The organism is Mycobacterium shottsii (assembly GCF_010728525.1).
GTDB lineage: Bacteria > Actinomycetota > Actinomycetes > Mycobacteriales > Mycobacteriaceae > Mycobacterium > Mycobacterium marinum.
In genome coordinates this window covers 864,453-1,787,198 of record NZ_AP022572.1, presented here as the reverse complement: position 1 = coordinate 1,787,198, position 922,746 = coordinate 864,453, and the positions used below count along the sequence as shown (strand labels likewise).

Genomic DNA, 922,746 nt, shown 5'->3' with positions numbered 1-922,746 from the left:
GTGGTGTGGCCGGTGATGATCGTTCTGCTGCTCAATGTGGCGGCGGCCTACTCGGCCAAGCGGCTCGCTCCCGCCGACTAGGGCGTGTCTGCTTAATGTGAATGGTGTTTTGGCTGATGCTGTTTGGGTGATGCGGACGCATGCGATTTCTGATGATTTGTGGTCGCTGATCGTGGCGGTGTTGCCTGCGGGGCGGCGGCGTGGCCGGCCGTGGAACGATCATCGACGTACTCTGGAGGGCATTATCTGGCGTTACCGTACGGGATCTCCGTGGTGTGACCTGCCCGAGCACTTCGGTCCCTGGCAATCGGTGGCCGAGAGGCATCTACGCTGGTCGGTCGATGGCATCTACGCGCGGATCTTCGCGGCGATCGCCTCTGACCTCGACGCCGAGGACGCCGACCTGGGCGCACTGTTGTCGGTCGATTCGACCAGTGTGCGCGCCCACCAACACGCAGCCGGAGCGCGCCCGGGCGCCGCACAGGGGGATCTGTCGAATTACAAGAAATATCTCCATGAGCCCGATGACCACGCCATTGGGCATTCCCGCGGCGGGCTGACTACCAAGATCCACGCCTTGACCGACCAGCTGTGCAGTCCGGTCACCCTGGCACTGTCGGCCGGTCAAGCCGGTGATAATCCGATGCTTTGGCCACTGCTGGCCGCCCGGTGCAGCAACTCATACGCCCCGTATCGCCTGCTGGCGGACAAGGCGTACTCCCATGACTCGACGCGGGCACAGCTGCGCCGGCTCAAGATCGCCCATACCATCCCCGAGCGCAGCGACCAGATCACCCGCCGCAAAGCCAAAGGCCGCAACAGAGGACGGCCTCCGGGGTTCTCAGGCCGAATCTACAAGCACCGCAACACCGTCGAGCGAAGCTTCAACCGGCTCAAACACTGGCGCGCGGTCGCCACCCGCTACGACAAATACGCCCTGACCTACCTCAGCGGTGCCACCCTGGCCGCCATCATCACCTACCACCGCGTCCGCAATTAGCAGACAGGACCTAGCCGCAGAGCTGGAGATCCTGCTCGCCCTGGGGGCCGCCCACGGCACCGACGCGCTGATCGCGGCGCTGCACCGGGCGGTGGCGTTTCGCCGGTTCCGGGCCGCCGACGTGCGCTCCATCCTGGCCGCGGGCACCGGAACCCCACAACCCCGCCCTGCCGGGGATGCGCTGATTCTGGACCTACCGGTCGCCCCGATGCGTTCCCTGGACGCCTACAAGATCGGACCCGTCGGAGCCGATGACGAGGTGATCTCATGACCACGACATCACCAACGACTGCCGTCGAACCCGTGGCGCCGCCGTCGGTGCCGCCGCTGGCCGCTGATCTGGATGCCGGGCTGCGGCGGTTGAAGTTGGCCGCGGTGCGGCGCAGCGCACCGAGGTCTTGCTGACCGCCAAGACCCAACGCTGGACTCCTGAGGAAGTGCTGCGCACGCTCGTCGAGACCGAACTGGCCGCCCGGGATGCCTCCAACATCGTCAACCGGCTCAAGGCCGCCGCGTTCCCCGTCTCGAAAACGTTGGAGTCCTTCGACGTGGCCGCCTCGTCGATCCCGCCGAAGGTTTTCGACTACCTGTCAAGTCTGGAATGGATACGGGCCCAACAGAACCTGGCGATCATCGGCCCGGCCGGCACCGGCAAATCCCACACCCTGATCGGGTTGGGGACCGCGGCGATCCACGCCGGGCTCAGGGTCCGCTACTTCACCGCCGCTGATCTCGTCGAGACCCTCTACCGCGGCCTGGCCGACAACACCGTCGGCAAGATCATCGAATCGCTGCTGCGGGTCGACCTGATCATCTTGGACGAACTCGGCTTCGCCCCACTCGATGACACCGGTACCCAACTGCTGTTCCGCTTGGTCGCCGGCGCCTACGAACGCCGCAGCCTGGCCATCGGGTCACACTGGCCCTTCGAACAATGGGGCCGGTTCCTGCCCGAGCAGACCACCGCAGTCAGCATCCTCAACCGCCTGCTACACCACGCCACCCTCGTCATCACCGACGGCGACTCCTACCGCATGAAGGACGCCCAGCACCGGAAGGAGCAACCCACACCAACCTAGGAACTACCGCCCGGGGTGGATACTTCTATCTGGCCACCAGCGGATACTTCAACTTGGCCATTGACACCATGTTGTGCTCAGACGCGGCTACTACAACGCAGCTAACGACAAAGGCTTCGGTTGGGACAAGATCTACTGGAAGCACGGGCTGATCAACCCGAACGTGTTCAAGGACCTGATCTCGCATTCTCGTCCGATAAGAAATCAAGGTGGTTCTCTGGTCTATGAGGTGCCGATCAACAAGGCCCATTGCACGTCGGGCTTTCTCGGTTTACCCAGTTACACCGACACCGGCGAGAGTCTGACGATGAGAATCGTGGCGAACACTAACCCCAGCTACGACGTACCCGGTGGCGGGCAGAAAGGAATGATCACGATGTTTCCCCTCCCTGGGGGCAGCGGAGTCGTTGAAGTACAAAAGAACTGGACTCTGACACCGCCATGGGTGAACAACTATGCACCCATCAACTGAATCCTCACCGAGCCAGCCGCCCCCGACCGACGCAGAGTGCGACTTTGCAGCCAGGGTCCTCGACGAGCTGCTTCACCACATAGAGGTAGGCAACGCCAATGCTGCCGCCTACCCGCGGCCGGGACGTTGCACGTTCCTTGTGTCGCACGCGTGGACAGCCGGCGCGGTGATGCACTTGGTTTACACCGCGCCGCCATCGGATCGCACCTGGGGCTTGGCCCGCGACACCCGAGAATCGTTGATCAACCCGTCCCCGTGGAACGAGGCCGACAATCCTGCCCTGTACTATTACCTGCTCGATCTCGAAGAGAACTGGCCAGGGGCGCACTCCCGAGAGCCCGGCGAGAATCCCGACCGGATCTGGTGGGCAGGTGATCCACTTACAAACCTCCCCGCACGTCTCGCCAAGCTTCCCGAGGACCACCGCTACACCCCTCCACCGCCGGACCCGGCGTGGATCGACCACACCCCGCCAGTAGTCAACGAACCGCGCCGCTACGTGGACCCGAACGAACTACAACCGCCGCCAGATGCGCTTCGCCCGACTCAAGTAAGAACAACGGATTAGGGGCAATCTCGGGTGTCTCCCACATTGCTCTCTGCCAGAGGCTCTCCGTCAGAGCGGATCACAGCCCAGGAGGGTACTGTCGCCCCCGCTGCTCGCTACGTATTTCTTCCCCCCACCGCTCGATATTCTCGATTTCCTCGGCGCTACGGGTCCTCCCGCCATTTGGGAATAAAAGCTTGGCGCGCTCGCGACCGCCGATTTTGCGGCGCCGCTGCAGACCGCGCAGTAGGCCAATCGCCTCGCTGTCAGAGAACCCGGTGACGATCGCAAAGTCCAGTCCAGCACCGACAAGTCCGCTGGGCCAGGTGATTTCAGTTAGAAACAACACTCGCGCCCAGTCCAGATTGGTCAGCGGCTCATCACCTTGCACAGCACGCTGAAGGCGAAGAGTGAGTTCTCCGAACTCCTCCCACGTCGACAGCCCCAGCATCTGAAACGGAAACGGTGCACCAGATGCTGCCCCTCCCCACTGTTGCAGGACCTGTTGAATGAACTCGCGTTCCCTCTCGGTCAGATCGACCGCCACTAACTCGGATGAGCTTGTCATCGAGTCGATCGTACGACCGGCACCTGACGTACGAGGGTGTCGACTGCCACGATGGTGGGAACCAAGTTTTGGCCAGTCCAGCAATCGAGCGACTTCCGACGACAAAGTTCCAACCGGAGCCCGAAATCCCACCGATTTGTGATGGTGGCGTAGGCACGAAGTTGCGTCGCACGGCCCGGGCCAGGTGGTCTGATTACGAGGCTGCACGATGGCTCGGCCTACGATGGGTGCCCCTGAGCCCGCCGTCACACTTTCCGGGGATGGAGCCGGGTCTGCTGCGGGTCGCTGTCCGATAGCTGCAAACCACCGCCATTCAATGGAGTCAACAAGCCGTTGAACTTGCCGCTGCCTCCCTCACCAGGGGAGCCGCTTCAACCCGCCGCGGCGGCGGGCAGGGCCGGGAGCGGTTGGCGCGTTCCACTGGGGTATCAGCGTTCGGGCCCCAGGTCCGGCCGGCGGTGACGACATGCCCGACTATCAGCGCGTCAACGTTGGATGAACTGCCCATCGCGCCCACCAGATCGCGATACGCTGTATTCCTGACTGATTCCTCGACCCACTGACCAGGCGGCGGCCGGTGAGCTGACGAGAGGACTGGCTCATGTCGTTCGTTTCCGTCATCCCTGAAGAGCTGACTGCGGCAGCCACGAACCTGGCCGGTGTCGGATCGACGATCAGCACGGCCAATGCCGCCGCGGCAGGCCCCACTGCCGCGGCGTTGGCCGCCGGCGCCGATGATGTTTCGGCGGCCGCCTCATCATTTTTCGGCGCCTACGCGCGGGACTACCAGGCGTTCAGCGTGCAGGTCGAGGCCTTTCACGACCAGTTCGTGCGCGCCGTTACCTCCGGTGCGACGTCGTATGCGGGTGCCGAGGCCACCAGCGTCCAACAGATCCTGCTCGACGCGATCAATGCGCCCACCCAAGCGCTGCTGGGACGCCCGCTGATCGGCAACGGCGCCAATGCGGCCCCGGGATCCGGCGCAAACGGGGACGACGGCGGCATCTTGTACGGCAACGGCGGCGCGGGTGGCTCCGGAGCGGCCGGCAGCAAGGGCGGTGACGGCGGCGCCGCCGGATTCGTTGGCAACGGCGGCGCTGGTGGAGCCGGTAGGAACAATGCCGCGGGGGGCTCCGGCGGGGCGGGAGCCCTGCTGTACGGCAATGGCGGAGCTGGCGGCATCGGAGGCACCAGCGCCGGCTCGGGCGGAGCCGGCGGCACTGGCGGGTTCGGCGGCGGCCTAATGACCAGTGGGGGCGTCGGCGGGACCGGCGGGGCCGGTGGCCTGCTGTTCGGCACTGGCGGCGCCGGCGGCGCCGGCGGCGGCAGCAACGCCTTCACCGGGGGTGACGGCGGGTCCGGCGGGGCCGGTGGCCTGCTGTTCGGCACCGGCGGAGCCGGCGGCGACGGCGGGCTCGCTCAAGGCGCCATGTTCGGAACCGGGGGTAACGGCGGCACCGGCGGGGCCGGCGGCACGTTGTCCGGCATCGGCGGGAACGGTGGAGCCGGCGGGCTCGGCCAAGTCAGCGGGGGCGCGGGCGGGGACGGCGGAAACGGCAGCGTGTTCTTCGTTGGGGGCGGCGACGGCGGTAGCGGCGGGCACGGCACAACCGGTAGCGGCGGCAGCGGCGGCTTCCTGCCCGGCGGCGCCGGAGTCGCCGGGCTGATCGGCGATGGCGGAGCGGGCGGACACGGCGGCAGCGGCGGCAGCGGCGGCGGGACCGGAGGAAGCGGCGGGAGCGCCGGCACGCTATTGGGCAATGGCGGGGCCGGCGGCGGCGGCGGATCGGGCAGCACCACCGCGGGCGGTGGCGGCAGCGGCGGCGACGCCGGCGCGCTGTTCGGCAATGGCGGGGCCGGCGGATCGGGCGGATCCGGTGCCGCCACCGGCGGATCCGGGGGAACCGGCGGCTCCTCCGCACTCCTGTTCGGCACCGGCGGGGTCGGCGGAAGCGGCGGGACCGGCGGGGCCGGCGGACAAGGGGGCGCGATGTTCGGCAACGGCGGGGCCGGCGGAGCGGCCGCCACACTGTTCGGCAGCGGAGGCACCGGTGGGGACGCCGGAAACGCCGGCGCCGGCGTCACCTTCGGGGGCTCCGGCGGGGAGGGCGGGGCCGCCGCCCTGCTCGGCGGGAACGGGGGTTCCGGCGGGCATGGCGGAATCGGAAATGTCGGCGGCAAGGGCGGGGCCGGGGCTGCCGGCGCGATGCTGCTCGGCAATGGCGGCGACGGCGGCGATGGTGGAAATTCCCTTGCCAGTCTCGCCGGTGCGGGAGGAGCCGCCGGTAACGCGGGGCTGATCGGCAGCGGCGGCACCGGCGGGGCCGGGGGCCAGAGCTTCTCCGGCACCGGCGGTAAGGGCGGCGATGGCGGCAGCGCCCTGTTGATCGGCGACGGCGGCAACGGCGGCAACGGCGGGACCGGGGCTACCGCTGGTGTCGGCGGCACCGCGGGCACGGGTGGCTTCCTGTTCGGACTGGACGGGATGAACGGGTCGCCGTAGCTGTGCGGCGCTCAGGGCGCGATCGCGTCCGCTTCCCGGTCGATGTCCTGCCCGGCGCTGTGCTCGGTCCGTTTCTCCCAGCGGCGCAATGCTTCTCGACAGGGTGACTCGACCAGCGCATAGCTGACGGCGGCGATCGCGAAGCCAAAGATCAACGTCAGCACCAGCACCGTCGGCATCCGTCCGGTGAACGCAAAGGTGCCGATCACCGGGAACACCATGTCCAGGGCGGCCAGGTGCCAGATGAACAGCCCGTAAGACCAGCGCCCCAGGGTCACCATGGTGGTGCTGCCCAGTAGCCGGTGGGGCGTGCCGGGCCGGTCCAGCACCAACGGGGCCACCAGCGCGAACGCCACCACGGCACCCATCGCGGTCTTCACCGCGAATTGCGTCGCCGAGCCCTGGACCAGGCCGGCCGGACCGGCCAGCGGTGATGCCGCCACCAGATACGCCAGCACCGCCACCACACCGATCAGCACGCGGTGGCGCGCCAACCGGTGTACCAGCCCGATCGGGCTGTGCACCCACTCGGCCAGCAACATGCCGGCGGCGAACCAAGAGAAGAAGGCCGGCGGCCAGTTCAGCGGGTTCATCCCGAAACCGGCGGCCACCGGCAACCACACCCAGGCCAGACTGAGCGCGGCCGCGGCGGCGATGACGGGCACCCGGGCCCCGACTGGCACACGGCGGGCCAGGAACGCGAGCAGCGGCAATGCCAAGTAGAAGCCGACCTCGACGGACAGGCTCCACATCTGGGTGAGGCCCCCGGTCAGCGTCAATGGCACGTAGATCTGGGTAAGGGTCAAGTTCGCCAGCCACACGGTCAAACTCGCGTGGTCCGAATCCGGCAGCAGGGACAAGATCACAACCACCGCGACCACGTAGGCAGGCATGATCCGGACCGCCCGCGACCGCGGATAGTGACCCGTGCGGGGACGCGGTGATCCGCCCCGAGCGGCCGCAGCGTGCCCCCGCCACAACAGAAATCCCGACAGCGCGAAGAACACCGCCACCGCCAGATCGAAGCGGCCGAACAGCCGGCCGGCGACTCCACTGGAGTGGCCGGTCTGGAAGGCGACATGGGTGACGACCACCCCCATTGCCGCGCAGGCACGCATGCCCTCCACGGGAGGCAGAAAGCTGCGTGTCCCCCCCACCTGCTGGCCGTCGGTCACCATCACAGTCTGCCCGTCATCGACTGGCGGCCGAATCGGGTACACCGGCAAAGTTGGGGCAGGTTCGCACACCGGGACCATACGTTCTGCTGTTAGGGTCAAACGGGTTTGACTGCCTTCTTATTCGGGTGGGAACAGGTCGCGGCCAACGAGTCTTTGGTCCAGAAGGAGGTCACAGCAACGTGAACCGAGCAGTCATGTTGCGGATCGCCGCATTGGGAACGATCGGACTCGGGTCCGCTCTCCTGATCGCCGCGCTGCTGCTGTCGACCTATACCAGCAGCAAGATCACCAAAATCCCGCTCGATATCGATGCCACCCTGATCAGCGAAGGCAAGGGATCGGCGCTCGACTCGGCCTCGCTGGCCACCGACCACATCGTCATCAACCAGAACGTGCCGTTGGTGTCCCAACAGCAGATCACGGTCGAGTCACCGGCCAATGCCGATGTGGTCACCCTGCAGGTCGGAACCTCGGTCCGGCGTACCGACAAGCAGAAGGACACCGGTCTGCTGCTGGCGATCGTGGACACGGTCACCCTCAACCGGCACACGGCGATGGCCATCTCCGACGACACCCACACCGGGGGAACGGTCCAGAAACCGCGTGGCTTCGGCGACGAAAGCCCGCCAACCGCTATCCCGCTGCGGCACGAGGGCTTGTCCTACCGCTTCCCGTTCCACACCGAGAAGAAGTCCTACCCCTACTTCGATCCGATCGCGCAGAAGCCGTTCGACGCCAACTATGACAGCGAAGAGGACGTCAACGGCCTGACCACCTACCGGTTCACCCAGAACATCGGCTACAACTCCGAAGGCAAGCTGGTCGCACCGGTCAAGTACCCGTCGCTGTACGCCGGCGACGAAGACGGCAAGGTCACCACGACCGCCGCGATGTGGGGTGTTCCGGGAGAGCCGGACGAAGAGATCACGATGACCCGCTACTACGCGGCGCAGCGCACCTTCTGGGTGGACCCGGTCACGGGCACCATCGTCAAACAGACCGTGCACGCCAACCACTACTTCGCCCGTGAGGCGATGAAGCCAGAGGTAACCCTGGCCGACTACAAGGTCACCTCCAACGAAGACACGGTCGAGACCCAGGTCAACACCGCCCGCGACGAACGTGACCGGCTGGCGCTGTGGTCGCGGGTGCTGCCGATCACGTTCACCGCAATCGGCTTGGTCGCGCTGGTCGGCGGCGGGCTGCTCACGTCGTTCAGCCTGCGGACCGAAAGCATCCTGATGGATCCGAGCCTGGACCGCGACGACACCGACTTCCTGCGGCGCGTCGGACTCGAGCAGCCGGTGCCGGGAGCCGAAGCCGAGACCGAGAAGCTGCCCGCGCAGCGTCCAGACTCGTCGGACGACGGTCCTGACTCGGACAAGACTCCGCCCGATTCGGCCGAATCGTCGTCGGAGTCGGGCTCGGGTGAGCCCTCTGGTCCCGAGGAACGGACCTAGCCCGCCGACGATGCGGGCCAAGATGGCCCGGGGAGAAGGCGCAGGTTGGGCCTCGCCGCGCAGCGCCTGCTGGTGGCGGCCGGGGTACGCGCTGGTGCTGGCGCTGCTGGTGGTCGGGCCGGTGCTGGGGCCCGGATATCTGCTGCTGCGCGACACGGTATCCACCCCGCGGTCATATCTCTCCGACAGCGCCCTGGGGTTGATGGCTGCGCCGCGGGCGACGCCGCAGGATTTCGCGATAGCGCTGGCCTCCCAGGCGATAGACGGCGGGATCCTGGTCAAGGCACTGCTGGTCTTGGGGCTGTGGCTGGCGGGCTGGGGCGCGGCCGTGCTGGTAGCGCGGGCACTGCCCGCGGCCGGCGCCGGAGGCCAGTTCGTCGCGATCACCCTGGCGATCTGGAATCCCTACGTGGCCGAACGCCTCCTGCAAGGCCATTGGAGCCTGCTGCTCGGCTACGGCTGCCTGCCCTGGGTCGCGGCCACCATGCTGGGGTTGCGCGCACCGGAGGCAAGCCTGACCGGATTCTTCGGGCTGGCCTTCTGGATCGCGCTCGCCGGTCTCACCCCTACTGGGTTGCTGCTGGCCGCGACGGTAGCCCTGACCTGTGTGGCTGCTCCCGGTGGCGGCAAACCACGGTGGCTGTGCGCAACGGCCGCGCTAGCGGCCGCGCTGGTCGGTGCCCTGCCTTGGCTGACGGCGTCGGCCCTCGGTTCGTCGCTGACCACCCACACGGCCGCCAACGGACTCGGCGTTGCCGCGTTCGCGCCACGCGCCGAACCGGGTCTGGGCACGCTCCTCAGCTTGGCCAGTCTTGGTGGCATCTGGAACGTCGATGCCGTGCCCGGTTCGCGAACTACTCTTTTCGCGGTGGCCTCCGCCGCGGTCCTGTTGGTCGTGGTGGCGGTCGGACTCCCCACCGTGGCGCGACGGCCGGCGCTGGTGCCGCTGCTAGTGCTGGCCGCGGTGTCGGTGCTGATGCCCGCCGCCCTGGCAACCGGCCCGGGCCTGCACATCTTGGCTGCCGCGGTCGATGCCGCACCCGGTTTGGGGGTGCTCCGCGACGGGCAGAAATGGGTGGCACTGGCGATGCCGGGTTATGCCATATCCGCCGCGACAGCGGTGTCGACCCTGTCACGCTGCAAGACGGCCGCAACGCCCCTGAAGTCGACACTGGCGGCGTCGGCGTGCTGCCTGGCGCTCGTGCTGGCCCTGCCCGATCTGGCATGGGGCGTGCTGGGCCGGGTTGCGCCGGTGCATTACCCGCCGGGGTGGACCGCCGTGGCGACCGCGATCAACCATGAGCCTGGGACCGTCGCGGTCTTGCCCATCGGCACCATGCGGCGATTCTCCTGGTCCGGTCGGGCGCCGGTGCTCGACCCGCTCCCCCGCTGGGTTCGACCGGACGTGTTGAGCAGCGGCGATCTGGTCATCTCCGGGGTGCTGGTGCCCGGCGATGGCGTGCGCGCCCGAACGGTGCAAAAGTTGCTGCTCGCCGGGGCCGATCCGGCGGCCCTGGCCCAGGCCGGGGTGGGCTGGCTCGTCGTCGAAGTGCACGGCGGCGGCGAGATGGGCGAAGCCGGACGCACACTGGACCGCCTGACGCCGACCTACCACGACGACGAGCTGGCCCTGTACCGGATCGGTGGCCGGTCCGCGGGTGTCCCGGCCGGGGATCGTCGGGCAATGATGCTCGCGCATTGGGCGTGGTTGTCGATGTTGCTCGCGGGTGGCGCCGGGATGGCCGCCAGCCGGGTGCGCCGACACTTAAGCGGTCGCGAGGAATCGCCGACAGATCTCGCAGCGGATTAAGTCTCGGGGCTACACAACGCCGCTGACGAACCGACCGGCTGGTACGGCTTCCAGGACGCTACGCATCCCGTCGACACTTTCCTGCCAGGAGAACTCGGCACTGCGCACCTGAGCCTTGGCGCCGAGCTGATCGCGCAACACCGGATCGGCCAGCAGTCGTTCGAGCTGATCCACCAGTTCGGCGTGGCTGTCGACCAGGATGCCGGTCACTCCGTCGATGATCGAATCGGATAGACCACCCGAGGATCGATACCCGATGGTGGGCACCCCGTGTTGGGCTGCCTCGACCACCGCCAGCCCCCAGCCTTCCTTGCGCGACGGCAGCAACTGCACCCATGAGCTCTGCAGCACGTGGTGTTTGGTCACGTCGTCGACGTGACCGTGGAAGGTCACCGCGTCGGAAATGCCGAGCCGGTGCACATGATCGATCAGCCGTTGTCGCCACCAGCCGCCGCCGACGACGTCGATGTGCAGATTCGGGCTGCCCGGCGTGCGTCGCCGCAGCTGCGCGACAGCCTCCAGCGCGTCCTCAATCTGCTTGTGCGGCACCAGCCGGGACAACGCCACCACCCGCGGCGTCGCCGCCCGCGGTCCGGACAGGGTTTGCCCGGGCGCCTCGTCGAGGCCGTTGCGGACCACGGCAATTCGCTCGTTGTCGACACCGAGCGCGACGAGATCGCGGGCCGAGGGCAGCGACACCGTCACGTACTGGTTGCGCCGGTTCAGCCATGGCGACAACTTCGACTCCACGAACCAGCCCAACCGCCCGAGCACCGGACCCGCCACCGGCCACTGCTCGCGATGACAGTGGTGCACAAGCACCACCACCCGCCGGCCGAACACCAGCCGGGCCAGGAAAGGGAGCCCATTCTGGGTGTCGATGACCGCCGCGGGCCGCACCCGTCGCAGCGGACCCAGACCCATTCGCGCCGCGACCATCGCCAGCAGCGCCCACACGTATACCGAGTAGCGGCCACCCGCGCGGTTGACCCGCACCCCGTCGACCAGCTCCCATCGCGGAGCACCCGGGTAACGGGCGGTGCGCAAGGTGACCTCGATCCCCGAGGCCGCCAGTTGCGCGCCGATGCGCTGCAGATATGTTTCGCTACCGCCCCCCTGTGGGTGTCCGGTGTCGCGCCAACACAGCAGCAGCACGGAGCGCAGATCAGACATCAGTGGCTAGCCTAGCCCGCGCGAGCGTCCCCAACGCCAGCCGTAGGGTGTGCCGATGGCCGTCACCGACAGGTTTGCGCGGCGGGCAACGCTGTCCCGGTCGCTGCGGTTGCTGTCCGAATTCCGCTACGAGCAACCCGACCCGGCGCGCTTCTACGGAGCACTCGCAGCCGACACCGCGACGTTGGTGAGCGACTTGTGGCTGGCCGCCCGCGGTGAATCGGTGGCCGGCCGCACGCTGCTCGACGTCGGCGGGGGTCCCGGATACTTCGCGTCCGCGTTCGCGGCCGCTGGTGTCGGGTACATCGGCGTCGAACCGGACCCCAACGAAATGCATGCGGCCGGGCCCGCGCACGCGGGTGGGCCCGGTTCGTTTGTCCGCGCCTCGGGCATGGCCCTACCGTTCGCCGACGACTCGGTGGACATCTGCCTGTCTTCCAATGTCGCCGAGCATGTGCCGCGCCCCTGGCAACTGGGGGCCGAGATGTTGCGGGTGACCAGGCCGGGTGGGCTTGCCGTGCTTTCCTACACCGTCTGGCTGGGCCCGTTCGGCGGGCACGAGATGGGCCTGAGCCACTACCTGGGCGGCGCGCGAGCCGCCGCACGGTATGCCCGCAGGCACGGCCATCCGGCAAAGAATAACTACGGGTCGTCGTTGTTCGCGGTGTCAGCCGCCGAGGGCCTGCGATGGGCGGAGGGCACGGGAACCCTGATCGCCGCATTTCCCCGCTACCACCCCCGATGGGCCTGGTGGATGACTTCGGTGCCAATGCTTCGCGAGTTCCTGGTGAGCAATCTGGTCCTGGTGCTGTCGCCCCGGTAATGGAACGTGTTCTTGTTTTGCTTTCGCTTGGGTAGGGTGGCGCCATGGGCGAGAAGACCGAATACGACAAACTCTTCATCGGCGGCAAGTGGACGGAGCCGTCGACCTCGGAAGTGATCGAGGTGCACTGTCCGGCCACCGGCGAGTACGTGGGCAAGGTGCCGTTGGCGGCCGCCGCCGACGTCGACGCTGCGGTTGCCGCCGCGCGCGCGGCATTCGACAACGGTCCGTGGCCATCCACGCCGCCAAAGGAACGCGCGACCGTCATCGCCAATGCCCTCAAGCTGCTCGAGGAGCGCAAAGACCATTTCGCCAAGCTGCTCGCCGACGAGACCGGCCAACCGCCGATGACCGTCGAAACGATGCACTGGATGGGCTCGATCGGGGCGCTGAACTTCTTCGCCGGCCCCGCCGTGGACCAGGTCAGGTGGAAAGAGATCCGCAACGGGTCCTACGGACAGACCATCGTCCACCGGGAGCCGATCGGTGTGGTGGGCGCGATCGTGGCCTGGAACGTGCCCCTGTTCCTGGCGATCAACAAGCTGGGTCCGGCGCTGCTGGCGGGCTGCACGGTGGTGCTCAAACCCGCTGCCGAAACACCGCTGACCGCAAACGCGTTGGCGGAGGTGTTCGCCGAGGCGGGTCTGCCCGAGGGCGTGCTGTCGGTGGTGCCAGGCGGGGTTGAGACCGGGCAAGCCCTGACCTCCAACCCCGGGGTAGACCTGTTCACCTTCACCGGCAGCTCGGCCGTCGGCAAAGAGATCGGGCGACGGGCCGCGGAGATGCTCAAGCCGTGCACCTTGGAACTCGGCGGAAAATCGGCGGCCATCCTGCTCGAGGATGTCGATCTGACTACCGCGGTCCCGATGATGGTCTTCTCCGGGATCATGAACACCGGGCAGGCCTGCGTGGGCCAGACCCGCATCCTGGCCCCCGGTCCCGCGCTACGAGGAGATCGTGGAGGCGGTAAGCGCCTTCGTACAAGCACTACCGGTCGGGCCGCCGTCGGACCCAGCCGCCCAAATCGGGTCGCTGATCTCGGAGAAGCAGCGGGCCAGGGTCGAGGGCTACATCGCCAAGGGCATCGAGGAAGGCGCCCGGCTGGTTTCCGGCGGCGGCCGCCCGGAGGGTCTGGACAACGGATTCTTCGTGCAGCCCACCGTCTTCGCCGACGTCGACAACAAGATGACGATCGCGCAAGAGGAGATCTTCGGGCCGGTGCTGGTGGTGATCCCCTATGACACCGAGGAGGATGCGATCAAGATCGCCAACGACTCGGTGTACGGTCTGGCCGGCAGCGTATGGACCTCCAACGTGCCCAAGGGCATCGAGATCTCGGAGAAGATCCGCACCGGCACGTATGCGATCAACTGGTACGCCTTTGATCCGTGCTGCCCATTCGGCGGCTACAAGAATTCCGGCATCGGTCGCGAAAACGGGCCCGAGGGCGTCGAGCACTTCACCCAGCAGAAGAGCGTGCTGATGCCGATGGGTTACACGCTCGAAAGCTAGCCCACTTCGGTAGGAGGCCGAATACCACCGCAATTCGCCGCCGTTTGGAATCAGGAGCCTGGGCTTAGCGGCCGGTGAATCGGGCCTGCCGGCGTTCGATGAAAGACTGCACTCCCTCGGCGGCATCTGCGCTGGTGAATAGCGCCCGAATATCGGGGACCAGGCGCTCGATCGCCGCGGCCTCACCTTCCCGGCGAGCCAGATGCGCCGACGCGAGGGTGGCTCGCACGCCCAACGGTGCGGCACGGTCGGCGATCGTCTGCGCGATCTCCCGAGCCCGGGTCAGAGCCGTCGCCGCATCGTCGGCCACCTCTTGGACCAGCCCGATGCGATGCGCTTCGGCGGCATCGAACTCGTCGCCGGTGAGCAACCAGCGCATCGCGTTACCCCACCCGGCGTCACGGGTCAGCCGGATCGTCGCGCCTCCGAACGGGTAGATCCCGCGCTGTACTTCGAGTTGACTGAATCGGGTTCCGGCCGCCGCGATGCGAATGTCGGAGGCCAGCAGCAATTCGATGCCCAACGTCATGCACCAGCCGTGTGCGACAGCGATCAGCGGTGTGCGCCACGGGCCGTCCAGCCGCCACGGGTCGCGACCATCCGCGGGGAACGGGGACTGTCCGGCCGCGATGCTGGGCGCAACGTCAACCAGATCCAGGCCGCCGGTGAAGTGGTCACCATGGGCGAACAGAACGCCGGCCCGCACCGAGTCGTCGGTTTCCAGCAGCGCGTAGGCGCGCGACAGGTCAGCAAACATTGCCCGGTCGAACGAATTGCGTTTCTGCGGCCGATTCAGGCCGATCAGCAGGACGTGGCCATCCCGCTCGAGGGACACGGTTGCCAGTTTGGGCAGGGAAGTTTCCGTCGTAGTCATCTGCACAGTGAACCGCAGAAATATGCCATATGCAATAGTTCATACCGTCCAATTATCGGGACATTACGAGTTGGTTGCAGGGGCGTGATGCATCAAGTCAAGATGCCTGCGAAACCTGGTTCATGCATCAGGTAAGGAATGCCCGCGAAATCGGGGTCAGCTGGTGGTCTTGCTTTTGATGCGGATGCCGGCTTTGAGGGCGGGTAGAGCGGCGGGTATGGCGGCGGGGTAGAGCTGTTCGGTCTTGTCTTTGGCGAGTCTGAGCAGGGCGGCTTGCAGGTCGGCGATCTGGTGGGCGATCGCGGCGGGGTTGAGGCTGTTGCGGTAGGTGAGCAGCTCTGTTTGTTGGGCCGCTGAGAGGACTCCGGCGGCCAGCAGCCGGTCCAGGGGTCTGGGGCTTGTCGTAGAGCCGGCGGCGGTGACCGTCGCGGCTGCAGCCGTAGCTGATGGGTTTGATGGTGGGGGTCAGGTAGTTGAGCCGGTCGTTGACCAGGTGCCACAGCCGGTTGAGCACGGCGCGTTCTTCGTCGGTGTCGTAGCGGTAGTAGAACCCGTAGCGACGCACGAGGTGGTTGTTTTTGGACTCGATGGTGGCCTGGTCGTTCTTCTTGTAGGGTCGTGAGCGGGTGAAGAAGATCTCCATGTCCGCGGCCCACTTGATGACCGCCTTATTGAGGAATTCGGTGCCGTTGTCGAAGTCCAAACCCGTTACCTTATAGGGATTTTAGTAATTCCGGTTTTGAGGGCGCCCAGGATGTGGGGGTGGGCGTTGTTGCGCACCGTGCGGGTGAACACCCAGCCGATGTGCATGTCGGTGAGGTTGACCGTGCGGGCGAACTCACCTTTCAGTGTCGGGCCGCAGTGCGCCACGGTGTCGCCTTCGAAGAACCCCGGAGATTCTTCGGCCTCATCGCCTGCTTTGCAGATGGTGATCGAGGACCGCAGCAGCGGGGAGGGTTTCGTCGTCGACACACCCGAGATCTGGTCGCGGGCCTTGGCGCCGCGCAGGTAGCGGTCGATCGTGGCGCTGCTCATCGCCAACAGCTCGGCACGCACCGCCGGGCCGTAACGGTCACGGCCGTCCACCAGTTCGCCGTGGCGTTCTAGGGCGTGTCTGCTTAATGTGAATGGTGTTTTGGCTGATGCTGTTTGGGTGATGCGGACGCATGCGATTTCTGATGATTTGTGGTCGCTGATCGTGGCGGTGTTGCCTGCGGGGCGGCGGCGTGGCCGGCCGTGGAACGATCATCGACGTGCTCTGGAGGGCATTATCTGGCGTTACCGTACGGGATCTCCGTGGTGTGACCTGCCCGAGCACTTCGGTCCCTGGCAATCGGTGGCCGAGAGGCATCTACGCTGGTCGGTCGATGGCATCTACGCGCGGATCTTCGCGGCGATCGCCTCTGACCTCGACGCCGAGGACGCCGACCTGGGCGCACTGTTGTCGGTCGATTCGACCAGTGTGCGCGCCCACCGACACGCAGCCGGAGCGCGCCCGGGCGCCGCACAGGGGGATCTGTCGAATTACAAGAAATATCTCGATGAGCCCGATGACCACGCCATTGGGCGTTCCCGCGGCGGGCTGACTACCAAGATCCACGCCTTGACCGACCAGCTGTGCAGTCCGGTCACCCTGGCACTGTCGGCCGGTCAAGCCGGTGATAATCCGATGCTTTGGCCATTGCTGGCCGCCCGGTGCAGCAACTCATACGCCCCGTTTCACCTGCTGGCGGACAAGGCGTACTCCTATGACTCGACGCGGGCACAGCTGCGCCGGCTCAAGATCGCCCATACCATCCCCGAGCGCAGCGACCAGATCACCCGCCGCAAAGCCAAAGGCCGCAACAGAGGACGGCCTCCGGGGTTCTCAGGCCGAATCTACAAGCACCGCAACACCGTCGAGCGAAGCTTCAACCGGCACAAACACTGGCGCGCGGTCGCCACCCGCTACGACAAATACGCCCTGACCTACCTCGGCGGTGCCACCCTGGCCGCCATCATCACCTACCACCGCGTCCGCAATTAGCAGACAGGACCTAGAGCATCCAACTGAAGTGCCATGGAAGCGGCCAGGTACCGGCCGCACTGCCCGCCTGAGGCCGCCCACACCTTCTGCAACACCTTGAGCGCATCCTAGGAGTACTTCGGATTGCGTTGCCGGCGAGTCCGTTTGGCGACCTGCCGACCCGCTCCCGGCGGCGCGGCCGCCGCCCTCAACCGCCGCCGGGCGTTGTCACGCGACCAGCCGGTGACCGCCACCACCTGATCCAGAATCTGCCCCTTGTCCGCCTTCGGCGCCCCCACATACGCCCTGGCGAACTTCGCGGTGATCTCGGCCCGAGACGACATCGACAGCCCACTTCCCATGCCTGCCAAGGATCGACCGTTTCGCGGGCATTTTTACGTGATGCACCGAGGGCGCTTCACGGGCATTTTTCGTGATGCTTGCCGAGGGGTTGCCCTATCTCCGCCCACGCTTATATGCTGCTTTGCATAATCATGGGCCGGCGGCCCCGGCGCATGGGATAACGCAGATGCCGGGAGATACCATGTGGATCATCGAGCTCAACGTTGCCGGCTATCGCTTCACCCGCGAGATGCCCGATCTGCCCCGCAAGCAAGCCCGGTTGCGCCCCCGCCACCTGCATTGGCCGGTACTGCGCCACTCGCACGGACATTCCCCCGCCGCATGACACCGCCCAGCACATCGGCGCCGAAGCGTGGCGGCACCCGCGAGAAGATGTTGATCAGCGCCGCTCAGGTGATGCGCGAGCGGGGCGCGGCCGGGGTCACCATTGATTCGGTGCTCGCCCGCAGCGGCGCCCCCCGCGGTTCGGTCTACTACCACTTTCCCGACGGCCGAAATCAGATCCTGATCGAGGCGCTGCGTTATGCCGGCGATTCCATCACCGCGGTGATCGACAAGGCCGCCGACAAGGGCGCCCGGGCCCTGCTGCGCGAATTCGTCAGGCTGTGGGAGCACCTGCTCACCGACGGGGACTTTGCCGCCGGCTGCCCCGTGGTGGCAGCCGCCCTCGGCCCCGCCGACGATGAAGTCGAGCTAGCGGCGGAAGCCGGCACTATCCTCGACAGCTGGTGCGCCGCATTGGGCCGGGCCTTTGTTTCCGACGGATTCGACGAATCGACCGCAGCATCGCTGGCGGTGACCTCCATCGCCGCGCTGGAAGGCGCCATCATGCTGTGCCGGTCCACGCGTAGCGCCGAACCGCTGCGCCAGGTCGGCGAGCAGCTCGAATTCTTGGTCAAAGCAAGGGGATTCGTCGCACAAAGCAGACTGGATAGCGAGTAGAAACCGCAGCGGTAGCCACTGGTCCGCGGTCACGATCGGTCAGAAACGTCTCGATCGTCTCCGCGGCAGTGTGCCCTTCAGCACTTCCCCCTCACGATGCGAAACTCCCGCGTGGCGCCCGGGTTACGCACCTTTCGCGTTGACTCGAAAACCGCTGTGCCCCGGGCGATGCGCTGGTCATTCTTCCACCAGCCGCGGCCGGAGCGCTGTTCGATGTCGATCGTCACGTCCGCCTCGTCGGTGAAATGGGTGTAAACGTATTCGTCACCGGGCAATGGGCGGACCGACAGCAGCATGCGCGCCGGGTCCGCTTTGACACGCACCACGAAGCGGAGGTCGCCACGCTCGGCAACGAAGTCCCAAGAGTCCGTGGCTGAATCCAACTCGCGGTTGTGATGAAAAGCATCGATCAGGTTGCTCTCGATGCACTCGCCCTTGTAGCTGAAGGTCAGCCATAGCGAGGTCTGAGACCAATCGTTGAAGCGGGCGCCGAAGCCTTCGATGAGGAAGTCAGGATCACCCTCGAAGTTGGCGCAATGCACCCAGGCGGACTCGCGCAGATTCTTGGTGTTCCAATAGTGCCCGTCGCTCGCCACCGTGCGGCCGATCTCGTATGTCTGGCCACAAACCGTGACAACACCGCGAAGGTGCTGTCTTGCCCCGTTCGACTGGAAGTGTGGAAGCAAGTCGTAGGCCGAGGCTTCGGGTAGGCGATCTAAGGAGATCGCCTCGCTCCGGTCCAATTCGAGATCCCACTCGATCACCCCGTCCGCAGAATCCACGCGGCCCCATACCTTCTCTTCGCCATAGCCCGAAGGACCGATCTCAAGACGTACTTTCGCCGAGTTCTCGAGCCGGGCATGACCTAGTGGATAACGCTGGCGGATGGCCAACTCCGTACCCGGGCGCTGGCGGTCGCGGAACGTAGACCACACCTCCGCGAGTTTGTCGGACTCCAGAAAGCCGTTGTGCAGCACGTAGCGCGCCATAAAGCTGAGGCCCCGCACCGGATCGTTGAAGAGGACGTAATAGGTCTCGACGAAATCCAGCTGGACGCCATCGAAGCGCAGGCGATCATCCAAAGTCTGCCCGGATTCTCCCGGGGGGTGCAGCACCAACGCAGGCTCGTCGGATAGGCCGGCACGCGGGTTGCTGGGCAGTTGGTCGTAGTAGTCGCATGCCACAAAATGGCGCGTGTAGCGGGCCAACAGCTCCAGTTGATCGGGCACGTCGAAGTCCAGATCCGCTGTGGCGGAATCAAACAACGCGCGGCCGGTGGGCGGAAAGAATACCTGCTCCTCGGAGAGCGCGCGGATGAAGTCCACGAAGGGGAAGAGCGCGTTTTTCCGCAGCCCCTCAGTACCGAGGCCGAGCAACTCCCGCTTCCAGACATCCCACGGCAGTCCACGAATGTCGTAGCCCACCTCGCGGTGCCAGTCGATGTAGTCCGAAACCTGCCTGGAGCGCGGATGCACTACAAAATAAGCCTGATTGAGGTTCTGCGGGCGTTTTGCGATGTGCACGATAGCCTTGGAAGTGACGTCCACGGGCGCCATCTCCCAGGTGGTGTCCAGCAGCGGCCAGGCACCGAGCTGGATGCATCCCTTGAGGAACTGGGGCAGGAATTCGTCGATCTTGTGATAGGTACCGTCGGATAGTCCAGACACCATGCCCGGCCGGTAGATGGCACCGAGTATACCTCGTTCGGTGAATGCTTGCCACATCATCACATCGCTGACGTATTTGGTCTGCTCGTAGCCGTTTAGCAGGTCGTCGCAGTGGGTGATCTCCTCCCGGTCCTGCACAACGGAGTGTCGACCGTAACCGGTCGACATGATCACGCCAAGGGTTGAAACAAAGTGCACCTGGATGGGGGCCTCGCTGGACACTGCCAATCGCAGGATCGTCTCCGTGGACTCCACATTGGTGGCCTTGAGATGCTGGTAGGGGTAGACGAAGTTGACCCATGCCGCGGAATACACGATGGTGTCGATGGAGCGAGCAAGCGCTTGGAACGGCGCCAGGCCGTCCAGCCCCAGCCAGGGGGCGGTCAGGTCGCCCAACACGACGTCAACCCTCGATTCGAAGGTGACATCCCAGAGCCCGTAACGGCAAAGGTTGTTGAGAATGCGCTGCCGCCCCTCCTCGGGGGTTGACGCACGCACCAAACAAGAGATGCGAGCCTCGGTTTGGATCAACAGCTCGCGGATGAGATATGCGCCCAGGTAGCCAGTACCGCCGGTCAGCAGAATGTGGTGCATGGGCCGGTCGTAGGTACTGGGGTCATAGCCCGGCCGACAAATGTCAGCGGCAAGATGGCCTTCTTCCTTGAGCGAGAAGGAATCAGCAAGCAGCTGCGGGGCGCGGCCTGCCTCCACGTCCCTTATCGCCTGGGCCAGCACGGCAACAGTGGGCTCGATGATGGTCTGCAGCGAGATTGACTCTGCTACATCCATGTCCCACATACGGGCAAAGGCCTCGGCGGCGCGCAGGGAGTGGCCGCCGAGTTCGTAGAAGTTGTCGTTCACTCCCACCCGGTCGATGCCCAGCACATCGCACCAGATGCGAGCGATCGCCTTCTCCTGGCTATCACGGGGTGTGACGTAGGGCGTGGCAAGCGCCGGACGACGCGCGTGGGCGGTCACCGCCAAGGCGGTCATCAGGGCATCGACGTTCGAGCCAATGCGGGCAATTTCAGCGTAACCACCGGCGGCGCGGGTCCGGGCGCCAGACCGGGACGGCACGGGCGCGGACTCATCCCGCGCCGGGTCGGTCTCCTCCCGCAAGATCACCCGGGTGGAAGCGAGCAGGTGAGCCTCGATATCGGCCACCTCGAGAATTATCTTCTGTACGTCGCCGACCCCCGCGGGCACACTGACGCCGGCAAGGCTGTCGTAGAAGCTGCGAACGGGAACGTTGCGCGCACTGGTCTCCACCTCCAGCAAGAGCTGGTCGCAACCGGCCTCGCTGGCATCCACTGCCAGCCTGCGCACCAGCGCCTGCTCCACCCGACGGCCCAGTACGCGACAACTCATCAGGAAAAGATCGCAAACTAGGGCGCTGTCACGGGACACCGCGGATACCAGACCGACGAATCCATAGTCGCCGAAGCGATCACTGACGCGAGCGCGCCACGTGCGCCGGCCCGGCTCGCGACAGAACGCACGCAGCTCCGCCTCGGACATCGATCGTTTGCGGGCGTTGAACTGGTTGGTGCGGTGAGTGAGCTGCGCGGCGCGCGCAAGCTCGTCTTCCAGCGAGAGGGTTGCGAGGTCGATCTCGAGATCCAGCCGGGAAAGAAAATCATCGATGGTGGGCGCACTCGCCTCGATCTCGGCGCGCTGGACGCTCTGGCGCATCATCGCGGTGCGACTCCGATCCTCTTCGGTGGTACGCGCCGCGTCGAAGGCCCAATGGTGGTTGAGGAATGACTCGAAGCACTCGGGCTGCGGCAGCTCGATGACGAGCACCTGCGGCAACGCCTCGCTGACCTCGGCGACTTCCATGGCACTGTCGTCTATGAAGATAAATGTGTCCAGCCCCAGTCCGAGTTCGTCAGCGAGCAAGCGCATGTTCTCTGATTTGGGTAGCCAGTTGATCCGACGAAGGCAGATGTGTTCCAAGCCGAGCGGCATGGCAGGGTGAGCGGCGAAGGCGGCCAATACATCGGCATCGTTGTTCTTGCTGACAATGCATAGCAGCTTTCCTGCCTCTGCTTGGGCGACCATGAAACGCTGGAGGACCAGAAAATGCTCGGAGAGCGTGATGCCCTCCGGACCGTCTTCCCCCACCACGCCGCCCCACAAGGTGTTGTCACAGTCCAGCACGATCACCTTTGCCGGTTCGCTGAGCACGGCAGCGATGCGCCGGGCGATACAGGCCCCGATGGCACTGAAACACCCCTGAGTGAAGGGCAGGTGACCAAGGCTGTCACGGGCCTCATCCCAGATGCGCACAACCGGCCAGTCCTCGTAAACTCGGCGCAGGTCCACGGGGAAGAGACTGTGGTGGGAGCCAGCCGCGGCGATGATGCGTTGGTCCAAATCCTCCAGCAGCTCTGCCAGACCGAGTGCGCGTACCGAGTGGGGGGAGTGCGGCGCCAGAGCGACCAGAGTCGGCGCACCACTTCGGTCAGCATGGCCGAGCAGTGCGTCGCAAAGCTCCGCGACGGCACGCTCGAGTTCCTCCCGGCCGGGAGGCGTGTTGTGGTGCCGAAAGAGGTCCTCCACGCGCATGAGCACGACATTTATGCCGCCCTCGCCTGCGAATACACCCTCGGGGTTGAGCAAGGCCTGGAACACCTGGTTGTACCCGGCGAATTGGACGTTCGCCGGCATGCCCAAGCGACCGAGCAGGTTGCACACGGTCGGCTCGATCAGCTCAGCGGTGAATGAGGCGGCGACACGCACCGTTTGCACGTAGGGCGCGTTGGTGTCGCGGTTACGCATTCCCTCGCGCATACGGAAGAGAGTGACGCACATGGCATCGATGCTCTCGAATTCGGCGAGCAGGGTTGGCTCGATGTCGATTTCCAGTAGCTTTTCCAGTTCGCCGGCCAGACGTACGGTATGAACCGAACTGAACCCCAAGTCGGCTAGCGAGCGTGAAAAATCGACACCGGTGAAGCCGGCGTCGCTGCTCTTGGCTATCTCATGCCGAAGCCAGTCGCGGAACGTCTCCAGACTGCGCACGGTCGTCGTGTTTCCACCGCTGGCCACGAAATCGACATCTTCCTTGAACATCGCGCTCCTTAGGAGTGTGTGGGTTTGACTTCGGGTGCTTAATCTCTTCGAGCCACTCGGCTACCCGCCGTGGGCACCGGAGCTCAACGCCTCAGGCCCAATCGGCCTGTCTCATTTCTCCAACGCGCCGTGCAAAGCGAGGCCACCCTGGCGCAGCAGCTCTCGGCACAAGGACCGCTGGATCTTGCCGCTGGTGGTCTTGGGAACCTCGCCGCATCGCGCGAGAAATACCGCGTCGACCGATACCTCGTGCTCTCGGGTGATGGCGAGCGCGATGCGCTGCCCTACGTCGCGCGGGTCCAGGCCCCGTTCTGCTTCCCGGCGGATCTCGGCAACGACAATGAGGGCCTCACGCTCCTCTCGCTCCTCGGCGAACACGGCCACGAAGTGTGAGCGCACAGCCGGATGGGCGCCCTCTGCGGTCTCTTCTAGGTCCTGCGGGTAATGGTTGGCGCCATGCACGATGACGAGGTCTTTCAAGCGACCGACAACAAATAGTTCATCGTCGCGGCAGAAGCCGAGATCTCCCGTACGCAGATAGCGGGCAGGATCACCGGGTAGGCGCGCCGCAAAGACCTCCTCCGTCTGAATGTCCCTGCCCCAGTAGCCCTTCGCGACGCTCCTGCCGGTTAACCAGATCTCGCCCACCCGGTCCGGGCCCACCGGGTGTCCGGTCTCGGGGTAGACGATCTTCACCATCGTCCCCGCCAAGATGCGCCCGCTGCTCACCAGCCGCCGCGACGGGGCGTCACCGCGAGGTGCACACACCTGTGACTGCCGCAGAGCCGCGACGTCGATCTCCACAACGGTTGGCTCAGTCGCAGGAATCTTGGTAGAGACCGCCAGGGTGTTCTCGGCGAGGCCGTACGAGGGCTGCATGCAGGTTGGAGCCCAGCCCAAGGGGACAAGGGCCGCATTGAAGCGTTCCAGAGTGGTAGCGCGGATGGGTTCTGCGCCGTTGAGGGCGACATTCCAACAGGAGAGATCGATACCGCTGAGATCGGCGTACGAGGCGGCGTCTGCGCAGAGGTCGTAGGCGAAGTTGGGGCCACCGGTGAAGGTGATGCGGTAGTCGGAGATCGCACGGAGCCAGAGGTCGGGACGCTTGACGAAGCTGAGCGGATCGGCGAGCACAACCGGGAAGCCTGCGAAGATGGGCGTGAGCACTCCGAGGATCAGGCCCATGTCGTGATATAGCGGAAGCCAGCTCAGCGCAAGGTCTTCCGCGGTAAGCCCGAAGCCGTTTTGTATTTGGGCACAGTTGAACATGAGGTTGTCGTGGGTGACGACCACCCCGCGCGGTGCGCTTGTGGAGCCGGAGGTGTACTGCAGTAGGCATACGTCTTTGGATGCCGGTGCGACGGGTTGCCAGTCTTCATCAGGGATGGCCAACAGCCAGTCGAGGCGCAGTACCGTCAGGAAGTCCAGGCGCAAATCCGCAGCCACGCTTGCCGTCAACTCTTTCGCCTCGGGCCCGCTTGTGAGCAAGACTTCCGCCCCACAGTCGGCCACGACGTGGGCGAGCCGATCCAGGTGTTTGGCACGGCGCGGCACCGGCAGATTCACCGCAACACGGCGAGCATAAGCACATGCCAGGAAGCCGACGACATAGTCGAGACAGTTGCCCATCACGAGTAGCACGCGATCACCTTGATTGCCAGGGCTTTTCAGCTGAAATGCGATTGCCCGGGCGCGAGCGTCGAGCCGCGCGTAGGTAGCCTTGTCCGTCTCGCCACGCATGCCTCGCAGCTCGACCATCGCCAGCTCGTCAGGCTGATTGCGCGCGCGCCATGCCAGTCGCTCAACGAGATTGAGGTGGGGGGGAGGGAGGAAGGTGCGCCACTCGTCCCCCTGGAATCGATTCGTTCACAGTGTCTCCCTGACCTTCCTGCTTGATCGATGGCTTGGACGAAGCCCCGAACCGTGAGCAGCCGCGGCCCACCCCTCCTTGCTCAGCATCAGGCTCGATGCTTTGCACCAACCCAACGACAACGCCATCTTGACCATGAAAACAATTGCTGCTCAATGAATTCTTAACTGGCGCCGCCGGGGTTTCACCGCCCTTGGCGTTAGATCAGTTCGAACACAACCACTCTCGCGCCGGTAGGCCGGCGGGCTGGGGGACTAACGACGGCGCGGACAGCCAAGACCCCGGCAATGGCGGGGCGGCGACAACGGTGAGTGGCTGCAACAGTGGGGTTGGCGACGACGGTGGGTTCGGTGGGAACGCCGAATTGGGCGCCTTTGCGGCCATAGCCGCCTACGGAGGCAACGGTGGAACCGGCCGGCTGGGTTTCCAGGCCGGGTTCGGTGGTACCGGCGGTGGAGCCGGATTCGGCGGGTTGTTGCTAGACCAAAACGCCAGACCTGGAGCACAAACCCTGATGCGCGGGGGCACCGATTGCCATCGGCCGGCTGGATCAGTCGCTGGCCAGAAGCGGCTTGACCTCCTTGAGCGCCAGCTTGGTGGCACCGACACTCAACGACCCGGCGCCCGGTTTGGTGACCAGCAACTCGGCACCGGCCTCATCGACATAGCGTTTGCCCAGCACCGAGCCGTCGGCGAACTCGGGATCGAGTTGGCCCGAGCGCTGCACGCCAATCTCCACCATCGGCGCGCCTCCGCACCGCAGGTCGTCGAGGGTGTCGGCGCTTCTGACCACGATGACCTGGGTGTCACACACCTGGCTGGCCAGCCGGGTTCCGTTCTTGATCATGATTTCGTACCTGCCAGTTCCTCGATGATCTCCCGGCGAAGGATTTTGCCGGTGGCGGTGGTGGGCAGCTCGTCGCGAAACACTACCCGGTCCGGGGTGCGCGACCCCCGCAAACTTCTTCGCACGAATTCACGTAGTTCTTCCGGATCTGGGTCGACGCCGGCGACGGGCACCACGACGGCCACGATCTCCTGGCCCCACTGGGCATCCTCGACTCCGACCACGGCCACGTCACGCACCTGCGGGTGCTCGATCAGCACTTCCTCGAGTTCGGCCGGCGCGATGTTCTCCCCGCCGCGGATGATGGTGTCGTCGGAGCGTCCGCCGATGAATAGGTAGCCGTCTTCGTCGAGCATGGCGATGTCCTTGGTGCCGAACCAGCCGTGGCCGTCTAGCACCGAACCGATTCCGGTGTAGCGTCCGGACACCTGCTCACCCCGCACAAACAGTTCGCCGGTCTCACCGGGCCCGAGCAACCTGCCGTCCTGGCCCCGGATCTGCAGCTCGACGCCGGGCACCGGCCGCCCCACCGAGCCCAACCGCCTGGCCAGGCCAGCCGCCGCCGCGGACTGCGCGGCGCGATGGTCATCGGGCGTCAGCACGGCGATGGTCGAGCTGGTCTCGGTCAGCCCGTAGGCGTTGACGAAGCCCACGTCCGGCAACAGCTCGAGGGCCCGGCGCACCAGTGGCAGAACGACTTTCGAGCCACCGTAGGCCAGGTTGCGCAACGAGGGCAGCTTGTGTTCGCCGGTCTCGAGCACGGCGACGATGCGGTCCAGCATGGTCGGCACCACGGTGGCGGTGGTGACCTGTTCCGCATTGGTCAGCCGTACCCACTCGTGTGCGTCAAAGTTAGTCAGGTAGACCATCTTTCGTCCGGCATACAGATTCAACAGGACCGCACTTACCCCGGCGATGTGATACGGCGGCACACAGATCAGCGCCGCGTCGGAGGGCGCGGCGCACCCGAACTCGACCGTCGTGGTGACATAGCTGGTCAGGTTGCTGTGGGTCAGCTCGACGGCCTTGGGTTGCGAGGTGGTGCCCGAAGTGAACAGCACGATGGCCACCGAGTCCGGGTCGGGAAACTCCGCGACCGGTTCGGCGCGGCCGGCTAGCTCCAGAAATTGCTGGGAGCTCAGCGACTGGTCGGCTGCGATCGTGTCCCGGTAGCGTTCGTCGACGACCACCAGGGGCCGTGGCAACCGGCGGATCAAGGCTGCGATGCCGTCAGCGGACAGCCGGTAGTTGATCGGGGTGAAGGGCAGCCCCGCGCGCGCCGAGGCGAAGATCAGCAGCGGCAGCATCGCCCCGCCGGTGCCGACGTACACCACATGCTGGGCATCGGATGCGGCGATGGCCCCCGCACCCCCGTCGGCGAGATCGCTGAGCTGCTGAGTCGTCAGCCGCAAGTCGCCCGAGACGACGGCGATGCGGTCAGGACTAGCTGACGCAGCCATTTCGAGCAGCAACGAAACGCTCATCCGGGACCCTTCAGGAAGCCCTCCCTTTACAAAACTTGGCCTCAGTGTAACCCATCGGCGGGCCCGGCTTCCCGGTGGGAAGCCGTGGTCGGCACCGGTCAGGTACCGGTCCAGCGGGGCGGACGTTTCTCCGCGAACGCGATCGCACCTTCCTTGGCGTCATTGGAGGTGAAAATCGGGAACAGGATCTTCATCTGCTGGGCGAATCTGGTGTCCAGACTCCAGCCGCGGGATTCGGTGATGATCCGTTTGGTGGCGGCCACCGCGAGCGGACCGTTGGCAGTGATCTTCTCCGCCAACGCGATCGCCGCATCCAGGGCTGCCCCGGGTTCGGCCAGCACGTTGACCATCCCGAGTGCGTGGGCGCGTTCGGCGGACAGGTTGTCACCGGTGAGCGCCAGTTCCATCGCGATCGCGTAGGGAATGCGCTCGGGCAGCCGCAGCAATCCCCCGCCACCGGCCACCAGACCCCGTTTCACCTCCGGTATTCCGAACGCCGAATCCCTGGCCGCCACAATCAGATCGGTGGCCAAGGCCAGCTCGGTGCCGCCGGCCAAGGCGTATCCTTCGACCGCCGCGATCAGCGGTTTGGCCGGTGGGCGCTCGGTGAACCCCAGCCCCCGGCCCTCGACCACGACGTTCTCGCCGCGGGCAAACGCCTTGAGGTCCATGCCGGCACAGAACGAGCCACCCGCTCCGGTAAGGATCCCCACCGAGAGGCCGGCGTCGGCATCGAGGCGATCCATCGCATCGGCCAAGGCCCGGCTCACCGCGGCGTTGACCGAGTTCTTGGCCTTGGGCCGATTGATCGTGATGATCAGGATTCGGTCCCGCTGTTCGACCAGGACTTCGGGTTCGGTGTCGCCGTTTAGTTCACTCACGCGCTCCCAGCTCCTTCATTCATTGATCGAGCTTGCGCCATCGCTGCCTCGATGACCGTCAGCTCTGCGGAAAGCTCAGCCGCCCTTCGAATCTCGACGAAGTCAGCCATCATGGCTTCAGTCACTTCATGCGGATCCTCGACGGTGGCACCGTCTGTCAAGACCGAGATATTGAGCTGGTCGACATAGCTCCACACGGTGATGTTCAGGCCGCTACCCGCGGTCAGCGGCCCCACCGAATAGATCTCGGTTACCAGCGCACCACCCACCCTGCCGTGCTCGCGCGGGCCGGGAACATTCGAGATGTTAAGATTCAGGACCTTGTTTTGCCCGTCCCGGCTCGACGCCCACCGGAAGGCCGCTTCGGTTGCCCCCGGCGGCCAGTACGCCGCCCAGCGACTGATCAGCTCGGTCCCCAGCAGCTGGTGACTCTCCTTGGCCGATAGCGCATTTTCGTGACAGGCCTGTACCCGCTCCAATGGGTCCGCGCAGTCGGTGGGCAGCGCCACCATCATCCCGCTGAAGTAGTTCCCGCTGATGCGGTCCGGCGAGAAGTCGTAGTTCACCGGGACCGAGGCCAGCAATGGCTCGGCCCGGCCGTCATAGCGCAACAGCAGGTTCCGCAGCGCTCCGGTGGACATCGCCTGCACCATGTCGTTGATGGTCGCGCCCAGCTGCTTACCGGTCTGCTTCACGTCGGCAAGCGCCAACGTCGCGGTGGCGAATCTGCGCTGCGGGGTGAGCATATGGTTCATGAACGTCGGTGGCGGGGTGAACGGGCGGGTCAGCTCGGGAGACAGCTTTCGCGAGCTGCGTCTCACGCGGGCCAGGCCCTGCGCGGTGTAGCGCATCGTCGCGGGGATCCGGCCAAGGTGGCGCAGGTGATCCAGGAACGCCGAGCTCATCAATTCCCGCTTGGTAGGAGCCGGGTCGCTCACGTACGGATCGCCCTCGGGGCCGGGCAACAAGTCCATGCCGCGTGCCATCAGGTTCGCCGAGGCGACCCCGTCGGCGAGGGCATGATGGATCTTGCCCACCACCGCGACTCGATGGTTGGCCAGGCCTTCGACGAAGTACATCTCCCACAACGGGTACCTGCGGTCCAGCGGCGTGCTGGCGATCTCACCGATCGCCTCGTCCAACTCGCGCCGACCCCCTGGGGGTCTGAGCTGCCAGGGGCGGATGTGGTAGTCGAGGTCAACTTCACAGTGCTCTCGCCACATCGGGTGATGGAACTTGAACGGGATGTCGACGAGCTGATACCCGAAAGGTTCCAGTTTGGCCATGCGTTCGCCGATGACTGCCCGGAACGCGTCGACGCCGAACGCGCGGCGGTCCGGATCGAGTTCGATAACAGCAACTTTGAGGGTGTGCATGTGCACGTTGGGCGTTTCACTGTACAGCAGTACCGCGTCCCAACCGCTGAGCCGTTTCATCACAGCCCTCTAGTCATGGCGTGACCTCACTGTCGACCGACGCGTTAGATGACCTCTTTCGACAGCTGCGCCCGAGTGCGATGAATCTGGTTGAGGAACAACGAAATCGCGTGCGTGGCAGAGCCTGTGCGGGCCCCGTCCAGCAGGTCGAAGCCGTGGCCGGCCCCGGGCAGTTCGACGTAGGCGACCAGTGAACGCGACACCGCACGCAACCGCTCGACGAAGCTGCGCGCTTGCGCCACCGGGATGACACCGTCGCGGCTGCCGTGAATGACCAGAAACGGCGGCGCGTTGGTGTGTACCCGGGCAACCGGTGATGCGTCGCGGAACACCTGCGGGTGACGTTTGATCGAGCGCTTGACCACCACTAGCTCTAGGAAGTCGACGAACCGCGCCCGTTCGGCGGTGGATCGATCCTCCCAGTCGTAGCGACCGTAGATCCCGACGGCCGCGTCCACCGACGTGTCGGACCCTTCGGGAAGCTCACTTTGATAATCCGGATCGTTGGCGGTCAGGCCGGCCAATGCGGACAGGTGACCGCCGGCCGAACACCCCGCCACCGCAATGAAGTTGCGGTCACCGCCGAACTTGTCGACATTGGCGCGGGCCCAGGCGATGGCCGCTTTCACGTCGTGGATGTGGCGGGGCCACCGGTGATGCGGCGCGACTCGGTAGTCGATCGACAGGCACAACCAGCCCTGTTCGGCCAGCCGCGAGAGCAATGCATACCCCTGGATTGCTCGACTGCCGTGTATCCAGGCGCCGCCGGGAACAAAAATCAGCACCGGCGCGGGCTCGGTGGGCAGGTCGTCCCGGCGCCACACGTCGAGCACCTGGGCCGGGCTGTTGCCATAGTGAACCCCGCCCCGATGTAGGTAGCGGCGGTGACGAAATGCTTCGCACACTGGCGGCGTGCGCTGGGGCACCGGCCATTCGACATCCAAATCCGCCGTTGAGACGATCCCGCGCAACGCCGCCGCCGAGACTTCGTTCGTGCTGTCCCGGTCGCGCTGACGTGTCACGTTGATACCCGGAGTGAACAGATCCTTTGCCCTCGCCGCGACGAACTCCGGGGTATGGCGCGCGCCCCAGACCCCCATTGCGGTGACGCAACCCAGCGGCTCGAGATGCTTGCCCACCACCGGTAGCGAAGCCCCGGCGACACTCATGGCCAGCAGATAGTCGGCAGGACGCGCGCGCAGCATCCATTTGACACGGGACATCATCGACGTCATCGACATCGTTGTCGGGCCGGTGGCAGCCATGTGGGGGAGCGTACTCCTGTTGGCCGCCGCTGCACCGGCTCGCGTCCGGGTTGGGTCCGACGGCAAATGATTGCGCCCGACCGATGATTTGCCAGGGTCGCCAACCCCGCTATTCAACGGCTGAGCTGGACTTCGCTCACGCGCCGCCGATGCGCGAGCACGAGTCGGACGGCGTAGGTGGCCGCACTGAGCGCGAACATCACCGCAGTGAGCAACAGCCACCTACCCAAAAACGGCTGCTGGGTTTCGCCGGTGGCCGCGTGGTAGGTCGCCGCACCTTGCTCGATGATGCCGGGCAGGAATATCAGCAGCGTCAGGGCGGACCCCATCGCCGGGATCCGCAGGTAGTTGCGGACCGAGACTTCTCGACTTCCGGAGCGGGCGCGGCCCCAGCGCACCGCAAAGATGCGATCAACCAGCGAATAGACCGGGAATGCGACGAGGTCGTGGCCGATGACGGCGGCCGCGAACCACACCGCGATCGACTGCCACCAGGTACCCGGATTCCACAGTGTGGCGATCTTGAAGGTCGCCACGATGTAGCCAACCAGCGCGAGGCCGGCGAGCATGGTCAGCAGATGCAGCGGGTGTGCGCCGTAATAGCCGCCGCAGCGCCTAGTGAGTTCGCGCATCTCAACCAGCCTCGAAATTGATCGAGGCGACCCATTTGGTGTTGTGCACGCCGGGCAATGCGGGAACGATGATCCGCGCCGGATAGCCGTGATCGAGCGGCAGGTCTTCGCCGTTGACCCGCAACGCCAGCAGCGCATCCGGAGCGCCGACCTGATTGCCCTGCAGCGTCGCCTCACCAAAGGCGCCGCCGCGTTGCAGCGACGTCACCCGCGCCGACCGGGGCGCGGCCACTCCGGCCCTGCGGGCCAGCTCCGACAGTCGCACCCCGGTCCAGGTCTGAACCGTCGACCACCCTTCAACACAGGCGATCGGTAGGCGGGCGGTGTGTTGCGGCAAACCGGCCAGGGCGGCGCGGTCCAGCACGACCTCGTTGGGACCGCCACTGAGCACCAGCCGCCACGCCGGCCCCACGGCCTCGGGGGTGATTCCGGCGACCGCCGCGGTCTTGTTGACCGGGAATTCCCGGTTGCCCTGTGCGGGCCGGCCTCTTGGCAGCAGCAGGGCGATGTTGCGCAGTGGCCCGCCCAAGGTTTGGCCGACGGTCAAGACGCCGAGCAGCAGCACACCCGAACCGACCAGGGCCAGCGCTCCGCGCCTGCTCACGGTCGGTTCGGCGGGATCTTCGGACACCAGCCCCGATGCGTCGGGCGACTCGGGGCGCGTGTCAGTCACATTGGTGTGCAAGACTTCTCGTATCGAGAATGACCGCAGTCCGGTGATCATCTTCGGCATCTTGACCGCGATATGCATGAGGAAACCGGCGATGAAGACCCAGGCACCGAAGTAGTGGCCGTCGTAGAAGCTGAAGCCGAAGATGTAGTCGTACTGGATGTTGAGCACGCCGGTGACGATCTCGAATAGCACCCCACCGACCAGCATCAACAACGACAGCCGCTCCAGCAGTGTGGCGATCGACCGCGCCGGCGGCCAAATGAACAATTTCGGGATCACCGACCAGAGCTTGGCCAGCACTACCGGGATGAGCACCAGCCCCAGTCCTACATGCAGGCCCTGGGTCAGTCGATACAGCCAAGACGGATGAGCGGACCAGTCAAATCCCGGCAGGCGCAGCCAGCCGACATCGGCCGGGATCGCCTGCCCGAACTGCGGGGCATAGGCAATGTAGGACAGCAATCCGGTGAGGATCACGATCGGCATTGCCACCAACAGCACCAGCCCGAACACCGAGGTCAGCCACGGTCCCCGCAGCGGACTTCGAAAGGCGCCCAACCGCCGCACACCCGGCGGCGGATGTTGTTCCAGGGTGCGCCACAGCCGGGCCGGAAACCCGTGGGCCGGCCCCGGTTCGAGTTCCTGCTCAGGGTCGCCTTCGGCCGGACCGTTCACAGGGCCGCCAGATTTGCGATCACCCGTCCGCCAAGCATCCTGACACCGATCAGTGTCAGACCTACCTGTCCGGCCAGCATTGCGGCGCTGTCCACGCCGACCGACGCCCATCGGAACCAGGGCCCGACATCGCGCGCCGACTCCAGACGAACCCAGCGGGAGCAGACCCCGATGGTCTGGGCATCGAATTCGACCACGCACCGCCCGCCGCGGGACAACAACTCGGCGGCCCGGCCCAGGATCCGCAACGGGTCCCCACCGAGGCCGACGTTCCCGTCGACCAACAGCACCGTCTGCCAACGCCCCATACCGGGCAACGGCTCGAAAACATCGCCGAGTATCGCCGGCGCACCGCCGCGACCGGCCAATCGGATCGCGGTCACCGACCGATCGATGCCCAGCGCGGGGATTCCCCGCTGCACCAACCGGGCCACCAGCCGACCCGGTCCACAGCCCAGCTCGATGGTCGGCCCGCTACACATCTGCGCCACGGCTTCATCGAAGTCCTCATCGGAGGCGGCGTCGTCGTCGCCGGTGCCGACGTCACCGAAAGAAGAACCCTCGGCCGAAGCGCAACCGCGCTCGGTTGCCCCGGCCCCCAACCAACGGTGAGTCGGCAACGGGCGCAGCTCACCGTCCTCATGGCGGATCCAGCATCGCTCGCCACCTAGCGCCCGCTCGTACAGATGCCCCAGCAATTCACGCCCCTTGCATCGAGCCCGACCAGGCCGGACGTCCACGCCCGGGTAACACGCTGACAAGAACCTCCTGCGCCAGCACTTCCACCGGTACCCCGATCTTTTATCGACTACGCCATGCCTGCAAGAGCTACGTAGACAAGGGGCGGAATGGTTCAGCAAGTAGGCAAATTTGGGCGCAACTCACACTTTCCGAGGCCGAAATCCAAGATCTGCTGACACATCGCTGGCGGTAGGGAAGGATTCATCGCCCGGTCCGTCGGCGACTGCGCCGTTGTCAGAACTTTGTGAGCACCGCCAGGCCGGCGACGGCGGCGCTAAGCCGCATAGGCGACTTCGCCGCCGATGATCGTCGCACTTACCAGGCTGGCGTCGAGCTCGGTTAGTACCACCGCCGGTGTCTGTGCCAGCACGCAGAGGTCCCCAGGCTGACCGGCCGCCACGGCACGCACCCGCCCCGGCTGGTCCGGCCGGCCCAGAAACATCGTCAAAGGTGCACGCTCCGTGATGCATTCATCGACGCCCAGAACGACCCCGCTAGGGGTCATGCGATGCACCGCGGCGCGCATCGCCGCCCACGGGTCGCCGGACCCGAACGGCATATCGGTGGAAAAGGCCACCGGCACGTTTGCATTCAACAGCGAAGCGACCCGCCACAGCTGCCCGTGCTCGGCGGCGGGGATCTCGTCGAGGTACTGGTCGCCGCGCTCGGCAACGAAGTTGGGCTGCGTCACCACCGTCAGCCCGAGCCCGGCCAAGTCGGCCACCAGGTCATCGGGCACCACCGCGGCGTGCTCGATTCGATCATGCGGATGACGGCCCACGGCGCGCACCGCCGCAATCGTCACGACCAGCTGAGCCGCGGTTACACAGTGGATGGCAACGGGTTGTCCGGCGCCATGCAAGTCCGCGATCCAGGCCATCAGCGCTTCCAGGTCCAGGTGATCGTCACGCAGGATCTTCTTGCCGGGAGAAAGAAACCGAACCCGCGGACGAAACTCCCCGCGCTGATGCGCAACGGTGAGCGCGGCCATGTCCTCGGTGCTGGGATCCAGCGTGGCATCGGTGACTCCGGTGACGCCGACCGCGGTGAGCCGGTCACCGAGCGCCGCGAGATCGGTCTTGCGCCGCGGCAAGGCATCCGACCAGTCGGAATCGGCGCTGCGCAGGCGGCCGTCGACATGACCGGCCAGCCCGATCCGGTTCAGTGCCACCGAGTTCAGGATCCACAGCGCCCCGCTGCGATGCTGAACACGCACGGGAAGGTGCGGCACCAGCGCATCCAGCACGGTCCGGTCCAGTGGTCCGGCAACGGATTCGTGATAGCCGACGGCGCGGATCCATCCGTCCGGACCCGGCCGCGCGCTCGAAAGGTGTTGCCGAAATTTCTCTTTGGAATCGACTGTGGGCGGACCCAGAGTCAGCGAATCCAGGGCCGAGGCGGCCGAGCGCAGGTGCACATGATGGTCGTGCAGGCCGGGCAGCACGGTTTGGCCGGCGGCATCGAGCACCCGCTCCCCCGGCCGTGCGACCAACCCCTGACCGACCTCCTGAATGCGGGCACACACCCGGATGTCGGCCGTGGCCCCATCCAGCAAGGTGGCTCGCCGAATCAGCACTAGCGCCCATCCCTTTCGCGGACCAGCCGCCGCACCAGGTCACCGTCGGCCCCCAGCGCGGCGGCCGGTCGCGACGGCGGCGCCGGGGGCTGCGGCGGCAACGCCCGATGCGTGGCAGCCGACGCCCCAACGGGCAGTGCGGCATACGTCGCGGCAACGCCGGCCATGGCGACGTCGATGAGCTCACCACCCCCGCGCCGTAGCGATTCGGTGATGGCCCGGGCTGACTCCAGTCCGGCCAGCGGGTCGGCTATGGCATCCGCACAGAACACCGGGCCGTCGGCCGCAACCCCGACCAGGCCACCGGCCACCGCGGCATCATCGCCGAAAGCGGGCCGTCGGGAGTGCTCCCCATATCCGCTGATGCGTAACCAGATTCGCCCGGACCGCGCTGCGATGTGCTCCGGGCCGAGCCGGCGTCGCGCCAGGGCAGCGGGACGCGAACCCTCGATCACGATGTCCGCGGCCTGTAGCAGCTCGCGCAGCTCTTCCGCATCGTCGTCGAAATCCAGTCAGTAGGAGAGCTTTTGCGCGTTCATCCAGTTGAAGAAGGCGCGGTTGCCGGCGCGTGTGCCGTCCGGCCGGCGCGGGCTTTCGACCTTGACCACGGTAGCTCCCGCCCGGGCCAGCAGCTGACCGCACAACGGGCCCGCCCACATGGACGACAAATCGGCAACGAGCAGACCAGCGGGGTCACGCGCGCGAGCTCGCGCTCCGGCCCGACGGATTCGGGGCGGGGCGGGGTAGGCCTCCCCCAGGGGCGGAGGCCGGGATGTCGAGCAATTCGGTTCGTTTGATGATGGCGGACTTGGGACGCGTTGTGGCCCACCTCTGCAGCGATCCCCATGGGTCGTCGGGCACCTCGTCGGCCCACAGCAGCGCGGGGACCGCATCGACATCGTCCGGGCGCGACAGTGTGATCGCGAACCAGCCGCCGGCGGCCGCGAGCAGCCGGGTGGCGCCGCCCGCCGAGACCCGGCCCCGGCGAGTCAGCCCGAGCAGACCGGCCCGCCCGGTCAGCAAGGTGGCCGCGTCGGCGGCAATCGTTTCGGCGCGTCCCAAAATGTTGGCACACGAAAAGTCGGGCAGCCCGCCGGGCAGACCGGTCAGGTAGGCCAGCCCACTACTTCCCCACTTGCTGGCCCAGCGGGATGGCACCGCACTCACACCACCATGTTGCTTGCAGTCCAGGCCGGTGCCACCGGAATCGCCGGTAAACAAGCCCGGGAGTTCAGCTAGTACTGCAGTGCGGTGAACCGCCAGTCCAGCACCTGGCGGTCGGGCTCCGAGTCGCCGACGGCGTAGACCAGCGAACGCAGGCCAAGCACGCCCCCGTTGGCGGTCGGCTCCGCCGACTCGACGTGCAACTCGCTGTAGAGGGTGTCGCCCTCCCGTACCGGCCCGGTGTGGTCGCAGTGCTCCCACCCCAGCACCGTGACCAGGTTGGGCATCAGTCGGCTCGCCTGCGCCAAGGCCAGGCCGATGGTGTGCCCGCCGTAGACCAGCCGCTGCCCAGCCACCCGCGAATCATGATGTGTGGCAGCAATGTTGAGCGTGAGTCGGGCGAGCTCGGGCGCGCTGCTGACCAGATCTCCGGTGCTGCGCATGACCTTGCCCGCAATGCCGGCATCAAAATGGGGCCCCGGCACCCGGGTTCGGTACGCCTCGGCATCCCAGTGCGCCGTCGGATCGATCGCCGGTGGCTTCGCGTCGGCGCCGATGCCCGACAAGTCGTCGTCGGCGGCGCCGGCGGGATCCCAGTCCGCGCTGGCCGGCAGCATCGCGCAGCGATAGAAGTCGAGCACCAGCCGATCGGCCTGGTCGATGGTGATCATCCGCAACGCGGCCATTCCGGTCGGCGCCCGGCCCGGCTTGGCCGTGTTGGCCCGGAGCGCCACAACCTCGGTGCGGGTGTAGATGGTGTCTCCGATCAGCGGGAACCGGTGAAAGGTCAGCCCGCGGTAGAACAGGTTGGCTTTGACCCGCTGGGTGACCAGGGTCGACTGCCCGATCGCCGCGTTGCACACCAACCCCGGATGCGCCAGTGCCGCCGGTGCGCCGGTTACCGCGCCACACAGGCTGCTGTCCAGGGCCAGCCGCAGCCGGTCCCCCAGAATCGCCTGATGGGCGGCCGCCAGCCCAGCCGACAGGGTCAACGCCGGCGCCCAGTCGAACACCTGACCTACGGACAAGTCGTCAAAGTAGGGCCCGCCCTCACGGATGCCCATGTACCCGGTATGCACAACGCCACATGCTGGCAGGCTGTCGAACCGAGGGTCAATACGGAGGGCAATATCGGTGGACAACCAACGGGCAGACAGTCAGCTTGATGAGGACGAGGCCATGCTGGTGGCTACCGTGCGGGCCTTCATCGACCGCGACGTGAAGCCCAGCGTGCGCGAGGTCGAACACGCCAACACCTACCCGCAGGCCTGGATCGAACAGATGAAGCGCATCGGCATCTACGGGCTGGCCATCGGGGAAGCCTACGGCGGATCGCCGGTGTCGATGCCGTGCTACGTCCAGGTCACCCAGGAGCTGGCCCGCGGATGGATGAGCCTGGCCGGCGCCATGGGCGGACACACCGTGGTGGCCAAGCTGCTGATGCTCTTTGGCACCGACGAACAAAAGTCCACCTACCTACCAGCCATGGCCACCGGCGAACTGCGCGCCACCATGGCCCTGACCGAACCCGGCGGCGGTTCAGACCTCCAAAACATGTCCACCACCGCGATGGCTGACGGGCCCGACCAGCTGCTGATCACCGGCGCCAAGACCTGGATCAGCAACGCCCGCCGCAGCGGGCTGATCGCCCTGCTGTGCAAGACCGATCCCCACGCCGCACCCCGCCACCACGGCATCTCGATCGTGCTCGTCGAACCGGGCCCCGGCCTGAACATCTCAGCTGAACTGCCCAAACTGGGATACAAGGGCGTGGAAGCCTGCGAACTGTCCTTCGACAACTACCGGGCACCGACCTCTGCGATATTGGGAGGCCAACCAGGTCAAGGGTTTTCACAAATGATGAAAGGACTCGAAACCGGCCGCATCCAGGTCGCCGCCCGCGCCCTGGGCGTGGCCAGCGCAGCACTCGACGACGCCCTGGCCTACGCCCAGCAGCGCCACAGCTTCGGCCAACCGATCTGGAAACACCAAGCCATCGGAAACTACTTGGCCGACATGGCAACCAAACTCACCGCCGCCCGCCAACTCACCCACTACGCCGCCCAACGCTACGACAGCGGCCAGCGATGCGACATGGAGGCCGGCATGGCCAAACTCTTCGCCTCCGAAACCGCCATGGAAATCGCGCTCAACGCCGTCCGAATCCACGGCGGCTATGGCTATTCCACCGAATACGACGTCGAACGCTACTTCCGCGACGCACCCCTGATGATCGTCGGCGAAGGCACCAACGAAATCCAGCGCAACGTGATCGCCAGACAACTGATAGCCCGCCGCGGAATCTAACTGCCACCGCAGCGCCCGTGCAGTATATTTGCTGCCTGACCTCGCCCACCAGCAAAGCGGCACGGCACAACACTGTTGGACCACAGGTAACCCGAGGGAAGGCAGCCGCCATGAGTTATCCGCCAGGGCCCTACGGAGGTTCCCCAGAGTGGCAGGGTCAGCAGCCGGGCTGGCAGCCACCGCAACCCGGCTGGCCGGCCCAGCGGCCGGGCTACGCACCGGAGCCGGACAATTACCTCATCTGGGCGATCTTGACCACGCTGTTTTGTTGCCTGCCCCTCGGGATCGTCTCGATCGTCTACTCCTCCAAGGTTTCCGGCTTGTGGGCGCAAGGGCGCTACGCCGAGGCGCAGGCCGCCTCCGCCAGCGCTAGGAAGTGGGCCATCATCAGCGCAATCGGCGGAGTGGTGGTCGCGGTGGCCTTTGCGGTGATTTACATCGCCCTTATCCTGGTGGCGGTTTCGGTGGACCACAACACTCCCTCCACCATCACCACGTATTCCGACTTCTGATCAACACGGCTAGGGCGTGTCTGCTTAATGTGAATGGTGTTTTGGCTGATGCTGTTTGGGTGATGCGGACGCATGCGATTTCTGATGATTTGTGGTCGCTGATCGTGGCGGTGTTGCCTGCGGGGCGGCGGCGTGGCCGGCCGTGGAACGATCATCGACGTACTCTGGAGGGCATTATCTGGCGTTACCGTACGGGATCTCCGTGGCGTGACCTGCCCGAGCACTTCGGTCCCTGGCAATCGGTGGCCGAGAGGCATCTACGCTGGTCGGTCGATGGCATCTACGCGCGGATCTTCGCGGCGATCGCCTCTGACCTCGACGCCGAGGACGCCGACCTGGGCGCACTGTTGTCGGTCGATTCGACCAGTGTGCGCGCCCACCAACACGCAGCCGGAGCGCGCCCGGGCGCCGCACAGGGGGATCTGTCGAATTACAAGAAATATCTCGATGAGCCCGATGACCACGCCATTGGGCGTTCCCGCGGCGGGCTGACTACCAAGATCCACGCCTTGACCGACCAGCTGTGCAGTCCGGTCACCCTGGCACTGTCGGCCGGTCAAGCCGGTGATAATCCGATGCTTTGGCCATTGCTGGCCGCCCGGTGCAGCAACTCATACGCCCCGTATCGCCTGCTGGCGGACAAGGCGTACTCCCATGACTCGACGCGGGCACAGCTGCGCCGGCTCAAGATCGCCCATACCATCCCCGAGCGCAGCGACCAGATCACCCGCCGCAAAGCCAAAGGCCGCAACAGAGGACGGCCTCCGGGGTTCTCAGGCCGAATCTACAAGCACCGCAACACCGTCGAGCGAAGCTTCAACCGGCTCAAACACTGGCGCGCGGTCGCCACCCGCTACGACAAATACGCCCTGACCTACCTCGGCGGTGCCACCCTGGCCGCCATCATCACCTACCACCGCGTCCGCAATTAGCAGACAGGACCTAGACGGCAGCCACCTTTGGTGAGCTAGTCGCTGTTGACCGCGATCGCGTCGATCAGCCCCCAGTCCAGTGCGGTGCCGGCGTCAATGGTTCGCCCGGAAAGCACCAGATATGCGCCGCGCCAGCGTCCGATTCGACGCGTCACGCTGACGGTGCCGCCGGCGCCGGGGATCAGTCCCAGACTCAGTTCCGGTAGTCCAAATACCGAATCCGGATGCGCCCGCACCCACCCGCAGAACGCGGCCATTTCCAGGCCACTACCCAGCACCCGGCCATGTACTTCGGCGCGACAGGCCCGGCCCAGCCGGGCGGTGAGCGCAGCCAGCGCCAGCGCCGGGCTGTGCCTGGTGCGCGCCAGATGAGCGCTGGCGGGGTCGGCGAAGGTACCGAACTCGGCCAGATCGCCGCCACTACAGAACGATGGACCGTTGCCGCTCAACACGATCCCGCTCACCGAGGGGTCCAGCTGGGCTACGGTCAGCGCTTCCAGCAGCGCGGCCCGCGCATCGCCGGAAAATGCGTTGTGCCGTTGGGGCCGATTGAATCTGATTCTCAGGGTGTCATCGTCGCGCTCGGTCTGCACGGGATCGGCGATGTCGGGCAGGTCAGCGGGCCCGCGTTCGTCGAGCCAGCGAGCGAACTCCGGCCCGGCCTGCAATGTCGAGTAGGCCAGCGATTCGGTCAGCACGCCGGCCAGTGTCGGGCCGTCGGGATCTATCGTGCGCAGCACGTCGTCGCAGACGGCGCTGGCCTGCGGCCACCGTTGGCACCGCTGCCTTAGCTCGGCCAAAGTCTGTGACACCGACTCCACGGTGATCACCCTGCGGTCGGCACACGGGCCTTCGGCCAAGGTGAAAGTTGCCGCACTCAAGCATGGTTCGGCTTCGGCGAGCTCGGTGGCCCAGCCGTGCGCCACGGTCACCCCCGGAGCCGAGATTTCGCCTGCCGCACGGGTGGCATCCGGGGCACGTGAGAGGTCAACCACACCGAACATGGTTATCCCGAATACTTTTCGATCAGTCCGTTCTTGTAGAGCTTGCCGGTATCGGTGCGGGGCAGCTGCGCCTCGAAGGCAACCGATCGCGGACACTTGAAGTGCGACAGACGATCTCGCAGCCATTCCATCAGTTCGTCACCGAACTGGCTGTTCGCATCGGCCGGGTCGACGGTCTGCACGACGGCCATCACGCGCTGGCCCATCTCGTCGTCGGGTACGCCGAACACCGCCGCATCCATGACCTTGGGATGGGTCACCAAGATGTTTTCGGCTTCCTGCGGGTAGATGTTGACCCCGCCGGAGATGATCATGTGGTGGCGGCGATCGGTCAGAAACAGGTACCCCTGGTCATCCAGGTAGCCGACGTCGCCCACCGTCACCCAACCATGCTTGGCCCGGGAGGCGGCGGTTTTCGACGGATCGTTGAGGTACTCGAAGGAATAGCCGCCTTCGAAGTAGATTTCGCCGGCCTGGCCCGGCGGCAACTCGACGCCGTCGGCGCCGAGGATGTGCACGCCACCTTGCATGGGTTTGCCGACCGAACCCGGGTGCTCGAGCCAGTCTTCGGCGGTGATCAATGTCGAGCCGATCGCCTCCGCAGAGGCGTAGTACTCGTCGATGATCGGCCCCCACCAGTCCATCATCTGTTTCTTGATCTCAACAGGACACGGGGCGGCGGCGTGCATGACTCGCTTCAGACTGGATACGTCATACGAATTACGAATGCTCTCAGGAAGTTTCAGCATCCGAGTGAACATGGCCGGCACAAACTGTGCGTGCGTTACCCGGTGGCGCTGGATCGCCTCGAGCGCCCCCTCGGGGTCGAACTTCTCCAGCACGACCGTGGTGATTCCGCCGGCCTGCGCACTCATCGACCACACCGACGGCGCGGTGTGATATCGCGGCGCCGGGCTCAGATAGATCGAGTCGGCGTCCATCCAACAGCCAACCAGGGCCGACATCATCCCGGGCGCAGCATCCGGGGCAACGTGGAGTAGTTCGCGCTTGATTCCCTTGGGCCGTCCGGTGGTTCCCGACGAATACTGCAGCAGGTCACCCTCGAGCTCGTCGTCGATCGCAGTATCGGGTTGATCGGCCACGCATTGCGGATAGGGCTCCCAGCCGGTCAGGCAGCCTTCGGGCCCGGCCAGGATCAGCAGCTCGGGCGGGCCCGCCCGAATATGTTCGCCCAGACCGGCACAGGTATCGCGCAGCGCCGCCGAACCGACGATGGCCTTGGCACCGCTGTTCTCGATGATGTAGGCGGCTTCGGCCGCGGTCAGATGGGTATTGATGGGTACGTCATACAACCCGCTACGTCGAGCCGCCCACATGACCGCGTGGATGTGCTCGTTGTTTTCCATCAGGATGGCCACGGCGTCGCCCTCGCGCAGTCCCGCGCGGCGAAACCGATGCGCCAGCCGGTTGGCCCGCGCTTCCAGTTCGTCGAAACTGACTACCGTCCCCGACGGATGCAGAATGACTGCAGGCTTATCCGCCCCGACGTGCTGGCGAATCTGCATGCTGCGACGTCATTCGGCGTCGCGCAGCCGCTCCTTGAGCGCGTCGAACTCGTCCTTGATGCCGGTCGGCAGCTTCTCACCGATGAACTGCAACCACTCCTCGATAAGGGGGAGCTCTTCGCGCCACTCTTCGGCGTTGACCGCCAGCGCTTCACTCACGTCGGCGGGGTTGGCGTCCAGCCCCTCCAGGTCCAGGTCCTCGACGGTGGGAACGGTGCCGATCGGTGTGGTCTTACCGCCGGCCTTGTGCTCGATGCGATCGACGATCCACTTCATCACGCGGCTGTTCTCGCCGAAGCCGGGCCACAGGAAGCGGTGGTCTTCGCCACGACGGAACCAGTTGACGAAGAAGACCTGCGGCAACTTGGACTCGTCGGAGTTCTTGCCGATGTCGATCCAGTGCTGGACGTAGTCGCCGACGTTGTAGCCCATGAACGGCAGCATGGCCATGGGGTCGCGCCGCACGTTGCCGACCTTGCCCTCGGCGGCGGCGGTCTGCTCGCTGCCCAGGGTGGCGCCGATGAACACACCGTGCTGCCAATCGCGTGCCTGGGTGACCAACGGAACGGTGGTCTTGCGGCGGCCGCCGAACAGGATGGCCGAAATCGGCACGCCCTGGGGGTCATCCCACTCGGGGGCCAGGATCGGGCATTGCGACATCGGGGTGCAGTACCGCGAGTTCGGGTGCGCGGCCGTGGTCTCGGTCTCGCGGAAGTACCATTCGTTGCCCTTCCAGTCGACCAGGTGCTGGGGGTCGCCCTCCAGACCTTCCCACCACACCTCGCCGTCGTCGGTCAGCGCGACGTTGGTGAACACCGTGTTGCCCGCGGCGATGGTGCGCATGGCGTTGGGGTTGGACTTCCAGTTGGTGCCCGGGGCCACCCCGAAGAAACCGAATTCCGGGTTCAGCGCGTACAACCGGCCGTCCTTGCCGAACCGCATCCAGGCGATGTCGTCGCCGAGGGTTTCGGCGCGCCAGCCCGGGATGGTGGGCTGCAGCATCGCCAGGTTGGTCTTGCCGCAGGCCGACGGGAACGCCGCCGCAATGTAGTACGCCTTGTTCTCGGGCGAAATCAGCTTGAGGATCAGCATGTGCTCGGCCAGCCAGCCCTCGTCACGAGCCATCGCCGAGGCGATCCGCAGTGAGTAGCACTTCTTGCCCAGCAGCGCGTTACCGCCGTAGCCGGAGCCGTAGCTCCAGATTTCCCGGGTCTCGGGGAAGTGGGTGATGTACTTGGTGTCGCTGCAGGGCCACGGCACGTCCGCCTGACCGTCTTCCAGCGGCGCGCCGACCGAGTGCAGTGCCTTGACGAAAAAGCCGTCCTGACCCATCTTCTCCAGCGCGGCGGTGCCCATACGGGTCATCACCTTCATCGAAACCACGACGTATTCGGAGTCGGTGATCTCCACCCCGAGCTTGGGGTCCTCCGCACCCAGCGGACCCATGCAGAACGGCACCACGTACATGGTGCGGCCACGCATGCAACCGCGGTACAGGTCGGTCATGAGCGTGCGCATCTCGCTCGGGTCCATCCAGTTGTTGGTGGGGCCGGCGTCGATCTCGCGCTCGGAACAGATGAAGGTGCGTGATTCCACCCGCGCGACGTCGGAGGGATCAGACAAAGCTAGGTAGGAGTTCGGGAATTTCTCGTCGTTGAGCCGGGTGAAGGTACCGGCGTCGACCAGTTGCGCGGAGAGCCGATGAAACTCCTCGTCGGAACCGTCAGCGAAAACAACCCGATCGGGCTGGGTCAGTTCGGCGACCTCCTGCACCCAGGACAGCAGCCCCTGGTGATTAGTCGGCGCGGTGTCCAGACCGGGGATGGTCGCTGAGGTCATCGAACTCTCCTGGATTCTGTTACTTCGGTTCTTTGGTTTACTTACTTGCCATCGACTTCTTGGGATGCGATAGGTCTGCTCAAGCTTTTGCCGGCACGACTTTCGACCCGGTAGTGCTTTCATACAGGTTATCGCGCATCACTTGTGGGGGAAGCCGTGGGCGGGTATAAGCCTCCTCACAAGACCGATTCAGAAAGCCTCACTAACTCCCGAAATCGCGGCCATTTGCCTCAGAATGTCGCGGAAGCCCGGCCCCACCACCGGCCGTGGCGGTTCCCGGCGTAGCGGTACCCGATGATGTACCCGATTCGCCCAGTTCCGCGCACACCGCCTCGAGCGCGGCCCGGATTGTCGGCATCTCGCGGTCGCGTCGCGCGGCGGCACGAGCCGCCGCCCTGGCATGCTCACGCAACTCGCTGTCGATGGCGCTGACCTGCGCGGCCGCCCGCGCGTTCGCGGCCTCGTCGCTGCCCCAGAGTGCGGTGGCCAACAGTGTTTCGGCGGCAAGCACCCGGCTGGCGACCAGTTGCTCCAGCGTGCAGCCCAGCGACGACAACACGTCAGCGGTCCAGCGTTCCAACACCGCACGGTCGGCGAGCAGGGCGCGGGTGCGCACCACCCATAGGGCCACGGCCAGGCCCACCACGACACACCCGAGGATTCCGGCCAGGGTCAGCCCCAGATCCAGGCCCGGAGCCAACCCGGCCAGCAGCCGGCTCAGCGTGAGCGCCACACCGAGTCCAAAACCGACACCCAAGACCATCATCAACCGCGTTTCCAGCCGCCGCGACGCCACCGGCGGGGCGGGCATCGCAACGGCCGGCAGCGGGTCGGCAGGCGGGAAATCCACCGGCAAACTCATCTCTCGCGAGACGTCGACAAGCTGGGCGGCGATGCCATCGCCCACCTCGGTGACGATCTCGTCGATCCGGCCCCGGGCATAGCTCTGGAAATCGACCAGCCGCCGCCGGGCCAACCCCGCGATGTCCTCCTGCAGTTCGGTGCGCACCGACGCACAGCGGCTGCGCGCGAAATAGCACAACTGGACCCGCGCCTGCTGGATCTGACCGCGCAGCGCGATGGTGCGCCCAGTCCGGTCCTGACGCCGCCGCTGCAGGACAGAGCCGCGCTCTTCCCGCAATCCGTCCACGCGCGCCCACCTGCCGGCACCCGCGGCGTCGCGGTTGAACCGCTGCCCGGCCAGCAGCAGCCCGGCTTGCCAGGCGCGCAGCCTGTTGCGCCGGGCGATATCGGGGGCCGCCAGCTCGGTTCGCACGGTCGCCACCAGGTAGTCCACCCCCGGTGGGCCCAGCTGTGGCGCGGCGGCGACGCCCACCCAGGGCACCGCGCCGTAGCGCGGCGCGTGGGCGGCGAGCTTGGCGCGGTTCGCCGCCAGCACCTCCCGCCAGGTGCGGTGCAGGTCGATCTTCGTCACCGCGGCGATCACCACATCGATGTGACCGGCGGCGGCATCCAACAGTGCGCAGTCGGATTCGGTCATCGCAGTCGCCGCGGACACCACGAACACCACCGCTGTCGGCACAACACCGGCTCCCAGCCGCGGCGATTCAACAAATCTGTGCTGTGGCAACCGCCGCCGCAATGCCGTGATCACACTGCTCGTCCCGGCCAGCCACGGACCGGTCACCAGCACCACATCGCGCCGGTTGATCGACGGCGCACCCAGCTTCGGCCCGATCGCTAGGACCAGCTCGTCAACCCGGGCCACCGCCTCGTGGTGGGCGCTGCCGATCACCGCGGCCGCCCGCCCTCCGGCGGACCCGCGCACGCCAGCGATCCCGCGGCCCGGGACCAGAGCCGCAGCGATCCCCTGACGATGTCGGCACCGCACCAACGCCGTAGGTCACTGTCCGGGCTCTCAGCGGCGGGGCCGCGCTGAGACCGGTGGCGCCGCCAGCGCAGCGCCCGCTGCAGCTGGGCGCCCGGATCGTCAGGGGGCACGGCCGCACCAAAGGGGTCGAGCCCCCACGTGGACGCAGCATCCAGGGCGGCCGACATGCGGGCCAGCACGGCGGCCTCACCGCCCAGGAACTCGCTGACTTGCTCGTCCGCCACGGCCAGGACCTCGAGTGCGGCGACTGCCTCGAGTACCCGGCCGTAGCGCACACCGGCACCGGCGGCGACCGCCTTCGCGACGACGGCATCGATTCCGCTGATCTTGCGCAACAACGCCCGTACCTGCGTCCGGGCCGCACCGCGCCGCAACGCTTCGATGGCGATCGCGACCCCGAACAGATCGAGTGACTCCAGCAATCGCAGCCGTTGCCCGGTGGGCACCCCAAGATCCGCGGACAGAAAGCCGGCATGGGAGCCATCGAGGGCGGCACCGGCCGCTAGATGGGCGGCCAGCGCGCGCAAGGCGCACCAGGACCGCTCATCGAGATCGTCGAGCGCGGCCACTGCCAACAGTGCGCTCATCGGCTCCACCGGCAGGCCGGCCAGCGTCGACAAGAGCTCGCACCGCTGCAGCGCCCCGGCCATCGGCCCGACACCCGCGAATCCGACGACATCGGTCTTGTCGGCCATGGTCAGGACCGCAAGCACCGGACGCTCGGTCGGCTCGAGCACGGCGATCCCTGCGCGATCCTCGGGCTTGAACACTTCGGCAAGGGCGTAGACCACCACGTCGGCGGCGTCGCCGCCGGACGTCGCAGCCAGCCCCGCTGCGCTTCCCGCGCCGTCCAATGCCCGCACCAGCGTGTTGCGGCCGACCCCGCGTCGTCCCCGCACGGCCACCCGTAAAGGTCGCGCGGCCCGCTCCGCGATCGACCGAATACGCTGGTCAGCGGTGCTGGCGGCGAGACAGATGAGCTCATCGACAAAAGCTTGATGCCCCGTCTGCATCGCAACCATCACCCCCATGGCACCCCCCTCGCGGCCACTCGCATGGTGACAGTTGCGGCGGGACGGCGCGAGTCACAGCTAGTTAGACATGTGCCGGCCGCTACCACCCGAAGACAACTGTTGGGTATCAATCTGGACCAGGAGCGGCTACGGCCGGGCTTCATGCGCCACGATGGACCAATGCATGTCCAGCCCGGGGTGGGGCTCCAGTCCGACACGTCGTCTTCGACCGGCACGGGGTCAGGCCCGGCGGACGAGCCAGAGGCCGAGAAGAGCGCGTGGGGCTATCTTCCCCCGACCGCCTTTCGTTCGCGCCATTCGGCACTGTCGAGCATCCAGCAGCAGACCTGGGAGCGGCTATGGCCGCAGCTGGGCCGGCAGGCAACGGCACACTCCCAGCCATCGGCACGCGGCCATGAGCCCATCGACCCCATCGACGCCCGGGCCTGGTTCGGCCGGGAGGCACCGGTGGTGCTGGAAATCGGCTGCGGCAGCGGCACCCCGACGCTGGCGATGGCGCAGGCCGAGCCCAACGTCGATGTGATCGCGGTGGAGGTCTATCGCCGGGGGCTGGCGCAACTGCTCTGCGCGATCGACCGGGCGGACCTGCAGCGAATCAACATGCGGTTGATCCGCGGTAACGGGATCGACGTGCTGCGCGATCTGATCGCCCCGGAATCGTTGACCGGAGTGCGCGTCTTCTTCCCCGATCCCTGGCCCAAGGCGCGCCATCACAAGCGCCGGCTGATACAGCCCAGCACGGTTGCCCTGATCGCCGACCGGCTACTCCGTGGAGGTGTTTTTCACGCGGCAAGCGACCATCCCGGCTACGCCGAGCACATCATCGCCGCCGGCGATGCCGAGCCCGCGCTGGCACGAGTGGATCCGGGCGTCGATTCGCTTCCCATCTCGGTGGTCCGTCCGACCACCAAGTACGAGATGAAAGCCCATAACGCGGGCAGCAGCATTAACGAGTTGATATGGAAAAAGCAGCGTTAGACGTGGCCGATAGGGAAACCTGAAATTAGATGAGCAAATGAGCCTGACCGAAGATGTGACCACACAGGGGTCCGATCCTGTGGCGGAGCCGCCGATGGTGGCCGGAGATTTGTCGCGCGACGGCCTGTCCGGCTCCGCGGCGCCGGCGGGCCGGGTCCTGTTGGTGTGGGATGCCCCGAACCTGGACATGGGGCTGGGTTCCATCCTCGGGCGACGGCCGACTGCGCTGGAAAGACCCCGGTTCGACGCACTCGGCCGCTGGTTGTTGGCCCGCACGACGCAGGTGTCCGCCACGGCACCGGACGGCCCGGACGTCAGGGTCGAACCCGAAGCAACCGTCTTCACCAATATCACGCCCGGGAGCGCCGAAGTGGTTCGCCCATGGGTGGACGCGCTACGCAACGTCGGATTCGCGGTCTTCGCCAAGCCCAAGATCGACGAGGACAGCGACGTCGACCGTGACATGCTCGAGCACATCGATCAGCGGAACCGGGAAGGACTCGCGGCGCTGGTAGTTGCCTCCGCGGATGGCCAGGCATTCCGGCAGCCGCTGGAAAAGATTTCGCGAGCCGGAACCCCTGTTCAGGTGCTCGGATTTCGTGAACACGCCAGTTGGGCGCTAGCGTCGGATACCTTAGAGTTTGTCGACCTGGAGGACATTGCTGGTGTTTTCCGCGAGCCGCTCCCGCGAATCGGCCTCGATTCGCTGCCTGAGCAGGGAGCTTGGCTACAGCCGTTCCGGCCGCTGTCCTCGCTGCTGAACTCGCGGGCGTGAGAATCGCGTGTGTGTGAAAAGGCCACGTCTCACCGACAATCGAAAAGCGCTGCGAAGCAAAGCAGAGCAATGCGCGGGTCGTTAACGATCCAGTAAGGAGCTCACGTGTTCGCCTGGTGGGGTCGAACTGTGTACCGCTACCGATTCATCGTAATCGGTGTCACGGTGGCACTATGCCTCGGCGGCGGCGTCTTCGGGCTGAGCCTGGGTAAGCACGTCACGCAGAGTGGTTTCTACGACGAGGGCAGTCAATCTGTGACGGCCTCGATCCTTGGCGACGAGGTCTACGGCCGCGACCGAACCGGCCACATCGTCGCGGTCTTCAAGGCCCCGGACGGCAAAACCGTCAGTGACCCGGCGTGGTCGAAGAAAATCACCGACCAGCTGAACCAGTTTGTGAAAGACCACCCTGATCAGGTGCTGGGTTGGGCCGGCTACCTCAGGGTACCGGACAGCACCAGCCCGGTCATCAAGGGCATGGCCACCGATGACAAGAAGTACACGTTCGTCTCCATCCCACTCAAGGGCGACGACGACGACACCATCCTCAACAACTACAAGGACATCGCGCCGTCGCTGCAGAAGCTCGACGGCGGCACGGTCCAGCTCGCCGGCCTCGAGCCGGTGGCCGAGGGGTTGACCGGCACCATCGCCACCGACCAGCACCGGATGGAAGTGCTGGCCCTGCCGTTGGTGGCCGTGGTGCTGTTCCTGGTCTTCGGTGGCGCGGTGGCGGCCTGCCTCCCGGTGATGGTGGGCGGGCTGAGCATCGCGGGCGCCCTGGGCATCCTGCGGCTGGTGGCAGTGTTCGGGCCGGTGCACTTCTTCGCCCAACCCGTCGTCTCCCTGATCGGTCTGGGTATCGCGGTGGACTACGGGCTGTTCGTGGTCAGCCGGTTCCGAGAAGAGATCGCCGAAGGCAATGACACCGAGACGGCGGTACGCCGAACGGTGATGACGGCCGGGCGCACGGTGGCCTTTTCCGCTGTCCTGATCATGGCCTCGGGGGCGAGCCTGCTGATGTTGCCCCAGGGCTTCGTGAAATCGCTGACCTACGCCCTGCTAGCCGCGGTCGGCCTGGCCGCCCTGCTGTCGATCACACTGCTGCCCGCGTGCCTGGGCGTGCTGGGCAGGCACGTCGACGCGCTCGGCGTCCGGACCGCGTTCCGGGTGCCGTTCCTGCGGAACTGGAAGGTGTCGCGGGCCTACCTGAACTGGCTGGCCGACCGGCTGCAGAAGACCAAGACCCGCGAAGAGGTCGAGGCCGGCTTCTGGGGCAACCTCACCAACCGGGTGATGCGCCGCCCGCTGGTGTTCGCCATCCCGATCGTCCTCGGCATGATCCTGCTGGTCATCCCGCTGTTCAACCTGTCGCTGGGCGGCATGAGCGAGAAGTATCTGCCACCCAACAATGCGGTGCGCCAGTCGCAGGAACACTTTGACCAACTCTTCCCGGGATACCGCACCAATCCACTGACCCTGGTGATCAAATCGACCAACAATCAGCCGGTCACCGACCAGCAGATTGCCGATACTCGCAGAAAGGCGATGTCGATCAGCGGGTTCATCGACCAGGACAACGACGCGGACAGCATGTGGCAGGAGCGCAGCTATGCGCCCGGTGGATCCAAGGATCCGTCGGTCCGGGTCCTACAGAACGGGTTGATCAACCCTGGTGACGCGCCCACCATACTCGCGGAGCTACGCGCGATCACACCTCCCAAGGGCCTCGAGATATTTGTCGGCGGGACCCCGGCGCTGGAACAGGATTCGATTCACAGCCTGTTCGAGAACATGCCCGCGATGCTGGTCATCCTGCTCACGACCACCACGCTGTTGATGTTCCTGGCGTTCGGTTCGGTGGTGCTGCCAATCAAGGCGGCGGTGATGAGCGCGCTGACGCTCGGGTCCACGATGGGCATCCTGACCTGGATCTTCGTCGACGGACACGGGTCGGGCGTACTGAACTTCACCGCCACCCCGCTGACCGCGCCCGTCATCGCGCTGGTGGTGGCGGTCGGATACGGCCTCGCCACCGACTATGAGGTGTTCTTGGTATCCCGCATGGTCGAGGCGCGCGAAAACGGCATGTCGACTCAGGAGGCGATCCGGATCGGCACCGCAACCACCGGTCGCCTCATCACCGCGGCCGCACTGGTGCTCGCCGTGGTCGCCGGCTCGTTCGTGTTCTCCGACCTGGTGATGATGAAGTATCTGGCGTTCGGGCTGATGGCGGCGTTGCTGCTGGATGCGACCGTGGTCCGGATGTTCCTGGTGCCGTCGGTGATGAAATTGCTCGGCGATGACTGTTGGTGGGCGCCGCGTTGGATGCGCCGCCTGCAGACCCGCATCGGGCTCGGCGAGATCCAGTTGCCCGACGAGCGGAAGCGCCCGGCCAACAACGGCAGCGCCCGCCCACCCGTCAAGGCCGCCCTGGCCGCGGCCACGGCCCGCGCACCGCATGACCCCACCCACCCGTCGGCCCCCGAGTCGGCTCGGCCGTCCCGTTCGGGCGGGCCCGCGCGAACTGAGCTCGGGTCGGCCCAGAGCGGTCCGTCCAGCGCCGGCACCAAAGAGATCCAGACCAGGGCCAGTCAGCCAAGCGACCCCCCGACCACCCGGCTCACGGCACCGGGGGCGCCACCCGCTCGCGGATCCAGCAATCCGGCTCCACCGGCGCAGACCCGGCCCACCACGCCGGCGCCTCCCGCACCGGCCCCGCCGCCGGCGCCATCCGCCGGTCAGACGCGAGCCATGCAGATTCCGACAAACCGTTCCAGCGACACCGGCGGCGACCCGGCCGATCCAACGGCCGCGCTACCGATCCAGCGCCCGGAAGGGACCGACTCGGAGGCCGCCACCGAGCAGCTGAATGCGCGCGGTGGGCAACCAGACGGCCGCGAGAATCCGCGGCCACGCCGCCGCGGAGCGGGTGGGGCCGGCGGGCTCAGCGCCCAGGATCTGCTGCGTCGTGAGGGACGCCTGTAGCAACGCCCCGGCGCCCGCAACCGGGCGCTGCGGGTACGGCCAGCGGTTCTACGCGACCGCCTAAGGGCGAGTTTGGTCAGCGCCGGCTTCGGCCTCAGTACCCTCGTCGGGCTCGTCGGGTTGCGCCGCGATGAGGGCCAGCGGATCCTGGTCCTGCTGCTGCGCTTCCGCGATCGGATCCTCGGCCAACAACACCCGGATCGCATTGTTGAGGAATGCGACGGTGGGGACCGCCAGCAAAGCACCGACGATCCCGGCCAGCACGCCGCCGGTGGAAATGGCCAGCACCACACCCAGCGGGTGAATCGAGACCGCGCGGCCCATGACCAGGGGCTGAAGCAAATGCGCCTCGAGTTGATTGACGGTAATCAGCAAGGCCAGTGTGAGCAGGGCATACACCAGCCCCTTGGCCAGCAAGGCAACCACCACCGCCAGCAAGCCGGAGATCAACGCACCGATCAGCGGGATGAACGCGCCCAGGAACACGATGGAGGCCAGCGGCAGGGCGAGCGGAACACCCATCACCGCCACCCCTGTCCCCACGCCGGCCGCGTCGGTCAGGGCCACCAGGAAGGTGGCCCGCACATACCCGATCAGTGACCCATAGCCCGCGCGTCCGGCTGCCATCGCGCGGTCACGGACATGGGCCGGGATGATCTTGGCGACGTACTGCCAGATGTTGCGGCCGCCGTAGAGGAAAAAAATCAGCGTGAACAACACCAGCACCGCGGCGGTCAGCAGTTCGGTGATGGTGGCCGCGGTGGAGATCGCGCCGCTGGTCAACTTCGCCTGGTTGTTGTGCAGCGCTTCGATCGCGGCGTTGCCCGCGTTGTCTATCTGTTCACGGCGCAGGTGCGGCGGCCCCTCGATCAGCCATTTGCGGCTGGAGTCGATGCTGTGCTCCACCTGGTAGGCCAGATCGGGCAGACCAACGATGAACTGGCTGATGACGAACGTCAGGATGCCACCGAGGATGGAAAACCCGCCCAGCAAGACGAGCGACACCGCCGCACCACGTGGCAGCCCCCGGGCGTCCAGCCAGTCCACCACCGGCACCAGCAATGCGCTGAGCATCAGCGCCAGCAGCACCGGCACGACAATGATTTCGAGCTTCTTGATCACCAGCAAGAGGGCCACCAGAGCGGCCAGGATGACAAGTAAGCGCCACGACCAGGCCGCCGTCTTGCGGACCAGCGGGGCTACCGAGGCATCGTCGAGGCTCGCCGACATCCGGCAAGCCTAACCGGGCGCCGGACCCGGCTCTCCCGCAAATTCCCCCGAGCTGATCGCGGGCGCCCGCGGCGCTTCGGGCTGCCACCGCCACCACGATCCGGTCACGACCCCAGAACGAGGCAGACACGGTCAGTGACGTGCGGCGATCGTGGCATCACCTGCGCGGTTACCCTTATTCGATGTCGTTTGACGCCCCCGTCCGCAAACTCCGCCAGCGTGTGGGGGCGCTGCCCCGCGCTCGCGGGACGGAGGCACCCCGTGGCAAGTACTGGTGGCTGCGGTGGGCTGTGCTCGGCATCGTCGCGATCGTGCTTGCCGTCGAGGTGGCGCTGGGCTGGGACCAGCTGGCCAAAGCCTGGATGAGCATGTATCAGGCCAAGTGGTGGTGGCTGCTCGCGGCGATGGTGGCCGCGGCGGCGTCGATGCACAGTTTCGCGCAAATCCAGCGCACCCTGCTGAAGTCCGCGGGTGTGCACGTCCGCCAACTTCGGTCCGAAGCCGCGTTCTACGCCGCCAACTCGCTGAGCACCACCCTCCCCGGCGGTCCGGTGTTGTCGGCCACGTTCCTGCTGCGCCAGCAACGCATTTGGGGCGCCTCTACGGTGGTGGCGTCGTGGCAGCTGGTGATGTCGGGAGTGCTGCAGGCGGTGGGCCTGGCACTGCTCGGCCTGGGTGGTGCCTTTTTCCTGGGCGCCAAGAACAACCCGTTCTCACTGCTGTTCACCCTGGGCGGGTTCATCGCGTTGCTGCTGCTTGCCCAGGCGGTGGCCTCACGTCCGGAGTTGCTCGAGGGAATCGGCCGCCGGGTGCTGGCGTGGGTCAACTCGATCCGCGGCCGGCCGGCCGCGACCGGCATGGAGAAGTGGCGTCAGATTCTTATGCAACTCGAGTCGGTGAGCCTGAGCCGGCGCGATTTGGGAGTGGCATTTAGCTGGTCGCTTTTCAACTGGATCGCCGACGTCGCGTGTCTGGGCTTCGCCGCATACGCCGCGGGCGACCACGCGTCGGTCGCCGGGTTGACCGTTGCCTATGCGGCGGCCCGCGCGGTGGGCACCATCCCGTTGATGCCGGGTGGACTGTTGGTGGTCGAGGCCGTGCTGGTGCCTGGTTTGGTATCCAGCGGCATGGCCCTGCCCAACGCCATCTCCGCGATGCTGATCTATCGGCTGATCAGCTGGTTGTTCATCGCCGCGATCGGCTGGGTGGTGTTCTTCTTCATGTTCCGCACCGAGAAGGCCGCCGATTCCGACGCTGACGACCCGCCAACCGACCCAAATCTGGCGATCGTCATCCCCATCCCGGGCGAACTGTACGAGGACCCGGCCGAAACGGCCCTGCAAGGTCCGCTACCGCCCCCCGACCGCGGGTGCGAGGGCAACCCCGGACGCGTCGGCTAGCTCAGCCGGCGCGGTTCGCCGGCGCCGGCCCGGGCAGCGGGCCCGCCGCCACGGGCAGATTCCCCGGCGTCAGCGGCAGCCCAACGGCCGGTAGTCCCGACAAAGCACCGCCATCTTGGGCCGCCTGCGCCAGCCCCACCGCCTGCGACAGCGTGATCGGCAGCCGGCACTGCGTTGAGAGATTGGTCAGCGGCTGCGACAGCGACTGCAGGTCGCTAGCGACTTTGGGATTCTTCTCCAGATAGCTCTTCAGCGATCCGAACGATTGCGGGCCCGCGGAGCCCTGGAAGGCCGCGGTCATCGCCTGATTGGTCTCCGGATGCGAGTCCAGGTAATCGCCCGTCTGCTTGGCGACCGAACCGATCGTTCTGGCCACTTCACTGGCGGCACATGGATCGGTAGCACCGGTGGCCGTCGGCTCTGCCACCGTCACGAGCGCGAGGCCCGGCAGCCCGACGGCGACCAATGCGGCGAACAGCCCGCGGCGCTTTGTCGCATTGCCTGACTTCATGGATAACTCCTCATGGATTGCATAACGTACGAATTCCCTTGCCACGCCAGTGGCGGCGATCAGCGACGCATTCCGTCGCGATCTGTCTGGACTGTCCCGGGTTGGTACTCGGATCGACCCAAGTCCCCCGCGTGGACATCAGCCATACTGCCATCTCCGGCGCGGGCACCGCCAACTCGCGCCGCGGCCCTGCGGCCACCCGGTGAACTTCACAGTGTCTTCCGAGCGTCCTGGCAGTGTCGGCATCGTTGCAGCTCAGCAACCAATAAACGGACCTACTCCTCATTTGTCTGCGGTAGGCTCGCGAGCAACGCGTCGCGTGAGAATTACGGGGAGTCCGACATCCAGCAGTTCATGATGCGCCTGAGCCGCAACCTGCGCAGATTCCGCTGGTTGGTGTTCACCGGATGGATGCTGGCTCTGGTCCCGGCAATCTATCTGGCGCTGACTCAGTCAGGGAATCTCACCGGTGGCGGCTTCGAGGTCACCGGGTCCCAGTCACTTCAGGTACACGATGTGCTCGAGGCGCAATACCCCGACCAGGGGGCATCCTCGCTGGCCCTGGTGGCGACCCTGCGCCCGGATGCCAGCTACCAGGACATCACCGACGCGGTCGCGCAACTGAGACGAATTGCCGGCGAATTCCCCGGGGTCTCGGAGGTGCCCGACCCCACCCAGCGGCCCCCGCAACCCGATCGGCCCTACGTGGTGTCGCTGCGCCTGGACGCCCGCAACGCGGGCACCAGCGACCTCGCCAAGAAGCTGCGCGCGCGAGTCGGCGTGGAAGGCGACAAACCGGGACAGACGGCGGATGGCCGGGTACGGCTCTACGTCATCGGCCAGGGTGCGCTCAGCGCCGCTGCGGCGGCGAACACCAAGCACGACATCGCCGCCGCGGAGCGCTGGAACCTGCCCATCATCCTGATCGTCTTGTTGGCGGTGTTCGGCTCGCTGACCGCCGCGGCCATCCCGCTGGCGCTGGGGATCTGCACCGTCGTGGTCACGATGGGCCTGGTCTACCTGCTGTCGATGCACACCACGATGTCGGTGTTCGTGACGTCGACGGTGTCGATGTTCGGCATCGCGCTGGCCGTCGACTACTCGCTGTTCATCTTGATGCGTTTCCGCGAGGAGTTGCGCTCCGGCCGTCAGCCCCAGGAGGCGGTGGACGCCGCCATGGCCACGTCCGGGCTGGCGGTGGTGCTGTCCGGCATGACCGTCGTCGCCTCGCTCAACGGTATCTACCTGATCAACACCCCGGCGCTGCGATCCATGGCCACCGGGGCGATCCTCGCGGTGGCCGTCGCCATGCTGACATCGGCCACCCTGACGCCCGCGGTGCTGGCCACCTTTGCCCGGGCCGCCGCCAAGAGGTCGGCCCTGCTGCATTGGTCGCGCCGGCCGGAAAGCACCCAGTCCCGGTTCTGGACCCGCTGGGTGGGCTGGGTGATGCACCGGCCCTGGATCACCGCGTTGTCGGCTTCGGTCGTGCTGCTGCTGATGGCGGCACCGGCGGCGTCGATGGTGCTGGGTAACAGCCTGTTACGCCAGTTCGATTCCTCGCACGAGATCCGTGCCGGGGTGTCCGCGGCGGCCCAGGCCCTGGGGCCGGGCGCGCTGGGTCCGGTCCAAGTGCTGATCAAGTTCCCCGACGGCGGCGCCTCCACGCCCGCACACAGCCGGACGGTCGGCGCGGTCCGCCAGCGGATGGCCCAAGGTCCCAACGTCACCACGGTGGCACCGCCGAAATTCGCCGAGGACAACGACAGCGCGCTGCTGAGCGCGGTGCTGTCGGTGGATCCCGAGGACATGGGTGCCCGTCACACCGTCGACTGGATGCGCAGCGAGCTACCGCAGGTTGCCGGCGGCGCCCAAGTCGACGTCGGCGGATCGACCGCGCTGATCAAGGATTTCGATGACCGGGTGTCGGCGACCGAGCCGCTGGTGCTGGCCTTCGTCGCGCTGATCGCCTTCGTGATGCTGTTGATCTCGATCCATTCGGTGCTACTGGCGCTCAAGGGCGTGCTGATGACCTTGCTGTCGGTGGCGGCGGCCTACGGCAGCCTGGTCATGGTGTTCCAATGGGGCTGGGGGGAACGGCTCGGCTTCCCCCAGCTGACCTCTATCGACTCCACGGTGCCGCCGCTGGTCCTGGCGATGACCTTCGGGCTGTCCATGGACTACGAGATCTTCCTGCTCACCCGAATCCGGGAACGCTTCCTGCACACCGGCCGGACCCGCGATGCGGTGGCCTACGGCGTGAGCACCAGCGCACGCACCATCACCAGTGCGGCGCTGATCATGATCGCGGTGTTCTGCGGATTCGCCTTCGCCGGCATGCCGCTGGTGGCCGAGATCGGCGTCGCCTGCGCCGTCGCGATCGCGGTGGACGCCACGATCGTGCGGCTGATCATGGTGCCGGCCCTGATGGCGATGTTCTCGCAGTGGAACTGGTGGTTGCCCAGATGGCTGGGCCGGATCCTGCCGTCGGTGGACTTTGACCGGCCGTTGCCCGAGGTCGACCTCGCTGACGTCGTGGTCATTCCCGAGGACATCGCCGCGACGATTCCGCCCGGCGCCGACTTGCGCATGGTGCTCAAGTCGGCGGCCAAGCTCAAGCAGCTGGCACCCGACACCATCTGCGTGGCGGACCCCCTCGCATTCACCGGCTGTGAGCGGGTCGGCAAGGGGCCGGAGCGGATTCCCGAGCTCGTCAAGGACGGCCTCAACCTGGCCGGCGGCACCGACACCGCGGGACCGGGCGGTGCCGCTGAGGCCAAGAACGGTTCCAACGGGCAGTCGGCCGCGCGAAAGGCCGTCGGCCTGGCCTACCGCAGCGGCATCGCGCGCGCGATGTCGTGGGCGGAGCGCCCCGTCCATCCGGTCACCGTGTGGCGCGGGCGGCTCTCGATCGCACTGGACGCGCTGGAAACCAACGCCTCCGAGCGGCGGGCCGGCCCGGGCGGCGGGCGAGAGCCCAGCTACCGGCGGCGCAGCCCGGTGGAAATCACCAACGTCCAATTGCCCACCGGGGACCGGCTGCTGATCCCGACCGGGGCCGAAACGTTGCGTCTCAAGGGCTACCTGATCATGAGCCGTAACAGCAGCCGGGATTACGCCGAACTTGCAGACATGGTCGAAGCGATGGAACCCGAGACCGCGGCCGTCGTACTGGCGGGGATGGACAGGTACTACTGTTGTCAACCGCCAAGGCGGCAATGGATCGCCACCCAGCTGGTTCGGCGTCTTGCGGATCCGCATCCGTCTGATGTCGACGTTGAGTGGCCCCAGCCCGACGACAAGGCAGACTGGGAGGAAGTCCAGCAACGCTGTCTGGCGGTGGCAGTAGCCATGTTGGAGGAGGCGAGGTGACGTTGGCAACCGACCAGCGGAAACCTGCGCAAGTACAGCCGCCGCACCGCCCCGATGGTGACAACCGCGAGCACTTCGTTGACCAGCCGGTGGAATTTTGGCCGACGGCAGCCATCCGTTCCGCGCTACAGAGCGGCGATATCGCCACCTGGAAGCGCATCGCCGCCGCGCTCAAGCGCGACCCCTACGGTCGCACCGCGCGCCAGGTGGAAGAGGTCCTCGGCGGAGCCCGGCCGATTGGCATCTCCAAAGCGCTGTGGGAGGTGCTGGACCGGGCCCGAGCCCATCTGGAAGCCAATGAGCGCGCCGAGGTCGCCCGTCACGTCAAGCTGCTGATGGATCGATCGGGTCTGGGCCAACAGGAATTCGCGTCCCGCATCGGCGTTTCGCCCGAGGACCTGGCCGCCTACCTGGACGGCAGCGTGAGCCCGTCGGCTTCGCTGATGATCCGGATGCGTCGCCTGTCCGACCGGTTCGTGCGGGTCAAGAACACCCGCGCGGCCGACTCCGACCAGGACGCGGCTAGCGGGAGTTGATCGGCACCACGTCGAGCACCAGCCAATCGTTGCCGCGCTTGGTCAAACTCACCCGCAATGCGGGCGCGGCCTGACTGGGCGGTTGACCGGGCGAGTTCTGGGTCACCCGCAGAATCACCGCGACACTGGCCGCCGACGGCCCCAGCGCCTCAACCCCGGCCGACAGCGTGTCGGCCTGGGCGGTGATCTTGTGTTGCACCAGATCGGCGCTGGATTTGGCGTACTGCGCTTTGAACTCCGCGACCCGCTCGGGCACCATCATCGCGGCGGCCCGGTCGGCTGACGCGTTGGGCGCGCCCGGCGAGAAGGAGGCCACCGCCTCGGCCATTCCGGTGGCGATCGCGACCACCCTTCGCGAGTCCCGGTTGAAGTCGCGGTCGGGGGACGTCCAGTGGGTGTATCCGGTCAGCACCGCGGCCACCAACGCAGCAGTGCACAAAAAGACCACCGCCAGGCGCAGCCCGGGCGCCTCGTCGTCGGTGCCTACGGTGACCGCATCGCGGCGGAACAGCCAAAAATTGACGGCCACCCCTTCCAGGACCAACAGGACCAGGACCGAGCACACCGATATCCACCACCATGGCCAGCCCAGGATGAAACCGATCATGACCAGCGCCGCGATCGCGACCAGCGGGGCCAAGATGTCGAATGCGGCAAGCCGCCATGCGTTTCTCATCGGATCGAAGCCAGCCCGGAGACCAACAGCTTGCCGTCGACATCGGAGACTTCCACCCGCAGGCTCCAATGCACCGTCTGCGGCTTGACTCCGGCGTTCTCGGCGACCGATGTCGCCACCAGCAGCACCGAGTCTGTTCTGCTGGCAAACGGCGGCAGCTTGGTGGTCACCACCGGCCGAGCGGTACCGGGCCGGGTGTCCAGATCGCGGTGCACCGTTTCGATCGCCACCGCCTCGATCCGGCCGCTGCTGTGTGTCTGCAACTTCTCCACCACCTGCCGGTAGGGCTGCACGGCCGCGTCGAAGTCGGTGTTGAGCTGTCCGACCGTGCCGTCGTGCAGCTGCTGCAGGCTGGAGTCGATGTTGCCGGCGTTCATGTTGATCAGCACATCCGTCCATTCGGCGGCGGCCTGCATGACGCGGGTCAGGTAGACGCGCTCGGAGATTTCGTCGCGGTGGCCGATCCAGATCAGCACACCGAGCACCACCGCGGCCACCGACAACACGCCGAGGAAGGCCGAGCCGACGCCATAGCTGGAGAACATCCCTTCTCCGGACGACTCCCCCTCGGTAGCGGCGGGCGCTGAGTCTGCAGAATCCGGATCGGAGTCTTTGGCGGTATCGGCCGCGGCGTCGTCTGGCATGGCCCGATCGTCGCACTTGAAATGAGGTGAAAAGATGGCGGGGTGACGTATGCGGCTGTTCGCTCGGGTATCGACCTGAGCCATGTAGATCCTGATGCCCGTCCGCAAGACGACTTGTTCGGCCACGTCAATGGCCGCTGGTTGAAGGAATACGACATACCCGCGGACCGGGCGACCGACGGCGCATTTCGCCACCTGTTCGACCGCGCCGAGGAGCAGGTGCGCGAGCTGATCATCGAAGCCAGTCAGCAGGGCGCCGCTACCGGGACCGACGAGCAGCGCATCGGTGACCTCTACGCCAGCTTCCTCGACGAGGAGACCGTCGAGCGCGTCGGCCTGCAGCCGCTGCACGACGAAGTGACCGCGATCGATGACGCCGCCGATCGCGACGCCCTGGCCGCGGCTATCGGGGCCCTGCAACGCACCGGGATGGGCGGTGGCGTCGGGCTGTACGTCGACACCGATTCCAAGGACTCGACCCGCTATCTCATGTACTTCTCCCAATCGGGCATCGGCCTGCCCGACGAGTCCTACTTTCGGGAGGAGCGCCACGCCGCGGTGCTGGCCGCCTACCCCGGGCACATCGCCCGGATGTTCAGCCTGGTGTTCAGCGGCGACAGCACCGACCACGCCGACGTCGCGGCGCGCATCGTGGCGCTGGAAGCCAAACTGGCCGCGGCCCACTGGGATGTGGTCAAACGCCGCGATGCCGAACTCACCTACAACCTGCGCACGTTTGCCGAACTGCAGACCGAAGGGTCGGGATTCGATTGGACGGGCTGGGTCACCGCCGTGGGCACCACCCCGGCCGCCGTTGCCGAACTGGTGGTGCGCCAACCCGATTACCTACGGACCTTCGCGTCGCTGTGGACCAGCGAAAGCCTCGAAGACTGGAAGTGCTGGGCACGCTGGCGGTTGATCCGGGCCCGCGCTCCGTGGCTGACCAGTGACCTGGTTGCCGAGGACTTCGAGTTCTACGGCCGCAGGCTGACCGGCGCCGAGCAGATTCGGGACCGCTGGAAGCGGGCGGTGGCACTGGTGGAGAGCCTGACCGGTGACGCCGTCGGCAAGCTCTACGTGCAACGGCATTTCCCGCCGGACGCCAAGGACCGCGTCGACAAGCTGGTGGCCAACCTGCGGGAGGCCTACCGGGTCAGCATCACCGACCTGGACTGGATGACCCCGCAGACCCGCGAACGGGCATTGACCAAGTTGGCCAAATTCACCACCAAGGTCGGCTATCCCGTCAGATGGCGCGACTACTCCAAGTTGGTGATCGACCGCGGCGACCTCTACGGCAATTTCCAGCGCGGCTACGCGGTCGACCACGACCGGGAGCTGGCCAAGCTCGGCGGCCCGGTCGACCACGATGAGTGGTTCATGACGCCGCAGACCGTCAACGCCTACTACAACCCCGGGATGAACGAAATCGTGTTCCCGGCAGCGATTTTGCAGCCACCGTTCTTTGATGCGCAGGCCGATGACGCCGCCAACTACGGGGGAATCGGCGCGGTCATCGGACACGAGATCGGGCACGGATTCGACGACCAGGGCGCCAAATACGATGGCGACGGCAACCTGGTCGACTGGTGGACCGATGCCGACCGTACCGAGTTCGCACACCGGACCAAGGCATTGATCGACCAGTACGAGGCCTACGTGCCGCGGGATCTGGCGGCTTCCGAGGGCCCGCCGCATGTCCAGGGCGCGTTCACCGTGGGTGAGAACATCGGCGATCTGGGCGGACTGTCCATCGCCCTATTGGCGTACCAGCTCTCGCTGCAGGGTAAGCGGGCTCCGGTCATCGACGGTCTCACCGGCGTGCAACGGGTGTTCTTCGGCTGGGCTCAGGTGTGGCGCACCAAATCACGTGACGCCGAGGCGATCCGGCGGCTCGCCGTGGACCCGCATTCCCCGCCGGAGTTCCGGTGCAATGGCGTCGTGCGCAACCTGGACGCGTTCTATGACGCGTTTGACGTCGCCGAGGACGACGAGCTGTTCCTGACTCCGCACAGCCGGGTCAGGATCTGGAACTAACCCCTGACCCCGGCGAGCAGACACAAACTCGCACGGTTTCGCGGCTGGATATGCGATTACGCGTCTGCTCGGCAGGCCTCGATTCGGGCCGGCACATGCTTGTGCCAGGGCGTCCCGGCGTAGGGGTCGCGCCATTTGGTCGAGGTGAGCGCGTTCGGGGCGACTCCTGGAACAACGGTTCGGCCGTCGCCGTCGACGTAGTCCAGGCCGAAACCGTTGGGCAGCGAGGCATGCCCGGGCAGCATCACCTCGATGACCTCCACCGTCGCCTCGGCGGCGCCGGCCGCGGTGGTGATCCGGGCCCGGCATCCGTCGGTAAGCCCGAGAGCCTGGGCATCCTCGACGCTGACACGCAGTGCGCCATCGGCGTCGCGTTTGCGCCACGACGGGTCACGGAAGATGTCGTTGGCGGTGTAGGCGCGCCGCTCGCCCACCGACAGCACGATCGGCAGCTCTGTGATGGTCAACGACATCTTCAGGTCGGCGAGTGACCTTATCTCGTCCAGCATTTCGGGAATGCCCAGTTCGATCTTGTGATCGTCGTTATTGATGAGTTCGAAGTCGTCCTCGTAGTTGTGGGCGGTGAAGGTGACTCCGGAGCGACCGTTGAGGATCGCGTCGAACAGCGCGTTCCCGTCGGCGTGCCCAGCCCGCCGAACCGCATCCGGGTAGGTCATCGCCGTCTTCTGCGCCAGTCCCCACAGCGCGGCGGCGCCGGCCATACCGTCGGGCAAGGTGGGGCCCAGCGTTTCGTAGAGCACATAGGGAAGCAGTTTGGCCACGCTCGGATTGGAGGCCACCGCCACCAGGAACGCCTCGCTGTACGCCTGACGCCCCCGCTGCGCCGCCTCCCGCAGCGGCCGCAGATCATCGTCGGTGACGAAACCCAGGGCGCGCACCAACCGGGCCCAGATCTCGGGTTCGGGCAAAGTGCCCGGCAACGGGTCCAGCAGTGGGTGCCGTAGATGCACCGCGTTGTGCGGGAATTCCAGGTTAAAGAAGATGGCTCCGGGCTTCTCGAATTGCGAAGCGGCCGGTAGCACGTAGTGGGCGAGCCTGGCGGTCTCGGTCATCGCCACATCGATGACCACCATCAGTTCCAGCGCCTCGAACGCCTGCCGGCAGGCCGCCGAATCGGCCAGGGAGTGAGCGGGATTGGCGCTCTCGACGATCATGGCGCGGAATCGGTCGGGGTGGTCGGTGAGAATCTCCTCGGGAACCACGTTGCCCGGCACCAGTCCGGCGATGATCCGTGCCCCGGTCACCGGGGTGCGCCCGGAGGTCATGCTGAACAGCGGGGCGAACGACGAATGCAGATGCTGGCCGCCCTTTTTCGCGAAATTTCCGGTGAGAATCCACAGCATCTTGTTCAGGTAGGAAACCAGCGTGCTGTTGGGCGCCTGCTGGACGCCGAGGTCCTCGAACACCGCGACGCTGGCGGCGCCGCCGATGCGCCGCGCCGCCGCGCGCAGCAACTCCTCGTCGACCCCGCAACGCTGCGCGAACTCGGCGACCGGCACCTCAGCCAAGACCTCGCGGACTTCGTCCACACCGCGCACATGATCGGAGAGAAATGCTTCGTCACAGAGGTTTTCCTGGACTAGAACCGCCGCCAATGCGGCGACGCACCACGCGTCGGCGCCGGGGCGCACCCGCAGGTGAAAGTCGGCCATCTTCGCGGTGTCGGTGACGACCGGGTCGATGACGATCATCGACCGGGCGGGATCTTTGGCGATCTCGTTGAGCACCACCCGCGCCCTGGGGAAGCTTTGCGACATCCAGGGGTTCTTCCCGATGAACACCGACACCTCGGCGTGTTCGAACTCACCACGGGTATGACCGCCGTAGAGCTTCCCGTCTATCCACGCCTCCCCGGTCTTCTCCTGTGCCAACGCATTTGACCGGTAGCGGGAGCCCAGGGCTTTCAGGAAGGCGCCACTGTAGACACCGCCGAGGTGATTGCCCTGGCCCCCTCCGCCGTAGTAGAAGATCTTGTCGCCGCCGTGCACATCCCGGATGCGCTTGAACCCCTCGGCGATCTCGACAATGGCGGTGTCCCAGTCGATCTCCTCGTAGGTCCCATCCGGGCGGCGCCGCAACGGCGCCGTCAGCCGGCCTCGGCTGTTTTGATAGTGGTCCAGCCGCAAGGCCTTGTTGCAGGTGTAGCCCCGTGACGCCGGATGCGCTTTGTCGCCACGAATGCGCGCCAACGTACGATCCTCGACCTGTACCACGATGCCGCAATTGCATTCGCACAGGATGCAGGCCGTGGGCTGCCAGTCAGTTGTGGCCATTGCGATTTCCTTCCGGCAGTTGCGCCAGCAGCATGCTGCGCAGTTGGCGGTGAACAACATCCAGCGGCGTCAGGTCTCGCCGCACTCGAGCCAGCAGGAGTGCGCCTTCCAGCGTCGACATCGCCGTCACCGCCAACTCGCGGGCGCTATCCAGGGGTATGCCGTCGCTGACGAACCGCTGCGCGATCAGATCCGACCAGCGGTCGAACACCGCTGCCGCGTGCTCGACCACCGGAGCCATCCGTTCCCGATCCGATGGTTCGCCGGCTTCGACCGAGACCGCCGCGACGGGGCAGCCAGCGCGAAAATCGTTGGCGCGCAGCTGCTCACGATACTGATCGATGAGGGCGTCAAGCAGGCGGCAAGCATCACGAAAAATGCCCGTGAAGCGCCCTCGGTGCATCACGTAAAAATGCCCGCGAAACGGTCGATCCTTGGCAGGCATGGGAAGTGGGCTGTCGATGTCGTCTCGGGCCGAGATCACCGCGAAGTTCGACAGGGCGTATGTGGGGGCGCCGAAGGCGGACAAGGGGCAGATTCTGGATCAGGTGGTGGCGGTCACCGGCTGGTCGCGTGACAACGCCCGGCGGCGGTTGAGGGCGGCGGCCGCGCCGCCGGGAGCGGGTCGGCAGGTCGCCAAACGGACTCGCCGGCAACGCAATCCGAAGTACTCCTAGGATGCGCTCAAGGTGTTGCAGAAGGTGTGGGCGGCCTCAGGCGGGCAGTGCGGCCGGTACCTGGCCGCTTCCATGGCACTTCAGTTGGATGCTCTAGAACGCCACGGCGAACTGGTGGACGGCCGTGACCGTTACGGCCCGGCGGTGCGTGCCGAGCTGTTGGCGATGAGCAGCGCCACGATCGACCGCTACCTGCGCGGCGCCAAGGCCCGCGACCAGATCTCGGGTGTGTCGACGACGAAACCCTCCCGCTGCTGCGGTCCTCGATCACCATCTGCAAAGCAGGCGATGAGGCCGAAGAATCTCCGGGGTTCTTCGAAGGCGACACCGTGGCGCACTGCGGCCCGACACTGAAAGGTGAGTTCGCCCGCACGGTCAACCTCACCGACATGCACATCGGCTGGGTGTTCACCCGCACGGTGCGCAACAACGCCCACCCCCACATCCTGGGCGCCCTCAAAACCGGAATTACTAAAATCCCCTATAAGGTAACGGGTTTGGACTTCGACAACGGCACCGAATTCCTCAATAAGGCGGTCATCAAGTGGGCCGCGGACATGGAGATCTTCTTCACCCGCTCACGACCCTACAAGAAGAACGACCAGGCCACCATCGAGTCCAAAAACAACCACCTCGTGCGTCGCTACGGGTTCTACTACCGCTACGACACCGACGAAGAACGCGCCGTGCTCAACCGGCTGTGGCACCTGGTCAACGACCGGCTCAACTACCTGACCCCCACCATCAAACCCATCAGCTACGGCTGCAGCCGCGACGGTCACCGCCGCCGGCTCTACGACAAGCCCCAGACCCCCTGGACCGGCTGCTGGCCGCCGGAGTCCTCTCAGCGGCCCAACAAACAGAGCTGCTCACCTACCGCAACAGCCTCAACCCCGCCGCGATCGCCCACCAGATCGCCGACCTGCAAGCCGCCCTGCTCAGACTCGCCAAAGACAAGACCGAACAGCTCTACCTCGCCGCCATACCCGCCGCTCTACCCGCCCTCAAAGCCGGCATCCGCATCAAAAGCAAGACCACCACCTGACCCCGATTTCGCGGGCATTCCTTACGTGATGCATGAACCAGGTTTCGCAGGCATCTTGACTTGATGCATCACGGCCCTGGTCAGAAATCGACATCGGGAATTTGCGGTGGATTCAGCAGTCCCCGACATGCGAGCGCACTCGCGAAATTGGGCGCCGGGCGCGATTCAGGGCCGATCTAGGGCCGGTATTGCGCCCTCAGGCGCGCACCAGCACCGGCCACCGCTAGATCTGCCAGTCTTGCGCGCCGTCGTTCTTGTTGTAGATCCCCACCGAGTTCTTCACCACGATCGGGTCACCGCTGCCGAAGTTGTCGAAGAACCACTTGGCGTTGGTCGGGCTGAGGTTGATGCAGCCGTGACTGACATCGCGCTTGCCCTGGTCCCCTACCGACCACGGCGCACTGTGCACGAAGTTGCCGCTGTTATCGATCCGGACGGCGTCGGCGACGGTCACCTTGTAGCCCTGCGGCGAGTTGACTGGCACACCGTAGGTCGAGGAGTCCATCACCACCGTGGGCATCTTCTCCAGCACGTAGTACGTGCCGTTGGGCGTCTGGTGGTTACCGGCCGCCATGCCCATGGACATCGGGAAGGTCTGCTCGACGACCCCGTTGCGGGTGATCGTCATCTGGTGCGTGGCATCGTCGGCGGTGGCCACCAACGAGTCACCGGTGCGGAAGCTCGATTTGGTGTCCGCCGCGTCGATGTTCACCGCGGTGTTGGCCGGCCAGAATTGGAACGGCCGCCAGCGCACCTGCGTCGGAGTCATCCAATAGAACTTGCCCGGCACCGGCGGAATCGACGAAATGTGGATGGCGCTTTCGGCCATCGCCTGGTCGGCGATCGGCACCTGGAAGTTGATGATGATTGGCTTGGCCACTCCAACCATCGCACCGTCAACCGGGTTGAACGACGGCGGCCGGAACGGGGGCGGGCCGAAGAACGGAGTCGGGTCCTGCCCGGCCACCGGAACGGCAGCGACCGGCACCAATGGCGGCGGGGCCAACGGGTCGGGGAACGGCGGCGGCGCCAGCGGGTCGGGCATCGGCGGCAGCGCCAGCGGACCCGGCGGCGGGGCCAACGGGTCGGGGAACGGCGGCGGCGCCAGCGGGTCGGGCATCGGCGGCAGCGCCAGCGGACCCGGCGGCGGGGCCAACGGGTCGGGGAACGGCGGCGGCGCCAGCGGGTCGGGCATCGGCGGCAGCGCCAGCGGACCCGGCGGCGGGGCCAGCGGGTCAGGCGCGGGTACGGCCGGGGCAATCACCGGCGGATCGCCGGGAGCGTCATCCGGGTCGGCAACAGCGGGGCCGGCGCCCAGCAGCAGCACGCCAACGACTCCGGCCGCATTGACAGCGGCGAAGAGGCTTCCCCTGATTCGGCCTCTCGTCCAGCGCGACATATGACATCCCTCCGGTCACGTCCTGGAACCCAGTGTGGCATAGCACAGCCACCCGATGCCCATTCCGCGACCGTCCAAAACCCCGTCAGCCGACGATTCCGATTCTTTGACCTGCGACTTTACTGGTTGTGTGAAGTTGCGCCAGCAACCGCGACCGGAGCCTCGAACACGCGGCGAGCCGACGTCATCCCGACCAGCGCCACGCCCATCAAGCCCGCGGAAGCGGTCAGCATCATCGCCACACTCCGCTCATAGAGCAGCCCACCGATCAACGAGCCGGCCATGATGCCCACCTGAAATGCCGTCACATAAAGGCCGGAGGCGCCGTCCGGATCGTCGGCCCCGCTGCGCATCGCCGCGGATTGCAGCATCGGCGACACCGCGGTCGCAGCGGCGCCCCACAGCGCGATCGCCCCCGTCCCGACCACCAACGCCGTCATCGGGGCCAGGTGACCCCCGAATGCCAGCGCGGTCAGCAGCACGAACGCAAACGTCAGCCCGGCCACACAGAAAATGATGGTGCCCTTTGGCCGGCGGTCCAGCGGTCGCGCCACCAGCGCCACCGCGACGACACCCGCGACACCGTAGGCGGCCAACAGCCAAGCCAGGCTGGGCCCACGCACACCGACGACTTGCCGGATGATCACCACGATGTAGGTATAGGAAACGAAATGGCCGGTGACGCCGACCATGGTGATCAGGCTGACGATGATCAGCGCCCGGTTGCGGTGATGCCGCGACCGCGGGCCCACATACTGCAACTGATCGGCGCTAAGCACCATTTCGGGGAGCAACAGCCGGGCGGCCACCGTCACAACGGCGGCCGCGACCGTCACACAAACCGCGGCCAGCCGCCAGCCCCACATCAGGCTCAGGGCCGCGGTGAGCGGGCTGCCGATCACCAGCGCCAGGCTGGTCCCGATGTAGATCGAGGTGGTGGCGCGTCCGGCGTGGCTGGGCGGCACCAATCGGGTAGCGATCGGGGCGATCACCGACCACAGCAAGCCATGGGTGATCGCGCACAGCGCCCGTCCGGCGGCCAGCACCGCAAAATTGGGCGCCAGCGCCGAGATGAGCTGCGAGATGGTCAGACACACCAGGCTGACCATCAGGGCGTGGCGGCGCGGCCAGTGCGCGGTCCAGCGCACCAGCGGAACCGTCGTCAGGGACGCAACCAGCGCGTACCAGGACAACAGGGTCCCCACCAGTACCACGCTGATGTGCGGGTTCCGCGCGATGGCCGACAAGGCGCCAACCGGCAGGATCTCCGCGGTCACATAGATGAAGGCCGCCGCCGCCAGCACAGACAGTTGTGCAGCGACTCGTGGCGTCCACGGTCGCGCTGCGGTGGTTGCGGTTCGGGCTTCGGAAGTCATGGCGGGTGCGACGGGATCGGCCGGTAATGCGGTAGTGCTACGACCGATCACGCTGCTCTCACCGTACGCACCACACCGGCGGCATTAAACCCGGTGGCCCCGCAACACACCCTCGCGTTACGAACGGACAAGACGTGCGATGGCCGCGGACGCCTCCGCGAGCTTGCCGTCGGCGTCGGTGCCCCCCTCGGCCACCGCGCGGGTGACGCAGTGATTCAGATGTTCGTCGAGCAGGTTCAAGGCCACCGACCGCAGTGCGCTGTTGACGGCGCTGATCTGGGTGAGCACGTCGATGCAGTACTTGTCCTCGTCAATCATGCGGGCGATGCCGCGCACCTGACCCTCGATCCGGCGCAGCCGCTTGGCATAATTTTCCTTCTGCTGCGAATACCCGTGTGCGGTTGTCATAACTCTCCATACGCTCGGAACGCTCCCCCGACGGAAGTCTCTGATCACACTTGCCGGAGGGACTCAGTTGCATGATATACTCCGTTGGGGTATAAGGTCCCGATTTTGGCGACGATGACCCTGCGAGCATACTTGGGCAATGCCAGAAGCCGATATCAAGCCCCGTAGCCGCGACGTCACTGACGGACTGGAAAAAGCCGCTGCCCGTGGCATGTTGCGGGCGGTAGGCATGGTCGACGAAGACTTCGCCAAGGCACAGATCGGGGTTGCCTCGTCCTGGAACGAGATTACGCCGTGCAACCTCTCGCTGGACCGGCTGGCCAAGTCGGTGAAAGAGGGGGTGTTCGCCGCGGGCGGCTACCCGCTTGAGTTCGGCACGATTTCGGTCTCCGACGGCATTTCGATGGGTCACGAGGGCATGCACTTCTCCCTGGTGTCGCGCGAAGTGATCGCCGACAGCGTGGAAACCGTGATGCAGGCCGAGCGCCTCGACGGCTCGGTGCTGCTGGCCGGATGCGACAAATCCCTGCCCGGAATGCTGATGGCCGCCGCCCGTTTGGATTTGGCGTCGGTGTTTCTCTACGCGGGCTCGATCCTTCCGGGGGTCGCCAAACTCTCCGACGGCAGCGAACGCGAGGTCACCATCATCGACGCGTTCGAAGCGGTCGGCGCGTGCTCGCGCGGGTTGATGAGCCGAGCCGACGTCGACGCCATCGAGCGCGCGATCTGCCCCGGCGAGGGCGCCTGTGGCGGGATGTACACGGCCAACACGATGGCCAGTGCGGCTGAAGCACTTGGCATGTCGCTGCCGGGCAGCGCGGCGCCCCCGGCCACCGACCGCCGCCGCGACGGGTTCGCCCGGCAAAGCGGTCAAGCCGTCATCGAATTGCTGCGCCAGGGCATCACCGCTCGCGACATCATGACCCGGGAGGCGTTCGAGAACGCCATCGCGGTGGTGATGGCATTCGGCGGCTCGACCAATGCGGTGCTGCACCTGCTGGCGATCGCCCATGAGGCCAACGTCGAGCTCTCGCTCGACGACTTCAGCCGGATCGGCTCGAAGGTGCCGCATCTAGCCGATGTCAAGCCGTTCGGCCGCCATGTGATGTCCCACGTCGACCACATCGGCGGCGTGCCGGTGGTCATGAAGACTTTGCTGGATGCCGGCCTGCTGCACGGGGATTGCCTGACCGTGACCGGCCGGACCCTGGCCGAGAACCTGGAGGCGATTGCTCCGCCCGACCCGGACGGCAAGGTGCTACGCGCGCTGAACAACCCGATCCATGCGACCGGGGGCATCACCATCCTGCGCGGATCCCTGGCCCCCGAAGGTGCCGTGGTCAAGACGGCCGGCTTGGACACCGATGTATTCGAAGGAACCGCACGGGTTTTCGACGGCGAGCGGGCCGCGCTGGATGCCCTCGAGGACGGCACCATCACCCACGGTGACGTGGTGGTGATCCGTTATGAGGGACCCAAGGGCGGCCCCGGGATGCGGGAGATGCTCGCCATCACCGGCGCGATCAAGGGCGCCGGGCTCGGCAAAGACGTGCTGCTGTTGACCGACGGTCGATTCTCCGGCGGCACCACGGGCTTCTGTGTGGGACACATCGCACCCGAGGCGGTGGATGCCGGACCGATCGCGTTCGTGCGCGACGGCGACCGGATCCGGCTCGACGTTGCCGGCCGTACGCTCGACGTTCTGACCGACCCGGCAGAGTTCGCGGCCCGTCAACAGAATTTCACCCCTCCGGCGCCGCGTTACAAGACCGGCGTACTGGCCAAGTACGTCAAGCTGGTCGGCTCCGCCGCGATCGGCGCGGTCTGCGGCTAACCCGATAAGCCCGGATGGCTTGTGGTTGAGCGGTTCTGGAACCACCAGCCGGCCGGGCCGGTTCCCGCCACCCGGGCCGTACCCACGGCTGCGCCAAGGGCTCCCTGGGATGCCGCGCGTTTCCGCGACAACCCGTGATGCATCAAGTCAAGATGCCCGCGAAACCTGGTTCATGCATCACGTAAGGAATGCCCGCGAAATCGGGGTCAGGTGGTGGTCTTGCTTTTGATGCGGATGCCGGCTTTGAGGGCGGGTAGAGCGGCGGGTATGGCGGCGAGGTAGAGCTGTTCGGTCTTGTCTTTGGCGAGTCTGAGCAGGGCGGCTTGCAGGTCGGCGATCTGGCGGGCGATCGCGGCGGGGTTGAGGCTGTTGCGGTAGGTGAGCAGCTCTGTTTGTTGGGCCGCTGAGAGGACTCCGGCGGCCAGCAGCCGGTCCAGGGGTCTGGGGCTTGTCGTAGAGCCGGCGGCGGTGACCGTCGCGGCTGCAGCCGTAGCTGATGGGTTTGATGGTGGGGTCAGGTAGTTGAGCCGGTCGTTGACCAGGTGCCACAGCCGGTTGAGCACGGCGCGTTCTTCGTCGGTGTCGTAGCGGTAGTAGAACCCGTAGCGACGCACGAGGTGGTTGTTTTTGGACTCGATGGTGGCCTGGTCGTTCTTCTTGTAGGGCCGTGAGCGGGTGAAGAAGATCTCCATGTCCGCGGCCCACTTGATGACCGCCTTATTGAGGAATTCGGTGCCGTTGTCGAAGTCCAAACCCGTTACCTTATAGGGATTTTAGTAATTCCGGTTTTGAGGGCGCCCAGGATGTGGGGGTGGGCGTTGTTGCGCACCGTGCGGGTGAACACCCAGCCGATGTGCATGTCGGTGAGGTTGACCGTGCGGGCGAACTCACCTTTCAGTGTCGGGCCGCAGTGCGCCACGGTGTCGCCTTCGAAGAACCCCGGAGATTCTTCGGCCTCATCGCCTGCTTTGCAGATGGTGATCGAGGACCGCAGCAGCGGGAGGGTTTCGTCGTCGACACACCCGAGATCTGGTCGCGGGCCTTGGCGCCGCGCAGGTAGCGGTCGATCGTGGCGCTGCTCATCGCCAACAGCTCGGCACGCACCGCCGGGCCGTAACGGTCACGGCCGTCCACCAGTTCGCCGTGGCGTTCTAGAGCGTGTCTGCTTAATGTGAATGGTGTTTTGGCTGATGCTGTTTGGGTGATGCGGACGCATGCGATTTCTGATGATTTGTGGTCGCTGATCGTGGCGGTGTTGCCTGCGGGGCGGCGGCGTGGCCGGCCGTGGAACGATCATCGACGTACTCTGGAGGGCATTATCTGGCGTTACCGTACGGGATCTCCGTGGTGTGACCTGCCCGAGCACTTCGGTCCCTGGCAATCGGTGGCCGAGAGGCATCTACGCTGGTCGGTCGATGGCATCTACGCGCGGATCTTCGCGGCGATCGCCTCTGACCTCGACGCCGAGGACGCCGACCTGGGCGCACTGTTGTCGGTCGATTCGACCAGTGTGCGCGCCCACCAACACGCAGCCGGAGCGCGCCCGGGCGCCGCACAGGGGATCTGTCGAATTACAAGAAATATCTCGATGAGCCCGATGACCACGCCATTGGGCGTTCCCGCGGCGGGCTGACTACCAAGATCCACGCCTTGACCGACCAGCTGTGCAGTCCGGTCACCCTGGCACTGTCGGCCGGTCAAGCCGGTGATAATCCGATGCTTTGGCCATTGCTGGCCGCCCGGTGCAGCAACTCATACGCCCCGTTTCACCTGCTGGCGGACAAGGCGTACTCCTATGACTCGACGCGGGCACAGCTGCGCCGGCTCAAGATCGCCCATACCATCCCCGAGCGCAGCGACCAGATCACCCGCCGCAAAGCCAAAGGCCGCAACAGAGGACGGCCTCCGGGGTTCTCAGGCCGAATCTACAAGCACCGCAACACCGTCGAGCGAAGCTTCAACCGGCACAAACACTGGCGCGCGGTCGCCACCCGCTACGACAAATACGCCCTGACCTACCTCGGCGGTGCCACCCTGGCCGCCATCATCACCTACCACCGCGTCCGCAATTAGCAGACAGGACCTAGAGCATCCAACTGAAGTGCCATGGAAGCGGCCAGGTACCGGCCGCACTGCCCGCCTGAGGCCGCCCACACCTTCTGCAACACCTTGAGCGCATCCTAGGAGTACTTCGGATTGCGTTGCCGGCGAGTCCGTTTGGCGACCTGCCGACCCGCTCCCGGCGGCGCGGCCGCCGCCCTCAACCGCCGCCGGGCGTTGTCACGCGACCAGCCGGTGACCGCCACCACCTGATCCAGAATCTGCCCCTTGTCCGCCTTCGGCGCCCCCACATACGCCCTGGCGAACTTCGCGGTGATCTCGGCCCGAGACGACATCGACAGCCCACTTCCCATGCCTGCTGAGGATCGACCGTTTCGCGGGCATTTTTACGTGATGCACCGAGGGCGCTTCACGGGCATTTTTCGTGATGCTTGCCGCAACCGCGACAGGCGCCACACCTTGGCGATACCATCGTGGAATCCATCGCCCAGCACCTGCTGGGCGATGGATTCGTGAGGTACAGCGAGGTGCGCGATGACGTTTGTACTGATCTCCCCGGAAGCCATGGCGTCGGCCGCGGCCGACATAGAGCGCATCGGGGCGCTACTGACCCGGGGAAACGCCGCCGCGGCCAGCCCGACCATCAACGTGGCCAGCGCCGCGGCCGATGAGGTGTCGACAGCGATCGCGGCACTGTTTTCCCAGCACGCCAAGACCTATCAGCTGCTGGCCGCCGAGCTGGCCGCCATTCCTGACCGGTTCACGAAAACCGTTCTGGCTAGCGCGAATTCATATGCCTCTGCCGAGGCGACCAATGCTGCCGACGCCCTGCTCGGGGTGATCAATACGCCCACTCAGGCACTGCTGGGCCGGCCGCTGATCGGCAACGGCGCCAACGGCACCACGGTCAACGGGGTCGGGACGCCGGGCGGAGACGGCGGCATCTTGTACGGCAACGGCGGCAACGGCGGAACCAGCACCAACGCTGCAACGGCCGGCGGCGCCGGCGGATCCGCCGGCCTCATCGGCAATGGCGGCATCGGCGGCCAAGGCGGTGCCGGCGGGATCGGCGGCGCCGGCGGGTCCGCGGCATTTTTCGGCAATGGCGGTGCGGGCGGGCACGGTGGCGCCGGCGGGGCCGGTGGAATCGGGGGCAACGGCGGGTTCTTCGGCAACGGCGGGTTCTTCGGCAACGGCGGGGCCGGTGGCGCCGGTGGCAACGGCAGCACCGGTGGGGTCGGTCTGGCCGGCGGGGACGGCGGTGCCGGCGGGGCCGGCGGGCGGGCCGGATTGCTTGGCTACGGCGGCGCCGGCGGGGCCGGCGGACTCGGCGGTAGCGGCGGCGCGGGGCTGCCCAATCAACAGAGCGGGAACGGCCGCGGCGGTGGCCACGGCGGGGCCGGCGGAGCCGCCGGGTGGTTCGGGCACGCGGGTGTCGGTGGCGACGGCGGCACCGGAGGTGCGGGAGGTAATGGACAGGCCGGCCAGCTCAGCAACGACGTCGGCGGCGATGGCGGCCGTGGCGGTGCCGGCGGAGCCGCCGGGGCGGGCGGCGACGCCGGTCTGTTGGGTCTCAATGGCACCGGCGGCCACGGTGGCGGCGGCGGGATGGGCAGCACCGGCGGTACCGGGGCGGCCGGTGCCGCCGGGATCAACGCGGCCGCCGGCGGCACCAGAGGTGACGGCGGCGCCGCGGGCGCGGGCGGAGCCGCCGGGGTCGGCGGGTTCGGCGGATCGGCCGGTAGCTACGGCAATGGCGGCGGGGGCGGAAACGGCGGCACGGGTGGGGCCGGGGCCAACGCGGTGGCCGGAACCGGCGACAACGGCAGCGGCGGCGCCGCTGGTGGCCAGCGTGGCTCCTGCGGCAACAGCGGCACCGGTGGGACGAACGGCAGCGGCGGCAACGGCGGCCTCGGAGGCGCCGGTGGCGACGGAGGCAGCGGCACCGCCGACACCGGCGGCGGCGCGGGCAACGGGGGCAGCGGCGGCAATGGCGGTACCGGAGGGGTCAGCGGCGTCGCCGGTAGCGGAGGCGCGGGCGGCACCGGAGGCACCGGAGTCACGGGAGGGGCGGGCGGCACCGGAGGCAACGGCGCAGCGGGCAAGAGCGATACCGGAGACATCGGCGGCAGCGGGTGCTACGGCGGCGACGGCGGAAACGGCGGCAACAGTCTTCCCGGGGGCACCAACGGCGCGGGCGGCACCGGAGGCACCGGAGGCGAGGGCGGAGGGGGCGGCACCGGCACCGGCGGCGGTAATACGGCGGCTGCTACGGGGGTGGTATGGGATGGCGGACGGCGGGCGGCGGCAGCGGGCGGCGGAACGGGGCGGCGACGGCGGTGGCGGCGGGGGCGGCGGCTACGGGGGCAACAGCATCCGGGGGACCGGCGGGTTGGCGGCGATGGCGGCACCGGCGGCAACTCCGCTACCGGCGGCACGTCCGGCGACGGCACCCAGGTGGCCTGGGGCCGGGGCGGCGATGGCGGCGATGGTGGACAGGGCGGCTACGGCGGCGCCGGCTCGTTCGAGCAACCCGGCGGCACTGGCGGCGATGGTGGACAGGGCGGCTACGGCGGCGCCGGCTCGTTCGAGCAACCCGGCGGCACTGGCGGCGCCGGCGGCACCGGTGGCAATAGTGGCACCGGCGGCACCAGCGGCAACGGCGGCACCGGCGGCACCGGCGGGGGCGGCGGCTACGGCGGCCCGGGCGACTACAACGAAAACGGCTATGCCGGGGGCAGCGGGGGGACCGGCGGCACCGGCGGTGACCCGGGGACCGGCGGGACGGCGGCCGTCGGCGGCGACGGCGGCACCGGTGGCATCGGCGGAGGCGGCGGCTACGGGGGCACCGGCTTTGATGCGGCGGGCGCCATGGGCGGGATCGGTGGAACCGGCGGCACCGGTGGCAACCCGGGCCCCGGCGGTATCGGCGGCAACGGTGGCGATGGCGGCACCGGCGGCTCCGGCGGGTACGGCGACACCGGCTTCGGAACGGCGGGATACGCCGGCGGCACCGGAGGCACCGGCGGGACAGGCGGTGCCCCGGGCCCGGCGGTAGTGCCGCCGGCAATGGTGGCGCCGGCGGCATCGGCGGCATCGGCGGCAGCGGGGCCACCACAGCGGGGTTTGCCGGCGGAGATGGCGGCAAGGGCGGTACCGGTGGCACTGGCGGTTCGGCCGGTGCCGGTGCCGCTAATGGCAGCGGCGGCAACGGTGGCCAAGGCGGATACGCCGGCAAGGGCGGTTACGGCGGCATCACCAACGGCACCTACGAGGGCATGCCCGGCGGCGTCGGCGGAACCGGCGGCGCCGGCGGCGAGGGTGGATTGCCCGGCACCGGCGCGGGGACCGCCGGCCGCATCGGAAGTGCCGGTAACGGGGGCGAAGGCGGGTTCGGTGGCACCGGCGGCAACAGCTACTACGCCGGAAACGCCGGCCCGGGTGGCCAGGGCGGCCAGGGCGGAGCCGGCGCCAACGGCGCTCCCGGCCTGGCCGGCGGCACCGGCGGCGCCGGCGGGTTCAGCGGCACCGGGGGAATCGCGAACGGCACCGGAAACGGCGGAACCGGCGGTAAGGGCGGAACCGGCGGCGACGGCGGGACAGGCGGCACCGCAACCACGGCCGGCCAGACTGGCGGCGACGGGGGCGACGGCGGCAAGGGCGGGGGCGGCGGCACCGGCGGCAAAGCAAACGGCGGCGACGGCGGCGACGGCGGCGCAGGCGGGGCCGGCGGCAACGGCGACGGCGCTGTGGGCGGCATCGGCGGCGGTGGTGGCACCGGCGGCACCGGCGGTACCGGCACCCCGCCCGGCGGAGCCAACGGCGGACCGGGCAAGACCGGCGCGGACGGCCTCGGCGGCCACACCAGCTGAGCCCGACGACCCGATCGGCTACCCCAAAATCGCCCACTATGCTTTACCGGATACCCCTATAGGGTATAAAATCTTGCGGAGGTAAACCGGAGGGACTTCAGTCCCATGACTTGGATGAGGGAGATACCGATGGCAACTCACGAGGCCGGGACCATGTTGACCTGCGGCCACGAAGGCTGCGGCTGTCGCGTTCGGATCGAGGTACCGTGCCACTGCTCGGGCTCCGGCGAACCCTACCGCTGCACCTGCGGTGACGCCCTGGTTCCCGTCCAGTAGGCATGAGGGGCCGGCCGGATCCCGGGAAGTCGTCGATTCCGGCGATCAGCGTCCGAATGTCCGGCCGGCCAGCTCCACCTCGGCCACCGCGCTCAGCGCAACCGCCGAGGCACCCACCGCGACCGCTTAGCTGCCCGCCTCGATGCGCCAGCACCCGGCGGCCCCGTCGTAGCAGGCCAGCAGTCGTGGATCGGCAACGATCTCCACGGCACACGACTGGCCCGGCTCGAGTTCAACTCGCTCAAACCCCAATAGCCGCAGCCGCGGCTCGCCGGTGACCGCGGTCAGGTACACCTGCGGGACATCCGCCCCGCTTCGATCGCCGGTGTTGGCAACCCCGAACGTGACCGTCACCGTGTCGCCGCCGCTGACCACCAGGTCCCGATAGTCGAAACTGGTGTAGGTCAGCCCATGCCCGAACGCGAAGTTCGGAACCTCTCCGGTGGTAGCGAACCAGCGGTAGCCGATGTCGGCGCCCTCGCGGTAGTGGATGCGCATCGGTGCTCCCACCGGCGCCCCGTAGCCGGGGAGATCCGGGCGCGGTGTCTGGCCGAGGCCGACCGGAAACGTGATCGGCAGCCGCCCGCACGGATTCACCCGGCCGGCCAGGACTTCCGCGATGACCCGGGCACCCGCCTGGCCCGGATACCGGGCCTGCACGATCGCGTTCACCGAGTCTTGCCACGGCATGGCCGCCGGGTTGCCGGTCTCGAGCACGACCACCGTGTTCGGGTTTGCCGCCGCCACCGCACTGATCACCGCGTCCTGCCCCCACGGCAGCGTCAAGTCGGCGCTGTCGAAGCCTTCGCCCTCGGCCCGGATTGCGAATACCACCGCGACGTCGGCCCGCCGGGCCACCGCCACCGCCTCCGCTGGGTTGATCCCCGGATCGAATTCGAGCTCAGCGTTGCCAAACTGGGTACGCAACTCATCGAGCGGGCTTGACCCAAGCAGATAGAGGTTGCGCACGCCCGCCGTCAGTCCTGCCCCGCCGATCGGAATCACCTCGGCGTAGCCGCCGGGGGGAACCACAGCGCTGGAGCCGTAGCCGGCCACCACTCCAAGCTGCGCGTAGCCGCCGATGACGGCGATGCGGGTGCCCGGCGCCGGCGTCAGCGGTAGCACTCCCCTGTTCTGCAGCAGCACAATTCCCTGGCGTGCGATCTCAGCGGCGACCTCGTCGTGGGCATCCATGTCGGGCGCCGGTGCCGGCTCCCAGCGATCGACACCGACCGCGAACATCGACCGCAGGATGCGTCGGACCATCTCCGAGAGGCGAGCTTTGGGAAGCCGCCCCTCGTCGTACGCGGCCCGCAGCGGATCGCCGAATGCCTCTGATTGCCAAAGGATCGCATCGATCTGGGCGCCGCACTCCTGATCCAGGCCACCCAGCGCGCACTCCCATCCCGGCGTGCCGCCCCAGTCCGACATCACCCAACCGCGATATCCCCAGGCCCCTTTGAGCACCTCATTGATCAACTCCCCGTTGGCGGCGGCATATACACCGTTGACTTTGTTGCACGCCGCCATCACCGCGCCGGGCTGGGCGCGTTCGATGGCAATCTCAAAGGCCAGCAAGTCCGATTCGCGGTGGGCATCGGGATCGATGACGGCATCCAACCAGTGCCGGTTGGTCTCATTGCAGTTCAACGAATAGTGCTTGACCGTTGAGATGACACCCTGTTGCTGGATGCCGATGATCGACTCTGCGACCATGGCCGCCGTCAAAAACGGGTCCTCGGACAGATATTCGAAGTTGCGCCCGTTGCGCGGGTCACGAGCCAGGTTCATCGCTCCCGCCAATTGGACGTTGAACCCGCGGCTGCGGGCCTCGCGACCGATCACTTCACCCGCGCTACGGGCGAGCGCAGGGTTGAACTGGCCGCCAGCGCAAGTCCGGCCGGCAATGCGGTGGCAGTGTCACCGGGGCGATACCCGGGATTGGTGACGCCCAGGCCGGCATCGCTCATCAGCAACGCCGGCACCCCGAGCCGCGCAATCCCCGGCACGTACCCGGCAGACATCGGCACGTCCGCGGGTATGCGTTCATCACGCAGCGGCCACAGGTCGCCGGCCCCCATCACGCCCAGCAACAGCGAGAAGCGCTCCTCGTCGGTCATTTCGAACTCAACTTGGCGGGCACGGACGTCAGCGGGGGCATCGTGGCCCGACGAACTCACCGCACACCCTCTTTCGCGTACACAACCCGCAGCACGTGACCGAGTTCGGGCCCCATCACCAACTCGGCCAGGGTGCACATCGTCGCCACGAACTCCGGGCCGTGCGGCGGCGGCACCTGACAGAGATGATGCGCCACTTCATGCAGCACCACCAGCTCGCGCATCGCCCAATCGCCGGCGCCACGGCCGGGACCAGCGCCGGGAACAGCAATGGTTCCCACGCCACCGCGGTTTTCGTAGTGCGCCGCGGTGGCCGCCTGGCGCGCCCGCACCCGCAGCGGTGACACGGCGGGCCAGCGTTGCCGCACCGCGGGCAGCCCCAGCACGGAATCGACATAACTCTGCACCGACGACACCGACGCAAACCGGCCTTCCGGCGGCAGTGTCAACTGCGTTCCGAAGAACTCCACGCTGGGTGTGCCGTGTTCGGCGGCACGATCGAACAGGGTCCGGACGAACTCCTCGGCCGCGTACACCTTGGCACGCTGGAAGTCCCTGTTGGACGACTCCGCCGCTGTCACCGATCCAGGGCGGTCCTCGCCCCGGGCAGTTCGGGGCTTTGCCCGAGCCGCGCCTGGCGCCCGGCCCGGTCGCCCGCGCGCCGCGCCGCCGATGAATACCCGGCAGAGGCCCTGGTGGCCCGCCAGGTACCACGCGCCTGCGACGCACTGCGGTAATGGTCGCGCAATTCAAGTTCCTTGTCCCGCAGCGCGATCTCGGTGCCCGGCGCCCGGCTTCGGTCCATGGCAACTTCGGTCTTCGCCTGCTCGCGCGCCTCGGCCAGGCGCTGACCGACCCGCGCCCCGAACGCCAATTGAAAGTTGAGCCGGGCGGTGATCGTCGGGGTGGGCCGGTGCGCGCCCGTGGCCAGATAGCTATCCGACGCCCGCACCATCTGGACTACCAGGCTGGCGTACAGCGCGTGGGTCGCATCGATGTCCTCGGTGAACCCATAGGCGTAGAGGAACGTCGAATTCGTTGCGATGTCACAACGCACGTCATTTGCCGCGCCGATGAGCACGAACAACTGGGCATAGGTCCGCAGACCGCGGGTGCCCGCCGTCCCGATGGTGATGGTGCGCTGGGTCGGCGCCGAAGCGGCGGATCGGTGGGCCGAATGAGAGCGGGCCACGGCCAGGTCGATGGAGGCCGCGGTGGCCAGCCGTTGGGCAGCGCTCATGAAAGCATCGGCTTCGTGGGTGTTGTCGGTGCCTTCGGCCTGACGCAGCAGGGCCGCGATACGGGCCAGCATCTTGTCGTCGGTCATGGCGCCAAACTACGGACGTGCTCCGACATTTCCGGGTCCATGCGGTTTACAGCCGCGTAGTGATCCAGGAGACCACATCGTCGAGCACCTGATCACGCTCCGGCTCGTTGAAGGCCTCGTGGTAGAGCCCGGGATACTCCTTGAGTTCGACGTCGCCGGATCCGACATGTTCAACCAGGCGACGACTGCCCTCGATAGGAATCAAACGGTCATCGGTGCCGTGTATCACCAGCAGCGGCGCCGTCAAGGCTGGAGCCCGCCGGGGCATGGTCTCCCCCACCTGCAGCAGCGCCCGACCGATTCCGGCCGGGACTCGACCGTGGTAGACCTGCGGATCGTTCTGGTAGGCCGCCACCACCTCCGGATCGCGGGATATGGCGGTGAAGTCAAGTTCCTGTACCGGCAGCCCGGGCACCACCACGCCAAGAACTTTGGCGGCCGCCGCGATCACCGGTGACACCAGATCCTGGGCCGCCACCGCCGGCGCCGAGAGCACCATCAGATCGTAGTTGTCCGGGCGCTCGACGCCGTAGGCGAACACGATCCCGCCGCCCATGCTGTGTCCGAGCATGATGCACTTCAGGCCCGGGTTGTCCCGGGTGGCGATGCCCACGAGGGTGTCGAAGTCGGCGGTGTACTCGGAGATGTCTCGAACCAGCACCCGCTTGCCGCCGGAGCGGCCGTGGCCACGGTGGTCAAGGGCATAGGTGACCAGCCCAGCCGCTCCCAACCGTTGGGCGACGTGATCGTAACGGCGGGCATGCTCACCCAGCCCGTGCGCCAGCACGACGACCGCCTTCGGCGCGGTATCCGGCGTCCAGACGTCGTAGACGATGTGCACGCCGCCGACACAGTCGAAGGTCCGTTCAGTGCGGGTCGTATTCATTACCGGCAGCGTAGTTGCTCGAGGACTAGGAATGTCAGCGACTCTGCGTAGGCTCATTGACGTGAGTGCGCTCGCCGGGAACTCCACGCAGAACTCCATAGCGAACTTCACCGCCCCCACCGCCGAACGCGAGCGGCCGGCCGGCGACGAATTCGCTGTCCACGCCGAGCCCTACCGGCGTGAGTTGCTGGCGCACTGCTACCGGATGACCGGGTCAGTACATGACGCCGAGGATCTGGTGCAGGAGACGCTGCTGCGGGCGTGGAAGTCTTACCACCGCTTCGAGGGAAAGTCCTCGCTGCGGACCTGGCTGCATCGGATCGCCACCAACACCTGCCTGAGCGCGTTGGAGGGTCGGCAAAGCAGGCCCTTGCCGACGGGGCTGGCGGCCTCGGGTTCGGATCCGACGGCACCGCTGGTCGAGCGCGCCGAGGTGCCCTGGCTCGAGCCGTTGCCCGATTTGATGGCCGATCCGGCGGATCCATCGGTGATCGTCGGCTCCCGGGAATCGGTCCGGTTGGCCTTCGTCGCCGCGTTGCAGCATCTGTCTCCCCGGCAACGAGCGGTGCTGCTGTTGCGAGACGTGCTGCAATGGAAGGCCGCCGAGGTGGCCGAAGCGATCGGCACGACCACCGTCGCCGTGAACAGCCTGCTGCAACGGGCCCGGGCACAGCTCGAGACCGCTCAGCCCAGTGCCGATGACGGACTGGTCGCACCCGATTCGCCGGAAGCCCAAGACCTGCTGACTCGCTACATCGCCGCATTCGAGGCCTACGACATCGACCGGCTGGTGGAGATATTCACCGCCGAGGCGATCTGGGAGATGCCCCCCTACGCCGGCTGGTATCAGGGCGCGCGCGAAATCATCACGCTCATTCACCAGCAGTGCCCGGCCGAATGTCCCGGCGATATGCGACTCATTCCGTTGGTCGCCAACGGCCAGCCCGCCGCGGCCATGTACATGCGGGCGGGTGAGACCCATGTGCCTTTTCAGTTGCATGTGCTGGATATGGTTGACGGCCGAGTGTCACATGTGACGGCCTTCCTGCACGGCTCACTGTTCCCGAAATTCGGCCTGCCGGCTTCGATTTGACGATGGCCGGTTCGTTGCGCGTCGCGCCCGTGCCCGGCAAGCCGGCGCTGCTGTTGGGCGCCTTCGATTTGGGCGGGCTGGGCTACGTCGCCGAGGAGTTCTTCGTTTCCGGAACCGCGCATTCCTATGTCCCCGCGGCCGAGCTCGGCGCCGATGGCCGTTGGGACGTAATACCGGCGGAGACCGCCGATTACACGACCCGGATGGTGGTGCTGACTCCGGCGGATCCGGCCAGGTTCAACGGCACGGTGCTGCTGGAATGGCTCAACGTCAGCGGCGGCATCGACGCTCCAGCGGTATGGATGATGGCGCATCGCGAAATTGTTCGCGCCGGATACGCCTACGGTGCGATCTCGGCCCAACGGGTCGGCGTCGAAGGTGGCCCCAGCCTGCTTGGCGCGGACCTGTCACTCAAGAACCAAGACCCACCGCGCTACCGATCCCTGCACCACCCCGGCGACGCCTTCTGCTACGACATCTTCTCCCAGGCCGGCGGACTGCTCCGGGATGCCGATCGTCGTGACCTGCTGCGCGGTCTGCGCCTACAACACCTGGTGGCCATGGGCGAGTCCCAATCGGCGATGTTCTTGACGACCTACATCAATGCCGTCGACCCGCTGGCCGAGATCTACGACGGATTCCTCGTGCATTCGCGATTCGCGTCCGCCGCACCGCTGGACGGTGGCTCCGTATTCGAGGAATCCGAAACACCACAAGCGGTCACCTTCCGTCCGGATCTTCGGGTCCCACTGATCACGATCATCACCGAAACCGACCTGTTCGGGGGTGTGCGCCAGGGTTACGTCTACGCGCGTCAGCCCGACAATCAGTGGCTGCGGGTCTGGGAGATTCCCGGGGCCGCTCATGCCGACAACTACACGATCCAGGTCGCACCGATCGACACCGGCGACGCGCCGCTGGACGCGATCGTGGCCGCCTACGCGCCGACCGACACCCTGATGGGGCGCCAACTTGACTACTACATCAACTTTGCGCCGCAGCACCACTACGTGGTTCAGGCGGCGGTGAGCGCGCTGAGCTCCTGGGTCCGCACCGGCGAGCCGGCGCCCCACGCGGCTCGCATCGCGATGCACGACAGCGATCTGCCCCGGCCCGTGCTGGATCGCAACGGCCTGGCCACCGACGGCATCCGAACCCCGTGGGTGGATGTGCCGATCGCACGGACATCCGGCCACGGCGCCCAGGACAGCATCATGGCCGCCATCTTCGGCTCCGGCGAACCATTCGACGCCGCCACCTTGGACCGGCTCTATCCGGGCGGAGCGCAACAGTATCTCGACAACTTCAGCGCCGCGCTGGACCGGGCAATCGAAAGCGGATTCATCTTGTCGACCGACCGTGACGAGATCCTCCAACTCGCGACCGCCACCTTCCCCGGCTCCGGATCGCAGCGCCCAACGCGCCGCTAGCGTCGGGCGCATCGCCGGCCAAACCGTCGGGTAGCAAACGATATTGATGCCATTCCCGCGGCGCTGCGGCAGCACGCGTTCACCGGAAGGAAGGGCGGTTCGACTGAAGTGAATCTGAATCATCCACGGCAACAAATTGATTCGACGCACGATGCGGGGCGCACGCGCGGGGCCCCTGCACCGGATTACTGTGGAGACCATGCCCGCCACCGTGCAGACTCGGCGCGCGGCCGACCGGGCCGTCACCACCACATCCTGGCTGACGTCCAAACATTCGTTCTCGTTCGACGACCACTACGACCCCGACAACACCCACCACGGCTTGCTGCTGGTCAGCAACGATGACGTGGTGCAACCCCGAAGCGGCTTCGACACGCACCCGCATCGGGACATGGAAATCGTGACCTGGGTACTCGAAGGCGAACTGACACACCGGGACTCCACGGGCAATCACGGCGTGATCGATCCCGGCCTGGCCCAACGCATGTCGGCGGGCAGCGGAATCCTGCATTCGGAGACCAACGATTCGCAGTCACAGCCGGTGCACTTCGTGCAGATGTGGGTCGCGCCCGACGAGACGGGCATCACACCGAGCTACCAACAGCGTGAAGTCGATCACCGGCTGTTCGACGGCGGCCTGGTCACCGTCGCCTCGGGTATCCCCGGCCAGGACGCCGCGATCACCCTGCACAACCGCCATGCCGCGCTGCATTGTGCGCGGTTGCGCCCGGGCGACACCATTGACCTGCCGTCAGCCGCCTACCTGCACTTATTCGTTGCCCGGGGACGGCTCGGACTGGATTCATTCGGTGATGTGAGCACCGGAGATGCGGTCCGCTTCACCGGCGTCGAGGCGCCGCGCCTGAGCGCGCATGCGCCCGCGGAGGTATTGATCTGGGAGATGCGCTCGATCCTGGGCAGCTGAGGATATCCAGCAAGGCCACATAGAGTGGGCACGACAGACAGGAGCCCACATGTCTCAATCGCAGCCGCGCCATGCGGCGCCGAACCCCAAGCGAAGTATCAAGTCGCTTCGGACCGTGCGGTTCTGGACGGCGCCGGTCGTCATCACCCTGGCCCTGATGTCCGCGCTGGCGGCGCTGTACCTGGGCGGAATCCTGAACCCGACCACCAATCTGCGCCAGTTCCCCATCGCCTTGGTCAACGAGGACGCCGGGCCCGCCGGCAAGCAGATTGTCGACGGCATCGTCGCCGGATTGGACAAGAACAAATTCGATGTCCGGGTGGTCGACCACGAACAGGCCCAGCGGCTGCTGGACCGGGCCCAGGTCTACGGCTCGGCGGTAATACCGCCGACCTTCTCCTCCCAGCTGCGCGACTTCGCGGTAAGCGCGGTCCAGCCCGGTTCCACCGACCGGCCCGTGATCACCATCTCCACCAATCCGCGTGCCGGCACCCTGGGCGCCAGCATCGCCGGCCAGACCCTGACGCAGGCGATGGCGGCCGCCAATAGCAAAGTCGGCGAACGTGTTACGGCCGAGGTGGCGGCGCAGACCGGCGGCGCGCCACTGTCCGGCGCATCGGCGCTCGGGCTGGCCAGCCCCATCGACGTCAAGACCACCGTGTACAACCCGCTGCCCAACGGGACCGGCAACGGCTTGTCGGCCTTCTATTACGCACTGTTGCTGCTGCTGGCCGGCTTCACCGGCAGCATCGTGGTGAGCACCTTGGTGGACTCACTACTGGGATACGTGCCGGCCGAGTTCGGCCCCGTCTACCGCTTCGCCGAGCAGGTCAACATCTCGCGATTCCGCACCCTGTTGCTCAAGTGGGGATTGATGACGGTGCTCGCATTGCTCACCTCGGCGGTCTATATGGCCATCGCCCATGGGCTCGGCATGCCCATTCCGGCGGGCTGGAAGTTATGGCTGTACGGCGTGTTCGCGATCACCGCGGTGGGCGTGACGTCCAGTTCCCTGATCGCGGTGCTGGGCTCCATGGGCCTGCTGGCCAGCATGCTGGTCTTTGTCATCCTCGGCCTGCCGTCGGCCGGCGCCACGGTCCCACTGGAGGCGGTGCCGCCGTTCTTCCGCTGGCTGGCCAAATTCGAGCCGATGCACCAGGTATTTCTGGGCGTGCGATCGCTGTTGTATCTCAACGGTCAACCGGAATCCGGGTTGTCGCACGCGCTGTTGATGACGGCGATCGGCCTGGTCATCGGCCTGTTGCTAGGTGGCCTCACCACCCACCTCTATGACCGCAAGGGCTTCCACCGGATTCCCGGCGCGGTGGAGATGGCGATTGCGGCGGAGCACCAAGCGCAGCATCAGGCCAAGGAGCGCGCCCGCGACCGTGATTCAACTGAAAGCTTAAGCGAGGAAACGTAATTAGGGTGCGGCCGTGCCGTCACCCCGCTGTGACTTTTGTTGACAGTGGGGCGGATGTGTCTGATGCTAGGGGGGTTGCTCCTCGAACTGGGCCGAAAGGGCTACCTCGTGCTGACGGCATTTGCCAGCCTGCGCCGACTCACGGCCTGCTTTGCCGTCCTGGCGGTGTGCGCGACGTTGGCCACCACCACAGGACGGCCGCTGGCCCGCGCCGCTGACGGACGCGAGATGCTCGAGCACGCCATTGCCACCACCCGGGGCTCCTATCTGGTCTACAACTTCGGCGGTGGCCATCCCATGCCGCTGCTCAACGGAGCCGGCCATTGGTATGAGATGAACAATGGCGGGCATCTGATGATCATCAAGAATGCGTCGCAGCGGTTGCAGCCGCATCTGTTGGTTGACACGCACACCGGCGACCAGGCCCGCTGCGAGCGCAACCCGGGAGCCCGCACCAGCGAAGGGCTATGGCAGGCGTCGGAGATCTACCCGCCACTTCAGGCGTTGCAGCGGATGGGACAGCCGACCATTGCCATCAACGCCAATTTCTTCGACGTGCGGGGGCAAAAGGGCGGTTCGTGGCGGACCACGGGTTGCAGTTCGCCGCTGGGCGCCTTCGTGGACAACACCCACGGGATGGGACGCGCCAACCAGGCCGTGACCGGCACCGTCGCCTACGCGGGCAAGCAGGGACTGTCCGGCGGAAATGAGGTTTGGACGTCCCTGACGACCATGATCATTCCGGTCGGCGGCGCACCATATGTGTTGCGCCCCAAGGGTAGGCAGGACTACGACCTCGCCACCCCGGTGATCCAGGATCTGCTCAACAAGAATGCGAAATTCGTCGCGGTCGCGGGCATCGGCCTGCTGTCCCCCGGCGATATCGGACAGCTGCACGACGGCGGCCCCAGTGCGGCGCGGACGGCCCTTGCCTACTCCAAGCCGAAAGACGAGATGTACATCTTTGAGGGCGGCAGCTACACCCCGGACAACATCCAGGACCTGTTCCGAGGCCTGGGCAGCGACACTGCCATCCTGCTCGACGGCGGTGGGTCATCCGCGATCGTGTTGCGCCGCGACACCGGGGGCATGTGGGCCGGGGCGGGAGCACCGAAAGGCTCGTGTGACACCCGCCAGGTCCTGTGCGATTCACACGAGCGGGCGCTGCCCAGCTGGCTCGCGTTCAACTAGCCCGCCGCGCCAGCACCTGGCCGTCACGTTCACGTTCACCGTCGGCCGTCGGTCAGCCGCGGGTGGACTAGGTCCTGTCTGCTAATTGCGGACGCGGTGGTAGGTGATGATGGCGGCCAGGGTGACACCGCCGAGGTAGGTCAGGGCGTATTTGTCGTAGCAGGTGGCGACCGCGCGCCAGTGTTTGAGCCGGTTGAAGCTTCGCTCGACGGTGTTACGGTGCTTGTAGATTCGGCCTGAGAACCCCGGAGGCCGTCCTCCGTTGCGGCCTTTGGCTTTGCGGCGGGTGATCTGGTCGCTGCGCTCGGGGATGGTATGGGCGATCTTGAGCCGGCGCAGCTGTGCCCGCGTCGAGTCATAGGAGTACGCCTTGTCCGCCAGCAGGCGATACGGGGCGTATGAGTTGCTGCACCGGGCGGCCAGCAATGGCCAAAGCATCGGATTATCACCGGCTTGACCGGCCGACAGTGCCAGGGTGACCGGACTGCACAGCTGGTCGGTCAAGGCGTGGATCTTGGTAGTCAGCCCGCCGCGGGAACGCCCAATGGCGTGGTCATCGGGCTCATCGAGATATTTCTTGTAATTCGACAGATCCCCCTGTGCGGCGCCCGGAGCGCGCTCCGGCTGCGTGTCGGTGGGCGCGCACACTGGTCGAATCGACCGACAACAGTGCGCCCAGGTCGGCGTCCTCGGCGTCGAGGTCAGAGGCGATCGCCGCGAAGATCCGCGCGTAGATGCCATCGACCGACCAGCGTAGATGCCTCTCGGCCACCGATTGCCAGGGACCGAAGTGCTCGGGCAGGTCACACCACGGAGATCCCGTACGGTAACGCCAGATAATGCCCTCCAGAGTACGTCGATGATCGTTCCACGGCCGGCCACGCCGCCGCCCCGCAGGCAACACCGCCACGATCAGCGACCACAAATCATCAGAAATCGCATGCGTCCGCATCACCCAAACAGCATCAGCCAAAACACCATTCACATTAAGCAGACACGCCCTAGACCCGCGGTGTCAGGTCCAGTGAGGTGATGGTCGTCATCCGGGTCACGAACCAGCGGGACCGGTCCCGCTTCATGATCAGCCGATAGGACAGGTACTTCATCGACGGGATGTTCTTGGTGAGCGGGCTGGTCGTCGTGGTGTTGGTGTAGACAATCGCGATGGCGTTCGGGCCATCCAGCGATTCCACCGCTACCCCGGTGACCTCGGTGTTGTTGGTGATCTTGGCCTGCTTGTTGGGCGCCACGATGGTGTCGACGAACTTGCGGTACTGGGCTCCGAAGTCGCCACTGAGATAGGTCGCGGCGCGATCGGGCAGGCCATCCATGTTCTCGGGGTTATAGGTCCACAACGTGGTGATCGCGTTCGCGGCGGTGCGGGCCACGTTGAGCTTGATCGCCACCACCGCCCGATCGGCCAGGTAGGGCCGCACGGCGGCACCCGCGAATGCCGCGGAACCCACAAAGAGCAGCGCAGTGATCGCCGCGCCCACCGCCGCTAGCCGACGGCCGGTCAGTCTCTTGGGGCGGGCCCGGCGGGCCGCGGCCTTGCCCTTCGCGCCATCCGCTTCCGCATCCGTATCCGGGTCGGTGGAGTCGGCGCTGGCTTCGCCCGTGTCTTCCACGGAATCGGTCGTGGCCTCGTCGTCAGCGGCCCCCTCGGCGGGCTCGGCCTCGGCGGCCGGCGTCTGGACGGCCTCGTCCGGTTGAGCTTCGTCGTCGGATGCCGCGGCAGCAGCCTCGGTCTCGCCGTCGGAGACGGCGTCGGTCAGATCACCTGCAGCAGGTTGCTGATCTTCCACTGATTCCCTTCCCACTTTGCCGTGGCAGCCCAGCGATTCGTGTTCTCAAAGACCTGTTTGCCATCCGGTGACTTGGAGGTCACCTCGGTAGCCACCAGCACGTTGGCGCTGCCATCGTCATTCCACCGCTCCACGCCGGCATCCAGCACGGTGCCGGTGGCCGGCTCGGCACGGGCGATCTGTATCAGGATCTCGTTCGCCTTTTCGCGGTACTGCTTGGCGAAATCGCCGGTCGCGTGCGCCAGTATGCCCTCGATGTACTCGTTGGCGTGATACGGATCGACGGAGGTGAACTCGCTCATGAACGACTTCACCGAGTTGACCACCTCATGGTCTTTCCTGGCGGCGTGGTAGCGCGAGACGTGCGAGGCGAACATCAGACTGCACACGGTGATCGCCGCCGCCATCAGCACGGCGGCGGCGGTGGCCGCCAGTGGCAGCCCCCACTGTCGTTTCGGCACCTCCGGATAGGACGCGACCAGTAACGAGGCCTCGCCGGGAACAAACTTGCGCCGCGGACTCATTTCCCATTCCCAGGGGGTTTGGGCTTGGTCAGGACGGTGAGATCGTCCACCCGCCACTGGTTGGCCCCGTCTTTGGCGAAGCTCACCCGCACGGTTGCGCTGATGTAGCGGATCTCGGGTGGGCTGCCTCGACGGCCCTGCATGAACATCAACATGGTGGCGTGATCGGGCGTCGCCGCCTGTATCGAGCTGTCGGTCACCCAATACTCGTTGAGGACGGGGTGTCCCTTGGCCACGGTCTCCTGCTGAACGGCCAACTGCTCGCGGTACTTGTCGGTGGTCAGCGACCGGGCGCGGGCGAAGTCCTCTTGCAGCGTGCTCGGGTCGTAGGTCAGCATCTGTGCGACGATCTTCGGCCCCTGCGTCGCGATCTCCGCGCGGGTTTGATCGGTCGCCTGGTCCCTGGCGTAGACCAGGCCGTAGCTCAGCGCGGAGCCGCCGACGCACAGCGCCGCGGCGGTGAGCAACGCCGCCACCGTCCACTGCCTGACGTGGGCCGGGCGCTGCTCGGGATCGCGGTAGCGAACCTCGGTGCGTAGCAGCAGGTCGGCGAACGTGCGCCGCCGAGAGTCCCACAGCGGCCACAGCCACCCGATCAACAGCGGAAGGGTATCCAGCAGGTGAGCCAGGTCTCTGACCAGCAGCAGCCACGGTCCAAGGGCATCATCGCCGTCGTGGCTGTCGCGGCGCACCACCGTGATTCCGCACAGGGCCCGTCCCAAGCTCCAGCCGAGGATCGGCGGCAGCAGCAGCCGGTTGGCCGCCATGACCAAAACGACCAGCGCCAGAAGGGAGACGCACACCCACCACCAGACGCTGTCCGGCGGCACAGTCTCGGCGACCAGCCCCAACGTGGCCAGCACGGCGGCACCGGACAGCACGTCGACGGCGAAGGCTCCCAGCCGCAGATGCCAGGGGGCGAGAACCTTCTGGGGTAACTCTGCGACGACGTCCGTGGTCTCGATCTTGTCGACCACCACCGTCACTTCGCCACCTGATCAAGCTTGGAGATCTTGTACTGCCCTTCGGTGGGCGTCATCCGCACCCGCAGCCGGTAGCCGGTCTCCTGATTCTGGTCCTGATCGTTGGACATCTTGACGCGCAGCGCGACCAGCACGTCCACCGAGCCGTCCGGGTTGTTGCGCTCAACGGCTGCACGCATGTCGGTCAGTTGCACGTGCACGTTGGCGGCCTGGTAGGCCTGCACCAGCATGCTGCTGTAGAGCACGGCCTGAGAGCGGTACTGATCGGTGCCGCAATCGATGATCTTCTGCTCACTGGCGGCCATGGCGCTGGTGTCGGGGGCCTGGGTAGCCGCGACACAATCCTTCGCCGCCTCCAGGGCCGCCGCATCGTTGCGCGCAATCACCTGGCTCTCCTGGTGCGAACGCAGCGCCAGGTAGCCGCCGGCGCCGATGCCACCGGCGGCCAACAGCAGGACCGCGCTGATGCCCACCAGCCAGCCCCGCCCCAGCCGCGAAGGTCTGCGCTCGACACCGGGCTCGACAGCCTGGCCATCGCCGGACTGCTCGGTGTCATCGGCTTGCTCTTGGGCAGCGTCGTCCGATTCGGCCGCGGCCTCGGGTTCGGCCGCGGCCTCGGGTTCCGGTTGGTCAGTCGAATCCGGTGCAGCCTCGGATTCCGCTGAATCCTCGGTCGTCACGTCGTGACTGATCTGTACGGCTTCGGCCTCAGATTCCGACGAATCCTCAGCTGTCGCCTCGGTACGCAACGAATCATCCGCGTCGGTGGGGTTCAGCCGGCTGGCGCCAGCATCTCCTTCCATCCGTCGTCTCCTGTTTTGGTCGAGTTTTCGACGGAGTATTTGACTCCGTCGGGCCCTACCAGTTCACCGCTCTGGGGACTGTAGACAGCCGTCGGGGGGCCCGGAGTGTAGACACACGGGTTGGGCTGCTGGCCGTTGCACTGCACCGTACCCGATCCCGGTCGCTGCAGCGGATCGCTGATCGGAGGTGGCGTTCCGCCCGGAGGCAGCTTGTCCGCCGGTGCCGGGTTCATCCCGTTGTTCACCGATGGCGCCTGCGCCACCAGGCCGGGCTTAACCGGCTGGTCGCAGCGCGCGCCGGGCGCCGGGCAGGTCAGCAGCTGGTTGGGGTCGCCGTACCACGGGTTGGTACCCGCCGGAACGTACGGCTTGGGGTCACGGCACTCACGCGGGGTCGCTGCCCGCTTGCCGGGGACGTCCACACACGGGATGTTGCGGGAGCCGCGCACACTGTTGGCCGGCGTGTCCATCGGAATCTTGCAGTAGGTGCCCTTAGGCAGCGGCTGCAGGCTGGTGTCGGCGAAGGAACGCCACTGCTCGGCCGGGATGAAGCCGGTCAGACAGGGTGGTGGCTGGTTGATCGCCAGCGCCATGTCCAGGGCGGCCATGTTCGGGAATGGCGCGGCCACCGTCTGGGTGATCGAGGCACCCTGCGGCAGGAATACCAGCACCTGCTCTAGGCCCTTGTGGTAGCGCTTGAGCAGGTCAAACACCACTTCCAGGTTCGCCAGCGTCTGCGGCAGCGAGTCGCGCACGTCGCTGAAGACCGAGTTGAGCTGGTCGGCGGTGGGCGCGGCTTGAGAAAGGATGCTCTTCACGTTCTGGTCCCGCTCGGCCGTCTGGGTGGCCAGGACGTTGAGGTTGTGCGCCCAGCGCGAGATCGCATCGCCCGAGTTGACCTGACTGTCCAGGATCGGGCCCGAGTTCTGGATGATGTCGTTGACGTCGTTGATCTGGGTGTGGAAGTCCCCGACGATCGCCTGCGTGGCGTCGACCAGCCGCTGCAGGGCGGGCCCCAAGCCGCCGACCGCTTGCGCGGTCTCATCGAGCAGCACCGGGATCTTGTCTGCCGGCAGCACCTCGAGCCCGCGGTTGGCGGTGTCCAGCGCCGGACCGATTTCGCTGGGTACCGTTCCCTTGGTGATGGTCTGCCCGGGCGAGAGGAACTTCGCGGGGGCGCCGCTGGACACCAGGTCCAGGTACTGCTCACCGACCGCCGACACCGAATGCACGTTGGCGGAGGCGTCGACCGGGATCTTGTAGCGGCTGTCGATGCTCATCGTGGCTTCGACACCGGTTGCCGTGGGTTCGACGCCGGTCACCTTGCCGATCGTGATGCCGCGATAGGTGACGTTGGCCGTGGGATACAAACCACCCGAGGCCGGCAGCTCGGCCTTGAGCGGGTAGCGCCCCACCCCCAGCAACGCCGGGATCTGCAAGTAGTAGACGCCCAGGACCAGCAGCGATAGGACGGTCAGCGTCCCGAACATGATCAGCTGGCGCTTGATGAATGGAGTCAGCACTGCCTGTCACCCCTTTCCACCAGCGGACCGCCGGGTGCGTCGTTCGGGTTCGGGGTGTAACGGACGTCGGGAATCATCGTCTCCGGGTCACGGCCGAACGACTGCTCCAGGGCGCGCAGCGCGCCGGAGAAGCCGGTACCGGTGAGCACCGCGTTGTCCATGGCGCTGAACGTGACGTCCAGGGTGGCCGAGACGTTCTGATAGTCACCGCGGAAGATCTTCGGCACGGCGTCGATGTCGAACGGCTGGGTGAGGATCAGCTTCAGGGCCCCGATCAGGTACTGCGAGCCGCGACCGAGTTCCTTGAGCGGACACTGCAACGACTGCAGATCGGTGTGCAGGTTGCCCCGCGCCTCCGACAGGTAGCGGCCGGTGACGTCGCTGAGCTGTCCCACCGAGTTCACGGCGTTGATCAGCAGATCGCGGGTGTCAGCGAAATGCTTGATCAGCGGCGGCAGATCGGTCAGCGCGCGATCCACCACGTCGGCCCGGCCGCCCACGTAGGCCATCAGTCGGTTGGTGGAGTCGATGGCGTGAGTGATGTCATCGCGTTGCTCGTTGAGCTGCCGCGTGAACGTGTCAAGCCTGGTGAGGAAGCCCCGGATCTGATCACCGCGCCCGTGGAAGATGTCATAGACCTCGTTTTGCAGCACTTCCAGGTTGGGGATGCCGCCGCCGCGCAGGATCAGCGAGATGCTGGCCAGCGTTTGCTCGGTATTGGGGTACGCCGAGGAATTCTTCAGCGGGATGGTGTCGCCGTTCTTGAGTAGCTGCGACGACGGGTTGGGCGGTGCGGCCAACTCAACGTGCTGGGAACCCAGCAAACTGGTCTGGCCGATCTTGGCGAGCGCGTTCTTGGGCAGCTTGACGCCCTGGTCGATGCCCAACGTCAGGGTCGCCACCCAGTTCTTGAGCTGGATGTTGCGAATCGACCCGACGGGCACGTCGGCAACCATCACCTTGCTGTTGCCGTTGATCGCCAGGGTGTCGGGCACCTGCACATAAACGGTGTAAGACCCCTTGCCGGTCCCCGGCGCACCCGGGATCGCGACATTGGAGATGCCACGCCAGCCACAGGAGCTCAGGACCAGCGCCACCATCAGCAGTGCCAGGCCCTGCCAGGCCCGGCGCGATACCGCGCGCATCGCGCCGACACCGCGTCTGGCGGCCGATTGCTTCGACTTACCGATCGCACCCATCACGCTCACGCCGCGCCTCACTGTCCTGCCCCTGCCTCAGCGGGCAAAGGTGCTCCAACTGGTGCCGGTGCCGGTCCGGGCGCCGGTGTCGGGGCGACGGGACCTGGGATCACTTCCGGACCCGGCGGCGGTGGCTGTATTGGTACCGGAGCCTTCAAGCCGATCGGCGGCAGCACCGGGTACTCGTCGTCGGCGTTGGTCGGTCCGGGCGGTGTCTGCAGGGTCGACTGGACGGGCTCGATGTCGGGGCCACCCATCAGCTCAGAAAGCGACTCGGGAGTCATCAGGCTCGCCGTGATCGGCCCGACCTGCTGGCCCTGCATTCCCGGAGCGACGATCCAGCCGGGTTGGGTGTTGCGGTGCGACAGCGGAGTGTCCGGCACCCAGATGCCCGGAACGGTCGTGTCCTTGTATCCGTTCGGCGGCTGCAGCCGGGGCTCGGAGTAGGCGACCTGCTTGGGCAGCACCTCGGCGGTGTTGAACGCGTTCAACCCGAACGGGAAGTAGTTGAACTTGATCGCATCCAGCACGGGCGCCAGATACTGCGCACACAGCTCGGCGGACTCCTGGTAGCCGAGCCGGCTGCCGGCCTGAATCGAGCTGCAGACGAACTGCATCGGGTTCGCGAAGGACGTGATTTCCGGTACGGCGACAACCGAACCGTGCGCCGGGTGGTAGATCTGGTTCACGTTCGACGCGGCCGTGGGAAGCACGTGCAACGCCGTCTCCAGACCGTTCAACGGGTCAGGCTGCAGGAGCGTGTTGGTCGCTTCGGCCAGGTTGTTGACGTCGTAGGTCAGCACTTCGCGGTTCTTGTCCAGGAACGGCCGCACCGTCGACAGCAGGCTGTCGAACTGCTGCAGCGCATTGGACAGGTCGCGGTCGTAGCCCACCAGCCGGCCGGTGACGTCGGCGAGGTTCTGGTTCAGCGCCACGAACTGTTTGTCGTCCTGGTGCAGCGCGTTGACGAACAGCGCCAGGCTGCGTACCACCGCGAAGAAGTCGCCACGGCCTTCGTTCAGCGCGGTCAATGCCCGCGACAGGCTGTCCAGCGTGGTGTTGATCTGCTTGCCCTTGCCCTCCAAGCCGTTCGCGAAGGATTCGAGAACCTCGCCAAACGGCCCGGTCGGCTGATCCTTGGTGGGGCCCAGCTTGTCGATGATGTTGGTGATGCTGTTGCGCAGCTCATCCCACTCAACGGGCACCTGGGTGCGTTCCAGCGGGATCACCGCGTTGTCGGCCAGCACCGGGCCACCCTTGTAGGGCGGCTCCAACTGGATGGTGCGCGATGCGACCAGGGTCGGGTTGAGGATCACCGCGGAGGCGTTGGCCGGCACCTTGTACTTGTTCTGGTAGTGGAAGGTGACCTTCATCTTGTCGCCGGCCGGCTCGATGTTGTCGATCTTGCCTACCTGCAGGCCCATGATCTGGACCTTGTCCCCCGGGTAGAGGGCATTCGCACTCGGGAAGTAGGCGACCACGGTGTTGTTGGTCAGCTTCTGATACAGCTTCAAGCCGACGAACGCGGCAACCAGGCCGAGCACCAACACCAGGGACCCGATGATGACGGTCGCCCGGGAAACCTTGGGTAGCCGGATGTTGCGGATGTCAAAGATGGTGCTCAATTCTGGCTACCTCCCGTCGCACCACTACCTACCGTGCCACCTGGGGGGATGTACGGGTCGGGCAGCTGCGGCCCGGGCCCAGGCGGTGCGGGCGGACCCGGCGGCAGCCCGGGAGCGAACGTTGACGGGGGTGGCGTCGGCCCGGCCGGTCCGACCGGCTCGGTGCGGGCACCTGGCGGCGCATCCGGCGGCAACGGCACCGGGGTAACGGGAGCATCCGGCGCGGGTTCGCCCGGCCGCCCGGCGATCGGAATACCCGGCGTCGGCGGCAGGCCGTTCGGATTCGGCGGTGACGACTCGACACCGTCCAACGGAGCCGGGAAGCCGAACCCACCGAACGGACCTTCCAGCACACCCGCGCAGGGCAGCGGGTTGTCCGGCCGGGGCAGCGCGTCGGCGGCCGGCGTGTACGAGCAGGGTGATCCGGGTGGCACCGCGGGAAGCGGGTGGTCCGGGGTACCTTCGAGCACCCGAGGTCCCGGGGGCGGAGCGCCGTTGGGGAACCGAGTGCCGTTGGGGTCGGGGAACCTGTACTCCGGCAGCCCAGCACTGCGCCAGAAGTCCTCTGGGGACAGGCCACGCTTCTTGAACGCCGCATCGATGAACGGCTGCAGGATCTGGCCCGGGACCAGGTTGTGAATGACGACCTTGAAGAACGGGCCCGACGCGATGGACTCGTTCAGCGATGGCAGGAATGCGCCGACCATCTCAAGGCCCTTGGCGAGATCTTCTTTGCGTTCGATCAGGACGTCGCTGACCGTGCGCAGTTGTTCAAGCACGTGATTGAGATTGGGGTTGTCGTTGATCAGCCCCTGGACCTGCGCTGAAAACGATGCGATGTTCCCCAGCAGCGCGTCGATCGCGCGGCCACGTTCGTTGAAGGCGACCAGCAGGGTCTTCGCGTTCACCAGCAGCCGGTCGACCTGGGCGCTGCGGTCCCCGAGGACGCTGGCCACTTGGTTGGCCTGGGCGAGCAGGTGCTTGAGCTCGTCGTCGCGCTTACCCAGCGTGTCGGAGAACTTGGCGACACCGTCGAGCGCGGAACTCAGGTGCGGATAGGTCTGATCGATCGTCTCCGACAACACGTGCAGCGACTTCTTGACCGTGTCGATGTCCCAGCCGGTGGCGGCCCGGGTGACGTCGAAGAATGCGTCGTAGATCTGGTACGGCGTGGTGCTCTGGCCCAGCGGCAGCGTGCCACCCGGCCGCAGCGGCTGGTTGCCGCGCGCCTCGATCTCGAGGACCTTCTTACCCAGAATCGTGTCGGTACGGATCGACAGCCGGCTATCGGTGCCGATGGTGTTGGTGCCGATCGAGAACTTCATGACGATGTGGTCACCGTCGATCCGCAGGCCCTCGACCTTGCCGACGTCCAGCCCGGCGATGCGCACCTTGTCGCCGTTGTTGATTCCGCCGGAGTCGGTGAACTGCCCGTAGTAGCTCGGCCTGGCGAAAATCATCGGCACGCTGGTGAAGCTCTGACCCACGCCGACGACCACGAGCATCACGACGATGCCCATGAGCCCGATGCGAAGCCGGTTGGGGGGTTCTAGTGTCCTCATTGCGGTGCGCACCTACCCGTCGGTTGCGAGAAAAGTCGAACCGTTCGGACGGGCCCACCAGGCTGCAGCCCGTTGATCTTGAGGCTGATGTCGCAGGAGTAGAAGTTCACGAAGTCTCCATAGGACCCGATCGCGCGCCCAATCATGTTCAATGCCGTCGGCAACTTGTGCAGGAAGTCTGCGAGCTCTTGGCGCTGGTCGATCAGCGGCTGCTGAACGGCGTCCAGGTAGTTGACCGTCTTGTGCAGCAGCGCACGGTCCTCACCCAATAGGTCGGCCACGGTTCCGGCCGCGTTGCTGACATGCGCGATGCCACCGGAAAGATCGTCGCGGTGCTCGTTGAGCCCGGTGATCAGCACCTCGAGGTTGTTGACCGTCTTATCGAAGTCCTTGCGATGCCGCACGGTCGCGTCCAGGACGGTGTTGAGGTTCTTGATCACCTCACCGATCGCCTGGTCGCGCTCGGCAAGCTGCGAAGTCAGCTGAGCGGTTTGGTCGAGAATGTCGTTGATGGTGCCGCCTTGCCCCTGAAATACGGTGACCAGGGCCGAGGCGATGGTGTTGACCTTGTCGGGGTCCAGCGCCCGGAACACCGGCTTGAAACCACCGATCAGGGCGTCAAGGTCCAGCGCCGGCGAGGTCCGCGACAACGGGATGAAGCCACCCGGCGGCATGATTCGATCCGAGCCGTCGCCCTCGCCGCGTTTGAGCTCGAGGCAGCGATTGCCGATCAGGTCGAGGTAGCGGATCTGCGCGCTCGTCGACTGGTACAGCGGCACCGATCGGTCGACGTCGAAATTCACCCGCACCCGTTTGCCGCCGTCGATCAGCGATACCGACTTCACCTTGCCGATCTCGACCCCGGAGGCGCGAACAAACTGGCCCGGCCGCAGACCACTGGCATTGCTGAACTCGGCCGAGTACGCATACGTGCGGTCAAAGCGGATCTGACCGAACACGATGATGATCATCACGCTGAAGAGCATCAGCACCAACGAGAAGATGCCGAGTCTGATTGCGGTACCGGTGATTTTCATGGGTTGATCGTGTAATCCCCTACTTGACGGCCCCAGACATATTCCAGTGCGAAGGGCGAACCGGTCTCCAAGTGGTTGTAGGGCGCAAGACTGTTGCCGGTGTCCATGACCAGCTCCGGCGCGGGCCAGAAGTCATGGGTGATGCTCTGCCAGCAGCCCGGCGCACCCCCAGGCCCGCCGTGCGCATTCACCCGTGGCAGGTTCTCTGGATACGTGGCAGGTTCTCTGGATAGATGTAGGGGTTGGGCGCCCCGCCGACCAGACCGGCAGCCAGGCCACCGACCTGCGAGATCAGCAGGGGCACAAGTGAGGCGGGGTTGAGCATCATTCCCAACGCGGAGAGCGGCGTCGTGTGGCTGTTCAGCGAGTAGCCGTTGCCGCCCAGGAACTTGTAGGCCTGCGGCTCGACGTCGTGGTAGTTGCGCAGGGTGCAGAACAACTCCGGGCTGTAGGTATCCAGCAGCTGGGCGCTTGGCACCAGGTCGGCGGCGCCGCGCGCCAGATAGGGTCCACCCCGCTCGAAGACGTCCGCGCCGGTGTTGCCGAATCCGACCGCCGCCAACAACGCCGCGTCCAAGTCGTGCTGCTGGGCATTGATGGTGCGTGCGGTCGGCACGGAGTTGTTGAGAAAGTCGAACAAATCCAGTGCGGCGTCGGCGTACACGTCACCTAGGGCCGCCAACTGTTGGATGTCGCGCCGTGCCTGAGGCATCTGCGGATTGATGTCGTCGAGGATCTCGTTGCCGTTGGCGATCGCCTCGCCGAACCGGTTACCCAGTCCGGTGAGGGCTTCCGCGGCGGCGCTCAGCGTCAGGTTCAGCTTGACCGGGTCCACCTTTTCGGAGATCGAGGTCAGAGTCTCGAACAAGGTGTTGATTTCGGTGGTCACCGCCGAGGCGTTGATGACGCTGTGGGCCGAAAGCTTCTTGTTCGACGGATGTTCCGGCGTTGTCAGTGACACGTACTTGCCACCGAACACCGTGGTCGCCTTGATCTGCGCGTCCACGTTTTCCGGTATCAGCGGCAGGTATCGCGGATAGACGTTCAAGACGAATTTTGCTGCCGGCTTGCCGTCCCTGGTGATCTCCGAGATGGTGTCCACTCGCCCGATCTGGACCCCGTTGTAGGTGACCTTCGAGCCCGGATCCATCACCAGGCCCGCGCGCTCGGAGAACATGGTCAGCTTGACCCTGCGATCGAAGTCGCCACGGAACTGGAGGTAGACCAAGGACAAGATGAGCAGGCCGACCAAGAACAGGGCGATGCCCGCGATCTTGTACGGCGGTTCGTTGACCTTGTTGAGCTTGCCCGGTTTTGTCATGGCGCTACACCGTCAGTGCGAAGTTGGGGTTGACGCCGTAGAGCGCCAACGCGGCACACAAAACAACAACATTGACCGAGACCAGGGAGAAACGCATCGAGCGCCCCACCGCCTCGCCCACACCCACCGGTCCACCGCCGGCGTTGTAGCCGTAGTAGCAGTGCGTGACCATGACGATCGCCGCGATGATGATGGCCTCCAAGAATGACCAGAAGACGTCGTCGGGACGCAGGAACGTCCGGAAGTAGTGCTCGTAGGTGCCCGACGACTGTCCGTAGAGCACCGTCGTGACCATCTGCGGGGAGAAGAACGACATGATCATCGCCAACGCATACAGCGGGATGATCACCACCAGGCCGGCCATGATGCGAGTGGACGCCAGGTAGGAAATGGACTTGATGCCCATCACCTCCAGGGCATCGATCTCCTCGCTGATCCGCATGGCTCCCAGCTCGGCCGTCGCGCCGGCGCCGACGGTGGCCGCCAGCGCGACCCCGGTCACCACGGGACCGGCGATACGCACGTTGACCAGTGCGGAGAAGAACCCTGTGAACGCCTCCACACCAATGTTTCCCAGGGACGCAAAACCCTGGATGGCGATCAGCGAGCTACCGGAGAGCGTCACGAAGCCGACGATCGCGGCGGTACCGCCGACGACAGCCATCGCGCCGGTACCCATGCCGATCTGGGCGATCAGCCGCAGAATCTCTTTGCGGTAGTAACGCAGCGCGTGACCCGACTGCCCGAGGCTGGTCAGAATGAACCACCCCAGGCGCCCCGATTCATCGAGTCCCCGGGTGACCGAGCCGGCGTAGCGATTGAAGTTCGCAATCGCCCTCGGGAAGCGGGCCCGCAGTACTGCGGCTGTCGACATGTCAGTGCCCCGTCCCGAATCGCACGCCGATCGTGGTCAAGATGACGTTGACCGCGTAGAGCGCGACCACGCACAACACAACTGTCTCGTTGACGGCGGTACCCAGACCCTTGGAACCGCCGCGCACCGTCAGCCCGCGGTAGCACCCGACCAGCCCGGCGATCAGGCCGAACGTCGCCGCCTTGACCATCGCGATCGTCACCTCGGGCATGCCGGTGATGGTGGTCAGCGTGGCCAGGTAGGCGCCTCCGTTGATGTTCTGCAGGTAGACACCGAACAGGTAACCACCGACCAGGCCAACGGTGATCACCAGGGCGTTGAGCAGGGTGGCGACGAAGGTCGCGGCGATGACGCGCGGCACCACCAGTCGGTGGATGGGGTCGATGCCCAGCACTTCCATCGCGTCGATCTCTTCACGGATGGTGCGAGCTCCCAGATCGGCGCAGATGGCCGTCGAGCCGGCACCGGCCACCACCAGCACGGTGGTCAGCGGGCCGAGCTGGGTGACCGCACCGATCGCGGCACCGGCGCCGGAGATGTCGGCCGCACCGAACTGGGCGAGCAAGACGTTCAACGTGAAGATGAGCAGCACCGTCAGCGGGATGGAGACCATGATGGTCGGCAGCAGCGCCACCCGCATGACGAACCAGCACTGCAGAATGAGTTCCCGCCACTGGAACGGCCTACGGAATAGCGCCTTTCCGGTCAGCACACACATCCGGAAGAACCCGCCGACCATCGTCAGCGGTGTCTCTAGCTGGTCGCGAAGGTAGCCCATCAGGTGGGGGCCAGAAGACGTCGTCACCGTTGCCCCTTCCCGATAGGAGCACGCGGATCGCGGCTACACGGCCGATCTCGTCGCACGCCTCCTCCTTGCCCCGTCCCTAGGTGTGTGACCGACGGCTCACTACCGGCAGGCAGTAACCGAGACCACAGGAATGTACCTGATGCCTGTCTACGTGTGAACCGCATCCACACAATTAACACATCGTCTGCAACCAGCGAACATTTTCGACCTTCTTAGCTTCCCTCTCTAGATTGAAATGACCTTGACAAAGAACGGCTTTCACAGTATGAGCCCACTCCGTAGCGCAAACGCAATTCAGTTTTGAGTACCTTCCCGGAAGGGTTTCGCGGTAGTGCGTCTACAACCTCGAGCGCCTTCGGGTGCTTGTAACGCGCAAGCCGCTCGGTCAGGTACTCACCTAAGTCTTCGATGCGAAGGTGGTCTTTCGTTACAGCCGCGACCGCTATCGGTACCTCGCCCCACTTTTCGTCGGCTCGGCCGATCACCGCGACCTCGACGATGCTGGGGTGACTGGCAAGCACGTTCTCCACTTCGGCGCCGTAAACGTTCTCTCCGCCGGAGATGATCATGTCCTTCTTGCGGTCCACCACCCAGACGTAGCCATCCTCGTCCATCCGGACCAGATCCCCGGAATGAAACCAACCGCCGGCGAACGCTTCTGCGGTCGCTTCCGGATTGTTCCAGTATCCGCTCATCAGTGTTGGTGCCCGGTAAACGATTTCGCCGACCTGACCGATGGGCACGTCGTTCATCTCGTCGTCGACGACGCGAGCGGAGACGGTCGGGATCACTTTGCCGACCGAACCTCGCTTTCGGATCGCATCTTCGCCGAGCAGCATGCAGGTGACCGGAGACATCTCGGTCTGACCGAACGCCGCCATGATCTGCGTTCCCGGGAAAACCTCTGACATCTGACGCAGCAACGCATCCGGTGCCGGTGCGGCCCCCCACGACATCACCCGCAAGCTCAGTTCACGTGGCCGGGCTTGTTGTTCGGCGCAGACGGCCTGCCACTGGGCGGGCACCAGAAAGATGCCGCTGACCCGTTCGGCCTCCAGCACGTCGAGCAGCTGGCCGGGGCTGAACGCGCCCAGTGGGTAGATCACGGTGGGGACGCCGAGCAGCATTCCGCTGAGCATGTTGCCGATCCCGGCGATGTGGAAAAACGGTACGCCGATGAAACCCACGTCGCTGTTGATATTGGCGCCGCCGGTGTAGAGCGCCGTCATCACCTGGCCGGTGAGGTTAGTGTGTGTCAGCACCGCGCCCTTGGGCCGGCCGATGGTGCCGGAGGTATACATGATCAGCGCCGGCGAGTCATTGGGGATGTCGACCGGTTCGGGTGGGTCCCCGGTCTCACTGATGAGCTCGTCGTAGCCCACCACGGTGGGATCGGATGCGCCGCCGGCTACCACGATCGTGCTCAGCGCGGGAGCGATCTCGCGGACGCCCACGGCGACCTGGGCCAGCACTTCTTCGGTGATGACCAGACGCGGTGCGCAGTCCTCCACCAGGAACGCAATTTCGGACGGCGTGAGCCGGAAATTCAGCGGAACCGCGATGGCACCCAGCATGTTGGCGGCCAGAACAGACTCGACGAACTCGGTGCGGTTGAGCATCAGGATCATCACCCGGTCCCCGAAGCCGACCCCTCGGCGGCTTAGGGAACCGGCCAGCGCGGCAACCCGATATCGCAGGTCAGCCCACGTCACGGTGTGACCGAGGTACCTGATCGCGGTGGCCCGCGGCTGCATCATGGCATGCCGCTCGAGTTGGTTGACCCAGTTCTGCCGGCGAGCCAAATAAGGCTGCTCCAGGGCGTGAGCGGCCTGCGGCAGGTGGCTGGCCAGTTCCGCGGTCAACTATGCAGTCCCTTCACTTGCGCACCGCTTGCGTCAGACTCATATTTGATAAAACATGGTGTTGCCTGGGTCACATTAATGTGCCCGGCGGCCCCAAACAAGACCCGAGACAAGACCACGCAAAGCCCCGCCACGCTCCGGAAAGACCTGGCAGGCCGTATAAACATACCGCTGTCCGCGCGTCGCAAAAGCCGGCGGCCACTACGCCGCGCGCAGTTGTCCGACGAAGTCGCCGGCCATCTGAGAGCGGCCATCATGTCCGGAACCTTGCGACCGGGAACGTTCATCCGCCTCGATGAGACCGCGGCCGAACTCGGGGTGAGCATCACCCCGGTTCGCGAAGCCCTACTGAAGCTGCGCGGTGAGGGCATGGTGCAGCTGGAGCCGCACCGTGGTCATGTGGTGTTGCCGCTGACCCGCCAGGACATCGACGACATCTTCTGGTTGCAGGCCACCATCGCCCGCGAACTTGCGGTCACCGCCACCGAACGAATCAGTGAAATCGACATCGGGGAACTCGAGCACATCAACGATGCGCTCACCGCGGCGGTCGGGGCCGGCGATACCGAGGCGATCGCCGCGCTGGAATTCGCGTTCCACCGCGTCCTCAACCAATCCAGCGGGCGGATCAAGTTGGCCTGGTTTCTGCTCAATGCCGCGCGCTACATGCCCGCGCAGCTCTACGCCAGCGACCCGCAATGGGGTGCCGCAGCGGTGGACAATCATCGGCAATTGATCGCGGCATTGCGGCGCCGCGATACCGCGGCGGTGATCGAGCTCAGTGTCTGGCAATTCACCGATGCCGCGCACCGGCTGACGCAAATGCTGGAGACCAACGGAATCTTCAACTGACCCCGTAGAATTCCGCCGAATTTTCTAGCCGGCGGTCAATTGTTCGGCACGCAATTTGAGATTTGCGGCGAGTTGCTCGAGCACATTGTTGAGTAGCAGCTTCACCATCGGCGGCGGCACCGGCATGCTGGGCTCGACGTCAATGTCCACCGTCAGCAAACTGGCGGCACCGGCTTCCACCACGCTGAACAACTGCTCCTGCTTGAGGAACAAATCGCCCTGCTGCATGACGGTTTGAATCTGATTCTCGCCCGGGTAGTACACGGCGTGGATGTAGACGCCCTCGAAGCCTTGAACCGAGGCGTCAAGCCGCACCTGGCTGGGACGGCCGTCGTCGTAGCGAGCCAGCACCCAGGCCCCTTTGACCCCTTCGTTCCATTCGGGGTACCGCTCGATATCTGCGACGATCCCCATGATCGATCCGGCGTCGGCGCTGACTTCGACGGTCTTGCTCAAAACTGGCATTGGCGAAGCATACCTGGGCACTCGGCAGGCACCGGGCGTGCAGCCAGGCCGGTGATTAGGGTGTGCCGGTACCTAATTCACGCACGCGGTGGCCAGCAATGTGCGGATGGTCTCGGGGATCGGAACGGGTTTGCGGCTGACGCGGTCAACGTAGACGTGCACCCAGTGCCCCAGCGCGGCGATCGGCCCCGGCCCAGCCGGTCCCTCCCCGGCCTCGGGACTGGCGTTGAACACCGCAAGGCGGTAGGTGACGCTGCTGCGGCCCAGCCGCGTCACCGCCAGACCCACCACGAGCTCTTGCGGGAAATGCAGTTCGGAGAAGTAGCGACAGCCCGACTCCGCGACGATGCCCAGCGCGGCGGTGGCGAGCGGGTCAAGGCCGGTGCGGGTGTTGATCCAGGCGTTGATGGCCGTGTCGAACAGCTGGTAGTAGACGGCGTTGTTGAGGTGGCCGAACATGTCGTTGTCGGCCCAGCGGGTGAGCACCGGCCAGAGCACCGGAAAATCACCGCTGGACAGCTCGTCCGGGGACGGCCCCGCAGGCACCGATGGAACTGGGACTTCAGCCATGGTTGTATTCCAACATGATTCATATCCGGGGTGCGGTCCTGGAGCGAATCGGTTCGCCCCGGCCGTACGCCCAATCTCGTCCCATCAGCGTCGTCGATCTCGATCTCGATCCGTCGGGCGACGACGAGGTGCTGGTCCGCATCGAGGCCGCAGGCGTGTGCCACTCCGACCTGTCGGTGGTCGACGGCAATCGGGTGCGGCCGGTGCCGATGCTGCTGGGCCATGAGGCCGCCGGAATCGTCGAGCGGGTCGGCGACCGGGTCGACGATCTGGCCGTCGGCCAGCGGGTGGTGCTGGTGTTCCTGCCGCGCTGCGGCCACTGCCCGTCCTGCGCCACCGAGGGCATCACCCCCTGCACACCGGGCAGCGCGACCAACGCCGCCGGAACCTTGCTCGGTGGCGGCATCCGGATCAGCCGTTCTGGGCAACCCATCTACCACCACCTCGGCGTCTCGGGTTTCGCGACACATGCCGTGGTGAATCGGGCCAGCGCGGTTGCGGTGCCCGACGAGGTGCCCCCGCAGGTGGCCGCACTGCTGGGATGCGCGGTGTTGACCGGCGGAGGCGCGGTGCTCAATGTCGGCAAGCCGGTCGCCGGGCAGTCGGTCGCCGTCGTCGGGCTCGGGGGGGTCGGGATGGCCGCGGTGCTCACCGCCTTGACTCGGGACGGCGTCGCGGTAATCGGCGTCGACCAATTGCCCGAAAAACTCTCGGCCGCAAAAGCCCTCGGGGCCAGCGCCACCTATACCCCACAGCAGGCCGCTGCCGCCGGCGTGAAAGCCGACGTGGTGATCGAGGCGGCCGGGCACCCGGCGGCGCTGGAGACCGCGATCGGGCTGACTGCACCCGGCGGCCGCACCGTCACCGTCGGCCTGCCCCCGCCGGATGCGCGGATCAGCGTCGCACCGTTGGGCTTCGTCGCCGAGGGGCGCTCACTCATCGGTAGCTACCTGGGCTCGGCGGTCCCCAGCCGCGACATCCCGCGGTTCGTGTCGTTGTGGCAATCCGGACGCCTGCCGGTGGAATCGCTGGTGTCCGCGACGATTCGGCTGGACGACCTCAATGAGGCGATGGACCACCTGGCCGACGGCACCGCCGTGCGTCAAATCATCGTCTTCTGACCCACTAATCCGGGTAGAACGCGTCCGCCAGGGCATGGCCCTGCATCGCGAACAGCCGCTGCGACGTCGTCCATTCCGGTATTAGCGAATCGAACCCGTGGCAGGCGCGCGGGAAGATGTGCAGTTCGGTGGAAACCCCGGCCCCCAGCAGCCGCTGCGCGTAGTCGAGCACTTCGTCGCGAAACGGATCGATCTCGCCGCAGGTGATCAACGTCGCTGGCAGGCCTGCCAATTGACCGCGCCGGCCGGGGACCGACTCCGGTGAAGGCGTCTGCCCGGCCAGGTAATGACGCCACATGAGACTCGCCGCCTCACCATCGAAGGCCGGGGTGGCGCGGAACTCCGACCGGGATGCGGTGGGGCGATCGTCGAGCACCGGCTGGTGCAGCAGCTGGAAGATGACCGGTGGCAGCGACCCGTCGGCGGCGCCGTTCGCCAGGCCGGCGGCCAGGGTGGCGCCGGCGCTGCTACCGGCCACCGCCAGCCGCCGCGCGTCGAATCCCAACCGTGTCGCGTTGCCAACCACCCACGTCAGCACCTCGATCGCGTCGTGCAATGCCGCCGGGTAGGGGTGTTCGGGCGCCAGCCGGTAGTCGACCGAAACCACCGCACAGCGGGCACGACGGGCCAGCTCCAGGCACTGCCGGTGGTCGGTGTCGAGATTTCCCAAGGCGAAGCCACCCGCGTGGCAGTAGACGACTACCGGCGCCGGCGTCGGGGCAGCCCGGTAGATGCGGACCGGCACCGGCCTGCCGGCCTCCCCGGTGGCAACATCGTCGGCCACCGCTACCCCGGCGGCGGCCGTCTCGGTCGCGGCCGCCTCCCGGCGGCGCTGGTTCATCGACTCGCGGATCGTCAGGATCGACTCCGCGGTGAAGTCGATTCGCGCCGTCGCGACGGCGCGCAGCACGGGGTCCAGCCGATCGACGGCCTCGGGTTGGGTCACCGTTGCCCCGCGTTGCGGTCGCCACCGTCCGCGCCGGACACGGCAGCGGGCTGGAAGCTGAAGTCTGCGGGTTTGAAGCGGCGCGTCATCCCCCAAAAGCTACGCGCGCTGCGCGGCCATTGCGTGACCACACGCCCGTGGGGCGCACGAAAGTAGTTGCTGCACTCGGTGGTCCAGACCGTCCCTGTCATCCACCGGTCGACCTTGGCCATGAATTCGGCCAGCACCCCCGGACGCACCGCGATGTAGGTCTTGGATTTGCGCCGCAGATGGGCCAGCGCCGCCACAATGTAGCGGGCCTGGGCTTCGAGCATGAAGATCACGCTGTTGGAGCCGACATTCGTATTGGGTCCGTAGAGCATGAAGAAGTTGGGAAAGCCGGGCACGGCCATCCCCAGATAAGCGTGCGCCCCGTCCCGCCAGACTTCATGCAGCCCAGCACCGTCCTCTCCGAGGACTTCCAGCTGACCCAGATAGTCGGCCGCGCCGTAGCCGGTGGCGCACACCACGACGTCGACGTCGTATTCGGCGCCGTCCGCGGTGACCAACGATCGTTTCCTCAGGTAGCGGGCCGGGCTGGCCACCAGCTCAACATTCGGGCGGGTCAGGGCGGTCAGAAACTCCGATGAGAACACCAGGCGCTTGCAGCCCATCGGATGGTCCGGGGTGAGTTGGCGACGCAATTGCGGTTCGCTGACCGTGTTTTCGAGCAACCGCAACGCCAGCTCCGTGAACTCTTTGGTCTTCGGGCTACCGTGCTCGATCACGGAGATAATCGACTCGCTGCGGAGCCACAGCCGGGTCCGGTATAGCCGCGCGGCAAACGGAACGTGGGCGAAGACCCAGCGTTCCCAGCGGGAGTAGGGCCGATCCGGCTTGGGCAATATCCAGGTCGGCGATCGTTGTACCGAGTACACCCGATCCGCGACCTTGGCCAACTCCGGCACCAGCTGCGCCGCGGTCGAACCGGTGCCCAGCACCGCGATTCGGGCGCCCGCGAGCGGCACCGAGTGATCCCACCGCGACGAGTGCATCACGGTTGCGGTGAAGCGCTGCTGCTCAACGAGATCCGGATAGGCCGGCCGGCTGAAGATGCCGACGGCCGATACCACGACACTGAATTGGTGCTGTTCACCGTCCGCGGTGCTCAGGGTCCACTGCCGGGTCTGGCTTTCCCAACGTGCGGATCGTATTTCGGTGCCTAGCCGCAGATGGGGTCGCAGCCCGTACCGATCGGCGCAGCGCTGAAAGTATGCCAATATCTCGGGCTCTCCGGACCACAGCCGTGACCAGCCCGGATTGAGGTCGAACGAGTACGAGTACAGGTGCGACTTCACGTCGCAGGCCAGTCCCGGATAGGTGTTGATCTGCCAGGTGCCGCCGACGTCGGATTCTCGGTCGAAGATGGTGAAGTTCTCAAAACGACTGTTTTTCAGCAGAATTCTCAACGCCAGCCCGCCGGGGCCCGCGCCGATGATGCCGACCGATAGCGGGCTGGTCATCGGACCTGCAGGCACTGTCCGCCGTCGACCACGAGTTCGGATCCCGTGATGAATGATGAGTTCTCGGAGACCAAGAACGCCACCGCATCGGCGACTTCGGCGGGCCGGCCCAGCCGGCCGAACATCGAAACCGCCGCCAGCCGAGCCTGAGTCGGCTCATCGAGCATGGACGTCGCGATCGGCCCCGGGAACACCGCGTTGACCCGGATGCCGGCGGGCGCCAATTCGGCCGCAGCGGTTTGGGTCAGGCCCCTTAATGCCCACTTGGCCGCACCGTAGGCGCAGTGGTGCGGGAATGGCCGGATCGCCCCGGTGCTGCAGATGTTGACAATCACCGTGCTTTCGGCGGCGCTCAGCGCGCCGAGCGCCGCCCGCATGCCAAGGAAGGCCCCCAGACAGTTGACCCGCCAAGCACTTTCGAAGCCGGCGGTCGTCTCATCGACCAGCGCCGCACGGTGCAGCACGCCGGCATTGTTGATCAGTGCGGTCAACGCCCCGAATCGGGTGACGGCGCGCTCGACGGCCTCCTGCCATTGCGCTTCATCGGTCACATCCAGGGCCAGGGAAATCACGGCATCGTCGCCCGACTCGGCGACCAGCGCATCGAGTCGGTCGGCGCCTAGATCGCATGCCGCCACCGAGTGGCCTTCGGCGCGAAGTCGTTGGACAATCGCCCACCCCTGCCCGCCGGCGGCTCCGGTTACCAGCGCGACGCGCCCGCCGCCGGTCATCGGGTGCCCGCCGTCGCCTCGTTCAAGTATTCCGTGGCTCCCCGGCGCAGCGCTTGGGACTCGGCCGCCAGGGTGATCATCTCGAATCCCAGCTGCGCCATCGCTTTACCCGCCTTTGCGGCGCCGGCGTGGATGCCGGTGTGTAGGCCCGCCGCCGAAGCCGCGCGGTGGATTCCGACGACGGCCTGCCGGACCGCTGGGTGATCGAGGGCGCCGACGACGCCGGTTCCCAGCGAAATAGCCAGATCCGCGGTTCCGACATAGATTCCGGCCAGACCGTCGACCGCGCAGATGTCATCGATGGTCGAGAGCGCCGCGGCGGTCTCGACCATCGCATAGACGCCCGCCCGGGATTGCAGCTCGGCGGGGTCGGTGCCCAGGCTTGCCCGCAGCGGGCCGTAGCTGCGCACCCCGGCCGGCGGATAGCGGGTGGCGGCTACCGCCGCGGCGGCCTGGTCGGCCGACTCGATCATCGCGATGATGACGGCATCGGCGCCGGCATCGAGCACCCGCCCTGTCGGCGCCGGATCCGCATTCGGCAACCGCACCACGGTGGCGATGGGCACACCTTCGAGTCGCCGGAGCAGGCCGGCAACGTCGGCGTCGTCAAGGTAACCGTGCTGGGTGTCGAAACCGACGTAATCGTAGCCGGCCCTGGCAAATTCCTCCGACCCCAGCCACGTTGGACCGGTGATCCAGCCGCCCCAGAGCGGCGTGCCCCGGCCGAGCCGCTGTTGGAGGTTGCTGACGACCTTCATGCGGTGATCGCGATCTTCACCCGTTCGGGCACCGGCCGGCACGCCAGTTCGAACGCCGCCTGCACGTCTTCGACGTCGAAATTGTGCGTGAGATAGCCGCTGAGCAGTTCTGGGTGCTCGGCGGCGAACTTCCCGGCGAGTTCGAGCATGCACCGGCGATCCTGGGTGACACCGGATTTCAGGGTCAGGTTGTTGCGCAGCATGGTGCGCATGCTGATCGGGTAGGCGTCGTCGTCGGCGACGCCGAAATAGAACACGGTGCCCCCCGGCGCCGCGGCGTCGATGGCGTGCCCCAGGGTAGCGACCTGATGTCCAACGGCTTCGATGACGATGTCGGCACGATCGCCGGCGCCCAGCTGGCTCACCCAGCGATCGCTGGTCGCCCGGACGGCGTTGTCGACTCCGAAGGTTGCCGAAAGGTTTTCCCGGTCGATGGGATCGACCCCGGTTACCAGGCGGGCCCCCGCCGCTTTCGCGGCATAGGAGAAGAGCAGCCCGATCGACCCCTGTCCGATGACGGCGACGTGCCGACCCGCCAGATCCGGTAGTTGCGCGCAGGCGTACAGCACACAGGCCAGCGGCTGCAGGCCGACCGCTTGGGCGGGAGTCAGCCCCGGGGCATAGGGCGACAAGCCGTCCCCATCCGCGATGACCCGCTGAATCAGGCCGTCGAATCCCGATGCCCAGCCCACCACGCGGTCGCCCTGGTGGTGGGCGCGATGCCTGCTGGCGATGACTTCACCGGCCACTTCGTGAATTGGGAAGCCGTCCTTGGCCGCCGCGCTGTGGCCGTCATCTCCGGGCAGGTGTCCCCTGGCACCGCGAAAGGCGGGCAGGTCGCTGCCACACACCCCGGCGGCCTGAAACCGCAGCAGCACTTGCCCTTCCGCCAGGCACTCGGGTGTCTTGTCGGCGATCGAGGTGCGCTCGAACAGGTAAGGAGCATTGATTCGATAGGACCACACGTCAAACCTCCACCGGGATCTTGTTCCATCCCCACTGGAAGCTGGATGGCAATCGGGTGGCCTGCGCTGCGCAGATCTGGAATTCGGGCACCCGCCAAAACCATTCCTGCAGTAGTACTGAGATTTCGAGCCTGGCCAGGTGATACCCGATGCAGAAGTGCTGACCACGGCCGAACGCCAGGGAGCGCCGGATCGGCCGATCCCAGATGAACTCGTCGGGATCCGGGTACTCACGCTCGTCGCGGTTGGCCGAAGCCAGCAGGGTGATGACGCGCTGGCCCGGCTCGATGGTTTGGTCGCCTATGGTGAACGGCTTGCGTGCGGTTCGGGCAAACCATTGTGCGGGGGCGAAATAGCGGATCATCTCCTCGCGCGCGACGTTCACGTTGGACTGCGGGTCGGTGCGCACCGCCGCCAACTGGTCGGGACGCCGGCTGAGCTCCCACAGCCCGTGCGCCACGATCTTGGGCACGGTCTCGGTGCCCCCGATGAAGATGCAGAGCATCTGGGTGGCAACCTCGGTGTCGTCGAGCGCACTGCCGTCGGGCAATCGGTAGCGCAGCAGGCCGTCAACAACCGGAAGCTCCCCGGTCGGATCCGCCCGGCGCTGCCGCACGACCGGGACCAGAAACTCCAGATAGTTGGGCCGAGCCTCGGCGGTGTCAACGCCGACGCCAGGTTCGGTGAGGCTGCCCGCATTGACGGCTGCAAGCACCTCCGGCGCCAAAGATGCTGGCATTCCCAGTAGTTCGCATACGATGCTCGCCACCACCACGCCGCCGTAGTCTTGGGTGAGGTCGAATGAGCCTTGCGACAGCAGCCGGTCGAGTCGTTCGTTGGCTAGCTCGCGGATTCTGGCTTCGAGCCCGGCCACGGACTTGGGCCGAAGCGGTGGGGAGTGCGCGCGGCGGATCTCGCCGTACAACGGTGCGTCGAAGACCGCATGAAACGGCAACGGATGCCACGGCGGGTCGTCCACCAGGCCGCTATTGTGCCGGGCCAGCACCGACGCAGCCGGCAACGTCCCCTCCGACGCGACGAACGTTCCGTCGTTGACTTCCAGTACCCGCCAGATGTCGTCGAAGCGCGAGATCGCGAAGGTATCCCATTGCGGCAGGTAGTACACCGGGTGTTGGTCGCGCAGGACGCGGTAGTAGGGCAACGGGTCGGCCATCACCCGGGCGTCGAAAGGGTCGTAGCTGAAGTTCACTGCAGCGGCGAAGGCGGTAGGGACTGCAGAATGGAGTCTTCCCAGCTGTCACGCAGCGCCGGGGCCACACTCATCCAGGTGACGATCTCGGCGGGCGGGCTCTGTTTCCAGGACGGGTAGTGGTTGGCAAAGCACTCCCAGCCGCCTTCGAGCGCCCAGTAGTGGATGACCTCGTTGTAGCGAAACGTCGTGGTGAAGGAGCCAAGCCAGTGTTTGCCCGGGCGCTCCGACCAGGGCACGTAGAGTCGCTCCAGTTCTCGGATGTAGTCATCTTGGCGGCCGGGCTTGGTTTGCATGATCTCTTGAATCACCAGCGGGGCAGTGAAATTGGATGAGCGTAGCTGTGCCAGGGTCTTGTTGGCCGGACCCGGGTACATGATCCGCCCCTCGCCACGCGCTCCAATGTCCGCCAGGAATGCGGCCCACTTCCCGGCCGCGGCCTCCTGGCTGCCGCCTTTGGCCTGTGCGGTACCAATCCTGGAATAGTCGGCGAAGCCATCTATCTCCCAGATGATCGTCACCTCTGGCCAGTGCCCGTTGTAGGGGGTGGACTCCCAGATCGCGAACAGCCGGGCGCCAAGCTCCTCCATCATCGGCTGACAGACTTGGACAAACACTTCGGTGAAGCGGTCTCTTCGCCCGGATCCCAGCTTGATCGTCTCGTGCAGATACAGCAGCGTATGCCCGTAATATTTTTTCATCGACCCTCAGGTTCCTCGGGTTCACCGCTTCCCCGGCTAGCCCGACCACGCCGTGTCGGCGAGTAGCTGCTCGACGGAAACAACACAGCCGTAAGGGATTCCGGCCGCCGTTAGCGCCTCCCTCTTGAACGCCAGTGCCGCGGCACTGAGCACGTGTTGCACCGGCTCGATCGCGCGATCGACCCCCAGCGGCCACCCCTGACCCCACAGCGCAACTTCGGTCCACCGGCGCTGCAGGGCTTCGGTTACCTTCGCGCGCACTCGCCCATCGGCGGCAAAGGCGGCGGCGCCGACGGCCAGGCTGTGGCCGATCGGAGCGCAGCCGGTCAGACCCGCTTCCAGGTCCGTCGCGGTTGCCCCGAGGATCTGCAGTGGCCGGATATCGTCACCGCCGGGCACCAGCGGCAAGCATCACGAGAAATGCCCGTGAAGCGTCCTCGGTGGATCACGTAAAAATGCCCGCGAAACGGTCGATCCTCAGCAGGCATGGGAAGTGGGCTGTCGATGTCGTCTCGGGCCGAGATCACCGCGAAGTTCGCCAGGGCGTATGTGGGGGCGCCGAAGGCGGACAAGGGGCAGATTCTGGATCAGGTGGTGGCGGTCACCGGCTGGTCGCGTGACAACGCCAGGCGGCGGTTGAGGGCGGCGGCCGCGCCGCCGGGAGCGGGTCGGCAGGTCGCCAAACGGACTCGCCGGCAACGCAATCCGAAGTAATCCTAGGATGCGCTCAAGGTGTTGCAGAAGGTGTGGGCGGCCTCAGGCGGGCAGTGCGGCCGGTACCTGGCCGCTTCCATGGCACTTCAGTTGGATGCTCTAGAACGCCACGGCGAACTGGTGGACGGCCGTGACCGTTACGGCCCGGCGGTGCGTGCCGAGCTGTTGGCGATGAGCAGCGCCACGATCGACCGCTACCTGCGCGGCGCCAAGGCCCGCGACCAGATCTCGGGTGTGTCGACGACGAAACCCTCCCGCTGCTGCGGTCCTCGATCACCATCTGCAAAGCAGGCGATGAGGCCGAAGAATCTCCGGGGTTCTTCGAAGGCGACACCGTGGCGCACTGCGGCCCGACACTGAAAGGTGAGTTCGCCCGCACGGTCAACCTCACCGACATGCACATCGGCTGGGTGTTCACCCGCACGGTGCGCAACAACGCCCACCCCCACATCCTGGGCGCCCTCAAAACCGGAATTACTAAAATCCCTATAAGGTAACGGGTTTGGACTTCGACAACGGCACCGAATTCCTCAATAAGGCGGTCATCAAGTGGGCCGCGGACATGGAGATCTTCTTCACCCGCTCACGGCCCTACAAGAAGAACGACCAGGCCACCATCGAGTCCAAAAACAACCACCTCGTGCGTCGCTACGGGTTCTACTACCGCTACGACACCGACGAAGAACGCGCCGTGCTCAACCGGCTGTGGCACCTGGTCAACGACCGGCTCAACTACCTGACCCCACCATCAAACCCATCAGCTACGGCTGCAGCCGCGACGGTCACCGCCGCCGGCTCTACGACAAGCCCCAGACCCCCCTGGACCGGCTGCTGGCCGCCGGAGTCCTCTCAGCGGCCCAACAAACAGAGCTGCTCACCTACCGCAACAGCCTCAACCCCGCCGCGATCGCCCGCCAGATCGCCGACCTGCAAGCCGCCCTGCTCAGACTCGCCAAAGACAAGACCGAACAGCTCTACCTCGCCGCCATACCCGCCGCTCTACCCGCCCTCAAAGCCGGCATCCGCATCAAAAGCAAGACCACCACCTGACCCCGATTTCGCGGGCATTCCTTACCTGATGCATGAACCAGGTTTCGCAGGCATCTTGACTTGATGCATCACGCCCCGCCCGGCCCACCTCGCCCGCCAACGCCGTCTCGGCCACGCCCCTGTTGACCTAGGGTGAGGCCCATGCCGGATACCGGGATCGAAACCCTGGCGCCAGTCGCCGGCCTCGAGGTCAAGCTGCGCGGCGGGGTGCTGTCGGTGACGATCGACCGTCCCGAAAGCCTGAATTCGTTGACACCTGAGGTGATGGCCGGGATCGCTGACGCGATGGAGGCCGCGGCTACCGATTCGCGAATGCGAGTGGTGCGCCTGGGTGGAACGGGTCGCGGGTTCAGCTCCGGGGCCGGGATGAGCGCCCAGGATATGGGCCGCAAGACCAGCACTTCCAGCCTCACCGAGATCAACCGGGCGGTGCGGGCAATCACGGCGTTGCCGCATCCAGTTGTCGCCGTGGTCCACGGACCCGCCGCCGGGGTCGGTGTCTCACTAGCCCTGGCGTGCGATCTGGTGCTGGCCTCCGAGAGCGCCTATTTTCTGCTCGCGTTCACCAAGATCGGATTGATGCCCGACGGCGGAGCCTCGGCATTGATCGCCGCTGCGATCGGCCGGATTCGGGCGATGCGGATGGCCCTGCTGCCCGAGCGGTTGCCGGCCACCGAGGCGCTGTCCTACGGCCTGGTCAGCGCGGTCTATCCCGTCGCGGACTTCCAAAACGAAGTGGATGCGGTGATCTCGAGATTGCTGTCCGGCCCGGCGCTAGCGTTTGCCAAGACCAAGGACTCCATCAACGCGGCCACACTCACCGAGTTGGATCGCACCCTCGATCGCGAATTCCAGGGCCAGTCGGCGCTGCTGCGATCACCCGACTTCGCCGAGGGCACCCGCGCATTCCAGCAGCGCCGCACCCCAACCTTCACCGACTCCTGATCCGTTGAGCTGAATCGGCAATCCTCAGCAACACCGGATCCGAATAAGACATGGGGACAGAATGGAGATCCGATGTCGGCTGGACAGGTGAACTGCCTGGTAACCGGGGCGACCGGCTACATAGGCGCCCGGCTGGTTCCGCGACTGCTCGACGAGGGCCACCGGGTGCGAGCGTTGGCCCGCGATCCGGGCAAGTTGGCGGACGTGCCGTGGCGGGACCGGGCAGAGGTGGTGCGCGGCGATCTGGGCGACACCGACTCGCTGGAGGCGGCCTTCGCCGGGATGGACGTTGTCTACTATCTGGTCCATTCGATGGGCTCGGCAAAGCATTTCGCCGACGAGGAAGCCCGCGCTGCCCACAACGTGGTACTCGCCGCGCGGCGCAGCGGTGTGCGCCGGGTGGTGTACCTGAGCGGGCTAAATCCAGAGCAGAGCAAGCTTTCGCCGCACCTTCAATCACGCAAGGCCGTTGGCGATGCGCTGATTGGTTCCGGCATCGAGACAATCGTGCTGCAAGCCGGGGTGGTGGTCGGATCCGGATCGGCATCCTTCGAAATGATCCGGCACCTCACCGACCGGTTGCCGGTGATGACCACACCCAAGTGGGTGCACAACCGGATTCAGCCGATCGCCATTCGTGACGTGCTGCACTACCTGGTCGCCGCGGCCACGGCCACGGTGCCCGACACCGCCAGGGCCCGAACGTGGGACGTCGGCGGCCCCGACGTGCTCGAGTACGGCGACATGATGCGGGTGTACGCGGAGGTCGCCGGGCTGCATCGGCGCTACCTGATCGTGCTGCCGTTTCTGACGCCGACGATCGCCAGCTTGTGGGTTGGCACGGTGACCCCCATTCCTCCGGGCCTGGCCCGGCCGCTGATCGAATCGCTCGAATGTGACGCGGTGAAGCGCAACTCCGACATCGACACCATCATCGCGCCACCGGCGGGGGGCCTGACCAATTACCGTCGTGCGGTCGAATTGGCACTGAATCGTGCCGCGCACGGGCTTCCCGACGCCACATGGGCCTCCCTGCAGTCGGAACCGGCCGAGCCACTGCCCAGCGACCCGCGGTGGGCCGGCGAAATCGTTTACACCGACGTCCGCGACGCGACGACAACTGCTGCGCCCGAAGATGTTTGGAAAGCGACCGAGCGCGCCATCAATAGCCGGAGTTGGTACTCGCTGGCGCTCGCACCGCGGTGGCGGGTCGCGCAGCGCACGCCAACCACACTGCGACTGGGCGCGAGCACCCGCGTGCCCGGGCCAACGTGGTTGGAGGTGACGCTCACACCGCGAGGCACCGCCGGCAGCACCTACCACCAGCGGGCGATCTTCTTTCCCCGCGGGATTCCCGGCCGGCTGTCCTGGCTGGTGCTGCGCCAACTCTACGCCGCCGCGCTGCGCGCACTGGCACGCGACATCACCGCCGCCGACCGATAACGGGGTCAGACCCCAAACAACGGTGGCAGCGCGAGCACCATGATGAGTCCCCAGACCAGGTGGGTGAGGATCGGTGCCAGCACTCCGCCGGTAGAGCGCCGTTCCCACGCACACACACCGCCGAGGATGACAGCGGCAAAGCCGAGCATCAGGTTGGCGCTGGCCATGATGGCCCCGATGTACACGACGGTCGAAACGGCCACCGGATAGAACCGACCCAACGCGGTGTAGAGCGCGCCGCGAAAAAACATCTCTTCGGCGATCCCGTTGATCAGGGTGATCACCACGACCAGGAACAACGATCCCTGGCTGGCAAACTGCAGCACGCGGACTATCAGCTCGGCGGCGGCCGGAATCTTACGGACAACCAAGGCACCCAACACAAAGATGCCGCCCAGCAGCAGACCGATGGTGGTCCCGGTGATCACCGGGCGCTGGTTGCGACCGCGCCAGCGAATGCCACCCAGATGCAGGGGGCCGGAGGCCAGCGCGCCCAGCGCCCATGCCGCGGCCAGAGTCAGCGTCAGCCAGTAGAAGGTCGACTCCCCCGGCTGGCGCCTCATCGACAGTCCCATCACCACCGCGCCGATCACCAGGACGACACCGACGACGATGCGGCGCCGTAGCACCACCGAAGGCGCCTCATGATGTGGCACGGCCACATTCGTGATGGCGCGGCGAATGTCGTCGATGGCGCTGAATTGGGGCGCTGTTGATTGGCTCATGCGAACAGAACTTTCGGAGTCAGGGCGATCAGGATGTCGAGGCTGCTTCGTAGCGCACCGGCCAGTGGACCCGGGACGATGTTCACCCATCGCAGAGAGGGACGCGCGATGGGCGGCGTCATCGCCTCGGCGATCCGGCGAATTCGCAGCGCGTCACCGCCGGCCCACGCCGGATCGGTGGCTGCGAGTTGGTGGGGATCTGTCAGGGCGTCGACGGGCAACGGGGGCCCGTTCGCGTGGCCGGCCAGCGCCAACGTAATGGCATCTTCGATACTCACTCAGTAGTCCTCCTGGTGGCTCGGGGACCTTGTCTTGCAGGCCGACCCCGGATGCCCGCATCGGGTGATCCAGCGATTCCACCAGGTCTGCGACCAGACCATGCGGGACCGGCAGGGTGACCGCCGTGATCCGGGACGCTACCGCGGTATCGAGCCTGCCGACCGGCAATGCGGCATGCCATCTGCCGCGGATGCGCGCATACGTCTTGAGTAGCTCGCGGTACGACGTGGTGTCGGGGCCGCAGATGTCGTAGGCACCGGCAGGAACCTGGTCGACGTCGGCGGCGGCCACCAGATAGTGCAGAACGTCTCGGATGGAGATCGGATCGATCGAGTTGTACATCCAGTCCGGCATCGGCAGGACGGGGAATCGATCCCCGACGTAGCGCAGCATCTCAAACGACGTGGAGCCGGCTCCGATGATCATTGCCGCGCCCAGCCACACCAGTTCCGCGCCATCGTCGACGGCCAGTGCCTCGGCGAACTCGGCCCGGCTGGACAGGTGTTGGGATAGCGCTTCACATTCGGGGACGAATCCGCCCAGGTAAACGATGCGCCGCACCCCGGTGTCACGGGCAGCGACGGCCAGGTTGGCGGCGGCGGTTTTGTCCCGGTCGCGAAAATCCGGTTGGCCTATGCCGTGGACCAGGTAGTAGACCACGTCGATCTGACCCGCGGCATTCATCGCGGCTTGCGCCGAGGCCCGGTCCGTCGCGTCGAGGATCACCGGGGTGACGTCGTCGAACCAAGCTAAGCGACTGAGGCGCGCCATGTTTCGGGTGGCCGCCAACACTTCATGGTCGTCGGCCAGCAGCGCGGTAACCAAGCGGGATCCCACATAGCCGGTGGCGCCGGTCACCAGAATCCGCATGGTTTCGACACTAGACCCGAGACGGTGGGGCCGCGGGGAAGCCGGGCCATCCGGCAGGAGCCGGTCTGAACCGATCCGGAAGCGACAGCGTGACTGACCACATGAACACATTCACCGGGGGTAGATCATCGTGCTTCAACTTGCACCGGCCAGCGGGCACGCAGACCTCGAAGACAGATCCGCATGTGGCGGGGGTGGCCGTGAAGTTCCCGCCGAACCGCTACCACCAGGCCGAGGCGATCGGGGCGCTCACCGAGTTCGCCGGTCCGGAGTTTCGCCGGTTCGCGCTCAGCAGCGGGGTTGAAGCCCGCCACACCGCATTGCCGCTGGAACGCTATGCCGAGCTCAACGGTTTTACCGAGGCCAACGACGCCTTCGTCGACGTCGCTCTCGACTTGGGCGAGCAGGCCCTGCGGGCGGCGCTGGAAGAAGCAAAGGTCAGGCCCTCCGAAGTCGATGTCATTTTCTCCACCACCGTCACTGGTCTTGCCGTACCCACCCTGGAGGCGCGACTGGCTCACCGAGTGGGGTTGCGCGAAGACGTCAAACGCATCCCGTTGTTCGGTCTGGGCTGTGTGGCCGGGACCGCCGGGGTGGCCCGCATGCATGACTACCTGCGCGGATTCCCCGATCAGGTGGGCGCTCTGCTCGCGGTGGAACTCTGTTCATTGACGATTCAGCGCCACGACAACTCGGTGGCAAATCTGGTTGCCTCCAGCCTGTTCGGCGACGCCGCCGCAGCCGTGGTCACCAAGGGGGCGCACCGAGTTCCCGGGGCCGGTGCGGCGTCAAACGGATATGCCGGCCCTCGAGTGCTGGCCACCCGCAGCCGGATCTACCCCAACACCGAGAACGTCAAGGGCTGGAAGATCGGCACCAGCGGCTTTCAAATCGTTTTGTCGGTCGACGTCGCCACTGTCACCGAGAAGTACCTGGGCGAGGACGTCCGCAGTTTCCTGGCCGACCACGGGTTGACCCCCCAGGATGTGACGACGTGGGTCTGCCATCCTGGCGGGCCCCGCGTGATCGAGGCCGTTGAGACCGTGCTGGGGCTACCCGAGGATGCCCTCGCTCACACACGAAACTCGCTACGCAACAACGGAAATCTTTCTTCGGTGTCCATTTTGGATGTATTGCGGGCCAACCTGGCCGACCCGCCGCCGCCCGGTTCGATCGGACTGATGATCGCGATGCGCCCCGCGTTCTGTTCTGAACTAGTGTTGCTGACGTGGTAAGTCCGTATTACCTGCTGATTCTGGCGATCGTCGTCGAACGCGTGGCCGAGCTGGTGCTAGCCCAGCGCAATGCGCGGTGGTCTTTCGCGCGGGGCGGCAAGGAGTTTGGCCAACCGCACTACGTGGTGATGGTTGTCTTGCACTCGCTGCTGCTGGTGGGCTGCGTCATCGAACCCTGGGCCCTGCATCGGCCGTTCATCCCATGGCTCGGCTGGCCGATGGTGGCCGTGCTGGTGCTCAGCCAGGGTCTGCGCTGGTGGTGTGTGACGTCGCTGGGGCGACGCTGGAACACCCGGGTGATCGTGCTGCCCGACGAACCGCTGGTGCAAAAAGGGCCCTACCGGTTCCTGCGCCACCCGAACTATGTTGCAGTGGTGGCCGAAGGGTTTGCCCTGCCGCTGGTGCACACCGCGTGGGTGACCGCGCTGAGCTTCACCGTGGCCAACGCCATCTTGCTGACCGTGCGGTTGCGGGTGGAGAACTCCGTGCTGGGCTACTCATGACGACCTACGACACCGACGTACTGGTCGTCGGCGGTGGCCCCGGCGGACTCGCCACCGCATTGAACGCACGAAAACGGGGGCTCTCGGTCATCGTCGCAGACCCGCGGGAGAGCCCGATCGACAAGGCGTGCGGCGAGGGACTGATGCCGGGTGGTCTAGCGGAGCTGAAGTCCCTCGATGTGGACCCGGCCGGCGTCCCGTTCCAGGGCATCGCGTACGTAAGCCAGCAGCGCCGGGCCGAGGCGCGGTTTCGCACCGGGCCGGGCCGGCGCGTGCGCCGCACCACATTGCACGCAACGCTGGCGGCCCGCGCCAAAGAGCAAGATGCGGAATGGATCAGAACGCGGGTAACCGATGTCGTCCAAGACGCGCACGGCGTGACCGCTGCGGGTGTGCGCGCCAAATGGTTGGTGGCAGCCGACGGCCTGCATTCCGCGGTACGACGCGCGGTCGGAATAACGGTGACGGCCGGTACTCCACGCCGCTACGGCGTGCGCCGGCACTACCGCGTGCCGGCTTGGTCGGAGTTCGTCGAAGTGCACTGGTCCCCGTGGGGCGAGGCGTACGTCACCCCGGTAGAACCGGATCTGGTCGGGGTGGCGATCCTGTCCCGTCAGCGACCTGAAATCGATCGGTTCCCATGGCTTGCGCAGCAGCTGCGGGGCGCCAGTCCCGGGGCCGCGCGGGGCTGCGGCCCGCTGCGACAAGTGGTCTCGCGCCGCGTCGCCGGACGCGTGCTGCTGGTCGGCGATGCGGCCGGTTACGAAGACGCGCTGACCGGTGAGGGTATCAGCCTGGCTGTCAAGCAAGCGGCCGCCGCGGTGGGTGCCATCGCCGATAACGACCCGGCGTCGTATGAGGCTGCGTGGCATCGGGTTACGCGCAGTTACCGCTGGCTCACGCGCGGGCTGGTGTTGGCCAGTGCGCCACGCCCGGCGCGCCGTGCCATCGTGCCGGCATGCGCACTGTTACCCCCGGTGTTCCGGTATGGGGTAAACATCCTGGCAAGCTGACGGCCCAGCCGGGCGGGTGTCAGGCCGGCGCTGTGCACCCCGGCCACCGGTCATTCCGGCGCCAGGAAACCATCGTTGCCCGCCCGAATCCAGATCGGGCCGATCTCCTCGGCAGCTCACTGTCAGCCGTCCGCGCCGGGGGTGCCGTTATTGCCATCGGCGCCGGCGGCCCCATTACCTAATTCGCCATATCCGCCCGCGCCGCCAGAGGCAGCCCCACCGCCGGCGCCTCCGGGCCCGCCAGGCTGACCGTTCCCGCCGTCGCCACCGTCGCCACCGTCGCCCCCGGCACCGCCGTCACCTCCTTTTCCAGGCGAAAGAGGCACACTGCAATCGCCGCCGACCCCACCCGCACCGCCATCGACACCAATCCCGCCGCTCCCGCCGAGACCGCTGGTGCCGGTACCGCCGACCCCTCCGAAACCACCGACACCGCCGGCGCCGCCGGCACCACCGAAGTTGGCCGACTGGATGCTGCGGGTCAGATTCTGCGCACCTACGCCGCCCGCACCGGCAGCCCCTCCGCTACCACCGTCGCCGCCGATCTGCCCGTTGCCACCAATACCGCCGTTGCCGCCGACGCCACCTACGCCTCCGGCACCGCCGACGGATCTCGATGTGTTGGGAGAATCGCTCACGCCTCCGGCGCCACCGGTGCCGCCGCCACCGCCACTACCGGCGGCACCGCCCGTGCCCAATGCAGCAAAGCCGCCATTGCCGCCAACTCCGCCAGCACCGCCCGCACCACCAACGCCAAACACACCCGTACCACCACCAACACCCCCAACAACACCCACACCACCGGAACCACCAACACCCCCGGACCCACCATCTCCGAACACCCAGCCACCACGACCTCCCACACCACCAGCCCCACCCGCAACGCCAACATCGCCAGCGCCACCAGCGCCACCGGAACCACCACCGCCAAACAACACCGCGCTACCTCCGGCACCGCCGATAGCACCCACTCCACCAGCACCGCCAGCGCCACCCACACCGGCCAACCACCCACCGCTACCTCCCACACCACCCGCACCACCCGCACCACCACGGCCACCAGCGCCACCAGCACCGATCAGACCCGCCGAGCCGCCCGCACCACCCACAGCACAGGGGTTAGTACTCACCCCACCCGCGCCACCATTGCCCCACAACAACCCACCAGCCCCACCCGACTGCCCCACCCCACCCACAGTGCCCTCGTCGGCACCATCACCAATCAGCGGTCGCCCCAACAACATCTGCGTAGGAGCGTTGACCATCCCCCAGACATCGCGCTGCAAACCCTGCAACGACAGCACACCTGAGGACTCAGCCCACCCATAGGAATCTGCCCCCGCACCCAACAGCGCCGCGACCCGAGCGTGAAATCCCTCCGCCTCAACAGCGATCCGCTGATAGTCACGCCCGTACATGCCGAACAACTCCGCGATCGCCGCCGACACCTCGTCACCACCAGCAGCCAGTAACTCGGTAGTGGCCGCCGCCGCAGCAGTGTTCGCCGCACCCACTGCCGACCCGATACCGGCCACATCGGCCGCAGCCGCACTCACCAACTCCGGACTCACCCACACAAACGACACCTCACAACCGCCTTCCCCAAGCGACAGAGACCCAGCAAAGCGCATCCAACAACCGCGACCTCAATGCATTCACAACAAAACCGCGCGATCACCCGCCACAGGGCGCAGGGACCCGCAGACGGCTAGCGGACCGCCAACCCCCCACCCACCGACAAAGTCTGAGCCGAAACACCAGACAGGACAACCGGTCTGGCGTCACACAGATCGCACACATCGAGGTGCCGAACGCACCAGAACATCAAACCGGGGCCGCTTGACCTGTAGAAGTCACACCGCCAGGGCTGAGACGAAATCCCGATCAAGCCATGGCGGTGCGCCCGGGCAAACGGGGCGCCGCGTCTAGGTCCTGTCTGCTAATTGCGGACGCGGTGGTAGGTGATGATGGCGGCCAGGGTGACACCGCCGAGGTAGGTCAGGGCGTATTTGTCGTAGCAGGTGGCGACCGCGCGCCAGTGTTTGAGCCGGTTGAAGCTTCGCTCGACGGTGTTGCGGTGCTTGTAGATTCGGCCTGAGAACCCCGGAGGCCGTCCTCTGTTGCGGCCTTTGGCTTTGCGGCGGGTGATCTGGTCGCTGCGCTCGGGGATGGTATGGGCGATCTTGAGCCGGCGCAGCTGTGCCCGCGTCGAGTCATAGGAGTACGCCTTGTCCGCCAGCAGGCGAAACGGGGCGTATGAGTTGCTGCACCGGGCGGCCAGCAATGGCCAAAGCATCGGATTATCACCGGCTTGACCGGCCGACAGTGCCAGGGTGACCGGACTGCACAGCTGGTCGGTCAAGGCGTGGATCTTGGTAGTCAGCCCGCCGCGGGAACGCCCAATGGCGTGGTCATCGGGCTCATCGAGATATTTCTTGTAATTCGACAGATCCCCCTGTGCGGCGCCCGGAGCGCGCTCCGGCTGCGTGTCGGTGGCGCGCACACTGGTCGAATCGACCGACAACAGTGCGCCCAGGTCGGCGTCCTCGGCGTCGAGGTCAGAGGCGATCGCCGCGAAGATCCGCGCGTAGATGCCATCGACCGACCAGCGTAGATGCCTCTCGGCCACCGATTGCCAGGGACCGAAGTGCTCGGGCAGGTCACACCACGGAGATCCCGTACGGTAACGCCAGATAATGCCCTCCAGAGTACGTCGATGATCGTTCCACGGCCGGCCACGCCGCCGCCCCGCAGGCAACACCGCCACGATCAGCGACCACAAATCATCAGAAATCGCATGCGTCCGCATCACCCAAACAGCATCAGCCAAAACACCATTCACATTAAGCAGACACGCCCTAGCCCACCCCGTAGAGATTCACTCGACACACGGACCCAAAGCGGCCCAGCCAAACCCGTCCGGCCGCATCCGATGTCGTCGCGCGCTTCAGCGCGCCTTCCAGACCGGCTCCCGCTTCTGCGCAAACGCCAGCGGCCCCTCTTTGGCGTCTTCGGATCGAATCAGGGATCGCATCTCACGCATAGTGCGTTCCCAACCCCGTTCTTCATCGGCGACAACTCCGTCGTCGACCCCGTAGGCGATGCGCTTGCTCGCCCGCACCGACCGCGGCGCGTTCACGGTGACCCGGGCGGCCAATGCCAGGGCCGCATCCAGCACCGCCCCCTGCTTGACGACCTGGTTGATCAGGCCCCACTCATAGGCGTCGGATGCCGTGATCGGCTCGCCGGTCAACAACATCTCCATCGCCACCTTGCGGGGCAGCTGGTTCACGATCCGAAAGACTCCCCCGGCGGCCGCGATCAACCCACGTTTGACCTCGGGCAGTCCGAACTTGGCGCGTTCGTCGGCCAGCACCAGGTCGCTGGCAAGCGCCAGCTCGGTGCCGCCGACTAGGTCCTGTCTGCTAATTGCGGACGCGGTGGTAGGTGATGATGGCGGCCAGGGTGACACCGCTGAGGTAGGTCAGGGCGTATTTGTCGTAGCAGGTGGCGACCGCGCGCCAGTGTTTGAGCCGGTTGAAGCTTCGCTCGACGGTGTTGCGGTGCTTGTAGATTCGGCCTGAGAACCCCGGAGGCCGTCCTCTGTTGCGGCCTTTGGCTTTGCGGCGGGTGATCTGGTCGCTGCGCTCGGGGATGGTATGGGCGATCTTGAGCCGGCGCAGCTGTGCCCGCGTCGAGTCATGGGAGTACGCCTTGTCCGCCAGCAGGTGAAACGGGGCGTCTGAGTTGCTGCACCGGGCGGCCAGCAATGGCCAAAGCATCGGATTATCACCGGCTTGACCGGCCGACAGTGCCAGGGTGACCGGACTGCACAGCTGGTCGGTCAAGGCGTGGATCTTGGTAGTCAGCCCGCCGCGGGAACGCCCAATGGCGTGGTCATCGGGCTCATCGAGATATTTCTTGTAATTCGACAGATCCCCCTGTGCGGCGCCCGGGCGCGCTCCGGCTGCGTGTTGGTGGGCGCGCACACTGGTCGAATCGACCGACAACAGTGCGCCCAGGTCGGCGTCCTCGGCGTCGAGGTCAGAGGCGATCGCCGCGAAGATCCGCGCGTAGATGCCATCGACCGACCAGCGTAGATGCCTCTCGGCCACCGATTGCCAGGGACCGAAGTGCTCGGGCAGGTCACACCACGGAGATCCCGTACGGTAACGCCAGATAATGCCCTCCAGAGTACGTCGATGATCGTTCCACGGCCGGCCACGCCGCCGCCCCGCAGGCAACACCGCCACGATCAGCGACCACAAATCATCAGAAATCGCATGCGTCCGCATCACCCAAACAGCATCAGCCAAAACACCATTCACATTAAGCAGACACGCCCTAGGGCGGTGCCGTTGACTGCCGCGATGGTGGGCTTGTCGATGAAATGATGGACGTAGCCCGCGAAACCCCACTCGTTGTGGTCGGAGTGGTAGATGTTCTCCCGCCGCGAGATGGCCAACAAGTCAGCTCCGGCACAAAACGACTTATCGCCGGCGCCGGTGATCACCACGGCGCGGACCTCGGGGTCATTTTGCGCCGATTCCAGCGCATCTCCGACCGCGACGCTGACCGCCCCGTTGATGGCGTTACGGGCTTCGGGCCGGTTTATCGTTACGACCATGACATTGCCGCGGTGTTCGACCAGCCCGGCGGGCTGGTCGTCACCGGCGTCTGTCACAAGAGCTCCAAGACAGTGGCGTGGGCTTGACCACCACCCTCGCACATCGTCTGTAAGCCATAGCGAATTCCGTTGTCCCGCATGTGGTACAGCAGCGTGGTCATCAGCCGAGCACCCGATCCTCCCAGCGGGTGGCCCAACGCAATCGCACCCCCGTTGGGGTTGAGCCGGTTCTCGTCGGCGCCGATGTCACGCAGCCAGGCCAGCGGATCCGGAGCGAATGCCTCGTTGACCTCGTATGCCCCGATGTCGCCAATACTGAGCCCGGATCGCTTGAGCACCTTCTGGGTTGACGGGATCGGCGCGGTCAGCATGATCACCGGGTCGGCCCCCGCAAGTACCGCGGTGTGCACCTTGGCAATCGGCCTCATCCCCAGCGACTTAGCCTTTTCGGCGACATGAACAAGAGTGCCGCCGAACCATCGGAAATCTGCGACGAGTTACCGGCATGGATCACGCCGTCTTCCTTGAACGCCGGCTTCAGCGCTGCCATCTTTTCCATCGGCGTTCCGCGCCGGATACCTTCATCCTTGAGTACGGGGTTGCCATCCTGGTCCTTGATGCCGACGATCTGATCATCGAATGCCCCGGAATCTTGTGCGGCAGCTTCTTTTTCGTGCGACATCAAGGAGAACTCGTCGAGCATGGTTCGGCTCAATCCCCACTGCTCGGCAATCATCTCGGCACCAAGGCCCTGGTTAGGGATGCGGCCGTCATAGCGTTCCAGGAAGGTCTGCGAATACGGCCGCCCACCATTGGCCAGCGAAGAACCCATAGGGGTTCGCGACATCGACTCCACCCCGCCGGCGACGACGACGTCATAGTGCCCGGCCACCACGCCGGCCGCGGCGAAGTGCACCGACTGCTGACTCGAACCGCACTGGCGGTCGACCGTCACACCCGGGACCGTTTCGGGCCAGCCGGCCGTCAGCAGCGAGGTGCGGGCGATATCAAGCGCCTGCTCGCCAGCTTGCATGACGCAGCCCCAGATGACGTCATCCACGATCTCCGGGTCGATGCCGGCCTTGTCAGCCAGTCCGTTGAGAACCTGCGCAGATAGATCCGCGGGGTGTACGCCGGATAGCGCGCCATTGCGCTTGCCGACCGGTGAGCGCACCGCTTCTACGATGACGGCTTCAGCCATGATGATGTCTCCTTTGACATTTTCCGTACGTCAGGCACTTCAGGAACACATTGATCTTCAATCTATTGAAGCCCAGGCGGGTGGACGGCGCCCGACCGGGGTAGTTCAGCCGGCGCACCGCGACGGCACCGAACTCCCTTGCACCACGTAATCGGGCGAGCAGCCCCTTGGGCAATTGGTCTCGGACGTGCGCGTCGAGTCGCGCAAAATCTCACAGGCGTCGCCCGCGGCGACACAAAGATAGGCGCTTTGGCGAAAACGCAAATGTCGTCCCGCAATTGTCATAGTGTCTTGTCTGCCAACGCGCATAAGGTGTGACGGGATTGGCCCGATGTCGTATGCGGGCGAGACTGCAGTTTCTGCGGCCGCACCCGCAATGGCCGCCAGCCGCAACCTAATCCGGCTATGGGAGGTCGCGGTGCGCTTGGCAGACAGGGGACGGGCGATTGAGATGCGCGCGAGGCAGCTTGCGGGGTTTGTGATTTCGCGAACATAGCGGCCGTCTCCGAGTGTGCGGCCAGCGGAGAAGGGAAGACCTGATGAACTTCATGATGTTGCCTCCGGAGGTCAACTCGGCGCTGATGTTCACCGGCGCCGGATCAGCACCAACGCTGGCGGCCGCCACGGCCTGGGACGGACTGGCCGCCGAGCTGGGCGAGGCAGCTGAGGCGTTTTCGTCGGTCACCTCGGGGTTAGCGAGCGGATCCTGGCAGGGGCCCGCTGCCGCCGCGATGGCGGCAGCGGGCGCACCGTATGCCGGTTGGCTGAGCGCGGCAGCAACTCAGGCGCTGGGCGCTGCCACGCAGGCCAAGGCGGCCGCGGCGGTATTTGAGTCGGCGCAAGCGGCCACCGTGCACCCGGAGTTGGTGCTGGCCAACCGCAATCAGCTGGTGTCGCTGGTGCTCTCCAACCTGTTTGGCCAGAACGCGCCGGCCATCGCCGCCACCGAATCTACCTATGAAGAGCTATGGGCCCAGGACGTGGCAGCGATGGTGGGCTACCACGGCGGTACGTCGGCCGTGGCCGCGCAACTGACACCGTGGCAGCAGGCAATACAGGCCCTACCGCGCCGGGTCGCCGCAATGGCCACAACTGGACCGGCCGCGTCAGCGGCAGCTGCACTCGCGTCCGGCCCGGCCGCGGCGCTGGGCATTGGCAACAACGGCAGCGGGAACTTCTTGAGCATCGGCAATATCGGCAACAACAACTTTGGCAGCGGAAACACTGGCTCAGCCAACCTGGGCGGCGGGAATATCGGCAACGGGAACCTGGGCAGCGGCAACACCGGCAACGTAAATCTGGGTAACGGAAACAACGGTTTCTTCAATTTCGGTAACGGGAACTTGGGCGATACCAACTTCGGTTCGGGAAACTCAGGAAATCTCAACCTCGGTAGCGGCAACCGCTTCGGCAGTGGAAACATCGGTTTCGGGAACCGCTTCGGCGATGGGAACTTCGGTAGCGGCAACGCCGGCAGCTACAACTTCGGCACCGGGAACAACGGTTCCTTCAATATCGGCAGCGGCAACAACGGTGACTCCAACATCGGCTTCGGCAACTTCGGCACCAACAACCTGGGCTTCGGCAACAACGGCAGCAACAACATCGGGTTTGGGCTCAGCGGCAGCAATCAGATCGGCATCGGCGGCCTGAACGCCGGCATAGGCAACATGGGCTTCGGGAACGCGGGCGACAACAACGTCGGCTTCTTCAACTCGGGCAGCAACAACATCGGCTTCTTCAACTCAGGCGACGGCAACTTCGGCTTCGCAAACGCGGGTTCCACCAACACCGGATTCTGGAATTCCGGCGGCACCAATACGGGCTTCGGGAACGGGGGCAGCCTCAACTTCGGCTTCGGCAATGGTGGCGTGGAAAACATGGGGCACGGCAACGCAGGTAGCTTCAACATGGGCTTTGGGAACGGTGGAGGCGGCAACACGGGCTTCTACAACTCGGGCACCTACAACACGGGCTTCTCCAACGCGGGTGAGACCAATACGGGCTGGGAAAACTCGGGCAACGTCAACACGGGTGGCTACAACTCGGGCGGCTTGAACACCGGCATCGGCAGTCCCGACACACAAGCCGGACCGAACTCCGGCTTTGGCCACTCCGGAAGCGGCAACTCCGGCTTCTTCAACTCTGGCGACGGCAACTCCGGCTTCCAGAACAGCAACACCGGCGTCTCTGCGAACGGCCACTCTGGAGTGCGCAATTCCGGTGACGCTACCAACGTCGGGTTCAGCAACTCAGGCAGCAATAACACAGGAATATTCAATACCGGGACCTTCAACACGGGGATAGCCAACTCGGGCAGCGACAGCTCGGGCCTACTGATTTCCGGCACCAACAGCTCGGGCGCGCTGAACTCTGGAGACGATCAGTCCGGTTTCAACAACTAGCCATCGTCACTTCGCCCTAAATCAGATTTCAATTCTAGTATTTGCCACCGAGGGATTCGCCCGCCTAATCGGCTCCGCACCGGGTGCGTCGGACTTAGGCGCGAAGATGCCATTACCCCTGCTCAGAATGCGTGCGGGATTTCCGCACGCGGCATCGAAGGCCTCGAACATAAAGCTAGAATAGAACTCTAGTTTATTAGTTTATCGAAACTAGAATTACTTTCCATTAATTGCACCCCTTGCTTAAACAGTAAGAAATCGGCGAAAACCAATAATCGCGACGGACTTCGTATTACGTTGCCAATACCGCGTGGCTTACACACGGGGCTACGAGCACAGCGCTATTGACAGAAGGCACGCCAGATAGCCGCATTCCGGGCTGCGGACGGTTGGGGAGACGCAGGGCCGGCCGCTGCTGGTTCCCTTTGCCGACGTCGGCCTAGATCAACACAGAAGGGGTGTCGTGATGAACTTTATGATGTTGCCGCCCGAGATCAATTCGGCACGAATATTCGCCGGTGCTGGGGGCGGCCCAACGCTGGCCGCGGCGGCGGCGTGGGACGGGCTGGCCGCCGACCTGGCTTCAGCAGCCCAGGCATTCTCCGCTATCACCATGGGACTCGTGGGCGAGGCGTGGCAGGGCGCAGCGGCGACGGCGATGGCCGCTGCGGCCAGACCTTATGCGAGCTGGCTGGGCACCGCAGCGGCGCGCGCCGCGGTGACGGCCGCCCAGGCTAACGCGGCCGCTGCCGTCTTTGAAGCGGCGCAAGCGGCGACGGCGCATCCCGAGCTAGTGGCGGCCAACCGCAATCAGTTGGTGTCGCTGGTCGTGTCAAACCTGTTCGGCCAGAACGCCCCTGCAATCGCCTCGACCGAGGCCGCATACGATCAGCTGTGGGCCCAGGACGTGGCAGCGATGGCGGGCTATCACAGTGGAGCCTCAGCGGTGGCCGCGCAGCTGGCACCGTGGCAGCAGGCGTTGCGCACCCTGCAGAACCGGGTGGCCGGGGCAACGACGGCACTGCCTTCGTCCGGGCCCGCGGCCGCCGCGGCGCTGCCCGGCGCGGCCGCGGTTGGGTTCCCGGTTCTGCACATCGGCAACATCGGTTTCGCGAACCTAAGTGTCGGCAACATCGGCGACTACAACCTGGGCAGCGGCAACACCGGATCGTTCAACCTGGGCAGCGGAAATATCGGCGACGCCAGCCTGGGCAGCGGAAATGCGGGCAACGCAAACCTGGGCAGCGGGAACCAGGGCTTCTTCAACCTCGGCAGCGGAAACACCGGCAACATCAACTTCGGCAGCGGAAACCGCTTGGGCAGCCTTAACTTTGGCCTCGGCAATGCGGTGGGCGACGCGAACTTCGGCTGGGGCAACGCCGGTAGTTCAAACCTGGGCCTCGGAAACTTCGGATCCCTCAACTAGGGTAGCGGGAACAACGGCAGCACGAACTTCGGCAGCGGCAACACTGGCACACTGAATCTGGGCAGCGGAAACGCGGGCGACTCCAATGTGGGCTTCGGCAACTTCGGTAGTAACAACGTTGGATTCGGCAATAACGGGAACAACAACATCGGCATCGGCCTCAACGGCGATGATCTGATCGGCATCGGAGCACTCAACTCGGGTGCCGGGAACCTCGGTTTTGGAAACTCCGGCACCAACAACATTGGCTTCTTCAACTCTGGCGACAACAACATCGGATTTTTCAACTCCGGAAGCGGAAATTTCGGGTTCGAGAACGCTGGCGATATCAATACCGGCTTCTGGAACGGGCGCGATACCAACACCGGTTTCGGGAACTCCGGCCTGAGCAACTTTGGTTTCGGCAATTCTGGCGTCAACCACGTGGGCGCAGGAAAAGGCGGCTCTTCGAATGTGGGCCTCGGGAACGCAGGACTGCTCAATACGGGAAGTTTCAATTCGGGCAACTTCAATACTGGCGATTTCAATTCCGGCAGCGTGAATACCGGGTACTTTAACTCGAGCGGCCACAACACCGGGCTGGGCAACTCGGGTTTCACCAATACGGGTTTCTTCAACTCTGGTGACCTCAATACAGGAATGGGAAGTCCGGAGGACCAGTCCGTGGCGAACTCGGGATTCCGGAATGCCGGTTCCGGAAATTCGGGCTTCAATAATACCGGCAGCTTCAGTTCCGGGTTCTTCAACAGCACCAACAGAAATTCCGGATTCCTGAACGCAGGCGGGACCGTTAACTCCGGTATCAACAATTCAGGCAATACCAACGCGGGCATCGGCAACTTGGGCGACGACAACTTCGGTCTGTTCAACAACGGGACATTCAACACCGGAGCGGGGAACTCCAGCGGCGGCGCCGTGTTCCCCTACACCTCGGGACTGTTCAACTCCGGCAACGGCAGCTCGGGTGTATTCAACGCCGGCGACGAGCAGTCCGGCTTCTTCGGCACCTCTGGTCTTGTGCTCACCGGCACGGACGGCCTGGCCGCCGCGACGACGTCAGGGTTGCCCGCATTAGACCTACCGGCTCCCAACTTGGGCATCGGCAATGCCGGCGTGGGCAACCTCGGTTTGGGCAACATCGGCGATTACAACCTGGGCAGTGGCAACACCGGCGACGCCAACTTCGGATTCGGCAATATCGGACAGGCCAACCTGGGCAGCGGCAACGCCGGAAACACGAACCTGGGCAGCGGAAACATCGGCTCCACCAACTTCGGTAGCGGCAACATCGGAGCACTCAACCTGGGCAGCGGGAACCACGGTGCCGGCAACATCGGCAGCGGAAACACCGGAAGCAGAAACCTGGGCAGCGGAAACGCCGGCTCCACCAACTTCGGTAGCGGCAACCACGGCAACTCAAATGTCGGGTTGGGCAATTTCGGCAACAACAATCTTGGCCTGGGCAACAACGGCAGCAACAACATCGGCTTCGGGCTCACCGGCGACAACCTGGTCGGCATCGGCGCGCTGAACTCGGGTGCCGGAAACCTCGGTTTCGGCAATACCGGTGACAACAACATCGGGTTGTTCAACTCGGGCGACAACAATGTGGGCTTCTTCAACTCCGGCGACGGCAACTTCGGCCTGGCGAACTCCGGTAACACCAACACCGGTTTGTGGAACGCCGGATCCACGAATACCGGCTTTGGCAATGCCGGCAGCGCCGACTTCGGCTTTGGCAACGCCGGCGACCGCAACATGGGCTTCGGAAACGCGGGCGCGGCAAACATGGGCGCCGGAAACTCCGGCTCCTACAACGCCGGCAGCTTCAACTCAGGCACCCTGAACACCGGCGACTTCAACGGGGGCGACCACAACACCGGGTGGGGCAACTCCGGCAACACCAACACCGGCGGGATCAACGCGGGCGACCTCAACACGGGGTTCGGCAGCTCGGCCGACCAGGCCGTCACAAACTCCGGTTTCGGAAACAACGGAAGCGGCAATTCAGGATTCAACAACACCGGCGACACGAACTCCGGTTTCCACAACGCCAACACGAGCGCGCTGTTCAGCGGTCACTCGGGTCTGCTCAACGCTGGCGGCAACCAAAGCGTGGGAATCAACAACACCGGCAGCTTCAACACCGGCCTGTTCAACACCGGTTTCCGGACCGCGGGCATCGCCAACTCGGCCACAAACGGCCTCCTTACCGCGACTTCGGGCGTGGCCAACTCGGGCAACAACAGCTCCGGAGGATTCAATGCCAACCCCGACCAATCGGGGTTCTTCAACTAGCCCCCGGGCCGCACGCCGCCGCTACGCCACGGCAACCCTGCGATGGTGCGGGATCTCCCGCGGGTCAGGGAAGCGGATGTGGTGTCCCGAACAGGATCGTGTCGAGTGCGTACGAGATGACTATTAACTGGAATCCGCCGGCAAGTGTGATCAGTCCCGTGCTGGCGGCGATCGGATTGCCGATCGCGTTGATCAGTCCCTCTATGGGCTGGCCGTTGATTGCCTGGATCAATCCGTCCAGGAACAGGTTGAGGTTGTAGCTGGGCAGAGTGAATACAAGCTCACTGGCGATATCCATGGTCGGCAGCAATGTCGCGTAGGCCGTCGAGAGCGTCTTGACGAAGCCACGCGAGATCGAGCTATTCGCCGCCTGCACCGCCAAGATGAAGTCCTCGATTGATGAGGCCGGAGATGTCGAAGGCGGCAACGCCGGCGTACCTGCCCATGGCGGATTCGCCGTCAATGTGTGCGCTATGTCCGATAGCGGAATGCTGGGCGGCCCCTGGGCTTGGAGCGCAGCGCCCGAGTTGACGATTCCCTGCTGCGTCCCCGCGGCTAGGTGCTCGGCCACCGTGAGCGGGCTGACCGGCGGGAACAAGCCAAACGGTGTGGGCACATCAGCCGGCCCGGTGTCGTAGCCGTAGGCCTGGTCGCCATAACCCAAGTCCACCAGCACCCTCAGATTTGGCTCCAGCAGTTCAGCCAGCGGGTCTCCCACGTAGGGGATGAAGCGCAGCGGCGCCAGCAACGGCAGGTGCTCAGTTGGAATCATTTAGTACGTGCTCTGGGTTGGGCTCTCGGTGGGCAACTGAACGGCTGAGTCGAGCTGCGCCTGCGTGAGATGCTGATAGTCAGCGTGCACGAACGGGATACTCATAACTGCGTTGATGTCGGCAAGCAAGTTGATCGGGTAGCGCGGGAAGTCGGCGAAGCCGTCGTATTCGAGCGTGTAACTGACGTTCGGAAAAGCATTGTCTGGAGTCGCACCGTAGAACGTGAAACCCAAGCTCGGCAACGTGAGGTCGGGGAACCGAGCAAGCACGCCGCCGTTGGGATTCATTGGGTTGCCGAGCAATACGAAATTGACTTGTGAACTCGTGACGCCTTCGGCCAAGAGCTTCGGCATCACGAGCGAGGAGAGCACCGCGCTTTGGGAGTAGCCCAAAACAGCGACGGAACTCCCGGCGGACAGGGCAGCGAGCTGCTGCAGGATCGCGTCGTTGAGTATCGTTGCACCCCGGGCCAGCGATATGTCCAGGGTCAAATCCTTGATGCCAGTAAATGGGTATAGCCCGTTAGGGGTGGATACGCCTTGCGGGGCGGTCGCAGAGGGGAAATTCGGCTCGACGTACTTGGTGTAGACGTCGCTGATGTAGCTTGCCGAAGGTGTCGGCACACCACTTTCACTCAGGATCAACGCGGCCTCAACGGGTTTCAGAGGAGCCCCTGCCAGCAACGCTGTCGCTGATGCCGCCACACTTTCCGGTCCGCTGAGCACCGGCGCGAACAGGTTCGCGACTGGTTCGGTGAGCCACGCAAGCGCCTTCACGGCCGCCGCCTCGGCGCGCACATAGGAGTCGCTGGCCGCGAACAACTTCTGCGCAAACGCATCGTGAAAAGCCGCCGCTTGCCGGCTGACCGCCTGGTACCCCTGGGCGTAGTTGTCGAACAGCGTCGCTATGGCCTCAGACACCTCATCGGCGGCCGCCGCAGCCAGGCCGGTTGTTGGCCCTGCCACGGCCAGATCAGCTTGATCGATCGCTAGACCGATTTCAGCCACTTCCGTAGCCGTTGCGGTCATCGCCTGTGGGCTCACGAGCAGATCGGTCACTGCCAATCCTTCCTTAGCGCTGGAACTGGGCATAGCACGCTGGCCACGGTCACAAGCTGAGCAGCGCTGGGGATCTCAACTTCTTCCGGCGCCGCCAGGCCACGAACACCCGCCCCGCATGCAGGTCCGCATACGTGGTTACGTCCTTGGCCAAAATCCTTGAATCGCAGTCGAACATCGATATTCAAGCGTTCTCGTTGTGGGCACTGATCCGTCTTCCGCCGGTGTCCCTACCTGGCCGATGTCAGGGTTTGGTTATCGTTCTCGCGTCGACAACCAGACCGACCCGATCGACGTCCATCGCCGTCAGTCGGTTCGTCCTTTCCCTGGTCATGGCGGGGCACCGTGCATCGATTAAACAGCGAAGCCCTCTATGAATTCTCAACACTGCTTGAATTGGCCTAGATGCCGCGGCTATTGCCACGGGACCGCTACCCGGTGGTCTGAAGAACTTGCGGCCTATGCGATGCCCTGGGACGGATCGAACACGACCCGCATCTCGAGCCGGGCCAGGTGCATGCCGAGGCAGACGTGGACCCCATGCCCGAAGCCGATATGCGCCCTCACCGGGCGCAAGATGTCGAAGCGATCCGGATCGGAGTAACGGTCCTCTTGCCGGTTGGCGGCGCCCAACATCGGCATCACCGAGGATCCGGCAGGGATGGGCACCCGGCTGATGGTCAGCAGCGGCGACTCCCAGCGCACCGCCTCCTCGATCGCCTGCGGCACCAGTGACCGATCGGCGCGAACCGCGTCGAGTTGATCCGCATTGCTCAGCAAGCCGTAGAGCAGGTTGCCCAATGAGCGGTAGGTGGTTTCGACGCCGGCCGGAAGTAGCAGTCGCAGAACGAAAAGATCTCCTCATCGGAGAGTTTCTCCCCGTCGATGTGCGCTTGTGCCAGCTCGCTGATCAACTCGTCGCGGGGCTGTTGGCGCCGTGCGGTCAGAATCGGAGCGAAGTAGTCCTGCAGCGCCACCGCTGCTGCGCGCCCCCGCTGCGGGTTGACGGTGAAGCTCAGCAGCGAGATCGACCAACGCTGAAATTGTGGATAGTCCTCGCGCGGCAGCCCGAGCAGCCCTGCGATGATCTGGGTGGGATAGGGAAAGGTGAATTCCTTCACCAAATCGGCACGGCCGCGGGCGACGAGCCGGTCGATCAGGCTATTGCCCACCCGGCCGACCAGCTCGTCCTCCCAGCGCGCCAATGCTTTCTGCGAGAACGCTTTTGCCATCAAAGCCCTATGCCGACCGTGCTCGGGCTCGTCCATCCCGAGCATGACATGGCTGCCCAGCACGTCACCGAAAGCGTCGATGATGATGGCCGAGGAGAACGTCTCGTTGTCACGCAACAGCTGAGCGACGTCCTCATGGCGGTAGACGATGAAAACCGGCTTGGACTGCTCGTGCGGCATGGCCGAGAAGTCGATGCGTTGCACTGGTTCCTCGCGCCGCAGCCGGGCCAACTCGGTGCAGGGGTCCCGGACGTCACCAGAGACCACATCGTCGAAGGCCCCGAAGTCTTCAAGATTATCGAACAGCTGAAAAACGCGACTCCCTTATCCGGCCGGATAACCCACCGATTTGATCTGGGTGTACTGGTCGAACCCCGCGACACCGTTCTGTCGTCCCACCCCGCTGTCCTTGTATCCGCCGAACGGTGTGTCAGCCCCGTAGGGAGCACCGCCGTTGACGCCTATGAAGCCGGCCCGCAGCCGCCGGGCCACCGCCAGGGAGTGTGCCAACGAACCCGACATCACGTTGCCGGCCAACCCGTACACGCTGTCATTGGCGATCCGGATCGCGTCTTCTTCGGTGTCGAATGGGATCACCGAAAGCACCGGGCCGAAGATCTCTTCCTGGGCGATGGTCATGGAGTTATCGACGTCAACGAAAAGCGTTGGCCGCACATAGAATCCCCGGTCGAAACCGGTCGGCGCATCCGGCCCGCCAACCAGGCACGTGGCGCCCTCTTCGACACCCTTGTTGATGTAGCCGAGCACGCGCTTGCGTTGTTTGGCCGAGATCACCGGACCACACAGGGTCGCGGGGTCCTGGGGATCGCCCGGCATGACGTTGTCGTAGATGCTCTTGAGGATCGCCACCCCTTCGTCGTAGCGCGATCGCGGCAACAGCATCCGGGTCGGGTTGGCGCAGCCCTGCCCAGCATGCATGCAGGGGGCGATGCCGATTGCGCACGCCAGCCCGAATTCGGCGTCTTCCAAGACGATGGTGGCCGACTTACCCCCCAGCTCCAAGAACAGCCGCTTCATGGTGGCCGCACCTTTTTCCATGAGGTGTTTGCCGACAGCGGTCGAGCCGGTGAACGAGATCATGTCGACCTTGGGCGAAAGGGTGAGCTCCTCCCCCACCAAGTGGTCCGAGGCGGTGACCACGTTGACGACCCCCGGTGGAATGTCCGTCTTTTCCGCGATCAGCCGGCCCAGGCGGGTCGCGTTGAACGGGGTGTCCGGCGCCGGTTTGAGCACCACGGTGTTGCCAGTGCCCAGCGCCTGGCCGAGCTTGTTAATGGTGACTTCGAACGGGAAATTCCACGGCACGATCGCACCCACCACACCGACGGGCTCCCGCCAGACTTTGCGGGTGGTCAGTTGACCGGTGATGCTGACCAGCACGTCGCCCAGGTCGGTCTCCCACGGGTATTCGTCGATCAGCTTGGCGGGATAGCGCAGCGCGTCGGCTAGCGGCGCATCCAACTGGGGCCCGAAGGTGATCGCGCGAGGCGCCCCGGCCTCAAGAATGAGTTCTTCACGTAGCTCTTTCCGTTCGGCCTCGATGGCCTGCTGAAGTTGCTCGAGACAGCGCTTGCGCAACGCATGGTTGGTTGACCAGTCGGTCTCATCGAACGCCCGTCGGGCCGCGTCGACGGCGCGGCGCATGTCGGCTTTCGACGCGTCGGCGACTTCCCCTAGCGGCTCCTCGGTGGCCGGGTTGATACTGGTGAAGGTGCCGGCCTGGCCGTCGACGAGCTTGCCGTCGATCATCATCTTGGACTCGAACCGAACCTCGACAGCCTCGGTGGTGTCAGCCATGTTTGTCGCTCTCTGTAGATGGGACGCTCAGCAGAGCACCGGGCGGCGGGATGCCCATCACCAGTCGGGCCACCCTATGGGAAGCCTTACCGGAAAGCAGCCGGTTGGCAACCACCAGCATGCGGGCATCCTGGCCCACCGCGTGGCGGGTGAACGGCGCCCGGTCTTCGACGGCTCTGGCCAGATGTCGCGCGAACCGATCTGGCTCGGCCGCGAACCGCATCGCGAAGCGGCCCCGGCGCTCGATCGCGACATGATGAGCCGCGTAGGGTCCGGCGAAGTCGCGGTGGTCCGACGTCCCGGCGTCGGTGATGATGTCGGTGTTGAAGGTTCCGGTCACCAGGACTGTGACGCCCAAACCGATGGGCGCCACCTCGCCGGCCAACGATTCTGCCCAGCGTTCCAGTGCCCCTTTGGCCGCAGAGTAGGCCGCAATCTCCGGCATCCCCCGCACGCCGGCCTGACTCGAGATCATGACGATCCGTCCGCGGCCTGCGGTACGCATCGCGGGTAACAAGGCCTTGGTCAACTGCACTGGCCCCAGCACATGGGTAGCGAACATCCGCTCCCACAGCTCGATCGGTGTCTCCTCGACCGTGCCCGCCGCGGAGATGCCCGCATTGTGCACCAGCACCCGGGGAGCCCCGACGGCCTCTTCGATCACCTTGGCCGCCGCCGCTACCGACGCGGCGTCGGTCAGGTCCAACTGGACCGGTATCAGTCGCGAATCATCGACCACCCCAGCGACCTTGGCACGCAATTGGGCCATGCCCGACTCCGGTGCACGCATAGCCGCCAGCACCCGCCAACCCTGCCGATACATCTGCGCCACCGATGCCAGGCCGAGCCCGCGAGAGGCGCCCGTAATCACGATGGCCTTGGGCTCACCCATGCGCCGGCCCGCAGCGTCCACCGTCGCCCGGTGCCACCACCTCGGGGCGCCCGTGTGGCTGAGCACTCATCCAGGTGGACCAGACGCCAACCGAATACGGTCCCGGTTGACCGTTACGTTCGTAAAATCCCTGCGGGTCATAGACTTTGGCTTCGGGTAGGGGGGATCCGCGATTGGGTCGTGGCCGCGCGCGACGGCCAGCGCGTCGCTCGGCGATTCACTGCGTGCGGCGATATCCCCGTCGATCAGGTTTCGCATGGACGGGGGTAGCCAGCCCTCATTCGCGGCGAGTGCCCGGTTCGCATCTATTGCCAGATAGCGCTTGGCCAACGCGGGGCGCCGCCCCAGTACCCGCAGCACACCCGGTTCCAGACTGCCCGCGGCGAGCATTGCCGCTTGCACAACCAGCGACTCGAGCTGATTACGTTCCGGCAGCTCGGTGTCGACGAAAATCGCGCGGCCATTCGTCCAGGCCAGCGCTCCGCTGGCCGCCGCGGAAACACGCAGCCGACCGGCGATGGCCGAGGCCAGCGAGCTCCAGCGCGCCAGCCGATCCGAGCTCGGTTGGTCGTCGGTTAAGTCGTCGGTTAAGCGGTCGGTCATCGTCGTTACGCCCGGCGTTCTTGTTGACCAAATATCTGTTCCAACTTAGGGTCCGGCTCCCGGCGCGGTCAATCGGCCGGGCAGCAACAGCCGAGCTACTGTCGCCCGGACCTGCAAGGCCGTGACTTCGAGCCGACCGGCGCGCTATCCGATTCCCGTCCTGGGCACCACGCTGGGCCGGGACTGTATTGGGTTCGGGCTGGCACCGCCCCGGCCCAGCATTCCACCGGGCATCCCGCCACCGGCACCCGCACCCGCACCCATCGGCATCGACATCATCGGCATTCCGGCGGGTCGTCCCGCCGCGGCCATCTCAGCCTCGTTGGCGACACCGGCCGGGCCCAACCCCGCCATCGCCGAGCTAGCCATCCGAGAGGGCATCGATCCCTCCCAGGTCGGCGGAACCGATACCGCGCCGACCATCCGCGCTTTGCCCAACCCGGCCGAAATCGATGAACCCAGCCCCGCCCCGCCCATCGCCTTCACTCCGCTGACCGGTGCGTCCACCAACTTCGCTGCGCTCGCGGGGATTCCGGCGGCGGTTGCGCCGGCCACCACGGCGGTCGACCCGCGCAGCGAACTACTCATCAGGTTCATCAGCGGTCACATCGCCATGCTGAACGGGTACATCAGCATCGACGCATTCTGCAGTGGCAATGACTGCAGCGTCGTCAGCGCCGCCGGGACGGCCGCCATGACGCTTTGCACCGGTGTGGCGAGCGCCGAGGAGGCGGATGTGACCATCCCGAGCGCCTGCGTTCCGATCTGGGATGCCAATCCCGCCAGGTCCACGGGCGGCAGACTGAACGGCACCAGGGCGGCCGCCACCGACGACGCCCCACCGTGATAACCCACCATGGCTGCGACATCCTGGGCCCACATCTCCAAGTAGTCGAATTCGTTGGCCGCAATCGCGGGTGTGTTCTGGCCCAGAATATTGGTTGCCACCAACGACACCAACGACATCCGGTGGGCGGTGACGGCAGCCGGGTGCACGGTCGCCGACAGTGCGGCTTCAAACGCCGTCGCCGCCGTCCGAGCCTGATTGGCCGCCGACTCGGCCTGGCCCGCCGCTGCGCTCAGCCAGCCCACATACGGTGCCGCGGCGGCCGCCATCGACACCGACGCCGGACCAGACCAAGACCCACTGGACAGCCCCGAGACGACCGAATCAAATGATGACGCCGACGCATACAGATCCTGCGCCAACCCTTCCCAGGCCGACGCCGCGGCGAACAGCGGCCCCGAGCCCGCGCCGGAGAATATCCGAGTCGAATTTATCTCTGGCGGTAACCAAGCAAAGTCCAACATGATCACACCCCAAACCGTTCAGCCGCCCCAACGACCCGGACAACTCGCCTGTCGACAACCTCCGAAACTGCATTTGACCCCTTAGGCAACAGTCGCCATTCGGCGACAATTGCCAATACGGCCAGATGCTAGGACGGGGTCGGCGCCGGCGTCCGGGCTTTCACATGGGACCCTGCTGTCAATAGCCTGCCAAGCCGCTGCCAGCTCGGCCGGGCCCCTCTCACCGGGCGTGCGCCGGCTACGCCGCGCCAGCGCAGTCAGCAAGATCAAACCACGGGCCGGGCCGCCCCTGGCGCAAGTCGCTGCAAGCCGATCGCGCGGCCAACCGGCAGTTCGACAGGACCGGGCAGCCGGCCCGCACCGGCACGCTCGTGACCACTGTCCGAGCACCCAGTCTGCTAGATTTAACAAAAATTTGGTTGGCAGGAGGGACGAAGGCATATGTTTGCTAGGTCGCAATTCTGCCGACCCATATACCGGTAGCCTATGGCGAAGGTCAATGCAGCGGCGAAAAGCCGGTGGATGGCTGATCACCGAGATCAGGCCGGGACGGACGACTCCGGGACGCGCCGGACCGAGATTCTCCAGAACGCGGCGGCGTTGATAGCCTCGTCGGGTTTGAGGACGTCGCTGCGGGAAATCGCTGACGCCGCAGGCATTCTGCCGGGCAGCCTCTATCACCATTTCGAGTCCAAAGAGGCGATCCTGATCGAACTGATCCGCCGCTATCAGGACGACTTACATCAGATCGGGCGAAGCTGGCAAGCGAAGCTGGACCAACCCGATTCGCGAACCGTGGCCGAGAAGATCACCCAACTGGGAGCCGCGATCGCCAACTGTGCGGTAGCGCATCGGGCCGCGCTTCAGATGTCGTTCTACGAGGGCCCCAGCGCGGATCCTGAACTGATGAAGCTGACGTCGCAACGTCCGCTAGCGATACAAGAAGCCATGCTGCAAACGCTGCGCGCGGGGCGGAGGAGCGGCTACATCAGGACCGAAATCGACCTCCCCACGTTGGCCGACCGGATCTGTCAAACAATGCTGCAAGTAGGTCTGGACGTGATGCGTCGCAACGCATCCGCCGACCAGGTCTCCGGGTTGATGTGCCGAACCATCCTGCAAGGCTTGGCAATCCACGCACCAATCGACGTGGATCTGGACGGTTCCAATGCGCTGTCCGCAGCAAACGACGTGATCGCAACATGGATCGACGACAAGGACGCCAATCCCAGTGACAAGGCCGCCCACGTTCGGGCGGTGGCACGAATGGAGTTCGGGCGCAAGGGTTACGAAGTCACCACGATCAGAGACATCGCATCTGCGTCCGGACTTGGCACCGGGACTGTGTACCGGGTGATCGGATCCAAAGACAAGCTGCTGTCGTCAATCATGCGTTCGTTCGGACAGAAGGTCGAAGCGGGCTGGGTCGCCGTGCTGCGCTCGAACGCGACGCCGATCGAGAAGCTGGACGCGCTTAGCTGGGTGAATATCAATGCGCTGGAACAGTTTTCCGACGAGTTCCGGATTCAGCTCGCGTGGATGAGACAGTCGCCACCGGATACTCCCAACCCGGGGTGGCTCTACGCCGCGCGGCTGCGACAGATGAAATCGCTTCTGTCCGAAGGTCTGCGGTCCGCAGAAATACAGATCGAACCGCCGTCCATCACGATGCTGGCCCGATGCGTCATCGGTTTGCAGTGGATACCGGAGAACATCTTGCACTTCGTCGGCACCCGTGCGGCGCTCATTCACGCCCGTGACACGGTGTTGCGTGGCGTCGCCGTGCGCGGCCAGTAGCGGCACCGCTTTCTCCGGGGCGATTGAACCAACTGCGCTATTGAACCAAATATATGTTCCCCTTAGAGTGAGGCGGGTAACCGGGGCCGGGGAAAGGGACCTTGATGACAGTTGTGGATCGGTTGCGGTACGACGGCAAACGAGCGCTGATCGTCGGCGGCGCCACCGGGATGGGCGCCGCGGCCGCCAAGTCAGCGGCCGAACTCGGCGCCGAAGTCATCGTGATGGACTACGCGCCGGTGGGTTATGACGCCGCCCAGACGCTGAGCGTTGATCTGCGCGACCCGGCATCCATCGACTCCGCTGTCGGGCGGCTGGGCGGGCCGGTCCATGCGGTGTTCTCCGCGGCCGGTGTCGCAGGCGGACCAGACCTGATGAAGATCAATTTCATCGGCCACCGCCATCTGATCGACCGCCTGCTGGCCAATGACCAGCTCCCTTCGGGATCGGCGGTCTGTTTCGTCTCGTCGGTCGCGGGCATGGGCTGGGAGAACGACCTGCCGCGGCTGACCGAGTTCCTGGCCACTCCTGACTATGGAGCGGCCCAGGACTGGGTATCAGCGCATGAAGCCGAGGGCATCATTCACTACGGCTTCAGCAAGAAGACCATCAATGCCTACGTGGCGACCAGGGCCTATCGCCTGCTGAAAAGGGGGATCCGCATCAACGCCATCTGCCCAGGCCCCACCGATACCCCGTTGGCGCAAGCCAATGCCGACTTGTGGCTTACCTTCGCGCAGGACTACCGCGACAAGACCGGCTCCAAAGTGCACACCCCGGAGCAGATGGGCGACGTGATGGTGTTCCTCAACAGCGCGGCCGCCTTCGGGATCAGCGGGATCACGCTATTGGTGGACTACGGGCACACCATGTCGTCACTGACCGGCGCCTACCCGCCAGGCAAGCCCATCATCGACCTCATCATGGGCCGCGTCCCGATGCCCTAGCGGTAGCGTCGCTGCTATGACGCGTGTTGTTGTCTTCGGTGGCCACGGCAAGGTCGCTCTGCTGCTGGGGCACATCCTGGCCGACCGGGGCGACCAGGTGAGCTCGGTCTTCCGCAACCCCGACCACCGCGATGACATCGCCGCAACGGGCGCCACACCGGTGCAAGCCGATATCGAAGGGCTAGATACCGCCGCGCTGGCCGGACTGCTGACCGGGCACGATGCGGTGGTGTTCTCCGCCGGCGCGGGTGGCGGCAATCCAGCGCGCACCTATGCCGTCGACCGCGACGCCGCCATCAGAGTCATCGATGCCGCGACGCGGGCGGGTGTGCAGCGGTTCGTGATGGTCTCCTATTTCGGCGCCGGCCCTAATCATGGCGTATCGGTTGATGATTCGTTCTTCCCGTATGCGCAGGCGAAGGCGGCCGCGGACGCCCATTTGCGTGCCAGCAAACTGGACTGGACCGTGCTGGGGCCGAGCCGGCTCACCCTGGAACCGGCGACCGGGTGGATCTCAATTGGCACGGGCAAGAGCGGCAAAGCCACGGTGTCGCGCGCCGATGTCGCGCGGGTGATCGCCGCCACGCTCAACGACGACTCAACCATCGGCCGGACCATCGACTTCAACAACGGCGATGTGCCCATCGCCACGGCATTGGCAGACTAACCGGCCAGTACGCGACCGCGGGGCGGCAGAGTAACCTGGACCACGCAGCTGGTCTGCCGTCATCGCCCCACGCGGTGTCGGCATCGAGCGAGGCATCAACGATGCGTCGTAAGAGGGAATCCGGTGAGAATCCGGAACTGTCCCGCAGCGGTATGCAGGAACGACCGCCGTCATGAACTAAACAAGCACTGGTCCTTCACGACTGGGAAGCGACGGCCACTAGGAGCACCACCGGGTGCGCGCCTGCGAGTCCGAAGACCTGCCAGTTGTGCCGGGCGCGCCGCGCCCGGCGGCTCATCGCCTCGTGGAATGGGCGTTCGGCCGAAGCGGTTGTGCTCGTGCGGTCAAGGCATGGCGCAATCGGGTCGGTTGTGCGTCCGAGGGCGGTGATCACCCCGTCAATTGAAGGACGCGCTGTGACTCAGCTAGTAAGCCATCAACCATTTTTCGCAACCATTACCGGCTCTCCCCGTATTGGTCCGCGCCGCGAACTCAAGCGCGCAACCGAGGGCTATTGGGCGGGACGCACCAACCGAGCAGAGTTGGAATCCGTCGCCGCCACCCTGCGTCGCGACACCTGGACGGACCTGGCCGCGGCCGGTCTGGACTCGGTTCCGGTGAACACCTTCTCCTATTACGACCAGATGCTTGACACCGCAGTTCTGTTGGGCGCCTTGCCCACCCGAGTAGCCGGGATCTGCGACGACCTGGACCGCTACTTCGCCGCGGCGCGGGGCAATGCTGAGGTCGCGCCCTTGGAGATGACCAAGTGGTTCGACACCAACTACCACTACCTGGTCCCCGAGATCGGGCCGGACACCCGGTTTGGGCTGCATCCCGACAAGGTGCTCGCCGAATTGAAAGAGGCGCAGGAGCTCGGCATCCCGGCACGGCCCGTGGTCATCGGCCCGGTCACCTTCCTGCTGCTCAGCAAGGCCGTCGACGGCGCATCCGCGCCGATAGGGCGGCTCGAGGAGCTGATGCCGATCTATTCGGAGCTATTGTCACTGCTCACCGATAGCGGTGCCCAATGGGTACAGCTGGATGAACCGGCGCTGGTGACCGACATCTGCCCCGACGCGCCCGCGCTTGCCGAACGGATGTACACCGCGCTGGGGTCACTGGCCAACCGGCCGGCCATCCATGTCGCTACCTACTTCGGCGACCCGGGCGCCGCGCTGGGGGCGCTGGCCCGTACCCCCATCGAGGCGATCGGCGTCGACCTGGTTGCCGGTGCGCGCACCGCGATCGCGTCCATCGTCGCGGCTCCTGAGCTGGCCGACAAAACGCTGGTGGCCGGCATCGTCGACGGTCGCAACATCTGGCGCACCGACTTGCAGGCGGCGTTGAGCCGGCTGGCGACCCTGCTTGGTTCGGCAGCCAGCATCGCGGTGTCCACGTCGTGTTCGACCCTGCATGTGCCGTACTCGTTGGAGCCCGAGACCGACCTGGACGCTAGCCTGCGCAGCTGGCTGGCATTTGGCGCGGAGAAGGTGGCCGAGGTCGCGGTTCTGGCCCGCGCTCTGCGCGAGGGGCGCGAGGCGGTCGCCGCTGAGATCGCGGCGTCCAACGAAGCGGTGGCCTCCCGCAAGAAGGATCCACGGCTGCACAACGGGCAGGTGCGGGCCCGCATCCATGCCATCCTCGCCTCGGGTGTGGATCGGGGCGATGCCGCCGCACGCCGACTCAGCCAGGAGGCACGGCTACAGCTGCCGCCGCTACCCACCACGACGATCGGCTCCTATCCGCAGACCACGGCGATCCGAACCGCCCGTGCGGCACTGCGCGCCGACGAGATCGACGAGGCGGAGTACGCGCGCCGGATGGAGAAAGAGATCGCCGACGTCATCGCCCTACAGGAAAAGCTGGGACTCGACGTACTGGTACACGGTGAGCCGGAACGAAACGACATGGTGCAGTACTTCGCCGAGCAGTTGGACGGCTTCTTCGCCACTCAGAATGGCTGGGTCCAGTCCTACGGCAGCCGCTGCGTGCGTCCGCCGATTCTCTACGGTGACGTCGCGCGCTCCCATCCGATGACGGTCGACTGGATCAGCTACGCGCAGTCGCTGACCGCCAAGCCGGTCAAGGGCATGCTGACCGGCCCGGTCACCATCCTGGCGTGGTCTTTCGTGCGTGACGATCAGGCGCTGCCCGATACCGCCAATCAGGTGGCGCTGGCCATTCGTGATGAGACCGTGGATCTGCAGTCGGCCGGCATCGCGGTGATCCAGGTCGACGAGCCGGCGCTGCGCGAATTGTTGCCACTGCGGCGCAGCGAGCAGGATGTGTACTTGCGTTGGGCGGTAGCCGCTTTCCGCTTGGCGACGTCCGGAGTTGCCGACTCGACCCAGATCCACACTCACCTGTGCTACTCGGAATTTGGTGAGGTGATCGGGGCCATCGCGGACCTTGATGCCGACGTCACCTCCATCGAGGCGGCACGCTCCCACATGGAGGTGCTCGACGATCTGAATGCGATCGGTTTTGCCAACAGTGTGGGCCCCGGCGTCTACGACATTCACTCACCACGGGTGCCCAGCGCCGAGGAGATGGCGGATTCGCTACGTGCCGCTTTGAAAGCCGTTCCGGCTGGGCGGCTCTGGGCCAATCCCGACTGCGGGCTCAAGACCCGCAACGTTGATGAGGTGACGGCGTCCCTGCAGAACATGGTCGCCGCCGCACAGAAAGTACGACCCGAGGCGTAGGGGTCTGTCGGGTGTGACGCCACTGCGAGTTTCGCGATGAAATCTCGCAGTGGCGTCACGCTCGACGCTCGACGGCCTTACTCCGACTGCACCTGGACTGGTACGTCATCGGCCCAGGGCTGCCGCGTCACCATGTCCGAGACCCGCACCCATCCCCGCTCGAATTCGCCGGTGGCCGCATCCACCAGGCGGTAGGCATGAGTCTGCTTGTGGATGGGTTGGGCGTCGAGCAGCACGATACGCACCTCCCCCGGCTCGAAGTTGCAGCGCTGCTGCATCGCGGCGATGAGTTGCTCGTTGTGCATGTGTCCGTCGCCGAAATTCCAGCCGACGGCGGTGCTGCAGATCCGCTCCCCGTCGGTGATGACATAGTCGTCTTCGTCCTGGCCGGCCATTGCCCGGTGGGCCAGGGTGAACAGCGCCCTGCCGTGAGTGTTCATGGCGCGGAACGCATATCCGAGATACATCGGGATCTGCGCCCGGTCCTTGCCGTAGAAGCGCTCCAGCTGAGCCTGCGGCATGCTGGCGATTGCGACGATCCCCCGCTTGATCTTGGCGTCAGCCGAGGGTTTGATGCACCACAACGTGGTGTCCCAGTTGCCGGCGTAATAACGCATCCCGGGCAGAAAAGAGATCTTGCGCGGGAACAAGTTGCCCAAGATGACAGTTCCTGACACCACGGCAAACAGAATCGCCACCGGCACAGGGTTTTTCACATCGGTTAGGCCGAGGTCAGCATGGCCGACAAACAGCGCCAACACGCCGAAGATCATGAATACGTTCCACTCCAGCGGTACCCCCATCGGAATCGCCGTCAGAATTCCCAGGTGGAAGCAGACCATCGCGATCGCCGCCGCGGTGGTCGGCCAGCCGCCGTGCGACAGGAACAACGCCACGGGAACGAACATTTCGATGAAAGTGCTGAGGTGCGCGAGCATGCGTGACAGCAATCCGGGCCGCAGATCGTCGGGAAACTTTGCAAAGAACATCCGCTTGATGAAGCGCGGCCGGAACAAGGGGTTGTTGGACATCATCGTGGAGATCACGAATGGGAAGTGCCGGTTGAGCTTGGAGGTCGCCGCACCCATCCAGATCACCAGGAACACCAGCTTGGCGGCCACGATCATGTCTATCCCGCCGAGCAGAAAGGTGACCGTCAGCGTCCCGTAGACCTCACCGCGGGCGGCCAGGAAGATCACCTTGTCGCGCAGCCCCACCATCGCCAGGAGCAGCAGGATCATCACGATCTCCCACATCGGCAGCAGCCCCACCTTGCTGCCCAGCTCCGGCATCGAGCCGGAGCCATCGGTGAACAGCGCCGTCACCAACATGATCAACAACAGCGCATAGAGCGCGACATCCACCGGCTTGCGTTTGGTCCCCGCGGTCCACGGGACGCGCTCGGGCCAGGGTGGCAGCCGGATGGTGCCGAATCGTAGCCAGTACAAGCTCGAGCCCATGGGCGGGAAGAACCGGTTGTTCAGCGGGCCGAACCCGCAGCCCAGCCCGACGACCTCGAACAGCATCGTGTAGAGCACGACCTTCTGGAACACGATCGGCTCGGTGTACCACGACTTGACGTCGGTGAATCCTTCGATTCCTTTGGTGCTGAACACGATCAGCCAGCCCACCAGGATGTAGAGCAGGATCTTGCCGACGTAGAACAGGTGCATCACGACCGGAGTGCCAAAGCCGACCTCGGCCCAATGGCGGGCCATCGGGCGGATCTTTTCACTGCGGGTGCCCTTGCCCCATTCGACAATGTCGACCTGCGGCAGCACGGGCTTGAGAAATCCCATGGTTTCACACACTAGAACGTGTTCTAGTGTTTCGCCGCGCAGCCACGGCAACCCGGGTTTGCGCCCGTCGGCTATCCGGCCTGCCGAGCCGGCGGCCGGTAAAAGATCAGCAACTGGCCGAAGGCCCCGGCCAGCCCAAGCCCAAGCGATGCCACCAAACCCGGCCAGCCATTGAGCCAGTTGTTCCCGAATATCACCCAGTCCAGGCTCAGTTTTCCAGCACCGATCGTGGCCACCGCGACGGCGCTGAGGGCGAGCACAAGGTTGTACTCCCAGCCCTCTTTGACGATGAAAAATCCGTTGGGTCGGTGCACGGTCCAGGCCGCGACGAACATCAGCGAGACAAAGCCCGCCGCCGGGATCGGAGTGAGCAGGCCGGCCGCAAGTCCCAAGCCCGCGGATACCTCGGTGATCGCGGCCACCGTGGCGTGAAACTTTCCGGGCTTCATGCCGATGCTTTCAAACCATCGTGCCGTGCCCGGAATCCGGCCGCCGCCGAAGAACTTGTTGAATCCGTGCGCGGCCATTGTGAGGCCCAGCACCAGCCGAAGGATCAGTAATCCGACATCGTAGGGAGCCATGAGTGCAAACCTAGATCATTCGGCGCATCCCACAACAGCAGCGCCGAGCCGCGGATGCTACTGAACCGTGTGGAAACATAGCGAGCGTTCTGGGAGTTTGCCGAAGACCACAAGGGGGTGCACCACGACTCGTTTCTCACGAGCCGGGGGCATCCCGTTCACCGGCCCCGCCGTGGTGTTACTGGACGGCCGCGCACATCAGCCTCGGGAGGTCCTGGGCAACAAGGGCCACGGTATCGACTCAATGCGCCGGAACAATCTGCCGGTGCCGCCTGCCTTCTGCATCACCAGCGAAGTGGGCGTGCGCTACCTGGCGGATCCAGCACCAACACTGGACGCGATCTGGGACGACGTCGTGAACCGGATCAGATGGCTGGAGGCCGAGACGGGACGCACCTTCGGCAGCGGGCCGCATCCGCTGCTGGTCAGTGTGCGCTCGGGAGCCAACCAGTCGATGCCCGGCATGATGGACACAATTTTGGACCTGGGCATGAACGACACCGTCGAGGAGGCCCTGGCCTCCCCCGGCACCGGCGACTTCGCGCGCGACACCAGGCGCCGGTTCACCCGCATGTATCGGCGAATCGTGGCGGGAAGTGATCCCCCCGACGACCCCTACGAGCAGCTACGTGCTGGCATCGGCGCCGTGTTCGCCTCCTGGAACTCTCCGCGCGCCATCGCCTACCGCAACCACTACAGTCTCAACGACCAGGGCGGCACCGCTGTCGTGGTTCAGGCGATGGTGTTCGGCAACCGCAGCGCCGATTCCGGCGCCGGGGTGCTGTCGTCGCGCAATCCGATCACCGGCGCCAGCGAACCGTTCGGCGAATGGCTACCCGGCGGTCAGGGTGATGACGTCGTCTCGGGTCTGCTCGAGGTAGAACCGATCGCCGCCCTGCGCGACCGACTGCCGAAGATCTACCTCGAATTGTTGGATGCCGCGCGCAGCCTGGAACGGCTCGCGGCCGAGGTGCAAGAAGTCGAGTTCACCGTCGAAAGCGGAAAGCTGTGGCTGCTGCAGACGCGATCCGCCGAGCGGTCCGCGCAGGCCGCGGTGCGATTGGCGCTGCAACTGCGCGGTGCCGGCCTGATCGACGATGCCGAGACGCCGCGCAGAATCACCCCCACCCACGTGGAGACCCTCTTGCTGCCCACGCTGCAGCCGGAAGAGCGTTTGGCCGCATCGCTTTTGGCAAAGGGCCTGCCGGCGTGCCCGGGAGTGGCCGCGGGCCTGGCCTACACCGACGTGGACGAGGCGCTGGACGCCGCCGACCGGGGCGAGCAGGTGATCCTGGTGCGTGACCACACCAGGCCCGAAGACGTCTCGGGAATGCTTGCCGCGCAGGGCATCGTCACCGAGATCGGTGGCGCTGCCAGCCACGCTGCGGTGGTCAGCCGTGAGCTCGGCCGGGTGGCGGTGGTCGGTTGTGGTGACGGGGTTGCGGCCTCGTTGGCCGGCAAGCGGATTACCGTCGACGGCTACACGGGCGAAGTGCGCGAGGGCATTTTGGCGCCGTCCGCGTGGTCGGAGGACGACACACCCGAGCTACGCGATCTCACGACGATCGCGCTGAAGATCAGCCCGCTGCGCGCGCATGCGAGCGGCGACTACCCCAAGCTCGACGATCCTTCCGAGGCTGGGGTGCTGACCGCGATGGCCGCCGGCTACACCGATGTCGTCTCGGACGCACCGCTGATCACCATGTTGAACGCGCTACGTGTGCAGGACGGTGTATGACGGAATTGGCGATACTGCAAGCAATCAGGTTGAAGGGGCGGGTGAGCCCGCCCGACCTTGCCGAGACGGTGAGCCTGGACCTGGCCGAAGTCGCGGACACGGTCGCGCGGCTGACCGCGGCAAACCTGTTGGTCGGCGACACCACATTGCGCATCAGTCCCGAGGGCCGGGTCCGGCTCAGCGAATTGCTAACCGAGGAACGCAACGCGGCGGACGCGACCACACTGGCCAACGTCTACAGCGACTTTCGTTCCGTGAACGCCGATTTCAAGGCTCTGGTGACAGAGTGGCAGCTCCGAGGCGGCAAACCGAACAGCCATGACGACGCAGACTATGACGCCGCAATCCTGGCCCAGCTTGATGATGTGCACCAGCGGGTGGAGCCGATCATTGCGACCGCGGCGACACAGCTGCCGCGGCTGTATGCTTACTCGAGAAAGTTGAGTGCGGCGCTGGGCAGGGTCAAGGCCGGCGAGACCGCCTGGTTGACCCGCCCGCTCATCGACTCCTACCACACGGTGTGGTTCGAATTGCACGAAGAATTAATCCTGGCCGTCGGGCTGACCCGCGAGCAGGCGGCTAGATCCGGTGACGCCCAGTAGTTTTCGCTACAAAGCCTGGTCAAGGAGTTCCAGGTAGGAGTCGATGTCGGCCACCGCTGACTGTGCCGCGTGGACACTGACCGCAATGGTGTCGCCGATGCCGTGCACGCCATGGGTCAGCCCCATCACCGGTGACAGCGCCGGATACCCGGCCGTGAGCACCACCGGAGCTTCCCCGAAGCTCAGATCGGCAGCGCCGCGGTGCACGCTGGACATCACCGTGTTTCCGGCCACCTGATCCGGCCGCATGTCCGCATCGAATTGGCTTACCCCCCAGCGCAACAATGCGGCGGGGACCCTCGCAAAGGCTAGATCGGACGCGCTGGCCGCCGGATGCTGCATGCGACGACGGGCGTTGGCCAGATCGGCGGCGATTCGATGCATCCGCTCGCCGCGTTCGAGCTGCGGATACAACCCGACAACGCTGTTGCCGAAGTGGTTGTTTGCTTGCCGCAGTCCCGGTTTGGCCATCGGGACTTCGGCGCCCAACTGTTCGGCGTTCCCGTCGGGTAGCCGTGACAGTGCGGCCGAAACCGCGGCCAGCACCGCGACCGTGACCGTCGGACCGCAGATCTGGGAGCGATGTCGCACCAATGTGCGCAGCTCGCGGGCGCCCTCGGGCCTGGCGTTGGTGCTGCGCAGCGGCCGCGATCCGGCGCCGGGTGCCAACAATCCGGCTTCGGTGTCACGTACCAGACGGCGGTGCGTACAGACCGCATCGGCCGCCACCCTGGGCAGAAAGCCCCGCCGCCGGGGCTCCGCCGAGGGGATGGGAGCGCGGCGCCCAAACAGCCGGGCCGCCAATGCCGAGGCGCGCACGCCGTCGCCGAGCGCGTGGGCGACCTGCACGACGACAACGGTGCCCGGTGCCTGGACGCCCGGAATTCCGCTAACGGGGGCAAATACATGTGCCCGCCACGACATCAGCCGAATATCCAGCTGGTCGCGGGCCAGCCCGACCACCGCCGCGAGGCAGCCGTGCCAGCTGTCGTCGTCAAGGTTGTGCCGGACCACCTGTTCGGACCCGACGTCGGTGGCTAGCCACCGCGGATAGGTCAACACAGCGCCGTCGTGGACGCGTATCCGCAGCTCCGGACACGCGCGGGCCCGGCGGAAGAGCTGATCGATGGCGCACTCTGGTTCGGCCGGTCGACCGTCGAATGCATACAACAGGAATTGATCGTTGGGCATTTTCGCCGACATCCAATAGAACTGCGCATCGACGGCCGCCATCGGGTGCGCCGCCACCGGTTCAGCCCGGCGGGGCAATGAACGGCAGGATCAGCTTGGCCACCGCTTCGGGCTGTTCGAGCTGCAGGAAGTGACCGGCTTGTTCGACGACCGCCACCTCACTGCCCGGCGGCAGCACCCTTTCCGTCCAGTGCGTGAAAGCCACTGCGGCACAGCCATCGTCGCGACCGTGTAGGTAGAGCACCGGCAATTGAGGCGCCTCGGTCCACCAACGGTTCAATTCCGCGTAGCGGGCCGGCGGCCGGGTGTTGCGAATGGTTGCCCGGTAGGGACCCAACGCCGCGCGCCACCCCTCTGCCGTCCCGATGGCAGCGTCGACGTGGCGCAGATCCTCCTCGGCGTAATAGTTGGGCGACCATCGTCGCCACAGCAGCCGGGGCACCCACGAGGCCGACCGCTCGGGCAACCAGGGCAGCTGGAAGTAGAGGATGTACCAGCTTCGTAAGAGCTGGTGGGGCAGCTCGCGGGCCAGACGGCCGCGGTCGGGCACCCGGCCCAGCGGGCGAAACGCGGCCGCCGGTGGCACCGACATGATGACGGCCCGGGAAAACGGGCTGTCGGGCATTGCCGCCAATCCGGCCACGGCGATAGCGCCCCAGTCGTGGCCGATCAGCACGTCACCCTCGGTAGCGCCAGCAGCGGATCGCACCCGCAGTGCGTCATCCATCAGCGCACCAACGTGATAGCTCCCGTCGGCGGGAATCGCCGACGGCGCATAGCCCCGCATGAACGGTGCAACGACCCGCCACCCCGAGTCGACCAGAATCGGGGCGAGCTTGCGCTAACCGTAGGCCGTGTCGGGAAAGCCGTGCAGGCACAACGCCATCGGCGCCTCGGGGCGACCCCAGGTCAAGGCTTTCAGATCACCGTTGGGCCCGGGCACATCAACCCAGCGCGGCTCAGGCATCACGGGCCTTGTCGTGGTCATCCGCGGCGCCGGCACAACCTTCGACAGCTGGCTCGATGGGCCCGCTGACCCACCGAGCGGCATCGTCTTGCATGTTGACTCCTGTTCGCCACGTGCAACCCTTATGCACCAACGTAACTGGCGCCGAATGAGGACAACACCACCGATCGGAGACACCGCCGTCGTCTCCCGGCACGGTCGCTGAGCCTACGCACTTGCTCGACGCGACGGCGAGATCGCGGCCCGCAGGCGGATCCAAGTCGATGGTGTTCGCCACGTTACCCCAGGGGACGGCGCGAACCGGATGCATGTCCGTGACCGCCCAAAGGCACGCCAGGCCGCTCCGATACCGGGTCTGGCCGGGGTGGCGCTGCGCGACGCGCCGGCCGCGATACAGCCAGATTGTCTGGTACCTATCCGGGGGCCGTTTGGGGCCGAACTCGCTGGGCATGCGCATTCGAGCCCACACCGAGCCCGCCAACATCTGAAACCGCCGGGCTGACATGCGATGAATTTCTTCGCACGACGATGATCCAGCGGCTAATTTCTAGATATGTCGACCGACTCGCACGGGCGCCGCTGGGCCAAAATAGACGCCACCCAGCGCCGGATCCTCGACGCAGCGACCGAGGTGTTCGCCACCAGAGGCTTCAATGCGGCCACCATGGCCGAAGTGGTGGCTAGCTCCGGGGCCAGTATCGGCAGCATCTATCACCACTTCGGCGGTAAGACCGAACTGTTTCTGGCGATCTTCGAGCAGATGGCCAGCGCCGTCGAAGGCAAGATCGAGGAAGCGCTTCAGCAAGCCGGCGACGAAACCGACCGGCGTCGCATCTTCGAACTGGGTGTACGGGCTTACCTCGATGGGCTCTGGGAGCACCGGCGGGTAGCCAGATTGCTCGCCTCCGGAGATCGACCAACCGACTTCGGAATCACCCGTCGCGATCGCATGACCTCTGCTTTTCGCAGCTGGATGGCGGTGCTAGAACTCGATTCCTCGCTGCATGGACAATTCCTCAGCCGCGCTCTATTGGCGATCATGGAGGAATCGTCACTGCTGGTTGCGGTATGCGAGGAGCCCGAACAGGTCAAACCGGTCATCGACGCCACGATCGAATGGATTGGCCGCCTCACCGAGTGAGCTCACCCGCGGCGTTCACCGCCTCTTCCAGCTCGGCGACCACAATCTTGCGCATGCCGAGCATCGCGGTGGTTGCGGCTGCCGCCCGTGCCGGGTCCGGATCGCTCAGCAGCTCATACAGCCGGTCGGGAACGATCTGCCAGCTCAGGCCGAACCGGTCCTTGCACCAACCGCACTGCGATTGCTCACCGCCCTGGGTTAGCCGATCCCAGTAGTAGTCGACCTCATCCTGGTCTTTGCAGTTGACCGCGAACGAGACCGCCTCGGTGAACGAGAACTGTGGACCGCCGTTGATTCCAATGAACCGGACCCCGTCTAGGACGAAGGTTCCCGATATCACCGTGCCGGGTTAACCCGGCCCCGCCTCGGTGTACCGATTGAATCCCTCGATCTGCGAGTTCGGGAACACCGACGTGTAGAACTGTGCGGCTTCCGCCAGATTGTGGTCGAACCACAGCGAGGGCGTGATAGCTGGCATTGGCGGCTCCTGGTCGTTGGGATCTCGTCATTTCAATAGACCCCGGCTGGGCGGCAAACTCATCGCGACCGCGCTATCGGCCCCGCAACAGCGGGTGCTTAAAGCAGCTAGGTAACGTCAGAACGCGTGAGCGCCATGAGCAACAACCCCCGAACGGTCGAGTTTTCCGGTACTGAGGGGATTACCCTGGTCGCCGACGAATGGAACCGCGACACCGCCGCGTCCGGTCGCCCCACCATCCTGATGTTCCACGGTGGCGGCCAAAACCGGTTTTCCTGGAAGAACACCGGCCAGATTCTGGCCGATACGGGCCTCCATGTGATCGCGCTCGACACCCGCGGACACGGCGACAGCGACCGGGCGCCGGACGCGGACTACGCGATCGAAACCTTGACCTCTGACATCCTGCACGTCCTCGACGCCGTCGGACACCCGGTCGTGCTGATCGGCGCCAGCATGGGCGGGCTGACCGGCATCCTCGTCGCGGACCGCGCCGGCCCCGACCGGGTGACCGGGTTGGTGCTGGTCGACGTGGTGCCGAAATACGAAAAGGACGGCAGCGCCCGCATTCGCGACTTCATGTTCACCAACCTCCACGGGTTCGCCACGCTCGAGGAGGCCGCTGACGCCGTCGCCACCTATCTGCCGCATCGGACCAAGCCGCGCAGCCCCGAAGGACTGAAGAAGAACCTGCGCCTACGCGACGGCCGCTGGTACTGGCACTGGGATCCGGCGATGATGACGGCACCTGGGGACGACCCGGAGTTGCGCACCGAAAACTTCGAGCGCGCCGCGATGAACCTGACGATCCCGATCTTGCTGATTCGCGGGAAGCTCTCCGATGTGGTCAGCTCCGAGGGCGTCCAGGATTTTCTGGACAAAGTGCCGCACGCCGAATTCGTCGAGCTGTCCAACGCCGGCCACACCGCGGCCGGCGATGACAACGACGCCTTCACCGAAGTCGTGGTCGACTTCGTCAAGCGGAGGGCCGCGACCGGCTAGTTGACCGGCTTTTCCGCGTGGCCACCGAACTGCTTGCGCATCGCCGATCGCGCCTTGTTGGCGAAATCATCGAGGTCACGCGAGGCAAAGCGCGACTGCAGCGCGGTGGTGAGGACCGGTGTGGGCACACCTTCGTCGATCGCCGCGATGGAAGTCCACCGCCCCTCGCCAGAGTCGGAAACCCGTCCCGAGAACTCTTGCAGCTCAGGAGATTCGTGTAGCGCGATCGCGGTCAGATCCAGCAGCCAGGAGCCGATCACGCTCCCCCGGCGCCACACCTCGGCTACCTCGGGAATGTCGATGTCGTACTGGTAGTACTCCGGGTTTGCCAGCGGCGCGGTTTCGGCGTCACCCTGCTGCACCCGGGAGCCGACATCGGCATTGCGCAGGATGTTGAGGCCCTCCGCCAACGACGCCATCATCCCGTACTCAATTCCGTTGTGCACCATCTTGACGAAGTGCCCGGCGCCCGTCGGCCCGCAATGCAGGTAACCCTTTTCCGCCTCCGCGACCTCACCATCGCGGCCCGGCGTTCGGGGTGCCGCCTGCACCCCAGGTGCGACGGTGGCCAAGATCGGCTCGGCATGCGCAAACGCGTCCGGCTCCCCGCCGACCATCAGACAGTATCCGCGGTCAAGACCCCACACACCGCCGCTGGTACCACAATCCAGCATGTGAATACCTTTGCCAGATAACAGCTTCGCGTGCTTGATGTCGTCGCGGTAGTAGGTGTTGCCACCGTCGATCACGATGTCTCCCGCGTCGAGTGTGGTGGCCAGCTCCTCGATGACGCCGGTGGTGATGGTCCCGGCGGGCACCATCACCCAGATGACCCGCGGGGCCGAAAGCTTGTCACGCAACTCGCTCAGCGAGGACACCCCGGTGGTGTTGTCCTCCCCCGCCATCGCCTTGACGGCGTCGGGGTTGTGGTCGTACACCACGCACTCGTGTCCGCCTTTGACCAGTCGGCGCACGATGTTCGCACCCATCCGGCCCAGCCCAATCATCCCTAGCTGCATATCTGTTCGTCTCCTTACTGTCGTGCCTCGGCACTGCGGGGTAGCCACGGCTGTTGCCAATTGCGGTGGCCACGCAGCAGCGTCTGTGCTGCCTCGGGCCCCCAGGAGCCGCGATCGTACGGGTGAATTTCCCCCGGGTCGTCAAGAACCGGTTGCACGATCCGCCACGTCTGCTCGATAGCGTCCTCGCGAGCGAAAAGCTGGCGATCGCCAATCAATCCGGCATACAGCAGTCGTTCATAGGGCCGGATCGGTTCACCGAGGTCTTCGGCGAACGAGGAGTCCAGGTGAACGCCCTGCCACGAGTCGCCGGTTTGCGCGGATATCTGCAGGCGCATGCCCGGATCTGGGTCGATGCGCAGCACAATCTGGTTCGGCTCGGCCGGCCTGCGGTTGGGCAGGAAAGCCAACCCGGGAACATGGTGCAGGAACATCCGCACCTCAGTCACCCGCTCTGGCAGAGCTTTTCCGGCCCGCAAGAAGACCGGCACCCCGGCCCAGCGCCAGTTGTCGATCTCGGTCCTGAGTGCGACATAGGTCTCGGTCTGCGAGTCCTTGGCCACCCCCGGGACATCGCCGTAACCCTGGTACTGGCCCCGCACGTAGTGCGCCGTCTGCAGCGCCGGCATGGCACGGAACACCTCGGCCTTCTTGTCGTTGAGGTCGTCGGCACCCGGACCCACCGGAGGCTCCATCGCCACCAGCGCCAGCACCTGCAGCAGGTGATTTTGCACGACGTCTCGCAGGGCGCCCACCGCGTCATAGAACTTGCCACGGTCCTCGACGCCGAAGTTCTCGGCCATGGTGACGTGAATCTCGGAAACGCTCTTGCGATCCCACAATTCGGCCAGGCCGCGATTGGCGAAGCGCAAATACTGCAACTCCACGACGGGTTGCTTGCCCAAGAAGTGATCGACGCGCAGGATCTGATCTTCGTTGAGCACGGCACGTAGCCGGGAGTTGAGTTCCCGCGCGGAGTCCAGGTCATGGCCAAATGGCTTCTCCACCGCAACGCGCGCGCCGCGCAGCAAGTCTGCCCTGGCAAGATTCTCGACGATTGGGGCGAACAGCGCGGGCGGCATCTCCAGGTAGTACAAGGCGTGGCGGTCATGACCGATCTGCTTGGCCAGCGCCGTGTACAGGGCGGGGTCGGTAACGTCACCGGGCAGATAGGACCACCGACTGGCGAATCGCTCGAATACCGCTTCGTCGAACAGCTCACTGGACCCTCGAATGACCTCCCGCGCCCGATCGACCAACTGCTCTACCGACATGTCGTCACTGGCGACGCCCACGATCGGGCAATCCAGCAGTCCCCTGCGTTCCAGCCTGTACAACGCGCGAAAAGTCATCTTGCGAGCCAGATCGCCGGTAATTCCAAAGATCACCAATAGATCTGAGGCCGGAACTCCGCCGTTGGCCAATCCCCCACCTCCAGGACGTCATCTGGGCTAAAGCCGCTGGTCGGCTTACTCGAGATCTGCTTCCCCGCGGGGGCTGAACTCAACCCTAGACATTGCCCGATAGCCCGACAAGGCAGGCTTGGGCAGGTCCTGCAAGGATGGGCGGGTGTCAGGCATGACCGGTGCACTGCACATCGCGGTCTACGTGCTGGCCGGCATCGCCGCCCTGGAAGCCGCCGCCCTGATCGCGCTATGGCGATTACTGGCCCGCGCTCGTCAGGAAACCGATGAGTTGCGCCAGCGCGCCGACTCCCGCAACTGGCTGCTGACCGGGGGGCGCGAGGCCGTCAAGACGGTTTGGCACACCGCGAACCTGATGCGTAAAGAGGGCTTTGGCGCCGCGGTTCGCAGCTCGATCGAGGACCTCGCGGACTGGGCCGAGGTGGAACGGCCGGACCTGGCGCGAGTCACCCCCGACGGCCGGGTGGTGATTCTGTTCTCCGACATCGAAGCGTCCACGGCCCTCAATGAGCGGATCGGGGATCGTGCGTGGGTGAAGCTGATTGGCGCGCACGACAAGATGGTTCACGAGTTCGTGCACCGCCACGGCGGACACGTGGTCAAGAGTCAAGGCGACGGATTCATGATCGCCTTCGCTCGTGCCGAACAGGCGGTGCGATGCGGTTTGGATATCCAGCGCGCGCTAAGTCGAGAGGCAAAAAGGAAACCGTGCAACGGCATTCGGGTACGGATCGGGATCCATATGGGCCGCTCGGTGCGCCGCGGCGATGATCTGTTCGGCCGCAATGTAGCGATGGCGGCCCGGGTTGCGGGTCAGGCCGTCGGCGGCCAGATCCTGGTGAGTGAACCGGTTCGCGACGCGGTCCGCGAATGCGGAGACATCCGGGTGGACGACGGCCGCGACGTCGAGCTCAAGGGATTTTCCGGCAGCTATCGGTTGTTCGGCGTCGAAACCGCCCCCGAGTGCGAGCCGGACTAGGGCGTGTCTGCTTAATGTGAATGGTGTTTTGGCTGATGCTGTTTGGGTGATGCGGACGCATGCGATTTCTGATGATTTGTGGTCGCTGATCGTGGCGGTGTTGCCTGCGGGGCGGCGGCGTGGCCGGCCGTGGAACGATCATCGACATACTCTGGAGGGCATTATCTGGCGTTACCGTACGGGATCTCCGTGGTGTGACCTGCCCGAGCACTTCGGTCCCTGGCAATCGGTGGCCGAGAGGCATCTACGCTGGTCGGTCGATGGCATCTACGCGCGGATCTTCGCGGCGATCGCCTCTGACCTCGACGCCGAGGACGCCGACCTGGGCGCACTGTTGTCGGTCGATTCGACCAGTGTGCGCGCCCACCGACACGCAGCCGGAGCGCGCTCCGGGCGCCGCACAGGGGGATCTGTCGAATTACAAGAAATATCTCGATGAGCCCGATGACCACGCCATTGGGCGTTCCCGCGGCGGGCTGACTACCAAGATCCACGCCTTGACCGACCAGCTGTGCAGTCCGGTCACCCTGGCACTGTCGGCCGGTCAAGCCGGTGATAATCCGATGCTTTGGCCATTGCTGGCCGCCCGGTGCAGCAACTCATACGCCCCGTATCGCCTGCTGGCGGACAAGGCGTACTCCCATGATTCGACGCGGGCACAGCTGCGCCGGCTCAAGATCGCCCATACCATCCCCGAGCGCAGCGACCAGATCACCCGCCGCAAAGCCAAAGGCCGCAACAGAGGACGGCCTCCGGGGTTCTCAGGCCGAATCTACAAGCACCGCAACACCGTCGAGCGAAGCTTCAACCGGCTCAAACACTGGCGCGCGGTCGCCACCTGCTACGACAAATACGCCCTGACCTACCTCGGCGGTGTCACCCTGGCCGCCATCATCACCTACCACCGCGTCCGCAATTAGCAGACAGGACCTAGACGCCCTGCGTCTCAGACTCGTCCAACCGCTGGTGCAACCGGGCCCGGACCTCATCGGCCGAGTAGGAACGGCGTTTCCGTTGGTCGCGTACCACCAACGCGCCACCGGCGACGACGCCGGCGACACCGGCCAGTCCAAGCCACTTCCACACGCTGCGCATGACGACAGGCTATCTCTGCCTATGGTGCTGGGGTGGATTCAAACAGCCTGACCTTGGACCAAGCGCTCAATGAGACCCGTACTGGCGACCTCTGGCTGTTCCGCGGCCGCTCCCGCCCCGACCGCGCCATCCAGACCTTGACCAATAGTCCGGTGAACCACGTCGGCATGACGGTGGCCATCGGTGACTTGCCGCCGCTGATCTGGCACGCCGAGCTGGGCGACAAGCTGGTCGACATGTGGACGGGCACCCACCACCGCGGCGTACAGCTCAACGATGCGCGCGACGCGGTCCGGCGATGGACCGAGCGCTACCACCAGCGCTGCTGGCTGCGGCAGCTGACCCCGTACGCCAGTCGCGAACAAGAGAACCAACTGTTGCGAGTCATCGCACGCATGGACGGCACTCCGTTTCCCGCCACCGCACGCCTCACCGGGCGTTGGCTACGCGGCCGGCTTCCCACCGCCTACGACTGGACCAGAGGACTGCCGTGGGTGGACAAGAAGATCCGCGAGTCCACCCAGCGACGCAAGGAACACCAAAAGGTCGGCCTGGAAGCGGCGTACTGCGCGGAGACGGTGGCAATCACCTATGAGGAAATGGGTTTGATGGCCACCGAAAAGTACTCGAACTGGTTTGACCCGGGCTCCTTCTGGAGTGGCGATACGCTTCCACTCACCCCGGGCTATCGATTGGGTAGCGAAATCGCGGTCACCGTCGGTCAGGCCGACTAGCCGACCGAACGGCGGCAATCGCCTGGGCCCGGCCACCGGCTACAGACTCCGGGGCCGGGAGACACCATCGGAATAAACGGCCTTCGGTCGCGGGGCCTACGACTCGTCGACCGACATCTCCCCCATGGCCGACCACCCGGTCGCGTCGAGGGTCTGACTGATGATATTGGGCGTAGCCGCGAGGGCCTGGGGCAACTCCTGCATCGCCCGCTTGAAGTGATCGCTGTTGACGTGGACACTTCCGGCATCACCGTCGCGAAAGGCCTCGACCAAGACGTACTCGGCCGGGTTATCCAGACTGCGCGACCACTCGAACCAGAGGTTGCCGTCCTCGGCGCGCGTGGCCGCGGTGAATGACGCGACGAACGCCGGCCAGCGCTCGCTCCACTCGGGTTTGGTTTCGAACTTGACGACGATGAAGATCATTTGCGGTCCCCGCCCCTCTCGCTGACTTGATCATCGACCTCGGAGAGCAGGGTCAGGATACCCAGCACGCGTAGGTCAGGCGATCTCCACCCGGGTGTGCACCGGAGTTGCGTTACGCGTCAGATCGAGCACCGGGCAGTGCGCGTCGACCGCCGCCTGCAGTTGGCGGTAGCGCTCCGCCGGTTCCGGCCCGGTCACCGTGATCACCACCCGCACCTGCTGGAATCCGGAGCGAACGTCGTCGGCGAATCCGAAGAAGCCCTGCACGTCGAGATCGCCCTCTGCGGTCGCGGAGATGTCATCGACCGAGATTCCCAGCTTCGCGGCCCAGAAACGCCATGTCACGATCTGGCACGAAAGCAGCGAGGCCAAGTAGTATTCGACGGGGTTCGGGGCCTTGCCATCCCCACCGAGCGGCGCCGGCTCATCGACCTCGACCCGGTAGCGGCCGAGGCTGACCGTGCTGGCAACAGCGTCATGCCCGGTGGCCGAAGCCCGGAACACCACGCGCGCCTGGGCCGGATCCGTGGTTACCGCGCGCCGATTTGCCGCGATGATGCCGCTCAGGTGATTCGTCGACTCGGTAGTTGTCATGGCAAAGCTCCTTCCATCGGGAGAAATGGTACGGAGCGCCGTCCTGCAGAATCGATATTCTAGCTCAGCGTGAACCGAATGCGAATCGCATCCGTGTACACCACGGCATACCGACTGCAATGGCGACCGGGAACGTTCCGGATGAATAGTCCAGCGCAGATTTGACGCTCAAATAGTTATTGCAGCCACACCCGAACCGAATTGTGATCCAGCACACAATGCATGTGTCCGGGGTGGCTGCAAGGTATCACTGCACCCGGGAATGTGATCCAGGTCGCAGCGTCTTTTGTTGGCCGACTTACTTACCGCAGATTGTTATGTATTCGAAATTTCGAGATCGTCGACGGGCACCGGATCTTCGGACGGCGGCGGTAATTCATCCGGATTCACGACATCCTCAACCGCAGGAGGGTCCTCGGGCGCGGGCAGGTCAACGTCAACCATGTCCTCATCCATCGGGAGATACATGTGGTGAGTGAATTGTGCCTGGTAGGCACCCGCACCACCGACCCGGACGCCACCCCCTTCACCGCTGGACACCGAGGTGCCGTCAGGCAATGTCACCGCGGTATGGCGACCATTCCAACCGATTACCAAAGCATTGGGGGCGGTGCCATGTTGGAACCCGCGAGCAGCGAGCGCGGCCTCCTCATTACCCGTATTAAATCGATCTCCGAAAACGGGCCTATCCGTTGCTGCATTAGATACCCAGGAAGCCAAACCCGAGCAGTCGGTCCCGGCGGGCGAATCGCCGCCGACAATATACGGCGTACCGGAAACCTGATTGATAAGCGTCAACAGCGTTGCGAGAACAATCATGAGGACGGACGCTACCGAAAATATCCATAGGAAATCAAAATTTGTGGCACTTATCACGATTAATCGAATAACACTCTGACCTGCATATACAGCGTCCAGGTCACGCAATAATCTACATATTGAAACAGAAGTGACTACTGAGTAATCAGCAAACAATCAGCAATCGCTCGAACCACTTTGATGAGGTGGTTGACCTGCGAAAATGCCGACCAGCGAGATTGCGTCCGATTAGCGGCGCAACTGTGCATTTGCGGATCGGAGACCGATCGGAGACCACCCGCAGTCGAATTGGGCCGCATCAGAGGCTGATCAGCCGTGTTTCCCGGGCCAACGCGTGGCCTGGCTCACACGAACGCCTGGTGGTTGCGGTGTGCTCGCCAAAATGCAGGCGGGCGGCGCCCCGGTGACCGGGGCAGCCTCAGATCGGTCACTTATCGGCCGGTTGGCACCGACGCCGGGTAGTCGCCGGTGTGACGTCGGGCAGGGCCCGAGTGGCCGCCGATTCGGCGCTGACCGCGGCCGGTCCCATCGCCACGGTGGGTTTGTCAAGCAAGCCGGCCAGCAGCGGTGTGTGCGCCGACAAGCCGCCTGCGCCGGGCAGCGTATCCGCCCGCATCAGTCCCGCCCCGGCACTGGGACCCGAGCCACCGGCCAACGGATGGTGGGACAGCGGACTGGCCCCCAACAAACCGATCTGCGCGCCCTCGCCCAGGTCCAGTCCCGAGCCAGTGCCGCCGGGATGGCCAAACAGCGACGTTACCTGCGCCGGCTGCGGTATCGAGCGGCCCATACCCGAGGTCTGGGTCAGCGTTTGCCGGATCGCTTCTTTGGCGGGCAGGGCCACGTTGCGGGCAATCGTGGCGACCCGATCCAGCCCGTTGGCCAGGCCCCAGACACCAAGATTGGTCTTGATCGGGTCGGGCTCGCCGGAACGCGTGTTGACGGCCGTTTGCGCCTGGTAAGCATCCATTGCCGCGGCGGCCTGATTCCACATCCGGGTGAAATAGTCCGTTTCACTGAGCGCTATCAGCGCCGTACTCATACCCAGAAAGTTGGTAGCCGTAACGACCGCGGCCGTGATGTGGTTCATCGCGATCTCGGGCAGCGGTGGGGTGGCCGCCAGCGCGTCGGCGTGCGCGGCGGCTTGCGCCAACGCCTGCGTGGCACGCGCCTTCGCCCGCGCTGAGGCTGTGGCCAACCAACTCACCATTGGCACGGCCGCGGCAATCGCTCGGTCGCCGCTTTCCCCGCTGCACACCTCACCCGCGGATTTCAGCCGTGCCGACACCTCGATGGCCTGCGCGTCCAGGGCCGCTGCCCAGTCCTTCCGCCCCGTGGCGACTGCCAGCATCGACGTTGACCCCGCCCCGGCCATCAACCGCGCGGTGTTGAGTTCCGGTGGCATCGCGTGCCACAGCATGATGACCCCTGTCTTCTGACGTATCTGGAACGGACAGGCCACCCCGCACTGGCCGACAGCGCCGTCGCGCACGTTGCCGACCCGCGCCGCCGGCGCCGGGACCGGCTTGCCGCATCAACACATGGCGGCGCTGCGCGGCACTGCCATTCATTTCAGAAGCCGTCAGCAGATGGCGGGCCAGAATAGTTATAGATGAGCCACCCATATTAGACAAGATCGTTTGCATATCAGTTTATTCCAGAAGGCGATTCGGCTTTATCCTGGAAACCGGTTCTGATTTATTTTCAGAAGACCGTTCTGCTTTATCTTGGAAGCCAGTTCTGAAATAGAGTTTACAAAGTTTTGTGCAAGAAGCAATGAAATTGTCGACTATGATTTCCAAAGCACGAAGGAGGAAGATTCGGTTTATGTCTCAGCCGCGCATGTTGACGGTGAATCGGAACGAGATTTTGGCTAGGGCCGATGAGATCGACACCCCGATAGCCAACCCGCCAAGCGATCCCGTCAAGGCCGCATGTGGCCTCGAGACGGCGGTCACCGGGGCCAAGCAGATCAAGTTGTCCGCCGACAATCTGCGGACCCGCCTTGCGGTGGGCGCTCAGGAGCGACACCGCATCGCGGAGTTCATGAGGAGCGCGGCCAAGGCCTACGAAGACGTTGACGAGCATGCCGCGGTCGCCTTGCGCAACGGCGGCAACGGTTCCGTGTCGCCCGCAGCACTCGCCGCGAACCCAGCCGCAGATCCACCGGCCCTGGCCGATACCGAGACGGTGTCATCAACACTGCTACCCGACTTCACCGATCTCAAGGCGGCCGCAAACAAAATCCACAACAAAGGCGACCAGGCAAATCGCTGCTGCACTTTGCGGACGAATGGACCAAGTACGCCCAAACGATTCGGGACTCCTTTTCCAGGTTCCGGGAATTCGAAGACTGGGACGGCGACGCGGCCGAGACCGTTCAGGACGCACTCCTTCAGCACTGGGACTGGCTGAGCGGCATGGCGGAATTGAGTATCAAAATAGCTAAGCAGGCCTCAGATCTCGCGCAGGTGCAGCACTCCGCCGTACAAAAACACCCCACGCTGCACGATGTCGTCGTCCTTGAAAGAGAAATCTGCGTCGCGTACGACGCGACCAAGTACGACATCACTGGTACCGCGTTGGCGACTCTGTTGATTCTCAAGTCGAAATACACAAAGAAGCACGAGACGTCGGCAGAGGTGCTTTCCGACTACTCCGAGAAATCAACCATCGACCCACTGCATCCGACCACCCCGCCGCACGCCCCCACCCCAACCGACCCGCAACCCCACGGCGATATCCCGGTAATCCCTGGCGGTGGGCTGCCGAGCACCCCCACGATGCCCACGATGCCGACCCTGCCGACGATGCCCTTCACCGGGTCACCGGGCGGCGACGATATGGGGACCGCGGCCGATGCGCTACGCCGCGCATCCAGGGTGGCCCCCGGCACGGGGGTCAAGCCGGCGTCGACCGGCGGAGGCGTTGGCGGCGGTGCGCTGGCACCACCGCCCGCCAACGGAATCGATGCCAGATCCGTACCGACCGGCGCGGCGGGCAGTGCGGGAAGCCTGGACCGGGGGAACGTGCCCCGCGGCCCCCTGATGGGCGGCGGCATGCCGATGGGCGCACCCGGTCAAGGTCAAGGAAACGCCGAAACCAAGTCCTCGCAACAAGAACAGGAAGTGCTTTACGCCGAGAACCGAGCCTGGACCGAGGGACTCATCGGAATCAGCCCGCTCGAAGACAGCAAGGAGCAGTGACCATGAAATTGGACCCCACGGCGGCCCGGGCGCTGACCTTGATGTCGCAGTTTCAATCCACCCTGCAGGGGCGGTTCCACCACATGAACAACGGGGTTTTCAAAGCCTCCGACGAGACCAAGTCCGTGCAGGTGACGCTCAATGGCTACCAGTGGCTCACCGGCATCCGCATCGAAAACGGTCTGCTGAAAGAGGTGGGCGCGCAGGGGGTCGCTGAGCGGGTCAACGAGGCGCTGCAGAACGCGCAGCGAGCGGTGAGCGTCTTTGACGAACAGTCGGGCCAAACGCTTGTCGACACACTCGCCACCATTTCCGCTGCGATCAGCCAACCGCCGGCCTGACCGGCAATACCCCCGAAGCGGCCACCGGCCCACAACAACGCCCCTACCCGTCGAACCGAGAGGAATAGCTCAACCCATGAACGAAATCCTGACCCTGCAGCCCGATGTCATCAGCAGACTGTCGCAAGGGCACGACGCTACGGTCACCGGTCTGCAGGCCGCGACGGCGGCGCCCGCCGGGATCAGCGCGAATGTTGCCACCACCCACGGCACGTTCACGTCGGAGTTCAACAATGCGCTCAGCGAATTCGAAGCCGTCCGCGCCCGCGCCGGTCAGGCTCTGCAAGGGGTCGCAACCGGACTTTCCAAGAACCTGAACAAGGCGCTCACCGCGTACGTCAACACCGACCGAGCCGGCGCCGAGATCCTCGACCAACAGGTTGATCGCTGATCATGCCCGGTCGGCTCGCTGCGGATGGCACGGGCCCCACGCTGCCAGCTGGCGCCCAGTGAGGGGCTCCAAACAGCTTTCACCACGCCCGCCATGCACCTCAGAAAGGAACCTCTCCATGGTCCAGCCCAGATCAGATGCCCACAGCAATCTGGACGCCCTGAAATTCTCGCGCACCGCCGACAACAAGGAATCGGCAATTGACGCGTTGCGCGCTTTCGCGCCGACTCAACCCGAGGAGCCGATGTTGATTTGAGGGCCCTCCATAAGCGGGCAAAGGACGACAAAGCAGAGGAATGCGACCTGTTCACGGTGACCAATCCGCAGGGAACCGTGTCGGTGTCGGCCGTGTTGGGCGGCAAAATCCGCCGGGTCGAACTGTCCGAGGAAGTCACCACCATGGCTGAACCGAACCTTGCCGCAAAGATATATGTGATTGCCGACCTGGCCCGGCAGAAAGCGCGGGCAGCTCAGCACACCCTCATGGTGCAAAGCATGAAAGACATCGAGAGCGAAGAACACCGCGCCAAGCTGCGCGAATTCCTCGGAACCATGTTGAACCTACCGACGCCAGAGCAGGCCGCCGCAGCACAGAAAGAGGTTTTCGCCACCCGATACGGTCGCGAATCCGCCCGAAAATCTCGCGGCAATGGCCTAGACGGCGTTCCGGTATTCGCGAGGAGAGTAAGCGATGTGCATCGCGAAGCCGACTGGTGAACATGTCGGGCTGATGCTCGACCCGGGTGAGTGGCCGGAGGCCGATGGGGACATCTTTTATGTCCGGGCCCAGCAGTACAGCCAGACATTGCGCCAAATCACCCATGTCTTGGACACGTGTCGGCAGCAGCGGCTCCACGTCTTCGAAGGCGGTGTCTGGTCGGGGGGTGCCGCTGATGCCGCCAACGGCGCGCTGGGCGCAAACATTGATCAACTGATGACGGTGCAGGATCATCTCGCGACGGTGATTGTCTGGCATCGGTACGTAGCCGATTTGATTGGGCAAGCCAAGTTCGGAAATCGGTAACCATGTCGATGCCGCTCAACGAGAAATCAACATCGTGGAGCGGGGTCAGACCCTCGACGCCGAACAGAAGACCGCCGCGATCGATTCGCTGATCAGTGTGGCGCATGCGGCCAATGTCGGCGTCGTTTCCAGCACCGCTGAGCAGGTGCTGGAGTTCAAGCATTGGAAGGCGCCGAAGAACGCCCTCGACCAGCTGCTGGTTCAGAAGACGCCACCACCACTGCCGGACACACCGCCAGTGAGTGCGCTCCCGGAGACACCGCCGCTGGGCGCACCGGCACCGACGGAACCGCCGCTGGCCACCCCCGGTATCGGGGCGAACCCGGCACCGGAAGGGGCTGCGAGTCCGGTCCGGCCGGTCGCGCCGGTCAGACCCGGTACTGCGGCACCGCCTACTTTGGGGGCGGTACCGATCGCGGCGTCACCGATCCCCGCAGCCACCCCGCGTCCGGCTCCGAGCCGGCAAGCCGTACCGGCAGCTGCGCTCAGACCTGCGACGTCGACCGATCAGACGCCCGTCACGGGTGGGCTTACCGATCAGCCGGCGCAGGCAGATCCGTCACAGTCCGGCGATCAATCGGGGGTTGGTGTTGCGCCCGCCGCAATGACCGGCATGGCGCCCGCGCGGGTGGCCGGCGCAGCACCGAGCGGGGCCGGATTCGGCGCGACCGCGGATTCGGGCAGCGCAGGCCCGGCCACGGGGTGGGGCGCGCGGTCACGAGTTCCGGCTGGAACACCCCGGTTGGGCGGGTCGGTCCGGGGGCGCGCAGCGGCCCCCCGAGCGTCCGCGTATGGCGCGTCAGCCGCAGGGTCGTGGGCGACCGATCACACCAATGGCACCGATCAGCGCGAGTCAAACGATGCGCCCATGGCGGGACCGATGGTCCCGGTTGCGGCGGCCCGGGCGGCGCGCGATGCCGTGGCCGCAGGCTTCACCACCCGCGGTAAGGACCGGGATGATGCGCTGCGCTTGGCGCGCCGGATCGCGGCGGCACTCAACGCGCCCGGCGGCGGCGCCGACCACGATTTCGGGTTCTTCTGGATCACCGCGGTGACCGTCGACGGCCAGATCTCGGTAGCCAACAGCTATGGGCTGGCCTTTATCCCGGACCGGGTCGAACTGCCCGACGTCGTGCAGATGGCCAGCGCCGATCACGCCATCCCCGCCGGCGAGCGGGCGCGCTGTGCTACCTATCCGCTGCTGGCCGTGCAGGCCTGGGCAACCCACCATGACACCACGCTGCCCGCGGTGATCGGCACCGCGGAGCAGCTGGCCGACTGCGATCCCGGGGTCGCCAAAATCATCCTGGAGCCCGACGACATCCCGGAGAGCGGCAAAATGACCGGCCGGTCCCGGCTGGAGGTGGTCAATCCTGCCGCCGCGGCTCGGCTGTCCGACACCAAAGATCCGAGTTTGATCAAGCTGTTGCCGCCAGCCCCGGTTGCCGCGGATGTCCCGGCAGATCAGGACGGGATGTTGTGGTTCGAGGTGACGGCACCCATGGCCAGCAGCGCCGCTGGCCGCGAGGCCGCACATCTGAGGGCCTTTCAGCCTATGCCGCGCACGCGCAGGAACTCGCCCTGCACCTGGCACACTGCGCGGCCGATCCCGACACCGCGCGTGCCGCCATCGCCGACTGGCTGTACTGGCAACACGTCGCCGGGCTGCTCGGCAGCGCCCTGTGCAACGCGGCGTGAGACCGACCGCGAAGCTCAGAGCACCGTGACGTCGGGACCTGCCGACTGATTGTCGGCGGTCGTGCCGGTTCCGCCCTCGATCGGGGCACCACCCAGAGTCTGGGAGCCGGGTGCCGCGCCAGCGCCGTCCGCCCCGGCCTTGGCGTCGCGCTCGTCGTCGGCGTCATCGTTTTTCGTGTCGTCGACCAGCAACCCGTGTTGCGCCGGTGCGGCACCGCCGGCCTGTGATGCCGTCGAGACGATTTGTTGCGTACTTTGACCGATGGATTGCGCCATCGGAGACGCGTACTGCGCTACGAAAGCGGCTTGCGACCCCAGTTGAGCGAGTTGCGGGCCGGCCTCGGCGACCTGTGCGGCCACCTCGGAAATCTGTGGTGACAGCTGATCGATCAGCGTCTCTACGCCCTGCCGTGCGCGGTCCGCCCACTGCCAAGCAGACGTGGCCATCGACTGAACGAACTGACCTGCCTGATCTGTGACCGTGCTGCCGGTCAGAATTGGGGCCGAGCCGCGGAATTGATGCTGGCTTAGATTTTCGCCGAGCGACTCATCGACCTTCGTGTAAATGTCGGCCGCGGTGGCCATGCTCGACGCAGTATTTGCCATGTCAGCTTTTGCGCTGGGCAGTAAGTCGGTCACCGATGATTCGATGTTGGGCATCGCCGTATTGATCGCGACCGATAGCGCATCCGTTCCAGCCGCGATAATCGGCGCCGGCGGCGTCGGAAAAACGAGGCCGCGCAGTCTTGTCCCCGCAGCACCTAAGCCAGCCGGATCGACGGCCAGTGGTTCAGCCATTGCCGAATCCCTTCTGTACGTTCACTACCGAGCGAATTCCGTCTAGGTCCTGTCTGCTAATTGCGGACGCGGTGGTAGGTGATGATGGCGGCCAGGGTGACACCGCCGAGGTAGGTCAGGGCGTATTTGTCGTAGCAGGTGGCGACCGCGCGCCAGTGTTTGAGCCGGTTGAAGCTTCGCTCGACGGTGTTGCGGTGCTTGTAGATTCGGCCTGAGAACCCCGGAGGCCGTCCTCCGTTGCGGCCTTTGGCTTTGCGGCGGGTGATCTGGTCGCTGCGCTCGGGGATGGTATGGGCGATCTTGAGCCGGCGCAGCTGTGCCCGCGTCGAGTCATAGGAGTACGCCTTGTCCGCCAGCAGGTGAAACGGGGCGTATGAGTTGCTGCACCGGGCGGCCAGCAATGGCCAAAGCATCGGATTATCACCGGCTTGACCGGCCGACAGTGCCAGGGTGACCGGACTGCACAGCTGGTCGGTCAAGGCGTGGATCTTGGTAGTCAGCCCGCCGCGGGAACGCCCAATGGCGTGGTCATCGGGCTCATCGAGATATTTCTTGTAATTCGACAGATCCCCCTGTGCGGCGCCCGGGCGCGCTCCGGCTGCGTGTCGGTGGGCGCGCACACTGGTCGAATCGACCGACAACAGTGCGCCCAGGTCGGCGTCCTCGGCGTCGAGGTCAGAGGCGATCGCCGCGAAGATCCGCGCGTAGATGCCATCGACCGACCAGCGTAGATGCCTCTCGGCCACCGATTGCCAGGGACCGAAGTGCTCGGGCAGGTCACACCACGGAGATCCCGTACGGTAACGCCAGATAATGCCCTCCAGAGTACGTCGATGATCGTTCCACGGCCGGCCACGCCGCCGCCCCGCAGGCAACACCGCCACGATCAGCGACCACAAATCATCAGAAATCGCATGCGTCCGCATCACCCAAACAGCATCAGCCAAAACACCATTCACATTAAGCAGACACGCCCTAATGCGACGGCGCGCCAATCACGCCGATATTCACGACCGGGTGTGACCACTCACGGCGCAAACCTAACGGCGCTCTGATCGCAGAAATCAAAATCGAATGACTCGGTCGATATCATCGATGTCCACGATCATAGTAGCAGGAATAATTGAATCGACACCGCACCGAACAATTTCAGAATCCCATTTCATAATTGCCGTACCCCGACAAATATGCGACGCTGCGCCCGCCAAGAAAAAGCATGATCGCGGCTGCCTTTGGGCAAATCCCCGGTTGCGTCCGGTCACAGTGCGGTGCAGAAAATCGCGTCGACCGGCCCGCACCCGAACAGTCATCCGAGCGCGCCTGTCCTGCCACGAGCACACTGACCGGCGCCGGATTCCTAACCTCGGATCTTCGGACCGAATCCGCGCTAGCGCCCTGCTGCCTTACCGCCGGAGCTGGTCTGGAAACGGAACTCGACCACGTCGCCATCGGCCATGACGTAGTCCTTGCCCTCCATCCGGACCTTGCCGGCGGCTTTGGCCGCGGCCATCGACCCGGCGGCCAACAGGTCGTCGAAGGAAACGATCTCCGCCTTGATAAAGCCCTTTTCAAAGTCGGTATGGATCACCCCGGCCGCCTTGGGCGCGGTGTCGCCGCGGTGGATGGTCCAGGCCCTGGCCTCCTTGGGCCCCACCGTCAGGTAGGTCTGCAGGTTGAGGGTGTGGAAGCCGGCGCGGGCCAGCGCGTCCAGGCCACGCTCGGTTTGTCCGATCGACTCCAGCAGTTCGGCGGCTGATTCCTCGTCGAGCTCGACCAGCTCCGCCTCGATCGCCGCGTCCAGGAAGACGGCGTCCGCCGGCGCGACCAGTTCACGCAGCTGGGCGACCCGCGCGGCATCAGTGAGCACCGACTCGTCGGCGTTGAACACGTACAGGAACGGCTTGGTGGTCAGCAGGTTCAGTTCACGCAGCAAGGAAGTGTCCATGCCGGCGGCGAACAGTGTCTTGCCACTGTCGAGCACCTCCTGGGCCGCCAGCGCCGCTTCGTGGACGGGCTTGCGCTCCTTGTTGTTGCGAGCTTCCTTCTCCAGCCTGGGCACGGCACGTTCGAGGGTTTGCATGTCGGCCAGGATCAGCTCGGTCTCGACGACTTCGATATCGGACCGGGGATCGACCCGGCCGGACACGTGGGTCACGTCGTCGTCGTGGAACACCCGCACCACCTGGCAGATCGCGTCGCACTCGCGAATGTGCGCCAGGAACTTGTTGCCCAGTCCAGCGCCCTCCGACGCTCCCTTGACCAGTCCGGCGATGTCGACGAAGGTCACCGGTGCCGCGACGATACGTTCCGATCCGAAAAGCTCCGCCAACTTGTCAAGTCGCGGGTCCGGCAGCGAAACGACCCCCTCGTTGGGCTCGATGGTGGCGAACGGATAGTTGGCTGCCAACACGTCGTTGCGTGTCAGCGCGTTGAAGAGTGTCGACTTGCCCACATTTGGCAGGCCCACGATTCCCAGGCTCAAGCTCACAGGGAGCCAAGTCTAAGGTGCCGCGATCTAGGCTTATGGGCGCCCATCCCCGTAGCGGATGCCGGGGGCACGCCCGTGACTACTGTCCAGGTATTTACGGGCCTTTGGGCGCATTGCCGGTACGGTCTAGATGTGTCAGCGGACCGGGCGAGAACAGCGGTGCCACCAAGCCACCGCTCAATCGTTCCCAATATTCCAGGTGCTCCGTGGTGGGGCGCGGTTCTCATCGCCGTCAGCACGACGGCACTCGGGTACGCGTTCGACGCCGGCCACAAGGATCTGACACACGTTTTCGCCGGCTTCTACATCGTGGGCTGCATCGCCGCGGTGCTGGCGGTCCGCCAATCGGGCGTATTCACCGCGGTCATCCAGCCGCCGTTAATCCTCTTCATCACGGTGCCCGGTGCCTACTGGTTGTTCCACTCCGCCAAGATCGGCAAGTTCAAGGACCTCCTGATCAATTGCGGCTATCCGCTGATCGAACGTTTCCCATTGATGCTGGGCACCGCCGGTACGGTGCTGCTGATCGGCTTGATCAGGTGGTACATCGGGATGGCGCAACGAACGAGCGCGCTGGCCACCGGTGACGACGGCGAGCCCACCACCGCCACACGAACGCCGATTTTGCACAGCCTCGCCGAAAAATTGAGTGCCCTGCTGGGCGGTGACTCCGACGACCCCGACGACGTGGCCGATGCGGCCCCGCCAGCACCCGAAGCGGGCAGACGGTCGTCGAGAAGCGGCCGCAGCTCCACCCCGGGCAATCGGTCCACCACCCGGCGCACCGACCGCACCCGTTCGCGACGCACCCAACCACCGGTAGAAGATCAGCCGGACCCGGGTGCCGAACGTCCGCGGCGCCGCCGTCCGACACCCCCTCCCGACAACGACGCGGCCGAACCGCCCCGGCGGGCGCGTCGCCGGCCCCGCCCACCGGGTGACTCGGACTTGCGCGCCACGCCGCCGCGCCAGCCGCGGCGTGATCCGCACACGCGGCGCAACCCGTACGAGTCCTACGAGCGGCCCGCGCCCCGCACAAGTCGCTTCGATCCCTACAGCGGATACGAGCCACCCGAGGCCCCGGAGTCCTTAGATCGGTATGAACGCCGGGCCGGCCGCTACGAGCCCTATGAGCCGTTTGAACCCTTCGGGCCCCCACGCCGGCGCGGCAGCACCGGCGGGCCCAACAACGCCAACCCGAAACACCACCCGATCTCGCAGGTCCGCTACCGCGGGGCGGCGCCCCGCGACGAGGGCCGCGATCAATACCGCGACGAGCCTCGCCCGGATCGCCGGAGTCGTCCCCGCGCACCGCGCCGGCCCCAGGCCGAATCCTGGGAGTACGACGTCTGACGCCGTAACGCGGCGGAATCGCTAGCGCGCCGGCCGGATTTCCCGGGGCAGGGCGAATACCAATGTCTCGTTGGCCGTGGTCACCGGCTGCACCATGTCGTAACCGCTCTCGGCCAGCCGTTCCAGCACACCACGTACCAGCACCTCGGGGACTGAAGCCCCCGACGTCACGCCGACCGTGGTGACACCTTGCAGCCACGACTGATCGATGTCGTCGGCCCAGTCCACCAGGTAGGCGGCTTGGGCGCCCGCACCCAACGCCACCTCGACCAGCCGTACCGAGTTCGACGAATTGCGCGAGCCGACGACCAGCACGAGGTCGCATTCGGGTGCCATCGCCTTGACCGCGACCTGGCGGTTCTGGGTCGCATAGCAGATGTCGTCGCTGGGCGGATCCTGCAGCTTGGGGAAGCGTTGGCGCAGTCGCGCGACAATCTCCATGGTCTCGTCCACTGACAACGTGGTTTGCGAGAGCCAGACCACCTTGTCCTCGTCGCGGATCGTCACCCGCTCGGCGCCGTCGAGCCCGTCGACGAGCTGTACGTGTTCGGGAGCCTCACCGGCAGTTCCGACGACCTCCTCATGGCCCTCATGACCAATCAGCAGGATGTCGTAGTCGTTACGGGCGAACCGCCTGGCCTCGTTGTGCACCTTGGTGACCAGCGGGCAGGTGGCGTCGATGGTCTGCAGGTTGCGTTCGGCGGCTGCCGCGTAGATCGCCGGGGCGACGCCGTGGGCAGAGAATACCACGATGGCTCCCTCGGGAACCTGATCGGTCTCCTCGACGAATACCGCACCCGCCTTGGCCAGGGTGTCCACCACGTGGCGGTTGTGCACGATCTCGTGACGCACGTAGACGGGCGGACCGTGCTTTTCCAGCGCTCGCTCGACCGTCTCCACGGCGCGATCCACGCCCGCACAGTAACCTCGCGGCTCGGCCAATAGCACCCGTCTAAGGGTCGGGACGTGCGCTACCGAACTCGAGGCACCGGGAATTCCCATGTCGATAGTCGGCACCATGCCATTCAGGGTACTTTCTGCCGCCACGGCTAGGCCATTCCCCGGCAAGCATCACGAAAAATGCCCGTGAAGCGCCCTCGGTGCATCACGTAAAAATGCCCGCGAAACGGTCGATCCTCAGCAGGCATGGGAAGTGGGCTGTCGATGTCGTCTCGGGCCGAGATCACCGCGAAGTTCGCCAGGGCGTATGTGGGGGCACCGAAGGCGGACAAGGGGCAGATTCTGGATCAGGTGGTGGCGGTCACCGGCTGGTCGCGTGACAACGCCCGGCGGCGGTTGAGGGCGGCGGCCGCGCCGCCGGGAGCGGGTCGGCAGGTCGCCAAACGGACTCGCCGGCAACGCAATCCGAAGTACTCCTAGGATGCGCTCAAGGTGTTGCAGAAGGTGTGGGCGGCCTCAGGCGGGCAGTGCGGCCGGTACCTGGCCGCTTCCATGGCACTTCAGTTGGATGCTCTAGGTCCTGTCTGCTAATTGCGGACGCGGTGGTAGGTGATGATGGCGGCCAGGGTGGCACCGCCGAGGTAGGTCAGGGCGTATTTGTCGTAGCAGGTGGCGACCGCGCGCCAGTGTTTGAGCCCGTTGAAGCTTCGCTCGACGGTGTTGCGGTGCTTGTAGATTCGGCCTGAGAACCCCGGAGGCCGTCCTCTGTTGCGGCCTTTGGCTTTGCGGCGGGTGATCTGGTCGCTGCGCTCGGGGATGGTATGGGCGATCTTGAGCCGGCGCAGCTGTGCCCGCGTCGAGTCATAGGAGTACGCCTTGTCCGCCAGCAGGTGAAACGGGGCGTATGAGTTGCTGCACCGGGCGGCCAGCAATGGCCAAAGCATCGGATTATCACCGGCTTGACCGGCCGACAGTGCCAGGGTGACCGGACTGCACAGCTGGTCGGTCAAGGCGTGGATCTTGGTAGTCAGCCCGCCGCGGGAACGCCCAATGGCGTGGTCATCGGGCTCATCGAGATATTTCTTGTAATTCGACAGATCCCCCTGTGCGGCGCCCGGAGCGCGCTCCGGCTGCGTGTCGGTGGGCGCGCACACTGGTCGAATCGACCGACAACAGTGCGCCCAGGTCGGCGTCCTCGGCGTCGAGGTCAGAGGCGATCGCCGCGAAGATCCGCGCGTAGATGCCATCGACCGACCAGCGTAGATGCCTCTCGGCCACCGATTGCCAGGGACCGAAGTGCTCGGGCAGGTCACACCACGGAGATCCCGTACGGTAACGCCAGATAATGCCCTCCAGAGTACGTCGATGATCGTTCCACGGCCGGCCACGCCGCCGCCCCGCAGGCAACACCGCCACGATCAGCGACCACAAATCATCAGAAATCGCATGCATCCGCATCACCCAAACAGCATCAGCCAAAACACCATTCACATTAAGCAGACACGCCCTAGAACGCCACGGCGAACTGGTGGACGGCCGTGACCGTTACGGCCCGGCGGTGCGTGCCGAGCTGTTGGCGATGAGCAGCGCCACGATCGACCGCTACCTGCGCGGCGCCAAGGCCCGCGACCAGATCTCGGGTGTGTCGACGACGAAACCCTCCCGCTGCTGCGGTCCTCGATCACCATCTGCAAAGCAGGCGATGAGGCCGAAGAATCTCCGGGGTTCTTCGAAGGCGACACCGTGGCGCACTGCGGCCCGACACTGAAAGGTGAGTTCGCCCGCACGGTCAACCTCACCGACATGCACATCGGCTGGGTGTTCACCCGCACGGTGCGCAACAACGCCCACCCCCACATCCTGGGCGCCCTCAAAACCGGAATTACTAAAATCCCCTATAAGGTAACGGGTTTGGACTTCGACAACGGCACCGAATTCCTCAATAAGGCGGTCATCAAGTGGGCCGCGGACATGGAGATCTTCTTCACCCGCTCACGACCCTACAAGAAGAACGACCAGGCCACCATCGAGTCCAAAAACAACCACCTCGTGCGTCGCTACGGGTTCTACTACCGCTACGACACCGACGAAGAACGCGCCGTGCTCAACCGGCTGTGGCACCTGGTCAACGACCGGCTCAACTACCTGACCCCCACCATCAAACCCATCAGCTACGGCTGCAGCCGCGACGGTCACCGCCGCCGGCTCTACGACAAGCCCCAGACCCCTGGACCGGCTGCTGGCCGCCGGAGTCCTCTCAGCGGCCCAACAAACAGAGCTGCTCACCTACCGCAACAGCCTCAACCCCGCCGCGATCGCCCGCCAGATCGCCGACCTGCAAGCCGCCCTGCTCAGACTCGCCAAAGACAAGACCGAACAGCTCTACCTCGCCGCCATACCCGCCGCTCTACCCGCCCTCAAAGCCGGCATCCGCATCAAAAGCAAGACCACCACCTGACCCCGATTTCGCGGGCATTCCTTACCTGATGCATGAACCAGGTTTCGCAGGCATCTTGACTTGATGCATCACGTTCCCGACCATTTGCGCTCGTCCCACCGCGGCTAGCTTGGACTTCGCCGCCGCTTGAGGCAGTCTTGGACCCATGGCAACTGCACCGTATGGGGTTCGGCTAATTGTCGGCGCGGCAACAGTCGCCGTCGAGGAGACCATGAAGCTGCCGCGGACCATCCTGATGTACCCGATGACATTGGCCAGCCAGGCGGCGCACCTGGTGATGCTGTTTCAACAGAACCTGGCCGAGTTGGTCATCAAGGGCGATTCCACCCTGGAGTCACTGTTTCCGCCGAAGGACGAACAGGCCGCGTGGGCGACCTTCGACGAGGACTTGCCGGATGATGCAAACGCCTTGGAAGGGTCCGCCACGGCATTGGCCGACAGCATGGACGCCGATCGTCGCACCGAGGGACGGTTCGCGTTGTATTCGGTGTCGGACCCCGCCGTATCCCGGGAAACCAGCCCGCCGGTCCGCAAGGCCCCGGCCAGGCAGCCGAAGTCGGCCGCCAAGCCGAGCACCGAGATACCTGCAGTCGCCGGCAAACTCGACTATGCGTCATTGACCCTGGCCCAGCTTCGGGCCCGGCTTGCGTCGCTCAGTGTCGAGGATCTGGAGGCCCTGCTGGCCTATGAGCAGGCCACCAAGGCTCGTGCCCCGTTCCAGACGCTGCTCGCCAACAGGATCACCCGCACGACCGCCAAGTGAGCCCAGCCACAGCATCGAATTCGGCCGAGAACCCGTTCCCGGTACGCGCGGTGGCCATCCGGGTCGCCGGCTGGATCGACAGGTTGGGAACGGTCTGGGTTGAGGGGCAACTAGCCCAGATCACGATACGACCCAACTCCAAGACGGTGTTCATGGTGCTGCGCGATCCCGCGGCGGACATGTCGCTGACCGTCACATGCCCGCGCGACCTGGTACTGAGCGCACCGGTGAAATTGACCGAAGGCACCCAGGTGGTGGTCTGCGGAAAGCCCTCGTTCTACACCGGGCGTGGCACATTTTCGCTGCGACTCAACGAGATTCGCGCTGTCGGGGTGGGTGAGCTGCTAGCCCGGATCGAACGGCTGCGCCGGCTGCTGGACGCCGAAGGACTCTTCGATCCGCGCCTCAAGCGGCCAATTCCTTTCTTGCCCAACACTGTCGGCCTGATCACCGGCAGAGCCAGCGCCGCCGAGCGTGACGTGACGACGGTTGCCGCGACGCGCTGGCCCGCAGTGCGATTCACCGTCCGCAACACCGCCGTGCAGGGGCCCAATGCCGTCGTTCAGATCGTCGAAGCGCTCCGTGAGCTCGATTCAGACCTGGAAGTCGATGTGATCGTGGTGGCCCGGGGTGGCGGCAGCGTCGAGGATCTCCTGCCGTTTTCCGACGAGACACTGTGCCGCGCGATCGCGGCGTGCCGCACACCCGTGATCAGTGCGGTCGGCCACGAACCCGATAATCCGCTGTGCGACCTGGTCGCCGATCTGCGCGCGGCCACCCCGACCGACGCGGCCAAGAAGGCCGTCCCCGACACTGCCGCCGAGCAACGCCTGGTCGCGGACCTGCGCCAGCGCAGTGCACAAGCGCTGCGCAATTGGGTTTCTCGGGAGCAGCGGGCGTTGACCCAGTTGCGCAGCCGCCCCGTTCTTGCCGACCCGCTCAAGGCGCTGATCACCCGCTCCGATGAAATCCAGCGGGCCCGGTCAGCGCTTCGGCGTGATGTCAGCCGGCTGATCAGCACCGAAACCGAAAACATCGGCCACCTGGGTGCGCGGCTGGCCACCTTGGGTCCGGCGGCCACACTGGCCCGCGGATACGCGGTGGTGCAGACGGTTTCAGCCGCCGGTCAACCAATGGAAGTGCTGCGGTCGGTCGATGGCGCGCCCGCGGGCACCAGACTACGAGTGCGGGTAGGCGACGGTGCCGTTACCGCGGTAAGCGAGGGACGTGTTGATGGAGCTTGACGACCACAGCGGGGAAACCGACTCGGTTACACCCATTAGCCAGCTCGGCTACGAGGCGTGTCGCGACGAACTGATCGAAGTCGTGCGCCTCCTCGAACAGGGCGGACTGGACCTCGATACGTCGCTGAAGCTATGGGAAAGAGGCGAGGTACTCGCAAAAAGGTGCGAGGAACACTTAGCTGGCGCACGTCAGCGGGTGGCCGATGCGCTGGCCGCCAGCGAGGCCGAGCAGGACTGATCTTGGCCAGTATTGGGTATCGAACCATATTCCAAACTGGAACACGTTTTAGTTATGCTTCGGCCCATGGGTGATGCATCACTGACAACCGAACTCGGCCGTGTCCTGGTTACCGGTGGCTCAGGATTTGTCGGGTCCAACCTGGTGACCACGCTGCTCGACCGTGGACATCACGTGCGTTCGTTCGACCGCGCGCCCTCGCCACTGCCCCCGCATCCGCAGTTGGAGGTGCTACAGGGGGACATCACCGACGCGGCCACCTGCGCCACAGCGGTCGACGGCGTCGACACGATCTTTCACACCGCGGCCATCATCGAGCTGATGGGCGGCGCATCGGTGACCGACGAGTACCGCAAGCGCAGTTTCTCGGTCAACGTCGGCGGTACCGAGAATCTGGTGCGCGAGGGGCAGCAGGCCGGGGTGAAGCGGTTCGTCTACACCTCCTCGAACAGCGTGGTGGTGGGCGGGCAAATCATCGCCGGCGGCGACGAAAAGCTACCCTACACCAATCGGTTCAATGACCTCTACACCGAAACCAAGGTGGTTGCAGAGAAATTCGTGTTGTCGCAGAACGCCAACAATGAAATGCTCACCTGCGCAATCCGTCCTAGTGGAATCTGGGGAACGGGCGATCAGCTGATGTTCCGCAAGTTGTTCGAAAGCGTGATCAAGGGCCACGTCAAGGTGCTGGTTGGGCCCAAGTCAGCACTGCTGGATAACTCCTACGTAGACAACCTGATTCACGGTTTCATTCTGGCGGCCCAGCATTTGGTGCCCGGCGGCAGCGCACCCGGTCAGGCCTACTTCATCAACGACGCAGAGCCGATCAACATGTTCGAGTTCGCCCGGCCCGTGGTGGAAGCGTGCGGGGAAAAATGGCCCCGAGTAAGGGTTTCCGGCCCGATGGTGCACCGGGCGATGACTGGTTGGCAACGACTGCACTTCCGGTTCGGATTGCCCGCGCCGCTGCTGGAGCCACTGGCCGTGGAACGGCTGTACCTGGACAACTATTTCTCAGTCGACAAGGCCCGCCGCGACCTCGGTTATGAACCCAAGTTCACCACCGAACAGGCGCTCAAAGAATGCCTGCCCTATTACGTGGACCTGTTCCGCCAGATGAAAAGCGAAGTCAAAGCCGGCGGCCGGTGAATTAGCCTGCGGCCAGCAAGTCACGGTAACGCCGGTTGGCGCGACCGTGGTGATGATTCACCAGAGGCGGGCTGACTAACCACCACGTGATCGATCGACACCAACCAGGCACCGGTTTGACCACCGTCAGGCTCGGGCATCCTCGGATGGGAGTCCCATCATGCCAAGGAGGTGATCATGCCGAACCCCTCGATCAAGAACGAGAAGCTATACCAGGATCTGCGTAAAGAAGGCAGCTCCAAGGAAAAGGCAGCGCGGATTTCCAATGCTGCAGCTGCCCAGGGTACTTCCTCGGTGGGCCGTAAAGGCGGCAAGGCCGGGCCCTATCCGGACTGGACGGTGCCAGAACTGAAGAAACGAGCCAAAGAGCTTGGCATGTCCAGGTATTCGAGCCTGACAAAAGACGAGTTGATCAGCAAGCTGCGCAACCACTGAGCCCCATCGGTGCCGTGCTCCGACACACGTAGCGCCCGGATGGTGGCAGGTGCTCTCCGCACGGAGGGGCACCTGCCATCGTTGAGCACCCGGATCAACCAGCCATGAATTCGTGGTAGGCCGATTCGAGATCCGGCGGCAGCGCCGCCACATCGCATTGGCGCTCGGTATCACCGACTGGCGCCAGAATGGCACGCAGGTCGTGGTACTCCTGCGGATGCGCCGTGAAATAGCTGCGCAGGCTGGCAGCTGCTGGTGCATACGGTTGCCCATAGGCAGCCATGACTACCTGGTTGGCGCCTTCGTGGGCCGCCAAATATTGGCGCGCCGAAGCGGTCACCGACGACACGTGTCCGTGGCCATGAAAAAGTAGCCACTGGTGGCCAAGTCGAGGTATCCAGTTTTGGCCAGATAAAAGTATCCACCCCGTGTTCGTCGTGTCGATCAGGAACTGTGGGCCCCGATGGTGACGGTGAAGGCGCCAACCAATGGCCATCACCACCGGGGAGTTCCATTGAAGTCTGTGAAGGACCGCATGGACATCATTTCTGCCGATCAACAGCTCGGGTCGTACCGGGCCGCCGCCGACGCGTGCGGCACCACGCATCGCACCGTCAAGAAGATCATCGACAAATTCGAGGCCGACCAGGCCGGCATACCGCCGGCACGGCGGGCCGAACGAGGGCACAACTACGATTCGGTGGCCGAGCTGGTCGCCGAACGTGTCGAGAAATCTGGAGGCCGGATCTCGGCCAAGCGGCTGCTGCCGATCGCCCGCACCGCAGGCTACCAAGGCTCGGATCGCAACTTCCGGCGTCTTGTTGCCGAGGCGAAGACGTTGTGGCGCAGCGCCAATCACTGCGGGCGCCGTCCAGCGGTATGGTCACCAGGGCAGTACCTGGTGATCGACTGGGCCCAAGCGGCACCGGGATTGTTCCTGTTCTGCGCGGTGCTGGCATTCTCCCGGTGGCGATTCGTGCGTTTCGCCGCCGACCAGAAGGCCTCGACCACGCTGGCGTTGATCGCCGAAACCCTGTCGGCGATCGGCGGGGTCCCGGCGTGGGTGCTGGCTGATCGGATGGCCTGCCTCAAAGGCGGGGTAGTCGCCAATGTGGTCGTCCCGACCCCGGATTACATCCGACTGGCCACCCATTACGGGTTCGCCCCGGACTTCTGTCACGCCAACGACCCACAATCCAAGGGCATCGTGGAGAACCTGTGCGGCTATGCCCAACGTGACCTGGCGGTGCCGCTGCTGACCCAGTCCGCTGTCGACGGCGTGCCGATCGACATCCGGGCCGCCAACGCCGCTGCGGCGGCGTGGTGCGACGAGGTCAATGCCCTGGCGCACTCGGAGATTCAGGCGATTCCCGACGAACGGTTGGTCTCCGAACGCCAAGTACTGCAACCACTTCCATCGTTGCGCTTACAGATCGGGGCGCCCACGGTGCTGCACAAGGTCGACCGACTCTCCTGTGTGCGCTACGGCTCGGCCCGCTACTCGGTACCCACCCGGCTGATCGGCACCACCGTGGCGGTGGTGGTCGATCACGGCGCGGTCTGCCTGGTCGAACCGGCTACCGGGATGATCGTGGCCGAACACGAACTGGTCGCCCCAGGCTCAGCGTCGATCCTCGATGAGCACTACGACGGGCCAAGGCTGGCACCGAGTCGGGGCCCGCGGCCCAAGACCAGCGTGGAGAAGCAGTTCTGCGCCCTCGGCGCGGACGCCGAGGCATTCCTCGTCGGCGCCGCGGCGATCGGCAACACCCGCCTAGGGCGTGTCTGCTTAATGTGAATGGTGTTTTGGCTGATGCTGTTTGGGTGATGCGGACGCATGCGATTTCTGATGATTTGTGGTCGCTGATCGTGGCGGTGTTGCCTGCGGGGCGGCGGCGTGGCCGGCCGTGGAACGATCATCGACATACTCTGGAGGGCATTATCTGGCGTTACCGTACGGGATCTCCGTGGCGTGACCTGCCCGAGCACTTCGGTCCCTGGCAATCAGTGGCCGAGAGGCATCTACGCTGGTCGGTCGATGGCATCTACGCGCGGATCTTCGCGGCGATCGCCTCTGACCTCGACGCCGAGGACGCCGACCTGGGCGCACTGTTGTCGGTCGATTCGACCAGTGTGCGCGCCCACCAACACGCAGCCGGAGCGCCCCGGGCGCCGCACAGGGGGATCTGTCGAATTACAAGAAATATCTCGATGAGCCCGATGACCACGCCATTGGGCGTTCCCGCGGCGGGCTGACTACCAAGATCCACGCCTTGACCGACCAGCTGTGCAGTCCGGTCACCCTGGCACTGTCGGCCGGTCAAGCCGGTGATAATCCGATGCTTTGGCCACTGCTGGCCGCCCGGTGCAGCAACTCAGACGCCCCGTTTCACCTGCTGGCGGACAAGGCGTACTCCCATGACTCGACGCGGGCACAGCTGCGCCGGCTCAAGATCGCCCATACCATCCCCGAGCGCAGCGACCAGATCACCCGCCGCAAAGCCAAAGGCCGCAACAGAGGACGGCCTCCGGGGTTCTCAGGCCGAATCTACAAGCACCGCAACACCGTCGAGCGAAGCTTCAACCGGCTCAAACACTGGCGCGCGGTCGCCACCTGCTACGACAAATACGCCCTGACCTACCTCGGCGGTGCCACCCTGGCCGCCATCATCACCTACCACCGCGTCCGCAATTAGCAGACAGGACCTAGCCGCAGAGCTGGAGATCCTGCTCGCCCTGGGGGCCGCCCACGGCACCGACGCGCTGATCGCGGCGCTGCACCGGGCGGTGGCGTTTCGCCGGTTCCGGGCCGCCGACGTGCGCTCCATCCTGGCCGCGGGCACCGGAACCCCACAACCCCGCCCTGCCGGGGATGCGCTGATTCTGGACCTACCGGTCGCCCCGATGCGTTCCCTGGACGCCTACAAGATCGGACCCGTCGGAGCCGATGACGAGGTGATCTCATGACCACGACATCACCAACGACTGCCGTCGAACCCGTGGCGCCGCCGTCGTTGCCGCCGCTGGCCGCTGATCTGGATGCCGGGCTGCGGCGGTTGAAGTTGGCCGCGGTGCGGCGCAGCGCACCGAGGTCTTGCTGACCGCCAAGACCCAACGCTGGACTCCTGAGGAAGTGCTGCGCACGCTCGTCGAGACCGAACTGGCCGCCCGGGATGCCTCCAACATCGTCAACCGGCTCAAGGCCGCCGCGTTCCCCGTCTCGAAAACGTTGGAGTCCTTCGACGTGGCCGCCTCGTCGATCCCGCCGAAGGTTTTCGACTACCTGTCAAGTCTGGAATGGATACGGGCCCAACAGAACCTGGCGATCATCGGCCCGGCCGGCACCGGCAAATCCCACACCCTGATCGGGTTGGGGACCGCGGCGATCCACGCCGGGCTCAGGGTCCGCTACTTCACCGCCGCTGATCTCGTCGAGACCCTCTACCGCGGCCTGGCCGACAACACCGTCGGCAAGATCATCGAATCGCTGCTGCGGGTCGACCTGATCATCTTGGACGAACTCGGCTTCGCCCCACTCGATGACACCGGTACCCAACTGCTGTTCCGCTTGGTCGCCGGCGCCTACGAACGCCGCAGCCTGGCCATCGGGTCACACTGGCCCTTCGAACAATGGGGCCGGTTCCTGCCCGAGCAGACCACCGCAGTCAGCATCCTCAACCGCCTGCTACACCACGCCACCCTCGTCATCACCGACGGCGACTCCTACCGCATGAAGGACGCCCAGCACCGGAAGGAGCAACCCACACCAACCTAGGAACTACCGCCCGGGGTGGATACTTCTATCTGGCCACCAGCGGATACTTCAACTTGGCCATTGACAAGCTCCAAGGGCGCCAAGACGTTCGCGATTGACGCCGCTTCGGCCTACTGCCCCGAATACGTCACCTCGAGCTAGCAACAACCACAGTGTGGGGACCCCGGACGACGGGTCCCCACATTCGTCTGCGCCGTCGACCGCAATCCCAACCTCCACCCGCCCAGCGAGCCGGCCGTCACCGTGGCCCGTGCCCCGATTCCAGACCGGGGCGCTTTCGCGAAACGAACTGCCGGTGCGCCCCCTCGGTTGCGGCCATATGACTCCGGCAAACCTCCCACGTGAGCTATCGGACGGGTGCATGCTGGATCGGTGAGCGCAAATAGCCTGATCAGCCGCCGCAAAGCAATACTCGACTACCTGCAGGGCACGGTCTGGGTGCTACCGCTGGTCGGCGTGGTGGTCGGCCTGGGATCCGGCGCCATCCTGTCCCTGATTCCCGTCAAGCCTGACTCACTGATCGACAAGTTGATGTTCCAGGGCACGGCCGGCGATGCCCGCGGCGTACTGATCGTGGTGTCCGCCACGATGCTTACCACCACCGGAATCGTCTTCTCGCTGACGGTCCTGTCCCTGCAGATCGCGTCGAGCCAATTTTCGGTGCGGTTGCTGCGCACCTTCCTGCGCGACATGCCCAACCAAATGGTGCTGGCAATCTTCGCCTGCACCTTCGCCTACAGCACTGGCGGGCTGCACACCGTCGGCCAGCACGCCGACGGGAGCGCGTTCCTTCCCAAGGTCGCGGTCACCGGATCACTGGCGCTGGCATTCCTCAGCATCGGGGCTCTCATCTACTTCCTGCACCACCTCATGCATTCGATCCAGCTGGACACGATCATGGACAACGTCGGGCAGCGAACACTGGGGCTGATTGACGACTTGTATCCCCGCCCGGACACCCCGGATCGTCGAAGGGAAACACCGCCAACCCCTCCCACTGAGGCGGTTGCACTGCTGGCCCCGCAATCGGGCTATCTGCAGATCGTCGACACCCACGACATTGTGGCGGCCGCGGCGGCCAGTGGGCACACGGTGCTGCTGGTCACTTTCGTCGGCGACTACGTCACCGCCGGGGGCCTGTTGGGTTGGTGCTGGCGCCGCGGCAGCCCGCCGAGCCCGGCGGGGTCGAACTTTCGGCAGGACTGCTTACGCCACCTGCACATCGGCTACGAACGCACCCTGCAACAGGACGTTCGGTTTGGCCTGCGCCAGCTGGTTGACATCGCGCTGCGAGCCCTGTCCCCAGCGGTCAACGACCCGTACACGGCAATCCAAGTCGTGCATCACCTTTCGGCCGTCGAATCGGTGCTGGCGTCCCGTGCGCTGCGAGACACGGTGCGTCGCGATCGCGCCGGGGAGCTGCTGCTGTGGCTGGTCCGACCGGATTTTGCCGCCTATCTGCACGTCGGATGTTCTCAGATCCGCCGCTACGGGGTGCGTGAACCGCTGGTGCTGACGGCGCTGCTACAGCTGTTGAGCGCCGTCGCCCAAAACTGCGCGGACCCCGCACGCCGGGCCGCCGTGCAGACCCAGATCGCCCTGGTGGTGCGGGCGGCCCAACGTGAATTCGCCGACGAATCCGACCGGGCCATGGTGCTCGGCGCAGCCGCCCGGGCAACCGAGGTCGTCGACAGACCTGGGACGTTAGCGCCGCCGTCCTCCGCGTTCGGCCAAGTGGCCGCCGCTCAGGCGGCAGCGTCGACGGTCGCGCCAGCCAACGCAGCGTCGTTGGCCAGGGACCGCAGAGACCTGGGCCGCCACAGCGCGGTGCCTCCGGCCGGCCGCGCCTAGGCTGACCAACCCCCGATCGGATCAGCGGGGGGTCTTGGCGCTACCCAACCGGCGCCCAGTCGCTCCACGAGTTGCCGAAGTCGAGCGCGACCAACGATGACCGGTCCACGTTGACGATCTCGCGGAAATGGTCTTGCCACCCCCACCACGCGCTGACGAAGAACACATGATCAAACCAGCTGAGCTGGTAATCGGGGGGAATCACTTCGCCCTTGTTCTCCGGGGCAAACACCGCGATGGCCAACAGCCCCAGGATGGCAGTTTTCGGTAGCTGGATCTTCCCGTCACTGGCGACCCGCAGTGCCGCACTCCCGTTCACGTACGGAGATACTTCGAACCCGGTAGCCGATTCCTCATCGTGTCCGTGCAACCAACGGTGAATCCCCTACAGGACGTCCGCGATGTCAGGGCGCATCTCGGGCGTCAGGTCCGATCTCACCGCAACCGGAAAGCGCGTATTTTCCAGGTCGACCCCGGGGGTGGCCATCACACCGTAAATGTCGACCGCATCTCGGATCACCCGCCGAAAGCGCGTGCCGGCGCCGAGCGAGGGATAGCGCTTCCTGCTGGTGTCATCCACGGCGTTACATGCGTGAAGCATCGCCACATCCCACATTTTGCGGTCCCACTGTTCGAGCGACTGCTTGACTGATGCACCGACGGTCATGCCGAAAAGGGTATCGGCCGCCGGCAGTTACCCCGATATTGCACCCACCCCACGCCCATTACCGTGTCGCCGCTGGATGGCGAATCACTGCCACTCCGACGGGCAGCGACGTCCTCACGATCCAGCGGGAAGCGCCGCTACCGGCATTTGCACCGTGCCCTGGCATGGGCCGCCGACAATGTCGGTGTGCCAGGTGCCGCGCAGCGACCCGTCCGGCTGAGGCGCGTAATAGGCCCACGACCTCGCCGGTGCCCACACCTTGGCAGCGCCTTCACCCATGTAGCAGTCCCATTGAAAGTCGAAGCGCTCCACCCACTTGGCCCCATCCCAGGAGTAGCGGGACGGCTGGGGCAAGGTCGGATTCTTCGGGGTAGGCCCGTTGGTGGCGGTGGCAACGCACTGTTCGCCCGAACAGGCGGTGACAAAGACGTAGTCGGCGCTAAACGTTGGTTCCATCTGGCTGGCGGCCATGCTGGTGCCGACTTTTTGTTCGGCGTAGCGCACGAGCGAGTATTTCCCGTTCCACACCGGCATGGCCGCGTGTGCCGGAGTGGCCGGGAGCGCGAACATCGCGGCCGCGATGCCGCCGAGCACCCCTAACACCTGAAGGCGAAGCCTCGATCGCGCACACATCGTGTCCATGGTCCGGTTTACAGGACGCGGTGCGATCTCAGCGGGGACACGATCGTGTGCAACAACTACGGCCGGATGGGTGGGGCACGCACGCGACAACTCCGATCGCGTTGGCGCAACGAGGTTGCGCCGCCAGCCAGACGCCGGCGGCAGGACTATCCCCGATGCAGCAGGAACATACCGTAGGCGGCGATCGACTGGGAGTCGACGATCCCTCCGGTGCGGATCATCTGCTCGACTTCGTCGCGCGCAAACCACGCACTGCGCATGTCCTGTTCTTCGTGCTCGCGTTCCGACTCCCCTCGGTTATTCCGGTAGCCAGGAACACCCAACCGCGCTGGCTGGTCATTCCCGGGGCGGTATCGAGCTGACCGAGCGACACAAACGACGCCGCTCGTAGTCCGGTCTCCTCACGCAGTTCGCGCGCCGCCAGCTCGGCCGGCTCGACGTCCGACAAGTCGGGAGCGGTCCCTTGCGGAAACTCCCACCGCCGCGCACCGACGGGATAGCGGAACTGCTCGACCAATCGGAAGCGGTTCCCATCGTGCGCGATAACCAGCGCATAGGCCGGTTTGTCCACCACGCCGTAGATGCCGGGACTGCCGTCCGGGCGGCGAATGTCGTCCTCACGGAGCACCATCCAGCGGTTGCGGTAGATCTCGCGGGAAGCGACGGGTTCGATGCAGGGCACACAGCCAGTATCTCTACCGACACTCGTGGCGCCGGCAACCGCATCGGGTGGGACCCAGGCGGGGTCGAGAAGGCCCCCTCGTCGCCGATCCGGCGGCGCCGGCACGTTGCGCCCGTCTCTGAGCGGCGGTTGCGGTTGCGGTTGCGCAAACCGTGCGGTCTGGTTGAAATCTGTACGGTGCGCATAAGTGAGCGCGAACAGCGAGCACCAACAAAGGTGGGTGTACCTATGCCGGACGATCCCGGACCACGGCGGGACCAGTGAGCATGCGCCGTCACATCATCGTCAGCGGCGACGACGCGCTAGCGAACACGATTGTCGAGGAGCTGAACAGCGCCGGCGTCACCATCCTCAAGCTGGCCAGCGACGAGCTCAATGACGCCCAGCTCGCCCAGGCCATCGCGGTCATCTGGGCCGGCGACGACGACGCGCGAAACCTCGAAATCGCATTGTTGGCAAGAAGAGCCGACCCACACGTACGAGTGGTGGCCCGATTGGCCAACGATGTGCTGCGTGAAGCGATGGCCGCTGACAACGGTCCGGGTGCGATCCTTGACGTTGCCGAACTTGCCGCGCCATCGGTCGTCGAGGCATGTCTGGCCCGCACCGTGCACCCGTTCGAGGCCGCCGGCATCGAGTTCGTCGTCTGGCGCGCGGAGGCACCGCGAGACGCGACCCTTCGTGAGATCTACGGCGATCTGGCCCCCGTGGCGGTGGTCCGGGGAAAAACGCGCCCACCCCCGGAGAGGTATTGACCTGCCCGGGGCGCGACCTGCGGGTCCATGCCGGCGACGAGACGGCGATGATCGGCACCGCAGCAGACCTAGCCGCCCACGGCATCAAGGTTCCCCGACCAACCTCGGCTCGCTTTCGGCTGCTGCGGTTACGACAAATCTCCGATGCGGCACGCACGCTGCGCAACGACGTCAACCCGATGTTCTTCAAGGCTTTGGCCGCGATGGTGACGCTGCTGGCCGTATCGACGACCTTGTTGCGCTTTGCCTACCGCCACCCACCGGGGATGACGTGGCTCGATGCGCTGTACTTCAGCACCGAGACCATCGCGACAGTAGGCTACGGCGACTTCAGCTTCTCCCACCAGCACCCCTGGCTGCGAGTATTCAGCATTACGTTGATGTTCGCCGGTGTGACCACCACCGCCATCCTGGTGGCATTCATCGCCGACCTGCTGCTGTCGCGCCGCTTCACCCGCTCAGCGGGCCGGCGGCGGGTACGCCAGCTGCGCAACCACATGATCGTCGTCGGACTGGGTTCATTCGGCATCCGGGTGGTCAGGGATCTGATCGCCGCCGGTTACGACGTCGCGGTTATTGAGCTCGACGAAAACAGCCGCTTTCTGGAGTCTGCGGCCGAGCTGGACGTGCCCGTCATCTTCGGCGACGCAACGCTGCCGCAAACGCTGGAATCGGCTTGCATCGCCCACGCCCGCGCGATAGCGGTACTGACCCAAGATGACATGGTCAATATCGAGACCGGCATCGTGCTGCGGGAAATGTTGGGCACGGTGAAAGCCAAACGTCGCGATGTCCCGCTTGTCCTGCGCGTCTATGACCGTGAGCTGGGAGGCGCGGTTGCCCAGCGGTTTGACTTCGAGAGCGTGCGCTCCACCGTCGAATTAGCCGCGCCCTGGTTCATTGGCGCCGCGATGGGGTTGCAGGTGCTGGGCACGTTTTCGGTAGGACAAAGCTCATTCATGGTGGGTGGGATGCACGTGTCAGCGCAAAGCGAACTCGATGGTCTGTCAATGCGTGAGCTTGTCACCGGAACCCGCGTCATTGCGATCACCCGTCCGGACGAGCCGCCACAGTTGCATCCGCGCCGCGACACCCGGCTGCGGGCCGGAGACACCGCCTATCTCGTCGGCCCGTATCGCGAACTGTTGGCGACGTTGCGCAAGGGACAGCCTCCCCAGCCGCCCGCCAGCGGCGATGGGCACTGGCCAGAAGTGGCGACGGTCGACAACGTTGGCCCGCTGGACCGACCGAACTGAACCGGCTCTCACCCCGATGCGCCGGTAGCGCCGGGAGTACCGGACAGCGTTCCGCCGGCACCGCCAACCCCGCTGTCGCCGGGCGGCGCGCTGTTGCCGCCGGGCGCCCCGGCTCTACCGTCGCCACCGTGGCCGATCAGCCTGGCATCACCACCGCGCCCGCCGGACCCGCCAGTGCCACCGCTCGTCCCGAATCCGTCCGCACCGGATCCGCCGGCACCGCCGCCGCCGCCGTCGCCATAGAGCCACCCACCCGTGCCACCCGCCCCGCCATCGCCGCTGAACCCACCTGGCCCCACGGAAATGCTGAGGTGGCGCCCGCCGTCGCCACCAGCGCCTCCAGCCCCGCCGGCACCCACCAGCAGACCGCCCGCGCCTCCGCCGCCACCGTTGCCGCCGTCCTCACCCAAGACGCCCAGACCGGCCCCGCCGTTCCCGCCGGCGCCTCCGGCGCCCACCAGTCCGGCCGCCCCGCCGCCACCACCAGCTCCGCCGGCGCCGCCCACCCCGCCGTCCCCACCGAATCCGCCGTTCCCGCCGGCGCCATAGAGCAGCCCACCGTGGCCTCCGGCGCCGCCAGCGCCACCGGCAAAGTGCGAACTGGCAGGACCGCTCGTCGCACCCGCACCACCGGTCCCAGCAGATCCGCCGGCGCCGAGCAGCCCGGCGTCCCCGCCTGCGCCACCGGCTCCGCCGTTGCCGCCTTTGGCGAACCCGCCGTCACCGCCCGTGCCGCCACTGCCGTACAGCCAGCCGCCATGGCCACCAGCGCCACCGGCGCCACCGGGACCGAGACCGGTGGCGGCTCCTCCGAGGCCGCCGTTGCCACCGGCGCCGAACAACCAGCCCCCGTTGCCTCCGGCGCCCCGGCCGCACCGCCGCCGCCGGCGCCACCGGAGCCGCCGTTGCCGATCAGCCCGGCGTCCCCGCCGGCTCCCCCGGCCACCCCGGTGTTTGTGCCCGCCGCCCCGCTACCGCCGTTGCCGTACAACAGTCCCCCAGCGCCGCCGCCTTGCCCGGGTGCCGTCCCATCGGCGCCGTCGCCGATCAGAGGACGTCCCAGTAGCGCCTGGGTGGGCGCATTGAGCACGCCAAGCAGGTCTTGCTCGAGGGTTAGCAGTGGCGAGGCATTGGCCGCATCGGCGGCCGCATAGGCGCCGCCGGAAAGGTTCAGCGCCCGCACGAACTGGGTATGAAACGTGCTCGCCGCGGTGCTGAGCGCCTGATAGGCTTGCGCATGGCCGGCAAACAACGCCGCGATTGCCATGGACACGTCATCTGCGCCGGCGGCCGGTATCCCCGTCGTCGGGAGCACCGCGGCCACGTTGGCAGCGCTGAAGGTCGTGCCGATGCTGTCCAATTCCGTTGCCGCCAGCGCCAACTCGTCCGGTACAGCAATGAAATAGGACATCGCTAGCCTCCTGGCTGGGCCGCCGCGAGCAAAAACAGCGTATCCCCGCGCACCCGCCACAGCCAGGGTCTACCTGACGCTCGCCGACCCGGGACTCAGGCCGCGCCGAACCCCGCTACCACATCGATTGCCCGTCGAAGTTGCTCGACGTCAGAGGACGTCGGGATGAGCTGGACTTCGTCGGTGCCGACCTCTTCGAACCGTCGCAGCACGGCAAGCAGCTCGTCTTCGCTGCCCGCCCAGCCTGTCGTGGGCGCCATCGCATCGACGTACTCGGCCGGGATCCAATTCATGTAGCGCCGCAGATGCCGATGCACCTGTGCGCGCGCGTCGGCCTGCGGCCCGAAGGCGAACCAGAACGACGTCGCCAGGTGCGGTTTGGGCTTGCCGGCCTGCGCCCATACGGCCCGCGCGACGTCGAATAGCTCATTTTGCTTGGCGACATCGAGGTCCAGGGTGGTATCCGCCAGACCGTCGGACCAGGGTGCGGCACTGCGCAGGGTCTTGGGCCCGATGGTGCCGACAAACAGTGGCGGGCCTCCCGGCTGGACCGGCAAGGGTCCGACGGGCCGCACCGACTCGCTCATCTGCTCGCCCGCCCACACCCGCTTCATGACTGCCACCCGCGTTGCCATTGCGCCCATCGTCTGGGTCTTGGGGTCAGCCCCGACAGCGAGGTAGTCCTCACGCCTACCACCCACCCCGATTCCCACGGTCAACCTCCCACCGCTCAACATGTCGCCGGTGGCCAGCGCTTTGGCCAGCATGACCGGGTAATGCAACTGCGGCACGATAACGGTCGTCACCAACCGCACCCGATCGGTCCAGGCAGCCAATGCCCCGAGCAGGGTCGAGCTGTCGGGGTTGTCGAATGCGATCCGCTCGCCCCAGCACAGCGACGAGAACGGGCCTTCGTCGACGGCACGCGCCCAGTTCTTCAGCACATTCGCATCCAGATCGGGCTCCATTACGGGCATCGTCATAGCTATCTGCACAATCGCGATTCTGGCAGCATGGGCTGGATGGGTGTATCGAGCACATCAATTGGGCACGTCCGACTCACCGTTACCGACATCGAGCGATCGCGGCAGTTTTACGAGAGCGTCTTCGAGTGGCCCGTGCTGATCGAGCTTCCCGCGAACGCCGGCGAGGCAACACGGCGTCAGCTGGCGTTTCTGTACGGCGGGGTGATCTACGACCTCGGCGGGGCACTACTGGGGTTGCGCCCGGTCGCCAATGACAGCTTCAACGAGGATCGAGCCGGCCTGGACCACATCGCCTTCCGCGTAGGCGGCATCGACGAACTAAATAGTGCGGCAGCGCATCTGGATGACCTCGGCATTGCCCACGAGCCGGTCAAGGACATTGGTCCGTCCTACATCCTGGAGTTCCGCGATCCCGACAACATCGCTCTGGAACTCACCGCACCCAAGTAGCCGGCCGGGCGGCTTGCGAGCGTGCGCGAAATGACAGCGTTGACGGCGTGTCGATGTGCCGACACGCACGCTCGGTACGGACAGGGGTAACGATGGCCATCAGCTTCAACCACACCATTGTCGCGTCACACGACAAGCGAAAATCCGCGGAGTTTCTGGCAGAACTGTTGGACCTGCCGAGTCCAGTGGCATTCGGCCCCTTCCTGGTGGTCGCGCTCGAGCACGACGCCAGCCTCGATTTCGCGGATGTGCCCGAGGACGTGGAGATTCACCCCCAGCACTATGCGTTCCTCGTCTCCGAGCAGGAATTCACTGAGATCTACGGCAAGATCTCCTCGCGGCTTGCCGCACTGGGCCGACCCGGGTGCCCGACGTCCCGGCGAAATCAACCACCGCGATGGGGGTCGTGGGGTGTATTTCCCCGACCCGGCCGGGCACTCGATGGAGATCCTCACCCGACCGTACGGCTCAGGCTCCTAGGTCCTGTCTGCTAATTGCGGACGCGGTGGTAGGTGATGATGGCGGCCAGGGTGACACCGCCGAGGTAGGTCAGGGCGTATTTGTCGTAGCAGGTGGCGACCGCGCGCCAGTGTTTGAGCCGGTTGAAGCTTCGCTCGACGGTGTTGCGGTGCTTGTAGATTCGGCCTGAGAACCCCGGAGGCCGTCCTCTGTTGCGGCCTTTGGCTTTGCGGCGGGTGATCTGGTCGCTGCGCTCGGGGATGGTATGGGCGATCTTGAGCCGGCGCAGCTGTGCCCGCGTCGAGTCATGGGAGTACGCCTTGTCCGCCAGCAGGTGAAACGGGGCGTCTGAGTTGCTGCACCGGGCGGCCAGCAATGGCCAAAGCATCGGATTATCACCGGCTTGACCGGCCGACAGTGCCAGGGTGACCGGACTGCACAGCTGGTCGGTCAAGGCGTGGATCTTGGTAGTCAGCCCGCCGCGGGAACGCCCAATGGCGTGGTCATCGGGCTCATCGAGATATTTCTTGTAATTCGACAGATCCCCCTGTGCGGCGCCCGGAGCGCGCTCCGGCTGCGTGTCGGTGGGCGCGCACACTGGTCGAATCGACCGACAACAGTGCGCCCAGGTCGGCGTCCTCGGCGTCGAGGTCAGAGGCGATCGCCGCGAAGATCCGCGCGTAGATGCCATCGACCGACCAGCGTAGATGCCTCTCGGCCACCGATTGCCAGGGACCGAAGTGCTCGGGCAGGTCACACCACGGAGATCACGTACGGTAACGCCAGATAATGCCCTCCAGAGTACGTCGATGATCGTTCCACGGCCGGCCACGCCGCCGCCCCGCAGGCAACACCGCCACGATCAGCGACCACAAATCATCAGAAATCGTATGCATCCGCATCACCCAAACAGCATCAGCCAAAACACCATTCACATTAAGCAGACACGCCCTAGTCGCCGCTGCGCGCCGAGCCGTGCCGCTCTAGCTCCTGCGCCCGGTAGGCGTCGGCGAGTTTCGCGACGTGTCCGGGCAGCGCCCCCGTGGCGACATCGGCCAGCGTCGTCTCTTCCAACACTGATCGCATGCTGGCGCGCAGGGCCCGCCAGACATCGGTCAGCGCCGTGGTGGGTCCGGAGTAGGGCAGGTCGCCCAGCCCGATGTCACGAACGCTGGCCAGGGGCCCGTCGATGCAGCGCAGCACGTCGGCGATGCTGATGTCGGTCCCGGGACGCGCCAGTTCATAGCCACCGTCGCGCCCGCGGTGGCTGCGCACCAGGCGGTCGGTCCGCAGGTTGGTCAGGATGTCGACGAGGAACTGCGGCGGTATGCCTTGAGCCTGCGCCAGGTCCTCGGTCTTGATCACCGTCCCGCTGTCGGCTGTCGCAAGTTGAACCATCGCGCGCACCGCATATTCCGCTTTGGCCGACATCCGCATGCTCAGGATTGTGCCATCCACCCCCCGCTACCAGACGCGACGCCAGACGTTGCTGCAAAGAGCCGGGGAATCCGGCGCGCCGAGGCGACCGAACTAGGACCGCAGCTCGAGCAAGTCGATGACGTCTTGCGCTTGCTGGTCGAGGCTACGTGCCGGCGTGAGGCGCAGGTCAGGATGCTTCGGGCGCTGGTAGGGGCTGTCTATCCCGGTGAAATGGGTGATCTCACCCGCGCGCGCCTTCGCATACAGACCTTTGGGATCGCGCCGCTCGCAGTCGGCCAGCGGGGTGTCACAGAACACCTCGACGAAGTCGAATCCGGCATCGGTGTGCACCTTGCGAGCTAACTCACGATGCTCGGCCAGCGGACTGATCGCCGGAACCAAGACGACATGACCACAATCCGCGAGCAGCACCGCGACATGGGCCAGCCGGCGCAGGTTCTCCGCGCGATCGGCCATGCTGAAGCCCAAGTCCGCGTTCAATCCGTGCCGTAGGTTGTCGCCGTCCAGGACATACGCGGCGACGCCTTCTTCTAGCAGCTTGCGCTCGACAAGCATGGCCACCGACGACTTGCCCGCACCCGACAGGCCGGTGAACCACACGGTCCTACCCCGCGGCCGCTCCGTCGTGGTGACCAGCGACTGGTGGCGCACCGTGTTCGGACTCGGTGTGTGAGTCGAGACGTCGCGCAACACCATGCCCGCCGCGACCGTACCGTTGGTGTCCGGGTCAATGAGAATGAAAGAACCCGTGCTCGAGTTTCGGGTGTATTCGTCGAGCAACAGCGGCACCTGGGTACGCAGCGAAATGCGACCAAGTTCGTTGAGCTTCAGTGCTGTTGCCGTCTTGTCGCGATGCAGGGTGTTGACATCAAGCCGGTAGTCCAGCGCGGTGACCCTTGCGCGGGTGGTTCGGGTGGTGTGCTTGATGACGTAGTCACGCCCTGGCTCCAACACCCCCGAATCCGCCATCCAACACACGGTTGCGTCGAAGTCCTGCGCGATTCTGGGCTGGTTGTTGGTTCGGGCAATCATGTCGCCACGCGAGATGTCGATCTCGTCGGCCAGGCTCAGCGAGACGGCCATCGGCGGAAATGCTTCTGGCACCGGACCGTTGGGGCCGTCGATCGCGATGATCCGGGTCGTCTTGCCGATCGGCAGGACAGCGACCTCATCCCCTGGGCGCATCACCCCACTGGCCACGGTGCCCGCATAGCTGCGATGGTCCTGGTGCTCCAAGGTGTGCGGCCGGATGACGTACTGAACCGGGAATCGCACGTCGACCAGATTGCGGTCACCGGCGATGTAGACCTCTTCGAGATGGGACAGCAGCGAGGGCCCCTCATACCACGGCGTCTTATCCGATTTGGTCACCACGTTGTCGCCATGCAGCGCCGACATCGGGATGGAGGTGACGTCTTGCACATCCAGGCGCGCGGCAAAGGCGTGGAACTCGTCGCGAATCGCCTCGAATTTTGCCTTATCCCTACCGATCAGGTCCATTTTGTTGACGGCGAGGACAAGGTGGCGAATGCCCAGCAGCGATGCCAGGAAGGCGTGCCGGCGTGATTGTTCCAGCAGGCCGTGCCGGGCATCGACCAGCACGATCACCAACTGCGCGGTGGACGCACCGGTAACCATGTTGCGGGTGTATTGGATGTGCCCCGGTGTGTCGGCGATAATGAATTTCCGCTTGGGAGTGGCGAAATAGCGGTAGGCGACATCGATGGTGATGCCTTGCTCACGCTCGGCCCGCAAGCCATCGGTGACCAGCGCAAGGTCGGTGTATTCGTGACCACGTTCCTTTGAGGTCTGTTCCACCGAGGCCCATTGGTCTTCCATCACGGCCTTGGAGTCATACAGCAGGCGCCCGATCAGCGTGGACTTACCGTCGTCGACGGAGCCGGCGGTTGCCAAGCGCAACAGCGTGGTGGATGCGGACATCAGAAATACCCCTGCCGTTTGCGGTCTTCCATTCCAGACTCGGAAATGCGGTCGTCGGCCCTGGTCGCCCCCCGCTCGGTGAGCCGCGCCACGGCGGTCTCAGCGATGACCTCCGCAACGGTTGCGGCCTCCGATTCCACACATCCGGTGCACGTCACGTCCCCGACGGTGCGGAATCGCACCGTCGCCTCGAACACCGGGTCGTCCGCGCCGGGCTGCATGTGCCGATCGACGGCCAACAGCATGCCGTCTCGCTTGAACACCTTGCGCCGATGCGCAAAGTAGATCGACGGCAACGTGATGTGCTCGGCGCCGATGTAGGACCAGATGTCGAACTCGGTCCAGTTGGACAGCGGGAACACCCGGATGTGCTCGCGTTTGTGGTGGCGTCCGTTGTAGAGATTCCACAGCTCCGGCCGCTGCGCCTTGGGGTCCCACTGGCCGAACTCGTCGCGGAAACTGAACACCCGCTCCTTCGCGCGCGCCTTCTCCTCGTCACGCCGGGCGCCCCCGAACGCCGCGTCGAACTTGTTCTCCCGGATGGCACGCAGCAGCGTCACGGTCTGCATCGGGTTGCGCGACGGGAAGGTCTCGACGACCCGTCCGGCGTCGATGTCGTCCTGCACCGATGCCACCACCAACCGCACTCCTGACGCTGCGACCAGCTCGTCGCGGGTCGCGATGACCTCGTCAAAGTTGTGGCCGGTATCCACGTGCATCACCGGGAACGGCAGCCGCCCAGGACGAAACGCCTTGATGGCCAGGTGCAGCATCACGATGGAGTCCTTGCCGCCGGAAAACAGCAGCACCGGACGTTCGAACTCGGCGGCCACCTCACGAATGATGTGCATCGCCTCGGCTTCCAACGAGCGCAGATGACTCAATTCGTACTGGCCGACGGCGGGGCCCGTTGTTACACCACTGGTGGTCATGACTTCACCTAACATGCAGAATCAGAAACTCAATACCTGATAATTCTGGTAGCACTGACCATATTTATTGCTATTGTTGCCTATGGAACCAGTCCTGCCCTGCCGCTGTCAATGAAACTTTTGGGAAGCGCGTGGGCAGCTTTGGGAACTTCTTTTCCAGCCGTCGTCGATACGCCAGCATGGACGGATGTCCATTGCTTCAGGTTCAGCCGATAATGCCAGCGGTCGCGACGTCATCGCGCAGTTTCTGCCGCAGTCGCCGTTCGTCACGAAACTGGGAATCGTCGCAGATCACCTCGGTGCCGATGAGGTGCGGCTTCGGCTGCCCTGGGACCCGTCCAACGTCACGATCGGCGACATGGTGCACGGCGGGGCCATCGCTACCCTTGCCGACCTGACGGTCATGGCCGCCGCTTGGTGCAGCGGGCAGGCGCCGCCCGAGCTGCGCGGCGTCACGGTGTCGCTGGCGCTGGACTTCATGGCGCCGGCACGGACCACCGACGTGATCGGGGTGGGTCGGGTGCTGCGGCGCGGGCGCTCCTTGGTCAACTGCGAGGCCGAGATCGTCGACCCCGAAGGCACGCTGCTCGCCAAGGCCCTGGCGACCTACAAGGTGGGTTGATGTCGCGCTAGAGCGTGACCTCGTTGAGTTTGCCGGTGGCGACGTCGAAAACAAACCCGCGCAATGAGACGTGCTTGGTGACAAACGGGCTGTTCTCGATGCGGCGCAACGACTGCTTGACGTCCTCCACCGCATCCGGGAACGCCTCGGCCGCCCACGGGGGTTTGACTCCGGTCTCGTCCTGGATTCCACGCTTGAAGTCGTCGTCGGTGAAAGTGAGCATGCCGCAGTCGGTGTGGTGAATCAGCACGACTTCTCGGGTCCCCAGCAGCCTCTGACTGATCGCCAATGAGCGAATGGCGTCGTCGGTGGCCACGCCGCCTGCGTTGCGAATGACGTGCGCTTCGCCTTCGTTGATGCCGAGCAGGCGATAAACGTCCAGGCGCGCATCCATGCAGGCCAAGATCGCGATGTGTTTACTCGGCGGCATCGGCAGCGAACCTTCGAAGCCGCTCGCGTAATCCGCGTTGTTAGCCAGGTAGTCGTCGGTAACCGTCACGCACGTCTCCTTATATGTCCCGGCAGAAAATTTGCTGCACAAAGCGAAGCCGCGCAGGAGTTTAACAACCGAATGCCGGAATTTCACCGGTGAAAATCAGCAGGATCGCAAAGCGATCGACCCATCTCCGGCGTTGCCGTACCGGCCGCCGCCCGCATCACACGAACCCATCCCACCGGAATTGAGCGGCAACGCATGCAGTTGCTGCCAACACCGAAATCATCGAGGTCCGCCGACATCGGGGGCCGTCTGGTCGGCGTTGTCAGCGGCGCGACACACCCGCTTCTCGCTACCCTGTCCCAATGCAACACGGTGGATGGGCATGACACGATTTCTGGCGCGCCGGTTGCTCAACTACGTTGTCCTCCTCGCGCTGGCCTCGTTCTTGACCTACTGCCTGACCTCGCTGGCCTTCTCGCCGCTGGAGAGCCTGATGCAGCGCAGCCCACGCCCACCTCAAGCGGTGATCGACGCGAAGGCCGCCGAGCTCGGATTGAACAAGCCCATACCGGTGCGCTACGCCCACTGGGTCACCCATGCCGTTCGCGGCGACTTCGGTGTCACCATCAGCGGTCAGCCGGTCTCCGCGGAACTGGGCCGTCGCATCGGAACCAGCTTGCGGCTGCTGCTCATCGGATCGGTAGTCGGCACAGCGCTCGGCGTGGCCATCGGCGCATGGGGCGCCATCCGCCAATACCGGTTCAGTGACCGGGTGATCACCATGCTGGCATTGCTGGTGCTGAGCACCCCGACCTTCGTCGTGGCCAACCTGCTGATTCTGGGCGCACTGCGGGTAAATTGGGCGCTGGGATTTCAGCTGTTCGACTACACCGGCGAGACCTCACCGGGCGTGGACGGTGGAACCTGGGCAGCATTCGGTGACCGCCTCAAACATTTGGTCCTGCCATCGTTGACGCTGGCGTTGGGCGCCGCGGCGGGCTACAGCCGATACCAGCGCAATGCGATGATCGACGTGCTGGGCCAGGACTTCATTCGCACCGCCCGCGCCAAGGGCCTCACCCGCCGGCGCGCGCTAATCAAACATGGGCTGCGAACCGCACTGATTCCGATGGCAACGCTGTTCGCCTACGGGGTTGCCGGACTGGTCACCGGCGCGGTGTTTGTCGAAAAGATCTTCGGCTGGCACGGCATGGGTGAATGGGCGGTCCGGGGCATCGCGACCCAGGACACCAACATCGTCGCAGCGATCACGGTGTTCTCCGGGGCCGTGGTCTTGCTGGCCGGCCTGCTCTCCGACATCTTCTATGCGGCGCTTGACCCGAGGGTCCGGGTTTCATGACCGATCAAGCCACGCAAGTCGAGTTCACCTCACGCCGCACGCTGGTGCTGCGCCGGTTCCTGCGTAACCGGGCCGCGGTGGCATCGCTGGCGGTGCTGGTGGTGCTGTTCGTGGGGTGCTATGCGCTGCCCTCGGTGCTGCCCTACTCCTACGAGGACCTCGATTTCGACGCGCTGCTACAGCCACCGAGCACCCGTCATTGGCTGGGCACCAATGCGCTCGGTCAGGACTTGCTCGCGCAGACGTTGCGGGGCATGCAGAAATCCATGCTCATCGGCGTCTTTGTGGCGGTGATCTCCACCGGAATCGCAGCCACCGTCGGTGCCGTCTCCGGCTATTTCGGCGGGTGGCGAGACCGAGCCCTGATGTGGTTGGTGGACCTGCTGTTGGTGGTGCCCAGCTTCATCCTGATTGCGATCGTCACTCCGCGTACCAAGAACTCGACCAACATGATGTTCCTGGTGCTACTGCTGGCCGGATTCGGCTGGATGATCAGCTCCCGCATGGTGCGTGGTATGACCATGAGCCTGCGCGAGCGCGAGTTCATCAGAGCGACAAGGTATATGGGCTTTTCCAGCCGGCGGATCATCACCGGCCACGTGATACCCAACGTGGCATCGATTCTGATCATCGACGCCGCACTCAACGTCGCGGCCGCCATCCTGGCCGAAACAGGCTTGAGCTTCCTCGGTTTCGGCATCCAGCCCCCGGACGTATCGTTGGGCACCCTGATCGCCGATGGCACCCAGTCGGCAACCACGTTCCCGTGGGTGTTCCTGTTCCCGGCCGGGGTCCTGGTGTTGATTCTGGTCTGCTCCAACCTGACCGGTGATGGTTTGCGCGACGCACTGGACCCGGCCAGCAAGACGCTGCGAAGTGGTGACCGATGAACCCGCTGCTCGAGGTGACCGATCTGGCCGTCACCTTCCCCACCGAGAACGATCCGGTCACCGCCGTGCGCGGCATCAGCTACCAGGTAGCCCCCGGCGAAGTGGTCGCGATGGTGGGCGAATCCGGGTCGGGCAAGTCCGCGGCGGCTATGGCCGTAGTGGGTCTGCTACCCGAGTACGCCAAGGTCCGTGGCTCGGTCCGGTTGCAGGGCACCGAGCTACTGGGGCTGGCCGACGACGCGATGTCGCGGTTCCGCGGCAAGGTGATCGGCACCGTGTTCCAGGATCCGATGTCCGCTTTGACCCCGGTCTACACCGTCGGCGATCAAATCGCCGAAACCATCGAGATACATCAGCCCACTTTCAGCAAGAAGGCGGCGCGGCGGCGTGCGGTGGAGCTGCTTGAACTGGTTGGTATCGCACAACCCGAGCGACGCGCCCGCGCGTTTCCGCATGAGCTTTCCGGCGGTGAACGCCAACGGGTGGTCATCGCCATCGCGATCGCCAACGATCCCGACCTGTTGATCTGTGACGAACCCACCACCGCTCTGGACGTGACCGTGCAGGCCCAGATCCTCGACGTGCTCAAGACGGCTCGCGATGTGACCGGGGCCGGAGTGCTCATCATCACCCACGACCTGGGTGTGGTTGCCGAGTTCGCCGATCGAGCGCTGGTCATGTACGCCGGGCGAGTTGTGGAAAAGGCTACGGTCAACGACCTCTACCACAATCGCCGAATGCCTTACACCATCGGACTATTGGGTTCAGTCCCCAGGCTCGATGCCACGCAGGGCACCCGATTGGTGCCAATCCCGGGTGCCCCTCCGTCACTCGCCGGCCTCGATCGGGGTTGCCCGTTCGCACCCCGTTGTCCCTTGGTCATCGATGAATGCCGCTCCGACGAACCCGAGTTGATCGAGGTCGGCCAGAATCACCGGGCTGCCTGCATTCGCACCGATCAGGTGAACGGGCGCAGCGCCGCCGACATCTATGGCGTGCAGACCGAGGCCACCGAGCTGGCGCCCGCCGACTCATCGGTGGTCGTCCGGGTCAGCGACCTGGTCAAGACATATCCGCTGACCAAGGGCGTGCTGCTGCGCCGATCGATCGGCGAGGTGCGCGCGGTCGACGGCGTGAGTTTCGAGCTCCGCGAGGGCCACACGTTGGGCATCGTGGGTGAATCTGGATCAGGAAAATCCACTACCTTGCATCAGATTTTGGAGCTCGCCGCGCCACAATCGGGATCGATCGAAGTTCTGGGCACCGATATCACCACTTTGACCGCGTCGAGTCGCAGAGCGCTGCGACGCGATATCCAGGTGGTCTTTCAAGATCCGGTCGCCTCACTGGACCCACGGCTGCCGATCTCCGATTTGTTGGCCGAACCACTGCAAGCCAACGGCTTCAACAAGACCGATACCCAGGACCGGGTTGCCGAACTGCTTGACATCGTCGGGCTGCGCCGTAGCGATGCCAGCCGCTATCCCGCCGAATTCTCCGGCGGACAGAAGCAACGGATCGGTATCGCACGAGCGCTGGCGCTGCAGCCCAAGATTCTGGCGCTCGACGAACCGGTGTCCGCCCTCGACGTCTCGATCCAGGCCGGAATCATCAACCTGCTCCTGGACCTGCAAGCGCGGTTCAAACTGTCGTACCTGTTTGTCTCCCATGACCTCTCAGTGGTCAAACACCTCGCCCATTCCGTGGTCGTCATGTTTGCCGGCAGCATCGTCGAGCAGGGCAACAGCCAGGAGGTTTTCAGCAATCCGCAACACGAGTACACACAGCGTCTGCTGGGCGCGGTGCCACAACCGATTCCGGGCAATGCTGACTAACGCAGATCGGTATGACGGCGTCCCGCCCGGTCCTGGCGCGAGGTCGCGGCGGCCGAATCGCCCCTGGGCACGGCGTCGAATGCGTTGTGCCGGTGCCGCATTGCTCACCGTGACGCTCCTGCTTGCCGGCTGTTCGGCCAGCACCCAACTCCCCGCCGCGACCAGCGGGTCCACCGCGGTCGGCAGCAGCAACGATATCAACCCGCAAAATCCCGCCACCCTCGAAGACGGTGGTGACCTGAGGCTCTCGCTCACCGACTTCCCGCCCAATTTCAATATCTTGCATATCGACGGCAACTCGGCGGAGGTTGCGGCGATGGTCAAAGCCACTCTGCCGCGGGCCTTCATCATCGGTCCAGACGGTTCGACGACGGTCGACCACGACTACTTCACCAGCGTCGAACTCACCAAGACCAACCCGCAAGTGATCACCTACACCATCAATCCCAAAGCATTCTGGTCTGATGGCACGCCGATCACCTGGCATGACATCGCTAGTCAGATCCACGCGACCAGCGGCGCGGACAACAGATTCGAAATCGCCTCGAGCGGGGGCTCCGACCGTGTCGCGTCAGTGACCCCGGGAGTCGATGACCGTCAAGCCATCGTGACGTTTGCCAAACCCTACGCGGAGTGGCGTGGGATGTTTGCCGGCAACGGGATGCTGCTGCCCAGCAGCATGACCGCCACGCCCGAGGCGTTCAACAAAGGACAACTCGCCGGACCGGGCCCCTCCGCAGGCCCATTCATCGTCACCTCACTGGACCGCAGCGCACAGCGAATCGTATTGACTCGCAACCCTAAATGGTGGGGAAAGAAGCCGCGCCTGGACAGCATCACCTACCTGGTTCTCGATGACGCCGCGCGGATACCCGCCCTGCAGAACTTCACCATCGACGCGACCGGGATCGGTTCACTCGATCAACTCACCATCGCCGAGCGCACCAAGGGGATCTCGATCCGGCGCGCGCCGGCTCCCAGTTGGAGCCATTTCACCCTCAACGGTGCCCCGGGAGCGATCCTCTCCGACCCGGCGCTGCGGTTGGCCGTCTGCAAGGGGATCGACCGCCGGACGATAGCCAAAGTGGCACTATACGGCCTGACCAATGATCCGGCGCCGTTGAACAATCATGTTTTCGTCGCCGGGCAGGAGGGCTATCAGGACAACAGCAGTCCCTACGATCCGGAGCAGGCCAAGCGGGAACTCGATGCCCTGGGCTGGAAGCTCAACGGCAAGTTCCGGGAGAAATACGGCCATCAGCTCGTCGTCCGCTTGCTGTTCTACGAAGCTCAGAGCAGTCGCCAATTCGCGCAGGTCGCTCAGTACAGCCTGGCCCAGATCGGCGTCAAACTCGAACTGCAATCGAGGTCGGGCAGTGGCTTTTTCAGTAACTACGTCAATGTCGGGGCCTTCGACATTGCGCTGTTCGGCTGGGTCGGCGACGCTTTCCCCCTCTCCTCGCTCACCCAGATCTACATGTCCGACGGGGAAAGCAACTTTGGGAAGATCGGCAGCCCACAGATCGATGCGGCGATCGAGCGGACGCTGCAGGAGCTGGATCCGGCCAAGGCCCTCGCGCTAGCCAATGAGGTGGACAAGCTCATCTGGGCCGAGGGGTTCAGCCTGCCGTTGACCCAATCACCGGGAACGATTGCCGTCCGCAGCACGCTGGCAAATTTTGGCGCCAGGGGCCTCGCCGATCTGGATTACACCGCGATCGGATTCATGCGGAGCTGACCCGGCGATGCAGCAGCGGCGCCGCCGGTAGCGCGTGCTCCGCCATAGCCGCCAGTTCGATCGCTTTCCACAAGGCGCGGATCGGCAGCCGCGCCGGCATTGCGTCCAGCTCCTCCCCTCGACCGGTGAGCGCGCCGAACTCCCCCCGACATACCGCCCCGGCAATGGCCAGTGCCGCGGGCTCACGGAAGTCAAGGGCGCTGTGCGCCATGGTCGGTAGCTCTATCAGCACCGCGTTGGGCAGCAATGATGCGATATGTTCGGCGACCATGGCCGGGGTAGTGAGATCGTGCCCGCCCGAAACAACCACGGTTGGCCAGCCGAATCTGGGCATCTCGGCCACCAAGTCGTACGGCTCGGACTCGAACTGATCTGTCGCCGCAATAGTTTCGCGAATCGCCTGAGCGGGATCGAGCGGTAGGCCGTCGGGCTCGGCCGCGTAGTCCAGTTCGCGGAACGCGATGCGACCGACCAGGTCCATCTCGTAGCGGTACGGCACCTTGCGTGCATACATGGCAGAGAACCGGAAAAGCAAGTGCCACAAGATCATCCGGCCGCACAGCAGGAGATCCAATTGGCGTTCCAGAAGCCGCGCTCCGCCGTACCCGTAAACCGCCGCTGCGACCTGGGATGCGCGGGCCGTCATCACCCCGGCATCGACCAGCTGCCGAACCTTGGCCGCCAGCGCGGCGGTCTCCGGGCTATCCCCGTCGAGTAGCCGCCTACGAATGGTCTCGCGCGCAAGCGCAATGTCATCGCGAGACAGCAACGGCGAATCGAGGATCATCGACCGTACCCGGGCCGGGTGACGGACGCCGACTCCAGCGGCAATGTAGGTGCCGTATGATGTGCCGTAGATGACAGCCGAGTCGACATGGGCGTCATCGAGCACCACGGCAATATCGTCGACGACCTGATCGATTGTGAAAGCTTCTGGCGGTAGGTCGGCTCCGGAGTCATCGTGGCGCGACATCCCCACTCCGCGGTGCTCGATCATGATGACATCCAGACCGGCAGCGGCGGCACGCCGGCGCAACCCCTTGTACACCAGCATCGACGCCACTCCCGGCCCTCCCGGGATGATGACCAGCGGGTGCGCCGACTTTCGGCCGGCGCGCACGTAGTACAGATCAAACTCACTGTCGTTGCCCGGCGACACCGGCCGGCGCACCGGCCGCACACCCGGCATTCCCGCGAGTTTCTCGTGCGCCCGGCGCCGTTTGTCGCTCATCGTCATCGGCGTCGGCCCATCATGGGCAGTATTCTGCCCAGACGGGCTGTCGTCGGCAGCTCAAGGGGCCGCCGGTTGGGCCCCTAGGGCGTGTCTGCTTAATGTGAATGGTGTTTTGGCTGATGCTGTTTGGGTGATGCGGACGCATGCGATTTCTGATGATTTGTGGTCGCTGATCGTGGCGGTGTTGCCTGCGGGGCGGCGGCGTGGCCGGCCGTGGAACGATCATCGACGTACTCTGGAGGGCATTATCTGGCGTTACCGTACGGGATCTCCGTGGCGTGACCTGCCCGAGCACTTCGGTCCCTGGCAATCGGTGGCCGAGAGGCATCTACGCTGGTCGGTCGATGGCATCTACGCGCGGATCTTCGCGGCGATCGCCTCTGACCTCGACGCCGAGGACGCCGACCTGGGCGCACTGTTGTCGGTCGATTCGACCAGTGTGCGCGCCCACCAACACGCAGCCGGAGCGCGCTCCGGGCGCCGCACAGGGGGATCTGTCGAATTACAAGAAATATCTCGATGAGCCCGATGACCACGCCATTGGGCGTTCCCGCGGCGGGCTGACTACCAAGATCCACGCCTTGACCGACCAGCTGTGCAGTCCGGTCACCCTGGCACTGTCGGCCGGTCAAGCCGGTGATAATCCGATGCTTTGGCCATTGCTGGCCGCCCGGTGCAGCAACTCATACGCCCCGTTTCGCCTGCTGGCGGACAAGGCGTACTCCCATGACTCGACGCGGGCACAGCTGCGCCGGCTCAAGATCGCCCATACCATCCCCGAGCGCAGCGACCAGATCACCCGCCGCAAAGCCAAAGGCCGCAACAGAGGACGGCCTCCGGGGTTCTCAGGCCGAATCTACAAGCACCGCAACACCGTCGAGCGAAGCTTCAACCGGCTCAAACACTGGCGCGCGGTCGCCACCTGCTACGACAAATACGCCCTGACCTACCTCGGCGGTGCCACCCTGGCCGCCATCATCACCTACCACCGCGTCCGCAATTAGCAGACAGGACCTAGAGCCCGGCTCAATTGCGGATCAGGTCGGCAGCCTTGGCGCCTATCAGCACCGATGGGGCATGAGTGTGTCCACGCACCGTGCTCGGCATCACCGACGCGTCGGCGACGCGCAGGCCGTCGACCCCGCGCACCCGTAACTGCGGATCCACCACGCTCGCCTCGTCGCTGCCCATCCGACAGGTACCCAAGGGGTGATACAGGGTGTGCGAACAGGTGGTGAGGGCCAACTCGAGGGTTGCTTCATCGAGCTCGCTGCTGTTGTGCGGCCGCGCCACCGGCCCCAGCAGGCCGCGGAGCGCGGGCGCCTGGGCGATACGTGCGCAGATCCGCAGGCCTTCCATCATCGCGGCACGGTCCACACCGCCGGGGTCGGACAGGTAGCGGGCTTCGATGATCGGCTTGGCATGGGGATCGGCAGACCGAAGCGTGATCTGGCCGCGGCTCTGTGGGGCAACCAAGATCGGCCTGAAAACCACGCCGTGGCCCGGCGGGTGCGCGGGCAGTCCCTCGTCGTAGAACGGTGCCGGCGCGAAGATCAGCTCCAGGTCGGGTAGGTCCAGACCCGACCGGCTGCGGACGAATCCGTATGCTTCGCCGACGTTGGAGGTCAGCATGCCCCGGCGCCGCAACAGATAGTTGATCAGCTGCATGGGCTTTTCGGCGGAGGCCAGACTGTCCCCGGCAACGTCGAAGCCCAGCGGCGTGATGAGGTGGTCCAGTAGATTCTGGCCCACTTCTGTCGCGTGGTAGACGGTTTCGATTCCGTGATCGGCGAGATGACTACGGTCTCCGATGCCCGAGAGCATCAGCAGCTGCGGGCTGTTGACCGCGCCGCCGCAGAGCACGACCTCCCGGCGGGCATGCACCGTGCAGTGTTGCCCCTCGCGCTGGTACTCGACGCCAGTCGCCCGGGTACCGTTGATGACGATTCGGGTCGCCGTCGCACCGGTGAGGATGCTCAGGTTCCTGCGCCCCATCGCCGGTCTGAGATACGCGTCGACGGTGCTCCACCGGGAGCCGCGGCGCTGAGTGACGATCGTTTCGCAAAAACCTTCCGGCTCTGCGGAATTCGGCTGCACCGGCGGAAACCCACAGTCGCGTGTGGCGGCCAGCCAGGCCGCAGTCAGCGGACTCGGACTCCGTTGACGGGAGATCTGTAGTGGACCTGTCACACCGCTGTCGTTACCATTGACGAAGTGCCAGGCGGCGGTGACGTCTTCAATCTGGCGGAAGTAGCCGAGCAGCTCGCCGTAGGACCAGTGCAAGCCGGCGAGCCGAGCCCATTCGTCATAGTCGGCGGCAAAGCCGCGCACCCACATCATCGCGTTCATCGAGGACGAGCCGCCGAGCACCTTGCCCCGGGGCCAGTAGATCTCGCGCCCGCCCAGCTGCGGCTCCGGTTCGGTCGTGTAATCCCAGTCGACTTCGCTGCGGAACAGCTTGGGAAACGCCGCCGGAATCCCGATGAAGCGATTCTTGTCGCTCGGCCCGGCCTCGAGCGCCACCACCGAGGTGCCCGAATCGGCGCTAAGCCGATTGACCACCGCCGCCCCAGCTGAGCCCGTACCGACCACTACGTAATCGCACTCAATGTCCACCGCTCATCCCCGTTTTGGGATCAGTGTATGACGCGGGGCGGCCCGATCACTAAAGATTCAGATCGATCCGGTGCGCGCCGGCGACACCGTCGTATCGGTCAGGGCTGCACGTCAGCACGATCACCTGACCATGGGTTCCCACGGTATCGAACACTCCCCCCATCTTGGCCAGGCGGTCTGGATCGGTGAATCCCAGCGCATCGTCTACCACCACCGGAACGGTGTCCTCCTTGGCCACCAGCGCCGCGCCCGCAAACCGGGCCAATATGCCGAGCTGCTCTTTGGCGCCGCCGGACAACGACTCGTAAGGCACCGTGACATCGTCGAGAGTCCGGCTGCGGATCCGTAGATCGCTACCGACATCGACCTCGAACGTGGGCCCGAACACCGGGCGCCCGAGTCGCTGTAGCTCCATTCGATAGGGCTCGACGTAGCGCTGTCGGGTAGCATCGCGATGCCGTGTCATCACCGATCGCAACAGCTGGGCGGCTCTGGCGCGGCGTCCGATGCGGGCGTGCTGACTAGCGGCATGCTCACGTTCGGTCTCTGCCGCATCAAGCTTGCTCTGCCGACCTTCGCTGCCGAACACCGAGAGTTCGACGCTGATGTCGCGCAGCGCGGCGACAACGGCATCGTGGCGCTCATCCAGTGACTGCGCGATCTCGGCGGCTTCCCGTAGCTCGGCGGCTACCGCCTCGGGCTCGGCCGCGTCCAGCACTTCGGCCAGTTCGGCGAGTCGACGCTGCGACGCCTGCAGCACGTGCAGATCGGCATCGGCCGCCGACGCGAGGTCGGCATCGCTAACCGCGGCCCGCGCGGTGGCCAGCCGCGAGGTGGCCGCTTCGACTTCGGCCCGCCCGTTTTCCAGCCTGCTCTGCAAAACCGTGGCCGAAGTAGAGGTTTCGGCGAGACGCCGGCTTGCCGCGAGAGCAAGCTTGCGCTGATCCTCGCACTGCTTGCCGGCCGTTATCCCGGCGGCCTCGGCCGCCTCGAGTTCGGCGCGGGCAGCCGTGGCATCGGTCGCAAACAGATCGGGCTCAGCGGGCTGGCTGGCCTGCAGCTGTGCAAGCCGGCAGCGGAGTTGGTCTACCTGCTCGTCACCACACAGCCCGGCCAGGGTGGCGCTCAACTGGTCGCGGCGCCCCAACAGTTCGCGGCGGCGCTGTTCGACCGATCGGGCCTCCGCCAAGGTTGCCACGCCGCCCGCGGCCAATGCCACCGCAAGTTCTTCTTGTGCTGCAACATATTTGGCCTGCGCCTCCAGCGCGGTCGCCCCCTGGGTGATCCGCGCCGTCAGGACCCCGGGGACCTCGACCTCCGCGAGGCCGGTGGCCGTCATCGACCAAATCGAACCCGCCGACAACTGCACCCGTTGACCGCCAACCACCAGCTCGATGTCGGCGGCCGCAGTGAACTCCACCGCCGCGGAAATCAACGCGAGTTGCCCGTCCACCCGATCCACGCTCGCCGCAGCGGATTCGATTCGTTTCAGCAGCGCCTCGGTAAGTGTCACCTCGGATAGCTGGGCGCAGACCCGGTCATGGTCACACTGGACCTCTCCGATCCTGGCCAGTCGGGCGCTCAACCGTTGCGCCTGTTCGCGGTCGGCGATCTGGTCGAGAGAGCGCCGGGCGGCTTCGGCACGGCGTTGAACCGCCGTCAGGCTAGCCGTAGCTTCCTCGACCGCGACGTCGCACCGCTGCGCATCGACGCTCGCCATCGCCCGCTGGTCGCCGGCGTGCTGCGCATCGATTTGCAGGGCCTCGAGCGCCTTGGCGCGATTGTCGATTTCCTCGCACAGGGCACGCCGTTCAGCATGAGCGGCCGCCGAAGCCGAGCTGGTTGCGGCCTTCGCAGCGGTGACGAGCTTGGCCTCATGCGCTTCTGCCTTCAGCCCCGCGACCTTGTCGGCGGCCTGCCGCGCAGCCGCCAGCCGGGAACCGGCTGCAGCCAACTGCGGCGCCAATTCGGCTGCCTGCCTAGTTAGTTCACCATGGCGACTGATGCGCTCGTCGACCTCGGATACCGCCGCGGCGCACTCCGCTACCGCAGTCTCGGCTCCGCTCAGCCGAGCGAGGGTTGCCGCCCATTCGCCGGTGGGACGTCCGGTTGGGGTGAAGTAGCGCGAATACTCGGCATCGATGCGTTCAATCAGCACTGGCTCGGCACCCGAGAGCGCCACGTCGGTGGCCGAATGGGCGGCGGCGATATCGAGCGCGCGGGAAAGCGCATCACAGCTGGACAGATCCACCGCCGTGGTCGAAGCGGCCTGCAGCACCCGCTGGGCACGCCACAACTCGGTGTCCACCGTCTCCGCCAAGATCGCCCGGACCCGCTCATGGGCTTCGTCGCCGGTCAACTGTTCGCGACGAGGCGCCAGCACCGTCAGCTGTGTTTCACACTTCTTGTGAAAACGCTTCCGGTAGACAAAACGATAAGGACCACTGCTTATTTCGGCAGTGACCTCGGATCCGACGTCGGCATTGGTCGGTTTGACCTGCTTGATTTCCTTTTTCGCCGAGCGATCCTTGAATTCCAGTAGGAGATCCAAAGCCTCGATCATCGAGGACTTTCCAATCTCGTTGGCGCCGCACACAACCACCACACCGTGGTCTGGGAACTCGATCTCCCGATGCGCGATCCCCCGGTAGTTGGTCAGTACCAGCCGGTGCAACTTCATGCCGCGCCCCGATCTGTGAGCCGCAGCAGCAGAGCCAACGCCGCCTGAGCATCGACTGCGGATCCGTCGGCACCCGAACGCGCGGTTGCGACCAACTCGTCAACGGCGGCCGCAGCGAAACCGCCGATGCCGAGGTCGCTGAACTCACCATCCGCCGGAATCACGGCCAGGTCGGTGTGGCGTTCCCACAGGCCCAGCCAGGCGAACAACCGCGCATACCTGTCCAGGCACGCATCCAGCGCGGCACGGTCGGTGACGGTCAACGAACCGGTCAGGGCCAACCGCACCACGGTGCGGTCCTTGTCGGTCATCAGATCCAGATTCAGATCGAGGTCGGCAATGTCGCGGCTGGTGTCCACTTCCCAGCGCAGCGTGACAAACTGCCAGCAGCCGACCCGCCTGGCTGTCACCGAGACCGGGCGGCACGGGTCGGTTTCGTCAATGTCGACGACGAGGACGTGGCCGGGGTCAGATTCGACGTCGTCGAAGTTGGTGACTTCCGGCGATCCCGAGTACCACACCCTGCCGCTGCCACCAACCTGAGTCAGCGAATGCTTGTCCCCGAGCGCCACATAGTGCAACATTCCTCGCGCCACCGCGTCCTCGAGCCCAGCGAGCCGGATCAGCGAGGGCTTGCCGGGATCCGGGTCCAGCGCATCGACTCCCCCGTGGGCGACCAGCACCCGGGTGCCAGCCCCTTCGGACAGTCCCGCCAACACGTCGGCGACAAGATCGGTGGTGGGAGCCTTGGACCGCCACGGAGCGGCGACAAGCTCCACTCCCGGACGCACTTGGTGACTACCGCAGCGATCGAGAACGACAACGTTGTCTGGACATTCAGTACGAAACAGTGCGCCGGTGTATACCGAAGAAGCGTCCAACGGGTCGTGATTGCCCGGAAGCAGGTAGACTGGAACACCGATGGCGCGCATGGCCTCCAAGGACTGGCTGATGACCTGGGGCGTGAGCTGATTGTGTTCGAAGACGTCACCGGCCACAACCACGAACTCGGCACCCACCTCGGCAGCCAGCGCCCCCAGACCGGCCACCGCATCGCGGCGCGCAGCCGAATAGCGCGGCTGCGCGTCACCGGCGAGAAAGTGGCGGGTCATGCCCAGCTGCCAGTCGGCGGTGTGCAGGAATCGCATCCTGGTGACCTCCTAGCGAAAAAGCGTGTCTATCAGGGCAACGCGAGTGTAGGTCTGGGCACCGACAAGACGCGGGACCTCGCCCGGCAGGTTCGGCTCGCAAGCGGTCGGCCCGGGATCGAGGACCCACGCCGCCCGCCGTAGTCGAACATTCATTCGCATCGCGGCAGCGCAGGGCGGGTAGCCATCTGGTGCGCGGCGAAGTGCGCACGGTGTTCGCCGCCGAGCTGATGATTCGCACGCGCGTCGGTGCCGCCAACCCGGTTGGCCTTAGGGTGGGCCGAATGAGTGACCGGCACACGCTGTTGTTGATGCGGCATGCGAAATCCCAATATCCGCCGGGTGTGGCTGACCATGAGCGACCGTTGGCACCGCGCGGGCGTCGCGAGGCCGGATTGGCCGGAGACTGGCTGCGCGGCAATGCGCCAACGGTCGACGAGGTGTTGTGCTCCACCGCGATCCGTACCCGAGAGACGCTGGCACGCAGCGGCATCGATGCACCGGTGCACTATTCCCAGCGGCTCTATGGCGCCGTGCCCGGCACGCTGATCGGCGAGATCAACCGGATTGGCGAGGACGTCGCGACCCTGCTCGTCGTCGGGCATGAACCAACGATGTCCGAGGTGGCACTGGGCCTCGCCGGCGCCACCGGCACCGACGCTGCCGCCGCCGAACGGCTCTCGGCGAAATTCCCGACGTCGGCGATTGCGGTGCTGCAGGTGGGCGGCCGCTGGGAAGAACTCGAACTCGGTGGCGCTGCCCTCATCACGTTCCACGTGCCGCGCTAGCGAACCGTCGCCCGACGCGGATACCCCGGGGGGGGTAGCACCATCCCCGGGTATCCCGCCAGTCAGGAGTTGGTGGCCAGCGTCAGCTCCATCAGCTTGATGGCCTGCGAGCAGGCATCGATACCGGGGGCCTGAGGATTGACCCACCAGCCGACAACTCCGGCGGCGTCGCTTGCGACGCCGCATGCGCCGTTGGGGTCATTGGGTCGCATCACAATCGAGTCGACGCCCTGAATGGTGCGACTCTCGACCTGATACTTCAGTCCCTCGGCCACCTTGCGTTCGTTGCTCAAGCTGCCCTGCTCGAACCAGTACCGGGTGATGTCGATCAGCCCGGCCGGGTTGGCCGCCTGCCAGCGGCAGATCGCGCCGACGAACGTGCTCTGAATGTCGAGCGGATCGGCGCCCACCGTCTTGGCCAGGATGTCGGTGGTCAGCACTTCACATTCTTTGAGCAGGTTGGGGTACTGCTGCTCGGAATTGTTGTTGCGTGGGACCCCACCCCCGCCCGCTTTGATGGCGTTGCCCGAAATCGACCTCGAGCAGCCGGTTATCGACACCAGCACCGCCAGCAGCACGGCCGCCGCGCGCAGGCCTGCACCATTACCGCGCCGAGATCCACGACGCATCCAACCGCTCATTTCGAGTTCGCAATCGACTGACGAGTGAGTTCCCTGGCGACGTCACACGGCGGCGGGAATGGCTTCTGGTTGAAGCTCACCGACCATTCGATGAAGTCGTCCTGGAACTGGATCCCTACCTCACACAACGAGTCGCCCAGGGTGGGCTCGTTGCCGATGGCGATGAAGCCGCTGTGGCCGTCGATGTTGATGTCCTCGACACTCCCGCGGGAGAGCTCCTCGGTCTTGCGCTCACGACCGATTGGACTGCCGCGGTACCAGGAGAAGGAGAAGTGCGGGCCCATGATGCCGCCGCCCGCCAACCACTGGCACCCCACCGAGTTCTGAGCCGTGTTGATCAGGCCACTGATCCTGGTCAACTGTGTCACTGTCTGGTCGCTGACACCACCGCACTGCGGAAAGAACGGTCCGTGACGGCCCTCGGAGCTGCCCGGGGTCGACGAAACCGTCGCACCGGGATTGTTGTCACCGGAATTGGAGCACCCTGCAACTGCGGGACTCAGAGCCATCAATGCCGCCGCAGCCAGGGCCAGCGTCGTCAAATTACGCCGCACCGCTTACCTCTCTACTGCTGGTCACAGCATGCACTGTAGCCGCAGCCCCGCGGGTCAACCACCGACACGCCACCTGATCAGGCATTTCGTCCTGACCGATGCGGCCGGCCCCAGCACCGGGCCGACACGGTATGCAACAGTTACCCCATGCTCCTGGCACTGCTGCGCCAGTACATCCGGCCGTACCGTCGGCTGGTCGCCGCGCTGATGGCGCTGCAGCTGATCAGCACCCTGGCCTCGCTGTACCTGCCCACGGTCAACGCCGCGATCATCGATGACGGAGTCGCCAAGGGCGATACCAACACCATCATCCGGCTGGGTGCGGTGATGCTCGGCGTGACCGGACTACAGGTGCTGTGCGCGGTGGGTGCCGTCTACTTCGGAGCCCGCACCGGGACCGGCTTCGGCCGCGACCTGCGCGCCGCGATGTTCGAGCATGTGATCACCTTTTCCGAACGCGAGACGGCCAGATTCGGCGCGTCGACGCTGTTGACCCGCAGCAGCAACGACGTCCGCCAGATCGTGTTCCTGGTGCAGACGACTGCCACCGTGCTGGTGGCCGCGCCGATAATGAGCATCGGCGGCATCATCATGGCGGTTCATCAAGAGGCCGCGCTGACCTGGCTGCTGCTGGTCAGCGTTCCGATCTTGGCGCTGGCGAACTACTGGATCATGACCCACATGCTGCCGTTGTTTCGCAGCATGCAGGCGTTGATCGACGGCATCAACCGGGTGCTGCGCGACCAGCTGTCCGGCGTCCGGGTGGTTCGCGCGTTCACTCGGGAGCCCTTCGAGCGGGACAGGTTCGCCCAGGCGAACACCGCGTTGGCGAGCACCGCGTTGCGGGCCTGCAATTGGCAGGCGCTGATGCTGCCGGTGACCACGCTGACGATCAACGTGTCCAGCGTCGCGGTGATCTGGTTCGGCGGCCTGCTGATCGACCAAGGCCGGATGCAGGTCGGCTCGCTGAGCGCATTTCTGTCGTACTTCGCCCAGATTCTGATGGCGGTGCTGATGGCAACGATGACCTTGGTGGTGCTGCCGCGAGCCGCCGTGTGCGCGGAGCGCATCACCGAGGTGCTCTCGACTCCCGCCGCACTGAACAACCCGCAACACCCCAGATTCCCCGCTGCCGGCATCACCGGCGCGGTCCGGTTGGAAAACATCACCTTCAGCTATCCCGGCGCCGACTGCCCGGTGCTGCAAGACATCTCCTTGTCAGCACCGCCGGGAGCCACCACCGCGATTGTCGGCAGCACCGGTTCGGGCAAGTCGACGCTGATATCGCTGATCTGCCGGCTCTACGACGTTACCGGCGGCGCCGTGCTGCTGGACGGGATTGATGTCCGCGACTACCAGACCGAGCGGTTGTGGGCGGCGATCGGGCTGGTGCCCCAGCGCGGTTACCTGTTCTCCGGCACCGTCGCCGACAACCTGCGCTACGGCAAATCCGACGCAACCGACGAAGAGATGTGGGAGGCGCTGCGGGTCGCGGCCGCAGAGGAATTCGTCCGGGCGCACGGACTGCAGATGCGTGTCGCGCAGGGCGGGATCAACTTCTCCGGTGGGCAGCGTCAACGACTCGCGATCGCCCGGGCGATCATCGGCCGACCCGCGGTCTATCTGTTCGACGACGCATTCTCCGCCCTTGATGTGCACACCGATGCGCGGGTCCGCGCAGCGCTGCGAGAACTTGCCACAAAGTCGACCATTATTATTGTCACACAACGCGTTTCGACTGCCGCACAGGCCGATCAAGTGATCGTGATCGACGATGGCAGAGTTGTCGGGGCGGGCACCCACGATTCCCTGCTGATCGATTGCCCCACCTATGCCGAATTTGCCGTCTCGCAGTCGGTGACCACCGACATCAGGGGCGTCTCGTGACCGCGGCACTCAACCAGCGACCCCGAGGCGGCGCCCCGGCGCCAACCCGATCGCGCGACTTCTGGGGTTCGGCTACGCGGCTGGTGAAACGGCTCGCCCCACAACGACGGCGCAGTCTTGCGGTGATCGCCCTGGGCATCGTCGGCACCGCGATCGGGGTGGCCGTTCCCAGAATCCTCGGCCACGCCACCGATCTGCTGTTCAACGGCGTGATCGGACGCCAGTTGCCCGCCGGAATCTCCAAGGCGCAAGCGATTGCCGGCGCCCGGGCCCGCGGTGACAATACCTTCGCCGAACTGCTGTCGGGAATGAAGGTAACCCCCGGCCAAGGCGTGGACTTCGGTGCGGTGGTACGAACCCTCGCCCTGGCGTTGGCCCTGTATCTCATTGCTTCCCTGCTAATTTGGGGGCAAGCCCGGTTGCTCAACGTCACCGTGCAGCGCACCGTGGCAGCGTTGCGCGCCGATGTCGAGCACAAGCTGCACCGGCTGCCACTGTCCTACTTCGACGGACGTCAGCGTGGCGAACTGCTGAGCCGGGTCACCAACGACATCGACAACATTCAGTCGTCGCTATCGATGACGATCAGCCAGCTGGTGACCGCGATCCTGACCGTGGTCGCGGTGCTGTCGATGATGGTGTGGATCTCGCCGCTGCTGGCACTGATCACCCTGCTGACCGTGCCGTTGTCGTTGCTGGTGACGCGAGCGATCACCCGACGTTCACAACGGCTGTTCGTTGCGCATTGGACCAGTACCGGACGCCTCAACGCACACATCGAAGAGACCTACAGCGGCTTCACGGTCGTCAAGACCTTCGGCCACCAGGCCGCAGCACGCGAACAGTTTCACAACCTCAACGATGACGTCTACCAGGCCAGTTTCGGCACCCAACTGCTCTCTGGCCTGGTGCAGCCGACGACCACGTTCATTGGCAACCTGGGCTATGTAGCGGTCGCGGTGATGGGGGGCCTGCAGGTGGCCACCGGTCAAATCACATTGGGCAGCGTGCAGGCGTTCATTCAATATGTCCGGCAATTCAACACACCGGTGTCGCAGGTGGCGGCCATGTACAACAGCCTGCAGTCCGGTGTGGCCAGCGCAGAGCGGGTGTTCGAGCTGCTCGACGAACCCGAAGAAGCCGCCGACCCCGCGTCGGCGCTGCAACCGGCGGTCAGCCGGACCGGCCGCGCCCCGGCCCTGACCGGTCGCGTGGAGTTCGAGCGGGTGAACTTTGCCTATCACCCGGGCCATCCGGTGATCCACGACTTGTCACTGGTGGCCGAACCGGGCAGCACGGTGGCGATCGTCGGACCGACAGGTGCCGGCAAGACCACGCTGGTCAACCTGCTGATGCGGTTCTATGAGGTCGATTCCGGCCGCATCCTGGTCGACGGAATCGACATCACCACGGTGAGCCGGCGGTCACTGCGGTCGCACATCGGCATGGTGCTCCAGGACACCTGGTTGTTCGACGGGACGATCTCGGAGAACATCGCTTACGGGCGTCCGGAGGCCAGCCCGGACGACATCCTCCAAGCCGCCAAAGCGGCCTACGTCGACCGGTTCGTCCACATGCTGCCGGCCGGCTATCAGACCCGGATCAGCGGAGACGGCAGCAACATCAGCGCCGGCGAGAAGCAACTGATCACCATCGCCCGCGCATTTCTTGCCCGCCCGCAGTTGTTGATCCTGGACGAGGCCACCAGTTCGGTCGACACCCGCACCGAGCTGCTCATCGCGCGGGCAACCGCCGAACTTCGCCGGGATCGAACCAGCTTCATCATCGCCCATCGCCTTTCGACGATTCGTGACGCCGACCAGATTCTGGTGGTGCAGGCGGGCCAGATCGTCGAACACGGCACCCACGCGGAGCTGCTAGCCAACCGGGGCGCCTACTACGCCATGACGCGGGCCTAGAACGATTCTGGCGATGCAGCCCCGCTGGCGGTGGTGGCGCCAAAGCGCCCGGTAACCGTACCGGGTCAGCCCGCTGCGCCATCGGCGCCGGTACCGCCCTGCACGCCGTTATGGCCGCTGATTCCGTTGTAGGTTGTCCCGACGCCTGGATCGCCACCCACGCCACCGTCGCCACCGACAGCGCCGGCGCCGCCCGCACCGCCAGTCCCACCGATGCCGTTGGTACCCGAGTGACCGATCAACCACCCGCCAGTGCCACCGGCACCGCCGGCGCCGAACCCGCCGCCGGAGCCGCCGTCGCCCCCGGTTCCGCCGTCGGTGGCGCCGCCGCCGAAGCCGCCGGCCCCGGTGCCAGACGAACTGCCGTCACCGCCAACTCCGCCATTCCCCCCGGCGCCGCCGATGCCGCCGGTACCGCCGGCGCCGCCGTCGCCACCCACACCACCGCCGCCGCCGTTGCCGATCAGCAGCCCACCGTCACCACCTTTGCCGCCAACCCCGCCAGTCCCGCCGGTCCCGCCATCGCCGCCGGTGCCCGCAATGCCGCCGTCGCCGCCAATATTGGCGTCTGCCACGCCGCCGTCAGTCGAGCCGGCGGAACCACCAACCCCGCCGGTCCCCCCGGCGCCCCGGTCGCGCCGGTGCCGCCGGTGGCCCCGGTGCCCCCGGTACCGCCGATGCCGCCGATGCCGCCGTCGCCGACCAATATCCCGCCACGACCACCGTTACCCCCGCCGCCGCCGGTCCCGCCGGTGCCACCGGAAGCGCCGCTGGCTCCATTGCCGCCGGTCCCGCCAATACCCGCATAGGCGCTGCCGCTGGAAGTGACGGCAGGCCCGCCCTGTCCACCATCGCCGCCCGAAGCTCCGGGAGCCCCGCCGTTGCCGCCGGTCCCGCCGAAACCTCCATAGGCGTCACCGCTGCCGTCATTGATGGCGAACCCGCCGACCCCACCGGTGCCTCCGGTCACCCCCGAGCCCCCATCGGCACCGCTGCCACCGTTACCGCCGTTGGCATCACCGGTCGAGGTCGTAATGCCGTTGCCCCACGTGCCGAGGGCGGCTGTGCCGTTGGAGGTGTTCACGCCGTCCGCGCCGGCCAGGCCGGTGCCACCTTTCCCGCCGCTGCCGCCGTTGCCGAACAGGTAGGCGTTGCCACCGTTGCCCCCTTGCCCGGGGTCGCCGCCACCGATACCCGCCGCGGCCGCCCCACCCTGCCCGCCGGCGCCGCCATCGCTGTAGAGCCACCCGCCGTTGCCGCCGGCACCCCCGGCCGCACCGCTACCGCCGATCCCACCGGCCCCGCCCTGGCCGAACAGCCAGCCACCGTTGCCACCGGCACCCCCGGCCGCGCCAAGCCCCCCGGCCCCACCTGTTCCGCCGGCGCCGATCAACCCCGCGCTTCCACCGGTACCGCCGATCTGGCCGGACGCTCCGGAGCCGCCGTCGCCCCCATTGCCGTACAAGATCCCGCCGTCGCCTCCACTCTGTCCAGTCCCCGCCACCCCATCGTCGCCGTTGCCGATCAACGGGCGCCCCAACAGCGCCTGGGTGGGCGCATTGACCACGTCGAGCGCTGCCTGCAACGGCGAGGCGTTGGCGACCTCCGCGCTTGCATACTTCCCCGCAGCCGCGTCAAGGGCGGTTACCAACTGGTCGTGAAACGCCGCCACTTGGGCGCCGAGCGCTTGATAGGCCTGGGCATGTCCGGAAAACACTGCGGCGACCGCCGCCGACACCTCATCGGCACCCGCGGCCAGCGCGCCCATGGTCGGCGCCGCGGCGGCGACGTTAGCCTGACTGATCGCCGAGCCGATGCTTGCTAGATCCCTGCCCGCCACCGCCAATACCTCTGGCGAGACAACGACAAACGACATCACAACCCTCCCACCTGCTCGTGTTCACCCCAGCAGCCGCGCTGTCTTCTTCGCACGATGCGCCGAAGCGGATCGTATCGTCTTCCTAAGCAACATATGTCGCATTTTGGTTAACTTGTCATCGCCACACAAAATGTGAAAAGCATTCACGTTCAGCAACATTGGCCACGATAGCCATCCAGGCAGTGACCAGCAGATACTTCGCACTCCAACCGCCAAACTCGAAAACCACTCGCATTGCGCCACACTGACCGCCAACCGCAGTCGACACCGACGACAGCCCAACTTCGCTGCCTAGCCATCAAACGCGAAAATTGCTCGCATTGAGCCACACTGACGTCCACTATCGTCCACCCCGAAGCCAGACTAACTGTGCCGAGCACCGCAACTATCACGGTCGGACACAACGCCTACCACCAGAATTCGGTTGCTCTCCTTGCTTATAGATCCATCAGGGCATTTGCCGGGAGGAACCACGCAGGAGCGGCCGCGAAGTCGTGATCCAGGTCAACGATGCAGCGCTACAGCCCAATGCCGGCAACGGGAGCGGCATATGACCAATGGCGCGGATCGAGCTCGCGCGGGCTAGCCACGGTGCCGGCGCGCAGCCGCCGCGACGCCACCACTGGAGTGCGCCAAGAAGTTGTTGAGAATCCTTGGAGCGGCCGGCCCGATGCTGGGGTCATCCAGCCAGGGAAACCAGAGCAAAGGACCTCAGCAATGTTCTCAACCCGCATCGCCGCAGCCATCACCACCGCAATCGGCGCAGCCGCCGTCGGGCTAGCCATCGCGACCGCAGGCAGCGCTGCGGCCAGCACCGACGACACCGCCTTCATCTCACAGATGGAGTCGGTCGGGGTCACCTTCTCCTCACCTCAGGCGGCCGACCGGGAAGGTCACCAGGTTTGCACCGAATTGGCCAGCGGCAAGACGGGCACCGACATCGCCGAGGAAATCCTCAGCCAGACCGACCTGACCTCCAAGCAAGCGGCCTACTTCGTGGTCTACGCCACCAAGGACTACTGCCCGCAGTACGCCAGCCAGCTCGCCTAGCCCTTCGCCAACCACGCGGGGATCCCGGCCCGGGATCCCCGCTTCGGCCTGCTATCGGCGAGTTCAATTATGCGACAGTGCTTTTCAAATCAATCTCAGTGTACCGATCATCGCCGAGGCGGGTTGGCGGACGGGCGCCAAGAACTTGCCAAGAACTTATTTAGAATCCGCCAAGGCGCCGGCCTCAAGGTGAAATCACCAACGGAAAATCACCGACAGAGGATCGCCACCATGTTCTCACCGCGTATCACCGCAGCCATCACCACCGCAATCGGCGCCGCCGCAATCGGCCTCGCCATCGCCGGCGCCGCGAACGCCAGCACCGGTGACGAGACCTTCATCGCCCAGATGAAGGGAGTCGGCGTCACCTTCTCCTCAACTCAGTCGGCCGTGCGCCAGGGCCACGAGGTCTGCCAGGAATTGGCCAGCGGAAAGACGGGCACCGACATCGCCGAGGAGATCCTCAGCCAGACCAACCTGACCACCAAGCAAGCGGCCTACTTAGTCGTGGACGCTACCAAGGTCTACTGCCCCGAATACGCCAGCCAGCTGACCTAGGACCAACCGACCGGGCGTGCGGGGATCCTGATTTCCGGATCCCCGCATCCGTCGTTTCCGGTCCGAAAGCGGAGCTTGGGGACTTGCCGGCGGATCCGCAATCCCAGTGCCCGCAAGGATCTGCACCCAAAGCTTTCACACCCACTCGGGCCCTTCGAGTTCGGTGGTGGATTGTTGACTGTGCTGCTCACAGATTGCTAAGCAGGACAATGCCGTGGGCCAACATAAGGAGAATTCCGATGAAGCATCCGCCTCGTTCCGTTGTCGCCACCGCCGTCACATTGGCAGTCGTGCTCGCGATAGGGGGCTGCTCGAGCAACGGTGGTTCCGGCGGACCCGGGACGGCCACCGGCACCACCGTCACCACCAGTAGCGCCGAGGCGGCCACCATCCTCAAGCAGGCCGCCGAGGCCATGCGCAAGGTCACCGGAATGCATGTGAACCTCACGGTGGACGGCGACGTGCCGAACTTGCGCGTGACCAAGCTCGAGGGCGACATTTCCAACTCACCGCAGACCGTGGCCACCGGAAGCGCGACGATGCTCGTCGGCAACAAACAAGAGGACGCGAAGTTCGTCTATGTCGACGGTCATCTGTATTCGGACCTCGGACAGCCCGGCACATATACCGATTTTGGTGACGGGGCATCCATCTACAACGTTTCGGTGTTGCTTGACCCCAACCAGGGGTTGGCCAACCTGCTGGCCAACCTCAAGGAAGCATCCGTCACCGGCAGCGAGCAGGTGAACGGTGTGGCCACCACCAAGATCACCGGGAACTCGGCCGCGGACGACATCGCCACGCTTGCCGGCTCGCGGCTTACCTCCGCGGACGTCACCACGGTGCCCACCACCGTCTGGATAGCTACCGACGGCTCCTCTCACCTGGTGCAGATCAAGATCCTGCCGACCCCGGCCACATCGGTGACGCTGACCATGTCCGACTGGGGCAAGCAGGTCACCGCAACCAAGCCGGTCTAGCCATTGTCGTGAGCGCAGTTCATCGCAGTTCATCGCAAGCCGTTGAAACCGCCGGAGCACCGGCACTTGGAGAGGACTCACCAATGACGACGATCTCCCGTCGGCGGCGGTTAGCGGTGGCCGTCGCCAGTGTGGCTACCGCCACGGCAACTACCCTGACGCTCGCACCCGTCGCTGATGCCGCCGACCAATACGGCGCGATCGCCTACTCCGGCGACGGCTCCTGGGGACGAGCGTCGCACTACCCGACCCGAGCGGCCGCCGAAGCAACCGCCGTCAAACTATGTGGCTACTCCGACTGCAAAGTGTTCACCACCTTCACCGCCTGTGGGGCGGTGGCTGCCGACGGCAAGACTTTCGAAGGCGGTGTCGGGCCCACCCTGAGCGCCGCGATGAAAGACGAGCTGAGCAAGCTCGGGGGCGGCTACATCGACACCTGGGCATGCAACTGAACCTGCCCGACCCATGCGATGACCACCGTCGACCGGCGGGCAGCAGATCACCCCAAGAATTCGTGGAGATAACAAAAAGGCCTACATAAGAACCTTTTCTCAACGCCCACTCCGCACCCGCGGAACTGAGAAAAGGACAGACGATGAAGATCAACAAGATCGCCACCGCCCTCAAGACAGCCACCTTCGCGATCGCCGCCGGTGCCGTTGCACTGGGACTGGCCAGCCCGGCCGGTGCAGCGTCCGGCACGATGTACGGCGACCCAGCGGCTGCCGCCAAGTACTGGCGCTACCAGAAATACGACGACTGCCTCATCATGGCCGTCGCCGACGTGGTCGGTCAGGTGACCGGCAGGGAGCCCTCGGAGCAGGCCATCATCAAGGTGGCCCAGACGACCCCCAGCGCCGTGCACCCCGGGTCGATCTACACCAAGCCGGCCGACACCAAGAACCCGAACTCGGGCCAGGGCACCAGCCAGGCCGACATCGCGACGTTGCTGGCGCACTACGGCATCGACGCTGTTCTTACCGACCTGGACAACGCCCCGAGCAACGGAGTCCTCACCGGCATGGAGGCCCTCGAGCACCACCTGGGCAACGGTCGCGCGGTGATCGTCAGTGTCAACGCCGAAATGATCTGGGGCGTGACCATCGACAACAAGGACGAGGCCGGCAACCCGGTTTCTGACCACGCGGTGGTCGTGACCGGTGTCGACACCGCCAACGGGGTCGTGCACCTCAACGACAGCGGCAGCGACGAGGGGCGCGACGAGCAGGTCCCGATGGCCCTGTTCATGCAGGCATGGGCCACCAGCCAAGACTTCATGGCCGTGACCACCCAAGCCAGCAATTGACCATCGATCACCACCGCGGGCGGCCTCACCCGGTGCACACGCACCGGACCGGCCGCCCGCACTGGCATGTTCGCAAGCACACCAAGACAATTCGCATGCAACACCAGTGATCGTCTTGGCAGCGCGGGCATTTCAACGGCCATCGTGGTAACCATCTGCGGCCAGAACCAACGGCCGACACCGATGCCGGACGGCCCCGACACCTCGCCGACGTGCCGGGATCCCCGGTTCTCACCGCATCGGCGAACTTGGTACCACAATAACCAGTAACGACAAACCAGTAATGACACCCGACTGCTAGGGATGCGAACGCGAGTGAAGCCGCGGAGGACCCGGAATGGCTGGTAGCGCAATGGTGGACAAACGTCTCGAATTCGGTCTGCTCGGACCGTTGGAGATGACTATCGACGGCGAGCTGGTGCCGCTGGGCACACCCAAGCAGCGCGCGGTTCTGGCCATGCTGGTGATCAACCGCAACCGGCCGGTCGGGGTCGACTCACTGATCACCGCCCTGTGGGAGGAGTGGCCGCCGGCGGGGGCGCGGGCCAGCATTCACTCCTACGTGTCCAATCTGCGCAAGCTTCTCAGTGGCGCCGGGGTCGATCCACGGGCCATGCTGGCCGCCGCCCCGCCGGGCTACCGGCTCAGCATCCCGGATAGCACGTGCGATCTGGGGAGGTTCATCGCCGAGAAGACCGCCGGCGTGCATGCGGCCGCGGCCGGCAAATTCGAGCAGGCCAGCGGGCACTTGTCGAGGGCGTTGGCCCAATGGCGTGGACCCGTACTCGACGACCTGCGAGACTTTCAGTTCGTCGACGCGTTCGCCACCGCACTGGTCGAGGATAAGATCCTTGCCCATACCGCGAAGGCGGAAGCCGAAATCGCCTGCGGCCGGGCGGCCGCGGTGATCACCGAACTTGAAGCGCTGACCGCCGAGCATCCCTACTGCGAGCCGCTGTGGACGCAGTTGATCACCGCCTACTACCTCACCGATCGCCAATCCGACGCGCTAGGTGCCTATCGCCGGGTAAAGACGACCCTCGCCGAAGACCTCGGCATCGATCCCGGCCCGACCCTGCGGGCCCTCAATGAACGAATCCTGCGTCAGGAACCACTCGACGCCAAGATGAACGCCAAGTCCACCGCCGTTGGCACCGTCACGGTGCTCGACCAGCGCACAATGGTGTCGGGCCAGCAGGCCGTCGCCTACTTGCACACCATCGCGTCGGGTCACGACTACCCGATTCGGACCGCGGCAACCCGAATCGGGCGGCTCAGCGACAACGACATCGTCCTGGACAGCGCGAACGTCAGCCGCCACCACGCCGTCATCATCGACACCGGAACCAACTACATCATCAACGACCTACGGTCATCCAACGGAGTGCATGTACAGCACCAGCGGATCCGCGGCGCCGTCACGCTCAACGATGGCGACCACATCCGTATCTGCGACCACGAATTCACCTTCCAGCTCACCGCACGAAACCCCCGGTGAGCCAGCTCATCCAACCGGTTTGTTTAGCAATGCTTTTCGGCGCGCAACGCTTGCCCGACGGGCTAGCCTGCGACGCAATCCGAGATCGCGACAAGGCTTTTGGCCAAAGCTACCTCCGTCTCCGCAGCCGTTCCGGCCGGCCGCACCAGCCCGGCTGCCCCACTGACGCCGTCCCACCTTTTGACCGCGTCCGGTCGGCACCCGCGAACCCGGGCGATGTGGCCGTTTTCATGCGAGCCGACTAGCGAGGGCTTACCGTCAATGGTTGCTGGGCCGGTGATTGGACTCGGGACGACACGTCGGGCCTGTTGATAAAGTCGGCAGGATTCGGGTTGGGTTGAGGAGATCAGCGATGGGCGAGGCGCCAGACTCGCGTGTGGGGTCGATGTTCGGCCCTTACCACCTCAAACGGCTCCTGGGCCGGGGCGGCATGGGCGAGGTCTACGAGGCCGAGCACACCGTCAAAGAGTGGACAGTGGCGGTCAAGCTGATGACCACCGAATTCAGCAAAGACCCGGTGTTTCGCGAGCGGATGAAGCGCGAAGCGCGCATCGCCGGACGTTTGCAGGAACCCCACGTGGTGCCGATCCACGACTACGGCGAAATCGACGGGCAGATGTTCCTGGAGATGCGCCTGATCGAGGGCACCGACCTGGACAGCATCCTCAAGCGCTTCGGCCCCCTGACCCCGCCACGTGCGGTGGCCATCATCACCCAGATCGCCTCGGCGCTGGACGCCGCGCACGCCGACGGGGTCATGCACCGCGATGTCAAACCGCCCAACATCCTGATCACCCGCGACGATTTCGCCTACCTGGTCGACTTCGGGATCGCCAGCGCCACCGGCGACGAGAAACTGACCCAGTTGGGCACCGCGGTGGGCACCTGGAAATACATGGCGCCCGGGCGGTTCGCCAACGAAGAGGTCACCTACCGCGCCGACATCTATGCGCTGGCATGTGTGCTGTTCGAGTGCCTTACCGGATCCCCGCCCTACCGGTCGGACAGCGCAGGCACGCTGGTCACCGCCCACTTGATCGATCCTGTCCCGCAAGTAAGCACGGTGCGCTCGGGGATCCCCAAGGCCTTCGACGCGGTAATCGCCCGCGGCATGGCAAAAAAGCCCGAGGAACGCTATGCGAGCGCCGGGGATCTGGCCCGCGCCGCCCATGACGCACTCAGCAACCCCGATCAGGACCACGCGGCCGACATCCTGCGGCGCAGTCGGGAATCCACGCTGCCCGGCACCGCCGCGATCACCCCCCAACCGCCGACCATGCCCGCCGTCACCCCGCCACCGGCCATGCCGTATGCCGATCCGGCCAGTTCGGGGCCGTTGCCGCAGTCCGCACCGACCGGGCAGCCCGGGTGGGCGCCCGCGAGCGGTCCCATCCCGGCCGCACACCAACCGGCCCAAGTCCCGCAGTACTACCAAAGCGGCAGCTGGGCAAGCACGCCGCCAGGCACGCCACCGCAACAACCCGTCGGGCCGACGCCGTGGAACCAGCCGCCACCCAAACGCAATCCCTGGCCGATCGTTGCCGGCGTTGCCGCACTGGTGTTTGTCCTCATCGTTGGCGGGATCGGCGTCTGGCTGGTGACCAATTCCGACTCCACCCCCAAAGCGGGCCCCGGCACTACGGGCAGCACCACCACTACTTCCCCCAAACCGGAGACCACCAGCCCCGAGACGACGACCACCCCGGCCGGTGACCCTCAGGCCCGGTTGCTGAGTTACCTGCCGTCGGGCTACGCCAGTGGTGTCTGCACCGCAACCACGCCCAAACCCAACAGCGTTTGGACGGGGGCGGTGGCGATGTACAACTGTGGGCAGAACACCAACGATGGCGGACCAAGTCGCGCTGTGTATGGGCTGTTCCCGAGTCTGGAAGCACTCAAGCAGGCCTTCAACGACGACATTGCCGCGGTGGATCTGGCCAATTGTCCGGGCGAGGGCCCGTCTCACGACGGGTGGCACTATGACCGGACACCGGACGTGACGGCCGGAATGATCGCCTGCGGGACCTACAAGAACCACCCGAACGTGATCTGGAGCAACGACGACAAGCTGATGCTCAGCGACGCCTTCGGAAACCCGGCCACCCTCGACGAACTCCACACCTGGTGGGCGAAGTACGGGTGAACCACGCCTCGCCGGTGCGCCGATCGGCGCTGCGGTAACCGGGTGGCGTTCCGGAACAGACGGCCGTGGCCCACTAGTGGGGCAGGCGACCGCCAAGCATCCTCGTGGCTTGCGCCGCGGCGCTTAGCACGTCGGCGAGCAACCCTTGGGCCCGCTGCGGGGCAGCCGGAAGCTGGGTCCGCTGATCATCGAACACCGGCGCGGACAGTCCGGCGGCACCTTCGTCACGCTTACCGGCGGTAAACGAGAAACCGCTCCGGCAGGTCTGCCAGGTTCGCCGCCAGTCAGTGCACGGTAGACGCGGGAAAGCCGGTGCGAGAATGGATTTCGGCGAGAGTCAGTGCCGGCTCGGCAGGGGTCAATGCATCGAGAACCCCGCGGATCTTCGACCTAATCTCCCGCGGCAGAAACCCGGTGACCGTAGCAGCCAAGGGCTGTCTCGCGGAATGCGACCGCCGACGAAAGCAGACATCTGTCCGCGATCCACCCGATCGCGATGGGCCTGACCAGTTGCGCATCATCAATCGCGATTTCGACGATGTCAGTGGGCCTTGCCGTCGCCTGCGGCAGCACCCCGACCCCGAGATTCGCTCCGATCAAGCCACGCAGCGTCCCGACGTCGGTCCCTTCGAACGCCAGGGTCGGATCTATGCCGTGGCGGGCGCACGCCGCATCAACGATGCGACGCAAAGTGTGGTCACGGTCGAGCACCACGAACGGATAGGCGGCCAGTTCGGGAAATCTGATCATCCGGCGACCGGCGAGTGGATGATCGGTGCTGACCACCGCATAAAGTTGCTGAGTGAATAGCGTCTGCCAAGCTATCTCGCCGTAGCCTTCGAAGGCGGCCGGAAAACTCAAGCTCACATCGGTAACACCGCTGACCAGGTCGCTGAGCACACCTTGACCGGAACGTTGATGCAGTTCGAACCGCGCCTGCGGAAACCGGCTGTGATGCAGGCGAATCAGGTGCGGCACCGTCTGCATCCCCAGGGAGTGAAGAAAGCCCAGTGCTACCGTCCCGCCGCTGACACCGGCGAGCTCACGCACGTTGTCGATTGCCGAAGAGACGCTGCGTTGGGCCAGCCGGCTGCCCACCAGTAGAGCCTGTCCATATCGATTGAGCTCGTTGGTGCGGCCTCGCCGGGTGAACAGTTGCACGCCGATCTCAGCCTCGAGCAGCGTGATGGCACGACTCACCGCAGACTGCGACACCAAGAGCTGCTCGGAGGCGCCCCGAAGCGTGCCGCATTCCGCAACGGCCTGAAAGTAGCGCAATTGATAGAGCTCCACCGGCCCAGGATACTTGCGCAAAACTGAACAGTTCTTCGAAACCTTGTGCTAGACGCAAACCTGGTTGGTTCCTAGCGTGTTCGTAGACCCGGAGGAGACCACAAGATGAAACCCATTCCGCGCAGTTTGTTGTTCACACCGGCAACCAATACCCAGCACTACCCGACCGCGGCAGCGGTGCATGCCGAGGCACTCATCCTCGATCTCGAGGACTCGGTGGCCCCCCGCGACAAGGCGCAGGCTCGCCGGGACGCGCTGAATTTTCTTTGCACCACAACGCCGGCGAAGACGATGGCGGCCATCCGGGTCAATGCCCCCGATACCCTGGATGGCTGGCGGGACCTCACCGCGTTGCTCGACTCTGCGGCCGACCCAGATTTTCTGATGCTCCCAAAGGTGCAGTCCGCGGCCGAGATCGGCCTGGTCAAACGCCTGCTTCGGCAGTCACAGAAGACAACTCGACTCATCGCGACCGCCGAAAGCGCTGTTGTGGCGGCAAATCCGGACTGCGCGCTCGACCCGCGCCTGGTCGACGCAGTCATCTTCGGCAGCGCCGACATGGCAGCCGACCTAGGCGCAGAACCCTCCGCCGCCGTTGTGCGACATGCTCGCAGCACCATCCTCAGCCACGCCGCCGCCGCAAAGATACCGGTCATCGATGCCCCGTTCTTCGACATCGACGACATACCCGGACTGCGCCAGGCCGTCCGCGAGGCCGTCGCAGAAGGATTCGCCGGGAAGGCGGCAATCCATCCAGATCACGTAGCGCTCATCAATTCCGGATTTCTTCCCGGTCAATCCGAAATCAATTGGGCACGTGAGGTATTGAAGTCTGCTCAGGCAGGCGCCGGGTCCGTTGGCGGTCGAATGGTGGACGAGGCGATGGCCCGCCGCGCGCGCGGCATACTTGCCAGAGCTCAGGGTGTGAACGAGGAGGAACCATGCATGAGCTGATTTCGGCCTATCGGGAAGTCGCACCCGGCGTGTACCGGGAAACCGCGGGCTTGTACTACGAAGATTTCGTCGTCGGCGACACTTTCGAGCATCGACCAGGCCGAACGATCACCGACACCGACAACATCTGGATGACCCTGCTGACCATGAATACCCAGCCCGTGCATTTCGATGCACGCTATGCGGCAGCTACCGAGTGGCAGAAGATGCTTGTCGATTCCACGTTGACCATCGCGATGCTGACGGGGATGAGTGTTCGGACCGTCAGCGCCAAGGTGGTTGCCAATCTGGGGTGGGACAACGTTCGCGCCTGCCACCCCGTTTTCGCAGGCGACACGCTTTACGCCAGCTCCACCGTGCTCGCCAAACGCGAGTCGAAAAGTCGTCCGAGCCAGGGCATTGTGTCGGTTCAAACCCAAGGGACCAACCAGGACGGAGTCGTCGTGATGACCTTTGAACGCACCATGCTGATCTACAAACGTGCCGGTTCACCCGCGGGTGAGGCGAATTACTGATGGAAAATTGCGTAGAAGTCAAGGACCACGCCGCCCTATACCGTGCCAAGCTAACCGATCCCGACACCGCCATACTGGCGGTCACCTCTGGATCGGCGGTGGCAATCGGCCAAGCCGCCTGCCAGCCACCCGCGCTGCTCCAGGCTCTCGCGGCCCGCGCCGAACGCCGCGAGATCGATCGCGTCCGGCTCTTCTACTACCACGCCGAGCGGCCGATGGCCGATACCGTACTGCGTTACAAATTGATGGGGCGGCTCCTGCCCAACTCGATGTTCCTGCAAGCCGCCGAGCGAGACTTGATCGCCCACGGCGAACACGACGGACGCAAAGTTGTGCATTTCATTCCGAATTCGTTCAGCGATGCGGTACGGCTATTCACCGAAACCATCTCTGTCGATACAACTATCGTGACGGTCTCCCCGATGGATGAGCAAGGCTACTTCACATTCGGAACCAACAACGACTACACCAGTTCGGTGGCCCGGCAGGCCCGCCACCTCATCGTCGAGGTGAACCCCAACATGCCACGAGTCTTCGGACACTCGATGCTGCACGTCGATGAGGTCGACGCCATCGTCGAAAACGACGCCCCCTTACCCGAGCTGCCGCAACGCCCTATCAGCGAGCTCGATCGGGTCATCGCAACCCATGTCGCCGCGCTAGTGCCCGAGCAAGCCTGCCTGCAGATCGGCGTGGGTGGACTGCCTCAAGCGGTATGCGAACAGCTAAGAGACCGTAACGATCTTGGTATCCACTCAGAGGTATTCACCCCTGCGCTGGCCGACCTGGTGCGCCGAGGAGTTGTCACCGGGCGACACAAAGCGATCAATCGGGAAGCAGCCGTCTTCACTTTCGCGCTCGGCGATCGCAAGACCTACGAATTCATGGACAACAACCCCAAGTTGGAGAGCTACCCCGTCGACTATGTCAACGATCCTGCGGTGATCGCCCGCAACGACAACGTTGTCTCGGTGAACTCGACGATCGAGATGGACCTAACCGGCGCGTGCAACTCCGAGCATGTCAATGGGCACCAGTTCACCGGCGCGGGCGGTCAACTGGACTTCGTGCGTGGTGCCTATGCCTCGCGCGGGGGCAAGTCGATCATCGCATTCGCATCGACCACCCGCGGCGGGACGATCAGCAAGATCGTTCCGCGACTTTCCGGACCTGTAACCACGCCGCGCAACGAAACACACTATGTGGCTACCGAGTTCGGAACCGTCAATCTGAAGGGCCTGTCGAGTTCCGCCCGCGCCGAGGCGCTGATCGGGCTCGCGCATCCCGACTACCGACCGTGGCTAGCCGAGTGCGCACAACACATGCACCTCATCTAGAAGAGAACCTTGCACCGATGATTAACAACGACAGCCCGGACAGCCAGCTTGATGAGGACGAGGCCATGCTGGTGGCTACCGTGCGGGCCTTCATCGACCGCGACGTGAAGCCCAGCGTGCGCGAGGTCGAACACGCCAACACCTACCCGCAGGCCTGGATCGAACAGATGAAGCGCATCGGCATCTACGGGCTGGCCATCGGGGAAGCCTACGGCGGATCGCCGGTGTCGATGCCGTGCTACGTCCAGGTCACCCAGGAGCTGGCCCGCGGATGGATGAGCCTGGCCGGCGCCATGGGCGGACACACCGTGGTGGCCAAGCTGCTGATGCTCTTTGGCACCGACGAACAAAAGTCCACCTACCTACCAGCCATGGCCACCGGCGAACTGCGCGCCACCATGGCCCTGACCGAACCCGGCGGCGGTTCAGACCTCCAAAACATGTCCACCACCGCGATGGCTGACGGGCCCGACCAGCTGCTGATCACCGGCGCCAAGACCTGGATCAGCAACGCCCGCCGCAGCGGGCTGATCGCCCTGCTGTGCAAGACCGATCCCCACGCCGCACCCCGCCACCACGGCATCTCGATCGTGCTCGTCGAACCGGGCCCCGGCCTGAACATCTCAGCTGAACTGCCCAAACTGGGATACAAGGGCGTGGAAGCCTGCGAACTGTCCTTCGACAACTACCGGGCACCGACCTCTGCGATATTGGGAGGCCAACCAGGTCAAGGGTTTTCACAAATGATGAAAGGACTCGAAACCGGCCGCATCCAGGTCGCCGCCCGCGCCCTGGGCGTGGCCAGCGCAGCACTCGACGACGCCCTGGCCTACGCCCAGCAGCGCCACAGCTTCGGCCAACCGATCTGGAAACACCAAGCCATCGGAAACTACTTGGCCGACATGGCAACCAAACTCACCGCCGCCCGCCAACTCACCCACTACGCCGCCCAACGCTACGACAGCGGCCAGCGATGCGACATGGAGGCCGGCATGGCCAAACTCTTCGCCTCCGAAACCGCCATGGAAATCGCGCTCAACGCCGTCCGAATCCACGGCGGCTATGGCTATTCCACCGAATACGACGTCGAACGCTACTTCCGCGACGCACCCCTGATGATCGTCGGCGAAGGCACCAACGAAATCCAGCGCAACGTGATCGCCAGACAACTGATAGCCCGCGGCGGAATCTAACCGCCGCCGGGCGTCATCAGCGGCCCGTTGTTCATCGCGCCCAGTGTTGGGCTTCCCGAGGCGAGTCGACCAGCACGGCGTCGAGTCCGACCTTCTTGGCGAGCTGGTAGTCGTCGGCAGTCTTGACGGCGAAGCCCATGACGTTCATTGGGGATCCCGACTTGAAGCACTCGACGGCGGCCGGGTCCCATAGCTGCGCGTCCACCTTTGAGGTCCCAACGCCCAACGTGAATTCTTCGGTGATCGTGATGCTCCGGTGCAACTCAAAGCCGGCCCACTTGCCAGGATCCGGCGCTGGGTCACAGTGATGGTTCAGCGCCATGGCGAGAAGTCGCTGGCGGGTGATGTCACGGCTTTCGGCGACTCGCAGATGCTGCTGAGCCGCTGCCTCGGTGATGGTCGCATCGGTGGAGTAGACGGTCGCCCGTTCTGCCGCACCGGTCTGGTTCAGCACCCGCGCGACCGCCGATACCACCGGCTGTGCGGGAGTCTGCTTGAGATCCAGAAACAGCGCGATGTCTGGCGGGACCGCGGAGATTGCCTGTTCGAGCGTGGGTATGGGCGTAGGCCGCTGCCGGTAGGGATAGCCGTCGACGCCCGGCTCGGTGAAATTCCAGCCCGCGTTGAGCTGCTGTAACTGCCCGGCGGTCTTGGAATTCACTGGTCCCGCTCCGTCGGTCAACGTCGCCAGATCACTCGGCCGGTACAACACCGCCACCCCATCCTCGCTGGCCTGCACGGTCAGCCACACACCGTCGACACCGGATGAAACCGCGTTCGTTATCGCTAGCAGGGTGTTTTCCGGGAAGTCGGCCGCGCCCGCGCGATGGGCGATGATCATCGGCCCAGAGGCCGCAGTGGACGGCGCCGCCCCTGCCGCGCAGCAAGCGCCTCCCAGCACGGCAACCGCCGCGACCACACCCAAAATTGCCGATCTCAATCGTCGAATCCCTTCACGAGTCCCCGCCCTACAGCGCCACATCGCTGCGCAGCGAGGGTCAACCATGCGCGGTCATTGTGACCAAAGTAACTGCCCGACAGCGCATCTGCCCGGACCGGACCGCTCTTCGAGCCATACCCTAGCTGCCGGATGGAAACGGTGACACAGTCCGCTCCCGCAATGGGTTTGGGTTCAGTGCTGGGATCGCAGTGCGATGCGTGTTTGGGTTTGGGCCACCCCTGCGGCGGCTTTCAGCCTGCGCAGGAGGCGATCTAGGTCGGCGGTGTCGCGAACCCGGATGTGCAGGAGGTAGTCATAAGGCCCGGTTACGTGGACAGCGTCGCTGATGGTGGGGTCCTTGGCCGCCCATGCCAGAAACTGGTCGCCGTCCTGTTCTGATCGAAGACGCACGTCGACGAATGCCTCGATTCCTCCGCTCGGAGCGTTTTCTGCGGCGAGCACTGCCCGGTAGCCGAGGATGACGCCGGTGGTCTCTAGCCGTCGGACTCTTGCCCCGACGGCGTTCGTGCTCAGTCCGATGACGCGCCCCATGGCACTGAAAGATGCTCTGCCATCCCGGCCCAGGATCTCGACAATTTCACTGTCAATGTCGTCTATACTGAGAATTTACTGGCTGAGCTGAGACATTTGTCATCGCAAGGTTGGACTCGGCGCGATAGTGGGTAGCCATGTCAGCTGTTGCGGGGATTGCCTCGGCGTTCGGAGTCGGACTGGCCGCCGGGCTTGGCGTCGCGGTGCCGTTAGGCGCGATTGGCGTGCTGCTGCTACGAGAGGGAGTCGAGCGAGGAGTTCGTCGCGCCGCGGTGGCGGCGGCCGCGGTGTCGTGTGTCGATGTGACGTATTGCGCCGCAGCGATGCTGGTCGGACGTCTTGCGGCGCCGGCGGTCGAAGGCTTGGGCTCCTGGCCCGAAGTCATCGGCGCACTCCTGCTGGTTGTGGTGGCCGCGGCGGGGGTTGCGGCGTTGCGAGCCGGCGGCTCAGCACTGGCAATCACCGCGCTCTGGCAATCGATTCGCGTTCTTTTTTGGCCTGACCGCGATCAACCCCGTGACGTTGGTCTATTTCACCGCGATAGCCGCCACGCTGGAACAGTCGCTGGGGGGCGGCGCGGCGATCGCCGTTGTCGCCGGCGTCGGGCTGGCGTCACTGCTGTGGCAGTTGTTGCTGGTCTGGATCGGTGCGGTCGTTGGCGCTGGTAGCACCGCGCGCACCCGGCGCCTGACCATCCTGGTGGGTAACGTCGTCGTCGGCGCCCTCGGGGTAGTCATGCTGGCCTCCGCGGCCCGGTGATGCCTCACCGGCCGGCGCCACACGGACAAACCGACCGACGATGTCCACTGATGTCCACGGATGTCCACGGACGAATCGTCAAACGCCAGTGAGCCGTTGGTCCGGCCCGCCATCAGCGTCCAGGTAGTTCGACAGTTCGACGAGGTTATTGTCGGGATCGCGCACATACACACTGATGATCGGCCCACAGACGCCGGTTCGCTGCACCGGCCCGTCCACGATCGGCACTCCCGCCGCGTGCAGTTGCGCCGCGACCGCGTCCATCGGATCCTCCACGATCAGACAGAGATCGGCGCTTCCGCGGGTGGGACGCTGGGCTTTCGGCTCGAACTCGGCGCCCCGCTGGTGCAGGTTGATCTTCGACCAGCCAAATCGCAGCGCTCTACGCCCGCCGCCAAACGTTTCCTGCTCCATGCTGAGCACCCGCGTGTAAAACCTGATGGTGGCGTCGATGTCGGCAACCGTGAGCACTAGGTGGTCGAGGCGGTGAATCTTCATGGCTTCCCTATCCGTCTGTGCCCACTGTTACTCGGCAGGCCCCGAGGGGGGACGGGACACGGCGCACGGAGCACGGCTGGCGGCGCGGTGCGGGTGCGATGTGACGGCCCAACCCGAGGGCGCGCCTAGCACCCGGTGCAACGCCGACGATGTCGCCCGCAATCGGCCCTGTCGACCACATTGGGTAATGCAACCCACAGTATGGCAACGGACTCCTCCGGCCACCCGCCCGTCTGGCCGGCATGTCCGGCACGCCCCCGGCATCGTTTGGGCACCGGGTAGCCCGCAGAGGCCGCGAACTCACCCGCCAGCGAGCCACGGCCGGCACGGAGCAAAGCTGCACCCCAACCCTTTTCGGCACGACGACGCGGCGCAGCGGCGACAGCCCGGATGGGTTTGCTGCATTCATATCATTCACACATACATCGCTAGCAGCTCTCAGGATCTGTGTCCCATGGCAACATTTGCCTGCGAGTCACGCCGCACCGCCTAATGTGATCTTGATCGCTGATCTTCTGGCCAGCAGCGACGGTAACTGCACCTGGGTGAAACCCAGGCCTCGCGCGAGGCCCGCAAGGCCGAGACTCCATTGCAGCCCAGCACGTCGCAAACCCGTCCCACCATGCAGAACTGCCACAATGGCTTGGTGGCAAACCGCCACGGATATCGGGCACCTCGGCACGTAAACTCCAAAGCCTTTCGAGTTTCCGGTTGCTCGCGGAACCCGCTAAACGCGAACCACAGCTGCATCAATTCGCAATGGTATTCGCCGCGAGAATTCGCGACAATTATACACCAGAGATCGATAATCGTTAATAGTTCGATGCCATTAATAGTGTGCCTCGAAACTCTGTCGACCCAAATACCGAGACGGACGTCAGCCGCGGACACTTTCCCCATCCACAAGGTATTGCGGACCATTCCGGCATCGGCCGAGTCGCCCAGCGCACGCGACGCCCGGGTAACTGGGACGGTCGTACAGCGCAACTCCGCCACCGGCCGCTAGCGTGACGCCGAGGCGGCTCGGCCGAGGACGCTTCCCCAGGCCGCTGCGCCGGCCCCACGAACGCGCGCTGCCCGTGAAGCCGCCGCGAGAAGCGGCCCCACCAGCGCCTAAATCAACTCTATAGCAACATATCTCGCGCGCGCGACCGCAATAACTGATGTATCGCCTCGAAGCGGATACCGATTCCGATACGCCCGCCAATGCCCCGCGGATCGGTTGCCAGCGCCCGGGTCCAGCAAATCCGACACGACACTCAGCGAAGTCACAGCAAGGCACCTGGCAACCGAAGCCCATCGAGTTGATCACCAAGCCGAGGACGATGCCAGCTTCAGGATCGTCAACAAAAAAATCGTTGACATCTGCCGGAATCAGGATTATTAAGAAAGGCCAAGCCTGTAATTCAATCCGCGCATGCGGTGTGCGCGGAATCGACAACCGTTGGGCAGGTAGTAGCCATGAGCAGAGCCTTCATCATCGATCCCACGATTAGCGCGATCAACGGTTTGCACGCCCTCCTTGGGATTGGATTGCCCGAAGACGGCGGCATCATCGACTCCGCACTGTCGTTCTTTGGCAAGGCCCTAGATGACCTAGGGTCGGCGTTTCCCGGCGATGGTTGGCTGGGTTCGGCCGCCGATCACTACTCCGGCAAGAACCGCAAGCACGTCAATTTCTTCAAAGAGCTGGCGGAGCTGGATCGTGAGCTTCAGAAGCTGATCGCCGATCAGGCCAGCGCGGTCAAGACAACGCGCGAGATCCTCGAGGACGCGAAGAAGGGCCTCGAGTTCGTCCGTCCGGTCGCCGTGGACCTAACCTACATCCCGATTGTCGGGTGGGCCATGTCGGCCGCGTTCCAGGCACCGGTGTGCGCGACGGCGATGGCCGTCGTCGGCGGAGCGCTTGCCTATCTGGTCGTGAAAACCCTGATCAACTCGATGAAGTTGGTCAGCCTGCTGGCCCAACTCGCCAAGTTGTTAGCGGAGGCCGTGGCGGACGTCGTTTCGGACGTGGTCGACATCATCAAAGGCATCCTCGAAGAGGTGTGGGAATTCTTGACCCACCCGTTCGAATTCCTCAAGGACCTGCTGAACAAGCTCGTCTCCTGGGCTTCCTCACTGCTGTCGCAATGGGGATCAAAACTGCAGTCCTTCTTTGGCGGCATCCCCGGCTTGAGCGGTATGGGCGGCGGCTTGTCCCAATTGACCAGCTTCTTCAGCTCAGCCGGGGCAGCCGGTTCGGCCGGGGCAGCCGGTTCGGCCGGGTCGGTCGGCGCGGCGGATTCAGCCAGCCTGGTCAGCTCGGCCGGCTTGCCCGGAGGGCTCGGCCTTGGCGGCGGGTCCGGCTTCGGCTCCATGCCCAACGTGGCCCAGCTGCGTTCGGCCGCGACACGCCAGGATCCGCGTCTGACCAGCGAGGGCCCAACCCGAGTCTCCAGCGAACCGGTCGGCGAACATGCGCAAGCGGCTTCCGCGCAGGGGGGCCAGGGCATGGGCGGGATGCATCCCGCGTCGGCCGGATCGAAAGGCGCGACCAGCAAGAAGTACTCGGAAGGCGCCGCGGCGGGCACCGAAGATGCCGAACGCGCGCCAGTTGAAGTTGGGGTGGGTGCCGCTGCGCGGATCGCGGAGCGACGCGCCGGCTAGCCCCATCTGACCAGCCGCATCGACCGCGCAAAGCAACGCTAGACGGAAGGGATACCACCAATGACGGAGAACCTGAAAGTGCAGCCCGAGCTCCTCGGTGTGCTGGCGTCGCACCACGACAATGCGGCGGCCAGCGCCACCTCCGGGACCGAAGTCACCTCTGGGCTAAGCGAATCGGTGACGGTCACTCACGGTTCGTACTGCTCGCAGTTCAACACCACGTTGAAGATGTATGAAAGTACCCGTTCCGCCCTTGGCTCCTCGCTCAATAACGCCGGTATCGACCTCGCCAAGAATTTGCGCACGGCGGCACGCGTATACACCGAGACCGACGAAACGTGGAGCAAGGCGCTCGGATCGTTATTCAGCTGAACAGCTTCGGTGCGTGCGTCGCGCTGCGGCGTACGCACCGGGCAGCTTTTCGATTTGGCCGACGCGTGCGCGCGAAGCCAACTTCGCCATGCTCGACACCAAGGTCAGAAGGGACGCGGTGGTGAACTTGCCCGGAAACGACTTCGACAGCGATGATTTCGATGCCGTAGATCTCTGGGACCCAGATGGAAAGCAGCGGTGGACAGCCGACCCGATTGTCGGCTTCGCCGGGGCAGGGGCCCAGGACAGCGAAGCCAGCGCGGATGACTCCCCCGCACCACAGGAGCAACCGGAAGAAGACGAGATCGCGGTATTCACCGTAACGAATCCTCAAGGAAGCGTAGCGGTTTCGGCGTTGATGGACGGCAGGACCGAAGATATAGAGCTGTCGAAGAAGGTGGCACGGATGAGCGAGTCGCAGCTCGCCTCCGAGATCCTGGTGCTGGCAGACTTGGCTCGCCAGAAGGCGCAGGCGGCGCAATATGCCTTCATCCTCAACAAGCTCACGCACGCCGCGGACGGAGATCAACAACGCGTCCAACAGTTGCAGGACTTCGTTGGCAACACGTGGAGCTTGCCATCGCCGGAGGAAGCGGCCGCCGCGGAGGCTGAGGTGTTCGCGACCCGCTACGGCGACGACCGCTCCGCCCACGACAGCGCCAGCGAGCAATGTGGTTTCGCCTGACCAACGAGGTTGACCGCCGCAACGGGTGCGGGCCCGCTCGCTGACCCGAGCACGGCGAACTCGAGCCCGCATGGTTGCCCCGACCGAGTAGCCACCGCGACCCGACACAATCCTGACACCCGTTTCCTGGGTCCAACGTTGATAGTGTCGGCTGGATCGCGGTTGGTTTGGAGGGTCAACGATGAGCGAGGCGCCCAGTGCGCGCGCAGGGTCGATGTTCGGCCCCTACCGCCTCATCCGCCCTCTGGGCCGTGGCGGGATGGGTCAGGTCTACGAGGCCGAGCACACCGTTAAAGGGTGGGCCGTCGCGGTCAAGTTGATGTCGGAAACCTTCAGCAGCGATCCGGTGTTTCGGGAACGCATGAAGCGCGAAGCCCGCATCACCGGCCGGTTGCAGGAACCCCACGTGGTGCCGATCCACGACTACGGCGAAATCGACGGGCAGATGTACCTGGAGATGCGCCTGATCGAGGGTACCAAGCTGGACAATTTACTCAAGCGCTTCGGCCCCCTGACCCCGCCACGCGCGGTAGCGATCATCACCCAGATCGCCTCGGCACTGGACGCCGCGCATGCCGACGAGGTGATGCACCGCGATGTCAAACCGCCCAACATCCTGATCACCCGCGACGATTTCGCCTACCTGGTCGACTTCGGCATCGCCAACGCGGCCACCGACGAGAAACTCACCCAGATGGGCACCGCGGTCGGCACCTGGAAATACATGGCCCCCGCACGGTTTACCAATGACAGGGTCACCCACCACGCCGACATCTACGCGCTGGCATGCGTGTTGCACGAATCCCTGACCGGGTCTGCGCCCTACCAGTCCAACAACGCCGGGTTGTTGATCAGCGCCCACATGATGGAGCCCATCCCCAAGCCCAGCGCGGTCCACCCGGAAATCCCCAAGGCCTTCGATGCGGTGATCGCGCGGGGCATGGCCAAGAAACCCGCAGACCGCTACGCCAGCGCCGGGGACCTGGCCCGCGCCGCCCACCAGGCGCTCAGCACCCCCCAATCAGAACCAGGCAGAGACCATATTGCGGCGCAGCCAGCAATCCACCCTGCCGGGCCAGGTCGTCGAGCAACCTACCCTCGAACACCGGCGGGAGCCCCGTTCCGGGCCGGCCAACCCCCAGCACAGCTCTGGCCCAATGCCCGCCTACAGCTCCGAACCGATCCCCAGGTCGGGGCCCTCAGGGCCGACCCACCCGCCGTCGGGTCCCATCGGCCAGCCGGCCTGGTCCCCCGGCGCGCATCCCGCTGCCCCGGCACACTCCCCCGTTGCGCCCCCGCCCTGGGATGGCGGCATGTCCCCCGGCGCGGCGCCACGCGCGCTGGCGCCACAACAGCTTGGCGGTACGCCGGCATGGAATCCGGGTGTCCCACAGCGGCCGCCGCGTGCTCGCAATCCCTGGGCGATTGTCTCCGGCGTCGCCGTAGCAATCCTGGTCATCATCCTCGTCGCGATCGTCATCTGGGCGGCCACCCACGATGACAACCCGCAACCAACCGGACAACGAACCACCTCCACCACGGCGCGAACCACAACCGGCAGCACGGCCACAACCACACCCGCACCGTCGACCACATCGCGGCGCCCCGACGCCCAAACCCGCTTGATGGGCCTGCTGCCGTCGGGCTACCCCGCTGGTGCGTGCACGCCGGAGACGCGGCCGATGCCGGGCGCAGTGGCATCGGTGAAGTGCAAGAAGAACACCGATGCCGACGGGCCTACTATGGCCGCCTACGGGCTGTACGCCAACCTTTCGGCGCTCAAGAACGCATTCACCGCGTTCATCGGAACCTTTTCGATCCTCACCTGCCCCGATGGAAAGGCGTCACCAGGAACATGGTGGCACACGCAGGACCCCAACACCGTCCTCGGCCAGGTCGCCTGCGGCATCTACAAGGGTGCCGAACCGCAGGTGATGTGGAGCAACGAGCGAACGCTGGTATTCGCACTCGTCGCCGCAAAGCCGCCCGGACCCAACCTCGACCAGCTCTACGACTGGTGGTCCTCACACTCATGAACAACCACGACAATCGGAGCTGGGTAGACGCACCGGAGGCGATGCATGCACGACAGGATCGGTGACGCGACGACGAATCCGCCCCGCCTGGAGCTCCGGGCCGCCGGACGCACCTGGCATGCCACACCGAACCAGGCATGGACCATCGGTCGGGCCGCCGAAGCCGATATCCGCCTGGACAATCCACGGGTCTCGCGACTGCACGCGGTCCTCGAGCCGACGCCGGCGGGATGGGTGCTGGTCAACCGCAGCCGCAACGGATCGTTCGTCGGCGGCACGCCGGTGCAGCGCGTGCCGATCCACCAGCCCGTCACGGTGCTGCTGGGGTCCGCGTCTTCCGGACAGGCGATCGAGCTCCACCCCGCGATCCAGGCACCCGATGCGCAGCCGGGGCGCAACGTCGCCGCTGCGCCAGACCCGCTGGACGGAACGACAGTCGCCCGGGCGCCGACCACGGTGCACGCCATCGACCAGCTCGTCGTCACGATCGGCCGCGGAGCAGACAACAACGTGGTGTTGAGCGACCTGCTGGTGTCTCGGCGCCATGCCGTGTTGCGGCGCTCCGGTGACCAATGGGAGCTGGTCGACAACCACAGCGCCAACGGGACCTACGTCAACGGCAACCGCATTACCCGCGCGCTGATCGGCCCCAACGACATTGTCGGCATCGGGCACCAGCTGATGCACCTCTCCGGTGACCGGTTGGTGGAGTACGTCGACACCGGCGACGTCTCCTATGAAGCGTCCAACCTGCGGGTAGTAACCAAGAAGGGTCGGGTGTTGCTGTCCGACGTGAGCTTCGTGCTGCCACAGCGCAGCCTGTTGGCCGTGGTGGGGCCAAGTGGCGCGGGCAAATCCACGCTGCTGGGCGCCCTAACCGGATTCCACCCGGCGACCAGCGGCACAGTGCGATACGACGAACGCGACCTCTACAACAACTACGCGGAGCTGCGACACCGCATCGGATTCGTTCCCCAAGACGACATCCTGCACACCCCACTGACGGTGCGGCGGGCGCTGAATTATGCGGCGCAACTTAGGTTTCCCCAAGACGTCTCCGCTGAGGAGCGCCGACAGCGCATCGAAGAAGTCCTGGCCGAGCTCGGGCTCACGACCCAGGCCGACCAGCGCATCGACAGCCTGTCGGGGGGCCAGCGCAAGCGCACCAGCGTCGCACTGGAATTGCTGACCAAACCGTCGCTGCTGTTTCTGGACGAGCCCACCTCAGGGCTGGATCCCGGCTATGAGAAGTCGGTCATGCAGACGCTGCGCTCCCTAGCCGATGATGGTCGCTCCGTGGTGGTGGTCACCCACAACATCGCCCATCTCAACATGTGCGACCGGTTGCTGATCCTGGCTCCTGGCGGACGTCTGGCCTATTTCGGTCCGCCGCAGCAAGCGTTGAGTTACTTCAACTGCACAGACTTCGCCGACCTTTTCACCCTTCTCGAGCAGGACAAAGCCACCGACTGGACGGCCCGGTTCAATGCCTCACCCCTGCCCGCGGCGCTGACCCCGCACCCGGCCCAACGCCCGGCGCACCCCGCCGCCGCGCGCACCACCAGGCCGGTCGCACAGCAAAGCGCGTTCGCGCAATTCGCGATCCTGTGCCGGCGATACGTGGCAGTCATCGCTGCCGACCGTCAGTATGCGGTGTTCCTGCTGGTCCTGCCGTTGCTGCTGAGCCTGTTCGCCCATGCCGTGCCCGGCAAGGCCGGGCTCTCGCTGGCCAAGGCGATCGAGCTGCGGTCGACCCAGCCCGCGCAGTTGCTGGTGTTGCTGATCATCGGCGGCGCGCTCATGGGCTGCGCCGCGTCGATCCGCGAAATCGTCAAGGAGCAGGCAATATATCGCCGCGAACATGGCATCGGCATGTCCGGCGGCGCCTACCTGGCCTCCAAGCTGGTTGTCCTCACCGCGCTGACCACCGCGCAGGGCCTGATCCTCGGGTTCCTGGGCCCGGCGTTTCTACCCGCGCCCGACCAGTCCATCGTCATGCCCTGGCCGACGGTCGAAGTGGCCGTGGCGGTCGTCGCGGTCACCGTCGTGTCGATGATGATCGGCCTGCTGATTTCGGCGATGATCGGCAACGCCGATCGGGGCATGCCGCTGCTGGTGCTCGTGGTGAGGGCCCAGCTGGTGCTGTGCGGCGGAATGTTCGGCGTCAAGGGCCGGCTCCCGCTGGAGCAGTTGGCCTGGCTGTCGCCGTCGCGCTGGGCCTACGCGATGGCCGCTTCCACCGTCGACCTCAACGACCTGCGCCGCGCTGCGGGCGGCGACCAGGATCCGTTGTGGGATTAAAAGGTCAGCAGCTGGCTGATCGCGGCCGGCGCGTGTGTGGTGCAGGCGGCGGTACTAGTGACCCTGATCGCCTGGCGACTCAGGAAGCTCGATCCGCAACGAAAAGCCCGCAGGTGAAACCGGGCTGTCACAGACGTGCTTCACGACGAATGGGACTGCGCACACGGCCAGCGACCCGCACAACAGTTGCAGCGACAACAGCCGATACCCGACGTTGTAGACAACGTATGACCAACCGCGCCCGCCAAGGCCACCCCACCGCAGCGACAGCATCGTCTTTCCTTCCAATAGCGGGTCCGCCAACAGGGTCGGCGGGGTTCGGCGTTCGGGAAAGCATGTGCCGCAGCGCTTGCCGCATTCTTGACGGATCCTTGCCAGCCCATCGGTCAGCCGAGGCCAGGGATTTCGGGCGCGGCGCTGCCCGTCTTGCGCGGGTCGAACGGTCGCTGCTCGCCGCCGGCGGCTTCCCCCTTGGTGATTTGCGAGTGACGCCGCCGTTCCCAGGAAATTGGTAGGGTCGCGACATTGCGAGTTGATTGGGAGGATCAACGATGAGCGACGCGCAGGGCTCGCGAGTGGGGTCCACGTTCGGGCCCTACCGCCTGACGCGGCTGCTGGGCCGTGGCGGGATGGGCGAAGTCTACGAGGCCGAGCACACCGTCAAAGAGTGGACCGTCGCGGTCAAGTTGATGTCGGAAACCTTCAGCAAGGACCCGGTGTTTCGGGAACGCATGAAGCGCGAAGCCCGCATCACCGGCCGGTTGCAGGAACCCCACGTGGTGCCGATCCACGACTACGGCGAAATCGACGGGCAGATGTACCTGGAGATGCGCCTGATCGAGGGCACCGACCTGGACAATTTACTCAAGCGCTTTGGCCCCCTGACCCCGCCACGCGCGGTAGCGATCATCACCCAGGTTGCCTCCGCGCTGGACGCGGCCCACGCCGCGGGCGTGATGCATCGCGATGTGAAACCGCAAAACATCCTGGTTACCCGCGAGGATTTTGCCTACCTGGTCGACTTCGGCATCGCCAGCGCCACCACCGACGAGAAGCTGACCCAACTGGGCACCGCGGTGGGAACCTGGAAATACATGGCGCCTGAACGGTTTTCCAACGACGAAGTCACCTACCGCGCCGACAGCGCCAGCATGCTGGTCACCGCGCACATGATGGATCCCATCCCGCAGCCCAGCACCGTTCGCGCCGGCATCCCCAAGGCCTTCGACACGGTGATCGCGCGCGGCATGGCCAAACAGCCCGGGGACCGTTACGCCAGCGCGGGAGATCTGGCGCTGGCCGCCCACGAAGCGCTGAGTAACCCCGATCAGGATCACGCCGCCGACATCCTGCGCCGCAGCCAGGAAGCAACCCTGCCCGGCCCTCCCGACCCCGCCGCTCCCCCGACCATGCCGGCCACCGCGGCCGCTCCTCCCGCCCGGCCCGGCCCGGCGGCCACCCCGCCGCGGCCGGCGCCCACGCCGCAACAACCGCCCTACTACCCGGCCGCCGCAGCTCCGGCTGCCGGCTCGCCCCCTTCAGGCCCCTCGGCGGTCGCCGGGCCGCCCCGCGGCGTGGGGCCGTCCGGACCCGCGGGACCGTCCGGGCCGATACCCCGGCCCCGGCGGCCGGCCAGCCCGGCTGGCAGCAGGCGAGCGGCCCCATCCCCGCGAGTCAGCCCACCCCCAGCCCGCCGTACTACCAGGGAGCCGGTTGGGGCGGAGCACCGCCGCCCGGCCAACCCGCCGGCCCATCGACCTGGAATCAGGGCCCGCAGGGTCCGGGACCGCGCGGCCGCAACCCATGGCCGATCGTGGCCGCCGTGGCCATCGTGCTGGTTCTCATCGTCGGTGGAATTGGTGTCTGGATGATCACCCAACCGCCCAAGCCCTCGCCGCCGCCCAAACCGATAGCCGAGGACCGGCTGAGTTCTCTGCTGCTGAGCCCCGCCGAAGTCAACTCCGTGATGGGGGCATCCAATATACAACCAGGTAAACCCATCACCTCGATGGATGCGTCACCGGTGACGCTGTCGCTGCCGGAATGCCAAGGGCGCCCTGTATACCAGCCAAGACCCGGTCTACTCGGGCACCGGATACACGGCTATCAGTGGCCTGGTGGCCTCGGAACCCGGCGACAACAACGACCACTGGGTCAACCAGGCCGTGGTGTCGTTTCCCTCGGCCGCCAAAGCCAGCTCGTTTGTGGAGACCACAGCGGGCAAGTGGAAGAACTGCGCCGGTAAGACGGTGACGGTGACGAACAAGTCCAAAACCTACCGATGGACGTTCGCCCAGGTTGTTGGTAGCCCGCCGCGGATCACCATGCTCGAAACCCAGGAAGGCGCCGAAGGCTGGGAGTGCCAGCGCGCGATGAGCGTGGCCAACAACGTGATCGTCGACATCAACTCGTGCGGCTACCACATCACCGACCAGGGCGGTGCACTCGTCGACAAGATCCACAAGGAAACCAAGTACTGAGCTTGGGGCGGTCAGCCCTGCAGATCAGGCCCCTGCGCGCGCAGATCATCGACCGCTGACATCGCGGTCCGCAGCTTGTCCAGCCACTCCTCGGTGTGCTCACCGACCAGCTTGACCGACCACGCGAGAGCATCGGCGCGGGACCGGGCGACGCCGGCGTCGACAAGTGTGTCCAACACCTGGCGTTCCGGCTGCTTCAGGCGCGTCATCACCGGAACCGCGATGTGGGTGAACAGGATTCGCTCCGTGCCGGCGTCGGAGACAACATCGACGCCCCAGGACACCTTGCGCGCGTAGCGCTCCTGTGCCTCGTCGGCGATATTCATCCGTTCGGCCCGGGTCTCTTCGCGGAATCGCGAGGCTCGCCCTTCTGAATGTGCCTTGCCCTGCTCCGATCCGGAATCCTCGGGTGCCCCCAACGTGCCGATCACGGTGATCTCCTCCCGGTCGACAACGACGGCGGGGGCGCCCTCGAACCAGTCCTCCGGAAGCCGTCCAGCAAACCAATCGGCGGCATCGCTGGCGTCAGGTTGCTGGGATTGCTGCCAGCCGCCGGAGCGCCCGTGCCGGCGCCCGTGCATGTGATGATGTGCTTTCATGATTACATGATTACATAGTTACTACCAAAAGCAATCGTTGTTCGCCGGCGGCGAACCGCCCAACGGCCCACGACCACCTCGCAAATGTTGCAGCCAACAGCACAAAAACCCCGTGATGCATCAAGTCAAGATGCCTGCGAAACCTGGTTCATGCATCAGGTAAGGAATGCCCGCGAAATCGGGGTCAGGTGGTGGTCTTGCTTTTGATGCGGATGCCGGCTTTGAGGGCGGGTAGAGCGGCGGGTATGGCGGCGAGGTAGAGCTGTTCGGTCTTGTCTTTGGCGAGTCTGAGCAGGGCGGCTTGCAGGTCGGCGATCTGGTGGGCGATCGCGGCGGGGTTGAGGCTGTTGCGGTAGGTGAGCAGCTCTGTTTGTTGGGCCGCTGAGAGGACTCCGGCGGCCAGCAGCCGGTCCAGGGGTCTGGGGCTTGTCGTAGAGCCGGCGGCGGTGACCGTCGCGGCTGCAGCCGTAGCTGATGGGTTTGATGGTGGGGGTCAGGTAGTTGAGCCGGTCGTTGACCAGGTGCCACAGCCGGTTGAGCACGGCGCGTTCTTCGTCGGTGTCGTAGCGGTAGTAGAACCCGTAGCGACGCACGAGGTGGTTGTTTTTGGACTCGATGGTGGCCTGGTCGTTCTTCTTGTAGGGTCGTGAGCGGGTGAAGAAGATCTCCATGTCCGCGGCCCACTTGATGACCGCCTTATTGAGGAATTCGGTGCCGTTGTCGAAGTCCAAACCCGTTACCTTATAGGGATTTTAGTAATTCCGGTTTTGAGGGCGCCCAGGATGTGGGGGTGGGCGTTGTTGCGCACCGTGCGGGTGAACACCCAGCCGATGTGCATGTCGGTGAGGTTGACCGTGCGGGCGAACTCACCTTTCAGTGTCGGGCCGCAGTGCGCCACGGTGTCGCCTTCGAAGAACCCCGGAGATTCTTCGGCCTCATCGCCTGCTTTGCAGATGGTGATCGAGGACCGCAGCAGCGGGAGGGTTTCGTCGTCGACACACCCGAGATCTGGTCGCGGGCCTTGGCGCCGCGCAGGTAGCGGTCGATCGTGGCGCTGCTCATCGCCAACAGCTCGGCACGCACCGCCGGGCCGTAACGGTCACGGCCGTCCACCAGTTCGCCGTGGCGTTCTAGAGCGTGTCTGCTTAATGTGAATGGTGTTTTGGCTGATGCTGTTTGGGTGATGCGGACGCATGCGATTTCTGATGATTTGTGGTCGCTGATCGTGGCGGTGTTGCCTGCGGGGCGGCGGCGTGGCCGGCCGTGGAACGATCATCGACATACTCTGGAGGGCATTATCTGGCGTTACCGTACGGGATCTCCGTGGCGTGACCTGCCCGAGCACTTCGGTCCCTGGCAATCGGTGGCCGAGAGGCATCTACGCTGGTCGGTCGATGGCATCTACGCGCGGATCTTCGCGGCGATCGCCTCTGACCTCGACGCCGAGGACGCCGACCTGGGCGCACTGTTGTCGGTCGATTCGACCAGTGTGCGCGCCCACCAACACGCAGCCGGAGCGCCCCGGGCGCCGCACAGGGGGATCTGTCGAATTACAAGAAATATCTCGATGAGCCCGATGACCACGCCATTGGGCGTTCCCGCGGCGGGCTGACTACCAAGATCCACGCCTTGACCGACCAGCTGTGCAGTCCGGTCACCCTGGCACTGTCGGCCGGTCAAGCCGGTGATAATCCGATGCTTTGGCCACTGCTGGCCGCCCGGCGCAGCAACTCATACGCCCCGTTTCACCTGCTGGCGGACAAGGCGTACTCCCATGACTCGACGCGGGCACAGCTGCGCCGGCTCAAGATCGCCCACACCATCCCCGAGCGCAGCGACCAGATCACCCGCCGCAAAGCCAAAGGCCGCAACAGAGGACGGCCTCCGGGGTTCTCAGGCCGAATCTACAAGCACCGCAACACCGTCGAGCGAAGCTTCAACCGGCTCAAACACTGGCGCGCGGTCGCCACCCGCTACGACAAATACGCCCTGACCTACCTCGGCGGTGCCACCCTGGCCGCCATCATCACCTACCACCGCGTCCGCAATTAGCAGACAGGACCTAGAGCATCCAACTGAAGTGCCATGGAAGCGGCCAGATACCGGCCGCACTGCCCGCCTGAGGCCGCCCACACCTTCTGCAACACCTTGAGCGCATCCTAGGAGTACTTCGGATTGCGTTGCCGGCGAGTCCGTTTGGCGACCTGCCGACCCGCTCCCGGCGGCGCGGCCGCCGCCCTCAACCGCCGCCGGGCGTTGTCACGCGACCAGCCGGTGACCGCCACCACCTGATCCAGAATCTGCCCCTTGTCCGCCTTCGGCGCCCCCACATACGCCCTGGCGAACTTCGCGGTGATCTCGGCCCGAGACGACATCGACAGCCCACTTCCCATGCCTGCCAAGGATCGACCGTTTCGCGGGCATTTTTACGTGATCCACCGAGGGCGCTTCACGGGCATTTTTCGTGATGCTTGCCGAACCGTTGCTATCAGCGTTTCATGGTTGTATTTTTGTTAGCGAAGCAGGCCCGGAACAGACCGAACTCAAGTGCCGGAGGATGGGGTGGAATCCGGCCGCGTAAGCGCCGCGTAAGACGGACCAAACGCCCCCGGGAGTCGCTCCGGGCCTGCCCATATGACGTCGAGTCAACCTCAGCCCACCGCTAACGGCCCTCTGTTGCGGTGTCGGCCGCAAGGTCCGCAAGGTTTCGCCGGACCCGGAACAGCTTGGTTTCGTTCTTGATTCCCTTCAGCCGCCGCGGCCCGGCAAATGACCACTCGAATCCAGCACCGGCGGCCGTGTCACGAACGGCGTCACACACCGAATCCGCGGCCAGCACCGTGCCGGGTCTCGCGACCCCGGTGATCCGGCTCGCCGCGTTCACCGGGCTGCCGAACCAGTCGCCGGCCCGGCTCACCGCCCGACCACACGCAACCCCGGCCCGCAGCCGAGGGAAGGCATCGTCGGTGTCGACGACCTCGACCAGATTCAGCACCGTGTCCAACAGCGGCGCCGGATCCGGACAGACCAGCATCACGGCGTCGCCGATCGTCTTGATGAACCGCACCGGCGGGGCGGTCAGTTCCCGAGCCAGATCGGCCAGCCGGCCGGCGAGATGGCCCAACTCCTCGGCCGATACCACCTCACCCAGCTTGGTGAAGCCGACCAGGTCGGCGAAAGCGACGCTGACCTCACGTGCACCTGGCAACGGCTTGCCGGCCGCCCGCTCACCGGCGTTGACGGCTTCGGTCTCCATCATGTGCCGCAGCTGCATGAACAGCATCTCCTGGATCATCGGCCCCAGCAATGGCGCGATCTGACTCACCAGCGCCTTCGACCCCTTCGCGATGTCCAGTTCGGTGGCTCCCGGGTGCATGATCGCCTCCAACGCCGTGTAGCGCATGACTTCGGCCGCGCGGGAGAGGCCCTCGGCGAGCACGCGCACCACGAGCACGATCTGATCTGGGTTCAGCCCCAACTCAATGAACCTCTGCGTGTATGCGGCGGCTTCACCGTCTGCGCGCATGTAGACGACGGCGTCCGGGTCATCCACTCTGGCCAAGCCGACCGCACGCTGTACGCGCTGCAGCAGATCCAGGTCGATGCCATAGGTTTCGCTGATCTCGCGGGTGGACACGTAGGTGCCGTCATCGCCAATGACGTGGCGAGTGGCCAGCAGCAGCGGCGGGTTGGTCGTGCGGATCTCAGCTGCGGTGATGCCCTGGCTGAACAGCCAGTCGATCAGCTCGGCACGTTCCGCGCGGACGGCGCCCTCAAGTCCTTCGAGTAGATCGTCGGTGTTCTCGCCGGCCGGCTCGGGTGCCCGGTCCACGCTGTCCTCCACGACGTCAACGTATAACGCCGCGACGCCACTGGACGCGCTAATGCCCGCCCCGCGGCGCGACACCGCCCCCCGGGCCGGCCGGCGGCGGTAGCATCCGATCATGCCGTTGTCCCCCGGCACCGTTTTTGCCGGATACACCATCGTGGGATTGCTCGGCTCCGGCGCAATGGGCGAGGTATACCTGGCGCAACACCCCCGATTGCCCCGCCGTGATGCGCTAAAGGTGCTACCCCCCGACGTATCCGCGGACACCGCGTTCCGCGAGCGATTCCAGCGCGAAGCGGATCTGGCCGCCACCCTGTTGCACCCTCACATCGTCGGAGTACACGGCCACGGCGAGTTCAACGGCCAGCTGTCGATCTCGATGGATTACATCGAGGGAACGGACGCCACCGCGCTGATCCGCAGCCAGTATCCGGCCGGCATGCCCGTCGCCGAGGTGGTCGCCGTCGTGACCGCCGTAGCCGAAGCACTCGATTACGCCCACCAGCAAGGCTTGCTGCACCGCGATGTCAAACCCGCCAACATCTTGCTCACCGAGCCGGACAACGCCGGGGATAGGCGGATCTTGCTAGCGGGCTTCAGGATCGCCGGCCAGCTTGGCGACACCAGCGCAATCACCGCACCAAACGTGACGGTAGACATGACCGCATACTGTGCGCCAGAACAGTTGGGGAGAGCTGACATCGACGGCCGTGCCGACCAGTATGCGTTGGCCGCCACAGCATTTCACCTTCTCACGGGGGCTCCTCCGTATCAGCATGCCGATTCGGCCGCGGTGATCAGCCAGCATCTGAGCGCACCGCCACCGACGTTGAGCGATCGGCGCCCCGAGCTCGCGCCATTGGATCCAGTGTTCGCCTCCGCCCTGGCCAAACATCCCAACGAACGCTATTGGCGATGCCGCGACTTCGCGCAAGCGCTATCTCGAGTCGCATCACCCCAGGGCGCGGCCGCGGCGGTTTCGCCGTTGGATCCCACCTTGCCCGCCGCCATCTCCGTGCCTCCCGAATACGCCGCCGCCACCCAAGCCGCCCCCGCACCGATGCCGTGGTACCCGACGGCACCGGCGCGGCCACGGCGCCAAGTCAGCACGATTGTGGTCCCTGTGGTTCTGGCACTGCTGCTGGTATCTGCCGTCGCGTTCGCCGTCACCCAGGTGTTACGGCCGGACCCGCGGCAGACAACCGCGGCCCCGGCCGAGGCGCCCCAGTGGCAGCCCTACGTCGACCATGCCAAACAGTTCGCGATCTCCTTGACGAGCGTCAACCCGCAGACCATCGATGCCGACATCCAACGCATCCTGAACGGGTCGACCGGAGCATTTCACAGTGATTTTGCCGACAAGAGCGCCCAATTCAAGCAGTCAATAGTGGACGCGGGCTCGGCGACCCAAGGCAAGGCCACCGGCGCAGGCCTGGAGTCCATCAGCGGCACCACCGCCCACGTAGTCGTCTCGGTGACCTCGAACATCACCAAAAGTACCGGCGTACAACAAGAGCCAAGGCAGTGGAGGTTGCGAATCCAGATCGAGAAGATCGACGACGCCTATCTGGCGTCGCGGGTGGAGTTCGTCACGTGACCCAGCATGGAGCACCGCGGGCCGCCTGGTGGGTGGTCGTCCTCGCGCTCACCGCCGCGACGATGATGGCCGCAGCACTGGGCGGCTGGCAGATGCTGGCCAAGAACCGGCAGTTGCCGCCCGTCGCCGGCCCAGCACTGGTCGCCGACCAACCCGCGGCCCGAGAAGCCGTCCTGAAGGTCGCCAAAACCAATGTGGCCAAGATCCTGACGTACACACCTCAGAACGTGGAAGAGGTCGCGAGCGCCGCCGAACGGCTGTTGACCGGCGAATTCCTGTCCTATTACCGGCAATTCACCGGCCAGACAGTGGTCCCCACGGCCCGGCGCGAGGGCATCAGCACCACTGCCACCGTGAGCGGCGCCGGAGTCGAGTCCCTGACCAGCCAGCGGGCCTCGATCTTGGCGTTCGTCGACCAATCCACCACCACTCGGGACCAACCGTCGCCGAAAAAGGCTACCAGCTCCGTTCGGGTCGGCCTGACCAAGGTGGAGGGCACCTGGCTGATCGACTCCTTCAAACCGACCTAACCGCACCCCGCTGTCACGACACCGGAGGTCGCCGACCAGCCCACGGTCGGGCGGCTTCGATCTGCGCGGACAACGACAGCAGTGTCGCCTCGTCGTAGGGCTTGCCCACCAGCTGTATCGAGATCGGCATGCCGTCGTCGTCGAAGTCCCACGGGACGACGGCGGCGGGCTGGCCGGTCAGATTCCAGACCTGCAGATACGGAACCCGCTGCGCTACCAGAAGCAGCGTCGACACCGCGCCCCGGCGCTGGTAGGCGCCGATTCGGGACGGACCGTTGGCAGTGCCGGGAGTGATGACGACGTCGACGTCGTCGAAAATCGACTGGATCCGTTTGTTCAGCGCGGCTTCGGCGGCTCGCAGGGCCGCCATCCGGCGGTCCGAGAAGAACGAACCCATCCGCGCGATGGCACGGGTGCGCGCTTCGAGACGATGCGGGTGGGCCAGCGCGTCCGCGTCGTCGCTGATACCGCGAAGGTAGCGGGGCAGGTAATTGGCGTAGAGGGCGGCCGGATAGTCGGGGTCGCGGTTGATCACCTCATGGCCCAGCTCACGCAACAACCCACCGGCCCGATACACGGCCGCCACCTCGGCCTGGCCGACCCGGACCGGAAGCGGCGTAGGAATCTTTGCGCTCAGGGCAATTCGCAGTCGGCCGGGCTCGCGCTGAGCAGCGTCGGCAAACTCGGCGTCGGGACCCGGCACCGTTGTCGTCGCGTCCAGCAGCAGCGCAGCGTCGAGCACCGAACGCGCTATCGGCCCGTTCACGCTCAATCCGTACCAGGCACCGTCGTGGGGCTCTAGCGAGATCCGATCCCGCTGGGTCTTCAAACCGAACACACCACACCAGGTCGACGGGATGCGGATTGATCCGCCGCCATCGGATCCGAAGGCCACCGGCGCCAGGCCCGCGGCGACCGCGGCGGCGCTGCCCCCGCTGCTTCCCCCAGGTGTGCGAGCGGGGTTCCACGGATTGCGGGTGGCCCCGAAGGTCAGCGACTCGGTGTAGGGCATCATCATCAGCTCGGGCACATTGGTCTTGCCGATGATGACCGCACCCGCTGCCCGCAACCGCCGCACCATTTCCGCGTCGGAGCCCGCCGGCGCGCCATGCCCGCCGCTGCCGTAGGTCGTCACCTCACCGGCGACGTCGACGTCGTCTTTGATCGCGATCGGAACACCGAGCAGCGGAAGCCTTTCCCCGGCGTCGAGGCGCTGTTGGGCGACCTCGGCCTCCTCGCGCGCGGCGTCGTAGCGCACCACCCGATAGGCCCGCAGCTCGCTGTCGAGGCGTTCGATCCGTTCCAGGTAGACCTCGAGCAGCATGGGCGCGGTGACTTCACCGTCAGCGAGCATTCGGGCCTGGGCGGCCGCTCCAGCGAAGGCAAGATCGGACGGGTCCACTGCCGCAGCGTATCCCGCTGCACCAACCGACAAATCGGCCATCCCCGACCGGCTCGGCGGGGCCAGCCCCGGCCCCCGCCACCAGAGCAGTACCGTGGCGACATGTCCTGCGTGTTCTGCGCGATCGCTGCCGGCGAAGCTCCGGCCATCCGGATCTACGAAGACGACAACTATCTGGCCATCCTGGACATTCGGCCGTTCAGCCGCGGACACACCCTGGTGCTGCCCAAGAAACACACCGTGGATCTGACCGACACTCCGCCGGAAACCCTGGCTCAGATGGCCACCATCGGACAGCGGATCGCAAACGCGGCCCGGACCACCGAGCTGGCCGATGCAACCAATATCGGCATCAATGACGGCAGTGCGGCGTTCCAGACGGTGTTCCACATCCATCTGCACGTGCTACCGCGGCGCGACGGGGACAAGCTATCGGTCGCCAAGGGCCTACTGTTGCGCCGCGACAACGATCGGGAAGCCACCGGCCGAATCCTGCGCGACGCGCTGGCCCGCATCGAGGCCAGTCAGTAAGACTGGCCTCATGAACAATCTCACGCCGTTCGAGCGATCCGTGGGCATCCCCATCCTGCGTCTGCACGACACGATCTACCGCAAGACCAACGGCCGAATCGGCCATCGCATCCCGGGTGTGCCGCCCAGCCTGCTGCTGCACACCGTCGGCGCCAAGACCGGCCAGGCGAGCACCACGTCGCTGACGTATGCGCGTGACGGCGACTCGTATTTGATCGTCGCCTCCAACGGCGGTGACGAGCGCTATCCGGGCTGGTACCACAACCTGCGTAAGCGTCCCGATTGTGAAATCAACGTCGGCCCGAAACGAATCGCGGTGACCGCGCGGCGGGTCACCCCCGACGATGCGGACTACCAGCGGATGTGGCAGCTGGTCAACAAGAACAACGCCAACCGCTATGACAGCTACCAGCGGCGGACGTCACGGCCCATCCCCATCTTCGCGTTGACACCGGCGGCGTAGGGCTGCGGCTAGAACAGTTCCTTGGCCAGTAGCTCGCACGTCGCCACCCGCGCCGGTGCGGTGGCCGGGTCGGTGCCGCGATGCGCGGAGGCAACGGGGTGGACCATGACCTCATCAACACCGAACCGCTGCCCCAGAGCGCGCACCTGCTCGGCGGCCTCCTCGGGTGAGCGACGACGGCCCGCTCGAGTCCGCTGTCCACGATGCGTTGCTGCTCGGGGGTCAACCTCGCGTCCTGGGCTTCTTCGACGAGCTGCACGGCCCCGAGCGGCTGGCCGGTGCGCAGCCGCGCCATCATGTGCAGATTGGGCATCATCAATGCGGTCGCTTCCTCGCGGGTATCGGCCACCGCGGCATTGACGGTCAGGAACGTCACCGGCCGGGCGGCCAGCGCACTGGGGACGAAGCGGGATCGGTACAGCTCGAGCGCCTCTTCGGTGCCCTTGCCGGAGAAGTGATGCGCGAACACGTAGGGCAGCCCCTTTGCCGCGGCCAGCCGCGCCGAATACATCGATGATCCCAATAACCACAGTCGCGGCTGGGTGAGCGCCGCCGGTGTGGCCTTGACGATGTAGTCACCGGATTGCAGCGGTACGCGCACGCCCCGCGCACTCATCAGTGCGACCACATCGTCGAGGTAGTCGGGAAAACTCTCGATGTCGCGTTCCTGTTGCGCCGGTGAGCGGCCGCCTCGCAGAGCGTAGGACGTGACCGGGTCCGACCCGGGTGCGCGGCCGATGCCCAGATCGATACGACCGGGGGCGGCCGCCTCCAGCAGAGCGAACTGCTCGGCCACCGCCAGCGGCGCGTGGTTGGGCAGCATCACCCCACCCGATCCCAGGCGCAGGTGCGTGGTCCGCGCGGCCAGGTAGGCGATCAGGACCGGCGGGCTGGTAGCGCCCACCGATGCCATGTTGTGGTGCTCAGCAACCCAGTAGCGCGTGAAGCCGAGGCGCTCGGCAGTCTGTGGCAGCGACACGGTGGCCGCCAGCGCATCCCGGGTCGACTGATCGGTGCGCACCGGGACGAGATCGAGAACGGAAAGACGCACGCTGCCCACAACGCCTACGGCAGCCCGAACCTTCCCACTGATCCGATCAGCCCTGCCGGTAGTCCTCGAGCTCCAACGAGTTGACGATGCGTTCGAACGCTTCCTCGGGTATCGGCTCTCCGCCGGGGATGTTGTCGGTGACCAGCCATTGATTGCGCTCGACGAAGCCGCTGAATTCGGCATGGTAGTTCGCGAAACCGCGCTGGTAGTCGTTTCCGGCGGCGGCCAGCTCACCGGCCAGGATGTAGGCGCCCAACACGGCGACACTGGTCCCTTGGCCCGACAGCGGCGAGCAGCAATAGGCGGCGTCGCCGACGAGCGCCACCCTGCCCTTCGACCAGCTATCCATGACGATCTGGGCCATTTCATCGAAGTAGAAGTCCGGTGCGCTGCGCATGTAGTGGAGCAGCTGCGCACGTACCCAGCCGTCCTCGATCATCCGCCGTTCCAACTCTGCGAATTGAGCCTCGGTATCGCGGTAGTCGATCTGCAGCTCGGTGTCCATGAAGCCCAGCGCCGCGCGAGCCTCGGAGTTGTCGCGGGCGCTGTAGACCCCGGCCATGGTGTTGTCGCCGTAGTGCCACTTCTGCCAGTAGTCCAATTCCAGGAAGTTGGGCACGGTGAAGATCGCCGCGTAGGTGCCCAGCCGCTTGATGAACTGCTCCTCCGGGCCGAAAACCTTGCGGCGCACATTCGAATGCAGACCGTCGGCTCCGATCAGGAAGTCGAAGGTGCGGGTACCGGACCGGACGAAGGTCACCTCGACGGCCGCGCCGTCATCCTGCAATGTGGCAATGCTGTCGTCGAAGATGAACTCGGTCGTCGATTGGATTGTGCCGTAGAGCAATTCGATGAGATCGTCCCGCAGCAGCTCGATGTTGGGGCTGTCGATGGGACCGCCGGTGGGGGTCGACTCGGTATCCTGGGAGAGCTCGTTTCCGTCCCGGTCGACCACCGAAGCTCCCGGGATGCCGGTCTTTCGCTCCCGGGCGGCGTCCAATATCCCCATCCGATCCAGCACAGTCAGCGCCGGGCCTCGGACGTCAATCGCTTGGCCGCCGGGCCGCAGCCCAGGGTGGCGCTCCACGATCGTGACCGAATAGCCTTGTTGTTCAAGCCAATATGCCGTCGTCAAGCCAGCCACGCTGGCTCCGGAAATCAGAACTTTTTGCACCCCGACCACTTTCTACCCAATCCCGCCAAGTTTCTTGGCATCGCGGAACACGTCATCGAGCATCGCCGGAGTCAACCTACCCGTGAACATGTTCTGTTGGCTCGGGTGGTAGCACCCGAGCAACTGCACACCCGACCCCAGCTCAGCCACGACACCGTGGCCGAAGCGGGGTCTGGGAGCACCCAGCGACCCAGGCAATCCCAGCGCGATCTTCCACGCAAATCCGCCCAGCGCAACGATCACGCGGACGTCGTCGGACACCAGCCGCCATTCGGCGTCGAGCCAGGGCGCGCAGGTCATTCGTTCGGCCGGCGTCGGGGCATTGGCCGGGGGTGCGCAGCGCACCGGTGCGGCGATGCGGATCCGTTCGGCCCGCAAGCCGTCGGCGGCGTCGACGCTGGTCGGTTGGCTGACCAGGCCGGCGCGGTGCAACGCCGCGTACAGCTGGTCACCGGACCGGTCACCGGTGAACATCCGCCCGGTCCGGTTGGCGCCGTGAGCGGCAGGCGCCAGGCCCACGATCAACAGCCATGGCCGCTCCGATCCCCAGCCCGGCACCGGGCGTCCCCAATACGGTTGGTCGGCGAAGGCGCGCCGTTTGGCCACCGCGACCTCTTCACGCCAGGTCACCAGTCGTGGGCAGGCCCGGCACACACTTATCGCAGCGTCGAGTTCGGCGATCGAGCCCGCCCGGCCGGCCAGTTCGGCGACACGCGCCGCCTCGGCCGCGACCGGGGTCTGCGATGACGCCGGATCCCCCGGCCAGCCGGTGCCGGGACGAACCGGCGACCCGAACGGCTGGCCCGTCCTCGGATGGGTAAGCACACGATCATCCTGCATGGCGCCATCGGTCGCCGCGATAATTCGGTGGCTCCGATGGTGGATCGCCGCTAGATTCAGCCGCGATATCCATTAGAAACAGCAGCCGAGGCCCCGCATTCCTGATCCTTTTCGCCACCTTGGCGGCCTGCGCCGGCAATGGCATTTCGATAGTCGCGTTCCCGTGGCTGGTGCTCGAGCGCGAAGGCAGCGCGGGGCAGGCGTCCATCGTGGCCGGAGCGATCACCCTGCCGCTGCTGTTCTCTACGTTGGTCGCCGGCACCGCCGTCGATTACTTCGGACGCCGGCCGGTATCCATGGTTTCCGACGCCCTGTCCGGGTCGGCCGTGGCCATCGTTCCGTTGATCGCGTGGGTGTTTGGCGACGACGCGGTCAGCGTCGCGGTGCTGGCAGCGCTGGGCGCCTGCTCGGCCACCTTCGATCCGGCCGGGATCACCGCCCGGCAGTCGATGCTGCCCGAGGCCGCCGCCCGTGCGGGGTGGTCGCTGGATCGAATCAACAGCAGCTACGAGGCGATCCTCAACCTCGCGTTTGTCGTGGGCCCCGGGATCGGCGGCCTGATGATCGCCACCGTCGGCGGGATTACCACGATGTGGATCACCGCCGGGGCATTCGGGTTGTCCCTCCTCGCCATTGGCGCGTTGCGGCTCGAGGGAGCGGGCAGACCGCACCACGAGACACGACCCGACGGGCTGGTTTCCGGCGTCACGCAGGGACTGCGTTTTGTGTGGAACCTGCGGGTGTTGCGGGCGCTGGCGCTGATCGACCTCACCGTGACGGCGCTGTATCTGCCGATGGAAAGCGTGCTGTTCCCGACGTACTTCAGCGACCGCCAACAGCCCGCGCAGCTGGGTTCGGTCCTGGTGGCGCTGTCGCTGGGCAGCCTGGTCGGCGCGCTGGGCTACGGGATGCTGTCGAACTACGTGTCGCGGCGCACGATCATGCTGACCGCGGTGCTGACCCTGGGTGCCGCGACAACCGGCATCGCGCTGCTGCCCCCGTTACCGGTCATCCTGGTGTTGTGCGCACTGATCGGCGTGGTCTATGGCCCCATCGAACCGATCTACAACTACGTGATGCAGACCCGGGCGCCGCACTATCTCCGTGGCCGGGTGGTCGGCGTGATGACGTCGCTGGCTTATGCCGCCGGCCCGTTGGGCTTGCTGCTGGCGGGTCCGGTGGCGGACGCGGCCGGGCTGAAGGTGGCTTTCTTCGCCTTGGCACTGCCCATCGCCATCACCGGGCTGATGTGTATCCGACTGCCGTCGCTGCGCGAATTGGATCACGCGCCCACCCAGGACATCAGCGAGACATCGCTGCTGTAACCGCGCTCGCTGACCCCGCGGGCCGCAGGCCCCGTAGGATCGGGCCGTGAGTGCCTCGTGAATGCGGATGTGCTGGCCAGCCTGATCGCCGGCTTGCCCGACGGCATGGTGGTCACCGATCCCAACGTCACCGAGGGCTACCGACAGGACCGTGCCCTTGACCCGTCGGCGGGCAAGCCGCTGGCCGTGGTCCGGCCACGATGCACCGAAGAAGTGCAGACCATCCTGCGGTGGGCCGGCGCGAACCGCGTTGCCGTGGTGACCCGCGGAGCCGGTTCCGGATTGTCGGGCGGGGCCACCGCCCTGGACGGCGGAATCGTGCTGTCCACCGAGAAGATGCGCGATATCACGATCGACCCGGTCACCCGCATCGCGGTCTGTCAGCCCGGCCTGTTCAACGCCGAGGTGAAGAAGGCCGCCGCCGAACACGGACTGTGGTATCCGCCGGATCCGTCGTCGTTCGAAATCTGCAGCATCGGGGGCAACATCGCCACCAATGCGGGCGGATTGTGCTGTGTGAAGTACGGCGTCACCACTGACTACGTGCTGGGCATGCAGGTCGTGCTCGCCGATGGCACCGCGATGCGGTTGGGCGGTCCGCGGCTCAAGGATGTCGCCGGGCTGAGCCTGACAAAACTGTTCGTCGGCAGCGAGGGCACCCTGGGCGTCATCACGGAGGTGACGCTGCGCCTGCTTCCCGCGCAAAACGCGGCCGCCGTCGTGGTGGCCAGCTTCGCGTCGGTGGAATCCGCGGTGGACGCGGTGCTCGGTGTTTCCGCGCGGATTCGTCCCTCGATGCTCGAATTCATGGATTCGGTGGCGATCAACGCGGTGGAGGACACGCTGCGCATGGACCTGGATCGCGGTGCCGCAGCGATGCTGGTGGCCAGCTCCGACGAGCGCGGACAGGCCGGCCGCGACGATGCCGAACTGATGGCCGCGGTATTTGCCGAACATGGTGCAACAGAAGTGTTTTCCACCACCGACCCCGACGAGGGTGAGGCGTTCGTCGCGGCCCGCCGCTTCTGCATCCCGGCGGTAGAGGCCAAGGGATCCCTGTTGCTCGAAGATGTCGGCGTGCCGCTACCCAATCTGGGCAAGCTGGTCACCGGAATCGCCCGGATCGCGCAGGAGCGCGACCTGATGATCTCGGTGATCGCGCATGCGGGTGACGGCAATACGCACCCCTTGCTCGTCTACGACCCCTCCGACGCCGCCATGGCCGAGCGCGCACAGCTCGCCTACGGCGAAATCATGGATCTTGCCGTAGGCCTGGGCGGAACGATCACGGGCGAACACGGCGTGGGCCGGTTGAAGCGGCCGTGGCTGGAAGGCTATCTCGGGCCCGATGTGATGGACCTCAACCGCCGCATCAAACAGGCGTTGGACCCCCTGGACATCCTCAACCCCGGTAGCGGGATCTAGATCTCTGCGTTCTCCGCTCGGCGCTCGACGCGGTGCGGGCGCTCGACACGGGTGCGGCATCGAGTGTGCCGTCACGGCCTTGAGGGTGCGCTCAGGTCGGGAATCTCGGGCAGGTTGCGCCCGGACTGCACGGTGGAAGCCAAGGATGCACACCGGCTATGCGCAGGTGTTGACATCTATACAACTCTGTCGTACCAATAAGACATGTCAGTGGATGTGTCTCACCGCGCGCCTGTTGCGTTCCAGTTGGCCACCGCCGCAACCTGGCCGGATCCCTGGCCGATGTACCGGGCGCTGCGAGACCAGGATCCGGTGCACCACGTCATCCCGACCCACCAGCCCGACCAGGACTACGACGTGCTGTCGCGCCACGCCGACGTGTGGGCAGCGGCCCGCGACCACCAGACCTTCTCCTCGGCGCAGGGCTTGACCGTCAACTATGGCGATCTGGAAATGATTGGGCTGCAAGATAACCCGCCCATGGTCATGCAGGATCCACCAGCCCATACCGAGTTCCGGAAGTTGGTGTCACGCGGTTTCACCCCGCGCCAGGTCGTAGCGGTGGAGCCCAAGGTGCGCGATTTCGTCGTCGAGCGAATCGAGCGGCTGCGCGCCCAGGGGGGCGGCGACATCGTCACCGACCTGTTCAAGCCCTTGCCGTCGATGGTGGTCGCACACTATCTCGGGGTACCCGAACAGGACCGGGCACAGTTCGATGGGTGGACCCAGGCCATCGTCGCGGCCAACACCGCCGAGGGCGGCATCGCGGGCGCGTTGGCCACGGTCGGCGATGCGGTCGGGTCGATGATGGCCTACTTCACCTCGCTGATCGAGCGCCGCCGCGCCAAACCCGAGGACGACACGATTTCTCACCTGGTTGCCGCCGGAGTCGGCGCGGACGGCGACATCGCGGGCACGCTGTCGATCCTGGCGTTCACATTCACCATGGTCACCGGCGGCAATGACACCGTTACCGGAATGCTCGGCGGCTCCATGCCCCTGCTCCACCGGCGACCCGACCAACGCCGGCTTCTGACCGACAATCCAGAGCTCGTCACCGATGCGGTCGAGGAACTGCTGCGGCTCACCTCGCCGGTGCAGGGCCTGGCCCGCACCGTCACCCACGACGTGACGATCGGGAATGTCACCATCCCCGCCGGTCGCCGAGCGCTGCTGCTCTACGGTTCGGCCAACCGGGATGAGCGCCAATACGGTTCTGATGCCGGCGAACTCGATGTACGGCGCTGCCCGCGCAACATCCTGACGTTCAGCCATGGCGCGCACCACTGCCTGGGCGCGGCCGCGGCCCGGATGCAGTCCCGGGTCGCGCTGACCGAACTATTGGCGCGCTGCCCGGACTTCGAGGTCGACGAGTCACGCATCGTGTGGTCCGGCGGCAGCTACGTCCGGCGCCCGCTGTCGCTGCCGTTTGAAGTGAGGTCTTGATGGGCCGAACCGACTGGCTGGCAGCGCACCGCAGCGAGGTCGCCGCCGACCGGATACTCGACGCCGCCGAGCGGCTCTATACCGAGCACGACCCGGCTTCGATCGGGATGAACGAAATCGCCAGGGCGGCAGGCTGTTCCCGGGCCACCCTGTATCGATACTTCGAGAGTCGTGAGGCGCTCAGAACCGCCTACGTGCACCGCGAGACGCTCCGGCTGGGGCACGAGATCATGCAGCAGATCGGCGACATCGATGATCCACGCGATCAGCTGATCACTAGCATCACCGCCACCTTGCGAATGGTCCGCCAGCGGCCGGCCCTGGCGGCGTGGTTCGCCTCCACCCGACCACCGATCGGCGGTGAGTTGGCCGGACAATCCGAGGTGATCGCGGGACTGGCCGCCGCATTCCTGCAGTCTTTGGGCCCCGAAGCCCCCGCCGCGGTGGAGCGCCGGGCTCGTTGGACCGTGCGGGTGATCGTCTCGCTGTTGATGTTCCCCGGCCAGGACGAAGCCGACGAGCGGGCGATGCTCGAGGAATTCGTCGCTCCGGTTGTAACACCGTTTCCCACCCGCCGCTAGGCCACAAACGCCCATGATCTGGGCATGCCCCCGGTGGCCGGCGTACGCCTGGGCCGTCCCGACGAGGGAATCGGGGACCGAGTTGTCCATCGGGTGACAGTCGGCCAAGTCTCTTGGGCGAGAACAGAGCCGCGCCGCCAGTGGCTGATCGGACTGATCCGCGAAGTGCACGTCGCCTTCCGTGGCACGTGTCGGTCCTGCTGACCCAGGCTGGCATCTGCGGCCTGCCTGACCCGGTGCGCCTCAACGGCTGCAGGGATTGGCCACCGCCGATGATCTGGTCAACCGCAAGTTCCACCGGCTTCGGCCAAATGAGTTGTGGGTTAACGACATCACCCAACCCTGCACCTGAGAAGGAGGGCTGTCCTGCTGCGCAGTCCTCAACGCCTTCAGCTGCAACGAAACTCGACCTGTGGGATGGCTGGGAAGTGCCTGATAGCGGCGCTGGGCCGCTGGGAGTGAGGTTATCTTGCCGAAACGCCTGGGGCGATGAGAACTTGATGGGAGACGGGCGATGGCGTATTTGACGGTATTCCCTGACATGTTGACGGGCGCGGCAGGTGATTTGGTCGATATCGGCTCACAACTGGCGGCGGCGAACACCGCGGCTATTGGCCCTACCACCACGGTGCTGGCTGCTGGTGCTGACGAGGTGTCAGCGGCGATCGCGGCGGTGTTTTCTGGTCATGGGCAGGCCTATCAGGTGCTGAGCGCCCAGGTCGCGGCGTTTCATCAGCGGTTCGTAGAGGCGTTGAACGCTGGAGCGCAGTCCTACGTCGGAGCCGAAGCGGCCAATGCCACGCCACTGCAGACCCTGGAGCAAGACGCACTGGGCATCATCAATGCACCGACTCAGGCTCTGGTGGGCCGCCCGCTCATTGGAAACGGCGCCAATGGCACCGCGGCGAACCCCAACGGCGGTGACGGTGGCCTGTTATATGGCAACGGCGGTAACGGGTTCACGCAGACCGGGAACAACAATGTCGCTGGCGGCAATGGCGGTAATGCCGGGCTGATCGGCAACGGCGGAGCCGGCGGTGGCGGCGGGACGGCCTTCGCTGGCGGCAATGGCGGTCACGGTGGCCTGCTGTACGGCAACGGCGGGGCCGGTGGGATCGGCGGGGACGGGACCGGCAACGGTTTCGGCAGTCTTAGTGGCGGCGGTAACGGCGGCAGTGGCGGCGGCGCTGGACTGTGGGGCGTCGGTGGCGCCGGTGGCAATGGCGGCGCCGGTGGAAGCCCCACAGTCCCCGGGCACGCCGGCGGCAACGGCGGTATCGGAGGTACCGGAGGTACCGGCGGCAACGGCGGTATCGGCGGCAACGGCGCTGCTGGAGGCGAGGGAGGGTTGTGGGGGGACGGCGGCGTCGGCGGGAATGGTGCGGTCGGCGGTAACAGTGGTGGCGGGTTCGGTGTCATGAACGACGGTGGCTCTGGCGGCCATGGCGGCGACGCCCGCCTGTTCGGGAACGGGGGCAACGGCGGGGCAGGCGCGGTCGGGGGTGCCGGCGGCAACGGCGCCGATAGCGGCATCGGCGGTCAGTTCTTTGGCAACGGCGGTGATGGTGGGGCCGGAGGCATTGGCACTGCGGGTCTAGGGCGTGTCTGCTTAATGTGAATGGTGTTTTGGCTGATGCTGTTTGGGTGATGCGGACGCATGCGATTTCTGATGATTTGTGGTCGCTGATCGTGGCGGTGTTGCCTGCGGGGCGGCGGCGTGGCCGGCCGTGGAACGATCATCGACATACTCTGGAGGGCATTATCTGGCGTTACCGTACGGGATCTCCGTGGTGTGACCTGCCCGAGCACTTCGGTCCCTGGCAATCGGTGGCCGAGAGGCATCTACGCTGGTCGGTCGATGGCATCTACGCGCGGATCTTCGCGGCGATCGCCTCTGACCTCGACGCCGAGGACGCCGACCTGGGCGCACTGTTGTCGGTCGATTCGACCAGTGTGCGCGCCCACCAACACGCAGCCGGAGCGCCCCGGGCGCCGCACAGGGGGATCTGTCGAATTACAAGAAATATCTCGATGAGCCCGATGACCACGCCATTGGGCATTCCCGCGGCGGGCTGACTACCAAGATCCACGCCTTGACCGACCAGCTGTGCAGTCCGGTCACCCTGGCACTGTCGGCCGGTCAAGCCGGTGATAATCCGATGCTTTGGCCACTGCTGGCCGCCCGGCGCAGCAACTCATACGCCCCGTTTCACCTGCTGGCGGACAAGGCGTACTCCCATGACTCGACGCGGGCACAGCTGCGCCGGCTCAAGATCGCCCATACCATCCCCGAGCGCAGCGACCAGATCACCCGCCGCAAAGCCAAAGGCCGCAACAGAGGACGGCCTCCGGGGTTCTCAGGCCGAATCTACAAGCACCGCAACACCGTCGAGCGAAGCTTCAACCGGCTCAAACACTGGCGCGCGGTCGCCACCCGCTACGACAAATACGCCCTGACCTACCTCGGCGATGTCACCCTGGCCGCCATCATCACCTACCACCGCGTCCGCAATTAGCAGACAGGACCTAGCCGGGTCCGGGGGTACGGGTGGCAACGCCGTGGGTCTGGTGGGCAACGTTGGGACCGGAGGGGCCGGAGGCCTTGGTCCCATCGGTGGGGCCGGCGGCAACGGCGGCTGCGGTGGCGTAATTGGCAACGGCGGCAACGGCGGTGCGGGTGGCGCGGCGAGCGCCACTGTGGGAACACCCGCGCCAGGCGTCGGCGGGAATGGCGGTGCAGCAGGGCTTTTCGGAGATGGCGGTAACGGCGGGGCCGGGGCTCCTGGCTTGTCTGGGCTCGGCGGAGCCGGCGGCAGGGGCGGATACCTGATTGGAAGCGGGGGTAACGCCGGTGCCGGTGCCGGTGGCGCGGATGGCGGCTACTTGTCCGGAAATGGCGGCAACGGCGGCGACGGCGTCATTGTTGGAAATGGATCGGCTGGCGGCGCGGGCGGCAACGCACTCGGGTTGTTTGGCCACGGTGGCGCAGGTGGAGCCGGTGGCCATGACGTCACCACCCAGGCGGGTTTGACCGGCGGGAATGGCGGAGTCGGCGGCAAGTTGATCGGGTACGGTGGTCTCGGCGGCGACGGCGGCATTGGTCTGGCCGGTACCGGAGGCAACGGCGGCAACGGTGGCGATGCTGTTGGTGTCATCGGCAACGGTGGGGTGGGCGGGGCCGGCGGAGTCGGTGCTTTCGGCAGCGGTGGCACTGGCGGCAACGGCGGCGCAGGCGGTGCAGTCGGTAACGGCGGTGCTGGTGGCGACGCCGGTAGCAGCGGTAACTTGAGTCCGGCTGGCGGCGGTAAGGGCGGCAACGCAAAACTGGTGGGCAACGGCGGTGATGGCGGAGCTGGCGTCTTTGGCGGGCTCGGCGGCGACGGCGGCACGGGTGGTCAGCTTTTCGGCAATATGGGCTTGAACGGACCCGCGTAGCCTGACAAGACACACCTACGGTCGTTCGTTGGCCGTTGCCCGTCCTTGTCGCATCAGCAGCGCTGGCGCTTGTTGGTCCGCCCGTTTTCCCGAGCTACCAGCCAGAGTTCAATGATCGTGATCATCTGCCTGCGGCCACACCGGTCGACGAAAGCTACGAAGCCGCCGCACGCCACTTCTCACCGAACCGGCTCAATCCCGACATTCTGACGGCCGCAACGATCCGCACCAACACCGGATCACGAAACATGCTGTCGTCCTTGGCTACTGACTCGAATTCCAGAGGCCGATCGCCCTCCCCCACCATGCGCTCGTCTGCGACGACGGGATCTGCAACGCGCCTGCCCCCAGAATGACCGGACACAGTCACCGGCACAGAACAGCCTGTCAACATATTTCGTCCAAATCGCTGACGAACTCACCTAGCGGCGATATCTTGTGACTGATCGGCCACCGTCAGGCGGCCGTCAGAAGTGCAATGTCGTCACGGAGGTGCAAGACGACATGTCAGCGGTATACCGGAAGCCGTTCCCGCTCAGCTCATCTCACATTGCATCTGCGCCCGGGAGCCGGATAGCCGACGATCAGGCAGCCGGAAAATGCGGCCACTCAATTGGGTCCGTACGGTAAGGATTAGCGATGACCTATCCCATGTTTCCTCCGGAAATCAATTCGGCGCTCATCGAGGCCGGCCCGGGATCGGCGCCAATGCTGGGAGCGGCGGCGGCGTGGTGCGGGTTAGCCAGCGAGTTGCGCGCGGCGGCGGAGTCCTTTGCATCGATCACGTCAGACCTGGCCAGCGGGGCATGGCAAGGCCCCGCTGCGACCGCGATGACACAGGCTGCCGCACCGTATGCCGCGTGGCTTTGCACCGCGGCCGCCCAGTCCGAGAGCGCTGCCAGTCAGGCGGGCGCGGTGGCGACGGCATTCGAGGCGGCCCGTACCGCCATAGTGTCCCCGGTCATCATCAACGCCAATCGCGCGCTAACCGCCCTGCTGGCCAATACGAACTTCTTCGGTTTGAACTTTCCCGCGATCGCGGCCGCCGAAGGTCTTTATGAGGAGACGTGGGCCCAGGATGTCGCGGTGATGAGCGGCTACCACGCCACCGTGTCGGAGATATGGTCACAGCTGTCGCAGTGGCCCCCGCTTCAGCAACTGCTGCGCCTGCTGCCCGGTTGCAAAGCGCCGTCTTCGTCGGGCGGTTCCCCGTCGCCGACACCGAACCCCAACCCTGATCCATCACCCACACCTGACCCGACGCCGACACCGACACCGACACCTGACCCGACCCCGACACCTGACCCGACACCGGCACCCACGCCCGAGCCGACCCCAGCGCCCGCACCCGAGCCCGCGCCTGAACCGACACCGGTCGAACCGGCGCCGGTGACGGTGCTACCCACGATGTAGTCGGCAGTGCTTGACGTTGCGCCCGTGATCCGCTGACCCACCAGACCCGCCACTTGATTTCGGATGAGCTGGCCCGCCGTCGCGATGGGTCTACTCGGACCTGACCCGGGTAAGGCGGTGTAGCACCCAGGCCAGCGGGATCGTGATGACCATGGTGGCGATGAACAGGTTCAGCATGGAGCCGGTGTACACCCGGTACCGGACCACGTAGACCATCGCGAATTCCATCGTCACCAGGTGGACCAGGAAGATCTCATAGGAGATTTCACCGAGCCAGACCATCGGCCGGCTGGCAAGAAGTTGGGAATACCAGCCCTGATCCCCCAGGGCCAATGGCGCTACGGCCAGCGTGGCGATCACGGTATAGAAGCAGACTTTGACCACGGCTTCGGTCAGCGCCGAGGGCGACGTGGTGGGGGCACCCGCGATCGGCGTGGCGACGATGAAATAGCAGATGGTGGCCAATGGTAGCGCCGCGAGTGCATAGCATTGCACCTTCATCGCCTGTAGGACCGTCAGCAACATGCCGCCCAAGAACCAGGCGAGATAGCTGGGCAACCACAGGCGAGCTCCGTCGGGAAACAACGAAACGGTGTGTATCAGCACCAGCCAGCCCGGGGTGATGGTGGCCATCGCGAGCAACGCACCGACCACCAACTTCGGCTGCCAGCGGCGTCGGCTGATCACCACCAGCAGCAGGTAGGCCAGGAACTGGAGCAATACGTAGAAGGAGGCCTCCACCGCCAGGCTCCACATTTGGGTCAATCCCTGATGCAGGTATGAACCCAGGTACCCGTCGGTGTAGATCTGGGTCAGCGTGAGGTTGCGCACCAACCCCATCCAGCTGTGTCCGGGGTTCGGTCCGGCGATGCGGTAGTGGTAGATCACGTAGGCGATCAGCACGACGACCACATAGGCAGGCATGATGCGGCGCACCCGGTGTGCCGTGTAGCGGCGCAATGAAGGCGGAGGAGCGCCGGTGACCGCGGAGTGCACCCACGGGCGGAACAGCAGGAAGCCGGATAGCACGAAGAAGATCGGCACGCCGATCTCCATCCGGGCCGAGACCAGGCCCCAGTAGCCATGGGTGTACTTGCCGGTGGTGTAGGCCGCGTGGGTGGCGACCACCAGCAGTGCGGCGACCGCACGGATTCCGGTCAGCGACGCAACCCGATCCACGTGCGAGATCTGCTCAAGTCCGCCTTGGGCGTCGGTGGCTTCGGGCAGGGTCATCCGAGGCGTTTCCGCCGAGGTTTGCCACCATCGTTGCGGCGCGCCTTGTACGCCTTATCGGCGGGGCGGTCGGGGCGAAGGTTGATCAACACACCCGAAATCCTGGTTTGTTCGAGCTTTTTCAGTGTTTCGCGGGGCAGTTTGACCGGCAGCTCCACCAGCGAGAAATCCGGCCCGATAGTGATGTGGCCGAAGTCGCTGCGGTGCAATCCGCCCTCGTTGGCGATGGCGCCGACGATCGCGCCCGGACCGATTTTGTGCCGTTTGCCAACCGAGATGCGATACGTGCTGAAGGCGCCGCCGCTTCTGCGCCTCTCCGGACGTTCCTTGCGCTCATTGCGGGGATGGCGCTCGCGCTGATCTGGTGGCGGATCGGGCGCCAGCAGGAATTCCTCGCCGTCGCGCGACTGCAATGCCAGCGCCGCAGCGATGTCAGCCATCGGGACGTTGTGCTCGCGCTCGTAGTCCTCGACCAGCCTGCGGAACAACTCGATGCCCGTATTGCTCAGCGCATGGGTGATGGAATCGGCGAACTTCGCCACCCGCTGGGCGTTGACGTCTTCCACGGTGGGCAACTCGGCCTCGGTCAGTGTTTGCCGAGTGGCCTTTTCGATCAGTTTGAGCAGGTGTCGCTCCCGCGGGGAGACAAACAACAATGCCGCACCCGAACGCCCGGCCCGACCGGTGCGCCCAATTCGGTGCACGTAGGACTCGGTGTCGTGCGGGATGTCGTAGTTGAGCACATGCGATATCCGCTCGACGTCCAGCCCGCGCGCGGCCACGTCGGTGGCGACCAGGATGTCGATGCCGCCGTCGCGCAGCGCCGTGATGGTTCGCTCGCGCTGTCCCTGCGGAATATCGCCGTTGATGGCCGCCGCGGAAAACCCTCGTGCCCGCAGCTTCTCGGCAACCTCCTCGGTGGCCTGTTTGGTGCGGACAAACACGATCATCGCCTCAAACGGCTCGACCTCGAGCACCCGGGTAAGCGCATCCATCTTGCGCGGACCGGCCACCTGGATGTACCGCTGCGAAATATTTTCGGCGGTAGCGGTTTTCGCTTCGGATTTGACTTCCAGCGGATCGTGCAGATATCTAGTGGTGATTTTTCGGATTGCCGGCGGCATGGTCGCCGAGAACAATGCGACCTGCTTGTATTCCGGGGTTTCGGACAGGATGCGTTCAACGTCTTCGGCGAAGCCCATGGTGAGCATCTCGTCTGCCTCGTCGAGCACCAAGTAGTCCACCCGGGACAGATCAAGCGTTCGTCGTTCCAGGTGGTCGATGACCCGCCCGGGTGTCCCCACCACAACCTGCGCGCCGCGCCGCAGACCGGCCAGTTGTATGGCATACGACGATCCGCCATAAACCGGAAGCACGTTGAGGCGCGATAGATGGGCGCCGTACCGACTAAACGCCTCAGCCACCTGAAGGGCCAGCTCGCGGGTGGGGGCCAGCACGAGCGCCTGGGTTGCGGTGCTGGTGGTGTCGATTTTGGACAGAATCGGGATCGCGAACGCCGCCGTCTTGCCGGTGCCGGTCTGCGCCAGCCCCACCACGTCGGAACCCGCCATCAGCGCGGGGATGGTAGCGGCCTGAATCCCCGTCGGGGACTCGTAACCGACGTCGGCGATTGCTCGCATGACCGACGGATGAATCTGTAGGTCGGCGAAGGTGGCAGGGGGTACCGCAGGCAGGTTTTCGGGGTTGGCCATCAAGACATGGAGTTTAGTGGGGATCGCAAGCCCGGCGACGCCGGGCGCCGCGGGTCGCCACCAGAAGAGGGTGATCGCGCGGCCACGCCTGCCACACCTGAGGGCCCCGCGACGGTACGGTGCGCGGTGTGAAGTCGCTCCCGTGCCCAGTCGCGCCGCTTACCGGCGCGCTCGCATTGGTTACCGCGACACTGACCGGTTGCGGCTCGGGAGACTCGATCGTCGCCAAGACCCCAGAAGCCAGAACCACCACCTCAGCCGTCAATTCCAACGAACCGAATGCGGCCGACCCACCCCCGGCGGCCGCCGAGCCCCCGAGCAGCCCCGCGCCGGCCGACCCCTGCGCCGTCAACCTCGCCTCGCCCACCATCGCAAAGGTTGTTTCCGAATTACCCCGCGATCCGCGCAGTGAGCAGCCCTGGAATCCCGAACCGCTGGCGGGCAACTACAACGAGTGTGCCCAGCTGTCGGCGGTAGTCATCAGGGCCAACACCAACGGCGATAATCCGACCACCAGAGCGGTGCTGTTCCACCAAGGCAAATTCATCCCGCAGGGCGTGCCCGATACATACGGGTTCAACGGCATTGACACCTCGCAGTGCACCGGTGACACGGTTGCGTTGACGTACGCCACCGGCATCAGCGGGTTGGGCAGCGTCGTGAAGTTCCGATGGAATGGCAACGGCGTCGAGCTGATCAGCAATAAGACCGGGTAACCAAACCGGCCGCACCCCTGAGCGCTAAGCCGCCGAGGCCGATGCAGATCGGTCTCGACCGGCCCTCATTAGAGTGGCTGCTGTGTTCGTCGCCGACGACGTCGTCTTCTACAGCGCCTCGGATCTTGCTGCCGCCGCGCGGTGCGAATTCGCGTTTCTGCGCCATTTTGACTCGAAATTGGGCCGGGGTCCCGCCATCTCCGCCGAGGACGATCTGCTGGCGCGCACCACCGAACTCGGGAATGAACATGAAAGACGCACACTCGACCGGCTGCGCGACCAGTTCGGTGAGATCGCGGTCATCGGCCATCCGGCATACACCCTGGCTGGGCTGACAGCCGCCGCTGAGGCCACCCAACGCGCCATCGCCGACCGCGCGCCCGTGGTGTATCAAGCCGCGATGTTCGACGGCCGCTTCGTCGGGTTTGCCGATTTCCTGATTCGCGACCGCGAACGCTATCGGATCACCGACACCAAGCTGGCGCGCTCACCCAAGGTCACCGCGCTGATGCAGCTGGGGGCCTACGCCGATGCCCTGACCGGCGCGGGTGTACCGGTGGCCCCGGAGGCCGACCTGGAACTTGGGGACGGCACGGTGGTGCATTTCCGGGTCAGCGATCTGATCCCGGTCTACCGGGCCCAGCGTGCCGAGCTGCAGCGGCTGCTCGACGAGCACTAAGCCGCGGACACCGCGGTGTGCTGGGACGACCACGGTGTGCAGGCATGTTTCCGCTGTGAGCTCTGCATCAAGGAGCTGCGTCGTCGCGATGATCTGCTGCTGGTCGCGGGGATGCGGGTCAGCCAGCGAGAAAAGCTGCTGGACTCCGGCATCACCACAATCGGCGGGCTGGCAAGCCACACCGGTGCGGTGCCCGAACTCTCAGCGAACGCCCTAGCCAAACTTGCCGCTCAAGCCAAAGTGCAAGTGCGGCAACGCAATACCGGTACAACGCAGTATGAGATCAGCGACCCGCAGCCGTTGGCGCTGCTACCCGAACCAAATCCTGGCGATCTGTTCTTCGACTTTGAGGGCGATCCGCTGTGGACGGCGGACGGCCACGAGTGGGGCCTGGAGTACCTGTTCGGGGTGTTGGAAGCGGGAAAGAAGGGAGCCTTCCGCCCACTGTGGGCGCATGATCGCAGGGACGAACGCAAGGCGCTCACCGACTTTCTGGCTTTGGTGGCCAAACGTCGCAAGCGTCACCCCAACATGCACATCTATCACTACGCGCCGTATGAGAAGACGGCGCTGCTTCGGCTTGCCGGCCGCTACGGAGTCGGCGAGGACGCCATCGATGATCTGCTCCGAAACGGAGTGTTGGTTGACCTATAACCTGTGGTGCGCAAGTGCTTTCGGGTTGGCGCAGAGTCGGTCAGTTTGAAGGCGCTCGAGCCGCTGTACATGGGGGCACAGCTACGTTCCGGCGAGGTCACCACCGCCACTGACTCGATCACTTCCTACGCCCGCTACAGCTAACTGCGTGCCGACGGGCGGTTGGATGAGGCCGCGACCGTGCTCAAGGAGATCGAAGACTACAACCAATATGACTGCCGCTCCACCCGCGAATTGCGGGACTGGCTGCTGATCCGCGCTTGGGAGGCCGGAGTCACACCGATCGGGGTGCAACCCGTTCCTAGGCGGGACGCGATCGAAGACCACGACGAACTGGCGGCAACGTTGTCGGATTTCGCCGGCGACGCAGCGGCCGGCAACCGCACCGCCGAACAGACGGCGGTCGCACTGCTGGCTGCCGCCCGCGGCTATCACCGCCGGGAAGACAAGCCGTTCTGGTGGTCTCACTTCGACCGGCTGAACTATCCCATCGACGAATGGTCGGACAGCACAGACGTTTTCATTGTCGATCACGCCTCAGTCACCGTCACATGGCATACGCCTGCGCGAGCTCGCAAACCACAGCGACGAGTCCGATTGACCGGAGAGCTCGCACGTGGAGATCTCAAGACCAGCGTGTTTGCGCTCTACCAACCCCCGGCTCCGCCCAGCATGACCGCCGACCCCGACCTGCGAGCCGCAGGCCACGCCGAGATTGTGGAACTCGACGATCCGAGTCTGCCCACCGACGTGGTCATCCTTGAACGGACCGGCGCAGACGGCGCGACCTTTCAGCAGCTGCCGTTCGCACTGACCCCCGGGCCACCGGTACCGACCAGGGCGTTGCGCGATTCCATCGAAGCCACCGCCGCGGCCGCGGCCGCTGAGTTACCGCGGCTCCCCCGCACCGCGTTGATCGACGTGCTGCTGCGATGTCCGCCGCGCACCCGCAGCGCGGCGCCACTACCGCGTAGCGGCGATACGGTCGCCGACATCACCGCCGCGGTGCTGGACCTGGATTCGTCCTACCTGGCGGTGCACGGGCCGCCGGGCACCGGCAAAACCCACACCGCCGCGCGGGTGATCGGGCGACTGGTGCAAGAACATTGCTGGCGCGTGGGCGTGGTCGCGCAATCGCACGCCACCGTGGAAAACCTGCTGGACTGCGTGATTGATGCCGGGCTCGACCCGGCACGAATAGCCAAGAAGCGTTACGACCACGGCGCACCCCGCTGGCAGGAGATCGACGGCAACCACTACGCGGCCTTCATCGCCGACCACCCAGGATGCGTCGTCGGCGGTACGTCCTGGGATTTTGCCAACGGCAATCGGGTGCCTCCGGGCAGTCTGGATCTGCTGGTGGTGGATGAAGCCGGCCAGTTCTGCTTGGCCAATACCGTCGCCGTGGCACCGGCGGCGGCGAACTTGTTGCTGCTGGGAGACCCGCAGCAGCTACCGCAGGTCAGTCAGGGTAAACATCCCGAACCCGTCGATGTCTCAGCACTGGAATGGCTGGTTGACGGCCAGCGCACACTACCCGAGGAGCGGGGATACTTCCTGGATCGCTCGTTCCGCATGCATCCCGCGGTCTGCCATGCCGTCTCGATGCTGTCCTACGCGGGCAAGCTGCATTCCCACACCGAGCGCACCACCGCGCGTCGGCTCAGCGCAAGCCCGCCCGGCGTCCACGTGCTTGCCGTCGAGCACCAGGGCAATTCGATCGAGAGCGCCGAGGAAGCCGAGGCGATCCTGGCCCAGATCCAGCGCCTACTCGGCTCGCCCTGGACCGACGAACACGGCACCCGCCCCCTGGCCACCCGCGACCTGCTGGTGCTGGCACCGTACAACGCCCAGGTGGCCCTGATCCGGCAGCGACTGCTGTCCGCCGGCCTGAATGGGGTTCGGGTCGGCACCGTCGACAAGTTCCAGGGCGCGCAGGCCCCCGTCGTGTTCGTCTCGATGACGGCCTCATCTGTGGACGACGTTCCCCGCGGAATCTCGTTTCTGCTCAACAGGAATCGCCTCAACGTCGCCATCAGTCGGGCGCAGTATGCCGCGGTGATCGTGCGCTCCGAGCTGCTGACCCGGTATCTGCCCGGCACACCGGCCGGCCTGGTGGATTTGGGCGCATTTCTGGCGCTGACCGAACCGGGCTGAGAACGCGCTCAGGGCGACGAGTGCCCGGACCCGGCGGCGTCGTCCTGGTCGGGGGCCGGCAAGAAGTCGGCGACCGGACGAAATCGGCGCCTGCCATCGACCCGGGCGCCATTGTGTTCGATCGGGGCAGCGTGACCGTCGGCGGCATCGTCGCGCCACTTTTCGAACCTGGCCGAGTGTGGTTGTTGCCCGCGGCCGGCCACCGCTGGCCCATTCCCGCTCACCCCGCTGAGGGGACGTCGGATTTCGGTGTGCCGGTGTGTCCCGACGGCAGGCTCCAGCCGCAGGACGAACTCGTCATAGTCGTCATAGTCGTCTTGCTCGCCAAAGTCGTCTTGCTCGCCAAAGTCGCCATAGCCGTAGTCGTCGCGATCGACATGGTCGTCATCGACGTGGCTGGCCCGATCGTGCGCGCGCACCAGCGCCGTGCGCGAGCGGACCAGGAACAGGGCGGCAATGATGCCGAACACGGCGATGAATGCGGGCAGCAGCATCGATTGCGACATCGCCGCCGAGAACGGCGTGCGCACCACCTCAGGCAGTTGCAGCCCACCGTCGCCGCCGCTGAATCCGCGGTCTGCGTCGAACTCCGGCGGCATCTCGGCGGTGATCCGCCACGTCATGAACGCAGCCATGCTGGCACTGCCCAGTACCGCCCCGAGCTGGCGGGTGGCGTTGTAGACACCCGAGCCCGCACCGGCCAGATGCGCCGGCAGATTGCGAGTCGCGGTGGCGGCCAACGGAGACCAGACGAACGCCATCCCGGCACCCATCGCGGCAAACGGCAGCACCAGCCGCCAGACTGGCGTTTCGGGCGCCATTTCGATCGAAAGCCAGGTCATCGAGATCGCCAGCGCGGAGAAACCGAATCCCAGCACGGGCAGCGGATGCGACCGATCCACCAGCATTCCGACCACCGGTGCGAGCACACCGCTGGCGAGCGCCACCGGAGCTATCAGCACCGCCGCCCGAGCCGGCGACAGCCCACACACCGACTGCGCATAAAACGTCAGCGGCAACATCGGCGCCGTCGTCGCGAATGCGGTGATCCCTACCCCGATGTTACACAGGCTGAACTCCCAGTCCCGAAAGATCGCCAGCGAGATCAACGGCGCCCGATGGTTGAGCGCCTGCCAGTAGACGAACATCGCCATGAACCCCACCCCGGCGACCAGCACCGCCCAGATCCACGGCGCCCAGTCCGCGGCCCGACCTTCCTGAAGCCCGAAAACCAGCAAGAACATGCCCGCCCCGGACAACCCGACTCCGATCAGATCGAAGCGCTGCGCGTGCACGGGCAGATCCGGGACCAGCAAATAGGCCACCACCAGGCCGGCCAGGCCGATGGGGATCTTGACGAAGAAAATCCACTCCCAGCCCAGACCGCTGACCAGGACCCCACCAATCAGCGGTCCGACCAGGCTGGCGACGCCGGCCGCGGCTCCCCACAGGCTCAGGGCGGCGCCGCGGCGGGTTGCCGGGAAGATGCGGGTGATGGTCGACAAGGTCTGCGGCGTCAGCAGCCCGGCACCGATGCCTTGCACCGTCCGAGCGGCGATCAGCATGGCGGCGGTGCCGGCCAGGCCACACCACATCGATGCGGCGGTGAACACCGACAAGCCGATCAGGTAGAGGTTCTTGGGACCGAACCGGTCGCCGAGCCGGCCCGCCACCAGCAACACCACCGCATAACCCAGCAGGTAGGAGCTGGTCACCCAGACGACGTCGGCATAGCCGATATGCGGCTCAGCCATGATGGTCGGGTTGGCGATCGAGACGATGGTCGAGTCCAACATGATCATGAAGAAGCCGATCATCATCGCCGACAGCGCGTTCCACGGGTTCCCCGAGTAGCCGTTGTCGAGCACTCGACTGGTCACCGCGGTCATGTACGCACCTCGTTTCGGCTCCTGACGGTTGGTCTGAGGTCGCCCAGGAGTACAGCGTGCATTATTCCGGGTGTGCCAAGGGGCCGTTCGGTCACCCAGGGGCCGCCGAATCATTGCCGCGGGCGACTCTTGCCCGTTCCGTTACTTGAGTCGGTCTGCAATTCGCGCGCCGGGCGCTAGCCTGAAGGGAAGTCGTTCTCTAGAGAGGCAACATGAGCGCCCGACGAACAAGACAGTCCGAGCCGGCCGCGCAGCCGACCGGGATCATGGGCCGGCCCAAAGCGTCAACGCGGGCATTGGCGCAGGTCATCGAGCGGAGTTCGCACATACAGAGCCCGGCGGCGGAGGCATATGTGGCCCGACTGCGTCGCGCCCATCCGGCGGCCAGCCCGGCCGAGATTGTCAGCAAGATCGAGAAGCGGTTCCTGGCTGTGGTCACCGCCAGTGGAGCCGCCGTGGGCGCGGCAGCGACGTTGCCCGGGATCGGGACCCTGGCCGCGTTGTCTGCGGCCGCCGGAGAGACGGCGGTATTCCTCGAGGCCACCGCGCTGTTGGTACTCGCGCTGGCGTCGGTCTACGACATTCCGCTCGATCACCGGGAACGGCGGCGCGCGCTGGTCTTGGCGGTGCTGGTCGGCGACAACAGCAAGAATGCGGTGGCCGAGGTGATCGGGTCCGGCCGCACGAGCGGGGTCTGGGTATCGGAATCGATGGCCTCGCTGCCGCTGCCGGCCATATCGAAGTTGAACACGCGAATGTTCAAGTACTTCGTCAAGCGTTTCGCGCTCAAGCGTGGCGTGCTGTTGTTCGGCAAACTGCTGCCCGCCGGCATCGGGGCGATCATTGGCGCGATCGGCAATCGCTTGGTCGGCAGGAAGCTGGTCCGCAATGCCCGCTCGGCGTTCGGCGCCCCGCCGGCACGCTGGCCGGTGACCCTGCATGTACTGCCCAACGTTCGTGATGCCAGCTAGCGCTGCTTGACTGGTCTCTCTGGCGAATCGCCAGCAAAGCGTTAGCCTTTATGGGGCGAGACGTTCCGAACCGCCGGGGATGTGAAGCGCCCCGCCAATCCGGGGCTGGAAGAAGTCGCAGGCGTCGCGCGTTGGCGCTTGCAGGACGTTTAGAACAAGGAATTGAGGCGAACAGCGGCCGTGGCCAACATAAGTTCACCATTCGGACAAAACGAATGGCTGGTCGAGGAGATGTACCGCAAGTTCCGCGACGACCCTTCGTCGGTCGATCCAAGCTGGCACGAGTTCCTGGTTGACTACAACCCCGAGTCGACTCAGGAAGCGACGGAACCCACCGTGGAAAAGCCCGCCGTAGCCCCGGCGAAGCCCGCCGCCGCTCCGGCGAAGCCCGCGCCCGCACCGGCGCCCGCCAAACCAGCCGCCGGCCCGCCCGCGGCGGGTAACGGCTCGCCCGCCGCGGCACCCAGCGCCAAGCCAGCCGCGGCTCCAGCAAAGGCTCCCGCGCCGCCACCCGCCGAGGGCGACGAGATGCAGGTGCTGCGCGGCGCCGCCGCGGCGGTGGTGAAGAACATGTCCGCATCGCTGGACGTGCCGACCGCAACCAGCGTCCGCGCGGTGCCGGCCAAACTGTTGATTGACAACCGGATCGTCATCAACAACCAGCTCAAGCGCAATCGCGGCGGCAAGATCTCGTTCACGCACCTGCTGGGCTACGCCCTGGTGCAGGCGGTCAAAAAGTTCCCCAACATGAACCGGCATTACCTCGATGTCGACGGCAAGCCAAACGCGGTCACGCCGGCGCACACCAATCTGGGCCTGGCTATCGACCTGCAGGGCAAAGACGGCAAACGCGCGTTGGTGGTGGCCGGGATCAAGCGGTGCGAGACCATGCGGTTCGCGCAGTTCGTCACCGCCTACGAGGACATCGTGCGCCGGGCCCGCGACGGCAAACTGACCGCCGAAGACTTTTCCGGCGTGACGATTTCGCTGACCAACCCCGGAACCATCGGCACCGTGCATTCGGTGCCGCGGCTGATGGCCGGTCAGGGCGCCATCATCGGTGTCGGCGCCATGGAATACCCGGCCGAGTTCCAAGGGGCCAGCGAGGAGCGCATCGCCGAACTCGGTATCGGCAAGCTGATCACTTTGACCTCGACGTATGACCACCGCATCATCCAGGGTGCGGAATCCGGCGACTTCTTGCGCACCATCCACCAGATGCTGCTCGCCGACGAGTTCTGGGACGAGATCTTCCGCGAGTTGAGCATTCCCTACTTGCCGGTGCGCTGGCGCCCCGACAACCCGGACTCGATCGTCGACAAGAACGCCCGGATCATCGAGCTGATTGCCGCCTACCGCAACCGCGGTCACCTGATGGCCGACATCGATCCGCTTCGCCTGGACAAGACTCGCTTCCGCAGTCACCCCGACCTGGACGTGTGCACCCACGGGCTGACGCTGTGGGATCTGGACCGATCGTTCAAGGTCGGCGGCTGCTTTGCCGGACCGCAGAACATGAAGCTGCGCGACGTGTTGTCGATCCTGCGCGACGCCTACTGCCGTCATGTCGGCGTCGAGTACACACACATCCTCGAACCCGAACAGCAGCAGTGGCTGCAGCAGCGCGTCGAGGACAAGCATGTCAAACCGACTGTGGCCCAACAGAAATACGTGCTGAGCAAGCTGAACGCCGCCGAGGCTTTCGAAACGTTCCTGCAGACCAAGTACGTGGGCCAGAAGCGTTTCTCACTCGAGGGCGCCGAGAGTGTCATCCCGATGATGGACGCCGCGATCGACCAGTGCGCCGAGTACGGCCTGGACGAAGTGGTCATCGGCATGCCGCACCGCGGCCGGCTCAACGTGCTGGCCAACATCGTCGGCAAGCCGTACTCGCAGATTTTCAGCGAGTTCGAGGGCAATCTGAACCCGTCGCAGGCGCACGGCTCCGGCGATGTGAAGTATCACCTCGGTGCCACTGGCGTCTATCTACAGATGTTCGGAGACAACGACATTCAGGTGTCGTTGACCGCCAACCCGTCACACCTGGAAGCCGTGGACCCGGTGCTCGAGGGTCTGGTCCGGGCCAAGCAGGACCTGCTCGAACATGGCGAGACCGACACCGAGAATCAACGCGCTTTCTCGGTGGTGCCGATGATGCTGCACGGCGACGCCGCCTTCGCCGGACAGGGAGTGGTCGCCGAGACACTGAACCTGGCGAATCTGCCTGGTTACCGTGTTGGCGGCACCATCCACATCATCGTCAACAACCAGATCGGCTTCACCACCGCGCCCGAGTACTCGCGGTCCACCGAATATTGCACCGACGTCGCCAAGACAATCGGGGCACCGATCTTCCACGTCAACGGCGATGACCCCGAGGCATGCGTGTGGGTGGCCCGGCTGGCGGTGGACTTCCGGCAGCGGTTCAACAAAGACGTCATCATCGACATGCTGTGCTACCGCCGGCGCGGACACAACGAGGGCGATGACCCGTCGATGACCAACCCGCGGATGTACGACGTCGTCGACACCAAACGCGGGGTCCGCAAGAGCTACACCGAAGCCCTGATCGGCCGTGGCGACATCTCGATCAAGGAAGCCGAGGACGCCCTGCGCGACTACCAGGGCCAGCTGGAGCAGGTGTTCAACGAGGTCCGCGAGCTCGAGAAGCACGGTGCCCAACCCAGCGAATCCGTCGAATCCGACCAGATGATTCCGGCGGGGCTGGCGACCGCGGTGGACAAATCGCTACTGGCCCGCATCGGCGACGCGTTCCTGGCCGTGCCGGACGGGTTCACTACCCATCCACGGGTCCAGCCGGTGCTGGAAAAGCGCCGGGAGATGGCCTACGAAGGCAAGATCGACTGGGCCTTCGCCGAATTGCTGGCGCTTGGTTCGCTGGTTGCCGAAGGCAAGCTGGTGCGGTTCTCCGGGCAGGACACCCGGCGCGGCACCTTCTCGCAGCGTCATTCGGTGATCATCGACCGCCACACCCGCGAGGAATTCACCCCCCTGCAGCTGCTGACCACGAACAAGGGCGGCAGCCCGACCGGCGGCAAGTTCCTGGTCTATGACTCACCGCTGTCGGAGTACGCGGCGGTGGGCTTCGAGTACGGCTATACGGTGGGCAACCCCGACGCCGTCGTGCTGTGGGAAGCGCAGTTCGGCGACTTCGTCAACGGCGCGCAATCGCTCATCGACGAGTTCATCAGCTCCGGCGAGGCCAAGTGGGGCCAGCTGTCCAACGTGGTGCTGCTGCTACCGCACGGGCACGAGGGGCAAGGCCCCGACCACACCTCCGGGCGCATCGAACGCTTCCTGCAGTTGTGGGCGGAGGGCTCGATGACCATCGCGATGCCGTCGACTCCGTCGAACTACTTCCACCTGCTGCGCAGGCATGCTCTCGACGGGATTCAGCGCCCGCTGATCGTCTTCACGCCCAAGTCGATGCTGCGCAACAAGGCCGCGGTCAGTGACATCAAGGACTTCACCGAGATCAAGTTCCGCTCGGTGCTCGAGGAACCCACCTACGAGGACGGCGTCGGCGACCGCAACTTGGTGAACCGGATCCTGCTGACCAGCGGCAAGATCTACTACGAGATGGTGGCCCGCAAGGCCAAGGACAAGCGTGAGGACGTGGCGATCGTGCGGGTCGAGCAACTCGCTCCACTGCCCAGGCGCCGGCTGCGCGAAACGCTGGACCGCTACCCCAACGCCAAGGAGTTCTTCTGGGTGCAGGAGGAGCCGGCCAACCAGGGGGCGTGGCCACGGTTCGGCCTGGAGCTGCCCGAGCTGCTGCCCGAAAAGCTGAGCAGCGTCAAGCGCATTTCCCGCCGGGCCATGTCGGCACCGTCATCAGGTTCGTCGAAGGTGCACGCCGTCGAACAGCAGGAGATCCTGGACACCGCGTTCGGCTGAGGACATGCCGCCCGCGACCTGCCCACCATGGGCTGGACGTGCTCCCGGCGTCAGGAGTCCGGCTAAGGGCCGGCTCCTGTTCTCACCCCTACTAAAGAGGACCGCCGGTACCGGTTAACCTCGATCACAAGTGGGCTGACGCGAGGAAGGGTGTTCATGGAGGGCTTCGCCGGGAAAGTCGCCGTCGTTACCGGGGCGGGATCGGGTATCGGGCGGGCGCTCGCGATCGAGTTGGCCCGGTCCGGTGCCAAGCTAGCGATCAGCGACGTCGACACCGAAGGATTGGCGCAGACCGAGAAGCTGGTGACGGCGCTCGGCGCTGAGGTCAAGACCGATCGACTCGACGTGACCGAGCGTGAGGCATTCTTGGCCTACGCGGACGCGGTCAACGAGCACTTCGGCAAGGTCAACCAGATCTACAACAACGCCGGCATCGGCCACACCGGCGATGTCGAGGTCTGCGCGTTCAAGGACATCGATCGGGTGATGGACGTCGACTTCGGCGGCGTGCTCAACGGCACCAAGGCGTTCCTGCCCTATCTGATCGCCTCAGGAGACGGCCACGCCATCAAAGTTTCGAGCGTGTTCGGGTTGTTCTCAGTTTCTGGACAGGCCGCCTACAACGCGGCCAAGTTCGCGGTGCGCGGCTTCACCGAGGCACTGCGCCAGGAGATGATCCTGGCCGGCCATCCGGTCGGGGTCACCACCGTGCACCCGGGCGGCATCAAGACAGCGATCGCCCGCAACGCCACCGCCGCCGAGGGACTGGATTCCGACGAACTGGCCAAGATGTTCGACAAGCGGGTGGCCCGCACCAGTCCGGAACGAGCCGCCAAGATAACCCTGGGGGCGGTCCGCAAGAACAAGGCCCGCGTGCTGGTCGGCCCGGACGCCAAAGCCCTGGACATCGTGGTGCGTCTGACCGGTTCTGGATATCAGCGGCTGTTCATGCCGGTGCTGGGCCGGCTGGTGCCGGCCTCGCACCGCTGAGGTCTGCGGGCCCCGCACTTAGGACGGCGAAACCGCTCAACGCCCCAGCGGATGCTCGCCCAGCCAACCGTCGGCCACCGCCTGCGGGTCCGCACCCCCGGCAACCTGGCGGCGCATGTCCACCAGCGCCGCGGTGTCCAGCACACCGCCCACCTCGTTGACCGCCAGCAGCTGACGTTCGTTGAGCGCGTTGCGCCGATACAGCGGCACCACGTTCTCGGCCCGGATCAGCGCGGGCTTGCCGTCGGTCAGCATGACCAGGCCGGCGGGAACAGCGGGGTTGGCGGTGCTGGTCCATGCGGCGGTCAGCCGTCCGTCGCGCAGCCGGGCGAACATCGCGGCACCGTCGGGAAATTCACCCGCCGCGGGCAGCCGGCACGGGCCCACCATCGCCGGGGTGGCGCCGCCGCCGACCTTCCCGACCACCAGCCCGTCGCAGTGGCGCGCCAGCACGGACAGTTCGCTGCCCCCCCACCTGTCGGCGGTGGCTTGGGTGATCATCAGTGCGGGTTTGTCTTCGGCGGCGGTGGCGTAGTCACCAGCGGTAATGCCTTCCGGCAGCGCCGAGACCATGGCCCGGTAGACCTCTTTGTCAGAAAGCACCGTGGCGCTTGGCTGAAGCGCCCGCAAGACCTCACCGGTGAAGGCGGGGACCACGGTAAAGTCACCGGAGTCCAATTTCGCCATCGGGTCGGCGGCGGTTGCGGCCCGCGCCGGGAATCCGTATGACCGCAGGGCCGCGACGTAGATGTCGGCCAGCAGCGTCGACTCGGAGTCGGCCGTGGCTCCGACCACCAGCTCCGCAGCGCCGCGACGGTCGCCACCCCCACAACCGGCGACCACAAGCGCCGCCGTCAGCAGCAGCGCGGCCAGCCTGCCGATTTTCACACCCGGGCGCCTCAGACGTCGGAAGCGATCGCCACTGCGGCGGCGACGGCTTCCCCGACCCGGGGATCCAGCGGACTCGGAACGATCTTGTCGAGCGCGAGATCGTCACTGACAACCGAGAAGATCGCCTCGGCGGCGGCAACCATCATCCGTTGGGTGATCCGGCGCGCACCGGCATCGAGCGCGCCACGAAACACCCCGGGGAACGCCAGGACGTTGTTGATCTGGTTGGGGTAGTCGCTGCGGCCGGTAGCCACCACCGCCGCATACTTGGCGGCAATATCGGGATGTATCTCCGGGTCCGGGTTAGACAGCGCGAACACGATGCCGCCGGGAGCCATCGTGGCAATCAGTTCTTCGGGAATCAGGCCCCCCGACACCCCGAGGAACACATCGGCCCCGTCGAGCGCTTCGGCCATACCGCCGCTGAGGCCACGGGGGTTGCTGCGCCGGGCCAGGTCGAGTTTCACGCTGTTCATGTCGCCGCGCGAGGTGTGCAGAATGCCGCGCGAGTCGAGCACGGTGATGTCGAAGACCCCCATGGCAAGCAGCAGGTTGGTACACGCGACGCCGGCGGCTCCGGCGCCGGAAACCACCGCCCGCAGCGAGGTCATGTCGCGGCCAAGCAGCTTGCTGGCACCCATCAGCGCGGCCAGCACGACGATCGCAGTGCCGTGCTGGTCATCGTGCATGACGGGGCAATCCAGCGCCTCGATGACCCGGCGTTCGATCTCGAAGCAGCGCGGTGCGGAGATGTCCTCGAAGTTGACCGCGCCGAAAGTGGGCCGCAACCGCACCAGGGTTTCAACGATCTCGTCGGGATCCTTGGTGTCCAGCACGATCGGGATCGCGTTCAAGCCACCGTAGGCCTGGAACAGCGCGGCCTTACCTTCCATTACCGGCAGCGCTGCGGCCGGCCCGATGTCGCCGAGACCCAGGACCGCGCTGCCGTCGCTCACGACGGCAATCAGCCGGTTGGCCCAGGTGTAGCGTGCGGCCAGAGCCGGATCGGCGGCGATCGCCCGACTGACCTGCGCCACCCCCGGGGTGTAGGCGATCGACAATGCGCGCTGGGTGTCCAGCGGCGCCTTGAGCGCTACCGAAAGCTTGCCGTCTACGTGGGCCCGGAAGATCTCGTCGTTGTCGATGACAACCTGCGGGCTCAGTGAGGATGGGCTACTCAGGGCTTTCGCTGGTTTCAGCGCTGAAGTCGCGGTATCTGGCACCGCCCTAGGGTACTGGCCGCATAGGCGAAACTATACACTGGTCACATTATGCCTGATCAGAGATCGATAGTCGGGAGAGCCGGCGCGCGGGGCCGAAACGGCAACACCGGCCACGTCGGGTGATGCCTACCCCGTCATGGCCGGTGCTGCGCGAAGAACTAGATCAGGCCGAGCTCGGTGACCGCCTTGCGCTCGTCGGCCAGTTCAGCGGTCGTCTTGTCGATGCGGCCGCGGGAGAATTCGTCGATCTCCAGGCCCTTGACGATGCTCCAGTTGCCGTCCTTGGTGGTGACCGGGAACGAGGAGATCAGGCCCTCGGGCACACCGTAGGAACCGTCGGAGAGGACAGCCATCGAGACCCAGTCGTCGGCGGGGGTGCCGAGCAACCAGGAACGGGCTGCGTCGACGGTCGCCGACGCGGCCGAAGCGGCCGAGGACGCGCCGCGCGCGTCGATGATCGCCGCACCACGCTTGGCGACGGTCGGGATGAAGTACTCCTCGATCCACGCCTGGTCATTGACCACCTCGGCCGCGTTCTTGCCCTTGACTTCGGCGTGGAAAAGGTCGGGGTACTGGGTGGCCGAGTGGTTGCCCCAGATGGTCATCTTCTTGATGTCGGTGACCGCGACACCGGTCTTGGCGGCCAGCTGCGAGATCGCGCGGTTGTGGTCCAGGCGGGTCAGCGCCGAGAACCGCTCCCGGGGGATGTCGGGGGCGTTGGTCATCGCGATCAGGGCGTTGGTGTTGGCCGGGTTACCGGTCACTCCCACGCGGATGTCGTCCGCGGCGACCTCATTGAGCGCCTTACCCTGAGCGGTGAAGATCGCGCCGTTGGCCTCGAGCAGGTCGCTGCGCTCCATGCCCGGACCGCGCGGACGCGCACCGACGAGCAGGGCCAGATTCGCACCGTCGAAAATCTTGTTCGCGTCCGAGCCGATCTCCACGCCGGACAGCAGCGGGAACGCACAGTCGTCAAGCTCCATCACGACGCCCTCGAGCGCCTTGAGCGCCGGCTCGATCTCGAGCAGGCGGAGCTCGATCGGACGATCCGGGCCCAGCAGCGAGCCGCTGGCCAGGCGGAACAACAGGCTGTAGCCGATCTGGCCGGCGGCACCGGTGACGGCAACCTTGAGGGGACTTGCGCTCACGTCGGGGTACTCCTTATGGAGAAGTCTGCATATTGGGGTTTGGGTTTCGGGTCGAAACTAGCGCACCCGCACCGACCCGAAGTATCCAGACCCATGCCGATACCTCCGGTCCCACGTTGACGTGCCGAAACGGCGTAGCATGGAGCACCGCCCGGTCAAACCTGCACTGCGATCGGAGGTGACATGTTCCAGGGATTTGACGCGCTGCCCGAATCGCTTAGGACCGTCGCACGACCTCGACCACAACAGACTGATGCCGAGCCCGCGCCGCGGGCCCAGACATTGGTCGACTGTGGCGTCTACGTCGAAGGTCGGCGAATACCCGGCAAGTATGAGTACGCCGATGCCTTGAACGAGGTGCGCGAGATCGAACTGGCGGGCCAGGAAGCATTCGTCTGGATTGGGCTGCACGAGCCCGACGAGAAACAGATGCAAGACGTGGCCGATGTTTTCGGTTTGCACCCGCTGGCGGTCGAGGACGCCGTGCACGCCCACCAGCGGCCCAAGCTGGAACGCTATGACGAGACGCTGTTCCTGGTCTTGAAGACCGTGAACTACGTTCCGCACGAATCGGTGGTGCTGGCCCGCGAGATCGTCGAGACCGGCGAAATCATGATCTTCGTCGGGAAGGATTTTGTGATCACCGTGCGCCACGGTGAACACGGCGGCCTGTCGGAAGTGCGCAAACGAATGGACGCTGACCCAGAACATCTGAAGCTGGGGCCTTTCGTGGTGATGCACGCCATCGCCGACTACGTCGTCGACCACTACTTGTCGGTCACGTCTTTGATGGAAACCGACATCGACAGCATCGAGGTAGTGGCCTTCCAGCCGGGCCGCAAACTCGACGTAGAACCGATCTACCTACTAAAACGCGAAGTGGTGGAACTGCGCCGGTGCGTGCACCCGCTGTCGGTCGCCTTCGGGCGCATGCAGACCGACAACAAAGATCTGATCTCCAAAGAGGTCCGGCGGTATCTGCGCGACGTCGCCGACCACCAGACCGAGGCCGCCGAGCAAGTTTCCAGCTACGACGAGATGCTCAACTCGCTGGTGCAGGCCGCACTGGCGCGGGTCGGCATGCAGCAGAACATGGACATGCGCAAGATCTCGGCCTACGCGGGCATTATCGCGGTACCCACCATGATCGCCGGCATCTACGGGATGAACTTCCATTTCATGCCCGAGCTGGATGCATGGTGGGGCTACCCCGCGGTGATCGGCACCATGGCCATCATCTGTCTGATCCTCTACCGCAGCTTCCGGCACCGAAACTGGCTGTGAACGCTCAGTTGACCGACGAGTGAGCCACCGGCAGCGCAGCCGAATGCGGCGATGACCCGTGCGGCCGATGCCATAGTCGTTTGCGTTCGAGGATCGGCAGCACGCCCTCACCGAACCAGTAGGCCTCTTCCAGATGCGGATATCCGGACAAGATGAAGTGGCTGATTCCGAGCCGGGCGTACTCGATGACGCGTTCGGCGACCTCTTGGTGCGAGCCGACCAGGGCAGTCCCGGCTCCCCCACGCACCAATCCCACACCGGCCCACAGGTTGGGCGCGATCTCGAGTTGATCGAGGACGCCCCCATGTAGCTCGGCCATCCGTCGCTGTCCCTCGGACTCACTGCGCGCCAGATTGGCCTGCATCCGTTCGATGTCGGCGGGATCGATTCCGGCCAGCAGCCGGTCTGCCACTCGCCACGCCTCTTCGGCGGTATCTCGGGTGATCACATGGATGCGCAGTCCGTACGACAGCGCCCGACCATGGTCGGCGGCCAGACCCCGGATCCAATCGATCTTCTTGCCTACCGCGATGAGGGGCTCACCCCAGGTGAGATAGGTGTCGGCGTAGCGGGCCGCCACTGCCCCGGCGCTTTCCGACGAGCCGCCGAAGAACACGGGCGGCGGCGGGTCGGGCAGGCGTCCCAACTCAGCCTGGTGCACGTGGATGTGCTCGCCTTCGAAGGTAACCGGTTGACCGGAAGCCCAGAGTTGGCGAACCACGTGCAGGAACTCCCCGGTGCGGCGGTAGCGCTGTTGCTTGTCCAGGAAGTCGCCGTAAGCGCGCTGCTCGTGTGCCTCCCCGCCGGTGACGACATTGAGCAGCAGCCGTCCCCCCGACTGTTGCTGAAAGGTCGTGGCCATCTGCGCGGCCAAGGTCGGGCTGACCAGTCCGGGCCGCAGTGCTACCAGGAATTTCAACGTTTCGGTGGTCCCAACCAGCATCGCCGTGGTCAACCAGGCGTCCTCGCACCACAATCCGGCCGGCGTCAGGACCGCCTCGAAACCGTTGCTCTCCGCCGCGGCCGCAATCTGATTCAAATACCGCAGGGTCGCAGGCCGATTGCCCGACATCGGCAGACCGTGCCCGCCGGCGACCAGCCCGCGTGAATCGCCGTAGGTGGGCAGGAACCAATGAAATGACAGTGCCATGTACCTAGTTCTCCTAACTTCGATCGACCCATGCTGGCTTAGCCAGCCGGCGTCGTCACGATTTCAAATCTGTACGGATGCAATCCGAATGGGCGTCAGCGATGCCGCCGGCACGGGATATTCGGCACGGTTTGGCAGACCCGGCGCATCGGGTTGTCTGAGATGCCAAGCCCTGCGGCCGGTAACGCCGGCGCCGCGCCCGCGCCGACATCAGGGTGGATCACTTCGTCTGGCACGCCGGTTACCCGCATCTTTGCGCACAGGCAGGCATCGGCACGCCCGGTTGGAACGCCCGCGCCGCGACGGTCGCGTTCCTGGCGACCGCAACCCGGCGCCGGCGACGGACCTCGTAGGTGGCCAGAATGAGCACCAGGGTTACCCCGCTCATCAAGAACTGTGACCGGGTGGCCGACAGCGCCGCCATCGCCAGGATCACGCTGGCCATCAGGGCGATGGTGGCGTAACTCAACCACGGGAAAAGCCACATCTTCAGCCGCAACCCACCGGGGTCTTCACGTTCGGCGCGGCGGCGCAGGATCACCTGCGAGATCGCGATGATCAGGTAGACGAAAAGCGCTACCGCACCGTAGGAGTTGACCAAGAACTCGAATACCACATCGCCCCAGACGTAGGTCGCAACGACCGACGCATAGCCGACGGTGGTACCCAAGATGATCGCTCGCCGCGGCACGCCGCTGCGGGAAAGCTTGGTGAAAAACCGTGGTCCGTCACCGTGGATGGTCAGGGCGAACGCCATCCGCGAAGTGGTGTACAACGCCGAATTCAGGCAGGACAGGACCGCAGTCAGAACGATCGCGTTCATGACCGTGGTAACCCCGGGAATGCCGGTGACCGCGAGCGCGGACGCATACGGGCTCACCCCAACGCTTTTGGTGTTCCACGGCACCACGGCGACTACGACCAATATGGACCCGACATAGAAGGCGATGATGCGCGCGACGATCGATTTCATCGCCCGCGAAACCGCGCGCTCCGGCTCGGCGGACTCCGCGGCGGCCACCGTGACGATCTCGGCACCGGTATAAAACGCGACGCACGGCACCACGGCCGCCAGCACCGCGCCCCAACCCAGTGGCGCGAAACCACCGAAGTCGACCAGCTTGCCCAATCCCGGTGTGGCAGAGGGCCATAATCCCATGGTCCACAACAAACCCAGACCCAGAAAGACAACTACCGCGATCACCTTGATGGACGAGAACCAATATTCGAATTCGCCAAAAGACCTGGCCGACACCAGATTCGTTGCGGTCAACGCCAACAGCAAGCCAAGGCTGAGCACCCATAGCGGAATCTGCGGCACCCACAGTTGCAGGATGCGCCCACCCGCGACGGTTTCAACCGCGACCACCACAACGAAGAAGTACCAATACATCCAGCCGGTCACGAAGCCCCCGCGCGGGCCTAACGCCTGGCGCGCATAGACGTAGAAGGACCCGACCACAGGCTGAGACGCCGCCATCTCGGCCAGCATCCGCATGATCAACATCGTGATCAGACCGGCGATGAGGAAGGAGATGACCGCCGCGGGTCCGGTGCCGGCAATCACCACCCCGCTTCCGACGAACAAGCCCGCTCCGATGACCCCACCCAGTGCTATCAAGCTCAGATGACGCTGGCGCAGGCCCTTGCCCAACGCGATCTCGTGCTCGGTATCCGCACCTGCCATGTTGCCTCCATCGGATCCCCTGCGCACGGAACGAATCCGCGCGGCCAGGTTTTGAGGGAAAGCTGTCAAGATTGGCCAGGCTAGACAACCCATCGGCTCAGGTCGCGCGAAACTCCGCCACCGCCGGACCTGCCGGCCAGGCGCCCGGGTGCCGGCGTTTTGGCAGTTCAGCGTGGGTCAGGGCCCGTTGACCCGCGTCGGGCATCGCCCACCCCGCGGCAGCGTCCTGTGGCGGATCTAACTGCTGATCAGCGCCGAATTCCGGGTCCGCGCCCGGCAGGGTCAGCCAGGTTGGACGGCCTTGCGGTGCGGGTCCAGCACATCCACCCCATCGTTGCGCCACGCCTGGCGCATGGCCTCAGCGCCCTTGAGCCGCACCCAGGCCGCCTCGGTCGCGGTGATGGGCGTCGCGCAGAGAAACTGCACCGGGTCGCGCGGTTGCTGCTGCGGCAGATCCGGGATGTCGCTGCGGCCCAGCAAGACCGCGGTGAAAGCGACCCGCTCCGATGCGCGTGCCCACAACGGGGTGCCGAGATCGATCAACGCGTCCGCGACCAGCACCACGCCGTCGACCGCGGGGGTCGCAGCCAGTATCGCGATGCTGCGTGCCAGACCGCTGGCCGGCTCCGGATTGCGCAGGCTCAGCACAATTTCGGCGCGTGGTCCACGGTGAGGATCGGCGACCAGCTGGGTCGGATCGTTCATCGGGTGACGCGAACACCCTAGCGACACATAGTGGACCAATCCGCTCGCCGCGGAGCGGAACCGAAGTACCTCGACCGGATCAGCGCCCAGAAACGTCACACTCGCCGTGTCGGGCTCGGACTCGAAGTAGCCGTGCAGGTGAGTGCGCACCTGGTCCAGAATCTGGGTCACTGGACCGCCGCGATCGGGTTGGTCAGGTTGGCACCCGTGTCGGCATCGAAAACGGTGAGCCTGGTGGTGTCGAATGCCAACTCGATCGGCCTCCCCAAGGTCGCCCTGGACTCGGCAGAAACCCGTGCCACGAAACGATTTTCGATCACTTCCGACTCCCCCTCCAGGCCTGCCAGCTCGTCGAGCTGAGCCGAGTGCACATCACAACCCGCGGTCGAAAAGTACACGTACTTGTCCGAGCCCAGTGACTCCACCAAGTCCGTGCTGACCTCGAAAGTCAGCGCCCGAATACGTTGGTAGGCATCGATCAATGCGGCGTCTTGGATCTGCTCGGGCCGGATCCCGACGATGATGTTCGCGGGTCGAGGATGCTGGGCAATCACTTGCTGAACCTGCGGATCCAAGGTCACCTCGCCAAATGGCAGGGTCAGCCCCGTCGGCGTCAGAACCGCTGGGAAGAAATTCATGGCCGGTGAGCCGATGAACCCGGCTACGAACAGATTGGCCGGCCGTTCGTACAGCTCTTGGGGAGTGCCGATCTGTTGTGCCGCGCCGGCGTGCATGACCACAACCCGATCGCCCAATGTCATGGCCTCGGTCTGATCATGGGTGACATAGACCGTGGTGGTGCCCAGCCGCTTCTGCAGCCGGGCGATCTCCCCACGCATCTGGACCCGCAACTTAGCATCCAGGTTCGACAGCGGTTCGTCCATCAGGAACGCCTTGGGATGGCGCACGATTGCCCTGCCCATGGCGACGCGCTGGCGCTGGCCGCCGGACAGCTGCGACGGTTTGCGATCGAGAAAGCTGGTCAGATCGAGGATCTTGGCCGTCTCTTCCACCTTCTGCGCAATCGCCGCCTTCTTCATCTTGGCCAGCGTGAGGGGAAAGGCGATGTTTTGTCGCACCGTCATATGCGGATACAGCGCATAAGACTGAAAAACCATGGCGATGTCGCGGTCCTTGGGCGCCTTCTCGTTGACCCGCTCGCCGCCGATCCGCAGTTCCCCCGAAGAGATATCCTCAAGGCCGGCAATCATGTTCAGCGTCGTGGTCTTACCGCAGCCGGAAGGTCCTACCAGGATCAGGAATTCTCCATCGGAGATGGTGATGTTGAGGTCTCTTACCGCCGTGTGGCCGTCGGGGTAGCTCTTGTTGACGTGCTCGAGCACTATCTCGGCCATTGCGCTACCCCTTCACAGCGCCAGAGGTCAACCCGGCGACAATCCGTCGTTGGAAGATCAGTACGAAGACGATAATCGGCACCGTGATCACCATCGCGCCCGCCGCGATCGATCCGGTCGGTTCCTCGAATTGAGAGCTACCGGCGAAATTGGCGATCGCAACCGGTGCGGTGATCGATGCTTTGGTCGCGGTCAGCGACAGCGCCAGCAGCAGATCGTTCCAGGCGAAGATGAACACCAGAATCGCGGCCGTCACCAGCCCGGGCGCGGCCAGCGGCACAATCACCTTACGAAACGCCTGATACGGTGTCGCCCCGTCCATTTGCGCCGCCTTCTCCAGGTCCCATGGAATCTCCCGGAAGAACGCCGACAGCGTGTAGATGGCCAGCGGCAGTGCGAAAGTGATGTAGGGCAGGATCAGTCCGGGCCAGGTGTCAAACAGCCCGATCCGGCGTTCGATGTTGAACAACGGGGTCACCAGCGAGATCGCCGGAAACATGGTGATCAGCAGTGTGACCCCGACGAGCAGTCGTTTGCCCGGAAAATCGAGCCGCGCGACGGCATAGGCCGCCATGGCACCGAGCAGCACCGCTATCACGGTGGTGGTCAATCCGATCCCGATCGAGTTGATCAGCGCCGAGCTGAACAGGTCTCCGCCGAAGACGCCGCGATAGTTGTCGAGGGTGACCGACGACGGAATCAGTCTGCCGTCCTTGACCGTTGATGTCGGCTTGAGCGACAGGCTCAAGATCCACAGCACCGGGAGCAGGGCGTAGACCACGACCATGGTGTCGATGACCACCCAGAACGTTCGCCGCCCGCTACCCGTCGTCACGGTCGCAGTCTCAGCGCGCATCGGTGACACCACCTGGCGCAGAATGGAATTGATGGGCGCCGAACAGCGTGATGAAGACAACCGCAATGAGAGTGACACAACCGAAGATCAACACGCTGATCGCCGAGCCGAGGCCCACATTGAATCCCTTGAACAGGTTGTCGTAGCCCAGAATCGATACCGACGCGGTGTCGTTGTCGCCCCCGGTCAGCACGTAGATGTTGTCGAAAATCCGGAAAGCGTCCAGGGTGCGGAACAACAGCGCCACCAGCACAGCCGGTTTGATGAGCGGCAGAATGATCTTGGTCAGTCGTCGCCAGGCGCCCGCACCGTCGACCTGCGCCGCCTGCAAAAGGTCTTCGGGAACCATGGCCAACCCGGCCAGAAGCAGCAGCGACATGAACGGCGTGGTCTTCCATACCTCGGCGATCACGACGATGCCCAGCGACGGAATCTGCTGGGTCAGTGGCGCACTCCCCTGCGGCAGCAAGTTCGCCAGATAGCCGGTGCCCGGCGTCCACGCGTAGTACCAGCTGTATGACGCGACCACCGTGACGATTCCGTAGGGAACCAGCACCGCCGTACGCACCAATCCTTTGGCCACCAGGCTGCGGTGCATCACCAGCGCCAGAGCCAGGCCCAGCACGAATTCGCACGCCACCGAGACCACCGTGATGGCGGCGGTCACCGCAAGAGCCGTCCACCAATAGCGGTCGACCAAGATGGTCTGGTAATTGCCCAAGCCGATGAACCGGGTTTCGTTCGGGGTGGCCAAGTTGTTGCGCTGCAGACTCAGCCACATCGCGTAGCCGATGGGATAGCCGATCACCAGCAGCATCAATATCGTCGCGGGCGCCACCAGGGCGAACGCCAGGCGCCGTTCCGCACGGCGTCCCCCGGAGCGCATCAAGGCGGTCACGGAAGCAGGCCCTTGCCGTCAATCGCCTGCTGGACCTGCGCGGCGAGCTTGTCGGCCGTCCGTTCCGGGTCGATCTCGGTGACCGGACTCAGTTCCGCCGACAACCGCAGCGACACGGCCTGATAGACCGGCGTCGCGGGCCGCACTGCGGCCTCGGTGAGCTGCTGACGAATGATCCGGTACATCGGATACTTCGCCTGAAACTGTGGATCGGCGTACAAAGACGTCCGCACCGCCGGCAGACCGCCTTCGATGGCGAGACGTTTCTGGCTCTGCAGGTCACGCAAGCACCTGACGGCCTCGAACGCCTCCGCTTTGTGGCGACTCGTGCTGGCCACCGCCAGGTTCAGCCCGCCGATGGTCACCCTGGCCGGCCGTCCCGGTAATACCGCGGGATAGGGCGCAAAGCCAAACACCTTCTGGCTGGCCAGATATGCGATGCGGAACTGCTCGTCGGTAGGCACAAACGTCCCGACGTCGTTGATGCTGCCGGCAAGTTCGGGAAGCCGGTCAAGCGGCAGGAATGACACGCCCCCCTTCACCGCGTTCTCGAGCATCGAGGCGAACACATAGGGCCAGTTGAGCTCCAGGGCCGCCTTACCCTGTTCGAAAGCCAACCGGGCCGTTCCCGCCTCGGCGCGCGTGATGGACGGGTCGGCTCCGGGCGCCGTCGCCACCGATTTGAGGACCCGCAGGGCCGCAACGGTCGCGGCGCGATGCGCGGGGGTATCGGTCAGGGTGACCCGGGTGCCGTCGTCGGAAAGCACTTGGCCACCAACGCTGCTCAGCACGGTGTTGAACCAGACCATCAAACCCTCGCCCTGGTTGGCCTGCACCGCGATCCAGGTTGGCTGACCGGCCGCACGCAGCCGACCCGCTTCCGCCACCACCGCGTTCCAGGTCTCCGGCGGTTGAGCAACCAAATCTGCTCTATACCAAAGTAATTGGATGTTGGTGGTGACCGGAGCCGCGTATAGCCGATGCTTCCAGGTGGCGGTCTTCAATGGCCCCGGCAAGGTATCGATCGTCGCGTCCGTCTCGGCGAGTCCCGCCGGGTCCTCCGACAGCGGCAGCGCCCACCCCGCTTCGGCGAACTCGGCGGTCCACATCACGTCCAAGCCCATCACGTCGAGAGTGCGGTCGTTTCCGGCCAGCCGCCGAGCGAGTTGCAGCCGCTGCTCATCGGGAGACCTGGGCAAGCCGACGTACGCGATGGTGTACCTGCCGGCGGCTCGTTCGCTACAGCGCTGCGCGACCGCGGCGAACGTGGTCGCATCGGCGGACGGCGTGTAGAAGCCGATCACCAGGCCACTGTTGCCGGACCGGCAGGCAGGCAGCGCCAACAGCGCCGATGCGATGGTCAGCGCCGCCAACACGGCCGTGCCCGGCGGCCACACCCGCCCGCGATGGCTGCGAGGTTGACCTGCGTGCATCCGGCGGGTGTCAGATTGCCAGGCGCGCCAGCAGATCTCGCGCCTTCTCAGCATTCTGCGGATCGCAGAGCACGTCATAGCGGCCGGCCACCAATTGCATGGTGGAGCTGAAGTCTCTGGTCCCGCGCGCCATTGCGTACGGAACCGCTGAGGTAATCAGGCCGAAGAACACCCCGGCAACCAAGCCGGTGACCAGAGCACCCCATGGGTTGGGACTGAAGAAACCGAGTACCAGGCCAATGAACAGACCCAGCCACGCTCCGCTGAGCACCCCACCGCCGAGCACCTTGGGCCAAGTCAGCCGACCGGTGACCCGCTCCACCTGCATGAGATCGACGCCGACGATCGTCACTTGGTGGACCGGGAAGTCCTGTTCAGACAGATAGTCGACCGCGCGTTGCGCCTCGGCATAGGTGGGATAGGACCCCACCGGCCAGCCCTTTGGCGGGGTGGGCAATCCAGGCACACCGCGCCGGCCCGCAGCGCCGGCGGGCGACGTTGAGCCGGGAACCTGTCCGGGCTGGAAGGGGCTAGTCATCGGTCCTCATTGGTCCTCATTGGTTCTTGTCGGTCCGTATTAGTCCTCATTTTTGTATGTCTTGGCCATCGTTTCACCTTCGGGATGTCCGTGCACGCATCGCATGACCCCGAGCAACCGGTAAACCGCCTGGACCTGGCCCATCATGCCTGGATAGGGCCCCGGGCCGGCGGCGCGGGAGGTCGCTTGACGGACACAACCCACGGCGTATAGATAGGTTAGGTTGTCACCATGACAGCACCCGGCGGCTCCTTCGACGAGGGTGCCCACGACGGCGCTGCCTCACCCCCACCCGGTGAGCAGCCTTCCGAACAACCCTTTTCCCCACCGCCCGACGCCCCCCTGGGCTGCCCCGGAAGCGGCATTACCAGCCGACGACTACCCAGCGCCGTCCTATCCGCCGCCCGCCTACCCGCCGAAGCCGGTCGGACCGGGCGGATATCCACCCGACTACGCGACCGGGTACCCACCCCCGCCCGGCTACCCACCGCCCGGGTACCCGCCCTACGGCGCGGCCGCGGGCGAGTACGGGGGCACTCCGTACCCTCCGCCCCCGCCGCCCCCCGCGCCCATGGCGGCACCTTACGGCGCGCCGCCACCTAACTACCCGCCGCCGTCCTACCCCGGCGGGTACTACCCGCCACCGGATCCGATGGCGGGTTATGGACCGGCGCTGCCGGCATGAACACCATGGCGATCGTCGCGCTGGTGTCGTCGTTGGTCGGTGTGTTCTGCTGCATCGGCTCGGGCGTGGCGATCGTGGTCGGCACCATCGCAATCAACCAGATCAAGCAAACCCGCGAAGATGGCTACGGCCTGGCGGTGGCCGGCATCGTGATCGCGGTCGCGACGCTGTTGATCTACCTGGTAGTCGGAATCTTCAGCATTCCCTCTCACTAGCGGTTCATCGGCGCGACAGCGGTCAACTAGCGACACGTTCGCGGCAATCGGCAACCCGGCTCGGCACCCCGCCGAGGGGGGCTGCCTACGCTTTCCACCATGGGATCGGTCAACAGGGTGTACGTGGCACGGCTTTCACGAATGATGGTGCTGGGGCCATTCGGGGAAACCTTCGGGCGGGTCCGCGACGTCGTGATCAGCATCAGCATCGTGCGCCAGCAACCGCGAGTGCTGGGGTTGGTCGTCGATTTGGCCACCCGTCGCAGCATCTTCATACCGATGCTGCGGGTTGCCGCAATTGAGCCGAACGCGGTGACACTGAGCACCGCGAGCGTGTCGCTGCGCCACTTCGAGCAGCGGCCGGGCGAAGTGCTGGCGATTGGCCAGGTGCTTGACACGCCGGTGCGGGTGAACGACCCCGACCTGCCGGAGCTGGCCAACGCCGACATCGTGATCACCGACCTGGGGATCGAGCAAACCCGAACACGCGACTGGATGGTCACCAGAGTCGCCGTCCGCAGCCCGCGACGGCTGGGACGCCGCGGGCCGCTACACGTCGTCGACTGGCAAAACGTGCGCGGGCTGACTCCATCGGCCCTAGCGATGCCCGATCAGGACGTTGCTCAGCTGCTCGACCAGTTCGAGGGGCGGCGGGCGGTCGACGTCGCCGACGCCATCCGCGGGCTCCCGTCGAAGCGCCGCTACGAGGTGTTCAAGGCTCTCGACGACGAGCGGTTGGCCGACATCCTGCAGGAGCTGCCCGAGCTGGATCAGGCCGAGGTGCTCTCCCAGCTGGGTACCGAGCGCGCCGCGGATGTGCTCGAGGAGATGGATCCCGACGACGCCGCGGACCTGCTCGGTGTGCTGAATCCAACCGATGCCGAGGTCTTGCTGACTCGGATGGACCCCGACGACTCCGACTCGGTGCGCCGCCTGCTGCAGCACTCTCCCGACACCGCGGGTGGGCTGATGACCTCGAATCCGGTGGTGCTGACCCCAGACACCTCGGTTGCCGAGGCGCTGGCCCGGGTGCGTGATCCGGACCTGACCCCAGCGTTGTCATCCATGGTTTTCGTGGCGCGCCCGCCCACGGCGACGCCCACCGGCCACTATGTGGGCTACGTGCATCTGCAGCGACTACTTCGCGAACCACCGGCCGAGTTGGTCGGCGGAATCGTGGATACCGACCTACTGACCCTGACACCAGAGACCCCCTTGGCCGCCGTGACCCGCTACTTCGCCGCCTACAACCTGGTGTGCGGGCCTGTGGTCGACGACCAGAACCACCTATTGGGAGCCGTCACCGTCGACGACCTGCTCGACCACTTGCTGCCCCATGACTGGCGGGTGGACGTCCAGCAGCTCGACCCCGCCGGCAGACCTGCCAGATCCGGAGGAGCCTTGTGAGCAAGACCTCAGCGGCACGACGGCTGTACACCCCTCGGACATCACGCGCCTTTGCACCGCGACTGGATCCCGAGGCGGTCGGGCGAACGACCGAGTCCATCGCACGCTTCTTCGGTACCGGGCGCTACCTGCTGGTGCAGACGCTGATCGTGGTGATCTGGATATCGCTGAACCTGTTCGCGGTCAAGCTGCGCTGGGATCCGTACCCTTTCATCCTGCTGAATCTGGCTTTCTCCACTCAGGCCTCCTATGCGGCACCGCTGATTCTGCTGGCCCAGAACCGGCAGGAGAACCGCGACCGTGTCCTGCTCGACGGTGATCGCCGCCGCGCCGCGCAGACCAAGGCCGACACCGAGTATCTGGCCCGCGAGCTGGCCGCCTTGCGCCTGGCCATCGGCGCGGTACCGACTCGGGACTATCTGCGCCACGAGCTGGACAGTCTGCGCGACCTGGTCGCGGAACTGCAGTCGGACCAACCCGATGCGGAAACCGACGGGACCGAGCGGCGGGCCAAGAAATCCCACTGAGATCCGAGTACCCCATTGCGCCACTCGCGTCACAGGAGTTATGTATGGTGATCTAGTTCACGAAGTTATCGATATGTAAGTTTCCCGACGCCATACATAAACATCGAGGACGGTCGAGGTGCGCATAGGGGGCCGCTGGGTTGCTCACCCGGCCGTCGCATCGGTGCGGCAACGAGCACTCCGTGCGAAAACGCCGGTATTCGGCATCGCCATGATCACCCCATTGGTATTCGCGGGCGCGGTCGGCGCCACGGCTCCCGCGTCATACGGGAAGACACCGGCCGTTCGGGCTGCCATCACACCGGTGGCGGCGGTGGCACCGTCGCCCGCCATCGACCTGTCCGGCCCGAGCATCGTCGCCGTCGAGCGCCCTCCGACCAACTTCCACATCGCTGCGGGCACCACCGCGGCCCCACCGCCGGCGAGAGTCGTGAATGCCCCCGGAGCCCTGGGCATTCCCATCATGGCGCTGACCGCCTATCGCAATGCCGAGCAGAAAATGGCCACCGCCGCTCCGGCCTGTGGCATCAGCTGGAACCTGCTGGCCGGCATCGGCCGCATCGAATCGATGCACGCCAACGGCGGGGCCGTTGACGAACGCGGCACCGCGGTAAACCCGATCTATGGGCCCGCCCTGGATGGCACCCTGCCCGGCAACGAAGTGATCATCCAAAGCAAGGTCGGCAACCGGGTCACCTACGCCCGGGCAATGGGCCCAATGCAGTTCCTGCCCGGCACCTGGGCGCGCTACGCCTCCGACGGCGACAGCGACGGGGTGCCCGACCCACAAAACATCTTCGACTCCACGCTGGCCGCCGCCCGGTACCTGTGCAGCGGCGGGCTGAACCTACGGGATCCAGGTCAGGTCATGGCCGCGATCTTGCGGTACAACAACTCGATGCCCTACGCACAAAACGTGCTGGGCTGGGCCGCGGCGTACGCCACCGGCGTGCTGCCCGTCGACCTGCCGCCGATTACCGGGCCGCCCCCACCGATTGGCGACGCTCACCTGGAGCATCCGGAAGGCCTCGGCCCGAATTTGCCGTTGAACGCCAACGGCTTGGGGCCCGCCGACCCGCTCTCCCACATGCCGTTGATCGACTTTGCCCCGCCGCAGATGCCGGCGCCTCCCCCGCCGATGTTCCCGTGGATGCAGCCCACGCCGCAGCCGTTGGCGCCACAGCCCGGGTGCACCCTGATCTGCGTCACCAACCCGCCCGAGGCGGTCCCGCCACCCGCTCCGATGCCGTTCGGACTCATGCCGCCACCGCCTGCCCCCGCCGCGCCGCCACCGCCAGATCCACTGGCTCCACTGGGCGCTCCCCCGGTCGGCGGTCCGCCGGCGGCTCCCGCACCCGCACCGGCTGGCCCGCCGGTACCCGGTGGTCCGGCACCGGCCGGCCCGGCACCTGCACCCGCTGGCCCGGCACCGGCACCCGGCGCACCGGCGCCGGCTGGGCCTGCCCCCACCCCCACACCCAGCGGGCCGGCTCCCGGCGAACCGGTACTCACCCCGGTCCACTGACCACTTGGCTGGCCGCAGGGCCGTAGCCGCAGCCGCATAGACTCGGCAGTGATGTCCGGAACCCCAGATAACGCCGCCGATCAGTCCTCGACAACCCAAGCCATCCGGGCCGCACTGGCCAAGGTGGTTGATCCCGAGCTGCGCCGCCCCATCACCGAACTCGGAATGGTCAAGAGCGTCGAGGTCGCCCCCGACGGCGCGGTGCACGTCGAGATCTACCTCACCACCGGTGCGTGTCCGAAAAAGACCGAAATCAGCGAGCGCGTCACCCAAGCGGTGGCCGACGTGCCCGGTACCGGGGACGTGCGGGTCAGTCTGGATGTGATGAGCGACGAGCAGCGCACCGAGTTGCGCAAGCTGCTACGCGGGGACGCGCGCGAACCGGTCATCCCGTTCGCCCAACCCAGCTCATTGGCGCGGGTATATGCGGTCGCCTCGGGCAAGGGCGGCGTGGGGAAGTCCACCGTCACCGTCAACCTGGCGGCCGCAATGGCCGCCCGCGGCCTGTCGGTGGGCGTCCTCGATGCCGATATCCACGGCCACTCCATTCCGCGGATGATGGGCACCACCGACCGGCCCACCCAGGTCGAGTCGATGATCCTGCCGCCCATCGCCCATGAGGTGCGAGTGATCTCGATCGCTCAGTTCACCCAGGAAAACACACCGGTGGTGTGGCGGGGACCGATGCTGCACCGGGCCCTGCAGCAGTTTCTGGCCGACGTGTACTGGGGCGACCTGGATGTGCTGCTGCTCGATCTGCCGCCCGGTACGGGCGATATCGCCATTTCGGTGGCTCAGCTGATCCCCAATGCTGAGATCCTGGTCATCACGACGCCGCAGCTGGCCGCTGCCGAGGTGGCCGAACGCGCCGGCAGCATCGCGCTACAAACCCGCCAGCGGATTGTCGGCGTGGTGGAGAACATGTCTGGGCTGACGCTGCCCGATGGCACCACGATGCACGTATTCGGTGAGGGCGGTGGCCGGCAAGTGGCAGAAAGGCTGACCCGCGCGGTCGGCGCCGACGTGCCGCTGCTCGGACAGATCCCGCTGGACCCGGCACTGGTGGACGCCGGGGATTCGGGAATGCCGATGGTGCTGCGCGCACCCGACTCCGCGGTGGGCAAGGAGCTGCTCAGCATCGCCGACAGCCTGGCCTCGCGACGCCGTGGGCTGACCGGCATGTCGCTGGGATTGGACCCGAAGCGGCGCTGAGCGCTCGCTTACGGTCTAGGTTGCGTCGGAATCAAACGGCGGGCGAACCGGCTCATCCGGCGCCTCCTGGGCGGATGCCACCGCATCCACGGCCGGAGTTGCAGACGCCGCCTTGTCGAAGTTCCCGGTGAAGATCGAGTAGTCGCCGTCGAGCAGGTGTTTGGTCAACGCCGCACGCGGCGTCATCCCCCGCAGCTTCTGTAACCCGCCGAGCTGCCCGCGCAGATCATCGAACTCAGGCCCCATGTCGTCGCGGAGTTGGCTGGTGACCCCGCTGAGATAGTCACGCGCCTGACGCAACGCGCCCGAACTCCAGCGGATGGCGCCCGGGAGCCGTTCCGGCCCAAGCACGACCAGCCCGACCACGACGAGCACGAGCATTTCCCCCCAGCCGATGTTGGCGAACACTAGCTGGAATCGGGGTCGGGTTTGACGGTCAGCGTGACATGGCGACCATCGCGGACGACCTCCACCGGGGCGTCTTGCCCGATGGTCAGCTGACGCACGGCGACGACGAATTCATCGGAGTCGGCAACACTGCGGTTGCCGATCTTTACGATCACGTCGTTTTCCAGGATTCCGGCCTTCTGCGCGGGGCTTCCGGCCTTTACGTTGGCCACCTGCGCACCCGAGGCAATCGCGTTGCTCACCGAGCGCGTCGTGATCCCGATCGTCGGATGCACGATCTTCCCGTCTTTGATCAGGGTTTCGGCGACGAACTTCATCTCATTGATCGGGATTGCGAAACCCAGCCCGCTGGCACTGTCCGACAGCGACTTGCCGGCGGTATTGATGCCGATCACCTGGGAGTCCATGTCGATCAGCGGACCGCCGGAGTTGCCGTGGTTGATCGAGGCATCGGTCTGGATGGCGTCGATGACCGTGTCGGTGTCGGAGCCCTCCCCCGACAGCGGGACCGGGCGATGCAGCGCACTGACAATGCCTTCGGTCACCGTGCTGCGCAAGCCCAGCGGCGCACCGACCGCCAGCACCTCATCGCCAACCCGGACCTTGTCGGAATTGCCGAGGCGGGCCACGGTCAGATTGTCGACGTTGTCGACCTTGAGTACCGCCAGGTCGGTCTTGGGGTCGCGGCCCACCAGGCTGGCCGGCACCTCCTTGCCGTCGTTGAACACCACGGTCGTCTTGAACTGGCTGGGGTTGTTGGCGGCCTCGGAGATCACGTGGTTGTTGGTGACGATGTAGCCACGCCCATCGACGATGACACCGGAACCCTGCATGCCCTCCTGGTCGCTCTTGGTCTCGATGGTTACCACCGAGTCGGCGACCGCGGCCGCCACCTTGGTGAACCGGCCCGCCGGCTCTTGGGCGTTGCCGTTGGTGGACAAGGTCACCTTCGACGTTGTGAACGCCTCGACGACTTCGGCCGTCTTGCGGCCGATGACACCGCCGAGCGCCCCGATCACCAGCGCGATCACGGCCAGCACAATCAGCGCCAGGTAGGAAACCTGGCCGCCGAACAACACGTCACGAACGCCGAGCTTGCCGGTTCGGCCCAGCGCGCCCTGCGGTAACGGCCCGGCTACCGCGGGGGTACCCAATGCTGCCGCAGCACCCGGATCGCGCCATGGGTCATCAGCCTCGTCCGCCTGGCCGCCGTCTTTCTCGGCATCCAAGGCGCCGGCGTCGATGGGGTGGCGCTGCAGCGAGTCGGCACCGCCGACGGGACGGCTGAAGGCCTCCTCCAATACCGGGTCCGCCGGTTGATCGTGGGGCTCGTACTCGGACTGGTCGCGATACCGCTGCGGGCGCACCCGCTCAGCCACAAACGATCCCTGGACCCCCGATGGACGCCCGAACGTTTGCCGCGCCGCGGAATCGACTGGTGGCCGGGAGATGGGACGGGGCGCCAGGCGGGGGCCGCCGTCTTGGCCACTGTTGTTGCCTTGGTCGGAGGTCACGTGATCCTCTTCTACATCCTCAATTGAGCGTTCGAGACGGGAGTCAACACGAGCCGTCCTATTGGCACGACGTTGTCGGTGTCCACCCTAGTATCCATGGATCCCGGCTAGTCGGCATGAACCCGCACGCAGCAACTCCCGGGCCGTGCGTATCGGCGCGCAGCTGCCAAGCTAGCGCCGCTTCCGCTGATCACGGGCCTGGCGCTCGGCGAACGAGTCGGCGAGCCCGGTGGTGTCCTCGGGGGCGCCCTCCGACGGATGATGCGGAATCTCCGACAGCATTCCCAGCAGCGCGGTTGGGATGCGGATGGGATGGGAGTCACGCAGCGCCGCCCGCGCCCGGGTGTGGTCCTCTACCTCGGCCGCGCATTGCGGACACATCGACAAATGATGCGCGGCCCGCAGGTGTGCGTTCATCCGCAGCTCACCGTCGACAAACGCCGCAATCGCCTCGATGGACAGGTGCTCGGTAGAGCGGAAGCGACGAGGCGCACCTACCGGCGCATCGCTTTGAGAAGCGAACTGAGCAGGAAGCCAAGAGAACGCGCGCCGAAACACATGCCCCCGGTCGGCCATGACCAGCTCCTTCCCGCCATCGATATACCGAATGTAGCGCGGTCCGGTGCCTGATAACCATTATTGGCCAGTAGAACCCCAGGATTTGGGATCAGTTGGCAACCATGCGGAAGCCAAACCGATGGTTCGACGCACGTTCGACGAGCTATCGGGCGGTACCGACAGGCCTCGGGCTCAGTTCGCTGTGTTCGGGATGCGCGGCGAGGTAGTCACGCAACGCCTGCCGTCCGCGGTGAATCCGGCTACGCACGGTGCCCAGCTTCACGCCCAGGGTGGCGCCGATTTCCTCGTAGGACAGACCTTCGATGTCACACAGGACGACCGCGGCGCGGAACTCAGGCGGCAGTGAATCGAGCGCCGCCTGCAAGTCGGGTCCCAGCCGTGAGTCGTGGTAGATCTGCTCGGGGTTGGGGTCGTCGGCAGGCACCCGGTCGTAGTCCTCGGGCAACGCTTCCATCCGGATGCGCGACCGGCGGCGGACCATGTCGAGAAAGAGGTTGGTAGTGATGCGGTGCAACCAGCCCTCGAAGGTGCCCGGCTGGTAGTTCTGGACGGACCGGAACACCCTGATGAACGTTTCCTGAGTGAGATCCTCAGCGTCCTGTTGATTGCCCGACAGGCGATAGGCCAGCCGGTACACCCGGTCGGCGTGCTGGCGCACCAACTCATCCCACGACGGCATCGCAGCCTTGTCACCGGTCGCATCGAATACCGCGGTGCCCAGCAACCCATCAGAGGTTTCGGCCCACTCGTCGTCGCGGACCAGTTGGGGGTGAGACATGGTCGTGGTGCTCAAGGTGGTGATGGTGTGTTCCTCCGGCATTTCCCTGCCATCAGACATCGGCAGTTCGTCACCGGCGGCAACGCGCAGTTGCCATTCTGTATTCCCGAGCCCGCGTCCTCCACGTTCCATGCCGTTAGCGTCGCGTACCGGCGTATGGGCGGCATATGAGCAAACTGAGGTTTAGCTGAGAAACCAATTCGTTACCTGCGTTATCCTGCAGTTATACACTCGTTATGAAGCTCGATTGCATCGTCAGCCTTGGGCGTGTCGGCTTGCGCGATGTCGCGACGCCACTCCTGGCAACGGGCGCGCCTGCCCGACTGCGTCGCCAATCCGACATACGCTGCGGGCATGCATGGCACCGATAGCAGCTCAGACGCCCCAGGCCAGCCGGCCCCGAGTCGAGCCGAATTGCTGTCTGCCCACGCTGAGGGATCGATCTCAGAAGACACGATCCTCAAGACCGCCAGGGACCGGGCTGTCGACATCGGCGTTGGGGCGGTAACACCCGCGGTCGGCGCGCTCTTGAGCATGCTGGCCAAGCTCAGTGGCGGCAAGGCGGTGGCGGAAGTAGGCACCGGCGCCGGTGTCAGCGGCTTGTGGTTGCTATCCGGCATGAGCGATGACGGGGTGTTGACCACGATCGACATCGAGCCCGAGCATCTGCGGGTCGCCAAGCAGGCGTTCACCGAAGCCGGTATCGGACCCTCGCGCACCCGGCTCATCAGTGGCCGCGCTCAAGAGGTGCTGACGCGACTCGCCGATGACTCTTATGACCTGGTGTTCGTTGACGCCGACCCGATCGATCAGCCCGACTATGTGGTCGAGGGTGTGCGGTTGCTGCGCTCCGGCGGGGTGATCGTGGTGCATCGGGCCGCTCTTGGCGGCCGGGCCGGCGATCCGGCCGCGCGCGACGCCGAGGTGACCGCGGTACGGGAGGCGGCACGCCTGATCGCCGAGGATGAACGGCTCACCCCGGCGCTGGTGCCGCTGGGTGACGGTGTGCTGGCCGCGGTCCTCGACTAGGTCCTGTCTGCTAATTGCGGACGCGGTGGTAGGTGATGATGGCGGCCAGGGTGACACCGCCGAGGTAGGTCAGGGCGTATTTGTCGTAGCAGGTGGCGACCGCGCGCCAGTGTTTGAGCCGGTTGAATCTTCGCTCGACGGTGTTACGGTGCTTGTAAATTCGGCCTGAGAACCCCGGAGGCCGTCCTCTGTTGCGGCCTTTGGCTTTGCGGCGGGTGATCTGGTCGCTGCGCTCGGGGATGGTATGGGCGATCTTGAGCCGGCGCAGCTGTGCCCGCGTCGAATCATGGGAGTACGCCTTGTCCGCCAGCAGGCGAAACGGGGCGTATGAGTTGCTGCACCGGGCGGCCAGCAATGGCCAAAGCATCGGATTATCACCGGCTTGACCGGCCGACAGTGCCAGGGTGACCGGACTGCACAGCTGGTCGGTCAAGGCGTGGATCTTGGTAGTCAGCCCGCCGCGGGAACGCCCAATGGCGTGGTCATCGGGCTCATCGAGATATTTCTTGTAATTCGACAGATCCCCCTGTGCGGCGCCCGGGCGCGCTCCGGCTGCGTGTTGTTGGTGCGCGCACACTGGTCGAATCGACCGACAACAGTGCGCCCAGGTCGGCGTCCTCGGCGTCGAGGTCAGAGGCGATCGCCGCGAAGATCCGCGCGTAGATGCCATCGACCGACCAGCGTAGATGCCTCTCGGCCACCGATTGCCAGGGACCGAAGTGCTCGGGCAGGTCACGCCACGGAGATCCCGTACGGTAACGCCAGATAATGCCCTCCAGAGTACGTCGATGATCGTTCCACGGCCGGCCACGCCGCCGCCCCGCAGGCAACACCGCCACGATCAGCGACCACAAATCATCAGAAATCGCATGCGTCCGCATCACCCAAACAGCATCAGCCAAAACACCATTCACATTAAGCAGACACGTTAAGCAGACACGCCCTAGTTGAGGCGGGCTTGCGGTTCTCGCCGTGAGCGCGGCGATCGACGGTCGCACCGACTAGGACGTCACGAGCGGCCGAAGAAGGCCGACTGGTAGTCGCCCGCGTTGAATCCGCCCGAGTTGTAGTGGCCCGAATTGCCGAAGCCCGAGCTATTGCTGCCCTGGTTGCCCACGCCCGTGTTGTGGTCGCCCGAGTTGAAAAGACCGGTGTTGTAGTAGCCGGTGCTGGCCAAGCCCACGACGTGGTCCCCGGAGCTCAGCCAGCCGACGTGTAGGCCGCCGTCGCCGTAGTTGAAGAAGCCGGTGTCGGTGCCACCGGCGCTGGAATTGAAGAAGCCCACGTTGTATCCACCGCCGCCTGAGTTTCCGACACCGGAGCTGTACCCCCCGGCCGACGAGTTGATCAGGCCCGAGTTGTAGCTACCGGAGTTGAAGAAGCCGGAGTTTCCGGTTCCGGAGTTACCGAAGCCGGAATTGCCGCTGTGGGTGCCTGTGCCGCCCACACCCGTGTTGACGTTGCCCGTGTTCCACAGACCGGTATTACTGTCGCCCGCATTGAAAAGTCCGGTGCTGGCGTAGCCGGCATTGAAGAAGCCAGTGTTGCCGGCCTGTCCGATGGTTCCGGCCCCAGTCACCGGGTTTGCGTCGTTGCCACCGACGTTGAAAGCGCCCGTGTTGCCGATACCCGCGTTGGCCCAACCCACGTTGGCGAAGCCCGCGTTGAACATGCCTACGTTGTGGTTGCCCGCGTTGAAAAAGCCGATGTCATGACCGAAGAGCGCGGAGGTGCCGCCGCCGGAGTTGAAGCCGCCCAGATTGCCGTTCCCCGAGTTCGCCAAGCCCAGGTTGGCGTTGCCCGCATTGAATAGGCCGTCGTTGACACTGCCCGCGTTCCACCAGCCGGTATTGGTGCTGCCGGTGTTGCCGATGCCGGTGTTGGGGCTGCCCGAGTTCACTACGCCCCAGTTGGTGCTGCCCGTGTTGGCAAGGCCCCAGTTGTCAGAGCCCGAGTTGAAAAAGCCACTGTTACCGGCGCCCGAATTGAACAAGCCAGTGTTGCCGGCGCCGGAGTTCCAGCCCCCGAAACCGATTTGGTTGTCCCCGGTCAGCCCGATACCGATATTGCCGTCGCCCGTGTTCGCCAGGCCGATGTTGCCGTTGCCGGTGTTGCCGAGACCGATGTTGAAGCTGCCGTCGTTCCCGAACCCGAGATTCCAGCCGGCACCGTTGGCGTTGAACCCGCCGATACCGATCTGATTGTCGCCGGAAAGCCCGATACCGATGTTGTTGTTGCCGACGTTGCCGAGGCCAATGTTGTTGATACCGATGTTGCCAATGCCCCAGTTATGGCTGCCGATGTTGGCGGCACCCACGTTGGACGCAGACGGGTTCCCGGCCACGGCGGTGACCAGATTCCCGTTACCGAAGCCGATGTTGCCGCTGCCGAAGTTGCCCAGACCGATGTTGAACTGTCCGATGTTGCCGGCACCCACGTTGTAGGAGGACGCCCCTGGGTAGGACGAGCCGGGGACGCCCAGAGCCGCATTTCCGTTACCGGCGCCCACGTTTGAGTTGCCGTAGTTGCCGAGACCGATGTTGCCGATGCCCCCACTGGTGGAGCTGGGACCGCTGTTGCCGCCACCGAAGTTGTAGCTGCCGAAGTTGCCGCTACCGACGTTGAAGTTCCCGATGTTGCCGATGCCGAGATTGACACCCGACAGACCCGGCAGGTTTTGCAGCGCTGTTTGCCACGGCGCCAGCGCTGCCGCTGAGGCCGAAACCCACGCGTGGTAGCCGGACATCGCAGCCACGTCCTGCGCCCACATCTGCTCGTACTGGGCTTCGACCGCCGCGATCGCCGGCGCATTGAAGCCGAACAGATTCGAGCGCACCAGCGACACGAACTGAGATCGGTTTTTTCCCACCGCGACTGGATGAATCATCGCCGCCCAGGCGGCCTCGAATGTCGACGCCACGGTCTTGGCCTGACCAGCCGCGGACTGGGCGCGGGCCGCCGCCACCGATAGCCAAGCCGAATACGGGGGCCGCGGCGGCGGTCATCGCAGCTGCCGCCGGCCCCTGCCAGGATCCGCCGACGAGCCTCGATGTCACCGACCCAAAAGAGTCGGCGGCCGAACTCAGTTCCGCCGCCAGCCCATCCCAGGCGGCCGCGGCCTGCAGCATCGGGCCGGATCCCGCCCCGGCAAAGATTCGCGCCGAGTTGATCTCCGGCGGCAATATCGAAAAGTTCACCGCTCCCCCGAACTTCGTAGACCGGCCTTCGCCGATATTGGCGATATCAAGATCGGTAACGCGAGTTACCATACCCCGCTCGGGGCGAGCTTTGGCCGCGTTTGATCAAAGTTCACCAGCCGCATTCGGGCTATTGCGACGCCGGCGATTTCCACCAGGTAGCCAGTCCCGTGATGCATCAAGTCAAGATGCCTGCGAAACCTGGTTCATGCATCACGTAAGGAATGCCCGCGAAATCGGGGTCAGGTGGTGGTCTTGCTTTTGATGCGGATGCCGGCTTTGAGGGCGGGTAGAGCGGCGGGTATGGCGGCGAGGTAGAGCTGTTCGGTCTTGTCTTTGGCGAGTCTGAGCAGGGCGGCTTGCAGGTCGGCGATCTGGCGGGCGATCGCGGCGGGGTTGAGGCTGTTGCGGTAGGTGAGCAGCTCTGTTTGTTGGGCCGCTGAGAGGACTCCGGCGGCCAGCAGCCGGTCCAGGGGTCTGGGGCTTGTCGTAGAGCCGGCGGCGGTGACCGTCGCGGCTGCAGCCGTAGCTGATGGGTTTGATGGTGGGGGTCAGGTAGTTGAGCCGGTCGTTGACCAGGTGCCACAGCCGGTTGAGCACGGCGCGTTCTTCGTCGGTGTCGTAGCGGTAGTAGAACCCGTAGCGACGCACGAGGTGGTTGTTTTTGGACTCGATGGTGGCCTGGTCGTTCTTCTTGTAGGGCCGTGAGCGGGTGAAGAAGATCTCCATGTCCGCGGCCCACTTGATGACCGCCTTATTGAGGAATTCGGTGCCGTTGTCGAAGTCCAAACCCGTTACCTTATAGGGATTTTAGTAATTCCGGTTTTGAGGGCGCCCAGGATGTGGGGTGGGCGTTGTTGCGCACCGTGCGGGTGAACACCCAGCCGATGTGCATGTCGGTGAGGTTGACCGTGCGGGCGAACTCACCTTTCAGTGTCGGGCCGCAGTGCGCCACGGTGTCGCCTTCGAAGAACCCGGAGATTCTTCGGCCTCATCGCCTGCTTTGCAGATGGTGATCGAGGACCGCAGCAGCGGGGAGGGTTTCGTCGTCGACACACCCGAGATCTGGTCGCGGGCCTTGGCGCCGCGCAGGTAGCGGTCGATCGTGGCGCTGCTCATCGCCAACAGCTCGGCACGCACCGCCGGGCCGTAACGGTCACGGCCGTCCACCAGTTCGCCGTGGCGTTCTAGAGCATCCAACTGAAGTGCCATGGAAGCGGCCAGATACCGGCCGCACTGCCCGCCTGAGGCCGCCCACACCTTCTGCAACACCTTGAGCGCATCCTAGGAGTACTTCGGATTGCGTTGCCGGCAAATCCGTTTGGCGACCTGCCGACCCGCTCCCGGCGGCGCGGCCGCCGCCCTCAACCGCCGCCTGGCGTTGTCACGCGACCAGCCGGTGACCGCCACCACCTGATCCAGAATCTGCCCCTTGTCCGCCTTCGGCGCCCCCACATACGCCCTGGCGAACTTCGCGGTGATCTCGGCCCGAGACGACATCGACAGCCCACTTCCCATGCCTGCCGAAGATCGACCGTTTCGCGGGCATTTTTACGTGATCCACCGAGGACGCTTCACGGGCATTTCTCGTGATGCTTGCCGAGTCCTTGACGACGCCCTGAACGTACGTTAAGTGTGTTGAACATGCGTTCAGTCGACTTGACTGCGGCGGCGCGCATCAGGGATGCGGCGATCGAGCAGTTCGGTCAGCACGGCTTCGGTGTCAGCCTTCGCGCCATCGCCGAAGGCGCGGGAGTGAGCGCGGCGCTGGTCATCCACCACTTCGGCTCCAAGGAGGGCCTGCGCAAGGCCTGTGACAACTACGTCGCCGAAGAGATCCGCAGCGAGAAGTTGACGGCGATGCAGTCCAACGACCCGGCCACCTGGCTCGGCCAACTTGCCCAAGTCGAGTCATACGCACCGCTGATGGCCTACCTGGTACGCAGCATGCAGTCCGGCGGCGAGCTGGCAATGATGCTGTGGCAGCAGATCATCGACAACGCCGAGGAATACCTTGCGGAGGGTGTTCGAGCCGGCACCATCAAAGCCAGCCGCGACCCGAAAGCCAGGGCGAAGTTTCTGGCCATCACCGGGGCTGGGGGGTTTCTGCTGTATCCGCAAATGCACCAGACGCCAACCGATTTGCGTGCGGTATTGCGTGACTACGCGCGGGACATGCTGCTGCCATCGCTCGAGATCTATACCGAAGGCCTGATGGCCGACAGCACCATGTACGACGCCTTCCTCGCGCAGGACAACGAAGGAGAATCTGATGGCCACTGACATCGGCTCGACACCCATCGAGATCCGGGGTCTAACCAGGAACTTCGGGTCGGTGCGCGCACTCGATGAACTGGACTTGACGGTGCGCGAGGGAGAGGTTCACGGCTTCTTGGGCCCGAACGGCGCCGGGAAGTCGACGACCATCCGCATCCTGCTGGGCCTGGTGAAGGCGGATAGCGGAAGTGTGCGCCTGTTGGGCGGCAATCCGTGGACCGACGCAGTCGAGCTGCATCGCCAGATCGCCTACGTGCCCGGTGATGTCACACTGTGGCCGTCGCTGACCGGCGGCGAGATCATTGATCTGCTCGCACGGATGCGCGGAGGTATCGATCAAGATCGTCGTGCGGAGTTGATCGAGCGCTTCGGCCTGGACCCGCACAAGAAGTCCCGAACGTACTCGAAGGGCAACCGGCAGAAGGTTTCGCTGATCTCCGCCTTTTCCTCACGGGCCCGGCTGCTGCTGTTGGACGAACCCTCCAGCGGCTTGGACCCATTGATGGAAAACGTGTTTCAGCAGTGCGTCGACGAAGCGCGCGGCAGGGGGGTGACGGTGCTGCTGTCCAGCCACATCCTGGCCGAAACCGAGGCGCTGTGTGAGCGGATAACCATCATCCGGGCCGGAAGAACCGTGGAGAGCGGTTCGCTGGCCTCCATGCGCCACCTCAGCCGCACCTCGATCAAGGCTGAAATGATCGGCGATCCAGGAGATCTCACCAGGATCCAAGGAGTCGAAGACGTCACCGTCGACGGCAACACGCTGCATGTCCAGGTCGACAGCGAGAGCCTGGGCGAGCTGGTGCGGATACTGGGCGAAGCCGGCGTACGCAGTCTCGTCAGCCAGCCACCGACTCTAGAAGAGCTGTTTCTGCGTCACTACAGCGTTGGCCCCGATGGCGAGGCCCAACACCGCAGCGGCACCGGAGTCGCAGCGCGATGAGCACCACGGTCCTGGATCGGCCAAGCCGGCCCGCACACCGCGGACCGCAACGCGCATCGGGGCTCGCCGGGACGCTCCGGCTATTGCGCCTGTACCTGCGCCGCGACCGAGTTGGGTTGCCGCTGTGGGTGATGCTGCTGTCGGTGCCGCTGGCCACGGTCTACGTCGGCAGTATTCAAGCGGTCTACCCCGACCAGGCGGCCCGCGCCGTCGCCGCGGCCGCCATCATGGCCAGCCCCGCCCAGCGCGCGCTCTACGGCCCCGTCTACAACGACAGCCTCGGTGCCGTCGGGGTCTGGAAAGCCGGGATGTTCCACACCCTCATCGCGGTGGCCGTCATCCTCACGATGATTCGTCACACCCGAGCCGACGAAGAAACCGGCCGTGCCGAACTGGTCGAGTCCACCGCGGTGGGCCGGTATGCGAATCTCACTGCCGCACTGCTGCTGTCGTTCGGCGCGTCGATCGCCACCGGTGCGATCGGCGCGGCGGGCCTACTCACCACCGACGTGCCCGCGGCCGGGTCACTGGCGTTCGGTGCCGCCCTGGCCGCCTCCGGGCTGGTCTTCACCTCCGTTGCCGCGGTTTGCGCACAGCTGTCGCCAAGTGCCCGGTCCTGCCGCAGTGCCGCGTTCGCCGTGCTGGGCACTGCATTCACCTTGCGGGCGATCGGTGATGCCGGTTCCGGCGCGCTGTCCTGGTTCTCCCCGCTGGGGTGGTCCCTGCTGGTCAGACCCTATGCAGGTGAGCGGTGGTGGGTGTTGCTGTTGCCCTTGGCGACAACGGCGGCGCTGACCGTGCTGGCCTATCGGCTGCGTGCCGGCCGCGACGTCGGCGCCGGGCTCATCGCCGAGCGCGCCGGCGCCGGAGCCGCCGCGCCCATGCTGAGCAACACGTTCGGGCTGGCCTGGCGGCTCGACCGCGGCGCACTGCTGCTGTGGACCATCGGGCTGTGCCTGTACGGCCTGGTGATGGGCAGCGTGGTGCACGGAATCGGCGATCAACTGGGCGACAACACCGCGGTGCGTGAGATCGTCACCCGGATGGGTGGCACCGCTGCGCTCGAGGAAGCCTTCGTCACGCTGGCCTTCACCCTCGTCGGCATGGTTGCCGCCGCATTTGCCATTTCGCTGACCCTGCGCTTGCATCAGGACGAGACCGGCCAGCGCGCCGAGCCGCTGCTGGCCGGATCGGTTTCCCGGACTCGTTGGCTATCAAGCCATCTGGTGATGGCACTGACCGGGTCGGCCGTGGCAACCGTGCTCTCCGGTTTGGTCGCCGGAATCGCCTATGGCATCGCGGCCGGGGATGTCGGAGCCAAACTAGCGACCGTTGTCGGCGCCGCTGCGGTACAGCTTCCCGCCGTGTGGCTGCTGGCGGCGGTAGCCGTTGGGCTATTCGGTCTGGCTCCACGATTCACGCCGGTCGTGTGGGGCGTGCTGATCGGATTCGTCGCACTGTACCTACTTGGTTCACTCGCGGGATTTCCACAGTGGCTGCTCGACCTGGAGCCGTTCGCCCACGTTCCACGAATCGGCAGTGATTTCACCGCCGTACCGCTGCTGTGGCTGCTGGCCATCGATATCACGCTGATCTTGCTGGGCGCCCTGGCTTTGCGGCGGCGCGATCTACGTTGCTGAACTAACGGCCGACCTGACTGGGAGCAAGATGAAAACCGTTGTTCGAGTGGCGCTGTCATCAATCGTCGGCCTGGTCGCGTTCGGCCTCATCGTGTTCATCCCGGCCGGCACATTCGACTATTGGCAGGCCTGGGTCTTCATGGCAGTCTTCGCCGTCGCGACGTTGGTACCCAGCATCTACCTGGGACCAACGAATCCCGCTGCGCTGCAGCGACGTATGCACGCCGGACCTCGAGCGGAAAGTCGAGGTATCCAAAAGGTCATCATCACGGCGGCATTTGTTGCGCTGTTCGCGATGGTGGCGCTCAGCGCGCTCGACCATCGATTCGGCTGGTCGTCGGTCCCGACGGCGGTGTGCCTGATCGGCGACCTGCTGATCGCGACCGGGCTAGGGATCGCGATGCTGGTGGTCATCCAGAACGGCTATGCGGCGGCGACCATCACCGTCGAATCCGATCAAAAGGTGGTATCCACCGGCCTCTACAGCCTGGTGCGACACCCAATGTATGTCGGGAATGTGATCCTGATGCTGGGCATACCCCTGGCACTGGGTTCCTACTGGGGTCCGGTGATTGTCCCGCCGAGCGTGCTGGTTCTGGCCTTTCGCATCCTCGACGAGGAGAGCGCACTGGTTGACCAACTGGACGGGTATCGCGACTACATGCAACAGGTGCGGTATCGATTACTGCCGCGGGTGTGGTAGCGAACTGGGATCAGCGCCAGGAAAGCCGCTTGCCTGCCGACAGCGCCTAACGGGCACACCCCTCCCCCAGCACACAACGACGTTTACGAAGCACCCACCCACACCCGGCGCAGCGGATATGAGTCTGGCGGAATCACCAGACCACCGTTGCAGGTCGCGCTACGTTGTTGCTCGTAGCTGGTCCGTTGCGGACCGTTCGGTGGAGGTCAGCGATGTCGTACCTGGTGGCGGTGCCCGAGATGTTGGCCTCGGCGGCATTGGATCTAGACAACATCGGTTCGACGATCACCGCGGCCAATGCGGCGGCAGCGGCGCCGACCACTGCGGTGCTGGCGGCCGGGGCCGACGAGATATCCGCGGCGGTCGCGGCGCTATTCACCGGGCACGCACAGGCCTACCAATGGCTGGGTGCCCAGGCCGGGGCTTTTCATTCCCACTTCATCCAAGCCTTGACCGGATCGGGAAGCGCGTACGCGGGCGCAGAAGCGGCCAACGCCTCGCCATTGCAGACCGCGGCACAGGAGCTGCTCGCGGTGATCAATACGCCCACCCAGACGTTGTTAGGGCGCCCGCTGATCGGCAACGGCGCTGACGGGGCCCCCGGACAAGCCGGCGGGGATGGCGGCCTGCTCTTCGGCAACGGCGGCAACGGCGGCAACGGCGGCAACGGCGGCACCAGCACCACCGCCGGCGTCGCCGGCGGCGCCGGCGGGGCGGCAGGGTTGATCGGCAACGGCGGTGGCGGCGGGGCCGGCGCCCTCGGCGGCAATGGCGGGGCCGGCGGCTGGCTCTTCGGCCAAGGTGGCGCCGGTGGCAATGGCGGCACCGCGACTCTGGCCGGAGGAGCCGGCGGGGCCGGCGGCGTCGGTGGCAGTGCGGGCCTCTGGGGAACCGGCGGGGCTGGCGGCAACGGCGGCTTTGGTGCGCTCAACCTGGCCGGCGACGGCGGGGCCGGCGCGGGTGGCGGTGACGGCGGTCGCGGTGGATGGCTGTATGGCAACGGCGGAACCGGCGGAACCGGCGGAACCGGCGGAACCGGCGGGATCGGCGGGATCGGATTACAAGGTGCCAGCGTCGGCGACGGAGGGGCCGGCGGCGGCACCGGGCTATGGGGTACCGGCGGCGCCGGCGGCAACGGCGGCACCGGCGGCATCGGTCTGGATGGCGTTGCCGGCCACATCGGCGGTGGCAACGCCGGCAACGCAGGCAATGGCGGCACCGGCGGCAGCGGCGGGCTGCTGATCGGCAACGGCGGCGATGGTGGCCACGGCGGCACCGGCGGCGGCGGTCGCGGCATCAACGGCGGCGACGGCGGCCACGGAGGCGATGGCGGCACCGGCGGCGCCGCCGGTAGCGCAGGGCTGCTGTCCGGAGACGGCGGTACCGGAGGACACGGCGGCGCCGGCTTCGGCGGGGGCAATGGCAGCGACAGCCCCCAAGGCGGCCAGGGCGGCAATGCCGGTGTCGCAGGTAATGGCGGCGCCGGGGGCAGTGCGGCGATGCTCTTTGGCAACGGAGGGGCTGGTGGCAACGGTGGCTCCGGCCGCGGCGGCGGCCACGGCGGCAACTCCACCGCTTCTGTGCCCGGCGGCATTGGCGGCGATGCCGGTGCCGGCGGCACCGGAGGTTCCGCCGGGAAGTCCGGGCTGTTGTTCGGCGCCGGCGGGGCCGGCGGGCAGGGTGGCAGTGGCGGCACCGGCGGAGACGGCGGTAACAACATCATCGGCGCCAACGTCGGCGGAGACGGCGGTGCGGGGGGCGCCGGCGGCCTGGGCGGCAACGGCACCGACGGTGGCTGGCTGTCCGGCAACGGCGGCGACGGCGGCGCAGGCGGGCAAGGCGGCGAAGGAGGGCACGGTGGTAGCCCCGGCGGATTCGACGGCAAGTCAGGAGTCGGCGGCGACGGGGGCGACGGCGGCAACGCCCAAATCATCGGCAACGGCGGCAACGGCGGCAACGGTGGCAACGGCGGCAACGGCAGTACCGACGGCGAAGGCGGGCAAGGCGGCGCAGCAGGGCTGTTGTTCGGCCAACCCGGTTCTATGGGGACCTAGCCACCAGTTCCCTCGGCGAGCAGACACAAAATCGCCCATTTTCGCCCCGGCCAATGCGATGTTGTGTCTGCTCGCGGTGGTGAGCCGCCGGGCAGCGGGAACTTTGCCGGCACGCCGGAAGCCTGGGAATCGATGAAGTCCGCGTGAACCAGCGGCGGGTGGGACCAGGTCGGGATTCGTTGTTTTCACCGTTTTCACCGTTTTCACCGAAGGTTCGACCACGACCCAGGGGGGCCGGTCAGCAATGTCGTTTTTGGTAACCGCGCCAGAGATTTTGGCGGCGGCAGCAACAGACTTGGACGGTATCGGCGCAGCGATCGGCGAGGCCAACGCCGCGGCTGCGGCTCCCACTACCGCGGTACTGGCCGCCGGCGCCGACGAGATATCCGCCGCGATGGCGTCGCTGTTCACCGCTCATGCGCAGGCCTATCAGGGTCTCAGCGTTCAGGTGGGGGCGTTTCATACCCAGTTCGTACAAGCGTTGACCGGCGCGGGGGGCGCCTACGCGGCCGCCGAGGCGGCGAACGTCTCGCCGTTGCAGGCGGCGGCGCAAGACATGCTGACGGCGATCCGTGCCTCCGCCCAGGCGTTGCTGGGGCGCCCGCTGATCGGCAACGGTGCCGACGGGGCCCCCGGACAAGCCGGCGGGGATGGCGGATTGCTCTACGGCAACGGCGGTAACGGCGGCACCAGCACCACCGCGGGCGTGGCCGGCGGCGCCGGCGGGTCCGCGGGACTGATCGGCAACGGCGGAGCCGGTGGCGGCGGCGGGGCCGGCGCCGTCGGCGGCAACGGCGGGGCCGGCGGGTGGCTCTTCGGCAATGGCGGGGCCGGTGGAGCCGGCGGCGCGACACCGGGCATCGGTGGGGGCGGTGGGGCAGGCGGGGCCGGTGGGATCGGCGGGGCCGCCGGATTGTTCGGCAACGGCGGGGCAGGCGGTGTCGGCGGCGACGGAGGACTCAACTACTACGGCGACGGAGGTGTGGCCGGGGCCGGCGGCAACGGAGGCCGCGGCGGGTGGCTGCACGGCGACGGCGGTGACGGTGGCGCCGGGGGTGACGGCGGACGGGGCCTGCCCGGCGGTGACGGAGGAAGCGGTGGCGCCGGGGGGGGCACCGGGCTATGGGGCTCCGGCGGACAGGGCGGTACGGGCGGCACCGGCCTCAACGGCAACGCCCCCTTCGCCGACGGCCAGCATCCGGTGATTCTTGACGGCGGCCACGGCGGCACCGGTGGCAACGGCGGGTTGCTGTTCGGCAACGGCGGCAACGGCGGGCTGGGCGGCATGGGCGGCGGCGGCAACGGCCTCCCCTCGACAGGAGTCGGCGGAGATGGCGGCGACGGCGGCAACTGCGGCACCGCCGGCAATGGGGGCTGGCTGATTGGCAACGGCGGGACCGGAGGCCAGGGCGGAGCCGGTTTCGCCGGCGGGACGGGAGCCGACAATGTCTCGGCCGGAAGACCCGGCGGGGCCGGCGGCGCCGGCGGCATCGGTGCCGGTGGCGGCAACGCCGGGCTCATCGGCACTGGCGGCAGCGGCGGCAATGGCGGCATGGGCGGCCACGGTGGCGACAGCGGCTACGGCGACCAAACGGGCGGCCAAGGCGGAAATGGCGGCATGGGCGGAGCTGGCGGCGCCGCCGGCAACAGCGGTCTACTGCTTGGCAGCGGCAGCCGCGGCGGCGACGGCGGCACCGGCGGCAACGGCGGCGAAGGCCGCGGCGGATTCTCGGTGCCCCAGCACGGTGTCGGCGGGCAGGGCGGCACCGGCGCCAACGGCAGCGACGGCGGCTGGCTTTACGGAGACGGCGGGGCCGGCGGTGCTGGCGGCAACGGCGGTTTCGGTGGATCAGGCGTTCAGAACGGCGCCGGCGGCGACGCCGGCAGCGGTGGCGACTCCCGGTTGATCGGCGATGGCGCCGCCGCCGGCGCCGGCGGAACCGGCGCACCCCCCGGTGCCGACGGACACAGCGGCGCCGATGGGTTGTTGTCCGCGGCGCTGGGGGCCTGAGCCAGCAGATCCGCGTCGCGAGCAGACGCAAAATCGCCCTGTTGAGTTCGAAAAGGCGCGATTTTGTGTCTGCTCGCGCGGGAAAGGTGACCTAGATCCAGACGCCCTTGCCCACGGCCACCACGCCGCCGGCGCTGATCGCGAACCTTTCCCGGTCCTTGTCCAAGTCCACGCCGACCATCTCGCCGGGCCCGACGACGACGTTCTTGTCCAGGATCGCGTGCCGCACCACCGCGCCGCGGCCAACCCGCGCGCCCGGCATGATCACACTGCCCTCCACGATCGCGCCGTCCTCGACCACGACGTTGGACGACAACACCGAATTGCGCACCGAGGCGGCCGAAATGATGCTGCCCGCACCCACCACCGACTCCTGCGCAGAGCCGCCGTTGACGAACTTCGCGGGCGCCAGGTTCTCCGACTCACCGCGGATCGGCCAGCGCTTGTTGTACAGGTTGAACACCGGATGCACCGACACCAGGTCCATATGCGCGTCGTAGAAAGCGTCCAGGGTCCCGACGTCACGCCAATATGCCCGGTCGCGGTCGGTAGCGCCCGGTACTTCGTTGTTGGAAAAGTCGTAGACCGCCGCCATCCCGTCGGCGACCAGTCTCGGGATGATGTCTCCACCCATGTCGTGGTCGGAATGGTCGTCGTCGGCGTCGGCCCGAATCGCATCGATCAGCACCTTGGTAGTGAAGACATAATTGCCCATCGAGACGAACGTGCTGGTGGGGTCGTCGGGTGTGCCGGGCGGCTCCAGCGGCTTCTCCACGAAATCACGGATGGTCCCCGCATCGTCAGCGTCGATACAGCCGAACGCGCTCGCATCAGCACGCGGCACCCGGATACCGGCCACCGTGACCCCGGCCCCGCTGTCGATGTGAAACCGAACCATCTGTTCGGGATCCATCCGGTAAACGTGATCGGCCCCGAAAACCACTATGTAGTCCGGATCTTCGTCGTAGATGAGATTGAGTGACTGGTAGATCGCGTCGGCGGAGCCGGTGTACCAGCGCGGACCGAGTCGCTGCTGGGCCGGAACCGGGGTGATGTATTCACCGGCCAAACCCGACAACCGCCAGTTCTGCGATATGTGCCGGTCCAGCGAGTGCGACTTGTATTGGGTGAGAACACAGATCCGCAAATACCGAGCATTGACCAGGTTGGAGAGCACGAAATCGATCAGTCGGTAGGCGCCGCCGAAGGGAACCGCGGGCTTGGCGCGGTCGGCAGTCAGCGGATAAAGCCGCTTGCCCTCACCGCCGGCCAAGACGATGCCAAGCACGTGTGGTGCTTCCCTCATGGCCTCAAACCTAACGGCACCCGCGAAGCGCTGCCAGCGGACGGCAAGCATCACGAAAAATGCCCGTGAAGCGTCCTCGGTGCATCACGTAAAAATGCCCGCGAAACGGTCGATCCTCAGCAGGCATGGGAAGTGGGCTGTCGATGTCGTCTCGGACCGAGATCACCGCGAAGTTCGCCAGGGCGTATGTGGGGGCACCGAAGGCGGACAAGGGGCAGATTCTGGATCAGGTGGTGGCGGTCACCGGCTGGTCGCGTGACAACGCCCGGCGGCGGTTGAGGGCGGCGGCCGCGCCGCCGGGAGCGGGTCGGCAGGTCGCCAAACGGACTCGCCGGCAACGCAATCCGAAGTACTCCTAGGATGCGCTCAAGGTGTTGCAGAAGGTGTGGGCGGCCTCAGGCGGGCAGTGCGGCCGGTACCTGGCCGCTTCCATGGCACTTCAGTTGGATGCTCTAGAACGCCACGGCGAACTGGTGGACGGCCGTGACCGTTACGGCCCGGCGGTGCGTGCCGAGCTGTTGGCGATGAGCAGCGCCACGATCGACCGCTACCTGCGCGGCGCCAAGGCCCGCGACCAGATCTCGGGTGTGTCGACGACGAAACCCTCCCGCTGCTGCGGTCCTCGATCACCATCTGCAAAGCAGGCGATGAGGCCGAAGAATCTCCGGGGTTCTTCGAAGGCGACACCGTGGCGCACTGCGGCCCGACACTGAAAGGTGAGTTCGCCCGCACGGTCAACCTCACCGACATGCACATCGGCTGGGTGTTCACCCGCACGGTGCGCAACAACGCCCACCCCACATCCTGGGCGCCCTCAAAACCGGAATTACTAAAATCCCTATAAGGTAACGGGTTTGGACTTCGACAACGGCACCGAATTCCTCAATAAGGCGGTCATCAAGTGGGCCGCGGACATGGAGATCTTCTTCACCCGCTCACGACCCTACAAGAAGAACGACCAGGCCACCATCGAGTCCAAAAACAACCACCTCGTGCGTCGCTACGGGTTCTACTACCGCTACGACACCGACGAAGAACGCGCCGTGCTCAACCGGCTGTGGCACCTGGTCAACGACCGGCTCAACTACCTGACCCCCACCATCAAACCCATCAGCTACGGCTGCAGCCGCGACGGTCACCGCCGCCGGCTCTACGACAAGCCCCAGACCCCTGGACCGGCTGCTGGCCGCCGGAGTCCTCTCAGCGGCCCAACAAACAGAGCTGCTCACCTACCGCAACAGCCTCAACCCCGCCGCGATCGCCCACCAGATCGCCGACCTGCAAGCCGCCCTGCTCAGACTCGCCAAAGACAAGACCGAACAGCTCTACCCCGCCGCCATACCCGCCGCTCTACCCGCCCTCAAAGCCGGCATCCGCATCAAAAGCAAGACCACCACCTGACCCCGATTTCGCGGGCATTCCTTACCTGATGCATGAACCAGGTTTCGCAGGCATCTTGACTTGATGCATCACGGCGGATCCCCGGCCTGTGCCCGTTCTGTCCGGCTGTCCGTCAGGCCAATTGACCACTTCGACGGGTCTGAATCCAGCCGATTAGGCGCATTTTGTCGCTCTTTCCCGCAAAGCCGCCGACCGCGGGTCGGCCCGAGGTGCGAGCGGTGCACTACGGTGCCGGGTATGCGGGTGGCGATGTTGACTCGGGAGTACCCACCGGAGGTCTATGGCGGAGCTGGGGTACATGTCACCGAGCTGGTGGCTCGATTACAGCGCCTGTGCACCGTCGACGTGCATTGCATGGGCGCACCCCGCCCCGACGCATCGGCCCATCAGCCCGATCCGCGGCTGGCGAACGCCAACCCGGCACTGGCCACATTGTCCGCGGATCTGGTGATGGCCAATGCCGCCGACGCAGCCAGCGTGGTGCACTCACATACCTGGTACACCGGTCTGGCAGGGCATCTGGCCGCCCTGCTCTACGGCATTCCGCACGTCTTGACCGCCCACTCGCTCGAACCGATGCGGCCCTGGAAAACCGAGCAGCTCGGCGGTGGCTATCAGATCTCGTCCTGGGTTGAAAAGACCGCCGTCCTGGCCGCCGACGCGGTAATCACGGTCAGCTCCGGAATGCGTGATGACGTCCTGCGCCTGTACCCCGGGCTGGATCCAGGGATGGTGCATGTCGTCCGCAACGGCATCGACACCGAAGTGTGGTTTCCGGCCGGACCGGTTGGTACCGCTTCGGTGCTCGCCGAACTCGGGGTCGACCCGAACCGCCCCATTGTGGCGTTCGTCGGGCGGATCACCCGGCAAAAGGGCGTACCGCACTTGCTGGCAGCGGCACACCAGTTCAGCCCGGACGTCCAGTTGGTGCTGTGCGCGGGTGCTCCCGACACCCCGGAAATCGCCAATGAAGTGCAGTCCGCGGTGGCTCAACTGGCCAGCACTCGTAGCGGGGTGTTCTGGATCCGCGACATCCTGCCCGTGCAGAAGCTTCGCGAAATACTTTCGGCAGCAACAGTTTTTGTTTGCGCATCGATATACGAGCCATTGGGCATCGTGAACCTCGAAGCAATGGCCTGCGCGACCGCGGTGGTGGCCTCCGATGTCGGCGGCATCCCCGAGGTGGTCGCCGACGGAATCACCGGCTCGCTGGTGCATTACGCGGCCGACGACCCCGCCGGTTATCAATCCAGGCTGGCACAGGCGGTAAATGCACTGGTCGCGGACCCAGCCAAAGCCGAACGCTACGGCCAAGCCGGACGGCAGCGTTGTATCGAGGAATTCTCCTGGACACAGATTGCCGAGCAGACGCTGGATATCTATCGAAAAGTGTGCCGATAGGGCACACTTTTCGCGATCTGAGCTAGCTCGTCACACCCTTGAGCTCGTCACCCAGCGCCGCGGCTTCATCGGGTGTCAGCTCGACGACCAACCGGCCACCTCCCTCAAGTGGTACCCGCATCACGATGCCGCGCCCCTCTTTTGTTGCCTCCAGAGGACCGTCGCCGGTCCGGGGCTTCATCGCCGCCATCGAGTGCTCCCTCCAGATTCGAGCTGGCCTGCCGTGGCAGACCTGGCCGGCGCCGAGCATGCCCCATGAATGGATTTCCAGCCATACCCGACATTGAACTGCCAAATCACCCCCCCATTGTTCCCTATCCAGGTCACAACGTGCACAAGACCCGACTTGTGGCGTCACCGGACTATCGGCGGGACCCAGCAACCACGGAGGTGATCGTCGACCATTCCGGTCGCCTGCATCAGTGCATATGCGGTGGTGGGGCCCACAAACCGGAACCCGCGGCGTTTCAACTCGCGCGCCATCGCTTTCGATTCGGCAGTGGCCGAGGGTATTTCAGCCAGTGTCGCGGGCCGCGGCCGCGCCGGGGGCGCGAACGACCACAACAGCTCCGACAGGTCTTGCTCCGATCCGAGGCCGATCACGGCGCGCGCGTTGGAAATGGTGGCCTCAATTTTTGCCCGGTTGCGCACAATCCCCTCATCAGCAAGCAGCCGCTGCACGTCGGCGTCGGTGTAGCCGGCCACCTTCTCAATGTCGAATCCGCAGAACGCCCGCCGGAATTTCTCCCGCTTGCGCAAGATGATCAACCACGACAGGCCGCTCTGGAAGGCCTCCAGGCTCATCTGTTCAAACAGCGCGACCTGTCCATATAGCGGGCGTCCCCACTCCTGGTCGTGATAGTCGCGATAGGTCTGCGCGTCGGGTCCCGGACGAATCTCGGCCCAGTCACAGCGCCGCAGGCCATCGTTCACGTGGAATCGGCTCCATTCGAAACCGCGGGTTGGCTACCCGGCGCGTCGCTGTCTTCGGGCCCGGCCGGACTTTCGCTGGTCGACGAGGCGTGCACCGCGGCGAGCTGCCCGCGTAATTCCTCCAGCTCACGCCCCAATCGATCCAGCACCCAGTCGACCTCGCTGGTCTTGTAGCCGCGCAGCACCTGGGTGAACTTGACCGCGTCGACGTCGGCGCGAGTAACGCCATAGGCGGGCAGCACGGTCGAGGTCGTCGCCCTGGGCAGCGGCGGCAGCTGCTCACCATGCCCGAACAGCAGGCTTGCCACGCCGAACAACACGACCGCCACCAAGACAAGTACCACCAGGTACAGCAACACCAACGCCACGCCGTCGATCTTGCCCTACCGGACCGACAGGTCAGCGTAGGCCGGGGCTCACCGAGGGCGAAGCACACTCATGGGGGGCCGGTCGGCCAGCGACACCGGCGAGGTGCATTCGGTGTAGCCGTCGCCCTCCGCGAAGAACTGGGTCAACCCGACCCCAGAATCGGGGATCCCGCACCGGGACAGCAGCGTGGCGATGACCTGGCGACTCATCACACCCAGCTCGGCCAGGGGCCGGTTACGGTGCGCCCGCACACCCAGGTTGACCTGCGTGATCGCGTCCAGCCCCAGCCGGTCGAAGGTGTCGACCAACAGGCCGATTTCCACCCCGTATCCCGGAGCGAAGGGCAGCGACGTCAACAGCTCGCGGCTGGCCGCATACTCACCGCTCAGCGGCTGCAATACACAGCCCAGCTCGGGTCGCAGCGCCGCCAACAGGGGCCGCGCCACCAGTTCGGTGACGCGCCCGCCGCCGGTAGCGCCCGCGGCGCCGCTAGCGTCACCGACACTGAGCGGGCGTCGGTAGAAGCTCTTGACCAGGTGGATCCCCTCGCCGGTGAGCAGCGGGCCGACCAGCCACGGCACGAACATCGGGTTGGGGTTGACCAGATCCGAGTCGATGAATACCACGATGTCGCCGCTGGTGGCCGCCAACGAGCGCCACAGCGCCTCGCCCTTGCCGGGCTGGGGCGGCACCTCCGGCAACGCCTGTTCGCGGCTCACCACTCGAGCCCCGGCGGCAATCGCTCGGATCTCGGTGTCGTCGGTAGAGCCGGAATCGAGCACGATCAGTTCGTCGACCAGGCCATCCACCAGCGGTGAGATGCTGTCGATCACCGATTGGATGGTTTCTTCCTCATCGAGAGCCGGCAGCACCACCGAGATCGAGCGCCCGGCCTTGGCCTCGACCAATTCGTCGATCTTCCAGCGCGGACGGTTCCAGCTGCGGTCGCATAACCAGGTGTCCCCCGGCCGGGCCGGGATGAGGACTCCCTCACTGGTGAGGTCCCCGGTGACCAGATCCGATGCGGTCATGCGAGTCCCCTCACCGTGCGTGTCGGCGGGCGGGTCCCCTGGATCGACGCCACCATTTCCAGGACCCGGCGGGTCGCTGCGACCTCATGCACCCGAAACATGCGCGCACCGGCGGCCGCCGCCAATGCGGTGGCCGCCAGCGTTCCCTCGAGCCGTTCGGTCAGATCCACGCCCAGAGTCTCTCCGACAAAGTCCTTGTTGCTCAAAGCCATGAGTACTGGCCACCCGGTCTTAACAAGATCGGCCACGTGCCGCAACAGCAGCAACCCGTGCCAGGTGTTCTTGCCGAAATCGTGAGCCGGGTCGATCAACACGCGGTCGCGGGCAACTCCGGCCGCAACCGCCCGCTCGGCGGCCGCTGTGACCTCGCGAATCACGTCGTCCACCACGCCGCGGGTAGTCGTACCGTAACTCACCCGGAAGGGACGCGTGCGTGGTCGCGCTCCCCCGGTGTGCGCGCATACCAGGCCCGCACCGAATTCGGCGGCCACCTCCACTATCGCGGGGTCCACCCCGGCCCAGGTGTCGTTGATCAGGTCCGCACCTGCCGCACATGCCCGCCGGGCCACCTCCGAGCGCCAGGTGTCGACGCTGATCACCTGCTCGGGGTAGGCGTCACGGAGCCACTCGACAAACGGCACCAACCGAGCGATCTCGGTGTCGGGGTCGACGTCCTGGCCGGGCCCGGCCTTGACACCTCCGACGTCGATGACGTCGGCGCCTTCGGCGACCGCTCGATGTACCGCGTCGCGAGCAGCCGCGTCAGAAAAGGTCGCGCCCTTGTCATAGAACGAGTCCGGGGTGCGGTTCACGATCGCCATGATCAGCGGGCGGTCCCCTGCCACCGGGCGGCCACACAGCGTTGCCTGCACGCCTACATAGTGCCTGGTGCACGAAGAGCCATCGAGCCTGCGTCCACGGCTAGCCGCGGTCTGGCCCGGCCTCGGCGCGCCGAATCACGCTAGCCCTGGGGCCGCTTACCTGCCGCTACCTCGTCGGGATACGCGTCGTAATAGGGCACATAGCCCTTGCTGCGGCCGGCCAATACGTACAGCGGGTCATCGACGTCGGCGCCGTAGGCCTGCTCGCGCAGCTCAACCTTGCGGCTCTTGAACGTCGTGGTGTGCGCCATCGCCTGCACCAGCCGCACGAACAGCGGCAGTGCGTATGCGGGCAGCTGATCGTAGACGGCGCGGGCCAGGGACTGACCGTCGAACTCGGCGCCGTCGCGTAGCTTGACCGCAGCCATCCCGGCGCGACCTCCGGTGTTGGGCACCTCAACCCCGTAGACCGTGCACTCCTCGACGGAGGGGTCAGACGCCAGCGCCGCCTCCACCTGAGTGGTGGCCACGTTCTCGCCCTTCCAACGGAAGGTGTCACCCAGCCGGTCGACAAACGCCGCGTGCCCCATCCCCTGCGGGCTCATCACGTCACCGGTGTTGAACCAGCAGTCTCCCTTCCGGAAGGCATCACGGACCAGCTTTTTCTCACTGGCGGCCGGGTCGGTGTAGCCGTCGAACGGCTGCAGCCTGTTGACCCGGCTCAGTAACAGTCCCGGTTCACCGGCAGGCACCCGACGGACCCGACCGGACTCGTCGCGCAGCGGGGCGCCGGTGTCCGGGTCGTAGGCCACGTAGGCCAGCGGCATCGGCGAGATCCCGGTGCTTTTGGGCACGTTGAAGATGTTGATGAAGGCCGAGTTGCCCTCGCTGGCGGCATAGAACTCGCACACCCGGTCAATGTCGAACCGTTTGGTGAACTCACCCCAGATCTCGGGCCGCAACCCGTTGCCGGCGATCACCCGCACCTTGTGCTTGCGATCGGTCGGTTTGGTCGGCTGGTTGAGTAGGTAGCGGCAGACCTCGCTGATGTAGATGAAGGCGGTGGCGTTGCTGGCGATCACCTCGTCCCAGAAGCGCGACGCCGAGAACGACTTGCCCAGCGCCAACGTCGCCCCGGAATTGATCACCGAGGACACCGCCACCGTGAGTGCGTTGTTGTGATACAGCGGCAGACAGCTGTAAAGCGTGTCGGAGCTCTTCAGCCGTAGTCCCAGCCCACCGAAGACCGCCAGGGCCCGAAGCCACCGGTGGTGGGTCATCACACTGGCTTTGGGGAATCCGGTGGTGCCCGACGTGAAGATGTAAAACGCCGTGTCCTGAGCCTGCACGGCCGACGCCGACGCCGGGTTGTTGGCCGGGGCGGTCGCGGCGAAGCGCTCCAGGTCTTCGATGGTGACCACCTCACCGGCCGCGCCACCGCTTTCGCTGACGGCGCTGACCAGATCGGACTCCGCCACCAGCACCTTGGCATCGAGCAGTCCCAGACTGTGCGCCAGCACCTCGCCGCGCTGGTGGTAGTTGAGCATGCCGGCGATGGCGCCACACTTGACGACAGCCAGCATCCCCACCACCGTGTTGGGCGAGTTGCGCAGCATGATTCCCACGACGTCGCCGAGGCCGACGCCACGCGCGGCCAGCACCGCCGCATAGCGGTTGGCGGTCGCGTTGGCTTCGCCGTAGGTCATCTGCTGATCGCCGAACTTCAAGAAAACCCGGTCCCCGAAGCGAGCGGCCCGGTCCTGGAACACGGTGCCGATCGACGCCTTGGACTTGGGCCGGGGCAACAGGCCGGTCACCACCCCCCGCATGATCGACGGCGCGTCGATCAGTAGACCGGGCACCCGCGCAGCGACGTCGGTGAACTTGACTCGCGTGCGGACATGACTTTGGCGATCGGACAACCTGATCCCTCGATTCGTTCTCAGAGTTCGGCGGCCAGCCTAATCGGGAGCGAATGGTCGTCAATAGGCCTCAGCCGGGTGCGCACGCCTGCAACGCGTCATCGAGGTTATCCACCACGATCAACCGCTCCATCGCTGTCCGCGAGACGTAGCCGGTATCGGCCAATTCGGACAGCCAGGCGCGCAGCCCATCGAAGTGGCCCCAGGGATCCAGCACGACGATGCTCTTGTCGTGCATGCCCAGGTATCCCTCGGTCCACACGTCCAACAGCTCGTCGAGGGTCCCGACGCCGCCCGGCAGGGTGATGAACGCGTTTGCGCGGTCCTCCATGACCTGCTTGCGCTCCCACATCGTTTCGGTGACGACCAACTCGTCCGCGTCATGGTCAGCCAACTCGCGATGCACCAGCATCTTGGGAATCACTCCGACCGTCCAGCCGCCGTGCGCCCGCGCCGCCGACGAGACCGCCCCCATCGCCGAAACGTGGCCCCCGCCCCACACCAACGTCCAGCCCCGGGCGGCGATCGCCGCACCGACGGCTGCGGCGAGCTCCAACAACTCCGGATGTGTCGGCGCGGCTGCACAGTACACCGCCACTGTCCAACGGCCGGGTTCGTCGCTTTTCGCGGTCACATACCGAAACGTAGACCAGCGCCCCCACCCCGGACAACTTTGGGCCCTATCGCCACGCGCACCCTTGACGCCATAAACTCCGGGCAATGCCAATTCGATGGAACGTCCCCCAACACGCGGCAGCCTTGGAGCAGTTGGACGTTGCGTTGAGCGACCTGGCGCGCCCCGGCGCCGTCATCCTCGGACCTGACGGCGTCGGAAAATCCACCCTGGCGCGATTGGCCGCCGAGCACTTCGCCCAACGGCACCCGGCCACCGTCATCCGCTGGGTCACCGGAACCCCGACCGAACGCACGGTCCCGTTCGGCGCCTTCAGCCACTTGGTGGAGATCGCCGAGCTGGGCAAGCCGGCCGCGTTGTTGCGAGCGGCCCGAGCGTCGTTGGGCCGCAAGGTGCGCCAGGGCGAGCTCCTTCTCATCGTCGACGATGCCCACGATCTGGACATCCTGTCGGCCACGCTGGTGTACCAGCTGGCGCTGGCCGGCGCGGCCCGGATGATCGTCACCGCCCGCGCCGAGGCCGCGCCCGACGCCATCGCGGCCCTGTGGACCGGCAACCTGCTGGATCGGATCGATGTCGCACCGCCGGACGGCAAGACCAAGCAATCCGAGCCCGCCGACGTCGACTAGGGCGTGTCTGCTAATTGCGGACGCGGTGGTAGGTGATGATGGCGGCCAGGGTGACACCGCCGAGGTAGGTCAGGGCGTATTTGTCGTAGCAGGTGGCGACCGCGCGCCAGTGTTTGAGCCGGTTGAAGCTTCGCTCGACGGTGTTACGGTGCTTGTAAATTCGGCCTGAGAACCCCGGAGGCCGTCCTCTGTTGCGGCCTTTGGCTTTGCGGCGGGTGATCTGGTCGCTGCGCTCGGGGATGGTATGGGCGATCTTGAGCCGGCGCAGCTGTGCCCGCGTCGAGTCATAGGAGTACGCCTTGCCCGCCAGCAGGCGAAACGGGGCGTATGAGTTGCTGCGCCGGGCGGCCAGCAATGGCCAAAGCATCGGATTATCACCGGCTTGACCGGCCGACAGTGCCAGGGTGACCGGACTGCACAGCTGGTCGGTCAAGGCGTGGATCTTGGTAGTCAGCCCGCCGCGGGAACGCCCAATGGCGTGGCCATCGGGCTCATCGAGATATTTCTTGTAATTCGACAGATCCCCCTGTGCGGCGCCCGGAGCGCGCTCCGGCTGCGTGTTGGTGGGCGCGCACACTGGTCGAATCGACCGACAACAGTGCGCCCAGGTCGGCGTCCTCGGCGTCGAGGTCAGAGGCGATCGCCGCGAAGATCCGCGCGTAGATACCATCGACCGACCAGCGTAGATGCCTCTCGGCCACCGATTGCCAGGGACCGAAGTGCTCGGGCAGGTCACACCACGGAGATCCCGTACGGTAACGCCAGATAATGCCCTCCAGAGTACGTCGATGATCGTTCCACGGCCGGCCACGCCGCCGCCCCGCAGGCAACACCGCCACGATCAGCGACCACAAATCATCAGAAATCGCATGCGTCCGCATCACCCAAACAGCATCAGCCAAAACACCATTCACATTAAGCAGACACACCCTAGGTGCTCAGGTAGCGGCGCAACGTGTCCGCCACAGTGGTGATCGTGGCGACCGGCACTCGCTCGTCGCGGCAATGCGCCAGATTGGGGTCCCCGGGGCCGTAATTGACCGCGGGGATGCCCAGAGCCGCGAAGCGGGACACATCCGTCCAGCCGTATTTCGCTCGGACCTGCCCACCGGCAGCCTCAACCAGTGCTTTGGCGGCGGGTTGCGCCAGACCCGGCAGCGCGCCCGCCGCCGCGTCGGTCTGCTCGATCTGCACGTCGAGCCCGTCGAATACCTCACGCACGTGCTGCAGGGCGGCCGGAACCGACCGGTCGGGCGCAAAGCGATAGTTGACCGTTACCGAAGCCGCGTCCGGAATCACGTTGCCAGCCACGCCACCGTCCACGCGTACCGCCGACAAACCCTCTCGGTATGTGCAACCGTCGATGTCGACGCTGCGCGCCGGGTAGCGCGCCAACCGGTCCAGCACGGCACTGAGCTTGTGGATTGCGTTGTCCCCCAACCAAGAACGCGCCGAGTGCGCGCGGGTCCCGGTCGCGCTGATGACCACTCGTAACGTGCCCTGACAACCGGCTTCTATGTAGCCCGACGTGGGCTCTCCCAGGATGGCGACATCGGCGGACAGCCACTCCGGGAGCTCCCGCTCGATGCGCCCCAAACCGTTTGCCGCCGCCTCGATTTCCTCACAGTCGTAGAACACCAGCGTCAGGTCGTGCACCGGTTCGGCCACCGTGGCCGCCAGATGCAGAAACACCGCGTCACCGGACTTCATATCGGCCGCGCCACAGCCGTGCAGCTGCCCGTCGGCGCGACGGCTGGGCAAGTTGTCGGCCACCGGCACGGTGTCCAAATGTCCGGCCAGCAGCACCCGCGAGGGCCGGTTCAGCCGGGTCCGGGCAAGCACCGCGTTGCCGTTGCGGATGATCTCGAAGCCCGATGTCTGCGCGCGCAACGCCGCCTCTAGCTCATCGGCGATGCGCGCCTCATCCCGAGATTCGCTGGGGATGTCGATCAGTGCAGCGGTCAGGTCGATCGGGTCCCCGCGCAAGTCCAGCACACACCAAGCCTAGTGGGTCCGCCGTCGCGCCGAGCAGACGCAGAGTCGCACGCGGCGGCCGCGCCGGCGTGCGACTCTGCGTCTGCTCGCGGGCGTCAGCGCATCTAGTAGCGTGTCGAGGCGTGACTGGAGCAGCAGGCATCGGACTGGCAACCCTGGCTTCCGACGGATCGGTCCTGGACACCTGGTTTCCCGCGCCGGAGTTGACCGAGTCAGGTACCAGCGCGACATCACGCCTGGCGTTGTCCGACATTCCCGCGGAGCTGGCCGCATTGGTAGGCCGCGACGACGATCGCGGCGCCGAGGTGGTGGCGGTCCGGACCGTCATCGGCTCGCTAGACGATGCCGCCGCCGACGCGTACGACGCCTACCTTCGCCTGCACCTGTTGTCGCATCGTCTGGTGGCGCCGCACGGGCTGAACGCCGGCGGCTTGTTCGGCGTATTGACCAATGTCGTGTGGACTAATCGCGGACCATGCGCAATCGAAGGTTTCGAGGCAGTGCGGGCACGGTTGCGCCGCCACGGAGCGGTGACGGTCTACGGTGTCGACAAGTTTCCCCGGATGGTCGACTACGTGATGCCCAGCGGCGTGCGCATCGCCGATGCCGACCGGGTGCGACTGGGCGCCCACCTGGCGCCGGGCACCACCGTGATGCATGAGGGTTTCGTCAACTACAACGCCGGAACCCTGGGCGCTTCCATGGTCGAGGGCCGAATCTCCGCGGGCGTGGTGGTCGGCGACGGCTCCGACATCGGCGGTGGGGCCTCGATCATGGGCACGCTCTCCGGTGGGGGGACCCAAATCATTTCCATGGGCAAGCGCTGCCTGCTCGGCGCCAACGCCGGGCTGGGCATCTCCCTGGGCGACAACTGCGTGGTGGAAGCCGGCTTGTACGTCACGGCCGGCACCAAGGTCACCACACCCGATGGCATCACCGTCAGGGCACGCGAACTGTCCGGCAGCAGCAACCTGCTGTTCCGCCGCAACTCGGTGACGGGCGCGGTCGAGGTGGTGGCCCGCGACGGTCAGGGCATCGCACTCAACGAGGATCTGCACGCCAATTAGTGGGGCCGCATGGGCCGGTAGGCGCATGCCGTTGCGGTGCGCGGTTGCGCACCATCACCACAGGTCCGGCTCGCGATAGAGGTTGGCGGGATCGAATTCCACCGCCCCGCGGGCAGCTTCACCGACGGCGTCGAGGATCAGGTGCAACTGCTCGACTCCGTCGGCACCGACGCGCTGTTGGATCGCCCGGTCGAGTGCGGCAGCCGCACGCTGACGCGCGGCCAAGTACTCCATCGCCTTTGGCGTCAGCTCCACGACCTTCTCGCGCTGGTCCGTCGGCGACGGGGCGGTCTGCACGTAGCCGCGATCGCGCAGCTCGGCGACGAGTTTGCTGGCCGCCTGGCGGCTGACGCCGAACTGCCTGCCCATCTGCGATATCGTCATAGGTCCTGGCAGCGCATAGAGGGCGAACACATAGTTCATGGAGAAGCGCCGCCGCTCGAAACCCGCGGCCTCCATGTCGGTGTCAACCCGATGAACGTAGCTCCACCACGCAATCCGCAGCGCCTGGCCGAGCGGTGTTTGCGGCGACCGGTAGCCATTTCTGTCAGCCATGGTTGACAATCTAGCCGATTGGCTCTAGTCTTCAAATTGTCAACCATAGATGACAGTTAGGTGGTGAGGATTCCACAACCTGGCATGCAACGACCGGATCTCCCGGCCACCCATGTCAACAAGCCCGAGTTCTTCAGCGTCGACAGCGCGAGCTTTGTTGGGGAAGCCCCTGCCACCCAGAAAGGAAAGTGAAATGTCAAAGATTCGCACCTTGTCGGCAGGTGTTCTGTGTGCAGTTGGCTTAGCGCTGGCGGGAGCCGTGGTGGCACCCGCAGTGGCGTTCGCGGACCTGGGCCCAGGCCCCGCTCCGCACCCGGGCCCAGCGGCCCCCGTCCACCCGGGGCCGGCCGCCGCGCCCCATCCAGGTCCGGGCGCCCCGGGAGACCCGATGCATCCGGAACCGGGAGTTCCGATGCATCCCGTCCCTCCCCCCACTCACCCGATCTACCACTACGGCGATGACATGACCCACCCGGTCTGGTCTGCCACGCACCCGGTCTGGGCGCTGGCCCCCTAATTGCCGCCTGCTCGGCATCGATGTTCTGCCCCGGTCACTGCTAGCCCCAGTGGCCGGGGCAGAACCTTTTGCCGCGACTGGCGGAGACGTTGGCGGGCTTGCTAATCAGCGTCAATTCCGATTCCGGACACCTCCCCCGCCGGTGAAATGACCCCGTACGGCATCATGACATTCCAACCTCCACTCGAACTGGCGCCGGCCGACCATCATGGGGCGCTCGGATCCACCGAACTGCTTACCCTGCAGGCGAATTCATTGAAGTGGAGACCGGCGCCCGGCGGGCCCGCGATCCCGTGCTCCACGCCAAGGTCCGGGTTGTGTTTGGCAACGGCCAGCACCCGCCGCGCCGCCGGGACGGGCGCCGCAACTAGGGCGTGTCTGCTTAATGTGAATGGTGTTTTGGCTGATGCTGTTTGGGTGATGCGGACGCATGCGATTTCTGATGATTTGTGGTCGCTGATCGTGGCGGTGTTGCCTGCGGGGCGGCGGCGTGGCCGGCCGTGGAACGATCATCGACGTACTCTGGAGGGCATTATCTGGCGTTACCGTACGGGATCTCCGTGGTGTGACCTGCCCGAGCACTTCGGTCCCTGGCAATCGGTGGCCGAGAGGCATCTACGCTGGTCGGTCGATGGTATCTACGCGCGGATCTTCGCGGCGATCGCCTCTGACCTCGACGCCGAGGACGCCGACCTGGGCGCACTGTTGTCGGTCGATTCGACCAGTGTGCGCGCCCACCAACACGCAGCCGGGCGCGCTCCGGGCGCCGCACAGGGGGATCTGTCGAATTACAAGAAATATCTCGATGAGCCCGATGGCCACGCCATTGGGCGTTCCCGCGGCGGGCTGACTACCAAGATCCACGCCTTGACCGACCAGCTGTGCAGTCCGGTCACCCTGGCACTGTCGGCCGGTCAAGCCGGTGATAATCCGATGCTTTGGCCATTGCTGGCCGCCCGGTGCAGCAACTCATACGCCCCGTTTCGCCTGCTGGCGGACAAGGCGTACTCCTATGACTCGACGCGGGCACAGCTGCGCCGGCTCAAGATCGCCCATACCATCCCCGAGCGCAGCGACCAGATCACCCGCCGCAAAGCCAAAGGCCGCAACAGAGGACGGCCTCCGGGGTTCTCAGGCCGAATCTACAAGCACCGCAACACCGTCGAGCGAAGCTTCAACCGGCTCAAACACTGGCGCGCGGTCGCCACCCGCTACGACAAATACGCCCTGACCTACCTCAGCGGTGCCACCCTGGCCGCCATCATCACCTACCACCGCGTCCGCAATTAGCAGACAGGACCTAGGCGGCGGTCAGTGAGGCGCCGGCGGTCTCGGGGAGCAGATAGGTGCACAGCAGGCTGGCGGCCACCAGCGCGGTCATCATCAGGCCGACCGCGGAGCTGCCATAGCTGGCCAGCAGGGTACCGGCGATCAATGGCGGCGCGGCGCCCCCAACGATGCCCGCCACGTTGAGCACCAGGGCCGTGCCGGTGTAGCGGTAGCGGGTAGCGAACAGTTCCGGGATAAGCGAGGCTGCAGGCCCAAATCCACTGGCGGCCGCGGCATACAGCCCCAGCAGCGCCACCGTGAACCCGACGGTATCGCCAGAGCCGATCAGCGGCATTACCAGCGGCGACCAGAAAAGGCCCACTGCCCAGCCGACCAGCATGACGCGCCGGCGCCCGAAGCGATCGCACAGAATGGCCGACAGTGCGACAAAACCGATGCAGACCAGCCCGCCCAGCACACCGATCAGCAAGACGAGGTTTCGCGAATACCCCAGGTGCAGTTGCGCGTAGGAAGGCAGGAAGGTGCTGGCCAGATACAGGCACCCGAAGGCCGCCAGCATGGCGCCCGCGGCCAGCACTATCTCACGGCGTTGCCGGCACAACACCGCCGCCAGCGGTGCCCGCGCGGCGGCGGTTGATTCCTGATCATCGGCCTGCGCCATCGCAAGAGCGAATACCGGGGTCTCGTTGATCTCCAAGCGGACGTACAAGGCGAAGGCAATCAGTAGCGCGCTCAACAGAAAAGGGACACGCCAGCCCCACTGCAGAAACGCCGAACTGCTCTCTCCGATGGTGTAGTTCACCCCGAGAAAGATCAGACCGCTCACCACAAGCGCAACACCGCCACCGAGCACAGTGAACATGCCGTAGTACCCGCGCTTGTGCGCTGGCGCGGACTCGATACTCAGCAGCGCCGAACCAGCCCATTCGCCGCCGACGGCAAAACCCTGGAGCAACCGTAAGGCGACCAGGATCAGCGGGGCGGAGACCCCGATGGTTGCCGTGCTGGGCACCACCCCCACCGTCACCGTCGATAGGGCCATGATCAAAAGGGTGGCAACGAGAGTCTTCTTACGCCCCAGCCGGTCCCCAAAATGCCCGAAGACGGCCCCGCCGAGCGGCCGGGACAGAAACGCCGTGGCAAAAGTCCCCATCGATGCGATAGTCGCCAGAGCTGGACTGAGACCGGGGTAGAAGACCGCCGGAAAGACCAGCGCCGCAGCCGTGCCGTAAATGCAGAAGTCGTAGTACTCGACTGTTGAACCGACGACACAGGCGAGGGCGACCCGACTCATGGGTGTTGCTCCCGAGCTGGGGTCGCCGGTCCCGCCACCGGCCGTCGCGAGGCCAGCTGCATCCACAGTTGAGTACACAGCGACGACGATATGCCGCGACTAGGAGCTTAATCCGTTCTCACGCCGTGAGTTTGCTGCCAACATGCTGGACGGTATGCGCCCGCGCCACCAGCTCGCGCCGCAACTCGTCACGCATCCCGACCCGAAATACCCTACCCCCCTCGTTAATTAGCTGCGCTCACCAAGATTCGAATCCCGGTCGATCAGCGGGTGTGCTCGCACCCGATTCCGCGCCCGGGCGTCCGCCAACCGGCGGCTCGAGCCGCACCAAGCGCCACCCGCAAACTTCCCGACCCTCCGGAATTCCGTTGCCCCCTAGCGTGTTACGATTCGAATCCAAATGACGCGGGCGGGTCCGCCACCACACCGTCGGCGACACCCGACGACGCATGATTCGCCAACCGACCAACCAACCTGTCAATCATAGTTGACAATGATGGAAAACGGTCTTACTCGCAGATTATCAACCACATATGACATTCATCGGGTTGGCGGTGACCTCAACACGGCGATGCAGCCATTGGGCCCGAGTTCTTCGGTGTCGACAACACGGGCTCCGTTGAGCCAAACACCCCAGCCCGGAAAGGAGTTGGAAATGTTGAGAATTCGCACCCTGTCGGCGGGTGTCCTGTGCGCCCTGGGCCTCTCTTTTGAAGGGGTACTGGTGGGACCCGCCATCGCCTCCGCTGCCCCCGGGAACCTGGGGCCGATACACCCCGGCGGAGGACAAATCCACCCCGGCACGGGTCTCGTGCACCCGAGCGAGGGCCCGCTGCGTCCCGGCGAAGGCCCGCTACGCCCTGGCGAAGGCCCGTGGCGACTGGGTGAAGGCCCCTGGCGCGAAGGCGAAGGCCAGTGGCGCGAGTTGTCGCCGCAGAACCACCCGATCTACCACTACGGCAATGACGTGACCCACCCCGTTTGGTCTGCCGCCCACCCGGTCTGGGCGCTTGCCCCCTAGTCCTTTGATCTAACTGGCACACTGCCCCCGACCATCGCTTAATGGCCGGGGGCAGACCCCGTTGGCCGGCCGGGTGACCATCCCGACGTAGGCCGCCGAGCCGGCAAGGCCGCAATGTTCGCCCGCAGCCGGCACATCACGAACCCGCCATCGGCACTATCCCGCGGCTGGAGGGCGTGGCATCACATAGGCCTTGGGCGTGACTCGCAGCACACCGCTAACGCCGTTGCCCCCGTTGCCGGCCAGCTGCCCAAATGGCATGCCGGGCAGCGGGGCCCCGTGAGCGCCCTCAACAGCACCGGTTACCGGCGAGATCGGCAACGCCCGGGCCGCCGGGACAACCGACTGGTTTGCTTCGGCCCATGCCTGCGGCACCTTCAGTCCGCCAACCGACAGCGCCTGGCCTACGCCGCCCTGTGGCGCCCAACCCCCGATCCCCGCGGGACCTCCCCCGCCAACCATCGACACCGCGTTCCTAACCGCGTGTTCGACCGCGGTTTCGACAGCCTTGCTAGCCGAAGGAATGAAACCCTTGACGCTATCGCCCATGGTCTTGAAGATCGATGCGCCTGAGTTCGCCATCGACAAGTGGGTGTTTTCCATCCCCACGATGGTACTGAGGTTCGACAAGGAAAAGCTCGAAGTAACGCTTTGAAGCAGCGACTTCGGTGCGGTCGCGGTCGACGCCCCTTGCGGAGCAGGCGCGGCGAGCTGTTGCAGGGCTTGGGGAACGTTGGACATCAGCTGGCCAGCCGCGGCGGAATCGATGGCCTGACCGACGGCGGCGGTCTGGTTGACGAGCCCACCAGCGTTGGCGACTTCCGGAGCCTCTTCAAACGGCGTCAGCGTCTCGGCTACCATCGCGGCCGAACCCGCGTAGCCATACATCGCGGCGGCGTCCTGGGCCCACATCTCGCCGTACTCAGCCTCGGTAGTCGCGATCGCCGGGGTGTTCTGGCCGAAGATATTGGTTGCGATCAGCGTGACCAATTGAAGGCGGTTTTCGAGGATCAACGCCGGGGGCACCGTGGCCGCGAACGCGGACTCGTAGGCCACCGCCGCTCCCCTGGCCTGGTTGGCCGCGAGTTCGGCCTGCGTGGCGGTGGCACCGAGCCACGCGACATATGGCGCGGCGGCGGCCCCCATCAAACTTGCCGACGCGCCCACCCACTGCCCGAACGCCAGCCCCCAGATCACCGATTGGCAGGAGGACGCGGCGCTGTACAGATCGACGGCCACGCTGTCCCACGCCTCAGCGGCGACCAGGATCGAGCCCGAACCCGCACCGGCGTACATCTTGGCGGAATTGATCTCCGGTGGTAGCGAACCGAAATCCATCAATGTCTGTCCCTCTCCTCGAATGTCGTCAGGTCAGGTCTATTGAGATGCCACGGCGTTGGCGGTTTCGGTGCTCACGTACGAGGCGGCACTGGTCGCCAACGTGGCCGCGAAATGCTCGTGAATCGCGGCCGCCTTCGCGCTCACCATCTGGTACATCGCCGCATGCGTCGCAAACTGCGTCGCAAGCAGTGCGGAAACCTCATCGGCGGCAGGCGGCAACACCCCGGTCATTGGAGCGGCGGCGGCATTCCCGGCGCTCAATGCCGCTCCGATAGACCCCAGGGTGCCTGCCGCTGCAGCCAACGCTTCGGGTCGAACCGTAACAGAAGACACGTGCATACCTCCTCGTGGAGCCGGGTGGTGGCCCGGCGGTACGGGTTATCGCTGAGCCGGCGTTGGCTCCCGTCCTCCGCCACTGGATGGGGGTTGGCGGCAACGAACTGACGACAATACTTGCCAACTTGCGGCGCCCGGAATAGGTACATTCCCCCCGAACAGTGCGGACCGAAGGTGCACAATGCACCCGCCCGTCGGGCCGGAGGTGAATTGTTCTCAATTCACCGTTGCGCGCGGTGCAAATTGCACACAGCTATCTAGTGGAAGGTCACACCAGGGGTTCGGCCGGCGCAACGAGGTTGCCCACCACGCAGGGGTCTATCAGATCGACGAACAAGAATTCGGGGGTGTACCGGGCTGCCCCGTTGGCCACTAGCCCGCGGCGACGGCGGGGTCTACCAGCGCTCGCCAGGCGCCGCGATTGCAGCAACAGCCCAACCAGCAAAAGGAATTACGTCCCAGACGCCTAACTCAAACGCACCAACCCGACCAGGTTTCTATTTGTTCACCAATTGTTTCCATATCATTCACGTGGCAGTCGCTGAAGCTCATGGGTCCGTCCCCCGGCCCAAAGCCGACCGCGGTGGCGACCCGCCCCGGCCAGTGAGACAGCTAACATCGAACACTCTGCTGTGACCGCGCCCTCACCGACCTGAGCCCGCTTGGGACGCAACGCGTTAATTCCACTCGAACACTCGAGGACATGCACTGCGCCCCACCGCCGCCGTGACTAGGATCGGCACGTGCCCTGGCAACGACCCTCGTCCCGGATACGCGAACTGATCCGGGAGGGAGCCCGCAGGGCACTCAACGCCGGACCGGAATGGATCGAAGAACTAGACCGGGAAACGGTATCGGCCAACCCGACCATCGCCAACGATCCGGTGCTGGCAAAGGTGGTCAAACGAGCCAACCGCGCCAATCTGGTGCACTGGGCGGCGGCCAACGTGCGTCATCCCGGCGCACCGGTGCCGGCCAATCTCGGCGGGGAGCCGTTGCGCATGGCCCGCGATCTTAGTGCGTCGCGGGCTGGAGACCCTGACGCTGGACATATATCGGATCGGCCAATACATCGCCTGGCGGCTCTGGATCAACATCGCTTTCGATCTCACTTCCGATCCGCAGGAACTGCGCGAGCTGCTCGACGTTTCCGCCAAGTCCGTCAATGAGTTCATCGAGGCCACGCTGGCCGGCATCGCCGCACAAGTGCAACTGGAACACGACGAGCTGACCCGCGGTAACCATGCCGACCGCCTGGAAGTGGTGGGTCACCTGCTAGGGCGTGTCTGCTTAATGTGAATGGTGTTTTGGCTGATGCTGTTTGGGTGATGCGGACGCATGCGATTTCTGATGATTTGTGGTCGCTGATCGTGGCGGTGTTGCCTGCGGGGCGGCGGCGTGGCCGGCCGTGGAACGATCATCGACATACTCTGGAGGGCATTATCTGGCGTTACCGTACGGGATCTCCGTGGCGTGACCTGCCCGAGCACTTCGGTCCCTGGCAATCAGTGGCCGAGAGGCATCTACGCTGGTCGGTCGATGGCATCTACGCGCGGATCTTCGCGGCGATCGCCTCTGACCTCGACGCCGAGGACGCCGACCTGGGCGCACTGTTGTCGGTCGATTCGACCAGTGTGCGCGCCCACCAACACGCAGCCGGAGCGCCCGGGCGCCGCACAGGGGGATCTGTCGAATTACAAGAAATATCTCGATGAGCCCGATGACCACGCCATTGGGCGCTCCCGCGGCGGGCTGACTACCAAGATCCACGCCTTGACCGACCAGCTGTGCAGTCCGGTCACCCTGGCACTGTCGGCCGGTCAAGCCGGTGATAATCCGATGCTTTGGCCACTGCTGGCCGCCCGGCGCAGCAACTCATACGCCCCGTTTCACCTGCTGGCAGACAAGGCGAACTCCCATGACTCGACGCGGGCACAGCTGCGCCGGCTCAAGATCGCCCACACCATCCCCGAGCGCAGCGACCAGATCACCCGCCGCAAAACCAAAGGCCGCAACAGAGGACGGCCTCCGGGGTTCTCAGGCCGAATCTACAAGCACCGCAACACCGTCGAGCGAAGCTTCAACCGGCTCAAACACTGGCGCGCGGTCGCCACCCGCTACGACAAATACGCCCTGACCTACCTCAGCGGTGCCACCCTGGCCGCCATCATCACCTACCACCGCGTCCGCAATTAGCAGACAGGACCTAGAAGGCGCCCCAATCAGCCGCGAGCGCGCCGAGACACGGTTGGGCTACTCCCTTATTCGAGCCCACACCGCCGCCATCATCTGGAGCGACGACTTCGACGGCGACCACAGCAATCTGGATAGAGCTGCCGACGCGTTTTGTCACGCCGTGGGATCGTCGCAAGATCTGACCGTGGTCGCCAACGCGGCTACCCGTTGGGTGTGGTTGGCCGAGGCCACCAACCTCGACATCGATACGATCGAGCAGGCGGTGGACAACGCATCGGATGCCCGAATTGCCATCGGCACCAAGGCAAGTGGAATCGAGGGCTTTCGGCGCAGCCACCTCGAGGCGCTCACCACACAACATACCCTGGCGCGACTGAAATCCGACCAACGGGTGGCCTTTTTCTCGGACGTCCAGATCGTCGCCCTGATCACCCAAAATCCGCAAGCCGCTGACGAATTCATCACGAGCACGCTCGGTGAACTGGAATCGGCGGCTCCCGAACTTCAGGCCACGTTGCTGATGTTCATCAACGAGCAATGCAACGCTTCCCGCGCCGCAAAGCGCCTCTACACCCACCGCAACACGCTATTGCGCAGAATTGAAGCCGCACAACGACTCTTGCCGCGACCGCTGGCCCATACCTCCGTCCACGTCGCTGTCGCTCTGGAAGCACTGCAGTGGCGTGGCGACAACATCGCCAAGCTCCCCACCCCCACCAGCCAAGACGACGAAGTGTCGGCCTAGGGCGTGTCTGCTTAATGTGAATGGTGTTTTGGCTGATGCTGTTTGGGTGATGCGGACGCATGCGATTTCTGATGATTTGTGGTCGCTGATCGTGGCGGTGTTGCCTGCGGGGCGGCGGCGTGGCCGGCCGTGGAACGATCATCGACATACTCTGGAGGGCATTATCTGGCGTTACCGTACGGGATCTCCGTGGTGTGACCTGCCCGAGCACTTCGGTCCCTGGCAATCGGTGGCCGAGAGGCATCTACGCTGGTCGGTCGATGGCATCTACGCGCGGATCTTCGCGGCGATCGCCTCTGACCTCGACGCCGAGGACGCCGACCTGGGCGCACTGTTGTCGGTCGATTCGACCAGTGTGCGCGCCCACCAACACGCAGCCGGAGCGCGCCCCGGGCGCCGCACAGGGGGATCTGTCGAATTACAAGAAATATCTCGATGAGCCCGATGACCACGCCATTGGGCATTCCCGCGGCGGGCTGACTACCAAGATCCACGCCATTGGGCATTCCCGCGGCGGGCTGACTACCAAGATCCACGCCTTGACCGACCAGCTGTGCAGTCCGGTCACCCTGGCACTGTCGGCCGGTCAAGCCGGTGATAATCCGATGCTTTGGCCACTGCTGGCCGCCCGGCGCAGCAACTCATACGCCCCGTTTCACCTGCTGGCGGACAAGGCGTACTCCCATGACTCGACGCGGGCACAGCTGCGCCGGCTCAAGATCGCCCATACCATCCCCGAGCGCAGCGACCAGATCACCCGCCGCAAAGCCAAAGGCCGCAACAGAGGACGGCCTCCGGGGTTCTCAGGCCGAATCTACAAGCACCGCAACACCGTCGAGCGAAGCTTCAACCGGCTCAAACACTGGCGCGCGGTCGCCACCTGCTACGACAAATACGCCCTGACCTACCTCAGCGGTGTCACCCTGGCCGCCATCATCACCTACCACCGCGTCCGCAATTAGCAGACAGGACCTAGGCTCAGCCCTCTGCCAACAGCTGCTTCTTGAGCACCTTGCCCAGCGCGTTGCGCGGCAACGACTCCACAATCCGCACCTCGCGTGGCCGTTTGTGGACCGAAAGCTGTTGCGCGACAATATCGATCAATACGTCGGGATCGATGCGGTCCGAACCCACGATGTAGGCCACGATGCGCTGGCCCAAATCCTCGTCAGGCAATCCGACGACAGCTGCCTCTTGAACCTCCGGATGCCCCAGTAGCACCGTCTCGATCTCCCCGGCGCCGATACGGTAGCCACCAGACTTGATCAAATCAACCGACTCACGGCCGACGATGCGATGCATGCCACCGTCGTCAACGACCGCAACGTCGCCGGTGCGATACCAGCCGTCGGCATCGAATGCCTCAGCCGTGGCCTCCGGCCGATTCAGGTAGCCATCGAACAGTGTCGAGCCCCGAACCTGCAGCTTCCCAACGGTTTCCCCGTCATGCGGGACCGGTTTGCCGTGATCATCGACCAGCCGGGTCTGCACTCCGGCCAGCGGCAGGCCCACCCAGCCCGCGCGGCGCTCGCCGTCAGCCCGGATAGACAGGGTGATCAGCGATTCCGAAGACCCATAGCGCTCGATAGGGCGGTGCCCGGCGAGGTGCACCAGCTGATCGAACACCGGGACAGGTAAGGCCGCGCTGCCAGAAACCAATAGCCGAGCCGGCCGCAGCGCCTCGGCGGCCGCCCGGTCCGCAGCCACCCGTGACCACACCGTGGGCACCCCGAAATACAGCGTTCCGCCTGCTTGCGCATATCCCGCCGCCGTCGGCTTTCCGGTGTGCACGAAGCGATTTCCAACTCGCAGCGATCCCAGCAAGCCGAGTACCAGACCGTGCACATGGTAGAGCGGCAAGCCATGCACCAAGACGTCTTCTGCATTCCATTGCCAGGCCTGGGCCAGCGCGTCCAAGTCGGCTGCAATCGCCCGCCGGCTCAGCTGCACGCCCTTGGGCAGCCCCGTGGTGCCCGAGGTGTAGATCACCATCGCAACCGAATCCGGCGGCGGCTCGGGGTAGCGGTGCCATGATCGTGCGTGCAGACGCACCGGTATCTGCGGCAGTCCGTCGGGCTCCGCGTCCTGGGCGGGCGCCCGGCCCATCCAGGCCACGGCGCCGGAGTCGGTCAGCATGTGGCGGCGTTCGGCCACACCGACATCGGCCGGCACCGGGACCACGGGCACCCCGGCGATCAAGCATCCGGTGACCGCCAGCACCGTCGATACGGTGGGCGTTGCCAGTACGGCAACCCGATGCGCGCCAGCGATACGCTCCGCCACCGCCGTTGCGGCGCCGAGCAGATCGCTGCGGCTGAGGTCGACGCCGTCGATACGAACCGCGTCGGCGATGTCGTCAGCCGATACGGCGGCGGGGTTCAGTGAGGCCAGCAGCACGTCAGCGAGGCTACCCGTGGGACCGGCCGCGGTCTCAACGCAGGCTAGCTCGCGGCGTGCAGAGTATGTGGCCGGGGAAACAGCGGCCGCAACACCGTCGGGGGCCGGAACGGGGCCCAGGTATCCACCGGCTGGGCCAACCGATCCGCGATGGCCCAGACCGTGGCCGGGTGATGACCGTAGCCGATGTGGCTGCTCAGCACCGCGATGTTTTCCGCGCGTTCCGACGGCGTGTCGAGGCAGGTCTGCCAGGCGACCATGCCGTCGTAGCGCGAATAGATCGCGGTGCTGGGCACCGGAAGCGGTTCGGCTTCGGCCGGCAACGGCAACTCGTGTCGCTCGGCGTGCAGGCGCTGGAAGATCCTGAAGTGCCGCGCGGCCCGAGATTGGGATTCGTCTTGCATTCGGAACGGGCTGCCAAGGGTGATCACCTGACGTACCGCCTCGGGGTGACGCCGCGCCAGGGTGCGCGCGAAGATCCAGCCCAGACTCCAACCGACCAGACTGACGGGTGTGTTGTAGCGGGTGTGCAGCGCCTCCAGGCGCGCGCTCATCCCGTCCACAACCTTGCTGGTTGGGCCAATGTTGAGGCCCAGCCGCCAGCCATACGCCCGGTAACCGAGGCGGCCCAGCAGCCACCGCAGTGTCCAGGTGGAGCCGTCACCGGCCAACAAGCCGGGCAACACCAAGACCGGGTGCCCGTCACCGACCGGCAACGCCTTCTGCAGTGGGAACAGCGAAACCAGCTGCCCGTACTCGGCCACCGCGCGGGGTATGTCGCTGAGATAGAGCCCCATTTTCGGGGCACCCGCGGAGACAACGTGGGGGGCGGCAGTGGGGAATTCCACAGCCTCAGCAGCCACAGACATCGATCAAGCCTCCTCATCCCAAATCTTCATTAGCGTAGCCAGGATTTCCTCGCCGCGCCCCAGCCCGGCGAGGTGACTTTCACCCGGTAAGTGGAACAGCTCTGCATTGGGCAGTCGCGAAACGACGTGCTCACCATGGGAGAACGGGATGATGTGATCGTGGTCACCGTGCCACCAACGGACCGGTACCGACACGTCCTCGAGCCGGAATCCCCAGTCGCGGGCGAAAACGATCACGTCGTTGAACGGTGCGGCCAGCTGTTTGCGGCTTCCGTTGAGCAGATCGTCAAGAAACATGGCCTTGAACTCCGGCCGGGCGAGTAGATGCCGGTCCGCTTGTGGCGACATCAGCCCATAGACATCCAGGGCCGGGGAAGCCACCGGGCGAGCCATCCGGATCAGCACGCTGGCGCTCAGCCGTAGCGGGCTCCCACCGACTCTCAGTAGCGGCGCCACTCGTCGACCCAGGTCCATCAGGCCGCCACTGATCGCATCCGGTCCGCGGGTCGGCGCCACCCCGCCGAGCACCCCCGCTGCCACTATCCGGTCCGGCAGACCGGCAGCACAGGCCAGGGTGTAGGGGCCGCCCCCGGACAAGCCGACGACCGCCATTTTGTCGATCCCCAGCGTGTCGGCGATGGTCCGCAGGTCGTCGGCAAAGGCCGAGACAGTCCCGTACTGGTGGGGTGTGGACGAGCCGATGCCGGGACGATCGACGCCGATCAGGCGCACGTCGTGGTGTTCGGCGTAGACCCGCGCCTCGGTCGGTATCTGCCGGCGGGCGCCCCGAGTGCCATGGAACCAGAACACCGCACGCCCTTGCGGCGCTCCGAACTCGGCAAATCCGATCTGACGGTCTTCGCCGACGGCGATGTTTCCCTCGAGCTTGGGTCGGGCGATAGCGACGGCCATGCCCAGCAGCATCGCATGCGATGACGCGCCGATGCACCTTTTTGGTAGGGGATGCAACGATTCGACAACGAATGCCTATCAAGCGCGCTGACGCTGAGCACCGAGCCCCCTTGTCCGAGCGTCACGCCAGCGTGGCGGTCGTTTCCCACGGCCACGCTGGCGTGACGCTGGCCGCCGCAGGTCAGCCAGGCATGCCGATGGCCTTGGGCTCCATGTACTGGTGCAGCCCGGCAATTCCGCCGCCCTCCCGCCCCAGGCCGCTCTGCTTGAAGCCGCCGAACGGCGCGTCACCAGGACCGAAGCCGTTGACCGCGATCTGGCCGGTCCGGATCCGGCGGGCGACCCTGACGGCGCGGTCAGCGTCGCCACCCCACACGGCGCCAGACAGGCCGTACTGCGAATTGTTGGCGATCGCCACGGCGTCGTCGTCGTCGCGGTAGCGCAGCACGCTCAACACCGGCCCGAAGACTTCGTTTTGGGCGATGTGGGCGTCTGGTGTGACGCCGGTAAGGATCGTCGGCTCGTAGTAGAAACCTGCCTCCGGCGTGGCCGGTCGCCTGCCACCGGCCGCCAGCGTGGCCCCATCCCGCAGCGCGCGGGCTACGTGGTCCTCGACCCGGCTGCGCTGAGCGGCGCTGATCAGCGGCCCCATCTGCACATCCGGATCGGCGGGATCACCCACCCGGACCGCACGGGCCAGCGCGACGAGCCGGTCAACGATCTCATCGTGCATCGCCTCGGGTAGCAGCAGCCGACTGTGCAAGATGCAGGCCTGCCCGGCATGCAACAACCAGGATTCGAACAACATTCGCGCCAGGAGTTCGTCACTGCACTCAGCGTCGTCTAGGACAATGCTGGCCGACTTCCCGCCACACTCGAGCAAGACGCGTTTCATCGTGCCGGCCGCCGCGGCCATCACCTCGCGACCGACCGCCGAACTCCCGGTGAAACTGACCATGTCGATACGCGGGTCGACGGCCAGCACCTTGCTGGCCTCGATGCCGCCGGGCGTGACGACGTTGACCACCCCGGGTGGGATATCGGTGTGCTCGTGGATGATTCGGGCCAGCGCCAGGCCCGCGAGCGGCGTGAGCGGGGACGGTTTGAGCACGACGGTATTGCCGCCGGCCAGCGCCCGGCTCAATTTCATGACGTTGAGGCTGTGCGGGAAGTTCCAAGGCGTCAGGATCGAAACGACACCGAGCGGCTCATGGCACAGCACCGCGGCGCCGGACGCTGACTGAATGGACTGATCGCCAAGTGTGCCCGCAAGATGACCCGCACGCCGGGCCGCGCTGGCCGAGGCGTCGATCTGCAACCGCCGCTCGTTGGCCGTGCAGCCCCATTCGACCTGAGACAGCGCAAAATACGCGTCGGCGTAGTCCTGCAGCGCGGCGCCCAACTGGGCAAGGCAATGGCCGCGCTCCTGGTGGGACATGGCCGGCCACGGGCCCGCGTCGAATGCGCGACGCGCGGCATCAACCGCATCGCCTACCTGGCTGACGCTCGCATCGGGTGCGGTCGCGATGACCATCCCCGTCGACGGTGACACGTCGTCGTAGCGGCCGTTTTCCGGTTCGACGCAACGCCCGTCGATATAAAGTCGATATAAAGCTGATACGTGTCGACCAGGGATTCCGGAAGTGCCCGCTCAGCCATCTGATTCCTAACCCGTAGGCGTCGGTCATATACGCACTTGGTGTACACCGGGGGCGTTCAGGCGTCAATGACCTCCCAGGATGAATCGCCACCAAATTCGATGATTTACAGATGCATTGACACGCCGCCGGGCCCGGGAGTAGACACGACTCGGCAGACATATTGCGCAGATGTGTCCGATCAGCGGCGATCAGGGAGGTGCTGGGTGGCGTGGGTACGGCGACCCGCCCGATGACCAGACGCCGTTCTGACGCGTCAACAAGTCAGGAGGACAACCGGGTGACTGACTCCGAAACCGAGTTTCTCTCCAAACTGCGCTCACTCGTCGGACAGCCGACAGGTGGAACGGGACGGCCCTCAGTGGCACCGGATCCGGTGAACCAGCCGATGATTCGGCACTGGGCGCATGCGCTCGACGACATGAATCCCGTCTACCTCGATCCGGAGTTCGCGGCCGCATCCAGGTTTGGCGGCATCGTTTCACCGCCGGTCATGTTGCAGACGTGGACAATGCCGGCACCGAAGCTGGAAGGGATTCGGGAGCGCGGCGGCGCCCCCGTTGAGATCAAGACCAACCCAACCGCGTTCCTCGACGAGGCCGGCTACACCAGTACGGTGGCGGTGAACTCGGAGTTCGAGATCGAGCGCTACCCACGCCTGGGCGACCTGATCAGCGCGACGACGGTGTATGACGACGGTGTATGAGGACGTCTCCGAGGAGAAGAAGACCGCACTGGGAACCGGCTTCTTCCTCACCTGGGTCACCACCTATGTCGACCAGCACGGGGAGGTGCTCGGGCGGCAGCGGTTCCGGGTGCTGCGATTCAGGCCTCAACGCTGATGGCCTCCCGACTGGCGCCGGCAATCAGCCCGGACACCGAGTTCTTCTGGCACGGGCTGCGCGAGCACAAACTGCTGATCCAACGCTGCGCCGAATGCGGGGAACTACGTCACCCGCCGCGCCCCATGTGCCCCAAATGCCGCTTTCTGCACTGGGATACCGTCGAGTCTGGGGGCCGCGGCACCGTCGAAAGCTTCGTGATGCCCCACCAACCGAGGCTTCCGTTCTTCGATTACCCCTACATCGTCGTGCTGGTCGAACTCGATGAGGGCGTCCGGCTGGTTTCGAACCTGTGTGGCATCGATCCGGCTGACGTCACGGTCGGGATGGCGGTCGAGGTGTTCTACCAAGACTTCGATGGGCCAGACGGAAGCTTTGTGCTGCATCAATTCCGGCCCGTCGCCCTTGACTCGGAGGCAGTTCGATGACCACTACCACCGGCCGCTACCAGACCCTTGGATGGAACGACATCGCCGTCGGCGACGCGGTGACTGCGTTGGAGATCCCGATCACCACAACGGTGATCGTCGCGGGGGCAATCGCGTCACGGGATTTCATGCCGGTACATCACGACCGCGACTACGCCAACAAGCAAGGCTCGCCGAATCTGTTCATGAACATCCTGACCACCAACGGGCTTTGCGTGCGTTTCCTCACCGACTGGGCCGGACCAGAAGCGATGGTCAAGAAACTGTCGATTCGCCTTGGCGTGCCCTGCTTTCCGGATGACCCGCTGCACTTCACCGGCAGCGTAACCGGCAAGTCGGCCGGTAAAGACGGGGAAAACTTCGTTGAAGTCACTTTCCAGGGCGCCAACAGCCTTGGCAATCACGTTTCCGGAACCGCGGTGCTCAGCCTCCTCGATGAGGCCCAGCCGTGACTGCCCCGCTGGCCGGTGCCGCCGCGATCGTGGGAATTGGCCAGACCGAGTTCTCCAAGGAGTCCGGTCGCAGCGAGTTGCAGCTGGTGTGCGAGGCGGTCAGCGCAGCCCTTGACGATGCCGGGGTGACACCCGGCGAGGTCGACGGCATGGTCACGTTCACGATGGACGCCAGCGACGAGATCGATGTCGCACGCAATGTGGGTATCGGTGACCTCAACTTCTTCAGCCGGGTACCGCACGGCGGCGGCCACCGGGGTCGCCGAGGTGGTGGTGTGTTATCGCGCCTTCAACGAACGTTCCGGCATGCGGTTCGGGGGTAGCGGGCGCACCAGCACCGAAACCCCGCTCTTCATGGCCCATTACGCGCCCTTTGGACTGCTGACTCCCGCAGCATGGGTCGCGCTGCACGCACAGCGCTACATGTCGACTTATGGAGTCACCAACGAGGACTTCGGCCGGATCGCCGTCGTCGACCGTGCCCATGCGGCACGCAACCCCGACGCCTGGTTCTACCAGCGCCCGATCACGCTGGCCGACCATCAGAATTCGCGCTGGATCATCGAACCCGTACTGCGCCTGCTGGACTGCTGCCAGGAAAGCGATGGCGGCGTCGCTCTGGTCGTGACGAGTACCGAGCGGGCGCGGGATCTGCGCCAGCCGGCGGCGGTCATCACCGCGGCCGCCCAGGGGGCGGCCGCCGAGGGCGAGATGATGACTAGCTACTACCGCGAGGACATCACCGGACTACCGGAGATGGGGGTGGTGGCCAAGCTTCTGTGGCGCGATTCGGGCCTCAAGCCTGCCGACATTCAAACCGCGTTCATCTACGACCATTTCACCCCGTTCGTATTCACCCAGCTCGAGGAACTCGGCTTCTGCGGACGCGGTGAGGCCAAGGAGTTCGCCAAAGTGGAGAACCTGTCGCTGGGTGGGTTGCTGCCGATCAATACCAACGGCGGCCTGCTCGGCGAGGCCTACATCCATGGCATGAACGGCATAACCGAGGCGGTGCGTCAGGTGCGTGGCACTTCGTACAACCAGGTCGAACACGTCGAACACGTACTGGTCACCTCGGGAACCGGGGTACCGACCAGTGGACTGATTCTTGCCCCGCCGGATGAGCTCGTGATGCCCCAGTCCGCCACCCTGCCTCAGGCAACCGACACCCGCGAACTCATCATCGGGTCGGCGTATGTGTGCTTTCGCCGGCAGGGCTTTCAGAAGACCACGATTGTCGACATCGCCAGACTGGCGAACGTGTCTCGAAGCACCATCTACGAGTACTTCCGCGACAAGGCCGCCATCATGGAAGGCTGCGCCGAACGCGCTTCCGAACAGTTCTATCGCGAAATGTCCAAAGCGATGGACCGAGGTGGATCGCTGCAGGAAAAGCTCTGCCAAGCCGCCGTATTCGTGACTCAGTCCCGGCAGGCGATCGCTTCGGCCAAGTACTTCGACGAGGACGCGATCGGCCTGTTGCTGACCAAGGATTCCGCCGTGCTGCTGCGCGAATGCATCGACTTTTTCGCCCCTTACCTCGCCGCGGCCAAGCTCACCGGCGAGGTCCGTAAGGACCTCGACGTCCAAGCGGCCGCCGAATGGTTCGCGCGCATTTTGTTCTCGCTGTTCAGCACGCCATCACCGATACGCGACATGGATGACGCCCAGGCCGTCACCGAGTTCGTCCGCGCGCACGTGGTCGACGGATTCTCCGATAGCCGTTGGCGACCGGCCCGCGGCGTTTCGAAAGTACACTGACGGCTGCGAATACCCTCAGCTCGAGGTCATTTCACCAGTGCGCGCAGAAAGAAGCCGAGATTCGCCGGGCGTTCGGCCAGCCTGCGCATGAAGTAGCCGTACCACTGGGTACCAAACGGCACGTACACGCGCACCTGGCTACCGACGCCGACCAGTCGCCACTGTTCCTCGTCACGAATGCCGTACAACATTTGGTATTCGAAATCGTTTGCGCTGCGCCCTGACTCGTGGGCCATACCGGCAACAGTGGCAATGATCTCCGGGTCGTGCGACGCAACCATGGGATACCCGGAACCTGCCATCAGGACCTGCAGGCACCTCAGATAGGAGTCGGTGACCTCGACCCGGTCGCGGTATGCCACCGATTCGGGTTCGTCATAAGCGCCCTTGCACAAGCGGACCCGGGCCCCCACCGACGCGAGCTCCTGACAGTCGTCGAGCGTGCGCCTCAGGTAGGCCTGAACAACGGTACCCAGCCAAGCAAAGTCGACACGTAGGTCGCCGGCGATGGACAACGTCGACTCGGTGGTCGTGTGGTCTTCGGCATCCACGGTGACCCAGACACCGACCTGCTCGGCCCGCTCGCAGATGGTGCGGGCGTTGTCCAACGCGATCTTCTGCCCGTCGCGTTCCAGGGCCTGCCCCAGGGCCGAAAGCTTGACCGACACCTCCAACGGCCGCACTCCATCGCGCCCGGCATCGTTGCGCCGCCCCATCACGTCGAGCAAGTTCAGGTAGGCCCGAACCGTCTCGGCCGCGTCATCGACATCGGTGACGTTCTCGCCGAGATAGTCGATGCTGACGCAGCGTCCCGAATCACGCAGCGCACCAACAACATCAAGGACACTGTCGACGGTCTCACCGGGCACAAAACGGCGCACCACTCGACGGGTTACCGACGAGTGTTCCAGGGTGCGCCGCAACCGGTCGGCCCGGCTGGCCGCGAGCATGGCGGGGCGGACCGTGTGGGCGAATAGGCGGGTCATCAGTCCGACTCCATGTGCGGGTAGGTGTGGTCGGTCGCCGGGACGAATGTCTCTTTGATGGTGCGTGTCGACGTCCAGCGCAACAGATTCTGTGGCGATCCAGCCTTGTCGTTGGTGCCCGAGCCGCGCGAGCCACCGAAGGGCTGGCGGCCAACGACCGCACCGGTCGGCTTGTCGTTGATGTAGAAGTTTCCTGCCGCGAACCTCAGCCGGTTCTGAGCGGTCAGCACGGCATTGCGGTCGTCGGCGATGACGGCGCCGGTCAGCGCATAGCGGGAGCCGGTGTCGATGACATCGAGGATCCGTTCGTACTGGTCGTCGGGGTATACGTGCAGCGACAGCACCGGTCCGAAGTACTCGGTCGCAAAGGACTCATCGGTCGGATCGTCGGATAGCAGCACGGTCGGTCGCACGAAATATCCAACGCTGTCGTCATATTCTCCCCCCATGGCGATGGTGACGCCGGCTGCGCCCTTCGCTCGTTCGATTGCGTCGACGTTCTTGATGAAGGCGCGGCGATCGATGAGTGCGCCACCAAAGTTGGACAGGTCGGTGATGTCGCCGTATTTCAGCCCGGCGGCGGTGTCCAGGAAAGTGTCGCCCATCTGTTGCCAGACCGAGTGTGGGATGAATGCTCGCGATGCCGCCGAGCATTTCTGCCCCTGGTACTCGAAGGCACCCCGGATCAGCGCCGTAGCCGCCACCTCCGGGCGCGCGGAGGAATGAGCAACCACAAAGTCCTTGCCGCCGGTCTCGCCGACCAACCGGGGGTAGCTCTGGTCGGAAGCGATGTTGGCGCCGACCTGTTGCCACAGGTGTTGGAAGGTCGCCGTCGACCCGGTGAAGTGGATGCCGGCCAGCCGCGGATCGGTCAGCGCGACATCCGAAACCGCCAGTCCGTCACCGGTGACCAGGTTGATCACCCCGGGCGGCAATCCGGCGGCCTCGAGCGCCTGCATGGTCAGATAGGCCGCCAAGGTCTGGGTAACCGACGGCTTCCACACCACGGTGTTGCCCATCAGTGCCGGTGCGGTCGGCAAGTTCGCGGCGATCGCGGTGAAATTGAACGGCGTGATCGCGTAGACGAAGCCTTCCAGTGGGCGGTGATCGGTGCGGTTCCACTCCCCCTTGGCGCTGACCGGTTGCTGGTCCAGGATCTGGCGAGCAAAAGCTACGTTGAAGCGCCAGAAGTCGACCAACTCGCACGGTGCGTCGATTTCGGCCTGGTATGCCGACTTCGACTGGCCGAGCATCGTTGCCGCCGCGATCTTTTCCCGCCATGGCCCGGCCAGCAGGTCGGCCGCCCGCAGGAAAACCCCGGCGCGCTCGTCGAACGGCATGGCGGCCCAGCCGTTCTTGGCGGCCATGGCGGCCTCTATTGCCGCCGTGGCGTCAGCGTGGACGGCGTTGGTCAAGGTGCCCAGCCGTTCGGCGTGCCGGTGTGGCTGCACGACGTCGATACGTTCGCCGTCGCCCATCCGGTGTTTACCGCCGATCACGTGCGGCAGGTCGATCGGCTGTTGCGCCAAAGCGATCAACTCGCTTTTCAGGCGAGACCGTTCGGGTGAGTGCGGCGCATAGCTGTGGACCGGCTCGTTGGCGGGGATCGGCACCTGGGTAATCGCGTCCATGCCTGCCAGCATCCCCGCCGGCAGGCTCGAATCGATTAGCCGATCGGACAAGATTAGCGATCAGCACTAGTACTATCGGACAACATGGGAGTGGCTGGCGTCGGCTTGGGCCAACTGCTGCTCGCCCTGGATACGACGCTGGTCAGCCTGGTGGAAGCCCCGCGTGGCCTAGACCTTCCGGTGGCCTCGGCAGCCTTGGTCGATTCCGACGATGTGCGGCTGGGTCTGGCGGCGGCTGCTGGCTCGGCCGACATCTTTTTCCTGCTCGGTGTCACCGACCACGAAGCGTTGCGGTGGATCGACGGGCAGGCCGGGACCCCGGTGGCGATATTCGTCAAGCAACCGTCGGACGCGGTGGTGGCCAAGGCCGTCCGCTCCGGGGCAGCTGTGGTGGCGGTGGAGCCCCAGGCCCGCTGGGAGCGGCTGTACCGTCTGGTCAACCACGTACTCGAGCACCACGGGGACCGGACCACCGATGACTCGGGCACTGATTTGTTCGGCCTGGCCCAGTCGCTGGCCGACCGTATCCACGGCATGGTCAGCATCGAGGACGCCCAGTCACACGTACTCGCCTATTCGGCTTCCAGCGACGAGGCCGACGAGCTGCGCAGGCTCTCCATCCTGGGCCGTGCGGGTCCACCCGAGCATCTCAAGTGGATCGGCCAGTGGGGCATCTTCGATGCGCTTCGCTCCGGCAGCGAGGTGGTGCGCGTGGCCGAGCGCCCCGAACTAGGACTGCGTCCGCGATTGGCCATCGGTATTCATCAGCCACCGGTCGCCGCACGGCGCCCACCGGTGTTCGCCGGATCCATCTGGGTTCAACAAGGCTCCCAGCCGCTGGCCGAGGACGCCGAAGAAGTGCTGCGCGGCGCGGCGGTTCTAGGCGCCCGCATCATGACACGCCTGGCATCGCGCCCATCCACGCACGCCCGGCGAGTGCAGCAGCTACTGGGCCTAGGGCGTGTCTGCTTAATGTGAATGGTGTTTTGGCTGATGCTGTTTGGGTGATGCGGACGCATGCGATTTCTGATGATTTGTGGTCGCTGATCGTGGCGGTGTTGCCTGCGGGGCGGCGGCGTGGCCGGCCGTGGAACGATCATCGACGTACTCTGGAGGGCATTATCTGGCGTTACCGTACGGGATCTCCGTGGTGTGACCTGCCCGAGCACTTCGGTCCCTGGCAATCGGTGGCCGAGAGGCATCTACGCTGGTCGGTCGATGGCATCTACGCGCGGATCTTCGCGGCGATCGCCTCTGACCTCGACGCCGAGGACGCCGACCTGGGCGCACTGTTGTCGGTCGATTCGACCAGTGTGCGCGCCCACCAACACGCAGCCGGAGCGCCCGGGCGCCGCACAGGGGGATCTATCGAATTACAAGAAATATCTCCATGAGCCCGATGACCACGCCATTGGGCATTCCCGCGGCGGGCTGACTACCAAGATCCACGCCTTGACCGACCAGCTGTGCAGTCCGGTCACCCTGGCACTGTCGGCCGGTCAAGCCGGTGATAATCCGATGCTTTGGCCACTGCTGGCCGCCCGGCGCAGCAACTCATACGCCCCGTATCGCCTGCTGGCGGACAAGGCGTACTCCCATGACTCGACGCGGGCACAGCTGCGCCGGCTCAAGATCGCCCATACCATCCCCGAGCGCAGCGACCAGATCACCCGCCGCAAAGCCAAAGGCCGCAACAGAGGACGGCCTCCGGGGTTCTCAGGCCGAATCTACAAGCACCGCAACACCGTCGAGCGAAGCTTCAACCGGCTCAAACACTGGCGCGCGGTCGCCACCCGCTACGACAAATACGCCCTGACCTACCTCGGCGGTGCCACCCTGGCCGCCATCATCACCTACCACCGCGTCCGCAATTAGCAGACAGGACCTAGTCGGCCCGCAGGCCACGTCTCGCGACCTCATGGATTGGGTCGTGCAGCATCGCCCGTCGGAGGAGTCACGCGTATGACATCGCTCGCCAAGAAAATAGATCACCCATTTTTCGCCCGGATTTGGCCGTTCATCGTTGCCCACGAGGCCGAGCCGGTGCGTGCGTTACGCCGAGAGAATCTGGCCGGCCTATCTGGGCGGGTCCTCGAAATCGGCGCCGGTATGGGGACAAACTTTGCGTTCTACCCGCAGACGGTGACCGAGGTGGTTGCCGTCGAGCCGGAGCCCCACCTGGCGCTTAGGGCCCGCGCGGCCGGCGAAGATGCGCCTATTCCGGTTACCGTGACCGCCGATACGGCCGAGCAGTTCAGCGATCAGGACCCGTTTGACGCGGTGGTTTGCTCGCTGGTGCTGTGCTCGGTCACCGACCAGCTCGGGGTGTTGCAGCACCTGCGTTCGCTGCTGCGCCCGGGCGGGGAGTTGCGCTACCTCGAACACATTGCCAGTGCCGGCGCCCGTGGGCGGCTGCAGCAATTTGTCGACGCGACCTTCTGGCCCCGGATTGCCGGAAACTGCCACACGCATCGTGACACCGAGCGCGTGATCAAGGCTGCCGGATTCGACGTGGAGAGCACGCGACGGGAGTGGACATTGCCGACGTGGGCGCCGGTCCCGGTGGCCGAGTTGGTGTTGGGCCGGGCCCGCCGTCCCTGATCGGGTGCCGTGACTGCGCCTTGCCATGTGTGAGGGCGCATTGGCTCAACAGGCCGATTCGGCGGCTATGGCGTGAATTTGTGAACCGACCGCGCTGCGGGTGTAGCTCAATCGCGCAGCAGCGCGGGCAGCCGCTCCAGCAGTCCGGGCAACGCTTGACTCGCCGACTCGCGTACACAAAGCGTCGCGCTTCGCGACAGCGGCGTGGGCTCTGGGTTGACCTCGATCACGATCTTGCCGCGCGCCAAAGCCAACTCCGGTAGACCGGCCGCGGGGTAGACGATCGCAGACGTGCCCACCAACACCATCACATCGGCGGCCTCGGTTGCCTCGACGGCGCAGTGCCACGGCCGCTCCGGCAGCGGCTCGCCGAACCACACGATGTCGGGGCGGATCAGTCCGCCGCAGCCGCAGACCGGCGGTTCGACTTCCAGTGCGGGTTCAGGCATCTGGGGCAACGAGTCCGTGTAAGGCTTATTGCAACGGGCGCAACGGAATTCAAAAAGACTGCCGTGCAGGTGGTGTACCGGTGTGCTGCCGGCGCGTTCATGCAGATCGTCGACATTTCGCGTGACAACGCTGACTTCGGCGTGATCTTGCCACTCGGCGATCGCTTGGTGGCCGGGGTTGGGTGCGACGTCGGCCACCAGATAGTGCCGCCACAGATACCAGCCACACACCCGCTCGGGGTTGCGTTCCCAGCCCTGTGTGCTGGACAGCTCGTACGGGTCGAAGCGGGCCCACAACCCGTTCTTGTCGTCACGGAACGTCGGTACTCCGCTTTCCGCGGAGATGCCCGCGCCGCTGAGCACCGTCACTCGCATCCCACAAAGATAGCCGTGCTTGACCGGATACTGGGCAATACTGGGTGATACTGGGATCGTGGAGCTTCGGGATTGGCTACGGGTCGACGTGAAGGCGGGCAAACCGCTATTCGATCAACTCAGAACCCAGGTTATCGACGGTGTGCGAGCGGGCGCGCTGCCGCCTGGCACCCGCCTCCCGACGGTGCGCGATCTGGCCGGGCAGCTTGGTGTTGCCGCCAACACGGTGGCCCGCGCGTATCGAGAGCTCGAGTCGGCCGCAATTGTCGAAACACGGGGCCGCTTCGGCACCTTCATCTCTCGGTTCGACCCGACCGACGCGGCGATGGCGGCCGCGGCCAAGGAATACGTGGAAGTGGCCCGCGCGCTGGGGCTGACCAAGTCCGATGCGATTCGCTACCTCACCGCCGTGCCCGACGACTAACGGCGTTCGCTAGCCGAACTCCAGCAGAGTCAGGCACGGGCGCAACGAGTCCAGGGCCGGCAACCGGTGGACCGTCGATAGCGCGGCGTTGAACATCAGGCCGCGCCCAGCCGGCAGCTGCACGTCCCGGACCGCCCGAATGCTTGGAATCGTGTTCACCAGGTCCGCGGCTTGAGCCACGGACAGGCTGAACGGCATTGGCGGGATCTTGTAGCGGATCGAGGTTCGCATGCCCAGGCGGGTGAACAAGGAGAACCAGCGCGGCGGCAGATCAAAGAGCATCTGAGCGCCGGGAAATCTCTTGGCGCACTGGGCGATCAGATCCAGCGCCTGATCCGGCTCCAGATACAGCAGCAGTCCCTCGGCAGTGATGAACACCCCACCGGAGGTGTCGACGGAGTCCATCCAGCCGTAGTCCAACGCGGACTGCGCGCACACCGATACCCGTGGTGAATTGGGTAGCAACCGCTTTCGGATGTCGATGATCGGCGGCAAATCGACTGTCAGCCAACGGAATTTCTTGCCGGGAAGGGCTGAATCCAAACGCCAGAAACTGGTCTGCAGGCCCTCGGCCAGCGCCACCACGGTGGCCGAGGGGTGCTTATTCAGGTAGGCCAGCGCTCGAGTATCGAAGGCCAGGGCCCGCAGTGCGATGTCTTGGCGGGTAGGGCCGAATTTCGCGAAGTCAAAGTCGATGGAGTCGACCAGCCTGACTGCCATCGGATCCTCGATGATCGGGTCACGGCGGCGCGCCTCTGCGGCCCTGGCGTTGAGCGTCAGCAGGGCGGTCTCCGAGACGCCGGTGAGGGCGACCTTTTGTTGGGCGAATTCGTCGGCAGGGGTCATTGGAGCAAACCTACCTACCGCAAGACCTTGTCCAGCGTGCGCAGGTTGCGGGTGGTGGTCGAGGCCTTGTAGCGCTTCTTGCCCATGGTGCGGCCGATGGTGCTGTCCAGCGTGGCGCCCTTGGGCACCTGCCAGTAGATGACGCCGTCGCCGCGGTGGATCTTCTCGTTGGCGCCGGCGGTCAGCGCGGCCAGTTCATCAAGCACCGAGTCGTCGGACACGAACGTCACGTAGGACTGCAACCCGTCGACTTCTCGTTCGAACGGATACGCCTCGTTGATGGTGTGTACCGTCTCGATGTCGTAGACAAGCACCCAGGCGTCGTAGCCGAACTTGTTGCGCAGCGTGCTCTCCGCGCTCTGCCGCACCGTCGTGGCATCACCGGGTGCCTCCAATAGCACATTGCCGCTGGCCAGGATGGTGCGCACATTCGTAAATCCGGCATCGGTCAGGGCGGCGGTCACCTCGGCCATTTTCAGGTTGACGCCCCCGACGTTGACGCCGCGCAGGAAGGCTGCGAATTGGGTCATGATTCGATTGCACCAGGCCGTTAGGGAACCGCGCACGGCAACGTAGGCTTTCGGGCATGGGACGCCAGGTCTTCGACGACAAGCTGTTGGCTGTAATCAGCGGTAACTCCATCGGAGTGCTGGCCACCATCAAACATGACGGACGTCCGCAGCTGTCCAACGTGCAGTACTACTTCGACGCCCGCAAATTGGTGGTGCAGGTATCGATCACCGAGCCGCGGGCCAAGACCCGTAACCTGCGTCGCGACCCACGTGCCTCGATCCTGGTGGACGCCGACGACGGGTGGTCCTACGCGGTCGCGGAAGGCACCGCAGAGCTGACGCCTCCCGCCGAGGCCCCCGATGACGAAACCGTTGAGGCGCTAATTGCCTTGTACCGCAACATCGCTGGGGAGCATCCGGATTGGGACGAGTACCGCGAAGCGATGGTCACCGATCGGCGGGTGCTGCTGACGCTGCCCATCTCGCACGTATATGGCCTGCCCCCAGGTAAGCGGTAGCCGGCCGGGATAAGCTGCCGGTATGGCTGCATCGAAGTCCCCGGAAAGCTCCGCCCCGGACGACGACAACAAGCGCAAGTTCCGGGAAGCCCTCGAACGCAAGATGGCGAAGTCCTCGGGGGCGACCGACCACAAAGACGGCGGTGGCAAGAAGCCGCGGGTGCATGGGCCCGTGGAGAACCGCCGGGAATTTCGGCGCAAGAGCGGATAGCCGCAACCCCGGCAAACTGGCGCCAGATGCCGGACTTGGGCGCCTCGCCGCGGCCCAGTCGTAGACTGGCCCGGTGCCGAAGCTGCAGCTTGTCCAAGATCCGGCCGCCGACGCGTTGCTGGAATCGAATCCATTCGCACTGCTAGTGGGGATGCTGCTCGACCAGCAGGTTCCGATGGAAACGGCCTTTGCCGGCCCCAAGAAGATCGCCGATCGGATGGGCGGTCTGGATGCCGGCGACATCGCCGACTACGACCCGGACAAGTTCGCCGCATTGTGTTCGGAAAAGCCTGCAATACATCGTTTTCCGGGATCGATGGCTAAACGCGTCCAGACGCTGGCCCAGATCGTGGTGGACCGCTACGGCGGGGATGCGGCCGCGATATGGACCGCCGGTGAGCCCGATGGCAAAGAATTGCTGGGCAGGCTCAAGGGGCTACCCGGGTTTGGTGAACAAAAGGCGCGGATCTTTCTGGCGTTACTGGGCAAGCAGTACGGTGTGACGCCCGAGGGCTGGCAGTCGGCGGCCGGGGACTACCGCCGGCCCGGCACCCACATGTCGGTGGCCGACGTTGTCGACGCCCGTTCGCTTGGTCAGGTGCGATCGCACAAGAAACAGATGAAGGCAGCGGCCAAGGCGGCAAAGCAGTAGTTAGTAGGAGGGAAGGGCGACAACGTGAAGACACACATAACGTGTCCGTGCGGCGAAGCCATCGTCGGAAAGGACGAGGACGAGTTGGTCGAGCTCACGCAGGCCCACCTCGCCAGCGTTCACCCCGGTCTCGAATACGACCGAGACGCGATCCTGTTCATGGCGTACTGAGGCTCGCGTCTCGGCCGGCTCAACGGTGGTGCTAGGGCACCACCGTTGAACCGATGGTGGGCATGAACTGGCATTGCCGTTCCTTGGTGGTGACCTGCCCGAAGATCGTCGACATGATGCTGCCCGAACCGGTGTCGGCAATCCCGGTCAACGTTGTGGGCCCCTCCGGATTGATGTCGGAGCGCGGCTTGAGCGTCACGCTTCCGGATTTGCCGGTGGTCAGGTTCACCCAGGTGACGTTCAACGGCAGCCGCTGTACCTCGGCGGGGCCGGGGGTGCCGACCGCGGTGAACACATAGGCGGTCTGGCCGGGCCCGGGGCCGGGCGTCGGGATGGTGGCCGGGCCCGCAACCGAGAGGGCGGTGGCGATGATGTTGCTGCCGTCCGCCAGGCAGTTCGTGCCGATCGAGGGGTACATGAAGTCCTGCGTGGGCGGGGCGTCAGGGCCAAAGCCCGGTGCCGCGGCCGGTGCCGGCGCGGGTGCGGCCGCTTCGGGTGCGGGAGCGGCGGCGGGGGCAGGAGCCGGAACGGGCGCAGGTGCGGCCGCGGGCGCGGCCGGCGGTGCGGCGGGGGCAGGTGCGGGTGCGGCGGGGGCAGGTGCCGGCGCTGGTGCGGCCGCGGCCGGTGCTGGTGCGGCCGGTGCCGGTGCTGGTGCGGCCGCTGGTGCTGGCGCGGTGCCAGGCGCCGACGCGGGAGCTGCGGCCGCCGGTGCGGGCGCGGACGCGGGCGGTGCGCCGGCCGGCGCCGCCACAGGTGCTGGCCCTGCTGCATGCGCGGGATCAATACCCGCAGGCAGGTGCGCGAGTGTCCCAGGCTCGGCGCCCGGGGCCGGCACATGCGGCACCGGGGCACTGGCCGGCGGGGTGACCTCAACCGGGGCGGCGGCCGGAGCCGGCACGCCTAGCGGAGGTGATCCGGGGGCCGGGTTCACTGGCTCCTGGACGAACTGGTTGACCGAAGACGCGACGTTGCGGGATTCGGTCGGCGCCGCCGGGTTGTGCGCAAATGCCTGCGCAGCTGCCATCAGCAACTGCGTCGCCTGCTCGGGATTGCCGGCCGCTTGCTGGATTATCGGACTCAGTTGAGCCAACGCCGGCAGACCCGGTAGCTGTGGGTTGGGGTTGGGCTGCGGCGCCGCCGGGTCGGCTGCCGCGCCCGGGCAAAGCCCGAACGCGGCAGCCGAGGTGACGACGACAGCGGCCAAACCTTTGGACAGACTCCAAGTGCTTGCCACGTTATTTCTCCCGGTCCTAGATGATGTTGTTAGCCGTCGGACGAGTCGTTCAGGGCAGGGCCGCGAGCAACGTCTGGGGCTGGTTTGCTGGTCCGGCCGGCGCAGCGCCGGGGGCCGGGAGTCCCGGAATGGCGCCTCCGGTCAACCCCGGCAGAGCGGCCTGAGCCAGACCGGGAATTGCCGACGCCAACCCCGGAAGTGCGGCCGCAGGTGCCGCCGGAGCAGCGGGTGCCGGTGCGGTGAGCCCCGGGATCGGGGCGTTCACTCCGGGGATGGACGGCGTTACCGCCGTCGCGGGGGACGGCGCAACCGGCGCGGCCAGCGCGGTAATCCCCGGAATCGGTGTGTTCACGCCGGGAATCGCCGGGCTGACCGCCTGGGCGGTCGCCGGGGCAGCCGGGGCCAGCCCGGGCAGCACGGAGCCAAGACCGGGTGCGGCGGGTACCGGCTGCGGAGCCTGAGGGGCACCGAGCAACGGCGTGGTGCCCAGGGCCGTCGCCAGGTTCTGCAGGATTTGAGGCGCATTGGCGGCCGAGCTGATCAGCTGCTGCGGGATGTTGGGAGCAGGCGCCGGCGCCGGCGCCGGGTCTGCATGGGCGATTCCGCCCGTCAGTAGTGCGGCGGACGAACCGACCAAGACGGCGGCGGCGCGTACGTAGGTCCAGATGGTTGGCATGACTCTCCCTGGTTATGAGTGACAGGTCCCGGGTGCTGGGTTGGTAGTGACAGGTCCCGGTTGCCGAAGCTATCGCGGTACGGATGTGACTCAAGTGACACGTGTGGCATTTACTTGATCGTTATGGATATGAGCGATGGCGGTGACCGGTCACCTGGGCGATTGGGTCGGCACTAGAGTCGGTCGCATCGACACGACCTCGGCCGCCCCGGCGGCAAGCACCGCTCGGCAGAAGGCGGCATCGCCGGATGTCTGGGGGCGCCGTGGCGCGCCGTTGCTGCTGGTGTTCAGCGTCGCCGCGCGACTCGCCTGGACCTACCTGGCGTCCAACGGGGCGAACTTTGTCGACCTGCATGTGTACGTCGGTGGCGCGGCGGCCCTTGACCATCCGGGCAGCCTGTACAGCTACGTTTACGCAGATCAGACGCCGGACTTTCCGCTGCCCTTCACGTATCCACCGTTTGCGGCGGTCGTCTTCTACCCGCTGCATCTGCTGCCGTTCGGGCTGGTCGCATTCCTATGGCAGCTCGCGACCATCGCCGCGTTGTACGGCGCGGTCCGGATCAGCCAGCGTCTGATCGGCGTGCCGGCCGACCGCGGTCACCGCGCCGCGATGGTGTGGACGGCGGTCGCCATCTGGATTGAGCCGCTACGCAGCACCTTCGACTACGGGCAGATCAACGTCCTGCTGATGCTTGCGGCGCTGTGGGCGGTCTACACCACGCGATGGTGGTTATCGGGCCTGTTGGTTGGCGTGGCGGCCGGCATCAAACTGACACCGGCGATCACCGCCGTCTATCTGGCCGGCGTCCGGCGCTGGCGCGCCGCGGTGTGTTCGGCGATCGTGTTCCTTGTCTCCGTCGGTGTGTCGTTGCTGATCGTGGGTGATCAGGCTCGCTACTACTTCACCGATTTGCTGGGCGACGCACACCGGGTCGGGCCCATTGCGACGTCGTTCAATCAATCCTGGCGCGGCGCAATCTCGCGGATCCTCGGCCATGACGCGGGCTTTGGCCCGCTGGTGTTGGCCGCCATCGCTGTCACGGCGGTGCTGGCAGTCCTGGCCTGGCGAGCGCTCGAGCCCGCCGATCACCTGGGCAAGCTACTGGTAGTCGAATTTTTTGGTTTGCTGCTCTCGCCGATCTCGTGGACTCACCATTGGGTGTGGCTGGTGCCATTGATGATCTGGCTTCTCGGCGGCCCGCTGCACGATCGCCTCGGCGCGCGGATCCTGGGTTGGGGTTGGTTGGCGCTCACCATCATCGGCGTGCCGTGGTTGCTGAGTTTCGCCCAGCCGACCATCTGGCAGATCGGCCGACCCTGGTACCTGGCGTGGGCCGGACTGGTCTACTTGGTGGCAACGCTGGCGACCCTCGGCTGGATTGCGACGACGCGTCGGCGGGCGCGCTAGTCCCAGCCGCGTGGCGAGGTGCTGGTCAGTCGCCGACGATGCCGTTGATGTCGCGGGCCATGTCGATGTCGTTTTGCGTGATGCCGCCCGCCGAGTGTGTAACGAGAACGAAAGTAACTGTCCGCCAACGGATGTCGATGTCCGGGTGATGGTCCTTGCTTTCCGCGTGCTCGGCTACTCGGCGCACGGTATCGATCCCATCGAGAAAAGTTGCAAACTTGATGGATCGGCGTAGCGCTCCGTCGGCCCGTTGCCAGCCGTTGAGGCCGGGCAGTTCGGCGTCTACTTGCTCATCCGTTAACACAGCCATGTGGCCAACGGTACGCCGTGGGTTCATGGGTGCTGCCTAGGGCGTGTCTGCTTAATGTGAATGGTGTTTTGGCTGATGCTGTTTGGGTGATGCGGACGCATGCGATTTCTGATGATTTGTGGTCGCTGATCGTGGCGGTGTTGCCTGCGGGGCGGCGGCGTGGCCGGCCGTGGAACGATCATCGACATACTCTGGAGGGCATTATCTGGCGTTACCGTACGGGATCTCCGTGGTGTGACCTGCCCGAGCACTTCGGTCCCTGGCAATCAGTGGCCGAGAGGCATCTACGCTGGTCGGTCGATGGCATCTACGCGCGGATCTTCGCGGCGATCGCCTCTGACCTCGACGCCGAGGACGCCGACCTGGGCGCACTGTTGTCGGTCGATTCGACCAGTGTGCGCGCCCACCAACACGCAGCCGGAGCGCGCCCGGGCGCCGCACAGGGGGATCTGTCGAATTACAAGAAATATCTCCATGAGCCCGATGACCACGCCATTGGGCATTCCCGCGGCGGGCTGACTACCAAGATCCACGCCTTGACCGACCAGCTGTGCAGTCCGGTCACCCTGGCACTGTCGGCCGGTCAAGCCGGTGATAATCCGATGCTTTGGCCACTGCTGGCCGCCCGGCGCAGCAACTCATACGCCCGTTTCACCTGCTGGCGGACAAGGCGTACTCCCATGACTCGACGCGGGCACAGCTGCGCCGGCTCAAGATCGCCCATACCATCCCCGAGCGCAGCGACCAGATCACCCGCCGCAAAGCCAAAGGCCGCAACAGAGGACGGCCTCCGGGGTTCTCAGGCCGAATCTACAAGCACCGCAACACCGTCGAGCGAAGCTTCAACCGGCTCAAACACTGGCGCGCGGTCGCCACCCGCTACGACAAATACGCCCTGACCTACCTCGGCGGTGCCACCCTGGCCGCCATCATCACCTACCACCGCGTCCGCAATTAGCAGACAGGACCTAGCCCATCCGGGTTCTGCGACATCGGTATCGGTGTGCCAGTTCGTCGTTGCGCGCCATCATGTTTCGCTTGCCCGAAGCCGGCCTGGCGCGCAGCCAAGGCTGCGGTGGCGCAGGCTCGGGGGTGTTGGGGCAACACGGCTTCGGCCGAATCGCAGTCCGCCGGATCTGGGAACTGGCGCTGCCGGGTCGACTCGGGGAGATACCGTCACTGGCGATGCCGAATCAGCCGAATCAGATCGTTGTTGCCGGAGCCATCATCTGCGGCGGCACCGTATTGGTGGCGCAGCGGGTCCGGCCGCCGGAGTTGGCTGGTCGATGGGAGCTTCCCGGCGGAAAGGTTGCTGACGGCGAGACCGAGCCTGCCGCGCTGGCTCGCGAACTGGGCGAAGAACTCGGACTCGGTGTCGATGATGTCGCGGTCGGCGAGCGGTTGGGGGCCGACGTCGTGCTGGATGAAAAGACCATATTGCGGGCATACCGGGTGCGGTTGCTGCGCGGGCACCCATGCGCGCGACCACCGTGCGTTGCGCTGGGTGATGGCCGATCAACTAGACGATGTCGACTGGGTACCGGCCGATCGGTGCTGGCTTGCCGACCTGGACCGGGCGCTGCGGCCAGTCCCGCCGACGGGTTAACCCGCCGCCTGCCATGCCCTGATCGGGATGGTGTTGCTCACGCTGTGACCCGTATCCGGCCGGTGCCCGATGTTGCCGCGCAAACTGGTTCGGTGGCGCTGCGACGCGGGTGGTACGCCCTTTTTGGCCGATTCCCGGGGCTCACCGGGGGCGACACGTCGAGCGCGACAGCCCGAACCGGGGGCTCGATCAACGGGGCAACTCACCGGCCCAGTTCGCCTTCCGCTGGTTGCGCTGCCACAATCACCGACGTGCTATTCCGCAATGTCGCCATCGTCGCTCACGTCGACCACGGCAAAACCACCCTGGTTGACGCGATGTTGCGGCAATCCGGTGCCCTTACCGAACGCGGTGAAGTCCAGGAACGTGTCATGGACAGCGGTGACCTGGAACGGGAAAAGGGCATCACCATCCTGGCCAAGAACACCGCCGTGCACCGACACCATCCGGATGGAACGGTGACGGTGATCAACGTCATCGACACCCCGGGCCACGCCGACTTCGGCGGCGAGGTCGAGCGCGGGTTGTCCATGGTGGACGGGGTGCTGCTGCTGGTCGACGCTTCCGAGGGCCCGCTGCCACAGACCCGGTTCGTGCTGCGCAAGGCGCTGAGCGCGCATCTGCCGGTGATCCTGGTGGTCAACAAGACCGACCGGCCTGATGCCCGCATCAAGGAGGTTGTCGAGGCCAGCCACGACCTGCTGCTCGATGTCGCGTCCGATCTCGATGACGAAGCGGCCGCGGCGGCTGAGCATGCTCTGGGGCTGCCGACGCTGTACGCATCGGGGCGTGCGGGCATCGCGAGCACCATCGCGCCGGCCGATGGTCAGGCGCCCGACGGCACCAACCTGGATCCGTTGTTCGACGTCCTGCTCGAGCACGTTCCGCCGCCGCAAGGCGACCCCGAGGCTCCGCTGCAGGCCCTCGTCACCAACCTGGACGCGTCGGCCTTCCTCGGCCGGCTCGCCCTGGTCCGCATCTACAACGGCAAGCTGCGCAAGGGCCAGCAGGTCGCTTGGCTACGTGAGGTGGACGGTGTGCCCGTGATCACGAGCGCCAAGATCACCGAATTGCTGGCCACCGAGGGTGTCGAGCGCAGCACCACCGACGAAGCGGTCGCCGGCGACATCGTCGCTGTGGCGGGGTTGCCGGAGATCATGATCGGCGACACGCTGGCCGACTCGGACCATGCGCATCCCCTGCCGCGCATCACCGTCGACGAACCGGCCATCTCGGTGACGGTCGGCACCAATACTTCGCCGCTGGCCGGGAAGGTCTCCGGGCACAAGCTGACGGCCCGCATGGTCCGCGGCCGCCTGGACACCGAACTGATCGGCAACGTCTCGATCCGGGTCGTCGACATCGGGTGCCCGGATGCCTGGGAAGTGCAGGGGCGCGGTGAACTTGCATTGGCCGTGCTGGTCGAGACGATGCGCCGGGAGGGCTTCGAACTCACGGTCGGCAAGCCGCAGGTGGTCACCAAGACGATCGACGGCAAGCTGCACGAGCCCTTCGAGGCGATGACCATCGACTGTCCGGACGAATTCGTCGGGGCCATCACCCAGCTGATGGCCGGACGCAAGGGCCGCACGGAAGAGATGACGAATCATGCCGCCGGTTGGGTCCGGATGGACTTCATCGTGCCCAGCCGCGGGTTGATCGGCTTTCGCACCGACTTCCTCACCCTGACGCGGGGGACTGGCATCGCCAACGCCGTGTTCGACGGTTACCGACCGTGGGCGGGGGAGATCCGGGCCCGGCACACCGGGTCGCTGGTGTCGGATCGCTCCGGGGTGATCACCCCCTTCGCGCTGCTCCAGCTGGCCGATCGGGGTCAGTTCTTCGTCGAGCCCGGCGAGGACACCTACGAGGGCATGGTCGTCGGCATCAACCCGCGGGCCGAGGACCTCGACATCAACGTCACTCGCGAGAAGAAGCTGACCAACATGCGGTCATCGACCGCGGAAGTGATAGAGACGCTGGCCAAGCCGCTCGAGCTCGACCTGGAGCGGGCCATGGAGTTCTGCGCGCCCGACGAATGCGTCGAGGTGACACCGGAGGCCATCCGGGTTCGCAAGGTCGAGCTGGACGCCACCTCGCGGGCTCGCAGCCGGTCCCGGGCCAAGGCCCGAGGTTAGCTTGGGGGCGCCCCGCGAACGCGAGCGTGACGCCAGTGCGAAATCCGGCCCGGGTTTTCGCAGCTGCATCACGCGCGAGGACCGCCTCGATACCCTGGTGGGTGTGTTCAGCCCAGTACGCCGCCTTTGCCTGACGGTCGGCGTGCTGATCACAGCGCTAGGTGTGGCGCTGTCGGGTTGTACGGTGAGTCCGCCTCCGGCGCCGCAGAGCACCGACACCACCCACAACACCCCACCGCCGCCGCCGCATCCGACCCAGATCATCATGGGCATCGACTCGATCGGCGCGGGGTTCAACCCGCACCTGCTGTCCGATCTGTCGCCGGTGAACGCGGCGATCAGCGCGCTGGTGCTGCCCAGTGCGTTCCGGCCGGTGCCGGATCCGAACTCGCCAACCGGCTCGCGCTGGGATATGGACCCCACCTTGCTGGTGTCCGCCGAGGTGACCAGCCAATCGCCCTTCACGGTCACCTACAAGATCCGTCCGGAAGCGCAATGGACTGACAACGCGCCGATCGCTGCCGACGACTTCTGGTACTTGTGGCGGCAGATGGTCAGCCAGCCTGGTGTCGTTGATCCGGCCGGCTACGACCTGATCACCGGCGTCCAATCGCTAGAGGGGGGCAAGCAGGCCGTCGTCACCTTCGCGCAGCCCTACCCGGCCTGGCGAGAGCTGTTTGACAACCTGCTGCCAGCGCACATCGTCAAGGACGTTCCGGGCGGTTTCGTCGCGGGGCTGGCGCGCACCTTGCCCGTCACGGGCGGGCAGTTCCGGGTGGAAAACATCGACCCGCAGCGCGACGAGATCTTGATCGCCCGCAACGATCGCTATTGGGGGCCTCCGGCCAAACCTTCCCTGATCCTGTTTCGCCGCGCCGGGGCGCCTGCGGCGCTGGCCGACTCGGTGCGCAACGGCGACACGCAGGTGGCCCAAGTTCACGGTGGGTCGGCCGCGTTCGCCCAGTTGTCGGCCATTCCCGACGTGCGGACCGCCCGGATCGTGACCCCGCGGGTCATGCAGCTCACGCTTCGGGCAAATCAGCCCAAGCTGGCCGAAGCGCAGGTGCGCAAGGCGATTTTGGGTTTGCTCGATGTTGACCTGCTCGCCGCTGTGGGGGCTGGCAGCGACAACACCGTCACCTTGGACCAGGCCCAGATCCGTTCACCGAGCGACCCGGGCTATGTACCGACCGCGCCGCCGGCGCTGAGTACCTCCGCAGCATTGGCGCTTCTTGAAGGAGCCGGCTACCAGATCGAGAGCAACACCTCGGTTTCGCCGGCGCCGCCGGGGCCGGGCTCCACCACCACGCCGGTCAGTACGGGGCCGCCGGAAGTTATCCGCGGCGGCATCAGCAAGGACGGCAGACAGCTGACGCTGGTCATCGGGGTGGCGGCCAACGACCCGACGTCCGTGGCGGTCGCCAACACGGCGGCCGACCAGTTGCGCAACGTGGGGATCGCGGCCTCCGTACTGCCGTTGGACCCGGTCACGCTCTACGGCGACGCCCTCAACGACAACCGGGTCGACGCGATCGTGGGCTGGCACCAGGCCGGCGGAAACCTCGCGACATTGCTGGCGTCGCGCTATGGCTGCCCGGCGTTGCAGACCACGGAGGTCTGGGAGCCGACGATACCGACGAACACACCCGCGGCAACCACGGGTTCGATGCCGTCTGCGGTGCCCAGCGCCGTCACACCGGTGCCGCCCGCGCCCAGCGAGCCGCCCGGCCCGAACGCACTGTTTCGGGCGCCGTCGAACCTCACCGGCATTTGCGACCCCAGCATCCAGTCGAATATCGATGCCGCACTCAACGGAACCAAGAGCATCAACGACGTGATCACCGCGGTCGAGCCGCGATTGTGGAACATGTGGACCGTGCTGCCGATCCTGCAGGACACCACCATCGTCGCGGTCGGCCCCAGCGTTCGAAATGTCAGCTTGTCTGGCTCGGTGCCGGTCGGCATCGTCGGTGACGCCGGGCAGTGGGTGAAGACCGGCCCCTAACTTCCGCCGTTGCTCCCGTAAAGCTATGGGAAATGGCCATTTTCGCTTTCTTTCTGCGCGCTACTGGGCCAATCATCAATGGATTGTGCAGAAACCGCGCAGTCGCCGCCCACATCGCGATACGCTCCGCTCAGGGCTGCCCTGATCGGGCCGGGGATGGCCAGCAATCAAGCTAGCGAAGCCATTGAAGCCGTGGTGGGGAGGCCCGAAATGTCTTTTGTATTTACGGAACCGCAGTATTTGAGTGCCGCAGCAACCGATTTGGCAAGTATTGGCTCGACGATAAACACGGCGGGTAGCGCCGCAGCGTTGGCGACCACCGGCGTGATCCCGGCAGGTCTCGATGAGGTGTCGGCGGGCATCGCGGCCTTGTTCGGTGCACACGGCCAGGCCTATCAGGACCTCAGCGCCCGGGCTGCGCTGTTCCATGATGAGTTTGTCCGAGTGCTCAGTGCCGGCGCGGACGCTTATGCGAGCAGCGAAGTCGCCAATGCGCAAGCGGTGCTGGCGGCCGGGCCGAGCGGGCTATTTGAACAGGTTGGCCGGGTGCAGGCTGGCTTCACCGCCAACCTGGTCAGCGGCGAGCTCGCGTTCAACCAGGCGCTGGTGGCCAATGAGGCGGCCGTGGTTGAGGCGGTTGGCGGCGCCAACAGTTTCGTCGGTGGGGTGATCTACGGCGGCTTCAGCGCCACCAACTTGGTGGTGGGGACCGGCCAACAATTCGTGAACACCCTTGTAGGGGAACAGATTCCGGCGAGTCTGAGCACCAGCTTGCTGCTCGGTGGACAGGTGCCCGGTGCTCAGATCGGTGCCGGCCTTTCTGGAGTGGTGCAGACCGGCCAGTCGTTGGCCGGCAGTTTCAACGCTGCGCTTTCGGGCATGGGAACCCAACTGAGCGCCGCTCTGAGCGGGAGCCTCAGTGCTGGGCTCCCGGATCTGTCGAGCCTGGGTGCCCAGCTCGGCGCTGGGCTGTCGGGCGACTTGAGCGCAGGATTGCCCAGCGTTTCCGGGCTGGTGCAGACGGGGCAGGTGCTGGCCGGCAGCATCAACGACGCCGTCAGCGGGCTGGGTTCTCAGGTGGCCGGTGTCCTGTCGGGCGCCGTCGGCGGTGAGCTTCCAGACTTGTCCGGCCTGGTGCAAGCCGGGGCGGTGCTGATGGGCGGCTTTGGCACTGCCCTTACGGGTTTGGGCGCTCAATTGGGCGCGGCTTTGTCCGGGAGTTTGGGTACGGCAGTGCCCGGGCTCGCTGCGCTGATCCAGACCGGTGAATCACTGGCCGGCGGCTTCAACGCTGCGCTTGGCACGTTGGGCACCCAGGTGAGTGGGATGTTGTCGGGCGGCCTGGGTGGTGGGTTACCGGGGCTTGCCGCGCTGATCCAGACCGGTGAGTCGCTGGCGGGTGGTTTCGGCACCGGACTCACTGGGTTCATGGGTGGTGTTGACGTGCTGGGCAACTTGGGTGGTGAGCTGTCCGCTGTGGGCGCTCAGTTCAATGCCGCCGTCGCGGCCGGATTGACCGGTGACTTCTCCGGGTTCCCGGTACTGGTGGACACCGTGTCGGGCCTGCCCGGTGCGGTGCTTGCGCAACTGGGTCAAGCCCAAAACGGGGTATTGGCCGGTTTTGTCGACGGCCAGCTCGCGTTCAACCAGTCCTTGGTTGCCAATGAGGTTGCGCTGCAACAGGCCTTGTTCGGCACCGATGCGGCGCTCAACGGCGCGGTCAACCACGGGTTCAACGCGGTGAACCTACTGGTGGGTACGGGAGAGCAAGCCGTCAATGCCGTGCTGGGTGCCCCGACGCCGGCCAGCTTTACCGGCAGCCTGCTCGTCGGCGGCTCGCTCGAGGGCGACATACCGACCGGTGGTCTGCCTGGTGTGGCGCACCAGTTGCTGTTGCTCAACGCGGCTTTGGGAAGCCCAGCACTGGTCGATGCGTCGTGGTTGAGCCAGTTCGGCCAAGCCCAAGCGGCTTTCAATGCTGATGTGCTCAGCGGTCAACTGGCCTTCAACGAATCACTGCTCACCAGTGAGATGGCTTTGCAGCAGGCGATTTTCGGTACCGACAGTGCCCTCAATGGCGCGGTGAACCACGCCTTCAACATGGTCAACTTCACTCTGGGTGCGGGACAGCAGACCGTCGACGCGGTCTTGGGTGTCCCGGTGCCCGCGGACTTTACCGGCAGCCTGCTGGCCAGTGGTTCGGCCGATGCCTTCGGTGGCGTGACGACCGGTGGCTTGCTCGGTGCGGTGGAGCAGAAATTCCTGATGGATGGGGCCTTCCTGAGCGTCGTCGGTGTTCCGATCCAGGTGACACTCGACGGCCGCCTGCCGGAGTTGATCGGTCAGCTGACCGGCTCCGCCTCGGGCGGTGTTGAGGTAGGGGCCGAGGTCGGTGGTGAAATTCCTGAGTAGCTATCGCTAGGGGCGCGATCGTGGCGGCACTAACCCGGCACCAACGTTGATGTGCGTCAGATTTGAATATTTATGGATCAATTGGTGAAAACCCGGCATGTCTGCACCGGAGCGGGGCTAGGCTCTGTGCATTCGCAGTAGCCGCACGACCGGGCTGTGCGCTCAGTGGTCGTGCGCTTGAACCGGTGGTGATGCACGATGTCGCTCTTGACAACCGCTCCGCAAGTACTGGCCTCGGCCGCAACAGATTTGGCGGGTATTGGTTCGACGATCAACGCGGCCGGCACAACGGCGGCGGTGGCGACGACGAGAGTGTTACCGGCGGCCGCCGACGAAGTGTCGACGGCAATCGCCGCGTTGTTCGATGCGCATGGCCAGGCCTATCAACGGCTCAGCGCGCAGCTTTCGGAGTTTCACGATCAGTTCGTCCGAACCTTGAACGCGGGTGCGCAAGCCTATGCCGGCGCGGAATCGGCCAATGCCTCGCCACTGCGGGCAGTGGCTGCAGTCGCGGCGTCCTCGAGCCCCTTGGAGCAACTCGAGCAGCTGCAGATCAGCTTCAACACGTCCCTGGTCAACAACGAGCTCGCGTTCAACCATGCGCTGGTGGCCAACGAGGTCGCGTTCGAGAAACTAATCTTTGGTACCAACAGTGCTCTCAATGGGGCACTCAACCGGGGCTTCAACGCGGGCAATCTGTTGTTGGGAACCGGCGAGCAAACCATCAACACCCTCCTGGGCGCTCCGGTGCCAACGAACTTCACCTCCAGTCTGCTGCTGGGCAGTTCGGCTCAGGTGTTCAACGACGGCCAGATCGGCGGCCTGCTCGGCGCCTTCGATCAGAGCCTGATGGTTCCCACCGACTTGGTTGGCATCTTCGCGGGCAGTGGGTCGCTGCTGCCGTCGGCGTCAAGTGTGTTCCCGGCCGCTGCACAGGCGCTGTCAGCCAGTCCGGTAGGTGATTTCATGGAGCAGCTGGAAGCGGCTCAGATTGGCTTCAACACCGCAATGGTGAACAATCAGCTCAGCTTCAACCACGCCCTGGTCGCCAACGAAGTGGCGTGGGAGCAGCGTGTCTTCGGTATCGATAGCGCCCTCAATGGTGCGCTCAACCGCGGCTTCAATGTCGCCAACCTGCTCATTGGAACGGGCGAGCAGGCCGCAAACACCCTCGTTGGGGCGCAGGTCCCGGCAAACTTCACCTCTAGCCTGCTGCTGGGCAGTTCGGCTCAGGTCTTCAATAGCGGCGAGATCGGCGGTCTGGTGGGCGCCTTCGACCAGAGCTTGGTGATGGGCGCCGACTTGGTCGGCTTGATCACTGGCGCATAGGTACAACGCCGCGGTTGTGTGCGTTCGTTCAGTTGTCCGACGGCGCGGGGCGCTTGGGGGGGATGACCGTGTCGACGATGAGTGCCAATTCACGCCGATTCGGCGGCGTCCCGGTGAGGATGAAGTGCTGGTTCATCAACGCGGGCCCGATGCGTGCGGTAAACGGGGTAACGGTTTCGGGATCCAGGTCACCTTCGCGGATGGCGGCCCGCAGAACCGAATCGATGATCTTGAGTCGCGGATGGACCACGGAGTTGGCGAAGATGGCACGCAGTTCGGGCTCGTGTATCAGCTGGCCGATGGCCACTAGGCCCGGGAACTCGGTCTTGCCGGCGAGGACATCGCGGTGTGCGGTGAAGACGGTCAGCAGGTTCTCTCGGGCTGACCGGCCGGGGCGCGGTTCCGGGGGTGGCGGCACGGCATATTGCAGCGCGGCCTGGACCAGGTCATGTTTGCTCGCCCAACGCCGATACAGCGCGGCCTTGCCGGTCTGGGCGCGCGCCGCGATCCCTTCCATGGTCAGCCTGCCGTAGCCGACTGCGATGAGCTCGGCCAGGGTGGCCGAATACAAGGCCCGTTCGAGTACCTCGCCGCGTCGGCGGCTCCGGTAGGGGGTTAGCATGGGTTCGGACAGCTGCGCCATCATTCAATAGTAGCCGTTAGCGTCTCTTATTTCTCGGAATCGAACGCAATTGCGTTGTTGACGCTTGTCACTGCAAATATTACAAGCGGCCACGCGATTTCTGGACGGGCCGCGTGGCCGGGATGGGCCGCGGCCGTGTGTGTGGCGGGTAGGGAAGGTGGGGAAGGAATCCATGCCTGAGACACCGCGTCTGCTGTTCGTCCATGCACACCCCGACGATGAGAGCCTCAGCAACGGCGCGACGATCGCCCATTACGCCGCGCGCGGGGCGCAGGTCCACGTCGTCACCTGCACCCTGGGTGAAGAGGGTGAGGTTATCGGCGACCGATGGGCCCAACTTGCGGTCGATCACGCCGACCAACTCGGCGGCTACCGCATCGGTGAACTCACCGCGGCATTGCAGCGGCTGGGGGTCGATGCGCCCATCTACCTTGGTGGTGCGGGCCGCTGGCGGGACTCGGGCATGGCTGGCACCGAGCAGCGGGGTCGGCGCAGATTCGTCGACGCCGACGACCGGGAGGCGGTCGGGGCGCTCGTCGCGATCATTCGGGAGCTGCGCCCGCACGTCGTGGTGACCTATGACCCCGACGGCGGCTATGGCCACCCTGACCACGTCCAGGCACACGTCGTCACCACTGCCGCGATGGCCGCGGCGGGCTCGGTGGGCGACTGTGATTACCCGGGTGACCCCTGGGTGGTGCCGAAGTTCTACTGGACCATCTTGGGGCTGAGCGCGTTCCTGGCGGGCCGGCAGGCGCTGACGCCCGACGATCTACTGCCTGAGTGGGTGCTACCGCCCGAAGACATCCCCTTTATCTACCCGGACGAGCGCATCGACGCCGTCGTGACCGGCGATTCGGACGCGCGGGCGGCCAAGATCGCCGCGCTTGCGGCGCACGCGACCCAGGTCACCGTCGGCCCGTCCGGACGCGCGTGTGCGCTGTCCAACAACATGGCGTTGCCGATTCTGGCCGATGAGCACTACCTGCTTGTCGCTGGTAGGGCGGGGGCCCGCGACGAGCGTGGCTGGGAAACAGATCTCCTTGCTGGTCTGGGCTTCACCGGGTTTGGCACGTAGGCTGCCAATCAGGCAGCCATGGAAGGAAACCCGTATGGACCCCGACCTGGACCCCAACTTGCAGCATTGGCAGGACAGGCTGGACAGTCTGCAGTGGGTCATCGGTTCGATCTTGTCCCAGATCGATAGCGTCCCGACCTGACCGCAACCCAATCGCGCGTCGTCTCGAGTGAAGAGGCCGGCGCAATCGATCCCGCGATACGTGCCGTAGTGCTGACGTTGTTGGCCGTGGACGGCGTCCTGTCTGCATTGATGGGGGCTCTGCTGCTGCCGACCTACTTGGGTTCGGTGCCCTTTCCGATTAGTGCACTGATCAGCGGACTGGTCAACGCCGCCCTGGTTTGGGCGGCCGAGCGATGGACCACATCGCATCGGGTGGCGGCGCTGCCGTTGTGGACATGGCTGGCGACCGTGGCGGTGCTGAGCTTCGGTGGGCCCGGCGACGACGTGGTGCTCGGTGGGCGTGGAGTGATGGCCTACGGCGCGCTGATCCTGATCGTGCTGGGGGCCCTGCCGCCGGGATGGGTGCTCTGGCGGCGCCAAGTCCGCGACCGCCCCAACGGTGCCTAGCCGCGCGGACCGAGGCGGTGCTCAGCTGCTCAGAACGGCAGCGGCGGGAACGGCGGGAAGAAGTTCCGTATCCAGTTGATCTCGGTTTGGATGAATTGGTTGACCGACGCCGTGGTCGCCGACCAGAAGTTGCTCAGCCCCTGACTGAACGTGATGGTGCCGTCTAGGGCGTGTCTGCTTAATGTGAATGGTGTTTTGGCTGATGCTGTTTGGGTGATGCGGACGCATGCGATTTCTGATGATTTGTGGTCGCTGATCGTGGCGGTGTTGCCTGCGGGGCGGCGGCGTGGCCGGCCGTGGAACGATCATCGACATACTCTGGAGGGCATTATCTGGCGTTACCGTACGGGATCTCCGTGGCGTGACCTGCCCGAGCACTTCGGTCCCTGGCAATCAGTGGCCGAGAGGCATCTACGCTGGTCGGTCGATGGCATCTACGCGCGGATCTTCGCGGCGATCGCCTCTGACCTCGACGCCGAGGACGCCGACCTGGGCGCACTGTTGTCGGTCGATTCGACCAGTGTGCGCGCCCACCAACACGCAGCCGGAGCGCCCCGGGCGCCGCACAGGGGGATCTGTCGAATTACAAGAAATATCTCGATGAGCCCGATGACCACGCCATTGGGCGTTCCCGCGGCGGGCTGACTACCAAGATCCACGCCTTGACCGACCAGCTGTGCAGTCCGGTCACCCTGGCACTGTCGGCCGGTCAAGCCGGTGATAATCCGATGCTTTGGCCACTGCTGGCCGCCCGGTGCAGCAACTCATACGCCCCGTATCGCCTGCTGGCGGACAAGGCGTACTCCTATGACTCGACGCGGGCACAGCTGCGCCGGCTCAAGATCGCCCATACCATCCCCGAGCGCAGCGACCAGATCACCCGCCGCAAAGCCAAAGGCCGCAACAGAGGACGGCCTCCGGGGTTCTCAGGCCGAATCTACAAGCACCGCAACACCGTCGAGCGAAGCTTCAACCGGCTCAAACACTGGCGCGCGGTCGCCACCCGCTACGACAAATACGCCCTGACCTACCTCAGCGGTGCCACCCTGGCCGCCATCATCACCTACCACCGCGTCCGCAATTAGCAGACAGGACCTAGCCAGTCGAGCGTATTGAACAGGCCGCTTTGCACTATCGGCTCAAAAAGATAGTAGAAGAAATTGATCTGAGGCGCCAGGATGCGGCAAGCATCACGAAAAATGCCCGTGAAGCGTCCTCGGTGCATCACGTAAAAATGCCCGCGAAACGGTCGATCCTTGGCAGGCATGGGAAGTGGGCTGTCGATGTCGTCTCGGGCCGAGATCACCGCGAAGTTCGCCAGGGGGTATGTGGGGGCGCCGAAGGCGGACAAGGGGCAGATTCTGGATCAGGTGGTGGCGGTCACCGGCTGGTCGCGTGACAACGCCCGGCGGCGGTTGAGGGCGGCGGCCGCGCCGCCGGGAGCGGGTCGGCAGGTCGCCAAACAGACTCGCCGGCAACGCAATCCGAAGTACCTAGGATGCGCTCAAGGTGTTGCAGAAGGTGTGGGCGGCCTCAGGCGGGCAGTGCGGCCGGTACCTGGCCGCTTCCATGGCACTTCAGTTGGATGCTCTAGAACGCCACGGCGAACTGGTGGACGGCCGTGACCGTTACGGCCCGGCGGTGCGTGCCGAGCTGTTGGCGATGAGCAGCGCCACGATCGACCGCTACCTGCGCGGCGCCAAGGCCCGCGACCAGATCTCGGGTGTGTCGACGACGAAACCCTCCCGCTGCTGCGGTCCTCGATCACCATCTGCAAAGCAGGCGATGAGGCCGAAGAATCTCCGGGGTTCTTCGAAGGCGACACCGTGGCGCACTGCGGCCCGACACTGAAAGGTGAGTTCGCCCGCACGGTCAACCTCACCGACATGCACATCGGCTGGGTGTTCACCCGCACGGTGCGCAACAACGCCCACCCCCACATCCTGGGCGCCCTCAAAACCGGAATTACTAAAATCCCTATAAGGTAACGGGTTTGGACTTCGACAACGGCACCGAATTCCTCAATAAGGCGGTCATCAAGTGGGCCGCGGACATGGAGATCTTCTTCACCCGCTCACGACCCTACAAGAAGAACGACCAGGCCACCATCGAGTCCAAAAACAACCACCTCGTGCGTCGCTACGGGTTCTACTACCGCTACGACACCGACGAAGAACGCGCCGTGCTCAACCGGCTGTGGCACCTGGTCAACGACCGGCTCAACTACCTGACCCCCACCATCAAACCCATCAGCTACGGCTGCAGCCGCGACGGTCACCGCCGCCGGCTCTACGACAAGCCCCAGACCCCCCTGGACCGGCTGCTGGCCGCCGGAGTCCTCTCAGCGGCCCAACAAACAGAGCTGCTCACCTACCGCAACAGCCTCAACCCCGCCGCGATCGCCCACCAGATCGCCGACCTGCAAGCCGCCCTGCTCAGACTCGCCAAAGACAAGACCGAACAGCTCTACCTCGCCGCCATACCCGCCGCTCTACCCGCCCTCAAAGCCGGCATCCGCATCAAAAGCAAGACCACCAGCTGACCCCGATTTCGCGGGCATTCCTTACCTGATGCATGAACCAGGTTTCGCAGGCATCTTGACTTGATGCATCACGGGATGCCGATCCATGGCACCCAGCCCACCGCCCACGAGGCGAGGTTGAAGCCGTACTGCACCCACGGCTCGACGGCGAGGTAGAAGTTCTGGATGGCGGTGGCCACCGACACGGGCAGGATTGCTGCCGGCGCGGCGGCGGCGCTGGCGATCGGTCCCAGCAGCGAGCCCGAGGCCGCCGCGGTGGCGGCGCCGCCCGTCGGCGCCAGCGCCAACATGCTGGCGTTGGCGCCCAGCGCGTTGGAGCCGGCGCCCGCGAAAACACTCTGGACCTGGCTCACCGCGTTGGCCACGATGCCGCCCTGGCCCATCAGCGGCTGCCCGAGCAGCTTCTCGGCGGGGCTGTTCACCGCACTCAGCAGGGTCTTGGCGGCGTTGGCCTCGGCGGATGCATAGGAGTTGGCGCTGGTGTTCAACGCCGCGGCGAATTGGTCGTGAAAGGTCGAGAGCTGCGAACTGAGCCGCTGATAGATCTCGCCATGTGACGAGAAAAGAGCCGCGACCTGGGCTGATACCTGGTCGCCGGCGGCTGCGAGCACTCCGGTCGTCGGAGCCGACGCTGCGGCGTTGGCCGAGCTGATAGTTGTACCAATACCGGCTACATCCGAAGCGGCTGCCGTCAGCGCCTCCGGCACGGCGGCCACATACGACATGGCGTAACACCCCCTGCTGTACCTACTTGGCTGCTAGCGTATCGCGATCGGCGGCGGTTCGCCCCGGACTCACCAAACACATGGCGCGTGCTGGTCCGTCGAGTGCCGGCCCGGCCCTGCCGCTACTGTTGCGCATATGGCACCCGCCAAGGCTCGAATTGTGGACGCACGGATGAAATCGGGGCGTGGGGAAGTTACACCAACGTGCCGCTGACCTCGCGCCAGGAGCCCACCGCCCTGCCCAGCCCCGTCGTTCCGCCCAAGCCCAGTGCATCGGCGCTGCGGCGGGTACTACGGCGCGCGCGAGACGGTGTTGCGCTCAACATCGACGAGGCCGCCGTCGCGATGTCGGCGCGCGGCGACCAGCTGGCTGAGCTGTGTGCCAGCGCGGCCCGAGTGCGTGACGCTGGTCTGGAATCGGCCGGACGCCGCGGCACGGGCGGTGGTCCGCCGATCACCTATTCGCGCAAGGTATTCATCCCGGTCACCCATCTATGCCGTGACAACTGCCACTACTGCACGTTCGTCACCGTCCCGGGCAAGCTGCGGGCCCAGGGCGCCGGAATGTATCTGGAGCCGGACGAGATCCTCGATATCGCATGGCGGGGGGCCCAACTCGGCTGCAAAGAGGCCCTGTTCACCCTTGGGGATCGTCCCGAGCAACGTTGGCCAGAGGCGAAGGAGTGGCTGAGCGAGCGCGGCTATGACACCACGCTGGCCTATGTGCGGGCCATGGCGATCCGGGTGCTTGAAGAGACCGGGCTCTTGCCGCACTTGAATCCGGGGGTGATGAGCTGGTCGGAGATGTCGCTGCTCAAACCGGTTGCGCCGTCGATGGGCATGATGCTGGAGACGACGTCGCGGCGGCTGTTCGAAACCAAAGGCCTCGCGCACTATGGCAGCCCGGACAAAGACCCGGCGGTGCGGTTGCGCACTCTGACCGACGCCGGTCGGCTTTCCATACCGTTTACCACCGGTCTGCTGGTCGGCATCGGTGAGACGCTGGCCGAGCGGGCTGACACGCTGCATGCGATTCGTAAGTTGAACAAAGAGTTTGGCCACGTCCAGGAAGTGATCGTGCAAAACTTCCGGGCCAAGGAACACACCGCAATGGCAGCGGTTCCGGACGCCGGAATCGAGGACTACCTGGCGACGGTCGCGGTCGCCCGGCTGGTGCTCGGCCCGGGAATGCGCATTCAGGCGCCACCGAATCTGGTTTCCCAAGATGAATGTGCGGCGCTGATCGGTGCCGGTGTCGACGACTGGGGTGGCGTGTCGCCGCTGACGCCCGACCACGTCAACCCCGAGCGGCCGTGGCCCGCATTGGACGACCTGGCCGCCGTGACTTCGGGAGCGGGCTACGAACTGGTGCAGCGGTTGACCGCGCAACCCAAGTACGTGCAGGCGGGGGGCGCCTGGATTGACCCGCGGGTGCGCAGACATGTTGTGGCGCTGGCTGATCCGGCGACTGGTTTTGCACGTGAGGTCAACCCGGTGGGTCTGCCGTGGCAGGAGCCTGACGATGTCGCGTCGTCGGGTCGGGTGGATCTCAATGCGGCGATCGACACAGAGGGACGCTGCACCGAGGCGCGTAGCGACCTCGACAGCGCTTTCGGTGACTGGGATGCGGTCCGTTCACACGTGCACGAGCTGGCCGCCCGTGGTCCCGAACGCATCGACACCGATGTCCTGGCCGCTCTGCGTTCCGCCGAGCGTTCTCCCGCGGGCTGTTCCGACGAGGAATATCTTGCGCTGGCCACCGCTGACGGGCCCGCCTTGGACGCTGTTGCCGCGCTTGCGGATTCGCTGCGAAGCGATGCGGTCGGTGACGACGTGACCTTTGTGGTCAACCGCAACATCAACTTCACCAACGTTTGTTACACCGGCTGCCGATTCTGCGCGTTCGCGCAGCGCAAGGGCGACGCCGACGCCTACTCACTGTCGGCGGACGAGGTCGCCGATCGCGCCTGGGAAGCCCACGTGGCCGGAGCGACCGAGGTGTGCATGCAGGGGGGCATCGATGCCGAACTTCCGGTTACCGGCTACGCCGACCTGGTGCGCGCGGTCAAGGCGCGGGTGCCCTCGATGCACGTGCACGCGTTCTCTCCGATGGAGATCGCCAACGGTGTGACCAAGAGCGGGCTGAGCATCCGCGAGTGGCTGACCGCTCTGCGTGAGGCCGGTCTGGGCACCATCCCAGGCACCGCCGCCGAGATTCTGGACGACGAGGTGCGTTGGGTGCTCACCAAGGGCAAATTGCCGACATCGCTGTGGATCGAGATTGTGAGTACCGCGCACGAGGTGGGGCTGCGGTCGTCATCGACCATGATGTACGGCCACGTCGACAGCCCGCGGCACTGGATTGCCCACCTCAATGTGCTGCGCGATATCCAAGACCGCACCGGCGGGTTCACGGAATTCGTGCCGTTGCCGTTCGTGCACCAGAACTCGCCGTTGTACCTGGCTGGCGCGGCCAGGCCGGGCCCCACTCATCGCGACAACCGCGCGGTGCATGCCCTGGCGCGGATCATGCTGCACGGCCGCATTCCCCACATCCAGACCAGCTGGGTCAAACTTGGTGTCGAGCGCACTCGAGTGATGCTGAGCGGCGGCGCCAACGACTTGGGCGGGACGCTGATGGAGGAGACGATTTCGCGGATGGCCGGTTCCGAACACGGATCGGCAAAGACCGCTGCCGAACTTGCGGCTATCGCCGCGGGGATCGGTCGGCCGGCGCGCCAGCGCACCACAACGTACGCTTCGTTGGCCGCCTAGCGAGTCGCCGGCACCCGGTGGTTTCCTCCGGAGATTACGTTAATGGGCGCCGCGCCGACTGCTGTGGAGTTATACTGCCGCGCAAGCTATTAGAGTTGTCCGCGGATATCGTCGGACATTTCTACGCCGCTGCGCCGAACGCGCGTAGCGGGCATCGCGGCTGGGCAATCACGAGCTCGGCGGAAGAAAGCTCAATTGCGTGCGGTGTCATTTGTCGCCGATGTGTGTTCTCGCGCACCGCACTCAGGAACGGCACTCATCTCACTCATCGGAACTGATCGACTGGACTGCGGCGGGCGTCCGCAGGTAGATGGCATTGCCGTGCAGGAAGTTTGAGTGTCTGCCCCGATTGGCGCGATGCTTGCCGGGGTGGCTGTTTGGGCAGCGCGGAGTCGGGGCACTCGCGGGCGGTTGTCGTGTTGGTAAACCCGGGCAATGTGGCGAGTTTGTCGAATAACCGACAAAAGTGCGCCGGGCCTTGTCGGCTGAGAATGTCGATGTTAACAATCGACGCTTCAACACTTCTCAATACCTAGCTGGGTCGCGGCACACCGATCGGCAAGGACGGATTATGTCTTTTTTGATCGCAACTCCCGAGTTATTTATCAGGGCAGCAACGAATTTGGAGGCCGTTGGCTCGGCGGTGAATGCGGCCAATTCGGCGGTGAGTTGGACGGAGAAGGTAGCCGCAATGGCTGCCGACGAGGTTTCGGGAGCCGTCGCATCTTGGTTCGGCGGGTTTGCCCAGGAGTATCAAACGGCGACCGCTCAAGCGGGGGCGTTTCACGAGCGCTTTCTGCAGACCTTGGCGGCGAGTGCGGCATCCTATGAGCATGCCGAAGCGGCCAACATCTCCTCGATATCTCGCATCCTTCGATCACTGATGGGTGGTGTTGGTGCGCAGGGTGATTCGACTGCGCAAAGCGGTGGCGGCGGCAACGCTGGTCAGGCGGCCGAGGGCGCAAGTAGCGGGCAGGCCGCCGCCAGTGGTGGGGCGGTGAGCCCGAATTCCATCGCTGCTGTTGCGACCAACACCACGACCGCCAGCGCTGTGATGAGCGGAGGAACCGGCAACGGCGGGGCAATCAGTGGCGGTGGCGCTGCCGGCAGTGGTGGCGCCAGCGGTGCGACGACCGCTGCCGCGACCGGCGGTGGCGAACTTGGTGGAAGTGGTGGCGTTGCCGCGCTGAGTAGCGCAGCCGCTACCACCGCCGCAGTCAATAGCGCCAGCACCGGAGACGGCGGTGTGGCGGCGGCGTACTCGCTGACATCGCAATGGGACAGCGGCTTCATCGGGCGCTATACGATCACGAACTCGGCGGATACTGCGGCGAGCGACTGGCAGATCGAATTCGATTTGCCTGCAGACGAATCCATTACCAATGTGTGGAATGGGCAGCTCGTCCAGACTGGCACGCACTACACGGTGACGCCTGAGTCTTGGACACAGACGATCGAGCCGGGCGGGTCGGTCACCGTTGGCTTCCAGGGTGCGCAGACTGGGTCTTACTCGGAGCCTACGAATCTCATCGTCAACGGAGTATCCGTTGGCGGCGGTGGTTCCGGCGACGGCGGTGGCACTGGCACCGGCGGTACTGGCAGCGGGAGCGGCGGTACCGGTGATACGGGTGGTACGGGGAGCGGTACTGGTGATACCGGGGGAACCGGAATCGGAACCGGTGACACGGGCGGTACCGGTGACACGGGTGGCACCGGTGGCGGCACCGGCACTGGCGATGGTGGTGACACTGGTGGAAGTGGTACCGGCGGCACGGTCGGCGACGGAAAGGTTGCCGCAACGTACACGGTGACATCGCAGTGGGACAACGGGTTCGTTGCGAACTACACGATCAGCAATTCCGGGGATACCGCGCTGACTGACTGGCAGGTGGAATTCGATTTGCCTGCAAACGAATCCATTACCAGCGTGTGGAGCGGGCAGCTCACGCAGACTGGCACGCACTACGCCCTGACCCCGGAGTCCTGGACGCAAACGATCGAGCCAGGTGGTTCGGTCGTGGTGGGCTTCCAAGCGATGCACACTGGCGCCTATTCCGAACCGACGAATGTTCTGGTTAACGGACAACCTGCCAGCGGCGGCGGCACCAGCACCGGTGGTGGCACCAGTACCGGTTGTGGCACCAGTACCGGTGGCGGAACCGGCACCGGTGGTACCGGAACCGGCACCGGTGGTACCGGCACCGGCGGCACCGGTACTAGCAGCGGAGGTGCCCCGGTGGGTGAGTTTTCTCCATACGTCGATATGACACTTTGGCCGAAGTTCGACCATGCGAGTGCAGCCAACGCGGGAATCGATTACTTCACACTGGGCTTCATCGTCACCGGTGCCGATGGCAATCCGTCCTGGGGCACTTTTTATTCGCTGGACGACCCGTGGATTACCTCCGCGATGGCCGAGATGCAGCAAAACGGTATCGACCCAACCATCTCCTTCGGTGGCGCAGCCAACCAGCCGTTCGCTGTTTCGGCTCCCAACGCGACCGCGCTAGCGTCGGACTACCAATTGGTCACCGACACCTACGGAATCTATAAGTTGGACTTCGACATTGAGGGTGCGGCGTTGTATAACATTCCAGCACTGACCAACCAGGCCCAGGCGATCGCCATGCTGCAGGCGGAGCAGGCCGCTGCCGGGACCCCGGTCCAGGTTTCCTACACCCTTCCCGTGATGCCGACGGGTCTGACCTCCAACGGGGTGCAAGCACTGCAGATCGCCATCGACAATGGCGTGGATGTTGGCCGCGTGAACATCATGACCATGGACTACTTCGACCCCAGCCTGCAGTACGAGGGCAGGATGGGTGACTACGCAATTCAAGCCGCCGAGAGCGTCCACGGCCAGTTGATGACGCTGTATCCGTCGATGTCCAGCGAGGACGCGTGGGCGATGATCAAGGTGACACCCATGATCGGCGTCAACGACGATCCGAGCGAGGTCTTTACCCTCGCCGACGCCGAAAAGCTGGCTGCTTTCGCCGATGAGAACAACCTCGGCGGGCTATCCATGTGGTCGGCAAATAGCGATTTCCCGGGAGCGGTGGGGCAGCTGTCGAATACCAGCAGCGGAGTGAGCCAACAGGCGTGGGATTTCAGCGAGATCTTCGATGAGTTCGCGGAGGATGCCGCCGCCGAGCAGGCCGCTTTGGACTGACCCGACCCCGGCACTGCGCAGGCACCGGATGAGATCCGCAATCACGCTGACGAGAGGTCGCAGCGGCGACGGCGCGATGAGAACGGCTACGGCTGCCCAAAAACAGCGCGACACCTAGCGCTCAGACGTCAGCGATAAACGCGGAAGCCCTCGCGAGCGCTAGGTGACGTGGTGTGCGGCCCCCGAAACGTGGGAGGCGCCTAGGTCCTGTCTGCTAATTGCGGACGCGGTGGTAGGTGATGATGGCGGCCAGGGTGACACCGCCGAGGTAGGTCAGGGCGTATTTGTCGTAGCAGGTGGCGACCGCGCGCCAGTGTTTGAGCCGGTTGAATCTTCGCTCGACGGTGTTGCGGTGCTTGTAAATTCGGCCTGAGAACCCCGGAGGCCGTCCTCTGTTGCGGCCTTTGGCTTTGCGGCGGGTGATCTGGTCGCTGCGCTCGGGGATGGTATGGGCGATCTTGAGCCGGCGCAGCTGTGCCCGCGTCGAATCATGGGAGTACGCCTTGTCCGCCAGCAGGCGAAACGGGGCGTATGAGTTGCTGCACCGGGCGGCCAGCAGTGGCCAAAGCATCGGATTATCACCGGCTTGACCGGCCGACAGTGCCAGGGTGACCGGACTGCACAGCTGGTCGGTCAAGGCGTGGATCTTGGTAGTCAGCCCGCCGCGGGAATGCCCAATGGCGTGGTCATCGGGCTCATCGAGATATTTCTTGTAATTCGACAGATCCCCCTGTGCGGCGCCCGGGGCGCGCTCCGGCTGCGTGTTGGTGGGCGCGCACACTGGTCGAATCGACCGACAACAGTGCGCCCAGGTCGGCGTCCTCGGCGTCGAGGTCAGAGGCGATCGCCGCGAAGATCCGCGCGTAGATGCCATCGACCGACCAGCGTAGATGCCTCTCGGCCACCGATTGCCAGGGACCGAAGTGCTCGGGCAGGTCACGCCACGGAGATCCCGTACGGTAACGCCAGATAATGCCCTCCAGAGTACGTCGATGATCGTTCCACGGCCGGCCACGCCGCCGCCCCGCAGGCAACACCGCCACGATCAGCGACCACAAATCATCAGAAATCGCATGCATCCGCATCACCCAAACAGCATCAGCCAAAACACCATTCACATTAAGCAGACACGCCCTAATCCGCTCAGTAGTTGTTGCAGGACGAGGCGACTGACTCGACCAGCCCGACGTACTGCGACGCCCCAGGCATGGCCTGCAGCTGCGCGGCCATCTGCGCGCGCCGCGGCGGCGGCGACGCCAGGAACGAATGCAGCCAACCCTGCGCCACCGGCGAGGCGTTGAACTGCGCGCCGGCCCCAGGGTCGGTGGCGTTCAGCGCCGCCATCACCTGGCCGTAGTTGCAGGTTGTGTTGATGACCGTATCCAGTGGGCTTGCGGATGCGACCCCCGCGCCGACGCTCAACGACAACGCGAAAGCACCAGCGGCGACACCCAGTCCCGTTAACGACAGCCTCATTTTGTGGACACCTTCCCCAGCTATTGCACTGCCAACGCGGCGACGACATCTGCCCAGCGGTTGCCGCCTTTGAATCAAGACTAGCAGGCCCCGCGGGTTTGCTCCTATCAAACTTTGTATCGGAGGACTCTCGCCGGCTATAACTATCCGCAGTTCAGAGCCGTGGTTGGGGCAGTTTCACCGTAGGCGAAATGGGGTAGCCGGGTAGCCATCACAGGCGGGCGGCAAGCTCGGTGCCCTGTTTGATGGCTCGTTTGGCGTCCAACTCCGCGGCCAGTGCCGCACCGCCGATGATGTGTGGGTCAACGCCGTCGCTGCGCAGGTCGGTCTCCAGGTCGCGCACCGGTTCCTGGCCCGCGCAAATCACCACGCTGTCCACCGCGAGCAGCTGCGGCCGCTGCCGGTCCGGGCCAAAACTGATGTGCAGGCCGTCGTCGCTGATCCGCTCGTAGTTCACCCCGGAGAGCTGGTGAACCCCTTTTGCCTTGACCGAAGCGCGGTGCACCCAGCCGCTGGTCTTGCCCAGGCGCTTTCCCTGTGGCCCCTTGGTGCGCTGCAGCAGATACACCTCACGGGCTGCCGGAGTCGGCAGCGCAGTGGTCAGGGCGCCGCGGGCCTCCTGTGGATCGACAACGCCCCACTCAGCCTTCCATTCCTTGAGGTTCAGGGTGGGCGACGATTCGGTGATCAGGAGTTCGGTGACGTCAAACCCGATGCCGCCCGCGCCGACGACAGCCACGCTCGGCCCGACCGGCTTGGCGCCGGTGATCGCCTCGGTGTAGGTCAATACCTTGGCGTGCGCAATGCCGGGGATGGCCGGTATCCGGGGTGCCACGCCGGTGGCCAGCACCACCTCGTCGTAGCCGGTCAGCTCGTCGGCCGTGGCCCGGGTAGCCAGCCGTACGTCGACGCCGTGCTTGGCCAACATCGTGGAGAAATACCGAATGGTTTCGTTGAATTCCTCCTTACCCGGAATGCGACGGGCCAGGTCGAACTGGCCGCCGATGAAGTCGTTGGCCTCAAACAATGTCACCCGGTGGCCCCGCTGGGCGGTGGCGACCGCCGCCGCCAGGCCGGCGGGGCCGGCCCCGACGACGGCCACGGTGCGGGCACGTTGGGTGGGGGACAGCGTCAACAGCGTTTCGTGTCCGGCTCGGGGGTTGAGCAGACAGGACACCTTCTTCTTGACGAAGACATGATCAAGGCAGGCCTGATTGCACGCGATGCAGGTGTTGATCTCGTCGACCCGGCCGGACTGCGCTTTGAGCACCCATTCCGGGTCGCTCAGCATCGGTCTGGCCATCGATATCAGCGCCACGTCGGTGTCGGCCAGGATCTGCTCGGCGGCCTGAGGCATGTTGATCCGGTTGGATGTCATCACCGGGATGCTGACCTGCTCGGCTACCGCATTGCTGATGTCGACGAACGCGCCGCTGGGCACCGAGGTGACGATCGTTGGAATTCGCGCCTCGTGCCACCCGAAACCGGAGTTGATGATCGTGGCACCGGCTGATTCCAGTTCGGTTGCCAACGCCACGATTTCGTCCCAGCTCTGGCCGCCCTCGACATAGTCGGCCATCGACATCCGGTAGCAGATGATGAAGTCGGGGCCGACCGCGGCGCGGGTGCGCCGGACGATCTCGACGGGGAATCGGCGGCGCTTGGCCGGTGTCCCGCCCCACGAGTCGGTGCGCTTGTTGGTTCGGGGTGCCAGAAACTGGTTGAGCAGGTACCCTTCGCTGCCCATGATTTCGACCCCGTCGTAGCCCGCTTCTTGGGCCAGCTGTGCGCATCGCGCGAAGTCCGCGATGGTGGCTTCCACGCCGCGCGAGGTCAGTTTGCGCGGCCGAAACGGATTGATCGGGGCCTTGATCGAGGAAGCGCTGACCGAAAGGGGGTGATACGCATAGCGTCCCGCGTGCAGGACCTGGAGCAGGATCTTGGCGTCCGCGTCGTGCACCGCACCGGTGATGCGGCGGTGCCGCCGGGCCTCGGCCGGCGTCACCAGTTCGGAGGCGAACGGGTAGAGCCAACCGGTGCGATTGGGTGCGTACCCGCCGGTGATCAGCATTCCGACGCCACCGCGGGCCCGCTCGGCGAAGTACTCGGCGAGTCGGTCGGTGTCCTTGGACCGGTCCTCCAATCCAGTGTGCATCGAACCCATGACCACGCGGTTACGCAGTGTGGTGAACCCGAGATCCAACGGAGACAACAGATTTGGGTAGGGACTGGTCATCATTTCTCCTCGAGTGCTTGAGCTACCTCGCCGAGCCATTCGATGGCACTTTCTTCGGCCCGGATTCCGCCGCGCAGCACGACGTACTGATGCAACGCGGCGCCACTGAGTGCCGACGGATCCGGAAAGCTGTGCTTTTCGATTCCGCGGTAGGTGTCTAGCGCCTGGACACGTTCGGCGCGCAGCGCGGCGACTTGGCTGCGCAGCGTTTCCCTATCGCCATATACGGCACCGCGCAGCTTGACCGCGATGTCGCGAGTGCTGCTGTCGGTCAGCGCGCTCGCGCGGCCAGGACGGGTCGGGCTGGGTGGCTCAGCGATCCAGCGGGCCAACTCCTGGCGACCATTGTCGGATACCGAATAGACCTTCTTATCGGGTCGGCCGTGCTGGACCACGGGCTTGGCATGCACCCAGCCGTTGCTCTCCATCAACCGCAATGTGCGATAGATCTGCTGGTGGGTGGCGGTCCAGAAGTGTCCGATGGAGCGATCGAATCGGTGGGCCAGTTCATAGCCCGAGCCGGCCTGTTCGGACAGCGATACCAATATCGCGTGTGGTAGTGCCACCCGCGCAGCATAGATCGCACCCCGGGGCGCTATGCAACTAGGTGCATATAGGCGGCGGACCCCGACGAGCGTGCCAATTAGTTGTGTTGTATATGCAACGTCTAGTATCAGTAACCGAACGCTCGGCCTAACCGTGGCTCGGAAGAAGCCCGGGTCCAGGCGAGTAACAGCCCACATCAAGCAGTACTCAAAGGACACGTTGAGGAGACGTCCGTGACGTACACGATCGCCGAACCTTGCGTCGACATCAAGGACAAGGCATGCATCGAAGAATGCCCGGTCGACTGCATCTATGAAGGTGCCCGGATGCTCTACATCCACCCCGACGAATGCGTCGACTGTGGGGCCTGCGAACCGGTCTGTCCCGTCGAAGCGATCTACTACGAAGACGATGTGCCTGAGCAGTGGAGCCAGTACACGCAGATCAACGCAGATTTCTTCGCAGAACTTGGCTCTCCCGGCGGCGCCGCCAAGGTCGGTATGACCGAGAACGACCCCCAGGTGGTCAAGGATCTGCCGCCGCAGGGCGAAGAAGACTGAGCGGGCCACTAGATCCCCGGAGCCGCAGCTTGCGCGTTTCAGCGTCACTACCGGAATTCCCCTGGGACACGTTGGCCGAGGCGAAAGCGCGGGCCGGGGCGCATCCGGACGGCATCGTCGAGCTCTCCGTCGGTACCCCGGTGGATCCCGTCGCGCCGCTGGTCCAAGAAGCGCTGACGGCCGCCGCCTTCTCGCCGGGCTATCCCGCCACCGCGGGCACCGCTGGCCTGAGGGAATCCGCAGTGGCCGCCTTGGCTCGCCGGTACGGCATCACCGAGCTGGCCGAGTCGGCGGTCCTGCCGGTGATCGGCACCAAGGAGGTCATCGCCTGGTTGCCGACACTGCTGGGTCTGGGGTCCGCGGATGCGGTGGTGGTTCCGGAGCTGGCGTACCCGACCTATGAGGTGGGTGCGCGGCTGGCGGGCGCGCGGGTGCAGCGGGCTGACTCGTTGACTCAGTTGGGCCCGCAATCGCCGGCCCTGCTCTATTTGAACTCTCCGAGCAACCCCACCGGCCGTGTGCTGGGCATGGAGCACCTGCAGAAGGTAGTCGAGTTGGCGCGCGGACGGGGCGTCATCGTGGCCTCTGACGAGTGCTATCTGGGCTTGGCCTGGGATGCCCAGCCGCTGTCGGTGCTGCATCCGGCGGTGTGCGGTGGCGATCACACCGGGTTGCTGGCAGTGCACTCGCTGTCGAAGAGTTCGTCGTTGGCCGGGTACCGCGCGGGTTTTGTCGCCGGGGATCCGGAACTGATCGCCGAGCTGCTGGCGGTGCGCAGACATGCCGGGATGATGGTGCCGACGCAGGTGCAGGCCGCCATGGTCGCAGCCCTGGACGATGACGATCACGAAAAGCAGCAGCGGGAGCGATATGCGCAACGACGTGCGGTGCTGCTGCCGGCGTTGACCTCCGCGGGGTTCAGCGTCGACCATTCCGAGGCTGGCCTGTACCTCTGGGCGACACGCGGCGAAGGATGCCGGGACACGGTTGCCTGGCTGGCCGAGCGCGGCATTCTGGTGGCCCCCGGTGAGTTCTACGGTCCGGCGGGGGCCCAACATGTGCGGGTGGCGTTGACCGCCACCAAGGAGCGGATCGCCGCCGCGGTACGGCGGCTGGGCGAGCCGTGACCGCACCCGTAATCACGGTGATCGGACGCGCTCGATCTGACAAGACCTGACAACGGCGCCGGCTCACCGCCAGGTCGTGCGCAGCTGCGTGGTCACCGACAGCGGGTTGTCGCCGCGGAACAGATCGAGAATCGCCTGGCCCTCCGGTGAATCCGCCGGCAGCTGTCGGGGCGGGCCGATGTGACGTCGCCACGACTGGGCCAGGCTTTGCCTGCGATCTTTGCGTCGGGCAAACCACCTCGGTACCGCGTGCCAGGCGATCGCCCCGGGCAGCGGAAGCCCCATGGCGGCGCGGGCGGCGAAGATTCCCCGGGCGAAACGTCCGACCGGCGGTGTGAGGATCTTGCGCCCGATCAGGTAGCGCGGTTCGGTCAGCGGCGCGAGCAGCTCGTCGAGGGCTTCGGCAAACCGGCGAGACTGCTCGGTGGGCACATCGCCCAGCTCGCACCGGATCCATCCGTCCTGATCCGTAGTGATCCGCAGTGCTTCGGACCCCCTTTCGGCGCCGCCTGCCGCGTAGAGCCCATCCGCGACGGCGGCGGCGAGTTGCTCGAGAGCGTTGGGTGCGTGGGCGAGGCGGCGACTTTCGGCGGCGGCGGCCGTCGCCAACAGTGCGGCGCCCGCTGCGATGATGCCGCCCGCGGTGGTGGCCCCCGCCAGCGGACCGAAGTTGACCGCGGTGACGGCGGCGCCGGCACTGGCACCGATGGCCGAGACGCCGGCAAGCGCACCCCTGGCAAACCGCGCCGGACTGGGGTGACCCGGTACCGGCGGGGTCAATGCCGAGGCCGCGATGCGGGGTGCGGCGACGCCAAACGGGTGCGCGGCTCTTACTCGGATGGTCGCGACATCGACACCTTCATAGGGCTCGCCGATCCGCCACCAGGTCCTCGCTTCGGCCCGTTGGGTGGCGCGTTGCAGGGCGCGCGCGGTGATGGCCTGGGCATCGGCGGCCGGAGGACCGTATGGGGACAGCGCCGGGTCGCAATGCGTTACCCCGGATTCGATGAGCCCCTGTGGGCTGGCCGCGTAGTACCCGTCGTGCTTGCGGACCAGCCTCAGGTAGTCGGCGTCCCCCCACGGATGTTCGGTGGTGAAGCAGCAGACCGACCAGTTGTTGGCGACTTTCTGAGCGTCGTTGGGGTCCTCGCGAATTGCCCGGCCCCGCATCTGCGTGATCGCAGCTTGGGTGGTTGCACTCGTCAGGTCGATGTTGACGTTGACCGCCGCGCAATCCCATCCCTCTCCGAGCAGTGCGCGGGTGCCGACCATGACGCGGGAATGTCCGGCCAGGAAGTATTCGGTAGCCAGCGCCACCCAGGTTCGGGGAGTGAAGGTGCCGCCACCGCGCAGCGTCCGCAGGGCGGGTTGGGTGTCGAGTGGCTCGGCGGTCACGAGCAGGCCGCACTCGGCGCAGAAGTCGATCAGCTGTGTTGCGATCGCGGCCGGGCAGGCGGAGGTTTGGCCGGTCACCAAAAGCGCGTTGAGGGGGCTGTTCCGCCGGCTGTCGGACGCCGCGAGCATGGCGGTGACCAGCTGGGCCGAACCCGACTGGTTGCTCAGCGGCGCACCCTTCAGCGACGTCGGGAGGGTGCCTGACATCGATTCGAAGTCGCACAACACCAGCGCCCGCAGTCCCGATCCCAGGACGGCGTCTTCGGTGTCGAGGATGTGTGTGGTGGCGGCGATCTTCGACTCCGACAGTGCGCACACCCGATCTAGCGGGGAGGTGGCCACTCGTACGCCGCGACTGGTCAGCCGGTAGCCCAAGCCGGGTAGCACCCGCTTGATCGCGGCAAGTGCCTGCGCGTCGCGTGGATCGTCGCTTTGCTGCAGGTGCCCGACGCTGAAGTCGGTCAAGACATTGACCCAATCTTGGGCATCGGGGGGAACCCGGTGTTGTTCGCGCAGGCGGGCACCGTCGGGCAAGGGAATCAGACCGTCGTAGGCGAAGCGCAGACCGCTGCGGGCGAGATCGGGCTCGGCGCGTTCGAACGTCGACCAGGCGATCTGATTGCCGTCACGTGTTGATCTGTCCACGATCCGGGTAGGCAGCCAGGAGGCCAGCGACATGCTGCCCACCTGTTGGTCGATGAGTGCCAGTATGAGCTCGGCGAAGCGAGCCCGATGGGTTGCCACCCAGGCCTGTTCCTCCGGCGTCGGTTCGGTGAGATAGATCAGCTCCTGATAGGGCGCGAGGTCGCCCTCCTTGACCAGAGCGGGTGTTGGAACCGCGAAGTCTGCGGTGCCGAACAACTCGTCATGCAAGGTGTGCTGCCAGGCGGTGAGTTCTGTTACCGGGGTTGCGGTGAGCCCGATCAGTGCGGTTTGCGGGCCCAGGACCGACCCGAGCGCGGCGACAAGCGCACCCCAAGTGGCCAGCAGGTGATGGCATTCGTCGAGCACCAGCGTCCAAGGGCCCAACGTTGCCGCCCGCTCGATCAACGCCCTGCCGTTCGGGTGCAACAGCTCCAACAGGGCCTGCTGTTCACGGCTGTGCAGCACTTCTCGCCGGACGGCCGAATCCGTTTCGTCGTCGATGACCGCAAGGGACTGGTAGGTCAGCACGTTCATCGCCGACGCCAGGTCGCGCTCGGTTCCACACCTGGCCGTGGACGGGTCCGTCGAGGGAAAGCGTCCATCCCAGGTGGCGGCCCACTGTGCCTGTACCGCCGTGTTGGGCACCAACACCAGGGTGCGCCGGCCCAGCCGGCGCGCCGCTTCCAGTCCGATCATTGTCTTCCCGGCACCTGGCGGCAGGACCAGATAGCACCGGTTGTCCCCGCCGGCGACGTCAGCGTCAAACGCGTCCAACGCTTGCTGCTGATAGACCCGCCAGGTACCGGCGAAGCTCCTCGATTCAAGATCCTGGCGCGGCTCCACGAGAGCCCACCCTAGCCAGCGGTGTGTGCGGGTCACTGGCAATCGGCACGCATCGTGGCGGCCGCCGGCCGTGGAGACGCTCCCGGGCCCGCCCAATTGTTGGCACCGCTACCCGATGACCCGCTGGACGCGACTGACGGCAAGGGAAAGTGGCAAGCCCTAGTTGCCTCCCACTCTCAATTTATAGGGCACTGGGGGGCTTGCGGCAAGACCGGGGGTGGGGCGCAAAATCGCTGGCCAAGAACGGGATCTGTGGGAATTGGGGGTTGCGAAATGCCAAAGCCGTCGTCGCCGGATCGATCGCGAAACGGGCTCGAACCGATGGCTGACCATGCGGTGGTGGTTGTCGGTGCAGGACCGACAGGGCTGATGTTGGCAGGTGAGTTGGCGTTGGTAGGGGTTGACGTTGCCGTCGTCGAGCGACGGGTCAGCCAGGATCTGGTTGGCTCGCGTGCCGGCGGCCTGCATTCACGCACCATCGAGGTTCTTGATCAGCGCGGCATCGCCGACCGGTTCCTCGCGCAAGGTACTGCCACGCAGGTCGCCCGATTCGCCGCAATCCCGTTGGACATCAGCGACTTTCCCACCCGACACAACTATGGCCTGGCGTTGTGGCAAAACCGCATTGAGCGGATCCTCGCCGAATGGGTTGCCGAGCTGCGGGTTCGGATCTATCGCGGATGTGAAGTTACTGATATCACCCAGGACGACAACGGAGTCGACCTCACGCTGTCTGATGGCCCGCCATTGCGTGCGGACTACGTCGTGGGGTGCGACGGAGGACGTAGCCTGGTCCGCAGGGCGGTTGGTATCGACTTCCCTGGCTGGGATCCGACAACGAGCTCGCTGATCGCCGAAGTCGAGGTGGCGGTCGGGTCTGAATCGGGCCCGAACCTCGGCCAGGTCCGCCACGACGCCCTCGGCGTCCACGGCTTCACCAGGTTGCCGGACGGTGGTCCGCTACGGGTGGTAGTGACCGAGCGGCAGCTCGAAGCCGTCGGGGAACCCAGCCTGGGCGATCTCAGCGCGGCGCTCACCGCCGTGTACGGCACCGACTACGGGATTCACAGTCCCACTTGGATTTCCAGATTCACCGATTTGACGCGGCAGGCCGCGATGTACCGACAGGGACGCGTTCTAATCGCCGGCGATGCCGCACAGGTGCATGATCCAGTCGGCGGGCAGGGCCTCAACACGGGCGTCCAGGATGCGGTGAATTTGGGATGGAAGCTGGCCCAAGTGGTCAATCGCAGGTCGCCGGAAAGCCTTCTCGACACCTACCATGCCGAACGCCATCCGATCGCCGCTCGCGTGCTACGCACCACGATGGCCCAAGTCGCGCTGCGTCGTTTGGACGACCGCAAAAAAGCGTTGAGCGACACCATTTCCGAGCTCCTCATGATGGAGGAGCCGCGAAAAAGGTTTGCCGCGATGATGTCCGGGCTAGACATTCGTTATGACCTCGGTGGGGGACACCCGCTACTCGGTCGCCGCATGCCCGATCTGGACCTGGCTACCTCCGATGGCCCGCGGCGGGTCTTCACCTACCTGCATGCGGCCCGGCCGGTGCTGCTCAACCTCGCTGAGCCCGGCCGCTTCGACATCGCGGGATGGCAGCATCGAGTCCTGCCGATTGACGCGAAATATGCTGGTGTTTGGGAGCTTCCGGTACTAGGCGCGATCGCTTCTCCGGATGCGGTGTTGATTCGACCCGACGGGTATGTCGCCTGGGTAGGAGATGACCTCACCGACCGTGGACTCTTCGATGCGCTTACCGCCTGGTTCGGGCGGCCAGCGGTCCCGAGCCCGCGACTGCGGGCATCGGCACCCTGATCAACCACTATGCGGGGTGCGCACTCGGCAGGTATCAGGCCATGCCGCCGGGATCGCCGGGGTCCCCGTCGGTCCCGTTCATGCCGTCGGCGCCCGCACTTCCGGTGCCCGCACGCCCGGTCGATCCGGGGTCACCCCCCTGCCCGCGCAGGCCACCAGTTCCGCCGGAGCCCCCGGCGGCGTTGCTGCCAGCGCTACCGGCGGCGCCTAGCAGGCTGCCCGAACCGCCCTCGCCGCCGGCGCCGCCATCGCCACCGTGGCCGCCGACTCCGCCGTTGCCGCCGGTTCCGCCGTTGCCAATAATGCCGTCGTAGGACAGGTTGTCGCTGTTGCGCACGCCGCCGTTGCCGCCGAGGCCGCCTTGTGCGCCGTCGCCGCCCACCCCGCCGGTCCCACCGAGGCCGCCGTCGCCGCCGGCGCCGCCAAGACCGGCCAGCAGACCGGCGCGGCCGCCCGCACCGCCCTGTCCGCCGGCGCCACCGTCGCCACCCAGCCCGCCGTCACCGCCGATGCCCCCGGTGCCGCCATCGCCGCCGCTACCTCCCGCGGGAATCTTTTCCCCAAATGGGCCGTGGCCGCCGTTGCCTCCGTTGCCCGCTACGCCGCCATTGGCACCAGCTGCGGCCGCTCCGCCTTGGCCGCCCAGGCCGCCGGCGCCGCCATCGCCGGCCAGCAGTCCGCCGTTCCCGCCGGCTCCGCCCTGGCCACCGCTACCGCCCGCTTGCCCGTTGCTGCCGGAACCGCCATGGCCACCGTCGCCGCCGGCACCGCCAGTGCCGGGGCTGGGAGTGAAGAAGCCACCACTACCGCTGTCGCCGCCTTTGCCGCCGTTGCCGCCGGTACCGCCCACCGCACCGGTGCCGCCGGTGCCGCCGTCGCCACCGTCGGCGCCCGAGCCGGCGTTGGAGATCTTGGACGTGGTGGTGCCGCCGCTACCGCCGTTGCCGCCGGCCGCGCCGTCGCCGCCGGCGCCACCGTTGTTGCCGTCACCGCCGGCGCCCCCCGATGTTGCGGACCCGCCCGAAAAGTTGTTGGCACCGGCGCCGCCATTGCCGCCACCGCCGCCGGTGCCGCCGGGCGCGCCGGGGCCGCCGTCTCCGGCTAGGTCCTGTCTGCTAATTGCGGACGCGGTGGTAGGTGATGATGGCGGCCAGGGTGACACCGCCGAGGTAGGTCAGGGCGTATTTGTCGTAGCAGGTGGCGACCGCGCGCCAGTGTTTGAGCCGGTTGAATCTTCGCTCGACGGTGTTACGGTGCTTGTAAATTCGGCCTGAGAACCCCGGAGGCCGTCCTCTGTTGCGGCCTTTGGCTTTGCGGCGGGTGATCTGGTCGCTGCGCTCGGGGATGGTATGGGCGATCTTGAGCCGGCGCAGCTGTGCCCGCGTCGAATCATGGGAGTACGCCTTGTCCGCCAGCAGGCGAAACGGGGCGTATGAGTTGCTGCACCGGGCGGCCAGCAATGGCCAAAGCATCGGATTATCACCGGCTTGACCGGCCGACAGTGCCAGGGTGACCGGACTGCACAGCTGGTCGGTCAAGGCGTGGATCTTGGTAGTCAGCCCGCCGCGGGAACGCCCAATGGCGTGGTCATCGGGCTCATCGAGATATTTCTTGTAATTCGACAGATCCCCCTGTGCGGCGCCCGGGCGCGCTCCGGCTGCGTGTCGGTGGGCGCGCACACTGGTCGAATCGACCGACAACAGTGCGCCCAGGTCGGCGTCCTCGGCGTCGAGGTCAGAGGCGATCGCCGCGAAGATCCGCGCGTAGATGCCATCGACCGACCAGCGTAGATGCCTCTCGGCCACCGATTGCCAGGGACCGAAGTGCTCGGGCAGGTCACGCCACGGAGATCCCGTACGGTAACGCCAGATAATGCCCTCCAGAGTACGTCGATGATCGTTCCACGGCCGGCCACGCCGCCGCCCCGCAGGCAACACCGCCACGATCAGCGACCACAAATCATCAGAAATCGCATGCGTCCGCATCACCCAAACAGCATCAGCCAAAACACCATTCACATTAAGCAGACACGCCCTAGACCCGCCACCATGTGGCCACACAGGACTGCGCCCAGCACGCGGTCGGCAAAGGCCGCGACATCGCCGAACGGCAGGTGTGGCTTGGCAATCAACAGGGCCGCCACCCCGTGAGCGGCCGTCCACAATTCCAGCGCGATGGTGGTGGGGTCGTCGGCGCGGTAGATGCCTTCGTCCATCATCGCCTGCACCGAGGCGCACATATGCCGGAAAGCCGAGCTGTCCAGGGCGCTATCCACGTTGCTGCCCGAGCGCCACTCACCCATGGTGGCCAACCGATACAACTCCGGGGTCTGCAGAGCGAACCGCACATAGGCCGTGCCCTGGGCTCGCAGCACCTCCACCACGCAGGTGTGGCCCATCGCCGCCCGCTCCATTTCCTCATCGAGTCGTGCCAGATAGCGGGCGCACACCGCATCCAACAGCGCATCTTTGTCTTGAAAATGCAGGTAAATGGACGGCGGTGTGACCCCGACCCGCTCGGCTACAGACCGGATCGACACGGCCCTGGCCTGGCGCGTCTGCAGCAATAACTCGGTGGCCGCATCCAGGATCTCGTGGCGCTGCAGGTCACCTGATCCACGCGGCGCACGTGCACGTCGCAAGCGTCCCATCGACACGCTATCCACGACCACTCAGCGCCGCCGGGATGGTCGGCCGGTCGCGGCGGTCCGCCGCCTCGGTGGCGGCGGCGTCAGCATCCCCAACCGCGCCGGTTTCGCTGATACCGAATCGCTGGTGCAGCCACACCAGGGGTTTGGGAGCCCACCAATTCCACCTGCCCATCACATGCATGAACGCGGGCACCAGAACCATCCGGACCAGCGTCGCGTCGGCAGCCACGGCGAGCGTCAGTCCCAAGCCGAACATTCGCATGAAGGACACGTGCGCGGCGATCAGCGCGGCGAACGACATCGACATGACCAACGCGGCCGCGGTGATCACCCGCCCGGTGCGTGCCAATCCAAGCGCCACACTCTCGTCGTTGGCGGCGTGGGCTTGGGCCGGGCTCGGGGTCGCCGGACGTGCGGCCCCCGAAGCCAGCCAGTACTCCCGAATTCGCGCGACCAGGAACACCTCGTAGTCCATGGACAGCCCGAACGCGATGCAGAACAACAACACGGGCATGTTGGCCACCAGGGTCCCGCTCGGGGTCGTGCCCAGTGCCCCCAGATGACCGTCTTGGAAGATCCAGACCAGCGCACCGAACGCCGCGGTCAGCGAGAGCACGTTGCAGATCAGCGCCTTGGCGGGCAGCACGACACTGCAGGTGAGCAGGAATAGCAGGACAAAGGTGATGGCGGCCATCAGACCCAGCACCAGCGGCAGTCGTTCGGTCACCGCGTCCACGCTGTCCCGGTTGACCTGCGCCACACCGGCCATCTCGACGGTCCGGCCGGCCGGGCCGGTCACCTGGTGCAACCGTTTGAGCTGGATGTCTGAGGCGTGGGAAAACAGCGGCGCGGTGCTGTCCAAGGTCAGAAAGGCAATGCCATCGGAAAATCCGGTAGCACCCGCCGGCGGCCCCACCCGGCTTCCGTTGACGAACGTCCCGCTGGGGGCGGTCACAGATGCCACGTCGGGCACACGCGACAGGTCGGCGACGTAGCCGTCCAGGTCGGCTGGGACCAGACCGCACCCGTCAGGCACGACCACCGGAACAGCCATCGCGAGATCGTGTGCGAAGTTGGTGCGCAACTCGTCACCGACCTGATGCGAGGACGCCGTGGCAGGCAACACCCGATCATCCGGGAAGCCCCACTTCACCGAGAAGAACGGAAGTCCCAATATCACCAGCACCGCAACAACAGCCAAGCCGACCGGAAGCGCCCGGCGATCACGAATTTGGTCGACCGATACCAGAACAGTTGATCTACCGGCTTGTGCTGGGGTTCCGGACGACCCAACATCCGGCGCGCCAGCCGGTGCACATTCAAGGCATCCAGCCGCGGCCCCAGCAACACGATCGCGGCCGGTGTCACCACGATCGACGCCGTCGCGACAAAGGCCACCGTGGCCACGCCGGCGTAGGCGAACGATTTCAAGAAGTACATGGGAAAAGCCACGGTCGCCGACATCGACAGCGCGACGGTGACCGCCGAGAACAACACCGTGCGGCCGGAAGTCGCCATGGTCCGGACCAGAGCTTCCTGGCGTGAGCTGCCCTCGGCGAGCTCGTCACGATAGCGACTGATGATCAGCAGCGTGTAGTCGATGGCCAACGCCAACCCCAGCGCCGTGCTGAGGTTGAGGGCAAAGATCGAGACGTCCGTCGTGAACGTCACCGGCCTCAAGACCGACATCGAACCGACGACGGCCAGCGCACCCAGCGCCATCGGCAACGCGGCCGCCAGCAGCCCGCCGAATACCCAGACCAGCACCAGGAAGCTGAGCGGAATCGCGATCAACTCCATGACCAGCAGGTCGTCCTGATTCTGCTTGTTGATCTGCGCGTACTCCATCGCCGAACCACCGGCGCGGACGGTGACGCCGTCGCGATCGTGAACGATCTCGTCGGCGAGGGTCTGCGCATTTTTCTGCGCGTTGCTTTCGCCGCCTTTGATGTTGAACACAATCAGTCCGGACTTGCCGTCCTTGCTCACCAAGTCGGGAGCACTCTTGGGATCAGCCGACGGCCCCGTCCACGGCGAGGACACGTTGAATACCAGTCGGGAGTGGTTCAACTCGGCGGCAATGTCGGTGCCCACCGCGCGCCCGCTCCGTGCCGACGCCGCCGGGAGCGGTCACCAGAATCAGCATTTGCTGACCGCTCTGGCCGAACTTGTCGGCGAGCACCTTGATGGCGCGAGCCGACTCGGCATTGGGATCCTGGAAACCGCCGGGAGACAGACTGCTGGCGACTGGGATGCCGAAGACCGCTGCTGCGATAAAAACCAGCAGCGCCACCCCGATGATTCGACGCGGCGCTGCTACGGCAAGTCGAGCGATCCCCTGCAACATCGTGCGTCCCCTCCACCGCGAGTGCAGCCGTCCCGGGCGGCCGCACCATATCCGCGGTAACTTATCAGCGATAACTTAAGGGCGTCAAACAACACCTGCCGTAGTCACGAGGCCCGACGCCCCGACGGTTCACCGCGCTGCAGACAAACCGAGATGCGGACAAACCGCGATACGCCCGGCGGCGCCACCAGTAGCGACACATTTACTTCCCGATACTTCTCGACCGCTGGCCAGGCCCCCGAGTTACGGCATACCGTCGGGCCCGCCCAAAGCGGCTGGCGAGCACTTCGGCATCGGCACCCTACCCACCGTTAAGAATTGCCACGATTTTCCGAATCGTGACTCAATGATTCCTTAATAGCGACTTCTACGCTCAGTGTCATGTGGATCGACGACTCGAGTGCCGACGTCATCAAGGCCGACTTCGAGGCTATCTACCACGGCGACATGCTGGTGGAGGGCGAGACCTCGGAGCAGGTTGAAGAGTGGCACCCCCTCCCTACGGCGAGCTGAGCACACCATGGTCATGCTTGCACGGTTGCTAATTGCCGAACCAGCCGTCAGTCGTTGGTTCCGTCGATAACCAATTCGCGTCTATTGATGAAAGCCCCCCGCCTGTGCGGGGGCTTTCATCGTTATTAACGGCCCTTAGCGCGGCGCCATCCGGATCGCGCCATCCAAACGAATGACCTCCCCGTTGAGCATCGGGTTTTCAATGATGTGCACAGCCAGCGCCCCGTATTCGTCGGGGTTTCCCAGCCGGGACGGGTGCGGCACCTGCTTACCCAGCGACGCCCTGGCCTCCTCGGGCAAAGACGCCAGCAGCGGGGTATCGAACAGTCCGGGCGCAATGGTCATCACCCGGATGCGGTGACTGGCCAGATCGCGGGCGATCGGCAGGGTCATACCAACCACGCCGCCCTTGGACGCCGAATACGCAGCCTGGCCGATCTGGCCATCGAATGCAGCCACCGAGGCGGTGTTGATGATGACGCCGCGCTCTTCCCCATTGGGGCCGACGGGTTCGGTTTTGGCGATTCGCTCGGCGGCCAGCCGCAGCACGTTAAAACTCCCGACCAGGTTGATGTCCACAATCTTGCGGAACGCCGCCAACGGGAAGACGCCGTCGCGGCTCAGCACGCGTATCGCGTTACCGGTCCCGGCGCAATTGACGACGATGCGCAGCGTGCCCATCGTTTCGGCCAGATCCAGCGCACTGGCGACGGCGGCCTCGTCGGTCACATCCGCCGCCGCGAACCGTGCCCGGTCGCCCAAATCAGCAACCACGTCTTCACCCCGGATGTCGAGCACCACAACCTGAGCCCCGGCGTCCAGCAGACGCTTGGTGGTCGCCAGGCCCAGCCCCGACGCGCCCCCGGTGACGACGGCAACGGCGTCCCTGATCTCCATGCGAACCCTTCCTTGATTTCTCCGCTCAAAATCAACCAACCTACTGGTTGGTTGGGACTATACCGAGTCGCTCAAGACGGCTTCGACGTCCGTCAGCGGTGCGGCCGGTGGGAGCGGCCGGCTCGGCACGGTGCGTGAGAACCGCGGCGCCGGCATCGGCTGCGGCCCGCCGTCATCGCCTTCGTAGAAGGTGTTCCGCTCGGCGATATGCGGTTCGGTGTGCACCTCGCCGAACGACAGCACCGGGGTCACGCAGGCGTCCGAATCGGCGAACACCTTGGCCCAATGATCGCGGTCGTACCTGCCGAACGCCTCGGTCAGCACCGCCCGCAGTTCCGGCCAGCGGGCGACGTCGTTTTGCGGGGGCAGGTTCGCCGCATCCATACCCAGCCCGGCCAGCATCGCCGCGTAGAACTGCGGCTCGATGGAGCCGACGGCGACATAGCCGCCGTCGGCGCATTCATAGGTGTCGTAGTAGGGCGCACCGCCGTCGAGCATGTTGGTGCCCCGAACGTCGCTCCATATGCCGATCCCCCGCATCGCCCACATCATCTGCACCAGCACGCTGGACCCATCGACCATCGCGGCGTCGATCACCTGGCCCTTGCCCGAGTTGTGCCGCTCCCACAGTGCCGCCAAGATGCCGACCAGCAAGAACATCGAACCGCCCCCGAAGTCGCCGACCAGGTTCAGCGGTGGCACCGGCCGCTCGCCGACCCGGCCGATCGCGTGCAGGATGCCGTTGAGCGAGATGTAGTTGATGTCGTGACCGGCTTGTTGGCTGCGCGGACCGGCTTGACCCCAACCCGTCATCCGGGCATAGATCAGCCGGTCATTCACCTTGGCGCAGTCTTGCGGGCCGAGGCCCAGCCGCTCGGTGACTGCGGGCCGGTAGCCCTCGATCAAGACATCGGCCTTGGCGACGAGCTTCAAGACAAGTTCGCGCCCCTGGTCGGACTTCAGGTCGGCGGTCACGATCCGTCGGTTGCGCAGCATGGCGTCCTTCACGCCGCCCCAGCGCCCCCCCCGGCAGAGGACGATGGCCGGTCGATGCGCACCACGTCGGCGCCGAGATCCCCGAGAATCATCGCGGCGTGTGGGCCCGGTCCGATCCCAGCCAGTTCAACGACCCGCAATCCGTTCAGCGGTCCCGACATGATGTACCGACCTTTCGTCCACTCTGACGATCTCGCCCGGGCCGAACACCGACAAATAGTATCTTCGCAGGCCGCGGAAATCCACCCCGCGGCAAGCATCACGAGAAATGCCCGTGAAGCGTCCTCGGTGCATCACGTAAAAATGCCCGCGAAACGGTCGATCCTCAGCAGGCATGGGAAGTGGGCTGTCGATGTCGTCTCGGACCGAGATCACCGCGAAGTTCGCCAGGGCGTATGTGGGGGCACCGAAGGCGGACAAGGGGCAGATTCTGGATCAGGTGGTGGCGGTCACCGGCTGGTCGCGTGACAACGCCCGGCGGCGGTTGAGGGCGGCGGCCGCGCCGCCGGGAGCGGGTCGGCAGGTCGCCAAACAGACTCGCCGGCAACGCAATCCGAAGTACTCCTAGGATGCGCTCAAGGTGTTGCAGAAGGTGTGGGCGGCCTCAGGCGGGCAGTGCGGCCGGTACCTGGCCGCTTCCATGGCACTTCAGTTGGATGCTCTAGAACGCCACGGCGAACTGGTGGACGGCCGTGACCGTTACGGCCCGGCGGTGCGTGCCGAGCTGTTGGCGATGAGCAGCGCCACGATCGACCGCTACCTGCGCGGCGCCAAGGCCCGCGACCAGATCTCGGGTGTGTCGACGACGAAACCCTCCCCGCTGCTGCGGTCCTCGATCACCATCTGCAAAGCAGGCGATGAGGCCGAAGAATCTCCGGGGTTCTTCGAAGGCGACACCGTGGCGCACTGCGGCCCGACACTGAAAGGTGAGTTCGCCCGCACGGTCAACCTCACCGACATGCACATCGGCTGGGTGTTCACCCGCACGGTGCGCAACAACGCCCACCCCCACATCCTGGGCGCCCTCAAAACCGGAATTACTAAAATCCCTATAAGGTAACGGGTTTGGACTTCGACAACGGCACCGAATTCCTCAATAAGGCGGTCATCAAGTGGGCCGCGGACATGGAGATCTTCTTCACCCGCTCACGACCCTACAAGAAGAACGACCAGGCCACCATCGAGTCCAAAAACAACCACCTCGTGCGTCGCTACGGGTTCTACTACCGCTACGACACCGACGAAGAACGCGCCGTGCTCAACCGGCTGTGGCACCTGGTCAACGACCGGCTCAACTACCTGACCCCCACCATCAAACCCATCAGCTACGGCTGCAGCCGCGACGGTCACCGCCGCCGGCTCTACGACAAGCCCCAGACCCCCCTGGACCGGCTGCTGGCCGCCGGAGTCCTCTCAGCGGCCCAACAAACAGAGCTGCTCACCTACCGCAACAGCCTCAACCCCGCCGCGATCGCCCACCAGATCGCCGACCTGCAAGCCGCCCTGCTCAGACTCGCCAAAGACAAGACCGAACAGCTCTACCTCGCCGCCATACCCGCCGCTCTACCCGCCCTCAAAGCCGGCATCCGCATCAAAAGCAAGACCACCACCTGACCCCGATTTCGCGGGCATTCCTTACCTGATGCATGAACCAGGTTTCGCAGGCATCTTGACTCGATGCATCACGGACTCGCGCGCGGTCAGGACTTGCGGCGCGCCGCCAGTTCACCCAGCACTTGGTCGGTGTGCTGACCGAGCTGCGGCGCCACCGAACGTGGCGTGCATGGTGTGCCGTGAAAGTCGGCGGGGGTTGCCACCATCGACACACTCGAGGCCCCGTCCGGCACGTCAACGATGCCGCCAGCGGCATGGAACTGCTCGTCGGCGACGATGTCTTCGAGGCTGTTGATCGGCGACCAGAAGAAATCCGGTTCAGCATCGAAGATCTCGGTCCAGTCGGCGAGAGACCTGGTCGCGAAGATCTGGTCCAGTTGCGCGATGAGCTCTACCGCGTTGGTCGCACGCCCGCGCGCATCGCCGTAGCGCGGGTCGGTCAGCCAGTCGGGGCGTTCAACGACGCGACACAGGGCGGGCCGGTGCCGGTCGATCTCCAGTCCGACGATCCAGAATCGTCGCCCGTCGCCGGCGGTGTAGTTGTTCATGCACGGGTTGCCCATTGATTCACGTTGTCCGATTGCGATCTGCTGACCGGTGAGCAGGTAGGTGTTGAGGTCAAAGCTCACGGTGTAGGCCCCCTGGCCATACAGCGATGTGCCCACCAGCTGGCCCGTCCCGGTCCGCTCCCGCGCCAGCAGCGCGGCACAGACGGCGGCGGCCAAGGTCATGCCGGTCGTGTGGTCCCCCATGCCGCCGCGCTGAAACGGCGGCGTGCCCCCAGGCCGGGTGAGCAGATGCGCGAGGCCACCGCGCGACCAGAAGGCAGCCACGTCATAGGCGGCGCGATCGGCGTCGGGCCCGGTCTCTCCATACCCGGTGATGAGCCCGTAGACGAGGCGTGGGTTGCGACCGGACACCGCAGCGAAGTCGAGCCCCAGCCGTCGCAACGCCGCCGGGCGCACGTTGGTGATGAAAACATCAGCGTCGGAGAGCAATTCGTATGCCAGCTCGCGGCCGGTGTCGGTGGACAGATCCAGCACGACGCTGCGCTTGCAGCGGTTGTCCATCTCGAACGGCGGGTTCATCCCGAGATCGCAGCCCAGCATCCGGCCGAACAGCCGGCCCGGATCGCCGGCCGGCGGTTCTATCTTGATCACGTCGGCACCCCAGTCGGCCAGAATGGCGGCCGCGGCCGGCGCCGCGACCCAGACCCCGAGCTCGACAACCTTGATGCCTTCCACCGGTCCCGCCATGGCTCCTTCCTACTCCGGCAGGCACGCGGCATCGCGCCCGCATCGGCACCCGGGCCGTGCATTTACACTGTTTGCAGCATTTGTAACGTAGGGGTGGTGCCTTGCCGGAGAACAGGGTGATCGCGCTGGCTCGCCTAGCCACTCATCTCGGTCGTGGCCTCGGCCGGGTGGCAACCGACGCCGTGCTGCGCAACGCCAGAGCATTCCCCCGCCGCATCGACGACCTGGATGCGCCGGCGTTGTCGGCAATCATGGGGCGCAGGGTGTCCTCGGTGTCGGTGCTCGATGACAGCAATGGGACGACGTCGCGGGCCCGACTAGCGCTGAGCGGCAACGACGTTCCCGAGTCGGTGTTCGTCAAGATGGCGGCGGCTACGGCCGCGACCAGATTTATCGGCGAGCTGGGCCGGCTGGCCGAGACCGAGGTGAGTTTCTACCGCGACCTGTCCCCCGAGTTAGCGCCCGACGCGCCAACGGCATACGGCTGCGCGTTCGATCCGCTGACCGGCCGATTCGTGCTTGTCCTGGAAGACTTGGCAGCTCCCGCCGAAGGGCCATGCGATTTCTCGGACACGCTGCATCCGTTCAACAACGATCAGGCCGCCCTGGTGGTCGAACTGCTCGCCCGCCTGCACGCGACGTGCTGGGTACGGCTCAATCACGGCGGTGGCCGACCATTTGGATGGCTGTATGCGGCCTCGCGTGATCCGAGCGTGCCGCTGGTTCCCACCATGCTGCGGGCCTCGTGGCGCAGGTTGGGCGGGCACGCCGCGGCGCTCCTGCCAGGTCGCGACTTTGTCTTCGAGCACTACCGGGCGATCACCGGACTCATCGACGCACCGCGACACACCGTGCTGCACGGCGACGCGCACCCGGGTAATTGGTATTTCCGCTCATCGGTCGGCCCGCTCGCGGCGGGTCTGCTCGACTGGCAGGCGGTCCGGCTCGGCCACCCCGCCCGCGATCTCGCTTACACGCTGATCACCGGCATGGCCACCACCGACCGTCGGGTCACCGAGCGCGAACTGCTCGACGTCTACCGCCGCGCATTGGCAGCCGTCGGCGGGCCGGAGCTGGACCGCGAAGAGCTATGGCTGCGCTATCGACAAGCCGCCGTCTACGCCTATGTCGCAACCACGATCGTGGCCGGCCTGGGCGGCATGCAGGCCGCAGACATCGCGCTCACCGGCCTGGACCTGACAGTCGCGGCCTTGCACGACCTGCAGACCGTGGCCGCGTTACGGACCGCCGATCTAGGAGGAACGTCATGAGCCTGGCCGCCGGGCATGGCCCGCTCAGCAAGCATCCGGCCGGGTGCTTCTGCCCGCCGGTGCCCGATGGTTTGGTCTACGTCGAGCCACATCCTCGGCGTATCCAGGCATTTCGCAATGGGCGCCTGGTAATCGACACCGAGCGCGCGCTGATGGTGCACCGGCGGGGCCACCCGCTGCGCTACGTGTTTCCCACCGACGAGATCGCCGACCTACCGACTCAGCCCGAGACCGCGGCGCCCGGCTTCGTCCATGTTCGGTGGGATGCCGTCGACATGTGGCTCGAAGAGGGCCGCCAACTCGTGCACTACCCGCCGAACCCCTACCACCGCGTCGACTGCCGCCCGACCACGCGACAGCTGCACGTCGAGCTGGCCGGCACCACGCTGGTGAACACCCAGGACACGGTGATCGTCTTCGAAACTTCGCTGCAACCACGTCTGTATGTGGCGCCCGCGCTGGTCCGCACCGACCTGCTGGTGAGGTCACAGACCTCCAGCTACTGCAACTACAAGGGCGTGGCGACCTACTGGTCGGCCGTCGTCGGCGACATGGTCACCCCTGACATTGCCTAGAGTTACGAAGATCCGCCGCCGGAAAGCGTTCCGATCAAAGGGTTCTTGAGCTTCGACGAAGGGGCAGTGCAGGTCACCGCGGAGTTGCCAGCAAGGTAGCCGGCACATCGGGGCGCCAGGCTCAGGCCGCTTCGATCACCTGGGCGCGAAATCGGTCGATACATTCCAGCGCGTGCGCAAGGCCGTCACCGGGCAGACCGACGTGCACCCACGTCACCCCGAGCGTCGCCAGCTTTTCCAAACCCCCCAGATAGGCGTCGGCATTGAAGTCCGCGCTTGCCGGACCGCCGCCGTCGAAGTTGGTGAAGGTGACATCGATCGCGGAGAAATCCCGGCCCGCCGCGTCACATTTGCGGCGCAAATCGTCGATACCGGCGGCGAGCCGGTCCGCCGAGTCGATGGCCGCAGTGCCCGCGGTCTGCGCCAGCGGTGCCGGCGCGAGGAAAGGACACCAGCCGTCCCCGTGGACGGCGACGCGTCGGCGCGCTGCCGCCGTGTTACCGCCCACCCAGATGGGCGGGTAGGGTTTGCTGGCCGGGCGGGGGTGCGCGGTGATTCCCCGCGCGCTGAAATGGCTTCCCTCAAAGGATATGTCGTCGCTGGTCCAGACCGTCCGGATCACCTGCAGTGCCTCGTCGAACAGCTCGGCGCGTTCGGCATGGTCCACACCCAGCGCCGCGAACTCCCGCTTGAGATAACCCACGCCGACCGCGAGGATGAACCGACCACCCGACAGTAGGTCCAGCGTGGCGGCGGACTTCGCCACCACAAACGGGTTGCGATACGGCAACACGACGATGTTGGGAATCAAGCACAGTGACGTCGTTTGTGCCGCCGCAAAGCCCAGTGCGACAAAGGGATCCAGTGCGTCGTGGCCTCCCGCCTCGAGCCAGCGCTGCGACGGTGCCGGGTGGTCGGTGAAGCCGAAGCCGTGGAAGCCGGCCCGCTCGGCTGCCGCCGCGACGGCCGCGACGCCGGCGCCGGAGGCGAGTTCGGGGTGGTAGGGATGACTGTGCATCGGGTGGGTGATGATGAAGCGCAACGATATTCCCGCCGCTAGAACCGCGACCGGGCATCGATCGAGGTGTCACTGGTGCGAAGCGGCCGGATCAGCGCCTCCTGGGCGAACGAGGCGATGAGGGCGCCCTGTTCGGTGTGTACCGTGCCGCGCACATAGGACATTCCCGCGCCGACCTGAGTGCTCTCGTGGCTGTAGAGCAACCAACCGTCCCAGCGCACGGGTTCATGGAAAGCGATCGAGATCGTCATCGGCGCGGTCGACACGCTCAGATGGGCTTGGCTGGTGCCGATGCCCGGATGCGCCCGCATGGTGGTTGAAATCCCAAGATGGCCGGTGAAATACGCGATCAGCGCCTTGGCCAGGTCGTCGCGGTCCGGAATTGGTTCGTAGTGCAGCCACGCATACAGTTCCGGCGGCCCCACCTCGTCGGGACTGTTGACGTCGACGACATCGACGAGCCGCAACTGCCGGCCGGCCATCGGCATGTGCGAAACGTTGGCGCCGGCGGGTGCAACCACCGGTGAGCGCGGCAGGTGATGCTTGATCACATCCCCGGTGGGGATGTCGGCCAGCACCGTCACGGTCAAGCAGCGCTTGCCGTTCTGATTGGCCGCGACGATCGCGGTGGCCGTCGAACGGCCTTCATGGACGACGTCGAGGACGAGTTCGAGCGGCGGGCCGACGATGACGGCGCGGCAGAAAACGGCGTGCGCCGAGCGCACCGACTTGCCCTCGAACCGGCTCGCCACGGCCATGATGGCCTGCGCGACCACTTGGGTGCCTTCCACCACCTGCCGCTCGTCGTGGCCGGCGATTCCAGTGTCGGCGGTGAACCGATCGACCCCCTCGGCGCGCACCTGGAAAAGTTCGAGCAGGCCATCGACTGACCATTGGGCCTGTTCAGAATCTGTGGTCAATGCGCTCACCTCGCTGTCAGCTCCCGGCTCAGCGTGACATTTTGGATATTGTTTGTAAAGCACGGACGCCGGGTCGCCCCGCGTTGACAGCGACACCCAAAGTGCATGACACTTTTGCCGTGATTTGTAACGGCACGCGTCGAGAGGTAAGCCCGCTGGCCCGCGGCTTCTGTTTCGGCGAGGGGCCGCGCTGGTTCGAGGGGCTGCTCTGGTTCTCCGACATGCTGGGCGAGGCCGTACACACCTCGGACATGCACGGCTCGCTGACCACCCTGCCGCTGCCCGGCCACTCCCCTTGCGGGCTGGGGTTCCGGCCCGACGGGACACTGTTGATTGCGTCGGCGCACGACCGGCTGGTCCTGCGCTACGACGGCGACACCGTGGTCACCGTCGCCGATCTGCGCGACCTTGCACCCGCCGACCTCGGCGACATGGTGATCGACCGTGCGGGCCGCGCCTATATCGGGTGCCAGTCCTTCTCGGGCGGCGTGATCATCCGGCTCGATACCGACAACAGCGCACAGGTCGTCGCCGAGGACCTCGACTTCCCCAACGGGATGGTCATTACCCCCGACCACGACACGCTCATCGTCGCCGAGTCGGTCGGCCGCCGGCTCAGCGCATTCACCGTCAGCGCCGATGGCGCGCTCAACGACCGCCGGGTCTTCGCCGCGGGCCTGGACGGACCACCCGACGGCATCGCCCTCGACGCCGAGGGCGCGGTCTGGGCGGCCATGACGCTGGCTCACCAATTCGAGCGGATCGTCGCCGGCGGGGTGGTGACCGACCGCATCGACATAGGTGATCGGGTTGCCATCGCATGCGCGTTGGGCGGGCCCGGGCGCCGCACGTTGTTCCTGCTGTCCAGCACCGACGCGTATGCCAAGCGGCTGATCGGCACCCGGCTTTCCCAGCTGGATGCCGTCACCGTGGCCACCCCCGGCGCCGGCCTGCCTTGACCGGCCCCGGCCCCGGCCCCAACACGGAAGAGTGGTGATATGACCGACTCCTACTACGAGCTGATCGATGACGCCGATCCGCTGGGCGAGAAGTTTGCCGCGACCGACCTGGTGCGCGGCACCTGGTCGGCCTCGATCCAACACGGCGCGCCGGTGTCGGCGCTGCTGGTCCGAGCGCTGCAGCGATGCGCCTGGCGTGAAGACACCCGGCTGAGCCGGGTGGTCGTCGACTTGATCGGAGCGGTGCCGGCCGACGGCGACCTCTGGGTGAGTTCGCGGATCGAACGCGGCGGCAAGCAGATCGAGTTGGTCAGCGCCGAGCTGGCCGCGCCAGGCCCCGATGGCCGGCCCCGGACGGTGGCCCGCGCCAGCGGATGGCGATTAGGGCGTGTCTGCTTAATGTGAATGGTGTTTTGGCTGATGCTGTTTGGGTGATGCGGACGCATGCGATTTCTGATGATTTGTGGTCGCTGATCGTGGCGGTGTTGCCTGCGGGGCGGCGGCGTGGCCGGCCGTGGAACGATCATCGACGTACTCTGGAGGGCATTATCTGGCGTTACCGTACGGGATCTCCGTGGTGTGACCTGCCCGAGCACTTCGGTCCCTGGCAATCGGTGGCCGAGAGGCATCTACGCTGGTCGGTCGATGGCATCTACGCGCGGATCTTCGCGGCGATCGCCTCTGACCTCGACGCCGAGGACGCCGACCTGGGCGCACTGTTGTCGGTCGATTCGACCAGTGTGCGCGCCCACCGACACGCAGCCGGAGCGCGCTCCGGGCGCCGCACAGGGGGATCTGTCGAATTACAAGAAATATCTCGATGAGCCCGATGACCACGCCATTGGGCGTTCCCGCGGCGGGCTGACTACCAAGATCCACGCCTTGACCGACCAGCTGTGCAGTCCGGTCACCCTGGCACTGTCGGCCGGTCAAGCCGGTGATAATCCGATGCTTTGGCCACTGCTGGCCGCCCGGTGCAGCAACTCATACGCCCCGTATCACCTGCTGGCGGACAAGGCGTACTCCCATGACTCGACGCGGGCACAGCTGCGCCGGCTCAAGATCGCCCATACCATCCCCGAGCGCAGCGACCAGATCACCCGCCGCAAAGCCAAAGGCCGCAACAGAGGACGGCCTCCGGGGTTCTCAGGCCGAATCTACAAGCACCGCAACACCGTCGAGCGAAGCTTCAACCGGCTCAAACACTGGCGCGCGGTCGCCACCTGCTACGACAAATACGCCCTGACCTACCTCGGCGGTGTCACCCTGGCCGCCATCATCACCTACCACCGCGTCCGCAATTAGCAGACAGGACCTAGCCCAGTTGGACACCCAAGAACTCCGCCACGCGGCCGAACAGCCGCCCCGCCCGCTCGCCGAGGCCCGCAACCGCAAGCTGGCGCCGATGAGTTGGGACCGCAACTACGTGCACAGCCTGGACTGGCACTGGCTCACCGAGCCGATGGCCCCGGGCCCGGGTGAATGCTGGATCAAGCCGACCGTGGATCTGGTCAACGGCGAGACCATGACGCCGCTAGAACGGCTGTTCGCGGTGGCGGACTGCGCCAACGGCATCGGGAGCAAGCTGGACATCACCAAGTGGACCTTCCTCAACACCGACCTGGCCGTGCACGTGATCCGCATCCCGGCCGGGGATTGGATCGGCATTCGCGCCGAAACCAGCTACGGACCCGACGGAATCGGCACGGCGGCGGGCACCCTGTTCGACCAGCAAGGTGCGGTCGGCACCATCGCGCAATCGGTCCTGGTGCGCCGGCGGGCCCGATGATGTTGGAAAGCAGCGCCAAAATCGGTGACACCCGCGGATCTTTCGTAAGGTTTCAGACATGAGCCAGGCGTTTGGGGCAATCGACACCACTGACGGCGACACGTCGACGCGTCAGCGCATCCTCGCGGCCACCGCCGAAGTGCTGGCGCGCAGCGGCAAGACCAAGCTCAGCCTCTCCGAAGTCGCCGCCCAGGCGGGCGTATCGCGCCCCACGCTCTACCGCTGGTTCGCCTCCAAAGAAGAGTTGCTCGCCACGTTTTCACGCTACGAGCGCCAAGTCTTCGAAAGCGGCTTGAGCAAGGCCACCGCCGGATTGAAGGGCGTCGACAAGCTCGACGCCGCTTTACGATTCATTGTCGATTACCAATATTCCTACTGGGGCGTGCGGATGGTCGACATCGAACCGGAGCTCGTCATCTCCCAGATGTCGGGTGTGATCCCGGAAATGCGCGAAGGGCTGCAGCGGTTGTTGCCCGGCCCCAACGCCGCCGTCAAGGCGGCAACAGCGATCCGAATTGCCATCTCGCACTACATTGTTCGAAGCGATGACGCCGACCAGTTCCTCGCCCAGCTGCGCCATGCCGTCGGCCTCAAGGGCGGCTGAACGGGATCAATCGAACAGCACCGCGGGGTTGAGGTAACCGGTCGGGTCCAGCGCCGCCTTGACGGCCCGCATCACCGCGATGTCGGTGTCCTCGCGGGACATCTGCAGATACGGTCGCTTGCGGCTGCCGATTCCGTGCTCCGAGCTGACATTGCCGCCGCACTGCGCGATGAGCGACATCATCTCCTGGTACAGCGCCGGCTCGCGCGGCACCGGGCAGCGCAGCACATTCAAATGCAGGTTGCCCTCGCCGATGTGGCCGAACAGCAGCTGAATCGCCTCGGGCACGTGCGCCGCGACCAACGTCGCCGCTGCGGCGGCAAATTCGCTGATCGCCGCCAGGGGCAGCGAAACGTCGAACTTCAGCGGCGGACCATATACTCCCAACACCTCGGCCAAGGATTCCCGGATGCGCCACAACCGTTGCTGCGCAGCAACATCCACGCCCACCGCCGGATCACCGCACAACCGTACGCCGTCGAGCAGATCGGCCAGCCGCTCGGTTTGGTCGTGGTCGGCGGCCAGTTCCACCAATAGCAGCCAGTCCCCCGGCACCGGAGCCGGCACCCCGAGATGCTCGCGGGTCAGCGCCGCGGCCCGGCCGTCGATCAGTTCCAGTGCCGCAATCCCGCCGACATCACGAAACACCCGGCCGGCATCGACGAGTGCCTCGAGGTCGGCGAAGCCGCAGACCGCGGTCAGCCGATGTGACGGGGTGGGGTGCAGCCGCAGGTCCAGCGCGGTGATGACACCGAGAGTTCCCTCGGCTCCCACGAATAGCGCTGGCAGGTCATAGCCGGTGTTGTCGCTGCGCACCAGGCTGTGCCGGCGTAACACCGAACCGTCGGGCAATGCCACGTCCAGGCCGACGACCTGCTCGCCCATGTTGCCGTAGCGGACCGTCCGCAGCCCGCCGGCGTTGGTGGATGCCATCCCGCCGATGGTCGCGGACTCCCGCGCCGACAGATCCACACCGAACACCAGTCCGGCCGCGGTCGCGGCGCGCTGCACCGCCGCCAGAGTCGCCCCCGCGCCCACCGCGACTCGGCGCTCGAGGGTGTCGACATCGGCGACGTCGCAAATCCGTTCGGTGGACAACAGCACGTCGTCGTGTTCGGGCACGGTCCCGGCGACCAGCGAGGTGCGGCCGCCCTGCACGGTGACGTGCGCCCCGGCATCCCGGCACACCCGCAGCACCTCGGCCACCTGATCGGCCGAAGCCGGGCGCACCAGCGCGCTGGCCCGGCCCCGATAGCGGCCGGTGTGGTCGACGCTGCGGCCGGCCAATATGTCCGGATCGGTGAGGACATGACTGGAACCAACCACATTCGCGAGACTGCGCAGCATGCTCGTGGTTATAGCAAGTGCTAAAACTGCTTGTGCGGCACGTCGGTGACCAGGCCCCCATCCATCACAAATTCGCTACCGGTCGCGTAGGACGCATCGTCACTGGCCAGGAACACGACGAAGGTCGACACCTCACGGGACTCCGCCGGTCGCCCCAGCGGAATGGTGACCATGTCGTCGGGCAGGTTGGCCGTCATCGGCGTCCGAATGAAGCCGGGGTGAATCGAGTTCACCCGGATGTTCAGCGGCGCCAACTCCAAGGCCGCCGACTTGGTCAACCCGCGCACCGCCCACTTGGACGCGACATAGGGGTGTACCGCCGGAGCGCCGCGCAGGCCCTCGATCGACGACGCATTGATGATCGAGCCTGAACCGGCAGCGGTCATGGGTTCGACCGCCGCCCGCATGCCTAGGAACGTCCCGGTCAAGTTGACGTCAATCACCTTCTGCCACTTGCCGAGATCGAACTTCTTGAGTTGCCCGAGCGCGACGATCCCGGCGTTGTTGACCAGCACGTCGAGCTTGCCGAACTCGTCGACGGCCGTCGCGACCGCGGCCTCCCACTGGTCGGGCTGGGTGACATCGAGGTGCACATAGCGCACCGCGTCCCCGATCTCCTCGGCCAGCGCCTTGCCCTCCTCGTCGAGGATGTCGCCGATCACCACCTTGGCGCCTTCTTGCACCAGCAGTCGCGCATGTGAAGCGCCCATGCCCCGGGCGCCGCCGCTGATGAGTGCAACCTTTCCGTCTACCCGTCCCATGCCGTCGTGATCCTTTCGGTTAGTTGGAGACCATGGGCGTGTACAGCCCTTTACCCGTGATTAGGGGCAAGTCCAGTGTCGTCCTGATGCCCGGTGTCGCCGTGAGGACCGCCGGGATCGCGTTGACGATGCGGCCCGCGGCGCCGACGATGGCGGCGTGGTTGTGATCGCCGTTGCGGCTGCTCGGAACGATGTACACGGCATAGGACGGCTCGCCGGTGATTTCGATGCGATAGGACCCTCCACCGGAGGCGGGTTGGGGCCAATCGGGTCGTAGGTCGGGCCGCAGCCGGGTGATGTGCTCGATGACGATGGCGGCCTGCCCGTCGACCATGCCCCGGATCTCGAATTGCAGCACGGCTTGGGTGCCCTTGGCCACCGGCCCCACCGCGATCTCAAAATCTTCCGGCGCCGGTTCACGCTGATACGACTCGGTGATTTCGTCAACCTCGATACCCAGGCCGGCCGCCAACTGACGGATCGCCGTCCCCCAGGCAATGCCGAGCACGCCCGGCTGCAGCAGCATGGGCACCTCGTCCAGGGATCTGCCGAACCCCATGTAGTGCATGACCTCTGCGCCGTCATAGGAGGCATAGTCGTGGATCTCCATGCAGCGCACCTGCTCGATGCGCTGACAGGTTCCGGCCAGGGCAAACGGCAGGAGGTCGTTGATGAACCCCGGGTCGACACCGGTGATGAAGATGCTCGAGTTCCCCTGCTCGGCAACGCGTTGCACCCGAGCAATGTATTTGTCGGGGATAACGCCCCAGGGGTATTGCAGCAAGCCGGGCGAAGAGCCCACGACATTGCTGCCGGCCGCCAGGATGCGCATCACGTCCGCCATTGCGTCGGGCAGCCGGGTGTCTCCCATCGCGCAGTAGACGACGCACTCGGGCGCGGTGGCCAGCACCGCATCCAGGTCGTTGATCGCCGCGATCCCGGTCTCGATACCCACCCCGGCGAGGTCGCCAGCGTCACGGCCCACCTTCTCGGGCGTGGATACACACACCGCGGTCAGCTCGAACGCCGGGTTGGTCACCAGCTCGCTCAGGGCCAGCCGCCCGACGTTTCCGGTTCCGACGTGAGCAACCCGGATCGCCATGGGGTGTCCTCCATCCCGCCGCAACGCTGCAAATTTTCTAGACAGTAGTCCATAATTCTTTGAGGTGACGGACGCCGTCGGCCCCTGCCGCAAAGGAGAGCCCCGATGACACAGCGCCAGGACGTGCGGTTCCCCTGCGGCGAGGAGATGATCAGCGCGTGGCTCTACCGGCCCGCCGGCGCCGACCCCGCGCGCCCGGTGCCCATGCTGGTCATGGCGCATGGTCTGGGCGCGGTTCGCACCATGCGCCTGGACGCCTACGCGCAACGGTTCAGCGCGGCCGGCTACGCCTGCCTGGTGTTCGACTACCGCAACTTCGGCGACAGCGAGGGCCAGCCCCGCCAGCTACTCGACATCAGAATGCAGCTGCAGGACTGGGCGGCGGCGGTGGCCTACGCGCGCACCTGCGACGGGGTCGACCAGGCCCGGATCGGCCTGTGGGGCACCTCTTTCGGCGGCAGGCATGTGATCGCGACGGCGGCCCGGCTACCGGGCATCGCCGCGGTGGTGGCGCAGTGCCCGTTCACCGATGGCATCGCCTCGGTGCTCGCGATCGCGCCGACCACGGCCATCCGTGTCACGGCGCGGTCGATGCGCGACCTCATCGGATCCCGGTTGGGCAGGCCGCCGGTGATGATTCCCGCCGCGGGCAAACCGGGCGAGGTTGCCCTGATGACCGCTCCGGACGCCTACCCGGGCTACCTGGGCCTGATGCCGCAGGGCGCCCAGGTGCCCAATGAGGTCGCGGCCCGGATCGGGATCAAGGTGCTTGGCTACCGTCCGGGACGCAGCGCGCGCAAGATCGCCTGCCCAATCCTGTTCTGCGTGTGCGAAACCGATTCCGTCGCGCCCGCCGGTCCCACCCTGCGCTACGCCGCCCGGGCTCCTCGCGGTGAGGTCATCCGTTATCCAGAGGGGCACTTCGCCATCTATCTCGGCGACGCCTTCGAACACGTAGTGGCCGATCAACTCGCTTCCTCGACAAGCACCTGAAGCCGGCCGGCCAGCCCTAACCGGCCAGCCCTAAGAGGTTGCCCAAACGCCGGAATTAACGGCGACACCGTTTTACCCTCTGATTGATACCTAATACCCGCGGTTCCGGGTTGGTCCTGATCGACCGGGCCTGGGCCCGGATTGCGGGGAAGGACGGGGAGATGTCGTACGTTCTCACAGCGCCCGACCTATTAGCGTCGGCGGCCACCGATGTAAACGGAATCGCCGCGACGCTCCAGGTGGCCAATTCGGCGGCCGCGGCCCCAACCTCGGGCCTGCTGGCGGCGGCACAGGACGAGGTATCGGCAGCGATCGCGAAGGTCTTCAGCGCCTACGGCCAGGAGTACCAGGCGGCCATCGCCCAGGCGTCGGCTTGCCACACCGAATTCACTCGCGCGCTGGCGGCCGCGGGAGCCGCCTATGCGCAAGCCGAAGCCGCGAACGCGAGCCTGATAACCGCCGGGGTGTCTGACGCGCTCACCGCCATCACCACACCGATCCAGTCGCTGTTGGGGCCGGCGGCGATCGGCACCGGAGGCGCGGGCAGCGCCGGTGCCCTCACCGCGGTCAGTTCGACCCTGATGGCCGATCCGGTAGTCGCGCTGATCATGGGCGGCACCAGCGTCCCACTGCCCGGGCCCGGCTACGTTTCGGACATCAACAACAACTACATCCAGCCGCTGTTCTCCGGAGCCATCCCACAAGCGTTGTTTACTCCCGAACAGTTCTGGCCGGTGACTCCCGGGCTGGGCAACTTGACGTTCAACCAGTCCGTCGCGCAAGGCGTGACGCTCCTGAAAGATGCCATCAACACGCAGCTGGCTCTGGGCAACAAGGTCGTCGCGTTCGGCTACTCGCAGAGCGCCACCATCGTCAACAACGAAATCCTGGCGCTGATGGCGATGGGGACCGGTGCCCCCGACCCCGGCGACCTGTCATTCATCATGGTCGGCGCCCCCAACAATCCCGACGGCGGCCTGCTGGCCCGCTTCCCGGGCTTCTACATCCCGTTCCTGGAAGTGTCGTTCAACGGTGCGACCCCGGCGGCCAACCCCTACCCGACCTCGATCTTCACGGCGCAATACGACGGGATCGCGCACGCTCCGCAGTACCCGCTGAACATCCTGTCGGACATCAACGCCATCATGGGGTACTTCCACGTGCACGGGAAATACCCGGATCTGATGTCGGGACAAGCGATCCAGTTGCCGACGTCTCCGGGTTACACCGGCAACACCGATTACTACATGTACCTGACCCAGGACCTGCCGCTGGTCCAGCCGATTCGCGACATCCCCTATGCCGGACCACCGCTCGCCGATCTGATCCAGCCCCAACTTCGGGTGCTCGTCGACTTGGGCTACTCCGATTACGGACCGGGCCTGAGCTACGCGGATGTGCCCACCCCGGCCGGACTGTTGTCGGTGCCCAACCCCTTCGCCGTCAGCTACTACCTGCTCAAGGGGAGCCTACAAGCGCCCTACGGTGCCGCGGTGGAAATCGGGGTCGAAGCCGGATTGTTGGGACCGGAGTCCTTCCCCGACACCTACCTATGGATGCCCTCGCTCAACCCGGGCCTGAATTTCTACCTCGGCCAGCCGAGCGTGACGCTGCTATCGCTGCTCAGCGGTGGCCTCGGAGACATATTTCATCTGATTCCGCCACCTGTCTTTCCATGAGTGGCGTCCATGAGTGGCACTAGCAATAGCTTGCGGAAAATGCCGCGCTGGCCCGCGGATTCGCTCTACTGTCGGTTGCGTACCTCAGCTCCGCCGGTTCCGGGTTTGTCCCGGCCCAGCCGAGCGGCCCCGGTCTAGAAAGGGCGCGGATATGTCGTATGTGATCACGGCGCCCGAGATGTTGACGACCGCGGCAACCGACCTAGACGGGATCGGGTCGGCGATCAAGGCGGCCAGCGCCGCCATTGCGGGTCCGACCACCGGTGTGGCGGCCGCGGCCGCGGAGGAGGTTTCGGGAGCCATCGCAAAGCTGTTCGGCATGTTCGGCCAGGAATACCAGTCCGTCGTCGCGCAAGCCGGCGCTTTCCAAACGGAGTTCACCCGGTTGCTGGCGACCGCGGGGGATAGCTACGCGATCACCGAAGCTTCCAACGCGCTTGGTGCGCTCAACACGCAAGCCCAGACGTTGCTGGGCGGAGCCTTCGGCACCGCCGCGGGGACTTCGGAGACGGCCCCACTGGCCGCGGGCACCCACGTCGCGTTCGTCATGGGCGGCACCGCAATACCCTGGCCCGACGCGACGTATGTGACGGCGGTCCAAGATCTCTTCATCGATCCCCATTTCCCGGGGTTCAGCACACAGGTCCTCTTCACGCCGGAGCAACTCTGGCCATTTACCAGCAATCTGGGCAGCCTGACGTTCGGTCAATCCGTCGCCCAGGGTGTGGCCATATTGCGAGATGCGCTCAGTGCCCAACTCAGCGACCCGGCAAATACCGCCGTCGTCTTCGGCTACTCGCAAAGCGCCACGATTGCCACCAACCAAATACGCGCTTTCATGAGCCAGCTGAATCCGCCCGGTCCCAGCCAGTTGTCGTTTGTGCTGACCGGCAATCCGAACAACCCCGACGGCGGCGTCCTCGAACGCTTCAACGGTCTTTACCTCCCGATTGTGGATGTGTTGTTCAATGGCGCGACCCCGCCGGATTCGCCCTATCCCACCGCCATTTACACCGCCCAATACGACGGCATAGCCAACTTCCCGCGCTAACCGCTCAATGTGGTGTCGGACGTGAACGCGATAATGGGCTTCCTTTATGACGAGCACTACTACGCGGGCCTGACATCGGACCCGAACGCCATAGGCTCCGGGCCCACCGTTGCCAACGCGGTGCAGCTGCCGACCTCGCCCGGCTACACCGGCAATACCGAGTACTACATGGTCCTGGCCCAGCATCTACCGCTTACCGACCCGCTTCGTCAGATCCCGTACGTGGGAACACCCATCGCCGATCTGATCCAGCCCTCGCTGCGGGTGATCGTGGACTTGGGCTACAGCGATTACGGACCGGGACAGAACTATGCGGACATCCCCACCCCCGCCTCAATGTTCTCGCTGCCCAACCCGCTCGCGGTGAGCTATTACCTGGGCAAGGGTGCCGTGCAGGGGGTGGAGGCATTCATGGTGGATGAGGGATGGTTGCCGCAGTCCTACCTGCCCGACACCTACCCCTACGTGGCGTCGTTGTCGCCCGGGCTGAACGTTTATCTGGGCCAGCCGAGCGTGACCGGACTATCGCTGCTGACCGGCGCCCTGGGAACGGTGGCTCGCGACCTGGGATGGATTCCGTCCTGGGATTGATTCCCTCCGCGGTGTGAGGCGGCCGCGCATTCCAGCCGCACCGACAACAAGCGCGCAATGTGCCATTGGCGTAAAAGCTTTTTTAAATCGCCCCAACTGTCGACTAGAACCGTTCTACGCTCGCATTAGAACTCAGGTTGCGTGATGACCGGGTTGAGTGTCGTCTCTGAACGACGGTGAAGCGCCCGGAGTGCGGGGAAGGCGGCGATATGTCGTATGTGCGAACCATCCCTGAATTCTTGAGCACGGCGGCCGCGGACATCGGCGGCATCGGATCGGCGCTCACCGACGCCAGCTCGGCCGCCGCCGGCCCGACGACCAACCTTTTGGCGGCGGCTGCCGACGAAGTGTCCACCGTCGTCTCGAAGTTATTCGGCGGCTACGGGCTGTCGGCCCAGGCGGTCCTGACCCAGGCCAGTGCGTTTCACGACGAATTCACCGAACTGCTGGCCAATGCCGGGGGCATATACGCCCAGGCGGAGGTCGACAACGCCGAGGCACTGACGAACGCGGTGGGCGAATTCAGCGAGCCGTTCATACAGCTGTGGGACCCGGCTTACACCTATATCGGCTCCAACATCGCCACCGGACCGAATCCACAACCAAACGAGCCGTCGCTGACCCCCGAATTCGCGTTGATCATGGGCGGAACCTTCGACCCGCAACCGTTCCCCTTGTACGTGACGACCATCAACAACGCATTCATCCAGCCCTTCTTCCCCGGCGCGACCTCGGTGGGCCTGTCTTATCCCGCACAGTTCTGGCCGCTCACCTCGGGCCTGACGCTCAATCAGTCGGTCGCCGAAGGCGTCATCGATCTGAACAACGCACTCAGCGTGCAGATCAACGGGGGCCAGCACGTCATCAATTTCGGATTCTCACAAAGCGCGGTGGTGGCCACCCAGGAAATGCAGCGCCTGATGGCCCTGCCCGTCGGCATGCGACCCGACCCCAGTGACCTGTCCTTCGTGCTGGCCGGCAATCCAGCCACCCCCAACGGAGGGATCTTCACCCGCTTCCCCGGAATGCATATCCCCTTCGTGGACTTGACGTTTACCTCGCCGACCCCGCCGGACACCCCTTACCCGACCACCATCTACGCCACCCAATACGACCCCACCAGTGATTTCCCTCGATACCCGCTCAACATCCTGTCCGACCTCAACACCTTGATGAGCCTCGGCCAACACGAGCTGTATCCGAATCTCGACGTCAGTAACGCCGTCCAGCTGCCAACCTCACCCGACTACACCGGCAACACCACCTACTACATGTTCATGACGAAGAACCTGCCGCTGCTCGAACCGGTTCGCGCCATCCCCTTCATCGGCAACCCGATAGCCGACTTCATCCAGCCCGACCTGCGGGTGCTGGTGGACCTGGGCTATTCGGATTGGGGATCCGGCCAGGATTACGCGAACGTCCCCACCCCGGCCACGCTGTTCCCGATACCCAACCCCTTTGTGATCGGCACCGATCTGGTCATCGGGGCCGTGCACGGATCCACCGCCTTGGCGGTGGATCTTGGCCTGCTGCCGGCATCGGCGCTACCGAATGCCTATCCGTATCTGCCGTCCCTGGACACGGATCTGAATTTCTTCCTGGGCCAACCGGGCGTCACCGACATTTCGTTGGTCACCAATGCCATCGGGCCGGTGCTGCAAAGGCTTCCGGCGATCAACCCCGGCTAGGAACCTGCCGGTTTCAGGACCCCAGCGGCGACTGGTTGCGAATGGATTCATCGCGTATGAGCCCGCGCAGCAAAGCGGTGCTGAACTCGGCCGCGATCTCTCTGGCCGTACGCCGACCGTGTGGCCGCAACCAGCGGTAACTACCCAGCGTCATCCCGATATAGCCCAGCGCCACCACGTGCGAATCGCACTCGTAGAACTCCCCGCTGGCGATCCCGCGGTCGATCAGGCCATGCACATGCTCGTGAACCTGGGCTTCCTTTTCGCGGACCTCGGCAACCTGTTCGGGGGTAAACCACTCGGCGATATAGGGCTGCTCCTGGAAGTACACCGCGGCGCGCTCGGGGTTGTCGGCGATTCCGGTGAGCAACCGGACGGTGTATTGATAGAGCGCCTCGCGAGCCGTCCACGACGGCTCTGCGTGCAACGCGCCCAGGGTGCCTTCGGCGGCCTGGCGGTAGATGTCGAACAGGATCAGCGACTTGCTGGCGTAATAGTGGTAAACCGTCGCCTTGTTCAGCCCGATCACGTCGGCGACGTCGTCCATCCGAGTGCCGTGATAGCCCCTGGCAGCAAACAACTTAGTCGCTACTGCCAGCAACTCCTCACGACGTGAAAGTCCAGTTTCGGACGGCATTTGCCCTCGCTATCGTCACTGCCTGGCCGGGCCGGGCGGGCCACAGAATCAGGCATTTACCAATCAACTGGTTGGACAGTCTATGCAACGGCTGCACCGCCTGTTGCACCGGCGCGGTTGGGGCTAGACTCGCTAGCGGACGAAGTCGCGAGTCGAGAGGTGGAGTAATGGATCCGAGTCCTGACTACGACGCTAGCGACGAGATCGAGTTCTTCTTCAACTACCTGACGTGGGGCTTACGCGGGGTAACCGACGGCAACGGCTACCCGCCACCGGCCTACCCGCCCGTCTAGGCGCCTCGAGTTCTTCGGCGACCTCCGTGACCGACTTCTTCGCGTCACCGAACAGCATCGTGGTTCCCTCGCCGTAAAACAGCGGGTTGTCGATCCCGGCGAACCCGGAGTTCATCGAACGCTTCAGCACGATCACCGACTTGGCCTTGTCGACGTTGAGAATCGGCATCCCGTAAATCGGGCTGGACGCGTCGTTGCGCGCCGCCGGGTTGGTCACGTCGTTGGCGCCGATGACGATCGCCACATCAGTGCGGGCGAACTCGTCGTTGATGTCGTCCATGTCCTTCATGGCGTCGTAGTCGACCTCGGCCTCGGCCAGCAGCACGTTCATGTGCCCGGGCATCCGGCCGGCGACCGGGTGGATGGCGTACTTCACCGCCACACCCTTGTCCTCGAGCAGCGAGGCCATGTCCTTGACCGCGTGCTGCGCCTGCGCGACGGCCAGACCGTAGCCGGGCACCACGATCACCTGGTTGGCGTAGGCCATCTGAATCGCCGCATCGGCGGCCGAGGTGGCCTTGACGTGCTTGTCACCGCCGCCGTCAGCACTGGGGGACACGCCCCCGCCACCGAAGCCACCCGCGACGATCGCGGGGATGTAGCGGTTCATCGCCTTGGCCATCAGGTTGGTCAGGATCGAACCCGAGGCGCCCACGATCATGCCGGCGACGATCATCGCGGTGTTGTTCAGCGCCAGACCCGCCGCTGCGGCGGACAGCCCGGTCATGGCGTTGAGTAGCGAGATGACCACCGGCATGTCGGCACCGCCGATCGGCAGCACCACCATCAGACCCAGCACGCCGGCGGCGGCCAGCAGGCCGATCATCCACCACAGCGACACCCCGCCACTGCCCGGATGCGCATCCAGACCGATCACCACCGCGGCCACCACGGCCCCGACCAGCAGCAGCAGGTTGACCGGCTGCTGGGCCTTACCGAAGCCGATCGGCGCGCCGGAGATGAGCTCCTGCAGCTTGCCGAACGCGATGATCGAGCCCCAGAACGAGATCGACCCGATGATCGCCGCAAACAACGAGGCCACCACGATGTGCACGGTCGGCGACTCGCCGTGCTGGAACGCCGAGAATCCCTTGGTCTCGATGAACTCCGACAGCGCGATCAGCGCGACGGTGCCACCGCCGACGCCGTTGAAGAACGCGACCAGCTGCGGCATCGCGGTCATCTTGGTCAACCGGGCCGGCGGCACACCCAGTGCGACACCCACGACCAGGCCCGCGATGATCAGCACCCACTGATCGGTGTGCCTGATCTTGACCAGCGTGGCGGCCACCGCAATAGCCATGCCCACCGCGGCGATCAGGTTGCCGCGCACCGCGGTCTTCGGCCCGGTCAGGCCCATCAAGCCGTAGATGAACAGCGAGAACGCCAGGATATAGAGGCCGATCACCAAGTAGTTCATTTGGCGGCGGACCCTTCTGCCTTTTCGGCCTTGACGGCCGCGACTTTCTTCTTGCCCTTGAACATGCCCAGCATGCGGTCGGTGACGATGAAACCGCCAATGACGTTGAGCGTGCCGAACACCACGGCGACGAACAGGATGATCTGTACCGCCAGCGACGGATGCTCGACCTCGCCGAACACCACCAGCGCGCCGAGCACGACGATGCCGTGGATGGCGTTGGTCCCCGACATCAGCGGGGTGTGCAAGGTGTTGGGCACCTTGGAGATGACCGCGAACCCGACGAACCCGGATAGCACCAGGATCGCCAGGTTGGCGAATAGCTCGTCGTACATCGTTGAGCAGTCCTCTCAGTCGTCGCCGCGGGTCACGCAGGAGTCCGCGATGACTTCGTCGTCGAAGTCCGGGGCCAGTTTGCCGTCGGTGAGCAACAGATCCAGCAGCGCGGTGATGTTCTTGCTGTAGAGCTCACTGGCGTGCTCGGGCATCGTCGCCGGCAGATTGAGCGGCGAGGCGATCGTGACATCGTGCTTGACCACGACCCGCCCGGGCTCGGTGAGTTCGCAGTTGCCTCCGGTCTCGCCGGCCAGGTCCACCACCACGCTGCCGGGCTTCATCGCCTCGACGGCGGCGGCGGTCACCAACCGCGGCGCGGGGCGGCCGGGAACCAGCGCCGTGGTGATCACCACGTCGAAACAGCTGATCGCCGCCTCCAGCGCCTTCTGCTGCTGGGCACGTTCCTCGTCGGTGAGTTCGCGGGCGTACCCGCCCTCACCGGCGGCATCGATACCGATGTTGAGCCACTGCGCACCCACCGAGCGCACCTGGTCTGCCACCTCGGGACGCACGTCGTACCCGGTGGTCCGGGCGCCCAGCCGCTTGGCCGTGGCCAGCGCCTGCAGACCGGCCACCCCGACGCCGAGCACCAGGACGGTGGCCGGCTTCACCGTGCCCGCCGCGGTGGTCAGCATCGGGAAGAACCGGGTCGATTCCGAAGCCGCCAGCAGCACGGCCTTGTAGCCGGCCACGTTGGCCTGCGATGACAACGCGTCCATCACCTGGGCACGCGAGATACGCGGGATAGCTTCCAGCGCAAAGGCCTGGACACCGGCTTGCTTCAACGCACCGATCGAGTTGTCGGCATTGCGGGGGGCCAGAAAGCCGATCAGGGTCTGCCCGTTGCGCAGCTTGCCGACCTCGTCGGCGCTCGGCGGTGCGACCTTGACGACTACGTCGGCGGCCCACGCATCGCCGATGGTGGCGCCGGCTTCGGTGTAGAGATCGTCGGGCAGCAGCGCTCGCTCACCGGCGCCGGATTCCACCACCACGGCCACCCCGCTGTTCACCAGCGAGCCGACCGCCTTGGGTACCAGCGCGACGCGGCGCTCGTCGGGCGTGGACTCGGCCACCACGCCCACCGTCGTCTGCGGATCTGTCATGGCGCGTCTACTTCCTCTAACTCTCCGGCGCGATTCATCTGCCGTTTTGCTCGGCTGCGCGCTTGGCTACCTTAACGTGTGCCAGCCGAAACACCGATTTGCGCTGTCCACGGGGAGCTGATCGCGAAGCATCAACTCAACGCTTGATGGTGCGCCGTTCACCCGGCCTTCGGTACCGGTCGAGGTGTTGTGGCGCCACAAGATGGCGTTGTGTTTTCCGCCACGTCACACCGGCTGGCCACTCACCACATCGGGATCTCTTGGCCGTGCTCAGCGGCCGGTCGCGGGCCGAAGAAGCGTCGCTGCGATTCGGTGATCGCCACATCGTTGATGCTCGCCTCGCGGCGGGCCATCAGCCCCGAGGGGGTGAATTCCCACAGTTCGTTTCCGTAACTGCGGTACCACTGTCCCGTGGCATCACGCGACTCGTACTGGAACCGCACCGCAATGCGGTCCTCACCGAAGCTCCACAGGCTCTTTCGCAGCGAGTAGTCGAGTTCGCGCTGCCACTTGCGGGTCAAGAAGGCGACGATCTGTTCCCTGCCGACGACGTACTCGTCGCGGTTTCGCCACCGCGAGTCCACCGTGTAGGCCAGGCTGACCCGCTGCGGGTCGCGGGTATTCCACGCGTCCTCGGCGGCTTGGACCTTCTGGGTAGCGGTTTCGAAGGTGAACGGCGGAAATGGCGGCCGGCTCTCAGTCATGGGGTTCATCGTGCGCCTCGACCGACACGACACTGAAGCGGTTGCGCGAACACGCCGCAGCAAGTCGCAACCGCTTATGTCTCGCGATGGCCCCGCCGGGCCAGGGCTTGGCGGACCCGACGGACGACGTCTTCGGGTGCGTCCCCGGCGATCACCCGGATGACGATCCAGCCCAACTCGTCGAGCTTGCGCAGCCGCCACTGGTCGCGGGCATACTGCCGGCGGTCGAAGCGATGCTGGTCACCGTCATACTCGGCAGCCACTTGGTATGTCTGCCAGCCCATGTCGAGCACTGCGACCAGACGCCAGTTCTGGTGCACCGGTATTTGGGTGACGGGAACGGGCAGGCCCGCATCGATCAGGACCATCCGCAGCCAGGTTTCCCGGGGCGAGGCGGCGCCCGCGTCGACCAGCGGAAGCGTGGCGCGCAGCCGCCGCAGCCCGCGCGCTCCCGAGTACCGCTTGGCGAGCAGCAGCACATCCTCTCCGGAGAACGCCGTCGCCCGCATCAACGCGTCCAGCCGCGCCACCGACTCGTCGCCGGGTAGCTGCCGCCCCAGGTCAAAGGCCGTCCGCGCCAGCGTGGTCACCGCCAGCCCGGCAACACGCGTCACCTCGTCGGGCTCGATTCGCAGATTGCGCGTGATCACCCCGGCCGGGGGATGGGGGTTGCGCCAGATCAACTCGACCGGCTCGTCGTCGCCGATCCAGTCCGAGCCATGCAACCCGGCGGCCGCAAGCCCGGCCAGCACGCCCCGCCGGCCCGTCCATAGCCACGCCGCCTTGCAGCGCGTTCGAAACGACGGTGCGGCGTGGGCGGGCAGGTAGACGTCGGGGTAGATGGCGCGGAATTCGGTTCGCAGCCGATACGGGCTCAGCCTCCCCCGCCGCACCGCCTCGCTGCCCACGAACACGTCTTCGTCCCTGGCAGCCCTGGCGTCCATGACCAGACCCTGGCAGGACCCGCCGACAGCCCCGCCCAGACTTAAACCATTGCGATACCCAACGGGGTGTCTTGGCAGACGTTTAAGTGTCGCGTTGACGACCTAAGAATCAGCGCCGTGACACGTGTCCTATGGTGGCGGAATGGACTTCGCGATGTCGGCCAAGGCCATCGATTACCACCAGCGGTTGTCCGACTTCATGACGGAATACGTATTTCCGGCCGAGGCGGATTACGACAAGTACCGCGAAGACGCCGGTCCGCACGATCACACCGTCCCGCCCGTCGTCGAGGAACTCAAGGCCAACGCCAAGGCGCGCGGCCTGTGGAACCTGTTTCTCCCGGCCGAGTCCGGCCTGACCAACCTGGAATACGCGCCGCTGGCCGAGCTGACCGGGTGGAGTCTCGAGATCGCGCCAGAGGCACTCAATTGCGCGGCGCCGGACACCGGAAACATGGAGATCCTGCACATGTTCGGCACCGACGAGCAGCGCAGGCAGTGGCTGGACCCGTTGCTGCACGGCGAGATCCGCAGCGCCTTCTCCATGACCGAGCCGGCGGTGGCCAGCAGTGATGCCCGCAACATCAAGACCACCATCTCGCGTGACGGCGCCGACTACATCATCAACGGCCGCAAGTGGTGGACGTCGGGTGCCGCCGATCCCCGCTGCAAGATCCTCATCGTGATGGGCCGCACCAACCCCGACGCGGCCGCCCATCAGCAACAGTCGATGATCCTGGTCCCGACGGATACCCCGGGGGTGACGATCGCCCGGTCGACGCCGGTGTTCGGCTGGCAGGATCAGCACGGCCACTGCGAGGTGGAATACGACAACGTCCGGGTGCCGGCCACCAATTTGCTCGGCGAAGAGGGAACCGGGTTCGCGATCGCGCAGGCGCGCCTGGGACCAGGGCGCATCCACCACTGCATGCGAGCGCTGGGCGGGGCCGAACGCGCGTTGGCGCTCATGGTGGACCGCGCCCGCAACCGGGTGGCATTCGGCCGGCCGCTGGCCGAGCAGGGCGTGGTGCAGCAGGCGATCGCCAAATCCCGCAACGAGATCGACCAGGCCAGACTGCTGTGCGAGAAGGCGGCGTGGACGATCGACCGGCACGGCAACAAGGAGGCCCGCCATCTTGTGGCGATGATCAAGGCGGTGGCCCCTCAGGTGGCCTGCGACGTCATCGACCGCGCCATCCAGGTGCACGGCGCCGCGGGCATCAGCAACGACACCCCGCTGGCCCGGCTGTACAGCTGGCATCGCGCGATGCGAATTTTCGACGGCCCCGACGAGGTGCACATGCGATCCATCGCACGTGCCGAACTCGGACGGGAAAAATCCGCGTTCGCGGCGGCGGTCACCTCCCATGGCTGAGACCGGTCCCGAACTTCCGGGCGCCTGGAATTTTCGCGACGTTGCCGACAGCACGGCGGTGCTGCGCCCGGGACGGCTGTTCCGGTCCAGCGAGCTGAGCGGTCTTGACGATCAGGGCCGTGCCGCCCTACGCCGATTCAAGATCACCGACGTCGCCGACTTGCGCTCGTCGCGCGAGGTCGCCCGGCGCGGTCCGGGGCAGGTGCCGGCCGGGGTCGACGTCCACCTGTTGCCGTTTCCCGATCTCGCCGACGACCAAGCCGGCACCGACGAAAACGCGCCCCAAGAGACGGCGTTCAAACGACTCCTGACCGACGGCGACGCGGGTGAATCCAGCGAGGCGATCGATCAGGTCGCCGCCCGCTACATGGCCGACGAATACCGGCAATTCCCGATGCGCACCGGGGCCCAGCGCGCGGTACACCGCGTGTTCACGCTGCTGGCCGCGGGGCGCCCGGTGCTCACGCACTGCTTTGCCGGCAAAGACCGCACCGGCTTTGTGGTCGCCACGGTGCTCGAAGCCGTCGGCGTGGACCGCGACGTGATCCTGGCGGATTACCTGCGCAGCAACGACGCGGTGCCGCAGCTGCGTGACCGGATCTCGGAAATGATCCGAGAGCGCACCGACGTCGAACTGACGCCCGAGGTAGTGACCTTCACCAAGGCCCGGTTATCCGATGGCGTCCTCGGCGTCCGCCCCGAATACCTGGCCGCGGCATGGCAGACAATCGACGAGACTTTCGGCTCACTGGATGGCTATCTGGCCGACTCCGGCATCACCGAAGCCGACCGGCACCAGCTGCGCAGCGCGTTGCTCGGCTGACGCACCACGGGTCGGCGCTGATTGCTCCAAAAGCCCGAACGCGAGCGTGGAATCGCTTTACGCTCAACGGGTACCGGCATTGCGGGTGAGTAACCGTCCCCGCTTGCCAGGAGGGACAGCGCGTTGTCGTACGTAGTTGCGCAACCGCCGGCAATAGCGGCGGCGGCTACTGAGCTGGCGGGTATCGGTTCGGCCCTGAGTGACGCCACCGCCGCTGCGGCGGGCCCCACCACCGCGATCCTGTCGGCGGCAGCCGACGAAGTGTCGACCGCCATCGCGCAACTGTTGGGCACGTTCGGCGCCAAATATCAGGGGATCAGCACACAACTGGCCGCGTTTCACGCGCAGATCGCCCGGCGGCTGGCCACGGTTGCGAATTACTACATCAATGCCGAAGAAATCAACAACGCCGCCCTGCTAGAAGAAGCGACCGCTGGACTTTATTCGCCGAATTCGCCGCCGACTGTGCCGGCCGTGTTCAACGACTACGTCGCGATCGCCATGGGCGGAACCGGAACGCCAATTCCTTCGACCAGCTACCTCGACGCCGTCAACACGCTCTACATTCAGCACATTGCGCCCGGCGCGATCGCCAAGGCGCTGTTCACCGCCGAACAGCTGTACCCGATCACCGGCGTCAAGAGCCTGCCCTTCCAGACGTCGGTACAAGAGGGCCTGAAAATCCTCGACATCTCGATCTGGAACGAAATCAATGCCGGAAACCATGTGACGGTTTTCGGCTATTCCCAAAGCGCGGTCATCGCCTCGCTGGAGATGCAGCATTTCATCTCCCTGGGCCCGAATGCCCCCGACCCCAGCCAGATCAATTTCATCCTGACCGGCAACGAGATGAATCCGAACGGGGGCATCCTGGCGCGTATCCCCGGTCTCAATGTCGCGAGCCTGGGTCTGCCGTTCTACGGGGCGACGCCGGACAATCCCTACTACACGACGACCTACACCCTCGAGTACGACGGCTTCGCCGACTTCCCGCGCTACCCGCTCAACGTCCGGGTCTGCTGCATGAATAGGTGACATCTGATGTGTCTAGTCCTGCGGGGCTGGGCTGGAAGGATGTCACTGTGTCTAAGCCGTACCCTCAGGAGTTCCGCGACGACGTTGTCCGGGTCGCCCGCAACCGTGATCCCGAGGTTCCGTTGGAGCAGATTGCCTCGGATTTCGGGATCCACTACACGACGCTGTACGGGTGGCTGAAGAAGGCCGATGTCGACGACGGTAAGCGGGCCGGGACGACCACCAGCGAATCAGCCGAACTGAGGGAAGCGCGTAAGCGAATTCGTTTGCTAGAGCATGAAAATGAAGTGCTGCGTCGGGCGGCGGCCTATCTCTCGCAGGCGCATCTTCCGGGAAAATGATCTACCCGTTCGTCCGTGAGTTGGCCGCCGACGGTATCCCCGTCACGGTGACGTGCCGGGTCCTCAACATCGCTCGCGCGCCCTACTACCGCTGGCTCGACCAACCCGTGACCGACACCGAGTGGAACCGGGCGCATCTGGCCAACGCCCTGTTCGACGCCCACCGCGACGACCCGGAATTCGGCTACCGGTTTCTGGCCGATGAAGCCAAGGCCGCCGGGTTCTGTGTAGCGGAGCGCACGGTGTGGCGGATCTGCAGCGCCAACGGCTGGTTCAGCGTCTTCGGCAAGAAGAAACGCGGGAAGAAGGCCAAAGTGGGGGCTCCGGCGCATGACGATCTCGTGCGCCGGGACTTCACCGCCGCGGGCCCCAACCAGCTGTGGCTGTCCGACATCACCGAGCACCCGACCCGGGAAGGCAAGCTCTACCTGTGCGCGATCAAGGACGTGTGGTCCAACCGCATCGTCGGCTATTCGATGGCTGAGCGGATGGAATCCTCCATCGCTGTTGCCGCAATCGATTCCGCGGTTGCTCGCCGCGCCGCGAAGGTGGCCGGCTGTGTGCTGCACAGCGACAGCGGTAGTCAATTTCGGTCAAGGAAGTTGCAGCAGAGCCTGTTTCGTCACCGCATGCTTGGCTCGATGGGCCAAGTGGGCTCGGCCGGCGACAACGCCGCCATGGAGTCCTTCTTCTCGCTGCTGCAGAAAAACGTCCTGAACCGCCGAACCTGGGACACCCGCGAACAGCTGAGGATCGCGATCATCACCTGGATCGAACGCACCTACCATCGTCGTCGCCGTCAGACAGCACTCAGCCGATTGACGCCCATCGAATTCGAGACCATCATGACCCAGACCGCCGAACAGGCGGCCTAACCGCTGTCACCTATCTGTGCAGCAGACCCTCCTGTCCGACGTCAATGCCGTGTTCGGCATTCTCACGGTGCACCGAACCTACCCGGACCTCACTCCCGAACAGATCGCCTCGGCCACGCTGCTGCCGACCGAAGGTCCGACGACGGGCACCTATCACATGATCCGCACCGAAAATCTGCCGCTACTGGACCCGGTGCGCGCGATCCCCGTGATCGGAGAGCCGCTGGCCGCCCTGGTCCAGCCCGACTTGAAGGTGCTGGTCAACCTCGGCTACGGCGAACCGAACTACGGCTACTCAACGAGCCCGGCAAACGTGCCCACCCCATTCGGCCTGGTCCCGGACGTCTCCCTGCAGGTTGTCGCCGATGCGCTGGTCGCCGGAACACACCAGGGCATCAACGACTTTGGCGCCGCCCTGCCGACCGCGCTGAGCACCACACCCCAGATCGCTCCGCTGGAATTCCCGCCGTACGTGCAGTCGGTGCTGCCGCCCGCGCCGCCGCCGGCCACGCCGATCAACATCGCCAACACGCTTGCCTCTGTCGTCTCGACCGGCTACTCGGTTCTGCTGCCGACCGCGGACATCGGTCTGGGATTCGTCACCAGCCTGCCCGCCTACAACCTCACCCTGTTCCTGAGCCAGCTGGCGCAGGGTGATCTCCGGGCCGCGATCGAACTGCCGCTGGCCGCCACGTTCGGGCTGGGCGCGCTGGGCGGCATGATCGAGTTCATCGCGGTGATGGAAGCCGCGGCCGAGATCGCCCAGGATCTGCAGAGTCTGTATCTCTAGTGGCCGCTCGGCGCCAAACGCCCGACAGACCGGCGAGACGGACTTAGGCTAGCTGGGCCACCCTTGCCAACCCTGGTTGTTGGGAGGACGAACGAACCCATGACGTACGTGTTCGTTGAACCAGAGACCATCACCACGATGGCCGCAGATCTCGAGGGCATCGGGTCGGCGATCGACGCCGCCAGCGCCGCGGCCGCCGGCCCGACGTCAAGGCTGGTGCCCGCGGCCGCCGACGAGGTTTCGACGGCGATTGCGGGCCTCTTCGGCGGTTACGGCCAGCAGTACCAGGCCGTCGTCGCCCACGCCGCCGCGTTTCATCAGCAGTTCACGCAGACCGCGGCGGCCGCCGGGTTGGCCTATGCCCAGACCGAGGCTTCGTCGGTCGCCGCAATCTCCAACGCATTAGAAGCGTTTGGGACACAAGCCTATTCGCTGCTGGGAGGGGGCAATGCCGCGGCATCGGCCACGCCGTCCGCCTCGATCACCACCACCCCACTGACGGGACCCACGGTTTCGTTGGTCATGGGCGGCAGCGGGAACCCGCTGCCCGGGCCCGACTACCTGGCGGACTTCTTCAACTACATCACCCCGCAATTCGGTGTCACCACAAGTCAGGCACTGTTCACTCCCGAGCAGCTCTACCCGCTCACCGGCGAGAAGAGTCTGCCGCTGGCCATATCGGTGAGCCAGGGCGTCCAGATACTGCACAACGCGATCCTGGGTCAGATCGCCGAAGGCAACAGCGTCGTCGTCGGCGGCTATTCACAAAGCGCGATCATCGCTTCTCTGGAGATGCAAAATCTTGCGGCCATGCCGCCCGGCACCGCTCCGACCGCCGACCAACTCGGCTTCTTACTGCTGGCCAACCCGATGAACCCCAACGGCGGCCTGCTATCGCGCTTCGCCGGGCTGACCCTGCCCAGTCTGGGCGTGGACTTCTACGGCTCCACCCCCGCCGACACGATCTATCCGACCTCGATCTACACCCACGAATACGACGGGTTCGCCGACTTCCCGCGCTACCCGCTCAACGTCGTGTCGGATCTCAACGCCATTGCGGGCATCGCGTTCGTGCACACCGATACCCCGACGATCAATCCCGAGACCCTTCCGCCCGGCGACCTGATCAAACTGGACACGTCTGCCGATTACACCGGCAACACCTCGTATTACCTGATCCATACCGAGCGACTGCCACTGTTGGAACCGCTGCGGTTCATCCCGGTAGTCGGAAATCCGTTGGCAGATCTACTGCAACCGGACCTGACGACGATCGTCAATCTCGGCTACGGAGATCCCCGGTACGGCTACTCGACCGCGCCGGCCAACATCGAGACACCGTTCAGCCTGTTCCCGGAGGTCGACCCGAAGTTGGTCGCCCAACAGCTGGTCATCGGCACTCAGCAGGGATTCCACAATGCCGCATACGATTTGGTCGCACCGCAGCCATCGCCACCCACCCCGCGCCTGTTCCTGGACATCCCCAATCCGCTAGCGTCGATCGCGTTGCCACCGCCGGCCAGCTTGGTGGCACCAACGTCAATCGACGGCTACATCAATGCCCTGCAGACGGCAAACACAACTGTCACCAACGCTTTCACCGACGTCCTGGCAACCAGCTACGCGAAGCTGCTGCCTACCGCTGACATCATCAATGCCGGCCTCACCACGGTTCCGTCCTACAACGTCAATCTATTTCTGGATGGGATCGAGCAGGCGGTCGATGGCAATCCCATCGGACTGATCAACGCCATCGGGTATCCGATCGCGGCCGACGCGGCGTTGCTCGGACTGGCGGGCGGCCTTGAAGCCCTGGTGCTCTTGGGCGCCATTGTCACCGACTTCTAGCCGCCTACCAGCGGTAAAGCCCGGGGGCGAGACTCCTCCCGAAAATGCGACGCCGGGGTTCTCGCTCCCGCTAGGCTACTGAAACCGCCCCGCCGCCATTGCGAATTGCCGGCAATTCGCAAGGCAGCAACAGGCCAGAAAGCCTGGGTCGTCGGGAAGGACGAGGCCAATGTCGTATCTGCTCGCTGAGCCGGAATTGCTGGCCTCGGTCGCCACCGAGATCGACGGGATTGGATCGGCGATCCGCACCGCCGGCACGGCCGCGGCCGGCCCGACCTTGAGTCTGCTGGCGGCCGCCGGCGACGAGGTATCGGGGGCTATCGCCAACCTGTTCAGCGTTTATGGCCAGGAGTGCCAGGCCGTCCTCGCGCAGGTCGAGGCGTTTCGCAGCGAATTCGCCCAGACATTGGCCGCCGCGGGGGTTGCCTACGCGCAGACCGAGGCCGCCAGCCTCGCCGCCCTTCGCGGCGCGCTGGGAATACCCAGCGCCGCGCCGGCCGTATCGAGCGCGAGCACAATTCCGCCATTCACGGCAAACCTCACCTCATTGTTCTTGGGGCCCACCGGAGTTCCGATTCCCGACGAATCGTATGTGCAAGCCGCCAACAATCTTTTCGTCCGCTCATCCGATATTTTGCGCCCGCTGTATACACCGGAAGAGCTTTATCCACTCACCGGCGTGAAGAGCTTGACCCTCAACGCCTCGGTGGAGGAGGGCCTGACCATTCTCGACAACGCGATCATGGCGCAGCTCAGCATCCCCGGAAACACCGTCACCGTGTTCGGCTACTCGCAAAGCGCGATAATCGCTTCGCTGGAGATGCAAAAGCTCGCCGCCCTGGGGGCAAGCGCACCGACCGCATCCCAACTCAACTTTGTGCTCGTCGGCAACGAGATGAACCCGAACGGCGGAATGCTGGCCCGCTTCCCGGACCTATCCTTGCCGAGCCTCGGTTTGACGTTCTATGGCGCCACACCTTCCGATACGATTTACCCAACCGCGATTTATACCCTCGAATACGACGGATTCGCCGACTTCCCACGCTATCCACTGAATTTCATCGCCGACCTCAATGCGGTGATGGGCATCCCCTTCGTACACGTCAAATATCTGGACCTCACCGCGGCACAGGTCGACAGCGCGATCGAATTGCCGACTTCGCCGGGCTACTCGGGCGTCACCAGCTATTACGTGATCCCGACGGAGAATCTGCCGCTGCTAGAAACGCTACGAGCGATTCCGGTGATCGGCAACCCGCTGGCAAACCTGATCCAGCCGGACTTGAAGGTCATCGTCAATCTGGGCTACGGCGACCCGAACTACGGCTACTCGACCAGCTACGCCGATGTGCGCACGCCGTTTGGCTTGTTCCCCGACGTCAGCCCGGGCACCATCGTGGACGCCCTGGCCGCGGGAACCCAGGAAGGGATCCAAGATTTCACCGCCGACCTGCAAGCCATGTTCGGACAACCGATTCCGACCCCCGAGATCATGCTGCCAACCCCGGCCGACATCCTGGGCAAGTTGTCAGAGCTGCCGTCACCGGCACAGGTGGTGAATACCTTGACCGCGGTGGTCGCAAACGATTACGCGGTGCTGCTACCCACCGCCGACATCGGGCTTGCCGTTGTCACCACGTTGCCCTTGTACAGCACCCAACTTTTCTTCGACCAACTCCTGCAGGGCAACCTCATCGATGCGTTCGGGTACCCGATCGCAGCCACGGTGGGGTTGCTCACGATCGGCGGAGCGGTCGAATTCCTCACCATCGCCGCGGCAGCGCAGACGACTGTGCAAGACATCGGCTCCCTCATCCCCTGAGACCGGCCACGGGCCCACCGGCACGCACCTCCATGACTTCGCCGCACCATGTTTCCGCTCAATCTCACAGAAATGACATCCCGGTTAACGCAAAACCCGGACGCGGGCCCCGGTAGCGCCATAATCTGTCCCTGGCCGCTTCGGCCGAGGTGCGAGTCGCGGCGCGACCGGAAAAGAGGTCCGCTCGCCGGGTAGGACAACCGCCAGGTAGCTACTCGACAAGCCGCAGCCCATCGGCACCCCAGTTCGGGCCGGCCCAACACATCTGACGCACAACGCGCAGCAACACTCACAGGGAAATACACGATGCGGTCGACCGGACAGATTTGCCCCGACAACATGGCGAGCTGCGCGACGACCGGCGCCGGACCAAGCGAAAAGCCCTGTATCTGAAGGGAACCCGTCGATGACGTACATGATGGCGCAGCCGCAGCTGTTGGCCTCCGCGGCCGCAGATGTGGAAGGTATCCGTTGGGCGCTGACACAGGCCAATGCCGCCGCGGCCGGGCCGACGACGAGTTTGGTTGCCGCCGCCGACGACGAGGTGTCCACGGCCGCCGCGAAGCTGTTCGGCGGGTACGCCCTGGAATACCAGTCCGTCATCGGCCACGTGACCGCATTTCATGAGGAATTCGTCCGGACCTTGGCTGCCGCCGGCACCGCATACGCGGGGGCCGAAGCGGTCAATACGGCAACGATCTCCGGTGCACTGGACGCGCTGACCGCCCCCATCCAGTCCCTGCTCGGCGGAGGTGCGGCCTCAACGGTCGCGGCGGGCGGTGCGGCGGTGGCGCCCGCGGCCCTGGCCGACCCGTTCGTCGCATTGATCATGGGCGGCAGCGGCACGCCGATTCCGCCGCCGGATTACCTGCAGAACGTCGCCCCCTAAATCCCCGGCGTGCCCACCCAATTGCTGCCGCTGAACACACCTGAGGGGCTGTATCCGCTCATCGCCATCAAAGATCTGCCGCTGAACACGTCGGTGGCCAACGGCGTTCAAATACTGGACAACGCGCTGTTCGGGCCGCAGGGCCTGATCACCTTGGGCAACAACGTCAACGTCTTGGGCTACTCGCAAAGCGCCGTCGTCTCTTCGCTGGAGATGCGCAATCTGCAAGCACTCGGCAGCCCGAACACCGACAATCTCGCCTTCACCCTGCTGGGTAATCCGATGGCCCCCAACGGCGGCCTGCTGTCGCGCTTCCCCGGGTTGTCGCTGCCTGCGCTGGGTCTGGACTTCTACGGAGGGACACCGTCGAACACCGGCTACGAGCTGAATCAGTACACACTGCTTTACGACGGATACGCCGATTTCCCGCAGTACCCAATCAATTTGTTGGCCGACCTCAACGCATTCGCCGGCATCCAATTCGTCCACGGCGACTACCCGGATCTGGATCCAAACAACCTTCCTGCGGGCTACAACCTGGTGCAGTTGCCGGTCTCCCCGGGCAACAACGGCCTCGAGAACTACTACATGATCACCTACCCGGGCCTGCCAATCCTGGAGCCGCTGCGGGAAATCCCGGTGATCGGCAATCCGCTGGCGGATCTGGTCGAGCCCAATCTCACCTATCTGGTCAACCTCGGTTATGGCGATCCCAATTACGGCTACTCGACCGGGTATGCCGACGTAACGACACCGTTTGGTCTGCTTCCCCCGATCGACCCGGTGGACTTCGCCGGTGCCATGGTCAACGGCACCCAACAGGGTGTGACCGCCTTCGTCAACGACATCAGCGCAATTCCCGCGACACTGCCCAGCCTTTCGCTGCCGGACTTTTCGCAGACCGGCGGTTCGTCGGTGCCGTCGACCTTGCCGGCCGTGCCGACCGTCACGAATGCCTCGATCAACGGATTCATCGACGCCCTCCAGGCGGCCAACACGAATATCGCCAACGCCATCACGAATGTGTCCGCCGACACCTATGCCGCGTTGCTTCCGACCGCCGACATCATCAACACCGTGTTGACCACTGTTCCGTCTTACAACGTCAACCTGTTCCTGGACGGAATCCAGCAGTTCGTCAACGGTGACCCCGTCGGGCTGATCAACGCCATAGGCTATCCGATCGCTGCGGATGTGGCCGTGGCGGCGCTCGCCGGGGGCTTCGAGGTCATCGTCCTGGCCGAAACCGCCCAGGAGGTGGTCAGCGACATCGTCGGCGCGTTCTAGGACGGCACGGGCCGGCCCGCACCCGCTACGGCTCCAGAACGATCTTGCCCAGCACGGCGCCGTCGGCCAAACTCTGCAGCGCGGCTTGCGCCTCGCTGAGCGGAAAACGCTGCGGCGGAGGCGGTCTCAGCCCCAGGGAAACCAGGTGATTGAGCCCCCAGGAGAACAAGTACACCGAACCGGGCACCCGGTTGAGGTATTCACCCCACGCGACACCCAGCACGCCGACGTTGCGCCGCAGCAAGCGATTGACCGCGAGCGTCGGGATGCTGCCCGCGGCGAAGCCGATCGCCAGGAGCTTGCCGTCGATCGCCAGCGCGCGAATCGCATCATCGAAGACCGGGCCACCAATCGGGTCGACCACGATATCCACGCCCCGCCCGTGCGTGTGCTTGTGCACTTCCTCGACCCAGCCCTCGGTCAAGGGCAGCACCACATCGGCCCCCACCGAGGCGACATAGTCGATCGCACCCTCCCGGTGCACCACGGCTATCACCTGGCCGGCGCCCATCGCCTTGGCGATCTGGATGGCCGCCATGCCAACTCCGCCGGCACCACCGAGCACCAACACCGTCTCACCCGGCCGCATCGCGGCCCGGCGAGCCAGCGCGAAGTACATGGTGTTGTAGTTGACCAGCAATGACACCGCTTCGGCGTCATCGAGTTCGGCCGGGCTGCGCACCACGTTGGAAACCGGAACCGCCACTTGTTCGGCGTAGCCACCGAGTACGCCGAACGCCGAAACCCGTTCTCCCACCCGAAAGCCCGACCTCGCGGGCGCCGACCGCACGACACCCGCGGTTTCCAGCCCCGGCACGAACGGCGGCGGCAGCTTCAGCTGATATTCGCCCTTGGTCAGCAGCAGATCCGGAAAGCACACCCCGGCCGCCCGAACGTCGATGACGACGTTGCCGCCGCCATCTGAAACGTCGTCTACCTCGGTGTAGACCAGGCCGGACGGACCAGAAAGCTCTTGTACGACACAAGCTTTCATATAGTTACAGCTTGAATCCGGCTTTTTGCGCGCCGGACAGATCGGTGATCTGAGCCCACTGCGCCGCAATGTCCTGCACCGACGGCGGCGTCTGGAAGTTCGCGCCGTCGTTCTGGAACAGCGCGGCGCGCTGCACCTTGCCGCCGCCGACGATGAACACCGACCCGTTGTCGGCGCACTCCTCGGTGCACAGGTAGGCCACCACGGGCGCGACGAATTCCGGCGTGAGCTTCTCGAGCACCTCGGGGGGCATGATGTCTTGGGTCATCCGGGTGGCCGCGATCGGGGCCACCGCGTTGGAATGGATGTTGTACTTGGCGCCCTCCAGCGCCAGGGTGTTGATCAGGCCAACCAGCCCGAGCTTGGCCGCGCCGTAGTTGGTCTGCCCGAAGTTGCCGAACAGGCCGCTGGTGGAGGTGGCAACGACGACCCGGCCGTAGCTCTGCTCGCGAAAGTGCGGCCATGCCGCACGGACGACGTTGTAGCCACCGTAGAGATGCACCTTCAACACGGCGTCCCAGTTCTCCGACGTCATCTTGTGGAAGGTTCCGTCACGCAGGATGCCGGCGTTGCTCACCACACCATGCACGGCGCCGAACTCGTCGAGCGCGGTCTGGATGATGTTCGCCGCGCCGTCTTCGGTGGCGACGCTGTCGTAGTTGGCGACCGCGCGACCGCCGCCCTCACGGATCTCGGTAACAACCTGATCGGCCATCGCCGATCCGGCGCCCGTGCCGTCGCGAGCCCCACCGAGGTCGTTGACGACCACGCTGGCTCCCTCGCGGGCAAGGCTGAGCGCGTATTCGCGGCCCAGTCCCCCACCGGCTCCGGTGACGACGACGACGCGATCCTGTACTCCGGGCATCAGGTTCCTCTCTGTTGACACGGTCGGGTTCGGCCCGGCACCAGGCCGAAGCCGTTGGGCATGGGCGTCAGGCTAGAACAGCCTGCGAGTCAGCTTGAAGGCCCGCTCGGTGTAGGGCGGGTAGATGATGTTGGAGAGGTCGGGGCGAGTCGGCTTGGTCAACACCGACTTGCGGTGACTGAACTCATCGAAGCCCCACTTGCCGTGATAGGCGCCCATGCCCGAGGCGCCGACACCGCCGAATGGCAACTTCGCCGTCGACACCTGGAAGGCGAGGTGGTTGACCATCATGCCGCCCGCGGGCACCTCGTTGATCACCCGTTCGCGGATTTCGCGCGACTTGGTGAACAGGTATGCCGACAACGGCTTAGGCCGTGAGTTGACGAAACCGATGGCCTCATCCAGCGATTTGACGGTGAGCACCGGCAGGATCGGCCCGAAGATCTCGTTGGTCATCACCGGACCGCTCGGATCGGGGTCGACGACCACGGTCGGCTGAATACGCAGGCTCTCCGCCGTGCACTTGCCGCCCACCTCAACCTTGCACTTACCCCCGGCCTTGGCTTCGGATTCGGCCGCCGCGATGTAGCCGCTCAACCGATCGAACTGCCGCCGGTTGACGATCCGCAGCCCGTCGGGGTCGTCTTGGGAGCGGAATTTGGTGACGGCGGCGCCGATCTTGCCCACGAGTTCGTTCCGAATCGTTGCGTCAGCCAGCACGTAGTCGGGAGCAACACAGGTCTGGCCGCCGTTGAGGAGTTTGATCCAGGCGATCCGCTTGGCCGCGACATCGATGTCGGCGTCGGCGGCGACGATCACCGGGCTCTTGCCGCCGAGTTCGAGGGTGACCGGGGTCAGATGCGGCGCGGCGCCTTCGTAGACCTTGCGGCCGATCTCGGTGCCGCCGGTGAACATCACCCGATCCAGGCCCTGCCCAATCAGCTCCTGGCTCACCGCGCCGTCGCCTTCGATCACCGCAATCGCGTCACGGTCCAGATAGCGGGGCACCAATTCGGCCATCAACCGCGACGATGCCTCGGCGATTTCGGAGGGTTTGAGAACGACGGTGTTGCCGGCCGCGATCGCACCGACCGCCGGCCCCAGCGTCAGATAGAACGGATAGTTCCAGGCGCCGATGATCAGCACGGTGCCGTACGGCTCGTACTGCACCCACCCCCGGCCGGGCAACTGCGGCGCTTCGAGCAAGACGTGCTTGCGCCGCATCCACTTGCGTACCTTCTTGGCCGCGTACTTCGCTTCGGCGATGGTCGTTGCGATGTCGGCGATGAACGCCTCTACCGGGTTGCGGTCCAGATCCTCGACCAGCGCTTTGGTGATGGCGTCTTCGTTTTCCTCCATCAACCTTTGCAGCTGCAGCAGTTGCTGTTTGCGCCACTGCACGTTGCGGGTCCGCCCGGAGGCAAACGTCTGGCGCAGCCGGGCGACGGTGGCACCGACATCGGTTGGCTTAGAATCGTCGGACGGGGCTCGAACTCCGCCGGCTCCGTTTGCTCCGCGCTCCTGAGCTTTGGCTGCAACCGATTCGGTGGTCATCATTGTCCTTCCCTTCCGGCGGTGCCCAGGCGACGTCGCGTGGTCGCACACCGGTGATAACCGCGATCCTAGTCACCCGGCCAGCGCAGCAGTAGAAAGATCGTGCCGGATCCGAGCATCCGCCCGCACAACGCCAACGGTCGACGGATTCGTCAGGGCTTACCCGCGGTCACGAAACGGTTGACGAACGGCCCTTCCTGCGAGTGCGCCGTCCGGCCCAGCAGGAGGGCTTCCGCGCCCGCCTGGACCGAATCCGTCGTCCAGCCGTGCGCGGCGACCCAATCGGCGGGGTCGGTCTGGCCTTCGTCGTCGAACCACAGGTCAAAGGGATCAAACGAGGTGTCCTGACCGCGGGCCTGGCGTTTGGCGCGCTGCCGGGCCCACCTTTGGGCCCGTTCTTCGGCCGCTCGGCGAGCGTCCTCGTCGACCCCGAACATCTCGACGGCCACCCGGCTGCCGGTCGCACTGTTGGCGTCGATGGCGGTGAACAGCGCGTGTTGGGCGGCCGCCGGCAGAAACGGCAGCAGTCCTTCGGCCAGCCAGGCCGTCGGAAGCGACGTCTGAAAACCCGCGTCACGCAACGCCTGCGGCCAGTCGTGGCGCAGGTCGACCGGTACCGCCCGCAGCGCAGCGACCGGTGCGGCGCCATGGCGGGCCAGGGTGTGTTCCTTGTAGTCCAGCACCTTGGGCAGATCAATCTCGTAGACCGTGGTACCGCCCGGCCAGTCCAGCCGGTAGGCGCGGGAATCCAGACCGGCCGCCAGAATGACCACCTGGCGGATCCCGGCCGCTACCGCATCGATGAAGTAGCTATCGAAGAAGTGGGTGCGCACGGCCAGATAGTCGGTCATCTGTTGGGAGTCGACGGTGAAGTCGGGATCATCGTCGTCATCGGTCTGCGCCCACCAGGCGGCGACCTGTTCGCGAACCGCCGCCAGTTCGGGGGTGGAGACCAGCGGCTCGGCGAACTGGTCGCGGATCAGTGGGGCCTCGCTGGCGGTCTCGGCGGCCCGAGCCAGCGCGACCATCACCGCGGTCGCTCCGACGCTGGTCGCGATGTCCCAGGAATCGTCGGCGGTGCGCGGCATTACAGCCGTTCCGCGGTCACGAAGTCGGAGTAGGCCTGCTTGTCGTCGGCCATCGGCACGCCTTCGACCCAGCGCCCCACCCGGTGCATCTCGTCGCAGGAGTTCTGGGCGGTGGCCCGCCAGCCATGCTCGTTGAGCCACTGCCCGAGCAGCGCGCGGTCCGGGTCGTGGTAGATCAGCTCGTGCACGTCGATGGTTTGCTCGAGGCCGAGTGTCTGGGCGACCTTTCTGAATCGCTCCCGCATTTGTTCGCGCCGCTCATCGGCGTGGTTGCCCGCGGTTTCGGCCGCAATGCGGCTGCCCGCGCAGCTGAGTTCGCCAATTTGGGTGAACAGCCGGTCTTGCGCCTCGGCGGGCAGGTACATCAACAAGCCCTCGGCCAGCCATGCGGTTCGCGCGCTCGGATCGAACCCGGCGGCGCGCAGGGCACTCGGCCAGTCCTGGCGCTGGTCAATGGCCACCTCACGGCGCTCGGCCGCCCGCGTTACCCCGTTTTCGGCCAGGGTGGCCGACTTGTAGGCCAGCACCTGAGGCTGATCGATCTCGTAGACGGTGGTGCCCGCCGGCCAGTCCAGCCGGTAGGCGCGCGAATCCAGCCCCGACGCCAAGATCACCACCTGCCGGATCCCGGCCGCGACGGCGTCGGCGAAGTAGGTGTCAAAGAAGTTCGTCCGGACCGCCTGGTAGCTGCGCATGTGCTCGACGGTGGCGGCGGTTTCGGCATCGATGGCCTCGACTTTGGCCACCATCTCCTGATCGAGCATCGCTTCCCAGATGACGCCGGCATTGGCGTTGGTGACCAGCATCCTGGCGTACGGGTCGCGGATCAGCGGCTCGGGCTTGCTGGTTTCGACGGCCCGGGCCGCTGCCACCATGACAGCGGTCGCGCCGACGCTGGTTCTGATGTCCCACGTGTCGTCGTGGGTGCGCATTGTGCTCATCGCGTCCTCCGCTCTATCGCGAAATCTCGAGTGATACTCGTAGCAGTGTGGTCGTGATCGCCTCGTCCACCAGGTCCTCGGGAACCGGCCGACCCAGCCGGGCCATCTCTTCCCGGTTGCTCACGCTGTACACCTGCCAGCCGTGATTGGCCAGCCATTCGGCCGCGTCCGCGCGGCCCGGTTCACGATAGGTCAACGCCTCGACGTTGATGTCCAGACCCAGCCGGTCGCGCATCCGATTCCAGCGTTGCTTGTTGCCGGTCAGGTTCATCGTGAACGACTCGACGGCGATGCGGCTGCGCGGCGCGCTGAGGTCCGTGATCATCTCGAAGAGTCGGTCCTGGGCATCGCCGGGCAGATATGGCAGCAAGCCCTCGGCCAGCCACGCCGTCGGCCGGTCCCGGTCGAATCCGGCGCGCAGCAGCGCGGCCGGCCAGTCCTCACGCAGATCAACCGCGACCCCATGTCGTGTCGCGGCGGCGGTCACCCCGTGTGATTCCAGGATCTGGGCCTTGTACTCCAATACCTTCGGCTGGTCGATTTCAAAGACCACGGCCTCGGGCGTCCAGTTCAAGCGGTAGGCCCGGCAATCCAGCCCCGCAGCCAAGATCACCGCTTGTCCGATCCCGGCACCGGCAGCGGCGGCGAAGTACTCATCGAAGAAGTGGGTACGCACCGCCTGGTAGTCACAGCCGAGCCGGTGCAGACGTTGCCCGTGCGGGTCGTCATCGAGCCAGCCGATGTCGGGATCGACCAACCGGGCCCACGCCGGGCCGGCCGATGACACCAGGATCGGGGCGAACTCGTCGCGAATCAGGGGATTGGCACCGGCCGTCTCGACCGCCCGGGCGGCGGCGACGCCCAATGCGGTCGCGCCAACACTTTCGGTGACGGTCCAGCTGTCACCATCACTACGCAGGGAGTCGACCTCATCAAGTTCTGTCATGACCAAACCATGCTACCTAGTAAGTTAGGCAACCTATACTCTGTGTGGCCCAGGTCACGGCAAGCGGATCCACCGTTGGGGCTACAACCGGGCCTACACCGGCAATTGGCCAGTAATCCAGCAATTACGCCTGCGACCGCTCCGCTAGGACCGCGGCTTCCACAGCGTGCCGGCCATCATCTTGCACAGCGTGTCCAGGATGTTTTCCATGTCCCGGTAGCTGCCCACAAACCCGGCATAGAAGCCCACGCCGCACAGCAGGAGCAACAGCGCCTCCGCCAACTGAGACGCGTCAACCCCCGCCTCGAGCTCCCCCCGCTGGATCGCCTCGCGAACGGCGGTGTCCAGAAATTCGCGGGTGGCCGCGACCGCGTCGTGGTCACTGCGCCGCAATTCCGGATGCCGCTGCGATTCGAGCACCGCCGTGGCCAGGAACGCCGTGGTGGCGGGATGGGACGCATCGGCCTCCTTCGCCACCATCACGAACGTGCACAGCTGCCCCAGCAGGGTCTGCACCGCGCGAGCCCGTTCAACACCGGTGGCGACGACCAGTTCGTTGGCCTGAACCACCACTTCGCGATACAAAGCCTGCTTGCTGGCGAAGTAGTGATTGATCGCCGGCCGGGTCAAATCGGCACTGACAGCAATCGCTTGGAACGTCGCCCCGTCATATCCGCGTTCACTGAACACTTCGCGGGCAGCACCAACGATGCGCCGGCGGGTGTCGTCAGCTTTCGCGGCGGGGGGACGGCCTGGACCTCGGCTGGCCGTTAACTGCATCACTCAAGTGTGCCACCGCCGCGATGCGGCTCCAGCGCGTTCGCCGGGATGCTACGGAACTTCCCAGATTCATAATCCTCGAAGGCCTCGATCACTTCAGCCTTGGAATTCATCACAAACGGCCCGTAGTGAACGACCGGTTCCCGGATCGGGCGACCGCCCAAGATGAGCAGTTCAAGAGCCGTACCACGATATTTGTCCGACACAGAGTCGGCGACGACGGTAATCCGGTCCCCGGCACCCATGACCGCCAGTTGCCCCTGGTGAATTGGGTGGCCGGCCGGACCCACCGCGCCACGGCCGGCCAGAACGTACACCAGCGAATTTAGATCACGCTGCCATGGAATGTTCAGCTGAGCACCAGCGTGGACAGTCGCATGCGCGAGGGTGATCGGCGTATGGGTGATTTCGGGCCCGCGATGGCCGTCGATCTCACCGGCGATAAGGCGAACCAGAGCCCCACCATCCGCGGACGCGAGCAGCTCAACGTCGCCGCCTTCGATGGCCTGGTAGCGCGGTGGCGTGAACTTCCTTTTCCGCGGCAGATTCACCCACAGCTGAATGCCGTGGAACGTTCCGCCGCGCAAGACGGTATCGACAGGTGGTGTTTCTATATGTATGACTCCCGATCCGGCCGTCATCCATTGCGTCGCACCGTCGGTGATCAGGCCTCCGCCGCCATGAGAATCCTGGTGCGCGAGTTTCCCGTCGATCATGTAGGTGACCGTCTCGAACCCTCGGTGCGGATGCCAGTCGGTGCCCCGAGGCTCTCCCGGCTCGTACTCCACTTCGCCGATCTGGTCCATGTGCACGAACGGGTCCAGGGCGGCCATGCCGACCCCCGCAAAGGCCCGGACCACCGGGAATCCCTCACCCTCGTAGCCGCACGGGCCAGATGTGATCGAACGGACCGGACGCTCCGTGTCGACGGGCCGGGGCGGACGCACCCGGGGCAACGTGAGCGTGTCTGCGGTAACAGCGGGCATCACTACCTCCTATTCAAACGACTACCGGTACAACCGGACTAGAGTCCGTTTATTCCGGTCTGTCATAGGATGGCCAAATGCTTGTCAGGGCCGTGCTGTGAGCGACCAGAAACCAAACCCCAACGAGTCAACAGAGGTGTCTCCCGCCGCCGCCGGCGGGAGATTCGGCGCCTCGATCAGGAATGCCGGCTACCTACAAAAATGGTTCCTGTTGGGCATCACGATCGGTGGGATCGCCGGACTTGGCGCGGTGGTCTTCTATCTCGCGCTGAAATACACCGGCGAGTTTCTGCTCGGTTACCTTGCGGGCTACCACATCCCGACGCCGGTCGGGGAGGGCGGCAGCCACGGCTCCAGCGGTTTCGTGCGCCCCTGGGCGATTCCGCTGATCACCACCGGTGGTGCGCTGCTCTCGGCATTCATCGTGGCCAGATTCGCGCCGGAGGCCACCGGGCATGGCACCGACGAGGCCATCGAGGCGGTACACACCAATCCCCGCAGCATCCGCAGCCGGGCGGTCCTGGTGAAGATGGTGGCCAGCGCGCTGACCATCGGATCGGGTGGTTCAGGTGGCCGGGAAGGCCCCACCGCACAGATCTCGGCCGGCTTCTGTTCCTTTCTGACCCGCCGGTTGGGCCTATCCGACGAGGACGGCCGGACCGCGGTGGCCCTCGGTATCGGTGCGGGCATCGGCGCTATCTTAGCCGCGCCGCTGGGCGGAGCGGTGCTGGCCGCATCGATCACCTACCGCGATGACTTCGACTACGGCAGTCTGTTGCCCGGTTTCATCACCTCCGGCACGGCGTACGCGGTGCTGGGCGCGTTCATGGGTTTCGACCCCCTGTTCGGCTACATCGACGCCGAGTATCGCTTCGAAAAGGCCTGGCCCCTGCTGTGGTTCGTGGTGATCGGGGTGGTCGCCGCGGCCATCGGCTACCTGTACGCGCGGGTGTTTCACGCGTCGGTGGGACTTGCGCACCGCCTGCCCGGTGGTCCGGTCATCAAGCCGGCGGTCGGCGGACTGCTGGTCGGGCTGATGGGACTCTTGATTCCCCAGATCTTGAGCAGTGGCTACGGCTGGGCGCAGCTGGCGGCTGATCGCAATGCACTCATGGCAATCCCGTTGTGGATCATCATCGTCTTGCCGGTCGCCAAGATCCTGGCCACCTCCCTGTCGATCGGAACCGGTGGCTCCGGCGGGTTGTTCGGCCCGGGAATCGTCATCGGCGCCTTCGTGGGGGCCGCGATCTGGCGACTGGGCGAGCTAACCGGGCTGCCCGGTGTGCCAGACGCACCGGGAATCTTCGTCGTCGTGGCGATGATGACCTGTTTCGGCAGCGTCTCACGTGCCCCACTGGCCGTCATGATCATGGTCGCGGAAATGACCGGCTCCTTCTCGGTGGTGCCCGGGGCCATCCTCGCGGTCGGGATCGCATCGCTGTTGATGTCTCGCACCAACGTCACCATCTACGAAGCGCAACGGCTCAATCGCGAAACCGCCGAAGCCGAACGCGCAGCTAGGGCCGCCGACCGCGGAAACTGACGCGACACCGCGGGATTGGGCCGCACATCGGCGCCGGTTGCCGGGTCTTCGCGTCTGAGCCCCGATGGGGCCCCGACGGCTGCCGCGACATCTTCAGAGCGAGCGGATGTTCTGCACCGGTAGCCGCGGCCCGCGGCGGGGCTCGCGCGCCAGTCCGCTGGCCTCGAGCAACCGAACCACCCGATGCCGGTGAGTCCGCATCGGTTCCAGCAGCTCGAGCATGCCGGCGTCATCGACCGGATGGCCCAGCAACGTCCAGCCGATCATCTTCGGGATGTGGTAATCCCCCACCGATACCGCATCAGCATCACCGAACGCGCGTTGCACGGTCTCGGCGGCAGTCCACACCCCGACGCCGGGCAAGCTCGTCAGCGCGGCCAGGGCCTCCCCCGCGGGCCGCGTGACAAGCCGTTGCAGTGCCGACGCCCGCTGCGCGCAGCCCACGACCGTCCGTGCCCGCCCGGGATCGACGTTGGCGCGGTGAAACTCCCAGGACGGAATGGCCCGCCACGCATCCGCCGACGGCGGCACCCGCATCCCGTCCGGCGCCGGACCGGGGGCCGGGGTCCCATACCGCGTGACCAACAACCGCCAGGACCGAAACGCCTCCGCGCCGTGCACCCGCTGCTCGATGACCGCGGGAAGCACCGCCTCCAGCACCTGTCCGGTGCGCCCCAACCGCAAATTCGGCAGCCGTCGGTGCGCGGCGGCAACCGTCGGATCCCGCGGAACGAAATCCGCGGCGTCGTCGTCGGCACCCAGCAACGCCGGTAGCCGATCGATGAATTCCTCGGCGCCGCTCCCCCAGGCCTCGCAATGAGCGGTATCGGGCGCGCAGCGGCTGAACCGGGCGGCGACGGGGCCGGAGCCCAGCAGGCTGGTACGCCAGATCGTGCCGTCCCCCGGGACCCGAAAGCACGGGTCCCCGCGGCCGCGGGGAAGCGGCGCCAGTGTGTGCCCGAACCCAGCGGCCCCAGCGAACGTGACCGTGCGCTCAATCTTCACCTGAGAACTCCGTATTCCGACGGCCCGGTCAATTGACCGCAAACTGGCTTCCGAGACAGGATGACTTACGTGATGACGCCGTTCGATGACCCGCAGGCAGAACTGGCGTGGATGTTTCTGCAAAGTATGTGCGAGGGCGGGGATCTAGACGAGGGTTTCGCACTGCTCAGCGACGATTTCACCTACTGGAGCATCATCACCCGCAGCGCGTTCGAAAAGGATGCGCTGCGCCGCGCGGTGGAACAACGCAAGAAGGTCTTCGAGATCAACATCGACCTGCGGCGCTGCGTCAACGAGGGCGAAACGGTGGTGATCGAGGGACAGTCCGAGGGCATGACGGCCACCGGCGTGCGCTACGACAGCCCGTTTGTCTGCATCTTCGAGACCAAGGACGGGCTGATCGTCTCGCTGCGGGAATACAGCGACACCCAGTCCTTCGCGGCGGTGTTCCCGGCCGGCGCTAATCCGGTATGACGCTGATTTCTGCCTTGTTGGGGTAGAAGGCGACGTGCCCGGCGATCTCGGCAACCGCGGGATAGGGCTGTTCATAAGTCCAGATCACATCAGCGACGGTGTCGCCGGTGCTGGTGGTCACGCTGTAGTAGCTGGCATCACCCTTGAACGGGCAATAGCTGCTGGTGTCGGTGCGGGTCAACCGGTCGGCAACCACGTCAGCACGCGGAATGTATTGCACCGCAGGCAAAGTAGCCTCGCGCAATTCCAGTGCCGCGGCGGTGTCGGCAATGAGCTCGCCGTTGACCCGCACCTGAACCCGTCCCTTGGTCGGCTCGATGGTGATCGGGTGCCCCGCCGAGGGCTCTAGAACTTTTCGATGGCTCATGGTCAGTACCTCCTCGGATCCGAGTCTTTGGTCTGCAACGCTCGATGGCGTTGCAGACTTCCCACCTTTGGTCCGGTGTTCGCACCGCTCGGGCGACGCGAGCCCGCGCGGCTACTCCGACTGTCCCGTCCTGGCGCCTTGGGTGTTCTTGCGCATCGACGCCCAGAACCGCGCTGCCTCGCGTATCGATTCCTCGACGGGCCGCGGCTGCTAGCCCAACTCGCGCACCGCCTTGGCGTGGTCGACCTCGGCCTCGGCGCGCATCATCCGCACCGATTCCAGGCTGAGTTCGGCGTCTTTGCCGGTGAGCCGCGCCCGCAAGCTGCCCAGCGCACCCAGGGCATAGAGCATCGGCACCGAGATCGTCCGTTGCGGCGGTGCTACCCCGGCCTCGTCGGCCGCGATCCGCACCACCTCTTTCAACGCGATCATCCGCTCGGAGATCAGATAGCGCTGGCCGCTGCGCCCGCGTTCGGCGGCCAGGATCATCGCCCTGGCCGCATCGTCGACACCCACCACTTCCAGCTTGATGCCGTTCATCAGGAACGGCAGCTTGCCGAACACCGCACCGGCGATGAAGGCGCCGTGGGGGGGTGCGGCCCCAGTCGCCGCTGCCGTAGGTAGTCGAGACGCACATCGCCACCGCGGGCAGTCCATGTTGGGCCACGTAGTCCATGACGAGATCTTCGGCCTGAACCCGGGATTGGACGTAGGACGAGACCCGCCGTGACCCGATCCGGTCCTCCTCGGTCGCCACGTACCCATGCCGACGATCCACCGTCGCATAGCTGCTGGTGAACACGAAGCGGCGCAGGCCGGCGTTCTTGGCGACGTCGAGGACATTGCGCAGGCCTTCGACGTTGGTGTGAAAAAGCGGCGCCGGGTCGCGTAACCAGGCGCGCGCGTCGACCACGCAGTAATAGACGTCGTCACAACCTTGCATCGCCTCGCGCACCACGGCCGTGTCGAAGATGTCGCCATGGAATCGGGTGACCGGCAGGTCGTCGATGCTGCGGGTGTTGGCGGTGGGCCGCACCATCACCCGTACCTGCGCGCCATCCTCGATCAGCATGCGGGTGACGTGCCAGCCGAGAAACCCATTGGCGCCGATGACGAGTTTGGGCCCCGCACTCATTGCGAGCCCCCGTACCGCTGCATCCAGTTCGCGGCGGCTTCATCGATCGTGCCCAGCTCCGCGGCCTTTGGGCACCACTTCAGCCCGGCTCGCAGCAAGCGCAGCGGGTTGTAGATATCTTCTTGACGGCACCACTGGCCGTCGCCGGCATAGGTGATGATCGAAATGTTGGTCGCGCTGATCACGCTGCCGTCACCCGGATCGCGCATCGGGTTGTCCAGTTCCAGAATGATCCGTCCGGTGGACTCGTCGATGACCGACCACAACGACGGGAACGCCACCATGTGACTGCCCGGAAAGGTCGTCATCGTTTGCCAAATCCAGGCGCGCACTTGCTCGCGGCCGTGCATCGTGCCGGCCGCATGTTCGATGTACTCGACGTCTGGCGTGTAGTGCTGCACCCAGGCATCCCAATCCCGCGACGCGGCCGCGCGGGCAACGGTGTCCTCGAACTTCTCGAAGGCCGCCGCCAGTTCGCTGCGAGAAAACTCCGGCCCACTCACGACAAGACCAATCTGCTGGAAAAGCGAATTTCTTGGCCGGCATCGGATCTCACGTCAAGCTTTCTGACACCGTTACACCGCATCGCCGGAGTGTAGCCTGGGAACGGCCTGGGTCCCTGGGGTACCCGGAGTACCCGGCTGGCGAGGAGGACCACGATGACGAGCCCGCAAAAGGCAATACTGGCCGGTGGCTGCTTCTGGGGAATGCAAGACCTGATCCGCAAGCAGCCCGGTGTGATCGCGACGCGAGTCGGCTACAGCGGCGGCGACGTCGCCAACGCGACGTACCGCAACCACGGAACTCATGCCGAGGCCGTCGAAATCATCTTCGACCCCCAAGCCACCGACTACCGCACACTGTTGGAGTTCTTTTTCCAGATCCACGATCCGACGACGCCGAACCGCCAGGGCAATGACCGCGGCACCAGCTACCGGTCGGCCATCTACTACCTCGACGACGAGCAGAAACGAGTCGCGCTGGACACCATCGCCGATGTCGAAGCGTCCGGCCTGTGGCCCGGCAAGGTGGTGACCGAGGTAAGCCCGGCCTGGGACTTCTGGGAGGCGGAGCCCGAACACCAGGATTACCTGCAGCGTTACCCCAGCGGTTACACCTGCCACTTCATCCGGCCGGGGTGGAAGCTGCCGCGACGGGCCACCGCCGGCCAATAGCCGCGGCGCCGCTGGCCCTGAAGCCCGGCCCCGGGATCAGCGACGGTGCACCACAATCCGGCCACCGTTCTTGGGGGTGTAGGCCACACCCCGGCAAAACAGCCGCTCGCCGGCAGCGGTGGTCGGTTCGATGGTGAAGTTGCGCAGCACCGCTCGCAGCACCACGTCCATTTCCATGTTGGCGAACGCGGCACCCACGCACCGCCGGGTTCCGCCACCGAACGGGATCCACCCGGAGGTGGACGGTCTACCACCGATGAAACGCTGCGGATCGAAGCGCTGCGGGTCTGGGAAAATGTCGGGATTGGCATGCATCTGCGCGATGTTGACGAGGATCGATTGCCCGCGCGGAATCATCCACTGGCCAAGCTGGTACTGAGGCGCATAGACGTGCCTGGCCTCGAAATCGATGACCGTCCTGGCTCGCTGCACTTCCAAGATGGTGGCCTGGCGTAGCTCGCCCCCCGCATTTTCGGCCTGTCCGGCATCGCCCGCCTCTGCCACCAGGGCCGCCAGCAGATCAGGGTGGCGGGTCACCCGCTCAAACGCCCACGACAACGTGGACGCCGTCGTTTCATGCCCCGCCGCCAGCAATGCCAGGAGCTCGTCGCCAATATCCTTGCGCGACATGCGTGAACCATCGTCGTAGGTGCTGCGCAGCATCAGGGCCAGCACGTCGGTCCGATCCGGGAAGTTCGGGTCCGACCGCTCCTGGTCGATCAGCCTGTCGATGATCACGTCGTACTGGCGCCGATACTCGGCGAGCCGACCCCACGGGCTGAAGCGGCCGTATCGCCGCTTCGGCTTCGGCATCGACGCCAGCCGTGAGCCCAGTGTGGTCCAGGGCGGAATGATCCGGCGCAGTTCGTCGAGTTCGGCGCCATCGGCACCGAAGACCGCGCGCAGGATCGCGTTGAGGGTGATACGCATCACCGAGGGCAGCGTCGGGAAAAGTTGCCCCTCAGGCCAATTGGCGGTTTCGCGCAGGGTCTCTTGTTCGATGATGGTTTCGTAGTTCTTCATGCTCTTGCCGTGAAACGGCGGCGGTGGTCGTCCCCGTCGAGCCCGAACACCGAGCCAGACCCGAACATCCGACTCAAATTGGGCTGGATGTCGCCTAGGTCCTCCGGGCTGGCGGTGAAGACCTGCTTGGCCAGTTGCGGGTCGTTGACCACCACGATGTGGCCATAGATCGGGACGTTGAGTGCGAAAACGTCGCCGTTGCGGCGGCTCAGCCAGTCCGTCATCCGCCGCCGGGAGGTGGCAAAGGCCAGGCCCTGTAACAACTTCGGAATTCGGGTCGCTTGCGCCATTTTGACCGCCGGCACTGCCGGTGCGTCGGAGATCGCTTGATTCATGGGGGTATCGCTCCCAACACTCGCCCCCGAAACGGGGTTGGTACCACCGTGTACCACTCGCTTTTCTAGTACGGTACTCTTTGGTACCAGTCCTGACAAGGAGTTCGGGTCGACCGAGGAGGCGCGCTCGTGACGGCAGCTGCTAGCAGCCCGGCGGCCCTGGACAGCGACCCGTTTCGGCAGCGCCTGCTCGAGGGCTTGGTCGCCTCGATCGGCGAACGTGGCTACCACGCCACCACCGTCGCCGACATCGTGCGCCACGCGCGAACCTCCAAACGCACGTTTTACGACCGGTTCGAAAGCAAGGATCAGTGCTTCCTGGACTTGCTACGGGCCGACAACGAGCGACTCGCCAAGCGGATCCGCGCGGCCGTCGATCCCGAGGCGGACTGGCAGGCCCAGATTCGCCAAGCCGTCGAGGCCTACGTGAGCCACATCGAATCCCGGCTGGCAGTCACCTTGAGCTGGATCCGCGAATTCCCCTCCCTGGGGCCCATCTCCTACCCCGTCCAAAGGCACGGGATGAACCTGCTGACCAGCCTGCTCGTCGAGCTCAGCGCCAGCCCCGGATTCCGGCGGGCCGGCTTGCCCGCGGTGCCCGGGCCGCTGGCGGTGATCCTGCTGGGGGGTTTGCGTGAACTGACCGCGCTGACCGTCGAGGACGGACGAGACATCCGGGAAATCGTCGAACCGGCGGTGGCTGCGTCCATCGCATTGGTCGGCCCACGGCACTAGGCTCGGTGCCCGACTGTGTAGCTCTAGTAGACGGAGGACCCAACGATGCGGCTGTCGACCCGAAACCAGCTCAAGGGCACCATCATCGAGGTGGATCTCGGCGCCGTGATGGCGGTTGTGAAGGTGCGGCTCGACGGCGGCGACCAGGTCATCACCTCCTCGGTCACCAAGGATGCCGCGACCGACCTCGGCCTCGCGGTCGGCCAGCCGGCGACGGTGTTCATCAAGTCCACCGAAGTCACAATCGGGGTCGAGTAGTCCGACATGGCGGCCACGATGCGAGCCGAGCGCTTCTACGCCGATTCCAAAACAGTTGTACTCGAAGATGTTCCGATACCGGAGCCGGGGCCGGGCGAGGTCCTGGTCAAAGTGGCCTACTGCGGGATCTGCCACTCCGATCTGAGTCTGATCAATGGCACCTTCCCCACCCAGGCACCGGTGGTGACCCAGGGACACGAGGCGTCGGGCACCATAGCCAAACTCGGCCCCGAGGTTGACGGCTGGTCCGAGGGCGACCGCGTCGTGGTGGCCGCCGGCCGGCCGTGCCAGAGCTGCCCGAATTGCCGCCGCGGCGACACCGTGAATTGTCTGCGGATCCGGCTGATGGCGTTCGCTTACGACGGGGCCTGGGCCGAGTACACCGTGGCACAGGCGGCCGGTCTGACCCGGGTGCCCGACAACGTTTCGCTCGACCAAGCCGCGATTCTGGCCGATGCGGTGTCGACACCGTTCGGTGCGGTGGTGCGGACCGGCAAAGTGGCAGTCGGGGAATCGGTCGGGGTGTGGGGAGTGGGCGGTGTCGGAACCCACATCGTGCAATTGGCCCGTTTGGTCGGCGCGGTGCCGGTGATCGCCTTGGACATCAATCCCGTGGTGCTCAACCGCGCGCTGGAACTGGGCGCCGACTACGCCTTCGATTCCCGCGACGACCAACTGCACGACAAGCTCGCCGAGATCACCGGCGGCCGCATGCTCGACGTGGCGTTCGACGCGGTTGGCCTCAAAGCCACCTTCGAGCAGGCGCTCGGATCGCTGACCGCCGGAGGCCGGCTGGTCGGTGTTGGCATGAGTGCCGAATCACCGACCGTGGGACCCACCTCGATGTTCGGGCTGACCCACAAGCAGGTACTCGGTCACCTCGGCTACCAGAACGCCGATATCGAAACCCTGGCGAAGCTGGTTTCACATGGGCGCCTGGATCTTTCGCGCTCCATCAGCGAGATCGTCCCGCTTGAAGACCTGCCGTTGGATATCGAGAAGCTGGAACGCCAGGACGGCAACCCGATCCGCATCCTGGTCTAGCCCTGACGAGCACGCGCCTTCACGACACTTAAACCACGCACCCGACGCGCCGAGAAGTGTTGCAACGGTTTAAGTCTCGATACGAAGGAACGCGCGCAGCCGGTCCAGTACCAGATCCGGCCGCTGCTCGACGATCCAATGACCCACCCCGTCGACGAACTCGACCTCGAAATCGCTGATGCGGTCCTCGTATCCGCGCAACAGCTGCGGGGTGAGCACCGGGTCTTCAATGCCGTGTAACCAGTGCACCGGAACATCGACCCGAGCGTCGGCGTATTCGCCGCGCATCCAGGGCAACGCTTCCGAACTCTGGAACGTGCGATACCACCGTGAGCCCGCCACCGCGTGCCCCGGCTGGCGCATGCGTTCGACATACATGCGAACATCCTCGTCAGCAATGGTGAATCCCCCACCGACCCAAGACGTCAGCACCCGAAAGTAGCGAGCCTTGGGATCCGCGATCACCCGGGGCCGATGACCGGCAGCAAGATGGGGATCTGATACCAAAACCGCCAGATGTCGCGCACCATGCCAAGATCGCGCGGGAACCACGGCGCCGCGGTGTTCATTCCGAAGAATCCGGTCACCTTGGCCGGGTAGCGCAGCATCATGATGAACGCCACCGGGCCACCCCAGTCGTGGGCGACGAGGCGCACCGAGGCGATGCCCAGCTGATCCAGCACACCCGCCAGATCGTCGGCCATCTCCTTTTTGGTGTAGCGCGAGCGCGGAGCCGAACTCCATCCGGCGCCACGCAAGTCGGGACACAACACCCGATACCCGTCCGCGGCCAGCGGACCGATCAGCTCGTGCCATTCCCACCAGTTCTCCGGAAAGCCGTGCACCAGCATCACCGCCGGGCCATCGGCGGGGCCGGCGTCTGCGACATGGATGGTGATGCCACCGTCGAGATCGACAAACCGGTGCTCGACACCGTCGAGGGCGGGAAGAGTGCTCATGTGTTGAGAAGGTAGTGGACGCGGCGGATCCCGGTCGGCTAACTGAGGAACCGCTTCAGGTAGGGCGCAAAGCGTTCCCGCAGACTCTCCTCGGTCAGCCCGAACATCTCGCAGGATGTCTGCACGGCGCCCAGCCGGCCTCGTTGGTGGCCCGCGAGGTAGCCGGCCGTTGCGGTGCGCACCGAGTCGGTGAATGGCTCGCCGGCCAGCGCATATATCCGCTCCGCGACGCCGACCTCGTCGGCCATGAAGTCGTCGAACCGGATATCGATCGAGCGCTCGGGACCGATGGTGTCGCGATCGCGCACGAGTGTGGCGAGCATCCGGTCGAGGCGATCGACCCAGTAGTGGGCGATCCGCTCGACCGCGACCGGCCAGCGGTGCATCCGGGCCGAGTAGGTGATCATTGCGAGCATCGACAACGCCACCGGCACCGGGTCACGGTGCGTGAACAACACGATGCTGCCCGGGAACACCCGATCCAGCACCGGAACCTGTTCCAGATGCTGGGGCGACTTGAGCAGCCAGCGCCGGCCGCCACGCAGGAATTGCATCGCCTTGAGCTGGGTAGCCAGGTATTGATAGTGCGGCGTCTGGTCGTGGGTCTGGTAGTAGTCGCGCCAGCGGGGAACGTGGCCAAGCGTTTCGAAGAGCATCGTCGAGAAGTCATTGGCCAGCAGTTGGATCTCTTCGTGGACGTGGTCGGCGGTCATCTCGTGCATCAGCGCAAAGTGCGGCATCACGGTGTTGATGATCCCGACCGCCACATCCATGCGGACCCGCCGCGGGTCCGGCTCCACCCCCGCCTCTTGGCGCAGGGGAAACGGCTCCACGCTCTCCCAGTACGGCATGGTCCGGAACGTGGTCGGCGCCGCGAGTATGTTGTGCAGGTGGGTGGTGCCGGTGCGGGGCAGACCAGCTATCACCACCGGCGGTTGCAGTTCGATGTCGTCGATCTCCGGATGCCGGTGGCGCAGGTCGCTCAACAACAGCCGGTTCTTCAGCAGCTGCAATAGCTGCCCATAGAAGTTGACCACTCCGGCCGGCTGCATCCCGTCGATCTCGGCCAGGGCGGCCAGATAGACGTCGAGCCTTTCCCGGTAGTCGCCTTCGCCGAAATCGTGCAGCCCGGTGTCGGCGCTGGCCTTTGCGTGCAGCGCGTCGGAATCCAACGAACAGTCCGGGGCGAGGGCGGCCATCATGTCGAGGATCTGCTGAGCCTCGGCGCTGAACCGGGGCCGGGACAGATCGTCGAGGCGCACGAGCGCGGCTTTCGTCATGGCAACTTATGTTACTCTGAGTTTCGTAATGGTAGTTGATTTTGGCCGGCCCCGTGACCCGCGCATCGACGGCGCCGTGCTGCGCGCGACGGTCGAGCTGCTCGCCGAAACCGGATACGCCGGGCTGTTGGTCTCCGCCATCGCCAAACGCGCCGGCACCAGCAAGCCCGCGATCTACCGGCGCTGGCCCAGCAAGGCGCACCTGGTGCATGAGGCGGTTTTTCCGATCGACGCCACCACCGCAGTCCCCGATACCGGATCACCGGCCGACGATCTACGCGAAATGGTGCGGCGCACGACGGCCGTGCTGAGCACCCCGGCCGCGAAGGCGGCCCTGCCGGGGCTGATCGGCGAGATGGCCGCCGACCCAACGCTGCATTCCGCGCTGCTGGTGCGATTCGGCGAGATCTTCGGGCGTGGGCTCACCACCTGGCTGGACAATGCCGCGGCCAGGGGCCAGGTCCGGGCCGATGTCACCGCACCCGAACTGGCCGAGGCGATCGCCGGCATCGTCCTGATCGGTCTGCTGACCCGCCCGGGCGAACTCGAGCCCGGCGTCGGGGACGCCTGGATCGACCGCACGACGACGTTGCTGCTGCAAGGAATCCGGAAAGGAACCCCGCAATGACATACGAGTCGACCGCCGCGTGGCAGGAGCTGCTGGACACCCTGCGGACTCTGGACAGCTCGTTCCTCGAGGGAGAGCGCGCCGTCACCGACGACCGTCACGTCGCCGACGGCTACCGCATGCTCGCCACCACGCTGGGCGTCGCCTTCGACGCCTACCTCTTTCCCGAGCCCGGTCGGCCCCAGTTCGTCGCGGTGAACACGCCGTTTCGCCGCGACCGCAGGTGGGGCGGCGACAACACCGACGCCTACTACTTCATGTGCCCGGTCGACCCCGATCGCCGCTACCGCATCAGCGGCAACAAGGGCGACAGCGTGTACTTCTCGGTGACGGCCTACAACGAACCAGCACCGGGCGCGTGGTCAGACCGGATCGTTGCGATCGTTCGCGATAGCGATCTCGACGTCGACGCCGACGGCAACTTCTACTTCGAACTGGGCCCCACCCCCGACGCGGCGGTGTTGATGACCCGCGACTACCAGGCCAACCCACTGACCGGGCGCCCGATCACCTGGCACATCGAGGCGCTCGACGAGCCCGACCCGATCCGACATGCAGATCCGCAGACCGCTGCCGGCCTGCGGTCGGTTGCGACCTGGTTGCGCACCATGTTCGCCATCATGCCGCTGCCCGTTGGGACACGGGACCAGGACTTGCCAGACGAACACGCGCTTGGGCACAACACCGCCCACGCCGCGAACCAATTCGCCGACCCCTACCAGGTGCCCGACGCTAACTTCGGCTGGTCGGCACGCGACGCCTGCTACTCCTACGGCAGTTTTGTGCTCGACGACGACGAGGCGATGGTCATCACGCACCGACCGCCGTCGTGCCGGTTCTGGAACCTGGTGGTGTGGAACCAGTTCATGGCCACCTGTGGCGCCGCCGATGCCCGGTGCTCGGTCAACGGCCACAGCGCCATCGCCAACAGCGATGGCTCGGTGACCGTGGTGCTCTCCCGCGGGGTCACCGCACACCCGAACTCGCTGACCACGCTGGACTATCCCCGCGGCAATCTCGCCTTCCGCTGGTTTCTCGCCGACGGCGTGCCGGAGCGGCCGGAGGTGAAGCTGGTGAAGCTCGCCGATGCCCCGACCGAGGTGGCTTGAGTCACCCGACCGCACCGACCAACTCGATGGCCCGGCCCAGCGTGGAAAGCTTGGCGTCCATCGTGTCGCCCGCGGGATAGAGCCGCACCGTGTTCACCCCCGCGTCGCGCCACGCCACCAGCCGGGACCGGACCACCTCCTCGGTCCCGATCAGCGTGGTGGCCAGCACCATCTCGTCGGTGACCAGCCTGGCCGCCCCCTCGCGGTCGCCCCGTTGCCAGCGCTCGCGTACCGCGGCCGCGACCTCCGACCAGCCCTGCCTGCTGTAGGCCTGGTTGTAGTAGTTGGTGCTCGCCGACCCCATCCCGCCCAAGCTGAATGCGAGTTCCGTCTTGCGCGCCGCGACCATGTCCCGCAGCTCTTCGGCATCGGATACGAACGCCACTTCAGCGCCCTGGCAGAAGTCGATGTCGGATCGGCTGCGACCGGCAGCGGCCAGCCCGGCATCCAGGTGCGTGAAATACGCGTCACCGGCGCCTTCGGGAACGAAGCTGGTACCCAGCCAACCGTCGGCAATCCGCCCGGTCAGCCGCAACATGGCCGGCGACAATGCGGCCAGGTAGATCGGAATGTCGTACTCGGGACGAGTCGACAATCGCATGGGCCGTGCCTCCCCGCCCCGGCGGGGAATCTGAAACTCGCTGCCGGAGTATGTGACTTTGCCGCCCGCGAACACCTGCCGCACGATCTCGACCGTTTCCCTGAGCCGAGCCAGCGGCCGGTCGAAAGCGACGCCGTGTAGACCTTCAATCACCTGGGGACCCGATACCCCCAACCCGAGCAGAAAACGGCCGCAGGACAGATTGGACAGGGTGATCGCCGTTTGCGCGACCAGCACCGGGGATCGGGTACCAACCTGCAGCACCCCCGAACCGAGCTGCATCCGTTCGGTCCGGGCCCCGATGTAGCCGAGCGCCGATGGCGCATCGCTGCCCCAGGCTTCGGCCACCCAGCAGGTGTGTAGGCCGAGCTTTTCCGCCTCGACGACGAAGTCGACCACATCCTTGCCGTCCTTGCCGCCGGACAGCTCGACCGTCGTCGCCGTACGCATCAACGCACTCCGTGCTCAGCCAACCTCTTGATCGCGGCCAGGGTCTTGTCGATCGCCGCCTCGAACTCCCGCAGTCGCACGAAGACGATCTTTTCTTCCTTGTCCGGCATCGCATCGATGGCGTTGGACAATCCCGAGCGCCCTGGCCCGATCTGCGTCCGGTAAGTCAGGTTGGTGCCACCGTCGCGGGGGACCAGACGAAACCGCCACACCACGGCCGGATAGTCGGGTTCACCGACGGCCCAAGCGAATTCGTGGGGCGGATCGCATCGGACAACTTGGGATGTGCTGGTCCATTGCCCGAACGCCTCGTGTTGGTTGTGTCCGATGAACCGGGCGCCGACGCGTGGTTCGCTGGCGCCGCCAACCCACTCCACGGCCTGCAGCTCGTTGCTGAGCGTCGGCATCAGCGCGATGTCGGAAATGAGGCTCCAGACCCGTTCGGGCTCGGCGTCAATCCACGTCGAGGCCTCCACGGTCGGCCTGTCCGCATAGCGTGCGCCCGTCCACTCCACGGATCCCATTGTCCTCCAGCGGGAACGTGCAATAGACGTGAGCGTCGCCACCACGGCCGCTCGCCGGGGATTTCAGGCCTGCGGGTTCGCCGGCGATGCACGCGACGATCTGCGAGAACTCATCTGGCGTTAGGCAATTCCGCTGCCGGTGACCACGCTTGGGCCCAACGTACCGGTTTGGTCACGATTGGGGGAGCGCATCGGCAGCTCGCCGATGTCCACTTTCTGGACAAGGCTTGGTGCGGGTGCCGGCGTCGTCGGTCACCACCGACACGGTGCTAGGCCAACGCGTGCGCTTCCTGTCGATCGGAGCCACGGAATGCCAGTTTGACGATCTTGCGAACAACCGTGCCGAACTGGCGCAGCAGCGGGCCCCGGTTATAAGGAATGCCGTAGCGTTCGCAGATCTCCTGCACCTCGGGGGCAATCTCGGCGTACCGGCGGGCCGGGATGTCGGGGAACAGATGGTGCTCGATCTGGTGGGACAGGTTGCCCGACAGCAGGTGGAAGGTCTTGCCGCCGGTCAGATTGGCCGAGCCCAGCACCTGGCGGAAATACCACTGCCCCCGAGACTCGTTCTGGGTTTCTTCGACGCTGAACTCCTGGGTGCCGTCGGGGAAGTGGCCGCAGAAGATGATCATGTACGACCACACGTTGCGCATCAGGTTCGCCGTGAGATTTCCGGTGAAGACGAACGGCGCAAACGGCCCGGCCAGCAGCGGGAAGGCGACGTAGTCCTTGAGGGTCTGACGTCTGGTCTTTTTCCAGATCTCCGTCAAGGTCTCACGCTTGTCGCGGAGCGTGATCTCGCCGGAGCGAATGCGCTCGGTTTCCAGTTCGTGCAGCGCGACGCCGTACTGGAACAGCACCATCAGCAGGAACGCGTAGACGGGGTTGCCCAAATAGTACGGCTGCCAGGGCTGGTCTTCGCTCATCCGGATGATGCCGTAACCGATATCGCGGTCCATTCCCACGATGTTGGTGTGGGTGTGGTGCATGTAGTTGTGCGAATGCCGCCATTGATCGGCGGGGCAGGCGGTGTCCCACTCGAAGGAGCGCCCGGATATCGCGGGGTCACGCATCCAGTCGTACTGGCCGTGCATGACGTTGTGGCCAATCTCCATGTTGTCCAGGATCTTTGACAAGCCCAGCATTGCGGTGCCCGCCAGCCAGGCCGGTGGCAGTATGCCGGCGAACAGCAGTGCGCGTCCACCGACTTCCAGCGCCCGCTGAGCCTTGATGACGCGGCGGATGTAGTCGGCGTCCGCTTCGCCGAGGTCAGCGATCACGCGTTCCCGGATGGCGTCGAGTTCGCGGCCGAATGCCTCGGCTTGTTCGGGCGTCAGGGCGAAATTCGCGCGGGTTGCGGTGTCTGCGGTTTCTGCAATGGTTGCGATGTTGTTGTTTCCCATGGGTTTCCCCTCCGAAGGTTGATGTGGATTGATGGCTAGAGCGATAGGTCGACGTCGCCGACCGGAACCGATACACAGATCTGGACGTCCTCGTCCGGAGCGACCGATACCGCGCCGGTGACCAGGTTGCGTACCGTGCCGGAGGTCTTGCGCCTCGTGCAGGTGTGGCAGATGCCCATCCGGCAGCCGTTTTCCGGTGCCAGTCCGGCCGATACGGCCTGTTCGAGCAGCGAGCGGCCGTCGTCGACGACGTCAATGCCGCTGTCTGCGAACCTCACCCGGCCGCCGGATGGTTGCGCGGGCGCTTCGATCGGCGCCGGCACGAAGCTTTCGGTGAACACGTTTTCACAGTTCTCCCGCACGGCGTCCACCAAAGTGGTGGGACCGCAAACGAACACCGCGTCCGGGGCGTCCATCGCGGCGGCCAGGTGATCCGGGCCGAATCGGCCGACGAGGTCGCCGCCACCCGATTGGGTGTAGCCGTGCAGAACCCGCACCCCGGGCAGTGCGGCCAGCTCGGTGCGATAGCAGGCCTCGGCGGGATTGCGCGCGTAGTGGATGAAGGTGATCTCGGCACCGTGAATGTGCAGATGGTGCTGGGCAACCAGGGTGCGCAGCATCGCCAGCACGGGCGTGATGCCGCTGCCGCCGGAGACGAACAGGATGCGGCGCGGCCGGCGCTGCGGCAGCACGAAGTCGCCGCCGACACCGGCCAGGCCCACCACCATGCCGCGGCGGGCATGGTCATAGAGATAGGTCGATACCAGCCCGCCGTCGTGGCGACCGATGGTCAGCTCGAGAGTCTCGCCGCCTTCGGCGTTGGCCGGCGAATAGCACCGGGTGTGACGTCGGCCGTCGATATCGACGGTGAGGTTGACGTACTGACCGGCCAGGGGGCCGGTACCCGCCGCCATGGCCGAGCGGAACGTGTCATTGGGGGCCAGCGTGAGGGTGACGCTGCGCGGCGTGGTGCGCCGCACGTCGATGAGCTTGGCGCGGGCCTCGCCCAGCGTCCACGTCGGCTCCACCAACTCGGTGTATCGATCGATTCCGTGCGGACCGGTGAGCAGGTCGACCAGGCCGGAACCCAGGACCCGCTTTGCCAGAGTTTGGGTCAAAGTTTGAGTGAACATATGTACACGATGCGACGGGACGACGCTGTTCGTCAAGGTTTTTCCGCAGCTCTGTGGTAGGGTTCACATAGTGAACGAACGTACTCTTAGCTCACGCCCGCACCGATCGGGCCGCTCCCGGGACAGCCCGTCACGCGAGGAGCGCAAGGAGGCCACCCGGCGCGCCATCATCGCCTCCGCCCTCAAGCTGGTGCATGATCGCAGCTTCAGCGCGCTGAGTCTGCGTGAAGTCACGCGCGAAGCCGGAATCGTGCCAGCCGCGTTCTACCGCCACTTCGAATCGATGGAAGCCCTGGGCTTGGTTCTCATCGACGAGTCGTTCCGAACGCTGCGCGACACCCTGCGCGGCGCGCGGGCGGGCCGCCTGGACCCGAACCGGGTGATCGAATCGTCCGTCGAGATCCTGATAGGCAGCGTGGCCGAACGCCGCGAGCACTGGCGATTCATCGTGCGTGAGCGCTCCACCGGCCTATCGGTGCTGCGCTACGCCATCCGTACCGAGATCCGGCTGATCACCTCGGAACTGGCCACCGACCTGGCGCGGTTTCCCGGGCTCAATGAGTGGAGCACCGAAGACCTCAACATCCTGGCGACGCTGTTCGTCAACGCCATGATTGTCACGGCCGAGGCGATCGAGGACGCGCAGAGCTCCGAGGCGCTCGAGGAGATCCGAAGGATCGCGGTCAAACAGCTGCGGATGGTCGCAATCGGTGTCGCCGGCTGGAAAAGCAGGCCCTGAGTCCGTTTCGGGCTGATGCCGCTTGATCACCCAGGCCCCGAACCGCGTTCGGGCGGCTACCGCTCGAGGTGCGCGGTGGCCCCTCGGCAAACGAGCACTGCGCCAGATTCAAGCCGCTATAGTTCTACGCGTGGCTCTGGCCGCGACTCGCAAGTTGGTGCGCGATCCTCAGCTGCGCAGACTAATGGCGGTATGCGCCACCTTTCTCACCAGTAATTCCGCGCACGGCGTGCTGCTCACCGTCTTCGCCTTCTCGGTGGGCGGTGCCGCCACCGTCGGCGTGGTGACCCTGGTCCGGATGCTGCCCAGCGCACTTCTCGCGCCGCTGGCGGCAACGCTGGCCACCAGTCCACGCCCCCAGGTACACCTGGCAATCGGGGTTGGCGCCCGCGGGATGACAACGATCGCCACCGTCATCGTGGTGGTGTCCGGGGCGCCGCTCGGTGTCGTCTTGGTGGTGCTGGGCGTGGACTCGCTGATGTCGGCGGCCGTGCGTTCCCTGCATGCCGCGCTGGTGGTGCGTCTGGCCACCAGCGTGGCCGAGGCGGCAACCGCCAACGCGGCGACCGGGGTTCTTCTCTATGCCAGCGCCCTGGCCGGGCCGGCGCTGGCCGGGGTGATGCTGGCCTTCGTCGGCGTCGGCTGGGCCTTGACCCTGCCGGCGGCGCTCTTCGTCGTCGGCGCCCTGACGGCGCTACGGATCACCGTGGCGCCCATCGATGACATGCCCGATACCGGCGGTGCCCGGCCATCCGGCGGTGTCGCGCGCGTCCAGCTCAGGGCGGTCGGAGCCGGGTTTCGCGCGATCATCGAAAGTCGTCCGGCCGCCGCGGCGACGACCCTGTTCCTTCTCACCACGACGCTGCTCGACGGCTTCTGGTACGTCGCGAGCGCGCCGTTGGCCGCGGACCAATTTGGGCTCGGCCCAAGCGGTGTCACGACGATCATGACCATCTACGGCGTCGGCGGCCTGCTCGGTGCGGTGGCAATGCTGTCGATCGCGGGACGGGGCGGGCTGGCCCGCATGTTCACCTTGGCCCGGCTCAGCGAGGCGCTCCTGCTCGCGGCGATCGGTGCGGCCAGTCTGCCCGCACTGGGCCTGGTGCTGGCCGCCGGCGTGGGTGGGGGAAGCGCGGCCTCGTGGGCCATCGCACCGACGCTTGTTCAGCGCAGCGTCAACAGAGCCTCGATGGTGACCGCGGCGGCCAGTCTGCAGAGCGTGTCACAGCTGGCGATCGCCGCGGGTGCGGGGATCGCGGCGGTGCTGGTCGACTCGTTGGGACTGACCGGCGCCCTGGCCATCGTCAGTGGCGCCGCGGCGCTGATCACGGTGCTGGCCTGGCCACAGGTGCGCCGCGCCGACAAGCTCAGCGACGACGACAGCGCCAAGCTTGCGGTGATCCGGGCGACCCCGGTGCTGGCCCCGCTGCCCGCACTTGCTCTCGAGCAGCTCGCGCGCACGGCGACGCGGATGGCCGTGCCTGCGGGCTCCGACGTGATCCGCCAGGGCGACCGAGGCGACCGGTTCTACATGATCGCCAGCGGCCTGGCCGACGCCACCGTCAACGGTCGCCGGGTGGCCACCCTTGGTCCCGGCGGGTCGTTCGGGGAGATCGCCTTGCTGCACGACGTGGCGCGCTCGGCCACCGTGACAGCGCGAAAGGACCTCGACCTGGTCGCGGTGGATCGTGCCGAGTTCCTCGCCGCGCTGTCCAGCAACACGGCAGCGGGTCTGCGGCTGGGCGGGCTCGCCCGGACCCGGCTGGGCACCGTGCCCGTCGAGGAGCGCCTCATCGAACTCGGCCCGGATCCCGCACTGAACAGCCATCCGCTGTCCGAGCTGCTCGCCGCGCAGCCGGCGCTGGCGGGCATCGGCGACGGCGCGCTGCGCGAACTCGCCGACACCGCCAAGGTGCTGGCCGCCCCCGACGGTGCGCTCATCACCTGCGAGGGCGACCACGGCGATACCTACTACGTGATCCTCGAGGGCGCAGCCCAGGTCCTCGACGACGGCACCGCGGTGCACCACCTCCGCCCCGGCGAGGGCTTCGGCGAGCAGGCGATCCTGCGCGACGTCCCGCGTACGGCGACCGTGCGAGCGGTGGGCGACACCATCCTGGTGGCCGTGGATCGCGAGGCGTTTCAGCGCGCGCGGCGTTGACACCGGCCGCAACGACGGTGCCGTGACTGGGCCGGCCTACCGCGGATCACGCCACATCGGCCAGATCGACGGGCCACCGTGCGGCAGCGCGATCTCACCGGTAACGGTGAAACCGAAACGCTGGTAATAGGGCACATTTTCGGGCTTGCTCGACTCGAGGTAGGCCGGGCAGTACTCGGCGTCGCAGCGGTCCAGCCGCGACCGCAGCAGCGCCTGACCGAAACCCTGTCCGCGAACCGTCGGGTCGCTGCCGATGGCGGCCAGATACCAGTGTGGTTCTTCGGGGTGTGCGCGCTTCATCGCCGACTGCACGGCACGTCCCACCCCCGTTCGGAACCCGAACACCCGAAGCAAGGCCGGGGTCATCGCCAGTTCCCCGAGCCGTGTCTCGCGCCATTGGTTCGGCGGATCCCACAATGCCGCCGCGCCGATACCCGGTCCGTCGCAGGCCACCTCAACGCCACCGCGGGCCAGATGGTGGTGGCGTGTCATGGCCGCGAACAACCGGCACAATTGCGCGGTCCGGGCCCGGTCACCGGGAAACAGCCACGTCATCACGGGATCGTCGTAGAAAGCCCGGGCCATGGTTCGGGACAGCTCACGGATATCGGCCTGCTGTACCGGACGCGCCTGTGGGGTCATCTCAGCGAGGGTATCTGGGACCGCCATGGCATCGCCGGGTCACCGTACCGCCGGGCGGCCCGATCCCGCCTGATACCCAGCAGCTCCACCACGCCCTTACGATGGGGTGGCTCCATCATCGATGCCGGTGCGGCGCTGCGCCGGGGAACGGTTGACCTACGGTGTGGGACTTCGAAACAGACCCCGAATACCAGGCGAAGCTGGACTGGGTCCAAGAGTTCATGGTCAACGAACTCGAACCACTGGATCTGGTAGCTCTCGATCCCTATGACAAGAAGAACCCCGAGACGATGGCCGTCCTGCGGCCGTTGCAGCAGCAGGTGAAGGACCAGGGGCTCTGGGCCGCTCACCTGCGACCGGAACTCGGCGGGCAGGGGTTTGGCCAAGTCAAGCTTGCGCTGCTGAACGAAATCCTCGGACGCTCGCGCTGGGCGCCCTCGGTGTTCGGTTGTCAGGCACCAGACTCGGGTAACGCCAAGATCCTGGCGCTGTTCGGCACCGAGGACCAGAAGGCCCGCTACCTGTAACCGCTGCTGGACGGCGAAATCACCTCCTGCTACTCGATGACAGAACCTCAGGGAGGTTCGGATCCAGGGTCGTTCGTCACGGCCGCCACCCGCGACGGAGACAGCTGGATCATCAACGGGGAGAAGTGGTTTTCCACCAACGCCAAGCACGCCTCGTTCTTCATCGTGATGGCCGTGACCAACCCGCAGGCCCGCACCTACGAGAAGATGTCGCTGTTCATCGTCCCGGCGGAGACACCCGGTATCGAGATCGTCCGCAACGTCGGCGTCGGGACCGAATCGAGCAAGCACACCAGCTACGGCTACGTCCGCTACCACGATGTTCGGGTGCCAGCCGATCATGTACTCGGCGGTGAAGGCCAGGCGTTCATGATCGCGCAGACGCGACTCGGCGGCGGTCGCATTCACCACGCGATGCGCACAATTACATTGGCACGCAGAGCCTTTGACATGATGTGCGAACGCGCCGTATCCAGGCAGACCAGACACGGCCGGCTTTCCGACTTGCAGATGACGCATGAGAAGGTCGCCGACAGCTGGATCCAGATCGAGCAGTTCCGACTACTGGTGCTGCGCACGGCGTGGCTGATCAACAAGCACCACGACTATCAGAAGGTGCGTCGCGACATCGCGGCGGTAAAGGTCGCAATGCCACAGGTGCTGCACGACGTGGTGCAGCGCGCCATGCACCTGCACGGCGCGCTCGGCGTTTCCGACGAGATGCCGTTCGTCAAGATGATGGTGGCCGCCGAATCGCTGGGCATCGCCGACGGCGCCACCGAACTGCACAAGATGACGGTGGCACGCCGGACACTGCGCCAATACGAGCCTGTTACAACGCCGTTCCCGTCACAGCACATACCCACCCGGCGAGCGGCGGCCGAGGCGCGGCTGGCCGAGCGCCTGGAACACAGCATCGCGGAGTTCTAACACCGGACGCCGGCCGCTCGGCGTCCGGATGCCGAAAAGTGGTGCGGCGACTGGATTCTCACGGCCCCCGCCCCGGCCGGTCAGGTGACGTACCGGACGACGCTTTCTGCCACACAGGCCGGCTTACCGGCCCCTTCGACCTCGACGGTCGTGGCAACCGTCGCCTGGACCGCGCCGTTGCCGACGTCTTCAACACCGACCAGCGAACTCTGGGCGCGCACCCTGGAACCGACCGGCACCGGGGCGGGGAATCGAACCTTGTTGAGCCCGTATTTGATTGCCAGCTTTATGCCCTTGACCGTGTACATCTCGTGCTGCAGGCGAGGTAACAGCGACAGGGTCATGAAGCCATGTGCGATGGTGGTGCCGAATGGCCCCTTGGCCGCTCTTTCCGGGTCGACATGGATCCACTGATGATCTCCCGTCGCATCGGCAAACAGGTTGACGTCTTCCTGAGTGATCGTCACCCAGTCGCTTTGCCCGATGGTTTCACCCGCAGCGGCAGCAAGGTCGGCGACGGATTCGAAGGTGCGCATGGCTGTCTCCTCTGCTCGTGGGTAAGCATAGAACTTGTGAAGCTACTGCTGATCGCCGATACGCACGTCCCCAAGCGCGCCCGCGACCTACCCGACCAGGTATGGAAGCAAGTCGCCCGGGCAGACGTGGTGATCCACGCGGGCGACTGGGTAACCGTCGAGTTGCTCGACGAACTGCAGAGCAGGGCGGCCCGGCTGGTGGGCTGCTGGGGAAACAACGACGGACCCGATCTGCGCAGCCGGTTACCGGAGCGGGCGGACGTCGTGCTGGCGGGTCTGCGCTTCACCGTCGTTCACGAGACCGGCGCGGCGGGCGGTCGCGAGGCCCGGATGTCTCGGCTCTATCCCGATAGCGACGTAATGGTGTTCGGTCACAGTCATATCCCGTGGGACACCACAACCAGCACCGGTTTACGGCTGCTGAATCCGGGGTCTCCCACCGATCGTCGCCGAGCTCCCCATTGCACTTACATGACCGCGACAGTCGAAAGCGGCGCGCTTGCCGGGGTCACCCTGCACAACATCGAAAAGTAGCCGCTTCCATCGCGCATATTCTTCAAATATGCACGACTACAATGGTTTTGAGTTGCGCACCAAAGTAGCTCGAAAGTGCCCATGACGGGCAATGAACACCCGAAACATCGCAAATTCGCGTTACCGAATTACGAAGCAAATAGCGCATCGCGGCCGAATTCTTCAAGTTTTCAACACCAATCTGAGCATCAATCGTTATCGTGTCGAATCGACTCGGCGCCGATTCTCAATCGTTAGATAACCGCGACATTCTTCTCCGGCCGCGACAGACGAATTGGGGCGCGGCCCTGTGTTTCACTCGCCCAGACAGATTTGACCGTGCCGTGCGGCAGATGAAAGTTGGGTAGGAGCTATGAAGTTCGTTGAGAAGTTGCGTGGCGCAGCGGCCGGCGCTCCGCGCCGGCTGACCATCGCGGCCATAGGGGCTGCCCTGTTGTCCGGACTTGTTGGGGCCGTGGGTGGCGCGGCGACCGCCGGGGCATTTTCCAGGCCGGGTCTGCCGGTGGAATACCTGCAGATTCCGTCGGCGGCGATGGGCCGCGACATCAAGGTTCAGTTCCAGGGCGGTGGAGCGCACTCGGTCTACCTGCTCGATGGGCTACGGGCGCAGGACGACTACAACGGTTGGGACATCAACACTCCCGCCTTCGAGGAGTACTACGACTCCGGGTTGTCGGTGGTGATGCCCGTCGGCGGCCAGTCCAGTTTCTACAGCGACTGGTACCAGCCCTCTCAGGGCAACGGTCAGGGCTACACCTACAAGTGGGAGACCTTCCTGACCCGGGAGATGCCCGCCTGGTTGCAGGCCAACAAGGGCGTCTCGCCAACCGGCAATGCGGCGGTGGGCCTTTCGATGTCGGGCGGTTCGGCGCTTGTTCTGGCTGCCTACTACCCCCAGCAGTTCCCCTACGCCGCGTCCTTGTCGGGATTCCTGAACCCCTCCGAGGGCTGGTGGCCGACGCTGATCGGTCTGGCGATGAACGACTCGGGTGGCTACAACGCCAACAGCATGTGGGGCCCGTCCACCGACCCGGCCTGGAAGCGCAATGACCCGATGGTCCAGATTCCGCGCTTGGTCGCCAACAACACCCGCATCTGGGTCTACTGCGGCAATGGCACCCCCAGCGACCTCGGTGGCGACAACATGCCGGCGAAGTTCCTGGAAGGCCTGACGCTGCGCACCAACCAGACCTTCCGGGACACCTACCTGGCCTCGGGTGGGCGCAACGGGGTGTTCAACTTCCCGACCAATGGCACGCACTCGTGGCCCTACTGGAACCAGCAGCTGGTTGCCATGAAGGGCGAAATCCTCAAGGTGCTCAACGGGCCTGCGGTCCCGGCGGCTCCGGCTGCCCCGGAGGCTCCCGCCGCCCCGGTCGCTCCGGCCGCCTGAGGGCTCGCTAGCTCCAAAACCTGTATCGGCAGCAGCGCAACGGCCAGCGCTGCTGCCGATGCTTTTTTGGTGGCGCGGCTACTTCAACAGGGCCCGACGGTCGGAGTGAAAATAGGTGAAGCCGGTTGTCAGCGCGCACACCGTTGAGGCGACCGCGAGCATCTGGGTTCCGCTGACCACCAAGCTGATGGTCCCACCCACGGTGGCGCCGAGAATGAAGCTGCCGAGCAACATGAAGTAACCCAGCCAGTCCGCCGCCTGTCCACCGGCGATATGGCGTTCGATGCCCTGCCCCATCTTGACCAACGTCCCGGTCACGTAACTCAACGGTACCGACACCTGGCCGTCCTTGACGAACGACGTGTTCAGCGAACCCACACCGAAGACCACGAGCATGATCGGCAGGAAGTCCAGCTGGCCGCCTTCCCATCCGCCGATGACGATGTCCAGGGCCGTCGCGGCGACCAGGCTGAAGGTGGTCAGCACGGTCGGGCCGTGCGGGTGATCCACCCAGAAGTGCCGTCTGCACACCGATGCGACCACGACTCCCACCAGGAAACACACCATTAGCAGCCCAGCCGTGACCGAAAGCCACACGTCGTCCCGAAAGTAGCCCAGCACGGCTCGTTGGGCGTTTCCCGTCATGAACGTCACGAAGTAGCCGGCAGAGTGGGTGAAAGCGGTTGCACCCAGCACGCCGGCCAGCACCGCCAGCACCCAGGACAGTCGCGCCTCGCTGTCGAAAATGTCACTCCTCACCCAGCCATGCTGTCAGACCCATTCGACGACCGCAGAAATCAGCAGGCCAGACCATGCCCGTTCGGGCGCGCCACAGTCACCGGCCGGGCGCCGGCGGCCGGTGCGCCCGCCGACCTAGGTGGCGGTGAGCCGCGCGATCGAGCGCAGCGGGATCGGCAGCCAGCCGGGCCGGTGCCGCGACTCATAGCCGGCCTCATAGACGGCCTTGTCGAGTTCGTAGGCGGCCAGCAGCAGCTCCGAATCCCGCGGATCGTTTCCCGAGGCGGCCGCATAGCCTTCGCAGAACGCGGTGCGGTTGCGGGTGATCCATTCCCGGGCGCGAGCCGCCAGCTGCTTATCGTCGGCGTGGTCGACCAGCGGCCCATAGGCGGCGTACTCGAACGAGCGCAAGACCCCCGCGACGTCCCGCAGCGGCGAATCGGGGGCCCGCCGCTCCCGCAGCGGCTGCCCCGGTTCGCCTTCGAAGTCGATCAGCACCCAGCTCTCCGGCGTGCGCAGAACCTGCCCCAGATGCAGATCCCCATGCACGCGCTGAACGCTGATCGTCTCGTCGACCAGCTTGACGAACCGTTCTTCGATGGTGCCGGCGTACTGCTGCAGTTCGGGCACCGCCGCAGCGGTCGACGACAACCGCGCCAGCACTTGGTCCACCGGGAAGGTGGCCTGTGCCGTCCCCAGCTGCTCGGCCAGGGTCGCGTGCACCGACGCGACCGCTTCACCGAGCCGGCGGGACTCGCCGGCAAAGTCGCCGCCGACTTCGTGTGCGTACAGGTCGCCCTCGGCGAACAGGTCACGGACGCTGGCGGTGGCCATCGCCCAGCCTCCGGCCGCGTTGGCCGCGTAGGCGGTTGCCATGCCCAGCGGGCACGCGGCCTCCGGGGGCTCGCCGGGGATGCCGATTTCGTAGGTGCCCAGCAGCCGCGCCACGTGCGGATTGTGCGCCCGGCCCAGCACCCGGTTGAGTTCGATGTCGGGATTGATCCCGCTGCTCACCCGGCGGAAGACCTTCAGGATCGCGGCCTGCCCGCGGTCGAATATCACGCTGGTATTGCTTTGTTCGGCGTCAGAGACCCGCGGGTAGGCATCCAGCGGCAGCTCGACATCGGGCTCGCGAGCGAAGCTGACCTGCCCGTCGGACGAACTTCGCACGGCCGACGAGTCGATCAGCGAGAGCAGAACCTGCGGCGCCACCGGGTCATAGAGGGCGTCGAAGCCGGTGTGGTCGTCGGCGGAGCCGATGGTGGCCAGCGTGCTGAATTCCGAGACCGGCCCGGCATCCCAGCGCACCAGCACCTGGTAGCGCTCCGCGAAGCCCTCCGTGTAGCTGACATCCACAAGCACCAGGTCCAGATCATCGCGCAGCGCCACCACCGCACCCGGTTCGGCGGCGACCAGTTCGCGGTTGCGTCCGGCGTACCAGCGTTGCTGCGGGAGCCATTCCGACCAGGGCAGCTTGGCTGCAAGCGTGGCTGGCGAGTTCATTTAGCGCCGCTCCTTCTCATTGCTTGGTCCCCCGCAAGCGGGCGGTGCCCCCAGTGCATCGTCACCGGCGCGGTCATCGTTCCTCCTCGGATGCGGACAGCTGAAACCAGTAGAACCCGTGCCCCGGAAGGGTGAGCAGGTAAGGCAGGTGCCCGATTTTGGGAAATTCCACCTGCCCGGTCAGCTCGACGGGCGTGTAGCTGTTCCACTGCTGCAGGTTGAGCTCGATGGGCTGCGGGAAGCGCGACAAGTTGTTCACACACAGCACGACGTCCCCATCTTCGCCGGCCGGTCCCGGGGCCTCGCGCACGTAGGCCAGGATCGACGGGTTGGAGCCGCCCAGCTCCTGGAACGTGCCGACGGCGAACGCGTTGTGGCGGCGTCGTACCGCCAGCATGGTGCGGGTCCAGTTCAACAGCGATGTCGAGGTGTCCCGTTGCGCCTCGACATTGACCGCCTGATACCCGTAAACGGAGTCCTGGCTTGGGGGCAGGTACAGCCGGCCCGGGTTCGCGGTGGAGAAACCGGCGTTGCGGTCCGGGGTCCACTGCATCGGAGTCCGCACCCCGTCGCGATCCCCCAACCAGATGACGTCGCCCATGCCGATTTCGTCGCCGTAGTAGAGCACCGACGAGCCGGGCAGCGAGAGCAGCAGCGCATTGAACAGCTGGATCTGGTTGCGGTCATTCTCCAGCAACGGCGCCAGCCGGCGGCGGATCCCGACGTTCGCTTTCATCCGCGGGTCCTTGGCGTACTCCGCGTACATGTAGTCGCGTTCTTCGTCGGTGACCATTTCCAGCGTCAACTCGTCATGGTTGCGCAAGAAGATTCCCCACTGTGCCATATCGGGGATGGGCGGGGTCTTTGCCAGAATCTCCGAGATCGGAAACCGCGATTCACGGCGGACCGCCATGAAGATGCGCGGCATCAGCGGGAAGTGAAAGGCCATATGGCATTCGTCGCCACCGGTGCTGGCCTCACCGAAGTACTCGACGACGTCGGCCGGCCACTGATTGGCCTCGGCCAGCAACACCCGGCCCGGGAATTCGTCGTCCACTACCTTGCGGACGCGCTTGAGGAAGGCGTGCGTCTCGGGCAGGTTCTCGCAGTTGGTTCCTTCCCGCTCGAACAGGTAGGGAACGGCGTCCAACCGGAATCCGTCGATCCCCAGGCCCAGCCAGAACCGCAGGACGTCGATCATCGCCTCTTGCACGGCCGGGTTGTCATAGTTCAGGTCCGGCTGATGGGAGAAAAACCGGTGCCAGTAGAACTGGCGGCGCACGGGATCGAAAGTCCAGTTGGACTCTTCGGTGTCCACGAAAATGATCCGGGCGTCGGTGTATTTCTCGCTGCTGTCGCTCCAGACGTAGTAGTCCCCGTAGGGGCCGTCGGGGTCGTGCCGAGACTCCTGAAACCACGGGTGCGATTCCGAAGTGTGGTTCATCACCAGGTCGGTGATCACCCGGATGCCGCGCCGGTGGGCCGCGTCTACCAGGGCAACGAAGTCGCCGACGGTGCCGAACTCCGGCAAGACCTTGTAGAAGTCCCGGATGTCATAGCCGCCGTCACGCAGGGGCGAATCGTAGAACGGGGGCAACCAGATGCAATCGATACCCAGCCACTGCAGATAGTCCAGGCGCTGCATCAGGCCGCGCAGGTCGCCGGAACCGTCGGCGGTGCCGTCGTAGAACGCCCGGACCAGTACCTCGTAGAAGACCGCGTGTTTGAACCAGGTTGGGTCGGCGGGCAGCGCGGCCGCGTTGCCGAAATCCTTGGCATCGGGGTGTTCGACCACACCTCCCTCGACGTGGCTGCCCTCGGCTGGATTGTGCTCGATGGTGTTGGTTGCCTCGTTCATCAATTCCACGATGCCACGGGTACCCGAGGCGCAACCACAAGAATCACGCCAAGATCGATGCGCGCAATCACGCCCGGTGCCATGCGAATTGGCTGACCGACGCGAAGAAGCCGCAGCGAGATCAGGCGGGCGGGCCCTCGGCAAGCGTCACGTTTTCGGTGCGCTGCCCACCCGAATTGGATGTCCAGCTGATCGAGACGATGTCGCCAGGGTGGTGCCCGTTGAGCGCATCCGACATCGCGGTCGCCGAGTTGATCGGGGCGCCGCCGAGTGCGGTGATGATGTCGCCGGTGGAGATGCCGACCACCGCCGCCGGAGCGCTGCCAACCACGCGCGCAACCTTGGCCCCGGTGCCGTTGTTGTCGACGACACCCACACCGAGGAAGGCGGTGGGCCCGATGTGCACCGTGGGCGACCCGCCGCCGGAGCGGATCTGTCCGGCGATGCCCATCGCCTGTCCGATCGGGATGGCGAAGCCCGCTCCGCCACCGGACATCTGGAAGTTGTCGGAGGCGGCGGTGTTCATGCCGACCACCTGACCCATGTTGTTGACGATCGGCCCGCCGGAGTCACCGGGGGCGATCGCGGCGTCCACCTGAATCAACCCGTTGAGCGTCTCTTCGGCGCCGGTCAGCGCGTCGGATGCCTCGACGGTCTGGTCCAGTGCGACCACGCGTCCGGGCACCGCGCGGGGCGTACCGCCCTGCCCGCCGGTGTTGCCCATCGCCACGATCGGCTCACCAACGGAGACGCCGCCGCCGATCGCGGCGGCGGGAAGGCCACCCGCGCCGCGCATCTGCAGCACCGCGACGTCGCGGGTGCGGTCGTAACCGACCACGTCGACGCCGTAGGTGCGGCCGTTACCGACACTGAAGACGGAGATGTCGGTGGCGCCCGAGATCACGTGGTTGTTGGTCAGCACGACGCCGGCGGGATCGATGATGATGCCCGTTCCGGCCCCGACCGCGTTGTTGTAGCCGAGCTTGGTGTTGACGTTGACGACCTGCGGGCCGACCTGCGCGACCATCGCTGAGGGGTCAAGCGGCAGTGTCGGGAAGTCGGCGAACCGATCCAGCGCCAGGTTCGACGGCGCCGCGTGCGCCGGCGCCGGCACGGTGGCCAGGCCCAGTCCCAGCACGGCCAGTACCGCCACTAGCCATGACCACCTCGGTGAGTGGTGGCGCAATTTACTCATCCCGCATCCTCCTGCGTCGGGGTAAGAATCAGAGAATTGTCCCAGCCTTCAGGTCCGGGCAGCAAAAACTAGTCTTACGAGAATAGTCCAAGGATAGCGATGTGTGGCCTTGCTAAGGCCCAGATCGCCGGTTATTCGCCGAGGTCGACGGACCGGGCTCCAGCGCATACCTGAGGTGGTGGCTGACGTCACCCACCATGTCGATCAGAGTCAGGTCGCGGTAGGAAAACCGCCATTTGCCGTCGACGCAGGCGAAACGGTCGTGGTAGCGGCCCGTGACGATCGGCTGTAGCGGGAAGTCGTCGACCTGCTGAAAAACGGTGTAGTAGCTGCGACAACGAGCGATTCCGCACTGCGGGTCGATCTCGATGATCGGATTGCTGACCACGTGCTTGGTGCGCGGCGTCCCGTTGGGATACACAATGATCAGGGCCTCCCAGATCTTCAACAATCCCGCCGCATCGACGGTGTCCTGACCGCCGTCCTGATCACCGTCCGCGGCGATTCGGATGCGGGCGTGCTCGAAGAGCGCGGCGGCCGCCGGCAAATCGCCGGCGTCGATGCATTCGGCATAGCGATAGAGCAGGTTGGCGATCTGAGTCTCCGCCCGCATCGAGCAACGGTAGCGCGCCGGCCAGACCGACCGGCCCCACTCCGGGCCGTAGGCTGGGCCGGTGGGCGAAGTGTTCGACCCCGCGGTCAGGTTCACACAATCCCCGGTGGCGCGGTTGGCAACGGTCAGACCCGAGGGCATTCCCCATGTGGTGCCGGTGGTTTTCGCGGTCGACAACGACCTGATCTTCACTGCCGTCGACGCGAAGCCGAAATCCACCCGCAGGCTGCGCCGGCTCACCAACATTGAGCGCACGCCGCAAGTCAGCCTGCTGGTCGACCATTACGACGACGACTGGACGCAGTTGTGGTGGGTCCGCGCCGACGGAGTCGCCCAAATCCATCCAGCCGGAGCGGTGCTGCACACGGGTTACCGGCTGCTGCGCGCAAAGTACGCCCAATACCAATCGATGCTGCTGGATGGGCCGGTTATCTGCGTAGCCGTGCGGCGCTGGTCCAGCTGGCACGCGTGACCCGCCCCGCGCGTGGTGGCATCTGGTCTCCGGTCCGCTCCGGTAGGCGCCCGTTACCGACCCTTATGTTGCGGGGCAGTTGAGAGAAAAGTTGCTACTGCGTCCTGTGGGCTGGAACACACCGCGTACGGGAGTGGGCGGACAACCCCGGGAAGAACGGGAGGCAAGTCATGGCCGACAGAGCGGGTAGTTCCTCGGGTTCGGGAACTGCGCCTACCGCCGAAGGTCCGGACGCTATCCGCAACGTGGTTCTGGTCGGACCGTCCGGGGGCGGGAAAACCACCCTCGTAGAAGCGCTTTTGGTGTCCGCCGGAGTGCTCTCTCGCCCCGGCTCGGTAACCGACGGCACCACGGTCTGCGACTTCGACGAAGCGGAGATCCGTCAACAGCGCTCGGTCGGCCTGGCTGTCGCCGCACTGTCACACCAGGGCATCAAGGTCAATCTGGTCGACACCCCCGGCTATGCCGACTTCGTGGGTGAACTGCGCGCCGGGCTGCGCGCCGCGGACTGCGCGCTATTTGTCATCGCGGCAAACGAGGGTGTGGACGAGCCGACGAAGTCGCTCTGGCAAGAATGCAGCCAGGTTGGCATGCCGCGGGCGGTGGTGATCACCAAACTCGACCACGCGCGAGCGAACTACGCGGAGGCGTTGGCTGCCGCCCAGATCGCGTTCGGGGACAAAGTACTGCCGCTGTATCTACCGACCAGCGACGGCTTGATCGGCTTGTTGTCCCAAACCCAGTACGCCTACGCAAACGGCACGCGCTGCGAGACGGCACCCGGAGCTTCGGACGTCGACCGGATAGAGGAGGCCCGCGGGTCCCTGATCGAGGGAATCATCGAAGAGTCCGAGGATGAGTCGCTGATGGAGCGCTACCTCGGTGGCGAGCAGATCGACGAATCGATCCTGATCGAGGATCTGGAGAAGGCCGTTGCGCGGGGCTCGTTTTTTCCGGTGATCCCGGTGTGCGCCAGCACCGGTGTCGGCACGCTGGAACTGCTCGAAGTTGCCACGCGGGGCTTCCCCTCGCCCCGCGAACATCCGCTGCCGGAGGTCTTCACCCCACAGGGCGCCACCCACGCCGACTTGGCCTGCGACGTTGACTCGCCGTTGCTCGCCGAAGTGGTCAAGACGACGTCGGACCCCTACGTCGGCAGGGTCAGCCTGGTCCGGGTCTTCGCCGGAACCATCAAGCCCGATGCCACGGTTCACGTGTCAGGTCACTTCTCATCCTTTTTCGGCAGTGCCAACGGGAACGGCGCGGCCGCCAGCACACACCCTGACCACGACGAGGACGAACGCATCGGGGTGCTGTCGTTTCCGCTCGGAAAACAGCAACGTCCGGCCACCAAAGTGGTGGCCGGTGACATCTGCGCGATCGGCAGGCTGAGCCGGGCCGAAACCGGCTACACCCTGTCGGACAAGTCCGAACCGCTGGTGCTGAAGCCCTGGACCATGCCGGAGCCGCTACTACCGATGGCCATTGAAGCCCATGCCAAGACCGACGAGGACAAACTCGCGGTCGGACTGAGCCGGCTGGCCGCCGAAGACCCAACGCTGCGCATCGAGCAGAACCAGGAGACCCACCAGATCGTGCTCTGGTGCATGGGCGAGGCCCATGCCGGCGTGGTACTCGACGCGCTCGCCAACCGATACGGCGTCACCGTCGACACCGTCGAGCTGCGGGTGCCGTTGCGCGAAACCTTCAGCGGCAACGCCAAGGGGCACGGCCGGCACGTCAAGCAGTCCGGTGGGCACGGCCAGTACGGGGTCTGCGACATCGAAGTGGAACCGCTTCCGGAGGGCTCGGGGTTCGAGTTCCTCGACAAGGTGGTCGGTGGAGCGGTGCCACGTCAGTTCATTCCCAACGTGGAGAAGGGCGTCCGAGCCCAGATGGCCAAGGGCGTGCACGCCGGGTACCCGGTTGTCGACATCCGGGTGACGCTGCTCGACGGCAAAGCCCACAGCGTCGACTCATCGGATTTCACCTTCCAGATGGCCGGTTCACTGGCGCTGCGAGAGGCGGCCGCCGCAACCAGGGTGACGCTGCTGGAACCGATCGACGAGATCGCGGTGCTCGTGCCCGACGATTACGTCGGCACCATCATGGGCGACCTGTCCGGACGTCGCGGCCGGGTGCTCGGCACCGACACGGTGGGCCACGAACGCACGGTGGTCAAGGCCGAGGTGCCGCAGGTCGAATTGACCAGGTACGCCATCGATTTGCGCTCCCTGGCCCACGGGGCGGCGTCGTTCACCCGCTCCTTCGCCCGCTATGAGCCGATGCCCGAATCCGCCGCCGCCCGCGTGAAGACTCACGCATAGCGGCCCGGCGGATTCATGTCGACCATCAACGGACTGCCCGCGCACATCCTGCTCAATCACCTGGTCGTGGTGCTGGGTCCGCTGACCGCGATCCTGGCCATCGTGTGTGCCTTGTGGACACCGGCACGGCAGCGATTTGTCTGGCTGACGCTGCTGCTGGCGGTCATCACACTCATCGCGACCCCGATCACCGCTGACGCCGGTGCATGGCTTCAGGCTCGGCTGGGCCCGTCACCGCTGGTAGAAAAGCACCAAGAACTCGGTGAGACCCTGACCTATTTCATGGCGGTCCAGGCGTTGGCCGTCGCCCTGCTGGTGGTCATGCATGTTCGCCGGGAACGGGGGCGTGCGGTCAACACCGCGACGCACCTGACGATCACCGCGCTGGTGATCGTCGCCGCCGCGGCCACGCTCGTCGCGACCTACCGGGTCGGCGATTCCGGCGCGCAGGCCGCCTGGGGTTCCATCGCTTCGGCGCCGGGACCCTACTTAGGCCTGCCCGCCGAACTGTTGGGCCACCGCGCGCCGGTCCAGCGACCCCTTCGCGGTATGCGGCAGCTCACTGGCCATCTGGAAGGTGGCCGGAATTTCGAAGGACGCCAGCTTCTCCCGGCAGAATTCGGTGAGTTCCTGCGCAGTGGGCGCGGGCTCACGCGGCACGATCACCGCCGCGACCGCTTCCCCGTAGAGCGCGTCGGGGACGCCGAAGACCGCGTTCTCCAGCACCCCGGGGTGGCTGGCCAGCACCCCTTCGACGCGTTCCGGGGAAATCTTCTCCCCGCCCCGGTTGATCAGTTCCTTGATCCGGCCGCGGATGCTGAGGTCGCCCGCCTGCGACAGGGTTCCGAGGTCGCCGGTGCGTAGCCAGCCGTCGGTGAAGTTTGCCGCGGTGATCTTCGGGTCACCGAGGTAGCCGCGCACCACCGTGGGGCCGTGCAACCAGACTTCGCCGACGGCGCCGGGCCCGACCGGATGCCCGTCGGGCCCGACGATCCGGATTTCGGGCCCCGTTGATCGACCGACCAGACCGGTTGACTCAGCGGGGTTTTCGTCGCAGCCGCTGCCCTCGACACCGGTGCTTGCCACCTGGTGGGTGGCCTCGGTCATGCCGAATGCGCACAACACCGGGGCGGAGAACTCGTCATGCAACGCTTGCGCGGTTTCGGGCGTGAGTGGCGCGCTGCAACTGCGGATGAAGCGCAATGCGGCGCGAGTCCGGCCGGACGAGTCGGCTTCCCGTTCCGTCTTGGCGCGCTCCAACAAGATCTGGTGGATCGTGGGCACCGCGGTGTACCAGGTGGCGTGCGCGACGTGAATGTCGTCCCAGAATGTGTGCGCCGAGAATTTTCCGCGAGCCGGCAGCAGCACCGTGCCCCCCGAGACCAGGGTCGACAGCAACGCGGCCATCAGGCCGTGGCCGTGGTACAGCGGCATCACCGCAACCGTCGCGTCCTGTGGACTCAGCCGATATCCCGCGATGATGGAGCGTATCGAGGTGGCGATGTTGGCGCGCGTCCAGGGAACCATCTTCGGCAGCCCCGTGGTTCCCCCGGTGAACATGATCATGGCGTCGTCGGCCCGCAGCCCCTGGGGCGCCGACGCCACCGCGGTAGGCTCGCCGGCGGCGTCCAAATGGACCGACAGGATGCCGGTATCGCGCGCCACACTCACCGCGATCGGCCACCATCGAACCGCCGGTTCATCCCGGTCGCCGGGTCCGGTGCCGTCGATGAGCACCACGCGTGCCCCTGCGGCCCCGGCGCGGGCGCGTTGGTCAGCGACCGGCAGCGCCGGATCCAGCGGAACGACGATCAGATTCGCGCGTGACGCGGCCAGCAGCGCGACCACGAACTCGAGGTTGCTGCCCGAGCGCAACGCCACCCGCTCCCCCGGCCGCAGGCCGGCCCGAGTCAGCTGCCCGGCGAGGTCGTCGACCAGGCGGACCAGGTCGCGATAGCTGACCGCGACACGATCGGCGGTGAAGATGACCGCGGTTGCCTCCGGCAGCTGGGCCGCCGCCAGCTCCACCAGGTCCGCCAGCCGAGGGCCGGCGGCCGAGTCGCAGGGTTGAGTCCCGACGTGCGCGGCCACTGCCTGGCCGCTGGTGATCGAGTCCGATGCCATCGCGTGCACTCCCTCCAGGTATTACCGGTGCAGTTGGCACCTGATCAGCACCCTGCCGGTGATCGGTACGCGTTGTCCAATACTGACCGGCTACCAGTCGATAGCCGACGGCTATCGAGTCGCGGTGGTGCCGGCCTACGCCGTGGCCGCCGCTCGATAGACGGAGTGAATCGTCGGATAGAGAACCGGTCTTGGACACAGCGGGGGCACCCGATAAGAGTGGTGATCAAGCCACCGGCCACCAACACACCCGAGGAGTCGCCACCATGACCACACAATCGGCATCTCCCAGCGACGCGACAGCCGCAGGCGGATTGACCGATGGTTTCCATCTGGTGGCCGACGCACTCAAAGCCAACGACGTCGCCACGATCTACGGAATCGTCGGCATCCCCATCACCGACCTGGCGCGCACCGTGCAGGCCCGCGGAATCCGCTACATCGGATTCCGCCACGAAGCCTCCGCCGCCAACGCGGCGGCCGCCGCAGGCTTCCTGACCGCCCGGCCCGGGGTGTGCCTCACCACGTCGGGCCCGGGTTTCCTCAACGCGCTGCCCGCACTGGCCAACGCAACCGCCAACTGCTTCCCGATGATCCAGATTTCCGGGTCCAGCCAGCGGGCGATCGTGGATCTGGCACGTGGCGACTATCAGGAGATCGACCAGCTCAACGCGGCCCGCCCATTCGCGAAAGCCGCGTACCGGATCAATCGGGTCGAAGATATCGGGCTTGGCATTGCCCGCGCGTTGCGCACCGCGATCTCGGGCCGCCCGGGCGGGGTCTACCTCGACGTCCCCGGCGAGGTACTCGGTCAGGCGATGGACGCGACGGCCGCCGCGGCGACCGTTTGGCGCCTCGTCGACCCGGCCCCGCGGCAGTTGCCTGCACCCGAGGCCGTCGATCGCGCACTGACCATCCTCAGCCAGGCCCAACGTCCGCTGATCGTGCTGGGCAAAGGCGCGGCATACGCACAGGCCGACAACGCGATCCGGGAGTTCATCGAGACGACCGGAATTCCGTTCCTGCCCATGTCGATGGCCAAGGGGCTACTGCCGGATTCGCATCCGTGCTCCGCGGGGGCGGCTCGCTCGCTTGCCATCGCCCGCGCCGACGCTGTCCTGCTGATCGGGGCTCGGCTGAATTGGCTACTCGGCCACGGCGAGTCACCGCAGTGGTCGGCCGACGCCAAGTTCATCCAGGTCGACATCGCGGCATCGGAGTTCGATAGCAACCGCCCGATTGCCGCGCCACTGACCGGTGACATCGGCTCGGTGATGGCGGCATTGTCCGACGGCCTGGCCCGGCATCCGATCGCGACCAGGGCCCCGTGGACCACCGAGCTCGCCGAACGCAAGGCACGCAACGAAGCAAAAATGCTGCAACGCTTGGCCGAGGATCCGCACCCGATGCGGTTCTACAACGCGCTTGGCGCCATTCGCACTGTGCTGCAAGATAATCCCGACGTGTATGTGGTCAATGAAGGCGCCAACGCGCTAGACCTGGCCCGCAATGTCATCGACATGCAGCTGCCGCGTCACCGTATCGACACGGGAACGTGGGGGGTGATGGGTATCGGCATGGGCTACTCCATCGCGGCCGCGGTGGAGACCGGCCGGCCCGTCGTCGCAATCGAAGGGGATAGTGCATTTGGTTTCAGTGGCATGGAGGTCGAGACCATCTGCCGCTACCACCTTCCCGTCACCGTGGTCATCCTCAACAACGGCGGCGTCTACCGTGGCGACGAGGCCACCAAGGCCCAGGCCACAGACGCCAGTACCAACGACCCCGCCCCCACTGTGTTGAGCGCCCACGCACGCCACGAGCTGATCGCAGAAGCATTCGGCGGCAAGGGATATCACGTCACCACCCCGACTGAGCTGCGGTCGGCGCTAACCGCGGCGCTCGCATCCAACGGACCCACCGTCATCGACTGCGAACTCGACCCGGCCGCCGGTGTGGAGAGCGGGCACCTAGCCAGCCTGAATCCCACTAGCGCGGCCACCCCAGCGCGGGTCAGCGCCGGCGGCTGATCTCCATCAGCCGCGTTTGGAAGAACTCATCCAACGCGAGCCCCTGGGCGCTGGTCATCAGCGCCCTGGCGACGGGAGATCCAGGCCCGGTGGAACTGGTAGCCAAGGCGACCTGGGCTTTCACCACCGGGCTGACCAGTTGGACCGGGCGTATCTCACCGCCCGCGGGTGTGGTCCATAGCCAGGTGTGCGGCACAATGGACGCCGAATTCCCCGTGGCGACCTGAGCGAACAGCGAAGCAACGGAATCGGTTTCAACCTGCGGACTGACCGTGATGGCGTGGTCGGCGAAGGCCGCGTCGATGATTTGCCGGTCTCGCATATCCGAGGAGAGCAGGGCCAGTGGTAGCTGCGCGGCATCGAGCCAGCTCAGCGTCGACACGCCAGGGGGCAACATCTCCGGCGGCGCCAGCAGCACATAGCGCTCCTCGTACAGCGGCACCAAGTCAACGTCATGACCATCGTCGGAGGACGTATACACGATGGCGGCGTCCAGCTCGAAGTCACGCAGCCGCCGGTACAGCTCGGTGACCGCCAACCGGGAACAGATCTGCGCCTTCACCAACGGGTGCGCCGAGCAGAAGTCCGACAGCACCAGCGACGCAGTTATCGAGGCAGACGGAACGGTGCCCAAACGCAGCGTTCCGGTGATCCCCGATCGCACCGCGTCCACCTCTGCCTTGAAGGCGTCGTGCTCGGCGATGATCCGCTTGGCCCAGACCACCAACCGCTCACCCTCCGGGGTGAGCCCCTCGAAGCTGTGGCCCCGATTGATCAAGGTGACGTTGAGTTCACGTTCGAGCTTGGCGATTGCCGAGGACAAGGCGGCGGCAAGCATCACGAGAAATGCCCGTGAAGCGCCCTCGGTGCATCACGTAAAAATGCCCGCGAAACGGTCGATCCTTGGCAGGCATGGGAAGTGGGCTGTCGATGTCGTCTCGGACCGAGATCACCGCGAAGTTCGCCAGGGCGTATGTGGGGGCACCGAAGGCGGACAAGGGGCAGATTCTGGATCAGGTGGTGGCGGTCACCGGCTGGTCGCGTGACAACGCCCGGCGGCGGTTGAGGGCGGCGGCCGCGCCGCCGGGAGCGGGTCGGCAGGTCGCCAAACAGACTCGCCGGCAACGCAATCCGAAGTACTCCTAGGATGCGCTCAAGGTGTTGCAGAAGGTGTGGGCGGCCTCAGGCGGGCAGTGCGGCCGGTACCTGGCCGCTTCCATGGCACTTCAGTTGGATGCTCTAGAACGCCACGGCGAACTGGTGGACGGCCGTGACCGTTACGGCCCGGCGGTGCGTGCCGAGCTGTTGGCGATGAGCAGCGCCACGATCGACCGCTACCTGCGCGGCGCCAAGGCCCGCGACCAGATCTCGGTGTGTCGACGACGAAACCCTCCCCGCTGCTGCGGTCCTCGATCACCATCTGCAAAGCAGGCGATGAGGCCGAAGAATCTCGGGGTTCTTCGAAGGCGACACCGTGGCGCACTGCGGCCCGACACTGAAAGGTGAGTTCGCCCGCACGGTCAACCTCACCGACATGCACATCGGCTGGGTGTTCACCCGCACGGTGCGCAACAACGCCCACCCCACATCCTGGGCGCCCTCAAAACCGGAATTACTAAAATCCCTATAAGGTAACGGGTTTGGACTTCGACAACGGCACCGAATTCCTCAATAAGGCGGTCATCAAGTGGGCCGCGGACATGGAGATCTTCTTCACCCGCTCACGACCCTACAAGAAGAACGACCAGGCCACCATCGAGTCCAAAAACAACCACCTCGTGCGTCGCTACGGGTTCTACTACCGCTACGACACCGACGAAGAACGCGCCGTGCTCAACCGGCTGTGGCACCTGGTCAACGACCGGCTCAACTACCTGACCCCCACCATCAAACCCATCAGCTACGGCTGCAGCCGCGACGGTCACCGCCGCCGGCTCTACGACAAGCCCCAGACCCCCTGGACCGGCTGCTGGCCGCCGGAGTCCTCTCAGCGGCCCAACAAACAGAGCTGCTCACCTACCGCAACAGCCTCAACCCCGCCGCGATCGCCCGCCAGATCGCCGACCTGCAAGCCGCCCTGCTCAGACTCGCCAAAGACAAGACCGAACAGCTCTACCCCGCCGCTCTACCCGCCCTCAAAGCCGGCATCCGCATCAAAAGCAAGACCACCACCTGACCCAGATTTCGCGGGCATTCCTTACCTGATGCATGAACCAGGTTTCGCAGGCATCTTGACTTGATGCATCACGGGCGGGCTGCGACACGTAACACTTCTCCGCCGCCCGGGCGAAGTGGCGTTCCTGAGCTACCGCGACGAAGTACTCCAGTTGACGGAAGAGCACTGACACCTCCTCGGTCATGGGTACCGATTCGCTGAGGCTACCGCCCCGCCGGACCGTTGTCGCCCGCCGGTCCCCGATTGGGCCGCCAGGTCCTGCACCGTCGCGACAAGATCCGCGCGCCATTGGGCGGTTCTCGTTACCCCGCAGCGCGGTTGGACCGCAGGCGCGGCGCGACGAGCCAGCCCGGACGTACGCGGAATCGGTATCGCTACCAGCGAATCCGACCCCGGAATCTGCGTCAACGTCAATTCCGGATTGATTTTCGGCGCACCGAGGGGTTTCACCCGAGACCCCGAATATGGGCCCGAATCCCGACCCCCAGGCTAACTGAGAATTGTTTGCTACACCCCGCGAGTGGGCACCTAACAACTAGAATGCGTTTAGTTGCTCGCACCATCTCGAAGGGCGGACGCCATGCGTCGAATAATTCGTTATCTATTCGTTATGGTTGCGATTACAGTATTGGCGGTCGTGGCAGCGGGCAGTCCCGCCACCGCGGCCCTGCCGGCCGCAGAGCCGAATCCGGGCGTTGCTTCGGTGTTGCCCGCGAACGGCGCGGTGGTAGGAGTGGCGCACCCCGTGGTGGTGACGTTCACCGCGCCAGTGACCAACCGCCGCGCCGCCCAACGGACCATTCACGTCCTTTCACCGAGCAACATGACCGGACACTTCCAGTGGGTCCAAAGCAACGTCGTGCAGTGGGTGCCGGACCGATACTGGCCCACCCACACGCGCGTTTCGGTGGGGGTGCAGGAACTGACCACCGGCTTCGAGACCGGTGACGAGCTGCTCGGTGTGGCCAGCATCTCCGCGCACACCTTCACCGTCAGCCGCAACGGTGACGTGCTGCGCACCATGCCGGCGTCGATGGGCAAGCCCAGTCGCCCCACTCCGATCGGCAGCTTCACCGCCTTGTCCAAAGAGCGCACCGTTGTCATGGACTCCCGCACCATCGGCATCCCGCTGAACTCGTCGGACGGGTACATGATCACCGCCTCCTACGCGGTTCGGGTCACGTGGAGCGGAGTGTATGTCCATTCGGCGCCGTGGTCGATGAACTCACAGGGCTACGCCAATGTGAGCCACGGGTGCATCAACCTGAGCCCGGATAACGCGGCGTGGTACTTCGACAGCGTCAACGTCGGCGATCCGATCGAGGTGGTCGGCTAGTCTTTCCGGCGCGCACAACGGTGCTGGCTGCCGGCTGAATCATCCGGCCGGTCAGCCGATCCCGGCCTGCACCACCTTGACAACCACCAGCACCACCGCGACCACGAGGTAGGCCCGCAGGGTGAATAGGCCCAGCCGGTGTGCCTGCGACATGGCCGGGCGGGCAAGGTCGGTCAGATTGGGGGTACACCACTGGGCCCGGTCCTGTTGGCGAATGGCACGCCGTTCGGCACGGCTGAGCAACTTGGCGTCGTTGATCTCATCGACCTCCCCGGGATCTAGCCCGCCGCCCAGGGATTTCGAGATGGCCTCCGCGTCGCGTCGGTCGCTGCGCCGGCGGCCGGTGATAAGCACCGCAGCGCCACCCATCATGCCGATCGCCGCGCCGGCCACCAGACCTATCTCGATGGCGGCGGTCGACAGGCGCGGAAAGAAGGTCGTTACCGTCAGCGCCAGCGACAGCAAGACCAGACACCAGACCGTGGTCCAAGCAATGATGTTCTGCCGCAGGGTGTTTACCCACGGACCCAGTACCGCATGGTCGTTGCAGAGCAACACCAGAAATACCGTTGCCGACGGTAGCAGGATGCCGGCGAGGGCCTGCACACCCTGGGTCACCAAGCCGAGCACGTAGTCGGGGCTGAACGCTACCGCGGCTAAAATCGCAAGTAGCGCCGCGTAGCCGCCGTAGAACAGCGGGGCCTCACTGATCTTCCAGTGCAGCGAGTGCCTTTTGCCCATCGCGTCGCCGACGGCATAGGTGGTGGCCAGCCCGATGGCGTTCGCGCCGATCAGCGATGCGTCGAGTAGCACGACTGCGAACAGGATGCCCACGGTGGAGCCGAAGTGGTTGGTCAAACTCGTTGCGACCGCTCCCGCGTCACTGAAGTGGCCGACGTCGGAGGTGCCGGCCAGGCCGAATGCGGTCACCGCCATCAGCGCTGTCGCCCCGACGATCACCACGACGATGCCGAGTAGCAGATCCGCTCGTGCGTAGGGAATCCAGCGCGCCGTGATGCGCTTGTCCACCACGTTGGACTGCTGAAAGAACAACTGCCATGGTGCGATCGTGGTGCCGACGATCGCCACGATGAGCAACAGCACCGTGGAGTCCAGTCCTCCGGGGAAGCGTGGCACCAAACCACCCACCGTCCCCGAGAACGTCGGATGCACCAGTAGCGCCATCGGAATGATCACCACGTTGACCGCGATCAGCAGAAACATCATCTGCTCCCAGCGGCGAAATGAGCCGCCGGCGACCACCGCGAACAACAGCACCGCGGCGGCCGGGATGGCGACCGCCTTCGGGCAGCCGAGAAAGCCGAGGGCCATTGATACGCCGATGAATTCGGTGACGATGGTCAGCGCATTGAGGATCAACAGGTCGCCGACGCTGAACGCGCCCCAGAACTTGCCGAAGCGCTCGAAGATCAGCCGCGCGTGCCCGACCCTTACGACCGCACCCAGGCGCAACACCATTTCCTGGTTCACGTACAGCACCGGGATCAGCAAGGCCAGGGTCCAGAGCAGGGTCATCCCGTAGTTCTGGCCGGCCTGAGCGTAAGTGGCGACACCACCGGCGTCGTTGTCGCCGACCATCACGATCAGCCCGGGCCCGCTGATGACCATCAGGGTCCGCAGACGCTGCCATCGCCGGGAAGCTACGCCGTCGCCATCCCGCCGGATCCGGCCGAACGCACCGACGATGTCGCCGGTATGGGCCGAATCCAGGACGGCGGCGTCGGCGGAGTGCACAGCGGAATTCGGGGCACCGCGACGCGAAGTGGATATCGAGGTCATCAACGTCTCGCTATCGATACAGGGGTGGCGAACCGGACAGCGCAAGCCACTCCCGGCGACGGACACCGGGTCAGCGTCCGCCGCCGAGTTCGTTGCGGCTCAGGGAATTAGCGGTAGTTGTTGGTGCCCAGATCTGGATGTCCACCCAGCGACGCGGTAACCACCGCGATCGGCATCCTGGACACGTAGCGGTTGGCGCGCTCCTGCGGTGTCAGGACGAAGTGGGCGGACCACTTGTTGGTCAGCCGCCGGCCCGCACTGAGCAGCGAACGTCCCGGAAAACCGGTCATGTAGGGAATACGTTGTGTAGCAACCAAAGCCATGATCTTACTCCTGGTGGAAAACCGATCGGCTTACGTCATTCAACGCGTCAAGGTGTCCCGGGCCTTCATGGCGCTGGTGCCCCACGGATTGGGCACAGATCCTGGTGAAGGCCCGACAAGGCTTAGGCGGTAGAAGAAATGCCGGAACCGGATCGGGGGAAGACGGATTTCGGATAGGGACTATCGCCCGGACTGATGTCACTCATATCTCGCCCTCACCTCCTCACGGCCATGACACACGGGGGTGTCGTCACATCACCTATGCAAGAGGGATGACCGTACGGCGACGCATCGTCGAACGCACCCCTCTCGTGGGAGCTTCGGCACTGCACGGCGTATCCGGACTATCCGGAAGCCACTTGGGCTCAACCCTTAGGCCGGGAAGAGCTGTCCTGACCCGGGGCGTCTCTCGACGTTCGGGGTCAGTGGCCTGTATCCATGCAGACTCATCGCCTACCGAGGTGCTTGCGGGAACCATGCTCGCACCGAAACCCGCTGCTCGTCAAACGGCCGGCAAGCATCACGAAAAATGCCCGTGAAGCGCCCTCGGTGCATCACGTAAAAATGCCCGCGAAACGGTCGATCCTCAGCAGGCATGGGAAGTGGGCTGTCGATGTCGTCTCGGGCCGAGATCACCGCGAAGTTCGCCAGGGCGTATGTGGGGGCGCCGAAGGCGGACAAGGGGCAGATTCTGGATCAGGTGGTGGCGGTCACCGGCTGGTCGCGTGACAACGCCCGGCGGCGGTTGAGGGCGGCGGCCGCGCCGCCGGGAGCGGGTCGGCAGGTCGCCAAACGGACTCGCCGGCAACGCAATCCGAAGTACTCTAGGATGCGCTCAAGGTGTTGCAGAAGGTGTGGGCGGCCTCAGGCGGGCAGTGCGGCCGGTACCTGGCCGCTTCCATGGCACTTCAGTTGGATGCTCTAGGTCCTGTCTGCTAATTGCGGACGCGGTGGTAGGTGATGATGGCGGCCAGGGTGACACCGCCGAGGTAGGTCAGGGCGTATTTGTCGTAGCAGGTGGCGACCGCGCGCCAGTGTTTGTGCCGGTTGAAGCTTCGCTCGACGGTGTTGCGGTGCTTGTAGATTCGGCCTGAGAACCCCGGAGGCCGTCCTCTGTTGCGGCCTTTGGCTTTGCGGCGGGTGATCTGGTCGCTGCGCTCGGGGATGGTATGGGCGATCTTGAGCCGGCGCAGCTGTGCCCGCGTCGAGTCATAGGAGTACGCCTTGTCCGCCAGCAGGTGAAACGGGGCGTATGAGTTGCTGCACCGGGCGGCCAGCAATGGCCAAAGCATCGGATTATCACCGGCTTGACCGGCCGACAGTGCCAGGGTGACCGGACTGCACAGCTGGTCGGTCAAGGCGTGGATCTTGGTAGTCAGCCCGCCGCGGGAACGCCCAATGGCGTGGTCATCGGGCTCATCGAGATATTTCTTGTAATTCGACAGATCCCCCTGTGCGGCGCCCGGGGCGCTCCGGCTGCGTGTCGGTGGGCGCGCACACTGGTCGAATCGACCGACAACAGTGCGCCCAGGTCGGCGTCCTCGGCGTCGAGGTCAGAGGCGATCGCCGCGAAGATCCGCGCGTAGATGCCATCGACCGACCAGCGTAGATGCCTCTCGGCCACCGATTGCCAGGGACCGAAGTGCTCGGGCAGGTCACACCACGGAGATCCCGTACGGTAACGCCAGATAATGCCCTCCAGAGTACGTCGATGATCGTTCCACGGCCGGCCACGCCGCCGCCCCGCAGGCAACACCGCCACGATCAGCGACCACAAATCATCAGAAATCGCATGCATCCGCATCACCCAAACAGCATCAGCCAAAACACCATTCACATTAAGCAGACACGCTCTAGAACGCCACGGCGAACTGGTGGACGGCCGTGACCGTTACGGCCCGGCGGTGCGTGCCGAGCTGTTGGCGATGAGCAGCGCCACGATCGACCGCTACCTGCGCGGCGCCAAGGCCCGCGACCAGATCTCGGGTGTGTCGACGACGAAACCCTCCCCGCTGCTGCGGTCCTCGATCACCATCTGCAAAGCAGGCGATGAGGCCGAAGAATCTCCGGGGTTCTTCGAAGGCGACACCGTGGCGCACTGCGGCCCGACACTGAAAGGTGAGTTCGCCCGCACGGTCAACCTCACCGACATGCACATCGGCTGGGTGTTCACCCGCACGGTGCGCAACAACGCCCACCCCACATCCTGGGCGCCCTCAAAACCGGAATTACTAAAATCCCTATAAGGTAACGGGTTTGGACTTCGACAACGGCACCGAATTCCTCAATAAGGCGGTCATCAAGTGGGCCGCGGACATGGAGATCTTCTTCACCCGCTCACGACCCTACAAGAAGAACGACCAGGCCACCATCGAGTCCAAAAACAACCACCTCGTGCGTCGCTACGGGTTCTACTACCGCTACGACACCGACGAAGAACGCGCCGTGCTCAACCGGCTGTGGCACCTGGTCAACGACCGGCTCAACTACCTGACCCCCACCATCAAACCCATCAGCTACGGCTGCAGCCGCGACGGTCACCGCCGCCGGCTCTACGACAAGCCCCAGACCCCTGGACCGGCTGCTGGCCGCCGGAGTCCTCTCAGCGGCCCAACAAACAGAGCTGCTCACCTACCGCAACAGCCTCAACCCCGCCGCGATCGCCCACCAGATCGCCGACCTGCAAGCCGCCCTGCTCAGACTCGCCAAAGACAAGACCGAACAGCTCTACCCCGCCGCCATACCCGCCGCTCTACCCGCCCTCAAAGCCGGCATCCGCATCAAAAGCAAGACCACCACCTGACCCCGATTTCGCGGGCATTCCTTACCTGATGCATGAACCAGGTTTCGCAGGCATCTTGACTTGATGCATCACGACGGCTATTTGGTAACGGCCACCACCAACGATGGCACTGGCGATGGTGGCGGCCTACCCTCGCCGGCATGGGCACCACTTTGCAGGACGCCAAAGTCGCCGCGGCGCTGGACCGGATGTACGCCGCAGCCGCAAACGAAATGACGGCGCTGCGCGAGCGACGCGCTGAAATCGAACGGCTGTGGTCTGGGGATGCGCAGCAACGGGCCGACGCGATGAGCGAGTTCTACATCCCGGTGACACCGGAGGCCGGCCGACTCATGTATGCGCTGGTCCGTGCGATCCGACCCACGACCGTCGTCGAGTTCGGAATGTCTTTCGGCATATCCACCATCCATCTCGCGGCTGCGGTTCGCGACAACGGCAGCGGCCGGGTGGTGACCACCGAACTCAACGCCAGCAAGATCGCCGCCGCCAAGCAGACCTTCACCGACACCGGGCTGGCCGACGTGATCACCGTCGCCGAAGGGGATGCGCGCGCGACGCTGACAACCGTGCCCGGACCGGTCCAATTCGTGCTGCTCGACGGCTGGAAAGACCTGTACCTACCCGTCGTCAGGCTGCTGGAGCCGGTGCTGCCGGCGGGTGCATTGATCCTTGCCGACAACACCGAGTCCGCCGGTTCCCGGCCTTACCTGGACTACATCCGGGACCCCGCCAACGGCTACGTGAGCTTCAACTTTCCCGCCAGAAGCAGCGACAGCATGGAAATCAGCTGTCGCACGGCCGATTAACGACTAGCGCAACGACTCCTCGAGCCACGGTATCAGCCACTTCACACCCTCTGGGGTGAGGTGAACGCCGTCACTGCGCACCTGAATCCCGTCAACCTTGGCCGTATAAACCCCATCTGGGGACAGCTTCTTGTTGAGGTCAATGATCCCGACGTTTCGGTGTTGGCTAACTGTCTTGCGCAACATGTCGTTCCATTGCCTGACCCGGTCCGGCTGGTCCTCCGGGTACAAGCGGCCATCCGGCTTCTCGCCGCCCCGGCTGTAGGGCACCGTGGCCACCATCACCCGGACACCGCTGGATCCGACGATCTTGAGCGCCCGCTGCAATTCGAAGTTGAGATACCCATCGAAGGTCGGGTCTCCGATGTGAGTCCACTTTCCTTCGTTCACCCGGTCCACGGTCTCCCAGCGACCGATGATCAGCAGCCCGACATCGGGCCGGTCTTGACTGACCTGGGCGGACCATCTGCTGGGCCAGGTATCGCACTCCGGCCGTTGCTCCAATGTCTGACCGATGTAGCGATACGGCGTGCCCCGCACCAGGCTGCAACCGATGACGGTGTGGTCGATGAATCGGAATCCGGGTGTGGCAGGCAGGTAATGCATCATGGTCCAGCCGATCGAGTCACCGAACACCGAAACGGTGAATGGCCGGTTCGGATCTCGTGGCGCGGCGGCTGGTCCCGGCGCGACCGGCTCCGGCGGTGACGGTGAGACCGCGGCGACCGCCGAAACGCCGGGTGGCAGGCCTACCTCACGCAGGCCCGGGCCGGTGCCGACCGGGATAACCAGCATGGTGGCGGCGGCCGCGCTGGCGACGGTGGCCGCCGCCAGGGGTAGCAGCGGTACTCGCGCCGGGCGCCAGCGCCGGATCGGTTGCTCGAACAGCCACCACGACAACGCGGCGATCGCCACGGTGAGGGCACACCGCGCGGCGAACAGCCGCATTCCGGTCCACCCGGTGCGCTCGCCGTTGAGGGCCAAAAAGATCGGCCAGTGCCACAGGTAGATGCCGTAGGAGATGGTGCCCAGCCAGACCAGCGGGCGCCACGCCAGCAAACGCGCGACCGCTCCGCGTTGTTCCAGCGCAACCGGCGCCACCACGAAGACCGCGGCCAGGGCGACCAGGATCAGCAGACCGTGGCGGAACTCGTTGACGTTTCCGGTGGCAAAGTGGGTGAGCGCCGCCAAGCCCGCCACCCCGATGACCGGCAGAAAGCGGACGACGCGCCGCCCCCACCGGGTCCGGACCAGGCACCAGCCGTGGTTGAGCGCCGTCCAATCGCGCACCAACAACGCCGCCGCGGCGGCGCCGACCAACAAGGCCTGGGCCCGAGTATCGGTGCCGAAATAGATCCGGTCACGCGTTGACTCGGACGCAAAGACAATGGCCGCCGCGCCAGAGGCCAGGGCCCCCAGGATGCCTATCACGAATACGGTGAACCGGACGCCGCCGAGGGTGGCCCGCTGGAAATAGCGCCTGGCCCGGGCCGCCAAGAGCAGTGTCACCGCGATCAACAACAGCGGCCATACGATGTAGTACTGCTCCTCCACCCCCAACGACCAGGTATGTTGCAGCGGCGAGGGGGGCGCGCCCTGGGTGAAATAGTCGGTCTTCTGTGCGACGAACCGCCAGTTGGCCATCCACAGGAAGGCCGCCAGCGCGTCGTTACGCAGTCCGGTGAGCGCCTGGTAGGGCAACAGCTCGCGGGCCGCGGCGACGGTGAGCACCATCAGCACCAGCGCCGGCAGCAGCCGGCGCGCGCGGCGAATCCAGAACCCGGTCAGATCGATCCGACCGGAGCCACCCAATTCGTCCAAGAGTAGCCAGGTGATCAGGAAGCCGCTCAGGACGAAGAAGATGTCCACGCCGATGAAGCCGCCGCCCACTCCGGGAACGCCGCCGTGCCCGACGAGCACCAGCGCGACGGCCACCGCGCGCAGGCCGTCCAGCGCAGGAATTCCGCGCTGTCGCCCCGCGCGGTCCCAGATTGCGGTGCGGCCCGCACGTCGCACCGGAGCAATCCAACGTTTGCGGGTAGCAGAAGACTCCGGCACGAGGTCATACCCGCCCGGCTCAGTGCTTGCTGTTAGCGTGCCCGGAGCACCCTGTCGCCCCGCGCCAAAGTTGCTGCCGATACGTCGCTGCCCCTCCTCGTGATGCCAGCAAGCTTAGATGCGGCAGCGGTGGATCCTTTTGCAGACACGCCTAGGTGTAGCAAGGTTTTTCGACGACTTGGCCGCTATTTCGGGCTAGGCCGGGCCGGCTGGTTGCGCATCGGCAGCGTTGATGCCCAGTTCCTCCAACACCGCGCTGGTATCGGCGTCCAACTGCGGGGCCGGACCCGATACCCGGCCCGGGGTCCGGGAGAACCAGGTCGGCACTCCCGGGAAGCGAACCGGTCCGTGGGCAGTGTCGATGGTTTCGAAGAATCCGACGGCATTCAGATGCTGGTTGTCGAACAATTCCGCCGGACTCGACAGCGCTGACGCGGGTATCTCGAGCTCCTCGAGCAGATCCAGCCATTCCTGGGTGGTCCGCGCCGCAAAGGTCTCGGCCAGCAGCGCGTACACGGTGTCGATCTGGCGGGCCCGGCCCTCGAGGGTGGCGTACTGCTCGCTGGCCCATGGGGGCCGTACCGCATCGACGAAAGCGGCCCAGTGTTTGTCGTTGTAGATCAGCGCGGCAAGGTAGCCGTCGCTGGTGCGATACGGCCGCCGATTGGGCGCCACGGTGCGCGGATAGACCGCCGGGCCCAGCGGCGGATCGAACATCGCGCCGTTGGCATGTTCGACCAGCATGAACGACGCCACGGCCTCGAACATCCCGATCTCGACCTCTTGGCCCTGCCCGGTACGTTCCCGGTGGAACAGGGCCATCATGGTCGCGTAGAGCGCGGTGAGTCCGGCGACCTTGTCCGCCATTATCGTTCCCACGTAGCTGGGCTCACCCGTGAGCTGCTCTTGCACGGACGGCAGTCCGCACGCCGCCTGAATGGTGTCGTCATAGGCCGGCAGATCCCGGTTGGGGCCGCGCCGGCCGTATCCGTAGCAGTTGGTGTAGACGATGGCCGGGTTGATGGCGGCGACCTCCGGATAGCTCAGCCCAAGCCGGGCGATCGCCTTGGCGCGCATGGAATGGATGAAGACATCGGCCCCTTCGATCAGGGCCCGCACGGCGGCCTGGCCGGAATCGGACTTCAGGTCGATGACGGCGCTGCGCTTGCCCCGGTTGACGTTGACGAACACGCCGCTCATGCCGGCGGCCGGCCCAACCGAGACGTACCGGGTGTCGTCGCCTTGCGGGGGCTCGATCTTGATGACATCGGCCCCCATGTCGGCCATGATCTGGGTGCAGTAGGGCCCCATCACCATCGCGGTGAGATCGACGACGCGCACGCCGGACTGGGGGCCGGTGCGCTTCACGGCACCGGCCCCCAAACTAGAGTCGCAATCGGACCCGCAATCAGACATGGTGCGCGCTTCCTCGATTCGCCCACGCGGCCGACTCGAAACTGTAGCGGATGTGGTCTGAATGTCCGCTGGGGACCGCGGGAAAGACCAGTGGTGCGGCCAGATCTCGGATGGCGTAGAGCCCTTCGGCAACATCTTCCATCGACCAGGACAGGCGCTGCACGCCGAGACTTTCGGCGACCACCGCCCGCGCCACCCGGCCCGCGATGGCGATCAACATCTCACCGTTGACCGGACAGGACTCGTGCGCCAGCAAACCGACCACCGGGGCCACCAGCTCGGTGCCCATCGGCGGGTACGACGAAATATCCAGGCCGTCAGCCATTCTGGTCACCGCGGAGGGAACGATGATGTTGCACAAAACACCACTGGCCGCGCCCTCGACTGCGGCGACATTGGACAAGCCGATCAAGCCGGCTTTTGCCGCGGCGTAATTGGCGGCCCCCTGGTTGCCGTACAGGCCGCCGATCGAGGAAGCCAACACGATGCGGCCGTAAAGTTGGTCACACATCAACCCGAATGCCGGCCGCACGACGTGGAAGGCGCCCCGAAGATGCACGTCGATGACGGCATCGAAGTCTTCGTAGCTCATCTCCTTGAGCGGCGCGCTGCGCACGTTGCCGGCATTGTGGATCAGGATGTCGATCCGGCCGTAGCGCTCGAGCGCGGTTTCGATGATCGCCTGACCACCGGCGGGTGTCGTCACCGAGTCCAGCGACGCGGCCGCCTGCCCGCCGAGCCCGGTGATCTCGGCCACCACCTGGTGTGCGGGAGCGGGGTCGCCACCGGCACCGGCCAGCGAACCATCGGTGTCGTTGACCACGACTTTGGCCCCTCTGGCCGCCAGCAGCAGCGCGTACGCCCGGCCCAGGCCCCGGCCGGCGCCGGTCACCACGGCGACCCGATCGTCGAACCTGAGTTCAGTCATCACGATTCCAGAATGAGGCCATTCAGATCGCCTTTGCTTCGCCATTGGGCAAGCAGATCACCGAATGCGTAAAAACCCGGGCCGTAGGGTTCGCCGATGTGGGAACGGATTCCCTCGCCTTCGGCCGCACCGGGGCCGCCGCCTTCGTTGTTGTAGTAGCCGGGCGTGCACTCGAGATCGAACTGGGTGTTGTCGATCGCGGTTTCCCGAATGGTCCTGCACCACTGGTCTTGTGCCTGTTGGCTGGGTTCGACGACGGTCGCACCCCGGGCCAGCGCTTCGGCGATGATGTAGGCGATGTGCTCGCCCTGCAATTCGTAGTTGGCGGCGATGTTGGCCGAGATGCCTACCTGGGTGAATCCGGTGAAAAACTGATTGGGAAATCCGCGGCTGGTCATGCCGTGCAGCGTTTGGTACCCGTTGCGCCAATAGTCGAACAGCGACACGTTGTCGCGGCCCCTGATCTCGTCGATGGAGTAGCGGCGGCTGATCTGCGTGGTGATCTCAAAACCGCTGGCGTAGATGATGCAATCGAGCTCGTACTCGGTGTCATTGGCCACCAGCCCCGTTTCGGTGGCCCGCTGGACACCCCTGGTCTGCGAGACGTCGACCAGGGTCACGTTGGACCGGTTGAACGTCTGCAGATAGTCGTCGTTGGTGCACGGCCGCTTACATAGAAATCGGTAGTAGGGCTTGAGCGCCTCGGCGGTCGACGGGTCATCGACGATGCTCTGGATTCGGCGCCTCAGCCGCTCCATGACTTTGTAGTCCTCTTCCTCACGGATCGCCATGAACTGCTCGGGGCCGAGTGCGGCCGGATCCTCGAGCGCCAGCACCCGCGCGGCGGTATTGCGACCCAGCTCGGTCCAGAAATCGCACACGTAGTCGGGTTGGCCCAGCGCCATCCCCTCGAAGGTCCAGGAATGGAAATTGCGCTGCCGCTGTTTCTGCCAGCCCGGCCGCAGTGACTTCGCCCATTCCGGGTCGGTGGGTGTGTTGTTGCGCTCCCCCACTGACGAAGGCGTGCGCTGAAAGACGTACAGGTGCTTGGCATACCGGCCCAGGAACGGCACTATCTGCACAGCCGTCGCCCCCGTTCCCACGACCGCGACGCGCTTGTCGGCCAGCCCGGTCAACCCCCCGGTGCTGTCCCCGCCGGTGTACTCATAGTCCCAGCGTGCCGAGTGGAAGCTGTGACCCCGGAAATCTTTGATGCCCGGGATGCCCGGCAACTTCGGCCGGTGAAACGGGCCCGAGGCCATGACCACAAAGCGGGCCCGGACGTTATCGCCGCGGTTGGTGCCGACGCGCCAGCGCCTGATCGCCTCATCCCAGTGCAGCTCCCGTACCTGCGTGCCGAATATCGCGGAGTCATAGAGGCCGTAGTGCTTGCCGATGCGCCGGCAATGCTCATAGATCTCGCTACCGTCGGCGAACTTCTTGCTCGGCATGTAGTTCAGCTCTTCGAGCAGCGGTATGTAGCAGTATGACTCGTTGTCACACTGCAGGCCCGGATAGCGATTCCAATACCAGACGCCTCCGAAGTCGCCGCCCAGTTCGATGATCCTGACGTCAGCGACGCCGGCCTTCTTCAGGTGGGCACCGCAGAGCAGACCGCCGAAACCACCGCCGAGTACCAGCACGTCGATGTCGGCCGATATCGGATCACGCTGTAGCGGTGGCGAATAGGGATCGGTTTCGTAGTATCCGGCAAAATCGTCAACCAGCTCGATGTACTGCCTGGAACCTTCCGGGCGCAGCCGCTTCTCGCGCTCATGACGGTATTTCTCGCGCAGCGCGGGAAGGTCGATGTCGCCGGGTGTCTGGGTGGGTGGGCAGTCAGGGGCGGTCATCTCAGTCACGCGAGGGCGTTGGCCGGCAGCGCCGCGGGGTGTAGCGGTGCGTCCATCCGGTGCACCGCGGGTAGCACCTCTTGGGCGAACAGCCGAGTGCTGGCCATCGCCTGCTCGTAGGGCATGGTGCCGAATTGCACAACGATGGTCAGCTCGCAGAACGAGCACGCCGCCTGGGCGGCGGTGATTCGGTGGTAGATCTCCTCCGGCGTCCCGATGAGCAGGTTCGATGCGTGATAGCCGGGGGTTTTAGGGGGACCGCCCTTGGCGTCACCGGTCACCGACGAGGCCAGCACCGCAGTCGCACTGGCCTCACGTGCGGCATAGGCCTCATAGCCCTTGACCCCCTTGAAGTTCGAGGCGTCGGCGAATCCGTAGTGCACGGTGACATCGCGGTTGGCCGTCCAGATCCACTCCTCGGATTCTGCGGCCTGCTCGGCGTTGGCCGTGCAGTACATGAACATGACATTCTTCGGCTGGCACGGCGGCAGTCCTTCCTCCTGACGGAAGGTGTTCACTTGCTGCACCTCTCGCCCGGCATCCTCGATCGGCTTGTTGCCCACGAACAGCGGGACCATGCCGCGGCGGGCGAGGATCTCCAGGGATTCCGCGGTCGACGATGAGCTGTAGATCCGCGCGAAGAGGTGGGAGCTGAGGGGTTCGGGGCGAAGCGACATCTCTGGAACGGTGAAGATTTCGCCCTCATAGGCGAACCGCTTTCCGCTGAAGGCCAGGGCGAGGATGTCCAGGGTTTCGTTGAACCGCTGCCGGCTTTCTTCACGCGGTACGCCGACCGCGGCGAACTCCCCCTTGGACACCCCGCGCCCGATGCCAAGCGTCGTGTATCTCCCGTTGGAGATGATGTCCAGGTAGGCCATCTGGTGAGCCAGCCGGACGGGATGCCACCAGGGCGCCACGGCCACGAACGTGCCGAGATTGACCCGCTCGGTTCTTCCGGCGAAGTAGCTCAGCGCCTGAATCGGGTTGGGCGTCATGCCATACGGTGTGCCGCAGTGCTCGGACAACCAGATGCCGTCGAAGCCCAGTGGTTCGGCCAGGTCTCCGAGCGCGAGCGTGGCCTGGACGCATTCCCAGTCCGCAGTGCTGGGCGGGCGATCGTAGTCCTCGGCGAGCACCCGCTCCCAGTCCAGTGAATTGTGGGCGCCAAGTCCGATGTTGACCTTCATTGATCCGATCCCCTTCAGAGTTCTCGTGGTGCGCCGGTGCCCATGTATTCGGCAAGGTTGCGATGCAAGTTGGCGGTGCTGCGCTCCATGTACGGGTTTGGCTTGGGGCCGCCGAAGCCCCCCGACTTCATGCCCTGCTGGACCGCGGCCATGTTGGAGAAATCCTGTGGCAGCACGCTGCGCCAACCCGGGTCATCCGGCGGCGCGTAGACCCACTCCGTGTGCGGCTCTTCGCCTTTGGGATACAGCTCGTAGCAGGACGCTTCGAAGACACATTGGTCGGGGTCGTATCCGTGTGGCCGGGCGCTGTAGCACAGGGCGGTGGTGAGGCCTTGACCGATCTGGAAGTTGGGAAAGATCTGCCAGGCGGTGCCGCTTTGGGCCAGGTGTTCGGGATCGATGGTCGGCCAGACCACGCCGCGGGCGGCGTCGTCACGCCGTGCCGACGTCAGCCAGTGATCGAGTACCTGACCCGCGGGTGCGTCTTCGGGCAACTCCTCGACCAGACGCAGCGCGGCGTCCACCAGCGTTCTGGTGGTGGACGCGTTGGTCTCCTCGAGCGTGTAGCGCTGCATTTCGGCGGTGGATACCCGCGGATCGGCTCCGGTTCCGAGCCGGATCTTGGACTTGGTCTGCGCCAGATCCTTCGGCGCGTCGTAGCCGATATTGCTGTGGCGGCCGTGGGCGGCCGCCCAGCCGCGGAAGTTGCCGAACGTGTTGAACTGCGGATGGGTGGTTGCGACGTGGTAAGTCTCGTTGAACGCCTCCATCGCCACCTTCCAGTTGCATTGGAAGGTCAGCCACTTTCGCCACTTGCAGCGCATGTCCTGCAACCGGAACGGGTCGAGCATGGTGGCCGCGGGCTCCAGGTACTGGCGCAATGGCTGCGCGGCCGGATCCATGTTGATCCAGATCCAGCCGCCCCAGGTGTCGACGTTGACCGCGGCCAGGTGGGTGTTCTCCGGGGTCAGCGCGCCTTGCCAGTCCGGCTTCTCGGGGATGTGGACGCAGTTGCCGTCCTGGTCGTAGGTCCAGCCGTGGAACCCGCAGACGAACGACTTCTTGTGGCCGCAAACGTTTTTGGCTCCCGGGGGAATGTCGACGAGCCGACGGCCCCGGTGCATGCAGACGTTGTGATGGGCCTTGAAGGTGTCGGCTGCGCTGCGTACCACCACGATCGAGTCGTCGAGAATGTCATAGGTGAGGTAGCTGCCAACCTTGGGAAGGTCTTCCACTCTGCCGACTTGCTGCCATACCTTGCGCCACAGCTTGTCACGCTCGGCTCGGGCGTAGTCCGCGCAGATGTACGCGTCGACCCCGAAGGCGACCGCACCGGTCAACGTCGCCTCGACATCGTCGTGGCGGGCCGCGTCCATCGGTTCTGCCCTCCCGTCGTTGTGGTCGGTCACCTCAGGCCTCGTCCCAGCGTTTGATCGCGGCCCGAAACGACTCGTCCTTGAGGAACAAGGAGGTGTTGTCGGCACCCAGATGTCCCCATTTGAGGTTCAGGCCGCCGTCGACCAGCAGCGTCTGGCCGGTGATGTAGCTGGACAGGTCGGAGAGCAGGAACAGGATCACCCCGGCCACCTCGTCCGGACGCCCCCGCCGCCCCATCGCAATGGCGCGGCGATCACGTTCGGGGTCGACGTCGGTATAGGTGTGCGACGCCGGCGTCTCGGTCACCCCGGGTGCCACCGCGTTGACCCGGATCGGGGATCCCGCCGCGGTCTCGTCGCAGGCGAGTTCGAGGGCCATGGTGCGGGTCGCCGCCACGATCGCGGCTTTGGCTGTGCCATAACCGATGTGAAAGGGAGCGGCGTTCATCCCGCTGATGGAGGACAGCGAAACAATCGAACCCGGCCGCTGGCGACTCTTCAGTTCCGCGGCGATCGCCTGGCTCATGAAGAACATCGCCTCCAGATTCCTGGCGAACAGCTCATGCCAGTCGCTGCGCCGGACCCGGGTGCTCGGCATCCAGCTCGACGGGTCGGCGCCGCCGGCGACGTTGACCAGACCGTGCAAGTCGCCGTCGGCACGGCGCACGGCCTCGAACGTGGCCTCGATTCCCTCATCGGTGCAAACGTCCGCGGCCACCGGCAACACCGCCAGTCCCTCGGCCACCAGCGGACCGACATGGCGGTCCAGATTGTCCTGGCCACGGCTCACCGCGACAACCGTCGCTCCCGCCCGAGCAACCATGCGCGTCACCGCCGTGCCGATACCGCCACCCGCGGCACCGGCGACCACGACGACGCGCCCGGAGAGGCTCAGCAGATCAACAGTCATTGACCTGGCCGCTATTTGTCCGGACAAGATAATGTCATGCACTCATTAGAGAGTATGATTCTCATTATTTTAGCGGCCTCGTCAAGGGCAATGTTCGGCATGGCCGCGGCTATTGTCTGGACCAGATTCCGATTGCTATGGTCCGAGCAGTGATACCCGTAACCCGACGGTTGCAGCACGCGGGCCGCTACCCGGTCACGCGGGCACCCAACGTTGCCGAAGGCTGGACCCTGACCCGGCTCACCGCGCCCAGCCGGCTGTTCGGCGCCAATGGGTTGTGCACCGGCCCGGATGGCAGGGTCTACATCGCGCAGGTGACCGGCAGCCAGATCAGCGCGCTGGACCTGAGCACCGGACGGCTGGACACCGTCTGCCCCAAGGGGGGTGCGATCATCGCGCCCGACGACCTGGCCTTCGACCAGGACGGCAATCTCTACGCCACCGAGGTGATGGACGGCCGGGTGAGCGTGCGCGCGCCCGATGGCCACACCCGGGTGCTTCGAGACGACATTCCGTCAGCCAACGGCATCACCTTTCACCAGGGCCGGTTGTTCGTCGGTGAATGCCGCGACGGCGGGCGACTGCTGGAGCTGGACCTCAACGGCGGGGCACCCCGAGTGCTGGCGCGCAACCTGCCCTCGCCCAACGCCATGGAGGTCGGCCCGGACGGCTTGTTGTACTTTCCGGTGATGGGCGCCAACGAGATCTGGCGCATCGATCCCGACGGCGGTGTCCCGCAGTGTGTGGCCGGCGATCTCGGAGTTCCCGACGCGGTGAAGTTCGACCCCCATGGCCACCTCGTCTCGACCCAGGTGCACAGCGGTGAGGTGCTGCGGATCAATCCCCGCACCGGAGATCGCACCGTGCTCGCGGCACTGCACCCGGGTCTGGACAACCTGACCTTCGTCGGCGAGCGGCTGTTCGTTTCGAGTTTCACCGGCGAGATCACCGAGATTCTCGGTACCGGAGAAACGCGGACCACGCTGCCGGGCGGGTTGACCTGGCCGCTGGGGTTGGCCGTCGACGCGGATGGCGACCTCTACATCGCCGACGGCACCTACTTTTACGTTCTGCTCGCCGACGGCACCCTGCGTGTCGGCGGAATGCTCTTCTCGGCGGGGTACCCAGGGTTTCTGCGCGGAGTGGCCGCGCTGGGATCCGGCGAATTCGCGGTGACCACGTCCAACGGCGAGGTTGCGCGCTACCGTCCCTGGGCGTCCGAAAGCGAGGTGGTGGCCACGGGTTTGGACCAGCTCTACGGGGTGGCCGTGGCGGGTTCGGGCGCCCTGTTCGTGGCCGAGCGGGGCGCCGGACGGGTGCTGTCGGTCCGGCCGGACGGGGTCAAGGTGATGGCATCGGTCCTCAGCGATCCGGTTGGCGTGGCCGTCACGGCCGACGGGAGGTGCGTGGTGACCGAAGCCGGCGCCGGCCGGGTGCTCACGCTCGGCGATACCGGCACCTTGTTGGACGGATTGCAGTGTCCGCAGGGCGTGGCCATTTGCGACCGGCAGGTCTACGTCATCGACTCCGGAGCAAAGCAACTCGTCGCAGTCGATCTCGGCTCGCGCACCCGCCACACCATCGCTTGGGATCTACCGGTGGGAGCACCCGCCGGCGTCACCCCCAAGCCGCTGCGCGGAATGCCGCCGTTCTCCGGCCCGCAGGGACCGTTCGCCGCAATCACGGCCGGGCCGGACTCAACCCTCTACGTGTCCGCCGACGCGGATGGCAGCGTACTGGCATTGCGCCGGGAATCCTAAAGGGCGCCAAAGTTGTCCGAGCCAAAGATCCTCGACCACCGCTATCTTCAGGTGGCGCGGACGCTACGCAAAGAGATCGTGGACGGTATCTATCCGGTGGGCTCGCAGTTGCCGACCGAACACGAGCTGTGTGATCGGTTTGCCTTGAGCCGGTACACTATTCGGGAGGCGCTGCGCCGGCTGCGGGAAGACAACCTGGTTTCCTCGCGCCCGCGCACCGGGACGCTGGTGGTACCGCGACCGTCGTCGGATTCGTACGTGCAGCATGTGATGTCGATCAACGATCTGCTGGCCTTCGCCACCGGCACCAGATTCGTGATCGAATCCATCGCCATGGCCACCATCGACGATGAGGTGAGCGCACAGACCGGGCTGGCCAGCGGCGAGCAGTGGCTGAGCGTCTGCGGGTTTCGGCGGGCCGAGAACGCCGAGCCGGCCGAACCCGCACTTTGCCGCACCCAGTACTACATCAACCGCGCATTCGCGGCGGTCGGCAGGTTGCTACACCGCCACGACGGGCCGATCTTTCCGTTGATCGAGGACCTATTCGGATTGGGCATCGTTGAGGTCCAACAGGAAATCGCGGCCGTGTCAATCTCACCGGCGCTGGCCCACGGCCTCCAGGTCGAACCGGGATCTGCGGCCTTGCAGATCCGACGCGCCTATGTGACATCCGACGAGCAGGTGGCCCAGGTCACGCTCAACACCCATCCGGCGTCCCGGTTCCGTCACTCGATGACGATGCGTCGACTCCGCGGTGAAACCGGATCCTCCGGTGTGACAGACCAATAGCGCCAGCCGATGGGAGGGCCGAAAGTTCCACGACGCAGGCTCATCGATGGGCGCTGGGTTCGCTGGGATGCCGATCGCGCCGCAGGCGCCTACGCGCACCGCTGGTGGGTCCGGCGCACGCTCGCCGATGCGCTGCGCGAGGCCGCGCAGAGCACCCCGCAGCGGGTGGCGCTGGTCGATGCCGATCGGCAACTGGACTGCCAGGAACTGCACCGCCAGGCCATGGCCCTGGCGGTGCACCTGCGCTCCCGCATGCCGGCGGGCAGCGTGGTCAGCTTCATGCTGCCGAACTGGCACGAAGCCGCGGTGATCTATCTGGCCAGCACGCTGGCCGCAATGGTGGCCAACCCCGTCCTGCCCTCGCTGCGCGAGCACGAACTGCGGTTCATTCTCGACGATGCGGGCAGCCGGATGATCTTTGCCCCGGCGGATTTTCGCGGTCACGATTACACCTCGATGCTGCGGCGGGTGGCCGCACAGTTGCCGTCGCGCCCGGAGGTGATCGAGGTGCGGGGGCAGTGCCCCGATGGCGTTTCGACCTTCCAATCCCTACTCGTCGGCCGGGAGGCCGCCGCGCCCTTGCCCACGGCGGATCCCGATGCGGTACGGATGATCTTGTACACCTCGGGGACGACGGGACGCCCGAAAGGCGTCCTACACCGCCACAACTCGATCCACGCCCTGATCTGTCAGATCCGGGATCACTGGATGGTGGAGCCCGGTGACGGGTTCCTGGTCGCTTCGCCTATCGCACACATCGGCGGCTCGATCTACGCCTTCGAATGCCCACTTCTGCTCGGCACTACCGCCGTGCTGCTGGACCGATGGGACGCGGACCGCGCGGTGCAACTCATGACATCGAAGCGGTGTACCCACATGGCCGGAGCGACACCGTTCCTCGAGCAGCTGCTTGCCGCCGCACAGCGGGCGGGAACCAGATTGCCCGACCTGAAATTCTTCGTCTGCGGCGGCGCATCGGTGTCGCCGTCGTTGATTCGTTGCGCGACAGACTATTTCGACAAGGCCGTTGTCACCCGCGTGTACGGTTCCACCGAGGTTCCGGTGACGACGATCGGCGCACCCGACAGTAGTGCGCACGCCGCAGCCACCGATGGCCGGGTCGGTGCCGCCGACGTCAAGCTGGTTGCCGGTGAAATCCGGGTGCGCGGGCCACAGATGCTGGTCGGCTACCGGCACCCCGAGGACGAAGCCGGATCTTTCGACGCGCAAGGCTATTTCCGCACCGGAGACCTCGGACATTGGGTCGACGACGAGTATCTGGTCGTGACCGGACGAGCCAAGGACATCATCACCCGCAACGGCGAGAACATCTCCCCCAAAGAGATCGAAGACATCCTGATCACCCACCCCGGAATCGCCGACGTCGCGATTGTCGGCCTGCCCGATGACCGCACCGGCGAGCGAGCCTGCGCCGTCATCGTTGCCGCGGCTGACCCCCCGCCCGGCCTCCCAGGCGTGCGCGCGTTTCTCGAAGGCGCTGGCGTTGCGCGGTTCAAGATCCCCGAGCAAGTGGTTATCTGGGACCACCTGCCGAAGAACGACGCAGGCAAGATCGTGAAACACCGGATCAAAGCAGCGCTCATGAAGGCAGAGCAGTGACATGCAGGTAGCAATCATCACGGGGGCAACGGGCGGAATCGGATTCGGTTGCGCAGCAAAACTCGCCGAAATGGGTATGGCGGTGCTGGGCACGGGCCGCGACGAGCGCAGGCTTGCCGAGCTGACCCAGCTGCCCGGCGGCCCCGACCGGATAGCCACCCACCCGGTCGATCTCACCGATGATGACGCACCCGGCCAGCTCACCCGCGCCGCCCTGGACCGGTGGGGACGCATCGACTTCCTGATCAACGCCGCCGGGGTGGGCAGCCCCAAACCGGTGCACGAAACCGACGACGAATCCTTGGACTACGTCCTGAGTTTGATGCTGCGCGCACCGTTCCGCCTGACCCGTGAGGTGCTGCCACATCTGCGGCCCGGATCGGCGATCATCAACATCACGTCAACGTTTGCCGTGGTAGGAGGTCTTCGTGGCGGAGCATATTCGGCCGCCAAGGGCGGGCTCACCGCGCTGACCACCCACATCGCCTGCCAATACGGGGCACAGGGAATACGGTGCAACGCGGTGGCCCCCGGCGTGATCCAGACGGCGATGACCCAGCATCGCCTGGCCGATGAGCGATTCCGGCGGATCAACGTTGAAATGACACCGCATCAGCGGCTGGGCACCGTCGACGACGTGGCAAACACGGTGGCATTCCTGTGTTCTGAGGGCGGTGCCTTCATCAACGGGCAGACCATTGTGGTCGACGGTGGGTGGAGCTCCACCAAATACCTTTCCGACTTCGCGCTGACCGCGCAGTGGAGCCCCGCTCAGGACGACTCGAAATAGCTGCGGATCCCGGCCAGCATCGCCGCGTGCGCCTGCACCGCCGCGCGCGTGGTGTAGGAGGCCAGCGGACGGGGCGCGGCGATCGCTATCCGCTCGGTGAGCCTGGTACCAGCGGCGACCGGCGCAAAGGTCACCGTCGCGCGCAGCCGCACGCGTGGGAACTGATCGGCCTCGGTGTGCACCGCACCGTGCACCGGGACGTGCAGCCGAGCCCGGTAGCGCACCTCGAGATTCAACGGTCCCATCGGAATGCGATCTATCACGCGGTAGCTCTGCCGGTAGCCATCCCGGGTTTCGGTTCGGGACAGCGCTTGCACCGCGACGATCAGAGGGTGCACCAGCTTGAGGTTGTCCAGGTCCACATAGAAGTCGCGCAGCCGCTCCGGTGGCGCGGGCACATCTTGTGACAGCGCCCGCTCAGCGTGGGCGATCCACCACGTCATGGCGACCAACCTAACCCGGCCCCGCCGCCGGGCATCAGCCCAAGTTGAGGTGCCCACCGAACATCGCGAGCAACTCGCTGGTGCGCCACCAGATCAGCACCACGAACGCAACCGCAACGGTCAGGGTCACCGCACCTTGGATGAAATTACGGCGTTCTCGAGGCGCGTAGACGTAGGCCGCGGCAACCAGGGCGCCGGTAATCAGCCCGCCGACGTGCCCTTGCCAGCTGATCAGCTGCGAACCAACCGCGGGCGCGACAAACGTGATCGCGAGGTTGATCGCGATCAGGGCGACCACCCAGCGGATGTCGAGATTGAGCCGTTTTGCCACGACAAAGGTGGCACCGAACAAGCCGAATATCGCTCCCGATGCACCGGCGGTCGCCGTGTTCAGCGGCGCAATCAGGTAAACCAGCACCGAGCCCCCCAGCGCGCTCAGCGCGTAGAGGCCGCCAAACCGCAAGCTGCCCAGCCACATCTCCAGCGGCGGGCCCACGATATATAACGCCCACATGTTAAACACCAAGTGCAACGTGCCGTAGTGCATGAATGCCGAGGTCACCAGCCGGTATAGCTGGCCGTCGGCGACCGCCGGTGGCCACAGGGCCAGATGTGGCCCCAGTCCGGCAACGACCAACTGCAGAACGAAAACCAGCACGCTCACCGCGATCAGCGAGAACGTCACCACCGGGGTGACCGAACGCTGTCGACCGCCGAATTGAGTACGGGGCTGGCGCACCGTGCAGGCGTCCGCGCGCACGCACTCGACGCACTGATGGCCGACGGCGCCCGAACGCATGCAGTCACCACAGATGTACCGATCGCAACGGGTACAGCGGACATAGGTCGGCCGCCCGGGGTGCCGGTAGCAGGCGGGCGACTCCGGCGCGCTGGGGCCACTCATCGCACCATTGTCGCGTGCGCCGCCCGGCTTGGTACCAATGCGGTCGCCCCGCGCCGCCGCCGAGTAGACCAACACGCAGGTCGGGGGCCGTTGTTACGGCAGCGGGCCCCGGCTCGCGTGGCGATCAGCTGGGTCCGGCAGCGCCGGGGACTCCGGCCAGGGTGCCGCCCTGACCGCCGGTGCCCCCGGTGCCGCCGAAGATGCCGGGTCCGCCGTCGCCGCCGTTTCCGAACAACCGCGCATTGCCACCGTTGCCGCCGCTGGCCGACTGGCCGATGCTGGTTCCCGCTGCGCCGCCGTCCCCGCCATTGCCGATGAGGGCACCGGTGCCGCCGTCACCCCCGTTGCCACCATGGTTTCCGGCGCCCACCGCCGCGCCGCCGGTGCCGCCCACACCGCCCTGCCCGAACAGGCCGATGGCGTCACCGCCCTTGCCCCCGGCGGCCGCCAGCACCCCCCATCCACCGACGCCGCCGTCGCCGCCGTCACCGATGACCCGTCCCCCGTTGCCACCGATACCGCCCGCCGACGATGCTCCGACGCCGAACTGGCCGCTACCACCGGCGCCGCCATTTCCGAAGAAACCCGCGTCGCCGCCATTGCCGGCGGCCCCGGCGTTGGCCAGGACATAGCCGGCGCCGCCGTCCCCACCGGCGCCGCCGCCACCGAAGAACCCACCCTGGCCGCCATCGCCGCCATCACCACCAGCCAGGTTCAGACTCGACCCTCCGGCACCGCCGTGTCCGCCATAGCCGAACAGCGTGGCGTTGCCGCCCTGCCCGCCGTTGCCGCCATCGCCACCGGCCGGGTCGAAACTCACGCCCCCGGCTCCGCCGTGTCCGCCGTCGCCGAACAGTCCCGCGTTGCCGCCGAGCCCGCCGTTACCACCATCGAGGTTGGCGCCAGCGCCTCCGGCTCCGCCGTCGCCGCCGTTACCCAACAGCGCCGCGTTGCCGCCTTGACCACCGTCGCCACCGGTGGCGCCGCCCAGCCCACCAACCCCGCCGGCCCCGGCGAAGCCCAGCAGCGCGGCGCTTCCGCCGGCACCCCCGTTGCCCCCGGTGCCGGTGGTGTTCTGGCCGACCCCGCCGGCGCCACCGATGCCCCCGTTGCCGAACAACCCCATCGCGTTGCCGCCGGCACCGCCTGTCCCACCCGTCGTGGTGGTGCCGACGCCCCCGCCGCCGCCAGCCCCGCCATTGCCCCACAGCCAACCGCCGGTACCGCCCATCCCGCCCGATGTGCCGGCGAAGTCCGCACCACCCGCGCCGCCGGAGCCACCGTTGCCGATCAGCCCCGCCGCACCGCCGTTACCCCCGGCCTGCGCCAGCCCACCGGATCCCCCTTTGCCGCCATTGCCGTACAGCAGACCGCCCGCGCCGCCGTCTGCGCCGGTGTTCGGCGATCCGTTGGCACCGTCACCGATCAGCGGACGGCCCATCACGGCCTGGGTCGGCGCGTTTACCGCGGCGAGCACGTTTTGCCCCAGGTTCTGTACCACCTGAAGCGGGGACGCGTTGGCCGCCTCGGCCGCGGCGTAGGAGCTGGCACCGGCGTTGAGCATCTGGACAAACTGATCGTGGAACACCAGAGCTTGGGCACTGAGTGCCTGATACGCCTGGGCGTGGGCATCGAAGAGACCCGCGATCAACGCCGATACCTCGTCCGCGCCGGCCGCCATCACTGCCATGGTGGGGCCGGCCGCCGCCGAGTTCGCGGCGCTGAGTACCGACTGCACCCCGGCTAGGTCCTGTCTGCTAATTGCGGACGCGGTGGTAGGTGATGATGGCGGCCAGGGTGACACCGCCGAGGTAGGTCAGGGCGTATTTGTCGTAGCAGGTGGCGACCGCGCGCCAGTGTTTGAGCCGGTTGAAGCTTCGCTCGACGGTGTTGCGGTGCTTGTAGATTCGGCCTGAGAACCCCGGAGGCCGTCCTCTGTTGCGGCCTTTGGCTTTGCGGCGGGTGATCTGGTCGCTGCGCTCGGGGATGGTATGGGCGATCTTGAGCCGGCGCAGCTGTGCCCGCGTCGAGTCATGGGAGTACGCCTTGTCCGCCAGCAGGTGAAACGGGGCGTATGAGTTGCTGCACCGGGCGGCCAGCAGTGGCCAAAGCATCGGATTATCACCGGCTTGACCGGCCGACAGTGCCAGGGTGACCGGACTGCACAGCTGGTCGGTCAAGGCGTGGATCTTGGTAGTCAGCCCGCCGCGGGAACGCCCAATGGCGTGGTCATCGGGCTCATCGAGATATTTCTTGTAATTCGACAGATCCCCCTGTGCGGCGCCCGGGGCGCTCCGGCTGCGTGTTGGTGGGCGCGCACACTGGTCGAATCGACCGACAACAGTGCGCCCAGGTCGGCGTCCTCGGCGTCGAGGTCAGAGGCGATCGCCGCGAAGATCCGCGCGTAGATGCCATCGACCGACCAGCGTAGATGCTTCTCGGCCACCGATTGCCAGGGACCGAAGTGCTCGGGCAGGTCACACCACGGAGATCCCGTACGGTAACGCCAGATAATGCCCTCCAGAGTACGTCGATGATCGTTCCACGGCCGGCCACGCCGCCGCCCCGCAGGCAACACCGCCACGATCAGCGACCACAAATCATCAGAAATCGCATGCGTCCGCATCACCCAAACAGCATCAGCCAAAACACCATTCACATTAAGCAGACACGCCCTAGATCCGTTGCCGCGGCCGCCACCAACTCCGGCGTCGCGAATACATACGACATCTGCCCACCTCCACCGTCTGGGACACCATCTGGGGGCAACTCGGCAATTCATTCCCACACAACATTGGCGGTGCTCCGGTAATAAGCGTAAGACCGTTTCAGGGGTACCACTGACACCAATTTTGACGGTGCCGATAGTGCAAATTCGATTTGCGCGCTATCGCTTGCGCGGCAGGCATTTCCGAGTCGTCGCCCCTGGGGCCGGAAGCCGGCGAAGCGCCTCCTATCAGCGCACTGCCGCCGCACCAGCCCCGGCCCAACCGGCGAATGTGTCGCCAATTGTCGCTAGGACTCGCCGCGCCCAGCTGATCGGCAAGTTTGTTTCCCGCGCGGGGTGTTCCCTGGTCGGCAGGATTGCCCTACTGTATTTCGCGTGGAGTCACACGGAACCCCTGAATTGGTGGCCGTCGAGAATTTGCACTCTGGTGACCCGATCACCGATGTCAACGGTGGCGGTCAAAGGTACATCGTTTTGGAGTCGAAGGCCGTTGGCGACGGCTGCGTCGTCCTCGAACTCGAGTCCAGAGTGGACCATCAGCTGCAGGTCATCGAAAAATCCTTCCCGACCGGCTACCACGTCGGCAGGGCCAACCACCGAATTCTGTAAACCCGGTTTTCCACCCGAAAATCGCGGTACGGTACCCTGCGCGGCGATGCGCGTATCGCATTTTTGGGGTATCCAACCACCACCCGGTGATCGATGATCTCCGTGCCCAGCGGCGCAGATTCCGTGGACGTGACGAACTCGCCCGCCCCAGCCCCGAACCGTGGATGCGGATCACTGGGCCACCTTGGGCCCCAGCCTGCGGTTTCCGGCAAATCTGGGTAAACGGCTGTTGATTTGCGGCCCGCGGTCGCACCGGCGCGGCACTATTGATCCGGAGTGCCAGGCGGGCCGAAGCGAACACCGGGTCGGTTCCATCGGCTCCCGCCGCCCCCCAAGGTGGTGGCACCGGACCCACGGGGATCGATGCGCGGGCCCCTCACCAGAGGCCCACACACCTGGGGGTCCGTGTGGACAGGTTGGTAAGACGCCAGGAGGATTGGCGCGGTACACGTTATTGAAGGGTGGCGCATGAAGATTCCGGGTGTGGTCAACCCAGTGGCCAATCTGGTCGCTGGGGTGACCGGCGGAGCGGCACAGGTGGTGCGGGCCGGCGTGCAGACTGCCGCCGATGCTGCCGGTGTTTTGCAGACGCTAGCCAGCCCAGTGGTGGAGCTGGCCGGTCCGGTAGTGCAATCGGTGGCCCAGACGACCAACCGGGCGATCGGGCGAAACGGTGCTGCCGACGGGGCCCAGGACGGCGTCACTCCGCCGCTGCGCTGGCACAGCGGTCGCCGGGTGCATTTCGACCTGGATCCGTTGCTGCCATTCCCGCGCTGGCATGAGTACGCGGCGGTGGTCGAGGAGCCGGTCCGCCGCATCCCGGGCGTGGCCAAGGCCCACGTCGAGGGGGCATTGGGCCGGCTGGTGGTCGAGCTCGAGGACGGCGCCGACAGCGACACCGTGCTCGACGAAGTGTGCGACACCGCCGCCACCGTGGCCGCCGACATCGTCCTGTCCGGATCACTATCTTCGCCCAACTCGGCGCCCTTCGCCGACCCGGGCAACCCGTTGGCGGTGCTGGTCCCACTCACCGCCGCGGCGCTGGATCTAGCCGCCCTGGGCGCGGCGGTGACCGGCTGGGTGATCCGGCTGCCCGCCGCACCGCAGACCACCCGCGCCGCCGCAGCCTTGATCAATCACCAGCCACGCATGGTGTCGCTGCTGGAATCACGGCTGGGCCGGGTGGGTACCGACGTTGCGCTGGCCGCCACGACCGCCGCCGCCAACGGGCTGACCCAGGCGGTCGGCACCCCGCTGCTGGATCTGGTGCAGCGTGGCCTGCAGATCTCGGAGGCGACAGCACACCGGCGGGTATGGCGAGACCGCGAACCCGCGCTGGCCTCCCCCGGGCGGCCGCAAGCACCGGTGGTTCCGGTCATCTCGTCGGCCGGCGTGCAAGCGCAGGAACCCCGGCACAGCTGGGCGGCGGCCGCGGCCGGCGAGGCATCACACGTCATGGTCGGCGGGTCCATCGATGCCGCCATCGACACGGCGAAGGGGTCGATGGCCGGCCCGGTGGAGAGCTACGTCAATTCCGCGGCCAACGGCGCGTTGATCGCCGCGGCGAGTGCGCTGGTGGCCGGCGGCGGCACCGAGGACGCGGCTGGCGCCATCTTGGCCGGCGTGCCACGGGCGGCGCACATGGGCCGGCAAGCGTTCGCGGCGGTCCTGGGCCGCGGGCTCGCCAGCGAAGGTCAATTGGTGCTTGACCCCGGAGCGCTGCGCCGGCTGGATCGGGTGCAGGTGGTCGTCATCGACGGCGCCGCGCTGCGCGGTGACCACCGCGCCGTCCTACGCGCCCAGGGCGACGAACCCGGCTGGGATGACGACCGGGTCTACGAGGTCGCCGACGCGCTGCTGCACGGTGAAGAGGCTCCCGAACCCGACCCCGACGAGCTGCCGGCGACCGGCGCGCGGCTGCGCTGGGTTCCGCTGCGCGGCCCCTCGGCCACACCCGCCCAGGGGCTCGAACACGCCGATCTGGTGGTCGATGGCCAGACCGTGGGCAACGTCGACGTGGGGTGGGAGGTCGACCCCTATGCGATCCCGCTGCTGCAGACGGCGCATCGGACCGGCTCCCGGGTCGTTCTACGCCATGTCGCCGGTACCGAAGACCTGTCCGCCAGTGTCGGATCCACCCATCCGCCCGGCACGCCGCTGCTGAACCTGGTGCGCGAGCTGCGCACCGATCGCGGACCCGTCTTGCTGATCACCGCGCTGCACCGCGATTTCGCCTCGACCGATACGTTGGCCGCGCTGGCGATCGCCGACATCGGGGTCGCCCTGGACGATCCGCGCGCGGCGACCCCGTGGACTGCCGACATCATTACCGGTACCGACCTCGCCGCGGCGGTGCGGATTCTGTCCGCGATTCCGGTGGCCCGCGCCTCCAGCGTGTCGTCGGTGCACCTCGCCCAGGGCGGCACCACATTGGCGGGGCTGCTGCTGGTCACCGGCGAGCAGGCCAGAACCACCAACCCTGCCAGCTTCCGGCGCTGGCTCAACCCGGTCAACACCGCCGCTGCCACTGCCCTGCTATCGGGAAGCTGGTCGGCCGCCACCGTGCTGCGGCTCCCCGATCCCACGCCCCAACCGCTGACCGCCTGGCACGCCCTGGACCCCGAGATCGTCTATGCGCGACTGGCCGGTGGTGCACGCCCCATGGCCGTGGACCCCGGAACGCCGACCTGGCGTCGCCTCCTGGACGACCTGTCCTATGAACCGCTGGTCTCCCCGCTGCGTGGCCCGGCACACACGCTGGCCCAGCTGGCGGCGGCGACGCGGCATGAGCTCGCCGACCCGCTGACTCCGATCCTGGCGGTGGGCGCCGCGGCCTCGGCGATCGTCGGCAGCAACGTCGACGCGCTGCTGGTGGCCGGCGTGATGACGGTCAACGCGATCACCGGTGGGGTGCAGCGGCTGCGCGCCGAGGCGGCCGCGGCGGAGCTGTTCGCCGAACAAGACCAAATGGTGCGCCGGGTCGTCGTGCCGACGGTCGCGACCACGCGGCGCCGGCTGGAGGCCGCCCGGCATGCCACCCGCACAGCCACCGTGTCGGCCAAGTCGCTGCGCGTTGGTGATGTCATCGACCTGGCCGCCCCGGAGGTGGTACCCGCTGACGCTCGGCTCCTGGTGGCCGAGGACCTCGAAGTCGACGAGTCGCTACTGACCGGTGAGTCGCTGCCGGTGGACAAGCAGGTCGACCCCGTCGCCGTCAACGATGCCGACCGGGCCAGCATGCTGTTCGAGGGCAGCACCATCGTGGCCGGGCGGGCGCGGGCCATCGTGGTGGCCACCGGCGCCGGCACCGCGGCGCATCGGGCGATCTCGGCGGTCGCCGACGTCGAGACCTCGGCCGGGGTGCAGGCCCGGCTGCGCGAGCTGACCAGCAAGGTGCTCCCACTCACCTTGGCCGGTGGCGCCTCGGTCAGCGTCTTGGCCCTGATGCGGCGTGCCACGCTGCGTCAAGCGGTGGCCGACGGCGTTGCCATCGCGGTCGCCGCCGTGCCGGAGGGGCTGCCGCTGGTGGCCACCCTCTCGCAGCTGGCCGCCGCACAGCGCCTGACTGCGCATGGAGCGCTGGTGCGCGCGCCCCGCACCATCGAGGCGCTGGGCCGCGTCGACACCGTGTGTTTCGACAAGACCGGCACGCTCACCGAGAACCGGCTGCGTGTCGTGTGCGCCATTCCCAGCTCTACCAGTCCGCTGGATCCGTTCATCGACAGCGCCGACCCCCGCTCCACCGGGGTGCTGCGGGCCGCCGCCCGGGCCACCACCCAGCCCCACGATGGACAGGGGCACGCCCACGCGACCGACGAGGCAATCATCGTCGCCGCGAATTCTCTGGAAGCCCCGGATGATTCGGCCTGGACCGTGCTCGCCGAAGTCCCATTCGAATCCAGCCGCGGCTACGCCGCCTCGATAGGCACGACCGGGACCAGCAACGGCCATCCGACACTCATGCTCAAGGGCGCCCCCGAGACGATCCTGCCCCGCTGCCGGTTCGCGGACCCCGACGCCGACCTCGAACATGCGGAAGCCTTGGTACACAGCCTCGCCGAACGCGGGTTGCGGGTACTGGCGGTCGCCAAGCGCCCCTGGGAACATGACACGGCCGACGATGACGACACCGACACCGACGCCGACGCCGTCGATGCGGCGGCCCACGACCTGGAATTGCTCGGCTATGTCGGCCTGGCCGACACCGCGCGCCCGTCGGCGCGACCGTTGATCGAGGCGCTGGTGGATGCGCAGCGCAACGTGGTGCTGATCACCGGCGACCATCCCATCACCGCGCGGGCAATCGCCCGCCAGCTCGGCTTGCCCGAGGATGTCCGGGTGGTCACCGGAGCCGAACTGATCGGTCTCGATGAGGATGCGTGCGCCAAACTCGCCGCCGACGTGCAGGTGTTCGCCCGGGTGAGCCCGGAGCAGAAGGTTCAGATCGTGGCCGCGCTGCAGCGTTGTGGACGGGTGACCGCGATGGTCGGCGACGGCGCCAATGATGCCGCCGCCATCCGGATGGCCGACGTCGGCATCGGAGTGAGCGGTCGCGGTTCGTCGGCCGCCAGGGGCGCCGCCGACATCGTCTTGACCGACGACGATCTGGGTGTGTTGCTCGACGCGCTGGTCGAAGGCCGCAGCATGTGGGCCGGCGTGCGCGATGCGGTGACGATCCTCGTCGGCGGCAATGTGGGTGAGGTGCTGTTCACCATCATCGGCACGGCTTTCGGTGCCGGGCGCGCACCGGTGGGAACCCGACAACTGCTGCTGGTCAACCTGCTTACCGACATGTTCCCAGCGCTTGCGGTCGCCATCACGTCGCAATACGACGATCCCGAGGACGACAGCGATCTCAGCGATGAAGAGATCGAGGAGGCACGGCGCAGGCGCCAGCGGGCGGTACTGACCGCTCCGACCCCCTCCCTGGACGCGCCGCTGATGCGCCAGATCGCCAACCGGGGCGTCGTCACCGCCGCGGGCGCGACCGCCGCCTGGGCCATCGGCCGCTGGACCCCGGGTACCGAACGCCGCACGGCGACAATGGGATTGACCGCGCTTGTGACCACTCAGCTGGCACAAACCCTGCTGACCCGAAGCCACAGCCCACTCGTTTTGGCTACCGCGTTCGGTAGCGCCGGCGTCCTGATCGGCATCATCCAGACCCCGGTGGTCAGCCACTTTTTCGGATGCACACCGCTGGGACCGGTTGCCTGGACCGGGGTGTTCAGTGCCACCGCCGGGGCAACCGCGGTCTCGGTGCTCGCGCCCAAGTGGCTGGCCAAGACCGTTGACGTGGCCCTAGAACATCAGGACTGGGCTTCGGGTTCGGCGTAGCTCGCCAGCTGTTTGCGCAGCACCTTGCCGGCCGGATTGCGCGGAATGCTGCTGACCAGGTGGATGTCTCTGGGCTGTTCGAACCGCGACACCCGGCCCTTGAGGTAATCGCGGATCGCGTCCGCGTCGATGTCGCAGCCTGGGCGGGCGACGACGAATGCGGCCAGCCGTTGGCCGAACTGCTCGTCGGCAACGCCGATGACCGCGTTCTCGGCAATGTCGGGGTGGCTGGCCAGCGCGTTCTCCAGTGACCGCGGATAGACGTTCTCGCCGCCGGAGACGATCATGTCGTCTTCACGCCCGACGATGTAGAGCCGGCCCGATTCGTCGAGATAGCCCATGTCTCCGGTGCTGGCCATGCCATCGATGACGGCTTTGCCGCCACCGCCGGAATAGCCGTCGGAATTCAGTTCGCCGCCAACGAAGATCCGCCCGGTTACCCGCGGCCCGACGGGCCGTCCGTTCCGGTCGAAAATCCGCACCGGGCACCCGGCGACAGGTCTGCCCACCGTCTCGGGCCAGTCGCGCAGCTCGGCCGGTGTGGCCAGTGCGCCGATGCCCACTTCGGTGGAGCTGTACAGGTTGTACAGAACGTCGCCGTAGGCCTCCATGAAGCGGCGCGCCAGGCTGGGATCGAGTCGATCGCCGCTGGATATCACCACCCGCAAGCACGGCAGCGGATTTCGCGCCCGCACCTGATCGGGCAGATCGAGGATGCGTGCCAACATGATCGGAACCACGCTCACGCCGTCGGCGCGATGCAGCGATGTCTGGGCCAGCGTTGCTTCGGCATCAAAGTGCCGACGGGTCAGCACCGTTCCGCCCAGGCTGATGGTCAGCACCAGCATGCCAAATCCCAGACCGTGAAACATGGGCGTGGCCAGCGTCATTCGCGAACCGACACGCAGCCTGGTTCGCTCCAGAAGCGTCACGCTGACCCCGATCCCAGAAGTCACTTTGGGCTTGCGCGGCACCCCCTTCGGGACCCCGGTGGTGCCCGAAGTCAACAACACGATTCGTCCGGAGGGGGCGACCTTGGGCCGCGCGCAGTCCCGGGCGGTGACGGTGCTCGGATCGATGACCAACACCGATTCGCCAGTTCCGGCCACCTGGTCGACAAACTCGTCGTCGCACAACATCACCCGCATCTGGTGTGCTTCCAGCGCGGCGGCGAGCGCGGTGGCGCGGAACTCCGTGTTCACCAGCACGACGTCGGCACCGACCAACCCGGCGGCAAACGCCGCCGCGACAAAGTTGCGGCCATTGCGGCACATGACGCCCACGGCTTGCCCGGGCCCGATGCCAGCAAGGGTGAGCTCCCCGGCGACCGATTCGGTCATCGTTTGAATCTCGCGGTAGCTCAGCGCACCGTCGTCGTCGACGATTGCGGTCCGCTCCGGCCACCGTGCCGCCGCGATAGCGAGCGGGGTGTAGAGGTTCGTACCGCCCCGGTACAGCTCGCGTACCAGCCGCAGCGCGGCAGCCGGGCTGGACGGGCTGAGCAGCCCCGATCCCAGTAACGCCCGCGCCGCCGTTGTGACCACGCCTGCAGCCATCATTGTCAGCTCTTTCCTGCCTCGGCGGTTGGGGCGAAGAACCGGCGGTGCCACACCCGCGCCGCCTGCTCGGCGGGCCCGGCCAGCAATACCGAGGCCAGTTCGGCCGGCCACAACCAGGGCGGCTCGTTGGTGCGAGGCCGTTCGACGATCGCTTTCGCCACAGCGTCGGCGGCCTGATCGGGCTCGAGGCCGGGAAGCCGGCCCAGCATCGGCGTCGGTTCGATCATCCGGGTACGGACCAGGGCGAAGTAGACGGACGTCACGTCCACACCGTCGCCGTGTAGCTCCGGCGCCACGCTGCGCAGCCAGCGATCGAACGCCCCTTTGGAGGCCTGGTAGGCGCCCCACTGCGGGCCCGGCACCAGGCGTACGCCGACGCTGGAAACGTTCACCACATGGCCTCGGCCGCTCTCGCGCATCGCCGGCAGCAATCCGAGCAACAGCCAAATCGGACCCAGGTAGTTGATGTCGATGGTGCGCTGGAAATCGTGCGGACGGTCGTATTGGTCATGCAGCGACCGGCGCAATGACTTGCCCGCGTTGCTGACCACGATGTCCAGCGGTCCGTGATTCTGATTGACTTGCTTGGTCAGTACCCCGACGGCAGCCTCGTCGGTGAGATCGGTCGGGTAGGCGACCGCCGCTCCACCGCCCGCGGCGATGGCCGACACGAGGTCCTCGAGGCGCTCCGCTGATCGCGCCACCATCAGCACGGTGGCTCCAGCGGCGGCCAGTTTCCGCGCGGTTGCCTCGCCGATCCCGTAGGACGCACCGGTAACCAACGCGGTCTTGCCCGTAACTGCGCCGCGTAGCCGGTCGGGATCGGCCAGCGTCGCCGGGTTCGCCAGTCCGTTGCTGGCTCGTTCGAAGGCCTTCGCCAAGGCCTGCGTCGCCAGATTCATAGGAGCGGTTCCCCCGTTGCGGACTACTGTCTTGCCTATTGTGACCCATGGTCACTCTGGCATTTGCGGGTCCAGGGTGTGGGGGTTTGGCGACATCCGAGTCCCCGCCAGCGACCCGTGGCCGCGCGGCCGCGGCCACAATCAGCTCAGCCGCCCAGATTCGGGCAGGTCAGCCCGTTGCGGGCCGATCAGCCCGTCCATATCGTCGGTAAAACTTCTCGACGCGTCCCGCGGTATCGAGCGTGCGGCGGGTACCGGTCCAGAACGGATGCGAATCGGCGGACACCTCCACGACCACCAACGGGTAGGTGTGCACCCCCGAGGGGGTCTCCCAGTCAATGCTGCGAGAGCTGGTCAAGGTGGATCGCGTGAGAAAGCGGGTGCCGGTGGTCGCGTCCTCGAAGACCACCGGGTGGTAGTCGGGGTGAGTGTCGGATTTCATTCCAGTTCTCCTTTGTTGAGGTGCCCGGAGAACTGCCCGGATTCATCCGGCGTCTCGTGGCACGGGTCTTCATGCCAGTCGCCGAACGGGTCGTCGTAGGCCGGCCAATCCTGTGGCCGGGCCATCTCCCGGTCGGTGAGCAGCGCCCCGGTCAGCACCCGGGTGATCTCCGCCCGGTCGGCGCCGCAGGCCAGAACCGTCATCGCGGTGTGCCGGTCGCCGAAGCGGTATTCCCACATCAGCTCGGCAAACAGGCGTCGCTCCGGGTCGGCGTGGTCCACCTCGGCGGGTGACATCGCCGCCAGCCACTTGCCCGCCGAGGCGACCCGCAGGCCTCCACCCGCCGATTCGAGCCACATGACCTGATCGGGCCGATTGGCCAACCACAGGCGTCCACGGGTACGAATCACGCCATCGAGCAAGTGGTCGACGGCGTCATGCAGGCGCTCCGGCCGAAACGGGCGGCGGGCGTTGAACTCCACGATTCCGACCCCACCGTCGGTGCCCAACGGAGGCCGCCCGCCCAACAGCGAAGCGTGCGGATGGTCGCTGCGCCCCCTGCGTGAGTAGTCGTCGAGGTTGGCCAGCGCCAACTCGACCCGGTCGAGCCCGACGGTGATCCGCGCCCGCGGCGCCAGACGCGGCAACACGGCCAGCGTGACCGGGTCGGGGCGGTTGAGCACCAGCACGTCGGCGAATTCGGCCTGACCAACTGTCACCTGAGCGAACGTCCGTCCGTCGGCCAGTTCCTCGTCGCCGAGAGACTGCGCCAGCCAGTTCGCCGAGTCCACACACGTCACCACCGCGCCGATCCGAACGTCGCGGCCGGCCGGAGCGTCCGGGTAGCCGGGCCCGACCCGGACCCGCACGTGATTGATTGCCCAGCAGATGGGTTCGGGCTCCAGCCAGGGCGCCAGGTGCACCACTATCCGGTCCACGCCGTCTCGGCGGTGCAGCCTGCGCAGCAGAATCAGCAGATCGTTGCGGATGGTGCAGGAGACACATCCATGCGCCAACTCCAGCGCCTCTTCGGCAGCGCTCAGTTCTCCGCGGCGAAAGGTGATGATGTTGCGCCTCACCACGTGCCCATCAAACCGATGCTCGACAACGGCCGTTCCGGGCCGGCGCAGTAGTAGGCCGGTCACGTCGTCGGTATCGCCCTGCCCCGCCACCAGCACAACGGGAGTCCGCATCACCACTCCTTCCCGAGCTCTCCCGATCGTTATTGAAAACGATTTTCATTAAGATCGGACTCACGATACAGTGCGTCACACGGGGTTGTCGAAAATGATTTTCAATAAGCGTGCACTGAGGAGGCCCCCATGTCCGCACGATGCCAAGTCACCGGTCGCACGGTGAGTTTCGGCAATACGGTGTCGCATTCGCACCGCCGGAGCCGACGACGGTGGTCACCGAACATCCAGCTCAAGACCTATTACCTGCCGTCGGAGAACCGTCGCATCAAGCTGCGGGTCAGCGCCAAGGGCATCAAGGTCATCGACCGCGACGGCATCGAGGCCACGGTCGCGCGGCTCCGGCGGGCCGGTGAACAGATCTAGTGGCGCGCAACGAGATTCGCCCGGCAGTCAAGCTTCGCTCCACCGCGGGAACGGGCTACACCTACATCACCCGCAAGAACCGCCGCAACGACCCCGACCGGCTCATTCTGAGCAAGTACGACCCGGTGATTCGCAAGCACGTCCCATTCCGGGAGGAACGCTGAATGGCCAAGAAATCCAAGATCGTCAAGAACAACAAGCGCCGAGACATCGTCGCGCGCTACGCCCAGCGGCGCGCCGAACTCAAGCAGATCATCCAATCTCCCACCAGCAGCTACGAGCAGCGGCTCGACGCACAACGCGCCCTGAGCCGTCAGCCGCGTGACGCGAGTGCGGTACGGCTGCGCAATCGCGACGCCATCGACGGCCGTCCGCGCGGCCACCTGCGCAAGTTCGGATTGTCGCGGGTGCGAGTGCGCGAGTTGGCCCATGCGGGTCAGCTACCGGGTGTTCGCAAGGCGAGCTGGTAGCCGCAGATGAAAAAGAACCCCAAACGCACTCGGCGCCCCATCACAGCCCCGGCAACGCCCGCCAAGAAGAACCTGCTGGATTCGCTCGGGGTCAGCGAGGTCGACTACAAGGACATCTCGCGGTTGCGCACGTTCATCTCCGATCGCGGCAAGATCCGCTCTCGTCGGGTCACCGGTCTCACCGTGCAACAACAACGGCAGATCGCCACCGCGATCAAGAACGCCCGCGAAATGGCGCTGCTGCCGTATCCAGCCTCCCGGCCCCAGTAGGGCCTTCCTCGCGGCGGCCGTTATGTCGAGACGGCGCGGCGGTGGAGCCTGCGCGGGTCAACCCCCGAGCGGGTCCACGCCTGCGCCGCCCATGGCAAGTAGACCAACCTGACCGGCAGCCGCCCCAGCACCGGATTCAGCCCTCGTATGAGGGCGGCGAAACGCTGAAATCGCCTCTCCTTCTTGGCGTTCCAATCGAGGTCACACACCTCGCGCATCTGCGGCGGCAGGGTTCCGACAATCACCAACCGGGCGTAGGCGTTCAGGGGCGCAGACAGGATCCTCCAGATCAGCGCAGGCAGCTTGCGGGGGCCAGGGATCCCTTTGCGTAGATAGCCGGTCCCGTAGAGCACGGTCTTGTGCGGGACGAACCGGTCGAGCATGCCGTCCCAGTAGGCCACGAACTCGTCATAGGTTTGCGGCTGACTTCGATCGCTGACGCCGTAAAGGCCGTACCAGATCTTGCTCTCCTCGAAGATCTGCTCCTTTTCCGCGCGGGACAGCCTCCGGATGAACGTGTCGGTGTTGTAGAGGATTTGGTCGACGAACGTGGCGTGGGCCCAGTAGAACAACTCCGGATTCAACGCGTGGTACCGAGAGCCATCACCGATGGTGCCCTTGATCGGCTTGTGGAAATCCCGCACCGTGCGACCCCACCCATGGGGGTCCTCGGAATACACGGTCCGCATCAAGGGCGGTCCGGTGCGCTTGGCCCGGCCCAGGGTGTCGCTGAAGACCACCGAATGATCGAGGACTCCCTGACCGAGCTGTTCGATGCAGTTTTCGGTGCCGGCCGCGCGCTGGAATCCGAAGAGTTGAGTGCGCACGTCTCCATAGAATTTCCAGATCAGCGAAGTCGGGCCCAGCCGCTGCGCGACGATCTCGTCGTCGACGGGCCGGTCGATCGGCATGGGTAGGGCCTCCCGGACACCGGTGTCGAAATCCACGCCCGCGGTCAGCTCCGTTGCCATCCACCCTCCTTGACGAATCCATGTGTCGTTCTTGAACCACTGATACAAGTTCGTCTCTTTGTGTCACCCTAGCCACCGCGGCGGGCGGCCGCAAATGAGCGGTACCCCGCGTCAGGCTCCCGATCAGGGGCAGTGATCTGGGAAAACGCGGCATTCGGGGGGATCCGCAAGGCGGAGCCGATCTATCATGCAGTCCAGAATGGGCACCGAGACCAGCACCGACGGAGTCGAGTCGATCACCGATCTCGACCGCACCATCCTGGACACCGCACGCGCGGTTTTCGAGACCTACGGTGTCCGGCGGGCGAACATCGAAGACGTCGCCACCCGGGCCGGTGTCAGCCGCAGCACCATCTACCGACGCTTTCCCACCAAGGACGAGCTGTTCGAACGGGTCGTGCGGCGCGAGGCGGAGTTGTTCTTCGCCGCACTGGACCAGGCCACCAACGGCCACAACCCGCGTGAGGCGGTGATCGAGGCGTTCACCCTCGGGGTCCGACTCATCCAGGATTCCCCGCTGTACTCGCGGATAGCCGAAAGCGAGCCGGAGCTATTCGGCATGTTTTCCCGCTCCCACGTCTTCCCGATCGGCCAATTCGCCGACGGCATCGCCCACACGCTGCGGCGCTGCGGCGCCGATGCTCCCGACGCCGACCTCGCCAACATCGCCGACATTCTGCTGCGTGTTGCCGTTGGCATCATCATGTTTCCCACCGAGCGTCTCGATACCTCGGATGACGCCGCGGTCCGCGAGTACGCCGCCCGCTATCTGATTCCGATCATTACATTGTAGCCGTGTCGCAGGCGCCCCGAACTCCCCGGACTCGTTACGCCAGGTGCGGCGACCTGGACATCGCCTACCAGGTGATCGGGGATCATCCGATCGACCTGCTCGTCATACCGGGGGCCTCGATTCCGGTCGACACCATCGATTCCGAACCGTCGATGTACCGCTTTCACCGCCGTCTGGCGTCGTTTTCCCGCCTGATCCGGTTCGACCATCGCGGCGTCGGCCTGTCATCGCGGGTTTCGTCGCCGGATGCGCTCGGCCCGAGGTTCTGGGCCGAGGATGCGATTGCCGTGATGGACGCGGCCGGATGCCAGCAAGCCACGATTCTTGCCTCCGGGTTCACCGCGACGACCGCCCTGGTGCTGGCCGCCGACTATCCCGAGCGGGTGCGCAGCCTGGTGCTCATCAACGCCTCCGCGCGGACGCTGCATGCGCCCGACTACGAACTGGGCATCAGGTCCAACACCGCCGAACCATTCCTCACCCTCGGAACCGATCCCGACGCGGTCGAGCAGGGGTTCGACGTGCTGCGCATCATGGCGCCCAGCGTGGCCCATGACGACGCGTTCCGCGACTGGTGGGATCTGGCCGGAAACCGGGCGGCCTCGCCCAGCACGGCGCGCGCCTTCATCAACGCGGTTCAAGCCTCGGATGCGCGCGACTCGCTGCCCCACATCACCGCGCCGACGCTGATCCTGCATCGGGTGGGCACCAAGTTCGTTCCGGTCGAGCACGGCCGCTATCTGGCCGAGCACATTGCCGGGTCGCGCTTGGTCGAGCTTCCCGGTTCCGATTCCTTGTATTGGGTCGGCGACACCGCCGCGTTGCTCGACGAGGTCGAGGAGTTCATCACCGGCGTCCGGGGCGGCTTCGTCACCGAGCGGGTACTGACCACGGTCATGTTCACCGACATCGTCGGCTCGACCCAGCGCGCGGCCACCGTGGGTGACCTGCGCTGGCGCGACCTGCTCGATAACCACGACAACCTGGTCCGCCACGAGATCCAGCGGTTCGGCGGGCGCGAGGTCAATACCGCGGGCGACGGGTTCGTCGCGACGTTCAGCAGCCCGAGTGCGGCAATCAACTGCGCGGACGCCGTCGTCGACGCCGTAGCGGTGCTCGGCATCGAGGTCCGGGTGGGGATTCATGCGGGCGAGGTCGAGGTGCGGGGGGGCCGACGTCGCCGGCCTGGCCGTGCACATCGGTGCCCGGGTCTGTGCGCTGGCCGGCTCCAGTGAGGTGCTGGTGTCCTCGACGGTGCGTGACATCGTCACCGGCTCGAGCCACAGATTCGCCGAGCGCGGCGAACACGAACTCAAGGGCGTGCCGGGCCGATGGCGGCTTTGTGCGCTGGTCCGGGAGCACCTCACGGGCCAGCGGTAGAGATCTGATCGGCAGCGGTCCGGGGACGGGCTTCGGGCTGGCGATCGACGCCAAAGGGCCGCGGGTCTGCTAGACGCGCGATGACTTGGGTGCACCGACCACGCGGCTCACCCGTGAATGAATGGCCTGGTGCGCAAGCTCGCGCATCGTGGCGTCCACTCTGAGGACCTCGCTGAAGGCCGCGGCGTCCAGCGACCACAGCACTGAGGGCTGGCTCGCCCGCACCGTGGCCGCCCGCCGCCAGCCGCTGAGCAGAGCGATTTCGCCGAAGTGATCGCCGGCGACCAGCCGCAGCACCAGCTGGCCGTCGACAAACGCTTCGAGTTCACCGGATTCGACGACGTAGAAGTGTGAGGCCGGCTCCCCTTGACGGAACACGATGTCACCGGACCGCAGCTCGAGGCGACGGTACCCGCCGACCGAGAGCAACGGCACCCTGCCGAGAGCCTGCAGCGGAACATCGATGTTCAGAAACGACTGCACGATGTCGCCCTGGTCGGTCAGCCCGAGATGCGGATGATCGCAGTCGATATCGGCGGCTTCCGCGCTGGCTGCGTAGAGCACCGCCGCCGCCAGCAACGCCATGGTCAGCGACATGGACTCGTCACCGCACATTGCCGAGCCGTCGAAGTTGACCGGAAATCCCGAGTTCAGCAATGTCGCATCGAGCTTGCCGTCGGCGATGCGCAGGTCGGCATGGCAGTTGGGATCCGGAATCGCACGCCGGCGCAACGCAGCCCCCGAGAACTCGCGATCAGACGATGACGCCGACATCAACACCACGCCGGGGCGCAGTAGATCGTGCAACTCGGTGGGCACGCTGGTCGCTCCGGTGGCGCCGATGATCACGTCGTAGTCACCGATCGCCTGGGTCAGATCGATCGGGCCCGGGTGGCCCACGCGGGTGTCGTACACATCCACCCGCTCATGACGGGGACGCAGCTGCTCGGCCAGCGCGCTGCCGATCGCTCCCGCACCGGTGATCAGGATGGCGTCACCGCGGTCGAGGCCCTCGATGCGGTCGAAGGCGCAACGTGTCACGTTGCCCGCGATTATCGGCGACTCGTAGAGGAGCTTGGCCGACGAGCGGGCGATGTTGACGACGGGAAACCCGAGCGCGCAGTTGGCGATCTTGGCGTAGCCCGCCGACGTCTGCTCGATCCCGACGATGTTGGCCGTGCCGTCGAGTGCGGCACCAGCGGCGGCCAGCAACGAGCCACCGTCGTCGAGCAGCACGACTCGGCCGGCTCGGCCAGCCGCAAGCCGATCCCAGGATTGGGCGAAAAACCGTTCCACATGTCGCGTGTACTCGGTGTCGAAGGATTCGTGGGGCGCGTAGGCGGCGCTGAACTCATCGACGTGAACACCGTCGGCTCGCATGGCATCGGCGACTCCGAGATGAGTCGAGTAACACTTGCCGATCACCGCGACGTTGCGGGGGTCGAGCCCGACCCGAAACAACGAGCGCAGCATCGCGTGCGTCGTCTCCAGCAGATGCTGTGCGGCGATGACGACAACGCCGTCCAGGCTGCCACCCCGACGCGACACGATCGCGTCGACTAGCGGAAAAGTGGTGACCTGCGTCACCTTTGGTAAGTTAGCACGCACTTTCGGCCCGCGACGGCGAATCCGGAGCACAGCCATGCCGGCACACACCCGACCGCGACGACTCCCGCCGGTAGTGCCGCGGGCGCCGATTACCGCAACAACCCGCCGGGTGGCCGGTGACGCCTTCGGCCGTTAGCAGGGACCGCTGGGCGTCGGGCGGGCGGGCGTGGTCTCCTGCGTGGGCGGCACCTGCGGGTAAGGCACCCGATACGGGTTGGCCACCGCCGCTCCCCCCAAGGATCCCAATACCGCGTTGGGGACGCATTGGGGCAGCCTCGGCAGCGCGTTGAGCAGCGGAGGATCCAACTTGGGTCGCGATGGGTTCGGCGGGACAGCAAAGTTGAACGCCGAGGTCATATCCTCGGTGACACTGCGTCGCCAAGGGGTCAGGTTGGGCACCGGCACCCCGAACCGTGTCTCGATCAATCGCAACTGCGAGGTGTGGTCGAAGGTGTCGGAGACGACCAGCGGCCCACGGCTATAGGGCGAAATGACGATGCACGGCACGCGATAGCCCAGACCGATCGGCCCCCGGATGCCACCGGAGCCGGACACCGCGTCGATGTCGGGCACCGTGACATATTCGCCCGGCGTTCCCGGCGGCGCCGTGGGCGGTGTGACGTGATCGAAGAACGAACCGCATTCGTCATAGCTGATGATCAACGCGTTCTTTTCCCACACCGCGGGATTGGACAGCAAAGTCCGCAATATGTTCACAATCGCAACCGCACCGACGTTCACCGGCAGTGCCGGATGCTCGGATTGGATGATGTTGGGGACCACCCAGGAAACCTTCGGCAGCCTGTTGGCTTTGACGTCGAGAACGAAATCCTGCGGGTAGGTGGGGGCTGCCGAATCGAGCGAGATTCGACCTTGGATCGGCGGTTTGCTTGAAAGCCTGAACCAGGCCGTTGTCACTGATAGGCGAATTGAGGTAGTGCCCGAAAAACTTGTTTTGGTACACCTTCCAACTAATGCCGGCATCCTCGAGATTCTCCGGCATGATGCGCCAGCTGAACGGCTGCAGCGGCAGAAAATTCGGCTCGTTCAGCAGCGGCCCACCGTTGGTACCGTCCGGGTCGATCCAGGCGCTCAACCAGTACAGGCGGTTGGGCGCGGTCCCGGTCAACATCGAGCAGTAGTAGTCATCGCAGATCGTGAAAGTGTCGGCCAGCATGTAGTGGATCGGCAGGTCCGCTCGGGTGTAGTAGCCCATGCAGGCCGGGATGTTGCCCTGGCGTATCTGCGAGTACTGCGACGGCAGCCAGTTGTCGTTGGCCCCGTTGTTCCAGGCGGTGTGCATCGCGACCCACCCCTCGACCGGGTCATTGACGCACTCACCGTTGAGCAGGGGGCCCCGAGTGGTGTCGAAGCGGAACGGCGACGTGATGCCGGCCGGGTCGATCGACTGCGTCCGGGGGTCCCAGCCCTTTTGGTCGAATATCGCCGGATCGGTGGTGTCGTCGAACCCTCGCACGCCGGAGAGCGTGCCGAAATAGTGGTCGAATGAGCGATTCTCCTGCATCAACAACACAATGTGCTCGATGTCGGTCAAATGGCCGGAACAAAGCCCTGCCCCATAAGCCTTTTCAATCACCGGGCCGGCCAAAGACATCAGAGCGCCGGCGCTGCTCGCCGCCGCGACTTTGGCCATGAACTGTCGGCGCGACATTCCATCGACCGAGCCATTGCTCAACCCATAGCCTCCCTGAGCATTGGGCTCGGAGTATACGTATTCCGCCAGTTGAAACGGCGCGCCAACTCGCGTGTCGCGCTTATTCTTTGAATTTTTTCGTAGGAACTTAAATTCAATCACTAAGGGGCAATTGCCATTTCACACCCGTGGGCGGTGCCGTCACATGGGCGCCGACGACATCCGGTCCGGCCCCGCCGTGAGCACCTACAACCAGCACCACGTCATCGACGCGACCCCCGCACACGTGGTGACCACCATCACATTCGATGCTGCCGTAACCACCCCAACCTGCGGCGATGACCCCACCGCGGCGACGGTGTCCGAGCACACCCGTTCCGAACGGAACTGACTGCGGCCCGGCTACGACTTGTAGTCTGACAGGGAGAAATGTGCTGATCTGAGGAGGGCCGTGGCGGCTCCGATTACGGGAGACCTCGACCTTGGCTCCGCGCGGCGTATCCAGCTCGATGTTTCGGGTATGTCATGCGCGGCGTGCGCGAGCCGCGTCGAAACGAAACTCAACAAAGTCCCCGGCGTACGCGCCTCGGTGAACTTCGCCACCCGGGTGGCCACCATCGACGCCGTCGACGTCGCCGCCGATGAGCTCTGCGAGCTGGTCGAGAAGGCGGGCTACCAGGCTGTTCCGCACGCCGAGTCGGCCGCCGACGACCGCGATCCAGATGCTGAGCACGCTCGCACACTGCTGCGCCGGCTACTGGTGGCGGCGGTGCTGTTCGTGCCGCTGGCCGATCTGTCGACCATGTTCGCCCTGGTGCCCAGCACCAGGTTCCCCGGCTGGGGATACCTCTTGACCGCCCTCGCCGCCCCGATCGTGACCTGGGCCGCCTGGCCCTTCCACTCGGTGGCGATCCGCAACGCCCGCCATCGCACCGCATCCATGGAAACGCTGATCTCGGTGGGCATCACGGCCGCTACCGTCTGGTCGCTATCCACAGTCTTCGTCGACCGGCAACCACGCCAGAGCCGGGGGATCTGGCAGGCGATACTCAACAGCGACTCGATCTATCTCGAGGTCGCCGCCGGCGTGACGGTTTTCGTACTTGCCGGCCGCTACTTCGAAGCACGCGCCAAGTCCAAGGCCGGCAGCGCACTGCGCGCCCTGGCGGCGTTAGGCGCCAAGGACGTCACGGTTTTGCTGCCCGACGGCGCCGAGCTGGTGATACCGGCCGCCGAACTCAAAAAGCGGCAGCGATTTGTGACCCGCCCCGGGCAGACCATCGCCGCCGACGGCGTCGTGATCGACGGCACCGCGGCAATCGACATGAGCGCGATGACTGGTGAGTCCAAACCGGTGCGCGCCACTGCGGACGCGCCCGTCATCGGCGGCACCATCGTCCTGGACGGGCGTCTGGTCATCGAGGCCACCGCGGTGGGCGCCGACACCCAATTCGCGGCCATGGTCCGCCTCGTCGAGGAGGCACAAGCTCAGAAGGCGCGCGCGCAGCGCCTGGCGGATCGGATCTCCGCGGTGTTCGTGCCGGTCGTCTTTGCGATCGCCGGACTCGCCGGCGCGGCCTGGCTGCTCAGTGGCGCCGGCGCCGACCGGGCCTTCTCGGCAACGATGGGTGTGCTGGTGATTGCCTGCCCCTGCGCGCTCGGACTGGCCACCCCGACGGCAATGATGGTCGCCTCCGGACGCGGGGCGCAGTTGGGGATTTTCATCAAGGGCTATCAGGCGCTGGAAACCATTCACGGTATCGACGCCGTGGTATTCGACAAGACGGGCACGCTGACGGTGGGGAAGCTGACCGTCAACACGGTGACCACCACCGGCGGGCGGGTGCGCGAGGAAGTTCTGGCTCTTGCATCCGCGGTCGAGGCGGCTTCTGAGCACGCTGTCGCGACAGCGATCGTCGCGGCCTCACCACATCCGGCACCGGTCACCGACTTTGCCGCGGTGGCCGGCTGCGGCGTGTCGGGGATCGTCGACGGCCACCGCATCGAGGTCGGTAAGCCGTCCTGGATTACCCGCAACACAGCAGCCGACGAGGTATTGGACACCGCTCGTGCGCAAGGCGAATCTCGCGGCGAGACAATAGTCTTCGTATCGGTGGACGGTGAGGTCTGCGCCGCTGTCACGATTTCCGACACGGTCAAGGACTCCGCGGCCGACGCGATCGCCGCACTGCGCAGCCGGGGCCTGCGAACCATCTTGCTCACCGGCGACAATCAGGCCGCGGCCGATTCGGTGGCCACGCAGCTGGGCATCGATACCGCCATCGCCGATGTACTTCCGGACGGCAAAGTCAACGTGATTCGACAGCTCCGCGACCAAGGCCATACGGTCGCGATGGTCGGGGACGGGATCAATGACGGTCCCGCCCTGGTATCTGCCGACCTGGGATTGGCGATCGGTCGCGGCACCGACGTTGCGATCGGCGCGGCCGACATCATCCTGGTGCGCGACGATCTGCACATCGTGCCGCAGGCGCTCGATCTGGCGCGAGCCACGATGCGCACGATCCGAACGAACATGATCTGGGCGTTCGGCTACAACGTCGCCGCGATTCCGATCGCTGCCGCTGGCCTGCTCAACCCGCTCATCGCCGGAGCCGCGATGGCGTTCTCGTCGTTCTTCGTAGTGTCAAATAGCCTGCGGCTACGCAACTTTAGACCATCTACCGCGCGCATTGTCGCGTCCAATGGAGAAATAGATGACTGAACAGACATTCGCCGTTACCGGTCTGCGTTGCGAGGGATGCGTGGAGACCATCACCAACGCCTTGAGCGCGCTGCCGTCGGTCCGGACCGTCGAAGTAGAGCTGGACGCCGCCGGCGCGTCGGCGGTGCGAGTTTGCACCGACACCGAGCTCACCCGCGAACAGGTCCAGGCAACGCTGGCCGACAACGGCGATTTCGCCGTGGTCGGCTAGCGATCCGTCCCCGCCATCACTCCCGCATCCGCGCCAATTCGCGCAGCATCGCGTTGTAGGCCTCCAGGTCGTCGTCCGCGTAGCTGCTGTCGGCATGGCGATCCTGGCGGGCAGCCACCTGACGGTCCTGGCGCGCCCACTGGGCCACCAACGCCACGATCACGATGATGATCGGTAGCTCGGTTGCGCCCCAGGCGATTCCACCACCAAGGTGTTGATCGGATTCGATGCTGGCCAGCCAGGGCAGATTGACCGAACGGTAGAACGTGTCGCCGATCGCCGAATTCATTGTCATCAGCGCGATGCCGAAGAACGCGTGAAACGGCATCACCGCAAAGAGCAGCCCGATACGTCCGGGATAGGGGAGCCGCCGGGGCCCCGGGTCGATACCGATGATGGCCCAGTAGAAGAGGTACCCGACGATCAGAAAGTGCACGGCCATGAACTCGTGGCCCCAATGATACCGGACGAGGGTATCGAAAAGCGGCGTGAAATAGACGATGTACGGCGAGGCCACAAAGAGGATGAACGCGATGATCGGGTGTGAGAAGAAGGCCGTCACCCGCGAATGCAGCAGCCATGTCAGCCATTCGCGGGGCCCGGGCCGCTGTCCCTCACCGGCGGCGGGCAATGCCCGTAGCGCCAGCGTGACGGGCCCACCCAGCACCAGCAGCATGGGAATGAACATGTTCAGCGTCATGTGTTCGGCCATATGGACGCTGAACATCGCCGACCCGTAGGTCCGCACGCCCGAGCTACTCGTGATCACCAATACGGCACAACCGATCAGCCAGGACACCAGCCTGCTGACGGGCCAGGCATGGCCCCGCCTGCGCAGCCGGACGAAGCCGGCCACATATCCGGCGGCCAGCACCACCCCGGCGAACCCGACCAAACTGTCGAACCGCCACAGGGTGATCAACCTGCCCACATCGGGCGGTTGCGGCAGTTCATATCCCAAAAAGACGTCCCACGCAGTGAATTGATGGGCTACGAACCGTGGCGCGGTCTGAACGGCCATCGCGCCGATACCCGCCAGCACCGCCATCATCGCCAGTGCGGCCGCGGTGGCGCCGCGCGTCGATCGCGGAGGCCGGACGAAGAACTGCCAGCAGTCGAACACCCACACCAGCACCAGCAGGAGCCCGGCCAGTAGACCGATTCGGGCGAACTCGGAACCGAAGTCCCAGCCGGGAACGAACAGGTAGAGCAGCACCGCACCGTAGGACACCGCAAGCGCACCGCAAGCCACCTGCATCAGTTGAACGGTGCGGGTCGGCGTCGCCCCGGTCAGCGCCGTCGCGGCCTTCAGACCGGTCAACGTGGCAGCCGCCAACGCAAAAACGATCGCCGCGCTGGTCGCAAAGTCGTGGTCGGGCCCCTGTCCCGCGTTGCCGGTCACGGCCGTCGCGATCACCGCAATCACGGTGGGGATGAGCAGCACGACATGAGCGACCCAACGGGTGTTGAGCCGCAACGCCACCGCGACCACCAGGGCACAAATGGTGACGACAATCCAGGCGCGCGCGATCTCCGAGGTTGCGATGGCGTCGCGCACCGCCCCGCTGGCCAGCAGCCTGATCGGCGACAATCCGGAGTCGTGAGCGCCCTGGACCACCACCATCGACGCGGCCAGAACCAGCCATGCAACTGAAACCCGTTCTGTTACAAGGTGAATTCGGAATGCACCCGCATCGATCAGGCCGTCGTGCTCGGGCCGCGACATCATGACGACATAGATCAAACCGCCAAGACAGACAGCGCCGGACAAAGACGCGAGGAAGTAGCCGGTCGGCTCGGCGGCACTCAGAAACCAACCGGGGTAGGGGCTGCCCACCGTGGCATAGCGCCGGACGCCGGAAACCACCCCGTAGCTCGCCAGTACTGCCGAGCTGGCGAGCAGGCCCAGCAGCAGCCAGACCGACGTCAGCGAGCCGGACCGGGACGGCGGCGCAGCAGAAGACGCAACCACACCAGGCCCGTCAGTATCCATCCCTCGAGCTTACGACTGGATGTCGTAGCACACAGGTTTGGCTGGGAACCTCGGATCGGTCGGTAGCGACCTATAGAGCATGGACCGCATATCCTGCGGTGGCCATCGCCGCCGAGCCCGAGAGCGACACCGTGACCGCCCCACACCCCGGCAACTGAGTTCTACATGATCAATGACCTGCTGATTCGTTGGCTGGCCACCGGACTGTTCGTGTTCAGCGGTGCTGACTATGCCCTTCCAGCCCTTCCAGCCCTTCCAGCCTCTTCAGCCTTCTCCGGAGCCCCGACGGTCACCCAACAGCGAGCGTGGACCTCGGTCGTCAGCAATGGGTTGCACCTGGTGATGGCGATTGCGATGGTCGTAATGCTCTGGCCGGTGGGAGCGGCGTTGCCGACGACCGGCCCCGCGGTGTTCTTTCTGCTGGCGGCCGGCTGGTTCGCCGCGCTCACCGCGCTTCGGGCCAAGACCATCACCGCGCTCGTGGGATGCGGCTACCACGCATTGATGATGCTGGCCATGGCCTGGATGTACGTCGCGATGAGCCACCAGCTCCTAGCCTGCCCGGCCGCGCATCAAACGATGGCGCCCGGCACCTCGATGCCCGGTATGCACATGTCGGGGACCGACATGGCCGCCGGCGCCACCGCGCCGGGCTGGGTCAGCGCCGTCAATTGGTTTTGGTTGTTGGCGTTTGCCACCGCCGCGATCATTTGGGCGATCATCTCGGTGCGTGCGCGGCCACGCGCCGGGACGGAGTCCTGGCGCAGCTGCCTGACCCACGCCGGGCGGGCGATGATGGCGGCGGGAATGGCGATCGCTTTCGCCGCCATGGTGTTCGGCATCTAGGACCGCCCCGACGGCCAGCCAGCGAACGCATCGAACTATCCAGCCCGCTCGCCCTCTCGGGCAGCCCGCAACAGATCGTCGCGGGCCCGTGCCACGCGAGAGCGGATGGTGCCGATGGGCGAACCACAAATCTGCGCCGCTTCGGCGTATGAGAGGCCCAAGACCTGCGTAAAGATCAGTGCTTCGCGGCGTTTCTCGTCAAGCCCGTCGAGCAGGAGCCGAATCTCAACGATGTCCTCGAACCGGCTGCCGCGACGGGCTTGCCCAAGCGCTTCGTCGAGGTCGGCGACATACGCCGGGCGGGGCCGGCGCGTCTTGTAGCGGATCTGGTCGACAACCACGCGACGGGCGATCGCAAACAGCCAAGTGCGAGCGTTAGACCGACCGGCGAAGCGCGGCAGGGCACCGATCGCCCGCAGAAACGTTTCTTGCGTCAGGTCATCGGCGCTGGCCGGATCGGTGAGATAGGCGACCAGCCGCCACACATCGCGCTGGGTGGCCTCGATGAATTCCGCAAGAGCGGCCCGATCACCACGTCCGGCGGCCATGGCCAGGACAGTGATTTGCTCATCAGCGCCGCCGGTGACCACGATCGTTGAGCGTAGGCCATAGATTCGCGCAACGGCCAGGGAACTCCTGGGCTAGCGACAACGACCTGTGTGGAGAGAAGCTTGCATCGGCAAGCCACAGATCAGCAGGAGGTCAAGCCCCACGATGTCAGCGACGATCGTGACGACCGACAAGCACTTGGAGCGCGACCAACAGGTCCAGCGGTTCCAACTCGGGATCACCGGCATGTCCTGCTTCGCATGCGCCCGTAAGGTCCAGTCGACGCTCAACAAGGTGCCGGGGGTTCGGGCGTCGGTGAACTTCGGTACCCGCACGGCGACCGTGGAGGCCGGCGAGGACGTCGACGCCGCTGCGCTGTGCGAGGTGATCCAGCAGGCCGGTTACCAGGCCGAGGTGCAGCCGGACGACGGTCAGGGCGCGGGCGATCCCGATGCTGAGCATGCTCGCCACCTGCTGATCCGGCTAGCCGTCGCGGCCGTGCTGTTCGTGCCGCTGGCCGATCTCTCGGTGATGTTCGCGGTGGTGCCCAGCACTCGTTTCACCGGCTGGGAGTGGGTGCTCACAGCGCTGGCTCTGCCGGTCGTGACATGGGCGGCGTGGCCGTTTCACCGCGTCGCGCTACGCAACGCGCGCCACCACGGCGCGTCCATGGAGACGCTGATCTCGGTGGGCATCACCGCCGCCACGATCTGGTCGCTGTACACCGTGTTCGGTAGCCACCAGCTCGCCGACCGCAAGGGCATCTGGCAGGCGCTGTTGGGCAGCGACGCCATCTATTTCGAGGTCGCCGCGGGCGTCACGGTGTTCGTGCTGGCCGGAAGGTATTTCGAGGCCCGCGCCAAGTCGAAGGCGGGCAGCGCGCTGCGGGCGTTGGCGGCGCTGAGCGCCAAGGAGGTTGCCGTCCTGCAGCCGGATGGGTCAGAGCTGGTGGTCCCCGCCGACGAACTCCAAGAGCAGGATCGCTTCGTGGTGCGTCCCGGACAGACCATCGCCGCCGACGGCCTCGTCCTGGACGGTTCGGCCGCGGTCGACATGAGCACGATGACCGGCGAGGCCAAACCCACCCGGGTGCGTCCCGGCGGCCAGGTCATCGGCGGCACCGTGGTGCTTGACGGCCGGTTGATCGTGGAGGCCGCGGCGGTGGGCGCCGACACCCGATTCGCCGGAATGGTCCGCTTGGTCGAGCAGGCGCAAGCGCAAAAGGCCGACGCACAGCGCCTGGCCGATCGGATCGCCTCTGTGTTCGTTCCGTGCGTGTTTGTCATCGCCGCGCTGACCGCGGCCGGGTGGCTACTGGCCGGCGGTTCACCCGACCGCGCCTTCTCCGCCGCCATTGCCGTCCTGGTCATCGCCTGCCCGTGCGCCCTGGGCCTGGCGACGCCGACGGCGATGATGGTCGCCTCTGGCCGCGGTGCCCAACTCGGCATCTTCCTGAAGGGCTATCAATCCCTGGAAGCCACCCGATCCGTCGACACCGTCGTCTTCGACAAGACCGGAACGCTGACCTCGGGGCAGCTCAAAGTCAGTGCGGTGGTGGCCGCACCGGGCTGGGACGCAGACGAGGTGCTCGCCATCGCCGCCACGGTGGAGGCGGCGTCCGAACACTCGGTGGCCCTGGCAATCGCCGCGGCGACCACCCAGCACGACACCGTCACCGAATTCCGCGCCATACCCGGGCGCGGCGTCGGCGGTACCGTGTCCGGGCGCTCGGTGCGGGTGGGTAAGCCGTCCTGGATCGGTTCCTCCTCGAGTGACGCGGCCTTGCGCGCCGCTCGGCGCAACGCCGAGTCCCTGGGTGAGACGGCTGTATTCGTCGAGATCGACGGTGCACCTTGCGGGGTCATCGCGGTGGCCGACGCCGTCAAGGACTCGGCGGCCGATGCGGTAGCCGCGCTGCGCGAGCGCGGGCTCCGGACCATGCTTTTGACCGGTGACAACCCGGCATCGGCGGCCGCCGTCGCCGACCGGGTCGGCATCGACGAGGTGATCGCCAACATTCTGCCCGAAGGCAAAGTCGACGTAATCGAACAACTGCGTGACCGCGGCCATGTCGTCGCCATGGTCGGTGACGGCATCAACGACGGTCCCGCGCTGGCCAGCGCCGATCTGGGAATGGCCATGGGGCGTGGCACCGACGTTGCGATCGGCGCCGCTGACATCATCCTGGTTCGCGACAACCTCGACGTCGTGCCCCTGGCGCTCGGCCTTGCCGCCGCGACCATGCGCACCGTCAAACTCAACCTGGCCTGGGCATTCGGCTACAACATCGCGGCCATCCCCATCGCCGCGGCCGGTGTGCTCAACCCAGTTGTCGCCGGCGCCGCGATGGCGTTGTCATCGTTCTTTGTCGTCTCAAACAGCCTGCAGCTGCGCAACTTCGGTGCTGCCACCAGCCAGACGACAACGTCCACAACCGAACCCGGCGTCACCGAGTGATCCTGCGCCGCAGCGCCTGATCAGGCCGCCGATCCGTCGGTGGGCCACAGGTGGCCGTGACGACGTCCGCGAGATGCGTTCTGCGGCAGAACGATATCGGGCTCGTCTGCCAACACGTCCGGCGCCGGCCGAGGAGCACCGCAGCTTCGCCACACCATGATTGCCAGGACGGTGCCCAACAGCACCGGCAGATGGGTCAGGACCCGCGAAGTCGTCACGGCACCGGACAGCGCATCCACAACCACATAGACGCTCAAAACCGCCACGAAGACCATCAGCACACCGGCGAGCCCCTCGGCGGCGCCCGGCCATATCGCCGCGACCACCATGGCCACACCCAGCGCGATCGTCCACGCCGTGGACTCGTTGAGCAGATGGTTGCCCGACCCGATCACATAGTGGTGGCCCAGGCCGACGCTGAAGCCCAGTCCTTGCACGATTCCCACGGCGACCTGCGCGATCCCCACGAACAACAGTGCCCAGCGCTGCCAGCTCATTCGTTTGCGTTCCCGCGGCTGCGGCGTCGGCCGAATCCCGGTCAGATCAACCGCCCCGATGACCGGCCGGGATTCGATCAGGCGCTGCAGACGGCTAGCTTGGCCGGCCACCTGTTCGAACCAGAGACCACAGGCACCGCACTCATCCAGGTGCTCGTCGACTCTCGCCGAGGGCACCGGTTCTCGCTCGCCGTCGAGTCGGGCCGACAACGCTTCGCGCGCCACCTCGCAATCCATGACCTAATAGTCGCGTATTGCCGACGAATTGTTCCAGGGTGCGGCAAGCATCACGAGAAATGCCCGTGAAGCGTCCTCGGTGCATCACGTAAAAATGCCCGCGGAACGGTCGATCCTTGGCAGGCATGGGAAGTGGGCTGTCGATGTCGTCTCGGGCCGAGATCACCGCGAAGTTCGCCAGGGGGTATGTGGGGGCGCCGAAGGCGGGCAAGGGGCAGATTCTGGATCAGGTGGTGGCGGTCACCGGCTGGTCGCGTGACAACGCCAGGCGGCGGTTGAGGGCGGCGGCCGCGCCGGCGGGAGCGGGTCGGCAGGTCGCCAAACGGACTCGCCGGCAACGCAATCCGAAGTACTCCTAGGATGCGCTCAAGGTGTTGCAGAAGGTGTGGGCGGCCTCAGGCGGGCAGTGCGGCCGGTATCTGGCCGCTTCCATGGCACTTCAGTTGGATGCTCTAGAACGCCACGGCGAACTGGTGGACGGCCGTGACCGTTACGGCCCGGCGGTGCGTGCCGAGCTGTTGGCGATGAGCAGCGCCACGATCGACCGCTACCTGCGCGGCGCCAAGGCCCGCGACCAGATCTCGGGTGTGTCGACGACGAAACCCTCCCCGCTGCTGCGGTCCTCGATCACCATCTGCAAAGCAGGCGATGAGGCCGAAGAATCTCCGGGGTTCTTCGAAGGCGACACCGTGGCGCACTGCGGCCCGACACTGAAAGGTGAGTTCGCCCGCACGGTCAACCTCACCGACATGCACATCGGCTGGGTGTTCACCCGCACGGTGCGCAACAACGCCCACCCCCACATCCTGGGCGCCCTCAAAACCGGAATTACTAAAATCCCTATAAGGTAACGGGTTTGGACTTCGACAACGGCACCGAATTCCTCAATAAGGCGGTCATCAAGTGGGCCGCGGACATGGAGATCTTCTTCACCCGCTCACGACCCTACAAGAAGAACGACCAGGCCACCATCGAGTCCAAAAACAACCACCTCGTGCGTCGCTACGGGTTCTACTACCGCTACGACACCGACGAAGAACGCGCCGTGCTCAACCGGCTGTGGCACCTGGTCAACGACCGGCTCAACTACCTGACCCCCACCATCAAACCCATCAGCTACGGCTGCAGCCGCGACGGTCACCGCCGCCGGCTCTACGACAAGCCCCAGACCCCCCTGGACCGGCTGCTGGCCGCCGGAGTCCTCTCAGCGGCCCAACAAACAGAGCTGCTCACCTACCGCAACAGCCTCAACCCCGCCGCGATCGCCCACCAGAACGCCGACCTGCAAGCCGCCCTGCTCAGACTCGCCAAAGACAAGACCGAACAGCTCTACCTCGCCGCCATACCCGCCGCTCTACCCGCCCTCAAAGCCGGCATCCGCATCAAAAGCAAGACCACCACCTGACCCCGATTTCGCGGGCATTCCTTACCTGATGCATGAACCAGGTTTCGCAGGCATCTTGACTTGATGCATCACGGGGTGTTCGTTTCGCGGCGGCTCGGCGCGAACTTGCGCTGCCGAATCAGCCGAATTCGACCAGCGTCACCGGGGCCCGCAACCGGCCCAACCCGGGCAGCCGGTACGCCACCGGAAGCGCCCAGCGCAAGAACCTTCCGCGGCCCGCCGGCGCCGGCAACTCACGGACCGCGCGAACACCGGGGATGGCGCGCAGTTCGTCATAGTGGTCGGCGGTGAACCAAAACGGCATCGGGGGCGCCGTGTAGTGCTCACTGAGCCTGAACCCGCGCCGGCGCGAATACACGCTCAACAGCCAAGCGATGCTGTCGAAAACCAGCTGGCCATGGGGAAATCGTTTGGCGCAGGCCGCGATCAGCTCGAACACCACGTCACGGCGCAGGTACTGGAACAGCCCCTCGGCGGTGATCAGCACGCCGTTGGCGTCGTCCACCTGCTCCATCCACGAGTAGTCGAACGCGGACTGAGCGCAGTAGCGAAGTCGGTCGCAGGCGGGAAGCAGCTGCTCACGCAGCCGCACGATCGGCGCCAGGTCTACCGAAAGCCAGTTCAGCTCACCATTGTCGAGACGCCAGAAACTGGTCTGTAGCCCCTCCGCCAGTGCGACCACGGTGGCGCCGGGGTGGGTCCGCAGAAAATCCCGGGTGCTGTTGTCAAATGCCAAGGCACGCAGGGCGGTAGCTTGGTGAGTACGGCCGAAGTGGTGGTAGGGGTAGTCGATGTCATTGCGCAGGGCGATGGCCATCGGGTCGTCGATGATGGCATCGGGCCGGGCGGCCTCGGTCGCGCGCTGATGCAGGGTCAGCAACGCGGTTTCGGATATGCCGTCGAGATGACGGGCGTCAATGACTGGCATGGCTGCACAATATAGGGCACCGAGGTGCGGCAGCGCCCTCCCCGCAACGGGTGACGACGGGTGACGACGGCTGATTCCGAACCCGCTGCCGACCAGATGGATTCACCTGACCTCGCGAAATGACCGGCTTGCCCCGCCCAACCAGGGTGCGCCGCGCTCCTCCGGCAAGACCTGCCCAACCCGGATTCAGAACCACGGCGCCACGGTGGGAACTTTTTGCTCACTCGCCCCGACTAACCCTGGTAAAGCCAACCAGCGTCAGCCCGCCCACGGCGCGCGCACCACGCTTACGCAGGAGAGGGTAAGCCCTGACCGCCCCGATATGGATGGCCATACCTCCCGAGGTGCACTCGGCCCTGTTGAGCGCGGGCCAAGGCCCGGGGGCGCTGCTTGCTGCCGCCGGACAATGGCAAGAGCTCAGCGCGCAATACAGCGCTGCCGTTGTCGAGTTGACCCAGCTACTGGCCGAGGTTCAAGCCACCAGTTGGCAGGGATACGCCGCCCACCAGTGGTTGGCCGCGCATGGCCCCTACCTGATCTGGCTGGAGCAGGCCGCGATCGATAGCTCGGTAACCGCCGCGCAGCACAGGATCGCGGCCGCCGGCTACAGCAGCGCCGTAGCCACCATGCCCACGCTGGCAGAGCTGGCCGCTAACCACGCCATCCACGGCGTGCTGGTGGTGACCAATTTCTTCGGCATCAACGCCATCCCCATCGCGCTCAACGAGGCCGACTACGTCCGCATGTGGATTCAAGCCGCCGAGACCATGACCACCTATCAGGCGGTCAGTGAGGTCGCGGCCGCGGCGGTACCACCCACGCCACCGACGCCGTCCATCCTGCGGCCCGGCGGCGAGTGCCAGGCCGCCGCGTCGGGCATCGGGAGTTGGATCGGTCAGCTGTTGAGGGACATCCTGAGTTTCCTTGCCGATCCGTACAAGTATTTCCTGGAGTTTTTCCAGCGTATGGGCTTCAGCCCGGCGGTCGCGGTCATCCTCGCCATCATCGCTTTGCAGCTATACGACTTTCTTTGGTACCCGTACTACGCCTCGTACGGGTTGCTACTGCTTCCCTTCTTCACTCCCGCGCTCAGCGCGTTGAGCGCCTTGAGTGCGCTGGCCTACCTGGCGAACAGGACGCCGATAACGGCACCCGTTGCCGCTCCCGCGGAGCGCAGTGTGGCCGACCTGGCCGGCCCGCAACCGGTCGTTGGTCTGACGCCGGCGGCGTCGGCGTTCGCCCCGCCAAGCCCACAAGCCACCAGCCCCGCAGCCAGCGCCCCCGCTCCCGCCCCCGCCGGCAGCCCGCTCAGTTCACCAGCGATCAGCTACGCGGTGTTGGGCCCCGCACCCCCGGGGGTGAGCTCGGGCCCCAGGGCTACCACCGGCGCGGCCGCCACCGCCACCGACACCACCCGCGCCGCGGCTCCAGCCGCGCTGAGCAGCAGCCGAGCCAGTCGCAGAAAGCGCAGCAAGAACAGGGTGGGGGTGCGCGGCTACCGCGACGAATTCCTGCAAGAACCGGCCACCATGGATTCGCCCATCGATGCTCCCGGCACCGCCGAGCCCGCCCCCAGCCCGAGCAGCCAGGGCGCCGGTCCGCTCGGCCTTACCGGCACCGCGGCGTCGCACGACGGTGCCGCCGCGGGAATGGTCCGGCTGTCGTCGCACGGCACAAGCACTGCTGTCCCGTTGCTGCCCGCCACCTGGACCAACGACTCCGAAGGAAGACCGGAAGGCGAATAGGGGGAACTTTTCATCACCACATCCGACTCCTCCTGTAGCCGCACTCATCGCAGCGCCCAATCAGGAGGTACCACCGGATCGCCACCACCAGGGACGCCGAAGACCCGTTTGCGTGCGGCAGCCGACGCCGGCATGGCGCAGTCCCAGAAATCTGTCCGAAGCAGCAGCGAAATGAACGAGGAGAAGACGGCCGATGACGCTCAACGTGAAAGGCGAGGGACTCGGTGCACAAATCACAGGGGTCGACCCAAAAAACCTCGACGACATAACCACTGACGAGATCCGTGACATCGTTTATGCGAACAAGCTGGTCATCCTGAAGGACGTCAACCCGTCGCCCGAGGAATTCCTAAAGCTCGGCAAGATCGTCGGACAGATCGTTCCTTACTACGAACCCATGTACCACCACGAGGATCACCCGGAGATCTTTGTCTCCTCCACCGAGGAAGGCCAAGGGGTTCCGAAGACCGGCGCGTTCTGGCACATCGACTACATGTTCATGCCGGAACCGTTCGCGTTTTCCATGGTGTTGCCGCTTGCGGTGCCCGGCCACGACCGCGGAACCTATTTCATCGACCTGGCCAAGGTTTGGGCGTCACTCCCGGCCGCCCAGCAGGCCCCGGCCCGCGGAACCCTCAGCACCCACGATCCCCGGCGGCACATCAAGATCCGCCCGAGCGACGTCTACCGGCCTATCGGAGAAGTCTGGGATGAGATCAGCCGCGCCACTCCCCCGATAAAGTGGCCGACAGTCATCAGGCACCCCAAGACCGGCGAAGAGATTCTCTACATCTGCGCGACGGGCACCACCAAGATCGAGGACAAGGACGGCAACCTGGTTGATCCGGCCGTGCTGGCCGAACTCTTGGCCGCGACCGGACAGCTCGATCCCGAATACAACTCGCCGTTCATCCACACCCAGCACTATGAAGTCGGCGACATCATCTTGTGGGACAACCGAGTTCTCATGCACCGGGCAAAGCACGGGACGGCCTCGGGCACCCTCACGACCTACCGCCTGACCATGCTGGATGGTCTCGAGACGCCGGGCTACCCGGCATGAGCACCACCGATTTGACCTCGCCCGCTCACCCCGCTGTCGAGTCCGCCGGCACCACTGCGATCGCCGAGGATCTACTCGCCCGGGTTCTCGAGCCCTACTCCTACAAGGGGTGTCGCTACCTGCTCGACGCCCGGTACCACGCCGACGACGATTCGGTGCTGGCCTATGGGAATTTCACGATCAGCGAGTCCGCCTATATCCGCAGCACCGGTCACTTCAATGCGGTTGAACTGATTCTCTGCTTCAACCAACTCGCATACAGCGCGTTCGCGCCCGCCGTTGCCAACGAGGAGATTCCGCAACTGCGGGGCTGGTCGCTGGAGGACTACTTCCAGCATCAACTCGCCAGCATGTTCATCAGGAACTCGTCATCACGTTTCAACCGGCCCATCAACCCCGCGAAATTCTCCGCACGGCTGCAATGCCGGAATCTGCAGGTTGTCCAACGGACGTGGCGCTATCTCCTGGTACCGTGCGCCATCGAGTTTTGGGACGAGGATGGTGGAGCCGCCTCCGGCGAGGTCGAATTGGCGGCCCTGAACATCCCCTAGATCGCTGGAAGGAAAGCGCTTTAGAGCTATGTCCGACTTACCCGCTACCGTTCTGGAACGGATCATCGAGCAGGCTCAGCGGCGGCCCGAGGCGATCGCCTTACGCCGCTGCGATGGCACGAGTGCGCTGCCATATGGCGAGCTGGCCGCCGAAGTGGATCGCTACGCCGGCGCGCTCCGTGCGCAGTCGGCATCGCGAGGATCACGGGTACTGGTCATCTCGGACAATGGACCCGAGACCTACCTAGCGGTGCTGGCCTGCGCGAAGCTTGGTGCCATCGCCGTGATGGCCGACGGCAATCTTCCGCCGGCAACCATCGATCGGTTCTGTCAGATCACCGACCCCGTCGCGGTTCTGATCGCGCCCGGGAGCAAGGTCGGGTCCTCGTCGCTACCCGAAGACCTCGCCGCGATACCCGCTATCCGGGTCGACATCGGCTCTGGCACCGGGGAGTTCGCCCATTCGCCGGATACGGATCGCCCGGCGACCGAGCCCGGGCTTGGCGCCGACGATCCGCTGGCGATGATCTTCACCAGCGGCACCACCGGCGAACCAAAGGCGGTGCTGCTGGCCAACCGCACCTTCTTCGCCGTACCGGACATCTTGCGCAACGAGGGGCTCAACTGGGTCACCTGGGTCGACGGCGAAACCACCTACTCCCCGCTGCCGGCAACCCACATCGGTGGGTTGTGGTGGATACTTACCTGTTTGATGCGTGGAGGGTTGTGCATCACCGGTGGTGAGAACACCCCTTCGCTGATGCGGATTCTGAACTCCAACGCCGTCAACACCACATGCCTGGTGCCGACCCTGCTTTCGAAACTGGTTTCGGAGTTGAAGTCCGCGGCCACAACGGTTCCATCGCTGCGGCTACTCGGGTACGGCGGTTCGCGGGCGATCGCCGCCGATGTGCGGTTCATCGAAGCCACCGGTGTTCGCACCGCACAGGTCTACGGGCTGAGCGAAACAGGCTGCACGGCTTTATGTTTGCCGACAGACGATGGCTCGATTGCCAAGATCGAGGCGGGCGCGGTGGGCCGCCCCTACCCCGGTGTGGAGGTCTATCTGGCGGCCAACGACGACGCAGACGGAGCCGGCCCCAACGCCCCGGGTGCCGGCCCTTCCGCGTCATTCGGCACGCTGTGGATCAAGTCTCCGGCAAACATGTTGGGGTATTGGAGCAATCCTCAACGTACCCAAGAGGTCCTGATCGACGGCTGGGTGAACACCGGCGATCTGTTGGAGCGCCACGAGGATGGTTTCTTCTACATCAAGGGGCGGTCCTCGGAGATGATCATCTCGGGCGGCGTGAACATCGCCCCCGACGAGGTCGATCGCATTGCGGAGGGCGTTCCGGGCGTCCGCGAGGCCGCTTGCTTCGAGATCCCCGATCCGGAATTCGGCGCGCTGGTGGGCCTGGCCGTGGTCGCTGCCACCGATGTGGACGCGTCAGCGGCCCGCAAACTCAAGCACACGATTGCGGCTCACTATCGCCGCGAGTCCGAATCGGTGGCGCGGCCGTCGACAATCGTGATCGTCAGCGAGATTCCGCGAACACAGTCGGGCAAGGTGATGCGCACGTCGCTGGCGGCGGCGGCGAATCAGGTCCAAACCGGTGGCTGACCCGGTGCGCGAACGGATCTTGCTCGCCGTCTGTGACGTGCTCTACATCGACGAAACGGATCTGATCGACGGCGACGCCACCGATCTCAGGCATCTCGGACTCGACTCCGTTAGGTTCGTGCTGCTGATGAAGCGGCTGGGCGTGGACCGAGAGTCCGAACTGCCATCCCGATTGGCCGAGAACCTCTCGATCGAGGGCTGGGTTTCGGAGCTGTCGAAGTCCGAACTGGAAAGTCCTACGTGACCGAGCCCGAAATCGGCTGTGCGGAAGCCATTCCGCTAAGCAAATCGCAGCGGAACCTGTACAACGGGGTGCTCCAGGAGAACGACCCCGCGCTGTATCTGATCGGCAAACGCTATCGGTTTCACCCGCTGGCGCTGTCGAATTTTCTTGCCGCGCTGGAAGCATCGGTGCTCAACAACCCCGTTCAGCTGTGCGTTCTGCAGATGGCCGCGACGGGCGCGGACTACCCACAGCTGGTGCCGAGGCTGCAATTCAACGACCTTGTGCTCGTACGCTCGGCCGCCCAGGGCCAACCGGACGGGCCGGGCGCCGATCTGGAGCACACCTGGTCTTCGGGCATCCTGGACAGGCCGCTCGTGCGCTATGCCGTCTCGACCGACGAGGGCGGCGATGTTTGCGGCCTCGACGTTCACACGCACCACATCCTGCTTGATGGCGGGGCGACCGGGATCATTGAGGCCGATCTGGCGCACTTTCTGGCGGCCAGCCTCGAACCCGCCGGGGTGGGCAAAATGCCCACCCTCAGACAAGGATTGGCCAAGCTGGCGGCCGCGCATCTTCGTGAAACAGCCAAGGTGGCCGAAGCACTACGGCGACAAGCCGACGCCGTGCAGCGCGAGCTCACCGCCGAGGCCGGCCAGGGTGGGGGTGCGCAGGGCGCCAGCGGTACCTCCGGGGCCGCAGCCAAGGGCGTCCTGCAAGAGTCGATCGCCCTCTGCGGCCCAGCCTATGACACCCTGCGTGCCCTCTCGGAGGCTCAACAAGTACCGCTCAACGTTCTGGTGGCGGCGGCCGCGGTCGCGGTGCAGGCGGGGCTGCGGCAGAGCACCGAGAGCCTGCTGGTGCACGCCGTGGACAACCGGTTCGGCGACCCCGAACTCAATGTCGCCACGTGCCTGGTCAACTCGGTTGCGCACGCCCTCCGATTTCGGCCTTTCGCGTCGGTGCGGGAGGTGGTCCGCGACCTTGACCGCGGCTACGTCAAGGCGGTGCGACGCCGATGGATTCGTGAAGAGCATTACCGCCGAATGTATCTGGCAATCAACCGGACCTCTCATGTGCAGGCCCTGACGCTGAATTTCATCCGCGAATCATGTGCGCCCGGCCTTCGCCCGTTCCTCTCGGAAGCACCCGTTGCGACCGAGATCGGCCCGATCGAGGGCACCACCGTGGCATGCGTGCTCGACGAACAACGGCACACCCTCAACCTGGCGATCTGGGACCGAGCCGATCTGCCCGAGCGCAACACCGGCGCCGGGGTCGCCGCTCGTATCGGCGCGGCGTTGGAATCGATGGCGGCGCTGTGGGATCAGCCGATCGCCATGACCGCCAACGAGTGGTTCGAGGTGGGCGCCGACGGCCTGCCCTGCCGTACCGAGACCGCGGGGCGACCGCGGCCACCGTCGGCACCTGCGTGGTTTGTCGATGCGGCACCGGGCCTGCGCCAGTTTCTGGACCGGCGTCGCCAGGTTTACCCGTGGGTCGGCTGGCTGGTGTGCCATGGGGTGGTGCCCGGTGATGTGCTGGTGTGCACCGACGACGACACCGACAAGACCGTTGATCTGTTGTTGGCCTGTCACCTCGCGGGTTGCGGCTACAGCATGTGCGAGTCCGTCGACGATCTTTCGTTACGAGCCAAGACAATTGGTGAGCACTGTGAAGGGAGTTCGGCGCACCCGGTCGACGTGGCCGCGGTCCGGCTCGGGGCGGTCCCGGATCACGCCCTGCGGGAGCGCATTGACCAGCGCCTTGACCAGGTGGCACGAGATCCCCTGCTGGCCACCAAGGCGGCGTACATCATGCCCACGTCGGGGACGACCGGGCAACCCAAGCTGGTGCGGATATCGCATGGGTCACTCGCTGCTTTCTGTGCCGCAATCGGCCCCAGCTACGGCTGGAACAGCCAAGACACCATCCTGCAATGCGCGCCCTTGACGTCGGACATCAGCGTTGAGGAAATCTTTGGCGCCGCCGTTTGCGGGGCGGAGTTGGTCCGATCCGCGGCCATGAAGACCGGCGACTTGGGCGGGCTGGCGCGCGATATCCACGCCTTGGGGCCGACGGTCGTCGACCTGCCGACCGCGGTGTGGCACCTGTTGTGCGAGGACGGCGACGCCGTCGACGTCATCGGCCGTTCGCGGCTGCGCCAGATCGTCATCGGCGGCGAATCCATCCGCACCAGCACCGTCGAAAAGTGGGTCAATTCCCCCGTCTTGGCACCGATCTCACTTGTCTCCAGCTACGGTCCGACCGAAGCAACGGTGGTCGCCACACACCTTCCCATCGTATACGACGGCATCGCGGCCGCCGCACACACTCGACTCAGGGTGGGCCTGCCGATAGTGCCCAATACCGTGTTCATCGCCTTCGGCGAGGTGGTCATCGCCGGGCCCTTGGTCAGCGACGGATATCTTGGGATCGATGACAGCAGCTTCGGTGCCGTGGCCCCCGGCGACGGATCGCAACTGCGCGCGTTTGCCACCGCTGACCGGGTGACCATCGATGAAGAAGGCTTTCCGGTCTTCGCCGGACGCAAAGACACCATCGTCAAAGTCGCCGGCAAGCGGGTCGACACCGCCGCGGTCGCCAGGCGCATCAGCGCTGACCCTACGGTCTGCGATGTCGCCGTCGAGCCTCATGACGGCCGTCTGGGGGTGTGGTTCGAAACCGAGCGGACCCGCGAAGCCGCCGAGGACGGCGTGACCGCGGGACGGATCGGGCTCACCCTGGCAAGCCTGGGAGTGCCCGCGTTTTTCGTTGTCGGCGTTCCGGGTATCCCTCGCAAGCCCAATGGGAAGGTCGATGGCACAAGGCTGCACACACTGCCACAACTCGCCGACGCGGTACCAAGCGACGCCGAGGCCGGCGAGAGCGCGGCCGGCCTCGCGCGCGTGTGGAGTCGCCACCTCGGAAGGCCCCTCGCTGCAGACTCATCGCTACTCGGTGCGGGAATCGGCTCATTGGATCTCATCAGGATCCTGCCCGACACTCGCAGGTATCTCGGTCGGCACCTCTCGGTGCTGGAGCTGATCAGTGCCGATACCGCCGCGAACCTGGTTTGCGACCTGGGCTCAAACCCGGCCGCGCCCGCGACCGATGGTTGGCTCGACGCTGAAACGGCCGCCGCGATCGAGCGTGACCTGGTGTCGTTGGGGAGCCAGTGCACCCCGCAGCCGTTGTGCGCCGAGCCGCCGCCGCACGACCGGGCCGCGGCACCAGTCGTCGTGCTCGGGGCATCCGGAATTGTCGGCACCGGATTTGCCCGCGCCGTCTTGCAGCGCAAGCAGGCCGGACTAGCCTGTCCGGAAATAGTTTTGGCCAGTAGGTCAAAGCCCCCCGAGCATGGCCCGTGGTCGGCCCTGCGGGGTCTCGAAGGGATCCGGATCGAACAACTCGGCGCAGCGTTGGACGCGGCGGATCTCGATGCCCTGATACGCGACACCGGCGCACGGTCCCTGATCAACTGCATCGGCAACACCAACGTGCTGGTGCCCTACCGCGGCCTCCGGGCCGCCAACGTTGAGCTGGTTTCCACGGTTGCGCAGGTGTGCGCACAACGGGATGTGCGGTTGGTGCACCTGTCGACGTTCGTCATCAGTGCCGATGTCACCGCGCCGCGGGTCACCAACCCCCGCATGTCGCCCTATCCATACGCGGCGTCAAAATCACTCGCGGAGTTGATCGTTGCCGCATCATCGCCGGCTCTGGATTTCACCATCGTGCGCCTGCCCCGGGTGCTCGGCGAGGACTACCAGTTGCGCGAGTCCGCCGACATCCTGGTTTCGGTGGTCGATGCCTGTATGGCATTGCGTGCCTTCCCGACCCTGACTTTGACCGAAGAGGTCACTACTGGCCGAGCCGCCGCGCAGGCGATTTTGGGACTGTTGCCGCAATTCTCGGGCGCCGCCGGGCTGGGTCACGGAATCACCGTCGTGCGCGGCGCGGCGGTGCAATACCGGGAACTTCTCGGCGGCTATGCACTCGATGAAATCGACGCCGCCGAGTGGAAGCACCGGCTGGACCAAAGCGAATGGGCGAGAAGAAATCCGCAACGGTGGTCGGTGGTCGACGGGTGGGTCAGCCTCGGCATGAGGTTGGGTGCGCGCTCCTACTCGGAATACCTGGCCGGTTACCCGAGCATCCCCCTGCAAGTCGGAACCGTCGCCGAGATCCCCGCACCGCCAACGGCGCTGCGGGCCTTGCTGGAGCAAGGGTGCGCACAGCCGCCAAGACCCGCACTGGCCTAGCCCTCCACCCGAGTCCCCGCGATCTAGCTCCCGGCGGTGGCCGGGGCACTCTCCACCGGCGCCGGCTCGGTGTCGCCCTGGGCGGCTCGCTGGATGGCTCTGCGGTCAGGTCGTGAGCGCACCCGCAGCGGCCACCAGAACCACCGACCCAACAGCGCAGCAATGGCCGGGGTCATGAACGCCCGCACCACCAAGGTGTCGAACAGCAGCCCCAGACCGATGGTGGTGCCCACCTGTCCGATCATCCGCACGTCACTGACCACCATGGATGCCATGGTGAACGCGAACACCAGTCCGGCGTTGGTCACGACTTTGCCGGTGCCGCCCATGGATCGGATGATGCCGGTATTGATGCCGGCGGGGATTTCCTGTTTGAACCGGGAGACCAGCAACAGGTTGTAGTCCGACCCCACGGCCAGCAGCACGATGACCGACATCGCGATCACCAGCCAGTGCAACGGCATGCCGATGATGTGTTGCCACAGCAATACCGACAATCCGAACGAGGCGCCAAGTGAAATCGCGACCGTACCCACGATCACGCCGGCGGCCACCAGCGCGCGGGTGAGGATCAGCATGATGACAAAAATGAGGCAGAGCGAAGCGATTCCGGCAATCAGAAGATCCCATTTCGCGCCCTCGGAGACGTCCTTGAAGATGGCGCCCACCCCGGCCAGGTAGATGGTGGCGTTCTCCAACGGAGTCCCCTTGAGTGACTCCTCGGCCGCGGTGCGGATCTTGTCGATACTGGCGATGCCGCTGACCGAGGCGGGGTCGCTGCGGTGCAAGATGATGAAGCGAGCCGCGTGCCCGTCCGGCGACAGGAAGCTTCCCATCGCACGTTTGAAGTCCGCGTTCTCGAACACTTCTGGCGGCAGATAGAATGAGTCGTCGTTCTTGGCGGTATCGAACGCCTTGCCCATCGCGTTGGCGTTCTCGCTGAGCTCGGTCATCTGGTCGACCATGCCCGACATGGTGCTGTGCATGGTCAGCATCATGGTCCGGATGTGTTCCATGGATTCGATCATTGGCGGGAACGTCTCGGTCATCTGCGGCATCAGCCGGTCCACGTTCTCGAGGTCACCGACCATCACGTCGAGTTTCTCGTCGATCTGGTCCAGACCGTCCAGTGCGTCGAAGAGGGACCGGAATGTCCAGCAGTTCGGGATGTCGTAGCAGTGCTTCTCCCAGTAGAGGTAACTGCGGATCGGACGCCAGAAGTCGTCGAAATCCGCGAGTTTGTCCCGCAGTTCGTTGGTGATCTGCTGCATCTCGATGGTGTCGCCGACCATCCGGTGGGTGTTGTCGGCCAGCTGCGACGACAGCTCGTACATGCGCCTGGTCAGCGCGATCGTCTTGGCCATCTCGTCGGCCTGGGTCAGTAGGTCATTCATCCGCGCGCGCTGGTAGTGCAACGACTGCACCTGACCGGCGTTTTGCATGCTGAGCCGAAACGGGATGGTGGTGTGGTCCATGGTTGTTCCGGAAGGCCTGGTGATGGCCTGCACGCGGGAGATGCCCGGAACCCGGAATATGCCCTTGGCCAGCTTGTCCAGCACCAGAAAGTCGGTGGGGTTGCGCATGTCGTGATCCGACTCGATCATCAGGATCTCCGGGTTGATCCGCGCCTGGGAGAAGTGGCGGTCCGCGACCGCGAGGCCCTGATTGGCGGGGATGAAGCTGGGCAGGTAGGCCCGGTCGTTGTAGCTGGGCCGGTAGCCGGGCAGGGTGATCAGACCGACCAGCGCGACGGCGCACGTGACGGCGAGAATGGGCAGCGGCCAGCGCACGATGGCCGTGCCGACCCGCCGCGAGCCGCGTACCTGCAGCACCCGCTTGGGGTCGAACGCGCCGAACCGGCCGCCGACGACAAGGACGGCCGGCGCCAACGTCAATGCGACAAGCAGGGCCACCAGCATCCCAACCGAACAGGGGATGCCCAACGTCTGGAAATAGGGCATCCGGGTGAAGCTCAGGCAAAACGTTGCCGCGGAGATGGTCAGACCGGAGCCCAGGATGACATGGGCGGTGCCGCGGTACATGGTGTAGAAGGCCGATTCTCGGTCTTCGCCGGCCTGCCGGGCCTCCTGGTAGCGACCGACGATGAATATCCCGTAGTCGGTTCCGGCGGCGATCGCCAGTGACGTGAGCAGGCTGACCGCAAAGGTGGAAAGCCCGATCAATCCGCTGTGGCCGAGCAGCGCGACGGCCCCGCGCGCCGCGGTCAGTTCCAGGCCCACCGTGACGAGCAGCAGGAACACCGTGACGGGGGATCGATATACAAACAGCAGCATGATCAGGATCACCGCGACCGTGGTCAGGGTGATCTTGGCCATGGATCGGTCGCCGCTCTTGTGTAGATCCGCGGCCATCGCCGGCCCACCGGTGACGTAGGCCTTCACCCCGGGTGGGGCCGGGGTGGCGTCAACGATCTTGCGGACCGCCTCGACGGATTCGTTGGCCAGCAGCTCACCTTGCTTGCCGGCCAGGCTCACCTGGACAGTGGCCGCCATGCCGTCGTTGCTCTGGGCGCCCGCCGCCGTCAGCGGATCCCCCCAGAAGTCCTGGATGCTCAGCACATGCTTCTTGTCGGCGCGCAGCTTGCGGATCAGCCCGTCGTAGAACTTGTGGGCATCGTCGCCGAGTGGCTTGTCGCCCTCCAGGATGATCATGGCCACGCTGTCGGTTTCGCCTTCGTTGAAGACGTGGCCGATGCGGTTGAGGGCCACGACCGACGGCGCGTCGGTGGGGCTCAGCGACACCGAGCGCTCTTGTCCGACCACTTCCAGTGATGGGACGAACACGCTGAGCAGGACCACCACCGCCAACCAGAACAGGATGATCGGCACCGCGAGGGTGCGGATCATCCTGGCGACAAATGGCCGGTCGGCCGCAGTGGTGCCGGTCTGGCCGGGCACTGACTGTGTGGTACTCACGCGGTCTTCACCCTATCGAAAGTGGGCGCCCCGCCCGCACGCTACCGAAGCACAACTCGAGGACAACTCATTGCGCTGCGCTCACTGGCGCTTCATGGCGGGGTGGATGCGGGCCATGATCGAGCCCATCCAATCCGGTGGCGTTACCCGGATCAGTTCGGCCGAGATGCGGTTGGCAAGACCGGGGACGACGACGGCCTTGCCGGCTGCCAAACCGTCGATTCCGGCTTGCGCCACCTGATCGACGGACTTCCACATGATCTTGGGCAAGCTCTCGGTTTCCTGCTTGGTGAACCCGGCGACGTCGCCGAAGCTGGTGTCCACCGGTCCCGGGCTCAGCGCCGTCACCGAAACACCGCTGCCGTGCAGTTCGCCGCGCAGGCTATGGGTGTAGGACAACACGAACGCCTTGGCCGCGCCGTAGGCCGCCTGCCCGGGCAGGGGGGCGAATCCGGCCACCGACGCTACGTTGAGCACCGCGCCTCGCCCGCGTTCGACCATGGCCGGCAGAAACCGGCTACACAGGTCGACCACCGCGGCCACATCGACCTCGACCAGGTTGAGTTCCTGTTCGGGAACCGATTTCGCCACCGGACCCAGCGTCGACAGCCCCGCGTTGTTGATCAGGATGTCGGGCACCAGGCCCAGCGCCGCCACCCGGTCGACCAGGCCGGCGCGGTCGCTGCGCACAGACAGATCGGCGGGCAGCGGGTGGGTATCCGAACCCAACCGTCCCGCGAGGGCTTCGAGGCGGTCGGCACTGCGGGCCACCAACACCACCTGGTAGCCACGCTGGGAAAGGATCCGGGCGAATTCCTCGCCGATGCCCGACGAGGCGCCGGTGACGATGGCGGCGCGGTCTTTTCCTGGTGGTGGGAGAGCCATAGGGTGACCGTACCGGCCCACTGGGCCGGATAGGGAAAGCCGCGGCAACTGGGCCGACTCGGGGCATTTCCCGGCCGGGGTTCCCGGTGGTGGCCCGGTGATCAGTCGCCGGCCGCAGCGGCCTCGGAGTGCCCCGCGAGGCGGTCCAGCGAAGCGCGCAGCTGCACGGTGGTGGTGGCCCGCGCCCGGGGGAACCGCGCCGGGTCGGACAGCTCCGTCCAGTTGTATGTGTGGGTGACCAGGGTGCGGGTATCGCTGATCGGGGTGAGCTCCCAGCGCCAAAGATGGCCGGGCGGCGTTTTTCCGAGTTCTGATGGGCGCCAGGCGATCAACCGGGCTTCGGTGAACTCGACGATGTGGTTCTCGCGCACGCTGCCCAGGGTCAGCGTCATGCGGAAGACATCGCCGACCTGGTGTACCCGTTGTCCCGCGGCACAGTGGCCAAGATTGTCGTTGCCGTCCCAGTCGGGCTGGCGAGACGGGTCGGCGATCAGCTCGAATATTTGCGCCGAGCCGGCCGCAATTTCGCGGGTGGCACTCACCACACGTTCGGAGCGGTCGGGCAGCGGGGCGTCGGTATCAACCACCTACCCATCCAAACACTGCGCCGGCTCGGCGCGGGTACCGCGGCTGGCAATCGGTGAGGTGACTTTGGGCCGATCCTGGTGGGGACCTTTGGCCATCGACGCGCCGGTGTTTCGCTGAAATACTGGTTGCTAACAGGGCAACCTGGTGGTCTGTCCGAAGTGCAGTAAGCCCATTTTTGGGCGAGGCCCGCAAGGTCCTGCTTGACCCACCGTCAGAAGACGGGGATCTGCCTTCGGGCAGACCTCTTATGTGCGAGCGCCCAGATATACGTCACTGCGACGAGCCGCGGCGTTTCCTGTACATCAGTTATGTGTCGCGACGGGCACCACCCGCGCCGAGCCGCACCCGCGGATGGTTCAGTCCACCACCGACAGCAGGTGCAGCAATATCCGGGCCGAGCTGACCGAAACCTCGTCGACGAACCGATTGAAATCCAGCCCGGAACCGGCGCCGGCGAGGTCGGAGAGCGCGCGGATGACCAGCCAGGGGATGGCAAAGGACTCGCATACTTGAGCCAGCGCACCGCCTTCCATCTCGATGGCCATGCCGGAAAAGTCATTGTAGAGCTGGTCCCGGGTGCGCGCGGAATGCAGATACTGGTCGCCGGTGAGGATGGTTCCGTAGTTGATCCGCGGTGGGCGGGCTCCGCCCCCGGCGGCGGCCGACAGCGCTGGCAGGGTGAAGTCCTCGAGGCGGTGTTTGACCCGATCCAGCAGTTCCGGTTCCACCCGATAGCCCAGCTGTTCGGTGGGTTTGATGAACGGGACGTGGCCGGGCTGGTAGGGCTGCAGTCCGTCATCGGTGAGCAACCCGCAATCGTGCTGCACCACGCGATCGGCGATAACTATGTCGCCGATGGACAACGCCGGGTCCAGTCCTCCGGCGACCCCGGTGAAAATCACGGTGTGACAATCGAATCGGTCCGCTAGCAGGGTGGCGACCAGGCCGGCGTTTACTTTGCCCATTCCGGCCGCGGTCAGCACCACCCGCCGATCCCCCAGTTGACCGGCATAGAAACAAATTTGGGCGATCTCCTGTTGATCGGCGGCGACCAGATTGGTGCGCAGATAGGCCAATTCCTGCGGGATCGCGCAGATAACACCTATCGTCACCGTGAACCGTTGCCCTGCAAGTCAATCTCCCATCGCCGGCCAACTCCACCGGTGGCCCAAAAACCTGACCGCGATTGTAGCGACAGGCCAAAGCGGGCTCGGCCGGTCGATCAGGGCAGCGCGGCTACAAAGGTTTCGTTTGTCAGGCCGGCGACGAGCTCGTCGACGTCGAACGGCCGGTCCAGGCGAGCCCGAAACTTCGCCACATCGACGAGCAGACTTATCTCGTAGGTCTGGCGAGCGAAGAACCGTCCGACAACGGGGTACAGCCGGCGCATCGTGGCCCGGCCCGCGGCGTTGCAGCTTGCCGCGCAGTAGCCGACGTGGCCCAATTCGTCGGTGAGTATCTCGCTGTAGAGGCGCTCGATCCGGGCCGCCACCGCCGGTTCGTCGGCGAACAGTTCGACTCCGGCGCGTCGCAGCTCGTCGAACATGATGCAACCCGCCATCTCGCCCGCGCCCACGATTGGGAATGCGAGTCGATCCGGCAGGAACACGCTCATCTTGACGAACTGGCGCACCAGCAACGGTGGCGCAATCACCTGGAACGGCAGACCAAACATGTCCAGCACGTACGCCAGCAGCCGAGTGTGATAGTGCTCCTCGAGTTCGACGTAGACCCGCTCCGGCGGCAGGTCGGCACCGCTGTTGACTCCGTAGGTTTCGCCCAGGTTCACCCCAAACCGCTCAGCCTGGTTCAGCTTGGCGGTGGCCAGCAAGAACAACATCGCCCGGTCGAGTCCCGGCTCGGGTCGACGCCGCCGCAGGTTGCGCAGGAACACCTGCCGATCGACGTGGCGCGCCGAGCGAATGGGCTCGGCTACTAGCGCTGCAAAGAACGCTTCCCGGGTGGCAAGCCGGCGATGCAACAGGTCCGCCTCGCCGTCGCGTCGGGCCAGATATTCGCGGTAGCCCTCGATACCTGAACTGCTCATCGTGCCTCCATTCCGTGAACAACGGTCGTTACAAAGCGGTTCAGTAACGCGGTCCGCGCGTCCGGGGTCGTCGCGCCGGTGGCCAGCAACGCGAACAAACCGGTCAGGAAGATCGCCCCCAGCTCACCCGCGTCGGCATCCGGTGGGACCCGATCCGCCCGCTGCGCCTGCGCGATCGTCTCAATGACGAATTCGGCCAACGGGTGTTCGCCCAGCTGGTCCTCGACCGGCCGGGTTGGGGCAAAGTGCAATCCGAGCATGTCCCGGAACACAAGCGGGCCCAGCCGTCGCTCGACGGCAAACACCTGGTGCGCCACCGAACTCAATACCGATACCAGGTCGGTGGAATCGGTGGTTGGATCGCGCAGCTTTGCCACAATGGCGAGTTCCTCGGCGCGCTCCAACTCCACCAAGACGTGCTCCTTGGTGGGGAAGTGGAAGTAGAACGTCCCCCGTGCCACCCCGGCCGCCGCGGCGATCGCCGCCACATCCGCGCCGGCTAATCCGCGCCGACCTATCTCGGCGACCGCGGCATCGAATACCCGCGCCCGGGTGCGCAGCCGCTGAGCCGCGCGCACCTTTTGCTGCGGCGAGTGCGGCGCGGTAGTCGACGCGGTCGAGCCCACACCGATACCGTACGAGCATTAACTGACACCTGTCAATGACGCGGCAAGCATCACGAGAAATGCCCGTGAAGCGTCCTCGGTGCATCACGTAAAAATGCCCGCGAAACGGTCGATCCTCAGCAGGCATGGGAAGTGGGCTGTCGATGTCGTCTCGGGCCGAGATCACCGCGAAGTTCGCCAGGGCGTATGTGGGGGCGCCGAAGGCGGACAAGGGGCAGATTCTGGATCAGGTGGTGGCGGTCACCGGCTGGTCGCGTGACAACGCCCGGCGGCGGTTGAGGGCGGCGGCCGCGCCGCCGGGAGCGGGTCGGCAGGTCGCCAAACGGATTTGCCGGCAACGCAATCCGAAGTACTCCTAGGATGCGCTCAAGGTGTTGCAGAAGGTGTGGGCGGCCTCAGGCGGGCAGTGCGGCCGGTATCTGGCCGCTTCCATGGCACTTCAGTTGGATGCTCTAGAACGCCACGGCGAACTGGTGGACGGCCGTGACCGTTACGGCCCGGCGGTGCGTGCCGAGCTGTTGGCGATGAGCAGCGCCACGATCGACCGCTACCTGCGCGGCGCCAAGGCCCGCGACCAGATCTCGGGTGTGTCGACGACGAAACCCTCCCGCTGCTGCGGTCCTCGATCACCATCTGCAAAGCAGGCGATGAGGCCGAAGAATCTCCGGGTTCTTCGAAGGCGACACCGTGGCGCACTGCGGCCCGACACTGAAAGGTGAGTTCGCCCGCACGGTCAACCTCACCGACATGCACATCGGCTGGGTGTTCACCCGCACGGTGCGCAACAACGCCCACCCCCACATCCTGGGCGCCCTCAAAACCGGAATTACTAAAATCCCTATAAGGTAACGGGTTTGGACTTCGACAACGGCACCGAATTCCTCAATAAGGCGGTCATCAAGTGGGCCGCGGACATGGAGATCTTCTTCACCCGCTCACGGCCCTACAAGAAGAACGACCAGGCCACCATCGAGTCCAAAAACAACCACCTCGTGCGTCGCTACGGGTTCTACTACCGCTACGACACCGACGAAGAACGCGCCGTGCTCAACCGGCTGTGGCACCTGGTCAACGACCGGCTCAACTACCTGACCCCCACCATCAAACCCATCAGCTACGGCTGCAGCCGCGACGGTCACCGCCGCCGGCTCTACGACAAGCCCCAGACCCCCCTGGACCGGCTGCTGGCCGCCGGAGTCCTCTCAGCGGCCCAACAAACAGAGCTGCTCACCTACCGCAACAGCCTCAACCCCGCCGCGATCGCCCACCAGATCGCCGACCTGCAAGCCGCCCTGCTCAGACTCGCCAAAGACAAGACCGAACAGCTCTACCTCGCCGCCATACCCGCCGCTCTACCCGCCCTCAAAGCCGGCATCCGCATCAAAAGCAAGACCACCACCTGACCCCGATTTCGCGGGCATTCCTTACCTGATGCATGAACCAGGTTTCGCGGGCATCTTGACTCGATGCATCACGTGACGGATGTCAGCGAACTGTGGTGCGGGAGCCTCGCCGGAACTTCAGCAGGTAGCCGGGCAGCCGGCGGGCCGGGACCGGCCTCGGCCAGTCGTCGGCGCGAAAGTACGCGTCGGAACCGCCATCCACGAACACCACACTGCCGCAGAGGAAATCCGCAGAGTCGCTAAGCATGAAACATATCCAGTCGGCCATGTGGGTGACCTCGCCGAATCCACCGACCGGGATCAGGAACGACCGGACGCCCTTGGCCTGAGTCGGGTCCGACAGCTGTTCGGCCAGCAGCGGCGTCATGATCGCGCCGGACGCCAGAGCGTTGAGCCGCACCCCCGATCCGGCCCACTCCGGCAGCACCGCCTGGCGCCGAACCCAATGGCTCACCGCGATTTTCGACGCCGCATACATCAGCGAAGGCGCGGCTCTACCGAACAACCGCACCGCGCGCACCGCCTTGTCGGCATCATGGTCGAGCAGCGCCCGCACGCTGCGCCGCGGCACCATCGGAACAGTCGTCGTCGAATTGCTCGCGATCACAACCGCTTTGGCCCGTTCGGCGGCAGCTAGAGCGGGCCGCCACGCCTGCAATAGCTCCACCACACCCAGGTAATTGACCTGGGCGATGCGATGCAGCCGGCCCGGGCCCGGACTCGGCCCCAATCCCGCGGCCAGCACCGCGCCATCGAGCCTGCCGTCACAGGCCGCAATGACGTCGCTTGCGGCCCGTAACCGGCCCTGCCGTGTCGACAGATCGGCGACGACGTCGGCGCCATCGAGGTCGACGCCGATCACCCGATGGCCCGCTTCCCGAAGCCGACTCGCGGTCGCATTTCCCATCCCAGACGCCGATCCCGTGATCGCATAGGTCCCCATACCGACCTCCGTTCGTTGCTGAGCGCAGTATGCCTGCTCGCCGGCCCCGCAGCGCTGTTAGGTTGCGAGGATGCCCGACGAATGGCCTGGCACCGATTTCGACCTGCTCGAGTCGGTCTACGGGCCACTGACCGCATCGATCCGTCGCCTCATCGACGTCAGCATCCGCACCCAGGCGGATCCGGCGACGGTCACCGCTTCCATGGCCAAAATCGACAGTGCTGCCGAGGAATTGAGTGACGCGCTGCACCCGGGAGGGTTCGGCGTCCAGCTGACTCCGGAAGGTGAGACCGTCGCGTGGGGCAATGTTGTGGTGGGTGTGCGCAACCCGGTCGCACCACCGTTGTCGATCCATCACGAACCCGACGGACTGGTGTGGTCGGAGTTCACCTTGGGCGCGGCTTACGAGGGGCCGCCAGGCCATGTGCACGGCGGCGTGTGCTCGATGATCCTCGATCATGTGCTGGGCGCGACGGCCCATCTGCCGCGCCGCCCCGCCTATACCGGGACGCTGACCTTGCGCTACCGGCGCGGCACCGTGCTCGGACGGCCGCTACGCGCCGAGGGCCGCGTTGAACGTATCGAAGGGGTCAAGACGTTCTCGGTCGGCCACATCGCCGACGAAAGCGGCATAACGGTGGAAGCCGAGGGGATATTCATCCAGTCCAAGCAGATCCGGGCCTGAGCGTCGCCGCGCCGAGCCGGTCCGTCATGTCACCATGGCGGCGCGCTCCAGGTCCAGCAGCTGCTCACCATGCAGTTCCTCGTCATAGGCCTTGCGCCCACCGCGCAGACCGAACAGCCGCTTGGAGATCAGCAGGTACAGCACGGCGGCCACATTGATGCTGAAGGTGACCACCCGGGTCATGGTGATCCCCCTGGCCAGGTCGTGGATCTCCAGCGGCAGGAAGACCGAGGTTGCCACCACCGCGAAGTACTCGCCCCAGCGTTTGAGCAGCCACAGGCCCACCCCCTCGACCACCTGCAGGACGGCGTAGGCGGCGAGCATGAAGGTGATCAACGCGAGCGTCGATGGCTTTGCGGCCAGCGCCTTTTCCAGTTCCTGAACGACGAACATCTGATCGACCTTGAACCCGGCGGCGCGAAAGATCGGCAAATCCCGATCAAGGGTTGTCTGAATGGCTCCCCGCGCGCCGCGAAACTCCCATACCGCCCACGCCGCAAGCCCGAGCACCATCGCCCGAAACAGGCGTTCGACCGCCAACGTGCGAATGATGATGGCCTGACGCAGCGCCTTGCCACGCATGATCAACGGCGCGTCTTCCGGACGCCCGCGGCCACGCGGCGCACCGAGCGTGAAGTCACCACAGCGCAGACAGCGCCACACTTCACCCAACTCGGTGTCAGCGCTGAGCCGGTCCGCCAGTGCCCGGTCATCGGGTGCGTAGGTGGCATGACCGGTCACCGAGCAGACCAGCAGCTCCCAGCGATTCACACCATGATCTTCACGCTTGGTCACGAGCCGATCATTCAACGCGTTGCGCGAACCGTGCAAGCGCGCGCGCAGTGGCATTCCCAAGGCACCGACCAGCTTCGAAGTACGCCATGACCCAACGCAAAGATGGACAAGACATTTCCGAGACGGCCTGCGCTACCCGCTTGGCATCGCGTCTCGTCTTTGTCTCCACAGATCTCGTTTGCCCGCAACATCATTGCCATGCCGTTGTTACAGCGCACGATATGGAAGTGGGTCGCGCGCGGAGGTAGCTGCGGGCGGCGAGATCGGCAGCCGCACCGGCCACCGGGTGTAGGCTCGTGAAGACTATGGATGAGCCCCTGCGGTACGAGAAGCTCGACGGCGGTGTCGCTATCGTCACCAACACGGATGCGCCACGGAACCGGATGGGCCTGGCCTACGTTGAGCGGCTCAGCGAGGTGGTAGACGACATTGCCGCCGACGACGAGATCCGGACCTTCGTCATCACCGCGGACGGTCTGGAGAACTTCTCCTTCGGGATGAACCTCAAGGAACTGCCAACCGGCATCCAGGCGGCGGGCAGCGTCGACGCGTTCTTCGATCGACGCCTCGATCTCATCCAGCGCATCGAGAACATGGGCAAGCCTTCCGTCGCCACGCTGTTCGGCCACTGCCTGGGAGCCGGCCTCGAACTCCCACTGGGCTGCACCTTTCGCCTCGCCGCCGAGGAAGGGGCGTCGATCGGGCTGCCCGAGTTGCACCTGGGTTCGACTCCTGCCTGGGGAGGCTCGGCTCGGTTGGCCAAGACCGTGGGGCGCCAGCATGCCCTCGGCATGGTCTTGCGGGCCAAGACCGTGACCGGGCCGCAGGCACATGCCATCGGTCTCGTCGATGAGGTGTGGCCACTCGACGAGCTGAAGGACCGAGCGACGCAGCTCGCCCTGGAGTTAGCGGGGCAACCCGCTCTTGCCGTGCGGGCCATGCTGGGAGCCTTTCATGACTGCGAACACCGGACTTTGGACGATCTACTCGCCGCGGAGCGACGGGCCATCCACGCAACCTTGAGTTCCGATGATGCCCGCGAGGGGATGATAGCTTTTCTCGAGAAGCGCCCGCCGGTGTTCAACCGACCCAAACGGCCTCGGTGAGTCCGAAGCCGTTGCGCTGCTCACGCGGGCCAGCACCGTCGCCGTGAGCTCGGACGGTCAGCCGGGCGCCTGCCAGGTGATCAGCACCCGCCCATAGAGCAAGCGCCGCACTCGGGCCCCGGGCAGCAGTTCCCGAACTAGTTCGCGCAGCTGTGAAAACGTCACCGGCGGTGGCTATTTGATGGCGGCGGTGTGCTCCCATTTCCGTCTGACTCGATTGGCGACGCCAGTAGCCAGCCACGCGGTGAGGTGCCACAGGACGTTTCGCGGGGACGGTCTGACAAAGGTCACCACCGCCAGCGTTCCGCCGGGCAACACCAGCTCCGCAAGCCGGATCAATGCCCCACGGGTGTCCTCGATGTGGTGCAACGACGCGTTGGCGAGCACCGCGTCGAAGCCGCGATGCGGTAGCTCGCCGGTCATGACGTCGCCGTGCACCCACCGGATGGAGGTGTCGGCGAATCGGTGTTCTGCGCGTCGCAGCACGTCCGCGTCGACGTCCAAAGCGGTGACATCGGGTACCCGGTCAACCAGCCGGGCCGACAGGAAGCCGTCCCCGCACCCGACGTCGAGAGCGGTTTGGGTACCCGGCGCGACGGTGGCAGCCAACAACGCGTCGTAATGAATGTTGATGTTCCACGGTTGTCCCGCCGGCACCTGTCGAAGGTAGCCTCAGCCGCCCTATTGTTGGCCATTGGGGCGGCCCGGGCCGCGTTGCCAGTTCGCGCGGGTTCGGGGAGTAGGTCGGCGGGGCCGAAGAAGATGGGGTAGCTGTGAGCCGGAACGTTCTGACCGTGATCGGGGTCGGCGGCATGGGGCAGGCGATTGCCCGGCGGCTCGGCTCGGGCAAGACGGTGCTGTTGGCCGACAATAACGCCGACACGTTGGCATCGGTAGCCGAATCCCTTGCCGCGGAAGGACATGACGTCAGGAGCCGCGGCGTGGATGTCTGCGCCGCGGAGTCGGTTCACGATCTCGCCCAGTACGCCGCCACCCTCGGCGCCGTCACACAATTGGCGCACACCGCGGGGTTGTCTCCGGCGCAAGCGTCAGCGCAGGCAATCCTGGCCGTCGACCTAGTCGGCGTTGCGCTGGTGCTGCAGGAGTTCGGCGCGGTGATCGCCCCAGGGGGCGCGGGTGTGATCATTGCCAGCATGGCGGGCCATCTGTTGCCGCCGCCCAGCGCCGAAGAAGAACACGAGCTCGCCCACCGCCCGCCCGGACAGTTGCTCGAACTGGACTTCGTCGGCAGCATCGTGGAGCCGGCCTTCGCCTATCCGTTCGCTAAGCAGGCCAATAGCATTCGGGTCCGTGCGGCAAGCCGACAATGGGGGCAGCGGGAGGCACGAGTCAACTCGATCAGCCCCGGCATCATCTCGACACCCATGGGACAGCAGGAACTCGCCTCACCGGTCGGCGATGGGATGCGGGCGATGATCGCCATGTCCGGGACCGGTCGAATCGGAACCCCCGACGACATCGCCGCAGCGGCGGCCTTCCTGCTGGGCCCCGAGGCAACATTCATCACCGGGGCGGAGCTCCTGGTCGACGGCGGTGTCGTCGCCGCCATCAGGGCGAGCGGCTAGGTCCTGTCTGCTAATTGCGGACGCGGTGGTAGGTGATGATGGCGGCCAGGGTGACACCGCCGAGGTAGGTCAGGGCGTATTTGTCGTAGCAGGTGGCGACCGCGCGCCAGTGTTTGAGCCGGTTGAAGCTTCGCTCGACGGTGTTGCGGTGCTTGTAGATTCGGCCTGAGAACCCCGGAGGCCGTCCTCTGTTGCGGCCTTTGGCTTTGCGGCGGGTGATCTGGTCGCTGCGCTCGGGGATGGTATGGGCGATCTTGAGCCGGCGCAGCTGTGCCCGCGTCGAGTCATGGGAGTACGCCTTGTCCGCCAGCAGGCGAAACGGGGCGTATGAGTTGCTGCACCGGGCGGCCAGCAATGGCCAAAGCATCGGATTATCACCGGCTTGACCGGCCGACAGTGCCAGGGTGACCGGACTGCACAGCTGGTCGGTCAAGGCGTGGATCTTGGTAGTCAGCCCGCCGCGGGAACGCCCAATGGCGTGGTCATCGGGCTCATCGAGATATTTCTTGTAATTCGACAGATCCCCTGTGCGGCGCCCGGGCGCGCTCCGGCTGCGTGTTGGTGGGCGCGCACACTGGTCGAATCGACCGACAACAGTGCGCCCAGGTCGGCGTCCTCGGCGTCGAGGTCAGAGGCGATCGCCGCGAAGATCCGCGCGTAGATGCCATCGACCGACCAGCGTAGATGCCTCTCGGCCACCGATTGCCAGGGACCGAAGTGCTCGGGCAGGTCACACCACGGAGATCCCGTACGGTAACGCCAGATAATGCCCTCCAGAGTACGTCGATGATCGTTCCACGGCCGGCCACGCCGCCGCCCCGCAGGCAACACCGCCACGATCAGCGACCACAAATCATCAGAAATCGCATGCGTCCGCATCACCCAAACAGCATCAGCCAAAACACCATTCACATTAAGCAGACACGCCCTAGCCGCACGAGCCAGACCGGGCAACCGGTCAGACCGTCATCTGGATGCTAGACCGTGGATGGCGCATCGAAGTTGTGCAGGTTCTGGTTTGTCCCCTCACTCACGGTCACGTAGCCGTTGCCGTCCGGGTGAAAGGCTATCGCTTCGCCCTGCGACTCATCCGGTGTCGGGCCGGCAACCGCCGGCTGCGCCAACGCCATCCAAATGTCATGGGAAGGATCACGATTCCACAAGTAGACGTGGCCATAGGTGCGCACGGCCAGTTGCGTTCCGTCCGGCGATACATCGGCCCCGGTCACCAAGTAGCCAGAGCCGCTCGGCAATGCCAGCGTGCCCACGTCCTGCAGGGTGGTGGTGCTGCCGCTAGCCAGTCCAGTGGGCGCCGAATAGATCGCGGGATTGCCGCTCGAGGTCTTGTCAATGATGAGCATGCGTCCCGTGCGCGGGTCCACCATGAGCGCCTCCGCGTTGTGTGGGCCGTCGGGATATTTGAGATTGAGCGTGTCCACACCGGTCAGCGTGGTGGTGACGGGGTTGGCGGCGGTGCCGGTGACTATCGGCTCCGGTACCCGATAGACGGCTATTGCGCTGCGGGAGAGCCCACTATCGCCAATGTCGCCCAGGTAAAGGTAGGACTGGCCCGGCACCGGTCCGGGACCGATCGCGATATCCTCCCAGTCGGATGCCTTCGCACCGCTGAGCGTGTAGGTGCCCAGCGTGGCCCCGCTCTTGGCATCGATGGCGAATACCCGCGCCGTATCCCCGGAATCGTTGTGCACCCAATAGATGTTCGGGTTGGCGACGCCGGACTCGATGCCGGATATCTCGTCGAGTGAGGCATTCGTAATGGGTCCGGCGTTGGACGCCACCAGGTCCCTCCCGGCGGCCGCGTCAACCGCGTTCTGGCCGGCCCCAGAGCCCGGGTCCGGCGGATTGCCGGGGTCACCCGGCGCACCGACATGCGCGCCCTGGGCACCATCGGAACCGGCGTGGCCGTAGAGCCGGCCGCCGTTGCCGGCGGCGCCGCCGGCCCCGGGGTCGACGCCCGACCCGCCGCTGCCCCCGTTTCCCCCGTCACCGATCCATTGGGCCGAGCCACCCGGGCCGCCCGGGCCGCCGGTTCCGCTGGTTCCACCGGAACCGCCCTGCCCGCCCAACCCGCCGTTACCGAACAACAGTCCGCCAGATCCGCCGCGGCCGGCCGCCTGCGCCGACGTCGTGCTCACCCCCGAACCGCCCTGCCCGCCCGCCCCACCGGTGCCGATCAACCCCGCATTACCGCCGTTGCCGCCGACCTGACCGGCGGCGCCGGACCCGCCGTCGCCGCCATTGCCGTACAACAATCCGCCGGGGCCGCCGTCGCGGCCGCTGCCCGGCGCACCATCGGCACCATCGCCAATGAGTTGGCGGCCCGTTAGCGCCTGGCTCGGCACATTGATCACGCCCAGCAGGTCCCACTCGACGAGCTGTAGCGGCGAAATGCCGGCCTGCTCGGCGGCACCATACGCACCCCCGGCGCCACCCAACGCCTGCACGAATCGAGCGTGAAAGGCGGCCACCTGAACGCTGATCGCCTGGTACTGCCGCCCCTGGCCGGAAAGCAGCGTTGCGATGGCCGCCGAGACCTCATCACCGGCGGCCGCCAGCAGTGCGGTGGTGGAGCCGGCGGCCGCCACGTTGGCCGCACACACCGAAGAGCCAACGCCCGCCAGATCGGCCGCGGCACTGGCGAGCAGGTCTGGGATCGCGACCAGATGCGACATCGATGTCCCGTGATGCATCAAGTCAAGATGCCTGCGAAACCTGGTTCATGCATCAGGTAAGGAATGCCCGCGAAATCGGGGTCAGGTGGTGGTCTTGCTTTTGATGCGGATGCCGGCTTTGAGGGCGGGTAGAGCGGCGGGTATGGCGGCGAGGTAGAGCTGTTCGGTCTTGTCTTTGGCGAGTCTGAGCAGGGCGGCTTGCAGGTCGGCGATCTGGTGGGCGATCGCGGCGGGGTTGAGGCTGTCGCGGTAGGTGAGCAGCTCTGTTTGTTGGGCCGCTGAGAGGACTCCGGCGGCCAGCAGCCGGTCCAGGGGGGTCTGGGGCTTGTCGTAGAGCCGGCGGCGGTGACCGTCGCGGCTGCAGCCGTAGCTGATGGGTTTGATGGTGGGGGTCAGGTAGTTGAGCCGGTCGTTGACCAGGTGCCACAGCCGGTTGAGCACGGCGCGTTCTTCGTCGGTGTCGTAGCGGTAGTAGAACCCGTAGCGACGCACGAGGTGGTTGTTTTTAGACTCGATGGTGGCCTGGTCGTTCTTCTTGTAGGGCCGTGAGCGGGTGAAGAAGATCTCCATGTCCGCGGCCCACTTGATGACCGCCTTATTGAGGAATTCGGTGCCGTTGTCGAAGTCCAAACCCGTTACCTTATAGGGGATTTTAGTAATTCCGGTTTTGAGGGCGCCCAGGATGTGGGGGTGGGCGTTGTTGCGCACCGTGCGGGTGAACACCCAGCCGATGTGCATGTCGGTGAGGTTGACCGTGCGGGCGAACTCACCTTTCAGTGTCGGGCCGCAGTGCGCCACGGTGTCGCCTTCGAAGAACCCCGGAGATTCTTCGGCCTCATCGCCTGCTTTGCAGATGGTGATCGAGGACCGCAGCAGCGGGGAGGGTTTCGTCGTCGACACACCCGAGATCTGGTCGCGGGCCTTGGCGCCGCGCAGGTAGCGGTCGATCGTGGCGCTGCTCATCGCCAACAGCTCGGCACGCACCGCCGGGCCGTAACGGTCACGGCCGTCCACCAGTTCGCCGTGGCGTTCTAGAGCATCCAACTGAAGTGCCATGGAAGCGGCCAGATACCGGCCCCACTGCCCGCCTGAGGCCGCCCACACCTTCTGCAACACCTTGAGCGCATCCTAGGAGTACTTCGGATTGCGTTGCCGGCGAGTCCGTTTGGCGACCTGCCGACCCGCTCCCGGCGGCGCGGCCGCCGCCCTCAACCGCCGCCGGGCGTTGTCACGCGACCAGCCGGTGACCGCCACCACCTGATCCAGAATCTGCCCCTTGCCCGCCTTCGGCGCCCCCACATACCCCCTGGCGAACTTCGCGGTGATCTCGGCCCGAGACGACATCGACAGCCCACTTCCCATGCCTGCCAAGGATCGACCGTTCCGCGGGCATTTTTACGTGATGCACCGAGGACGCTTCACGGGCATTTCTCGTGATGCTTGCCGCGTCCTTCCGCCACGGGACGACCGGTCATATAATCAATCGATTGATTGTAAGAGACGGCCTGGCTTTCAGGACGAGATTGCGAAGCCACTTGGTGGCAAGGTTGTGCTGAGTTGTCGAGGCGACCTGCCAGAGGAGGACGACCTTTAATGAGAAGCCGCGCGGCCATCCTTTATGGGTACGGTCACCCCTGGACCGTCGAAGAATTCGAGCTCGACCCGCCGCGCGCCGGCGAGGTGCTGCTGCAACTGAGCGCGACCGGACTGTGCCACTCCGATGAACACATCCGACGCGGCAACCTCGCGCCACCACCGGAAACACTGCGCTCTTTGGGGCTGCCGACCATGTCCCCGACCATCGGCGGCCATGAAGGATCCGGCGTCGTGCTCGAGGTCGGCGAGGGGGTGACCCGGTTCGCACCCGGCGACCATGTGGTGACGTCTTTCATCGCGGTGTGCGGCCAGTGCCGTTGGTGCGCAACGGGAATGGAATACCTATGCGATACCGGATACGGCACCTTGGCACCCGGAATGCCCACCGACGGTACGTTCCGTCATCACAGCCTCGATGGACGCGACCTCGGCCACGTGTCCAAGATCGGCGCGTTCGCCGAACATACGGTGGTCTCGGCCGATTCGCTGGTCAAGATTGATCAGACGTTCCCGCTGGTGCCGGCAGCCCTGCTGGCCTGTGCGATACCGACCGGATATGGCTCGGCGGCACGACGCGCTCAGGTCCGCGGCGGCGACATCGCCGTGGTGATCGGCGCGGGCGGCATCGGAACAGCGGCCATCCAAGGCGCCCGTATCCAGGGAGCGACCCGCATCATCGCGGTCGATCCCGTTGAGTTCAAGCGCAAATCCGCGCTGACCTTTGGGGCCACTCATACCGCGGCGGCACCGGACGAGGCCGTTGAGACGGTGCGCGAGCTAACTCGCGGCGTGATGGCGGATGTGGTCGTGGTATCCTCCGCCACGATCGGCCCGGCCGACGTCGCGGCGGCACTGTCGCTGACCCGCAAGGGCGGAACCTGCGTGCTCACCGGTCTGCCGGACCCCGCGATGCACTCCATCGCCGTCGGTCTTCAAGACTTCGTGCTGATGAATAAGACGCTGTGTGGCACGGTCTTTGGCTCGTGCAACCCAAAGAGTGACATTCCGCTGCTGGCCACGATGTACCAGTCGGGGCAGTTACTCTTGGACGAGATGATCACCAAGCGCTATTCGCTCGACAGCATCAACGACGCCTACGCCGATCTGGTTGCCGGCGAGTTGATCCGCGGGGTCATCGATTTCAGTCTGAGCTGACGCCGCGCTCCCCGGCCCGCCCCGTTGCGCCGCCGGCGACACCCCCTTGTGGTGCAACCAGTCCCGTGGCCTGATCCGCCAGGTTCGGCGCGCGTATTCCAGCTCGGTGTAAGGCCACTGGGTGACGATGCGCCCCGAAGGTGAGCGGAAGTAGCTCTGGCACTGAGTCCAGATCGTGCGTTCCAAATCCGCGGAGATCTCGTCGTTGTAGCGCCTTTCCGACTCCGGACGGACATCGAGGTATCCACCGCGGCGCGCCAGCCGACTGACCGCGCTGGCCACCAGGCGCGCGCCGGCCTCGAGTATGTAGACGATCGAGTTTCCGCCCTGGTTGGTGTTCGGACCGTAGAGCATGAAGAAGTTCGGAAAGCCGCCGACTGCCGCACCCAGGTAGGCGGCGGGGTCATCACCCCACCGCTCGTGTAGGGACTGCCCTCCGGTGCCGATCACCTCGATGCCCGACAGGTAGCGCGACGTCTCAAATCCCTTGGCCAGCAACACCGCATCGACGTCTACGACTTGCCCGGCAGTCGTGACGACCGAGGTCTCGGTGACTCGCTCGATGGGATCAGTAACGAGTTCGACATGGTCGTGCTGTAGCGCCCGATAGAAGTCATCACCCAGCAGCACTCGCTTACAACGGAACGGATAACCGGGCGTCAGCGCACGGCGCAGCCGCTCATCGGCGACGACGCGCTCCAGGAAGGAGGTAGCGATCTGGGTGCGCGATGTCACCACCGGATCATCGGCGAAGGTAGCGGTGTTGTCATGCTGGAACTTCCAGATCTGCCAGCGGGTCCGCCGAATTGCCAGCGGGTTGCGCCGAAACTGCCTCAATTCGGTTGCGGTGTAGCGGCGATCGTCTTTGGGAACCATCCAAGGTGGGGTGCGCTGAAATACCGTCAGGCGCCCAGCGAGCTTCGCCAGTTCGGGGACGACCTGCACCCCGCTGGCCCCGGTGCCGATCACCGCCACCCGTTTTCCCGTCAAATCGACACGGTGATCCCAGCCGGCGGTGTGCATCAACGTGCCACCGAAATCGGTCAGCCCGGCGATGTCGGGCAGCTTGCGCGGCCCGAACAAGCCGGTCGCACAAACCACCACGTCGGCGGTCAAGGTAGCGGTCCCCCCGGCCCGGTCCACCTGGCAGACCCACCCCCACGTGTCCTCGTCCCAGCGGATCGAGCGGACCCAGGCGCTCAGCATCAGGTGGCGGTGTAGATCGAAATCGTCTACGACCGATTCCAGGTAAGCCAGGATCTCGGGTTGGCGAGCATAGGTGCGGCTCCAGAATTTGTTGGGCGCAAACGAAAATGAGTACAGATGACTCTGAATATCGCAGGCGGCTCCCGGATAGGTATTGCGACGCCAGGTCCCCCCAACGCCGTCGGCGCCCTCGATAATCACCAAATCATCAATGCCCGCGCCGCGCAGCGCAACGGCGGCGGCGATGCCGCCAAAACCGGCCCCGATGATGACGACCCGTGTTGGGCGCCCACGCCGGGTCGCCGCCCGGAGCCGGCCCGCGAAGTACCGTAGCCGGGCCGCCGGCCGGGTCATCGTGGCACCTGCGCACCACGAATCGCCAGACCTTCCAGGTCCCCTTTGGCCCGCCATGTCTCGAGGATGTCGGCGTATTCGGTGGGAGCGCCGAAGAAGAAGCTGCCCTGGCGAGTCTTGGCATCCGCCTTCCCCTCGCGGTTGTAATAGCCGGGGGTGCAGGTCTTGGCCCGCTCGGCGGTCGCCGCCGAACGGGTCACCACCGCCTCGACCCAAGCGGCCTCGGCCTCCGGCGAGGCCTCAACCTCGCTCACCCCGTGCTCGAGCGCCCAGGCGATGATCCATGCGACATGACTGGCCTGCACATCGAGCAGATATGGAAAGTTCACCGTGAGGCCGGCCTGGGCGATGCTTTCGATGAAGCAGTTAGGGAAACCGTTGGCACACAGTCCCTGAAAGGTGCGCACACCGTCGCGCCACCGGTCGGTCAAGGTGATGCCGTCCCGGCCGATCAGTTCGAAGCCGGTGCGACGGCAGTAGTCGGTGCCAACTTCGAACCCCGTCGCAAAGATCAGGCAATCCAGCTCGTAGGCCACCGAGTCGACCACCACGCCGGACTCGATGATGCGCGCTACGCCGCGCCCCTCGGTATCGACCAGGGTGACGTTGTCGCGGTTGAAGGTCTGCAGGTATTCGTCATGGAAGCACGGCCGTTTGCAGAAGTATCCGTACCACGGCTTGAGTGCTTGCGCGGTGGCACGATCGGTCACCAGCTGATCGACCCGCGCCCTGATCTCCTCCATCTTGGCGAAGTCGGCGAACTCGATTTCCCGCGAGCGTTTCTCCGGGTCCGTCGTGCCGGGGCTGTCGTGACGCATCACGGGAAGCTTGCGGGTAATGCTCGTCCAGGCATCAGCGACCAGATCTTCGGATGCCTGCCCTCCGGCGGTCAGAACTTGAAAGTTCGTGATGCGTCTGCGCTGCCAGCCCGGCTGTAATGTGGCAGCCCACTCGGTATCCGTGGGTTCATTGGCGCGCACATCCACCGACGAAGGCGTGCGCTGAAACACGTAGAGCTGCTGGGCCGCCGCCGCCACGTGGGGCACGCACTGCACTGCCGTCGCGCCCGTGCCGATGATGCCGACCCGCTTGTCGGCCAGATTCTGCAAGCCCTGGCCGGTGTAGCCGTAGTCCCACCGGCTGGTGTGGAACGTCTTGCCGCCAAAGCTGGCGATCCCGGCGATCCCGGGCAGCTTGGGCTTGGCCTGATATCCGTTGGCCATCGATACGAATCTGGCCCGCATCCGGTCCCCGTGATTGGTCCGAATGATCCAGCGGGATATGTCCGCATCCCAGCGGATTTCGTGGACTTCGTTCTGTAGGCAGGCATCTCGGTACAGGTCGTATTTCGCAGCGATGCGCTGACAGTGCGCAAAGATCTCGGCGCCCTTGGCGTACTTTTCGGTCGGAATGTAGCCAAGCTCCTCGAGCAGCGGCATGTACACATACGACTCGACATCGCACGCGATCCCCGGATACCGATTCCAGTACCAGCTACCCCCAACGTCGGCCGCGCGGTCGATCAGCCGCACACTTTGCACACCGAGTTGGCGCAGCCGTGCACCGGTCAGCAGACCGCCGAAGCCGGCCCCGATGATCGCCACGTCCACCTCGTCGGTAAGGGGTTCGCGCGCGAATTCTTCATCCGCCCAGGGATCCTCGCCGAATCGGGAGAACTCACCCGCGATCTCCACGTACTGCGCGATCCCGTCGGGACGCAGCCGCTTTGTCCGCTCTTCGGCGTACTTCTGGCGCAACACATCAACGTCGAACGCGCACCCGACGGTTTCGGTCAAGGTCTCAACTCCGCTCTACGCGAGATGACCCTATAAGTGATCGATTGATCATATCAAGCGATCACCACGTATTCGAGGCCCCACAAATCGCCAGTTCGACCATCAGCAGCGAAACAGCGTGCCCCTGATCAAACCCTTGGCCGCGCTCAGCGCGGCGTGGAATTGGTCCAGTGGCAGGGTGGCCGCCAGTTCGGTCAGACCGTAGATGAGCGCGTAGATCGCCTCTATCGCACCGGCCGTATCGGCCGTATCGGCCTGCTCGGCAAGCTCACCCCGGCGCCGGGCATCCTCGACCAGGCCCCTGATTATCTCTCGAAACGCGGTGAACCCGACTTCGCCGAGTTGGCCGCTCCCCTCCTGGGCGTCCAGAGCGATGCCGTCTTCGGCCCGGATGGCGAACTCGAAGGCGGCCAGTTGCGGGTATTCCCGGATCAACTCGCCGCACTCGTCGAGCACCGCTTCGATGCGATCAACGATGTTGCCGCCGCCTTCGGCGGCCCCGCCGCAGTCGCGGCATCGCCGCATCGGCCCTGGCCGCGATCGTCTCCTTGATCAGCTCGGACTTGTTCGGAAAGTAGTTGTACAAGCTGGCACTGGTCAAATTCGCGGTGCGAGCGATCTCCCGGATGGTGGCACGCGCATATCCCACTTTGCTGACACACTGCATCGTCGCGACGATGATCCGTTGACGGGTTTCCTCGCCACTGGCGCCCACCGGGCGGCCCAGCTGCGTGCGGGTCATTGCGGTCGGATCCTCACCAACGGGTCTTGCATATTCATCGGCCGTGGGCGCTTTGCGGGCATAGTCGAATATATTCGAATGATCATGACTTCCGGCGTCCGCGGGGCCGCGGTGAGTGATCGACAGCCCGATTGCGAGTGCCGCCTGACATGACCGTCCCCACCTTCTCGACGAGATCCCAGCTCGGCCGGCCGGTGGGCGCGCGCGGCGAACAAACCCGGCAACGGATCATCACCGCGGCAATGCGTTGTGTGGCCGAGGCCGGCCCCGCCCAGGCGTCGATCCGCGAGATCGCCAAGGCGGCCGACATGACCAGCGGCAGACCGTACCACTACTTTCCGAACAAGTCGGAGCTACTCAATGCCACCGCCACGGAGATCGAAGAGATCGTCTTGCCCCGGCTCCATGCCGCCGCGGCCTCTTCCGATGACATCGTCGACCGGCTCGACGCGGTGTTGGATGAGTCGAAACGGTTGATGCGCGACTATCCCTACCTGGCCGGGTTCCTACGAGCGGTGCGCGCCGAGAATGCCGACCAGACCGGTGGCGGCCGCCGAACCTACCCGGGCTCCAAGGCCCTTCGCGACGTCATCACCGAAATCGTCGACGACGCCCGGGGGCGGGACGTGCTGTCCGCCGGCATCGCCGCCGGCGCCGCGGTGGACGCCATCTGCGTACTGACGCGCGGCCTCACCGAGCAAGCGGCGAATCTGGGTCCGTAGTCCTACGACGTCACACTCGACTCGGCCAAGCAACTGCTCCGAGGATCACTGTTCGCGGGAGCCAAACCAACGGCCACGCACCGAACATGAGTTTGCTGACCGCGTTGCGGCTGAACATGACCAACATCGCCGATCCGGCGGCCGACCACGCCCAGCGCTATCGCGCCGCGCTCGACATGGCCGAATATGCCGACCACCACGGGTTCACCGCGGTCAGCGCCGAAGAACATCACTTGGCCGCGACCGGCTGGCTGCCGTCGCCGCTGATTCTGGCCGCCGCGGTGGCCGGACGCACCCGAAACGTGCGCATCAGCATCAATGCTCTGATCGTCCCGCTCTACGATCCGGTTCGGCTCGCCGAAGACATCGCCGTGCTCGACAACCTGTCCCTGGGCCGCTTCAGCTTCGTGGCCGGCATGGGCTACCGGCCCCAGGAGTACCACGCCGCCGGCAAGGACTGGTCGCGCCGGGGTGCCCTGATGGACCACTGCCTTTCGGTGCTGTTGCAGGCGTGGGGCGATGGTCCGTTCGAATACGACGGCCGGCTGATCAATGTCACCCCCAAACCGCGCACCCATCCACACCCGATCCTTTTCGTCGGCGGGATGAGCGTTGCGGCGGCCCGCCGGGCCGCGCGCTTCGGCTTGCCGTTCTCGCCACCGATGGCGATGCCCGAACTCGAGGCCGTATACCACCAGGAGCTGGCCCGCCGTAACCAGCGGGGATTCGTCTACCACCCCGAAAACGGCAGCACCGTAACGCTATTGCACGCCGACCCCGACGAAGCCTGGTCCCGGTTCGGCGGTTTCATCATGAACGAGGCCGCCGAGTACAGCGGCTGGAAGCGCGCCGGTGTCCCCCGCCCCAACGAAACACCGGCGGCTTCGATCGCCGAGCTGCGTGGCCTCGACAACGTGCAGATCCTCACTCACGACCAACTGGTCGGCCAGCTGCAACGGGGCAGAAAGGAAGTCGTGATGAATCCGCTCATCGGAGGGCTGCCTGTCGAGGTCGGCTGGAGCAGCCTGAGGCTGCTGGCAGAAGAGGTGCTACCCCGCGTTGCCGACATTCCCGAGTCCGCCACCACGAAGCCCTGACCCCTGGCCCGCCTACCCGAGAACAAGGATGGTTCATCATGCTCCTGCCCCTGTCAGCGCAGCCCTACACGGCACCTACCGACCGCGACATGCTGCCGTCCGAGCGCCGCGAGTTCGTCCGCACCCACCGCACGTGCGTGTTTGGATACCGTCGGCGCAACGACGGCCCGGGGATGTCGATCGTCTACTACATCCCCACCGATGACGACGAACTGTTGGTGGCCACCATGGCCGGGCGCGGCAAAGCCAGAGTCGTCGAGCGCGACGGCAAGGTCAGCTTGTGCGTCCTCGACGAGCGTTGGCCGTTCACCTATCTGCAGGTCTACGCCGACGCGATGCTAGATCCGGACCGTGAGCTGGCGGTCGACGTCATGATGGCCGTTGCCGGCCGGATGTCGGGGCAACCGCTCGACGCCCAGGCGCGCCCGAGCGTCGAGGCGATGTGCGAACGCGAGAACCGCGTCGTGATCCGCTGCCGGCCGTACTCCACCTTCGCGACGCCGCCACGACACCTGCACCGAAACGACCAGGTGGAGCAACTGACGCACTGGGTGTCGGGAGTCGTGCCCTGGGACGCCGCGGACCCCGCGTCATCACGGTGAGTGACGGCGGGGGCCGTTGTTGACCTATCGCGCGGCGTAGCGGTCACGCAGCTTGGCCAGCGTTGCTTCGATGCCGGCCGCGTTGGCCTTGCACGCGCCAATCCGCTCGTAGTACTTGAGCTTGTTCTTGAGCTCACCCGCCGCGTGGTAATCAAAGGTCTCGGTGACGCGGGTGACCGTGGGCGAGAGAGACTCGAACTCCCATCTCCAGCGGTGCCCGGCCGGATGCCGCCATTCGACCAATTCGTTGGGCTTGAGAGCGGTCACCGTGCTGGTGATGCGGTACGGCACGCCGAACATCCGCATGTTTGTCGAGAACTTCGTGCCGGCCACCAGGGTCACCGGCGCCTTGATGTTGTCGCGAACCGTGCCGGAGCCGTCCAGTTCGCTGTGGCGCCGCGGATCAGCAACGATTGCGAACAGCTCGGCCGCGGGAGCGGCCACTTCGACGGAACGACTGACCCGACGAGGGCCCGCATCGACAACCAGGACAGTCATCAGTTCTCCTCGCGTCACGTGAACTCGGCCCCAGCCTACATAACCCGCTAGCCCATTTGCCTTGCCACCGGCCGGTAGCCGCTCCACACCCGGGACACCCGCTGGAAAAACATCACGCCCGAAGCCCTTGACAGATATACCCTTTAGGGGGTATGTGGACAGAGTGTTTGTATACCCCCATTGGGTATAGATGGGAGAGTGATGAAGACCAGCGAGTACCAGGTCGCCGGGATGCGATGCGGGCATTGCGAATCCGCCATCCGAAGCGAGGTGGCCCAGATCCCGGGTGTCGCCACGGTCGCCGTCAGCGCGCGAACGGGCAGGCTGCTGGTTGCGGGGTCGGCTCCGATTGATCCGACGACGGTGTTGGGTGCGATCGGCGAGGCCGGCTACCAGGCGGTTCTGGTCGCATGAGCGCGCGCGCCAGACTAGCCCTGTACGCGACGAGCATGGCCGCGTTGTTCGGCGCGGCATTCCTGGTCGGGGGTGCGGTGATTGCGCACCCGATCTCGACATCCTGGGCTCGGTCCGGGCACGCCGGTCACCAGGCTGGGGCGCAACCGGTGCGCGGGGTGTCCCTCAGTGCGGGCGATCTGATGCTCGACGACGTCGCGGCCCCACCCGCGGTCGGAGTGCAGGGCACCTTGTCATTTCGGGTCCAGTCGCTCGGCGGCGTGCCGGTGACGAAGTATGCGATCGAGAACGCCAAGAAACTTCATCTCATCGTGGTTCGCAGCGACGGCACCGAGTTTCGCCATGTCCATCCCACGATGAGCGCCGAGGGCCGCTGGTCAATCCCATGGGCATGGAACGCCGCCGGTACCTATCGGGTGTTCGCCGACTTCCTCCCGGAAGGCGGCAACCCCACGGTCCTGACATATGCGCTCAATGTCGGGGGCATGTTCACCCCGGACCCACCACCGTCGGCGACAAACGTCAGCCGGACCGACGGGTTCACCGTGACCATCGACGGCCCGTTCACGGCCCAGTCACCGTCGCGGCTGATCGCAACCGTCACCCGGGACAGCCAGCCGGTCACGACCCTGCAGCCCTACCTCGGTGCATACGGACATCTGGTGGTGCTGCGCGAGGGAGACCTGGCGTATCTGCATGCACATCCCGAGAATGGCGCGGCGTCGGCCGGATCGGCTAGCCCGGCCCAGATTGCCTTCACCACCGAACCGCCCACCCCGGGCCGCTACCTGCTCTACCTCGACTTCCAGGTGAACGGGCGAGTGCACACCGCCCAGTTCGTGCGCTGCGCTGCAGAGCAATCCAGCCATCCGGCAACACATCAGTAAGGAGCACACCATGCCCGAGACGACCGGTTTGCCGGCCACACTGAGCAACGTCGAGCTGGACATCGCCGGGATGACCTGCGCGTCATGCGCGATGCGCATCGAGAAGAAGTTGAACAAGCTCGACGGGGTCAGCGCGACCGTCAACTACGCGACCGAGCGGGCCACCGTCACTGCCCCGGCCGGGTATGACCCGCAGATCCTGATCACCGAGGTCGAGAAGGCCGGCTACGCAGCGGCTTTGCCGCAGCACCGGCAACAGCCCGCGGCGGCGGCAACAACGGACACGCACGGCGTCGACCCCGAGCTGGCGTCGCTGCGCGGTCGATTGGTCGGCGCGATTGTGCTGGCCGGCCCGGTGATCCTGATGGCGATGCTGCCCGCCCTGCAGTTCCGGTACTGGCAGTGGGCATCGCTGGCGCTGGCCGCGCCGGTCATCGTGTGGGCGGGCCGACCTTTCCACCAAGCCGCGTGGGTCAATCTCAAACACGCCACCGCCACCATGGACACCTTGATCTCGGTTGGGACCCTCGCGGCGTTCCTGTGGTCGTTGTACGCCCTGTTCCTGGGTACGGCCGGAGAACCCGGGATGCGCCACCCCTTCGAGCTGACCATCACACCCGGTGACGGCGCATCCAACATCTATCTCGAGGTGGCCGCCGGGGTGATCGCGTTCGTGTTGGCGGGCCGGTATTTCGAGAAGCGCTCCAAGCGGCGCGCGGGCGCCGCCTTGCAGGCGCTACTCGAGCTCGGCGCCAAAGACGTAGCGGTATTGCGCAACGGCGCCGAGATCCGGGTCCCCGTGCAAGAACTCACCGTCGACGACGAGTTCGTGGTGCGCCCGGGCGAAAAGATCGCCACCGACGGCACCGTCGTCGCCGGCTCTTCGGCGGTGGACGCGTCGATGCTCACCGGGGAGTCCGTCCCGGTTGAGGTCGGCCCGGGGGACACCGTCACCGGCGCCACCACAAACGCCGGCGGGCGCCTCGTGGTGCGCGCCACCCGGGTCGGTGAGCACACCCAGCTGGCGCAGATGGCCAAGCTCGTCGAGGCCGCCCAATCGGGCAAAGCCGACGTGCAACGGCTCGCCGACCGCGTCTCCGGGGTATTCGTGCCGATCGTCATCGCCATCGCCGTAACCACACTGGGTGTGTGGCTCGGCGCGGGCTATCCGGTCAGCGCGGCGCTGACCGCCGCGGTGGCCGTGCTCATCATCGCCTGCCCGTGCGCGCTGGGACTGGCGACTCCGACCGCACTGCTGGTCGGCACCGGGCGCGCGGCCGCGCTGGGGGTGCTCATCAAGGGGCCCGAAATGCTCGAGTCCACCCGCAGAGTCGACACGATCGTGCTGGCCAAGACCGGAACCGTGACGACCGGCAAGATGACCCTGCTCGAGGTGATCACCGTGCCCGACACCGACCGGGCAACGGCGCTGCGTTACGCGGGCGGGCTCGAGGCCGCCTCCGAACACCCCATCGCGGCGGCAATCGTCAAGAGCGCCAGGGCAGAACTGGGCGCGCTGCCCGAGCCGGCGGACTTCGCCAACATCGAAGGTCAAGGGGTTCGGGGCATTATCGACGGGCACGCCGTCATCGTTGGACGCGCCGGCCTGCTAGCGGACTGGGCACAGCACCTCGACCCGGACCTGGCAGCGGCCAAGGATCGGGCCGAGAGCCAGGGCAAGACGGCGGTCGCGGTGGGTTGGGACGGTCGGGCGCGCGCCATCCTGGTGATCGCCGACACCGTTAAACCCACCAGCGCTGCGGCCATTCGGGAGTTCAAGCGGCTGGGGCTAACCCCGGTGCTGCTAACCGGTGACAACCCCACGGTGGCGCGCCACATCGCCGACGAGATCGGTATCGACGAGGTCATCGCCGATGTACTGCCAGCGGGCAAAGTTGCCGCGGTCAGGCGCCTGCAGTCCGAAGGCAAGATCGTCGCGATGGTGGGCGACGGCGTCAACGACGCTGCCGCGTTGGCCACCGCGGATCTGGGACTGGCGATGGGCACCGGCGCCGATGTGGCGATCGAGGCCGCCGATCTCACCCTGGTGCGCGGCGACCTGCGTGCCGCAGCAGACGCGATCCGGCTCTCCCGGCGGACCCTGAACACCATCAAGACCAACCTGTTCCGGGCCTTCGGCTACAACGTCGCCGCGCTCCCGTTGGCCGCTTTCGGTCTGCTCAATCCGATGCTCGCCGGTGCCGCGATGGCGTTCTCCAGCGTGTTCGTGGTGGGCAACAGCCTGCGGTTGCGCTCCTTCACCAGCGTCATCACGGACGCACCGCCATCCATGGGCAGTCCGACGCGATGGGACGCCACACCGGAATCGCCTGCCGAACTCTCATCGCTTTCCGGCGAACCCTCCGGTTGCCCACGATAGCCGCCTTCGGCCCGGACGCCTCGAAACGTCACCCGGCGGAGGTCAACCGAGCCAACCGCCTACCGAGGGTGGCATGGAAACGTCCGACCGCGCTCTCGTGCCGACCGAACTCGACGAAATCGTTTGCCCCGGCGGCGAGGCCACGTTGAACGCCCTCAGACATCTCGTTGTCCTCGGAGAGGCCCTGCCCGATGAAGCTGCCCGCGCCGGCCAAGTTGCTCGACGCGTCGAGCGAATCACGCTCGGCGACATCGGGGGTGACCATCGAATAGATGGTCACGGCGGTGCGATCGACGCTCACCGGATCGATCACGACCATGGCGATCACATCCGGGAACGTCGCCAACATGACGTTGGGGAACAGCTGATACAGATACGTCACCCTGGCACCCGTGGTCCAGGTGTGCTCAGGACGGTCTCGGAGCCGTTCAATATTGCGGTACGGGAAGGTGATACGAGTGTTGGGCCCGAATGCCTCCACCACATTGAGATCGTCGTACTGGACGGGAAAGAACGTGTCTTTGTGGGTCGACCGGATATGGTAGCCCTCTAGGAACTCCTCTACGAGAACCTTCCAATTGATCTCCCGCAGCGTTGATTCCACGACAATCAGGCGCTCGGCAGGGACGAGCTTCGCCCGCCAGGGGCTACCGTCGGTCAGCCAGCCGATCGCTCCCTCGTCCTCGATCAGGCCAGCGTCCACGGGGTCGAGTGGACCAATCACGATGAGCCCGTCCACCTCGTGGCTCTCCACCTCGATCAAGCCACGCGCGGACATGTCCAGGTCGGGGAAGGCCTCCGCGTGCGGGACATGCGACAACGACCCGTCCAGACGGTATATCCAACCGTGGTAGCGGCACACCAGCGCATGAGAACATCCGGCGTTCTCCACCAGAGCAAAGCCGCGATGCCGGCAGGCATTGCGGAACACCCGCGCTCGCCCGTCGGCCCCGCGCACCGCGAACAGGGGCACCCCGAAGGCGGTCCGTTCCACGTGATCGCCCTTGTTCGGGATCGCGGCCGACGGCACGAACACACTCGGCATGCCGCGCAGCAACCGTAACTCGGCGGCGAAGCGCTCTGGACTGACGTAGTTTTCGACCGGCTCGCGCCAAGCCTCGCCCTCGTCGGTGGTCCCGGCATCGATATGGGCAAGGACGCGCCGGACGATCTCCGCATCCTCGGCAACCAACGGCTTCGTCGGCGAGCTCACGTATGCCAGTATCACACCGTAGAAATCACGCGTCAACAATTCGGTGATATGGAGGTTAGGTGTCCCCGAAGTCCGCGGCCCGAGTACGCCGGCTGATCGGCAACCGGCCGCTCAGCGCACGTTCGGTGCTCGCATCGGCATTGCTGGGCGCCGACCAGGCCCGACTCACGGTGGCCGAACTGGTGGCGGTGGCCTCCCTGTTCGGCATCAGCGACGGCGCCGCCCGCACCTGCCTGTGGCGGATGGTCAGCAGCGGCGAACTGACCAGCGGCGAAGGCAGCTATGCACCCGCCGGGCACCTGCTGGAGCGGCGGCAGCGTGTCGACGAGGCGTCCCGGATCGCCGACACAGCCGTTGGCTCCTGGGACCGAACCTGGGAACTGGCGGTCGTCTCGCTGGATCGCCGCTCCGCGGCCGATCGCCTCGAGCTCAGAAAGGCAGCCATGGCTCTGCACCTCGCGGAGTTGCGCGAAGGCGTCTGGGTGCGACCGGATAACCTTGACCCGCAACGTCTTCCGATCTCCCGGTCGGTGCTGGACCGCCAGTGCATCCATTTTCATGGCGCCGCCACCGATATCAGTGCCGACAAGGCCAGCAGCCTGTTTTCCCTCGACCAGTGGGCGGCCGATGCCCTGGCCCTCATCCAGGCGATGGATGCCGAACTGGACCGGAGTAGCCGCGACGTTTCGGCGCAACGTTCCAGCTACCAGTTCGCTTTGTCGATCGCGGTGGTCCGCCACCTCCAACGCGACCCATTGCTACCGGCGGAGCTGATCGGCGACGACTGGCCCGGGCACCCATTGCACAGCACCTACCTGCGCCTCGACGAGGCATTCAAGCGGCGGATGAGTCACGCGTTTCATTGAACCCGGTGGCCGGCACGGCCTTCGCGCCGCAGCACCGGCGGCCCCTACGCCCCGGCCTCCGCATCGAGCAGGAGCTGCAGCGTCTCTCGAAGCTCGCCTAATCGTCGCGGTCCCAGGATCTTTTGCCACCGCCGCTGGGCATCGAGCGCGTTGGCGCGCATCACCCGAAGCGCGTGGCGGCCGCGTGGCGTCAACTCGATGATTCGCGCACGAGCGTCAGCCGGGTCCGGCGCCCGCAGGACATACCCGTGGCGTTCCAGTGCGGTTACCGCCTGGGCCACCGCCTGCCTGCTCACCCCAAGCCGGTCGGCCAGGTCCGAAGCGTGCAGGCCCTCGCCGGCCAGTGGAACGAGGCCGATCGCTTGTGCCGGCCGGATCCCATCGAGTCCGGCCGCGGCGAACGCCGACCTCAACCGGGGAGCCGTTGTGGCCGCGACCAATTGCATCAGGGCCGGCACCGTGGGCTCCCACGCCGCATCCAGAACACGTCGCATGACACCGAGTCTGCCATTCACGACACTAATGACAAGATGCTTGTCAAGTATGCGACTGGGTGTCACCATGTGGCCGTGGCGGTTCGATGCGCTCGGGTAGTCAACGTGTGCCTGCTGGCCGCCTTGATCTTCTTGGCCAACACCTGCGTAGTCGGCACGCGGCTATCGGCAACGCCCGATTTCCCGATCCCGGCCGGACGGTCGGTTCAGATCCTCAACTCGGGCGGGATTTTCCGGATCTATCGGGTGTACCGTCCGCGCGGCTTAACCGGTGCGGCGCCCCTTGTGGTGACGTTGCACGGCGGTTTTGGTGATGGCGCGCAGGCCCAGCGCGATTACCACTGTAACAGTCAGGCCGACAGCGGCGGTTTCGTGGTCGCCTACCCCAACGGTGTGCTGCGCGCCTGGAATGGCGGCACATGCTGTGGCGCGCCGGAGAACTTCGACATCGACGATGTCGGATTCATCACCGATATGGTCGCGACCATCCAGCGCCGGACCCCGATCGATCCGGCACGCGTCTACGCTACCGGCATGTCGGCCGGTGCCATCATGGCGCTTCGGTTGGGTTGCCAGTCGGACAAGTTCGCGGCGATCGCTCCCGTGGCCGGCACGCTGCTGACCGATGGCGCCCACGCACCGCCCACATCGGTGCTGCAAATCCACGGCACCGCCGACGATCGCGTGCCATACAACGGCGGGCCGGGCGTGGCCCGCTCGTTCGACGGCAGTGCGCGTGTCGACGGCCCCTCAGCGGCCGCGGTCAATGCCACCTGGCGCGCCATTGATGCGTGCGCACCGCCGACCTCAACCACTTCCGGAGTCGTGACAACCCAATCCGCTTCCTGCACCGACGCACGCAGGGGCACATTGATCTCGGTGGCCGGAGCCGGCCACCAGTGGCCCGGTGGCAGGTCCAAACCCGTCCTGGAAACGATCGCCGGCATCTCGCCACCGTCGACGGCGCTGGACGCCACCGCCACCATCTGGCAGTTCTTCAGTCAGTCCCACCTGTGAAAAGGCTTACAGCGCTTAGCTTCTCACCGTAAGCACATTGGCATCCCGGGTCAGCGCTTCTGCGCCAGGATGGCGCCGCCGACCCACCGCTTGATGAAGCCTTTCAGCTCATCATCGGAGCGGCTGGGCACATTGGGCGCGACAAAGAATGACAGCAACACCCGCAGAAGGAACTCCACCAGGTCGTGCCTGGCCGACTCGTCGGCGAATCCATACTCCGCCCAGTCGACGTCGAAGCGCTCCAGCATCCGCACCCCGAATACCTGTGCCTCTTCGGAGGTGAGATTTTCCGGGTGTGTGTGGGCGTACGGTTGCGCGATCAGAATGCCGAGATGGGGCGTGCGCACCGCGTCGCGCAGCGTAAACATTACCGCTGCGGCCATCGCCTCCGCGGGATCGCGCATGCCGCGCACGGCTTCGGTGAGCCGATCAAGAAAGCCGTCCACCGATGCGATTGCCGCCGCGCGCATGAGCGCATCTGCGGTCGGATAGTAGCGGTAGACCGTCTGCCTGATGACCCCCAGAGACGCTGCGACCTGGGCGAGACTGACATCGGATCCGGTCTCGGCGATCAGCCTCACCGCCGTGTCGACAATGCGCCGTGATGCCTCTTCGTCCGAGGCCGGCGGCGCTCCATTCCATCCGCGCCTACGCGCCACCGAACATCACCTCCGAGCAAAGCATTGGGTGAGCATAGCGCGACATGATGAATAGCACGAAGGCATACCTATGCTGCGGTAACCCGCAGCCGCGAACTCCCGCGACGTGTCCAGATCCTCGACAAACCTGCAGCTAAACGACGTGCGGGTGGCCACGAAGCGAACGCGCCAGCTGGCCATACTTGGACGTCCTGGCACCCACGATATTCATTGGACATTGATTCCAGAGCAAACAAGGTGAGACGTCGAAGATGTGGTCTGGCCACGGGCATTACCCCGGCGGTGCCGGCGGACTCCTCGCCCGATGCGTGAAACGCCCCGCCGCTTCGGACGGCGTACCACCAGCGGTGAGTGCTCACGGCCAGTTGGTGGCGAAATTTGCGTAGTCCTCGTCGAACTTGGCACAGAAGTCGGCGGCGGTGCCGGCCAGCAGGATGTGGTAAGTCTCAGGGCGGTGGTCTTGCCCTGACGTCGGATAGGTCCATCCGTGGGCGCACATCGCGTTGGATCCACCGGCGGTTGCCGCGGGCCAGACGGACCGGATGCAACCGGTCAGCGCCTGCATGTCCGATGTAGCGCTCTCGGCGATGACGAGCATCGCGCCACCCCACCCGCCATCGCTGCGCCGGTAGGCACGGGCTCCAAATGAGGTGTTGACCTTCTGACATCCCAACGCGCGCTGCAGGGGGACGAACGCGGAAGCCAGGCGTGAGTCGGCCACCCGCGCCGAGTCCATGATGAACGAGGCCGCGTCCGCGCCATCACCCTCTTGGACGTCGGCATTACCCACGCTCATGAGTTGTCGCGCGATGCGGCTCTGGGCAGCCTCATCACCGCCACCGATGATCGGCCCGCCACCCGTCGATGGGATAGGGGGCAAGACGGCGCCGGGTGCGGCCTGCACCGGGGGCGCACCCACGACCGCGCCGGCGCACAGCACCCAGGCCGCGATATTCATGCCGATTCGAAATGCCATTGATTCCCCCAGGGTGGGCCGATGATCCGGTCTAGCGTACCCACCCGGGTGCAGCGGGTGACCGTGGTTCGCCGCGGCCGGAATCGGCCGGAATGGCCGAGCGCGCCCGAATGCCAGCTGCTAGTCGTTCAGCATGCCGTCGATCAGCCGACGCAACACCTGTCGGCTCTCGCGGCGGGCACGCTTGGGATCATCGGCCGTCGCAATGAACATTGCCGCCTCGTCGAGCGCGCCGATCAACACATGGGCCAGTGGCCGCACCGGGTGGCGATCCAGCTGGCCCGCCCGGATGGCCTCGGTGATCAACTGCTCGGTCATGCCCAGGCTGTAGCGCTGTGCGACATCGCGGAAGCCCGCCCAGCCGAGCACCGCGGGTGCGTCCAACAGGATCAACTGGCGCACCTCTGGATCGCCAGACACCTCCAGCCAGGCATCGACGGCAGCACGGATCGCGTCGGCGGGCGTGGCTGCCCCCGAGGCAGCCACCGAGGTAGCCATCCGCGTCATCACGTCCTGTTCCACCGCCTCGACGACCTCACCGAATAGCGCCGCCTTGTCAGCGAATTGGTGGTACATGGCGCCGCGGGTGACGCCGGCTTCCGCGGCGATCTCCGGCGTCCCCACCTCGGCATAGCCGCGACTGCCCCACAGCTTGCGAGCAGCGGTGATCAGCGCCTCGCGGGTAGCCGCCGAGCGCTCCTCTTGCGTGCGTCTCTTGATTTTCATACAACCTGTTGGTAAGTTACCGGCAGCGTGTTTGTAAGTGTATCGAAATGGGAGTCATCCATGCCGACGATCGACATTAACGCCGGAACCATCCATTACGAAGTAACCGGACCCGAACACGGCAGACCGGTCATGTTCGTGCACGGGTACCTGATGGGTGGCCAGCTGTGGCGCCAGGTCAGCGAACGGCTTGCCGAGCGGGGCTTGCGTTGCTTCGCGCCGACCTGGCCCCTTGGCGCACACTCGAGGGCATTGGGCCCGGATGCCGACCGATCGATCACCGGCGTGGGTGACCTGGTCGCCGATGTGCTGGCAACCCTGGACCTGCATGATGTGGTGCTGGTAGGCAACGACACCGGTGGGGTCGTCGCACAGTTGGTGGCGGTGCATCATCCCGAGCGTCTTGGCGCGCTGGTGCTCACCAGTTGCGATGCTTTCGAACACTTTCCACCACCGATTCTCAAGCCGGTGATCCTGGCGGCCAAGTCCAAGAAGATGTTTCGGGCCGCTATTCAAACCATGCGGTCGCCGGCGGCCCGCCGGCGCGCCTACGGCGACCTTGCCCACGCCGACATCGATGAGCTGGCGCAGCGCTGGGTACAACCGGCGCTATCGAATCCGACGATCGCCGAAGACCTGCGTCAGCTAACCCTGTCATTGCATACCGACGTCACCAGGGGCGTCGCCGCGCGGCTGCCCGAGTTCAGCAAGCCCGCCCTGATCGCCTGGTCGGCCGACGACAAGTTCTTTGCACTCGAGGACGGCCGGCGCCTCGCCGCCGCCATCCCGAACGCCCGACTCGAGCTCATCGAGGGGGCCAGGACGTTTTCGATGCTCGACCGGCCAGATCGATTGGCCGATCTGCTATCAGCGGTGGCCATACGCACCTAGGGCGCAACGCGCTGGGGACTGACGACGATCCAGCACTGCAACCGGCGCCCGGTTGGACGCCATTCACGCGATGACAATCGCCGCCAACCCCTGTTGCACCCGATCCGGCAGCTAGCCACCCTGACCAAGCCAGTCATCCAGCGCGATGCGCACCACGGCCATCGCCAACGCACCGACCAGCCGCGGCCTCGGGTCTTGGGGTACCAAATTGGGTATCCTCGGTGCAATCAAGTCGGCGATCGCCGATTCGTACCGCACATATATGTGCAGCGTCCAGGCTTCCAACGTTTCCGAAGACCGGGTAAGCGTTGCCAATTCGCGTACTTGATCTTCCATCTCGGCAAATCCGACAGCGAGCCCACCGAAGGCGCCAACGACCGCCTCGACGGCGCTCAGATGCTCGGGTTGCGCCGCCAGAGCGGTAGCGATCCGGTCCAGCCAGTGCGCTGTCATGCCTTCTGCGACGGCGTCTTCCTTGGAGTTGAAATAACGGAAGAAGGTCGCCCGGCTGATGTCGGCGGTATCGGCGATGCGCTCCACCGTTGCCGCGGCCAGCCCCAGATCGGCAACCAGCTGCGCCGCGGCCGTGGCAATGCGCTGGCGGGTCGCGGTGCGCTTGCGCTCGGCAAGTGAGGTAGCTGCGGGGGGCGGAGACATTCGCCCACTATATTCACGCGAACCACTACCGAATGTGTGAGACATAGTCTCATCGTAAGACTATGTCTCACCACCTTGCCAGGCCTGTCGCAAGTGCCCCCCAGGCGCTTGCCGCGTGGCAGTTCTTTCAGCGCATGCTCGCAGACGTCACCAAGATCGTGACCGAGGACGCCGAGTCCGAGCCCGAACTCCTGGAAGGACTGCGGGTCATCGCCCGGGTGTCGTCGCTATGCGCGCAAATGTCGGTGGAGTCCGACCCCGCCCGGCCCGTGTTCTTCGATATGTGTCCGCCGAACCGCATGATTGGCGGCCCCAACCCGGAGGGCAACTACTTTCTGGCGATGATCCGCGGCGACCACCGTTACCGGATCACCGGTACCCGGGGCAGAAGTTGTTACCTGGGAATACAGATACTGGCCGGCACCGGACTCACGCCGCGGCGAATGGCCGGCTACCTCAGCGACGCCGACTTGGCGCTGCAGTCTGGTGAATTCACGCTGCTGCTTTCGGCGCTGGAACCCGACGAGCCCGGCGGCGGGCAGTGGGTGCAAATCCCCGACGACGCATCGGCGATCGTCGTCCGGGAGTACGTCGGCGATCGCAGCCGCGAAGAGCTGGCCAAAATGCGCATCGAGGCCTTCGACCCAGCCCCGGCGTCGCCACCAACCGACGACGAACTTGCGGGACAGTTCACGGCGCTGGCGTGGTCCTTGATGAAGCTCACCACGCTGCACCGCACCATCAAGCCCGAACTGCTCGACAACCCCAACACCCTGCTGACCGCCCAGGCCGCCGATCTTGGCGCCGCCGACACCACCCCGGACAACCTGTACATGATCGGGACCTTCCGGCTAGCACCGGGGCAGGCTCTGGTGCTGGACTTCGAGCCACCGGAAACGCGGTACTGGAGTGTCGCGCTGGAAAGCATCTGGCACGAATGTCTGGAGCCGGACAGCAGGCACAGCTCGGTGACCAATCGGGCGGTACGTGCCGGCGCGGATGGCAGGGTGCGTATTGCAATTTCCGAGCAGGACTTCGGTTTTGGACATTGGCTCGACACCGGTGGCCGGCATCGGGGGTTCGTGATCCTGCGCTGGCTGGACAATCCCCAAGCGCCCGACGTCGAGGTGTCGGTACGCCACCGGGAGCAGCGGGCATGAGCATGCCGCAGGATCGGTTCAAGCCCGAACGCCTGATCACCACCGCCTGCGAGGAAGCCGGAAGCGACGACTTCGGCGCCGACGGGTGGCAAGACGGATTGCAGCGGGTCACCGACGCGCTGATCCACGAGGCGCGGTTGTCGGCTATCGGCGTCGAGATCGCCCACCTGGACCTGATGCGCGCATTGCGTAACCGGCTCGGCGTCATCGCGTGGCGCCGCCAGCACCCCGAAATCGCCACGAAGGCAATCGATCAGCCCATCGTCATCGTCGGCCAGCCCCGCACCGGAACGACGATTCTCTATGACTTGCTCGCCCAGGACCCCGACCTTCGGGCACCGCTGACCTGGGAAGTCGATGCGCCGTGTCCGGTCCCCCAGCCCGACACGTATCTCAGCGATCCACGAATCGCGCAGACACAGGCCAGCATCGAGCTCTCCGAGCAGATCATTCCCGGCTTCCTGTCCTTTCACCCGATGGGCCCACAGGTCGGACAGGAGTGCGTCCGCATCACGGCCAGCGAATTCACCAGCATGATCTATTCGGTGCAGTACCGGCTACCCAGTTACTACCGCTGGCTGCTGTACGAGGCGGACCACCGCGGCGCCTACCGATTCCACCGAATCTTTCTGCAACACCTTCAATCCGGCGTCGCGGGCCAGTAGCTGCTCAAATCGCCCGCGCATCTGTGGCAGCTGGATGCGCTACTGGCCGAGTACCCCGACGCGTTGATCGTGCAGACACACCGTGACCCACTCAACGTCATCTCCTCAATCGCGGCGCTGACCCATCACCTGCGCCGGATGGCCAGCGACGAATCCAGCATCGCCGAATGCGCGGCCCAGTGCTACGAGGAAATCGTGGTCGGCCTCGACCGGGAGATGGCGCTGCGTGCCGGCGGCGCCCTCCCCGCCGGCCAGGTGATCGACGTGCTCTACACCGACTTCGTCAATGACCCCTGGAGCACGATCAGAGGCGTATATCGCAAGCTGGGCCGCGAGCTGGCGCCGGAAACCGAACAACGCATGCGTGACTTCCTGAGGGCTCATCCCGGTGATGGCGGGCGGGGTCGGTCCACGTGGTCGGATACCGGCCTAGGTCCTGTCTGCTAATTGCGGACGCGGTGGTAGGTGATGATGGCGGCCAGGGTGACACCGCCGAGGTAGGTCAGGGCGTATTTGTCGTAGCAGGTGGCGACCGCGCGCCAGTGTTTGAGCCGGTTGAAGCTTCGCTCGACGGTGTTGCGGTGCTTGTAGATTCGGCCTGAGAACCCCGGAGGCCGTCCTCTGTTGCGGCCTTTGGCTTTGCGGCGGGTGATCTGGTCGCTGCGCTCGGGGATGGTATGGGCGATCTTGAGCCGGCGCAGCTGTGCCCGCGTCGAGTCATGGGAGTACGCCTTGTCCGCCAGCAGGCGATACGGGGCGTATGAGTTGCTGCACCGGGCGGCCAGCAATGGCCAAAGCATCGGATTATCACCGGCTTGACCGGCCGACAGTGCCAGGGTGACCGGACTGCACAGCTGGTCGGTCAAGGCGTGGATCTTGGTAGTCAGCCCGCCGCGGGAACGCCCAATGGCGTGGTCATCGGGCTCATCGAGATATTTCTTGTAATTCGACAGATCCCCCTGTGCGGCGCCCGGAGCGCGCTCCGGCTGCGTGTTGGTGGGCGCGCACACTGGTCGAATCGACCGACAACAGTGCGCCCAGGTCGGCGTCCTCGGCGTCGAGGTCAGAGGCGATCGCCGCGAAGATCCGCGCGTAGATGCCATCGACCGACCAGCGTAGATGCCTCTCGGCCACCGATTGCCAGGGACCGAAGTGCTCGGGCAGGTCACGCCACGGAGATCCCGTACGGTAACGCCAGATAATGCCCTCCAGAGTACGTCGATGATCGTTCCACGGCCGGCCACGCCGCCGCCCCGCAGGCAACACCGCCACGATCAGCGACCACAAATCATCAGAAATCGCATGCGTCCGCATCACCCAAACAGCATCAGCCAAAACACCATTCACATTAAGCAGACACGCCCTAGACGCCAGCGTCGTTCGCGACCGGGTGCGTCCGTATCAAGACCGCTATGGGGTACCCACCGAGCAATTGCGTTAATTCACAAATGGCGTGAAGAAATTTGGCGCGGCGCTCCCTATAAGGGACCGAAACGGCATAGAATTCCGGCTTGTGACGACCTCGTCGAACCCGTGGGGCGACGAACGACGGAGACTCTCGCATCAGCTGCCGATGCGCGATCACTTATTTGGCCGAAGCCAGGCGCGACGGCTGAGCCGTCGATTCACCGGGGTGGGCGTGAGGATCTCGCCGCAGCGTCTTCGGGAGATGCACGCCGGCATGCCCGCCTCGGATAGCGAAATGATGAATATCAATTTTGCGTTGATCGCCATCCAAATAACCCGTGAAAAACGCGTCGCGAAATTGCACCGGCTGCAGCGCAAGTGCCGGCATGCATTGCTCTCGCTGGGCATGGTTATCGTCGCATTGAACTTCCTGCTCTGCGTCGGCTACCTGCTGTTCAGCCTGACGCTGCAGCGTTCGATGTAAATCGTTGGCCCCCAGCCAGATAGCTCACCCCGGCAGCACTGTTGCGCCCACCGTTCGGGTAGCTCTACCCGGGTAAGACGAGTAGAAGTACCCAAGCGGACCACCCGGCCCACCCGTGATGCTTCAAGCATGACATCGCTGACGGGCTTTCCCAGCCCCGCCGAACTTGCCGAACGCACCCCGGCCGACCGTGACCGCGCCATCGACGTCATCCGCATCACGGCCTTGGTCGGCGTGGTCGTGGGCCATACGGTGATGGCGACCAGCGTCATCCGCGGTGGCGTGCTCCGCTGGGACAACCTGCTGACCACCTCGACCACGTTTCAGGCTCTGACCTAGATTTTTCAGATCATGCCGTTGTTCTTTTTCGCCGGAGCGGCGGCGTGTGTCCCGTCCTGGCGCCCCGGAACGAACTGGGGCGGCGGGCTGATGAAGCGCGCCGCGCGGCTGTTTCGACCGGTTTTCTATTACCTGAGCTTTTGGGCGGTGGCGCTGGTCATCCTCTATCCGCTACTGCCCCAGCACGTTTACGAGCCGGTCGCCGGTGTGAGCATCCAATTGCTGTGGTTTCTCGGCGCCTACGTGCTGGTGCTGGCGGCGATGCCGGTGCTATCTCGAATCACCAGTACGGCGCGCCTGGCCGCCGGCGTAACCGCGGTCTACGCCATGATCGCGGCCGTCGACGCCGTCCGACTGCACTGCAGCGCCGCAGCATCGCTCGGATACCTCAACCTCGCGGTCTGGCTCATTCCCGCCATGTTCGGCGTGGCCTATCGCCACCGATTGCTGACACGAGCCCGCGCGATCGGCACCGCCGCGATATTTCTGGCTACCAACGTCGCGTTGCTGTGCTGGGGCCCTTACGAGCTGAGCCTGGTTGGCATCGAAGGCCAGCGGCTGCCCAACATGAGCCCTCCCTCACTGTTGTTGGCTGGTCACGCCATCATTCTGAGCGCGTTGGCAGTTGTGGCGGCACCGGCAATCGCCCGATGGGCTCGGCGCCCGCGGGTCTGGTGGTTGGCGGCGATCGGCAACTCCGGAGCCATGACTTTGTACCTGTGGCATATGCCAGCCCTGCTGGGCGTGCACCTGCTCTTCGACGGATTGGGAGTTCCCCACTATCCCGGCGAGCCGGGCTTCGCCGTGATCAGCGCTGCACAACTGTTGATCATGTGTGGTGCGGTGGCAGCGCTGTTCGTTGCGCTGCGGCCGCTGGAGAACAATCCGCTGCCCGGCTGGGACGGCGCACCCGCCATCACCTCGGTCTGGCACGGCGCGGGGGTCGGCGTACTGCTGTGTGTGGCCGGGGCGGCCATCCTGGCGTCGGTGAAGTGGGGCCTCAAGGACGACGGACTTGCCTGCATCGCAGTGACGGTCGCCGCCCTGGTGGCCGCTCGGATCCTGGCCGTGGCGCGACTCCCGCGGTAAGGAACGGCCCCGCCTGGAAGCCAGCCCCTCGCTTGATTGACAAGCTACTTGTCAATCCGGCAGAGGGCTGTCACCATGAGTTGATGGCGCGTGATACCGCTCGCATCCTTCGGGTGTTGAGCGCGGTTGTCCTCGGCTTGCTCGTCATCTGGACGGGCGGATGTTCCGCGGGTGGGCATGCGGCTGGAGCGCCCGCACCCGCGACGATCCCGGTGGGCCGGTCCACTCAGAGCATCCAGTGGGATGGCGCCGAACGGACGTTCAATCTCTACCGGCCGCAGGGATTGACCGGCGCTGTCCCACTGGTGGTGATGATGCACGGCGGTTTCGGCAACGGTGCGCAGGCCGAGCGCGCGTACCACTGGAACGACAAGGCAGATCAGCAGCACTTCCTGGTCGCCTATCCCGACGGTCTGCACCGGGCCTGGAACGCTGGAACCTGCTGCGGCCTGCCCCAGCGCAACAATGTCGACGACGTCGGATTCCTCACCGCCATGGTTGCCGAGATCGGAAAACAGATCCCGATAGATTCCGCGCGTGTTTACGCCACCGGCATGTCCAACGGCGCCATGATGGCGCTGCGGTTGGGTTGCCAAACGGAGATCTTCGCCGCGATCGCACCGGTGGCCGGCACGCTGGTGACCGATTGCGCACCCCCGCGGCCGACCTCGGTGCTGCAAATCCACGGCACGGCAGACCAGAGCGTCCCCTATGACGGCGGCCCCGGCCAAGCGGTGAAAATCAACGGATCGCCACGGGTGGATGGCCCGTCGGTGCCTTCGGTGAACGCGACCTGGCGCGCCATCGACGCATGTGGACCGCCCATCTCGAGCACTGCGGGCGTGGTGACAGCCGTGACCGCCGAATGCGCAGACGGCCACACCGTGGAATTGATCTCGGTGGTCGGGGCGGGCCATCAATGGCCCGGCGGTACGCGCGGCCCCCTGCTGGAGAGACTCGGTCTTCCCGAACCGTCGACGGCGTTGGACGCGAACGACACCATCTGGCAGTTCTTCGCCGGGCACCGGCGCTGACCCGCCAGCTCCGTCGCCGAATCAGTCGCTGGAAAGCTCGCGGTGCTCGATCAGGTCGCGCATACCGCCGATACCGAGCCGCTCACGAAACGCCTGCGCCGTGTAGCCGACGGCCGTCGCGTCGGTGCGGGCCCGCACCGTTGCCGAACGCGGCATGTGAAACAGCACCCCCATCTCGCCGAAATATTCTCCGGGCCCGGCAACTTTGACCAATTCTTCGCCGCCGTCGGCTAATTCGTGCACGATTTCGAACTCACCCGCCGATACGACATAGATGAGGTCGCCCATCGTGCTCTGTTCAAACAGCACGTCCCCGGACTTCAATTCGACGACTTCGGGCGGCCGGTTGGTCTCCGCGAAATCGGGCGTCAACTCCACAACACGGTCGGCCATCGGCACCATCCTGCTGTCGTGGGTGGCCACCACGACCACTCGGTCACCATCGGCGAGTTCGCGGATCAGCCGCAGCACTTCCTCTACCTGGATGAAGTCGAGGTGTGCGGTCGGTTCATCGGCCAGGATCAGCGGCGGGTCCAGCGCGATCGCGCGCGCAACCGCGACGCGCTGCTGTTGCCCACCGCTGAGGTCCCCGGGCCGGTGTTTCATCCGCTCCTCGAGGTTGACACGCTTCAACAACTCCTCGGCGCGCGCCCGCGCCGCAGCACGTGACATCCCGGCCGAACGCAGCGGAACCATCACATTCTCCAGCGCGGTCAGGCTCGGCACCAGGTTGAACGCCTGAAAGACGATGCCCACCTTGTCTCGCCGATATTTCGCCAGCGCCGTACCTTCGAGCGTGGTGATATCGATGTCCTCGAACTTGATCGCCCCGGACTTGGGTCGCAGAATGCCGCCCAGGCAAGACAGCAACGTTGTCTTCCCACATCCACTCGGACCGAGCAGGATGACCAGAGACCCGGCCTCCACGTCGAGGTTCAAACCATTGATCGGCCGAAGGGCATATCCACCGCTGTAGTACTCGACTACCAGGTCCTGAATGCTGAGATCGCCCACCGGCTAAGGACCTCCAAACGCGAGTGCGGGATCCACGGTCATCACCCGCTTGAGTCCGGCGACGCTGGCCAGCAGGCCGATCAGGATTGCCACCACCGGTAGCGCCAGATAGGCCCCGCCAGGTACCGCGACGATCATCGGGAACAACTGAGCCAGCAGTTTCGACAGGACGACACCCACAACAGCGGCAAGCAGCGAGACGACCAGCGCCTGCAACGCCAGTCCCGCCATGATCGAGTGCGTTGGCGTGCAGATCGCCTTGAACACCGCAAAGTCGCGCATGCGCTCCAGCGCGGAGAGATACACCACCGATCCGACGATCAGCACCGCCACAATCCACAGCAAGACCGCCACGATCGAAATTGAATTCACGGCGACCTTCAGCGGACGTATCAGGTCGTTGACCGCGCCCTCCCGATCGTAGGTCTGGTAGCCCTCCGGAAGCTCGCGGGGCGAGCCGTCGACCCCGATCGACGTGATCATCGGTTGCCCGTTGTAGGCCACCCGCTGCAGGCCCTCGGTGGTCAGAAAAATGTTGGGATCTTTGCCAGCGCCGTGGAGTTGGGCACGATTCCGACAATCCGCAGCTTGTGCGCTCCGAGCTGCAGGGTGTCATCGATATGCCGATTGAGCGTGCTGGATACCGCGACCTCATCCGGCTCGGACGGCGCTCGCCCGTCCGATACCTCGGGCATGCCCGGTCCGTGCTCCGGTGCACCGAAAGCCGTGACGTTTCGGGTTGACCGTGATGCATCGAGTCAAGATGCCTGCGAAACCTGGTTCATGCATCACGTAAGGAATGCCCGCGAAATCGGGGTCAGGTGGTGGTCTTGCTTTTGATGCGGATGCCGGCTTTGAGGGCGGGTAGAGCGGCGGGTATGGCGGCGAGGTAGAGCTGTTCGGTCTTGTCTTTGGCGAGTCTGAGCAGGGCGGCTTGCAGGTCGGCGATCTGGTGGGCGATCGCGGCGGGGTTGAGGCTGTTGCGGTAGGTGAGCAGCTCTGTTTGTTGGGCCGCTGAGAGGACTCCGGCGGCCAGCAGCCGGTCCAGGGGGGTCTGGGGCTTGTCGTAGAGCCGGCGGCGGTGACCGTCGCGGCTGCAGCCGTAGCTGATGGGTTTGATGGTGGGGGTCAGGTAGTTGAGCCGGTCGTTGACCAGGTGCCACAGCCGGTTGAGCACGGCGCGTTCTTCGTCGGTGTCGTAGCGGTAGTAGAACCCGTAGCGACGCACGAGGTGGTTGTTTTTGGACTCGATGGTGGCCTGGTCGTTCTTCTTGTAGGGTCGTGAGCGGGTGAAGAAGATCTCCATGTCCGCGGCCCACTTGATGACCGCCTTATTGAGGAATTCGGTGCCGTTGTCGAAGTCCAAACCCGTTACCTTATAGGGGATTTTAGTAATTCCGGTTTTGAGGGCGCCCAGGATGTGGGGGTGGGCGTTGTTGCGCACCGTGCGGGCGAACTCACCTTTCAGTGTCGGGCCGCAGTGCGCCACGGTGTCGCCTTCGAAGAACCCCGGAGATTCTTCGGCCTCATCGCCTGCTTTGCAGATGGTGATCGAGGACCGCAGCAGCGGGGAGGGTTTCGTCGTCGACACACCCGAGATCTGGTCGCGGGCCTTGGCGCCGCGCAGGTAGCGGTCGATCGTGGCGCTGCTCATCGCCAACAGCTCGGCACGCACCGCCGGGCCGTAACGGTCACGGCCGTCCACCAGTTCGCCGTGGCGTTCTAGAGCATCCAACTGAAGTGCCATGGAAGCGGCCAGATACCGGCCGCACTGCCCGCCTGAGGCCGCCCACACCTTCTGCAACACCTTGAGCGCATCCTAGGAGTACTTCGGATTGCGTTGCCGGCAAATCCGTTTGGCGACCTGCCGACCCGCTCCCGGCGGCGCGGCCGCCGCCCTCAACCGCCGCCGGGCGTTGTCACGCGACCAGCCGGTGACCGCCACCACCTGATCCAGAATCTGCCCTTGCCGCCTTCGGCGCCCACATACCCCCTGGCGAACTTCGCGGTGATCTCGGCCCGAGACGACATCGACAGCCCACTTCCCATGCCTGCCAAGGATCGACCGTTTCGCGGGCATTTTTACGTGATCCACCGAGGACGCTTCACGGGCATTTCTCGTGATGCTTGCCGGGGAGTGACAAGACGACGAGTCGGTGTGTATGTTGACTGCTCGTCACAACAAAATAGCCAACAACATTGCTGTTGACGCGACGCGGGAGAAACCTCGCTATCGAGGCGCCGTAGGAGCAATCTCCTCCCCGAGAATCTCTCAGGCCCCAGTACCGCATCGCCGAGGCGACTCTGGAGACAAGGATCGGTCACCTTGACCGTGCCTTACCGAAGGTGTACGACGTCGCTGTAATGGCGGCGCCACAGACTCTCAGGTTTCAGGACAGAGCGGGGAGGGAGCAACCAGCCCGGTGCGATCCGGGCCCACGGAAACCGGAGTTGCCCCTTGTCTGAAACATATGAACAACTGCACGGCGGTCGCGCTGTCGCTTCCAGTTTCGTGCCCCGTCACATCGGCCCCGATCCCGCGGCGATTGCGCACATGCTCGCCACGGTCGGCTACCCCAGCCTCGATGACCTCATCGATGCTGCCGTGCCGGCGCGGATCCGAAACACCGCGCCGATGGCCCTGCCCGCGGCTCGAACCGAACAGCAGGTGCTCACCGATCTGGCCTCGATGGCCGAACGCAACACGATCCGGGTGTCCATGATCAGCCAGGGCTACTCGCCGTGTGTGACACCAGAAGTGCTGCGCCGCAACCTCATCGAATCGCCGGCCTGGTACACGGCGTATACCCCTTATCAGCCCGAGATCTCGCAGGGCCGTCTCGAGGCGCTGCTGACCTTCCAGACCATGATCGAGGACCTCACCGGGCTGCCACTGGCCGGCGCGTCGGTGCTCGACGAGGCGACAGCGGTCGTGGAAGCGATGCTGCTGATGCGACGGTCCAGCAAGAGCCCGTCTGCACGACTGTTGGTCGACAGCGACTGCTTCACCCATACCCTGTCGGTGCTTCGGACCCGTGCGGCAGCGGTAGGCATCGACATCGAACTCGTTGACATCGAAAAGAAGCTGCCCGAGGGCGACTTCTTCGGCATCGTGCTGCAAGCACCCGGCGCCAGCGGCGCGGTACGGCACCTGGGCCGGTTGATCGCCACCGCGAAAGCCCGGGGCGCCATGACCACCGTCGCCGCGGACCTGCTGTCGCTGACCCTGTTGACCCCGCCAGGGGAACTCGGCGCCGACATCGCGGTGGGCTCGGCCCAGAGATTCGGTGTTCCGCTGTTCTTCGGCGGCCCCCACGCCGGGTATATGGCGGTCCGGAGCGGGCTGGAGCGGGCACTGCCGGGCCGGCTGGTCGGGGTGTCCAAGGACGTCAACGGCGCACCGGCCTACCGACTTGCCCTGCAGACGCGCGAACAGCACATTCGCCGCGACAAGGCCACCAGCAACATCTGCACCGCCCAGGCACTGCTGGCCAACGTCGCCGCGATGTACGCCGTCTATCACGGACCGGAGGGGCTGCGCAACATCGCTTCTCGAGTTCACGCCCATGCTGTGTCGATTGCGGCCAGCCTGCGCCACCACGGTTACACCGTGGCCAATGACCAGTTCTTCGACACCGTGCTGGTCGAAGTCCCAGGCCGCGCCGGCGAATTGATCGCACGCGCGGAAAGCCTCGGCATCAATCTGCGACGTGCGGGTTCTGACCATGTCGGAATCAGCTGCGACGAGACCACCACCACCGAGGTCATCACTTTGGTGCTCAAGGCCTTCGATGTCGAACGCATCGCGCCGAGCCGATCACCCCTGGGCTCGGAGTTGCTCAGGACAACGCCCTACCTGCAGCACGGCGTATTCCACGAACACCGCTCCGAGACCGCCATGATGCGGTTCCTGCACAAGCTCTCGGATCGCGACCTGGCCCTGGACCGCACCATGATCCCGCTGGGTTCGTGCACCATGAAGCTCAACTCCGCGGTCGAAATGGCCCCGATCAGCTGGCCGGAATTCGCGGCCATCCACCCGCACGCCCCGATTGCGCAGACCACGGGATATCGGGAGCTGATCGCCGATCTCGAGCGCTGGCTGGCCGAGATCACCGGCTACGACCGCGTCTCGCTGCAGCCCAACGCGGGATCCCAGGGCGAACTCGCCGGCCTGCTCGCCATTCACGGCTACCACGCCAGCCGCCGCGAGCAGCAACGCCGAATCTGTCTGATTCCACAGTCGGCTCATGGCACCAACGCGGCCTCGGCGGTGCTGGCCGGCATGCAGGTGGTCGTGGTGGCCACCGCCGCCGACGGCAGCATCGACCTAGCCGACCTGCGCGCCAAGATCAGCACCCATTCAGCGGAGCTGGCGGCCATCATGCTCACCTACCCGTCCACCCATGGTGTCTACGAGCCCGACGTCACCACCGTCTGCGATCTGGTGCACAAGGCGGGCGGCCAGGTGTACATCGACGGCGCCAACCTCAACGCGCTGGTGGGAATCGCGCGGCCGGGCCATTTCGGCGGCGACGTCTCACATCTGAACCTGCACAAGACATTCTGCATTCCGCACGGCGGGGGTGGACCCGGTGTGGGCCCGGTCGCGGTGCGGGCGCACCTGGCCCCGTTCCTGCCGGACGACCCGCACCAGGACACCAGTGACTCGTCGGTGGCGGCGGCGAACTACGGATCAGCTGGGATCTTGCCGATCACCTGGGCCTATATCGCTCTGATGGGTCCCGACGGCCTGGCCACGGCCACCAAGTCGGCCGTGCTGTCAGCCAACTACCTAGCCGCCAGGCTCAACGACCACTACCCGGTGCTCTACACCGGTCCACACGGATTGGTCGCCCACGAGTGCATTCTGGATCTGCGGGAATTGACCCGCCGCTCCGGAGTGACCGCAGAGGACGTCGCCAAGCGGCTCATCGACTACGGATTCCACGCCCCCACACTGGCGTTTCCGGTAAGCGGCACGCTGATGGTGGAACCGACCGAGTCCGAAGATCTGGCCGAGCTCGACCGGTTCGTCGATGCGATGGTCGCCATCCGCGGCGAAATCGACCTGGTCATGTGGGGCGAGTGGCCCTTGGAGGCCAGCCCACTGCGCCAAGCCCCACACACCGCCGAAATGGTGTGTGCAGATACCTGGGACCTGCCGTACCCGCGCAGTGTGGCCGCATTCCCGGCGCCCTGGCTGGTCACCGACAAGTACTGGCCTCCGGTGCGGCGCATCGATGGCGTACACGGCGATCGCAACCTGGTCTGCTCGTGCCCGTCGCCAGCGGCCTTCGAGTCAACGTTGCCGCCGAAATCCGCGTCACTTCAAGTACTTTGACCAGCAAGGGAATAGACATGACGACCAGCAGAATCACACCGGCCACTCCATTGCTGCAGCAGCACCATGAGCTGGGTGCCCGCTTCACCGACTTTGCCGGCTGGCAAATGCCGGTGCGCTACGGCAGCGAGCTCACCGAACATCACACCGTGCGCAGCGCCGCCGGATTGTTCGATCTGTCGCACATGGGCGAAATCGAGGTCCTCGGTCCCGGGGCCGCGGCCGCCCTGGACTACGCGTTGGTGGGCGCGTTCTCCGGCCTCAAGGTAGGAAAGGCCAAGTACTCACTGCTGTGCCGGGAGGACGGCGGTGTGATCGATGACCTGGTGGCATATCGGCTCGCCGAGGACAATTTCCTCGTCGTTGCCAACGCCGCCAACGTGGCGGCCGTCTACGAAGCGCTGGTCCAACGGGCCGCCGGATTCGACGCCACGGTCACCGACCGCTCCCAGGACACCGCGCTCATCGCGTTGCAGGGACCCGTCGCCGAGCGGGTGCTGTGCAAGGTGGTCGCCGAGGCCGACCGGGCCACGGTCACCGAGCTCAAGTACTACGCGGCCACGCAAATACAGCTGGGCGAGATACCAGTGCTGCTGGCCCGCACCGGATACACCGGCGAAGACGGATTCGAACTCTACGTCGACAACGCGCACGCCGCCCCGGTCTGGCACCTGCTACTCGACGCCGGTAGCGCCGACGGCGTCATCCCGGCCGGATTGGCCTGCCGCGACACGCTGCGGCTGGAAGCCGGTATGGCGCTCTACGGCCATGAACTCTCGCTGGAGACCAGCCCCTACGACGCGGGACTGGGCCGAACGGTACGACTCGAGAAGTACTTCGTCGGCCGCGATGCCCTCGCCGAACTGGCCGCGCAGGGACCGCGACGCACGCTAATCGGCCTGCAGGGACTCGGCATGCGCGCCGCTCGGGCCGGATATGCGGTGTACACCGAGGACGGCCAGCGGCAGATCGGGACGGTCACGTCGGGGGCTCTTTCTCCCACGCTGGGCTACCCGATCGCGATCAGCTATGTCGAAGCCGGCACGGTAGACACTGATTCTATTGTCGCCGTGGATATCCGGGGCAGCATGGAACACTTCCGGGTAGTCGCGACACCGTTCTACGTGCGACCGCGCCCAGCCTGATCCTCATGACCATCGCGACCGCCCACGCATCCCAAGAAAGGCGACCATGACCGACCGCAAAATACCTGGCGACCGCAGCTACACCGCCGACCATGAGTGGATCGACATCGCACCCGGTGCGGCCACACCCGACGGTCCCGTCCGCGTCGGCATCACCTCGGTTGCTGTTGAAGCCCTCGGCGACCTCGTCTTCGTGCAACTGCCCGAGGTCGGCGAGACAGTCTCCGCGGGCGAGTCCTGCGGGGAAGTGGAATCGACAAAGACCGTTTCGGATTTGATCGCCCCCGCCAGCGGTCAGATCGTCGAGGTCAACACCGCCGCCGTCGATGACCCGGCAACCATCGCCACCGAGCCCTACGGCGCGGGTTGGCTGTACTCCGTGCAGCCGACGGCCGTAGGAGAGCTGTTGACCGCCAGCGAATACGCCGGACAGAACGGACTAAGCTTGTGAACATCCTCAACGAATCCCTAAGCACCTTCGACCCCGACATCGCGGCCCTGATCGACAGCGAGCTCAACCGCCAGGAAACCGGGCTGGAAATGATCGCCTCGGAGAACTACGCACCGCTGGCGGTGATGCAGGCCCAAGGCTCGGTCTTGACCAACAAGTACGCCGAGGGCTACCCGGGCCGGCGCTACTACGGCGGCTGCGAATTCGTCGACGGTGTGGAGCAATTGGCCATCGACCGCGTCAAAGCGCTCTTCGGCGCCGAATACGCCAACGTGCAACCACATTCGGGTGCGACTGCCAATGCGTCCGCCATGCACGCGTTGCTCAATCCCGGCGACACCATTCTCGGGCTCTCGCTGGCTCACGGCGGCCACCTCACCCACGGGATGCGAATCAATTTCTCCGGCAAGCTCTACAACGTCGCGGCCTATGAGGTGTCCAAAGACGACTACCTCATTGACATGGATGCCATCGCTCAAGCAGCCCGCGATCACCAGCCCAAGATGATCATCGCGGGCTGGTCGGCATACCCCCGGCAGTTGGACTTCGCCCGATTCCGTGAGATCGCCGACGAGGTCGGTGCCGTGCTGATGGTCGACATGGCACATTTCGCCGGCCTGGTCGCCACCGGCCTGCACCCCAGCCCGGTGCCGCACGCGCACGTCGTCACCTCCACCACGCACAAGACGCTGGGTGGGCCGCGCGGCGGCATCATCTTGTCCAACGATGCGGCCATCGCCAAGAAGATCAACTCCGCGGTGTTCCCCGGCCAGCAGGGCGGGCCGCTCGAACACGTCATCGCCGCGAAGGCCACCGCCTTCAAAATGGCTGCGCAGCCCGAATTCGTGCAGCGCCAACAGCGTTGCCTAGACGGTGCCCGAATCCTCGCCGATCGGTTGAACCAGCCCGATGTCGCCGAACGGGGCATCACCGTGTTGACCGGCGGAACCGACGTTCACCTGGTACTGGTCGACCTGCGCAACGCCGACCTTGATGGCCAGCAGGCCGAGGACCGGCTCGCCGCCGTCGACATCACGGTCAACCGCAACGCCGTCCCATTCGATCCGCGGCCCCCGATGGTCACCTCCGGGCTGCGCATCGGCACCCCCGCGCTGGCCTCGCGCGGCTTCTCCCACGACGACTTCGGTGCCGTAGCCGACATCGTCGCGGCGGCACTGACCGCTGCTGACGACGACCAGCTGGGTGAGCTGCGCAAGCAGGTCCAGGAGCTCGCCGCGACCTATCCGCTGTACCCGGAACTGCACAAGCCATGACGATCAGCGTTTTCGAACTCTTCACCGTGGGCATCGGGCCCTCCAGTTCCCACACCGTGGGCCCGATGCGCGCGGCCAACGAGTTCATCGCTGCGCTGCGCAGCGCAGGGCAGCGCGATGCCGTCGCCGCGGTACAAATCGATCTCTTCGGCTCGCTCGCGGCCACCGGCGCGGGCCACGGCACCATGTCCGCGGTACTACTCGGCCTGGAAGGCTTTCAGCCCGAGGCGATCAGCAGCGAAGCCAAGGAGCGCCGGCTCGCCGAAATCGCCGAGTCCGGGGTCACCCGGATCGACGGCACCGTGGCGGTCCCCCTTACCGAGGGGGACGTCAAGCTGCATCCCGACGTCGTCTTGCCCACCCACCCCAACGGGATGACGCTGACCGCCACCGATTCCGGGGGGCGGGTGCTGGCCACCGAGACCTACTTCTCTGTCGGCGGCGGCTTTATCGTCACAGCGGGTTCCGATCACAGCGACGACCGCCATTCATGTCGCACCCCCCTGCCGTACTCCTCAGGCCAGGAGTTGCTCGACATCTGCGACCAATTCGGCATCTCGATCAGCGAGGTGGCACTACGCAACGAATCATGCCGTCGCAGTGCACAAAACGTCCGAAGCGGTCTGCTGCACCTACGCGACGTCATGGTGGAGTGCGAACAGCAGAGCATTTCGCGCGACGGTTTACTCCCTGGCAGCCTGCAGGTGCGGCGTCGCGCGAAAAGCTGGTATGAGCGCTTGAACGCCGAAGACCCGAACCGCAAACCCGAATTCGCCGAGGATTGGGTCAACCTGGTTGCGCTGGCCGTCAATGAGGAGAACGCTTCCGGCGGCCGCGTCGTCACGGCGCCAACAAACGGTGCTGCCGGCATTGTGCCCGCCGTTCTGCATTACGCCGCCCACTACACGCAAGCCGGTAACGCGGACTCCGAGGACGCCACGGTTCGTTTTCTGCTGACCGCGGGCGCCATCGGATCCCTATTCAAGGAGCGGGCGTCGATTTCCGGGGCCGAGGTGGGCTGTCAGGGCGAAGTCGGCTCCGCGGCCGCGATGGCCGCCGCCGGACTGGCGGAGGTCCTCGGTGGCACGCCGCGGCAAGTGGAGAACGCCGCCGAGATTGCCATGGAACACAGCCTTGGCCTGACCTGCGATCCCATCGCCGGGCTGGTGCAGATCCCCTGCATCGAGCGCAACGCGATCTCCGCGGGTAAGGCCATCAACGCCGCCCGAATGGCGCTGCGGGGTGACGGTTTCCACCGCGTGACCCTTGACCAGGTGATCGACACCATGCGGGCTACCGGCGCCGACATGCACGCCAAGTACAAGGAGACCTCGGCCGGCGGCCTGGCCATCAACGTGGCCGTCAACATCGTCGAGTGCTGAGGACGTTTCGGTCGCTCCCCATGCCGCCGGTGCAGCCCGCCTCGATCCCCTTCGCCGCGCATTGGCACCTGTTACAGTCACCCGCGCCGGCAAGCGAAGACTGATTGGGGTAGCCGCATGGCTGATGACACACCGGAGCACATTGTCGAATCCACCGACGTAGTCGTGATCGGTTTTGGCGCGGCAGGTGTGTCCGCTGCCATCACGGCACGCGAACAGGGCGTGCAGGTGGTGGCGCTGGATCGGGCTAATGGTGGTGGCGCAACCGCGATATCGGGCGGCATCATCTATGCCGGCGGTGGTACGGCGGTCCAGCAGCAAGCCGGTGTGCGCGACAGCTTCGAACAGATGCTGACCTATCTCCGCCTGGAAGTCGCAGATGCGGTCAGCGAGTCGACCCTGGAATCATTCGTGCGCAGTAGCCCCGAAATGATCGACTGGCTGAGCAACTACGGCGTGCCTTTCGACTCCACCGTTTGTCCCTACAAAACCTCGTTTCCGAATAATCACTACTACCTCTACCACTCGGGTAGCGAGAATTCCGGGGCGTTTCGCAGCCACACTCCGCCCGTCCAGCGCGGACACCGGGTCAAGGGAAAAGGCACCTCGGGCAAGCAGCTGTATGCGCCACTGGCCAAAGCCGCACTCTCCCTTGGTGTTCAGTTCTACCCCCACACCAAGGTGACAAAGCTGCTGCAGGACTCGACGGGTCGGGTGACCGGAATCGAAGCGATGACGATGCACGATGCGCCACCCCGTATTCGGCGGACGTATGCCGCGTTGGCGGCGGTGTCCACCAAGCCCGGGATCTACTATCCGCCGCTGCGAAACTTGATGGAGCGCCGCCTGCGTGCCCTCGAGCGACGCTACGCCCGCGCGGTTCAGATCCGGGCACGCCGAGGGGTGGTCGTGTGTGCCGGTGGCTTCATCGCCAACAGCGAATGGATCAAACGGTATGCCCCGCGTTACGTGACCGGGCTTCAACTCGGCACCAGCGGTGATGACGGCAGCGGTATTGCGCTGGCACAGAGTGTGGGAGCGGTCACCGAACGGATGGACAACGTGTCGGCATGGCGCTTCATCACGCCACCGAGCGCATTCATCAGCACCGTCATGGTCGACCAGCAAGGTCAACGCGTCATCGACGAGAGTCGGTACGGCGCTGCGGTCGGCAAAGCCTTGGTGCAAGATCACAACGCCAGGGCATGGCTGGTCGCCGATGCGGACCTGATGAATGAAGCTCGGCGCCAGATGCTCAAGCAGCCGTTGTGGTTTCAGCGCGCTCAAGCCGCGGCATTGATGGTCGCCGATTCGGTGAGGCCCGAGACGCTGGCGCGCGTGGCGCGCAAGGCGGGCGTCGATCCCGACGGCCTGCAGGCCACCGTCGACGCGCACAACAGCGCAATCGACGCCGCAGCGACAGACCCCGCCGGTAAGCCCGCGGAATTTGTGCGCCGGGTAGCCCGCGCTCCTTTCACCCTGCTGAACATCTCGGTTCGGCCCAGCCTGCTCAACCCCACCCCGATCCTGACCCTCGGCGGGATCAAGGTCGATGAACAGACCGGAGCCGTGCTCGACGCGTCCGGTGCGGCGATTCCCGGTTTGTTCGGTGCGGGTCGCACGGCAACCGGCATCTGCTCCAACTCCTATGTCAGCGGGCTGTCCATCGCAGATTGCGTGTTTTCCGGGCGTCGCGCCGGCACCCACGCCGCCATCGAATAGCCCACCGGCAGCGCAACGGGGAAGCCGGCTCGGGCAAGTTCGGATCCGGAAACGGTCGTCACGGCGCGGGGTCGGTCAGGTAATGCACGATCACCGGCCGCAGCCATCTGATGAGCTCCTCGTCGTCCATGTGCAGCAACGGCGGGAGGCCGATTACGTAGCGGGCCGTCGCCACACCGACCATTTGCGCTGCCACCAGCGCGGCGCGTTCGGGCCCCCGGTCCGGCACGATCGCCGATAGCGCTGGACCGACCCGGTCGACGAATACCTCGACCAGCGCGTCCGCCGCGTCACGGTTGGACGCGGCCGCGCGCAGCAGCGGGAGGAATGCCCCCCGGGGCCCCCAAACCCGCAGGAAATTGGGCAGCAGCGCGTCGGCGATGCGGTCCATTGGGATGCCCGAGAGATCCGGGAATTTGATGTCGAATCGGGTGGCTGCCGTGAAGAGCCCCGCCTTGCTGCCGAAGTAGTGCATGACCAGCGCCGGATCGACCCCGGCGGCCTTGGCCACCGATCGGATGGTTGTTCGCTCGAACCCGTTCTCCCCGAACTGGGACTGTGCGGCGACCAGGATCGCTGACCGGGTGGCGGTTGCGTCTCGCGTCTTCACGGGCATGCCAACCAGTTTATTCAACGATCGTTGACAGTGGGGATATTGAGATCTAACCCATAGCGGATTGCCATCTTGGCCGCTCAACAGCCCAGTGCTTCGCGTAGTGCCGCAGCACTACGCGCCGCCGCACTACGCGAAGCACTAGACTACTAACCAGCCAAGCCGGCAGCGGTCAATCACTCCACCTACCAACGCCCAACGCCGAAGACAACCAAAGGGATCCAGCAATGACCTCCCCTCTGACCGTCAGTATCCCCAGCCTGCGGACTGCGGCGGGTGAGCTGTTCGCGATCAGTAACGCAGCTGACTTTCCGAGGATTCCGCCGGGAGTCCTTGCGATCAGAACTGATCCGGCATCAGTACACTTCAATCGGCTTTCGCCGGCCATGTTGGGAACGTTGAACGCGAGGCTGCTGGCTATCCAAAAGGCTCTTTTCCAGCTGTCGAATGATATGGCTGCCGCGGCCCGCGCCTACCAAGAGGCCGATGCGGCCGGCAGGTAGGTCACCCCGGCCGGGCGGACGCGCGCCAGCTGACTAGGTCCTGTCTGCTAATTGCGGACGCGGTGGTAGGTGATGATGGCGGCCAGGGTGACACCGCCGAGGTAGGTCAGGGCGTATTTGTCGTAGCAGGTGGCGACCGCGCGCCAGTGTTTGAGCCGGTTGAAGCTTCGCTCGACGGTGTTACGGTGCTTGTAAATTCGGCCTGAGAACCCCGGAGGCCGTCCTCTGTTGCGGCCTTTGGCTTTGCGGCGAGTGATCTGGTCGCTGCGCTCGGGGATGGTATGGGCGATCTTGAGCCGGCGCAGCTGTGCCCGCGTCGAGTCATAGGAGTACGCCTTGTCCGCCAGCAGGTGAAACGGGGCGTATGAGTTGCTGCACCGGGCGGCCAGCAATGGCCAAAGCATCGGATTATCACCGGCTTGACCGGCCGACAGTGCCAGGGTGACCGGACTGCACAGCTGGTCGGTCAAGGCGTGGATCTTGGTAGTCAGCCCGCCGCGGGAACGCCCAATGGCGTGGTCATCGGGCTCATCGAGATATTTCTTGTAATTCGACAGATCCCCCTGTGCGGCGCCCGGAGCGCGCTCCGGCTGCGTGTCGGTGGGCGCGCACACTGGTCGAATCGACCGACAACAGTGCGCCCAGGTCGGCGTCCTCGGCGTCGAGGTCAGAGGCGATCGCCGCGAAGATCCGCGCGTAGATGCCATCGACCGACCAGCGTAGATGCCTCTCGGCCACCGATTGCCAGGGACCGAAGTGCTCGGGCAGGTCACACCACGGAGATCCCGTACGGTAACGCCAGATAATGCCCTCCAGAGTACGTCGATGATCGTTCCACGGCCGGCCACGCCGCCGCCCCGCAGGCAACACCGCCACGATCAGCGACCACAAATCATCAGAAATCGCATGCGTCCGCATCACCCAAACAGCATCAGCCAAAACACCATTCACATTAAGCAGACACGCCCTAATCCGGTCCGGCGTTGACCGGCTCTTCGGACTTGGTGGAGACCTGGTGTGCGGATCCCGTTGGCGATCTTGATCTGTGCCGCTCAGATCTCGGCCAGCAGCACCGTGCCATCGGCCCCAATGTGCAGGCCGAGCCCGCTGACCTTCAAGATGTTGCTCACATGCTGCGCCGCGATCAACGGCGGGACCGCTTCGGGTTGGGCCTCCCGTGTCGCCTCGATCAGCGCTTGAGTGCTGAGGACGCCGGCGAAGATATCATCCTTGACCTCCGTGGCGAATTCGCACACATCGAAGTGCCAGTCGGTGACAAGTGCGAGAGCGGCCAGCACGGACCTCATCTGTTCCAGGATTTCCTCGAACCTCACAGCGGCCGCGGCACCGGCCGGGCCCTGCCAGCGACCATCCTCAAAAAGCGCCCCCGCCTCCCAGCACGCCTCCCCCACGTCTTCGAGCTGCGCGCACGTGCGGCGCAACGTCACCGCCAGGTCCGACACGAGGTCTTCCTCAATGCCGGGCCATCCGTCAGGTTCGAGCATCGCCGGGGCGTCGGCAGTGGTCGGTCTTGGGATGGGCATCGCTTAGCTACCTCCGATGGTTGACGCGGTCAGCTGCGCCCCGAGGGACCACCTTGCCCACTCACACCCTGGCCGAGTGCCGGCTCGGCCAGGGCGTGAGCAGCCGACCCCCATCAGGCAGCGATTGCTTGTGCGCTGTCGAGTTGCGCGGTGATGTACAGCCAGTACAGCCAGTCGGTCACCGCAGCGCGCTGGGCGTGGGCGTCGGCGGCGTTGTGTGCCCGCCAAAGTAGAATCTCTTGGCTGTGGGCCGCGTAGTTGTAGAACTCGGCCACGTGCGCAATCTCGCGGCCCGCGCACTCGCTGCCCATCGGTTTGAGTACCTCGAACCACAACCTGTGGCGTCGATCGACCGGCGCATTGGCATCCACCGGTGCGGCGGGTAACAAGTCGATCAGACGCGCATCAACGGTCGCTGCCAGGCGCTTGGCTGCGCGTGGGTCCACCACCTCCAGCCGAGTTCGACCGCCCATCTGGCCGGTGTCGGGGATCTCGTCGAGTTGCAGCAGAATCTTCGGCACGCCGGGATCGCAGTTGGCCAGCTGTTCTTCGGTGGCGATGATCGCGCGCAGCGTGGCGTTGTGATGGGCGGCCCAGCCCTGCACGGCCATCACCGGGTAGGTGGCCCAGCGGGCCCGCTCGCTGGCGGCGATCCCCCGGTCGCTGCTGGCCATGTGCACCGCTGCGGGCAGGTGCACCCCGTCTGGGATGTAGGCCAGCCCGTAGCTGTTGGCCACCACGATCTCACCGTCGGCGGTCACAGCGGTGACCCAGAAGAACCCGAAATCATCGGTGCCGCCGACATCGGGTGCGTTCAGCGCCGCGGCGATGCGTCGGGCCAGGGCCAATGGATCGGGCGCCTCGCTGGTGCGTGGCGTCGAGGCCGCAGCGATCGCATCACGTTCCGCCAGCGCGGCGGCCACCGGAATCGCCACCAGCGCATCAGCATCCATCGTCTCGGCGGTGCCGGCGAAGTCCCCATCCGCAGTGGATCGGGCGTGCACCGGGGCCTTGTCCGCTGACTTGTCTGCTGCCGGTGTGATGGGCGTTCGACCCGATCGGGTGCCGGCTACCGGAGCACTCGAACGCACGCCCGGCCCCGCGGCGGCACCCCCCGACGCAAACGATGTCGTCGGTGCCGCCGAGGCTGACGAAGCGCCCGCCGCGGCGGCCGCCGGATCAGCCTGCGGCAGTGGGGAACTCGCCCCGATCTGCGGCCCCAAGAACTGGGGCCGGATCCCTTGTCCACCCGGGTGCGCGCCACCCCCCACCGGTGGGCACCGGTGCAGCGGCCGGCTCGGCTGCCGACGTGTCCGGCTCCGAGGAAGGCGGCCCTTGAGGGTCGGCCGCCGAGGATCCCGACATTCCCGCACCCGACATCGACGCCATCGACGCCATCGACGACAGTGAACTCAGACTCGACAGCGGGCTCAACGCGGCCGTCGCACCCGAGGTCGGCACCGAGGTGGCTGCCGGCGTGCTCCCCGACGTGGGTTGCACGGTGTCCGATGACGTCGAGTCCGAAGCCTGTTCTTGCTGGCCCAGTAGTGGCCTTATCGGTTTGGGGATGTTGTTGGAGATCGGCGCGGGTAGCGGCGGTAGCGGCGGGTCGAGATCGGGGAGGTAATCCGCGGGTGAGTTCATATCGATCGCCGGGAACAGGTCCTCCGGGATCAATCCCAAGCCCGTCTGCAGCGCCGTTGCGACGGTAACCACCATGGCGGTGTTCGACGCGTTGGCCTCAGCGAGCAGCGCCATGATCTGAAGGGGCGCGGCGGGGTTTTCCTCCGCGGAGGCCTCCAGTTCGTCCACCTCCGCTTCAGTCTCTATGACGAGCATGCAGATTCGCTTCTTGACCGTCATGAGCAGCGCGGCCATGTCGCCATACCAGATGTATACGCCCAACAGCTGTTTGACCACGGTTTCCAGCCGCGAGCTGAAGTCGCTGAGCTTGGCGTGGGCGGCCTCCGCAGCATCTCCCGACCAGACATCCTTGGTGAACATCTCGCTCATCTGCTTGAGACAAGCCGAGTGCACTTCGCTCAGTTGCTTGTGTGCCATGAAGTAATCGCGAGCCTGGTTGATCAGGTCGAGCTCGTACACGTTCGGCCACCCGTTCGGTTCGAGCATCGCCTCCGAGTTGGGGGTGTCCGGTTTCTTGACTATTTGCGGCATCGCCTAGCCACCTCTCACGATCTGAAAATCCTCATCGATCACGTCGGCCAAGGCCGACAGAATGCCGTGCAAGTGCGGCAGCGCTCGAGCCAGCCGCTCATCGAGTTCGGCTGGCATCTGCGGGTCGGCGGATTCCAGCACCTCTTGCAGGTATGCACGCCAGACCAGGGCCACTCGGTCGGTCCCCCGATAGTTCTTGGCCGCCCGCTCGAAACCCTGCGCAAGTTGTTGCGGCGCTTGGCTTCCGCGCGCACAGGAGCTCCGCCACGTGTCGCCCGAAAGGGTCAGGACTTCCGCCGCCCTCAGCACCTCCAACTCGGCGCCCGTCGGCGTCAGGTCTTTGGGCACCACCTGCACATCTGGACGTCTCGTCATGTTTGCGTCAGTCCTCGACGCCAGTACCCGCCGGCGCCGGATTCGCGGCCGCCGGCGGTTGGAACTTGTACTGGCTGAGCTGCTCACCCAGCGTTTTGTCGGTGTTCGTATAGGTGTTGGCCGCGGTGACGATGTTGGCCCCCAACTGGTGCAGGGTGGATTGAGCGGTGTTGAGCACGTCTTTCACCGCGAAGTAGATGTGCGGCAGCACCTCATTGGCCGCGATCACCGCGTAGTCCATTTCCAGCCCGATCGGCGGCTTCGGCGGTGACGGAAACGAGAGGCCCCGCAGCGCGTCCCCGGCAGCCGCCAGGACAGGGGCATCGACAGTGACTGGATTCTTCGATGTCGTCATTCGTGGATCCTTTTGCGTGTGTTCGTCATTGGCTGCTGGTGGGCTAGGGCGTGTCTGCTTAATGTGAATGGTGTTTTGGCTGATGCTGTTTGGGTGATGCGGACGCATGCGATTTCTGATGATTTGTGGTCGCTGATCGTGGCGGTGTTGCCTGCGGGGCGGCGGCGTGGCCGGCCGTGGAACGATCATCGACGTACTCTGGAGGGCATTATCTGGCGTTACCGTACGTGATCTCCGTGGCGTGACCTGCCCGAGCACTTCGGTCCCTGGCAATCGGTGGCCGAGAGGCATCTACGCTGGTCGGTCGATGGCATCTACGCGCGGATCTTCGCGGCGATCGCCTCTGACCTCGACGCCGAGGACGCCGACCTGGGCGCACTGTTGTCGGTCGATTCGACCAGTGTGCGCGCCCACCAACACGCAGCCGGAGCGCCCGGGCGCCGCACAGGGGATCTGTCGAATTACAAGAAATATCTCGATGAGCCCGATGACCACGCCATTGGGCGCTCCCGCGGCGGGCTGACTACCAAGATCCACGCCTTGACCGACCAGCTGTGCAGTCCGGTCACCCTGGCACTGTCGGCCGGTCAAGCCGGTGATAATCCGATGCTTTGGCCACTGCTGGCCGCCCGGTGCAGCAACTCATACGCCCCGTATCGCCTGCTGGCGGACAAGGCGTACTCCCATGACTCGACGCGGGCACAGCTGCGCCGGCTCAAGATCGCCCATACCATCCCCGAGCGCAGCGACCAGATCACCCGCCGCAAAGCCAAAGGCCGCAACAGAGGACGGCCTCCGGGGTTCTCAGGCCGAATCTACAAGCACCGCAACACCGTCGAGCGAAGCTTCAACCGGCTCAAACACTGGCGCGCGGTCGCCACCCGCTACGACAAATACGCCCTGACCTACCTCGGCGGTGCCACCCTGGCCGCCATCATCACCTACCACCGCGTCCGCAATTAGCAGACAGGACCTAGTCACCTGGTTAGTGGCCAAATTCAGCCCCAAAATAGTTCACTCCGACACACTTTCCACATGATGTGCTGAACCCAATTCGAGCAGTAATCCGACCGTCGCATGCGCGGAAATCTGATAACCCACTAGCAAAACTCCTACGTACGCCTTGCCGGCCGCTATTGCCGCCTCCGCCGAGAACCGCCATGATCGGCGCGTGGCCCACCTTGCCCACCTTGCCCACCCATGCCGCCCGGGCCCGAACGCGGCCCACACTAGGCTTGAGGAGAAGTCGCAGATATCAGTGCAGGCGACAAGCTGTATGCCGCCGAGCCGCAGCGGGCTGTCTGCCGAGGACGCCGATCCGCGATACTGGTAGCCGCACCTACAACGCAGAGAACCTCGAAACCGAACCGACAGTGACGCCGGGAGATACACATGAGCGCCGAGCAGCCGACCATCATCTACACGCTGACCGACGAGGCGCCACTGCTGGCGACCTACGCTTTCCTGCCCATAGTGCGGGCTTTTGCCGAGCCCGCTGGCATTGAGATCAAGACCAGTGACATCTCGGTGGCCGCACGCATCCTGGCCGAATTTCCCGACTACCTCACCGACGAGCAGCGGGTCCCGGACAATCTGGCCGAGCTGGGCGAGCTGACGCAGGACCCGGACACCAACATCATCAAGCTGCCCAACATCAGCGCATCGGTGCCCCAGCTCAAGGCCGCGATCAAGGAGCTGCAAGACAAGGGGTACGCGATTCCGGACTATCCGGCCGACCCGAAGACCGACGAGGAAAAGGCGCTCATGGAGCGCTACGCCAGGTGCTTGGGCAGTGCGGTGAACCCGGTTCTGCGCCAAGGCAACTCGGACCGTCGGGCGCCCAATGCGGTCAAAGAGTACGCCCGCAAGCACCCGCACAGCATGGGTGAATGGTCGATGGCTTCGCGTACACACGTCGCCCACATGCGACACGGCGACTTCTATGCCGGTGAGAAGTCGATAACGCTGGACCGCGCGCACAAGGTGAAGATGGAACTGGTGACCAAGGACGGCCAGACGCTGGTACTCAAGCCCGAGGTCTCGCTGGATGACGGCGACATCATCGACAGCATGTTCATGAGCAAGAAGGCCTTGTGCGAGTTCTATGAAGAGCAGATCAAGGATGCCTACAAGACCGGCGTGATGTTCTCCCTGCACGTCAAGGCGACGATGATGAAGGTCAGCCATCCCATCGTCTTCGGCCACGCCGTCAAGACCTTCTACCGGGACGCCTTCGCCAAGCACCAGAAGCTGTTCGACGAATTGGGTGTCAACGTCAACAACGGGTTGTCAGATCTCTACAGCAAGATCGAGACCCTGCCGGCCTCCCAGCACGATGAGATCATCGACGACCTGCATCGTTGCCACGAGCACCGCCCCGAGCTGGCGATGGTGGATTCCGCCCGCGGAATCACCAATTTCCATTCCCCCAGCGACGTCATCGTGGACGCCTCGATGCCGGCGATGATCCGGGCCGGCGGCAAGATGTACGGCGCCGACGGAAAGCTCAAAGACACCAAGGCGGTCAACCCGGAGTCCACGTTCTCGCGGATCTACCAAGAAATCATCAACTTCTGCAAGACCAACGGACAGTTCGATCCGACAACGATGGGCACGGTCCCCAACGTCGGCCTGATGGCGCAACAGGCCGAGGAATACGGCTCACACGACAAGACCTTCGAGGTTCCCGAGGACGGCGTCGCCAACATCGTCGACCTTGACACCGGCGAGGTGCTGCTCACCCAGGATGTCGAGGCCGGCGATATCTGGCGCATGTGTGTGGTCAAGGACGCGCCGATCCGCGACTGGGTCAAACTGGCCGTCACCCGCGCCCGCAATTCGGGCATGCCGGTGCTGTTCTGGCTGGACCCGTACCGTCCGCACGAGAACGAACTCATCAAGAAGGTCAAGACGTACCTGAGGGATCACCACACCGAAGGTCTGGACATCCAGATCATGTCTCAGGTGCGTTCCATGCGGTACACCCTGGAACGCCTGATTCGCGGGCTGGACACCATTGCCGCGACCGGCAACATTCTGCGTGACTATCTGACCGACCTGTTCCCAATCCTGGAGCTGGGCACCAGCGCCAAGATGTTGTCCATCGTGCCCCTGATGGCCGGCGGCGGGATGTATGAAACCGGCGCCGGAGGCTCAGCGCCCAAGCACGTCAAGCAGCTGGTCGAGGAGAATCACCTGCGCTGGGATTCGCTTGGCGAGTTCCTCGCCCTGGGAGCCAGCCTGGAAGACATGGGCATCAAGATCGGCAATGACCGGGCCAAGATTCTGGCCAGGACTCTTGATGACGCAATCGGCAAGCTGCTGGGCAACAACAAGAGCCCCTCACGCAAGACCGGTGAGCTCGACAACCGGGGCAGCCAGTTCTATCTCGCCCTGTACTGGGCCCAAGAACTTGCCGAGCAGACCGACGACGCGGAACTTGCCGAACACTTCGCCAAGCTCGCCAAGGCGCTGGCCGATGGCGAGGAGGCCATCGTGGCCGAACTCGCCGAAGCGCAGGGCGAGGCGGTTGACATCGGCGGCTACTACGCGCCGGACAACGAGAAGACAACCGCGGTCATGCGGCCCAGCAAGACGCTCAACGCCGCGCTGGAGGCCGCACAGGGCTGAGGCCCGCCACCCTCTGAATAGCCTGTGTCCGCTGGAAATCCGGGGCCGGGCGGGCCCAGGTGCGCGGCGCTGGTCCCGCTCACGGCCGCGGGTTTCCAATAGAGTGAGCGCTATGGCCGCAGACGTCGATATCGAGGCGTCAGGCCTGCTCGACGGGCTTGAGGGGACCGCACGCCAAGACCGCGCGGAGCTGATCTCCTGGCTACTCGAGCGTGGGTTCAGTCTCGAGCACATCCAGGCGTCGGCGGCCGCGCCGGTGATGCTGCCCGCCTATCGGGTGCTCGGTGATGATGGAACGCTGGTGTCCGCGCGCGAGATCTGCGCGGCAACCGGCATCGAACTCGATGTGCTGCAGCGCCTGCAACGTGCCGTTGGCCTGCCCCGGATCGACGATCCGGACGAGGCCGTCTTGCCGCGGGCCGACGCCGAGGCGGTCAGACACGCGAAGGTCTTTCTGGATATCGGCTACGACCTCGAAGATGCGGTTGCCGTCATGCGGGTACTGGTGGAGAGCCTGGGGCATGCCGCCGCCATGATGCGGGAGGCGGCGCTGAAGACGCTGCTGCGGCCGGGGTTCTCCGAGATCGAGCTGGCCGAGGCGTCCGAGCAGTTGGCCCAGGCAGCGATTCCGTTGCTGCCTCCGATGATGGACGATCTGATGCGCCTGGAGCTGCGCCATTCGGTGGAGACGGAGGCCGTCAACGCGGCGGAACGGGCCGCGGGCACGCTACCGGGCGCCCGACCCGTCACCGTTGCTTTCGCCGATATGGCGGGCTTCACCCGGCTCGGCGAAGTGATGCCGGTCGAGGACCTGGAACGGGTGGCCGCCCGGCTTGCCGACCTCGCCCACGATGCCGCGACCATGCCGGTCCGGTTCGTGAAGTCGATCGGCGACGCGGTGATGCTGGTCTGCCCAGAACCCGCACCGCTGCTGCGGGCGGTGCTGTACTTGGCTGCCGTCGCGGCAAACAACCTGCCACCCTTGAGGATTGGTGTTGCATCTGGGGCTGCGGTCACTCGGGCGGGTGACTGGTTCGGCAGTCCGGTCAACCTGGCCAGCCGGGTCACCTCGATCGCATACCCGGGCACGGTCGTGGTTGCCGAATCGACCCGTGATGCCGTCGGCAACGCTGGTGACTTCGAGTGGTTTTCGATCGGTGCCCAACGGATCAGGGGGATGCGCGCCGAGGTCAAGCTCTTCCGGGTAGAGCCGGCCCGCCCCGCTGCGCGCGGCTGAGACCGGCTGGGGCGGTCGGCGGCACACCCCGCGGCGGGATCATCGCAAGGGTGTAGGAAGAGATCACGCCACCCTCACATGGCGGGTGGCCGACCCCGTGTCAACAGATGCCAGAGGTTCTCATGTCACTGTTCGATATTTCCGATCGCGCCAAGCAGTACCAATCAGACCTGCTCGAGTTCATGGATTCCCAGGTGTACCCGGCCGAGGCCATCTACGACGAACAGATGCGCGCCGCCGGCGACCCGCATTTCCATCCTCCGATCTTGGAGGAACTCAAGGCCGCGGCCCGAAATCGCATGCTGTGGAACCTGTTTCACCCGCACCCCGAGTGGAGGCCGGGATTGACCAACCTCGAGTACGCGCCGTTGGCGGAGATCCTGGGCCGCAGCCACATCGCCTCGGAGGCCTGCAACTGTAGCGCCCCGGACACCGGCAACATGGAGGTGCTGACCCTCTTCGGCACCGATGAGCACCAGCAGCGCTACCTCAAGCCGCTGCTGGAGGGCAAAATCCGCTCTGCCTTCGCCATGACCGAGCACGCGGTGGCCAGCTCCGATGCGACGAACGTCGAGATGTCGATGGTGCGCGACGGTGACAGCTACATCCTCAACGGGCGAAAATGGTTTGCGTCCAACGGCATGCACCGTAATTGCAAAGTCTTGATCGTGATGGGTAAGACCGACCCCACCGCGCCGGTGCACCGCCAGCAATCGATGATGGTGGTGCCGATCGATGCGCCAGGCCTCACCGTGCGGCGCAACCTGCCCGTCTTTGGCTACCAGGACCGCGAAGGACATGCCGAAATCGACTTCGTCGACGTACGGATGCCGGTCAAAGACGTGCTCAAGGGCGAAGGCGAGGGATTTGCCATCAGCCAGGCCCGGCTGGGCCCCGGCCGCATTCATCACTGCATGCGCGCGATCGGCATGGCGGAGCGGGCGCTGGAGTTGATGTGCAAACGAGCCCAATCCCGGGTCACCTTCGGCGAGCCCATCAGCGAGAACGCGAACGTGCGCGACTGGATCGCCGAGGCCCGGATCGAGATCGAGATGATCCGATTGCTGACCCTCAAGGCCGCCTACCTGATGGATACGGTCGGAAACAAACAGGCCCGTACCGAGATTGCGGCGATCAAGGTGGCGGCCCCCAACATCGCGCTCAAAATCGTCGACCGGGCCATTCAGGTGCACGGCGGTGGCGGGGTCACCGACGACTTTCCGCTGGCGATGGCCTGGGCCCACCTGCGCACCTTGCGGCTGGCAGACGGCCCAGACGAGGTGCACAAACGAGCGATTGCCACTCAAGAGTTGCGCAAGTACCGCAACGGCGGCCACGGATCGTGAACCCGGTCAACCGCACCGGTGCCCGGACCCATGAGTGAGGACATTCCCGGTGTCCACGCCGACGCGGTGTCACGGTGGCTGGTCACGCTGGGGCACCAAGTCGCCGCACCACTGCGTTTTCAACGCATCGGTCTCGGTCAGTCGAATCTGACCTACCGGGTCACCGATGCCGCTGGCCGCGCCTGGGTGCTGCGCCGCACGCCGCTGGGGCATCTGCTGGCCTCGGCCCACGATGTGGTGCGCGAGGCCCGCATCATGGCCGCGCTGGCCGAGACCGACGTGCCGGTTCCCCGGATCCTAGGAGTTACAACGGATTCGGAGTTTTCGGAGGCGCCGTTGGTGTTGATGGAGTTCGTTGATGGATTGGTCGTCGACACCATGGAGGTTGCCGAGGCGCTGACGCCACGGCAGCGCCGCCAGATCGCCTTGTCGTTGCCCCGCACCCTGGCCAAAATCCACGCCGTCGACCTGGCGAAGGTGGGGCTCGACGATCTGGCCAGCCACAAGCCCTACGCCCAGCGCCAGCTCAAACGCTGGGCGGGACAATGGGAACTGTCCAAGACGCGCGAGCTTCCCGAACTTGACGACCTGACCCGCCGGCTGGTCGCCGCCGCTCCCGAGCAACGGGAAATCAGCTTGGTGCATTGGGACTTTCATCTGCGCAACCTGATCACCTCGCCGGAGACCGGCGCGGTGGTGGCGACCCTGGACTGGGAACTGTCGACGCTGGACGATCCGCTCGCTGACATGGGAAGCCTGCTCACCTACTGGATGGAGCCCGGTGAATCTGGCGTCGGTGACTTCGCACCCTCGACCCTCGACGGATTCCCCGACCGCGCCGAAATGACCCGCCTCTATCTAGAGGAGACCGGCCGCGATCCGGCCGCGCTGCAGTACTGGCATGTTCTCGGGCTGTGGAAATTGGCGATCATCGCCGAGGGCGTCATGCGACGGGCGATGGACGAGCCGCAGAACAAGGCGTCTGAGGGGACTCCGACCGTCGCATGGATCGATGCGCGGGTACACATGGCTCGCGAAATCGCCGATGCCGCAGGCATGAACCAAGCCTCCGACTCAGCTTCCTGACCCGGAAAAGCCCCGGGCGCCTAGGTCCTGTCTGCTAATTGCGGACGCGGTGGTAGGTGATGATGGCGGCCAGGGTGACACCGCTGAGGTAGGTCAGGGCGTATTCGTCGTAGCAGGTGGCGACCGCGCGCCAGTGTTTGAGCCCGTTGAAGCTTCGCTCGACGGTGTTACGGTGCTTGTAAATTCGGCCTGAGAACCCCGGAGGCCGTCCTCCGTTGCGGCCTTTGGCTTTGCGGCGGGTGATCTGGTCGCTGCGCTCGGGGATGGTATGGGCGATCTTGAGCCGGCGCAGCTGTGCCCGCGTCGAGTCATAGGAGTACGCCTTGTCCGCCAGCAGGCGAAACGGGGCGTATGAGTTGCTGCACCGGGCGGCCAGCAATGGCCAAAGCATCGGATTATCACCGGCTTGACCGGCCGACAGTGCCAGGGTGACCGGACTGCACAGCTGGTCGGTCAAGGCGTGGATCTTGGTAGTCAGCCCGCCGCGGGAACGCCCAATGGCGTGGTCATCGGGCTCATCGAGATATTTCTTGTAATTCGACAGATCCCCCTGTGCGGCGCCCGGGGCGCGCTCCGGCTGCGTGTCGGTGGGCGCGCACACTGGTCGAATCGACCGACAACAGTACGCCCAGGTCGGCGTCCTCGGCGTCGAGGTCAGAGGCGATCGCCGCGAAGATCCGCGCGTAGATGCCATCGACCGACCAGCGTAGATGCCTCTCGGCCACCGATTGCCAGGGACCGAAGTGCTCGGGCAGGTCACACCACGGAGATCCCGTACGGTAACGCCAGATAATGCCCTCCAGAGTACGTCGATGATCGTTCCACGGCCGGCCACGCCGCCGCCCCGCAGGCAACACCGCCACGATCAGCGACCACAAATCATCAGAAATCGCATGCGTCCGCATCACCCAAACAGCATCAGCCAAAACACCATTCACATTAAGCAGACACGCCCTAGGCGACCAGTTGGCGAAGCGTGTCGATGAGCTTCACCCGCTCGGCAGCCGTTTCCGCCATCGGCGCCACATTCAATGTCGTGACCCCGGACTCGCGGAACGCCGCCAGCCGGTCCCTGACGGACCCTGGCGTGCCGATCAGGTTGACGTCTCGCACCAGCTCGTCTGGGACAACCTTGGCGGCGCCGTCCTTGTCCCCGGCCAGGTACAGCTGCTGGATTCGGTCCGCCTCGGCTCCGTAGCCATATCTGGTCGCCAGCATGTGGTAGAAGTTCTTGCCCTTGGCACCCATCCCCCCGATGTAGAGCGCCAGATGCGGCTTCACTAATTCGCGAAGGGATTCCACGTTGTCACCGATCGCCAGCACCGGGCCGGCATACACGTCGAGTTCGCCCAACGCCGGGTCCCGTTTGGCCCGGCCGGCCGCCAGCGCCTGGCCCCAGACATCTTGGGCCTTCTCCGGCAAGTAGAAGATGGGCTGCCAGCCTTCGGCCACTTCGGCCGCCAACTCGACGTTCTTGGGCCCCAACGCGGCTAGCAAGATCGGGATACGCTCCCGCACAGGCTGATTGATGATCTTGAGTGGCTTGCCCAGCCCGGTACCCTGGTCGGCCGGTAGCGGGATCGTGTAGTGCTTACCCTGATATTCCAGGCGCTCACGGCGCCACACCTGACGACAAATCTCGATGATTTCGCGGGTACGCGCAATCGGGGCGTCATAGGGCACCCCGTGAAAGCCTTCGATCACTTGCGGACCTGAGGCACCGAGCCCAAGGGTGAACCTACCGTCGGATACATAGTCCAGCCCGGCCGCGGTCATCGCCGTCAAGGTGGGCGTCCGCGTGTACAGCTGCAGGATGCCCGAGGCGAGCTGAACGCGGTCCGTGCAGGCCGCCAGGTATCCAAGAGCACTGACGGCGTCGAACGAATACGCTTCGGGCACAAAGACGATGTCCAGTCCGGCACGTTCGAGGTCGGCCACTTCGGCGGCCACCTCCTTGAAGCCGCCCGCGTAATTGATGGCCAATCCGATTCGCATGACCAACACCCTTCCTCAAATTTGTTCACGCTCGGCGCGGAGCCAAGCGATGAAAGTTCTATGCCGCGGCGAACTGCTGGGCCAGTTCCAGCGCCTCTTGTTGGATCCGGTCGAACTGGGCGCCCATCGCCTCCGACAACGCCATGGCACCCGACATTGGCCGCACCATCACCATGAAGTCATCGATCAGCCCGTCCTCGTTGAAATGCAGGAAGTCACAACCCATGACCTTCTTACCCGACGCCCCGGAAGCCCCGGCAATCGTCGCCTCGAACACGAAGGCGTGGTCGCGTCCGTTGCCGTCGGCGATCTCGCGGATGTAGCGAAAGTCTTCGAACACCCGCAGAACACCGCGCAGCAGCGCTGCGGTGATCGCTTTGCCCACGTACGGTTTGAACACTACCGGGCTGGTAAAGACCACCGTGTCGGCCAGCATCGCCTCAACGGCTGTCACATCACGTTCTTCAACCGCCTTACGGAACGGATGCATCAAACACCTCCACCTAGTGTATTTATCGAATATTCATATTTTTAGGTAGCCGCCGTCGCGCCCATAGCGAGCGAACCACTCACGAAGCCAGTTCGCCAGATCTTTCTTGCCATGTATCATTGGCCAGATGTCACTCCGTGACGCGGTTTTGGCTGCCCTCTTGGAAGGCGAGTCGTCCGGATATGACCTCGCGAAAGAGTTCGACGCCTCGATGGCGAACTTCTGGATGGCCACACCACAGCAGCTGTATCGCGAGCTCGAACGCCTGACCGAGCAGGGGCTCATTCAGGCCCGTGTAGTCCACCAAGAGCGCCGGCCCAACAAGCGCATGCACTCGTTGACCGAGTCAGGTCGTGCGGCAATCCTGCAGTTCACCAGCAAGCCGCCCAAGCCCGCGGTGATTCGCGACGAACTGCTCATCAAAATTCAGGCCTGCGATGCCGGAAACATCGACGCCGTTCGGGAATTCGTTGTCGAGCTACTGCAATGGGCCACGGCAAAACTGGAGCGCTACGAGCGGGCGCGCAGGCGCATGCTGGACGGCCGCACCGAGCAAGAATACTTGACCCAGGCCGAACGGATAGGCCCTTACCTGACGCTGCTGCGCGGAATTTCCTTCGAGCAGGCAAATATTCAGTGGGCCGAGCAGACGTTGAAAATCCTGGACTTCCGTCTCGCTACGCAAACGGGATAGAAAGCGACTGCGCGACCCTGGGGAAAAATTGCCCCAGTCGGCAATTTCGGCCGGACACTCGGGCCCATGCCGTCGGCGCGCATGACCCGATCCTGACGCACTGCAGACCAGCCTCGCGCGGACGCGACATGATGGCCGGGTGAGCACCAACATCCGCGTTCTCGACACCGAGCAAGACCTGATGGCGGCGGGCAAAGTGTTCCGCATCGCCATGGTCGGCCTACCCCCCATGCCGAACCTGTCGCCGGGCCAGATCACCACGCTTCTCGAGCCCGGGCGAACCGTGGGCACATTCATCGATGAGCAACTGGTCGGTACCGCCGACGCCGCCACCAGCGACCTGACCCTGCCCGGCGGAGCGATCGTGCGCCATGCCGCCGTGACTCGCATCGGCGTGCTGCCGACGTTTCGCCGCCACGGCATCGCCACCGAGCTGATGAGCCATCAGCTACGCGACTTCGCCGCACGGGGCGAGACGGTGGCGACGCTGCGAGCCTCGGAGGCAACCATCTATGAACGGTTTGGCTACGGCGTGGCCAGTTCAGCGCAGAGCGTTGAAATCCAGACGGCACGGGCGACGTTGCGCCCGGGTGTCGGAACCGGCGGACCGGTGCGGCTACTCGACACCGCCGACAGCTGGGACGTCCTTGCCGGGATCTACGCGAGGAATCGGCCGTCACGACCGGGAACCATTGACCGCCCGGGGGTTTGGTGGCATTTCCAGCGACTGTGCGCCGAAACATCGCCGGGGCCTTCGTATATCGCAGTCCACGGCGAGCCGGGGCGGGAGACGGGATTCGTCCGCTACCGCCCCATCGACACCGAGAAGTGGTTCGTCGCCGACCAACACACCATCGTGGTCGAGGACTTCTTCGCGCCGACCGGTGCGGCCTATCTTGGATTGCTGCGTTTCCTGTTCCGACTCGATCTGATTGACCGCGTGGTCTTCTGGATGCTGCCTTTGGACGATCCGCTGCCCTGGCTGCTTGTTGATCGGCGGGCCATGAAGGTGACGGCGGTGCATGACGAAACGTGGCTGCGCGTGATCGATGTCCGGGCCGCCTTGGCCGCCCGGCGTTATTACGGCGATGGCACCGTCACCATCGCGATCGATGATCCCTTGCTGGCCGGCAACTCGGGTCACTTCACCATCTCGGGCGACGGGGCCGAACCGACGAGTCGGCGTCCCGCGTTGCACCTCGACGTTGCAGGACTTGCCGCCGTTTTGCTCGGTGGCGCGCGTTGGCGCGACCTCGCCATGGCAGGTTTAACCCGGTGCGAGGACCCGACCGCACTTGCCGTTGCCGATCAGCTGTTCGCGGCGCCAGATGCGCCCCACGCCGGGTTCTTCTTCTAGGGCGTACTGGCGTTCTACCAGGTACTGGTGGCGCAGAGCACCGTGATGCATCAAGTCAAGATGCCTGCGAAACCTGGTCCATGCATCACGTAAGGAATGCCCGCGAAATCGGGGTCAGGTGGTGGTCTTGCTTTTGATGCGGATGCCGGCTTTGAGGGCGGGTAGAGCGGCGGGTATGGCGGCGAGGTAGAGCTGTTCGGTCTTGTCTTTGGCGAGTCTGAGCAGGGCGGCTTGCAGGTCGGCGATCTGGCGGGCGATCGCGGCGGGGTTGAGGCTGTTGCGGTAGGTGAGCAGCTCTGTTTGTTGGGCCGCTGAGAGGACTCCGGCGGCCAGCAGCCGGTCCAGGGGGTCTGGGGCTTGTCGTAGAGCCGGCGGCGGTGACCGTCGCGGCTGCAGCCGTAGCCGATGGGTTTGATGGTGGGGGTCAGGTAGTTGAGCCGGTCGTTGACCAGGTGCCACAGCCGGTTGAGCACGGCGCGTTCTTCGTCGGTGTCGTAGCGGTAGTAGAACCCGTAGCGACGCACGAGGTGGTTGTTTTTAGACTCGATGGTGGCCTGGTCGTTCTTCTTGTAGGGCCGTGAGCGGGTGAAGAAGATCTCCATGTCCGCGGCCCACTTGATGACCGCCTTATTGAGGAATTCGGTGCCGTTGTCGAAGTCCAAACCCGTTACCTTATAGGGGATTTTAGTAATTCCGGTTTTGAGGGCGCCCAGGATGTGGGGGTGGGCGTTGTTGCGCACCGTGCGGGTGAACACCCAGCCGATGTGCATGTCGGTGAGGTTGACCGTGCGGGCGAACTCACCTTTCAGTGTCGGGCCGCAGTGCGCCACGGTGTCGCCTTCGAAGAACCCCGGAGATTCTTCGGCCTCATCGCCTGCTTTGCAGATGGTGATCGAGGACCGCAGCAGCGGGAGGGTTTCGTCGTCGACACACCCGAGATCTGGTCGCGGGCCTTGGCGCCGCGCAGGTAGCGGTCGATCGTGGCGCTGCTCATCGCCAACAGCTCGGCACGCACCGCCGGGCCGTAACGGTCACGGCCGTCCACCAGTTCGCCGTGGCGTTCTAGAGCATCCAACTGAAGTGCCATGGAAGCGGCCAGATACCGGCCGCACTGCCCGCCTGAGGCCGCCCACACCTTCTGCAACACCTTGAGCGCATCCTAGGAGTACTTCGGATTGCGTTGCCGGCGAGTCCGTTTGGCGACCTGCCGACCCGCTCCCGGCGGCGCGGCCGCCGCCCTCAACCGCCGCCGGGCGTTGTCACGCGACCAGCCGGTGACCGCCACCACCTGATCCAGAATCTGCCCCTTGTCCGCCTTCGGCACCCCCACATACCCCCTGGCGAACTTCGCGGTGATCTCGGCCCGAGACGACATCGACAGCCCACTTCCCATGCCTGCCGAAGATCGACCGTTTCGCGGGCATTTTTACGTGATCCACCGAGGACGCTTCACGGGCATTTCTCGTGATGCTTGCCGCCCTATTGCTAGTGCACTAACTATTAGGGCACGATGTAGATATGGCCGCACCAACGACGCCGCAGGCCGATCCACTTGCCCTCGAACAGCAGGTGTGTTTCGCGCTCGCGATCACCAATCGGGCCGTCCTGGCCGTCTATCGCCCGCTACTGGAACCGCTTGGCCTGACCCACCCACAATATCTGGTGATGCTGGCCTTGTGGGATAACCAGAGAACATCATCGGGACAGGGTTCGGCGCTGGCGGTCAAGCAGATCGCCGCGACCCTGCAGCTGGATTCGGCCACGCTGTCGCCGATGCTCAAGCGCCTCGAAGCACTCGGCCTGGTCACGCGGACCCGAAACTCGACCGACGAACGCTCCACCGACGTCAAGCTCACCAGGTTCGGTATCGCACTACGCGAACGGGCGGCTGAGGTACCCGCTGCCGTAATCGCGCGCCTGGGCGTCGACCCGACCGAACTCGAGCAGCTCCACCGTGTGCTCACCCGTATCAATGTGGCGGCCTTGGCGGCCGACGCACCGCAGTCCTAACAGTTCGAAATTGTCCCTATAGGAGTCCTGATGGCCGCCGACAAACCGAATTTCTGGCAGTACATTGCCTACTCGTATGGGGAGTGCCTACCCGACTCGATGCGCAGCTGGGTTGCCAACGACCTGGCCGGCAAGGGAGCCATCCGCCGGCACATGATCAGTTGGGCGCTTCCCCCGATTCTGATCCTCGCCCCGTTGTGGCTGTTACCGGCCTCGCTGTATGTGCATTCCGAGATGACGGTGCCGCTCTACATCTGGTCGCTGTTGATCTCGCTGGCCCTGAACAAGGTCTGGCGCCGGCACCGGCTGGCCCAGCACGGTCTGGATCCCAACCTGGTTGACGTGCTCAAACAGAAGAAGCAGGCGCGGATGCACGAGGACTACGCTCGCCGCTACGGCCCGCGGCCCGAAGAGGCGCACTGGCAGTCCAACAGCAGCCCGTTCTAACCGCCTCGAGCGCGGCCGTCGCCGCATCTGTCGCTGATGGCGCGCACTCGCTACGGTCGGGATAGACCGGGGATAGACATGGCGGAGGTGCTCACATGACCAAGCAGATCCCGTTGGTCGACTACCTGATGCTCGACGACGGCGATCCGCACCTCATGGCCCGGGAATGCACCCACTGCGGCGCCCGCTTCTTCGACCGCCGCAACGCGTGCGCCAACTGCTTTGCCACCGAGTTCACCACCGTGCCGGTGCCGACCGAGGGCACGGTGCGCACGTTCACCATCGTCACCTTCGCCGCACCCGGGATCCCCACCCCGTTCATCGCGTCCGTGGTCGACTGCGACGGCACCCAGGTCCGCGCCAATCTCATCAACGTCGACCCCGATCCCGAGCACGTGCACGACGGGATGAAGGTGCGCCTGGCCACCTACGCGATCGGCACCGACGCGCAGGGGAACGAAGCGATCGGCTTCGGCTTCGAGCCCGCCACTTGACCATCCGGCACCGCGGAAAGGGCAACGACGATGAGCGCCAGCGACGAGATTTGGATCCTCGGGATCCGGATGACTAAGTTCGGCAAGCACCCCGACCTCGACACCGTCGACCTGGCGGCCCAGGCCGCGATGAGCGCGCTCGATGACGCCGGCGTGAGCATGGCCGACATCGGCGTACTCGCGGCCGGCAACCTGATGGCCGCCAACGCCGGGATCGGTCAGCAGCTACAAAAACAGATCGGCCAGACCGGCATCCCGGTGTACAACGTGGCCAACGCCTGCGCCACCGGGGCCACCGCATTGCGGACCGCCATCATGGCGGTGAAGGCCGGCGAGGTCGACTACGGCATGGCTGTCGGGGTCGAAAAGTTGTCTGGCGCCGGGCTGCTCGGTGGGGGAGGTAAGAAGAAGAGCGACGCCGACGTCTGGACCCCGGCCGGTCGCTACGGCGCGGTCGCGCCGGTGGATGGGCGGATCGGCACCGAGACCATGCCGGGCGTATTCGCTCAGATCGGCACCGAATACGGACACAAGTACGGCGGCACCAGCTTCGAGCTGTTCGCCAAGATCAGCGAGAAAAACCACGCCCATTCGACACTGAACCCGCTGGCCGCCTATCAGAAGAGGTTCACGCTCGAGCAGATCATGAACGACGTCATGATCGCCTACCCCAACACCCGGCCGATGTGCTCGGCCAACTGTGACGGCGCCGCCGCCGCGATCGTGTGCAATGGCGAGACGCTGAAGTCTCTGTCCGCACGGCAGCGTCGACGCGCGGTGAAGGTTTCGGCATCGGTGCTGACCACCGATCCCTACGAGCCGGGCTGCCAGGTCCTGCCAAACGTCAACACGTTGACCCGCAACGCCGCCAAGACCGCCTACGAGCAGGCCGGCATTGGCCCCAGCGATCTCGATCTAGTCGAGCTGCACGATTGCTTCGCCACCGCCGAGCTGGTGCATTACGACAACCTGATGCTGTGCGAACAGGGCGTTGCCGCAGACTTTTTCGAGTCAGGCGCCCCGTGGCGCGACGGCTCCACGCCGGTCAAAGTGTCCGGCGGGCTGCAGTCCAAGGGCCATCCCATCGCGGCCACCGGCATCGCCAACGTCTGGGAGATCTGCCATCACCTGCGCGGCGAGGCCGGCGACCGTCAGATCGACAACGCCAAAGTCGGGCTGGCTCACGTGATCGGTTTGGGCTCTGCGTGCGGCGTGCACATCCTGGAAAGGTCGGCGGCCTAACGCCCCGCTTCACGGATGCGGCCGGCCTTCATCGAGCAGAGCACGCGCGACCCACTCGACATGGCCGAGCGCTTCCTCCAAGGTCAGCCTGCTGGTCAGCAACCCGGTCAGCGCACCGCTAAGTGCGGCGTTGAGAGCGAAGCTGACATTCGAAATGTCTGCTGGGGCAACACCGTGCAGTAGGCGATTGAACATCTCGACGTTGGTGCGATCCATCTGGTCGATCGTCGCTTTCGCGTCCCGATCGGTAGAGGTCATCATCTGAAGCATCAACGCCGTCATCTCGGGATTTCGACGAAAGGCGCGCAACGCTCGGCGCAGGTAGTCCAGGATGCCCGGCAGCGGGTCTTGATCGGGTGAGCCGCTGGCGCTCAGAATGCGGCGGGTCAGCCGCATCTGCCAGTCCTGAAGCGCCGCCGCCAACAGGTGCTCCTTGGAACTGAAGTAGCGATAGACGGTGGCCAGGGCCACTCCCGAACGCTGGGCCACGTCACGCATCTGTACCGCGTCGGCGCCGACATCGGCGATCAGATCGATCACCTCTTCGATCACTTTTGCGCGACGAAACAGCTGGCTGGCGGTCATCTCCGCCAGCGGAACGACGTCGGGGTTGGCGCGATTGATCCGCGAGCGGCCCTGCGCCGCCTCGGGCGACGGTGTCAGGTCGGGGGCTGATGTACCGATGGCGCGACCTCCGATTCAACCCGACGGCAAGAACGGGCCCCGTTTCCAGAACGCCCTTCTTTGTGTTGACCAAATGCTACGGCATACAAACGGCATATCCGGCCTATTGTGCCAGCTTTCGCCCACCACCGTCCTTGACGTAGGTAGAATTCGGTTTCACCATTGTGTCAGGCGCGGTGCTAGTGTCGAAGACTCGCGCCTGATCGGAGGACGCAATGGCCGGACCTGTCGGTTTGCCGGTGATCGACACCATGATCGGATTCCCGCACAAGGGGTCCGCCCAATATGACTTCATTCGCAAGCAGACCAAGGACCGTGAGTCCAAAGAGAACTTCGAGTTCCCCGTCGAGTACATGTTCAAGGACGTGCCCAAGGGCCTGCCCACCGATGATCCGGTGTCCCTGGTGCTGCAGCAGATGGACCGGTTCAACATCGAGAAGGCCATGATCGGGGTCCGGGAGGACTCCGCGCAGCTGGCACTCGAGACATTCCCCGACCGGTTCATCCCGTCCGGAGCGATAGCCGATCCGAACGATGTGATGGGGTCGGTCGCCGCGATCCGTCGGGAATACGAGCAGTTCGGCATCCGCGCGACCTCAGTGTTTCCGGCCGGCGCCTTCCCCCAAGTCCCCATCGATGATCCGAAGATGTATCCCATCTATGCCACCTGCGTCGAACTCGGCATACCCATCTTCGTCTGCGCCGGCATCCCCGGCCCGCGGCTTCCTTTCCGGCCCCAGGAGGTTTCCCGGATCGACATCGTGATGTTCGACTTTCCCGATCTGGTCTTCGTCACTCGCCACGGCTGCGAACCCTGGGAGGAGCTAGCCGTCAAGCTGATGCTGAAGTGGCCCAACCTGTATTACTCCACCTCTGCCTTCGCACCCAAGTACTACCCGAAGGCCATCATCGACTACGCGAATTCGCGCGGCGCGGACAAGGTTCTCTATGCCGGCTACTTCCCGATGGGGTTGTCACTGGAACGGATATTCAGCGAGCTGCCCAAGGTCGGCCTCAAAGACGAAGTCTGGCCGAAGTTCCTCTACGGCAACGCCGCTCGAATTCTGGGCTTGACGGGCTGACCATCCAGTAGCGCTGGCGATCACGGCCGAACAAGAGCAACTGGCCCAGGCCGTCTCTCAGTTCGCGGCCCGGCATGCGCCGATAGACAAGACCCGGGCCGCATGGGACTCGATCGCGGCCGGCGAATTGCCGCCGTGGTGGGAGGAATTCACCGCGCACGGCTTTCATGCCGTGCATTTGAGCGAGGACGCCGGCGGCCAGGGCGCCACGCTGGCGGACATGGCCTGCGTGCTCGAGGCGGCCACCGCGGCGTTGCTGCCGGGGCCGTTGTTGAGCACCGCGACGGCAAGCGCGGTCGCGGGGTTGGCGGACACATCCGCGGCAGCACTGATAGCGGAGCTGGCTGGCGGCGCTACCGCGGCCGTCGTGCTGCCCGAACATTGCGACGTGCGCGCCGCCCGGGTCGCGGCCGGTTGGCGCCTTGATGGCTCGTCTCATACGACGCTGGGAATCTGTGCGGCGCAACGTGTTCTGCTAGCCGCATGCTCCGAAGACGGCGCCCAGCTGTGGTTCGTGCTGGACCCGCGATCGCCGGGTTCGGGCCTTTCGGTCCAGCCGCAGCGCGGCACCGATCTGTGCACCGACGTGGGTGTGCTGACCCTCGCCGACCATGTCGTACCGGCCGAGTCACTGGTGTCTGGGATCGCGACCGAGCGGGCTCGCTGCCTGGTGGTGGCCCTTGCGGCATGCGCCGCGGCGGGGACGGTACGCCGCGGCGCCGAAGCCGCCGTGGACTATATCCGCACCCGCGAGCAGTTCGGCAAACCCGTTGGGGCCTTTCAGGCCCTGCAGCACAAAGCCGCTGTGCTGCTGGTCAACGCCGAACTGGCCGCGGCAGCGGCCTGGGACGCGGTGCGCGCCGCCGACGAGCCCCTCGAGCAGCACCGCCTGGCCGCTGCGTCGGCCGCCCTGGTGGCGGTGGGTCCGGCCCCCGACCTGACTCTCGATGCCCTGCTGATGTTTGGCGCGATCGGCTACACGTGGGAACACGACATGCACCTGTACTGGCGCAGCGCGATCAGCCTGGCCGCGTCGCTGGGGCCGACAACCCGCTTCAGCCGTGCGGCCGGCGAGCTGGCCCGCACGCTGAGTCGCTCTACCGCAGTCAATTTGGGCAACGTCGAATCCGAGTTCCGGGCCCGAGTAGCGGCCACACTGGACCGGGCACAAGCGCTAGCCAACGAGCATCCCACCGATGACTCCAGGAATCCCGGCCTGGCGCACGGGTCACAACGGGATCTGCTGGCCGAGGCGGGTCTGGCCGGCCCACATCTAGCCAAGCCGTGGGGCCTGGCCGCGACGCCGGTGCAGCAGGTGATCATTGCCGAGGAGTTCAGCAAGCGCCCCGGCGTGACCAAGCCATCCCTGGGTATCGCGGAGTGGATCTTCCCGACGATTCTCGACCGAGGATCCGACCTGCAACGCGACCGGTTCGGGTGGCCCATCCTGCGCGGAACCCAAAGATGGTGCCAGCTGTTCAGCGAACCGGGAGCCGGTTCAGACCTGGCGTCGCTGTGCACCCGCGCCGTCAAGGTCGACGGGGGATGGCTGGTCAACGGGCACAAGATCTGGACCTCCCACGCCGACCAGGCACAGTTCGGGGCGCTGTTGGCGCGCACCGACCCCGACGCGGCGAAACACCGCGGGATCAGCTACTTCCTCGTCGACATGGCGTCCCCGGGCATCGAGGTCTCACCGATCAAGCAGGCCAGTGGCCGGTTCGACTTCAACGAGGTCTTTTTCACCGATGTGTTCGTTGCCGACGACATGTTGGTCGGAAATCCGGGCGACGGTTGGGATCTGGCGGTGGCAACCATGGCCGTCGAACGCACGGCGATAGGTAATTACGTCAATATCGATCGCACGCAGGTACTTCGACACGTGGCGATGGCCGATGGGCTCGACCAAGACGCGGCGCTGCGGGCGGTCGGCGATGTCGAGTCCCACACCACCGCCATCAAGGCGATGGTGTTGCGCGAGACGCTGCGACAGATCCAGGGACAAGTTGCCGGCCCGACCTCCAGCATCGCCAAGTACGCTATGGTGCTGCTGCTGCGGCGGGTCTGGACCGCAACGCTGGGCCTGGCCGGGCGCGTCGCGATGCTGGAGGACTCGGATCCGGCCGTACTCGGGCCGTACTTCGACATGCCTTCCGAGCTCATCGGCGGGGGTACCGCGGAGATCCAGCTGACCGTCATCGCTTCGATGATCCTCGGCCTTCCCCGCAAATAGCTTCACTAAACAGAACACCGTTCTTGCATTTTCCCGGATAGATGAGCGCTATAACGCGCATTTGGCTTGTACAAAGTGAAACATTGTTCTAGCCTTCGATGATGCGGCCTGGCTCGGCTGGATCGGGTCCGGCCACGGAAAGGACACGACGGCGATGAAGACCGAGCTCGGGTTCACGTTCTTCGACTGCGACAACCACTACTACGAGGCGGTCGACGCGTTCACCCGCCACATCGAGCGCGAATACAAAAAGCGTGCCATCCAGTGGGCCCAGCTGGACGGCAGAGCGCGGCTGATCGTCGGGGGCAGGGTAAACAGATTCATCCCGAATCCGACCTTCGACCCGGTCGGCAAGCCCGGCGCGCTCGACGAGTACTTCCGCGGCCGCAATCCCAGAGGCGCCGACCTCAACGCACTGTTCGGCGACCTGGAGCCGATTCGCCCCGAATACCGTGACCGCGACGCTCGGCTGGCGGCCATGGACGAACAGGGCATGCAGGGCTGCATCATGCTGCCCACCCTCGGGGTCGGGATGGAGCAAGCGCTGCTGCCCGACCGGGAGGCCACGGCGGCGACCTTCCGCACCTTCAATCGCTGGATGCAGGAGGACTGGGGATTCGCCTATCAGGAAAGGATTTTCGCCGCCCCATACATCACGCTGTGCATACCGAATAACGCCGTGCGGGAGCTCGAGTGGGCGCTGCGCCACGACGCGCGCTTTATCGTCATGGTTCCCGGACCGGTCTCCACCGAGGTCGGCATGCGTGCGCCCGGTGATCCACTGTTCGACCCGTTCTGGCAGTTGGCCAACGACTCCGGCATCACCGTGTGCTACCACTCGGGCGAGACCTACTACTCGAAGTTCATGCCGGCCTGGGGCGAAGCGGACTACATGATGTCTTTTCAGGCGCTGCTGGGCTTTCGGTCGTTGTTCTCCGGGGATCCGTTGCAGGACACCTTCGCCAACCACTTGCACAAGGGCCTCTTTCACCGGTTCCCCAACCTGCGGATGGCCTGCATCGAGAGCGGCTCGGCCTGGGTCTTCCACCTGTTCGAGAAGCTGACCAAGTCCTACGGCCAGATTCCCTTCATCTATCAGGAAGACCCCCGGGAGACCTTCAAACGCCACGTCTGGGTGTCCCCGTTCTGTGAGGACGAGCTGGCGGACCTGCTGAAACTACTGGGTGCGGATCGCATCATCATGGGTTCGGACTACCCCCACGTCGAAGGACTGGCCGAACCCGCCTCCTACATCAAGGATCTGCAGAACTTCGACTACGCGCCCGACCAGTGTCGCGCCGTCATGCGTGACAACGGCCTCGAATTGGCTCTCCGCCGGCCGGTATGACAGCCGATCGGTCCGGCCCGGAGATTCAGCGCGCCGGGCTCACTTGCCGGTGCGCTCGCGATGCTTGCACCCCGGCCAGCAGCAGGGCCGGCGCTGGCCTTCTTCCAGCTCTTCGCGTGTCCGGCGAATACGGCGCTCACGCGTCTTCTGTTGCTTGGCATCCTCGACCCAGCAGATGAACTCGTTGCGGGCCAAGGGCGTGATGTCGTTCCAGGCGGCCAGCGCGGTGGAGTTGGTCACCAACGCCTCACGCAGGTCTGGGGGCAGCGCGTGTACCACCCCACCGGGCACTTGCTTGCTGCTCACCAGGTCAGCGTAAGCCGGTGCGCGCTGCCCCGTCCGGACTCAAACCCCGATCACCTCGCCCGTCGCCGCGTACCGGCCGCGGCGGCAAGCAGCGCGAGCGCGAACACCGCTCCGGCCCCACCCGAGGTCAGCAGCGGCAGCCGCCCGTCCACACCTCACAGGAACCCGGCCCACAGTCCCGCCGCCAGCACCGCAAATCCGCTCAGGCCCTGGAACACACCTTGGGCGCTGGACTGTAGCTCCGCACCGACAATCGCCGAGATCCAGGCCTTCCCCACACCGTCGTAGCAAGCGGTAAACAGCCCGTAGGCCGCGATCAGCGCCCATGCGGTTGCGGTGTCGGTGGTGATGCCCAGCCCGAGATAGCCGACCGCGAAAAACACCAGCCCGAACGCGTACACCACCGGCCGGCCCATGCGGTCGGCAAGCGCCCCCGCCGGAAAACTCGCCAGTGCGTACACCGCGTTGTAGCCGACGTAGGCCATGATGACGCCCACCACCGAGAAGCCGATCTGCTTGAGCCGCAACAACAGCAACGCGTCCGGGAAATTGGCGATGCTGAACAAGACCAGAAACGAGACCACCGCCCAGTATCGACGGGGCAGCCGCCGGGTCCCGTCGAGTATCGATGCCGGCTTGGCTTTCGCAAGATTGCGCGGTGGTTCCCGAACCCAGGCGATGAGCAGCACGCTGAGCACAGCGGGAATCACAGCCAGGTAGAGCACCGGGCCGATCTGGTGGTGGAACAGTTCGTATCCGGCCAGCCCGAGCAGCGGGCCGATGACCGCACCGAGCGTATCCATGGTGCGGTGAAACCCGAATGCGCGACCGCGCTGCGCCGGCTCGACGCCGTCGACCAGCAACGCGTCGCGAGGCGCACCGCGCAGTCCCTTGCCCAATCGGTCCACAACCCGACCGGCCAGCACACCGGGCCAGGCGCCGGCGGCGGCCACGATGAGCTTGCCCAGCGCCGCCATCCCGTAACCGCTCGCGATCAGTGGGCGCCGGGCGAACCGGTCGCCCAGCGGGCCCGACACGATCTTGGTGAGTGAGGCGGCCCCCTCGGCCGCGCCTTCCACCGCCCCAACCACCGACGGCGGCGCGCCCAATACGGTCGTCAGATAAATCGGCAGCAGCGGGTAGAGCAGCTCGCTGGCCGCATCTTGCAGCAGCGATACCAGCGAGAGCACCCGCAGGTTTCGGGTGAGCCATTGCGGCGCGCTACCGGAAGTCATCGGCGGTCACCTGAAGTCGCCCGCCGCAGGCATTCCCAAGGGGGGCAGCCGGTGCGCTTCGGTGTGTTGAGTGTGCATTTCGAATGAACTTACTGGCGATCCGAAGCCAGCGCCGGGTGTGCGGACGCCACACCGCAGCGGCCTGATTACCCACCGACCTATTTCCAGGCGAAGACCGGTTGTTCGAGTTCGTCGACCGGATCGTCTCGCCCTTCCAGGCACAGCCAGCGCACCTGCAGCAGCACGGCACCCGTCGGCGCGTGAATGAGGTCGTTTCCCAACGGGACTTGAACGACCGGCCTGGGGCTCTCCGGGATGGCGACAAACCGCGGCGAATCCTGACGCTGCAGTTGGTGCAGGCCCACCCGGTAGACCTCCACCACCTCGTCGGGCACCGGGTGCGGATCGAGGCGGCCCCCACCCCAGATCACCACCGGGGTGATGACATATCCCGATCGGGTCGGGTAATCATCGAGCAGGCCCAGCACCGCCGAGTCCGGCAGCCTGATGCCGATCTCTTCGTCCAATTCGCGCAGCGCGGCCTCGATCGCGGTTTCTCCCGGGTCCACGCGTCCGCCCGGCAGTGCCCACTGGGCGGCATGCGCACGGAGCCGAGATGCTCTGCGACACAGGAAGAACGCCGCACCCCCTGACACGTCGACCATGCGGCCGTCGAGTCCGGGCTCCGGCATCGGGCGCCCCCCGATCCACTCGTCGACCGGCGCCGGATCCACCCGGTCCTCGCCGACTTCGGAGTCCACCAGCACCACCGCAACCGCCGCGTGCCGCTTGGTCGGATCGGTGACGGCGCGGCGCTCGTGCGACGTCAGGCGGGCCCGAATCCGCAAACGCAGCGCCTCGTCATAGGTGATCGTCACCGGTCGACCCTATGCCCGGCCACCACCCCGGTGGCTTACCTGTTGCGCGTGGGCGTCCAACATCTGGCGGATCCGATCGACGGCGTCGCGGATCTCCTCGGCGACGCGACGCTCGGGCTGGTCTTGACCCGCGGGCAGGAATCGGCGCCAACTGCCCCACCACGTGCCCAGGCCGGGACCAGGTTCCCGGGCGGTGACATCCCAGACCGCCTCCAGCACGGCCGCCCCGGCACGCGGCGGCGCCACCACCTTGATGGTGATGTCCACGTCATCGAACTGGAGATAGGCGGCGGCCTTGGTGATCCGAACCTCCCGCACGCCACAAAGCTGGGCGGTATCGATGCTGGGCATCTCGGCATGGCTATGCATACGGTGCACGGACCAAACATCGCACGAAGTCATCGATGCGCGACAACTCCGATCGGAGGTTTGACCACCGGCGTCTCGGCCCGCGTTCGGCCAGTCGCGAACCGGCAAGCGCGTGCCGGGGAAGCGGCAGCGAGCCCGCGCTTCCCGTCGTTGGCCGCCAAATATCAACCCCCGCTCGGACATTCACCCGATTCGTCGGTGTCGGCCGCGAAGGCCGCCGCGGGCGGCGACAGCCGGGGCAACCCCAGCTGGGTTCCGGGATTCCAGACGACGCTGTCCCAGCATCGGGGAGGACATATTGCCCGAACCGGACACAGGAGATTAATTTCGAGTCAACCAGCGCCAACGACGGCGAAGCTGGCCGAGGAGGTCCACGCACCTGGACACCAATGCTGAGTTCAACGCGGTGTTGGCGCTGCTCGACAGAACAGCGGCGCTGCGCCATGGTGCCGATGTCGTGCACCGGCGCTTGGGTGCGGACCTGGCGGCCGGAGCCACTCGGATCGCCGAGGACGACACCATGGAAGTGGTCGCGGTCGTGGGCGGCCGCACCGAAGAACTCAACGGCTTGGTCATCGGGCCGCAGGAAGGGCTCGGCGGGCAGGCGGCCGTGCTCCGCCGAACTGTCGCGGTGCAGGACTACTGCATGAGCCGGGACATCACCCACGACTTCGACCACGCGGTGCGCGCGGAGGGGTTGCGGGCGGCGATGGTTGCCCCGATCGTGCGTGCCCACCGGCTCTCGGGCTGCTCTACACGGCCCGGCGGTCGCCGGTGGCCTGGACCGACCGTGACCGGGCGGAGCTGCTTTCCCTGGCGCGGCAGGCGGCGGTCGCCATGGAGGTTGCCGACAGCGCCCGGGAGATGGCCGAGGTCGCCGCGTTCGGCGAACGCCAACGCCTGGCGATCCGGTTGCATGATTCCGTCGGCGCGACGTTGTTCAGCCTGCGGGTGGCGTTGATGTCGGCGCAGGAGGAAACCGAGCCCGGCCGTCGCGAAGAGCTGCTGTCGGATGCGCTGGTGCTCACCGAACGCGCGACGTCGGAGTTGCGGGCTCAGACCTTGTCGTTGCATGACCTGCCGGAGGACAAGGCGCTGGCAGTCACGCTGGAAGGTGATTGCCGGGACTTCGCCACGCGCACCGGTACCGCCGCGGAACTGGTGGTCTTGGGCGACCTGCCGCTACTGGATTCGGCCAGGACCGATGCGCTGCGGCGCACCGCCCGCGAAGCCCTGCTCAATGTGGAAAAACATGCCGGCGCTCACTCCGTGGTGGTCAGCCTCTACCGCGCAGAAGACGGTGTCGGGCTGACCGTGGCCGACGACGGTACGGCCCCCGACATCGCGTCCGAGCACCGGCGCGGGTTGGGGCTGCGGGCCACCGTCGAGCGCATCGAACGGGTGGGCGGGTGGTTGTCGTGCACGGCCAATGAGGAGGGCGGCGGCACCGTACAGGCGTGGGTTCCCGCGGCTAGAGCATTCCGGCCTGTTGGGCCTTGATCACCGCGTCCAATCGGTTGCGGGCATCGAGGTGCGCCAACAGCGACTGCACGTAGGACTTCACGGTGTTGGGTGCCAGCTGCAGCTTTTGGGCGATCTGCGCGTTGGTCTCGCCGATCGCCAGCTGCTCTAGCACCTGATACTCGCGCCGGGAAAGCTCCAGCGGATTGCCGGTGCTGATCACCGGGTCGCAGAATCGCCGTCCGGCGGCGACCTCTTCGATCGCGGTGACCAGTACGGCGCACGCGTTGTCCTTGTGCACCACCGCGTCCATCCCGACCAGTCCCGCAACCTGACTCACCGTCGGCTTGCTGTCCCCGGTGAACAAGATGAGCTTGACGCCCAGGCAAGCCCCTCGCAGCGCGGCGGCGGCTTCCGGCAGCGCCATGTCGGGCAGATGCAGATCCAACAACACCACGTGCGGCCGTTCGGCAGCGGCGACCGCGACGCCGGTTTTCACATTGCGTGCGCCCGTGCACATCTGGACCCTCGGGTTGCCCTGCACGAGCCGCTCCACGCCCAGATGCACGATCGGATGGTCATCGACCACGAGTACGCGCACCGCCTCAGGGGCTGTGTTCGCGGCAGCGGAATGCACAAGTGAGCCGTCCTGGCTTCCTCCGTGCGGATGCACGATTCGACTGTAGCCCCATGCCGGTTGGCTCCCGGGCAAAAGCCGTCGTCGCGACCTCCGATCGGAGGTAGTGCAGACCGGCGGCTGGTGTGATCCTGGTCTCAGCAGTGCTGAACTGCGCACGGGCTTGTACATAGGGGCAAGAGGAGAACGCCAATGACGGCATCGATCACAACCCAGCACGAGAAGATCAAGTCTTTCGACTGGGAGCCCAGCTACTTCCATCGAGACGCGTTGTACCCGACCAAGTACAAGATCCCGCCAAGGACCAAAGACCCGTTCCGCACCCTGGTGCGCGAGTACGTGGGCATGGAGGAGGAAAAAGACAGCCGCCAATACGGTGCGCTCGAAGATGCGTTGAGCCGGATGAACAACTCGGCTCAGGTCGAGCTGCGTTTCATGGAGGTCTTGAAGCCGGTCCTGGCCTTCGTCGACTTCGGTGAGTACGCCGCGATGAAATGCACGGCCATGCTCATCGACACGGTGGAAAACCACGAACTGCGCCAGGGGTACCTGGCCCAGATGATCGACGAAGTGCGCCACACCAATCAAGAGGCGTACTTGATGCGCTACTTCGCCAAGCACGCGCCCGACCCCGCCGGGTTCAATTCCGGCTTCGAGATGCGCGCCAACGACCCGATCGGACGACCGGCGCGGGCCGTGTTCGAAGCGTTCATGAACGACGACCCGATCACCAATTCGCTCAATCTTCAGGTCGTTGCCGAGACCGCCTACACCAACCCGCTGTTCGTGTCTTTGACCGAGGTGGCGGCCGCGAACGGGGATCAGGCGACCCCGTCGGTCCTCCTGTCGGTCCAGTCCGACGAGGCGCGGCACATGGCAAACGGCTATGCAACGCTGGCGGCGGTACTGAGCGAACCCGACAACTTGCCGATGCTCCAGGAAGACTTCGACACGGCGTTCTGGCGTCAGCACGCCTTCATCGACAACTTCCTTGGTGGCGTCAACGACTACTTCTCGAAGGCTCGGGTGAAGTCCTACAAAGAGTTCTGGCAGCAATGGATCTGGGAGGACTGGGCCGGTAGTTACATCGAGCGGCTGGAGCCGTTCGGCCTGCATGTGCCCCGGTGGATGGACGACGCCAAACGGCACGTGGAATGGGGCGGTCACACGGCGGCGATGGTGTCCGCAGCGTTGTGGCCGGTGCATGCCTGGCGGTCGGACTACATGACCGACGAGGACTTCACCTTCTTCGAAGACAAGTACCCCGGCTGGGAGAAGTACTACGGCGACTTCTGGCGCGCGTACCGGCAGATGGCCGATCCCCGCAACGGCCAACTCGCGCTCGGACTGTTCCCGGCCATGCCACCGATATGTCGGGTATGCCAGATGCCCGCGGTCTTCACCAGGATTGACGTCAACGAGATCCGGCTATCGGTCGACAAGGCCGGCCAGCGGCACGCATTTTGCTCGCAGGCCTGCCAGCACATCTTCCGCCAGGCCCCGCATCGGCACACTGGCAAGACCTGGTGGGAAGTCAATGACGGCATCGAGCTGTGGCGCTACATCGAGATCAATCATCTGCTTCGATCCGATGGCAAGACGCTGATGGGGCAGCCGCACGTGCACACCGACGAACGCTGGCTGTGGACCATCGACGACATTCGGCGCACCGGGGTCGCCATCCAGGATCCGCTCAAAGCGCTTCCCGCCGAAGCCTTCACGGAGATCTGATGACAACCGGAGCAATTTCCGAAGGCGCGACTCCCGAGGCTATTGGTGAGGGATTCTACTCGGAGCGCGAGCTGACCTACATCCAGCCCCAGAAGCGCCGACTGTCCGAATACGAGGCCGTCATCTGCAACGCCCAGCCCGACATGGGCCAGTTCGACTCCGGCGGTTGGTATCTACTGCGCCCGGACGGGCTGGGCTGCCAGGACGCCCGGACCACCGCACTGGTCCACCCGAATTGGTTCGACTATCGCGACCCATCCGGGCTGTAGCAGCGGTCCTACATCAACATGGCGGCCCAACAGGAACGGTCCATCGCCGGGGCAAGTTCATCGGCGAAGGCCAACGGCGCATTGGGCGAGATCGCACTGGACTGGCTGCACCTCGTGGCGCGCTACTACGAGGCGTACGGCTCCTTCGAGTGGGGGATGTTCAAGGCGCACGCGTTCGTCACCAGGGAGGCCTTGTCGGACACGCTGTCGATGACATACACCTTCAGCGCGATGGACCGGCTTCGGCACCAGCAGGACATCGCCCTCTACAGCCTGGGCCTCTACGAACAGGCGCCCGGCTACACCGAAGGGGCCGGCCGGGAGGCCTGGCTCAACGACCCGGCCTGCCAGGGGGCCCGCCGCCTGGTCGAACGGCTCCTTTCGCTGCGGGACTGGGGCGAGATGGTGACGATGACCAATCTGGTGGTAGAGCCGCTGATAGCCACGGTGATCGGCAGCGAGTTCTTCCGCCGGCTGGCCCCGTTGCACGGGGACCCGGTCACCGCGGTGATCGAGATGACGGTGGAGGCCGACCGGCGTCGCAACCGTGCCGCAACGCAAGCGCTGGTCAAGATGCTCACCGCCGACACCGACCGCGCGGGCCGGCCGGTACCGGCGGCAGAAAACCGCGACCTCATGCAGCGCTAGGTGGATTCCTGGTATCCGGACGCGTTGGCCGCCGTCGATGCGTTCTTGCCGGTCTTCGACGCCGCCCCGGTCGGCTCCGGTGGTGGTGAACAGGCCAAACGGCGCGTCGTCAGCGCGACCGCAGACATCCTCGAGCTGGCGGGCCTGCGCGCGCCGGTGGAGGTGACGTCATGAGCGCCAGGGAACAGCACGCATCGACGACCGTCGGCATCGTCTTGATGAAGAGCGAAGAGGCCGACGGGACCGTCGCCTACTTCACCGCGGAATGCCCGCAGGTCCGGATCCAGGACAGACACACGTTCTACCTGTGCGAGACCGAGGGCATGATCCGTATCCCGTTGGCCGAGGTCGAAGAGTTTCTCGGGAAGCCGCTGACCATGTCGCGTTTTCTGGTGGTCATGTCGAGCTACTACGGGCGCGCCCGGGTCGAGGACGACGCGTTCGTCATCACCTCCGAGATGTCCCAGCTCGAACCGGCGAGCAGCTGAGCAGCACCATGGCGCGGGTAACCCTCGAGCCCGGGGCCGAGGAATTCCTGGTGGGCCCCGACGAGGACATTCTGTCTGCGGCCCTGCGTAGCGGCATCAATCTGCAATACGGATGCCGGCACGGCAACTGCTCATCGTGTAAGCACTGGCTCATCGACGGTGACGTCGATGACTCGGCGGCCTCGGTGTACGCGATCCCGCGGGACGAACGCGAGAACGGGGCGATTCTGCTCTGCTGCACGTTTGCCCGCAGTGATCTGGTTATCGAGATCCAGCAGAACGACGGCGCCGAGGCGCTGCCACCGATGACCCCGCCCAGCCGAAGGCGGGCCAAGTTCCTCGGGCTGCGGACCCGGACCTCGAACCTGATCGAGCTGCGGGTGGAGCTCGACGATCCGCTGAGCTTTCGCGCCGGTCAGTATGCGGAGTTCACCCTGGATAGCGGCGAACGCCGCTCCTACTCACTGGTCAACCCGCCGAGTTCGGCGCGCGAGCTGACCTTCTGCATCAAACGCGTGCCGAATGGCTTGTTCAACAAGGTGCTGGACCGGATCGAACCGGGCTCCACGCTGCATCTGGAAGCGCCGTTCGGCACCATGTTTCTGCGCGACACCGAGCATCCGGTTATCGCCGTCGCGACCGGCTCCGGGATCGCGCCCCTCCTGTCCATGCTCACCGATCCCGCCGAACAGAACCCGGACGTGCCCTTCCGTTTCTATTACGGAGCACGCTTCATCCGCGATCTGGTGTACCTGGATGAGATCGCGGCGCTCTCGACGCGATTGAAGGATTTCCGGTTCATTCCGTGCCTGTCGCAGCAGGCGCCCGACCCGGTGCCCAACGGTCGATCCGGGCGCGTCACCCGGGCCATCGCCACCGACATCAGGGACGCCTCACCCTATGACGCCTACCTGTGCGGCGCGCCCGAGATGTGCAACGACGTCGGCCGGCTCCTAGAGGCGAAGGGCCTGCCCGAGGCGCGCATCCACGCCGACAGGTTCTATCCGGCCGTGGAATCGATCTCGGTATGACACCGCGCACCACCAAACCGGCGAACCACCTTGACCAGCAACGTGCCGGGGGTATCTGATGAAAACCATGGCCACGCCGTCCACATAGCCCTCTAAGAAGCTCTCCACCTAAGCAATTCGATCAGGAGCGCATAATGAAGACCACAGCAGCCGTGTTGCTGGAAGCGGGCAAGCCCTTCGAGATCATGGATCTCGAACTCGACGGTCCCCGCGTCGGCGAAGTACTGATCAAATACACCGCCGCGGGGTTGTGCCACTCAGACCTGCACCTGACCGACGGCGACCTGCCACCGCGGTATCCGATTGTCGGCTGCCACGAAGGATCGGGCGTCATCGAGGAAGTCGGTCCCGGGGTCAGCAAGGTCAAACCCGGGGACCACGTCGTGTGCTCCTTCATCCCCAACTGCGGCACCTGCCGATACTGTTCCACCGGACGGCAGAACCTTTGCGACATGGGCGCAACCATCCTCGAAGGATGCATGAGCGATGGCAGCTTCCGCTTCCACCGCAAGGGGGTGGACTTCGGTGCGATGTGCATGCTCGGCACCTTCTCCGAGCGCGCCACCATCTCGCAGCACTCGGTGGTCAAGATCGACGACTGGCTGCCGCTGACCACCGCGGTGCTGGTGGGCTGCGGAGTTCCGACCGGCTGGGGTACCTCGGTATATGCCGGGGGCGTGCGGCCCGGCGACACGACGGTCATCTAAGGCGCGGGCGGGCTGGGCATCAACGCCGTACAAGGAGCGGTGAGCGCCGGAGCCAAACACGTCGTGGTGGTCGATCCGGTTGCGTTCAAGCGGGACACCGCGCTGAAATTCGGCGCTACCCATGCCTTCCCCGACGCGGCCAGCGCGGCCGCGAAGGTCAACGAAATCACCTGGGGCCAAGGCGCGGACCAAGCGCTCATTCTGGTCGGCACGGTCGACACGGAAGTGGTCAGTGCCGCGACAGCGGTGATCGGCAAGGGCGGCACCGTGGTAATCTACGGGTTGGCGAATCCGGAGAAGCTCACGGTGCAACTGTCGGGCCTGGATCTGACCCTCAACGAGAAGACGATCAAGGGCACACTGTTCGGATCGGCCAATCCCCAATACGACATCGTGCGCCTACTCCGGCTCTACGACGCCGGCCAACTCAAACTCGACGAGCTGATCACCACCCAATATCGACTCGAAGATGTCAACCAGGGCTATCAAGATCTGCGCGACGGCAAGAACATTCGCGGCGTGATCGTCCACGACTGAGGTCAGACATTCATGCTGGGCCAGCGCACCGCGTTGGTAGGTTGGAAACCCCAGCGAAGGAGAATTTTCATGAGCGATAGCGACATGTTCGACGCCGCCCGTGCCGCGGGCTCACCCATCGAACAAGCGGTCGCGGTGTTCATGCTGCACCCGGACACCTTCGCCGAAAGCATCGAGGCCGGATACGAGCACCCGTTCGCGGGATATGTGGCGGGCCGCGCCGGTGTACTGGGCGAGACCACCGGCGTCACGGTGCATTCGGTCTTCGCGGTATTCGAACCCAGTTTCATCCATGGGATGTGGGAAACGGGCATCGCGGTTCGCGGCGCGATCGGTGCGGCCGAGCTCTACTGGGACCAGGTCGCCGGCTTCGCCCGCAAGTATCTGGCCGCCGCCACGGGGCTGGATCGCATCGCGGCGCTGGGCGAGAAGATCATCGCGGCGACACCGGACGCGGGCCTGCCGCTGTATGCCGGGTGGCGCACCATGGCGTTGGCCGACGACGCCGCGGCGCGGGCGCTGCAGGTGATGTTTGTCTTGCGGGAGCTGCGGGCCGGTGTTCATTTCAACGCCCTCACCATTTCCGGCATCACCCCGGTCGAAGCACACATGCTCAACAAGGGACATGAGTACACGACCATGTTCGGCTGGCCCGAGCCGTTCGCCGATGGCACGGACAAGAAGGACCGCTACGCCGCGGTCGAGGAGGCGACCAACCGCCGGATAGCCGAGATTTTCGGTGCCGCGCTCGACGGTGGCGAGGCCGACGAGCTGGCCCGATTGAGCACCGATGCCCTGGCGACGCTGAAGGCCAGCGCAGCCAGCTGAACGGGCGCGTTTGCGCGGCGCGACCGCAACATCAGCGCTCCAGCGTTTTGCTCAGTAACGCCGCCAGGCGCTGCTGTTCCCTGGTGCTCAACCGCCCCAGCATTGGTGCGATCCACTGCTCAATCGCCTTGGTGGTTTCCCGCTCCAGGCGGCGGGCCCCAGTGGTGAGGTTCACCCGCACCGCGCGGCCGTCGTTCTCATCGGCGGTCTTGACGACCAGGCCGCGCGCCGCCGCGCGCTCGATCAGCCCACTGACCGTGGAGCGCTCCAAGCCCGTGTAGCTCGCCAGCTCGCCCATCGTCGGTTCACGATCGCGCATGATGCCCAGCACGCGCAACTGCGTCAGCGACAGGTCGTGTTCGGCGGCCACTTCGGTAAGCACCGCCATCAGCGCAAAAGATGTTTGCACCAGCGCATCTCGCAGATCATCCGCGAGTTGTTTGCCGGGCGAACCGTCACCACTCATGGCGACAACCATATCCAAATAGATTGGACGTGATGCATCAAGTCAAGATGCCTGCGAAACCTGGTTCATGCATCACGTAAGGAATGCCCGCGAAATCGGGGTCAGCTGGTGGTCTTGCTTTTGATGCGGATGCCGGCTTTGAGGGCGGGTAGAGCGGCGGGTATGGCGGCGAGGTAGAGCTGTTCGGTCTTGTCTTTGGCGAGTCTGAGCAGGGCGGCTTGCAGGTCGGCGATCTGGTGGGCGATCGCGGCGGGGTTGAGGCTGTTGCGGTAGGTGAGCAGCTCTGTTTGTTGGGCCGCTGAGAGGACTCCGGCGGCCAGCAGCCGGTCCAGGGGTCTGGGGCTTGTCGTAGAGCCGGCGGCGGTGACCGTCGCGGCTGCAGCCGTAGCTGATGGGTTTGATGGTGGGGGTCAGGTAGTTGAGCCGGTCGTTGACCAGGTGCCACAGCCGGTTGAGCACGGCGCGTTCTTCGTCGGTGTCGTAGCGGTAGTAGAACCCGTAGCGACGCACGAGGTGGTTGTTTTTGGACTCGATGGTGGCCTGGTCGTTCTTCTTGTAGGGTCGTGAGCGGGTGAAGAAGATCTCCATGTCCGCGGCCCACTTGATGACCGCCTTATTGAGGAATTCGGTGCCGTTGTCGAAGTCCAAACCCGTTACCTTATAGGGATTTTAGTAATTCCGGTTTTGAGGGCGCCCAGGATGTGGGGGTGGGCGTTGTTGCGCACCGTGCGGGTGAACACCCAGCCGATGTGCATGTCGGTGAGGTTGACCGTGCGGGCGAACTCACCTTTCAGTGTCGGGCCGCAGTGCGCCACGGTGTCGCCTTCGAAGAACCCCGGAGATTCTTCGGCCTCATCGCCTGCTTTGCAGATGGTGATCGAGGACCGCAGCAGCGGGAGGGTTTCGTCGTCGACACACCCGAGATCTGGTCGCGGGCCTTGGCGCCGCGCAGGTAGCGGTCGATCGTGGCGCTGCTCATCGCCAACAGCTCGGCACGCACCGCCGGGCCGTAACGGTCACGGCCGTCCACCAGTTCGCCGTGGCGTTCTAGAGCATCCAACTGAAGTGCCATGGAAGCGGCCAGGTACCGGCCGCACTGCCCGCCTGAGGCCGCCCACACCTTCTGCAACACCTTGAGCGCATCCTAGGAGTACTTCGGATTGCGTTGCCGGCGAGTCCGTTTGGCGACCTGCCGACCCGCTCCCGGCGGCGCGGCCGCCGCCCTCAACCGCCGCCGGGCGTTGTCACGCGACCAGCCGGTGACCGCCACCACCTGATCCAGAATCTGCCCCTTGTCCGCCTTCGGCGCCCCCACATACGCCCTGGCGAACTTCGCGGTGATCTCGGCCCGAGACGACATCGACAGCCCACTTCCCATGCCTGCCAAGGATCGACCGTTTCGCGGGCATTTTTACGTGATGCACCGAGGACGCTTCACGGGCATTTCTCGTGATGCTTGCCGTTGGATTGCGAACTATAATAGTTCGTAGTACCATATTTTTACTCGAATCCACCCCTGGCAATCGCGCGGAGTCGCCCGCGCCCCGCATGACCGGGGAGAAAATGGACACCATGAAAGCCGCGATCGTCCGCACCTTCGATGAGCCGCCCCACTACGGGGATTTCCCCGATCCCACCTCAACCAAGCCGGGGGAACTGATCGTCGACGTGGTCGCCACGGCACTGCATCCGCGGGTTCGCGCCCAAGCCGACGGGTCGCACTACACCAGCACCGGCGAGCTTCCGTTCGTGCCCGGTATCGATGCCGTGGTCCGCGACGCCGAGGGCACGCTCTACTACGCCCATCTCGCGGACACCACGCTGGGCACCATGGCGCAGCGGACAATCATTGACCAGCAGTGGGCCGTCGCGCTGCCCGACGACGCCGATCCGGTCACGGTGGCCGCCGCGGTCAACCCCGTGCTCTCGTCGTGGGTGGCGCTACGAAATCGGATCAACTTCAAACCGGGATCACGAGTCCTGATCCTCGGCGCGACAGGCAGCTCCGGGGGCATGGCAATCCAGGTCGCGAAACGTTTCGGAGCCGCGGAGGTCATCGCCGCCGGACGCAATCGTCAGCGGCTCAGCGAACTGACCTCGTTGGTCGCCGACCGCACACTCACCCTTGATCAGCTCGGAGCGGCCGGCGATGTCGACGTCGTCCTCGACTACGTGTGGGGACCGCCCACCGCCAAAGGCATGGTCGACCTGGTCACCAATCGTCGCGACCCGCACGAAGAGCTCATCTGGATCCAAATCGGCTCGACGGGTGGCCCCAGCGCCGATATCGTCTCGGCGGCCCTGCGCTCCACTCGCCTGCAGATCGTCGGGAGCGGCATCGGCTCCGTATCCGAATGCGACATCCGCAACGACATTCCCGGGATCGCCCAAGCCGTCACCGCGGGCGAATTCGAGGTCCGTACCCAGGCGATGCCACTAAGCGACGTAACGTCGGCCTGGACGCGCCCGCTGGGCGCGGACCGGCGCGTTGTGTTTCTTCCCTAGACCGCCAACAGCGCGATACCTCCGTCGGCGCCCGCGTCGCCCGCCGTGATCCGGATCAGGCGTGACGGGCGACCTCATGAACGAGCTGGATCCGCGAGGTCAACCCGAGTTTGGTGTAGACGTGGGTGAGGTGGGTTTGCACGGTACGCGGTGAGATGAACATCCGCGCGGCGATGTCCTTGTTGGACAGCCCTTCCTGAACCAGTCGAACGACGTCATGCTCGGTAGGGGTGAGCGAACCCCATCCGCTGCTGAGCCGCCTGCGCGTGCCCCGGCCACGCCGCACATAGCTGATCACCTCGTCCGTCGAGATGGCCGCGCCCTGTCCCCACACCGCGGCAAAGTCCTGCTCCCCCAACTCGTTGCGAAGTTCGGCGAGAACGACTTCGCAGTGCGCGTCGAGGATTTTCAAGCGGACTTCGCCGGTGCGGTGCCGAATCGCCTCAGCGGAAGCCAACAACCGGGCGGCCTCTCGGCGATCGCCCTCAGTGGCTGCCAGCTCGGCGAGACATTCCAAGGTGTCGGCGACTCCTAGAGTCGTCCCGTTTGCCGCGCTACACGACAGGGCGGCATGGCTATCCCGATCGGCCTGCCCCAGTTCACCCTGCGCCAGCGCGACCCGCGCCCGGGCCGTCAGCGCCACCGATAGGTAGCAGACGTAGCTGGTCGACACGACGTCGTCGGCCCAACGGCGCGCCGCGCTCAGGTCCCCACTCACCAACGGCGCCAACGCCCCAAAGGGAAAAACGCCGGCCATCTGCGGGTCCATACCCACGAGTTCGCGGGCCTTCTGATAGGCCTGCCAGGCCGCCGTCGCATCCCCTGCGGCCTGCCACGCAATTGCGGCTGTCGCATAGCCGAGCCCCTCGTTGGCGCCCACCAACTCCGCCGAACTGGCGAAGACGGCATCCACGCAGGCGCACGCGCCGTCTGCGTCACCGACGTAGGCATAGGTAAATCCCTGCACCACTTGACTTATCATCAGCAGCAACAGATCGTAGGCCGCGCTGGCTTCGGCGATTGCCTCGCCGAGTTGGTGCAGTGCTCCGATCGGATCTCCCCGCCAGGCGCGCATCCAGCCGAGCGCACCACGGCACTCCCGAGACGTCGTGCGATCGCCGATCGCCTCCGCGATCCGCAGCCCCTCCTCGCCCGCCGCCTCGAGCGCAATCGGGTCTCCGGCGGCCATCGCCGCCCGGGTCTGCAGGCTCAGGATCTGGCTCAATCGCCAGGAATCCCCGAGTTCGCGCGCGAGCTGGGCCGCCTCGTCGAAGTAGGGGCGCGCGACGTCGGCGTCGTAGGCCGTGATCACCCCGCGGGCGACGAGCGCGCGGATCAACAGTGCGGGGTCGGCCAGCTCGTGCGCAATCGTCAGGGCACGCTCGGCGTCATCAAACCCTGCCATCGACCCCGTCCACGCCAACAAAGTCACCTTGTCGGCGAGCGCGCGCGCCAGGGTCGAAGGAGACACCTGGAGATCCTCATTACCCAGCCCAGCTTCCAACCAGGCCAGTCCCTCTCGGCCCTGGCCGCGCGTCATCCACACCGGGTGAAGCGAAGTGGCCAGCTCCAGTGCGCTGTCGAAGTCGCGCGTCTCCAGGCTCGATCCGAACGCGCTTTGTAGATTGTCGAGCTCCTCCTCGGCCTGCGCGAGCCTGCGTTCATGGTCGGTGCCCGTGGGCGCGTCCAACAGCTTCGCCACTGACTTGTAGTAAGTGACGTGGCGGGAGCGAACCGCCTCGACTTCGCCGGATTCCGCGAGCTTCTCTTGTGCGTATTGACGCACGGTCTCGAGAAGCCGGTAGCGCGTTGGGCCCCCCGCCGCTTTCGGCGATCACAAGCGACTTGTCGACGAGCAGCGCGAGTTCGTCGACGACCTGGTAGCGCTGCACCTGCGAGTCACCCGCGACGGCTTGGGCGGCGTCGAGGTCGAAGCCCCCGAGAAAGACTGCGATTCGGCGGAACAGCACCCGCTCCGGCTCGGTCAGCAGCGCATGGGACCAGTCCACCGACGCCCGTAAGGTCTGCTGGCGACGCACCACGGTTCGTGCGCCTCCGGTGAGTAGCCGAAACCGGTCGTGCAGGCCCGTGCGGATCTCCTCGATGGACAGGGCTCGGACTCGCGCGGCGGCCAGTTCGATCGCCAACGGCATGCAGTCCAGCCGATTGCAGATCTCGGTGACCGCGGTCGTGTTGTCGTCGGTCACCGCGAAGTCCGGGCGAACGCGCCGCGCCCGGTCGGTGAATAGCTCAGTGGCTTCGGTCACCGACAGCGACGGCACCAGGAACGTCACCTCGCCCGGCATACCTAGGGGTTCTCGGCTGGTGGCGAGTAGCCGCACTGCCGGACAGCGGCCGGTCAATTCCAGCAGCAGGGCAGCCGTCGCATCCAGTAGGTGCTCGCAGTTGTCGAGCACGACGAGCACTTGGTGCTCACCGATGAACCGCGCGAGCGCATCCACCGTTGAGCGCCCCGGTTGATCGGACAGGCCCAGCGCGCGGGCCACCGTCAGCGGAACGGCCTCGGCGTGGCTGACCGGCGCGAGGTCGACGTACCAGAGGCCATCACCGAACTCGTCCACCACGCTGGCCGCGATCTCCACCGCGAGGCGTGTCTTGCCCGCACCCCCAGCGCCGGTCAACGTGACGAGCCGGTTGTCCGCCAACAGGGACCGCACGTCCGCCATCTGCGCGATACGCCCCACGAACCGGGTCAGTCGCGCCGGCATCCTGTGCACAGCAATGGATTTGGTAGTCCGCAGCGGCGGGAAGTCATTTTGCAGGCCGGAATGACACAGCTGCACCACGCGCTCCGGCCGGGGCAGGTCCCGCAGCGGGTGCAGCCCTAGATCAGCCAGCCAGGCCCCATCCGGCAGCTGGTCGAGAACCAGCAGTTGCGTGGCACCGGATATTACGGTTTGGCCGCCATGGGCCAGGTCGCGTATGCGTGCGGTGCGATTGATGGTGGGTCCGATGTAGTTGGTCGGGTCATTGGGGTCGCGCAACTGGATATCGCCGGTGTGTACGCCGATGCGCAGCCGGATCGGCCCCAGCGGTGATCGCTGCAAGTCCAACGCACATGCGATGGCCTCGCGAGCGGAAGCGAAGGCAACCACAAAGCTGTCACCCTCACCCTGCTCGACCGGCCGCACCCCATGATGAGTCGCGACGGTCGTGGCCAGCACGGAATCAAGGCGCGCGACGGCTGCCGTCATCGGCTCGGGCTGGTTCTGCCACAGCCGGGTAGAGGCTTCGACATCGGCGAGCAGCAAGGTGACCGTTCCGGTCGGCAGCAGCTCGCCCATGTCGACATCACTCCAGTCCACCAGCGGTGCTTCCACGCGTGGGTCGATCTCGCTCATGCTAGCCAGCATCGCTGGGGTGTAGGTGGCGAAACATCGGCGTCAGCGCGTAGGTGCGCTCTCGGCAATGCGCAAATCTACGACCCCGCTGGCGCAGATCTACGCGTCGTGGCCGATGGTCGGCGGTCCGCACAGCCTCATCGTTGAGCCCGAGACGCACCCGAGGAGGAGATCATGACCAGCACCGTTGACCGCCAGGTCGCCCCGAATGTCTTTGCCGCCGGTCTGCCGAACATTGACTACCAGAACGCGCAGAGCCCCGATGAGGCCCACCAGATCCTCGCCGAAGCTCGGCGCCGGTCGCCGATCGCCCTCGGCCCGCATGGGCCCGAACTCTTGACCTACGACTTGGTGCACACCGTGCTGCGCGACCCTCGATTCCGGATGCCGCCGGGCATGTTCCTTGCCGCCCAGGGCATCACGTCCGGACCGCTGTGGGATCGGCTTGCCGCCAACCTGATCAGTCTTGACGGCCCCGCGCATCATCGGCTGCGCCGGCTGGTGTCGCAGGCCTTCACCCCCCGCGCGACCGGGCGGTTGAACACCACGATCACCGAGGTCATCACCGATTTGGTCGACCGCTGTGCCGATCGTGGACGTTGTGATGTGGTCGCCGATATCGCTCGCCGGTACCCGATCCCGATCATCTGCGCGCTGCTGGGAGCACCGGCGGGTGACTGGAAACTGTTCTCCGACTGGACCGACGACATCCTCAAGGCCTTCAGCTGGGATGCCGCCGCCCAGCAGCCAGCCATCCTGGCGGCCTGGGACGAGCTCGACGCCTACATCGACGACATGGTGGCCGCGCGGCGCGGCAGCTTGACCGAGGACCTGATCTCCGCGCTGATCCGCGCCGAAGACGACGGTGATCGCCTCAGCTCCGACGAGTTGCGGATGCTCGTCGCGGGGCTGCTCATCGGCGGCACCGACACCACGCGAAACCAGCTCGCCGCCTCGGTGCAAGCCCTATGCGATCACCCTGACCAATGGGTACTGCTGGCCCAACATCCCGACCTGGCGGCCAACGCCGCCGAAGAGACGATGCGCCACTCGCCGATCACCTTCAGCACATTGCGAATCGCGCTGGACGACGTCGAATTGGCCGGCGTGATGATCCCGACCGGCACGCTGGTGATCGCCAACACCGGCGCCGCCAACCGCGATCCGGCGCTCTGCCGTGATCCCGACCGGCTAGACATCAGCCGCCCGATCGCGGGGCCCATCCAAACCTTCGGCGCCGGTATGCACTACTGCCTGGGCGCCAATCTCGCCCGCCGCGAACTCACCGAAGCCCTCCGGATCATCACCCAGCGCATGCCCGGAGCCCGGCGCACCGGCGCTGCCCCATGGTAGTCGCTGACCGGGCTGAGCGGACCGACAACGTTGCCGATCGAGTTCGACGCCGGGCATTGAGCCGCGCCGAGCCGCACTACCGGCGGTCGTCGCCACCCGAGGCCGGCTCCACCCGCACGACGATCGCCTTCGAGACCGGGGTGTTCGACTTTTCCGCGGTGTGGTCCAGCGGCACTAGTGGATTGGTCTCCGGATAGTAGGCCGCCGCGTTGCCGACCGGAGTCGAATAGCCAATCACCAGAAAGTCTTTTGCCCGCCGTTCCTGCAGATTGCCGCCCGCATCGTGGTATTCCGACACCAAATCGACGCGCTCCCCCGCCGTCAGTCCCAGCGCTTCGATGTCGGAGGGATTCATGAACACCACCCGCCGGCCACCCTTCACCCCGCGATAGCGATCATCGAGCCCGTACACCGTGGTGTTGTACTGGTCGTGGCTGCGCATCGTTTGCAGGATCAGTCGTCCCGGCGGCACCGGAACCCACTGCAGTGGGCTGACCGAGAAGTTCGCTTTTCCGGTGCTGGTGGGAAATTCGCGGGCATCGCGCGGCGGATGGGGCAGCTGGAAGCCGTCGGGCTGACGCACCCTGCGGTTGTAGTCCGCACATCCGGGCACCACGGAGGCGATGGCATCGCGGATGGTGTCGTAGTCGCTCGCGAATCGCTCCCACGGAACCGGATGCTGCGCTCCGAGTAGGGTGCGTGCGAGCTGGCAGACGATCTGAACCTCGCTGCGCACCTGGTCGCTGGGCGGATGCAGGCTGCCGCGGGACAAGTGCACCATCGACATCGAATCCTCCACCGACACCACCTGCTTACGGCCGTCGCGAAGGTCGCGGTCGGTGCGGCCCAGGGTCGGCAGGATCAGCGCCGTGCTGCCGTGCACCAGGTGGCTGCGGTTGAGCTTCGTCGAAATCTGCACGGTCAGTGCGCAACTGCGCAAGGCTGCTTCGGTGACGGCGGTATCTGGAGTGGCCGATGCGAAGTTGCCACCCATCGCCATGAACACCGCCGCCTGCCCGTCGCGCATGGCCCGGATCGCGGCCACGGTGTCGTAGCCGTGTTTGCGCGGACTGTCGATGCCGAATTCGCGATCCAGCGCGGCCAGGAATTGTTCGGGCATCTGCTCCCAGATGCCCATCGTGCGGTCGCCTTGCACGTTGGAATGTCCGCGCACCGGGCACACACCCGCGCCCGGCTTGCCGATCATGCCGCGCAGTAACAGCAGGTTGGTGGCCTCACCGATGGTGGCCACCGCATGGCTGTGCTGCGTCAAGCCCATTGCCCAGCAAATGACCGTGCGCTGCGAGGCCATCACCATTGCCGCGATGCGCTCAAGCTGCGGCGCGCCAATGCCCGTCGCGGCCAGCACGGTGTCCATATCGATCTGCAAAGTGCGACGCCGATATTCGTCGAACCCGGCGCAATGCTGGTCGACGAAGGCCTGGTCGACGACGGTGCCCGGGGCGCGTTCCTCGGCTTCCAGCAGCAGCCTGCCCAGCCCGGCGAACAACGCCATGTCGCCGCCGATGCGGATCTGCACGAACTCGTCGGCGATGGGCACACCGTGCCCGACCACCCCGTTCATCTTCTGCGGGTCTTTGAACCGGATCAACCCGGCCTCGGGTAGCGGATTGACGGCAATGATCTTTGTGCCGTTGGCTTTTGCCTTCTCCAGCACCGTCAGCATGCGCGGGTGGTTGGTGCCCGGGTTTTGCCCGGCGATGATGATCAGGTCGGCATGCTCGACGTCATCGACCGTGACCGATCCTTTTCCGATCCCGATCGATTCGCTCAGGGCCGACCCCGAGGATTCATGGCACATGTTCGAGCAATCGGGCAGGTTGTTGGTGCCGAAGCTGCGGGCCAAAAGCTGGTAGCAGAAGGCGGCCTCGTTGCTGGTACGCCCCGACGTATAGAACAGCGCCTCATCCGGGCTTCCCAGCGCCTTGAGGTGCTCGGCGATCAGCCGGTAGGCCTCGTCCCAGCCGATCGGCCGGTAATGGTCGTCGCCGGGCCGCAGGACCATCGGATGGGAAAGGCGGCCCTGTTGGGAAAGCCAGTATTCGGGCTTGGCCAACAATTCCGTGACCGAATGCCGGGCGAAGAATTCCGGCGTGACGGTGCGTCTGGTGGCCTCCTCGGCAACGGCCTTGGCGCCGTTCTCGCAGAACTCGGCCAGTTTGCGGCCACCGGGCTCTTCGGGCCACGCGCAGCCCGGGCAATCGAAGCCGTTGCGCCGATTCAGGCGGGCCAGCGCGGCCGCGGTACGCAATGCCCCCATCTGTTCCAGGCCACGTTGTAGCGACACCAGCACCGCGCGCACACCCGCGGCTTCGCGTTTGGGCGAGGTGACCGTTATCGAGTCCTCGTCGTATTCGGCAGGAACGTCACCAGATGCTGTCGAGCGCTGGAAGGCCACCTCGTCAAACTACATCGCCGGGCGCGTCCATCGGCGGGCCAACCGGCTGCGGCGAAACTCGCCGCCGCGCCCTTCGCGCGCCGGACCGGGCTAAGGTCCACTGAAGCAATGGCTTTCGCCGAGGCGGTGGTGGCGAACCGGCACCAATCCCGCCCGCGGCTCTACAGGTACATCCCGTGCGGCACCGTCGCCCGGTAGCGCCCGCTGCCCAGTTCAGCCAGCAGCGCTGCCGTGCTCACGGAGCCGCGATCGCCGGCCAGCACGGCGCGGCGGACGACTTCGCGGATATCGCTACCGCTGGTCCGCTCGGGGAGTGCGGCCACTACCGCCGCCGTGTCGACGGCCGCTCCCCCCGGGAATGTCGCGGATCAGCGCCGCCAGAATGCGGGCGGCGTCGGCGCGGTTGGGGTAGCCGACCTCGACGATGGAGTCGAACCGCCCGGTGCGCACCGCCGCCTTGTCCAGGGTCTCGGCGTCGTTGGTGGAGGCCAGGGTTAGGATGCGAGCCTCGGACCGAATGTCCATTGCCCCCAACAGCTCCGAGAGGCCGCCATCACCGGCCCGGCGGTCCCGGCACCACAGGTCGACGTCTTCCAACACGATGAGCACCGGACCGCCGAGGCGCTGGGCCTCTTCCACAACGGCGGTCAGCAGGTCCGCCCCCGCTTTGGCCTCGACGTAGATGACGGTGAATTCACCGACCACCTCGGCCGCCACCACCGCGCTGACCGCCGACTTGCCGGTGCCGGGCGGGCCGCACAACAGCACACCGCGCCGTGCTCCCAGGCCGTGCGCGTTGAGCAGGTCGTGGCGGTCGCGCACCGAGGCGACACCGAGATCTACCTCGGTCCACACCGCGTCGGGGACGATGACGGTGTCGCGGGTCGCCGTCGATGGCAGGTCGATCACACTGAAGTTCAGGCCGTGGTTGTTGTTCGCGCACACCGCTTCGCCCCGGTATGGGTTGAGTTCGTTGGCCCGTTCGGCGAGCCGATCCAGCACGGCGCGGGCATGGGCCTGGTTGTCCGGCGTTACGTACGCGCTGACCTCGTCGGAATACATGACCGTCTCGCGCGCCTCGATGTGGATGACGCAACCCGTCTCAGCCAGCAGCGTCCCGGCCGGAAAGTGCACGCACAAGCACAGTGGGTGGCGGTAGCGGCGGCCACCGATCTCGGTCTGGGTCCACTTCGGCGGGTAGGCGTGTTCGCCCGGGCCGACTTCGCAGGCGTGCGCGTGTTGCTCGATCCATTCGGCCAGCGCCAGCGCGGTGGTCAACCGGGAAACGGGATTGAGATCGCGTTCTTCGTCCAGTAGGTGCCCGGAATCCGGCACGCCCAGACAGTGTGCGATGAAGCGATCGGCGTTCTCGCAAACTTCGCGCTCGGCGACGCCGATCAGCAACTCGTAGAGTGCGCGCAGCGCGGGCCGGACGCCGTACTCCAGCCCGTCCAGCCACGCGTTGACGTCCGTGATGGGCTGGCGGCGCGCCTCATAACCGCCGGTTAGGCCGGTGGTCAGGTCGGTCAGTTCATCGTTGGTCAGGGTCATGGCTGTCTGCTGGTCGGGTACCGGGTTGGATACTGGTCGGGCAATGGTCAACGGACCAGGATCACACCCGGCCAGCAGACGGTCAACCGATTTTGTTGCAGCCCGGCGCCCTCGGCCCACCCGAGATGCTGTTCAGCTCTTGGGATCAGCGATCCAGCTCACGTCATAGTGCGGCACATCCGGGTAGCCCCGGATGCCCGGGGCATCCGCCGGCAGTACCGCGAAGTGGCCCGGGATGCCCAGCTCCGCACAGCCGGTTTCCCAATTGGCGCACCAGATGCCCACCGCAACGGGTGCATAGAAGCGCGATGTCGTGGTGGCGAAAAAGTCGAGTCGCGCGACTCGCGCTGTGCCATTGCGGGATTCGGCCACCGCAACACATCGGGTGGTCTGGGCGTTGTAGGACGATAGCGACCATTGGCAGACCTCGTAGCAGCGGCCAAATGCGGCGAACGGCGCGGTGTCGGCGGCCAGCGGCACGCGCAGGTTCGGGTCCGCGAAAAACAAGGACGCCAGCGGCAGGCGACGGTTCTGGACCCGTTCTATCAGCCGAATGAACAAGGGCAGGAACCGTGATCGGTAACCCAAGGCACAGATACAGACCACGTGATCCAGGCTGGGGTCGAATCGATCACCCAAGTGTTCGACAACCCGGGTTTGGTTGGCGCCCGGGCCGATCCAGCAGGTGGACGCCCCCGTCCGGGTGGCGTGCAGCACCACTTTCTGCAGACTGCGGCCGACGTCGAGCAGCGCTAGCCGGTCGTAGTTTCGCGGTGCTATGGCCACCAGAAACTCGTGCGCTCCCTCGACCGTCCAGGCCAGCCGCGTAGCCCGAATGTACTCGAAACGGATTGGGCTGGTGCCGATCAGCCGGTCGCGATCAGTGCACGCCGCTGCCACTCGCATCAGCTCGCTCCGATCATGCTCAGTGAGGTCACGTTTTTGGAAGGAGTGGCACGAGCGTCGTGCGCGCATCATGTCGAAGGCATTCGGATGATCGCTGCGCCGCGGTAACGACTCGGCGGGCCGTAGCCCCCACTTCACGGTGATGACATCGAGGATCGATATCACCAGCAAGATCAGGCCGATTCCCAAGGGCGTCCACAACAGCAGCGGCTGCCACACCCCGATCAGCCATCCGAGCCCCGCGACAGCGAGGAACGCAGCCGCAACGACCGCGGTGATCAGGTATTGCAGCCAACCGGTGAACTGCAACCGGACCTTGGTGCGCCACAGGATAGAGCGCCGCGGCCTTTGGGTCGGGTACGTGTCGTGGTCCTGCGGCAGCTGCTGCGTGTCAGTCATGGTCGACCTCTCCATCTGGTCCCACCGGAGCCTGCTTAATGCAAGCGTATACTTGCATTAAGCGCTTTGGCTACGCTCTGATTCCGGAAGTTCGGAGGCAAATGCCCAGATATATCGACGTCGATGGCCTATTCGACATATCGGTGACGATTTTCGCCGAGTGCGGGTACCGGGCTACCACCACCCAGGAGATCGCCCGCCGCGCCGGCGTCAACGAGGTGACGCTGTTTCGCCGCTACGGCAACAAGGCCACGCTGATCAACAGCGCGCTCACCCACGCTTTGGCGAACTCCCCATTCGCGCGAGTGGTGGCCACCGATGATGTCCGGGGCGACCTCCTTGCACTGGTGACCGCCTATGCCGAGACCGTCCAGAAGTATGGGGGCGCGGTGGTGACCCTGGCGGTCGAGGTGCCCCGCCATCCCGAACTCGGTACGGCCATGGCGGCGCTGATGCCCAACCTGCACAACGCGGCGCAGGTGATCGCAACGCACCAGACCCAAGGCCGACTGGCACCCGGTGACCCCTACCAAAAGCTGGTGATGTTGCTTGGACCGCTGATGGCCGCCGGCCTGTGGTCGCGCACCGGGGCCGAAGCACTGGCATCGCAACTAGACTTCGGCGCCCTGGTCGCGGGATTCCTTGATGGACACCGCGCACCAGAAGGCCGTCGGTAGCCGAGTCCGGTTAGCCGCCCGCGAGGGCCCAGTTGTGCCGTGTCGGGAAACAGCGCGGCCCATCGTCGCTGAAAGCCCAAGGGGTCGTTACGTTCACCGAAGATGGTCAGCAGCCGACGATCGCTACGCCTTGCGGTCTTTGGAGAAACCTCGACTACGCTGCGCTCTGCGGTGGTTGAAAACCACCGCCGGACCGAACAGCAGCAACGACAGCACCACCGAGACGATGACCAAGTTGGTCTGGCCGGTGGCCACCAGCACCGCGATCAGCGCTACAACGACGGCGCCGGCCACGAGGTAGGAGGCTGCACGGTAGTGCGGGCGCCAGGCACCCCACAGCGCCAGACCAAACGCGCCAGTCAGGATTGCGTTCGCTAGTACGTCCATTATTTGCTTCCCGTGAGGCATTGCAGCAGACCCCCGCCCGCCACGAGGGTGTTGAGACCGCCGGCCACAGCGACGGCGACTCCCGCCCCGGTCTCTGCTGTGAGCCCGCCGATGCCGGTGGTTATCACACCTGTGGCGAACTGTGTGGTCCGTCCGATCCAGTCACTGGTGCTGCAGTGGGTGCGGGCGTAGTCGATGTCGTTGAAGTGCGCCTATAGATCCGCCACCTGTCCGCGCAACCACGCGGTCTTGGGGTCGTTTTCGGGCAGCGACTGCACGAGCCGTTGCAGATTGTCCACAAGACCCTGGCCGGTCAGGTTGGCTTGATCATCGCCGAGGAGCATCTGCTGCAACTTAGGGCTCAGGCCAGCACCAGGCGGTGCTCCCTGTGTTCCATCGGGGGTGTCCCATGGTGCAAATGGGGGTGGGTCGGTGGCGTCGTCTCGTGTGAAGTCGACCAACTGAACCCCGCCGCCGTTCTGCGCAGAGGTGACGCTACTGAGACCGGCGGTGGTGGCGGTAAGTTGGCCTGCAACCTTGACCTCGGCCCCGTCGAGCTGTTCGGCGCGCAAGCGGATGTCACCGGCGAATGCTTGCGCCTGAGCCTGTCGAGCGGCCTGCGCGGCGGCCGTAGCGCTAGCGCGGGTGTCGGTGACCGATAAGCCTTCTCCGACAGTGAATCCCGCGTTCTGGGCGTCCTCGACAGCATAGAGAACTCGTCTTTGGGCTGCGCTGATGTCGCTGGCACCATTGCGCGCGATCCCGGCTGCCTGACGCAGCATGTCGGCTTTTGCGCTGACAATCGGGAGGTCGGCGCTGGTCCGTTCCCGTAGCGCGTCCCCGCCAGCGCCGCTCCAGCCCAGGGCATAGGACTGGTTTCGCATCTGGAAGAACGCGTTTTCCCACTGATCGGCGGTCTTGGTCCAGTAGCCGGCCGCATCGATGAGGTGCTCGGTGCTCCATGCCCGGATTTGCGACAGGGTGGCCGGCATCTACACCACCCTCACCTGCGTCACGGCGGCCATCTCGCCCGCTGCGGTCGCCTCTTGGTTGGCGTAACTTGCGGCCGCACCGGTCACCCCGGTAGCCGTAGCCTGAGTTCGGGTGGCCAAGGCCGCCGCAGCGCCGGCGATTGCTGCGTTGATGCCCTTCACCGCCGCCGTAGTGGCTTGGAATGGCTGGCCCGGTGCCGGCGGCGTTGCCCCGGTAGCGAGTCGGGCGCCAAGGCTCTGCCATTGGCTGGACGCAACCCCGAGCTGATCAAGTACGACCTGCAGTTGATCCGATCCCATCCGGGTGAGTCTAAGTCGAGGTCACGTGGACGGGCTATTCAGGCCAATTCACGACCGCCGAAGAAACGACACCGCCCACGGGGGCTGAGACAGAAAGCGATCACTCCCGAATCTCTGGAAACGAGACATCGCGACATGTCGCGCGTTCAGCCGAGACTCGACAGCCAGTCAGCTATCGCCTGGCCGATCTCATGCGGGCTGTCCTCTTGGATGAAGTGGCTACCGGGCACCGTTACCTCGGTCAGGTTGGTCCAACTTCGGCAGAACTCGCGTTGCGGTCCGGTGAGAATGGCACCGGGCTCGGCGTTGATAAACAGCTTTGGGAAATCCGCGGTGGGCAGCCACTGGGCGTAGTCGGAAGCGATCTGATGCACGTCGGCAGGCTCACCCTCGATTGGTATCTCACGCGGCCAGCTCAGCGTCGGCCGGCGGTGTCGCGGCTCGACGAACGGGCGCCGGTACTCGTCGTGTTCGGCGGGGGTGAGACCGCGCAGGATGGAACCGGGCAGGACCGCCTCCACAAACAGGTTCTTGTCAATGACCATCTGTTCACCCGCATCCGAGCGGAACCCCCGAAAGATTCCCGCTGCGGACTCGGGCCACTCCGCCCAAGTCACCGGCCGCACAATGGCCTCCATGAAAGCGATGCCGCCGATCCGCTCGCGGTGGCGATTGGCCCAGTCGAATCCGAGGGCCGAGCCCCAGTCGTGGATCACCAAAACGACATCATCGCCGAGGTCGAGCTGGTCAAGAAGACCGTCGAGGTAATGCCGATGCTCAACGAAGCGGTAACTGCCCGGTCCGGTGTCATCGAGCTTGTCCGAGTCACCCTGCCCGATGAGATCGGGAGCGATACAGCGCGCGCGATCGGACACATGCGGAATGATGTTGCGCCACAAATACGATGAGGTCGGATTGCCGTGCAGGAACACAACCGAACGGCCCTCACCGCTTTCGTGGTACGCCATTTGCTTGCCGTCAACGGCCAGGCGGCGTTTGGTGAGTGGAGTGGGATCGATCTCGGTCATCGGAGCCTCCAAGTGGGTCGGCGAGAATGCCTGGACTCGAGCATAGTAGCCGGGCAGGCCGTATCGGCAGTCGATCGGTGGCGCCCCAGCCGGCACTGGCTCAAGTCCCTTCTCCCACAACGCGGCTAACCCCACGGTTCGGGCCTTCAACATTGCCCGTACCCGGCATGCTGTCAGAGCCACTCCCAAATGAATGGTGATTGAACGGCGTTGCCGGAAAACGCGCGGGACCAAATTGCCCAATCAGTCAAAAATCAGTTTTCCCACCCGGCGAGCTGAGGTGCCGTTACGCTCATTTTCGCCCTTATCGTCGGGCACCCACGGTAATGCGTCGATGGGAGAAGGAAATGTCCTTTGTACTCACGACACCGGAGCTGATGACGACGGCGGCCCAAGACTTGGCGGCTATTCGTTCCACGTTGGGAGAGGCAAGCGCGACCGCTGCCGCCCCCACAACAGCATTAGCGGCCGCGGCCGAAGATGAGATATCGACCGGGATCGCGGCGTTGTTCGGTGCCTTCGGCTCCGACTACCAAGCGATCAGCGCCCAGGCGCAGGCTTTTCACGAGCAGCTGATCGATCTATTGACCGCAAGCGGTGGTGCCTACCTCAGCGCCGAGACCGCAGCTACCGCCACCGTCACAACCGGCGGTTTCCCGAGCCTGGTCGCCAACACCACCGCCAATCTGCAGACCATTGCAGACACCTGGACCAACCAAACGGTGCCCATCCTGACACACGCCGTCACCGGGTATCCGCAGCTGATTTCCACCTCACTGGCCAGCGGCAACGTGCTGCCGCTGCTGGCGATACCGGCAAACCTCGCACAGGGCTCCGCCACCCTGTATCAAGCGTTCAGCAGCCCGGTCTCGCTGTCGTTGACGTCGCTGACTCCGTCGGGCATATCGCTCGGGGTCGGGCTCGGACTACCGCAGCTTCTGGCCCTCAACGCTTTGGGCGCCCCCGTCAATGCGGGCCTGGCCGCCGGAGCAAGCGGCACAGCAATTTTCGGTGCGCTACAGGCCGGCGACACGATGGGTGCAATCAGCACGCTCACCGACACCCCCGCCAATATCGCCAACGGATTCCTCAACGGCAGCCAGATGCTATCGATGCAGCTGTCGCTTCCCGGGCTGTCCGTGGCCGCTGACATTCCGTTCTCCGGCCTGCTCAGTCCCCTACAGCCACTCTCCCTGACGGCGACGACACCGGTGCTACCCCTGCTGAATTCACTCACCATCACCGGCCCACCGGTCGGCGGCCTCGTCCCGAGCCTGGTGCAGTATGTGCCGGAACTGCTCGCGACGTCGCTAGGCCCCTAGCCATCGGGCAGCCCGGGATTGCCGGCCACTTGGCCGCTAGAGATTCAGTCCGGAGAACATCACCCGGCCGGGATCGTACTTCTGCCGAACGGCGCTCAGCCCGGACAGGTTCGGACCGAAGTAGCGCGACGCCGGCTGGTTTGCCTCCAGATAGTTCACGTAGCCACCAGCCGAATACGGTTGCACGGCTTGGTGTGCCGTGTTGAGCCAGCCGCTCGCCGCGGCCGGGGAGCCCGGGGTTTCGACATACCACTGCACCAGCGCGGACTGCCGGCGCCACGGAAAGGCCGTGGCCCCCGGCGCCACAGTGGCCAGGGCACCGTCGAGTGCGTGCATGATCGCCAACGCGCGGCCCGCACCGCGCGGGAAGGCGTCGATCGCCGAGGCGATCCCTTTTGCCGCACCCGCGTTGACGGTGGGCAGCACGTCGGACCCGCCAACGTAGCCAAGCGGTGCGGGGTTGAGGTTCCCGACGGCCAAGTACCGCACCAGATCCAGGTAGTTGAATGTGTGGTGGTCGGTACCGATCGGTTGCACCCCGACGGCGGAGGTGATGGCCGAAGCCACGCTGCCACCTGACCCCACCGGACAGGTGGCAAGAATCCGGCAATGCGTGCCCATCGGGTCGACGGTGGCGTCCGCCAGGGCCCAGTTGTTTCGATCGGCGGTGCGCAGCCATTGTTGCCAACCCAGCAGAACCTGCGCGAAGGACTCGGGCGGGAAGTCGAGGTTCACCACGTCGAGGTCTTTGGTGGCGAATGTGGCAAAGGTCAGCGAGGTCGTGACGCCGAAGTTGCCGCCACCGCCGCCGCGCAAGGCCCAGAACAGATCCGGGTTGCTCGCGGCGGACGCGGTGACCGCCTGGCCGCTGGGCAGCACCACCGCCGCCGAGGTCAACGCGTCGCAAAGCAGGCCCGCGTGCCGGGAATGAGCGCCCAGGCCTCCGCCCAACGCGTGCCCAGCGGCGCCGACGCTGGGGCAGGTGCCCGTCGGGATGCCTCGCCCCGCCCCGGCCAACACCTGGTGCATCTCATACAGACTGGTCGACGGTGTCACGGTGACCTGCCCGGTGGCGGCGTCGTAGTTGATGTCGCCGGGAAGCTGTCGCAGGTCGAGGACCATGGCACCGTTGGCGGTGGACGCGCCGATGTAGGAGTGTCCGCCACTGCGCGGGGCGACCTTGAGGTTGTGGGCGGTCGCGAAGGCCATCGCCTTCTGCACGTCTGCCGCCGATGTCGGGGTCACGACCGCCGCGGGCGTGAAATCGTTGTAGTTCGTGTTGAAAACCTTTTTGGCCGTTGCGAACTGGGGTTCATCGTCGGGTCGTAGAACCTTCCCGCCGAGGGCTGAAGAAAGCCCCTCCCAGCCGGAGGGATTCGGCTCGGCGGCGGCGCGGACCGAACCAAACACCGCACCGGCGGCCAACGCACCGGCGGCACCACGCAAAAACGCCTGGCGCGAGATCTCACGCGCCAATGTCAGGCCCCCGCCGCGTGCGGGCCGGCCAATTGCCTCATGCCCGCATTGTTCAGGCAGCACCACCAGGGCACCGAACGAACTGTCGCGTCACGACCGAAACGTGCTCGAACCGTTACCCCGCCCGACTAGTTGAGCGCGGGCACTGGCGCCAAGAACCTAGCGCGCCCCCAGCACACTCGTGGCCGCCTCAGCGGATCCGGCGGCGGCCGCCAGGATCGGCCCAAATCCCTCGGCTTGCATCCGATGGATCATCTTGGTGGTCGACGGGCGATGCTCCAGCAGGGCGTTGACCGCCTCCTCGGCGGTATCGACCACCCGAATCAACCGGCCGAATTCCTCGGGCGTCAGCTTCGCATTACCCACGAATAGGCCTTCAAGAACCGGCAGCACCGGTAGTTTTTCGGTCCAGAATTCCCTGCCGTAGAAGATCATCGGAGAAAATTCCTGGCCGGATCTCGGGTAATAGTTTTGGGCGGCGTTCTGGAAAACCTCCTGCAGTGTTCCCGATGCGCCGGGGGTATATATGATCCCGTTAGCGGCCAGCGAGAGCAGCATGTCTTCGCGGAGGCTGTTCTGGAAATACTTCGCCACATGGGTCGCCAGCGGTGTCAGCGGTTCGCAGCCGTAGTGCCAGGTGGGAACGGCCAGACTGCGCCCTCCGGGATCGGTGAATGTCTGGGCAATCTCGAAGGCGGGTTTGGCCCAACTGTGCAACTGGCGCACGATCGCGGTGTCGACCTCACCGGTCTGCGAGACCACCGACGTGGTGTCGGGCAACGTCGGCCGCGACCTCAGGTGCTGCAACGCATCTGCCACGTCCTGATCCGAGGCGGTCGCCAGCAGCGCACCTAGGTGGGTGGCTTCCATCGTGCCGGGTCCACCGCCACTGGCGACCAGACATCCACCTTGGGTCAGGGTCCGCGCAACGTGCACGACATCTAGGTATCTTGCGGCGCTACGCGGCACGTCATGGCCGCCCATGATCGCCACCGTGGGCACGTCGACGCTGGTGAAGAACTTCGATATTGCGCGCATGATCGAGTGATCGTGCAATGCCTGCATCATCCTGGCGTAGGGGTCATTCGGGCACGCCCCGCCATTGGCGGTGAAGTAACGATAGGTCTGAAAGTCCAACGTTTCGGCGGCGCTGAGTGGCCGTTCCGGATCGAAGCCGCCCATCAGCTCTAGGGACGTGTACAACGAATTTCGCAGCGGCTGAAATGGAATATCCATATTCGGCATGCCCACTCCCGGATAGTGAAGAAGGACTGACGCGTCACGGTACTACTCGGGCTGCGGACTCGTCACGTTTCGCCGAACTTCATAAATTCGCCAGCCTCCGGTCTCACCGCACCATTAGCGACTTGCGTCCCATTCGGCGCGTTTGGCGCGGACGCCATCGACAACGGTGCCTAGTGCCACGGCCACACGGGCTCGGTCATTGCTAGCAAGCAGGTCGAATTGCAGGCCGCGCAACTGGGCGATGAGCAGCGTGGCGAAATTCTCGACCTCCGTGCTGGGTCATCCGGCCTGCACAGCGTGCTGACGGATCGTTTCGATCCAGTCGGTGACGATGCGGTCGAGGAACCCGCGGTACTCGTCTGGGTGGCGCACGGCCTGCGCGTAGGCCTCGAAAAGCAGTTGAGACCGCCGCTGCGCTCCCGGCTCGTTCCAACGCCGCCACAGCGCCTCGACATCATCGGCGCCGAGCTGCTCCGGAATCACGATCCGAGTGCCGATCGCGCCAAGAATTTCGACCAGCAGCTGGTCCTTGGTGCCGAAGTGGTGGCGCAGCGTCACATGCGATACGCCGACCGCGGCGGCCAGCGTGCGAAACGACAGGCCGGTGATCCCGTGTTCGAGCACATGGGCCATGACCGCGTCGAAGATTGCGCCGCGCCGGTGCTGATAGCGCAGCTGACGGCCGTCGGCACGCCGCTCGGTGCCGCTGGTGGAGATCATCGCACTCGCCCCCCTATCCCGCCCTCACAGAGGAATAGCCATACCGCTTGGTAGACCTAATCCGGAAAGATAGACCTACCACATGGTAGAGCCAGGCGGCAACGGGACCGGCCGGCCCGGCATGGGCCGGTACGTGAGACCGCTACTGGCCCGCGTTGTGGGCCAGGTCGATGGCGTACTGGCTGACGAAGTGACCCGCCTGAGGCTCACCGCGGCCGCACGACCCGTCGGACTCACCCGGACGCTTGATCCACAAGTACGCGTCGGCATGCGCGCCGGCGGTGGCGGTGGTGGGCGCCACGCCCAGGGCGCGGCCGTCAGGGTTGCACCAGTTGAGCGGGGACTCCGGGGCCGGGCCGACACCATTTCGGCCCGTGTCGATCACGTAGTGCGAACCGTTCGTCATCCCCGATATCGCCTCGCCATAGCCGATTTCCTCATCGGTGGTGTAGAAGTTCGAGATGTTGAGGCTGAAACCCCGCGCGTAGCCCACATCGACCTGGTTGAGCCGGGCGGCCATCTCCTCGGCGCTCACCCAGCGCGAATGCCCGCCATCGACGTAGACGGCAGCGGCCGGATCACGGGTCAGCGTGTTGACGGCGTAGCGCACCAAGTCGAAGCGTTCCTGGCGCTGGCCGGCCGAAAGGCAGTCGGCCATGGCCAGCGCATCGGGTTCGACGATAATCGCCGCGGGCGCCGAGCCCAGGCCCGACGAGATGGCGTCGATCCATGCGCGGTAGTCGGCACCCGTCGCGAATCCACCCGATGCGTAGCTTCCGCAGTCACGATGCGGAATCCCGTAGAGCGTCAGAATCGGCATGGCGCCGGCGGCCTGCGCGGCACCAGTCTGCCTGGCAACCGTGCCGCCGACGGTGGAGGCCGGGAACGCTTGGTCGAGCCAGTAGGACTGCGGAGTGTTGGCGATGGCGTTCAGCTCAGGACTCGGCGGGTTGGCGTTGCGCGCCGCGACCATTGCGGCCGAGCCGGGATCGACGTAGAAGGGCTGCCCGGCCAGCGGGTTTGCCCCGTCGACCAGGGTCATCGGCGGGGCCGGAACGACCGGCGCCGGGGCGGCAAAAAACGCCAGGTATGCGGCGGCCGAAACGGCCAGGAAGGGAGCGATCCGGCGTGCGAGTGCACCAAAAGCTGAGGACATCACCCCAGCAAAATAGTGCCACAATTCGACAAACGCCAATTAGGGACCGCAGCGCGGACGGAACAGAAATTCTCGATGGCGCCGCCGGGGTGGACCACATGGACGGCGTGGCGGGCTGATCAGGCCGGTCATCGGCACACCCCCGCCGCCGGCCACAGCAGCCAGGCAAACCCCATCGGTGTCTATTAACGCGGCCTTGGCGCGTTACTGTGCTCTGGTCGGCCACACCGAACAAGCCGATAGAAAAGTTGAGCAAATTCATGACCGCAGCAGCAGAAGCGTCGGCGATGGAATCGCGGGTCGGCCACTACTACCGGCTGGACGGAACCTACCGAGTCGGCCGCGAGAAAGTGCGCGAATATGCCCGCGCCGTGCAGGACTACCACCCTGCGCACTGGGATATGGCCGCCGCCGAAAAGCTGGGCTACTCCGGTCTGGTGACGCCGCTGACCTTCACGTCGATACCGGCCATGGCCGCCAATCGCTACCTGTTCGAGTCGGTGGTCGTCGGCTACGACACCTACATGCAGACCGAAGAAGTCTTCGAGCAGCACCGCCCGATCGTGGCCGATGACGAACTGCACGTGGATGTCGAACTGTCCTCGGTACGCAGGATCGCCGGCCGAGACCTCATCACCGTGACCAACACCTTCACCGACACCGCCGGCGAACGGGTGCACACCTTGCACACCACCGTCGTCGGCATCACCGCCGAGGATGTCGATCCGGCGATCAAGTCGGCCGTGCAGAACACGATCATGCACGACGTGAACATCCTCGAGATCGCCGCAGCCGATGCCGCATATCAGAAGACGGTGCGCCCCAAGGGCGAGATTCGCATCGCCGACGGTGGCACGACCCGCACACCGGGTACGCCGTCCTTCGATGACGTGCAGGTGGGCGACGAGCTGCCGGTCCGCCACGCGCGACTGTCCCGCGGCGACCTGGTCAACTACTCCGGCGTCGCCGGCGACGCCAACCCGATCCACTGGGACGAAAACATCGCCAAGCTGGCGGGGCTGCCCGATGTGATCGCCCACGGGATGCTGACCATGGGATTGGGTGCCGGATTCCTCTCCGCATGGTCGGGGGACCCGGGCGCGGTTACCCGCTATGCGGTGCGGCTGTCCCAGCCCGCCATCGTGTCCGCCGCCGAAGGCGCGGACATCGAATACAGCGGCCGGATCAAGTCGCTGGACCCGGCGACCCGCACCGGCGTCGTCATCGTCGCCGCAAAGTCCGGTGGCCGCAAGATCTTCGGCCTCGCGACTCTGAACGTTCGCTTCAGCTGACCGCGGCCCCGGTGGGCCCCACGCGGTAGGGCATCTGGACCACTCACCCGGGCAAGCGTTTTCGGGCCACAGCCGACCAGCCGGTGCGCGCGCCGGCTACGTCACTGACGGCAAAGGGGCCCCGACCTCGAGCAAGGCACTACGTTTCCGTCGAGCCTGCCCGTATGCTCGAGGACATTGGAGATTGCCGGCTCGAACGAGGCGATATGACCGATGAACAGCGACGCCAGGCGCAGCCCGAATCCATGCGAAGCGCAGTTTCTGGTGGCACCTGGGCGCTTACATCCTCGGCAACGCGGCGCTGGTCGCGATCTGGTTTTTTACCTCCGGCGGGTACTTCTGGCCGATATGGCCCGCGCTGGGCTGGGGGATCGGCCTCGTCTTTCACGGCCTCGGCGTATTCCTGGGCATGCGACCGATAACCGAAGAGCAGATTCAGCGGGAAATCGACCGGGGCCATCTGTCGTGACAAAGCGGCGCTAGCCCTGTTGACCCAGCGTCGCCGTTGCCTTCACCTGCCGGGCATGACCGCAAACATGTTGCGTTCGAAAAGAACTCGCGATGGTGGTGACGATCAGTGCGCTGACCATACCTGGCGGAACTTGCCGCTGCGCGGGTCGACGGCGGGCGGTTCGACCGCGTGTTCCACCGCAACGGGTGCGGTTTGCTGCGCGGCGAAAAACGCGTGCAACCGCTCGTCGACCGCACGCCACACCTGGCCCGGGTCCGTGCCGGGTGACATCTCAGGCCGCACCGTCAAGGCCCGTGGACCGGTGCGGATGGCCTGGCACCGGTGCACACCCGGGGTTTCTTCGATTACGGTCACCAGGGCCAGCGGCAACACCGTGATCGCGGTCCCATCGGGCGCCTCGAATGAGAGCAGATCGGCGGCGCGCCCTTCTACCGTGATGGCCGGCAGCCGATTGCCGCACGCGCACGGGGTGCCGGTCGGTTTCACCCGGTCACCCAGGTCATAGCGGATGAGCGGCTGCACCCGATTGGCCAGGTTGGTGACCAAAACGGTGTGGGAGACAGCCCCCGCTGCCGCGGGTTGGTAGTTCTCATCGACCGGCTCGAATAGATACCAGTCGGTGTTGACATGCAATGACCCGTACCGACATTCCATCGACAAGCCGGGGAATTCGGCTGAAGCATAACGATTTTGGATCGGGCAGCCGAACGCCGACTCGATGTCGGCGCGCAGCGCGGGCGTCAGCTGCTCGCCTGCGGCGATCGCCAGCAGAGGCTCAATCGCTAGCCGGCCAGCGCGTTGTTCGCCGGCCAGCAGCGCCACCGCGCTCGGGTAGCCCTCCACGATCGTTGGCTCAAACTCGTTGATTTCCCGCACCAGATCCGGCACCGGTCGCAGCACCGAGAAGACCCGTGCGCGGCTGGCCAGAAAGGCGCTGCGGCGTCGCGCAGCGGCCAACGCGGCCGAGGCACCGATGTGCCCGTCGGCAACGAACAGCGCCGCAGCACGCAGACCGCGCCGCACCACCCCCGACAGCAGCTCTCGTCGAGCGATGAACCGCGATTCGCCCCGGCGGCCGACGAACTGGAACCCCGCCCACGACGCGTCATCGTGAATCAGGATGGCCGGCTCTCCGCTCGTTCCCGATGTCGTCGCGACGTGGTAACGGTCCAGATAGCGGGCCCCCAGCAGCGAGTGGTCGGACAAGAAGTCGCGCCGCAGGGACTCGATGGTGATGTCCGGGTCGGTCACCCAGTCGTCGAAATGCGCCATGAGGTCGCGCTTGGACACGACAGGCAGTGACGCCAGCGGGACCTGCCCCGAAGGAATGTCCCGGTACAGGCGGCGATAGTACGGGGACGCCGTTCGCGCATGCCGGACCAGCATCTGCAATCGGGCCCGTTGGCGCCGCGAGATCGCCGCGCCGTCACCGCGCCGGAAACGCCAGGCCTCCCAGGCAATCAGCGTGGTGCACTCCCCCACCGCCATCACCTACGGGCTCGCCAGGCGGACACCATGGCTTAGCGGGGGTGTGCCGGTGCGCCGGTCGACTCACTCATCGACGCCAGCTTGGTCCGTGGTGCGCTTGGCGCGCACCGCCGGCCGCGTCGACCGCCGCCGTGGAATGCGATCGGTGATGCCGCTGAGCGAGTTGACCATCTTGTTGAGGGTGACGACAGCGGACTCGAGGGTGTCGGTGGTGGGCGTCAACTTGTCCACGGCGGGCGCGAGCTGGCTCAGGATTTCGGCGGCTTCGGTGAATTGCTCGAGCGGCCCGTTTTTGACCAGCAGCTTGTCGATGACGCCGTCCTCGGCGAACATCCGCTCGATAATGCCGTCCTCGGCGAACATCCGCTCCAGCGGCCCGTCCTCAGCGAGCAGCCGATCAGCGAGCCCCCCCGGGCGCCAGGATCCGCTCTAGCGAGGAACTGTCTGCAGCTGATACCCGATCGAGTAAACCCCCGGGTGCGGTCAACAGGTCAACAATCCCACCCGGACGCATCAGCTTGTCCGCCGCCCCGCCCCGGACCAGAGCGCGCCCCATCGCCCTGTCGTTTTCGGTCAACTCGGCAACTCGGTTGGCGCCCACGATTGCGCCGCGCAGCGGAAATAGATCGGTGATCAGGTCTACCGTCTTCGGGCTTTCCTCACCCAAGGATTGCTTCACAGCCCCGAGCGCGACGGCCGCAACGCTGAGTCCGGCGTCGGCCACCGCGACGCCGGCCCGGATGGGTGCTGTCGCTGCGCCGACGATGGCCTTGCTGATGTTCACGCGGCAAGTGTATGGCTCGGCGGCGCTTCGTGGGCCTGGCTCCATCCCATCAAAACGCTGCGCCACACGATCATGCTGCCCCGTATCCCATTTTTTGAAGGCATCGCCCCCAACGCAAACATGTATTTCAAGTCGGGGTTGCACCCCGATGACGTTGACCACAGCGAAAACTTGGAAACGTGGCGGGGAAATATTTGGGTCGACTGGCCTATTGCCCGAGCGCCGGTGGCTGACAACTGTGACCCGCTGAGTTTGAGCGCGCTAAGCCGGTCGGTGCTCGGCTGGGACCTTGACGAACGCGCCGCATCGAGCCACGCCCTATCCGGCTGCGACAGCTGACCGCGAGCGCACTTCGGACCCAGTTGTTGCATCGCATCGGGCCCGAGGGCTAACAGCCGCTATCTATGCGATTGCCTCCGGAGGGCTCGGCGAGCGCCATCGCTACCAATTCTTCGGGGCTTAACGAGTTGATCATGCCTTCGAGTTCCTGCTGCTTGGTTCCCACGTTGTCCACCCGGTCCACCCGGAGATTTCGATCGGGGTCTTTCCGCAGGCGTAGCAGTTTGTCCAGCAGGCCGGCATCTCGCAGATCGGCAACCGAGATCGCACTGAGGATGGACCGCAGCTTTTCGTCCTCAGAATAGGCGGGCGCCAAGGCGTTGTGAGATTCGTGCTGATGGGTGGCGCACAGTTGTTGGCCGAGGTGTTGGGCGAGCGCGCTCGGGGCTCGGTGATCGAAGATCAAAGTGGGCGGCAAAGTCAGCCCGGTAACGGTTTTGAGCCTGTTGCGAAGCTCGATAGCTGTCAGCGAGTCGAACCCGAGGTCGCTGAAGGTAGCGTTTGGGTCGATGTCGGCGGCATTGAGCCGGCCCAGCACCATCACCGCTTGGGTACACACAACTTCGGTCAGCAGGTCGTGCTGCTCATCCGGGGTCATCATGTTCAAGCGGTTGATGAGCGCCAATTCCGTTGGTGTGCCGTCGTTATCGACGTTGCGCCGCATGGGACGAATAATCAAGTCGCTAAACAGGTTCGGCAAGTCGGCATTGAGCGCCGGGTTTTCCAACGCTCTGCGATCGAGACGGGCGGCCAGTACTGTGGGTTGATCCACAATCAGCGCGGCGTCGAATAGATCGAGCGCCTGCTGGGCGGATATCGCCGCGAACCCGCCGCGACTGAGCCGACTCACATCGCTGCCGCGCAGATGTTTGGTCATGCCGCTCGCCTGCTCCCATAACCCCCACCCCAACGACACGCCCGCCAACCCGTGTGCGCGCCGGTCTGTGACGAGCGCATCCAAAAACGCGTTGGCCGCGGCGTAATTCCCCTGACCGGGAGCCCCAACCACCCCCGCAATCGAGGAGCACAACACGAACATCGACAGCCCGAGACCACGAGTCGCGTGGTGTAGATTCCACGCCCCGTCGACCTTGGCCCGCAGCACCGAATCGACTCGATCCGGTGTCATCGAGGTGATTACCGCATCATCGAGCACCCCGGCCGCATGAATGACCCCAGTTAGCGCCGGATACTCCCGGCCCCAGCCGGCTATCAATTTCTCCACCGCACTCTGATCGGCCACGTCGCAAGCGGCCCCCAGCACGCGGGCGCCAGCTTCGCAGAGCTCATCCACCAGCTCGGCCACACCCGCGCCCTGTTCACCCATGCGGCTGACCAGCACCAGATTCCTCACGCCGTAGGCACTGACCAAATGGCGAGCCAACACCGAGCCGACCAGCCCGGTGCCGCCAGTGATCAATACCGTGCCTGCCGCCAGCGCATCGCGCAGTTCCGTTGGTGCGGAGAGGACCACTTTGCCGATATGACGGGCCTGACTGACGAACTGATAGGCCTGCGGAGCGCACCGCACATCCCAGGTCTTGACCGGCAGCCGATGCAGCTTCCCGGCCGCAAACAGCGTCATCAATTCGGCCAGCATCTGCCCAAGGCGTTGCGGCGCAACCTCGTTAGCCAGGTCGAATGCCCGATAGCTGACTCCAGGATGTTCTTGAGCAACCTCCTGGGCGTCACGGATATCGGTCTTACCCATCTCGATGAAGCGCCCCCCGTCGGCCAGCAACCGCAGCGAGGCATCGGTGAACTCTCCCGCAAGCGCGTTCAGCACAACATCGATTCCACGGCCGCCGGTGGCCGCCGAGAACTTCTCCTCAAACTCCAACGTGCGGGAGTCCGCGATTTGATCATCGTCAAAATTCATTGCGCGCAATGTGTCCCACTTGCCGCGGCTGGCAGTCACAAAGACCCGCGCCCCCCATAGCCGCGCCAGTTGAATCGCTGCCATGCCCACCCCGCCGGTGGCCGCATGGACCAACACCGACTCTCCACGACGAAGCCCCGCCAGATCCGACAACCCGTAAAAGGCCGTCAGGAACACGATCGGCACGCTGGCCGCCTCGGCAAACGACCACCCTGCCGGTATCGGAACCAACAGCCGCTGATCAACCACACACTCCGAACGGCCGCTCATCAGTCCCAGGACGCGATCACCGGGTTCCAGCCCGCTGACTCCCGGGCCGACCTCGACCACCACCCCGGCGCCCTCGCCGCCGAGGGTGGGCTTGTTGCCGGGATACAGCCCCAACACCACCAGCACGTCCCGGAAGTTGACCCCAAGCGCAGCCAATGCGACCCGCACCTGGCCCACCGCCAGTGGTTCATCCGACCGCGGGCACGGCTCCAACACGACGTCATCAAAGGTGCCCCCGCCAGTGGCGGCCAGCTGCCACCCTTGGCCCGCGTCCGGTGTGCGCAGCGCCGCCCTGCCTCTGGCAAGCCGGGCGGCGTACACATCACCCGCGCGCACCACCAACTGCGGTTCCCCTACGCCGATGACCGTGGGCAGGGCCATCGATGTGTCGGTGTCGATCAGCACAATGCGACCCGGGTGTTCGGTCTGGGCCGACCGCACCAACCCCCACACCGCGGCCCCGGCCAGGTCAGTGATGGCTTCGCCGGCGAGCCCCATCGCCCCCCGCGTACACACCACCAACACGGCGGGCAGGTCGTCAGCCAACCAGCGCTGCAGTACCTCTAGGACTCGGTGGGTGGCCGCATACACCGTGTTCACCACCGACTCCGCGCCGCCGGACTCCCACTGCCACACAACCGCAACGTCCCCGTCAAGGTCCCGCGCAGCGGCACAACGCCCGGCAAGGAAGTCATCCCAGGAGACCACCCGGCGTTCGCCTTCGCGCTGAACGCTGTCGCGCTCGAACGTGATCGGCGTCCACACCACATTCAACAGCTCCCGGCCGGTGCCATCGCCTCCCGCTGACATCGCGGCCCGTAGCTGCGCGGCGCCAACCGGGCGGGTAGTTAGCGAACCCACCGATAGGACCGGAAGACCCGCACCATCGGCCAACTCCACCGATACCGCGCTCGGTCCAGCCGGCGCGATGCAAACTCGCAGCCGCGAAGCGCCCGAGCCGTGCAATGACAAGTGCTGCCAGGAAAATGGCAGCACCGTCGCCTCGCCGTCGCCACCCACGCACAGCCATGCGTGCAATGCCGCATCCAGCAGTGCTGGGTGGATCCCGACGTCGGTCAGGTCCAGGCCTTCGTCGTTGGGCAGGCCGACTTCGGCGAAGACGTCGCGGCCGCGCCGCCAGACCGCGCGAAGTCCCTGAAAGGCGGGGCCATACCCATAGCCTCGTCGCGCCAGCCGTTCATAGAGGACACCGATATCGACCGCCTCTGCACCGGCCGGGGGCCAGGTCGACAGCTCGGCCGAGGCGGCCGGGGCCGGCTGCACCGCTGCGGGTGCCACACTGCCTTGCGCATGCAACACCCAATGCTGATCGGGTTGGTCCGCGCGGGAGTACATCGACACCAACCGTTGCCCCGACTGCCCGGCACTAGCCACCACCACCTGCACCTGTACCGCGGTGCCGGCATTGAGTACCAACGGCGTCGCCAGCGTCAACTCCTCGACCACACCGCATCCGACTTCATCACCGGCGCGAATGGCCAGTTCCACGAATCCGGTGCCGGGGAACAGCACCGCGCCGCCGACCAGGTGATCGGCCAGCCAGGGCTGACGCGCCAACGACAACCGTCCGGTCAGCACCACGGCACCGGTATCGGACTGCTCAACGACCGCACCCAACAACGCATGCCCAGCCGCTACCAGCCCCGCCTCGCCCACATCGGTGGCGTTGGCCGAGCCGTCCAGCCAAAACCGCCGCCGCGCGAACGCATACGTCGGCAACTCCACCTGCCAACCACCCGAGCCCGCAAACACCGCCGACCAATCCACCCCCACCCCAGCCAGCCACGCCTGGCTTAGCGACATCCAAAACCGCTCTACGCCGCCTTCATTGCGGCCCAATGTCGGAATCACGATCACCCCAGCGGAATCGGGCCGCCCGATCCCCTCGGCCAGCGATTCTTCGATACCGCCCAGCAACACCGGATGGGGACTGGCCTCAACGAAGGTCCGGCACCCTTGCTCGTGGCAGTAACGCACCGCTCGATCGAAGCGCACCGTCTGCCGAATGTTGCGATACCAGTAGTCGGCGTCCAACGAAGCGCCATCCACCGACGCACCGATCACCGTCGAGACAAATTCGATGTCTGACGAATGCGGCCGCACCCCGGCCAGGGCTGCCACCAGGCAGCGAGTAGCCGCTTTGCCTGCGCGGCTACCGCCGCCTCCGACTTGCCCGAAACCACCCACGGCAGCGAATCCGGGGACACATCAACGGCTTCGGCCACCACCTCAGGGCAAACCTGTTCCACGATCACATGCGCATTGGTGCCGCTGATCCCAAATGACGACACCCCCGCCCGACGCGGCCGGCCATCCACCGCCGGCCAGGGCCGCGGCTGGGTCAACAACGACACCGCCCCCGAGGATCAATCCACATGCGGGGAAGGCACATCCACATGCAATGTCGCCGGCATCAGCTCATGGCGCATCGCCTGCACCATCTTGATCACCCCAGCGATTCCCGCCGCGGCCTGAGTATGGCCCATATTCGACTTGATCGAACCCAGCCACAACGGCTGATCGGCCGGGCGAGCCTGCCCGTAAGTCGCTAAAAGCGCCTGCGCCTCAATAGGATCACCCAACGTGGTGCCCGTCCCGTGGCCCTCCACCACATCCACATCCGCAGCGGTCAACCCCGCGTTAGCCAACGCCGCCTCGATCACCCGCTGCTGCGCAGGCCCATTGGGTGCGGTCAACCAATTAGAAGCACCATCCTGATTCACCGCCGATCCCGCGATTACCCCTAACACGGCAAGGCCCCGCCGCCGCGCCTCCGACAACCGCATCAGCACCACCACCCCAGCACCCTCAGAGAACCCCGTCCCATCCGCAGCCCCCGCGAACGCCTTACACCTCCCATCAGCCGCCAATCCCCGCTGCCGAGAAAACCCCACAAATGTTGCCGGTGTGGCCATCACCGTCACCCCACCCGCCAACGCCACATCACACTCCCCCGACCGCAACGACGCCGCCGCCAAATACAACGCCACCAACGACGACGAACACGCCGTATCCACCGACACCGCCGGACCTTCTAGCCCCAACAAATACGCAACCCGCCCCGAAGCCACACTCGCCGCCGCCGACGTCAACCCATAACCCCCCAAATCCCCAGACACCCGCCCCGCCCCATAATCAGAACTCATCAACCCGGTAAACACCCCAGTCACCGAACCCCGCAACGACACCGGATCAATCCCCTCGTCCTCCAACGCCTCCCAAGAACACTCCAACAACAACCGCTGCTGGGGATCCATCGCCAACGCCTCACTAGGGCGTGTCTGCTTAATGTGAATGGTGTTTTGGCTGATGCTGTTTGGGTGATGCGGACGCATGCGATTTCTGATGATTTGTGGTCGCTGATCGTGGCGGTGTTGCCTGCGGGGCGGCGGCGTGGCCGGCCGTGGAACGATCATCGACGTACTCTGGAGGGCATTATCTGGCGTTACCGTACGGGATCTCCGTGGCGTGACCTGCCCGAGCACTTCGGTCCCTGGCAATCGGTGGCCGAGAGGCATCTACGCTGGTCGGTCGATGGCATCTACGCGCGGATCTTCGCGGCGATCGCCTCTGACCTCGACGCCGAGGACGCCGACCTGGGCGCACTGTTGTCGGTCGATTCGACCAGTGTGCGCGCCCACCAACACGCAGCCGGAGCGCCCGGGCGCCGCACAGGGGGATCTGTCGAATTACAAGAAATATCTCGATGAGCCCGATGACCACGCCATTGGGCGTTCCCGCGGCGGGCTGACTACCAAGATCCACGCCTTGACCGACCAGCTGTGCAGTCCGGTCACCCTGGCACTGTCGGCCGGTCAAGCCGGTGATAATCCGATGCTTTGGCCACTGCTGGCCGCCCGGTGCAGCAACTCATACGCCCCGTTTCGCCTGCTGGCGGACAAGGCGTACTCCCATGACTCGACGCGGGCACAGCTGCGCCGGCTCAAGATCGCCCATACCATCCCCGAGCGCAGCGACCAGATCACCCGCCGCAAAGCCAAAGGCCGCAACAGAGGACGGCCTCCGGGGTTCTCAGGCCGAATCTACAAGCACCGCAACACCGTCGAGCGAAGCTTCAACCGGCTCAAACACTGGCGCGCGGTCGCCACCTGCTACGACAAATACGCCCTGACCTACCTCAGCGGTGTCACCCTGGCCGCCATCATCACCTACCACCGCGTCCGCAATTAGCAGACAGGACCTAGACCACATCGTGTGAGCCCAACAGGCCACACCAATAACTGGGGGCGGCCGGCACAACGTGGGCCCGAAAGGAACGTTCATCCCATGTATCTCAGTCAACTTCAGCGTTTGGTTCAGCAAATCTCGCGATGGGTACGCGGAGATGAAAATCTGCAGAACTTCCAAGAAATCCAAGAGGGAGGCGGAAATCCGCCGCCGGCGCAGGAGGGGGCGCCCGACAATTCCCCTTGGGCGCGTCGAGGAAGCGTTGTTTGCGGGGTGACCGAGGGCATCCTCGGCCTCCTACTGGCATTGCTTGGAGAGGCCGGCCCATCCCGGGGCGAATCCCTGGACCGCAGTGGATCGATGTTCGACGGTGTCAGCGCCCAGATCGCGACCCTTGATCCCGACGGCGGTTGGCGGGGCAACGCAGCGCGGGCCTACGGGGCCAAGAACCTCGCCCAATCCCAACACACCACGCTGATCGCTGATCTGGACCGGCTCACCGGCGAGCTGGTGTCATCCCAGGCCGACGCCGTGAAGCGGGCACGCGACCTGCTATCGGCGGAAATTTGGATTGTCTTGGTCTTGCTTGTGGTTTGCATTGGCTTGGAGCTGCACGGGCCCGAGGGCCAAATCCTGTCCTTCCATATCGCAATACCCATATGCACTATGGCGGTGTTTACGGCCGCTACCGCCCTGGGCGTGTTGGCGGCCACGACGTCGCAGAATGCCAGCGCCGTGCAAGCGGCGACGCAGCTATTGAGCGCCATGGCGGCGGCCCTGACCACCGGGGCGGACACAGTTCCCAGTTCGCCCAAAATGACCTTTCCACCAATACATTCCCTGTCGGAGTTCGATCTCACCGAGGCCACCGGCCCCACCCCACCGCAGCTTCCCGATCTGCAGTCGACGTTGGCCGAGTTACCCGGTGCCCCCGAGTTTCACCTGGCCACCAGGGCCGGCGCGGGGTTCCCCGACTTCGGCGCACCGCAGCTGTCCATCACCGAATTGACCGGCCTGCCAACCCTGCCCGATCCCACAAACCTGACCGACCCAACCAGCATGCTGGCCGACCTGCCCACGATCGCTCAACTCAGCACCACCCTGAGCCAACTCACCAACCTCGCCGGACCCACCAGCGCCACCACCCAACCGGCCCAACAGCACACCACCCCGGCCGATCACCTCAACCAAGAGGACGCCACCAACACCCCCGACACCGCCACCGCAGCCACCACCAGCAGCAGTGAACGCGCACCGCTGGACACCCAAACCCACCCCCACCGGCAGCGCCTACTGACCTGACAGGCTTTGCCAACCATGCCCATCATGGTCCCAAATTCACTAGACCTGGCTGACTTGTACCGGGACAAAACGAATTGGCTGCGTTGCCCGATCTCTGCGACGGTATAGCCTGGCCTCTTCGGTCGGGCCGCCGCAACTGTGCCCGTCCAAGCCTTGGTTCACGGGCGGCGATCGGGACTAGCCAGTTGTTGCAGTGAAGTCGTTCTTGTATCGGGTGGCGAACACCTCTTCTTCTGCCGAGGCCGCCTGCTCGGGCGTCGGCAAGTTCATTGTCTTCTCAACGATTTCGCGCAGCACGGCGCGTTGTTCTGCGTCGTTCACTTCATTCATGCCTTGGAGCATGAAGGCGTGCTGTGCGGCCCGCGCCTTCTGCCGGGCCAGGTCCGCAAGAACAAATATCTCCTCGGCAAGCCTCGGTTCGGACATGTTGTCGACCTTGTCCGACAGCTCGACCCGGTAGATGTCTCCGCCCATGACGGCCGACACCGAAACGCTCCCTTTAGGATTGGTTACCGTGAACAGTTCGCACTCATCGTTCTTGTCCTCCTCGATCACCCCAAGGATTGCTGACATGTCGGATCCGGGGTCCTCGGGTTGGGTCGGTGCGTAGCTGAGCAACGCGTCGATGGCGGACTCGGTCTCTCCGGTTGCGGGGCCGGAGAAACCCAGTCCCGCTAGATAGTTATGGGCGTCGTACCCGGGCTGGTCGGTCATGACATGCCTTTCTGAGATGGGTTGCGGGCGTGGCGAGAAGCTAGCCCGAGGTTTGGGCCTCGGCGTGGTCTGACCACGCGCCGAGCGGGAACATCAGTTGTCAATCTGCGCATCGAGAATCTCGGCGCCACGTTGGTCCGTATCGGCGTAGGAGGCGAGGGCACGGGTCAGATTCGTGGAAAGCCCATCAGCGACCCCCTCCAGGGCTCGCCCCGCGCTAGCGCGGACTGCCTCGTAGGCGCTTAGTGCATTGTTGAAGGTCGACGTGAATGGGCCGTGGGTCTCGGCGACTGTCGCACCGATCCCGGCGGGCGCCGCCGTCGCTGCCCGCAGACTTGTTGCGGTGGCGTCGTGCCCGCTGGCAAGCCGGTTCACGACGTCGGGCTGCAACGTCAACATGTCATTCATCGGCTGAACTTCGCTTTTCATCGGTGTTGCGTCGCTTTCGGTTTGGTGTGGTTAGGGGTGGGTTTGGTTGATGGCGGTGGCGAGGGTGGCCAGGGTGGTGGCCAGGGTGTGGTTGGCGGCGTTGTCGTAGGCGTGGACGGCTTGTTTGGCGTTGTGGAGGGATTGGTTGACGCGGTGGGCGACGCCTTGGGAGCCGAGTTGTTTGAGGAGGCCGTCTTGGATGCGGATGCCGGTGAGCCAGTTGTATCCGTTGAGGGTGACCTCGACGGTGTGGGTGTTGTCTGAGGCTTTGAAGTTGCCGGCGTTCATTTGGTGGAAGCGGTTTTGCAGGGCGGTGTGGAATTGGGTGAGCCCTGCGAGCAGGTGTGCGGCGGTGGGGTCGAGGTTCATGGTTTGTGCTCCGTGGTGGTTGTGGTGGTGAGGTGGGGTCGGGCGGGGCCGATGAGTGCTTCGGTCCAGGGGCGTTGTTCGGTGTAGAGGGCTCGGTCGTCTTGCTGGGTGCGTTTGGTTTTGGTGGTGTGGGCTGGGCTGTTGGCGCCTAGGTCCTGTCTGCTAATTGCGGACGCGGTGGTAGGTGATGATGGCGGCCAGGGTGACACCGCCGAGGTAGGTCAGGGCGTATTTGTCGTAGCAGGTGGCGACCGCGCGCCAGTGTTTGAGCCGGTTGAAGCTTCGCTCGACGGTGTTGCGGTGCTTGTAGATTCGGCCTGAGAACCCCGGAGGCCGTCCTCTGTTGCGGCCTTTGGCTTTGCGGCGGGTGATCTGGTCGCTGCGCTCGGGGATGGTATGGGCGATCTTGAGCCGGCGCAGCTGTGCCCGCGTCGAGTCATAGGAGTACGCCTTGTCCGCCAGCAGGCGAAACGGGGCGTATGAGTTGCTGCACCGGGCGGCCAGCAATGGCCAAAGCATCGGATTATCACCGGCTTGACCGGCCGACAGTGCCAGGGTGACCGGACTGCACAGCTGGTCGGTCAAGGCGTGGATCTTGGTAGTCAGCCCGCCGCGGGAACGCCCAATGGCGTGGTCATCGGGCTCATCGAGATATTTCTTGTAATTCGACAGATCCCCCTGTGCGGCGCCCGGGCGCGCTCCGGCTGCGTGTTGGTGGGCGCGCACACTGGTCGAATCGACCGACAACAGTGCGCCCAGGTCGGCGTCCTCGGCGTCGAGGTCAGAGGCGATCGCCGCGAAGATCCGCGCGTAGATGCCATCGACCGACCAGCGTAGATGCCTCTCGGCCACCGATTGCCAGGGACCGAAGTGCTCGGGCAGGTCACACCACGGAGATCCCGTACGGTAACGCCAGATAATGCCCTCCAGAGTACGTCGATGATCGTTCCACGGCCGGCCACGCCGCCGCCCCGCAGGCAACACCGCCACGATCAGCGACCACAAATCATCAGAAATCGCATGCGTCCGCATCACCCAAACAGCATCAGCCAAAACACCATTCACATTAAGCAGACACGCCCTAGGGGCATGCCTGCCATGGGGCCCGTGCCCAGGGGGCGGCCGGTGGGGGTGGTGCCGGGGCCCAGGGCGCCTAGCGCACTCGGGGGTGTGGGGCCCGCGCCCAGGGGGGCGGTCAAGGGGATGGCGGCGCTGGCGCCCCCGTCGAGTGCGGCGGGTTTGACGGTGGGGCCGGTAGCGAGTGTGGCCGCGGCGCGGGCGGCTTCAGTGGTGTCGGGGGTTACGGCGGGTGGTGGGGTGAACGGCATCGTCGGCATCGGTGGTGTGCCGGTGAAGGGCAGTGTGGGGTCCCCGCCAGGCGGTAGCGGTGGTAGCGGGGGTGGGGGTTTGGGGTCGTTGTGGGTGGGGGCTGCCGGTGGTCGGGGTGGTTGCACGGGCTCGGTGATTGTCCTGTTGGCGTATCCGGTCAGCACTTCCTCGGATTTCTTCTGACATTGCGCGTAGACCTTCATAAACGGTTTTTTATCGGGCACCCTGGGGTCACGAAGGACTTCTTCTAGCGTGGTGATATCCGCCAATGCCGGGTGTTGGCCAATGGCCCAGTGGTGGGCTTGTTCGAGGCCTGAGGCTTGTTTGGCCATCGTGGTACTCAACCGCGCCATCAGGCGCAGCCAGTCCCGGTGTTGATCGAATGCGGCCTGCACCGCGGTGGCCGCTTCACCTTCCCAATTCTCGAAGTCACGGAACCGGCCCAGGGCCTGCTGAATTGCCAGGTTGTAGGCATTCCAGTCATGGGCGAACTGCTTAAGCGATACACCCTGGTCGGGCTTGTTGAGGTTGATCGCGGCCAGTTTGACACCGGTATATGGAGACGGAGGCGCTGCTGGCGCGGTGGGGGTGTCGGCTAGCGCGGGCAGGGGCAGGTCCGTACCCGCGGGTACCGGCGGTGCTCCGATGCCGTGGCCGTCGGTGCCCAAAGCCGTTGCCGCGCCTTCGTCGATCTGTTCGTAGGCCTTGGCCGCATCCCTCATGAACTGCGCAAGCCGTTGCCGCGCTTGGGCGCCCGACTGCAGATAGGCACGCATGCTCGCGGCCGACAACGCCAACTGCGTGGCCCCCGCAACCGCCGGGTCCAGGGCGCACGCGGCCAACACCGCACCGCCGGGCGGATCAGCGATCGGGGCTTCCACCTCGGTGGCCCTGGCCACGATCTCGCTGGGATCCACCGCCAGCATCCACGGCTGCGACATGCCGAAACTCCTTCATCGTGCTATAGCTATAATCGTCGCTGAATTCGATGGTCCGCGCACCAAATTCCGGCACGATTATTTCAGAACTACCTTCTGAAATAAACCAGAATTAGATTCCAGGACATAAACGCGAATTGGCTTGTGAAATAGGCCACCAGGTGCTCTGCGTTCTGCCCACGCGCTAAATCATTGCCCACTTTTTCGGGGGCATCCAGCAGGAACTTTCCGGACCGGAGATATATTGCGAATCGTCGACTTGCAATTGCACGCACGCAGGACTTGATGGCGCAATACGGCAGGTCCGGCGCCGGGCCCGGACCCAACGAGGCCAATCGGCCGCCTCAGGGCACAAGCCCCCGAACCGGGCAACACAGCGGTTCACGGGGGTGTCGGGCCAAACCGGCCGGCCGGCGAGAGTGCCAGTCGATGCTTGGATACTGGTCGGTGTTTGGCATTGGCAGTCTGATGCGACCGAGGAGCCCATGAACGAACGCGAGGAGTTTCTGCGAGACCGGGTCCGGCCGGACCAGCCCAGCGTTCCCGACGCGAGTCGGTCTCGTCAGCGTTCCGGTATGTACTGGACGGCGACGGACGCGTCGGGCCCTCCGGTAGCGCCCACTCACCAACCTCGGCCCGCCCCGCCCCGTCCGCCGACTCCGCAGCCTTCACCCGTTCCACCGCGGGGGGCCAACCCGCATCCCCCGCCGCCACCGGCGCCACCTTCGGTCCCGGCGCCGCCGCCCCCACCGGTGGCACATCCACCCACCGGGCACAACTCGCCGCCACAAGCTGCCCCACACGAACCGACGCCGAAGGTTCCACCGCCAAGCCTTGGGGCCGAGCCCACACCGGCGCGCACCCCCGGCGAGCCTCCATCCACCGACCACGGCTGGCGACATATCATTCGAGTCGCGTCGTTTGGGCTGATCAACCCACGCCCATCGGCGGCGCAGCGCGATGCCGCCGAATTCGAAGCGGCCATTCGAGCCCCGTTGCGCGGCACCCACAAGGTTGGTGTGCTGGGCAAGGGCGGCGTCGGCAAGACGTCAGTCGCTGCCAGCATCGGGTCACTCCTGGCCGAATTGCGACAGCAGGACCGCATCGTGGCGGTCGACGCCGATACCGCTTTTGGCCGGTTGAGCAGCAGGATCGATCCCACCGCGCGTGGCTCGTTCTGGGACCTGACCGCCGATAGGAATCTGGCGTCGTTCGCCGATGTGGTTGCCCGCTTGGGCCGAAACGCTGCGGGCCTGCACGTTTTGCCCGGCGAGGCGGCCGTCGGTGGTCGCCGGTTACTCGACCCTGCGATTTATCGCGAAGCGGCGCTACGACTCGACCGCCATTTCGCCATCTCGATCATCGACTGCGGCTCCACGATGGACGCGCCCCTAACTCAGGAAGTGTTGCGCGACCTCGATGCGCTTATCGTGGTGTCCTCCCCCTGGGCGGACGGTGCCTCGGCGGCCGCCAAGACAATGGAATGGCTCGCAGACCGCAAACTCAGCGGCTTGCTACGGCGCAGCGTCGTGGTGCTCAACGATTCGGACGGGCATTCCGACAAGCGCACGCGTTCAGTGCTTGCGCGCGAGTTCGTCGACCATGGACAGCAGGTTGTCGAGGTGCCTTTTGATCCGCATCTGCGCCCCGGCGGTGTTATCGATGTGAGCCATGAGTTGGAGCCGGGAACGCGACTGAAGTTTCTGCAAATCGCCGCAACGATTACCGGGCACTTCGCCGCGCGGTCCGCTGCCGACGAAGACCCCCGTCCCACCGAAAACGTAGCGTCTGAGACCTAGAGCGTCTGGTCCGCTGGATGCTCGAATGCATAACAGCGCGAGAAATCGCTGAATTTCTCGCGCTGTTTGCCTACGTGGCAATTCACCACGGCGTCGCCGCAGACCCCTCGCAGCAGCGGCGGACGCGGCCGGGCATCATGCCGATTGGGCGGTGATCCGCTCGCGCGCCGGGAAACCGTTGCGCTCTGCCAGCGACCGAAGTTGGCCCAACGCGAACGCCCGCGCCCGGCCTGCTTCCGGAATCACAACACCCGCCCAAAGTCCCTCCGCACCCGGCGACTCAACCGCGTCCCGCGCACACGCCCACCGACGCGGGCATGCGCGACACAGCGTCTTGGCCTCCTCGTCGGGCGTTGTCGTCCAACGATCGGGGTCCTGTGTGCAAACGCCCAGCGGAATCTCGTACAGAGCAGTTGCAGTCATATCTAAGCGTTCCTCCATAAAGCAAAAGCGTTGCAGGTTTGTAACCTCTGCCTGGGGATCGTATAGCACTAACCGTTGCAGTGCAACAGTTCCTGATGCGGGGCTACGCACCCACCTGCTACAACTTCGCTGCGAGCTGAGCCATGATAAGCATCCAAGCTGGCATAACCAGCGGTAATTACCTGTCAATCGGCTGGGCGACACGGCGCTCCACCAGCCCAGAAGCGCGCCCTTCCGGACAGAAACTGTTCCACTGCGCAATGCTTCGGGGTAGGATCAAACGTAGCGGTGGTCCGGTTTAACCAGACTACGGTCGCCTCAGAACCCCGCTGGCTGTCGTTCAAGAAACGTAGCGAAGGCATACCAATGGAAGGGTGCAACGGTTAGGATGTTGGTCAGCGGAACGCGGGCCTTACCACCCGCCTCAGTAGCCGCGAGCGAAGAATCGGCGTACATGCCCGACGCCGAATCGACTGCTCGGCCGGCCCGTCAACGACCCGTCGGCCGCGGCGCGCTGACCAACGCACGACTGGATGATCCCGTGTTATCGCAGACAGATGTGCGAGCGGTTTCCGATGGTGGGCAGCGGCGGATCGTCACCAACAGCCCAAACGGTATGTTCGTCGACGGAACACGGAAAAGTTCTGTGGCTGTCAACGACAAGACCATTGTCCGGTTCGGCGATCCCACTGGAGGCAAGGCGTTGACGTTCGAAGTCGTCAGGCCCTCGAATTCGCCTGAAGAAGACAGCCGTGAACAGCGACCGGCCGAGCAATCGGACTCTCAGACCAACGATTCTGATCCCGGTGTGGCTCGCGCCGGGGCCGCCGCCGCGGCACGACGCCGAGAGCTCGACATCAGTCAGCGCAGCCTGGCAGCCGACGGGATCATCAACGCCGGCGCACTTATCGCGTTCGAGAAGGGCCGCAGCTGGCCACGCGAACGCACCCGCGCCAAGCTGGAAGAAGTCCTGCAGTGGCCCGCGGGAACCATCGCGCGGATACGCCAGGGCGAGCCCGTTACGCCAGAGCCCGCTCCCGAAGCCAGCGTGGAGGCGCCGACCTCCGACGGCCCAGCGTCGCTGATTGCGCAGGCGGTTGCCGCCGCGGTCGACACCTGCAGCCTCGCGATCGCGGCATTGCCCGCACCCGAGGAACCTGACTTCACCGAGCGGGCCGCACCGATCCTTGCTGATTTGCGCCAGCTCGAGGGCATCGCCGTCCAGGCGACCCGCATCAGCCGCATCACACCGGAGCTGATCAAGGCGCTTGGTGCTGTTCGGCGATATCACGACAAATTGATGACGCTCAGCGCAACCGCACCAGGAGCCACACTGGCGCAGCGTTTGTATGCCGCCCGGCGGCGGGCGAATCTGTCCACTTCGGAAACCGCGCAAGCCGCCGGAGTGACCGAAGAATTGATCGTCCGCGCGGAAGCCGAGGAAGCTTTGCATGCCGAAGCCGCCGAGGCTATTGAAGCGCTCATCCGTGAAATCAATTGAGGTTGGTGCCCAGTGGCAACTCACCTTGAATCGCTCGAGTCCGAACGACCGGGGACCTTCGCGTTACCCCGGTATTCGAGCATGCGGATCTTGGTGCTGTGCGCGCGAAAATGCCCGCACTACAAAGAAATTCGTGCGTCGACCACGGTCGGAGCACTGCTAAGCTCAATGTACAGACCAAAGGTGCACACAAAAAGACAGTGCACGAAACAGCGAGTGTAAGGAATTCCACGAATGGTGCCAAAGGGAAGCGGTCTTTGCAAGACAACAAGCAATTTCATTTGGGGTCAGTTGCTTTTACTTGGAGAAGGCATCCCCGACCCGGGCGATATCTTCAACACCGGTTCGACGCTCTTCAAAGGAATCGCCGACAAGATGGGTCTGGCAATACCGGGCACCAACTGGCTCGGCCAGGCGGCGGACGCCTATTTGAACCAGAACATCGCTCAAGAACTTCGCGCGAAGGTGATGGGTGACGTCGACTATCTGACCGGCAACCTGATTTCGAATCAGGCCGAGTATGTGTCGAACACCCGCGACGTGCTGCGCGCGATGAAGAAGATGATCGACGGCGTCTACAAGGTCTGCAAAGGCCTCGAAAAGGTGCCGATACTCGGCTGGTTGTGGTCGTGGGGGCTCGCCCTGCCGATGTCGGGCATTGCGATGGCCACCGTCGGCGGCGCGCTGCTTTACCTGACCATCATGACGTTGATGAACCTGACCAACCTGAAGGGCCTGCTCGGCAGGTTGGTCGAAATGTTGGCCAGCCTGCCATCGCTGATAGGCGGCCTGCTCCCGAACATCCTGGGCATCATCGACGGCCTGTGGCCGCCCAAGTTGCCCGACCTTCGCATCCCGGGTCTGCCGAACATCCCGGGCCTGCCCGAGTTCACCTGGCCTCCCAAGATCGACATTCCGAACTGGAACTTGCCGATCCCGGGGCTCCCCGGTTTCGAGTTCCCGCCGACCTCGGGTATCCCCGGTATCGACTTCCCGTTCCCCAACATCCCGGGCTTCCCCGGCTTCCCCAGCCTTCCTGGGTTGCCGAGCATCCCGGACCTGTTCCCCGGCTTGCCCGGCCTGGGTGACCTGTTCTCCGGGATCGGCAATTGGGGCAAGTTGCCCACCTGGACAGATTTGGCGGCCCTACCCGACTTCTTGGGTGGCTTTGCCGGGCTGCCCACCCTGAGCTTCTCCAACCTGCTCGGCTTCGCCCAATTGCCCAACGTCAGTTCGCTGACCGCGACGATGGGCCAGCTGCAACACCTGGTCTCGGCCGCTGGCGGACCTGGCCAACTGGGCAGCATGGCGGGCCAGCAGGCCAGCATGATCTCGTCGCAGGCTTCCCAAGGCGGTCAACAGGCCACCCTGGTGAGCGACAAGAAGGAAGACGACGAAGACGGTGCGGCCGCGGGCAGCGCCGGTGCGGAACGTGCTCCCATCGACGGGGGAAACAACACCAGGCAAGGCAACGAGGGGACCCTCCTCTAGTCCGGGTAACCGGTGGCGGCTCACTGGCCTACCAAAGCCATAGCGAGCCAAAGCCATAGCGAGTAGAAAGTTAGACGTAGAGGAAAGGTCTACCCCCATGACAGGACTACTGAACGTCGTACCTTCATTCTTGAAGGTACTGGCGGGCATGCACAACGAGATCGTCGGCGAACTCAAATCGGCGACCAACGTCGTGAGTGGAATCGGCTCGCGGGTGCAGGTGACCCACGGCTCATTCACCTCGAATTTCAACGACACGCTGGTCGAGTTCGAAACCACCCGCAACAGCGCCGGGACAGGCCTGCAGGGCGTCGCGGGCAAGTTGGCCAACAATCTGATCTCGGCCGCTGGCGCCTATCTGAACTCCGACGAAGGGCTCGCTGGCATCATCGACAAGATTTTTGGCTGATATGGCCGGTCCGCTCGCTACCGGTCGCGCGGGCACCGGTGACGATGTCGTCGGAGTCGAGGTAACCATCGACGGCATGCTGGTGATCGCGGACCGGTTACACCTGGTCGATTTCCCTGTCACGCTTGGGATCCGGCCGAACATCCCGCAAGAGGATCTGCGAGAGATCGTCTGGGACCAGGTGGCGCGCGACCTTACTGCGCAGGGCGTGTTGTATCACAATGGCCAACCGCATCCGGCGGTCGCGGCGATGGTCGACACTCTCAGCAGGGCGGACCGCACCTTGGAAGGCCGCTGGTGGCGCCGCGACGTTGGCGGTGTGATGGTGCGGTTCGTGGTATGCCGCACGGGCGAAAGACATGTCATCGCAGCTCGCGATGGCGACATGTTGGTACTGCAGCTGGTGGCTCCGCGGGTCGGCCTGGCAGGCATGGTGACTGCCGTGCTGGGCACCGCGGAACCCGCCAATGTCGAACCGCTGACCGGCATTGCCAGCGAACTGGGTGAGTGCACCAACGCCGCACAGCTGACCCGATATGGGCTCACGCCGACCACCGCCCGCCTCTACACCGAGATCGTCACCAACCCGAAGAGCTGGGTGGAAATCGTCGCCAGCGAACGCCATCCGGGCGGCACTACCACCCACACCAAGGCCGCCGCGGGGGTCCTGGATTCAGCACATGGCAGGCTTGTCTCGCTTCCCCGTCAAGTCGGCGGGGAACTGTACGGCAGCTTCCTCCCCGGTACCGCGCAGAATCTCCAGCGGGCGCTTGACAGCCTGCTCGAACTGCTTCCGTCAGGCTCGTGGTTGGATCGCGCCGACGCCACCACCCGAGGTTGACTTAATCCTCTCCGTTACGAGTTCAGAAAGGGACGCCACAGTGGACCTGCCCGGGAACGACGACTACAACCAAGATCTCGGCGCCCTAGATTTCTCCGGCGGCGGTACGTCTGAGGACTCTGGACTCGGTGCACTCGACGAGTACGCGCCCCCCGAGCCCCAGGAAACCGAGCATGCCGGAGCCGACCTGGATGCACTTCACGGGCTGACCGAGAAGGAGGAAGAGCCCGACATCGCGATGTTCACCGTGACCAACCCGCAAGGGAGCGTGTCGGTCACGACCATGATGGGTGGCATCGCCCAGCGAGTTACGGTGACCGACAAGGCTGCGAACATGTCGGAATCCGCTCTGGCCGAAGAGATCTTTGTCATCGCTGATCTGGCCCGCCAAAAGGCGCGCGCCGCACAACACACGTTCATGGTGGAAGCCATGGCTAGCGAACTGAGCGACGAGACCGAAGAAGAAGGTGCGCTGTTGCGCGAGTTCGTCGGTATGACACTCAACTTGCCGACGCCGGAAGAAGCAGAAGCGGCCGAAGCCGAGGTATTCGCCACCCGCTACGAGGTCGACTACACCTCTCGTTACAACGAACGGTGATACATGACTGATCGCCTGACCGGTTTGTTCGAAAGTGCCGTCAGCATGCTTCCGCTGTCGGAGTCAAGGTCCATGGACCTATTCACCGAGATCACAAACTATGACGAATCAGCGTGCGATGCTTGGGTCGGCCGGATCCGGTGTGGCGATGTCGACCGGGTGACTTTGTTCCGTGCCTGGTACTCGCGGCGCAACTTCGGTCAGCTGGCTGGCACGGCGCAGATCTCGATGAGCATCCTCAACGCAAGGGTCCCCATAGGTGGTTTGTACGGAGACATCACCTACCCCGTTACCTCGCCCCTGGCCATCACCATGGGCTTCGCCGCATCCGAAGCGGCGCAGGGCAACTACGCGGACGCGATGGAGGCCATCGAGGCTGGCGCGGTCACCGGTTCGGAGCATCTGGTGTCGTGGCTCAAGGCGGTCATCTTCGGCGCGGCCGAGCGCTGGACCGACGTTATCGATGAAGTCAAGGGTGCCGGGAAGTGGCCGGACAAGTTCTTGGCGGGGGCCGCCAGCGTCGCCCATGGGGTTGCGGCGGCCAGCCTTGGCCTGTTCACCGAAGCCGAGCGCAGACTGACCGAAGCCAATGACTCACCGGCCGGCGAAGCCTGCGCGCAGGCCATCGCGTGGTATCTGGCCATGGCGCGGCGCGGCGCGGGCAACGAGGAAGCCGCGGTGGCACTGCTGGAGTGGTTGCAGACCACGCATCCGGCTCCGAAAGTCTCTGCTGCGTTGAAGGATCCGTCCTACCGGCTCAAGACAACCAACGCCGAGCAGATTGCGTCCCGCTCGGATCCATGGGATCCGACCAGCGTCGTAACCGACAATTCCGGTCGCGAAAAGCTGTTGGCCGAAGCCCAAGAAGAACTCGACCGCCAAATCGGATTGTCCCGGGTAAAAAGCCAGCTCGAGCGGTACCGCGCGGCAACCATGATGGCTCGCATCCGCGAAGCTAAAGGCATGAAAGTTGCACAGCCCAGCAAGCACATGATCTTTACCGGGCCCCCTGGCACCGGGAAGACCACGATCGCGCGGGTGGTCGCCAACATGCTGGCCGGGCTCGGCGTCATCGCTGAACCCAAGCTGGTCGAGACGTCGCGTAAAGACTTCGTTGCCGAGTACGAGGGCCAGTCAGCAGTCAAGACCGCCAAGACGATCGATCAGGCTCTAGGTGGCGTGCTGTTCATCGACGAGGCCTATGCGCTCGTGCAGGAGCGCGACGGACGCACCGACCCGTTCGGCCAGGAAGCGATGGATACTCTGCTAGCCCGGATGGAGAACGACCGCGATCGCTTAGTGGTCATCATCGCCGGTTACAGCTCCGACATCGATCGGCTGCTGGAAACCAACGAGGGGCTACGCTCGCGATTTGCCACCCGTATCGAATTCGACACCTACAGCCCGGAAGAGCTCCTCGAGATCGCGAAAGTCATTGCGGCTGGCAATGACTCGACGCTGAGCACGGCTGCCGCGGATGAACTCCTGCAGGCGGCCAAAACGCTGCACGAACGCACGTTGCGCGGCCGTCCCGCTCTCGACATCGCCGGCAACGGCCGATATGCGCGACAATTGGTTGAGGCCTCTGAGCAGTACCGTGACATGCGGCTGGCACAGGGCCTCGACATCGAGGCCCTCGATGTGGACAGACTGCAAGAGATCGACGGCGCGGACATGGCCGAGGCAATCGCCACGGTGCATGCACACCTCAATATGAGAGAGTGAAACATGGGGCTTCGCCTGACCACCAAGGTTCAGGTAAGCGGCTGGCGCTTCCTGCTTCGCCGAGTCGAGCATGCCATCGTGCGGCGCGACACCCGCATGTTCGATGATCCGCTGCAGTTCTACAGCCGCTCGATAGCGCTGGGCATCGTTGTCGCCGTGTTGATCCTGGCCGGTGCCGGCCTGCTGGCCTACTTCAAACCAGCTGGAAAACTCGGTGGCAGCAACCTGCTGACCGACCGCGCGACCAACCAGCTCTATGTACTGCTGTCCGGGCAGTTGCACCCTGTCTACAACCTGACCTCGGCGCGCCTCGTGTTGGGCAGCCCTGCCACCCCCGGTCACCGTCAAGTCCTCCGAATTGAGCCAGTTGCCCTTGGGCCAAACCATCGGAATCCCCGGCGCCCCCTACGCCACCCCGGTTTCCGGGGGCACTACTTCAACCTGGACCCTTTGCGACACCGTCAGCCGGGCGGGTACCGCTTCCGCCTCGGTCGAGACATCGCTGCTCGTGATGCCGCTGGGGATCGATGCGGCGATCGATCCGATCGAGCCCAACGAGGCGATGCTGGCGGACTATCACGGCCAGACCTGGATCGTCACTTCAAAGGGACGCCACTCGATCGACCTCAACGATCGTGCGCTCACATCGGCGGTGGGCATCCCCATCACCGCCCAGACGGTCCCCATTTCCGAGGGAATGTTTAATGCGCTTCCGGCCAGGGGCCCTGGCAATTGCCACCCATCCCCGCCGCCGGAGAGCCAAACACCCTCGGGCTTCCGGAAGATTTGGTAATCGGATCGGTGTTTCAAATCCACACCGACAAGGGACCGCAATATTACGTAGTGCTGACCGACGGCATCGCCGCGGTAAATGGCACCACTGCCGCGGCACTGCGCGCCACTCAGTCTCATGGGCTGGTGGCGCCGCCCGCGGTGGTGCCCAGCCTGGTCGTCAGGATCCCCGAACGGGTTTACGCATCACCGCTGCCCAACGAGACCCTCAACCTCATGTCCCGGCCCGACGACCCAGTCTTGTGCTGGGAATGGGAACGTAGCGCTGGGGACCAGGCCCCCAACACAACGGTTCTCACCGGACGCCACTTGCCCATCCCGCCCTCGGCCATGAAGACCGGCCTCAAACAGATCCAGGGCAGGTCAACCGTCTATATCGACGGCGGGAAATTTATTCAGTTGCAGTCACCCGATCCCCGATACGGCGAATCGATGTACTACATCGACCCGGAAGGGGTGCGCTACGGGGTGCCCGACGCCGACGCGGCCAAGGCGCTGGGCCTGGGCATGCCGAAGACCGCACCGTGGGAGATCGTTCGCCTCCTGGTGGACGGTCCGGTGTTATCAAAAGACGCCGCTCTGCTCGAGCACGAAACGTTGCCCTCCGACCCAAATCCCCGAAAAGTTCCAGCTGGGACACCCGGAGCACCTCAATGACGACAAAGAAATTCACCCCAACCATCACCCGTGGCCCCCGACTCACCCCGGGCGAGATCAGCCTCACCCCACCCGAGGATCTCGGCATCGACATCCCGCCGTCGGGCGTGCAGAAAATCCTGCCCTACGTCATGGGCGGCGCGATGCTGGGCATGATCGTGATCATGGTGGCCGGCGGCACCAGACAGCTATCGCCATACATGCTGATGATGCCCCTGATAATGATCGTGATTATGGTGGGCACACTCGCCGGGGGCAGCGGCGGCGGCAGCAAGAAGGTGCCCGAGATCAATGCCGACCGCAAGGAGTACTTGCGGTATCTCGCCGGCCTGCGCGGCCGCGTAACGACGTCGGCCACCTCCCAGGTTTCGTTCTTCGGCTACCACGCGCCCCATCCCGACGATCTTCTCTCCATCGTCGGCACCCAGCGGCAGTGGTCAAGGCCGGCCAACAGCGACTTCTATGCGGCAGCCCGCATCGGGATCGGCGACCAGCCGGCGGTGGACCGGCTATTGAAGCCGGCGGTCGGCGGTGAGCTGGCGGCCAGCACCGCGGCCCCCCAGCCCTATCTCGAGCCGGTAAGCCACATGTGGGTGGTCAAGTTCCTGCGTACCCACGGGCTGATCCGCGACTGTCCGAAACTCGTGCAGCTGCGCAGTTTCCCAACGATCGCGATCGGTGGTGATCGACCGGGAGCCGATCGACTGCTGACCGCGATGATCTGCCACCTGGCGGTCTTCCATCCGCCCGACCTGTTGCAGATCCGCGTCCTCACCGAGGACCCCGAGGATCCCGACTGGTCCTGGTTGAAATGGCTGCCACACGTCCAGCACCAGACCGAAACCGACGGGGCCGGGCCGGTCCGGATGATCTCCACGCACCCGGACGGCCTCGCCGACCTGGCCGCCCGGGGACCCCACGCGCCCGAAACCCTCCCCACCGGTCCCTACGTCGTGGTCCTCGATCTGACCGGCGGCAAGGCGGGCTTCCCGCCAGACGGCAGGGCCGGGGTAACGGTAATCACGCTGGGCAACCATCGCGGGTCTGCCTACCGCATCAGAGTGGCCGAGAACGGCACCGCTGACGACCGGCTGCCTGGGCAGCAGTTCCGGCTGGTGACCTCGGCCGCCGACGGCATGACGCCGCAGGAGGCCACCCGCCTCGCCCGCAAGCTGGCCGGATGGTCGATCACCGGAACCATCCTCGACAAGACCCAACGCATCCAGAAGAAGGTAGCGACCGAATTCCATCATTTGGTCAACGCCAAGAGCGTTGAGGACATCACCCCGGGCCGTTGGCGGATGTACACCGACACTGATCGAGACCGGCTCAAGATTCCGTTCGGTCACGAACTCAAGACCGGCAATGTCATGTACCTGGACATCAAGGAGGGTGCGGAGTTCGGCGGCGCGCCGCACGGCATGCTCATCGGCACCACCGGTTCAGGCAAGTCCGAGTTCCTGCGCACCATGATCTTGTCGTTGGTGGCGATGACCCACCCCGATCAGGTGAACCTGCTGCTCACCGACTTCAAGGGTGGCTCGACATTTCTTGGGATGGAGAAGCTCCCGCACACCGCGGCTGTCATCACCAACATGGCCGAGGAAGCCGAACTCGTCAGCCGGATGGGTGAGGTGCTGACCGGCGAACTGGACCGCCGCCAGTCGATCCTGCGTCAGGCGGGGATGAAGGTCGGCGCGGCCGGCGCGCTGTCCGGCGTGGCCGAGTACGAGAAGTACCGCGAACGCGGCGCCGACCTTCCGCCGCTGCCGACACTTTTCGTTGTGGTGGACGAGTTTGCCGAACTACTGCAGAGTCACCCGGATTTCATCGGCCTGTTCGACCGAATTTGCCGAGTCGGGCGATCATTGCGGGTGCACCTGCTACTGGCCACCCAGTCACTACAAACCGGCGGTGTCCGCATCGACAAGCTCGAACCCAACCTGACGTATCGCATCGCGTTGCGTACCACCAGCTCTCATGAATCCAAAGCGGTGATCGGAACGCCGGAAGCCCAGTACATCACCAACAAGGAAAGCGGTGTCGGCTTTCTCCGGGTCGGTATGGAGGACCCCATCAAGTTCAGCACGCTCTATATCAGTGGGCCATACGTTCCGCCGGCGACCGCTGAAACCAACGGCGATGGCAGCGGACCCAGCACCCAATTCGCCAAGCGAGCCTTGCAGATCCGTGAGTTCACCGCTGCTCCGGTCCTCGAGGAAGCGCTGACACCATGATCCACGCCGGCGGTGCTGCAGCACGAAGCAACGAAAGGGAGCGGCGCTCATGACTGCCGAACCTGAAGTACGGACGTTGCGTGAGGTCATCCTTGACCAGCTCAGCACCGTCGAGTCACGCGCCTACAAGATGTGGTTGCCACCACTGGTTGATCCGACCCCGCTCGACGAGCTGATCGCCCGCGATCGGCGACAACCCCTTCGCTTCGCGCTGGGAATCATGGACGAACCACGCCGTCACCTGCAGGACGTCTGGGGCGTCGATGTATCGGGCGCCGGCGGAAACATCGGTATTGGCGGTGCACCCCAGACCGGCAAGTCGACACTGCTGCAGACGATGGTCATGTCGGCCGCCGCCACGCACTCGCCGCGCAAGGTCCAGTTCTATTGCATCGACCTCGGTGGTGGCGGCCTGATCTATCTGGAGAACCTTCCCCACGTGGGCGGAGTCGCGGGCCGGTCCGAACCCGACAAAGTCCACCGGGTGGTCGCGGAGATGCAGGCCGTGATGCGACAACGGGAAGCCACCTTCAAGGAACACCGGGTCGGCTCGATCGCGATGTATCGCCAGCTGCGTGACGACCCCAACCAGCCTGTCGCCTCCGACCCCTATGGCGATGTATTCCTGATCATCGATGGATGGCCCGCCTTCGTCAGTGAGTTTCCCGACCTCGAAGGGCAGGTCCAAGATCTGGCCGCACAGGGACTGTCCTTTGGTGTGCACACGATCCTGTCCACACCGCGTTGGACGGAGTTGAAATCACGTGTCCGCGACTACCTGGGCACCAAGATCGAATTCCGGCTCGGCGACGTCAACGAAACCCAGATCGACCGCATCACCCGGGAGATCCCGGCGAACCGCCCGGGTCGGGCGGTGTCGATGGAAAAGCATCACCTGATGATCGGGGTGCCCCGGCTCGACGGCGTACACAGCGCCGACAATCTGGTGGAGGCGATTACGGCGGGCGTAGCGCAGATCGCAGCCCAGCACACGGACCAGGCACCTCCGGTGCGAACCCTGCCGGAACGCATCCACCTCCACGAACTGGACCCCAACCCTCCCGGGCCCGATTCCGACTACCGCACCCGCTGGGAGATTCCGATCGGATTGCGCGAATCCGACATGGAAGTGGCCTACAGCCATATGCACTCCAACCCGCACCTGCTCATCTTCGGTGCCGCCAAGTCGGGCAAGACCACCATTGCCCACGCGATCGCACGCGCCATCTGCGCTCGAAACAGTCCCGACCAGGTGCGGTTCATGCTCGCCGACTATCGCTCTGGACTCCTCGATGCGGTGCCCGACACACACCTGCTCTCGGCCGGCGCCATCAACCGCAACAGCGCGACGCTGGACGAGGCCGTCAAAGCCCTGGCCGCCAACTTGAAGAATCGGCTGCCTCCAGCCGATCTCACGACGTCTCAACTGCGCTCGCGTTCGTGGTGGAGCGGATTCGATGTTGTGCTGCTCGTCGACGACTGGCACATGATTGTCGGTGCTGCCGGGGGCATGCCCCCGATGGCGCCACTTGCGCCCTTATTGCCGGCGGCGACCGATATCGGCTTGCACATCATTGTGACCTGCCAGATGAGCCAGGCCTACAAGGCGACCATGGACAAGTTCGTCGGTGCCGCATTCGGTTCGGGCGCTCCAACAATGTTCCTTTCCGGCGACAAGCAGGAATTCCCCTCCAGCGAGTTCAAGGTCAAGCGGCGCCCCCCCGGCCAGGCGTTTCTGGTCTCGCCCGATGGCAAAGAGGTCATCCAGGCCCCTTACATCGAGCCGCCAGAAGAAGTGTTCGCAGCACCCCCAAGCCCCGGTTAGGATTATTTCATTGCCAGCGACGCATCACCCGAGCTGATGGAAATCAAGCCCAGGAGGCGATCACCGGCAGGCCGTTTCGGCGACAACCAAATGAGGATTTGTCCGAAGCGCAAATAAAGGAGAAGAAGCAGGCAAATGGAACAAGAGTCACACGGCGCGGCGATCGCCGACATCGGCACACTATTGAGCGGCAACGCTCGCATTGGTGTGACCTCCGATGCGGCAGCGTTGGCGTCGGTGACCGGGGTGGTTCCAGCTGGAGCAGACGAGGTGTCGACGCAAGCGGCGGCAGCCTTCGCCGCCGAGGGCGCCCAGTTGCTGGCTTCGAGCTCGGCGGCTCAGTGGGAGATCCACCGAGCCGGCGAATCGCCCCACCGTATCGCCCCTAACCCTGCAGAAGTCAGCGACGGCGCAGCCAGCGTCATCGTGTAGAAAATCAGTCACCAGACACGGCGCAACAAGAAGGAGTGATCACCATGCTGTGGCACGCAATGCCACCGGAGCTGAATACCGCTCGCCTGATGGCCGGAGCGGGCCCGGCCCCGATGCTGGCCGCGGCCGCCGGATGGGAGGCTCTGGCAGCCGCCTTGGACGCTCAGGCCGTCGAATTGACCGCGCGCTTGAACTCGCTCGGCGAAGCGTGGACCGGAGGCGGCAGCGAGAAAGCCCTGGCGGCCGCCCTGCCGATGGTGACCTGGTTGCAGACCGCCTCGACCCAGGCCAAGACGCGCGGCCTACAAGCCGGTGCGCAGGCCGCCGCATACATGCAGGCCATGGCCACAATGCCTTCGCTACCCGAGATCTTTGCCAACCACATCACCAACGTGATCCTCAACGCGACCAACTTCTTCGGCATCAACACGGCTCCCATCGCCTTCAACGAGATGGATTACTTCGTCCGCATGTGGAACCAGGCGGCGCTGGCGATGGATGTCTACCAGGCCGAGACGACGGCCAACACGCTGTTCGAACAGCTCGAGCCGATAACGTCGATCCTCGATCCCGCCACTGCACAGAGCATGCCGACTTCGTCGACTCCGCTGCTGGACATGGCGTCACAGGTCACCGGCATACCGAGCAGTGAGCTTCAGCAGACCGCCACGCAGGTCGCCGAGGCGAGTGGCCCCATGCAGCAGCTGGCACAATCGGCGCAGCAGATGACGTCGGCGTTCAGCAACACCGGCAGCTCGGGCAACGGCGCGGACGAAGAAGGCTTCCGGATGGGCCTGCTCGGGGCCGGCGCGCTGTCCAATCACCCGCTGGCGGGTGGGTCAGGCCCGAGCACCGGCGCGGGCCTGCTGCGCGATGAATCGCTACCCGGCGCCGGCGGGACCCTAACCCGCACGCCACTGATCAGCGAACTCGTCGAAAAGCCGATGGGTCCGTCAGTGCAGCCGGCTGCGGCTGCCGGATCGTCGGCAAGCAGTGGCGCCGCCCCGGTGGGCGCCGGCGGAATGGGGGCAGGAGCTGGCGCCGGTGCTGGCGGTTCGTCGCGGCCAGGCATGGCCGCCCCGGCGACGCTGACCCAGGAGCGGGACGAGGGCGACGAAGACGACTGGGATGACGAGGACGACTGGTGAGCGTCGTCAACACGAACAGACTTCCCGGCCACCCGGGCCGGAAGACTTGCCAACAATTTGGCGAGGAAAGAAAGAGAGAAAGTAGTCCAGCATGGCAGAGATGAAGACCGATGCCGCTACCCTCGCGCAGGAGGCAGGTAATTTCGAGCGGATCTCCGGTGACCTGAAGACCCAGATCGACCAGGTTGAGTCGACCGCCGGTTCGCTGCAGGCCCAGTGGCGCGGTGCGGCTGGTACCGCCGCTCAGGCTGCGGTGGTCCGTTTCCAGGAAGCCGCCAACAAGCAGAAGGCCGAACTCGACGAGATTTCGACGAACATCCGTCAGGCCGGTGTCCAGTACTCCCGGGCCGACGACGAGCAGCAGCAGGCGCTGTCCTCGCAAATGGGCTTCTGATTCCCCTAAAACGACAAAGAAACGGAGCAATACGACATGACAGAACAGCAGTGGAATTTCGCCGGCATTGAGGCCGCATCCAGCGCAATTCAGGGAAATGTCACCAGCATTCATTCCCTTCTGGATGAGGGCAAGCAGTCGCTGACCAAGCTGTCCGCAGCCTGGGGCGGTAGCGGTTCGGAGGCCTACCATGGTGTGCAGCAGAAGTGGGACTCCACCGCCCAGGAGCTCAACAACTCGCTGCAGAACCTGGCTCGCACCATCAGCGAGGCCGGTCAGGCAATGTCCTCCACCGAGGGCAACGTCACGGGGATGTTTGCTTAATCCCCCCTCTCGTTCGCGTAGAATACCGAAGCACGAGATCGGGGCGAGTTTCAACCTTTCGGAATCTCGCCCCTTCTCATGCTTCGTTTTATTGGCGAACTTCTGAGAGGTTCCTATGCCGGCGGACTACGACGAGCTATTTCGGCCCGCCGAGGGTTCCGGACCTCCAGATGATGAAACTGGGCAAACATTCTTTGATCCTGGTACCGCGTATCCGCCGCCCGTAAAACCCAACGGCGACGGGAAGTCGGCGCCAAAGGACTGGCCGCGCGCATTTCCGCCGGCCGAAGAAGCGTCGCCGTCAGACTCGGCAGAGCCGACAGCTGGCCCCGCCAAGTCGCCGTTGCCCCCCATGCCCATCGGCGGGCCTGCGCCGACACCCCCAGAACCACCACCGGCCCCCCCGGAGCTACCACCGGCACCCCCGGAACCGCCACCGGCTCGTCCGGAGGCACCTCCGCAAGCGCCGACAGCCGAGGCTGAACCTCCGGACGAGGCAATACCCGTTAGCGGGCCCCCGCCTGGCAGCAAGTCGCCGCTGCCTCCGATGCCTATCGGTGGGCCGCCACCGGCATCTCCGGAGCCACCTGCGGCTCCACCGGAACCGACGGCGCCAGCAGTGCCACCGCAGCCGCCGGAGGCTGCTGCACAACCGCCGCAGGCCGGCGAGGAACGGGCCCACGCAACCGCCGAACCCCCAGCGGCACCAAAACCGCCGCGTCCCCCCATGCCCATCGGCGGGCCCCCACCCACACCCCCGGCCGCACCGGAACCACAACAGGGCGCGCCGCAACCACACCAGGACATAGAAGAAGAACCGAAACCGGCGGCCGCCGAAGCCCCAGCGGCACCACCGAAATCACCGCGGCCTCCCATGCCGGTCAGCGGACCGCCACCGGAGCCGCCCGAACTGCCGCCGGCTCCACCGGAACCGACGGCCGCAGCAGTGCCACCGCAGCCGCCGGACGCTGCTGCACAACCGCCGCAGGCCGGCGAGGAACGGGCCCACGCAACCGCCGAACCCCCAGCGGCACCAAAACCGCCGCGTCGCCCCATGCCCATCGGCGGGCCCCCACCCACACCGGAAGCACAGCATGGCGCGCCGCAACCACACCAGGACATAGAAGAAGAACCGAAACCGGCGGCCGCCGAAGCCCCAGCGGCACCACCGAAATCACCGCGGCCTCCCATGCCGGTCAACGGGCCGGCACCCACCCGGCCCGAGCCACCGCTACCACCGGGCCCCCCGCGTCGCCGCGCTCAACCGCCAGCGGCGCCACCGAACCAGCCCGGGCAACCGAAGCCCATCAGCGGACACCCGCCGCCCCCACCGAGGCCAGCGGCGTTCGCACCCCCAGCACGCGGCGCCACGCCAAACCGGCATGAATCGGCCGAACCTCCGCCACCGCGCCGGGTCCGGATCGGTGGCCCGCCTCAGCCTCCAGGGCCACCAGAGGCTGAATCCGAGGCTCCTCGGCACTCGCGGCATGCCCGACGGACGCATCGCTATCGGCCCGAGCCCGAAACCGATGACCTCGACACGGCGGTACGACCGCTTCCGACACGCGAGCCGATGAGGCGAAACGGACCCGCGGCGGACGAAAGCTCAACCGCGTCCTTCGCGTGGCTGCAGCAGAGCCAACCGACGCTCGATCGGCCGTCCGGACCCATGCCCGCCGCCCCTGGGGCCCCCGTCGAATCCGCGCCGGGTCGCGCTGATGGTCGTAGGGCCAGGCGGCGCGCCGAATCCCGGACTTCGGCCGCTTCGACACCATCTCCGCTGGTACCAACCAGGGCTCAACCGCCGGGCCCCACCGGGGCTCAGCCGCCGCGCACCGCCGCCCCGGCTCAACCCGCTACTGAGCCCCTGCCGGACGCCGGCGCCCCGGCCAAGCAGCCAGGGAAGCCGAATAAGCCGGTGCCACAACGGGGTTGGCGGCGGTGGGTTCACGCGGTCACGCGGATAAACTTCGGCCTTTCTCCCGATGAGAAGTATGAATTGGACCTGCGCACGCGGATCGGTCGAAAGCCCCGCGGCTCGTATCAGATCGCGATCTTGGGCCTCAAGGGCGGCGCCGGGAAGACGACCACGACGGTCACTCTTGGCACCACACTGACGCACGTGCGCGGGGATCGGATCCTGGTGCTCGACGCCGATCCGGGCGCCGGAAATCTCGCCGAACGTTCGGGACGTTCGTCGCCATCATCGATTGCCGATCTGCTGGCGGATCCGCGGCTGTCGCACTACAACGATGTCCGCGCACACACCAGCGTCAATGCCGCCAATCTCGAAATTCTCCCCACCGCGGAATACACCTCCGCGCAACGCGGGCTCAGCGGCGAAGACTTGCGATCGGCCGTCGATACCGTGTCGAAGTTCTACAACCTGGTCCTGGCCGATTGCGGGGCAGGGCTATTCGATCCGGTGACACTGGGTGTGCTCGATACCGCCTCAGCGATCGTGATCTTGACTAACGTTTCCATCGACAGTGCGCGCCAAGCCCCAATCGCACTGGACTGGTTGCGCAAACACGGTTACCAGGATTTGGCGAGCCGCGCATGCGTAGCGATAAACAATGTCGCCGTTGGCGAAACCAACGTGTCGGAACAGCAGTTGGTCCGGGACTTTGAACAGCAGCTCCAACCCGGGCGCGTAGTGGTCTTGCCATGGGACCGGCACATCGCGGCCGGCACCGAAATTCATCTCGACCAGCTTGGCCCCGTCTACCGACGACGGGTTCTCGAGCTGGCCGCGGCTCTGTCCGACGATTTTGAAAGGGCTGGACGTCGTTGAGCGCACCTGCAGTTCCCGCCCCCTCCGCCGCCACGGGAACCACCCCACCCAAGCCGGCAACCACCCGGGTCACCGTCCTTACCGGCAGACGGATGACAGATCTGGTGCTGCCCGCGGCGGCACCCATGGAGAGCTATGTCGACGAAACCGTCGCGATCTTGGCCGATCTGCTCGAAGACACTCCCGCGGATGTGCTGGCCGGCTTCGACTTCGAAGCTCAGGGCGTTTGGACGTTCGCTCGGCCCGGATTCCCGCCGCTGAAGCTCGACCAGTCCCTCGATGAGGCCGGCGTTGTCGACGGATCGCTACTGACCTTGGTCTTGGCCAGTCGCACGGAGCGGTATCGGCCCCTCGTCGAGGACGTTATCGACGCGATCGCGGTACTCGACGAGTCGCCCGAGTTCAACCGCACCGCTCTAGAACGCTTCATCGCCGTGGCGATCCCCGTCTTCGCCCTGCCCATCACGGCGGTTGCCATGCGGGCCTGGTGGCAAACCGGGCGCAGCGTGTTCTGGCCGCTGGTGATCGGCCTGATTGGGCTCGCCGCCTTGGCGAGCTCCTTCGTAGCAAAGCGGTTTTACCAAAACTCGCGGCTCGCCGAGAGCTTGCTGGTCACGTCGTACGGGGTCATCGCCGCGGCGGCAGCGATTGCCGTTCCGCTGCCACGCGGGTTCCATTCGCTGGGGGCGCCCCAGCTCGCCGCCGCCGCCACGGCGGTGTTGTTCGTCACCTTGATGACGCGCGGCGGGCCTTACAAGCGTCACGACATCGCGGCGTTTGTCGTGATTACATCGATCGCGGTCATTTCGGCGGCGGTCGCCTTCGGATACGGGTATCAGGAATGGGTGCCGGCCGGGGCGATTGCGTTCGGGTTGTTCGTCGTGACGAACGCGGCCAAGCTCACTGTCGCCGTCGCGCGGATCGCGCTACCGCCCATCCCCGTTCCCGGAGAGACCGTGGACAACGAGGAATTGCTCGATCCCATCACGGCCCAAGACGCGACCAACGAAGAGACACCAACCTGGCAAGCCATCATCGCCTCCGCGCCGGCGTCGGCAGCCCGGCTCACTGAGCGCAGCAAATTGGCTAAGCAGCTGCTCGTCGGCTACGTCACCGCGGGAACGCTGATTCTTGCGGTGGGTTCGATAGCCGTGGTGGTACACGGGCACTTCTTCATACACAGCCTGATTGTGGCGGGTCTGATCACGGTGATCTGTTCGTTTCGATCGCGGCTGTACGCGGATCCGTGGTGCGCATGGGCGCTGCTGGCGGCGACCGTCGCCATACCGACCGGGCTTGCCGTGAAGCTGAGCCTTTGGTACCCGCACTATGCCTGGCTGTTGTTGACCATCTACCTCGCCGCGGCCGTCATTACGCTCATCTCGGTCGGGGCGATGAACCAGGTACGTCGCGTTTCGCCGGTCATGAAACGGGCGCTGGAATTGTTCGATGGCGCGATGATCGCATCAATCGCCCCGCTGCTGCTCTGGATTACCGGTGTCTATGACCTGGTCCGCAATATCCGATTCTGAGTCACCGGCGGGCTACGTCCGGGCGGTCGTGGTAGCGGATCGGCCCGCACCGAAATTGGCGCAATCGGGCTTGTTCCAGGTCGGGGTAAAATTTGCTGAATCCACTACGTACAGGAGGGATTCTGCGATGGCTGAGCCTCTGGCCGTCGATCCCGCCCGTCTGATTGCTGCGGGAAGCAAGCTCGCCGAGCTGGTTTTTCCGGCGCCACCAGCGCCGATAGCAGCAACAGGAGGGGATCCGGTTTCGGCTGCAATCAACAACACAATGCCTGGCATCGAGTCCTTGGTATCCGATGGGATGCCCGGTGTAACCGCCGCCTTGAAACGAACCGCTTCCAGCATGTCGACTGCCGCGGACATCTACGCCAAAGCCGACCAAGCCCTTGGCGATGCACTGACGCAGTACCAATTCGGCGGCGACGGCCAAGCGCTGGGCGCAAGCGGTGCAAACGCTGTGGCACAGAGCCAGACCGTGCAGTCGTTGGCCGCGCCCGCCGCCGGGCTATTGGGCGCGCCCGTGGCGCAAGCATTGGCCGCGCCCGCGACCGGGCTGCTGGGTGCACCCGCGGCCGCGGCGACACAGATCGGCGAGGCGGTCAGCGCTCAGGCGGAAGCCCTCTCGCCCCGTGTGGCCGCCACAATTCCCCAGCTGGTGCAACTGGCCCCGCAGGCCGGTCAGATGGCGCAGCAGGCCTCACCGATCGCGCAGACCATCAGTCAGTCGGCCCAACAGGGGTCCTCGCAGGGCGGCGCAGCGCCGGCACAACTCGTCTCGGACACCAAACCCGACGAAGACGCGGAGCTGGCTGACGAGACCAAAGAGGGCGAAGAAGACGCCGCGGCAGCGGCCGGTGCAGAAGGCGCCGAGGCCGGCCACGCCACACTGGTGAGCGCTCCCGTCGAAAGCACCGGCGGTGGCGAGACGTCGACGGGTTCGGTTTCAGCTCCGATCTGATAATTCGGCGTAAGCCGCGCCCCGATCGGGTGTACGGCGGATACGCGCGGTGTCACCGGCGACATCCAACCTCGGCCGGGCGCCAAATGGGAGCGTGCCCACATCGGGCGCCGTCATACCGGCCGACCCGGGGATCGCGTCCGACCGTGCCGACCGTGCCGCCAACATTTCGGTCGCTCGCTGTGTCGCCGCCCGCAGGCTGCTGGCGTTCGAGGAGGTCTTGTTCGCCAACCCGATCAGGGTGGCGGCGGCGGCAACCTGCACAATACCGCATGCGGCGACCGCAATGTGGAAGGACGGGAGCTGGCCCTCGGGCCCCCTAGTTCCAGGCGAGCACAAACCACCAGCACACCCAGGACTACCGCGATCAGTACCGACAGCCGCTCGCGGGCTTGCTTGACGGCATCGGCTTGGGCGGACACCAGCCCGGCGGTCAGCCGGTCCAGGTCGGCCATCAGCGTGGCGTGCCGCGACTGTGCGAGGTTCTGAACCCAATAGGCCTGCGCCGCATTGCCCCGCCAACCGCCGTCCGGATCAAGGGCGGCGACCTGGGCGCCGACGTCGTCGAACAACGACCCACTGCTCGCCAAGCAATCACCCTGCTCGAGTGGCGAATCTCCAAGCCATCCCCACATGACACCAAGGATGATCAGGGTCGACGCGCAAACAACGGTTCCTCGGCATAGCTCGTGGGGATTATCGGCCGCCCCCGTGTCCGTGGCCATGAAAAAGTAGCCACTGGTGGCCAAGTCGAGGTATCCAGTTTTGGCCAGATAAAAGTATCCACCCGTGTTCGTCGTGTCGATCAGGAACTGTGGGCCCCGATGGTGACGGTGAAGGCGCCAACCAATGGCCATCACCACCGGGGAGTTCTATTGAAGTCTGTGAAGGACCGCATGGACATCATTTCTGCCGATCAACAGCTCGGGTCGTACCGGGCCGCCGCCGACGCGTGCGGCACCACGCATCGCACCGTCAAGAAGATCATCGACAAATTCGAGGCCGACCAGGCCGGCATACCGCCGGCACGGCGGGCCGAACGAGGGCACAACTACGATTCGGTGGCCGAGCTGGTCGCCGAACGTGTCGAGAAATCTGGAGGCCGGATCTCGGCCAAGCGGCTGCTGCCGATCGCCCGCACCGCAGGCTACCAAGGCTCGGATCGCAACTTCCGGCGTCTTGTTGCCGAGGCGAAGACGTTGTGGCGCAGCGCCAATCACTGCGGGCGCCGTCCAGCGGTATGGTCACCAGGGCAGTACCTGGTGATCGACTGGGCCCAAGCGGCACCGGGATTGTTCCTGTTCTGCGCGGTGCTGGCATTCTCCCGGTGGCGATTCGTGCGTTTCGCCGCCGACCAGAAGGCCTCGACCACGCTGGCGTTGATCGCCGAAACCCTGTCGGCGATCGGCGGGGTCCCGGCGTGGGTGCTGGCTGATCGGATGGCCTGCCTCAAAGGCGGGTAGTCGCCAATGTGGTCGTCCCGACCCCGGATTACATCCGACTGGCCACCCATTACGGGTTCGCCCCGGACTTCTGTCACGCCAACGACCCACAATCCAAGGGCATCGTGGAGAACCTGTGCGGCTATGCCCAACGCGACCTGGCGGTGCCGCTGCTGACCCAGTCCGCTGTCGACGGCGTGCCGATCGACATCCGGCCGCCAACGCCGCTGCGGCGGCGTGGTGCGACGAGGTCAATGCCCTGGCGCACTCGGAGATTCAGGCGATTCCCGACGAACGGTTGGTCTCCGAACGCCAAGTACTGCAACCACTTCCATCGTTGCGCTTACAGATCGGGGCGCCCACGGTGCTGCACAAGGTCGACCGACTCTCCTGTGTGCGCTACGGCTCGGCCCGCTACTCGGTACCCACCCGGCTGATCGGCACCACCGTGGCAGTGGTGGTCGATCACGGCGCGGTCTGCCTAGGTCCTGTCTGCTAATTGCGGACGCGGTGGTAGGTGATGATGGCGGCCAGGGTGACACCGCCGAGGTAGGTCAGGGCGTATTTGTCGTAGCAGGTGGCGACCGCGCGCCAGTGTTTGAGCCGGTTGAAGCTTCGCTCGACGGTGTTGCGGTGCTTGTAGATTCGGCCTGAGAACCCCGGAGGCCGTCCTCTGTTGCGGCCTTTGGCTTTGCGGCGGGTGATCTGGTCGCTGCGCTCGGGGATGGTGTGGGCGATCTTGAGCCGGCGCAGCTGTGCCCGCGTCGAGTCATGGGAGTACGCCTTGTCCGCCAGCAGGCGAAACGGGGCGTATGAGTTGCTGCACCGGGCGGCCAGCAATGGCCAAAGCATCGGATTATCACCGGCTTGACCGGCCGACAGTGCCAGGGTGACCGGACTGCACAGCTGGTCGGTCAAGGCGTGGATCTTGGTAGTCAGCCCGCCGCGGGAACGCCCAATGGCGTGGTCATCGGGCTCATCGAGATATTTCTTGTAATTCGACAGATCCCCCTGTGCGGCGCCCGGGGCGCTCCGGCTGCGTGTCGGTGGGCGCGCACACTGGTCGAATCGACCGACAACAGTGCGCCCAGGTCGGCGTCCTCGGCGTCGAGGTCAGAGGCGATCGCCGCGAAGATCCGCGCGTAGATGCCATCGACCGACCAGCGTAGATGCCTCTCGGCCACCGATTGCCAGGGACCGAAGTGCTCGGGCAGGTCACACCACGGAGATCCCGTACGGTAACGCCAGATAATGCCCTCCAGAGTACGTCGATGATCGTTCCACGGCCGGCCACGCCGCCGCCCCGCAGGCAACACCGCCACGATCAGCGACCACAAATCATCAGAAATCGCATGCGTCCGCATCACCCAAACAGCATCAGCCAAAACACCATTCACATTAAGCAGACACGCCCTAGACGAACCGGCTACCGGGATGATCGTGGCCGAACACGAACTGGTCGCCCCAGACTCAGCGTCGATCCTCGATGAGCACTACGACGGGCCAAGGCTGGCACCGAGTCGGGGCCCGCGGCCCAAGACCAGCGTGGAGAAGCAGTTCTGCGCCCTCGGCGCGGACGCCGAGGCATTCCTCGTCGGCGCCGCGGCGATCGGCAACACCCGCCTAGCCGCAGAGCTGGAGATCCTGCTCGCCCTGGGGGCCGCCCACGGCACCGACGCGCTGATCGCGGCGCTGCACCGGGCGGTAGCGTTTCGCCGGTTCCGGGCCGCCGACGTGCGCTCCATCCTGGCCGCGGGCACCGGAACCCCACAACCCCGCCCTGCCGGGGATGCGCTGATTCTGGACCTACCGGTCGCCCCGATGCGTTCCCTGGACGCCTACAAGATCGGACCCGTCGGAGCCGATGACGAGGTGATCTCATGACCACGACATCACCAACGACTGCCGTCGAACCCGTGGCGCCGCCGTCGTTGCCGCCGCTGGCCGCTGATCTGGATGCCGGGCTGCGGCGGTTGAAGTTGGCCGCGGTGCGGCGCAGCACCCGAGGTCTTGCTGACCGCCAAGACCCAACGCTGGACTCCTGAGGAAGTGCTGCGCACGCTCGTCGAGACCGAACTGGCCGCCCGGGATGCCTCCAACATCGTCAACCGGCTCAAGGCCGCCGCGTTCCCCGTCTCGAAAACGTTGGAGTCCTTCGACGTGGCCGCCTCGTCGATCCCGCCGAAGGTTTTCGACTACCTGTCAAGTCTGGAATGGATACGGGCCCAACAGAACCTGGCGATCATCGGCCCGGCCGGCACCGGCAAATCCCACACCCTGATCGGGTTGGGGACCGCGGCGATCCACGCCGGGCTCAGGGTCCGCTACTTCACCGCCGCTGATCTCGTCGAGACCCTCTACCGCGGCCTGGCCGACAACACCGTCGGCAAGATCATCGAATCGCTGCTGCGGGTCGACCTGATCATCTTGGACGAACTCGGCTTCGCCCCACTCGATGACACCGGTACCCAACTGCTGTTCCGCTTGGTCGCCGGCGCCTACGAACGCCGCAGCCTGGCCATCGGGTCACACTGGCCCTTCGAACAATGGGGCCGGTTCCTGCCCGAGCAGACCACCGCAGTCAGCATCCTCAACCGCCTGCTACACCACGCCACCCTCGTCATCACCGACGGCGACTCCTACCGCATGAAGGACGCCCAGCACCGGAAGGAGCAACCCACACCAACCTAGGAACTACCGCCCGGGGTGGATACTTCTATCTGGCCACCAGCGGATACTTCAACTTGGCCATTGACAACAACCAACCCCACCACCACAAAGCGACCCACCCACCTCACGCAACCCCACACGAACGGCCAGTCGGAACACGGGCCGGAGCCGCGGACGCCGGTAGACCGCGAGCGCACGCGGCCGGCAAGGCCGCAAGGCGCGAGAGCGATAGGACTTGCCGTACCTGCCAGAGTCAAGACAAGGCCGATCTTGTACTTCGCGGCTTCCTTCGAGACGGGCACTGGCCGATGCGCAGCGCCTGAAGTGTCGCGGAACCGGAAGCCGCGCACGGCGTGCAGAGACCCGCCATGACACCGGCCGGATAGCGCGACGTCGCGTAACGTTCGGTATCGCTGATCAAATCATGCAAGTTGTAATGCCGCACAGGTGATTTCGCAGAAGCCTGTTGGCCGCCACTGTTGTTGCGGCGTTACACCTGGGGTGCATCCGCTGTCGTCACGCTCAGAATCGTCCGTGCGACTAGGTCCTGTCTGCTAATTGCGGACGCGGTGGTAGGTGATGATGGCGGCCAGGGTGACACCGCCGAGGTAGGTCAGGGCGTATTCGTCGTAGCAGGTGGCGACCGCGCGCCAGTGTTTGAGCCGGTTGAAGCTTCGCTCGACGGTGTTGCGGTGCTTGTAGATTCGGCCTGAGAACCCCGGAGGCCGTCCTCTGTTGCGGCCTTTGGCTTTGCGGCGGGTGATCTGGTCGCTGCGCTCGGGGATGGTATGGGCGATCTTGAGCCGGCGCAGCTGTGCCCGCGTCGAGTCATGGGAGTACGCCTTGTCCGCCAGCAAGCGAAACGGGGCGTATGAGTTGCTGCACCGGGCGGCCAGCAGTGGCCAAAGCATCGGATTATCACCGGCTTGACCGGCCGACAGTGCCAGGGTGACCGGACTGCACAGCTGGTCGGTCAAGGCGTGGATCTTGGTAGTCAGCCCGCCGCGGGAATGCCCAATGGCGTGGTCATCGGGCTCATCGAGATATTTCTTGTAATTCGACAGATCCCCCTGTGCGGCGCCCGGAGCGCGCTCCGGCTGCGTGTTGGTGGGCGCGCACACTGGTCGAATCGACCGACAACAGTGCGCCCAGGTCGGCGTCCTCGGCGTCGAGGTCAGAGGCGATCGCCGCGAAGATCCGCGCGTAGATGCCATCGACCGACCAGCGTAGATGCCTCTCGGCCACCGATTGCCAGGGACCGAAGTGCTCGGGCAGGTCACACCACGGAGATCCCGTACGGTAACGCCAGATAATGCCCTCCAGAGTACGTCGATGATCGTTCCACGGCCGGCCACGCCGCCGCCCCGCAGGCAACACCGCCACGATCAGCGACCACAAATCATCAGAAATCGCATGCGTCCGCATCACCCAAACAGCATCAGCCAAAACACCATTCACATTAAGCAGACACGCCCTAGTTCGGGATCGTCGACCATAGGGTCATGCCCAACATCAGGCAGAGTTACGAACGTCGCCTGCGGCAGGCGCGCACGCGCATTAGGGCCGTAAGACGTGACGGGAACAATTTCGTCTTTCTCCGACCACGCCACCGTCACGGGGCAGGGCAACGGGTCCAAAGGTACAATCTGCTCCTCGTCGGTTGAGAATACTTCGTTGGCGACCGTGCATCCGAGGAAGTCGTCAAAGATCTCAACACCCCGGTGCGCGCTTATCCGATCGCCGTGGCACGCGCCATCCTGGAACAGGAGCCGCGCATCAGGCGAGCGATTCCGGCGCCTCCCAGCGCTCGTGACAGCGTCCTTTCTCGCAGCCCGTCACCCGACGCCCAGAAGCCACCTGGCGCAAACACACACACTGTTGCTGCACGGCCGCGCCGAGCCAATTCGATCGCCAAATAGCCGCCCATCGAATGGCCGACCAGATGCGGGCGTTGAAGTCCTTGCTCGTCGAGGTAGCGCTCCGCCCAGTCAACGAGATCCGCCGCGGTCGCTGGCCGCCTCTGCACTGGGGTCCGCCTCGGTGGCCGGGAGCCGTCGGCGCATGCACCTGGTGATATCTCGAAACGACGGGTACCACGTCTTGCCATGCCCTGCCCGACCCAGCCCCGCCGTGCAGAAGCACCAACGCCGTCTTGTCGGTGGCCATGAGGAAGTCTGACACCATCCCCAACCAGGTGGGGAGTCTTTGGAAAGGCTTCGAACCGTGGCCCAAGGAATTAGTCGAACAGGTCATTCCCACCCAGGAGCCACTCCCCGGCGGGCCGCCGACCAACTCGCACCGATTGAACACGCACCGTTACCAGCTGACAGCAGGAGGTACAGTGCGATCAGAAGTCGTAAGCGGGTTCGGCGTCGAGGATCTTCGTGAACATCGCGACCATGCCTGTGAGATCAGAGTGGGCGCGCGCTGCGTGACAGGCGCCGTACAACGCTTCCAGGTCGGTCTTCCCCCAGTCGAAGCCAGAACCGCGTTCGGACAACAGGAGATCGAAGAACTCGCGGGTGGAGCGGCCGTTGCCCTCGCGGAACGGGTGGGCATAGTTCACGTGGTCGTATAGGTATGCGACCTTGCCAGCGAGATCGCCGTCGTCGATCGCTCTGAGCCGGTCGAGATGGTGGATCTCCGCGGCGACATGCTCCATGGGCCGACTGATGCTACCCGGCGGGCAGAAAGACTCGTCTTCCTTCTCGATGCCGACTGTCCGCAGGTCTCCCGCCCAGACGTAAACGTCCTGGAACAGCTGGCGGTGAATCGCCCGCAGGTATGCAAGATCGTAGGTGCGGTCGCCCAGCAGATTGGGTTCCTCGCGGAGTTCGATCACCCGGGCCTCATCGAGGTCGTTCTCGGCGTCACGCAGTTCGGCATGCGTTCGGGCGCCGACCCGGTTCCGTAAGACGGAAGTACCGGAGATGGAGTAGCCCTGCCAGTTCCGTTCGTGATCGCCGGTGTCCCATGGATGCGGCACTCCAGGCCCGGTTACTGGATGTTGTACCGGCGGCGGACGCGCTCACCTAACTCGGCTGCCGTAATCTTGCCGCGGGCGTAGTCGTCCTGATCGGCACGGGTAGCGGCGGTGCTGCGGGTGCCCTCCAGCTCGGTGTTGCGGCGGGTTGCCCTGACAGTCCTGATGCGCCGCTTCGCCTTCTGCAACTCGGTCACCTGGACAAACACCTCATCTGATTTAGCGGTTCTGACCAGCATAGTCGACAGCGCTGACATTGCAGAGAGGCTTGCCCATCAAGGAAACACAGCACGGTTCTCCACCGCTGATGTACGAACATCATGTCTCGTTGGCCATGTAATCGACGGCGTCCCGCAACACGTACCGGGCCGACACTGCTCCGGCCCACACCAACGGCGCCGGGCCGCGCAAAACCGAGGACACGTTCGACGCCTACGCCGGGGTAATCGGCAAGCTGCTCATCCCAGCCCTGCGGACCGTCCGACTGCGTGAACTCACCACACAACGGGTCGACCGGTACCTGCGCTCGGCTACTCCCCCGTCGACGCCCGCGTACACACCACCACGGTCAGCGACCAAACCGCGCGCCCCCACCCCCGACGACGCCGTGGAGATGCGGCGGAGGATCGCTGCATGGCAGAGCGGTGGATCGAATCGCGAACCCGCGCGCGGGTATGACCGGCTGCGCATCTTCGACGTACTGCTGGCCACCGGCGCCCGCATCGGCGAAGTGCTCGCACTCACCTGAGACGACATCCACGGCCTCGACGGTTACGGTCCCGTCACCGTGTGCATCGGTAACCGGCTCGACAAGAAATCCCACCGGGGCGCAAGGCCGGCGGCGACCCCTACATCGTCACGACCCCGGAGTTCGGAGCCGCGGCGCTGCGAGAGCACGCCCCGCCGAGACCAGAGGCCAATGTCCGCACCCGCTGGCGGGCGATCCGCGGCGAGGACTTCAAGTAGGTTGTGCCGCACTCGATCCACAAGTCCGTCGTCACCGCGGTAGAACGCGCGATGGGGCTGGAAGCCTCGGCCCGGCAGGCCGGACACAGCAGCAGCGAGATCACCCGGCGGCACTACGTCGAGCAGTCCGTGACGGTGCCCGACTACACCGCCGCCTGGATGAGTACTCGCGCCCTATCCGCGCCCTTCAAGCCGTCGAACACGAACAGGCAGGGTAACTACCCAGCCTGACCTGTAAAGGTGGAGCCGCCTAGGAGAATCGAACTCCTGACCTATTCATTACGAGTGAATCGCTCTACCGACTGAGCTAAGGCGGCGTGCCCTCATTCCGGGCGGCACGAGTCTACGGCAGGCGGGCAGGTCCTCCCAAGTCCGGATCGACCGACCGGCCCCCCGCTACTGCAGTCCCTGCCCAATGGCTGCCACCATGGCGTCAACCGCAAATTTTGGCTTTACGTTGATCGACAGCGCTTCGCGGCAGTTCAGCACGGCCTCGATGCAACGCAACAGCCGCTCCGGAGTCGCGTGTGCGGCCAGCGCAGCGACCCGGTCAGCCATGTCCGGATGGTTGGCCCGCGGCTGGTCGGCCTTCGCCGAAACCAGCAGCGCATCCCGAAAATAGGTGGCCAGGTCGATCAGGGCCCGGTCCAGCGCATCGCGCGCGGCCCGGGTGTGGCGGGACTTCTGCCGCCGTTCCAGGTCCTTGATCGCGCCGGCGGAGCCACGCATCGTGCCGGCAGTCCCTTTCCCGGTGCCACCAGCCCCCAGTGCGGTACGCAGCTCCTCGGTTTCGGCCTCGGCGCGATCGGAAGTCAGCGCCAGCGCCTCGGCCTCGGCCGCGGCGACCAACTCCTCGGCCGCGGCGTAGGCCCGCGCCGGCGTCGCGGCGTCACGAACCAGCCCCAACGCTCGCTCGCGTCGCTGCCGCGCCTCCGGGTCGGTGGCCAGCCGCCGCGCCCGGCCCACATGGCCACCGCTGACCGACGCCGCCCAATTCGCCGTCTCGGCCGCCAACCCATCGTTGTCGATCAGTACCTGGGCAATCGCGGTGGTCGGCGGCGTCACCAACGCGACATGGCGACACCGGGACCGCAACGTGACCGCGATGTCCTCGGGATCCACCGATGGTGCGCACAACAGGAACACCGTCGATGCGGGCGGCTCCTCGACCACCTTGAGCAGGGCGTTGGCCGCACCTTCGGTCAACCGATCGGCGTCTTCGATCAGCACGATCTGATGGCGCCCGGTGGTTGGGCGGCGCGATGCGATCTGCACGATCGCGCGCATGTCGTCAACTCCGATAGAGAGGCCTTCGGGAATCACCCGCCGCACGTCCGCGTGAGTCCCCGCCATGGTGGTCAAACAGGACCGACAACGTCCGCACCCCGGATCGCCGTCTGACGTGCACTGCAGCGCCGCGGCGAAGCACAATGCGGCGATTGACCGCCCCGAGCCCGGGGGCCCGGTGATCAGCCACGCATGTGTCATATCCCCGTCAAACCCCGAACTGTGAGTCGAATCACTGCGCACTGACCTAGCGGCCGCGAGCAGCTCCGATTCCACCGCCCCCTGGCCTACCAGCCGCGCGAATACCCCAGACATCACCGTGGACACTATTAGTCCCCGCCGACAGATACCGATTGGCTACCGTTTCGCGACATTTCCGTTATCTTTCCCGTCTCGAGTCGACTCGGTAACGACTTGCCGAGTCCCACGTAGGTTTCCGGCGAGTCCCCCCATCCGGATACGGTGGGCTGGTGGCTACCGTGGCAACCCTGCCCGGGCGGATCAACGGGTTCGCCCGGTGGGTAGTGCGCACTCCGTGGCCGGTGTTTTCGCTGAGTATGTTGCAGGCCGACATCATCGGCGGCCTATTCGTTCTGGGCTTTCTGCGCTATGGCTTGCCACCCAACGATCGGATCCAGCTGCAGGATCTACCACCACTGAATCTGGCGATCTTCCTCACCTCCGTGATTACCTTGTTCCTCGCCGGGTTCGCATTGAACCTCAAGCTGCTGGTGCCGGTCTTCCGGTGGCAGCGCCGCGACAATCTGGTTGCGGCGGCCGACCCGTCCGCCACCGAGCTGGCCCGCAGCCGGGTGCTGCGCATGCCGTTCTATCGCACCTTGATCAGCGTCGGGTCGTGGGCGATCGGCAGCGTGATCTTCATCGTCGCCAGCTGGTCGGTGGCTCGCTATGCGGCGCCCGTGGTGGCGATTGCCACCGCCCTGGGCGCCATCGCCACCGCAATCATCGGCTACCTGCAGTCTGAGCGGGTGCTGCGGCCGGTCGCGGTGGCCGCGCTGCGCAGTGGGGTACCGGAGAACTTGCGTTCGCCCGGGGTCATCTTGCGGTTGATGCTGGCCTCGGTGCTGTCCACCGCGGTACCACTGTTGGCGATCGTGCTGGCCGTGGTGGCCGACAAGATGGCGATTCTGCACGCTACCCCGGACGAGCTGTTCAATCCCATCCTGCTGCTCGCGCTGGCAGCGTTGGCCATCGGCTCGGCCAGCACGCTGCTGGTGTCCATGTCGATCGCTGATCCGCTGCGCCAGCTGCGTTGGGCGCTGTCGGAGGTGCAGCGCGGCAACTACAACGCGCACATGCAGATCTACGACGCCAGCGAGCTGGGCCTGCTGCAGGCTGGGTTCAACGACATGGTCCGCGACCTGTCCGAGCGGCAACGCCTGCGTGACCTGTTCGGTCGATATGTCGGCGAGGACGTGGCCCGGCGCGCCATCGAACGCGGTACCGAGCTTGGCGGGCAGGAACGCGATGTCGCGTTGCTGTTCGTCGACCTGGTGGGCTCGACCCAGCTGGCGGCGACCCGACCGCCGGTCGAGGTGGTCGGCCTGCTCAACGAATTCTTCCGGGTGGTGGTCGACACCGTCGCGCGCCACGGCGGATTCGTCAACAAGTTCCAGGGCGATGCCGCCCTGGCGATTTTCGGCGCACCGATCGAACACCCCGACGGCGCCGGCGCCGCGCTACGCGCCGCGCGCGAGTTGCACGACGAACTCATTCCGGTGCTGGGATCTGCGGAGTTCGGCATCGGGGTGTCGGCCGGCAGGGCCATCGCCGGCCACATCGGCGCGCAGGCCCGCTTCGAATACACCGTGATCGGCGACCCGGTCAATGAGGCCGCCCGACTCACCGAGCTGGCCAAGCTCGAGGAAGGCCACGTGCTGGCCTCGGCGATCGCGGTCAGCGGGGCGCTAGACGCCGAAGCCTTGTGCTGGGACGTCGCCGAAGTCGTCGAACTACGCGGACGGACCGCACCGACCCAGCTGGCCCGCCCGCTGAACCTCGCTGTAGCCCAAGAGGTCTCCACCAAAAGCGGTAGCTAACCGGGCCCCGGTCACGCGCGTTTGACGGCCTTTTTCGCCGGCGACTTGCGGGTGGTCTTCGTGGCGGCTCGCTTCACCGGCCCTCGGGCCCGGCGGTCAGCCAGCAATTCCGAGGCCCGCTCGTCGGTAATCGACGCGACCTCGTCGCCCTTGCGCAGACTGGCGTTGGTTTCACCGTCGGTGACATACGGACCGAACCGCCCGTCCTTGATCACCATCGGCTTGCCCGACGCGGCATCGGTCCCCAGCTCACGAAGCGGCGGAGCCGAAGCGCTCTGCCGACCAGAACGCTTGGGTTCGGCGTAGATCTTGAGCGCTTCGTCAAGGGCGATGGAGAAAATCTGGTCTTCGGTGGCCAGCGAGCGAGAATCGGTGCCGCGCTTCAGATATGGCCCATAGCGCCCGTTCTGCGCGGTGATCTCTTCGCCGGAAGCGGGATCCGTGCCCACCACGCGCGGCAGCGAGAGCAGCTTGAGCGCGTCCTCGAGGGTGATCGTCTGCAGGTCCATGCTGCGCAGCAGCGAACCGGTGCGGGGTTTGGGCCCGGTGGCCTTCTTGCTCTTCTTGGCGGGGGCCTCGGTCCCGGCTTCGGGTGCGGGAGGTTCGGGAAGAATCTCGGTCACATACGGCCCGTAGCGCCCGTCCTTGGCGACGATCTCGTGGCCGGATTCCGGGTCGATGCCCAGCACGCGGCCTTCCTGCGGCGTGGCGAATAGCTCTTCGGCCAGCACCAGGGTCAGCTCGTCGGGTGTCAGCGAGTCATTGAGGTTGGCGCGCTGCGGGGTCGGCTCACCGTCTTCGCCGGTTATGGTGCGTTCCAGGTAGGGACCGTTCTTGCCCACCCGAACGTAGATGGGACGCCCCTGATCATCGTCAAACAGCTTGATGGAGTTGACTTCTCGCGCATCAATGCCTTCGAGGTTGACACCGACGAGCTTCTTGAGCCCCCCGGCGCGCGCCACCGAATCAGACACGCCGTGGTCGCCACCGAAGTAGAAGTTGTTGAGCCAGTCGGTGCGCCGCTCCTGACCAGATGCGATGGCATCGAGCTCGTCTTCCATCGCCGCGGTGAAGCCGTAGTCGACGAGGTGCCCGAAATGTTGCTCCAACAATCCGGTGACCGCGAACGCCACCCACGACGGCACCAGGGCGCTGCCCTTCTTGTGTACGTAGCCGCGGTCCTGGATCGTCTTGATGATCGGGGTGTAGGTGGACGGGCGTCCGATTCCCAGCTCCTCGAAGGCCTTGACCAGCGAGGCCTCGGTGTAGCGGGCGGGCGGGTTGGTGGTGTGCCCGTCCGGGGTCAGCTCGACCGCGTCGAGCCGCTGGCCCGGCGTCAGATTCGGCAGGCGCCGCTCGGCGTCATCGGCCTCGCCACCGACCAGTTCGTCCACCGTCTCCACGTAGGCCTTGAGGAACCCGGGGAAGGTCAGGGTGCGACCGCTCGCCGAGAACACCACCTGCTGCTCACCCGCGCTACCACCGATCCGCAGGCTCAGCGTGGTGCCGCGGGCATCCGCCATCTGGGAGGCCACCGTGCGCTGCCAGATCAGCTCGTAGAGCCGGAATTCGTCGCCGTCGAGTTCACGACGCACGGCGTCGGGGGTTGCGAACGTCTCACCCGCGGGGCGGATGGCCTCGTGCGCCTCCTGCGCGTTCTTCACCTTGCGGGTGTACTGGCGCGGAGATGATGCCACATACTCTTCGCCGTAGAGCTGGCGCGCCTGGGTGCGCGCGGCGTTTATCGCCGACTCCGACAGGGTCGTCGAGTCGGTTCGCATGTAGGTGATGTAACCGTTTTCGTAGAGCCGCTGAGCGATGCTCATCGTCCGCTCACCGGAAAACCGCAACTTGCGGCCGGCCTCCTGCTGCAGCGTCGAGGTCATAAACGGTGGGTACGGACGGCGGCTGTAGGGCTTTTCCTCGACCGAGGCCACGCTCAGCTGCGCGCCGTGTAGGCCGGTGGCCAGCGCGGCCGCACGGGCCTCGTCGAGCACGGTGACCTCGTCGGCCTTGCGCAACGTGCCCAGCGAGTCGAAATCGCGACCGGTGGCCACCCGCAAGCCGTCCACACTGGTCAGTCGGGCGACAAAGGTGGGCGGCGCGGCCTTCAGGTCGGACACGCTGGCGTCCAGCGTGGCGACGATGTCCCAGTAGGACGCGCTGCGGAACGCCATCCGGTCGCGCTCTCGCTGCACGATCATGCGCGTGGCCACCGACTGCACCCGGCCGGCCGACAGCTTGGGCGCGACCTTTTTCCACAGCACCGGACTGACCTCGTAGCCGTACAGCCGGTCCAGGATGCGCCGGGTCTCCTGCGCATCGACGAGGTCCATGTCCAGGTCACGGGGGTTTTCCGCGGCTTCGAGGATGGCCGGTTCGGTGATCTCGTGGAAGACCATCCGTTTGACCGGCACGCGCGGTTTGAGGGTTTCCAGCAAGTGCCAGGCGATCGCCTCGCCCTCGCGGTCACCATCAGTGGCCAGGTAGAGCTCGTCGACGTCTTTGAGCAGTTCTTTGAGCTCGCTGACCGCGCTCTTCTTCTCCGGGCTGATGATGTAGAGCGGTTCGAAGTCCGCGTCGACATTGACGCCGAGGCGCGCCCACGGCTCGGACTTGAACTTGGCGGGCACATCCGCGGCGGCCCGCGGCAGGTCGCGGATGTGGCCACGCGAGGATTCGACTATGTACCTGGGCCCCAGGTAACCAGCAAGTTTGCGCGCCTTGGTGGGCGACTCGACTATGACAAGTCGCCGGCCGCTCCCATTTCCGCCGCTGCTACGGCTTCCAGGGCCCTTCGTTTTCGGGTCAGCCAACTGCGGTTACGCTCCATCTCTCATCCCAGCCCCGCTGGCGGGGCCACCCTTGCAGAAGGGTGCCAGGCCGGCTGCTGAATTTCAGGCGAAATCCAATAGCCCGACATTCCCACCTGCGGGCAACAGACAATTTCGCACCCTAAGGCGGGCCTGCGCAAACTGGCTGCAATTCAGCTCCCCGGAAAACCGGGGTCCACAGGCGCCTAGCCCCGGGGCCATTGAGCCAACGCTTCGGCACCGGGCGGGGGTTCCCCCACGTTCTCTACCAGGCGCGATAGCCTTCGTCGCCCGCTTATCCGCAGCGCCGGGTGGCCCCCTCGGGTGCCGATCAAAGTGGGTGCAATGCCCACTCGCATCAGAGCCGACGCCAACGGCGAATGTGTATCGGGTGCGTGCGGATCAAGCCCCAGCAGATAGCGGTCCGCCTCGGGACTGCCGGCGGCCAGCGCCCAGGCGCGCAGCTCTCGCGGACCTGGCAGCCATCGCGGCGGAACCGTCTTGACCGCACCACGGGTCCATTCCGCGGCGATTGCGCGCAATCTGGGGTCTACGGCGGTACGCACCAGCGGCGTGTCCTCGTCGGTGTGGGTGATCTCAGGCACCAGGCCCGCCTCCCGCATCATCTCGGCGAGAGCTTCGGCTCGCCAGGACTCCCCGACCACCACCGACAGCCGCGCACCAGCACCAACCATCACGACCTGGCCGGATGCTGCCAACACTCCGGATAGGTCCTCGACCGCGGGCGGCACCGACTCCGCGGCAAAGAAGGACAGCTGACTCACGCCACCGACAGTAGGCCAGTAACCCGGTCCGCGGGTTCTCCCCGTCCGGCGCGGCGACCAAGGCGCTCACGGCAGAAACGAAAACCCCCCGCCGGACCCGCTCAGCGGGATCACGTCGGGGGGATTCGTCAGAATCTGCTCGGATCAGACCGAGCGGACTCCGGTGGCCTGGGGGCCCTTAGGGCTGTGGCCGATCTCAAACTCGACCTTCTGGTTCTCTTCAAGGGTGCGGAAGCCCGAACCCTGGATCTCCGTGTAGTGGACAAAAACATCCGCGGAGCCATCCTCGGGGGCGATGAAGCCGAACCCCTTCTCCGCGTTGAACCACTTCACAGTTCCCTGTGGCATCTCTCGATCTTTCCTTTTCTTCTGGGTGCGGTGCACCGCCTCTCGGTGCCCCGGGCCAAGCCGCGACCGCCATACCTCGCAGAGTCGCCGGAACTTCACCCGACCGATAACCTCGCAGGAACCGCGGCCGCAACGTCGATCCTGCGAAAGTTTGACACGAACACAGAAGCTACGACCGCGATTAGTCAATCATGTTCATGGCGTCGGCGACAGCCCGTTGTCGTCGATGAATTGTGAAGGGTTTGCAAATGATAAGTTTCGGGCGCGAATTGCTTGCCGTCGCGCTCGCCGGTACCCCGACCGGAGAACATCCTTTACACCATGTCGCCGAGCTGCCGCCGCGTGCGGGTCAGCCGAGCGCCTGGCCGCAATGGGCCGAGCCAGACGTCGTGCGCACCTTCACCCAACGTGGCATCACCGCCCCCTGGTCACACCAGTCCACGGCCGCGGAGTTGGCCCATGACGGCCGTCACGTGGTGGTGAGCACAGGTACGGCGTCCGGCAAGTCGCTGGCCTATCAACTTCCCGTCCTCGCGGCGCTGGCGGCCGACCCCCGCGCCCGGGTGTTATATCTGTCGCCGACCAAAGCGCTGGGCCACGACCAGTTGCGCACCGCGCAGGCGCTGGTTGCCAACGTTGAACGACTTAGGGATGTCGCGCCCACGGCTTATGACGGCGACAGTTCCGATGAAGTGCGCCGCTTTGCCCGCGAGCGTTCCCGATGGTTGTTCTCCAACCCGGACATGATCCATCTGTCGATATTGCGCAACCATGCCCGCTGGGCGGTCCTGTTGCGAAATCTTCGATATCTGATCGTCGACGAATGTCATTACTATCGGGGTGTTTTCGGCTCGAATGTGGCAATGGTGCTACGCCGTCTGCTGCGATTGTGCGCACGCTACTCGGCGCACCCGACGGTCATCTTCGCCAGCGCGACGACGGACTCACCGGGTGCCACCGCCGCCGAATTGATCGGCCAGCCGGTTGCGGAGGTCACCGAGGATGGGTCGCCCCAGGGGGCCCGCACCGTGGCACTGTGGGAACCCGCGCTGCGGACCGACCTGACCGGCGAAAACGGCGCCCCGGTGCGGCGCTCCGCCGGCACCGAGGCGGCGCGAGTGATGGCCGATCTGATCGTCGAGGGAGCGCAGACCTTGACCTTCGTCCGGTCACGGCGGGCCGCTGAGCTCACCGCGCTGGGCGCGCAGGCGCGACTGCAAGACATTGCGCCCCAGTTGTCGCACACGGTGGCGTCGTATCGGGCCGGTTATCTGCCCGAGGACCGCAACTGTCTCGAACACGCATTGACGGAGGGCCGGCTGCGCGGTCTGGCCACCACCAATGCGCTGGAGTTGGGCGTCGACATCGCCGGGCTGGATGCGGTGGTGCTGGCCGGATTCCCCGGAACCGTCGCATCCTTCTGGCAGCAGGCGGGGCGGTCCGGCCGGCGTGGCCAGGGTGCGCTGGTGGTGTTGATCGCGCGCGATGATCCGCTCGACACGTATCTGGTGCACCATCCCGCGGCGCTCCTGGACAAGCCGGTGGAGCGGGTGGTGATAGATCCCGGCAATCCCTACTTGCTGGGGCCACAGTTGCTCTGCGCGGCAACAGAACTTCCGCTCGATGCGGTAGAAGTCCACGAGCTTCGCGCCGTCGAGGTGGTCGAAACGCTCGTCGATGATGGTCTGCTGCGCCGGCGCGGCGACAAGTACTTTCCGGCACCGGGGGTGCAACCGCACGCCGCGGTGGACATCCGGGGTTCCATCGGTGGGCAGGTCGTCATCGTGGAGGCCGACACCGGCCGGCTATTGGGCAACGTCGGAGCCGATCAGGCGCCGGCATCGGTGCATCCAGGTGCCGTTTATCTGCATCAGGGCGAAAGCTACGTCGTCGACTCCCTGGACACCGAAGAAGGGCTCGCCTTCGTCCACGCCGCCGATCCCGGCTATGCGACCTTTGCGCGCGAGCTCACCGACATCGCGGTCACCGGATCCGGTGAGCGCTTGGAGTTCGGGCCCGTCACCGTCGGCTTGGTGCCGGTGACCGTCACCCACCAGGTGGTGGGCTACCTACGGCGCCAGCTTTCCGGTGAGGTGATCGATTTCGTCGAGCTGGATATGCCCGAACACGTGCTGCCCACGACCGCGGTCATGTACACCATCGCCGCAGAAGAGCTGTTGCGAAATGGTGTCGACGCCGTCCGGATTCCCGGTTCGCTGCACGCCGCCGAGCATGCGGCGATCGGGCTGCTGCCACTGGTGGCCAGCTGCGACCGCGGCGACATCGGCGGCATTTCCACCGCTATCGGGCCCGAAGGACTGCCCAGTGTCTTCGTCTATGACGGCTATCCGGGTGGGGCGGGATTCGCCGAACGCGGCTTTCGACGGGCGCGCACCTGGCTGGGAGCCACTGCGTCGGCGATCGAGGCCTGCGAATGCCCGAGCGGATGCCCGTCCTGCGTGCAGTCCCCCAAATGCGGTAACGGCAACGATCCCCTCGACAAGGCGGGCGCCATGCAGGTACTGCGACTGGTGCTGTCGCAAGTGGGTGACGATTTACTCTAGGAACACCGGGGCCCGGCCACGCAGGACTGGCATACCGGCTGTTCGCGAGTCATCTTGCACACCCGGCGGACGGCGACCGACCCCTCGACGGTCGACCTCCACCGATCTGGATGATGAGCCATCATCCCGTGCAGCGAACGGCTGGACTCACACAATCCGCTCACACCCCCGACGGTGCGGGTGCAGCAGAAAACTACCCGGATGTCACTAGGCGCGCAAATCACCACGCGTAGCGGCTTCCTTCGCTGCGGCCGTGCGGCGCCGCGGCCAACGAGCCGCTCAGCATCGGCGAGTTGCATTGCCGGGTAGCGGCATACGTTGCAGTTTCGCGCTGGTCAAAGGCCGGCTGGGCACGCCCGGGGGCAACCGGGACAGCGTGGTGGCGTTTGCCCGGATATGTCGGCAGGTATGCGCTGTGCGGCAACGGGATTCCAATATCGTTGGATACCCACCGACTCGTGGCCGCCTCTAGCGAACAGTAGACTGCGCCTATGACCCACGACTGGCTGCTCGTGGAGACCCTGGGGGACGAACCCGCGGTGGTCGCGCAGGGGCGTCAACTCAAAAGTCTCGTTCCGATCACCAAGTTCCTGCGCCGCAGCCCCTACCTTTCCGCAGTTCGCACCGCGATCGCCGAATCGCTACAGACTGGGCAGAGCCTGAACAGCATCACTCCCAAGAGCGACCGGGTGATCCGCACCGAACCAGTCGTGATGTCAGACGGCCGCATTCATGGTGTGCATGTGTGGACCGGTCCCGCCAACGAGGAGCCGCCCGAACGGCCAACGCCAGGCCCCCTCAAGTGGAATCTGACCCTGGGAGTGGCAACCGACACCCGGGAGTCGTTGGCCAACAGCGGCAAGAATCCGGACCTCGAAGTCACCTACGGCCGGGCCTTCGCCGAAGATCTGCCGTCCCGGGAGCTCAACCCGAACGAGACCAAGTTCCTGGCCATGGTCGTCAAACCGGAGCCAGGTCAAACTTTGTGCAGCACATGGGATCTAAACGACTGGCGCGGGAAGCCGATCCGAATCGGATTTGCCGTACGCAGCGCCCTGGAAGAGGGCCCAGACGGCCGTGAACACCTGGTCGCACGAGCGATCAATTGGCGGGCCGAGCAGAAGGAACCGGTGGTGCCGATCGACGATCTGGCCCGGCGGATACTGAACGGACTTGCGCAAGTCGGAGTTCACCGCGCACTGGTTGACCTGAACAATTGGTCGCTGCTCAAGTGGCTCGATGAGCCGTGCTCCTTCTACGACTGGAGGCGAAGCGAGGAAGACGGGCCGCGGGTTCATCCCGACGACAGGCCTGTGATCGCTTCCATGACAGATAAATTCGCGAAAGGGGCGGCCAGCGCGGTGCTACGGCTACCCGGGCGCGGTGCTGACGAATGGGTGCCGGTCCACGTCACGGTCAACCGAATCGAACTCGAACCGGAGACGTTCGCCGGACTGATTTCGCTGCGATTGCCCAGCGAGGAAGAACTCGCCGAGGCCGGCCTTCCGGCGGCCGCAGAGTAGACCCGATTTCACTGTCGATGAATTGAGTGGGCCCGCTCTGGCGTATCGATCGGCCCGGCCCTGGCAACCGCGCGCGCGGCGCCCGCAAAGCCGATCGGCACCTCGACCGTGACGACCACGTCAAGCTCACGCACCACACATCCGACGTCACCGACCCGCATCGCCCGGGCCACCGCCGCTGCACGCGCGCAGGCCTGCGCCGCACCGGAGCTTAGCCGTGCCGCGCCGGCCAGTGCGGCAAGATCCGCCGACGTCTGAGCCCGGTGCCGGGCCACCATCGCCGCACCCAGGTACACACCGGTGCCGGCAATGCACAGCAAGACGGCAATCATCGAGGCCGCGAGCAAGGTAGCCGAACCGCGGTCATCCCGGCTCTGCGACGGCGACCGCCTCAACGGATATAGCCAATTCCGGCAATAGCTTTGAACGTGCAACCACCGAGACGAGCACCAGCTCACCGTCTCTTCGCAGCCGAACCCGCGCGGCCGGCGGCGCAATCGCTCGAGCGACCTGCAGGGCCGTGCCAGTGTCGCCACGCGCGGCCAACCGGGCCGCCTCGCGAGCGGCATCCACGCAGCGCAATTGCATTGACAACGCACAGATCCCGGCCAGACACAGCGCCAGCACCACGACCAGCGAGGCGATCGCCAGGGCCGCTTCAACACTGCTGAACCCGGCATCGGTACCTAGACCTTGGTGCTCAGCGCCCTGGTGATGATGCGGGTCAACGCGGACACGACCGAATCTCCGGTCACAACCGTGTACAGGATGGCCCCGAACGCGGCCGCTGCGATTGTGCCCAAAGCATATTCGACGGTGGACATGCCCGAGTCGTCGGTCGCCAGCAGGGTCAGGCGAGCCAGCATCACCCGAAAAATGTTGTTCATCAATATATTCCCTTCCCCGGATAGTCACAGCAGACCGGAATTCAGCACCTTGGCGGCCAACCCGGCCAGCACCGGAACAATGCCCAGACACACGAAGGCCGGTAGAAAACACAGCCCGAGGGGACCGGCAATGAGCACACCGGCACGTTCGGCGGCCGCCGTGGCCGCGTGCGTCGCATCGTGGCGTGACTGCGCGGCCAGTTCGCCGACAGCATCGGAGAGTGCGGCGCCGGAGCAAGCCGAGCGCCGCGCCAAGCGCAGCAACGCATCTACGTGGCCGTCGACCGAACTCAGCGGCAACTCCGGCGGGGCCGACCAGGCTACGGACGGGTCGGCGCCCAACACCAGCAACTCGGCGGCGCGCGACAGCACCCGCGCGAGCCCCGATGGCGCCGATCGGGCGGTCGCCGCGGCGGCGGCCGACACCGCCATGCCCGAGGCCAGACAAACGGCGAACACATCCAGGCACGATGCGAACGCCAGCGGATGCTCACCACGCGCTGGCCGGGTTGGCTGTTCCACCCCAAGCGCACCCGGGTGCGACGGCGTCCTGGGCCGTGCCCACACCGCCGCGCGCCGGCCCCCGACCGATAGCGCCATGGCCAACAAGATTGCGGCAATGCTCATGAGCGCGCCGCCAATCGGGGCCTGCTCATGGCATCACCCGGTCGGTGATCCGGTCCGACCACCACAGACCACCGGCCACCAGGGCCAGGCCGACCACCAGCAGCCAGCCGCCCAGATGCCCGCCGAGCAAGAAGGCCAACGGCTGGGCTCCGATGAGCTGCCCCAGCACCACCCCGAGTACCGGCAGCCCAGCCAGAATGCCCGCGCTGGCGCGGGCGCCGGCCAGTCCCGCCGAAACGTTTGCCGAAAATCGTTGACGTTGCGCGACATCACGTTGGGCGGCCCGCATCAGGGTGGCGATGGCCAGACCGTGGTCACTGGCCAATTGCCAGTACACGGCCAGTCGTTCCCAATGCGAGGGCAGGGCCGACCGCCGGTCGGCCGCACGCAGGCCACCGGTGACGTCAGCACCCAATCGGGCGTGTGCCGCCACACCACGCATGGCCGCAGCCACCGGACCATCGGTTTCGTCGGCGGCGACGCCGAATGCGCGCACCGGATGGGCACCCACGCGCAGCTCACCGACCAAAATCTCGAGTGCCGCCTCCAACGCCCGCCCCTCCCGCACGCCGCGGACACGGACCAGGCGCCGGCGACGACGCCGGCTCGCGGTGCCCGCCCCCACCGCGACCGCAAGCACGGTTGTCAGTGGCATCACCAGGACGGCGCCCGCCAGCGCGCAGGCGAGCAGACAGCCGAGCCATCGCGTTGCGGATAGCCAATTCGAGTGCCCACGAACATCGTTGACGGTGATCCGGCGCCGCACCGGAACCGACAGCACGGCGATCGCGGCCGCAACCATCAGCGCGGCCGGCACCAGACCGGTCATGGCGTCCCCCGCCCGCTGAGCAGGCCGCGCAACACGGCGCCGCCGTCTTGCGCCATGCCCCGGTCCGCGTGCCACGCGGTCACCGCCGCAACGAGACCGTCTTCGGCCCTGTGTAGAACGGCAATCTCGCTGAGCCGGCGCCGCCCGCCCTGATCGCGGGTGACGTGCAGCAGCACCTGCACCGCCGCGGCAAGCTGGCTGTGCAGCGCCGCGCGGTCCAAGCCCCCCAGGGCGCCCAGCGCCTCCAGCCGAGCCGGAACCTCACCGGGGCTGTTGGCGTGCACGGTGCCCGCGCCGCCCTCGTGTCCGGTGTTCAGCGTCGCGAGCAGGTCCACCACTTCGGCTCCCCGAACCTCGCCGACGACGATGCGGTCGGGCCGCATCCGCAGCGCCTGGCGGACGAGTTGGCGCAGCGTGACTTCGCCGGCGCCTTCGACATTCGCGCAGCGGGCCACCAGTTTGACCAGGTGTGGGTGCCTCGGAGCCAACTCCGCAGCGTCTTCGACGCACACGATCCGCTCCAAGCCGGCGACGGCTCCCAACATCGCGGCGAGCAGGGTCGTCTTTCCGGCACCGGTACCCCCGCACACCAGGAATGCCAGACGCGCGGCAAGGATTTCACCGACCAGCTCGGCGGCTTGCTCGGCGATCGCGCCGGAGGCGATGAGCGCCGCCAGATCCACTGTGGTGGGCCACAGCACGCGCAGCGACAGGCAGGTGCCGGCGGCGGCCACCGGTGGCAGCACGGCGTGCAGCCGCACCGTCAGTCCACCGGTACCGATCCCACCGAGATGTCCGTCCACCCAGGGTTGCGCGTCATCGAGCCGGCGTCCCGCCGCCAACGCCAGCCGTTGCGCCAGCCGCCGCACCGCCGCCTCGTCGGCGAATCGAACCTCGCTGCGGCGCAGCCCGTTTCCATCGTCAACCCACACCGCGTCGGGCGCGGTGACAAGGACGTCCGTGGTGCCGTCGGCACACAACAGAGGCTCGAGAATGCCGGCACCGGTCATCTCGGTCTGCAGCACCCGAAGATTGGCGAGCACCTCCGTGTCGCCAAGCATCCCGCCAGACTCGGCGCGGATCGCCGCCGCCACCACGCTGGGTCTCAGCGGCCCGGGTTCGGCCGTCAGCCGCTCACGGACACGTTCGATCAGTGGTCCGTTCATGCGGCCCGACCGCCCGGTACCGCCGTCGAATTCGGCAGTAGCGCGAGCACCCGGCGGGCCGCGGCGGCCAGCGGCGATCGCCTCCGCAATCGCAGTCCGCCGTGTTCGAGTTGCTCGACCAGCCGAGGCTGCACTCGCATCGATGCAAGCAAAGGCACCCCGGCAATATCGGCCACCTCCGCCGCCCGCAACCCGCCCGGCGACGGCCCGCGCACCACCAGTCCCAGGTTGGGATTGATCGTGGCGAGCACCGGAACGATCGTTGCGGTGGCAGCGCAGGAGCGTACGTCGCAGGGACAGACCAGCACGACGAGATCGGCGCGGTCCAGTGCGACCTGCACGGCGTCGGTCAGCCGTCGGGGAAGATCACAGACCACGGTCACTGCACCGCGGCGACCGGCGTCGATGAGCGCGCCAACCGCACCGCAATCCAACTCCTGGCCGCGCCGGGTACCCGACAGCAGGCTTATCCCCCGGTGCCGCGGCAGGCCATCGCGCACGGCCAACCAGGCCAACCGTCCGCCCTGCAAGGACAGGTCCGGCCAGCGTAGGCCGGGGAGGTTTTCGCAACCCATCAGCAGATCGATGCCCCCACCCCAGGGGTCCAGGTCAACCAGCAGAGCATCGGCGGCACTTTGGGCCAGGGCGGCCGCGAACAACGAAACCCCCGCTCCGCCACTGCCTCCGATGACGGCAATCACCTGGCCGACCTCGCCGCCACGACCCTCGTCCCGCGCTGCCTCGACCGCTTCGGCGAGTTCGCGGATCAATTCACCCTCTTGTTCGGGCATCTGCAACACGGCGCCGGCGCCGATCGCGACGGCGGTCGCCCAGGTATCGGTCCCGGCCTCAGCTCCGGTCAGCAGGCAGACGTGGGCGCGCCGGGGCAAGGCGGCTTGGCTCAAACCCCGCGCTGCCGCGGGATCGAGCACCACGGCGCCAGCGGCCGACCACGCCTTTCACGTCACCGGTTTGCGACCGTCGCCATGGACGATCCGAACGCCCACGGCCGCGGCGACTCGATCCAGCTCGTCACGCAGCTTCGGGTCGACAAGCATCGCCAACACGCCGGCGCTGTCGGTCGCGGGATGAAGTGGCTTGGTCACTCAGCTACCGTGCCGGCCGAGCGCCCGTGCCCACCAGGGTCAATCGCGAATTTGTGGAAAGAGACGCAGCTGTGCACAATCGAGCGGGCCGCCCGGCTCCGAGCCGGCCCGGACCACCAGCACTTCGAGAATCTCCGCAACTCCCCAGAGAGCGCCAAAACGGGTGCCGCAAGGCGTTGGAGTGACGGAGGCGAAAATTTTTTACACCACAAAAGGGACGACCCCCGCCAGGGGGGGAGGCGGAAGTCGTCGTGCTTCAGCCCCGGGGGGTCGGACTGATGCACCCTCGGCTCGTGGCCGAGTAATGCTTACTATACACATGCCAGACTGGATTAACGCAAGTATCGGTGCAAATCGAAAAATGCGGCTTGAGCCGTACAAATAAGGGCAACACGTCGACAACATTCATTGTCAATCGCCGTCGCGGACGGCGCGATCACGGCTCGACAGACCGCACACCTATGCTGGTCTGGTGACCGTCTCCGACCCGGCCGCGCAGCAGCAAGACTCACCGCAGTCACCGGAAAAGCCTCCTGCGCGCGCCCGCACCGCGGCGTTTTTCGACCTGGACAAGACGATCATCGCCAAATCCAGCACGCTGGCGTTCAGCAAACCTTTCTTCGCGCAGGGCCTGATGAACCGACGAGCCGTGCTCAAATCCAGCTATGCGCAGTTCATCTTTCTGCTTTCCGGCGCCGACCATGACCAGATGGACCGGATGCGCACCCACATGACCAACATGTGCACCGGCTGGGACGCGGAACAGGTGAAGTCGATAGTCAACGAGACGCTGCACGACATCGTGACGCCGCTGGTTTTCGCCGAAGCCGCAGACCTCATAGCCGGCCACAAACTGTGTGGACGTGACGTCGTGGTGGTCTCCGCCTCCGGCGAGGAGATTGTGGGCCCGATCGCCCGCGCGTTGGGCGCCACCCACGCAATGGCGACCCGGATGGTCGTGGCGGCCGGTAAGTACACCGGCGAGGTCGCCTTCTATTGCTACGGCGAAGGCAAGGTTCAGGCGATTCGCGAGCTGGCCGCCCGTGAGGGCTATCCGCTGGAACACTGCTACGCCTACTCCGACTCGATCACCGATCTGCCCATGCTCGAGGCCGTCGGCCACCCCTCGGTGGTCAACCCCGACCGCGGCTTGCGCAGGGAAGCCATGGAGCGGGGTTGGCCGGTGTTGTCCTTCTCTCGCCCAGTGTCTTTGCGTGATCGCATCCCGGCACCGTCGGGCGCCGCGATCGCCACTAGCGCCGCGGTCGGAATCAGCGCACTGGCCGCCGGAGCGGTCAGCTACCTGTTGCTGCGCCGCTTCGCTTTCTAGCACCGACGTCCCGGCGCCAGCAGCTACCTCTCGAGCAAACGTTTTGCGCGCCCGAAAAATAAGTCGTTGCAGAACTTTCATGAATTAGGCCTTGCTGCGCCCAGGCTCCAGTAGTAGAAATGGAGTCACGGCAGCCCGGTGAAGCCAAGGTCGAACCGGAAGAGAAGGTTCGTCCTCCCGACCCGGGCACCCAGCACGGCCCCCGGAACCCACGCGGAGTCATAGCCGCGATAATGGCAGAAGTGTTGCGGGCCTGCGTAATTGCGAAATTCAGATGGTGCCGGCGGCCCTTTGGGTGGGGCTGCAGCCAGAAGGATCGCAAAAACGCCGAGGCCAACCCACGCAGCCCACAAATGCACGCTTGGTAACCGAGATCCGTGTTGGCGGGCGGCGATTCGAAAATCCTTTCGGTCGCCGCCCGCATTGCATTTCTGGAACAATTCCTATTTCGGTGCAATTGCGGCGCAAATGCGGGGCGCCAGCTATCAACGGCTAGCTACGCGGCACCGAGTTTGCGATCGCCAGAGCTTCCTGTGCCCCGGCCTCCATCGCTCGGCAACACAGCACCAACCAGGCCGCCAGCCCGGCGGGCGTGCCCTCGGCGAATCGATCCGCGGCATCGCGGTAGCCAACGGGCTGTCGCATCCAACTCACCTCGGGCACCCCGAGTCCGTGCGGATCCAGTCCGGTCGCAATGGTCACCAGCCGCGACACCCCGCGGGCGACGACGCCGTCGGCGGTGCCAAACAGCCTCAGCGTCAACAGCTCTCCATGGGCGACCGCGGCGATAACGGGCGCCGACGCTCGCGTCGGTCGTGTCACCAGATCCGCAAGCAGTTCCAGACGAGGCCCGATGCCCGCGTCGGCGCGCGGGCGGCCCAACCCGCCGTCGGCCGCCAGGTCAGCGGCGGCCAGCATGTGCAGACGCGCCAGCGCCTGCAACGGCGCCTTCTGCCACACGCTGACCAACGGCCCCGCGCCGCCTTCGAGCGCCTGCGCCACTCGCAGCGCGCCCCCGAAGACCGGATCATTGACCACGGGGTCACCGGCGGACGCGTCCACCAAATCTTCCAGTCGCGTGGGACCACCGTCGAGCACCGAGGAGGCGCGGGCCCCGCGCAGCGCGGCCTCGGCAGCGGTCACCGGCCAGCCACGCAGGTTGGCCCGATGCCGGTGCGCCCGCCCCAGCGCTTCGCGGGCGCGGTCGCTGGCGTCACCGACGCCGGGGAGCTCCATCAGCGCGGCCAGCGGGTCAGCAGTCACAGCATGTCAACCTAGCGGGGAGCCACCGGGCCACCTGGAATGGCCTCCAGCAGGCGCTGCGTGTACCGCGCGCCGGGCCGGGTGAATACTTCCTCCGTTGGGGCATGTTCCACCACCTGACCGGCGCGCATGACCAGCACGTCGTCGGAGATTTGCCGCACGACCGCCAGATCATGGCTGATGAACAGGTACGCCAGGCCCAGGTCCGCCTGCAATTCGGCCAGCAGATCCAGAATCTGGGCCTGCACCAGCACATCGAGCGCCGAGACCGCCTCATCGCACACCAGCACGTCGGGGCGCAGCGCGAGCGCTCGGGCGATCGCCACGCGTTGCCGCTGGCCACCCGACAGCTCCCGGGGCAGCCGCCCCAACACCGACGACGGCAGCGCCACCTGGTCGACGAGCTCGGCCACCATCTGCCGGCGCTGCGCACGGTCGCCGACGCGGTGGATGCGCAACGGTTCCTCGATGGCGCGAAACACCGAGTACATCGGATCCAGGCTGCTGTACGGGTTCTGGAACACCGGCTGTATCCGGCGCCGAAAGGCCAGCTGCGCGTCGCGATCCAACTTGTCCGGCTGGATTCGGGCTCCGTCGAAGGACACCGTGCCCGAGGTCGGTTGCAGCAGACCCAGCACCATGCGCACGACCGTTGATTTGCCCGATCCCGACTCGCCCACGATGGCCAAGGTGCTCGCCCGCCGCAATCGGAACGACACGCTATCGACGGCCCGAAACTCGCCGCGCCGCCAGGGCGCGCCCCGGGACTCCCGATAGATCTTGGTCAATTCCGAGACGCTCAGGATGTCGCCGCAACCACCGGCGGGCTGGTCCGCCCCGCCAGGAACCGGGCCCCTCGCCGGCGCTCGGCGCGGGTCACGCACCGTCAACGACGGTGCGGCGGCCACCAGTCGCTTGGTGTATTCGTGCTGCGGACTGCGCAGAATGTCGCTTGCGGTACCGGATTCCACCACCACGCCGTGATGGACAACCAGCACCGACTCGGCCCGTTCGGCCGCCAGCGCCAGGTCGTGGGTGATCAGCAGCAGCGCGGTGCCGAGCTCGTCGGTTCGGCGCTGCAAATGGTCGAGCACCTGACGCTGCACGGTGACGTCCAGTGCCGACGTCGGCTCGTCAGCGATGAGCAAAGCGGGCCGGCCGGCCAGCCCGATGGCGATCAAGGCGCGCTGGCACATGCCGCCGGACAGTTGATGTGGGTAGCGCTGGGCGTGCTTGTCCGGGTCCGGCATCCCGGCCTGGGCCAGCAGCTCTACCGTGCGCCGTCGCGCGTCGCGCCCATCGGTGTTGGCCCGCAATGCCTCCCGGATCTGAAAGCCGACCTTCCAAACCGGGTTGAGATTGGTCATCGGGTCCTGGGGAACGTAGCCGATCTCGCGGCCCCGAATGGTGCGCATCACGCGCCGGTCCGCCGAGGTGATGTCACGTCCGTCGAAAATGATGCGGCCAGCGGTAATTCGGCCACCGGGGGCCAGCAGCCCCAGGACAGCCGCGGCCGCGGTGGACTTGCCGGATCCCGACTCTCCCACCACCGCAACGGTTTGCCCGCGATAAACGCTCAGATCCATGCCGGCAACCACGGGTTCGTCGGTGCCGAACCGGACCTGCAGGCCGTGCACCGACAACAGCGGGGCCGCCGCGGTGCTCATGCCCGCCACGCCCGTGATGCCGGATCCAGGGCGTCGCGTAACGCGTCACCCATCATCATGAAGGCCAGCACGGTCACCGCCAGCGCACCGGCGGGATAGAACAGGATGGGCGAGCCGGCCCGCAGTCGCATCTGCGCCACGTTGATGTCGCCACCCCAGGACACCACCGTCGGCGGCAGGCCCACCCCGAGGTATGACAGCGTGGCTTCGGTGACGATGAAGATGCCCAGGGCCACCGTGGCTACCGCGATCACCGGCCCGATCGCGTTGGGCAGCGCGTGGCGCAACAGGATCTGAAACCGGCTCATTCCCAATGCTTTGGCGGCCAGAACGAAGTCGCTGCCGCGCACCTCGAGCACCGAACTGCGGGCGATCCGGGCTATCTGCGGCCAGCCGAACAACGCCAGGATGGCGATCACGGTCCACACCGTGCGGTGATGCATCACCTGCATGAGCACGATCGCGGCCAGCAGCAGAGGCAGACCGAAGAAGATATCCGTGATGCGCGAAACCACCGCGTCCAGCCAGCCTCCGTAGTAGCCGGCCAGGGCACCCACCGTCACGCCGAGGATGAACGCGGCCGCCGTCGCACCCAGTCCCACCACGACCGAGGCGCGGGCTCCGTAGACGGTGCGTGCGTAGATGTCATGGCCCTGCAGGTCGGTGCCGAACCAATGCGCCGTAGACGGGCTCAACATGCTCTGGCTGGGATCGGCGTAGCTAGGGTCGATCCCGGTGAACAGGGACGGAAACGCGGCGACGACGAGAATGAACACGATCAGGACGGCCGCGATGACGAACTTGGGCCGCCGCCGCAAGCCGCCGAGGATATCGAACCAAAAACCCCCGAGCTCAGCCATATCTGATCCGTGGGTCCAGCGCCGCGTAGAGCAGATCCACCAGCAGATTGGTGAGCAGATAAACCATGACAAGCACCGTCACGATCGACACCACCGTCGGCGCCTCCTGCCGGGTGACCGCCTGATACAGCACCCCGCCGACACCGTGGATGTTGAAAATGCCTTCGGTCACCACCGCGCCGCCCATCAGCGCGCCCAAATCCGCGCCCAGAAACGTCACCACCGGGATCAGTGAGTTACGCAGAATGTGCACCGTCACCACCCGGGGCCGCGACAACCCCTTTGCCGTCGCGGTGCGGACGTAGTCGGCATGGGCGTTGGCGGCCACCGCGGAACGCGTCAGCCGCACCACGTAGGCGAATGACACCGCACCCAACACCATCCCGGGTAACAGCAACCGGTCCAAAGTCGTCCTGGCCCCGACCGTGACCGACGCCAGCCCCAGTCCCACACCGAAGAGGTATTGCGCCAGGAAGCCCAGCACGAAGATCGGCACCGCGATGATGATCAGCCCGGTAAGCAGCACCGTAGCGTCGAAGATGCCGCCTTGGCGCAATCCGGCGATCACCCCGAAGCCGATCCCCAGCACGGCCTCGACCGCGAGCGCGATCAAGGCCAGCCGAATGGTCACCGGGAATGCATGCGCCAGAACAGCACTGACCGGCAGCCCGGAATATGCGCGGCCCAGGTCGCCGTGCAGGACACCACCCAGGTAGTGGGCATACTGCACCAGGAATGGATCGTCGAGGTGATAGCGCGCGCGCAGCTGCTGCGCCACCGCGGGCGTCAACGGCCGATCGCCGGCGATGGCCGCCAACGGATCCCCGGGCAGCAGGAACACCATGCCGTAGATCAGCAGTGTCGCGCCGAGAAACACCGGCACCATCGCCAAGATCCGGCGAGCTACGTACCAAACCATGTCAGGCCTTGACCAGGTTCTCGTAGTCGGGCATACCGTTCCACGTCACCTGCACATTGCTGACCTCGGTGGACCACCCGACAACGGCGATGTAGTCCCACAGCGGGATCGTTGGCATGTCGTGAAAGAGGATTCGCTGCGCGACATTGGCCAGCCGATCGGCCTCCTGCAGGGTGGGCGCGGCCGCGGCAGCCGCCAGGGCGTCGTCAAACTCCTGGCTGGAATAGCCGACATCGTTGGATCCCGCACCGGTTCCGTATAGCGGAGACAGGAACTCGATCATCGAGGGAAAGTCGCCCTGCCACCCCGCGCGAAATGCGGTGTCGATGGTTCGGTTGGTGATCTGGGTGCGCAAACCCGCGAAGGTGGGCTGCGGCGCACCCATCGCGTCGATTCCCAGCACATTCTTGATGCTGTTGGCCACCGCGTCCACCCACTCCTGATGGCCGCTGTCGGCGTTGTAGGCGATGGCGTAGCTGCCGCTCCACGGTGAGATCGCGTTGGCCTGCGCCCAAAGTTGCCGCGCCCGCTGCGGGTTGAAGTCCAGGGCATCGTTACCCGGAATGTGGGGGTCGAATCCGGGCAATGACCGGGCCGTGAAATCGCGCGCGGCGCTGCGGGTTCCGTTGAAGATCTGCTGGCAGATCTGGGGCCGGTCGATGGCCGCCGACAGCGCCAACCTGCGCAACCGCCCCTCCTCCCCACCAAAATGTGCCAACCGCAACGGCGTATCCAGGGTCTGGTTTATCGCGGCAGGGCCGCTGGTGGCGTTGTCCCCGAGGTGGCGCCCATAGACGGTGAGCGCGCTGGACGGAATCGTATCCAGGACATCGAGATTGCCGGACAACAGATCGGAGTAAGCGGTTTCGAGGTTGGCGTAGAACTCGAAGCGCAGCCCTTTGTTGCGGGGTTTGCGATTGCCCCGGTAGTCCGGATTGGGCACCAGGTCGATCTTGACGTTGTGTTCCCACGCCGGTTCCTCGCCGCCACTGTCCAGCCGGTATGGGCCGTTGCCGATCGGGTTGCGGCCAAACGCGGCCATGTCCTTGAAGGCGGCCTCGGGCAGTGGATAGAACGAGCTATGTCCCAGGCTCAACATAAAATCGATGGTCGGCGCGCGCAGCCGCACGGTGAACTCCCGGTTGTTGACCACATGCAATCCCGACATCGTGGTCGGCTTTCCTTCCCCCGGCTCACCGGCTACCTCCTCGTATCCCTCGATCGGGCTGAAGAAGTGTTGTTGCAGTTGTGCATTCGCGCTCAGCGCCCCATAGTTCCAGGCGTCGACAAACGAATGCGCGGTTACCGGTGAGCCGTCAGTGAATCTCCAGCCGGGTTTGAGAAGGATCCGGTAGTTGACGTTGTCGGTGGTGTCGATCGACTGCGCCACCTCCAGCGACAGCTTGCCCTTGGCGTCATAGGACACCAGGCCGGCGAACAGGCGGTCGATGATGCGACCGCCGTAGCTGTCGTTGGTGCCGGTCGGGATCAGGGGGTTCGGCGGCTCCCCACCGTTGACCAGCACCAGATCGGGGCTGAGCACGCCGCCGCCGCAGGCCACCACCGGTGAGACCGCCAGCAACACGGCGGCGACGACTGCCAGGGTGGCCCGCATCCGCCGCATGACAGCGACCATACTGGCCCCCGCCGCGCCGCCGAGTAGAGCGCCGGGCAGCCGGCTCATTGTCATCGGTGCCGTCCTGATGGCGATCGGCGCGTTGGCGATATCGCGGCGACGTTCCCCCAGGCCATCAGTGGCATTTACATCTCGGCGAGTTAGGCTCACGCCGAGCGAAGAAGAGCTCGATGAAGCTCAACATAGGAGACCCGCCAGTGACCGCCACCAGTGCTGAAGAACCGTCGTCCTACCCTCCCCCGGCCGAGTTCATCGAGCAGGCGAACGCCCTCGCCGAGTTGTACCGCGAGGCCGAAGAGGACCGGCTCGCATTCTGGGCCAAACAGGCCGACCGGTTGTCCTGGGCCACCCCATTCGGTGAGGTCTTGGACTGGTCGGATGCGCCGTTCGCCAAATGGTTTGTCGGCGGCAAGCTCAACGTCGCTTACAACTGCGTGGATCGCCATGTCGAGGCCGGCAACGGGGATCGCGTCGCGATCCACTGGGTAGGCGAGCCGATCGAGGACAGCCGCACGCTGACCTACGCCGATCTGCAGGCCGAAGTATCCAAGGCGGCCAACGCGCTGACCGGCCTCGGCCTGGTGGCCGGCGACCGGGTCGCCATCTATCTGCCGTTGATCCCCGAGGCCGTGATCGCGATGCTGGCCTGCGCGCGGCTAGGAATCATGCACAGCGTGGTCTTCGGCGGTTTTACCGCCAACGCTCTGCACGCCCGGATCGTCGACGCCCAGGCCAAGCTGCTGATCACCAGCGACGGGCAGTTCCGTCGCGGCCATCCGGCTCCGCTCAAGGACGCGGCCGACGAGGCGGTCAGTCAGCCGGACAGCCCCGTCGAGCATGTCCTGGTGGTGCGGCGCACCGGAATCGACGTGTACTGGAACGACGAACGCGACCTGTGGTGGCATGACGTCGTCGACTCGGCGTCACCCGAACACACACCGGAGCCCTTCGACGCCGAGCAGCCACTGTTTCTGCTGTACACGTCGGGGACCACGGGCAAGCCCAAGGGCATCGTGCACACCAGCGGCGGCTACCTCACCCAGTGCTGTTACACGGTGCACACCATCTTCGACGTCAAGCCCGCGACCGACGTGTTCTGGTGCACCGCCGACATCGGCTGGGTCACCGGCCACACCTATGGCGTGTACGGTCCGCTGGCCAACGGCATCACCGAGGTCCTCTACGAGGGCACCCCCAATACGCCCGACGAACACCGTCACTTCCAGATCATCGAAAAATACGGTGTCACAATCTATTACACCGCCCCGACGCTGATTCGCACCTTCATGAAATGGGGCCGCGCGATCCCGGACGCACATGACCTGTCCAGCCTGCGGCTGCTGGGCTCGGTCGGCGAACCGATCAACCCCGAGGCCTGGCGCTGGTACCGCGACGTCGTCGGCGCCGGAAACACGCCGATTGTGGACACCTGGTGGCAGACCGAGACCGGCTCGGCGATGATCTCACCGCTGCCCGGGATCGCGGCGGCAAAACCCGGGTCGGCGATGACTCCGCTGCCCGGCATCTCGGCCAAGGTGGTCGACGATCATGGCGATCCGCTGGCCCCGGAGACCGATGAGGGCACGCACGTCACCGGCTACCTGGTCCTGGACCAGCCATGGCCATCGATGCTGCGCGGCATCTGGGGCGACCCCGCGCGATTCCACTACGCCTACTGGTCGAAGTTCGAGGACAAGGGCTACTACTTCGCCGGGGACGGGGCCCGCCTCGACTCCGACGGGGCGATCTGGGTGCTGGGCCGTATCGATGACGTGATGAACGTGTCCGGGCACCGCATCTCCACCGCGGAGGTGGAATCGGCACTCGTCGGTCACCCGGGTGTGGCTGAGGCGGCGGTCGTCGGGGTGGTCGACGACACCACCACGCAGGCCATCTGCGCGTTCGTCGTGCTACGCAGCAACTACGAGCAGCACGACGGGACCAGCGACGAGTTGCGTGCCGAGGTGGCCGAGGCGATCTCGCCCATCGCCCGCCCACGGGAGGTCCACGTGGTGCCGGAGCTGCCCAAGACCCGCAGCGGCAAGATCATGCGGCGGCTGCTGCGTGACATCGCCGAAAAGCGCGAGCTCGGCGACACCTCGACACTGCTCGATCCCACGGTGTTCGACGCGATTCGCAACGCCGCCAAATAGCTCAGGCCTCAGCCCGGTACTGGGACGAACCCCGATCCGGGCCGGTTCTTGGCCGCGATGTCGTCCAGGTCGGCGTTCATCGACATCACCACGGCGGGGGTGTGCAGCGGGATGTATTTGGTGATGCAGGTGGGCAGGCTGTCACTGAACGCGCCATGAATCATCCCGACCAGCATGTTGTTGACCGTCACCGGCGCCCCGGAGTCGCCGGGGCCGCCACAGACCTGCATCAGGATGGTTCCGGGATCCTGGCCCGGCCCCCAGGTCACCCCGCAGGAGTTGCCCGTAGTGCGGCCCTGCTTGCACGCGATCTGCCCGAAGGTGGGGTCCGGGCCGATGCCGTTGATCGCAAAGTCGTTGAAGTTGGCCACCGGTGTCACCTTGGCCGGATCGAACTTGATCACCGCATAGTCAAGGCTGTCGTTGCCGGCAACCATGGTGCCCACCACGCCCTTGTCTTCGGCCCCTTCGGCGGCGACCGGGGCGCCGGGACCCCCGCAGTGCGCGGAGCTGAAACCGATGAGATCGCCGTTCTTGTCGTGCCCGATGGTGGTCAGGGTGCACAAAGTGCCCCCGTTGACGACGATGCCGGCACCGCCACCCAACGGAACCTTGTCGTCGGCAGCCGCGGCGTTGGCGGGCCCGAACACAAGGGCCAAGAGCACGGTCACGATCGCCGACGAAATGCGGCGGTGTGCCGTCTGCAAAGTGGTACTCCCGTCGGCTGGTCAAAAATCAGAACAGATGCGCCAGTGTAGATGATCGCGGGACCTGCCCCGTTGCTGTTGGAATGGTGCGCAAGCGTCAATTAACCGGCTTGATCCGGCCCCGTCCCGCGCGGTGATCGACTCGCCTCGTACGGCACCGAAGCGCATGGCAACATAATCCGCGACGACCGCCAAACCGCGGCCGTCAAATCGAGAGGACCGTCTGTGAGCAAACCTGATCGCAAGAACGGTGTGCCCAGCACGCTGACCACGATTCCGTTGGCGGACCCGCATGCCATGCCGGCTGAGCCGTCGATCGGCGACCTGATCAAAGACGCGACAACTCAGATGTCGACGCTGGTGCGGGCCGAGGTGGAACTGGCGCGCGCCGAGATCACGCGTGATGTCAAGAAGGGCCTGACGGGCAGCGTTTTCTTCATCGCCGCCCTGGTGGTGCTGTTCTACTCCACCTTTTTCTTGTTCTTTTTCCTCGCCGAGTTGCTCGACACCTGGCTATGGCGTTGGGTGGCGTTTCTCATCGTGTTCGGCCTCATGGTTTTGACCACTGGCATGCTCGCCTTGCTGGGTTTCTTGAAAGTCCGCCGGATCCGAGGACCACGACAAACCATCGAGTCGGTCAAGGAGACCCGCACCGCGCTGATTCCGGGCCACGACAAGTCCATCGCGGTCGAACCCTCCGCCCCCGCGCCCGGCAAGCCGGTAACCGATCCTTCGGGTTGGTAAATGCCCGCACCAGATCCGTCGATCACCCGCATCGACGGGCCATGGCGCCATCTGGACATCCACGCCAACGGCATCCGGTTTCATGTGGTCGAGGCCGTCCCGGCCGGCCAGCGCGATAACGCACCGAGCACCACCCAGCCCCTGGTGATGCTGTTGCACGGGTTCGGGTCGTTTTGGTGGTCCTGGCGTCATCAGCTGCGCGGGCTCACCGGTGCCCGGGTGGTCGCCGTCGACCTGCGCGGTTACGGCGGCAGCGACAAACCGCCCCGCGACTATGACGGCTGGACCCTGGCCGGCGATACGGCCGGACTGATCCGTGCGCTCGGACATTCCTCGGCCACCCTGGTCGGCCACGCTGACGGCGGGCTGGCTTGCTGGACCACCGCGCTACTACATCCCCGATTGGTGCGCGCCATCGCGTTGATCAGCTCACCGCACCCGGCCGCGCTACGGCGATCCACCCTGACCAGGCGCGATCAGGGGCGCGCGCTGTTGCCGACGTTGTTGCGCTACCAGGTGCCGCTGTGGCCCGAGCGTTTGCTGACCCGCGATAACGCCGAGGAAATCGAACGGCTGATCCGCAGCCGCACCAGCGCCAAATGGGCGGCCTCGGAAGATTTCTCGCAGAGCATCGGCTATCTGCGGCGGGCCATCCAGATCCCGGCCGCCGCGCACTGCGCACTGGAGTACCAGCGCTGGGCGGTGCGCAGCCAGCTACGCGGGGAAGGCCACCGATTCATGCGCTCCATGAATCAACGCCCCGGCGTCCCCATCTTGCACCTACGCGGCGACGCCGATCCCTACGTCCTGGCCGCCCCGGTGGAGCGCACCCAACGTTATGCACCGCACGGACGCTACGTGTCGGTCGCCGGCGTGGGCCATTACAGCCATGAGGAAGCGCCCGAAGAGATCAACCGGCACCTGATGCGGTTTTTCGAGCAGACCCGCGACGCGCGGCTCAGCTGACGCAGGATCCGGTGGCGACGCGCTCGGTAGCGCCGATCCTGGCCAGCTGACTGGCCACCTCGCCGGAGGTGAGGACAAACCCGGTGTCCGGGTCGTCGACCGCCGCGCCGAACACCACGCCAAGCACTTGGCCGTTGAGATCAATCAGCGGCCCGCCCGAATCACCTTGCTCCACGTTGGCCCTGATGGTGTAGACGTCGCGGGTCACCGGCTGCGGGTTGCGGTAGATGTCGGGGCCGCTGAGTCGGATGGCCTCGCGAATCCTGGCCGGAGTCGCGGTGAAATTCCCGCCGCCGGGATAACCCAGCACCACCACGTTGGTACCGGTTGGCGCTTCCCGCTCGGCGAAGATCAGTGGTGGCGGCGGCAAACCCGGCACGGCCAGGATCGCGATGTCCACCGAGGGGTCATAGGAGACCACCGTGGCATCCAGCGGCTTGCCGCTGGCAAACACCTGCACACTGTTGGCCCCCGCCACCACGTGGGCATTGGTCATCACCCGGTCCGGCGCAATCACGAAGCCGCTGCCTTCGAGCACCTTCTGGCAACTCGGCGCCAAGCTGCGGATCTTGAGCACGCTTGGCGCGGTGGCCTCGACCACCGGATTTCGCGCCAGCGCCGGATCTGGCGAGGCGACCGGAATGACCGGGGTGCGACTGAACGGCTCCAAGACGGCCGGCAGACCCGACGTGTTCAGCAACCCCGAGAGTCGCTTGGGCACCGTCTTGAGCCAGGTGGGCGCCACCTCGTTGACCTGAGCCAGTACCCGCGAACCACGGACCGCCGCCGCCAGCTCCGGTTGATCCTTGGACTGTGTCAACGGCGTCGCCAACAACCACGCCGCGGTCAGCACCACAACGAGCTGCACTCCGACCCCGATGACGGAGTCGATCACTCGAATCGGCCGGTTACGGATAGCGCCGCGGACGGCCCGTCCCAGCACCACGCCGGCGACCTCGCCGACCACCACCAGCCCCAAGATCAGGAACAGCGCGGCGAAAAGTTTGGCCCGCGGGGCGTTGATGTGGCTGACGATATGGGGCGCCAGCAACACACCCGCGATCGCACCCAGCAGCACACCGGCGAAGGACAGCATCGAGCCCAGAGCGCCGGAGCGCCAGCCGGAGACAGCGGCGATGAAGGCGACCGCCAAGACGGCGATGTCCAGCCACTGTGACGGGGTCATCGAGTTCATCGCAGCCCACCCTGCTCGCCGACCAGCGCCATCGCGTCATCCAGCTCACGCAGGTCGCTGGTATCCCAGGGCTCCGACCACCCCGCAACATCAAGCACTGCCGAAATCACCTGGCCAGTGAATCCCCAAACCAGCATTTGATTCAGCAGAAACGCCGGTCCGGCCCAGCGCCGGCTCAACGTACGCCGGTACACCATCAGCCGGTTGGCCGGATTGATGAAGGCTCGGACCGGAACTCGCGCCACGATCGCCGTTTCGGCCTCGTTGATGACGTTCACCGGACCGGGATCGGCCGAGTAGGCCAGGACCGGAACGACGTGGAAGCGCGAGGGCGCAATGAAGGTCCGCTCCATGGTGACCAGGGGATGAAGCCTGCTGACGTCGAGCCCGGTTTCTTCGTGGGCCTCACGCAAGGCGGTGGCAACCGGCCCGTCGTCGCCGGGATCGGACGCACCTCCGGGAAAGGCCGCCTGACCGGCATGGTGGCGCAACGTCGACGCTCGCACCGTCAGCAGCAGGTCGGCATCGGTGGGCACCCGGCCGTCGGCCGACTCCGGACCCGAGAACAGCACCAGAACCGCGGCATCGCGCTCGTCGCGACGCAACGATGCGGTCGAGCTGGCTGCGGTCACCATCGCCAACACGTCGGCCGGCAGCCGCCGCCGAACCGCATCGGGCACCCGATCGATGTTGTCGACCAGTGGGCGCAGCCAGGACGGACCGACCTCAGGAGTCAGGGCAACGGTCGCGTTCACCGGTGCCTCCTTGTCGGGCTGGTCGGGCCGGTCGGGCAGGTTAGGCCAAGCGCTCGTCACGCCGGGTTTCCGACCGCAGCCGCAATCTCGTCGGCGCTGCCGAAAGCTCGCGGCAGGGTTTGGGCCACGCTACCGTCCGGCCGCAGGAGCACAGTCGCGGGCATCACATTCGCGACCCCCAGCGCGGCCGCCACCTTGCGGCGGCCATCTTGCAGGGTCGGCAACCGAACGCCGAGGTCGGCCAATTCCACCAGCGCGGCGGCTTCATTCTCGTCCTGGTGAACGGTCAGCACGGTCACCTCGGATCCAACGCGTCGCTGGTACTCGACCAACGCAGGCAATTCGGCCGTGCACTCCGCGCACCAATACGCCCACAGATTGAGCAGCACCCGGCGGCCGGCCACGGCGGAGGCGACATCGACGGGCGCACCGTTGGCCGCGCATTCCACCACCACACCCTGCAACCGGGCCGGGCCGGGACCAGCGCCGCCGGCCGGACAGGGCGGCAGGTTCGCGCGCCGTCGTGGCCCGGCCAGGGCAGCCGGCGTGTCAGCATCACGATGTTCACGCGCGACCGGCGCACCGGTGTGCCCCGCCGGCCCGGAACCCTCACGCAGCTGGGCGGCCAACGCGATTATCAGCGCGACCACTACCGCCAGCACCGCAATGGTCCAGCGAGCCCCAGGTGTCAGCCGCGTCAGCTCCGGCACTATCGCGCGGTCACAGCCCGGCCATGGCCAGTAGGGGCTCGGTCTCCGGACCCTGCACGAGTGGCGCGGCGAGCAGCGGCTCCGTGGGACCGAGCCCATAGGAGGGGCAATCCTTGGCCAGCACGCACACGCCGCACGCCGGTTTGCGAGCGTGGCAGACGCGGCGGCCGTGGAAGATCACCCGGTGGCTCAACAGCGTCCACTCCTTGCGCTCGATCAGCTCGCCGACCGCGTGTTCCACCTTGACCGGGTCTTCTTCGGCGGTCCAGCGCCACCGTCGCGCCAGTCGGCCGAAGTGGGTGTCCACGGTGATCCCGGGAACGTCGAAGGCATTGCCCAAGATGACGTTGGCCGTCTTGCGCCCGACCCCGGGCAGCGTCACCAGCTCCTCCATGGTGGCCGGCACCTGGCCGTCGAACCGCTCGACGAGAGCTTGCCCGAGGCCGATGAGAGAGTTCGCCTTGTTACGGTAGAAACCAGTGGGGCGGATGAGGTTTTCCAATTCGGCGCGATCGGCCTGAGCGTAATCCAGCGCTGTCTGGTATTTCGCGAACAAGTCCGGCGTCGTCAAATTCACCCGCTTGTCCGTGCTCTGCGCCGAAAGAATCGTAGCCACCGCCAACTCCAGCGGCGAGGTGAAGTCCAGCTCGCAGTACACGTGGGGAAACGCTTGTGCCAGTTTGCGATTCATCCGACGCGCCCGCCGCACCAAGGCTGTCCGGGTCTCTTCGGACCAGCGCTTGGGTAACTTGGGGGTGGACGCATTCGCGGTGGGCTTGGACTCCCCAGACGCCTTTGCCACGCTCACCTACGACAGAGTACTGATTTCGTGATCTCGCTGAGACCTGGTGTTGATTCGAAGCCGTGTTTACTCTCCTTGTGTCATGGTTGCTGGTCGCGGGTATTCCGGCGTTGCTGATTCTGACGACGCTCGGTCTGGGTCGGCTGGAGGTAGCGCTGTCCGACGACACCGTGAGCGCTTCCGACGTCGCCGAGTTTCTCGACCACGCTCGGGCCGTCGACGTACGCACGTTGGCCCGCGAGGGGATGCCCGAAGCATTGGAATATCTGCATCGGCGCCAAGCGCTGGCTCTCAGCGACGCCTCGGCACCAAGGGCCCTGACCGGGAAGCATCACGCCGTGCCCGGGGTGGAAGGCGCGTTCAACCACCTGCACGCCCAGTTGCGGACCAATCCGCAGTTTACGTCGACCCGACACGTGAATCGTGTGTAGCGTTGGCACGTCGTACTGATTGGCATAACCTTTAGACTCGGCAACGGTCAGCAGATTGGCCCGCCCATATCACTTCGTTGGAAAGCTGAAGAGGCAACGTGGACGAGATCCTGGCAAGGGCAGGAATCTTCCAAGGGGTTGAACCCGGCGCGGTCGCAGCATTAACCAAACAACTGCAGCCCGTTGACTTCCCCCGCGGACACACGGTTTTCGCTGAAGGTGAGCCCGGTGATCGGCTGTACATCATCGTCGCCGGCAAAGTGAAAATCGGACGTAGGTCGCCGGACGGCAGGGAGAACCTGCTGACCATCATGGGACCGTCCGACATGTTCGGTGAGTTGTCGATCTTCGACCCCGGACCTCGGACCTCCAGCGCGACCACAATCACCGAGGTGCGGGCGGTTTCAATGGACCGCGACGCGCTGCGGGCATGGATCGCCGATCGGCCGGAGATCGCCGAGCAGCTGCTGCGGGTTCTGGCCCGCCGGCTGCGCCGGACCAACAACAACCTGGCCGACCTCATCTTCACCGACGTCCCCGGCCGGGTGGCCAAGCAGCTGTTGCAGCTCGCGCAGCGCTTCGGCACCCAAGAGGGCGGCGCCATGCGGGTCACCCACGACTTGACTCAGGAGGAGATCGCCCAGCTGGTGGGCGCTTCCCGGGAAACGGTCAACAAGGCGCTGGCCGACTTCGCACATCGGGGCTGGATCCGCCTGGAGGGCAAGAGCGTGCTCATCTCGGACTCCGAACGGCTGGCCCGCCGAGCCCGCTAGGACGGGCTCCCGGCTTGGTTCAGATGGTTCAGCTGCACCTGAACCGACCACTCGGCGGCATCCCAGAGCTTCTCGTCGACGTCGACGTAGACGTGTTCGACGATCTGGCGAGCGCTGGCTTGCTCGCCGAGCTCCCGTAGCGCCGAGCGAACCTGCTCGAGCCGCTCCTGGCGGTGCGCCAGGTATCCCTGCGCGACGATCCGAATGTCGGCCAGGTCCGGCCCATGGCCGGGCAGGACCATGCGCGGCCCCAGACCGCGGAGCCGATGCAGCGATTCCAGGTATTCGGACAGGCTGCCGTCCTGCTTGTCCAGGACGGTCGTCCCCCGCCCCAACACGCTGTCGGCGGTGAGCACGGCATCCTCGAGCACGAACGACAGCGAGTCCGCGGTGTGTCCCGGGGTGGCCAACACGGTGATTTTCAGCCCGCCGGCATCGATGACCTCACCGTCGCTCAACGCCACCGGGTCACCGCGCAGGAACTGGGGATCGGCGGCGCGCACGGGCGCACCGGTGCGCTCGAACAGCTTGTCGATGCCGTCGGTGTGATCGCCATGGCGGTGACTGATCAGCACCAGCGCGATGCGGCCCAGCGCGGCGATTCGGGCAATGTGCTCGTCGTCGGCCGGCCCGGGATCGACGACAACCAGTTCGTCACTACGTGGGCCGCGGAGCACCCAGGTGTTGGTGCCCTCCAGGGTCAGCAGACCCGGGTTATCGGCAACCAGGACCGAGGCAAGGTCGGTGACCGGCCGTAACCGGCCGTATGCAGGATGCGTCAGCGACCCAGCTGTCTCGGACACGGCGGCTAGCCGACCTCCACGATCAGCTCGACCTCTACCGGGGCGTCCAACGGCAACTCCGCGACACCGACCGCCGAACGCGCGTGCACGCCCTTGTCGCCAAACACCTCGGCAAGCAGATCCGAGGCACCGTTGATGACGTTGGGCTGACCGTGAAAGCCCGGCGCGGAGGCGACGAACCCGACGACCTTGACCACCCGGGTCACCGAATCGATGTCCACCAGCGAGTTCACCGCGGCCAGCGCGTTGAGCGCGCAGACGCGCGCCAGCGCCTTACCTTCCTCCGGTGTGACGTTGGCGCCGACCTTGCCGGTGCCGAGGAGCTTTCCGGCTTCCAAGGGCAGCTGCCCCGCGGTGTAGATGAGATTGCCGGTGCGTACCGCGGGGACGTAGGCCGCCAGCGGCGCCGCCACCTGCGGAAGCGTGATACCCAGTTCGGCGAGCCGGGATGTAGCGTTCATCAGAATCAAGACCCTTTACTTCTACTTCGGACGCTTCAGGTAGGCGACGTGCTGCTCACCGGTTGGGCCGGGCAGCACCGCCACCAGCTCCCAGCCATCGGCTCCCCATTGATCGAGGATCTGTTTGGTGGCGTGCGTGAGCAGCGGAACCGTCGCGTACTCCCATGTGGTGGTTTGGGTCATAGCGCGAGCTTATCGGTCGAACTTGAAAACCTTCGGCCAGGCCGGTTCCCATACGGCCGGTAGGGCTAGCATGCGATGGTGGCAAACACATCTAGCGGCAGCGGTTCCGTCGGGTGGCCATCGCGCTTGTCGAAGGCCCGCTTGCACTTTGTAACCGGCAAGGGCGGCACCGGAAAGTCCACGATCGCGGCGGCTCTCGCACTTACCCTAGCAGCGGGGGGCCGCAAGGTCCTTCTCGTCGAAGTCGAAGGGCGCCAAGGCATTGCGCAGCTCTTCGACGTTCCGCCGCTGCCATACCAAGAAGTAAAGATCGCGACCGCCGAACGTGGCGGTCAGATCAATGCACTGGCGATTGACATCGAGGCCGCCTTCCTGGAGTACCTCGAGATGTTCTATAACCTGGGCATCGCGGGCCAGGCAATGCGCCGGATCGGTGCCATCGAATTCGCCACCACGATCGCACCCGGCCTGCGTGACGTGCTACTCACCGGAAAGATCAAAGAGACGGTGGTCCGCGTCGATAAAAACAGGCTGCCGGTCTATGACGCGATCGTTGTCGATTCGCCCCCGACCGGCCGGATCGCGCGCTTCCTCGACGTCACCAAGGCCGTCTCCGACCTGGCCAAGGGCGGGCCGGTGCATTCGCAGGCCGAGGGCGTGGTGAACCTGCTGCACTCCGACCAGACCGCCATCCATTTGGTGACCCTGCTGGAAGCGCTGCCCGTGCAGGAGACGCTGGAAGCCATCGAAGAGCTGGCCGAGATGGAATTGCCGATCGGCAGCGTGATCGTGAACCGAAATATTCCGGCCTATCTGGATACCGGGGACCTCGCCAAGGCCGCCGAGGGAGACGTCGACGCGGACTCGGTGCGGTCCGGGCTGGCAATGGCCGGAATTGAGCTCGCGGATGCCGATTTCGCCGGGCTGCTGACCGAAACCATCGAACACGCGACCCGAATCACCGCGCGTGCCGAGACGGCGCAGCAACTCGACGCCCTGCAAGTGGCGCGACTGGAACTACCGACAATCTCCGATGGAGTCGACTTGGGCAGCTTGTACGAGCTTTCGGAATCACTTGCACAGCAGGGCGTTCGATGAGTAGCGTGCCGAAAACTCTTGACATGGCGGCCATCTTGGCCGACACCGCCAACCGCGTGGTGGTGTGCTGCGGGGCCGGAGGCGTCGGCAAGACCACCACCGCTGCGGCGATCGCGTTGCGAGCGGCCGAATATGGCCGCACCGTGGTCGTCCTGACCATCGACCCCGCCAAGCGACTGGCACAGGCGCTGGGCGTCAATGATCTCGGCAACGTGCCCCAACGAGTGCCGTTGGCCCCCGAGGTCTCCGGTGAGCTGCACGCGATGATGCTCGACATGCGCCGAACGTTCGACGAAATGGTGATCCAGTACTCCGGATCCGAACGGGCACAATCGATTCTGGACAACCAGTTCTATCAAACCGTCGCTACGTCCCTTGCCGGCACGCAGGAATACATGGCAATGGAAAAGCTGGGACAGCTGCTGGCCCAGGACCGGTGGGACCTGGTGGTGGTGGACACCCCGCCGTCGCGCAATGCTCTTGATTTCCTGGATGCACCCAAGCGCCTGGGCAGCTTAATGGACAGCCGCCTGTGGCGGCTACTGCTCGCTCCCGGCCGAGGCATTGGCCGCTTGGTGACGGGCGTGATGGGCCTGGCCATGAAGGCCATGTCGACGGTGCTCGGTTCGAGGATGCTCGGCGATGCGGCCGATTTTGTGCAGTCACTGGATGCGGCCTTTGGCGGCTTTCGGGAGAAGGCCGACCGGACCTACGCCCTGCTGAAGCGCCGCGGCACCCAGTTTGTGGTGGTGTCGGCGGCCGAACCCGACGCGCTGCGCGAGGCGTCTTTCTTTGTGGACCGACTCTCGGAAGAAAGCATGCCGCTGGCCGGACTGGTGTTGAACCGCACCCATCCGACCCTGTGCGGGCTGCCGGCCGAACGGGCCATCGACGCAACCGAAACTTTGGACGAGGAGCATGCCGATTCGGAGACGGCCGCGCTGACGGCGGCGGTGCTGCGCATCCACGCCGACCGGGCACAGACAGCCAAGCGCGAGATTCGGTTGCTGTCCCGATTCACCGGGGCCAATCCGCATGTGCCGATCATCGGCGTGCCGTCGCTGCCATTCGACGTTTCCGACTTGGACGCCCTGCGCGCACTCGCCGATCAGATCACCGCCGCCGGCAATGGCGGGGGCGCTACACCAGCCCGTCAGGACCGACCGCGACGGTAGGTCCATTTGGGCACACGCCAGTTCCTATTGGGCACAAGACAATTAGAGTGCATCCAACCGGCGCGTGTAACAAAAAAGTAATCAGGAAGGGACTGCCCGCCGTTGCGCTGACCCCCCGGTCACGTGCGCCCTATCCGACGCTGCGGCGCTTGCGCTTCTCGAAGTAGTCCGACCACGAAACCACCTCGGGATGCTGCTTGAGGAGCGCCCGGCGCTGCCGCTCGGTCATGCCGCCCCAGACGCCGAACTCGACCTTGTTGTCGAGCGCGTCGGCGCCGCATTCCTGCATCACCGGGCAGTGCCGGCAAATCACCGCGGCCTTGCGCTGTGCGACCCCACGAACAAAGAGTTCGTCCGGGTCGGTAGCCCGGCAGAGCGCCTTTGATACCCAGTTGATCCGTTCTTCAGCCTCGCCAGTGCTCAGTAGGTTCTGAGCCGACGTTAGGTTTGCCCTTCCATCAACAGGACGAATTCCCGACACGAGCTGATCCCTTCCTCCCAGCCGCTTACGCGACCGCCCACCTCGGGTACCAGCCGATTTTGCGACGAACGACACACTGTCCACATCGGTGTTACCTGAATCTCACTGCGTATATAAGTTAGGTGGTCAGCTGGCAATTGCGCAACAGTCCGATAACGGATTTTTTGGGACGATCGTCCCGAGTTGTGCCAATCGGCCGGGAGAAACAGTCCGCATTGGTCCCCGTTTTTGCCCCTGACCTGTGACGCGAGCGCAAATATTGGCTCTACCCCCGGCGACACGCCGGCCCACCTCGGGCAAAAAGTTTTTTTCGATCGCGCGGCGCGGAGGCGTGACAAGGGGGCCGCTACTGTAGTACGCATGTCCGAGCGTCCCCCGGCCGCACTCACCCTGCTCAAGCTCTCAGGGTTCTGTCTGCTCGCCAGCATCGTCGCCGCGGCGCTGATGTTTCCATTTGCCGGCGGCATCGGTCTGATGTCCAACCGGGCCTCCGAAGTAGTGGCCAACGGGTCGGCGCAGCTGCTGCAGGGCGAAGTCCCCGCGGTATCGACCATGGTCGACGCGAAGGGCAACACGATCGCGTGGCTGTATTCGCAACGCCGCTTCGAGGTCCCCAGCGACAAGATCGCCAACACCATGAAGCTGGCGATCGTCTCGATCGAGGACAAGCGCTTCGCCGAACACAACGGCGTCGACTGGAAAGGCACCCTGACCGGGTTGGCCGGCTACGCCTCGGGCGACCTCGACACCCGGGGTGGGTCCACGATCGAGCAGCAGTACATCAAGAACTACCAGTTGTTGGTGACGGCCCAGACCGACGCCGAGAAGCGGGCGGCCGTCGAAACCACCCCGGCGCGCAAGCTGCGCGAGATCCGGATGGCCCTCACCCTCGACAAGACCTTCACCAAGCCCGAGATCCTGACCCGCTACCTGAATCTGGTGTCCTTCGGGAACAACTCATTCGGCGTGCAGGACGCGGCCCAGACCTACTTTGGCATCAACGCTTCGGAGCTGAACTGGCAGCAATCCGCGCTGCTGGCGGGCATGGTGCAGTCCACCAGCACGCTCAATCCCTACACCAACCCCGACGGTGCGCTGGCACGGCGCAACCTGGTCCTGGACACCATGATCCAGAACATCCCGTCGGAGGCCGACGCACTGCGCGCCGCCAAGGCCGAGCCGCTGAGGATCCTGCCGCAACCCAACGAGCTGCCCCGGGGCTGCATCGCCGCGGGCGATCGCGCCTTCTTCTGCGATTACGTCCAGGAGTACCTATCGCGCGCCGGAATCAGCAAGGAACAGCTGGCCAGGGGCGGCTATCTGATTCGCACCACGCTGGACCCCGACGTCCAGGTCCCGGTCAAGGCGGCCATCGACAAGTTCGCCAGCCCGACCCTGCCCGGTATCTCCAGCGTGATGAGCGTCATCAAGCCTGGCAAGGAGTCTCACCAGGTGCTCGCGATGGCCAGCAACCGTAAGTACGGCCTGGACATCAACGCCGGCGAAACCATGCGACCGCAGCCGTTCTCCCTGGTCGGCGATGGCGCCGGGTCGATCTTCAAGATCTTCACCACGGCCGCCGCCCTGGACATGGGCATGGGCATCAATGCCCAACTCGATGTACCGGGCCGGTTCCAGGGCAAGGGCCTGGGCAGCGGTGGGGCCAAGGGCTGCCCCAAGGACACCTGGTGCGTGATCAACGCCGGTAACTACCGCGGTTCCATGAGCGTGACCGACGCGCTGGCCACCTCGCCCAACACCGCCTTCGCCAAGCTGATCTCGCAGGTCGGTGTGTCGCGCACCGTGGACATGGCCATCAAGCTCGGACTGCGCTCCTACGCCAATCCCGGCACCGCCCGCGACTACAACCCGGACAGCAACGAGAGTCTGGCCGACTTCGTCAAGCGCCAGAACATCGGTTCCTTCACCCTGGGCCCGATCGAGGTCAACGCGCTGGAACTGTCCAACGTCGCGGCCACCTTGGCCTCCGGTGGCGTGTGGTGCCCGCCTAACCCGGTCGACAAGCTGATCGACCGCAACGACAACGAGGTTGCCATCACCACCGAAACATGTGACCAGGTGGTGCCCGAGGGCCTGGCCAACACGCTGGCCAACGCGATGAGCAAGGACGCGGTGGGCGGCGGCACGGCGTCGGGTTCGGCTGGCGCGGCCGGCTGGAGCCTGCCGGTGTCCGGTAAGACCGGCACCACAGAGGCCCACCGGTCGGCCGGATTCGTCGGCTTCACCAACCGGTACGCGGCCGCGAACTACATCTACGACGACTCGACCAATCCGACGGATCTGTGTTCGGGGCCGCTGCGCCATTGCGGCAACGGCGACCTGTACGGCGGCAACGAGCCGGCCCGTACCTGGTTCACCGCGCTGAAGCCGATCGCCACCGACTTCGGCGAGGTGCAGCTGCCGCCCACCGATCCGCGCTATGTGGACGGCGCGCCCGGCTCTCGGGTACCCAGCGTGGCGGGTCTGGACGTGGACCGGGCACGCCAGCGCCTCAAGGACGCGGGATTCCAGGTCGCCGATCAACCCAACGCGGTCAACAGCAGCGCCCGATACGGCGAGGTGGTCGGCACCTCCCCGAGCGGCCAGACCATCCCCGGGTCGATCATCACGATCCAAATCAGCAACGGCATCCCGCCGGCACCGCCGCCGCCGCCGGAAGGTGAACCGCCGCCCCCGGTCGGGTCGCAGGTCGTGGAGATTCCCGGCTTGCCGCCGATCACGATTCCGCTGCTGGCACCGCCGCCTCCCTAGGCCTACCTAGCCGATGTGGCGACACGCCACGAGCGAGTAGGCGGCGAGCCGCAGTATCCTGCCTGCATGGCTTATGCCCAACCTCCGATCACCAAGCTGCTCCCTGGGCCGCTTAGCGGCCGGCACCGGGCCGCGTCCGTTCCTCTGCGCGGCGGTGCCCTCGCGCTCGGCTCGACGGTCGCCGGGGTCGGCTATGCCTCACTCATCGAACGCAATGCGTTCGTCCTGCGTGAGGTCACGATGCCGGTCTTAAGCCCGGGCTCCACGCCGCTGCGCGTGCTGCACCTCAGTGACCTTCATATGCTGCCCAACCAGCGACGCAAACAAGCCTGGTTGCGCGAGCTGGCCAGCTGGGAGCCCGATCTGCTGGTCAACACCGGAGACAACCTGGCCCACCCCAAGGCGGTGCCGGCGGTCGTGCAAACCCTGGGCGACCTGCTGGCCAGGCCGGGGGTGTTCGTTTTCGGCAGCAACGACTACTTCGGGCCGCGCCTGAAGAACCCGGCGAACTACTTGATCAACCCCGGCCACCGGGTTCGCGGCGAACCCCTGCCCTGGCAGGATCTGCGCGCGGCGTTCACCGAGCGCGGCTGGCTCGACCTCACCCACACCCGGCGCGAGTTCGAGGTGGCCGGCCTGCACATCGCGGCGGCGGGGGTGGATGACCCGCACATCAATCGGGACCGCTACGACGCGATCGCTGGCCCGGCGAGCCCGGCCGCCAACCTGCGGCTGGGGCTCACGCATTCGCCGGAGCCCCGGGTGCTGGACCGCTTCGCGGCCGATGGCTACCAGCTGGTGATGGCCGGCCACACCCACGGCGGGCAGCTGTGCCTGCCGTTCTACGGGGCCCTGGTAACCAACTGCGGGCTGGATCGCACCCGGGCCAAGGGCGCATCCCAGTGGGGCGCGAACATGCGCCTACACGTCTCGGCAGGGATCGGCACGTCCCCGTTTGCCCCGCTTCGCTTCTGCTGCCGGCCCGAGGCGACCCTGCTGACGCTGATCGCCGCCCCGATGGGCGGCCGAGATTCCAGCAGCAACCTGGACCGCTCCCAACCAACCATGTCGATCCGTTGAGTGGGCAGGCTCGCGTTGCGGTCCGCAGTCTGGCCCGGGATTGGACGGACAATGCTGTCCGGCTGATCGAGGCAGACGCCCGCCGCAGCGCCGACACACACCTGCTGCGCTACCCGCTGCCCTCGGCGTGGAGCAACGACGCGAACGTCGAGTTGTATCTCAAGGACGAGACGACTCACATCACCGGCAGCCTCAAACACCGGCTGGCTCGGTCGCTGTTCCTGTACGCGTTGTGCAACGGCTGGATCGGCGAAGGCACCACGGTCGTCGAGGCGTCCTCGGGTTCCACGGCCGTCTCCGAGGCGTATTTCGCGGCACTGCTGGGTCTGCCGTTCGTTGCCGTGATGCCGGCCGCGACCAGCGCCTCCAAGATTGCGCTGATCGAGGCGCAAGGCGGCCGATGCCATTTCGTGGAGAACTCCAGCCAGGTCTACGCCGAGGCCGAGCGGGTCGCCAAGGAAACCGGCGGCCACTACCTGGACCAGTTCACCAACGCCGAGCGTGCCACCGACTGGCGCGGCAACAACAACATCGCCGAGTCGATCTTCGCGCAAATGGGCGAGGAACAGCACCCCATTCCGGAATGGATCGTGGTGGGGGCGGGCACCGGCGGCACCAGCGCGACGATCGGCCGCTACATCCGCTATCGCCGGCACACGACCCGACTGTGCGTGGTGGACCCGGAGAACTCCGCGTTCTTCCCCGCCTACGCCGAGGACCGCTACGACATCGTGATGCCCAAGTCTTCTCGGATCGAGGGCATCGGCCGCCCGCGGGTTGAGCCGTCGTTTCTGCCCGGTGTGGTCGATTGCATGGTCTCTGTGCCCGATGCCGCCTCAATCGCGGCAGCACGCCACGTGAGCGCCGTTCTGGGCCGTCGGGTGGGTCCGTCCACGGGCACCAATCTGTGGGGCGCGTTCGGCCTGCTGGCCGAGATGGTCGCCGACGGCCGCAGCGGCTCGGTGGTCACCTTGCTCGCCGACAGTGGCGATCGCTACGCCGAGACCTATTTCAACGACGAATGGGTCAGCGCTCAGGGGCTGGATCCGACCGATCCGGCCCAGGCCTTGGTCGAGTTCGAGCGCTCGTGCGCCTGGAACTAGCCTCTGGCCAGCTGTTTAGTGAGTTGGTGGGCCGGTGCGATAGGCTGTCGTGGCTTCAAGCGGGGTGTGGCGCAGCTTGGTAGCGCGCTTCGTTCGGGACGAAGAGGCCGTGGGTTCGAATCCCGCCACCCCGACTCAGGTCATCGCAGGTCTGTCTCGGCTCTTAGCCGCTAGACGACATGCCAGTGGGCCAGTGCGAATAGCACCGCGACCCAGCCTGCCGACATGACCAGGCCGGCGATAGCCTCGCCTCGGCCCTGATCCGAGTTCTTGCTGTCTGCCAGCGCGGCGATCGCGCAGATGACGCTCAAAACGACCGCACCGACCATGCCGAAAGCCAGCGCGGCCGAAGCATAGACGTTCGTCTCGCGGACCGGCGCCCCCGACGAAGCGGATGCGGGCTGCACGTCGATGGTGGTCATAGCTGCTGTTCCCTTCATGGCGGACAGTTCCGTTGCTGTCACCAGACTCGGGGCCCGCGCTTGGAGGGTTCTAAACGGATTCTTGGAGCCGGGGCCGGAAGCGCACTCGGGTGCCGTGGCGGGGAGCCAGCATGATGGAGCGCCGCACGATGCGCTCGGGCGCCTCGTCGACGGCCGTGAACTGCCCCTCCCGCAACAACACGTGCAGCACGGTCACCAACTCCCGCATGGAAAAAGCGGCGCCCAGACAGCGTTTGGCGCCCCCGCCGAACGGAACCCAGGCATAGGTTTGCGGCCGCGTGCCCAGGAACCGCTCGGGACGAAACCGGTTCGGCTGCTCATACACGTCGGGGTTGCGGTTGATTGCGATCATGTGGACGACGATTCGGGTGCCGGGGTCGATGAGGTAGCCCCCGAGCCGGAACGGGCGCGCGGCAACGCGGGCCGTGAAAGGGGCTGGCGGCCGGACCCGCAGCGTCTCGTTGATCACCGCGGTGGTGAAGGTTTCCGTGCCGCCCTCGGCCTCCTCCTGGACGCGCCGCAGCGCATCGGGATAGTGTAGCAGCAGGTCGAAAACCCATGCCAGCGTCGTCGCGGTGGTTTCGTGGCCCGCCAGCATCAACGTGATGAGGTCGTCACGAATCTCTTGGTCAGACAGCTGTTCACCGTCATCGCCCCGGGCGCTGATCAGCAGCCCCAGGATGTCGCGCTGTTCGGTGCGGCCAAGGCCATTGCGCCGCTGCGCGATCAGCGGCATGACGACGTTCTCGATCTCCCGGTAGGCGCGCGCCCGCTGTGGCCATACCCGCAACGCTCCCGCTCGGCGCAGCGCATAGCGGACGGTCAGTTGCTCGGAAACCCCAAGGTCCAGGAGGCGTTCGAAAGGCCGGCCCAGCCGCCGCACCTCGTCGGGATCGTCGACACCAAAGATGACCTTGACGATCACATCCAACATCAGCGCCCGGGCCGCCCCAAGCAGCTCAAAGGGACGATCGACGGGCCAATCGCGCATCGCCGCGCGGGTGGACTCCTCGATGATCGGCACGTAACGGCCCAGCGCCGTGCCGTGCAGTGGCGGCGTCAGGAGCTTGCGCCGCCGCAGGTGTTCGGGCTCTTCCTGGACGAACATCGAACCCGCCCCGTAGATCGCCGCCGCGGGTCCCACTCCCTCGCCGCCCAGGAGCACGTCGGGCGGCGCGGTGAAGACTTCTTTGACCAGCGCCGGGTCCGAGACGATCGCCACGTCTCCCAGGCTGAGGATGGGCATCGTCATGATCGGCCCGTAGCGCCGGATCAATCGCAGCATTCGCCGCTCGCGACCAACCAGGTATGCGACCGCGTAGGCGGCCGCGAACACCGTACGCAAGCGGTGCGGGGCAGGTAGGCCGGGCGGTCGGCGCAGAGCCGGCGGTGTGCGCGCCGAGGGAGCGGATGCAGGCACCCTAACGACCCAACACGGCGCCTAACGCGGGGTCAAGAATCACACACAGTCGGCACAGATCGGGAGCTGACCGATCGAACTGCGCAACCGGCTGCGATGCTGCACCAAATAGCAGCACGAGCAGATGAACTCGTCGCTGCGTTGCGGAATCACCGCGACCGACAGTTCCTCGCCGGACAGATCCGCACCCGGGGGTTGGAAGACGGGCGCCGCATTGGGGTCGTCGTCGACGGCATCGATGGTCGCGGTCGACGACCTCGGCAGAGCGGGTGCCAGCTCGCGCAGGCCGGACGGATCGGCGGCGTCGGGATCAGGTATGCGGCGGGCATCGTAATCGCTGGCGGTCGGCATCGGCGGTCCTTCCTGCAGAGTGACCGGGCTACACACCGGATGTGATTACCCGTGGCACATGCAGTACCCCGATCAGCCGCGGGCCACACCTAGGCGCGTACGCGCGCCGGAATGCGGCGGCTGCGCGACGCCGCAGCCAGCCCGAGCCAGGGGGCCACAATCGCAACGCCGAGCGTTGTGGACGCGATCCCCACTTGCCCGATTCCCAACGCGATCAGGCCGATCACCAGACCGATCACCCAAACACCTGCCGCAATCAAGCCCGACACGCTCGTGCCGGTCTCGCCGGGGGCCGGCTCCAGCCGGTCATCAACCCGCACGACGCTATTCCCGGTGCAAATCATGCTCACTCCCAGCACGGACGATCAAACGCGGACCATGGGCAGCGCACATCGACGGGCAGCTTATATATCCTATGGACACTATTGCCACATAGTCCAATCTGAGACTGGTCTATACGCCGGCTGTGATGTCGCTGAACTGCAACAGGTTAACCATGCCCGTTGCGGGCGGCGCACAACAGTTCCCCGACCGTGTCCGCGGCCTCGTTGAGCAGCGCGTTTCGCCCGTCGGGGTCGCCGACGACACGCTCGGCCAACAGCCGCAGCTTGGTGTTGGATTTCTGAGACCACTTGGCCAGCACCTGGAAAGCGGACTCGGCATCCAGCCGGTACTCATGCATCAGCATCCCGATGGCCTGATTGATGACCGCCCTTCGGGCGTTGACCGCGGTGACCGCTTGGGTCAACCGCTTTTGCATGTCGACCTCATATTGTTCGGTGATGTCGACATAGAACCCGGCAGTGCCGGCCAGCGACCCGTGACCGTCATAGAGCGGATTCGCCAGCGCCACGACGATGTGTACGACGCCACCCGTATCGATAATGCGAAACCGATTGCTGCATGGCTTTCCATAACGGCACACCTGGTCTACCAGTTCAGCGACGACCGCTTTGTCATCGGGATGTTTGTGCGCAACCAGTAGATCGGCGGTCGGCCTGACCCGACCCGGCTCATAGCCGTGCATCCGAGCCAGCTCATCTGACCATTCCCAGCGATCATCACGAGCGATGTAGCGGAAGCGCCCCACCCTTGACCAGCGATTCCACCGTAACGACGTACCCGCGCGAACAGGCTCAATCCATTCCGGAGCACGCCATCAGCGGCCCACATCGCTGGACTGCTGCGCCCTCCGCACTTTTCATTCCGGCCCCGCCGGCGTCTGCGCCCCAGATGGTCGCTCCCCCTTCTCCATTCGGCCAGCCAATCCCCAAACTGGCCGTTCCCCGGATCTTGCCCTTGCTTCTTCTATTCCCCCTGAGACCGGTAGCTCTACCGGAAATTACCCACCAAGACGACAACTCACACGCAACGAAACGATCAGTAGTCGGGAAGCTGCACGTCACGGGTGCGCAGCAGCAGCGGGACCAGCACCCAGAAGAGCGCAAAAAGTACCAGTGCGCACGACCCGGCGATGATGGCCGCGGTACGTCCGGACACCGCACCGAAGATGAGGGCGGTAACCCCGGTCAAAGCCAGCCCCAGCAGGACCAACCCGGCGTAGGCGCAGCGATGTGCCGCCGAAACCAGCACCACAAGACGGTGTCGCCGGAACAGTAACCGGTGCACGCCTACCGGGGCGACCAACAAGATCGTCGCGCCCACCGAGAACGCCACCGTCGCCAAATACACCGTGTGTAGCCCCAGAACCTCGAAGCGCTGCTGGAACGGCAGCATCAGCAGGAACCCGGTCAGCAGCTGAACCCCGGTCTGCACCACCCGCAGCTCCTGCAGCAGGCTGGTCCAGTTGCGGTCGAGCCGTTCCAGTTCGGTTTCCCGCCGCCGACGGTAATCCCAGCGTTGATCTCGTTCCGGATGATCGACATCCATGTTCGTGATCATCGCACCTGAGGGAACCCTCGGTGCCCGAAAACGCAAGTAGCCGAAGCGAAAAGCAGGCGCTAGCGGTTGAGCTTGCCGTCCCGCACGCCGGTCAATGCGTCATCGAGGGCGGGGTAGAGCGGGAAAGTCTTGTCCAGACCGGTCAGGTGAATCGGCCGCCTGGTCGCGGGCCCCTGTGCGACTACGCCGAACTCGGCCGCAGTGCCGAGCTTCTCGTAGGTCGCGGCCAGGATCTTCAGCCCCACCGAGCCGAGGAACTCCACCCCGGAAAGGTCGATGACCAGCGCAGTCGGGCTGTCGGCAACGACAGCGCCGATGGCTTCTTCGAGGGCCGGAGCAGTAACCAAATCAATTTCGCCGCCGATACTGAGCACGGTGACTCCATCGTGATCGGTGACCACGGCGGTGATCGAATCGGGAGCTGACAATGGCGGTCCTTTGTCCGAGCCTTCGGTGTGCTGCAAGCCTAACCTGCCTCACAAACTGCGAGAAGAAGAAGACCTCAACGCGTTCCACAGCGGCCTCCAGGCTAGTCTCGCCATATGACCAGCGCCCTGCGGAGCGCGGCGCGGCACTTGGGAGGCCAAATGTCAGATTCGCCGTCCGTCTTCAGCAGCAGCATCAGTACCAGCTCTGGGCCGATCGGCGTGTCTAGCGAAGGTTTGCTGCCGCAGCTGGTCGAGCATCTGCGGCAAAATCGAACCGCGTTGCGCGAGAAGTGGGCCCGCAGCATCACCGAGGCGCGGCTGCTCACGGCGATGACGCCGGACGAGATCTTTTCCGAAGCGACCGCGGTGTACGACAACTACGTCGAGGTGCTCGAGACCGGAAGCGTCGAGGCGTTGCAGGCCTACGCACGTGATCTCTCCGAACGCATCATTCCCAGGGGCGTGGAAACCGATGAGGTCGTCGGCATCGTCCTGTTGCTGCGCGACGTGCTGGCCCGCTCCCTGTTCGAGAAGTATCAGACGGACTTCGAGATGCTCAGCCGAGTTCTGGACGCTTACGAACCGGCGGCCAACCGCATCGCCAACACCGTCGCGGTGAGCTTCGTGCAGGAGCGTGAGCGCATCATCCGGCAGCAGCAGGAGGCGATCCGGGAGCTGTCCACGGCCGTGCTGCAGGTGCGCGAGCAACTGCTGATTCTGCCGATCATCGGAGTGCTGGACAGTCAGCGCGCCCGACAGGTCACCGAGCAACTGCTGCGGGCCATCCGGGCCAACCGCGCCAAGGTCGTGGTCATCGACGTGACCGGGGTGCCCGCCATCGACTCGACGGTGGCCAACCACCTGGTCCAAACCGTCGACGCATCCGGATTGATGGGCGCGAACGTGATCATCACCGGCTTGTCCTCCGAGATCGCACTGACGCTGGTGACAATCGGGCTCGACCTTTCGAAGATGAATGCCGTGGGCGATTTACAAGGGGGTATAGAGGAAGCCGAGCGGCTGCTGGGCTACGCAGTCACTCGCACCGGCGACTAGGTCCTGTCTGCTAATTGCGGACGCGGTGGTAGGTGATGATGGCGGCCAGGGTGACACCGCCGAGGTAGGTCAGGGCGTATTTGTCGTAGCAGGTGGCGACCGCGCGCCAGTGTTTGAGCCGGTTGAAGCTTCGCTCGACGGTGTTGCGGTGCTTGTAGATTCGGCCTGAGAACCCCGGAGGCCGTCCTCTGTTGCGGCCTTTGGCTTTGCGGCGGGTGATCTGGTCGCTGCGCTCGGGGATGGTATGGGCGATCTTGAGCCGGCGCAGCTGTGCCCGCGTCGAATCATGGGAGTACGCCTTGTCCGCCAGCAGGCGAAACGGGGCGTATGAGTTGCTGCACCGGGCGGCCAGCAATGGCCAAAGCATCGGATTATCACCGGCTTGACCGGCCGACAGTGCCAGGGTGACCGGACTGCACAGCTGGTCGGTCAAGGCGTGGATCTTGGTAGTCAGCCCGCCGCGGGAACGCCCAATAGCGTGGTCATCGGGCTCATCGAGATATTTCTTGTAATTCGACAGATCCCCCTGTGCGGCGCCCGGAGCGCGCTCCGGCTGCGTGTCGGTGGGCGCGCACACTGGTCGAATCGACCGACAACAGTGCGCCCAGGTCGGCGTCCTCGGCGTCGAGGTCAGAGGCGATCGCCGCGAAGATCCGCGCGTAGATGCCATCGACCGACCAGCGTAGATGCCTCTCGGCCACCGATTGCCAGGGACCGAAGTGCTCGGGCAGGTCACACCACGGAGATCCCGTACGGTAACGCCAGATAATGCCCTCCAGAGTACGTCGATGATCGTTCCACGGCCGGCCACGCCGCCGCCCCGCAGGCAACACCGCCACGATCAGCGACCACAAATCATCAGAAATCGCATGCGTCCGCATCACCCAAACAGCATCAGCCAAAACACCATTCACATTAAGCAGACACGCCCTAGTCCGCACAGGTCGAGCCATCGAGGGTTTGTCATGCCAGTACCGATCTTGAAACAGGGTCCGATTCTGATCGCGACGGTTCAGTCCGCACTGACCGACAGCGACACCGAACGCCTCCGGCATGACCTCATGGAGCGGGTCAGCCGCTTTCGCGCCCAGGGCATTGTGGTCGACGTGACCGCCATCGACGTGATGGATTCGTTCGCGGCGCGTTCGTTGCAGACCATCGCCCACATGACCCGATTGCGTGGTGCTACCACCGTGATCGTGGGCCTGCAGCCAGAAGTCGCATTTTCAATGGTCCAATTGGGCCTGACCTTCGACGACATGAAAACCGCCCTGGACCTCGAAGAGGGTGTGGCGCTGCTGAACAAGCAACTGGGACTACGGAAGTCGACGATCGGGCCCGACGGTGGCGGATGAGATCGTGGTCGGGATCAACCATCCCGACGACATCGTCACCGCCCGAAAAGCCGGTCATCAACTCGCCCTCGAGCTCGGATTCTCGCTGACCGACGTCACCATGATCGCCACCGCGATCTCCGAAATCGCGCGCAATATCACCAGCTATGCCGGTCGCGGCGCGGTTCGGGTGGCCGTGCAGGACCGGGAGGGCCGCAAGGCCCTGGTGGTGCGCGCCGAAGACGACGGTCCCGGCATCGCTGACATCGAGCGCGCGATGGAGGACGGCTACTCGACCGGGCGCGGGCTGGGCATGGGCTTGCCGGGAGCGCGGCGCCTGATGGACCGGTTGGTCGTGGAGTCTGTGGTAGGCCGCGGAACGATCGTCGAGATGTGGAAATGGGTTCCGCCTCGTGCGTGATAGTGGCCGATTCGGGCCAATCGAGTGGGCGACGGCCGGTCGCCCGCGGCCCGGTGAGCACGCTCTCGGCGACCAGCCGATCGCCGTCGAGACCGAGGACGACTCCGCACTCTTCGGGGTGATGGACGGGCTGGGGCACGGCCCGGCCGCCGAAAGCGCCGCGTTGCGGGCCGTCGAGGTGGTCAAGAATGCGCGCGGCGAACGTCTCGAGGTGTTGATCCAGCTCTGTCATCGGGTCCTGACCGGCAGCAGGGGGGTCGCGATGACCCTGGCCAGGATTGATCTGCCCACCGGCAAACTGGTGTGGACGGGGGTGGGAAATGTCAGCGCCAACCTGGTAGCCAAGGCGGTAAGCGGCGTGCAGGTCCGATCCAGCGTGCGACTGACCCCCGGCATTGTCGGCTACCGGATCCCGGAGATCACCCCAGCAAAAATGGTTCCCATGCGCGCGGGCGATCTACTGGTCATAGCCAGCGACGGCGTCGCCGAGGACTACCTGGATCACATCGATTTTGCGGCGTCCGCCCCGGTGATCGCCGAACAGATTCTGGTCAAGCACGCCAAAGAGAACGACGACGCCCTTGTCCTCGCCGCACGCCACCGGGGCGTATCGACATGACCGAGACCGGAGACTTCGGCGCCGTCGATGCGTTCCAGACCCAGTACGCCGACGCGCTGCGCGCGTATCTGGATACCCGCGACGAGAACAGTCTGGCCGTCGGGCATGAGTTCGGCCGCCGGGCACTGCAGGAACAGATCAGCATTCTCGACATCATCGAGAACCACTTCCGGCTGCTCGACGAAATCTCGCCGAACCCTGGGTCCGACCGGTCGGTCGCGCTGGAGTTCTTGCTGCAGACATTGGCCGCGCTGGACGTTGCGACGCGCGGATTTCTAGACGGCACCAAACGCTACGAGGAGCAGCGGGCCCGCGCCGAGGATCTCGCGCACCGCGACAAGTTCCGCAGCGCCCTGGTGAACTCGTTGCAGGAAGGGTTCTTCGTCGCCGATGACGAGGGTGCCGTGATCGACATGAACAGCGCCTTTGCCGAGATCCTGGGCTATCCCCCCGAGGGTTTGCCCTACCGGTGGCCACACCCGTGGCTGGTGGACCGCAAATCCGCGGCACAACAGCAAGAGCGAGTTCGGCATGAGGGCAGCGCCGACTACGAGACGCCGGTTCGCCATCAGGATGGCCATCTGTCCTGGGTTGCGGTGAGTATCAACGCGGTTCGCGGATCGGGCTCAGACCGAGACGTCTACGTCGGCACCGTTCGCGATATCACCGCTGAACGCGCCTTCGCCGCCTGGGAAAGCGCGGTGCTGCGATTGGCTACCTCGGTGAGCGTGGCCAAGAGCGTTTCCGAGGTGCTCTCGATCACTCTCGAAGAGTGCCGTACCGCGGTCGATGTGCAACGTGTGGTCGCGGTGATGTGGCCACCAAGTGACGGCGAACCTACCGTGCAGGTCGCCGGGGAGCCGGCGGAATCGTCCTGGCGTGCCCTGGATCCGCAGCTGCGCGAGACGTTCCTGGGCGCCCGTGCCCAACTGCCGCTGACCGCCAGACCGATCGAGTGGCCAGACTCCCCGGGCAGGGCACAGGGGCTGGTCGCGGTGCTCTCCGGCACCGCGGACGTCGCCTTATGGCTGGAACTTGGGGCACCGCGCTGGGTGACCGCCGAGGATCGGCTGCTGGTCACGGTCCTGGTGGGTCACCTCAGCCTGGCCATCGGGCACGTCCGGCAGTTCGAGAGTGCCCGGGAAACATCGTTGACATTGTAGCGGGCCATGCTGCCGCCGGTGAAACCGCCGCCCGGCTTTGCGGTGCGCTATGAGCCCGCGGTCCCGCCGCTCGAGATCGGCGGTGACTGGTATGACGTATTGCCGATCGGTGAGCACCGCATCGGAATTGTCGTTGGCGACTGCGTGGGGCGCGGTTTGCCGGCCGCCGCGATCATGGGCCAGCTGCGCAGTTCGGCGCGCGCACTCTTGCTCACCGGTGCACAACCGGCGCTATTGCTCGAACAACTCGATGCGGCGGCATCGCTGATTCCCGATGCCTATTGCACGACGGTGTTCCTGGCCATCCTGGACACCGAATCGGGCATCCTCGAATACAGCAATGCCGGCCATATGCCCGCGGTGCTCGCCGAGCCGAAGTCTGGGCCCGTCCTGCTGACCGATGCCCGGTCAGTGCCGCTGGCGGTCCGTCGAGTGGAGCCCAGACCCGAAGCGACTCAGGTGTTGCCGCCAGGGTCGACGCTGCTGCTGTTTACCGACGGCTTGGTCGAGCGCAGGTACGAGTCGATTGACGAGGGGCTGGGCCGGGTGGCCGATGTGGTGGCCGACTCCGTGATGCTGCCGATCGATGCCGTCGCCGACGCGGTGCTGAGTCAACTGGCCCCCACCGGGGGCTATGACGACGATGTCGCGATGGTGGCCTATCGGTACCAGCACGGGCCGCTGCGGATTGAAACCAGTGCTACCCCAGACCAATTGGTCATTGTTCGGCGCCAGTTGCTGTCGTGGCTGCAGGCCGCCGAAGTTCCCGACGAGCAGGCGGGTGACATTGTGCTGGTGGTCAGCGAGGCGTGCACCAACTGCATCGAGCACGCCTATCGCGGGCAGAGCGTGGGGACGATGCTGCTCGACGTTGAAGCCGCCGACGGGGCAATTCACGCCCGGGTCGTCGACTCCGGTTCCTGGAAGAAGCCCGCGGCCGACCCGGGCAACGGCGGTCGAGGCATGACGCTGATCAGGGCCATCAGCGATGAAGTGGAAATCGACAACAGTCCGGGCGGCACCGCCATCGACATGACATTTCGGTTGCCCGCGGAGGACTGACGCACCGCAGCCGGGGGTCTCAGAATGGCGGTGGATGGGACTGGGGCTCGGGCTGCGGCGGCGTCGGCGGCGCGGCGGATTTGGCTTGCCCGCCCGGCTGGGTGCTGCGGCCGTGGTGGTTCTGACGACGTTCGGTGGCGACGCGGCGGGCGCGGTCTTGTGCCCGGGTGCGCTGACGTCGAGGCATCATCGCACTGCGCTGGTCGCAGTAGTCCGATGGTGGGTCGGCCTCCGCTGCCGGCAGTCCGCCGGTGGAACGGCACAGGCTGGGGAATAGCAGGGCGCTACCCGGGGTGGTGACGTAGGTGTGTCCGGCCGGCGAGGTGAGGATCAGGGTTCCGTCGGGCAGTTGCTGGTCATGCCAGCCCCAAAAGGTCTTGACCAGATGGTGGGTGCGGCAGTAGCACTTCAGGTTCGAGGCGTGAGTGGGCCCGCCCTGCGCGTACGGGATCGTGTGGTCCAGATCGCAGTTCAGCGCGGGCTGGTCGCAGCCGGGCCAACGGCAGGTCAGATCCCGGCACCGCACGAAGTCCGCCAACGCCTTCGAGGGCACATATCCCGGTTCCGGCGGGACATCGCCGGGGTGACGCAGCGGCACCAGCTTGGCCGACTTCGCCAGCTCGGCAACCAATTCCGGAGTGACAAGTCCGTCAGCCCCCACCTCCCAGGCCGGAGCCCCGCCGTCGCAGTCGAGCGTGGCCAGTTCGGCGATCACATGGATCACCACCGACTGGGCAGCGGGCCGGGCACCGGCCGCACAGTCCGGGAGCCCGCAGCGACACCCCAACCGGTCTCCACCGGCGGCCAGCACCCCGAGCGCATCCGCGCGCCGCTGTTCCCGGCTGCGGGGATCCTGCGCGCACACCGTGGCCGCCAGCGCCGACAGCCGCCGGTCCAAGGCGTGCGCGTCGATGGTGAACATGCTGCCGTCGATGCGGGAGATTCCATCCGCGTCCTGCCCTATCCAGATCTCCCGGTCGGCGTGGCGTTCCTTACGGCGGCGCACCGCATCGGCATCGGCGCGGGCCACGATGGCGTCGACCTGTTCGGACAGACGGGCATTCGTCATCGATGGCCACCGCCCCACGTTGAGGGCCACCAGCTCATCCACGGCGGCCATCACCTGCGGGTCAACGATCAGATCGGTGCGGAACACGATGGTCTGAAACGCCCGCAGGTCGATCTGACCCGCCGCGAATACCGCGCCGGTCTTGGGCAGCCGCTCACGCAGGGCCCGGGCATAGCGCAGCCGGCTGGCCGCCAAGCCCTGACTGATCCGCAGCCCCGCGGCCACCTCCGCCGCCACGGCCTCCATGGTGTCGACCGCCCAGTCCTCGGTCTCCGAACACCGCGACAGCCGGTAGGCGAACAATTGCCCGATCTCGATCAGCTGCGCGGCCGCGGCGCGGTTCTCGGCCCGCGCGGCCGCACCGATCCGCTGCACCCAACCCGCCGACTCCGCCGTCGGGGTGCGCAACTGGCGCCGCTCGGCGAGCGCATCGCAGGGGTGGTCAACGCCCGTGGCCGCCCCCATCGATTCGAACATACATTCGATATTAGCTGGAGGCTCTGACACTCGCACACCCAATTCAGCGGCATGCCCCGGCTGCGAATTGCTTGACGATCGCCGCGCAGAACACCGGTAGATCCGCCGGTGAGCGGCTGGTCATCAGATTGCCGTCGACCACGACCTCTTCGTCGACCACGTTGGAACCCGCATTGCGCAGGTCGGTGTGAATACTCGGATATGAGGTGATCGTTCGCCCTCCGACCACACCGGCCTCCACCAGCATCACGGGACCGTGACAGATTGCCGCAACAGGCTTTCCGGACTCCACAAAGGCGCGGACGGAATCGACCGCAGCTTTGTCCATCCGAAGCTTGTCCGGGTTCACCGCTCCGCCCGGTAGCACCAAACCGTCGAATTCGACGACCGACGCGGCCTGCACCGGACGGTCAACCGCGAATCTGCCGGCCGGTTCGAGATCGTGGTCACGGGCCTGGATGTCACCTTCTTGCAGCGACAGCACCTCGACCCGCGCGCCTTCTTGCAGCAGGGCGGCGCGCGGTTGCTCGAGTTCGACTTTCTCGACTCCGTCGGCGGCCAGCATGGCAATACTCTTGCCGTTCAATTCGTCGGACATATGTGAATACTCCTTCATAGGTCATGGCCTTGCCCTGGTTGTCAGCCCGAGGCCGCCCGTAATGCGTGCAGCAACGGTTGGCGAGAAGTGGCCGCTGCAGACCAAGACGTCAAGACCGCACTGTTTCGGCCGAAACCACATATCGGGTTACCCAGGTCGGCACCGGGCAAACTAGCGTCAGACGCGCAAACTCAGAGCACCACGATGGTGTGGCCGGCACGGCGGGCGACCAGCTCCCCGATGACGGGTGCACCGGGGATTTCCCCCGCGATCAGGAGCCCACCGGAGGTCTGCGCGTCGGCGAGCAGCAACGCCTCGGACTCATCGACCGCGGACAGGTCAACGTGTGGGCCCACCCACTCGAGGTTGCGGCGCGTGCCGCCGCTGACGTATCCGGCGGCCAGCGCCTGGCGCGCCCCGTCCAGGTAGGGCACCGCGGTCGAGTCGATCACTGCGGTGACCCCGCTCGCCCGCGCCAGCTTGTGCAGATGCCCGAGCAACCCGAAACCCGTAATGTCAGTTGCACATTCGACACCGGCGGCCACCGCGGCGGCGGTGTCGTCGGCGTTGAGGGTGGTCATTGCGTCGATGGCTTGCGCAAAGCGCTCCCCGGTGGCCTTGTGCCGACTGTTCAGCACCCCGATTCCGAGTGGCTTGGTCAGCGAAAGCGGAGTGCCTGGCCTACCGAAGTCGTTGCGCAACAGACGATTCGGGTCTGCAATCCCGGTCACGGCAAGCCCGTACTTGGGTTCCGGGTCATCGACACTGTGCCCACCGGCAAGATGGCAACCCGCGCTGGCGCAGACGTCGCGCCCACCGCGCAGTGTGTCGGTCGCCAACTCGAAGGGCAGCACATCGCGCGGCCATCCCAACAGGTTCAGCGCTACCACCGGCCGTCCGCCCATCGCGTACACGTCCGAAAGCGCTTTGGTGGCAGCGATTCGGCCCCAATCGTAGGGATCGTCGACGACCGGGGTGAAGAAGTCGGTGGTGGCGATCAGCGCGGTTCCCTCGGCAATCAGCACCGCGGCCGCGTCGTCACCACTTTCCAGCCCGACCAATAGCTGGCCGACCGGATCACGTGGCGCGGCGGCACCCAGGCCCCGAACCACCTCCTCCAACTCGCCGGGCGGAATCTTGCAGGCGCACCCGCCGCCATGGGCGTACTGAGTCAGTCGGTAAGTCCCTTGGTCAGTCACCATTCCCATAATCGTCGCCCATAATTGTCGCTATGGCCCAGGGAGGCGTCTCCGGTCTGGTGACCGGCGCGGTCTTCAAAACCGTCGAGCGACAGCTGCTGCCGTTGGCGGGTTCGATTCCCGTCCGCCTCCGCCACCGCGCCGATCGCCATGGGTGACGGCAGCGACCGGCGCCGCGCGGTGCCGCGCACCGACGTGCTGCTCGCCCATCCCAAGCTGGCCGAGGCCCAGCGCACGCTCGGGCGCACCCTGGTGAAGTCGGTGATTGCACAGGCCCAGCAGCGCGCCCGCGCGGGCGAGATCGAGCCGGACCAAGTCGCCGAGCACGCGATCGACGCGCTTCCCGGCACGGCATCGAGCTTGCGGCCGGTCATCAACGCCACCGGCGTCGTGGTCCACACGAACCTCGGGCGAGCGCCGCTATCGCGGACCGCACTGGACGCGGTGGTGACCGCCGGCCGGGCCACCGACGTCGAGTTCGATCTGGCCACCGGCCGGCGTGCCCGCCGCGGCCGCAGCGCGCTGGCCGCTTTGGCCCGCGCGGTGCCCAGCGCGGCGGGCGTGCACGTGGTGAACAACAACGCCGCCGCCCTGCTGCTGACCGCCCTAACCCTGGCGGCCCCGGGCAAGGAGATCGTGCTCAGCCGCGGCGAGCTGGTCGAAATCGGTGACGGCTTCCGCATCCCGGAACTGCTGGCGTCCACGGGTTCGCGGCTGCGTGAGGTCGGCACCACCAACCGCACCAGCCTGCGCGACTATGCCGAGGCGATCGGCCCGGACACCGGGTTTGTGCTCAAGGTTCATCCGTCCAACTTCCACGTCACCGGGTTCACCTCGGCGGTCGGCGTCGGCGAACTCGCGCAGCTGGACGCCCCGCTGGTGGCCGACATCGGGTCAGGGCTGTTGGCGCCACATCCACTGCTGCCCGACGAGCCGGACGCGACAACAATGCTGCGCGACGGCGCCAACCTGGTCACCGCCAGCGGTGACAAATTGCTCGGCGGCCCACAGGCCGGCCTGCTGTTCGGCGATGCCGACCTGATCGAACGGCTACGCCGTCATCCGGCGGCGCGGGCCCTGCGAGTGGACAAACTCACGCTCGCGGCCCTGGAAGCCACCGTGGTGGGCCCGCCGACGCCGGTCGCCCAAGCGCTGGGCGCCGACCTGACAGAGCTGCGCGCGCGGGCCCAGCGGATCACCGCGCAGCTGCCCCAGAGCGTGGGGGCGACGGCGGTGGACTGCATCGCGGCCGTCGGCGGAGGTGGGGCCCCCGGTGTCGAGTTGCCCAGCGCCGGGCTGAGCCTGCCCGAGTCCTATGCGGCGACATTGCGCACCGGTAGCCCGCCGGTCGTCGGCCGCCTCGAGGCCGGCCGGTGCCTGCTGGATCTGCGTACCGTGGCTCCCGAGGAGGACGAGCTGCTGTTGACAGCGGTGCGGGCGTGTTTGTCATAGCCACCGCCGGGCACGTCGACCACGGTAAGTCGACGTTGGTGCACCGGCTCACCGGCATGTGGCCGGACCGGCTGGCCGAGGAACAGCGCCGTCGGCTGACCATCGATCTGGGCTTTGCCTGGACCGAGCTGGATGGGCGCCAGCTGGCCTTCGTCGACGTACCGGGCCATGAACGATTCGTCACCAACATGCTCGCCGGCTCGGGGGCGATGCCGCCGGATAGCCCGGTCTTGTTCGTGGTGGCCGCCACCGAGGGCTGGATGCCGCAGTCCGAGGAGCATCTGGCCGCCCTCGATGCGCTGCGGGTTCGGCACGCGCTGCTGGTCATCAGCAAGGCCGATCTGGCCGACCCCGGTCCGGCCATCCGAGCGGCATCCGAACGGTTCGCCACCACATCGATGGCTGACCCATTTGTCGCGCTGGGCACCGAGCTGGACCAGGTGCGCACCAAACTGCTCGCGCTCAACGATCGGCTCCCCGAACCCGACCGAGACGCCGATGTGCGGCTGTGGGTCGATCGCGCCTTCACTGTCCGCGGTGCGGGCACGGTGGTCACCGGGACGCTGAGCGCCGGCACCATCCGGGTGGGCGACGAACTCGAACACGCCGGACAGCGCGTCACCGTCCGCGGCCTGCAATCGCTGGGCCGCGATCACACCGAGGTCGCGGCGGTGGCCCGGGTCGCGCTGAACCTGCGAGGCGTCGATCGCCGGCACATCGCTCGCGGCGATACCGTGCGCACTCCGGGGGCCTGGCTGGACACCACCGAGATCGACGTGTCCCTGCGGTGCGCGGTCAAGCTGCACCGTGAGCTGGTGGCGCACCTCGGCTCGGCGGCGGTGCCGGTGTACGTGCGTGCGCTGGGAGCCAAAGCGGCACGGTTGCGGCTAAGCCGGCCGCTGCCGTTGCGGGTCGGCGACATCGGACTGCTGCGCGACCCCGGGCAACATCGGATCGCGGCCGGAATCGAGGTCCTCGACGTCGCCCCGCCCAGCCTGCGCCGGCGCGGTGCGGCGCGCGAGCGGGCCCGGGAACTGGCGGGCGGGCGGATCCGGCCGCCACAGTGTGCGCGGGCCGCGGTGCTGCGCGCGATGCGGCTGCCGCTCGCCGGATTGCGGGTGGGCGATTGGCTGGTCGATCCGCAGTGGTGGGCCGCCAGACGCGAACACGCCGCGGCAACGGTCACCCACTGGGCCGCCGACCACGATGTCGCGGCGGGGATGCCATTGGAAAGGCTGCGCCAGCAAGTGGGGCTACCCGCCGCCGAGCTGGTTCCCCCGCTGTTGGTGGGAACCGGGCTGGACGTGGCCGACGGGCTGGTGCGACCGCCCGGCGCGGGCCTGCCAGCGCGGGTCGACGCGGCGGTGCGCACCCTCGAAGGACGGCTGGCCGCCGAACAGTTTCGCGCCCCGGAAGCCGACGAATTGGGTGAGCTGAGGCTCGGAGCGCGTGAGCTGGCCGCGGCGGTACGCGCCGGCCGGCTGACCCGGGTCGCCGACGCGATCGTGCTCGGTCCGGACGCGTTCGAGCGGGCGGCCGAGATCCTCGCGACACTGCCCCAGCGGTTCACGGTGAGCCAGGCGCGCCGGGTCCTGGGAACCACCCGCCGGGTCGCGGTGCCGTTGCTGGAACAGCTCGACGCGCTTGGGATCACTCGCCGCGGTGAAGCCGGCACGCGCACGTTGCTGACCACGCCAGGCTGAGCGGGACCGCCGGTGGCGGCCGGGCCGGTGGGGCCGGCGCAGCAGCGCGGCCACCGCGATCGCGGTGGCAACGATGGTCAGGGCGGCGCCGGTCAGGGAGACGTGCAGGCCGGTGCAGAACGCCGAGACGGCCCCGGCGGTGGGGAGATGATTGCGATACGTCGCGGTCAGCAGGCTGCCCAGCACGGCAATACCCAGCGCGCCGCCGAGCTCACGAGCCAAGTCGTTGACGGCCGAGCCGACGTTTTGCAGACGCGAGGGCAGCGCGCCGGTGATCGCGGTCGTGGCCGGAGGCATCGCCAGCCCCAGCCCGGCCCCCAGCGGGATCAATCCGCTGGCGATGTGCCAGTAGGGGTCGGCGCTGTCGAGGTGCGCCAGCACCATCAGCCCGTCCGCCACGATGAGCAGGCCGGCGACCCAGGGAAGGCGGATGCCGAATCTTTCCGTCAGGTAGAGGCTGAGCCGGGAACTGGGAATCATCCCGATCGGCATGGCCAACAGGCCCAGCGCGGCGGTCAGCGCGCTGTAGTGACGAACCGATTGCAGGTACTGCATGATCACGAACAGAAAGCCGAACAGCGCGAAGAACTGCAGGGTGATCGAGAGCGAGCCGGCCGCAAAGCGTCTGTTGGTGAACAGCCGCGGGTCGAGCAACGGGTAGCGGCGCCCCATCTCGATGACGACGAAACCGGCCAGGATGAGCAGGCCCAGCGCGATACCGCCGACCGTGACCTGATCGGTCCAGCCGTACGCCGGAGCCTCGATCACCGCGTAAACCAGCACCGCGATGCCCGCGGCCGCCAGCACCGCGCCAACCACGTCAAGCGGCGCCGGATCGCGCTCGGCCGACTCCGGTACAAAGAGCAGCGTGCCGGTCAGCGCCACCGCGGCCAGCAACACGTTCAGCCAAAAAATCGACTGCCAGGACCACCACTGCAACAACAGATCCGAGGCGAGCAAGCCCACCACCCCGCTGGCACCGGCGACGGCTGTCCAGATGCTGACCGCAGCGGCGCGCCGCTGCGCCGGAAAGCTGCTGGTGATGGTCGACAGCGTGGCGGGCATGATCAGCGCGGCGCCGACTCCCAGCAAGGCACGCAGCCCGGCCAGCGCGGTGGGGTCGGTGGTCAGGGTGGCCACCCCGGATCCGGCGCCGAACACAACCAGGCCGACCAGCAGCGCCAACCGTCTGCCGTAGCGGTCCCCCACCGCGCCGGCGGGCAGCAGCAGGGATGCGAACACCAGGCTGTAGGCGTCCACAATCCAAGCCTGCTGGGTCTGGTCGGCATGGGTCTGCCGGGCGATATCGGGCAGCGCTACATTCAGCGAGGCCATCGCCGCGACCACCGTTCCCAAGGCCAGGCAGGTGACGGCCAAGACCAGACCCTGATGCCTGGGCCTGCGAACCAGCGGGGTCTGCGGCGGGGTTGGCAACGTGGTGAGCATCCGCCCACCGTGACCCGCGCGCCGGTAATATTTCAACGGTGATGAATTACTCGAGGGTCAGGGGGCGCAGGGCCGGGAAGCCCGATACGCGGGCCAAGATCCTCGAGGTCGCGCGGCGACGTTTCCTGGAAGGCGGCTACCAGGGGGTGAAGCTGCGGTCGGTGGCGGCCGAGGCCGGCGTCGACTTCGCGTTGATCAGCTACTACTTCGGGTCGAAACGGGGGCTCGTCGGCGAGACTCTTGCCTTGTCGGCAAACCCCGCCGATGTGCTCGATCAGGCGGTCGCCAAAGGCGACCCGGCGACATTTCCCCAGCGTGTCCTGGCCGGGCTGCTGGCGTTGTGGGAAGACCCGGCCAGCGGCGCATCGCTGCGGGCGTTGGTGGCCGGCGCGGCCCACGATCCGGCGCTGGCAAACCGGGTGAAGGAAATGGTCGAGCGCAAGTTGATCGACAAGATCGCGGCACAGCTCGGCGGAACAGACGCGCGCAAACGCGCCTCGATGTTCTGCAGTCAGATTGCCGGTCTGATCGTGACCCGCTACATCCTGTGCCTGGAACCCGTCTGCTCGATGACCCACGATGAAATAATTCGCCAGTATGCCCCCTTGCTGCACCTTGCGTTGAGATCAACCACTGCGACCGCCCGCCATCCTGCGCCAAACACACTGTCCGGCAATACAACCGGACGATAGTTGGCAGCGCCGCCGAAGGTAGGCGACACCGGGCCCCATCGCGTAGTGTCAGCAGAGCCGGGGCGGGAGAAAGGTGGCGCTGATGAGCCGAAACAAGGACGTCGGCAAGTTGATCCAGTCCTGGCCGATCTACCGGCAGCTCACCGGCGCCGATCCGCTGGGGCGCGGCCAGGCCGCCCAGTCCAAACGGTCCGCGCAGCTGCAACCACGAACCGCATCCGCCGACGAGGTCGCGCATTCGGTATGCCCGTTCTGCGCGGTCGGCTGTGCGCAAAAGGTGTACGTCAAGGACGGAAAAGTCGTTCAGATCGAGGGCAATCCGGATAGCCCCATCAGCCGAGGACGGCTGTGCCCCAAGGGATCCGCCAGCAAGCAGCTCGTCACCGGTGCGCAACGGGAAACCACGGTGCGTTACCGGGCGCCGTACGCCACCGAGTGGCAAGACCTCGACCTCGAAACCGCCATGGACATGGTGGCCGACCGGGTGCTGGACGCCCGCAGCAAGGGCTGGCAGGACTTCGATGCCGACCGGCACACCCTGCGCCGCACCCTGGGAATCGCCAGCCTCGGTGGCGCCACCCTGGAGAACGAAGAGAACTACCTGATCAAGAAACTCTTCACCGCGCTGGGCGCACTGCAGATCGAGAACCAAGCCCGCATTTGACACAGCGCCACGGTTCCCGGTCTGGGAGCCTCCTTCGGTCGCGGCGGGGCGACGGACTACCAGCAAAACCTCGCCACCTCGGACTTCATCGTCATCATGGGTTCGAACATGGCCGAAGCCCATCCGGTGGGGTTCCAGTGGGTGATCGAAGCCAAGACACGCGGCGCCCAGGTCATCCAAATCGACCCGCGCTTCACTCGCACCAGCGCGGTCGCCGACCGGCACGTGCCGCTGCGCGCCGGCAGTGACATCGCGTTCCTCGGCGGGGTGATCAACTACATCCTGTCCAACGATCTGGACTTCCGCGAATACGTGACCGCCTATACCAACGCGCCGTTCCTGGTCGGCGAGGACTACTGCGACGCCGAGGATCTCGACGGTCTTTTCAGCGGTTACGACCGCGCCAGCGCCTCCTACGATCCGGCCACCTGGCGGTACCAACCGGGCGATCACGCCGATCCGACGCTGCAGCACCCGCGCTGCGTCTACCAGATCCTCAAGCGGCACTACGCCCGCTACACCCCCGAGATGGTCGAGCGGGTCTGCGGGGTGCCGGCGCAGAGTTTCCTACAGGTGGCCCGGGCCTGGACGGAAAACTCCGGCCGGGAGCGCACCACCGCACTGGTGTACAGCGTGGGGTGGACCCAGCACTCGATGGGCGCCCAGTTCATCCGCGCCGGGTCGATCATCCAGCTGCTGCTGGGCAACATCGGCCGGCCCGGCGGGGGCATATTCGCGCTGCGCGGACACGCGAGCATCCAGGGTTCCACGGATGTGCCGACCCTGTTCAACCTGCTGCCGGGCTACCTGGACATGCCCCATGCCGGCCAGGCCACCCTGTCGGACTACCTGGACAACATCAAGAGCCGAAACCAAAAGGGCTTCTGGCACAACGCCGATGCGTACATGGTGTCCCTGCTCAAGGAGTACTGGGGCGAGCACGCAACCGCCGACAACGACTACTGCTTCGACTACCTGCCCAGGATCAACGGCGACCACAGCACCTACCGCACCGTGATGGACATGATCGACGGCAAGGTGTTCGGCTATTTCCTGCTCGGCCAGAATCCGGCCGTCGGATCCGCCCACGGCCGCATGCAGCGGCTGGGAATGGCCAACCTGGACTGGCTGGTGGTGCGTGACCTGGTGATGATCGAAAGCGCCACCTTCTGGAAGGAGGCGCCGGAGGTGGAGACCGGTGAGATCTCGCCGCAGACCTGCCGCACCGAGGTGTTCTTCTTCCCGGCGGCCTCCCACGTCGAGAAGGCCGGCACCTTCACCCAGACCCAGCGGATGCTGCAGTGGCGGGAGAAGGCCGTCGATCCGCCCGGCGACACCCGCTCTGAGCTGTGGTTCTTCTACCATCTGGGCCGCAAGCTGCGCGAAAAGCTCTCCGGCTCAACCGATGAGCGCGACCGGCCACTGCTTCAGCTGGCCTGGGACTACGCCACCGAAGGTGACGAGCCGTCCGGTGAAGATGTGCTGCGCCACATGAACGGGATCGATCTGGGCACCGGCCGGACCATCGACGGCTACCCAAGCCTGAAGGCCGACGGCAGCACCGCCTGCGGTTGCTGGGTCTACTCCGGTGTCTACGCCGACGAGGTGAACCAGGCGGCGCGGCGCAAACCGCGCGACGAGCAGCGGCCCTATGAGAACGAGTGGGGTTGGACCTGGCCGTTGAACCGCCGGGTGCTCTACAACCGGGCATCCGCCGACCCGCAGGGCCGGCCGTGGAGCGAGCGTAAGAAGCTGGTGTGGTGGGATGCCGAGCTGGACGAGTGGACGGGCCACGATGTGCCCGATTTCGAAAAGCACAAGCCGCCGGACTACCGCCCACCCGAGGGTGCCGTCGGCGTCCAGGCGCTGCGCGGCGATGACGCCTTCGTCATGCAGGCCGACGGCAAGGGCTGGCTGTTCGCCCCCAGCGGCCTGGCCGACGGCCCGCTGCCGACGCACTACGAGCCGCACGAATCGCCGGTACGCAACGCGCTGTATGCCCAGCAAGGCAACCCGACGCGAATCGTGCTCGGGCGCAAGGACAACCCATCCAACCCTTCCCCACCGGAAGCACACGGCGAGGTGTTCCCGTTCGTCTTCACCGCGGCCCGGCTGACCGAGCACCACACCGCCGGGGGGATGAGCCGTCAGCTGCCCTACCTCACCGAGCTACAGCCCGCGCTGTTCATGGAGGTGTCACCGGAGTTGGCACGCATGCGCGGGCTGACCCATATGGACTGGGCGCACGTGATCACCAGCCGCACCGCGGTGGACGCCCGGGTGTTCGTCACCGACCGCATGCGTCCGCTGCGCATCGAAGACCACGTGGTGCAACAGGTTTGGATGCCATACCACTGGGGCTACACCGGGCTGGTCGAAGGTGACGTGGTCAACGATCTACTCGGGGTGGTCTTGGACCCCAACGTTTCCATCCAGGAGAGCAAGGTCGCCACCTGCGATGTCCAGCCCGGCCGGCGCCCCCGCGGACCGGCATTGCTGGACTACATCGCCGAATACCGCCGCCGGGCCGGGATTACCACGGAAAACGGCACGCATCTGGACACCACCCGCGACGACGGGATCGCGCACCCGGATCCGGAGGAAAGCCCATGAGCAGCAACAGCTTCTACGGCCCGCTCGATGATCCCGCCGGCGACGCCGGATACACCGACCATCCACCCCGAGTGGGATTCTTCACCGACACCTCGATTTGCATTGGTTGCAAGGCCTGCGAGGTGGCTTGCAAGGAATGGAACGAGGTTCCCGACGACGGCTTCAATCTGTTGGGGATGTCCTTCGACAACACCGGGATGCTGGGGGCCAGCACCTGGCGCCACGTCGCATTCATCGAACAGGCTCGCCCCCCGGTTGATCTCGGGGTTCCGAAGTTCGAGCGGCCCGGGCAGGCGAGCGGCCCGCAGGACCGCACCGATTTCCGCTGGTTGATGAGCTCGGATGTGTGCAAGCACTGCACCCACGCGGGTTGTCTGGACGTCTGCCCGACGGGCGCGTTGTTCCGCACCGAGTTCGGCACGGTCGTTGTGCGGCAAGACATTTGCAATGGATGCGGCTACTGCGTATCCGGCTGCCCTTATGGAGTCATCGAGCGGCGCGAGGGCGACGGACGGGCCTGGAAGTGCACGCTGTGCTACGACCGGCTACGCGACGGTCTGGAACCGGCATGCGCTAAGGCCTGCCCCACCAACTCGATTCAGTTCGGCCCACTAGAGGAACTGCGCGAGCGCGCCACACACCGCGTCGAGCAGCTACACGACCGCGGGGTGCCCGAAGCCCGGCTCTACGGCCATGACCCCAACGACGGGGTCGGCGGCAACGGCGCCTTCTTTCTGCTGCTCGACGAGCCGGAGGTCTACGGGTTACCCCCGGACCCGGTGGTGCCCACCCGGGACACGCCGGCGATGTGGCGCTACGCCGGAATGGCGGCGTCGGCCCTGGTTGCGATCGCCGTGTCGGCGTTCGCCGGGCGAGGGCGGCCATGACGGGCGGCCGGGGCAGCCGGGAGCAGCTCGCGGTGCCGCGGGCGCAATTCCGTTCCTACTACGGGCGCCCGGTACTCAAGACACCCGCCTGGGAGTGGAAGATCGCCGCCTACCTGTTCTCCGGAGGTCTGTCGGCGGGTTCGGCGCTGCTGGCCGCGGGAGCCGATCTCAACGGCCAACCGGCACTGCGCCGGGTGAGCAGGGTCGGTGCCCTGGCCAGCATCGCGGCCGGCTCCTACTTCCTGATCACCGATCTGGGCCGCCCACAACGGTTTCACCACATGCTGCGGGTGGCCAAGCCGAGTTCGCCGATGAGCGTGGGGACCTGGATCCTGGCCGCCTACGGGCCCGGCGCCGGGCTGGGCGGGGCCGCCGAGCTGATGCCGGCGCGGCTACGGCGCACCTGGCCCGGCGCGCTGCTGGCCCGGTTGGCCCGGCCCGCGGGCCTGTCGGCGGCCGCGGTGGCTCCCGGTGTCGCGTCCTATACCGCCGTGCTGCTGTCCCAGACGGCAGTCCCGGCCTGGCACGAAGCCCATCCGTACCTGCCCTTCGTCTTCACCGGCTCGGCCGCGGCCAGCGGCGGCGGATTGGGCATGCTGCTGGCACCGGTCGCCGAAGCCGCTCCGGCACGGCGGATGAGCGTCGCGGGTGCGGTGCTGGAGGTGGCGGCGTCGCGGCTGCTCGAGCGGCGGCTCGGCCTGGTCGGCGAGGCCTATACGACAGGGCCGGCGCACCGGACCCGCAAGTGGGCCGAATACCTGACCGTCGGCGGGGCGCTGGGCACGCTCGCCGCGGGCCGCAACCGCCTTGGCGCCGCGCTGTGCGGCCTGGCCCTGCTCACCGGCAGTGCGCTGCAGCGGTTCGGGGTGTTTGAGGCCGGGGTGGAATCCACCCGCGATCCCAAGTACGTGGTGGTGCCCCAGCGCGAGCGGGTCAACACCGGCCGGGCCGCGCGCGGCGGGAGTTGAGCCAGGCGCGCTACAGACGTTCTTTGACCGCGGTGGAGAGCCGGGCGCCGTCGGCCTTGCCCTCGGCGATCTCGGTGGCGACCTTCATGACCATCCCCATATGCTTCATGTGGGGCCGTTGTCCCAATTGCTCGGCCACCTGAGCGATGGCGGTGTCGACGACATCGGCCAATTCCGCCTCGGTGAGCGGAGTCGGCAGGTATTCGTCGATGATTCGTGCCTCGGCGTGCTCGTTGGCGGCCATCTCGCCACGCCCGTTCTGGGTATAGATCTCGGCGGCCTCACCGCGTTTGCGGGACTCGCGGGCCAGCACCTTGAGCACCTCGTCATCGGTGAGCTCTTTGGCCTGCTTGCCGGAGACTTCCTCGGTTTGAATCGCGGCCAGCACCATACGCAACGTCGCTGTACGCAACTTGTCCTGCGACTTCATCGCCTTGGTCAGATCCGACCGGAGCCGGGATTTGAGTTCCGCCATGGGAGAAACGCTACGCGCCAATGGGCGGGGCGCCCGACACTACATGCCTACATTGAGAATTACCCCAACCGCCGACAGGATGGAGCACATGACCATCGACGACAGCCGCTGCACCCGGTGAGCACGCTGCCGCCGCCGGGATATCCGGTCGAGCCGAATTCGGGATCTCCCGGGTACGAAGCAGCCGGCTACCCGCCATCGGGGTATGCCGACCCACCGCCGGCCTACGGACCACCACCCGGCTACGGGCCACCACCACCCGGCTACGGGCCACCACCACCCGGCTACGGGCCACCGCCTCCGGGCTACGGGCCACCGCCTCCGGGCTACGGGCCGCCCCCCGGTTACGGGCCGCCGCTGGTTCCCGGCGCCGTCAAACCCGGGATCATCCCGCTGCGCCCCTTGACGTTGAGCGACATCTTCAACGGCGCGGTCGGCTACATCCGGGCCAATCCGAAAGCGACGCTCGGCTTGACCGCCATCGTCGTGGTGGTCATGCAGGTCATCACATTGCTCGCCACGATCGGCCCGCTGGAAGCCGCCAGTCGCTTCGACACTCACCCGTCCGAGCAGAGTTGGGGCGTGGTGGGCGCGTGGACCGGCTCCGCGGCGGCCGGCCTGCTGGTGAGCTGGCTGGGTGGCATGCTGCTCAGCGGAATACTCACCGTCGTCGTCGGGCGGGCCGTATTCGGGTCGCCGATCACCATCAGCGAAGCCTGGGCCAGGGTTCGTGGGCGGATCCTGGCGCTGATCGGCCTGGCGCTGCTGGAAGGCGCCGGACTCGTTGCGCTCGCGGGCCTGGTGGTCGTCATCCTGGTCGGGGTGGCCGCCGCCGCCAACGGAGCGACCGCGGCACTGCTGGGCTTCCCGCTGGTGCTGCTGGTCGGGTTGCTGGTGGCCTACCTGTACACGGTGCTGATGTTCGCGCCCGTGCTGATCGCGCTGGAGAGGCTGCCGCTGGTCGACGCGATCACGAGATCGTTTGCGCTGGTAACCGGCGGCTTCTGGCGGGTTCTGGGCATCCGGCTGCTGACCGCGATCGTGGTCGGCCTGGTTGGTGGCGCGATCTCGGCGCCGTTTGGCATCGTCGGCGAGATACTGCTGGGGGCCACCGCGAGCGAGGGTTCCACCGGTATGTTTCTGGTGGGCATGACCCTGTCGTCCATCGGCTCGGCGATCAGCCAGATCATTACCGCGCCATTCACCGCCGGGGTTGTCGTGCTGCTTTACACCGACCGGCGGATGCGGGCCGAGGCATTCGATCTGGTTCTGCAAACCGGGGCCGCCGGCGGCCCCGCCGCCGTGGAGTCCACCGACAACCTCTGGCTCACCCGGCCGCTCTAATGGACTCGTGAGGACGGACAGTGCCTTCCATCGACATCGACCGCGATGCCGCGCACCAGGCCGCACAGCGCGAACTCGATAAACCCATCTATCCCAAGAGTTCGTTGTCCCAGCATCTCAACGACTGGATCAACGAGTTGCTGTATCGACTGTTGGAGAAGGGCTCGTCGGTGTCCGGTGGCTGGTTCACCATCACCGTATTGGTAATCCTGCTGGTGATCGCCGTGGTTGTCGCGATCAACATCGCACGTCGCACCCTACGTACCAATCGCGGCGGCGATTACCAGCTCTTCGATGCCGGCCAACTCACCGCCGCCCAGCACCGGGCCACGGCGCAAGGTTATGCCGCCGACGGCAATTGGGCCGCGGCGATCCGGCACCGGCTGCGCGCGGTCGCCCGCGAATTGGAGGAAACCGGTGTGCTCAACCCCGCGCCCGGGCGCACCGCCAACGAGTTGGCCAACGATGCCGGCTATGTGTTGCCGTATCTGGCCGGCGAATTGGCGCAGGCGGTGGCCGCCTTCAATGACGTGACCTACGGTGAGCGGCCCGGCACCGAAGCCGCCTACCAGCTGATCGCCGACCTCGACGACCACTTGCGCTCACGTTCCACCGCATCGCCGAGCGTGGGGCGGCCCGCCCCCAGCGACTCCTGGGCGCAGGTCCGATGATGCCCGCACGCGCCGAGTCGGCGCACGCCCCCAGCCGGCAACGCAAACCATGGCGTGGCGTGCTGCTCACCCTGGCCGCGGTCACCGTCATCGCCTCGATTGCCACCTACCTGACCGCGCCGCGCCCCGGCGGCACGATGGACCCGGAATCGACCAGCGGCTCGGGTGCTCGTGCGCTGGTGACACTGCTGCGCGAAGGTGGGGTCGAGGTGGTGGTCGCCAACACCGTCGCCGACGTCGAGAACGCGGCACGGGCCGACACGCTGCTACTCGTGGCGCAAACCCAGTACCTGGCCAACAACGCCCTACTCAACCGGCTCTCACGCGTCCCCGGCGACCTCTTGCTGGTGGAACCCACGGCGCGCACCCGCAGGGTGCTGACGCCGAAGCTGCGCGTCGGTGCCGCAGAGACGCTCGCCATCCGGCCGGATTGCCCACTGCGTGAAGCTGATCGAGCCGGCACGGTGCGTTTTGGGCCGAGCGACGCGTATCGGGGCAAGGGCGAACTCGCGATGATCAGTTGCTACGGCGGGGCATTGGTTCGCTATCAGGACGTCGGGCGAACCGTCACCGTGGTGGGCAGCAATCACTTCATGACCAACGACGGATTGCTGGAGCAGGGCAATGCAGCGCTGGCGATGAACCTCGCGGGCGCCCGGCCCCGTCTCATCTGGTACGCACCTCACCTCGTCGAGGGTGAAACATCATCTCCCAGTTCGCTTTCCGATCTCATCCCGGCCAACGTCAGCTGGATCGTCTGGCAGCTGTGGCTGGCCGTGATCCTGGTGGCGCTGTGGAAGGGCCGCCGGATGGGCCCCCTGGTGGCCGAGGAGATGCCCGTGGTGGTGCGGGCATCGGAGACGGTCGAGGGGCGCGGCCGGCTGTACCGATCCCGTCGGGCCCGCGATCGCGCCGCGGATGCGCTGCGCACCGCGACATTGCAACGGCTACTACCCCGACTCGGCATCGGCTCCAGCGCGGACCCGCAGGCGGTCGCGATCACCGTTGCCCAGCGCAGCGGCGCCGACGCGGGATACGTCTGGTATCACCTGTTTGGCCCCCCACCGGCGGACGACCACGATCTACTGCAGCTTGCTCGCGCACTCGACGACATCGAAAGGCAGTTCACTCACTCGTGACACATCCGGCTCCCACCCAGTCCCCGACCGCGGATCCGGCCCGCGAAGCATTGCTGGGATTACGTGCCGAGATCGCCAAGGCCGTGGTCGGCCAGGAGGGGGTGATCAGCGGCTTGGTGATCGCGCTGCTGTGCCGGGGCCACGTACTCCTGGAAGGCGTCCCTGGAGTGGCGAAGACGCTGATGGTCCGCGCCCTGGCCGCCGCGCTGCAGCTGGAATTCAAGCGGGTGCAGTTCACTCCCGACTTGATGCCCGGTGACGTCACCGGTTCGCTGGTCTACGACGCGCACAGTGCGAAGTTCGCCTTCCGCCCTGGCCCGGTGTTCACCAATCTGATGCTCGCCGACGAGATCAACCGCACCCCGCCCAAGACCCAGGCGGCGCTGTTGGAGGCGATGGAAGAGCGCCAAGTCAGTGTGGAGGGCCAGGCCAAACCGCTGCCGGACCCGTTCATCGTGGCCGCGACGCAGAACCCCATCGAATACGAGGGCACCTATCAGCTGCCCGAGGCCCAGCTCGACCGTTTTCTGCTGAAGCTGAACGTGGGTCTGCCCTCGCGGGAGTCCGAGATCGCCATCCTCGGCCGCCACGCACACGGCTTCGATCCCCGCGACCTGTCCGCGATCAAACCGGTGGCCGGCCCGGCCGAGCTGGCCGCCGGGCGCGAGGCCGTCAGCCGGGTGCTGATCGCCGACGAGGTGCTGGGCTACATCGTGGACATCGTGGGAGCCACCAGGTCCTCCCCCGCCCTACAGCTGGGTGTGTCACCGCGTGGCGCGACCGCACTGCTGGGCACCGCCCGATCTTGGGCGTGGCTATCCGGACGCAACTACGTGACCCCCGATGACGTGAAGGCCATGGCTCGCCCGACGTTGCGCCACCGGATCATGTTGCGCCCGGAGGCCGAGCTGGAAGGCGCCACCCCCGACGGGGTCCTGGACGGAATTCTGGCCTCGGTTCCGGTGCCCCGCTAGTGATCCTGACCGGACGAACCGGACTGATGGCGCTGATCGGCGTGCTGCCGATCGCGCTGTCCCCCTGGCCGCCACGGGCTTTCGGAATGCTGCTGCTGGCATTGGCGGTGGCGGTCGCCATCGACGTCGCGCTGGCGGCCAGCCCCCGCAAGTTGAGCTACACGCGCAGCCCGAATAGCTCGATCCGGTTGCGCCAGCCCGCCGATGCCGCCCTGGTGATCCACAATGTGGGGCGCCGCCGGTTTCGCGGCCTGGTCCGCGACGCCTGGCCGCCCAGTGCGCGTGCCCAACCCCGCACCCACCCGATCAATATCGCCGCCGGTGAGCGCCAGCAGGTGAACACCGCGCTGCAACCGGTGCGCCGCGGTGACCAGCACTGCGCCGCCGTCACAGCCCGCTCGATCGGGCCGCTGGGCCTGGCCGGGCGGCAGCGTTCCCAGGCCGTGCCGGGCCAGGTTCGGGTGCTGCCGCCGTTCCTGTCCCGTAAACACCTGCCGTCGCGGCTGGCCAAGCTGCGTGAGATCGATGGATTGTTGCCCACGCTGATCCGCGGCCAGGGCACCGAATTCGATTCGCTGCGTGAATACGTCGTCGGCGATGACGTGCGGTCGATCGACTGGCGCGCCTCCGCCCGCCGCGCCGACGTGATGGTCCGCACCTGGCGCCCGGAGCGCGATCGACGCGTGGTGCTGGTGCTCGACACCGGGCGCATGGCGGCGGGCCGGGTTGGTGTGGACCCGACCGACGCCGATCCCGCGGGGTGGCCGCGACTGGATTGGTCCATGGATGCCGCGCTGCTGTTGGCCGCACTGGCGTCGCGGGCCGGCGATCACGTCGACTTTCTCGCCCATGACCGGGTGAGCCGCGCGGCGGTGTTCGGCGCATCGCGCACCGAACTGTTGGCCCAGCTGGTCGACGCGATGGCCCCGCTGCAGCCGGCGCTGGTCGAATCCGACTGGCGGTCAATGGTTGCCACGATTGCGCGGCGGACTCGCCGGCGCTCCTTGGTGGTGTTGCTGACCGACCTCAACGCGACGGCCCTCGACGAAGGCCTGCTGCCGGTGCTGCCGCAGCTATCGGCCAAACACCAGGCGGTGGTGGCCGCGGTCGCCGACCCTCGGGTCGATCAACTGGCCATCGGGCGTTCCGACGCGGCGGCAGTGTATGACGCGGCCGCCGCCGAACGCGCCCGAAATGACCGGGGCACAATCGCCGCTCGCCTGCGCCGCAGCGGCGTGGAGGTCGTCGACGCGCCGCCCACCGAAATTGCGCCGGCACTCGCCGATCGCTACCTGGCGATGAAAGCGACCGGCCGGCTGTAGGGGTTCAGCCGGTGGGCACCACGTCGGGTGCGTCCTCGATATCACCGGTCTCTCCGGCTTTGGCCGCGCGGCGGCCGAAGTAGACGATGTAGCCCAAGAACGCCGCCTCGGCCATGACGCCGATGGCGATCCGGACGAAGGTCGGCAACGGGGCCGGCGTCACCATGGCCTCAATCAGCCCGGATACCAACAGCACACCCACCAGGCCCACGGCAACCGACACCACCCCGCGGCCCTGCTCGGCAAGAACCTGCCCGCGCGGCCGGTCGCCGGGCGCAATCACCGACCAGCCCAGCCGCATCCCAACCGCACCGGCCAGGAAGACCGCCGTCAACTCCAGCAATCCGTGCGGAATCAGCAGGCCCAACAGCACCCCGCCCTTGCCGGCCGCAAACATCAGGCCCGCGATCACTCCCACGTTTGCCGCATTCTGAAACAGCACCAGCGGGATGGGCACCCCCAACACCACCGACATCGCAATGCACTTGGCGGCCACCCAGGAGTTGTTCACCCAGACCTGCAGCGCAAACGCGGTCGCGGGGTGGTCGCTGTAGTAGGACTCGACGTCGTGGTTGACCAATTCGTGGATCTCAGCGGGGGTTCCGATGACGGACTGAACCTCGGGGCTACCGGCAACCCAGAACCCGATGAGCACCGCCACCGCGAAGAATGCCACCGCCGTCGCCAACCACCAGCGCCAGGCACGGTAGGCCACCACCGGAAAGGACACCGTCCAGAACCGAACAAACGTGCTGCTCAGCGGCGAGTGCGCACCGGTGACCGCGGCGCGGGCACGCGCAACCAGACTCGAGAGCCGGCCGGTCACCAACGGATCCGACGACACCGACCGCAGTATCGACAGGTGCGTGGATACCCGCTGATAGAGCTCAACGAGTTCATCGATCTCGGCGCCGGTCAGCGAGCGACGTTTTTTGACTAGGTGGTCGAGCCGGTCCCAGGTGGCGCGGTGGGTCAGCAAGAACGCGTCGACATCCACCCGCGCAGCCTATCCCGCCGGAGGTTCGCCCAGGTCACGGCGGGCATCCGGCGCGACACCGGCAGCCATCCCGCGGGATCGGGCTGCCTGTACCGTTCCCAGGTATGTCGGAGGTGGTAACCGGGGACGCGGTGGTGCTGGACGTGCAGATCGCCCAGCTGCCGGTACGCGCGGTGAGCGCGATCATCGACATGACCGTGATGTTCATCGGTTACATCATGGGGTTGACGCTGTGGGCAGCCTCGCTGAGCGAACTCGACGAAGCATTGACCATCGCGTTCCTGATCATCTTCACGGTGCTGGTGTTCGTCGGTTATCCCGTGATCATGGAAACGGCGACCCGGGGCCGTTCGTTGGGCAAGATCGCCATGGGCTTGCGCGTGGTGTCCGATGACGGCGGCCCAGAACGCCTCCGCCAGACACTGTTTCGCGCGCTGGCGGCGGTGGTGGAGATCTGGATGCTGCTGGGCAGCCCGGCCGTGATCTGCAGCATGCTATCGCCGAAAGCCAAACGTGTCGGTGACATATTCGCCGGCACAATCGTCGTCAGCGAGCGCGGCCCCCGGCTGGCGCCGCCGCCGGCCATGCCACCGGCCCTGGCCTGGTGGGCGTCGTCGCTGCAGCTCTCCGGCCTCAGCGCGGGCCAGGCCGAGGTCGCGCGCCAATTCCTTTCCCGAGCGCCACAACTGGATCTGCGATTGCGCCACCAGATGGCCTATCGCATCGCTGGGGACGTGCTGTCCCACATCGCCCCGCCACCGCCTCCGGGCACGCCTCCACAGCTCGTGCTTGCCGCGGTACTCGCCGAGCGACACCGCCGCGAGCTGGCCCGGCTGCGCCCCGCGGGAGCAGGCGCGCCCCCGGGATGGCCGCCGCAGACCCCGCCGGCTCCGGTTTGGTGGCCCGGCCAGCCCGCGCCCCAGGCCCAAAGCCAGCCCCAGTTCGCACCCGACCCGGCCCCGAGCCCGCCGCAGGGCCCCGTCGGCGGTGGGTTCTCGCCACCGAGCTGACGACGCGCGCAATCCAGGTCGGCCGGCCGATCCGGGCATTGCCTTACGTTCGATCACGATATATCGTGATGTGTTTTCGATATACCAGTCGCCCATCGTGGCGACCTTCCAAAAGACACGTAAGGAACACAACATGAACAACCTGTTCACACCCCCCGGCGGACCGTTCGGCCCGCGGCCCGGGTTCGGCTTCGGACCCGGGCCGGCACAGCGGCGTGCCCTACACAGCGCCAGGCGGCACGCCCGGCGCGAATTTTTCGAACACCTCCGCGACCACGATGCCGACCATGACGGACCGCTCGGGTTCGGCGGCGGGTTCGGCCCCGGCTTTGGCCCCGGGCTAGGTTTCGGCTTCGGCCCCGGTGGCGCACGAGGCGGTGGGCGCCGCGGCGGCCCCGGCCGTGGACGGCGCGGTGACGTGCGCGCGGCCATCTTGGTACTGTTGAGCGAACAGCCCATGCACGGCTACGAGATGATCCAGCAGATCGCCGACCGCAGCAACGGCCTGTGGCGCCCCAGCCCCGGCTCGGTGTATCCCACCCTGCAGTTGCTCGATGACGAGGGCCTGATCGCGGCCAGCGCATCCGATGGCAGCAAGAAACTTTTCGAGCTGACCGAACAGGGACGCGAGGCCGCCGACAAGATCGAAACCCCACCGTGGGATGAGATCGCCGAAGGTGTCGACCCGGCACACATCAACCTGCGCACGGCGATGCGCCAGCTGATCGGCGCGGTTATGCAAACGGCCCACGCCGCCAGCCCCGAGCAGCAGCATCGCGTCATCGACATCATCAACAACGCGCGCCGGGAGATCTACGGCATTCTCGGCGAGGAGTGATCACTACCATCCGGTTGGTTACTCAACCAACTTAAATGTCGCAAACATCTATGAAAACCGCGATTCCCCAACCCAGATCGGATTACGTCTGATTCGCTGACTGTAACGCGAATGATCGGGCGCCAGTTGGATCGTGCGCCCGTTTGGGGAGGGATTCACTTGTCCTACGTGATGGCGGTTCCCGAGATCATCGCGGCCGCGGCCGCTGCCGAGGACGAGGTGTCCGCGGCGATCGCGACCGTGCTCTCCAGCCACGGCCAGGGCTATCAGGTGCTCAGCGCGCGGGCTCTGGAATTCCATACCCGGTTAGCCCAAGCGCTGTCCGCAGGCGCGGGCGCCTATTCCGGAGCGGAGGCCAGCAGCGCCGGATTGCTCGCCGCGGTGAACGAGCCCCTTGCGGCGTTGACCGGCCGTCCCTTGATCGGCAACGGCGCCAATGGGACCCCCGGTCTGGGTACCGATGGGGCGCCTGGCGGCTGGCTGATCGGTAACGGCGGGGCCGGCGGGTCGGGCGCCGCGGGTTCCGCCGGCGGGGCCGACGGGGCGGCCGGGCTGATCGGCGCCGGTGGCGCCGGCGGGGCCGGCGGCAGCTCCACCAGCGCCGGCGGCGCCGGAGATGTTGGCGGGGCCGGCGGGCTCTTCGGCGGCGGCGGGCTCGGCGGGGCCGGCGGTGCCGGCGGCGATGCCGGGCTGCTGTTCGGCAGCGGCGGGGCCGGCGGTGCCGGCGGCGATGCCGGGCTGCTGTTCGGCAGCGGCGGGGCCGGCGGTGCCGGCGGCGATGCCGGGCTGTTCGGCAACGGTGGGGTCGGCGGAGTCGGTGGCGTCGGCGCCGGCGACGGCGGGGCCGGGGGCCGGGCCGGCCTGGTGATCGGCAACGGCGGCGCCGGTGGCGACGGTGGCGAGAGCTTCGGTTTCGGTGCGGGCGTCGGTGGCGCCGGCGGCAACGGCGGCAACGGCGTACTGATCGGCAACGGCGGCAATGCCGGCACCGGCGGCACCGGCCTGAGCACCGGCAGCACGGGCGCCGGCGGGATCAGCGGCCTGCTGCTGGGACTGGACGGCTTCAACGCACCGGCAAGCACTTCGGCACTACACAACCTGCAGCAACAAGCCCTCGGCGTGATCAACGAGCCCACCCAGGCGCTCACCGGGCGCCCACTGATCGGCAACGGCACCCCGGGTGCAGCCGGAAGCGGGACCGACGGCACACCCGGCGGCTGGCTACTCGGCGACGGCGGCGCCGGCGGCGCCGCCGGTTTGCTGGGCACCGGCGGTACGGGCGGGGCGGGCGCGCGCCTCGCGGGTGGCGCGGGCGGGACCGGAGGGGCCGGCGGAGCCGGCGGCTGGCTACTCGGTGACGGCGGAGGCGGCAGAGGCGGCGGAGGCGGCGGTACTGCCGGAGGCGGCGGAGCTTCGGGAGGTACCGGCAGAACCGGTGGGGCCGGCGGACTATTGAGCGCCGGCGGGGCCGGTGGGGTCGGTGGGGCCGGGTTCAACGACGGGGGCGACGGCGGGGCCGGAGGAAGCGGCGGGCCGCTCGGCGGGCTGGTCGGTGCCGGCGGTGGCGCCGGCGGCAACGGCGGGGCCGGCTTTGGCGGCACCCCCGGTAACGGTGGGGCCGGCGGCGATGCCGGCCTGCTCGGCGGACCGGGCGGGACCGGTGGGGCGGGCGGCTACAACACCAGCGGACCCGGGGGCAACGGTGGGTCCGGCGGCAACGCCGGGACGTTGTTCGGCAGCGGCGGCGGCGGCGGGAACGGCGGATCCGGCTACAGCGGAATCGGCGGGGCCGGCGGGACCGGCGGCAGTGCCGGGCTGGTGTTCTCCGACGCCGGCGCCGGCGGGTTCGGCGGATTCGGGTCCACGGCCGGCGGGACCGGCGGGACCGGGGGCAACGCCGTGTTGCTGGGCGGCGGCGGAGCCGGCGGTGCCGGCGGAATCAGCTTTACCGGTGCCGGAGGCCAAGGCGGGGCGGGCGGCACCGGTGGGCAGTTGTCAGGCAACGGCGGCAGCGGCGGCACCGGTGGCGAGGGCGACTACGTCGGCGGCGCCGACAGCGGCGGGGCCGGTGGGGCCGGCGGCAACGCCGGATTGACCGGTGACGGTGGCAACGGCGGCAACGGCGGCACCCCGGGCAGTCCCGGCGGCGGCGGCACCGGCGGAGCGCTGATTGGCCGAGACGGGCTCGACGGCTCACCGTAACCGGCCGCTAGGACACGTCGACCCAGTCCAAGGTCCGCTGCACGGCCTTGCGCCACCCGGCATATCCGGCGGCACGCTGGTCATCGGTCCACTGCGGCGTCCAGCGCTTGTCCTCTTGCCAGTTGGCCCGCAGGTCCGACGGATCGGCCCAGAAACCGACGGCCAGCCCCGCCGCATAGGCGGCGCCCAGCGCGGTGGTCTCGGCGACCACCGGCCGCACCACGTCCAACCCGAGCACGTCGGCCTGGATCTGCATGCACAAGTCATTGCTGGTGATGCCGCCGTCGACCTTGAGCACCTCGAGTCGCACGCCCGAGTCGGCTTCCATGGCGTCCACCACATCGCGGCTCTGGTAGCAGATCGCTTCCAGCGTCGCGCGAGCCAAGTGGGCGTTGTTGTTGAACTGTGACAGCCCCACGATCGCCCCGCGCGCATCGGAGCGCCAATACGGTGCGAACAGGCCGGAGAATGCCGGCACGAAGTACACCCCGCCGTTATCGGAGACCTGCCGGGCCAGCGCCTCGCTCTGCGAGGCGCCACTGATGATGCCCAGCTGATCGCGTAGCCACTGCACCGCGGAGCCGGTTACGGCTATCGACCCTTCCAGCGCGTACACGGGTTTGGCATCGCCGAATTGGTAGCAAAGGGTGGTCAGCAGGCCGTTGCTGGATCGCACGATGGTCTCGCCGGTGTTCAGCAGGAGAAAGTTCCCGGTGCCGTAGGTGTTTTTCGCCTCACCCGCGTCCAGACATACCTGGCCGACCATGGCCGCGTGCTGGTCGCCGAGCATGCCGGTGATGGGTACCTCACCGCCGACCGGACCGGTCTCCTGGGTGATGCCGTAGGGCTGCAGCGGCGACGACCGCTCGATCGCGGGCAGCATCGCGCGGGGGATGGAAAAGAACGACAGCAGCTCGTCGTCCCAGTCCAGGGTTTCCAGGTTCATCAGCATGGTCCGGCTGGCGTTTGTCACATCGGTGACGTGCACGCCGCCGCGCGGGCCGCCGGTCAAGTTCCACAGCACCCAGGTGTCCGGGGTACCGAAGAGGGCATCACCGCGTTCGGCGGCGGCGCGCACCCCGTCGACGTTCTCCAGAATCCACTGCAGCTTGCCGCCCGAGAAATAGGTCGCCGGGGGCAATCCCGCTTTGCGGCGGATCACGTCACCGCGACCGTCACGGTCCAGCGCTGAGGCGATGCGATCGGTGCGGGTGTCCTGCCAGACGATCGCGTTGTAGTAGGGCCTGCCGGTTCGCTTGTTCCACACCAGCGTGGTTTCACGTTGATTCGTGATTCCCAGTGCGGCAATATTTTTCGGCGACAAATCGGTGGCGTTGAGCACCGACATCAGCACCGAGGCGGTGCGTTCCCAGATTTCCACCGGGTTGTGTTCCACCCAGCCGGCGCGGGGCAGGATCTGCTCGTGCTCGAGTTGGTGACGGGCGATCTCGGCGCCTTGGTGGTCGAAGATCATGCAGCGAGTGCTGGTGGTGCCCTGGTCGATGGCTGCTACAAAGTCAGGGGAATCGGCCACTGCTCTCCTCGGGTGACATCGAACACTGGATGTAATCGTCCATGATGGTCTATCGGGGCCCCGGCCCGGCCGAAGACCAGTGGTAAACGGTCTGACACTTGCGTTGCAGACGCTAAACCGGTTGCATCGGCCTAGTGGGCGAAGAGGTCAAGCGCACCACGTATGACCGCGCACACCGGCGGGAATACCGGCGCAAACTGCAACTATGTGTCGACGTCGTCGAGACGATGCTGGCGCAGAGCGGCTTGGATGACGACGAAGCGCTCACCGGCATGGAGATCGAGTGCAACCTGGTCGACGGCGACTATCAGCCCGCCATGTCGAATCGGTATGTGCTGGACGCGATCGCCGACCCGGCCTATCAAACCGAATTGGGCGCGTTCAATATCGAGTTCAATGTGCCGCCCCGGCCGCTTCCCGGCGATACCGGCCTGCAGCTGGAAAAGGAGGTAAGGGCCAGCCTCAACGCTGCCGAGCAGAAGGCGAACTCCGGCGGCGCCCACATCGTGATGATCGGCATTCTGCCCACGCTGATGCCCCGGCACTTCGCGCAAGACTGGATGAGCGAATCGACCCGCTACAGCGCACTCAACGACTCCATCTTCGATGCCCGCGGCGAGGACATCCCGATCAATATCTCGGGCCCGGAGCCATTGAGCTGGCGGGCGGCATCCATTGCCCCCGAATCCACTTGCACCAGTACGCAATTGCATCTGCAGGTGTCGCCCGACGATTTCGCGCCCAACTGGAATGCGGCCCAGATGCTGGCCGGACCGCAGCTGGCGCTGGGCGCCAACTCACCCTATTTTTTCGGCCACCAGCTGTGGGCCGAGACGCGGATCGCGGTTTTTACCCAATCCACCGACACCCGGCCGGAGGAGCTCAAGACGCAGGGGGTGCGCCCCCGGGTGTGGTTCGGCGAACAGTGGATCACCTCGATCCTTGACTTGTTCAAGGAAAACGCCCGCTACTTTCCGTCGCTGCTGCCCGAGGTGTCCGACGAGGATCCGGTCGCCGAGCTTGCGGCCGGCCGGACCCCGCAACTCGCCGAATTGCGCCTGCACAACGGCACGGTGTACCGCTGGAATCGGCCGGTGTACGACGTCGCCGACGGGCGGCCACATCTGCGGTTGGAGAACCGCGTGTTGCCCGCCGGACCGACCGTCATCGACATGCTGGCCAATTCGGCGTTCTATTACGGTGCGCTGCGCACCCTGGCCGAGGCCGACCCCCAACCGTGGACCATGATGAGTTTTGCTACCGCACAAGACAATTTCCTGACCGCGGCCCGGTATGGAATCGATGCCCGGCTGCACTGGCCGGGATTGGGTGAGGTGACCACACAGCAACTGGTGTTGGGCACGCTGCTGCCGATGGCACATGAAGGACTGCAGCGATCCGGTGTCGCCGACGAGGTGCGGGAGCGGTTCTTGGGCGTCATCGAAGCCCGCGCCGAGAGCCGCCGCAACGGGGCGAGCTGGCAGGTGGCCACCGTGGCCGCGCTGCAGGACCGGGGGATGAACCGCGATGACGCGCTGGCCGAAATGCTGCGCCGCTATTGCGAACACATGCATGCCAACGAGCCGGTACATACCCGGGCGATTGAGCGCGAGTAGGTTGGCAATCATGACTTCTCCGGTGATGGACTGGGACGACGCATACCAGCAGCAAGGGGCGTTCGAGGGTCCGCCGCCGTGGAATATCGGTGAACCACAGCCCGAACTGGCGGCGTTGATCGCGGCCGGAAAGATCCACAGCGACGTGCTCGATGCCCGCTGTGGGTACGCCGAGTTGTCGCTGGCACTGGCCGCCGAGGGGTACACGGTGGTGGGCATCGACATCACACCCACCGCCATTGCGGCGGCTACCAAGGCCGCCACCGAACGCGGATTGAGCAACACCAGTTTCATTCAGGCCGACATCACCGACTTCAACGCCTATCCGGCCGGCTCCGCCGGCCGATTCGCCACGGTGATCGACAGCACCCTGTTTCACTCGCTGCCGGTATCGGGGCGCGACGATTACCTGAAATCGGTGCACCGCGCCGCGGCCCCCGGGGCCAGCTATTTCGTGCTGGTGTTCGCCAAGGGCGCCTTCCCGGCCGCGTTGGAGACCAAGCCCAATGAGGTCGACGAGGACGAGCTGCGGGCCGCGGTGGGCAAGTACTGGGAGATCGACGAGATCCGGCCGGCATTCATCCACGCCAATGTGCCGGTCATCCCGCCGCTGCCAGCTGGATCGCCAATCGAGGTTCCGCCGCACCAGCGAGACGAGAAGGGGCGGATGAAGTTTCCCGCCTACTTGCTCACCGCGCACAAGGCGTGAGCAAGCCCCGCAACGTCAGGTAGCGGTGGTCGCCGCGGTAGCCTCGATCAGCGCTTCAGCGAAGTTTTCCAGATCCTCGGCCGTGGTATCGACGTGTGGCGAGATGCGTAGCACCGGGGCCGTCAGCTCTTGCGGCGCCCGCGCAATTCCGGCGTAGGTGGTCAAGATCCGGCGCTGCTCGAGTAGCCACTCCCGCACCGCCGCCGGGTCGGCGCCGTCGATTGGCGCCAAAGTGGTAATCGCGCTGGGCTCGTCAACCTCTTCGACCACCAGCCAGCCGTCCACGTCCGCCAGCACCCGACGGGCCGCGGCGCCCAGCTCGGCCAGGCGGGCCCGGATCAACGCCGGCCCATATTCCAGATGCTCCCCCACCGCTAGTGAAAACCCAACTCGCGCCGCAATATTGGCTTCGCCAAACTCCAGGATCTGGGCGACCGACGTGGACGGTGAATCCGGGGACCAATCCGGGTGCGCCAGGCGCGGCGTCAACCGATCCAGCACCTCCGGGCGCATGGCCAGCACTCCGACACCGCGCGGCCCGGCCAGCCACTTGCGCGACGACGAATACGTGACATCGGCGCCCACGGCGCAATCTATCTGGCCCATCCCCTGAGCGGCATCGACGACCAGGGGCAGCCCCAGCTCGCGGCAGAGCTCGGCCATCATGGCCAGCGGCTGCACGGTGCCCCGGTGGCTGGCCACCGGCGTCAGGTGCACCAGCTCCGTTGGGTTTTCCTCGAGTTCGTAGGCCGCATCGTCGAGGGCGAGCCGGCCGCCGTCCAGCGTCGGCAGCAGGCGAACCTCGAATCCGTGCGCGGCCATGACCGCCAGGTTGGGACCGTACTCGCCGGGCAGGCAGGCCAGCGTCCGGCTCTCCCGCGGCCAGCTGCCCAACAGCAGATCCAGTGCGTGCAGCGAGCCGGTGGTGAACACCACCCGCGCGTCAGGCACGCCACACAAGGTCGCAACCGCGGCGCGCCCCGCATCAAGCACGGGTGCGGCGGCCTCGGCGGCCACGTATCCACCGACCTCCGCCTCGTGTAGACCATGGGCGGCGACGGCCTGCAGCAGCTCGAGACTTTGCCGCGAGCAGGCGGCACTGTCCAAGTGCAGTCCCGCCGCCGGAGGACGTGCCGCCCGCCACCGGTCGGCCAGCGTGTCGGTCACTTGGTGGCCAGGGACAGTCCGAAGTCGCCGGCCTCGTCGGTCCACCACTGGATGCGACGCAGGCCAGCCGCGTCCAGCTCGGCACTGACACCTTCCGGCCGGAACTTGCAGGAAACCTCGGTGAGCATCTCCTCACCGGCAGCAAAATCGACGGTCAATCCCAACGCACGCACCCGCACCCGCTGCCGGCCCTCGGCCCGCAGCCACATCTCGATGCGCTCCTCCACGCTGTTCCAGCGGGCGATGTGCTGGTATGCGTCCACGTTGAAGTCCGCATCGAGTTCTCGGTTGACCACGGCGAGCACGTTGCGGTTGAACCGCGCCGTCACTCCCGCGGCATCGTCATACGCGCGGATCAGCCGGTCGGTGTCCTTGACCAGGTCGGTGCCCAGCAACAGACTGTCTCCGGGCCGCATCACCGCGGCCAGGCCGGCCAGGAACTCCGCTCGGGGCCCGGGCGTGAGGTTGCCGATCGTCGAGCCCAAGAAGACGAACAGCCGACGCCCGCCGGTCGGGATCTCGGCCAGGTGTTCCTCGAAATCACCGCAGACGGCGTTGATTTCGATGCCGGCATATTCGCTTTGAATCGCGCTTGCGGCCGCCGACAACACACTTTCGTCGACATCGAAGGGAACGAATCTTTGCAGCAGGCCGCGGTCTCGTAGCGCGTTCAACAACAGCCGCGTCTTTTCCGAAGTACCGCTGCCGAGCTCGACCAGGGTGTCGGCCGAGCTGGCTGCCGCGATGTCGGCCGACCGGGCACGCAGAATCTGCGCCTCGGCGCGGGTCGGATAGTACTCCGGCAATCGGGTGATCTGATCGAACAGCTCACTGCCGACGGCATCATAGAACCATTTGGGCGGCAGCGACTTTGGGCTCTTCTGCAGCCCGTCGAACACGTCGCGACGCAACGCGAGATAGACCGAGTCCTCGGCCAGGTGGTTGGATAGCGACAGCGTCATCGCGTTCCTTTCGTGGGCTCCAATGCGGTCAAGGTAACCCCTTCCGCGGTGACCTCGACCAGGTGCCGGTCCGGCACATCTTCCCAGTCGGTGTCGTTGTCATAGGGCTCACTGGCCACCACCACCCCATCGGGGCGACGCAGGATGGAAAGGGTTTCGTTCCAGGTAGTGGCAAGCAAGCGAGACCCGTTCGCGGCCAGCACATTAAGCCGGGCACCTGGATCGGCGGCCCCGATCTCGCGGATCGTGTCGCCCAGCGCATCCAGACCGCGCTCGAAGATGGCCGCCGCGAGCAATGCGCTGTCACATACCGATTCGGCTGAGTCGCTGCGCGGTAACACGGCCCGGTCGACGATGCCGTTGTGCGACAACAGCCAGCGGCCGTCGGTGAATGGGGCGGTCGCGCTGATGTCGATTGGCATTCCGACGGTTGCGGAACGCACCGCGGCCACCACGCACGCGCTGCGCAATGCCGGTGCCACCGAATCAAAGGACGCATCACCCCACAGCGGAGCCGGGCTACGCCAGCGCCGGGGCGCGGGGTCGTCGTAACCGCTGTCGAAGAAGCCGGCACCCCAGCCGTCGGCGTTCATCAAGCAGTGTTTCTGGCGGCGCGGCGCATACGACTGCACCCGCAGACCGTAAGGCGGATCCAGCATCAGCGAGGAAAGCGTGACCTCGCTGCCGAGCCAACCGAGATGACGACACATCAGGCGGCATCCTCAATGGACCACGCCAACCGAACGCCCGCGAAGATCTGGCGTCGATACGGATGGTCCCAGTTCCGGAAGCTGGGTCGCAGGATGGCCGGCTCGACCGCCCAAGATCCACCACGCAGCACCCGATAGTCACCGTCGAAGAACGGCTGCGAGTAGCGCTGGTAGATCATCGGGGCGAAGCCCGGCCAGGGCCGCAGCGGCGACGCGGTCCATTCCCAGACATCACCGAGCATCTGCTCGGCTCCGTACGCCGAAGCGCCGGCCGGATACGCACCGACCGGTGCCGGCCGCAACGCCGTGGCACCCAGGTTGGCGTGGGCGGCGAAGTTGCCGACCGGCCCCGCGGAGTCCCCCCACGGATAGCGGCGGCGCGAATTGGTCACCGGGTCCCACGCGCACGCCTTCTCCCACTCGATCTCGGTGGGTAGCCGGGCTCCGGCCCAGGCCGCGTAGGCCTCGGCCTCGAAGTAGGTGACATGCTGCACCGGCTCATCGGCCGGGATGTCTTCCTGGTAGCCGAATCGGGTTCGGGTTCGCCCATCGGCGTTCCAGAATTGCGGCGCGCTCAGGCCGGCGCTCTGGCGGTGCGCCCAGCCGCGCGATGACCACCACCGCGACTGCTGGTAGCCGCCGTCGTCGATGAAGTGCTGCCATTCGGCATTGGTGACCGGCACCCGGCCGATCCGGAACGCCGCAACGTCAACCGGGTGGGCGGGACGCTCATTGTCCAGTGAGTACGGCTCGGCGCTACCGTCCACACCCAGCACGAACGGCCCGGCGGGGACCTCTACCGACGTTCCGGCCAGGCCCGCCCGTCCGGGAGGCAAGGCGGGGGTCTGCCCCAGCAACGGCGGGCCGGATCGCAGATTCAGCGCCTGCAACATCGTCTCGTTGTGTTGGCTTTCGTGGCTGATCACCATGCCGAACGTGAAGTCATCGCCCTGTCCGTCCAGGGCGTCGAGAGCATCCAGCACGGCCGCGCGGACCGTCCGGCAATATGAGTGCGCCTGCACCGGGGACAGCAGCGGAAGCTCGACCCGACTGGCCCGGTTGTGCACGAAGGCGTCGTAGAGACCCTCGACCACCCGCGGCAGCATCCCCGGCCGATCCGGGTCGCCCTCACGTAGCAGCCACAGCTCTTCCTGCTGACCGATATGGGCCACGTCCCACACCAGCGGGCTCATCAGGGGGTCATACTGGCGACGAAGTTCGGCGTCGTCGAAATCGACCAGCCGCAACGTTTGGGTCCGGACCCGATCCAGGTCCTCGGCAAGTCTTTCTCGTGAGGTCACTGTTCCCCTCGGGCCAGCCGCGCGATTGCCGGCGCGACACCATGCTCGGTCACCTGATCGCCAAAGTCGTCACCGGGGCAGCGGCCCCGCTGCACGTAAGCCAGCAGCGACTGCAGGGCGTCGGCAAGCTCGGCCGGCGCCCGTTCGGCGGCGATGGCCACACACCGGTTGGCCGCCGCATGCAGCCGCGGATCTCCCAGGCCCGCGCGCGCCGCCGTGTCCCACTCGGTGGCGACCGGCTGGACGGCCTCGAAGGCCAGCTCTGCGGCGCCGGAATCATCCAACAGCGTCACCAGGGTGAACACCACGGCGGGCCAGAACACGTTGGAAAGACTGTCCAGATAGCGGATCTCCAGCCACTGGCGTGGCCGCACCGGCGGGAACAGCGTGGTCAGGTGGTAGTCGAGATCGGCGTAGGTCGGCCGCCGATCGCCCAGCAAGACCCGACCGTCCACCCAGTCGGCGAAGGGCACATGGTGGGTCACCGCCACGGCATCCGGATTGTGCACCAGCATCACCGGCGCCTTGAGCGCGTAGTGCGCCCAGTCGGTGGCGGGATCGTCCGCGCTGGCCCCGAGGATCGGCCCGCATAGGCCGTCGTCCATCTGCCCCCACACCCGCTGCCGGGTTGATCTCCAGCCGGAGAACTCGCCGCCCAGCATCGGCGAGTTCGCGGCGATCGCGATCATCGTGGGTCCCAGGGCGTGCGCCAATCGCACCCGAGACGCCCATCCCGACAGCGGCCCGGCATCCAGGTTGACCTGGATGGAGGCGGTCGACGTCATCATTGCGGCGCCGGCCATCCCGGACTGGCTGGCGGTGAAGAACTGCTCCATGGCCTGGTAGCGCGCGCCCGGATTGATCCGCATGGTCGGACGAATCGGGTCCGCACCCAGACAGACCAGGCCCAACCCGGCGTCGGCAAAGGCCGACCGCAGCACGGCTTGGTCCCGGTTCATCGCGTCGATGGCGGCCAGGATGCCGTCGCACGGCGGACCCGATAATTCCACGGCCCCGCCGGGTTCGACGGTTACCGCACTCCCACCCGGCGGCTGGCCCAGCCCCTCGAGAACGTCGCCGATCTCTTCCCAGCTCGGGCGGCGAAGCGGATCGGCTGGGTCGTAGCAGTGCGCTTCGATCTCCAAACCGACTCGCCCAACGGGGCCGTCGACCAGGCAGCCATTGGCGATGTACTGCGCCGCGACCGCCGAACCGACGATGTCGGCGGCGGCCGCACGGGAGCTGTCCAGCTGCGACGTCGCCGCAGGACTGGGGGCGAACATCATATCACGATCCCTCCGGGCCGGATGCTGCGCGGCTATCGGCAACGATAACCGCCACATGCCATCTTCCAGGTCATCTTCCAGACCGTCCCGACATATTCCCGCACGTCTTGGTTGCACGGGTCAGACGGGTACCCACATTCGTGGGGATTACTGGCCCAGGGTGTTCTGCATTGCCCCGGCCAGCACGTTGACCGCGGGACCGCCGTTGCCAGACTGGCAGACTTTGGCCTGCAACAACACATTTTCACGCAGCCGAGTTTGATTGAAACAGCGCCGGTCGGTGTCGGCTTCCTGCTTGGTCCACGCCGCGTCGGTAGCCGTGGGCGCGGGACCGTCGAACGACCAAACCTGGGTGGTGCCGTTGTCCAGATGCATTGCGGTGGTCTGCCCCGAACAACCCACGGTTCGGTCGACGACGCGATGGAACGCCCGGCTCGCGGCATCGGCGGTGGCGAATACACCGACCGCCTGCTTGACGTAGTGAGTCTGGTCGGTGGCAGAGGTCTGCGTGGTAGCCCCGTTGAACGAGGCCAGGTCGGGATCGTCGAATACCTCGGGTAGCCCGATGTCAGCCCAGTTATTGCACACCGGTAGGTCAACCGAATACGCCTGGAACGGCTCAGTGAAAACCGACTCCCACCCCATCGGAGCGCCGACGATATTGCCCACCGACCCCTTGCCGAGGACCGCGTAAGACACCACGCCCGGATCCGACGGGTTGGCCAGCGCAGGCGAAGCCACCAACGAGGCAGCCACTCCCAGCCCGAGCAGCGCTGCCGCCGTCGCGGGGCGCAAGGGGGTCGGACTGGCCATGAGGCCGATCATGCCAGGCGAGGCCGCGCTCAACTGGAGTTGGCCCGCACCCCTTCCTCAACCGCCTTGCCCAGATCGGGGTCGACATTGCGCCAATACTCGAAGACACGCGAGAGCACCGACTCCTTCACACCCTTGCAGACATGTCCGATGATGTTGCTGGCCAACCGATCCCGCGCTGAATCGTCAAGAACTTCGCGGACCATGGTGCCGGCCTGGCCCCAGTCGTCGTCTTCGGGGTGCGGCGTGTACGCGGCGCGCATCATCTGCCCGTCGGTGTGCCAGCGCACCTCCGCGGCGCGGGCCGGATCGGCCTGCGGGCCACCGTAAGAGTTGGGCGCGTATACTGGATCCGACGCGTTGCGCACCCGCATCGCGCCATCCTTGGAGTAGCTATTCACCTGCACTATCGGCGAATTCACCGGGATCTGGCGGTAATTGGTGCCCAACCGGGCCCGGTGCGCGTCGGAGTAGGAGAACCCGCGGGCCAAGAGCATCTTGTCCGGGCTCAGCCCGGTACCGGGCACGATGTTGTTGGGCTCGAACGCCGCTTGCTCGATCTCGGTGTGGTAGTCGGTGACGTTGCGGTCCAAGGTCAACTTGCCGACATCGATCAACGGATAGTCGCTGTGTGGCCAGACCTTGGTCAGATCGAAGGGATTGAACCGGTAGCTCTTGGCCTCTTCGAACCCCATGATCTGCATCTTGAGGGTCCAACTGGGAAAGTCACCGCGCTCGATCGCTTCGTAGAGGTCGCGCTGGTGGTAGTCGCCGTCCTCACCGGCCAGCCGGTCGGCGTCCGCTTGGGTGAGGAAGTCGATGCCCTGATCGGTGATGAAGTGGTACTTCACCCAGAAGATCTCGTCGGCGGCATTGATCCAGCTGTAGGTGTGGCTGCTGTAGCCGTTCATGTGGCGCCAGCTCTTGGGAATCCCCCGATCACCCATCAGCCAGGTCACCTGGTGCGCGGACTCCGGCGACAGGCTCCAGAAGTCCCATTGCATGTTGTGGTCGCGCACGTTGCTCGCCTGCAACCGTTTTTGAGACCGGATGAAGTGCTGGAATTTCAGCGGGTCGCGCATGAAGAAGACCGGCGTGTTGTTGCCGACCATGTCGAAGTTTCCCTCGGGGGTATAGAACTTCAACGCGAAGCCACGCGGGTCCCGCCAGGTGTCCGGGCTGCCGCGCTCGCCGGCGACGGTGGAGAAGCGGATCAGCGTGTCCGTCTTGGCACCTGGCGCGAACACCGCCGCCCGGGTGTACTTGCTGACATCGTGGGTCACCTCGGAGTGGCCGTGCGCGCCGCCACCTTTGGCGTGTGGCTGGCGTTCCGGGATGCGTTCCCGGTTGAACATCGCCATCTGTTCGATCAGGTAGTGATCCTGCAGCAGGATCGGTCCGTCGGGGCCGATGGTCAGCGATTGGTCGTCACTGGGCGCGGGATTGCCGGCGTCGGTGGTGGTGTAGCGTTCCGCCATTTCGGCACCTCCTTGCGTGATTGGGCTGTTGGGCTGGTCGGCGAAAAGAAAAGCCATGGGACATCGGCCGATACCGCTGCCAGCTATCACCTGGCACGGCGCGCAGTACCGGCACCTAGTTACCCATACCCAATTTCTGGCGCCCGAATCACCGGGCGGCGCGGCGCTAGGGGCGAGCTGGTGGGGTGCTGGGAGCGGGTGCGCTCGGTGTTTGGACGGGGCCGGTGGCGCCCCCGTGCGGGCCGGGGCTCATCCCGGGCCCCATGCCCGGACCCATGCCCGGCCCCATCCCGGGCCCCATCCCCGGAGGAGGCGGACCGGGCAGAAAGAACATCCCGCCGGGGCCGCCGGGACCGCCGGGACCACCGGGACCACCGGGACCACCGCTACCGCCGGGCTTGAACATGCCGTGATGGTGGTGGCGATGGTGATGGCAGGCGCCGTGCCCGAAGACCAGGGCGCCGGCGAAGAACAGGGTCGAGGCGATGAAGGTGATTCCCGCGACGATGACGACCCACGCCGCGACCCGGTAGAGGGCGGGCACCTTTTCCACCGGCGGCGGTGGGGGTGGCGCAGCGGCAGCGACCGCAGGCGGCGGAGTTGCGGGTTCGGATGTTTCACTCATCCTTCGAATATTGCTCAACCTGCAGGAACCGTAAAGAGTCCGAGCCGCAAAGTTGCCATGAATTGATGTAGCCCGGAGCTCGGGAGCCGAGCGCCGGGCTACCGGGTCAAGGTGTCGTCTAGCGCCCTGGTGTGGTGGAAGGCGCAACCGAGGTCGGGACCTCGCCGGGCCCACCTGGGCCGGAACCGGGGCTGACCGCCGGGGCTCCGCCGTGGTGCATTCCCGGGCGCAGCATCATCGCGGGGTGGTGCTTGTGGTGGTGGCCGCGGTGGAAACCACCGTGACCGCTGTGCATACCGAGTCGGAATCCGGTGAAGAAGATCACCGAGACAATGAACACGATCCCGGCAACGATGGCCACCCACGCCGCGGCCTTGAAGACCTTGGGAGTCTGGTGCTGCGGTGGTGGCGGCGGCGCGACCACGGTCGAAGTTGGTGCGGCAGAATTTTCGGACGTTTCACTCATGACACGAATGATGCCTAAGGAAACAATAGTGGCGGCTATGCACTACTTATGTAGCAGCTATGAGCCGTGCCGCGACCGTTGATCCGCGGCGCCCAGGATTGGGCCTAAAGGGCCTACTAACACCCCGTGACCTCGGCGAACTCAGGGCTTGAACGGGTTCACCGCGAATTGGATCACCCGATACGGCCCACTCATCCGCGCGCGGGTGTCCCACTGGCTGACGACTATCCGCAGCTCGTCGAGGGTGGAGCCGGGCGAGATGTAGCCGCCGTAGGCATGGGCGAGCCGGTTGTCGAATGGCGGCGGCAGACTCTCCGCGGGTTCCGGCCACTCGTCGTGCTGCACCACCGTCGTGACCGGCGCATCGCCCAGCAACGTCGGATTGGCGGCCACTCGCACTTCCATGTTGAGAGTGGTCGCGTTGAAATACGACAACACGGTCATGCCATCGATCTGCCGAATGCTCATTTCGCCGACCTGATCGGGCCAGAGCGGTGTCGGCGGCTTGTTCCAACCGCCGCCGGGCCCGCCGGCCCAGCCTTGCCACTTGGACCGGTCGATGAAGGTCTGCGGCGTCGCCCGATACAGCAGCACCGGATCTCTCCGGGTGAAATTGTCGGCCACGATGTACACCCAGCCGCCGGGCGAATCGGGGGTGGGAATGGGGTCGTAGTACCCGCTGATCTGAGTCTGTGACCCGTCCTGATACCGGGCCGCGCGCTGGGTGCCCGCGATGGTCTGCCAGCCCGCACGCTCCGGCACCGCCAACACCAGCCTCGAACTCTGCGGCTCCAGGTCTTTGGTCGTGGTCACCATCAGGTAGTTGTGCCGGTTGATCTGCACCACTCCGGCGGGCAACTGCGAGTTGCCGGCAGGTGTGGGATCGGCAAGCAGCGGGCTGCCGATGCCCGTGACGCCGGTGTAGCGCACCCCGGCCGGGTCATCGACGGACGCGGTGTCGACCCGCAATGCGATCGGCGAGTACCAGCCGCCGAACCCGACACCTTGGCCGGCGAAGCTATCGCCGCACACCTGCAACAGCTCGGTGGGGAATTCGACGAACTCGCACAGATCGGTGGCGCCAATGCCGTAGTCCCCGGTCGGCGTTCCGGTGCCGGCGGTCGGCCCCATGCGCAACACTTGGCCGGGCACCAACGGCGGCAGAATCGGCGCGGGCCCCGGCGCCGGCGGATCGGCGTGTGCGGTCCAAACACATTGCGAGGCAACGATAACCAGCACGACAAGCAGGGAGCACCGCACTACCAGGGCGGAGCTCACCCTTAGGTCACCGGTCAGCGGCCAGCAGTTCGGCGATCTGGATGGTGTTCAGCGCCGCCCCCTTGCGCAGGTTGTCCCCCGACACGAACAGCGCCAGGCCGCGCCCGTCCGGCACACCCGGGTCTTGGCGGATGCGACCGACCAGCGACTCGTCGACTCCTGCCGCGGCCAACGGCGTCGGCACGTCGACGACTTTGACGCCCGGGGCCCCATCGAGAAGTTCGCGCGCCCGCTCCGGCGAGAGCGGCCGCTCGAATTCGGCATTGATCGACAACGAGTGTCCGGTGAACACCGGTACCCGCACGCAGGTACCGCTCACCAACAAGTCGGGAATTCCGAGAATCTTGCGGCTCTCGAAGCGCAGCTTCTGGTCCTCGTCGGTCTCGCCGGAGCCGTCGTCCACCAACGATCCGGCCAGTGGCACCACATTGAACGCGATCGGCGCCACATACTTCACCGGCGCCGTGAACTGCAGGGCCGCACCGTCGTGCACCAATTGCTCGGCGCCGTTGATAACCTCGCGCACCTGGGTCGCCAGTTCCTCGACGCCCGCCACCCCGCTACCGGACACGGCTTGATACGACGAGACCACGATGCGGACCAGCCCAGCCTCGTCGTGCAGCACCTTGAGCACCGGCATCGCCGCCATCGTGGTGCAGTTCGGGTTGGCGATGATGCCCTTCGTGAGAGGCCGAGCGCGGTTGGCGACATCGCGCTCGAAGTTGACCTCCGACACCACCAACGGCACGTCGGGGTCTTTACGCCAGGCCGACGAGTTGTCGATCACCGTCACGCCGGCGGCGGCGAACCGCGGCGCCTGCACCTTCGACATGGCCCCGCCGGCCGAGAACAGCGCGATGTCCAGCCCACTGGGGTCGGCGGTCTCGGCGTCTTCGACCTCGATCTCCTGGCCGCGGAAGGGCAGCTTGCGGCCCTGCGACCGAGCGGATGCGAAGAACCGGACGGAGGTCGCCGGAAAGTCGCGCTCATCGAGCAGCGCACGCATGACCTGACCGACCTGGCCGGTGGCCCCCACTATCCCTATCGACAAGCCGGTGGCACCCATCTCAGCGCCCCATCCCCGCGTAGACCGTGGCCGTCTCCTCCCCGCCGAGACCGAACGCCTCATGCAGGGCGACAACCGCCTTGTCCAGCTCGGTGTCGCGGCACAGCACCGAGATCCGGATCTCGGAGGTGGAGATCAGCTCGATGTTCACGCCGACCGCCGCCAACGCCTCACAGAACGTCGCGGTGACGCCGGGATGGCTGCGCATGCCCGCGCCGATCAGCGACAGCTTGCCGATGTGGTCGTCGTAGAGCAGTTGGGTGAAGCCGACTTCGTCTTTGAGCAAGTCCAGCTTGGCCACCGCCGTGGGGCCACTGTCTCGCGAACAGGTGAAGGTGATGTCGGTCCTGCCGTCCTCCACCTTGGACACGTTCTGCAACACCATGTCGATGTTCACGTCGGCCTCGGCGACGGCCCGGAAGACCTTGGCCGCATAGCCCGGGATGTCGGGTATCCCGACGATGGTCACCTTGGCCTCGCTGCGGTCGTGCGCGACGCCGGTCAGGATGGGGTCTTCCATAGGTGTGTCCTTGATCGATCCGACAACGAGGGTGCCCGGTTTGTCCGAATAAGAAGAGCGGACGTGCACCGGAATATTGTGCCGGCGCGCGTATTCCACACAGCGCAGCATCAACACCTTGGCGCCGCAGGCCGCCATCTCGAGCATTTCCTCGAAAGTGACGGTGTCCAGCTTGCGGGCGTTGTGCACGATGCGCGGGTCCGCGCTGAAGATGCCGTCCACGTCGGTGTAGATCTCACAGACGTCAGCGCCCAGCGCGGCGGCCAGCGCGACCGCGGTGGTGTCCGATCCGCCGCGGCCCAAGGTGGTGACGTCCTTGCTGTCTTGGCTCACCCCCTGGAAGCCGGCGACCAGCACGATCCGGCCTTCGTCGAGCGCGGCCTGCAGCCGTCCCGGTGTGACCTCGATGATCTTCGCGTTGCCGTGGGTGCCGGTCGTGATCACGCCGGCTTGTGAACCCGTGAAGGACCGCGCATGCGCACCCAGTGATTCGATCGCCATCGCTACCAGCGCGTTGGAGATGCGCTCACCCGCGGTCAGCAGCATGTCGAGCTCACGCGGCGGCGGTACCGGACACACCTGCAGCGCCAGGTCCATCAGGTCGTCGGTGGTGTCGCCCATCGCAGAGACCACGACGACGACATCGTTGCCCTGCTTCTTGGTTTCGACAATGCGTTCGGCGACGCGGCGAATCCGTTCGGCATTGCCCACCGAGGATCCGCCGTACTTCTGCACGACGAGCGCCACTGTTTCCCTTCCCATACCGAAGCTGCTTAACCACCACTAGTGGTATAAGTCCACAACAGGATACGGGTCGGCGCATCTCAATTAATTTCGATGCCGCGGGGCCACGGTTGGACCGTCGAGGGCGGCCCGCGCTGGGCATCACCCGAAGACACAGGTACGCCGCCCGCTGGTGGCCAGCAGCCGGCGGGGTTCATCACGAAGCGAGGCCAAGTTCACTCGTCCCGGGTGGCGCGCCCGGACAAATTTCGCAGATGTGCAGGTGATCCGGGCAGCGTGGGAGAATGCCTGCGGCGGCCACCAGCGCATTTGGGCTGGCGGTCGTCCGGGTTCGCGGGAAAGGGCTGTGGCGGGATGCGGACGAACTGGTGGGGACGGTTGTCCCAATACGTTCTCCGGTACCGGCGTGACCTGCTGCTGGGATTGTTCGCGTCGGTGGTCGGCACCGCGATCACGGTCATGGTTCCGCTGGTCACCAAACGCGTCATAGACAATGCGATCGCGCCGGATCATCGACCTCTAGCGCCGTGGGCTCTGGTGCTGGTTGCCGCTGCCGTTGCGATCTACCTCATGACCTTCGTGCGCCGGCATTACGGCGGTCGAATCGCCCATTTGGTGCAGCATGACCTCCGCGTGGACGCGTTTGCGACACTGATGCGCTGGGACGGCCGGCAGCAGGACCGCTGGAACAGCGGCCAGCTCATCGTCCGGACCACCAATGACCTGGAACTGGTGCAGACGCTGCTGTTCGACCTGCCCAATGTGATCCGGCATCTGCTTACGCTGCTGCTCTGCCTCGCGGTCATGGCTTGGCTATCGCTACCGCTGGCTTTGCTCGTGGTGCTACTTGTACCGCTGATCGGCCTAGGTCCTGTCTGCTAATTGCGGACGCGGTGGTAGGTGATGATGGCGGCCAGGGTGACACCGCCGAGGTAGGTCAGGGCGTATTTGTCGTAGCAGGTGGCGACCGCGCGCCAGTGTTTGAGCCGGTTGAAGCTTCGCTCGACGGTGTTGCGGTGCTTGTAGATTCGGCCTGAGAACCCCGGAGGCCGTCCTCTGTTGCGGCCTTTGGCTTTGCGGCGGGTGATCTGGTCGCTGCGCTCGGGGATGGTATGGGCGATCTTGAGCCGGCGCAGCTGTGCCCGCGTCGAGTCATAGGAGTACGCCTTGTCCGCCAGCAGGTGAAACGGGGCGTATGAGTTGCTGCACCGGGCGGCCAGCAATGGCCAAAGCATCGGATTATCACCGGCTTGACCGGCCGACAGTGCCAGGGTGACCGGACTGCACAGCTGGTCGGTCAAGGCGTGGATCTTGGTAGTCAGCCCGCCGCGGGAACGCCCAATGGCGTGGTCATCGGGCTCATCGAGATATTTCTTGTAATTCGACAGATCCCCCTGTGCGGCGCCCGGAGCGCGCTCCGGCTGCGTGTCGGTGGGCGCGCACACTGGTCGAATCGACCGACAACAGTGCGCCCAGGTCGGCGTCCTCGGCGTCGAGGTCAGAGGCGATCGCCGCGAAGATCCGCGCGTAGATGCCATCGACCGACCAGCGTAGATGCCTCTCGGCCACCGATTGCCAGGGACCGAAGTGCTCGGGCAGGTCACACCACGGAGATCCCGTACGGTAACGCCAGATAATGCCCTCCAGAGTACGTCGATGATCGTTCCACGGCCGGCCACGCCGCCGCCCCGCAGGCAACACCGCCACGATCAGCGACCACAAATCATCAGAAATCGCATGCGTCCGCATCACCCAAACAGCATCAGCCAAAACACCATTCACATTAAGCAGACACGCCCTAGGCGCGCACCGCAGCCGCCGCCTGCTGGCGGTAGCCACCGAGACTGCGCAAGAACGCAATGCCGCGGTCACCGGCGTGGTCGACGCCGCGGTCAGCGGGATTCATGTAGTCAAGGCCTTCGGGCAGCAGTCCCAGGAGACGGTGAAACTCACCACCGCCGGCCGCGCGCTCTATGCAGCACGCGTGCGGGTAGCCCGACTCAACGCATACTTCGGCCCGCTGCTACAAAGCCTGCCCGCCTTCGGGCAGATGGCGGTCCTCGCGGTCGGCGGATGGATGGCGGCACAGGGCACGATCACGGTGGGCACCTTCGTTGCCTTCTGGTCTTGCCTGACCCTGGTGTCGCGCCCGGCGTGCGACCTGGCCGGGATGCTCACCATCGCGCAGCAGGCGCGGACGGGCGCCATGCGCGTGTTCGAACTCATCGACAGCCGGCCGACTCTGGTCGATGGCACCAAGCAGCTGCCCTCGTCGACTCCGGTATCCCTCGCCTTCGAGCACGCGTCGCTCGGCTATGCGGCCGAACACCCCGTCCTGCGCGGCATAGACCTCTCAATTCGGCCCGGGGAAACCCTTGCCGTGGTCGGCCCGCCAGGCAGCGGCAAATCCACCTTGGCGCTGCTGGCGATGCGCTGCTACGACGTCACCGCGGGAGCGGTCCGCGTCGGCGGCCAGGATGTGCGCGACCTGACTCTCGATTCGTTGCGCTCGGCTATCGGCCTGGTACCCGAACAGGCCATCCTGTTTTCCGGAACTATCGGTGAAAACATCTCCTACGGCCGGTCGAACGTGACGCTGGAGCAGATCACCGCCGCGGCCCGGGCGGCGCATATCGATGAGTTCGTGAACACGTTGCCGGACGGCTACGCGACGCCGGTCGGAGCGCAGGGATTGACGCTGTCCGGCGGGCAGCGGCAACGCATCGCGCTGGCCCGAGCGCTGGTTGGCAACCCCCGATTGTTGATCATGGACGAGCCGACCTCGGCCGTGGACGCGGTCATCGAAGCTTCGATCCAGGACGTGTTGCGAGAGGTCCTGGCGGACCGGACCGCGGTCATCTTCACCCGCCGCCGCTCCATGCTGTCCTTGGCCGACCGCGTCGCGGTGCTCGATTCCGGGCATCTGCTCGATATCGGCACCCCGGAACAGCTATGGGGAAGCTGTTCGCGTTATCGCGAACTACTTTCGCCCGCAACAGATCCCCTGCGGAATCTCGCGTTCGAAGACGGTGCGCCCGGGCCGGAATCGGAACCGGAGGCCATCGAAGTCGCCGCTGACGCGACCGAACCCAGCGACCACTCGCCCAAGCCCGACCTGTTGCGCCGGCTGCTGCACGACTTCCGCGGGCCACTGATCGTGAGCCTGTTGCTGGTAGCCCTCGAGACCGGTGCGGGCTTGTTGCCGCCCCTGCTCATCAGGCACGGTATCGATGTCGGCATCCGTCAGCACATGCTGACAGCGTTGTGGTGGGCGGCACTGGCCGGCACCGCCATCGTGGCCATCCGCCTGGTCGCACAGTGGGGCAGCGCCGTGGTCGCCGGAACCGCCGGGGAGAAAGCGCTGTTCCGATTGCGCTCCCTGGTCTTTGCCCATGCGCAGCGTCTGGACCTAGACGCCTTCGAAGACGACGGTGATTCCCAGATCATTACCGCGGTCACCGCCGACGTAGACGCCATTGTGGCGTTCCTGCGCACGGGCCTGGTCATCGCCATCGTCAGCCTGGTGACGGCGGTGGGCATTCTGGCGGCACTGCTGGCCATCAACGCCAAGTTGGCGTTGCTCATCTTCGCCACCTTGCCAATGCTGGGCCTGGCGACCTGGCAATTCCGCCGGGCGTCGAGCTGGATCTACCGGCAGGCGCGGCAGCGGCTTGGGACCGTGACCGCCACCCTGCGGGAGTACTCCGCAGGGCTGCGAATCGCACAGGCCTACCGTGCCGAATACATGGGATTTCAAACATATTTCGCGCACAGCGACGACTACCGACGCCTTCGCGTCCGTAGTCAACGGCTGCTGGCGCTGTATTTCCCGCTCGTACCGTTAACCTGCGGCCTGGCAACGACACTGGTGCTGTTCGAAGGGGGACGCGACGTACAGGCGGGTGTGCTCTCGGTCGGCGCGCTGGTGACCTACCTGCTCTATGTCGAATTGTTGTTCGCGCCGGTCGACAAGCTGTCCCAAATGTTTGACGAGTACCAGCGTGCGGCGGTGGCCGTCGGGCGGATCCGGTCGCTGCTGAACACACCGACCGCATTTTCGCCGACGGCGGCGCCGGTGGGGACGCTGCGCGGTGCGATCGAGTTCGACGCCGTTCACTTCCGGTACCCGACCCGGGATGCGCCCGCATTGGCCGGGATCAATCTGCGGATTCCCGCCGGTCAAACGGTGGTGTTCGTCGGCTCCACCGGGTCGGGGAAATCGACCCTGATGAAGTTGGTGTCCAGGTTCTACGACCCGACGGACGGAATCATCCGCGTCGATGGTTGCGACTTGCGGGAATTCGATATCGATGGCTACCGCAGCCGGCTCAGCATCGTGGCGCAGGAACCCTACCTATTTGCCGGGACGGTCCGTGATGCCATCGCATACGGGCGTCCCGATGCCACCGACGCGCAGGTCGAACGGGCCGCTCGCGAGGTGGGTGCGCACCCCATGATCGCCGCGCTCGATGGCGGGTACCAGCATGGGGTGGCCGCCGGTGGCCGGAATCTGTCCGCCGGCCAGCTGCAGTTGCTGGCGTTGGCTCGGGCGCGGCTGGTCGATTCCGACATCTTGCTGCTCGACGAGGCCACCGTCGCCCTGGACCCCGCTACCGAGGCCTTGGTGCACTGGGCGACCCTTGGCCTGGCAGCCGACCGGACCACGTTGATCATTGCCCACGAGTTGGTAATTGCCGAATTCGTAGATCGGATCGTGGTTCTCGAGCAGGGAACCATTGTCGAGGACGGCACCCACGTCGAGCTACTGGCTGCCGGCGGACGCTATGCCGCGCTGTGGGCGGCCCACAGCCGGGTGGGCCGGCCGTCGCCATCCGACGATCGGCCGATCCCAACCGAACTGCTGGTCCATTCCCCCGACACGGATGTCGTCTAGCGGGGATCAGGCAACCGGAGCATCGGGCATCGCGGTCAGCGCCAGCATGACGTAGTCCCGCAGCAGGCGACGGGTGCAGTCCTGGACCACCAGGTTGCGCCGACCGTCCAAACTGTAGGCGGAGTCCACGATCCAGAACGCGAACAGGCTGGTCGAGAGGTAGGCCGGCATGTCCTCGCACCGCAGCACGGCCTCGGCAATGTCCTCGAGGAGTTGTCGCACCGAGCGCGCGGCGGCGGCCGGACTCATGCCCAGCATGTCGTTGTCCCAGTCGGCCGGAGGCGTCTGGTTTCCATCCAGCGGTAGCGTCCGCAGCACCTCGGAGACCAAGGCGTGCACCTGGAGCGGGCGCAGGCAGTCGGCCGGACGGTGGTGTCCCAGATCGGCACTCCAGCCCGACAACCGCTCGCGCAACCGGTCCGCCGACATCTCACGAATCAGGTTTCGCGCCCACTTGCGCGGTTCCTCGCGGTTGTCGTGGTAAAGAATCAGATCCAGCGGACCATGCTTGTCAAAGCGCATCAGTCGCCACACCAGATCGAAGAATTCCTCCGATGACAACACCTCACCGTAGGGGATGGGCTGTTCGCGGTTGCGGATCTCTTGGACGGGCGGAGCCTCGGTGGATGCGGAAATCCACTCCTCGAACCGCCGACCATCGATCTGCCTTTCCTGCAGCGGCAGCGGCACCGGACGCTCTGGAGTGCTCTTCCACTTGGCGAGCAGTTCGGCGATTTGGCCGGCGGCAGCGCACAGGGTGGTAATGAAGCGCTGCTGGTAGGACTCATCGGGGACACCGCTGGTCAACAGTTCGCTCAGCGAGGCACTGGGCGTGTCTTCGACATCGCTGACCAGCCGGCCGGGGTTATCGGCCACGCGGTGGAAGGCCATGATGATGCAGCTGCGCGCATTTCCGGAGGCGGTGCGGAACCGGTGGTGCACCAGGGAACCGGCGGCGAACACGGTGCTCAGCGGCCGTTCGGAATCACTGACCTCGATGACGACCGGGCGGTCTGGGTCCCGCAACTGCATCTGCGCGTCGAATACCCGCCTGATCCTCTCGGTGGTGGTGAAGATCGACGCATTTTCGCTGGACCACGGTTCCCCGGCCTCGTTGACAAAGCAGGTGCGGGCGAGTTGATGGGTGCCAGGCAGGAAGGTGAAGTTCTGCCCGGCCGGCCCCTTTGCAGTTCCGCGGCGCCAGGTGACGATGATCTTGTACTCGTCATTGAACGGCGTGTTGTCGATGTGCAGCATGTTGTCCTGCGCCAGGACGGACAACGGCTCCGCGTCCTTGGCACGTGCATCAACCATCCGGATCGGACCGCCGACCGCGTAGGAGATGAGCGTGATCATCAACGGGTGCACCATCGGGTTGTTGACCTCAGGATCGGTCAGAAGCCCTACGGTTCCCCGCAGGTCCACGAAGCGGTGGATGAAGCTACCGCTGCCCTCCTGCGCCATGATTTCGTCGTAGCGTGCAACCAATTCCAGGAAGGCGTCCGATTCGACGATGTCGGCGAGGACTACCGCGCCCTGCTCTGCCATTTGCCCCAAGAGGTCCTGCAGCCCTGCGGTTGCGGTGGCGGCGTCCTGCGGGCTCAGAATCTCGAAGGCTTTGGTGAGTTCCGCCAAAAGCGTGCTGCGGTAGGACTCTTTCTCCTCCAGATCACGGAAGCGCTTGTACGCCCAGGCGGCGGGAAGTTCTTCAGGCGATACCAGTTCCGGACCAATCGGAGGCGCGAAATTCATTGGCAGCACATCATCGGAGTTGAATTTGGCTAGCTGAATTCCATTGGCATTATCGGTCGACGATAATGTCGCGCCAAGCTGCATGAGCGATACCCCTAGCTGAGAAGTGAAGGTGCGATAGCGGATGATCAAGTCCGAGAAGCCCATGTCCGATTCTCTGGCGGCCGATCGCGTTAAGCGTACGTCAAATAACCCATCTAACCTGGTGTGATTCCACTCTCATGCAGGGCACTGCTGTGCGGCAGCGCACTCTACTCTCGAATACTTGAAAGTTGCTGAGTATCAACGCCAGAGAATTGACAGAATGGCCTTTCTCATTTATGGCGGCGTCCGCCGCGGAGCCAGGCCACCCCGACAGTTTTCCGTTAAACCACAACGGTATTGATGTTTTCACCGAGCGCACCCGGGCTCCATTAGCCTTCCGAATCCTCAGCGCGGAAACGCATTCAGTCGACGGCGGGAGCCAAGGTCCGCGATCGACAGCGACGACATTCCCGTCCGGTTTGCCGTCCGGTTCGCCGTCCGGTTTGCGGTCCGGTTTACCGTCCGGGTCGCGGTCCGGGTTGCCGATCGCCGCTTTGCGCCGGACCCGGACGGCCCAACGGTGGTTTGCCCTTGGGCCTCGTGATGCATCGAGTCAAGATGCCTGCGAAACCTGGTTCATGCATCACGTAAGGAATGCCCGCGAAATCGGGGTCAGCTGGTGGTCTTGCTTTTGATGCGGATGCCGGCTTTGAGGGCGGGTAGAGCGGCGGGTATGGCGGCGAGGTAGAGCTGTTCGGTCTTGTCTTTGGCGAGTCTGAGCAGGGCGGCTTGCAGGTCGGCGATCTGGTGGGCGATCGCGGCGGGGTTGAGGCTGTTGCGGTAGGTGAGCAGCTCTGTTTGTTGGGCCGCTGAGAGGACTCCGGCGGCCAGCAGCCGGTCCAGGGGGGTCTGGGGCTTGTCGTAGAGCCGGCGGCGGTGACCGTCGCGGCTGCAGCCGTAGCCGATGGGTTTGATGGTGGGGGTCAGGTAGTTGAGCCGGTCGTTGACCAGGTGCCACAGCCGGTTGAGCACGGCGCGTTCTTCGTCGGTGTCGTAGCGGTAGTAGAACCCGTAGCGACGCACGAGGTGGTTGTTTTTGGACTCGATGGTGGCCTGGTCGTTCTTCTTGTAGGGTCGTGAGCGGGTGAAGAAGATCTCCATGTCCGCGGCCCACTTGATGACCGCCTTATTGAGGAATTCGGTGCCGTTGTCGAAGTCCAAACCCGTTACCTTATAGGGGATTTTAGTAATTCCGGTTTTGAGGGCGCCCAGGATGTGGGGGTGGGCGTTGTTGCGCACCGTGCGGGTGAACACCCAGCCGATGTGCATGTCGGTGAGGTTGACCGTGCGGGCGAACTCACCTTTCAGTGTCGGGCCGCAGTGCGCCACGGTGTCGCCTTCGAAGAACCCCGGAGATTCTTCGGCCTCATCGCCTGCTTTGCAGATGGTGATCGAGGACCGCAGCAGCGGGAGGGTTTCGTCGTCGACACACCCGAGATCTGGTCGCGGGCCTTGGCGCCGCGCAGGTAGCGGTCGATCGTGGCGCTGCTCATCGCCAACAGCTCGGCACGCACCGCCGGGCCGTAACGGTCACGGCCGTCCACCAGTTCGCCGTGGCGTTCTAGAGCATCCAACTGAAGTGCCATGGAAGCGGCCAGATACCGGCCGCACTGCCCGCCTGAGGCCGCCCACACCTTCTGCAACACCTTGAGCGCATCCTAGGAGTACTTCGGATTGCGTTGCCGGCAAATCCGTTTGGCGACCTGCCGACCCGCTCCCGGCGGCGCGGCCGCCGCCCTCAACCGCCGCCGGGCGTTGTCACGCGACCAGCCGGTGACCGCCACCACCTGATCCAGAATCTGCCCCTTGCCCGCCTTCGGCGCCCCCACATACCCCCTGGCGAACTTCGCGGTGATCTCGGCCCGAGACGACATCGACAGCCCACTTCCCATGCCTGCCAAGGATCGACCGTTTCGCGGGCATTTTTACGTGATCCACCGAGGACGCTTCACGGGCATTTCTCGTGATGCTTGCCGGGCCTTTTTGTCCGAGGCACCGATCGCGGTAGAGTTCTTTGCGTGCAGAGGGTGCTCCTCCTCGGACGCCGCGACGGGGCCTGATCCAGACCGGCTTCCCGTCGCGGGTGTTCGCGATGCGCCGGTCTGAAGTTCCTTCTCGCCACCCCCGGAGCAACTACCGTGACAAACTCTTCGCAAGCCCCTGGTCCCGACGCCTTTACCTCGGCGCGCACCATTGTCAAACCCGCCGGCCCACCGTCGCCGGGCCAACCCGTCTGGAACCCCCAGCGAGCTTCCTCGATGCCGGTCAACCGCTACCGGCCGTTCGCCGAGGAAGTCGAACACATCCGGGTTGCCGACCGCACCTGGCCCGACCGCGTCATCGACCGCGCTCCCCTGTGGTGCGCAGTGGACCTGCGTGACGGCAACCAGGCGCTGATCGATCCGATGAGCCCGGCCCGCAAGCGGCGCATGTTCGACCTGCTGGTTCGGATGGGCTACAAGGAGATCGAGGTCGGCTTTCCCTCGGCCAGCCAGACCGACTTCGACTTCGTCCGCGAGATCATCACCGAAGGCGCCATTCCCGACGACGTCACCATCCAGGTGCTGACTCAGTGCCGCCCCGAGCTGATCGAGCGCACGTTCGAGGCGTGCGCTGGGGCGTCGAAGGTGATCGTGCACTTCTACAACTCGACGTCGATCCTGCAGCGCCGCGTGGTGTTCCGCGCCGACCGGGCCGCGGTACAGGCGATCGCGACCGAGGGCGCCCGCAGATGCGTCGAGGAAGCCGCCAAATACCCCGACACCCGGTGGCGCTTCGAGTACTCACCGGAGTCCTACACGGGCACCGAGCTGGAATACGCCAAACAGGTGTGCGACGCCGTGGGCCAAGTCATCCAGCCCACCCCGGAAAACCCGATCATCTTCAATCTGCCCGCCACCGTGGAGATGGCCACTCCGAACGTCTACGCCGACTCGATCGAGTGGATGAGCCGCAACCTGGCCAACCGGGAGTCGGTCATTCTGAGCCTGCATCCCCACAACGATCGCGGAACCGCCGTCGCCGCAGCCGAATTGGGCTTCGCCGCAGGCGCCGACCGGATCGAGGGTTGTCTGTTCGGCAACGGCGAGCGCACCGGCAATGTGTGTCTGGTGACCCTGGCGCTGAACCTGTTCTCCCGCGGCGTAGATCCGCAGATCGATTTCTCCAACATCGACGAGATCCGGCGCACCGTGGAGTACTGCAACCAGTTGCCGGTGCCCGAACGTCACCCCTACGGCGGCGACCTGGTCTACACCGCGTTCTCCGGCAGCCACCAGGACGCCATCAACAAGGGCCTGGACGCGATGAAGTTCGATGCCGATGCCGCCGATTCCGACATGGACGACATGCTGTGGCAGGTGCCCTATCTGCCCATCGACCCCAAGGACGTCGGGCGCACCTACGAAGCGGTGATCCGGGTCAACTCGCAGTCCGGCAAGGGTGGGGTGGCCTACATCATGAAGGCCGACCACGGCCTGGCCCTGCCACGACGGCTGCAGATCGAGTTCTCGTGTGCGATCCAAGAGATCGCCGAGGGCAGCGCGGGCGAAGGGGGCGAGGTCTCACCCAAAGAGATGTGGGACGCGTTCGCCGAGGAGTACCTGGCGCCGGTGCGCCCGCTGGAACGGATCAAACAGCGCGTCATTGCCGCCGAGAAAGATGGCGGCACCACCAGCATCGACGCCACCGTCAAGCTCGACGGCAAAGAGACCGAGATCAGTGGCTCGGGCAACGGTCCGCTGGCCGCGTTCGTTCACGCGCTGGGCACCGTCGGGTTCGACGTGGCCGTGTTGGACTACTCCGAGCACGCGATGAGCGCCGGCGACGACGCTCAGGCGGCGGCGTACGTGGAGGCCTCCGTGGCCGGCAAGACGGTGTGGGGCGTGGGCATCGCGCCGTCGATCACCACCGCGTCACTGCGGGCCGTCGTGTCGGCGATCAACCGGGCGTCGCGCTAAGCGTCGAAGAACGCGGGTAGCAGCCGGTCGACCAGTGCGGCCGGGTCGTCGTCGCCGGGCAGGGTGAGGTGGCTGAATACGTAGCCGTTGAGCAATCGGCTCAACTGATCCATCCGCTCGGGCGTCGGGGCAAAGCCCGCGGCCTCGAAGATCAGGGTTGCCGACTTCACCGCGGCATGCTGCAACTCCACCAGGAACGGCTGCAGCTCGGGCCGTCTCGTGCCCTCCATGAACAGCTCGAACCTCGCCAGGGTGTTGCGGCGGAACTGTTCATCGGGGTCGGTGAGCATCTTCGTCATCAACGCCTTGACGCCGTCTCGGGACAACGACCCGACCGCGGACCGCAGCACCTGCACTCGCTGCCAATGCAGATCGACGGTGCGCGATGCCGTGGCTTCGAGCAGGGCCTGACGCGTGCGGAAGTAGTTCGATGTGGTGCCGGCGGGCAGATCCGCGCGATCGTCCACCTGCCGATGCGTAAGCCCCCCAACACCGACGTCGGCAAGGATGTCGATCGCGGCGTCGAGGATCTGGGCACGGCGTTGCGGATTCGGCGGCATCAGTCTTTGTAGCGCAACCGCCAGAACATCGTCAGGAATGCCGGGTACACCGCGATCAACAGCAGGTAGCTGAACCACATGGGAAACCAGCTGACGATGGACAGATCCCGGACCACATAGGACATGTAGATGTGCAGCGGCACGCTACCGGCGATGTAGACGATCGATGCGGTGAAGAAGGCCCGATGTCGCCCATTGGCGAACCGCACCCGGGGCCACACCAGGATGCCGGTGATGGCCGCATACGTCATCGGGATCATCAGGATCCGGTCCGTGGTCACGGTCGCCACGTATTTCAGGGTGAGCTCGTCTCCGAAGATCACCCGATACACGTGCAACGCGAACCCGAGCGAGATGGTCAGCATGGCCGCCTGGCGGAAGAAATAGCCGTGACGACGGTAGGCGCTCTGCCAAGACGATTTGCGCACTACGGATGTAGTGGTACTCATGGCGCGACCATATCACTACATCCGTAGTGGTACAAGGGTGTGGGCCTCAGAACAGCGCGAACTGTTCTTCGACCAGGGTGTGGTCGGTGAATTTCTCGGCGCTGGTGCCGCCGAGCACGCAGCCAACCCGATCCATGAACTGCGTGTCGGTAAGCACGGGCACACCCAGCTGCCGGGCCTGGTAGCCCTTGCCCTGCTCGGGGGCGTCTTCGTTGCACACCACCAGCGACGTCTCCCGGTCGACGCCATCGCTGTAGGCCAGGCCGGCATGCAGGATCCGTTCGACGAGCTCCTCATGGGTTCGGCCCACCTCGGCGGCCAGCGCTATCCGCATGCCCTGGACCAGCGGCCGGTCGCAGACGTAGCGGCCCGGGTTGAGGTATGGGCAGGGCATCCGGGAGGCCAGCGCCTTGAGCGGCCGCAGTTCGTCGTGGGTCACCCGGCCATTGGGCCACCGGCGCCGGGTGACCGGATGAATCGGCAACCAAACGTCGCGTTCGCGCGCCCGTTGCAGCGCCGGCGCCAGGATCCCGCTCAAGACCAGCGCGTCGTCGAAAGCGTCGTGCGGCCGTTCCTGGGTCACGCCCCAATGTGCGGCCAGCGTCTCCAGCTTGAGGTTGTCGATTCCGAGTTCCAGCCGCCGGGCCAGCTCGACCGTGCACATGACGGAATCGACCGGCAGCTCGGCATCTGCGATTTCAGCCTCAGCGGCCAAAAACGAGTAGTCGAACGCGACATTGTGGGCCACCAGCGTGCGGCCGCGCAGTAGCTCGGTCAGATCACCGACAACGTCGGCGAACTGGGGCTGCTCTTCGAGCATCGCCGCGGTCAGACCGTGCACGTGGGTCGGGCCGGGATCCACCCCGGGATTGAGCAGGCTGACCACGGAATGCTCGACATTGCCGGCAGAGTCCAGCCCAAGCGCGGCGACGCTGATGACCCGGGCCTGCCCCGGCCGAAATCCCGAGGTCTCGACATCGACGACGGCCCAACCCTCACCCGGGTGGCTGGCCGGCCGTCCCCAGTTCTGGCTCACACGATGAGAATGGCACGTCGGGCCGACATCACCGGCGTCGTTGCGCCTCGTGTCGGCCTCAACTTGGGGACGGCCCGTTACTTGGCCACGACCCGCTGCACTCGGCCCCCAGCGCCAAGGTTGCGATCGCCCTTAAACTGCCCGGGTGATAACCGCCCGTGCCCGGCTAGCCCTCGCCGCAGGTTCGAGCGCGCGTTGGGCGTCTCGAGTCACCGGTCGCGGAGCCGGTGCGATGATCGGCGGCCTGGTCGCAATGACCCTGGACCGCTCGGTGTTGCGCCAGCTCGCGAGCGGTCGGCGCACCGTCGTCATCACCGGCACCAACGGCAAATCGACGACCACCCGGATGACCGCGGCCGCCCTGAGCACCCTTGGCGCCGTCGCCACCAACGCCGAGGGCGCCAACATGGACGCCGGCCTGGTGGCCGCGCTGGCCGCCGACCGTCGTGCCGGACTCGCGGCGCTGGAAGTCGACGAGATGCACGTCCCGCGCGTATCGGACGCCGTCGAGCCGGCGGTCCTGGTGCTCCTGAACTTGTCCCGGGATCAGCTGGACCGGGTCGGTGAGATCAACGTGATCGAACGCACCCTGCGGGCCGGCCTGGCCCGCCACCCGAACGCGGTGGTGGTGGCCAACTGTGACGACGTCCTGATGACCTCAGCGGCCTATGACAGCCCCAACGTGGTGTGGGTGGCCGCCAGCGGTTCCTGGTCGAACGACTCGGTGAGCTGCCCGCGCAGCGGCGAGGTCATCGTTCGCGAACCCGGGCACTGGTACTCCACCGGCGCCGATTTCAAACGGCCCAGCCCACAGTGGTGGTTCGATGACGAAGCCGTGTACGGGCCGGACGGGCTGGCGCTGCCGATGCGGCTGGCGCTGCCCGGCGCGGTCAACCGGGGAAACGCCACCCAAGCGGTCGCGGCCGCCGTCGCGTTGGGCGCGGATCCGGCGTTGGCAGTGGCCGCGGTCGCCGAGGTCGACGAGGTCGCCGGCCGTTACCGCAGCTTCGCTCTCGGCCGCCACCAAGCACGGATCCTGCTGGCCAAGAACCCGGCCGGCTGGCAGGAAGCGCTGTCGATGGTGGACGAACGTGCCGCCGGAGTGGTCATCTCCGTCAACGGACAAGTGCCCGACGGCGAGGATCTGTCCTGGCTGTGGGATGTGCGCTTCGAACATTTCGCCGAGGTGTTCAAAACGACCCCGGTGGTGGCCGCCGGTGAGCGCGGCACCGACCTGGCGGTGCGCCTGGGCTACGCGGGCGTGCAGCACACCCTGGTGCACGACACAGTGGCGGCCATCGAGTCTTGCCCGCCGGGACCGGTGGAGGTGGTCGCCAACTACACCGCGTTCCTCCAGCTGCAGCGGAGGTTGACGCGCAATGGCTGACTCTGTGGTCCGGATCGGCCTGGTGTTGCCCGACGTGATGGGTACCTACGGTGACGGCGGCAACGCCGTCGTGCTGCGCCAACGGCTACGCCGGCGGGCCATCCCCGCCGAGATCGTCGAGATCACCCTTTCCGACCCGGTACCGGATTCCTTGGACCTGTACACGCTCGGCGGCGCGGAAGATTACGCGCAGCGATTGGCCACCCGGCACCTGCTGCAGCACCCGGGACTGCAGCGCGCGGCCGGCCGGGGCGCACCCGTGCTGGCGATCTGTGCGGCTGTCCAGGTACTCGGGCATTGGTATGAAACCTCATCGGGCGAACGTGTCGACGGTGTCGGCCTGCTCGATGCGACCACCTCTCCGCAATCGACCCGCACCATCGGTGAGCTGATCAGCAAGCCATTGCTGCCCGGGTTGACCCAGCGGCTCACGGGTTTCGAAAATCACCGCGGAGGTACCGTTCTGGGCCCAGCGGCATCGCCGTTGGGTGCGGTGGTCAAGGGCGCGGGCAACCGGGCGAGCGATGGCTTTGACGGCGTCGTCCAGGGCAGCGTGGTCGCGACCTACATGCACGGGCCGTGTCTGGCCCGCAACCCCGAGCTGGCCGACCTGCTGCTGAGCAAGGTGGTCGGAGCGCTGGCGCCGCTGGAGCTACCGGAAGTGGAATTGTTGCGCCGAGAGCGGTTGTCGGCGCGCTAGCGCCGCCCGCCGAACTCAGACCATCGCGCGGCGGCCGGTCAGCGCGCGGCCCAGGGTGAGTTCGTCGGCGAACTCCAGGTCACCACCCATCGGCAGCCCCGACGCGATCCGGGTGACGGTCAGGCCGGGGATGTCGCGCAGCATCCGCACCAGGTAGGTGGCCGTCGCCTCGCCCTCGGTATTGGGGTCGGTGGCGATGATCACCTCGGTGATATCGACGCCGTCGACCCGATCACCGATGCGAGTCAGCAACTCGCGGATTCGCAGCTGCTCGGGACCGATCCCGGAAAGCGGATCGAGCGCCCCGCCCAGCACGTGATAGCGACCGCGGTATTCGCGGGTTCGCTCGACGGCCTGGATATCTTTGGGCTCTTCGACGACGCAGACCAGGGACCCGTCCCGGCGCGGGTCCGAGCAAATGCGGCAACGCTCGTCATCCGAGACGTTCCCGCACACGGCGCAGAAGCGCACCCCGTCCCGGACCTTGGCCAGCACGGCGGTCAGCCGGTCGATGTCCGGCGGCTCAACCGACAAGAGGTAAAACGCGATGCGCTGGGCACTCTTGGGGCCGATGCCCGGCAGCTTGCCGAGCTCGTCGATCAGATCCTGAACGGGTCCCTCGAACATGCCGGGGCCGGTCAGACCCCCGGGGCACCCGGCATGCCTGGCATACCCGGTGCGCCCGGGGCACCCGGCATACCTGGCATTCCCGGCGCACCCGGCCGTGGCGGCATTCCCGGCGCTCCTGGGGCACCGGGCGCACCGGGCGGGCGCATCGCGCCGGCCAGCGCACCCAGGCGCTCCTGCGCCATCTTGGTCACCTGCTGAGACGCATCGCGCATGGCACCAACGATCAGGTCCTGCAGCGTCTCTATGTCGTCACGGTCGACCACCTTGGGGTCGATCGTGACCCCGACCAGTTCGCCGCTGCCCCTGACAGCGACCTGGACCAAGCCGCCACCGGCTTGACCGTGTACCTCGGAATTGGCCAGCTGTTGCTGGGCTTCCAGTAGCTTCTGCTGCATCTGCTGTGCTTGAGCGAGCAGTGCCGACATGTCGCCGCCGGGTTGCATGACAGTCCCCTAGCATCTTGGTCTCGAGTTGGTTTCGCCTGCGGTTGTATGGCGATTTGAAACATCCAGCCTAGACGGCGCGGCGTTACCGTTGCGCAGTGGACGTAGGAGTCAGCCCGCGTGTCGGGATCGCCATGGTCATCGGGACGCTCGTAGCGGCGTTGACACCCCTGCTTCCAACGGCGGCCGCAGCCCCTTCCAACATCGCCGGCATGGTCGTTTTCATCGACCCTGGGCACAACGGCGCCAACGACGCATCGATCGGGCGTCAGGTCCCCACCGGCCGGGGCGGCACCAAGGACTGCCAGGCCAGCGGGACATCGAGCAACAGCGGTTACCCGGAGCACACGTTCACCTGGGACACCGCCCTGCGACTGCGCGCCGCGCTGAACGCGCTGGGCGTACGAACGGCGCTCTCCCGCGGCAACGACAACGCGCTGGGTCCGTGCATCGACGAACGCGCCAACACAGCCAACGCGTTACATCCCAACGCGGTCGTCAGCCTGCACGGCGACGGCGGCCCGGCCACCGGCCGCGGCTTTCACGTCAACTACTCGTCCCCGCCGCTGAACGCGGCACAGGCCGGTCCCTCGGTGCAGTTCGCGCGGGTCATGCGCGACCAGTTGCGGGCCTCGGGTATTCCGCCGGCCAACTACATCGGGCAGGACGGCTTGTACGGGCGTTCGGATCTAGCGGGGCTGAACCTGGCCCAGTACCCGTCGATCCTGGTCGAGCTGGGCAACATGAAGAACCCCGCGGACTCGGCGCTGATGGAGTCCCCCGAAGGGCGGCAGAAGTACGCCAACGCGCTGGTCCGCGGGGTCGCGGGCTTTCTGGCCAGCCAGGGCCAGGCGCGCTAGCTTTCCAGCTCGGACTTGAGGTTGGCCAGCACTTCACCCTGGATCTTCTTTAAACCCAGCGGGGCAAACGTCTTCTCGAAGAAGCCCTTGACCCCACCGGCGCCGTTCCAGGTGGTCTTGACGGTCACGCTGCAGCCCGGCCCCGCCGGAGCCACCGTCCAGTTGATGATCATGGATGAGTTCGCATCCTTTTCGATCACCGTGTGGCCTGCGACATCCACGCCGACCTGCACGTCACGGACGCGCGACTTGGTCGCCTGCAGTCGCCACTTTGCGACGGTGCCCTGTCCCTGACCCCCTTCGAGCACCTGGTACTCGCTGTATTGCGGGGAAAGAATTTTCGGACGAACGTTCTGATAATCGGCCACTGCGGCAAGAGCGGCCGCAGGCTCAGCATTGATCAAGATCGTGCTGGCTGCGCTCACCTGTCCCATCAGGCGCAACTCCTCTGTCATGAATCGCGGTGCAGCCCACACACGGATGCAGGGGCTGTGGTCGATGACTACGATATATGTGGTGCCTGGTACTGGATCTGGACTGTCCGCCCACACATCGGGCGTAGAGCGATTGCTGGCTAGCTATCGATCCATTCCCACGACCGCAACGGTCCGGTTGGCCAAACCCACTTCAAACCTGTTCCGCGCCCGCGCCAAACGCGATGTTCGGGGTCTGGACACCTCCGGGTTGACCGGTGTCATCAGCATCGATCCCGACGCCCGCACCGCCGACGTGGCCGGCATGTGCACATATGAGGACCTGGTCGCAGCCACGCTGCCGCACGGTCTGTCGCCACTGGTGGTTCCGCAGTTGAAGACCATTACGCTCGGCGGCGCAGTCACCGGCTTGGGTATCGAGTCGGCATCGTTTCGCAATGGCCTGCCGCACGAGTCGGTGCTCGAAATGGACATCCTCACCGGCGCGGGCGAATTGCTGACGGTATCGGCTGACCGGCACGCCGATCTGTATCGAGCCTTCCCTAATTCCTATGGCACGCTGGGCTATTCGACTCGGCTCAAGATCCTGCTGGAGCCGGTCAAGCCCTTTGTGGCGTTGCAGCACATCCGATTCGACACCTTGCGGGCACTGGTCGCGGCGATGGAGCGCATTGTCGATACCGGGGGCCTGGACGGGATGGCGGTGGACTACCTGGAAGGCGTGGTCTTCAGCGCCGACGAAAGCTACCTGTGTGTCGGTGTGCGGACCGCAACGCCGGGCCCGGTCAGCGATTACACCGGAAAAGACATCTACTACCGGTCGATCCAGCACGAGAGCGGCGTCAAAGCGGACCGCCTGACCATCCACGACTACTTCTGGCGCTGGGACACCGACTGGTTCTGGTGCTCGCGTGCGTTCGGCGCGCAGAACCCGACGCTGCGGCGCTGGTGGCCGCGGCGGTACCGGCGCAGCAGCGCCTACTGGAAGCTGGTGGAACTCGACCAGCGCTTTGGAATCGCCGACAGGATCGAGAAGCGCCACGGGCGCCCCCCGCGAGAGCGAGTGGTGCAGGATGTCGAGGTTCCCATCGAGCGCACCCAGGACTTCGTGACATGGTTTTTGGAAACGGTACCCATCGCACCGATTTGGCTGTGCCCCTTACGGCTTCGTGACAATGACGGCTGGCCGCTGTATCCGATCCGGCCGGACCACAGCTACGTCAATATCGGCTTCTGGTCCTCGGTGCCGGCCGGCGCCACCGAGGGGGCAACCAACCGGGAGATAGAGACAAAGGTGAGCGAGCTCAACGGACACAAGTCGCTCTACTCCGACAGTTACTACACCCGAGAAGAGTTCGATGAGTTGTACGGCGGGGAGTCGTACAAAACGGTGAAAAAAACCTACGATCCAGATTCGCGTCTGCTCGATCTCTACGCAAAGGCGGTGCAACGACGATGACTGCAACGAAAGAAGCCAACCAGCCCCCGAATGCCAACGGCGGCAGACTGAGTATTGCCGAGGTCCTGGCGATCTTCACCGCGACCGGCGGCCAGCCACTGAAGTTCAGCGCGTATGACGGCAGCACCGCCGGTTGCAACGACGCGGAAATGGGGTTGGAGCTCACCTCCCCCCGCGGCACCACCTACCTGGCGACGGCGCCGGGGGAACTCGGCCTCGCCCGGGCCTACGTATCGGGGGACCTACAGCCCCACGGTGTGCATCCCGGCGATCCGTATGAGCTGCTCAAAGCGTTGACCGACCGGGTCGAGTTCAAACGGCCGTCAGCGCGGGTGCTGGCCAACGTGGTGCGCTCGATCGGGGTGGAGCATCTGTTGCCGATCGCGCCGCCGCCGCAGGAGACGCCGCCGCGGTGGCGCCGGATGGCCGAGGGTGTCCTGCACAGCAAAACCCGTGACGCCGAGGCCATCCACCACCACTACGACGTCTCGAACACCTTCTACGAGTGGGTGCTCGGGCCGTCGATGACCTATACCTGCGCGGTCTATCCGAATGAAAAGGCAACCCTGGAAGAGGCTCAGGAGAACAAGTACCGGTTGGTCTTCGAGAAGCTGCGGCTGCAGCCGGGCGATCGCTTACTCGACGTCGGGTGCGGCTGGGGCGGGATGGTGCGCTACGCCGCGCGCCACGGGGTCCGGGTCATCGGCGCCACGCTGTCGGCCGAGCAGGCCACGTGGGCACAACAGAAGATCTCCGACGAGGGGTTGGCGCAGCTGGCCGAGGTGCGCCACTGCGACTACCGGGACGTGGTGGAGACCGGGTTTGATGCCGTCTCGTCGATCGGCATGACCGAGCACATCGGCGTGCGGAACTATCCCGCCTATTTCGGCTTCCTCAAGTCCAAGTTGCGCACCGGCGGCCTGCTACTCAACCACTGCATCACCCGCCACGACAACAAGTCGACGTCCTTTGCCGGCGGGTTCACCGACCGCTACGTCTTCCCGGACGGGGAGCTGACCGGCTCCGGACGCATCATCACCGAGATCCAGGAAGTCGGCTTCGAGGTGCTGCACGAGGAGAACCTGCGGCAGCACTACGCGTTGACGCTGCGCGACTGGTGCCACAACCTCGTCGAGCACTGGGACGCGGCGGTAGCCGAAGTCGGACTGCCCATCGCCAAGGTATGGGGCCTGTACATGGCGGCCTCGCGAGTGGCATTTGAGCGCAACAACCTGCAGCTGCATCACGTGCTCGCCGCCAACGTCGACACCTGGGGCGAAGATGACCTGCCACTGCGGCCGTGGTGGACAGCCTAGGAGGAGATCGCCATGTCGCCGGACGATACCGCTGCAAGTTCGATTGGGCGCCGAGCCGGAAGGTTTGCGGTACGACACTGGGGCGCGCTGATCCTCATCGCGTTGACGACGATCTTCATCGCCCAGAACCGCGAGCGCTCGCGAATGCACTTGCTGTGGGTCACCGTCGAGTCGCCCATGTGGCTGCTGCTGAGCGCCATGTTTGTGGTGGGCATCCTGGTAGGCCTGCTGCTGCTTCGTCGCCGCCGGAAATAGGCATCAGCGTGCCCACCGGTCGCGACACCACGCGGTCAGGCGTTGTCGATGCGACGGGCACCCAACTCATTGCGCAGCAGTTCGAGCGCCACTTCCTCGGGGTCGCGGCGCGGCTCTGACGGGTCGCTGCGGCCGGCTTCGGCCAGCAGGCTTTCCTCTTCCTCACGCCGGGCGGAATCGACGGCAACGGGATCCGCCGCCGGAGCCGCGGCCTTGGCCGGCGTCGGGGTTGCGGCGGGCTCCGCGGCGCCCACCTCGCAGCGCACCCGCCAGTTGACTCCCAACGCATCTCTGAGCGCCTCGGCGATGACGTCGGCGTTGCGCTGCTCGGACAGCCGCCGGGCCAGCGGCGCCGAGTCGTGGGTCAGCACCAGCGTGTTGTCTTCGAGCGCACGAACGGTGGCAGCGGCGAGCATCACCTCGGTGGTGCGGCTGCGCTGGCGCACCTTCTCGCGCACGGTCGGCCACATGCTGCGAACCGCGGCGGCATTGAGCTCCCCGGGAGCCGCGACCGGTTCGGGAACCGGAGCCGGCCGGGGTTCGGGCGCCCGCCGGGGTTCGGGAGCCGATCGGGGTTCGGGAGCCGGCGGCGGCTCTGGCGCGGACTTGGGCTCTGGCGGTGCCGGCCGGCGCATGCTTTGCCTGACCATCTCTTTGGCCTCCGCTCGGGCGGAGGTCGTCGCCCGCGGCGCGGCCGGCGCTTCCGGCGCTGGGGCCGAGGTGGCTCCCGCGCCGGCCGGTATCGACATGGCTAGCCGGGTCTCGATCCGCTCGATGCGCTGCAACAGCGCCGATTCGGCGTCGCTGGCCGAGGGCAGCAGCAGCCGGGCACACACCACCTCCAGCAGCAGCCGGGGTGCCGTCGCGCCGCGCATCTCGCCCAGCCCGGCCTGTACGACCTCGGCGTAGCGAGTCAGCGTCGCCGACCCGAGGTGCGCCGCCTGCTCCCGCATCCGATCCAGCACATCTTCGGGGCCGTCCACAACCCCACGAGACACGGCGTCGGGAACCGCTTGGAGCACGATGAGATCGCGGAATCGCTCCAGCAGGTCGGTGGCGAAACGACGAGGATCGTGCCCGGCGTCGATCACCGATTCGACCGCCCCGAACAGCGCCGCGGCATCCCCGGCGCCAAGCGCATCCACGGCGTCGTCGATCAGCGCGACGTCGGTGGCCCCCAGCAGTCCCAGTGCTCGCTGGTAGGTCACATGGTTGCTCTGCGCCCCGGCCACCAGCTGGTCCAGCACCGAAAGCGTGTCACGCGGGGAACCACCGCCGGCGCGAGTCACCAGCGGATACACCGCCTCGTCAACGACCACGCCCTCCTGCTCACAAATCCGCTCGATCAGACCTCGCATGGTGCGCGGCGGCAGCAGGCGGAACGGGTAGTGGTGGGTGCGCGACCGGATGGTGGGCAGCACCTTCTCCGGTTCCGTGGTGGCGAAGATGAAGATGAGGTGTTCGGGGGGCTCTTCGACGATCTTGAGCAGCGCGTTGAAACCGGCGGTGGTCACCATGTGCGCCTCGTCGATGATGAACACGCGGTACCGCGACTGCGCGGGCGCGTAGAACGCGCGATCCCGCAATTCCCGGGTGTCGTCCACACCGCCGTGACTGGCCGCGTCGAGTTCGACCACGTCGATGCTGCCGGGCGCGCTGGGCGCCAAGGCCTGGCAGGACTCGCAGGTTCCACACGGCGTGGCCGTGGGGCCCTGCGCGCAGTTCAAGGACCGCGCCAGGATGCGCGCCGACGACGTCTTGCCGCAGCCGCGCGGCCCGGAGAACAGGTACGCATGGTTGATCCGGCCGGCCTCCAGGGCGATCGACAGCGGTTCGGTGACATGCTCCTGCCCCACCACCTCCGCGAAGGTCGCCGGACGATATTTGCGGTAGAGAGCCACGGTCAGCAGGCTACTCAGGCTGGCGGACTATTGCGGAATCCACTGGTCCGAGCAGGAACTACGGGCGGGCCAGCAAGGCCTCGGTGCCGGCGAGCAAGGCACAGGTCGCCAGACCATCGACCGCGTCGCTCAGATCGGGCAGCGACGGGAAAGACGGCGCGATCCGGATGTTCTTGTCCTCGGGATCCTTGCGATACGGGAACGACGCGCCCGCCTCGGTCACGGCAATCCCGGCGTCCTTGGCCAACGCCACAGTGCGGCGCGCGGTCCCCGGCATCACATCGAGGCTGATGAAATACCCGCCCTTGGGCTCGGTCCACGACGCGATCTTGGAATCGCTGAGCCGCTGATCGAGGATCTCGAGCGCCACCGCAAACTTGGGCGCCAATATCTGCTGGTGGCGGCGCATATGCAGGCGTACGCCGTCGGCGTCTCCGAAAAACCGCAGGTGCCGCAGCTGGTTGACCTTGTCCGGACCGATCGACTTCTTTCCGGCGTACTGCAGATACCACGCGATGTTGCCCAACGACCCGCCGAAGAAGCTGACGCCGCCGCCGGCGAAGGTGATCTTCGACGTGGATGCGAAAACGTAGGGCCGGTGCGGATTGCCGGCCTTGGCCGCCAGCCCCAGCACGTCAACCTGCCGGATGAAGTCCGGCGTGAGGGTGTGCACCATGTAGGCGTTGTCCCAGAACAAGCGGAAGTCCGGTGCCGCCGTCTGCATCTGCACCAGCCGGCGCACCGTTTCCCAGGAATACGTGACACCGGTGGGGTTGCCGAACACCGGTACGGTCCACATGCCCTTGATCGTAGGGTCGACGGCGACCAGTTCCTCGATCAGATCGACGTCGGGGCCGTCCTCGAGCATCGGGACGGGGATCATCTCCACGCCCATCGTTTCGGTGATGGCGAAATGGCGGTCATAGCCGGGAACGGGGCACAGGAACTTGATGCCGTCCGGCTCCTTTACCCAAGGCCGGGGCGAGTCGACCCCGCCATAAAGCATCGAGAACGCGGTCACGTCGTGCATCAGCTCCAGGCTGGAGTTGTTGCCCGCGATCAAGTTCTGGACCGGGATGCCGAGCAACTCGCCGAAGATGGCGCGCAGCGCCGGCAGGCCATGCAGGCCGCCATAGTTGCGGGTGTCGAGGCCCTCGGGGTCGCGGTAGTACTGGCCACCGGGCAGGCTCAGCAGTTGATTGGACAGGTCCAGCTGCTCAGAAGACGGCTTGCCTCGGGTGAGATCCAGGGACAGGCCTTTACCGCGCAGGTTTGCGTAGTCCTGCTCGTGGCGGACATGCAAAGCGGTTAGCTCTTCAGGGCTGAGCGAATCGAACGAGACCATGCGGCCCTTTCACCGTCGAAAACCGTGGATCAAACATTCAGGTCGTGAGCGGTTGCAGGCCAGTTCTTGCTGGTTGGCACCTGGTGGGCCGCCCCGGACAAAGGGGGACCCCGCGCACCCGACAGAGCCCATTGACCCTTGCTGCCTTCCGGCCCTGGGGGAGTTCACAGGATAGACGCCGCGCGGGGTCCTGCCGCGAGTCTAATACCTCCGCGGAGACATTCGTCGGCGGCCGCGGAACACGGGCGCCGAGACAGCGGCTACCATATCGGCGGAGGATTCGCCTAGTGGCCTATGGCGCTCGCCTGGAACGCGGGTTGGGTTAATAGCCCTCGCGGGTTCAAATCCCGCATCCTCCGCAATGGTCGCGCCCGCGCCGAGGCGCGGGCGGACAGTGTGGGCTGGTCAGCTTGACTGGCTCCGGCTCACAGTACGAGGAGGGGTATGGGGCGCAAGGTTGCCATGCTGTGGCACGCGTCGTTTTCGATCGGCGCAGGCGTCCTCTACTTCTTCTTCGTTCTGCCCCGTTGGCCCGAATTGATGGGCGATACCGCCCACTCGCTGGGGACCGGGCTCCGGATCACCGCGGGCGCCCTGTTCGGCCTGGCCGCGCTGCCGGTGGTGTTCACCCTGCTGCGTACCCGCAAGCCGGAACTTGGCACCCCTGCGCTGGCGCTATCGATTCGGACCTGGTCGATCGTGGCGCACGTGCTGGCCGGGGTGCTGATTATCGGGACCGCCATCAGCGAGATCTGGCTCAGCCTGGACTCGGTGGGGCAATGGCTGTTCGGGATCTACGGGGCCGCTGCCGCCATTGCAGTACTCGGCTTCTTCGCGTTCTACCTGTCGTTTGTCGCGGAATTGCCGCCGCCACCGCCCAAACCGATCAAGGTGAAAGAACCCAAGCAGCGCCGCCGCCGCAAGAAGGGCGGCGAAGGCGATGACGTCGACGAGGCCGACGAGGCCGAGGAAGCCGACGAGGCGTCCGACGGCGAAGAGCCTGTCGAGGCCGAAGAGGCTGAAGTAGCCGAAGCGGCCGAAGAGACCGCAGAACCCGAGGCGCAGGGCGAGGATGCGACCGCTCACGGTGGGCTGCGAAATCGTCGCCCGACCGGCAAGACCTCACACCGGCGCCGGCGCGTCCGGCGTGGGGTGACGGTCGAGGAATAGTTCCTCCCCCCTGCCGCATCCGCGCTATCGGTCAGCGCCGCCGCAGCCGCTCCAGATAGCCGGCGATGCGCTGCTGGGCCTGCGCCGAACCCCAGATCTGACGGACTTCACGCTCGATATCGCCACCGTCGCGCATCCGTGCCTGAGCCGGAGCCCGCAGCTGTGCCTTGGTGTGGCGGTAGGCGTCGGCCGGGATATCGCCAAGCTCCGACGCCTGCGCCGTGGCGACACCCAGAAGATACTCGGCGACCACCTCATGGGCAAGTCCGCGGCAAGCATCACGAAAATGCCCGTGAAGCGTCCTCGGTGGATCACGTAAAAATGCCCGCGAAACGGTCGATCCTCAGCAGGCATGGGAAGTGGGCTGTCGATGTCGTCTCGGGCCGAGATCACCGCGAAGTTCGCCAGGGGGTATGTGGGGCGCCGAAGGCGGACAAGGGGCAGATTCTGGATCAGGTGGTGGCGGTCACCGGCTGGTCGCGTGACAACGCCCGGCGGCGGTTGAGGGCGGCGGCCGCGCCGCCGGGAGCGGGTCGGCAGGTCGCCAAACGGACTCGCCGGCAACGCAATCCGAAGTACTCCTAGGATGCGCTCAAGGTGTTGCAGAAGGTGTGGGCGGCCTCAGGCGGGCAGTGCGGCCGGTACCTGGCCGCTTCCATGGCACTTCAGTTGGATGCTCTAGAACGCCACGGCGAACTGGTGGACGGCCGTGACCGTTACGGCCCGGCGGTGCGTGCCGAGCTGTTGGCGATGAGCAGCGCCACGATCGACCGCTACCTGCGCGGCGCCAAGGCCCGCGACCAGATCTCGGGTGTGTCGACGACGAAACCCTCCCCGCTGCTGCGGTCCTCGATCACCATCTGCAAAGCAGGCGATGAGGCCGAAGAATCTCCGGGGTTCTTCGAAGGCGACACCGTGGCGCACTGCGGCCCGACACTGAAAGGTGAGTTCGCCCGCACGGTCAACCTCACCGACATGCACATCGGCTGGGTGTTCACCCGCACGGTGCGCAACAACGCCCACCCCCACATCCTGGGCGCCCTCAAAACCGGAATTACTAAAATCCCTATAAGGTAACGGGTTTGGACTTCGACAACGGCACCGAATTCCTCAATAAGGCGGTCATCAAGTGGGCCGCGGACATGGAGATCTTCTTCACCCGCTCACGGCCCTACAAGAAGAACGACCAGGCCACCATCGAGTCCAAAAACAACCACCTCGTGCGTCGCTACGGGTTCTACTACCGCTACGACACCGACGAAGAACGCGCCGTGCTCAACCGGCTGTGGCACCTGGTCAACGACCGGCTCAACTACCTGACCCCCACCATCAAACCCATCAGCTACGGCTGCAGCCGCGACGGTCACCGCCGCCGGCTCTACGACAAGCCCCAGACCCCTGGACCGGCCGCTGGCCGCCGGAGTCCTCTCAGCGGCCCAACAAACAGAGCTGCTCACCTACCGCAACAGCCTCAACCCCGCCGCGATCGCCCACCAGATCGCCGACCTGCAAGCCGCCCTGCTCAGACTCGCCAAAGACAAGACCGAACAGCTCTACCTCGCCGCCATACCCGCCGCTCTACCCGCCCTCAAAGCCGGCATCCGCATCAAAAGCAAGACCACCACCTGACCCCGATTTCGCGGGCATTCCTTACCTGATGCATGAACCAGGTTTCGCAGGCATCTTGACTTGATGCATCACGGCCCGCGGGAGACGGCCTCGATTCCCCGATAGCTGCGACCACCGAGCAGCACCTCCTCGGCGCGATCGCCGCACGCGTAGCGCATGACCCCCAGCGCGACCACCGGAAACGCCACCCCGACAAGCACCTCAGAGGCACCGATCGCGGCTTTGGCGCCGATCAGTCGGCGGTCGCAGGCGCATGCCATCACACACCCGCCCGCGATGGCGGCACCGTTGATCGCGGCCACGGTAGGGCCCGGGTAGCCGAACATCGCGTCAAACGCGTCCGATAACGCCGGAATCAGCCGATCCGTATAGCTGGTCCCGCCCTGCACCACCCGGTTCAGATCGACCCCGGCAGAGAACACTCGTCCGGCGCCGGTGAGCACCAGCGCGCCACCGGGTGAGGAGCCCAGTTCGCGCAGCGCATCGGTCAACTCGGTCAGCAGCTCGACATCGAGGGCGTTGACCCGCCCGGACGAGAGGGTGAGCACTTGGACGGCGTCTACGGTCTGAATCTCAATCACAGTCACACACTCCACCACCACGGCGGTCGAGCCAAATAGTTGGGATCGGTAGCAACCCGGGCGTTCTGTACTTACTCCCATGACGGCGCCACCAGGGCGGCGCATGATGGAAGGAAATCCAGTGAAACGTTTTATCGCGGCTGCGATTGGAACCATTGGCTGCGCATCGGCGCTGGTGGGCTGCTCCAGCGGCGGCCACTCAGCCAGCCCGGCATCAAGTGTCTCCACCGGCGGTGGCGGAACGCAGGTCCGGGTGGGCGGCACGAATCTTCCTGGCCTGGACCCCGCCTCGGTGACCTGCGTCAAGCAGGGCGGCAAGATCGACATCGGTAGTGGCTCCGCCGGCGGCCAGCAGGCACTGGCGGTGGTGATGACCGATGAGGCCACTCCGCGAGTCGAGTCGCTGGCGCTTGTGGTGGACGGCAACGCATTGTCTGTCACCGACAACATGGGCGCCAAGGTCGGCTCGGCCAAGGTTGCGGTGGAGGGCAAGACCTACACCATCACCGGCCAGGTGCAAGGTGCCGACATGAAGAACCCGATGGCCGGAATGATCACCAAGGACTTCAGCATCAAGGTGACGTGCGGCTGATGCAGGGGGCGCCGGCCGGTGGGCAAGCATCCCTTGTCCACCGGTCCGGTCTGTCGCGGTCAAAACGGACTTATGATGCAGCCGTGTCGATCTCCGGCGATCTCGAACACGCCCGGCGCCTGGCGTTGGCCGCGGACGAGGACGCGGCCCGGGAGCTGCTGATCTCGCTGCTGCCGCAAATCGAACAAGCCGATCGCGATGACCTCGCACTGCAGGCATTCGCGCAGCTGGGCGAGATCTACCTGGCCCGCGGCGCGACCGAGGGCGTGCGCGAGTGCGTCCGGCGCATTCGTGACTGCTTGGCCATCTACTCGAAGATTCTCGACGGCACCCTGCCGGAGGCGGCCGCCCAGATACAGCTGTCGGACACCGAAGTCAGGCACCTCATCTGCCGCTATTCCCGGCGCGCCGCACTGCTGCAGATCGGCCTGTGCGCGGCCGAGGGCGATCACGAAGGCGCCGCGCAGCAACTCACCGCGCTGGCCGACTCAGCCGGCGCGGAGTTCCCCGACGTCGCCGGTGAGCACCGGCTCCTGCTCACCCACGCCCGGATTCTGTGCGCAAGCGCGTTGTGGGACGACGATCTACACACCCACGCGGTGCCGAATTGGGAATCCGTACTCGAAGCGCTGAACCGGCCGGACACCGGTTCCGACGCCGAGTACTCCGATCACCTTTGGGTGTACGGGGCCACCGCATACGGCAGGTTCTGCGTCGAGACAGGAAGATTGTCGGAGGCGGAACCGTGGCTGCGACGCGCCGGGGCCCGCGCGCAGGCCAGGGGATGGGAATTAGCCTTCGCCAGAACACAATTAGAACGAGCGGCGGCGCACTGGGTGGTCGGCGACCACGCGGCCACCGAGCAGCTGGTCTCTGAAGCGCAGCCGATCATCTCCCGCTACGCGCGCGCACACGATGTCGCCCGCTGCTGGCTCTACCTTGGCCTTACCCGACTGGCCAGCGGTGCGCTCGAGGCCGCCGACCAATGCTGGGCGAACGCCGAAAAGCATTGGCGTGACCTGGGAAGGCCCCTGTACCTGCACCGCATTCTGCTGCAACGCAGCTGGATAGCCATCTTTTGGGGCCGCTTCGCGCAAGCCGTGGAGATGATCGCGCAGGCGCGGGAACTGCTCGACTCATCGCCTCGCAGCAGCTGGCTTCAGTACGCCCAACTCGACAGTCATCTGGGCACGGTGTGGCGGGCAGACGCGCTGGCGGACTTGGGGTTCGACGGCTCAGGCGATCCGGAGGAGACACTGCAGCAGACCGAAGCCCGCCAAGCCGAGTCAATCGGCCTGCTGCACGGTGAGATCGGCACCGAGGGGTACTGGCGCGCGATGAGCAAGCTGGAACAGGCCGCCGAACTCAAGGTTCCCGCGGCGCTCGCCGTCGACTCGGTTCGCTATTCGATCGCTGACGCTGACGCGAGATCACGCTGGGCAAGCCATGTCTCGGCCCCGATTCTGGCCGGCGCGTTCGCCGTCGCCTGGGAGTGGGAAAATACCGAGCTGATCAGTGAACTGGTCGAATACCACAGCGCCCGAGGAACCTTTAGCCCCGCGCCGCCACGCGAAGCCATGGGCGAGTGGGCATCGACCGCCACCGCGCCGGCGTTCGTCGACACCGATGAACCGGCCGCCGCCGCAGCAGGGACGTCACGGCAGGGGGTGAACTCGTTGACACGCCTGGGCCCCTTGCCGCCCTTGCAGATGCAACCGGACGCCCCGCCGATCCTGAGCCACTATCGCGCGCTGGCGCTGCAACGCTACGGTCGTGCCGTCACGTCCGCCGAGCCCGTCTGGTCCACCTGGCCATGAACGACTCGGACCGCCCCACTCTAGTGCTGCGTTACGCCGACGTCGGGATCACCACCTACGCAAGTCTGCGCGTGGTCGGCCAACCATCCAGAACCGTCAACTGGGTGGTGGACGAGCCGATCCTGCTGGCGGCCTTGGCCGAACTGACCGACGCACTACCCGAGCCCCACGGCAACGAGGACCGGCGCGAGGCCATCGAACGCGCACTTTGCCGGGGCCCATTCGCAACGCGGGACAGCGAATTGACGGTCGCGTTCATCCTGGGGGTACTGCTGATCGGCACGCCCGGATGGCAACTGCTGACCGAGTGCGCGGCATCGCCGCGGCCGGTGCTGTTCATCTCGCCCAGCGCCCGGCTGGCGCGGGTGCCCTGGGGGCTGCTGGCGCTGCCGACCGCGGGGCCCACCCGGGAAGAGTTGGTGCGGGCTCGCCAGGAGGCGATCGCCGCCAGCGGCCGAGCGGCCGTCCGGATCCCTTGGCAGCTTGCCGACATCACCGAATACACCGATGGCTACCGGCTCATGGAGTTGGTCGACATCCTTCTGGCGGTGCCCCAGAACATCGTGCACTCCGCGCGCGTGCCGGCCCGATGGGCCGCCCGCAAAGACGGCCCGCCGATACTCCTACTCGACCCGCGCGTGCCCGGCCAGCGGCCCGACTCGGCACTGGGATCGGTGCTGGGCAGGCCGTCGGAGGAAACCCCGCTCGCCAGGCATTTTGCCGAACTGATGCGACGGCGCCCCGTGTTGCCGGCGGTCGACTCGCCCAGTGAGCTGTTCCGCCGCAGGGATGCCGACCGGGACTGGCTATCGAAATTGCTGATGCAACAACCAAGTCGGCTCTTGTACGTCGGGCATGCCAGTTCGGCCGATAGCGAGGGTGGACATGCCGACCATGCGGCGCTGCATCTGGCGTGTGGTGCCGCAATACCCGGGGATGCCCCCGCGATCGGCGACCACCGGCCGCTGACCGCCTCGGATCTGATGGCGCTGCGGATGTCGATGCCACCGCGGGTGGCGCTGCTGGCCTGTGCCTCCGGCGGCGACTACCAATTCGATGAGGCAACCGGACTGGTGGCGGCGACCATCCTGGGCGGGGCGCAGCTGGTGACCGCCACCCTGTGGTCGCTTCCCACCACCGCGGCTTATCGGCAGTTCGTCGCCGAGGACGGCGATCCGGCAGACCCGATCACCGACCCAATGACCGAGATCGTCGCCGCAATCGACTCGGCCCACGAGGCCGACGAAGCCGGGTGCGCCGTAAATCGCTGGCAGCGCGCCCAAATGCGACGCTGGCGCGACGGCGAGGCCAGCGCCAGCCCGTTGTATTGGGGTGCGGTCGTCAGTTTCGCCGTCGACGGGGCACGCTGATGGTCAACCGATGGCCAGACCCCTGGCGCGAACGGCCAATACGTCATCGGGCAGCGAAAGCTGTTGGCGGTCAGCGGGATCAAACGCCACCAACACCACCAGTCCGGGGCGCAATGTCGCCGTGTCTGGTTCCGCGTCGTCCTGCACTAGGTCCTGTCTGCTAATTGCGGACGCGGTGGTAGGTGATGATGGCGGCCAGGGTGACACCGCCGAGGTAGGTCAGGGCGTATTTGTCGTAGCAGGTGGCGACCGCGCGCCAGTGTTTGAGCCGGTTGAAGCTTCGCTCGACGGTGTTACGGTGCTTGTAGATTCGGCCTGAGAACCCCGGAGGCCGTCCTCTGTTGCGGCCTTTGGCTTTGCGGCGGGTGATCTGGTCGCTGCGCTCGGGGATGGTATGGGCGATCTTGAGCCGGCGCAGCTGTGCCCGCGTCGAGTCATAGGAGTACGCCTTGTCCGCCAGCAGGCGAAACGGGGCGTATGAGTTGCTGCACCGGGCGGCCAGCAATGGCCAAAGCATCGGATTATCACCGGCTTGACCGGCCGACAGTGCCAGGGTGACCGGACTGCACAGCTGGTCGGTCAAGGCGTGGATCTTGGTAGTCAGCCCGCCGCGGGAACGCCCAATGGCGTGGTCATCGGGCTCATCGAGATATTTCTTGTAATTCGACAGATCCCCCTGTGCGGCGCCCGGAGCGCGCTCCGGCTGCGTGTCGGTGGGCGCGCACACTGGTCGAATCGACCGACAACAGTGCGCCCAGGTCGGCGTCCTCGGCGTCGAGGTCAGAGGCGATCGCCGCGAAGATCCGCGCGTAGATGCCATCGACCGACCAGCGTAGATGCCTCTCGGCCACCGATTGCCAGGGACCGAAGTGCTCGGGCAGGTCACGCCACGGAGATCCCGTACGGTAACGCCAGATAATGCCCTCCAGAGTACGTCGATGATCGTTCCACGGCCGGCCACGCCGCCGCCCCGCAGGCAACACCGCCACGATCAGCGACCACAAATCATCAGAAATCGCATGCGTCCGCATCACCCAAACAGCATCAGCCAAAACACCATTCACATTAAGCAGACACGCCCTAGTCGGCCGATGAAGGTGTCGCCCTGCACGCTGGCCACTTCGATCCAGATCTGGCGCTCACCGTCGCCAGGTTCGGCCTCGCCGCCCTCGACCGTGCGCACCGTACCCACTCCGACCATCCGAGCGACCCCCGGCATCCGTCGTGCCGCGTAGCTGGCGTGGCCGATGAGACTCACCGTGGCCAGAGCAAGCCCGATCCCGGCCAGTGCGATCCGGAAGTCGCGCATCACCAGGTACCACAGGGTGGTTGCGATCAGCGCAACTTCGGCGCCGATGGCCAGCATCTTGGGTTTGCTCATAGCGCCAGCCTCGCGGGGACAATCGGCTACCGAACCCAACTTTGGGAATATCAGTATCCGCGTCAATGCCCCTATCCTGTTGACATGTGCGCGGATCCACAGTTGACGACGACCGTAGCGGTGAGCAGTCCCCGCCGCGCGGTGATCGATCAGGCGTGGCGCGCGATCGGCCCCGGGGTCGAACTGCCCAGCAGCGATGACGGCGGTCCGTTGAGTCGCACCGTCAAGCGCATCATCGATCCACTGGTGCTGCGGTTGCGGTCGAATCCCCAGTATTCAGCGCCCGTCGTCGATCCGGCCACCGCGACGTTGATGCACGACGCGATCCTTGGCAGCGCTGTCCAATTATGCTCTGCAGCAGCATGGTTCGATGTGCTCAAAGCCGAGCGGCGCAAGCTGCGGATCCGCAGCGGAAACGCCCAGGGGTTGTACTTCCCGGTGTGCTTCGAGCTGGCGATCACCAAGGGCCCGCCCGCGGCCGATGATCGTGAAACCCCGGCCACGGTGCTGCACGAGATCCATCAGGGGCGCGACCGCACCGCGATCGAGGTGTTGCATGAATATCTGGCAAGTCCGGAAGTGGTGGCCGCGCTTACCGATCAACTCAGTCGAAGCTGGCGCGACGTGCGGGCACCGGATTCGGCCTGCCGCGCGGCGATCGATGCGTTCCGGACCGCACTGGGCACGGCGCTGGGCCCCGCCCCCAACCACGGTGCCGTCATCGCACGCCAGCGCGCCTGGTCGATGCTGGCCGGCTCCACCACCGCATACGACCTCGGCGCACTGGCGCGCGTCGAATCTGGCGAGCTGCCCTGGTCGATAGTCGCACTGGGCTTGAGTTCGGTTGCGCCACAACAACCACCCACCGTCAATGCCGGCTCCCCCAGCGACCGTCCCCTGGACCGGACCGTGGTGGATCGGGTGCGTGCCACCCTCCGCCGCGCCCTGGACCGAGATGCGTTGCCAGACATCCCCTTACTGTGTGAGGAGGAAGTCGACCGGGCCTGCGCGCCGTGGGGCCTGCTCGGCGAGGACAAGCAGGCAACCCTGGTGGCCGGGATCGAAGTCGCCGTCGAACTGGCCCCCTTGGACCGAACCATGACCAACCGCTACGCATTGGCCGCGCAGATTCAGTCGCGGCTGCGCAAAGAGGCCTACGTGCTGCACGCCCGCCGCTACCTTGCCGACGGCGGGCCGATTCATCCACGACAACGTCAGGTGGTCGACGACCTGGCCGCCTACTCCCAGCCCTACCTGAGCCGGCTTTGGGCACGGCTGCACGGGCGCGATGTCTGGCAGGAGCCCTGCGCAGACGTCGACGACGCGCGGTCGCTACTCGACGGTGTCGCGCGTTCGGTGAGCCTCGACCATCGGCAGCGGATCAAGTCGATGCTGGAACTGCAGGTGGCCGGATGAAACTGGTGGCGGAGTCAGGATTGTGGAGCACCGGTGCCACCGGCCCCGACGAGCAACTCCCGGCGTCGCCACTGATTGCGGTGCTGGAAGTCAGTGGGGCGGTGCTGTCCTGGGTCATTGATGACCCGCGCTGGGAGGCGGCCACCCGCATCACCTTCACCGACGCGGCGCGCGCCGACTGGCTTTGGCGTGTGGTCGGCGAATCCGGACACGTCGCGGTGCTCTCGGCGGTGGCCGAGCACCCGGCGGGTGACGTCGACCTCCGCGGCGTCGACCTCATCCCGGGCTCCGCGGCCGGCCTGCGACGCCTGGCCGTCGGCCATTGGCTGCGGCGCTGGTGGCCGGCCAGTCAACGCGACGACATCGCCGGGCTGGACCGGGCGCTGCTCGACGTCGAGGTCGCACTGCTGACGGTCGGGGCACAGGGCTTCTTCACCGACGACACCCTGGATTCGGACGTCGCCGAACTGCTGGCGCCGCACGCCGGCGCCCTGACCGCACATGTCCGGACCGGTGATGCACGCATTCGCGCACTGGTGCGGGCCGGGGCTCACCTTGCCGACGAGGTGGGCGCGGACGGCGCCGGTTGGACGGAACTTTCTGCCGCAATTGATGATTCATCGGTCGCGGTGACGATGCAGACGGGACGGCGCGACGACTATGCGCTGGCCGCCGGCGCCGGGCAAGGCCCGCGCGGCGCGGCGTCGATCGGCCGTGGCGTGGCGTCGATCAACTGGGGCGGAGTACCACCGGCAATATTCGATGCGGCCGAAGACACCGTCGACTGGACGATCGAGCCCGGCGGACCGGCCGGGTCCGCCGTTGTCGCCGTCGTGCGGGCCGCCCTCATCGGAGCATAGCCGGCCACCGACGTGCCGGTCCGAGTGCGCTCCGGTGAGGTCAGCGGCACCGGCGCGCTGGATGCCGGCGGCCGGGCCACGGTCGCACTCGTCGACGCGCAACGGCGCGCCATGACCCAGACCTCGGCATGGGACCACAACTGGGCCGCCACGTCGGTAGTGATCGGGGCCGACATCGCGGAATCACGGCAGACCCGCGACCGGGTGCGCCGCTGGGTGCGCGACCGGCTGGACCGGCCGCCACCGGACGCTTTTCTGGCCGAGATCCTGGCCGGTGAGTCCGCCTACTGATTCCCCCTCGAAGATCCGCCCCGGTTCTTATGCTGAGCGAGTGCCAAACAGTTATCGGGTCGTGCAATGGACCACCGGAAACGTCGGCAAGAGTTCGCTGCAGGCGATCGCGACTCACCCCGCGCTGGAACTGGTGGGGTGCTACGCCTGGTCGCAGGAGAAGGCCGGGCGCGACGCCGGCGAACTGTGCGGCATGGCACCGCTGGGCATCACCGCCAGCAATGACGTCGAGGCGCTGCTGGCCCTCAAACCGGACTGCGTGGTCTACAACCCGATGTGGATCCACGTGGACGAACTGGTGCGCATCTTGTCGGCCGGAGTGAATGTGGTGACGACGGCGGCGTTCATCACCGGGCACAACCTGGGCGCCGGCCGTGACCGGATTCTGGCGGCCTGCCGCCACGGCGGCTCGACGATCTTCGGATCAGGCGTCAGTCCGGGGTTTGCCGAACTGTTGGCCATTGTGTCGGCGATGGTGTGCAACCGGATCGACAAGGTGACCGTCAACGAGGCCGCCGACACCACGTTCTATGACTCCCCCGCAACCGAGCGGCCGGTCGGCTTCGGCCAGCCGATCGACCATCCGCAGCTGCAGGCGATGACCGCCCAGGGAACGGCCATCTTCGGCGAGGCGGTCCAGTTGGTCGCCGACGCGCTGGGGGTCGAACTCGACGAGGTCCGCTGTGTGGCCGAACACGCGCAGACCACCGCGGACCTCGACCTGGGTTCTTGGACCATTGCGGCGGGATGTGTCGCGGGTGTCCACGCCAGCTGGCAGGGAATGGCGGGCGGCCGGACCATCGTCGAGCTCAATGTCCGGTGGCGCAAGGGACAGACCCTCGAGCCGGACTGGCAGATCGACCAGGATGGCTGGGTCATCCAGGTCGACGGAACTCCCACGGTTACAACCAAAGTCAGCTTTCTGCCGCCGCCCTACTTCCAGGCCGAAACGATCGCCGACTTCATGGTGCTCGGGCACATCATGACCGCGATGCCCACCATCAACGCGATTCCGGCTGTCGTTGCCGCGGCCCCCGGCATCGTCACCTATAGCGATCTGGCCCTGACGCTGCCGCGCGGGATGGTGCCCACCGATCGAGATTCCGATCCGAAACTGGGCGCTTCACGAACACCCTGATGCCGGGCGGCCTCGATAGCATTGCGGGGCCGGGCCGCGGCACAGGTTTCACGCTTGGCCACCCTCGGGTATCCGGTTGCCAAGCGCACCAACTCCTAACTCTGGAATAAGCATGAGAAACACAACATGGACGCGTCGGCTTGCCGTCGGTGCGGCAACGGCGGTAACCGCGCTGGTGAGATGGGGAATCCGGGTGCCGTTCGCGGCCGCCGAACCGTGTCCGGATGTCGAGGTGTGGTTCGCCCGCGGCACCGGCGAGCCGCCGGGTATCGGCGGCATCGGGGGATCTTTCGTGGCCGCGTTGCGGTCGGATATCGGCGCCAAGTCCTTGGCCGTCTATGCGGTCGACTACCCCGCCAGCAGCGACTTCTCCAGCAGCGATTTCCCGCGGACGGTGATCGACGGCATCCGCGACGCCAGCTCACATATCGAGTCGATGGCGGCCAAGTGCCCCGCGACCCGAGAGGTGCTCGGCGGGTATTCGCAGGGCGCTGCGGTGGCCGGCTACGTCACTTCCGCGTCGGTACCGCAGAGGGTTCCCGCGGCGGCGGTGCCCAAACCCATGGCGCCGGACATCGCTGATCATGTTGCGGCAGTGACTCTTTTCGGCACTCCCTCCGAGCAGTTCCTGCAGCACTACGGAGCCCCGCCGATCACTATCGGCCCGCTGTATCAACCCCGCACCATCGAGTTATGTGCCAGCGGTGACCCGGTTTGTAGTGGCGGCAACGACGCGGCAGCGCACGCGCTGTACGCCGTGAACGGGATGACCGGCCAAGGCGCGGACTTCGCGGCGCACCACCTGTAGCCGGGCCATTGCCCCCCGCCGCCAGATCGGGCGACTCGCCGTGCACAATCGCTGCATGCACGTTCTGGTAACCGGTGGTACGGGGTTTGTTGGCGGCTGGACCGCCAAGGCCATCGCCGATGCGGGGCATTCGGTCCGCTTTCTGGTCCGAAATCCCGCGAAACTGGAGTCGTCGGTCGCCAAGCTGGGCGTCGATGTGTCCGACTTCATCATCGGCGACATCAAAGACCGCGATCTGGTGCGCGAGGCACTCACCGGATGTGACGCCGTCGTCCACAGTGCCGCACTGGTGGCGACCGACCAGCGCCAGACTCAAGACATGCTGAGCACCAACATGGAGGGTGCTCGCAACGTGCTTGGACAGGCCGTCGCACTCGGACTCGATCCGATCGTGCACGTCTCGAGTTTTACCGCCCTTTTCCACCCCGGCCTGCAAACCCTCTCGGCGGACCTGCCCGTGGTGGGGGGATCCGACGGCTACGGAACGTCCAAAGCGCAGGTCGAAATCTATGCGCGCGGATTGCAGGATGCCGGCGCACCGGTGAACATCACCTATCCGGGCATGGTGCTGGGCCCGCCGGTCGGCAACCAATTCGGGGAGGCCGGCGAGGGGGTCAAGGCCGCGCTGGAGATCCGCACGATTCCCGGGCGCAACGCGGCTTGGCTGATCATCGACGTCCGCGACGTGGCCGCGGTGCACGCGGCGCTGCTGGAGCCGGGGCCGCGGTCCTCGCCGGTACATGGTGGGCGGGCATCGAATTCCGGTGCCGGAGCTGGCGAAGATGCTTGGCCAGGTGGCCGAGACGCCGATAGTGAGCGTTCCGATTCCCGACAGCGTGCTGCGCGTCGCGGGTTCATTGCTCGATCTGGCCGGCCCGTATCTGCCCTTCGACAATCCGTTCACTGCCGCGGGAATGCAGCACTACACGCAGATGCCGGACTCCGATGATTCGCCGAGCGAACTGGAGCTGGGCGTGACCTATCGGGATCCGCGCACCACGCTGGCGGACACGGTCGCCGCGCTCACCGCCTAGCCCGCGGAGCGCTGGGGCGAGTTCAGTCATCCCCGTCCGGGGGTTGGACGCCATCTGCTTCGGGTGGGGCATTTTTCAGCCACCTGCGCAGCCGAAGCAGTTCATTGGTCACGATGCCGAGTCCCAGCAGGATCAACGTCACCACAATTACGGTGGTCACGCCTTCTATGGTGGCAAGCTCGGCCGGCCGGCCGGCCGGCTAGGCGGCCTCGATCTCCAGAGCGATATGCACCTTGTCGATGCCACCACGCACGATCGAATGTGGGTAGAACCACCACGCGTGGTACCAGTACCGCTTCAGCACGGCGTTGTAGACCCGCCTCGTTTCCGACTTGGGCAACACCCGCCCGACCGCCTCGACCGGCTCGCTCTTGGGCTTGCCCAGCGAACCGCTGCGGGCGAGCGTCACCCGCGGTGTATTGCGGATCCGCTTGACTTTCCACGACTCGTCGTCGGTGATCACCAGTAGCCGGTTTCTGTCCGGCACCCCCCAGATCGGGGTAGGTTTCGGGCGGCCGTCCTTGGTGAACGTGGTCAGCAACAGATATTTGGACTTGATGGCGTCTTGAAAACTTGGAGCCACGCGCTTCTTCCGCTCTCTGAGTGAGTGTCTAAGGACAGTATCCAGTCGATGCGTCCGTTAATCGTGGCGCGCACCACTACAAGGCGCCCGCCCCGGCTCGTCACCGCATCGCTTCTGCCCACGCCAGATGTCCGCAGAAGTCCAGCGTGCGCGCCATGTCGCGGTAGCTCTCACACAAGCGCTGATAGTCGCCGTCGGCACCGCGCGCGCCCGCCAGCGCCGCCCGCATCCGCAGCAGCCAGATGTCGCGCAACGGTTGGGGCCCATCCGGCGGCTCGTCGGCTACCCGCTCGATCGCGGCCTGGGCTTCCGACCAGTCAGCCTCGGTGCCCCGGTCGAGCAGCGTCTCCACCAGAGCATGTGTTGCCGGCAGCCCCCAGCTGAGTAGCTGTCCCTGCCGGTACAGGGTGTCAACGGCCGTGCGCAGCATCGGTAGGGCGTCGTCACGATCTCCCCGGCGACCGCGCTCGCGCGCCAGGTAGGCCTCGACGATGGGCAGATCGCCCAGCGAGTAGCCGCGGCGCATCAGCGTGTCCCCGGTATCGGCGAGGTACCCGTACCCGCGGTCACGCCCGGGCTCGGTGCCCCGCTCCAACAGCGCGATGCCCAGCGAGATTTGGGCCGAGCTCAGCGCGAGGTCATCGCCGGCCTGCTGAGCAATCTGTACCGCCTGCTCGATCTCGCGTATCGCGGCTTCGTCGGGGCTGAGCACTCCGAACGCTATTCCCGGATTGTGGACGAACGCGACAACGGTGGCGTAGGCCACCGGGTCGGTGGCGCCGGCGGTCTGCACCGCTTGGTGAACGTCGTCGCGCCAACCGGGACGGCCCAGGCAGTAGCGAGCAATGGCCCGCGTCGTCAACGCCAGCGCCAGCGGCGACCCGATCATGAAGTTGCCCTTGGTGGGATCTCCGTCGGCCAGCTCGATCACCAGCTGCGACCAGTGCAGGACATCGAGCCACTGGGCCTGTTCGGCCTTGGCCACAATGGCCGTCAGCGACAGCCCCACCGTCAGGGTTGGATTGCCAATCGACTCGATGAGGCCCATTGCCTCCGACGCCAGTCGGGATCCCTCGTGGATGCGGGCCTGGTAGATGCGATCCATCACCAGCCCGGCCGTCGCGATGGCGAGCGAGGCCTTGTCCCCGGCCGCCAGGCACAGCTCACGCAGTTCAGCGAAGTGCGCATCGGAAATGTTGACGTGGACGCGCCACGCGTAACCGCACAACATGGTGCGGGGCGCGATGCGCTTGACCGACCGGTCCGGGGTGTCGGCGGGTAAGGCATCGGAGATCCTGGTGGCTCGCTCCCAACTCAGGCGCGCCGCGGCGATGTCGCGGTTCAGTGCCCACTTGCCGGCGCGCATGTGCCAGCGGTAGGCGGCCGCCAAATCGCCTGCGGCCTCGAAGTGCTCAGCAATCAGCGCGGCATGGTGGTCACCCGGATCGGCGTCCGCGTTTTCGAGCGCTTGGGCCAGCCGGCGGTGTAGCTGGGCCCGGTCGGCCTTGAGCTGCGCCTCGTAGGCCACGGTGCGAACCAAGGGATGCCGAAACGCGTACTCGGCGCGCGTGGTGAACCGGACCTGGTCGATGAGGTCGGCATCGAGCAACTCGTCGATGCAGGGTTCGATTCCCAGGCCGATCAGCAGATCGGAGCTGAACCGGGATCCGACTACCGCGGCGGCACTGAGCGTCTGTTTGGCGGCCGGACTGAGCCGATCGATGCGGGCACCGATGGCCGCTTGGACGGTTGCGGGCACCCGAATCTCGGCCACATCCGTGCGGCATTGGTAGCTGCCGCGCTCGCCGGTGAGCACGCCGCGTTCGGCGAGTTCGCGGGTCATCTCCTCGGCGAACAGCGGGTTGCCCGCGGCCCGCTCGGAGATGACCCGGCCGATGGTTGCGACCGACGGGTCCTGGCCGAGCAGCTCGGCGACCAGCGTCGACACGTCCGCGTCGGTGAGCGGCACCAGCGCAATCGTCTGGGCACCCGGCACCAGCTGCAGGGCGCCGCGATACTCGGGGCGATAAGTGAACAAGACCAGCGACGGGGTCTGCAGCATCACCGTCAGAAAGTCGGCGAGCATCGACTCGCTGGCTTCGTCAATCCAATGCACATCCTCGAGGACGAAAACCACCGGTTCGGTGCGCGCCAACTGGGATGCGTTGATCAGCCCGGTCAACCGGCGCCGGCGCGCGTCCGGGTCGATCCTGGGCAGCTCGGCACCCGGAGCGGCGATACCCAGCAGATCGTCGAGCAGCAGCAAATCCGGCAGTTGGGCATCGGGCACTCGGTCTCGAACCCGCGCCCGCGCCGCCTCATCGTCGAGCCCACTGGCCTGGCCGACGGCCCGCAGCAGACGCGTCATCACCCGGAACGGGACGTCGGCGGCGTGCGACTCACAGTAGGTGTGCACCACGGTGACCCCACGACTTTTCGCCAGGCCGATGGCCTCGCGGACGAGTCGTGATTTTCCGATCCCTACCGGACCGGTCACCCCGACCACCGAACCACGTCCGTGGATGGCGCGATCCAGCATGGTCGACACGGCGGCCACTTCCCACCCGCGCCCCACCAGTGTCGACTCGGCGGTATCGGTTCTTTGGCGTTGGGCAGTCGCGCTGCGCAGCTCCCGCGCCGAGACCGTGCCCATCCCCTTGACCTGCACCCGCTGGGGCGCCCCGCGCAGCACCACACCCTCGACCAGCCGCGAGGTGGTGTCGCTGACCATCACCCCGCCCACCGGAGCGATCGACTCCATCCGTTGCGCCATGCCGACCTGCTCGCCAACCGCGGTGTATCCCAACGCTGTCGGACCTATCCCGCCGGTGATCACCTCGCCGGAATTGAGGCCGATCCGCAGCCGCAGCTCGACGCCGTCGGTGCGACTGATGTCCGCCGCCAGGCGCGCGACCTCATCCTGGATGTCGAGCGCGGCCAGACACGCGCGCAGGGCGTGGTCCTCCAGGGCCGCCGGTGCGCCGAACACTGCCATGACCCCGTCGCCGGTGAACTTGTCCACCCGGCCGGCGTAGCGCTGCACAACCGCCGATGCACGAGTGACGAGCTCGGCCATGATCTCGCGCAGTCGCTCCGGACCGACGGCGGCCGCGATGTCCATCGAATGCGCCACGTCGGCGAACAGCACCGTGACTTGTTTGTATTCCGCACGGGTATCGGCGGCACCGACCGGTGCGCCGCATTCGTGACAGAACCGCGCATTCTCCAGGGGTTCGACACCGCAAGCGCGGCACACTGTTACGGGCGTCATCCGACCCTCCGCCAGTCCGGCTCCCCCGTTTGGTCAGGCTCCCAGCATAGGGCGACATCGTGGGATGCTGGTGATTCAGGCGCGCCGGTCGCGCGGCGGGCTGATCGTTGCGAGGTCTGCGAGGTGTTCCGGATGTCCGAGCATGGTCGCCATCAACGATTGCAGGACCGGCTGCGCCACGCCGTCCTGTGGGCTCCGGCCGTCACCGACGCGGCGCTGCGCAGGGCCCTCTACCACGGGCAGGACGTGCCCGAGCCGCTGAGCGGATATGTGCAAAAGCTGCGCCGGTACGCCTACCGGGTCCAGTACAGCGACATCGAACAGTTGCGTGGCGCCGGCTACTGCGACGACGACATCTTCGAGATAACCATCGCGGCCGCACTCGGTGCCGGTGACGAGCGCCGGCATGCGGGTTTGTCCGCCCTCGAGCGGGCCTTGCAGTGAGGCTGCCCAGCATCACCCGCGGGCGCCCCGGCCGCCGCCCGGTTTTCGCGCTGGCGCGATTTGTCAGCGGCCGCGACATCCCCGACATCATCAAGGTCCGCTACTACCGTCCGAGGTTTTTCGGCAAGCCGTTCTTCCAACTCGCGCAGGCGCTGCTGCGCGGCCCTTCCCCGTGGACGATCGGTGAGCAAGAGCTCTTCGCGGCGTTCGTGTCGGCGCGCAACCGATGCCAGTTCTGCGCCACCACTCACGAGGCCGTCGCGGCGGCGACCCTGGATCCCGACCTGGCCGCGGCGGTCGTCAGCGATTGGCGCACCGCGCCGGTCGACGAACCGGTGCGAGCCACCTTGGGCCTGCTGGACAAACTGACCCTGACGCCCGCCCGGGTGCGACCGGTCGACGTGCGGGCCGTTATCGACGCCGGTGTCAGCGCCGAGGCGATCCGGGATGCGATCGAGATCTGTGCCCTGTTCAACACCATCAATCGGGTGGCCGACAGCCTGGACTTCACGCTTCCCACCGGCACCGAGCGCACCCTCAATACTCGGGTACTGCTGCGGCTGGGCTATCGGTGAACGCCGCGGCGCACACCGGTCACGGCATCGACTCGGCCTGCGCAATATGACCGACGAAACCCATCGCGCTCGCCGTGTCGCGGTAGCGATCCCGCAACCGCGCATACGTCGTGTCGTCGCCGTGCGCCCGCGCCAGCAGCGCGCGCAGCCGCAACAGCAGGATCTCGCGCACGGCCAGCCCGTCGTCGGCGGGTGCGGCCGCCAACCGTTCGATGGCCGCCGCGGCCTCGACCAGATCGCCCTCAGTCCCCCGGTCCAGCAGGGTCTGCACCAACACCCCGGTCGCCGGAGTGCTCCACCCCAACAGCCGTCCCTCCCGAAACAGATGCTCGACGGCGGCGCGCATGTGCGCGATGGCGCCGTCGAGGTCCCCGCCCCGAGCCCACTCGCGGGCCAGGTAGACCTCGACGAAGGGCAAGTCGGCCAGGAAGTACACCCGACGCTGGAACATGTCACTGACATCGGCGAGCACCGCCTGCCCGCGGTCGCGCATCGGGTCTTCCCGGCGGTGGACCAGCGCGATGCCCAATGTCATCCGGGCGATGGCCAGCGCGACATCGTCACCGGAACGCTCGGCGATTTGCAGAGCGTCCTCGATCTGGCCGAGCGCGCAATCCTCGGACGCCAGGACACCGGTCGAGATGCCCGCGCTGTAGACGTAGGCGACCACGGTGGCATAGGACATGGGATCGGCGCTGCGGGCCATCGCCAGACCATGCTGGAGATCTTCTGCCCACCCCGGACGCCCCAGGCAATAGCGCGCGTTGGCGCGGGTGGCGAAGGCCACCGCCAGGGGGCAGCCGATGATCAGAGCGCCCATCGTCGGGTCGCCGTCGGCCAGGGCGATCACCCGCTGTGACCAGCGCAGCGCATCCGACCACTCGGCGCACTCACTCTTGGCATAGATCAGCGCGATGGACAACGCGACCGTCAGGGCCGGATCGCCAACCGACTCGATGAGCGTCATGGCCTCGGTCGCCAACTGCGATGCTTCGCGCATTCGCGCATGCTGCAGGTGGTCAATCACCAACCCCGCCATCCCGATCGACAGTGACGCCTTGTCCCCCGCGGCGGCACACAGTTCGCGCAATTCCTCGAAACGCGCGCCGGCAACGTCGATGTGGATTCGAAACGCGATGCCGCACAACATGGTGCGCGGGGCAATCCGCATGGCCGCCCGGTTGGGATCGTCGACGGGCAATGCGTCGGCGATCTTGCGGGCTCGCTCCCAGCTGAGGTGGGCGGCCGCGATGTCGCGATTGGTCGCCCACGCGGCGGCACGCACCTGCCAGCCGTAAGCGGCGTGCGATTCACCGGCGGCCTCGAGGTGTTCGGCGATCAGCGCGGCGTACTGGTCCGCCGATTCCGGAACCCGGGCTTCGATCACCGCGGCGAGCCGCCGGTGCATCCGGGCGCGAGCTGATTTCAATTGCGACTCGTAGGCCACGGTGTGAATCAGCGGATGCCGGAACACGTATTCGGCCGGCTCCGTGAACCGCACCTGGTCGACGAGTTCCGCGCTGATCAGCTCCTCGATAGGCGGGTCGATGCCCAGGCCGATCAGCAGCTCGGTGCTGAAGCGAGATCCGATGACGGCCGCGGCACTGAGGGTCTGCTTGGCTGCCGGGCTGAGCCGGTCGATGCGCGCGCCGATGGTTGCCTGCAGCGTGGCCGGCACGATCACGTCGTCGGCCTCGGCGGTGCACGCGTAACGGCCACACTCCCCCCACCAGCACCCGGCGTTCGGCGAGCTCGCGGATGATCTCCTCGGCGAAAAAGGGGTTGCCGGCGGCACGCGTGGCGATGATCTCGGCGATCTGGGCGACGGAGGGATCGGGGCCCAACAGTTCGGCGATCAGCGCCGAGGTTTCGGCATCGCTGAGCGGGCCCAGGGCGATGCTCTGGGCGCCGCGCACGCCCCGCAATGCTCCGCGATAGTCGGGCCGATAGGTCACCATCACCATCGAGTGGGTCTGCGGGATCACCGTCAGAAACTCGGCGACCATCGATTCGCTGGCCTCGTCCATCCAGTGCGCATCCTCGATGACGTACACCGCGGGTTGGGCGCGAGCCAGCTGGACCGCGTTGATAAGCGCGGCCAGCCGCCGGCGGCGGGCCTCCGGGGCTATCTTGGGCAGCTCCACCCGGGGGTCGGCGATACCGAGCAGGTCATAGAGCAACAACAGGTCCTGCGGATCACCGTCTGAGACGATCGACCGTACCCGCACCCGCGCGGTGGCATCGTCGAGCCGGCTCACCTGGGCGGCGGCGCGCAGCAGACGGGTAACCGCCCGAAACGGGATATCGGTCGCGTGCGATTCGCAGAAGGTCGAAAACACCGTAACGCCAAGATTTTTCGCGACCCGCGCGGCTTCCCTGGCCAGCCGGGTCTTACCGATGCCCGCCCGTCCGACCAGCGTCACCACCGACCCGCGCCCGGCAAAGGAACGGTCCAGCATCGTGGTCAGGGTGTACAACTCCCACTCGCGTCCCACCAACGTCGCCGGGGCGGGACCGCTTTGCCAGTACTGATCAACCACGCCGAGCAGCTGCCACGCCGGCACCGCAGCCTCGACACCCTTGATGTGCACCAGCTGCGGCTCGCCCAGCACGGCGGCGCCCTCGACCAGTCGGGCGGTGGACTCACCGAGCATCACCGTCTCCGGCGCGGCCACCGCCTCCATCCGCTGCGCCAGCCCGACTTGCTCACCAACCGCGGTGTAACCCAGCGCGCCCGTTCCGATTTCGCCCGCCACGACCTGCCCGGAATTGAGGCCCACCCGAAGCTGCAGCACGACACCGTCGCGCCGATCGACCTCGCCGGCAAGGCGCTTGGCCTCATCCTGAACGCCCAGTGCGGCCAAACACGCCCGCAGCGCGTGGTCCTCCAGAGCGGCCGGGGCACCGAATACCGCCATGATCCCGTCACCGGTGAACTTGTCGACCGTGCCGCCATATCGCTGCACCACCACCGCCGCGCGGTTGACCAGCTCGGTCATGATCTCGCGCAACCGCTCGGCACCGAGCGCCGCCGCGATGTCCATCGAATGCACCACGTCGGCAAACAGCACCGTCACCTGCTTGTACTCGGCGTGGGCACCGGCGGCGGCGACGGGCGCGCCACATCCGTGGCAGAACCGGGCGTTTTCGAGGGGTTGGGTACCACACGAGCGGCACGCCAGTACGGGCGTCATCGACGCCTCCGTCGGTCCTGACCCAGAGTTTTCGCCTTCCCAGGATAGGTGGCCGGGGGTTGCCGGGACCCGGTTATCTTTCAGTTGACACGGGGGCGGATTTTGTCAAGTGGAGCCGCTCCGGTGGCGAGGTCGAGACTTGCCAGGGTCGCGGCCAACTCCGCATTGTGTTGCCAATAGAAATCGTTGCTATGTGCAGGCATCGCGGGCTTCCGGGCCCCGAATAGGAGCCGAAGTGGTGATGTTGCGAGTTATTCCCGAGGGTTTGGCGGGGGCCAGTGCGGCGGTAGCGGCCATGACAGCTCGATTGGCCGCCGCGCATGCCGTTGCGGCGCCCGCCATTACGGCGGTGATTCCGCCAGCGGCCGATCCCGTGTCGGTGCGCAACGCGGCTGGGTTTAGCGCCGTCGGCGTTGAGCATTGCACCATGGCCAGCGAAGGCATCGAGGAATTGGGCCGCTCCGGGGTCGGCGTGGGTGAGGCCGGTATCAGCTACACCGTTGGAGACGAAGCCGCGGCAGCCGGCTACGGCGCTTTTGGCGGCCTGTGATGACCATGCCGATATGGACCGCCCTGCCGCCGGAGGTGCACTCCGCGCTGCTGTACGCCGGTCCTGGTCCCGGCCCCATCGTGGCCTCGGCGCAATCGTGGCAAGCGCTGGGCGCTAGCTACGCCGAGGAGGCCGCCGAACTCGAAGCGCTGCTGGCCACCGTGCAAGCCGGGCCCTGGCAGGGGCCCAGTGCCGCCAGTTTCGTTGGCGCCTACGGCCCGTATCTGGCGTGGCTGACCACGGCCAGCGCCGACTGTATGGCGCGGGCCGCAACACACGAGGCCACCGCGGCCGGCTACGTCAGCGCGCTGGCGGCGATGCCGACGCTGGTGGAGCTGGAAGCCAACCACGTCATCCACGGCGTGTTGCTGGCGACGAATTTCTTTGGGATCAATACGATCCCAATCGCGCTCAACGAATCCGACTATGCGCGAATGTGGATTCAAGCCGCGACCACGATGAGCGTCTATGACGCGGCCAGCGCCGCCGCAGTGGCCGCAACACCACACACCAACCACGCCCCGCCCATCCTCAAACCCGGAGCCAGCTCACTCACCAGCCTGCCTCCGCCGCCCAGCCCGCCCTGGTGGAGCATCATGTGGCAGCTGCTGCAAACCCTGGCCGACATCGTGTCCCAGACGGTGAGCCAGTTGGCCAGCGAGGTGGCCAGTTTCGCCTGGCAGTTCGTCTTCTACCTCGGCCAGATAGTGGTGGCGTACGGGGTCATGCTGCTGGGCTACGCACTTCAAATGATGAAGATCCTGAACCTGCTGATCGCCGACCTGATCGTATTGGCACTGGATCAAGTTCAACTCGTCCTCATGTACCTCTACATCACGTTGCGCGGCGCCATTGCCATGGTCACGCTGGTCGCGGATTTTCTCAACAAGGTGCTCACGACGCTGTCGCTGGGAGTCGAGCACGCGATCGCAGCAATAGCGCAGGCGATCCGCGAACTGCTCGGTGGCGCGGCCATGGCGTTTCAGGCGGGCGGAGTTTCGCCGCTTTTGCCCCAAGCGAGCGCCCTGGGCAATGCCCCCACCGGCGCCATCGGTCTGGCACATTCCGGCGTGGCAGCGGCCGCATTACCCAACGCACATTTGGTTTCCGCGGTGCAGCTGTCTTCCAGCGGGTCGATGACGGCGGCGGGATTCGCCGGCACCGCGCCACAGCAATCGATTGCGCAGCCGGTTGGATTGTCCACGCTAAGCGCCGGCTCATTTGGCGCCGACGCACCCTTGCCGTTGCTGCCCAGCACGTGGGCCGCGGGCTCGATACCGGTCTGAACTCAGGTCGGCGGGCGCTCGATTCTCCAGGGGCCGCCGTCCCCGTCGCGCTGCAGCTTGACCTCATCGGTACCACCGTCGCGCTTGCCGTCGACCTCGATCTCGACGGCGACGCGAATGGTCGCCTTGCTTTGTCCGCGCAACCGGACGGCGAGCACCTCCAAGCGGTGAAATGTCCAGCCGCGCAAGGTTTCGAGCTTGTCGATGATGATGTTGTCATCGGGCCAGAGCAGTTGTCCGGTCAGATCGTCGCCGCGCATCAACGCCGCGTAGAACCCGACGACTGCCGCCGCCGGATCGTCGTTGCCTGGCGCCAGGTCGGCCGCCCGGGCGGGCGTGAGCACGATGGGCTCAACGTAGTCCGCCCAACCGTCGTCGTCACGTTCCTTGGTCGCCGGAATGATCAGCGCCATACGCCGATGGTACCCGGCGCATAAGGGCTTAGTCGTGGGCGTTTTTGGGTTCCAGGTCGGTGTCGCGGCTGGGCTGCACCCGCTTGGGTTCGCCCGGCATCTTGGGATAGTTCGGGGGGTAGGGCATGTCACCGAGCCCGCGCTCGGCGTCGGCTTCAGCCATGTCCAGCAGCCCCGTAATCGACTGGGCCACGTCGTCCATGCCGGCCCAGGGGTCCGCACGGCGGGCAATCAGGTCGGCAACCGTGGCCATGGTGTAGTCGTCCGGGTCGGCGCCGGCCAGCTCTTCCCAGGTCAGCGGCGTCGACACGGTGGCGATCGGGGTGGCCCGCACCGAGTACGCCGACGCCATGGTGCGGTCGCGGGCGTTCTGGTTGAAGTCGATGAAGATGCGCTGGCCACGTTCCTCTTTCCACCACGACCTGCTGACCGCCTCGGGGGCGCGGCGCTCAACTTCGCGGGCCAGGGCGATGCCGGCCCGGCGCACCTCGATGAAGTCCCAGTCGCTAGCGATGCGCAAGAACACGTGGATCCCGCGGCCGCCGGAGGTCTTCGGATAGCCGACCAATCCCAGGTCATCGAGCACCGGCTTGAGCACGTCGACGGCGACCGAACGTGCCTGCGCGAAACCGGTACCGGGCTGCGGATCCAGATCGATGCGCAGCTCGTCGGGGTGCTCGGTGTCGGGGCAGCGCACCTGCCACGGGTGCAGCGTGACGGTTCCCATATGCGCCGCCCAGACGATCGCGGCCGGATGGGTCACCTGCAGCGCGTCGGCGGTGCGTCCCGACGGAAAGGTCACCTGACACGTCCGCAGATAGTCGGGGTGGTGCTTGGGCACGCGTTTCTGATAGATCTCCTCACCGTCGATGCCGTCCGGAAATCGCTGCAAGTGGGTGGGACGATCCCGCAACGCGGTCAGCATCGGACCGCCCCCGACCGCCAGGTAATAGTCGATCAACCGGCCCTTGGTGCCCTGCTTCCCCAGCTTCGGGAAGTACACCTTGTCCCGGTTGGTCACGCGTACCGCGATGCCGTCGACGTCAAGTTCTTCTGCTGCAGCGGGCATACCTGGATTCCAGCATGCCGCACGCCACAATGAACTAATGGACCTACCAGTCATGCCGCCGATTTCGCCGATGCTGGCCAAGGCGGTCAAGACGATCCCGGCCGATGCGTCCTATGAACCCAAATGGGATGGATTCCGCTCCATCTGTTTTCGCGACAACGATGAGGTAGAGCTCGGCAGCCGCAACGAACGTCCGCTGACCCGCTACTTCCCGGAACTGGTCGCGGCGGTCCGGGCGGAGCTGCCGCGGCGCTGCGTCCTTGACGGCGAGATCGTGATCGCCACCGGCCACGGCCTGGATTTCGAGGCGCTGCAACAGCACATCCACCCCGCCGATTCCCGGGTGCGGATGCTCGCCGAACACACCCCGGCATCCTTCATCGCCTTCGACCTGCTGGCCCTCGGCGACGACGACTACACGACGCGTCCATTTGTCGAGCGGCGCGCGGCGCTGGTCGAGGCGGTCGGCTCCGGCCCATCGATCCATGTCACCCCGGCCACCACCGATCAGGCGACGGCACCGCGGTGGTTCGAAGAGTTGGAGGGCGCCGGCCTCGACGGAGTGATCGCCAAACCGCTGGCGGTCACCTATCAGCCGGACAAGCGCGTGATGTTCAAGATCAAGCACGAGCGCACCGCTGACTGCGCGCTGGCCGGATGTCGCCTCCACAAATCCGGCGGTGACGTCATCGGTTCGCTATTGCTGGGCCTCTACCAAGACGACGGGCAATTGGCGTCGGTCGGCGTGATCGGGGCATTCCCGATGGCCGAACGCCGGCGGCTCTTCACCGAGCTGCAGGAGCTGGTGACCAGCTTCGAGGACCATCCGTGGAACTGGGCCGCCCACCAGTCCGGCGAACGCACGCCACGCAAAAACGAGTTCTCCCGCTGGAACGCCGGCAAAGACCTCTCGTTTGTGCCGCTGCGCCCCGAACGCGTGGTCGAGGTGCGCTACGACCACATGGAGGGCCCGCGGTTCCGTCACACCGCCCAGTTCAACCGGTGGCGTCCCGACCGCGATCCGCGTTCCTGCACCTACGCCCAGCTCGAGCAACCGCTGACGTTCAGTCTCGACGACATCGTTGCTGGTCTCGGACCCCGCTGCGGGCGCTAGGCCCGACGGGCGTTCGAGGAACGCAGCGGCCGCCGGTGCGGCGCGCCTGAAAACCCGAAGGTCCAGATTGGCGCGTCAAACGCCTTTAAGATGTCGTGATGCTGCACGTATCCACATTGTTCGTTGCAGGTAGCGCCAATCTGGACGAACACGGTGCGATCAATGCCACACGCATTCCGATGACCTGGTTTGAGGTCGATCAAGTCCCGCTTTGGGCAAAGGTTCCGATCGTTCTGGTGGTGCACGCGCCCGCCGGCGGCGACTACGACCCGGAATTACACGTGGTGTGCAAGGACCCCTCCGGAGCGCCGCGCGGCACCCTGCGGGCGAGTTGGCACTGGCCCGACGAAGTGGACAAAGCCTCCAAATATCGGTGCTTCACCCAGGAGCTCTCGTTCCCGATCGAGTCCGCGGGTGAATACACCATCGGCGCCTACTACGACCAGCAGGGCAAGTTCGAGCTGTCCACACCGATACCGATCACCATCCTGTTGACCCAACCGCCACCGGTCGAGGGTGAAGGCATGCCGGTCGCCGGCGAAGAAGTGCCGGTTGCCGGTGAGGACGTACCGTTCGCCGGCGAGGGCACGCCGGTCGCTGGTGAAGGCGTACCGGTCGAGTACGAAGACGTGCCGCCCCAGGGCGAGGGCCAGGGCGGCTAGCCCGATTCACGGCCCGCCGATTAGGAAAGCGCCACCGTCATCGACTCGAGCCCACGCAAGGTGACGTTCGTCTTGTATTGCGGCTCGCCGTCCAGCCGCGCCTTCGGGAAGCGCGCCGCGATTGCCGACAGCGCCACCGCGGCTTCCAGCCGCGCTAGCGGCGCACCAAGGCAGTAGTGCGCACCGCGACCAAATCCCAAGTGCCGCACAGCACCCCGATCCGGGTCGAATTCTTCGGGCCGATCGTACTCGGCGGGATCGCGATGCGCGGCCGCCACCAGCATCATCATCACATCCCCCTTGGTCACTTCGACGTCCCCAATTACCATGTCCGCCCCGGCAATTCGGCCGATCAATTGCACCGGCGGGTCATAGCGCATGGTTTCCTCCACCACCGCGGCGGTCCGGTCGGGATCGGCGCCCAGCTGTGCCCACTGCCGACGGTCGCGCAGCATGGCCAGGATCGCGTTGCCGATCAGGTTCACCGTGGTCTCGTGTCCGGCAACCAGCAACAACACGCAGGTGGAGACGATCTCGTCCTCGGTATGCTGATCACCGGACTCTTCGACGGCGACCAACCCCGACATCAAGTCTTCGCCGGGTTGCGACCGGCGCAGCGCGATCAGATCACGCAGGTATCCGCGCAGCCACTGCCCCGCTTCCAGCGAGTCATTGAGGTTTTCCGCGTTCTGGCCGGTGAAGGCGAAAAACGGGTCCAACGCCTGCGCCAGCAGCGCCGAGGCCTGGCTGAACTGCGGCTCATCCTCCAGCGGCACCCCGAGAAGCCGGCAAATCACCGCCACCGGCAGCGGGTAGGCGAAGTCTGAAACCACGTCGAATCGGCCCTACTCGGCGATCCGGTCCAGCAATCCATCCACCAGGGAGCTGATCTCAGGTCGCAACGCGTTGACCACTTTGGGGGCGAACGCCTTGCTGACCAGTTTGCGCAGCCGGGTGTGATCGGGGGGATCGAGAAATAAAAAGCCGGGCGGGAAGTCGCGGCCCAGGGCCGGTTCCTCCTCCACCCGCCGCTGGGCCACCGTCGACTTGGTCTGGTCGCTGCAGGAGGACGGGTGTCGCAGCACCTAGTCACAGTCCCCAAAGCTGGAGAACAAGACGAAGTTGGCCTCGGGCAGATGCAGTGGCCCATGTTCACGCAGCCGAGCGCACAGCGGATACGGGTCAGCCCGGATCGCCGGGTCCAACAATTGGAACAGAAATGCCTGTGGTTCGACTTGCTCGGTGAACTCGATGGGCTCGATGGGCCGTGTGGTCATGCTGACATTGTGCCTGCGCATGAAAAACGTGTGGTCAAAGTGGGTAGCGGCCGTCACCGGGCCGCGTAGCATCTGCGAGATGACGGTGCTTCGCGTGTGCCGGTCGGGGCTTGTTGCCGTTTTCCTGGTTTGTGTAACCGCTGCGGTAGCACTGGCCGCCACGGTGCTGGCCGCGCCGGGCTACGCATGCGCGTGCGGTGCCGCGATCGCCCCGGGCGACGCCCAGGCCACCATGAATCATGAGGTGGCGCTGGTGCATTGGGATGGGACGACCGAAACCATCGTTGTCCAATTGGCGGTGGACGCCACGACTGACAACCTCGCCCTGGTCGTGCCCACCCCCATGCCGGCCACCGTCGCCCCGGGCGACAAGGCCGCCTTTCTCGAACTCGACGCGTTGACCACGCCAGAGATCCGCCACCAGCACCGCTGGAATCTGGATCTGGGCTTCAGGGCGGGCGGACCGGAAGAGGGGGTGCGCGCCGCCCATCCCCCCGAAGTGATCAATCAAGTGCACCTCGGCCCCCTAGAAGCCACCACCCTGGCCGGCGGTGACCTGCCCGGCCTGCAAGCCTGGCTGGCCAACAACGGCTACGCGCTTCGTCCGGCGGTGGCGGCCGCACTGGATCCCTACGTACGAGAAGGCTGGGCTTTCGTCGCGATGCGCCTGACGAGCACGGTTCCGATCGTTGGCGGGCTCAATCCGGTACGCATGACCTTTCGTTCATCGCAGTTGGTCTATCCGATGCGGCTGTCGGCCGCCGCATTGGACCCACAGCATGTCGTCGTCTTCACGCTGACCGATCACCGGCAGGTGCGCACCGACGCCGACAGCGCCATCCAGGCCACCGAGGTCCAATTCGCCGGCAACATCGCCAACCACGTGCACGACCCGCTGCTGCGCGAACTGGTCGGCAACCACGGGTCATACCTGACCAAGACCCAGGTGGACGTGTACGAGACGTCCCGAATCTCCTCGGACTTTACCTTTGCCGATGCGCCCAACGACGACGCCTACCGACCGGTGATCGTCGTCTACGACAACGTCGCCATCCCTCTGGTGGTGATCCTGTTCGCGGGGTTCGCGGTGGCGGTGATGGCGGCGGCGGTGGTCCTATTCGTGGTCCTTCGGCGCCGGCGAACCCGCCTGGGGGCCGGCGGGGTGCCGGGCTGAGCCAGCCACGCCGCGCTCACTACCCCTCGCCCAGCCCCGCAACCGACGGGTCGGCCATCAGCCCGTCCAGGAAATCGCGCTGTCCCTTGAGCAATTTGCCCCGCGCGATCGCGACCGGAAACCAGCCGACCCGGTCGACCTCGGGGAATTCGCGCACCTTGCCCGACCCCTTCGGCCACTCCAGCTCGAAGGTGTTGCTGTGCGCCTCGGTGAAGTCGAGGTCACCGCGCACCGCGAACGCGGTCACCACTTTGCCGCCGGCTTGCTTGACCGAACCCAGGTCGATTCGCGCTCCGTCCGGCACCGACAAACCGATCTCCTCGGCGAACTCGCGCCGGGCCGCCACCCAGGGATCTTCGTCTTGGGTGTACTCGCCCTTGGGAATGGACCAGGCGCCGTAGTCTTTTCGCGCCCAGAACGGACCTCCGGGATGGACGATGAGCAGCTCGAGGACGCCAGCCGCGGCGCGATACACCAGCACACCCGCGCTGAGCTTGGGCATCGACTCGCTAGACCCCGACGGCCTGCTCGAGATCCTTCAGCGACGTTTCCAGGTGCCCCAGCAGCCGCTGCAGGCTCGGCACACTGCGGCGGCAACCGACCAGTCCGAAGTCGAGCCGGTCGGCGTTGTTGACCAAGGTGATGTTCAGCGCCTGGCCATCAGGGATGTTGGACAGCGGGTAGCTGCCGTCCAGCCGGGCGCCCCCGTAATACAGCGGCTGCGCCCCACCGGGCACATTGGAAATGACGATGTTGAATGGTGGCGGCACCGTCGACAGGAATCCCGGTACGCCGGCCAGGGTCAGCGGTGCCATGTTCAGCCCCGACAACGCCAGCAACTGCAGGCGCGGCAGATCGGCGAGCACCTTTTTGTTCGCCCGCATGGAGGCGCTGATGATTTCGATTCGCTGCGCCGGATCCTCGACATTGGTGCCGAGGTTGCACAAGACGCTGCCCACCATGTTGCCGCCACTGTCGGCCTGTTCCTTGGAGCGCAGGCTCACCGGGACCATGGCGATCAGCGGTGCGTCCGGCAGCGCGTCCTGTTCGATCAAGTAGTACCGCAGCGCACCGGCGCACATCGCCAAGACCGCGTCGTTGACGGTAACGCCGGCGGCTTGCTTGACGGCCCTGATGCGCTCCAGTGACCAGGATTGCGCCGCGCACCGGCGCGCTCCCCCGACCTTGACGTTGAACATGGTGTGTGGCGCCGCGAACGGCAGGGTCAGCTGCTGTTCGAACAATGCCGCGCGCGCCAGTTTCAGCGTCGAGGGCGCCAGTCCGGCGACCGATCCCGCCATCTTGACCAGCGAACCCACCAGCGATGAGCCGCCGCCGTCGGACTCGGGTCGCGGCGGCCGGGGCAGATTCCACATCGCCCGCACCTCGGTGTCGGACGGGTCGCCTGACATGGTGCGCTGCATCAGCTTCGCCGCCGAGACGCCGTCGATCAGCGCGTGGTGCATCTTGGCGTACATGGCGAAGCGGCCGTCGCTCAATCCCTCGACCACGTGCAGTTCCCACAGCGGGCGATGGCGGTCGAGCAGACTGGTGTGCAGCCTGGAGGTCAGCTCGAGCAGGTCGCGGACCCGGCCCGGAGAGGGCAGCGCCGACCGCCGAACGTGGTAGTCGACATCCAGGTCGTCGTCGTAGGCCCACGCCACCCGCGCGATACCGCCGCCGATCGTCGCGGGGTGCTTGCGGAATGTGGGCTGGAATTCGTCGTTGGCCACCAGCGCCTCGTAGAAATTACGGACGAAATCCGGGCCGGCGCCCTCCGGGGGCTCAAACAACGACAGGCCACCCACGTGCATGGGATGCTCCCGTGATTCAACGAACAGGAACATCGAGTCGGTGGGCATCATCAATTCCATCCACTTATTAGACACCCGCCTGGTGCGGCATTGTGAGCCCGCATCCGGGCGGGCCCGCATCCGGCCGATTCAGAACATCGCCGCGGAGCCAACCTCCGGGTGGTTGCGCATGAACTCCACGAGCCGATCGACGTAAGCGGTGAACGGCGGTGGCCCGACCACCGGGCCGCCGGCAAGGTCGGCACGGCAGTGGTCGGTCAGATAGAAGGTGGGATGGGAGAAGTAGTCGACGGTTTCGGGAGGGATCCGCATCAGGCGGTACAACCCCGGGACTCGCGCCAGCGAGGCTTTGGCCAGCTTGCGCGGCAGCGGCACCTTGGTGACGTCCCGGCCGGTGGCCCGGGCCAGGACGTCGGTCATCTCGTCCACCGTCAGTGGCCGCGGATCGGCCAGGTGATAGGTGCGGCCCTGCGATTGCGACAGTCCACTGAGGTAACCCACCGCGTCGATGACGAAGTCGCGCGGGACCACATTGACTCGCGTCATGGTGGGATCACCGGCGACCGGAGGATCGCCCGGCGCGGCTGGCGCAACAGCCATTGCATGACAAAGTATGGCCCGTCGAACTTTTGGGTCTCGCCGGTAGCGCTGTCACCGACGACGATCGACGGGCGATAGATCGTGGCCGGCATGCCCGCAGCCATCCGGGACCGCACGTCGGCCTCGGCCAGATGCTTGGTTTCCTCGTAGTAGTTGTTGAACGGGGCACCGACTTCCAGGTCATCCTCACCGAACGGACCGGCGTAGCGGCCGCTGACGTAACAGGTGCTGAAGTAGTGCAGACGGGTCAAGTTGAGGCACTGTGCCAGCGCGTCAAGGACGTTGCGGGTGCCGTCAACGTTGATTCGAACCGCTACGTCGCGTGCCACCGCCAAGTCATAAGCGGCCGCCAGGTGCCACGCCTCGGTGACATCGCTGAGATCGGCTTGCGCCAGGCCCAGTCCGGGGCGGGTGATATCTCCCTGAACCAGTCGGATACGACCCTCGAGCTCCGGTTCGGCGGCGCTCAACTCGGCCACCCGCACACCGGCTTGGGTGGCGAATTTGGGCTGGACTAAACAAATTGCCGAACTGTCGGTGCGCCTGAGAATGCCGGGCAATAAGGCACTGCCGAGAAAGCCGGGGAAACCGGTCATCAATACGCTCATCGCCGCACTCCTGGCCACCTATTAAAGCGACCCCCCGGGGCACCACTGCTGAACCGACGTTATCGATTGACGGGCCTTTTTAGATGGCCTTTCGACCCGCAATCGAACGCCATTAGTCCTCGGTTACGGCAGGCTTTTACCAGGCATAATCAAATTGCCGACACCCTCGCCGTGACGGGAGCTCATGAACCGCAACGAAATCGACGGCCCCGAGATCGCCAAGTGGGATCGCGGCTTCACCTCGACGGTAATCGGGGCGGTCACTCCCGTCATCAAGCGATGGTTTCGGTCGGAGGTGCGCGGTTTGGAGTCTTTCCCGCCGACCGGCGGCGTGCTGGTGGTGTCCAACCATTCCGGTGGGGTGTTGACGCCCGATTGGAACGTGCTGGCCCCCGCCCTGTACGGCAAGTTCGGCTACCAGCGCCCGCTGTACACGCTGGCCCACTATGGCGTGTTCATCACCCCGTTTCGCGCCTCGCTGGGCCGCCTCGGCGTCATTCATGCCAGTCCGGACAACGCCACGGCGGCGTTGCGTTCGGGTGGGGTGGTGCTGGTCTTTCCCGGCGGGGATTACGACGCGTTCCGGCCGACACTGGCGCAGAACGTCATCGATTTCGGTGGCCGTACGGGCTACGTCCGGGCCGCAGTGCGGGCCGGCGTGCCGATTGTGCCGGCGGTGTCGATCGGCGGCCAGGAAACTCAACTATTTGTCAGTCGCGGCAACTGGCTGGCAAAGCGGTTGGGGCTCAAACGAATCCGAATAGAGATTCTTCCCATTACCATCGGCTTACCGTTCGGCCTGACGATGTTCTTTCCCGCCGATTTTCCGCTGCCGGCCAAAATCGTCTATCAGGTACTGGAGCCGATCGACATTGCCGCCCAGTTCGGCACCGACCCCGACGTCGCGCAGGTCGACGCCCACGTGCGCTCGGTGATGCAGTCGGCCCTCGATCGGCTGGGCGAGCAGCGCCGATTTCCCGTGCTGGGCTGATCACCCGCGGACCGAATCGCCGGAATTGATGGCAGCATGGAACCGTGACGGGAAAGGTTTCCACGACGACGGTGTCCTGGGATGTGGTTTCGGTTGACAAGCCCGAGGATGTCAACGTCGTCATCGGCCAGGCGCACTTCATCAAGACGGTCGACGATCTGCATGAAGCCCTGGTCGGGGTCAGCCCGTCGCTGCGGTTCGGGCTGGCCTTTTGCGAGGCGTCGGGCCCACGCTTGGTCCGCCGCACCGGCAACGACGCCGAGTTGGTCGAACTTGCCACCGACACCGCCCTGGCCATCGCGGCCGGCCACAGCTTTGTGATCTTCCTGCGCGAGGGCTTCCCGGTGAACATTCTCAACCCGGTCAAGGCGGTGCCCGAGGTCTGCACGATCTTCTGCACCACCGCCAATCCCGTGGAAATCGTGGTCGCGGCGACTCCCCGGGGTCGCGGCATCGCCGCGGTGATCGACGGCCAGACGCCGCTGGGCGTGGAGACCGACGTGGATGTGACCGAGCGGCGCGAACTGCTTCGCGCCATCGGCTACAAACTTTGACGGTCTCGCGCCGCGGTCACTGCTTGCGGTAGAGCGAATCGATCTCGCCGGCGAATCGTTCGGCGACCACGTTGCGCTTCACCTTCAGCGTGGGGGTCAGCTCACCGGTGAGGACGGTGAAGTCCACCGGCAGGATGCAGAACTTGCGGATTGATTCCGCTTGGGAGACCACCTGATTAGCCTGTTTGACGGCCTGATCGATCTCGGCGGTGAGGTCGGGGTCATCGATGAGGTCCGCAACCGAGGCGGCGGCGGCCTTGCTGTGGTGCTGCTTCCAGACCTCGAAGCCTTCCGGATCGATGGCGATCAGCGCGCCGACGAAGGGCCGGTTGTCCCCGACCACCATCGCCTGGCTGATCAGCGGGTGCGCCCGCAGCTGGTCTTCGAGGACCGCCGGTGCCACGTTCTTGCCGCCGGCGGTCACGATGATCTCCTTCTTGCGACCGACGATCGACAAGAATCCGGCGTCGTCGACCGACCCCAGGTCACCGGTGTGGAACCACCCATCGACGATCGCCTCGGCGGTGGCATTCTCGTTGTGCCAATAGCCGGTGAACACCACCCCGCCGCGGACCAGCACCTCGCCGTCCTCGGCGATCGCCATGCTGTTGCCGGGCAACAGGTTTCCGACCGTGCCCACTCGCTCTTGACCGATCCGGTTGGCGGTGATGGCAGCGCTGGTTTCGGTCAGTCCGTAGCCCTCGTAGATCGTCAGCCCGATGCCGCGGTAGAAGTGACACAACCGGGTGCCCAGCGGCGCTCCCCCGGAGACGGCGGCGTGACAATCGCCGCCCAGCGCCGAGCGCAGCTTCTCGTATACCAGCCGATCGAACAGTGCATGCCGGGCCCGCAGCAACAGGCGGGGGCCGCCGGTGTCCAGCGCCTTACTCCAGGCGATCGCGGTTGCGACGGCGAGATCGAAGATCATGCCCCGGCCGCTGTCGCGAGCCTTCAACTCGGCTGTGTTGTAGACCTTTTCGAATACCCGGGGCACCGATACCACGACCGTCGGCTTGAAGACGCCCAGCGTCGCCACCAGGTTCTTGATGTCGCCGGTGTAGCCGATGGTGACTTTGTTGGCGAATGCAGACATCGACAGCGACCGGGCCAGCACGTGGGCCAGCGGCAGAAATACCAGCAGTCGCTCGCCCTTGCGCAACAGCGTCGGAAAGCATGACGCCGCGCCGCGCGCTTCGTAGAGCAGATTGGAGTGGGTCAGCTGACAGCCCTTCGGGCGCCCGGTGGTGCCCGAAGTGTAGATCAGTGTCGCCGGGTCGGAGGACCGCAGCGCTGCCAGCCGGTCGTCGAGTTGGTCGCGGGCTACCGATTTCCCTGCCTCGGCGAGCTCGTCGAGCGCCGCGGGCCCATCGGAGTCGAGGTGCAAGATCTTGCGCAAGCTGGGCAACTCATCGCTGAGTTGCTTGATCAGCTGGGCATGGGCATCGGTCTCGGCGACCGCCAATACCGCCCCCGAATCCTCCAGGACCCAGCGCACTTGCTCAGCCGAAGACGTGTCGTAGATCGGCACGCTCACCGCCCCGACCGAGAGGATCGCGTAGTCGAGGATCACCCACTCGTAGCGAGTGGCCGACAAGATGGCCACCCGATCGCCGGCATTGACCCCCTCGGCGATCAAACCCAGTGCGGCGGCCCGGATCTGCTGGGCGGCCTGGGCGCAGGTCACGTCCGTCCAGGTGCCGTCGACTAGCCGCTGAAAGATCACATGATCTGGGTCGTCTCGCTCATGCGTGTACACGCAGCTGGCGACGTTGTCCTCTGCGGTAACGGTGAAATCCGCGGGAACATCCCATTCACGCATGCTCAGCAACCTCTCCCAAGTCAGATCCGAAAGTCAGATAGCGGTGCCGGGGCCAAACAACTGAGTCAAGCTCTGTCGGCTCGCACCCATTCGAGATTAGGCGCCCAGCCGCCACCTTCCCAGTACCGGCTGAAAGCCTACGTTGCGGATCGGCCCTTGCGCCGCCATTCACACTTTGACCTGTAGATATCCAGCCGACCACCGACCACGCCGACTCTGGTCCTTGACACGACGCGAGCTTGTGCAGAGTGTCGAGTGCATGTCCGTGGTGCGCGGGACCGGGCTCTCGAACTACCCGAACCTGGTTTCCGAATTGGGCGGAGACCCGGCGGCGCTGCTGCGCGCGGCCGGTGTCCGCGAGCAAGACGTCGGCAACTACGAAGCGTTCATACCGGTGCGCGCGGTCATCCGAGCGATCGAGACAGCCGCGGCCGCCACGGGCACGCACGACTTCGGGCGGCAGCTGGCGCAGCGGCAGGGCATCGAGATTCTGGGACCGGTGGGAGTGGCGGCGCGCACCGCCGCGACGGTGGCGGATGCCCTGATGATCTTTCACACCTTCATGGCCGCCTACAGTCCGGCCATCCACATCGAGATCACGCCGCTGGCCCATACGCAGCGCTCGTTCGTCGCCATCGAGATTGTGCCCGACGATCCGATCCCCTGCCCGCATACGTTGGAGCTGGCACTGGGCGTCTCGTTGGGGGTGTTCCGTTTGCTGATGGGTGCCGACTACACCCCGCTGGCGGTGCATCTGCCGCACGACCCGTTGAGCCCTCCGACCACGTATGTGCGGTATTTCGAGTGCACGCCCCACTTCGCGTAGCGCCGCAGCGGATTCACGGTGCGCAGCACTGACCTGGTCCGTCCGCTGCATCGCGACGAACTGGCGCACCGCGCGGTGGTCGACTACCTGAGCAGCATCACCCCGCTGGGCGCCGGGATCGTCGAATCGGTGCGCACCATGGCCCGCCAGCTGCTGCCCACCGGGGCGGCGACACTCGAGGTGGTCGCCGCGCAATTCCACCTGCATCCCAAGACCCTGCAGCGCAGGCTTGCCGACGAATCCGCCACCTTCGCCGCACTCATCGACGAGGTGCGCAAGGAGACCGCCGATCGCTACCTGCGGACCACCGCCATGAGTCTATCGCATCTGGCGCGCGAACTCGGCTACGCCGAGCAAAGCGTGCTGACGCGCTCGTGCAAACGCTGGTTCGGAATCGGGCCGGCCGCCTATCGCGCCAAGACCCGCGTGCGGGCCACCCCGCGACGGAGATAGCGACAACGACTCTTCCGGCATCACCGCCTACCGGACCGCCGCGAATGCGGACGGTTCCCAGCCAGCGGGCGACATCGGCGCTCGAGTTACGTCACAGCCCGACCGCACGCTCCAGCTCCTTAAGCGAGGTCTCCAGATGTCCGAGCATCCGCTGCAGATGCGGCACGCTGCTGCGGCAACCGACCAGCCCGAAGTCCAGCCGGTCGGCGGTACTGGTCAACGTGATGTTGAGCGCTTGTCCGTTGATTGGCAGCGAAAGCGGATAGTTGCCGACCAGTCGGGCACAGTTGAAGTATCGAGGCTCCCGGACGCCGGGGACGTTGGAAATGCAGACGTTGAACGGCGGCGGTGTCACCGTCGACAGACCCGGAAGCGTATTGAGCGCAGCGGGGCTCAGCAGCAGCAGCGACAGGGCCAACGCCTGCGCCCGGGGCAGTTGTGCCAGCACCTTCTTGTTGTCGCGCATCGAGGCGTGGATGACGGCCAAGCGCTGCGCCGGATCGTCAAGATGTGTCGCCAAGTTCCACAACACCGCACCGACCATGTTGCCCCCGACCGAATCACGCTCGGTGCGCAGGCTGACCGGAACAATCGCCACCAGCGGTGCGTCGGGCAACGCGTCGTTGTCTTCCAGGTAGCAGCGCAGCGCACCCGCGCACATCGCCAGCACGACGTCGTTGAGGCTCACTCCCGCAGCGTTTTGACCGTCTCGACGCGGTCGATATCCCATGACTGCGCGGCGCAGCGCCGCGCTCCGCCGATGGCGACATTGAGCATGGTGCGCGGCGTTGCGAATGGCAACGTCAGCTGCTGTTCCAATAGCGCGGACCGCGCCAGGCGCAGTGACGAAGGAGCCAGCCCCGCAACCGATCCGAGCATCCCGCCGAGTTGGCGCAGCGGGCCGGGCCGGGTCTGAACCCGGCGCGACCGCTCCGGCGCCGGCGACCAGGTAGCACGGAAGTTAGTGTCAGCGGGATCGACCGGAAGCGACCGGCGCATCAGCGCGAGTCCGGAGACGCCGTCGATCAGCGCGTGGTGCATCTTCGAGTAGATCGCAAAGCGCCCGTCGTTGAGGCCTTCGATGACGTGTGTCCCCCACAACGGACGATGACGATCGAGCAGGTGGGCATGCAGCCTCGAGGTCAGTTCCAGCAGCTCACGCACCCGCCCCGGAGCCGGCAGGGCCGAACGCCGCACGTGAAAGCCGAAGTCGATGTCATCGTCGACCGACCAGCCCAGATTGGTGAGCACGCCCTGAAACGATGCGGGGCGCTTGCGGAACAGCGGGGCCACCTCACGGCAGTCGAGCATCGCCTGGTGAGTCTCACGCACGAATGCCCGTCCCGCCCCCTCGGGAGGTTCGAACAGTTGCAGCGCACCGACATGCAGCGGATGATCGCGCGACTCTGCTGACAAGAACAACGCGTCAACCGGTGACATCAGTTCCATCGTCTTGTTACTCCTCGTGGTGGCTCGGCCCGTCTGCGGGCAGTCAGCCCGTCAAGGCCAGCGGGGGTGTGTCGGCGGCGGCCGACGCACTGAATTGCAGGTGGTCATCGTCGACCGGACCTTCGCGCAACGTCGCGCGGTCTGCGCGGTAGTCCATGCAGGTCCGCCATGGGCTCTCGGTGCCCTGGTGGGGGAACGCGGCGGCGGCACGCTTGACGTATCCGGCGGTGATCTCCAGCAGCGGCCTGGTCGGCATCGACGCGGGCGCGTGCGGGCGACATATGTTGTGACCGTTGGCATCCATGTGGGCCAGCAGTCGGCAGAAGTGCTCGCACACCAGCCCGACCTTGAGCGTCCATGACGAGTTGGTGTAGCCGAAGACGTAGCCGAAGTTGGGGACGTCGCTGAGCAGGAAACCCTTGAAGGCCACCTTCTGGGAGACATCGACGGGTTCACCGTCGACCGACAGGCCGATGCCGCCGAAGGCGAGCAGGTTCAGGCCGGTGGCGGTGACGATGATGTCGGCTTCCAACTCACGCCCGGACTGCAGCCGGATCCCGCGCTCGGTGAACGTCTCGATCTGGTCGGTGACCACCGAGGCCCGCCCGTCGCGGATGGCCTGGAACATGTCGGCGTCCGGCACGGCGCACAGCCGTTGATCCTAGGGGTTGTAGTCGGGCCGGAAATGCTCGTCTACCGGATACCCGGTTGGCAGCAGCCGGGCGTTGAGATGGCGGATGACTCGCCGCGCCGCCCCGGGGTAGCGCTGGCAGAAATGCCACACGAGTCGTTGCTTGGCGACATTCTTCTTGCGGGTGAGGGCGTAGGCCCGCTTCCGGCCGACCAGCTTGGGCAACGTGTTGGCGATGCGGTCCTTGGACGGAACCGGAATGATGTAGGTCGGCGACCGCTGCAGCATCGTCACGTGGCCGGCGGTCTCGGCCATGGCCGGCACCAAGGTGACTGCCGTCGCGCCGCTACCGATGATCAGCACCCGCTTGCACCGGTAGTCCAGGTTTTCGGGCCAGTGTTGCGGGTGCACCACCTGGCCGGCAAAGCGCTCTCGGCCGGGGAACTCCGGTGCGTAGCCCTCGTCGTACCGGTAATAGCCGCTGGCGCAGAAGAACCATTCGCAGCTCATGGTCACACGTTCGCCGGAGTAGAGGCGCTCGATCGTGACCAGCCAACGCGCATCCCGGGTAGACCAGGCCGCTTCTATCACCTTGTGCCCGAAGCGGATCGCCCGTGCGAGGCTATTCTCTGCGACCGTCTCCCGAAGGTAGGACATGATGGCGCCGGCACTGGCGATCGCCTTCTCGTTTTCCCAGGCCTTGAACTCGTAGCTGAACGTGTGCAGATCGGAGTCCGAGCGAATCCCGGGGTACCGGAACAAGTCCGAGGTTCCGCCGATGTCGTTGCGCACCTCGACGATTGCAAACGTCTTTGCCGGCTGATGTTCCTGCAGGTAGTAAGCCGCGCCGATGCCCGAGATCCCGGCACCGACGATCAACACGTCGACGTGTTCGATGCTGCTGGAGTTCATTTCGCGTGTCCTGTTCGGGTTGGCTGGCCCCACGGACCGCATTGTCCGCAGGGCGGTGGTTGAACCAGCAAGAACACTTTGCGGCAGGACACCGCCCTCAGTCTTGACAGCAAGCGACAACTTTTTGTCCATCAAGGACACCGGGTACCGACTAGGTCACAGCAGGTCGGTGGTGGTTTTCAACCCCGCGTCACGGAGCGCCCAGGCCCCTTCCCCTGCCGCCGGTGCACCCGCCGCGCGCCGCCCGCCGCCGTCGCGTGATGCATCAAGTCAAGATGCCTGCGAAACCTGGTTCATGCATCAGGTAAGGAATGCCCGCGAAATCGGGGTCAGGTGGTGGTCTTGCTTTTGATGCGGATGCCGGCTTTGAGGGCGGGTAGAGCGGCGGGTATGGCGGCGAGGTAGAGCTGTTCGGTCTTGTCTTTGGCGAGTCTGAGCAGGGCGGCTTGCAGGTCGGCGATCTGGTGGGCGATCGCGGCGGGGTTGAGGCTGTTGCGGTAGGTGAGCAGCTCTGTTTGTTGGGCCGCTGAGAGGACTCCGGCGGCCAGCAGCCGGTCCAGGGGTCTGGGGCTTGTCGTAGAGCCGGCGGCGGTGACCGTCGCGGCTGCAGCCGTAGCTGATGGGTTTGATGGTGGGGGTCAGGTAGTTGAGCCGGTCGTTGACCAGGTGCCACAGCCGGTTGAGCACGGCGCGTTCTTCGTCGGTGTCGTAGCGGTAGTAGAACCCGTAGCGACGCACGAGGTGGTTGTTTTTGGACTCGATGGTGGCCTGGTCGTTCTTCTTGTAGGGTCGTGAGCGGGTGAAGAAGATCTCCATGTCCGCGGCCCACTTGATGACCGCCTTATTGAGGAATTCGGTGCCGTTGTCGAAGTCCAAACCCGTTACCTTATAGGGGATTTTAGTAATTCCGGTTTTGAGGGCGCCCAGGATGTGGGGGTGGGCGTTGTTGCGCACCGTGCGGGTGAACACCCAGCCGATGTGCATGTCGGTGAGGTTGACCGTGCGGGCGAACTCACCTTTCAGTGTCGGGCCGCAGTGCGCCACGGTGTCGCCTTCGAAGAACCCCGGAGATTCTTCGGCCTCATCGCCTGCTTTGCAGATGGTGATCGAGGACCGCAGCAGCGGGAGGGTTTCGTCGTCGACACACCCGAGATCTGGTCGCGGGCCTTGGCGCCGCGCAGGTAGCGGTCGATCGTGGCGCTGCTCATCGCCAACAGCTCGGCACGCACCGCCGGGCCGTAACGGTCACGGCCGTCCACCAGTTCGCCGTGGCGTTCTAGAGCATCCAACTGAAGTGCCATGGAAGCGGCCAGATACCGGCCGCACTGCCCGCCTGAGGCCGCCCACACCTTCTGCAACACCTTGAGCGCATCCTAGGAGTACTTCGGATTGCGTTGCCGGCAAATCCGTTTGGCGACCTGCCGACCCGCTCCCGGCGGCGCGGCCGCCGCCCTCAACCGCCGCCGGGCGTTGTCACGCGACCAGCCGGTGACCGCCACCACCTGATCCAGAATCTGCCCCTTGTCCGCCTTCGGCGCCCCCACATACGCCCTGTCGAACTTCGCGGTGATCTCGGCCCGAGACGACATCGACAGCCCACTTCCCATGCCTGCCGAGGATCGACCGTTTCGCGGGCATTTTTACGTGATCCACCGAGGACGCTTCACGGGCATTTTTCGTGATGCTTGCCGCAGTGCCCGCCATATCGACATACCGTGCGTTTGGGAGGTCGCCGATGAGTGGTCCCGCCAAGCTTCGAGTCATCCAATGGGCGACCGGGGGCGTTGGTAAGGCCGCCATAGAGTGCATACTCATCACCCGCAGCTCGAGCTGGCCGGTTGCTGGGTGCACAGCGCGGCCAAACACGGCCTCGACGTCGGAACGATCATCGGCGCGGCCCGGCTTGGCGTTACCGCCACCAACGACGTCGACGAGTTGCTGGCGCTGGACGCCGACTGCGTCATGTACAGCCCGCTGGTCGCCGATGAGCAACACGTCAAAGCGATCCTGCGCTCGGGCAAGAAAGCTGTCACCCCGGTTGGCTGGGTTTATCCCGACCTCAGCAAACCGCGCGTCAAAGCGGTCGCCGATGCGGCGGTTGCCGGTGGGGTGACACTGCACGGGTCAGGCATCCACCCTGGCGGCATCACCGAACGATTTCCGCTGATGGTCTCCTCGCTCTCGTCCGCGATCACCCATGTCCGCGCCGAGGAGTTCTCCGACATCCGCACCTACAACGCGCCCGATGTGGTGCGCGACATCATGGGATTCGGCGTAGCCCCTGCCCAAGCCATGCAGGGACCGATGGCGGCGCTGCTCGAATCCGGATTCAAGATGTCGGTACGAATGATCGCCGACCACATGGGATTTCACATCGACCCCACGATCAGAGCGACACACGAGATCGCCGTGGCGACCTCCGACATCGCCTCCGATGTGCTGCCCATCGCCGCGGGCACCGTCGCCGGCCGCAAGTTCCGCTGGCAGGCACTCGCCGACGGAAAGCCGGTGATCACCGCCGCGGTCAACTGGCTGATGGGGCAGGCCGACATGGACCCGGACTGGTCGTTCGGGGAGCGCGGCGAACGTTTCGAGATCGAGATCACCGGCGACCCGAGCGTGAGTCTGGTGTTCAAAGGCCTGCAGCCAACGTCGATTGCCGAAGGGCTGCAACGAAACCCCGGCGTTGTCGCGACCGCCAATCACTGCGTCAACGCCATCCCCGTTGTCTGCGCCGCCGATCCCGGCATCGCGACCTACCTGGATCTGCCGCTGTTCGCCGGCCGGCCGGCACGAGCCAGTCGAGGTCTCGAGCGGTGAGCTACTCGCATCCGGAATCACTACGGGGGCATGTCGCGATTGTCACCGGCGTCGCCCGCGGGGTCGGCAAGGGCGTCGCGGCCGCGCTCCTCGAACGTGGGGCCGCGGTGCTGCTGGTCGACATCCTCGACCAGGCCCTGGCCGCCACCACCGCCGAACTCGATTCGACGGGTCGCGCCGAAATGCTGGTCGCCGACCTGCGCGCTCCCGACAGCGCGCAGCGGATCGTCGCGGCCGCGGTCGACGCCTTCGGCACGGTACACGGCCTGGTCAACAACGCCATCGCGACCAACGAGCCCAAACCATTCGTCGAGATCACCACCGAGGATCTGGCCCTGGACCACGACGTCGGCCCGCGGGCGACGTTTCTGCTGATGCAAGCGGTGTACCCGGTGATGGTCGAGGCTGGCGGGGGCTCGATCGTGAACCTGGGCTCAGGAACCGGCACCGGCGGGGAAGCCAAGTGGGGTGGCTATGCCGCGGCCAAGGAGGCGATCCGCGGATTGTCGAAAGTCGCCGCGCTGGAGTGGGGGCGCGACAACATCCGCGTCAATGTCATCTGCCCGTTCGCCGAGTCGGACGGGGTCAAGCTCTGGAAGCAGTTCGCCCCCGATGACTACGGCAAGGCACTGCGTCGGGTTCCGATGCGGCGCATCGGCGATGTTCGCACCGACGTGGGGGCGCTGGTGGCGTTTCTGCTGAGCACCGATGCCTCCTTCATCACCGCGCAGACGATTCACGTCGACGGCGGAACCGGCTGCTTCCGATAGCCGCCCGGTGCGCGCGGACGCACTGCCCTGCCGGTCATGACGGTGGCGGCCGAACCGCTTGCGGGTTGGCGATCCGGATGGGGGCGCCGTCCAGCCAGGCGACCACCGCTTCCACGGTGTCGGCGTAGCTGGCACTCAGCATTTCGCGGGTGACATACCCGAGGTGGGGCGACAGGGTCACGTTCGGCAACGATCGCAACCCGTGATCGACCGGAAGCGGCTCCACGTCATAGACATCGAGTCCGGCTCCGGCGATTCGCCCGGCCTCGAGCGCACCGATCAGCGCGCCCTCGTCGACGATCGGGCCCCGGGACGTGTTGATCAGGTAGCCGCCGGGCTTCATCGCCGCCAGCTCGCCCGCGCCGACCAAGGCCCTGGTGCGCTCCGAAAGCACCACATGGATGGACACCACATCGGATTGGGCGAAAAGCACCGGCTTGTCCACCCGGCGCACGCCGTGGGCCGCGGCGGCCTCCTCGGTGAGATTCTGGCTCCAAGCGATGGCCTCCATCCCGAACGCCTTCGCGTATTCGGCCATCCGCTTGCCCACCCGGCCGAGACCGAGCAGTCCGAGCGTCTTGCCGGACAGCGTCATACCCGTGGTGGTCTGCCAGCCACCCGCACGCAGCCGACGATGCTCTTCGGCCAGGTTGCGCACCGTCGCGATCAGCAGCCCCCAGGCAAACTCAGCGGTGGCGTCGCGCGCGGCCCTGAACCGGGGATGGGCGAAGTTCGAATGAGCGACCAGCACCCCGCGCTCGGTGGCCGCGGCCAGGTCCAGGTTGGGCAGGTTCATGCCGACGATGGTGATCAGCTTCAGGCGCGGCAACCGCTCGAGCAGCGAGCGCGGAAAGGCCATCCGCTCGCGCATGGTGCACACCACGTCGAAGTCCGCCAGCGCCTCGGCGGCCTCGGCCTGGCCAAGATGGCGATCGAAAACGGTGAGCGTGGCCCTGCCCCGCACCGGTGACCAGTCGGCGAGGTCGGTGGCCACGCGCGCGTAGTCGTCGAGAATCGCCACCCGGGGCACGTGGTCTTGGCCGAAGCCATGCGATGCCGGCTGGCTCATTTCCAGGCCCCTATCAGCTATCGACTCGTGTACCGCCGCCTCTCCGCTGCATTGTGCCCGGCCCGGCGGCGCATCACCGTGGCGCTCGAGCGGCAATCTCGCCACAGTTGAGTAGGGTTCCTATGGTGGTGACGCCCGAGATCCCCGCGCACTATCTGTTGTCGAGCGCCGCACCCAACCCGCGCACCCTGATCGACATCATCTACGAGACGGCCGCGCGGTACCCGGACGCCGCGGCGATCGACGATGGAACAGTTCAGCTCACCTACAGCGAGCTGGTCGAAGACATGGAGGCCAGCGTGGCCTGGCTCGCCGCCAGGGGCGTGGGCCGGGGCGATCGGATCGGCATCCGGATGCCATCCGGCAGCTATGGGCTGTACACCGCGATCCTGGCAATACTTGCCGCCGGCGCGGCCTACGTGCCCGTCGACGCCGATGATCCCGACGAGCGCGCCGAGCTGGTCTTCGGGGAAGCCAACGTGGTCGCGGTGATCACCGAGGCCGGCATCGAGCGAACACTCGGGGCGTCGCGCGGCTGGCGCGCCGGGGCGCCGCTGGTTCGAGACGACGCGTGGATCATCTTCACCTCCGGATCCACCGGTACCCCCAAAGGCGTTGCCGTCACCCACCGCAGTGCCGCCGCGTTCGTCGATGCCGAAGCCCAGATGTTCCTGCAAGATAACCCGATTGGCCCCGGCGACCGGGTGCTGGCCGGCTTGTCGGTCGCCTTCGACGCATCGTGTGAGGAGATGTGGCTGGCCTGGCGCCACGGCGCCTGTCTGGTCCCCGCGCCGCGATCGCTGGTGCGCAGCGGGATGGACCTGGGGCCCTGGCTGGTGACCCGCGACGTGACCGTGGTTTCGACCGTACCGTCGTTGGCCGCGCTGTGGCCGGCGGAGGCACTCGAAGCGGTGCGGCTGTTGATCTTTGGCGGCGAGGCGTGCCCTCCGGAATTGGCCGAGCGGCTCGCGGTGGATGGCCGGGAACTGTGGAACACCTACGGCCCGACCGAAGCCACCGTGGTCGCGTGCGCCGCCCGGCTCGACGGCACCGGGCCGATCAGCATCGGGCTGCCGTTGCCGGGGTGGGACCTGGCCGTCGTCGACGCCAACGGTCAGCCGGTCGGCTACGGCGAGGTCGGCGAGCTGGTGATCGGTGGGGTGGGGTTGGCCCGCTACCTCGACAGCGACAAAGACGCCGAAAAGTACGCCTCGATGCCGTCCCTGGATTGGACGCGCGCCTACCGCAGCGGCGACCTGGTGCGCCTCGAACGTGACGGGCTCTACTTCTGCGGGCGCGGCGACGACCAGGTCAAAGTGGGTGGCCGGCGCATCGAGTTGGGTGAGGTCGACTCGGCGTTGGTCCACCTGGCCGGAGTCAGCGGCGGCGCGGCCGCCGTGCGCCGCACCGCCACCGGCACGCCGGTGCTGGTCGGTTACGTGGTCAGCGCCGATCCCGTGTTCGACATCGCCGCGGCGCGCCGTCAACTCGCCGAACATCTGCCCGCCGCGCTGGTACCGCGCCTGGTGCAAATCGACGAGCTGCCCACCCGCACGTCGGGCAAGGTCGACCGCGATGCGCTGCCCTGGCCGCCGCCCGGCAGCAGCGACACCGAAGAGACACCCGATCTGGCCGGCACGACGGGTTGGCTGGCCGGAATGTGGCGTGACCTGCTCGGCGCCGCCATCTCCGGCCCGGAGGCCGACTTCTTTGCACTCGGCGGCGGCTCGCTGGCGGCCGCGCAGCTGGTCGCCATGCTGCGCCACCAGTATCCGCAGGTCACCGTCGCTGATCTGTATGACCATCCCCGGCTCGGATCGCTGGCCGGGTTCCTCGATGAGCTCGGGCCGCCGCCGCAGGTTGACGAACGTGTCGTTGGCCCCACCCCCCGGCTGACCCAACTGATCCAGACGGCCGCGGCGATACCGCTGACCACCTTGGCGGCGTTGCCGTGGGTTACCTGGCTGGCGGTGGGCAACAACATCGCCCATGACTTGCACCTGGTGCCGTGGACCGTGTCGGTGAACTGGTGGCTGATCGTCGTGGCGTTCGTCGCGTTCGTGACACCGTTGGGCCGGATGGGCATCGCGGTGCTGTGTGCACGAATCCTGCTGCGCAAGGTGACACCGGGCAGCTATCCCCGCGGCGGATCGGTACACCTTCGGGTGTGGTTCGCCGAGCGGCTGGCCGAGGCCAGCGGGGCCGAAAACATGGCCGGGGCCCCGTGGCTGGTCTACTACGCCCGCGCGCTGGGCGCCGACATCGGCAAGGGCGTCGACCTGCAGGCGATGCCGCCGGTCACCGGACTACTGACGGTGGGGCACCGCAGCGCGATCGAGCCCGAGGTCGACCTGTGCGGACACTGGATCGACGGCGACGTGTTTCACGTCGGCGCCATCACGATCGGCAACGACGCAACGATCGGGTCGCGAACCACGCTGTTGCCCGGCGCGGTGGTCGGCAAGAACGCCGATGTGGCACCCGGCTCCGGGGTGATCGAAAAAATCAAGAACGGCCAGTACTGGAAGGGGTCACCCGCGGCCAAATCGGGCCGGGTCAATCACCCGTGGCCGGACCAGCGACCGCCGCGCCGAGGGCAGTGGGTGGCCGTGTACGGGTTGACCTCGCTGCTGCTTGCCGGTCTGCCGCTGCTGGCCGCGGTCACCGGCCTTGCGGTGATCGCGGCGGCGGTCCGGCACACCCGCAGCCTGTCCCAAGCGGTGCTGCCGGCGCTGTTGTGGACCCCGGTCGCGACGCTGGCCGCCACCGCCGTCTACGTACTGGTGACGGTGCTGGCGGTGCGCGCGATGTCGATCGGGCTGCGCGCGGGCTACCACCCGGTACGCAGCCGGACGGGCTGGCAACTGTGGACGACCGAGCGGCTGATGGACGCTGCCCGCAACTATCTATTCCCGCTGTATGCCAGCCTGCTGACACCGATCTGGCTGCGGATACTGGGCGCCAAGGTCGGCCGCGGCACCGAGATCTCCACCGCCCTGGTGATCCCCAAGTTCACCGTGATCGAGGATGGCGCGTTCCTGGCCGACGACACCATGGTCGCCGCATACGAACTGGGCGGCGGCTGGATATATGCCGCACCGACGACGGTGGGCCGGCGGGCGTTCTTGGGCAATTCGGGCATCACCCAACCGGGCCGCCGCGTCCCCGACGACGGGCTGGTGGCGGTGCTGTCGGCTACGCCGCCCAAGGCCAAACGCGGCTCCTCCTGGTTGGGCAGCCCGCCAATGAGGTTGCGGCGCAAGCCCGCCGAAGCCGATGCCGCGACCACCTTTGAACCGCCCCTGCGGTTGAAGCTGATGCGGGCCGCGGTGGAGACATGCCGGCTGCTCCCCATGATGGTGACGGTCGCGATCGGCCTGGCCGTGCTGGGCGGTCTGCAGGCGGTGGTGTTGGCGTTCGGGCCGTCAGGGATTTGGTGGGCCGCGCTGCTGGGCGGATTGGTTCTGCTGGCCGCCGGTGCCGTCGCCGGGCTGATCTCGGTCGTGGTGAAATGGCTGGTTGTCGGCCGGATCAAGACCAGCGAATATCCCCTGTGGTCGTCGTTCGTGTGGCGCAACGAACTGGCCGATACGTTCGTCGAAACCGTCGCGGCTCCGTGGTTCGCCCGCGCGGCCGGCGGCACACCCGTGCTGAACATGTGGCTGCGTGGCCTGGGGGCCCACATCGGCCGTGGGGTGTGGTGTGAAAGTTACTGGCTGCCGGAGGCGGACCTGGTGACCCTCGGCGCGGGATCCACCGTCAACCGCGGCTGCGTGGTGCAGACCCATCTCTTCCACGACCGAATCATGCGGATGGACAGCGTCGTTCTGGAACCCGGCGCGACCCTCGGCCCGCATTGTGTGGCGTTGCCCGCGGCCCGGTTGGGCTCGGGCGCCACGGTCGGTCCGGCCTCACTTGTTGTCCGCGGCGACGAGGTACCCGGGTCGACGCGCTGGCAGGGCAATCCGATCAGGCCGTGGCAGACTCGCCGCAAGAAGTCCAGCGACACAAAACAATCCGAAGGCGGCGCAAAGGACACTGCCGCGTGAAAGCATCCGCCAAGATGCCGAAGAAAGCTATCAAAATCATCGATCCATACCTGCCCCAGAACGGCAACTTCGGCTACCGGGTTTCACGCTACGAGCTGGACCTGGAATACAAGGTTGCGATCAACCGACTGTCGGGAACGGCGACGATCACCGCGGTGACCCTGACCGAGTTGCAGGAATTCACCCTCGATCTATCCGATGCGCTGTCGGTGTCGAAGGTGTTGGTCAACGGCAAGCGCGTCGCGCGCTTTGCCAGCCGCAACGGCAAGTTGCGCATCGGGTTGACCTCGAAGCTGGCTACCGGAGTGGCGTTTTCGGTTCTCGTGCGTTACAGCGGAGCGCCGCGGCCCCTGCAAACACTCTGGGGTGAAGTCGGATTCGAGGAACTGACCGAAGGGGCGCTGGTGGCCGGCCAACCCAACGGTGCGGCCTCGTGGTTTCCGTGTAACGACCATCCCAGCGCGAAAGCGGCGTTTCGCATCCAGATCAGCACCGAGAGCTCCTACCGGGCGATTGCCAACGGCAAGCTCGTCGGGCAGCGGGTACGGGCGTCACAGACCGTGTGGACCTACGAGCAGCCCGAACCCACCTCGACCTACCTGATCACCCTCCAGGTCGGCGTCTACGTCATGGCCCGGATGTCCAGGTCCCCGGTGCCGATCAGGGCGGCGCTGCCCGAACGGCTGCGCTGCGAGTTCGACCACGACTTCGCCGGGCAGCCGGCGATGATGCAGTTGTTCATCGATCTGTTCGGCCCGTATCCGCTGACGAACGGATACACGGTCGTGGTCACCGACGATGCTCTGGAGATACCGCTGGAGGCACAAGGCATCTCGATCTTCGGCGCCAATCACTGCGATGGCACCCGTTCCAGCGAACGGCTCATCGCGCACGAACTGGCGCACCAGTGGTTCGGTAACTCGGTGACGGCGCGGCGATGGTGCGACATCTGGCTGCACGAGGGATTCGCTTGCTACGCCGAGTGGCTCTGGTCGGAGCACAGCGGCGGGCCCAGCGCCGATGAGCTGGCCCGCCATCACCACCAGGAGCTGCGGGGGAAACCGCAAGACCTGCTACTGACCGATCCCGGGCCCCAACTGATGTTCGACGATCGCGTCTACAAGCGCGGTGCGTTGGCCCTGCACAGCCTGCGCGGGCGGTTGGGTGACGCGAAATTCTTCGCCCTGCTCAGGGATTGGACGACGCGGTATCGGCACGACACGGTCATCACCGACGACTTCACCGGCCTGGCCGCCAACTACGCCACCGAGTCGCTACGGGACTTGTGGGACACCTGGCTGTATTCGACCGCAGTGCCCTGACGCCGCCGGCCACTACAAGTTGGCCAGGTCATCGGGTACATCGACGGCGTGTTCTTGCAGCACCTCGAGTGGCACCACTTCCAGAGCCCGCTCGTTGGTGGATGCCAGCACTACCGGCGCGGCGCAGCCGTCATAGTGGGCACGCAGCCAATTCACCGCGACGACACACCAGCGGTCGCCTGGCAGCAGTCCGGGAAAGCGGTACTCCGGCACCGGGGTAGACAGGTCGTTACCGATTGAACGCTGATGTTCGAGGAACTCGGCAGTCACCACCGCGCAGATCGTATGCCGGCCAACGTCCTCGGGCCCGGTAGCACAGCAGCCGTCACGATAGAACCCGGTGGGCGGCTCAGCCCCACACTGCTCCAACGGGTTACCCAGCACGTTCCGATCAGCCACCTGCCCAGTATCGCGCGTTCCGACGCGAAATTGGCTGAAGCGGCGGGGATACCCAGCCACCCGATCAGACGTTCGCCAACGCCGATCCCGACCGCCATCCGACGTCGATCAGGTTTCTGGCCACCGCCACGTCGGTGTCGGCGTAAATCCGCGCGATCGCGTTGACGGCCTCGCCGGCCCTCCTGAGCTCTTCCTGCGCCGCCTGATTGAGGGCAAGCATTTGTCCGGCGTGTTTGGTGAACGCCAGCATCGCCTGGGTGGAAACCTCGTCGGCCCCAGCCGGCCGCACCGAAGTTATGGAAGTGGCCGCCGTCGCGCCGGCCTGCAGACCCCGCAAGGCGCCTTCGGCCAACTGCGCACCAATATCGGCGGCGACCGGATCGATCGACATCGACTGCATCTGGTCCTCCTTAGTTGCGCGGACTTGGGCCCGATGACCGCAACGGCCGGATGAGCGCACACCAGTCCCGGATGGACCGTGACCGCGTGAGCGACACCACGACCAATGTCTATAGTGACAGTAGTAATTGGCCATAGTTGTATTCATCAAGACTTTTACCATGCCGTCAGATTCCCGATGTTGAGCCCGGAGCACCGCCGGTAGCCGTTATGCCACCGCATATTTCGCGACTCCCCCCGTTCGGAGGCCCCTCCCGACGACTAGGTCCTGTCTGCTAATTGCGGACGCGGTGGTAGGTGATGATGGCGGCCAGGGTGACACCGCCGAGGTAGGTCAGGGCGTATTTGTCGTAGCAGGTGGCGACCGCGCGCCAGTGTTTGAGCCGGTTGAAGCTTCGCTCGACGGTGTTGCGGTGCTTGTAGATTCGGCCTGAGAACCCCGGAGGCCGTCCTCTGTTGCGGCCTTTGGCTTTGCGGCGGGTGATCTGGTCGCTGCGCTCGGGGATGGTATGGGCGATCTTGAGCCGGCGCAGCTGTGCCCGCGTCGAATCATGGGAGTACGCCTTGTCCGCCAGCAGGCGAAACGGGGCGTATGAGTTGCTGCACCGGGCGGCCAGCAATGGCCAAAGCATCGGATTATCACCGGCTTGACCGGCCGACAGTGCCAGGGTGACCGGACTGCACAGCTGGTCGGTCAAGGCGTGGATCTTGGTAGTCAGCCGTAGTCAGCCCGCCGCGGGAACGCCCAATGGCGTGGTCATCGGGCTCATCGAGATATTTCTTGTAATTCGACAGATCCCCCTGTGCGGCGCCCGGAGCGCGCTCCGGCTGCGTGTCGGTGGGCGCGCACACTGGTCGAATCGACCGACAACAGTGCGCCCAGGTCGGCGTCCTCGGCGTCGAGGTCAGAGGCGATCGCCGCGAAGATCCGCGCGTAGATGCCATCGACCGACCAGCGTAGATGCCTCTCGGCCACCGATTGCCAGGGACCGAAGTGCTCGGGCAGGTCACACCACGGAGATCCCGTACGGTAACGCCAGATAATGCCCTCCAGAGTACGTCGATGATCGTTCCACGGCCGGCCACGCCGCCGCCCCGCAGGCAACACCGCCACGATCAGCGACCACAAATCATCAGAAATCGCATGCGTCCGCATCACCCAAACAGCATCAGCCAAAACACCATTCACATTAAGCAGACACGCCCTAGGCGGGCAGGACAGAAGCGTGCGCTCGCAAACCGCGCCGCAGCGCTCATCGCACCCCCGGGAATCGCCGCGAGGCGGCTCCCGAACCGGCCGGCATTGGCCGCCCCCACCGACGCCGCCGGGCCCGTCTTTCGAGCATCCGATGATGCGCGGCCCGCTACCGACGTTTGTCGGGCCGAGGTTTCACACGACGAAGATGCGACGCACGCTTTACCAAAGCCGCCCCAGGGCCATACCCCCCTCGGGTTTGCTGGCAAATCTACTTCGCGGTAGGTTCAGCCGCGTGATACTTACCGGTGCCTTTCTTGCGGACGCCGCTGCTGCGGTAGACAACAAACTCAACGTGTCGGGCGGCGTGCTGTCCCGTTTCGCGGTCGGGCCTGATCGTCTGGCCCGGTTTGTCCTGGTAGTGCTGACCCAGTCGAACCCGGGCAGCACGGATCGGCAGCTCACTGTCGAGGCACGGCCTCCCGCGGATGCCGAGCCCACCCGGCTGCAATTCGAGGTTCCGGAGGCCGCCGTGGCCGAGTTTCCGGGCTTCGCCTTCTTCGAGATCCAGCTGCGCCTTCCCATCGACGGCCGCTGGGAACTCGTGGCCAGCTCCGACACCGGGTCGGTCACGCTTCCGGTGCTGGTCACGGAGATGCCACAGCAGTTGGGCTTCTAAGCCCCGAGCCGTCAGTCACCTCCTCGGCTGCCTATCGGGGTCTGTGAGCGCGTGGCTTCCAGGGCATAGCCGTTGCCCTGCAGCGTCGGCTCAGACGCAATCCGACGCGCCGTCGACAACGAACACCGCCCCGCTGGTGTAGCTGCTGCATTCGGTGCACAGGAACGCCACCGTGGGTGCAACGTCGCCGACTGATCCGAAGCGGCGCAACGGAATATGGGCCAGCTCCGCATCCACCAGCTCGGTCGCGAGATGCATCGGCGCGGTCATCGGGGTATCGATAGTGCCCGGCGCCACGGCATTTACCCGGATGCCCTTGGCCGCCCACTTGACCGCCAGGTTTCTGGTGACACAGATGATTCCCGCCTTGGCGGTGCCGTAGCCGGGGACCAGGGTGATCGCGCGCAGTGCCGACATCGATGCCATGTTGACCACGCTGGCGCCTCCCACCGCGGTCGATGCCTTCAGCGAGCGGTAGAGACCCATGGTCAGCCGGTACGGACCGGTCAGATTGAGCTGTACCGAAGCGTCAAAACCATCCGGCTTCGATTCATCAAGTACCCCGGGGAAATTCGCGCCGGCGTTGTTGACCAGGACATCCAGCCGGTCGAAGTGCTGTGTCAGCTGGGCTATCGAATCCGGGTCGGTGAGGTGCAGTTGCCGGTAAGTCATGCCGGACAAGTCGATGTCGTAGTCCGCGACCCCCGGCTTGGTTCCGGTGACGGTGACCTGGGCCCCCGCGTCCCGGAACAGCATCGCGATCCCATGCCCGATCCCGCTGGTACCGCCGGTGATCAGAGCCGCAGTCCCGGTGAAATCGAAGCTCACCCGCGCCGTCACGAGAGGCTCGCTATCTGACGCTCGAGCCATGCACTTTCCCAGAAGTTGGTACTGCCGGCGAGCAGGTTTTCGTGGGCTTGTCTGAGTACCTCACGGGCGCCCGGATGGTCCCGATCGATCAACTCGGCAAGGTGGATCGCTTGCACCGGGCGGCCGGAGACCAGATGAGCGCGGGCTCGATCCACGATCGCATCCGCGCCCGCCAGATCCACCACATCGGCGGCGACAGCGTCGAATCCAACCGGATACAGCTCGGTTGTCGAGCGATGGTGGAACCAGCCCGAGTAGTTCTCCCAGATCGCCCGCACGTCCCAGGCCACCGTCCCATATCCCTGGCCGACGTCGTATTCGGCGGGTAGCACGATCTCGCGCATCAGGGTTTCTACCTCCTTGCCGGCGTTCATCCCGGCGACGGTCTGATCGTGGACGTACGCGAGGGCGTCGCGCAGTCGGGTGAGCTCGGAATAAATGAGCTCGGCGCCGGTGATCGGGTCGAAATGACCGGTCACCAGAATTTCGGGGCGCAGCTCGCGCACCCGCTCGATCGAGGCGATGGCCGCCAGCGCGTCACGGTACCGGTCGCCGCGCATGGTGACGAGGTTGGGGATGTGGCCGAATAGCGGACCATAGGTATTTCCGCACAAACATATTCGTTCCTCCGGCAGCCAGACCACCAACGAATCGGTCGTTTCTCCCCCCGGTACCGACAACAGCTCCGGCTGTCGGCTGCCGACTTCCAGGACGAGCGTGTCCGCGAAATCAAGCTCGACGTTGGGCACGCTCTGGCCGGCCAGGCGGGTGGTACCGAGACGTCGCTGGATCGCCTGGATGCCGGCGCTCAGCGTGTCTTTGAAGGCGAAGGCGCTGCGGCTGGCCCGATACGGGATGAGGCGCTCGTTGTCGTCGCGCCAGAGGGTCCAGTTCGCCTGTGCAACAACCTTTGTCTCGGGGTCGCGCACGCTGTCCAGGCCACCGACGTGGTCCACGTGTCCCTGGGTCAAGATGATGTAGCGCACCGGCGAGCAGTCCACGGCATCGAGATTCGCGCGGTGCACCGGGCCCTCAAATCCCATCCCCGTGTTGACCACCACCCGACCGTCATCGGTGGTCAGCAAGTAGGAGTTCGACAGTCCCGGTGAACACCACAATCCTGGCGCGATCTGCTCAGCCCGCTCGGCGGCCGCCGGGCGCATCGCGTCGGCGCCCGGCCTGCTGCGGTAGACCGGTTCGAACATCGCGGTCGTCTCCTTCGCTCGGGGCGGACATCAAACCTGTCGAAATAGAAGTCGAACCGTTCCCGAAGTTGCTCGGCCGAACTGCCGAAATGACGTTGCAGGTGGTAGTGCACCCGACCGTGCTTGCCGCGCGGATTGCCGTCCAGGTACTGCTGAAACAGTCCGCGAACCTTCGGGGTAATCGCGACGCCGCTGCGCCGGTAAAGCTCGTCCAGCAGCGCCATTTCGTTGCCGTTGAGCTGATGGAAGCCGATGTCGATGCTGCGGTCGGGCGGCACAATGTCACGGTCACGCACGCAGGCCCGCAGCAGTCGGTACACGCGGTCGCTCCAGTAGTCCAGCAGCCAGCCGGCGTCGATGCTGGTCCGGCGCAGCCGGTCAGAGTAGGCCATCATGGTGATGGTCGACTGGATCACCGCCACCGGATCACGATGCGTGAAAGCCACCGTGGCATCTGGAAAGGTCGCCATCAACGGGCCCAGCTGCTCGCAATGCTGCGGGCTCTTGAGGACCCAGGTTTGCGCGCCGCGCAGAAACGTCAGCGCCTGCAGCACCTTCTTCAGGTAGGCGTAATGGCGGCGTTGGTCGAGCCCAAGATAGTAGTCGCGCCAATCGGGCACCCGCGCATGCCATTCCAGGACATAGGAGGCCAGGTCCAGGTCGAGGAGCTCCACTTCCTCCTCGATTGCTTCGGGAAAACGGTCATGCATGGCAGCCACCACCGGGGCGGTGGCCATCAAGGCATCGTGCTCGGATTTTGCCCTGTTGTAGCGCGGGTCCACGCCGAAGATGTCGGGGCCTTGGCCTCGGGCCGGGATCGGATCTCGACTCTCCCAGTACGGCAGCGCACGCCGGCGCGGATCGGCAGCGAGCAGATTCACCAGATGGGTGGTGCCCGACCTCGGCATGCCCACCACGACGAACGGTTTTTCGATCCGGATCGATTCGATCTCGGGGTATCGGCGGATGAGGTCGGTCAACGAGAGGCGGTTGCGCAGCAGCCGAACCACTCGCTGCCGCAAGGACGAGCGGGTGAGCTGGGTGAGACCTTGGTCGCCTTCGATCGCTGCCACATGGGCCCTCAAGCGGTCTCCGAAGCCGTCGGTGTCGCCAAGGTCGTCGCCGACCCCGGCCTGGTCCACAGCTTCGGCGAGCAGTGCCGCGATGTCGAATTCGACGTGTCTGGACTCGGTGAACTGCAGAACCTGGCGCTGGACGTCGGTCTGCACGGGCCTCGCCAGATCGTCAAAGTCGATGTCGGCGATGTCAGTGCTGGAAGGTTCCACCGGATCCCCACTTCGACTTCGGGATACTCCAAAGACGGTAGCCGCGGGTGTGGCCGTTTCACCAGCTGGAGCCGGGGTAGCGTGGGGAGGCGAGATACGAGGGGGTAGTGCTAGCCGATGGCGACACCGAATCAACCCGGAGGTTCCTCCGACGAGCCCCCCTGGGTCGGGCAGCCCTACGGCCAACCGGGCCCCAATCCCCAGTTCCCACCGTCATGGGGGTATCCGGCTCAACCGGGGGGCCAGCCACAGCCATACCCCGGCAACCCGTCGTACCGCTACCCCAATTTAGCCCAGGCGCCAGATCCACAGGCGCCCTTTGGACGCGATCCGATCAGCGGTGTGCCCCTTTCCGATAAGTCGGCCGCCACCGCCGGACTGCTGCAGCTGTTTTTCGGTTTCGCCGGCATCGGCCGGTTCTACGTCGGCTCGAATTCCGTTGCCACGGCCCAGTTGTGCCTCGGACTCGGCGGCCTGGCCTTCACCGTATTCTGCCTCATCGGCCTTCCGTTTCTCATCGTCGCGGTGTTGTGGGGAATCGTTGACGCGATCATGATCTTCACTGGCAACGTTGCCGACAACTACGGCCGCAAGCTGCGCTAGGCGCCCCGCCCGAGCAGCGGTAGTCTGCAGCGCAATCACGTCGTATCGAACGACTGCAGAAGGGTGGCCCGGTGCTCGTTGTCACGACCAATGACATTCCCGGTTGGGAAATCCAGCGGGTGTGCGGCGAAGTCTTCGGACTGACCGTGCGTTCCCGAAATGCCTTCTCCCAGATAGGCGCCGGATTCAAATCGATGTTCGGCGGCGAGTTGCAGGGCATGACCAAGAACCTGGCCGAGAGCCGCAATGAGGCGATGGCCCGGCTGATGACCGAGGCCCGCAACAAGGGCGGCAACGCGATTATCGGGATGCGCTTCGACACCACCGAGCTCGGTGACGTATGGACCGAGATCTGCGCGTACGGCACTGCGGTGCAGGCGGTGCCGGTCACCGATGCCGCACGCTACACCGCGTCGCAGCTCGGTTATGGCGGCGCTCCCCAGCCTCAGCAATAGCCGTAGGGGCGCTCCGAGCCCCGCCGAGCGTGCCGTGACCATGGCTGTAGGTTCGGGGGGTGATAGTGGGGGCTTTTCTCGCCGAAGCGGCCGCTGCGGTGGATAACAAGCTCAACGTATCCGGCGGCGTGTTGTACCGATACTGGGTCGACACCGACCGGACGGCACGGTTTCTGCTGGTGGTGTTGACCCAGACCGAAACCGACGATCCCCACCAGCGGATCGAAGTCGAGATCAGACCTCCCACCGATGACGAACCCCTGCTGATGGGATTCGAGCTGCCCGACGCCGCAACCACCGCCGAGGTCGGGTTCGCCATCTTCAACATTGAGGTGAGCCTGCCCGTCGACGGCCGGTGGGTAATTGTGGTGACCGGAGGTGCGGGAGCGATCTCGCTTCCGTTATTGATCAGCGGGTAGAACGGGCCCGGCTCGGCTAGATCCCGGTCATTCGCTTGTTCTGCAAGCTATGTCGCACCGCCGAATCGGGGGTAGTTGGGTGTGGCATTGCTCAGCCCGGGTTACCTGGTTGCCCGTTAGTCCCGTTGCCGGAAGGCGAGCCGCCCGCGCCCGTCCCGCCAAGGCTTCCGAATCCATCGCCCGCCACCTTCACCCCAATGCCGGTGGCGTTTCCTCCTGCGCCTCCGAGTCCGCTATTCGACGGGATGACGCCATCATTACCCGCGCCGCCGGCACCACCGGAAACACGCGTGCCGCCACTGCCGCCCTTGCCACCGTTTCCGCCACTGACTCCATTCACGCCGGCCCCCGGCACCACCCATACCGCCATCGCCACCGTGGCCGGCATTTCCAACGGCACTAGAACCATTGACGCCGGCAAGTCCTGCGGCGCCGCCTAGCAACACCGTTGCCGCCGTTGCCGCCGGCGCCACCAGCTCCACCGGCACCCCCGGCCCACCCGACCGTACCCGGGTCACCAGGCACGTCACAGCTCGCGCGAGCACGATGGCCACGGCACTCGAGCTGCTGGGCTGTGCTCCGCTCGTCGAAGCGGTCGTGAGTGACAGCTCGGGTGCTGCAGTTCGTGCCGGTCTCGGGAGAGCGCTGCCTACTTTGCGCGCCCAATACACCCAAGAACAAAAACCTCGGCCGACGGCCGGGGAGTCTGCAGTCGATGACGCGACCCGTGGTGTCACCCACGGGTCGACTCATCGCTTGGCGGTGGCGGAGGGATTTGAACCCTCGGACGGTTTTAGCCGTCACACGCTTTCGAGGCGTGCTCCTTAGGCCGCTCGGACACGCCACCGCCGAGCAGCTTACCGAACCGATGGCCCGTCACCCCAATCGCTGGCGGCCGAAAAACTCTTCCAGGGGCGCAGCGCACTCCTGCGCGAGTACACCACCGCGCACTTGCGGGCGATGGTTGAGCCGACGATCGCGCACCACATCCCACAATGAACCGACCGCTCCAGTCTTGGGTTCCCACGCACCGAACACCAAACGAGCCACCCGCGCCAGCACCAGCGCACCCGCACACATGGTGCACGGTTCCACCGTTACCGCCAGCGTGGCGCCTTCGAGCCGCCACCCATCCCCAAGCACTCGCGCCGCCGCCCGCAACGCCAGGATCTCGGCGTGGGCGGTCGGATCGCCGAGTTCCTCGCGGGCGTTTACCGCGCGGGCGAGTTCGGTCCCGTCAGCGGAGATCACCACCGCACCGATGGGTACATCGCGCGGACCGGCCGTCGCGGCTACCGCCAGAGCGGCGCGGACCAGATCTTCGTCCGCGATCACCGACCGAGGCGGTCGATTACCGCCGACAGCTGCTCCGCGAAGCCCATCTCCCGGGCGATGCGGCCAAGTTGTTCATCGGCGTAAAGATCGGTCTCGTCGAGGATGACCCCCAGCACGGCCTCGGGCAGGCCGATATCTGCCAGCAGGCCCAAATCGCCTTCCTCGAACGGGTCGGCATCCTCGAGGTCCTCGGGATCTATTTCGGAGTCCAGGCTGTCCAGGACTTCAGCCGCGATGTCGTAGTCAAGTGCCGCGGTGGCATCCGACAACAGAAGCCGGGTCCCTGAAGGCGCCGGACGCAGAATGACGAAGAACTCGTCATCAATGTCCAGGAGCCCGAAGACAGCTCCCGAGCTGCGCAATTCCCGCAGCTCGGTTTCGGCCGCCGACAGCGTGGCCAAGGCCTTCGCGCTCATCGCGGCGCAACGCCATTTACCTTCTTCACGAACCACGGCAACGCCGAAACCGTCCGGCGTTTCCGCGGACGGGCCTTTCGCTGCGGCCCGTTGTGCTCCCATGGGCGCTTACGGTAGTCGCTGGCCAGGTTTGTGACCAGATGACCCTTGACCAGCGCCGCTGGGCAAGCACGGCGGCGGACACACACGAGCAATGCAAGTGTGCCAACCTTGGGACTGTGCAGACGACACCCGTGTGTGTACTCGGGCTGGGCTTGATCGGTGGTTCCATCATGCGGGCCACCGCTGCAGCAGATCGTGTGGTCTTCGGCTACAACCGGTCGGTGGAAGGCGCCAACGGCGCCCAGTCGGACGGATTTGAGGCCACTACCGATCTCGCCGAAACGCTGGCCCGGGCCGCCGACACCAACGCATTGATTGTGCTGGCCGTTCCTATGCCGGCGTTGCCGAGCATGCTGACCCATATCCGCGAGTTGGCCCCTAACTGCCCGCTGACCGACGTGACCAGCGTCAAGACCGCCGTCCTGGAGGAAGTCACCGAGGCCGGTCTGCGCGAGCGCTTCGTCGGCGGTCACCCGATGACCGGCACCGCACACTCCGGTTGGGGGGCTGGTCACGGCGCCCTATTCACGCGGGCACCCTGGGTAGTCAGCGTCGACGACCACGTGGATCCCGTGGTGTGGTCGATGGTGATGCAGCTGGCGCTGGACTGCGGAGCGGTGGTCGTCCCAGCCAAGTCCGACGAGCACGACGCGGCCGCGGCGGCCATCTCACACCTGCCCCACCTGCTCGCCGAGGCACTGGCGGTCACCGCCGCCGAAGTCCCCCTGGCTTTTGCGCTGGCCGCGGGTTCGTTCCGGGACGCCACCCGCGTTGCCGGCACCGCTCCCGACCTGGTTCGGGCGATGTGCGAGGCCAACACCGGACAGTTGGTGCCGGCCGCGGACCGAATCATCGAATTGCTCAACCGCGCACGCGATTCGTTGGCCTGCAACGGCTCGGTGGCCGACCTGGTCGACGCGGGCAACGCCGCGCGCACCCGCTACGAGAGCTTCCCGCGCTCCGACATCTCCACGGTGACGATCGGCGAGCCGCGCTGGCGCGAACGACTGGCCGCGGCCGGCCGGGCGGGCGGCGTGATCAAATCCGCTCTGCCAAGCCTGGATAGTCCAGGATGAAACCTTCATCGTCGACGGTCACGGTGGTATCGGCGACCGGGGAGCGCAACTTGATGCCATCCAGGCGGCCCTCACTGCTGTAAATCACGGTGGCCGCGTCGACGCTCATGTCCGGCACGTTGACGTAGACCATCGGCAAGGTGATCATCTCCGCACGCTCGTGGATTCCGAGGCGCCGGATCGGCAGCGCGTTGAAGAACGGGCTGAACACCAGGTCGACGTCCAGCGCGCCGTTGTACCCCGCTCGGCTCTCACCCTGGTGGTCGGTGACCAACCACATGTTCTCTTCGTCCCGGGCAATCGCGAGCTGACGTTCCCGCTCGGCCAGCGTGACGGTCAGTCCAAACCGCTTGGTGGCGCCGGTCTCGTCGGTCTGCAGATCGTAGAAAGCGCCGAATGCGGGATTGCTGGCGGTGGCGGCCGCCACAATGCGGCCATTTGCCCTGATCCGCCTGCCGGACACCTGAATTCGTACCGATTCCATGCGCGAGACGTCTTGAGCACGCCACGTCAACATAGCCGTCCAGAGGCGCCGAGCCGGATCAGAGGAAACTGAGTTCACATCTCTACCGTAGGACGTGTGAACCAACCGCGGCGGAATTGGGACTAACTGCAACGTCAATTCGGTCATCTGGCTGGTGCCAGAACCTGCTCAGGCGGCCGGTACCGGGCACCGACGCCCATCCCGCCAACGCCAGCAGCCCGTCCAAAGACAGCGCCAAGGCCGCCACCATCAGCGCACCGACCAAGGCGATATGGAACTGACGTTCCTTGATCCCATCGATCAGGTAGCGGCCCAGCCCGCCCAGGCTGGCGTAGGCAGCCACCGTCGCGGTGGCGACCACTTGCAGCGTCGCGCTGCGCAACCCGCCGAGTATCAGTGGCAGGGCGTTGGGCATCTCGACGCGCAACACCACCTGGGCCTCGGTCATACCCATCGCGCGCGCGGCATCGACCACCAGCGGGTCGACACTGGCGATGCCCGCGTAGGTGCCGGCCAGTAGCGGCGGCATACCCAACAGCATCAGCGCGACTATCGGCGGCCCCAGCCCCAGTCCGAACAACAGCACACCGAGCAGCAGCACGCCCAGCGTCGGCAAGGCGCGCAGCCCGTTGACCGCACTGACCACCAGCACCTGACCACGGCCGGTGTGCCCGATGATCAACCCAATCGGTATGGCAACCAGCGCCGACGCCGTCACGGCCAGCGCGGTGTATTCCAGGTGCTCGGCGGTGCGCTCGGCCAGGCCGGCCGATCCGGTCCAATTTGCGGCGGTGGACAAATAGGACAGCGCCTGCTGCAGGAAACTCATCGGGCCCCACCCACGATCGGAGATCTGAACCGACGCCGGCTGCGCGAGCTGCGCTCCCACGGCGTGGCCAACCGGCCAGCCACGTTGAGCACCATGTCGATCAGGATGGCCAGGACAAACATCACGGTGATACCGGCCACGATCTGGTCGCTCTTGTCCATCAGGTAACCCGCGGTGAACCAGGTGCCCAGACCGCCGATGCCGATCACCGCCCCCACCGAAACCATTGCGATATTGGTCACCACCACCACCCGCAGGCCGGATACCAGCACCGGAATCGATAGCGGCAGTTCAACTTTCAGCATTCGCGCAATCGGCGAATAGCCGACCGCCACGGCGGCATCCCGGACCTGCGCGGGCACCACATCCAGGGCCTCCAGCACGGCACGCACTAGCAGGGCGCTCGTGTAGGCCGACAGCGCGATGATCACGTTCGCCTCTTGCAGGATCCGCGTCTTGATGATCAGCGGCAACACCACGAACAGCGCGAGCGACGGGATGGTGAAGACGACGCTGGTGGTTGCCGTCGTCAGCCGACGCAGCGTCGGTCTGTGCTGCACGAACAGCCCCAGGGGGACCGCGATCGCCGTACCGATCAGCACCGGAATCAGCGACAGCCGTAGATGGACCATGGTCAGCGCCCAAGCGGCGCCGAGGTGGGTCATCAAGTAAGGCATACCCGGGCGTTATCGCCGGCTTTTCAACGCGGACAGCACGTCATCGGCCAGCACTCCACCGATAACCTTGCCGCCTTCGTCGACGGCCACACCCATGGATGACGGCGACGACAGCGCGGCATCCAGCGCCTGGCTAAGGTTGCCGTTCGGCCGGAATACCGCCCCCACCACCGTCATGGCGTCCGGCAGGGTCGCACCATCGCGGTGGCGGCGCAATCCGTCGGCGTCAATCCAGCCCACCGGGACGTCATCGTCGCTGACCACCAGCGCCCAGCCATCGGGCAGTTGTGAGCGCCCCAGACTGCTCACACAGATCCGCTCGAGGTCATGCAGCTCGAGACCCGCCCCATCGAAGAGTTGCAGCAGCCGGTAGCCACGGCCCAAGCCAATGAATTTCGACACGAACTCATTGGCCGGGCGGGCGAGCAGCCGCGCGGGCTGGTCGCATTGCTGCAGCCGGCCGCCCGGCGCGAACACCGCCACCACCTCGCCGAGTTTGAACGCCTCGTCGATGTCGTGCGTGACGAAAACGATGGTCTTGTGTAGATCACTTTGCAGACGCAGGATTTCGTTCTGCAGGTCATGGCGCACCACCGGGTCGACAGCAGAGAAGGCCTCGTCCATCAACAGGATCGGCGGGTCAGCCGCCAGCGCCCGCGCCACCCCGACCCGCTGTTGTTCGCCACCGGAGAGTTGGGCCGGATAACGGCTGGCCACCTTGGGGTTCAGACCTACCCGTTCGAGTACTTCGTAGGCGGCTTTGCGGGCGGCCCGGCGTGACTGCCCCTTCAGCACCGGCACCGTCGCGACATTGTCGATCACCCGCTGATAGGGCATCAGCCCCGCGTTTTGGATGACGTAACCGATCCCGAGGCGCAACCTCACCGGGTTCACCGTGGAGACGTCGGTGCCGTTGACGGTGACGGTGCCCGAACTCGGCTCGAACATGCGGTTGATCATGCGCAGTGCGGTTGTCTTGCCACAGCCCGATGGGCCCACGAAAACGGTCAGCATGCCGTCGGCGACTTCGAGGCTCAGTTGGTCTACGGCGGTGGTGCCGTCGGCGTACACCTTGTCGACATTGTCAAACCTGATCAATGCGTTTCCCAGTTAGTCTCTAGGGCCGGATCGGATGATCGAAGCCGTTGTCGTGCAACCATTTCCGCGCGGCCTCATCAGGGTCGATGCCACCTTTGCCCGATACCGAAGCGTTGAGCTCAGCCACGCCTTCGGTGGTCAACTTCGCTGACACCGCGTCGAGAACGTCTTTGATGCGATCAGACTTCTTCTGCGAATTGAGCAGCGGCACAATGTTGCCGGCCCGGAAGTTGTGCTCCGGATCGGCGAGCACCACCAGGTGGTTCTGCCGGATCGTCGGCGACGTGCTGAAAATGTCGGCGGCGTCGACCGTTCCGTCCAACAACGCCCGCACTGTTACCGCGCCGCCGCCGTCGTTGATCGTCACGAAATTCTGAGGTGAGATGTCGAGCCCGTATTTCTCGCGCAGCCCACGCAATCCGGACGGCCTGTTCTGAAACGCCGAGGGCGCCGCGAACCGCAGATTCGCGGAATGCGGGGCCAGGTCCGCGATCGTCTTCAGGTTCCACTTGTCGGCGGTAGCACTGGTGACGGTGACCGTGTCGGTATCCGAAGCCGGCGACGGCGTGAGAACCGACAGATCTCCGGGCAGCCGCCGGTAAAGCTCCAATTCGACGGCCTCCAGCAGGGTCACGGTGGCGTGTGGGTCGAAGTACAGCAAGAGGTTTCCGATGTACTCCGGAACCAGATCGATGGAATGGTCCTTGAGCGCCGGTATGTAGGTTTCGCGGCTGCCGATTCCCAACCGCATTCCGACCTCGAAGCCATTTGCCCGCAACGCCTGTGCATAGAGTTCGGCGACAATCTGCGATTCCGGGAAGTCGCCAGACCCGACCACGATCGAGTTGATGTCACAGCTGGTGGTCCCGAATGGGTCCGAACTGCCGCAGGCCGCGACCGAACACACCATCACAACGCACAGCGCTGCGGCGAGTGTTGCGCGGCACACGCGCCGCAGCGTCCCCATGCACCCGACACTATCGTCCGCGATGGTGTGTTGCCGCGCAGACGTGAAAGCGCAGCAAAGTTGCCAGCGGAGATTTAATTACCTTCACCGCGGAAAAAGGGTAAACATGACGGTATGAGCAGCAACCAATCTGGCTCAGCTGGTCCCCCACCGCAGACCAAAGCGCCCTCGACGCCGGCGCCAAAGCCCGCTCCGAGTTCGGGGGAACCCCCGATCAAGTTCACCCGGGCGGCCGCGCTGTGGTCCTCACTGATCACCGGCTTCTTGGTGCTGATCGTGTTGCTGATCTTCATCGCCCAAAACACCGCCTCGACGGCTTTCGCCTTCTTCGGCTGGCATTGGAGCCTGCCCCTGGGTGTGGCGATACTGCTGGCGGCCGTGGGGGGCGGTTTGCTGACCGTCGCGGTCGGCACCGCGCGGATTCTGCAGCTGCGCCGCGAGGCGAAAAAGAGTCACGCGCAGGCACTGCGGGCCACCAACCCCGGGCGTTGACCGGCCTTGCACGCCGCCGGGCTCGCACCCCGGAAAACCCGGGCAGACATTCGATCTGAGGCTAGGAGATCGGCTTGGTGATCTCCGCCAGGCCACGAGAGATCAACGGCGAAACGACCTCGGGGGCCTCATCGGAGGCATCGGTTTTCCCATCGGCCAGCTCGGACATGCGTCTGCGGAAGTCGATACCGGCGGCGATGATGGCGAGTTTGAAGTAGGCCAACGCCATGTAGAACTCCCAATGCCCCAGCGACATCCCGGAAACCAGCGAGTACCGATCGGCCAACTCGTCGGCCGTCGGTAGCAATGGGGATGTCCAGGCGGCCTGCGTGTTGACGATCAGGTCCAGTGCGGGGTCGCGATACACACACATCAGCGCCGCGTCGCTGAGCGGATCCCCCAGCGTCGAAAGTTCCCAATCGACCACCGCGCGAACCCGCGTCGGGTCATCGGCGTCCAAGATGGTGTTGTCGATCCGGTAGTCGCCGTGCACGATCGACGTGCAACTCTGCGTCGGAATAGCTTGCTGCAGAGCCGAATGCAGTCGCACGACGTCGCCGTCACGGCGGTCGTCAGGCAACCGCACCAGGTCCCACTGCGACCCCCATCGACGTACCTGGCGCTGCAGGTAGCCGTCGGGTTTGCCGAAATCGCCAAGCCCAACGGCGCCCGGATCGATGCTGTGCAGGTCGACGAGCACCCGGATCAGTGAGTCAACACAGCCGTCGATCGCCCTGCTACCCAGCACTTCGAGCTGGGCCCGGCGGCGCACCACCTGCCCGGCCACGAACTCCACAATCTGGAAGGGTGCGCCCAGCACCGTGTCGTCCTCGCACAGCGTGATAGCGCGGGCCACCGGAACCGGGGTGTCCTGCAGCGCCGCCACCACCCGGTATTCGCGAGCCATGTCGTGTGCCGAAGGCGTCAGCCCATGCAACGGTGGCCGCCGCACCAGCCAACTCGTCGCATCGTCGTAGACCAGGAATGTCAGATTGGAGCGGCCGCCGGAGATCAGCTCGCCGCGTAGCTCACCCTCTCGCCCCAGACCCAGTGAACGCAGATACCCGTCCAGCGCGGCCAGGTCGAGGCCGTCGAGTCGGTCAACCGCAGTCACCGAACTTGTTTACCACCGCGCACCACCCATTTGCTCCCCGGGCGTGTCGGCACGTCGAAATTCTCGACGGCAGCTGCCGCTGGGCTACCACCGCTGGTTTCGGGGCAGCAGATCCCACACGTGTTCGGTCGAATTCACCGTGGCCACCGTGGCCTGGCCGGTCCGCGAGAACAGCAGCCGGGTGACCGAGGCGTAGTCGATAGGAAACGACAAGAGCCGCGCGGTCCCCAGAATCTCGTGCAGCACCACGTTGATCACTCCGCCATGGCTGAACACCGCGACCGTGTCGTCGGGGCCAGCTGCGGACACCACGTCGTCAACCACCGCACGAACCCGCGCGCGAAAGGCGTCCTCGTCGACCGCGCTGGGCAGCTTCCCCTGAGCCATCCTCGCCCACTCCTGGGGCTTCTCGGTGCGGATCTGCTCGACGGGAATGTAATGCGGCACGTCGCGGTCGTATTCGGCGAAGCGATCGTCGATGTCGATGGCCAGCCCGCGTGCGGTCGCGACGGGTTCGGAGGTCTGGACGGCACGGCGTTGTGGACTGCTGATCACCCGGGTGATGGGGAACCGGGAGAGCGCCTCGGGCAGGCGGCTGACCTGCGCCACCCCGGTGTCGGACAGGACCGGATCCGAACCTTCGCCATGCTCGCTGCGCAGCGGCAGTGCATGCCGGACCAGCAGCATCTGCATATGGGCTCCCATGCGGTGGTTGGTGTGGTGTGCTGCCCGCGGTCGGGGTCGCTCGGCCCAGCCTCGAACGTGGCCTCGCCGCATGGGTCGGCCGGTGCGCGCTGTGGTGGCCATTGTCCGAGCGCGGAAATCGTGGATTCATGCCTGGTTTGGGCAGGCGCTGGGCGGGTTGTGGTTGGCGTGGTGAGCACCCCCGGTTTGCGTACGTGAGACGCGAATGGTGTCTGACGGTCAGCAATGTTGCTGTTCATCATCGCGGGGGTGAGACGGCCGCAAGAGCGTGGTCCGGGGTGGCCCTTCTCAACATTTGATGGCGGCTTTGATTCGCCAATACGACGCTGGCCTGCACATTTATGGTCAGCGATGTTGTTGGGCTAAGGGCCTTGCCGACCGATGGGTGGTGCGCTGTGTCGTTTGTGAATGTGGCTCCGCAGCAGTTGAGTGCGGCGGCAGCGGAGGTGGCCGGCATCGGGTCGGCCGTGAGTGCGGCCAGCAGGGCGGCGGCGGCTCCGACGATGGGCTTGTTGGCCGCTGGCGCCGATGAGGTGTCGGTGGGGATCGCGGCGTTGTTCACCGATCACGCGCAGCAGTACGAGGTGGTGCTCGAGGAATTTCTGGACGGCCTGCAGGGAGGGTTCGGGCGGACCCTCGACGCCGCCGCAAAGGCCTACGCGAGTGCGGAGGCCGCCAGCGCCGCCGCGTTGGGGCGGGTGTGGGACGCCACGGCCGGGCCGACCGCAGTGCTCTCCGGTGCCTACGAGGCGGCGGCCACCGCGGCCAAAGCCGGGGAGGGCCCGGTCGGGGTGGTGCAGGCGGTGATCGGCGCGGAATCTGACGCGTTGTTGGTGCAGCCAGCACATACGCTGAGCCAGGCCTGGATCACCAGTCCGCTGGGCCAGGTGGTGGATCCGGTGATCAATGCGCCGTTCGAGGCAGCAATCGGGCGGGACTTGATCGGCAATGGCGCACCGGGGGGTGGCCGGAGTCAACGGCGGCGCGGGCTGGGCGGGTGGCTTGCTGTTCGGTGATGGCGGGACCGGGGCGGCGGCCACGGCCACCACCGTTGCCGGCCGCGGTGGAGATACCGGGTTGATCGGGTCCGGCGGGGCCGGCGGAGCGGGTCTGGCTGGCTCTAGTGCGGCCACGATGGCCGGCGGGTCCGGCGGCCGCGGTGGATTGTTGCTCGGCGACGGCGGGGCCGGAGCGCCCGGGGCGGCGTCGTTTGACCCGAATGTTGCCGGGGGCGCTGGAGGCGCTGGCGGGGACGCCGGGAAAATCGGCGATGGTGGTCGCGGCGGCGACGGCGGGCACGGCGCCACCGGTACCGCCGGCGACGCAACCCATCTCGAAGGCGGCAGGGGTAGTGACGGTGGGGCCGGCGGCAAAGGAGGCAACGCCGGCGACTACGGCCACGGTGGGGCCGGCGGCACGGGTGGCCAGGGCGGCCGGGGCGGCACGGGCAGTGCCGGGCTCACCCCGGACGACAAAGGGTTTCAAGGCGGTCTCGGGGGTAGCGGCGGGGTTGGCGGAGCTGGCGGCGAGGGCGGCCTGATCAAGGGCAACGGTGGCGCCGGCGGGGCAGGTGGCATCGGCGGGACCGGCGGCATCGGCGGCGACGGCTCACGAGGCGATACACCTCTTGGTCCCTTCAATGTTGACGGCCATTCCGGTGGGGACGGCGGTCGCGGCGGCCTCGGCGGCAACGGTGGTCACGGCGGCGTTGGTGGTGGGCACACCGCCGGAAACGGATTCCACGACGGCACCACGGGCGCCGGCGGTGTCGGCGGTGTTGGCGGGACCGGCGGCAACGGCGGCACCGGCGGTGACGGCCAGTTCAACGGCGGCAACGGGGGCAGGGGCGGCGGCGGGACCGGCGGGACCGGCGGGGACGGCCAGACCGCTGCCGGCGTCGGTGGTAGCGGGGGTACCGGCGGCAACGGTGGTTCCTCCAACACTGCCGACGGCGTCGCCGGCAAGGGCGGGGCTGGCGGCGACGCCGGCGACGGCGGCCGCGGCGCACAGACTGGCGCCCAAGGCGGGCACGGCGGTAAGGGCGGGCTTGGCGGCGACAACGTCTACGGAGCCGGCGGCGCGGGCGGCGACGGCGGGCGCGGCGGCTCGGGCGGCTACGCCGGTAACGGTGGCCCCTGGTCAAGTCCCGGCACCGGCGGCACCGGCGGCACCGGCGGTGCTGGCGGCACGGGCGTCACCGGCGGCGACGGCGGGCGCGGCGGCAGCGGCGGCGCCGGTGGAGACGGGGCGGGCACGTTCGCCGGCAACGGCGGCAACGGCGGCCTCGGTGGTGCCGGCGGCCTGGGCACCGACGGCTACGGCGGCTGGGGCGGCGAGGGCGGGTGGGGCGGCGACGCCGGCACCACCAGGTTGAGCTCCGCCGTCGGCGGCTCCGGCGGCAATGGCGGCCACGGCGGCACCAGCACCCTGAACGGACAGCAGGTTGTCGGCAGCGACGGTGGCCCCGGCGAAGGCCCCGGACCAAACCGCTCGGGCGGCGAGGGAGGCAGTCGCGGTCGCCCTGGTGGCCGCTAGTCACCAACGTGATGTTGGCCCGCAGGGCCCCGGCGCGGCAGCCGCGTGGTGGTGGTCAGCGCGTGGGGTGGGGTGAATTTTCTCGGAAAACCGGAATCGCTGGTTTTCAGATGGCTAGTATCGCTGTGCTCACGGTGTGGTGATTGCGTGTTGGTGTTGGGCGAGCTACCAGTCGGGGGAGACGGTCATGTCTTTTGTGTTTGCTAGCCCGGAGGTGTTGGGGGCCGCTGCCGCCCAGGCGGCGGTGATCGGCTCGGGTGTGCAGACCGCCGGGGCGTGGGCGGCGGGGCCGACCACGGCGTTGGCGGGAGCATTGGGCGCCGATGAGGTGTCGGTGGCGGTGGCCCAGCTATTTGATGGTCATGGGCAGGCCTATCAGGCGATCAGCGCGCAGGCGGCGGTGTTTCATGGCCGGTTCGTCGCGGCATTGAATGCGGCCGCGGATTCCTATGCCGGGGCCGAGGCGGCGGGGGTATCGGTGTTGCAGAGCGCCGGCGCCGATGTGATGGGCGCCCTCAATGCCCCGACGATGGCCTGGTTGGGGCGCCCGCTTATCGGTGATGGCGCCAATGGGGTGGATGGCACCAGAGGCAATGGCGGTGCCGGCGGCCTGTTGTGGGGCAATGGGGGTCGGGGCGGATCGGGAGCGGCCGGTCAGGCCGGGGGCCGTGGGGGTAGCGCCGGGTTGATCGGTACCGTTGGTGCTGGCGGGGCCGGCGGGGCCTCCTCGAACGGGGCCGGCGGTGTCGGGGGCGGCGGGGGCGCCGGCGGCTGGCTGTTCGGTGCTGGGGGCCAAGGCGGGACCGGCGGCAATGGCCTGACCACAGCCGGGGTGGGGGGTCATGGCGGCGGTACGGGGTTGTTCGGGGCCGGTGGGGCCGGTGGGGCCAGCGGGGCCGGCGGCATCTCGGGTACGGGTGTGGGCGGTGGCGGCGGTCATGGCGGTAACGGCGGCTGGGTAGCCGGCGACGGTGGGGCCGGCGGCGCCGGGGGCACCTCCAACACTGGGGCCGGGGGCTCCGGTGGAGGCGCGGGCCGAGGCGGCTGGGTGTTCGGTGATGGCGGGGCCGGCGGGGCCGGCGGGGACGGCGCCACCGGCGCGGCGGGCGCCCAGGGTTTGACCGGACAAACCGGCCACACCGGACACGACGGCGGGGCCAGCGGGGCGGGCGGGGCCGGTCGCCGAGGCGGCTGGCTGTTCAGTGCCGGCGGCGACGGTGGGGCCGGCGGGGCCGGCGGTGCCGGCGGTGAGGGCGGAGCCGGAGGCGCGGGCGCAACCGCGACGACCGCCGGGACCAGCGGCGGCAACGGCGGTAACGGCGGGGCCGGCGGGACCGGCAGTGATGGCGGTACGGGCGGAGCCGGCGGAGCCACCGGCTGGTTCGGCAGCACCGGGACAACCGGGACCGGCGGTAACGGCGGCACCGGCGGTAACGGAGCGATCGCTGGCAACGGCGGCACCGGCGCCAACGGTGACGCCACCCACCTCGACGGCGGCAACGGCGGCAACGGCGCCAGCCCCGGCATCGGCGGACTCGGCGGGGCCGGCGGCACCGGCGGGGACGGCACCACCCCCGCCGCCCACGGCACCAACGGCACCACCCCCACCACCACCAACGGCAGCGGCGGACGCGGCGGAGACGGCTACACCTCCACCGACCCCACCCTCAACGGCGGCAAAGGCGGCACCGGAGGCAACGGCGGCGACTACGGCAACGGCGGAAACGGCGGCAACGGCGCCACCGGCACCAACCCCACCCCCAACCCCATCACCAGCCACGCCAACCCCGGCACCGACGCGTCCGGCAATCAAACCCTCTTCAACGGCGGCACCGGCGCCAACGGCGCCTACGCCGGCCAAGCAGGGGGCACCGGCGGCGACGGCTACGCCGACTTCGACCAGCCCTTCGGCGGTAACGGTGGCGACGGCGGCAGCGGTGGACCCGGCACTGTCGGCGGCACCGGCGGAAACGGCGGCTACGCCGCTATCGTCGGCGGCTGGGGCGGTGACGGCGGGGCAGGCAGCGACGGCGGCGGCGCCGGCGGAAACGGCGGTGACGGCGGCCTCGGGTTGGGCACCTACGCCTTGCCCGGCCAGGGCGGCGACGGCGGTAACGGCGGCAACGGCGGGGCCGGCGGCGGCACCGGAGGCAACGGCGGCAACGGCGGAACAGGAGGCACCGGAGGCAACGGCGGCACCGGCGGAACAGGAGGCAACGGCGGCACCGGAGGCATTGGCGGGAGCAGCGAGGCAGGGGCAGCCGCAGTTGGCGGAGATGGCGGCGACGGCGGCACCGGAGGCACCGGCGGAAACGGCGGCAACGGCGGGGACGGCGGCGCCGCGGGCGCCGGCGGCACCTACGGACAATCCGGCACCAACGGCACCGGCGGAAACGCCGGCACCGGCGGCAGCGGAGGCGACGGCGGCACCGGAGGCAACGGCGGCACCGGAGGCGAAACCCCCTCAACCCAAAGCCCCGACGGTCTGTCCGGGGCAACCGGGGCGATGGGGGCTAGCGGCCAAGACGGTATCGCCGGCACCACCCCCGGCACCGGCACCGGCGGACCCCCCGCCGGTGGACCCGACGGGAACGGGGGTGACGACGGACCCGGCGTACCTGGGCCATAAGTGGCGATGCCCTGCTCGTCCCGGGCCCGCCCAACCGCAGTGAGAATGATATTCTCCAAAATGAGAGTTTGGAGTGCGGCCGATGGAGACCAAAGGCGGGATCTCGCTGAATGCGGCTGTTCTCGGGCGCTGGCTGGATAGCAGCCATGCGCCCGGCAGCGGCGAGGAGCCCCTGCTCGAGCAGCTCGAGGGCGGTTCGCAGAACACGCTGTATCTGGTGCGCCGCGGCGATCAGAGCATGGTGCTGCGCATGCCCGGCCCGCGTGCCGACGCGGCCCGCATTGACGGCTTGTTGCGCGAGATCCGGCTGGTAAGGGCCCTGTCCGGCACCGACGTGCCGCACGCAGAACTGATCGCTGCCGACGAGACCGGATCGGTGCTGGGCATACCATTCTACCTGATGAGGGCCATCGATGGATGGATCCCGATGGACGGCGGGTGGCCCGCACCCTTCGACACCGACTTGCCAGCCCGCCGTGGGCTGGCGCTGCAACTCGTCGAGGGGGCGGCCAAACTGGGCCGGGTGGATTGGCGCGGCCAGGACCTGGGGGGCTTCGGCCGCCCGGACGGCTTCCATGAGCGCCAGGTCGACCGGTGGCTGCGCTTTCTCGCGGCCTACCAGGTGCGCGAACTGCCCGGGCTGGACGAGGCCTCAGACTGGTTGCGCCGCAACCGGCCGGCGCACTACACGCCGGGCATCATGCACGGCGACTACCAGTTCGCCAATGTCATGTTCGCCCACGGGGAACCCGCCCGACTGGCCGCGATTGTGGACTGGGAGATGACCACAATCGGCGACCCGCTGCTGGATCTGGCCTGGTCACTGCTGGGCTATGACGGTGAAGAGCCGCGCGCCGACGGGTTCTATCTGAACATGAGTGCCATGCCGAAGCGCAGCGAACTGCTCGGGCACTACGAGAAGGTCACCGGGCTGTCCACCGACAACATCGACTACTACCTGGTGTTGGCGAACTGGAAGCTGGGCATCGTGCTGGAGAAGACCTACGCCGCCGCCGTGCGCGCCGGGCCCCACGCAGACGGGGTGGATCCTAAGATCAAGGACGCGTTCGCAGCGATGGTCCCCCGGTTGATCGCCACCGCCGCCGAGCTGGCTCGCGCAACCAAGGCGCATTGAAATGGGTTATGCCGAACAGCTTTTCGACCTCACCGACCACGTTGTCCTGATCACCGGCGGCAGCCGCGGCCTGGGCCGGCAGATGGCCTTTGCGGCGGCACGCTGCGGCGCCGACGTGGTGATCGCCAGCCGCAACCTGGATAACTGCGTCGCCACCGCCACCGAGATCGAGTCCGAGACCGGGCGCTGCGCCATGGCCTATCAAGTGTATGTGGGGCGCTGGGATCAGCTCGACGGGCTGGTCGCGGCGTCCTACGAACGCTTCGGCAAGATCGACACACTGATCAACAACGCGGGCATGTCGCCGCTCTACGACAAGCTGAGCGACGTCACCGAGAAGCTGTTCGATGCGGTGATCAACCTCAACCTCAAGGGCCCGTTCCGGCTCTCGGCGTTGGTCGGTGAGCGGATGGTGGCCGCCGGCACAGGCTCCATCATCAACGTGAGTTCGGCCGGTTCGCTGCGCCCGAGCGCCGACATCATTCCCTATGCCGCGGCAAAGGCCGGGCTCAACGCGATGACCGAGGGCCTGGCGCGGGCATTCGGACCGACGGTGCGCGTCAACACATTGATGGCCGGGCCGTTTCTGACCGATGTCAGCAAGGCCTGGAACCTCGATGCCGCCGCGCAGAATCCATTCGGCCACCTCGCCCTGCGGCGCGCCGGAAACCCACCCGAAATCGTCGGAGCGGCATTGTTTCTGGCCTCTGACGCATCCAGCTTCACCACCGGATCGATTTTGCGCGCCGACGGCGGCATTCCCTGAAAGACAGGAGCACGCGAATGCCTTGGGACTTCTCCACCGAACCGGAGTTCGAGAAGAAGCTCGACTGGATCCGCGAGTTCGTGCGCGAGGAGGTGGAACCGCTCGAGGTAGTGTTCCCCGGCTGCGAGTTCCTGCCGCTCAACGATGAACGCCGCCGCATCGTGGATCCACTCAAACAACGAGTTCGCGACGAAGGCTTGTGGGCCCCCCATTTGGGTCCGGAACTCGGCGGGCAGGGCTTTGGCGCGGTGAAACTGACCCTGATCAACGAGATCCTCGGACGCAGCCCCTGGGCTCCGATCGTGTTCGGCACCCAGGCACCCGACACCGGCAACGCGGAGATCATTGCGCGGTTTGGCACCCAGGATCAAAAGGACCGCTACCTGCAGGGCTTGCTGTCCGGCGAGATCTTCTCCTGCTTCTCCATGACCGAGCCGCAGGGTGGTGCCGATCCGCGCGTCTTCACCACCCGCGCCGTCCGCGACGGTGACGATTGGGTGATCAGCGGCCGCAAGTATTTCTCGTCCAACGCCTTGGTCGCATCGTTTTTCATCGTCGTCGCGATCACCAATCCGGATGTGGCCGTTCATCACGGAGCGTCGACGTTCCTGGTCCCGGCTGGAACCAAGGGCCTGACCATCGAGGCCAACCACCACCTGGTCGGCGCCTTGCCACACGAACCGGGTCACTCCCTGGTGCACTACGAAGACGTTCGAGTCGGTGCGGATGCGCTGCTTGGGCAACCGGGTCAGGGATTTCTGATCCTACAAACCCGCCTGGCCGGTGGCCGGCTGCATCACGCGATGCGCTCCATCGGGGTGGCGCAGCGTGCGGTCGAGATGATGTCACGTCGAGCGAAAAGTCGATTCACCCAGGGCAGTTCGCTGGCCGACAAGCAGTTGGTGCAAGCGCTCATCGCCGACTCCTATACCGAGCTGATGCCGTTCCGGCTGGCGGTGCTGCACGCGGCCTGGATGATCGACACGGCCGGCGAGCACGCGGCGCGCGCCGAGATCGGCGCCTGCAAGATCCTGGCATCCCAAGTGCTCAAATCGATTGGTCTGCGCGCCATCCAGGTGCACGGCGCGCTGGGCACCACCGATCAGCTACCGCTGGTCAGCGTGCTACTCGGCGGTGTCGTGCTGGGGCTGGCAGACGGCCCCACCGAAGCTCACAAGGTGAACCTGGCGCGGATGCTGCTGAAGAACTACGAGCCCGAAGACCCGCAGTGGCCCAGCAAATCACTGACCGTCCGGCAAGCGGCCGCCCGCGCCATGTACGGCCAACTCGTCGATCGTGTTCCGGCCCTTCCCGATTCACCGTGAGCGATCGAGTCACCGCCGCAGTCGAGCGCGCGCTCGATGACCGCCAGCGCGAGGCCACCGAGGAAGTGGAGCGCATTCTCGCCGCCGCGGTGCGGGTGATGGAACGCGCCGCTCCCGAACCTCCGCGGGTCAGCGACATCGTCGCCGAGGCCGGTTCGTCGAACAAGGCGTTCTATCGGTATTTCGCCGGCAAGGACGATCTGATCCTGGCCGTGATGGAGCGCGGTGTCGCCGTTGTGGTGTCCTATCTGGAACATCAGATGGCCAAGGAGTCACGCCCGGACACCAAGATCGCGCGCTGGATCGAGGGCACGCTGGCCCAGGTTGCCGACCCACACCTGATCAGCATGAGTCGCGCGGCCGTCGGGAAACTGTCGAATTGGCTTGCGACCGAACGGGAAATGCTGCGACCGCTGCGTGATCTACTCACCGCACCGGTGACCGCACTGGGCAGCTCCGAAGTGGATCGTGACGTCGAGGCGGTCTACGGTTGCACGGTTGCGACGATGCGCAGGTACGTGGGTTCGGCCGAGCGGCCCGGCCGAGACGACATCGAGCATCTCGTACGGTTCTGTCTGCTCGGACTGGGGGTCAGTTGAATGCGCGCGATCGTCTGTAACGCCTACGGTCCACCGGAAGATCTGGTGCTAGACGAAGTTCCCGACCCCGTTCCCGCAACCGGTCAGGTGCTGGTGCGGGTTCGCGCCGCGGCGGTCAACTTTCCCGACGTGCTGTTCATCGCGGGCAAGTACCAGATCAAGATCCCACCCCCATTCATCCCCGGCAACGAGATCGCCGGCGAAGTCGTGAGCGTCGGCGGGGGCGTGACTCTGGTTCCGGGGCAACGCGTATTCGGCACGACATTCGGGGCGTTCGCCGAGTTGGCGCTGCTCGACGGGGCGGCGGCCGAACCCATCCCCGACGACGGCGACTTCGCGTCCGCCGCCGCGTTCGGCGTCACCTACCGCACCGCCTATCATGCGCTGCGCTCGGTAGCCCAAGTGTCGCAGGGCGATTGGGTCGTGGTGCTCGGCGCGGCAGGCGGTGTGGGCCTGGCCGCCGTCGATCTGGCGGTGGCGATGGGTGCCCGGGTGCTGGCAGCAGCATCCAGTCCGGAGAAGCTGGGTTTGTGCCGCCAGCGCGGCGCCGAGGCCGTCGTCGACTATGGCCAGGAGGACCTGAAGCTGCGAATCCGGGAACTGACCGGCGAGAGCGCCCGCGTCGTCCTCGATCCCGTCGGCGGATCGTACGCCGAACCCGCGCTGCGTGGCCTGGCCCGCGGGGGCATGTTCGTCACCCTGGGCTACGCGGCCGGATCCATTCCGGCCATTCCGCTCAACCTGGTGATGCTCAAGAACCTCACCATCCGCGGCATGGAGATCCGCACCTTCATGGGCGACTACCCCGACGAGTGCGCCCGCGATGTCGCAGAGCTGTCACAGATGTTCGCCGCTGGAAAGATCCGGCCGCACATCGGCGCCCGCTTCCCATTGGCCGACACGCCTGCCGCGCTGCGCTACGTCGCCGAACGCAAGGTGCTGGGCAAGGTGGTGATCGACGTCGCGTGATGGCCGCTAGGGCAGGATGATGTTGAAGTCGGGGTCCGGCTCATCGAGCACACCGGCCAGCGTCTGCAACACCGACTCGTCCCCGGAGACCTCGAGCCCGGGCGAGGTGACGTCGCCCATCGCCACGGCCAGCAGCCGAGACTTGTTCTGCAGCTTGACGGTTGCCGACGCCGTCGCTTCATCCGCGGCGACCTTGCGGTGCACCAACACACCATTGCTCAGCGCAAGCCGGTAGTTGGCGTTGAGATCCTCGAACGTCACATCGATGGTGAGGTCCAGGTCCCAGCTGCGCGGACCGTCGATGCGGATCGCCAGGCTGTCGAAGATCTGTTCCGGAGTCAGCTGGGTCAGCAGAGTCGGCGAGGTGGTTTGCACGGCGGTACCGAACTTGCCGTCGCGCAACTCGGCCTCGCCGCACAGGAAGAAGTTGCGCCACACCGCGTTCTCGGCGCCATAGGCCAGGTGCTCCAGGGTGTCGGCGTAGAGAGTCCGGGCCGCGGAATGCTCGCTGTCGGTGAACACCGCGTGATCGAGCAGCGTGGCCGCCCAGCGGAAGTCGCCGGAATCGAAAGCCTGCTGGGCGAGTTCGACCACCTGATCGATCCCGCCCATGGCCTCGACGTAGCGAGGCGCGAGCTCTTCGGGGGGATGCGGCCACAGCCGGCCGGGGTTGCCGTCGAACCAACCCATGTATCGCTGATAAACGGCTTTGAAGTTGTGGTTGACCGACCCGTAGTAGCCGCGGGTATGCCAGGCCTGCTCCAATGCCGGCGGCATCTGGAACATTTCAGCGATCTCCACACCGGTGTAACCCTGGTTGAGCAGCCGCAGCGTCTGGTCATGCAGGTACGCGTAGAGGTCTCGTTGCAGCGCCAGGAATTCGACGATGCGTTCACGGCCCCAGGTCAGCCAGTGGTGGGATGCGAAGACCACGTCGGCGCGGTCGGCGAACGTATCGATCGCCTCGGTGAGGTAGCCCGACCATGCGCGCGGGTCACGCACCAGCGCGCCGCGTAGCGTCAGCAGGTTGTGCAGATTGTGGGTGGCGTTTTCGGCCATGCACAGGGCGCGGAACTTCGGGAAATAGAAGTGCATCTCGGCGGGGGCTTCGGTGCCCGGCGCCATCTGGAATTCGATCTCCACGCCGTCGATGGTGTGTTTTTCCCCGGTCGAACGGATGTCGAAAGTCGGGTTGATGATGGCGACCTCGCCGGTCGATGGCGTCTGGCCGAGCCCGCAGCCCACTTGCGCCTGTGGTCCACGTTCGAGCAATGTGCCGTACATGTAGGTCGCACGGCGGGTCATCGCCGGTCCCGCGTAGACGTTCTCCTGAACGGCATGCTCGGTGAAGCCTTGCGGGGCGAGGACCTTCACCTTGCCCGCGTCCACGTCGTCCTGGGAGGTGACGCCGAGCACTCCGCCGAAATGATCGACGTGACTGTGGGTATAGATCACCGCGACCACCGGCCGGTCCGCATCGCGGTGGGCGCGGTACAGGGTCAACGCGGCGGCCGCGACCTCGGTGGGTACCAAGGGGTCGATGACGATGATTCCGGTGTCACCCTCGACAAAGGTGATGTTTGACAGGTCGAATCCGCGAACCTGGTAGATGCCCGGCACGACTTCGTACAAGCCTTGTTTGGCAGCCAGTGTCGATTGGCGCCACAGACTGGGATGCACCGATGTGGGCGCGGGGCCGTCGAGAAACGAATACGCGTCGTTGTCCCACACGACTCGGCCGTCGGCGGCCTTGATGACGCACGGGGTCAAGGCCGCGATGAAGCCACGGTCAGCGTCGTCGAAATCTCGGGTGTCCTGTAGCGGTAGGGAGTGTTCGCCATGAGCCGTTTCGATCGCCGCGGTAGGGGGTTTGTGGTCCACCGGCACTACATTGCCATCAGCATCACCGCCGTCGATAGGCCGGTGCAGCGACTTTGCGCGGCGATGTGCCAGCGAACTCGGAAATATTTTTCTCGCGGTCCCCGTGATGCATCGAGTCAAGATGCCTGCGAAACCTGGTTCATGCATCAGGTAAGGAATGCCCGCGAAATCGGGGTCAGGTGGTGGTCTTGCTTTTGATGCGGATGCCGGCTTTGAGGGCGGGTAGAGCGGCGGGTATGGCGGCGAGGTAGAGCTGTTCGGTCTTGTCTTTGGCGAGTCTGAGCAGGGCGGCTTGCAGGTCGGCGATCTGGTGGGCGATCGCGGCGGGGTTGAGGCTGTTGCGGTAGGTGAGCAGCTCTGTTTGTTGGGCCGCTGAGAGGACTCCGGCGGCCAGCAGCCGGTCCAGGGGTCTGGGGCTTGTCGTAGAGCCGGCGGCGGTGACCGTCGCGGCTGCAGCCGTAGCCGATGGGTTTGATGGTGGGGTCAGGTAGTTGAGCCGGTCGTTGACCAGGTGCCACAGCCGGTTGAGCACGGCGCGTTCTTCGTCGGTGTCGTAGCGGTAGTAGAACCCGTAGCGACGCACGAGGTGGTTGTTTTTAGACTCGATGGTGGCCTGGTCGTTCTTCTTGTAGGGCCGTGAGCGGGTGAAGAAGATCTCCATGTCCGCGGCCCACTTGATGACCGCCTTATTGAGGAATTCGGTGCCGTTGTCGAAGTCCAAACCCGTTACCTTATAGGGATTTTAGTAATTCCGGTTTTGAGGGCGCCCAGGATGTGGGGGTGGGCGTTGTTGCGCACCGTGCGGGTGAACACCCAGCCGATGTGCATGTCGGTGAGGTTGACCGTGCGGGCGAACTCACCTTTCAGTGTCGGGCCGCAGTGCGCCACGGTGTCGCCTTCGAAGAACCCGGAGATTCTTCGGCCTCATCGCCTGCTTTGCAGATGGTGATCGAGGACCGCAGCAGCGGGGAGGGTTTCGTCGTCGACACACCCGAGATCTGGTCGCGGGCCTTGGCGCCGCGCAGGTAGCGGTCGATCGTGGCGCTGCTCATCGCCAACAGCTCGGCACGCACCGCCGGGCCGTAACGGTCACGGCCGTCCACCAGTTCGCCGTGGCGTTCTAGAGCATCCAACTGAAGTGCCATGGAAGCGGCCAGGTACCGGCCGCACTGCCCGCCTGAGGCCGCCCACACCTTCTGCAACACCTTGAGCGCATCCTAGGAGTACTTCGGATTGCGTTGCCGGCAAATCCGTTTGGCGACCTGCCGACCCGCTCCCGGCGGCGCGGCCGCCGCCCTCAACCGCCGCCGGGCGTTGTCACGCGACCAGCCGGTGACCGCCACCACCTGATCCAGAATCTGCCCCTTGCCCGCCTTCGGCGCCCCCACATACCCCCTGGCGAACTTCGCGGTGATCTCGGCCCGAGACGACATCGACAGCCCACTTCCCATGCCTGCCAAGGATCGACCGTTTCGCGGGCATTTTTACGTGATCCACCGAGGACGCTTCACGGGCATTTCTCGTGATGCTTGCCGATCCCTAGACCTCGGGTCCAGTTAACCCGCATACTGCCGAAGCGGTCCTCAATGCCGATGGCCGCTACACACGGGCAAAGGAGCACAGGTGAACCGTGGACTGACGGTCGCGGTTGCCGGAGCGGCCATTTTTGTCGCGGGTCTTTCCGGATGTTCGAGCAACAAGTCGACCACAAGCGGTGGCGAAAGCTCGAGTACGGGCTCGACATCAGCAAGCACCGGAGGCGGTCAAGCCTCCGGCACAAAGGTCCTCATCGATGGGCAAGACCAGCACGTGACCGGCTCCGTCGTATACACGACGGCCGCGGGCAACGTCAACATCGCAATCGGTGGAGCAGCCACCGGTATCGCCGCGGTGCTCACCGACGCCAACCCCCCGGAGGTCAAGTCGGTCGGGCTCGGCAACGTCAACGGCGTGACGCTGGGCTACACGTCGGGCACCGGCCAGGGCAACGCCTCGGCGACCAAGGACGGCAGCAGCTACAAGATCAGCGGCACGGCGACGGGGGTCGACATGGCCAACCCGATGTCCCGGGTGAACAAGCCGTTCGAAATCAACGTGACCTACCCCTAGTCCGCCCACGGTGACGATGCGGGCCCAAGCGCCCGCGGTGGGCGGCCCAGCAATTCGGCTGGCCCAATGATCAACAGCGTCCGCTGAGTTGCCGGGCTACTGCGGTCGGCAACTCAGCCGGGCGGCACGCCGGATCGTTGCCACGCGTCAAGTGGCAGCCGCACCGCAAACTCGGTGCGTCCGGGCGAGCTGTTGACGGTGATGGTGCCGTTGTGCGCCTTCACCACGGCCGCCACGATCGCCAGGCCCAGGCCGGTGCTGCCGCCCTTGCGGGAGCGGGAGGTATCACCGCGGGCGAACCGCTCGAATATCTCCGACTGCATCGCCTCGGGAATGCCCGGACCGTTGTCGATCACCTCCAGCACCAAATGCGTCGGCCCACTACTGAGCCGGGTGGTGACGACGGCGCCGGGGCCGGTGTGGATACGAGCATTGGCCAGCAGGTTGGCGACGACTTGGTGTAGCCGTGCGGCATCGCCGGTGACGACTACCGGTTCTGCGGGCAGGTCAAGCTCCCACTGGTGATCCGGTCCGGCGATATGCGCATCGCTGACGGCATCGACCGCCAGCCGGGACATATCGACCGGCTCGCGTTCCAGCGGACGGCCGGAGTCCAACCGGGCCAGCAGCAACAGGTCCTCGACCAGACTGGTGATCCGCTCCGTCTCGGACCCCACCCGGCTCATCGCATGGGCGACCGCGGCACGGTCATCACCCATTCGTTGCGCCAGCTCGGTGTACCCGCGAATCGCGGCCAGCGGGGTGCGCAGCTCATGACTGGCGTCGGCGACGAATTGACGAACCCGCGTCTCGCTTGCCTGCCGGGTCGACAGTGCGGCGGCAATGTGATCGAGCATCCGGTTGAGCGCCGACCCAAGCTGACCCACCTCGGTGTCGGGGTTGGCGTCGGTCTCCGATACCCGCACCGGCAATTCGACTTCGCCGCGATCCAACGACAAATCGACGACTTCCGTTGCGGTTTGGGCCACCCGGCGCAACGGGGCCAGTGCCCGCCGAATGATAATCGCACCGGCGGTGGTGGCCGCGACCAATGCGACGATGGTGACGATGCCGAAAATGATCAGCATTCGGATCATGGTCGCGTCCACATCCGACATCGAAAGGCCGGTGACGATGAGTTCGTCACCGCGGCGGCTCAGGGCGGACACCACCCGGTAGCGGCCCAACCCATCGAGGTTCAGTGTCACCGGATCTTGGCTGCCGGCAACGGCCGCCAGCTGGGCCTGCGCCGTCGGGCTGATTTCGGCACGGTCCCCACTATTGGTCAGATACCCCGCAACGATCGCCTTGCCGTCCCTGACCACGGCGCCAACCATGCCGGCCGGCTGGCCCGGGGCATCCAGAAACCGCGGCCCGGGGCCGGGGCGCCAGTATCGGTGCTGGTGCCGCCAGAATCGATGGGACGACTCGGGGTACATCAACGCCGATCGATGCGACGTTCCGCCCAGTTGCCCGTCGAGCTGTGCGACCAGGTGGTGATGCAGCGCCAGTTCGGTTGCGGCGGTGATTCCCACACAAACAACGGCTAGGACGAGGATCTGCCCGACCAGCAGGCGCAGCCGAAGCGACCAGGCGCCCGGTCTCCTAACGAGCCTGTTTGAGGACATAACCTGCGCCGCGCAGCGTGTGAATCATGGGTTCGCGACCGTTGTCGATCTTCTTGCGCAGGTAGGAGATGTAGAGCTCGACGATATTGGACCGGCCGCCGAAGTCATAACTCCATACCCGGTCCAGAATCTGCGCCTTACTCAGTACCCGCTTGGAGTTACGCATCATGAACCGTAGCAATTCGAATTCGGTTGATGTCAACGAAATCAGCTCGCCGGCGCGTGTCACTTCATGACTGTCCTCATCGAGCACCAGGTCCCCCACGACCAGCTGAGCCCCGCCGTCCACGGTGGTCACACCGGTGCGTCGCAGCAGCGCCCGCAGCCGCAGCACGACCTCCTCGATGCTGAACGGCTTGGTCACGTAATCGTCTCCGCCAGCGGTCAACCCGGCGATGCGATCCTCCACCGCATCCTTGGCCGTCAACAGCAGCACCGGCAGCGCTGGGTTCTCCTTACGCAAGCGATGCAGGACTTCCAGCCCGCTCATGTAGGGCAGCATCACGTCGAGTACGACGGCGTCAGGGCGCTCGGCGCGCGCGGACGCGATCGCAGACGCTCCATCAGAGGCGGTGGCGATGTTCCAGCCCTCGTAACGCAGTGCCATTGACACCATCTCGGCCAGAACGGGTTCGTCATCGACGACCAACACGCTTACCGGTTGACCATCGGCGCGGCACATCACAACGCGCTCAGCCGAACTTCGGGGGGCGGTCACGGTTTCCAGTATCCGCTCCGGGCTAGGTCCTGTCTGCTAATTGCGGACGCGGTGGTAGGTGATGATGGCGGCCAGGGTGACACCGCCGAGGTAGGTCAGGGCGTATTTGTCGTAGCAGGTGGCGACCGCGCGCCAGTGTTTGAGCCGGTTGAAGCTTCGCTCGACGGTGTTGCGGTGCTTGTAGATTCGGCCTGAGAACCCCGGAGGCCGTCCTCTGTTGCGGCCTTTGGCTTTGCGGCGGGTGATCTGGTCGCTGCGCTCGGGGATGGTATGGGCGATCTTGAGCCGGCGCAGCTGTGCCCGCGTCGAGTCATGGGAGTACGCCTTGTCCGCCAGCAGGCGAAACGGGGCGTATGAGTTGCTGCACCGGGCGGCCAGCAATGGCCAAAGCATCGGATTATCACCGGCTTGACCGGCCGACAGTGCCAGGGTGACCAGACTGCACAGCTGGTCGGTCAAGGCGTGGATCTTGGTAGTCAGCCCGCCGCGGGAACGCCCAATGGCGTGGTCATCGGGCTCATCGAGATATTTCTTGTAATTCGACAGATCCCCCTGTGCGGCGCCCGGGGCGCTCCGGCTGCGTGTCGGTGGGCGCGCACACTGGTCGAATCGACCGACAACAGTGCGCCCAGGTCGGCGTCCTCGGCGTCGAGGTCAGAGGCGATCGCCGCGAAGATCCGCGCGTAGATGCCATCGACCGACCAGCGTAGATGCCTCTCGGCCACCGATTGCCAGGGACCGAAGTGCTCGGGCAGGTCACACCACGGAGATCCCGTACGGTAACGCCAGATAATGCCCTCCAGAGTATGTCGATGATCGTTCCACGGCCGGCCACGCCGCCGCCCCGCAGGCAACACCGCCACGATCAGCGACCACAAATCATCAGAAATCGCATGCGTCCGCATCACCCAAACAGCATCAGCCAAAACACCATTCACATTAAGCAGACACGCCCTAGACCGAAGCTATGCCGTTGCTATATGCAGGCTGTGAGAGGCGGGTGTGGAACTCCAGCGGTCAGTACCAATACCGCCGGCCGGCCACCGGGCGACCCACCGAGCCCATGACCCACAGCACCGCACCGATCACCAAAAGGATGACACCAAGGGTGGTCAGCAAATGGATACCGAACACAAACCCCAGGATGAGCGGGATAGCACCGACGACGATCATGACGACTTCCTTTACATTGCGAGTGCGTGATCGATTGATTCCATTGCGCTAGGTTGCGGCAAATGGCAGTCCCTTACTTTCGGGTTGACGCCGAAGTAATTGAGTGGCCCAGCGAGCACCGTGACTGCAACGATTCCCACTGAGGCACAGCTTGTTTGCTGACCCTTGAAGTAGCCTCGCTGCCATGTTGCGAATACGCCAATGAGCAACCATACGAGCACAATCGCCCCGACAACTCCGCGCCCACGCATGGTGACCTCCATTGTGTTCGAGAAAAAATTCCCGCAGTTGCGTACATACCCGTTGTACTCGTGTCTAAACACTTTTGGGACACGAATTCCGGCCGCATTCAGCCCTACCCCAAGGCGTACCGGCGGCTAGGTTTTCTGGGCGCTTTGGGCGGCCAGCCACGTCTCGGCCCGCTTCTTGGAGGCGCGCGACAGCCAGGCGTCCTGAATGAGTTCGGCTAATTCGGTGGTGCCGATTTCGGCCAACCGACTGGCTCGCACCAGCACTGACAGATGCCCGTCGAAATGGGCCGTGGAAAAGAATGGCGACCCAGGATCCTGGATAAGCGCAAATTTGTCGCTTTAGGACTCCACCCAGAGCATGATCACGTCGGTATAGCGCTCCCCGCGGTCCGGATCGGCCGCGTCCGGTTGCGGGGTGCGAAAGAACACGAACGATTTGCCGCCCACCTGATAGATGGGGTTGCCTTTGGGCCCTTCCAGGCGTTTGACGTGCGGCATCGACGCGGCGATCCGATGGACGTCGTCAACCCGTGCGGGCCGATCAGCCATAGCGGGCAGCGTACCGACTCGGGCCGGTCGGCTCGCCGCTGCGCGCTAGCCCACGCTTCCGAAGAGCAGCCCGCCGGTACCAGCGGCGCCCTCGAGCCTCTGTTCACCATCGTTGCCTGGACCAGTGGGGGAGCCCGCTCCGCCGATGGCCCCGGACCCACCGGCACCGCCGTTGCCGATGAATTGGGCGGCCCCGCCGCTGCCGGCGCTGCCGCCGTTTCCGCCTGAGTAATAGCCTTGGAAGCTGTCCCCGCCGGCGCCTCCGGCGCCGCCCGCGCCGCCGTCGCCGAACCATCCGCCGCCGACACCACCGGCACCGCCCGCACCACCAGAACCGCCGAAACCGTTGACAAAGCCGGTGACCGTGTCATTGACGCCGTCTCCGCCGGCACCACCTTGCCCGCCGGTCCCGCCGGTCCCGATCAACGTCCCGCCGGCACCGCCGGCGCCGCCGGCACCACCGCCGGCCCCAAAGTCCGCCCCGGCGTATTGCGAGAAGGTGCCGTCATACGTGACGTAGCCATCCCCGCCGGCACCCCCGTCGCCGCCGGCACCCGCGGCGCCGAACAGCCAGCCACCACGGCCACCATTACCGCCAGCGCCGCCGACACCGGGACCGTAGCCAAGGGCGCCTCCCGCGCCACCCGATCCGCCGGCCCCACCGGCACCGAACATCCCGGCCGCGCCACCGCTGCCGCCCATACCGCCGGTTCCGCCGCTATCGCCGTAGTACCCGTACGTGTTGCCGGAAGAATCGAAAACGGCGAAATCGTCACCGCCTCCTCCACCTTGGCCACCGGCCCCGGCATCACCGAACAGCATCCCGCCGGCCCCACCATTGCCCCCGTTACCCCCGTTGCCCGAATAATCGTCGCCGTAGAGGCCGCCGGCACCACCCGCCCCGCCGGCCCCGCCGGCGCCAAACAACCCGGCAGCACCGCCACTGCCCCCGGCGCCACCGTTGCCACTCCAGTAACCGGTATACGGGCTGCCGGCTTGCCGCAGCAGGAACCCGTTACCACCGACTCCACCTTGCCCGCCGGCCCCGGCATCGCCGAAGATCCATCCGCCAGCTCCGCCATTGCCCCCGGCACCGCCGTCGCCGGCACCTTCGTAAACACTGAGCCCACCGGCCCCACCTGCTGCGCCGGCCCCGCCGGTACCGATCAACCCGGCAGCACCACCGCTGCCACCGGCTCCGCCGTTGCCACCGAAATAGCCGTCTAACACGCTGTTGGACTCATCCTCATAGGCCCCGGCCCCGCCGGCACCACCCTGCCCGCCGGCTCCGGCGTTACCGAGAATCCATCCGCTGTGACCACCGTTGCCGCCAGCGCCTCCGTTGCCGCCACCACCGTTGTAATTACCGTTCAGCCCGCCGGCCCCGCCGGCACCACCGGCGCCACCGTCGCCGAACAGCCGAGAAGCGCCCCCTGCGCCGCCGGCGCCTCCGTTGCCGCCCACCCCACCGTTGTTCGCGGCGTTGCCGTCGCCGCCGTCCCCGCCGTGCCCGCCAGCCCCGGCGTTGCCGTTCATCCAGCCGCCGGCGCCGCCACTACCGCCGGCCCCACCGCTTCCGGCGCTCAGACCGGTGAGACCGGAACCGTTGTCATAACCGCCGGCGGCTCCCCCGGTACCACCGGCCCCACCCGCTCCACCCACACCAAACAAGCCGGCAGCTCCGCCCGGCCCGCCGGCACCACCGGCCCCACCGTTGAAGCCCACCGCGCTCGTGCCAATGCCCCCGCTCCCGCCGGAGCCGCCGGAGCCGTACAACCATCCGCCCGTCCAGCCGGCACCACCTGCCGCGCCGGCCCCGCCGGCCCCGCCCATCCCACCGTTGCCGATCAGGCCCGCAGCGCCGCCGGCCCCGCCGGCAACCCCGGCTGTGGTTTGAGAAAAGCCGTTGCCGCCATTGCCGTACAAGAACCCGCCGGCCCCGCCGTTTGGATTCGCCGCGGTCCCGGCGGCGCCATCGCCAATCAGTGGACGCCCCAACAACGTCTGGGTCGGTGCATTGATCACACCCAGCACCGTGTCTTCGAAGGCCTGCAACGGCTAGGTGCTGGCCGCCTCCGCGGCCGCGTGGGCGCCGCCCGCACCATTGATCGCCTGGATGAACTGCGCCTGAAATGCATTCGCCTGCAAGCTAATCGATTGGTAGGCCTGTCCATAGCCGGCGAACAGCGACGCCACAGCCGCCGAGACCTCATCGGCTCCAGCGGCCAGCATCCCGGTGGTCGGGACCGCCGCGGCCAGGTTGGCCGTGCTCAGCGCCGAGGCGATTCCTTCCAGATCGGTCGCCGCCGACGTCAGCAATTCTGGCGCCACCAAAAGGTATGACATTGCAGGCCTCCGCCACTCTTCGTTGAGTAATTAACTCAGACTAAAACATGCGATAGGAACTAATTCTGGAGTTTGGCAAATACGCTGCCCCACCGGAAAGCGATAGGAGCGCACTATCGGCTCACCAAAGGTCTGCGCCGGCCGGCATTTGGTCCGACCCAGACCTGGATCGCTGTCGGTCAGCTCAGCCGAAAAACAGTCCTGGCGAACCATTCGAACCGGCAACGCCGTCATCGGCGGTTCCCCCGCCGCCGGTACCCCCTGGGCCCCCGGCTCCGCCGTGGCCGGCGAACTGAGCATCACCGCCGTTGCCGCCGTCACCACCATTCCCACCGGAGTGGTCGCCGCTTACCCCGCCGGCCCCGCCGAGGCCGCCGGCCCCGCCATTGCCGAAGACACCCGCGCCTCCACCGGCTCCACCGCCACCACCCACACCGCCGGCAAACTCCACCACGGTGAGGCGGCCGCTTGGGCTGATGTAGGTTCCAACACCGCCGGATCCCCCTGGCCCACCGGCGCCGGCGTTGCCGAATAGCCACCCGCCGTGGCCACCGATTCCCCCATCACCACCGGTTCCCCCAGTGCCGAATAGGGAACCGATCGTGATTGTTGAACTAGAACTCGCGATGATGAAATCACCGTTGTCGGTAGGCCCGGCGAGCCCGCCGATGCCACCGGCACCACCCGCCCCGCCGGCACCGAACAGTCCAGCGGCACCGCCCGCCCCGCCGTTGCCGGCGGAACCGGCCGCTGCGCTCCCGCCCATGAACTCGACCACACCAGTGGCGCGGTCGGCATTTGTGGCGAGGAACCCGTCGCCGCCACCACCGCCCTGTCCACCGGTACCTCCCGAGCCATACAGCAGACCGCCATGGCCGCCATGGCCACCGGCGCCACCGTCACCGGCGCTGATATCGACGACGCCTTGGGCACCGGCGTTCAGCCCACCGAACCCGCCGGAGCCACCCGCGCCACCCGAACCGAAGAGCCCGGCGCCACCACCGACTCCCCCGCTCCCGCCATTGCCAACGCCAAGACCGTCCACCGCGGCCGCGCCAGCACCGCCTTGCACGCCAGCACCGCCGTTGCCGCACAACCACCCACCGCTGCCGCCGGCGCCGTCCGCGGCGCCGATTCCACCGTTCCCGCCACTTCCGCCGTTGCCGATCAACCCGGCAGCGCCACCGGCGCCCCCGCTACCCCGGCCGTCGTTTCGGAGTAACCATTGCCGCCGTTGCCGTACAATAGCCCTCCAGCGCCACCGTTGGGGTCGGTCACCGACCCGGCGGCACCGTCGCCGATCAGCGGACGCCCGAAGATGGCCTGGGTGGGGCCATTGATCGCAGCGAGCAATTCCTGGCCGACGGCCTGCAGGGAGGTGGTGTTCGCCGCCTCGGCCGCCGCGTACGACCCGGCACCCGTTGTCATCAACTGGACAAACTGCTGATGGAAGGCTTCCGCCCGGGCAACCAACGCCTGATACTCCTGGGCGTGCCCGCCGAAGAGTGCGGCCACGGCCGTGGACGCTTCGTCAGCGCCGGCGGCCATCACCGTCGTTGTCGGCGCCGCGGTGGTCAGATTTGCTGCGCTGAGCGCCGAGCCGATGCGCTCCAGCTGGTTCGCGGCCGAAGCGACAAGATCTGGGGCCACCGCGATGTGCGGCATCTGAGACAACGCTGCCTCCATCCGTGGTCGGCAATCGTGGGCATTCCGGAAGCGCAGCCGATTACGTTGAGATCCCTAGACCGACTACATTTCCATCCCAACCTAAGCCGGACCCGTGAGCGTCGTTCATCTCTTGGATAAATTGCGCATTAAATGCGTTCGGGCGTGCGCTAATCAGGCCACGGGCCGATGTGCGGACACGAAAAGGGTGGGCGGGACCGGTCCTTCGGCATCGTTGGGCACCGGACGCCCGTAGCGGGTCAGCAATTCGGCCGAGGTCGTGGCCGACGCGCGCCAGCCGTGCTCACCCAGCCAATCCGCGACCGGGGTGCGCTCTTCGGCGTACCAAAGGTCTTCGACGGCCGGCATCTGGATCTCCACCAGTCGGCCGGCCGCCGCTCGCATCCGCTGCATTTCCTCGTGTTGGCGGCGCACAAGATCGGGATCTAAGAAGCCTTCCTGGGTCACGTTCGTTGCCAGCCAGCTTCCGGCGGGGCTGAGTGCATCGATGCGCTCGAACAGCAGATCCTGAGCCCGCGCCGGAAGGTAGCGCACCAGCCCTTCGGCTGACCAGGCAGTCGGCTTCGAGGCGTCAAAACCGCTGTCCAACAAGGCCGCTGGCCAGTCCTGGCAGCAGATCTATCGGGATGTTCACCAGTTGCGCCGTCGGCCGGGCACCGTGCTGGCGCAAGGTGGCGGACTTGAATTCGAGCACCCTGGGCTGATCAAGCTCGTATACGACGGTGCCGTCCGGCCACGGCAACCGCCAGGCGCGC

At 65.8% G+C, this 922,746-nt stretch carries 755 protein-coding genes, 5 tRNA genes, 1 other RNA gene, 139 pseudogenes and 3 riboswitches (2 of these 903 running past the window's edge); of the genes and pseudogenes, 434 read left to right on the top strand and 466 right to left on the bottom strand.

Features of this window, described 5'->3' with window-relative positions; all coding sequences use genetic code 11:
- From G6N41_RS08425 to G6N41_RS08400, 6 genes and pseudogenes are all read left to right on the top strand, one after another.
- A protein-coding gene (locus G6N41_RS08425) for an MFS transporter (protein WP_198967102.1) crosses the window boundary here: on the top strand, positions 1 to 81 show its 3' portion. 1,170 nt of this gene lie to the left of the window's left edge; the window shows 81 of its 1,251 coding nt (coding positions 1,171-1,251); its start codon lies beyond the left edge, outside the window; its stop codon occupies positions 79 to 81.
- A 46-nt stretch (positions 82 to 127) separates the two neighbouring features.
- On the top strand, positions 128 to 1,000 hold the full coding sequence (locus G6N41_RS08420; protein ID WP_407663793.1) for an IS5 family transposase: 873 nt from the start codon (positions 128 to 130) through the stop codon (positions 998 to 1,000).
- 10 nt (positions 1,001 to 1,010) lie between these two features.
- Positions 1,011 to 1,271 (top strand): annotated as a pseudogene (locus G6N41_RS08415) (IS21 family transposase); the annotation flags it as partial.
- A pseudogene (istB, locus tag G6N41_RS08410) lies at positions 1,268 to 2,079 on the top strand (IS21-like element helper ATPase IstB). The pseudogenes G6N41_RS08415 and istB (G6N41_RS08410), both read left to right, overlap by 4 nt.
- A gap of 73 nt (positions 2,080 to 2,152) precedes the next feature.
- The gene (locus G6N41_RS08405; protein ID WP_198967101.1) at positions 2,153 to 2,551 is read left to right on the top strand and encodes a hypothetical protein; all 399 of its coding nucleotides are present in this window, start codon (positions 2,153 to 2,155) and stop codon (positions 2,549 to 2,551) included.
- A gap of 166 nt (positions 2,552 to 2,717) precedes the next feature.
- Positions 2,718 to 3,119 (top strand): hypothetical protein, encoded by a 402-nt coding sequence (locus tag G6N41_RS08400; RefSeq protein WP_198967100.1) that lies wholly within the window; start codon positions 2,718 to 2,720, stop codon positions 3,117 to 3,119.
- 58 nt (positions 3,120 to 3,177) lie between these two features.
- Here the strand turns inward: G6N41_RS08400 and G6N41_RS08395 are convergent, their stop codons facing one another.
- Positions 3,178 to 3,645 (bottom strand): hypothetical protein, encoded by a 468-nt coding sequence (locus tag G6N41_RS08395; protein WP_231608883.1) that lies wholly within the window; start codon positions 3,643 to 3,645, stop codon positions 3,178 to 3,180.
- 622 nt (positions 3,646 to 4,267) lie between these two features.
- On the opposite strand from G6N41_RS08395, the gene G6N41_RS08390 reads away from it, so the two are divergent.
- A complete protein-coding gene (locus tag G6N41_RS08390) occupies positions 4,268 to 6,169 on the top strand; it encodes a PE family protein (protein ID WP_198967098.1) in 1,902 nt (633 codons plus the stop codon).
- 11 nt (positions 6,170 to 6,180) lie between these two features.
- Here G6N41_RS08390 and G6N41_RS08385 read toward each other — a convergent pair whose 3' ends face one another.
- Complete coding sequence (locus tag G6N41_RS08385; RefSeq protein WP_407663792.1) at positions 6,181 to 7,425, bottom strand: acyltransferase family protein; 1,245 nt, start codon at positions 7,423 to 7,425, stop codon at positions 6,181 to 6,183.
- 101 nt (positions 7,426 to 7,526) lie between these two features.
- On the opposite strand from G6N41_RS08385, the gene G6N41_RS08380 reads away from it, so the two are divergent.
- Positions 7,527 to 8,807 carry a DUF3068 domain-containing protein gene (locus G6N41_RS08380; protein WP_020731514.1) on the top strand — a complete coding sequence of 427 codons (1,281 nt, stop codon included), beginning with the start codon at positions 7,527 to 7,529 and terminating at the stop codon, positions 8,805 to 8,807.
- Between the two features lie 10 nt (positions 8,808 to 8,817).
- The gene (locus G6N41_RS08375; RefSeq protein WP_198967097.1) at positions 8,818 to 10,617 is read left to right on the top strand and encodes a hypothetical protein; all 1,800 of its coding nucleotides are present in this window, start codon (positions 8,818 to 8,820) and stop codon (positions 10,615 to 10,617) included.
- Between the two features lie 9 nt (positions 10,618 to 10,626).
- On the opposite strand, the gene G6N41_RS08370 is transcribed toward G6N41_RS08375, so the two are convergent.
- Positions 10,627 to 11,790 (bottom strand): glycosyltransferase family 4 protein, encoded by a 1,164-nt coding sequence (locus tag G6N41_RS08370; protein WP_198967096.1) that lies wholly within the window; start codon positions 11,788 to 11,790, stop codon positions 10,627 to 10,629.
- A gap of 55 nt (positions 11,791 to 11,845) precedes the next feature.
- Here G6N41_RS08370 and G6N41_RS08365 point away from each other — a divergent pair, with 55 nt between their 5' ends.
- Together G6N41_RS08365 and G6N41_RS08360 are read left to right on the top strand one after the other, a co-directional pair.
- On the top strand, positions 11,846 to 12,613 hold the full coding sequence (locus G6N41_RS08365) for a class I SAM-dependent methyltransferase (RefSeq protein WP_012392445.1): 768 nt from the start codon (positions 11,846 to 11,848) through the stop codon (positions 12,611 to 12,613).
- Between the two features lie 44 nt (positions 12,614 to 12,657).
- Positions 12,658 to 14,125, top strand: a pseudogene (locus tag G6N41_RS08360) (aldehyde dehydrogenase).
- A gap of 64 nt (positions 14,126 to 14,189) precedes the next feature.
- On the opposite strand, the gene G6N41_RS08355 reads toward G6N41_RS08360, so the two are convergent.
- The 3 genes from G6N41_RS08355 to G6N41_RS08345 form a co-directional block, all read right to left on the bottom strand.
- Complete coding sequence (locus G6N41_RS08355; protein ID WP_015354220.1) at positions 14,190 to 14,999, bottom strand: crotonase/enoyl-CoA hydratase family protein; 810 nt, start codon at positions 14,997 to 14,999, stop codon at positions 14,190 to 14,192.
- A 127-nt stretch (positions 15,000 to 15,126) separates the two neighbouring features.
- A complete protein-coding gene (locus G6N41_RS28250) occupies positions 15,127 to 15,702 on the bottom strand; it encodes a hypothetical protein (protein ID WP_231608839.1) in 576 nt (191 codons plus the stop codon).
- 5 nt (positions 15,703 to 15,707) lie between these two features.
- On the bottom strand, positions 15,708 to 16,085 hold the full coding sequence (locus G6N41_RS08345) for a hypothetical protein (protein ID WP_198966258.1): 378 nt from the start codon (positions 16,083 to 16,085) through the stop codon (positions 15,708 to 15,710).
- A gap of 67 nt (positions 16,086 to 16,152) precedes the next feature.
- On the opposite strand from G6N41_RS08345, the gene G6N41_RS08340 reads away from it, so the two are divergent.
- Positions 16,153 to 17,025 (top strand): IS5 family transposase, encoded by an 873-nt coding sequence (locus tag G6N41_RS08340; RefSeq protein ID WP_407663791.1) that lies wholly within the window; start codon positions 16,153 to 16,155, stop codon positions 17,023 to 17,025.
- Between the two features lie 107 nt (positions 17,026 to 17,132).
- Here the strand turns inward: G6N41_RS08340 and G6N41_RS08335 are convergent, their stop codons facing one another.
- A complete protein-coding gene (locus G6N41_RS08335; RefSeq protein WP_198968062.1) occupies positions 17,133 to 17,348 on the bottom strand; it encodes a hypothetical protein in 216 nt (71 codons plus the stop codon).
- A 185-nt stretch (positions 17,349 to 17,533) separates the two neighbouring features.
- Here G6N41_RS08335 and G6N41_RS08330 point away from each other — a divergent pair, with 185 nt between their 5' ends.
- Complete coding sequence (locus tag G6N41_RS08330; protein WP_020727860.1) at positions 17,534 to 17,692, top strand: hypothetical protein; 159 nt, start codon at positions 17,534 to 17,536, stop codon at positions 17,690 to 17,692.
- Positions 17,689 to 18,309, top strand: a complete 621-nt coding sequence (locus G6N41_RS08325; protein WP_198967095.1) for a TetR/AcrR family transcriptional regulator — start codon at positions 17,689 to 17,691, stop codon at positions 18,307 to 18,309. Before G6N41_RS08330 ends, G6N41_RS08325 begins: the two co-directional genes overlap by 4 nt.
- Positions 18,310 to 18,386: 77 nt before the next feature.
- On the opposite strand, the gene G6N41_RS08320 is transcribed toward G6N41_RS08325, so the two are convergent.
- The 13 genes and pseudogenes from G6N41_RS08320 to G6N41_RS08260 all read right to left on the bottom strand — a co-directional run bounded on the left by G6N41_RS08320 (position 18,387) and on the right by G6N41_RS08260 (position 37,374).
- Positions 18,387 to 23,051 carry a thioester reductase domain-containing protein gene (locus G6N41_RS08320; protein ID WP_198967094.1) on the bottom strand — a complete coding sequence of 1,555 codons (4,665 nt, stop codon included), beginning with the start codon at positions 23,049 to 23,051 and terminating at the stop codon, positions 18,387 to 18,389.
- 111 nt (positions 23,052 to 23,162) lie between these two features.
- Positions 23,163 to 24,809, bottom strand: coding sequence for a fatty acyl-AMP ligase (locus G6N41_RS08315; RefSeq protein WP_231608880.1), 1,647 nt, complete (start codon positions 24,807 to 24,809; stop codon positions 23,163 to 23,165).
- Between the two features lie 662 nt (positions 24,810 to 25,471).
- The gene (locus G6N41_RS08310; RefSeq protein ID WP_198967093.1) at positions 25,472 to 25,768 is read right to left on the bottom strand and encodes a hypothetical protein; all 297 of its coding nucleotides are present in this window, start codon (positions 25,766 to 25,768) and stop codon (positions 25,472 to 25,474) included.
- Positions 25,765 to 27,252 carry a class I adenylate-forming enzyme family protein gene (locus tag G6N41_RS08305; RefSeq protein ID WP_198967092.1) on the bottom strand — a complete coding sequence of 496 codons (1,488 nt, stop codon included), beginning with the start codon at positions 27,250 to 27,252 and terminating at the stop codon, positions 25,765 to 25,767. The genes G6N41_RS08310 and G6N41_RS08305 overlap by 4 nt, the downstream gene beginning before the upstream one ends.
- 98 nt (positions 27,253 to 27,350) lie before the next feature.
- Positions 27,351 to 28,133, bottom strand: coding sequence for a crotonase/enoyl-CoA hydratase family protein (locus G6N41_RS08300; RefSeq protein WP_012392437.1), 783 nt, complete (start codon positions 28,131 to 28,133; stop codon positions 27,351 to 27,353).
- Positions 28,130 to 29,569, bottom strand: coding sequence for a WS/DGAT/MGAT family O-acyltransferase (locus tag G6N41_RS08295; protein WP_198967091.1), 1,440 nt, complete (start codon positions 29,567 to 29,569; stop codon positions 28,130 to 28,132). The genes G6N41_RS08300 and G6N41_RS08295 overlap by 4 nt, the downstream gene beginning before the upstream one ends.
- A 44-nt stretch (positions 29,570 to 29,613) precedes the next feature.
- A complete protein-coding gene (locus G6N41_RS08290; protein WP_198967779.1) occupies positions 29,614 to 30,810 on the bottom strand; it encodes an alpha/beta hydrolase in 1,197 nt (398 codons plus the stop codon).
- Between the two features lie 137 nt (positions 30,811 to 30,947).
- On the bottom strand, positions 30,948 to 31,466 hold the full coding sequence (locus G6N41_RS08285; protein WP_038578509.1) for a hypothetical protein: 519 nt from the start codon (positions 31,464 to 31,466) through the stop codon (positions 30,948 to 30,950).
- A gap of 1 nt (position 31,467) precedes the next feature.
- On the bottom strand, positions 31,468 to 32,814 hold the full coding sequence (locus tag G6N41_RS08280; protein ID WP_198967090.1) for a molybdopterin-dependent oxidoreductase: 1,347 nt from the start codon (positions 32,812 to 32,814) through the stop codon (positions 31,468 to 31,470).
- Complete coding sequence (locus G6N41_RS08275) at positions 32,811 to 33,512, bottom strand: class I SAM-dependent methyltransferase (protein ID WP_198967089.1); 702 nt, start codon at positions 33,510 to 33,512, stop codon at positions 32,811 to 32,813. The genes G6N41_RS08280 and G6N41_RS08275 overlap by 4 nt, the downstream gene beginning before the upstream one ends.
- 317 nt (positions 33,513 to 33,829) lie before the next feature.
- Complete coding sequence (locus G6N41_RS08270; protein WP_198967088.1) at positions 33,830 to 35,131, bottom strand: amidohydrolase family protein; 1,302 nt, start codon at positions 35,129 to 35,131, stop codon at positions 33,830 to 33,832.
- A pseudogene (locus tag G6N41_RS08265) lies at positions 35,131 to 36,352 on the bottom strand (CoA transferase). The gene G6N41_RS08270 and the pseudogene G6N41_RS08265 overlap by 1 nt, the downstream one beginning before the upstream one ends.
- 14 nt (positions 36,353 to 36,366) lie before the next feature.
- Entirely contained in the window at positions 36,367 to 37,374 is a 1,008-nt protein-coding gene (locus G6N41_RS08260; RefSeq protein ID WP_198967087.1) for a MaoC family dehydratase, read from the bottom strand.
- A gap of 100 nt (positions 37,375 to 37,474) precedes the next feature.
- Between G6N41_RS08260 and G6N41_RS08255 the strand changes: the two genes are divergently transcribed.
- The 3 genes from G6N41_RS08255 (at position 37,475) to G6N41_RS08245 (ending at position 40,046) form a co-directional block, all read left to right on the top strand.
- Positions 37,475 to 38,602, top strand: coding sequence for an acyl-CoA dehydrogenase family protein (locus tag G6N41_RS08255; RefSeq protein WP_198967778.1), 1,128 nt, complete (start codon positions 37,475 to 37,477; stop codon positions 38,600 to 38,602).
- A gap of 110 nt (positions 38,603 to 38,712) precedes the next feature.
- Positions 38,713 to 39,114: a CD225/dispanin family protein gene (locus tag G6N41_RS08250; protein WP_020731502.1), complete on the top strand. Its 402-nt coding sequence runs from the start codon at positions 38,713 to 38,715 to the stop codon at positions 39,112 to 39,114.
- Positions 39,115 to 39,173: 59 nt separating this feature from the next.
- Positions 39,174 to 40,046, top strand: a complete 873-nt coding sequence (locus tag G6N41_RS08245; protein WP_407663790.1) for an IS5 family transposase — start codon at positions 39,174 to 39,176, stop codon at positions 40,044 to 40,046.
- Between the two features lie 35 nt (positions 40,047 to 40,081).
- On the opposite strand, the gene G6N41_RS08240 is transcribed toward G6N41_RS08245, so the two are convergent.
- The 5 genes from G6N41_RS08240 to G6N41_RS08220 form a co-directional block, all read right to left on the bottom strand.
- The gene (locus tag G6N41_RS08240; protein WP_198967086.1) at positions 40,082 to 41,050 is read right to left on the bottom strand and encodes an enoyl-CoA hydratase/isomerase family protein; all 969 of its coding nucleotides are present in this window, start codon (positions 41,048 to 41,050) and stop codon (positions 40,082 to 40,084) included.
- A 2-nt stretch (positions 41,051 to 41,052) separates the two neighbouring features.
- Positions 41,053 to 42,576: a fatty-acid--CoA ligase FadD4 gene (gene fadD4 / locus G6N41_RS08235; protein ID WP_198967085.1), complete on the bottom strand. Its 1,524-nt coding sequence runs from the start codon at positions 42,574 to 42,576 to the stop codon at positions 41,053 to 41,055.
- Between the two features lie 9 nt (positions 42,577 to 42,585).
- The gene (locus tag G6N41_RS08230; protein ID WP_198967084.1) at positions 42,586 to 44,415 is read right to left on the bottom strand and encodes a phosphoenolpyruvate carboxykinase (GTP); all 1,830 of its coding nucleotides are present in this window, start codon (positions 44,413 to 44,415) and stop codon (positions 42,586 to 42,588) included.
- A gap of 202 nt (positions 44,416 to 44,617) precedes the next feature.
- Positions 44,618 to 46,171, bottom strand: a complete 1,554-nt coding sequence (locus tag G6N41_RS08225) for a hypothetical protein (protein WP_231608987.1) — start codon at positions 46,169 to 46,171, stop codon at positions 44,618 to 44,620.
- Positions 46,168 to 47,298 (bottom strand): hypothetical protein, encoded by a 1,131-nt coding sequence (locus G6N41_RS08220; RefSeq protein ID WP_198967082.1) that lies wholly within the window; start codon positions 47,296 to 47,298, stop codon positions 46,168 to 46,170. Before G6N41_RS08220 ends, G6N41_RS08225 begins: the two co-directional genes overlap by 4 nt.
- A 144-nt stretch (positions 47,299 to 47,442) precedes the next feature.
- Between G6N41_RS08220 and trmB the strand changes: the two genes are divergently transcribed.
- From trmB to G6N41_RS08205, 3 genes are all read left to right on the top strand, one after another.
- Complete coding sequence (gene trmB / locus G6N41_RS08215; RefSeq protein ID WP_198967776.1) at positions 47,443 to 48,279, top strand: tRNA (guanosine(46)-N7)-methyltransferase TrmB; 837 nt, start codon at positions 47,443 to 47,445, stop codon at positions 48,277 to 48,279.
- A 37-nt stretch (positions 48,280 to 48,316) separates the two neighbouring features.
- On the top strand, positions 48,317 to 49,054 hold the full coding sequence (locus tag G6N41_RS08210) for an NYN domain-containing protein (RefSeq protein ID WP_198967081.1): 738 nt from the start codon (positions 48,317 to 48,319) through the stop codon (positions 49,052 to 49,054).
- Positions 49,055 to 49,159: 105 nt separating this feature from the next.
- Complete coding sequence (locus G6N41_RS08205) at positions 49,160 to 52,042, top strand: MMPL family transporter (protein WP_198967080.1); 2,883 nt, start codon at positions 49,160 to 49,162, stop codon at positions 52,040 to 52,042.
- A gap of 60 nt (positions 52,043 to 52,102) precedes the next feature.
- Here G6N41_RS08205 and G6N41_RS08200 read toward each other — a convergent pair whose 3' ends face one another.
- Complete coding sequence (locus tag G6N41_RS08200) at positions 52,103 to 53,272, bottom strand: AI-2E family transporter (RefSeq protein WP_198967079.1); 1,170 nt, start codon at positions 53,270 to 53,272, stop codon at positions 52,103 to 52,105.
- 182 nt (positions 53,273 to 53,454) lie between these two features.
- Here G6N41_RS08200 and G6N41_RS08195 point away from each other — a divergent pair, with 182 nt between their 5' ends.
- Positions 53,455 to 54,672, top strand: a complete 1,218-nt coding sequence (locus G6N41_RS08195; RefSeq protein ID WP_011739306.1) for a lysylphosphatidylglycerol synthase transmembrane domain-containing protein — start codon at positions 53,455 to 53,457, stop codon at positions 54,670 to 54,672.
- A gap of 1 nt (position 54,673) precedes the next feature.
- On the opposite strand, the gene G6N41_RS08190 is transcribed toward G6N41_RS08195, so the two are convergent.
- Positions 54,674 to 55,183, bottom strand: coding sequence for a hemophore (locus G6N41_RS08190; protein ID WP_012392419.1), 510 nt, complete (start codon positions 55,181 to 55,183; stop codon positions 54,674 to 54,676).
- 354 nt (positions 55,184 to 55,537) lie between these two features.
- On the opposite strand from G6N41_RS08190, the gene G6N41_RS08185 reads away from it, so the two are divergent.
- On the top strand, positions 55,538 to 58,555 hold the full coding sequence (locus G6N41_RS08185) for an MMPL family transporter (RefSeq protein WP_198967078.1): 3,018 nt from the start codon (positions 55,538 to 55,540) through the stop codon (positions 58,553 to 58,555).
- Positions 58,552 to 59,091 (top strand): helix-turn-helix domain-containing protein, encoded by a 540-nt coding sequence (locus G6N41_RS08180; protein WP_012392417.1) that lies wholly within the window; start codon positions 58,552 to 58,554, stop codon positions 59,089 to 59,091. Before G6N41_RS08185 ends, G6N41_RS08180 begins: the two co-directional genes overlap by 4 nt.
- Here G6N41_RS08180 and G6N41_RS08175 read toward each other — a convergent pair.
- Complete coding sequence (locus G6N41_RS08175) at positions 59,078 to 59,767, bottom strand: hypothetical protein (protein ID WP_198967077.1); 690 nt, start codon at positions 59,765 to 59,767, stop codon at positions 59,078 to 59,080. The genes G6N41_RS08180 and G6N41_RS08175 overlap by 14 nt on opposite strands.
- Positions 59,764 to 60,411 carry a hypothetical protein gene (locus tag G6N41_RS08170; protein WP_012392416.1) on the bottom strand — a complete coding sequence of 216 codons (648 nt, stop codon included), beginning with the start codon at positions 60,409 to 60,411 and terminating at the stop codon, positions 59,764 to 59,766. The genes G6N41_RS08175 and G6N41_RS08170 overlap by 4 nt, the downstream gene beginning before the upstream one ends.
- 42 nt (positions 60,412 to 60,453) lie before the next feature.
- Here G6N41_RS08170 and G6N41_RS08165 point away from each other — a divergent pair, with 42 nt between their 5' ends.
- Positions 60,454 to 62,448: a M13 family metallopeptidase gene (locus G6N41_RS08165; protein WP_198967076.1), complete on the top strand. Its 1,995-nt coding sequence runs from the start codon at positions 60,454 to 60,456 to the stop codon at positions 62,446 to 62,448.
- 56 nt (positions 62,449 to 62,504) lie between these two features.
- Here the strand turns inward: G6N41_RS08165 and G6N41_RS08160 are convergent, their stop codons facing one another.
- The gene (locus G6N41_RS08160; RefSeq protein WP_198967075.1) at positions 62,505 to 64,742 is read right to left on the bottom strand and encodes a molybdopterin-dependent oxidoreductase; all 2,238 of its coding nucleotides are present in this window, start codon (positions 64,740 to 64,742) and stop codon (positions 62,505 to 62,507) included.
- A pseudogene (locus G6N41_RS08155) lies at positions 64,729 to 65,100 on the bottom strand (LmrA/YxaF family transcription factor); the annotation flags it as partial. The gene G6N41_RS08160 and the pseudogene G6N41_RS08155, both read right to left, overlap by 14 nt.
- Positions 65,101 to 65,203: 103 nt before the next feature.
- On the opposite strand from G6N41_RS08155, the gene G6N41_RS28245 reads away from it, so the two are divergent.
- The 3 genes from G6N41_RS28245 to G6N41_RS28235 all read left to right on the top strand — a co-directional run bounded on the left by G6N41_RS28245 (position 65,204) and on the right by G6N41_RS28235 (position 66,528).
- Positions 65,204 to 65,419 (top strand): hypothetical protein, encoded by a 216-nt coding sequence (locus G6N41_RS28245; RefSeq protein WP_198968098.1) that lies wholly within the window; start codon positions 65,204 to 65,206, stop codon positions 65,417 to 65,419.
- A 72-nt stretch (positions 65,420 to 65,491) separates the two neighbouring features.
- Complete coding sequence (locus tag G6N41_RS28240; protein ID WP_198965176.1) at positions 65,492 to 65,773, top strand: hypothetical protein; 282 nt, start codon at positions 65,492 to 65,494, stop codon at positions 65,771 to 65,773.
- Positions 65,749 to 66,528 (top strand): hypothetical protein, encoded by a 780-nt coding sequence (locus G6N41_RS28235; RefSeq protein ID WP_231608879.1) that lies wholly within the window; start codon positions 65,749 to 65,751, stop codon positions 66,526 to 66,528. The genes G6N41_RS28240 and G6N41_RS28235 overlap by 25 nt, the downstream gene beginning before the upstream one ends.
- 159 nt (positions 66,529 to 66,687) lie before the next feature.
- Here the strand turns inward: G6N41_RS28235 and G6N41_RS08145 are convergent, their stop codons facing one another.
- From G6N41_RS08145 to ricR, 3 genes are all read right to left on the bottom strand, one after another.
- Positions 66,688 to 67,863 carry a L,D-transpeptidase gene (locus G6N41_RS08145; RefSeq protein ID WP_198967074.1) on the bottom strand — a complete coding sequence of 392 codons (1,176 nt, stop codon included), beginning with the start codon at positions 67,861 to 67,863 and terminating at the stop codon, positions 66,688 to 66,690.
- Positions 67,864 to 67,982: 119 nt separating this feature from the next.
- Positions 67,983 to 69,239 (bottom strand): MFS transporter, encoded by a 1,257-nt coding sequence (locus G6N41_RS08140; protein WP_198967073.1) that lies wholly within the window; start codon positions 69,237 to 69,239, stop codon positions 67,983 to 67,985.
- A 117-nt stretch (positions 69,240 to 69,356) separates the two neighbouring features.
- Positions 69,357 to 69,647: a copper-sensing transcriptional repressor RicR gene (ricR, locus tag G6N41_RS08135; protein WP_011739296.1), complete on the bottom strand. Its 291-nt coding sequence runs from the start codon at positions 69,645 to 69,647 to the stop codon at positions 69,357 to 69,359.
- Positions 69,648 to 69,786: 139 nt separating this feature from the next.
- Between ricR and ilvD the strand changes: the two genes are divergently transcribed.
- Positions 69,787 to 71,481, top strand: coding sequence for a dihydroxy-acid dehydratase (gene ilvD / locus G6N41_RS08130; protein WP_020731485.1), 1,695 nt, complete (start codon positions 69,787 to 69,789; stop codon positions 71,479 to 71,481).
- 206 nt (positions 71,482 to 71,687) lie between these two features.
- Here ilvD and G6N41_RS08125 read toward each other — a convergent pair whose 3' ends face one another.
- The 3 genes from G6N41_RS08125 to G6N41_RS08115 are packed head-to-tail and all read right to left on the bottom strand — an operon-like array spanning position 71,688 to position 72,615.
- Positions 71,688 to 72,233: a hypothetical protein gene (locus G6N41_RS08125; RefSeq protein WP_231608695.1), complete on the bottom strand. Its 546-nt coding sequence runs from the start codon at positions 72,231 to 72,233 to the stop codon at positions 71,688 to 71,690.
- Between the two features lie 5 nt (positions 72,234 to 72,238).
- A complete protein-coding gene (locus G6N41_RS08120) occupies positions 72,239 to 72,400 on the bottom strand; it encodes a hypothetical protein (protein WP_198913342.1) in 162 nt (53 codons plus the stop codon).
- Positions 72,376 to 72,615 carry a hypothetical protein gene (locus tag G6N41_RS08115; protein WP_198913343.1) on the bottom strand — a complete coding sequence of 80 codons (240 nt, stop codon included), beginning with the start codon at positions 72,613 to 72,615 and terminating at the stop codon, positions 72,376 to 72,378. Before G6N41_RS08115 ends, G6N41_RS08120 begins: the two co-directional genes overlap by 25 nt.
- 67 nt (positions 72,616 to 72,682) lie before the next feature.
- On the opposite strand from G6N41_RS08115, the pseudogene G6N41_RS08110 reads away from it, so the two are divergent.
- Positions 72,683 to 73,554 (top strand): annotated as a pseudogene (locus tag G6N41_RS08110) (IS5 family transposase).
- A gap of 107 nt (positions 73,555 to 73,661) precedes the next feature.
- Here G6N41_RS08110 and G6N41_RS08105 read toward each other — a convergent pair.
- Positions 73,662 to 73,877 (bottom strand): hypothetical protein, encoded by a 216-nt coding sequence (locus G6N41_RS08105; protein WP_198968062.1) that lies wholly within the window; start codon positions 73,875 to 73,877, stop codon positions 73,662 to 73,664.
- A 199-nt stretch (positions 73,878 to 74,076) separates the two neighbouring features.
- On the opposite strand from G6N41_RS08105, the gene G6N41_RS29745 reads away from it, so the two are divergent.
- The gene (locus G6N41_RS29745) at positions 74,077 to 77,499 is read left to right on the top strand and encodes a PE family protein (RefSeq protein ID WP_198967072.1); all 3,423 of its coding nucleotides are present in this window, start codon (positions 74,077 to 74,079) and stop codon (positions 77,497 to 77,499) included.
- 29 nt (positions 77,500 to 77,528) lie between these two features.
- A complete protein-coding gene (gene mymT, locus G6N41_RS08095) occupies positions 77,529 to 77,690 on the top strand; it encodes a copper-binding metallothionein MymT (RefSeq protein ID WP_231389811.1) in 162 nt (53 codons plus the stop codon).
- Positions 77,691 to 77,735: 45 nt separating this feature from the next.
- On the opposite strand, the pseudogene G6N41_RS08090 reads toward mymT, so the two are convergent.
- From G6N41_RS08090 to G6N41_RS08075, 4 genes and pseudogenes are all read right to left on the bottom strand, one after another.
- Positions 77,736 to 79,810 (bottom strand): annotated as a pseudogene (locus G6N41_RS08090) (beta-glucosidase).
- 56 nt (positions 79,811 to 79,866) lie between these two features.
- A complete protein-coding gene (locus G6N41_RS08085; RefSeq protein WP_117425951.1) occupies positions 79,867 to 80,391 on the bottom strand; it encodes a TIGR04338 family metallohydrolase in 525 nt (174 codons plus the stop codon).
- The gene (locus G6N41_RS08080) at positions 80,388 to 81,137 is read right to left on the bottom strand and encodes a DUF2786 domain-containing protein (RefSeq protein ID WP_020731481.1); all 750 of its coding nucleotides are present in this window, start codon (positions 81,135 to 81,137) and stop codon (positions 80,388 to 80,390) included. The genes G6N41_RS08085 and G6N41_RS08080 overlap by 4 nt, the downstream gene beginning before the upstream one ends.
- Positions 81,138 to 81,183: 46 nt before the next feature.
- Positions 81,184 to 82,023 carry an alpha/beta hydrolase gene (locus tag G6N41_RS08075; protein ID WP_198967071.1) on the bottom strand — a complete coding sequence of 280 codons (840 nt, stop codon included), beginning with the start codon at positions 82,021 to 82,023 and terminating at the stop codon, positions 81,184 to 81,186.
- On the opposite strand from G6N41_RS08075, the gene G6N41_RS08070 reads away from it, so the two are divergent.
- The 5 genes from G6N41_RS08070 (at position 81,971) to G6N41_RS08050 (ending at position 88,085) form a co-directional block, all read left to right on the top strand.
- On the top strand, positions 81,971 to 83,116 hold the full coding sequence (locus G6N41_RS08070) for a sigma-70 family RNA polymerase sigma factor (protein ID WP_198967070.1): 1,146 nt from the start codon (positions 81,971 to 81,973) through the stop codon (positions 83,114 to 83,116). The two genes, G6N41_RS08075 and G6N41_RS08070, sit on opposite strands and share 53 nt — an antisense overlap.
- 2 nt (positions 83,117 to 83,118) lie before the next feature.
- The gene (locus G6N41_RS08065; protein ID WP_198967069.1) at positions 83,119 to 84,546 is read left to right on the top strand and encodes an alpha/beta hydrolase domain-containing protein; all 1,428 of its coding nucleotides are present in this window, start codon (positions 83,119 to 83,121) and stop codon (positions 84,544 to 84,546) included.
- Positions 84,547 to 84,745: 199 nt separating this feature from the next.
- Positions 84,746 to 85,471: a pirin family protein gene (locus G6N41_RS08060; protein ID WP_198967068.1), complete on the top strand. Its 726-nt coding sequence runs from the start codon at positions 84,746 to 84,748 to the stop codon at positions 85,469 to 85,471.
- Positions 85,472 to 85,520: 49 nt separating this feature from the next.
- Positions 85,521 to 86,894 carry a YhgE/Pip domain-containing protein gene (locus tag G6N41_RS08055; protein WP_020731476.1) on the top strand — a complete coding sequence of 458 codons (1,374 nt, stop codon included), beginning with the start codon at positions 85,521 to 85,523 and terminating at the stop codon, positions 86,892 to 86,894.
- Positions 86,895 to 86,957: 63 nt separating this feature from the next.
- Positions 86,958 to 88,085, top strand: a complete 1,128-nt coding sequence (locus tag G6N41_RS08050; RefSeq protein WP_198967775.1) for a phosphodiester glycosidase family protein — start codon at positions 86,958 to 86,960, stop codon at positions 88,083 to 88,085.
- 81 nt (positions 88,086 to 88,166) lie between these two features.
- On the opposite strand, the pseudogene G6N41_RS08045 reads toward G6N41_RS08050, so the two are convergent.
- From G6N41_RS08045 to fadD5, 14 genes and pseudogenes are all read right to left on the bottom strand, one after another.
- Positions 88,167 to 89,040 (bottom strand): annotated as a pseudogene (locus tag G6N41_RS08045) (IS5 family transposase).
- Between the two features lie 46 nt (positions 89,041 to 89,086).
- Positions 89,087 to 89,890 carry a mammalian cell entry protein gene (locus G6N41_RS08040; RefSeq protein WP_198967067.1) on the bottom strand — a complete coding sequence of 268 codons (804 nt, stop codon included), beginning with the start codon at positions 89,888 to 89,890 and terminating at the stop codon, positions 89,087 to 89,089.
- Positions 89,857 to 90,414: a hypothetical protein gene (locus G6N41_RS08035; protein ID WP_020731474.1), complete on the bottom strand. Its 558-nt coding sequence runs from the start codon at positions 90,412 to 90,414 to the stop codon at positions 89,857 to 89,859. The genes G6N41_RS08040 and G6N41_RS08035 overlap by 34 nt, the downstream gene beginning before the upstream one ends.
- Positions 90,411 to 91,400 carry an RDD family protein gene (locus tag G6N41_RS08030; RefSeq protein ID WP_198967066.1) on the bottom strand — a complete coding sequence of 330 codons (990 nt, stop codon included), beginning with the start codon at positions 91,398 to 91,400 and terminating at the stop codon, positions 90,411 to 90,413. Before G6N41_RS08030 ends, G6N41_RS08035 begins: the two co-directional genes overlap by 4 nt.
- Positions 91,397 to 92,200: a hypothetical protein gene (locus G6N41_RS08025; RefSeq protein ID WP_020731472.1), complete on the bottom strand. Its 804-nt coding sequence runs from the start codon at positions 92,198 to 92,200 to the stop codon at positions 91,397 to 91,399. Before G6N41_RS08025 ends, G6N41_RS08030 begins: the two co-directional genes overlap by 4 nt.
- Positions 92,170 to 93,723 (bottom strand): MCE family protein, encoded by a 1,554-nt coding sequence (locus G6N41_RS08020; RefSeq protein ID WP_198967065.1) that lies wholly within the window; start codon positions 93,721 to 93,723, stop codon positions 92,170 to 92,172. The genes G6N41_RS08025 and G6N41_RS08020 overlap by 31 nt, the downstream gene beginning before the upstream one ends.
- Positions 93,717 to 94,868, bottom strand: a complete 1,152-nt coding sequence (locus G6N41_RS08015; protein ID WP_036451768.1) for a virulence factor Mce family protein — start codon at positions 94,866 to 94,868, stop codon at positions 93,717 to 93,719. Before G6N41_RS08015 ends, G6N41_RS08020 begins: the two co-directional genes overlap by 7 nt.
- Positions 94,869 to 94,939: 71 nt before the next feature.
- Entirely contained in the window at positions 94,940 to 96,547 is a 1,608-nt protein-coding gene (locus tag G6N41_RS08010; protein WP_198967064.1) for a virulence factor Mce family protein, read from the bottom strand.
- Positions 96,544 to 98,109, bottom strand: coding sequence for a virulence factor Mce family protein (locus tag G6N41_RS08005; RefSeq protein WP_198967063.1), 1,566 nt, complete (start codon positions 98,107 to 98,109; stop codon positions 96,544 to 96,546). The genes G6N41_RS08010 and G6N41_RS08005 overlap by 4 nt, the downstream gene beginning before the upstream one ends.
- The gene (locus tag G6N41_RS08000; protein ID WP_198967062.1) at positions 98,106 to 99,146 is read right to left on the bottom strand and encodes a virulence factor Mce family protein; all 1,041 of its coding nucleotides are present in this window, start codon (positions 99,144 to 99,146) and stop codon (positions 98,106 to 98,108) included. Before G6N41_RS08000 ends, G6N41_RS08005 begins: the two co-directional genes overlap by 4 nt.
- A pseudogene (locus tag G6N41_RS07995) lies at positions 99,143 to 100,467 on the bottom strand (MCE family protein). Before G6N41_RS07995 ends, G6N41_RS08000 begins: the two are co-directional and overlap by 4 nt.
- Before the next feature lie 4 nt (positions 100,468 to 100,471).
- Positions 100,472 to 101,341: an MlaE family ABC transporter permease gene (locus G6N41_RS07990; RefSeq protein WP_198967061.1), complete on the bottom strand. Its 870-nt coding sequence runs from the start codon at positions 101,339 to 101,341 to the stop codon at positions 100,472 to 100,474.
- A gap of 1 nt (position 101,342) precedes the next feature.
- Complete coding sequence (locus G6N41_RS07985) at positions 101,343 to 102,119, bottom strand: MlaE family ABC transporter permease (protein ID WP_015354177.1); 777 nt, start codon at positions 102,117 to 102,119, stop codon at positions 101,343 to 101,345.
- A 242-nt stretch (positions 102,120 to 102,361) separates the two neighbouring features.
- On the bottom strand, positions 102,362 to 104,011 hold the full coding sequence (gene fadD5 / locus G6N41_RS07980) for a fatty-acid--CoA ligase FadD5 (protein ID WP_198967060.1): 1,650 nt from the start codon (positions 104,009 to 104,011) through the stop codon (positions 102,362 to 102,364).
- A gap of 159 nt (positions 104,012 to 104,170) precedes the next feature.
- Here fadD5 and G6N41_RS07975 point away from each other — a divergent pair, with 159 nt between their 5' ends.
- The gene (locus G6N41_RS07975) at positions 104,171 to 104,863 is read left to right on the top strand and encodes a GntR family transcriptional regulator (RefSeq protein WP_020731467.1); all 693 of its coding nucleotides are present in this window, start codon (positions 104,171 to 104,173) and stop codon (positions 104,861 to 104,863) included.
- A 24-nt stretch (positions 104,864 to 104,887) separates the two neighbouring features.
- Here G6N41_RS07975 and G6N41_RS07970 read toward each other — a convergent pair whose 3' ends face one another.
- Positions 104,888 to 105,328, bottom strand: a complete 441-nt coding sequence (locus G6N41_RS07970) for an SRPBCC family protein (protein ID WP_015354174.1) — start codon at positions 105,326 to 105,328, stop codon at positions 104,888 to 104,890.
- 72 nt (positions 105,329 to 105,400) lie between these two features.
- Positions 105,401 to 105,874: an acyl-CoA thioesterase gene (locus tag G6N41_RS07965; RefSeq protein WP_198967774.1), complete on the bottom strand. Its 474-nt coding sequence runs from the start codon at positions 105,872 to 105,874 to the stop codon at positions 105,401 to 105,403.
- A gap of 38 nt (positions 105,875 to 105,912) precedes the next feature.
- On the opposite strand from G6N41_RS07965, the gene G6N41_RS07960 reads away from it, so the two are divergent.
- On the top strand, positions 105,913 to 107,019 hold the full coding sequence (locus G6N41_RS07960; protein WP_198967059.1) for an alcohol dehydrogenase catalytic domain-containing protein: 1,107 nt from the start codon (positions 105,913 to 105,915) through the stop codon (positions 107,017 to 107,019).
- 4 nt (positions 107,020 to 107,023) lie between these two features.
- Here the strand turns inward: G6N41_RS07960 and G6N41_RS07955 are convergent, their stop codons facing one another.
- The 8 genes from G6N41_RS07955 to G6N41_RS07920 are packed head-to-tail and all read right to left on the bottom strand — an operon-like array spanning position 107,024 to position 114,231.
- Positions 107,024 to 107,965, bottom strand: a complete 942-nt coding sequence (locus tag G6N41_RS07955) for an alpha/beta hydrolase (protein WP_198967058.1) — start codon at positions 107,963 to 107,965, stop codon at positions 107,024 to 107,026.
- Positions 107,962 to 109,467: a flavin-containing monooxygenase gene (locus G6N41_RS07950; RefSeq protein ID WP_198967057.1), complete on the bottom strand. Its 1,506-nt coding sequence runs from the start codon at positions 109,465 to 109,467 to the stop codon at positions 107,962 to 107,964. The genes G6N41_RS07955 and G6N41_RS07950 overlap by 4 nt, the downstream gene beginning before the upstream one ends.
- Complete coding sequence (locus tag G6N41_RS07945) at positions 109,464 to 110,198, bottom strand: SDR family NAD(P)-dependent oxidoreductase (RefSeq protein ID WP_198967056.1); 735 nt, start codon at positions 110,196 to 110,198, stop codon at positions 109,464 to 109,466. Before G6N41_RS07945 ends, G6N41_RS07950 begins: the two co-directional genes overlap by 4 nt.
- Positions 110,195 to 110,956 carry an HpcH/HpaI aldolase family protein gene (locus G6N41_RS07940; protein ID WP_198967055.1) on the bottom strand — a complete coding sequence of 254 codons (762 nt, stop codon included), beginning with the start codon at positions 110,954 to 110,956 and terminating at the stop codon, positions 110,195 to 110,197. Before G6N41_RS07940 ends, G6N41_RS07945 begins: the two co-directional genes overlap by 4 nt.
- Positions 110,953 to 111,921, bottom strand: coding sequence for a zinc-binding dehydrogenase (locus G6N41_RS07935; RefSeq protein ID WP_198967054.1), 969 nt, complete (start codon positions 111,919 to 111,921; stop codon positions 110,953 to 110,955). The genes G6N41_RS07940 and G6N41_RS07935 overlap by 4 nt, the downstream gene beginning before the upstream one ends.
- Position 111,922: 1 nt before the next feature.
- Positions 111,923 to 113,131 (bottom strand): cytochrome P450, encoded by a 1,209-nt coding sequence (locus G6N41_RS07930; protein WP_198967053.1) that lies wholly within the window; start codon positions 113,129 to 113,131, stop codon positions 111,923 to 111,925.
- Positions 113,128 to 113,832: an NIPSNAP family protein gene (locus tag G6N41_RS07925; protein ID WP_198967052.1), complete on the bottom strand. Its 705-nt coding sequence runs from the start codon at positions 113,830 to 113,832 to the stop codon at positions 113,128 to 113,130. The genes G6N41_RS07930 and G6N41_RS07925 overlap by 4 nt, the downstream gene beginning before the upstream one ends.
- A gap of 36 nt (positions 113,833 to 113,868) precedes the next feature.
- A complete protein-coding gene (locus G6N41_RS07920; RefSeq protein ID WP_231608878.1) occupies positions 113,869 to 114,231 on the bottom strand; it encodes a hypothetical protein in 363 nt (120 codons plus the stop codon).
- Positions 114,232 to 114,336: 105 nt separating this feature from the next.
- Here G6N41_RS07920 and G6N41_RS07915 point away from each other — a divergent pair, with 105 nt between their 5' ends.
- From G6N41_RS07915 to G6N41_RS07890, 6 genes are all read left to right on the top strand, one after another.
- Positions 114,337 to 114,546: a hypothetical protein gene (locus G6N41_RS07915; RefSeq protein WP_198968096.1), complete on the top strand. Its 210-nt coding sequence runs from the start codon at positions 114,337 to 114,339 to the stop codon at positions 114,544 to 114,546.
- Positions 114,547 to 114,624: 78 nt separating this feature from the next.
- Positions 114,625 to 114,906 carry a hypothetical protein gene (locus G6N41_RS07910; RefSeq protein ID WP_198965176.1) on the top strand — a complete coding sequence of 94 codons (282 nt, stop codon included), beginning with the start codon at positions 114,625 to 114,627 and terminating at the stop codon, positions 114,904 to 114,906.
- Positions 114,882 to 115,043, top strand: a complete 162-nt coding sequence (locus G6N41_RS07905) for a hypothetical protein (protein WP_198913342.1) — start codon at positions 114,882 to 114,884, stop codon at positions 115,041 to 115,043. Before G6N41_RS07910 ends, G6N41_RS07905 begins: the two co-directional genes overlap by 25 nt.
- Before the next feature lie 208 nt (positions 115,044 to 115,251).
- Positions 115,252 to 115,596 carry a transposase gene (locus tag G6N41_RS07900; RefSeq protein WP_231608578.1) on the top strand — a complete coding sequence of 115 codons (345 nt, stop codon included), beginning with the start codon at positions 115,252 to 115,254 and terminating at the stop codon, positions 115,594 to 115,596.
- 141 nt (positions 115,597 to 115,737) lie between these two features.
- Entirely contained in the window at positions 115,738 to 116,541 is an 804-nt protein-coding gene (locus G6N41_RS07895) for an enoyl-CoA hydratase (protein ID WP_198967051.1), read from the top strand.
- Positions 116,542 to 116,613: 72 nt separating this feature from the next.
- The gene (locus G6N41_RS07890; RefSeq protein ID WP_198967050.1) at positions 116,614 to 117,984 is read left to right on the top strand and encodes an NAD(P)H-binding protein; all 1,371 of its coding nucleotides are present in this window, start codon (positions 116,614 to 116,616) and stop codon (positions 117,982 to 117,984) included.
- A 5-nt stretch (positions 117,985 to 117,989) separates the two neighbouring features.
- On the opposite strand, the gene G6N41_RS07885 is transcribed toward G6N41_RS07890, so the two are convergent.
- On the bottom strand, positions 117,990 to 118,709 hold the full coding sequence (locus tag G6N41_RS07885; protein ID WP_198967049.1) for a CPBP family intramembrane glutamic endopeptidase: 720 nt from the start codon (positions 118,707 to 118,709) through the stop codon (positions 117,990 to 117,992).
- Positions 118,706 to 119,858: pseudogene (locus tag G6N41_RS07880) on the bottom strand (NAD(P)H-binding protein). The gene G6N41_RS07885 and the pseudogene G6N41_RS07880 overlap by 4 nt, the downstream one beginning before the upstream one ends.
- A 65-nt stretch (positions 119,859 to 119,923) precedes the next feature.
- On the opposite strand from G6N41_RS07880, the gene G6N41_RS07875 reads away from it, so the two are divergent.
- From G6N41_RS07875 to G6N41_RS07865, 3 genes are read left to right on the top strand one after another with little or no spacing between them, the layout of a single operon-like run.
- Positions 119,924 to 121,093 (top strand): type III polyketide synthase, encoded by a 1,170-nt coding sequence (locus tag G6N41_RS07875; protein WP_231608986.1) that lies wholly within the window; start codon positions 119,924 to 119,926, stop codon positions 121,091 to 121,093.
- The gene (locus G6N41_RS07870; protein WP_198967047.1) at positions 121,087 to 121,596 is read left to right on the top strand and encodes an isoprenylcysteine carboxyl methyltransferase family protein; all 510 of its coding nucleotides are present in this window, start codon (positions 121,087 to 121,089) and stop codon (positions 121,594 to 121,596) included. The genes G6N41_RS07875 and G6N41_RS07870 overlap by 7 nt, the downstream gene beginning before the upstream one ends.
- Positions 121,593 to 122,609: an NAD(P)/FAD-dependent oxidoreductase gene (locus tag G6N41_RS07865; RefSeq protein WP_198967046.1), complete on the top strand. Its 1,017-nt coding sequence runs from the start codon at positions 121,593 to 121,595 to the stop codon at positions 122,607 to 122,609. The genes G6N41_RS07870 and G6N41_RS07865 overlap by 4 nt, the downstream gene beginning before the upstream one ends.
- 122 nt (positions 122,610 to 122,731) lie before the next feature.
- Here the strand turns inward: G6N41_RS07865 and G6N41_RS29480 are convergent, their stop codons facing one another.
- The 6 genes and pseudogenes from G6N41_RS29480 to G6N41_RS07835 form a co-directional block, all read right to left on the bottom strand.
- Positions 122,732 to 124,195, bottom strand: a complete 1,464-nt coding sequence (locus tag G6N41_RS29480) for a PE family protein (RefSeq protein ID WP_259593801.1) — start codon at positions 124,193 to 124,195, stop codon at positions 122,732 to 122,734.
- Between the two features lie 353 nt (positions 124,196 to 124,548).
- Positions 124,549 to 125,421 (bottom strand): IS5 family transposase, encoded by an 873-nt coding sequence (locus G6N41_RS07855; protein ID WP_407663789.1) that lies wholly within the window; start codon positions 125,419 to 125,421, stop codon positions 124,549 to 124,551.
- Between the two features lie 135 nt (positions 125,422 to 125,556).
- Positions 125,557 to 126,024: pseudogene (locus G6N41_RS07850) on the bottom strand (enoyl-CoA hydratase-related protein); the annotation flags it as partial.
- Between the two features lie 10 nt (positions 126,025 to 126,034).
- The gene (locus G6N41_RS07845) at positions 126,035 to 126,907 is read right to left on the bottom strand and encodes an IS5 family transposase (RefSeq protein WP_407663788.1); all 873 of its coding nucleotides are present in this window, start codon (positions 126,905 to 126,907) and stop codon (positions 126,035 to 126,037) included.
- Positions 126,908 to 126,951: 44 nt separating this feature from the next.
- Positions 126,952 to 127,236: pseudogene (locus G6N41_RS07840) on the bottom strand (enoyl-CoA hydratase/isomerase family protein); the annotation flags it as partial.
- A gap of 53 nt (positions 127,237 to 127,289) precedes the next feature.
- Positions 127,290 to 128,437 (bottom strand): annotated as a pseudogene (locus tag G6N41_RS07835) (thiolase family protein).
- Positions 128,438 to 128,976: 539 nt separating this feature from the next.
- Between G6N41_RS07835 and G6N41_RS07830 the strand changes: the two are divergent.
- Both G6N41_RS07830 and G6N41_RS07825 read left to right on the top strand, forming a co-directional pair.
- Positions 128,977 to 130,842, top strand: a complete 1,866-nt coding sequence (locus G6N41_RS07830; protein ID WP_198967045.1) for a PPE family protein — start codon at positions 128,977 to 128,979, stop codon at positions 130,840 to 130,842.
- Positions 130,843 to 131,308: 466 nt separating this feature from the next.
- Positions 131,309 to 134,566: pseudogene (locus G6N41_RS07825) on the top strand (PPE domain-containing protein).
- A 64-nt stretch (positions 134,567 to 134,630) separates the two neighbouring features.
- Here the strand turns inward: G6N41_RS07825 and G6N41_RS07820 are convergent.
- From G6N41_RS07820 to G6N41_RS07795, 7 genes and pseudogenes are all read right to left on the bottom strand, one after another.
- Positions 134,631 to 136,382, bottom strand: a pseudogene (locus tag G6N41_RS07820) (PE family protein).
- 64 nt (positions 136,383 to 136,446) lie between these two features.
- Positions 136,447 to 136,575, bottom strand: a complete 129-nt coding sequence (locus G6N41_RS29475; protein ID WP_020729853.1) for a hypothetical protein — start codon at positions 136,573 to 136,575, stop codon at positions 136,447 to 136,449.
- A gap of 302 nt (positions 136,576 to 136,877) precedes the next feature.
- Positions 136,878 to 137,935 (bottom strand): annotated as a pseudogene (locus tag G6N41_RS07815) (cytochrome P450); the annotation flags it as partial.
- Between the two features lie 18 nt (positions 137,936 to 137,953).
- A complete protein-coding gene (locus G6N41_RS07810) occupies positions 137,954 to 139,402 on the bottom strand; it encodes an aldehyde dehydrogenase family protein (protein ID WP_198967771.1) in 1,449 nt (482 codons plus the stop codon).
- Between the two features lie 37 nt (positions 139,403 to 139,439).
- On the bottom strand, positions 139,440 to 140,339 hold the full coding sequence (locus G6N41_RS07805) for an SDR family oxidoreductase (protein WP_198967044.1): 900 nt from the start codon (positions 140,337 to 140,339) through the stop codon (positions 139,440 to 139,442).
- Positions 140,332 to 140,502, bottom strand: a pseudogene (locus tag G6N41_RS07800) (spirocyclase AveC family protein); the annotation flags it as partial. The pseudogene G6N41_RS07800 and the gene G6N41_RS07805, both read right to left, overlap by 8 nt.
- A 584-nt stretch (positions 140,503 to 141,086) precedes the next feature.
- Positions 141,087 to 142,256: pseudogene (locus G6N41_RS07795) on the bottom strand (PPE family protein).
- Positions 142,257 to 142,775: 519 nt separating this feature from the next.
- Between G6N41_RS07795 and G6N41_RS07790 the strand changes: the two are divergent.
- From G6N41_RS07790 to metE, 4 genes are all read left to right on the top strand, one after another.
- Positions 142,776 to 144,050: a TetR/AcrR family transcriptional regulator gene (locus tag G6N41_RS07790; RefSeq protein ID WP_198967770.1), complete on the top strand. Its 1,275-nt coding sequence runs from the start codon at positions 142,776 to 142,778 to the stop codon at positions 144,048 to 144,050.
- Between the two features lie 104 nt (positions 144,051 to 144,154).
- Complete coding sequence (locus G6N41_RS07785; RefSeq protein WP_198967043.1) at positions 144,155 to 144,997, top strand: SDR family oxidoreductase; 843 nt, start codon at positions 144,155 to 144,157, stop codon at positions 144,995 to 144,997.
- Positions 144,998 to 145,013: 16 nt separating this feature from the next.
- Positions 145,014 to 145,664 carry an SDR family oxidoreductase gene (locus G6N41_RS07780; RefSeq protein WP_198967042.1) on the top strand — a complete coding sequence of 217 codons (651 nt, stop codon included), beginning with the start codon at positions 145,014 to 145,016 and terminating at the stop codon, positions 145,662 to 145,664.
- 55 nt (positions 145,665 to 145,719) lie between these two features.
- Positions 145,720 to 145,945, top strand: a riboswitch (cobalamin riboswitch).
- Positions 145,946 to 146,080: 135 nt separating this feature from the next.
- Positions 146,081 to 148,372, top strand: a complete 2,292-nt coding sequence (metE, locus tag G6N41_RS07775; protein ID WP_198967041.1) for a 5-methyltetrahydropteroyltriglutamate--homocysteine S-methyltransferase — start codon at positions 146,081 to 146,083, stop codon at positions 148,370 to 148,372.
- Between the two features lie 77 nt (positions 148,373 to 148,449).
- Here the strand turns inward: metE and G6N41_RS07770 are convergent, their stop codons facing one another.
- Both G6N41_RS07770 and G6N41_RS07765 read right to left on the bottom strand, forming a co-directional pair.
- Positions 148,450 to 150,171 (bottom strand): DUF3556 domain-containing protein, encoded by a 1,722-nt coding sequence (locus G6N41_RS07770; protein ID WP_198967040.1) that lies wholly within the window; start codon positions 150,169 to 150,171, stop codon positions 148,450 to 148,452.
- Between the two features lie 71 nt (positions 150,172 to 150,242).
- Complete coding sequence (locus tag G6N41_RS07765; RefSeq protein WP_012395894.1) at positions 150,243 to 150,752, bottom strand: DoxX family protein; 510 nt, start codon at positions 150,750 to 150,752, stop codon at positions 150,243 to 150,245.
- A gap of 172 nt (positions 150,753 to 150,924) precedes the next feature.
- On the opposite strand from G6N41_RS07765, the gene G6N41_RS07760 reads away from it, so the two are divergent.
- Both G6N41_RS07760 and G6N41_RS07755 read left to right on the top strand, forming a co-directional pair.
- On the top strand, positions 150,925 to 152,490 hold the full coding sequence (locus G6N41_RS07760; RefSeq protein ID WP_407663787.1) for a pyruvate, phosphate dikinase: 1,566 nt from the start codon (positions 150,925 to 150,927) through the stop codon (positions 152,488 to 152,490).
- Positions 152,487 to 153,092, top strand: coding sequence for a MarR family transcriptional regulator (locus G6N41_RS07755; protein WP_198967039.1), 606 nt, complete (start codon positions 152,487 to 152,489; stop codon positions 153,090 to 153,092). Before G6N41_RS07760 ends, G6N41_RS07755 begins: the two co-directional genes overlap by 4 nt.
- Positions 153,093 to 153,098: 6 nt before the next feature.
- On the opposite strand, the gene G6N41_RS07750 is transcribed toward G6N41_RS07755, so the two are convergent.
- Complete coding sequence (locus G6N41_RS07750) at positions 153,099 to 154,340, bottom strand: WS/DGAT domain-containing protein (protein ID WP_198967038.1); 1,242 nt, start codon at positions 154,338 to 154,340, stop codon at positions 153,099 to 153,101.
- A 4-nt stretch (positions 154,341 to 154,344) separates the two neighbouring features.
- A pseudogene (locus G6N41_RS07745) lies at positions 154,345 to 155,250 on the bottom strand (alpha/beta fold hydrolase).
- Positions 155,251 to 155,803: 553 nt separating this feature from the next.
- Between G6N41_RS07745 and G6N41_RS07740 the strand changes: the two are divergent.
- Positions 155,804 to 156,391 carry a TetR/AcrR family transcriptional regulator gene (locus tag G6N41_RS07740; protein WP_198967037.1) on the top strand — a complete coding sequence of 196 codons (588 nt, stop codon included), beginning with the start codon at positions 155,804 to 155,806 and terminating at the stop codon, positions 156,389 to 156,391.
- On the opposite strand, the pseudogene G6N41_RS07735 reads toward G6N41_RS07740, so the two are convergent.
- Positions 156,381 to 156,869 (bottom strand): annotated as a pseudogene (locus G6N41_RS07735) (VOC family protein). The gene G6N41_RS07740 and the pseudogene G6N41_RS07735 overlap by 11 nt on opposite strands.
- A 135-nt stretch (positions 156,870 to 157,004) precedes the next feature.
- Between G6N41_RS07735 and G6N41_RS07730 the strand changes: the two are divergent.
- Positions 157,005 to 157,871 carry an alpha/beta fold hydrolase gene (locus G6N41_RS07730; RefSeq protein WP_407663733.1) on the top strand — a complete coding sequence of 289 codons (867 nt, stop codon included), beginning with the start codon at positions 157,005 to 157,007 and terminating at the stop codon, positions 157,869 to 157,871.
- Here the strand turns inward: G6N41_RS07730 and gnd are convergent.
- A complete protein-coding gene (gene gnd / locus G6N41_RS07725) occupies positions 157,868 to 158,890 on the bottom strand; it encodes a phosphogluconate dehydrogenase (NAD(+)-dependent, decarboxylating) (protein WP_198967035.1) in 1,023 nt (340 codons plus the stop codon). The two genes, G6N41_RS07730 and gnd, sit on opposite strands and share 4 nt — an antisense overlap.
- Positions 158,891 to 158,904: 14 nt before the next feature.
- Positions 158,905 to 160,314, bottom strand: a complete 1,410-nt coding sequence (locus tag G6N41_RS07720; RefSeq protein WP_198967034.1) for a glucose-6-phosphate dehydrogenase — start codon at positions 160,312 to 160,314, stop codon at positions 158,905 to 158,907.
- Positions 160,315 to 160,468: 154 nt separating this feature from the next.
- Here G6N41_RS07720 and G6N41_RS07715 point away from each other — a divergent pair, with 154 nt between their 5' ends.
- Together G6N41_RS07715 and G6N41_RS07710 are read left to right on the top strand one after the other, a co-directional pair.
- On the top strand, positions 160,469 to 161,293 hold the full coding sequence (locus tag G6N41_RS07715) for an adenylate/guanylate cyclase domain-containing protein (protein ID WP_407663786.1): 825 nt from the start codon (positions 160,469 to 160,471) through the stop codon (positions 161,291 to 161,293).
- Between the two features lie 46 nt (positions 161,294 to 161,339).
- Positions 161,340 to 162,213: pseudogene (locus tag G6N41_RS07710) on the top strand (IS5 family transposase).
- 10 nt (positions 162,214 to 162,223) lie between these two features.
- Here the strand turns inward: G6N41_RS07710 and G6N41_RS07705 are convergent.
- Positions 162,224 to 162,388 (bottom strand): hypothetical protein, encoded by a 165-nt coding sequence (locus G6N41_RS07705; protein WP_198967032.1) that lies wholly within the window; start codon positions 162,386 to 162,388, stop codon positions 162,224 to 162,226.
- A gap of 32 nt (positions 162,389 to 162,420) precedes the next feature.
- Between G6N41_RS07705 and G6N41_RS07700 the strand changes: the two genes are divergently transcribed.
- Positions 162,421 to 163,122 carry a guanylate cyclase gene (locus G6N41_RS07700; RefSeq protein ID WP_198967031.1) on the top strand — a complete coding sequence of 234 codons (702 nt, stop codon included), beginning with the start codon at positions 162,421 to 162,423 and terminating at the stop codon, positions 163,120 to 163,122.
- Between the two features lie 96 nt (positions 163,123 to 163,218).
- Here the strand turns inward: G6N41_RS07700 and G6N41_RS07695 are convergent, their stop codons facing one another.
- The 4 genes and pseudogenes from G6N41_RS07695 to G6N41_RS07680 form a co-directional block, all read right to left on the bottom strand.
- Positions 163,219 to 163,548, bottom strand: coding sequence for a putative quinol monooxygenase (locus tag G6N41_RS07695; protein ID WP_198967030.1), 330 nt, complete (start codon positions 163,546 to 163,548; stop codon positions 163,219 to 163,221).
- A gap of 75 nt (positions 163,549 to 163,623) precedes the next feature.
- Entirely contained in the window at positions 163,624 to 164,142 is a 519-nt protein-coding gene (locus G6N41_RS07690) for an OsmC family protein (protein ID WP_198967029.1), read from the bottom strand.
- Positions 164,143 to 164,505: 363 nt separating this feature from the next.
- Positions 164,506 to 165,018 (bottom strand): annotated as a pseudogene (locus tag G6N41_RS07685) (hypothetical protein); the annotation flags it as partial.
- 370 nt (positions 165,019 to 165,388) lie between these two features.
- Positions 165,389 to 166,366, bottom strand: a complete 978-nt coding sequence (locus tag G6N41_RS07680; RefSeq protein ID WP_231608875.1) for a PPE family protein — start codon at positions 166,364 to 166,366, stop codon at positions 165,389 to 165,391.
- A 386-nt stretch (positions 166,367 to 166,752) separates the two neighbouring features.
- Here G6N41_RS07680 and G6N41_RS28200 point away from each other — a divergent pair, with 386 nt between their 5' ends.
- The 6 genes and pseudogenes from G6N41_RS28200 (at position 166,753) to G6N41_RS07655 (ending at position 171,621) form a co-directional block, all read left to right on the top strand.
- The gene (locus tag G6N41_RS28200) at positions 166,753 to 167,376 is read left to right on the top strand and encodes a hypothetical protein (protein ID WP_231608874.1); all 624 of its coding nucleotides are present in this window, start codon (positions 166,753 to 166,755) and stop codon (positions 167,374 to 167,376) included.
- On the top strand, positions 167,277 to 168,167 hold the full coding sequence (locus G6N41_RS28195; RefSeq protein WP_231608985.1) for a PPE domain-containing protein: 891 nt from the start codon (positions 167,277 to 167,279) through the stop codon (positions 168,165 to 168,167). The genes G6N41_RS28200 and G6N41_RS28195 overlap by 100 nt, the downstream gene beginning before the upstream one ends.
- A gap of 2 nt (positions 168,168 to 168,169) precedes the next feature.
- On the top strand, positions 168,170 to 168,508 hold the full coding sequence (locus G6N41_RS07670) for a YbaB/EbfC family nucleoid-associated protein (RefSeq protein WP_012395912.1): 339 nt from the start codon (positions 168,170 to 168,172) through the stop codon (positions 168,506 to 168,508).
- Between the two features lie 76 nt (positions 168,509 to 168,584).
- On the top strand, positions 168,585 to 168,899 hold the full coding sequence (locus tag G6N41_RS07665; protein ID WP_012395913.1) for an ESX-1 secretion-associated protein: 315 nt from the start codon (positions 168,585 to 168,587) through the stop codon (positions 168,897 to 168,899).
- 312 nt (positions 168,900 to 169,211) lie between these two features.
- Entirely contained in the window at positions 169,212 to 169,616 is a 405-nt protein-coding gene (locus G6N41_RS07660; protein ID WP_269469274.1) for a hypothetical protein, read from the top strand.
- Positions 169,591 to 171,621, top strand: a pseudogene (locus G6N41_RS07655) (secretion protein EspK). Before G6N41_RS07660 ends, G6N41_RS07655 begins: the two are co-directional and overlap by 26 nt.
- 15 nt (positions 171,622 to 171,636) lie before the next feature.
- Here the strand turns inward: G6N41_RS07655 and G6N41_RS07650 are convergent.
- The 3 genes from G6N41_RS07650 to ychF form a co-directional block, all read right to left on the bottom strand.
- On the bottom strand, positions 171,637 to 172,419 hold the full coding sequence (locus G6N41_RS07650; RefSeq protein WP_198967027.1) for a hypothetical protein: 783 nt from the start codon (positions 172,417 to 172,419) through the stop codon (positions 171,637 to 171,639).
- 56 nt (positions 172,420 to 172,475) lie between these two features.
- Positions 172,476 to 173,348 (bottom strand): IS5 family transposase, encoded by an 873-nt coding sequence (locus tag G6N41_RS07645; protein ID WP_407663785.1) that lies wholly within the window; start codon positions 173,346 to 173,348, stop codon positions 172,476 to 172,478.
- A gap of 458 nt (positions 173,349 to 173,806) precedes the next feature.
- Positions 173,807 to 174,907 carry a redox-regulated ATPase YchF gene (gene ychF / locus G6N41_RS07640; RefSeq protein ID WP_036456141.1) on the bottom strand — a complete coding sequence of 367 codons (1,101 nt, stop codon included), beginning with the start codon at positions 174,905 to 174,907 and terminating at the stop codon, positions 173,807 to 173,809.
- A gap of 132 nt (positions 174,908 to 175,039) precedes the next feature.
- On the opposite strand from ychF, the gene G6N41_RS07635 reads away from it, so the two are divergent.
- Entirely contained in the window at positions 175,040 to 176,260 is a 1,221-nt protein-coding gene (locus tag G6N41_RS07635; protein WP_198967026.1) for a DUF6542 domain-containing protein, read from the top strand.
- Positions 176,261 to 176,281: 21 nt separating this feature from the next.
- Here the strand turns inward: G6N41_RS07635 and G6N41_RS07630 are convergent, their stop codons facing one another.
- Positions 176,282 to 177,280 (bottom strand): 4-hydroxy-3-methylbut-2-enyl diphosphate reductase, encoded by a 999-nt coding sequence (locus tag G6N41_RS07630; RefSeq protein WP_198967025.1) that lies wholly within the window; start codon positions 177,278 to 177,280, stop codon positions 176,282 to 176,284.
- 144 nt (positions 177,281 to 177,424) lie between these two features.
- On the opposite strand from G6N41_RS07630, the gene G6N41_RS07625 reads away from it, so the two are divergent.
- Entirely contained in the window at positions 177,425 to 177,640 is a 216-nt protein-coding gene (locus G6N41_RS07625) for a hypothetical protein (RefSeq protein ID WP_198968062.1), read from the top strand.
- Positions 177,641 to 177,747: 107 nt separating this feature from the next.
- Here the strand turns inward: G6N41_RS07625 and G6N41_RS07620 are convergent.
- Positions 177,748 to 178,621 (bottom strand): annotated as a pseudogene (locus G6N41_RS07620) (IS5 family transposase).
- 67 nt (positions 178,622 to 178,688) lie between these two features.
- Here G6N41_RS07620 and G6N41_RS07615 point away from each other — a divergent pair.
- From G6N41_RS07615 to G6N41_RS07580, 7 genes are all read left to right on the top strand, one after another.
- The gene (locus G6N41_RS07615; RefSeq protein ID WP_198913343.1) at positions 178,689 to 178,928 is read left to right on the top strand and encodes a hypothetical protein; all 240 of its coding nucleotides are present in this window, start codon (positions 178,689 to 178,691) and stop codon (positions 178,926 to 178,928) included.
- On the top strand, positions 178,904 to 179,647 hold the full coding sequence (locus G6N41_RS28190) for a hypothetical protein (protein ID WP_231608787.1): 744 nt from the start codon (positions 178,904 to 178,906) through the stop codon (positions 179,645 to 179,647). The genes G6N41_RS07615 and G6N41_RS28190 overlap by 25 nt, the downstream gene beginning before the upstream one ends.
- A gap of 116 nt (positions 179,648 to 179,763) precedes the next feature.
- Complete coding sequence (locus tag G6N41_RS07600; RefSeq protein ID WP_198967024.1) at positions 179,764 to 180,381, top strand: lipid droplet-associated protein; 618 nt, start codon at positions 179,764 to 179,766, stop codon at positions 180,379 to 180,381.
- Positions 180,378 to 181,625 (top strand): exodeoxyribonuclease VII large subunit, encoded by a 1,248-nt coding sequence (gene xseA, locus G6N41_RS07595; RefSeq protein WP_198967023.1) that lies wholly within the window; start codon positions 180,378 to 180,380, stop codon positions 181,623 to 181,625. Before G6N41_RS07600 ends, xseA begins: the two co-directional genes overlap by 4 nt.
- The gene (locus tag G6N41_RS07590; RefSeq protein ID WP_036456138.1) at positions 181,615 to 181,863 is read left to right on the top strand and encodes an exodeoxyribonuclease VII small subunit; all 249 of its coding nucleotides are present in this window, start codon (positions 181,615 to 181,617) and stop codon (positions 181,861 to 181,863) included. Before xseA ends, G6N41_RS07590 begins: the two co-directional genes overlap by 11 nt.
- A gap of 54 nt (positions 181,864 to 181,917) precedes the next feature.
- The gene (locus tag G6N41_RS07585; protein WP_198967022.1) at positions 181,918 to 183,012 is read left to right on the top strand and encodes a 3-beta-hydroxysteroid dehydrogenase; all 1,095 of its coding nucleotides are present in this window, start codon (positions 181,918 to 181,920) and stop codon (positions 183,010 to 183,012) included.
- Between the two features lie 177 nt (positions 183,013 to 183,189).
- Positions 183,190 to 183,447, top strand: coding sequence for a DUF7218 family protein (locus G6N41_RS07580; RefSeq protein WP_036456136.1), 258 nt, complete (start codon positions 183,190 to 183,192; stop codon positions 183,445 to 183,447).
- A gap of 94 nt (positions 183,448 to 183,541) precedes the next feature.
- On the opposite strand, the pseudogene G6N41_RS07575 reads toward G6N41_RS07580, so the two are convergent.
- Positions 183,542 to 183,796 (bottom strand): annotated as a pseudogene (locus G6N41_RS07575) (hemophore-related protein); the annotation flags it as partial.
- A 165-nt stretch (positions 183,797 to 183,961) separates the two neighbouring features.
- On the opposite strand from G6N41_RS07575, the pseudogene istA (G6N41_RS07570) reads away from it, so the two are divergent.
- From istA (G6N41_RS07570) to G6N41_RS07545, 6 genes and pseudogenes are all read left to right on the top strand, one after another.
- Positions 183,962 to 185,224, top strand: a pseudogene (istA, locus tag G6N41_RS07570) (IS21 family transposase); the annotation flags it as partial.
- Positions 185,225 to 185,271: 47 nt separating this feature from the next.
- A pseudogene (locus G6N41_RS07565) lies at positions 185,272 to 186,143 on the top strand (IS5 family transposase).
- A 10-nt stretch (positions 186,144 to 186,153) separates the two neighbouring features.
- A pseudogene (locus tag G6N41_RS07560) lies at positions 186,154 to 186,414 on the top strand (IS21 family transposase); the annotation flags it as partial.
- Positions 186,411 to 187,222 (top strand): annotated as a pseudogene (istB, locus tag G6N41_RS07555) (IS21-like element helper ATPase IstB). The pseudogenes G6N41_RS07560 and istB (G6N41_RS07555), both read left to right, overlap by 4 nt.
- A 66-nt stretch (positions 187,223 to 187,288) precedes the next feature.
- A pseudogene (locus G6N41_RS07550) lies at positions 187,289 to 187,363 on the top strand (DUF732 domain-containing protein); the annotation flags it as partial.
- A gap of 207 nt (positions 187,364 to 187,570) precedes the next feature.
- Complete coding sequence (locus G6N41_RS07545) at positions 187,571 to 189,073, top strand: DUF2254 domain-containing protein (protein ID WP_407663784.1); 1,503 nt, start codon at positions 187,571 to 187,573, stop codon at positions 189,071 to 189,073.
- 40 nt (positions 189,074 to 189,113) lie between these two features.
- On the opposite strand, the pseudogene G6N41_RS07540 reads toward G6N41_RS07545, so the two are convergent.
- The 3 genes and pseudogenes from G6N41_RS07540 to G6N41_RS07530 all read right to left on the bottom strand — a co-directional run bounded on the left by G6N41_RS07540 (position 189,114) and on the right by G6N41_RS07530 (position 191,013).
- Positions 189,114 to 189,740, bottom strand: a pseudogene (locus tag G6N41_RS07540) (hypothetical protein).
- 114 nt (positions 189,741 to 189,854) lie between these two features.
- A complete protein-coding gene (locus tag G6N41_RS07535; protein WP_117423152.1) occupies positions 189,855 to 190,382 on the bottom strand; it encodes an Rv2253 family sensor-like surface protein in 528 nt (175 codons plus the stop codon).
- Positions 190,383 to 190,528: 146 nt separating this feature from the next.
- Positions 190,529 to 191,013, bottom strand: a pseudogene (locus G6N41_RS07530) (NUDIX domain-containing protein).
- 317 nt (positions 191,014 to 191,330) lie between these two features.
- On the opposite strand from G6N41_RS07530, the pseudogene G6N41_RS07525 reads away from it, so the two are divergent.
- Positions 191,331 to 193,075: pseudogene (locus G6N41_RS07525) on the top strand (NAD-binding protein).
- Positions 193,076 to 193,086: 11 nt separating this feature from the next.
- On the opposite strand, the pseudogene G6N41_RS07520 reads toward G6N41_RS07525, so the two are convergent.
- Positions 193,087 to 194,486 (bottom strand): annotated as a pseudogene (locus tag G6N41_RS07520) (PE family protein); the annotation flags it as partial.
- 95 nt (positions 194,487 to 194,581) lie between these two features.
- On the bottom strand, positions 194,582 to 195,469 hold the full coding sequence (locus G6N41_RS07515; RefSeq protein WP_198967020.1) for an LLM class flavin-dependent oxidoreductase: 888 nt from the start codon (positions 195,467 to 195,469) through the stop codon (positions 194,582 to 194,584).
- A gap of 39 nt (positions 195,470 to 195,508) precedes the next feature.
- Here G6N41_RS07515 and G6N41_RS07510 point away from each other — a divergent pair, with 39 nt between their 5' ends.
- Both G6N41_RS07510 and G6N41_RS07505 read left to right on the top strand, forming a co-directional pair.
- Positions 195,509 to 195,922, top strand: coding sequence for a VOC family protein (locus G6N41_RS07510; RefSeq protein WP_198967019.1), 414 nt, complete (start codon positions 195,509 to 195,511; stop codon positions 195,920 to 195,922).
- Between the two features lie 92 nt (positions 195,923 to 196,014).
- Positions 196,015 to 196,402: pseudogene (locus G6N41_RS07505) on the top strand (VOC family protein).
- A gap of 10 nt (positions 196,403 to 196,412) precedes the next feature.
- Here the strand turns inward: G6N41_RS07505 and G6N41_RS07500 are convergent.
- From G6N41_RS07500 to cysD, 4 genes and pseudogenes are all read right to left on the bottom strand, one after another.
- A pseudogene (locus G6N41_RS07500) lies at positions 196,413 to 197,286 on the bottom strand (IS5 family transposase).
- A gap of 46 nt (positions 197,287 to 197,332) precedes the next feature.
- On the bottom strand, positions 197,333 to 197,818 hold the full coding sequence (locus G6N41_RS07495) for an Rrf2 family transcriptional regulator (RefSeq protein ID WP_036456521.1): 486 nt from the start codon (positions 197,816 to 197,818) through the stop codon (positions 197,333 to 197,335).
- Between the two features lie 93 nt (positions 197,819 to 197,911).
- Entirely contained in the window at positions 197,912 to 199,762 is a 1,851-nt protein-coding gene (gene cysC, locus G6N41_RS07490; RefSeq protein ID WP_198967018.1) for an adenylyl-sulfate kinase, read from the bottom strand.
- Positions 199,762 to 200,709: a sulfate adenylyltransferase subunit CysD gene (gene cysD / locus G6N41_RS07485; protein WP_407663729.1), complete on the bottom strand. Its 948-nt coding sequence runs from the start codon at positions 200,707 to 200,709 to the stop codon at positions 199,762 to 199,764. The genes cysC and cysD overlap by 1 nt, the downstream gene beginning before the upstream one ends.
- 172 nt (positions 200,710 to 200,881) lie before the next feature.
- On the opposite strand from cysD, the gene G6N41_RS07480 reads away from it, so the two are divergent.
- Positions 200,882 to 201,316, top strand: coding sequence for a PaaI family thioesterase (locus G6N41_RS07480; protein ID WP_198967016.1), 435 nt, complete (start codon positions 200,882 to 200,884; stop codon positions 201,314 to 201,316).
- A gap of 7 nt (positions 201,317 to 201,323) precedes the next feature.
- On the opposite strand, the gene G6N41_RS07475 is transcribed toward G6N41_RS07480, so the two are convergent.
- Positions 201,324 to 201,815, bottom strand: a complete 492-nt coding sequence (locus tag G6N41_RS07475; protein ID WP_198967015.1) for a beta-class carbonic anhydrase — start codon at positions 201,813 to 201,815, stop codon at positions 201,324 to 201,326.
- Between the two features lie 322 nt (positions 201,816 to 202,137).
- On the opposite strand from G6N41_RS07475, the gene G6N41_RS07470 reads away from it, so the two are divergent.
- From G6N41_RS07470 to G6N41_RS07455, 4 genes are all read left to right on the top strand, one after another.
- Positions 202,138 to 203,115, top strand: coding sequence for an ABC transporter permease (locus G6N41_RS07470; protein ID WP_198967014.1), 978 nt, complete (start codon positions 202,138 to 202,140; stop codon positions 203,113 to 203,115).
- Positions 203,112 to 204,005 carry an ABC transporter permease gene (locus G6N41_RS07465; RefSeq protein ID WP_198967013.1) on the top strand — a complete coding sequence of 298 codons (894 nt, stop codon included), beginning with the start codon at positions 203,112 to 203,114 and terminating at the stop codon, positions 204,003 to 204,005. The genes G6N41_RS07470 and G6N41_RS07465 overlap by 4 nt, the downstream gene beginning before the upstream one ends.
- Positions 204,002 to 205,840: a dipeptide ABC transporter ATP-binding protein gene (locus G6N41_RS07460; RefSeq protein ID WP_198967012.1), complete on the top strand. Its 1,839-nt coding sequence runs from the start codon at positions 204,002 to 204,004 to the stop codon at positions 205,838 to 205,840. Before G6N41_RS07465 ends, G6N41_RS07460 begins: the two co-directional genes overlap by 4 nt.
- Positions 205,841 to 205,919: 79 nt before the next feature.
- Positions 205,920 to 207,578 (top strand): ABC transporter family substrate-binding protein, encoded by a 1,659-nt coding sequence (locus G6N41_RS07455; RefSeq protein WP_198967011.1) that lies wholly within the window; start codon positions 205,920 to 205,922, stop codon positions 207,576 to 207,578.
- Here the strand turns inward: G6N41_RS07455 and G6N41_RS07450 are convergent.
- On the bottom strand, positions 207,565 to 208,815 hold the full coding sequence (locus tag G6N41_RS07450; RefSeq protein WP_198967010.1) for an alpha/beta hydrolase: 1,251 nt from the start codon (positions 208,813 to 208,815) through the stop codon (positions 207,565 to 207,567). The genes G6N41_RS07455 and G6N41_RS07450 overlap by 14 nt on opposite strands.
- A 127-nt stretch (positions 208,816 to 208,942) precedes the next feature.
- Here G6N41_RS07450 and G6N41_RS07445 point away from each other — a divergent pair.
- A pseudogene (locus G6N41_RS07445) lies at positions 208,943 to 209,816 on the top strand (IS5 family transposase).
- Between the two features lie 22 nt (positions 209,817 to 209,838).
- Here the strand turns inward: G6N41_RS07445 and G6N41_RS07440 are convergent.
- Genes G6N41_RS07440 through G6N41_RS07430 form a run of 3 tightly spaced genes read right to left on the bottom strand, consistent with a single transcriptional unit; the run spans position 209,839 to position 215,256 of the window.
- Complete coding sequence (locus tag G6N41_RS07440) at positions 209,839 to 211,428, bottom strand: GMC family oxidoreductase (protein WP_198967009.1); 1,590 nt, start codon at positions 211,426 to 211,428, stop codon at positions 209,839 to 209,841.
- Positions 211,429 to 211,477: 49 nt separating this feature from the next.
- Positions 211,478 to 214,108 carry an AAA family ATPase gene (locus tag G6N41_RS07435; RefSeq protein ID WP_198967008.1) on the bottom strand — a complete coding sequence of 877 codons (2,631 nt, stop codon included), beginning with the start codon at positions 214,106 to 214,108 and terminating at the stop codon, positions 211,478 to 211,480.
- Positions 214,105 to 215,256 carry a metallophosphoesterase family protein gene (locus G6N41_RS07430; protein WP_198967007.1) on the bottom strand — a complete coding sequence of 384 codons (1,152 nt, stop codon included), beginning with the start codon at positions 215,254 to 215,256 and terminating at the stop codon, positions 214,105 to 214,107. The genes G6N41_RS07435 and G6N41_RS07430 overlap by 4 nt, the downstream gene beginning before the upstream one ends.
- Positions 215,257 to 215,540: 284 nt before the next feature.
- Between G6N41_RS07430 and G6N41_RS07425 the strand changes: the two genes are divergently transcribed.
- Positions 215,541 to 216,044 (top strand): SixA phosphatase family protein, encoded by a 504-nt coding sequence (locus G6N41_RS07425; protein WP_036456519.1) that lies wholly within the window; start codon positions 215,541 to 215,543, stop codon positions 216,042 to 216,044.
- Positions 216,045 to 216,106: 62 nt separating this feature from the next.
- Here G6N41_RS07425 and G6N41_RS07420 read toward each other — a convergent pair whose 3' ends face one another.
- Positions 216,107 to 216,685, bottom strand: a complete 579-nt coding sequence (locus G6N41_RS07420) for a DUF3558 domain-containing protein (protein WP_036456199.1) — start codon at positions 216,683 to 216,685, stop codon at positions 216,107 to 216,109.
- Positions 216,682 to 217,194 carry a DUF3558 domain-containing protein gene (locus G6N41_RS07415; RefSeq protein ID WP_407663783.1) on the bottom strand — a complete coding sequence of 171 codons (513 nt, stop codon included), beginning with the start codon at positions 217,192 to 217,194 and terminating at the stop codon, positions 216,682 to 216,684. Before G6N41_RS07415 ends, G6N41_RS07420 begins: the two co-directional genes overlap by 4 nt.
- Before the next feature lie 192 nt (positions 217,195 to 217,386).
- Between G6N41_RS07415 and G6N41_RS07410 the strand changes: the two genes are divergently transcribed.
- Positions 217,387 to 219,126 (top strand): ABC transporter ATP-binding protein, encoded by a 1,740-nt coding sequence (locus G6N41_RS07410; protein WP_198967005.1) that lies wholly within the window; start codon positions 217,387 to 217,389, stop codon positions 219,124 to 219,126.
- The gene (locus G6N41_RS07405) at positions 219,123 to 221,045 is read left to right on the top strand and encodes an ABC transporter ATP-binding protein (RefSeq protein ID WP_198967004.1); all 1,923 of its coding nucleotides are present in this window, start codon (positions 219,123 to 219,125) and stop codon (positions 221,043 to 221,045) included. The genes G6N41_RS07410 and G6N41_RS07405 overlap by 4 nt, the downstream gene beginning before the upstream one ends.
- Positions 221,046 to 221,110: 65 nt before the next feature.
- Here G6N41_RS07405 and G6N41_RS07400 read toward each other — a convergent pair.
- Positions 221,111 to 222,921, bottom strand: a pseudogene (locus tag G6N41_RS07400) (PE family protein).
- A gap of 720 nt (positions 222,922 to 223,641) precedes the next feature.
- On the opposite strand from G6N41_RS07400, the gene G6N41_RS07395 reads away from it, so the two are divergent.
- The 7 genes from G6N41_RS07395 (at position 223,642) to G6N41_RS07365 (ending at position 230,459) form a co-directional block, all read left to right on the top strand.
- Positions 223,642 to 223,974 carry a DUF732 domain-containing protein gene (locus tag G6N41_RS07395; RefSeq protein ID WP_198967003.1) on the top strand — a complete coding sequence of 111 codons (333 nt, stop codon included), beginning with the start codon at positions 223,642 to 223,644 and terminating at the stop codon, positions 223,972 to 223,974.
- Between the two features lie 231 nt (positions 223,975 to 224,205).
- Positions 224,206 to 224,532 carry a DUF732 domain-containing protein gene (locus G6N41_RS07390; protein WP_198967002.1) on the top strand — a complete coding sequence of 109 codons (327 nt, stop codon included), beginning with the start codon at positions 224,206 to 224,208 and terminating at the stop codon, positions 224,530 to 224,532.
- Between the two features lie 239 nt (positions 224,533 to 224,771).
- Positions 224,772 to 225,512 carry an LppX_LprAFG lipoprotein gene (locus G6N41_RS07385; protein WP_015356739.1) on the top strand — a complete coding sequence of 247 codons (741 nt, stop codon included), beginning with the start codon at positions 224,772 to 224,774 and terminating at the stop codon, positions 225,510 to 225,512.
- An 83-nt stretch (positions 225,513 to 225,595) separates the two neighbouring features.
- Positions 225,596 to 225,964: a DUF4189 domain-containing protein gene (locus tag G6N41_RS07380; RefSeq protein WP_198967001.1), complete on the top strand. Its 369-nt coding sequence runs from the start codon at positions 225,596 to 225,598 to the stop codon at positions 225,962 to 225,964.
- Between the two features lie 143 nt (positions 225,965 to 226,107).
- Positions 226,108 to 226,818: a C39 family peptidase gene (locus G6N41_RS07375; protein ID WP_020729993.1), complete on the top strand. Its 711-nt coding sequence runs from the start codon at positions 226,108 to 226,110 to the stop codon at positions 226,816 to 226,818.
- A 337-nt stretch (positions 226,819 to 227,155) separates the two neighbouring features.
- A complete protein-coding gene (gene embR / locus G6N41_RS07370; protein ID WP_198967000.1) occupies positions 227,156 to 228,316 on the top strand; it encodes an ATPase/transcriptional regulator EmbR in 1,161 nt (386 codons plus the stop codon).
- 352 nt (positions 228,317 to 228,668) lie between these two features.
- Positions 228,669 to 230,459 (top strand): serine/threonine-protein kinase, encoded by a 1,791-nt coding sequence (locus G6N41_RS07365; RefSeq protein WP_198966999.1) that lies wholly within the window; start codon positions 228,669 to 228,671, stop codon positions 230,457 to 230,459.
- A 284-nt stretch (positions 230,460 to 230,743) separates the two neighbouring features.
- Here G6N41_RS07365 and G6N41_RS29935 read toward each other — a convergent pair whose 3' ends face one another.
- Both G6N41_RS29935 and G6N41_RS07355 read right to left on the bottom strand, forming a co-directional pair.
- Complete coding sequence (locus G6N41_RS29935) at positions 230,744 to 230,821, bottom strand: helix-turn-helix domain-containing protein (RefSeq protein WP_373167924.1); 78 nt, start codon at positions 230,819 to 230,821, stop codon at positions 230,744 to 230,746.
- A 28-nt stretch (positions 230,822 to 230,849) separates the two neighbouring features.
- Complete coding sequence (locus G6N41_RS07355; RefSeq protein WP_198966997.1) at positions 230,850 to 231,752, bottom strand: LysR family transcriptional regulator; 903 nt, start codon at positions 231,750 to 231,752, stop codon at positions 230,850 to 230,852.
- Positions 231,753 to 231,857: 105 nt separating this feature from the next.
- Between G6N41_RS07355 and G6N41_RS07350 the strand changes: the two genes are divergently transcribed.
- From G6N41_RS07350 to G6N41_RS07335, 4 genes are read left to right on the top strand one after another with little or no spacing between them, the layout of a single operon-like run.
- Positions 231,858 to 232,706 (top strand): aldolase/citrate lyase family protein, encoded by an 849-nt coding sequence (locus G6N41_RS07350; RefSeq protein ID WP_117423145.1) that lies wholly within the window; start codon positions 231,858 to 231,860, stop codon positions 232,704 to 232,706.
- Positions 232,694 to 233,221 (top strand): MaoC/PaaZ C-terminal domain-containing protein, encoded by a 528-nt coding sequence (locus G6N41_RS07345; RefSeq protein WP_012395734.1) that lies wholly within the window; start codon positions 232,694 to 232,696, stop codon positions 233,219 to 233,221. The genes G6N41_RS07350 and G6N41_RS07345 overlap by 13 nt, the downstream gene beginning before the upstream one ends.
- Positions 233,221 to 234,558, top strand: coding sequence for an acetyl-CoA hydrolase/transferase family protein (locus G6N41_RS07340; RefSeq protein WP_198966996.1), 1,338 nt, complete (start codon positions 233,221 to 233,223; stop codon positions 234,556 to 234,558). The genes G6N41_RS07345 and G6N41_RS07340 overlap by 1 nt, the downstream gene beginning before the upstream one ends.
- 17 nt (positions 234,559 to 234,575) lie before the next feature.
- Positions 234,576 to 235,751: an acyl-CoA dehydrogenase family protein gene (locus G6N41_RS07335; RefSeq protein ID WP_198966995.1), complete on the top strand. Its 1,176-nt coding sequence runs from the start codon at positions 234,576 to 234,578 to the stop codon at positions 235,749 to 235,751.
- Between the two features lie 31 nt (positions 235,752 to 235,782).
- Here G6N41_RS07335 and G6N41_RS07330 read toward each other — a convergent pair whose 3' ends face one another.
- The 3 genes and pseudogenes from G6N41_RS07330 to G6N41_RS29470 form a co-directional block, all read right to left on the bottom strand.
- Positions 235,783 to 236,679 carry a glycerophosphodiester phosphodiesterase family protein gene (locus G6N41_RS07330; RefSeq protein ID WP_231608984.1) on the bottom strand — a complete coding sequence of 299 codons (897 nt, stop codon included), beginning with the start codon at positions 236,677 to 236,679 and terminating at the stop codon, positions 235,783 to 235,785.
- A 204-nt stretch (positions 236,680 to 236,883) separates the two neighbouring features.
- Positions 236,884 to 237,102 carry an Lrp/AsnC ligand binding domain-containing protein gene (locus G6N41_RS28180; RefSeq protein WP_231608871.1) on the bottom strand — a complete coding sequence of 73 codons (219 nt, stop codon included), beginning with the start codon at positions 237,100 to 237,102 and terminating at the stop codon, positions 236,884 to 236,886.
- Between the two features lie 78 nt (positions 237,103 to 237,180).
- Positions 237,181 to 237,300: pseudogene (locus G6N41_RS29470) on the bottom strand (AsnC family protein); the annotation flags it as partial.
- 459 nt (positions 237,301 to 237,759) lie between these two features.
- Between G6N41_RS29470 and G6N41_RS28170 the strand changes: the two are divergent.
- Positions 237,760 to 238,002 carry a hypothetical protein gene (locus tag G6N41_RS28170; RefSeq protein WP_231608870.1) on the top strand — a complete coding sequence of 81 codons (243 nt, stop codon included), beginning with the start codon at positions 237,760 to 237,762 and terminating at the stop codon, positions 238,000 to 238,002.
- Between the two features lie 78 nt (positions 238,003 to 238,080).
- Here G6N41_RS28170 and G6N41_RS07315 read toward each other — a convergent pair whose 3' ends face one another.
- Positions 238,081 to 238,500, bottom strand: coding sequence for a VOC family protein (locus tag G6N41_RS07315; RefSeq protein ID WP_198966993.1), 420 nt, complete (start codon positions 238,498 to 238,500; stop codon positions 238,081 to 238,083).
- A gap of 1,461 nt (positions 238,501 to 239,961) precedes the next feature.
- Between G6N41_RS07315 and G6N41_RS07310 the strand changes: the two genes are divergently transcribed.
- From G6N41_RS07310 to G6N41_RS07290, 6 genes and pseudogenes are all read left to right on the top strand, one after another.
- Positions 239,962 to 241,149, top strand: a complete 1,188-nt coding sequence (locus G6N41_RS07310) for an EspA/EspE family type VII secretion system effector (RefSeq protein WP_198966992.1) — start codon at positions 239,962 to 239,964, stop codon at positions 241,147 to 241,149.
- Between the two features lie 60 nt (positions 241,150 to 241,209).
- A complete protein-coding gene (locus G6N41_RS07305) occupies positions 241,210 to 241,521 on the top strand; it encodes an ESX-1 secretion-associated protein (protein WP_198966991.1) in 312 nt (103 codons plus the stop codon).
- Between the two features lie 121 nt (positions 241,522 to 241,642).
- The gene (locus tag G6N41_RS07300; RefSeq protein ID WP_172607302.1) at positions 241,643 to 242,206 is read left to right on the top strand and encodes a secretion protein EspD; all 564 of its coding nucleotides are present in this window, start codon (positions 241,643 to 241,645) and stop codon (positions 242,204 to 242,206) included.
- A 181-nt stretch (positions 242,207 to 242,387) separates the two neighbouring features.
- Positions 242,388 to 243,276 (top strand): annotated as a pseudogene (locus tag G6N41_RS30265) (serine/threonine-protein kinase); the annotation flags it as partial.
- A gap of 624 nt (positions 243,277 to 243,900) precedes the next feature.
- Complete coding sequence (locus G6N41_RS30260) at positions 243,901 to 244,242, top strand: hypothetical protein (RefSeq protein ID WP_231609070.1); 342 nt, start codon at positions 243,901 to 243,903, stop codon at positions 244,240 to 244,242.
- A gap of 45 nt (positions 244,243 to 244,287) precedes the next feature.
- Positions 244,288 to 246,660, top strand: a pseudogene (locus G6N41_RS07290) (FHA domain-containing protein).
- Here G6N41_RS07290 and G6N41_RS07285 read toward each other — a convergent pair.
- Entirely contained in the window at positions 246,598 to 246,816 is a 219-nt protein-coding gene (locus tag G6N41_RS07285; protein WP_198968095.1) for a hypothetical protein, read from the bottom strand. The pseudogene G6N41_RS07290 and the gene G6N41_RS07285 sit on opposite strands and share 63 nt — an antisense overlap.
- 278 nt (positions 246,817 to 247,094) lie before the next feature.
- On the opposite strand from G6N41_RS07285, the pseudogene G6N41_RS07280 reads away from it, so the two are divergent.
- Positions 247,095 to 249,023, top strand: a pseudogene (locus G6N41_RS07280) (sensor domain-containing protein).
- An 11-nt stretch (positions 249,024 to 249,034) separates the two neighbouring features.
- Here the strand turns inward: G6N41_RS07280 and G6N41_RS07275 are convergent.
- From G6N41_RS07275 to G6N41_RS07260, 4 genes are all read right to left on the bottom strand, one after another.
- Positions 249,035 to 249,622: a hypothetical protein gene (locus tag G6N41_RS07275; RefSeq protein ID WP_198966990.1), complete on the bottom strand. Its 588-nt coding sequence runs from the start codon at positions 249,620 to 249,622 to the stop codon at positions 249,035 to 249,037.
- 155 nt (positions 249,623 to 249,777) lie between these two features.
- Entirely contained in the window at positions 249,778 to 250,353 is a 576-nt protein-coding gene (locus tag G6N41_RS28160; protein ID WP_231608534.1) for a hypothetical protein, read from the bottom strand.
- Between the two features lie 5 nt (positions 250,354 to 250,358).
- Positions 250,359 to 250,520, bottom strand: a complete 162-nt coding sequence (locus tag G6N41_RS07265; RefSeq protein WP_198913342.1) for a hypothetical protein — start codon at positions 250,518 to 250,520, stop codon at positions 250,359 to 250,361.
- Complete coding sequence (locus tag G6N41_RS07260; protein ID WP_198913343.1) at positions 250,496 to 250,735, bottom strand: hypothetical protein; 240 nt, start codon at positions 250,733 to 250,735, stop codon at positions 250,496 to 250,498. The genes G6N41_RS07265 and G6N41_RS07260 overlap by 25 nt, the downstream gene beginning before the upstream one ends.
- A gap of 67 nt (positions 250,736 to 250,802) precedes the next feature.
- Between G6N41_RS07260 and G6N41_RS07255 the strand changes: the two are divergent.
- Positions 250,803 to 251,674: pseudogene (locus G6N41_RS07255) on the top strand (IS5 family transposase).
- 107 nt (positions 251,675 to 251,781) lie between these two features.
- On the opposite strand, the gene G6N41_RS07250 reads toward G6N41_RS07255, so the two are convergent.
- Both G6N41_RS07250 and G6N41_RS07245 read right to left on the bottom strand, forming a co-directional pair.
- Positions 251,782 to 251,997 (bottom strand): hypothetical protein, encoded by a 216-nt coding sequence (locus tag G6N41_RS07250; protein WP_198968062.1) that lies wholly within the window; start codon positions 251,995 to 251,997, stop codon positions 251,782 to 251,784.
- A 287-nt stretch (positions 251,998 to 252,284) separates the two neighbouring features.
- Complete coding sequence (locus G6N41_RS07245; protein WP_198967766.1) at positions 252,285 to 253,454, bottom strand: adenylate/guanylate cyclase domain-containing protein; 1,170 nt, start codon at positions 253,452 to 253,454, stop codon at positions 252,285 to 252,287.
- Between the two features lie 112 nt (positions 253,455 to 253,566).
- On the opposite strand from G6N41_RS07245, the gene G6N41_RS07240 reads away from it, so the two are divergent.
- Entirely contained in the window at positions 253,567 to 255,048 is a 1,482-nt protein-coding gene (locus G6N41_RS07240; RefSeq protein WP_198966989.1) for a serine/threonine-protein kinase, read from the top strand.
- The gene (locus G6N41_RS07235) at positions 255,045 to 255,578 is read left to right on the top strand and encodes a hypothetical protein (RefSeq protein WP_198966988.1); all 534 of its coding nucleotides are present in this window, start codon (positions 255,045 to 255,047) and stop codon (positions 255,576 to 255,578) included. The genes G6N41_RS07240 and G6N41_RS07235 overlap by 4 nt, the downstream gene beginning before the upstream one ends.
- Before the next feature lie 13 nt (positions 255,579 to 255,591).
- On the opposite strand, the gene G6N41_RS07230 is transcribed toward G6N41_RS07235, so the two are convergent.
- The gene (locus G6N41_RS07230; RefSeq protein ID WP_198966987.1) at positions 255,592 to 256,980 is read right to left on the bottom strand and encodes an amidase; all 1,389 of its coding nucleotides are present in this window, start codon (positions 256,978 to 256,980) and stop codon (positions 255,592 to 255,594) included.
- Between the two features lie 102 nt (positions 256,981 to 257,082).
- Between G6N41_RS07230 and G6N41_RS07225 the strand changes: the two genes are divergently transcribed.
- Together G6N41_RS07225 and G6N41_RS07220 are read left to right on the top strand one after the other, a co-directional pair.
- Entirely contained in the window at positions 257,083 to 257,511 is a 429-nt protein-coding gene (locus tag G6N41_RS07225; protein ID WP_198966986.1) for an HIT family protein, read from the top strand.
- A 10-nt stretch (positions 257,512 to 257,521) separates the two neighbouring features.
- A complete protein-coding gene (locus tag G6N41_RS07220) occupies positions 257,522 to 257,974 on the top strand; it encodes a nitroreductase family deazaflavin-dependent oxidoreductase (RefSeq protein ID WP_198966985.1) in 453 nt (150 codons plus the stop codon).
- An 8-nt stretch (positions 257,975 to 257,982) separates the two neighbouring features.
- Here G6N41_RS07220 and G6N41_RS07215 read toward each other — a convergent pair.
- The 3 genes and pseudogenes from G6N41_RS07215 to G6N41_RS07205 all read right to left on the bottom strand — a co-directional run bounded on the left by G6N41_RS07215 (position 257,983) and on the right by G6N41_RS07205 (position 261,039).
- Positions 257,983 to 259,025, bottom strand: a pseudogene (locus tag G6N41_RS07215) (LLM class flavin-dependent oxidoreductase).
- A gap of 46 nt (positions 259,026 to 259,071) precedes the next feature.
- A complete protein-coding gene (locus tag G6N41_RS07210; RefSeq protein WP_198966984.1) occupies positions 259,072 to 260,199 on the bottom strand; it encodes an FAD-binding protein in 1,128 nt (375 codons plus the stop codon).
- 12 nt (positions 260,200 to 260,211) lie between these two features.
- Positions 260,212 to 261,039: a uracil-DNA glycosylase gene (locus G6N41_RS07205; protein ID WP_198966983.1), complete on the bottom strand. Its 828-nt coding sequence runs from the start codon at positions 261,037 to 261,039 to the stop codon at positions 260,212 to 260,214.
- 71 nt (positions 261,040 to 261,110) lie between these two features.
- Between G6N41_RS07205 and G6N41_RS07200 the strand changes: the two genes are divergently transcribed.
- The 9 genes and pseudogenes from G6N41_RS07200 (at position 261,111) to G6N41_RS07160 (ending at position 270,664) form a co-directional block, all read left to right on the top strand.
- Positions 261,111 to 262,364: an MFS transporter gene (locus G6N41_RS07200; RefSeq protein WP_198967765.1), complete on the top strand. Its 1,254-nt coding sequence runs from the start codon at positions 261,111 to 261,113 to the stop codon at positions 262,362 to 262,364.
- A gap of 57 nt (positions 262,365 to 262,421) precedes the next feature.
- Complete coding sequence (locus G6N41_RS07195; protein ID WP_198966982.1) at positions 262,422 to 263,789, top strand: FAD-binding oxidoreductase; 1,368 nt, start codon at positions 262,422 to 262,424, stop codon at positions 263,787 to 263,789.
- A gap of 204 nt (positions 263,790 to 263,993) precedes the next feature.
- A complete protein-coding gene (locus G6N41_RS07190) occupies positions 263,994 to 265,235 on the top strand; it encodes a cytochrome P450 (protein ID WP_198966981.1) in 1,242 nt (413 codons plus the stop codon).
- Positions 265,235 to 265,816, top strand: a complete 582-nt coding sequence (locus G6N41_RS07185) for a TetR/AcrR family transcriptional regulator (RefSeq protein ID WP_020729962.1) — start codon at positions 265,235 to 265,237, stop codon at positions 265,814 to 265,816. Before G6N41_RS07190 ends, G6N41_RS07185 begins: the two co-directional genes overlap by 1 nt.
- A 123-nt stretch (positions 265,817 to 265,939) precedes the next feature.
- Positions 265,940 to 266,237: pseudogene (locus tag G6N41_RS07180) on the top strand (IS3-like element ISAar24 family transposase); the annotation flags it as partial.
- A gap of 93 nt (positions 266,238 to 266,330) precedes the next feature.
- Positions 266,331 to 267,434 (top strand): PE family protein, encoded by a 1,104-nt coding sequence (locus G6N41_RS07175; RefSeq protein WP_198966980.1) that lies wholly within the window; start codon positions 266,331 to 266,333, stop codon positions 267,432 to 267,434.
- Between the two features lie 26 nt (positions 267,435 to 267,460).
- Positions 267,461 to 268,332, top strand: a pseudogene (locus tag G6N41_RS07170) (IS5 family transposase).
- A 43-nt stretch (positions 268,333 to 268,375) separates the two neighbouring features.
- Positions 268,376 to 269,251, top strand: coding sequence for a hypothetical protein (locus tag G6N41_RS07165; RefSeq protein ID WP_231608982.1), 876 nt, complete (start codon positions 268,376 to 268,378; stop codon positions 269,249 to 269,251).
- Between the two features lie 639 nt (positions 269,252 to 269,890).
- The gene (locus tag G6N41_RS07160; RefSeq protein WP_198966978.1) at positions 269,891 to 270,664 is read left to right on the top strand and encodes a PPE family protein; all 774 of its coding nucleotides are present in this window, start codon (positions 269,891 to 269,893) and stop codon (positions 270,662 to 270,664) included.
- Between the two features lie 90 nt (positions 270,665 to 270,754).
- Here G6N41_RS07160 and G6N41_RS07155 read toward each other — a convergent pair whose 3' ends face one another.
- Positions 270,755 to 271,897, bottom strand: coding sequence for an acyltransferase family protein (locus tag G6N41_RS07155; protein ID WP_198966977.1), 1,143 nt, complete (start codon positions 271,895 to 271,897; stop codon positions 270,755 to 270,757).
- Positions 271,894 to 273,609 carry a DEAD/DEAH box helicase gene (locus tag G6N41_RS07150; protein WP_036456184.1) on the bottom strand — a complete coding sequence of 572 codons (1,716 nt, stop codon included), beginning with the start codon at positions 273,607 to 273,609 and terminating at the stop codon, positions 271,894 to 271,896. Before G6N41_RS07150 ends, G6N41_RS07155 begins: the two co-directional genes overlap by 4 nt.
- Before the next feature lie 119 nt (positions 273,610 to 273,728).
- Here G6N41_RS07150 and G6N41_RS07145 point away from each other — a divergent pair, with 119 nt between their 5' ends.
- Together G6N41_RS07145 and G6N41_RS07140 are read left to right on the top strand one after the other, a co-directional pair.
- A complete protein-coding gene (locus G6N41_RS07145; RefSeq protein ID WP_198966976.1) occupies positions 273,729 to 274,325 on the top strand; it encodes an LppP/LprE family lipoprotein in 597 nt (198 codons plus the stop codon).
- 82 nt (positions 274,326 to 274,407) lie between these two features.
- Positions 274,408 to 277,815 (top strand): annotated as a pseudogene (locus G6N41_RS07140) (TM0106 family RecB-like putative nuclease).
- An 8-nt stretch (positions 277,816 to 277,823) separates the two neighbouring features.
- Here G6N41_RS07140 and G6N41_RS07135 read toward each other — a convergent pair.
- Positions 277,824 to 279,704, bottom strand: a complete 1,881-nt coding sequence (locus tag G6N41_RS07135) for an MFS transporter (protein ID WP_198966975.1) — start codon at positions 279,702 to 279,704, stop codon at positions 277,824 to 277,826.
- A gap of 212 nt (positions 279,705 to 279,916) precedes the next feature.
- On the opposite strand from G6N41_RS07135, the gene G6N41_RS07130 reads away from it, so the two are divergent.
- The 3 genes from G6N41_RS07130 (at position 279,917) to G6N41_RS07120 (ending at position 285,583) form a co-directional block, all read left to right on the top strand.
- Positions 279,917 to 280,675, top strand: a complete 759-nt coding sequence (locus tag G6N41_RS07130; protein WP_012395766.1) for a hypothetical protein — start codon at positions 279,917 to 279,919, stop codon at positions 280,673 to 280,675.
- A gap of 180 nt (positions 280,676 to 280,855) precedes the next feature.
- Positions 280,856 to 284,593, top strand: coding sequence for a multifunctional oxoglutarate decarboxylase/oxoglutarate dehydrogenase thiamine pyrophosphate-binding subunit/dihydrolipoyllysine-residue succinyltransferase subunit (locus G6N41_RS07125; protein WP_198966974.1), 3,738 nt, complete (start codon positions 280,856 to 280,858; stop codon positions 284,591 to 284,593).
- A 156-nt stretch (positions 284,594 to 284,749) separates the two neighbouring features.
- On the top strand, positions 284,750 to 285,583 hold the full coding sequence (locus G6N41_RS07120; protein WP_198966973.1) for an SDR family NAD(P)-dependent oxidoreductase: 834 nt from the start codon (positions 284,750 to 284,752) through the stop codon (positions 285,581 to 285,583).
- A 36-nt stretch (positions 285,584 to 285,619) separates the two neighbouring features.
- Here the strand turns inward: G6N41_RS07120 and G6N41_RS07115 are convergent, their stop codons facing one another.
- The 3 genes from G6N41_RS07115 to G6N41_RS07105 form a co-directional block, all read right to left on the bottom strand.
- Positions 285,620 to 286,471, bottom strand: a complete 852-nt coding sequence (locus tag G6N41_RS07115) for a glycine betaine ABC transporter substrate-binding protein (RefSeq protein WP_198966972.1) — start codon at positions 286,469 to 286,471, stop codon at positions 285,620 to 285,622.
- An 11-nt stretch (positions 286,472 to 286,482) separates the two neighbouring features.
- Positions 286,483 to 287,655, bottom strand: coding sequence for an NAD(P)-dependent malic enzyme (locus G6N41_RS07110; protein ID WP_198967764.1), 1,173 nt, complete (start codon positions 287,653 to 287,655; stop codon positions 286,483 to 286,485).
- 200 nt (positions 287,656 to 287,855) lie between these two features.
- Complete coding sequence (locus G6N41_RS07105; RefSeq protein ID WP_012395771.1) at positions 287,856 to 288,845, bottom strand: malate dehydrogenase; 990 nt, start codon at positions 288,843 to 288,845, stop codon at positions 287,856 to 287,858.
- A gap of 183 nt (positions 288,846 to 289,028) precedes the next feature.
- Between G6N41_RS07105 and corA the strand changes: the two genes are divergently transcribed.
- A complete protein-coding gene (gene corA, locus G6N41_RS07100; protein ID WP_012395772.1) occupies positions 289,029 to 290,129 on the top strand; it encodes a magnesium/cobalt transporter CorA in 1,101 nt (366 codons plus the stop codon).
- Between the two features lie 4 nt (positions 290,130 to 290,133).
- Here corA and G6N41_RS07095 read toward each other — a convergent pair whose 3' ends face one another.
- The 8 genes from G6N41_RS07095 to G6N41_RS07060 all read right to left on the bottom strand — a co-directional run bounded on the left by G6N41_RS07095 (position 290,134) and on the right by G6N41_RS07060 (position 298,751).
- Positions 290,134 to 291,279 carry an LLM class flavin-dependent oxidoreductase gene (locus tag G6N41_RS07095; protein WP_198966971.1) on the bottom strand — a complete coding sequence of 382 codons (1,146 nt, stop codon included), beginning with the start codon at positions 291,277 to 291,279 and terminating at the stop codon, positions 290,134 to 290,136.
- 241 nt (positions 291,280 to 291,520) lie between these two features.
- Complete coding sequence (locus G6N41_RS07090; protein ID WP_198966970.1) at positions 291,521 to 292,966, bottom strand: amino acid permease; 1,446 nt, start codon at positions 292,964 to 292,966, stop codon at positions 291,521 to 291,523.
- 282 nt (positions 292,967 to 293,248) lie between these two features.
- The gene (locus tag G6N41_RS07085) at positions 293,249 to 293,842 is read right to left on the bottom strand and encodes a suppressor of fused domain protein (RefSeq protein WP_198966969.1); all 594 of its coding nucleotides are present in this window, start codon (positions 293,840 to 293,842) and stop codon (positions 293,249 to 293,251) included.
- A complete protein-coding gene (locus G6N41_RS07080) occupies positions 293,839 to 295,026 on the bottom strand; it encodes an ABC transporter ATP-binding protein (protein ID WP_198966968.1) in 1,188 nt (395 codons plus the stop codon). The genes G6N41_RS07085 and G6N41_RS07080 overlap by 4 nt, the downstream gene beginning before the upstream one ends.
- Positions 295,027 to 295,030: 4 nt before the next feature.
- Positions 295,031 to 295,882: a carbohydrate ABC transporter permease gene (locus tag G6N41_RS07075; protein ID WP_020729945.1), complete on the bottom strand. Its 852-nt coding sequence runs from the start codon at positions 295,880 to 295,882 to the stop codon at positions 295,031 to 295,033.
- Positions 295,872 to 296,768: a carbohydrate ABC transporter permease gene (locus G6N41_RS07070; protein ID WP_050674698.1), complete on the bottom strand. Its 897-nt coding sequence runs from the start codon at positions 296,766 to 296,768 to the stop codon at positions 295,872 to 295,874. The genes G6N41_RS07075 and G6N41_RS07070 overlap by 11 nt, the downstream gene beginning before the upstream one ends.
- Before the next feature lie 8 nt (positions 296,769 to 296,776).
- A complete protein-coding gene (locus G6N41_RS07065; protein WP_198966967.1) occupies positions 296,777 to 298,213 on the bottom strand; it encodes an extracellular solute-binding protein in 1,437 nt (478 codons plus the stop codon).
- 10 nt (positions 298,214 to 298,223) lie between these two features.
- On the bottom strand, positions 298,224 to 298,751 hold the full coding sequence (locus G6N41_RS07060) for a general stress protein (protein WP_012395780.1): 528 nt from the start codon (positions 298,749 to 298,751) through the stop codon (positions 298,224 to 298,226).
- A 231-nt stretch (positions 298,752 to 298,982) separates the two neighbouring features.
- Between G6N41_RS07060 and G6N41_RS28155 the strand changes: the two are divergent.
- The 5 genes and pseudogenes from G6N41_RS28155 (at position 298,983) to G6N41_RS07035 (ending at position 304,322) form a co-directional block, all read left to right on the top strand.
- A pseudogene (locus G6N41_RS28155) lies at positions 298,983 to 299,651 on the top strand (DUF4190 domain-containing protein).
- 99 nt (positions 299,652 to 299,750) lie between these two features.
- The gene (locus G6N41_RS07050; protein WP_012395782.1) at positions 299,751 to 301,058 is read left to right on the top strand and encodes a magnesium transporter MgtE N-terminal domain-containing protein; all 1,308 of its coding nucleotides are present in this window, start codon (positions 299,751 to 299,753) and stop codon (positions 301,056 to 301,058) included.
- Positions 301,055 to 301,585: a DUF1003 domain-containing protein gene (locus tag G6N41_RS07045; RefSeq protein ID WP_198966966.1), complete on the top strand. Its 531-nt coding sequence runs from the start codon at positions 301,055 to 301,057 to the stop codon at positions 301,583 to 301,585. The genes G6N41_RS07050 and G6N41_RS07045 overlap by 4 nt, the downstream gene beginning before the upstream one ends.
- A gap of 118 nt (positions 301,586 to 301,703) precedes the next feature.
- Entirely contained in the window at positions 301,704 to 303,110 is a 1,407-nt protein-coding gene (locus tag G6N41_RS07040; protein WP_038580441.1) for a lytic transglycosylase domain-containing protein, read from the top strand.
- 51 nt (positions 303,111 to 303,161) lie between these two features.
- Positions 303,162 to 304,322, top strand: coding sequence for an Mrp/NBP35 family ATP-binding protein (locus G6N41_RS07035; RefSeq protein ID WP_198966965.1), 1,161 nt, complete (start codon positions 303,162 to 303,164; stop codon positions 304,320 to 304,322).
- Between the two features lie 15 nt (positions 304,323 to 304,337).
- Here the strand turns inward: G6N41_RS07035 and tatB are convergent, their stop codons facing one another.
- The 4 genes from tatB to sigE form a co-directional block, all read right to left on the bottom strand.
- Entirely contained in the window at positions 304,338 to 304,730 is a 393-nt protein-coding gene (tatB, locus tag G6N41_RS07030; protein WP_198966964.1) for a Sec-independent protein translocase protein TatB, read from the bottom strand.
- Positions 304,730 to 306,244 carry a serine protease HtrA gene (gene htrA / locus G6N41_RS07025; protein WP_198966963.1) on the bottom strand — a complete coding sequence of 505 codons (1,515 nt, stop codon included), beginning with the start codon at positions 306,242 to 306,244 and terminating at the stop codon, positions 304,730 to 304,732. Before htrA ends, tatB begins: the two co-directional genes overlap by 1 nt.
- Before the next feature lie 171 nt (positions 306,245 to 306,415).
- Positions 306,416 to 306,820: an anti-sigma E factor RseA gene (gene rseA, locus G6N41_RS07020; protein ID WP_011742080.1), complete on the bottom strand. Its 405-nt coding sequence runs from the start codon at positions 306,818 to 306,820 to the stop codon at positions 306,416 to 306,418.
- A 145-nt stretch (positions 306,821 to 306,965) separates the two neighbouring features.
- On the bottom strand, positions 306,966 to 307,733 hold the full coding sequence (gene sigE, locus G6N41_RS07015; protein WP_198966962.1) for an RNA polymerase sigma factor SigE: 768 nt from the start codon (positions 307,731 to 307,733) through the stop codon (positions 306,966 to 306,968).
- Positions 307,734 to 307,955: 222 nt separating this feature from the next.
- Here sigE and G6N41_RS07010 point away from each other — a divergent pair, with 222 nt between their 5' ends.
- Complete coding sequence (locus G6N41_RS07010; RefSeq protein ID WP_198966961.1) at positions 307,956 to 308,630, top strand: O-methyltransferase; 675 nt, start codon at positions 307,956 to 307,958, stop codon at positions 308,628 to 308,630.
- Between the two features lie 10 nt (positions 308,631 to 308,640).
- Here G6N41_RS07010 and G6N41_RS07005 read toward each other — a convergent pair whose 3' ends face one another.
- From G6N41_RS07005 to G6N41_RS06980, 7 genes and pseudogenes are all read right to left on the bottom strand, one after another.
- A complete protein-coding gene (locus tag G6N41_RS07005; protein WP_231608868.1) occupies positions 308,641 to 309,366 on the bottom strand; it encodes an IS5 family transposase in 726 nt (241 codons plus the stop codon).
- Positions 309,338 to 309,511 (bottom strand): annotated as a pseudogene (locus tag G6N41_RS28150) (transposase); the annotation flags it as partial. The pseudogene G6N41_RS28150 and the gene G6N41_RS07005, both read right to left, overlap by 29 nt.
- A gap of 128 nt (positions 309,512 to 309,639) precedes the next feature.
- Positions 309,640 to 311,827 (bottom strand): annotated as a pseudogene (locus G6N41_RS07000) (PPE domain-containing protein).
- 213 nt (positions 311,828 to 312,040) lie between these two features.
- A complete protein-coding gene (locus G6N41_RS28145) occupies positions 312,041 to 312,616 on the bottom strand; it encodes a hypothetical protein (RefSeq protein WP_231608534.1) in 576 nt (191 codons plus the stop codon).
- A gap of 10 nt (positions 312,617 to 312,626) precedes the next feature.
- The gene (locus G6N41_RS06990) at positions 312,627 to 312,782 is read right to left on the bottom strand and encodes a hypothetical protein (protein WP_198965232.1); all 156 of its coding nucleotides are present in this window, start codon (positions 312,780 to 312,782) and stop codon (positions 312,627 to 312,629) included.
- On the bottom strand, positions 312,758 to 313,039 hold the full coding sequence (locus G6N41_RS06985) for a hypothetical protein (protein ID WP_198966675.1): 282 nt from the start codon (positions 313,037 to 313,039) through the stop codon (positions 312,758 to 312,760). The genes G6N41_RS06990 and G6N41_RS06985 overlap by 25 nt, the downstream gene beginning before the upstream one ends.
- Positions 313,040 to 313,111: 72 nt before the next feature.
- Entirely contained in the window at positions 313,112 to 313,327 is a 216-nt protein-coding gene (locus G6N41_RS06980) for a hypothetical protein (protein WP_198968072.1), read from the bottom strand.
- Between the two features lie 144 nt (positions 313,328 to 313,471).
- Between G6N41_RS06980 and G6N41_RS06975 the strand changes: the two genes are divergently transcribed.
- From G6N41_RS06975 to G6N41_RS06950, 6 genes are all read left to right on the top strand, one after another.
- On the top strand, positions 313,472 to 314,110 hold the full coding sequence (locus tag G6N41_RS06975) for a TetR/AcrR family transcriptional regulator (protein WP_198966960.1): 639 nt from the start codon (positions 313,472 to 313,474) through the stop codon (positions 314,108 to 314,110).
- Positions 314,100 to 315,047, top strand: coding sequence for an ABC transporter ATP-binding protein (locus G6N41_RS06970; protein WP_198966959.1), 948 nt, complete (start codon positions 314,100 to 314,102; stop codon positions 315,045 to 315,047). Before G6N41_RS06975 ends, G6N41_RS06970 begins: the two co-directional genes overlap by 11 nt.
- The gene (locus G6N41_RS06965; protein WP_198966958.1) at positions 315,044 to 316,687 is read left to right on the top strand and encodes an ABC transporter permease; all 1,644 of its coding nucleotides are present in this window, start codon (positions 315,044 to 315,046) and stop codon (positions 316,685 to 316,687) included. Before G6N41_RS06970 ends, G6N41_RS06965 begins: the two co-directional genes overlap by 4 nt.
- Positions 316,688 to 316,715: 28 nt before the next feature.
- Positions 316,716 to 317,390: a methyltransferase family protein gene (locus tag G6N41_RS06960; protein ID WP_198966957.1), complete on the top strand. Its 675-nt coding sequence runs from the start codon at positions 316,716 to 316,718 to the stop codon at positions 317,388 to 317,390.
- A gap of 212 nt (positions 317,391 to 317,602) precedes the next feature.
- The gene (locus G6N41_RS06955) at positions 317,603 to 319,444 is read left to right on the top strand and encodes a PE family protein (RefSeq protein WP_198966956.1); all 1,842 of its coding nucleotides are present in this window, start codon (positions 317,603 to 317,605) and stop codon (positions 319,442 to 319,444) included.
- 244 nt (positions 319,445 to 319,688) lie between these two features.
- On the top strand, positions 319,689 to 321,455 hold the full coding sequence (locus G6N41_RS06950; protein ID WP_198966955.1) for a PE family protein: 1,767 nt from the start codon (positions 319,689 to 319,691) through the stop codon (positions 321,453 to 321,455).
- A 91-nt stretch (positions 321,456 to 321,546) separates the two neighbouring features.
- Here the strand turns inward: G6N41_RS06950 and glgC are convergent, their stop codons facing one another.
- Positions 321,547 to 322,761, bottom strand: coding sequence for a glucose-1-phosphate adenylyltransferase (gene glgC / locus G6N41_RS06945; protein ID WP_012395797.1), 1,215 nt, complete (start codon positions 322,759 to 322,761; stop codon positions 321,547 to 321,549).
- A 143-nt stretch (positions 322,762 to 322,904) separates the two neighbouring features.
- Between glgC and G6N41_RS06940 the strand changes: the two genes are divergently transcribed.
- From G6N41_RS06940 to glgA, 5 genes are all read left to right on the top strand, one after another.
- A complete protein-coding gene (locus G6N41_RS06940) occupies positions 322,905 to 323,120 on the top strand; it encodes a hypothetical protein (protein WP_198965403.1) in 216 nt (71 codons plus the stop codon).
- 72 nt (positions 323,121 to 323,192) lie between these two features.
- The gene (locus tag G6N41_RS06935) at positions 323,193 to 323,474 is read left to right on the top strand and encodes a hypothetical protein (RefSeq protein WP_198965176.1); all 282 of its coding nucleotides are present in this window, start codon (positions 323,193 to 323,195) and stop codon (positions 323,472 to 323,474) included.
- The gene (locus tag G6N41_RS06930; protein WP_198965232.1) at positions 323,450 to 323,605 is read left to right on the top strand and encodes a hypothetical protein; all 156 of its coding nucleotides are present in this window, start codon (positions 323,450 to 323,452) and stop codon (positions 323,603 to 323,605) included. The genes G6N41_RS06935 and G6N41_RS06930 overlap by 25 nt, the downstream gene beginning before the upstream one ends.
- Before the next feature lie 10 nt (positions 323,606 to 323,615).
- A complete protein-coding gene (locus G6N41_RS28140) occupies positions 323,616 to 324,191 on the top strand; it encodes a hypothetical protein (RefSeq protein WP_231608534.1) in 576 nt (191 codons plus the stop codon).
- A gap of 208 nt (positions 324,192 to 324,399) precedes the next feature.
- Entirely contained in the window at positions 324,400 to 325,563 is a 1,164-nt protein-coding gene (gene glgA / locus G6N41_RS06920; RefSeq protein ID WP_198966954.1) for a glycogen synthase, read from the top strand.
- 22 nt (positions 325,564 to 325,585) lie between these two features.
- Here the strand turns inward: glgA and G6N41_RS06915 are convergent, their stop codons facing one another.
- The 7 genes from G6N41_RS06915 to G6N41_RS06885 form a co-directional block, all read right to left on the bottom strand.
- A complete protein-coding gene (locus tag G6N41_RS06915; protein WP_003406247.1) occupies positions 325,586 to 325,753 on the bottom strand; it encodes a DUF3117 domain-containing protein in 168 nt (55 codons plus the stop codon).
- 164 nt (positions 325,754 to 325,917) lie between these two features.
- Positions 325,918 to 326,496 (bottom strand): DNA-3-methyladenine glycosylase I, encoded by a 579-nt coding sequence (locus G6N41_RS06910; RefSeq protein ID WP_198966953.1) that lies wholly within the window; start codon positions 326,494 to 326,496, stop codon positions 325,918 to 325,920.
- Positions 326,493 to 326,864 (bottom strand): DivIVA domain-containing protein, encoded by a 372-nt coding sequence (locus tag G6N41_RS06905; protein WP_198966952.1) that lies wholly within the window; start codon positions 326,862 to 326,864, stop codon positions 326,493 to 326,495. Before G6N41_RS06905 ends, G6N41_RS06910 begins: the two co-directional genes overlap by 4 nt.
- 48 nt (positions 326,865 to 326,912) lie before the next feature.
- Positions 326,913 to 327,896 carry a glucosyl-3-phosphoglycerate synthase gene (locus G6N41_RS06900; protein WP_198966951.1) on the bottom strand — a complete coding sequence of 328 codons (984 nt, stop codon included), beginning with the start codon at positions 327,894 to 327,896 and terminating at the stop codon, positions 326,913 to 326,915.
- Positions 327,893 to 328,717, bottom strand: coding sequence for a dihydropteroate synthase (gene folP / locus G6N41_RS06895; RefSeq protein WP_231389773.1), 825 nt, complete (start codon positions 328,715 to 328,717; stop codon positions 327,893 to 327,895). Before folP ends, G6N41_RS06900 begins: the two co-directional genes overlap by 4 nt.
- Before the next feature lie 140 nt (positions 328,718 to 328,857).
- Positions 328,858 to 330,639, bottom strand: coding sequence for a long-chain-acyl-CoA synthetase FadD6 (gene fadD6, locus G6N41_RS06890; RefSeq protein WP_198966950.1), 1,782 nt, complete (start codon positions 330,637 to 330,639; stop codon positions 328,858 to 328,860).
- Between the two features lie 70 nt (positions 330,640 to 330,709).
- A complete protein-coding gene (locus G6N41_RS06885) occupies positions 330,710 to 331,273 on the bottom strand; it encodes a TIGR00730 family Rossman fold protein (RefSeq protein ID WP_011739201.1) in 564 nt (187 codons plus the stop codon).
- Positions 331,274 to 331,359: 86 nt separating this feature from the next.
- On the opposite strand from G6N41_RS06885, the gene G6N41_RS06880 reads away from it, so the two are divergent.
- Positions 331,360 to 331,902, top strand: a complete 543-nt coding sequence (locus G6N41_RS06880) for an ATP-binding protein (protein WP_231608867.1) — start codon at positions 331,360 to 331,362, stop codon at positions 331,900 to 331,902.
- 10 nt (positions 331,903 to 331,912) lie between these two features.
- On the opposite strand, the pseudogene G6N41_RS06875 reads toward G6N41_RS06880, so the two are convergent.
- A pseudogene (locus G6N41_RS06875) lies at positions 331,913 to 332,786 on the bottom strand (IS5 family transposase).
- 46 nt (positions 332,787 to 332,832) lie between these two features.
- Positions 332,833 to 333,897: a succinyl-diaminopimelate desuccinylase gene (dapE, locus tag G6N41_RS06870; protein WP_198966949.1), complete on the bottom strand. Its 1,065-nt coding sequence runs from the start codon at positions 333,895 to 333,897 to the stop codon at positions 332,833 to 332,835.
- Between the two features lie 122 nt (positions 333,898 to 334,019).
- Between dapE and dapD the strand changes: the two genes are divergently transcribed.
- On the top strand, positions 334,020 to 334,964 hold the full coding sequence (dapD, locus tag G6N41_RS06865; RefSeq protein WP_198966948.1) for a 2,3,4,5-tetrahydropyridine-2,6-dicarboxylate N-succinyltransferase: 945 nt from the start codon (positions 334,020 to 334,022) through the stop codon (positions 334,962 to 334,964).
- A gap of 54 nt (positions 334,965 to 335,018) precedes the next feature.
- On the opposite strand, the gene G6N41_RS06860 is transcribed toward dapD, so the two are convergent.
- Positions 335,019 to 335,519 carry a MarR family winged helix-turn-helix transcriptional regulator gene (locus G6N41_RS06860; protein ID WP_020729923.1) on the bottom strand — a complete coding sequence of 167 codons (501 nt, stop codon included), beginning with the start codon at positions 335,517 to 335,519 and terminating at the stop codon, positions 335,019 to 335,021.
- Between the two features lie 934 nt (positions 335,520 to 336,453).
- Here G6N41_RS06860 and G6N41_RS06855 point away from each other — a divergent pair.
- Entirely contained in the window at positions 336,454 to 337,326 is an 873-nt protein-coding gene (locus G6N41_RS06855) for an IS5 family transposase (RefSeq protein WP_407663781.1), read from the top strand.
- A gap of 10 nt (positions 337,327 to 337,336) precedes the next feature.
- Here G6N41_RS06855 and G6N41_RS06850 read toward each other — a convergent pair whose 3' ends face one another.
- Positions 337,337 to 338,620, bottom strand: coding sequence for an MFS transporter (locus G6N41_RS06850; protein WP_198966947.1), 1,284 nt, complete (start codon positions 338,618 to 338,620; stop codon positions 337,337 to 337,339).
- 655 nt (positions 338,621 to 339,275) lie between these two features.
- Between G6N41_RS06850 and G6N41_RS06845 the strand changes: the two genes are divergently transcribed.
- Positions 339,276 to 339,641, top strand: coding sequence for a hypothetical protein (locus G6N41_RS06845; protein WP_231608866.1), 366 nt, complete (start codon positions 339,276 to 339,278; stop codon positions 339,639 to 339,641).
- A gap of 156 nt (positions 339,642 to 339,797) precedes the next feature.
- On the opposite strand, the gene G6N41_RS06840 is transcribed toward G6N41_RS06845, so the two are convergent.
- Together G6N41_RS06840 and G6N41_RS06835 are read right to left on the bottom strand one after the other, a co-directional pair.
- Positions 339,798 to 340,979 carry a PPE family protein gene (locus G6N41_RS06840; protein WP_198967761.1) on the bottom strand — a complete coding sequence of 394 codons (1,182 nt, stop codon included), beginning with the start codon at positions 340,977 to 340,979 and terminating at the stop codon, positions 339,798 to 339,800.
- A gap of 39 nt (positions 340,980 to 341,018) precedes the next feature.
- A complete protein-coding gene (locus tag G6N41_RS06835) occupies positions 341,019 to 341,321 on the bottom strand; it encodes a PE family protein (RefSeq protein ID WP_407663726.1) in 303 nt (100 codons plus the stop codon).
- Positions 341,322 to 342,061: 740 nt separating this feature from the next.
- Between G6N41_RS06835 and G6N41_RS06830 the strand changes: the two are divergent.
- The 4 pseudogenes from G6N41_RS06830 to G6N41_RS06815 form a co-directional block, all read left to right on the top strand.
- Positions 342,062 to 342,596 (top strand): annotated as a pseudogene (locus G6N41_RS06830) (PucR family transcriptional regulator); the annotation flags it as partial.
- A 47-nt stretch (positions 342,597 to 342,643) separates the two neighbouring features.
- A pseudogene (locus tag G6N41_RS06825) lies at positions 342,644 to 343,514 on the top strand (IS5 family transposase).
- A 10-nt stretch (positions 343,515 to 343,524) separates the two neighbouring features.
- Positions 343,525 to 344,259 (top strand): annotated as a pseudogene (locus G6N41_RS06820) (PucR family transcriptional regulator); the annotation flags it as partial.
- A 46-nt stretch (positions 344,260 to 344,305) separates the two neighbouring features.
- Positions 344,306 to 345,221 (top strand): annotated as a pseudogene (locus tag G6N41_RS06815) (IS5 family transposase).
- A 16-nt stretch (positions 345,222 to 345,237) separates the two neighbouring features.
- Here the strand turns inward: G6N41_RS06815 and G6N41_RS06810 are convergent.
- From G6N41_RS06810 to G6N41_RS06795, 4 genes are all read right to left on the bottom strand, one after another.
- Positions 345,238 to 346,656 (bottom strand): acyl-CoA synthetase, encoded by a 1,419-nt coding sequence (locus G6N41_RS06810; RefSeq protein WP_198966945.1) that lies wholly within the window; start codon positions 346,654 to 346,656, stop codon positions 345,238 to 345,240.
- A gap of 44 nt (positions 346,657 to 346,700) precedes the next feature.
- Positions 346,701 to 347,453 (bottom strand): esterase/lipase family protein, encoded by a 753-nt coding sequence (locus tag G6N41_RS06805; protein ID WP_198967760.1) that lies wholly within the window; start codon positions 347,451 to 347,453, stop codon positions 346,701 to 346,703.
- 75 nt (positions 347,454 to 347,528) lie between these two features.
- Positions 347,529 to 348,437 (bottom strand): alpha/beta fold hydrolase, encoded by a 909-nt coding sequence (locus tag G6N41_RS06800; protein ID WP_198966944.1) that lies wholly within the window; start codon positions 348,435 to 348,437, stop codon positions 347,529 to 347,531.
- Positions 348,438 to 348,618: 181 nt separating this feature from the next.
- The gene (locus tag G6N41_RS06795; RefSeq protein ID WP_220075385.1) at positions 348,619 to 350,073 is read right to left on the bottom strand and encodes an aldehyde dehydrogenase family protein; all 1,455 of its coding nucleotides are present in this window, start codon (positions 350,071 to 350,073) and stop codon (positions 348,619 to 348,621) included.
- A 302-nt stretch (positions 350,074 to 350,375) separates the two neighbouring features.
- Here G6N41_RS06795 and G6N41_RS06790 point away from each other — a divergent pair.
- The 5 genes and pseudogenes from G6N41_RS06790 (at position 350,376) to G6N41_RS06770 (ending at position 353,578) form a co-directional block, all read left to right on the top strand.
- Positions 350,376 to 350,937, top strand: a pseudogene (locus tag G6N41_RS06790) (FAS1-like dehydratase domain-containing protein).
- Positions 350,937 to 351,365, top strand: a complete 429-nt coding sequence (locus tag G6N41_RS06785) for a Zn-ribbon domain-containing OB-fold protein (protein ID WP_198966943.1) — start codon at positions 350,937 to 350,939, stop codon at positions 351,363 to 351,365. Before G6N41_RS06790 ends, G6N41_RS06785 begins: the two are co-directional and overlap by 1 nt.
- The gene (locus G6N41_RS06780; protein WP_020729911.1) at positions 351,362 to 351,817 is read left to right on the top strand and encodes a MaoC family dehydratase; all 456 of its coding nucleotides are present in this window, start codon (positions 351,362 to 351,364) and stop codon (positions 351,815 to 351,817) included. Before G6N41_RS06785 ends, G6N41_RS06780 begins: the two co-directional genes overlap by 4 nt.
- A pseudogene (locus G6N41_RS06775) lies at positions 351,814 to 352,939 on the top strand (lipid-transfer protein); the annotation flags it as partial. The gene G6N41_RS06780 and the pseudogene G6N41_RS06775, both read left to right, overlap by 4 nt.
- 9 nt (positions 352,940 to 352,948) lie before the next feature.
- Positions 352,949 to 353,578 carry a TetR/AcrR family transcriptional regulator gene (locus G6N41_RS06770; RefSeq protein WP_198967758.1) on the top strand — a complete coding sequence of 210 codons (630 nt, stop codon included), beginning with the start codon at positions 352,949 to 352,951 and terminating at the stop codon, positions 353,576 to 353,578.
- Positions 353,579 to 353,604: 26 nt separating this feature from the next.
- Here G6N41_RS06770 and G6N41_RS06765 read toward each other — a convergent pair whose 3' ends face one another.
- A complete protein-coding gene (locus tag G6N41_RS06765; protein WP_117406323.1) occupies positions 353,605 to 354,564 on the bottom strand; it encodes a proline dehydrogenase family protein in 960 nt (319 codons plus the stop codon).
- The gene (pruA, locus tag G6N41_RS06760; RefSeq protein ID WP_198967757.1) at positions 354,564 to 356,195 is read right to left on the bottom strand and encodes an L-glutamate gamma-semialdehyde dehydrogenase; all 1,632 of its coding nucleotides are present in this window, start codon (positions 356,193 to 356,195) and stop codon (positions 354,564 to 354,566) included. Before pruA ends, G6N41_RS06765 begins: the two co-directional genes overlap by 1 nt.
- Before the next feature lie 84 nt (positions 356,196 to 356,279).
- Between pruA and G6N41_RS06755 the strand changes: the two are divergent.
- The 3 genes and pseudogenes from G6N41_RS06755 to G6N41_RS06745 form a co-directional block, all read left to right on the top strand.
- A pseudogene (locus G6N41_RS06755) lies at positions 356,280 to 357,161 on the top strand (PucR family transcriptional regulator); the annotation flags it as partial.
- Between the two features lie 38 nt (positions 357,162 to 357,199).
- Positions 357,200 to 358,070: pseudogene (locus G6N41_RS06750) on the top strand (IS5 family transposase).
- An 87-nt stretch (positions 358,071 to 358,157) separates the two neighbouring features.
- A complete protein-coding gene (locus G6N41_RS06745) occupies positions 358,158 to 358,796 on the top strand; it encodes a class I SAM-dependent methyltransferase (RefSeq protein WP_117422594.1) in 639 nt (212 codons plus the stop codon).
- Between the two features lie 107 nt (positions 358,797 to 358,903).
- Here the strand turns inward: G6N41_RS06745 and G6N41_RS06740 are convergent, their stop codons facing one another.
- Entirely contained in the window at positions 358,904 to 359,620 is a 717-nt protein-coding gene (locus tag G6N41_RS06740; RefSeq protein ID WP_198966942.1) for an NAD-dependent deacylase, read from the bottom strand.
- 58 nt (positions 359,621 to 359,678) lie between these two features.
- Here G6N41_RS06740 and G6N41_RS06735 point away from each other — a divergent pair, with 58 nt between their 5' ends.
- Positions 359,679 to 360,044 carry a GntR family transcriptional regulator gene (locus G6N41_RS06735; RefSeq protein WP_012395866.1) on the top strand — a complete coding sequence of 122 codons (366 nt, stop codon included), beginning with the start codon at positions 359,679 to 359,681 and terminating at the stop codon, positions 360,042 to 360,044.
- A gap of 9 nt (positions 360,045 to 360,053) precedes the next feature.
- Here G6N41_RS06735 and G6N41_RS06730 read toward each other — a convergent pair whose 3' ends face one another.
- Entirely contained in the window at positions 360,054 to 360,890 is an 837-nt protein-coding gene (locus tag G6N41_RS06730; RefSeq protein WP_198966941.1) for a class I SAM-dependent methyltransferase, read from the bottom strand.
- A gap of 14 nt (positions 360,891 to 360,904) precedes the next feature.
- Complete coding sequence (locus G6N41_RS06725; RefSeq protein WP_020729871.1) at positions 360,905 to 361,420, bottom strand: DUF1697 domain-containing protein; 516 nt, start codon at positions 361,418 to 361,420, stop codon at positions 360,905 to 360,907.
- 56 nt (positions 361,421 to 361,476) lie between these two features.
- Between G6N41_RS06725 and G6N41_RS06720 the strand changes: the two genes are divergently transcribed.
- From G6N41_RS06720 to G6N41_RS06705, 4 genes are all read left to right on the top strand, one after another.
- On the top strand, positions 361,477 to 361,920 hold the full coding sequence (locus G6N41_RS06720; protein WP_198966940.1) for a PPOX class F420-dependent oxidoreductase: 444 nt from the start codon (positions 361,477 to 361,479) through the stop codon (positions 361,918 to 361,920).
- Between the two features lie 22 nt (positions 361,921 to 361,942).
- Positions 361,943 to 362,131, top strand: coding sequence for a DUF5302 domain-containing protein (locus G6N41_RS06715; protein WP_011739232.1), 189 nt, complete (start codon positions 361,943 to 361,945; stop codon positions 362,129 to 362,131).
- A gap of 73 nt (positions 362,132 to 362,204) precedes the next feature.
- Positions 362,205 to 362,783, top strand: coding sequence for an HhH-GPD-type base excision DNA repair protein (locus G6N41_RS06710; RefSeq protein ID WP_198966939.1), 579 nt, complete (start codon positions 362,205 to 362,207; stop codon positions 362,781 to 362,783).
- Positions 362,784 to 362,807: 24 nt separating this feature from the next.
- Positions 362,808 to 362,954 (top strand): hypothetical protein, encoded by a 147-nt coding sequence (locus G6N41_RS06705; protein ID WP_003875447.1) that lies wholly within the window; start codon positions 362,808 to 362,810, stop codon positions 362,952 to 362,954.
- 31 nt (positions 362,955 to 362,985) lie between these two features.
- Here the strand turns inward: G6N41_RS06705 and G6N41_RS06700 are convergent, their stop codons facing one another.
- Together G6N41_RS06700 and G6N41_RS06695 are read right to left on the bottom strand one after the other, a co-directional pair.
- Positions 362,986 to 364,188: an Rv1157c family protein gene (locus G6N41_RS06700; protein WP_198966938.1), complete on the bottom strand. Its 1,203-nt coding sequence runs from the start codon at positions 364,186 to 364,188 to the stop codon at positions 362,986 to 362,988.
- A 49-nt stretch (positions 364,189 to 364,237) separates the two neighbouring features.
- A complete protein-coding gene (locus tag G6N41_RS06695) occupies positions 364,238 to 364,864 on the bottom strand; it encodes a hypothetical protein (RefSeq protein ID WP_198966937.1) in 627 nt (208 codons plus the stop codon).
- Between the two features lie 136 nt (positions 364,865 to 365,000).
- Between G6N41_RS06695 and G6N41_RS06690 the strand changes: the two genes are divergently transcribed.
- Positions 365,001 to 366,275, top strand: coding sequence for a mannosyltransferase (locus tag G6N41_RS06690; RefSeq protein ID WP_198966936.1), 1,275 nt, complete (start codon positions 365,001 to 365,003; stop codon positions 366,273 to 366,275).
- Positions 366,276 to 366,300: 25 nt separating this feature from the next.
- Here G6N41_RS06690 and G6N41_RS06685 read toward each other — a convergent pair whose 3' ends face one another.
- A complete protein-coding gene (locus G6N41_RS06685) occupies positions 366,301 to 366,585 on the bottom strand; it encodes a 4a-hydroxytetrahydrobiopterin dehydratase (RefSeq protein ID WP_198966935.1) in 285 nt (94 codons plus the stop codon).
- An 86-nt stretch (positions 366,586 to 366,671) separates the two neighbouring features.
- Between G6N41_RS06685 and G6N41_RS06680 the strand changes: the two are divergent.
- The 6 genes and pseudogenes from G6N41_RS06680 (at position 366,672) to G6N41_RS29730 (ending at position 376,075) form a co-directional block, all read left to right on the top strand.
- A pseudogene (locus G6N41_RS06680) lies at positions 366,672 to 367,543 on the top strand (IS5 family transposase).
- Positions 367,544 to 367,770: 227 nt separating this feature from the next.
- Positions 367,771 to 368,191, top strand: a pseudogene (locus G6N41_RS06675) ((deoxy)nucleoside triphosphate pyrophosphohydrolase).
- 251 nt (positions 368,192 to 368,442) lie between these two features.
- Positions 368,443 to 370,329: a translational GTPase TypA gene (gene typA / locus G6N41_RS06670; RefSeq protein WP_198966934.1), complete on the top strand. Its 1,887-nt coding sequence runs from the start codon at positions 368,443 to 368,445 to the stop codon at positions 370,327 to 370,329.
- A 97-nt stretch (positions 370,330 to 370,426) separates the two neighbouring features.
- Entirely contained in the window at positions 370,427 to 372,334 is a 1,908-nt protein-coding gene (locus G6N41_RS06665; RefSeq protein WP_198967756.1) for an ABC transporter family substrate-binding protein, read from the top strand.
- A gap of 156 nt (positions 372,335 to 372,490) precedes the next feature.
- Positions 372,491 to 374,746: a PE family protein gene (locus G6N41_RS29735; RefSeq protein WP_321573801.1), complete on the top strand. Its 2,256-nt coding sequence runs from the start codon at positions 372,491 to 372,493 to the stop codon at positions 374,744 to 374,746.
- A gap of 198 nt (positions 374,747 to 374,944) precedes the next feature.
- Complete coding sequence (locus tag G6N41_RS29730) at positions 374,945 to 376,075, top strand: PE family protein (protein ID WP_198966932.1); 1,131 nt, start codon at positions 374,945 to 374,947, stop codon at positions 376,073 to 376,075.
- Between the two features lie 28 nt (positions 376,076 to 376,103).
- Here G6N41_RS29730 and G6N41_RS06650 read toward each other — a convergent pair whose 3' ends face one another.
- Positions 376,104 to 376,718, bottom strand: a complete 615-nt coding sequence (locus G6N41_RS06650) for a TetR/AcrR family transcriptional regulator (protein WP_166435766.1) — start codon at positions 376,716 to 376,718, stop codon at positions 376,104 to 376,106.
- Positions 376,719 to 376,890: 172 nt separating this feature from the next.
- Here G6N41_RS06650 and mshB point away from each other — a divergent pair, with 172 nt between their 5' ends.
- Positions 376,891 to 377,796 (top strand): N-acetyl-1-D-myo-inositol-2-amino-2-deoxy-alpha-D-glucopyranoside deacetylase, encoded by a 906-nt coding sequence (mshB, locus tag G6N41_RS06645; protein WP_198966931.1) that lies wholly within the window; start codon positions 376,891 to 376,893, stop codon positions 377,794 to 377,796.
- A gap of 138 nt (positions 377,797 to 377,934) precedes the next feature.
- A complete protein-coding gene (locus tag G6N41_RS06640) occupies positions 377,935 to 378,366 on the top strand; it encodes a hypothetical protein (RefSeq protein WP_036426345.1) in 432 nt (143 codons plus the stop codon).
- Between the two features lie 29 nt (positions 378,367 to 378,395).
- Here G6N41_RS06640 and G6N41_RS29725 read toward each other — a convergent pair.
- A pseudogene (locus tag G6N41_RS29725) lies at positions 378,396 to 378,533 on the bottom strand (PE family protein); the annotation flags it as partial.
- A gap of 46 nt (positions 378,534 to 378,579) precedes the next feature.
- Between G6N41_RS29725 and G6N41_RS06635 the strand changes: the two are divergent.
- A pseudogene (locus G6N41_RS06635) lies at positions 378,580 to 379,451 on the top strand (IS5 family transposase).
- 11 nt (positions 379,452 to 379,462) lie between these two features.
- Here the strand turns inward: G6N41_RS06635 and G6N41_RS29925 are convergent.
- A pseudogene (locus tag G6N41_RS29925) lies at positions 379,463 to 379,546 on the bottom strand (hypothetical protein); the annotation flags it as partial.
- Between the two features lie 103 nt (positions 379,547 to 379,649).
- Between G6N41_RS29925 and G6N41_RS06630 the strand changes: the two are divergent.
- From G6N41_RS06630 to G6N41_RS06615, 4 genes are read left to right on the top strand one after another with little or no spacing between them, the layout of a single operon-like run.
- On the top strand, positions 379,650 to 379,991 hold the full coding sequence (locus G6N41_RS06630; protein WP_198968094.1) for a hypothetical protein: 342 nt from the start codon (positions 379,650 to 379,652) through the stop codon (positions 379,989 to 379,991).
- Complete coding sequence (locus tag G6N41_RS06625) at positions 379,936 to 380,217, top strand: hypothetical protein (protein ID WP_198965176.1); 282 nt, start codon at positions 379,936 to 379,938, stop codon at positions 380,215 to 380,217. The genes G6N41_RS06630 and G6N41_RS06625 overlap by 56 nt, the downstream gene beginning before the upstream one ends.
- Positions 380,193 to 380,354: a hypothetical protein gene (locus G6N41_RS06620; RefSeq protein ID WP_198913342.1), complete on the top strand. Its 162-nt coding sequence runs from the start codon at positions 380,193 to 380,195 to the stop codon at positions 380,352 to 380,354. The genes G6N41_RS06625 and G6N41_RS06620 overlap by 25 nt, the downstream gene beginning before the upstream one ends.
- A 5-nt stretch (positions 380,355 to 380,359) precedes the next feature.
- Positions 380,360 to 380,908: a hypothetical protein gene (locus G6N41_RS06615; protein WP_231608865.1), complete on the top strand. Its 549-nt coding sequence runs from the start codon at positions 380,360 to 380,362 to the stop codon at positions 380,906 to 380,908.
- A 74-nt stretch (positions 380,909 to 380,982) separates the two neighbouring features.
- On the opposite strand, the pseudogene G6N41_RS29720 reads toward G6N41_RS06615, so the two are convergent.
- Positions 380,983 to 381,633, bottom strand: a pseudogene (locus G6N41_RS29720) (PE family protein); the annotation flags it as partial.
- Between the two features lie 204 nt (positions 381,634 to 381,837).
- On the opposite strand from G6N41_RS29720, the gene G6N41_RS06605 reads away from it, so the two are divergent.
- Together G6N41_RS06605 and G6N41_RS06600 are read left to right on the top strand one after the other, a co-directional pair.
- On the top strand, positions 381,838 to 384,408 hold the full coding sequence (locus G6N41_RS06605) for a bifunctional FO biosynthesis protein CofGH (RefSeq protein ID WP_198966930.1): 2,571 nt from the start codon (positions 381,838 to 381,840) through the stop codon (positions 384,406 to 384,408).
- 571 nt (positions 384,409 to 384,979) lie between these two features.
- Positions 384,980 to 387,580, top strand: coding sequence for a cellulose binding domain-containing protein (locus tag G6N41_RS06600; RefSeq protein WP_198966929.1), 2,601 nt, complete (start codon positions 384,980 to 384,982; stop codon positions 387,578 to 387,580).
- 214 nt (positions 387,581 to 387,794) lie between these two features.
- Here G6N41_RS06600 and G6N41_RS06595 read toward each other — a convergent pair.
- The 4 genes and pseudogenes from G6N41_RS06595 to G6N41_RS06580 form a co-directional block, all read right to left on the bottom strand.
- Positions 387,795 to 388,668: pseudogene (locus G6N41_RS06595) on the bottom strand (IS5 family transposase).
- Positions 388,669 to 388,723: 55 nt separating this feature from the next.
- Positions 388,724 to 389,056: a hemophore-related protein gene (locus G6N41_RS06590; RefSeq protein ID WP_198966928.1), complete on the bottom strand. Its 333-nt coding sequence runs from the start codon at positions 389,054 to 389,056 to the stop codon at positions 388,724 to 388,726.
- A 211-nt stretch (positions 389,057 to 389,267) separates the two neighbouring features.
- Positions 389,268 to 391,292 carry an NADPH-dependent 2,4-dienoyl-CoA reductase gene (locus G6N41_RS06585; protein ID WP_020729883.1) on the bottom strand — a complete coding sequence of 675 codons (2,025 nt, stop codon included), beginning with the start codon at positions 391,290 to 391,292 and terminating at the stop codon, positions 389,268 to 389,270.
- Complete coding sequence (locus G6N41_RS06580) at positions 391,292 to 391,858, bottom strand: PadR family transcriptional regulator (protein WP_020729884.1); 567 nt, start codon at positions 391,856 to 391,858, stop codon at positions 391,292 to 391,294. The genes G6N41_RS06585 and G6N41_RS06580 overlap by 1 nt, the downstream gene beginning before the upstream one ends.
- A 213-nt stretch (positions 391,859 to 392,071) precedes the next feature.
- Here G6N41_RS06580 and fdxA point away from each other — a divergent pair, with 213 nt between their 5' ends.
- Both fdxA and dapC read left to right on the top strand, forming a co-directional pair.
- On the top strand, positions 392,072 to 392,398 hold the full coding sequence (gene fdxA, locus G6N41_RS06575; RefSeq protein ID WP_012395844.1) for a ferredoxin: 327 nt from the start codon (positions 392,072 to 392,074) through the stop codon (positions 392,396 to 392,398).
- 29 nt (positions 392,399 to 392,427) lie between these two features.
- Positions 392,428 to 393,525 carry a succinyldiaminopimelate transaminase gene (gene dapC / locus G6N41_RS06570; protein WP_198966927.1) on the top strand — a complete coding sequence of 366 codons (1,098 nt, stop codon included), beginning with the start codon at positions 392,428 to 392,430 and terminating at the stop codon, positions 393,523 to 393,525.
- A 63-nt stretch (positions 393,526 to 393,588) separates the two neighbouring features.
- Here the strand turns inward: dapC and G6N41_RS06565 are convergent, their stop codons facing one another.
- Positions 393,589 to 396,408, bottom strand: a complete 2,820-nt coding sequence (locus G6N41_RS06565) for a DEAD/DEAH box helicase family protein (RefSeq protein WP_198966926.1) — start codon at positions 396,406 to 396,408, stop codon at positions 393,589 to 393,591.
- A 321-nt stretch (positions 396,409 to 396,729) separates the two neighbouring features.
- Here G6N41_RS06565 and G6N41_RS06560 point away from each other — a divergent pair, with 321 nt between their 5' ends.
- Entirely contained in the window at positions 396,730 to 398,241 is a 1,512-nt protein-coding gene (locus tag G6N41_RS06560) for an FAD-dependent monooxygenase (protein ID WP_456320214.1), read from the top strand.
- Positions 398,242 to 398,275: 34 nt separating this feature from the next.
- Here G6N41_RS06560 and G6N41_RS06555 read toward each other — a convergent pair whose 3' ends face one another.
- The 4 genes and pseudogenes from G6N41_RS06555 to G6N41_RS06540 form a co-directional block, all read right to left on the bottom strand.
- Positions 398,276 to 399,403 carry a hypothetical protein gene (locus G6N41_RS06555; protein WP_263013102.1) on the bottom strand — a complete coding sequence of 376 codons (1,128 nt, stop codon included), beginning with the start codon at positions 399,401 to 399,403 and terminating at the stop codon, positions 398,276 to 398,278.
- The gene (locus G6N41_RS06550) at positions 399,357 to 400,229 is read right to left on the bottom strand and encodes an IS5 family transposase (RefSeq protein ID WP_407663780.1); all 873 of its coding nucleotides are present in this window, start codon (positions 400,227 to 400,229) and stop codon (positions 399,357 to 399,359) included. The genes G6N41_RS06555 and G6N41_RS06550 overlap by 47 nt, the downstream gene beginning before the upstream one ends.
- A 26-nt stretch (positions 400,230 to 400,255) precedes the next feature.
- Complete coding sequence (locus G6N41_RS06545; protein WP_198967752.1) at positions 400,256 to 400,891, bottom strand: TetR/AcrR family transcriptional regulator; 636 nt, start codon at positions 400,889 to 400,891, stop codon at positions 400,256 to 400,258.
- Positions 400,892 to 400,898: 7 nt separating this feature from the next.
- Positions 400,899 to 403,238: pseudogene (locus G6N41_RS06540) on the bottom strand (MMPL family transporter).
- Between the two features lie 381 nt (positions 403,239 to 403,619).
- Here G6N41_RS06540 and G6N41_RS29465 point away from each other — a divergent pair.
- Positions 403,620 to 403,751 carry a hypothetical protein gene (locus G6N41_RS29465; RefSeq protein WP_259593588.1) on the top strand — a complete coding sequence of 44 codons (132 nt, stop codon included), beginning with the start codon at positions 403,620 to 403,622 and terminating at the stop codon, positions 403,749 to 403,751.
- Between the two features lie 135 nt (positions 403,752 to 403,886).
- On the opposite strand, the gene G6N41_RS06535 is transcribed toward G6N41_RS29465, so the two are convergent.
- Together G6N41_RS06535 and G6N41_RS06530 are read right to left on the bottom strand one after the other, a co-directional pair.
- On the bottom strand, positions 403,887 to 404,648 hold the full coding sequence (locus G6N41_RS06535; RefSeq protein ID WP_198966925.1) for a 3-hydroxyacyl-CoA dehydrogenase: 762 nt from the start codon (positions 404,646 to 404,648) through the stop codon (positions 403,887 to 403,889).
- 57 nt (positions 404,649 to 404,705) lie between these two features.
- Positions 404,706 to 405,805: pseudogene (locus G6N41_RS06530) on the bottom strand (CaiB/BaiF CoA transferase family protein).
- A gap of 191 nt (positions 405,806 to 405,996) precedes the next feature.
- On the opposite strand from G6N41_RS06530, the gene G6N41_RS06525 reads away from it, so the two are divergent.
- From G6N41_RS06525 to G6N41_RS06515, 3 genes are all read left to right on the top strand, one after another.
- Positions 405,997 to 406,212 carry a hypothetical protein gene (locus tag G6N41_RS06525; RefSeq protein ID WP_198968093.1) on the top strand — a complete coding sequence of 72 codons (216 nt, stop codon included), beginning with the start codon at positions 405,997 to 405,999 and terminating at the stop codon, positions 406,210 to 406,212.
- Positions 406,213 to 406,284: 72 nt separating this feature from the next.
- Entirely contained in the window at positions 406,285 to 406,704 is a 420-nt protein-coding gene (locus G6N41_RS06520; protein WP_198913147.1) for a hypothetical protein, read from the top strand.
- A 5-nt stretch (positions 406,705 to 406,709) separates the two neighbouring features.
- A complete protein-coding gene (locus G6N41_RS06515; protein ID WP_231608476.1) occupies positions 406,710 to 407,258 on the top strand; it encodes a hypothetical protein in 549 nt (182 codons plus the stop codon).
- 86 nt (positions 407,259 to 407,344) lie between these two features.
- On the opposite strand, the gene G6N41_RS06510 is transcribed toward G6N41_RS06515, so the two are convergent.
- Entirely contained in the window at positions 407,345 to 408,514 is a 1,170-nt protein-coding gene (locus G6N41_RS06510) for a CaiB/BaiF CoA transferase family protein (protein ID WP_198966924.1), read from the bottom strand.
- A 116-nt stretch (positions 408,515 to 408,630) separates the two neighbouring features.
- Between G6N41_RS06510 and G6N41_RS06505 the strand changes: the two genes are divergently transcribed.
- Positions 408,631 to 409,785, top strand: coding sequence for a phosphotransferase (locus G6N41_RS06505; protein WP_198967751.1), 1,155 nt, complete (start codon positions 408,631 to 408,633; stop codon positions 409,783 to 409,785).
- Positions 409,782 to 410,459 (top strand): annotated as a pseudogene (locus tag G6N41_RS06500) (DUF427 domain-containing protein). The gene G6N41_RS06505 and the pseudogene G6N41_RS06500 overlap by 4 nt, the downstream one beginning before the upstream one ends.
- Before the next feature lie 22 nt (positions 410,460 to 410,481).
- On the opposite strand, the gene G6N41_RS06495 reads toward G6N41_RS06500, so the two are convergent.
- Both G6N41_RS06495 and G6N41_RS06490 read right to left on the bottom strand, forming a co-directional pair.
- A complete protein-coding gene (locus G6N41_RS06495; RefSeq protein ID WP_198966923.1) occupies positions 410,482 to 411,402 on the bottom strand; it encodes an LLM class F420-dependent oxidoreductase in 921 nt (306 codons plus the stop codon).
- A 14-nt stretch (positions 411,403 to 411,416) separates the two neighbouring features.
- Complete coding sequence (locus tag G6N41_RS06490; protein WP_198966922.1) at positions 411,417 to 412,307, bottom strand: acyl-CoA thioesterase; 891 nt, start codon at positions 412,305 to 412,307, stop codon at positions 411,417 to 411,419.
- Positions 412,308 to 412,399: 92 nt separating this feature from the next.
- Here G6N41_RS06490 and G6N41_RS06485 point away from each other — a divergent pair, with 92 nt between their 5' ends.
- The 5 genes and pseudogenes from G6N41_RS06485 (at position 412,400) to G6N41_RS06465 (ending at position 415,650) form a co-directional block, all read left to right on the top strand.
- Positions 412,400 to 413,257, top strand: coding sequence for an SMP-30/gluconolactonase/LRE family protein (locus G6N41_RS06485; RefSeq protein WP_198967750.1), 858 nt, complete (start codon positions 412,400 to 412,402; stop codon positions 413,255 to 413,257).
- Positions 413,258 to 413,296: 39 nt separating this feature from the next.
- Positions 413,297 to 413,641 (top strand): annotated as a pseudogene (locus G6N41_RS06480) (acyl-CoA thioesterase domain-containing protein); the annotation flags it as partial.
- 47 nt (positions 413,642 to 413,688) lie between these two features.
- A pseudogene (locus tag G6N41_RS06475) lies at positions 413,689 to 414,562 on the top strand (IS5 family transposase).
- A 16-nt stretch (positions 414,563 to 414,578) separates the two neighbouring features.
- Positions 414,579 to 415,046 (top strand): annotated as a pseudogene (locus G6N41_RS06470) (thioesterase family protein); the annotation flags it as partial.
- 58 nt (positions 415,047 to 415,104) lie between these two features.
- Positions 415,105 to 415,650, top strand: a complete 546-nt coding sequence (locus G6N41_RS06465) for a TetR/AcrR family transcriptional regulator (protein WP_198966921.1) — start codon at positions 415,105 to 415,107, stop codon at positions 415,648 to 415,650.
- Positions 415,651 to 415,656: 6 nt separating this feature from the next.
- On the opposite strand, the gene G6N41_RS06460 is transcribed toward G6N41_RS06465, so the two are convergent.
- From G6N41_RS06460 to G6N41_RS06450, 3 genes are read right to left on the bottom strand one after another with little or no spacing between them, the layout of a single operon-like run.
- A complete protein-coding gene (locus tag G6N41_RS06460; RefSeq protein ID WP_198966920.1) occupies positions 415,657 to 416,997 on the bottom strand; it encodes an FAD-binding oxidoreductase in 1,341 nt (446 codons plus the stop codon).
- Between the two features lie 20 nt (positions 416,998 to 417,017).
- Positions 417,018 to 417,758, bottom strand: a complete 741-nt coding sequence (locus tag G6N41_RS06455; RefSeq protein ID WP_198966919.1) for a glucose 1-dehydrogenase — start codon at positions 417,756 to 417,758, stop codon at positions 417,018 to 417,020.
- 19 nt (positions 417,759 to 417,777) lie between these two features.
- Positions 417,778 to 418,860, bottom strand: a complete 1,083-nt coding sequence (locus tag G6N41_RS06450) for an NAD(P)H-dependent amine dehydrogenase family protein (protein ID WP_198966918.1) — start codon at positions 418,858 to 418,860, stop codon at positions 417,778 to 417,780.
- A 105-nt stretch (positions 418,861 to 418,965) separates the two neighbouring features.
- Here G6N41_RS06450 and G6N41_RS06445 point away from each other — a divergent pair.
- The 4 genes and pseudogenes from G6N41_RS06445 to G6N41_RS06430 all read left to right on the top strand — a co-directional run bounded on the left by G6N41_RS06445 (position 418,966) and on the right by G6N41_RS06430 (position 424,865).
- A pseudogene (locus G6N41_RS06445) lies at positions 418,966 to 419,873 on the top strand (alpha/beta hydrolase).
- Positions 419,874 to 420,014: 141 nt separating this feature from the next.
- Positions 420,015 to 421,532: a PE family protein gene (locus G6N41_RS06440; RefSeq protein WP_198966917.1), complete on the top strand. Its 1,518-nt coding sequence runs from the start codon at positions 420,015 to 420,017 to the stop codon at positions 421,530 to 421,532.
- Between the two features lie 151 nt (positions 421,533 to 421,683).
- Positions 421,684 to 423,174 (top strand): annotated as a pseudogene (locus G6N41_RS06435) (PE family protein).
- A 209-nt stretch (positions 423,175 to 423,383) separates the two neighbouring features.
- A complete protein-coding gene (locus G6N41_RS06430; RefSeq protein ID WP_020731444.1) occupies positions 423,384 to 424,865 on the top strand; it encodes a PE-PPE domain-containing protein in 1,482 nt (493 codons plus the stop codon).
- Between the two features lie 13 nt (positions 424,866 to 424,878).
- On the opposite strand, the gene G6N41_RS06425 is transcribed toward G6N41_RS06430, so the two are convergent.
- Positions 424,879 to 425,502 (bottom strand): TetR/AcrR family transcriptional regulator, encoded by a 624-nt coding sequence (locus tag G6N41_RS06425; RefSeq protein ID WP_011742251.1) that lies wholly within the window; start codon positions 425,500 to 425,502, stop codon positions 424,879 to 424,881.
- 167 nt (positions 425,503 to 425,669) lie between these two features.
- Here G6N41_RS06425 and G6N41_RS06420 point away from each other — a divergent pair, with 167 nt between their 5' ends.
- Entirely contained in the window at positions 425,670 to 425,795 is a 126-nt protein-coding gene (locus tag G6N41_RS06420) for a hypothetical protein (protein ID WP_012392360.1), read from the top strand.
- A 1-nt stretch (position 425,796) separates the two neighbouring features.
- On the opposite strand, the pseudogene G6N41_RS06415 reads toward G6N41_RS06420, so the two are convergent.
- From G6N41_RS06415 to G6N41_RS06395, 5 genes and pseudogenes are all read right to left on the bottom strand, one after another.
- Positions 425,797 to 427,215: pseudogene (locus tag G6N41_RS06415) on the bottom strand (NAD(P)(+) transhydrogenase (Re/Si-specific) subunit beta); the annotation flags it as partial.
- On the bottom strand, positions 427,212 to 427,550 hold the full coding sequence (locus G6N41_RS06410; RefSeq protein WP_198966916.1) for an NAD(P) transhydrogenase subunit alpha: 339 nt from the start codon (positions 427,548 to 427,550) through the stop codon (positions 427,212 to 427,214). The gene G6N41_RS06410 and the pseudogene G6N41_RS06415, both read right to left, overlap by 4 nt.
- A gap of 15 nt (positions 427,551 to 427,565) precedes the next feature.
- Positions 427,566 to 428,654, bottom strand: coding sequence for a Re/Si-specific NAD(P)(+) transhydrogenase subunit alpha (locus G6N41_RS06405; protein WP_198966915.1), 1,089 nt, complete (start codon positions 428,652 to 428,654; stop codon positions 427,566 to 427,568).
- 242 nt (positions 428,655 to 428,896) lie between these two features.
- Entirely contained in the window at positions 428,897 to 429,358 is a 462-nt protein-coding gene (locus tag G6N41_RS06400; protein WP_020731442.1) for a nuclear transport factor 2 family protein, read from the bottom strand.
- A 74-nt stretch (positions 429,359 to 429,432) separates the two neighbouring features.
- Complete coding sequence (locus G6N41_RS06395; protein WP_198966914.1) at positions 429,433 to 430,302, bottom strand: hypothetical protein; 870 nt, start codon at positions 430,300 to 430,302, stop codon at positions 429,433 to 429,435.
- Positions 430,303 to 430,456: 154 nt separating this feature from the next.
- Here G6N41_RS06395 and G6N41_RS06390 point away from each other — a divergent pair, with 154 nt between their 5' ends.
- From G6N41_RS06390 to G6N41_RS06355, 8 genes and pseudogenes are all read left to right on the top strand, one after another.
- The gene (locus G6N41_RS06390; protein WP_198967748.1) at positions 430,457 to 431,677 is read left to right on the top strand and encodes an acyl-CoA dehydrogenase family protein; all 1,221 of its coding nucleotides are present in this window, start codon (positions 430,457 to 430,459) and stop codon (positions 431,675 to 431,677) included.
- Complete coding sequence (locus G6N41_RS06385; protein WP_198966913.1) at positions 431,670 to 432,500, top strand: tyrosine-protein phosphatase; 831 nt, start codon at positions 431,670 to 431,672, stop codon at positions 432,498 to 432,500. The genes G6N41_RS06390 and G6N41_RS06385 overlap by 8 nt, the downstream gene beginning before the upstream one ends.
- A 123-nt stretch (positions 432,501 to 432,623) precedes the next feature.
- A complete protein-coding gene (locus G6N41_RS29715; RefSeq protein ID WP_269469271.1) occupies positions 432,624 to 433,535 on the top strand; it encodes a PE-PPE domain-containing protein in 912 nt (303 codons plus the stop codon).
- 47 nt (positions 433,536 to 433,582) lie between these two features.
- Positions 433,583 to 434,751 (top strand): IS3 family transposase gene (locus G6N41_RS06375; protein WP_198967747.1). Its coding sequence is split into 2 segments (ribosomal slippage): positions 433,583 to 433,867 and positions 433,870 to 434,751, totalling 1,167 coding nucleotides; the frame shifts between segments, so codons are not numbered across the junction.
- Positions 434,752 to 434,782: 31 nt separating this feature from the next.
- Positions 434,783 to 435,541, top strand: a pseudogene (locus G6N41_RS06370) (PE-PPE domain-containing protein); the annotation flags it as partial.
- 99 nt (positions 435,542 to 435,640) lie between these two features.
- Entirely contained in the window at positions 435,641 to 437,389 is a 1,749-nt protein-coding gene (locus G6N41_RS06365) for a PE family protein (RefSeq protein WP_198966912.1), read from the top strand.
- Between the two features lie 169 nt (positions 437,390 to 437,558).
- Positions 437,559 to 439,211, top strand: coding sequence for a PE family protein (locus G6N41_RS06360; protein ID WP_198966911.1), 1,653 nt, complete (start codon positions 437,559 to 437,561; stop codon positions 439,209 to 439,211).
- 406 nt (positions 439,212 to 439,617) lie between these two features.
- A pseudogene (locus G6N41_RS06355) lies at positions 439,618 to 441,387 on the top strand (PE-PPE domain-containing protein).
- A gap of 25 nt (positions 441,388 to 441,412) precedes the next feature.
- Here the strand turns inward: G6N41_RS06355 and G6N41_RS06350 are convergent.
- The 8 genes from G6N41_RS06350 to G6N41_RS06315 form a co-directional block, all read right to left on the bottom strand.
- On the bottom strand, positions 441,413 to 442,381 hold the full coding sequence (locus tag G6N41_RS06350; RefSeq protein ID WP_198966910.1) for an NADPH:quinone oxidoreductase family protein: 969 nt from the start codon (positions 442,379 to 442,381) through the stop codon (positions 441,413 to 441,415).
- A gap of 4 nt (positions 442,382 to 442,385) precedes the next feature.
- Positions 442,386 to 443,246, bottom strand: a complete 861-nt coding sequence (locus G6N41_RS06345) for an SDR family oxidoreductase (RefSeq protein ID WP_198966909.1) — start codon at positions 443,244 to 443,246, stop codon at positions 442,386 to 442,388.
- A gap of 72 nt (positions 443,247 to 443,318) precedes the next feature.
- A complete protein-coding gene (locus G6N41_RS06340; RefSeq protein WP_198966908.1) occupies positions 443,319 to 444,803 on the bottom strand; it encodes an aldehyde dehydrogenase family protein in 1,485 nt (494 codons plus the stop codon).
- 149 nt (positions 444,804 to 444,952) lie between these two features.
- Positions 444,953 to 445,888 (bottom strand): SAM-dependent methyltransferase, encoded by a 936-nt coding sequence (locus G6N41_RS06335; protein ID WP_198966907.1) that lies wholly within the window; start codon positions 445,886 to 445,888, stop codon positions 444,953 to 444,955.
- Complete coding sequence (locus G6N41_RS06330; protein WP_198967746.1) at positions 445,888 to 446,820, bottom strand: class I SAM-dependent methyltransferase; 933 nt, start codon at positions 446,818 to 446,820, stop codon at positions 445,888 to 445,890. The genes G6N41_RS06335 and G6N41_RS06330 overlap by 1 nt, the downstream gene beginning before the upstream one ends.
- A 22-nt stretch (positions 446,821 to 446,842) precedes the next feature.
- A complete protein-coding gene (locus G6N41_RS06325; RefSeq protein WP_198966906.1) occupies positions 446,843 to 447,775 on the bottom strand; it encodes an SAM-dependent methyltransferase in 933 nt (310 codons plus the stop codon).
- Positions 447,776 to 447,919: 144 nt separating this feature from the next.
- Positions 447,920 to 448,555, bottom strand: a complete 636-nt coding sequence (locus G6N41_RS06320; RefSeq protein ID WP_198967745.1) for a TetR/AcrR family transcriptional regulator — start codon at positions 448,553 to 448,555, stop codon at positions 447,920 to 447,922.
- Positions 448,555 to 449,541, bottom strand: coding sequence for a pirin family protein (locus tag G6N41_RS06315; RefSeq protein WP_198966905.1), 987 nt, complete (start codon positions 449,539 to 449,541; stop codon positions 448,555 to 448,557). The genes G6N41_RS06320 and G6N41_RS06315 overlap by 1 nt, the downstream gene beginning before the upstream one ends.
- Before the next feature lie 97 nt (positions 449,542 to 449,638).
- Between G6N41_RS06315 and G6N41_RS06310 the strand changes: the two genes are divergently transcribed.
- Complete coding sequence (locus tag G6N41_RS06310; protein WP_231608861.1) at positions 449,639 to 451,084, top strand: chloride channel protein; 1,446 nt, start codon at positions 449,639 to 449,641, stop codon at positions 451,082 to 451,084.
- A 93-nt stretch (positions 451,085 to 451,177) separates the two neighbouring features.
- On the opposite strand, the gene G6N41_RS06305 is transcribed toward G6N41_RS06310, so the two are convergent.
- Positions 451,178 to 452,089 (bottom strand): DNA-3-methyladenine glycosylase family protein, encoded by a 912-nt coding sequence (locus tag G6N41_RS06305; protein WP_407663725.1) that lies wholly within the window; start codon positions 452,087 to 452,089, stop codon positions 451,178 to 451,180.
- A gap of 72 nt (positions 452,090 to 452,161) precedes the next feature.
- Between G6N41_RS06305 and G6N41_RS06300 the strand changes: the two genes are divergently transcribed.
- Positions 452,162 to 452,563, top strand: a complete 402-nt coding sequence (locus tag G6N41_RS06300; RefSeq protein ID WP_012392333.1) for a nuclear transport factor 2 family protein — start codon at positions 452,162 to 452,164, stop codon at positions 452,561 to 452,563.
- Here G6N41_RS06300 and G6N41_RS06295 read toward each other — a convergent pair.
- The 3 genes and pseudogenes from G6N41_RS06295 to G6N41_RS06285 form a co-directional block, all read right to left on the bottom strand.
- Entirely contained in the window at positions 452,550 to 452,930 is a 381-nt protein-coding gene (locus tag G6N41_RS06295; protein ID WP_020731429.1) for a DUF427 domain-containing protein, read from the bottom strand. The genes G6N41_RS06300 and G6N41_RS06295 overlap by 14 nt on opposite strands.
- Positions 452,931 to 453,041: 111 nt before the next feature.
- Positions 453,042 to 454,065, bottom strand: a pseudogene (locus tag G6N41_RS06290) (NAD-dependent epimerase/dehydratase family protein).
- Positions 454,062 to 454,568 (bottom strand): nuclear transport factor 2 family protein, encoded by a 507-nt coding sequence (locus G6N41_RS06285; RefSeq protein WP_198966904.1) that lies wholly within the window; start codon positions 454,566 to 454,568, stop codon positions 454,062 to 454,064. Before G6N41_RS06285 ends, G6N41_RS06290 begins: the two are co-directional and overlap by 4 nt.
- Before the next feature lie 156 nt (positions 454,569 to 454,724).
- On the opposite strand from G6N41_RS06285, the gene msrA reads away from it, so the two are divergent.
- Positions 454,725 to 455,240 (top strand): peptide-methionine (S)-S-oxide reductase MsrA, encoded by a 516-nt coding sequence (gene msrA / locus G6N41_RS06280; protein WP_198966903.1) that lies wholly within the window; start codon positions 454,725 to 454,727, stop codon positions 455,238 to 455,240.
- A gap of 36 nt (positions 455,241 to 455,276) precedes the next feature.
- On the opposite strand, the pseudogene G6N41_RS06275 reads toward msrA, so the two are convergent.
- A pseudogene (locus G6N41_RS06275) lies at positions 455,277 to 456,598 on the bottom strand (cytochrome P450).
- 129 nt (positions 456,599 to 456,727) lie between these two features.
- Between G6N41_RS06275 and G6N41_RS06270 the strand changes: the two are divergent.
- Genes G6N41_RS06270 through G6N41_RS06260 form a run of 3 tightly spaced genes read left to right on the top strand, consistent with a single transcriptional unit; the run spans position 456,728 to position 458,635 of the window.
- A complete protein-coding gene (locus G6N41_RS06270; protein ID WP_198966902.1) occupies positions 456,728 to 457,333 on the top strand; it encodes a TetR/AcrR family transcriptional regulator in 606 nt (201 codons plus the stop codon).
- A gap of 45 nt (positions 457,334 to 457,378) precedes the next feature.
- Complete coding sequence (locus tag G6N41_RS06265; RefSeq protein WP_012392327.1) at positions 457,379 to 457,591, top strand: TOBE domain-containing protein; 213 nt, start codon at positions 457,379 to 457,381, stop codon at positions 457,589 to 457,591.
- A gap of 6 nt (positions 457,592 to 457,597) precedes the next feature.
- On the top strand, positions 457,598 to 458,635 hold the full coding sequence (locus G6N41_RS06260; protein ID WP_198966901.1) for a zinc-binding dehydrogenase: 1,038 nt from the start codon (positions 457,598 to 457,600) through the stop codon (positions 458,633 to 458,635).
- A gap of 69 nt (positions 458,636 to 458,704) precedes the next feature.
- Here the strand turns inward: G6N41_RS06260 and G6N41_RS06255 are convergent.
- A pseudogene (locus G6N41_RS06255) lies at positions 458,705 to 459,594 on the bottom strand (alpha/beta fold hydrolase).
- A 38-nt stretch (positions 459,595 to 459,632) separates the two neighbouring features.
- On the bottom strand, positions 459,633 to 460,874 hold the full coding sequence (locus G6N41_RS06250; RefSeq protein ID WP_198966900.1) for a sulfotransferase family protein: 1,242 nt from the start codon (positions 460,872 to 460,874) through the stop codon (positions 459,633 to 459,635).
- A 28-nt stretch (positions 460,875 to 460,902) separates the two neighbouring features.
- Between G6N41_RS06250 and G6N41_RS06245 the strand changes: the two genes are divergently transcribed.
- Complete coding sequence (locus G6N41_RS06245; protein WP_198966899.1) at positions 460,903 to 461,502, top strand: TetR/AcrR family transcriptional regulator; 600 nt, start codon at positions 460,903 to 460,905, stop codon at positions 461,500 to 461,502.
- Entirely contained in the window at positions 461,499 to 462,611 is a 1,113-nt protein-coding gene (locus G6N41_RS06240) for a DUF1214 domain-containing protein (RefSeq protein WP_198966898.1), read from the top strand. Before G6N41_RS06245 ends, G6N41_RS06240 begins: the two co-directional genes overlap by 4 nt.
- Position 462,612: 1 nt before the next feature.
- Here G6N41_RS06240 and G6N41_RS06235 read toward each other — a convergent pair whose 3' ends face one another.
- The 4 genes from G6N41_RS06235 to G6N41_RS06220 form a co-directional block, all read right to left on the bottom strand.
- Positions 462,613 to 463,662 (bottom strand): LLM class flavin-dependent oxidoreductase, encoded by a 1,050-nt coding sequence (locus G6N41_RS06235; protein WP_198966897.1) that lies wholly within the window; start codon positions 463,660 to 463,662, stop codon positions 462,613 to 462,615.
- Positions 463,662 to 464,186 carry an SRPBCC family protein gene (locus tag G6N41_RS06230; protein WP_198966896.1) on the bottom strand — a complete coding sequence of 175 codons (525 nt, stop codon included), beginning with the start codon at positions 464,184 to 464,186 and terminating at the stop codon, positions 463,662 to 463,664. The genes G6N41_RS06235 and G6N41_RS06230 overlap by 1 nt, the downstream gene beginning before the upstream one ends.
- A 269-nt stretch (positions 464,187 to 464,455) precedes the next feature.
- Positions 464,456 to 465,589: a fatty acid desaturase family protein gene (locus G6N41_RS06225; protein WP_020731418.1), complete on the bottom strand. Its 1,134-nt coding sequence runs from the start codon at positions 465,587 to 465,589 to the stop codon at positions 464,456 to 464,458.
- A 35-nt stretch (positions 465,590 to 465,624) separates the two neighbouring features.
- Entirely contained in the window at positions 465,625 to 466,722 is a 1,098-nt protein-coding gene (locus G6N41_RS06220) for a flavin reductase family protein (RefSeq protein ID WP_198966895.1), read from the bottom strand.
- A gap of 70 nt (positions 466,723 to 466,792) precedes the next feature.
- Between G6N41_RS06220 and G6N41_RS06215 the strand changes: the two genes are divergently transcribed.
- Both G6N41_RS06215 and G6N41_RS06210 read left to right on the top strand, forming a co-directional pair.
- On the top strand, positions 466,793 to 467,461 hold the full coding sequence (locus tag G6N41_RS06215) for a TetR family transcriptional regulator (RefSeq protein ID WP_198966894.1): 669 nt from the start codon (positions 466,793 to 466,795) through the stop codon (positions 467,459 to 467,461).
- A 184-nt stretch (positions 467,462 to 467,645) separates the two neighbouring features.
- A complete protein-coding gene (locus G6N41_RS06210; protein ID WP_231608860.1) occupies positions 467,646 to 469,622 on the top strand; it encodes a cyclic nucleotide-binding domain-containing protein in 1,977 nt (658 codons plus the stop codon).
- Between the two features lie 36 nt (positions 469,623 to 469,658).
- Here the strand turns inward: G6N41_RS06210 and G6N41_RS06205 are convergent, their stop codons facing one another.
- The gene (locus G6N41_RS06205) at positions 469,659 to 470,264 is read right to left on the bottom strand and encodes a GNAT family N-acetyltransferase (RefSeq protein WP_198967742.1); all 606 of its coding nucleotides are present in this window, start codon (positions 470,262 to 470,264) and stop codon (positions 469,659 to 469,661) included.
- A gap of 161 nt (positions 470,265 to 470,425) precedes the next feature.
- Here G6N41_RS06205 and G6N41_RS06200 point away from each other — a divergent pair.
- A pseudogene (locus tag G6N41_RS06200) lies at positions 470,426 to 471,721 on the top strand (acyl-CoA dehydrogenase family protein).
- An 80-nt stretch (positions 471,722 to 471,801) separates the two neighbouring features.
- Here G6N41_RS06200 and G6N41_RS06195 read toward each other — a convergent pair.
- Positions 471,802 to 472,257: a MaoC family dehydratase gene (locus G6N41_RS06195; protein ID WP_198966892.1), complete on the bottom strand. Its 456-nt coding sequence runs from the start codon at positions 472,255 to 472,257 to the stop codon at positions 471,802 to 471,804.
- Between the two features lie 36 nt (positions 472,258 to 472,293).
- Between G6N41_RS06195 and G6N41_RS06190 the strand changes: the two genes are divergently transcribed.
- Positions 472,294 to 472,791, top strand: a complete 498-nt coding sequence (locus G6N41_RS06190; RefSeq protein ID WP_198966891.1) for a metallophosphoesterase family protein — start codon at positions 472,294 to 472,296, stop codon at positions 472,789 to 472,791.
- 352 nt (positions 472,792 to 473,143) lie between these two features.
- Entirely contained in the window at positions 473,144 to 474,184 is a 1,041-nt protein-coding gene (gene ag85C / locus G6N41_RS06185; RefSeq protein WP_198966890.1) for a diacylglycerol acyltransferase/mycolyltransferase Ag85C, read from the top strand.
- Between the two features lie 78 nt (positions 474,185 to 474,262).
- Here ag85C and G6N41_RS06180 read toward each other — a convergent pair whose 3' ends face one another.
- The 5 genes and pseudogenes from G6N41_RS06180 to G6N41_RS06160 all read right to left on the bottom strand — a co-directional run bounded on the left by G6N41_RS06180 (position 474,263) and on the right by G6N41_RS06160 (position 480,091).
- Positions 474,263 to 474,943 carry a YoaK family protein gene (locus G6N41_RS06180; RefSeq protein WP_198966889.1) on the bottom strand — a complete coding sequence of 227 codons (681 nt, stop codon included), beginning with the start codon at positions 474,941 to 474,943 and terminating at the stop codon, positions 474,263 to 474,265.
- A 114-nt stretch (positions 474,944 to 475,057) separates the two neighbouring features.
- On the bottom strand, positions 475,058 to 476,425 hold the full coding sequence (locus G6N41_RS06175; protein WP_198966888.1) for a maltokinase N-terminal cap-like domain-containing protein: 1,368 nt from the start codon (positions 476,423 to 476,425) through the stop codon (positions 475,058 to 475,060).
- Positions 476,426 to 478,283: pseudogene (gene treS, locus G6N41_RS06170) on the bottom strand (maltose alpha-D-glucosyltransferase).
- Positions 478,284 to 478,404: 121 nt separating this feature from the next.
- Positions 478,405 to 479,478 carry a S1C family serine protease gene (locus tag G6N41_RS06165; RefSeq protein WP_198966886.1) on the bottom strand — a complete coding sequence of 358 codons (1,074 nt, stop codon included), beginning with the start codon at positions 479,476 to 479,478 and terminating at the stop codon, positions 478,405 to 478,407.
- 112 nt (positions 479,479 to 479,590) lie between these two features.
- Positions 479,591 to 480,091 (bottom strand): nuclear transport factor 2 family protein, encoded by a 501-nt coding sequence (locus G6N41_RS06160; RefSeq protein WP_011742303.1) that lies wholly within the window; start codon positions 480,089 to 480,091, stop codon positions 479,591 to 479,593.
- Between the two features lie 61 nt (positions 480,092 to 480,152).
- On the opposite strand from G6N41_RS06160, the gene G6N41_RS06155 reads away from it, so the two are divergent.
- The 3 genes and pseudogenes from G6N41_RS06155 to G6N41_RS29710 all read left to right on the top strand — a co-directional run.
- A complete protein-coding gene (locus tag G6N41_RS06155) occupies positions 480,153 to 480,563 on the top strand; it encodes a TIGR03668 family PPOX class F420-dependent oxidoreductase (RefSeq protein WP_198966885.1) in 411 nt (136 codons plus the stop codon).
- 170 nt (positions 480,564 to 480,733) lie between these two features.
- Positions 480,734 to 482,890 (top strand): elongation factor G-like protein EF-G2, encoded by a 2,157-nt coding sequence (locus G6N41_RS06150; protein WP_198966884.1) that lies wholly within the window; start codon positions 480,734 to 480,736, stop codon positions 482,888 to 482,890.
- Positions 482,891 to 482,905: 15 nt separating this feature from the next.
- Positions 482,906 to 483,379: pseudogene (locus G6N41_RS29710) on the top strand (DUF2231 domain-containing protein); the annotation flags it as partial.
- On the opposite strand, the gene G6N41_RS06145 reads toward G6N41_RS29710, so the two are convergent.
- A complete protein-coding gene (locus tag G6N41_RS06145) occupies positions 483,380 to 485,014 on the bottom strand; it encodes a FadD7 family fatty acid--CoA ligase (RefSeq protein WP_038578402.1) in 1,635 nt (544 codons plus the stop codon).
- 266 nt (positions 485,015 to 485,280) lie between these two features.
- On the opposite strand from G6N41_RS06145, the gene oxc reads away from it, so the two are divergent.
- On the top strand, positions 485,281 to 487,044 hold the full coding sequence (oxc, locus tag G6N41_RS06140; RefSeq protein WP_020731403.1) for an oxalyl-CoA decarboxylase: 1,764 nt from the start codon (positions 485,281 to 485,283) through the stop codon (positions 487,042 to 487,044).
- Here the strand turns inward: oxc and G6N41_RS06135 are convergent.
- Positions 487,028 to 487,870 (bottom strand): annotated as a pseudogene (locus G6N41_RS06135) (LysR family transcriptional regulator); the annotation flags it as partial. The gene oxc and the pseudogene G6N41_RS06135 sit on opposite strands and share 17 nt — an antisense overlap.
- Positions 487,871 to 487,974: 104 nt before the next feature.
- Here G6N41_RS06135 and G6N41_RS06130 point away from each other — a divergent pair.
- From G6N41_RS06130 to G6N41_RS28105, 4 genes are all read left to right on the top strand, one after another.
- A complete protein-coding gene (locus G6N41_RS06130) occupies positions 487,975 to 488,190 on the top strand; it encodes a hypothetical protein (protein WP_198968093.1) in 216 nt (71 codons plus the stop codon).
- Between the two features lie 72 nt (positions 488,191 to 488,262).
- Complete coding sequence (locus G6N41_RS06125) at positions 488,263 to 488,550, top strand: hypothetical protein (RefSeq protein ID WP_198966883.1); 288 nt, start codon at positions 488,263 to 488,265, stop codon at positions 488,548 to 488,550.
- On the top strand, positions 488,519 to 488,674 hold the full coding sequence (locus G6N41_RS06120; RefSeq protein ID WP_198965232.1) for a hypothetical protein: 156 nt from the start codon (positions 488,519 to 488,521) through the stop codon (positions 488,672 to 488,674). Before G6N41_RS06125 ends, G6N41_RS06120 begins: the two co-directional genes overlap by 32 nt.
- Before the next feature lie 10 nt (positions 488,675 to 488,684).
- Positions 488,685 to 489,284: a hypothetical protein gene (locus G6N41_RS28105; protein WP_231608859.1), complete on the top strand. Its 600-nt coding sequence runs from the start codon at positions 488,685 to 488,687 to the stop codon at positions 489,282 to 489,284.
- A 9-nt stretch (positions 489,285 to 489,293) separates the two neighbouring features.
- Here the strand turns inward: G6N41_RS28105 and G6N41_RS29920 are convergent.
- A pseudogene (locus G6N41_RS29920) lies at positions 489,294 to 489,386 on the bottom strand (LysR family transcriptional regulator); the annotation flags it as partial.
- Positions 489,387 to 489,800: 414 nt separating this feature from the next.
- Between G6N41_RS29920 and G6N41_RS06105 the strand changes: the two are divergent.
- Positions 489,801 to 490,556 (top strand): L,D-transpeptidase, encoded by a 756-nt coding sequence (locus tag G6N41_RS06105; protein ID WP_198966882.1) that lies wholly within the window; start codon positions 489,801 to 489,803, stop codon positions 490,554 to 490,556.
- A 51-nt stretch (positions 490,557 to 490,607) separates the two neighbouring features.
- On the opposite strand, the gene G6N41_RS06100 is transcribed toward G6N41_RS06105, so the two are convergent.
- Positions 490,608 to 492,356, bottom strand: coding sequence for an NRAMP family divalent metal transporter (locus tag G6N41_RS06100; RefSeq protein ID WP_198966881.1), 1,749 nt, complete (start codon positions 492,354 to 492,356; stop codon positions 490,608 to 490,610).
- A gap of 107 nt (positions 492,357 to 492,463) precedes the next feature.
- Positions 492,464 to 492,679: a hypothetical protein gene (locus G6N41_RS06095; RefSeq protein ID WP_012392300.1), complete on the bottom strand. Its 216-nt coding sequence runs from the start codon at positions 492,677 to 492,679 to the stop codon at positions 492,464 to 492,466.
- A gap of 297 nt (positions 492,680 to 492,976) precedes the next feature.
- A riboswitch (M-box (ykoK) riboswitch) is annotated at positions 492,977 to 493,147 on the bottom strand.
- A 145-nt stretch (positions 493,148 to 493,292) separates the two neighbouring features.
- Here G6N41_RS06095 and G6N41_RS06090 point away from each other — a divergent pair.
- Complete coding sequence (locus G6N41_RS06090) at positions 493,293 to 493,604, top strand: hypothetical protein (protein WP_198968063.1); 312 nt, start codon at positions 493,293 to 493,295, stop codon at positions 493,602 to 493,604.
- A gap of 10 nt (positions 493,605 to 493,614) precedes the next feature.
- Here the strand turns inward: G6N41_RS06090 and G6N41_RS06085 are convergent.
- Positions 493,615 to 494,486: pseudogene (locus G6N41_RS06085) on the bottom strand (IS5 family transposase).
- Positions 494,487 to 494,553: 67 nt separating this feature from the next.
- Between G6N41_RS06085 and G6N41_RS06080 the strand changes: the two are divergent.
- From G6N41_RS06080 to G6N41_RS06070, 3 genes are all read left to right on the top strand, one after another.
- Positions 494,554 to 494,925 (top strand): hypothetical protein, encoded by a 372-nt coding sequence (locus tag G6N41_RS06080; RefSeq protein ID WP_198966880.1) that lies wholly within the window; start codon positions 494,554 to 494,556, stop codon positions 494,923 to 494,925.
- 10 nt (positions 494,926 to 494,935) lie between these two features.
- Entirely contained in the window at positions 494,936 to 495,511 is a 576-nt protein-coding gene (locus G6N41_RS28095; protein ID WP_231608534.1) for a hypothetical protein, read from the top strand.
- A 111-nt stretch (positions 495,512 to 495,622) separates the two neighbouring features.
- A complete protein-coding gene (locus G6N41_RS06070) occupies positions 495,623 to 496,288 on the top strand; it encodes an O-methyltransferase (RefSeq protein WP_198966879.1) in 666 nt (221 codons plus the stop codon).
- Between the two features lie 3 nt (positions 496,289 to 496,291).
- Here the strand turns inward: G6N41_RS06070 and G6N41_RS06065 are convergent, their stop codons facing one another.
- The 7 genes from G6N41_RS06065 to G6N41_RS06035 all read right to left on the bottom strand — a co-directional run bounded on the left by G6N41_RS06065 (position 496,292) and on the right by G6N41_RS06035 (position 506,016).
- A complete protein-coding gene (locus tag G6N41_RS06065; RefSeq protein WP_198966878.1) occupies positions 496,292 to 498,346 on the bottom strand; it encodes an acyltransferase family protein in 2,055 nt (684 codons plus the stop codon).
- Positions 498,347 to 498,541: 195 nt separating this feature from the next.
- Positions 498,542 to 499,762 carry a CaiB/BaiF CoA transferase family protein gene (locus tag G6N41_RS06060; protein ID WP_198966877.1) on the bottom strand — a complete coding sequence of 407 codons (1,221 nt, stop codon included), beginning with the start codon at positions 499,760 to 499,762 and terminating at the stop codon, positions 498,542 to 498,544.
- Positions 499,755 to 500,690 (bottom strand): SDR family NAD(P)-dependent oxidoreductase, encoded by a 936-nt coding sequence (locus G6N41_RS06055; protein WP_198966876.1) that lies wholly within the window; start codon positions 500,688 to 500,690, stop codon positions 499,755 to 499,757. Before G6N41_RS06055 ends, G6N41_RS06060 begins: the two co-directional genes overlap by 8 nt.
- Complete coding sequence (locus G6N41_RS06050; RefSeq protein WP_198966875.1) at positions 500,690 to 502,543, bottom strand: flavin-containing monooxygenase; 1,854 nt, start codon at positions 502,541 to 502,543, stop codon at positions 500,690 to 500,692. Before G6N41_RS06050 ends, G6N41_RS06055 begins: the two co-directional genes overlap by 1 nt.
- Positions 502,544 to 502,548: 5 nt before the next feature.
- Positions 502,549 to 503,730: an LLM class flavin-dependent oxidoreductase gene (locus tag G6N41_RS06045; protein WP_198966874.1), complete on the bottom strand. Its 1,182-nt coding sequence runs from the start codon at positions 503,728 to 503,730 to the stop codon at positions 502,549 to 502,551.
- A gap of 14 nt (positions 503,731 to 503,744) precedes the next feature.
- Positions 503,745 to 505,106 carry an aromatic ring-hydroxylating oxygenase subunit alpha gene (locus tag G6N41_RS06040; RefSeq protein WP_198967740.1) on the bottom strand — a complete coding sequence of 454 codons (1,362 nt, stop codon included), beginning with the start codon at positions 505,104 to 505,106 and terminating at the stop codon, positions 503,745 to 503,747.
- 34 nt (positions 505,107 to 505,140) lie between these two features.
- On the bottom strand, positions 505,141 to 506,016 hold the full coding sequence (locus G6N41_RS06035) for an SDR family NAD(P)-dependent oxidoreductase (RefSeq protein WP_020731394.1): 876 nt from the start codon (positions 506,014 to 506,016) through the stop codon (positions 505,141 to 505,143).
- A 137-nt stretch (positions 506,017 to 506,153) separates the two neighbouring features.
- Here G6N41_RS06035 and G6N41_RS06030 point away from each other — a divergent pair, with 137 nt between their 5' ends.
- The 4 genes from G6N41_RS06030 to G6N41_RS06015 are packed head-to-tail and all read left to right on the top strand — an operon-like array spanning position 506,154 to position 510,978.
- Positions 506,154 to 507,776 carry an NHL repeat-containing protein gene (locus G6N41_RS06030; protein ID WP_198966873.1) on the top strand — a complete coding sequence of 541 codons (1,623 nt, stop codon included), beginning with the start codon at positions 506,154 to 506,156 and terminating at the stop codon, positions 507,774 to 507,776.
- A 12-nt stretch (positions 507,777 to 507,788) separates the two neighbouring features.
- On the top strand, positions 507,789 to 508,568 hold the full coding sequence (locus tag G6N41_RS06025) for a GntR family transcriptional regulator (protein ID WP_198966872.1): 780 nt from the start codon (positions 507,789 to 507,791) through the stop codon (positions 508,566 to 508,568).
- A gap of 9 nt (positions 508,569 to 508,577) precedes the next feature.
- Entirely contained in the window at positions 508,578 to 510,188 is a 1,611-nt protein-coding gene (locus G6N41_RS06020; RefSeq protein ID WP_198966871.1) for an AMP-binding protein, read from the top strand.
- Between the two features lies 1 nt (position 510,189).
- Positions 510,190 to 510,978 carry an SDR family NAD(P)-dependent oxidoreductase gene (locus tag G6N41_RS06015; protein WP_020731391.1) on the top strand — a complete coding sequence of 263 codons (789 nt, stop codon included), beginning with the start codon at positions 510,190 to 510,192 and terminating at the stop codon, positions 510,976 to 510,978.
- Here G6N41_RS06015 and G6N41_RS06010 read toward each other — a convergent pair.
- From G6N41_RS06010 to G6N41_RS05995, 4 genes and pseudogenes are all read right to left on the bottom strand, one after another.
- Positions 510,960 to 511,421: an SRPBCC family protein gene (locus G6N41_RS06010; protein ID WP_198966870.1), complete on the bottom strand. Its 462-nt coding sequence runs from the start codon at positions 511,419 to 511,421 to the stop codon at positions 510,960 to 510,962. The two genes, G6N41_RS06015 and G6N41_RS06010, sit on opposite strands and share 19 nt — an antisense overlap.
- A 34-nt stretch (positions 511,422 to 511,455) precedes the next feature.
- Positions 511,456 to 512,325, bottom strand: a complete 870-nt coding sequence (locus G6N41_RS06005; RefSeq protein ID WP_198966869.1) for a rhomboid family intramembrane serine protease — start codon at positions 512,323 to 512,325, stop codon at positions 511,456 to 511,458.
- Positions 512,326 to 512,449: 124 nt separating this feature from the next.
- Positions 512,450 to 514,129, bottom strand: a complete 1,680-nt coding sequence (locus G6N41_RS06000; protein ID WP_231608857.1) for a PE family protein — start codon at positions 514,127 to 514,129, stop codon at positions 512,450 to 512,452.
- Positions 514,083 to 514,954 (bottom strand): annotated as a pseudogene (locus tag G6N41_RS05995) (IS5 family transposase). The gene G6N41_RS06000 and the pseudogene G6N41_RS05995 overlap by 47 nt, the downstream one beginning before the upstream one ends.
- Positions 514,955 to 515,428: 474 nt before the next feature.
- Between G6N41_RS05995 and G6N41_RS05990 the strand changes: the two are divergent.
- On the top strand, positions 515,429 to 515,662 hold the full coding sequence (locus tag G6N41_RS05990) for a hypothetical protein (protein WP_015354093.1): 234 nt from the start codon (positions 515,429 to 515,431) through the stop codon (positions 515,660 to 515,662).
- A 468-nt stretch (positions 515,663 to 516,130) separates the two neighbouring features.
- Positions 516,131 to 520,999: a cation-translocating P-type ATPase gene (locus tag G6N41_RS05985; protein ID WP_231608856.1), complete on the top strand. Its 4,869-nt coding sequence runs from the start codon at positions 516,131 to 516,133 to the stop codon at positions 520,997 to 520,999.
- Here the strand turns inward: G6N41_RS05985 and G6N41_RS05980 are convergent.
- The 4 genes from G6N41_RS05980 to mrf form a co-directional block, all read right to left on the bottom strand.
- Positions 520,972 to 522,558: an AMP-binding protein gene (locus G6N41_RS05980; RefSeq protein ID WP_198966868.1), complete on the bottom strand. Its 1,587-nt coding sequence runs from the start codon at positions 522,556 to 522,558 to the stop codon at positions 520,972 to 520,974. The genes G6N41_RS05985 and G6N41_RS05980 overlap by 28 nt on opposite strands.
- Positions 522,559 to 522,560: 2 nt before the next feature.
- Positions 522,561 to 523,460 carry an SDR family NAD(P)-dependent oxidoreductase gene (locus G6N41_RS05975; RefSeq protein ID WP_011742326.1) on the bottom strand — a complete coding sequence of 300 codons (900 nt, stop codon included), beginning with the start codon at positions 523,458 to 523,460 and terminating at the stop codon, positions 522,561 to 522,563.
- 169 nt (positions 523,461 to 523,629) lie between these two features.
- Positions 523,630 to 523,902, bottom strand: coding sequence for a type B 50S ribosomal protein L31 (locus G6N41_RS05970; RefSeq protein WP_012392282.1), 273 nt, complete (start codon positions 523,900 to 523,902; stop codon positions 523,630 to 523,632).
- Positions 523,899 to 525,095: a ribosome hibernation factor-recruiting GTPase MRF gene (gene mrf, locus G6N41_RS05965; protein WP_020731385.1), complete on the bottom strand. Its 1,197-nt coding sequence runs from the start codon at positions 525,093 to 525,095 to the stop codon at positions 523,899 to 523,901. The genes G6N41_RS05970 and mrf overlap by 4 nt, the downstream gene beginning before the upstream one ends.
- Positions 525,096 to 525,224: 129 nt before the next feature.
- Here mrf and rpmB point away from each other — a divergent pair, with 129 nt between their 5' ends.
- The 4 genes from rpmB to rpsR are packed head-to-tail and all read left to right on the top strand — an operon-like array spanning position 525,225 to position 526,201.
- On the top strand, positions 525,225 to 525,461 hold the full coding sequence (gene rpmB / locus G6N41_RS05960) for a 50S ribosomal protein L28 (RefSeq protein ID WP_011742329.1): 237 nt from the start codon (positions 525,225 to 525,227) through the stop codon (positions 525,459 to 525,461).
- Positions 525,461 to 525,625: a 50S ribosomal protein L33 gene (gene rpmG, locus G6N41_RS05955; protein WP_011742330.1), complete on the top strand. Its 165-nt coding sequence runs from the start codon at positions 525,461 to 525,463 to the stop codon at positions 525,623 to 525,625. Before rpmB ends, rpmG begins: the two co-directional genes overlap by 1 nt.
- Positions 525,626 to 525,931 (top strand): 30S ribosomal protein S14, encoded by a 306-nt coding sequence (rpsN, locus tag G6N41_RS05950; RefSeq protein WP_011742331.1) that lies wholly within the window; start codon positions 525,626 to 525,628, stop codon positions 525,929 to 525,931. It begins immediately after the preceding gene.
- 6 nt (positions 525,932 to 525,937) lie between these two features.
- Complete coding sequence (gene rpsR / locus G6N41_RS05945; RefSeq protein ID WP_020731384.1) at positions 525,938 to 526,201, top strand: 30S ribosomal protein S18; 264 nt, start codon at positions 525,938 to 525,940, stop codon at positions 526,199 to 526,201.
- A gap of 20 nt (positions 526,202 to 526,221) precedes the next feature.
- Here the strand turns inward: rpsR and G6N41_RS05940 are convergent, their stop codons facing one another.
- Positions 526,222 to 527,172: an oxygenase MpaB family protein gene (locus G6N41_RS05940; RefSeq protein WP_198966867.1), complete on the bottom strand. Its 951-nt coding sequence runs from the start codon at positions 527,170 to 527,172 to the stop codon at positions 526,222 to 526,224.
- A gap of 187 nt (positions 527,173 to 527,359) precedes the next feature.
- Here G6N41_RS05940 and G6N41_RS05935 point away from each other — a divergent pair, with 187 nt between their 5' ends.
- Complete coding sequence (locus tag G6N41_RS05935; protein ID WP_020731383.1) at positions 527,360 to 527,965, top strand: TetR/AcrR family transcriptional regulator; 606 nt, start codon at positions 527,360 to 527,362, stop codon at positions 527,963 to 527,965.
- Between the two features lie 2 nt (positions 527,966 to 527,967).
- A pseudogene (locus tag G6N41_RS05930) lies at positions 527,968 to 529,345 on the top strand (adenylate/guanylate cyclase domain-containing protein).
- Positions 529,346 to 529,414: 69 nt separating this feature from the next.
- Here G6N41_RS05930 and G6N41_RS05925 read toward each other — a convergent pair.
- On the bottom strand, positions 529,415 to 530,932 hold the full coding sequence (locus G6N41_RS05925; protein ID WP_198966866.1) for a cyclic nucleotide-binding domain-containing protein: 1,518 nt from the start codon (positions 530,930 to 530,932) through the stop codon (positions 529,415 to 529,417).
- A 153-nt stretch (positions 530,933 to 531,085) separates the two neighbouring features.
- Positions 531,086 to 532,478: pseudogene (locus tag G6N41_RS05920) on the bottom strand (phospholipase C).
- Between the two features lie 334 nt (positions 532,479 to 532,812).
- Between G6N41_RS05920 and G6N41_RS05915 the strand changes: the two are divergent.
- From G6N41_RS05915 to G6N41_RS05905, 3 genes are read left to right on the top strand one after another with little or no spacing between them, the layout of a single operon-like run.
- Positions 532,813 to 532,998 carry a hypothetical protein gene (locus tag G6N41_RS05915; protein ID WP_198966865.1) on the top strand — a complete coding sequence of 62 codons (186 nt, stop codon included), beginning with the start codon at positions 532,813 to 532,815 and terminating at the stop codon, positions 532,996 to 532,998.
- Between the two features lie 60 nt (positions 532,999 to 533,058).
- Positions 533,059 to 535,332, top strand: coding sequence for a heavy metal translocating P-type ATPase (locus tag G6N41_RS05910; RefSeq protein WP_198966864.1), 2,274 nt, complete (start codon positions 533,059 to 533,061; stop codon positions 535,330 to 535,332).
- On the top strand, positions 535,325 to 535,543 hold the full coding sequence (locus G6N41_RS05905; protein WP_012392261.1) for a heavy-metal-associated domain-containing protein: 219 nt from the start codon (positions 535,325 to 535,327) through the stop codon (positions 535,541 to 535,543). Before G6N41_RS05910 ends, G6N41_RS05905 begins: the two co-directional genes overlap by 8 nt.
- Positions 535,544 to 535,559: 16 nt before the next feature.
- Here G6N41_RS05905 and G6N41_RS05900 read toward each other — a convergent pair whose 3' ends face one another.
- The gene (locus tag G6N41_RS05900; RefSeq protein WP_198966863.1) at positions 535,560 to 537,536 is read right to left on the bottom strand and encodes a cytochrome c oxidase assembly protein; all 1,977 of its coding nucleotides are present in this window, start codon (positions 537,534 to 537,536) and stop codon (positions 535,560 to 535,562) included.
- A 165-nt stretch (positions 537,537 to 537,701) separates the two neighbouring features.
- On the opposite strand from G6N41_RS05900, the gene G6N41_RS05895 reads away from it, so the two are divergent.
- Positions 537,702 to 538,382 carry a DUF5134 domain-containing protein gene (locus tag G6N41_RS05895; protein WP_198966862.1) on the top strand — a complete coding sequence of 227 codons (681 nt, stop codon included), beginning with the start codon at positions 537,702 to 537,704 and terminating at the stop codon, positions 538,380 to 538,382.
- A 35-nt stretch (positions 538,383 to 538,417) separates the two neighbouring features.
- Here G6N41_RS05895 and sigC read toward each other — a convergent pair whose 3' ends face one another.
- Positions 538,418 to 538,972: an RNA polymerase sigma factor SigC gene (gene sigC, locus G6N41_RS05890; RefSeq protein ID WP_020731374.1), complete on the bottom strand. Its 555-nt coding sequence runs from the start codon at positions 538,970 to 538,972 to the stop codon at positions 538,418 to 538,420.
- A 124-nt stretch (positions 538,973 to 539,096) separates the two neighbouring features.
- Between sigC and G6N41_RS05885 the strand changes: the two genes are divergently transcribed.
- Positions 539,097 to 541,388 carry a heavy metal translocating P-type ATPase gene (locus G6N41_RS05885; RefSeq protein ID WP_198966861.1) on the top strand — a complete coding sequence of 764 codons (2,292 nt, stop codon included), beginning with the start codon at positions 539,097 to 539,099 and terminating at the stop codon, positions 541,386 to 541,388.
- 20 nt (positions 541,389 to 541,408) lie between these two features.
- Here G6N41_RS05885 and G6N41_RS05880 read toward each other — a convergent pair whose 3' ends face one another.
- Entirely contained in the window at positions 541,409 to 542,122 is a 714-nt protein-coding gene (locus tag G6N41_RS05880) for a zf-HC2 domain-containing protein (RefSeq protein ID WP_198966860.1), read from the bottom strand.
- A 143-nt stretch (positions 542,123 to 542,265) separates the two neighbouring features.
- On the opposite strand from G6N41_RS05880, the gene G6N41_RS05875 reads away from it, so the two are divergent.
- From G6N41_RS05875 to G6N41_RS05865, 3 genes are all read left to right on the top strand, one after another.
- Entirely contained in the window at positions 542,266 to 542,481 is a 216-nt protein-coding gene (locus tag G6N41_RS05875) for a hypothetical protein (RefSeq protein WP_198968092.1), read from the top strand.
- 72 nt (positions 542,482 to 542,553) lie between these two features.
- The gene (locus G6N41_RS05870; protein ID WP_198913147.1) at positions 542,554 to 542,973 is read left to right on the top strand and encodes a hypothetical protein; all 420 of its coding nucleotides are present in this window, start codon (positions 542,554 to 542,556) and stop codon (positions 542,971 to 542,973) included.
- Between the two features lie 5 nt (positions 542,974 to 542,978).
- Positions 542,979 to 543,527, top strand: a complete 549-nt coding sequence (locus G6N41_RS05865) for a hypothetical protein (protein WP_231608579.1) — start codon at positions 542,979 to 542,981, stop codon at positions 543,525 to 543,527.
- A gap of 118 nt (positions 543,528 to 543,645) precedes the next feature.
- Here the strand turns inward: G6N41_RS05865 and G6N41_RS05860 are convergent, their stop codons facing one another.
- Entirely contained in the window at positions 543,646 to 544,455 is an 810-nt protein-coding gene (locus G6N41_RS05860) for a class I SAM-dependent methyltransferase (RefSeq protein ID WP_198966859.1), read from the bottom strand.
- 326 nt (positions 544,456 to 544,781) lie between these two features.
- Here G6N41_RS05860 and G6N41_RS05855 point away from each other — a divergent pair, with 326 nt between their 5' ends.
- From G6N41_RS05855 to G6N41_RS05830, 6 genes are all read left to right on the top strand, one after another.
- On the top strand, positions 544,782 to 546,200 hold the full coding sequence (locus G6N41_RS05855; protein ID WP_198966858.1) for a PPE family protein: 1,419 nt from the start codon (positions 544,782 to 544,784) through the stop codon (positions 546,198 to 546,200).
- A gap of 193 nt (positions 546,201 to 546,393) precedes the next feature.
- Positions 546,394 to 547,263 carry a (3R)-3-[(carboxymethyl)amino]fatty acid oxygenase/decarboxylase gene (scoE, locus tag G6N41_RS05850; protein WP_020731369.1) on the top strand — a complete coding sequence of 290 codons (870 nt, stop codon included), beginning with the start codon at positions 546,394 to 546,396 and terminating at the stop codon, positions 547,261 to 547,263.
- Positions 547,260 to 547,814, top strand: a complete 555-nt coding sequence (locus G6N41_RS05845) for an FcoT family thioesterase (protein WP_198966857.1) — start codon at positions 547,260 to 547,262, stop codon at positions 547,812 to 547,814. The genes scoE and G6N41_RS05845 overlap by 4 nt, the downstream gene beginning before the upstream one ends.
- A gap of 28 nt (positions 547,815 to 547,842) precedes the next feature.
- Positions 547,843 to 549,438 (top strand): fatty acid--CoA ligase FadD10, encoded by a 1,596-nt coding sequence (gene fadD10 / locus G6N41_RS05840; RefSeq protein ID WP_198966856.1) that lies wholly within the window; start codon positions 547,843 to 547,845, stop codon positions 549,436 to 549,438.
- Positions 549,439 to 549,442: 4 nt separating this feature from the next.
- A complete protein-coding gene (locus G6N41_RS05835) occupies positions 549,443 to 549,682 on the top strand; it encodes an acyl carrier protein (RefSeq protein WP_198966855.1) in 240 nt (79 codons plus the stop codon).
- Positions 549,679 to 553,929: an AMP-binding protein gene (locus tag G6N41_RS05830; RefSeq protein WP_198966854.1), complete on the top strand. Its 4,251-nt coding sequence runs from the start codon at positions 549,679 to 549,681 to the stop codon at positions 553,927 to 553,929. The genes G6N41_RS05835 and G6N41_RS05830 overlap by 4 nt, the downstream gene beginning before the upstream one ends.
- Before the next feature lie 23 nt (positions 553,930 to 553,952).
- On the opposite strand, the gene G6N41_RS05825 is transcribed toward G6N41_RS05830, so the two are convergent.
- From G6N41_RS05825 to G6N41_RS05800, 6 genes are all read right to left on the bottom strand, one after another.
- The gene (locus tag G6N41_RS05825; RefSeq protein ID WP_231608980.1) at positions 553,953 to 556,796 is read right to left on the bottom strand and encodes an MMPL/RND family transporter; all 2,844 of its coding nucleotides are present in this window, start codon (positions 556,794 to 556,796) and stop codon (positions 553,953 to 553,955) included.
- 150 nt (positions 556,797 to 556,946) lie between these two features.
- On the bottom strand, positions 556,947 to 557,750 hold the full coding sequence (locus tag G6N41_RS05820) for an SDR family NAD(P)-dependent oxidoreductase (RefSeq protein ID WP_020727726.1): 804 nt from the start codon (positions 557,748 to 557,750) through the stop codon (positions 556,947 to 556,949).
- 101 nt (positions 557,751 to 557,851) lie between these two features.
- The gene (locus tag G6N41_RS05815) at positions 557,852 to 558,337 is read right to left on the bottom strand and encodes an SRPBCC family protein (RefSeq protein ID WP_198966852.1); all 486 of its coding nucleotides are present in this window, start codon (positions 558,335 to 558,337) and stop codon (positions 557,852 to 557,854) included.
- A gap of 357 nt (positions 558,338 to 558,694) precedes the next feature.
- Positions 558,695 to 559,450 carry a 5'-methylthioadenosine/adenosylhomocysteine nucleosidase gene (locus G6N41_RS05810; protein ID WP_198966851.1) on the bottom strand — a complete coding sequence of 252 codons (756 nt, stop codon included), beginning with the start codon at positions 559,448 to 559,450 and terminating at the stop codon, positions 558,695 to 558,697.
- Between the two features lie 110 nt (positions 559,451 to 559,560).
- Positions 559,561 to 560,385, bottom strand: a complete 825-nt coding sequence (locus tag G6N41_RS05805) for a hypothetical protein (RefSeq protein WP_198966850.1) — start codon at positions 560,383 to 560,385, stop codon at positions 559,561 to 559,563.
- Positions 560,382 to 561,011: a TetR/AcrR family transcriptional regulator gene (locus G6N41_RS05800; RefSeq protein WP_198966849.1), complete on the bottom strand. Its 630-nt coding sequence runs from the start codon at positions 561,009 to 561,011 to the stop codon at positions 560,382 to 560,384. Before G6N41_RS05800 ends, G6N41_RS05805 begins: the two co-directional genes overlap by 4 nt.
- A 143-nt stretch (positions 561,012 to 561,154) precedes the next feature.
- Here G6N41_RS05800 and G6N41_RS05795 point away from each other — a divergent pair, with 143 nt between their 5' ends.
- The 4 genes from G6N41_RS05795 (at position 561,155) to G6N41_RS05780 (ending at position 562,414) form a co-directional block, all read left to right on the top strand.
- Entirely contained in the window at positions 561,155 to 561,370 is a 216-nt protein-coding gene (locus tag G6N41_RS05795) for a hypothetical protein (RefSeq protein WP_198968072.1), read from the top strand.
- 72 nt (positions 561,371 to 561,442) lie between these two features.
- The gene (locus G6N41_RS05790) at positions 561,443 to 561,730 is read left to right on the top strand and encodes a hypothetical protein (protein ID WP_198965628.1); all 288 of its coding nucleotides are present in this window, start codon (positions 561,443 to 561,445) and stop codon (positions 561,728 to 561,730) included.
- Positions 561,699 to 561,860, top strand: a complete 162-nt coding sequence (locus G6N41_RS05785) for a hypothetical protein (protein WP_198913342.1) — start codon at positions 561,699 to 561,701, stop codon at positions 561,858 to 561,860. The genes G6N41_RS05790 and G6N41_RS05785 overlap by 32 nt, the downstream gene beginning before the upstream one ends.
- Before the next feature lie 5 nt (positions 561,861 to 561,865).
- Positions 561,866 to 562,414, top strand: a complete 549-nt coding sequence (locus G6N41_RS05780; RefSeq protein WP_231608476.1) for a hypothetical protein — start codon at positions 561,866 to 561,868, stop codon at positions 562,412 to 562,414.
- Between the two features lie 82 nt (positions 562,415 to 562,496).
- Here the strand turns inward: G6N41_RS05780 and G6N41_RS05775 are convergent, their stop codons facing one another.
- On the bottom strand, positions 562,497 to 563,357 hold the full coding sequence (locus G6N41_RS05775) for an SDR family oxidoreductase (RefSeq protein ID WP_198966848.1): 861 nt from the start codon (positions 563,355 to 563,357) through the stop codon (positions 562,497 to 562,499).
- 70 nt (positions 563,358 to 563,427) lie between these two features.
- Here G6N41_RS05775 and G6N41_RS05770 point away from each other — a divergent pair, with 70 nt between their 5' ends.
- Positions 563,428 to 564,042, top strand: coding sequence for a PaaI family thioesterase (locus tag G6N41_RS05770; protein WP_020731359.1), 615 nt, complete (start codon positions 563,428 to 563,430; stop codon positions 564,040 to 564,042).
- 24 nt (positions 564,043 to 564,066) lie between these two features.
- On the opposite strand, the gene G6N41_RS05765 is transcribed toward G6N41_RS05770, so the two are convergent.
- Positions 564,067 to 564,837, bottom strand: coding sequence for a DUF2127 domain-containing protein (locus G6N41_RS05765; RefSeq protein ID WP_198966847.1), 771 nt, complete (start codon positions 564,835 to 564,837; stop codon positions 564,067 to 564,069).
- A 305-nt stretch (positions 564,838 to 565,142) separates the two neighbouring features.
- Here G6N41_RS05765 and G6N41_RS05760 point away from each other — a divergent pair, with 305 nt between their 5' ends.
- The gene (locus tag G6N41_RS05760; RefSeq protein WP_198966846.1) at positions 565,143 to 565,943 is read left to right on the top strand and encodes an enoyl-CoA hydratase/isomerase family protein; all 801 of its coding nucleotides are present in this window, start codon (positions 565,143 to 565,145) and stop codon (positions 565,941 to 565,943) included.
- A gap of 57 nt (positions 565,944 to 566,000) precedes the next feature.
- On the opposite strand, the pseudogene G6N41_RS05755 reads toward G6N41_RS05760, so the two are convergent.
- Positions 566,001 to 566,600, bottom strand: a pseudogene (locus G6N41_RS05755) (class I SAM-dependent methyltransferase).
- Positions 566,601 to 566,716: 116 nt separating this feature from the next.
- Here G6N41_RS05755 and G6N41_RS05750 point away from each other — a divergent pair.
- Complete coding sequence (locus G6N41_RS05750; protein WP_198966845.1) at positions 566,717 to 567,529, top strand: SDR family oxidoreductase; 813 nt, start codon at positions 566,717 to 566,719, stop codon at positions 567,527 to 567,529.
- Positions 567,530 to 567,539: 10 nt separating this feature from the next.
- Here the strand turns inward: G6N41_RS05750 and G6N41_RS05745 are convergent.
- The 4 genes and pseudogenes from G6N41_RS05745 to G6N41_RS28090 all read right to left on the bottom strand — a co-directional run bounded on the left by G6N41_RS05745 (position 567,540) and on the right by G6N41_RS28090 (position 571,566).
- Positions 567,540 to 568,411, bottom strand: a pseudogene (locus tag G6N41_RS05745) (IS5 family transposase).
- 95 nt (positions 568,412 to 568,506) lie between these two features.
- Positions 568,507 to 570,222, bottom strand: coding sequence for a PE family protein (locus G6N41_RS05740; protein ID WP_198966844.1), 1,716 nt, complete (start codon positions 570,220 to 570,222; stop codon positions 568,507 to 568,509).
- Between the two features lie 81 nt (positions 570,223 to 570,303).
- Positions 570,304 to 571,278: an integrase catalytic domain-containing protein gene (locus G6N41_RS05735; protein ID WP_231608855.1), complete on the bottom strand. Its 975-nt coding sequence runs from the start codon at positions 571,276 to 571,278 to the stop codon at positions 570,304 to 570,306.
- 72 nt (positions 571,279 to 571,350) lie between these two features.
- Positions 571,351 to 571,566 (bottom strand): hypothetical protein, encoded by a 216-nt coding sequence (locus G6N41_RS28090; protein WP_198968066.1) that lies wholly within the window; start codon positions 571,564 to 571,566, stop codon positions 571,351 to 571,353.
- A gap of 249 nt (positions 571,567 to 571,815) precedes the next feature.
- Between G6N41_RS28090 and G6N41_RS05730 the strand changes: the two genes are divergently transcribed.
- Positions 571,816 to 572,973 carry a Zn-dependent alcohol dehydrogenase gene (locus G6N41_RS05730; RefSeq protein ID WP_117423538.1) on the top strand — a complete coding sequence of 386 codons (1,158 nt, stop codon included), beginning with the start codon at positions 571,816 to 571,818 and terminating at the stop codon, positions 572,971 to 572,973.
- On the opposite strand, the gene G6N41_RS05725 is transcribed toward G6N41_RS05730, so the two are convergent.
- The 3 genes and pseudogenes from G6N41_RS05725 to G6N41_RS05715 all read right to left on the bottom strand — a co-directional run bounded on the left by G6N41_RS05725 (position 572,857) and on the right by G6N41_RS05715 (position 577,071).
- Positions 572,857 to 574,533: a flavin-containing monooxygenase gene (locus G6N41_RS05725; RefSeq protein WP_198966843.1), complete on the bottom strand. Its 1,677-nt coding sequence runs from the start codon at positions 574,531 to 574,533 to the stop codon at positions 572,857 to 572,859. The two genes, G6N41_RS05730 and G6N41_RS05725, sit on opposite strands and share 117 nt — an antisense overlap.
- Complete coding sequence (locus G6N41_RS05720; RefSeq protein ID WP_198966842.1) at positions 574,530 to 576,329, bottom strand: flavin-containing monooxygenase; 1,800 nt, start codon at positions 576,327 to 576,329, stop codon at positions 574,530 to 574,532. Before G6N41_RS05720 ends, G6N41_RS05725 begins: the two co-directional genes overlap by 4 nt.
- Positions 576,330 to 576,431: 102 nt before the next feature.
- A pseudogene (locus tag G6N41_RS05715) lies at positions 576,432 to 577,071 on the bottom strand (TetR/AcrR family transcriptional regulator).
- Positions 577,072 to 577,220: 149 nt separating this feature from the next.
- On the opposite strand from G6N41_RS05715, the pseudogene G6N41_RS05710 reads away from it, so the two are divergent.
- The 3 genes and pseudogenes from G6N41_RS05710 to G6N41_RS05700 all read left to right on the top strand — a co-directional run bounded on the left by G6N41_RS05710 (position 577,221) and on the right by G6N41_RS05700 (position 579,492).
- Positions 577,221 to 577,883: pseudogene (locus tag G6N41_RS05710) on the top strand (TetR/AcrR family transcriptional regulator).
- Positions 577,880 to 578,890 carry an LLM class flavin-dependent oxidoreductase gene (locus G6N41_RS05705; RefSeq protein ID WP_198966841.1) on the top strand — a complete coding sequence of 337 codons (1,011 nt, stop codon included), beginning with the start codon at positions 577,880 to 577,882 and terminating at the stop codon, positions 578,888 to 578,890. Before G6N41_RS05710 ends, G6N41_RS05705 begins: the two are co-directional and overlap by 4 nt.
- A 38-nt stretch (positions 578,891 to 578,928) precedes the next feature.
- The gene (locus tag G6N41_RS05700) at positions 578,929 to 579,492 is read left to right on the top strand and encodes a pyridoxamine 5'-phosphate oxidase family protein (protein WP_015354048.1); all 564 of its coding nucleotides are present in this window, start codon (positions 578,929 to 578,931) and stop codon (positions 579,490 to 579,492) included.
- 24 nt (positions 579,493 to 579,516) lie between these two features.
- On the opposite strand, the gene G6N41_RS05695 is transcribed toward G6N41_RS05700, so the two are convergent.
- On the bottom strand, positions 579,517 to 579,990 hold the full coding sequence (locus G6N41_RS05695; protein ID WP_198967737.1) for an SRPBCC family protein: 474 nt from the start codon (positions 579,988 to 579,990) through the stop codon (positions 579,517 to 579,519).
- 201 nt (positions 579,991 to 580,191) lie between these two features.
- On the opposite strand from G6N41_RS05695, the gene G6N41_RS05690 reads away from it, so the two are divergent.
- Genes G6N41_RS05690 through G6N41_RS05680 form a run of 3 tightly spaced genes read left to right on the top strand, consistent with a single transcriptional unit; the run spans position 580,192 to position 583,671 of the window.
- Complete coding sequence (locus G6N41_RS05690) at positions 580,192 to 580,404, top strand: heavy-metal-associated domain-containing protein (RefSeq protein ID WP_198966840.1); 213 nt, start codon at positions 580,192 to 580,194, stop codon at positions 580,402 to 580,404.
- Positions 580,401 to 581,291 (top strand): hypothetical protein, encoded by an 891-nt coding sequence (locus G6N41_RS05685; protein WP_231608853.1) that lies wholly within the window; start codon positions 580,401 to 580,403, stop codon positions 581,289 to 581,291. Before G6N41_RS05690 ends, G6N41_RS05685 begins: the two co-directional genes overlap by 4 nt.
- A gap of 10 nt (positions 581,292 to 581,301) precedes the next feature.
- Entirely contained in the window at positions 581,302 to 583,671 is a 2,370-nt protein-coding gene (locus G6N41_RS05680; protein WP_198966839.1) for a heavy metal translocating P-type ATPase, read from the top strand.
- A 28-nt stretch (positions 583,672 to 583,699) separates the two neighbouring features.
- On the opposite strand, the gene G6N41_RS05675 is transcribed toward G6N41_RS05680, so the two are convergent.
- Positions 583,700 to 584,899: an aromatic ring-hydroxylating oxygenase subunit alpha gene (locus G6N41_RS05675; RefSeq protein ID WP_198967735.1), complete on the bottom strand. Its 1,200-nt coding sequence runs from the start codon at positions 584,897 to 584,899 to the stop codon at positions 583,700 to 583,702.
- Positions 584,900 to 585,054: 155 nt separating this feature from the next.
- Here G6N41_RS05675 and G6N41_RS05670 point away from each other — a divergent pair, with 155 nt between their 5' ends.
- Complete coding sequence (locus G6N41_RS05670; RefSeq protein WP_231608852.1) at positions 585,055 to 585,750, top strand: PaaX family transcriptional regulator C-terminal domain-containing protein; 696 nt, start codon at positions 585,055 to 585,057, stop codon at positions 585,748 to 585,750.
- A gap of 44 nt (positions 585,751 to 585,794) precedes the next feature.
- Here G6N41_RS05670 and G6N41_RS05665 read toward each other — a convergent pair whose 3' ends face one another.
- Entirely contained in the window at positions 585,795 to 586,244 is a 450-nt protein-coding gene (locus G6N41_RS05665; protein ID WP_198966837.1) for a MarR family winged helix-turn-helix transcriptional regulator, read from the bottom strand.
- A gap of 105 nt (positions 586,245 to 586,349) precedes the next feature.
- Here G6N41_RS05665 and G6N41_RS05660 point away from each other — a divergent pair, with 105 nt between their 5' ends.
- Positions 586,350 to 587,261, top strand: a complete 912-nt coding sequence (locus tag G6N41_RS05660) for an alpha/beta hydrolase family esterase (protein WP_407663779.1) — start codon at positions 586,350 to 586,352, stop codon at positions 587,259 to 587,261.
- Positions 587,262 to 587,311: 50 nt separating this feature from the next.
- Here G6N41_RS05660 and G6N41_RS05655 read toward each other — a convergent pair whose 3' ends face one another.
- The 3 genes from G6N41_RS05655 to G6N41_RS05645 all read right to left on the bottom strand — a co-directional run bounded on the left by G6N41_RS05655 (position 587,312) and on the right by G6N41_RS05645 (position 589,622).
- On the bottom strand, positions 587,312 to 587,920 hold the full coding sequence (locus G6N41_RS05655; RefSeq protein ID WP_198966835.1) for a TetR/AcrR family transcriptional regulator: 609 nt from the start codon (positions 587,918 to 587,920) through the stop codon (positions 587,312 to 587,314).
- A gap of 355 nt (positions 587,921 to 588,275) precedes the next feature.
- Entirely contained in the window at positions 588,276 to 588,896 is a 621-nt protein-coding gene (locus tag G6N41_RS05650; RefSeq protein ID WP_117423524.1) for a hypothetical protein, read from the bottom strand.
- A gap of 120 nt (positions 588,897 to 589,016) precedes the next feature.
- Positions 589,017 to 589,622, bottom strand: a complete 606-nt coding sequence (locus tag G6N41_RS05645; RefSeq protein ID WP_198966834.1) for a TetR/AcrR family transcriptional regulator — start codon at positions 589,620 to 589,622, stop codon at positions 589,017 to 589,019.
- Positions 589,623 to 589,682: 60 nt separating this feature from the next.
- Between G6N41_RS05645 and G6N41_RS05640 the strand changes: the two genes are divergently transcribed.
- Entirely contained in the window at positions 589,683 to 590,513 is an 831-nt protein-coding gene (locus G6N41_RS05640) for an alpha/beta fold hydrolase (RefSeq protein ID WP_198966833.1), read from the top strand.
- Between the two features lie 111 nt (positions 590,514 to 590,624).
- On the opposite strand, the gene G6N41_RS05635 is transcribed toward G6N41_RS05640, so the two are convergent.
- A complete protein-coding gene (locus G6N41_RS05635; protein ID WP_198966832.1) occupies positions 590,625 to 591,170 on the bottom strand; it encodes a TetR family transcriptional regulator in 546 nt (181 codons plus the stop codon).
- Positions 591,171 to 591,232: 62 nt separating this feature from the next.
- Here G6N41_RS05635 and G6N41_RS05630 point away from each other — a divergent pair, with 62 nt between their 5' ends.
- On the top strand, positions 591,233 to 592,330 hold the full coding sequence (locus G6N41_RS05630; RefSeq protein ID WP_198966831.1) for a DUF1214 domain-containing protein: 1,098 nt from the start codon (positions 591,233 to 591,235) through the stop codon (positions 592,328 to 592,330).
- Positions 592,327 to 593,427 (top strand): annotated as a pseudogene (locus tag G6N41_RS05625) (sulfotransferase family protein); the annotation flags it as partial. The gene G6N41_RS05630 and the pseudogene G6N41_RS05625, both read left to right, overlap by 4 nt.
- Before the next feature lie 11 nt (positions 593,428 to 593,438).
- On the opposite strand, the pseudogene G6N41_RS05620 reads toward G6N41_RS05625, so the two are convergent.
- Positions 593,439 to 594,312, bottom strand: a pseudogene (locus tag G6N41_RS05620) (IS5 family transposase).
- Between the two features lie 196 nt (positions 594,313 to 594,508).
- Between G6N41_RS05620 and G6N41_RS05615 the strand changes: the two are divergent.
- The 3 genes and pseudogenes from G6N41_RS05615 (at position 594,509) to G6N41_RS05605 (ending at position 597,348) form a co-directional block, all read left to right on the top strand.
- Positions 594,509 to 594,886, top strand: coding sequence for a hypothetical protein (locus G6N41_RS05615; RefSeq protein WP_231608851.1), 378 nt, complete (start codon positions 594,509 to 594,511; stop codon positions 594,884 to 594,886).
- A 129-nt stretch (positions 594,887 to 595,015) separates the two neighbouring features.
- A pseudogene (locus tag G6N41_RS05610) lies at positions 595,016 to 596,314 on the top strand (acyltransferase family protein).
- Between the two features lie 83 nt (positions 596,315 to 596,397).
- The gene (locus tag G6N41_RS05605) at positions 596,398 to 597,348 is read left to right on the top strand and encodes an alpha/beta hydrolase family esterase (RefSeq protein ID WP_198967733.1); all 951 of its coding nucleotides are present in this window, start codon (positions 596,398 to 596,400) and stop codon (positions 597,346 to 597,348) included.
- A 21-nt stretch (positions 597,349 to 597,369) separates the two neighbouring features.
- Here the strand turns inward: G6N41_RS05605 and G6N41_RS05600 are convergent, their stop codons facing one another.
- The 4 genes and pseudogenes from G6N41_RS05600 to G6N41_RS29460 all read right to left on the bottom strand — a co-directional run bounded on the left by G6N41_RS05600 (position 597,370) and on the right by G6N41_RS29460 (position 600,393).
- Positions 597,370 to 598,362, bottom strand: coding sequence for an ABC transporter ATP-binding protein (locus G6N41_RS05600; RefSeq protein WP_198966830.1), 993 nt, complete (start codon positions 598,360 to 598,362; stop codon positions 597,370 to 597,372).
- Positions 598,363 to 598,365: 3 nt separating this feature from the next.
- Positions 598,366 to 599,105 (bottom strand): annotated as a pseudogene (locus tag G6N41_RS05595) (ABC transporter permease); the annotation flags it as partial.
- Positions 599,106 to 599,179: 74 nt separating this feature from the next.
- Complete coding sequence (locus G6N41_RS28085; RefSeq protein WP_231608850.1) at positions 599,180 to 600,109, bottom strand: integrase; 930 nt, start codon at positions 600,107 to 600,109, stop codon at positions 599,180 to 599,182.
- A gap of 152 nt (positions 600,110 to 600,261) precedes the next feature.
- Positions 600,262 to 600,393: a hypothetical protein gene (locus G6N41_RS29460; protein WP_265338848.1), complete on the bottom strand. Its 132-nt coding sequence runs from the start codon at positions 600,391 to 600,393 to the stop codon at positions 600,262 to 600,264.
- A 175-nt stretch (positions 600,394 to 600,568) separates the two neighbouring features.
- Positions 600,569 to 600,660: riboswitch (glycine riboswitch) on the top strand.
- A gap of 256 nt (positions 600,661 to 600,916) precedes the next feature.
- Between G6N41_RS29460 and gcvP the strand changes: the two genes are divergently transcribed.
- The 6 genes from gcvP (at position 600,917) to G6N41_RS05560 (ending at position 609,680) form a co-directional block, all read left to right on the top strand.
- Complete coding sequence (gene gcvP / locus G6N41_RS05585; protein WP_231608979.1) at positions 600,917 to 603,706, top strand: aminomethyl-transferring glycine dehydrogenase; 2,790 nt, start codon at positions 600,917 to 600,919, stop codon at positions 603,704 to 603,706.
- A gap of 17 nt (positions 603,707 to 603,723) precedes the next feature.
- On the top strand, positions 603,724 to 604,851 hold the full coding sequence (gene gcvT / locus G6N41_RS05580; RefSeq protein ID WP_198966828.1) for a glycine cleavage system aminomethyltransferase GcvT: 1,128 nt from the start codon (positions 603,724 to 603,726) through the stop codon (positions 604,849 to 604,851).
- A 46-nt stretch (positions 604,852 to 604,897) separates the two neighbouring features.
- Positions 604,898 to 605,302 (top strand): glycine cleavage system protein GcvH, encoded by a 405-nt coding sequence (gene gcvH, locus G6N41_RS05575; RefSeq protein ID WP_198966827.1) that lies wholly within the window; start codon positions 604,898 to 604,900, stop codon positions 605,300 to 605,302.
- Entirely contained in the window at positions 605,299 to 606,576 is a 1,278-nt protein-coding gene (glyA, locus tag G6N41_RS05570) for a serine hydroxymethyltransferase (protein WP_198966826.1), read from the top strand. The genes gcvH and glyA overlap by 4 nt, the downstream gene beginning before the upstream one ends.
- On the top strand, positions 606,573 to 607,958 hold the full coding sequence (locus G6N41_RS05565) for an L-serine ammonia-lyase (RefSeq protein WP_198966825.1): 1,386 nt from the start codon (positions 606,573 to 606,575) through the stop codon (positions 607,956 to 607,958). Before glyA ends, G6N41_RS05565 begins: the two co-directional genes overlap by 4 nt.
- A gap of 117 nt (positions 607,959 to 608,075) precedes the next feature.
- Positions 608,076 to 609,680, top strand: coding sequence for an FAD-binding protein (locus G6N41_RS05560; RefSeq protein ID WP_198966824.1), 1,605 nt, complete (start codon positions 608,076 to 608,078; stop codon positions 609,678 to 609,680).
- 58 nt (positions 609,681 to 609,738) lie between these two features.
- Here the strand turns inward: G6N41_RS05560 and G6N41_RS05555 are convergent, their stop codons facing one another.
- Entirely contained in the window at positions 609,739 to 610,296 is a 558-nt protein-coding gene (locus tag G6N41_RS05555; RefSeq protein WP_198967732.1) for a TetR/AcrR family transcriptional regulator, read from the bottom strand.
- Positions 610,297 to 610,520: 224 nt separating this feature from the next.
- Between G6N41_RS05555 and G6N41_RS05550 the strand changes: the two genes are divergently transcribed.
- Complete coding sequence (locus G6N41_RS05550; RefSeq protein WP_198966823.1) at positions 610,521 to 610,796, top strand: hypothetical protein; 276 nt, start codon at positions 610,521 to 610,523, stop codon at positions 610,794 to 610,796.
- Between the two features lie 47 nt (positions 610,797 to 610,843).
- Here G6N41_RS05550 and G6N41_RS05545 read toward each other — a convergent pair.
- The 6 genes and pseudogenes from G6N41_RS05545 to G6N41_RS05525 all read right to left on the bottom strand — a co-directional run bounded on the left by G6N41_RS05545 (position 610,844) and on the right by G6N41_RS05525 (position 615,245).
- Positions 610,844 to 611,717 (bottom strand): annotated as a pseudogene (locus G6N41_RS05545) (IS5 family transposase).
- Between the two features lie 131 nt (positions 611,718 to 611,848).
- A complete protein-coding gene (locus tag G6N41_RS05540) occupies positions 611,849 to 612,301 on the bottom strand; it encodes a hypothetical protein (protein WP_231608849.1) in 453 nt (150 codons plus the stop codon).
- Positions 612,302 to 612,453: 152 nt separating this feature from the next.
- A complete protein-coding gene (locus G6N41_RS28080; protein WP_231608848.1) occupies positions 612,454 to 613,344 on the bottom strand; it encodes a hypothetical protein in 891 nt (296 codons plus the stop codon).
- Positions 613,345 to 613,519: 175 nt separating this feature from the next.
- Entirely contained in the window at positions 613,520 to 614,515 is a 996-nt protein-coding gene (locus tag G6N41_RS28075) for a hypothetical protein (RefSeq protein ID WP_231608847.1), read from the bottom strand.
- A 3-nt stretch (positions 614,516 to 614,518) separates the two neighbouring features.
- Positions 614,519 to 614,890 carry a hypothetical protein gene (locus tag G6N41_RS05530; RefSeq protein ID WP_012392195.1) on the bottom strand — a complete coding sequence of 124 codons (372 nt, stop codon included), beginning with the start codon at positions 614,888 to 614,890 and terminating at the stop codon, positions 614,519 to 614,521.
- 7 nt (positions 614,891 to 614,897) lie between these two features.
- Complete coding sequence (locus G6N41_RS05525; RefSeq protein ID WP_012392194.1) at positions 614,898 to 615,245, bottom strand: hypothetical protein; 348 nt, start codon at positions 615,243 to 615,245, stop codon at positions 614,898 to 614,900.
- 93 nt (positions 615,246 to 615,338) lie between these two features.
- Between G6N41_RS05525 and G6N41_RS05520 the strand changes: the two are divergent.
- The 5 genes and pseudogenes from G6N41_RS05520 (at position 615,339) to G6N41_RS05500 (ending at position 622,544) form a co-directional block, all read left to right on the top strand.
- Positions 615,339 to 616,208 (top strand): annotated as a pseudogene (locus G6N41_RS05520) (IS5 family transposase).
- Positions 616,209 to 616,637: 429 nt separating this feature from the next.
- Complete coding sequence (locus G6N41_RS05515; RefSeq protein ID WP_198966821.1) at positions 616,638 to 618,875, top strand: NADP-dependent isocitrate dehydrogenase; 2,238 nt, start codon at positions 616,638 to 616,640, stop codon at positions 618,873 to 618,875.
- Positions 618,876 to 618,987: 112 nt separating this feature from the next.
- A complete protein-coding gene (locus G6N41_RS05510) occupies positions 618,988 to 620,112 on the top strand; it encodes an adenylate/guanylate cyclase domain-containing protein (protein WP_198966820.1) in 1,125 nt (374 codons plus the stop codon).
- 122 nt (positions 620,113 to 620,234) lie between these two features.
- Complete coding sequence (locus G6N41_RS05505; RefSeq protein ID WP_198966819.1) at positions 620,235 to 621,458, top strand: acyl-CoA dehydrogenase family protein; 1,224 nt, start codon at positions 620,235 to 620,237, stop codon at positions 621,456 to 621,458.
- Positions 621,459 to 621,488: 30 nt separating this feature from the next.
- Complete coding sequence (locus tag G6N41_RS05500; protein WP_198966818.1) at positions 621,489 to 622,544, top strand: phosphotransferase family protein; 1,056 nt, start codon at positions 621,489 to 621,491, stop codon at positions 622,542 to 622,544.
- Positions 622,545 to 622,578: 34 nt separating this feature from the next.
- Here G6N41_RS05500 and G6N41_RS05495 read toward each other — a convergent pair.
- The 3 genes and pseudogenes from G6N41_RS05495 to G6N41_RS05485 all read right to left on the bottom strand — a co-directional run bounded on the left by G6N41_RS05495 (position 622,579) and on the right by G6N41_RS05485 (position 625,029).
- Positions 622,579 to 623,452, bottom strand: a pseudogene (locus G6N41_RS05495) (IS5 family transposase).
- Positions 623,453 to 623,498: 46 nt separating this feature from the next.
- Positions 623,499 to 624,539, bottom strand: a complete 1,041-nt coding sequence (locus tag G6N41_RS05490; RefSeq protein ID WP_198966817.1) for an LLM class F420-dependent oxidoreductase — start codon at positions 624,537 to 624,539, stop codon at positions 623,499 to 623,501.
- A 58-nt stretch (positions 624,540 to 624,597) separates the two neighbouring features.
- Positions 624,598 to 625,029, bottom strand: a complete 432-nt coding sequence (locus G6N41_RS05485; protein ID WP_198966816.1) for a nuclear transport factor 2 family protein — start codon at positions 625,027 to 625,029, stop codon at positions 624,598 to 624,600.
- Between the two features lie 127 nt (positions 625,030 to 625,156).
- Here G6N41_RS05485 and G6N41_RS05480 point away from each other — a divergent pair, with 127 nt between their 5' ends.
- Positions 625,157 to 625,723, top strand: a complete 567-nt coding sequence (locus G6N41_RS05480; RefSeq protein WP_012392152.1) for a PadR family transcriptional regulator — start codon at positions 625,157 to 625,159, stop codon at positions 625,721 to 625,723.
- Positions 625,724 to 625,862: 139 nt separating this feature from the next.
- Positions 625,863 to 627,080 (top strand): GNAT family N-acetyltransferase, encoded by a 1,218-nt coding sequence (locus G6N41_RS05475; RefSeq protein WP_198966815.1) that lies wholly within the window; start codon positions 625,863 to 625,865, stop codon positions 627,078 to 627,080.
- Positions 627,081 to 627,130: 50 nt separating this feature from the next.
- On the opposite strand, the gene G6N41_RS28070 is transcribed toward G6N41_RS05475, so the two are convergent.
- The 3 genes from G6N41_RS28070 to G6N41_RS28060 all read right to left on the bottom strand — a co-directional run bounded on the left by G6N41_RS28070 (position 627,131) and on the right by G6N41_RS28060 (position 628,455).
- A complete protein-coding gene (locus tag G6N41_RS28070; RefSeq protein ID WP_231608846.1) occupies positions 627,131 to 627,910 on the bottom strand; it encodes a hypothetical protein in 780 nt (259 codons plus the stop codon).
- Positions 627,886 to 628,167 carry a hypothetical protein gene (locus G6N41_RS28065; protein WP_198965176.1) on the bottom strand — a complete coding sequence of 94 codons (282 nt, stop codon included), beginning with the start codon at positions 628,165 to 628,167 and terminating at the stop codon, positions 627,886 to 627,888. Before G6N41_RS28065 ends, G6N41_RS28070 begins: the two co-directional genes overlap by 25 nt.
- Positions 628,168 to 628,239: 72 nt before the next feature.
- Positions 628,240 to 628,455 (bottom strand): hypothetical protein, encoded by a 216-nt coding sequence (locus tag G6N41_RS28060; protein WP_220075393.1) that lies wholly within the window; start codon positions 628,453 to 628,455, stop codon positions 628,240 to 628,242.
- 143 nt (positions 628,456 to 628,598) lie between these two features.
- On the opposite strand from G6N41_RS28060, the gene G6N41_RS05465 reads away from it, so the two are divergent.
- The 4 genes from G6N41_RS05465 (at position 628,599) to G6N41_RS05450 (ending at position 631,273) form a co-directional block, all read left to right on the top strand.
- A complete protein-coding gene (locus G6N41_RS05465) occupies positions 628,599 to 629,090 on the top strand; it encodes a MarR family winged helix-turn-helix transcriptional regulator (RefSeq protein ID WP_020731283.1) in 492 nt (163 codons plus the stop codon).
- A 30-nt stretch (positions 629,091 to 629,120) separates the two neighbouring features.
- Positions 629,121 to 629,537 (top strand): DUF5313 domain-containing protein, encoded by a 417-nt coding sequence (locus G6N41_RS05460; protein WP_198966814.1) that lies wholly within the window; start codon positions 629,121 to 629,123, stop codon positions 629,535 to 629,537.
- 95 nt (positions 629,538 to 629,632) lie between these two features.
- Positions 629,633 to 630,031: a Zn-ribbon domain-containing OB-fold protein gene (locus G6N41_RS05455; protein ID WP_198966813.1), complete on the top strand. Its 399-nt coding sequence runs from the start codon at positions 629,633 to 629,635 to the stop codon at positions 630,029 to 630,031.
- A gap of 30 nt (positions 630,032 to 630,061) precedes the next feature.
- A complete protein-coding gene (locus G6N41_RS05450) occupies positions 630,062 to 631,273 on the top strand; it encodes a thiolase family protein (protein WP_198966812.1) in 1,212 nt (403 codons plus the stop codon).
- A gap of 9 nt (positions 631,274 to 631,282) precedes the next feature.
- Here the strand turns inward: G6N41_RS05450 and G6N41_RS05445 are convergent, their stop codons facing one another.
- Positions 631,283 to 631,858, bottom strand: coding sequence for a TetR/AcrR family transcriptional regulator (locus G6N41_RS05445; protein WP_198966811.1), 576 nt, complete (start codon positions 631,856 to 631,858; stop codon positions 631,283 to 631,285).
- A gap of 314 nt (positions 631,859 to 632,172) precedes the next feature.
- On the opposite strand from G6N41_RS05445, the gene G6N41_RS05440 reads away from it, so the two are divergent.
- The 3 genes from G6N41_RS05440 to G6N41_RS05430 all read left to right on the top strand — a co-directional run bounded on the left by G6N41_RS05440 (position 632,173) and on the right by G6N41_RS05430 (position 636,620).
- Positions 632,173 to 633,039, top strand: a complete 867-nt coding sequence (locus G6N41_RS05440; protein WP_198966810.1) for an amidohydrolase family protein — start codon at positions 632,173 to 632,175, stop codon at positions 633,037 to 633,039.
- Positions 633,040 to 633,052: 13 nt separating this feature from the next.
- A complete protein-coding gene (locus tag G6N41_RS05435) occupies positions 633,053 to 635,272 on the top strand; it encodes an acyl-CoA dehydrogenase (RefSeq protein WP_198967731.1) in 2,220 nt (739 codons plus the stop codon).
- A gap of 154 nt (positions 635,273 to 635,426) precedes the next feature.
- Positions 635,427 to 636,620, top strand: coding sequence for an amidohydrolase family protein (locus G6N41_RS05430; RefSeq protein WP_198966809.1), 1,194 nt, complete (start codon positions 635,427 to 635,429; stop codon positions 636,618 to 636,620).
- Between the two features lie 39 nt (positions 636,621 to 636,659).
- Here the strand turns inward: G6N41_RS05430 and G6N41_RS05425 are convergent, their stop codons facing one another.
- The 4 genes and pseudogenes from G6N41_RS05425 to G6N41_RS05410 form a co-directional block, all read right to left on the bottom strand.
- Entirely contained in the window at positions 636,660 to 636,926 is a 267-nt protein-coding gene (locus tag G6N41_RS05425; RefSeq protein ID WP_012392139.1) for a YdeI/OmpD-associated family protein, read from the bottom strand.
- A gap of 50 nt (positions 636,927 to 636,976) precedes the next feature.
- Positions 636,977 to 638,161 (bottom strand): annotated as a pseudogene (locus tag G6N41_RS05420) (MFS transporter).
- A gap of 158 nt (positions 638,162 to 638,319) precedes the next feature.
- Positions 638,320 to 639,039 (bottom strand): NUDIX hydrolase, encoded by a 720-nt coding sequence (locus tag G6N41_RS05415; RefSeq protein ID WP_198966808.1) that lies wholly within the window; start codon positions 639,037 to 639,039, stop codon positions 638,320 to 638,322.
- Positions 639,040 to 639,048: 9 nt separating this feature from the next.
- A complete protein-coding gene (locus tag G6N41_RS05410; RefSeq protein ID WP_231608845.1) occupies positions 639,049 to 639,390 on the bottom strand; it encodes a hypothetical protein in 342 nt (113 codons plus the stop codon).
- 792 nt (positions 639,391 to 640,182) lie between these two features.
- On the opposite strand from G6N41_RS05410, the gene G6N41_RS05405 reads away from it, so the two are divergent.
- Positions 640,183 to 640,908: a sensor histidine kinase gene (locus G6N41_RS05405; protein WP_231608844.1), complete on the top strand. Its 726-nt coding sequence runs from the start codon at positions 640,183 to 640,185 to the stop codon at positions 640,906 to 640,908.
- Here the strand turns inward: G6N41_RS05405 and G6N41_RS05400 are convergent.
- Positions 640,880 to 641,458: a response regulator transcription factor gene (locus G6N41_RS05400; protein ID WP_198967729.1), complete on the bottom strand. Its 579-nt coding sequence runs from the start codon at positions 641,456 to 641,458 to the stop codon at positions 640,880 to 640,882. The genes G6N41_RS05405 and G6N41_RS05400 overlap by 29 nt on opposite strands.
- Positions 641,459 to 641,698: 240 nt before the next feature.
- Here G6N41_RS05400 and G6N41_RS05395 point away from each other — a divergent pair, with 240 nt between their 5' ends.
- The 8 genes and pseudogenes from G6N41_RS05395 to G6N41_RS05370 all read left to right on the top strand — a co-directional run bounded on the left by G6N41_RS05395 (position 641,699) and on the right by G6N41_RS05370 (position 647,745).
- Positions 641,699 to 643,237: an aromatic/alkene/methane monooxygenase hydroxylase/oxygenase subunit alpha gene (locus G6N41_RS05395; RefSeq protein ID WP_198966807.1), complete on the top strand. Its 1,539-nt coding sequence runs from the start codon at positions 641,699 to 641,701 to the stop codon at positions 643,235 to 643,237.
- The gene (locus tag G6N41_RS28055; protein WP_231608843.1) at positions 643,237 to 643,506 is read left to right on the top strand and encodes a hypothetical protein; all 270 of its coding nucleotides are present in this window, start codon (positions 643,237 to 643,239) and stop codon (positions 643,504 to 643,506) included. Before G6N41_RS05395 ends, G6N41_RS28055 begins: the two co-directional genes overlap by 1 nt.
- A 12-nt stretch (positions 643,507 to 643,518) precedes the next feature.
- On the top strand, positions 643,519 to 644,154 hold the full coding sequence (locus tag G6N41_RS28050; RefSeq protein WP_259594264.1) for a ferritin family protein: 636 nt from the start codon (positions 643,519 to 643,521) through the stop codon (positions 644,152 to 644,154).
- The gene (locus G6N41_RS28045) at positions 644,155 to 644,328 is read left to right on the top strand and encodes a hypothetical protein (RefSeq protein ID WP_231608841.1); all 174 of its coding nucleotides are present in this window, start codon (positions 644,155 to 644,157) and stop codon (positions 644,326 to 644,328) included.
- Entirely contained in the window at positions 644,325 to 644,642 is a 318-nt protein-coding gene (locus tag G6N41_RS05385; protein ID WP_198966806.1) for an MmoB/DmpM family protein, read from the top strand. The genes G6N41_RS28045 and G6N41_RS05385 overlap by 4 nt, the downstream gene beginning before the upstream one ends.
- A gap of 8 nt (positions 644,643 to 644,650) precedes the next feature.
- Positions 644,651 to 645,673 (top strand): 2Fe-2S iron-sulfur cluster-binding protein, encoded by a 1,023-nt coding sequence (locus tag G6N41_RS05380; protein WP_198966805.1) that lies wholly within the window; start codon positions 644,651 to 644,653, stop codon positions 645,671 to 645,673.
- Between the two features lie 134 nt (positions 645,674 to 645,807).
- Positions 645,808 to 646,917: pseudogene (locus G6N41_RS05375) on the top strand (NDMA-dependent alcohol dehydrogenase).
- A 69-nt stretch (positions 646,918 to 646,986) separates the two neighbouring features.
- Positions 646,987 to 647,745, top strand: coding sequence for an SCO6745 family protein (locus G6N41_RS05370; protein WP_198966804.1), 759 nt, complete (start codon positions 646,987 to 646,989; stop codon positions 647,743 to 647,745).
- Positions 647,746 to 647,776: 31 nt separating this feature from the next.
- Here G6N41_RS05370 and G6N41_RS05365 read toward each other — a convergent pair whose 3' ends face one another.
- The 5 genes from G6N41_RS05365 to G6N41_RS05345 form a co-directional block, all read right to left on the bottom strand.
- Positions 647,777 to 648,211 carry a MarR family winged helix-turn-helix transcriptional regulator gene (locus G6N41_RS05365; RefSeq protein WP_198966803.1) on the bottom strand — a complete coding sequence of 145 codons (435 nt, stop codon included), beginning with the start codon at positions 648,209 to 648,211 and terminating at the stop codon, positions 647,777 to 647,779.
- Positions 648,212 to 648,283: 72 nt separating this feature from the next.
- Positions 648,284 to 648,859, bottom strand: coding sequence for a hypothetical protein (locus G6N41_RS28040; protein WP_231608839.1), 576 nt, complete (start codon positions 648,857 to 648,859; stop codon positions 648,284 to 648,286).
- A 5-nt stretch (positions 648,860 to 648,864) separates the two neighbouring features.
- On the bottom strand, positions 648,865 to 649,026 hold the full coding sequence (locus G6N41_RS05355) for a hypothetical protein (RefSeq protein ID WP_198913342.1): 162 nt from the start codon (positions 649,024 to 649,026) through the stop codon (positions 648,865 to 648,867).
- Positions 649,002 to 649,283: a hypothetical protein gene (locus tag G6N41_RS05350; protein ID WP_198965176.1), complete on the bottom strand. Its 282-nt coding sequence runs from the start codon at positions 649,281 to 649,283 to the stop codon at positions 649,002 to 649,004. Before G6N41_RS05350 ends, G6N41_RS05355 begins: the two co-directional genes overlap by 25 nt.
- A gap of 72 nt (positions 649,284 to 649,355) precedes the next feature.
- Positions 649,356 to 649,571: a hypothetical protein gene (locus G6N41_RS05345; protein ID WP_198968062.1), complete on the bottom strand. Its 216-nt coding sequence runs from the start codon at positions 649,569 to 649,571 to the stop codon at positions 649,356 to 649,358.
- A gap of 212 nt (positions 649,572 to 649,783) precedes the next feature.
- On the opposite strand from G6N41_RS05345, the gene G6N41_RS05340 reads away from it, so the two are divergent.
- Positions 649,784 to 650,716 (top strand): zinc-binding alcohol dehydrogenase family protein, encoded by a 933-nt coding sequence (locus tag G6N41_RS05340; protein WP_198967728.1) that lies wholly within the window; start codon positions 649,784 to 649,786, stop codon positions 650,714 to 650,716.
- A 55-nt stretch (positions 650,717 to 650,771) separates the two neighbouring features.
- Here the strand turns inward: G6N41_RS05340 and G6N41_RS05335 are convergent.
- Positions 650,772 to 654,090: pseudogene (locus G6N41_RS05335) on the bottom strand (LuxR C-terminal-related transcriptional regulator).
- Between the two features lie 162 nt (positions 654,091 to 654,252).
- Here G6N41_RS05335 and G6N41_RS05330 point away from each other — a divergent pair.
- Positions 654,253 to 655,431: a cytochrome P450 gene (locus G6N41_RS05330; protein ID WP_198966802.1), complete on the top strand. Its 1,179-nt coding sequence runs from the start codon at positions 654,253 to 654,255 to the stop codon at positions 655,429 to 655,431.
- A gap of 76 nt (positions 655,432 to 655,507) precedes the next feature.
- On the opposite strand, the gene G6N41_RS05325 is transcribed toward G6N41_RS05330, so the two are convergent.
- From G6N41_RS05325 to G6N41_RS05315, 3 genes and pseudogenes are all read right to left on the bottom strand, one after another.
- Entirely contained in the window at positions 655,508 to 657,850 is a 2,343-nt protein-coding gene (locus G6N41_RS05325; protein WP_198966801.1) for an FdhF/YdeP family oxidoreductase, read from the bottom strand.
- A 161-nt stretch (positions 657,851 to 658,011) separates the two neighbouring features.
- Positions 658,012 to 659,401: pseudogene (locus tag G6N41_RS05320) on the bottom strand (ATP-binding protein).
- A gap of 132 nt (positions 659,402 to 659,533) precedes the next feature.
- Positions 659,534 to 660,706 carry a nitroreductase family protein gene (locus tag G6N41_RS05315; protein WP_198966800.1) on the bottom strand — a complete coding sequence of 391 codons (1,173 nt, stop codon included), beginning with the start codon at positions 660,704 to 660,706 and terminating at the stop codon, positions 659,534 to 659,536.
- A gap of 101 nt (positions 660,707 to 660,807) precedes the next feature.
- Here G6N41_RS05315 and G6N41_RS05310 point away from each other — a divergent pair, with 101 nt between their 5' ends.
- Positions 660,808 to 661,383, top strand: a complete 576-nt coding sequence (locus G6N41_RS05310) for a TetR/AcrR family transcriptional regulator (RefSeq protein ID WP_198966799.1) — start codon at positions 660,808 to 660,810, stop codon at positions 661,381 to 661,383.
- A 123-nt stretch (positions 661,384 to 661,506) separates the two neighbouring features.
- On the opposite strand, the gene G6N41_RS05305 is transcribed toward G6N41_RS05310, so the two are convergent.
- From G6N41_RS05305 to G6N41_RS05290, 4 genes and pseudogenes are all read right to left on the bottom strand, one after another.
- Entirely contained in the window at positions 661,507 to 661,773 is a 267-nt protein-coding gene (locus G6N41_RS05305) for a hypothetical protein (protein ID WP_038581249.1), read from the bottom strand.
- Positions 661,770 to 662,762 (bottom strand): annotated as a pseudogene (locus tag G6N41_RS05300) (hypothetical protein). The gene G6N41_RS05305 and the pseudogene G6N41_RS05300 overlap by 4 nt, the downstream one beginning before the upstream one ends.
- On the bottom strand, positions 662,763 to 663,062 hold the full coding sequence (locus G6N41_RS05295; RefSeq protein ID WP_116267526.1) for a hypothetical protein: 300 nt from the start codon (positions 663,060 to 663,062) through the stop codon (positions 662,763 to 662,765).
- Positions 663,063 to 663,208: 146 nt separating this feature from the next.
- Complete coding sequence (locus G6N41_RS05290; RefSeq protein WP_038578190.1) at positions 663,209 to 664,090, bottom strand: haloalkane dehalogenase; 882 nt, start codon at positions 664,088 to 664,090, stop codon at positions 663,209 to 663,211.
- Between the two features lie 347 nt (positions 664,091 to 664,437).
- On the opposite strand from G6N41_RS05290, the gene G6N41_RS05285 reads away from it, so the two are divergent.
- Complete coding sequence (locus G6N41_RS05285) at positions 664,438 to 665,412, top strand: PE family protein (protein ID WP_198966798.1); 975 nt, start codon at positions 664,438 to 664,440, stop codon at positions 665,410 to 665,412.
- Positions 665,413 to 665,448: 36 nt separating this feature from the next.
- On the opposite strand, the gene G6N41_RS05280 is transcribed toward G6N41_RS05285, so the two are convergent.
- The 4 genes and pseudogenes from G6N41_RS05280 to G6N41_RS05265 form a co-directional block, all read right to left on the bottom strand.
- Positions 665,449 to 666,888, bottom strand: coding sequence for an FAD-binding oxidoreductase (locus tag G6N41_RS05280; RefSeq protein WP_198967727.1), 1,440 nt, complete (start codon positions 666,886 to 666,888; stop codon positions 665,449 to 665,451).
- A gap of 159 nt (positions 666,889 to 667,047) precedes the next feature.
- Positions 667,048 to 668,133 (bottom strand): LOG family protein, encoded by a 1,086-nt coding sequence (locus G6N41_RS05275; RefSeq protein ID WP_198966797.1) that lies wholly within the window; start codon positions 668,131 to 668,133, stop codon positions 667,048 to 667,050.
- Positions 668,134 to 668,247: 114 nt separating this feature from the next.
- Positions 668,248 to 668,853 (bottom strand): annotated as a pseudogene (locus G6N41_RS05270) (TetR/AcrR family transcriptional regulator).
- A 142-nt stretch (positions 668,854 to 668,995) separates the two neighbouring features.
- The gene (locus tag G6N41_RS05265; RefSeq protein ID WP_231608978.1) at positions 668,996 to 670,009 is read right to left on the bottom strand and encodes a glycoside hydrolase family 6 protein; all 1,014 of its coding nucleotides are present in this window, start codon (positions 670,007 to 670,009) and stop codon (positions 668,996 to 668,998) included.
- 260 nt (positions 670,010 to 670,269) lie between these two features.
- On the opposite strand from G6N41_RS05265, the gene G6N41_RS05260 reads away from it, so the two are divergent.
- Complete coding sequence (locus G6N41_RS05260; protein WP_198966795.1) at positions 670,270 to 671,301, top strand: fused (3R)-hydroxyacyl-ACP dehydratase subunits HadA/HadB; 1,032 nt, start codon at positions 670,270 to 670,272, stop codon at positions 671,299 to 671,301.
- 241 nt (positions 671,302 to 671,542) lie between these two features.
- Positions 671,543 to 671,770: a 2TM domain-containing protein gene (locus tag G6N41_RS05255; RefSeq protein WP_321573805.1), complete on the top strand. Its 228-nt coding sequence runs from the start codon at positions 671,543 to 671,545 to the stop codon at positions 671,768 to 671,770.
- Between the two features lie 105 nt (positions 671,771 to 671,875).
- On the opposite strand, the gene G6N41_RS05250 is transcribed toward G6N41_RS05255, so the two are convergent.
- The 4 genes and pseudogenes from G6N41_RS05250 to G6N41_RS05240 all read right to left on the bottom strand — a co-directional run.
- Positions 671,876 to 673,261 (bottom strand): phenylacetate--CoA ligase family protein, encoded by a 1,386-nt coding sequence (locus G6N41_RS05250; protein WP_231608833.1) that lies wholly within the window; start codon positions 673,259 to 673,261, stop codon positions 671,876 to 671,878.
- A gap of 63 nt (positions 673,262 to 673,324) precedes the next feature.
- Entirely contained in the window at positions 673,325 to 673,624 is a 300-nt protein-coding gene (locus G6N41_RS30255; RefSeq protein ID WP_231608832.1) for a hypothetical protein, read from the bottom strand.
- Between the two features lie 34 nt (positions 673,625 to 673,658).
- Positions 673,659 to 674,045 carry a hypothetical protein gene (locus tag G6N41_RS30250; protein WP_231608831.1) on the bottom strand — a complete coding sequence of 129 codons (387 nt, stop codon included), beginning with the start codon at positions 674,043 to 674,045 and terminating at the stop codon, positions 673,659 to 673,661.
- Positions 674,046 to 674,433: 388 nt separating this feature from the next.
- Positions 674,434 to 679,829: pseudogene (locus G6N41_RS05240) on the bottom strand (SDR family NAD(P)-dependent oxidoreductase); the annotation flags it as partial.
- Positions 679,830 to 679,874: 45 nt separating this feature from the next.
- On the opposite strand from G6N41_RS05240, the pseudogene G6N41_RS05235 reads away from it, so the two are divergent.
- A pseudogene (locus tag G6N41_RS05235) lies at positions 679,875 to 680,745 on the top strand (IS5 family transposase).
- Positions 680,746 to 680,841: 96 nt separating this feature from the next.
- Positions 680,842 to 682,044, top strand: a complete 1,203-nt coding sequence (locus G6N41_RS05230) for an EspA/EspE family type VII secretion system effector (protein ID WP_198966793.1) — start codon at positions 680,842 to 680,844, stop codon at positions 682,042 to 682,044.
- Positions 682,045 to 682,221: 177 nt separating this feature from the next.
- On the opposite strand, the gene G6N41_RS05225 is transcribed toward G6N41_RS05230, so the two are convergent.
- From G6N41_RS05225 to G6N41_RS05200, 6 genes are all read right to left on the bottom strand, one after another.
- Positions 682,222 to 682,758 carry a DUF2694 domain-containing protein gene (locus G6N41_RS05225; RefSeq protein WP_198966792.1) on the bottom strand — a complete coding sequence of 179 codons (537 nt, stop codon included), beginning with the start codon at positions 682,756 to 682,758 and terminating at the stop codon, positions 682,222 to 682,224.
- 93 nt (positions 682,759 to 682,851) lie between these two features.
- On the bottom strand, positions 682,852 to 683,166 hold the full coding sequence (locus tag G6N41_RS05220) for an ESX-1 secretion-associated protein (protein ID WP_020731127.1): 315 nt from the start codon (positions 683,164 to 683,166) through the stop codon (positions 682,852 to 682,854).
- A 51-nt stretch (positions 683,167 to 683,217) separates the two neighbouring features.
- A complete protein-coding gene (locus G6N41_RS05215; protein WP_198966791.1) occupies positions 683,218 to 683,556 on the bottom strand; it encodes a secretion protein EspL in 339 nt (112 codons plus the stop codon).
- The gene (locus G6N41_RS05210; RefSeq protein ID WP_198968091.1) at positions 683,553 to 683,765 is read right to left on the bottom strand and encodes a hypothetical protein; all 213 of its coding nucleotides are present in this window, start codon (positions 683,763 to 683,765) and stop codon (positions 683,553 to 683,555) included. Before G6N41_RS05210 ends, G6N41_RS05215 begins: the two co-directional genes overlap by 4 nt.
- Complete coding sequence (locus G6N41_RS05205; RefSeq protein ID WP_407663778.1) at positions 683,719 to 684,591, bottom strand: IS5 family transposase; 873 nt, start codon at positions 684,589 to 684,591, stop codon at positions 683,719 to 683,721. Before G6N41_RS05205 ends, G6N41_RS05210 begins: the two co-directional genes overlap by 47 nt.
- A gap of 26 nt (positions 684,592 to 684,617) precedes the next feature.
- Positions 684,618 to 685,826, bottom strand: coding sequence for a PPE domain-containing protein (locus G6N41_RS05200; protein WP_231608830.1), 1,209 nt, complete (start codon positions 685,824 to 685,826; stop codon positions 684,618 to 684,620).
- Between the two features lie 482 nt (positions 685,827 to 686,308).
- Between G6N41_RS05200 and G6N41_RS05195 the strand changes: the two genes are divergently transcribed.
- Entirely contained in the window at positions 686,309 to 687,622 is a 1,314-nt protein-coding gene (locus G6N41_RS05195; protein ID WP_198966790.1) for a MinD/ParA family ATP-binding protein, read from the top strand.
- A gap of 135 nt (positions 687,623 to 687,757) precedes the next feature.
- Here G6N41_RS05195 and G6N41_RS05190 read toward each other — a convergent pair whose 3' ends face one another.
- Entirely contained in the window at positions 687,758 to 688,045 is a 288-nt protein-coding gene (locus G6N41_RS05190; RefSeq protein ID WP_012396937.1) for a WhiB family transcriptional regulator, read from the bottom strand.
- A gap of 454 nt (positions 688,046 to 688,499) precedes the next feature.
- Between G6N41_RS05190 and espM the strand changes: the two genes are divergently transcribed.
- From espM to G6N41_RS05110, 16 genes and pseudogenes are all read left to right on the top strand, one after another.
- Positions 688,500 to 689,546, top strand: a complete 1,047-nt coding sequence (espM, locus tag G6N41_RS05185; protein ID WP_198966789.1) for an ESX-1 type VII secretion system transcriptional regulator EspM — start codon at positions 688,500 to 688,502, stop codon at positions 689,544 to 689,546.
- A 237-nt stretch (positions 689,547 to 689,783) separates the two neighbouring features.
- Positions 689,784 to 691,037, top strand: coding sequence for an EspA/EspE family type VII secretion system effector (espE, locus tag G6N41_RS05180; protein WP_198966788.1), 1,254 nt, complete (start codon positions 689,784 to 689,786; stop codon positions 691,035 to 691,037).
- Between the two features lie 97 nt (positions 691,038 to 691,134).
- The gene (locus G6N41_RS05175) at positions 691,135 to 691,446 is read left to right on the top strand and encodes an ESX-1 secretion-associated protein (protein WP_198966787.1); all 312 of its coding nucleotides are present in this window, start codon (positions 691,135 to 691,137) and stop codon (positions 691,444 to 691,446) included.
- A gap of 1 nt (position 691,447) precedes the next feature.
- The gene (locus G6N41_RS05170) at positions 691,448 to 692,287 is read left to right on the top strand and encodes an ESX secretion-associated protein EspG (protein WP_198966786.1); all 840 of its coding nucleotides are present in this window, start codon (positions 691,448 to 691,450) and stop codon (positions 692,285 to 692,287) included.
- A 40-nt stretch (positions 692,288 to 692,327) separates the two neighbouring features.
- On the top strand, positions 692,328 to 692,885 hold the full coding sequence (locus G6N41_RS05165; protein WP_198966785.1) for a DUF2694 domain-containing protein: 558 nt from the start codon (positions 692,328 to 692,330) through the stop codon (positions 692,883 to 692,885).
- Between the two features lie 3 nt (positions 692,886 to 692,888).
- Complete coding sequence (gene eccA1, locus G6N41_RS05160) at positions 692,889 to 694,610, top strand: type VII secretion system ESX-1 AAA family ATPase EccA1 (protein ID WP_198966784.1); 1,722 nt, start codon at positions 692,889 to 692,891, stop codon at positions 694,608 to 694,610.
- A 3-nt stretch (positions 694,611 to 694,613) separates the two neighbouring features.
- Positions 694,614 to 696,059 (top strand): annotated as a pseudogene (eccB, locus tag G6N41_RS05155) (type VII secretion protein EccB).
- Entirely contained in the window at positions 696,056 to 698,296 is a 2,241-nt protein-coding gene (gene eccCa / locus G6N41_RS05150; protein ID WP_198966783.1) for a type VII secretion protein EccCa, read from the top strand. The pseudogene eccB and the gene eccCa overlap by 4 nt, the downstream one beginning before the upstream one ends.
- Positions 698,297 to 698,345: 49 nt before the next feature.
- The gene (gene eccCb, locus G6N41_RS05145; protein ID WP_198966782.1) at positions 698,346 to 700,121 is read left to right on the top strand and encodes a type VII secretion protein EccCb; all 1,776 of its coding nucleotides are present in this window, start codon (positions 698,346 to 698,348) and stop codon (positions 700,119 to 700,121) included.
- Positions 700,122 to 700,256: 135 nt separating this feature from the next.
- Positions 700,257 to 700,553: a PE domain-containing protein gene (locus G6N41_RS05140; RefSeq protein ID WP_198966781.1), complete on the top strand. Its 297-nt coding sequence runs from the start codon at positions 700,257 to 700,259 to the stop codon at positions 700,551 to 700,553.
- 44 nt (positions 700,554 to 700,597) lie between these two features.
- Positions 700,598 to 701,701: a PPE family protein gene (locus tag G6N41_RS05135; RefSeq protein ID WP_198966780.1), complete on the top strand. Its 1,104-nt coding sequence runs from the start codon at positions 700,598 to 700,600 to the stop codon at positions 701,699 to 701,701.
- A 91-nt stretch (positions 701,702 to 701,792) separates the two neighbouring features.
- Positions 701,793 to 702,095 (top strand): type VII secretion system ESX-1 WXG100 family target CFP-10, encoded by a 303-nt coding sequence (gene esxB / locus G6N41_RS05130; protein WP_012392185.1) that lies wholly within the window; start codon positions 701,793 to 701,795, stop codon positions 702,093 to 702,095.
- Between the two features lie 36 nt (positions 702,096 to 702,131).
- Positions 702,132 to 702,419, top strand: coding sequence for a WXG100 family type VII secretion target (locus G6N41_RS05125; RefSeq protein ID WP_198966779.1), 288 nt, complete (start codon positions 702,132 to 702,134; stop codon positions 702,417 to 702,419).
- Positions 702,420 to 702,534: 115 nt separating this feature from the next.
- Positions 702,535 to 705,213, top strand: coding sequence for a MinD/ParA family ATP-binding protein (locus tag G6N41_RS29910; RefSeq protein ID WP_198966778.1), 2,679 nt, complete (start codon positions 702,535 to 702,537; stop codon positions 705,211 to 705,213).
- Positions 705,210 to 706,745, top strand: a complete 1,536-nt coding sequence (eccD, locus tag G6N41_RS05115; protein WP_198966777.1) for a type VII secretion integral membrane protein EccD — start codon at positions 705,210 to 705,212, stop codon at positions 706,743 to 706,745. The genes G6N41_RS29910 and eccD overlap by 4 nt, the downstream gene beginning before the upstream one ends.
- A gap of 127 nt (positions 706,746 to 706,872) precedes the next feature.
- Complete coding sequence (locus G6N41_RS05110; RefSeq protein WP_198966776.1) at positions 706,873 to 707,700, top strand: hypothetical protein; 828 nt, start codon at positions 706,873 to 706,875, stop codon at positions 707,698 to 707,700.
- Between the two features lie 236 nt (positions 707,701 to 707,936).
- Here G6N41_RS05110 and G6N41_RS28020 read toward each other — a convergent pair whose 3' ends face one another.
- Positions 707,937 to 708,290, bottom strand: coding sequence for an EspA/EspE family type VII secretion system effector (locus G6N41_RS28020; protein WP_231608829.1), 354 nt, complete (start codon positions 708,288 to 708,290; stop codon positions 707,937 to 707,939).
- 285 nt (positions 708,291 to 708,575) lie between these two features.
- Here G6N41_RS28020 and istA (G6N41_RS05100) point away from each other — a divergent pair.
- A pseudogene (gene istA / locus G6N41_RS05100) lies at positions 708,576 to 709,626 on the top strand (IS21 family transposase); the annotation flags it as partial.
- An 11-nt stretch (positions 709,627 to 709,637) separates the two neighbouring features.
- Here the strand turns inward: istA (G6N41_RS05100) and G6N41_RS05095 are convergent.
- A pseudogene (locus G6N41_RS05095) lies at positions 709,638 to 710,509 on the bottom strand (IS5 family transposase).
- 46 nt (positions 710,510 to 710,555) lie between these two features.
- Here G6N41_RS05095 and G6N41_RS05090 point away from each other — a divergent pair.
- Positions 710,556 to 711,026, top strand: a pseudogene (locus G6N41_RS05090) (IS21 family transposase); the annotation flags it as partial.
- Positions 711,023 to 711,833: pseudogene (gene istB / locus G6N41_RS05085) on the top strand (IS21-like element helper ATPase IstB). The pseudogenes G6N41_RS05090 and istB (G6N41_RS05085), both read left to right, overlap by 4 nt.
- 533 nt (positions 711,834 to 712,366) lie before the next feature.
- Here istB (G6N41_RS05085) and G6N41_RS05080 read toward each other — a convergent pair.
- The 4 genes and pseudogenes from G6N41_RS05080 to G6N41_RS05065 all read right to left on the bottom strand — a co-directional run bounded on the left by G6N41_RS05080 (position 712,367) and on the right by G6N41_RS05065 (position 715,004).
- Positions 712,367 to 713,240: pseudogene (locus G6N41_RS05080) on the bottom strand (IS5 family transposase).
- A 301-nt stretch (positions 713,241 to 713,541) separates the two neighbouring features.
- Entirely contained in the window at positions 713,542 to 713,919 is a 378-nt protein-coding gene (locus G6N41_RS28015) for an alpha/beta hydrolase (protein WP_231608828.1), read from the bottom strand.
- 240 nt (positions 713,920 to 714,159) lie between these two features.
- Positions 714,160 to 714,798 carry a Fic/DOC family protein gene (locus tag G6N41_RS05070; RefSeq protein ID WP_198966775.1) on the bottom strand — a complete coding sequence of 213 codons (639 nt, stop codon included), beginning with the start codon at positions 714,796 to 714,798 and terminating at the stop codon, positions 714,160 to 714,162.
- An 11-nt stretch (positions 714,799 to 714,809) separates the two neighbouring features.
- Positions 714,810 to 715,004: an antitoxin VbhA family protein gene (locus G6N41_RS05065; protein WP_036427006.1), complete on the bottom strand. Its 195-nt coding sequence runs from the start codon at positions 715,002 to 715,004 to the stop codon at positions 714,810 to 714,812.
- A 404-nt stretch (positions 715,005 to 715,408) separates the two neighbouring features.
- Here G6N41_RS05065 and G6N41_RS29445 point away from each other — a divergent pair, with 404 nt between their 5' ends.
- Positions 715,409 to 715,543: a hypothetical protein gene (locus G6N41_RS29445; protein ID WP_259593502.1), complete on the top strand. Its 135-nt coding sequence runs from the start codon at positions 715,409 to 715,411 to the stop codon at positions 715,541 to 715,543.
- Positions 715,544 to 715,812: 269 nt separating this feature from the next.
- Positions 715,813 to 715,992, top strand: a pseudogene (locus G6N41_RS05060) (hypothetical protein).
- Positions 715,993 to 716,002: 10 nt separating this feature from the next.
- Here G6N41_RS05060 and G6N41_RS05055 read toward each other — a convergent pair.
- Positions 716,003 to 716,078 (bottom strand) — tRNA-Thr (locus G6N41_RS05055).
- 79 nt (positions 716,079 to 716,157) lie between these two features.
- Entirely contained in the window at positions 716,158 to 717,363 is a 1,206-nt protein-coding gene (locus tag G6N41_RS05050) for a DNA polymerase III subunit delta' (protein ID WP_198967725.1), read from the bottom strand.
- A 155-nt stretch (positions 717,364 to 717,518) separates the two neighbouring features.
- On the opposite strand from G6N41_RS05050, the gene G6N41_RS05045 reads away from it, so the two are divergent.
- Positions 717,519 to 719,108, top strand: a complete 1,590-nt coding sequence (locus G6N41_RS05045) for an adenylate/guanylate cyclase domain-containing protein (RefSeq protein WP_198966774.1) — start codon at positions 717,519 to 717,521, stop codon at positions 719,106 to 719,108.
- An 11-nt stretch (positions 719,109 to 719,119) separates the two neighbouring features.
- Here the strand turns inward: G6N41_RS05045 and topA are convergent, their stop codons facing one another.
- From topA to cspA, 3 genes are all read right to left on the bottom strand, one after another.
- Complete coding sequence (gene topA / locus G6N41_RS05040; protein WP_198966773.1) at positions 719,120 to 721,924, bottom strand: type I DNA topoisomerase; 2,805 nt, start codon at positions 721,922 to 721,924, stop codon at positions 719,120 to 719,122.
- Between the two features lie 203 nt (positions 721,925 to 722,127).
- Complete coding sequence (locus tag G6N41_RS05035) at positions 722,128 to 722,706, bottom strand: hypothetical protein (protein ID WP_011741857.1); 579 nt, start codon at positions 722,704 to 722,706, stop codon at positions 722,128 to 722,130.
- A gap of 144 nt (positions 722,707 to 722,850) precedes the next feature.
- Positions 722,851 to 723,054 carry a cold shock protein CspA gene (gene cspA / locus G6N41_RS05030; protein WP_007166602.1) on the bottom strand — a complete coding sequence of 68 codons (204 nt, stop codon included), beginning with the start codon at positions 723,052 to 723,054 and terminating at the stop codon, positions 722,851 to 722,853.
- A 248-nt stretch (positions 723,055 to 723,302) separates the two neighbouring features.
- On the opposite strand from cspA, the gene G6N41_RS05025 reads away from it, so the two are divergent.
- Together G6N41_RS05025 and G6N41_RS05020 are read left to right on the top strand one after the other, a co-directional pair.
- Positions 723,303 to 725,618, top strand: a complete 2,316-nt coding sequence (locus tag G6N41_RS05025) for a DEAD/DEAH box helicase (RefSeq protein WP_020730890.1) — start codon at positions 723,303 to 723,305, stop codon at positions 725,616 to 725,618.
- 491 nt (positions 725,619 to 726,109) lie between these two features.
- Positions 726,110 to 727,141 carry a PAS domain-containing protein gene (locus G6N41_RS05020; protein ID WP_198966772.1) on the top strand — a complete coding sequence of 344 codons (1,032 nt, stop codon included), beginning with the start codon at positions 726,110 to 726,112 and terminating at the stop codon, positions 727,139 to 727,141.
- A gap of 8 nt (positions 727,142 to 727,149) precedes the next feature.
- Here G6N41_RS05020 and G6N41_RS05015 read toward each other — a convergent pair whose 3' ends face one another.
- From G6N41_RS05015 to ssd, 7 genes and pseudogenes are all read right to left on the bottom strand, one after another.
- Positions 727,150 to 727,473 (bottom strand): Rv3654c family TadE-like protein, encoded by a 324-nt coding sequence (locus tag G6N41_RS05015; RefSeq protein ID WP_231608827.1) that lies wholly within the window; start codon positions 727,471 to 727,473, stop codon positions 727,150 to 727,152.
- Between the two features lie 31 nt (positions 727,474 to 727,504).
- Entirely contained in the window at positions 727,505 to 727,792 is a 288-nt protein-coding gene (locus G6N41_RS28010; protein ID WP_220075384.1) for a TadE family type IV pilus minor pilin, read from the bottom strand.
- Between the two features lie 35 nt (positions 727,793 to 727,827).
- On the bottom strand, positions 727,828 to 728,028 hold the full coding sequence (locus G6N41_RS05010; protein ID WP_011741860.1) for a DUF4244 domain-containing protein: 201 nt from the start codon (positions 728,026 to 728,028) through the stop codon (positions 727,828 to 727,830).
- 24 nt (positions 728,029 to 728,052) lie between these two features.
- Positions 728,053 to 728,655, bottom strand: a complete 603-nt coding sequence (locus tag G6N41_RS05005) for a type II secretion system F family protein (RefSeq protein ID WP_198966771.1) — start codon at positions 728,653 to 728,655, stop codon at positions 728,053 to 728,055.
- Between the two features lie 25 nt (positions 728,656 to 728,680).
- Positions 728,681 to 729,484 (bottom strand): type II secretion system F family protein, encoded by an 804-nt coding sequence (locus G6N41_RS05000; RefSeq protein ID WP_198966770.1) that lies wholly within the window; start codon positions 729,482 to 729,484, stop codon positions 728,681 to 728,683.
- Positions 729,481 to 730,650, bottom strand: a complete 1,170-nt coding sequence (locus tag G6N41_RS04995; protein WP_198966769.1) for a TadA family conjugal transfer-associated ATPase — start codon at positions 730,648 to 730,650, stop codon at positions 729,481 to 729,483. The genes G6N41_RS05000 and G6N41_RS04995 overlap by 4 nt, the downstream gene beginning before the upstream one ends.
- Positions 730,647 to 731,708: pseudogene (ssd, locus tag G6N41_RS04990) on the bottom strand (septum site-determining protein Ssd). The gene G6N41_RS04995 and the pseudogene ssd overlap by 4 nt, the downstream one beginning before the upstream one ends.
- Positions 731,709 to 732,228: 520 nt before the next feature.
- Between ssd and G6N41_RS04985 the strand changes: the two are divergent.
- The gene (locus G6N41_RS04985) at positions 732,229 to 733,086 is read left to right on the top strand and encodes an HAD-IB family hydrolase (protein ID WP_198966768.1); all 858 of its coding nucleotides are present in this window, start codon (positions 732,229 to 732,231) and stop codon (positions 733,084 to 733,086) included.
- A 492-nt stretch (positions 733,087 to 733,578) separates the two neighbouring features.
- On the opposite strand, the gene G6N41_RS04980 is transcribed toward G6N41_RS04985, so the two are convergent.
- From G6N41_RS04980 to G6N41_RS04960, 5 genes are read right to left on the bottom strand one after another with little or no spacing between them, the layout of a single operon-like run.
- Positions 733,579 to 734,349, bottom strand: coding sequence for an oxidoreductase (locus G6N41_RS04980; protein ID WP_198966767.1), 771 nt, complete (start codon positions 734,347 to 734,349; stop codon positions 733,579 to 733,581).
- An 11-nt stretch (positions 734,350 to 734,360) separates the two neighbouring features.
- Positions 734,361 to 736,016, bottom strand: coding sequence for a dipeptide ABC transporter ATP-binding protein (locus tag G6N41_RS04975; protein WP_198966766.1), 1,656 nt, complete (start codon positions 736,014 to 736,016; stop codon positions 734,361 to 734,363).
- Positions 736,013 to 736,876 (bottom strand): ABC transporter permease, encoded by an 864-nt coding sequence (locus G6N41_RS04970; RefSeq protein WP_198966765.1) that lies wholly within the window; start codon positions 736,874 to 736,876, stop codon positions 736,013 to 736,015. Before G6N41_RS04970 ends, G6N41_RS04975 begins: the two co-directional genes overlap by 4 nt.
- Complete coding sequence (locus G6N41_RS04965; RefSeq protein ID WP_198966764.1) at positions 736,869 to 737,795, bottom strand: ABC transporter permease; 927 nt, start codon at positions 737,793 to 737,795, stop codon at positions 736,869 to 736,871. Before G6N41_RS04965 ends, G6N41_RS04970 begins: the two co-directional genes overlap by 8 nt.
- A 1-nt stretch (position 737,796) precedes the next feature.
- Positions 737,797 to 739,431 carry a peptide ABC transporter substrate-binding protein gene (locus G6N41_RS04960; RefSeq protein ID WP_198967724.1) on the bottom strand — a complete coding sequence of 545 codons (1,635 nt, stop codon included), beginning with the start codon at positions 739,429 to 739,431 and terminating at the stop codon, positions 737,797 to 737,799.
- 170 nt (positions 739,432 to 739,601) lie between these two features.
- Here G6N41_RS04960 and acs point away from each other — a divergent pair, with 170 nt between their 5' ends.
- Positions 739,602 to 741,584, top strand: a complete 1,983-nt coding sequence (gene acs, locus G6N41_RS04955; RefSeq protein ID WP_407663722.1) for an acetate--CoA ligase — start codon at positions 739,602 to 739,604, stop codon at positions 741,582 to 741,584.
- An 8-nt stretch (positions 741,585 to 741,592) separates the two neighbouring features.
- Here the strand turns inward: acs and G6N41_RS04950 are convergent, their stop codons facing one another.
- A complete protein-coding gene (locus G6N41_RS04950; RefSeq protein ID WP_012396673.1) occupies positions 741,593 to 742,291 on the bottom strand; it encodes a chymotrypsin family serine protease in 699 nt (232 codons plus the stop codon).
- Between the two features lie 225 nt (positions 742,292 to 742,516).
- On the opposite strand from G6N41_RS04950, the gene G6N41_RS04945 reads away from it, so the two are divergent.
- Entirely contained in the window at positions 742,517 to 743,035 is a 519-nt protein-coding gene (locus tag G6N41_RS04945; RefSeq protein WP_020730903.1) for a phage holin family protein, read from the top strand.
- Positions 743,036 to 744,001 (top strand): alpha/beta fold hydrolase, encoded by a 966-nt coding sequence (locus G6N41_RS04940; RefSeq protein ID WP_198966762.1) that lies wholly within the window; start codon positions 743,036 to 743,038, stop codon positions 743,999 to 744,001.
- On the opposite strand, the gene marP is transcribed toward G6N41_RS04940, so the two are convergent.
- The 4 genes from marP to nth are packed head-to-tail and all read right to left on the bottom strand — an operon-like array spanning position 743,994 to position 747,352.
- Positions 743,994 to 745,187 carry an acid resistance serine protease MarP gene (marP, locus tag G6N41_RS04935; protein ID WP_020726844.1) on the bottom strand — a complete coding sequence of 398 codons (1,194 nt, stop codon included), beginning with the start codon at positions 745,185 to 745,187 and terminating at the stop codon, positions 743,994 to 743,996. The two genes, G6N41_RS04940 and marP, sit on opposite strands and share 8 nt — an antisense overlap.
- 5 nt (positions 745,188 to 745,192) lie before the next feature.
- A complete protein-coding gene (locus tag G6N41_RS04930; protein WP_036451171.1) occupies positions 745,193 to 745,990 on the bottom strand; it encodes an NUDIX hydrolase in 798 nt (265 codons plus the stop codon).
- A 17-nt stretch (positions 745,991 to 746,007) separates the two neighbouring features.
- Positions 746,008 to 746,661 (bottom strand): TlpA family protein disulfide reductase, encoded by a 654-nt coding sequence (locus G6N41_RS04925; protein ID WP_020730904.1) that lies wholly within the window; start codon positions 746,659 to 746,661, stop codon positions 746,008 to 746,010.
- 10 nt (positions 746,662 to 746,671) lie between these two features.
- Positions 746,672 to 747,352, bottom strand: a complete 681-nt coding sequence (nth, locus tag G6N41_RS04920) for an endonuclease III (protein ID WP_198966761.1) — start codon at positions 747,350 to 747,352, stop codon at positions 746,672 to 746,674.
- 173 nt (positions 747,353 to 747,525) lie between these two features.
- On the opposite strand from nth, the gene G6N41_RS04915 reads away from it, so the two are divergent.
- Positions 747,526 to 747,894: a hypothetical protein gene (locus G6N41_RS04915; protein ID WP_012396680.1), complete on the top strand. Its 369-nt coding sequence runs from the start codon at positions 747,526 to 747,528 to the stop codon at positions 747,892 to 747,894.
- Between the two features lie 98 nt (positions 747,895 to 747,992).
- Positions 747,993 to 748,667: a cAMP-activated global transcriptional regulator CRP gene (gene crp / locus G6N41_RS04910; RefSeq protein ID WP_012396681.1), complete on the top strand. Its 675-nt coding sequence runs from the start codon at positions 747,993 to 747,995 to the stop codon at positions 748,665 to 748,667.
- Here crp and G6N41_RS04905 read toward each other — a convergent pair.
- From G6N41_RS04905 to G6N41_RS04895, 3 genes are read right to left on the bottom strand one after another with little or no spacing between them, the layout of a single operon-like run.
- Positions 748,664 to 749,470, bottom strand: a complete 807-nt coding sequence (locus tag G6N41_RS04905) for an MBL fold metallo-hydrolase (RefSeq protein WP_198966760.1) — start codon at positions 749,468 to 749,470, stop codon at positions 748,664 to 748,666. The genes crp and G6N41_RS04905 overlap by 4 nt on opposite strands.
- Positions 749,471 to 749,475: 5 nt before the next feature.
- Positions 749,476 to 749,931 (bottom strand): RidA family protein, encoded by a 456-nt coding sequence (locus G6N41_RS04900; RefSeq protein ID WP_011741882.1) that lies wholly within the window; start codon positions 749,929 to 749,931, stop codon positions 749,476 to 749,478.
- A 21-nt stretch (positions 749,932 to 749,952) separates the two neighbouring features.
- Positions 749,953 to 750,114 carry a DUF4177 domain-containing protein gene (locus tag G6N41_RS04895; protein WP_020730906.1) on the bottom strand — a complete coding sequence of 54 codons (162 nt, stop codon included), beginning with the start codon at positions 750,112 to 750,114 and terminating at the stop codon, positions 749,953 to 749,955.
- Between the two features lie 75 nt (positions 750,115 to 750,189).
- Between G6N41_RS04895 and G6N41_RS04890 the strand changes: the two genes are divergently transcribed.
- Positions 750,190 to 751,212 carry an ArsA-related P-loop ATPase gene (locus tag G6N41_RS04890; RefSeq protein WP_198966759.1) on the top strand — a complete coding sequence of 341 codons (1,023 nt, stop codon included), beginning with the start codon at positions 750,190 to 750,192 and terminating at the stop codon, positions 751,210 to 751,212.
- Positions 751,209 to 752,387, top strand: a complete 1,179-nt coding sequence (locus tag G6N41_RS04885) for an ArsA family ATPase (RefSeq protein WP_198966758.1) — start codon at positions 751,209 to 751,211, stop codon at positions 752,385 to 752,387. Before G6N41_RS04890 ends, G6N41_RS04885 begins: the two co-directional genes overlap by 4 nt.
- A gap of 130 nt (positions 752,388 to 752,517) precedes the next feature.
- On the opposite strand, the gene G6N41_RS04880 is transcribed toward G6N41_RS04885, so the two are convergent.
- Positions 752,518 to 752,868, bottom strand: a complete 351-nt coding sequence (locus tag G6N41_RS04880; RefSeq protein WP_198966757.1) for a WhiB family transcriptional regulator — start codon at positions 752,866 to 752,868, stop codon at positions 752,518 to 752,520.
- Positions 752,869 to 753,228: 360 nt separating this feature from the next.
- Here G6N41_RS04880 and ponA2 point away from each other — a divergent pair, with 360 nt between their 5' ends.
- The 4 genes from ponA2 (at position 753,229) to G6N41_RS04860 (ending at position 757,957) form a co-directional block, all read left to right on the top strand.
- Complete coding sequence (gene ponA2 / locus G6N41_RS04875) at positions 753,229 to 755,640, top strand: transglycosylase/D,D-transpeptidase PonA2 (RefSeq protein WP_198966756.1); 2,412 nt, start codon at positions 753,229 to 753,231, stop codon at positions 755,638 to 755,640.
- 66 nt (positions 755,641 to 755,706) lie between these two features.
- Complete coding sequence (locus G6N41_RS04870; protein ID WP_231608826.1) at positions 755,707 to 756,720, top strand: metallophosphoesterase; 1,014 nt, start codon at positions 755,707 to 755,709, stop codon at positions 756,718 to 756,720.
- Positions 756,717 to 757,823, top strand: coding sequence for an L-cysteine desulfhydrase Cds1 (gene cds1 / locus G6N41_RS04865; protein WP_012396688.1), 1,107 nt, complete (start codon positions 756,717 to 756,719; stop codon positions 757,821 to 757,823). Before G6N41_RS04870 ends, cds1 begins: the two co-directional genes overlap by 4 nt.
- A gap of 60 nt (positions 757,824 to 757,883) precedes the next feature.
- A tRNA-Pro gene (locus G6N41_RS04860) sits at positions 757,884 to 757,957 on the top strand.
- Between the two features lie 36 nt (positions 757,958 to 757,993).
- Here the strand turns inward: G6N41_RS04860 and G6N41_RS04855 are convergent.
- From G6N41_RS04855 to G6N41_RS04825, 7 genes are all read right to left on the bottom strand, one after another.
- The gene (locus G6N41_RS04855; protein WP_020730910.1) at positions 757,994 to 758,245 is read right to left on the bottom strand and encodes a hypothetical protein; all 252 of its coding nucleotides are present in this window, start codon (positions 758,243 to 758,245) and stop codon (positions 757,994 to 757,996) included.
- A gap of 70 nt (positions 758,246 to 758,315) precedes the next feature.
- Positions 758,316 to 759,686 (bottom strand): cytochrome P450, encoded by a 1,371-nt coding sequence (locus tag G6N41_RS04850; RefSeq protein WP_198966755.1) that lies wholly within the window; start codon positions 759,684 to 759,686, stop codon positions 758,316 to 758,318.
- Between the two features lie 39 nt (positions 759,687 to 759,725).
- A complete protein-coding gene (locus G6N41_RS04845; protein WP_198966754.1) occupies positions 759,726 to 760,037 on the bottom strand; it encodes a DUF4193 domain-containing protein in 312 nt (103 codons plus the stop codon).
- An 89-nt stretch (positions 760,038 to 760,126) separates the two neighbouring features.
- A complete protein-coding gene (locus G6N41_RS04840) occupies positions 760,127 to 760,381 on the bottom strand; it encodes a hypothetical protein (protein ID WP_231608825.1) in 255 nt (84 codons plus the stop codon).
- A gap of 146 nt (positions 760,382 to 760,527) precedes the next feature.
- Complete coding sequence (locus G6N41_RS04835) at positions 760,528 to 761,127, bottom strand: PAS and ANTAR domain-containing protein (RefSeq protein WP_198966753.1); 600 nt, start codon at positions 761,125 to 761,127, stop codon at positions 760,528 to 760,530.
- 290 nt (positions 761,128 to 761,417) lie between these two features.
- The gene (locus G6N41_RS04830; protein ID WP_198967722.1) at positions 761,418 to 761,927 is read right to left on the bottom strand and encodes a DUF6328 family protein; all 510 of its coding nucleotides are present in this window, start codon (positions 761,925 to 761,927) and stop codon (positions 761,418 to 761,420) included.
- A gap of 71 nt (positions 761,928 to 761,998) precedes the next feature.
- Positions 761,999 to 762,367 carry an STAS domain-containing protein gene (locus G6N41_RS04825; RefSeq protein WP_012396695.1) on the bottom strand — a complete coding sequence of 123 codons (369 nt, stop codon included), beginning with the start codon at positions 762,365 to 762,367 and terminating at the stop codon, positions 761,999 to 762,001.
- A gap of 159 nt (positions 762,368 to 762,526) precedes the next feature.
- Between G6N41_RS04825 and G6N41_RS04820 the strand changes: the two genes are divergently transcribed.
- Positions 762,527 to 763,423 carry an STAS domain-containing protein gene (locus G6N41_RS04820; RefSeq protein ID WP_198967721.1) on the top strand — a complete coding sequence of 299 codons (897 nt, stop codon included), beginning with the start codon at positions 762,527 to 762,529 and terminating at the stop codon, positions 763,421 to 763,423.
- 10 nt (positions 763,424 to 763,433) lie between these two features.
- On the opposite strand, the pseudogene G6N41_RS04815 reads toward G6N41_RS04820, so the two are convergent.
- Positions 763,434 to 764,307 (bottom strand): annotated as a pseudogene (locus tag G6N41_RS04815) (IS5 family transposase).
- A gap of 81 nt (positions 764,308 to 764,388) precedes the next feature.
- Here G6N41_RS04815 and G6N41_RS04810 point away from each other — a divergent pair.
- The 4 genes and pseudogenes from G6N41_RS04810 to G6N41_RS04795 all read left to right on the top strand — a co-directional run bounded on the left by G6N41_RS04810 (position 764,389) and on the right by G6N41_RS04795 (position 768,022).
- The gene (locus G6N41_RS04810) at positions 764,389 to 764,778 is read left to right on the top strand and encodes an STAS domain-containing protein (protein ID WP_012396697.1); all 390 of its coding nucleotides are present in this window, start codon (positions 764,389 to 764,391) and stop codon (positions 764,776 to 764,778) included.
- Complete coding sequence (locus tag G6N41_RS04805; RefSeq protein ID WP_198966752.1) at positions 764,768 to 765,178, top strand: anti-sigma regulatory factor; 411 nt, start codon at positions 764,768 to 764,770, stop codon at positions 765,176 to 765,178. The genes G6N41_RS04810 and G6N41_RS04805 overlap by 11 nt, the downstream gene beginning before the upstream one ends.
- The gene (locus tag G6N41_RS04800) at positions 765,171 to 765,797 is read left to right on the top strand and encodes a SpoIIE family protein phosphatase (RefSeq protein WP_012396699.1); all 627 of its coding nucleotides are present in this window, start codon (positions 765,171 to 765,173) and stop codon (positions 765,795 to 765,797) included. Before G6N41_RS04805 ends, G6N41_RS04800 begins: the two co-directional genes overlap by 8 nt.
- A pseudogene (locus tag G6N41_RS04795) lies at positions 765,794 to 768,022 on the top strand (SpoIIE family protein phosphatase). The gene G6N41_RS04800 and the pseudogene G6N41_RS04795 overlap by 4 nt, the downstream one beginning before the upstream one ends.
- A 19-nt stretch (positions 768,023 to 768,041) precedes the next feature.
- On the opposite strand, the gene G6N41_RS04790 reads toward G6N41_RS04795, so the two are convergent.
- The 3 genes from G6N41_RS04790 to selD form a co-directional block, all read right to left on the bottom strand.
- Positions 768,042 to 769,568: an HNH endonuclease signature motif containing protein gene (locus G6N41_RS04790; protein ID WP_198966751.1), complete on the bottom strand. Its 1,527-nt coding sequence runs from the start codon at positions 769,566 to 769,568 to the stop codon at positions 768,042 to 768,044.
- A gap of 43 nt (positions 769,569 to 769,611) precedes the next feature.
- On the bottom strand, positions 769,612 to 770,166 hold the full coding sequence (locus G6N41_RS04785; RefSeq protein ID WP_198966750.1) for a type 1 glutamine amidotransferase domain-containing protein: 555 nt from the start codon (positions 770,164 to 770,166) through the stop codon (positions 769,612 to 769,614).
- Positions 770,167 to 770,357: 191 nt separating this feature from the next.
- Entirely contained in the window at positions 770,358 to 771,374 is a 1,017-nt protein-coding gene (gene selD, locus G6N41_RS04780) for a selenide, water dikinase SelD (RefSeq protein WP_198966749.1), read from the bottom strand.
- 32 nt (positions 771,375 to 771,406) lie between these two features.
- Here selD and G6N41_RS04775 point away from each other — a divergent pair.
- The 3 genes from G6N41_RS04775 to G6N41_RS04765 all read left to right on the top strand — a co-directional run bounded on the left by G6N41_RS04775 (position 771,407) and on the right by G6N41_RS04765 (position 774,520).
- Positions 771,407 to 771,501 (top strand) — tRNA-Sec (locus tag G6N41_RS04775).
- Between the two features lie 14 nt (positions 771,502 to 771,515).
- The gene (gene selA, locus G6N41_RS04770; protein ID WP_198966748.1) at positions 771,516 to 772,817 is read left to right on the top strand and encodes an L-seryl-tRNA(Sec) selenium transferase; all 1,302 of its coding nucleotides are present in this window, start codon (positions 771,516 to 771,518) and stop codon (positions 772,815 to 772,817) included.
- Entirely contained in the window at positions 772,805 to 774,520 is a 1,716-nt protein-coding gene (locus G6N41_RS04765; RefSeq protein WP_198966747.1) for a selenocysteine-specific translation elongation factor, read from the top strand. Before selA ends, G6N41_RS04765 begins: the two co-directional genes overlap by 13 nt.
- Before the next feature lie 252 nt (positions 774,521 to 774,772).
- On the opposite strand, the pseudogene G6N41_RS04760 reads toward G6N41_RS04765, so the two are convergent.
- Positions 774,773 to 775,855: pseudogene (locus G6N41_RS04760) on the bottom strand (MFS transporter); the annotation flags it as partial.
- 152 nt (positions 775,856 to 776,007) lie between these two features.
- Between G6N41_RS04760 and G6N41_RS04755 the strand changes: the two are divergent.
- The 4 genes from G6N41_RS04755 (at position 776,008) to nrfD (ending at position 781,790) form a co-directional block, all read left to right on the top strand.
- A complete protein-coding gene (locus tag G6N41_RS04755; RefSeq protein ID WP_198966746.1) occupies positions 776,008 to 776,658 on the top strand; it encodes a TetR/AcrR family transcriptional regulator in 651 nt (216 codons plus the stop codon).
- An 82-nt stretch (positions 776,659 to 776,740) separates the two neighbouring features.
- Positions 776,741 to 779,935 (top strand): formate dehydrogenase-N subunit alpha, encoded by a 3,195-nt coding sequence (gene fdnG / locus G6N41_RS04750; protein WP_198966745.1) that lies wholly within the window; start codon positions 776,741 to 776,743, stop codon positions 779,933 to 779,935.
- Positions 779,932 to 780,822 (top strand): 4Fe-4S dicluster domain-containing protein, encoded by an 891-nt coding sequence (locus tag G6N41_RS04745; protein ID WP_198966744.1) that lies wholly within the window; start codon positions 779,932 to 779,934, stop codon positions 780,820 to 780,822. Before fdnG ends, G6N41_RS04745 begins: the two co-directional genes overlap by 4 nt.
- Positions 780,819 to 781,790, top strand: a complete 972-nt coding sequence (nrfD, locus tag G6N41_RS04740) for an NrfD/PsrC family molybdoenzyme membrane anchor subunit (RefSeq protein WP_198966743.1) — start codon at positions 780,819 to 780,821, stop codon at positions 781,788 to 781,790. The genes G6N41_RS04745 and nrfD overlap by 4 nt, the downstream gene beginning before the upstream one ends.
- 10 nt (positions 781,791 to 781,800) lie before the next feature.
- Here the strand turns inward: nrfD and G6N41_RS04735 are convergent, their stop codons facing one another.
- Positions 781,801 to 782,265: a GatB/YqeY domain-containing protein gene (locus G6N41_RS04735; protein ID WP_198966742.1), complete on the bottom strand. Its 465-nt coding sequence runs from the start codon at positions 782,263 to 782,265 to the stop codon at positions 781,801 to 781,803.
- A gap of 117 nt (positions 782,266 to 782,382) precedes the next feature.
- Between G6N41_RS04735 and G6N41_RS04730 the strand changes: the two genes are divergently transcribed.
- The 5 genes from G6N41_RS04730 to G6N41_RS04710 are packed head-to-tail and all read left to right on the top strand — an operon-like array spanning position 782,383 to position 787,715.
- Positions 782,383 to 783,609, top strand: coding sequence for a hypothetical protein (locus G6N41_RS04730; RefSeq protein ID WP_198966741.1), 1,227 nt, complete (start codon positions 782,383 to 782,385; stop codon positions 783,607 to 783,609).
- 20 nt (positions 783,610 to 783,629) lie between these two features.
- Positions 783,630 to 784,280, top strand: a complete 651-nt coding sequence (locus G6N41_RS04725) for a DUF4129 domain-containing protein (protein WP_198966740.1) — start codon at positions 783,630 to 783,632, stop codon at positions 784,278 to 784,280.
- Positions 784,280 to 785,419 (top strand): DUF4350 domain-containing protein, encoded by a 1,140-nt coding sequence (locus tag G6N41_RS04720; protein WP_198966739.1) that lies wholly within the window; start codon positions 784,280 to 784,282, stop codon positions 785,417 to 785,419. The genes G6N41_RS04725 and G6N41_RS04720 overlap by 1 nt, the downstream gene beginning before the upstream one ends.
- Positions 785,314 to 786,393 carry an AAA family ATPase gene (locus G6N41_RS04715; RefSeq protein ID WP_407663775.1) on the top strand — a complete coding sequence of 360 codons (1,080 nt, stop codon included), beginning with the start codon at positions 785,314 to 785,316 and terminating at the stop codon, positions 786,391 to 786,393. The genes G6N41_RS04720 and G6N41_RS04715 overlap by 106 nt, the downstream gene beginning before the upstream one ends.
- Positions 786,393 to 787,715, top strand: coding sequence for a DUF58 domain-containing protein (locus G6N41_RS04710; protein ID WP_198966737.1), 1,323 nt, complete (start codon positions 786,393 to 786,395; stop codon positions 787,713 to 787,715). The genes G6N41_RS04715 and G6N41_RS04710 overlap by 1 nt, the downstream gene beginning before the upstream one ends.
- 4 nt (positions 787,716 to 787,719) lie before the next feature.
- Here the strand turns inward: G6N41_RS04710 and G6N41_RS04705 are convergent, their stop codons facing one another.
- The gene (locus tag G6N41_RS04705; RefSeq protein WP_198966736.1) at positions 787,720 to 788,712 is read right to left on the bottom strand and encodes a stage II sporulation protein M; all 993 of its coding nucleotides are present in this window, start codon (positions 788,710 to 788,712) and stop codon (positions 787,720 to 787,722) included.
- A 104-nt stretch (positions 788,713 to 788,816) separates the two neighbouring features.
- Here G6N41_RS04705 and G6N41_RS04700 point away from each other — a divergent pair, with 104 nt between their 5' ends.
- The 3 genes from G6N41_RS04700 to G6N41_RS04690 all read left to right on the top strand — a co-directional run bounded on the left by G6N41_RS04700 (position 788,817) and on the right by G6N41_RS04690 (position 792,762).
- Positions 788,817 to 789,722, top strand: coding sequence for an RDD family protein (locus tag G6N41_RS04700; RefSeq protein ID WP_198966735.1), 906 nt, complete (start codon positions 788,817 to 788,819; stop codon positions 789,720 to 789,722).
- Between the two features lie 133 nt (positions 789,723 to 789,855).
- The gene (locus tag G6N41_RS04695; RefSeq protein ID WP_198966734.1) at positions 789,856 to 790,560 is read left to right on the top strand and encodes a PadR family transcriptional regulator; all 705 of its coding nucleotides are present in this window, start codon (positions 789,856 to 789,858) and stop codon (positions 790,558 to 790,560) included.
- Between the two features lie 159 nt (positions 790,561 to 790,719).
- Positions 790,720 to 792,762, top strand: coding sequence for a PE family protein (locus tag G6N41_RS04690; protein WP_198966733.1), 2,043 nt, complete (start codon positions 790,720 to 790,722; stop codon positions 792,760 to 792,762).
- Between the two features lie 7 nt (positions 792,763 to 792,769).
- On the opposite strand, the gene glpK is transcribed toward G6N41_RS04690, so the two are convergent.
- Positions 792,770 to 794,296 (bottom strand): glycerol kinase GlpK, encoded by a 1,527-nt coding sequence (glpK, locus tag G6N41_RS04685; RefSeq protein WP_198966732.1) that lies wholly within the window; start codon positions 794,294 to 794,296, stop codon positions 792,770 to 792,772.
- A gap of 134 nt (positions 794,297 to 794,430) precedes the next feature.
- On the opposite strand from glpK, the gene G6N41_RS04680 reads away from it, so the two are divergent.
- The gene (locus tag G6N41_RS04680) at positions 794,431 to 795,912 is read left to right on the top strand and encodes a glutamate--cysteine ligase family protein (protein ID WP_198966731.1); all 1,482 of its coding nucleotides are present in this window, start codon (positions 794,431 to 794,433) and stop codon (positions 795,910 to 795,912) included.
- A gap of 10 nt (positions 795,913 to 795,922) precedes the next feature.
- Positions 795,923 to 796,621 (top strand): class I SAM-dependent methyltransferase, encoded by a 699-nt coding sequence (locus tag G6N41_RS04675; RefSeq protein WP_198966730.1) that lies wholly within the window; start codon positions 795,923 to 795,925, stop codon positions 796,619 to 796,621.
- A gap of 15 nt (positions 796,622 to 796,636) precedes the next feature.
- On the opposite strand, the gene egtE is transcribed toward G6N41_RS04675, so the two are convergent.
- From egtE to G6N41_RS04615, 12 genes are all read right to left on the bottom strand, one after another.
- The gene (gene egtE, locus G6N41_RS04670; protein WP_198966729.1) at positions 796,637 to 797,788 is read right to left on the bottom strand and encodes an ergothioneine biosynthesis PLP-dependent enzyme EgtE; all 1,152 of its coding nucleotides are present in this window, start codon (positions 797,786 to 797,788) and stop codon (positions 796,637 to 796,639) included.
- A complete protein-coding gene (gene egtD / locus G6N41_RS04665) occupies positions 797,785 to 798,750 on the bottom strand; it encodes an L-histidine N(alpha)-methyltransferase (RefSeq protein WP_012396724.1) in 966 nt (321 codons plus the stop codon). Before egtD ends, egtE begins: the two co-directional genes overlap by 4 nt.
- On the bottom strand, positions 798,747 to 799,460 hold the full coding sequence (gene egtC, locus G6N41_RS04660) for an ergothioneine biosynthesis protein EgtC (protein WP_198966728.1): 714 nt from the start codon (positions 799,458 to 799,460) through the stop codon (positions 798,747 to 798,749). Before egtC ends, egtD begins: the two co-directional genes overlap by 4 nt.
- Positions 799,460 to 800,761, bottom strand: coding sequence for an ergothioneine biosynthesis protein EgtB (gene egtB, locus G6N41_RS04655; RefSeq protein WP_198966727.1), 1,302 nt, complete (start codon positions 800,759 to 800,761; stop codon positions 799,460 to 799,462). The genes egtC and egtB overlap by 1 nt, the downstream gene beginning before the upstream one ends.
- Complete coding sequence (gene egtA / locus G6N41_RS04650) at positions 800,758 to 802,047, bottom strand: ergothioneine biosynthesis glutamate--cysteine ligase EgtA (protein ID WP_198966726.1); 1,290 nt, start codon at positions 802,045 to 802,047, stop codon at positions 800,758 to 800,760. Before egtA ends, egtB begins: the two co-directional genes overlap by 4 nt.
- A gap of 147 nt (positions 802,048 to 802,194) precedes the next feature.
- Positions 802,195 to 802,842 carry a sensor domain-containing protein gene (locus tag G6N41_RS04645; protein WP_407663774.1) on the bottom strand — a complete coding sequence of 216 codons (648 nt, stop codon included), beginning with the start codon at positions 802,840 to 802,842 and terminating at the stop codon, positions 802,195 to 802,197.
- Between the two features lie 47 nt (positions 802,843 to 802,889).
- Entirely contained in the window at positions 802,890 to 804,338 is a 1,449-nt protein-coding gene (locus G6N41_RS04640) for a catalase (RefSeq protein WP_198966724.1), read from the bottom strand.
- Positions 804,339 to 804,504: 166 nt separating this feature from the next.
- Entirely contained in the window at positions 804,505 to 804,963 is a 459-nt protein-coding gene (locus G6N41_RS04635; RefSeq protein ID WP_038581074.1) for a hypothetical protein, read from the bottom strand.
- A 118-nt stretch (positions 804,964 to 805,081) separates the two neighbouring features.
- Positions 805,082 to 805,438, bottom strand: a complete 357-nt coding sequence (locus tag G6N41_RS04630; protein ID WP_373145493.1) for a hypothetical protein — start codon at positions 805,436 to 805,438, stop codon at positions 805,082 to 805,084.
- A gap of 132 nt (positions 805,439 to 805,570) precedes the next feature.
- Complete coding sequence (locus G6N41_RS04625) at positions 805,571 to 806,707, bottom strand: DUF4185 domain-containing protein (protein WP_198966723.1); 1,137 nt, start codon at positions 806,705 to 806,707, stop codon at positions 805,571 to 805,573.
- Between the two features lie 7 nt (positions 806,708 to 806,714).
- Positions 806,715 to 807,773 (bottom strand): aspartate-semialdehyde dehydrogenase, encoded by a 1,059-nt coding sequence (locus G6N41_RS04620; protein WP_198966722.1) that lies wholly within the window; start codon positions 807,771 to 807,773, stop codon positions 806,715 to 806,717.
- Between the two features lies 1 nt (position 807,774).
- On the bottom strand, positions 807,775 to 809,040 hold the full coding sequence (locus G6N41_RS04615) for an aspartate kinase (protein WP_198967720.1): 1,266 nt from the start codon (positions 809,038 to 809,040) through the stop codon (positions 807,775 to 807,777).
- 351 nt (positions 809,041 to 809,391) lie between these two features.
- Here G6N41_RS04615 and G6N41_RS04610 point away from each other — a divergent pair.
- Positions 809,392 to 809,904, top strand: a pseudogene (locus tag G6N41_RS04610) (ABC transporter transmembrane domain-containing protein); the annotation flags it as partial.
- Between the two features lie 11 nt (positions 809,905 to 809,915).
- Here G6N41_RS04610 and G6N41_RS04605 read toward each other — a convergent pair.
- Positions 809,916 to 810,789 (bottom strand): annotated as a pseudogene (locus tag G6N41_RS04605) (IS5 family transposase).
- Positions 810,790 to 810,841: 52 nt separating this feature from the next.
- Between G6N41_RS04605 and G6N41_RS04600 the strand changes: the two are divergent.
- A pseudogene (locus tag G6N41_RS04600) lies at positions 810,842 to 813,931 on the top strand (ABC transporter ATP-binding protein); the annotation flags it as partial.
- A gap of 6 nt (positions 813,932 to 813,937) precedes the next feature.
- Here the strand turns inward: G6N41_RS04600 and G6N41_RS04595 are convergent.
- The 4 genes from G6N41_RS04595 to G6N41_RS27995 all read right to left on the bottom strand — a co-directional run bounded on the left by G6N41_RS04595 (position 813,938) and on the right by G6N41_RS27995 (position 817,641).
- Positions 813,938 to 815,767, bottom strand: coding sequence for a hypothetical protein (locus G6N41_RS04595; RefSeq protein ID WP_231608972.1), 1,830 nt, complete (start codon positions 815,765 to 815,767; stop codon positions 813,938 to 813,940).
- A 612-nt stretch (positions 815,768 to 816,379) separates the two neighbouring features.
- On the bottom strand, positions 816,380 to 817,096 hold the full coding sequence (locus G6N41_RS28005; protein WP_231608822.1) for a hypothetical protein: 717 nt from the start codon (positions 817,094 to 817,096) through the stop codon (positions 816,380 to 816,382).
- Complete coding sequence (locus tag G6N41_RS28000) at positions 817,072 to 817,353, bottom strand: hypothetical protein (protein WP_198965176.1); 282 nt, start codon at positions 817,351 to 817,353, stop codon at positions 817,072 to 817,074. The genes G6N41_RS28005 and G6N41_RS28000 overlap by 25 nt, the downstream gene beginning before the upstream one ends.
- 72 nt (positions 817,354 to 817,425) lie before the next feature.
- Positions 817,426 to 817,641 carry a hypothetical protein gene (locus G6N41_RS27995; RefSeq protein ID WP_198968057.1) on the bottom strand — a complete coding sequence of 72 codons (216 nt, stop codon included), beginning with the start codon at positions 817,639 to 817,641 and terminating at the stop codon, positions 817,426 to 817,428.
- Positions 817,642 to 817,905: 264 nt separating this feature from the next.
- On the opposite strand from G6N41_RS27995, the gene leuA reads away from it, so the two are divergent.
- Positions 817,906 to 819,726, top strand: coding sequence for a 2-isopropylmalate synthase (leuA, locus tag G6N41_RS04585; protein ID WP_198966720.1), 1,821 nt, complete (start codon positions 817,906 to 817,908; stop codon positions 819,724 to 819,726).
- Here the strand turns inward: leuA and G6N41_RS04580 are convergent.
- From G6N41_RS04580 to G6N41_RS04570, 3 genes are read right to left on the bottom strand one after another with little or no spacing between them, the layout of a single operon-like run.
- Positions 819,723 to 820,286 carry a TetR/AcrR family transcriptional regulator gene (locus G6N41_RS04580; protein WP_020730952.1) on the bottom strand — a complete coding sequence of 188 codons (564 nt, stop codon included), beginning with the start codon at positions 820,284 to 820,286 and terminating at the stop codon, positions 819,723 to 819,725. The genes leuA and G6N41_RS04580 overlap by 4 nt on opposite strands.
- Positions 820,286 to 820,735: a hypothetical protein gene (locus G6N41_RS04575; protein ID WP_036456749.1), complete on the bottom strand. Its 450-nt coding sequence runs from the start codon at positions 820,733 to 820,735 to the stop codon at positions 820,286 to 820,288. The genes G6N41_RS04580 and G6N41_RS04575 overlap by 1 nt, the downstream gene beginning before the upstream one ends.
- A 46-nt stretch (positions 820,736 to 820,781) precedes the next feature.
- Positions 820,782 to 821,771, bottom strand: a complete 990-nt coding sequence (locus G6N41_RS04570) for a DEDDh family exonuclease (protein WP_020730954.1) — start codon at positions 821,769 to 821,771, stop codon at positions 820,782 to 820,784.
- A 145-nt stretch (positions 821,772 to 821,916) separates the two neighbouring features.
- Between G6N41_RS04570 and G6N41_RS04565 the strand changes: the two genes are divergently transcribed.
- Entirely contained in the window at positions 821,917 to 823,158 is a 1,242-nt protein-coding gene (locus G6N41_RS04565) for a Mur ligase family protein (protein WP_198966719.1), read from the top strand.
- Between the two features lie 4 nt (positions 823,159 to 823,162).
- A complete protein-coding gene (locus tag G6N41_RS04560) occupies positions 823,163 to 823,858 on the top strand; it encodes a type 1 glutamine amidotransferase (protein ID WP_198967719.1) in 696 nt (231 codons plus the stop codon).
- A 15-nt stretch (positions 823,859 to 823,873) separates the two neighbouring features.
- Here G6N41_RS04560 and recR read toward each other — a convergent pair whose 3' ends face one another.
- Together recR and G6N41_RS04550 are read right to left on the bottom strand one after the other, a co-directional pair.
- Entirely contained in the window at positions 823,874 to 824,485 is a 612-nt protein-coding gene (gene recR / locus G6N41_RS04555) for a recombination mediator RecR (protein ID WP_198966718.1), read from the bottom strand.
- Positions 824,486 to 824,496: 11 nt separating this feature from the next.
- Positions 824,497 to 824,931 carry a YbaB/EbfC family nucleoid-associated protein gene (locus G6N41_RS04550; RefSeq protein WP_198966717.1) on the bottom strand — a complete coding sequence of 145 codons (435 nt, stop codon included), beginning with the start codon at positions 824,929 to 824,931 and terminating at the stop codon, positions 824,497 to 824,499.
- A 98-nt stretch (positions 824,932 to 825,029) separates the two neighbouring features.
- Here G6N41_RS04550 and G6N41_RS04545 point away from each other — a divergent pair, with 98 nt between their 5' ends.
- Positions 825,030 to 825,791, top strand: coding sequence for an Rv3717 family N-acetylmuramoyl-L-alanine amidase (locus G6N41_RS04545; protein WP_181005661.1), 762 nt, complete (start codon positions 825,030 to 825,032; stop codon positions 825,789 to 825,791).
- Here the strand turns inward: G6N41_RS04545 and G6N41_RS04540 are convergent.
- Entirely contained in the window at positions 825,788 to 826,225 is a 438-nt protein-coding gene (locus G6N41_RS04540) for an SRPBCC family protein (RefSeq protein WP_020730958.1), read from the bottom strand. The two genes, G6N41_RS04545 and G6N41_RS04540, sit on opposite strands and share 4 nt — an antisense overlap.
- 64 nt (positions 826,226 to 826,289) lie before the next feature.
- Between G6N41_RS04540 and G6N41_RS04535 the strand changes: the two genes are divergently transcribed.
- The 3 genes from G6N41_RS04535 to G6N41_RS04525 are packed head-to-tail and all read left to right on the top strand — an operon-like array spanning position 826,290 to position 829,255.
- A complete protein-coding gene (locus G6N41_RS04535; RefSeq protein WP_198967718.1) occupies positions 826,290 to 827,684 on the top strand; it encodes an FAD-binding oxidoreductase in 1,395 nt (464 codons plus the stop codon).
- A complete protein-coding gene (locus tag G6N41_RS04530) occupies positions 827,681 to 829,000 on the top strand; it encodes a class I SAM-dependent methyltransferase (RefSeq protein WP_020730960.1) in 1,320 nt (439 codons plus the stop codon). Before G6N41_RS04535 ends, G6N41_RS04530 begins: the two co-directional genes overlap by 4 nt.
- 12 nt (positions 829,001 to 829,012) lie before the next feature.
- A complete protein-coding gene (locus G6N41_RS04525) occupies positions 829,013 to 829,255 on the top strand; it encodes a LapA family protein (protein WP_020730961.1) in 243 nt (80 codons plus the stop codon).
- Positions 829,256 to 829,290: 35 nt separating this feature from the next.
- Here G6N41_RS04525 and G6N41_RS04520 read toward each other — a convergent pair whose 3' ends face one another.
- The 3 genes from G6N41_RS04520 to ffs all read right to left on the bottom strand — a co-directional run bounded on the left by G6N41_RS04520 (position 829,291) and on the right by ffs (position 832,696).
- Positions 829,291 to 831,156: a DNA polymerase III subunits gamma/tau gene (locus tag G6N41_RS04520; protein WP_036456751.1), complete on the bottom strand. Its 1,866-nt coding sequence runs from the start codon at positions 831,154 to 831,156 to the stop codon at positions 829,291 to 829,293.
- A gap of 58 nt (positions 831,157 to 831,214) precedes the next feature.
- A complete protein-coding gene (locus G6N41_RS04515) occupies positions 831,215 to 832,501 on the bottom strand; it encodes an aminotransferase class I/II-fold pyridoxal phosphate-dependent enzyme (protein WP_198966716.1) in 1,287 nt (428 codons plus the stop codon).
- Positions 832,502 to 832,599: 98 nt separating this feature from the next.
- An RNA gene (ffs, locus tag G6N41_RS04510) (signal recognition particle sRNA small type) lies at positions 832,600 to 832,696 on the bottom strand.
- A gap of 78 nt (positions 832,697 to 832,774) precedes the next feature.
- On the opposite strand from ffs, the gene G6N41_RS04505 reads away from it, so the two are divergent.
- Positions 832,775 to 832,860: transfer RNA gene (locus G6N41_RS04505), tRNA-Ser, on the top strand.
- A gap of 85 nt (positions 832,861 to 832,945) precedes the next feature.
- Positions 832,946 to 833,671 carry a hypothetical protein gene (locus G6N41_RS04500; protein ID WP_198966715.1) on the top strand — a complete coding sequence of 242 codons (726 nt, stop codon included), beginning with the start codon at positions 832,946 to 832,948 and terminating at the stop codon, positions 833,669 to 833,671.
- Between the two features lie 31 nt (positions 833,672 to 833,702).
- Here G6N41_RS04500 and G6N41_RS04495 read toward each other — a convergent pair whose 3' ends face one another.
- Positions 833,703 to 833,924 (bottom strand): hypothetical protein, encoded by a 222-nt coding sequence (locus G6N41_RS04495; RefSeq protein ID WP_231608821.1) that lies wholly within the window; start codon positions 833,922 to 833,924, stop codon positions 833,703 to 833,705.
- A 68-nt stretch (positions 833,925 to 833,992) separates the two neighbouring features.
- On the opposite strand from G6N41_RS04495, the gene G6N41_RS04490 reads away from it, so the two are divergent.
- The 3 genes from G6N41_RS04490 (at position 833,993) to G6N41_RS27990 (ending at position 835,329) form a co-directional block, all read left to right on the top strand.
- Positions 833,993 to 834,256 (top strand): hypothetical protein, encoded by a 264-nt coding sequence (locus G6N41_RS04490; RefSeq protein ID WP_198968089.1) that lies wholly within the window; start codon positions 833,993 to 833,995, stop codon positions 834,254 to 834,256.
- Positions 834,257 to 834,328: 72 nt separating this feature from the next.
- The gene (locus G6N41_RS04485) at positions 834,329 to 834,748 is read left to right on the top strand and encodes a hypothetical protein (RefSeq protein ID WP_198913147.1); all 420 of its coding nucleotides are present in this window, start codon (positions 834,329 to 834,331) and stop codon (positions 834,746 to 834,748) included.
- A gap of 5 nt (positions 834,749 to 834,753) precedes the next feature.
- A complete protein-coding gene (locus G6N41_RS27990; protein WP_231608534.1) occupies positions 834,754 to 835,329 on the top strand; it encodes a hypothetical protein in 576 nt (191 codons plus the stop codon).
- A gap of 39 nt (positions 835,330 to 835,368) precedes the next feature.
- Here G6N41_RS27990 and G6N41_RS04475 read toward each other — a convergent pair whose 3' ends face one another.
- Positions 835,369 to 835,881, bottom strand: a complete 513-nt coding sequence (locus G6N41_RS04475; protein ID WP_231608820.1) for an enoyl-CoA hydratase/isomerase family protein — start codon at positions 835,879 to 835,881, stop codon at positions 835,369 to 835,371.
- Between the two features lie 154 nt (positions 835,882 to 836,035).
- On the opposite strand from G6N41_RS04475, the gene G6N41_RS04470 reads away from it, so the two are divergent.
- The 3 genes from G6N41_RS04470 to G6N41_RS04460 all read left to right on the top strand — a co-directional run bounded on the left by G6N41_RS04470 (position 836,036) and on the right by G6N41_RS04460 (position 839,660).
- Complete coding sequence (locus G6N41_RS04470) at positions 836,036 to 836,473, top strand: lipoprotein LpqH (protein WP_198967717.1); 438 nt, start codon at positions 836,036 to 836,038, stop codon at positions 836,471 to 836,473.
- 83 nt (positions 836,474 to 836,556) lie between these two features.
- Positions 836,557 to 838,290: a hypothetical protein gene (locus G6N41_RS04465; protein WP_198966714.1), complete on the top strand. Its 1,734-nt coding sequence runs from the start codon at positions 836,557 to 836,559 to the stop codon at positions 838,288 to 838,290.
- Entirely contained in the window at positions 838,287 to 839,660 is a 1,374-nt protein-coding gene (locus G6N41_RS04460; protein ID WP_198966713.1) for a CHAT domain-containing protein, read from the top strand. Before G6N41_RS04465 ends, G6N41_RS04460 begins: the two co-directional genes overlap by 4 nt.
- A 3-nt stretch (positions 839,661 to 839,663) precedes the next feature.
- On the opposite strand, the gene G6N41_RS04455 is transcribed toward G6N41_RS04460, so the two are convergent.
- From G6N41_RS04455 to G6N41_RS04445, 3 genes and pseudogenes are all read right to left on the bottom strand, one after another.
- The gene (locus G6N41_RS04455) at positions 839,664 to 839,867 is read right to left on the bottom strand and encodes a hypothetical protein (RefSeq protein ID WP_198968088.1); all 204 of its coding nucleotides are present in this window, start codon (positions 839,865 to 839,867) and stop codon (positions 839,664 to 839,666) included.
- Positions 839,821 to 840,694: pseudogene (locus G6N41_RS04450) on the bottom strand (IS5 family transposase). The gene G6N41_RS04455 and the pseudogene G6N41_RS04450 overlap by 47 nt, the downstream one beginning before the upstream one ends.
- Before the next feature lie 26 nt (positions 840,695 to 840,720).
- A complete protein-coding gene (locus G6N41_RS04445; RefSeq protein WP_231608819.1) occupies positions 840,721 to 841,041 on the bottom strand; it encodes a hypothetical protein in 321 nt (106 codons plus the stop codon).
- Between the two features lie 84 nt (positions 841,042 to 841,125).
- On the opposite strand from G6N41_RS04445, the gene G6N41_RS04440 reads away from it, so the two are divergent.
- The 5 genes and pseudogenes from G6N41_RS04440 (at position 841,126) to G6N41_RS04420 (ending at position 846,588) form a co-directional block, all read left to right on the top strand.
- The gene (locus tag G6N41_RS04440; protein ID WP_198966712.1) at positions 841,126 to 842,457 is read left to right on the top strand and encodes a hypothetical protein; all 1,332 of its coding nucleotides are present in this window, start codon (positions 841,126 to 841,128) and stop codon (positions 842,455 to 842,457) included.
- A pseudogene (locus tag G6N41_RS04435) lies at positions 842,454 to 843,608 on the top strand (hypothetical protein). The gene G6N41_RS04440 and the pseudogene G6N41_RS04435 overlap by 4 nt, the downstream one beginning before the upstream one ends.
- A 40-nt stretch (positions 843,609 to 843,648) precedes the next feature.
- Entirely contained in the window at positions 843,649 to 844,746 is a 1,098-nt protein-coding gene (locus tag G6N41_RS04430; protein WP_198966711.1) for an NAD(P)H-dependent amine dehydrogenase family protein, read from the top strand.
- Between the two features lie 112 nt (positions 844,747 to 844,858).
- Positions 844,859 to 845,554, top strand: a complete 696-nt coding sequence (locus G6N41_RS04425; RefSeq protein WP_198966710.1) for a cutinase family protein — start codon at positions 844,859 to 844,861, stop codon at positions 845,552 to 845,554.
- 55 nt (positions 845,555 to 845,609) lie between these two features.
- A pseudogene (locus G6N41_RS04420) lies at positions 845,610 to 846,588 on the top strand (SDR family NAD(P)-dependent oxidoreductase).
- Between the two features lie 22 nt (positions 846,589 to 846,610).
- Here G6N41_RS04420 and G6N41_RS04415 read toward each other — a convergent pair.
- The 3 genes from G6N41_RS04415 to G6N41_RS04405 all read right to left on the bottom strand — a co-directional run bounded on the left by G6N41_RS04415 (position 846,611) and on the right by G6N41_RS04405 (position 850,442).
- Positions 846,611 to 846,748, bottom strand: a complete 138-nt coding sequence (locus G6N41_RS04415; protein WP_020730974.1) for a hypothetical protein — start codon at positions 846,746 to 846,748, stop codon at positions 846,611 to 846,613.
- 39 nt (positions 846,749 to 846,787) lie between these two features.
- The gene (locus tag G6N41_RS04410) at positions 846,788 to 847,171 is read right to left on the bottom strand and encodes a PPOX class F420-dependent oxidoreductase (RefSeq protein ID WP_198966709.1); all 384 of its coding nucleotides are present in this window, start codon (positions 847,169 to 847,171) and stop codon (positions 846,788 to 846,790) included.
- A 100-nt stretch (positions 847,172 to 847,271) separates the two neighbouring features.
- Complete coding sequence (locus G6N41_RS04405) at positions 847,272 to 850,442, bottom strand: ATP-binding protein (protein ID WP_198966708.1); 3,171 nt, start codon at positions 850,440 to 850,442, stop codon at positions 847,272 to 847,274.
- Positions 850,443 to 850,574: 132 nt separating this feature from the next.
- Between G6N41_RS04405 and G6N41_RS04400 the strand changes: the two genes are divergently transcribed.
- A complete protein-coding gene (locus G6N41_RS04400) occupies positions 850,575 to 850,886 on the top strand; it encodes a hypothetical protein (RefSeq protein WP_198966707.1) in 312 nt (103 codons plus the stop codon).
- The gene (locus G6N41_RS04395) at positions 850,883 to 851,461 is read left to right on the top strand and encodes a carboxymuconolactone decarboxylase family protein (RefSeq protein WP_198966706.1); all 579 of its coding nucleotides are present in this window, start codon (positions 850,883 to 850,885) and stop codon (positions 851,459 to 851,461) included. The genes G6N41_RS04400 and G6N41_RS04395 overlap by 4 nt, the downstream gene beginning before the upstream one ends.
- A 19-nt stretch (positions 851,462 to 851,480) precedes the next feature.
- Here the strand turns inward: G6N41_RS04395 and G6N41_RS04390 are convergent.
- Positions 851,481 to 854,655: pseudogene (locus tag G6N41_RS04390) on the bottom strand (ATP-binding protein).
- Between the two features lie 238 nt (positions 854,656 to 854,893).
- Here G6N41_RS04390 and G6N41_RS04385 point away from each other — a divergent pair.
- Positions 854,894 to 855,205, top strand: a complete 312-nt coding sequence (locus G6N41_RS04385; RefSeq protein ID WP_231608818.1) for a PE family protein — start codon at positions 854,894 to 854,896, stop codon at positions 855,203 to 855,205.
- A complete protein-coding gene (locus tag G6N41_RS04380; RefSeq protein WP_198966704.1) occupies positions 855,205 to 856,491 on the top strand; it encodes a PPE family protein in 1,287 nt (428 codons plus the stop codon). The genes G6N41_RS04385 and G6N41_RS04380 overlap by 1 nt, the downstream gene beginning before the upstream one ends.
- Positions 856,492 to 856,493: 2 nt before the next feature.
- On the opposite strand, the gene G6N41_RS04375 is transcribed toward G6N41_RS04380, so the two are convergent.
- Positions 856,494 to 856,904 carry a hypothetical protein gene (locus G6N41_RS04375; RefSeq protein ID WP_198966703.1) on the bottom strand — a complete coding sequence of 137 codons (411 nt, stop codon included), beginning with the start codon at positions 856,902 to 856,904 and terminating at the stop codon, positions 856,494 to 856,496.
- A 28-nt stretch (positions 856,905 to 856,932) separates the two neighbouring features.
- Positions 856,933 to 857,973, bottom strand: a complete 1,041-nt coding sequence (locus G6N41_RS04370) for a DNA polymerase domain-containing protein (RefSeq protein WP_198966702.1) — start codon at positions 857,971 to 857,973, stop codon at positions 856,933 to 856,935.
- 37 nt (positions 857,974 to 858,010) lie between these two features.
- Here G6N41_RS04370 and G6N41_RS04365 point away from each other — a divergent pair, with 37 nt between their 5' ends.
- Together G6N41_RS04365 and G6N41_RS04360 are read left to right on the top strand one after the other, a co-directional pair.
- The gene (locus G6N41_RS04365) at positions 858,011 to 859,087 is read left to right on the top strand and encodes an ATP-dependent DNA ligase (protein WP_198966701.1); all 1,077 of its coding nucleotides are present in this window, start codon (positions 858,011 to 858,013) and stop codon (positions 859,085 to 859,087) included.
- A gap of 98 nt (positions 859,088 to 859,185) precedes the next feature.
- Positions 859,186 to 859,749 (top strand): hypothetical protein, encoded by a 564-nt coding sequence (locus G6N41_RS04360; RefSeq protein WP_020730984.1) that lies wholly within the window; start codon positions 859,186 to 859,188, stop codon positions 859,747 to 859,749.
- Positions 859,750 to 859,769: 20 nt separating this feature from the next.
- On the opposite strand, the pseudogene G6N41_RS04355 reads toward G6N41_RS04360, so the two are convergent.
- Positions 859,770 to 861,026: pseudogene (locus G6N41_RS04355) on the bottom strand (cytochrome P450).
- A gap of 79 nt (positions 861,027 to 861,105) precedes the next feature.
- Here G6N41_RS04355 and G6N41_RS04350 point away from each other — a divergent pair.
- Entirely contained in the window at positions 861,106 to 862,200 is a 1,095-nt protein-coding gene (locus G6N41_RS04350; protein ID WP_198967716.1) for a DUF2330 domain-containing protein, read from the top strand.
- A gap of 19 nt (positions 862,201 to 862,219) precedes the next feature.
- On the opposite strand, the gene G6N41_RS04345 is transcribed toward G6N41_RS04350, so the two are convergent.
- From G6N41_RS04345 to G6N41_RS27980, 4 genes are all read right to left on the bottom strand, one after another.
- Complete coding sequence (locus tag G6N41_RS04345) at positions 862,220 to 862,702, bottom strand: NUDIX domain-containing protein (protein ID WP_198966700.1); 483 nt, start codon at positions 862,700 to 862,702, stop codon at positions 862,220 to 862,222.
- A 7-nt stretch (positions 862,703 to 862,709) separates the two neighbouring features.
- Positions 862,710 to 864,074 (bottom strand): WS/DGAT/MGAT family O-acyltransferase, encoded by a 1,365-nt coding sequence (locus G6N41_RS04340; protein ID WP_198967715.1) that lies wholly within the window; start codon positions 864,072 to 864,074, stop codon positions 862,710 to 862,712.
- A 69-nt stretch (positions 864,075 to 864,143) separates the two neighbouring features.
- Entirely contained in the window at positions 864,144 to 864,560 is a 417-nt protein-coding gene (locus tag G6N41_RS27985) for a hypothetical protein (RefSeq protein WP_231608816.1), read from the bottom strand.
- Entirely contained in the window at positions 864,557 to 865,222 is a 666-nt protein-coding gene (locus G6N41_RS27980) for an SDR family oxidoreductase (RefSeq protein ID WP_231608815.1), read from the bottom strand. Before G6N41_RS27980 ends, G6N41_RS27985 begins: the two co-directional genes overlap by 4 nt.
- Positions 865,223 to 865,406: 184 nt before the next feature.
- On the opposite strand from G6N41_RS27980, the gene G6N41_RS04330 reads away from it, so the two are divergent.
- Together G6N41_RS04330 and G6N41_RS04325 are read left to right on the top strand one after the other, a co-directional pair.
- The gene (locus tag G6N41_RS04330; protein WP_198966699.1) at positions 865,407 to 866,213 is read left to right on the top strand and encodes a lysophospholipid acyltransferase family protein; all 807 of its coding nucleotides are present in this window, start codon (positions 865,407 to 865,409) and stop codon (positions 866,211 to 866,213) included.
- Between the two features lie 44 nt (positions 866,214 to 866,257).
- Complete coding sequence (locus G6N41_RS04325) at positions 866,258 to 866,767, top strand: adenosine-specific kinase (protein ID WP_198966698.1); 510 nt, start codon at positions 866,258 to 866,260, stop codon at positions 866,765 to 866,767.
- Positions 866,768 to 866,783: 16 nt separating this feature from the next.
- On the opposite strand, the gene G6N41_RS04320 is transcribed toward G6N41_RS04325, so the two are convergent.
- Positions 866,784 to 868,586 carry an AMP-dependent synthetase/ligase gene (locus G6N41_RS04320; protein ID WP_198966697.1) on the bottom strand — a complete coding sequence of 601 codons (1,803 nt, stop codon included), beginning with the start codon at positions 868,584 to 868,586 and terminating at the stop codon, positions 866,784 to 866,786.
- A gap of 259 nt (positions 868,587 to 868,845) precedes the next feature.
- On the opposite strand from G6N41_RS04320, the pseudogene G6N41_RS04315 reads away from it, so the two are divergent.
- A pseudogene (locus G6N41_RS04315) lies at positions 868,846 to 869,865 on the top strand (AraC family transcriptional regulator).
- A 91-nt stretch (positions 869,866 to 869,956) separates the two neighbouring features.
- Here the strand turns inward: G6N41_RS04315 and G6N41_RS04310 are convergent.
- From G6N41_RS04310 to G6N41_RS27965, 5 genes and pseudogenes are all read right to left on the bottom strand, one after another.
- Positions 869,957 to 871,305, bottom strand: a pseudogene (locus tag G6N41_RS04310) (WS/DGAT/MGAT family O-acyltransferase).
- Positions 871,306 to 871,357: 52 nt separating this feature from the next.
- Positions 871,358 to 872,857 (bottom strand): annotated as a pseudogene (locus G6N41_RS04305) (flavin-containing monooxygenase).
- Between the two features lie 300 nt (positions 872,858 to 873,157).
- Entirely contained in the window at positions 873,158 to 873,901 is a 744-nt protein-coding gene (locus G6N41_RS27975; RefSeq protein ID WP_231608787.1) for a hypothetical protein, read from the bottom strand.
- A complete protein-coding gene (locus G6N41_RS27970; RefSeq protein ID WP_198965176.1) occupies positions 873,877 to 874,158 on the bottom strand; it encodes a hypothetical protein in 282 nt (93 codons plus the stop codon). Before G6N41_RS27970 ends, G6N41_RS27975 begins: the two co-directional genes overlap by 25 nt.
- A 72-nt stretch (positions 874,159 to 874,230) precedes the next feature.
- Positions 874,231 to 874,446, bottom strand: coding sequence for a hypothetical protein (locus G6N41_RS27965; protein WP_220075391.1), 216 nt, complete (start codon positions 874,444 to 874,446; stop codon positions 874,231 to 874,233).
- Positions 874,447 to 874,592: 146 nt separating this feature from the next.
- On the opposite strand from G6N41_RS27965, the pseudogene G6N41_RS04295 reads away from it, so the two are divergent.
- Positions 874,593 to 875,677: pseudogene (locus G6N41_RS04295) on the top strand (NAD(P)H-dependent amine dehydrogenase family protein).
- Positions 875,674 to 876,447 (top strand): SDR family NAD(P)-dependent oxidoreductase, encoded by a 774-nt coding sequence (locus tag G6N41_RS04290; RefSeq protein WP_198966696.1) that lies wholly within the window; start codon positions 875,674 to 875,676, stop codon positions 876,445 to 876,447. The pseudogene G6N41_RS04295 and the gene G6N41_RS04290 overlap by 4 nt, the downstream one beginning before the upstream one ends.
- Positions 876,448 to 876,481: 34 nt before the next feature.
- Here the strand turns inward: G6N41_RS04290 and G6N41_RS04285 are convergent, their stop codons facing one another.
- Positions 876,482 to 877,516 (bottom strand): D-2-hydroxyacid dehydrogenase family protein, encoded by a 1,035-nt coding sequence (locus tag G6N41_RS04285; protein WP_198966695.1) that lies wholly within the window; start codon positions 877,514 to 877,516, stop codon positions 876,482 to 876,484.
- A 122-nt stretch (positions 877,517 to 877,638) separates the two neighbouring features.
- On the opposite strand from G6N41_RS04285, the gene G6N41_RS04280 reads away from it, so the two are divergent.
- Both G6N41_RS04280 and G6N41_RS04275 read left to right on the top strand, forming a co-directional pair.
- Positions 877,639 to 881,565 carry a Pls/PosA family non-ribosomal peptide synthetase gene (locus tag G6N41_RS04280; RefSeq protein ID WP_198966694.1) on the top strand — a complete coding sequence of 1,309 codons (3,927 nt, stop codon included), beginning with the start codon at positions 877,639 to 877,641 and terminating at the stop codon, positions 881,563 to 881,565.
- Between the two features lie 14 nt (positions 881,566 to 881,579).
- A complete protein-coding gene (locus tag G6N41_RS04275; protein ID WP_407663721.1) occupies positions 881,580 to 882,887 on the top strand; it encodes a M1 family metallopeptidase in 1,308 nt (435 codons plus the stop codon).
- Positions 882,888 to 882,899: 12 nt separating this feature from the next.
- Here the strand turns inward: G6N41_RS04275 and G6N41_RS04270 are convergent, their stop codons facing one another.
- The 3 genes and pseudogenes from G6N41_RS04270 to G6N41_RS04260 all read right to left on the bottom strand — a co-directional run bounded on the left by G6N41_RS04270 (position 882,900) and on the right by G6N41_RS04260 (position 884,844).
- Complete coding sequence (locus G6N41_RS04270; RefSeq protein ID WP_036457078.1) at positions 882,900 to 883,286, bottom strand: DUF2237 family protein; 387 nt, start codon at positions 883,284 to 883,286, stop codon at positions 882,900 to 882,902.
- Between the two features lie 64 nt (positions 883,287 to 883,350).
- Positions 883,351 to 883,686 (bottom strand): PE family protein, encoded by a 336-nt coding sequence (locus G6N41_RS04265; RefSeq protein ID WP_198966692.1) that lies wholly within the window; start codon positions 883,684 to 883,686, stop codon positions 883,351 to 883,353.
- 274 nt (positions 883,687 to 883,960) lie between these two features.
- Positions 883,961 to 884,844, bottom strand: a pseudogene (locus G6N41_RS04260) (IS5 family transposase).
- 331 nt (positions 884,845 to 885,175) lie between these two features.
- Here G6N41_RS04260 and G6N41_RS04255 point away from each other — a divergent pair.
- Entirely contained in the window at positions 885,176 to 885,559 is a 384-nt protein-coding gene (locus G6N41_RS04255) for a hypothetical protein (protein ID WP_020731001.1), read from the top strand.
- A gap of 90 nt (positions 885,560 to 885,649) precedes the next feature.
- Here the strand turns inward: G6N41_RS04255 and G6N41_RS04250 are convergent, their stop codons facing one another.
- From G6N41_RS04250 to G6N41_RS04240, 3 genes and pseudogenes are all read right to left on the bottom strand, one after another.
- Positions 885,650 to 886,399, bottom strand: a complete 750-nt coding sequence (locus G6N41_RS04250; RefSeq protein ID WP_198966691.1) for an SDR family NAD(P)-dependent oxidoreductase — start codon at positions 886,397 to 886,399, stop codon at positions 885,650 to 885,652.
- Complete coding sequence (locus G6N41_RS04245; protein ID WP_198966690.1) at positions 886,396 to 887,634, bottom strand: MBL fold metallo-hydrolase; 1,239 nt, start codon at positions 887,632 to 887,634, stop codon at positions 886,396 to 886,398. The genes G6N41_RS04250 and G6N41_RS04245 overlap by 4 nt, the downstream gene beginning before the upstream one ends.
- A 17-nt stretch (positions 887,635 to 887,651) precedes the next feature.
- A pseudogene (locus G6N41_RS04240) lies at positions 887,652 to 888,920 on the bottom strand (sulfotransferase family protein); the annotation flags it as partial.
- A gap of 117 nt (positions 888,921 to 889,037) precedes the next feature.
- On the opposite strand from G6N41_RS04240, the gene G6N41_RS04235 reads away from it, so the two are divergent.
- The 3 genes from G6N41_RS04235 (at position 889,038) to G6N41_RS04225 (ending at position 890,397) form a co-directional block, all read left to right on the top strand.
- Entirely contained in the window at positions 889,038 to 889,523 is a 486-nt protein-coding gene (locus G6N41_RS04235) for a TM2 domain-containing protein (RefSeq protein ID WP_116268237.1), read from the top strand.
- A gap of 71 nt (positions 889,524 to 889,594) precedes the next feature.
- On the top strand, positions 889,595 to 889,978 hold the full coding sequence (locus G6N41_RS04230; protein ID WP_020726924.1) for a YbjQ family protein: 384 nt from the start codon (positions 889,595 to 889,597) through the stop codon (positions 889,976 to 889,978).
- 59 nt (positions 889,979 to 890,037) lie between these two features.
- Positions 890,038 to 890,397 (top strand): hypothetical protein, encoded by a 360-nt coding sequence (locus G6N41_RS04225; protein ID WP_036456772.1) that lies wholly within the window; start codon positions 890,038 to 890,040, stop codon positions 890,395 to 890,397.
- A 757-nt stretch (positions 890,398 to 891,154) separates the two neighbouring features.
- On the opposite strand, the gene G6N41_RS04220 is transcribed toward G6N41_RS04225, so the two are convergent.
- The 3 genes from G6N41_RS04220 to G6N41_RS04210 all read right to left on the bottom strand — a co-directional run bounded on the left by G6N41_RS04220 (position 891,155) and on the right by G6N41_RS04210 (position 892,250).
- Positions 891,155 to 891,244 (bottom strand) — tRNA-Ser (locus G6N41_RS04220).
- 29 nt (positions 891,245 to 891,273) lie between these two features.
- Positions 891,274 to 891,732 carry a nucleoside deaminase gene (locus G6N41_RS04215; RefSeq protein WP_020731009.1) on the bottom strand — a complete coding sequence of 153 codons (459 nt, stop codon included), beginning with the start codon at positions 891,730 to 891,732 and terminating at the stop codon, positions 891,274 to 891,276.
- Positions 891,729 to 892,250 carry a tRNA adenosine deaminase-associated protein gene (locus G6N41_RS04210; RefSeq protein WP_198966689.1) on the bottom strand — a complete coding sequence of 174 codons (522 nt, stop codon included), beginning with the start codon at positions 892,248 to 892,250 and terminating at the stop codon, positions 891,729 to 891,731. Before G6N41_RS04210 ends, G6N41_RS04215 begins: the two co-directional genes overlap by 4 nt.
- A gap of 131 nt (positions 892,251 to 892,381) precedes the next feature.
- On the opposite strand from G6N41_RS04210, the gene G6N41_RS04205 reads away from it, so the two are divergent.
- Positions 892,382 to 893,326: a prephenate dehydrogenase gene (locus tag G6N41_RS04205; protein ID WP_020731010.1), complete on the top strand. Its 945-nt coding sequence runs from the start codon at positions 892,382 to 892,384 to the stop codon at positions 893,324 to 893,326.
- On the opposite strand, the gene G6N41_RS04200 is transcribed toward G6N41_RS04205, so the two are convergent.
- Genes G6N41_RS04200 through G6N41_RS04180 form a run of 5 tightly spaced genes read right to left on the bottom strand, consistent with a single transcriptional unit; the run spans position 893,289 to position 897,381 of the window.
- On the bottom strand, positions 893,289 to 893,888 hold the full coding sequence (locus G6N41_RS04200) for a putative glycolipid-binding domain-containing protein (protein WP_198966688.1): 600 nt from the start codon (positions 893,886 to 893,888) through the stop codon (positions 893,289 to 893,291). The genes G6N41_RS04205 and G6N41_RS04200 overlap by 38 nt on opposite strands.
- A gap of 4 nt (positions 893,889 to 893,892) precedes the next feature.
- Positions 893,893 to 894,639 (bottom strand): ABC transporter permease, encoded by a 747-nt coding sequence (locus G6N41_RS04195; protein ID WP_020731012.1) that lies wholly within the window; start codon positions 894,637 to 894,639, stop codon positions 893,893 to 893,895.
- The gene (locus tag G6N41_RS04190) at positions 894,636 to 895,316 is read right to left on the bottom strand and encodes an ABC transporter permease (protein WP_198966687.1); all 681 of its coding nucleotides are present in this window, start codon (positions 895,314 to 895,316) and stop codon (positions 894,636 to 894,638) included. The genes G6N41_RS04195 and G6N41_RS04190 overlap by 4 nt, the downstream gene beginning before the upstream one ends.
- Positions 895,317 to 895,325: 9 nt before the next feature.
- A complete protein-coding gene (locus G6N41_RS04185) occupies positions 895,326 to 896,414 on the bottom strand; it encodes an ABC transporter ATP-binding protein (RefSeq protein WP_198966686.1) in 1,089 nt (362 codons plus the stop codon).
- A gap of 19 nt (positions 896,415 to 896,433) precedes the next feature.
- Entirely contained in the window at positions 896,434 to 897,381 is a 948-nt protein-coding gene (locus G6N41_RS04180; protein ID WP_198966685.1) for an ABC transporter substrate-binding protein, read from the bottom strand.
- Between the two features lie 114 nt (positions 897,382 to 897,495).
- Between G6N41_RS04180 and G6N41_RS04175 the strand changes: the two genes are divergently transcribed.
- Positions 897,496 to 897,873, top strand: coding sequence for a LapA family protein (locus tag G6N41_RS04175; protein WP_011741980.1), 378 nt, complete (start codon positions 897,496 to 897,498; stop codon positions 897,871 to 897,873).
- Positions 897,874 to 897,934: 61 nt separating this feature from the next.
- Here G6N41_RS04175 and G6N41_RS04170 read toward each other — a convergent pair whose 3' ends face one another.
- Positions 897,935 to 898,987, bottom strand: a complete 1,053-nt coding sequence (locus G6N41_RS04170; protein WP_198966684.1) for a phosphotransferase family protein — start codon at positions 898,985 to 898,987, stop codon at positions 897,935 to 897,937.
- An 84-nt stretch (positions 898,988 to 899,071) separates the two neighbouring features.
- Positions 899,072 to 899,680: a histidine phosphatase family protein gene (locus tag G6N41_RS04165; RefSeq protein WP_198966683.1), complete on the bottom strand. Its 609-nt coding sequence runs from the start codon at positions 899,678 to 899,680 to the stop codon at positions 899,072 to 899,074.
- Between the two features lie 407 nt (positions 899,681 to 900,087).
- Between G6N41_RS04165 and G6N41_RS04160 the strand changes: the two are divergent.
- The 7 genes and pseudogenes from G6N41_RS04160 to G6N41_RS04130 all read left to right on the top strand — a co-directional run bounded on the left by G6N41_RS04160 (position 900,088) and on the right by G6N41_RS04130 (position 909,650).
- Positions 900,088 to 902,227, top strand: a pseudogene (locus tag G6N41_RS04160) (PE family protein).
- Positions 902,228 to 902,414: 187 nt separating this feature from the next.
- Positions 902,415 to 904,856: a PE family protein gene (locus G6N41_RS04155; RefSeq protein ID WP_198966682.1), complete on the top strand. Its 2,442-nt coding sequence runs from the start codon at positions 902,415 to 902,417 to the stop codon at positions 904,854 to 904,856.
- Positions 904,857 to 904,938: 82 nt separating this feature from the next.
- The gene (locus G6N41_RS04150; protein WP_198966681.1) at positions 904,939 to 905,991 is read left to right on the top strand and encodes a phosphotransferase family protein; all 1,053 of its coding nucleotides are present in this window, start codon (positions 904,939 to 904,941) and stop codon (positions 905,989 to 905,991) included.
- 1 nt (position 905,992) lies between these two features.
- A complete protein-coding gene (locus G6N41_RS04145) occupies positions 905,993 to 906,757 on the top strand; it encodes an SDR family NAD(P)-dependent oxidoreductase (protein ID WP_198966680.1) in 765 nt (254 codons plus the stop codon).
- Between the two features lie 17 nt (positions 906,758 to 906,774).
- On the top strand, positions 906,775 to 908,082 hold the full coding sequence (locus G6N41_RS04140; protein WP_198966679.1) for an acyl-CoA dehydrogenase family protein: 1,308 nt from the start codon (positions 906,775 to 906,777) through the stop codon (positions 908,080 to 908,082).
- Positions 908,079 to 908,681 carry a TetR/AcrR family transcriptional regulator gene (locus G6N41_RS04135; RefSeq protein ID WP_198966678.1) on the top strand — a complete coding sequence of 201 codons (603 nt, stop codon included), beginning with the start codon at positions 908,079 to 908,081 and terminating at the stop codon, positions 908,679 to 908,681. The genes G6N41_RS04140 and G6N41_RS04135 overlap by 4 nt, the downstream gene beginning before the upstream one ends.
- The gene (locus G6N41_RS04130) at positions 908,682 to 909,650 is read left to right on the top strand and encodes an NADPH:quinone oxidoreductase family protein (protein WP_198966677.1); all 969 of its coding nucleotides are present in this window, start codon (positions 908,682 to 908,684) and stop codon (positions 909,648 to 909,650) included. It begins immediately after the preceding gene.
- Between the two features lie 6 nt (positions 909,651 to 909,656).
- On the opposite strand, the gene G6N41_RS04125 is transcribed toward G6N41_RS04130, so the two are convergent.
- The 5 genes from G6N41_RS04125 to G6N41_RS04105 all read right to left on the bottom strand — a co-directional run bounded on the left by G6N41_RS04125 (position 909,657) and on the right by G6N41_RS04105 (position 912,964).
- Positions 909,657 to 911,537, bottom strand: coding sequence for an alkyl/aryl-sulfatase (locus G6N41_RS04125; RefSeq protein WP_198966676.1), 1,881 nt, complete (start codon positions 911,535 to 911,537; stop codon positions 909,657 to 909,659).
- Positions 911,538 to 911,706: 169 nt separating this feature from the next.
- On the bottom strand, positions 911,707 to 912,252 hold the full coding sequence (locus tag G6N41_RS04120) for a hypothetical protein (protein WP_231608812.1): 546 nt from the start codon (positions 912,250 to 912,252) through the stop codon (positions 911,707 to 911,709).
- A gap of 5 nt (positions 912,253 to 912,257) precedes the next feature.
- Positions 912,258 to 912,419, bottom strand: a complete 162-nt coding sequence (locus tag G6N41_RS04115; RefSeq protein ID WP_198913342.1) for a hypothetical protein — start codon at positions 912,417 to 912,419, stop codon at positions 912,258 to 912,260.
- Positions 912,395 to 912,676 (bottom strand): hypothetical protein, encoded by a 282-nt coding sequence (locus tag G6N41_RS04110; RefSeq protein ID WP_198966675.1) that lies wholly within the window; start codon positions 912,674 to 912,676, stop codon positions 912,395 to 912,397. Before G6N41_RS04110 ends, G6N41_RS04115 begins: the two co-directional genes overlap by 25 nt.
- 72 nt (positions 912,677 to 912,748) lie before the next feature.
- Positions 912,749 to 912,964, bottom strand: a complete 216-nt coding sequence (locus G6N41_RS04105; protein WP_198968057.1) for a hypothetical protein — start codon at positions 912,962 to 912,964, stop codon at positions 912,749 to 912,751.
- A gap of 190 nt (positions 912,965 to 913,154) precedes the next feature.
- Here G6N41_RS04105 and G6N41_RS04100 point away from each other — a divergent pair, with 190 nt between their 5' ends.
- On the top strand, positions 913,155 to 913,640 hold the full coding sequence (locus tag G6N41_RS04100) for a lipoprotein LpqH (protein ID WP_198966674.1): 486 nt from the start codon (positions 913,155 to 913,157) through the stop codon (positions 913,638 to 913,640).
- 113 nt (positions 913,641 to 913,753) lie between these two features.
- Here G6N41_RS04100 and G6N41_RS04095 read toward each other — a convergent pair whose 3' ends face one another.
- From G6N41_RS04095 to G6N41_RS04060, 9 genes and pseudogenes are all read right to left on the bottom strand, one after another.
- A complete protein-coding gene (locus G6N41_RS04095; RefSeq protein WP_198966673.1) occupies positions 913,754 to 915,268 on the bottom strand; it encodes a sensor histidine kinase in 1,515 nt (504 codons plus the stop codon).
- Positions 915,246 to 915,950 carry a response regulator transcription factor gene (locus G6N41_RS04090; protein WP_198967714.1) on the bottom strand — a complete coding sequence of 235 codons (705 nt, stop codon included), beginning with the start codon at positions 915,948 to 915,950 and terminating at the stop codon, positions 915,246 to 915,248. The genes G6N41_RS04095 and G6N41_RS04090 overlap by 23 nt, the downstream gene beginning before the upstream one ends.
- Positions 915,951 to 916,022: 72 nt before the next feature.
- Positions 916,023 to 916,894: pseudogene (locus G6N41_RS04085) on the bottom strand (IS5 family transposase).
- A gap of 109 nt (positions 916,895 to 917,003) precedes the next feature.
- A complete protein-coding gene (locus G6N41_RS04080) occupies positions 917,004 to 917,159 on the bottom strand; it encodes a DUF6131 family protein (RefSeq protein WP_198966672.1) in 156 nt (51 codons plus the stop codon).
- An 11-nt stretch (positions 917,160 to 917,170) separates the two neighbouring features.
- Complete coding sequence (locus tag G6N41_RS27950; RefSeq protein ID WP_231608811.1) at positions 917,171 to 917,422, bottom strand: hypothetical protein; 252 nt, start codon at positions 917,420 to 917,422, stop codon at positions 917,171 to 917,173.
- A 114-nt stretch (positions 917,423 to 917,536) separates the two neighbouring features.
- Positions 917,537 to 917,959, bottom strand: a pseudogene (locus G6N41_RS04075) (MmcQ/YjbR family DNA-binding protein).
- 45 nt (positions 917,960 to 918,004) lie between these two features.
- Positions 918,005 to 920,305, bottom strand: a pseudogene (locus tag G6N41_RS29440) (PE family protein).
- Positions 920,306 to 921,038: 733 nt separating this feature from the next.
- Positions 921,039 to 921,970 (bottom strand): annotated as a pseudogene (locus tag G6N41_RS30245) (PE family protein); the annotation flags it as partial.
- 174 nt (positions 921,971 to 922,144) lie between these two features.
- A pseudogene (locus tag G6N41_RS04060) lies at positions 922,145 to 922,746 on the bottom strand (class I SAM-dependent methyltransferase); it runs 344 nt beyond the window's last position.

Excerpts from the sequence above, each read along its gene's own strand:
- G6N41_RS05315 (WP_198966800.1), bottom strand. The coding sequence starts at position 660,706 with ATGACTGACACGCAGCAGCTGCCGCAGGACCACGACACGTACCCGACC.
- G6N41_RS07580 (WP_036456136.1), top strand. The coding sequence starts at position 183,190 with ATGCCGAACCCCTCGATCAAGAACGAGAAGCTATACCAGGATCTGCGT.
- G6N41_RS08175 (WP_198967077.1), bottom strand. The coding sequence starts at position 59,767 with ATGAGAAACGCATGGCGGCTTGCCGCATTCGACATCTTGGCCCCGCTG.
- G6N41_RS05685 (WP_231608853.1), top strand. The coding sequence starts at position 580,401 with ATGAGCGCGCGCGCCAGACTAGCCCTGTACGCGACGAGCATGGCCGCG.
- G6N41_RS07690 (WP_198967029.1), bottom strand. The coding sequence starts at position 164,142 with ATGACAACTACCGAGTCGACGAATCACCTGAGCGGCATCATCGCGGCA.
- G6N41_RS05225 (WP_198966792.1), bottom strand. The coding sequence starts at position 682,758 with ATGACCGACCAGCCCGGGTACGACGCCCATAACTATCTAGCGGGACTG.
- G6N41_RS06030 (WP_198966873.1), top strand. The coding sequence starts at position 506,154 with ATGGTCCGAGCAGTGATACCCGTAACCCGACGGTTGCAGCACGCGGGC.
- G6N41_RS08035 (WP_020731474.1), bottom strand. The coding sequence starts at position 90,414 with ATGAGTCCGCGGCGCAAGTTTGTTCCCGGCGAGGCCTCGTTACTGGTC.
- fadD4 (WP_198967085.1), bottom strand. The coding sequence starts at position 42,576 with ATGCAGATTCGCCAGCACGTCGGGGCGGATAAGCCTGCAGTCATTCTG.
- G6N41_RS05410 (WP_231608845.1), bottom strand. The coding sequence starts at position 639,390 with ATGCCCAGCATCGATACCGCCCAGCTTTGTGGCGTGCGGGAGGTTCGG.
- G6N41_RS06245 (WP_198966899.1), top strand. The coding sequence starts at position 460,903 with ATGGTAGTTGATTTTGGCCGGCCCCGTGACCCGCGCATCGACGGCGCC.
- G6N41_RS06300 (WP_012392333.1), top strand. The coding sequence starts at position 452,162 with ATGACGCCGTTCGATGACCCGCAGGCAGAACTGGCGTGGATGTTTCTG.
- G6N41_RS06685 (WP_198966935.1), bottom strand. The coding sequence starts at position 366,585 with ATGGCTGTGTTAACGGATGAGCAAGTAGACGCCGAACTGCCCGGCCTC.
- G6N41_RS05430 (WP_198966809.1), top strand. The coding sequence starts at position 635,427 with ATGAAGACCGAGCTCGGGTTCACGTTCTTCGACTGCGACAACCACTAC.
- G6N41_RS07765 (WP_012395894.1), bottom strand. The coding sequence starts at position 150,752 with ATGGCTCCCTACGATGTCGGATTACTGATCCTTCGGCTGGTGCTGGGC.
- G6N41_RS08075 (WP_198967071.1), bottom strand. The coding sequence starts at position 82,023 with ATGAATACGACCCGCACTGAACGGACCTTCGACTGTGTCGGCGGCGTG.
- G6N41_RS08055 (WP_020731476.1), top strand. The coding sequence starts at position 85,521 with ATGTCTCAATCGCAGCCGCGCCATGCGGCGCCGAACCCCAAGCGAAGT.
- eccCb (WP_198966782.1), top strand. The coding sequence starts at position 698,346 with ATGACTGCCGAACCTGAAGTACGGACGTTGCGTGAGGTCATCCTTGAC.
- G6N41_RS05695 (WP_198967737.1), bottom strand. The coding sequence starts at position 579,990 with ATGACTGTCCTGGTTGTCGATGCGGGCCCTCGTCGGGTCAGTCGTTCC.
- G6N41_RS04400 (WP_198966707.1), top strand. The coding sequence starts at position 850,575 with ATGTCCGAGCATGGTCGCCATCAACGATTGCAGGACCGGCTGCGCCAC.
- G6N41_RS05190 (WP_012396937.1), bottom strand. The coding sequence starts at position 688,045 with ATGACTGCAACTGCTCTGTACGAGATTCCGCTGGGCGTTTGCACACAG.
- G6N41_RS07275 (WP_198966990.1), bottom strand. The coding sequence starts at position 249,622 with ATGAAAGCACATCATCACATGCACGGGCGCCGGCACGGGCGCTCCGGC.
- G6N41_RS06210 (WP_231608860.1), top strand. The coding sequence starts at position 467,646 with ATGGCGGTATGCGCCACCTTTCTCACCAGTAATTCCGCGCACGGCGTG.
- G6N41_RS06060 (WP_198966877.1), bottom strand. The coding sequence starts at position 499,762 with ATGTCTGATTGCGGGTCCGATTGCGACTCTAGTTTGGGGGCCGGTGCC.
- G6N41_RS07515 (WP_198967020.1), bottom strand. The coding sequence starts at position 195,469 with ATGACGATGCCCGTAATGGAGCCCGATCTGGATGCGAATGTGCTGAAG.
- G6N41_RS06125 (WP_198966883.1), top strand. The coding sequence starts at position 488,263 with ATGGCACTTCAGTTGGATGCTCTAGAACGCCACGGCGAACTGGTGGAC.
- G6N41_RS04265 (WP_198966692.1), bottom strand. The coding sequence starts at position 883,686 with ATGCAGTCGATGTCGATCGATCCGGTCGCCGCCGATATTGGTGCGCAG.
- G6N41_RS29465 (WP_259593588.1), top strand. The coding sequence starts at position 403,620 with ATGTGGATCGACGACTCGAGTGCCGACGTCATCAAGGCCGACTTCGAG.
- G6N41_RS05215 (WP_198966791.1), bottom strand. The coding sequence starts at position 683,556 with ATGAACCTCGACCCCACCGCCGCACACCTGCTCGCAGGGCTCACCCAA.
- G6N41_RS06150 (WP_198966884.1), top strand. The coding sequence starts at position 480,734 with ATGGCCGACAGAGCGGGTAGTTCCTCGGGTTCGGGAACTGCGCCTACC.
- G6N41_RS08355 (WP_015354220.1), bottom strand. The coding sequence starts at position 14,999 with ATGACTACGACGGAAACTTCCCTGCCCAAACTGGCAACCGTGTCCCTC.
- G6N41_RS06040 (WP_198967740.1), bottom strand. The coding sequence starts at position 505,106 with ATGGACGCGGCCCGCCACGACGATGTCGAGGCGACGTTGACCGGTGCG.
- G6N41_RS07495 (WP_036456521.1), bottom strand. The coding sequence starts at position 197,818 with ATGCGGATGTCGGCCAAAGCGGAATATGCGGTGCGCGCGATGGTTCAA.
- G6N41_RS07410 (WP_198967005.1), top strand. The coding sequence starts at position 217,387 with ATGCTCCTGGCACTGCTGCGCCAGTACATCCGGCCGTACCGTCGGCTG.
- G6N41_RS07130 (WP_012395766.1), top strand. The coding sequence starts at position 279,917 with ATGAGCGCCCGACGAACAAGACAGTCCGAGCCGGCCGCGCAGCCGACC.
- G6N41_RS07450 (WP_198967010.1), bottom strand. The coding sequence starts at position 208,815 with ATGACGATGAGCGACAAACGGCGCCGGGCGCACGAGAAACTCGCGGGA.
- G6N41_RS07465 (WP_198967013.1), top strand. The coding sequence starts at position 203,112 with ATGACCGATCAAGCCACGCAAGTCGAGTTCACCTCACGCCGCACGCTG.
- G6N41_RS04580 (WP_020730952.1), bottom strand. The coding sequence starts at position 820,286 with ATGCCGCCGAATCCGCAACGCCGTGCCCAGATCCTCGACGCCGCGATC.
- G6N41_RS04195 (WP_020731012.1), bottom strand. The coding sequence starts at position 894,639 with ATGAGTTTCCTGCAGCAGGCGCTGTCCTATTTGTCCACCGCCGCAAAT.
- G6N41_RS07435 (WP_198967008.1), bottom strand. The coding sequence starts at position 214,108 with ATGAAGTTGCACCGGCTGGTACTGACCAACTACCGGGGGATCGCGCAT.
- G6N41_RS04595 (WP_231608972.1), bottom strand. The coding sequence starts at position 815,767 with ATGCAGCTTGGCGCGACATTATCGTCGACCGATAATGCCAATGGAATT.
- G6N41_RS06130 (WP_198968093.1), top strand. The coding sequence starts at position 487,975 with ATGTCGTCTCGGACCGAGATCACCGCGAAGTTCGCCAGGGCGTATGTG.
- ilvD (WP_020731485.1), top strand. The coding sequence starts at position 69,787 with ATGCCAGAAGCCGATATCAAGCCCCGTAGCCGCGACGTCACTGACGGA.
- G6N41_RS05630 (WP_198966831.1), top strand. The coding sequence starts at position 591,233 with ATGTCTCACCACCTTGCCAGGCCTGTCGCAAGTGCCCCCCAGGCGCTT.
- G6N41_RS06840 (WP_198967761.1), bottom strand. The coding sequence starts at position 340,979 with ATGGATTTCGGTTCGCTACCACCGGAGATCAATTCCGCCAAGATGTAC.
- G6N41_RS04820 (WP_198967721.1), top strand. The coding sequence starts at position 762,527 with ATGTCAGATTCGCCGTCCGTCTTCAGCAGCAGCATCAGTACCAGCTCT.
- G6N41_RS07060 (WP_012395780.1), bottom strand. The coding sequence starts at position 298,751 with ATGACTAGCCCCTTCCAGCCCGGACAGGTTCCCGGCTCAACGTCGCCC.
- G6N41_RS06740 (WP_198966942.1), bottom strand. The coding sequence starts at position 359,620 with ATGCGAGTGACGGTGCTCAGCGGCGCGGGCATCTCCGCGGAAAGCGGA.
- G6N41_RS04490 (WP_198968089.1), top strand. The coding sequence starts at position 833,993 with ATGCCCGCGAAACGGTCGATCCTCAGCAGGCATGGGAAGTGGGCTGTC.
- G6N41_RS08080 (WP_020731481.1), bottom strand. The coding sequence starts at position 81,137 with ATGACCGACGACAAGATGCTGGCCCGTATCGCGGCCCTGCTGCGTCAG.
- G6N41_RS05015 (WP_231608827.1), bottom strand. The coding sequence starts at position 727,473 with ATGATTGCCGTCTTGCTGTGCATTGCCGGCACCGGTGTGTACCTGGGT.
- G6N41_RS06205 (WP_198967742.1), bottom strand. The coding sequence starts at position 470,264 with ATGACCCCACAGGCGCGTCCGGTACAGCAGGCCGATATCCGTGAGCTG.
- G6N41_RS07310 (WP_198966992.1), top strand. The coding sequence starts at position 239,962 with ATGAGCAGAGCCTTCATCATCGATCCCACGATTAGCGCGATCAACGGT.
- G6N41_RS05000 (WP_198966770.1), bottom strand. The coding sequence starts at position 729,484 with ATGACCGGTCTGGTGCCGGCCGCGCTGATGGTTGCGGCCGCGATCGCC.
- G6N41_RS06450 (WP_198966918.1), bottom strand. The coding sequence starts at position 418,860 with ATGGCGATCCGGGTTGCTCACGTCGGAACCGGAAACGTCGGGCGGCTG.
- G6N41_RS05845 (WP_198966857.1), top strand. The coding sequence starts at position 547,260 with ATGAGCACCACCGATTTGACCTCGCCCGCTCACCCCGCTGTCGAGTCC.
- G6N41_RS06510 (WP_198966924.1), bottom strand. The coding sequence starts at position 408,514 with ATGGCGGGACCGGTGGAAGGCATCAAGGTTGTCGAGCTCGGGGTCTGG.
- G6N41_RS04895 (WP_020730906.1), bottom strand. The coding sequence starts at position 750,114 with ATGACCCAAACCACCACATGGGAGTACGCGACGGTTCCGCTGCTCACG.
- egtD (WP_012396724.1), bottom strand. The coding sequence starts at position 798,750 with ATGACGCTGTCGCTATCCAACCACCTGGCCGAGGACTCGGTCTATCTC.
- G6N41_RS06315 (WP_198966905.1), bottom strand. The coding sequence starts at position 449,541 with ATGCCCGCTGTTACCGCAGACACGCTCACGTTGCCCCGGGTGCGTCCG.
- G6N41_RS05690 (WP_198966840.1), top strand. The coding sequence starts at position 580,192 with ATGAAGACCAGCGAGTACCAGGTCGCCGGGATGCGATGCGGGCATTGC.
- G6N41_RS07695 (WP_198967030.1), bottom strand. The coding sequence starts at position 163,548 with ATGATCTTCATCGTCGTCAAGTTCGAAACCAAACCCGAGTGGAGCGAG.
- G6N41_RS05220 (WP_020731127.1), bottom strand. The coding sequence starts at position 683,166 with ATGAATGACATGTTGACGTTGCAGCCCGACGTCGTGAACCGGCTTGCC.
- glgA (WP_198966954.1), top strand. The coding sequence starts at position 324,400 with ATGCGGGTGGCGATGTTGACTCGGGAGTACCCACCGGAGGTCTATGGC.
- G6N41_RS07630 (WP_198967025.1), bottom strand. The coding sequence starts at position 177,280 with ATGGTGCCGACTATCGACATGGGAATTCCCGGTGCCTCGAGTTCGGTA.
- G6N41_RS05295 (WP_116267526.1), bottom strand. The coding sequence starts at position 663,062 with ATGGGATCGGATCAACTGCAGGTCGTACTTGATCAGCTCGGGGTTGCG.
- G6N41_RS04735 (WP_198966742.1), bottom strand. The coding sequence starts at position 782,265 with ATGGCGGAACTCAAATCCCGGCTCCGGTCGGATCTGACCAAGGCGATG.
- G6N41_RS08025 (WP_020731472.1), bottom strand. The coding sequence starts at position 92,200 with ATGGAAGGAGATGCTGGCGCCAGCCGGCTGAACCCCACCGACGCGGAT.
- G6N41_RS05365 (WP_198966803.1), bottom strand. The coding sequence starts at position 648,211 with ATGAGTGGTGACGGTTCGCCCGGCAAACAACTCGCGGATGATCTGCGA.
- G6N41_RS04900 (WP_011741882.1), bottom strand. The coding sequence starts at position 749,931 with ATGAACGCTACATCCCGGCTCGCCGAACTGGGTATCACGCTTCCGCAG.
- G6N41_RS06240 (WP_198966898.1), top strand. The coding sequence starts at position 461,499 with ATGACATACGAGTCGACCGCCGCGTGGCAGGAGCTGCTGGACACCCTG.
- G6N41_RS06845 (WP_231608866.1), top strand. The coding sequence starts at position 339,276 with ATGTTGAGAATTCGCACCCTGTCGGCGGGTGTCCTGTGCGCCCTGGGC.
- G6N41_RS08290 (WP_198967779.1), bottom strand. The coding sequence starts at position 30,810 with ATGTCGATGACGTCGATGATGTCCCGTGTCAAATGGATGCTGCGCGCG.
- G6N41_RS06965 (WP_198966958.1), top strand. The coding sequence starts at position 315,044 with ATGAGCACCACGGTCCTGGATCGGCCAAGCCGGCCCGCACACCGCGGA.
- G6N41_RS07250 (WP_198968062.1), bottom strand. The coding sequence starts at position 251,997 with ATGTCGTCTCGGGCCGAGATCACCGCGAAGTTCGCCAGGGCGTATGTG.
- cspA (WP_007166602.1), bottom strand. The coding sequence starts at position 723,054 with ATGCCACAGGGAACTGTGAAGTGGTTCAACGCGGAGAAGGGGTTCGGC.
- G6N41_RS07985 (WP_015354177.1), bottom strand. The coding sequence starts at position 102,119 with ATGGGCTACCTTCGCGACCAGCTAGAGACACCGCTGACGATGGTCGGC.
- G6N41_RS06350 (WP_198966910.1), bottom strand. The coding sequence starts at position 442,381 with ATGAAAGCTTGTGTCGTACAAGAGCTTTCTGGTCCGTCCGGCCTGGTC.
- G6N41_RS07790 (WP_198967770.1), top strand. The coding sequence starts at position 142,776 with ATGGCTGATCACCGAGATCAGGCCGGGACGGACGACTCCGGGACGCGC.
- G6N41_RS05770 (WP_020731359.1), top strand. The coding sequence starts at position 563,428 with ATGCCCGACGAATGGCCTGGCACCGATTTCGACCTGCTCGAGTCGGTC.
- G6N41_RS05665 (WP_198966837.1), bottom strand. The coding sequence starts at position 586,244 with ATGCGACGTGTTCTGGATGCGGCGTGGGAGCCCACGGTGCCGGCCCTG.
- G6N41_RS05260 (WP_198966795.1), top strand. The coding sequence starts at position 670,270 with ATGACCGCAGCAGCAGAAGCGTCGGCGATGGAATCGCGGGTCGGCCAC.
- G6N41_RS04095 (WP_198966673.1), bottom strand. The coding sequence starts at position 915,268 with ATGTCCTCAAACAGGCTCGTTAGGAGACCGGGCGCCTGGTCGCTTCGG.
- G6N41_RS05395 (WP_198966807.1), top strand. The coding sequence starts at position 641,699 with ATGACGGCATCGATCACAACCCAGCACGAGAAGATCAAGTCTTTCGAC.
- G6N41_RS27985 (WP_231608816.1), bottom strand. The coding sequence starts at position 864,560 with ATGACGCGAGTCAATGTGGTCCCGCGCGACTTCGTCATCGACGCGGTG.
- G6N41_RS08310 (WP_198967093.1), bottom strand. The coding sequence starts at position 25,768 with ATGATCAAGAACGGAACCCGGCTGGCCAGCCAGGTGTGTGACACCCAG.
- G6N41_RS06720 (WP_198966940.1), top strand. The coding sequence starts at position 361,477 with ATGGGACGCCAGGTCTTCGACGACAAGCTGTTGGCTGTAATCAGCGGT.
- G6N41_RS06880 (WP_231608867.1), top strand. The coding sequence starts at position 331,360 with ATGCCAATTCGATGGAACGTCCCCCAACACGCGGCAGCCTTGGAGCAG.
- G6N41_RS06145 (WP_038578402.1), bottom strand. The coding sequence starts at position 485,014 with ATGGCATCGGACTCGATCACCAGCGGCCAGGCAGTGGCCGCGCACGTC.
- G6N41_RS06430 (WP_020731444.1), top strand. The coding sequence starts at position 423,384 with ATGTCGTATGTGCGAACCATCCCTGAATTCTTGAGCACGGCGGCCGCG.
- gcvT (WP_198966828.1), top strand. The coding sequence starts at position 603,724 with ATGACGACCAGCAGAATCACACCGGCCACTCCATTGCTGCAGCAGCAC.
- G6N41_RS06630 (WP_198968094.1), top strand. The coding sequence starts at position 379,650 with ATGTCGTCTCGGGCCGAGATCACCGCGAAGTTCGCCAGGGGGTATGTG.
- G6N41_RS07805 (WP_198967044.1), bottom strand. The coding sequence starts at position 140,339 with ATGGGTGAGCCCAAGGCCATCGTGATTACGGGCGCCTCTCGCGGGCTC.
- G6N41_RS06600 (WP_198966929.1), top strand. The coding sequence starts at position 384,980 with ATGTCTTTTTTGATCGCAACTCCCGAGTTATTTATCAGGGCAGCAACG.
- G6N41_RS29460 (WP_265338848.1), bottom strand. The coding sequence starts at position 600,393 with ATGTCGTCTCGGGCCGAGATCACCGCGAAGTTCGCCAGGGGGTATGTG.
- G6N41_RS05985 (WP_231608856.1), top strand. The coding sequence starts at position 516,131 with ATGAAGATTCCGGGTGTGGTCAACCCAGTGGCCAATCTGGTCGCTGGG.
- G6N41_RS04790 (WP_198966751.1), bottom strand. The coding sequence starts at position 769,568 with ATGTTCGAATCGATGGGGGCGGCCACGGGCGTTGACCACCCCTGCGAT.
- G6N41_RS04640 (WP_198966724.1), bottom strand. The coding sequence starts at position 804,338 with ATGGCGGAACGCTACACCACCACCGACGCCGGCAATCCCGCGCCCAGT.
- G6N41_RS04345 (WP_198966700.1), bottom strand. The coding sequence starts at position 862,702 with ATGCCCAAGCTCAGCGCGGGTGTGCTGGTGTATCGCGCCGCGGCTGGC.
- G6N41_RS04130 (WP_198966677.1), top strand. The coding sequence starts at position 908,682 with ATGCGCGCGATCGTCTGTAACGCCTACGGTCCACCGGAAGATCTGGTG.
- G6N41_RS07730 (WP_407663733.1), top strand. The coding sequence starts at position 157,005 with ATGAGCAACAACCCCCGAACGGTCGAGTTTTCCGGTACTGAGGGGATT.
- G6N41_RS07940 (WP_198967055.1), bottom strand. The coding sequence starts at position 110,956 with ATGAAGGTCGTCAGCAACCTCCAACAGCGGCTCGGCCGGGGCACGCCG.
- G6N41_RS08160 (WP_198967075.1), bottom strand. The coding sequence starts at position 64,742 with ATGGCCACAACTGACTGGCAGCCCACGGCCTGCATCCTGTGCGAATGC.
- G6N41_RS05550 (WP_198966823.1), top strand. The coding sequence starts at position 610,521 with ATGACCTCCCCTCTGACCGTCAGTATCCCCAGCCTGCGGACTGCGGCG.
- G6N41_RS05510 (WP_198966820.1), top strand. The coding sequence starts at position 618,988 with ATGGCCGCAGACGTCGATATCGAGGCGTCAGGCCTGCTCGACGGGCTT.
- G6N41_RS06525 (WP_198968093.1), top strand. The coding sequence starts at position 405,997 with ATGTCGTCTCGGACCGAGATCACCGCGAAGTTCGCCAGGGCGTATGTG.
- G6N41_RS05450 (WP_198966812.1), top strand. The coding sequence starts at position 630,062 with ATGAGCGCCAGCGACGAGATTTGGATCCTCGGGATCCGGATGACTAAG.
- marP (WP_020726844.1), bottom strand. The coding sequence starts at position 745,187 with ATGACCCCGTCACAGTGGCTGGACATCGCCGTCTTGGCGGTCGCCTTC.
- G6N41_RS05805 (WP_198966850.1), bottom strand. The coding sequence starts at position 560,385 with ATGAGCAGTTCAGGTATCGAGGGCTACCGCGAATATCTGGCCCGACGC.
- G6N41_RS05860 (WP_198966859.1), bottom strand. The coding sequence starts at position 544,455 with ATGCCAGTCATTGACGCCCGTCATCTCGACGGCATATCCGAAACCGCG.
- G6N41_RS06590 (WP_198966928.1), bottom strand. The coding sequence starts at position 389,056 with ATGAGGCTGTCGTTAACGGGACTGGGTGTCGCCGCTGGTGCTTTCGCG.
- G6N41_RS04350 (WP_198967716.1), top strand. The coding sequence starts at position 861,106 with ATGACGGTGCTTCGCGTGTGCCGGTCGGGGCTTGTTGCCGTTTTCCTG.
- G6N41_RS08385 (WP_407663792.1), bottom strand. The coding sequence starts at position 7,425 with ATGGTCCCGGTGTGCGAACCTGCCCCAACTTTGCCGGTGTACCCGATT.
- G6N41_RS04090 (WP_198967714.1), bottom strand. The coding sequence starts at position 915,950 with ATGTGCCGCGCCGATGGTCAACCGGTAAGCGTGTTGGTCGTCGATGAC.
- G6N41_RS08000 (WP_198967062.1), bottom strand. The coding sequence starts at position 99,146 with ATGAAAATCACCGGTACCGCAATCAGACTCGGCATCTTCTCGTTGGTG.
- G6N41_RS05980 (WP_198966868.1), bottom strand. The coding sequence starts at position 522,558 with ATGATGGCTGCAGGCGTGGTCACAACGGCGGCGCGGGCGTTACTGGGA.
- G6N41_RS05050 (WP_198967725.1), bottom strand. The coding sequence starts at position 717,363 with ATGTCTGGGGTATTCGCGCGGCTGGTAGGCCAGGGGGCGGTGGAATCG.
- G6N41_RS08220 (WP_198967082.1), bottom strand. The coding sequence starts at position 47,298 with ATGGGGGTGATGGTTGCGATGCAGACGGGGCATCAAGCTTTTGTCGAT.
- G6N41_RS08390 (WP_198967098.1), top strand. The coding sequence starts at position 4,268 with ATGTCGTTCGTTTCCGTCATCCCTGAAGAGCTGACTGCGGCAGCCACG.
- rpsN (WP_011742331.1), top strand. The coding sequence starts at position 525,626 with ATGGCCAAGAAATCCAAGATCGTCAAGAACAACAAGCGCCGAGACATC.
- G6N41_RS28015 (WP_231608828.1), bottom strand. The coding sequence starts at position 713,919 with ATGGCAAGACGTGGTACCCGTCGTTTCGAGATATCACCAGGTGCATGC.
- selD (WP_198966749.1), bottom strand. The coding sequence starts at position 771,374 with ATGGGAATGGTGACTGACCAAGGGACTTACCGACTGACTCAGTACGCC.
- G6N41_RS04275 (WP_407663721.1), top strand. The coding sequence starts at position 881,580 with ATGCCGAAGAAAGCTATCAAAATCATCGATCCATACCTGCCCCAGAAC.
- G6N41_RS06770 (WP_198967758.1), top strand. The coding sequence starts at position 352,949 with ATGCCCCAGTCCGCCACCCTGCCTCAGGCAACCGACACCCGCGAACTC.
- G6N41_RS04145 (WP_198966680.1), top strand. The coding sequence starts at position 905,993 with ATGGGTTATGCCGAACAGCTTTTCGACCTCACCGACCACGTTGTCCTG.
- mshB (WP_198966931.1), top strand. The coding sequence starts at position 376,891 with ATGCCTGAGACACCGCGTCTGCTGTTCGTCCATGCACACCCCGACGAT.
- G6N41_RS07785 (WP_198967043.1), top strand. The coding sequence starts at position 144,155 with ATGACAGTTGTGGATCGGTTGCGGTACGACGGCAAACGAGCGCTGATC.
- G6N41_RS05345 (WP_198968062.1), bottom strand. The coding sequence starts at position 649,571 with ATGTCGTCTCGGGCCGAGATCACCGCGAAGTTCGCCAGGGCGTATGTG.
- G6N41_RS07885 (WP_198967049.1), bottom strand. The coding sequence starts at position 118,709 with ATGAGCCAATCAACAGCGCCCCAATTCAGCGCCATCGACGACATTCGC.
- G6N41_RS05975 (WP_011742326.1), bottom strand. The coding sequence starts at position 523,460 with ATGAATCTGGCGACGCAGGCCTTGGCGAAGGCCTTCGAACGAGCCAGC.
- G6N41_RS07010 (WP_198966961.1), top strand. The coding sequence starts at position 307,956 with ATGCATGGCACCGATAGCAGCTCAGACGCCCCAGGCCAGCCGGCCCCG.
- G6N41_RS06860 (WP_020729923.1), bottom strand. The coding sequence starts at position 335,519 with ATGGCTGACAGAAATGGCTACCGGTCGCCGCAAACACCGCTCGGCCAG.
- G6N41_RS05285 (WP_198966798.1), top strand. The coding sequence starts at position 664,438 with ATGTCCTTTGTACTCACGACACCGGAGCTGATGACGACGGCGGCCCAA.
- G6N41_RS07535 (WP_117423152.1), bottom strand. The coding sequence starts at position 190,382 with ATGGACACGATGTGTGCGCGATCGAGGCTTCGCCTTCAGGTGTTAGGG.
- G6N41_RS04695 (WP_198966734.1), top strand. The coding sequence starts at position 789,856 with ATGAACAACCTGTTCACACCCCCCGGCGGACCGTTCGGCCCGCGGCCC.
- G6N41_RS04530 (WP_020730960.1), top strand. The coding sequence starts at position 827,681 with ATGACTGCAACGAAAGAAGCCAACCAGCCCCCGAATGCCAACGGCGGC.
- G6N41_RS06440 (WP_198966917.1), top strand. The coding sequence starts at position 420,015 with ATGTCGTACGTTCTCACAGCGCCCGACCTATTAGCGTCGGCGGCCACC.
- G6N41_RS04370 (WP_198966702.1), bottom strand. The coding sequence starts at position 857,973 with ATGCCCGCTGCAGCAGAAGAACTTGACGTCGACGGCATCGCGGTACGC.
- G6N41_RS07460 (WP_198967012.1), top strand. The coding sequence starts at position 204,002 with ATGAACCCGCTGCTCGAGGTGACCGATCTGGCCGTCACCTTCCCCACC.
- G6N41_RS07425 (WP_036456519.1), top strand. The coding sequence starts at position 215,541 with ATGAGTGACCGGCACACGCTGTTGTTGATGCGGCATGCGAAATCCCAA.
- G6N41_RS06940 (WP_198965403.1), top strand. The coding sequence starts at position 322,905 with ATGTCGTCTCGGACCGAGATCACCGCGAAGTTCGCCAGGGCGTATGTG.
- G6N41_RS05385 (WP_198966806.1), top strand. The coding sequence starts at position 644,325 with ATGAGCGCCAGGGAACAGCACGCATCGACGACCGTCGGCATCGTCTTG.
- G6N41_RS07285 (WP_198968095.1), bottom strand. The coding sequence starts at position 246,816 with ATGCTGTCGCTGCGGTGGGGTGGCCTTGGCGGGCGCGGTTGGTCATAC.
- G6N41_RS05605 (WP_198967733.1), top strand. The coding sequence starts at position 596,398 with ATGGCGCGTGATACCGCTCGCATCCTTCGGGTGTTGAGCGCGGTTGTC.
- G6N41_RS06980 (WP_198968072.1), bottom strand. The coding sequence starts at position 313,327 with ATGTCGTCTCGGGCCGAGATCACCGCGAAGTTCGCCAGGGCGTATGTG.
- G6N41_RS05825 (WP_231608980.1), bottom strand. The coding sequence starts at position 556,796 with ATGATCCGCACCCTCGCGGTGCCGATCATCCTGTTCTGGTTGGCGGTG.
- G6N41_RS06345 (WP_198966909.1), bottom strand. The coding sequence starts at position 443,246 with ATGCCCGGAGTACAGGATCGCGTCGTCGTCGTCACCGGAGCCGGTGGG.
- G6N41_RS07375 (WP_020729993.1), top strand. The coding sequence starts at position 226,108 with ATGAAGATCAACAAGATCGCCACCGCCCTCAAGACAGCCACCTTCGCG.
- G6N41_RS07810 (WP_198967771.1), bottom strand. The coding sequence starts at position 139,402 with ATGATGATCGACGGCAAGCTCGTCGACGGCCAGGCCGGCACCTTCACC.
- G6N41_RS04165 (WP_198966683.1), bottom strand. The coding sequence starts at position 899,680 with ATGCAGATGCTGCTGGTCCGGCATGCACTGCCGCTGCGCAGCGAGCAT.
- G6N41_RS28240 (WP_198965176.1), top strand. The coding sequence starts at position 65,492 with ATGGCACTTCAGTTGGATGCTCTAGAACGCCACGGCGAACTGGTGGAC.
- G6N41_RS05175 (WP_198966787.1), top strand. The coding sequence starts at position 691,135 with ATGACAGGACTACTGAACGTCGTACCTTCATTCTTGAAGGTACTGGCG.
- G6N41_RS08255 (WP_198967778.1), top strand. The coding sequence starts at position 37,475 with ATGCTGGTGGCTACCGTGCGGGCCTTCATCGACCGCGACGTGAAGCCC.
- G6N41_RS04785 (WP_198966750.1), bottom strand. The coding sequence starts at position 770,166 with ATGTCCGACGAATTGAACGGCAAGAGTATTGCCATGCTGGCCGCCGAC.
- G6N41_RS07945 (WP_198967056.1), bottom strand. The coding sequence starts at position 110,198 with ATGACCGGCGGCGGGCGCGTCGCGCTGGTAACCGGAGCCGCCGGCGGG.
- G6N41_RS05135 (WP_198966780.1), top strand. The coding sequence starts at position 700,598 with ATGCTGTGGCACGCAATGCCACCGGAGCTGAATACCGCTCGCCTGATG.
- G6N41_RS08315 (WP_231608880.1), bottom strand. The coding sequence starts at position 24,809 with ATGGTCGAGCTGCGAGGCATGCGTGGCGAGACGGACAAGGCTACCTAC.
- G6N41_RS05250 (WP_231608833.1), bottom strand. The coding sequence starts at position 673,261 with ATGGCGGTGGGGGAGTGCACCACGCTGATTGCCTGGGAGGCCTGGCGT.
- G6N41_RS07455 (WP_198967011.1), top strand. The coding sequence starts at position 205,920 with ATGCGTTGTGCCGGTGCCGCATTGCTCACCGTGACGCTCCTGCTTGCC.
- G6N41_RS07190 (WP_198966981.1), top strand. The coding sequence starts at position 263,994 with ATGTCAGTGGATGTGTCTCACCGCGCGCCTGTTGCGTTCCAGTTGGCC.
- G6N41_RS04155 (WP_198966682.1), top strand. The coding sequence starts at position 902,415 with ATGTCTTTTGTGTTTGCTAGCCCGGAGGTGTTGGGGGCCGCTGCCGCC.
- G6N41_RS04360 (WP_020730984.1), top strand. The coding sequence starts at position 859,186 with ATGCTGCACGTATCCACATTGTTCGTTGCAGGTAGCGCCAATCTGGAC.
- G6N41_RS07080 (WP_198966968.1), bottom strand. The coding sequence starts at position 295,026 with ATGGCCGAGATAGTGCTCGAGCACGTCAACAAGAGCTACCCCGACGGC.
- G6N41_RS06360 (WP_198966911.1), top strand. The coding sequence starts at position 437,559 with ATGTCGTATCTGCTCGCTGAGCCGGAATTGCTGGCCTCGGTCGCCACC.
- G6N41_RS08170 (WP_012392416.1), bottom strand. The coding sequence starts at position 60,411 with ATGCCAGACGACGCCGCGGCCGATACCGCCAAAGACTCCGATCCGGAT.
- G6N41_RS05855 (WP_198966858.1), top strand. The coding sequence starts at position 544,782 with ATGGCCATACCTCCCGAGGTGCACTCGGCCCTGTTGAGCGCGGGCCAA.
- G6N41_RS04970 (WP_198966765.1), bottom strand. The coding sequence starts at position 736,876 with ATGGCTGAGCTCGGGGGTTTTTGGTTCGATATCCTCGGCGGCTTGCGG.
- G6N41_RS04620 (WP_198966722.1), bottom strand. The coding sequence starts at position 807,773 with ATGGGTGCCACCGGCTTGTCGATAGGGATAGTGGGGGCCACCGGCCAG.
- G6N41_RS05310 (WP_198966799.1), top strand. The coding sequence starts at position 660,808 with ATGCCCAGATATATCGACGTCGATGGCCTATTCGACATATCGGTGACG.
- embR (WP_198967000.1), top strand. The coding sequence starts at position 227,156 with ATGGCTGGTAGCGCAATGGTGGACAAACGTCTCGAATTCGGTCTGCTC.
- G6N41_RS29445 (WP_259593502.1), top strand. The coding sequence starts at position 715,409 with ATGCGGCGGAGGATCGCTGCATGGCAGAGCGGTGGATCGAATCGCGAA.
- G6N41_RS08105 (WP_198968062.1), bottom strand. The coding sequence starts at position 73,877 with ATGTCGTCTCGGGCCGAGATCACCGCGAAGTTCGCCAGGGCGTATGTG.
- G6N41_RS05125 (WP_198966779.1), top strand. The coding sequence starts at position 702,132 with ATGACAGAACAGCAGTGGAATTTCGCCGGCATTGAGGCCGCATCCAGC.
- fadD10 (WP_198966856.1), top strand. The coding sequence starts at position 547,843 with ATGTCCGACTTACCCGCTACCGTTCTGGAACGGATCATCGAGCAGGCT.
- G6N41_RS04440 (WP_198966712.1), top strand. The coding sequence starts at position 841,126 with ATGTGCGCGGATCCACAGTTGACGACGACCGTAGCGGTGAGCAGTCCC.
- G6N41_RS04365 (WP_198966701.1), top strand. The coding sequence starts at position 858,011 with ATGGACCTACCAGTCATGCCGCCGATTTCGCCGATGCTGGCCAAGGCG.
- G6N41_RS05900 (WP_198966863.1), bottom strand. The coding sequence starts at position 537,536 with ATGGATACTGACGGGCCTGGTGTGGTTGCGTCTTCTGCTGCGCCGCCG.
- G6N41_RS04245 (WP_198966690.1), bottom strand. The coding sequence starts at position 887,634 with ATGTTCGAACCGGTCTACCGCAGCAGGCCGGGCGCCGACGCGATGCGC.
- G6N41_RS07970 (WP_015354174.1), bottom strand. The coding sequence starts at position 105,328 with ATGCCAGTTTTGAGCAAGACCGTCGAAGTCAGCGCCGACGCCGGATCG.
- G6N41_RS27980 (WP_231608815.1), bottom strand. The coding sequence starts at position 865,222 with ATGAGCGTATTGATGACCGGTTTCCCCGGCTTTCTCGGCAGTGCCTTA.
- G6N41_RS06650 (WP_166435766.1), bottom strand. The coding sequence starts at position 376,718 with ATGGCGCAGCTGTCCGAACCCATGCTAACCCCCTACCGGAGCCGCCGA.
- G6N41_RS05885 (WP_198966861.1), top strand. The coding sequence starts at position 539,097 with ATGTCAGCGACGATCGTGACGACCGACAAGCACTTGGAGCGCGACCAA.
- G6N41_RS04635 (WP_038581074.1), bottom strand. The coding sequence starts at position 804,963 with ATGAGTGAAACATCCGAACCCGCAACTCCGCCGCCTGCGGTCGCTGCC.
- G6N41_RS28000 (WP_198965176.1), bottom strand. The coding sequence starts at position 817,353 with ATGGCACTTCAGTTGGATGCTCTAGAACGCCACGGCGAACTGGTGGAC.
- G6N41_RS04995 (WP_198966769.1), bottom strand. The coding sequence starts at position 730,650 with ATGAACGGACCACTGATCGAACGTGTCCGTGAGCGGCTGACGGCCGAA.
- G6N41_RS05380 (WP_198966805.1), top strand. The coding sequence starts at position 644,651 with ATGGCGCGGGTAACCCTCGAGCCCGGGGCCGAGGAATTCCTGGTGGGC.
- G6N41_RS05790 (WP_198965628.1), top strand. The coding sequence starts at position 561,443 with ATGGCACTTCAGTTGGATGCTCTAGAACGCCACGGCGAACTGGTGGAC.
- G6N41_RS28245 (WP_198968098.1), top strand. The coding sequence starts at position 65,204 with ATGTCGTCTCGGGCCGAGATCACCGCGAAGTTCGACAGGGCGTATGTG.
- G6N41_RS07705 (WP_198967032.1), bottom strand. The coding sequence starts at position 162,388 with ATGCGCAGCGTGTGGAAGTGGCTTGGACTGGCCGGTGTCGCCGGCGTC.
- G6N41_RS27950 (WP_231608811.1), bottom strand. The coding sequence starts at position 917,422 with ATGGAGGTCACCATGCGTGGGCGCGGAGTTGTCGGGGCGATTGTGCTC.
- recR (WP_198966718.1), bottom strand. The coding sequence starts at position 824,485 with ATGTTCGAGGGACCCGTTCAGGATCTGATCGACGAGCTCGGCAAGCTG.
- G6N41_RS06970 (WP_198966959.1), top strand. The coding sequence starts at position 314,100 with ATGGCCACTGACATCGGCTCGACACCCATCGAGATCCGGGGTCTAACC.
- G6N41_RS07585 (WP_198967022.1), top strand. The coding sequence starts at position 181,918 with ATGCTTCGGCCCATGGGTGATGCATCACTGACAACCGAACTCGGCCGT.
- G6N41_RS06420 (WP_012392360.1), top strand. The coding sequence starts at position 425,670 with ATGGATCCGAGTCCTGACTACGACGCTAGCGACGAGATCGAGTTCTTC.
- scoE (WP_020731369.1), top strand. The coding sequence starts at position 546,394 with ATGACGCTCAACGTGAAAGGCGAGGGACTCGGTGCACAAATCACAGGG.
- G6N41_RS04885 (WP_198966758.1), top strand. The coding sequence starts at position 751,209 with ATGAGTAGCGTGCCGAAAACTCTTGACATGGCGGCCATCTTGGCCGAC.
- G6N41_RS06390 (WP_198967748.1), top strand. The coding sequence starts at position 430,457 with ATGTCGGCCAAGGCCATCGATTACCACCAGCGGTTGTCCGACTTCATG.
- G6N41_RS05440 (WP_198966810.1), top strand. The coding sequence starts at position 632,173 with ATGGCCGGACCTGTCGGTTTGCCGGTGATCGACACCATGATCGGATTC.
- G6N41_RS04210 (WP_198966689.1), bottom strand. The coding sequence starts at position 892,250 with ATGGGAGCACAACGGGCCGCAGCGAAAGGCCCGTCCGCGGAAACGCCG.
- G6N41_RS04975 (WP_198966766.1), bottom strand. The coding sequence starts at position 736,016 with ATGAGCACCGCGGCGGCCCCGCTGTTGTCGGTGCACGGCCTGCAGGTC.
- G6N41_RS08190 (WP_012392419.1), bottom strand. The coding sequence starts at position 55,183 with ATGAAGTCAGGCAATGCGACAAAGCGCCGCGGGCTGTTCGCCGCATTG.
- G6N41_RS07755 (WP_198967039.1), top strand. The coding sequence starts at position 152,487 with ATGACGGAATTGGCGATACTGCAAGCAATCAGGTTGAAGGGGCGGGTG.
- G6N41_RS07890 (WP_198967050.1), top strand. The coding sequence starts at position 116,614 with ATGTCGGCTGGACAGGTGAACTGCCTGGTAACCGGGGCGACCGGCTAC.
- G6N41_RS07345 (WP_012395734.1), top strand. The coding sequence starts at position 232,694 with ATGCATGAGCTGATTTCGGCCTATCGGGAAGTCGCACCCGGCGTGTAC.
- G6N41_RS07625 (WP_198968062.1), top strand. The coding sequence starts at position 177,425 with ATGTCGTCTCGGGCCGAGATCACCGCGAAGTTCGCCAGGGCGTATGTG.
- G6N41_RS07350 (WP_117423145.1), top strand. The coding sequence starts at position 231,858 with ATGAAACCCATTCCGCGCAGTTTGTTGTTCACACCGGCAACCAATACC.
- G6N41_RS06050 (WP_198966875.1), bottom strand. The coding sequence starts at position 502,543 with ATGACCGCCCCTGACTGCCCACCCACCCAGACACCCGGCGACATCGAC.
- G6N41_RS05940 (WP_198966867.1), bottom strand. The coding sequence starts at position 527,172 with ATGGCAACGGAGCTGACCGCGGGCGTGGATTTCGACACCGGTGTCCGG.
- G6N41_RS06100 (WP_198966881.1), bottom strand. The coding sequence starts at position 492,356 with ATGACCTCGATATCCACTTCGCGTCGCGGTGCCCCGAATTCCGCTGTG.
- G6N41_RS05565 (WP_198966825.1), top strand. The coding sequence starts at position 606,573 with ATGACGATCAGCGTTTTCGAACTCTTCACCGTGGGCATCGGGCCCTCC.
- G6N41_RS06535 (WP_198966925.1), bottom strand. The coding sequence starts at position 404,648 with ATGGAGATCAGGGACGCCGTTGCCGTCGTCACCGGGGGCGCGTCGGGG.
- G6N41_RS04550 (WP_198966717.1), bottom strand. The coding sequence starts at position 824,931 with ATGCAACCCGGCGGCGACATGTCGGCACTGCTCGCTCAAGCACAGCAG.
- G6N41_RS04890 (WP_198966759.1), top strand. The coding sequence starts at position 750,190 with ATGGTGGCAAACACATCTAGCGGCAGCGGTTCCGTCGGGTGGCCATCG.
- G6N41_RS05460 (WP_198966814.1), top strand. The coding sequence starts at position 629,121 with ATGGCCGCCGACAAACCGAATTTCTGGCAGTACATTGCCTACTCGTAT.
- G6N41_RS04755 (WP_198966746.1), top strand. The coding sequence starts at position 776,008 with ATGAATTACTCGAGGGTCAGGGGGCGCAGGGCCGGGAAGCCCGATACG.
- G6N41_RS28075 (WP_231608847.1), bottom strand. The coding sequence starts at position 614,515 with ATGCCGCAAATAGTCAAGAAACCGGACACCCCCAACTCGGAGGCGATG.
- G6N41_RS04700 (WP_198966735.1), top strand. The coding sequence starts at position 788,817 with ATGTCGGAGGTGGTAACCGGGGACGCGGTGGTGCTGGACGTGCAGATC.
- G6N41_RS06560 (WP_456320214.1), top strand. The coding sequence starts at position 396,730 with ATGGCTGACCATGCGGTGGTGGTTGTCGGTGCAGGACCGACAGGGCTG.
- G6N41_RS04150 (WP_198966681.1), top strand. The coding sequence starts at position 904,939 with ATGGAGACCAAAGGCGGGATCTCGCTGAATGCGGCTGTTCTCGGGCGC.
- G6N41_RS07990 (WP_198967061.1), bottom strand. The coding sequence starts at position 101,341 with ATGTCGACAGCCGCAGTACTGCGGGCCCGCTTCCCGAGGGCGATTGCG.
- G6N41_RS06780 (WP_020729911.1), top strand. The coding sequence starts at position 351,362 with ATGACCACTACCACCGGCCGCTACCAGACCCTTGGATGGAACGACATC.
- ricR (WP_011739296.1), bottom strand. The coding sequence starts at position 69,647 with ATGACAACCGCACACGGGTATTCGCAGCAGAAGGAAAATTATGCCAAG.
- G6N41_RS05275 (WP_198966797.1), bottom strand. The coding sequence starts at position 668,133 with ATGCCGAATATGGATATTCCATTTCAGCCGCTGCGAAATTCGTTGTAC.
- G6N41_RS05370 (WP_198966804.1), top strand. The coding sequence starts at position 646,987 with ATGAGCGATAGCGACATGTTCGACGCCGCCCGTGCCGCGGGCTCACCC.
- G6N41_RS04500 (WP_198966715.1), top strand. The coding sequence starts at position 832,946 with ATGGGGCGCAAGGTTGCCATGCTGTGGCACGCGTCGTTTTCGATCGGC.
- G6N41_RS29730 (WP_198966932.1), top strand. The coding sequence starts at position 374,945 with ATGTCGCTCTTGACAACCGCTCCGCAAGTACTGGCCTCGGCCGCAACA.
- G6N41_RS07120 (WP_198966973.1), top strand. The coding sequence starts at position 284,750 with ATGGAGGGCTTCGCCGGGAAAGTCGCCGTCGTTACCGGGGCGGGATCG.
- gnd (WP_198967035.1), bottom strand. The coding sequence starts at position 158,890 with ATGCAGCTAGGGATGATTGGGCTGGGCCGGATGGGTGCGAACATCGTG.
- G6N41_RS05490 (WP_198966817.1), bottom strand. The coding sequence starts at position 624,539 with ATGCGAATCGGATTGGCCATCAATTACGCGGGCGGCTTCAAGGAGGTG.
- G6N41_RS07065 (WP_198966967.1), bottom strand. The coding sequence starts at position 298,213 with ATGCACGCAGGTCAACCTCGCAGCCATCGCGGGCGGGTGTGGCCGCCG.
- mymT (WP_231389811.1), top strand. The coding sequence starts at position 77,529 with ATGAGGGAGATACCGATGGCAACTCACGAGGCCGGGACCATGTTGACC.
- G6N41_RS30255 (WP_231608832.1), bottom strand. The coding sequence starts at position 673,624 with ATGTTCGCCGAGGACGGCATTATCGAGCGGATGTTCGCCGAGGACGGC.
- G6N41_RS05340 (WP_198967728.1), top strand. The coding sequence starts at position 649,784 with ATGAAAGCCGCGATCGTCCGCACCTTCGATGAGCCGCCCCACTACGGG.
- G6N41_RS07395 (WP_198967003.1), top strand. The coding sequence starts at position 223,642 with ATGTTCTCAACCCGCATCGCCGCAGCCATCACCACCGCAATCGGCGCA.
- G6N41_RS08295 (WP_198967091.1), bottom strand. The coding sequence starts at position 29,569 with ATGAAACGGCTCAGCGGTTGGGACGCGGTACTGCTGTACAGTGAAACG.
- G6N41_RS06785 (WP_198966943.1), top strand. The coding sequence starts at position 350,937 with ATGGCCTCCCGACTGGCGCCGGCAATCAGCCCGGACACCGAGTTCTTC.
- G6N41_RS05895 (WP_198966862.1), top strand. The coding sequence starts at position 537,702 with ATGATCAATGACCTGCTGATTCGTTGGCTGGCCACCGGACTGTTCGTG.
- glgC (WP_012395797.1), bottom strand. The coding sequence starts at position 322,761 with ATGAGGGAAGCACCACACGTGCTTGGCATCGTCTTGGCCGGCGGTGAG.
- G6N41_RS05635 (WP_198966832.1), bottom strand. The coding sequence starts at position 591,170 with ATGTCTCCGCCCCCCGCAGCTACCTCACTTGCCGAGCGCAAGCGCACC.
- G6N41_RS07830 (WP_198967045.1), top strand. The coding sequence starts at position 128,977 with ATGAACTTCATGATGTTGCCTCCGGAGGTCAACTCGGCGCTGATGTTC.
- G6N41_RS05290 (WP_038578190.1), bottom strand. The coding sequence starts at position 664,090 with ATGACCGAGATCGATCCCACTCCACTCACCAAACGCCGCCTGGCCGTT.
- G6N41_RS08200 (WP_198967079.1), bottom strand. The coding sequence starts at position 53,272 with ATGTCGGCGAGCCTCGACGATGCCTCGGTAGCCCCGCTGGTCCGCAAG.
- G6N41_RS28060 (WP_220075393.1), bottom strand. The coding sequence starts at position 628,455 with ATGTCGTCTCGGGCCGAGATCACCGCGAAGTTCGCCAGGGGGTATGTG.
- G6N41_RS08240 (WP_198967086.1), bottom strand. The coding sequence starts at position 41,050 with ATGTTCGGTGTGGTTGACCTCTCACGTGCCCCGGATGCCACCCGTGCG.
- G6N41_RS08060 (WP_198967068.1), top strand. The coding sequence starts at position 84,746 with ATGCCCGCCACCGTGCAGACTCGGCGCGCGGCCGACCGGGCCGTCACC.
- espM (WP_198966789.1), top strand. The coding sequence starts at position 688,500 with ATGCCCGACGCCGAATCGACTGCTCGGCCGGCCCGTCAACGACCCGTC.
- G6N41_RS08285 (WP_038578509.1), bottom strand. The coding sequence starts at position 31,466 with ATGCGCGAACTCACTAGGCGCTGCGGCGGCTATTACGGCGCACACCCG.
- G6N41_RS04425 (WP_198966710.1), top strand. The coding sequence starts at position 844,859 with ATGAGAAACACAACATGGACGCGTCGGCTTGCCGTCGGTGCGGCAACG.
- G6N41_RS04840 (WP_231608825.1), bottom strand. The coding sequence starts at position 760,381 with ATGATTTGCACCGGGAATAGCGTCGTGCGGGTTGATGACCGGCTGGAG.
- G6N41_RS05445 (WP_198966811.1), bottom strand. The coding sequence starts at position 631,858 with ATGACCGCCAGCCAGCTGTTTCGTCGCGCAAAAGTGATCGAAGAGGTG.
- G6N41_RS04460 (WP_198966713.1), top strand. The coding sequence starts at position 838,287 with ATGAACGACTCGGACCGCCCCACTCTAGTGCTGCGTTACGCCGACGTC.
- G6N41_RS06950 (WP_198966955.1), top strand. The coding sequence starts at position 319,689 with ATGTCGTTTTTGGTAACCGCGCCAGAGATTTTGGCGGCGGCAGCAACA.
- G6N41_RS04180 (WP_198966685.1), bottom strand. The coding sequence starts at position 897,381 with ATGGGGACGCTGCGGCGCGTGTGCCGCGCAACACTCGCCGCAGCGCTG.
- G6N41_RS06020 (WP_198966871.1), top strand. The coding sequence starts at position 508,578 with ATGGGAGGGCCGAAAGTTCCACGACGCAGGCTCATCGATGGGCGCTGG.
- G6N41_RS06695 (WP_198966937.1), bottom strand. The coding sequence starts at position 364,864 with ATGCCAACCATCTGGACCTACGTACGCGCCGCCGCCGTCTTGGTCGGT.
- G6N41_RS06220 (WP_198966895.1), bottom strand. The coding sequence starts at position 466,722 with ATGTTCACTCAAACTTTGACCCAAACTCTGGCAAAGCGGGTCCTGGGT.
- G6N41_RS04285 (WP_198966695.1), bottom strand. The coding sequence starts at position 877,516 with ATGAGCCAGCCGGCATCGCATGGCTTCGGCCAAGACCACGTGCCCCGG.
- G6N41_RS06195 (WP_198966892.1), bottom strand. The coding sequence starts at position 472,257 with ATGCGCACCTTCGAATCCGTCGCCGACCTTGCTGCCGCTGCGGGTGAA.
- G6N41_RS07865 (WP_198967046.1), top strand. The coding sequence starts at position 121,593 with ATGACGACCTACGACACCGACGTACTGGTCGTCGGCGGTGGCCCCGGC.
- ag85C (WP_198966890.1), top strand. The coding sequence starts at position 473,144 with ATGAAGTTCGTTGAGAAGTTGCGTGGCGCAGCGGCCGGCGCTCCGCGC.
- G6N41_RS04380 (WP_198966704.1), top strand. The coding sequence starts at position 855,205 with ATGACCATGCCGATATGGACCGCCCTGCCGCCGGAGGTGCACTCCGCG.
- G6N41_RS08230 (WP_198967084.1), bottom strand. The coding sequence starts at position 44,415 with ATGACCTCAGCGACCATCCCCGGTCTGGACACCGCGCCGACTAATCAC.
- G6N41_RS28055 (WP_231608843.1), top strand. The coding sequence starts at position 643,237 with ATGACAACCGGAGCAATTTCCGAAGGCGCGACTCCCGAGGCTATTGGT.
- G6N41_RS04330 (WP_198966699.1), top strand. The coding sequence starts at position 865,407 with ATGAACCGCAACGAAATCGACGGCCCCGAGATCGCCAAGTGGGATCGC.
- G6N41_RS04190 (WP_198966687.1), bottom strand. The coding sequence starts at position 895,316 with ATGCCTTACTTGATGACCCACCTCGGCGCCGCTTGGGCGCTGACCATG.
- G6N41_RS29735 (WP_321573801.1), top strand. The coding sequence starts at position 372,491 with ATGGCCAGCAATCAAGCTAGCGAAGCCATTGAAGCCGTGGTGGGGAGG.
- egtA (WP_198966726.1), bottom strand. The coding sequence starts at position 802,047 with ATGATGTTCGCCCCCAGTCCTGCGGCGACGTCGCAGCTGGACAGCTCC.
- G6N41_RS06365 (WP_198966912.1), top strand. The coding sequence starts at position 435,641 with ATGACGTACGTGTTCGTTGAACCAGAGACCATCACCACGATGGCCGCA.
- G6N41_RS07220 (WP_198966985.1), top strand. The coding sequence starts at position 257,522 with ATGAACAATCTCACGCCGTTCGAGCGATCCGTGGGCATCCCCATCCTG.
- G6N41_RS07160 (WP_198966978.1), top strand. The coding sequence starts at position 269,891 with ATGACCTATCCCATGTTTCCTCCGGAAATCAATTCGGCGCTCATCGAG.
- G6N41_RS06765 (WP_117406323.1), bottom strand. The coding sequence starts at position 354,564 with ATGACCCGCCTATTCGCCCACACGGTCCGCCCCGCCATGCTCGCGGCC.
- G6N41_RS29475 (WP_020729853.1), bottom strand. The coding sequence starts at position 136,575 with ATGTTCGACTGCGATTCAAGGATTTTGGCCAAGGACGTAACCACGTAT.
- G6N41_RS05705 (WP_198966841.1), top strand. The coding sequence starts at position 577,880 with ATGAGTTTGCTGACCGCGTTGCGGCTGAACATGACCAACATCGCCGAT.
- G6N41_RS07365 (WP_198966999.1), top strand. The coding sequence starts at position 228,669 with ATGGGCGAGGCGCCAGACTCGCGTGTGGGGTCGATGTTCGGCCCTTAC.
- G6N41_RS06405 (WP_198966915.1), bottom strand. The coding sequence starts at position 428,654 with ATGACAGATCCGCAGACGACGGTGGGCGTGGTGGCCGAGTCCACGCCC.
- G6N41_RS07050 (WP_012395782.1), top strand. The coding sequence starts at position 299,751 with ATGGGATCGGTCAACAGGGTGTACGTGGCACGGCTTTCACGAATGATG.
- G6N41_RS07390 (WP_198967002.1), top strand. The coding sequence starts at position 224,206 with ATGTTCTCACCGCGTATCACCGCAGCCATCACCACCGCAATCGGCGCC.
- G6N41_RS08145 (WP_198967074.1), bottom strand. The coding sequence starts at position 67,863 with ATGTCGCGCTGGACGAGAGGCCGAATCAGGGGAAGCCTCTTCGCCGCT.
- G6N41_RS06725 (WP_020729871.1), bottom strand. The coding sequence starts at position 361,420 with ATGACCCAATTCGCAGCCTTCCTGCGCGGCGTCAACGTCGGGGGCGTC.
- G6N41_RS05735 (WP_231608855.1), bottom strand. The coding sequence starts at position 571,278 with ATGGCACTTCAGTTGGATGCTCTAGAACGCCACGGCGAACTGGTGGAC.
- G6N41_RS05775 (WP_198966848.1), bottom strand. The coding sequence starts at position 563,357 with ATGGGGACCTATGCGATCACGGGATCGGCGTCTGGGATGGGAAATGCG.
- G6N41_RS07670 (WP_012395912.1), top strand. The coding sequence starts at position 168,170 with ATGAAATTGGACCCCACGGCGGCCCGGGCGCTGACCTTGATGTCGCAG.
- G6N41_RS07035 (WP_198966965.1), top strand. The coding sequence starts at position 303,162 with ATGTCCGGAACCCCAGATAACGCCGCCGATCAGTCCTCGACAACCCAA.
- G6N41_RS06425 (WP_011742251.1), bottom strand. The coding sequence starts at position 425,502 with ATGCCGTCCGAAACTGGACTTTCACGTCGTGAGGAGTTGCTGGCAGTA.
- G6N41_RS04340 (WP_198967715.1), bottom strand. The coding sequence starts at position 864,074 with ATGGAATTGATGATGCCCACCGACTCGATGTTCCTGTTCGTTGAATCA.
- oxc (WP_020731403.1), top strand. The coding sequence starts at position 485,281 with ATGACCACACAATCGGCATCTCCCAGCGACGCGACAGCCGCAGGCGGA.
- G6N41_RS05540 (WP_231608849.1), bottom strand. The coding sequence starts at position 612,301 with ATGCTCGAACCTGACGGATGGCCCGGCATTGAGGAAGACCTCGTGTCG.
- G6N41_RS05330 (WP_198966802.1), top strand. The coding sequence starts at position 654,253 with ATGACCAGCACCGTTGACCGCCAGGTCGCCCCGAATGTCTTTGCCGCC.
- G6N41_RS05350 (WP_198965176.1), bottom strand. The coding sequence starts at position 649,283 with ATGGCACTTCAGTTGGATGCTCTAGAACGCCACGGCGAACTGGTGGAC.
- gcvP (WP_231608979.1), top strand. The coding sequence starts at position 600,917 with ATGCTCGCCACGGTCGGCTACCCCAGCCTCGATGACCTCATCGATGCT.
- eccA1 (WP_198966784.1), top strand. The coding sequence starts at position 692,889 with ATGACTGATCGCCTGACCGGTTTGTTCGAAAGTGCCGTCAGCATGCTT.
- G6N41_RS07715 (WP_407663786.1), top strand. The coding sequence starts at position 160,469 with ATGACCGGTGCACTGCACATCGCGGTCTACGTGCTGGCCGGCATCGCC.
- G6N41_RS07740 (WP_198967037.1), top strand. The coding sequence starts at position 155,804 with ATGTCGACCGACTCGCACGGGCGCCGCTGGGCCAAAATAGACGCCACC.
- G6N41_RS04845 (WP_198966754.1), bottom strand. The coding sequence starts at position 760,037 with ATGCCGACCGCCAGCGATTACGATGCCCGCCGCATACCTGATCCCGAC.
- G6N41_RS06800 (WP_198966944.1), bottom strand. The coding sequence starts at position 348,437 with ATGGCCGTCGCTATCGCCCGACCCAAGCTCGAGGGAAACATCGCCGTC.
- G6N41_RS06410 (WP_198966916.1), bottom strand. The coding sequence starts at position 427,550 with ATGTACGACGAGCTATTCGCCAACCTGGCGATCCTGGTGCTATCCGGG.
- G6N41_RS05935 (WP_020731383.1), top strand. The coding sequence starts at position 527,360 with ATGCAGTCCAGAATGGGCACCGAGACCAGCACCGACGGAGTCGAGTCG.
- G6N41_RS06395 (WP_198966914.1), bottom strand. The coding sequence starts at position 430,302 with ATGGACGCCAGGGCTGCCAGGGACGAAGACGTGTTCGTGGGCAGCGAG.
- G6N41_RS05195 (WP_198966790.1), top strand. The coding sequence starts at position 686,309 with ATGAACGAACGCGAGGAGTTTCTGCGAGACCGGGTCCGGCCGGACCAG.
- nth (WP_198966761.1), bottom strand. The coding sequence starts at position 747,352 with ATGAATCGCAAACTGGCACAAGCGTTTCCCCACGTGTACTGCGAGCTG.
- G6N41_RS06835 (WP_407663726.1), bottom strand. The coding sequence starts at position 341,321 with ATGCACGTGTCTTCTGTTACGGTTCGACCCGAAGCGTTGGCTGCAGCG.
- G6N41_RS06005 (WP_198966869.1), bottom strand. The coding sequence starts at position 512,325 with ATGAGTGGCCCCAGCGCGCCGGAGTCGCCCGCCTGCTACCGGCACCCC.
- G6N41_RS05530 (WP_012392195.1), bottom strand. The coding sequence starts at position 614,890 with ATGACGAGACGTCCAGATGTGCAGGTGGTGCCCAAAGACCTGACGCCG.
- G6N41_RS05465 (WP_020731283.1), top strand. The coding sequence starts at position 628,599 with ATGGCCGCACCAACGACGCCGCAGGCCGATCCACTTGCCCTCGAACAG.
- G6N41_RS06545 (WP_198967752.1), bottom strand. The coding sequence starts at position 400,891 with ATGGGACGCTTGCGACGTGCACGTGCGCCGCGTGGATCAGGTGACCTG.
- G6N41_RS06325 (WP_198966906.1), bottom strand. The coding sequence starts at position 447,775 with ATGACAGAACTTGATGAGGTCGACTCCCTGCGTAGTGATGGTGACAGC.
- G6N41_RS07960 (WP_198967059.1), top strand. The coding sequence starts at position 105,913 with ATGATTCATATCCGGGGTGCGGTCCTGGAGCGAATCGGTTCGCCCCGG.
- G6N41_RS08305 (WP_198967092.1), bottom strand. The coding sequence starts at position 27,252 with ATGAGCGTTTCGTTGCTGCTCGAAATGGCTGCGTCAGCTAGTCCTGAC.
- G6N41_RS07185 (WP_020729962.1), top strand. The coding sequence starts at position 265,235 with ATGGGCCGAACCGACTGGCTGGCAGCGCACCGCAGCGAGGTCGCCGCC.
- msrA (WP_198966903.1), top strand. The coding sequence starts at position 454,725 with ATGACGAGCCCGCAAAAGGCAATACTGGCCGGTGGCTGCTTCTGGGGA.
- G6N41_RS05505 (WP_198966819.1), top strand. The coding sequence starts at position 620,235 with ATGTCACTGTTCGATATTTCCGATCGCGCCAAGCAGTACCAATCAGAC.
- G6N41_RS05025 (WP_020730890.1), top strand. The coding sequence starts at position 723,303 with ATGATAAGTTTCGGGCGCGAATTGCTTGCCGTCGCGCTCGCCGGTACC.
- G6N41_RS06320 (WP_198967745.1), bottom strand. The coding sequence starts at position 448,555 with ATGCAGTTAACGGCCAGCCGAGGTCCAGGCCGTCCCCCCGCCGCGAAA.
- nrfD (WP_198966743.1), top strand. The coding sequence starts at position 780,819 with ATGACGGGCGGCCGGGGCAGCCGGGAGCAGCTCGCGGTGCCGCGGGCG.
- G6N41_RS07155 (WP_198966977.1), bottom strand. The coding sequence starts at position 271,897 with ATGACCCTGCCCGAAGCCACCGACGCCCAAGGCGGACTTGAGCAGATC.
- G6N41_RS04515 (WP_198966716.1), bottom strand. The coding sequence starts at position 832,501 with ATGGTCTCGTTCGATTCGCTCAGCCCTGAAGAGCTAACCGCTTTGCAT.
- cysC (WP_198967018.1), bottom strand. The coding sequence starts at position 199,762 with ATGTCCGCATCCACCACGCTGTTGCGCTTGGCAACCGCCGGCTCCGTC.
- sigE (WP_198966962.1), bottom strand. The coding sequence starts at position 307,733 with ATGGAACGTGGAGGACGCGGGCTCGGGAATACAGAATGGCAACTGCGC.
- G6N41_RS06935 (WP_198965176.1), top strand. The coding sequence starts at position 323,193 with ATGGCACTTCAGTTGGATGCTCTAGAACGCCACGGCGAACTGGTGGAC.
- esxB (WP_012392185.1), top strand. The coding sequence starts at position 701,793 with ATGGCAGAGATGAAGACCGATGCCGCTACCCTCGCGCAGGAGGCAGGT.
- G6N41_RS05560 (WP_198966824.1), top strand. The coding sequence starts at position 608,076 with ATGGCTGATGACACACCGGAGCACATTGTCGAATCCACCGACGTAGTC.
- G6N41_RS07915 (WP_198968096.1), top strand. The coding sequence starts at position 114,337 with ATGTCGTCTCGGGCCGAGATCACCGCGAAGTTCGCCAGGGCGTATGTG.
- G6N41_RS29910 (WP_198966778.1), top strand. The coding sequence starts at position 702,535 with ATGCCGGCGGACTACGACGAGCTATTTCGGCCCGCCGAGGGTTCCGGA.
- mrf (WP_020731385.1), bottom strand. The coding sequence starts at position 525,095 with ATGCGGACTCCCGTTGTGCTGGTGGCGGGGCAGGGCGATACCGACGAC.
- G6N41_RS06985 (WP_198966675.1), bottom strand. The coding sequence starts at position 313,039 with ATGGCACTTCAGTTGGATGCTCTAGAACGCCACGGCGAACTGGTGGAC.
- G6N41_RS06090 (WP_198968063.1), top strand. The coding sequence starts at position 493,293 with ATGTCGTCTCGGGCCGAGATCACCGCGAAGTTCGCCAGGGCGTATGTG.
- cysD (WP_407663729.1), bottom strand. The coding sequence starts at position 200,709 with ATGTTAGGTGAAGTCATGACCACCAGTGGTGTAACAACGGGCCCCGCC.
- G6N41_RS06230 (WP_198966896.1), bottom strand. The coding sequence starts at position 464,186 with ATGGGATCCGTGGAGTGGACGGGCGCACGCTATGCGGACAGGCCGACC.
- G6N41_RS06225 (WP_020731418.1), bottom strand. The coding sequence starts at position 465,589 with ATGGGAAACAACAACATCGCAACCATTGCAGAAACCGCAGACACCGCA.
- G6N41_RS29745 (WP_198967072.1), top strand. The coding sequence starts at position 74,077 with ATGACGTTTGTACTGATCTCCCCGGAAGCCATGGCGTCGGCCGCGGCC.
- G6N41_RS07385 (WP_015356739.1), top strand. The coding sequence starts at position 224,772 with ATGAAGCATCCGCCTCGTTCCGTTGTCGCCACCGCCGTCACATTGGCA.
- G6N41_RS05970 (WP_012392282.1), bottom strand. The coding sequence starts at position 523,902 with ATGAAATCCGACACTCACCCCGACTACCACCCGGTGGTCTTCGAGGAC.
- G6N41_RS07925 (WP_198967052.1), bottom strand. The coding sequence starts at position 113,832 with ATGAAAAAATATTACGGGCATACGCTGCTGTATCTGCACGAGACGATC.
- G6N41_RS05680 (WP_198966839.1), top strand. The coding sequence starts at position 581,302 with ATGCCCGAGACGACCGGTTTGCCGGCCACACTGAGCAACGTCGAGCTG.
- G6N41_RS06400 (WP_020731442.1), bottom strand. The coding sequence starts at position 429,358 with ATGACTGAGAGCCGGCCGCCATTTCCGCCGTTCACCTTCGAAACCGCT.
- G6N41_RS05265 (WP_231608978.1), bottom strand. The coding sequence starts at position 670,009 with ATGTCCTCAGCTTTTGGTGCACTCGCACGCCGGATCGCTCCCTTCCTG.
- G6N41_RS06265 (WP_012392327.1), top strand. The coding sequence starts at position 457,379 with ATGCGGCTGTCGACCCGAAACCAGCTCAAGGGCACCATCATCGAGGTG.
- G6N41_RS08015 (WP_036451768.1), bottom strand. The coding sequence starts at position 94,868 with ATGCGCGCGGTATCGCGCCGGGCCTGGCAGGGCCTGGCACTGCTGATG.
- G6N41_RS05915 (WP_198966865.1), top strand. The coding sequence starts at position 532,813 with ATGGGCGCCGACGACATCCGGTCCGGCCCCGCCGTGAGCACCTACAAC.
- G6N41_RS05795 (WP_198968072.1), top strand. The coding sequence starts at position 561,155 with ATGTCGTCTCGGGCCGAGATCACCGCGAAGTTCGCCAGGGCGTATGTG.
- G6N41_RS05200 (WP_231608830.1), bottom strand. The coding sequence starts at position 685,826 with ATGTCGCAGCCGTGGATGCTGGCGGTGGATCCCAGCGAGATCGTGGCC.
- G6N41_RS04965 (WP_198966764.1), bottom strand. The coding sequence starts at position 737,795 with ATGGTTTGGTACGTAGCTCGCCGGATCTTGGCGATGGTGCCGGTGTTT.
- G6N41_RS05725 (WP_198966843.1), bottom strand. The coding sequence starts at position 574,533 with ATGACCCGGCCGGCGGCCCGGCTACGGTACTTCGCGGGCCGGCTCCGG.
- G6N41_RS05515 (WP_198966821.1), top strand. The coding sequence starts at position 616,638 with ATGAGCGCCGAGCAGCCGACCATCATCTACACGCTGACCGACGAGGCG.
- G6N41_RS06955 (WP_198966956.1), top strand. The coding sequence starts at position 317,603 with ATGTCGTACCTGGTGGCGGTGCCCGAGATGTTGGCCTCGGCGGCATTG.
- G6N41_RS04855 (WP_020730910.1), bottom strand. The coding sequence starts at position 758,245 with ATGACCACCATCGACGTGCAGCCCGCATCCGCTTCGTCGGGGGCGCCG.
- G6N41_RS08375 (WP_198967097.1), top strand. The coding sequence starts at position 8,818 with ATGCGGGCCAAGATGGCCCGGGGAGAAGGCGCAGGTTGGGCCTCGCCG.
- folP (WP_231389773.1), bottom strand. The coding sequence starts at position 328,717 with ATGGCGATCGTGAACCGCACCCCGGACTCGTTCTATGACAAGGGCGCG.
- G6N41_RS06805 (WP_198967760.1), bottom strand. The coding sequence starts at position 347,453 with ATGGGGCTCTATCTCAGCGACATACCCCGCGCGGTGGCCGAGTACGGG.
- G6N41_RS07910 (WP_198965176.1), top strand. The coding sequence starts at position 114,625 with ATGGCACTTCAGTTGGATGCTCTAGAACGCCACGGCGAACTGGTGGAC.
- G6N41_RS07470 (WP_198967014.1), top strand. The coding sequence starts at position 202,138 with ATGACACGATTTCTGGCGCGCCGGTTGCTCAACTACGTTGTCCTCCTC.
- G6N41_RS07600 (WP_198967024.1), top strand. The coding sequence starts at position 179,764 with ATGGCAACTGCACCGTATGGGGTTCGGCTAATTGTCGGCGCGGCAACA.
- G6N41_RS05500 (WP_198966818.1), top strand. The coding sequence starts at position 621,489 with ATGAGTGAGGACATTCCCGGTGTCCACGCCGACGCGGTGTCACGGTGG.
- G6N41_RS04870 (WP_231608826.1), top strand. The coding sequence starts at position 755,707 with ATGGCTTATGCCCAACCTCCGATCACCAAGCTGCTCCCTGGGCCGCTT.
- eccCa (WP_198966783.1), top strand. The coding sequence starts at position 696,056 with ATGACGACAAAGAAATTCACCCCAACCATCACCCGTGGCCCCCGACTC.
- G6N41_RS04110 (WP_198966675.1), bottom strand. The coding sequence starts at position 912,676 with ATGGCACTTCAGTTGGATGCTCTAGAACGCCACGGCGAACTGGTGGAC.
- G6N41_RS04485 (WP_198913147.1), top strand. The coding sequence starts at position 834,329 with ATGGCACTTCAGTTGGATGCTCTAGAACGCCACGGCGAACTGGTGGAC.
- G6N41_RS04575 (WP_036456749.1), bottom strand. The coding sequence starts at position 820,735 with ATGAGTACCACTACATCCGTAGTGCGCAAATCGTCTTGGCAGAGCGCC.
- G6N41_RS28090 (WP_198968066.1), bottom strand. The coding sequence starts at position 571,566 with ATGTCGTCTCGGGCCGAGATCACCGCGAAGTTCGCCAGGGGGTATGTG.
- G6N41_RS06915 (WP_003406247.1), bottom strand. The coding sequence starts at position 325,753 with ATGGCGGCGATGAAGCCCCGGACCGGCGACGGTCCTCTGGAGGCAACA.
- G6N41_RS05880 (WP_198966860.1), bottom strand. The coding sequence starts at position 542,122 with ATGGATTGCGAGGTGGCGCGCGAAGCGTTGTCGGCCCGACTCGACGGC.
- pruA (WP_198967757.1), bottom strand. The coding sequence starts at position 356,195 with ATGGACGCGATTACCCAGGTGCCGATCCCCGCCAACGAGCCGGTCCAC.
- G6N41_RS07095 (WP_198966971.1), bottom strand. The coding sequence starts at position 291,279 with ATGGCACTGTCATTTCATTGGTTCCTGCCCACCTACGGCGATTCACGC.
- G6N41_RS05230 (WP_198966793.1), top strand. The coding sequence starts at position 680,842 with ATGTATCTCAGTCAACTTCAGCGTTTGGTTCAGCAAATCTCGCGATGG.
- G6N41_RS07240 (WP_198966989.1), top strand. The coding sequence starts at position 253,567 with ATGCCGTTGTCCCCCGGCACCGTTTTTGCCGGATACACCATCGTGGGA.
- G6N41_RS06250 (WP_198966900.1), bottom strand. The coding sequence starts at position 460,874 with ATGACGAAAGCCGCGCTCGTGCGCCTCGACGATCTGTCCCGGCCCCGG.
- G6N41_RS06340 (WP_198966908.1), bottom strand. The coding sequence starts at position 444,803 with ATGATGACCACCGAATCGGTTGCAGCCAAAGCTCAGGAGCGCGGAGCA.
- G6N41_RS08185 (WP_198967078.1), top strand. The coding sequence starts at position 55,538 with ATGATGCGCCTGAGCCGCAACCTGCGCAGATTCCGCTGGTTGGTGTTC.
- G6N41_RS06010 (WP_198966870.1), bottom strand. The coding sequence starts at position 511,421 with ATGACGTGGTGGATCGCCCACGCTGAGCGGGCGCTGTCACAAGATGTG.
- G6N41_RS04080 (WP_198966672.1), bottom strand. The coding sequence starts at position 917,159 with ATGATCGTCGTCGGTGCTATCCCGCTCATCCTGGGGTTTGTGTTCGGT.
- G6N41_RS07510 (WP_198967019.1), top strand. The coding sequence starts at position 195,509 with ATGGGTGTATCGAGCACATCAATTGGGCACGTCCGACTCACCGTTACC.
- G6N41_RS07590 (WP_036456138.1), top strand. The coding sequence starts at position 181,615 with ATGGAGCTTGACGACCACAGCGGGGAAACCGACTCGGTTACACCCATT.
- G6N41_RS06160 (WP_011742303.1), bottom strand. The coding sequence starts at position 480,091 with ATGCGGGCGGAGACTCAGATCGCCAACCTGCTCTATCGCTATGCCGAA.
- G6N41_RS06465 (WP_198966921.1), top strand. The coding sequence starts at position 415,105 with ATGAGCCAGGCGTTTGGGGCAATCGACACCACTGACGGCGACACGTCG.
- G6N41_RS08005 (WP_198967063.1), bottom strand. The coding sequence starts at position 98,109 with ATGAGGACACTAGAACCCCCCAACCGGCTTCGCATCGGGCTCATGGGC.
- G6N41_RS07950 (WP_198967057.1), bottom strand. The coding sequence starts at position 109,467 with ATGACCAGCCCGCTATCGGTCGGCATCATCGGCGCGGGCCCCGGCGGG.
- G6N41_RS07075 (WP_020729945.1), bottom strand. The coding sequence starts at position 295,882 with ATGCGCGCTGAGACTGCGACCGTGACGACGGGTAGCGGGCGGCGAACG.
- G6N41_RS07770 (WP_198967040.1), bottom strand. The coding sequence starts at position 150,171 with ATGGGATTTCTCAAGCCCGTGCTGCCGCAGGTCGACATTGTCGAATGG.
- G6N41_RS06095 (WP_012392300.1), bottom strand. The coding sequence starts at position 492,679 with ATGGCTTTGGTTGCTACACAACGTATTCCCTACATGACCGGTTTTCCG.
- G6N41_RS07480 (WP_198967016.1), top strand. The coding sequence starts at position 200,882 with ATGTCCATTGCTTCAGGTTCAGCCGATAATGCCAGCGGTCGCGACGTC.
- G6N41_RS06335 (WP_198966907.1), bottom strand. The coding sequence starts at position 445,888 with ATGCCGCGCACCGCCGACGATTCCTGGGACATCGCGACCAGCGTCGGA.
- rpmB (WP_011742329.1), top strand. The coding sequence starts at position 525,225 with ATGTCCGCACGATGCCAAGTCACCGGTCGCACGGTGAGTTTCGGCAAT.
- G6N41_RS05640 (WP_198966833.1), top strand. The coding sequence starts at position 589,683 with ATGCCGACGATCGACATTAACGCCGGAACCATCCATTACGAAGTAACC.
- G6N41_RS04445 (WP_231608819.1), bottom strand. The coding sequence starts at position 841,041 with ATGAGCAAACCCAAGATGCTGGCCATCGGCGCCGAAGTTGCGCTGATC.
- G6N41_RS08365 (WP_012392445.1), top strand. The coding sequence starts at position 11,846 with ATGGCCGTCACCGACAGGTTTGCGCGGCGGGCAACGCTGTCCCGGTCG.
- G6N41_RS06455 (WP_198966919.1), bottom strand. The coding sequence starts at position 417,758 with ATGGGACGGGTAGACGGAAAGGTTGCACTCATCAGCGGCGGCGCCCGG.
- G6N41_RS04140 (WP_198966679.1), top strand. The coding sequence starts at position 906,775 with ATGCCTTGGGACTTCTCCACCGAACCGGAGTTCGAGAAGAAGCTCGAC.
- G6N41_RS06385 (WP_198966913.1), top strand. The coding sequence starts at position 431,670 with ATGGCTGAGACCGGTCCCGAACTTCCGGGCGCCTGGAATTTTCGCGAC.
- G6N41_RS05485 (WP_198966816.1), bottom strand. The coding sequence starts at position 625,029 with ATGCATCCGTTCCGTAAGGCGGTTGAAGAACGTGATGTGACAGCCGTT.
- acs (WP_407663722.1), top strand. The coding sequence starts at position 739,602 with ATGAAGCTCAACATAGGAGACCCGCCAGTGACCGCCACCAGTGCTGAA.
- G6N41_RS05650 (WP_117423524.1), bottom strand. The coding sequence starts at position 588,896 with ATGGCATTTCGAATCGGCATGAATATCGCGGCCTGGGTGCTGTGCGCC.
- G6N41_RS06105 (WP_198966882.1), top strand. The coding sequence starts at position 489,801 with ATGCGTCGAATAATTCGTTATCTATTCGTTATGGTTGCGATTACAGTA.
- G6N41_RS28085 (WP_231608850.1), bottom strand. The coding sequence starts at position 600,109 with ATGGCACTTCAGTTGGATGCTCTAGAACGCCACGGCGAACTGGTGGAC.
- G6N41_RS05140 (WP_198966781.1), top strand. The coding sequence starts at position 700,257 with ATGGAACAAGAGTCACACGGCGCGGCGATCGCCGACATCGGCACACTA.
- G6N41_RS06295 (WP_020731429.1), bottom strand. The coding sequence starts at position 452,930 with ATGAGCCATCGAAAAGTTCTAGAGCCCTCGGCGGGGCACCCGATCACC.
- G6N41_RS06900 (WP_198966951.1), bottom strand. The coding sequence starts at position 327,896 with ATGACCGCATCGGATCTGGTCACCGGGGACCTCACCAGTGAGGGAGTC.
- G6N41_RS04810 (WP_012396697.1), top strand. The coding sequence starts at position 764,389 with ATGCCAGTACCGATCTTGAAACAGGGTCCGATTCTGATCGCGACGGTT.
- G6N41_RS06330 (WP_198967746.1), bottom strand. The coding sequence starts at position 446,820 with ATGCGCACCCACGACGACACGTGGGACATCAGAACCAGCGTCGGCGCG.
- G6N41_RS04235 (WP_116268237.1), top strand. The coding sequence starts at position 889,038 with ATGGCGACACCGAATCAACCCGGAGGTTCCTCCGACGAGCCCCCCTGG.
- G6N41_RS27965 (WP_220075391.1), bottom strand. The coding sequence starts at position 874,446 with ATGTCGTCTCGGGCCGAGATCACCGCGAAGTTCGACAGGGCGTATGTG.
- G6N41_RS07150 (WP_036456184.1), bottom strand. The coding sequence starts at position 273,609 with ATGGCCAACCCCGAAAACCTGCCTGCGGTACCCCCTGCCACCTTCGCC.
- G6N41_RS05555 (WP_198967732.1), bottom strand. The coding sequence starts at position 610,296 with ATGCCCGTGAAGACGCGAGACGCAACCGCCACCCGGTCAGCGATCCTG.
- G6N41_RS04405 (WP_198966708.1), bottom strand. The coding sequence starts at position 850,442 with ATGACGCCCGTAACAGTGTGCCGCGCTTGCGGTGTCGAACCCCTGGAG.
- G6N41_RS06175 (WP_198966888.1), bottom strand. The coding sequence starts at position 476,425 with ATGAACTCGCCAGCCACGCTTGCAGCCAAGCTGCCCTGGTCGGAATGG.
- G6N41_RS06460 (WP_198966920.1), bottom strand. The coding sequence starts at position 416,997 with ATGCTGCGCAGTCTCGCGAATGTGGTTGGTTCCAGTCATGTCCTCACC.
- G6N41_RS05875 (WP_198968092.1), top strand. The coding sequence starts at position 542,266 with ATGTCGTCTCGGGCCGAGATCACCGCGAAGTTCGCCAGGGGGTATGTG.
- G6N41_RS05480 (WP_012392152.1), top strand. The coding sequence starts at position 625,157 with ATGTCACTCCGTGACGCGGTTTTGGCTGCCCTCTTGGAAGGCGAGTCG.
- G6N41_RS05005 (WP_198966771.1), bottom strand. The coding sequence starts at position 728,655 with ATGAGCATTGCCGCAATCTTGTTGGCCATGGCGCTATCGGTCGGGGGC.
- G6N41_RS05455 (WP_198966813.1), top strand. The coding sequence starts at position 629,633 with ATGACCAAGCAGATCCCGTTGGTCGACTACCTGATGCTCGACGACGGC.
- egtC (WP_198966728.1), bottom strand. The coding sequence starts at position 799,460 with ATGTGTCGTCATCTCGGTTGGCTCGGCAGCGAGGTCACGCTTTCCTCG.
- G6N41_RS07335 (WP_198966995.1), top strand. The coding sequence starts at position 234,576 with ATGATTAACAACGACAGCCCGGACAGCCAGCTTGATGAGGACGAGGCC.
- gcvH (WP_198966827.1), top strand. The coding sequence starts at position 604,898 with ATGACCGACCGCAAAATACCTGGCGACCGCAGCTACACCGCCGACCAT.
- G6N41_RS04105 (WP_198968057.1), bottom strand. The coding sequence starts at position 912,964 with ATGTCGTCTCGGGCCGAGATCACCGCGAAGTTCGCCAGGGGGTATGTG.
- G6N41_RS06975 (WP_198966960.1), top strand. The coding sequence starts at position 313,472 with ATGCGTTCAGTCGACTTGACTGCGGCGGCGCGCATCAGGGATGCGGCG.
- G6N41_RS04320 (WP_198966697.1), bottom strand. The coding sequence starts at position 868,586 with ATGCGTGAATGGGATGTTCCCGCGGATTTCACCGTTACCGCAGAGGAC.
- G6N41_RS07420 (WP_036456199.1), bottom strand. The coding sequence starts at position 216,685 with ATGAGCGGTTGGATGCGTCGTGGATCTCGGCGCGGTAATGGTGCAGGC.
- G6N41_RS07305 (WP_198966991.1), top strand. The coding sequence starts at position 241,210 with ATGACGGAGAACCTGAAAGTGCAGCCCGAGCTCCTCGGTGTGCTGGCG.
- G6N41_RS08210 (WP_198967081.1), top strand. The coding sequence starts at position 48,317 with ATGAGCCTGACCGAAGATGTGACCACACAGGGGTCCGATCCTGTGGCG.
- G6N41_RS06960 (WP_198966957.1), top strand. The coding sequence starts at position 316,716 with ATGAAAACCGTTGTTCGAGTGGCGCTGTCATCAATCGTCGGCCTGGTC.
- G6N41_RS07135 (WP_198966975.1), bottom strand. The coding sequence starts at position 279,704 with ATGACCGCGGTGACCAGTCGAGTGCTCGACAACGGCTACTCGGGGAAC.
- G6N41_RS05740 (WP_198966844.1), bottom strand. The coding sequence starts at position 570,222 with ATGTCGCATCTGGTCGCGATCCCAGACCTGCTCGCCAGTGCCGCGGCC.
- G6N41_RS04535 (WP_198967718.1), top strand. The coding sequence starts at position 826,290 with ATGACTACGATATATGTGGTGCCTGGTACTGGATCTGGACTGTCCGCC.
- G6N41_RS05170 (WP_198966786.1), top strand. The coding sequence starts at position 691,448 with ATGGCCGGTCCGCTCGCTACCGGTCGCGCGGGCACCGGTGACGATGTC.
- corA (WP_012395772.1), top strand. The coding sequence starts at position 289,029 with ATGTTCCAGGGATTTGACGCGCTGCCCGAATCGCTTAGGACCGTCGCA.
- G6N41_RS07895 (WP_198967051.1), top strand. The coding sequence starts at position 115,738 with ATGCCGGATACCGGGATCGAAACCCTGGCGCCAGTCGCCGGCCTCGAG.
- G6N41_RS05645 (WP_198966834.1), bottom strand. The coding sequence starts at position 589,622 with ATGAAAATCAAGAGACGCACGCAAGAGGAGCGCTCGGCGGCTACCCGC.
- G6N41_RS06035 (WP_020731394.1), bottom strand. The coding sequence starts at position 506,016 with ATGACTGTTGATCTGCTGAGCCTCTCCGGGCGCGTCGTCGTGGTCGCC.
- G6N41_RS05905 (WP_012392261.1), top strand. The coding sequence starts at position 535,325 with ATGACTGAACAGACATTCGCCGTTACCGGTCTGCGTTGCGAGGGATGC.
- G6N41_RS07315 (WP_198966993.1), bottom strand. The coding sequence starts at position 238,500 with ATGAAGATTCACCGCCTCGACCACCTAGTGCTCACGGTTGCCGACATC.
- G6N41_RS05820 (WP_020727726.1), bottom strand. The coding sequence starts at position 557,750 with ATGGCTCTCCCACCACCAGGAAAAGACCGCGCCGCCATCGTCACCGGC.
- G6N41_RS28065 (WP_198965176.1), bottom strand. The coding sequence starts at position 628,167 with ATGGCACTTCAGTTGGATGCTCTAGAACGCCACGGCGAACTGGTGGAC.
- G6N41_RS07430 (WP_198967007.1), bottom strand. The coding sequence starts at position 215,256 with ATGCGATTCCTGCACACCGCCGACTGGCAGCTGGGCATGACCCGCCAC.
- G6N41_RS04280 (WP_198966694.1), top strand. The coding sequence starts at position 877,639 with ATGGTGGTGACGCCCGAGATCCCCGCGCACTATCTGTTGTCGAGCGCC.
- G6N41_RS04375 (WP_198966703.1), bottom strand. The coding sequence starts at position 856,904 with ATGGCGCTGATCATTCCGGCGACCAAGGAACGTGACGACGACGGTTGG.
- G6N41_RS08330 (WP_020727860.1), top strand. The coding sequence starts at position 17,534 with ATGCCGGGAGATACCATGTGGATCATCGAGCTCAACGTTGCCGGCTAT.
- G6N41_RS06070 (WP_198966879.1), top strand. The coding sequence starts at position 495,623 with ATGGGCACCACTTTGCAGGACGCCAAAGTCGCCGCGGCGCTGGACCGG.
- G6N41_RS07090 (WP_198966970.1), bottom strand. The coding sequence starts at position 292,966 with ATGGCAGGTGCGGATACCGAGCACGAGATCGCGTTGGGCAAGGGCCTG.
- G6N41_RS06585 (WP_020729883.1), bottom strand. The coding sequence starts at position 391,292 with ATGACCAGTCCCTACCCAAATCTGTTGTCTCCGTTGGATCTCGGGTTC.
- G6N41_RS04175 (WP_011741980.1), top strand. The coding sequence starts at position 897,496 with ATGAGCAGCAACCAATCTGGCTCAGCTGGTCCCCCACCGCAGACCAAA.
- G6N41_RS07650 (WP_198967027.1), bottom strand. The coding sequence starts at position 172,419 with ATGGCTGAACCACTGGCCGTCGATCCGGCTGGCTTAGGTGCTGCGGGG.
- G6N41_RS06165 (WP_198966886.1), bottom strand. The coding sequence starts at position 479,478 with ATGAGTAAATTGCGCCACCACTCACCGAGGTGGTCATGGCTAGTGGCG.
- trmB (WP_198967776.1), top strand. The coding sequence starts at position 47,443 with ATGCGCCACGATGGACCAATGCATGTCCAGCCCGGGGTGGGGCTCCAG.
- G6N41_RS07205 (WP_198966983.1), bottom strand. The coding sequence starts at position 261,039 with ATGCAGGATGATCGTGTGCTTACCCATCCGAGGACGGGCCAGCCGTTC.
- G6N41_RS08325 (WP_198967095.1), top strand. The coding sequence starts at position 17,689 with ATGACACCGCCCAGCACATCGGCGCCGAAGCGTGGCGGCACCCGCGAG.
- G6N41_RS05730 (WP_117423538.1), top strand. The coding sequence starts at position 571,816 with ATGAGAAGCCGCGCGGCCATCCTTTATGGGTACGGTCACCCCTGGACC.
- G6N41_RS07175 (WP_198966980.1), top strand. The coding sequence starts at position 266,331 with ATGGCGTATTTGACGGTATTCCCTGACATGTTGACGGGCGCGGCAGGT.
- G6N41_RS07665 (WP_012395913.1), top strand. The coding sequence starts at position 168,585 with ATGAACGAAATCCTGACCCTGCAGCCCGATGTCATCAGCAGACTGTCG.
- G6N41_RS05110 (WP_198966776.1), top strand. The coding sequence starts at position 706,873 with ATGGCTGAGCCTCTGGCCGTCGATCCCGCCCGTCTGATTGCTGCGGGA.
- G6N41_RS06045 (WP_198966874.1), bottom strand. The coding sequence starts at position 503,730 with ATGAAGGTCAACATCGGACTTGGCGCCCACAATTCACTGGACTGGGAG.
- G6N41_RS06520 (WP_198913147.1), top strand. The coding sequence starts at position 406,285 with ATGGCACTTCAGTTGGATGCTCTAGAACGCCACGGCGAACTGGTGGAC.
- G6N41_RS06260 (WP_198966901.1), top strand. The coding sequence starts at position 457,598 with ATGGCGGCCACGATGCGAGCCGAGCGCTTCTACGCCGATTCCAAAACA.
- G6N41_RS04720 (WP_198966739.1), top strand. The coding sequence starts at position 784,280 with ATGCCCGCACGCGCCGAGTCGGCGCACGCCCCCAGCCGGCAACGCAAA.
- G6N41_RS06715 (WP_011739232.1), top strand. The coding sequence starts at position 361,943 with ATGGCTGCATCGAAGTCCCCGGAAAGCTCCGCCCCGGACGACGACAAC.
- G6N41_RS08050 (WP_198967775.1), top strand. The coding sequence starts at position 86,958 with ATGCTAGGGGGGTTGCTCCTCGAACTGGGCCGAAAGGGCTACCTCGTG.
- G6N41_RS08065 (WP_198967069.1), top strand. The coding sequence starts at position 83,119 with ATGGCCGGTTCGTTGCGCGTCGCGCCCGTGCCCGGCAAGCCGGCGCTG.
- G6N41_RS05525 (WP_012392194.1), bottom strand. The coding sequence starts at position 615,245 with ATGACGACATCGAAGAATCCAGTCACTGTCGATGCCCCTGTCCTGGCG.
- G6N41_RS05700 (WP_015354048.1), top strand. The coding sequence starts at position 578,929 with ATGCTCCTGCCCCTGTCAGCGCAGCCCTACACGGCACCTACCGACCGC.
- G6N41_RS06625 (WP_198965176.1), top strand. The coding sequence starts at position 379,936 with ATGGCACTTCAGTTGGATGCTCTAGAACGCCACGGCGAACTGGTGGAC.
- G6N41_RS04745 (WP_198966744.1), top strand. The coding sequence starts at position 779,932 with ATGAGCAGCAACAGCTTCTACGGCCCGCTCGATGATCCCGCCGGCGAC.
- G6N41_RS08250 (WP_020731502.1), top strand. The coding sequence starts at position 38,713 with ATGAGTTATCCGCCAGGGCCCTACGGAGGTTCCCCAGAGTGGCAGGGT.
- G6N41_RS27995 (WP_198968057.1), bottom strand. The coding sequence starts at position 817,641 with ATGTCGTCTCGGGCCGAGATCACCGCGAAGTTCGCCAGGGGGTATGTG.
- G6N41_RS07225 (WP_198966986.1), top strand. The coding sequence starts at position 257,083 with ATGTCCTGCGTGTTCTGCGCGATCGCTGCCGGCGAAGCTCCGGCCATC.
- G6N41_RS06745 (WP_117422594.1), top strand. The coding sequence starts at position 358,158 with ATGACATCGCTCGCCAAGAAAATAGATCACCCATTTTTCGCCCGGATT.
- selA (WP_198966748.1), top strand. The coding sequence starts at position 771,516 with ATGGGTGACGGCAGCGACCGGCGCCGCGCGGTGCCGCGCACCGACGTG.
- G6N41_RS05760 (WP_198966846.1), top strand. The coding sequence starts at position 565,143 with ATGGATGAGCCCCTGCGGTACGAGAAGCTCGACGGCGGTGTCGCTATC.
- G6N41_RS04940 (WP_198966762.1), top strand. The coding sequence starts at position 743,036 with ATGCCCGCACCAGATCCGTCGATCACCCGCATCGACGGGCCATGGCGC.
- G6N41_RS04830 (WP_198967722.1), bottom strand. The coding sequence starts at position 761,927 with ATGGATGTCGATCATCCGGAACGAGATCAACGCTGGGATTACCGTCGG.
- G6N41_RS05870 (WP_198913147.1), top strand. The coding sequence starts at position 542,554 with ATGGCACTTCAGTTGGATGCTCTAGAACGCCACGGCGAACTGGTGGAC.
- G6N41_RS07415 (WP_407663783.1), bottom strand. The coding sequence starts at position 217,194 with ATGGCTCTGAGTCCCGCAGTTGCAGGGTGCTCCAATTCCGGTGACAAC.
- G6N41_RS06235 (WP_198966897.1), bottom strand. The coding sequence starts at position 463,662 with ATGCGTACGGCGACGACGGTCGAGCTGTCCGGCGGCAAGGACGGCAAG.
- G6N41_RS04525 (WP_020730961.1), top strand. The coding sequence starts at position 829,013 with ATGTCGCCGGACGATACCGCTGCAAGTTCGATTGGGCGCCGAGCCGGA.
- G6N41_RS06850 (WP_198966947.1), bottom strand. The coding sequence starts at position 338,620 with ATGAGTCGGGTCGCCCTCGCCTGTGTCGTCGGTTCAACAGTCGAGTAC.
- G6N41_RS08320 (WP_198967094.1), bottom strand. The coding sequence starts at position 23,051 with ATGTTCAAGGAAGATGTCGATTTCGTGGCCAGCGGTGGAAACACGACG.
- G6N41_RS08370 (WP_198967096.1), bottom strand. The coding sequence starts at position 11,790 with ATGTCTGATCTGCGCTCCGTGCTGCTGCTGTGTTGGCGCGACACCGGA.
- G6N41_RS08195 (WP_011739306.1), top strand. The coding sequence starts at position 53,455 with ATGTCGTTTGACGCCCCCGTCCGCAAACTCCGCCAGCGTGTGGGGGCG.
- G6N41_RS04675 (WP_198966730.1), top strand. The coding sequence starts at position 795,923 with ATGACTTCTCCGGTGATGGACTGGGACGACGCATACCAGCAGCAAGGG.
- G6N41_RS04960 (WP_198967724.1), bottom strand. The coding sequence starts at position 739,431 with ATGGTCGCTGTCATGCGGCGGATGCGGGCCACCCTGGCAGTCGTCGCC.
- G6N41_RS06730 (WP_198966941.1), bottom strand. The coding sequence starts at position 360,890 with ATGACCCCTGCCGACGAATTCGCCCAACAAAAGGTCGCCCTCACCGGC.
- G6N41_RS05020 (WP_198966772.1), top strand. The coding sequence starts at position 726,110 with ATGACCCACGACTGGCTGCTCGTGGAGACCCTGGGGGACGAACCCGCG.
- G6N41_RS06055 (WP_198966876.1), bottom strand. The coding sequence starts at position 500,690 with ATGACTGAACTCAGGTTCGACGATCGGGTCGCCGTGGTGACCGGCGCC.
- rpsR (WP_020731384.1), top strand. The coding sequence starts at position 525,938 with ATGAAAAAGAACCCCAAACGCACTCGGCGCCCCATCACAGCCCCGGCA.
- G6N41_RS08335 (WP_198968062.1), bottom strand. The coding sequence starts at position 17,348 with ATGTCGTCTCGGGCCGAGATCACCGCGAAGTTCGCCAGGGCGTATGTG.
- G6N41_RS27970 (WP_198965176.1), bottom strand. The coding sequence starts at position 874,158 with ATGGCACTTCAGTTGGATGCTCTAGAACGCCACGGCGAACTGGTGGAC.
- G6N41_RS07680 (WP_231608875.1), bottom strand. The coding sequence starts at position 166,366 with ATGCCACCGGAACTCAACACCGCGCGGTTGATGGCCGGGGCGGGGTCA.
- ponA2 (WP_198966756.1), top strand. The coding sequence starts at position 753,229 with ATGTCCGAGCGTCCCCCGGCCGCACTCACCCTGCTCAAGCTCTCAGGG.
- G6N41_RS07070 (WP_050674698.1), bottom strand. The coding sequence starts at position 296,768 with ATGCGCTCCGGGGGACGCCGTGCGGAACGGCGCCTGGCGTTCGCCCTG.
- G6N41_RS04540 (WP_020730958.1), bottom strand. The coding sequence starts at position 826,225 with ATGGGACAGGTGAGCGCAGCCAGCACGATCTTGATCAATGCTGAGCCT.
- G6N41_RS08140 (WP_198967073.1), bottom strand. The coding sequence starts at position 69,239 with ATGACTTCCGAAGCCCGAACCGCAACCACCGCAGCGCGACCGTGGACG.
- G6N41_RS05010 (WP_011741860.1), bottom strand. The coding sequence starts at position 728,028 with ATGAACAACATTTTTCGGGTGATGCTGGCTCGCCTGACCCTGCTGGCG.
- G6N41_RS07380 (WP_198967001.1), top strand. The coding sequence starts at position 225,596 with ATGACGACGATCTCCCGTCGGCGGCGGTTAGCGGTGGCCGTCGCCAGT.
- G6N41_RS28200 (WP_231608874.1), top strand. The coding sequence starts at position 166,753 with ATGATTTCCAAAGCACGAAGGAGGAAGATTCGGTTTATGTCTCAGCCG.
- G6N41_RS07340 (WP_198966996.1), top strand. The coding sequence starts at position 233,221 with ATGGAAAATTGCGTAGAAGTCAAGGACCACGCCGCCCTATACCGTGCC.
- G6N41_RS08070 (WP_198967070.1), top strand. The coding sequence starts at position 81,971 with ATGTGCACGCCGCCGACACAGTCGAAGGTCCGTTCAGTGCGGGTCGTA.
- G6N41_RS06690 (WP_198966936.1), top strand. The coding sequence starts at position 365,001 with ATGGCGGTGACCGGTCACCTGGGCGATTGGGTCGGCACTAGAGTCGGT.
- rseA (WP_011742080.1), bottom strand. The coding sequence starts at position 306,820 with ATGGCCGACCGGGGGCATGTGTTTCGGCGCGCGTTCTCTTGGCTTCCT.
- G6N41_RS06015 (WP_020731391.1), top strand. The coding sequence starts at position 510,190 with ATGCAGGTAGCAATCATCACGGGGGCAACGGGCGGAATCGGATTCGGT.
- G6N41_RS07780 (WP_198967042.1), top strand. The coding sequence starts at position 145,014 with ATGACGCGTGTTGTTGTCTTCGGTGGCCACGGCAAGGTCGCTCTGCTG.